The sequence below is a fragment of the Pseudomonas sp. AC016 genome (genome assembly GCF_979253365.1).
This window is the reverse complement of the sequence record NZ_CEEDCC010000001.1, coordinates 115,343-1,038,088: the sequence shown is the minus strand read 5'-3', so window position 1 is coordinate 1,038,088 and position 922,746 is coordinate 115,343. Positions and strand designations below refer to the sequence as shown.

The 922,746-nt window shown below is 59.1% G+C and carries 794 protein-coding genes, 4 tRNA genes, 19 pseudogenes and 1 riboswitch (2 of these 818 only partly in view); of the genes and pseudogenes, 483 read left to right on the top strand and 334 right to left on the bottom strand.

The features are described from left to right. The 5 genes from AC0IXS_RS04535 to AC0IXS_RS04515 all read left to right on the top strand — a co-directional run. Positions 1-412 carry the 3' portion of a hotdog fold thioesterase gene (locus tag AC0IXS_RS04535; protein ID WP_029243910.1) on the top strand. 32 nt of this gene lie to the left of the window's left edge, so the window shows 412 of its 444 coding nt (coding positions 33-444); its start codon lies beyond the left edge, outside the window; its stop codon occupies positions 410-412. Positions 413-543: 131 nt separating this feature from the next. Continuing rightward, positions 544-1,365 (top strand): alpha/beta fold hydrolase, encoded by an 822-nt coding sequence (locus AC0IXS_RS04530; protein WP_471823959.1) that lies wholly within the window; start codon positions 544-546, stop codon positions 1,363-1,365. Then, a complete protein-coding gene (locus AC0IXS_RS04525) occupies positions 1,362-2,216 on the top strand; it encodes an alpha/beta hydrolase (RefSeq protein WP_057410409.1) in 855 nt (284 codons plus the stop codon). Before AC0IXS_RS04530 ends, AC0IXS_RS04525 begins: the two co-directional genes overlap by 4 nt. Positions 2,217-2,343: 127 nt before the next feature. Beyond that, complete coding sequence (locus AC0IXS_RS04520; RefSeq protein ID WP_081021837.1) at positions 2,344-3,174, top strand: DUF4892 domain-containing protein; 831 nt, start codon at positions 2,344-2,346, stop codon at positions 3,172-3,174. Positions 3,175-3,265: 91 nt separating this feature from the next. Continuing rightward, complete coding sequence (locus tag AC0IXS_RS04515; RefSeq protein ID WP_057410411.1) at positions 3,266-4,315, top strand: AI-2E family transporter; 1,050 nt, start codon at positions 3,266-3,268, stop codon at positions 4,313-4,315. Between the two features lie 56 nt (positions 4,316-4,371). Here the strand turns inward: AC0IXS_RS04515 and AC0IXS_RS04510 are convergent, their stop codons facing one another. Next, on the bottom strand, positions 4,372-5,427 hold the full coding sequence (locus AC0IXS_RS04510) for a sensor histidine kinase (protein ID WP_057410412.1): 1,056 nt from the start codon (positions 5,425-5,427) through the stop codon (positions 4,372-4,374). Beyond that, positions 5,424-6,173 carry a response regulator gene (locus tag AC0IXS_RS04505; RefSeq protein ID WP_057410421.1) on the bottom strand — a complete coding sequence of 250 codons (750 nt, stop codon included), beginning with the start codon at positions 6,171-6,173 and terminating at the stop codon, positions 5,424-5,426. The genes AC0IXS_RS04510 and AC0IXS_RS04505 overlap by 4 nt, the downstream gene beginning before the upstream one ends. Positions 6,174-6,478: 305 nt before the next feature. Between AC0IXS_RS04505 and AC0IXS_RS04500 the strand changes: the two genes are divergently transcribed. The 3 genes from AC0IXS_RS04500 to AC0IXS_RS04490 all read left to right on the top strand — a co-directional run bounded on the left by AC0IXS_RS04500 (position 6,479) and on the right by AC0IXS_RS04490 (position 12,478). Then, entirely contained in the window at positions 6,479-8,494 is a 2,016-nt protein-coding gene (locus AC0IXS_RS04500; RefSeq protein ID WP_240045193.1) for a hypothetical protein, read from the top strand. A gap of 205 nt (positions 8,495-8,699) precedes the next feature. Continuing rightward, positions 8,700-10,880 carry an autotransporter outer membrane beta-barrel domain-containing protein gene (locus AC0IXS_RS04495; protein WP_122668690.1) on the top strand — a complete coding sequence of 727 codons (2,181 nt, stop codon included), beginning with the start codon at positions 8,700-8,702 and terminating at the stop codon, positions 10,878-10,880. Between the two features lie 329 nt (positions 10,881-11,209). Next, on the top strand, positions 11,210-12,478 hold the full coding sequence (locus tag AC0IXS_RS04490; RefSeq protein ID WP_241088890.1) for a hypothetical protein: 1,269 nt from the start codon (positions 11,210-11,212) through the stop codon (positions 12,476-12,478). A gap of 13 nt (positions 12,479-12,491) precedes the next feature. Here the strand turns inward: AC0IXS_RS04490 and AC0IXS_RS04485 are convergent, their stop codons facing one another. From AC0IXS_RS04485 to AC0IXS_RS04455, 7 genes are all read right to left on the bottom strand, one after another. Next, the gene (locus tag AC0IXS_RS04485; protein ID WP_057410415.1) at positions 12,492-13,565 is read right to left on the bottom strand and encodes a fimbrial protein; all 1,074 of its coding nucleotides are present in this window, start codon (positions 13,563-13,565) and stop codon (positions 12,492-12,494) included. Positions 13,566-13,614: 49 nt separating this feature from the next. Beyond that, positions 13,615-16,122: a fimbria/pilus outer membrane usher protein gene (locus tag AC0IXS_RS04480; protein WP_449121794.1), complete on the bottom strand. Its 2,508-nt coding sequence runs from the start codon at positions 16,120-16,122 to the stop codon at positions 13,615-13,617. Between the two features lie 39 nt (positions 16,123-16,161). After that, positions 16,162-16,914 carry a fimbrial biogenesis chaperone gene (locus AC0IXS_RS04475; protein WP_122668688.1) on the bottom strand — a complete coding sequence of 251 codons (753 nt, stop codon included), beginning with the start codon at positions 16,912-16,914 and terminating at the stop codon, positions 16,162-16,164. Between the two features lie 98 nt (positions 16,915-17,012). Next, complete coding sequence (locus AC0IXS_RS04470) at positions 17,013-17,564, bottom strand: fimbrial protein (protein WP_057410418.1); 552 nt, start codon at positions 17,562-17,564, stop codon at positions 17,013-17,015. 317 nt (positions 17,565-17,881) lie between these two features. Continuing rightward, the gene (locus tag AC0IXS_RS04465) at positions 17,882-22,987 is read right to left on the bottom strand and encodes an RHS repeat-associated core domain-containing protein (RefSeq protein WP_471823952.1); all 5,106 of its coding nucleotides are present in this window, start codon (positions 22,985-22,987) and stop codon (positions 17,882-17,884) included. Positions 22,988-23,034: 47 nt separating this feature from the next. Continuing rightward, on the bottom strand, positions 23,035-23,583 hold the full coding sequence (locus AC0IXS_RS04460) for a hypothetical protein (protein ID WP_164672324.1): 549 nt from the start codon (positions 23,581-23,583) through the stop codon (positions 23,035-23,037). Next, complete coding sequence (locus tag AC0IXS_RS04455; protein WP_163033363.1) at positions 23,580-24,104, bottom strand: hypothetical protein; 525 nt, start codon at positions 24,102-24,104, stop codon at positions 23,580-23,582. Before AC0IXS_RS04455 ends, AC0IXS_RS04460 begins: the two co-directional genes overlap by 4 nt. A 230-nt stretch (positions 24,105-24,334) precedes the next feature. On the opposite strand from AC0IXS_RS04455, the gene AC0IXS_RS04450 reads away from it, so the two are divergent. The 3 genes from AC0IXS_RS04450 to AC0IXS_RS04440 all read left to right on the top strand — a co-directional run bounded on the left by AC0IXS_RS04450 (position 24,335) and on the right by AC0IXS_RS04440 (position 35,847). Further along, a complete protein-coding gene (locus AC0IXS_RS04450) occupies positions 24,335-25,738 on the top strand; it encodes a hypothetical protein (protein ID WP_471823950.1) in 1,404 nt (467 codons plus the stop codon). A gap of 122 nt (positions 25,739-25,860) precedes the next feature. Further along, the gene (locus tag AC0IXS_RS04445; RefSeq protein ID WP_449124182.1) at positions 25,861-31,038 is read left to right on the top strand and encodes a hypothetical protein; all 5,178 of its coding nucleotides are present in this window, start codon (positions 25,861-25,863) and stop codon (positions 31,036-31,038) included. Positions 31,039-31,101: 63 nt separating this feature from the next. Beyond that, the gene (locus tag AC0IXS_RS04440; RefSeq protein WP_471823948.1) at positions 31,102-35,847 is read left to right on the top strand and encodes an RHS repeat domain-containing protein; all 4,746 of its coding nucleotides are present in this window, start codon (positions 31,102-31,104) and stop codon (positions 35,845-35,847) included. A gap of 104 nt (positions 35,848-35,951) precedes the next feature. Here the strand turns inward: AC0IXS_RS04440 and AC0IXS_RS04435 are convergent, their stop codons facing one another. Next, entirely contained in the window at positions 35,952-36,206 is a 255-nt protein-coding gene (locus AC0IXS_RS04435; RefSeq protein ID WP_057410100.1) for a helix-turn-helix transcriptional regulator, read from the bottom strand. A gap of 230 nt (positions 36,207-36,436) precedes the next feature. Between AC0IXS_RS04435 and kdpF the strand changes: the two genes are divergently transcribed. From kdpF to AC0IXS_RS04375, 12 genes are all read left to right on the top strand, one after another. Then, positions 36,437-36,526: a K(+)-transporting ATPase subunit F gene (gene kdpF, locus AC0IXS_RS04430; protein WP_004882540.1), complete on the top strand. Its 90-nt coding sequence runs from the start codon at positions 36,437-36,439 to the stop codon at positions 36,524-36,526. Between the two features lie 8 nt (positions 36,527-36,534). Then, positions 36,535-38,229, top strand: coding sequence for a potassium-transporting ATPase subunit KdpA (kdpA, locus tag AC0IXS_RS04425; protein WP_057410098.1), 1,695 nt, complete (start codon positions 36,535-36,537; stop codon positions 38,227-38,229). Positions 38,230-38,245: 16 nt separating this feature from the next. Continuing rightward, entirely contained in the window at positions 38,246-40,306 is a 2,061-nt protein-coding gene (gene kdpB, locus AC0IXS_RS04420; protein ID WP_424481804.1) for a potassium-transporting ATPase subunit KdpB, read from the top strand. A 59-nt stretch (positions 40,307-40,365) separates the two neighbouring features. Continuing rightward, positions 40,366-40,938, top strand: a complete 573-nt coding sequence (gene kdpC / locus AC0IXS_RS04415) for a potassium-transporting ATPase subunit KdpC (protein WP_122669175.1) — start codon at positions 40,366-40,368, stop codon at positions 40,936-40,938. Positions 40,939-41,105: 167 nt separating this feature from the next. Beyond that, positions 41,106-43,769, top strand: coding sequence for a sensor histidine kinase (locus AC0IXS_RS04410; RefSeq protein ID WP_122669174.1), 2,664 nt, complete (start codon positions 41,106-41,108; stop codon positions 43,767-43,769). Between the two features lie 55 nt (positions 43,770-43,824). Beyond that, positions 43,825-44,517 (top strand): response regulator, encoded by a 693-nt coding sequence (locus AC0IXS_RS04405; RefSeq protein WP_025993132.1) that lies wholly within the window; start codon positions 43,825-43,827, stop codon positions 44,515-44,517. 539 nt (positions 44,518-45,056) lie between these two features. After that, complete coding sequence (locus AC0IXS_RS04400; RefSeq protein WP_024687857.1) at positions 45,057-45,335, top strand: hypothetical protein; 279 nt, start codon at positions 45,057-45,059, stop codon at positions 45,333-45,335. Positions 45,336-45,533: 198 nt separating this feature from the next. Beyond that, entirely contained in the window at positions 45,534-46,451 is a 918-nt protein-coding gene (locus tag AC0IXS_RS04395; protein ID WP_004887712.1) for an AAA family ATPase, read from the top strand. Continuing rightward, a complete protein-coding gene (locus tag AC0IXS_RS04390) occupies positions 46,448-47,404 on the top strand; it encodes a DUF58 domain-containing protein (RefSeq protein WP_122668886.1) in 957 nt (318 codons plus the stop codon). Before AC0IXS_RS04395 ends, AC0IXS_RS04390 begins: the two co-directional genes overlap by 4 nt. Continuing rightward, complete coding sequence (locus tag AC0IXS_RS04385; protein WP_471823943.1) at positions 47,401-49,404, top strand: transglutaminase TgpA family protein; 2,004 nt, start codon at positions 47,401-47,403, stop codon at positions 49,402-49,404. The genes AC0IXS_RS04390 and AC0IXS_RS04385 overlap by 4 nt, the downstream gene beginning before the upstream one ends. Before the next feature lie 19 nt (positions 49,405-49,423). Beyond that, the gene (locus tag AC0IXS_RS04380; protein ID WP_057408437.1) at positions 49,424-50,185 is read left to right on the top strand and encodes a CHAD domain-containing protein; all 762 of its coding nucleotides are present in this window, start codon (positions 49,424-49,426) and stop codon (positions 50,183-50,185) included. 135 nt (positions 50,186-50,320) lie between these two features. Then, positions 50,321-51,118 (top strand): acyl-CoA thioesterase, encoded by a 798-nt coding sequence (locus tag AC0IXS_RS04375; protein ID WP_057408438.1) that lies wholly within the window; start codon positions 50,321-50,323, stop codon positions 51,116-51,118. 203 nt (positions 51,119-51,321) lie between these two features. Here AC0IXS_RS04375 and AC0IXS_RS04370 read toward each other — a convergent pair whose 3' ends face one another. The 3 genes from AC0IXS_RS04370 to AC0IXS_RS04360 form a co-directional block, all read right to left on the bottom strand. Then, positions 51,322-51,684, bottom strand: coding sequence for an Mpo1-like protein (locus AC0IXS_RS04370; RefSeq protein ID WP_057408439.1), 363 nt, complete (start codon positions 51,682-51,684; stop codon positions 51,322-51,324). A gap of 117 nt (positions 51,685-51,801) precedes the next feature. Next, a complete protein-coding gene (locus tag AC0IXS_RS04365) occupies positions 51,802-53,106 on the bottom strand; it encodes a methyl-accepting chemotaxis protein (protein ID WP_471823940.1) in 1,305 nt (434 codons plus the stop codon). 84 nt (positions 53,107-53,190) lie between these two features. Continuing rightward, on the bottom strand, positions 53,191-54,027 hold the full coding sequence (locus AC0IXS_RS04360) for a TatD family hydrolase (RefSeq protein WP_471823938.1): 837 nt from the start codon (positions 54,025-54,027) through the stop codon (positions 53,191-53,193). Between the two features lie 174 nt (positions 54,028-54,201). Here AC0IXS_RS04360 and AC0IXS_RS04355 point away from each other — a divergent pair, with 174 nt between their 5' ends. From AC0IXS_RS04355 to greB, 5 genes are all read left to right on the top strand, one after another. After that, positions 54,202-55,647 carry an MltF family protein gene (locus AC0IXS_RS04355; RefSeq protein ID WP_471823936.1) on the top strand — a complete coding sequence of 482 codons (1,446 nt, stop codon included), beginning with the start codon at positions 54,202-54,204 and terminating at the stop codon, positions 55,645-55,647. A 103-nt stretch (positions 55,648-55,750) separates the two neighbouring features. Continuing rightward, positions 55,751-56,185, top strand: a complete 435-nt coding sequence (locus AC0IXS_RS04350) for a DoxX family protein (protein ID WP_057408443.1) — start codon at positions 55,751-55,753, stop codon at positions 56,183-56,185. Positions 56,186-56,429: 244 nt separating this feature from the next. Then, the gene (locus AC0IXS_RS04345) at positions 56,430-56,738 is read left to right on the top strand and encodes a hypothetical protein (RefSeq protein ID WP_057408444.1); all 309 of its coding nucleotides are present in this window, start codon (positions 56,430-56,432) and stop codon (positions 56,736-56,738) included. An 80-nt stretch (positions 56,739-56,818) separates the two neighbouring features. Then, positions 56,819-57,148: a hypothetical protein gene (locus AC0IXS_RS04340; RefSeq protein ID WP_004887736.1), complete on the top strand. Its 330-nt coding sequence runs from the start codon at positions 56,819-56,821 to the stop codon at positions 57,146-57,148. A 47-nt stretch (positions 57,149-57,195) separates the two neighbouring features. Continuing rightward, positions 57,196-57,669: a transcription elongation factor GreB gene (gene greB, locus AC0IXS_RS04335; protein ID WP_004887737.1), complete on the top strand. Its 474-nt coding sequence runs from the start codon at positions 57,196-57,198 to the stop codon at positions 57,667-57,669. 378 nt (positions 57,670-58,047) lie between these two features. Here the strand turns inward: greB and AC0IXS_RS04330 are convergent, their stop codons facing one another. After that, positions 58,048-60,564 (bottom strand): ABC transporter permease, encoded by a 2,517-nt coding sequence (locus AC0IXS_RS04330; protein WP_057411078.1) that lies wholly within the window; start codon positions 60,562-60,564, stop codon positions 58,048-58,050. Further along, positions 60,564-61,247, bottom strand: a complete 684-nt coding sequence (locus AC0IXS_RS04325; protein ID WP_004887741.1) for an ABC transporter ATP-binding protein — start codon at positions 61,245-61,247, stop codon at positions 60,564-60,566. The genes AC0IXS_RS04330 and AC0IXS_RS04325 overlap by 1 nt, the downstream gene beginning before the upstream one ends. Before the next feature lie 10 nt (positions 61,248-61,257). Between AC0IXS_RS04325 and AC0IXS_RS04320 the strand changes: the two genes are divergently transcribed. The 3 genes from AC0IXS_RS04320 to AC0IXS_RS04310 all read left to right on the top strand — a co-directional run bounded on the left by AC0IXS_RS04320 (position 61,258) and on the right by AC0IXS_RS04310 (position 63,269). Then, positions 61,258-61,863, top strand: a complete 606-nt coding sequence (locus AC0IXS_RS04320) for an arylesterase (RefSeq protein ID WP_043306378.1) — start codon at positions 61,258-61,260, stop codon at positions 61,861-61,863. A gap of 56 nt (positions 61,864-61,919) precedes the next feature. Further along, positions 61,920-62,201, top strand: coding sequence for a hypothetical protein (locus AC0IXS_RS04315; protein WP_004887744.1), 282 nt, complete (start codon positions 61,920-61,922; stop codon positions 62,199-62,201). 102 nt (positions 62,202-62,303) lie between these two features. Then, positions 62,304-63,269: a L,D-transpeptidase family protein gene (locus AC0IXS_RS04310; RefSeq protein ID WP_122668355.1), complete on the top strand. Its 966-nt coding sequence runs from the start codon at positions 62,304-62,306 to the stop codon at positions 63,267-63,269. 633 nt (positions 63,270-63,902) lie between these two features. On the opposite strand, the gene oprI is transcribed toward AC0IXS_RS04310, so the two are convergent. Then, positions 63,903-64,154: an outer membrane lipoprotei OprI gene (gene oprI, locus AC0IXS_RS04305; RefSeq protein ID WP_002553018.1), complete on the bottom strand. Its 252-nt coding sequence runs from the start codon at positions 64,152-64,154 to the stop codon at positions 63,903-63,905. A gap of 605 nt (positions 64,155-64,759) precedes the next feature. Here oprI and AC0IXS_RS04300 point away from each other — a divergent pair. Continuing rightward, entirely contained in the window at positions 64,760-65,041 is a 282-nt protein-coding gene (locus tag AC0IXS_RS04300; RefSeq protein WP_004887702.1) for a GNAT family N-acetyltransferase, read from the top strand. Between the two features lie 71 nt (positions 65,042-65,112). Here the strand turns inward: AC0IXS_RS04300 and AC0IXS_RS04295 are convergent, their stop codons facing one another. Beyond that, positions 65,113-66,189, bottom strand: a complete 1,077-nt coding sequence (locus AC0IXS_RS04295; RefSeq protein WP_004887699.1) for a 3-deoxy-7-phosphoheptulonate synthase — start codon at positions 66,187-66,189, stop codon at positions 65,113-65,115. 233 nt (positions 66,190-66,422) lie between these two features. Between AC0IXS_RS04295 and AC0IXS_RS04290 the strand changes: the two genes are divergently transcribed. From AC0IXS_RS04290 to cysB, 5 genes are all read left to right on the top strand, one after another. Further along, a complete protein-coding gene (locus AC0IXS_RS04290; RefSeq protein WP_057411188.1) occupies positions 66,423-66,758 on the top strand; it encodes a YbbN family protein in 336 nt (111 codons plus the stop codon). Positions 66,759-66,783: 25 nt separating this feature from the next. Next, the gene (locus tag AC0IXS_RS04285) at positions 66,784-67,740 is read left to right on the top strand and encodes a putative 2-dehydropantoate 2-reductase (protein WP_057411187.1); all 957 of its coding nucleotides are present in this window, start codon (positions 66,784-66,786) and stop codon (positions 67,738-67,740) included. A gap of 18 nt (positions 67,741-67,758) precedes the next feature. Then, positions 67,759-68,667, top strand: coding sequence for a 5'-nucleotidase (locus AC0IXS_RS04280; RefSeq protein ID WP_025993305.1), 909 nt, complete (start codon positions 67,759-67,761; stop codon positions 68,665-68,667). 91 nt (positions 68,668-68,758) lie between these two features. Next, positions 68,759-69,253, top strand: coding sequence for a universal stress protein (locus tag AC0IXS_RS04275; RefSeq protein ID WP_004887692.1), 495 nt, complete (start codon positions 68,759-68,761; stop codon positions 69,251-69,253). Positions 69,254-69,413: 160 nt separating this feature from the next. Next, complete coding sequence (cysB, locus tag AC0IXS_RS04270; protein WP_004887691.1) at positions 69,414-70,388, top strand: HTH-type transcriptional regulator CysB; 975 nt, start codon at positions 69,414-69,416, stop codon at positions 70,386-70,388. 69 nt (positions 70,389-70,457) lie between these two features. Here cysB and AC0IXS_RS04265 read toward each other — a convergent pair whose 3' ends face one another. Then, the gene (locus AC0IXS_RS04265; protein WP_004887688.1) at positions 70,458-71,192 is read right to left on the bottom strand and encodes a phosphoadenylyl-sulfate reductase; all 735 of its coding nucleotides are present in this window, start codon (positions 71,190-71,192) and stop codon (positions 70,458-70,460) included. Positions 71,193-71,366: 174 nt separating this feature from the next. Between AC0IXS_RS04265 and thrH the strand changes: the two genes are divergently transcribed. Then, entirely contained in the window at positions 71,367-71,984 is a 618-nt protein-coding gene (gene thrH / locus AC0IXS_RS04260) for a bifunctional phosphoserine phosphatase/homoserine phosphotransferase ThrH (protein ID WP_057411186.1), read from the top strand. A 163-nt stretch (positions 71,985-72,147) separates the two neighbouring features. On the opposite strand, the gene pabB is transcribed toward thrH, so the two are convergent. From pabB to rloA, 4 genes are all read right to left on the bottom strand, one after another. Continuing rightward, complete coding sequence (gene pabB / locus AC0IXS_RS04255) at positions 72,148-73,494, bottom strand: aminodeoxychorismate synthase component I (protein WP_057411185.1); 1,347 nt, start codon at positions 73,492-73,494, stop codon at positions 72,148-72,150. Between the two features lie 96 nt (positions 73,495-73,590). Next, positions 73,591-74,568 (bottom strand): alpha-L-glutamate ligase-like protein, encoded by a 978-nt coding sequence (locus AC0IXS_RS04250; RefSeq protein ID WP_161987344.1) that lies wholly within the window; start codon positions 74,566-74,568, stop codon positions 73,591-73,593. Next, complete coding sequence (gene rloB, locus AC0IXS_RS04245; protein ID WP_025993302.1) at positions 74,568-76,106, bottom strand: osmotic stress tolerance membrane protein RloB; 1,539 nt, start codon at positions 76,104-76,106, stop codon at positions 74,568-74,570. The genes AC0IXS_RS04250 and rloB overlap by 1 nt, the downstream gene beginning before the upstream one ends. 4 nt (positions 76,107-76,110) lie before the next feature. Then, positions 76,111-76,647, bottom strand: a complete 537-nt coding sequence (rloA, locus tag AC0IXS_RS04240; protein WP_057411183.1) for a retropepsin-like aspartic peptidase RloA — start codon at positions 76,645-76,647, stop codon at positions 76,111-76,113. 296 nt (positions 76,648-76,943) lie between these two features. Here rloA and AC0IXS_RS04235 point away from each other — a divergent pair, with 296 nt between their 5' ends. The 5 genes from AC0IXS_RS04235 (at position 76,944) to prpF (ending at position 83,734) form a co-directional block, all read left to right on the top strand. Beyond that, the gene (locus AC0IXS_RS04235; protein ID WP_004888357.1) at positions 76,944-77,651 is read left to right on the top strand and encodes a GntR family transcriptional regulator; all 708 of its coding nucleotides are present in this window, start codon (positions 76,944-76,946) and stop codon (positions 77,649-77,651) included. Further along, positions 77,648-78,541, top strand: a complete 894-nt coding sequence (prpB, locus tag AC0IXS_RS04230; RefSeq protein WP_057411182.1) for a methylisocitrate lyase — start codon at positions 77,648-77,650, stop codon at positions 78,539-78,541. The genes AC0IXS_RS04235 and prpB overlap by 4 nt, the downstream gene beginning before the upstream one ends. A gap of 141 nt (positions 78,542-78,682) precedes the next feature. After that, entirely contained in the window at positions 78,683-79,810 is a 1,128-nt protein-coding gene (gene prpC, locus AC0IXS_RS04225; protein ID WP_471823925.1) for a bifunctional 2-methylcitrate synthase/citrate synthase, read from the top strand. 82 nt (positions 79,811-79,892) lie between these two features. After that, positions 79,893-82,481 carry a Fe/S-dependent 2-methylisocitrate dehydratase AcnD gene (gene acnD / locus AC0IXS_RS04220; protein WP_057409608.1) on the top strand — a complete coding sequence of 863 codons (2,589 nt, stop codon included), beginning with the start codon at positions 79,893-79,895 and terminating at the stop codon, positions 82,479-82,481. A gap of 68 nt (positions 82,482-82,549) precedes the next feature. Then, positions 82,550-83,734 carry a 2-methylaconitate cis-trans isomerase PrpF gene (prpF, locus tag AC0IXS_RS04215; RefSeq protein WP_122689667.1) on the top strand — a complete coding sequence of 395 codons (1,185 nt, stop codon included), beginning with the start codon at positions 82,550-82,552 and terminating at the stop codon, positions 83,732-83,734. A 194-nt stretch (positions 83,735-83,928) separates the two neighbouring features. On the opposite strand, the gene ppsR is transcribed toward prpF, so the two are convergent. Then, the gene (gene ppsR / locus AC0IXS_RS04210) at positions 83,929-84,747 is read right to left on the bottom strand and encodes a posphoenolpyruvate synthetase regulatory kinase/phosphorylase PpsR (protein ID WP_004885714.1); all 819 of its coding nucleotides are present in this window, start codon (positions 84,745-84,747) and stop codon (positions 83,929-83,931) included. A gap of 39 nt (positions 84,748-84,786) precedes the next feature. Further along, entirely contained in the window at positions 84,787-84,993 is a 207-nt protein-coding gene (locus AC0IXS_RS04205; protein WP_370454405.1) for a hypothetical protein, read from the bottom strand. Here AC0IXS_RS04205 and ppsA point away from each other — a divergent pair. The 8 genes from ppsA (at position 84,940) to AC0IXS_RS04165 (ending at position 93,034) form a co-directional block, all read left to right on the top strand. Next, the gene (ppsA, locus tag AC0IXS_RS04200; RefSeq protein ID WP_025996036.1) at positions 84,940-87,315 is read left to right on the top strand and encodes a phosphoenolpyruvate synthase; all 2,376 of its coding nucleotides are present in this window, start codon (positions 84,940-84,942) and stop codon (positions 87,313-87,315) included. The two genes, AC0IXS_RS04205 and ppsA, sit on opposite strands and share 54 nt — an antisense overlap. A gap of 167 nt (positions 87,316-87,482) precedes the next feature. Further along, entirely contained in the window at positions 87,483-88,469 is a 987-nt protein-coding gene (locus AC0IXS_RS04195) for an alpha/beta fold hydrolase (protein WP_471823922.1), read from the top strand. A gap of 91 nt (positions 88,470-88,560) precedes the next feature. Continuing rightward, complete coding sequence (gene rraA, locus AC0IXS_RS04190; RefSeq protein ID WP_029244453.1) at positions 88,561-89,049, top strand: ribonuclease E activity regulator RraA; 489 nt, start codon at positions 88,561-88,563, stop codon at positions 89,047-89,049. 11 nt (positions 89,050-89,060) lie between these two features. Further along, positions 89,061-90,056, top strand: a complete 996-nt coding sequence (locus tag AC0IXS_RS04185; RefSeq protein ID WP_057409603.1) for a zinc transporter ZntB — start codon at positions 89,061-89,063, stop codon at positions 90,054-90,056. Positions 90,057-90,143: 87 nt separating this feature from the next. Further along, on the top strand, positions 90,144-90,392 hold the full coding sequence (locus AC0IXS_RS04180; RefSeq protein WP_057409602.1) for a hypothetical protein: 249 nt from the start codon (positions 90,144-90,146) through the stop codon (positions 90,390-90,392). 2 nt (positions 90,393-90,394) lie between these two features. Next, positions 90,395-91,219 carry a mechanosensitive ion channel family protein gene (locus AC0IXS_RS04175; RefSeq protein WP_004885692.1) on the top strand — a complete coding sequence of 275 codons (825 nt, stop codon included), beginning with the start codon at positions 90,395-90,397 and terminating at the stop codon, positions 91,217-91,219. Positions 91,220-91,301: 82 nt separating this feature from the next. Then, complete coding sequence (sigX, locus tag AC0IXS_RS04170; RefSeq protein ID WP_004885689.1) at positions 91,302-91,892, top strand: RNA polymerase sigma factor SigX; 591 nt, start codon at positions 91,302-91,304, stop codon at positions 91,890-91,892. 107 nt (positions 91,893-91,999) lie between these two features. Continuing rightward, positions 92,000-93,034, top strand: coding sequence for an OmpA family protein (locus tag AC0IXS_RS04165; protein WP_004885687.1), 1,035 nt, complete (start codon positions 92,000-92,002; stop codon positions 93,032-93,034). A 99-nt stretch (positions 93,035-93,133) separates the two neighbouring features. Here the strand turns inward: AC0IXS_RS04165 and cobA are convergent, their stop codons facing one another. The 5 genes and pseudogenes from cobA to AC0IXS_RS04140 all read right to left on the bottom strand — a co-directional run bounded on the left by cobA (position 93,134) and on the right by AC0IXS_RS04140 (position 101,023). Continuing rightward, complete coding sequence (gene cobA / locus AC0IXS_RS04160) at positions 93,134-93,895, bottom strand: uroporphyrinogen-III C-methyltransferase (RefSeq protein WP_122668361.1); 762 nt, start codon at positions 93,893-93,895, stop codon at positions 93,134-93,136. 10 nt (positions 93,896-93,905) lie between these two features. After that, positions 93,906-96,626, bottom strand: a complete 2,721-nt coding sequence (locus AC0IXS_RS04155; RefSeq protein WP_471823918.1) for a nitrate reductase — start codon at positions 96,624-96,626, stop codon at positions 93,906-93,908. A 20-nt stretch (positions 96,627-96,646) separates the two neighbouring features. Then, positions 96,647-97,852: pseudogene (locus AC0IXS_RS04150) on the bottom strand (NAD(P)/FAD-dependent oxidoreductase); the annotation flags it as partial. Between the two features lie 290 nt (positions 97,853-98,142). After that, a complete protein-coding gene (locus AC0IXS_RS04145; RefSeq protein WP_471823916.1) occupies positions 98,143-99,804 on the bottom strand; it encodes a protein kinase domain-containing protein in 1,662 nt (553 codons plus the stop codon). Between the two features lie 7 nt (positions 99,805-99,811). Then, on the bottom strand, positions 99,812-101,023 hold the full coding sequence (locus AC0IXS_RS04140) for a nitrate/nitrite transporter (protein ID WP_043306404.1): 1,212 nt from the start codon (positions 101,021-101,023) through the stop codon (positions 99,812-99,814). A 1,458-nt stretch (positions 101,024-102,481) separates the two neighbouring features. Here AC0IXS_RS04140 and AC0IXS_RS04135 point away from each other — a divergent pair. Then, entirely contained in the window at positions 102,482-103,732 is a 1,251-nt protein-coding gene (locus AC0IXS_RS04135) for a glycoside hydrolase family 68 protein (protein WP_057411233.1), read from the top strand. Between the two features lie 417 nt (positions 103,733-104,149). On the opposite strand, the gene AC0IXS_RS04130 is transcribed toward AC0IXS_RS04135, so the two are convergent. Together AC0IXS_RS04130 and AC0IXS_RS04125 are read right to left on the bottom strand one after the other, a co-directional pair. Continuing rightward, a complete protein-coding gene (locus tag AC0IXS_RS04130) occupies positions 104,150-104,725 on the bottom strand; it encodes an ANTAR domain-containing response regulator (RefSeq protein WP_057411234.1) in 576 nt (191 codons plus the stop codon). A gap of 14 nt (positions 104,726-104,739) precedes the next feature. Further along, positions 104,740-105,951, bottom strand: a complete 1,212-nt coding sequence (locus tag AC0IXS_RS04125) for a CmpA/NrtA family ABC transporter substrate-binding protein (protein ID WP_057411241.1) — start codon at positions 105,949-105,951, stop codon at positions 104,740-104,742. 251 nt (positions 105,952-106,202) lie between these two features. Here AC0IXS_RS04125 and AC0IXS_RS04120 point away from each other — a divergent pair, with 251 nt between their 5' ends. Then, on the top strand, positions 106,203-107,234 hold the full coding sequence (locus AC0IXS_RS04120) for a quinone-dependent dihydroorotate dehydrogenase (protein ID WP_057411235.1): 1,032 nt from the start codon (positions 106,203-106,205) through the stop codon (positions 107,232-107,234). A gap of 142 nt (positions 107,235-107,376) precedes the next feature. On the opposite strand, the gene rmf is transcribed toward AC0IXS_RS04120, so the two are convergent. Continuing rightward, the gene (gene rmf / locus AC0IXS_RS04115) at positions 107,377-107,592 is read right to left on the bottom strand and encodes a ribosome modulation factor (protein WP_002553055.1); all 216 of its coding nucleotides are present in this window, start codon (positions 107,590-107,592) and stop codon (positions 107,377-107,379) included. Positions 107,593-108,181: 589 nt separating this feature from the next. Here rmf and rlmKL point away from each other — a divergent pair. From rlmKL to AC0IXS_RS04100, 3 genes are all read left to right on the top strand, one after another. Continuing rightward, on the top strand, positions 108,182-110,437 hold the full coding sequence (gene rlmKL / locus AC0IXS_RS04110) for a bifunctional 23S rRNA (guanine(2069)-N(7))-methyltransferase RlmK/23S rRNA (guanine(2445)-N(2))-methyltransferase RlmL (RefSeq protein ID WP_122575129.1): 2,256 nt from the start codon (positions 108,182-108,184) through the stop codon (positions 110,435-110,437). An 88-nt stretch (positions 110,438-110,525) separates the two neighbouring features. Beyond that, positions 110,526-110,645, top strand: a complete 120-nt coding sequence (locus AC0IXS_RS04105) for a peptidase inhibitor family I36 protein (RefSeq protein ID WP_424481800.1) — start codon at positions 110,526-110,528, stop codon at positions 110,643-110,645. An 11-nt stretch (positions 110,646-110,656) separates the two neighbouring features. Continuing rightward, complete coding sequence (locus AC0IXS_RS04100; protein ID WP_471823910.1) at positions 110,657-112,948, top strand: sensor domain-containing diguanylate cyclase; 2,292 nt, start codon at positions 110,657-110,659, stop codon at positions 112,946-112,948. Between the two features lie 33 nt (positions 112,949-112,981). Here the strand turns inward: AC0IXS_RS04100 and dacB are convergent, their stop codons facing one another. Continuing rightward, entirely contained in the window at positions 112,982-114,451 is a 1,470-nt protein-coding gene (gene dacB / locus AC0IXS_RS04095; RefSeq protein WP_043306408.1) for a D-alanyl-D-alanine carboxypeptidase/D-alanyl-D-alanine endopeptidase, read from the bottom strand. Between the two features lie 359 nt (positions 114,452-114,810). Here dacB and AC0IXS_RS04090 point away from each other — a divergent pair, with 359 nt between their 5' ends. Beyond that, a complete protein-coding gene (locus tag AC0IXS_RS04090; RefSeq protein WP_004885641.1) occupies positions 114,811-115,155 on the top strand; it encodes a YggL family protein in 345 nt (114 codons plus the stop codon). Between the two features lie 103 nt (positions 115,156-115,258). Here the strand turns inward: AC0IXS_RS04090 and AC0IXS_RS04085 are convergent, their stop codons facing one another. The 6 genes from AC0IXS_RS04085 to AC0IXS_RS04060 form a co-directional block, all read right to left on the bottom strand. Continuing rightward, the gene (locus AC0IXS_RS04085) at positions 115,259-115,897 is read right to left on the bottom strand and encodes a response regulator (protein WP_471823907.1); all 639 of its coding nucleotides are present in this window, start codon (positions 115,895-115,897) and stop codon (positions 115,259-115,261) included. Between the two features lie 42 nt (positions 115,898-115,939). Then, positions 115,940-117,043 (bottom strand): phage integrase Arm DNA-binding domain-containing protein, encoded by a 1,104-nt coding sequence (locus tag AC0IXS_RS04080; protein WP_471823905.1) that lies wholly within the window; start codon positions 117,041-117,043, stop codon positions 115,940-115,942. Next, entirely contained in the window at positions 117,024-117,266 is a 243-nt protein-coding gene (locus tag AC0IXS_RS04075) for an excisionase (RefSeq protein ID WP_122437824.1), read from the bottom strand. The genes AC0IXS_RS04080 and AC0IXS_RS04075 overlap by 20 nt, the downstream gene beginning before the upstream one ends. Positions 117,267-117,305: 39 nt before the next feature. Then, a complete protein-coding gene (locus AC0IXS_RS04070; RefSeq protein WP_471823903.1) occupies positions 117,306-118,085 on the bottom strand; it encodes a DNA-methyltransferase in 780 nt (259 codons plus the stop codon). A 428-nt stretch (positions 118,086-118,513) separates the two neighbouring features. After that, entirely contained in the window at positions 118,514-118,816 is a 303-nt protein-coding gene (locus AC0IXS_RS04065) for a hypothetical protein (RefSeq protein ID WP_192061955.1), read from the bottom strand. Positions 118,817-118,971: 155 nt separating this feature from the next. Beyond that, positions 118,972-121,032: a DNA cytosine methyltransferase gene (locus tag AC0IXS_RS04060; protein ID WP_471823901.1), complete on the bottom strand. Its 2,061-nt coding sequence runs from the start codon at positions 121,030-121,032 to the stop codon at positions 118,972-118,974. Between the two features lie 510 nt (positions 121,033-121,542). Between AC0IXS_RS04060 and AC0IXS_RS04055 the strand changes: the two genes are divergently transcribed. Next, the gene (locus AC0IXS_RS04055; protein ID WP_471823899.1) at positions 121,543-122,163 is read left to right on the top strand and encodes an SLATT domain-containing protein; all 621 of its coding nucleotides are present in this window, start codon (positions 121,543-121,545) and stop codon (positions 122,161-122,163) included. A 13-nt stretch (positions 122,164-122,176) separates the two neighbouring features. Here AC0IXS_RS04055 and AC0IXS_RS04050 read toward each other — a convergent pair whose 3' ends face one another. After that, positions 122,177-123,046 carry an adenine nucleotide alpha hydrolase family protein gene (locus AC0IXS_RS04050; RefSeq protein WP_471823897.1) on the bottom strand — a complete coding sequence of 290 codons (870 nt, stop codon included), beginning with the start codon at positions 123,044-123,046 and terminating at the stop codon, positions 122,177-122,179. A 57-nt stretch (positions 123,047-123,103) separates the two neighbouring features. Beyond that, positions 123,104-123,700 (bottom strand): hypothetical protein, encoded by a 597-nt coding sequence (locus AC0IXS_RS04045; protein WP_471823895.1) that lies wholly within the window; start codon positions 123,698-123,700, stop codon positions 123,104-123,106. A gap of 105 nt (positions 123,701-123,805) precedes the next feature. On the opposite strand from AC0IXS_RS04045, the gene AC0IXS_RS04040 reads away from it, so the two are divergent. Together AC0IXS_RS04040 and AC0IXS_RS04035 are read left to right on the top strand one after the other, a co-directional pair. Next, positions 123,806-123,979 carry a hypothetical protein gene (locus AC0IXS_RS04040; protein ID WP_471823893.1) on the top strand — a complete coding sequence of 58 codons (174 nt, stop codon included), beginning with the start codon at positions 123,806-123,808 and terminating at the stop codon, positions 123,977-123,979. A gap of 88 nt (positions 123,980-124,067) precedes the next feature. Continuing rightward, a complete protein-coding gene (locus AC0IXS_RS04035; RefSeq protein WP_122846278.1) occupies positions 124,068-124,346 on the top strand; it encodes a hypothetical protein in 279 nt (92 codons plus the stop codon). On the opposite strand, the gene AC0IXS_RS04030 is transcribed toward AC0IXS_RS04035, so the two are convergent. The 10 genes from AC0IXS_RS04030 to AC0IXS_RS03985 form a co-directional block, all read right to left on the bottom strand. Next, positions 124,312-124,659, bottom strand: a complete 348-nt coding sequence (locus AC0IXS_RS04030; protein ID WP_471823891.1) for a hypothetical protein — start codon at positions 124,657-124,659, stop codon at positions 124,312-124,314. The two genes, AC0IXS_RS04035 and AC0IXS_RS04030, sit on opposite strands and share 35 nt — an antisense overlap. 81 nt (positions 124,660-124,740) lie before the next feature. Further along, on the bottom strand, positions 124,741-125,331 hold the full coding sequence (locus AC0IXS_RS04025; RefSeq protein ID WP_471823889.1) for a hypothetical protein: 591 nt from the start codon (positions 125,329-125,331) through the stop codon (positions 124,741-124,743). Positions 125,332-125,341: 10 nt separating this feature from the next. Continuing rightward, the gene (locus tag AC0IXS_RS04020; protein WP_471823887.1) at positions 125,342-126,013 is read right to left on the bottom strand and encodes a 3'-5' exonuclease; all 672 of its coding nucleotides are present in this window, start codon (positions 126,011-126,013) and stop codon (positions 125,342-125,344) included. Further along, on the bottom strand, positions 126,010-126,876 hold the full coding sequence (locus AC0IXS_RS04015; protein WP_122544335.1) for an ATP-binding protein: 867 nt from the start codon (positions 126,874-126,876) through the stop codon (positions 126,010-126,012). Before AC0IXS_RS04015 ends, AC0IXS_RS04020 begins: the two co-directional genes overlap by 4 nt. Before the next feature lie 10 nt (positions 126,877-126,886). Further along, positions 126,887-127,015 carry a hypothetical protein gene (locus AC0IXS_RS04010; protein ID WP_471823885.1) on the bottom strand — a complete coding sequence of 43 codons (129 nt, stop codon included), beginning with the start codon at positions 127,013-127,015 and terminating at the stop codon, positions 126,887-126,889. Positions 127,016-127,037: 22 nt separating this feature from the next. After that, on the bottom strand, positions 127,038-128,162 hold the full coding sequence (locus tag AC0IXS_RS04005) for a hypothetical protein (RefSeq protein WP_471823883.1): 1,125 nt from the start codon (positions 128,160-128,162) through the stop codon (positions 127,038-127,040). A 169-nt stretch (positions 128,163-128,331) separates the two neighbouring features. Further along, entirely contained in the window at positions 128,332-128,502 is a 171-nt protein-coding gene (locus AC0IXS_RS04000; RefSeq protein WP_163000009.1) for a hypothetical protein, read from the bottom strand. Continuing rightward, positions 128,499-128,750, bottom strand: coding sequence for a hypothetical protein (locus AC0IXS_RS03995; RefSeq protein ID WP_471823881.1), 252 nt, complete (start codon positions 128,748-128,750; stop codon positions 128,499-128,501). Before AC0IXS_RS03995 ends, AC0IXS_RS04000 begins: the two co-directional genes overlap by 4 nt. Before the next feature lie 235 nt (positions 128,751-128,985). Beyond that, positions 128,986-129,297 carry a hypothetical protein gene (locus AC0IXS_RS03990; RefSeq protein WP_471823879.1) on the bottom strand — a complete coding sequence of 104 codons (312 nt, stop codon included), beginning with the start codon at positions 129,295-129,297 and terminating at the stop codon, positions 128,986-128,988. Positions 129,298-129,861: 564 nt separating this feature from the next. After that, a complete protein-coding gene (locus tag AC0IXS_RS03985; RefSeq protein ID WP_471823877.1) occupies positions 129,862-130,164 on the bottom strand; it encodes a hypothetical protein in 303 nt (100 codons plus the stop codon). A 472-nt stretch (positions 130,165-130,636) separates the two neighbouring features. Here AC0IXS_RS03985 and AC0IXS_RS03980 point away from each other — a divergent pair, with 472 nt between their 5' ends. After that, a complete protein-coding gene (locus tag AC0IXS_RS03980; RefSeq protein WP_471823875.1) occupies positions 130,637-130,966 on the top strand; it encodes a DUF1652 domain-containing protein in 330 nt (109 codons plus the stop codon). A 382-nt stretch (positions 130,967-131,348) separates the two neighbouring features. On the opposite strand, the gene AC0IXS_RS03975 is transcribed toward AC0IXS_RS03980, so the two are convergent. From AC0IXS_RS03975 to AC0IXS_RS03965, 3 genes are all read right to left on the bottom strand, one after another. Next, positions 131,349-132,233: a hypothetical protein gene (locus tag AC0IXS_RS03975; RefSeq protein ID WP_471823873.1), complete on the bottom strand. Its 885-nt coding sequence runs from the start codon at positions 132,231-132,233 to the stop codon at positions 131,349-131,351. Continuing rightward, the gene (locus AC0IXS_RS03970; RefSeq protein ID WP_471823871.1) at positions 132,226-132,981 is read right to left on the bottom strand and encodes a hypothetical protein; all 756 of its coding nucleotides are present in this window, start codon (positions 132,979-132,981) and stop codon (positions 132,226-132,228) included. Before AC0IXS_RS03970 ends, AC0IXS_RS03975 begins: the two co-directional genes overlap by 8 nt. Positions 132,982-133,117: 136 nt before the next feature. Continuing rightward, positions 133,118-133,792, bottom strand: a complete 675-nt coding sequence (locus AC0IXS_RS03965; RefSeq protein WP_471823869.1) for a helix-turn-helix domain-containing protein — start codon at positions 133,790-133,792, stop codon at positions 133,118-133,120. A gap of 104 nt (positions 133,793-133,896) precedes the next feature. On the opposite strand from AC0IXS_RS03965, the gene AC0IXS_RS03960 reads away from it, so the two are divergent. The 8 genes from AC0IXS_RS03960 to AC0IXS_RS03925 all read left to right on the top strand — a co-directional run bounded on the left by AC0IXS_RS03960 (position 133,897) and on the right by AC0IXS_RS03925 (position 138,375). Then, complete coding sequence (locus AC0IXS_RS03960) at positions 133,897-134,121, top strand: helix-turn-helix transcriptional regulator (protein ID WP_122499965.1); 225 nt, start codon at positions 133,897-133,899, stop codon at positions 134,119-134,121. A gap of 99 nt (positions 134,122-134,220) precedes the next feature. Then, positions 134,221-134,643 carry a phage regulatory CII family protein gene (locus AC0IXS_RS03955; protein ID WP_471823867.1) on the top strand — a complete coding sequence of 141 codons (423 nt, stop codon included), beginning with the start codon at positions 134,221-134,223 and terminating at the stop codon, positions 134,641-134,643. Positions 134,644-134,676: 33 nt separating this feature from the next. Continuing rightward, entirely contained in the window at positions 134,677-135,654 is a 978-nt protein-coding gene (locus AC0IXS_RS03950) for a phage replication protein (protein WP_471823865.1), read from the top strand. Next, on the top strand, positions 135,641-136,438 hold the full coding sequence (locus AC0IXS_RS03945) for a hypothetical protein (protein ID WP_471823864.1): 798 nt from the start codon (positions 135,641-135,643) through the stop codon (positions 136,436-136,438). Before AC0IXS_RS03950 ends, AC0IXS_RS03945 begins: the two co-directional genes overlap by 14 nt. Then, a complete protein-coding gene (locus tag AC0IXS_RS03940; RefSeq protein ID WP_122813286.1) occupies positions 136,435-136,905 on the top strand; it encodes a hypothetical protein in 471 nt (156 codons plus the stop codon). The genes AC0IXS_RS03945 and AC0IXS_RS03940 overlap by 4 nt, the downstream gene beginning before the upstream one ends. Then, entirely contained in the window at positions 136,902-137,216 is a 315-nt protein-coding gene (locus AC0IXS_RS03935) for a hypothetical protein (RefSeq protein ID WP_471823862.1), read from the top strand. Before AC0IXS_RS03940 ends, AC0IXS_RS03935 begins: the two co-directional genes overlap by 4 nt. Beyond that, a complete protein-coding gene (locus AC0IXS_RS03930) occupies positions 137,207-137,797 on the top strand; it encodes a recombination protein NinG (RefSeq protein ID WP_471823861.1) in 591 nt (196 codons plus the stop codon). Before AC0IXS_RS03935 ends, AC0IXS_RS03930 begins: the two co-directional genes overlap by 10 nt. After that, the gene (locus AC0IXS_RS03925) at positions 137,794-138,375 is read left to right on the top strand and encodes a hypothetical protein (protein ID WP_471823859.1); all 582 of its coding nucleotides are present in this window, start codon (positions 137,794-137,796) and stop codon (positions 138,373-138,375) included. Before AC0IXS_RS03930 ends, AC0IXS_RS03925 begins: the two co-directional genes overlap by 4 nt. Positions 138,376-138,517: 142 nt before the next feature. Here the strand turns inward: AC0IXS_RS03925 and AC0IXS_RS03920 are convergent, their stop codons facing one another. Next, on the bottom strand, positions 138,518-138,904 hold the full coding sequence (locus tag AC0IXS_RS03920; RefSeq protein ID WP_240997694.1) for a hypothetical protein: 387 nt from the start codon (positions 138,902-138,904) through the stop codon (positions 138,518-138,520). Between the two features lie 190 nt (positions 138,905-139,094). Between AC0IXS_RS03920 and AC0IXS_RS03915 the strand changes: the two genes are divergently transcribed. From AC0IXS_RS03915 to AC0IXS_RS03895, 5 genes are all read left to right on the top strand, one after another. Further along, positions 139,095-139,466 (top strand): DUF3450 domain-containing protein, encoded by a 372-nt coding sequence (locus AC0IXS_RS03915; protein ID WP_122425145.1) that lies wholly within the window; start codon positions 139,095-139,097, stop codon positions 139,464-139,466. Then, entirely contained in the window at positions 139,466-139,804 is a 339-nt protein-coding gene (locus tag AC0IXS_RS03910) for a hypothetical protein (RefSeq protein ID WP_471823857.1), read from the top strand. The genes AC0IXS_RS03915 and AC0IXS_RS03910 overlap by 1 nt, the downstream gene beginning before the upstream one ends. Positions 139,805-140,023: 219 nt before the next feature. Further along, entirely contained in the window at positions 140,024-140,215 is a 192-nt protein-coding gene (locus AC0IXS_RS03905) for a Com family DNA-binding transcriptional regulator (protein WP_471823856.1), read from the top strand. Positions 140,216-140,218: 3 nt separating this feature from the next. Further along, a complete protein-coding gene (locus AC0IXS_RS03900) occupies positions 140,219-141,076 on the top strand; it encodes a putidacin L1 family lectin-like bacteriocin (RefSeq protein ID WP_471823854.1) in 858 nt (285 codons plus the stop codon). 129 nt (positions 141,077-141,205) lie between these two features. Further along, positions 141,206-141,646 (top strand): Ntn hydrolase family protein, encoded by a 441-nt coding sequence (locus AC0IXS_RS03895; protein ID WP_471823852.1) that lies wholly within the window; start codon positions 141,206-141,208, stop codon positions 141,644-141,646. A 28-nt stretch (positions 141,647-141,674) separates the two neighbouring features. Here the strand turns inward: AC0IXS_RS03895 and AC0IXS_RS03890 are convergent, their stop codons facing one another. Continuing rightward, positions 141,675-141,929 (bottom strand): hypothetical protein, encoded by a 255-nt coding sequence (locus AC0IXS_RS03890; RefSeq protein ID WP_240994869.1) that lies wholly within the window; start codon positions 141,927-141,929, stop codon positions 141,675-141,677. Positions 141,930-142,261: 332 nt separating this feature from the next. Here AC0IXS_RS03890 and AC0IXS_RS03885 point away from each other — a divergent pair, with 332 nt between their 5' ends. The 30 genes from AC0IXS_RS03885 (at position 142,262) to AC0IXS_RS03740 (ending at position 167,501) form a co-directional block, all read left to right on the top strand. Next, a complete protein-coding gene (locus AC0IXS_RS03885) occupies positions 142,262-142,885 on the top strand; it encodes a putative metallopeptidase (RefSeq protein ID WP_471823850.1) in 624 nt (207 codons plus the stop codon). Between the two features lie 31 nt (positions 142,886-142,916). Next, positions 142,917-143,378, top strand: coding sequence for a DUF2280 domain-containing protein (locus AC0IXS_RS03880; protein ID WP_025995764.1), 462 nt, complete (start codon positions 142,917-142,919; stop codon positions 143,376-143,378). Continuing rightward, a complete protein-coding gene (locus AC0IXS_RS03875) occupies positions 143,365-144,666 on the top strand; it encodes a terminase large subunit domain-containing protein (RefSeq protein ID WP_122510231.1) in 1,302 nt (433 codons plus the stop codon). Before AC0IXS_RS03880 ends, AC0IXS_RS03875 begins: the two co-directional genes overlap by 14 nt. Then, positions 144,663-146,084 carry a DUF4055 domain-containing protein gene (locus AC0IXS_RS03870; protein WP_471823848.1) on the top strand — a complete coding sequence of 474 codons (1,422 nt, stop codon included), beginning with the start codon at positions 144,663-144,665 and terminating at the stop codon, positions 146,082-146,084. Before AC0IXS_RS03875 ends, AC0IXS_RS03870 begins: the two co-directional genes overlap by 4 nt. Further along, positions 146,059-147,156 carry a minor capsid protein gene (locus AC0IXS_RS03865; protein WP_471823846.1) on the top strand — a complete coding sequence of 366 codons (1,098 nt, stop codon included), beginning with the start codon at positions 146,059-146,061 and terminating at the stop codon, positions 147,154-147,156. Before AC0IXS_RS03870 ends, AC0IXS_RS03865 begins: the two co-directional genes overlap by 26 nt. A gap of 29 nt (positions 147,157-147,185) precedes the next feature. Next, positions 147,186-147,575: a hypothetical protein gene (locus AC0IXS_RS03860; RefSeq protein WP_471823844.1), complete on the top strand. Its 390-nt coding sequence runs from the start codon at positions 147,186-147,188 to the stop codon at positions 147,573-147,575. Between the two features lie 81 nt (positions 147,576-147,656). After that, complete coding sequence (locus AC0IXS_RS03855; RefSeq protein ID WP_471826187.1) at positions 147,657-148,385, top strand: beta-N-acetylhexosaminidase family protein; 729 nt, start codon at positions 147,657-147,659, stop codon at positions 148,383-148,385. 12 nt (positions 148,386-148,397) lie between these two features. After that, on the top strand, positions 148,398-149,351 hold the full coding sequence (locus AC0IXS_RS03850) for a major capsid protein (protein WP_122603926.1): 954 nt from the start codon (positions 148,398-148,400) through the stop codon (positions 149,349-149,351). 45 nt (positions 149,352-149,396) lie between these two features. Then, positions 149,397-149,825: a CTP synthase gene (locus tag AC0IXS_RS03845; protein ID WP_471823842.1), complete on the top strand. Its 429-nt coding sequence runs from the start codon at positions 149,397-149,399 to the stop codon at positions 149,823-149,825. A gap of 3 nt (positions 149,826-149,828) precedes the next feature. Beyond that, on the top strand, positions 149,829-150,329 hold the full coding sequence (locus AC0IXS_RS03840) for a DnaT-like ssDNA-binding protein (protein ID WP_471823840.1): 501 nt from the start codon (positions 149,829-149,831) through the stop codon (positions 150,327-150,329). A gap of 35 nt (positions 150,330-150,364) precedes the next feature. Beyond that, a complete protein-coding gene (locus AC0IXS_RS03835; RefSeq protein ID WP_471823839.1) occupies positions 150,365-150,559 on the top strand; it encodes a hypothetical protein in 195 nt (64 codons plus the stop codon). A 17-nt stretch (positions 150,560-150,576) separates the two neighbouring features. Beyond that, the gene (locus AC0IXS_RS03830) at positions 150,577-150,945 is read left to right on the top strand and encodes a hypothetical protein (protein ID WP_471823838.1); all 369 of its coding nucleotides are present in this window, start codon (positions 150,577-150,579) and stop codon (positions 150,943-150,945) included. Beyond that, positions 150,942-151,598: a hypothetical protein gene (locus AC0IXS_RS03825; RefSeq protein ID WP_471823836.1), complete on the top strand. Its 657-nt coding sequence runs from the start codon at positions 150,942-150,944 to the stop codon at positions 151,596-151,598. The genes AC0IXS_RS03830 and AC0IXS_RS03825 overlap by 4 nt, the downstream gene beginning before the upstream one ends. Next, on the top strand, positions 151,595-152,005 hold the full coding sequence (locus AC0IXS_RS03820; RefSeq protein ID WP_471823835.1) for a phage tail terminator-like protein: 411 nt from the start codon (positions 151,595-151,597) through the stop codon (positions 152,003-152,005). Before AC0IXS_RS03825 ends, AC0IXS_RS03820 begins: the two co-directional genes overlap by 4 nt. Positions 152,006-152,075: 70 nt before the next feature. Further along, on the top strand, positions 152,076-152,732 hold the full coding sequence (locus AC0IXS_RS03815) for a phage tail protein (RefSeq protein WP_471823833.1): 657 nt from the start codon (positions 152,076-152,078) through the stop codon (positions 152,730-152,732). A 3-nt stretch (positions 152,733-152,735) separates the two neighbouring features. Continuing rightward, positions 152,736-153,119, top strand: a complete 384-nt coding sequence (locus tag AC0IXS_RS03810) for a phage tail assembly chaperone (protein WP_471823831.1) — start codon at positions 152,736-152,738, stop codon at positions 153,117-153,119. 62 nt (positions 153,120-153,181) lie between these two features. Further along, positions 153,182-153,430 (top strand): DUF1799 domain-containing protein, encoded by a 249-nt coding sequence (locus AC0IXS_RS03805; protein WP_122408994.1) that lies wholly within the window; start codon positions 153,182-153,184, stop codon positions 153,428-153,430. Between the two features lie 10 nt (positions 153,431-153,440). Beyond that, positions 153,441-156,923, top strand: coding sequence for a phage tail tape measure protein (locus AC0IXS_RS03800; RefSeq protein WP_471823829.1), 3,483 nt, complete (start codon positions 153,441-153,443; stop codon positions 156,921-156,923). Beyond that, the gene (locus AC0IXS_RS03795; RefSeq protein WP_471823827.1) at positions 156,923-157,261 is read left to right on the top strand and encodes a phage tail protein; all 339 of its coding nucleotides are present in this window, start codon (positions 156,923-156,925) and stop codon (positions 157,259-157,261) included. Before AC0IXS_RS03800 ends, AC0IXS_RS03795 begins: the two co-directional genes overlap by 1 nt. A gap of 9 nt (positions 157,262-157,270) precedes the next feature. Further along, positions 157,271-158,020, top strand: a complete 750-nt coding sequence (locus tag AC0IXS_RS03790; RefSeq protein ID WP_471823825.1) for a phage minor tail protein L — start codon at positions 157,271-157,273, stop codon at positions 158,018-158,020. Between the two features lie 2 nt (positions 158,021-158,022). Then, positions 158,023-158,781 carry a C40 family peptidase gene (locus tag AC0IXS_RS03785; protein WP_471823823.1) on the top strand — a complete coding sequence of 253 codons (759 nt, stop codon included), beginning with the start codon at positions 158,023-158,025 and terminating at the stop codon, positions 158,779-158,781. Between the two features lie 63 nt (positions 158,782-158,844). Continuing rightward, entirely contained in the window at positions 158,845-159,480 is a 636-nt protein-coding gene (locus tag AC0IXS_RS03780) for a hypothetical protein (protein WP_471823821.1), read from the top strand. 57 nt (positions 159,481-159,537) lie between these two features. Then, on the top strand, positions 159,538-160,116 hold the full coding sequence (locus AC0IXS_RS03775; protein ID WP_471823819.1) for a tail assembly protein: 579 nt from the start codon (positions 159,538-159,540) through the stop codon (positions 160,114-160,116). A 57-nt stretch (positions 160,117-160,173) separates the two neighbouring features. Continuing rightward, the gene (locus tag AC0IXS_RS03770; protein WP_471823817.1) at positions 160,174-163,884 is read left to right on the top strand and encodes a TipJ family phage tail tip protein; all 3,711 of its coding nucleotides are present in this window, start codon (positions 160,174-160,176) and stop codon (positions 163,882-163,884) included. Further along, complete coding sequence (locus tag AC0IXS_RS03765; RefSeq protein WP_471823815.1) at positions 163,881-164,249, top strand: hypothetical protein; 369 nt, start codon at positions 163,881-163,883, stop codon at positions 164,247-164,249. The genes AC0IXS_RS03770 and AC0IXS_RS03765 overlap by 4 nt, the downstream gene beginning before the upstream one ends. Then, the gene (locus AC0IXS_RS03760; protein ID WP_122437779.1) at positions 164,246-164,908 is read left to right on the top strand and encodes a hypothetical protein; all 663 of its coding nucleotides are present in this window, start codon (positions 164,246-164,248) and stop codon (positions 164,906-164,908) included. Before AC0IXS_RS03765 ends, AC0IXS_RS03760 begins: the two co-directional genes overlap by 4 nt. Before the next feature lie 31 nt (positions 164,909-164,939). After that, positions 164,940-165,956 (top strand): hypothetical protein, encoded by a 1,017-nt coding sequence (locus AC0IXS_RS03755; protein ID WP_471823813.1) that lies wholly within the window; start codon positions 164,940-164,942, stop codon positions 165,954-165,956. A gap of 18 nt (positions 165,957-165,974) precedes the next feature. Beyond that, positions 165,975-166,361, top strand: a complete 387-nt coding sequence (locus tag AC0IXS_RS03750; RefSeq protein WP_471823811.1) for a tail fiber assembly protein — start codon at positions 165,975-165,977, stop codon at positions 166,359-166,361. A 55-nt stretch (positions 166,362-166,416) separates the two neighbouring features. Continuing rightward, positions 166,417-166,962 carry a glycoside hydrolase family 19 protein gene (locus AC0IXS_RS03745; RefSeq protein ID WP_471823809.1) on the top strand — a complete coding sequence of 182 codons (546 nt, stop codon included), beginning with the start codon at positions 166,417-166,419 and terminating at the stop codon, positions 166,960-166,962. Next, the gene (locus AC0IXS_RS03740) at positions 166,959-167,501 is read left to right on the top strand and encodes a DUF2514 domain-containing protein (RefSeq protein ID WP_471823807.1); all 543 of its coding nucleotides are present in this window, start codon (positions 166,959-166,961) and stop codon (positions 167,499-167,501) included. Before AC0IXS_RS03745 ends, AC0IXS_RS03740 begins: the two co-directional genes overlap by 4 nt. A gap of 164 nt (positions 167,502-167,665) precedes the next feature. Here the strand turns inward: AC0IXS_RS03740 and AC0IXS_RS03735 are convergent, their stop codons facing one another. Further along, positions 167,666-168,805 carry a phosphoribosyltransferase gene (locus AC0IXS_RS03735; RefSeq protein ID WP_471823805.1) on the bottom strand — a complete coding sequence of 380 codons (1,140 nt, stop codon included), beginning with the start codon at positions 168,803-168,805 and terminating at the stop codon, positions 167,666-167,668. 21 nt (positions 168,806-168,826) lie between these two features. Then, entirely contained in the window at positions 168,827-169,762 is a 936-nt protein-coding gene (locus AC0IXS_RS03730; protein ID WP_471823803.1) for a DNA-processing protein DprA, read from the bottom strand. A 598-nt stretch (positions 169,763-170,360) separates the two neighbouring features. Between AC0IXS_RS03730 and AC0IXS_RS03725 the strand changes: the two genes are divergently transcribed. Further along, positions 170,361-170,777, top strand: a complete 417-nt coding sequence (locus AC0IXS_RS03725) for a hypothetical protein (protein WP_471823801.1) — start codon at positions 170,361-170,363, stop codon at positions 170,775-170,777. 58 nt (positions 170,778-170,835) lie between these two features. Here the strand turns inward: AC0IXS_RS03725 and AC0IXS_RS03720 are convergent, their stop codons facing one another. The 10 genes from AC0IXS_RS03720 to AC0IXS_RS03675 all read right to left on the bottom strand — a co-directional run bounded on the left by AC0IXS_RS03720 (position 170,836) and on the right by AC0IXS_RS03675 (position 180,943). Continuing rightward, positions 170,836-171,531 (bottom strand): SOS response-associated peptidase family protein, encoded by a 696-nt coding sequence (locus AC0IXS_RS03720; protein ID WP_471823800.1) that lies wholly within the window; start codon positions 171,529-171,531, stop codon positions 170,836-170,838. Positions 171,532-171,543: 12 nt separating this feature from the next. Continuing rightward, on the bottom strand, positions 171,544-172,188 hold the full coding sequence (locus tag AC0IXS_RS03715) for a hypothetical protein (RefSeq protein WP_471823798.1): 645 nt from the start codon (positions 172,186-172,188) through the stop codon (positions 171,544-171,546). 209 nt (positions 172,189-172,397) lie between these two features. Then, positions 172,398-175,583 (bottom strand): transporter substrate-binding domain-containing protein, encoded by a 3,186-nt coding sequence (locus tag AC0IXS_RS03710; protein ID WP_471823796.1) that lies wholly within the window; start codon positions 175,581-175,583, stop codon positions 172,398-172,400. 8 nt (positions 175,584-175,591) lie between these two features. Continuing rightward, positions 175,592-176,218 (bottom strand): response regulator transcription factor, encoded by a 627-nt coding sequence (locus AC0IXS_RS03705; RefSeq protein ID WP_057411237.1) that lies wholly within the window; start codon positions 176,216-176,218, stop codon positions 175,592-175,594. A 328-nt stretch (positions 176,219-176,546) separates the two neighbouring features. Beyond that, positions 176,547-176,945 (bottom strand): response regulator, encoded by a 399-nt coding sequence (locus AC0IXS_RS03700; RefSeq protein ID WP_057411238.1) that lies wholly within the window; start codon positions 176,943-176,945, stop codon positions 176,547-176,549. A 260-nt stretch (positions 176,946-177,205) separates the two neighbouring features. After that, on the bottom strand, positions 177,206-178,537 hold the full coding sequence (locus AC0IXS_RS03695) for a deoxyguanosinetriphosphate triphosphohydrolase (protein WP_025994954.1): 1,332 nt from the start codon (positions 178,535-178,537) through the stop codon (positions 177,206-177,208). 63 nt (positions 178,538-178,600) lie between these two features. Beyond that, positions 178,601-179,764, bottom strand: a complete 1,164-nt coding sequence (locus AC0IXS_RS03690; RefSeq protein WP_057411239.1) for an EAL domain-containing protein — start codon at positions 179,762-179,764, stop codon at positions 178,601-178,603. A gap of 129 nt (positions 179,765-179,893) precedes the next feature. Beyond that, the gene (locus AC0IXS_RS03685; RefSeq protein ID WP_057411240.1) at positions 179,894-180,235 is read right to left on the bottom strand and encodes a hypothetical protein; all 342 of its coding nucleotides are present in this window, start codon (positions 180,233-180,235) and stop codon (positions 179,894-179,896) included. Then, positions 180,232-180,624, bottom strand: coding sequence for a phage holin family protein (locus tag AC0IXS_RS03680; RefSeq protein ID WP_004885620.1), 393 nt, complete (start codon positions 180,622-180,624; stop codon positions 180,232-180,234). The genes AC0IXS_RS03685 and AC0IXS_RS03680 overlap by 4 nt, the downstream gene beginning before the upstream one ends. 4 nt (positions 180,625-180,628) lie before the next feature. Beyond that, positions 180,629-180,943 (bottom strand): ElaB/YgaM/YqjD family protein, encoded by a 315-nt coding sequence (locus tag AC0IXS_RS03675; protein WP_025994956.1) that lies wholly within the window; start codon positions 180,941-180,943, stop codon positions 180,629-180,631. Positions 180,944-181,582: 639 nt separating this feature from the next. Here AC0IXS_RS03675 and AC0IXS_RS03670 point away from each other — a divergent pair. From AC0IXS_RS03670 to pcaC, 9 genes are all read left to right on the top strand, one after another. Further along, entirely contained in the window at positions 181,583-182,668 is a 1,086-nt protein-coding gene (locus AC0IXS_RS03670; RefSeq protein ID WP_191954688.1) for an acyltransferase family protein, read from the top strand. A gap of 80 nt (positions 182,669-182,748) precedes the next feature. After that, positions 182,749-183,369, top strand: a complete 621-nt coding sequence (locus tag AC0IXS_RS03665; RefSeq protein ID WP_057411012.1) for a hypothetical protein — start codon at positions 182,749-182,751, stop codon at positions 183,367-183,369. 89 nt (positions 183,370-183,458) lie between these two features. Beyond that, positions 183,459-183,701 carry a glutaredoxin family protein gene (locus tag AC0IXS_RS03660; protein WP_025994959.1) on the top strand — a complete coding sequence of 81 codons (243 nt, stop codon included), beginning with the start codon at positions 183,459-183,461 and terminating at the stop codon, positions 183,699-183,701. A gap of 33 nt (positions 183,702-183,734) precedes the next feature. Beyond that, entirely contained in the window at positions 183,735-184,664 is a 930-nt protein-coding gene (gene pcaQ / locus AC0IXS_RS03655; protein ID WP_057411013.1) for a pca operon transcription factor PcaQ, read from the top strand. A 134-nt stretch (positions 184,665-184,798) separates the two neighbouring features. Further along, entirely contained in the window at positions 184,799-185,518 is a 720-nt protein-coding gene (pcaH, locus tag AC0IXS_RS03650) for a protocatechuate 3,4-dioxygenase subunit beta (protein WP_029243667.1), read from the top strand. A gap of 11 nt (positions 185,519-185,529) precedes the next feature. Beyond that, entirely contained in the window at positions 185,530-186,132 is a 603-nt protein-coding gene (gene pcaG, locus AC0IXS_RS03645; RefSeq protein WP_029243668.1) for a protocatechuate 3,4-dioxygenase subunit alpha, read from the top strand. A gap of 67 nt (positions 186,133-186,199) precedes the next feature. Next, positions 186,200-187,549: a 4-hydroxybenzoate transporter PcaK gene (gene pcaK, locus AC0IXS_RS03640; RefSeq protein WP_004885595.1), complete on the top strand. Its 1,350-nt coding sequence runs from the start codon at positions 186,200-186,202 to the stop codon at positions 187,547-187,549. A 25-nt stretch (positions 187,550-187,574) separates the two neighbouring features. After that, positions 187,575-188,936 carry a 3-carboxy-cis,cis-muconate cycloisomerase gene (locus AC0IXS_RS03635; RefSeq protein ID WP_122669273.1) on the top strand — a complete coding sequence of 454 codons (1,362 nt, stop codon included), beginning with the start codon at positions 187,575-187,577 and terminating at the stop codon, positions 188,934-188,936. Continuing rightward, a complete protein-coding gene (pcaC, locus tag AC0IXS_RS03630; RefSeq protein WP_004885592.1) occupies positions 188,933-189,331 on the top strand; it encodes a 4-carboxymuconolactone decarboxylase in 399 nt (132 codons plus the stop codon). The genes AC0IXS_RS03635 and pcaC overlap by 4 nt, the downstream gene beginning before the upstream one ends. Before the next feature lie 66 nt (positions 189,332-189,397). Here the strand turns inward: pcaC and AC0IXS_RS03625 are convergent, their stop codons facing one another. Beyond that, entirely contained in the window at positions 189,398-190,654 is a 1,257-nt protein-coding gene (locus AC0IXS_RS03625; protein WP_137203017.1) for an OprD family porin, read from the bottom strand. A 224-nt stretch (positions 190,655-190,878) separates the two neighbouring features. Between AC0IXS_RS03625 and AC0IXS_RS03620 the strand changes: the two genes are divergently transcribed. Then, complete coding sequence (locus AC0IXS_RS03620) at positions 190,879-191,766, top strand: DMT family transporter (protein ID WP_471823789.1); 888 nt, start codon at positions 190,879-190,881, stop codon at positions 191,764-191,766. Positions 191,767-191,896: 130 nt separating this feature from the next. Here the strand turns inward: AC0IXS_RS03620 and AC0IXS_RS03615 are convergent, their stop codons facing one another. Further along, positions 191,897-193,234, bottom strand: coding sequence for an MFS transporter (locus AC0IXS_RS03615; protein ID WP_471823787.1), 1,338 nt, complete (start codon positions 193,232-193,234; stop codon positions 191,897-191,899). A 593-nt stretch (positions 193,235-193,827) separates the two neighbouring features. Here AC0IXS_RS03615 and quiC point away from each other — a divergent pair. Continuing rightward, positions 193,828-195,735, top strand: coding sequence for a 3-dehydroshikimate dehydratase QuiC (gene quiC, locus AC0IXS_RS03610; RefSeq protein WP_122571486.1), 1,908 nt, complete (start codon positions 193,828-193,830; stop codon positions 195,733-195,735). Positions 195,736-195,845: 110 nt separating this feature from the next. Then, a complete protein-coding gene (locus AC0IXS_RS03605; protein ID WP_471823784.1) occupies positions 195,846-196,517 on the top strand; it encodes a TetR/AcrR family transcriptional regulator in 672 nt (223 codons plus the stop codon). A gap of 3 nt (positions 196,518-196,520) precedes the next feature. Here AC0IXS_RS03605 and AC0IXS_RS03600 read toward each other — a convergent pair whose 3' ends face one another. Continuing rightward, entirely contained in the window at positions 196,521-197,375 is an 855-nt protein-coding gene (locus AC0IXS_RS03600; protein ID WP_057411019.1) for a shikimate dehydrogenase, read from the bottom strand. A gap of 188 nt (positions 197,376-197,563) precedes the next feature. Between AC0IXS_RS03600 and AC0IXS_RS03595 the strand changes: the two genes are divergently transcribed. Continuing rightward, a complete protein-coding gene (locus AC0IXS_RS03595) occupies positions 197,564-198,454 on the top strand; it encodes a pseudouridine synthase (protein WP_057411020.1) in 891 nt (296 codons plus the stop codon). Positions 198,455-198,525: 71 nt separating this feature from the next. Here AC0IXS_RS03595 and AC0IXS_RS03590 read toward each other — a convergent pair whose 3' ends face one another. Both AC0IXS_RS03590 and mobA read right to left on the bottom strand, forming a co-directional pair. Further along, a complete protein-coding gene (locus tag AC0IXS_RS03590) occupies positions 198,526-198,750 on the bottom strand; it encodes a YgdI/YgdR family lipoprotein (protein ID WP_004885580.1) in 225 nt (74 codons plus the stop codon). Between the two features lie 73 nt (positions 198,751-198,823). After that, positions 198,824-199,429, bottom strand: coding sequence for a molybdenum cofactor guanylyltransferase MobA (gene mobA, locus AC0IXS_RS03585; RefSeq protein WP_057411021.1), 606 nt, complete (start codon positions 199,427-199,429; stop codon positions 198,824-198,826). Positions 199,430-199,505: 76 nt separating this feature from the next. Here mobA and moaB point away from each other — a divergent pair, with 76 nt between their 5' ends. The 6 genes from moaB to AC0IXS_RS03555 all read left to right on the top strand — a co-directional run bounded on the left by moaB (position 199,506) and on the right by AC0IXS_RS03555 (position 206,987). Next, entirely contained in the window at positions 199,506-200,045 is a 540-nt protein-coding gene (gene moaB / locus AC0IXS_RS03580; protein ID WP_004885577.1) for a molybdenum cofactor biosynthesis protein B, read from the top strand. A 6-nt stretch (positions 200,046-200,051) separates the two neighbouring features. Then, positions 200,052-201,263, top strand: a complete 1,212-nt coding sequence (locus AC0IXS_RS03575; protein ID WP_122669269.1) for a molybdopterin molybdotransferase MoeA — start codon at positions 200,052-200,054, stop codon at positions 201,261-201,263. 83 nt (positions 201,264-201,346) lie between these two features. Continuing rightward, positions 201,347-202,273 (top strand): glycosyltransferase family 2 protein, encoded by a 927-nt coding sequence (locus tag AC0IXS_RS03570; protein WP_004885573.1) that lies wholly within the window; start codon positions 201,347-201,349, stop codon positions 202,271-202,273. Positions 202,274-202,953: 680 nt separating this feature from the next. Further along, positions 202,954-204,498, top strand: a complete 1,545-nt coding sequence (locus AC0IXS_RS03565; protein ID WP_057408683.1) for an MFS transporter — start codon at positions 202,954-202,956, stop codon at positions 204,496-204,498. 21 nt (positions 204,499-204,519) lie between these two features. Then, positions 204,520-205,575: an HlyD family secretion protein gene (locus tag AC0IXS_RS03560; protein ID WP_122669268.1), complete on the top strand. Its 1,056-nt coding sequence runs from the start codon at positions 204,520-204,522 to the stop codon at positions 205,573-205,575. After that, positions 205,572-206,987, top strand: a complete 1,416-nt coding sequence (locus tag AC0IXS_RS03555) for an efflux transporter outer membrane subunit (protein ID WP_057408685.1) — start codon at positions 205,572-205,574, stop codon at positions 206,985-206,987. Before AC0IXS_RS03560 ends, AC0IXS_RS03555 begins: the two co-directional genes overlap by 4 nt. Before the next feature lies 1 nt (position 206,988). On the opposite strand, the gene AC0IXS_RS03550 is transcribed toward AC0IXS_RS03555, so the two are convergent. Continuing rightward, positions 206,989-208,800 (bottom strand): monovalent cation:proton antiporter-2 (CPA2) family protein, encoded by a 1,812-nt coding sequence (locus tag AC0IXS_RS03550; RefSeq protein WP_004886912.1) that lies wholly within the window; start codon positions 208,798-208,800, stop codon positions 206,989-206,991. Between the two features lie 253 nt (positions 208,801-209,053). Between AC0IXS_RS03550 and AC0IXS_RS03545 the strand changes: the two genes are divergently transcribed. Further along, positions 209,054-209,242 (top strand): hypothetical protein, encoded by a 189-nt coding sequence (locus AC0IXS_RS03545; RefSeq protein WP_043306424.1) that lies wholly within the window; start codon positions 209,054-209,056, stop codon positions 209,240-209,242. Positions 209,243-209,260: 18 nt separating this feature from the next. Here the strand turns inward: AC0IXS_RS03545 and AC0IXS_RS03540 are convergent, their stop codons facing one another. After that, on the bottom strand, positions 209,261-209,653 hold the full coding sequence (locus tag AC0IXS_RS03540; RefSeq protein WP_004886915.1) for a hypothetical protein: 393 nt from the start codon (positions 209,651-209,653) through the stop codon (positions 209,261-209,263). Between the two features lie 216 nt (positions 209,654-209,869). Beyond that, positions 209,870-210,901: a FecR family protein gene (locus tag AC0IXS_RS03535; protein WP_057408686.1), complete on the bottom strand. Its 1,032-nt coding sequence runs from the start codon at positions 210,899-210,901 to the stop codon at positions 209,870-209,872. A 217-nt stretch (positions 210,902-211,118) separates the two neighbouring features. Here AC0IXS_RS03535 and AC0IXS_RS03530 point away from each other — a divergent pair, with 217 nt between their 5' ends. The 5 genes from AC0IXS_RS03530 to map all read left to right on the top strand — a co-directional run bounded on the left by AC0IXS_RS03530 (position 211,119) and on the right by map (position 213,934). Then, positions 211,119-212,162, top strand: coding sequence for an Ldh family oxidoreductase (locus AC0IXS_RS03530; RefSeq protein WP_057408687.1), 1,044 nt, complete (start codon positions 211,119-211,121; stop codon positions 212,160-212,162). Between the two features lie 67 nt (positions 212,163-212,229). Further along, on the top strand, positions 212,230-212,427 hold the full coding sequence (locus AC0IXS_RS03525) for a hypothetical protein (protein WP_004886920.1): 198 nt from the start codon (positions 212,230-212,232) through the stop codon (positions 212,425-212,427). A 73-nt stretch (positions 212,428-212,500) separates the two neighbouring features. Next, positions 212,501-212,827: a helix-turn-helix domain-containing protein gene (locus AC0IXS_RS03520; RefSeq protein ID WP_043306427.1), complete on the top strand. Its 327-nt coding sequence runs from the start codon at positions 212,501-212,503 to the stop codon at positions 212,825-212,827. Positions 212,828-212,903: 76 nt separating this feature from the next. After that, entirely contained in the window at positions 212,904-213,146 is a 243-nt protein-coding gene (locus AC0IXS_RS03515) for a ParD-like family protein (RefSeq protein ID WP_004886923.1), read from the top strand. Next, positions 213,143-213,934 carry a type I methionyl aminopeptidase gene (gene map, locus AC0IXS_RS03510; RefSeq protein ID WP_029243687.1) on the top strand — a complete coding sequence of 264 codons (792 nt, stop codon included), beginning with the start codon at positions 213,143-213,145 and terminating at the stop codon, positions 213,932-213,934. The genes AC0IXS_RS03515 and map overlap by 4 nt, the downstream gene beginning before the upstream one ends. 72 nt (positions 213,935-214,006) lie before the next feature. Here map and AC0IXS_RS03505 read toward each other — a convergent pair whose 3' ends face one another. The 3 genes from AC0IXS_RS03505 to AC0IXS_RS03495 all read right to left on the bottom strand — a co-directional run bounded on the left by AC0IXS_RS03505 (position 214,007) and on the right by AC0IXS_RS03495 (position 215,040). Continuing rightward, complete coding sequence (locus tag AC0IXS_RS03505; protein WP_122689692.1) at positions 214,007-214,249, bottom strand: DUF6555 family protein; 243 nt, start codon at positions 214,247-214,249, stop codon at positions 214,007-214,009. 292 nt (positions 214,250-214,541) lie between these two features. Continuing rightward, positions 214,542-214,745 carry a hypothetical protein gene (locus AC0IXS_RS03500; RefSeq protein WP_235806239.1) on the bottom strand — a complete coding sequence of 68 codons (204 nt, stop codon included), beginning with the start codon at positions 214,743-214,745 and terminating at the stop codon, positions 214,542-214,544. A 94-nt stretch (positions 214,746-214,839) separates the two neighbouring features. After that, positions 214,840-215,040, bottom strand: a complete 201-nt coding sequence (locus AC0IXS_RS03495; RefSeq protein WP_043306431.1) for a DUF1654 domain-containing protein — start codon at positions 215,038-215,040, stop codon at positions 214,840-214,842. A gap of 194 nt (positions 215,041-215,234) precedes the next feature. On the opposite strand from AC0IXS_RS03495, the gene AC0IXS_RS03490 reads away from it, so the two are divergent. The 8 genes from AC0IXS_RS03490 to AC0IXS_RS03455 all read left to right on the top strand — a co-directional run bounded on the left by AC0IXS_RS03490 (position 215,235) and on the right by AC0IXS_RS03455 (position 222,617). Next, on the top strand, positions 215,235-215,459 hold the full coding sequence (locus tag AC0IXS_RS03490) for a YgdI/YgdR family lipoprotein (RefSeq protein ID WP_057408690.1): 225 nt from the start codon (positions 215,235-215,237) through the stop codon (positions 215,457-215,459). A 165-nt stretch (positions 215,460-215,624) separates the two neighbouring features. After that, the gene (locus AC0IXS_RS03485; protein WP_029243693.1) at positions 215,625-216,584 is read left to right on the top strand and encodes a sugar ABC transporter substrate-binding protein; all 960 of its coding nucleotides are present in this window, start codon (positions 215,625-215,627) and stop codon (positions 216,582-216,584) included. Between the two features lie 54 nt (positions 216,585-216,638). Beyond that, positions 216,639-218,192 carry a sugar ABC transporter ATP-binding protein gene (locus AC0IXS_RS03480; RefSeq protein ID WP_025994988.1) on the top strand — a complete coding sequence of 518 codons (1,554 nt, stop codon included), beginning with the start codon at positions 216,639-216,641 and terminating at the stop codon, positions 218,190-218,192. Next, positions 218,189-219,181, top strand: a complete 993-nt coding sequence (locus AC0IXS_RS03475; protein WP_025994989.1) for an ABC transporter permease — start codon at positions 218,189-218,191, stop codon at positions 219,179-219,181. Before AC0IXS_RS03480 ends, AC0IXS_RS03475 begins: the two co-directional genes overlap by 4 nt. 1 nt (position 219,182) lies before the next feature. After that, positions 219,183-220,199 carry a LacI family DNA-binding transcriptional regulator gene (locus AC0IXS_RS03470; protein ID WP_471823775.1) on the top strand — a complete coding sequence of 339 codons (1,017 nt, stop codon included), beginning with the start codon at positions 219,183-219,185 and terminating at the stop codon, positions 220,197-220,199. A gap of 30 nt (positions 220,200-220,229) precedes the next feature. Continuing rightward, positions 220,230-221,150, top strand: a complete 921-nt coding sequence (gene rbsK / locus AC0IXS_RS03465) for a ribokinase (protein ID WP_471823773.1) — start codon at positions 220,230-220,232, stop codon at positions 221,148-221,150. Continuing rightward, positions 221,147-221,551: a D-ribose pyranase gene (gene rbsD / locus AC0IXS_RS03460; protein WP_004886940.1), complete on the top strand. Its 405-nt coding sequence runs from the start codon at positions 221,147-221,149 to the stop codon at positions 221,549-221,551. Before rbsK ends, rbsD begins: the two co-directional genes overlap by 4 nt. Before the next feature lie 40 nt (positions 221,552-221,591). Then, on the top strand, positions 221,592-222,617 hold the full coding sequence (locus AC0IXS_RS03455; RefSeq protein ID WP_004886941.1) for a nucleoside hydrolase: 1,026 nt from the start codon (positions 221,592-221,594) through the stop codon (positions 222,615-222,617). Between the two features lie 22 nt (positions 222,618-222,639). Here the strand turns inward: AC0IXS_RS03455 and AC0IXS_RS03450 are convergent, their stop codons facing one another. Continuing rightward, positions 222,640-222,834 (bottom strand): hypothetical protein, encoded by a 195-nt coding sequence (locus tag AC0IXS_RS03450; protein WP_025994992.1) that lies wholly within the window; start codon positions 222,832-222,834, stop codon positions 222,640-222,642. Between the two features lie 312 nt (positions 222,835-223,146). Here AC0IXS_RS03450 and AC0IXS_RS03445 point away from each other — a divergent pair, with 312 nt between their 5' ends. Then, on the top strand, positions 223,147-223,482 hold the full coding sequence (locus AC0IXS_RS03445) for an I78 family peptidase inhibitor (RefSeq protein WP_122669265.1): 336 nt from the start codon (positions 223,147-223,149) through the stop codon (positions 223,480-223,482). A 65-nt stretch (positions 223,483-223,547) separates the two neighbouring features. Here AC0IXS_RS03445 and AC0IXS_RS03440 read toward each other — a convergent pair whose 3' ends face one another. Together AC0IXS_RS03440 and AC0IXS_RS03435 are read right to left on the bottom strand one after the other, a co-directional pair. Then, entirely contained in the window at positions 223,548-223,760 is a 213-nt protein-coding gene (locus tag AC0IXS_RS03440; RefSeq protein WP_004886948.1) for a cold-shock protein, read from the bottom strand. A gap of 293 nt (positions 223,761-224,053) precedes the next feature. Continuing rightward, entirely contained in the window at positions 224,054-224,362 is a 309-nt protein-coding gene (locus tag AC0IXS_RS03435) for a hypothetical protein (RefSeq protein WP_122669264.1), read from the bottom strand. Between the two features lie 345 nt (positions 224,363-224,707). Between AC0IXS_RS03435 and thrS the strand changes: the two genes are divergently transcribed. The 10 genes from thrS (at position 224,708) to AC0IXS_RS03385 (ending at position 232,641) form a co-directional block, all read left to right on the top strand. Then, positions 224,708-226,630 carry a threonine--tRNA ligase gene (thrS, locus tag AC0IXS_RS03430; RefSeq protein WP_025994994.1) on the top strand — a complete coding sequence of 641 codons (1,923 nt, stop codon included), beginning with the start codon at positions 224,708-224,710 and terminating at the stop codon, positions 226,628-226,630. Then, positions 226,630-227,181 (top strand): translation initiation factor IF-3, encoded by a 552-nt coding sequence (infC, locus tag AC0IXS_RS03425; protein ID WP_170969009.1) that lies wholly within the window; start codon positions 226,630-226,632, stop codon positions 227,179-227,181. The genes thrS and infC overlap by 1 nt, the downstream gene beginning before the upstream one ends. Before the next feature lie 60 nt (positions 227,182-227,241). Beyond that, positions 227,242-227,436, top strand: a complete 195-nt coding sequence (rpmI, locus tag AC0IXS_RS03420) for a 50S ribosomal protein L35 (RefSeq protein ID WP_002553160.1) — start codon at positions 227,242-227,244, stop codon at positions 227,434-227,436. 29 nt (positions 227,437-227,465) lie between these two features. Then, a complete protein-coding gene (gene rplT / locus AC0IXS_RS03415; protein ID WP_002553161.1) occupies positions 227,466-227,822 on the top strand; it encodes a 50S ribosomal protein L20 in 357 nt (118 codons plus the stop codon). A gap of 104 nt (positions 227,823-227,926) precedes the next feature. Continuing rightward, a complete protein-coding gene (gene pheS / locus AC0IXS_RS03410; protein WP_057408695.1) occupies positions 227,927-228,943 on the top strand; it encodes a phenylalanine--tRNA ligase subunit alpha in 1,017 nt (338 codons plus the stop codon). Positions 228,944-228,975: 32 nt separating this feature from the next. Beyond that, positions 228,976-231,354, top strand: a complete 2,379-nt coding sequence (gene pheT / locus AC0IXS_RS03405; RefSeq protein WP_122689696.1) for a phenylalanine--tRNA ligase subunit beta — start codon at positions 228,976-228,978, stop codon at positions 231,352-231,354. Between the two features lie 3 nt (positions 231,355-231,357). After that, positions 231,358-231,660 (top strand): integration host factor subunit alpha, encoded by a 303-nt coding sequence (gene ihfA / locus AC0IXS_RS03400; RefSeq protein ID WP_002553164.1) that lies wholly within the window; start codon positions 231,358-231,360, stop codon positions 231,658-231,660. Next, positions 231,641-231,997 carry a MerR family transcriptional regulator gene (locus AC0IXS_RS03395; RefSeq protein ID WP_043306438.1) on the top strand — a complete coding sequence of 119 codons (357 nt, stop codon included), beginning with the start codon at positions 231,641-231,643 and terminating at the stop codon, positions 231,995-231,997. Before ihfA ends, AC0IXS_RS03395 begins: the two co-directional genes overlap by 20 nt. 88 nt (positions 231,998-232,085) lie before the next feature. Continuing rightward, positions 232,086-232,162, top strand: a tRNA-Pro gene (locus AC0IXS_RS03390). Positions 232,163-232,383: 221 nt separating this feature from the next. Further along, positions 232,384-232,641: a DUF1652 domain-containing protein gene (locus AC0IXS_RS03385; protein WP_122669262.1), complete on the top strand. Its 258-nt coding sequence runs from the start codon at positions 232,384-232,386 to the stop codon at positions 232,639-232,641. Between the two features lie 297 nt (positions 232,642-232,938). Here the strand turns inward: AC0IXS_RS03385 and AC0IXS_RS03380 are convergent, their stop codons facing one another. From AC0IXS_RS03380 to urtA, 11 genes are all read right to left on the bottom strand, one after another. Next, complete coding sequence (locus AC0IXS_RS03380; protein WP_471823767.1) at positions 232,939-233,796, bottom strand: urease accessory protein UreD; 858 nt, start codon at positions 233,794-233,796, stop codon at positions 232,939-232,941. Continuing rightward, positions 233,793-234,452 carry an urease accessory protein UreG gene (gene ureG / locus AC0IXS_RS03375; RefSeq protein WP_122669259.1) on the bottom strand — a complete coding sequence of 220 codons (660 nt, stop codon included), beginning with the start codon at positions 234,450-234,452 and terminating at the stop codon, positions 233,793-233,795. Before ureG ends, AC0IXS_RS03380 begins: the two co-directional genes overlap by 4 nt. Before the next feature lie 24 nt (positions 234,453-234,476). Further along, positions 234,477-236,189 (bottom strand): urease subunit alpha, encoded by a 1,713-nt coding sequence (ureC, locus tag AC0IXS_RS03370; protein WP_122669258.1) that lies wholly within the window; start codon positions 236,187-236,189, stop codon positions 234,477-234,479. A gap of 3 nt (positions 236,190-236,192) precedes the next feature. Continuing rightward, a complete protein-coding gene (locus AC0IXS_RS03365; RefSeq protein WP_057408701.1) occupies positions 236,193-236,888 on the bottom strand; it encodes an urease subunit beta in 696 nt (231 codons plus the stop codon). Positions 236,889-236,912: 24 nt separating this feature from the next. Continuing rightward, a complete protein-coding gene (locus tag AC0IXS_RS03360) occupies positions 236,913-237,656 on the bottom strand; it encodes an urease accessory protein UreF (protein ID WP_191957750.1) in 744 nt (247 codons plus the stop codon). Beyond that, on the bottom strand, positions 237,653-238,093 hold the full coding sequence (gene ureE / locus AC0IXS_RS03355) for an urease accessory protein UreE (RefSeq protein ID WP_122669256.1): 441 nt from the start codon (positions 238,091-238,093) through the stop codon (positions 237,653-237,655). The genes AC0IXS_RS03360 and ureE overlap by 4 nt, the downstream gene beginning before the upstream one ends. A 21-nt stretch (positions 238,094-238,114) precedes the next feature. Further along, on the bottom strand, positions 238,115-238,804 hold the full coding sequence (urtE, locus tag AC0IXS_RS03350; RefSeq protein WP_122669255.1) for an urea ABC transporter ATP-binding subunit UrtE: 690 nt from the start codon (positions 238,802-238,804) through the stop codon (positions 238,115-238,117). 2 nt (positions 238,805-238,806) lie between these two features. Continuing rightward, positions 238,807-239,544 (bottom strand): urea ABC transporter ATP-binding protein UrtD, encoded by a 738-nt coding sequence (gene urtD / locus AC0IXS_RS03345; RefSeq protein WP_024696091.1) that lies wholly within the window; start codon positions 239,542-239,544, stop codon positions 238,807-238,809. Continuing rightward, the gene (gene urtC, locus AC0IXS_RS03340; RefSeq protein WP_057408706.1) at positions 239,544-240,683 is read right to left on the bottom strand and encodes an urea ABC transporter permease subunit UrtC; all 1,140 of its coding nucleotides are present in this window, start codon (positions 240,681-240,683) and stop codon (positions 239,544-239,546) included. Before urtC ends, urtD begins: the two co-directional genes overlap by 1 nt. Before the next feature lies 1 nt (position 240,684). Beyond that, complete coding sequence (urtB, locus tag AC0IXS_RS03335) at positions 240,685-241,587, bottom strand: urea ABC transporter permease subunit UrtB (RefSeq protein ID WP_004886981.1); 903 nt, start codon at positions 241,585-241,587, stop codon at positions 240,685-240,687. 66 nt (positions 241,588-241,653) lie between these two features. Beyond that, the gene (gene urtA, locus AC0IXS_RS03330) at positions 241,654-242,835 is read right to left on the bottom strand and encodes an urea ABC transporter substrate-binding protein (RefSeq protein WP_471823763.1); all 1,182 of its coding nucleotides are present in this window, start codon (positions 242,833-242,835) and stop codon (positions 241,654-241,656) included. A 624-nt stretch (positions 242,836-243,459) separates the two neighbouring features. On the opposite strand from urtA, the gene AC0IXS_RS03325 reads away from it, so the two are divergent. From AC0IXS_RS03325 to AC0IXS_RS03315, 3 genes are all read left to right on the top strand, one after another. After that, the gene (locus tag AC0IXS_RS03325) at positions 243,460-244,608 is read left to right on the top strand and encodes a transporter substrate-binding domain-containing protein (RefSeq protein WP_471823762.1); all 1,149 of its coding nucleotides are present in this window, start codon (positions 243,460-243,462) and stop codon (positions 244,606-244,608) included. Further along, the gene (locus tag AC0IXS_RS03320; RefSeq protein WP_122410098.1) at positions 244,605-245,237 is read left to right on the top strand and encodes an ANTAR domain-containing response regulator; all 633 of its coding nucleotides are present in this window, start codon (positions 244,605-244,607) and stop codon (positions 245,235-245,237) included. Before AC0IXS_RS03325 ends, AC0IXS_RS03320 begins: the two co-directional genes overlap by 4 nt. A 181-nt stretch (positions 245,238-245,418) precedes the next feature. Next, positions 245,419-246,957 carry an amidase gene (locus tag AC0IXS_RS03315; RefSeq protein WP_471823760.1) on the top strand — a complete coding sequence of 513 codons (1,539 nt, stop codon included), beginning with the start codon at positions 245,419-245,421 and terminating at the stop codon, positions 246,955-246,957. 583 nt (positions 246,958-247,540) lie between these two features. Here AC0IXS_RS03315 and AC0IXS_RS03310 read toward each other — a convergent pair. Then, the gene (locus AC0IXS_RS03310) at positions 247,541-248,086 is read right to left on the bottom strand and encodes a cysteine hydrolase family protein (protein WP_471823758.1); all 546 of its coding nucleotides are present in this window, start codon (positions 248,084-248,086) and stop codon (positions 247,541-247,543) included. Positions 248,087-248,167: 81 nt separating this feature from the next. Then, positions 248,168-249,058 (bottom strand): MBL fold metallo-hydrolase, encoded by an 891-nt coding sequence (locus AC0IXS_RS03305; protein WP_057408711.1) that lies wholly within the window; start codon positions 249,056-249,058, stop codon positions 248,168-248,170. Between the two features lie 123 nt (positions 249,059-249,181). Between AC0IXS_RS03305 and AC0IXS_RS03300 the strand changes: the two genes are divergently transcribed. The 4 genes from AC0IXS_RS03300 to AC0IXS_RS03285 all read left to right on the top strand — a co-directional run bounded on the left by AC0IXS_RS03300 (position 249,182) and on the right by AC0IXS_RS03285 (position 253,783). Beyond that, positions 249,182-250,210 (top strand): GlxA family transcriptional regulator, encoded by a 1,029-nt coding sequence (locus tag AC0IXS_RS03300; RefSeq protein ID WP_057408712.1) that lies wholly within the window; start codon positions 249,182-249,184, stop codon positions 250,208-250,210. Between the two features lie 87 nt (positions 250,211-250,297). Beyond that, positions 250,298-251,269 carry a helix-turn-helix domain-containing protein gene (locus AC0IXS_RS03295; RefSeq protein WP_057408713.1) on the top strand — a complete coding sequence of 324 codons (972 nt, stop codon included), beginning with the start codon at positions 250,298-250,300 and terminating at the stop codon, positions 251,267-251,269. 68 nt (positions 251,270-251,337) lie between these two features. Continuing rightward, the gene (locus tag AC0IXS_RS03290) at positions 251,338-252,270 is read left to right on the top strand and encodes a SphA family protein (RefSeq protein ID WP_191957745.1); all 933 of its coding nucleotides are present in this window, start codon (positions 251,338-251,340) and stop codon (positions 252,268-252,270) included. Positions 252,271-252,331: 61 nt separating this feature from the next. Next, positions 252,332-253,783 carry an amidase gene (locus AC0IXS_RS03285; RefSeq protein ID WP_471823755.1) on the top strand — a complete coding sequence of 484 codons (1,452 nt, stop codon included), beginning with the start codon at positions 252,332-252,334 and terminating at the stop codon, positions 253,781-253,783. A gap of 19 nt (positions 253,784-253,802) precedes the next feature. Here the strand turns inward: AC0IXS_RS03285 and AC0IXS_RS03280 are convergent, their stop codons facing one another. After that, positions 253,803-254,189, bottom strand: a complete 387-nt coding sequence (locus AC0IXS_RS03280; RefSeq protein ID WP_137203047.1) for a hypothetical protein — start codon at positions 254,187-254,189, stop codon at positions 253,803-253,805. A 317-nt stretch (positions 254,190-254,506) separates the two neighbouring features. On the opposite strand from AC0IXS_RS03280, the gene AC0IXS_RS03275 reads away from it, so the two are divergent. Then, the gene (locus tag AC0IXS_RS03275) at positions 254,507-254,794 is read left to right on the top strand and encodes a DUF2934 domain-containing protein (protein WP_198426250.1); all 288 of its coding nucleotides are present in this window, start codon (positions 254,507-254,509) and stop codon (positions 254,792-254,794) included. Positions 254,795-255,008: 214 nt separating this feature from the next. Here AC0IXS_RS03275 and AC0IXS_RS03270 read toward each other — a convergent pair. From AC0IXS_RS03270 to cyoA, 8 genes and pseudogenes are all read right to left on the bottom strand, one after another. Further along, positions 255,009-255,733: pseudogene (locus tag AC0IXS_RS03270) on the bottom strand (DUF892 family protein). A gap of 19 nt (positions 255,734-255,752) precedes the next feature. Further along, entirely contained in the window at positions 255,753-256,919 is a 1,167-nt protein-coding gene (locus AC0IXS_RS03265) for a hypothetical protein (protein WP_122690213.1), read from the bottom strand. A gap of 159 nt (positions 256,920-257,078) precedes the next feature. Continuing rightward, complete coding sequence (locus AC0IXS_RS03260; RefSeq protein ID WP_471823752.1) at positions 257,079-259,268, bottom strand: ATP-binding protein; 2,190 nt, start codon at positions 259,266-259,268, stop codon at positions 257,079-257,081. A gap of 390 nt (positions 259,269-259,658) precedes the next feature. Beyond that, a complete protein-coding gene (locus tag AC0IXS_RS03255; protein ID WP_057408718.1) occupies positions 259,659-259,898 on the bottom strand; it encodes a DUF2934 domain-containing protein in 240 nt (79 codons plus the stop codon). Positions 259,899-260,115: 217 nt separating this feature from the next. Continuing rightward, positions 260,116-260,454 carry a cytochrome o ubiquinol oxidase subunit IV gene (gene cyoD / locus AC0IXS_RS03250; RefSeq protein WP_004887942.1) on the bottom strand — a complete coding sequence of 113 codons (339 nt, stop codon included), beginning with the start codon at positions 260,452-260,454 and terminating at the stop codon, positions 260,116-260,118. Position 260,455: 1 nt separating this feature from the next. Then, positions 260,456-261,070, bottom strand: a complete 615-nt coding sequence (cyoC, locus tag AC0IXS_RS03245) for a cytochrome o ubiquinol oxidase subunit III (RefSeq protein ID WP_449125700.1) — start codon at positions 261,068-261,070, stop codon at positions 260,456-260,458. 2 nt (positions 261,071-261,072) lie between these two features. Continuing rightward, entirely contained in the window at positions 261,073-263,046 is a 1,974-nt protein-coding gene (cyoB, locus tag AC0IXS_RS03240; RefSeq protein ID WP_471823750.1) for a cytochrome o ubiquinol oxidase subunit I, read from the bottom strand. 1 nt (position 263,047) lies between these two features. Beyond that, complete coding sequence (cyoA, locus tag AC0IXS_RS03235; protein WP_057408720.1) at positions 263,048-263,956, bottom strand: ubiquinol oxidase subunit II; 909 nt, start codon at positions 263,954-263,956, stop codon at positions 263,048-263,050. Between the two features lie 572 nt (positions 263,957-264,528). Here cyoA and AC0IXS_RS03230 point away from each other — a divergent pair. After that, positions 264,529-264,855, top strand: a complete 327-nt coding sequence (locus AC0IXS_RS03230; RefSeq protein ID WP_025992875.1) for a hypothetical protein — start codon at positions 264,529-264,531, stop codon at positions 264,853-264,855. A gap of 16 nt (positions 264,856-264,871) precedes the next feature. On the opposite strand, the gene AC0IXS_RS03225 is transcribed toward AC0IXS_RS03230, so the two are convergent. The 3 genes from AC0IXS_RS03225 to AC0IXS_RS03215 all read right to left on the bottom strand — a co-directional run bounded on the left by AC0IXS_RS03225 (position 264,872) and on the right by AC0IXS_RS03215 (position 266,289). Continuing rightward, positions 264,872-265,423 carry an ATP-dependent Clp protease proteolytic subunit gene (locus tag AC0IXS_RS03225; protein ID WP_057408721.1) on the bottom strand — a complete coding sequence of 184 codons (552 nt, stop codon included), beginning with the start codon at positions 265,421-265,423 and terminating at the stop codon, positions 264,872-264,874. Positions 265,424-265,551: 128 nt separating this feature from the next. Beyond that, positions 265,552-265,899, bottom strand: coding sequence for a con-10 family general stress protein (locus AC0IXS_RS03220; protein ID WP_029241506.1), 348 nt, complete (start codon positions 265,897-265,899; stop codon positions 265,552-265,554). A gap of 213 nt (positions 265,900-266,112) precedes the next feature. Further along, positions 266,113-266,289 carry a con-10 family general stress protein gene (locus AC0IXS_RS03215; RefSeq protein WP_004887928.1) on the bottom strand — a complete coding sequence of 59 codons (177 nt, stop codon included), beginning with the start codon at positions 266,287-266,289 and terminating at the stop codon, positions 266,113-266,115. 778 nt (positions 266,290-267,067) lie between these two features. Between AC0IXS_RS03215 and AC0IXS_RS03210 the strand changes: the two are divergent. The 4 genes and pseudogenes from AC0IXS_RS03210 to AC0IXS_RS03195 all read left to right on the top strand — a co-directional run. Further along, a pseudogene (locus AC0IXS_RS03210) lies at positions 267,068-268,573 on the top strand (PAS domain-containing protein); the annotation flags it as partial. A 33-nt stretch (positions 268,574-268,606) separates the two neighbouring features. Continuing rightward, positions 268,607-269,203 (top strand): methyl-accepting chemotaxis protein, encoded by a 597-nt coding sequence (locus AC0IXS_RS03205; RefSeq protein WP_412778831.1) that lies wholly within the window; start codon positions 268,607-268,609, stop codon positions 269,201-269,203. Beyond that, positions 269,200-270,678: a chemotaxis protein CheW gene (locus AC0IXS_RS03200; protein ID WP_471823747.1), complete on the top strand. Its 1,479-nt coding sequence runs from the start codon at positions 269,200-269,202 to the stop codon at positions 270,676-270,678. The genes AC0IXS_RS03205 and AC0IXS_RS03200 overlap by 4 nt, the downstream gene beginning before the upstream one ends. Positions 270,679-270,754: 76 nt before the next feature. Beyond that, positions 270,755-270,880 (top strand): hypothetical protein, encoded by a 126-nt coding sequence (locus AC0IXS_RS03195; RefSeq protein WP_081021808.1) that lies wholly within the window; start codon positions 270,755-270,757, stop codon positions 270,878-270,880. 67 nt (positions 270,881-270,947) lie between these two features. Here the strand turns inward: AC0IXS_RS03195 and AC0IXS_RS03190 are convergent, their stop codons facing one another. From AC0IXS_RS03190 to AC0IXS_RS03180, 3 genes are all read right to left on the bottom strand, one after another. After that, positions 270,948-271,430 carry a GNAT family N-acetyltransferase gene (locus tag AC0IXS_RS03190; protein WP_122669240.1) on the bottom strand — a complete coding sequence of 161 codons (483 nt, stop codon included), beginning with the start codon at positions 271,428-271,430 and terminating at the stop codon, positions 270,948-270,950. A gap of 68 nt (positions 271,431-271,498) precedes the next feature. Next, positions 271,499-271,897, bottom strand: a complete 399-nt coding sequence (locus AC0IXS_RS03185) for a hypothetical protein (protein ID WP_057410114.1) — start codon at positions 271,895-271,897, stop codon at positions 271,499-271,501. A 560-nt stretch (positions 271,898-272,457) separates the two neighbouring features. After that, a complete protein-coding gene (locus AC0IXS_RS03180) occupies positions 272,458-273,480 on the bottom strand; it encodes an IS110 family RNA-guided transposase (protein WP_122667755.1) in 1,023 nt (340 codons plus the stop codon). A 671-nt stretch (positions 273,481-274,151) separates the two neighbouring features. Here AC0IXS_RS03180 and AC0IXS_RS03175 point away from each other — a divergent pair. Together AC0IXS_RS03175 and AC0IXS_RS03170 are read left to right on the top strand one after the other, a co-directional pair. Further along, positions 274,152-274,853, top strand: a complete 702-nt coding sequence (locus tag AC0IXS_RS03175) for an AzlC family ABC transporter permease (protein ID WP_057411064.1) — start codon at positions 274,152-274,154, stop codon at positions 274,851-274,853. Further along, positions 274,850-275,167, top strand: coding sequence for an AzlD domain-containing protein (locus tag AC0IXS_RS03170; RefSeq protein ID WP_057411065.1), 318 nt, complete (start codon positions 274,850-274,852; stop codon positions 275,165-275,167). Before AC0IXS_RS03175 ends, AC0IXS_RS03170 begins: the two co-directional genes overlap by 4 nt. Positions 275,168-275,230: 63 nt before the next feature. On the opposite strand, the gene AC0IXS_RS03165 is transcribed toward AC0IXS_RS03170, so the two are convergent. After that, complete coding sequence (locus tag AC0IXS_RS03165) at positions 275,231-276,106, bottom strand: MBL fold metallo-hydrolase (RefSeq protein ID WP_057410828.1); 876 nt, start codon at positions 276,104-276,106, stop codon at positions 275,231-275,233. Between the two features lie 110 nt (positions 276,107-276,216). Between AC0IXS_RS03165 and AC0IXS_RS03160 the strand changes: the two genes are divergently transcribed. Continuing rightward, the gene (locus AC0IXS_RS03160; RefSeq protein ID WP_449125220.1) at positions 276,217-277,116 is read left to right on the top strand and encodes a LysR family transcriptional regulator; all 900 of its coding nucleotides are present in this window, start codon (positions 276,217-276,219) and stop codon (positions 277,114-277,116) included. 446 nt (positions 277,117-277,562) lie between these two features. On the opposite strand, the gene AC0IXS_RS03155 is transcribed toward AC0IXS_RS03160, so the two are convergent. The 10 genes and pseudogenes from AC0IXS_RS03155 to AC0IXS_RS03110 all read right to left on the bottom strand — a co-directional run bounded on the left by AC0IXS_RS03155 (position 277,563) and on the right by AC0IXS_RS03110 (position 288,497). Continuing rightward, the gene (locus tag AC0IXS_RS03155; RefSeq protein WP_371321615.1) at positions 277,563-278,291 is read right to left on the bottom strand and encodes a methyl-accepting chemotaxis protein; all 729 of its coding nucleotides are present in this window, start codon (positions 278,289-278,291) and stop codon (positions 277,563-277,565) included. Between the two features lie 129 nt (positions 278,292-278,420). After that, positions 278,421-279,347 (bottom strand): annotated as a pseudogene (locus tag AC0IXS_RS03150) (cache domain-containing protein); the annotation flags it as partial. Positions 279,348-279,677: 330 nt separating this feature from the next. Beyond that, on the bottom strand, positions 279,678-280,451 hold the full coding sequence (locus tag AC0IXS_RS03145) for an IclR family transcriptional regulator (protein ID WP_004888303.1): 774 nt from the start codon (positions 280,449-280,451) through the stop codon (positions 279,678-279,680). Positions 280,452-280,563: 112 nt separating this feature from the next. Next, a complete protein-coding gene (locus AC0IXS_RS03140) occupies positions 280,564-281,136 on the bottom strand; it encodes a sarcosine oxidase subunit gamma (protein ID WP_057408823.1) in 573 nt (190 codons plus the stop codon). Between the two features lie 3 nt (positions 281,137-281,139). Beyond that, positions 281,140-284,046, bottom strand: coding sequence for a 2Fe-2S iron-sulfur cluster-binding protein (locus AC0IXS_RS03135; RefSeq protein ID WP_471823742.1), 2,907 nt, complete (start codon positions 284,044-284,046; stop codon positions 281,140-281,142). Beyond that, on the bottom strand, positions 284,043-284,348 hold the full coding sequence (locus tag AC0IXS_RS03130; RefSeq protein WP_025994693.1) for a sarcosine oxidase subunit delta: 306 nt from the start codon (positions 284,346-284,348) through the stop codon (positions 284,043-284,045). The genes AC0IXS_RS03135 and AC0IXS_RS03130 overlap by 4 nt, the downstream gene beginning before the upstream one ends. A gap of 25 nt (positions 284,349-284,373) precedes the next feature. After that, positions 284,374-285,615 carry an FAD-dependent oxidoreductase gene (locus tag AC0IXS_RS03125; RefSeq protein ID WP_122669235.1) on the bottom strand — a complete coding sequence of 414 codons (1,242 nt, stop codon included), beginning with the start codon at positions 285,613-285,615 and terminating at the stop codon, positions 284,374-284,376. Then, positions 285,597-286,502: a bifunctional methylenetetrahydrofolate dehydrogenase/methenyltetrahydrofolate cyclohydrolase FolD gene (gene folD, locus AC0IXS_RS03120; protein ID WP_057408825.1), complete on the bottom strand. Its 906-nt coding sequence runs from the start codon at positions 286,500-286,502 to the stop codon at positions 285,597-285,599. Before folD ends, AC0IXS_RS03125 begins: the two co-directional genes overlap by 19 nt. Then, positions 286,499-287,365 carry a formyltetrahydrofolate deformylase gene (gene purU / locus AC0IXS_RS03115; RefSeq protein ID WP_025994690.1) on the bottom strand — a complete coding sequence of 289 codons (867 nt, stop codon included), beginning with the start codon at positions 287,363-287,365 and terminating at the stop codon, positions 286,499-286,501. The genes folD and purU overlap by 4 nt, the downstream gene beginning before the upstream one ends. Before the next feature lie 526 nt (positions 287,366-287,891). After that, positions 287,892-288,497 carry a helix-turn-helix domain-containing protein gene (locus tag AC0IXS_RS03110; RefSeq protein WP_025994689.1) on the bottom strand — a complete coding sequence of 202 codons (606 nt, stop codon included), beginning with the start codon at positions 288,495-288,497 and terminating at the stop codon, positions 287,892-287,894. Between the two features lie 289 nt (positions 288,498-288,786). On the opposite strand from AC0IXS_RS03110, the gene glnT reads away from it, so the two are divergent. From glnT to AC0IXS_RS03085, 5 genes are all read left to right on the top strand, one after another. Beyond that, a complete protein-coding gene (gene glnT, locus AC0IXS_RS03105; protein ID WP_043305675.1) occupies positions 288,787-290,121 on the top strand; it encodes a type III glutamate--ammonia ligase in 1,335 nt (444 codons plus the stop codon). A 73-nt stretch (positions 290,122-290,194) separates the two neighbouring features. Next, entirely contained in the window at positions 290,195-291,100 is a 906-nt protein-coding gene (locus tag AC0IXS_RS03100) for a class II glutamine amidotransferase (RefSeq protein WP_057408828.1), read from the top strand. 11 nt (positions 291,101-291,111) lie between these two features. Further along, positions 291,112-291,795 carry a GltB/FmdC/FwdC-like GXGXG domain-containing protein gene (locus AC0IXS_RS03095; protein ID WP_057408829.1) on the top strand — a complete coding sequence of 228 codons (684 nt, stop codon included), beginning with the start codon at positions 291,112-291,114 and terminating at the stop codon, positions 291,793-291,795. A gap of 15 nt (positions 291,796-291,810) precedes the next feature. After that, positions 291,811-293,148: an FMN-binding glutamate synthase family protein gene (locus AC0IXS_RS03090; protein WP_029241146.1), complete on the top strand. Its 1,338-nt coding sequence runs from the start codon at positions 291,811-291,813 to the stop codon at positions 293,146-293,148. 627 nt (positions 293,149-293,775) lie between these two features. Next, positions 293,776-295,101, top strand: a complete 1,326-nt coding sequence (locus AC0IXS_RS03085) for an ammonium transporter (RefSeq protein WP_471823738.1) — start codon at positions 293,776-293,778, stop codon at positions 295,099-295,101. A gap of 276 nt (positions 295,102-295,377) precedes the next feature. On the opposite strand, the gene AC0IXS_RS03080 is transcribed toward AC0IXS_RS03085, so the two are convergent. From AC0IXS_RS03080 to AC0IXS_RS03065, 4 genes are all read right to left on the bottom strand, one after another. Then, the gene (locus AC0IXS_RS03080) at positions 295,378-296,415 is read right to left on the bottom strand and encodes an LLM class flavin-dependent oxidoreductase (RefSeq protein ID WP_025994684.1); all 1,038 of its coding nucleotides are present in this window, start codon (positions 296,413-296,415) and stop codon (positions 295,378-295,380) included. Positions 296,416-296,493: 78 nt separating this feature from the next. Further along, entirely contained in the window at positions 296,494-296,979 is a 486-nt protein-coding gene (locus tag AC0IXS_RS03075) for a flavin reductase family protein (protein WP_004886439.1), read from the bottom strand. 191 nt (positions 296,980-297,170) lie between these two features. Further along, the gene (locus AC0IXS_RS03070) at positions 297,171-297,506 is read right to left on the bottom strand and encodes a hypothetical protein (protein ID WP_004886442.1); all 336 of its coding nucleotides are present in this window, start codon (positions 297,504-297,506) and stop codon (positions 297,171-297,173) included. 155 nt (positions 297,507-297,661) lie between these two features. Then, positions 297,662-298,102, bottom strand: a complete 441-nt coding sequence (locus AC0IXS_RS03065; RefSeq protein ID WP_057411008.1) for a YqaA family protein — start codon at positions 298,100-298,102, stop codon at positions 297,662-297,664. Between the two features lie 269 nt (positions 298,103-298,371). Here AC0IXS_RS03065 and sfnG point away from each other — a divergent pair, with 269 nt between their 5' ends. Together sfnG and AC0IXS_RS03055 are read left to right on the top strand one after the other, a co-directional pair. Beyond that, entirely contained in the window at positions 298,372-299,478 is a 1,107-nt protein-coding gene (gene sfnG, locus AC0IXS_RS03060) for a dimethylsulfone monooxygenase SfnG (protein ID WP_029243524.1), read from the top strand. A gap of 285 nt (positions 299,479-299,763) precedes the next feature. Then, the gene (locus tag AC0IXS_RS03055; protein WP_137201946.1) at positions 299,764-301,356 is read left to right on the top strand and encodes a sensor domain-containing diguanylate cyclase; all 1,593 of its coding nucleotides are present in this window, start codon (positions 299,764-299,766) and stop codon (positions 301,354-301,356) included. Here AC0IXS_RS03055 and AC0IXS_RS03050 read toward each other — a convergent pair. Beyond that, entirely contained in the window at positions 301,332-304,481 is a 3,150-nt protein-coding gene (locus AC0IXS_RS03050; RefSeq protein ID WP_057411006.1) for an efflux RND transporter permease subunit, read from the bottom strand. The genes AC0IXS_RS03055 and AC0IXS_RS03050 overlap by 25 nt on opposite strands. A 33-nt stretch (positions 304,482-304,514) precedes the next feature. Continuing rightward, on the bottom strand, positions 304,515-305,675 hold the full coding sequence (locus AC0IXS_RS03045; protein ID WP_122669230.1) for an efflux RND transporter periplasmic adaptor subunit: 1,161 nt from the start codon (positions 305,673-305,675) through the stop codon (positions 304,515-304,517). Positions 305,676-305,855: 180 nt separating this feature from the next. Here AC0IXS_RS03045 and AC0IXS_RS03040 point away from each other — a divergent pair, with 180 nt between their 5' ends. The 8 genes from AC0IXS_RS03040 to AC0IXS_RS03005 all read left to right on the top strand — a co-directional run bounded on the left by AC0IXS_RS03040 (position 305,856) and on the right by AC0IXS_RS03005 (position 310,737). Further along, the gene (locus AC0IXS_RS03040; protein ID WP_029243520.1) at positions 305,856-306,410 is read left to right on the top strand and encodes a TetR/AcrR family transcriptional regulator; all 555 of its coding nucleotides are present in this window, start codon (positions 305,856-305,858) and stop codon (positions 306,408-306,410) included. Positions 306,411-306,573: 163 nt separating this feature from the next. Then, complete coding sequence (locus AC0IXS_RS03035; RefSeq protein WP_122669229.1) at positions 306,574-306,942, top strand: DUF2946 domain-containing protein; 369 nt, start codon at positions 306,574-306,576, stop codon at positions 306,940-306,942. 123 nt (positions 306,943-307,065) lie between these two features. Further along, positions 307,066-307,671, top strand: a complete 606-nt coding sequence (locus AC0IXS_RS03030; protein WP_471823734.1) for an SCO family protein — start codon at positions 307,066-307,068, stop codon at positions 307,669-307,671. Beyond that, positions 307,665-308,159: a copper chaperone PCu(A)C gene (locus AC0IXS_RS03025; RefSeq protein WP_161987333.1), complete on the top strand. Its 495-nt coding sequence runs from the start codon at positions 307,665-307,667 to the stop codon at positions 308,157-308,159. The genes AC0IXS_RS03030 and AC0IXS_RS03025 overlap by 7 nt, the downstream gene beginning before the upstream one ends. A gap of 89 nt (positions 308,160-308,248) precedes the next feature. Continuing rightward, positions 308,249-308,431, top strand: a complete 183-nt coding sequence (locus AC0IXS_RS03020) for a DUF2188 domain-containing protein (protein ID WP_471823732.1) — start codon at positions 308,249-308,251, stop codon at positions 308,429-308,431. A gap of 310 nt (positions 308,432-308,741) precedes the next feature. Further along, positions 308,742-309,527, top strand: a complete 786-nt coding sequence (locus tag AC0IXS_RS03015) for an energy transducer TonB (RefSeq protein WP_471823730.1) — start codon at positions 308,742-308,744, stop codon at positions 309,525-309,527. Between the two features lie 84 nt (positions 309,528-309,611). Continuing rightward, positions 309,612-310,334: a MotA/TolQ/ExbB proton channel family protein gene (locus tag AC0IXS_RS03010; RefSeq protein ID WP_320470679.1), complete on the top strand. Its 723-nt coding sequence runs from the start codon at positions 309,612-309,614 to the stop codon at positions 310,332-310,334. A 1-nt stretch (position 310,335) separates the two neighbouring features. Then, a complete protein-coding gene (locus tag AC0IXS_RS03005) occupies positions 310,336-310,737 on the top strand; it encodes an ExbD/TolR family protein (protein ID WP_471823728.1) in 402 nt (133 codons plus the stop codon). 183 nt (positions 310,738-310,920) lie between these two features. On the opposite strand, the gene AC0IXS_RS03000 is transcribed toward AC0IXS_RS03005, so the two are convergent. Next, the gene (locus tag AC0IXS_RS03000) at positions 310,921-312,222 is read right to left on the bottom strand and encodes an Nramp family divalent metal transporter (RefSeq protein WP_029243514.1); all 1,302 of its coding nucleotides are present in this window, start codon (positions 312,220-312,222) and stop codon (positions 310,921-310,923) included. A 345-nt stretch (positions 312,223-312,567) separates the two neighbouring features. Between AC0IXS_RS03000 and AC0IXS_RS02995 the strand changes: the two genes are divergently transcribed. Further along, complete coding sequence (locus tag AC0IXS_RS02995) at positions 312,568-313,314, top strand: carbon-nitrogen hydrolase family protein (RefSeq protein ID WP_471823726.1); 747 nt, start codon at positions 312,568-312,570, stop codon at positions 313,312-313,314. Here the strand turns inward: AC0IXS_RS02995 and AC0IXS_RS02990 are convergent. The 3 genes from AC0IXS_RS02990 to AC0IXS_RS02980 form a co-directional block, all read right to left on the bottom strand. Then, positions 313,301-314,578, bottom strand: coding sequence for an MFS transporter (locus tag AC0IXS_RS02990; protein WP_244652919.1), 1,278 nt, complete (start codon positions 314,576-314,578; stop codon positions 313,301-313,303). The genes AC0IXS_RS02995 and AC0IXS_RS02990 overlap by 14 nt on opposite strands. Positions 314,579-314,683: 105 nt before the next feature. Next, on the bottom strand, positions 314,684-314,866 hold the full coding sequence (locus AC0IXS_RS02985) for a DUF1289 domain-containing protein (protein WP_004886489.1): 183 nt from the start codon (positions 314,864-314,866) through the stop codon (positions 314,684-314,686). 3 nt (positions 314,867-314,869) lie between these two features. Continuing rightward, positions 314,870-315,241: a hypothetical protein gene (locus AC0IXS_RS02980; RefSeq protein WP_057409369.1), complete on the bottom strand. Its 372-nt coding sequence runs from the start codon at positions 315,239-315,241 to the stop codon at positions 314,870-314,872. A gap of 185 nt (positions 315,242-315,426) precedes the next feature. On the opposite strand from AC0IXS_RS02980, the gene AC0IXS_RS02975 reads away from it, so the two are divergent. The 4 genes from AC0IXS_RS02975 (at position 315,427) to AC0IXS_RS02960 (ending at position 320,598) form a co-directional block, all read left to right on the top strand. Next, positions 315,427-316,518: an SMP-30/gluconolactonase/LRE family protein gene (locus AC0IXS_RS02975; protein WP_471823724.1), complete on the top strand. Its 1,092-nt coding sequence runs from the start codon at positions 315,427-315,429 to the stop codon at positions 316,516-316,518. Between the two features lie 122 nt (positions 316,519-316,640). Next, a complete protein-coding gene (locus AC0IXS_RS02970; RefSeq protein WP_057409367.1) occupies positions 316,641-317,474 on the top strand; it encodes a DUF1206 domain-containing protein in 834 nt (277 codons plus the stop codon). 200 nt (positions 317,475-317,674) lie between these two features. After that, complete coding sequence (locus tag AC0IXS_RS02965) at positions 317,675-319,660, top strand: methyl-accepting chemotaxis protein (RefSeq protein ID WP_057409365.1); 1,986 nt, start codon at positions 317,675-317,677, stop codon at positions 319,658-319,660. A gap of 17 nt (positions 319,661-319,677) precedes the next feature. Further along, entirely contained in the window at positions 319,678-320,598 is a 921-nt protein-coding gene (locus AC0IXS_RS02960; protein WP_029243509.1) for a substrate-binding domain-containing protein, read from the top strand. A 27-nt stretch (positions 320,599-320,625) separates the two neighbouring features. Here the strand turns inward: AC0IXS_RS02960 and AC0IXS_RS02955 are convergent, their stop codons facing one another. Together AC0IXS_RS02955 and AC0IXS_RS02950 are read right to left on the bottom strand one after the other, a co-directional pair. Then, complete coding sequence (locus AC0IXS_RS02955; protein WP_349346954.1) at positions 320,626-321,576, bottom strand: DNA/RNA non-specific endonuclease; 951 nt, start codon at positions 321,574-321,576, stop codon at positions 320,626-320,628. 231 nt (positions 321,577-321,807) lie between these two features. Continuing rightward, a complete protein-coding gene (locus AC0IXS_RS02950) occupies positions 321,808-322,092 on the bottom strand; it encodes a hypothetical protein (protein ID WP_155516765.1) in 285 nt (94 codons plus the stop codon). 47 nt (positions 322,093-322,139) lie between these two features. Here AC0IXS_RS02950 and AC0IXS_RS02945 point away from each other — a divergent pair, with 47 nt between their 5' ends. From AC0IXS_RS02945 to AC0IXS_RS02920, 6 genes and pseudogenes are all read left to right on the top strand, one after another. Continuing rightward, a complete protein-coding gene (locus tag AC0IXS_RS02945; RefSeq protein WP_057411060.1) occupies positions 322,140-322,697 on the top strand; it encodes a TRAP transporter small permease in 558 nt (185 codons plus the stop codon). Continuing rightward, entirely contained in the window at positions 322,694-323,974 is a 1,281-nt protein-coding gene (locus AC0IXS_RS02940) for a TRAP transporter large permease subunit (RefSeq protein WP_122669221.1), read from the top strand. The genes AC0IXS_RS02945 and AC0IXS_RS02940 overlap by 4 nt, the downstream gene beginning before the upstream one ends. 63 nt (positions 323,975-324,037) lie before the next feature. Further along, a complete protein-coding gene (locus tag AC0IXS_RS02935) occupies positions 324,038-325,057 on the top strand; it encodes a TRAP transporter substrate-binding protein (RefSeq protein WP_025993500.1) in 1,020 nt (339 codons plus the stop codon). A gap of 182 nt (positions 325,058-325,239) precedes the next feature. Further along, positions 325,240-325,995: pseudogene (locus AC0IXS_RS02930) on the top strand (MCP four helix bundle domain-containing protein); the annotation flags it as partial. Then, positions 325,990-326,853 carry a methyl-accepting chemotaxis protein gene (locus tag AC0IXS_RS02925; protein WP_471826182.1) on the top strand — a complete coding sequence of 288 codons (864 nt, stop codon included), beginning with the start codon at positions 325,990-325,992 and terminating at the stop codon, positions 326,851-326,853. The pseudogene AC0IXS_RS02930 and the gene AC0IXS_RS02925, both read left to right, overlap by 6 nt. A gap of 177 nt (positions 326,854-327,030) precedes the next feature. After that, positions 327,031-328,827: a methyl-accepting chemotaxis protein gene (locus AC0IXS_RS02920; protein ID WP_057411057.1), complete on the top strand. Its 1,797-nt coding sequence runs from the start codon at positions 327,031-327,033 to the stop codon at positions 328,825-328,827. A 55-nt stretch (positions 328,828-328,882) separates the two neighbouring features. Here the strand turns inward: AC0IXS_RS02920 and AC0IXS_RS02915 are convergent, their stop codons facing one another. Next, on the bottom strand, positions 328,883-329,254 hold the full coding sequence (locus AC0IXS_RS02915; protein ID WP_004886526.1) for a PH domain-containing protein: 372 nt from the start codon (positions 329,252-329,254) through the stop codon (positions 328,883-328,885). Positions 329,255-329,456: 202 nt separating this feature from the next. Between AC0IXS_RS02915 and AC0IXS_RS02910 the strand changes: the two genes are divergently transcribed. Together AC0IXS_RS02910 and surE are read left to right on the top strand one after the other, a co-directional pair. Further along, entirely contained in the window at positions 329,457-329,768 is a 312-nt protein-coding gene (locus tag AC0IXS_RS02910) for a DUF6482 family protein (protein ID WP_057411056.1), read from the top strand. Positions 329,769-329,874: 106 nt separating this feature from the next. Continuing rightward, positions 329,875-330,648: a 5'/3'-nucleotidase SurE gene (gene surE / locus AC0IXS_RS02905; protein WP_191957730.1), complete on the top strand. Its 774-nt coding sequence runs from the start codon at positions 329,875-329,877 to the stop codon at positions 330,646-330,648. 9 nt (positions 330,649-330,657) lie between these two features. On the opposite strand, the gene AC0IXS_RS02900 is transcribed toward surE, so the two are convergent. From AC0IXS_RS02900 to nirB, 4 genes are all read right to left on the bottom strand, one after another. Beyond that, a complete protein-coding gene (locus AC0IXS_RS02900) occupies positions 330,658-331,056 on the bottom strand; it encodes a RidA family protein (RefSeq protein ID WP_057411054.1) in 399 nt (132 codons plus the stop codon). Positions 331,057-331,119: 63 nt separating this feature from the next. Further along, positions 331,120-333,096: a DNA topoisomerase III gene (locus AC0IXS_RS02895; protein WP_122669217.1), complete on the bottom strand. Its 1,977-nt coding sequence runs from the start codon at positions 333,094-333,096 to the stop codon at positions 331,120-331,122. 461 nt (positions 333,097-333,557) lie between these two features. Next, the gene (gene nirD / locus AC0IXS_RS02890; RefSeq protein WP_057411052.1) at positions 333,558-333,941 is read right to left on the bottom strand and encodes a nitrite reductase small subunit NirD; all 384 of its coding nucleotides are present in this window, start codon (positions 333,939-333,941) and stop codon (positions 333,558-333,560) included. Next, a complete protein-coding gene (nirB, locus tag AC0IXS_RS02885; protein WP_471823717.1) occupies positions 333,941-336,502 on the bottom strand; it encodes a nitrite reductase large subunit NirB in 2,562 nt (853 codons plus the stop codon). The genes nirD and nirB overlap by 1 nt, the downstream gene beginning before the upstream one ends. Before the next feature lie 786 nt (positions 336,503-337,288). Between nirB and AC0IXS_RS02880 the strand changes: the two genes are divergently transcribed. Then, positions 337,289-337,813: a GNAT family N-acetyltransferase gene (locus tag AC0IXS_RS02880; RefSeq protein WP_449116850.1), complete on the top strand. Its 525-nt coding sequence runs from the start codon at positions 337,289-337,291 to the stop codon at positions 337,811-337,813. Between the two features lie 26 nt (positions 337,814-337,839). On the opposite strand, the gene AC0IXS_RS02875 is transcribed toward AC0IXS_RS02880, so the two are convergent. The 5 genes from AC0IXS_RS02875 to AC0IXS_RS02855 form a co-directional block, all read right to left on the bottom strand. After that, positions 337,840-339,846: a peptidase U32 family protein gene (locus tag AC0IXS_RS02875; protein ID WP_122690188.1), complete on the bottom strand. Its 2,007-nt coding sequence runs from the start codon at positions 339,844-339,846 to the stop codon at positions 337,840-337,842. A 118-nt stretch (positions 339,847-339,964) separates the two neighbouring features. After that, positions 339,965-340,756 carry an ABC transporter ATP-binding protein gene (locus AC0IXS_RS02870; protein WP_122669213.1) on the bottom strand — a complete coding sequence of 264 codons (792 nt, stop codon included), beginning with the start codon at positions 340,754-340,756 and terminating at the stop codon, positions 339,965-339,967. Next, complete coding sequence (locus AC0IXS_RS02865; protein ID WP_122669212.1) at positions 340,753-341,775, bottom strand: FecCD family ABC transporter permease; 1,023 nt, start codon at positions 341,773-341,775, stop codon at positions 340,753-340,755. Before AC0IXS_RS02865 ends, AC0IXS_RS02870 begins: the two co-directional genes overlap by 4 nt. Then, a complete protein-coding gene (locus tag AC0IXS_RS02860) occupies positions 341,772-342,785 on the bottom strand; it encodes an ABC transporter substrate-binding protein (RefSeq protein WP_191954240.1) in 1,014 nt (337 codons plus the stop codon). The genes AC0IXS_RS02865 and AC0IXS_RS02860 overlap by 4 nt, the downstream gene beginning before the upstream one ends. A 135-nt stretch (positions 342,786-342,920) precedes the next feature. Then, positions 342,921-343,117, bottom strand: a riboswitch (cobalamin riboswitch). An 18-nt stretch (positions 343,118-343,135) separates the two neighbouring features. Beyond that, entirely contained in the window at positions 343,136-343,852 is a 717-nt protein-coding gene (locus AC0IXS_RS02855) for a FadR/GntR family transcriptional regulator (protein WP_057411046.1), read from the bottom strand. 108 nt (positions 343,853-343,960) lie between these two features. On the opposite strand from AC0IXS_RS02855, the gene AC0IXS_RS02850 reads away from it, so the two are divergent. Next, positions 343,961-344,695, top strand: a complete 735-nt coding sequence (locus AC0IXS_RS02850; RefSeq protein ID WP_057411045.1) for a FadR/GntR family transcriptional regulator — start codon at positions 343,961-343,963, stop codon at positions 344,693-344,695. Positions 344,696-344,961: 266 nt separating this feature from the next. Here the strand turns inward: AC0IXS_RS02850 and AC0IXS_RS02845 are convergent, their stop codons facing one another. The 10 genes from AC0IXS_RS02845 to AC0IXS_RS02800 form a co-directional block, all read right to left on the bottom strand. Further along, complete coding sequence (locus AC0IXS_RS02845; RefSeq protein WP_122432372.1) at positions 344,962-345,684, bottom strand: oligogalacturonate-specific porin KdgM family protein; 723 nt, start codon at positions 345,682-345,684, stop codon at positions 344,962-344,964. A gap of 127 nt (positions 345,685-345,811) precedes the next feature. Next, positions 345,812-346,576, bottom strand: coding sequence for an ABC transporter ATP-binding protein (locus AC0IXS_RS02840; RefSeq protein WP_122669278.1), 765 nt, complete (start codon positions 346,574-346,576; stop codon positions 345,812-345,814). 10 nt (positions 346,577-346,586) lie between these two features. Then, positions 346,587-347,426: an ABC transporter ATP-binding protein gene (locus tag AC0IXS_RS02835; RefSeq protein ID WP_122669279.1), complete on the bottom strand. Its 840-nt coding sequence runs from the start codon at positions 347,424-347,426 to the stop codon at positions 346,587-346,589. Positions 347,427-347,446: 20 nt separating this feature from the next. Next, positions 347,447-348,352 (bottom strand): ABC transporter permease, encoded by a 906-nt coding sequence (locus tag AC0IXS_RS02830; protein ID WP_004881923.1) that lies wholly within the window; start codon positions 348,350-348,352, stop codon positions 347,447-347,449. Further along, positions 348,352-349,389 carry an ABC transporter permease gene (locus AC0IXS_RS02825; protein WP_471823712.1) on the bottom strand — a complete coding sequence of 346 codons (1,038 nt, stop codon included), beginning with the start codon at positions 349,387-349,389 and terminating at the stop codon, positions 348,352-348,354. The genes AC0IXS_RS02830 and AC0IXS_RS02825 overlap by 1 nt, the downstream gene beginning before the upstream one ends. Before the next feature lie 41 nt (positions 349,390-349,430). Beyond that, positions 349,431-351,053 (bottom strand): ABC transporter substrate-binding protein, encoded by a 1,623-nt coding sequence (locus AC0IXS_RS02820; RefSeq protein ID WP_471823710.1) that lies wholly within the window; start codon positions 351,051-351,053, stop codon positions 349,431-349,433. A gap of 93 nt (positions 351,054-351,146) precedes the next feature. Then, on the bottom strand, positions 351,147-352,301 hold the full coding sequence (locus AC0IXS_RS02815) for a mandelate racemase family protein (RefSeq protein WP_471823708.1): 1,155 nt from the start codon (positions 352,299-352,301) through the stop codon (positions 351,147-351,149). Positions 352,302-352,885: 584 nt separating this feature from the next. Further along, positions 352,886-354,571, bottom strand: a complete 1,686-nt coding sequence (locus AC0IXS_RS02810) for an ABC transporter ATP-binding protein/permease (RefSeq protein WP_471823706.1) — start codon at positions 354,569-354,571, stop codon at positions 352,886-352,888. Next, the gene (locus tag AC0IXS_RS02805) at positions 354,568-357,384 is read right to left on the bottom strand and encodes a M16 family metallopeptidase (RefSeq protein WP_122669281.1); all 2,817 of its coding nucleotides are present in this window, start codon (positions 357,382-357,384) and stop codon (positions 354,568-354,570) included. The genes AC0IXS_RS02810 and AC0IXS_RS02805 overlap by 4 nt, the downstream gene beginning before the upstream one ends. A gap of 50 nt (positions 357,385-357,434) precedes the next feature. Next, positions 357,435-360,266, bottom strand: a complete 2,832-nt coding sequence (locus AC0IXS_RS02800) for a TonB-dependent receptor plug domain-containing protein (RefSeq protein WP_471823703.1) — start codon at positions 360,264-360,266, stop codon at positions 357,435-357,437. A gap of 366 nt (positions 360,267-360,632) precedes the next feature. Between AC0IXS_RS02800 and pmrG the strand changes: the two genes are divergently transcribed. Genes pmrG through AC0IXS_RS02785 form a run of 3 tightly spaced genes read left to right on the top strand, consistent with a single transcriptional unit; the run spans position 360,633 to position 362,882 of the window. Continuing rightward, complete coding sequence (gene pmrG / locus AC0IXS_RS02795) at positions 360,633-361,313, top strand: lipopolysaccharide core heptose(II)-phosphate phosphatase PmrG (protein ID WP_235806313.1); 681 nt, start codon at positions 360,633-360,635, stop codon at positions 361,311-361,313. Next, positions 361,280-362,149, top strand: a complete 870-nt coding sequence (locus AC0IXS_RS02790) for a phosphatase PAP2 family protein (RefSeq protein ID WP_081021884.1) — start codon at positions 361,280-361,282, stop codon at positions 362,147-362,149. Before pmrG ends, AC0IXS_RS02790 begins: the two co-directional genes overlap by 34 nt. Before the next feature lie 16 nt (positions 362,150-362,165). Continuing rightward, entirely contained in the window at positions 362,166-362,882 is a 717-nt protein-coding gene (locus AC0IXS_RS02785; RefSeq protein WP_025993523.1) for a response regulator transcription factor, read from the top strand. On the opposite strand, the gene AC0IXS_RS02780 is transcribed toward AC0IXS_RS02785, so the two are convergent. Both AC0IXS_RS02780 and AC0IXS_RS02775 read right to left on the bottom strand, forming a co-directional pair. Further along, the gene (locus AC0IXS_RS02780) at positions 362,869-363,906 is read right to left on the bottom strand and encodes an AraC family transcriptional regulator ligand-binding domain-containing protein (protein ID WP_191957723.1); all 1,038 of its coding nucleotides are present in this window, start codon (positions 363,904-363,906) and stop codon (positions 362,869-362,871) included. The genes AC0IXS_RS02785 and AC0IXS_RS02780 overlap by 14 nt on opposite strands. Before the next feature lie 8 nt (positions 363,907-363,914). Next, positions 363,915-364,829 carry a GGDEF domain-containing protein gene (locus tag AC0IXS_RS02775; RefSeq protein ID WP_191957722.1) on the bottom strand — a complete coding sequence of 305 codons (915 nt, stop codon included), beginning with the start codon at positions 364,827-364,829 and terminating at the stop codon, positions 363,915-363,917. 392 nt (positions 364,830-365,221) lie between these two features. Here AC0IXS_RS02775 and AC0IXS_RS02770 point away from each other — a divergent pair, with 392 nt between their 5' ends. The 5 genes from AC0IXS_RS02770 to AC0IXS_RS02750 all read left to right on the top strand — a co-directional run bounded on the left by AC0IXS_RS02770 (position 365,222) and on the right by AC0IXS_RS02750 (position 371,802). Beyond that, positions 365,222-367,738: a TonB-dependent receptor gene (locus AC0IXS_RS02770; protein ID WP_471823699.1), complete on the top strand. Its 2,517-nt coding sequence runs from the start codon at positions 365,222-365,224 to the stop codon at positions 367,736-367,738. A gap of 63 nt (positions 367,739-367,801) precedes the next feature. Beyond that, entirely contained in the window at positions 367,802-369,724 is a 1,923-nt protein-coding gene (locus AC0IXS_RS02765; RefSeq protein ID WP_471823697.1) for a phytase, read from the top strand. Positions 369,725-369,811: 87 nt separating this feature from the next. Continuing rightward, positions 369,812-370,510, top strand: a complete 699-nt coding sequence (gene tolQ, locus AC0IXS_RS02760) for a protein TolQ (protein ID WP_029243478.1) — start codon at positions 369,812-369,814, stop codon at positions 370,508-370,510. 9 nt (positions 370,511-370,519) lie between these two features. Next, a complete protein-coding gene (tolR, locus tag AC0IXS_RS02755) occupies positions 370,520-370,966 on the top strand; it encodes a protein TolR (RefSeq protein WP_004881938.1) in 447 nt (148 codons plus the stop codon). After that, complete coding sequence (locus AC0IXS_RS02750; protein WP_122669284.1) at positions 370,963-371,802, top strand: energy transducer TonB; 840 nt, start codon at positions 370,963-370,965, stop codon at positions 371,800-371,802. Before tolR ends, AC0IXS_RS02750 begins: the two co-directional genes overlap by 4 nt. A 432-nt stretch (positions 371,803-372,234) precedes the next feature. Here AC0IXS_RS02750 and AC0IXS_RS02745 read toward each other — a convergent pair. The 5 genes and pseudogenes from AC0IXS_RS02745 to AC0IXS_RS02725 all read right to left on the bottom strand — a co-directional run. Next, positions 372,235-372,780: pseudogene (locus AC0IXS_RS02745) on the bottom strand (methyl-accepting chemotaxis protein); the annotation flags it as partial. Positions 372,781-373,095: 315 nt separating this feature from the next. After that, positions 373,096-373,965 (bottom strand): annotated as a pseudogene (locus AC0IXS_RS02740) (HAMP domain-containing protein); the annotation flags it as partial. A gap of 412 nt (positions 373,966-374,377) precedes the next feature. Then, positions 374,378-375,502, bottom strand: a complete 1,125-nt coding sequence (locus tag AC0IXS_RS02735; RefSeq protein ID WP_240045181.1) for a FecR family protein — start codon at positions 375,500-375,502, stop codon at positions 374,378-374,380. Continuing rightward, positions 375,495-376,007, bottom strand: coding sequence for a sigma-70 family RNA polymerase sigma factor (locus AC0IXS_RS02730; protein WP_025993515.1), 513 nt, complete (start codon positions 376,005-376,007; stop codon positions 375,495-375,497). The genes AC0IXS_RS02735 and AC0IXS_RS02730 overlap by 8 nt, the downstream gene beginning before the upstream one ends. Before the next feature lie 155 nt (positions 376,008-376,162). After that, positions 376,163-377,788, bottom strand: a complete 1,626-nt coding sequence (locus tag AC0IXS_RS02725; RefSeq protein WP_057409818.1) for an NADP-dependent glyceraldehyde-3-phosphate dehydrogenase — start codon at positions 377,786-377,788, stop codon at positions 376,163-376,165. 173 nt (positions 377,789-377,961) lie between these two features. On the opposite strand from AC0IXS_RS02725, the gene AC0IXS_RS02720 reads away from it, so the two are divergent. From AC0IXS_RS02720 to AC0IXS_RS02705, 4 genes are all read left to right on the top strand, one after another. Next, positions 377,962-378,037: transfer RNA gene (locus AC0IXS_RS02720), tRNA-Asn, on the top strand. Positions 378,038-378,758: 721 nt separating this feature from the next. Continuing rightward, complete coding sequence (locus AC0IXS_RS02715; RefSeq protein WP_471823693.1) at positions 378,759-380,009, top strand: MFS transporter; 1,251 nt, start codon at positions 378,759-378,761, stop codon at positions 380,007-380,009. A 201-nt stretch (positions 380,010-380,210) separates the two neighbouring features. After that, positions 380,211-381,572, top strand: a complete 1,362-nt coding sequence (locus AC0IXS_RS02710) for an MATE family efflux transporter (RefSeq protein WP_471823691.1) — start codon at positions 380,211-380,213, stop codon at positions 381,570-381,572. A gap of 32 nt (positions 381,573-381,604) precedes the next feature. Beyond that, positions 381,605-382,255, top strand: coding sequence for a TetR/AcrR family transcriptional regulator (locus tag AC0IXS_RS02705; RefSeq protein ID WP_043305941.1), 651 nt, complete (start codon positions 381,605-381,607; stop codon positions 382,253-382,255). 15 nt (positions 382,256-382,270) lie between these two features. Here AC0IXS_RS02705 and AC0IXS_RS02700 read toward each other — a convergent pair whose 3' ends face one another. Beyond that, a complete protein-coding gene (locus AC0IXS_RS02700; protein ID WP_471823689.1) occupies positions 382,271-384,967 on the bottom strand; it encodes a beta-glucosidase in 2,697 nt (898 codons plus the stop codon). Between the two features lie 47 nt (positions 384,968-385,014). After that, entirely contained in the window at positions 385,015-385,257 is a 243-nt protein-coding gene (locus tag AC0IXS_RS02695; RefSeq protein WP_471823687.1) for a hypothetical protein, read from the bottom strand. 635 nt (positions 385,258-385,892) lie between these two features. Between AC0IXS_RS02695 and AC0IXS_RS02690 the strand changes: the two genes are divergently transcribed. Next, a complete protein-coding gene (locus AC0IXS_RS02690) occupies positions 385,893-386,228 on the top strand; it encodes a hypothetical protein (protein WP_471826180.1) in 336 nt (111 codons plus the stop codon). Positions 386,229-386,242: 14 nt separating this feature from the next. Here the strand turns inward: AC0IXS_RS02690 and AC0IXS_RS02685 are convergent, their stop codons facing one another. Together AC0IXS_RS02685 and AC0IXS_RS02680 are read right to left on the bottom strand one after the other, a co-directional pair. After that, complete coding sequence (locus AC0IXS_RS02685) at positions 386,243-387,115, bottom strand: glycoside hydrolase family protein (RefSeq protein ID WP_471823685.1); 873 nt, start codon at positions 387,113-387,115, stop codon at positions 386,243-386,245. Positions 387,116-387,284: 169 nt separating this feature from the next. Continuing rightward, the gene (locus AC0IXS_RS02680) at positions 387,285-388,958 is read right to left on the bottom strand and encodes an AMP-binding protein (RefSeq protein WP_057409812.1); all 1,674 of its coding nucleotides are present in this window, start codon (positions 388,956-388,958) and stop codon (positions 387,285-387,287) included. 248 nt (positions 388,959-389,206) lie between these two features. On the opposite strand from AC0IXS_RS02680, the gene AC0IXS_RS02675 reads away from it, so the two are divergent. Then, a complete protein-coding gene (locus tag AC0IXS_RS02675) occupies positions 389,207-390,448 on the top strand; it encodes a M20/M25/M40 family metallo-hydrolase (protein WP_449122069.1) in 1,242 nt (413 codons plus the stop codon). 9 nt (positions 390,449-390,457) lie between these two features. Here AC0IXS_RS02675 and AC0IXS_RS02670 read toward each other — a convergent pair whose 3' ends face one another. Both AC0IXS_RS02670 and AC0IXS_RS02665 read right to left on the bottom strand, forming a co-directional pair. Further along, on the bottom strand, positions 390,458-391,633 hold the full coding sequence (locus tag AC0IXS_RS02670) for a sensor histidine kinase (RefSeq protein WP_137201977.1): 1,176 nt from the start codon (positions 391,631-391,633) through the stop codon (positions 390,458-390,460). Positions 391,634-391,638: 5 nt separating this feature from the next. Then, on the bottom strand, positions 391,639-392,328 hold the full coding sequence (locus tag AC0IXS_RS02665) for a response regulator (RefSeq protein ID WP_057409809.1): 690 nt from the start codon (positions 392,326-392,328) through the stop codon (positions 391,639-391,641). 98 nt (positions 392,329-392,426) lie between these two features. Between AC0IXS_RS02665 and AC0IXS_RS02660 the strand changes: the two genes are divergently transcribed. The 4 genes from AC0IXS_RS02660 to AC0IXS_RS02645 are packed head-to-tail and all read left to right on the top strand — an operon-like array spanning position 392,427 to position 398,986. After that, complete coding sequence (locus AC0IXS_RS02660) at positions 392,427-393,932, top strand: efflux transporter outer membrane subunit (protein ID WP_057409808.1); 1,506 nt, start codon at positions 392,427-392,429, stop codon at positions 393,930-393,932. Next, positions 393,929-394,762 carry a MipA/OmpV family protein gene (locus AC0IXS_RS02655; RefSeq protein WP_057409807.1) on the top strand — a complete coding sequence of 278 codons (834 nt, stop codon included), beginning with the start codon at positions 393,929-393,931 and terminating at the stop codon, positions 394,760-394,762. The genes AC0IXS_RS02660 and AC0IXS_RS02655 overlap by 4 nt, the downstream gene beginning before the upstream one ends. 16 nt (positions 394,763-394,778) lie before the next feature. Next, positions 394,779-395,912 carry an efflux RND transporter periplasmic adaptor subunit gene (locus tag AC0IXS_RS02650; protein WP_081021789.1) on the top strand — a complete coding sequence of 378 codons (1,134 nt, stop codon included), beginning with the start codon at positions 394,779-394,781 and terminating at the stop codon, positions 395,910-395,912. Next, a complete protein-coding gene (locus AC0IXS_RS02645) occupies positions 395,909-398,986 on the top strand; it encodes an efflux RND transporter permease subunit (protein ID WP_471823681.1) in 3,078 nt (1,025 codons plus the stop codon). The genes AC0IXS_RS02650 and AC0IXS_RS02645 overlap by 4 nt, the downstream gene beginning before the upstream one ends. 133 nt (positions 398,987-399,119) lie before the next feature. Here AC0IXS_RS02645 and mapR read toward each other — a convergent pair whose 3' ends face one another. After that, positions 399,120-400,547, bottom strand: coding sequence for a GntR family transcriptional regulator MpaR (gene mapR / locus AC0IXS_RS02640; protein ID WP_471823679.1), 1,428 nt, complete (start codon positions 400,545-400,547; stop codon positions 399,120-399,122). Positions 400,548-400,693: 146 nt separating this feature from the next. Between mapR and AC0IXS_RS02635 the strand changes: the two genes are divergently transcribed. The 8 genes from AC0IXS_RS02635 (at position 400,694) to AC0IXS_RS02600 (ending at position 421,719) form a co-directional block, all read left to right on the top strand. Continuing rightward, positions 400,694-401,320: a glutathione S-transferase N-terminal domain-containing protein gene (locus AC0IXS_RS02635; protein ID WP_029243457.1), complete on the top strand. Its 627-nt coding sequence runs from the start codon at positions 400,694-400,696 to the stop codon at positions 401,318-401,320. Positions 401,321-401,446: 126 nt separating this feature from the next. Further along, positions 401,447-402,223, top strand: coding sequence for a thioesterase family protein (locus tag AC0IXS_RS02630; RefSeq protein WP_191954251.1), 777 nt, complete (start codon positions 401,447-401,449; stop codon positions 402,221-402,223). Between the two features lie 128 nt (positions 402,224-402,351). Beyond that, positions 402,352-404,070 (top strand): ShlB/FhaC/HecB family hemolysin secretion/activation protein, encoded by a 1,719-nt coding sequence (locus tag AC0IXS_RS02625; RefSeq protein ID WP_471823677.1) that lies wholly within the window; start codon positions 402,352-402,354, stop codon positions 404,068-404,070. Between the two features lie 38 nt (positions 404,071-404,108). Beyond that, positions 404,109-419,108, top strand: coding sequence for a two-partner secretion domain-containing protein (locus AC0IXS_RS02620; protein ID WP_471823675.1), 15,000 nt, complete (start codon positions 404,109-404,111; stop codon positions 419,106-419,108). Beyond that, complete coding sequence (locus AC0IXS_RS02615) at positions 419,105-419,584, top strand: pentapeptide repeat-containing protein (RefSeq protein WP_081021790.1); 480 nt, start codon at positions 419,105-419,107, stop codon at positions 419,582-419,584. Before AC0IXS_RS02620 ends, AC0IXS_RS02615 begins: the two co-directional genes overlap by 4 nt. A 659-nt stretch (positions 419,585-420,243) precedes the next feature. Next, positions 420,244-420,558 (top strand): TreTu family toxin, encoded by a 315-nt coding sequence (locus AC0IXS_RS02610; RefSeq protein WP_137201984.1) that lies wholly within the window; start codon positions 420,244-420,246, stop codon positions 420,556-420,558. 13 nt (positions 420,559-420,571) lie between these two features. Beyond that, a complete protein-coding gene (locus tag AC0IXS_RS02605; protein ID WP_057409802.1) occupies positions 420,572-420,859 on the top strand; it encodes a hypothetical protein in 288 nt (95 codons plus the stop codon). A 413-nt stretch (positions 420,860-421,272) separates the two neighbouring features. Next, positions 421,273-421,719 carry a hypothetical protein gene (locus tag AC0IXS_RS02600; RefSeq protein WP_057409801.1) on the top strand — a complete coding sequence of 149 codons (447 nt, stop codon included), beginning with the start codon at positions 421,273-421,275 and terminating at the stop codon, positions 421,717-421,719. 290 nt (positions 421,720-422,009) lie between these two features. Here the strand turns inward: AC0IXS_RS02600 and tnpC are convergent. After that, a pseudogene (gene tnpC / locus AC0IXS_RS02595) lies at positions 422,010-423,175 on the bottom strand (IS66 family transposase); the annotation flags it as partial. A 239-nt stretch (positions 423,176-423,414) separates the two neighbouring features. Between tnpC and AC0IXS_RS02590 the strand changes: the two are divergent. Continuing rightward, on the top strand, positions 423,415-423,738 hold the full coding sequence (locus tag AC0IXS_RS02590; protein ID WP_141699408.1) for a hypothetical protein: 324 nt from the start codon (positions 423,415-423,417) through the stop codon (positions 423,736-423,738). 11 nt (positions 423,739-423,749) lie between these two features. Here AC0IXS_RS02590 and AC0IXS_RS02585 read toward each other — a convergent pair whose 3' ends face one another. From AC0IXS_RS02585 to AC0IXS_RS02575, 3 genes are all read right to left on the bottom strand, one after another. Next, a complete protein-coding gene (locus AC0IXS_RS02585; RefSeq protein WP_235806270.1) occupies positions 423,750-423,881 on the bottom strand; it encodes a hypothetical protein in 132 nt (43 codons plus the stop codon). Positions 423,882-424,072: 191 nt separating this feature from the next. Continuing rightward, positions 424,073-424,684 (bottom strand): prepilin-type N-terminal cleavage/methylation domain-containing protein, encoded by a 612-nt coding sequence (locus tag AC0IXS_RS02580; RefSeq protein ID WP_471823671.1) that lies wholly within the window; start codon positions 424,682-424,684, stop codon positions 424,073-424,075. Then, positions 424,681-425,142 carry a prepilin-type N-terminal cleavage/methylation domain-containing protein gene (locus AC0IXS_RS02575; RefSeq protein ID WP_471823669.1) on the bottom strand — a complete coding sequence of 154 codons (462 nt, stop codon included), beginning with the start codon at positions 425,140-425,142 and terminating at the stop codon, positions 424,681-424,683. Before AC0IXS_RS02575 ends, AC0IXS_RS02580 begins: the two co-directional genes overlap by 4 nt. A gap of 83 nt (positions 425,143-425,225) precedes the next feature. Between AC0IXS_RS02575 and AC0IXS_RS02570 the strand changes: the two genes are divergently transcribed. Next, positions 425,226-425,657, top strand: a complete 432-nt coding sequence (locus tag AC0IXS_RS02570) for a type II secretion system protein N (protein ID WP_191954254.1) — start codon at positions 425,226-425,228, stop codon at positions 425,655-425,657. 5 nt (positions 425,658-425,662) lie between these two features. Here AC0IXS_RS02570 and gspI read toward each other — a convergent pair whose 3' ends face one another. Further along, complete coding sequence (gene gspI, locus AC0IXS_RS02565) at positions 425,663-426,049, bottom strand: type II secretion system minor pseudopilin GspI (RefSeq protein WP_191957863.1); 387 nt, start codon at positions 426,047-426,049, stop codon at positions 425,663-425,665. Between the two features lie 144 nt (positions 426,050-426,193). Between gspI and gspG the strand changes: the two genes are divergently transcribed. Genes gspG through gspF form a run of 7 tightly spaced genes read left to right on the top strand, consistent with a single transcriptional unit; the run spans position 426,194 to position 434,346 of the window. Further along, the gene (gspG, locus tag AC0IXS_RS02560) at positions 426,194-426,643 is read left to right on the top strand and encodes a type II secretion system major pseudopilin GspG (protein WP_471823667.1); all 450 of its coding nucleotides are present in this window, start codon (positions 426,194-426,196) and stop codon (positions 426,641-426,643) included. An 8-nt stretch (positions 426,644-426,651) separates the two neighbouring features. Beyond that, the gene (gene gspK, locus AC0IXS_RS02555) at positions 426,652-427,632 is read left to right on the top strand and encodes a type II secretion system minor pseudopilin GspK (RefSeq protein WP_471823665.1); all 981 of its coding nucleotides are present in this window, start codon (positions 426,652-426,654) and stop codon (positions 427,630-427,632) included. Further along, complete coding sequence (gene gspL / locus AC0IXS_RS02550; RefSeq protein WP_471823663.1) at positions 427,629-428,804, top strand: type II secretion system protein GspL; 1,176 nt, start codon at positions 427,629-427,631, stop codon at positions 428,802-428,804. Before gspK ends, gspL begins: the two co-directional genes overlap by 4 nt. Next, a complete protein-coding gene (gspM, locus tag AC0IXS_RS02545) occupies positions 428,797-429,366 on the top strand; it encodes a type II secretion system protein GspM (RefSeq protein ID WP_122574279.1) in 570 nt (189 codons plus the stop codon). Before gspL ends, gspM begins: the two co-directional genes overlap by 8 nt. Continuing rightward, positions 429,363-431,720: a type II secretion system secretin GspD gene (gene gspD / locus AC0IXS_RS02540; RefSeq protein ID WP_471823661.1), complete on the top strand. Its 2,358-nt coding sequence runs from the start codon at positions 429,363-429,365 to the stop codon at positions 431,718-431,720. Before gspM ends, gspD begins: the two co-directional genes overlap by 4 nt. Beyond that, positions 431,717-433,135 carry a type II secretion system ATPase GspE gene (gspE, locus tag AC0IXS_RS02535; RefSeq protein ID WP_057408329.1) on the top strand — a complete coding sequence of 473 codons (1,419 nt, stop codon included), beginning with the start codon at positions 431,717-431,719 and terminating at the stop codon, positions 433,133-433,135. Before gspD ends, gspE begins: the two co-directional genes overlap by 4 nt. Continuing rightward, positions 433,135-434,346: a type II secretion system inner membrane protein GspF gene (gspF, locus tag AC0IXS_RS02530; RefSeq protein ID WP_057408330.1), complete on the top strand. Its 1,212-nt coding sequence runs from the start codon at positions 433,135-433,137 to the stop codon at positions 434,344-434,346. The genes gspE and gspF overlap by 1 nt, the downstream gene beginning before the upstream one ends. Before the next feature lie 61 nt (positions 434,347-434,407). On the opposite strand, the gene AC0IXS_RS02525 is transcribed toward gspF, so the two are convergent. Both AC0IXS_RS02525 and AC0IXS_RS02520 read right to left on the bottom strand, forming a co-directional pair. After that, positions 434,408-435,547: a pectate lyase family protein gene (locus AC0IXS_RS02525; RefSeq protein WP_057408331.1), complete on the bottom strand. Its 1,140-nt coding sequence runs from the start codon at positions 435,545-435,547 to the stop codon at positions 434,408-434,410. 628 nt (positions 435,548-436,175) lie between these two features. Continuing rightward, positions 436,176-437,492 (bottom strand): sensor histidine kinase, encoded by a 1,317-nt coding sequence (locus tag AC0IXS_RS02520; RefSeq protein ID WP_057408373.1) that lies wholly within the window; start codon positions 437,490-437,492, stop codon positions 436,176-436,178. A gap of 149 nt (positions 437,493-437,641) precedes the next feature. On the opposite strand from AC0IXS_RS02520, the gene AC0IXS_RS02515 reads away from it, so the two are divergent. Then, positions 437,642-438,121 carry a nuclear transport factor 2 family protein gene (locus AC0IXS_RS02515; protein WP_057408332.1) on the top strand — a complete coding sequence of 160 codons (480 nt, stop codon included), beginning with the start codon at positions 437,642-437,644 and terminating at the stop codon, positions 438,119-438,121. Between the two features lie 58 nt (positions 438,122-438,179). Continuing rightward, positions 438,180-439,193: a GlxA family transcriptional regulator gene (locus AC0IXS_RS02510; RefSeq protein WP_206336084.1), complete on the top strand. Its 1,014-nt coding sequence runs from the start codon at positions 438,180-438,182 to the stop codon at positions 439,191-439,193. Positions 439,194-439,258: 65 nt separating this feature from the next. Here the strand turns inward: AC0IXS_RS02510 and AC0IXS_RS02505 are convergent, their stop codons facing one another. The 3 genes from AC0IXS_RS02505 to AC0IXS_RS02495 all read right to left on the bottom strand — a co-directional run bounded on the left by AC0IXS_RS02505 (position 439,259) and on the right by AC0IXS_RS02495 (position 442,288). Beyond that, entirely contained in the window at positions 439,259-440,680 is a 1,422-nt protein-coding gene (locus AC0IXS_RS02505) for a sugar porter family MFS transporter (protein WP_029243438.1), read from the bottom strand. Between the two features lie 148 nt (positions 440,681-440,828). Then, positions 440,829-441,347, bottom strand: coding sequence for a GNAT family N-acetyltransferase (locus AC0IXS_RS02500; RefSeq protein WP_122669313.1), 519 nt, complete (start codon positions 441,345-441,347; stop codon positions 440,829-440,831). 8 nt (positions 441,348-441,355) lie between these two features. Further along, positions 441,356-442,288, bottom strand: a complete 933-nt coding sequence (locus AC0IXS_RS02495) for a LysR family transcriptional regulator (RefSeq protein WP_057408335.1) — start codon at positions 442,286-442,288, stop codon at positions 441,356-441,358. A gap of 99 nt (positions 442,289-442,387) precedes the next feature. Between AC0IXS_RS02495 and AC0IXS_RS02490 the strand changes: the two genes are divergently transcribed. Next, positions 442,388-443,251, top strand: coding sequence for an aldo/keto reductase family oxidoreductase (locus AC0IXS_RS02490; protein ID WP_122669314.1), 864 nt, complete (start codon positions 442,388-442,390; stop codon positions 443,249-443,251). Between the two features lie 21 nt (positions 443,252-443,272). Here AC0IXS_RS02490 and AC0IXS_RS02485 read toward each other — a convergent pair whose 3' ends face one another. After that, the gene (locus tag AC0IXS_RS02485; RefSeq protein ID WP_471823655.1) at positions 443,273-444,130 is read right to left on the bottom strand and encodes a pirin family protein; all 858 of its coding nucleotides are present in this window, start codon (positions 444,128-444,130) and stop codon (positions 443,273-443,275) included. A gap of 121 nt (positions 444,131-444,251) precedes the next feature. On the opposite strand from AC0IXS_RS02485, the gene AC0IXS_RS02480 reads away from it, so the two are divergent. Further along, positions 444,252-445,172 (top strand): LysR family transcriptional regulator, encoded by a 921-nt coding sequence (locus AC0IXS_RS02480; RefSeq protein ID WP_137201990.1) that lies wholly within the window; start codon positions 444,252-444,254, stop codon positions 445,170-445,172. A gap of 11 nt (positions 445,173-445,183) precedes the next feature. On the opposite strand, the gene AC0IXS_RS02475 is transcribed toward AC0IXS_RS02480, so the two are convergent. Both AC0IXS_RS02475 and AC0IXS_RS02470 read right to left on the bottom strand, forming a co-directional pair. Then, positions 445,184-445,834, bottom strand: a complete 651-nt coding sequence (locus AC0IXS_RS02475; RefSeq protein WP_471823653.1) for an NADPH-dependent F420 reductase — start codon at positions 445,832-445,834, stop codon at positions 445,184-445,186. Positions 445,835-446,020: 186 nt separating this feature from the next. Further along, positions 446,021-446,467, bottom strand: coding sequence for an Rrf2 family transcriptional regulator (locus AC0IXS_RS02470; RefSeq protein ID WP_004882045.1), 447 nt, complete (start codon positions 446,465-446,467; stop codon positions 446,021-446,023). Between the two features lie 117 nt (positions 446,468-446,584). Here AC0IXS_RS02470 and AC0IXS_RS02465 point away from each other — a divergent pair, with 117 nt between their 5' ends. Further along, on the top strand, positions 446,585-446,941 hold the full coding sequence (locus AC0IXS_RS02465; RefSeq protein ID WP_241088847.1) for a LysR substrate-binding domain-containing protein: 357 nt from the start codon (positions 446,585-446,587) through the stop codon (positions 446,939-446,941). Here the strand turns inward: AC0IXS_RS02465 and AC0IXS_RS02460 are convergent. The 8 genes from AC0IXS_RS02460 to AC0IXS_RS02425 all read right to left on the bottom strand — a co-directional run bounded on the left by AC0IXS_RS02460 (position 446,928) and on the right by AC0IXS_RS02425 (position 453,864). Continuing rightward, entirely contained in the window at positions 446,928-447,740 is an 813-nt protein-coding gene (locus tag AC0IXS_RS02460) for a class I SAM-dependent methyltransferase (protein ID WP_057408340.1), read from the bottom strand. The two genes, AC0IXS_RS02465 and AC0IXS_RS02460, sit on opposite strands and share 14 nt — an antisense overlap. A gap of 228 nt (positions 447,741-447,968) precedes the next feature. Further along, positions 447,969-448,418 carry a helix-turn-helix domain-containing protein gene (locus AC0IXS_RS02455; protein WP_122669320.1) on the bottom strand — a complete coding sequence of 150 codons (450 nt, stop codon included), beginning with the start codon at positions 448,416-448,418 and terminating at the stop codon, positions 447,969-447,971. A 286-nt stretch (positions 448,419-448,704) separates the two neighbouring features. Then, positions 448,705-449,328, bottom strand: a complete 624-nt coding sequence (locus AC0IXS_RS02450) for a PqiC family protein (protein WP_057408342.1) — start codon at positions 449,326-449,328, stop codon at positions 448,705-448,707. Beyond that, the gene (locus tag AC0IXS_RS02445) at positions 449,325-451,001 is read right to left on the bottom strand and encodes a PqiB family protein (protein ID WP_057408343.1); all 1,677 of its coding nucleotides are present in this window, start codon (positions 450,999-451,001) and stop codon (positions 449,325-449,327) included. Before AC0IXS_RS02445 ends, AC0IXS_RS02450 begins: the two co-directional genes overlap by 4 nt. After that, on the bottom strand, positions 450,994-451,608 hold the full coding sequence (locus AC0IXS_RS02440; protein ID WP_025994588.1) for a paraquat-inducible protein A: 615 nt from the start codon (positions 451,606-451,608) through the stop codon (positions 450,994-450,996). The genes AC0IXS_RS02445 and AC0IXS_RS02440 overlap by 8 nt, the downstream gene beginning before the upstream one ends. After that, positions 451,605-452,234, bottom strand: coding sequence for a paraquat-inducible protein A (locus AC0IXS_RS02435; protein ID WP_057408345.1), 630 nt, complete (start codon positions 452,232-452,234; stop codon positions 451,605-451,607). The genes AC0IXS_RS02440 and AC0IXS_RS02435 overlap by 4 nt, the downstream gene beginning before the upstream one ends. A gap of 243 nt (positions 452,235-452,477) precedes the next feature. Further along, complete coding sequence (locus AC0IXS_RS02430; RefSeq protein WP_025994586.1) at positions 452,478-452,777, bottom strand: protealysin inhibitor emfourin; 300 nt, start codon at positions 452,775-452,777, stop codon at positions 452,478-452,480. 19 nt (positions 452,778-452,796) lie between these two features. Continuing rightward, complete coding sequence (locus AC0IXS_RS02425; protein WP_122669321.1) at positions 452,797-453,864, bottom strand: M4 family metallopeptidase; 1,068 nt, start codon at positions 453,862-453,864, stop codon at positions 452,797-452,799. A 268-nt stretch (positions 453,865-454,132) separates the two neighbouring features. On the opposite strand from AC0IXS_RS02425, the gene AC0IXS_RS02420 reads away from it, so the two are divergent. Continuing rightward, on the top strand, positions 454,133-454,483 hold the full coding sequence (locus AC0IXS_RS02420; RefSeq protein WP_057408347.1) for a hypothetical protein: 351 nt from the start codon (positions 454,133-454,135) through the stop codon (positions 454,481-454,483). A gap of 75 nt (positions 454,484-454,558) precedes the next feature. Here the strand turns inward: AC0IXS_RS02420 and AC0IXS_RS02415 are convergent, their stop codons facing one another. Continuing rightward, positions 454,559-454,876, bottom strand: coding sequence for an ElaB/YgaM/YqjD family protein (locus tag AC0IXS_RS02415; protein WP_004882072.1), 318 nt, complete (start codon positions 454,874-454,876; stop codon positions 454,559-454,561). A gap of 153 nt (positions 454,877-455,029) precedes the next feature. Here AC0IXS_RS02415 and AC0IXS_RS02410 point away from each other — a divergent pair, with 153 nt between their 5' ends. Next, positions 455,030-455,284, top strand: coding sequence for a hypothetical protein (locus AC0IXS_RS02410; protein ID WP_004882073.1), 255 nt, complete (start codon positions 455,030-455,032; stop codon positions 455,282-455,284). 43 nt (positions 455,285-455,327) lie between these two features. Here the strand turns inward: AC0IXS_RS02410 and AC0IXS_RS02405 are convergent, their stop codons facing one another. Beyond that, positions 455,328-455,807, bottom strand: coding sequence for an LEA/WHy family protein (locus AC0IXS_RS02405; RefSeq protein WP_191954263.1), 480 nt, complete (start codon positions 455,805-455,807; stop codon positions 455,328-455,330). A 205-nt stretch (positions 455,808-456,012) separates the two neighbouring features. Here AC0IXS_RS02405 and AC0IXS_RS02400 point away from each other — a divergent pair, with 205 nt between their 5' ends. Both AC0IXS_RS02400 and AC0IXS_RS02395 read left to right on the top strand, forming a co-directional pair. Continuing rightward, positions 456,013-457,245 (top strand): acetyl-CoA C-acyltransferase, encoded by a 1,233-nt coding sequence (locus tag AC0IXS_RS02400; RefSeq protein ID WP_191954264.1) that lies wholly within the window; start codon positions 456,013-456,015, stop codon positions 457,243-457,245. A gap of 91 nt (positions 457,246-457,336) precedes the next feature. After that, positions 457,337-458,110 (top strand): enoyl-CoA hydratase, encoded by a 774-nt coding sequence (locus tag AC0IXS_RS02395; RefSeq protein WP_057408350.1) that lies wholly within the window; start codon positions 457,337-457,339, stop codon positions 458,108-458,110. On the opposite strand, the gene AC0IXS_RS02390 is transcribed toward AC0IXS_RS02395, so the two are convergent. Beyond that, positions 458,097-460,049 carry a type VI secretion system Vgr family protein gene (locus AC0IXS_RS02390; protein WP_057408351.1) on the bottom strand — a complete coding sequence of 651 codons (1,953 nt, stop codon included), beginning with the start codon at positions 460,047-460,049 and terminating at the stop codon, positions 458,097-458,099. The genes AC0IXS_RS02395 and AC0IXS_RS02390 overlap by 14 nt on opposite strands. 67 nt (positions 460,050-460,116) lie before the next feature. Between AC0IXS_RS02390 and AC0IXS_RS02385 the strand changes: the two genes are divergently transcribed. Next, entirely contained in the window at positions 460,117-460,251 is a 135-nt protein-coding gene (locus AC0IXS_RS02385; RefSeq protein WP_268873435.1) for a hypothetical protein, read from the top strand. A 127-nt stretch (positions 460,252-460,378) separates the two neighbouring features. Further along, a complete protein-coding gene (locus AC0IXS_RS02380) occupies positions 460,379-461,083 on the top strand; it encodes a YebC/PmpR family DNA-binding transcriptional regulator (RefSeq protein WP_057408352.1) in 705 nt (234 codons plus the stop codon). A gap of 21 nt (positions 461,084-461,104) precedes the next feature. Here the strand turns inward: AC0IXS_RS02380 and AC0IXS_RS02375 are convergent, their stop codons facing one another. Together AC0IXS_RS02375 and AC0IXS_RS02370 are read right to left on the bottom strand one after the other, a co-directional pair. Beyond that, positions 461,105-462,409: a leucine-rich repeat-containing protein kinase family protein gene (locus AC0IXS_RS02375; protein WP_122669326.1), complete on the bottom strand. Its 1,305-nt coding sequence runs from the start codon at positions 462,407-462,409 to the stop codon at positions 461,105-461,107. 77 nt (positions 462,410-462,486) lie between these two features. Beyond that, entirely contained in the window at positions 462,487-463,032 is a 546-nt protein-coding gene (locus tag AC0IXS_RS02370) for a TetR/AcrR family transcriptional regulator (RefSeq protein ID WP_057408354.1), read from the bottom strand. 106 nt (positions 463,033-463,138) lie between these two features. Between AC0IXS_RS02370 and AC0IXS_RS02365 the strand changes: the two genes are divergently transcribed. Beyond that, on the top strand, positions 463,139-464,362 hold the full coding sequence (locus AC0IXS_RS02365; protein WP_057408355.1) for an MFS transporter: 1,224 nt from the start codon (positions 463,139-463,141) through the stop codon (positions 464,360-464,362). Positions 464,363-464,641: 279 nt separating this feature from the next. On the opposite strand, the gene AC0IXS_RS02360 is transcribed toward AC0IXS_RS02365, so the two are convergent. From AC0IXS_RS02360 to AC0IXS_RS02350, 3 genes are all read right to left on the bottom strand, one after another. Further along, the gene (locus AC0IXS_RS02360; protein ID WP_057408356.1) at positions 464,642-465,778 is read right to left on the bottom strand and encodes a M14 family metallopeptidase; all 1,137 of its coding nucleotides are present in this window, start codon (positions 465,776-465,778) and stop codon (positions 464,642-464,644) included. Positions 465,779-465,866: 88 nt separating this feature from the next. Then, positions 465,867-466,409 carry a DUF4880 domain-containing protein gene (locus AC0IXS_RS02355; protein WP_057408374.1) on the bottom strand — a complete coding sequence of 181 codons (543 nt, stop codon included), beginning with the start codon at positions 466,407-466,409 and terminating at the stop codon, positions 465,867-465,869. 486 nt (positions 466,410-466,895) lie between these two features. Next, a complete protein-coding gene (locus AC0IXS_RS02350) occupies positions 466,896-467,363 on the bottom strand; it encodes an Lrp/AsnC family transcriptional regulator (protein WP_004882112.1) in 468 nt (155 codons plus the stop codon). Between the two features lie 186 nt (positions 467,364-467,549). Between AC0IXS_RS02350 and AC0IXS_RS02345 the strand changes: the two genes are divergently transcribed. From AC0IXS_RS02345 to AC0IXS_RS02335, 3 genes and pseudogenes are all read left to right on the top strand, one after another. Next, a complete protein-coding gene (locus AC0IXS_RS02345; RefSeq protein WP_122669327.1) occupies positions 467,550-471,032 on the top strand; it encodes an indolepyruvate ferredoxin oxidoreductase family protein in 3,483 nt (1,160 codons plus the stop codon). A 234-nt stretch (positions 471,033-471,266) separates the two neighbouring features. Next, positions 471,267-472,355 (top strand): annotated as a pseudogene (locus AC0IXS_RS02340) (methyl-accepting chemotaxis protein); the annotation flags it as partial. A 30-nt stretch (positions 472,356-472,385) separates the two neighbouring features. Continuing rightward, the gene (locus AC0IXS_RS02335; RefSeq protein WP_421668884.1) at positions 472,386-473,258 is read left to right on the top strand and encodes a methyl-accepting chemotaxis protein; all 873 of its coding nucleotides are present in this window, start codon (positions 472,386-472,388) and stop codon (positions 473,256-473,258) included. 65 nt (positions 473,259-473,323) lie between these two features. Here AC0IXS_RS02335 and AC0IXS_RS02330 read toward each other — a convergent pair whose 3' ends face one another. After that, entirely contained in the window at positions 473,324-474,229 is a 906-nt protein-coding gene (locus AC0IXS_RS02330) for a LysR family transcriptional regulator (protein WP_122437588.1), read from the bottom strand. A 104-nt stretch (positions 474,230-474,333) separates the two neighbouring features. On the opposite strand from AC0IXS_RS02330, the gene AC0IXS_RS02325 reads away from it, so the two are divergent. Together AC0IXS_RS02325 and AC0IXS_RS02320 are read left to right on the top strand one after the other, a co-directional pair. Then, on the top strand, positions 474,334-475,536 hold the full coding sequence (locus AC0IXS_RS02325) for an aspartate aminotransferase family protein (protein WP_057408359.1): 1,203 nt from the start codon (positions 474,334-474,336) through the stop codon (positions 475,534-475,536). 121 nt (positions 475,537-475,657) lie between these two features. Continuing rightward, positions 475,658-476,206: a DUF4174 domain-containing protein gene (locus AC0IXS_RS02320; protein WP_191954266.1), complete on the top strand. Its 549-nt coding sequence runs from the start codon at positions 475,658-475,660 to the stop codon at positions 476,204-476,206. A 276-nt stretch (positions 476,207-476,482) separates the two neighbouring features. Here the strand turns inward: AC0IXS_RS02320 and AC0IXS_RS02315 are convergent, their stop codons facing one another. Both AC0IXS_RS02315 and AC0IXS_RS02310 read right to left on the bottom strand, forming a co-directional pair. Beyond that, positions 476,483-476,923: a CBS domain-containing protein gene (locus AC0IXS_RS02315; protein WP_122669331.1), complete on the bottom strand. Its 441-nt coding sequence runs from the start codon at positions 476,921-476,923 to the stop codon at positions 476,483-476,485. Between the two features lie 120 nt (positions 476,924-477,043). After that, positions 477,044-479,629: a bifunctional diguanylate cyclase/phosphodiesterase gene (locus tag AC0IXS_RS02310; protein WP_471823642.1), complete on the bottom strand. Its 2,586-nt coding sequence runs from the start codon at positions 479,627-479,629 to the stop codon at positions 477,044-477,046. Between the two features lie 215 nt (positions 479,630-479,844). Here AC0IXS_RS02310 and AC0IXS_RS02305 point away from each other — a divergent pair, with 215 nt between their 5' ends. Further along, entirely contained in the window at positions 479,845-482,208 is a 2,364-nt protein-coding gene (locus tag AC0IXS_RS02305) for a DNA polymerase II (RefSeq protein ID WP_122671551.1), read from the top strand. 69 nt (positions 482,209-482,277) lie between these two features. After that, on the top strand, positions 482,278-483,258 hold the full coding sequence (locus tag AC0IXS_RS02300; RefSeq protein WP_471823639.1) for an arsenic resistance protein: 981 nt from the start codon (positions 482,278-482,280) through the stop codon (positions 483,256-483,258). A 4-nt stretch (positions 483,259-483,262) separates the two neighbouring features. Here the strand turns inward: AC0IXS_RS02300 and AC0IXS_RS02295 are convergent, their stop codons facing one another. After that, positions 483,263-484,111 (bottom strand): NAD-dependent protein deacetylase, encoded by an 849-nt coding sequence (locus AC0IXS_RS02295; RefSeq protein WP_471823637.1) that lies wholly within the window; start codon positions 484,109-484,111, stop codon positions 483,263-483,265. A gap of 156 nt (positions 484,112-484,267) precedes the next feature. Between AC0IXS_RS02295 and AC0IXS_RS02290 the strand changes: the two genes are divergently transcribed. Then, entirely contained in the window at positions 484,268-485,110 is an 843-nt protein-coding gene (locus AC0IXS_RS02290; protein ID WP_057408365.1) for a PhzF family phenazine biosynthesis protein, read from the top strand. 360 nt (positions 485,111-485,470) lie between these two features. On the opposite strand, the gene AC0IXS_RS02285 is transcribed toward AC0IXS_RS02290, so the two are convergent. Together AC0IXS_RS02285 and AC0IXS_RS02280 are read right to left on the bottom strand one after the other, a co-directional pair. Next, positions 485,471-486,316, bottom strand: a complete 846-nt coding sequence (locus AC0IXS_RS02285; protein WP_449122168.1) for a TIGR03915 family putative DNA repair protein — start codon at positions 486,314-486,316, stop codon at positions 485,471-485,473. Continuing rightward, positions 486,307-487,527 (bottom strand): putative DNA modification/repair radical SAM protein, encoded by a 1,221-nt coding sequence (locus tag AC0IXS_RS02280; RefSeq protein ID WP_004882143.1) that lies wholly within the window; start codon positions 487,525-487,527, stop codon positions 486,307-486,309. The genes AC0IXS_RS02285 and AC0IXS_RS02280 overlap by 10 nt, the downstream gene beginning before the upstream one ends. 184 nt (positions 487,528-487,711) lie before the next feature. Between AC0IXS_RS02280 and AC0IXS_RS02275 the strand changes: the two genes are divergently transcribed. From AC0IXS_RS02275 to AC0IXS_RS02260, 4 genes are read left to right on the top strand one after another with little or no spacing between them, the layout of a single operon-like run. Beyond that, complete coding sequence (locus AC0IXS_RS02275; protein ID WP_257013868.1) at positions 487,712-487,843, top strand: hypothetical protein; 132 nt, start codon at positions 487,712-487,714, stop codon at positions 487,841-487,843. After that, complete coding sequence (locus AC0IXS_RS02270) at positions 487,840-488,589, top strand: metal ABC transporter ATP-binding protein (protein WP_057408376.1); 750 nt, start codon at positions 487,840-487,842, stop codon at positions 488,587-488,589. The genes AC0IXS_RS02275 and AC0IXS_RS02270 overlap by 4 nt, the downstream gene beginning before the upstream one ends. Beyond that, positions 488,586-489,455 (top strand): metal ABC transporter permease, encoded by an 870-nt coding sequence (locus AC0IXS_RS02265; RefSeq protein WP_025994007.1) that lies wholly within the window; start codon positions 488,586-488,588, stop codon positions 489,453-489,455. The genes AC0IXS_RS02270 and AC0IXS_RS02265 overlap by 4 nt, the downstream gene beginning before the upstream one ends. An 11-nt stretch (positions 489,456-489,466) precedes the next feature. After that, positions 489,467-490,363 carry a metal ABC transporter substrate-binding protein gene (locus AC0IXS_RS02260; protein WP_057408366.1) on the top strand — a complete coding sequence of 299 codons (897 nt, stop codon included), beginning with the start codon at positions 489,467-489,469 and terminating at the stop codon, positions 490,361-490,363. Here the strand turns inward: AC0IXS_RS02260 and AC0IXS_RS02255 are convergent. Together AC0IXS_RS02255 and AC0IXS_RS02250 are read right to left on the bottom strand one after the other, a co-directional pair. Beyond that, the gene (locus AC0IXS_RS02255) at positions 490,357-490,743 is read right to left on the bottom strand and encodes a hypothetical protein (protein WP_449116889.1); all 387 of its coding nucleotides are present in this window, start codon (positions 490,741-490,743) and stop codon (positions 490,357-490,359) included. The genes AC0IXS_RS02260 and AC0IXS_RS02255 overlap by 7 nt on opposite strands. 112 nt (positions 490,744-490,855) lie before the next feature. Beyond that, positions 490,856-492,004, bottom strand: coding sequence for an aldose epimerase family protein (locus AC0IXS_RS02250; RefSeq protein ID WP_025994009.1), 1,149 nt, complete (start codon positions 492,002-492,004; stop codon positions 490,856-490,858). A gap of 222 nt (positions 492,005-492,226) precedes the next feature. Here AC0IXS_RS02250 and AC0IXS_RS02245 point away from each other — a divergent pair, with 222 nt between their 5' ends. The 6 genes from AC0IXS_RS02245 (at position 492,227) to AC0IXS_RS02220 (ending at position 499,705) form a co-directional block, all read left to right on the top strand. Then, positions 492,227-492,946, top strand: a complete 720-nt coding sequence (locus AC0IXS_RS02245; protein WP_137202001.1) for a FadR/GntR family transcriptional regulator — start codon at positions 492,227-492,229, stop codon at positions 492,944-492,946. 80 nt (positions 492,947-493,026) lie between these two features. After that, positions 493,027-493,899 carry an SMP-30/gluconolactonase/LRE family protein gene (locus tag AC0IXS_RS02240; protein ID WP_471823631.1) on the top strand — a complete coding sequence of 291 codons (873 nt, stop codon included), beginning with the start codon at positions 493,027-493,029 and terminating at the stop codon, positions 493,897-493,899. A gap of 186 nt (positions 493,900-494,085) precedes the next feature. Then, on the top strand, positions 494,086-495,099 hold the full coding sequence (locus tag AC0IXS_RS02235) for a substrate-binding domain-containing protein (protein ID WP_057408371.1): 1,014 nt from the start codon (positions 494,086-494,088) through the stop codon (positions 495,097-495,099). A 53-nt stretch (positions 495,100-495,152) separates the two neighbouring features. Then, the gene (gene araG / locus AC0IXS_RS02230; RefSeq protein WP_029241600.1) at positions 495,153-496,676 is read left to right on the top strand and encodes an L-arabinose ABC transporter ATP-binding protein AraG; all 1,524 of its coding nucleotides are present in this window, start codon (positions 495,153-495,155) and stop codon (positions 496,674-496,676) included. A gap of 41 nt (positions 496,677-496,717) precedes the next feature. Then, the gene (gene araH / locus AC0IXS_RS02225) at positions 496,718-497,683 is read left to right on the top strand and encodes an L-arabinose ABC transporter permease AraH (RefSeq protein ID WP_471823628.1); all 966 of its coding nucleotides are present in this window, start codon (positions 496,718-496,720) and stop codon (positions 497,681-497,683) included. Positions 497,684-498,016: 333 nt separating this feature from the next. Further along, positions 498,017-499,705, top strand: a complete 1,689-nt coding sequence (locus tag AC0IXS_RS02220; protein WP_471823626.1) for a sensor domain-containing diguanylate cyclase — start codon at positions 498,017-498,019, stop codon at positions 499,703-499,705. 16 nt (positions 499,706-499,721) lie between these two features. Here the strand turns inward: AC0IXS_RS02220 and AC0IXS_RS02215 are convergent, their stop codons facing one another. The 4 genes from AC0IXS_RS02215 to AC0IXS_RS02200 all read right to left on the bottom strand — a co-directional run bounded on the left by AC0IXS_RS02215 (position 499,722) and on the right by AC0IXS_RS02200 (position 503,312). Beyond that, a complete protein-coding gene (locus AC0IXS_RS02215; RefSeq protein ID WP_025994015.1) occupies positions 499,722-501,047 on the bottom strand; it encodes a sensor histidine kinase in 1,326 nt (441 codons plus the stop codon). Next, positions 501,044-501,745 (bottom strand): response regulator transcription factor, encoded by a 702-nt coding sequence (locus AC0IXS_RS02210; protein WP_471823623.1) that lies wholly within the window; start codon positions 501,743-501,745, stop codon positions 501,044-501,046. Before AC0IXS_RS02210 ends, AC0IXS_RS02215 begins: the two co-directional genes overlap by 4 nt. A 48-nt stretch (positions 501,746-501,793) precedes the next feature. Beyond that, positions 501,794-502,573, bottom strand: coding sequence for a MipA/OmpV family protein (locus tag AC0IXS_RS02205; RefSeq protein WP_163014834.1), 780 nt, complete (start codon positions 502,571-502,573; stop codon positions 501,794-501,796). A 100-nt stretch (positions 502,574-502,673) separates the two neighbouring features. Then, positions 502,674-503,312, bottom strand: a complete 639-nt coding sequence (locus AC0IXS_RS02200) for a TetR/AcrR family transcriptional regulator (protein WP_057408117.1) — start codon at positions 503,310-503,312, stop codon at positions 502,674-502,676. A gap of 95 nt (positions 503,313-503,407) precedes the next feature. On the opposite strand from AC0IXS_RS02200, the gene AC0IXS_RS02195 reads away from it, so the two are divergent. The 4 genes from AC0IXS_RS02195 to AC0IXS_RS02180 all read left to right on the top strand — a co-directional run bounded on the left by AC0IXS_RS02195 (position 503,408) and on the right by AC0IXS_RS02180 (position 509,908). Then, a complete protein-coding gene (locus AC0IXS_RS02195; RefSeq protein ID WP_449116894.1) occupies positions 503,408-504,136 on the top strand; it encodes a nitroreductase family protein in 729 nt (242 codons plus the stop codon). 92 nt (positions 504,137-504,228) lie between these two features. Next, positions 504,229-505,740, top strand: a complete 1,512-nt coding sequence (locus tag AC0IXS_RS02190) for an efflux transporter outer membrane subunit (protein WP_471823620.1) — start codon at positions 504,229-504,231, stop codon at positions 505,738-505,740. Beyond that, positions 505,733-506,824, top strand: a complete 1,092-nt coding sequence (locus AC0IXS_RS02185) for an efflux RND transporter periplasmic adaptor subunit (protein ID WP_025994021.1) — start codon at positions 505,733-505,735, stop codon at positions 506,822-506,824. Before AC0IXS_RS02190 ends, AC0IXS_RS02185 begins: the two co-directional genes overlap by 8 nt. Before the next feature lie 3 nt (positions 506,825-506,827). Continuing rightward, entirely contained in the window at positions 506,828-509,908 is a 3,081-nt protein-coding gene (locus AC0IXS_RS02180; RefSeq protein ID WP_032652107.1) for an efflux RND transporter permease subunit, read from the top strand. Here AC0IXS_RS02180 and AC0IXS_RS02175 read toward each other — a convergent pair. From AC0IXS_RS02175 to AC0IXS_RS02165, 3 genes are all read right to left on the bottom strand, one after another. After that, positions 509,898-511,214, bottom strand: coding sequence for an APC family permease (locus AC0IXS_RS02175; protein ID WP_191954273.1), 1,317 nt, complete (start codon positions 511,212-511,214; stop codon positions 509,898-509,900). The two genes, AC0IXS_RS02180 and AC0IXS_RS02175, sit on opposite strands and share 11 nt — an antisense overlap. A gap of 102 nt (positions 511,215-511,316) precedes the next feature. After that, positions 511,317-512,180 carry an MBL fold metallo-hydrolase gene (locus tag AC0IXS_RS02170; RefSeq protein WP_137202005.1) on the bottom strand — a complete coding sequence of 288 codons (864 nt, stop codon included), beginning with the start codon at positions 512,178-512,180 and terminating at the stop codon, positions 511,317-511,319. Between the two features lie 45 nt (positions 512,181-512,225). Then, the gene (locus tag AC0IXS_RS02165) at positions 512,226-512,402 is read right to left on the bottom strand and encodes a hypothetical protein (RefSeq protein WP_155516676.1); all 177 of its coding nucleotides are present in this window, start codon (positions 512,400-512,402) and stop codon (positions 512,226-512,228) included. A 209-nt stretch (positions 512,403-512,611) separates the two neighbouring features. Here AC0IXS_RS02165 and AC0IXS_RS02160 point away from each other — a divergent pair, with 209 nt between their 5' ends. The 6 genes from AC0IXS_RS02160 to AC0IXS_RS02135 all read left to right on the top strand — a co-directional run bounded on the left by AC0IXS_RS02160 (position 512,612) and on the right by AC0IXS_RS02135 (position 515,896). Then, positions 512,612-513,157: a hypothetical protein gene (locus AC0IXS_RS02160; protein WP_240045216.1), complete on the top strand. Its 546-nt coding sequence runs from the start codon at positions 512,612-512,614 to the stop codon at positions 513,155-513,157. Positions 513,158-513,214: 57 nt separating this feature from the next. After that, on the top strand, positions 513,215-513,457 hold the full coding sequence (locus AC0IXS_RS02155) for a hypothetical protein (protein WP_004886345.1): 243 nt from the start codon (positions 513,215-513,217) through the stop codon (positions 513,455-513,457). Positions 513,458-513,581: 124 nt separating this feature from the next. Beyond that, positions 513,582-514,451 (top strand): CAP domain-containing protein, encoded by an 870-nt coding sequence (locus AC0IXS_RS02150; RefSeq protein WP_122669346.1) that lies wholly within the window; start codon positions 513,582-513,584, stop codon positions 514,449-514,451. Between the two features lie 139 nt (positions 514,452-514,590). Next, complete coding sequence (locus tag AC0IXS_RS02145; RefSeq protein ID WP_004886349.1) at positions 514,591-514,740, top strand: hypothetical protein; 150 nt, start codon at positions 514,591-514,593, stop codon at positions 514,738-514,740. A 5-nt stretch (positions 514,741-514,745) separates the two neighbouring features. Continuing rightward, positions 514,746-515,177, top strand: a complete 432-nt coding sequence (locus AC0IXS_RS02140; protein ID WP_057408798.1) for an HhH-GDP family DNA glycosylase — start codon at positions 514,746-514,748, stop codon at positions 515,175-515,177. After that, positions 515,174-515,896 (top strand): DUF72 domain-containing protein, encoded by a 723-nt coding sequence (locus tag AC0IXS_RS02135; protein WP_057408799.1) that lies wholly within the window; start codon positions 515,174-515,176, stop codon positions 515,894-515,896. The genes AC0IXS_RS02140 and AC0IXS_RS02135 overlap by 4 nt, the downstream gene beginning before the upstream one ends. A 656-nt stretch (positions 515,897-516,552) precedes the next feature. Here the strand turns inward: AC0IXS_RS02135 and AC0IXS_RS02130 are convergent. Together AC0IXS_RS02130 and AC0IXS_RS02125 are read right to left on the bottom strand one after the other, a co-directional pair. Further along, entirely contained in the window at positions 516,553-516,795 is a 243-nt protein-coding gene (locus AC0IXS_RS02130; RefSeq protein ID WP_057409668.1) for a hypothetical protein, read from the bottom strand. Between the two features lie 92 nt (positions 516,796-516,887). Then, a complete protein-coding gene (locus tag AC0IXS_RS02125; protein ID WP_057409667.1) occupies positions 516,888-517,760 on the bottom strand; it encodes a LysR family transcriptional regulator in 873 nt (290 codons plus the stop codon). Between the two features lie 134 nt (positions 517,761-517,894). Between AC0IXS_RS02125 and AC0IXS_RS02120 the strand changes: the two genes are divergently transcribed. Beyond that, the gene (locus tag AC0IXS_RS02120; RefSeq protein ID WP_057409666.1) at positions 517,895-518,320 is read left to right on the top strand and encodes a VOC family protein; all 426 of its coding nucleotides are present in this window, start codon (positions 517,895-517,897) and stop codon (positions 518,318-518,320) included. Between the two features lie 61 nt (positions 518,321-518,381). Here the strand turns inward: AC0IXS_RS02120 and AC0IXS_RS02115 are convergent, their stop codons facing one another. After that, a complete protein-coding gene (locus tag AC0IXS_RS02115) occupies positions 518,382-521,861 on the bottom strand; it encodes a hypothetical protein (RefSeq protein WP_191957881.1) in 3,480 nt (1,159 codons plus the stop codon). Positions 521,862-522,461: 600 nt separating this feature from the next. On the opposite strand from AC0IXS_RS02115, the gene AC0IXS_RS02110 reads away from it, so the two are divergent. The 7 genes from AC0IXS_RS02110 to AC0IXS_RS02080 all read left to right on the top strand — a co-directional run bounded on the left by AC0IXS_RS02110 (position 522,462) and on the right by AC0IXS_RS02080 (position 528,285). Next, positions 522,462-522,623, top strand: coding sequence for a hypothetical protein (locus AC0IXS_RS02110; RefSeq protein WP_003377029.1), 162 nt, complete (start codon positions 522,462-522,464; stop codon positions 522,621-522,623). Positions 522,624-522,745: 122 nt separating this feature from the next. Continuing rightward, entirely contained in the window at positions 522,746-523,711 is a 966-nt protein-coding gene (locus tag AC0IXS_RS02105) for a SctD/MshK family protein (protein WP_122669349.1), read from the top strand. Then, positions 523,708-524,067 (top strand): hypothetical protein, encoded by a 360-nt coding sequence (locus tag AC0IXS_RS02100; protein ID WP_057409663.1) that lies wholly within the window; start codon positions 523,708-523,710, stop codon positions 524,065-524,067. The genes AC0IXS_RS02105 and AC0IXS_RS02100 overlap by 4 nt, the downstream gene beginning before the upstream one ends. Further along, entirely contained in the window at positions 524,064-524,402 is a 339-nt protein-coding gene (gene sctY / locus AC0IXS_RS02095) for a type III secretion apparatus assembly chaperone SctY (protein WP_025994035.1), read from the top strand. Before AC0IXS_RS02100 ends, sctY begins: the two co-directional genes overlap by 4 nt. Further along, entirely contained in the window at positions 524,399-526,543 is a 2,145-nt protein-coding gene (gene sctV / locus AC0IXS_RS02090) for a type III secretion system export apparatus subunit SctV (RefSeq protein ID WP_471823612.1), read from the top strand. The genes sctY and sctV overlap by 4 nt, the downstream gene beginning before the upstream one ends. Then, a complete protein-coding gene (locus AC0IXS_RS02085; protein WP_057409661.1) occupies positions 526,540-527,856 on the top strand; it encodes a type II and III secretion system protein family protein in 1,317 nt (438 codons plus the stop codon). The genes sctV and AC0IXS_RS02085 overlap by 4 nt, the downstream gene beginning before the upstream one ends. Positions 527,857-527,868: 12 nt before the next feature. Continuing rightward, the gene (locus AC0IXS_RS02080) at positions 527,869-528,285 is read left to right on the top strand and encodes a hypothetical protein (RefSeq protein ID WP_004886375.1); all 417 of its coding nucleotides are present in this window, start codon (positions 527,869-527,871) and stop codon (positions 528,283-528,285) included. Between the two features lie 2 nt (positions 528,286-528,287). Here the strand turns inward: AC0IXS_RS02080 and AC0IXS_RS02075 are convergent, their stop codons facing one another. Beyond that, positions 528,288-529,070 carry a tetratricopeptide repeat protein gene (locus AC0IXS_RS02075; RefSeq protein ID WP_122689771.1) on the bottom strand — a complete coding sequence of 261 codons (783 nt, stop codon included), beginning with the start codon at positions 529,068-529,070 and terminating at the stop codon, positions 528,288-528,290. A 163-nt stretch (positions 529,071-529,233) separates the two neighbouring features. On the opposite strand from AC0IXS_RS02075, the gene AC0IXS_RS02070 reads away from it, so the two are divergent. The 13 genes from AC0IXS_RS02070 to AC0IXS_RS02010 are packed head-to-tail and all read left to right on the top strand — an operon-like array spanning position 529,234 to position 538,242. Then, positions 529,234-529,845: a hypothetical protein gene (locus AC0IXS_RS02070; RefSeq protein WP_057409658.1), complete on the top strand. Its 612-nt coding sequence runs from the start codon at positions 529,234-529,236 to the stop codon at positions 529,843-529,845. 18 nt (positions 529,846-529,863) lie between these two features. After that, positions 529,864-530,082 carry a hypothetical protein gene (locus AC0IXS_RS02065; RefSeq protein ID WP_004886379.1) on the top strand — a complete coding sequence of 73 codons (219 nt, stop codon included), beginning with the start codon at positions 529,864-529,866 and terminating at the stop codon, positions 530,080-530,082. 9 nt (positions 530,083-530,091) lie between these two features. Continuing rightward, a complete protein-coding gene (locus AC0IXS_RS02060; protein ID WP_471823610.1) occupies positions 530,092-530,526 on the top strand; it encodes a hypothetical protein in 435 nt (144 codons plus the stop codon). Positions 530,527-530,529: 3 nt separating this feature from the next. Further along, positions 530,530-531,309: a type III secretion system inner membrane ring lipoprotein SctJ gene (gene sctJ, locus AC0IXS_RS02055; RefSeq protein ID WP_057409656.1), complete on the top strand. Its 780-nt coding sequence runs from the start codon at positions 530,530-530,532 to the stop codon at positions 531,307-531,309. Continuing rightward, positions 531,306-531,935: a type III secretion protein gene (locus AC0IXS_RS02050; RefSeq protein WP_122689772.1), complete on the top strand. Its 630-nt coding sequence runs from the start codon at positions 531,306-531,308 to the stop codon at positions 531,933-531,935. Before sctJ ends, AC0IXS_RS02050 begins: the two co-directional genes overlap by 4 nt. Then, the gene (locus AC0IXS_RS02045; protein WP_471823608.1) at positions 531,928-532,524 is read left to right on the top strand and encodes a FliH/SctL family protein; all 597 of its coding nucleotides are present in this window, start codon (positions 531,928-531,930) and stop codon (positions 532,522-532,524) included. The genes AC0IXS_RS02050 and AC0IXS_RS02045 overlap by 8 nt, the downstream gene beginning before the upstream one ends. Beyond that, the gene (locus AC0IXS_RS02040; RefSeq protein ID WP_025994043.1) at positions 532,517-533,845 is read left to right on the top strand and encodes a FliI/YscN family ATPase; all 1,329 of its coding nucleotides are present in this window, start codon (positions 532,517-532,519) and stop codon (positions 533,843-533,845) included. Before AC0IXS_RS02045 ends, AC0IXS_RS02040 begins: the two co-directional genes overlap by 8 nt. Positions 533,846-533,894: 49 nt before the next feature. After that, positions 533,895-534,407, top strand: a complete 513-nt coding sequence (locus AC0IXS_RS02035; protein WP_122669352.1) for a hypothetical protein — start codon at positions 533,895-533,897, stop codon at positions 534,405-534,407. Then, positions 534,404-535,447 (top strand): type III secretion system cytoplasmic ring protein SctQ, encoded by a 1,044-nt coding sequence (gene sctQ / locus AC0IXS_RS02030; RefSeq protein WP_471823606.1) that lies wholly within the window; start codon positions 534,404-534,406, stop codon positions 535,445-535,447. Before AC0IXS_RS02035 ends, sctQ begins: the two co-directional genes overlap by 4 nt. Further along, entirely contained in the window at positions 535,444-536,100 is a 657-nt protein-coding gene (gene sctR, locus AC0IXS_RS02025; RefSeq protein WP_004886393.1) for a type III secretion system export apparatus subunit SctR, read from the top strand. Before sctQ ends, sctR begins: the two co-directional genes overlap by 4 nt. A gap of 4 nt (positions 536,101-536,104) precedes the next feature. Continuing rightward, a complete protein-coding gene (locus tag AC0IXS_RS02020) occupies positions 536,105-536,374 on the top strand; it encodes an EscS/YscS/HrcS family type III secretion system export apparatus protein (protein ID WP_025994046.1) in 270 nt (89 codons plus the stop codon). A 6-nt stretch (positions 536,375-536,380) separates the two neighbouring features. After that, complete coding sequence (sctT, locus tag AC0IXS_RS02015; RefSeq protein WP_004886398.1) at positions 536,381-537,196, top strand: type III secretion system export apparatus subunit SctT; 816 nt, start codon at positions 536,381-536,383, stop codon at positions 537,194-537,196. Then, complete coding sequence (locus AC0IXS_RS02010) at positions 537,196-538,242, top strand: EscU/YscU/HrcU family type III secretion system export apparatus switch protein (RefSeq protein WP_449121546.1); 1,047 nt, start codon at positions 537,196-537,198, stop codon at positions 538,240-538,242. The genes sctT and AC0IXS_RS02010 overlap by 1 nt, the downstream gene beginning before the upstream one ends. Before the next feature lie 16 nt (positions 538,243-538,258). Here AC0IXS_RS02010 and AC0IXS_RS02005 read toward each other — a convergent pair whose 3' ends face one another. Both AC0IXS_RS02005 and mqo read right to left on the bottom strand, forming a co-directional pair. Then, positions 538,259-541,078, bottom strand: a complete 2,820-nt coding sequence (locus AC0IXS_RS02005) for an ATP-binding protein (protein WP_191957887.1) — start codon at positions 541,076-541,078, stop codon at positions 538,259-538,261. Between the two features lie 530 nt (positions 541,079-541,608). Further along, positions 541,609-543,252 carry a malate dehydrogenase (quinone) gene (gene mqo, locus AC0IXS_RS02000; RefSeq protein ID WP_161987336.1) on the bottom strand — a complete coding sequence of 548 codons (1,644 nt, stop codon included), beginning with the start codon at positions 543,250-543,252 and terminating at the stop codon, positions 541,609-541,611. A 988-nt stretch (positions 543,253-544,240) separates the two neighbouring features. Between mqo and AC0IXS_RS01995 the strand changes: the two genes are divergently transcribed. Genes AC0IXS_RS01995 through AC0IXS_RS01980 form a run of 4 tightly spaced genes read left to right on the top strand, consistent with a single transcriptional unit; the run spans position 544,241 to position 549,101 of the window. After that, positions 544,241-544,921, top strand: a complete 681-nt coding sequence (locus AC0IXS_RS01995; RefSeq protein ID WP_057409648.1) for a (2Fe-2S)-binding protein — start codon at positions 544,241-544,243, stop codon at positions 544,919-544,921. Beyond that, a complete protein-coding gene (locus AC0IXS_RS01990) occupies positions 544,921-545,904 on the top strand; it encodes an FAD binding domain-containing protein (protein WP_471823602.1) in 984 nt (327 codons plus the stop codon). Before AC0IXS_RS01995 ends, AC0IXS_RS01990 begins: the two co-directional genes overlap by 1 nt. A 9-nt stretch (positions 545,905-545,913) precedes the next feature. Next, positions 545,914-548,130: a xanthine dehydrogenase family protein molybdopterin-binding subunit gene (locus AC0IXS_RS01985; RefSeq protein WP_471823600.1), complete on the top strand. Its 2,217-nt coding sequence runs from the start codon at positions 545,914-545,916 to the stop codon at positions 548,128-548,130. Positions 548,131-548,132: 2 nt separating this feature from the next. Further along, the gene (locus tag AC0IXS_RS01980; protein WP_122416293.1) at positions 548,133-549,101 is read left to right on the top strand and encodes an XdhC family protein; all 969 of its coding nucleotides are present in this window, start codon (positions 548,133-548,135) and stop codon (positions 549,099-549,101) included. Here AC0IXS_RS01980 and AC0IXS_RS01975 read toward each other — a convergent pair. Beyond that, positions 549,082-549,705, bottom strand: a complete 624-nt coding sequence (locus tag AC0IXS_RS01975) for a nucleotidyltransferase family protein (protein WP_057410945.1) — start codon at positions 549,703-549,705, stop codon at positions 549,082-549,084. The genes AC0IXS_RS01980 and AC0IXS_RS01975 overlap by 20 nt on opposite strands. A 145-nt stretch (positions 549,706-549,850) precedes the next feature. On the opposite strand from AC0IXS_RS01975, the gene AC0IXS_RS01970 reads away from it, so the two are divergent. After that, a complete protein-coding gene (locus tag AC0IXS_RS01970; protein ID WP_025994055.1) occupies positions 549,851-550,435 on the top strand; it encodes a flavin reductase family protein in 585 nt (194 codons plus the stop codon). 178 nt (positions 550,436-550,613) lie between these two features. On the opposite strand, the gene AC0IXS_RS01965 is transcribed toward AC0IXS_RS01970, so the two are convergent. Continuing rightward, entirely contained in the window at positions 550,614-552,005 is a 1,392-nt protein-coding gene (locus tag AC0IXS_RS01965) for an aldehyde dehydrogenase family protein (RefSeq protein ID WP_057410944.1), read from the bottom strand. A 102-nt stretch (positions 552,006-552,107) separates the two neighbouring features. On the opposite strand from AC0IXS_RS01965, the gene ptrR reads away from it, so the two are divergent. Continuing rightward, positions 552,108-552,986, top strand: a complete 879-nt coding sequence (ptrR, locus tag AC0IXS_RS01960; RefSeq protein ID WP_471823597.1) for a putrescine utilization regulator PtrR — start codon at positions 552,108-552,110, stop codon at positions 552,984-552,986. A 13-nt stretch (positions 552,987-552,999) separates the two neighbouring features. On the opposite strand, the gene AC0IXS_RS01955 is transcribed toward ptrR, so the two are convergent. After that, positions 553,000-554,091 carry a tartrate dehydrogenase gene (locus AC0IXS_RS01955; protein ID WP_471823595.1) on the bottom strand — a complete coding sequence of 364 codons (1,092 nt, stop codon included), beginning with the start codon at positions 554,089-554,091 and terminating at the stop codon, positions 553,000-553,002. Between the two features lie 100 nt (positions 554,092-554,191). On the opposite strand from AC0IXS_RS01955, the gene AC0IXS_RS01950 reads away from it, so the two are divergent. Beyond that, positions 554,192-555,109, top strand: coding sequence for a LysR substrate-binding domain-containing protein (locus AC0IXS_RS01950; RefSeq protein WP_471823593.1), 918 nt, complete (start codon positions 554,192-554,194; stop codon positions 555,107-555,109). Between the two features lie 231 nt (positions 555,110-555,340). Here AC0IXS_RS01950 and AC0IXS_RS01945 read toward each other — a convergent pair whose 3' ends face one another. The 5 genes from AC0IXS_RS01945 to ribBA all read right to left on the bottom strand — a co-directional run bounded on the left by AC0IXS_RS01945 (position 555,341) and on the right by ribBA (position 560,694). Then, positions 555,341-556,495: an ABC transporter ATP-binding protein gene (locus AC0IXS_RS01945; protein ID WP_057410940.1), complete on the bottom strand. Its 1,155-nt coding sequence runs from the start codon at positions 556,493-556,495 to the stop codon at positions 555,341-555,343. Then, positions 556,492-557,307, bottom strand: a complete 816-nt coding sequence (locus tag AC0IXS_RS01940; RefSeq protein WP_029242141.1) for an ABC transporter permease — start codon at positions 557,305-557,307, stop codon at positions 556,492-556,494. The genes AC0IXS_RS01945 and AC0IXS_RS01940 overlap by 4 nt, the downstream gene beginning before the upstream one ends. Positions 557,308-557,313: 6 nt before the next feature. Next, positions 557,314-558,270 (bottom strand): ABC transporter permease, encoded by a 957-nt coding sequence (locus AC0IXS_RS01935; RefSeq protein ID WP_025994062.1) that lies wholly within the window; start codon positions 558,268-558,270, stop codon positions 557,314-557,316. Beyond that, positions 558,255-559,280 carry an ABC transporter substrate-binding protein gene (locus tag AC0IXS_RS01930; RefSeq protein WP_122438036.1) on the bottom strand — a complete coding sequence of 342 codons (1,026 nt, stop codon included), beginning with the start codon at positions 559,278-559,280 and terminating at the stop codon, positions 558,255-558,257. Before AC0IXS_RS01930 ends, AC0IXS_RS01935 begins: the two co-directional genes overlap by 16 nt. Before the next feature lie 304 nt (positions 559,281-559,584). Further along, positions 559,585-560,694: a bifunctional 3,4-dihydroxy-2-butanone-4-phosphate synthase/GTP cyclohydrolase II gene (gene ribBA / locus AC0IXS_RS01925; RefSeq protein WP_471823590.1), complete on the bottom strand. Its 1,110-nt coding sequence runs from the start codon at positions 560,692-560,694 to the stop codon at positions 559,585-559,587. 92 nt (positions 560,695-560,786) lie between these two features. On the opposite strand from ribBA, the gene AC0IXS_RS01920 reads away from it, so the two are divergent. Both AC0IXS_RS01920 and AC0IXS_RS01915 read left to right on the top strand, forming a co-directional pair. Continuing rightward, a complete protein-coding gene (locus AC0IXS_RS01920; protein ID WP_043306033.1) occupies positions 560,787-561,077 on the top strand; it encodes a DUF1330 domain-containing protein in 291 nt (96 codons plus the stop codon). Between the two features lie 76 nt (positions 561,078-561,153). Beyond that, the gene (locus AC0IXS_RS01915; RefSeq protein WP_057410937.1) at positions 561,154-561,657 is read left to right on the top strand and encodes a GNAT family N-acetyltransferase; all 504 of its coding nucleotides are present in this window, start codon (positions 561,154-561,156) and stop codon (positions 561,655-561,657) included. A gap of 652 nt (positions 561,658-562,309) precedes the next feature. Here the strand turns inward: AC0IXS_RS01915 and AC0IXS_RS01910 are convergent. The 6 genes from AC0IXS_RS01910 to AC0IXS_RS01885 all read right to left on the bottom strand — a co-directional run bounded on the left by AC0IXS_RS01910 (position 562,310) and on the right by AC0IXS_RS01885 (position 567,237). After that, complete coding sequence (locus AC0IXS_RS01910) at positions 562,310-562,873, bottom strand: NUDIX hydrolase (RefSeq protein WP_057408593.1); 564 nt, start codon at positions 562,871-562,873, stop codon at positions 562,310-562,312. Between the two features lies 1 nt (position 562,874). Next, the gene (locus AC0IXS_RS01905; protein WP_004884817.1) at positions 562,875-563,627 is read right to left on the bottom strand and encodes a GntR family transcriptional regulator; all 753 of its coding nucleotides are present in this window, start codon (positions 563,625-563,627) and stop codon (positions 562,875-562,877) included. 174 nt (positions 563,628-563,801) lie between these two features. Next, on the bottom strand, positions 563,802-564,287 hold the full coding sequence (locus AC0IXS_RS01900; protein WP_004884818.1) for a flavin reductase family protein: 486 nt from the start codon (positions 564,285-564,287) through the stop codon (positions 563,802-563,804). Between the two features lie 13 nt (positions 564,288-564,300). Beyond that, entirely contained in the window at positions 564,301-565,782 is a 1,482-nt protein-coding gene (locus tag AC0IXS_RS01895; protein WP_004884820.1) for an aldehyde dehydrogenase, read from the bottom strand. Continuing rightward, positions 565,779-566,612, bottom strand: a complete 834-nt coding sequence (locus AC0IXS_RS01890) for an alpha/beta fold hydrolase (protein WP_004884821.1) — start codon at positions 566,610-566,612, stop codon at positions 565,779-565,781. Before AC0IXS_RS01890 ends, AC0IXS_RS01895 begins: the two co-directional genes overlap by 4 nt. Before the next feature lie 34 nt (positions 566,613-566,646). Then, positions 566,647-567,237 carry an amino acid synthesis family protein gene (locus AC0IXS_RS01885; protein ID WP_043306037.1) on the bottom strand — a complete coding sequence of 197 codons (591 nt, stop codon included), beginning with the start codon at positions 567,235-567,237 and terminating at the stop codon, positions 566,647-566,649. A gap of 238 nt (positions 567,238-567,475) precedes the next feature. Here AC0IXS_RS01885 and AC0IXS_RS01880 point away from each other — a divergent pair, with 238 nt between their 5' ends. The 4 genes from AC0IXS_RS01880 to AC0IXS_RS01865 all read left to right on the top strand — a co-directional run bounded on the left by AC0IXS_RS01880 (position 567,476) and on the right by AC0IXS_RS01865 (position 571,224). Continuing rightward, complete coding sequence (locus AC0IXS_RS01880) at positions 567,476-568,615, top strand: glutathione-independent formaldehyde dehydrogenase (RefSeq protein ID WP_057408594.1); 1,140 nt, start codon at positions 567,476-567,478, stop codon at positions 568,613-568,615. A gap of 67 nt (positions 568,616-568,682) precedes the next feature. Further along, complete coding sequence (locus AC0IXS_RS01875) at positions 568,683-569,549, top strand: SDR family oxidoreductase (RefSeq protein WP_025994070.1); 867 nt, start codon at positions 568,683-568,685, stop codon at positions 569,547-569,549. A gap of 35 nt (positions 569,550-569,584) precedes the next feature. Next, positions 569,585-569,713 (top strand): hypothetical protein, encoded by a 129-nt coding sequence (locus AC0IXS_RS01870; RefSeq protein ID WP_268873436.1) that lies wholly within the window; start codon positions 569,585-569,587, stop codon positions 569,711-569,713. Between the two features lie 80 nt (positions 569,714-569,793). Next, entirely contained in the window at positions 569,794-571,224 is a 1,431-nt protein-coding gene (locus tag AC0IXS_RS01865; RefSeq protein WP_058431307.1) for an NAD-dependent succinate-semialdehyde dehydrogenase, read from the top strand. 68 nt (positions 571,225-571,292) lie between these two features. On the opposite strand, the gene pbpG is transcribed toward AC0IXS_RS01865, so the two are convergent. After that, complete coding sequence (gene pbpG / locus AC0IXS_RS01860; protein WP_004884830.1) at positions 571,293-572,234, bottom strand: D-alanyl-D-alanine endopeptidase; 942 nt, start codon at positions 572,232-572,234, stop codon at positions 571,293-571,295. 251 nt (positions 572,235-572,485) lie between these two features. Here pbpG and AC0IXS_RS01855 point away from each other — a divergent pair, with 251 nt between their 5' ends. Continuing rightward, a complete protein-coding gene (locus AC0IXS_RS01855; protein ID WP_004884831.1) occupies positions 572,486-573,046 on the top strand; it encodes a hypothetical protein in 561 nt (186 codons plus the stop codon). A 200-nt stretch (positions 573,047-573,246) separates the two neighbouring features. Here AC0IXS_RS01855 and AC0IXS_RS01850 read toward each other — a convergent pair whose 3' ends face one another. Both AC0IXS_RS01850 and AC0IXS_RS01845 read right to left on the bottom strand, forming a co-directional pair. After that, on the bottom strand, positions 573,247-573,429 hold the full coding sequence (locus AC0IXS_RS01850) for a hypothetical protein (RefSeq protein WP_025993962.1): 183 nt from the start codon (positions 573,427-573,429) through the stop codon (positions 573,247-573,249). A 172-nt stretch (positions 573,430-573,601) separates the two neighbouring features. Beyond that, positions 573,602-573,970 (bottom strand): hypothetical protein, encoded by a 369-nt coding sequence (locus tag AC0IXS_RS01845; RefSeq protein ID WP_004884836.1) that lies wholly within the window; start codon positions 573,968-573,970, stop codon positions 573,602-573,604. Positions 573,971-574,194: 224 nt separating this feature from the next. Between AC0IXS_RS01845 and AC0IXS_RS01840 the strand changes: the two genes are divergently transcribed. Continuing rightward, positions 574,195-575,007, top strand: coding sequence for a shikimate 5-dehydrogenase (locus AC0IXS_RS01840; RefSeq protein ID WP_471823584.1), 813 nt, complete (start codon positions 574,195-574,197; stop codon positions 575,005-575,007). A gap of 451 nt (positions 575,008-575,458) precedes the next feature. Here AC0IXS_RS01840 and AC0IXS_RS01835 read toward each other — a convergent pair whose 3' ends face one another. Beyond that, entirely contained in the window at positions 575,459-576,127 is a 669-nt protein-coding gene (locus tag AC0IXS_RS01835; protein WP_191954029.1) for a YceH family protein, read from the bottom strand. Between the two features lie 144 nt (positions 576,128-576,271). On the opposite strand from AC0IXS_RS01835, the gene AC0IXS_RS01830 reads away from it, so the two are divergent. Both AC0IXS_RS01830 and AC0IXS_RS01825 read left to right on the top strand, forming a co-directional pair. Then, on the top strand, positions 576,272-576,781 hold the full coding sequence (locus AC0IXS_RS01830; RefSeq protein ID WP_122690051.1) for a DUF1993 domain-containing protein: 510 nt from the start codon (positions 576,272-576,274) through the stop codon (positions 576,779-576,781). Positions 576,782-576,935: 154 nt separating this feature from the next. Next, positions 576,936-578,087, top strand: a complete 1,152-nt coding sequence (locus AC0IXS_RS01825; RefSeq protein WP_122669362.1) for an MFS transporter — start codon at positions 576,936-576,938, stop codon at positions 578,085-578,087. On the opposite strand, the gene nhaR is transcribed toward AC0IXS_RS01825, so the two are convergent. Further along, positions 578,084-578,986, bottom strand: coding sequence for a transcriptional activator NhaR (gene nhaR, locus AC0IXS_RS01820; RefSeq protein WP_057408599.1), 903 nt, complete (start codon positions 578,984-578,986; stop codon positions 578,084-578,086). The genes AC0IXS_RS01825 and nhaR overlap by 4 nt on opposite strands. 132 nt (positions 578,987-579,118) lie before the next feature. Here nhaR and AC0IXS_RS01815 point away from each other — a divergent pair, with 132 nt between their 5' ends. After that, the gene (locus AC0IXS_RS01815; RefSeq protein ID WP_029241102.1) at positions 579,119-579,361 is read left to right on the top strand and encodes a hypothetical protein; all 243 of its coding nucleotides are present in this window, start codon (positions 579,119-579,121) and stop codon (positions 579,359-579,361) included. Positions 579,362-579,399: 38 nt separating this feature from the next. After that, a complete protein-coding gene (locus AC0IXS_RS01810) occupies positions 579,400-580,158 on the top strand; it encodes a TerC family protein (protein WP_058431314.1) in 759 nt (252 codons plus the stop codon). A 90-nt stretch (positions 580,159-580,248) separates the two neighbouring features. Here the strand turns inward: AC0IXS_RS01810 and AC0IXS_RS01805 are convergent, their stop codons facing one another. Continuing rightward, on the bottom strand, positions 580,249-580,428 hold the full coding sequence (locus AC0IXS_RS01805) for a hypothetical protein (RefSeq protein WP_025993957.1): 180 nt from the start codon (positions 580,426-580,428) through the stop codon (positions 580,249-580,251). Between the two features lie 314 nt (positions 580,429-580,742). Here AC0IXS_RS01805 and AC0IXS_RS01800 point away from each other — a divergent pair, with 314 nt between their 5' ends. Next, positions 580,743-581,345 (top strand): peptidase C39 family protein, encoded by a 603-nt coding sequence (locus AC0IXS_RS01800; protein WP_471826178.1) that lies wholly within the window; start codon positions 580,743-580,745, stop codon positions 581,343-581,345. A 55-nt stretch (positions 581,346-581,400) separates the two neighbouring features. On the opposite strand, the gene AC0IXS_RS01795 is transcribed toward AC0IXS_RS01800, so the two are convergent. Further along, entirely contained in the window at positions 581,401-582,684 is a 1,284-nt protein-coding gene (locus AC0IXS_RS01795) for an NAD(P)/FAD-dependent oxidoreductase (RefSeq protein ID WP_025993955.1), read from the bottom strand. Positions 582,685-582,867: 183 nt separating this feature from the next. Here AC0IXS_RS01795 and AC0IXS_RS01790 point away from each other — a divergent pair. Further along, positions 582,868-582,944: transfer RNA gene (locus tag AC0IXS_RS01790), tRNA-Val, on the top strand. Between the two features lie 64 nt (positions 582,945-583,008). Here the strand turns inward: AC0IXS_RS01790 and AC0IXS_RS01785 are convergent. Further along, on the bottom strand, positions 583,009-583,323 hold the full coding sequence (locus AC0IXS_RS01785; protein WP_199771921.1) for a ubiquitin-like protein: 315 nt from the start codon (positions 583,321-583,323) through the stop codon (positions 583,009-583,011). A gap of 238 nt (positions 583,324-583,561) precedes the next feature. On the opposite strand from AC0IXS_RS01785, the gene AC0IXS_RS01780 reads away from it, so the two are divergent. Beyond that, positions 583,562-583,638, top strand: a tRNA-Val gene (locus tag AC0IXS_RS01780). Positions 583,639-583,772: 134 nt separating this feature from the next. Here AC0IXS_RS01780 and AC0IXS_RS01775 read toward each other — a convergent pair. The 3 genes from AC0IXS_RS01775 to AC0IXS_RS01765 all read right to left on the bottom strand — a co-directional run bounded on the left by AC0IXS_RS01775 (position 583,773) and on the right by AC0IXS_RS01765 (position 586,077). Further along, positions 583,773-584,135: an NUDIX hydrolase gene (locus tag AC0IXS_RS01775; protein WP_025995677.1), complete on the bottom strand. Its 363-nt coding sequence runs from the start codon at positions 584,133-584,135 to the stop codon at positions 583,773-583,775. Between the two features lie 199 nt (positions 584,136-584,334). Continuing rightward, positions 584,335-584,712 carry a hypothetical protein gene (locus AC0IXS_RS01770; protein ID WP_004884873.1) on the bottom strand — a complete coding sequence of 126 codons (378 nt, stop codon included), beginning with the start codon at positions 584,710-584,712 and terminating at the stop codon, positions 584,335-584,337. Between the two features lie 300 nt (positions 584,713-585,012). Next, positions 585,013-586,077, bottom strand: a complete 1,065-nt coding sequence (locus tag AC0IXS_RS01765) for an NAD(P)-dependent alcohol dehydrogenase (RefSeq protein ID WP_025995678.1) — start codon at positions 586,075-586,077, stop codon at positions 585,013-585,015. Positions 586,078-586,345: 268 nt separating this feature from the next. On the opposite strand from AC0IXS_RS01765, the gene AC0IXS_RS01760 reads away from it, so the two are divergent. Beyond that, positions 586,346-589,231 carry a sensor domain-containing phosphodiesterase gene (locus AC0IXS_RS01760; protein WP_449124687.1) on the top strand — a complete coding sequence of 962 codons (2,886 nt, stop codon included), beginning with the start codon at positions 586,346-586,348 and terminating at the stop codon, positions 589,229-589,231. A gap of 173 nt (positions 589,232-589,404) precedes the next feature. Continuing rightward, positions 589,405-589,959 (top strand): hypothetical protein, encoded by a 555-nt coding sequence (locus AC0IXS_RS01755; RefSeq protein WP_043306059.1) that lies wholly within the window; start codon positions 589,405-589,407, stop codon positions 589,957-589,959. Positions 589,960-590,493: 534 nt separating this feature from the next. Here AC0IXS_RS01755 and AC0IXS_RS01750 read toward each other — a convergent pair. The 8 genes from AC0IXS_RS01750 to AC0IXS_RS01715 all read right to left on the bottom strand — a co-directional run bounded on the left by AC0IXS_RS01750 (position 590,494) and on the right by AC0IXS_RS01715 (position 599,905). Next, positions 590,494-591,432: a carbohydrate kinase family protein gene (locus AC0IXS_RS01750; RefSeq protein ID WP_025995681.1), complete on the bottom strand. Its 939-nt coding sequence runs from the start codon at positions 591,430-591,432 to the stop codon at positions 590,494-590,496. 24 nt (positions 591,433-591,456) lie between these two features. After that, a complete protein-coding gene (gene xylB / locus AC0IXS_RS01745) occupies positions 591,457-592,938 on the bottom strand; it encodes a xylulokinase (RefSeq protein ID WP_471823577.1) in 1,482 nt (493 codons plus the stop codon). Positions 592,939-592,947: 9 nt separating this feature from the next. Continuing rightward, positions 592,948-594,429 carry a mannitol dehydrogenase family protein gene (locus tag AC0IXS_RS01740; protein WP_471823575.1) on the bottom strand — a complete coding sequence of 494 codons (1,482 nt, stop codon included), beginning with the start codon at positions 594,427-594,429 and terminating at the stop codon, positions 592,948-592,950. Between the two features lie 18 nt (positions 594,430-594,447). Then, positions 594,448-595,554, bottom strand: a complete 1,107-nt coding sequence (locus tag AC0IXS_RS01735; protein ID WP_025995684.1) for an ABC transporter ATP-binding protein — start codon at positions 595,552-595,554, stop codon at positions 594,448-594,450. A gap of 31 nt (positions 595,555-595,585) precedes the next feature. After that, positions 595,586-596,419 carry a carbohydrate ABC transporter permease gene (locus AC0IXS_RS01730; protein ID WP_004884895.1) on the bottom strand — a complete coding sequence of 278 codons (834 nt, stop codon included), beginning with the start codon at positions 596,417-596,419 and terminating at the stop codon, positions 595,586-595,588. A gap of 10 nt (positions 596,420-596,429) precedes the next feature. Next, positions 596,430-597,362 (bottom strand): carbohydrate ABC transporter permease, encoded by a 933-nt coding sequence (locus tag AC0IXS_RS01725; RefSeq protein WP_004884899.1) that lies wholly within the window; start codon positions 597,360-597,362, stop codon positions 596,430-596,432. 75 nt (positions 597,363-597,437) lie between these two features. Continuing rightward, positions 597,438-598,760, bottom strand: a complete 1,323-nt coding sequence (locus tag AC0IXS_RS01720) for an ABC transporter substrate-binding protein (protein ID WP_471823572.1) — start codon at positions 598,758-598,760, stop codon at positions 597,438-597,440. 239 nt (positions 598,761-598,999) lie between these two features. Further along, positions 599,000-599,905 carry an AraC family transcriptional regulator gene (locus AC0IXS_RS01715; protein WP_004884903.1) on the bottom strand — a complete coding sequence of 302 codons (906 nt, stop codon included), beginning with the start codon at positions 599,903-599,905 and terminating at the stop codon, positions 599,000-599,002. Positions 599,906-600,035: 130 nt separating this feature from the next. Between AC0IXS_RS01715 and cobF the strand changes: the two genes are divergently transcribed. Further along, the gene (gene cobF, locus AC0IXS_RS01710) at positions 600,036-600,815 is read left to right on the top strand and encodes a precorrin-6A synthase (deacetylating) (RefSeq protein WP_471823570.1); all 780 of its coding nucleotides are present in this window, start codon (positions 600,036-600,038) and stop codon (positions 600,813-600,815) included. 20 nt (positions 600,816-600,835) lie between these two features. Here the strand turns inward: cobF and AC0IXS_RS01705 are convergent, their stop codons facing one another. After that, entirely contained in the window at positions 600,836-601,387 is a 552-nt protein-coding gene (locus AC0IXS_RS01705) for a BRO-N domain-containing protein (RefSeq protein ID WP_025995688.1), read from the bottom strand. 575 nt (positions 601,388-601,962) lie between these two features. Between AC0IXS_RS01705 and AC0IXS_RS01700 the strand changes: the two genes are divergently transcribed. Together AC0IXS_RS01700 and AC0IXS_RS01695 are read left to right on the top strand one after the other, a co-directional pair. Then, on the top strand, positions 601,963-602,214 hold the full coding sequence (locus tag AC0IXS_RS01700; RefSeq protein ID WP_191957846.1) for a DUF4160 domain-containing protein: 252 nt from the start codon (positions 601,963-601,965) through the stop codon (positions 602,212-602,214). Next, the gene (locus AC0IXS_RS01695) at positions 602,198-602,770 is read left to right on the top strand and encodes a DUF2442 domain-containing protein (RefSeq protein ID WP_080663424.1); all 573 of its coding nucleotides are present in this window, start codon (positions 602,198-602,200) and stop codon (positions 602,768-602,770) included. The genes AC0IXS_RS01700 and AC0IXS_RS01695 overlap by 17 nt, the downstream gene beginning before the upstream one ends. An 85-nt stretch (positions 602,771-602,855) precedes the next feature. Here the strand turns inward: AC0IXS_RS01695 and AC0IXS_RS01690 are convergent, their stop codons facing one another. Next, positions 602,856-604,187 (bottom strand): glycosyltransferase, encoded by a 1,332-nt coding sequence (locus AC0IXS_RS01690; RefSeq protein WP_471823567.1) that lies wholly within the window; start codon positions 604,185-604,187, stop codon positions 602,856-602,858. After that, complete coding sequence (locus tag AC0IXS_RS01685; RefSeq protein WP_122414486.1) at positions 604,174-604,539, bottom strand: response regulator; 366 nt, start codon at positions 604,537-604,539, stop codon at positions 604,174-604,176. Before AC0IXS_RS01685 ends, AC0IXS_RS01690 begins: the two co-directional genes overlap by 14 nt. Before the next feature lie 331 nt (positions 604,540-604,870). Between AC0IXS_RS01685 and AC0IXS_RS01680 the strand changes: the two genes are divergently transcribed. The 5 genes from AC0IXS_RS01680 (at position 604,871) to AC0IXS_RS01660 (ending at position 611,521) form a co-directional block, all read left to right on the top strand. Beyond that, a complete protein-coding gene (locus AC0IXS_RS01680; protein ID WP_449121562.1) occupies positions 604,871-608,377 on the top strand; it encodes a response regulator in 3,507 nt (1,168 codons plus the stop codon). A gap of 46 nt (positions 608,378-608,423) precedes the next feature. Beyond that, positions 608,424-609,245: a CheR family methyltransferase gene (locus AC0IXS_RS01675; RefSeq protein ID WP_029242352.1), complete on the top strand. Its 822-nt coding sequence runs from the start codon at positions 608,424-608,426 to the stop codon at positions 609,243-609,245. Next, the gene (locus AC0IXS_RS01670; RefSeq protein ID WP_043306068.1) at positions 609,242-609,856 is read left to right on the top strand and encodes a chemotaxis protein CheB; all 615 of its coding nucleotides are present in this window, start codon (positions 609,242-609,244) and stop codon (positions 609,854-609,856) included. Before AC0IXS_RS01675 ends, AC0IXS_RS01670 begins: the two co-directional genes overlap by 4 nt. Continuing rightward, the gene (locus AC0IXS_RS01665) at positions 609,850-611,031 is read left to right on the top strand and encodes a hybrid sensor histidine kinase/response regulator (protein WP_122430999.1); all 1,182 of its coding nucleotides are present in this window, start codon (positions 609,850-609,852) and stop codon (positions 611,029-611,031) included. The genes AC0IXS_RS01670 and AC0IXS_RS01665 overlap by 7 nt, the downstream gene beginning before the upstream one ends. A 112-nt stretch (positions 611,032-611,143) precedes the next feature. Further along, on the top strand, positions 611,144-611,521 hold the full coding sequence (locus AC0IXS_RS01660; protein WP_004884919.1) for a response regulator: 378 nt from the start codon (positions 611,144-611,146) through the stop codon (positions 611,519-611,521). Between the two features lie 296 nt (positions 611,522-611,817). Here the strand turns inward: AC0IXS_RS01660 and AC0IXS_RS01655 are convergent, their stop codons facing one another. Together AC0IXS_RS01655 and AC0IXS_RS01650 are read right to left on the bottom strand one after the other, a co-directional pair. Then, entirely contained in the window at positions 611,818-613,848 is a 2,031-nt protein-coding gene (locus AC0IXS_RS01655; protein ID WP_057408610.1) for a response regulator, read from the bottom strand. Further along, positions 613,845-615,329, bottom strand: a complete 1,485-nt coding sequence (locus tag AC0IXS_RS01650; RefSeq protein ID WP_057408611.1) for an ATPase domain-containing protein — start codon at positions 615,327-615,329, stop codon at positions 613,845-613,847. The genes AC0IXS_RS01655 and AC0IXS_RS01650 overlap by 4 nt, the downstream gene beginning before the upstream one ends. Positions 615,330-615,546: 217 nt before the next feature. Here AC0IXS_RS01650 and AC0IXS_RS01645 point away from each other — a divergent pair, with 217 nt between their 5' ends. Both AC0IXS_RS01645 and nudC read left to right on the top strand, forming a co-directional pair. After that, entirely contained in the window at positions 615,547-616,359 is an 813-nt protein-coding gene (locus AC0IXS_RS01645; protein WP_449116918.1) for a crotonase/enoyl-CoA hydratase family protein, read from the top strand. Between the two features lie 39 nt (positions 616,360-616,398). Further along, entirely contained in the window at positions 616,399-617,235 is an 837-nt protein-coding gene (nudC, locus tag AC0IXS_RS01640; protein ID WP_025995698.1) for an NAD(+) diphosphatase, read from the top strand. Here nudC and AC0IXS_RS01635 read toward each other — a convergent pair. The 6 genes from AC0IXS_RS01635 to AC0IXS_RS01610 form a co-directional block, all read right to left on the bottom strand. Then, positions 617,203-617,982, bottom strand: a complete 780-nt coding sequence (locus tag AC0IXS_RS01635) for a TSUP family transporter (protein ID WP_471823562.1) — start codon at positions 617,980-617,982, stop codon at positions 617,203-617,205. The two genes, nudC and AC0IXS_RS01635, sit on opposite strands and share 33 nt — an antisense overlap. A 73-nt stretch (positions 617,983-618,055) precedes the next feature. Continuing rightward, on the bottom strand, positions 618,056-619,204 hold the full coding sequence (locus AC0IXS_RS01630; RefSeq protein ID WP_471823560.1) for a Gfo/Idh/MocA family protein: 1,149 nt from the start codon (positions 619,202-619,204) through the stop codon (positions 618,056-618,058). A 109-nt stretch (positions 619,205-619,313) separates the two neighbouring features. Then, the gene (locus tag AC0IXS_RS01625; protein WP_043306073.1) at positions 619,314-620,081 is read right to left on the bottom strand and encodes an SDR family oxidoreductase; all 768 of its coding nucleotides are present in this window, start codon (positions 620,079-620,081) and stop codon (positions 619,314-619,316) included. Between the two features lie 23 nt (positions 620,082-620,104). Next, positions 620,105-621,172: a phosphotransferase family protein gene (locus tag AC0IXS_RS01620; protein WP_471823558.1), complete on the bottom strand. Its 1,068-nt coding sequence runs from the start codon at positions 621,170-621,172 to the stop codon at positions 620,105-620,107. A 208-nt stretch (positions 621,173-621,380) separates the two neighbouring features. Beyond that, positions 621,381-621,698, bottom strand: coding sequence for an SCP2 sterol-binding domain-containing protein (locus AC0IXS_RS01615; RefSeq protein ID WP_029242343.1), 318 nt, complete (start codon positions 621,696-621,698; stop codon positions 621,381-621,383). A gap of 68 nt (positions 621,699-621,766) precedes the next feature. Then, positions 621,767-622,477, bottom strand: coding sequence for a histidine phosphatase family protein (locus AC0IXS_RS01610; protein WP_330536442.1), 711 nt, complete (start codon positions 622,475-622,477; stop codon positions 621,767-621,769). 203 nt (positions 622,478-622,680) lie between these two features. On the opposite strand from AC0IXS_RS01610, the gene sohB reads away from it, so the two are divergent. Next, positions 622,681-623,706, top strand: a complete 1,026-nt coding sequence (sohB, locus tag AC0IXS_RS01605) for a protease SohB (protein WP_449125293.1) — start codon at positions 622,681-622,683, stop codon at positions 623,704-623,706. A 654-nt stretch (positions 623,707-624,360) separates the two neighbouring features. On the opposite strand, the gene AC0IXS_RS01600 is transcribed toward sohB, so the two are convergent. Further along, a complete protein-coding gene (locus tag AC0IXS_RS01600) occupies positions 624,361-624,855 on the bottom strand; it encodes a DUF934 domain-containing protein (RefSeq protein WP_025995613.1) in 495 nt (164 codons plus the stop codon). Then, positions 624,839-626,497, bottom strand: a complete 1,659-nt coding sequence (locus tag AC0IXS_RS01595; protein WP_057409134.1) for a nitrite/sulfite reductase — start codon at positions 626,495-626,497, stop codon at positions 624,839-624,841. Before AC0IXS_RS01595 ends, AC0IXS_RS01600 begins: the two co-directional genes overlap by 17 nt. Before the next feature lie 536 nt (positions 626,498-627,033). Between AC0IXS_RS01595 and AC0IXS_RS01590 the strand changes: the two genes are divergently transcribed. Next, complete coding sequence (locus AC0IXS_RS01590) at positions 627,034-628,134, top strand: ABC transporter substrate-binding protein (protein WP_057409133.1); 1,101 nt, start codon at positions 627,034-627,036, stop codon at positions 628,132-628,134. Here the strand turns inward: AC0IXS_RS01590 and AC0IXS_RS01585 are convergent. Both AC0IXS_RS01585 and metH read right to left on the bottom strand, forming a co-directional pair. Continuing rightward, entirely contained in the window at positions 628,116-628,346 is a 231-nt protein-coding gene (locus AC0IXS_RS01585) for a DUF2970 domain-containing protein (RefSeq protein ID WP_004884972.1), read from the bottom strand. The genes AC0IXS_RS01590 and AC0IXS_RS01585 overlap by 19 nt on opposite strands. Before the next feature lie 102 nt (positions 628,347-628,448). Continuing rightward, positions 628,449-632,168, bottom strand: a complete 3,720-nt coding sequence (gene metH, locus AC0IXS_RS01580) for a methionine synthase (RefSeq protein ID WP_471823553.1) — start codon at positions 632,166-632,168, stop codon at positions 628,449-628,451. Between the two features lie 156 nt (positions 632,169-632,324). Here metH and AC0IXS_RS01575 point away from each other — a divergent pair, with 156 nt between their 5' ends. The 5 genes and pseudogenes from AC0IXS_RS01575 to AC0IXS_RS01555 all read left to right on the top strand — a co-directional run. Then, positions 632,325-634,628 carry a fatty acid cis/trans isomerase gene (locus AC0IXS_RS01575; protein WP_471823551.1) on the top strand — a complete coding sequence of 768 codons (2,304 nt, stop codon included), beginning with the start codon at positions 632,325-632,327 and terminating at the stop codon, positions 634,626-634,628. Positions 634,629-634,818: 190 nt separating this feature from the next. Beyond that, on the top strand, positions 634,819-635,841 hold the full coding sequence (locus AC0IXS_RS01570) for an acyltransferase family protein (protein WP_004884434.1): 1,023 nt from the start codon (positions 634,819-634,821) through the stop codon (positions 635,839-635,841). A 100-nt stretch (positions 635,842-635,941) separates the two neighbouring features. Then, positions 635,942-636,535 carry a Fe-S biogenesis protein NfuA gene (gene nfuA / locus AC0IXS_RS01565; protein WP_004884435.1) on the top strand — a complete coding sequence of 198 codons (594 nt, stop codon included), beginning with the start codon at positions 635,942-635,944 and terminating at the stop codon, positions 636,533-636,535. 181 nt (positions 636,536-636,716) lie between these two features. After that, positions 636,717-637,727 (top strand): annotated as a pseudogene (locus tag AC0IXS_RS01560) (PAS domain-containing protein); the annotation flags it as partial. Between the two features lie 75 nt (positions 637,728-637,802). Continuing rightward, a pseudogene (locus AC0IXS_RS01555) lies at positions 637,803-637,991 on the top strand (methyl-accepting chemotaxis protein); the annotation flags it as partial. 107 nt (positions 637,992-638,098) lie between these two features. Here AC0IXS_RS01555 and AC0IXS_RS01550 read toward each other — a convergent pair. Genes AC0IXS_RS01550 through AC0IXS_RS01535 form a run of 4 tightly spaced genes read right to left on the bottom strand, consistent with a single transcriptional unit; the run spans position 638,099 to position 643,704 of the window. After that, the gene (locus AC0IXS_RS01550; protein WP_471823548.1) at positions 638,099-640,075 is read right to left on the bottom strand and encodes an acetyl-CoA carboxylase biotin carboxylase subunit; all 1,977 of its coding nucleotides are present in this window, start codon (positions 640,073-640,075) and stop codon (positions 638,099-638,101) included. After that, entirely contained in the window at positions 640,072-640,911 is an 840-nt protein-coding gene (locus tag AC0IXS_RS01545) for a gamma-carboxygeranoyl-CoA hydratase (protein WP_191954042.1), read from the bottom strand. The genes AC0IXS_RS01550 and AC0IXS_RS01545 overlap by 4 nt, the downstream gene beginning before the upstream one ends. Before the next feature lie 8 nt (positions 640,912-640,919). Next, the gene (locus tag AC0IXS_RS01540; RefSeq protein ID WP_057410269.1) at positions 640,920-642,527 is read right to left on the bottom strand and encodes a carboxyl transferase domain-containing protein; all 1,608 of its coding nucleotides are present in this window, start codon (positions 642,525-642,527) and stop codon (positions 640,920-640,922) included. A 13-nt stretch (positions 642,528-642,540) separates the two neighbouring features. Continuing rightward, positions 642,541-643,704 (bottom strand): isovaleryl-CoA dehydrogenase, encoded by a 1,164-nt coding sequence (locus tag AC0IXS_RS01535; RefSeq protein ID WP_471823546.1) that lies wholly within the window; start codon positions 643,702-643,704, stop codon positions 642,541-642,543. Positions 643,705-643,826: 122 nt separating this feature from the next. On the opposite strand from AC0IXS_RS01535, the pseudogene AC0IXS_RS01530 reads away from it, so the two are divergent. Then, positions 643,827-644,134: pseudogene (locus AC0IXS_RS01530) on the top strand (hypothetical protein). A 283-nt stretch (positions 644,135-644,417) separates the two neighbouring features. Here the strand turns inward: AC0IXS_RS01530 and AC0IXS_RS01525 are convergent. The 3 genes from AC0IXS_RS01525 to AC0IXS_RS01515 form a co-directional block, all read right to left on the bottom strand. Next, positions 644,418-645,329, bottom strand: a complete 912-nt coding sequence (locus tag AC0IXS_RS01525; RefSeq protein WP_032632945.1) for a hydroxymethylglutaryl-CoA lyase — start codon at positions 645,327-645,329, stop codon at positions 644,418-644,420. A gap of 17 nt (positions 645,330-645,346) precedes the next feature. Next, positions 645,347-645,739, bottom strand: coding sequence for a MerR family transcriptional regulator (locus AC0IXS_RS01520; RefSeq protein WP_025995485.1), 393 nt, complete (start codon positions 645,737-645,739; stop codon positions 645,347-645,349). 147 nt (positions 645,740-645,886) lie between these two features. Continuing rightward, entirely contained in the window at positions 645,887-646,834 is a 948-nt protein-coding gene (locus AC0IXS_RS01515) for a LysR family transcriptional regulator (RefSeq protein WP_057410271.1), read from the bottom strand. A 169-nt stretch (positions 646,835-647,003) separates the two neighbouring features. On the opposite strand from AC0IXS_RS01515, the gene AC0IXS_RS01510 reads away from it, so the two are divergent. Further along, the gene (locus AC0IXS_RS01510; RefSeq protein WP_057410272.1) at positions 647,004-648,233 is read left to right on the top strand and encodes an acyl-CoA dehydrogenase; all 1,230 of its coding nucleotides are present in this window, start codon (positions 647,004-647,006) and stop codon (positions 648,231-648,233) included. 206 nt (positions 648,234-648,439) lie between these two features. On the opposite strand, the gene AC0IXS_RS01505 is transcribed toward AC0IXS_RS01510, so the two are convergent. Both AC0IXS_RS01505 and xthA read right to left on the bottom strand, forming a co-directional pair. After that, entirely contained in the window at positions 648,440-649,786 is a 1,347-nt protein-coding gene (locus tag AC0IXS_RS01505; RefSeq protein WP_191957840.1) for a substrate-binding domain-containing protein, read from the bottom strand. A gap of 127 nt (positions 649,787-649,913) precedes the next feature. Further along, on the bottom strand, positions 649,914-650,726 hold the full coding sequence (gene xthA / locus AC0IXS_RS01500; RefSeq protein WP_471823543.1) for an exodeoxyribonuclease III: 813 nt from the start codon (positions 650,724-650,726) through the stop codon (positions 649,914-649,916). Between the two features lie 191 nt (positions 650,727-650,917). Here xthA and AC0IXS_RS01495 point away from each other — a divergent pair, with 191 nt between their 5' ends. The 12 genes from AC0IXS_RS01495 to AC0IXS_RS01440 all read left to right on the top strand — a co-directional run bounded on the left by AC0IXS_RS01495 (position 650,918) and on the right by AC0IXS_RS01440 (position 671,624). Beyond that, a complete protein-coding gene (locus AC0IXS_RS01495) occupies positions 650,918-651,589 on the top strand; it encodes a GNAT family N-acetyltransferase (protein WP_029241826.1) in 672 nt (223 codons plus the stop codon). Between the two features lie 58 nt (positions 651,590-651,647). Beyond that, positions 651,648-653,375 carry an autotransporter assembly complex protein TamA gene (locus tag AC0IXS_RS01490; RefSeq protein WP_471823541.1) on the top strand — a complete coding sequence of 576 codons (1,728 nt, stop codon included), beginning with the start codon at positions 651,648-651,650 and terminating at the stop codon, positions 653,373-653,375. 5 nt (positions 653,376-653,380) lie between these two features. Next, positions 653,381-657,061, top strand: a complete 3,681-nt coding sequence (locus AC0IXS_RS01485) for a translocation/assembly module TamB domain-containing protein (protein WP_471823539.1) — start codon at positions 653,381-653,383, stop codon at positions 657,059-657,061. A gap of 133 nt (positions 657,062-657,194) precedes the next feature. After that, positions 657,195-658,112 carry a LysR family transcriptional regulator gene (locus tag AC0IXS_RS01480; protein WP_471823537.1) on the top strand — a complete coding sequence of 306 codons (918 nt, stop codon included), beginning with the start codon at positions 657,195-657,197 and terminating at the stop codon, positions 658,110-658,112. A 92-nt stretch (positions 658,113-658,204) separates the two neighbouring features. Further along, positions 658,205-658,705: a thiol peroxidase gene (tpx, locus tag AC0IXS_RS01475; RefSeq protein WP_320470847.1), complete on the top strand. Its 501-nt coding sequence runs from the start codon at positions 658,205-658,207 to the stop codon at positions 658,703-658,705. 149 nt (positions 658,706-658,854) lie between these two features. Then, complete coding sequence (locus AC0IXS_RS01470; RefSeq protein ID WP_025995713.1) at positions 658,855-660,171, top strand: MdtA/MuxA family multidrug efflux RND transporter periplasmic adaptor subunit; 1,317 nt, start codon at positions 658,855-658,857, stop codon at positions 660,169-660,171. Beyond that, positions 660,168-663,278: an MdtB/MuxB family multidrug efflux RND transporter permease subunit gene (locus AC0IXS_RS01465; RefSeq protein ID WP_471823534.1), complete on the top strand. Its 3,111-nt coding sequence runs from the start codon at positions 660,168-660,170 to the stop codon at positions 663,276-663,278. The genes AC0IXS_RS01470 and AC0IXS_RS01465 overlap by 4 nt, the downstream gene beginning before the upstream one ends. Further along, positions 663,275-666,382, top strand: coding sequence for a multidrug efflux RND transporter permease subunit (locus AC0IXS_RS01460; protein ID WP_057410563.1), 3,108 nt, complete (start codon positions 663,275-663,277; stop codon positions 666,380-666,382). Before AC0IXS_RS01465 ends, AC0IXS_RS01460 begins: the two co-directional genes overlap by 4 nt. Further along, entirely contained in the window at positions 666,379-667,854 is a 1,476-nt protein-coding gene (locus AC0IXS_RS01455) for an efflux transporter outer membrane subunit (protein ID WP_191957836.1), read from the top strand. Before AC0IXS_RS01460 ends, AC0IXS_RS01455 begins: the two co-directional genes overlap by 4 nt. 213 nt (positions 667,855-668,067) lie before the next feature. Beyond that, positions 668,068-670,179, top strand: coding sequence for a putative bifunctional diguanylate cyclase/phosphodiesterase (locus AC0IXS_RS01450; RefSeq protein ID WP_122669387.1), 2,112 nt, complete (start codon positions 668,068-668,070; stop codon positions 670,177-670,179). 108 nt (positions 670,180-670,287) lie between these two features. Further along, complete coding sequence (locus AC0IXS_RS01445; protein WP_122524339.1) at positions 670,288-671,034, top strand: SDR family oxidoreductase; 747 nt, start codon at positions 670,288-670,290, stop codon at positions 671,032-671,034. Between the two features lie 59 nt (positions 671,035-671,093). Continuing rightward, positions 671,094-671,624 carry an MgtC/SapB family protein gene (locus AC0IXS_RS01440; RefSeq protein WP_122437848.1) on the top strand — a complete coding sequence of 177 codons (531 nt, stop codon included), beginning with the start codon at positions 671,094-671,096 and terminating at the stop codon, positions 671,622-671,624. Positions 671,625-671,642: 18 nt separating this feature from the next. Here AC0IXS_RS01440 and AC0IXS_RS01435 read toward each other — a convergent pair whose 3' ends face one another. Further along, positions 671,643-671,816: a hypothetical protein gene (locus AC0IXS_RS01435; RefSeq protein ID WP_162850606.1), complete on the bottom strand. Its 174-nt coding sequence runs from the start codon at positions 671,814-671,816 to the stop codon at positions 671,643-671,645. Positions 671,817-672,135: 319 nt separating this feature from the next. Here AC0IXS_RS01435 and AC0IXS_RS01430 point away from each other — a divergent pair, with 319 nt between their 5' ends. From AC0IXS_RS01430 to glgB, 3 genes are read left to right on the top strand one after another with little or no spacing between them, the layout of a single operon-like run. Then, positions 672,136-674,157 carry an alpha-1,4-glucan--maltose-1-phosphate maltosyltransferase gene (locus AC0IXS_RS01430; protein WP_471823530.1) on the top strand — a complete coding sequence of 674 codons (2,022 nt, stop codon included), beginning with the start codon at positions 672,136-672,138 and terminating at the stop codon, positions 674,155-674,157. 18 nt (positions 674,158-674,175) lie between these two features. Next, entirely contained in the window at positions 674,176-677,502 is a 3,327-nt protein-coding gene (gene treS, locus AC0IXS_RS01425; protein WP_137202044.1) for a maltose alpha-D-glucosyltransferase, read from the top strand. Continuing rightward, the gene (gene glgB, locus AC0IXS_RS01420) at positions 677,499-679,730 is read left to right on the top strand and encodes a 1,4-alpha-glucan branching protein GlgB (RefSeq protein WP_471823528.1); all 2,232 of its coding nucleotides are present in this window, start codon (positions 677,499-677,501) and stop codon (positions 679,728-679,730) included. The genes treS and glgB overlap by 4 nt, the downstream gene beginning before the upstream one ends. A 214-nt stretch (positions 679,731-679,944) precedes the next feature. Here the strand turns inward: glgB and AC0IXS_RS01415 are convergent, their stop codons facing one another. Beyond that, positions 679,945-682,593: an autotransporter family protein gene (locus AC0IXS_RS01415; protein WP_471823526.1), complete on the bottom strand. Its 2,649-nt coding sequence runs from the start codon at positions 682,591-682,593 to the stop codon at positions 679,945-679,947. Between the two features lie 249 nt (positions 682,594-682,842). After that, entirely contained in the window at positions 682,843-684,045 is a 1,203-nt protein-coding gene (locus tag AC0IXS_RS01410) for an MFS transporter (protein ID WP_032632980.1), read from the bottom strand. A gap of 162 nt (positions 684,046-684,207) precedes the next feature. On the opposite strand from AC0IXS_RS01410, the gene AC0IXS_RS01405 reads away from it, so the two are divergent. Next, positions 684,208-685,341: a lactonase family protein gene (locus tag AC0IXS_RS01405; RefSeq protein ID WP_122669392.1), complete on the top strand. Its 1,134-nt coding sequence runs from the start codon at positions 684,208-684,210 to the stop codon at positions 685,339-685,341. Positions 685,342-685,436: 95 nt separating this feature from the next. On the opposite strand, the gene AC0IXS_RS01400 is transcribed toward AC0IXS_RS01405, so the two are convergent. Together AC0IXS_RS01400 and AC0IXS_RS01395 are read right to left on the bottom strand one after the other, a co-directional pair. Beyond that, positions 685,437-687,026 carry an ABC-F family ATPase gene (locus AC0IXS_RS01400; protein WP_025995726.1) on the bottom strand — a complete coding sequence of 530 codons (1,590 nt, stop codon included), beginning with the start codon at positions 687,024-687,026 and terminating at the stop codon, positions 685,437-685,439. A gap of 20 nt (positions 687,027-687,046) precedes the next feature. After that, positions 687,047-687,252 (bottom strand): annotated as a pseudogene (locus AC0IXS_RS01395) (hypothetical protein); the annotation flags it as partial. Between AC0IXS_RS01395 and AC0IXS_RS01390 the strand changes: the two are divergent. Then, a pseudogene (locus AC0IXS_RS01390) lies at positions 687,235-688,365 on the top strand (nitrate- and nitrite sensing domain-containing protein); the annotation flags it as partial. The pseudogenes AC0IXS_RS01395 and AC0IXS_RS01390 overlap by 18 nt on opposite strands. After that, positions 688,345-689,487: a methyl-accepting chemotaxis protein gene (locus tag AC0IXS_RS01385; RefSeq protein ID WP_411828634.1), complete on the top strand. Its 1,143-nt coding sequence runs from the start codon at positions 688,345-688,347 to the stop codon at positions 689,485-689,487. The pseudogene AC0IXS_RS01390 and the gene AC0IXS_RS01385, both read left to right, overlap by 21 nt. A 94-nt stretch (positions 689,488-689,581) precedes the next feature. Here the strand turns inward: AC0IXS_RS01385 and AC0IXS_RS01380 are convergent, their stop codons facing one another. Beyond that, positions 689,582-690,382 carry a lipopolysaccharide biosynthesis protein gene (locus AC0IXS_RS01380; protein ID WP_122669393.1) on the bottom strand — a complete coding sequence of 267 codons (801 nt, stop codon included), beginning with the start codon at positions 690,380-690,382 and terminating at the stop codon, positions 689,582-689,584. 348 nt (positions 690,383-690,730) lie between these two features. On the opposite strand from AC0IXS_RS01380, the gene AC0IXS_RS01375 reads away from it, so the two are divergent. The 17 genes from AC0IXS_RS01375 to AC0IXS_RS01295 all read left to right on the top strand — a co-directional run bounded on the left by AC0IXS_RS01375 (position 690,731) and on the right by AC0IXS_RS01295 (position 704,694). Further along, complete coding sequence (locus AC0IXS_RS01375; RefSeq protein WP_122690021.1) at positions 690,731-691,192, top strand: hypothetical protein; 462 nt, start codon at positions 690,731-690,733, stop codon at positions 691,190-691,192. Positions 691,193-691,377: 185 nt separating this feature from the next. Next, positions 691,378-692,079: a DUF3053 domain-containing protein gene (locus AC0IXS_RS01370; RefSeq protein WP_122669409.1), complete on the top strand. Its 702-nt coding sequence runs from the start codon at positions 691,378-691,380 to the stop codon at positions 692,077-692,079. A gap of 151 nt (positions 692,080-692,230) precedes the next feature. Continuing rightward, positions 692,231-692,428: a hypothetical protein gene (locus AC0IXS_RS01365; protein ID WP_471823522.1), complete on the top strand. Its 198-nt coding sequence runs from the start codon at positions 692,231-692,233 to the stop codon at positions 692,426-692,428. Positions 692,429-692,533: 105 nt separating this feature from the next. Beyond that, positions 692,534-693,100: a GNAT family N-acetyltransferase gene (locus AC0IXS_RS01360; RefSeq protein WP_122669395.1), complete on the top strand. Its 567-nt coding sequence runs from the start codon at positions 692,534-692,536 to the stop codon at positions 693,098-693,100. Positions 693,101-693,109: 9 nt separating this feature from the next. Further along, positions 693,110-693,733, top strand: a complete 624-nt coding sequence (locus AC0IXS_RS01355) for a glutathione S-transferase family protein (protein ID WP_122499993.1) — start codon at positions 693,110-693,112, stop codon at positions 693,731-693,733. Between the two features lie 63 nt (positions 693,734-693,796). Beyond that, positions 693,797-694,222 (top strand): DUF3830 family protein, encoded by a 426-nt coding sequence (locus AC0IXS_RS01350; protein ID WP_057410575.1) that lies wholly within the window; start codon positions 693,797-693,799, stop codon positions 694,220-694,222. 125 nt (positions 694,223-694,347) lie between these two features. Next, positions 694,348-694,791, top strand: coding sequence for a hemerythrin domain-containing protein (locus AC0IXS_RS01345; RefSeq protein ID WP_004884478.1), 444 nt, complete (start codon positions 694,348-694,350; stop codon positions 694,789-694,791). A 48-nt stretch (positions 694,792-694,839) separates the two neighbouring features. Further along, positions 694,840-695,187, top strand: a complete 348-nt coding sequence (locus tag AC0IXS_RS01340; RefSeq protein WP_122669396.1) for a 2-oxoacid ferredoxin oxidoreductase — start codon at positions 694,840-694,842, stop codon at positions 695,185-695,187. Positions 695,188-695,599: 412 nt separating this feature from the next. Then, the gene (locus AC0IXS_RS01335; RefSeq protein WP_057410576.1) at positions 695,600-696,451 is read left to right on the top strand and encodes a transporter substrate-binding domain-containing protein; all 852 of its coding nucleotides are present in this window, start codon (positions 695,600-695,602) and stop codon (positions 696,449-696,451) included. 65 nt (positions 696,452-696,516) lie between these two features. After that, positions 696,517-697,179, top strand: a complete 663-nt coding sequence (locus tag AC0IXS_RS01330) for an amino acid ABC transporter permease (protein ID WP_025995805.1) — start codon at positions 696,517-696,519, stop codon at positions 697,177-697,179. 9 nt (positions 697,180-697,188) lie between these two features. Beyond that, the gene (locus AC0IXS_RS01325; RefSeq protein ID WP_057410577.1) at positions 697,189-697,851 is read left to right on the top strand and encodes an amino acid ABC transporter permease; all 663 of its coding nucleotides are present in this window, start codon (positions 697,189-697,191) and stop codon (positions 697,849-697,851) included. After that, a complete protein-coding gene (locus tag AC0IXS_RS01320) occupies positions 697,848-698,639 on the top strand; it encodes an amino acid ABC transporter ATP-binding protein (RefSeq protein WP_057410578.1) in 792 nt (263 codons plus the stop codon). The genes AC0IXS_RS01325 and AC0IXS_RS01320 overlap by 4 nt, the downstream gene beginning before the upstream one ends. A gap of 21 nt (positions 698,640-698,660) precedes the next feature. Beyond that, a complete protein-coding gene (locus AC0IXS_RS01315; protein ID WP_004884486.1) occupies positions 698,661-699,047 on the top strand; it encodes a RidA family protein in 387 nt (128 codons plus the stop codon). Between the two features lie 56 nt (positions 699,048-699,103). After that, positions 699,104-699,886 (top strand): IclR family transcriptional regulator, encoded by a 783-nt coding sequence (locus tag AC0IXS_RS01310; protein ID WP_057410579.1) that lies wholly within the window; start codon positions 699,104-699,106, stop codon positions 699,884-699,886. Positions 699,887-699,910: 24 nt separating this feature from the next. Beyond that, positions 699,911-701,116, top strand: a complete 1,206-nt coding sequence (locus AC0IXS_RS01305; RefSeq protein WP_057410580.1) for an amino acid deaminase — start codon at positions 699,911-699,913, stop codon at positions 701,114-701,116. Positions 701,117-701,145: 29 nt separating this feature from the next. Continuing rightward, entirely contained in the window at positions 701,146-702,066 is a 921-nt protein-coding gene (kdgK, locus tag AC0IXS_RS01300) for a 2-dehydro-3-deoxygluconokinase (protein WP_471823514.1), read from the top strand. Positions 702,067-702,195: 129 nt separating this feature from the next. Continuing rightward, the gene (locus AC0IXS_RS01295; protein WP_161987281.1) at positions 702,196-704,694 is read left to right on the top strand and encodes a UvrD-helicase domain-containing protein; all 2,499 of its coding nucleotides are present in this window, start codon (positions 702,196-702,198) and stop codon (positions 704,692-704,694) included. A 25-nt stretch (positions 704,695-704,719) separates the two neighbouring features. On the opposite strand, the gene AC0IXS_RS01290 is transcribed toward AC0IXS_RS01295, so the two are convergent. Then, complete coding sequence (locus tag AC0IXS_RS01290) at positions 704,720-704,980, bottom strand: DUF1652 domain-containing protein (RefSeq protein ID WP_004884495.1); 261 nt, start codon at positions 704,978-704,980, stop codon at positions 704,720-704,722. Positions 704,981-705,337: 357 nt separating this feature from the next. Between AC0IXS_RS01290 and AC0IXS_RS01285 the strand changes: the two genes are divergently transcribed. Then, positions 705,338-706,417: a polyamine ABC transporter substrate-binding protein gene (locus AC0IXS_RS01285; protein WP_122669397.1), complete on the top strand. Its 1,080-nt coding sequence runs from the start codon at positions 705,338-705,340 to the stop codon at positions 706,415-706,417. A gap of 16 nt (positions 706,418-706,433) precedes the next feature. On the opposite strand, the gene AC0IXS_RS01280 is transcribed toward AC0IXS_RS01285, so the two are convergent. From AC0IXS_RS01280 to AC0IXS_RS01270, 3 genes are read right to left on the bottom strand one after another with little or no spacing between them, the layout of a single operon-like run. After that, positions 706,434-707,147, bottom strand: coding sequence for an ABC transporter ATP-binding protein (locus AC0IXS_RS01280; protein ID WP_057410584.1), 714 nt, complete (start codon positions 707,145-707,147; stop codon positions 706,434-706,436). A gap of 3 nt (positions 707,148-707,150) precedes the next feature. Then, complete coding sequence (locus AC0IXS_RS01275) at positions 707,151-707,996, bottom strand: ABC transporter permease (RefSeq protein WP_122669398.1); 846 nt, start codon at positions 707,994-707,996, stop codon at positions 707,151-707,153. After that, positions 707,993-709,003 carry an aliphatic sulfonate ABC transporter substrate-binding protein gene (locus tag AC0IXS_RS01270; RefSeq protein ID WP_057410586.1) on the bottom strand — a complete coding sequence of 337 codons (1,011 nt, stop codon included), beginning with the start codon at positions 709,001-709,003 and terminating at the stop codon, positions 707,993-707,995. Before AC0IXS_RS01270 ends, AC0IXS_RS01275 begins: the two co-directional genes overlap by 4 nt. A 486-nt stretch (positions 709,004-709,489) precedes the next feature. Here AC0IXS_RS01270 and AC0IXS_RS01265 point away from each other — a divergent pair, with 486 nt between their 5' ends. Further along, complete coding sequence (locus AC0IXS_RS01265; RefSeq protein ID WP_122669400.1) at positions 709,490-710,176, top strand: hypothetical protein; 687 nt, start codon at positions 709,490-709,492, stop codon at positions 710,174-710,176. Positions 710,177-710,445: 269 nt separating this feature from the next. Here AC0IXS_RS01265 and AC0IXS_RS01260 read toward each other — a convergent pair whose 3' ends face one another. Further along, positions 710,446-711,441, bottom strand: coding sequence for an aldo/keto reductase (locus AC0IXS_RS01260; RefSeq protein ID WP_191957831.1), 996 nt, complete (start codon positions 711,439-711,441; stop codon positions 710,446-710,448). A 200-nt stretch (positions 711,442-711,641) separates the two neighbouring features. Here AC0IXS_RS01260 and lexA point away from each other — a divergent pair, with 200 nt between their 5' ends. The 5 genes from lexA (at position 711,642) to AC0IXS_RS01235 (ending at position 718,318) form a co-directional block, all read left to right on the top strand. Beyond that, on the top strand, positions 711,642-712,259 hold the full coding sequence (gene lexA, locus AC0IXS_RS01255) for a transcriptional repressor LexA (protein ID WP_025995817.1): 618 nt from the start codon (positions 711,642-711,644) through the stop codon (positions 712,257-712,259). Next, positions 712,259-712,879, top strand: coding sequence for a translesion DNA synthesis-associated protein ImuA (gene imuA / locus AC0IXS_RS01250; RefSeq protein WP_057410597.1), 621 nt, complete (start codon positions 712,259-712,261; stop codon positions 712,877-712,879). Before lexA ends, imuA begins: the two co-directional genes overlap by 1 nt. 7 nt (positions 712,880-712,886) lie before the next feature. Beyond that, positions 712,887-714,302: a Y-family DNA polymerase gene (locus AC0IXS_RS01245; RefSeq protein ID WP_122668050.1), complete on the top strand. Its 1,416-nt coding sequence runs from the start codon at positions 712,887-712,889 to the stop codon at positions 714,300-714,302. Further along, positions 714,299-717,394, top strand: coding sequence for an error-prone DNA polymerase (locus AC0IXS_RS01240; protein ID WP_191954059.1), 3,096 nt, complete (start codon positions 714,299-714,301; stop codon positions 717,392-717,394). The genes AC0IXS_RS01245 and AC0IXS_RS01240 overlap by 4 nt, the downstream gene beginning before the upstream one ends. A gap of 72 nt (positions 717,395-717,466) precedes the next feature. Next, positions 717,467-718,318: an urea carboxylase-associated family protein gene (locus tag AC0IXS_RS01235; RefSeq protein ID WP_122437873.1), complete on the top strand. Its 852-nt coding sequence runs from the start codon at positions 717,467-717,469 to the stop codon at positions 718,316-718,318. Between the two features lie 127 nt (positions 718,319-718,445). Here the strand turns inward: AC0IXS_RS01235 and AC0IXS_RS01230 are convergent, their stop codons facing one another. Both AC0IXS_RS01230 and AC0IXS_RS01225 read right to left on the bottom strand, forming a co-directional pair. After that, positions 718,446-719,375, bottom strand: a complete 930-nt coding sequence (locus tag AC0IXS_RS01230) for a magnesium transporter CorA family protein (protein ID WP_122437874.1) — start codon at positions 719,373-719,375, stop codon at positions 718,446-718,448. Positions 719,376-719,381: 6 nt separating this feature from the next. Next, complete coding sequence (locus tag AC0IXS_RS01225) at positions 719,382-720,968, bottom strand: RimK family protein (protein ID WP_122434450.1); 1,587 nt, start codon at positions 720,966-720,968, stop codon at positions 719,382-719,384. 92 nt (positions 720,969-721,060) lie between these two features. Here AC0IXS_RS01225 and AC0IXS_RS01220 point away from each other — a divergent pair, with 92 nt between their 5' ends. Next, positions 721,061-722,188 carry a GNAT family N-acetyltransferase/peptidase C39 family protein gene (locus tag AC0IXS_RS01220; protein ID WP_122437876.1) on the top strand — a complete coding sequence of 376 codons (1,128 nt, stop codon included), beginning with the start codon at positions 721,061-721,063 and terminating at the stop codon, positions 722,186-722,188. Between the two features lie 90 nt (positions 722,189-722,278). After that, the gene (locus tag AC0IXS_RS01215; RefSeq protein ID WP_471823507.1) at positions 722,279-723,178 is read left to right on the top strand and encodes a polysaccharide deacetylase family protein; all 900 of its coding nucleotides are present in this window, start codon (positions 722,279-722,281) and stop codon (positions 723,176-723,178) included. A 249-nt stretch (positions 723,179-723,427) separates the two neighbouring features. Here AC0IXS_RS01215 and AC0IXS_RS01210 read toward each other — a convergent pair whose 3' ends face one another. From AC0IXS_RS01210 to AC0IXS_RS01195, 4 genes are all read right to left on the bottom strand, one after another. Beyond that, complete coding sequence (locus AC0IXS_RS01210; RefSeq protein ID WP_004885545.1) at positions 723,428-724,687, bottom strand: metal-dependent hydrolase family protein; 1,260 nt, start codon at positions 724,685-724,687, stop codon at positions 723,428-723,430. Next, on the bottom strand, positions 724,684-725,994 hold the full coding sequence (locus AC0IXS_RS01205) for an MFS transporter (RefSeq protein WP_004885543.1): 1,311 nt from the start codon (positions 725,992-725,994) through the stop codon (positions 724,684-724,686). The genes AC0IXS_RS01210 and AC0IXS_RS01205 overlap by 4 nt, the downstream gene beginning before the upstream one ends. Positions 725,995-726,182: 188 nt before the next feature. Then, the gene (locus AC0IXS_RS01200; RefSeq protein ID WP_471823505.1) at positions 726,183-727,085 is read right to left on the bottom strand and encodes a LysR substrate-binding domain-containing protein; all 903 of its coding nucleotides are present in this window, start codon (positions 727,083-727,085) and stop codon (positions 726,183-726,185) included. A gap of 12 nt (positions 727,086-727,097) precedes the next feature. Further along, positions 727,098-728,003: a LysR substrate-binding domain-containing protein gene (locus AC0IXS_RS01195; RefSeq protein ID WP_057411079.1), complete on the bottom strand. Its 906-nt coding sequence runs from the start codon at positions 728,001-728,003 to the stop codon at positions 727,098-727,100. A 154-nt stretch (positions 728,004-728,157) separates the two neighbouring features. Between AC0IXS_RS01195 and ydiJ the strand changes: the two genes are divergently transcribed. Further along, positions 728,158-731,205: a D-2-hydroxyglutarate dehydrogenase YdiJ gene (gene ydiJ, locus AC0IXS_RS01190; protein ID WP_122739530.1), complete on the top strand. Its 3,048-nt coding sequence runs from the start codon at positions 728,158-728,160 to the stop codon at positions 731,203-731,205. Between the two features lie 263 nt (positions 731,206-731,468). Here ydiJ and yghX read toward each other — a convergent pair whose 3' ends face one another. Continuing rightward, the gene (gene yghX, locus AC0IXS_RS01185; protein WP_471823502.1) at positions 731,469-732,356 is read right to left on the bottom strand and encodes a YghX family hydrolase; all 888 of its coding nucleotides are present in this window, start codon (positions 732,354-732,356) and stop codon (positions 731,469-731,471) included. A 315-nt stretch (positions 732,357-732,671) separates the two neighbouring features. Between yghX and AC0IXS_RS01180 the strand changes: the two genes are divergently transcribed. Beyond that, complete coding sequence (locus AC0IXS_RS01180) at positions 732,672-733,763, top strand: GGDEF domain-containing protein (RefSeq protein WP_057408451.1); 1,092 nt, start codon at positions 732,672-732,674, stop codon at positions 733,761-733,763. Here the strand turns inward: AC0IXS_RS01180 and AC0IXS_RS01175 are convergent. Next, positions 733,735-734,643, bottom strand: a complete 909-nt coding sequence (locus AC0IXS_RS01175) for a polyprenyl synthetase family protein (RefSeq protein WP_341539507.1) — start codon at positions 734,641-734,643, stop codon at positions 733,735-733,737. The two genes, AC0IXS_RS01180 and AC0IXS_RS01175, sit on opposite strands and share 29 nt — an antisense overlap. Positions 734,644-734,815: 172 nt before the next feature. Here AC0IXS_RS01175 and fni point away from each other — a divergent pair, with 172 nt between their 5' ends. Genes fni through AC0IXS_RS01150 form a run of 5 tightly spaced genes read left to right on the top strand, consistent with a single transcriptional unit; the run spans position 734,816 to position 740,735 of the window. Continuing rightward, the gene (fni, locus tag AC0IXS_RS01170) at positions 734,816-735,865 is read left to right on the top strand and encodes a type 2 isopentenyl-diphosphate Delta-isomerase (RefSeq protein ID WP_057408452.1); all 1,050 of its coding nucleotides are present in this window, start codon (positions 734,816-734,818) and stop codon (positions 735,863-735,865) included. Beyond that, complete coding sequence (locus tag AC0IXS_RS01165; RefSeq protein WP_057408453.1) at positions 735,862-737,142, top strand: glycosyltransferase; 1,281 nt, start codon at positions 735,862-735,864, stop codon at positions 737,140-737,142. Before fni ends, AC0IXS_RS01165 begins: the two co-directional genes overlap by 4 nt. Further along, the gene (gene crtY / locus AC0IXS_RS01160; protein WP_122668041.1) at positions 737,132-738,298 is read left to right on the top strand and encodes a lycopene beta-cyclase CrtY; all 1,167 of its coding nucleotides are present in this window, start codon (positions 737,132-737,134) and stop codon (positions 738,296-738,298) included. The genes AC0IXS_RS01165 and crtY overlap by 11 nt, the downstream gene beginning before the upstream one ends. Continuing rightward, complete coding sequence (locus AC0IXS_RS01155; RefSeq protein ID WP_057408455.1) at positions 738,295-739,785, top strand: phytoene desaturase; 1,491 nt, start codon at positions 738,295-738,297, stop codon at positions 739,783-739,785. The genes crtY and AC0IXS_RS01155 overlap by 4 nt, the downstream gene beginning before the upstream one ends. Then, positions 739,782-740,735: a phytoene/squalene synthase family protein gene (locus AC0IXS_RS01150; RefSeq protein ID WP_122668040.1), complete on the top strand. Its 954-nt coding sequence runs from the start codon at positions 739,782-739,784 to the stop codon at positions 740,733-740,735. Before AC0IXS_RS01155 ends, AC0IXS_RS01150 begins: the two co-directional genes overlap by 4 nt. Here AC0IXS_RS01150 and AC0IXS_RS01145 read toward each other — a convergent pair. After that, positions 740,665-741,201, bottom strand: coding sequence for a sterol desaturase family protein (locus tag AC0IXS_RS01145; RefSeq protein ID WP_029242710.1), 537 nt, complete (start codon positions 741,199-741,201; stop codon positions 740,665-740,667). The two genes, AC0IXS_RS01150 and AC0IXS_RS01145, sit on opposite strands and share 71 nt — an antisense overlap. 203 nt (positions 741,202-741,404) lie before the next feature. On the opposite strand from AC0IXS_RS01145, the gene AC0IXS_RS01140 reads away from it, so the two are divergent. From AC0IXS_RS01140 to AC0IXS_RS01100, 9 genes are all read left to right on the top strand, one after another. Further along, positions 741,405-742,355 (top strand): LysR family transcriptional regulator, encoded by a 951-nt coding sequence (locus tag AC0IXS_RS01140; protein ID WP_137202061.1) that lies wholly within the window; start codon positions 741,405-741,407, stop codon positions 742,353-742,355. A gap of 213 nt (positions 742,356-742,568) precedes the next feature. Then, positions 742,569-744,029, top strand: coding sequence for an NAD(P)-binding domain-containing protein (locus tag AC0IXS_RS01135; protein ID WP_471823498.1), 1,461 nt, complete (start codon positions 742,569-742,571; stop codon positions 744,027-744,029). Next, positions 744,026-745,000: an ABC transporter permease gene (locus AC0IXS_RS01130; protein ID WP_122586034.1), complete on the top strand. Its 975-nt coding sequence runs from the start codon at positions 744,026-744,028 to the stop codon at positions 744,998-745,000. The genes AC0IXS_RS01135 and AC0IXS_RS01130 overlap by 4 nt, the downstream gene beginning before the upstream one ends. Further along, complete coding sequence (locus tag AC0IXS_RS01125) at positions 744,997-745,917, top strand: ABC transporter permease (protein ID WP_025995841.1); 921 nt, start codon at positions 744,997-744,999, stop codon at positions 745,915-745,917. The genes AC0IXS_RS01130 and AC0IXS_RS01125 overlap by 4 nt, the downstream gene beginning before the upstream one ends. After that, positions 745,914-746,918: an ABC transporter ATP-binding protein gene (locus AC0IXS_RS01120; protein WP_029242706.1), complete on the top strand. Its 1,005-nt coding sequence runs from the start codon at positions 745,914-745,916 to the stop codon at positions 746,916-746,918. Before AC0IXS_RS01125 ends, AC0IXS_RS01120 begins: the two co-directional genes overlap by 4 nt. Beyond that, positions 746,908-747,921 (top strand): ABC transporter ATP-binding protein, encoded by a 1,014-nt coding sequence (locus AC0IXS_RS01115; protein ID WP_137202064.1) that lies wholly within the window; start codon positions 746,908-746,910, stop codon positions 747,919-747,921. Before AC0IXS_RS01120 ends, AC0IXS_RS01115 begins: the two co-directional genes overlap by 11 nt. Positions 747,922-747,978: 57 nt before the next feature. Further along, positions 747,979-749,544: an ABC transporter substrate-binding protein gene (locus AC0IXS_RS01110; RefSeq protein WP_057408462.1), complete on the top strand. Its 1,566-nt coding sequence runs from the start codon at positions 747,979-747,981 to the stop codon at positions 749,542-749,544. A 71-nt stretch (positions 749,545-749,615) separates the two neighbouring features. Continuing rightward, positions 749,616-750,140: a CMD domain-containing protein gene (locus AC0IXS_RS01105; protein ID WP_057408470.1), complete on the top strand. Its 525-nt coding sequence runs from the start codon at positions 749,616-749,618 to the stop codon at positions 750,138-750,140. Continuing rightward, positions 750,137-750,724, top strand: coding sequence for a peroxidase-related enzyme (locus AC0IXS_RS01100; protein WP_122668036.1), 588 nt, complete (start codon positions 750,137-750,139; stop codon positions 750,722-750,724). Before AC0IXS_RS01105 ends, AC0IXS_RS01100 begins: the two co-directional genes overlap by 4 nt. Positions 750,725-750,754: 30 nt before the next feature. On the opposite strand, the gene dhaL is transcribed toward AC0IXS_RS01100, so the two are convergent. The 7 genes from dhaL to AC0IXS_RS01065 form a co-directional block, all read right to left on the bottom strand. Beyond that, positions 750,755-751,399, bottom strand: coding sequence for a dihydroxyacetone kinase subunit DhaL (gene dhaL, locus AC0IXS_RS01095; protein WP_057408464.1), 645 nt, complete (start codon positions 751,397-751,399; stop codon positions 750,755-750,757). Between the two features lie 3 nt (positions 751,400-751,402). After that, on the bottom strand, positions 751,403-752,404 hold the full coding sequence (locus tag AC0IXS_RS01090) for a dihydroxyacetone kinase subunit DhaK (RefSeq protein ID WP_122668035.1): 1,002 nt from the start codon (positions 752,402-752,404) through the stop codon (positions 751,403-751,405). Between the two features lie 40 nt (positions 752,405-752,444). After that, on the bottom strand, positions 752,445-753,560 hold the full coding sequence (locus tag AC0IXS_RS01085; RefSeq protein ID WP_025995849.1) for an MDR/zinc-dependent alcohol dehydrogenase-like family protein: 1,116 nt from the start codon (positions 753,558-753,560) through the stop codon (positions 752,445-752,447). Between the two features lie 27 nt (positions 753,561-753,587). Next, positions 753,588-754,343, bottom strand: a complete 756-nt coding sequence (locus AC0IXS_RS01080) for an SDR family oxidoreductase (protein WP_057408466.1) — start codon at positions 754,341-754,343, stop codon at positions 753,588-753,590. A gap of 214 nt (positions 754,344-754,557) precedes the next feature. Then, a complete protein-coding gene (locus AC0IXS_RS01075) occupies positions 754,558-755,568 on the bottom strand; it encodes a substrate-binding domain-containing protein (RefSeq protein WP_004885479.1) in 1,011 nt (336 codons plus the stop codon). Positions 755,569-755,620: 52 nt separating this feature from the next. Then, positions 755,621-756,598, bottom strand: coding sequence for an ABC transporter permease (locus AC0IXS_RS01070; RefSeq protein WP_057408467.1), 978 nt, complete (start codon positions 756,596-756,598; stop codon positions 755,621-755,623). Beyond that, positions 756,595-758,082 (bottom strand): sugar ABC transporter ATP-binding protein, encoded by a 1,488-nt coding sequence (locus AC0IXS_RS01065; RefSeq protein WP_191954068.1) that lies wholly within the window; start codon positions 758,080-758,082, stop codon positions 756,595-756,597. Before AC0IXS_RS01065 ends, AC0IXS_RS01070 begins: the two co-directional genes overlap by 4 nt. Before the next feature lie 278 nt (positions 758,083-758,360). Here AC0IXS_RS01065 and rpiB point away from each other — a divergent pair, with 278 nt between their 5' ends. The 3 genes from rpiB (at position 758,361) to AC0IXS_RS01050 (ending at position 762,495) form a co-directional block, all read left to right on the top strand. Beyond that, on the top strand, positions 758,361-758,822 hold the full coding sequence (gene rpiB / locus AC0IXS_RS01060; protein ID WP_004885473.1) for a ribose 5-phosphate isomerase B: 462 nt from the start codon (positions 758,361-758,363) through the stop codon (positions 758,820-758,822). A 63-nt stretch (positions 758,823-758,885) separates the two neighbouring features. Next, a complete protein-coding gene (locus tag AC0IXS_RS01055) occupies positions 758,886-759,866 on the top strand; it encodes a sugar-binding transcriptional regulator (RefSeq protein ID WP_004885472.1) in 981 nt (326 codons plus the stop codon). 262 nt (positions 759,867-760,128) lie between these two features. Beyond that, complete coding sequence (locus tag AC0IXS_RS01050; protein WP_057408469.1) at positions 760,129-762,495, top strand: membrane-bound PQQ-dependent dehydrogenase, glucose/quinate/shikimate family; 2,367 nt, start codon at positions 760,129-760,131, stop codon at positions 762,493-762,495. Positions 762,496-763,022: 527 nt separating this feature from the next. Here the strand turns inward: AC0IXS_RS01050 and AC0IXS_RS01045 are convergent. After that, positions 763,023-763,790 carry a helix-turn-helix transcriptional regulator gene (locus AC0IXS_RS01045; protein ID WP_122667869.1) on the bottom strand — a complete coding sequence of 256 codons (768 nt, stop codon included), beginning with the start codon at positions 763,788-763,790 and terminating at the stop codon, positions 763,023-763,025. Between the two features lie 339 nt (positions 763,791-764,129). Between AC0IXS_RS01045 and AC0IXS_RS01040 the strand changes: the two genes are divergently transcribed. From AC0IXS_RS01040 to AC0IXS_RS01025, 4 genes are all read left to right on the top strand, one after another. Continuing rightward, a complete protein-coding gene (locus tag AC0IXS_RS01040) occupies positions 764,130-773,630 on the top strand; it encodes a non-ribosomal peptide synthetase (protein ID WP_471823491.1) in 9,501 nt (3,166 codons plus the stop codon). Beyond that, the gene (locus AC0IXS_RS01035) at positions 773,627-791,368 is read left to right on the top strand and encodes an amino acid adenylation domain-containing protein (RefSeq protein WP_471823489.1); all 17,742 of its coding nucleotides are present in this window, start codon (positions 773,627-773,629) and stop codon (positions 791,366-791,368) included. The genes AC0IXS_RS01040 and AC0IXS_RS01035 overlap by 4 nt, the downstream gene beginning before the upstream one ends. A 118-nt stretch (positions 791,369-791,486) precedes the next feature. Beyond that, complete coding sequence (gene macA / locus AC0IXS_RS01030; protein WP_122439002.1) at positions 791,487-792,638, top strand: macrolide transporter subunit MacA; 1,152 nt, start codon at positions 791,487-791,489, stop codon at positions 792,636-792,638. Position 792,639: 1 nt separating this feature from the next. Then, positions 792,640-794,649 (top strand): MacB family efflux pump subunit, encoded by a 2,010-nt coding sequence (locus tag AC0IXS_RS01025; RefSeq protein ID WP_471823487.1) that lies wholly within the window; start codon positions 792,640-792,642, stop codon positions 794,647-794,649. On the opposite strand, the gene AC0IXS_RS01020 is transcribed toward AC0IXS_RS01025, so the two are convergent. Next, complete coding sequence (locus tag AC0IXS_RS01020; RefSeq protein WP_043303523.1) at positions 794,624-795,334, bottom strand: helix-turn-helix transcriptional regulator; 711 nt, start codon at positions 795,332-795,334, stop codon at positions 794,624-794,626. The two genes, AC0IXS_RS01025 and AC0IXS_RS01020, sit on opposite strands and share 26 nt — an antisense overlap. Positions 795,335-796,035: 701 nt before the next feature. Here AC0IXS_RS01020 and AC0IXS_RS01015 point away from each other — a divergent pair. The 16 genes from AC0IXS_RS01015 to AC0IXS_RS00940 all read left to right on the top strand — a co-directional run bounded on the left by AC0IXS_RS01015 (position 796,036) and on the right by AC0IXS_RS00940 (position 816,063). Next, positions 796,036-796,545 (top strand): sigma-70 family RNA polymerase sigma factor, encoded by a 510-nt coding sequence (locus AC0IXS_RS01015; protein ID WP_004882203.1) that lies wholly within the window; start codon positions 796,036-796,038, stop codon positions 796,543-796,545. Continuing rightward, on the top strand, positions 796,542-797,507 hold the full coding sequence (locus tag AC0IXS_RS01010; protein WP_449124560.1) for a FecR domain-containing protein: 966 nt from the start codon (positions 796,542-796,544) through the stop codon (positions 797,505-797,507). The genes AC0IXS_RS01015 and AC0IXS_RS01010 overlap by 4 nt, the downstream gene beginning before the upstream one ends. 71 nt (positions 797,508-797,578) lie before the next feature. Next, a complete protein-coding gene (locus AC0IXS_RS01005) occupies positions 797,579-799,981 on the top strand; it encodes a TonB-dependent receptor (RefSeq protein WP_137202070.1) in 2,403 nt (800 codons plus the stop codon). Between the two features lie 343 nt (positions 799,982-800,324). Next, complete coding sequence (locus tag AC0IXS_RS01000) at positions 800,325-801,707, top strand: diaminobutyrate--2-oxoglutarate transaminase (protein WP_471823484.1); 1,383 nt, start codon at positions 800,325-800,327, stop codon at positions 801,705-801,707. A 212-nt stretch (positions 801,708-801,919) separates the two neighbouring features. Then, positions 801,920-803,728 carry an IucA/IucC family protein gene (locus tag AC0IXS_RS00995; RefSeq protein WP_471823482.1) on the top strand — a complete coding sequence of 603 codons (1,809 nt, stop codon included), beginning with the start codon at positions 801,920-801,922 and terminating at the stop codon, positions 803,726-803,728. Continuing rightward, positions 803,721-804,938 (top strand): type III PLP-dependent enzyme, encoded by a 1,218-nt coding sequence (locus AC0IXS_RS00990; RefSeq protein WP_471823480.1) that lies wholly within the window; start codon positions 803,721-803,723, stop codon positions 804,936-804,938. Before AC0IXS_RS00995 ends, AC0IXS_RS00990 begins: the two co-directional genes overlap by 8 nt. Continuing rightward, entirely contained in the window at positions 804,935-806,377 is a 1,443-nt protein-coding gene (locus AC0IXS_RS00985) for a DHA2 family efflux MFS transporter permease subunit (protein ID WP_471823478.1), read from the top strand. The genes AC0IXS_RS00990 and AC0IXS_RS00985 overlap by 4 nt, the downstream gene beginning before the upstream one ends. Positions 806,378-806,397: 20 nt before the next feature. Next, entirely contained in the window at positions 806,398-808,275 is a 1,878-nt protein-coding gene (locus AC0IXS_RS00980; RefSeq protein WP_471823476.1) for an IucA/IucC family protein, read from the top strand. Next, entirely contained in the window at positions 808,275-809,048 is a 774-nt protein-coding gene (locus AC0IXS_RS00975) for an HpcH/HpaI aldolase family protein (protein ID WP_163000478.1), read from the top strand. The genes AC0IXS_RS00980 and AC0IXS_RS00975 overlap by 1 nt, the downstream gene beginning before the upstream one ends. A gap of 4 nt (positions 809,049-809,052) precedes the next feature. Continuing rightward, the gene (locus tag AC0IXS_RS00970; protein ID WP_471823474.1) at positions 809,053-810,921 is read left to right on the top strand and encodes an IucA/IucC family protein; all 1,869 of its coding nucleotides are present in this window, start codon (positions 809,053-809,055) and stop codon (positions 810,919-810,921) included. Further along, positions 810,911-811,831 carry an ABC transporter substrate-binding protein gene (locus tag AC0IXS_RS00965; RefSeq protein ID WP_137202075.1) on the top strand — a complete coding sequence of 307 codons (921 nt, stop codon included), beginning with the start codon at positions 810,911-810,913 and terminating at the stop codon, positions 811,829-811,831. The genes AC0IXS_RS00970 and AC0IXS_RS00965 overlap by 11 nt, the downstream gene beginning before the upstream one ends. After that, positions 811,828-812,817 (top strand): FecCD family ABC transporter permease, encoded by a 990-nt coding sequence (locus AC0IXS_RS00960; protein ID WP_096766935.1) that lies wholly within the window; start codon positions 811,828-811,830, stop codon positions 812,815-812,817. The genes AC0IXS_RS00965 and AC0IXS_RS00960 overlap by 4 nt, the downstream gene beginning before the upstream one ends. After that, positions 812,810-813,841: a FecCD family ABC transporter permease gene (locus tag AC0IXS_RS00955; RefSeq protein WP_449121599.1), complete on the top strand. Its 1,032-nt coding sequence runs from the start codon at positions 812,810-812,812 to the stop codon at positions 813,839-813,841. The genes AC0IXS_RS00960 and AC0IXS_RS00955 overlap by 8 nt, the downstream gene beginning before the upstream one ends. A 10-nt stretch (positions 813,842-813,851) precedes the next feature. Beyond that, positions 813,852-814,643: an ABC transporter ATP-binding protein gene (locus AC0IXS_RS00950; protein ID WP_122437917.1), complete on the top strand. Its 792-nt coding sequence runs from the start codon at positions 813,852-813,854 to the stop codon at positions 814,641-814,643. Beyond that, positions 814,640-815,416 (top strand): IucA/IucC family C-terminal-domain containing protein, encoded by a 777-nt coding sequence (locus AC0IXS_RS00945; protein ID WP_449121600.1) that lies wholly within the window; start codon positions 814,640-814,642, stop codon positions 815,414-815,416. Before AC0IXS_RS00950 ends, AC0IXS_RS00945 begins: the two co-directional genes overlap by 4 nt. After that, positions 815,407-816,063 (top strand): RraA family protein, encoded by a 657-nt coding sequence (locus AC0IXS_RS00940; protein WP_449121601.1) that lies wholly within the window; start codon positions 815,407-815,409, stop codon positions 816,061-816,063. Before AC0IXS_RS00945 ends, AC0IXS_RS00940 begins: the two co-directional genes overlap by 10 nt. Positions 816,064-816,137: 74 nt before the next feature. Here the strand turns inward: AC0IXS_RS00940 and AC0IXS_RS00935 are convergent, their stop codons facing one another. From AC0IXS_RS00935 to AC0IXS_RS00900, 8 genes are all read right to left on the bottom strand, one after another. Then, entirely contained in the window at positions 816,138-816,575 is a 438-nt protein-coding gene (locus tag AC0IXS_RS00935) for a response regulator (protein ID WP_004882237.1), read from the bottom strand. A gap of 126 nt (positions 816,576-816,701) precedes the next feature. Continuing rightward, positions 816,702-817,949 carry a pectate lyase family protein gene (locus AC0IXS_RS00930; protein WP_471823469.1) on the bottom strand — a complete coding sequence of 416 codons (1,248 nt, stop codon included), beginning with the start codon at positions 817,947-817,949 and terminating at the stop codon, positions 816,702-816,704. A gap of 299 nt (positions 817,950-818,248) precedes the next feature. Next, the gene (locus AC0IXS_RS00925) at positions 818,249-819,196 is read right to left on the bottom strand and encodes a sugar-binding transcriptional regulator (protein ID WP_025996231.1); all 948 of its coding nucleotides are present in this window, start codon (positions 819,194-819,196) and stop codon (positions 818,249-818,251) included. A gap of 74 nt (positions 819,197-819,270) precedes the next feature. Next, positions 819,271-820,074 carry an SDR family oxidoreductase gene (locus AC0IXS_RS00920; protein ID WP_471823467.1) on the bottom strand — a complete coding sequence of 268 codons (804 nt, stop codon included), beginning with the start codon at positions 820,072-820,074 and terminating at the stop codon, positions 819,271-819,273. Between the two features lie 57 nt (positions 820,075-820,131). Further along, the gene (locus AC0IXS_RS00915) at positions 820,132-820,896 is read right to left on the bottom strand and encodes an SDR family oxidoreductase (protein ID WP_122690597.1); all 765 of its coding nucleotides are present in this window, start codon (positions 820,894-820,896) and stop codon (positions 820,132-820,134) included. A gap of 10 nt (positions 820,897-820,906) precedes the next feature. After that, on the bottom strand, positions 820,907-822,418 hold the full coding sequence (locus AC0IXS_RS00910; protein ID WP_471823465.1) for a sugar ABC transporter ATP-binding protein: 1,512 nt from the start codon (positions 822,416-822,418) through the stop codon (positions 820,907-820,909). Positions 822,419-822,472: 54 nt separating this feature from the next. Continuing rightward, positions 822,473-823,405, bottom strand: a complete 933-nt coding sequence (locus AC0IXS_RS00905) for a sugar ABC transporter substrate-binding protein (RefSeq protein ID WP_004882246.1) — start codon at positions 823,403-823,405, stop codon at positions 822,473-822,475. A gap of 65 nt (positions 823,406-823,470) precedes the next feature. Next, on the bottom strand, positions 823,471-824,466 hold the full coding sequence (locus AC0IXS_RS00900; protein ID WP_004882249.1) for an ABC transporter permease: 996 nt from the start codon (positions 824,464-824,466) through the stop codon (positions 823,471-823,473). Positions 824,467-824,741: 275 nt separating this feature from the next. Between AC0IXS_RS00900 and AC0IXS_RS00895 the strand changes: the two genes are divergently transcribed. The 6 genes from AC0IXS_RS00895 to AC0IXS_RS00870 all read left to right on the top strand — a co-directional run bounded on the left by AC0IXS_RS00895 (position 824,742) and on the right by AC0IXS_RS00870 (position 830,133). Continuing rightward, on the top strand, positions 824,742-825,578 hold the full coding sequence (locus AC0IXS_RS00895; protein WP_122439015.1) for a transketolase: 837 nt from the start codon (positions 824,742-824,744) through the stop codon (positions 825,576-825,578). Further along, positions 825,568-826,524 carry a transketolase family protein gene (locus tag AC0IXS_RS00890; protein WP_471823461.1) on the top strand — a complete coding sequence of 319 codons (957 nt, stop codon included), beginning with the start codon at positions 825,568-825,570 and terminating at the stop codon, positions 826,522-826,524. Before AC0IXS_RS00895 ends, AC0IXS_RS00890 begins: the two co-directional genes overlap by 11 nt. 59 nt (positions 826,525-826,583) lie before the next feature. Continuing rightward, positions 826,584-828,059 (top strand): FGGY family carbohydrate kinase, encoded by a 1,476-nt coding sequence (locus tag AC0IXS_RS00885; RefSeq protein ID WP_471823459.1) that lies wholly within the window; start codon positions 826,584-826,586, stop codon positions 828,057-828,059. Positions 828,060-828,161: 102 nt separating this feature from the next. Further along, on the top strand, positions 828,162-828,587 hold the full coding sequence (locus AC0IXS_RS00880) for an HPF/RaiA family ribosome-associated protein (RefSeq protein ID WP_004882259.1): 426 nt from the start codon (positions 828,162-828,164) through the stop codon (positions 828,585-828,587). Positions 828,588-828,596: 9 nt separating this feature from the next. Continuing rightward, positions 828,597-829,772 (top strand): baeRF3 domain-containing protein, encoded by a 1,176-nt coding sequence (locus AC0IXS_RS00875; protein ID WP_449124535.1) that lies wholly within the window; start codon positions 828,597-828,599, stop codon positions 829,770-829,772. Between the two features lie 82 nt (positions 829,773-829,854). Further along, positions 829,855-830,133 (top strand): hypothetical protein, encoded by a 279-nt coding sequence (locus AC0IXS_RS00870; RefSeq protein WP_004882265.1) that lies wholly within the window; start codon positions 829,855-829,857, stop codon positions 830,131-830,133. A gap of 32 nt (positions 830,134-830,165) precedes the next feature. Here the strand turns inward: AC0IXS_RS00870 and AC0IXS_RS00865 are convergent, their stop codons facing one another. The 4 genes from AC0IXS_RS00865 to AC0IXS_RS00850 form a co-directional block, all read right to left on the bottom strand. Then, on the bottom strand, positions 830,166-831,767 hold the full coding sequence (locus tag AC0IXS_RS00865; RefSeq protein WP_471823456.1) for a rhamnogalacturonan lyase B N-terminal domain-containing protein: 1,602 nt from the start codon (positions 831,765-831,767) through the stop codon (positions 830,166-830,168). A 28-nt stretch (positions 831,768-831,795) separates the two neighbouring features. Continuing rightward, positions 831,796-833,001 carry a pectate lyase family protein gene (locus tag AC0IXS_RS00860; RefSeq protein WP_162850611.1) on the bottom strand — a complete coding sequence of 402 codons (1,206 nt, stop codon included), beginning with the start codon at positions 832,999-833,001 and terminating at the stop codon, positions 831,796-831,798. Positions 833,002-833,137: 136 nt separating this feature from the next. After that, positions 833,138-834,325, bottom strand: a complete 1,188-nt coding sequence (locus AC0IXS_RS00855; protein WP_057408290.1) for an MFS transporter — start codon at positions 834,323-834,325, stop codon at positions 833,138-833,140. 264 nt (positions 834,326-834,589) lie between these two features. Then, positions 834,590-835,789: an MFS transporter gene (locus AC0IXS_RS00850; RefSeq protein WP_057408289.1), complete on the bottom strand. Its 1,200-nt coding sequence runs from the start codon at positions 835,787-835,789 to the stop codon at positions 834,590-834,592. Between the two features lie 243 nt (positions 835,790-836,032). Here AC0IXS_RS00850 and AC0IXS_RS00845 point away from each other — a divergent pair, with 243 nt between their 5' ends. Then, a complete protein-coding gene (locus tag AC0IXS_RS00845; RefSeq protein WP_471823454.1) occupies positions 836,033-837,328 on the top strand; it encodes an NTP/NDP exchange transporter in 1,296 nt (431 codons plus the stop codon). A 6-nt stretch (positions 837,329-837,334) separates the two neighbouring features. On the opposite strand, the gene AC0IXS_RS00840 is transcribed toward AC0IXS_RS00845, so the two are convergent. After that, positions 837,335-838,225 (bottom strand): LysR family transcriptional regulator, encoded by an 891-nt coding sequence (locus AC0IXS_RS00840; RefSeq protein WP_122416945.1) that lies wholly within the window; start codon positions 838,223-838,225, stop codon positions 837,335-837,337. Between the two features lie 214 nt (positions 838,226-838,439). Between AC0IXS_RS00840 and speB the strand changes: the two genes are divergently transcribed. The 9 genes from speB to AC0IXS_RS00795 all read left to right on the top strand — a co-directional run bounded on the left by speB (position 838,440) and on the right by AC0IXS_RS00795 (position 849,228). After that, the gene (gene speB, locus AC0IXS_RS00835; protein ID WP_004882292.1) at positions 838,440-839,399 is read left to right on the top strand and encodes an agmatinase; all 960 of its coding nucleotides are present in this window, start codon (positions 838,440-838,442) and stop codon (positions 839,397-839,399) included. Between the two features lie 147 nt (positions 839,400-839,546). Then, entirely contained in the window at positions 839,547-841,073 is a 1,527-nt protein-coding gene (locus tag AC0IXS_RS00830; protein WP_057408287.1) for a purine-cytosine permease family protein, read from the top strand. A 43-nt stretch (positions 841,074-841,116) separates the two neighbouring features. Next, a complete protein-coding gene (locus AC0IXS_RS00825) occupies positions 841,117-841,977 on the top strand; it encodes a sugar phosphate isomerase/epimerase family protein (protein WP_471823451.1) in 861 nt (286 codons plus the stop codon). Further along, positions 841,974-843,011, top strand: a complete 1,038-nt coding sequence (locus tag AC0IXS_RS00820) for an isopenicillin N synthase family dioxygenase (protein ID WP_471823449.1) — start codon at positions 841,974-841,976, stop codon at positions 843,009-843,011. Before AC0IXS_RS00825 ends, AC0IXS_RS00820 begins: the two co-directional genes overlap by 4 nt. 32 nt (positions 843,012-843,043) lie before the next feature. Next, positions 843,044-843,838, top strand: coding sequence for an ABC transporter substrate-binding protein (locus AC0IXS_RS00815; RefSeq protein WP_043303587.1), 795 nt, complete (start codon positions 843,044-843,046; stop codon positions 843,836-843,838). Between the two features lie 226 nt (positions 843,839-844,064). Then, complete coding sequence (locus AC0IXS_RS00810) at positions 844,065-845,582, top strand: amino acid ABC transporter permease/ATP-binding protein (RefSeq protein WP_471823448.1); 1,518 nt, start codon at positions 844,065-844,067, stop codon at positions 845,580-845,582. Then, positions 845,579-847,180, top strand: a complete 1,602-nt coding sequence (locus AC0IXS_RS00805) for a 5-guanidino-2-oxopentanoate decarboxylase (protein WP_471823447.1) — start codon at positions 845,579-845,581, stop codon at positions 847,178-847,180. The genes AC0IXS_RS00810 and AC0IXS_RS00805 overlap by 4 nt, the downstream gene beginning before the upstream one ends. Before the next feature lie 48 nt (positions 847,181-847,228). Continuing rightward, a complete protein-coding gene (locus tag AC0IXS_RS00800) occupies positions 847,229-848,656 on the top strand; it encodes an aldehyde dehydrogenase family protein (protein WP_137202087.1) in 1,428 nt (475 codons plus the stop codon). 86 nt (positions 848,657-848,742) lie between these two features. Continuing rightward, positions 848,743-849,228 carry a substrate-binding domain-containing protein gene (locus AC0IXS_RS00795; protein ID WP_240045176.1) on the top strand — a complete coding sequence of 162 codons (486 nt, stop codon included), beginning with the start codon at positions 848,743-848,745 and terminating at the stop codon, positions 849,226-849,228. 12 nt (positions 849,229-849,240) lie between these two features. On the opposite strand, the gene AC0IXS_RS00790 is transcribed toward AC0IXS_RS00795, so the two are convergent. Continuing rightward, complete coding sequence (locus AC0IXS_RS00790; RefSeq protein ID WP_240045175.1) at positions 849,241-849,882, bottom strand: DUF2238 domain-containing protein; 642 nt, start codon at positions 849,880-849,882, stop codon at positions 849,241-849,243. A 491-nt stretch (positions 849,883-850,373) separates the two neighbouring features. Here AC0IXS_RS00790 and AC0IXS_RS00785 point away from each other — a divergent pair, with 491 nt between their 5' ends. From AC0IXS_RS00785 to AC0IXS_RS00765, 5 genes are all read left to right on the top strand, one after another. After that, positions 850,374-851,630: a hypothetical protein gene (locus AC0IXS_RS00785; RefSeq protein WP_471823445.1), complete on the top strand. Its 1,257-nt coding sequence runs from the start codon at positions 850,374-850,376 to the stop codon at positions 851,628-851,630. 552 nt (positions 851,631-852,182) lie between these two features. After that, positions 852,183-852,998 (top strand): energy transducer TonB, encoded by an 816-nt coding sequence (locus AC0IXS_RS00780; protein ID WP_471823443.1) that lies wholly within the window; start codon positions 852,183-852,185, stop codon positions 852,996-852,998. A gap of 9 nt (positions 852,999-853,007) precedes the next feature. After that, complete coding sequence (locus AC0IXS_RS00775) at positions 853,008-853,694, top strand: MotA/TolQ/ExbB proton channel family protein (protein WP_122412103.1); 687 nt, start codon at positions 853,008-853,010, stop codon at positions 853,692-853,694. Between the two features lies 1 nt (position 853,695). Further along, positions 853,696-854,100 carry an ExbD/TolR family protein gene (locus AC0IXS_RS00770; RefSeq protein ID WP_057408278.1) on the top strand — a complete coding sequence of 135 codons (405 nt, stop codon included), beginning with the start codon at positions 853,696-853,698 and terminating at the stop codon, positions 854,098-854,100. A 70-nt stretch (positions 854,101-854,170) separates the two neighbouring features. Next, positions 854,171-856,471: a TonB-dependent receptor gene (locus AC0IXS_RS00765; protein WP_137202088.1), complete on the top strand. Its 2,301-nt coding sequence runs from the start codon at positions 854,171-854,173 to the stop codon at positions 856,469-856,471. An 81-nt stretch (positions 856,472-856,552) separates the two neighbouring features. On the opposite strand, the gene AC0IXS_RS00760 is transcribed toward AC0IXS_RS00765, so the two are convergent. Continuing rightward, complete coding sequence (locus tag AC0IXS_RS00760) at positions 856,553-857,290, bottom strand: PA3715 family protein (protein WP_191954124.1); 738 nt, start codon at positions 857,288-857,290, stop codon at positions 856,553-856,555. Positions 857,291-857,600: 310 nt separating this feature from the next. Between AC0IXS_RS00760 and AC0IXS_RS00755 the strand changes: the two genes are divergently transcribed. Beyond that, positions 857,601-858,926 carry an NAD(P)/FAD-dependent oxidoreductase gene (locus AC0IXS_RS00755; RefSeq protein WP_122690614.1) on the top strand — a complete coding sequence of 442 codons (1,326 nt, stop codon included), beginning with the start codon at positions 857,601-857,603 and terminating at the stop codon, positions 858,924-858,926. A gap of 84 nt (positions 858,927-859,010) precedes the next feature. Here AC0IXS_RS00755 and AC0IXS_RS00750 read toward each other — a convergent pair whose 3' ends face one another. Both AC0IXS_RS00750 and AC0IXS_RS00745 read right to left on the bottom strand, forming a co-directional pair. Beyond that, complete coding sequence (locus AC0IXS_RS00750; protein ID WP_424481724.1) at positions 859,011-860,255, bottom strand: OprD family porin; 1,245 nt, start codon at positions 860,253-860,255, stop codon at positions 859,011-859,013. A 130-nt stretch (positions 860,256-860,385) separates the two neighbouring features. Beyond that, entirely contained in the window at positions 860,386-861,183 is a 798-nt protein-coding gene (locus tag AC0IXS_RS00745; protein WP_122668610.1) for an NAD(P)H-dependent oxidoreductase, read from the bottom strand. 84 nt (positions 861,184-861,267) lie between these two features. Here AC0IXS_RS00745 and AC0IXS_RS00740 point away from each other — a divergent pair, with 84 nt between their 5' ends. Further along, positions 861,268-862,188, top strand: a complete 921-nt coding sequence (locus tag AC0IXS_RS00740; RefSeq protein ID WP_471823439.1) for a LysR family transcriptional regulator — start codon at positions 861,268-861,270, stop codon at positions 862,186-862,188. A gap of 50 nt (positions 862,189-862,238) precedes the next feature. Here AC0IXS_RS00740 and AC0IXS_RS00735 read toward each other — a convergent pair whose 3' ends face one another. Then, complete coding sequence (locus tag AC0IXS_RS00735) at positions 862,239-862,682, bottom strand: winged helix-turn-helix transcriptional regulator (protein ID WP_471823437.1); 444 nt, start codon at positions 862,680-862,682, stop codon at positions 862,239-862,241. A gap of 46 nt (positions 862,683-862,728) precedes the next feature. Here AC0IXS_RS00735 and AC0IXS_RS00730 point away from each other — a divergent pair, with 46 nt between their 5' ends. From AC0IXS_RS00730 to AC0IXS_RS00715, 4 genes are all read left to right on the top strand, one after another. Next, positions 862,729-863,688: an aromatic alcohol reductase gene (locus AC0IXS_RS00730; RefSeq protein WP_471823435.1), complete on the top strand. Its 960-nt coding sequence runs from the start codon at positions 862,729-862,731 to the stop codon at positions 863,686-863,688. A gap of 111 nt (positions 863,689-863,799) precedes the next feature. Beyond that, complete coding sequence (locus AC0IXS_RS00725; protein ID WP_137202093.1) at positions 863,800-864,486, top strand: HAD family hydrolase; 687 nt, start codon at positions 863,800-863,802, stop codon at positions 864,484-864,486. A gap of 115 nt (positions 864,487-864,601) precedes the next feature. Beyond that, positions 864,602-864,766, top strand: a complete 165-nt coding sequence (locus tag AC0IXS_RS00720; protein ID WP_471823433.1) for a 5'-nucleotidase — start codon at positions 864,602-864,604, stop codon at positions 864,764-864,766. Positions 864,767-864,775: 9 nt separating this feature from the next. Continuing rightward, a complete protein-coding gene (locus tag AC0IXS_RS00715) occupies positions 864,776-864,976 on the top strand; it encodes an Lrp/AsnC ligand binding domain-containing protein (protein ID WP_122668613.1) in 201 nt (66 codons plus the stop codon). Positions 864,977-865,018: 42 nt separating this feature from the next. Here AC0IXS_RS00715 and AC0IXS_RS00710 read toward each other — a convergent pair whose 3' ends face one another. After that, entirely contained in the window at positions 865,019-865,918 is a 900-nt protein-coding gene (locus AC0IXS_RS00710; protein WP_057408268.1) for an AraC family transcriptional regulator, read from the bottom strand. A gap of 144 nt (positions 865,919-866,062) precedes the next feature. Here AC0IXS_RS00710 and AC0IXS_RS00705 point away from each other — a divergent pair, with 144 nt between their 5' ends. Next, positions 866,063-866,821, top strand: a complete 759-nt coding sequence (locus AC0IXS_RS00705; protein ID WP_057408267.1) for an SDR family NAD(P)-dependent oxidoreductase — start codon at positions 866,063-866,065, stop codon at positions 866,819-866,821. 43 nt (positions 866,822-866,864) lie between these two features. Further along, complete coding sequence (locus AC0IXS_RS00700) at positions 866,865-867,560, top strand: glutathione S-transferase family protein (protein ID WP_057408266.1); 696 nt, start codon at positions 866,865-866,867, stop codon at positions 867,558-867,560. 87 nt (positions 867,561-867,647) lie between these two features. On the opposite strand, the gene AC0IXS_RS00695 is transcribed toward AC0IXS_RS00700, so the two are convergent. Continuing rightward, a complete protein-coding gene (locus AC0IXS_RS00695; RefSeq protein WP_081021666.1) occupies positions 867,648-868,061 on the bottom strand; it encodes a transposase in 414 nt (137 codons plus the stop codon). 90 nt (positions 868,062-868,151) lie between these two features. Here AC0IXS_RS00695 and AC0IXS_RS00690 point away from each other — a divergent pair. Then, a pseudogene (locus AC0IXS_RS00690) lies at positions 868,152-868,359 on the top strand (transposase domain-containing protein); the annotation flags it as partial. A gap of 512 nt (positions 868,360-868,871) precedes the next feature. Here AC0IXS_RS00690 and AC0IXS_RS00685 read toward each other — a convergent pair. Further along, entirely contained in the window at positions 868,872-869,837 is a 966-nt protein-coding gene (locus AC0IXS_RS00685) for a GlxA family transcriptional regulator (RefSeq protein ID WP_137202094.1), read from the bottom strand. 352 nt (positions 869,838-870,189) lie between these two features. Between AC0IXS_RS00685 and AC0IXS_RS00680 the strand changes: the two genes are divergently transcribed. From AC0IXS_RS00680 to AC0IXS_RS00645, 8 genes and pseudogenes are all read left to right on the top strand, one after another. Beyond that, entirely contained in the window at positions 870,190-870,792 is a 603-nt protein-coding gene (locus tag AC0IXS_RS00680) for a hypothetical protein (RefSeq protein WP_330803397.1), read from the top strand. Between the two features lie 71 nt (positions 870,793-870,863). Next, positions 870,864-871,625, top strand: a pseudogene (locus AC0IXS_RS00675) (MCP four helix bundle domain-containing protein); the annotation flags it as partial. Further along, complete coding sequence (locus AC0IXS_RS00670) at positions 871,602-872,483, top strand: methyl-accepting chemotaxis protein (protein ID WP_471826173.1); 882 nt, start codon at positions 871,602-871,604, stop codon at positions 872,481-872,483. The pseudogene AC0IXS_RS00675 and the gene AC0IXS_RS00670, both read left to right, overlap by 24 nt. A gap of 697 nt (positions 872,484-873,180) precedes the next feature. Continuing rightward, positions 873,181-874,173, top strand: coding sequence for a helix-turn-helix transcriptional regulator (locus AC0IXS_RS00665; RefSeq protein WP_471823427.1), 993 nt, complete (start codon positions 873,181-873,183; stop codon positions 874,171-874,173). Positions 874,174-874,322: 149 nt separating this feature from the next. After that, entirely contained in the window at positions 874,323-874,775 is a 453-nt protein-coding gene (locus AC0IXS_RS00660) for a hypothetical protein (protein WP_330747938.1), read from the top strand. A 42-nt stretch (positions 874,776-874,817) separates the two neighbouring features. Beyond that, positions 874,818-875,234, top strand: a complete 417-nt coding sequence (locus tag AC0IXS_RS00655; protein WP_137216326.1) for a hypothetical protein — start codon at positions 874,818-874,820, stop codon at positions 875,232-875,234. Positions 875,235-875,356: 122 nt separating this feature from the next. Further along, positions 875,357-875,581 (top strand): DUF6555 family protein, encoded by a 225-nt coding sequence (locus AC0IXS_RS00650; protein WP_137202100.1) that lies wholly within the window; start codon positions 875,357-875,359, stop codon positions 875,579-875,581. Between the two features lie 604 nt (positions 875,582-876,185). Then, positions 876,186-876,960: pseudogene (locus AC0IXS_RS00645) on the top strand (IS5 family transposase); the annotation flags it as partial. A 5-nt stretch (positions 876,961-876,965) separates the two neighbouring features. Here the strand turns inward: AC0IXS_RS00645 and AC0IXS_RS00640 are convergent. The 4 genes and pseudogenes from AC0IXS_RS00640 to AC0IXS_RS00625 all read right to left on the bottom strand — a co-directional run. Beyond that, a pseudogene (locus AC0IXS_RS00640) lies at positions 876,966-877,768 on the bottom strand (FAD-binding oxidoreductase); the annotation flags it as partial. Between the two features lie 127 nt (positions 877,769-877,895). After that, positions 877,896-878,534 (bottom strand): RraA family protein, encoded by a 639-nt coding sequence (locus AC0IXS_RS00635; RefSeq protein ID WP_137202101.1) that lies wholly within the window; start codon positions 878,532-878,534, stop codon positions 877,896-877,898. A 33-nt stretch (positions 878,535-878,567) separates the two neighbouring features. Continuing rightward, on the bottom strand, positions 878,568-879,542 hold the full coding sequence (locus AC0IXS_RS00630; RefSeq protein WP_471823424.1) for a hydroxyacid dehydrogenase: 975 nt from the start codon (positions 879,540-879,542) through the stop codon (positions 878,568-878,570). Positions 879,543-879,552: 10 nt separating this feature from the next. Beyond that, positions 879,553-880,911 carry an MFS transporter gene (locus tag AC0IXS_RS00625; RefSeq protein ID WP_471823422.1) on the bottom strand — a complete coding sequence of 453 codons (1,359 nt, stop codon included), beginning with the start codon at positions 880,909-880,911 and terminating at the stop codon, positions 879,553-879,555. Between the two features lie 171 nt (positions 880,912-881,082). Between AC0IXS_RS00625 and AC0IXS_RS00620 the strand changes: the two are divergent. Both AC0IXS_RS00620 and AC0IXS_RS00615 read left to right on the top strand, forming a co-directional pair. Then, positions 881,083-881,274: pseudogene (locus AC0IXS_RS00620) on the top strand (helix-turn-helix domain-containing protein); the annotation flags it as partial. Between the two features lie 69 nt (positions 881,275-881,343). Next, positions 881,344-882,633 (top strand): IclR family transcriptional regulator, encoded by a 1,290-nt coding sequence (locus tag AC0IXS_RS00615; protein WP_341540485.1) that lies wholly within the window; start codon positions 881,344-881,346, stop codon positions 882,631-882,633. 654 nt (positions 882,634-883,287) lie between these two features. Here AC0IXS_RS00615 and AC0IXS_RS00610 read toward each other — a convergent pair. From AC0IXS_RS00610 to AC0IXS_RS00595, 4 genes are all read right to left on the bottom strand, one after another. Beyond that, positions 883,288-883,836 carry a hypothetical protein gene (locus AC0IXS_RS00610; RefSeq protein WP_191954880.1) on the bottom strand — a complete coding sequence of 183 codons (549 nt, stop codon included), beginning with the start codon at positions 883,834-883,836 and terminating at the stop codon, positions 883,288-883,290. A 140-nt stretch (positions 883,837-883,976) separates the two neighbouring features. Further along, the gene (locus tag AC0IXS_RS00605) at positions 883,977-884,447 is read right to left on the bottom strand and encodes a TraB/TrbI/VirB10 family type IV secretion system protein (RefSeq protein ID WP_191954881.1); all 471 of its coding nucleotides are present in this window, start codon (positions 884,445-884,447) and stop codon (positions 883,977-883,979) included. Between the two features lie 414 nt (positions 884,448-884,861). Further along, positions 884,862-887,435: an AAA family ATPase gene (locus AC0IXS_RS00600; RefSeq protein WP_191954882.1), complete on the bottom strand. Its 2,574-nt coding sequence runs from the start codon at positions 887,433-887,435 to the stop codon at positions 884,862-884,864. A 1,791-nt stretch (positions 887,436-889,226) separates the two neighbouring features. Then, complete coding sequence (locus tag AC0IXS_RS00595; RefSeq protein ID WP_471823419.1) at positions 889,227-891,230, bottom strand: AAA family ATPase; 2,004 nt, start codon at positions 891,228-891,230, stop codon at positions 889,227-889,229. Positions 891,231-891,503: 273 nt separating this feature from the next. Here AC0IXS_RS00595 and AC0IXS_RS00590 point away from each other — a divergent pair, with 273 nt between their 5' ends. The 13 genes from AC0IXS_RS00590 (at position 891,504) to AC0IXS_RS00530 (ending at position 905,865) form a co-directional block, all read left to right on the top strand. After that, entirely contained in the window at positions 891,504-892,610 is a 1,107-nt protein-coding gene (locus tag AC0IXS_RS00590; RefSeq protein WP_471823418.1) for a hypothetical protein, read from the top strand. Between the two features lie 356 nt (positions 892,611-892,966). After that, complete coding sequence (locus tag AC0IXS_RS00585; RefSeq protein WP_054990923.1) at positions 892,967-893,629, top strand: TauD/TfdA family dioxygenase; 663 nt, start codon at positions 892,967-892,969, stop codon at positions 893,627-893,629. Further along, positions 893,626-894,600 (top strand): hypothetical protein, encoded by a 975-nt coding sequence (locus AC0IXS_RS00580; protein WP_471823416.1) that lies wholly within the window; start codon positions 893,626-893,628, stop codon positions 894,598-894,600. Before AC0IXS_RS00585 ends, AC0IXS_RS00580 begins: the two co-directional genes overlap by 4 nt. Before the next feature lie 876 nt (positions 894,601-895,476). Then, positions 895,477-897,345 (top strand): Mu transposase C-terminal domain-containing protein, encoded by a 1,869-nt coding sequence (locus tag AC0IXS_RS00575; RefSeq protein WP_471823414.1) that lies wholly within the window; start codon positions 895,477-895,479, stop codon positions 897,343-897,345. 214 nt (positions 897,346-897,559) lie between these two features. After that, a complete protein-coding gene (locus tag AC0IXS_RS00570) occupies positions 897,560-898,465 on the top strand; it encodes a TniB family NTP-binding protein (protein ID WP_234778505.1) in 906 nt (301 codons plus the stop codon). 4 nt (positions 898,466-898,469) lie between these two features. Continuing rightward, entirely contained in the window at positions 898,470-898,691 is a 222-nt protein-coding gene (locus tag AC0IXS_RS00565) for a hypothetical protein (RefSeq protein ID WP_471823412.1), read from the top strand. 5 nt (positions 898,692-898,696) lie between these two features. Then, a complete protein-coding gene (locus tag AC0IXS_RS00560; RefSeq protein ID WP_471823410.1) occupies positions 898,697-899,320 on the top strand; it encodes a hypothetical protein in 624 nt (207 codons plus the stop codon). A gap of 223 nt (positions 899,321-899,543) precedes the next feature. Then, entirely contained in the window at positions 899,544-900,572 is a 1,029-nt protein-coding gene (locus AC0IXS_RS00555) for a TniQ family protein (RefSeq protein ID WP_471823408.1), read from the top strand. Then, complete coding sequence (locus AC0IXS_RS00550) at positions 900,562-901,062, top strand: hypothetical protein (protein ID WP_471823406.1); 501 nt, start codon at positions 900,562-900,564, stop codon at positions 901,060-901,062. Before AC0IXS_RS00555 ends, AC0IXS_RS00550 begins: the two co-directional genes overlap by 11 nt. A 784-nt stretch (positions 901,063-901,846) precedes the next feature. Beyond that, complete coding sequence (locus tag AC0IXS_RS00545; RefSeq protein WP_147478155.1) at positions 901,847-902,284, top strand: hypothetical protein; 438 nt, start codon at positions 901,847-901,849, stop codon at positions 902,282-902,284. A gap of 81 nt (positions 902,285-902,365) precedes the next feature. Further along, a protein-coding gene (locus AC0IXS_RS00540) for an IS3 family transposase (protein WP_122549844.1) occupies positions 902,366-903,528 on the top strand; the annotation gives its coding sequence in 2 pieces (ribosomal slippage) (positions 902,366-902,621 and positions 902,621-903,528; 1,164 coding nt in all). A gap of 282 nt (positions 903,529-903,810) precedes the next feature. Next, positions 903,811-904,176: a DUF6957 family protein gene (locus AC0IXS_RS00535; protein WP_471823403.1), complete on the top strand. Its 366-nt coding sequence runs from the start codon at positions 903,811-903,813 to the stop codon at positions 904,174-904,176. Between the two features lie 768 nt (positions 904,177-904,944). Continuing rightward, positions 904,945-905,865: an AAA family ATPase gene (locus AC0IXS_RS00530; RefSeq protein WP_236275198.1), complete on the top strand. Its 921-nt coding sequence runs from the start codon at positions 904,945-904,947 to the stop codon at positions 905,863-905,865. A gap of 469 nt (positions 905,866-906,334) precedes the next feature. Here the strand turns inward: AC0IXS_RS00530 and AC0IXS_RS00525 are convergent, their stop codons facing one another. After that, the gene (locus tag AC0IXS_RS00525) at positions 906,335-908,152 is read right to left on the bottom strand and encodes a hypothetical protein (protein ID WP_202906146.1); all 1,818 of its coding nucleotides are present in this window, start codon (positions 908,150-908,152) and stop codon (positions 906,335-906,337) included. Between the two features lie 268 nt (positions 908,153-908,420). Between AC0IXS_RS00525 and AC0IXS_RS00520 the strand changes: the two genes are divergently transcribed. From AC0IXS_RS00520 to AC0IXS_RS00490, 7 genes are all read left to right on the top strand, one after another. Beyond that, on the top strand, positions 908,421-909,170 hold the full coding sequence (locus tag AC0IXS_RS00520) for a UvrD-helicase domain-containing protein (protein ID WP_471823400.1): 750 nt from the start codon (positions 908,421-908,423) through the stop codon (positions 909,168-909,170). Positions 909,171-909,172: 2 nt separating this feature from the next. After that, positions 909,173-911,173, top strand: a complete 2,001-nt coding sequence (locus AC0IXS_RS00515) for a UvrD-helicase domain-containing protein (RefSeq protein ID WP_471823398.1) — start codon at positions 909,173-909,175, stop codon at positions 911,171-911,173. 125 nt (positions 911,174-911,298) lie between these two features. Continuing rightward, positions 911,299-911,727, top strand: coding sequence for a hypothetical protein (locus tag AC0IXS_RS00510; protein ID WP_054989527.1), 429 nt, complete (start codon positions 911,299-911,301; stop codon positions 911,725-911,727). Positions 911,728-912,036: 309 nt separating this feature from the next. Then, positions 912,037-912,318 carry a hypothetical protein gene (locus AC0IXS_RS00505; RefSeq protein ID WP_054989528.1) on the top strand — a complete coding sequence of 94 codons (282 nt, stop codon included), beginning with the start codon at positions 912,037-912,039 and terminating at the stop codon, positions 912,316-912,318. A gap of 54 nt (positions 912,319-912,372) precedes the next feature. Beyond that, positions 912,373-913,443: an ABC-three component system protein gene (locus AC0IXS_RS00500; RefSeq protein ID WP_054989529.1), complete on the top strand. Its 1,071-nt coding sequence runs from the start codon at positions 912,373-912,375 to the stop codon at positions 913,441-913,443. Between the two features lie 3 nt (positions 913,444-913,446). Then, a complete protein-coding gene (locus AC0IXS_RS00495; RefSeq protein ID WP_054989530.1) occupies positions 913,447-913,878 on the top strand; it encodes an ABC-three component system middle component 2 in 432 nt (143 codons plus the stop codon). Then, positions 913,878-915,695 (top strand): hypothetical protein, encoded by a 1,818-nt coding sequence (locus tag AC0IXS_RS00490; protein WP_054989531.1) that lies wholly within the window; start codon positions 913,878-913,880, stop codon positions 915,693-915,695. The genes AC0IXS_RS00495 and AC0IXS_RS00490 overlap by 1 nt, the downstream gene beginning before the upstream one ends. A 179-nt stretch (positions 915,696-915,874) precedes the next feature. On the opposite strand, the gene AC0IXS_RS00485 is transcribed toward AC0IXS_RS00490, so the two are convergent. Further along, entirely contained in the window at positions 915,875-916,330 is a 456-nt protein-coding gene (locus AC0IXS_RS00485) for a helix-turn-helix domain-containing protein (RefSeq protein WP_471823394.1), read from the bottom strand. A 219-nt stretch (positions 916,331-916,549) separates the two neighbouring features. Here AC0IXS_RS00485 and AC0IXS_RS00480 point away from each other — a divergent pair, with 219 nt between their 5' ends. The 6 genes from AC0IXS_RS00480 to AC0IXS_RS00455 form a co-directional block, all read left to right on the top strand. Continuing rightward, positions 916,550-917,281 carry a metallophosphoesterase gene (locus AC0IXS_RS00480; protein ID WP_054989533.1) on the top strand — a complete coding sequence of 244 codons (732 nt, stop codon included), beginning with the start codon at positions 916,550-916,552 and terminating at the stop codon, positions 917,279-917,281. A gap of 503 nt (positions 917,282-917,784) precedes the next feature. Then, positions 917,785-918,282, top strand: a complete 498-nt coding sequence (locus AC0IXS_RS00475) for a hypothetical protein (RefSeq protein WP_054989565.1) — start codon at positions 917,785-917,787, stop codon at positions 918,280-918,282. Between the two features lie 682 nt (positions 918,283-918,964). After that, positions 918,965-919,933: a hypothetical protein gene (locus AC0IXS_RS00470; RefSeq protein ID WP_054989535.1), complete on the top strand. Its 969-nt coding sequence runs from the start codon at positions 918,965-918,967 to the stop codon at positions 919,931-919,933. A 228-nt stretch (positions 919,934-920,161) separates the two neighbouring features. Beyond that, positions 920,162-920,380, top strand: coding sequence for a hypothetical protein (locus tag AC0IXS_RS00465; RefSeq protein WP_054989536.1), 219 nt, complete (start codon positions 920,162-920,164; stop codon positions 920,378-920,380). A gap of 452 nt (positions 920,381-920,832) precedes the next feature. Continuing rightward, positions 920,833-922,437, top strand: a complete 1,605-nt coding sequence (locus AC0IXS_RS00460; RefSeq protein ID WP_054989537.1) for an ATP-dependent nuclease — start codon at positions 920,833-920,835, stop codon at positions 922,435-922,437. Further along, a protein-coding gene (locus tag AC0IXS_RS00455) for a UvrD-helicase domain-containing protein (RefSeq protein WP_054989538.1) crosses the window boundary here: on the top strand, positions 922,430-922,746 show its beginning. 748 nt of this gene lie beyond the right edge of the window; the window shows 317 of its 1,065 coding nt (coding positions 1-317); its start codon is at positions 922,430-922,432; the stop codon falls past the right edge of the window. Before AC0IXS_RS00460 ends, AC0IXS_RS00455 begins: the two co-directional genes overlap by 8 nt.

The window sequence follows — 922,746 nt, the reverse complement described above, 5'->3', positions numbered from 1 at the left end:
TGCCCTGATGAAGGCGCAGAAGAACACCATCGGCGAAGTGCTTGATATCCGCTTCGAAGCCTTCACGGACGACTCCCTGACCGCCAGCATGGTGGTCGATCAGCGCACCCATCAACCCTTCGGCCTGCTGCACGGCGGCGCGTCAGTGGTGCTTGCCGAATCACTGGGTTCGATGGCCAGCTACCTGGTTGTGGATCCGGGCAAGTTTTTCTGCGTTGGGCTTGAGGTCAACGCCAACCACCTGCGTGGCGTGCGTTCCGGACGCGTCACAGGCGTGGTAAAGCCGGTGCACCTGGGCCGTACGACCCATGTCTGGGACATTCGAATCACCACTGAAGAAGGCAAGCTGAGCTGCATTTCGCGCCTGACCGTCGCGGTGGTGCCACACGGGCAGGAACCGCCGGCTCGTTGACTGGCCTCGGGCTTCCGACACTTCGGCCTGTAAATGGCCGGAGTGACACCTTCGATGGCAGTTCCAATCGTTGTCGTAGTTTTGGCCCGGTGCGCACAATCAATACTCGTCCGGCCCTTGAGTCTATCGGCATGCCCCAGCCCGTGTTCTTCGCCCACGCCAATGGCTTTCCCTCGGCCACCTACGGCAAGCTGTTCGCTGCACTGGCCCCTGAGTATACGGTAGCGCATCTGGAACAGCATGCCCATGATCCGCGTTTTCCCGTGGACGACAACTGGCTGAATCTGGTCGACGAACTGATCCATCATTTGCGAGAACAGGCCGAGCCGGTGTGGGGCGTGGGCCATTCGCTGGGCGGGCTGTTGCACCTGCACGCCGCCCTGCGTTGTCCCGAGCTTTACCGAGGGGTGGTGATGCTCGATTCGCCGGTACTGGGGCTGGCTGACCTGTTGTTCATCCGCGCTGCCAAGCGTCTTGGGTTCATTGACCGGATCACGCCTGCGGGGCGAACGCTGGGGCGTCGGGAGGCCTTTGCCGATCTGGAATCTGCGCGGGCCTATTTTTCCAGCAAGACGCTGTTTCGCAGATTCGATCCGGAATGCCTGGATGCCTATCTGCAGCATGGCCTGCAACGGGATGGCGAGCAGTTGCGCCTGCGCTTCGATCCGGCCACTGAAATCAGTATCTACCGCAGCATTCCCCACACCAGCCCCGTTCCATCACGGCAGCTCAAGGTGCCGCTGGCAATGGTGCGTGGCAAGCACAGCCGTGTGATCATGCCGCACCATGGCTATCTGGCCAGACGCATGCGTGAAGGCGAATACCTGTCGATGCCGGGAGGGCACATGTTTCCACTGGAACGGCCGGATGAAACGGCGCAGTTGCTCAAATCACTGTTCGAGCGCTGGGATGAACGCAGCGCACAACGTCATCCACAGAAAACTCCCGCATGAAGTGTGCTGTCGAGGAAGTGCGCCTGAGCCTCGGGCATGTCGAGCTTGCTGCGCATCTGTTCGGCCCCGAAGACGGCACGCCGGTCATCGCGTTGCATGGCTGGCTCGACAACGCCAACAGCTTTTTCAGACTTGCCCCGAAGCTTGACGGCCTGCGTATCGTGGCACTGGATCTGGCCGGTCACGGTCACTCCGATCACCGACCGGCAGGTGCCGGCTATGCGTTGGCCGATTATGTGTTCGACGTCCTTCAGGTCGCCGAGCAGTTGGGCTGGTCGCGCTTCGCGCTGCTCGGGCATTCGTTGGGGGCAATCATTTCGGTCATGCTGGCTGGCGCGCTGCCCGAGCGGGTTAGCCATCTTGCGTTGATCGACGGCCTGATCCCGCTGACAGGCGAGGCTGACTCTTCTGCTGAAAGGATGGGCGCTGCGCTGCAGGCGCAACTGGCGTTGCCCGACAAGAAAAAACCGGTTTATCAGGACCAGGACCGGGCCATTCTGGCGCGCATGAAGGGCGTGGTGGCAGTCAGCCGCGAGGCTGCCGAGTTGCTGGCGCAGCGCGGACTGATGCCGGTGCCGGGCGGATACACCTGGCGCAGCGACAGCCGCCTGACGCTGCCTTCTGCGACGCGCCTGACCCACGAACAGGCCATGGCGTTTATCAACAATGTGAAATGTCCGACGCAATTGGTCATTGCCCGCGAGGGCATGCTGGCGAAAAAACACGACATGATCGAGCGTCTGCCTTTCGGCATCGAAACCTTGCCGGGCGGCCATCACCTGCATCTGGATGACGAGGAGGGCGCGTGCGCTGTTGCACGCTGTTTCAATCGCTTCTTCGCTGCTTCTTGACTTGCGGTCGGCAACTGCCGACGCTGAGCAGGTTGAAACAGGAGCCAACCACGATGGATCAATCCTCCACTCTGCAAGATTGCCTTGTCGGCAATGCCCCTCATGTTTTCCTTTCGTCTGCCTGCCAATGAGAGCACTCATGCGTGTATCCAGTGTTCCATTCGTTGCACTCCTTGCGTCGGTCTTCAGTGCCATGGTGGGTGCTGCCGATTTGCCGGGCAGTCAGGATTTGCAGATTCTGCCGCGTCTGGCTGACTCGGAAATCGTCGACTATCGGCCCCGCGCCGAACTCGAACGTGTCTACCCGATGGGCTCGATCCGCAAGATCAGCGGCCAGTTGCGGTTCGATGGTCAGGTCAGTGCGCGAGGCAATCTGACGTCGGTTACCTATCAGCTGCCTGCCGAGCATTCTTCTGACGATGCCTTCACCGCAGCGCGCGAAGCCTTGCAACAACAGGGTGCCGAGTTGCTGTTCTGGTGCCAGGCCCGCGACTGTGGCGAAAGCAGCCTGTGGGCCAACGAGGTGTTCGGCAACTCCAAGTTGTACGGCGCCGATGACCGGCAAGCGTATCTGCTGTTGCGCCTTGCTGAACCCGATACGGATACGCTGGTTTCGCTCTACAGCATCACCCGTGGCAATCGCCGTGCCTATCTGCATGTCGAGCAGTTCGAATCAGCCGCGCCGCTGGGCGATCTGTTGCCGACCTCGGCCACCTTGCTGCGTCAGCTCAAGAGCACCGGCAGGCTCGATCTGCCAAGGTTGAGTGGCGACCCTCAGGAGACCTGGGTGACGTTGATATCGCGCGGGCTCAACCTCGACAGCACCTTGCGTGCCACCGTTTCCGGGGCCAGCGCGGCTGCATGGCGCGATGCGTTGATCGCCAAGGGTGTCCGTGCTGCACGACTGGAGACCGGCGGTGCCGATAAAAAGGGCGTGTCCATCGAGGTGATTCGCTAGCATTCCAAGTGCTGCCCATGACGAATACGGCTGACGCGAGCCGTGTTCGTCTTTATGCTCGCCACTTCCGATTCCTTCTCGCAGGCCCTTCATGTTCAACAACGATCGTCTACTGGTTCAGATCCTGCTGCTGGCCCTGTTCGGCGCTTGCCTGTGGGTGATGGCGCCGTTCTGGTCGGCACTGGTCTGGGGTGCGGTGCTGGCGTTTGCCAGCTGGCCGTTGATGCGCCTGCTGACGCGCTGGTTCAAGGGGCGGGAATCGCTGGCGGCATTGGTCATGAGTCTGTGCTGGCTGCTGTTGGTGGCCGCGCCGCTGGTATGGCTGGGTTTCAATCTGGCTGACCACGTGCGTGATGCCTCGGCGTTTGTCAAAGATGTTCAGGTCGATGGTCTGCCGGATCCGCCCACCTGGCTGGCAGGCATTCCGATCGTGGGTGAGCGGCTGGTGGGTTTCTGGACCACCATCGATCAGCAGGGCGCAGCCTTTATGACGACGGTCAAACCCTATTTGGGCGAAGTCGGTAACTGGTTGCTGGCGCGCAGTGCGCAAATCGGTGGCGGTATTCTCGAGCTGACCCTGAGCATCGTCTTTGCGTTTTTCTTCTACCGCGACGGCCCGCGTCTGGCGGCCTTCGTCCTCAGCCTGCTGGAACGTCTGATCGGCGACCGGGCCCAGTATTATCTGGATCTGGTCGCCGGTACCGTTCAGCGCGTGGTCAACGGTGTGATCGGTACCGCTGCTGCCCAGGCGGTACTGGCGCTGATCGGTTTCCTCATCGCAGGCATTCCCGGCGCGCTGGTGCTGGGTATTCTGACCTTCCTGTTCAGCCTTATCCCCATGGGCCCGCCGCTGGTCTGGCTGCCGGCCACCGCCTGGCTGGTGTGGCAGGGTGAGTACGGCATGGCCGTGTTCCTAGGCATCTGGGGCATGTTCGTCATCAGTGGCGTGGACAACGTGCTCAAGCCTTACCTGATCAGCCGGGGCGGTAACTTGCCATTGGTGATTGTATTGTTGGGTGTTTTTGGCGGGCTGCTGGCGTTCGGGTTTATTGGCCTGTTCATCGGGCCAACGTTGTTGGCGGTGGCTTATAGTCTGTTGACGGATTGGGTCGGCAGTGAGCGGGCGCGAACGCCGCGTTGAATGGACGCTCGCGCAGGCCAGCGACGTCGCAGGGCTATTACCTGTGGCGTCTGGGTTCAATGACGCGGCAAATACAGCACCGCCGTCAGTCCTCCACCCGGCGTCTGCTCCAGCGACAATTCCCCCCCAATGCGTCGTGCGGCTTCGCGGGCGATGGTCATGCCCATGCCGACGCCACCGGAGTTGCGATTGCGCGAACCTTCCAGTCGATAAAACGGCTCGAACACGCTTTCATGCAGTTCAGGCGCAATGCCGGGGCCGTGATCGACGACCGAAATCCTGACCCGATCAGCGCCGTCCTCGATCACGATCTTCGCACTGCCTGCATAGCGCAAGGCGTTGTCGACCAGGTTCTGCAGGCATGAGCGCAGCGCCATGGGCTGGGTTTTCAGCGGCTTGCACTGGCCTTCGTATTGAACATCGTCGCCATTGTCCTGCGCGTTTTCAGCGTGTGACTCGATCAGCGCCTGCAAATCCAGCTGCTGCAGGACTTCGGTTCTGCGGTGTTCGTTGAGGTACGCCAGGGTCGCGTCGAGCATGTTGATCATGTCGTTGAGGTCCTGGGTCATCTGCCCATGCAGCCTGGGCTCCTCGATCTGTTCGACACGCAGCTTGAGCCGCGACAGGGGCGTGCGCAGGTCATGAGAGACCGCTGCCAGCATTCGCCCGCGTTGCTGCATCTGCTCACGGAGCTTGTGCTGCATCAGGTTGAAGGTCTGCGCCGCCTGACGTGCTTCGCGCGGGCCGGAGATTTCCAGCGGCGGGCTGTCGAGGTTTTCACTCAGGCGTTCGGCGGCTTCGCTCAATCGCTGCACAGGACGGCTCAGGGCCTTGGCGCCATACCACGCCGCGATGATCAGGGTAATTAACTGAAAGATCAGCGGGACTACCGGGCCGCCCAGCAGCGGCGGCCTGGGGGGCCTGCGTCGCTCGTCCGGATAGTCCGGGCTGCTCTGATCGTGCTGAGCAGAAAGTTCACCCCCTGGCGGAGGCTGCATGGGGTGCATGCCGTAATTCATGAACCAGATGAATGCCAGCAGGTGCGCCAGCAGGATGGCCAATAGCGCACCACCGAAGAGACGGGAGAAGAGCGTATCGAACCTGCGTATCAACCCAGGTCCCTGGCATCGAACAGATAGCCTTCGCCGCGTACGGTCTTGATCAGTTGCGGGTTCTTCGGGTCGTCGGCCAGCTTCTGGCGCAGGCGCGAGACCAGCAGGTCGATGCTGCGGTCGAACGCCTCGATCGAACGACCACGGGCAGCGTCAAGCAACTGCTCGCGGCTCAGCACACGATGCGGACGCTCGAGAAACACCCGCAGCAGCCGAAACTCGGCATTGGACAACGGTACTACCAGTCCATCGGGTGCGATCAACTGGCGCAGCACGCTATTCAAGCGCCAAGTGTTGAAGCGAATCGTGCTGCGCTGATCGCTGCGTTCATCGCGAACCCGGCGCAGGACTGTCTGGATGCGCGCCACCAGTTCGCGGGGCTCGAACGGTTTGGCCATGTAGTCGTCTGCACCCAGTTCCAGGCCGATGATGCGGTCGGTGGGTTCGCAGCGGGCGGTCAGCATCAGGATGGGGATATCCGATGTACTGCGCAGCCAGCGGCACAATGACAGGCCGTCTTCTCCGGGCAACATCAAGTCCAGCACCACCACGTCGAAGCTTTCTTCGCTCAGGGCCAGGCGCATCTGGGCGCCGTCAGTCACGCCACGCGCCTGAATATTGAAACGCGTCAGGTAATCGCACAGCAGTTCACGGATCGCTACGTCGTCGTCGACGATCAGGGCCCGTGTGGTCCAACGCTGTTCAGTGGCCCCATCATCGGCCGCACTGTCGGTAATTGCTTGCATAGGTTTTTGCTGTCTCGCTGGCTGCCTGTCATGAACGAGCCGCTTGCCATTGCCGGACTCGGGCGTCTGGTGTGCGGTGCGCAAGCGTGTCGATTCTGAATGTCGTCCGCATGTCCTCACTGTATCAATTCAGACACATATTTCCATGTCCTGGCTGAAGGACCTGAGCGATGAGTTGTCAAGCTGGCAGATCCGGGAGTGGTGCCTGATTCACCGTGGATGTCCACTGACAGACAGGGCCGAGCGCCCTGCATGGCCGAAGTCCCGCGTAGCGGCTATGCAATGCACAGAACGGAGATTCAACCATGCCTTCAAAACCTAAATATGATGCACTGCATGCCAGGCAGGTACGAGAACGCTACATCCGGCAACAGCGGGAATTGAAAAGCCAAAGGACGATGCAACTGGTGCCTGTCACGGTCGTCGATGCCTTTTCTGGAGATGCGGACGGGCTGCTCCCCATTACTGCACTAACGGGAAATCTCGCGATCAAGGTGGAAGATTGGCGGCCGCTGGCTCCTCCGCCGGGTTTCGTTGAGGAACTGCATCTTGAATGGCGCGCTGGCGACAGCACCGCGTACAGTAACCTTTGGACAGAGTCGTTCCAGACTTCTACTTCTATAGCATTTCCGTTGGAAAGATTCATTGAGCAAAAGCATTTCATCGGCAGGGAAGGTCTGTTTCATTTCAGGTACGGAGTAAAAGGCTGGAACTCGGCCGTCATCGAGTACTCGCAGGACCAGCCGATTACTGTTGACCGGACTCCGCCTTACGGATCTGACGATCCTCTCGCTATCGAAGACCCCGGCCCAGTCAATGACACGGTTCTTGACGCCGATAACGGCGTGTTCGTGACAGTGCCCGACTTTGTTGAAGACAAGAAGGAGTGTGTAACGGTTGCGCTTGTATGGTCGGACAAGGTTCCGCCCCCGGATCAACCCATCGTTCCGGATGTTTCTCATTTACTACCCACTGACCGCAGAGTATTGGTGTCTCGCGCACTGGTGGATCGCTACCTGTCCGGGAATCACTACGTGGCGTATGAGCTGTTTGACAAGGCGGGAAACCCCAGCAGACCCTCTCGTGTACGGACCGTCGCTGTCGCGAGAGGGCTGTTGCCTGCCAACCTCAAGCCCCCTGTCGTTCCGCTGGCCGATGACGGTTTGATCGACCTGGCTGACGCACGCACGGGCGTGACGGTCGAGATTCCGAGGTTTGATCAGTACATTCCCGATGACGATGTAGTGGTCAAATGGGGAGCAACAAAGTTGACACCAAAACGAATCGGGGAAGGGAGTAACCCGTTTCCAGTGAGGGTTGTGGTCAGTTGGGAGCACCTTGCGACTGAATATACCGCTCCCGGCTCCGCCCCTTATGACGTTACTGTGCCGGTTACCTACGAGGTGCTGCGCGGCACGACGCCTTTCCCCCTGCCCAATGCCGACGGTATCGAGGTAGACGTCAATCTTGCCTACCCGGGGCCTGTAAACCCGGGTGAGCCGGATCCGGTCAATGTCTCTCTGGACCCTGTGGTGGTTACGGGAGACTCGAATACACCTGACCATCTGACAAGTGCCGATCAAGGTACGGACGCTTTGGCTACCGTTACGCTCTACAGTCCTACCCGGCTTGGCGAAATCATCACGGTGTACTGGAATGGCGTGGCGGTGGCTGAGACGGCTACGCTCGACGGTAATGAAAAACCCGGCGATAAAGTCGCGTTGACGGTTTTGTGGAGTGAAGTCGAGGCAGGGGGGGCGGGCAACGTGCCGGTGTATTACACGGTCACTCATCCGGATTTTATCAATCCTCAGCAGTCGCCCGAGAAGCGGGTACAAGTTGACGCAGTACCGATTATCCTGGCGGCTGCGACATTCCCGGATATCTCCACTGTCGGCGGTGGTTCGCTGCTTAACTGCGAGTCGTTGCGCAAGCGTGTTAGTGACGGCCAGATCGGTTACCGGGTCAGTGTGCCTGCCTCCAGATACCTGATTGCTGGAGAAAAAATCACCTTGAACTGGGTGTTGAAAGAGGCAGACCAGACTACGGATGTTGCCGGAACCAAATTGAGCGAGGAATTGCCCATCGGGGCAGACGCAGATAAAAACGGCATCGAATGGTTTGTGCAGCCTTATAGCAAACATATACTGCCTGCGCAGGTGGATACGACTAACGGTTGGGCATATGCCCATTTGGTTTATACACTGACCATTGATAGTAGAACTGTTACTTCACAATTCGTCGATACCGTTGTCGGTATTCAGGATCTGGGTGATCCGAGTGGCACGTGCGATATAACGTCTTTGCCGGAATTTCCTTGAGTGTTATAGCGAACAATACTGAGATAAGTCGTAATCCCGACAGAACGATATTCAGACCGTTCGCTAGTTGTAGGAAGATTCCTACAGTAAGCGTTGATCTTTCTGATAGAAGATGAAGGAGTGTCTATCTACTCTTGGCGCCCTTTCGTTATTCGCTGGTTCGCCGATAGGCGGACCAGCAGTTCGTAGTCTGGAGATGCCTTAGATGAACCATTCCTCGCCTGTCGGTCGCCCGCTTCTGTTGTTCTCATTCAAACCCCTTGCGCTGATGCCTTTCCTGCTGCTCGGTGAACAGGTCCTTGCCGAAGGTGTACCGTATGACAGGACCATTGACGGGACCACCCCCATAACCGATTACCGTGTTTTCAACGGAGCCACCCTGACGGCCAATGGTGCCGGGACGCTCAACATCACTGTAGAGCAGGGGGCAGGTCTGGTGCTTGACGGTTCCAGCGTCACTGGCACCGGGGCAGGCGTATCTCTGTTGAACGCCACTGCCGATATCGTCGGCACTACGATTACGGGCACGACCATAGGGTTGTCGTTGGGTGGCATCAGCACTGTCCCCGGTGGCTCGAGCGCGACTGTTCAGGACAGTGTGATCAGCGCGGGGCTGATCGGTGTGCAGGTGGGTACGTTCGGCGAGTTCACAGCGCGCAACGCCCAGATCAGCGGCCGTAACTGGGGTATGCAGATGGGCAATGGGCGGGCAAGCATCTACGGCGGTACGATCAGTGGCGGCAATGGAGTCGCCATTAATCCAGGCAGTGATCTGTCCACCCCCAATACGCTGATCCTGGACGGTGCAACTGTACAGGGCACGACAGGTGCTGCCATTTTGGTGGGCGATTACGGTCTGCCGTCGACAGCTGCGCAGCTCTATGTCAACAACGGCTCGACGCTTCAAGGGGCGAAAGACGTTTTGCTGGAGGTCACCGGTAATGCTGCTGCAAACATGACGGTCGACAACAGCCGGCTGAACGGCGATGTCATTGCGCAAGAGGGTGCCACTGCCCATCTGGTGCTTCAGAATTCGGCGACTCTGACAGGCAACCTGCAGAATGTTGAGCGTCTGGCGGTCAACAGTGACGCGCAATGGATCATGACCGGCGACGGCAAGGTTGAAAACCTTGCGCTGGCCGGTGGCACGGTGCGATTCGGCGAGCCTGGAGCGTTTTACACGCTGTCGGTGAACAACCTTGAGGGCAGTGGCATCTTCGCCATGGAGGCGGATTTCGCGCGAAGCCAGAACGATTTCCTGGACGTCTCCGGCACGGCCAGTGGCAGCCATGAATTGGCTGTGACCGCCAGCGGCGAAGACCCGGTGAGCGATACCAGTCTGCACATGGTGCATATCGGCGGTGGAGATGCGCAATTCAGCCTGTTGGGCGGTCCTGTCGATCAGGGGACCTTTTCCTATGATCTGGTGCGCGAAGGCAATGATTGGTACCTGGATGCTGCGACCAGAACCATCAGCCCGGGAACCAGCTCGGTGCTGGCGCTGTTCAATGCCGCGCCGACGATCTGGTACGGTGAACTGACAACGTTGCGTACGCGCATGGGCGAGTTGCGCAGCCATCCCGCTAATGCGGGTGGCTGGATGCGTGCCTACGGCAGTCGCTACGACGTCGAGCAGAGCGCAGGTGTCGGCTATCGGCAATCCATGAGCGGGTTGAGTCTGGGGGCGGACGCACCGCTCCCGGTGGGCGATGGGCAATGGCTTATAGGTGTAATGGCCGGCTACAGCAAGTCCGATCTTGACCTGCAGCGCGGCACTACCGGTAAAGTCGACAGCTACTATGCCGGTGCCTACGCGACGTGGCTGGACGAGCGGAGTGGCTATTACTTCGACGGTGTCGTGAAGCTCAACCATTTGCGTAACAAGGCCGATGTCACCATGAGTGACGGGCAGCAGGCCACAAGTGACTACGACAATAACGGACTGGGTGCGTCTCTGGAGTTCGGTCGACACATTCGTCTGGCCGACGGTTACTTCGTCGAACCCTTCGGGCAAGTGTCCGGCCTGGTGATCGACGCAAAGGACTATCAGCTGTCCAGCGGCATGCGCGCAGAAGGCGAGCGGACCGGTTCGTTGCTGGCGAAACTGGGCGGGACCGCGGGGCGCAACTTCGATATGGGCGATGGACGCATTGTGCAGCCTTACATCCGTGCCGCGCTGGTTCATGAGTTCATGGACGAGAACGAAGTACGCGTCAACGGTAACCGTTTCAATAACGATTTATCAGGCTCCCGGGGTGAGCTGGGCGTGGGCATGGCCATGTCCCTCACGGAACGCTGGCAAGCGCATGCCGATTTCGACTACAGCCGAGGCAATCGTGTCGAACAGCCTTGGGGTGCCAATATCGGGTTGCGATATAGCTGGTAATCGCCAGAAAGAAAAAGGCCGTTGCGGCCTTTTTCTTCATGAACCTCACACTTCTGAGAGTGCCGAAATTCGCTGCTGGGGTATTGAATGTACGTCAGTTAACCGGTCATGACTTCCTGACCAGAAGGCATGTTCATGGAGAGTTCGCGATGACGACTGCTCAGCAACCCCTGCAACAAAACTTGCCCCCGCCTGTAGTGGCCGCGCTGCTGCCCAACGATTCCCAATGGGATGAACGTGATCTGCTACCCACCAGCGCCGCTCTCATAAGCTTGCCAGTGAGTATTCCCGTTTGGACGCATATTCCGATCTCAGGCCTGGAGACTATCGTGCGCCTGTACTGGGTGACGGGCCTCACTCAGCATTTGGTTGAAGAACGTAAGTGGGACAGTGACCAGTACCCGGTCATACCTGTGGATCAGCTTCTGTTTGAGGTGCCTGTCATCCGTCTGGTTCAGGGTCTTCATGAGGTCTGGTACGAACTGGTCACCCCCAATGGCGACATCAATGCCTCCGACGGGCAGCCCGTCAGCATTGACCTGACGCCGCCTGTCATCGGCTCTGATGTCGGTCCATTGGTATTCGATACGGACATCATTACAGAGCAATACCTGTTCGATAACGGGGATCAGGCAGTGGCGCAGGTCCCGGTCTATGCGGATTTCAAGCCGGGCGATGTCATCATCTGGTACTGGAGCGACGATCAGTCTCAGGTGTTGCCAGGCGATGAGGTAGCCCGCCGGACCCTGCCCCGCGGGGAAAGCCAGCCACTGTTGCTGACGTTTCCGGGCCGCATGATTATTGATCGGGGTGATGGTGACCGTTTCGCGTTCTATCGGCTGCGCGACCGGGCAGGGAACGAGACGAATTATTCGGAGCGGGTCAAACTGGCGATCAAGGCTCAGCCGGTTCCGCGTCTGCTGCCCAGCCCCACGGTGGCCGAAGCTGTCGGCAGCTCGACCAGCAGCAGCCTCGATCCTTACAGTGCCCGTGGCGGCGCAACAGTTGTAATCCCCGATACTGCAGTTTTCAAACCGGGCGATGTGATCGAAGTACAGTGGTCTGTCCCTGGAACCTATGGCGAGCATAAAACCAGAACGGCGGACTCGACCGGCAAACGATTCACTGTGCCGCCGCAGTACGTTCCCCAGCACATGGGCAGAAAAATCGCGGTGTATTATCGGGTGAGCGGTAATGGGCCTGATGCGGAGTCGGATCATCATGAGTTGAGCGTTCAGATGCTTGCAGGCCAGCGCTGGCCGACGGTCCAGTGTACCCGGCCTGGCATCTCATCGGGTCGGCTCAGCCTCGCCAGTGTGGATGGGTATGCAACGTTCAGACTGAGCCGCTGGATGTTCATGAGTGTTGCCCAGATGGTCAGCCTTACGTTGCTGTCCAGCGGTGCGCCTCTGCCGGTACTGGACCGTTACGCAGTGATCCAGCACGACATTGATACCGGCTATCTTGAGGTGGACGTGCAGAAGGTCGATCTGCAAGCCATTCCATTGGGTGCGTTGAACGTCGAGGTCAGGGTCAGCTTCGACAACGGGGCGAGCGACGTGCTGTTCCCGAGGTTGAACCTGACGCTGGAGCAATGAATATTCGATTCGGTCATTGATAGCTGACGGTAAAGTTCAGAGCCCCTTTTGCGAGCCCGGGCCTGACCTGTGCCTTATCGCCGATCTGGTAGTAGCGGGCGCTCATGTCCAGCACCGTATTGCCTGGCGATACCGTGATCATAGGTACATCCTGACCCAGCGGTATGGGCGTCAATCCATCACTGCGCATGATTTGCACGGCGATTCCCTGAGCTGTGGAGTCGCTGGTCAGGGAAAATGCGCCGCTTACGCCGGGAACCGGTGCCGAGCCGCTGACACCATCGAGTCGGATGTTGGCCCAGGCGATGTTGACATCACCCGGGTCGGATTCGCAGTTGCCCAGACGAATACTGAATGTGACGGGGGTCGTACCTGTTCCGGGGGCCGCAAAGTATGCGCTTCCCCAGTCGCCCAGCCTGACCGGGTCGTCACTGACCACCGCCGAGTCGCACTGCGCCTGCATCACCGTCGCCCTGAGCTGGAATTCCATGGTTCGTGGAATCAGGCTGAACCTGCCGTAGAACAAGGCAGTGTCCACGACCTGTGGTCCGGGCAGGATCGGCCCGGTCTTGATGAGCGTGACCCTGCCGACCAACGGGTTGACGGGCAGGACAACGTTGGCAGTCAGTAAGGCATTGAATGGCACCACCGGTCGGGTCAACGGGACGAAGGATCCCGGTGCCACACCGTCAAAAGGATGCCCGAGTCTGATCATCGCGCCGATTCCGGAGATGCCTGTTTCGAAAACCTTTCCGTTGACGTCTTCTCCCATGACAGGCGGCAGTGTCCCGGCATGGATCGGGGCTTGTGCCACAGCGTTGAACGCCAGCGTGTGAGCGCCATCGTTTTCACACTGTACGAAGCGGCCTTCATTGGACGTCAGCGAGAAGGGTTGATCGAATACACCGATGACGCTACCGGTTTTGGCATCCTTTGGCACGTAGACCGTGCCGAGACCGAGCGGGTAAGTCACTGTGTGTACATTGTCGGGTTTGACCCAGCAGGTGCTCTGGGCCAGCGCCTGTTGCATCTCGAAACCCGCCAGCAACGCGAGTGAAGCGTTGCGTAATTGTGATGGAAACTTCATGCAAGGTGTCCTGTAAAGCGCCGGTGCAAGACCGGTCCGCGAGTTCGAATCAAGGGCTGCACGTCAATGCCTGCAGGCGATAGCCCTGTCGTTGTTCCATCGAGCCAGGATTCAGGTCGATTTGGCAGGTCTGTTCGTGCTGTTGTCCCCAGCGTACTTCCAGAGCTTGTGGCTGCTCGCCGATGGCCAGCAGTACCTGTCCCCCCTGGCCGACGACACCGAGCACTTGCCCCGTCGCATCGCTGACCTGTGCGCCGAACGGCAGCGGATGGCCCTGGCGGGTGCTGAGCGTCAGGATCAAGCGGCTGATCGATCGGGCTGCAAACGTGGTTTTGACCACGGCGCCACGTCGCGGCACCACCTGTGCCACGCCATTGTCGATCTCCACATCCGGACCCAGATCATCGGTTTTCAGCGCCACGCGGTTGATCCGGTAGGGGCGCATATAAGGCACAAGGGCAAAGCCTTTTGAATTGGTCCTGACCCCTGCAGCGTTGCTGATGCCTACATCCGCGACGCCCGGTACTTCAACCAGTACCGAGGTGTCGCTCAGGTAAGGACCCAGTTCGATGCCATCGCTATGCAGTAGCATCGCGCCGCTGGCGTTGACCGAGACGCTTCGATAATCGCTGCCCTGATTGATACCCGCTCCGAGGCTGGCGTAGGGCGCCTGCCAGGATGCCGACATTGAGGTCGATTGACGCTGACTCTGATCCCTGTTGAGGGATGCGCTGTAGCCCAGGCGATTGTCATGGGTGCTGCCGGTCAGGCGCGCTGTCTGGCTATGTTGACCATTCTGGTTGTTATAACCCAGGGTCGCGAAGTTCGAGTGCCCCAATTCCAGTGGGAAGGACACGCTCAGACCGAACTGCCGATCATTGCGTGAGCGCTCGTCGTTCAGCGACTGCGAGGCAAACAGGGTATAGCTCACGCCTTGATAATGGTGGCTGAAGTTGACTTGAAACTGGCGCTGCTGATAGTTGCTGTTCCAAAAGTCCTCTTGGGAAAGGGTCAGACTCAAAGAGCTGGTTCTGCCCAGGTTCTGAAACACCGCTGCCTCCAGTCGGCTGCGTCGACTGCCTCGAAAGGAGCGATCCCGACGGCGTTCACGCACGGACTCGTCAAAATCCCGATAACCCTCGGTGGAATAGCGGTAGCCGGCGAAGCGCAACGTCGTGTCGGTCTCGAACGCCTTGCCATACTTTATGGCGTAACTCAGACCCGAAACGCTGGCCGTGTTCGGGGCATCCAGGTCGGCGGTCGAGCGAGTCACATCGATAGCCAGAGCACCCAGGCTGCCGAGGTCACGCGCCACGCCGAGATTGCCAGCACGGTAAAATGCGCTACCTTGCAGGCCGCCATAGAGTGTGAAGTCCCAGCCGGTGCCGATGGCCAGACTGCCCTGCATCAGCAAGGGGGTCTCCAGATCGCCTGTGGCGTTGTAGCGGCCAACGGAAGCACTGTAACGCCAGACGCCTTCGCGCATCAGATTGCCAAGTGTGGAGTAGGGCTGTGTAAAACGCCTGATGCGGCCATCGGCCTCGGTCAGGACCACTTCCAGTTCGCCGCTGCCGCCGCCCAGACTCAAATCGTCGATTTCGTAGGGGCCAGCGCTGACATAGGTCGAGTAGAGCGGATAGCCGTTGTTGAAGACTTCAAGTTTTGCACGGCTGTTGGCAACGCCCCTAATCACCGGTGCGTAGCCTTGCAGCACATCCGGCAACATCTCCAGATCAGTCGCAATCACCATGCCTTTGATCGGCAGGCTTCTGAACACCTCTCCAGAGGTGAAGGTTTCACCCAGCGTTACATTGGCCCGAGTACCCGGCAGATCGCGCTGCACGTAGGTGTAAGCCCTGGTCCACTCGCGCTGCCCCTGATTGTTCCGGCGTAACGACTGGCTGCTGCGAAACCGCCAGCCGCCCAGGTTGAAACCGCCTTTGAGGTACAGATCATCGCTGTTCTGATTGCCGCCATACTGGCTGGAGCCCTGTTGAGCCGATACCTGATAATTGACGAAAGCGGCGTTGATGCCCGAGTCCCAGCGGGCCGGGTCGACGTACCCGGCCACGTCACGGCGCAGGGCTATTTGAGGGATGGACAATGACAGCGTCAGCCTTCTGCTGTCGAAGCTGGCCCCCGCTCCGGAAATCAACGTTGCAAGATCAATACACGCGTCACCTGCAGGCACCGGGGCGACGAGGCTGGCCAGACGAACCCCGATTTCTTCCAGCAGGCCGCGTGAAAGGCATGGCGTCAGACGCTGCTGGCCATCAGCAAGGACGAACTCAAGGGGTCGTTCATCGAAATGGTTCAGGTTGACCAGAATGCTCACGTGATAGCGTCCCGGTGCCAGACTGTCTTCGTTGTCCAGGTTTGCGAGGGCCAACGCCGCAGCCGCAGCACCCTCGGCGCCGTTCTGGCGCATGAAACCTGACTGGAAGTCACTGGCATGAACAGTGGCGTGCCACGGCCATACGCTGCTGCCACCGACAACGAACATGAATGTCAGGCGCAGGCGGGCCGTCAGACACGACGGTCCTGTGAAAAAAAGCATGAAGGAATTCCTGGCTGTGCGGCTGAAGCTGATAGGTGATCAGTGACTGACCCGGACGCTGGCCGTCAGGTCGGGTGTGATGCCGCCGTAATCGTTGAGGTTGGCGAAGGTGACCTGCAGCCCCTCGGCGGGGTCGATGCCACTGAGCACGTAGGTCTGAGTGCTCATGGGTGCTGCCATTGCCGGGCTGTTGAGGCGCAATTGTTGCCCGTTGCCTTTGATATCGATGCGAATGAAGGACATATGAAAGGGTGTAGGGTTATCGACCCTTAGTTGCGTCCGGTTATCAACCCGCTCAATCGACCATTGCAGTTCCCGCACATATTCGACCGGGTTGCCCTTCAACCCGGCAGGGCGATAGAACAGCTTCAGGCGGGTTCGCAAAGCGATGTTGAGTGCATTCTCCTGATCACTTTTCTGCACTTGGGGGATTTCCTGCACATTGAAGTAGAAGAGTGATTCCCGATCACTGGGCAGGTCGTGTGGCAGGCCATTGAGCTTGAGCTGCTGTTCCTTGCCGGGCTCAAGTTTGAACAGCGGCGGACTGGTGATGAAGGGCACTGCAGTGGTGGTGTCGTCTGCCGCGGTGTTGACCCAGGTCTGGACTGCATAGGTCCGTTCGCCCGGGTTGGAGACAATGAGCGAAACACTGCGCTTGTCGCCCGGGAAGACAACGCGTGTGCCACTGACAACGAGCGCGGCGTGACCGAAGGGCAGATATCCGGCCAGCAATGAAACGGCCAGACAAACCGTCAGAGCGCGGCGTGCTGGCAGCAAGGTAGAGAGCGACATGGGTGTACCTGTTGCAATAGGCGGGTGTGCAATAACGCTCATCGAGCGAGACTCGCCGCCCTTGCGCAAGAGCGGATGGCGCGGCGAGCGGGCGGTGATCAGTTGATGGCGATGGTGAAGCGTACGTCTGCTTCGGTGCTGCCAGCGGTGACGGTGGCGGAAGTGGAGCGGTGTGCGACATAGAACATCATGTCGGTCGGCGCAGTAACATCCAGGTCGAAATCGCGAGAGGCCTTGCCATTGGCGACCAGTGCGCCCTTGTCGTCACGGATCGAGGCGACGACGCCAGCTGCCGGGCCGTTGACAGGTTTGAACGCGAAGTAGTCACCGGTGGTGTCCTTGACGCCGGTAAACGTCACCGCTGCGGTATCGCCTGCGGTGACGGTGCAACCCGCTCCGGGGGTCAGGCGCAGGCCGAATCCGCGGTTGCCGACTTCCTGGCCGACGACGGTGAACTGGCTGGCCGAAACGGTACCGATGTTCACCAGGCTGCCGGTCGGATTGCCGGTAACGGGGTCAATGATCTGGATCGGGCAAGTGGTGGAGGTGATGCTGCCGGTGAAGTTGATGGTGCCGGTGTTGGCGAACGCCGACAGACTGGCTGTGTTCAGAATCAAGGCAAATGGCAGTACGAGCAAAGAGCGTTTCATCGGATATTCCTTTAAAGGCAGTTGATGCGTCTGTTTTGTGAACGAGCTGCACAACTGTTCGGCTTATAGTTTTATAAGTAAGTTAATGTTTCTGTGCTGGTAGGTTTGTTGCGAAATATTTGTAAGTAGCGTCCTACAAGCGGCGCACAGGTTAGTTGTGAATCGTGTAGGCAGATATAGGAGAAATCCGTACGTGTGTGCGAATTTTCCTTGATGTATGTCGGTTGACTTCAGTCGCTAATGTCATGATCAGCATGAGGGGCTGTACACCGCGACTGAAGTTTCAGTCCTGTTATTTTCCGCAGTCATGTTGTTTGTTACATGGCAGGAAGTTTGCTCGCATCGTGAGGTGAAATGCCACGAGCCCTTTGAGCGGCTGCGATGTAGCTCGTTTGATGAGGCGGTGTGACTCGAGTGAATGCTGGAGAAGCCGGCGGGCTTGACGGGCTGTTCGGTGTGTTACTGCCCAACGACGCCGGCGCTGAATGGCGGCGGCCGAAAAGTGGATTTTGCAGCGCTTCGTAATCACCCATTTGGAGATCACCCTTTACGTACCCTCCGGCATCGTCGAAGAGATCGGCAAATTTGGCAGAGCCTGTACCAACAGGATTCTTCATGTTTACCTGATTTCCAAAACCACGTCGCAGCCAGAGACGATTGCTGTCTCTCATGTAGTTCAGCCCGCTCATCATGTCTTCTCCACCTTCAACCCAATAATTGTCGAAGTAGCTGCTACTTGTCGAGTCCGTGCTACTCGCCCTCCTGGCCAAGCCTGTAACGTCCTCGGCACCTGCCGCCCCCTTCAGCGTACCTTTGCCTGCTCCCTTCGCCATACCTGCTATTGATGCAAAGCCCAGAATCATGCCCATCTGTGCAAATGCATTACCTGTCTCGAACTGCTTCCGGGCCTTTTCCGGGTCGCGCTGACTGTAGGCAGCCACCTGAAACCCCGTGCCGATAATATCCGCGCCTATCCCGGTGAGCGACAATCCGATGATCAGTGGCGCTGAGCCCAGCGTAGTAGCCGCCAGAGCCGTAAATGCCGCTGTCATCAGCAGACTCACGAAAATCGCGGTCCGGTTGGGTTCGAAGTGACGGTATTGCAACTTGCCGACGCTGTGGCCGGTAGGATCCTGAAAGGCAATCGGATTGCCCAGGCAGTAACTGTAAGGGTTCAGCCCGCCGCTACCGAACGGGCTCAAGGTATCCGGGCTGTGGAAACGCATCAGCGTCGGGTTGTAGGCGCGGTAGCCTCTGCCCAGCAGATACCAATCGCTGACGGTGTCACGCAACTCTCCATTGAAGCCCAGCTTGCAGTGCAGCTCATCGCCGCTGGCTTCACCGTAGGCGCTGTAGGTTGCCAGGCGCATTTCGCTTTCGGTGCTTTCTCCAAGCACCGTATTGCTGGCATTGGTCATTAACAGGCAAGTCTCTGCTTGCGCATCGACCTGTTGTTGGCCGAGCGGGATGTCGCCGCCATACAGGTACTGGACCTTGGTTTGATCCTGAATCGTGGCACTCAGACGATTGCCTGCGTAGAAGCGTAGAGCCGCCGGTTGACTGCCTTCAACGACGCCGACCAGATGATTGTGACCGTCATAGTGAAACTGACTCAGGGTGTCGCCGCTGTCGCTGTGCACAGATAGCAATCGACCCTGGCTGTCGTAGGCTAACTGTTGTCCCCGCTCATCGTTCAGCAGATTGCCGTCATCGTCATAGTTGAAGTCAGTCGTTTGCGGCTTGTAAAGAGCGTGGCTGTGGCTGACCCGTATCAACTGACAGGTGTCCTGCGCACTGTAGCTGAATACACTTCGATTCAGGGTGCCGTCAGCAAACCGGGTAACGGTCAATGTAATGTTGTCTTGCGCATCGAAGCGAAAACCCTGGCTGACAATTTCATGGCCATAACGGTCGCGGGGCAGATGGAGGCCTGAGCAGGTATGTATGGTCAGGCGTCCACGGCTGTCGTAGTTGAACTCTTCGAGCAGCAGACTGACACCCGCTTCCTGCAAGTGTCGGCTCTGTAACTGGTCATCCACTCGCCAGACCTGGCTCAGAGTACGGTCAGGGTGGCCGTCAAGGCTCAACGTACGCGATGTTTCGCGGTCGAAGTCGTCGTACTCAAGGCGGGTTTCCAGGCTGACCTTTCGGCCTGTGTCGGTTGTCACGATGCGTTGCGTACGTCCCAGCGCATCGTAGTAAAGAGCCGCTTTCAAGCGATCCTGGCTGATGCTTTCAGTGCGCCCCAACGAGTCATGGCTCAGCACTGTCTGTAATCCGCTCACCTCGTTGCGTTGCAGTAAACGGCCCTGCAGGGAACTGAGGTATTCAGCGGTCCATTTAGCGTTATTGGCCTCCCATATGTCGCTTTTCAAATTTCCAGCGGCATCATAGTCGTAGTGGCGTTTGCCCTGACTGTTGGATGATGAGGTCATGTGCGCCGTCTTGAAGTCGTAACTGAAGGTCGCTTTTTCGTCCACAGCCTCGGTGCTGGTCGGTTCGCTGGTCAAGCCTGGCTTGTAATCGTAGTGGATTGATCGCTTGCCTGGCGTGATGCGCTCGCTGATAAGCGTCTGGCCGCCGTTGTAGCGATAGTATTCGTTTCTGGGCCCAACCTTGAGGTGGGTCAGTCGACTCAGACCATCGAATGATCGCTCGCCTGCGTCCACGTTGGGTTTCTGCTGACCTTGCGGGCGAACAATGAGTCGACTGGCAAGTGATCCGGCGCTGTGAGCGGCGTAGCCGCGCAGAATACGGGTGTCGTCAGGCAACACGTTTTCCACCTGACGATCAAAGGCATCGTAGCGATAGCGATTGGGATGACCCAGTGTGTCTATTTCTTCTACAGCACGTCCCAGTCCGTCGTAGCGATAAATGTGGCGGCCCAGGCTCTGTCTTTTATGAGGTAGACGGCTGCTGTTATCGTCCCGAAAACGTTCGACGCTTTCCGGTTTGCCGAACAGATTCATCCGCGTCTCGGTCAGACCGTATCGTTTCAGGTCGTCATGCCGGGATTGCCGCCAGTTAATGCGCGCGGGCATGTACCAGCCCTGGTCGGTGGTCCAGCCAAACGGGTTCATTACATTGAAACTGACCACCCCGTCCGGCCCGGTCTCACTGACCTGCTGGCCCCAGTCGTCGTAGCCGAAGTGGCGGGTCAGCTTCAGGGTGTTCTGGCCGATCATCCAGTCGATCTGCGTTTCGCTGATCAGTTGTCCACGGCCATCGTACTGCGCCGCATAGGTGTCGCGCAGGGCATTGTTGCCGTCGGCGTCCTGACGCAGTTCCCTCACCACCCGGTTCAGGCCGTCCAGTTCGCTGCGCACTGTCACGTCCTTGACGTTGACCACTTCCTGCCACGCCTGATCCTGATCATGGGCCGCCAGGTGATAGCGGTAGTTGCGCGTCGCCTCGTACTCTTTGTTGCCCGGCGCCACGGTCTCGGCCACGACCCGGCCCAGGGCATCGTACTGGTAGCGGATCTCCACGTCGGTGTCGTCACGGGTCAGCAACGCCTCGCCACTGAGCAGCGAGTGTTCCAGAGTGATGATCTTGCGCTCGGCATCCAGGCTGCTGCTCAGGGTCTGGGTGGTCCTGAGCACGGTTTCCTCGACGTGGCGGGCGGCGGTTTTGACGTAGGCGTAGTCGGTCACGGTGTCGATGCCGTTGAGAGTGAAGCGTTCCTGCAGTGGACGGCCGTGGTTCAGGGCATCGGCCGGATCATTGATGTAGGTGCGTCGGGTGAGGTGCAGCGAGGTTTCGTGCGGTGCTTCCTGCAGGAGCGCTGTCTCGATGAGCGCCACGAGACGAGCGGCCATCGATGGGGCCAGGACGTGCTGCAGCAGGCGGGTCACCTCTTGCGAGGTTTCCTGCCTGGCCGCAGAGGTCTTCGCCGAGTCGACCTGCAGCAACGCCTCCTCGCTCAGTACCAGCCAGGGCCGGTCGGCACCGCTCACCGGGGGCAGAGCGTCGTAGCGGTAGCGGGTGCGCAGCACTGGCGACGGATCGCCGTGAGTGGATGCGGCCGGGGTCACGGTGCGGCTGGCCAGCTGACGCACGAAGCCTTCGGGGTCGGGCGGGCAGAGTCCGTTTTCGCCTTCAGCCGGGTACCAGTTGCTGGTCTCGATCACGCCGTTGGCCTGGACCTGTTCTAGCAGGTTGCCGAACGTGTCGTAGGTGGTGGTCACGGTTTCGTGGCGCACCCGGTTGGCATCGTCCAGTGAAGACCAGGTGTCGGTGGCGGTAAAGGGCAACTGGCAGTACGCCGGTTGCTGATCAAAGCTCAGCTCGTCGTCGGCATGGTAGACCGTTGAAGTGGTCTTCACGTTGCGCCCCTGAGTGACCCGTTGCTCGGTCATCAGGTGGAAGCGGTTGAACGTACGCTCGATGCGGCGCACGGCCTGCCCACCGTCCATCAGGGTTTCGGTGGTGCCATACAGGTAGGCCTCGGTGATCCGGTAAAGGTTGTCCAGACCGTTGTCTTCGAAAATCAACCCGGCCGCGTCATGGCCGAGGAAGTTGTGGGTGTCGGGTACTGTCGCCGTACCGTACATATAGTGCACTTCGACGGGTGGCTGACCGTGACCGGGGTCGCTGACATGGCGGTTGACGCGAGGCAGGCCGGGGCGTCCGGTGGCGCCGGGAAAGGCATGCCCGGCATCGTCGTAATACAGGATTTCGTGAGCACCGGCGGGGGTGCGCACTTCGCTGATGCACAGCAGGCCGTTCAGGGTCCGGTAGGTGAATGCCCACCTGGCCTGCTCCTCGGTGGGCAGGACCAGGCGTGCGACGCGGTGGTCGGCATCCGACAATTCCAGCACAAAGCGCACATTGACCTCATCGGGGTGCAGGCGCACCTCGACGGCACCGGAGCTGCGGGTCAGGCTCAGCAGGCGGCGTCGGGAATCCCAGACCTCGCTGAGCAGGGGCTGGCCGTTGAAGGTGTCGTAGGCCAGCGTGACCGCACGACCGTCGGCGGACTGTATCTCGACCGGCAGGGCAACCGGCTCGGCGGCGCTGCCGAGCATCTGAAGGATTTCCACCAGCCCGGACTTGTGCGCCACCCGGTAAAAACCGTTGCCCAGGTCATAGGCATGAAAGCTGTCGAGTTTCTGCTCTTTCATGAGCAGGCGTCCGTCGGGGGCGGTTTCGGTGACCTTGAAGGTTTCGCCGGTGCCGAGCGAAAGGATCTGCGAAGCGGGACTGAACTGCGACAGTTGCAGACTCCAGCCCATGCCGTAGCCGGCGTCGCGGGTGTTGAGGGGGCTGAAGGCCAAGGCCAGCGGCACGGTGGGGCCGGCCAGGTCTTCGGTCTTGAGTTCGGGCAGGGCGATGGACACGGTATACAACCCGGTGCGCGGGTCGACGCCGCCGCTGATGAAACTCATAAAGTTGAAGGCATTGGAATGCAGGGACGTGGCCATGAGGTGAGCCTCGGGAATGGTCGCATGGAGTGGGCATGAGAGCAGGGTCAAAGCTCTGGCGCATCGACCTGAATCTGGACGCAGGAAGTACGCTTGTTGGGTGTTTCGTTCGGCCGCTGATAATGGTCCATGACCTGAACGCCTGGCCGGACTACCAAGCCTGCTGGCGTTGCCATGATGTCTTCCAAAGGGATCGGATCCGCGGTAAGGTCTTCTTTTATGATTCGCAGATAGATCCAGAAATAATTGCCATCGTCATTACGGTCACAGTTGTAGTCATCGAACAGCAGGACATTGGACGCCGAGGGCGCGTGTTCGAACTCGATAGCGACGGCCCGATCGTTTGTGCAGTAATCGTTACCGTTGAAGTCATATTTTCCTGTCTTGAACTCCAATGAGCAGTGATTGGCACCGTTCGCACCCTCCAGGGTCAGTTTGGGGGTTTTGTCAGTGTCAGAGAGGCTGTCTGATGGCTGGGCCTGAATGTAACCTGTGATGCTGAGCGTGAGCGCTATCATCAGAACTGAAACCGACAATAGCTTTTTTGGGTTGCCCACACTGTTCATCGAGTGGGCCAATAAGTGTCGTAATTTCATGGTGATACTTCCATTATCGCGCAGGTGATGGTGTCTGAGTCATAGCCGCTTTTATATGCGTCAACCAGCCGCACGCCTGGAACAACCACTCCTGGTATTGACAGCGTATTCAGGTCCTCGATGCGAACTTTATCGACCATGTTGGTAGGTTGTTTTACAGTGGTTAACTTAAACCATTTGAAGTTGAGAGACGAACTTCGATCTAGTTCGCATCTATTGGTTCCGGTGCTTTCTCTGCGTCTGGCGCTTACAAGGTAAATGTTCGAGGCGGAGGGAACGTTGACGAGTTTGAAATACCCACCGTTTTTTAATTCTTTACACGTGTCGCTGGAACCTGACTCGGGGAACTTGACTTTACCGCCAAATGGGAGTGAGCACTGCAAACTCTGATCTGCAAAGTAAAAACTGACGGAGCCATTGTCCACGTGCTTGGTTTCAGGTATTTGACTTTCGCGCGTACAACCCGTAAGCATAAATAATGCCGCCAGGCTGCCCGTACACAAACGCTGTAATGTATTCATGATCATCTCGCTGATCAGTTAAAAAGGGGGGGCGAATGTCAATGCCGTGACATCTGTTTTAACTTTAAGCGCTTCGCAGTAGCTTGCCACCTATCAATAGTGCGAGGTATCCGGATCAAGCGGGCCGTTTTATAAAGGCAGCATCGGGCAGAGGCAAATATTTCTTGTCTCCGTTTTACACCCCCAAAAATTAAAGTTTTCACGTAAGTTTAGTCAATAGGTGGGTCACTATGAATACTTCGTTACCAGTCGTGCACGTCAAGGAATCTCATGCACTGAAGGTGGATCCCGAGCCGGTTTCGTCTATCGAGGTGTTTACGCTTGCCGTGCCACCTTATGCACGCATGACGTGTAACGATAAGGTAACTGTTACTTGGCAAGGTGTGTCCGACGGTGGCGTCGAAGATGAAACGTGGACACATACTCAGACAGTGGAGGTTGCCGGACGCGTTCTTTATTGGTCACTGGGTATTAGCTATGTCGCCTTCATTCCCAACGGCTCGGCCTTGGTGAGTTATAGCGTCGAGTATGCCGACAGTCAGGCAGGCGAAGAAAATTCGCCGGTCCAGACGTTCACTATTGTTGCTCCCGACACGCCGCTTTTACCCAGGGTCCTTATTGATGGGCTCGTCGGCGACAGCCTTGATCCGGAGGCCTTTCCTGAAGGGCTCGTGCTAAAAGTCGCGGCGTATACGGACATACAGATCGGTGATGACGTTCTGTTGTACGCTTCGGGCGGGCAGGGGAGCGATGACCACGTATTGGCATGGCGGGTTGACCAGCGTACTGTCGATACAGGCGAAATAACCTTCACTCTTGAGCCGTCCTGGTTGCAGCAACAACTCAACGAAACCGTTGATTTTGCCTGGCAGTATGCCCGCCCGGGCGCTGCGGGTTCTTCGGATTCTCTTGAATTGCAGGTAAAGGCGGCATGGCGCCCTGCGGCACCAAGCGTGATTGGCGCCCAGCCCGAGTTGCGCAGAACAGTGCCCGGTCAGGGCTACATTGACGCCTTCATGCTTCGGGCTGGCGCGAAGGTTCTGATTCCCGAGGAGGCCGGGCTAAGTACCGACGATGTTGTTGAGGTGCATTGGCAAGGACAGGGTGAAACAGGTTCCTGGATAACCAATGAGGCCGATCCAGGTAACCTCCTGCAGTTTTCCATACCACCTTCGGCCGTTCCGGCGAACATGGGCAAACGGCTGACGGTTATCTACACGGTTGCCCGCCCGGGCGAACCCAAAGCTACCTCGCGGCCCTTCGATCTGCGCATTGTCCCGCTACCGGTTGCACAATTGAGCACCGTCCAATGCGCCTGTGTAGATGCCGGAACACTGCGCCTGAGCTGTGTTCCCGACACCGGGGCAGAAGTTACCCTGAACCGCTGGATGTTCATGGCTGAGCGCCAGTTGGTCACAATACGGGCCGAGAGTTCCGTCAGCCATGTAGTGCTGGAGGATGAACCCGTCACCTCTGCACATCTCGATGACGGCAAGGTCACAGGCATCCTGTCGCGGGCCTTCCTTGAAAGTCTTGGCGAAGGGACTCACCTGAGTCTCAAGGTTCGCGTCAGTTTCGATGACGGGTATTCGTATACCGAGTTTCCAACCGTTGAACTCACGATGGCTACCTGAGGAGCGGCGCAATGCCGATCGCGTCAGGCGATCAAAGAGAATCTTCAAATCAACGTATGAGCTCAGACCGTAGAGCGGTCCGAGCCCACCCTGAAGCACACACTCATGAAGAGGAACTGGCCATGGCTGGCTATTCAAAAGAACAACTCATCGCGTGGATGCGCGAACAACCCCGCACGCTCGGCTGGGGGGCGATTCTGGCGTTCAATCGGGCGGATACCAATACGGTATTGCTTCAGGAATATATCGAACGTTTCAGCAACGATACCTATCTTCCAGCCGCGCAGGGCTACATCAAGGGCTCCAACACTCAAGGGCAATACATCACCGACTATGTGATGGATTATCCACGGCTGTCATTCGATATCGCCAATGTGGAGCAGGAAATCCCTGATGCCCGGTTGACCATGAAGGTAGTGGGAGGCACCCAGGTAAGTTTTGAGGAAGTTGTCGGCGGGCTGAACGTGACAAGGGTGGAAATTGTCGACCCGCTGAACGGTCCCGAACTGACGCTGAAACTGCAGTTGGTGGATGTGCCCGGCAATGTTGACAGCGCGGGAAAGGTGGTGCTGGACCTGAAAAAAAGCAGCGATTTCAGCTTGAGTTATTCTGATTTCTCGGAAGAACAGACGTTGGGCGGTCTTTTCTTCAAACAATTATTTGACGCGTTACCTGACGCCAAAAGAATCATGGTGCTCAGCGAATTCGTTCGGAAAAAAGATAACGTATTTAATCCTAAAACGATCAAGATCAGAACCCAGTCTGCACCCGGAGCAAAATCGCGCAGCGCCGAAAACTATGGCGACGGTGCCGTATTGGTTTTTGTGGCGATGGAGGGTGCTGCCAATGGTGGTAATCCCGATGGAAGTTTCAAATACCTTATCCCCAATGATGCAGGAAAGGATTTCAATGCAACGGTAGTGCTCGGTAATAAGACGCTGCTGGAAGTGTTTGCACATGCTGCGCAAAACGATTTTGGAACAGGTGCCTGGACTTACAGTACCGACACATCAGGCTTTTGCATCATGCACCCTGATGGAGGTCATTTGGGCGATTCAAGTTATGGAATGCCGGAAGTGACTAATAATTGGCGTGGCTGGATGGGGACGCCTTTCGAGCTGGGTTATGGGGGTGGTAAATATATGGATTTTACGATAAGGGATAACCTCGTAGAAGTCCGGTATGTGAAGAATGATAAGACGCAATCGTGCCGAATTGTTTTGAGCAAAGGTGAGGAAGTCGTTGAGGGGTCTGTTTATTCAGTGCACACTATGCAGGCGTCAAGAAGTTATGCGCTGAATCATACGACCGGTATGATAGAGCCCGGCGAAACTTCCAATACAGCGGGGTCGCTTAGGCTGGCGCTTCATGAAGAAAATTACAGCCATCCGGCTACAGTAGACGGCTTTAATAAATACAGCCCCTATATTGCTGACCAACTGCTTGAGGATATGCGACGGAAGGTGCCGTCCACCCTTCGGCATATCCCGCCCGTCAGCACGTTCGTGCTGGAGTCACTGTTGTTCAGAAATAGCAAAATTGTTATGAAGGATTTTGCCCTGCTCGGTGACATGGCCATTTTTGGTCAGGTGGGGGCTGACGTGACTCTTTTCACTATTGACCCGCTGCAACCTTTGGTGGGTATTGGTGATACCCAGCAGTTCGTCACCCGGCCAGCCGGGCAGCCGGTTTCGAGCTGGAAGGTGGAAAGTATTTCGGGCAGCGCTGAGAACGTGGGCACTATTACCTCTACGGGGCTGTACACTGCTCCATCCAGCATCAAGAGTACCTTTACTCGGGTCAAAGTTACGGCGACGATCGGAGCTCACCACAGTGCGGCTCTCATATCAATTGTGGTCAGCGACATCAATGTCAGCCCTGTGATCCAGACGTGCGGCGCTACTCACTCGCGCACTCTATCGGCCGGCACTCGTGGTACTGGGGCGCTGACCTGGTCGCTGCGTACCCCCGGCAATGGTGGAAAGCTGGAGATGGGCACGAACGGCAAGTGTGTTTATACGGCGCCTGCCCCCCCTCCCGCCGACCCAGGCCTGCTCTATGTCATTGATGAGATCGTGGTCAGGAACGAACTGACGGGTAAAAGTCGCTCGGCCTGGGTCATGGCACTGCTCGCTAATACTTCCCTGAGCATTGTGCGTGAGGCTTCTGCAGCCTTACCACCCAACCAGGCCAGATTGCGCGCGAAAGGAGAAGAAGGGTACATAAGCGACGATGTTATTGACTGGGAGATACTGGCAGGAAGTGGCGCAATAGAAGAGGGCGTTTTCACTCAGCCAGAGGTCCTGGACAATCGGTTTGCCATTGTCCTGGCAACTTTGTCAATACCTGGTTTCAAAGCAAGGGGCCTCATGTTATTGCCGCTGCCGCTGTTTGACTACCCGTCCAGCAATACAGCGCGGTTGAATCTGCGGCAGTCTGAAATTGAAACGGTCGAACCGTTGGCCGTCAGCAACTCAAAAGACCAGTTACTCGAATACATGCGGGCGCGTGAAACCACGCAGGACTGGGGGGCAATCTGCATGTTCGGTCGAGCCAGACTCAACCGCCTGCTGGAGCAACAGTTCGTCGCCGGCTTCGATGAGTTCAGTTTTCTGCCGGCATTCAGCATTCAGCGCATTGACCTGACGGATGACCAGACAGAATGGATGGAACTGGATTCGATCATTTTGAGCAAACCGCTGCTCTCGTTCGAAACGGCTTCGCTGGACAATTCTCGTGCGACGTTGAAATTGGGCATCATGTCCGGTGTCGTAAAAGTATTCTCAAGTCCGGTTGGTAGCCCTAAAAGGCTGTTGTCCAGTTTCACACTGTCCGAACCGCAAGGTTACATTCTGGAGATGGGTATCAATCTTCATCTTGTCGTCGGCGAGGTGGACGCACGTGGGCGCGTGACGCTGGACTTCAATAATGGTCTGGATTTCCGCTGCAATCTGGGTGAACAACTCAACGCCCGGAACCGGATAGGAGAGGCCTTTGAGGGTGTTCTGAAGGCGTTGCCACGCCACAAGCGTGTCTTTGAACTCGGTACGTTGGAACTTCAGGGGTACAACCCGCTGAGTCCGACCACGTTTCATATCCGGACCCAGGCTGCGCCGGGTGCGAAACATGTCAAAGCGTCCAATTACGGTGAAGGCGGTGTGCTGATTTTCATCGCCCTCAGGGACAAGCCTTCGCCAGGGTATTTTCCGGGAGAAGGCAGTGGTTTTCCTTATTTCATCCCCGACGACAAGGATGGTGAGGGCAATGATCTGTACTCGGCTGCGCTGGTGGTGTCCCACGACATGATTCAGCACGTCGAACCGGAACGTCTCGATCTACTCAACGGTCTACTGTTTCCTGGCGAGCACGTCTTTGTCGAAAGCTCCCGACATACCCCGAAAGACCTGATTGTTTTCGGCAATATCGATCCCACACTGACCAGTATCACGCTGGAACCTCTGTTCCAGGTCATGCACGCTGGTAATAAGCAGCAATTCAATGTGCGTCAGGTCGGCAAGACGATCAAGGCAGCCGATGTGCAATGGAGCGTACGCAGCATCAACATGTTGAACGCCGGCAGTATTTCGAACACGGGCATGTACCAGAGTGTACTTCCTGCGCAACTAGGCAAGCAGACTGTACGTAATGTGGTCACTGCCACTTACAGAGATCCATCGGGCGGCAGTGAGCGTCGAGCGAGCGCCCTTGTGGCTGTTGTACTGGAAGCAATTACCGTAGCGCCTCAGGTAAGCGCTCACTATCTGAGTAGCACCCCGCGTGCTACGCAGCTGTTTGCTGTAAGCCTGGATGAAGGGGAACTCGCCTGGCGCTTGCTCGATCCGCAACAGGGAAGTCTGGTCGCCGCTGGCAACCAGGCGACCTACACCCCGCCCGTTACGTTGCCTGACTCGCAGAGTATGCTCGTGCAGCGCGTTGAGGTTCAGGATAAACGCTCAGGGCTCAGGGCTGAGGCGTCTATGCTGTTGCTGGCCAGTAATCCTCATCTTGAGGTCACGCCATCGCACGTGTTCGGGTTGGGGCATTCGGGCACTGTCCAGTTGGTTGCGTCTTCAGAATACCCGTCTGAAAATCTGCGCTGGAGCGTTATCAGTGGCGACGGTACCGTGAGTCCCGATGGGCTGTTTACGGCACCGGCGCAATTGGGCTCGCCGACGAGCGTGGCGCGCTGTGAATTCGTTTATGACGGTAACGTTTTACTCACTGGCTACAGCGTTATCCAGCTCAGTGATTTCGTGCAGGCGCAGTCCTGGACCCAATTGCAGAACTTCCAGTTGACCATCCCTGCTGATCAGACTCGGGCCTTGGGCAATGGTTACCAGCAGATCGCCGTCGATGTCGAGGTCGAGACCAAACCGGTCGATGGAGTGAGCTATCCCATCACGGAAGAAGAAATGAGCAGTCTTACCATCGTCCATCGCGACAGTGGTCAGGCATTGAATTATCTGTCGCAAAACGAAGAGGGGATCGCAGACGACGCTGTTTATCGTTGGGCTGTCAGCAACAAGGAGAATCGCTTCAACCGCTACGGCGCTGTGTCACCGGCGATGAACGAAAAACATTTCGACGTCAGCGGTGGCATTACCCGGCGGCGGGTGTATCTGCACACCCGTGCCAGCGACCCCGAGATCTTTCATGCGCGCTTTATTGATGCGTTTTTTGGCGAACACAACTCCAATGAACAGAGCCAGACGGCTCCCCGTGTCATTGAACCTGTTCCTGTGACGGTGCCGCAATTCGAAAGCAATAATTATACATTCTCACCCAAGCGTGTTGATGGCAATGGCAACAATCCGCCGCAGCAGGAAGATTACGATTATTTTCTCGATACCACCGACTATTGGTATCTGGAATTCGTTGGCAGAGATGGCAAACCCGTTCGCTTCTTACGCTGCGAGTTTGAGGGCAATCAGTCGACGCTTCAGTGGGAAAGTCGGCGTCAATGGGAATACATGTTCAGTCATACCGGATACATCTTCCGTGACGAAGAAGGCAGGTTTGATAAGTCCGTCATGCTCTATGACAGCCGGTTGCCTTCTATTGTGCCTGCGCTTCCTGTTCCTATCCAGCCCCCCGAGGAAGTCGGTGTCGGACAGTTGCTGATCAGTCTTTTTCGCAAAAGTAACGTGCTTTACAAGGGCTCGTCTGTAGCGAAGTCGCTGGAAGCACCATTGATGATCAAGCTCCTGGACAAGAATGGCAATCGCCATCACCTGTCTCTGGCTTTCGCCCCCATGGAAGTCGCCAACAGCCGAAATAAATTGCTCCTGAGTGTTATCTGAATCTTCACATTTGCGGGTGTGGTCCGGCATTGACGGGCCACGCCTTGGCTTGAGGCTTATCTCATGACGACTTCTACCTCCCTGCATTCCAATGCCTTCAACTTCATGAGTTTCATCAGCGGCGGCGTCGACCCGCGCACCGGGTTGTATACCGTGTCCATCGCCCTGCCCGAACTCAAGACCGAAGACCTGGCCGGCCCCACCGTGCCGCTGGCCTTGGCCTTCAGCCCCCTCAACACCCGCGACGCCGGCTACGGCATGGGCTGGAGTCTGCAACTGTCGCAGTTCAGTCCCGCTTCGCAGATCCTTTCGCTCGGCACCGGCGAAACCTTCAAGGTCACCGAAACCGCCCCCGACGGACGCCTGCTCATGAAAGAGCAGAAACTCGACAGCTTTCATGCCTATGACCTGGGCAACGGTTTTTACCGGGTGGCGCACAAGTCCGGGCTGGTGGAAATCCTTCAGATGCTCGGCAGCGCCGCCGAGCCGGTTGCCCTGCCGGTCGAGATACAGTCCGCCGACGGTCGTGCGGTCACGCTGGCCTACGACACCTTCAACGGCCAGCCCCTGCTCAGCGAGGTCTGGGATTCCCGACGCCGCCTGCTGAGCCTGACCCGCAGCTCCGGTGCCGTCGAGGTGCGCCTGCACCCCGATGAGGTCAATGTGCGCTTTGTGCTGGAATTGTCGGATGCCGACCACCGCGTCGCACGCCTGGTCCTGCCCACCGAGGAGCAGGCCAGGTGGGCATTCACCTACCGGACCCTGAACGGCCTGCTGTGCATCAGCGAAGTGCGCACCCCCGCCGGTGCTCACGAAATCCTGTATTACGACGATGCCGGGCATGCCTTTCCCGGCGCCACCGGACGCCCCGGCCTGCCTCGCGTCAACCGCCATGTCAGCGACCCCGGTCACGGTCAGCCACCCGTCGAAGTGCACTATATGTACGGTACGGCGACAGTACCCGACACCCACAACTTCCTCGGCCATGACGCGGCCGGGTTGATTTTCGAAGACAACGGTCTGGACAACCTTTACCGGATCACCGAGGCCTACCTGTATGGCACCACCGAAACCCTGATGGACGGTGGGCAGGCCGTGCGCCGCATCGAGCGTACGTTCAACCGCTTCCACCTGATGACCGAGCAACGGGTCACTCAGGGGCGCAACGTGAAGACCACTTCAACGGTCTACCATGCCGACGACGAGCTGAGCTTTGATCAGCAACCGGCGTACTGCCAGTTGCCCTTTACCGCCACCGACACCTGGTCTTCACTGGACGATGCCAACCGGGTGCGCCACGAAACCGTGACCACCACCTACGACACGTTCGGCAACCTGCTAGAACAGGTCCAGGCCAACGGCGTGATCGAGACCAGCAACTGGTACCCGGCTGAAGGCGAAAACGGACTCTGCCCGCCCGACCCCGAAGGCTTCGTGCGTCAGCTGGCCAGCCGCACCGTGACCCCGGCCGCATCCACTCACGGCGATCCGTCGCCAGTGCTGCGCACCCGCTACCGCTACGACGCTCTGCCCCCGGTGAGCGGTGCCGACCGGCCCTGGCTGGTACTGAGCGAGGAGGCGTTGCTGCAGGTCGACTCGGCGAAGACCTCTGCGGCCAGGCAGGAAACCTCGCAAGAGGTGACCCGCCTGCTGCAGCACGTCCTGGCCCCATCGATGGCCGCTCGTCTCGTGGCGCTCATCGAGACAGCGCTCCTGCAGGAAGCACCGCACGAAACCTCGCTGCACCTCACCCGACGCACCTACATCAATGATCCGGCCGATGCCCTGAACCACGGCCGTCCACTGCAGGAACGCTTCACTCTCAACGGCATCGACACCGTGACCGACTACGCCTACGTCAAAACCGCCGCCCGCCACGTCGAGGAAACCGTGCTCAGGACCACCCAGACCCTGAGCAGCAGCCTGGATGACGAGCGCAAGATCATTACCCTGGAACACTCGCTGCTCAGTGGCGAGGCGCTGCTGACCCGTGACGACACCGACGTGGAGATCCGCTACCAGTACGATGCGCTGGGCCGGGTCGTGGCCGAGACCGTGGCGCCGGGCAACAAAGAGTACGAGGCGACGCGCAACTACCGCTATCACCTGGCGGCCCATGATCAGGATCAGGCGTGGCAGGAAGTGGTCAACGTCAAGGACGTGACAGTGCGCAGCGAACTGGACGGCCTGAACCGGGTGGTGAGGGAACTGCGTCAGGACGCCGACGGCAACAATGCCCTGCGCGACACCTATGCGGCGCAGTACGATGGCCGTGGACAACTGATCAGCGAAACGCAGATCGACTGGATGATCGGCCAGAACACCCTGAAGCTGACCCGCCACTTCGGCTACGACGACTGGGGCCAGCAGGTCAGTGAGACCGGGCCGGATGGAGTGGTGAGCTTCAAGGAAACAGACCAGATTGCCAGTCCGGATGGGCCGGTGACACGTGAATGGCTGCAGCACTCGATTGACGCAACCGAGAAATACAACCTGACCGTGACGCAGTTGAACCTGTTCGGCGATCCGACCAGCGTCGAACGATTCGACCGTCTGGAACAGTCCGGCGGAAGCCATTTCTCTCATTACGACGGATTGGGCCGTTTGGCCGAGGAAATCGACGCACTGAATCATGTTACGGGTTATCGCTACGACGCCTTTGACCGCCAGGTGCAACACATTCTTCCCGACAAGGCTGTGGTCAAACGCACCTATGCCCCACACAGCATCGAAGACTTGCCCATCCTGATTTCCGTCAATGACAATGTGCTTGGGGAGCAGGCGTTCGACAGCCTGGACCGTCGCTGGCGCACGGTAACGGGGGGGCGTAAACAGACCTATAAATTCAAAACGGGACAGTCCCGGCCCTGTTCTGTGGAAACCGCCAGAGGGCAAACCATTGATTACGTTTACAACCCCGCGCTGGGTGAGGAGCCGTTGCAACGCACTATTGTCGACAGCCCTATCAGCGCCGCTTACCGATACGACCCGAAAAACGCGCGATTGATGGAATGCGATGAGCAGGACCAGAAGCTGGGTCGAGAGTATTTCAGCAATGGTGAACTCAAGAGCGAAACGCGGACTTCCGGAACCGAAGTACATACGATGCATTACCTGTACAGCCTTGAGGGGCGTCTTCTGGAGTACAAGGATGTGCTTGGCCAAGTGCAGACCTACACGTACGACTCGTATGGACGTATCCAGAAAACAGAGCTGCAAGACGCCATCAGCGGTACCTTTTTCCATGATCCATTGGGGCAGGTTCAGCGCATTGAAACGGTCAGTGGTGAGCAGCAGGTAATGACCGCTCTGGAGTACGATGATTTCGGTCGCGAGACACAGCGCAGTTTCGATCTTGATGGTGTGATTCAAGTCATGACTCAGGTCTGGGACAACACCGACCAGCTCAAGCAACGTACCCTCAAACAGGGTGACACCCTCTTGCGTGATGAAGTGTATTCCTACGACTCTCGTGGTCGGCTGACCGGCTACACCTGCTCGGGCAGTCAACCTCCTGTGGATGCCTACGGGAAGGCCATCACATCGCAACTGTTCCGATTCGACATACTCGACAACATGACCCAGGTGCGTACTGTATTTGACGGCGGCAGCAATATTGCCACCTATCATTTCGAAAATGACAAGGACCCGACACAGCTGAGCCGAGTGTCCAACAGCTATCCAGATTATCCTGCCGAGATCAAGCTGCTGTACGACGCCGACGGAAACCTGCTGCAGGACGAAGCAAAACGGACGTTGACCTACGATGCGCTCAACCGTCTGACCTCTGTCAGCGCTCCCGGAGGTGGACCTGTTGATACTGGAGACTATCGTTATGACCCGCTGGATACGCTCAGTGGCCATGGTGATGACCAACGCTTTTACAATGCCGGACAACTGTCTACCCGGCTGACAGGGGACAAGCCCTGTTCTTACTTGCGCGGTGGCCCCCATTTACTGGCTGACACCGATAAGGGCATGACAGCCGGTGATCATAACAACACAGTGCTGTACGGCGTGGGGAACGGTACGGTTGAACCCAGCGCCTACACCGCGTATGGCTATCGAACCGCCTCTGGATCGAAGCAGGGAGGCGCCGGTTTCAACGGTGAGTACGGTGAACCGGGCACCGACTGGCAATTACTGGGCAACGGTTATCGGGCCTATAACCCTGTACTGATGAAGTTTCATAGTCCGGACAGCCTGAGTCCGTTCGACGAGGGCGGTGTGAACGCCTATGCGTATTGCGAGGGGGATCCGGTCAACGGTGTCGATCCGTCCGGGCATGGTTTCTGGTCAGGGCTGGGGCGCGCCTTGGGCATCAAGCCAACGCTGAAGGTGGGTACTGCGGGTGCCAATGGCATGCCCGGTATATTCACATCCCTTGGGAAAGGAAAACAGGTGAGTCGTCTCCGGACCGTAAAATCAACGGATATCGAAAACTTCAATGTGATTTCTAAGCATCGACAAAACGTGGCGGATCGTGCTGAGGCGTCATTTTTCAAGAGTGAAAGAGCGGGTTACTCCGGGAAGAAGCTGAATGAGAAATGGGCGCAAAGAGACGTGGCCCTGTCTGATGCCGAACAGGCACGGGCTGACTTGAAGGCGCTCACGGCGCTCAAGGGAAAGCCCGGAATTACAAAGCAGTCACGAATGAATATTGTCGACGAGGTTCAGAATATAAACACTGCTGAATCGAAGCGAGCCGCAGGTAAACCCGCCGAATCGAGCGGAACAGCGCAGGATATGGAGAGAAGGAACGCCTACCTGGCCTCGCAGGAGAACAAAAGGACCAGGCAGTCTCAATGACTGAATCCTGTCCAGGAAATCACTGATTTTGTTCGGTAATTCGATTTTTAAAAGGCGGCTTTCGAGCCGCCTTTTCATTCAGTGAAGTGCTTCGGATGGTGGTTTCAATTTAGCTGTACTAGGCCCTGCTCAATCGCCTTGACCACCGCCGCGCGCATGCTGCAAACCCCGAACTTGCGGCGAATGTTGCATAAGTGAAAGTTGATCGCGGCCTCGCTGCAATCCTGGATTCTTGACGTCTCCCAGGCAGTCTTGCCGAGCATAGACCAATGCAGGGCCTCCCGTTCCTTGGGCGTCAGGCGTACCTGAGGTTCGCTGGTCAGCGGGTTGAGGTGAACAGGTGTTTCGGTGCGGTTCATCGCAGGTTCCTCGTCCATGAAAACCGTCCGCTACCTTAGCGCGCCAGAACCCGCCTGAAACCTGACAGAAATGACACCTCCCGCCGTTTCATGTCGCCGCAAAACAGAATTTTACGTTTTCTTTATACCTCCCAGGCTGCCTCGCCCTCGTTCCTTTACGCCTCTGTTCACGACAATGCCATTACACGGCCATCGCCGTATCCGATGTGGCTGATCATGGGGAAATTGCAATGAGCGTTATGGATGGTATCTCTCTGTTGATGGGAGTCGGGCTGTTCATCTATCTGTTGGTGGCGCTGTTGCGCGCCGACCAGAACTAGGAGCGGCCATGCACAGTTATGACTATCTGTTGATCCTGGCCTTTCTCGTGCTGCTGCTGTTGCCGGCACCCTGGCTTGGGCGTTTTTACTATCGAGTGATGGAGGGCGAACGCACCTGGCTGACGCCTGTGCTGGGACCCGTTGAGCGGGCCTGCTACCGGATATCCGGCGTTGATCCACGGGTGGAACAGTCCTGGAAACAGTACGCCTGGGCCTTGCTGGCCTTCAATCTGGCGGGCTTTGTCCTGTTGTTTGCGATCCTGTTGTTGCAGGGCGTGCTGCCGCTCAACCCGCAGCAGTTGCCCGGCATGGAGTGGTCACTGGCGTTCAACACCACGATGAGTTTCATTACCAACACCAACTGGCAGGCCTACAGCGGCGAAGCGTCGCTCAGTTACCTGAGCCAGATGGTCGGCCTGACCGTGCAGAATTTCGTCAGCGCCGCCACCGGCCTCGCTGTGCTGGTTGCGTTGTGCCGAGGCATCAGCCGTCGTTCTTCCAACAGCCTGGGTAATTTCTGGGCCGACATGACTCGCGCCACACTGTACGGCCTGCTGCCGATCAGCATCGTGCTGGCCGTGTTTCTGGTCTGGCAGGGCGTGCCGCAAAGCTTCGCCCATTACATCGATGCGCTGACCTTGCAAGGCACCGATCAGAGCCTGCCGATGGGTCCGGCCGCGAGCCAGATTGCAATAAAACAACTGGGCACCAACGGCGGCGGCTTCTTCGGCGTCAACTCGGCGCACCCGTTCGAGAACCCGACGGCCTGGAGCAACCTGTTCGAGCTGGTTTCCATCCTGCTGATCCCAGCGGCACTGGTGTTCACTTTCGGCCATTACGTCAAGGACATGCGCCAGAGCCGTGCGATTCTCGGCTGCATGCTGGCGTTGCTGCTGATTGGCGGGTCGGTGTCACTGTGGGCCGAGTACCAGCCCAACCCGATGCTGAATCTGGCAGGCGTCGAACAGACCGCACCGCTGGAAGGCAAGGAAACCCGCTTCGGCACCACCGGCACCGTGCTCTGGTCGGTGGCCACGACCGCGGCTTCCAATGGTTCGGTCAATGGCATGCATGACAGCCTCAATCCGCTGTCGGGCATGGTGGCGCTGGTCAACATGATGGTCGGTGAGGTGATCTTCGGCGGTGTCGGGGTCGGCCTCAACGGCATGCTGCTGAACGTGCTGATTGCGGTGTTTCTGGCAGGCCTGATGATCGGTCGCACGCCAGAGTATCTGGGCAAGAAACTGCAGGCTCAGGAAGTGCGGCTGCTGGTCGCGACGCTGCTGGTAATGCCGGTCGGCGTGCTGGTGCTGGGCGCCATCGCCGCGAGTATTCCCGGTCCTGCGGGTGCGATCAGCAACCCCGGTCCGCATGGCTTCAGCCAGTTGCTTTACGCCTACACCTCGGCCACAGCCAATAACGGCTCGGCGTTCGGCGGTTTCAGTGCCAACACCGTTTTCCATAACCTGATGCTCAGTCTGGCGATCTTCATCGGCCGTTTCGGCTACATCCTGCCGGTCCTTGCCCTAGCGGGCAGTCTGGCGATGAAAAAGAGCATACCGCAGGGTCAGGACAGCTTCCCGACCCATGGCCTGCTGTTCGTGACATTGCTGACGGTGACCATTCTGCTGGTCGGCGGGCTGACCTTTTTGCCGACGCTGGCACTGGGTCCGATTGCCGAACACTTGAGCCTGGGTTTCTGAGGAACCGACCATGAATATGCCTATTTCTTCTGCCAGACAGGCCGAATCCCAAACCGCTCAGACTTCTGCCAAAACCGGCATGTCGGCCCTGTGGCGTCCGGCACTGGTGCAAGCCTTCGTCAAGCTGGACCCGCGTTTGCTCAAGCGTTCGCCGGTGATGCTGGTGGTGGAACTGACCGCCATCCTGACCACCGTGCTGTGCTTCATTCCCGATCCACAGGTGTCGACCTCGGTCGCGTTGCAGATTGCGCTGTGGCTGTGGTTCACCGTGTTGTTCGCCAACTTCGCCGAAGCGCTGGCCGAGGGTCGTGGCAAGGCGCGGGCCGACAGTCTCAAGGCGGGCAGCGAAGGCCTGAAGGCTCGCATCCGTGACGAGAACGGCAGCCTGCGCACTATCAACGCCAGCGAACTGCGCAAGGGCGATGTGGTGCGCGTCGAAGCCGGGGAGATGATTCCCGGCGACGGCGAAGTGATCGAAGGCATTGCAGCCGTCAACGAGGCGGCGATCACGGGCGAATCGGCCCCCGTGATCCGCGAGTCCGGCGGTGATCGCTCGGCCGTGACCGGCAACACCCGGCTGGTCTCCGACTGGCTGCTGGTGCGCATCAGCGCCAACCCGGGCGAATCGACCCTGGACCGCATGATCGCGCTGGTGGAAGGCGCCAAGCGTCAGAAGACGCCCAACGAAGTGGCGCTGGATATCCTGCTGATCGGCCTGACGCTGATCTTCCTGCTGGTGGTGATCACCCTGCAGCCGTTCGCCCACTTTGCCGGTGGCAGCCTGCCGCTGGTGTTTCTGGTGGCACTGCTGGTGACGCTGATTCCGACCACGATTGGCGGCCTGCTGTCGGCCATCGGTATCGCGGGCATGGACCGACTGGTGCGCCTCAACGTGATCGCCAAGTCCGGTCGCGCCGTGGAAGCTGCGGGTGACGTGCATGTTCTGCTACTCGACAAGACCGGCACCATCACTTTCGGCAACCGCCGTTGCGCCGCCGTCTACGCAGCCCCCGGTGTGACACCCAAAGAATTGGGCGAGGGCGCCTTGCTCGCTTCGCTGGCCGATGAAACCGCCGAAGGCAAATCCATCGTCGAATTCCTGCGCAACCTGCACCCGATGAACGAGCCGACGCTGAGTTCAGTGACCGCCGTGCCGTTCAGTGCGGACACGCGACTGTCTGGTGTGGACTACCAGGGCCATGTGTATCGCAAGGGCGCGGTGGATTCGCTGCTGGCGTTTATCAACCTGCAGCGCAGCGACCTGCCTGCACCGCTGGCACGTGAAGTCGACAAGATCGCCAAGACCGGTGGTACGCCGCTGCTGGTCTGCGCCAATGGCCGTCTGCTGGGCGCGATTCACCTCAAGGACGTGGTGAAACCGGGCATTCGCGAACGTTTCGAAGAGCTGCGCAAGCTGGGCATCCGCACCGTGATGGTGACCGGCGACAACCCGCTGACCGCTGCCGCAATTGCGGCAGAAGCGGGTGTGGATGACGTGCTGGCCGAAGCCACTCCGGAGAAGAAACTTGAGCGGATTCGTCAGGAGCAGGGCGAAGGCCGTCTGGTCGCCATGTGCGGCGACGGCGCCAACGACGCCCCGGCACTGGCGCAGGCTGACGTCGGCATGGCCATGAACGACGGTACTCAGGCGGCTCGTGAAGCGGCCAACATGGTCGATCTGGACAGCGACCCCACCAAGCTGCTGGACGTGGTGCACATCGGTAAGCAGTTGCTGGTGACGCGTGGCGCGCTGACCACGTTTTCCATCGCCAACGACGTGGCCAAGTACTTTGCGGTGCTGCCCGCCTTGTTCGCTGCGATCTATCCGCAACTGGGCGTGCTCAACGTCATGCAACTGGCCAGCCCGCAGAGTGCGATTCTGTCGGCGATCATCTTCAACGCGTTGATCATCGTGGTGCTGATTCCGCTGGCCCTGCGTGGCGTGCGGGTTCAGGCGGCGAGCGCTGCGCACCTGCTGCGTCGCAACCTGCTGATCTACGGCGTGGGCGGCATCTTCGTGCCGTTCGTGGGGATCAAGCTGATCGACATGCTGCTGGTCGCGTTTGGCCTGGTTTGAGTGGATGACCGAGCTGCACGCCGGTCGGTGTGCAGCTTCACCTGATTGAGGATGTAGAAATGTCGAATGTAGTGCGTCCGGCCCTGAGCCTGATTGTATTGATGAGTCTGATCACCGGCGTGGCCTATCCGCTGGTGGTGACCGGTGTGGCGCAAGTGGCGTTCCCGGCGCAGGCCAACGGCAGTCTGCTGTATGACAACGAGGGCAAGGTGCGCGGTTCCGAGCTGATCGCCCAGTCGTTTACCGGCGATGAGTGGTTCCAGCCGCGTCCTTCGGCCGGTGCTTTCGCAACGGTTGCCAGCGGTGCCAGCAACTTTGCACCGAGCAACCCGGCACTGAAGACCCGTGTGACTGAAGACGCTGCGAAACTGGCTGTTCCCGGTCAGGGCCCTGTGCCGCTGGCGTTGCTGACCACGTCCGGCAGCGGGCTTGATCCTCACCTGTCGCCCGAAGCGGCGGACTGGCAGGCCGCACGCGTGGCTGCTGCGCGGAAATTGCCGCTGGACAGGGTTCAGGCGCTGATCGAAGCCAACACCCGGCGTCCATTGATCGGCCCGCCAGTGGTCAACGTATTGACCTTGAATATGAGCCTGAATCAGATAACGTCTACACAACGCAACGCGCAGCTGTAACATTCGCTGACAAAAGCGCTGTTTCGCAACACCGCACGCAGTATGGGAGGCGCTTCCCACAGTCCGGTGTTCGATGCGAGACAACGCTGTTTCAGAAAAATGCGTTCTTCCGGCTGCCTTGATATTCAACGGCGCCCAGGCCACACCGAAAGAGAGTGATACCCAACGTGAGTGATTCCGGTCGAGCAGACGCATTACTGGCTCAATTGCCCCGCGACGGCCGAGGGCGGCTGAAGGTTTTTCTGGGGGCAGCGCCGGGCGTGGGTAAAACCTACGCCATGCTGCAGGCCGCTCACAAACAGCTGCGTCAGGGCGTTAATGTCATGGCAGGCATCGTGGAGACCCACGGGCGTGCGGAAACCGAAGCCCTGCTCAACGGCCTGCCGCAACAGCCGCTGCTGCGCAGCGAATACCGCGGCATGACCCTGGAAGAAATGGACCTGGACGCCTTGCTCAAGGCCGCGCCGAGTCTGGTACTGGTCGATGAACTGGCGCACAGCAATGCGCCAGGCAGTCGTCACGCCAAGCGCTGGCAGGACATTCAGGAGTTGCTGGCTGCGGGCATCGACGTTTACACCACGGTCAACGTTCAGCACCTGGAAAGTCTGAATGACCAGGTGCGTGGCATCACCGGTGTACAGGTCCGCGAAACGCTGCCGGACTGGGTGTTGCAGGAAGCCTTCGACCTGATCCTGATCGACCTGCCGCCCCGCGAACTGCTGGAGCGGTTGCGCGAGGGCAAGGTCTACGTACCGGAACAGGCGCGTGCGGCCATCGACGCCTTCTTCACCCCGACCAACCTGAGTGCTCTGCGCGAACTGGCCATGCAGACCGCGGCGACCCAGGTCGACAACGATCTGGCGCAGGGTTATCGGCAATTGGGGCAGGCTGCTCCGGCAGTGCGCGGTCGTTTGCTGGTGGGAATTGACGGCGATACTCAGGCCGAGCGCCTTGTGCGTCATGCCAGCCGGGTCGCCCAGCGTCGTCATCTGCCGTGGAGCGCCGTGCATGTCGACGACGGGCAGACGCTGGACGAACAGTCCCGGGCGCGGTTGCAAGGTGCCCAGCAATTGGCCGAGCGACTGGGCGGCGAAGTGGTGTCCCTGCGCGCCGGAGAGGTGGCCCGAACCCTGATTCAGCATGCGGTGGAGCGTCGTGCCAATGTGGTGCTGGTCGGCCAGTCGCATCGACACTGGCATCGGCGTATTTTCGGCGGCGGTGTGGCCGCAAGGCTGCTGCGTGAAGGACACGGGCTGGAAGTCTGTGTGCTCGACGACAGCGAGCAGCAGCCCGACCAGCCGCCACGCGCCCGGCCGCTTCGCGATGTGGTGTGGTTCGACTACGGGCTGGCGCTGATCGCAACGGTGCTGGCCAGTCTGGTGGCGTGGGGCGTTTCAGGCGTGCTGGCGTTGCCCAACATCTCTCTTATCTTTCTCGCAGCCGTGCTGCTGGTGGCGGTGCGCAGCAGCATGGGGCCAGCGCTGGCGTGTGCCGGACTGTCGTTTCTGGCTTACGACTTTCTGTTCATCCCGCCCAGTTTCTCGCTGAGCATCCAGCGCGACGAAGACGTATTGACTCTGATGTTCTTTCTGCTGATGTCGGCGCTCACCGGCAAGCTGGCGGCACGTCAGCGTCGGCAGTTGCAGGCGTTGCGCGATACGCAGGAACAGACCAGCGAGTTGCTGGACCTGTCACGCAAGATGACCGCCGCCGCCGACAGCAAGGCCGTGTTTCATGCCGCTGAACAGCACTTCAGTGGCTGGAAGGAATTGAAGCTTTGTCTGCTGGATCGCGACAAGCAGGGCGGCTGGACTGTCGAGACGGGCGGGCCACTGACTTTCACCGAAGCCGAGCGCGCTGCAGCCGACTGGGCCTGGCAACATGAGCAGCCCGCTGGCAGCGGCACCGGCACCTTGCCATCGGGGCAATGGTGGTGGTGGCCGATCACCGCCGAAGAGGGGCCGTTGGCGCTGCTCGGCGTCACGGCACGCAAGGGTCAGTCGTTCACGGCGCAGCACCGGCGCCTGCTGGCGGCGCTGACTCAACCCCTGGCTCAAGCCCTCGCACGTGCCCAATTGGCCGAAGAGCTGGAAGCGGCTCGCCTGCACGGTGAAACCGAACAATTGCGCAGCGCCTTGCTGGCGTCCGTCTCCCATGACCTGCGCACGCCACTGACCTCCATGCGCGGCAGCATCGACAGTCTGCTGGCGCTGGGCGAGGCCATTCCGCTGGAGGATCGCCGTGAGCTGCTGGAAGGCACACGCGACGAAGCCGAGCGTCTGGATCGTTATATCCAGAACCTGCTGGACATGACCCGGCTCGGTCACGGCGCCTTGAAACTGGCCCGCGACTGGGTCTCGCCCGCCGACATCGTCGGCAGCGCGCTCAACCGCCTGCGTGCAGTGATGACGCCGTTGCAGGTCAGTACCCAGGTCGCCGAAGCGTTGCCGCTGCTGTACGTGCATGCTGCGCTGATCGAGCAGGCGCTGGTCAACGTGCTGGAAAACGCTGCACGATTTTCGCCGCCGGAAGGACGTCTGCAAGTAGCGGCGGGCGTTATCGACAGCGAACTGTTTTTCTCGGTCAGCGATGAAGGGCCGGGTATTCCCGAAGAGGAGCGCGCGAAGATTTTCGACATGTTCTACACCGCCGCACGCGGCGACCGGGGCGGGCAGGGCACGGGCCTTGGTCTCGCAATCTGTCAGGGCATGGTCGGTGCGCATGGCGGCCGTTTGAGCGTCGGCGAAGGCATTGACGGTCTGGGTACGCGCATTACCCTGTTCCTGCCGTTGCAGGCTCAGCCCGACGCTGAAACGGAGGAACCGGCTTGAGTCGATCCCGGGTTACGCTTGTGTTCACTTCCTGTATTGAAACGGCAGCGCACCGATGAGTCAGACGGCAACCATTCTGGTGATCGACGACGAGCCGCAGATACGTAAATTCCTGCGCATCAGCCTCGTATCCCAGGGCTACAAGGTGCTGGAGGCTGCCACTGGCGCGGAGGGCCTGACTCAGGCGGCACTGAACAAACCCGATCTGTTGGTGCTCGACCTGGGCTTGCCGGACATGGATGGTCAGCAGGTGCTGAGCGAGTTTCGGGAATGGTCGGCAGTGCCAGTCCTGGTGCTGTCGGTGCGCGCCAGCGAAGCGCAGAAGGTCCAGGCGCTGGACGCAGGCGCCAACGATTACGTGACCAAGCCGTTCGGCATTCAGGAGTTTCTGGCCAGAGTCAGGTCATTGTTGCGTCAGTCCTCCGGCACTGAAAAACCCGAAGCCGCACTGACCTTCGGTCCGCTGACGGTGGACCTGGCGTACCGCCGTGTACTGCTGGACGGCATTGAAGTCGCACTGACCCGCAAGGAATACGCAGTGCTCGCGCAACTGGCGCGCCACCCAGGACGCGTCATCACCCAGCAGCAACTGCTCAAGGACATCTGGGGACCGACCCATACCGAAGACAGCCACTACCTGCGCATTGTGGTGGGGCACCTGCGTCAGAAACTGGGCGACGACCCGACAGCGCCCAGGTTCATCCTGACCGAGGCGGGCGTGGGGTACCGGTTGCTGGCCAGGGATTGAGCGCAGTGCCCGCAAACGTGCCGCAGAGCGCCACATCAAATCCGCCTCAACACTGATCGTGCCCATCGCTCCGCGTGGGCATGCCTCCCGTGACGCTCCGCGTCACAAATTGCACAGACTGCGGACTCAGTGAGCCGAGCGCATGACGTGGATAACGCTGGAGCTTGGCCACGCATGTGCGCCACATTCAAGAGCGGACGCGGAGCGTCCTGAGCGGCATTCCCACGCGGAGCGTAGGAACGATCAGCGTGATCTCAAGCACGCCGATCATGCCCATGCTTGTGCTCAGCGTTATACCCGAGTCTTGCTGCGACCACGGACTGTGGGAGGCGGCTTGCCGGCGATGCTTTTTCTGAAGCGACCTATCAGTAACTGAACTGACGCTATCGCCGGCAAGCCGCCTCCCACTGAACGCCAATGTGCGATGAACCCACGCACTCAAACGAAAACAGTTACCCTTGAGCCCGCGCATGACGGCACTTTCAGCCAATATCGCCGTCAAAGCCGCACAATTCTATTTCTACTTGAGGTAACACCCCATGAAAGCCTGGATCTGTCTGCCATTGTTCATCGTGGTTCTTGCAGGTTGTGCTGGCAAGACCGGGTATCGGGACAGCTGTGCCACGCAACTCGATGCGGCCTGGCATGAGCTTGATCTGGCCAAGGCCGAAGGCTTTGCCGGAACCGTCAGTTACTCCAAGGCCCTCTCGCTGTTGACAGGCGCCAAGACCCAGCAGCAATTCGAAGCATTTGAAGGTTGCACCGAGAAGTCCGAAAAGGCCCGTTTCTACATTCGTGAGTCGCGCGCCGGTCGTTGATCGTTCCCCACGGGCAGGCACATCACGTGTGCTTGCCCGCCCTCGTTTCAGCCCCTCCTGAGCAAATCCCTATTCGCTCTTCAGCAAATCTCTACCCCCTCTGGTGAAACGGCCTACGCTAACCGTAAAGTGATCATACGTTTGGCATCCTTGGTCATGTGTGACCAGCCATAAAGCAGTTGCCGGGGAGGCGTATCAATGGGCAAAAGACTCGATGCATGCCTGAGCGCCATCAATGAAGTGGTGCTGGGCAAGGAAGCACAGGTGCGTCTGGCGATGACCTGCCTGATTGGCGGCGGACATCTGCTGATCGAAGACTTGCCCGGCATGGGCAAAACCACACTCAGCCACGCACTGGCCAAGATTCTGGGCCTGAGCTATCAGCGCATCCAGTTCACGTCCGACCTGCTGCCGGGCGATATTCTTGGCACCTCGGTGTTTGATCGCGACACTGGACAATTCACCTTCCATCCGGGACCGATCTTCGCCGAGCTGGTGCTGGCAGACGAAATCAACCGCGCCACGCCCAAGAGCCAGAGCGCGCTGCTGGAGGCGATGGAAGAAGGGCAGGTGTCCATCGAAGGGGCGACCCGCCTGTTGCCGGATCCGTTTTTCGTGATCGCCACCCAGAACCCGTTCAGCTCCGGCGGCACGTTCGCCTTGCCCGAGTCGCAGCTGGACCGGTTCCTGATGCGTATTTCCATGGGCTATCCGGCCCGTGCTGCCGAGAAGGCGTTGCTGCTGGGCGAGTCGCGCCGTGAGCTGTTGCCGCGCCTGCAACCGATACTGGATCACGCCATGCTCGGTCAGTTGCAGGCCGAAGCGCGTCAGGTTCGCGCCAGCGATGCGCTGGTCGATTATGTGCTGCGTCTGGTGGATGCGACCCGCAGTCAGCCGCAGTTCGCTTACGGCCTGTCGCCACGCGCCAGTCTGGCGATTCTGGCGGCGGCGCGCGCCTGGGCCATGTTGACGGGCCGTGATTATGTGATCCCGGAGGACGTGCAGTCAGTGCTGCCGTCGGTGGTGGGGCATCGCCTGCGTGAACGCACCGATCCGACCGGTCATGGTGGCGGGGCACTGGTGCAATGGCTGTTGCGTGAGGTGCCGGTGCTTTGATTCCGCCGCTCAAACCGTTCTGGCAACGCTGGCTGGCGAGACGCATTCCTGCGGCGTCGCGCATCGTGCTCGATCATCGACGCATCTTCATCCTGCCGACGCGCACGGGCGTGACCTTCATGGTCGTGCTGGTCCTGATGCTGCTTGTTGCAATCAACTATCAGAACAGCCTGGCTTACGGCCTGACCTTCCTGCTGTTGTCGGTCGGAGTGCTGGCGATTCTGCATACCTACCGCAACCTGAGCGGGCTGATCCTCAGTGCCGGACCGGCCCGCTCGGTGTTTGTCGGCGAGGCCGTGCAGTTGCGTCTGCGCCTTGAAAGCGCCAGTCATGCCCATCAGGCGCTTGGGCTGGGCTGGGAGGCGGGCAGTCTGCAACATGGCGACGTCAGCGCCCAGGGGCTGAGCGAGGTCGAGTTGACACTGTCTGCTGAGCGTCGAGGCTGGCTGCGTGCGCCTCGGCTGCGGGTGGAAAGTGTGTTTCCGCTGGGTGTCTTTCGTGCCTGGACCTGGCTGGATCTGGAGCAGACGGCACTCATCTATCCGCGTCCGTTGGCTGGCACCATGCCGTTGCTGAATGGCGTGCAGCCCCATGCAGAAGATGACGGCCACGCGACTCAGGGCGCAGGCGTGGATGACTATCAGGGGTTGCGCAGCTATCAGCCGGGCGACAATCGTGGACGGCTGCACTGGAAAGCCTATTCGCGAGGGCAGGGCCTGCTGGTCAAGGAGTTCACTGATCTGAGCGGGCATGAGCTGTGTCTGGATTTTCTGGCGTTGGGCGGCAATATCGAAGAGCGTCTGTCGCGCCTGTGTTACTGGGTGCTGGAACTCTCTGAGCGTCGCCAGCCGTTTGCGTTGCGCCTGCCAGGCTTTTTGTCCGGCGTGGACGTCGGCGATGCGCATCGGGAAGCCTGCCTGCGTGCGCTGGCCTTGTACGGGCAACGGCCATGACGGCCAAAACGGTGGTGAGCCAGCCGATTCCCCGGGTCAGCCTGACTTGGCTGTTGCTGGCGCAGGCCCTGGTCGTGGTGCCGTTTGCACTGCACGTACCGGCTTCGATCATGGTGCTGTGGCTGGGCTGCAGCCTCTGGCGGGTCCAGGCGTTTCGCATGCGCGTGCGTTTGCCGGGCACCTGGGTCAAGTCAGGATTGCTGGTCGGCACAGCTGGAGGGGTGTATCTGGCGCGTGGCAGTCTGGTGGGGCTGGATGCAGGCGCGGCGCTGCTGGTGGCGGCATTTGTGCTGAAGATGCTGGAAATGAATACGCACCGCGATGCGCGCGTACTGATCTTTCTCGGTTTCTTCTGCGTGGCGGTTGGCTATCTGTTCGAAGATAACCTGCTGTGGGCGCTGTTCAGCCTGCTGCCGATCGGTGCGCTGCTGGCGGCCCTGATCGGCCTGCAGCAATCGGATCTGGCGAGCAAGCCTTCGGGCACCCTGAAGCTGGCGTTCAAGCTGATGGCGCAAGCCGTGCCGCTGATGATTCTGTTGTTTCTGTTCTTTCCACGTCTGGATCCGCTCTGGTCGCTGCCGCAGCCCAGCAACAAAGGGGTGACCGGGCTTTCCGACAACATGGCTCCCGGCGACATGGCCGAGCTGAGCCGCTCGCCTGCGCTGGTGTTTCGCGCCAGTTTCGAAGGGCCTATCCCTGCGCGAAATCAACTGTACTGGCGCGGTCTGACATTGGAGCAGTTCGACGGCCGACGCTGGTCACAGTCGGCACGCGCCCAGACCGTGCAGGTGCCGCAATGGCTGAAGCGCGGTGAACCGGTGGCCTACAGCGTCGTCATGGAGGCCAGCGGCCGGCCCTGGCTGCCTAGTCTGGACATTGGCGAAACCCCGCTGCCTGACGTGCGCCAGATGAGTGACTTTCGTTTGCAGCGCAGGCGCCCGGTCGAGCAGTCGTTGTTGTACAGCGTCACTTCATGGCCGGACAGCGTGCGCGATTCGCAGCTCAGCGAGCAGATTCAGCGCCAGGACCTGCAACTGCCTGCCAAAGGCAACCCGCAGGCCAGGCAATGGGCCGAAGAGCTGCGACGTCGTTACGCCAGGCCCGATGAGCGGGTACAGGCCATGCTGAGGTACTTTGCCGACCAGCCGTTTCACTACACCCTCAAGCCCGATTCGCTGGGCAACGACAGCATCGACGAATTCCTGTTTGCCAGCCGCCGGGGCTTTTGCGCTCATTACGCCGGGGCGATGACCTTCGTGCTGCGTTCAGCCGGGATTCCCGCGCGCGTGGTGGCGGGGTATCAGGGCGGCGAACTCAATCCCGAGGGGCAGTACCTGACCGTGCGCCAGTTCGACGCGCATGCCTGGGTCGAATACTGGCAGCCGGACGTTGGCTGGCGCAGTGTCGATCCGACCGCTGCGGTCGCCCCGCAGCGCATCGAGCAGGGACTGGAGCAGGCGCTGGCCGCTGATGAGGACTTTCTTCAGGACTCGCCCATGTCTGCACTGCGCTATCGACACGTCCCCTGGATCAACGCCATGCGCCTGAGCTGGGACAACCTCAATTACGGCTGGCAACGCTGGGTGCTGGGTTATCAGGGCCAGCAGCAGTTGCAGGTACTGAGCCGCTGGTTCTCGGGTTTCCAGGCACCGGTGTTCGTCGCCGGGATCGCGCTTTCTCTGGGGCTGGTTGCCTTGTGGCTGTTCAAACCGTGGCAGCGGGAAAGCGATTCGCAGCTGCGATTGTTCAATGCCTTTGAACGCTTGCTGGCTCGCCATGGTCTGCGTCGTATGCCGGGCGAAGGTGCCGAGGCGTTCGGTGCGCGTGCGGCGCTGTTTCTGCCGCAGCACGCCGAGGCCATCGGCGCCTTCATCGATGAGTTCCAGGCGCAGCGCTATGCTGGACATTCGGGTTCTGCAAGCCATTTGCGAAGCCGTCTCAGAGCTTTGCGTCGTCGTTTGCAGTGGCGATTCTCGTCGTCCCGAAACAGTCATTCTTGAATTTTTAAGGGGGAATTGCATGTCTTCAATGGTGGATCATCTGGTCGCTGAAATTCTGGCGCTGGACGTCAAACTGCTTGCCTGTCAGGCACGCCTGGCCGTCTCGACCGACAGTGAAGCGCTGCATGATCTGCGCACCACCGTGCGCCGTCTTCGGAGTGTGTTGAGGCCGCTGCGCGAGTTTTCCGGGGTTACGCAGCTGGAAGAAGCCGCCAAGGCAGTGGGCCAGTTGACCACGCCGTTGCGTGACATGCAGGTCCTGGCTGCATTCCTCGACAAGCAGGGCCTCAGCGACGCCGCCCGTAAACGTCACGATCATCTGAGCAGCGCCTGCCCGCGTGTGGCGAAGTCCAGCGAATTGACCCGGCTGCTGACCTTGATCGACCAGTTTCCGACGATGTTGCGCATGCAGCAACGCCAGGGCCTGTTACGCGGTCTGCGCAAGACCATCGAGAAACGCATGGACAAACAGTGGCGCAAACTGCGCACGGCGATTGCCGAGCCCGATCATGATCGCCACGACCTGCGCCTGTTGATCAAGCGTGTGCGTTACGCCGCCGAAGCGTACCCGGAACTGAGCCATCAACCCAAGAACATGCAGTCGCGTCTCAAGTCGGCACAGAGCGAACTGGGTGACTGGCATGACCATCTGCAATGGCTCGCGCAGGCTGGCGAACAACCTGATCTGGCGCCGTGCATTGCCGGTTGGCAGATCGGGATCGTGCGTGCCGAACGCAAGGCCGAGGCATCGCTGAAGCGTCTGGCGAAAGCCTGTTTCTGAACGCTGGCTTTGTGAAGTCTTTTCCTACGGCAAGCAGGTCATTCAGGCCGCAATAATGGCCGATATGTAGCATGTCAGTGAGGGAGGGGATGAGTACCATCATCCCTACTCACATCGAATCCCGCAGGGACGCCCATGACCTTCTCCGAATTGATCGCCTCAGTACGTGACAACCCCGGTTCCGTCACCATTCCTGCCGAATGGTCCCAGGGCCGGGCCTGCTTTGGCGGTCTCATGGCGGCGTTGAACTACGAGGCCATGCGCGCCCAGGTGCCGGAAGGGCGACCGGTGCGTTCACTGGCCATCACCTTTGTCGGTCCTGCAGAGCCTGGCGTGCCGATCTCGTTCGAAGTCGAAATCCTGCGTCACGGCAAGGCGGTGAGTCAGGTGCTCGGTCGCGCTGTACAGAACGGTCAGGTGATGACGTTGATGCAAGGCAGTTTCGGTGCTTCACGGGAGTCGATGATCTCGGTCAAGGCAGACGCTGCGCCCGACCTCAAACCGGTCGACGCATGCCCCGAGCTGCCCTTTGTCAGCGGCATCATGCCGGAGTATCTGCGCTTCATGGAGATTCGCTGGGCGCTGGGTGGTCTGCCGTTCAGCAACACGCCGTCACCCGCCGTTGGCGGTTACGCACGCTTCAGGGACACCTCGCAATCGGAGCCGATGACCGAAGCGCATATTTTGGCGCTGGTCGATACCTGGCCGCCTGCGGTACTGCCGCACCTGAACAGACCTGCGCCCGGCAGCTCGCTGACCTGGACCATCGAGTTCGTGCAGCCACAGCCAGCGCTCGACACCTTGCAGTGGTGCAGCTACCGCGCGGTGATCGAACATGCGCGTGACGGCTACGGGCACACCGCTGCCGCGATGTGGACACCTGAGGGTGAGTTGATCGCGATCAGCCGTCAGACGGTGACGGTGTTTGGCTGACTGGCAGGGTCAGACGATGCAGGCCGTCTGTTATCAAGAAACCTGTAACTTACTGAAGAAAAGCGATTTTTGTAGGAGCGCGCTTGCCCGCGATGGCGCCAGTTCAGTCGCTGACTTACTGTCTGTAAGATCCTGTCGCCGGCAAGCGCGCTCCTATGGTCTGTGTTTGCTGCGCGACATCGCTGTGTCAAAGCGCTTTCAGCCTAGCGCCGATGCCGCTCCTTCCAGGCCCGCCACCATGCACCACTGAGCACGAAGCGCGGGAAGGTCACGAATTGCTCGACCAGCAGGCGTTTGACCGCGTCGCTGCGATCACTGAACGGTTCAGGTGACTGCTGTTCCAGCGTGTGGCCGTGACGCTGAAAAGCCAGCGCCGCAATCAGTCCGATCACGCCGATGGCAATCGATGAAATGCTGAGTGAAAACAGCCCGTCAACGATCAACAGCGCTGCCAGGATGAACAGGGGGACGGCTATCAGGTGCAACACCAGATTCGCCGGATGCCGATGATTGTCTGCGTAACCGCGCCACTGCCATGTGTGTAAATTGGGAAGTCGCTTGCCCATACTGCTGTCCTCTTCAATGCATTCAACGCATGTTTCAATGCATGAAGAATAGGTCCGACCCCGACAGGCCGCGAGTCAAGCCTGACTATCGGTGTGATAGCGTTTACAGACAACCGCTTACAGCTTGAGCTGGCCGATGGCGGTGTTCAGTTCGCCCGCCAGTATCGCGAGTTCGTCACTGGTATTGGCCGAGTCCACGGTCTGGGTCACGGTGCGTTCAGTCACGTCGCGAATGCTCACCACCGCCCGGTTCATCTCTTCTGCAACCTGACTCTGTTGCTGAGCGGCCACTGCGATCTGCGTATTGCTTTCACGCATCTGCGCCACGGCACCCGCAATCGCCGCCAACGCTTCACCCGCTTCACGAGCCTGCTGCACGCATTCATCAGCCTTGTACGAGCTGTCCTGCATGAAATCCACCGCGTCGCGTGTACCGCTTTGCAGGGCTGAAACCATGGTGGTGATTTCGTCGGTGGACGTCTGTACACGCTTGGCAAGGTTGCGAACTTCGTCAGCGACCACGGCAAAGCCGCGTCCCATCTCACCGGCCCGCGCCGCTTCAATCGCGGCGTTGAGCGCCAGCAGGTTGGTCTGCTCGGCAATGCTATGGATCACATTGACCACGCCATTAATCTTCTGGCTGTCGGCGGCCATGCGCTGGATCATTTCGGCGGTCTGCTGCACGCCGCTGGACAGCCCGGCAATCGATACCTGCACCCGGTCCACCACCGCCTTGCCGCTGCCTGCCAGCGCATCGGCGGTCTGTGACTGATCACGCGTGGTGGTGGCGTGCTGAGCGATGTGGTGCACGGTGGCGGTCATCTCGTTGATGGCCGTGGCGACCTGATCGGTTTCGCTCTGCTGGCCCAGCATGCCGTGACGCACCTCGGTCATGCCGGACGCCAGGTGCGCAGCTCCCTGATCGAGCCGGATGGCGGTCTGCGACACTGTGGCAACCACACGCTGATACCCGGCCTGCAACGCATTGAACGCCTTGGCCATCTGCCCGACTTCGTCGTCACTGCGGTTGGGCACGCGTGCCGAAAGGTCACCGCTCTGTTCGACATGCAGCATGACGTCTTTCAGCGTGTTGAGCTGGCTGAGCAGAAAACGGATCAGTAACTGCGAAGCGCCCAGCATCACAATCATCAAGACAAACACGGCCAGGGCGTAGTGAGCAAAATGCTGTTCAAGTACATCGGTAAAGGTCGGCGCATGGATGAGCGCTGCGCCGCTGGCAGGCAGTGGTTGGGTAGCGGGCCATTGGGCGATCAGTTGGGCTGCGTTGTGCGCCGATTCCTGACTCGACTGCTGCTCCAGATGAACGGCGTACAGCACCAGCAGCAGGGTGGTGATGAACGCGACCGCGTTCACCGCCCAGAATTTGTACTTGAGTGACAGGTTGCCAAGCCATGAGCGCATGAGGGGTCTTCTTCGATGATCGGTAGAAATAGCAGCAAGGTGCTATCACTGTATTCCGGTCATCAAAGCGACCTTTGACGCGGATCAAGAAAGCTGCGGATTTTCGTCGGCGGCCTGTTCCACGACTGGCAAGCCAAAGAACTCACGGGCACACGCTGTGCTGTGACGCGCCAGATCCTCCTCGGACTCGCCTCGATGCAGCGCCACTTCACGCAGCACTTCGGGCAGATAGGCGGGTTCGTTGCGGCCGTTTTTCGGTTTGGGTCTCAGGCTGCGAGGCAGCAGATAAGGCGCGTCGCTTTCCAGCATCAGTCGGCCGCGGGGAATGTTACCCACCAGCGGGTGCAGATGGGTGCCACGGCGCTCGTCGCAGATCCAGCCAGTGATACCGATGTGCAGATCCAGGTCCAGATAGCTGAACAGCGCAGCCCGCTCGCCAGTGAAGCAATGCACCACCACCGCAGGTAAACGGTCGCGGTAATCGCGCAGGATTTCCAGCATTCGCTGATTGGCGTCGCGCTCGTGCAGGAACACCGGCAGTTGCAGTTCCACGGCCATGGCCAGGTGCGCTTCCAGCACTTTCTCCTGCTGCGGGCGAGGGGAGAAGTCGCGATTGAAATCCAGCCCGCATTCACCGACGGCACGCACGCGGTTTTCCTTGAGCAGGGCATGCAACTGTTTCTCGGTGTCGCCGGTCCAATCGCTCGCCGAGTGAGGGTGTATGCCTGCCGTGCAGAACAGTCGCTGCGCACTGTCGTCCAGTTCCAGACACAGCTGCAAGGCTTCTTCGCTGCCTTCGACGCTGGTGCCTGTCACCACGAGTTGATCAACGCCTGCAGCGTAGGCACGGTCGAGTACCGCCTGTCGCTGCGAAGCGAAGCTGGCGTTAGTCAGATTGACGCCAATGTCGATGAGTTGCATGGTGCTACCTCCAGCGCAAGGCTGCCGAGCATATCAGAGCTTCGGTAAAAACAAGAAAACGCTGGCTATTCAAACGGTTGAGCTCAAGGACTCGATGCTTTTCTTCAATGTTGATGCTGCTGCGTGACTTCCAGAGTTCCTTTTTCCTGTTACGGCGATGCCACTGGGGAATGAATGATCCGATCCGCGCTTGTGTCCATTGCCTGCCTTCTGCCGCTTCTGACGACCTTCTCGGGTGAAGTGTCTGCACGTCCGGTCACGTCTGCCGGGCCTGTGGTCGCTGCACCGCACGCGCCGCCCGTGCGTGATCTGGCCGCGATTCGCAGCAGCAAGGTGCTTCGGGTGCTGGTCAATCAGAGCCGGAACAGTTCCGGCGATGTGAAGGGGCAGGAAATCGGCGTCGAGTATCACCGGCTGGAAGCGTTCGAGCGCTACCTCAACAGCCACGCCCGCGACGGGCAGAAGGTCACGTTCAAGGTCATCCCCAAAGCCAAGAATCAACTGCTCAGCGCTCTGCAGCGCGGCGAAGGTGATCTGATCGCTCCCGGCGAGCTGCTGGATGTGAGCGATGCCAAGGGCGTTCAGGCCAGCACCCCTATCATTCATGACGTGCCGCTGGTGCTCGTTGGCCTGCGCGGTGATCGCAGCCTGCGGCGCGTGGAGCAATTGTCCGGTCGGACCCTGAGCCTGGCCACCGGCAGCGCTGCAGACGAAGCCCTGCATCAGGTCAATCGACAACTGGAGCTGCGCAAACTGCCGCCGGTGAAGATCGAATGGGTTGATCCCAGCCTGGCCGTGGAAGATGTGCTGGAGATGGTCCAGGCTGGCATCTACCCGATGACGCTGGTCGAGCAGCCGATTGCCGAGCGCTGGGCCGGGGTCATGCCCAAACTGCGTCTGGATCGTGGGCTTTCCCTGAAAACCCACGGCGATGTGAGCTGGTTCGTGCGCGACAACGCCACCATGCTGCGCGCCAGCATCGATGACTTCCTCAAGGACTACAAACCGTCCAACCGTCAGGATGTGGCCTTTGAAAAGGCTTACAAGAACATGTACCGGGTCAATAACCCGCTGGTGCGCGGTAACATTCAGCGCCTCGAACAGTTGCGCCCCATGCTGCAACGCCATGCCGATGCGCAGGGCATGGACTGGCTCGACCTGGCTGCGCTGGCGTTCAAGGAATCCAAGCTCGACCCGTCTGCGAAAGGCAGTGGTGGCGCGACGGGGCTGCTGCAGATTACGCCCTCGGCGGCCAAAAGCGTCGGTGTCTCGAATATCCAGAATGCCGATGACAATATTCGCGCCGGATCACGTTACATGGCCTCGATCAAGCGCAAGTATTTCTCTAGCCCCAGGGTCAACGAGCGTGAGCGCATGGCGTTTACCATGGCCGCGTACAACATGGGGCCGGAACGAGTCCAGAGTATGCGTGATGAGGCGCGCAAGCGCGGGCTCAATCCCAATCAATGGTTTTTCCAGACCGAGCGCATCGCGATGGAGCAGGGCGGTGCCAACGTCGTCGCCTTCGTCAACAGCGTCAACAAATACTACCTGGCCTTCGACCGTCAGCGGGATGCGCTGGAAAAGGAAGACTCAGGGAAATCAACGGTCAGGCGTTAATCGAACAATTCGATAGGTATGTGCCATTTATTGCCGTTTTAACATGAGTCATTTTGATTATGATGGCGCCACTCCCACTTAATCGACGATGGAACACACCCGCATGAACACCCTGATCAAATCCGTACTCACCACCCGCGCCGGTTATGGCCTGACCATCCTGCGTGTCATTGTCGGTATCGCTTTCATAGCCCACGGCAGCCAGAAACTGTTCGGCGCGTTTGGTGGCTATGGTCTGGAAGGCACCGCGCAGTACATGGAAAGCCTGGGCCTGACGCCCGGCTATTTGATGGCCCTGCTGTCCGGCGGTGCCGAGTTCTTCGGTGGTCTGGGTCTGCTGGTCGGCCTGCTGGCCCGCCCGGCTGCGGCATTAGTGACCGTGTTGCTGCTGGTGGCGATTTTCACCGTGCACATCGGCAACGGCTTCTTCATGGCCAACAATGGTTTTGAATATGCGCTCGCCTTGCTGGGTGGCGCGCTGGCTGTGTTGATCGAAGGCGCAGGCAAGCTGTCACTGGACCGCCTCATCGCGCGATAACCTCTGCCACTTCCAGACTGAAGGCCCACGTGAAAGTGGGCCTTTTGCGTTTCAGTAGGATTGTAGGGCAAGGTAATTGACAATGAAGGGCGGGCTTCTCTAGGATGCGTGCTCAAGCGCCGATTTAACAACTACTTGCGGGGCGCCTGACAAGGCTCGAACCTTGTCGAAATACCGCTAAAACGTTGGTTCGGTGTTGCCTCTCACCGCTGCCCAGCGGAGCTTTTGAGGCAGAGAAAAAACCATGAACAACCTGCGCCCGCTTCTTCGTCTGTCCCCTATCAGCACTGTGCTGACGCGCAAGAATCCGAAAATCCTTCTCGCCGGTTCCCATCAGCCGACGCTGCTGCGTTATCTGGACGGCTGGCCGCGTCGCCGTGGCGGCTCCTGTGCCTTTCTCATCCAGTTTGTCGACGCTCACCAGCCGCTCAGCCATTTCGCCAACGATCAGTTCGATCTGGCGGTGATCCAGTCTCCGGGCGCGGGGCAGGTCAAGCAGGTAATTCGTGACCTCACCCGGGTGGCCCGGCAGGGTTTGATCACCTTCGGTTGAGAAGGCATTATGCTGGCCCCCACCGAATCGCCCGACAGGCAGAATCGCCGCCTTATCAAAGGATTAGGTGTGGTGTCTGCATGCGATTGGTTTATTGTGCTCTGGCTTGCCTGACGCTGTCGGGCGTTGCATTGTCTGCCCAGGCCCGAAACGCTACTGAAGGCGAACGTTACCTCTGTCGCTGGGGTTCAACCATTGCGAGTGGTGCGCAAGCGGCGAAGCTTTCAGGCGTCACCCGCTATGGTGCGCGGCAGAAGCTTCAGGCGCGCAAATTCACTAAACAGTGGATGCGTCCGATGGCGCTGGGTATTACCGAGCAGACTTACGACAGCGACTCGCGTCTCAAGCCCGACAGCGTCAGGCAGATTTATTACGACGGCTGCATCCGCCACGAGGTGGCGCGCCGATGAAGCCATGACCCCTGTCGCGTTGATGTTTGTGTTGATGGAGGAACGTCTTGAGTACAAAGATCATCACCAAACAGGGGCATGATGCCCTTAAAAAAGAACTCGACTATCTCTGGCGCGAACATCGCCCGGACATCACCCAGAAGGTGGCCTGGGCGGCCTCTCTGGGGGATCGCAGCGAAAATGCGGACTATCAGTACAACAAGAAGCTGCTGCGCGAAATCGACCGTCGCGTGCGCTACCTGCGCAAGCGTCTGGAAGACATGCGCGTGGTGCAGTACTCGCCCGAGCAGGAAGGGCGGGTGTTCTTCGGTGCCTGGGTGGAGATCGAGAACGAAGACGGCGACCTGAAGAAATTTCGCATCGTGGGCTACGACGAGATTTATGGTCGCAACGACTATATCTCCATCGACTCGCCGATGGCGCGTGCCCTCTTGAAGAAGGAAGAGGGCGACGAAGTGATCGTCAACACGCCCGAGGGCGAGAAGCTGTGGTTCGTGAACAGCATTGTTTATGAGCAGTGAGGACAGCATCCCGCTCACGAAGACGCTGCGGGATCTTTTCAAGCAACACGTCTCTTTCTGAAGAAACACAATTCGTGGGAGGCGGCTTGCCGGCGATTGGGTTTTTCAGGCGCTATTTCAGCGACTGAATTGACGCCGTCGCCGGCAAGCCGCCTCTTATCAAACAACCCATAAGTCACTGAAGAAATTGGGTTTTGTGGGAGCGGACCGGGCGGCGTTCCGTTTGTCCGCGAAAAGGCCGGTACATCCGACGCATATGCAGTGGCTGAAATACTGCATTCGCGGACAAGTCCGCTCCCACCAAGTTTGCTGCGCGACAGCGCTACGTCGAAGACGTAGTGGCGCCTCCCACGGTGTTTACTGCGTTCACGCTTGCAATCAACCCTCCCGCAAAACGGTCAACGGACTGGCATTCAGCGCACGGCGTGTGCCGAACACACCGGCACCGCCCACCAGCAGTGCGCCAATCAGCGGCAGCAGCAACAGCCACGGATGTGGGCTCCATTCCAGCGAGAAGGCATAGCGGTACAGCACAAAGCTCACCAGCTCACAGCCCAGCGCCGCCAGCAGTCCGCTCGCAGCGCCCAGCAGGCCGAACTCGATCCTGCGGGACTTGATCAGCATTGCCCGCTCTGCACCCAGAGCACGCAGCAGCGCGCCTTGGCGGATGCGCTCATCCAGCGTCGCCTGCAAGCCCGAGAACAGCACGGCAACACCGGCTGCCAGTACAAACAGCAAGACGAACTGCACGGCCAGCGTGACCTGATCGAGTATGCTGCGCACCTGCTCCAGCAAGGCTTCCACGCCCAGGATGCTGATGGCCGGGAAGGCCCGCGACAGCTCGACGATCTGCTTGTCCTGACCCTTGGGCAGGTAAAAACTGGTCAGGTAAGTGGTCGGCAGATCGGCCAGTGTGCCGGGCTGGAAGATCATGAAAAAGTTGGGCTGGAACGTATCCCAATTCACGTCTCGCAGGCTGGTGACGACGGCTTCGCGGGTCAGACCGCCAACGATGAAGCTCAGGCGATCCCCCAGCTTGATCTGCAGGCTCTCGGCGAGTTTGGTTTCGATTGAGACGCCGGGCGTGGTATCGGCCTGACCGGTTGCGGGCAGGTCTTTCCACCATTGTCCGGCGGTCAGCGTGTTGCCTTCAGGCAAGTCGGCAGCCCAGGTCAGGCTCAGGTCGCGCCGTGTGGCGTTCTCGCCGCGTGAGTCCTTGGTGACGAAATTGCCCACCGGCTCGCCATTGATGCTGGTCAGGCGTCCCGGCACCACCGGATACAGTGGCGCCGAGTGAGTGGACAGCTTGCTCATGGCCTGGGCGAAGTTCTCTTTCTCCGAAGGCAGCACATTGAGCACGAAATAGTTCGGCGCATCCTTGGGCAGCTGATTTTGCCAAGTGTCTAGCAATTCGCCACGCAGCAGCGCGATCAAACCCATCGACAGCAGAATCAGGCCGAAGGCCAGCGATTGACCGGCAGCGGCCAGCGGATAACGCAGCAGTTGGCCCAGACCCAGGCGCCACGGCAGCGACGCCCCGGACAATAGACGGCGCAGGCTCTTGAGGCCCAACAGCAACAGGCTGCCGAGCACCAGCGCCGCGACGATGCCGCCACCCAGCAGGGCGAAGGTCAGGACCAGATCCAGGCTCAGGCGCCACATGATCAGGCCCAGCGCCAATAGCGCGGCACCATACACCAGCCACGAACTGGCAGGGATGGGCAGCATGTCCCGGCGTAATACACGCAACGGCGGAACGCGACCCAGCGCCGCCAGCGGCGGCAAGGCAAAACCGGCCAGTGCGACCAGACCTGTACCCATGCCAGCCAGCGCGGGCAGCAAGCCGCCCGGCGGCACGGTTGCAGGCAAGAGATTTTGCAGCAGCGCAAACAACCCCAGTTGCGCCAGCCAGCCAAGCATTGCACCGCTCAGGCTCGCCAGCAGGCCTATGATTGCCAGTTGCAGGCTGAACAACGCCATCGCTTCGCCTCGCGACAGACCCATGCAACGCAGCAGGGCGCTGGCGTCGAAGCGTCGTGCGGCGAAGCGTGATGCCGACAACGCGACCGCAACACCCGCCAGCAGTACAGCGACCAGACTGGCCATGTTCAGATAGCGTTCGGCCTTGCCCAGCGCGCCGCCAATCTGCTGGCTGCCGTCGCGGGCATCCTTGATTTCCTGATGCGGTTCCAGACCCGGCTCAATGGCCTTGCGATAGGCGGCGAGCGTTTCCGGCGGACCGCTCCACATTTCCCGATAAGTGACCCGACTGCCCGGCTGCACTACGCCTGTGGCGGCAAGGTCCTGCAGGTTGATCATTACCCGTGGGGTGAGACTGTAGAAATTGCCAGCGCGGTCGGGCTCGTAGGTAAGCACACGGGTCAGTTTCAAGGTCTTGGCACCGACGTCGATGTCGTCGCCAATCTTCAGGTTCACGGCAGGAAACAGCCGGGCCTCGGCCCAGGCTTCACCGGGTTTCGGTCCGCTGCCTGCCTCTTCGGTCTGGTACAGCTCGGAGGCGCTTTTCAGCTCGCCGCGCAAGGGGTAGGCATTGTCCACCGCCTTGATGCTCGACAGCTGGATACCAGCGTCTGTGGCGATGACGCTGGAGAAGATCACGATCTGTGCATGCTTGAGTTGCAGCCGCTCGCCTTCCTGAACCTGTTCCGGGCGGGCAGGGCTTGAGCCTTCCAGAATCAGATCGGCCCCCAGGAATTCGGTAGCGCGTAGCAGCATTGCGCCGTTCAGGCGTGCACCGAAATAGCCGATGGCAGTGCTGGCGGCCACGGCCACCAGCAAGGCAAAAAACAACACCCGCAATTCGCCTGCGCGGGCATCGCGCAACAATTGGCGGGCAGCGAGGCTCAGCAGACGAACAAAAGGCAGGCGTGCCATCAAGGCTCCAGCGGGGCGACCAGGCGGCCCCCTTCAAGACGGATCAGGCGTCGGCAGCGATGGGCCAGACGCTCGTCGTGGGTGACCAGCACCAACGTCGTGTTGCGTTCCTTGTTCAGCTCGAACAGCAGATCGCTGATGCGCTCGCCCGTGTGACTGTCCAGGTTGCCGGTGGGTTCGTCGGCGAACAGCACGTCGGGATGGGCAGCAAAAGCACGGGCGATGGCCACGCGCTGCTGTTCGCCGCCGGACAGCTGGCGCGGGGTGTGGGTCAGGCGTTGGCCCAGACCAACCCGCTGCAGCAGATCGCGTGCCTGCTCACGGGCGTCGCGGCGGCCTTCCAGTTCCATAGGCAGCATGACGTTTTCCAGCGCGTTGAGGCTGTCTAGCAGCTGGAACGACTGGAAGACAAAACCGACGTGCTCGGCGCGTACCCGGGCGCGCTGGTCTTCATCCAGCTCACTCAGGTTGCGACCGGCGAGGATGACGGAACCGGCGCTGGGCAGGTCCAGGCCCGCGAGCAGGCCGAGCAGCGTGGATTTGCCCGAACCCGATGAGCCGACGATGGCCAGTGTGTCGCCCTTGTTTAGTTCCAGGGAGAGTTCGTGCAGGATAGTCAGGTCACCTTCGGTGCTGGGGACCACTTTACTGAGGCTTTGGGCACTGAGAATACTTTCACTCATGGAGAATCCGATGCGTGCGTGGTTTTTAAGTGCTGGCCTGGGGTTGCTGCTGCTGTCACAGGGCGCAGTGGCGGGCACGGTGTTGATCGTTGGGGATAGTATCAGCGCGGCTTTCGGCCTGGATACCCGGGTGGGGTGGGTCAGCCTGCTCGAACAGCGCCTCAAGGAACAGGGTTTCGACGATAAGGTGATCAATGCATCGATCAGTGGCGACACCAGTGCCGGAGGCCAGGCGCGGCTGCCTGCGCTGCTTGCAGAGCATAAGCCTGAGCTGGTTATTCTCGAACTGGGTGGAAACGACGGCCTGCGTGGCCAGTTGCCCGCTCAATTGCAACAAAACCTTTCGTCGATGATCGACAGCTCTCGCGCAGCCGGTGCGAAGGTGCTGTTGTTGGGTATGCGCATCCCGCCCAACTATGGCCCGCGCTATACCAAGGCCTTCGAAGAGGTCTACAGCAATCTGGCCGAAGAGAAAAAGGTCCCGTTTGTACCCTTCTTTCTGGAGGGCGTCGGGGGTGTTCCGCAGTTGATGCAGGCCGATGGTCTTCATCCCGCAGCCGCTGCGCAGGGAAAACTGCTGGAAAATGTCTGGCCGACGCTGAAACCGCTGCTTTGAGGCTTTTCCAGGCGGGAGCTTTCGGCTAATGTGGCGCCCCCGATCTGGAGCCCTCCATGCCGCGTCCCGCCTGGTCCCTGTATGCCTACCAAATGCTTGAGCCTGATGAACAGCTGGATCTGTTCGCGTGCCAGGAAGTACGGGTGCATCTGATTGCTCGTCAACTGGAACTGGGCGGCTCGATCGACCGTACCTTGTGCGGCACTTTGCTGCCAGCTCAACCGCACATGACTGCTGTCGAAACCGATGCCCTGCGTGACGAACGTCTGTGCCCGCTGTGCAAGGCCATTCTCGACGCCCAGCGGCGCGGCATGAACCCGATCTGGCCTGAACTGTAACCTTGTCAGCGTGTTCACCCCTGCGGATCTCCCCGAATCGCCGGGTGCAGGTGTACACTTCGAATCTTTCCCATATCGCCGTTACTCGAAGGATCTTCCCGGATGTTGTCGCGCATTCCAGCCGTTGCCCGCTGTCTGTCACTTGCTGCTCTCTGCGCGGCGAGCTCCGTTCATGCACTGGAGTTTCCGTTGCCGCCACCCGGCGAGGACATTGTCGGGCAGGTGCAGGTCATCAAGGCCAAATACGAAGACACGTTCGCTGACATCGGCACCCAGTACGATCTGGGCTACTTGGAAATGATCGCGGCCAACCCCGGTGTCGATCCGTGGTTGCCGGGTGCAGGCAAGGACATCGTGCTGCCGACCCGTTTCATCCTGCCGCCGGGTCCGCGTGAAGGGATCGTCATCAACCTGGCCGAGTACCGCATGTATTACTACCCGAAAGGGCAGAACGTGGTGCACACCTATCCGCTGGGTGTAGGTCGTGAGGGCTGGGGTTCGCCCATCGGCGTCACCAAGGTGACGGCCAAGACTCCGAACCCGACATGGACGCCACCGGCATCGATCAAGGCCGAACACGCCGCCGATGGTGACCCGCTGCCCAACGTGGTTCCGGCAGGCCCGGACAACCCGCTGGGGCCGTTCAAGTTCGGGCTGGGCATGTCCGGTTACCTGATCCACGGTTCGAACAAGAAATTCGGTATCGGCATGCGCACCAGCCACGGCTGCTTCCGCATGTACAACAACAACGTGCTGGAACTGGCCGACATGGCACCCGTCGGCACTACCGTGCGCATTATCAGCGAGCCCTACAAGTTCGGTCTGAGCGGCGGCAAGGTTTACCTCGAAGCGCATACGCCTGTGGACGATCAGGGCAATCCGTCGGTGGTCGACAAGCACACGGCGGTCATCAACGCCTTGCTCAAGCGCGACGATCTGGCCAACAACCTGCGCATGAACTGGGATCTGGTGCGTGATGTGGTTGCGGCGGAAGACGGCATGCCGGTAGAGATCGCAGTGCCGGGTATGGCTCCTGCTGCGGCTGATGCGCCGGTGGTTTTTCAGTGATTTGTGAAAGATCTCACTTTTGATCGAGTCTGTCGCTTTGTATGAGCAATGCCACTTGGGACGCTAAGCGTCCCTAAAGCAACTTCGTTTCGAAGCACTCATCGCTATAAACAACTCATCTGACTCTCCAACCAATAAGGCAGCAGAGGTCCCGTGCTTTTTTCGCGGTAGTGCGCACACCGCCGATTGCGACTGGGTGAAGGCTGAGTTCTGGCGCTGATTCGGGGGGCAGCCGGCAGGGATGCCGGCTGAGCCGCACTGGGCCATGGATGGCCCATTTGCGGCGACCCCCGAATCAGTGTCAGGACGAAGGAACCCCGGCGAAGCCGGGGCCGCAACCGGAGCGAAGGAGTTTGCTTACTTTGCTCCGTCAAAGTGAGTCGCCGAGGGGCGAAAAGGTGACTTGAGACGTGCGCTCGGCTCACTGAGTCCGCAATCTGTGCCATTTGTGACGCGGAGCGTCACGAGAGGCATGCCCACGCAGAGCGATGGGCACGATCAGTGTAACGGCAGAATTGCGTACGCTGAGCGCACAGCCTCGGAATCGCTCATGCTCCATGCGGCTCAAACGCCGCCCAATAAAAAAGCCGACCCGCTGCCGGGTCGGCTTTTTCAACAATCCCGAGGGGACTATTACTTGCGGCTAGCCTTGTCCAACATGCGCAGTGCGCGCTCGTTGGCTTCGTCAGCAGTCTGCTGAGCTTTTTGAGCTGCAGCCAGTGCTTCGTCAGCCTTGCGGTAGGCTTCGTCGGCACGTGCTTGCGAACGGGCTGCTGCGTCTTCGGTAGCTGTCAGACGAGCTTCGGTTTCTTTGGATACGCTGCTGCAACCGGTGGCCAGAACTGCTGCCAGAGCCAGAGCAGAGAATTTCAGAACGTTGTTCATCGTGTTCCCCTTCAAGGACTTATTTCAAATTAGTCATCTCTCGAAAGTGAGAAAATGACCGGCGTACATAGTACCCATTGTTTGTAGTAAGTAAACGGAGGAAGCGCAAGAAGCCCATAATTTTCTTGGCTTTGAAAGTGTTCCGCGTTACTTCTCATGCAAACTGTCTGAAAACTATCCACCTTGCTGTGGCTGGCCACTGCTGTAAAGCTGACAACAACCGGATAGAAACGGTTCCTGTATACCCGTGCAGACAGTCATGGACGTTGGCTTCAGATCGGTCACCCTGTGTCCGGTGCAGAGTCTTTTATCCGGCGGATCCAATGCATCGACGAGCGCAAGGCAAGTGCCTGATCGATCGTGTTGAACTGCCGCGCAAGGGGAAGCGAGTGTTGGCTATGCCTTGCCGTGGTTTTATGCTTTTTTTATAGGTATCGCACTTGAGCATCTCCGGCAATGACGCCTACTATTTACAGGTGCTCTTTGTTGAGATCGGCCAGGCTCTTCCCGGTGTCAAAAACAGGCACAGGGTGGCGTAGATGTTCCTTCGCCGGAAAAAGATCGGTAAGGTAGGGGTCAAATTCCAAGACCCGCGAGGAGTAGCGATGAGCGAGGCGTTGTCCATCCACCATGATCAGACCGGCCATCAGTTCGAAATCAATATCGATGGCCATCGGGCCTACCTGACCTATATGGATCTGGGGAAACAGACCCTGGATTTCTATCGGACTTTCGTCCCGGATGCATTGCGCGGCAGGGGCATCGCTGCTGCCCTGACCGAGAAGGCGCTCGACTACGCCGACAGCATGGGCTACACCGTTATTCCTTCCTGCTCCTACGTTGAGCGTTACATGGAGCGCCATCAGCGACAGGCCGCGAAGATCTGATCTGCATCACGCTGTAATCGACACCTGCAAAAACGCCGAGCATTGCTCGGCGTTTTGGTGTGCGTGACCGATTACTTGCGCTTGCGCGCCGGTAATACACCCTTGAGCTTGGCATGCATGCCACGCAGGGTTTTCTCGGTGCTTTCCCAATCGATGCAGGCATCGGTGATGGACACGCCGTATTGCAGTTCCGACAGGTCCTTGGGAATGGCCTGACAACCCCAGTTCAGATGGCTCTCGACCATCAGACCGATGATCGACTCGTTGCCCTCCAGGATCTGGTTGGCGACGTTTTCCATGACCAGTGGCTGAAGGGCCGGGTCCTTGTTGGAGTTGGCGTGGCTGCAGTCGACCATGATGTTCGGGCGAATGCCGGCCTTGTTCAGGGCCTGCTCACAGAGCGCCACGCTCACCGAATCGTAGTTCGGCTTGCCGTTGCCGCCGCGCAGCACCACATGACCGTAGGCATTGCCTTTGGTGGTCACGATGGACACGCCGCCTTCCTGATTGATACCCAGGAACCGGTGCGGGCTGGAAACCGACTGCAGGGCGTTGATCGCAACGGTCAGGCCGCCGTCGGTGCCGTTCTTGAAGCCGACGGCCGACGACAGGCCGGACGCCATTTCCCGGTGTGTCTGGGATTCGGTGGTGCGGGCACCGATGGCCGACCAGCTGATCAGATCCTGCAGATACTGCGGGGAGATCGGGTCCAGCGCTTCGGTTGCGGTCGGCAGGCCCATTTCGGCCAAATCCAGCAGCAACTGACGGCCGATATGCAGGCCGTCCTGGATCTTGAAAGAGTCATCCAGGTACGGATCGTTGATCAGGCCTTTCCAACCCACGGTAGTGCGCGGTTTCTCGAAATAGACGCGCATGACCAGATACAGGGTGTCGGACACCTCTGCTGCCAGCGCCTTGAGGCGCTCGGCGTATTCCTTGGCCGCTTTCAGGTCATGGATCGAGCATGGGCCGATCACGATGAACAGGCGGTGGTCATTGCCGTCGAGAATATTGCGGATCACTTCGCGACCCTGGCTGACCGTGTGCAGGGCAGCGTCGGTCAGGGGGATTTCGCGCTTGAGCTGATCCGGTGTGATCAGAGTCTCGTTGGATGCAACGTTGAGGTCGTCAATCGGTAAATCAGCCATCGTGTTACTCATCAGGTCGCGGGTACTGGCCGCCTGCGATCCCCTGTGCGGCGGTGCCCAGCAGGTTGAGCGCAGTGGGGAGCGGAACCTTAGCGCGTTATCGCGCTGTTCGACAATGGGCAAAGCGGCGTATCGGGCCTGTTTACCGCGACCTGACGGCCTTGAAGCATCTGTCATTTGCAACCACTGGCGCTGCAACGGATAGTGTACGGCCAGAGGTGAGGGCTATTTCGTTGACTGAACTGCAACTGAGCGACTTTGACATTGATCACCAATTGCTTGAGCTGACCGGCACTTCGCTGGTTATTTTTACCAGCGTGGGCTGCTCTGCCTGTCGCTGGGCCAGGCAGCAGTTGCCTGGGATGGGCCTTGCGGTTGACCGTCTGTGCTGGATCGACGCCCAGGACAATGGTGGCGCGGTGCAGCGCTACGAAGTGTTTCACCTGCCGGCACTGTTTATGGTGCGCGACGGAGCCTTCCATGGCGCAATTCGCGCCCCGCTGAGAGTCGAGGGTCTGGCTTCGGCACTGGACCGTGCACTTGCCAGCCCACCCGACGAATTACCCTGACAAGACAGTCAGCCAGAGAGACGTTATGAGCAGTGAAATCAGACGCCCGCGAATCGGTATCGTGGGCACCGGGGCCATCGGCGGTTTTTATGGCCTGATGCTGGCTCGCGCCGGATTCGATGTGCATTTTCTGCTGCGCAGCGAGTTTGATGCCGTCGCGCAAAACGGCCTTCGGATCAACAGTGCGGTGCATGGCAATCTGCAACTCAATCCGGTGCAGGCCTATTGTTCGGCGGCCGATATGCCGCCGTGCGACTGGTTGCTGGTCGGCACCAAGAGCACCGGCAATGCCGAGTTGGGACCGGTCATCGGCGCGATGGCTGCCGAGGGTGCGAAAGTCCTGTTGCTGCAGAACGGGCTCGCGGTCGAAGACGATTTGCGGGCGGTTCTGCCGGACAGCCTGCACATACTGGGCGGCCTGTGTTTCATCTGCGTCCACCGGACCGCGCCCGGCGTCGTGGCGCATCAAGCGTTCGGGGCCGTGAGCATCGGCTATCACAGCGGCCCGGCGGTTGATGAAGCGGAGCGCCTGTCCATTGTCGAAGCCTGTGCGCAGTTGTTCCGGCAGGCCGGTGTCGAATCGCACGCCATGCCCAGCCTGCAACAGGCCCGCTGGCAGAAGCTGGTGTGGAACGTCCCGTTCAACGGGCTTTCGGCGCTGTTGCGGACCAGCACGTCGCGTCTGATGAGCGACCCTGCCAGCCGTGAACTGGTACTGGCCTTGATGGATGAGGTGGTCCAGGGCGCAGAGGCCTGTGGTCATGCGTTGCCGGAAGGTATTGCACGGCATCTGCTCACGGTGACCGAAAGCATGCCCGACTATAAACCCAGCATGCACCATGACCTGATCGAAAAACGCCCGTTGGAGCTGGACGCCATCTATGCCCGGCCTCTGGCCGCTGCGCTCGACGCCGGTGTTGACATGCCGCGCGTGCGAACGCTGTATCAGGCTCTGGCCTTTATTGATCGCGACAATCGCTGAAGAGGCGAGGAAGCAGACATGACAACAAACGCCGAAGATCACAAACTGGTACTGGCCATTTCATCCAGAGCGCTGTTTGATTTGAGCGACAGTCATGCGGTTTACATGGCAGAGGGCGTCGAGGCGTACCGCAAGTATCAAATCGAACACGAAGACGAGATTCTCGAGCAGGGCGATGCCTATCTGCTGGTCGAGAAGCTGCTGAGCCTCAACGCCAGCCTGAGCAAGGCGCGGGTCGAAGTGGTTCTGGTGTCGCGCAACAGTGCCGATACCGGGTTGCGCGTGTTCAACTCCATCCAGCATTACGGGCTGGACATCAGTCGGGCGGCGTTCGTCGGCGGGCGCAGCCCTTATCCCTATCTGGCCGCGTTCGGCTGCCATCTGTTTCTGTCGACCCATGCGGAGGACGTGCGCAGTGCGCTGGATGCCGGGTTTGCGGCGGCCACCATCCTGTCGGGTGGCGCGCGGCGGGCGGCCAGTCCCGAGTTGCGCATCGCGTTCGATGGCGATGCGGTGCTGTTTTCCGATGAGTCGGAGCGGGTCTATCAGTCCGGCGGGCTGCTGGCCTTTCAAGCCAGCGAACGAGAGTCGGCCCGTGAGCCATTGCGCGGTGGGCCGTTCAAGCCGTTTCTGGCAGCGCTCAATCTGCTGCAACGTGAATTCCCCGAAGCCAGTTGCCCGATCCGCACTGCGCTGGTAACCGCCCGTTCAGCGCCTGCCCACGAGCGGGTGATCCGCACCTTGCGTGAATGGGACATTCGGCTCGACGAATCGCTGTTTCTCGGCGGGCTGCAGAAATCGGCGTTTCTTGAGGCGTTCGCTGCGGATGTGTTCTTCGATGATCAGCCGGGGCACTGCGAAAAAGCGCGTGAAGTGGTAGCGACCGGCCATGTTCCCCATGGGATCACTAACGAAATCAAGCTTTGAACGGACAGACCGCCAGTTGTCCGCCGTCGCGGTCTTTGGCGCACTGCTAAGCTCAATCAATCTCCGCCAATGTGGCTGTCCGGGAGGTTGTATGGTTCGTTCGATGCTGTATGCCACAGACCTCGGTCTGTATGCGCCCTATGTGACACAGCATGCGTTGGCACTGGCCCGGACGTTCGATGCCGAACTTTACGTTATCCATGTTGTTGAACCCATGGGGCTGTTCGCCGAGTCGGTGCTGCAGAGCTATCTGGGCGAGGATGCGTTGAGGGAGCTTCACAGCAGGGGCGTGAGTGCGTTCATGGATGGAATAGAGCAACGGATGCTCGACGGGTTTCGTGAGGAACTGGGTGAAGGTCACAAAGACCTGTCTTTCATTCGCACAGTGCGGGTCGTTCAGGGAGAACCCTCCAGCGTTATTCTTGAGCAGGCGCGGAAACTGGATGTGGATTTGCTGGTGGTGGGCAGTCACAGCCACCGGGCGAAAGAGGGCGAGTCGATAGGTCGTACGGCCGCCAGGGTTTTACAGCTTTCCGATGTACCGGTTTACATGGTGCCCATGATGCAGAACAGAGGGCGAGGGTAGAGCGACGGTTCGAGAAGGTCTAATTGGCTGTTCATGTGAAATCGAGCGTGCTATCGCCCCACAAAGGTGATAAAAAGTTCTAGAATTATTCGCCTGACCATTAATCCAGTTATATACCGTCGCTGATGCCCCTAGGGTTTATCTGCTTTGAGGGATACATATGAAGCTCCAACAACTGCGCTACATTTGGGAAGTGGCGCACCACGACCTCAACGTTTCCGCGACGGCACAGAGCCTTTACACTTCACAGCCCGGCATCAGCAAGCAGATCCGTCTGCTTGAGGACGAACTGGGGGTCGAGGTGTTTGCGCGCAGCGGCAAGCACCTGACGCGTGTCACACCGGCAGGCGAGCGCATCATCACCACGGCAGGTGAGATTTTGCGCAAGGTCGAGAGTATCAAACAGATCGCTCAGGAATTCTCCAACGAGAAGAAGGGCACGCTGTCGATTGCAACCACTCACACTCAGGCGCGTTACGCATTACCGCCTGTCATCAGCAATTTCATTCGGCAATACCCGGACGTTGCGCTGCACATGCATCAGGGGTCGCCTACTCAGATCGCCGAAATGGCGGCTGACGGGACTGTTGATTTCGCCATCGCCACCGAAGCGCTCGAGCAGTTCAGTGATCTGGTGATGATGCCGTGCTATCGCTGGAACCGTTGCGTCGTGGTGCCTCAGGGCCATCCCCTGACCAAGGTGCCGAAGTTGACGCTGGAGTTGTTGGCCGAATACCCGATTGTGACGTACGTATTCGGTTTCACCGGTCGTTCCAAACTGGACGAAGCCTTCAGCCACCGTGGTCTGGTGCCCAAGGTCGTGTTCACAGCGGCAGATGCCGACGTGATCAAGACCTATGTTCGCTTGAATCTGGGTGTGGGTATCGTCGCCAGAATGGCGGTGGACGAAGAGCTGGACAGCGATCTGGTGATTCTGGATGCCAGCGACCTGTTCGAGTCCAGTGTCACCAAGATTGCATTTCGTCGCGGCACGTTCCTGCGTGGCTTCATGTGCGACTTCATCGAGAAATTCGCCCCACACCTGACTCGTGAAGTCATGGCCAAGGCGATTACCTGCCATAACAAACAGGAGATGGAAGAGCTGTTCGCCAATGTCGAACTGCCCGTGCATTGATCGGGCACAGCTGACACAGCGTCATTGCGGGCAGCACTCGATGCCCGCAATGAGCTGGGCTGCAGTCGGTCAGACCTTGGCGATCAGGTTGCCCGAATGCAGGCCGCACTCTTTCTGAGTGGCTTCTTCCCACCACCAGCGACCTTCACGTTCGTGCTGGTTTGGCAAGACCGGACGCGTGCAGGGCTCGCAACCAATGCTGATGAAGCCGCGCTCGTGCAGGCTGTTGTAAGGCAGCTCCAGCATGCGGATATAGCCCCAGATTTCCTCACTGCTCATCTGCGCCAGCGGGTTGAACTTGTACAGCGTCCGCTCGGGCGTCGAGAAGGCCGTATCGATTTCCATGACCGCCACTGCGCTGCGGGTACCAGGGCTCTGGTCACGTCGCTGGCCTGTTGCCCAGGCTTTGACACCTGACAGCTTGCGGCGCAGCGGTTCGATCTTGCGGATGCCGCAGCACTCGCCATGGCCGTCACGATAGAAGCTGAACAGCCCCTTTTCCTTGACGAAAGGTTCGAGCTTGCTCTGATCCGGCGAGATGATCTCGATGTCGATCTTGTAGTGCTCGCGGACCTGCTCGATGAACCGATAGGTTTCCGGGTGCAGACGACCGGTGTCGAGGCTGAATACCTTGACGTTCTTGTTCAGTTTCCAGGCCATGTCCACCAGCACCACGTCTTCGGCACCGCTGAAGGAAATCCACAGCTCGTCACCGAAATGTTCGAAGGCCAGTTTCAGAATGTCCTGCGCAGACTTGTTCGCATAAGTCGTCGCCAGCTCGGCGACGTCGAAAGGTTGGCTCATCAGGCGGCTTCCTGGGTAAAGGGTGGCGCTTAAGCGCTCGTGATGGCAGCAATGGTAACAAAATCCATCGTTGCATGGCCGCTTCGCTGGCCCTTGTGATGCGTTGCGCGGGGTCTGACGAGCGGCTAGAGTGCCGCTTCCCTTTGTCTTGAAGTGTCCCTTGAGGAGCGTTCTGTGGAAATTGCCTGTCTCGACCTGGAAGGTGTGCTGGTCCCGGAAATCTGGATCGCCTTTGCCGAAAAAACCGGTATCGAATCCCTGCGCGCCACTACCCGGGACATTCCCGACTACGACGTGCTGATGAAGCAGCGCCTGCGCATTCTCGACGAGCACGGCCTGAAACTGTCGGACATTCAGGAAGTGATCGGCACCCTCAAGCCGCTGGACGGTGCGGTGGAATTCGTCAATTGGCTGCGCGAGCGGTTTCAGGTGGTGATTCTGTCGGACACGTTTTACGAGTTCTCCCAGCCACTGATGCGCCAGCTGGGTTTTCCGACCTTGCTCTGCCATCGCCTGATCACTGACGAGACCGACCGGGTGGTGAGCTATCAGTTGCGCCAGAAAGACCCCAAGCGCCAGTCGGTGCTGGCCTTCAAGAGCCTGTATTACCGCATCATCGCAGCAGGCGATTCCTATAACGACACCACCATGCTGGGCGAAGCTGACGCCGGCATCCTGTTTCACGCTCCTGAAAACGTGATCCGCGAGTTTCCGCAGTTTCCGGCGGTGCATACATTCGAAGACCTGAAGAAGGAATTCATCAAAGCATCGAATCGGGAGCTGGCGCTCTAGCTCGATTTTTAGGGGTTCTGGCGCTCTGTGTCGTCACGCTCGAGAGCCGACGCGGAGCGTCCTGGGAGGCATGCCCACGCGGAGCGATGGGCACGATCAGTATTGAGGCAGACTTGTGTATAACGATGAGCTCCGGAGCGTGGGAATGGTCATCACGGCCGGATCAGGCCAGCGCATTCAGCGTCTCAAGCAGTACGCGCACCTTGGTAAAGGTCTCCTGATATTCCGCCTCGCACTCGGAATCCGCAACGATGCCGCCGCCGCCCCAGCAGGACACCTGTCCATCCTTGACCAGCAGGCTGCGAATGGCGATTGAGCTGTCCATCTGACCACGTACGTCCATGTACATCAGTGAACCGCAATAGATGCTGCGCCGCGTGGGCTCCAGTTCGTCGATGATCTGCATGGCCCGGATTTTCGGCGCGCCGGTGATCGAGCCGCCGGGGAAGCTGCCTGCGATCAGGTCCAGCGCATCATGGTCTGCCGCCAGTTCGCCGGTCACGCTGCTCACCAGATGATGCACGTTGGGGTAGCTTTCAAGGCTGAACAGTTGCGGGACTTTCACTGAGCCGATTCGGCAACTGCGTCCCAGGTCGTTGCGCAGCAGGTCGACGATCATCAGGTTCTCGGCCCGATCCTTTTCGCTGCGCAGCAGTTGCCCGGCGAGTTCGGCGTCCTGTGCCGGGTCTTTGCCACGCGGGCGGGTGCCTTTGATCGGCCGGGTTTCGACCTGCCGGTCGCTGACCTTCACAAAACGCTCGGGTGACAGGCTCAGGATCGCGTCGTCATCCGGCAACGCCATGAAGCCTGCAAACGGCGTCGGGCAGGCTGATCGGAGTGCCCGGTAGGCTTGCCACGGATCGCCCGAGCAAGGTGCCTGAAATCTCTGGGTGAGGTTGACCTGATAACAGTCGCCTGCCTGGATATAGTCCTGAATTCGCTCGAACGCTTGCTGGTAATTGCTGGCGCTGATGCTGGCGGCAAAAGGTCGTTTCAGCGAGAACGGTGTTACGTCGGGTGCCGGTTTGCCTTCGAACAGCTCAATCAGGCGTTCGCGCTCGGCCTCGGTCATGGCCGGATGAAACATCAACTGGCTGGTCTGCGCCTGATGATCACTGATCAAGGCCCAGCCATACAGCCCGAGGCGTCCATCGGGCAGTCGCAGATCGTCAACGGATGCGTTTGGCAGCGGCTCGAGACGGCGTCCGAAATCGTAACTCAGATACCCCATCAGGCCACCTGCGAATGGCAGTTCGGTGCCTTCCGGCAGGCTGGCGCTGCCCAGTGCCGCGAGGCTCGCGCGCAGCCGTTCGATGTAGGCACTGCCGGTTTCCTGCGTCCCGACTGTCAGCTCCTGCAAGGGCCAGGCGCTGAGCAGGTCAAAGCGACCCCGGTCGGCTACCGGTCTTCCGCTGTCGAGCAGGATCGCGCCCGGTGCCTGGCGAATGCGTGAGAAATACTCGGCCGGGTCGGGGCTGTAGGGCAGGGGATGAATCAGGCAGGTGGGCATGTCGAAACGTCAGTATTGAGGCGCGGCCGGGGATTGTAGTCCTGTGGACTGTCGCCTCCTAGGGGTATGTCGGGATTGGGCAGAAGCCGATCGTTCTCAGGCGCTTGGTACATGGCCGAACAGCGCCTGTACAAATTCGACCCGTTCCTGAGGCGTTTCCTGCCGACCTTCCAGCGCCAACTGCTCGATGCGCGCCTCGACCGCCTGAGTGCGGTGTGTCAGGCCGCTGTCATTGGCGATCTGAATGTTCAGACCGGGGCGGGCATTAAGCTCAAGGATCAGCGGTCCCTTGTCCTGATCGAGCACCATGTCGACGCCGATGTAGCCCAGCCCGCACAGCTCATAGCATTCGGCCGAGAGTTCCATGAAGCCGTCCCAGTTGGGCAACTGCACGCCGTCCACCGAGTTGGTGGTGTCCGGGTGTTTGCTGATGATGCTGTTCAGCCAGGTGCCTTGCAGGGTGATGCCCGTTGCCAGGTCAACACCCACGCCGATAGCACCCTGGTGCAGGTTGGCCTTGCCGCCCGACTGGCGGGTAGGCAGGCGCAACATGGCCATGACCGGGTATCCCATCAGCACGATGATGCGTATGTCCGGCACGCCTTCGTAGCTGATGCTCTTGAAGATCGGGTCCGGCGTGACGCGGTATTCGATCAATGCGCGGTCGCGGTGTCCACCCAGCGAATACAGGCCGGTCAGGATACTGGACACCTGATGCTCGATTTCCGACTTGCTGATGATGCGCCCGGACACTGTGCGATAACGGTCTTCGAAGCGGTCGGCGATCACCAGGATGCCGTCGCCGCCTGCGCCCTGTGCCGGTTTGATCACGAAATCGCTGCGTCCGCCGATGATCTCGTCGAGCTGGTCGATTTCCTTTTCGGTCGAAATCACGCCATACATTTCCGGCACATGAATCCCGGCCGCGATGGCGCGTTCCTTGGTGATGATCTTGTCATCGACAATCGGGTACAGGCTGCGCTTGTTGTACTTGAGCACGTAATCGGCGTTTCGCCGATTGATGCCCATGATCCCGCGCGCCTCCAGCGCCTTCCAGGTTTTCCACCAGCCGATCACTTGGCCTGTTCCTCTTTAAGGAACGCCTTGAAGCGCATCAGTTCGGTCAGGCGGTAGCCACGGTATCTGCCCATCGCCAGCATGAAGCCGACCAGCACCAGCAACACTGCCGGGAAGGTGAACACAAAATAGGTCAGCTCCGGCACGCTCATGATCAGGTGTGCCAGGGACGCCGCGAACAGCGTACCGATGGCCACTTTCATGGCGTGGCTGGCGCCGCGTTCTTCCCAGGTGATCGACAGGCGTTCAATAGTCATGGTCAGGATCACCATCGGGAACAATGCCACCGAAAGGCCGCGCTCCAGCCCCAGTTTATGGCTGAACAGGCTGATGGCGGCGATCAGTACCACCACGAAGGTCAGTACCACCGACAGGCGCGGCAGCATCTGCAGCTTCAGGTGCTCAAGGTAGGAGCGCAGCGACAGCCCGAGCGCGGTGATCACCGTAAACAGCGCAATGCCGAAGCCCAGCTGGGTTTCGCGGAAGGCCAGGGCGATCAGCACCGGCGTAAACGTACCCAGCGTCTGCAGGCCGATCAGGTTGCGCAGAATCAGGATAACCAGCACGCCAATCGGGATCATGACCATGATCATGAACGTCTGCTGGGTCTGCAGTGGCAGGCCATACAACGAATAGGCAAGGAAGTCGGAATCGGTACTGGCGTCGGTCAGTTTGGCCAGACGCATGGCATTCATTTCGCTGTTGTTCAGGCTGAAGGTGACCTGCACCTTCTTGCCACCTTCGACCGTGACCAGATTCTCGTCACCGGTCCACCACAGTAGGCGATCGTCCGGCAAACCGGCTTCACCGGTGTCCGGGTTGAAATACAGCCATTCCTTGCCATTGAAGCTGCGCAGCCACAGTTCAGGCGTTTGCGGCTGACCGGCGTCCAGGCGAATGGTGTGAGCCTTTTCCATCGGCACGTGGGCGATGGACAGCAGCAACTCGGTGATCTGGGCTTTCTTACCGGCAGACGTATCGCCCGCCAGCAGAAGCTTGACGTTGTCGTCGTTCAGGTTGTTGACGCGCTTGATGGCCTCGGTGATGAAGGTCTCGACATCCGCCGAGTGTTGGCGAATGGGCGCCAGCAAAGCTTCGGCAGCGACTTTCTCAGGGCCTTCGACGGGCAGGCTGTCTCGGAAGATCGGGCCTTTGACCTTGGGCTTGTCGCCGCTGTAGCGCTTGGTCAGCACCAGTCGGTAGTAGAGCGTCTGGTTACCGGTGGCACGGCGGGTCGACCAAGTGACGCGGCGATTGCCGTCGCCACGGTTGACGCTGACGCCATAGTTGTTGGAGATGAAGCTTTCATTGAGGCTGATGTAGTCGTGTGCCAGCGGCGGCACGAACATCTGAATCTTGACCGAGTCCTTGGGGTTGGCAACAAATTCGACCTTGGCATCGATATTCCACAGGTCGTCGGTTTCGTCTTCGGTCACCGGAATGCCGAGCGCCAGTATCTGATAGGCCGTGATTGCGATGCCAAGCGTGACGAGCACCGTGATCAGGATTTTCAGATGGAGCGTGAGAGAGCGCATGTATTTACTCTGCGTTTTGAGCGACGGAAGCGCAGCCAGGCTTCCCTGCCGCATATTTAAGACTTGGATCGACCAGCGCATCGAAGTGTTTCAAGGCTTCGGAGCCGATCAAAAGCGGGTATTGGAAAGCACTTCGGTCGGTCAAGTTCACTTCTATGGTGCGTAAAACTTCACCCATGCAGACCGACAGGCTGATGACAGGGCGGGCGGTGTACTTTTTCTCGTCATCCGGGTCGCGGTCATCGGCGCGACGCTTGATCTTGCTGACACGTGCCAGCGGTCGTTCTATGGGGTGCGCATGGCTGTCGTCGATGGCCAGATAGAAGCGTACCCAGCTTTCGCCATTGCGTTTGAAGTGCTTGATGTCGCGCGCACTCAATGAAGCTGTCTTGGCGCCAGTGTCCAGCTTTGCGGCGACTTCAAGGTCGATATCAGCGAGTCGTGCGTACTCGTTCAAGCCGTAGACAGTCTTGTTGGCTGCAACGCTGAAGGCAGGCAGAAGCAAAAGGCAAAACAGAGTGGTTAGGGTATCAAGTCTCATAAATCCTGGCGCAATGAGCGCAAAACTTCAGGGTCAGGGCTCAAACGGGATGGGCCTGATGACGAAAAAAACAGGGTTGCAGGCTGGAATCCGGGGCCGGGCAGCGCTGAATAAATGTGGCGCGCAGTCTAGCATGAAGCCTCGCTGCTGGCAGTTTTACGACGCTGTCCGGTAGCCTGCGGAGTGTGTAAGAAAATTCTCGTGCGTTAGGCGATTGTCGACAATCACGCATTTTTCTTTGACGTATCGTGTGCTCATAGCTAGATTTAGCGCTATTGAAATTCAAGGTGTCGACAATGTTGGGTGCGCTTGAAGAAGTTACGGTGTTGGCGGACGATTCGGAAACCCTTTCCGAGCACGTCTTTCGGCGTATTCAGGCGGCCATCGTCAAAGGCGAGATTGCGCCGGGCAGCAAAATTTCCGAGCCGGAACTGGCCCGTACCTATGGCATCAGCCGTGGCCCGCTGCGCGAAGCGATCCATCGTCTCGAAGGCCAGCGTCTGGTGGTCCGCGTGCCGCATGTCGGTGCCCGCGTGGTCTCCCTGAGCCACGCCGAAATGATCGAGCTGTACGAAATTCGTGAATCCCTTGAAGGCATGGCCTGTCGGCTGGCCGCCGAACGCATGACGAGCGAAGAGATCGATGAGTTGCGCCGAGTGCTGGATACCCACGAGCGCGACGCTGCGTTTCAGGCCGGTGTCGGCTATTACCAGCAGGAAGGCGATTTCGACTTTCATTACCGGATCATTCAGGGCAGCGGCAACCGCACCCTCAGCCAGATGCTCTGTGGCGAGCTGTATCAGCTTGTCCGCATGTACCGCATCCAGTTTTCCACCACGCCGAACCGACCCCGCCAGGCCTTTGCCGAGCATCACCGCATCCTCGATGCGATTGCCGAACGCGATGGCGAGCTGGCCGAATTATTGATGCGCCGCCATATCGGTGCGTCCAGACGCAACATCGAGCGCCATTATCAGGCGGCTACCGACCGAGGTGAATCATGAGTCGCGACACCACAACTCCCGGACAGCGTTTTCGTGACGCGGTCATCAGCGAACAGCCGTTGCAGGTGGTTGGCGCAATCAATGCCAATCATGCGCTGCTGGCCAAACGTGCCGGGTTCAAGGCGATTTATCTGTCCGGTGGCGGAGTGGCTGCAGGCTCGCTGGGTATTCCGGACCTGGGCATTACCGGGCTTGAAGATGTGCTGATCGATGTGCGACGCATCACCGATGTCTGTGATCTGCCGCTGCTGGTCGATGTCGACACCGGTTTTGGTTCGTCGGCATTCAACGTGGCGCGCACCGTGCGTTCGATGATCAAGGCCGGTGCGGCCGCTATCCATATTGAAGATCAGGTCGGTGCCAAGCGCTGCGGGCATCGTCCGAACAAGGAAATCGTGTCGCAGCAGGAGATGGTCGACCGCATCAAGGCCGCCGTCGATGCGCGGACCGACGACAGTTTCGTGATCATGGCGCGCACCGATGCGCTGGCGGTCGAAGGTCTTGAGTCGGCCCTGGAGCGGGCAGCGGCCTGCATCGAAGCCGGTGCGGACATGATCTTCCCGGAAGCGATCACCGAGCTTGCCATGTACAAGCAGTTCGCCAACCGCGCCGGTGTGCCGATCCTGGCCAACATCACCGAGTTCGGTGCCACGCCGTTGTTTACCGTGGACGAGCTGCGCGACGCTGATGTATCGCTGGTGCTCTATCCTCTGTCGGCATTCCGCGCCATGAACAAGGCGGCGGAAAATGTCTACGGCGCGATTCGCCGTGACGGCACCCAACAGAATGTGATCGACACCATGCAGACCCGAATGGAGCTGTACGACGCCATCGATTACCACACCTTCGAACGCAAGCTCGACGCGCTGTTTGCGCAGAAGAAAGGCTGAAAAAAAGCCCGCTGATCGTTCTCACGCTCCTGCGTGGTAACGCCGCCCAGGACGCTCAGCGTCCGCTCTCGAGTGTTTCGTGGCGCACGAGCGGGATATTCACATGATCATTCCCGACAATTTCAAGAACTGGAGAATGCAATGGCTGAAGCAAAAGTATTGAGCGGCGCAGGTCTGCGGGGCCAGGTCGCCGGACAGACTGCCCTGTCCACCGTCGGCATGGCGGGCGCTGGCCTGACCTATCGTGGCTATGACGTTCGCGAGCTGGCCGCCGAAGCGCGCTTCGAAGAAGTCGCCTATCTGCTGCTCTACGGTGAGTTGCCGACCCGGATGCAACTGACCGCCTACATGCAACGCCTCACGGAAATGCGCGAACTGCCTCAGGCCCTGAAAGAAGTGCTTGAGCGCATACCCGCCGACACCCACACGATGGACGTGATGCGCACCGGGGCCTCGATGCTCGGGACCCTGGAACCGGAGCGCAGCTTCGAGCAGCAGCGCGATGCCACCGACCGCCTGCTGGCAGCCTTTCCGGCGATCATGTGCTACTGGTACCGCTTCAGCCATGAAGGCAAGCGCATCGACTGCATCACGAACGAAGACTCCATCGGCGGGCATTTTCTGCACCTGCTGCTGGACAAGACACCCAGCGAACTGCACCGCAAGGTCATGGACGTGTCACTGATCCTGTACGCCGAGCACGAATTCAACGCTTCGACGTTTACCGCACGTGTCTGCGCATCGACCCTGTCCGACCTGTATTCCTGCATCACGGCGGCGATCGGCACGTTGCGCGGTCCGTTGCATGGTGGCGCCAACGAAGCGGCCATGGAGATGATCCAGCGTTTCGGGTCGGCCGAAGAGGCTACCCAGGGCACGCTGGGCATGCTGGAGCGCAAGGAGAAGATCATGGGCTTCGGCCATGCGATCTACAAGGAATCCGACCCGCGCAACGAGGTGATCAAGGGCTGGTCGAAACAGCTCGCCGATGAGGTGGGTGACACTGTGCTGTTTCCTGTTTCCGAGGCCATCGACAAGGTCATGTGGGAGCAGAAGAAGCTGTTTCCCAATGCGGACTTTTACCACGCCTCGGCCTACCACTTCATGGGCATTCCGACCAAGCTGTTCACGCCGATCTTCGTCTGCTCGCGCCTGACGGGCTGGGCGGCGCATGTGTTCGAACAGCGCAGCAACAACCGCATCATTCGTCCGAGCGCCGAGTACACCGGCGTCGAGCAGCGCAGCTTCGTGCCCATCGAGCAACGCTGAACCAGGTGGGCAGGGGAGCCGCCGATGAGCTTCCCGCCTGCTTTTCGAAACCTGATTTAGCCGCTATGAACCGAGCCCAGCAATGAACAGTGAATTTCGCAAACCGCTTCCCGGCACCCGACTGGACTACTTTGATGCACATGCAGCCATCGAAGCCCTCAAGCCCGGTGCATACGCTACCTTGCCTTACACCTCACGCGTGCTGGCCGAAAATCTGGTGCGTCGCTGTGATCCGGCGACCCTGAATGCCTCGCTGACCCAGTTGATCGAGCGCCGCCGCGACCTGGATTTTCCGTGGTTTCCGGCGCGTGTGGTGTGCCACGACATTCTGGGTCAGACCGCGCTGGTCGACCTCGCAGGCCTGCGCGATGCCATCGCGTCCCAGGGCGGCGACCCTGCGCTGGTCAATCCGGTGGTGCCGGTGCAACTGATCGTCGATCACTCGCTGGCCGTGGAGTGCGGCGGCAATGACCCGCAGGCGTTCGAGAAGAACCGCGCCATCGAGGACCGCCGTAACGAAGACCGCTTCCACTTCATCGACTGGACCAAGCAGGCGTTCAAGAACGTCGAAGTGATCCCGCCCGGCAACGGCATCATGCATCAGATCAATCTGGAGAAAATGTCGCCGGTGGTTCAGGTACTCGATGGTGTGGCGTTTCCCGACACGCTGGTCGGCACCGACAGCCACACTCCGCACGTCGATGCGCTTGGGGTGATTGCTATCGGCGTGGGCGGCCTTGAAGCGGAAAACGTGATGCTGGGTCGCGCGTCCTGGATGCGTCTGCCGGACATCATCGGGGTCGAACTGACGGGTCGCCGTCAGCCCGGCATTACCGCAACCGACGTGGTATTGGCCCTGACTGAATACCTGCGCCAGCAGAAAGTGGTGGGCGCGTACCTGGAATTCTACGGCGAAGGCGCGGCCAGCCTGACCCTGGGCGACCGGGCGACGATTTCCAATATGGCGCCTGAGTACGGTGCCACGGCCGCGATGTTCTCCATTGACTCGCAGACCATCGATTACCTGCGCCTGACCGGACGTGAGGACGAGCAGGTCAAGCTGGTCGAACTGTACGCCAGGCACACCGGATTGTGGTCCGATAGCCTTGAACAGGTGGAATACGAGCGCGTGCTGAGCTTCGATCTGTCCAGCGTGGTGCGCAACATGGCCGGGCCGTCGAATCCGCATGCGCGTGTGGCCACGTCGGATCTGGCTGCCAGAGGTATCGCCGGACAATGGGATGAAGTGCCGGGGCAGATGCCCGATGGCGCGGTGATCATCGCCGCGATCACCAGTTGCACCAACACCAGCAACCCGCGCAACGTGATCGCCGCAGGTCTGCTGGCACGTAACGCCAACCGCCTGGGGCTGACTCGCAAGCCCTGGGTTAAGTCCTCGCTGGCGCCCGGTTCGAAAACCGTGGCGTTGTATCTGGACGCTGCCGGGCTGACCACGGAGCTTGAGCAACTGGGTTTCGGCGTGGTGGCGTTTGCCTGCACCACCTGCAACGGCATGTCCGGAGCGCTGGATCCGGTCATCCAGCAGGAGATCATCGACCGCGATCTGTACGCGACTGCTGTACTGTCCGGTAACCGCAACTTCGACGGACGAATCCATCCTTACGCCAAACAGGCATTTCTCGCCTCGCCGCCGCTGGTAGTCGCTTACGCGATTGCAGGCACGATCCGGTTCGATATCGAAAAGGATGTGCTGGGCGTTGTCGATGGCAAAGAGATCCGCCTGATGGACTTGTGGCCGAGCGACGAAGAAATCGACGCCGTGGTGCAGGCTTCGGTCAAGCCGGAGCAGTTCCGTCAGGTCTACATCCCGATGTTCGCCATCGAAGAGCATACCGGTCCGAAGGTCGAGCCGCTGTACGACTGGCGCCCGATGAGTACCTATATCCGCCGTCCACCTTACTGGGAAGGCGCGCTGGCCGGAGAGCGCACGCTGAAGGGCATGCGCCCGCTGGCGGTGCTGCCGGACAACATCACGACCGATCACCTGTCGCCGTCCAACGCGATCATGCTCAACAGTGCCGCCGGTGAATACCTGGCGAAAATGGGCGTGCCGGAAGAAGACTTCAACTCTTATGCCACCCACCGCGGCGATCACCTGACCGCCCAGCGCGCCACGTTCGCCAACCCGCAACTGGTCAACGAAATGGCGGTCGTCGAGGGCAAGGTCAAGAAGGGGTCACTGACCCGGATCGAGCCGGAAGGGCAGGTCACGCGCATGTGGGAAGCCATCGAAACCTACATGGCACGCAAACAGCCGCTGATCATCATTGCCGGTGCCGACTACGGTCAGGGCTCGTCCCGTGACTGGGCGGCCAAAGGTGTGCGGCTGGCGGGCGTCGAGGCGATTGCGGCCGAAGGTTTCGAACGTATCCATCGCACCAATCTGGTCGGTATGGGGGTGTTGCCGCTGGAGTTCAAACCGGGCACCAACCGACTGACGCTGGGCATCGACGGCAGCGAAACCTACGACGTCGTTGGTCAGCGTACGCCGCGTGCAACCCTGACGCTGGTGATCACTCGCAAGAACGGCGAGCGCCTGGAAGTGCCGGTGACCTGTCGTCTGGACACCGGCGAAGAACTCTCCATTTATGAGGCGGGCGGCGTGCTGCAACGCTTTGCCCAAGACTTCCTCGAAGCGACTGTGTCTTGAAATCAGAGCAGCGCTGATCGTGCTCATGAAGAGTATGGGCACGACTGATGACCGGGACAGGAACAGACATGACTCATTTACCGCAAATCCGAATCCCCGCCACCTATATGCGTGGCGGTACCAGCAAGGGTGTGTTCTTCAACCTGCTTGACCTGCCCGAAGCTGCGCAGGTTCCAGGTCCGGCAAGAGACGCACTGCTGTTGCGCGTGATCGGCAGTCCCGATCCGTATGAGAAACAGATTGATGGCATGGGCGGGGCGACGTCCAGCACCAGCAAAACCGTGATCCTGTCTCGCTCCGACAAGGCCGATCACGATGTCGATTATCTGTTCGGGCAGGTGTCCATCGACAAGCCGTTCGTGGACTGGAGCGGCAACTGCGGCAATCTCTCGGCAGCGGTTGGCTCGTTCGCGATTCTCAGCGGTCTGGTGGATGCCAGTCGCATTCCGCAGGACGGCATTGCCACGGTGCGCGTCTGGCAGGCCAACATTGGCAAGACCATCATCGCCCACGTGCCGATCAGTAAAGGCGAAGTGCAGGAAAGCGGCGACTTCGAGCTGGACGGCGTGACCTTTCCCGCAGCCGAAGTACAACTGGAGTTTCTTGACCCGGCCGCAGACGAAGAGAGCGCCGGTGGCTCGATGTTTCCCACCGGCAATCTGGTAGATGACCTGGAAGTGCCGGGTGTCGGCACGTTGAAGGCAACCCTGATCAACGCGGGCATTCCGACCATTTTCATCAACGCCGCTGATATCGGTTACACCGGCACCGAGCTGCAGGGCGACATCAATGGCAGCCCTGAAGCACTGGCGAAGCTGGAAACCATTCGGGCATACGGCGCTGTGCGCATGGGACTGATCGGGCATGTGGACGAAGCGGCACGTCGGCAGCACACGCCGAAGGTCGCTTTCGTCGCGCCGCCGTCCGGCTACGTGTCGTCCAGCGGCAAGCCGGTCGCGACGCAGGATATCGATCTGCTGGTGCGTGCCGTGTCCATGGGCAAGCTGCACCACGCGATGATGGGCACTGCCGCTGTGGCGATTGGTACAGCGGCGGCCATTCCGGGCACGCTGGTGAATCTGGCAGCGGGCGGCGAAACCCGCAGCGCGGTACGTTTCGGTCATCCCTCCGGCACTTTACGGGTGGGCGCCGAGGCGCATCAGCAAGAGGGCGAATGGAAAGTCACCAAGGCCATCATGAGCCGCAGCGCCAGAGTGTTGATGGAAGGCTGGGTGCGTGTGCCGCAGGCCTAGTGCGCTCGGTCGTACCAATGCTCCGCGTTCGCACCCAGTCCGCTGAAGACACGCAATCCGTGTGGGAAGCGGCTTGCCGGCGATGGCGTGAGGCATCGGCTGACACAACGCCTCGCCGGCAAGCCGCCTCCCACAACAAGTTCGCGGTTGGACGAGGCTGGCTTGCTCCGCTCGGCAATTCAATCAAATGGCCCCTACTTGAACCGCCGCTCAACCCCTTTCTCCACCAGCACCTTGGCGGAAATTTCTTCCACTGAAAAATGGGTGGAGTTGATGTTCGGGATGTTCTCCCGGCGAAACAGACTCTCCACTTCTCGCACTTCGAATTCACATTGCGCAAAGCTTGAATAGCGACTGTTGGGTTTGCGTTCGTGACGAATGGCCGTCAGGCGATCCGGGTCGATGGTCAGGCCGAACAGTTTCTCGCGATGCTGCTTGAGCGCCGCAGGCAGTTGCAGGCGCTCCATGTCGTCTTCGGTCAGTGGATAATTGGCTGCCCGGATGCCGAACTGCATGGCCATGTACAGGCAGGTCGGGGTCTTTCCGCAGCGCGAGACACCGACCAGAATGATGTCGGCCTTGTCGTAATAATGCGTGCGCGCACCGTCATCGTTATCCAGTGCGAAATTGACCGCCTCGATGCGCTCCATATAGTTGGAGTTGTGACCGATGGAGTGCGATTTGCCCACCGAATACGAGGAGTGTGAACTAAGCTCCAGTTCCAGCGGCGCCAGGAAGGTCGAGAAAATATCGATCATGAAGCCGTTCGATGTCGCCAGAATTTCCCGGATGTCCTGATTGACGATGGTGTCGAAGATGATCGGCCGCACCTCGTCCTTGTCGGCGGCCTTGTTGATTTGTTGTACCATCGCCCGCGCTTTCTCGACGCTGTCGATATAGGGCCTGGTGAACTTGTTGAACGTGATGTTTTCAAATTGCGCTAACAGGCTTTGCCCAAGGGTCTCGGCCGTGATGCCGGTCCCGTCGGAGATGAAGAAAGCGGATCGTTTCATTTGCGCCCCTGGCCTTAAGCAGTTGACGATTTCTGGATATCATAGGCGCGCTTGCGGGCCCTGAGGGTCTGCATTCTCGCCTATTTTGAAGGTTCGGGTTCGCGCCTGTTCCGAAACGCCTGCGGTCGCGTTGCCGTGACCCCGGTGAATGAGCTTTTCCCAACAATAAACACAGTTAGTGGAGAGATCACCTTGGTAGAGTACGTAGTTTCCCTCGATAAGCTCGGCGTCCATGATGTGGAGCATGTGGGAGGCAAGAACGCATCCCTCGGCGAAATGATCAGCAACCTCGCAGGCGCTGGTGTCTCGGTGCCTGGTGGTTTCGCGACTACGGCCCAGGCCTACCGTGATTTTCTCGAGCTCAGCGGTCTGAACGATCAGATCCACGCAGCTCTGGATGCTCTTGATGTCGACGACGTCAACGCCCTGGCCAGGACAGGCGCGCAGATTCGTCAGTGGATCATGGAAGCCGAGTTCCCCGAGAAGCTCAACGCCGAGATTCGCACTGCGTTTGCCGCGCTGTCGGCAGGCAATCCGAATCTGGCCGTTGCCGTGCGTTCTTCCGCCACCGCCGAAGACCTGCCTGATGCTTCCTTCGCAGGCCAGCAGGAAACCTTCCTGAACATCCGTGGCGTCGAGAACGTCATTCGTGCCGCCAAGGAAGTGTTCGCCTCGCTGTTCAACGACCGCGCCATTTCCTACCGTGTGCATCAGGGCTTCGATCACAAGCTGGTCGCACTCTCCGCTGGCGTGCAGCGCATGGTGCGTTCCGAAACCGGTACTGCGGGCGTGATGTTTACCCTCGACACCGAATCGGGTTTTCGCGACGTGGTGTTCATCACCGGCGCCTACGGCCTGGGTGAAACGGTTGTACAGGGCGCGGTCAACCCGGACGAATTCTACGTACACAAGGACACCCTGGCCGCTGGCCGCCCTGCGATCCTGCGTCGCAATCTGGGCAGCAAGGCCATCAAGATGATCTACGGCGAAGAAGCCAAGGCCGGTCGTTCGGTCAAGGTGATCGACGTCGAGCCTGCGGATCGTGCGCGTTTCTGCCTGACCGATGCCGAAGTGTCCGAACTGGCCAAACAGGCGATGATCATCGAGAAGCACTACAAGTGCCCGATGGACATCGAGTGGGCCAAGGACGGTGACGATGGCAAGCTCTACATCGTTCAGGCGCGTCCTGAAACCGTGAAGAGCCGCGCCTCGGCCAACGTCATGGAGCGCTACCTGCTCAAGGAGACCGGCAAGGTGCTGGTCGAAGGTCGCGCAATCGGCCAGCGCATCGGCGCGGGCAAGGTGCGGATCATCAAGGACGTGTCCGAGATGGACAAGGTCCAGGCAGGTGATGTGCTGGTCTCCGACATGACCGACCCGGACTGGGAACCGGTCATGAAGCGCGCCAGTGCCATCGTCACCAACCGTGGCGGTCGTACCTGCCACGCGGCGATCATCGCTCGCGAGCTGGGCATCCCGGCCGTGGTGGGTTGCGGCAATGCCACCCAGTTGCTGCAGGACGGGCAGGGTGTGACGGTGTCCTGCGCCGAAGGCGACACCGGTTACATTTTCGAAGGCGAGCTGGGTTTCGACATCAAGACCAACTCGGTCGATGCCATGCCCGAGCTGCCGTTCAAGATCATGATGAACGTCGGCAACCCGGACCGCGCGTTCGATTTCGCCCAGTTGCCCAACGCCGGTGTCGGCCTGGCGCGTCTGGAGTTCATCATCAACCGGATGATCGGCGTGCACCCCAAGGCGCTGTTGAATTACTCGCTGCTGCCGCCGGAAATCAAGGACAGCGTCGACAAGCGCATCGCCGGTTACGACGATCCGGTCGGCTTCTACGTCGAGAAGCTGGTCGAGGGCATCAGCACCCTGGCTGCCGCGTTTACCCCGAAAAAGGTCATCGTGCGTCTGTCGGACTTCAAGTCCAACGAATACGCGAACCTGATCGGCGGCAAGCTGTACGAGCCGGAAGAAGAAAACCCGATGCTGGGTTTCCGCGGTGCATCGCGTTACATCAGCGAAAACTTCCGCGACTGCTTCGAGCTGGAATGCCGTGCCCTCAAGCGTGTGCGTGAAGACATGGGCCTGACCAACGTCGAGATCATGGTGCCGTTCGTGCGCACCCTGGGCGAAGCGAGCCAGGTCATCGACCTGCTGGCGGCCAACGGCCTGAAGCGCGGCGAAAACGGTCTGCGCATCATCATGATGTGCGAGCTGCCGTCCAACGCGATTCTGGCTGAAGAGTTCCTCGAATACTTCGACGGGTTCTCCATCGGCTCCAACGATCTGACGCAACTGACCCTCGGTCTGGATCGTGATTCGGGCGTCATTGCGCACCTGTTCGACGAACGCAACCCAGCGGTCAAGAAGCTGTTGTCCAACGCCATTCAGGCCTGTAACAAGGCTGGCAAGTACATCGGCATCTGCGGTCAGGGGCCTTCCGATCACCCGGATCTGGCGCGCTGGCTGATGGATCAGGGCATCGAGAGTGTTTCGCTCAACCCCGATTCGGTGCTGGAAACGTGGTTCTTCCTGGCCGAGGCGCAGGCGCCGGTCTGATGTGACGCGAAAAAGCCCTGAGCCGTCTTGTGGTTCAGGGTTTCATCAAAAAGAGGCGGTTTTTTCGGAGACCGCCTTTTTTATGCGCCTCACGGCGCACCTACACGCAGTTTCATACAGTCTGTCAGAGGCGACCCGATGCCTTTGAATTTCCGAAAAAGAGCAATATGCAAAGCAGCAGCCACCTATTTCCCGTTGCCTTGATCAGTGCCGAGCGTCGTGGTGATCTGGTCGAGGATGTCTACCGCCTCAAACCTGCCAACAGTCCTGACCCGAGCGTCGAATTGGCCGTGACCCGTCTGGGTCTGGTCGATCAGGCTCATGGACGGGGCATTCCGGTCATTCTGGTACACGGCAGTTTTTCCAATCGCAGGTTCTGGTATTCGCCCAAGGGTATCGGTCTGGGGCCGTTTCTGGCGCGTGCCGGTTATGACGTCTGGATTCCCGAAATGCGCGGACACGGGCTGTCGGCGCGCAACCAGAACTATCGCGCCAATTGCGTGGCCGATTACGCCCGCTATGACGTGCCAGCAATCGCCGCCTTCGTACAAGAGCAAAGCGGGCAGGTACCCCACTGGATCGGTCATTCGCTGGGCGGTACCACGCTGGCTGCAGCGTTGGGTGGCGAATACCTTGGCGTCGAGAGCGCGGCGTCGGTGGCGCTGTTCGGCAGTCAGATCAGTCGCAGCTACTGGCCGCTGAAGATTCCGCCGCTGCAATGGTCCAGTCGTCTTCTGCTCAAGCGTTTCGAGCATGTATCGGGTCCGCGTTTCAAGCGCGGCCCGGAAGACGAGCCCATGGGCGTATTGCTTGAAAGCATGCGCTGGCAAGGTCTGTTCGGGCGTTTCGGTGATCGTCACGGTGACTGGTGGGCAGGCTTGAAAGCCGTTCAGGTTCCTTTGTTGGCAGTGGCCGCGGTGGGCGATCACCAGGATCCGGTGTGGGCCTGTCGGATGTTGTTCGATCAGGTGGGCAGCGAACTCAAGCAGTTTCTCTGTCTGGGCCGCGAGCATGGCTTCAACGAAGATTTCGGTCATGTGCAGATGCTGGTCAGCAAGGGCGCGCAGCAACAGGTCTGGCCCCGAGTGATCGATTGGCTGCGCGAGCGGTCTGCTGAACAGACAGCCGAGTTTCAGGTGGCAGTAGGCAGTTAGCGGTTAAAGTCGCTATAAAGACACTGCACTGAGCAGCACGCTGAATCTGCACCATTCTTGAGTCCATGCCTCAATGACAGGAGTTGACCTCATGCACTACCTCACCCCCGATCTGTGTGACGCTTATCCGGACCTGATACAGGTTGTCGAGCCGATGTTCAGCAATTTCGGTGGACGCGACTCGTTTGGCGGCCAGATCGTCACCCTCAAGTGTTTCGAAGACAACTCACTGGTCAAGGAGCAGATTGCTCTGGACGGCAAGGGCAAGGTCCTGGTGGTCGACGGTGGTGGGTCGCTGCGTTGCGCAATGCTGGGCGACATGGTCGCCGAGCAGGCCTCGAAAAATGGCTGGGAAGGTCTGCTGATCTACGGCTGCGTGCGCGACGTGGACATGCTGGCCCAGACAGATCTGGGCGTGCAGGCGCTGGCCAGTCATCCGAAGAAAAGCGAAAAGCGCGGCATCGGTGAGCTCAATGTACCGGTGACCTTCGGCGGTGTGACCTTCAAGCCGGGCGATTATCTGTACGCCGATAACAACGGCGTGATCATTTCTCCTTCCCCCCTGACCATGCCGGAATAAGCGACGTATCAATGTTCGATGAAGCAAACGCGCAGTGGGGGCTGGTTCATGCCCTCGTATTGGATGGTAAGGGTGGGGCGCGTTTCATCGCTCGGACCGAGCTTCAGGACCTTCAGATGCAGCCGCAGGAAAGCCTGTGGCTGCATTGGGATCGCAGTCATCCGCAGACCCAGACATGGTTGCGCACCGCCAGCGGCTTGAGCGAGTTCGCCTGCGATCTGCTGCTGGAAGAAAATACCCGGCCGCGTCTGCTGGCGTTGCCGGACGAGGAATTGCTGCTGTTTCTGCGCGGCGTGAACCTCAATCCCGGTGCCGAGCCGGAAGACATGGTTTCGGTGCGGATTTTCGCAGCGGCGCAGCGGGTCATCTCGTTGCGGCTGCGGCCGTTGCGCGCCACCGAAGAACTGATCGAGCTGCTCGGCCAGTCCAAAGGCCCCAAAACGGCGTCGGAACTGATTCTCTATCTGGCCCAGTACCTGACCGACAAGGTTCAGGACCTGGTGGGTGAGCTGACTGAATCGGTCGATGAGGAAGAAGAAAAGACCGACGCCGACGAACGGTACAGTCCCGAGCATGGCAAGTTGCTGCACATCCGCCGCCGTGCGGCCGGGCTCAGGCGTTTTCTGGGGCCTCAGCGCGATATCTATGGCCAGCTTTCACGGATCAAACTGACCTGGTTCGACAACGATGACGCGGACTACTGGAACGAATTGAACAACAGTCTGACCCGTTACCTTGAAGAGCTTGAACTGACCCGAGAGCGAGTCGGGCTGCTGCTTGAGTCCGAAGACCGGCGTCTGCGCGAGCACATGAATCGCACCCTGTACCGCTTCGGCATCATCACCGGTATCTTCCTGCCCATGAGTTTTCTGACCGGCCTGCTGGGTATCAATGTCGGTGGCATTCCGGGGGCGGAAAATCCCTATGGTTTTCTGGTCGCATGCGGCCTGATCGTAGCGCTGGCGGCCGGGCAGTGGTGGTTGTTCAGGCGGTTGCGTTGGGTATAAGGCTTATACTTATATGTTTTTTCATGAAGCGTTTGTGACTCACCCGCAAAGCGTCACGTCTTTGACTTACATTGCGTGAGGTGCCTGATGCACGATCCGTTCGAAGAATCTTTACGTGACATGCTTAACTCGTCATCCTCCAGCCGGGACGACGATGCATGTCTGGGGCGAGTCCTGAAAACCGCCAACCGCCAGGTCGGTGCCGGTGTGTTGTTCGGGCTGCTGGGCCGTTGGTCCGAGGCACTGATGATCGCGCTCAACAACGGTTCCGCCCATGTCGCTCCCGTTTCCCGTCGCACCGGATCTGGTGCCCGTTCTACCGATAAGGCTGATTGAGCATGGAATTGAACCTCTGGACGCAGAGCCTTCTTGCTGCAATGACTGCATTGTGGACCAAAGTTGCAAACTTCATCCCCAACCTGTTTGGCGCGCTCGTCGTGGTGGTGCTCGGCTTTGCCGTAGCCAAGCTGCTTGATGCGCTGCTGTCCAAACTGCTCGCCAAGCTGGGGCTGGATCGTCTGGTCGGCGGCACAGGGCTGACCAAGATCATGGGACGCGCCGGCGTCAAGGTGCCGATCTCCACACTGATCGGCAGGATCGTCTACTGGTTCGTGTTGCTGATTTTCCTGGTATCCGCTGCAGAGTCTCTGGGTCTGCAGCGCGTATCGGCCACGCTCGACATGCTGGCGCTGTATCTGCCGAAGGTGTTCGGCGCGGCACTGGTGCTGCTGGTCGGTGTACTGCTCGCACAGCTGGTCAATGGGCTGGTGCGCGGTGCGGCCGAAGGCGTCGGCATCGATTACTCCGCCGGCCTTGGGCGAATTGCCCAGGGACTGGTCATTATCATCAGCATTTCTGTCGCGATCAGCCAGCTGGAGGTTAAAACCGACCTGCTGAACCATGTGATCGTGATTGCCTTGCTGACCGTTGGTCTGGCGGTCGCCCTGGCATTGGGCCTGGGAAGTCGCGAAATTGCAGGTCAGATCATCGCCGGAATTTATGTGCGTGAACTCTATCAGGTAGGCCAGCAGGTGCAGATAGGCGACACCGAAGGGCAGATAGAGGAAATCGGTACGGTCAAGACGACCCTGCTGACAGACGAAGGGGAGCTGGTTTCTTTTTCCAACCGCATCCTCCTCGATCAGAGAGTAAGCAGCCGTTAAGCGGCTAACCTGCTAATCTATGCCGCCAAGTTGCCGGAAAGGGCTGTGGCGGACATTGACCTGACTGTCGGCAAGATTCGTTTTGAATAAACCTCAACCGCTTTCAACGCGCTACGATCCACACGAGCTCTCGGATGAGGAGCTGGTGGCACGCGCCCACGTCGAGCTGTTTAACGTGACGCGGGCGTATGAAGAATTGATGCGTCGCTATCAGCGGACACTTTTTAACGTCTGTGCACGTTATTTAGGGAACGATCGCGATGCTGACGATGTCTGTCAGGAGGTGATGCTTAAGGTGTTGTATGGCTTGAAGAATTTCGAGGGTAAATCGAAATTCAAGACCTGGCTCTACAGCATCACGTACAACGAGTGCATCACTCAATACAGGAAGGAACGGCGTAAGCGTCGCTTGATGGACGCTTTGAGTCTGGATCCGCTTGAGGAAGCGTCGGAAGAAAAGACGCCCAAACCTGAAGAGCGGGGCGGTCTCGATCGCTGGCTTGTGCATGTGAACCCGATCGATCGGGAGATTCTGGTGCTGCGATTTGTCGCAGAACTGGAGTTCCAGGAGATCGCAGACATCATGCACATGGGCTTGAGCGCAACGAAAATGCGTTACAAGCGGGCGCTTGATAAACTACGTGAGAAATTTGCAGGTATCGTCGAAACTTAACGGCGAGCAAATATCTCTAACGAACTGGCAAGGTCTGGTAGACTTGCCGACGAGTTGTCCCCAGTTATGCGGGACTGCTTTACAATCATCAGATGGGGATTTAACGGATGAAACTGAAAAACACCTTGGGCTTGGCCATTGGTACTATTGTTGCCGCAACTTCTTTCGGCGCTCTGGCACAAGGCCAAGGCGCGGTCGAAATCGAAGGCTTCGCCAAGAAAGAATATTACGATAGCGATCGTAACTTCAAAAACGACGGCAACCTGTTCGGCGGCTCCGTTGGCTACTTCCTGACCGATGACGTTGAACTGCGTCTGGGCTACGACGAAGTTCACAACGTCCGTAGCGACAGCGGCAAGAACATCAAGGGCGCCAACACCGCTCTGGACGCTCTGTACCACTTCAACAACCCGGGCGACATGCTGCGTCCATACCTGTCTGCCGGTTTCTCTGACCAGAGCATTGGCCAGGACGCTCGTGGCGGCCGTGACGGCTCCACCTTCGCCAACATCGGCGGCGGCGCGAAGCTGTATTTCACTGACAACTTCTATGCCCGTGCAGGCGTTGAAGCTCAGTACAACATCGACCAAGGCAACACCGAGTGGGCGCCAAGCGTCGGTATCGGCGTTAACTTCGGTGGCGGCAGCAAGAAAGTTGAAGCAGCACCAGCTCCAGTAGCTGAAGTGTGCTCCGACAGCGACAACGATGGCGTTTGCGACAACGTTGACAAGTGCCCAGACACCCCAGCAAACGTAACTGTTGACGCTGATGGCTGCCCAGCCGTTGCTGAAGTGGTTCGTGTTGAGCTGGACGTGAAGTTCGATTTCGACAAATCCGTAGTCAAGCCTAGCAGCTACGGCGACATCAAGAACCTCGCTGACTTCATGCAGCAGTACCCACAAACCTCCACCACTGTTGAAGGTCACACTGACTCCGTCGGTCCTGACGCTTACAACCAGAAGCTGTCCGAGCGTCGTGCAAACGCCGTTAAGCAGGTCCTGGTCAACCAGTATGGCGTTGGTGCTAGCCGCGTAAACTCGGTTGGTTACGGCGAATCCCGTCCAGTTGCTGACAACGCAACTGAGTCTGGCCGCGCAGTTAACCGTCGCGTAGAAGCAGAAGTAGAAGCTCAAGCTAAGTAATTAGCCGCTTGTACTGAAAAGCCCGGCTCAGGCCGGGCTTTTCTTTGTCTGCGATTTGAGCGTGCATGCATGCTGGCGGGTAGGCAATAAAGCTGGAACTCAGCCGGCCCGTTGCTGAAGATCGTCCAACAATGTCTGATTCAGGACTTCCTGGTTGCCTGCCGCGACTGCGCCGATCACCAGAATGGCAGGGCTCTTCAATCCGAACGCAACGGCATCACGCTGCATGTCCGCAAGGGTGCTGCGGCATTCACGTTGCGATGGCAGGGACGCGTTCTCGATCATCGCCACCGGCATGTCCGGGCTCATTCCTCCCGCCAGCAGGTTCTCATGAATCTGTGGCAGCTTCGCCACGCCCATGTACACCACCAGTGTCGTGCCGCTTTGCGCCAGAGCCTGCCAATTGAGGCTGCTGTCGTCCTGAGTATGGGCGGTGACCAGCGTCACACCACGGCTGATTCCACGTAGCGTCAGCGAGATACCGCATTGCGTTGCGCCCGCCAGGCCTGCGGTAATGCCGTTGACCAGCTCCACCGTCACGCCACGCTCCTGCAACCAATCCGCCTCCTCACCGCCACGGCCGAAGATGCACGGATCTCCGCCCTTTAAGCGCACCACGCATTTACCCTGTCGCACGTAGCGCAGCATCAGGCGATGGATGAAGGCCTGTGGCGTCGAGCGACAACCGCCGCGCTTTCCGACCGGGATAACCCTTGCAGCAGGACAGTGCTCAAGCACAGCGGGGTTGACCAGATCATCGATCAACACCACATCCGCCTCATGCAAGGCCCGCACGGCCTTGAGCGTCAGCAATTCGGGATCACCCGGGCCTGCGCCCACCAGCCAGACTTTTGCGCTCATGCTGTGTTCCTCATTCAGTGACCATCACGGTGTTGATCAGTCTTTTTATTTCAGGGACGCAGGAACCGCACATCGTCCCACAGCCCAATTGTTTCTTCAGTTGATTCAAGTCCAGGCCAGCTTCGAGGCCTTTCAGCACAGCGCTCTGTTTGACGTTCATGCAGTTGCACAAGGTCTTGTCGCGTGCTTGCGATCCATCCTTGCCCGGCTCGCTGCTCAGTGGCGCGAGCAGCCAGCGGCGCAGCGGTAGATCGACGCGCTCCTCGAGCCACAGCGTCTGCAACCAATGCTGCGCCAGGGTTTCGCCGGCCAGGCGGATGGCGGTAATACGACCGTTGTCGATCCGCACCCGCTTGCCGATGGCGCGCTTGGGGTCGTCGTAGGCCAGTACCGGACCTTCATCGACGCTCAGCAACACGTCGATCTGTTGCAGCAGGCTCGCGTCCGGCGCGACAGCGTTTGCAGCCCTAATCACCAGGGCAGGGCGCTCGCGACCGACGAGGCCGAGACTCAGGTAGGTGAACGATCCGCACAGTGTTCGCAGACGCTCCCATTGCTGCTGCACATCACCTTCCACCAGTGCGAAGAACTGCCAGGGCAAATCGGCTTTTTCAATCCTGACGCCAGAATGTTTGAGTTCCGGCTGTTTTGAAATAGGGTCATACGCCGGCTGGGTCAGGACATTCACGCCACCCTTGAGGAAGCGATCACCCCAGTGCATGGGCAGGAATGCCTGGCCGGGACGTACGCTGTCATCACTGCTCACCGGCACATACAGTTCACCGCGACGGCTGACCAGTTTGATCAGGTCGCCGGCCTGCAACGCATGCAGTTGCAAATCTTGCGGGTGCAGACCCAGGACCGCTTCGCTGACGTGGCCGAACAGGCGGGCAGCGGTCCCGGTCCGGCTCATGCCGTGCCATTGGTCACGCAGGCGACCGGTGTTGAGGGTCAGCGGGAATTGAGCATCGCGCAGTTCCCTGGCAGCCACGTACGGTTCGCTCAGGAACTGCGCACGGCCCGATGGAGACGGAAAAATGCCATCCGCATACAGGCGCGGCGTTCCGACGCTGGCGCCCACCGGGAATGGCCATTGCTGCGGCCCCTGACGGTCGATCAATGCGCGATCAATGCCTGACATGTCCAGGTCGCGCCCGGCGGTCAGGCCTTTGAATTCATCGAACAGGGCGGCCGGATTCCTGAAGTCGAACAGGGCGGGCGCTTCGGGTTGCAGCCGATGTTGCAGGCGTTGGGCAAAGTCCACGGTGATCGCCCAATCGGGACGTGCCTGGCCGGGTGCCTGGATCGCCTTTCGGACGTTGGAAATCCGTCGCTCCGAGTTGGTCACCGTGCCTTCCTTTTCGCCCCAACTGGCGGCGGGCAGCAACAGGTCGGCGAAGCGTGCCGTTTCGGTGGTCTTGAACGCTTCCTGAAGCACCACGAACGGGCAGGTCTGCAGCGCCTCTCTGATCCGGTTCTGGTCCGGCAGTGACTGCGCCGGGTTGGTACAGGCAATCCACAGCGCCTTGATCTTGCCGCTCTGTACCTGTTCGAACAGCTCGATGGCAGACAGCCCGGGGTTGGCGGGCAACTGGTCGATGCCCCAGTATTCGGCCACTTCGGCGCGATGTTCCGGGTTGGCGGCTTCGCGATGGCCCGGCAGCAGGTTGGACAGGCTGCCGGTTTCACGGCCACCCATGGCGTTTGGCTGGCCGGTGAGCGAGAAGGGGCCGGCGCCGACGCGGCCGATCTGGCCCGTTGCGAGGTGAAGATTGATCAGCGCGCTGTTCTTGGCGCTGCCCGCCGTGGACTGGTTCAGCCCCATGCACCACAGTGACAGGAAGCTGGGCGTTTCGCCGATCCAGCGGGCGCAGGTCAGCAGTTGCTCGAGCGCAATGCCGCACAGCTGTGCAACATGCTCCGGCGGGTAATCGCGGACCAGCGTTTCGAGGTCGTCGTAGCCCTGAGTGTGTGCGGCGATGAACGCCTGATCGATCTGGCCCTCGCTCATCAGCACATGCAGGATGCCGTGAAACAGCGCCACGTCGGTGCCTGGCTGAATCGCCAGGTGCAGATCGGCCAGTTCGCACGTGTCGGTATGCCGAGGATCGATGACGATGAGTTTCATCGTGGGTCTGCGGCTCTTCGCTTCTTCCAGACGACGGAACAGAATCGGATGGGCGTAGGCCATATTGCTGCCGACGATCATCACGCAATCGCTCAGCTCGATGTCTTCGTAGCTGCAGGGCGGGGCATCGGCGCCGAGGCTGCGTTTGTAGCCCGCCACGGCCGATGACATGCACAGCCGCGAGTTGCTGTCGATGTTGTTGGTGCCGATCAGGGCGCGGGCCAGTTTGTTGAACGCGTAGTAATCCTCGGTCAGCAACTGGCCGGAAATGTAGAACGCCACGCTGTCGGGTCCGTGCTCGCGGATGCTGTCGGCGAATACATTGGCAGCGTGATCCAGCGCCGTATCCCAGGCGATGACACTGCGGGCCAGATCCTTGCCCAGGCGCAGTTCCGGATAAAGTGCACGCGCGTCGATGTCGCCGGTCAGGTGCAGGCTCGAACCTTTGCTGCACAGTTTGCCGAAGTTGGCCGGGTGCTGCGGGTCACCACTGACGCCCAGAATGTTCTGCCCGTCGTGCTCGATCAGCACCCCGCAACCCACGCCGCAGTAGCAGCAGGTGGATGCCGTGATTTGAGTGGTCGGGATCGCCAGGCGGGTCATGCGCACGCCGCCTCGGTTGGAGCGGGTTCGCCGAACATCAGGTGGTTGCGAATGGCATCGATGCCCTGGCCGTCGCGAATCTGTTTCAAGTACCAGCTGCCATCGGCGGTGTCGCCGTACAGGCACGCACCCACCAGCACGTCATTCTTGATGACCAGTTTTTTATAGATCCCGCTGATGGGGTCGGACAGGGTGATGCTTTCCGTACCTTCGCCACCCAGAAAGTCGCCAGCGGAGAACAGGTCGATTCCCGTCACTTTCAGCTTGGTCGACGTCACCGAGCCCTGGTAACGGGCGAAACCCAGCTGCGCAAGGTGATTGGCGCAGACCCTGGCCTGTTCGAACAGTGGTGCGACCAGGCCGTAGGCGATGCCTCGATGGCTGACGCACTCGCCGATGGCGTAGATACGCGGGTCGTAGGTCTGCAGCGTGTCGTTGACCAGAATGCCACGGCTGCACGGCAGGCCAGCCTGTTCGGCCAGTTCGGTATTGGGACGAATGCCGGCTGCCATCACCACCAGATCAGCGGCGATGACATCGCCGTTCCTGAAGCGCACTGCTTGTACGCGACCGTGATCGTCGCCCAGCAAGGCCTCGGTCTGCGCGTTGAGGCGAAAGCTCAGGCCGCGCTGTTCAAGCGCAGTCTGAAGCATCAGGCCGCTGGTCTTGTCCAGTTGGCGCTCCAGCAGCGTCTGTCCGTTGTGGACCACCGTGACCTGCATGCCGCGCATGCTCAAGCCATTGGCCGCTTCCAGGCCCAGCAGACCGCCGCCGATAACCACTGCGCGCTTGTGCGTGGCGGCGGTGTCGATCATTTCCCGGGTGTGGCCTATGTCGCGATAGCCGATCACGCCCTCCAGCGTATTGCCGGGAATCGGCAGAATGAACGGGCTCGAACCGGTGGCGATCAGCAGGCGGTCGTAATGGGCCTGCGTGCCGTCGTCAGCGATCACCAGACGCTTGATGCGATCAATCCTGACCACGCGCCGGTTCAGCAGCAACTGAATGCCGTTGTTTTCATACCAGGCGAGGTCGTTGAGTACGATTTCTTCGAACGTCTGTTCGCCTGCCAGCACTGGCGAGAGCAGAATTCGATTGTAGTTGGGGTGTGGCTCGGCACCGAAGACTGTGATGTCGTACAAGTCTTCGCTCAACTTGAGCAACTCTTCGAGTGTGCGCACGCCGGCCATGCCGTTGCCAATCATCACCAGTTTGAGTTTTTTCATCGTGCCTCCGAGTCACCGTCAGGGTGTGCTCGACAAATTGCGCGCAAACAAAAAAGGCGTCCCGTCAGTTGCCTGACGAGGACGCCTTTGTCCGGTCCCGTTCTCTCGGGAAGCACTGCCTTCATCGTTGAGGGCGGCGCGTTATGAAACTTCTGAGGGAGATCATGCAGCGGTTGTGCCAACTCTGATCAGGCCGCGAATGCGGGGGTTCGGGTCAATGGCGGGAGAGTTGCCTGCACTGCGTTGAGGCGCGTTGCACAGAAGCGGGGCGATGTAGGGCGGTTCAGCGCTTAATGGCGGCTCATCAGCCAGATCAGACCGACCAGATTGATCAGCAGAGATACCAGTGCCAGCGTACGCCATACCCTCAGCGGCTCGCGCTCCAGCAATGGCCTGGGTCGCGCAACCACAGGGCGTTGTTCGGCCTGTTCCAGTTCAAGCTGCCATTGCTCGGCGGTTTCATAACGCTGGGCGGGATTTGCCTGCACGGCCTTGTCCAGACTCTGGCTCAGCCAGAGCGGCAAGTCGGGCCGGTAGCGACTGGCCGGAATCGGCATGCCGAAGCGGCGGTGCTGAAAAGCCTCGATTTCGCCATACGGATACTGGCCGGTCAGCAGGTAATAAAGCGTGACGCCGACTGCGTACAGATCCTGTTGCGGATCGGGCTCCGCGCCGTTGAAGGACTCCGGTGCAATATAGCTCGGCGTGCCCGGCAGATCCTCTGCATTGGCGGCCGACAGACCGGGGCAGAACGCCAGGCCGAAATCCAGCAGGCGCAACTCGCCGTCGTCACCCAGCAGCAGGTTCTCCGGCTTGATGTCGCGATGGATGATGTTGCGTCGATGCAGAAGACCCGTGGCCCGCAGCAGTCGAGTGGCCAGATCCTGCCATTGCGCCAGCGGCAACGGTCCGCTCAGGGTGAAGAGATGGGCGAGCGTACGGCCGGAGTATTCGCGCATGGCGTAATACAAATGCTGACGCTCGGGCAGTGGATGGATTTCCGGAAAGAAGCGCCCGGCGACCCTGCGCAGGAACCATTCCTCCAACAGCAGGCCCTGACCCGCACCGGGTTCGTCATGCCGGGCAGACGGCAGCGTCTTGATCAGCCAGGGCAGCCCATGAGCGTCGTGGGCGCGGTACAGAATGGATTGCCGCGACTGGGCCAGCACATTGCCAATACTCCAGCCTTCAAACACCTGGCCGGGTTTGAGTGCCGGCGGTAACGGCCATTGCTGTAACTGCAACAGCGCATCCCCGAGATCATCCTCGCCCAGGCTGTCGACCTGAATGAGCAGGGCGCTGGCGTTGTCCTGACTGCCCGCCAGATGCGCCGCGCTGACCAGGGTTCTGACCGCTGCATCCAGATCGTCCTGTTCGGTCAGGATCGAACGGATGCTGGCATCGCCCAGCGTCGCCCAGATGCCATCGCTGACCAGCAGCAGGCGCTCGCCCTCACAGAGTTCGCCCTCCAGATAGTCCATGACCACGTACTGATCCAGCCCCAGCGCACGCTTGAGCACGTGCTGCATGTCGGCCTGTTCCCAGACATGGTCTTCACTGATGCGTTTGAGCTTGCCGCCTTGCCAGCGATAGGCACGACAATCGCCCACATGGGCGAGGGTGAAGCGTCTGCCGCGCAGGACCAGCGCGCTAAGGGTGGTCAGCAGACCGTTGGCCAGCAGCCAGCGGTTCTGGGCCAGCAACAGACGATCCAGAGACTGGGCAACGCCCCAGGTTTCGGGTGTCGAGTAGTAGTCCAGCGCCAGCGCCTGCAGGGTCGACTGCGCAGCCAGCGCACCATCGGCGCACTGACTGACCCCGTCGGCCAGGGCAAACAGATAACCCTTGCTGGCCGCCAGTGCTGCGACCGGGGTCACCAGACGCAGGGCGTCCTGATTCTCCGGTCGCGGGCCGCTGGCGCTGAACTCGGCAAAGCGCAGTTGCAGCGTCATGGACCGATCAGACCCGTGCTGCGGTCACTGCCGCCGAACCCCAAGTGGTTCTCCAGCGGCGCTTGACGTTCATCAGGCCGAACCAGGCGAGTACGGCCAGGCTTGCGAACAGCCACAGGCCCAGCTGATAGTCACCGGTGTTCTGCTTGATGCTGCCAAGACCTGCTGCCAGCAGGAAGCCACCGATGCCGCCCGCCATGCCGATCAGGCCAGTCATGACGCCGATTTCCTTGCGGAAGCGCTGTGGCACCAGTTGGAACACCGCGCCGTTGCCAGCGCCCAGGCCCAGCATGGCGGCGACGAACAGCGCCAGTGCAGCCCACGAGCTTGGCAGGTTGAAGCCCACTGCAGCGATGCCGATGGCTGCCACTGCGTACATGGCGGTCAGCGTGCGGATGCCACCGAAGCGGTCGGCCAGCGCGCCACCCAGTGGACGCATCAAACTGCCGCCGAACACGCAGGCTGCGGTGTAGTAACCGGCCGTTATAGGGCTCAGGCCGTACTGGTCGTTGAAGTAGCCGGGCAGGGCGCTGGCCAGGCCGATGAAGCCGCCGAAAGTGACACTGTAGAAAAACATGAACCACCAGCTGTCCCGGTCGCCCAGCGCCTTGAGGTAGTCGGCTGTGGACTTGGGCTTGCTGCGCTCGGGTGCATTGCGCGCCATCAGCGTGAAGGCGATCAGGGTCAGCACCAGCGGGATCAGCGCCAGGCCGAACACATTGCCCCAACCGAAACTGGCGGCAAGGACCGGTGCGATCAGCGCGGCGAGTACGGTGCCCGAGTTGCCGGCACCGGCGATGCCCATGGCCTTGCCTTGGTGCTGAGGCGGATACCATTGCGACGCCAGGGGCAGCGCGACGGCGAACGACGCGCCCGCCATCCCCAGGAACACGCCCAGCAGCAGCACCTGTTCATAGCTATGGATGCCCAGTTGCCAGGCGGTCAGCAGGGCACCGATCACAATCACCTGACCGATGATGCCAGCGGTCTTGGGCGACAGCTGATCGGCCAGCAGGCCCATGAAGAAGCGCAGTATCGCCCCGGCCAGAATCGGTGTGGCGACCATCAGGCCGCGTTGTTGGGTGGTCAGGTGCAGGTCGGTGGCGATCTGTACCGCCATCGGGCCCAGCAGGTACCAGACCATGAAACTCAGGTCGAAGTAGAGAAAGGCAGCGAACAGGGTCGGTCTGTGACCGGCCTTCCAGAAGCTTGTATCCATTGGCACACCTCATCATCTGCTAGCGGGTCAGTCGGGGTTCGTGCCCTCGACGTGGAAAAATTTCAGACGCTGTGGCGGAGTGTTCCGAATACCGGCGACTCCACCGGCCCCATCGCCGGGGCCAAACGCAAAAAACGTCGCCTCTCTGTCCGCGTGAGCGAAAGAGATGAGCGACGTCTTTGTCGTGAGTGGTGGCAACCGCCGTTGGCTACCTGAGGGTGCTAAAGCAAGAGGCGGGCCATATGCAGTTTTCTTCCTGGGCGATTGGCGCAGGCCGCATGGCGGCATGCTGTGACCTGAAACGCCGGGTGGGCATGTGTGATGGCCGCCGAGTACCGATGACCTTGAACCGGGCACCCATGGCACCGGACGCCGCAAAAAAGTGCGAGGGGCTTCTCCCGACACAAGTCCGCCTCAACACTGATCGTGCCCATCGCTCTGCGTGGGCATGCCTCCCGTGACGCTCCGCGTCACACATGGCACAGATTGCGGATTCAGTGAGCCGAGCGCATGGCTCACGTCACCTTTTCGCCCCTCGGCGACTTACTTTGAGAGGCCAAAGTAAGCAAAGCCTTTTGCTCCGGTTCCGGCCCCGGCTTCGCCGGGGTTCCTTCGTCCTGACACTGATTCGGGGGTCGCTGCAAATGGGCCATCCATGGCCCAGTGCAGCTCAATCGGCATCCATGCCGATTGCCCCCCGAATCAGCGCCAGAACTCAGCCTTCACCCGCGTCGCGATCTGCGGTGTTCATGCCATCGCGGTACAAAAGCGCATCAGTGCCGCTGTCTCTGCGGATCGCCAGACTTGTATTTAGCGATGAGTGCTTCACGTAGGAACGCCACTCAGGAGGCTCCGCGTCCGCTCTCGAATGTGACGCGGAGCGTCACGGGAGGCATGCCCACGCGGTGCGATGGGCACGATCATTCCTGCATAAGGACTTGTGTGTAACGATGAGCGCAGCGCACGGCTTTTGCAATAATAGCGTTGTGGAATATAAGCGTTGATCCAATAACAAACGCCACTATCAATACACTTTGATTAAAGCAGAATGACATTGTTTTGATGCCTTTGTATGATGGGCTCAATACTGAACGAAACCGAATATTAATATTGGTTCATGTTTGTTTTGAAAAAAAGCGGTTGCTTAACGGTAGGGAATATTTAATTTACTTTCGGATCGGTCTCTGAGAGGATCCTTTTCGTCGTACAGAACACGACGCCTCTCGAGAGGGCGATTCATGTGCAATAGCCCAGCTTGCAATAAAGTGGCTTATTGAAATCAACCGGTGAGCGCCCAAGTGCCTCCCAGCCTTTTCTCTGTTGTTTCGGTCTTCCATTAATGAATGAGTGCCGTGATTACAGGGTTTCAAAACGCACTTCAGCGATGTAATAAGTTTGCATGCTGCCTTGTCTTCATCTATGCGCCGGCCGTGCCTGGCGTCAATAAAGGACATCAACATGAGTAACGTCACTTACAAGCCTACCGTGTGGACCCGGGCCGATGCGCTCAAGGTCAACGAAAACGACCCTACCACCACTCAGCCGCTGGTCAGTCCCGACTTTCCGGTGATGAGTGATACGGTTTTCATCTGGGACACCATGCCACTGCGCGAACTCGATGGCACGGTAGTGTCCGTCAACGGCTGGTCAGTGATCCTGACACTCACGGCCGACCGGCATCCGAACGACCCCCAGTATCTGGGACCCAACGGCCGCTATGACATCAAGCGTGACTGGGAAGACCGCCATGGTCGTGCCCGCATGTGCTACTGGTATTCCCGGACCGGCAAGGACTGGATCTTCGGTGGGCGCGTCATGGCCGAAGGCGTATCGCCGACGACCCGCGAATGGGCCGGTACGCCGATCCTGCTCAACGACAAGGGCGACATTGATCTGTATTACACCTGTGTGACGCCGGGCGCTGCCGTTGCCAAAGTACGTGGCCGTGTAGTGACGTCTGACAGCGGTGTAATATTGACCGACTTTACTGAAGTCAAAACATTGTTCGAAGCCGACGGCACTTATTATCAAACCGAAGCCCAGAACGCTACGTGGAACTTTCGTGATCCCAGTCCGTTTATTGATCCCCATGATGGCAAGTTGTACATGGTGTTCGAAGGTAATGTGGCCGGCGAGCGCGGTTCACATACAGTAGGACCGACAGAACTGGGGCATGTACCGCCGGGTCACGAGGATGTGGGCGGTGCCAGATTTCAGGTGGGCTGTATTGGCCTGGCGGTTGCAAAGGATCTCAATGGCGACGAGTGGGAAATCCTTCCGCCGCTTGTTACTGCGGTTGGTGTAAATGATCAGACCGAACGTCCGCACTATGTATTTCAGGACAATAAGTATTACTTGTTCACCATCAGCCACAAGTTTACGTATGCCGATGGTATAACCGGCCCTGATGGCGTTTACGGGTTTGTCAGTGAACAGCTGTTCGGCCCATACCGGCCCATGAATGCGTCAGGCCTGGTGCTCGGGAATCCGCCTTCGCAGCCTTTCCAGACCTATTCGCACTGCGTTATGCCCAACGGCCTGGTGACGTCGTTCATCGACAGCGTGCCGACCACCGGACAGGATTTCCGTATCGGTGGCACCGAGGCGCCTACCGTGAAGATCCTGTTGCAGGGCGACCGCTCGTTCGTGCAGGAATCGTATGACTATGGCTACATACCGCCGATGAAGAATGTAGTGCTGACTCAATAGTCAGACTCACAGCGGCTTGGGCGGCCTCCCACCGTCCCAGCCGTAAACAGGGCTGTGGGAGGCGCCACCACGTCTTCGACGTAGCGCTGTCGCGCAGCAAACTTGGTGGGAGCGGACTTGTCCGCGAATGCAGGGTTTCAGCCACCGCATATGCGTCGGATGTACTGGCCTTTTCGCGGACAAGTCCGCTCCCACAAAATCCAGTTTCTTCAGTGGTTTACAGGTTGTTTGATAAGAGCGGACTTGTCCGCGAATGCAGGGTTTCAGCCACCGCACATGCGTGGGATGTACCGGCCTTTTCGCGGACAAGTCCGCTCCCACGACGTCCGGTGTTTGCCGCGCGGCAGCGCTACGTCGAAGACCTGGTGGCGTCTCCCACACGTGGCGTCTCGTCAGTAATTCTCTCGATCTACCTGTTCAACCCAGCATTTCACTCATCGAGATGATCTGCTCGGCCACCTGAATCAGCTTCTGCTGGCGGCTCATTGCCTGACGCCGCATCAGGGTATAGGCCTCTTCCTCGTTACAGTCCTTCATTTTCATCAACAGTCCTTTCGCCAGTTCGATGCGCTTGCGTTCGGCCAGTTGCTGGTCGCGGGCGTGGAGTTGCGCGCGCAGGGCCTGGTCGCTCTCGAAGCGCGCCATGGCCACGTCGAGGATGGGCTGCAGGCGTTGGGCCTGAATACCTTCCACTATATAAGCGCTGACGCCGGACTTGATCGCCTGACGCATAACGGCAGGGTCGTGCTCATCGGTAAACATCACGATCGGGCGGGGCTGGTCGCGACTGACCAGTACCACTTGCTCCATGACGTCACGACCGGGCGATTCGGTGTCGATGAGGATCACGTCGGGACGCACCGCGTCAACGCGTGCGGGCAGGTCGATGATGAAACCGGATTCGTCGATCACCTCGAAGCCTGCCTCGATCAGGGCGGTTCTCAGGCGACCGACTTTCTTTGGCGTGTCATTGATCAGCAGGATACGCAGCATGGTCACGTTCTCCTTCAGCGACGGGCAGCGACGGGCACGTTATCGGCCCAGGCGTTGATCTTGAAACCGCGCGCATAGGCGGCCGGATCACTGCCGTCCCAGACCCTGCCATCGATCAACTGACTGCTGCGCAACGTAGCGCTCGGCGCCTCGATGCCCAGCGCCTCGGCGGCCTGTCGATAAAGCTCCATCTGCTGGACACGCTCGGCAACGGCCAGATAATCCGGGTCTTCACGCAACAGCCCCCAGCGGCGGAACTGGGTCATGAACCACATCCCGTCCGACAGCCATGGGTAATTGACCTGTCCCTGACCATGGAAACTGACGGCGTGGTGGTCTTCCCAATGATTGCCGAGGCCGTCGCTGTACTGGCCCAGCAGGCGCGGCTCGATGCAGTCCAGCGGCGTGTCCAGATACTCGGCACCACTGAGCAGTTGTGCGGTGCTGCGTCGATTGTGCTCGCTCTCCTCGATGAAGCGACTCGCTTCCAGCACGGCCATGACCAGCGCTCTGGCGGTGTTGGGGTTCTGCTCGACGAATTCGCGGGTGCAACCCAGGACCTTGCCCGGATGGTCGGGCCAGATGGTCTGGCTGGTGGCCATACTGAAGCCCAGTTGCTGACTGACTGCACTGGCAGCCCAGGGCTCTCCGACGCAGAAACCGTCGATACGGCCGGCCTGCAGATGCTGAACCATCTGCGGCGGCGGCACGACCACACTGTTCACGTCGTCCAGCGGATGAATGCCCTGGCTGGCGAGCCAGTAATAAAGCCACATGGCATGGTTGCCGGTGGGGAAGGTCTGGGCGAACGTCAGTTTCGGACCGCTTTGGTGCACGCGTTTGTCCAGTGCCTCAGGAGTGATCACGCCACTCTCCTGCAGGCCGCGCGACAGGTTGATGCACTGGCCGTTCTGGTTCAGCCCCATCAGAATCGCCATGTCCCTGGCCGGGCCGCCGCTGATGCCCAGTTCGACCGCGTAGATCATCCCGTAGAGACTGTGTGCCGCTTGCAACTGGCCGCTGACCAGCTTGTCCCGCAGTCCGGCCCAGGAGGTCTGGCGCTTGAGGTTGAGGGTCAGGCCGTAAGGCTGGGCAAAGCCCTGGGTCGCTGCAACCACCAGCGAGGCGCAGTCGGTCAGGGCCATGAAACCCACATCCAGGCTGTTCATCTCGGGCGCATCGCTGCCGTTGACCCAGTCCAGCGCATTGCTTGTTCGTACGTTCATGGCACTTGCTTCATAAAGGACATCCAGAAAAAAGGCGTCGTCCGGCTCCTGCAAGGTGCAAGTGCCGGAGCGACGCCGTTGTCCGGGCAGCGCTCCGTCGTTGGGGCGCGTGCCGATAACGGACTCAAGCAAGGCATATGCCAGCGCTTGGGGGTTCAGGGTAACAAGTTTTTCGCATGCCTCGCGTGCAGGGCCTTCACGCGGCTATAATCGCGCCCCTGAATTCAGCTTCTCACGAGCCTCGCCCGCCCATGTATAACCTGGCCCGCCAGTTACTGTTCAAGCTTTCCCCGGAAACCTCCCATGACCTGTCGCTGGACCTGATCGGTGCCGGTGGGCGTCTGGGTCTCAACGGCCTGTTGAGCAAGGCCCCGGCCAGAGTGCCGGTCACCGTCATGGGGCTGGAGTTTCCCAATCCTGTGGGTCTGGCGGCCGGTCTGGACAAGAACGGCGCGGCCATCGACGGCTTCGCGCAACTGGGCTTTGGCTTCGTCGAGATCGGTACCGTCACGCCGCGTCCGCAGCCGGGCAACCCCAAGCCACGGATTTTCCGTCTGCCCCACGCCGAAGCCATCATCAACCGCATGGGTTTCAACAACCTGGGTGTCGACAATCTGGTCGGCCGTGTGCAGGCCGCGAAGTACAAAGGCATTCTGGGCATCAACATCGGCAAGAATTTCGACACGCCGGTCGAGCGTGCCGTGGACGACTACCTGATCTGTCTGGACAAGGTCTACGCCCACGCCAGCTATGTGACCGTCAACGTCAGCTCGCCCAATACCCCGGGCCTGCGCAGCCTGCAATTCGGTGATTCGCTCAAGCAACTGCTCGAGGCCCTGAGTCTGCGTCAGCAGGAACTCACGCAGCGTCATGGCAAGCGTGTGCCGCTGGCCATCAAGATCGCCCCGGACATGACCGACGAAGAAACCGTACTGGTCGCCGCCGCGCTGATCGAATCCGGCATGGACGCGGTCATCGCCACCAACACCACTCTCAGCCGCGAAGGCGTCGAAGGTCTGCCACATGCGGACGAGGCGGGTGGATTGTCGGGCGCACCGGTTCGCGAGAAGAGCACTCACACGGTGAAGATACTGGCCGGCGAGTTGGCAGGGCGCATGCCGATCATCGCTGCGGGTGGCATCACCGAAGGGCGTCACGCGGCCGAAAAAATGGCGGCGGGTGCGAGTCTGGTGCAGATCTACTCGGGCTTCATCTACAAGGGTCCGGCACTGATTCGCGAATCGGTGGATGCGATCGCGGCGATGCCGCGCCAGCAGATCTGAATCGCAGGCAAAAAAAAGGGGCTCTTGAAGAGCCCCTGGGCTTTTGGCCCGCCGCCCGGATGGGACGTGCATGGTATGGGTGTAAATGGTCAGTCAATAAAGCTTTGATGGACTGGTCGGGGCCTGTGTCTCCAAAGGCGCGTTATCCGACCGCGTGAAGTTCGTTGAGTCTGTGGATTCCCGCAGTGCCGGTCATACCGTCCCAATTGTCGCCGCGTCCTTCTCGCCATCCATTGATCCATGCCTGGCGTACTGACGGTAGAGTAAAAGGGCAAAGCTCACGGGATTTACCATGAACGCCGTACTGATATCCGCGTAAAAATGCTCTTTCCAACGGATCACGCTTAAGTCTTCTCATAGGGTATTGCCCTCGTCTGTTGACTGTTATATCCCTGAGACCTCATGGTGAGGTCGGGCAGAAAGGTCTGCCGTTGGTGCCCGCTGCCGGCGTCGCGGGCCTTGGTGTCAGAACCATTGCGGTAATGACCTGAGGTGATTTCTAACCAAAGCGCCGGACGCTGTGAATGACCGTTTTGTCATAAGCACGTCACATTTAGGTCTGTCGGGCGATAAGGAAGGTCGGGTTTCAACACCGTTTTTTGGCGCAAGCCTTTTGACGCGGGCGTTTCAGACCGGATTGAGAGCGCGTCTCAGATGCGGATGATGGCTGAATGCTTTAAGCGTCTATTCGACGAAGGGTCGAGATGTGACTTTTTGTTGCCCACTTCGTCGGGTTGAATAGCCGCTCTTCATATAGCAAAGCTATGTTGAGAGCGTGATGGATTGAAAACTGCCGCATTTACGCTGCCCTGGTCTCAAGGCAGGTTTCATGCGGCGGATCGGCACATTCAACGTGCCACGCAGGCGTTCTCCAAGAAAGGCGCCTGTTTAAAATCTGGTCGGGCAATGCGTTGCCCACCGCTGACGGCTCAGGCCCTGGAATACACATGTCGGATCGCTACGAACTTTTCCTCACTTGCCCAAAAGGCCTCGAAGGACTGCTGGCCGAAGAGGCCACGGCCCTCGGTCTCGAGGATACCCGCGAACATACCTCGGCCATTCGCGGTTCGGCCGACATGGAAACCGCCTACCGGCTGTGCCTGTGGTCCCGTCTCGCCAACCGCGTGCTGCTGGTGCTCAAGCGCTTCCCGATGAAGGACGCCGAAGACCTGTATCACGGCGTGCTCGACGTTGAATGGCACGACCATCTCGAATCGGATGGCACCATCGCCGTTGAATTCAGCGGTCACGGGTCAGGCATCGACAACACCCACTTCGGCGCGCTTAAGGTCAAGGATGCAATCGTCGACAAATTGCGCACGCCGGACGGCGAGCGTCCTTCGGTAGACAAGATCAACCCCGACCTGCGCGTGCATCTGCGTCTGGATCGTGGCGAGGCGATTCTGTCTCTGGACCTGTCCGGTCACAGTCTGCACCAGCGTGGCTATCGCCTGCAGCAGGGTGCTGCGCCCCTGAAGGAAAACCTCGCCGCCGCCATCCTGGTGCGTGCCGGCTGGCCGCGTATCGCTGCCGAAGGTGGCGCGCTGGCTGACCCAATGTGTGGTGTGGGTACCTTCCTGGTCGAAGCCGGTCTGATTGCCGCCGACATTGCACCGAATATCAAGCGTGAGCGTTGGGGCTTTTCCGCCTGGCTGGGTCACGTTCCGGCCCTGTGGCGCAAGCTGCACGACGAAGCACTGGCGCGTGCCGAGGCAGGCCTTGCCAAGCCGCCGCTGTGGATCCGCGGCTATGAAGCCGACCCACGTCTGATTCAGCCCGCGCGCAACAACATCGAGCGCGCAGGACTGAGCGACTGGATCAAGGTCTACCAGGGCGAAGTCGCCACGTTCGAGCCGCGTCCGGATCAGAACCAGAAAGGTCTGGTCATCTGCAACCCGCCGTACGGCGAGCGTCTGGGTGACGAAGCCAGCCTGCTGTATCTCTACCAGAACCTGGGTGAGCGCCTGCGCCAGTCGTGCCTGAACTGGGAAGCGGCGGTATTCACTGGCGCGCCTGATCTGGGTAAGCGCATGGGCATTCGCAGTCACAAGCAGTATTCGTTCTGGAACGGCGCGCTGCCCTGCAAGCTGTTGCTGATCAAGGTGTTGCCGGATCAGTTCGTCACCGGCGAGCGTCGCACCCCCGAACAACGTCAGATCGAGCGCGAAACGCCCGTCGAGACCGAAGTCGAAGTTGAAAGAAAATTCAACAAGAACGGTAATCCGATCAAGCCCGCTCCTGTGGTGGTCGAACAGCCACGCTTGAGCGAAGGCGGGCAGATGTTCGCCAACCGCCTGCAAAAGAACCTCAAGCTGATGGGCAAGTGGGTACGCCGTGAAGGCATCGATTGCTATCGCGTGTACGACGCCGACATGCCCGAGTATTCAATGGCCATCGACCTGTACCACGATTGGGTCCATGTGCAGGAATACGCCGCGCCGAAATCCATCGACCCGGAGAAGGCGTCGGCGCGTCTGTTCGATGCGCTGGCGGCCATTCCGCAGGCGCTGAACATCGACAAGAGCCGCGTGGTGATCAAGCGTCGCGAGCGTCAGAGCGGCACCCGCCAGTACGAGCGTCAGAGTGCGCAGGGTCAGTTCCTGGAAGTGAACGAAGGTGGCGTCAAGCTGCTCGTCAACCTGACCGATTACCTGGACACCGGTCTGTTCCTCGATCATCGCCCGATGCGCATGCGTATCCAGCGCGAGGCGGCCGGCAAGCGCTTCCTCAACCTATTTGCCTACACCGCAACCGCCAGCGTTCATGCGGCCAAGGGCGGTGCGCGCAGCACCACCAGCGTGGACCTGTCACGTACCTATCTGGACTGGGCACGCCGCAACCTGTCGCTGAACGGTTTCTCGGACAAGAACCGTCTGGAGCAGAGCGATGTCACGGTCTGGCTGCAGGCCTGCCGCGAAGAGTACGACCTGATCTTCATCGATCCGCCGACCTTCTCCAACTCCAAGCGCATGGAAGGGGTGTTCGACGTGCAGCGCGATCAGGTCGAGCTGATCGATCTGGCCATGGCGCGTCTGGCACCGGGCGGCGTGCTGTATTTCTCCAACAACTTCCGCAAGTTCGTGCTCGATGAAAATCTCGGCCAGCGCTATGCCGTTGAGGAAATTACACAGCAGACCATCGACCAGGATTTTGCCCGCAATAGCAAGATTCACCGGGCCTGGAAGATCACCGCACGCGCGTGATGCCGGGTCTGATGAACGAATCTGTGCGCGACTTGCGCAGGTTCGTTCATCATCCACTAGGCAAATTACTGGCGAATAGCTATAACCAATGCACGGCCAGCGTGGCGCAACACCCTGTTGGCGTCATGAGTTGTGTCTATGGCGGCGAAACGGTACAGGCTCAGAGTACTGGGCTTCATCAGTGAACAGGTTTCAGCGTGGCTGGTAGCGGTTCTGACGATGCTGGTCGGTGCCGCGCTGACGGTCATGCTGGCGCTGGCTGACCATGATGCCTATCAACATCAGTTGCGCCAGCGTTTCGATATTCTGGCCAGCGAGCGTTTCAGTCGCATTCAGGAACGTCTGGACCGTCAGGTCAGCAGGCTGGATACGGTTCGCCGCTTCTTTCTTTTTTCCCATGACATTACCCGCGAAGAATACGAAGGCTTCGTAGGTCCGTTGCTGATCGGCACCCAGGCTTATGGCTGGAACCCGAGAGTGACCCGGGCCGGGCGGGCCGCTTTCGAGGCGGAGGTGCGCAAGGGTGGGCTCAAGGATTTTGCGATCCGCCAACTCGATGAGCATGGCAAGCTGAGCGTGGCGGGCGTGCGAGACGAATATTTTCCTGTCCTCTATCTGAATTCGATCAGTGCGTTGCCGGTGCCGCTGGGCTTCGATATCTACTCTGAACCGATCCGTCATTTGGCCCTGGACAAGGCGCGGCTGCTGGACCGCATCACGGCGACGCCCCGGATACAGCTGTTGGGCCTGGACCCTGCCAACACACGCGGCGTGTTGCTGATGGCGCCCGTGTTCTCAAGCGTCAGTGCGCCGGGTGAAACGCCCGAGTTGAGAGGTGTGCTCACGGCAGTCATCGGTCTCTCGCAACTGATGAGTGTGGGGGCGGCAGAACGCGACACCCTGGCGGTCACACTCACTGACCTGAACGCGCAGCCCGAACCTGATCCCGTGTATCTGTCTCCAGCCAAAGCGGCCACGAATGAGCTGTACCAGAGCACACTGCTGGGACTGGGGGATCGCGATTATCTGCTTGAGGTTCGTCCCACCGAGCTGTTTCAGTCAAATAATCGGGAAACGTCCAGCAATGTTCTTTGGTTCGGCGGGCTGTTGAGTCTGATGCTCAGTGCCTTGCTTTACAGCCTCATCAGCCAGCGCCAGCGTGCGCTTGCACGTGTCGAGCAGCGCACCCGAGAGTTGCGCGTGCGCGAGAAGCAATTGAACGTGGCCAACGGTCAGTTGCGCAACATTCTGAATGCGGCGACCGAAGTCGCAATTATTGCGGCCGACCTCAATGGTGTGATCAACACGTTCAACGTCGGTGCGCAGCGCATGCTTGGTTATTCCGACGAGGAAGTCCTGGGGCGGTTCGGGCTCAAGGATTTCCAGCACTCTGAGCCATCAGATCCCAGTGACGTCAGCGAAGCCCGCATGTTGCAGGACATGCTTGGCGCTGCCATTCAGGAAGGCAGTCATCCGGCCCGCGAGTTGACCTTTCAGCGACGCGACGGCAGCACGCTGGTCGTCAACATGCTCGTCACGGCCGTGCGCGACGATCAGGGGCAGTGGATCGGCTGTCTGGCGGTGTGCACCGACATGACCGAACATCGGCGCGTGCATGATGCCCTGGAGGCTCAGGGGCAATTGCTCGAAAAGCTCGGCTCGCAAGTGCCGGGAGGCATCTATCAGTACCAGCTGGATGCCGATGGCAGTTCACGGTTCAGGTATGTCAGCGTCGGCATGTGCGAGTTGTTCGAACTCGATGAAGTGCATGTGCTGATCGATGCGGAGGTGCTGCTGCAACGCATTCATCCCATGGACCTGGTCCGAATCAGAAACTCGATCATTCCCAGTGCGCAGCAATTGACGCCGTGGCGTGAAGAGTACCGGGTTCAATTACCGAACAAGGGGCTGCGCTGGTTGCGTGCGGCTTCTACACCCGAACAGCTCGAGAACGGTGCGGTGTTATGGCACGGATTCGTTTCGGATATCTCCGATCTGAAGCGGGTCGAGCAGGAACTGCGTGAACTGTCGGTCACCGATGTGCTGACCGGTGCTTTCAACCGTCGATACTTTCAGGATCGGCTGCAGGCCGAACTCAAGCGCATCGACCGGCACGGTGGCCATCTGTCGATCATCATGCTCGACATCGACCACTTTAAGCGTATCAATGACCGTTTCGGCCACGGCGTCGGGGATCAGGTGCTAAAAGCCATCTCGCAACGCATCACGCATCGGCTGCGCACGGATGACGTGTTCTGTCGGTTGGGGGGCGAGGAGTTCATGGTGCTGTGCCCCGGCACTCAGGGCGCCCAGGCTTATCAATTGGCACTTGGCCTTCGCGAAGAGCTGAACAGGGCGGGCATCGACGGCGTGGGCCGGGTGACGGCCAGTTTCGGAATCGCCAGTTGGCGGGAAGGAGAGGGCGTCGACGCGATGCTGCTGCGCGCCGACTCTGGGGTTTATGCCGCCAAGCAGGCGGGGCGGGACAAGGTGGAACCGGAGCAGGCCTGATCGGCTTCAGGGCCTGCTCGCTGTGGCGCGGGATCAGGGCTGCTGGATCGATACCGTGGTATTGCTCAGCTTGGGCTGGCGGTAAAGATCGACCAGCACTTCGTCGAGTACCGACGAGGCGCCGAACGGACGCGGGTCATTCAGGATCGCCACGACCGCCCAGGTGTTGCCGTTGCTGTCGCGGCTGAAGCCTGCGATGGCACGTACGGTGTTTAGGGTGCCGGTCTTGATGTGCGCTTCGCCCAACAGAGGCGTGCGTTTCAGACGCTTGCGCATGGTGCCATCCATACCCGCAAGTGGCATGGAGCTCATGAATTCGGCGGCATACGGGCTGCGCCAGGCGGCCTGAAGGATCACCGCCATTTCACGGGCGCTGACCCGTTCAGCGCGCGACAGGCCTGAACCGTTTTCCATCACCAGATGCGGTGCGGTGATGCCTTTTTTGGCCAGCCAGCCGCGAATCACCCGTTGCGCGGCCTTGGCGTCGTCGCCGTCGGCGTCGCTGCGGAACTCCTCGCCAAGGCTGAGAAACAACTGCTGAGCCATGGTGTTGTTGCTGTATTTGTTGATGTCGCGAATCACTTCGACCAGATCCGGGGAAAACGCCTTGGCCAGCAGCTTGGCGCTGGAAGGCACGACGTCGACGCGGTTCTTGCCCAGAATGGTGCCGCCCAGTTCCTGCCAGATGGCGCGCACGGCACCGGCAGCGTAGGTCGGGTGGTCGAGCAGCGACAGGTAGGTCTGGGAGTTGCAGCCATTGCCCAGTTGCCCGGTCACCGTCACGTTGACGCTGCCATCAGGCTGGGTTACCGGGTTGTAGCGGACATCGCCCGTGCATTGTTTCGAGGCGACCGCCTTGACCTGATTGTCGATCCTGATGGTCGCGATGGGCGGCTCTACCGAGACCAGGATGCGGCCATCATCGTTGCGGGTGACAAAGCGCAACGCCTTCAGGTTGACCATCAGCGAATCAGGCTTGACCAGAAATGGCTTGTTGTCGTCGTTGCCATCGTCGTTGAAAACCGGCAATTGCGGCTGCACGAAGTGGCTGCGGTCCAGCACCAGATCACCGGTGACCTGCTGGACGCCATTGGCGCGAAGGTCGCGCATCAGCAGCCAGAGCTTTTCCATGTTCAGTTTGGGGTCGCCGCCGCCCTTGAGGTACAGGTTGCCGCGCAGCACGCCATTGCTCAGGGTGCCGTCGGTGAAGAACTCGGTTTTCCATTGATGGGTAGGGCCGAGAATTTCCAGTGCTGCATAGGTCGTGATCAGCTTCATGGTCGAGGCCGGGTTCACCGATACATCGGCATTGAATACAGTCGGTGTGCCTGGGCCATTGAGCGGCAACATGACCAGCGACAATGCGTCATCGCCAAGTTTGCTGGCCCTGAGTGCCTGTTGGACCTTGGGGGAAAGTGTGGTGTTGATGACGGCCGCGTTTGCGGAGAGGGCCAGTGGCAAGAGCAATGAAGCGATCAGAAAAGGGCGAAACGACTTGATCATGAAGAAACCCTACTGCAGGAGGGGAAACAAAAAAGAGGGCATGGATGAATTCCCTCGGTCATTCTGAATATTTGAATAACAGCGGCTAACTGCGAACAACTATAGCGAACAGGTAAAGATTGATGCTTGAATGTGCAGGGTTTTCGTAATGCGAAAGGTCAACGCCTGCAACCGGCGGCATTATGCCCCAAGCAGGGGGCGCATGTGATGGGGCAGCGACCCTGAACCGCTATTTTTTTTCCAGCACGCCCCATCTGTCAGTCAACGCATCGAACATTGCTTGCAGCCTTCATTTATCGGGCTTTTACCTGCCCGAACTGCTAAAGTGCCGCCCGATATTTACTGATGAGGATTGTCCCATGGCTACGAACCGTTCCCGCCGTCTGCGCAAAAAACTCTGCGTTGATGAATTTCAGGAGCTGGGTTTTGAGCTGAACCTGGACTTCAAGCAAGAGCTGGATGACCAGGCAATCGACGCCTTCCTCGACGCTTTCCTGAAAGAAGCAATGGAAGCCAACGGTCTTGGCTATGTCGGCGGCGATGACTTCGGTCTGGTTTGCCTGAGCAAGCGTGGCTCGGTCAGCGAAGAGCAGCGCGCTGCCGTTGAAGCCTGGCTCAAGGGCCGTAGCGAACTGACAGAAGTGACTGTCAGCCCGCTGATCGACGTCTGGTACCCGGAAAACGAAATCAACCCGGTTGCCTGATGTATCAGGAAGCAGGCTCAGGCCTGCTTCCTTGTTTCATACCCCCGCTTCAATCGCTTCATACCCCCTTCTGTGCCGCGCTTTCCCGTCCTTCTGCTTGCCGTCAACTGTCTGCTTTTCCTGTCGTGCCGGGTTTCTCCTGCTGCGCGGACAATGCCCTTTCAAGTTCCAGCATGGCGCTGTCTACCGCCTGATGACAGGTGCGAAGCCGGGCTTCACTCGTCCCGGGCTCGCATGCCTGTTCAAGTGCATTGCAGGCGTCCACCACGTGTGAAGCGCTGATGATGCGTGCGGCGCCCTTGATCCGGTGGGCCATGTCACGAATCTCGTCCGGGTGTCCTTCGCGCATATGGGTGGCGAGCAACTGGCGATCCTCCCGGTTGCTGCGCAGCAATTCGCTCAGCAGGCGTTTGACCATTTCAGGGCGATCACCGGTAAGTCGGCTGACGCTGCCCGGATTGAACGCAGGTGTCGAACGCGTCAGCGGTGAAAGCAGGACCAGCCTGTCGCTGAGCAGGCTGAGGCTGATGGGTTTGAACAGGCAGTCATCCATGCCCGCGTCCCGGCAGCGCTGTACTTCTTCCTGCTGGGCGTTGGCCGTGAATCCCCAGACCGTGCAGGGCTGGCTATCGCGAGACTGCTCCTGTGCCCTGATGGCCCGCGTCAAGTCGTAACCGTTCATGACCGGCATGTTGCAGTCGGGAACATACCTGTTACGTAAGTTGCTGATTTCGCAAGGCATTAAATCCTCCCCAAAACCTCCCCAATATATCGCTAAAACGGATCAGGCGACGTCGATCCACTCGGAGCCGCGGCCATCCTTGTACATCTCGGTCATCGCCGCATTTCGGTGCCCCAGGAGCCGCTGCGGATCACGGCCTTCTGCCGCGTGTAGGCGGGCTGCCAGCGAGCGCATTTCGTGGAAGCTGGGCGGATTGTCCCCCAAGTCAATGCCAAGCGCTGCGGCACCCTTGTCTCGTGCTTCAGCGAAAGCAAGTGTGAGCGTATTCAGCTTTATCGGGCTTCCTGCTTTTGCAACAGAGACCGTTCTCGTGTGGTGTACTAGGTGCTTCGACAGCACCCTGTCCCGGCACATTTTTATAACGCTCGAAAGATCGAGTCCTATCGCTTCGAGCCTGAGTGCGGTGCTGAGTCGTAATCGTGCGCCAGTCTTGGACTGAACGACATGTAGGAAGCCGTCGTATTCGTCCTTGAAAAGCATCGAGCCGATATCATCTCTTCGCTGTCCGGTCAGTAGAGCAAGTTCCATAGCGCGTTTAAGCCAGGGCCGGTCAGTCGCTGCGTGAGTTGCTTTCCATAGTTCGAGGCTCAGGCGACTGCGTTTCACTTTTGACCGCGCCGCTTTAGTCGCATCGACTGGATTCAGGTCACACCATCCAACAGCAATGGCTTCTGTGAATACATCCCGCAGCAGTGACCGCAATGCTTTGGACATTGGCGCTTTCCCAGCTTTGGCGAATGTTGCGAGAAACATCGCTATATCCATCGTTCGGATACTGCGCATGTACTTCTCGCCGAAAGCCTTTTTTAGCACCTTGAGCCTGCTTTTGATGCTGCGGGCAGTGTGTGCGCTCAAACCTCTTTCTGTGTAGATCAGCTCGTATTCGGCAAGCCACTCGGCAAATGTCCGGTCGACTTCTGCAACTGGCTCCGCGATCCGTTGCGCCAATGTAGGCTTGAGCACATCAGCATGATTTGCGGCAACCGCTTCCATGATTGCTGCGGCCTTATCCTTGCCCAGGCCGAACATTCGGCCCGTGACTGGATCGCGATAGGTGTAATAGGTATGCCCGTTGCGTTTGTCGGTCTTACGATACAGGTTGGGCGGGAGGTCTTTTGACCCAGCGTTACGCGGCCTTGGAACCATTGCGTGCACTCTCTATTCGGCTGATCAGGCTTCCGCCCGCAATACGGACAATCGGTTTTTCAAGCTCGCTGTACTGAGCATCGGCTTCGACATAGTAGCTCCGGCCATGCTTGACGGGTGTCGGCGCTATTCGGCCTTCACGAGCCCACTTGCGCAATGTGTTCAGGCTGGGCGGCGTCCGGAACTGGTCTGCCGCCCACTCGTCGAGGGTAACTTTGCTCATGTGCTGCTCCGGGCCGCGCTGGGCGGCGGAAGGGGTTAGTTAAGCGGTACCGAACAATTCGATTTGCGGCACCGGTGTGTCGCGGAGGGTTATCTCTGCGGCGATGCGATCTGATGCGGTACCGAAGATTTTTTCATCTCGCTCAATTCCGATGAAGCGACGTCCTGACCTGATACAGGCCACACCGGTGGTCCCGCTGCCCATCGTGTTGTCGAGTACTGCATCGCCTGCGCTGGTGTAAGTCCGGACCAGGAACTCCATCCAGGCGACCGGTTTTTGGGTCGGGTGATAGCTGGCCGTCTGCTTGTCGCTCGAGAAGAACTGGACAGATCGAGGGTAACGATCGGTAGAGTCGTATTCGGTGAGTGCAAGCGCCTTGCCGTAGCATTCGGAATTGACGGTCTTTCGCTTCGCTGTTCGGCGCTGGTGACCGCCAGTCATCTGGGGGTTGTAGGTCGGCTGACGACGATAGAAGACTTGGGCGCTCTCGTGCGCGCGTAGCGGCTGGCGCTTTGCGTTCAGGAATCCAGTGGCGTTGCCTTTCTCCCAGATCCATTCGTACCGGTAATCGGCCGGATTGCTGGCGACAACCAGTGAAGCGAACGGCTGCGCTGCACACAGAACGATTGCAGCGCCCGGTTTTGCGATTCTCAAGTACTGCTCCCAGAGCGGTGCGAACGGGATAATCACATCCCACGAACATTGGGTCGTACCATAGGGCAGGTCGGCCAGCACCATGTCGACGCTGGCATCGGGGAGGTGTTTCATGACCTCTACGCAATCGCCCTGATAGAGCTGAATTTCCTTTGTCGTGGGCATGACTTCGTCCTTGCCGCGCGTGCGCAGCGTTCAAAGGGCAGGGGGGGAGGTTCCAGCCGCAATAGTAAATTCCGACCAACTGTCCGCCGCTTGGCGGTTCGTTGGCGCTCGGTGCGCTGGCGCTGTGCTACAAATATTCGTGTAATAGCTCTAGAACGGAGCTGTTGTACCGATGAGGCAACTGGACAATGGAAGTCACAAGCACTTATGAGGTCTATGGGCAGAATCGCCTACGCCTCGGAGAGATGGACGAGCACGGTGTAATCAGGAGGTCGGGCAGGGTGGTACTCCGCGTGGAGCGCGGCTCGATCTTTTCCGTGCACGGTAGTTACATGGGTAAATGCAAGAACGGTGTCGGCAAGTCAGACCATGGACAGCTTCTTTTCACGCTGAAGCCGGTTTGATCTGACCCTTCGCCCAGGCCAGCCTTACGAGCCTGGGCGACCAAGCTTCTGGATAGCCGATTCATACTCTTCTTTTACGTTACTGCGCCAGTTCGCAGGGTCTTTCATGTAGTGCAGAAGCATCCAGTGGATGGTTGCCGCCTGTTCATCCGCCGCGCGTTCGGCAATCTCATAACCAAGCATGCGAAGCACTGTTGCCTGGCTCATGCAGTAGAAGCTCTGCGTGCCGAGGATGTAGCGCAGGTCCTCGGTAAGCGGCAGCTCTATCGAATGTTCGGTTTTTAAGCTCGAATTCTGGTTGTTCACAGCCACCTCGGGTAGAGCCATGTAATTCGTATCATCCATCTGAGCCGTCGAGACTGTCCATGTGACGTCATACGGTTTAGTTCAAGTTTGGACAGAAGGGTATATGTTCGGTCAAACTAATCGGTCTGGATCTGACTGAGCGGTCTAGGCCGAATTTAAGGCGCCTCTTTTACCCGTCACGCTGCGACTGCGCCGCCTAATGCAACGCGCCATGGATCATTGGCCCGAGCAAGAGCTGCCATGGGCGGAGGGCTCACGCTGTTGCCGCACATGTGTACTTGCTGGGTCTTCGTGAACGGCTTCCCGTCTGCACCGTGGGTAATTACGTAGTCGGCAGGGAATCCTTGGGCCTTGTACAGCTCGGACGGCTTGAGCATGCGCAGGCAGATGTCGACGATGACGTAAGGCGTGCCCTTGACCATCACGGTAACCAGCGCTAGCCGGTCTTTAGTGGTGATCGTTGGTGCTGGCTCGCCCGCGCTGCTGACGTTCTCGGTGCCGTAATAGCTGATGAGGAAGGCGGCCACCCGCAGCGCGCCTTCCTCATGCTCTGGCGAGAGCCGTAGCGACACCACAGAGCTTTTTCCGCCACCACCCGCAGTCACGGTGGGTGCTGGCTCGTCCAGCGGCTGGCCAATGCTTGCGCCGAACTGGCGCTCCATGAACGCGGTAACCATTCCGTGGTGCTGGCCGCCGGCGCTGATCGTGTGCAGAGGATCGCTGACGTCCCTTGCATCACAGTTGCCGCGCAGATGCACCAGGTTCGCCACCGCAAGTTGCTGCTGGCTACCGGAATTGGTCACAGTGGTCAGAGGCTCGCGAATGTCCTTGGCGTGAGTGGTGTTGAACCCGCCGTTGGCCTGGATCATCACCGCAGCGCTCACTGACTGACCTCCACCGCTGGCTGTAACCGTGCCAACCGGGCCAAGAATGTCGTTTACGCCATGGGAGCGGCGTTTGGTTGCGCCAGATCCTTCGCCGTGGCCCGCCTGTACGATGCACGCCGATGCGAGTGCGTGCTTGACGCCGCCAGCGACAACGGTGCCCAGCGGTTGATCGATTCCCGGCACGCGAGGTTGCTGACCGTCACGCTCACCGTAGCCAGACTGGATCAGAGTCGGGCTGATCAGCGTCAACTCCCCACGGTTGGCGCAGGTGATCGTAGGCAACGGCTCCAACGGATCGTTGATGCGGTCGCTGCCTTGGTGGGTCGCTGGCGCGATCACTGGGCTGACGACCGAGAAAGCGCCGCCTTTTGGATATGACGTCACTGTGCGCAGCGGTTCGTAGGCCGATTGCACCGTCTCGCCCGACCAGTTTGCAATCGGCACAATGAATGGGGCCGGGTTGTCGATGACGAACTTCTTCATGCCCTTGGCGACTCGGCGCAGGGTAGCGGAAGCGAGGTCTTTCTTGCGCCCGAATATGCTTTTGCCCAGGTCGGTGAAGTCGATGCACTCCGCGGCTGTCTTCCAAGGCTTCTGACCTTTGGCGGGACGCTTGGCGTGTGTCGGCTCCGGCCACACGATCGGCTGCCCGTCGCAGCGGGCAATCATGAACAGACGCTCCCGGCTGGTAGGCGCGCCGAAGTCGCAAGCTCGTATCACACGCCATTCGACGGCATAGCCCAGACGCTCGAGCTCGGCCACGAACACGGCCCACGTCTGGCCGCGCCGCTTCGGGTCTGGCACCAAAAATTGCTGATCGACCGGAACAACCTCGCCAGGTGCGGCAATGACGCCGCCCAGCTTCACGACCCGCCCGGTCGCCTTGCAGCGCTTGGCGACCAGCGGCCCCCACTGCAGGATCTGCTTGACGTTCTCCAGGCTGATGACTCGGGGGCGTTTCTTGCCCGCCCACTTCAAGCCGATCCAAGACAGGTTGCGGATCTCGCGCTTGCGTGGCTGCCCGCCAGCGGCCTGGCTGTGGTGGGTGCAATCCGGGCTCATGTGGAACCAGCCCACAGCCTTGCCGCCGCATTCGGTATCAGGATCGCCGTCGAATACATCAGTCGTGAAGTGCTTCGCACCCGGGTGATTCACGGTGTGCATGCTGATCGCTGCCGGGCTGTGATTCTTGGCCACGCTGACGGTGCGCCCAAGGCCCATTTCCAGCCCGGTACCGGCACCGCCGCCACCGCAGAAGAAGTCCACAACGATCTCATCGTCTTGCGGATTGAAGCCAAGGCCGTACTGGGTTTTAAAATCGAAGGGGTGTTTCTTCTGGTGAGCGGACATAGTTCATCCTCGCCGGAGTGGCGTGAGTCGTTGAAATGGGGTATTCAAGAGGTTGCGGGCGGCAATGTGCCATCCTTATAAGCAAGGAGTTTTGCGTGGAGCAGGTCAGAGCTGCATTTGCTGAGGCAATTTCTGAAGCAATCAGGGAATGCCGCGAGTTCGGATATCACCCAACTAAATGGGAGGCAATGAACCGCGCCCAGCATCCGGTTGAAGCATCGATCAAACTGGTTCAGTCCCCGGATTTTCAAGACGGCTTCAGGAAGCTATTGCGAGAGGGAAGGGATCACCTAACAGTGGAGGCGATCATGCTCAGACCCGAGTTCGACTCCCTGTTTAGCGGCCAGCTCCTCCAAGCCGCTAGGTGGCGATTGCTGTCCGCCCCCCGTTAAATCTGGTGATGCAGCGTGCGCCGGAACTCCATCCGCCGAGCCCGGCGAATAAATCAATGGCTGTGGTCATAAAGTTATCTCATGGATATCATACCTACCCATTTAGCGAGGGAAGGCAATGGCGGACTCGGGAAGTTTTAAAAATCTGTACAAGAAAATGGATGCGACTTCGAAAACGAGATTTCATGCATCAAGGCGCTTAAGGCTTCATGCGAAGCTTTCCACTTATTCGGTAGTGGTCCTTTCGCTTGCGTTGATACTCATATCGCTCATGCAGGCATACGACCTTGGAGTAAATATTGCCAAGAAAGAGGTCGTGCTTCTGCAGGTGTTTGCCTCGGTGGCGGTGCTCGTTTATTCGCTTTTGATCGAAAAGAACGATTTCTCCAACCGTTCAGAAAAAATGTACTCATGCGCCTCTCAGCTTGGCGAGCTCAAGCAAAAGGCTCACCCACTTAAGGATGGCGAATTTGAGCAAGGTGCATATGACGGCTGCTGGAAGGAATACCATGACCTTCTCAAGCTCTATGAAACGCACTCAAATAATGACTTTCGTGGCGATTATTTGAGATCCAGGTTGGAGATGAAGGAGGATTACGCGATGACTCGAACTGAGCGTGGGGTCACTATCTTTAAGGTCTGGGTAGCTTACTCTATAAGTTTTATTTCCTATCCCTTGATGCTGGTGCTGCTAGCAGCAGCGGTTTATTGGGTCTGGTTCGGCATCCACCTCGATTAATCCTAGAAGCCTTTTAATCACCACAGAAGCAATCGATGTCTTCTGCGAGATATTCAAAGTCGAAGTCTGTCTGTCGAGATCGCTGCTCGGCAGACCAGCCCATCGTTTTGTAGTCGGCTCGGTCCTGTCTAAATACCTGGCCGAACCTTTCCTCTGTGCCAGACCACCAGATCACCCGGGACGGGTCTTCGATGATTGTCTTTATCAGCTTTCCTTCGCTTTTCTTCCAGCACAGGTCGCAGTTTCCGAAGTCTGAATCCATGCCTAGATCGAAAGGCTGGGCCTTCCAGAACTCTGCGACGTCCTCCTTCGTGATGCCTGCGGTGTAAGACGGGCAAAGGTTGTCCCATCGTGTTCCGCCGCGATCGTTGGCAGCCATCATGCGGTGATAGCGCTTAGGCTCGTCGTAGCGGATGCCGACAACGCAATCCCACTGGTCGTAGCCCAGGGCGCGCATATGCTTTTCGCCGATTTTAACCTTCAGGTACGCAGTGCACATGTTGTTCGAGAAGTTCGGCAACACCGGCGGAAGGTTCTTCACATCTTTTCGGTATGCCGCGTAGTACTCGAGCATCATCGTGAAGGGCTCGCCATTGCGGCTGGCCGTCTCGAAATTGACCAGTTTGTACCAAGGTGCATCGTCAGGCTGGCCGTACACTCGGCACCACTCCATCCAGACGATGCCGACGCTCCATCGCTTGTCGATCTGATCAATGAAAATCAACGTTTTTTCCCTCTCCTTGCCGGTATTCTGGAAGAAGGCGTGAACATCAGCAGGGAGTTTTCCACCGTGGGCGTCGAGGATATTGCGAAGCATTTGCGCGCTTGTGCGCCCACCACTGACGCCGATCTGCGCCGGGCCATTGATCATGTAGGGATTCATTAATACTCCGGACAGCCGCCCGCCTGCCGAGGCGTTCAGCGCATAGTGAGGGTGGGGTTAGGCCGTGATGCGTTCGCCGATCACTGTCGTGGTGAAGGTGACGCTGTATTCCAGTTGGAGCCTGAAAGCGCCGCCGCAGGTGTCGCAGTCCATATTTTTATCGCTGTAGTCTTCAGGCTCGATGTGGATCACGGTCGCGCAGTGTGGGCATTTGCACTGGTCCTGATACTCAAAATCCGAATCGTCGTATTCGGCGGCGGAAAACTTGGCCAGGGCTTCGGCCTTGGCGGCAGCATCTTCACGGTCTTGGCAGGGCTTGCAGATAAAACCATCGCGCCGGCCCCATGGGGTATCGGTAAGCGTGGTCCGGTGGGCGTTGCAGCTCACGCACACATCGTGCTTGTCGCAGACGACGTAGCTGTAATGCTCGCCGCTGCCGGTGCATTTGGCACAGCCGGATACCCAGTACCAGGCACCATCAATGCGTTCGGCGTACAAGCCCTTTTCCGGAGCTATCAGCTCGACATAAGGCAGGCCGTTGCGGTGTGGTCTGCCATGCCAGCCGTCATTCCATTTGCAGTTATGACCGCTGCGTGTGCGCTCAGTCCACTCGCCGGGAATTTCCGGAATCAAAATCTTGGTGTCTTTGCTCATGGCGTTTCTCCATGCATGCGCCGCCCTCCGTATCCGGTGGTGGCAAATTGGTTTGGGATGGGGTATTTGTTTCGCGGTGCAAACGAACCGCAGATGGAGCGCGAAATGCCCGAGCTGAGCTGGACACTTATCTTCCCCATTGGCATTGGGCTCGGCTTGGCATGGCTCGTTGATGTTTGCTTTCCCACTCCGATGCCGAGAGAGATCGGCTTATTAGCTGCGGGTGTCGGAGGCGTGCTTGGTGCAATTTTGCAATGGCTAGTGATAGGGCATTTTTGACGTAGCGTCCCGACACGAAGGGTGGTGGCTATTTGATTTGAGTTGGGGTATTACGTGTTAACGGCATGGGGCCGGATAAGGAGCAGAAATGGATCTTTCAGGCGTCAAGCACACCGTTCAGCTGATTACCCACACATCTACCGGTTGTCCGTACTGCTCTACCTTCCAAGAAGGTGAAAAGATTGCGGAGAACATCAACCACCTGATCCAGGAGCATGAAGGGCTTTTGATCCATGCCGGATCGGAGACAGGCAAGAACTATGAAGGCGAGGTTCACCATGCTACGTTCGCGTTGGTCGGGTTTGCTTCTCCACCTGTACCTAAAGAGTTGCCTAAGGTGAGACTGAATCTGAACTTCCCGGAATGATCACCTCATCCCCCGGATCCTGCTGAATTATCAGCATGCTCTTTCGGTGAAACTCCAGCGCCACAATATTCGACACTGTGATTTCGTGGCGCGGAACTTCAAGTAGCGGCAGCGCGCCGCCCGGTCCGAGGCTGTGCAGGTGGTGAATCATCAGCGTCATGGCCTCGCCTTGTTCCTCGATGCCAGCCCAGGCCATCAAATCACTGAGCGCCTGCTTGGTGCCGGGCCGCACCCTGAGCCTCAATTCCTCTTCCCCGGCCTTGTGCCGCTTGAGCGCCGTCCGCTCGTCCCGCTGTTTCTGGGTAAGGGCCATTTATCAGCTCCGTAAAGCCGCTGGGCGGCAGGTGGAATTGTTCGGCCCGCCTGTTGCGGCGGACCTTCGTGCTGAGGCGCTTCACTTCTTGAGGTCCCGCTGAAGCGGATAGTTGATGCCGTAATCCGCGATCAGTCGGTACATGAGTGAATTGCTCATGCCCAGATCAATCAGCGATTCTTTCCGGCTCAGCCCACGATCACGCGCATCAATCAGCCGCTCGACATTGGCGGCGTCGTGAGAGCGATCCAGGGTGTTCGGCTTGAGGAATGGCGTAGGGTCGAACTTGCGGAACTCGATGCCGTAGTCGTACCCCAGCTTGCGCAGCGTGTAGCCGCTCAGGCCTGTCTCACGCATGATTTCGGCCTTGGTCATGGTCGGGGCCAGCTCGCGCACCTTGCGAACCATGGCCGACTTGGCCTTGGCGCGTTCTTCGGCGGCGACCACGCGCTTGGACTTTGGGATCTGACGCTCTGGCGGCTGCCTCGGGAAGTCGCGGCCGTAGGGCTTGGTCAATGGCTTGCGGGCGGGAAGGGCTTCCGTGCTGCTCGCGCCGAAGCCAGGCAGCGCCTCCACCACGCCGCCGCGCTTTTGGAATTCAGCCATCGCTTCGGCCAAGCGCGCCGATTCGGCCTGATTGCGCTGGATGGCGCTCAGTTCGGTGGTCATCATGACGGTGTGCCTATTTCGAGAGTGCCTTTCGCACGAATGGGTCAAGGTCAGCTTGATTGAGCAACCATCGTTTGTAGTCGCTGGGGAGATTGGCGATGAGTGAGCCCTTGTGCTTGCCGAAGCTGATCACCGTCGGAACCCGGGCCTCTTCGGAGATGGACCACAACTCTTCCCAACCTTCCACTGGCCGACCCAGTTTTACAGCCAGGGCATCCAGTATCTTGCTCAGCAGCAGACGGCAATTCTTCACATCGTCCAGCGCGGCGTGTGCGTTGCGCAGCAGACCTGTCGCTTGCTCGCGGTAATGCAGATAGATCATCGCCGATTGCGAGTGGCTATCCGCTTCGGGCCAAAGACGACGACTCAACGCTGCGGTACAGATGCGTTTTAGGTCAGGCTGGCCGATGACGCCCCAGTCGTAGTCGACGTTGTGGCCGATCAGGTATTCGGTATCCGGTGGCATTTGGAAGCTGGTATGACAAGGGCAATCGACCAGATCCGCATCAAGAATGTGGCTTGTGGAAAGCGCGCCAAGTTCGATTGCTTTGGACGGCTTGAAGCGAGCCAGGTATTCATCCGTAACCGGTAGTCCGGCGGTTTCCCCCAGTTTCAGCCATGCGGCCTCAACCAACTGCGGCTCTTTGAAGCCGGTTGTTTCGCTGTCAAAAATGTAGGCGGTCATGCAGATTGCTCCAGAGGGGTGAGTTCGGTTTTTCGTTTGTCTTTCGCCGCGACAACGCGGTTGACCAGATCGTCAAAGCCGATAGCAATGACCTTGGCCGCGTTGAAGGCAGCCTGTAGGCCGACCATGTCCTTGGCGTTGGCGATGTCCGCTATGGCGTCGACCAGCAACTCCTTGGCGCGCTCTTCCGGATTGACTCCGGAGTTGAGCCAGTCCAAAAGCTTGCGCCCGGTGCTTTCGTCGATCAGCTCAGGTTGGGTGAACAGCTTCGTTCGATCTTTGCTGGCCAGCGCTGTATGCGCGTCATGGGTCAGATCAAGCACAACGGTGAACTCATAGTCGGTGCCGTCTCGCTGCTCGGACTTCATACCCAGCTTTACGATCTTTTTGCCTTCACCCTGGACCGTTTCTGTCTTGCTGCGCATCGTGCAGATGACGTGCAAAGTGCTGGTCAGAATCTTGTTGGTCAGTTGCCGATGGCGGGGCGTGGTTTCATTCCACGCAGCCCAGGTGTTGCCGCGAAATTTTTGGTGGGCCAGTGCTTCGTTGGACTCCAGGCAGCCGCCCGGGCCGGTCCACTCATGCGAGTAGCTGTCGATGATCAGCACGTTGTATCCAGCTGCCTCGGCTGCTGCGATCGCATCAACGTAACGTTCGGGCGAGAAGGGCGCCTGCAGCTCCAGCACGTCGAAGTCCGCGATGTCGGAGTACAGAGAGGCGCTGCCTTGCTCTGTATCGATCACCGCGATTCGCCCGCCTAGCCCCTTTGCCATCAGCAATGCTGAGTAGGTTTTTCCTGAACCTGACGGCCCGGCAAGTGCCAGCCGTAGCTTGGCCTGCTTGCGTTCGGCTTTCTTGAACATGATGTGTGCCTCAGTTCGGTTGGTTGTCCCATTCCCGCTCAATGCGGGCTTGTTCTGCTTCGTACTCTTTGCGCTCATCGCCTGAGAAGCGTTCAGGCGAAAAGCTTCCGACCGTCATCCAGTCCAGCTGGGCGGACATTCGTGGGGTGCTCATAAGGGCCTCAATAGGCAATGGTGATCGCTGGGATCTTGCGCTGAGCGATCAGGGTGACCGCTTGTTTGGCACACGCTTCCGGCATGCCGCCCGCAATGAATGCTTCCAGCGCGGCACGGTTTATAGACGCCTTGTGTGCAGTGTCAGCGGCGCGCAGCTCCTGCTGCCGAACGGTTTCCTCTGCCGCCTTGTTGGCCCGATCAATCTCGGCCAGTCGTGCACCCTCTACGGCTTCGGCCTGGCGCTTCTCGGCGTCAATGCGTTCCTGTTCAGCTTCCAGCTTCTGGCGGGCGGCCTGTTCTTCCTGCAGTTTTATCTGCAGCTTCTGGCGCTCAGCTTCTGCTTCTGCGTCGCGAATCTTTTGCTCGGCTGCGCGTTGCTGGGCTGCTGCCTGATCCTTCAAATCCTGCTCACGCTTGGCAGCTGCATCGCGCTCGGCCTGGGCTTTCTGCTCGGCTTCAAGGCGAGCCTTTTCAGCTGCGGCGCGAGCAATCTCTGCATCGCGCTCGGCCTTCGCGCGCGCCTCCGCTTCAGATCGTAAACGAGCAAGTTCGGCCTGCTCTGCTTCGCGCTTCTGGTGCTCGTCGAAGGAAGCTCTCAGTTTTGCCAGAGCAGCTGCCTTGACTCGATGCGCCTCAGCTTCGAACTCCTGATACTTCTCGTCGACGATGATTTTCTCTTCAAGCTCCCGGAAAAGCAGACCAAATGGCTGCGGCTGACCACCGATCAGGCCAATCCCGCAATCCTCGATATGGCGAATCATTGAGTTGTGAAACTCGACTCGCGCATCTTCTTTTGCCTGCCATTCGTTAAGCGGACGGCGCACCTCTTCTTGCCAGGTGTCCAGCGTATCGCGCATCCTTTTGCGCTCGGCGTCGATCAACTTTGGGATTTCCTTCAGCTCAGCCACCAGCTCCTTGCCCCGGTTGTCCAGCGCAGTCTTGGAGCGCGCCACCGTGTAAGCGATAGAGGCGATCGCATCGCGGCCTTTGCGAGTTGTCACGTCCGGCACGAACGCGTCGATCTTATCGCGAACAATCTGGAGGTAGGGGTCAAGCCCTTTGGGGGTTTGGAAAATTTGCAGGGCCTTTTCTTTCGGCGGCACAACGGCAAGTTCTTTCTCTACGGACATGAGTGTCTCCCGCGCCATGCCGTTGCCGGGGCGCTGCGATTGAATAGCGAAGGGGGTTATTGCGTGATGTGATCAGCCAAAGACATGGCGAGCATCAGAACAGTGAATGCAGCGAGGACCGGGAAGCTCCCGCGCCAGAAGACGATGCGCCGACGGCGCTGGCCCGCGGTCACTGCCTCGGCCTCACAGCCAGCCGCCCGGTCTTTACGGCCTCGACCAGCTTTGGGGGCAACGCAGAAACCGGAATCTCGCGCGGCAGCCCGGCACTGACGATGCTCAGGCTGCGTTCGATATCGGCCAGCTGCTCGTCGATCAGGGATTTCACGATGGGTGTCGTCATGGGCTTGCTCCTTTCGGTGGGCACACCATTTCCATTTTCGTGATCGCCACACTGATGCGGCGCGCCAGCTTCTTGCGATAGTCGCGCTCAGCGGCACGCACCGCTGCGTAGTCGACCGGATCGGCGTAGTCGTGGAAGTAATCGACGAGGGCTGACTTGAGGTTGCCGAGGTCGTCGTACAGCCCTGTCGCTTGGCGTATCGACCGCCGTCCTTGCGCGCTGTCCTGATACCGTTCGAGGTCGATCATGCGCACTCTCCCAGCGGGACAGTTCGATGGCGCATTACCATTCGAGCGCGGCGATCGGTGTAGTGCGAGTGCTCAATGCAACTGATATCACCCTGGGCATATGCCAACTCCACGGCCATCTGAACGGCGGCGGCAGTCATATCGGGGCAGGGTGCAGTTGCATACTCGGCAAGCGCCCGTTCAATGAAGCGCTTCGCTGTGTCGTGGCGTGACATGATTGCCTCCAGGGGCTGGGTTATGCGGTGGCTTTGGCGATGACCTGCTCAATGTCATAAGCAAGTCCGGCATTCACCTCTGCCTTGCGCATACTTTCATCGGTACCTTTCTCGCGGTGGGCCTGCTCGTAATAGCGGAACTGAAGAGCCGCCCGCTCAAGAGCAGCGACCATGTCGGGCGCTGCGACGATCAGCTTGGCGTCTGCCTCTGTTGCCACCAGATCGCCCTGCATGTGGGGGCCTTTCAGCGTCTCGCCCAGGCTTAGCCAGATTGACCCGTCGTCACGGACGCCATACGCCCAAAGACCCGGCGTAAATTTCGAATTACTCATCACTCAATCCTCAGTAAGTGAACTCCTTCGACTGAACACTCAATAACGGGTATCAGCCATACAGGCGCCGGGGTGTGTTCAGTCGGGGGAGTTCGGGGTGTAGGAGGGGTGCCGGTCTTTCCCGGCTGTCACGGCGCTTGTGCCAGATCAAGGTAGCTCGCCAATACCAGGTTGGCGCTGACCCTGCGCAATGCGGGTTGAGCTATTCGCCGGTTGCTGCAGATGGCCGGTGCTGGTCTCCGGCTTGGGTTGGTTACTTGTAGCGCACCCTTTCGGGACACTCCCTCACGGTTTAGCGCATCAGCCTGCGCATTCATCTGCTTTCTTGCGTTGATGCAGGGGGCCGCTTTCGCGGTGTGTACTCATCCGCATCGGGGTGTGATCTGCGCTTGTCATCGCAAGGACGCCCATTCAGTACCGGCTTGAGGCCTCAACGCGCTGACAACGCGTCCGGTATGGAGCCGCCTTTCCAGATCACACCCCGATGCGGCCTGGCGATGGGGTGCCAAGGTATCGGGCAGTTTTCGTCAGGCTGACGCTGGGGCTGGTAGTTCGAGAATCGCGTCAGATGAACGCAGTCAGCTTCTTTGAACCGTCGCCGTGCTCTGTGGTGAGCATCATCGCTGCGGTGCGGCGAGAGCCACTGATGTGCGCATGTGCCTGCATAAACGACTGGTTTGGCTTGCCGTCGCCATCTGGCAACAGGCTGCTGCAGAGCAGTCCGGAACAGTCTTCGCCGTCCGGGCCTGCGCCGTCATGTGCGATGTCAAAGCTGGCGATCATCGCGATGCCTTTCTCTTTGCAGACCTCAATAATTTGTTGCATCAGCGGGCTGATCTGTTCGTCGTAAACCTGTTCTTTGTTCATGGTGTCACTCCGGTCGATTTCCGATGCCGCCTCATTGAAGCGCCATCAGTAAATCTGTGGGTACCGCTGGCACCGCATAGCGGGTCACTCACTCGGTTCGAGCCTTTCGCTCTAGTCAGCCGTCGAGGTGGTCCTCGCGTTGGTAGCCTTTCGGGGCTATCTGATCTCCGGTCGCCGTAGAGGCGGTGCCGTCTTTGTTCGTATTGCGCAGACTGTTAAAGAGCGGTTCGATCTGCTGGGCCTGTTGTGGAGCTGCTGCGCGTCTCGATGGGTGAACTATCACGTAATGTGTTTATTGAGTCAACACGTATTGTGATTTATTTTCAGGGTGTCGACAAAAAGCCCGCTAAGTGGCGGGCTAGCTCGGACCGGTAAGGACGGGCGGGCTGCTGTGCAGCGAATCAGCTGAACCACCCGGAATCAACCGCACCTAAGTCTTACGATCTCTAGCGCCGAAAAAGGATGTGACGGTATGATTTCTGGAACTGATTTAAGGCATATCGTGGAGTCGGCGTTCTTCCCGATGAAGTGCGTTTGCACAATCTCGCCTTATCACACAATGACTGTGAGAGTGTTCGATGAGCGTGCCGGTAGCGAAGGGCTCATTTTGAGAGGCATAGACACAGCTCCGCTGACTTCGATGCGGGATGTCGTCGGTCTCATACGCGATCTGAAGGGAGAGATGAAAACGCAGGGAGGCGCCACCTCGGGTTCAGGTGAGGAAGACGAGACGTTGCTGGTAGAATGGAAAACCTCGCTCAGTGGCAGGCAAGGTCGGATCCCTAAGGTGTTATCGAGGTAGGACAATGTCGGACTGGGGCAGGCCGGTAGCCTACCAGCGAAACGCCTTTTCGGCGGCGCTGGCCGTGAGAACGATACTAACCGTCAGCGCGAACATTCCTACGAAAAGGGCTATGGATGCAGTCCTTGACCAATATCATGCGTAGTGAGCTCCAAACACCCCTACGGCGCAGTTGAGAGGACCAATACGTGTGACGAACACCAGCAACCGCTAGCGCTAGGTTGATAGGTAGAGGTAGAAGGTCAATTCCGACTGCGAACTTGTCCGAAGCGCTCATTTACAGGCTCCTTTTGTAAGAGCCTTCATTCTACCATCGTGAATCGCGCGGGCGTTGAACGAAAAAGCTCGGCGCCTGGCCGGGCATGAATCCTGCTGTCCGCAGCTACGCTACTTGCAAAAGGCGCTCAGCCGCTTCGGCGGCACTCTGTACCTGCGATACTCTGATCAGACTTTCGTCGCATGCGGCCTCCAGTGTTGCGATCGACCTCTTGAGAGAATCTATCTGCTTCACGCTGTACGTTGGATCATCAAAGCTAGGTCTAAAAACCACCAACTCAAAGTGACTTCTGGCGAAAAGCGGCTGCTTTTCTTTCGCTAGGCGGAGATCAAGCATTCGAGCTTTGTTATGCTCAAGGTAAGCAGAGAGTCCGCCGCCGGGAATGAGTCTTCCGGTGTTGAGTGCAACCGTCTCGCTCAGAAAAAAAATGCTTAGCGGTTTGGTAGGCTCTGATATTGCGAGCTTCCTCATAAAGAAAGGCTCCAACCTGCTATCCCTGCGCATAGCCTCCGCTTGGAATTGCTTAGGCCATCTATCGTCGGTCGAAGTAATAATTAAATCGCTCGGCTCCGCCTCACCTAAATCGTTCAGATCAAGCGCTGCCAAGCTTGCTGTCATAGCTACAGCATGTCGCAGCAGTCCGGCGATATTTGAAGATCTGGTAACCCGTGGTGCGCCTAGAACAACCCCTGAAATCGGGGGCTTCCAGCCTGAAAATCTCCCGGTAGCAATAGCGTGATTTTTCAAGCTAGCTATGACGACCCCTATAAGCCTGGAAAGCCCGACGCTTTGTGAGCCAAACATGGATTCAAGGACATGCGATCTGATGGCTTGCCTTACCTCCACCTCCCCAGAGTCTCCTATCGCCGCTACGACAATTGTGAGGAGTTCGCCAGAGCCCATCATAGGTTCTAGGTATATCGGCGCCCATTGCCCTGTATAGGAGGGCGAAGCAGGCAGCGAGCTGAGGAGGGAGTCAAAGTTAATCATTGAATCTAAACCTCCCTTGCTGACTGGGCTTTATTTTATCGTGCAGCAAATCCCCAAGGACTGCTACTCGATTCCTGAGGAATGATAGCAGCTCTTCCTTGGATTTAAGCTCTATGTGTTCCGCCGCTGCATTGCTAGCACATTCAATCGAGGAAGGCCCATCATTAATGGACCAGGCGCGCGCCCAATTTGCGGCGCGCTGCACCGACACTTCATCAGTGTATGCGCCACCGTGAATATCTAGGAGCTGATTGCTGTGGTAATCGTCCGATGTGTCGGTAGCTGACATTCCGTGCGGGATACACATGCCGTGATCAATCAGGAAAAAACTTGACCCGTCATACAGTAAGTTGCCGTCGTTGCGGTCCGGATTGGCAATTAGCTCATCGAAACAGGCCGCGTGCAGGAGAGGAGGCCATTTCACTAGATCTTCAAGGATTGAAGAGTCATTTGGTGTTACATATTGGGCAAGATTCGGGTGCCCGACATCAACGCTGCCGTAGTGCCATGTCTTCGTTTCATCAGCTAACAATAGCGGCTCGGGTATGGGCAAACCCGCAGCTCTCCCCAGAGCCGCGCACACTGCCTCAACCGCTATCTCTCTCAATGGGAGCTTCTTTGCGATAACTGCAATCTCGCCCAAATGAGTTGCTGCCATGCAGCGAATCGGTTGGTTAGCTCCTCCGCCAACCTTACTTCCTCCAGGCAATATTAAGCCGATACGGATTATGGAAACGCCACTGTTCATTTGCGATCCTTTGCTAAAAGACTAAGGTCTTCGTTTTTCTAATTTCTCACGAATTCCTTTATCAAGCCACGCTACCGGCGTGGCCGGATGATTGGGGTTCCCTGCAGTTATCTGCCACGCCAGATAACTGGGCTGATTAGGCAAATTTTGTCAGTGACCTGACCACCACCCCAATAATCCTGCAGTCTTCGGTGCACTGCACTGTGGGGTACGCTGGATTTAACGGTTTCAAGAATCTGATTCCGCCATCTTCCACCAATTTCTTGAACGTCGCTTCATTGCTGCCTGAGAGCTTGGCAATAACAAGCTTTCCTGGGCGCACGTCTGCTTCTGTATCGACCAAAATCTGAGATCCTTCAGGTACCGACGGCGCCGTGGTCGAAGTCATCGAGTCGCCTTTTACTTCCAGCCAAAAAGCCGGGCCTTTGGCCTTGTAATCGGAAACGTCGTATTGGTCAGCGAACCCGTCCGGGAATGGCTGCACGGCCTCGGCCCATGCACCAGCCCTTACCCAGCTTACGATCGGGTAGCTGTACATGTGCGTAGGCTGATTGATCATTGCAACATTGGGTGGTTCTTGCCCAGAAACGCGCGGTGCCTGAAGCTCATGCCCCAGCAGTAGGACGCTGTAAGGTACGCCAAGGGCTTTCGCCATCAGCTCTATATCGCCAAGTGTAGGCTCCCGAGTGCCCGACTCGTAGTTGCCTACTCGCGATTGAGAGCTCCAGCCACAAAGCTTTGCTAGGGCCGCTTGAGATTTTCCGGCCGCCTGGCGCAAGCGCTGGAGTCTTTGTCCGAGAGATTCATTCATAGCGCGGGATTTTAATCACGATATGAAATACCTGTTGCTCACTTATTGTGATTGCCAATAACACGATACGTGTTTATCCTTCGATTAATTATGGAGGAAATCAGATGAACCACGTCCGAATGATCCGAGAGAGAGCCGGGGTAACTCAGGCAGCGCTGCGTCGGGCGCTCGGCTGGAATCAATCGCGTCTCGCGAATTATGAATCCGGCCTGCGCAGTCCAGGCCTCACTGAGGCGCGACTGATTGTCCGCGCCTTGAATGTTCTGGGGGCCAACTGCGAGTTGGATGACGCTTTTCCTCCAGAAAAACAATCTTTGACGGCGGCTTGATGTGTCGCAACCCACTTCCACGTTGAGAAACAGAACTGCAGTCGAATTTTGCAGCGTGTGACTGGACGCCACTACTGAAACAAAAGCGAGGTTTTACGAATGGAAAATTTCTTGCGGTCCTGCCAAAGCGCGGTCCTCGAAAACGAGGCCAAAACTCTGGCAGCGAAAATGGGAGTCCCCCACGTGAGCCTCCTCCAGCGGGCAAACCCGGACAACGATGCTCATCACCTGACCATTGAGCACCTGTTCGGAATTCTGCTGCATGCGAACGATCTGCGACCGCTGGAGGCACTTGCTGACGAGTTCGGTTGCGATGTCGTTGCGCGCCAGCGGCCAGCGCCGAAACCACTGCTTGCAGCCCTGGCACACCTCGCCGCCGAGTCCGGAGACGTTAAGCGCCTGATCTACGACGCGACCATCGACAACCACATCAGCCAGCACGAAAAAGCGCAGGGCGACAAGGCCATTCAGGAGGCGATCGACGCACTCCAGGTGCTTCGTGTATCGCTGAAGGCTGCCTGATGAACCGGACCAACACGGTCGGGAAGTCCTGATATGCAATACACCGTCACAATAAATCAGGTGAAAGCGCTGGAGTGGGGGCTGAATTCACAGCAGGCCCTGCTGTTCGCGTTCGTCTATGGATGCCCAAGCTGGACCAAGCCAATCAAGACCGATAGCGGGATTTACTTTGCGTTGAGCAAGGCAAAGATCATCGAGGAGCTTCCGCTGCTTACTGACAAGCCTGATACCGCGTATCGCATGTTGAAAGCGTTGGAAGAGGCCGGTTTGATCGAGCTTTCTAGCACTTCAAACATCACGCTTTTTCGTCTGACAGCGAAGGCCGTCGAGTGGAATCAGAAACTCGATGGGTCGGAAAAATATCCGAGCCCACCAAGCTGCAAGGGTCGGAAAAAAATCCGAGCTACCACGGAAAAAAATCCGATCAAGGTCGGAAAAAAATCCGGGCTAGGGTCGGAAAAATCTCCGACAAATCAGGATACCAATTATCAGGGTACCAGTCAGGGTACAAGTCAGAGTTTGCAGGACGCTCCCGGCGAGCCGGTTCAGTCCGGCAGCATGACTTCGGTTGGAGACCGCGCCGAAGCACCCCGGGTCGAGATTCCCGCCGATATGCCGGGACCGAAAGATCGAACCTGCAAAACCTTCAAGGTCTGGGCGAATTATGCGATGGCCTATCGCAAACGCTACAGCGCCTGGCCTGTTTGGAACGCCAAGGTCGGTGGGCAGCTCGGCCAGCTGGTCGACCGTCTCGGCGCTGATGTCGCTCACCACGTCGCCGCTCACTTTCTGAAAACCAGCGATGCCGCCGTTCTTCGCAAGTGCCACAGCCTCAACGAGCTGCTGGCCAACGCGGAGAGCTATCACACCCAGTGGGTAACCGGTCAGCGCGTCAACGGCACAACCGCACGCCAGATGGAAAGAACCGAGGCGAACCTGTCTGCAGCAGAGCAGGCCTTCCAGACGGTTCTCGCCAAACGCCAAGCAGGTGACCGCAATGAATACCTCTGAGATGAACGACCAGCAGGTTGCCGGGCTAGCGGCCGCTATCTGCGCAACTGCCGAGGCCATGGGGCAGGAGATGAATCCAGGCACCGCCGCGATGATGGCGGAAGACCTTTGCGCTTACTCGGTGCCGGTGGTGAAAGCCGCGCTCAAGGCCTGCCGTTTCGAGGTGAAGGGAAAGCTGGCAATGGCTGACATCCTCCAGCGTGTGCAGTCCTCCGACGGCCGACCGGGCAAAGATGAGGCCTGGGCGATCGCGATGACGACCAATGACGAATTCGAAACCGTGGTGCTGACCGACGAAATCCAACTGGCCCTCGCCGCCGCAAAGCCGGTGCTCAACGCCGGCGACCAGATCGGCGCCCGTATGGCCTTCATGAGCGCGTACGAGCGTTTCGTAAAGCTGGCCCGTGATCAAGCCAGGTCGGTTAGCTGGCACGTATCTGTAGGTTTCGACGCCAACCGGCGAGTCGAGGCCATCACCTCCGCCGTGCAGATGCAGCGTATACCGCAAGAGCGAGGACAGTTGTACCTGACGGATCTCAACGTGGTGCCCATCACGCAGGACGGCCAGGCCATTGCTGGACTGCTCACCGGACAGGTCACCAACCCAAGCCCAGATATGCGCGAAAAACTCCAGGCCGTGAAAGACAGCATGCATGAGATGAGAGCTGCCTCGGCCGAACGCAAGAACGAGCTGAAGATCAAGGCCGCCAATGCCTTGGCCGACCGCCTCACGCTGCTTCAGCAGCAGGCTGAGGAACTGCAATTGAAGAGGGCAGGACAGTGACCGACAAAATCAGTATCAACTGCCAATCCAAACTTATCGAAGCCGTCACGCGTATGACAGCGATGTTCCGTGAGAAGAAGTTCGTTGTTGTGTCGATGCGTCCGGGCAAGGACCGCACGCTCGACCAAAACGCACTGTGGTTCGCTTTCTACAAGCGAATTTCCGAGATGACCCAAATCGGCGACGCCAGTGAGGCCCGCAAGTACTGCAAGCTGCACCACGGCGTTCAGATCCTGATCAACGAGGATGAGGATTACCGCGCCGCCTGGCACCGCACCACCAAGCACCTGACCTACGAGGAAAAGCTCGGACTGATGGGCGACAGCAAATTGCTCGGGCCGGACGGTTTCCCGGTCACCAGCATGTTCAATCGCGCCCAGGGTGTGGCGTACACGGACCGCATCCTGACTGAGTTCTCGGCGCTGGGCGTCTTCTTCGGCGATTTGATCGGCGAGGTGGCGGCATGAGCCATAACTTCAAGCCAGGTGACCTGGCGGTCATCGTCGGTGCCAACTCGCTGACCCAGAACATCGGCAAGCAATGCCAGCTGCGCGAGCTTGTTACCAGCGGTGACTTTTACGTGGCTCCGAACGGCGAGGTTTATCGCCATGACGACGTACCGTGCTGGACGCTGGTCGGTGACGGATTGGTTGCGGTTATTGAGGGCGAGGTTGTGGACCTTGGCTTCGGCATTCATGAGCCTCGCCACCTAATGCCTTTGCGCGGCGACTTCGCTCCAGAGCAGCAGAAATCCAAGGAGGCCAAGCCATGCGCATAAGCCTTCAATCCAAAACCCCCAGGGCGAAGAAGTGCCGCGTACCTGAGTGCGGGGCCTCATTCGTCCCGCAGAAGCTCGGGCAGGCGGTATGCAGCCCGGCCTGCGCCATCATCGATGCGCCCAGGAATCAGGCCAAGGCCCGCAAAGCGCTGGCTCAGGTGGAGCGCTCTGAGATCAAGGTGCGCAAGGAGGCCCTGAAAAATCGCAGCGACCACATGAAGGACACCCAGCAGGCGTTCAACGAGTGGGTGCGCCACCGTGACGCCGCGCTGCCTTGCGTGAGCTGTGGTCGGCACCACGAAGGGAAGTATGACGCTGGGCATTACCGGACTGTCGGGAGCAACCCTGCGCTGCGCTTTGAGCCGATGAACTGCCATCGCCAGTGCTCGCCATGCAACACCCAGCTTTCCGGGAACATCGTCAACTACCGCCTAGAGCTGGTTCGACGCATCGGCATCACCAACGTTGAATGGCTCGAAGGACCTCATGAGCCCCAGAAGTACACCATCGAAGAACTGAAAGCCCTAACCGCCAAGTACCGGGCACTGACCAGAGAACTGAAAAAGGGGCAAGCAGCATGAAAATCCACTCAGCACGTCAAGCGTGGCATGACTGCACCTACATCCCAGCCCCCGGACAGTCCTCAGAGGTCGTTCAGCTCGGCGTGGTAGTGCAGAGCACTGAACGAGGCCCTACGGCCAACCACGCGATGCACAGCGCCTTGGCCGGTCACATCCAGTCGGCTATCGCCAAGCTGCACCCGCAGGTACGCGTGTTCGGCGAATACATGTACGCCGCGAACCGTGACGACGACATCAACGAGGCGGCAGAAGGTGTGGTGTTCGGCATGGTGGTCTCCAAGTCCAAGCGCATGACGGCCGGCAAGCGGGAAAAGCTGGAGTACGTGGTGAGGGGCGTCATGCGCCGGTATCGCTACATGCACCAGGGTGGGCAGTCGGCCAATGACGACCCATTGATCAAGCCTGAGGCGTTCCGGTCGTGGCTGATGGGGGAGTTCGGAGTGAGGCTGGAATCGTGCAACTGGGACAGGGATTGGGAGTGCTTCGTGCGACTCTCGTTCGATTGCTGCGAAGACCTCGACCGAATGGCATTAAGTCCAATTGGAGCAGTGATTTACCAGATGCGAGAAGCCGCTTGACTTCCCGTGCGGCTGGCGGCATCATTTCCCCACATTGAGTATTTTGCCTACGGCAATTTGCTCCAACAAGCCCGCCAGTTGAGCGGGCTTTTTTGCGCGTTGGATTCTGATTTCTGACCGCGGTCATTGCTTTAGGCGTGACTTAGAAGTCCTTACGTTTGAAGGTTTCGTCACCGGACTGATCGTTGTTGATTGTGAGCACACCATTTTTCACGGTGTAAGTGGTCGATGCGTCGCCTTCTGAATATTGCTTCCTCCAACGGCCCCAGTCTCCTGTGTCGTTCATAAACCCGGACCAGACCACACGGTCTTCGCTCACTTGGCATCGATATTTGAACGAGTCACCGTCTGGGCGTGTGTAGAAGATCACCGGGTATGGCGCCGAGCTTTCGGTTTTCATGCTTTTGGTCGGTCTACCCATTTCCACAGATATGGCGGCCTTGCATATTTCAGCGGGGCTGAAGTCAGCTGCATGAACTGATGCGGCGGACAATGCGGCAATAGAGGCCAGCGCGAGAGTTGGTTTCAAGAGAGTTCTTCCTTGATCAAGGTTTAGTGGCATAGAGCCTTATAGCTGATAGCGCCTGTCGCGACCATTCCAGCAGTAATAGTTTTCCCAAACCCCTCGGAACCTCTGATCGCCAAGTTCAGCGAGGGCCTTATTCGTACCTCGTTCCTCATTGGGCGCACCTGACGCCCCTTTTTCTTCTGGAGTAAAGATGGACCCAACCGACCTCGGCCCAGGCACAGCTACCTGGCTGGGCGGTACGGGCACAATTCTGCTGGGCGGCTTCCTGTGGTTGAGGAAATTCCTCTCCAAGGATGCTGCCGACCGCGCGATGGATAATGCCGACATTGGCACCGTCCGCCGATTGAATGAACTGCTCGACTCCGAACGCGTGGCCCGCAAAGAAGCCGAGGCCCGCGCTGACCAGTTCGCCAAAGAGCGCAATGAACTCGCCGCTGCCGTCGGCCGTATGGAAGGGAAGATCGAAGCCCTGACCAGCCATATCGTGCAGCTCACCGACAAGGTCACCAGTCAGAGCGCGGAAATCGCTCGGCTGCGCGCGCAGCTCGGAGGAAACAACTGATGGACAGATGCGCAATCAATTTCGTCGCCCGCCACTGGTGGAGACGAGTAGAAGTTTGGCTAATCGCAATCCTGCTGTTGGCGGGTGGCGCAATGCTCGGCTTTCAGGTTGCTCAGTGGCAGCTCGCGAGCTGGTACAGCGTCCAACTTGCCGAAGCCCGCCGGGGTTACGACGAGGCGACCATTCAGCGCGACATGCGCCTGAACAAGTTGGCCAAGTCCGCCACCGAGGCCGCCGTAAAGGTTGAGGGGGCTGCGGGTAAGGCCACAGAAGCGGCAGAGGTCGCCAGCAAGGCAGCAGACAAGGTCAACGAGGCGGTAGAGCGGCAGTCGCCGTAGCGCTGTAGACCGATCTCGCCATAAGAATTCCGAATACAAAAAAAGCCCCGACATTGATCGGGGCTTTTGCGTTGTAGCGAAAAAAGAGAGGGCGACTCCAGAGGGTGCTGTAACACCCAAGGGAGCCGCCAGATCGCAGAGTGTACCTGCAAGCCAGCCAAGGCCCTCACTGCTCGCGCGAGCGGGGCGGAGCCTAGCAGAAACCAAAAGGCTTTGCAGATGTTGAAAGATTTCAGATGTGGACAGTGCAAAAGACTTCTTGCCCGTGTGGGCGAGAAAACCGAGCTCCAGATCAAATGTTCCCGATGCGGGACGTTGAATCATGCGAAGGCCCCGAGCCTCGAGCCATCGCCTTTGAGCGACATGAGTGCGGAATCCTCCGCGAAAAATCATTCGACTCAACAGGTATAAAAAATGTCTCGTTATTACCCAAAACACCCTACTTATTTCACTAACGTCGGCTCGTCCTTCATGCCCCCAGCGCAGGTCATGGTGCCAGGCCAGTACCTGCTGTCTCCGGACAAGAAATACAAGTTGTTGCTGCAAGAGGACGCCAACCTGGCAATCTTCGACCAAGCAACAGGCGCAGCTGTTTGGATTGCCGACTCCAATCAACCCTACAGCACGTCAGGTCCAGGCAGCGATTTCCCTCTGCATGTTCTGATGTGGGGCGGCCTATATCTCTACGATCCTATTCGCGGCCGCACGTGGTACACCCGGGATAACACCACTGATGCTGAGGCTGGACGGTATTTCCTGTCTCTTCAGAACGATGCGAACCTTGTCATCGTCGATATTCAGGCTCTGTGGTCGACCAACACGAGCGCAACCTTTACGCCTGCAGCGGCAACTGCGACCGTTTTGAATCCCAATCAAGACATGGTGGTTGCCGCAGTCTATCCGGCTGGTGAGTACAAACTCATCTTCCAGGCAGACGGTAACCTGGTTGTGTATGACAAGGACATGAAGGCGACATGGAACTCGGGAACCCACAATACCGGTGCCACCAGAGCCGTAATGCAAGGTGATGGCAACTTTGTAATTTACGACGGTGCTGGTAAGGCTGTGTGGCATACGAGCACTTACGGCCACCCAGGCGCATACGCTCAGATTCAGGAAAACGGTGCATTCGTCATCGTGAAGAATGTTCCGATCTGGGCACGTTTCGGTTGGGCTCCGGAGCCAGTGAAGCCTCCACGCGCTGTGTTCTACCCCGATCACAGCACTGGTCCGTTCCCGCTCTTCGGCGGAATTGGCTGGGATTTCAACTAACGGCTGATTAATTATCTGCCGCCGCGCTCGATCCGAGCTGGCGGCAGGTGGTTTTGCCCCCCTATTAAATACTTGGCAGATCATCATTTCTGCCAGGTCTAGATACCTCGGTGCACAGCGGAGTAACACATGACGACCATTGCCTACAAAGACGGCGTGATCGCCTATGACTCCCGCCAGACCAGAGGTGGATCGATAGTTTCGGACAACTGCTCGAAGTGCGAGCAGGTCAACGGCGTTCTGTTCTTCCTGTCTGGCGCCGTATGCGATGAGAGAGCCCTGATCGCTGCCTACTTAGGCACGCCCTCTAAAGAGGCTGTGGAGTGCTCAGGCTTTGTCGTTGATAACGGCAAACTGATGATGGTCGGTCATGACGACAAGACGGGCGTATGGAGACAGCCACTCGATCCGGCCAACCCGGACGCTATTGGCAGTGGCTCGGCCTACGCCTTGGCAGCGATGGACATGGGTGCGAGTGCAGAAGAGGCGGTAAGGGCCGCAATGAAGCGTGACATCTACACGGGCGGGACCGTTCGGACGATGGTCATTCGCGAAGAGGGTGTGCCGTAGGTTTAGTGCGGCACGGGCTGACGGTTAATCACGGTCGCTTAAGTGCGTCTATGAGACCGAATATACCGCTTGGCTGCTCGGTCATACGGGTGTCGGAGAGCGGTTCAAATATAACCTGCGCGCTGACTATTATCTGATCGTTGAGTGTGAGCTTACAAAAGGTCTCGCGCGCTGCATCGGTAGATGCTTGTTGCAGTGGATCGCATTTTAGAAAGCCAAAATGATCATTGATGCGCACCTTTGCTCCTTGAATCGCATCGCTGAGTTGAAACTTGGCGGGCATTCGATTGCCAATCCCGGCCCATATCTGGGGTTGATCGTCAAAGGAAAAACCTGAATGGGACCTAGCGCACAAATTCACGCTGGTGCGCTTCCCGTCAATGATCTGAGCGTCGGTGTAGCAAACATAGTGCCTTGTCACGACGTCCACCTTTCCGGGGCCGTAGTTCGTCTTGGTCTCCTGTGGGTATGAGGCACACCCGCTGAGTAACAGAGATGCTAGTGCCGTAACTATGGTGAGGCGGGTGCTTGCGAGCGACATTGGGCAGCTACCTTGCTGTAAAAAATTGGCATTAATACCGGCTAATAGCCACCATTTCAAGCTTTAGGTGATTTATGGGAAGGCCATATCCGCCATCTTCTCTTCTTGAGCTGTCGGATCTATCCGGCTTCGGTATACGCCTGACTCCTGCGCCCGAGGTGTGGAACTGGCTCCAGTCCGAAATCCTCGCTGATACAGGTAGCATCCACAACGAAGAACACGCACATCTGATCGATGCTGACATCTGCATCATGTGGGCCTCGTCTGCATTCACGAAGCAGGGTCGCACGGTGCTGGGACAGGCTGAGCAAGTCGCCTTCCGTGCAGGTGGGTGGCAGAAAGCCCGGATGGAGCAGCAGATGCGTGACTGGTTCGGTGATGTCCCCGACTTCGTCATCACCTTGGCCGCCGATTATTGCGCCACCTGCAGCGACGCCGACTTCTGCGCTCTGGTCGAGCATGAGCTTTACCACCTGGCGCAAGCGACGGATCAATACGGTCAGCCTGCCTTCACCAAAGAGGGCGCGCCAAAGCTGAAGCTGCAAGGCCACGACGTCGAAGAGTTCGTTGGTGTGGTTCGTCGCTATGGGGCAAGCCCAGACGTCCAGCTTCTGGTCGATGCTGCAAACAAGCCCGCTGAGGTGGGCAAACTCAACATATCGAGGGCCTGCGGAACCTGTCTGCTCAAGTCGGCCTGAAATTTGACAGGCATTAGACGGAATCCAACCTATGGCAGCCCTGAAGCATGAGGTGAAGAGCTTCATCGTTCAGGCGTTGGCTTGCTTCGACACTCCCTCGCAAGTCGTAGAGCAGGTCAAACAAGAGTTCAGTATTGAGATATCCCGCCAGCAGTGTGAGTCGCACGACCCAACCAAACGTGCCGGCGTGAACCTTGCGGCCAGATGGGTGACCCTGTTTCACGACACACGCAAGCGTTTCCGTGAGGACACAGCAGAGATTCCGATCGCCAACCGCGCCTATCGGCTTCGCGCCCTCGGTAGGATCGTTGAGAAAGCAGAGGGCATGCGCAACCTGGCGCTGGCTCTCCAGGTGCTTGAGCAGGCTGCAAAAGAATCAGGCGATATGTACGTCAACCGCCACCGCAAGGATGAGCCGGGCGACGAGCCAGCAATTCCGACTCGCATTCAGGTCGACGTAGTGGATGCGAGGAAGCCCGATGCCGAGCCTTAACGTCCCGCAATCGAAATTCCTGCTGCTGCCCCACAAGTTTCGCGCATTTGTTGCCGGGTTCGGCTCCGGGAAGACCTGGGTCGGCTGCTCGGCGCTGAGCAAGCACTTCATGGAGTGGCCAGGTGTCAACGCTGGTTACTTCGCACCGACTTACCCCCAGATCCGGGACATCTTCTATCCGACGATGGAGGAGGTGGCTTACGAGTGGGGCCTGAAGACAAAGATCAACCAGGCGAACCATGAGGTTCATATCTACACAGGTCGGCAGTATCGCGGCACGGTGATTTGCCGGTCGATGGAGAAGCCTCAGACCATCGTTGGCTTCAAGGTCGGTCACGCGCTCGTGGATGAACTGGACGTCCTGACCTCAATCAAGGCGCAGCAGGCCTGGCGCAAGATCATCGCGCGAATGCGTTACAACCTGCCCGGGCTGAAGAACGGCGTGGATGTCACCACGACACCGGAAGGCTTCAAGTTCGTCTTCCTGCAGTTCGTGAAGCAGCTGCGCGACAAGCCGGCGCTCAAGGATATGTATGGCCTTATCCAGGCCAGCACCTTCGATAACGAACTGAACCTGCCGGACGACTACATACCATCGCTGATGGAGTCGTATCCCGAGCAACTGATCAGGGCCTATCTCAACGGCCAGTTCGTTAACCTCACATCCGGATCGATCTACCACGCGTATGACCGCAAACTGAACCAGTGTTTCGACACGGTGCAGCCGGGTGAGCCTTTGTTCATCGGCATGGACTTCAACGTGGGCAAGATGGCTGCGATTACCCATGTGAAACGGGATAAGGGGCTGCCTCGCGCCGTGGACGAACTCATGGACGGGTACGACACGCCCGACATGATCCGACGTATCAAGGAACGCTACTGGCGCCACGACGGCGACAAGTACATCAAGACCTGTGAAATCCGAATCTACCCAGACGCATCCGGCGACTCGCGCAAGTCAGTCAATGCCAGCGTCACAGATATCGCCATGCTCAAGCAGGCAAACTTTACGGTGATCGCCCCAGCTGCGAACCCGCCGGTGAAGGACCGCATTAACGCGATGAATGCCATGTTCAGCAACGCCCAAGGCGAGCGGCGCTATCTGGTGAATCCGTTCACCTGTCCCACATATGCGGATGGGCTGGAGCAGCAAATCTGGGCAGCCAACGGCGAGCCGGACAAGTCTCAAGGCAACGACCACGCGAACGACGCGGGCGGTTACTTCATTCACAAAGAGTTCCCGATCGTTAAACCGGTCGCCTCTCTCAATCTGGGATACGCCCGATGACCAACGACGTTTCGTTCAAGCGGCCTGAATACATCCAGGCGCTGGATCGCTGGCTGACTGTGCGCGACGTCTGCGCTGGCCAGCACCGTGTCGTTGACCGGTTGCCTTACATCAATAGGCACGACAAATCTGAAGAGAACGTCGAGCGTAACAAGTCGTACCGTGAGCGCGCAGTATTCAAGAACGCCACGGGCCACACCCGAAACGGTCTGATTGGCTTGGCCTTTCACAAAGACCCAACGCTGACCGTGCCTGCAAAGCTCGTATACCTGCAGGACAATGCCAATGGCGCAGGCGTCAGCATCTACCAGCAGTCTCAGGGCTCGCTTGAGCGCGTGCTGGAGACTGGGCGGCACGGCCTGTTCGTGGACTTTCACGAAGACGGCGGCATTGGCGGGCACTCAGTCATCCTGACGTACGCCGCCGAGGACATCATCAACTGGCGCACGGGAATGGTTGAAGGGCACAACGTCCTCACCATGGTCATCCTGCGAGAGATGAATGAGGAAGCCGACGGCTTTGGATTGAAATGCACCGAGCAGTTCCGGGAACTGGCCCTTGGCGACGACGGACTTTACGTCTGCCGGGTCTGGAGGCGGAAAGGTCCGCGCGGTGGTGGCCCGTTGGAGGTGGTGGAAGAGTACGAGCCAAAAGGGAAGGGCGGACGCCTCAAGGAGATCCCTTTCACGTTCATCGGCGCGCAGAACAACGACCCAAGCATTGACGAGTCGCCGCTGTACGACATCGCGATGATCAACCTTGGGCATTACCGGAACAGCGCTGACTACGAGGACAGCGTGTTCTGGTGTGGCCAGGCTCAGCCGTGGATCAGCGGTGTGGATGAGCAATGGCTTGAGATGGCGCGCAAAGAAGGCGTTTACGTAGGCTCCCGGGCTCCGATCCCTGTGCCTGCTGGTGAAACCTTCGCCTTTGCCCAGCCCCAGCCCAACACGCTGGTAAAAGAGGCGATGGCCGACAAGAACCAGATGATGATTGAGCTGGGCGCGCGGATGGTTGTTGCATCGCTTACCGCCAAGACTGCCACGGAGTCGCGTGGCGACCAGTCAGCATCGACTTCAGTGCTCGCGATCTGTGTCGCGAACATCAACGAGGCCTACACCCGTGCCTTGGGCTGGTGCGCTCAGTTCCTCGGCGTTACCGGGAAGACGGCCTACCAGGTCAATCAGGAATTCGTCGAACTCAGCGCCGATCCGCAGATGATCACGGCCCTTGTCGGGCTATGGCAGAGCGGCGGCTTTGCGAAGGCTGATCTGCGTGGCTACCTGCGCAAGCTCGGGCTGATCGCTCCGGAGCGAACAGACCAGCAGATAGACAGCGAGCTCCAAGAGCAGACCGACAACCTCGGCCTGGATGACGACGAGGACTTAAACGATGGCCGTCAACCAAGCGGTACTTGATGCCACGATCAGGCACTCGGTCTTTCTGGAGCAGTTGAAAGCAGGAGAGGTCGAGAAATTCGCGCCGTTCTTGAAAGAAATCGACAGGGCGGTGCGCGAGCAGCTCACCAGAGCAGACCTGACTGAGTACAACATCCAGCGACTGAACAAGCTGCTGGATGAGGTTGACAGTCTGTTGCTCGGCATCTTTGATCGGTACACCGACACGCTGAACCTCGACCTGATCGACTTGGCCAACTATGAGGCGCAGTTCGAGGCGACCGCTTTGAACCGGTCGGCGCCGGTGGGCGTAACTTTCGACGCAGTGATTCCCCCATCGCGTGCCGTCCGGTCCGCAGTGCTCAACAACCCGCTGAGCGTGCGTGGCACCGGTACCGGCGGCGGCAAACTGCTCAAGCCGTTCATAAAGGATTGGGCGTCAACGGAACGGGAGAGAGTCAACGGTGCTATACGCCAAGGCTTTTTCGAGGGGCAAACGAATTTCCAGATCATCCGCAAGATTCGCGGTACCAAGGCTGCTGGGTACAGCGACGGGATATTGGCAACGACCAAGCGCAATGCCAGTGCAGTCGTGCATACGGCTGTGCAGCATGTGGCATCGCAGGCCCGGATGGAGACCATCAAGGCCAATCCTGATGTTGTCGCCGAGATTGAGATCATCGCCACGCTCGATAGCAAAACGACTCAAACTTGCAGGTCCATGGACAAGCGTCGCTTTCCGGTCGACTCCGGCCCACGGCCGCCGTTTCACATCAGGTGCCGGACGACATTCGTACCCGTGACCAAATGGACCAAGCTACTCAGCAAGGACGGCACACGCGCCTCGGTAGGGCCGAATGGCGGAGGCCAGGTCGCTGCCGATCTCAGCTATTACGACTGGCTCAAGCTCCAACCTTCGGCGTTTCAGGATCAGGCGCTGGGGCCAAAGCGGGGCAGGTTGTTTCGCGAGGGTGGGCTAACGTTGGAGCGGTTTGCAGAGCTGCAGCTTGATCGGAACTTCAAGCCGCTTTCTCTGGCTGAAATGAAACTTCTTGAGCCGCTGGCCTTTGATAAAGCTGGTTTGATACTGTGAGGGGTAATTAGACGCTAAGGTGATGGAGCATGCTTGGTGAGATACCTTTCGAGGATCAGTTTGAAATCACAGAATGGTTTTTTGATTCCCTGGATCTCAACTCGGACACATTGCCAGAGGACAGGCTTTTCGTTCGGGAAATGAAGTTTGGATGGATAAAACTCTATTGTGAGCGCGCGCTTGACCTCGGCATTTCTGCTCCTCCTATCGTGGAGGTGATCCGCTTGATTGAACAGGACGAGCACGTGTGTAATTTGTTCGTGCATTTGGCCACTTTGGCGAGTGCACAGAAGGATGTCATGGCGGCAGCCAGGTTGCGTGAGGAGGCGTTACTTAAAGGCGATCGCTTGATTATCCATATTCGGGATAATCAAGACTTCCCTGAATCACTGGAAGTATTTTGCCTGATCGAATACTGAAAAAAGAAATAACTCTAACCCGCTTCGGCGGGTTTTTTTATGCCCGTAAAGCGGGCGACCAAACCCAAGGGGTGCATCACCGTGGCAGAAGAAAACGAAATCGACCTGGAAAACCCGGCAATCAAGGCCGCTATCGCGTCTGCCGTTGAAGCATCCGTTTCGGGTCTGAAGACCAAAAATACTGAGCTGCTGGGGAAGTTGAAAGACACCTCCACCAAGCTGACTCAGTTCGAAACCCAGTTTGAAGGCATCGACATTGACGCCGTCAAAGGACTGCTGAGCCGCGCCGGTCAGGACGAGGAAACCAAGCTGCTGACTGAGGGCAAGGTGGACGAGGTGTTCAACAAGCGCACCGAGCGCCTGCGCGGCGACTATGACAAACAGCTGAAGGCAGTCAGCGAGCGCGCAACCAAGGCCGAGGCATTCGCCGCCAAGTTCCAAGGCAAGGTGCTGGGCGACTCGGTGCGCGGTGCGGCCCTGAAAGCGGGCGCTCTGCCTGAAGCAACTGACGACATCATCCTGCGCGCCAAAGGCGTGTTCTCACTGAACGAAGAGGGCGAAGCGATCGCCGTCGATGAGTCTGGTCAGACCATTCTCGGCAAAGATGGCAAGACCCCTCTGACCCCGCTCGAATGGGCGGAATCCTTGCGCGAAAGCGCTCCTCACCTGTGGCCAAGGGCCTCGGGTACGAACGCCCCGGGCGGGGGTGGCGGCCAGGCTGCACTGAAGCGCTCCGAAATGACAGCCACGCAAAAGCGCGACTACCAGCGCAAGCACGGCCAAACCGCATACCTCAATTTGCCCAAGTAAGGGGATTCACCCATGGCAACAACTGTGAACAGCGATCTGATTATCTACAACGATGAGGCTCAGACCGCATATCTGGAGCGTGTTCAGGACAACCTGGACATCTTCAACGCGTCCTCCAATGGCGCAATCATCCTCGACAACGAACTGATTGAAGGCGACTTCCGCAAACGTGCCTTCTACAAGCTGGCAGGTTCGCTGGATCACCGTGACGTCAACTCCGAAGCCAAAGTCGTCGCTAAGAAGATCGGTGCCGGTGAGGCTGTCGGCGTCAAGGCTCCGTGGAAGTACGGTCCGTACCAGACCACCGAAGAAGCTTTCAAGCGCCGTGGCCGACCGGTTGATGAGTTCTCCCAGATCATCGGCCAAGACGTCGCAGACGCAACCCTGGAAGGCTTCGTCCAGTACGCCACTGCCGCGCTGCGCGCCTCCATCGGCTCCAACCCAGCAATGGTGGTCGAGGCCAACATCGAAACCGATGGCAAGAAGACGCTGACCCGTGGCATGCGCAAATTCGGCGACAAGTTCGGCCGTATCGCGCTGTGGGTCATGCACTCGTCGGCCTACTTCGACATCGTCGACGAAGCGATCACCAACAAGCTGTACGAAGAAGCGGGCGTCGTCATCTACGGCGGCCTGCCGGGCACCCTCGGTAAGCCTGTGCTGGTCACCGACACGGCGCCGACTGATGTGATCTTCGGTCTGCTGCCCAGCGCCGTCACCATCACAGAATCCCAGGCACCTGGCTTCCGTTCTTACGAAGTGAACGACGAAGAAAACCTTGCGATCGGCTACCGCGCCGAAGGTGTCGTGAACATTGATGTTCTGGGCTACAGCTGGAAGGAAACTGCCGGCGGCGCGAATCCGTCGCTCGCGGCTGTCGGTTCCTCTGCCAACTGGGTCAAGCACTCTGCCAGCGACAAGGTCACTGCAGGCGTGATGATTGAGCTCACCCCGGCCACCCCATAAATCATCAGAACGGTGCGGCCAGCGATGGCCGCCAGGGAGAACATCATGGAACTCGTTTACAGCAACCAGCGCGGCGACTTCGATCCCAACAAGCGCTATCGCAACCCGGATCTGTTCCGGAACGTCGAACGCGGCGTGACCAAGGTCACCGTGGTTGGCGATTACCCGGAAATCGTCAATGCCTATGAGGCGGTCGAGATCGAGGTGGAGATCGAGACACGCAAGACGCCGGTGAAAGGCAAGGCCAAGGCCGCTGACAAAACTCCTGCAAAGCCGAGCAAAGGCCCAACCAAGCCTGAGTCCAACGGCACACAGAAGGATGGCACCAAGGAAGAACCGGTCTACATCCCCAAGCTGGAAGCAGATAACCAGTGGATCATCATCACCCGTGACGGTGTACGATTCAGCGACTTTGCGGGTGACGAAGCCCAGGCTAAGGCCGAGGCTGATCGTCTGAACGACATCAAGGAATAACCCATGCTCATCATCGAGGACGGCACTGGCGTAGCGGCTGCTGAAAGCTACGCGACTGCTGAAGAACTGGCTCGCTACGCCGTGAAATTCGGTGCAACGATCCCGGCTGAACAGGTTGCGCAGGAGGCGCTACTGCGCCGTGCCGCCTTGGCGATGGATGGGATGACCTGGAAGGGTAGAAAGTCTTCCAGCGAGCAGGCACTTGCCTGGCCTCGCCGGGAGATCCGCCTTGATGGGGAGAACAAGCCGGAGCGCTACCTGCCGGCGCGCATTCAATACGGCCAGATGGCATTGGCCGCAGAGATTCATGCTGACGACATTGATCCTATCGACAAGCGCAAGGGCGCGGTCACGAAGGAAAAGGTCGACGGCGCGGTGGAGCGTGAATACGCGACCATCAGCAATACCAGCAAGCGACTACTGCCTGCTGCGCCGGACCGGCCCAGCGCTACGCAGTTCGCGGACTATCTGCAGAGACGTGGCTTGTTTGCAGTCCGAGTGTAGTGATAGCGTCTCGCCTTCAATAACTGGAGGTGATTATGAGTCAGGAAGAACGAGAAGCTTGGGATGGGTACTTTGCGGCGGCTATAACTGGATTGCTCGCAAAGCCAACTCAGGCCAACCCTAACGCCCCATCCGGGATGCTTGCTGGAATGGCAAGTAACACCAAAGCCATCACAGATAAAGCTGCAAAAATCGCCGACGAAATGCTCGAAGAGCGGCGCTCACGTTAGATATTTCAGGAGTCCTCATGGCCTTTTACGACGAAATGGCCGTGATGGCTCTCGATCTGATCACCGAATACGGCCAGGCAGTCACCATCCGCGACTCGATCAAAGGCGAGTACAACCCGGGCTCCGGCGCCACATCACCAGATACGGTCACGGAGCGAACCGCCCAAGGCATCCTGCTCGATTTCACCGGTCAGGAATTCCAGACCAATACCCTGATAAAGGTAGGCGACAAGAAGCTGAAAATTGCCGCTCGAGGCTTGAGTGAGCCACCGACGCTGCTCAGCAAGGTGGTGGTCCAAGGTCGCACCTGGTCGATCATTCCACCGCTGAAAGAGATCAACCCGGCAGGCACGCCACTGCTGTACGAGCTGCAGGTGCGCTCATGAGCCGCGCAGGTGCTGGTCAGTCCGGCAGCTTCGCCCTCGACCTCGCCAAATTTGCCGAGCAGGCGAAGGAAGCGGTCGATGTCAGTCTTCGCGAGATCATCATCGAGATCGGCAGCAGCGTCATCCGGATGTCTCCTGTGGGCAATGCTGAGATATGGGCGGCCAATCTGGCATTTCGCGATGCGAACACCCGCGCAGCCGACGGCTACGACTTCAAGGTTTCCCTGCGGAATACCGCCATCAACCTGACAGAGTCGAACTTCACGAAGTCCGGCAAGCTGAAGCGAGGCGTGAAATACGCCAAGCCGTTGACCAAGACCGAGCGTGTCCAGAACTTCAACGTCAACGGGCTCGTAGCTGGCCAGGATTACGTCGGCGGCCGATTCCGTGGAAACTGGATGTTCGGAATTGGCGCGCCAGACGGAGCCACGACGGAAGAGGTCGACCCGAGTGGCAGCAGATCCACGGCGCGCATCGTCAGTGGCGTGCTGGAGTTCCGTGCGGGTGACGTCGCCTACATCACCAACAGCCTGCCATACGCCATCCCGCTTGAATTTGGGCATTCGACTCAGGCGCCGGGCGGCATGGTCCGAATCACCGTGGCGCGCTTCCAGCAGATCGTTGAGGCGGCCATCAGGAATCATCAGGTATGAGCCACAAAATAATCCGCTCGCTGTTCGAGCAGAGACTCACAGCATGGGCAGACGGGCGCAACCTAAGGATCGCTTATCAGGGTGTCAGCTTCACGCCAGAGGCAGACGAGACATATCTGGCAGCGTTTATGCTTCCGGCCGGAACCGGTACCGACACCTTGGCGGGCGATCACCGCGTCTATACCGGCGTGTTTCAGGTCAACGCTGTCACCCCAGCAGGCAATGGGACTGGCGAAGCTGAGGGCCTTGTCGACGACATTGCCGGTTTGTTTCCTGCCTATCTCAGGCTCAAGCAAGACGCGTTCGAGGTGCTGGTGCTCACGCCGGTGGAACCTGGGCCGCCGTTCACCGGCGACAGCGTGCTGACAGTCTCTGCTTCGTTTCAGTACCGGGCCGACACCAACTAATTCGCCCATTGGGCAACCCAGAACCCGCCATTGAGCGGGTTTTGTCATTTCTGCACAGAGGAAAACCAACATGGGCTTCAGACTCCCCAACGGCGCAACCCTTCAGATCGCCTCCGCATATGGCGCGGCAATTCCGGTAACTGCGCTGAGCAATGCAAACCCAGCTGTTGCCACTGCTGCTGCGCACGGCCTGGCTGACGGTGACATCATCGCCGTAACGTCGGGCTGGACTCGCCTGAATGATCGAGCTGCTCGCGTAGATAACAGCCTGAGTGGCACCTTCGCGCTTGAGCGCATCAATACCTTGAATACCCAGCCTTACCCGGTTGGTTCCGGCGCTGGCTCTGTACGTGAGGTGACCGCGTTCACTGAAATCTCGCAGATCACTGACGTGGCGACCAGCGGCGGCGACCAGCAGTTTCTGACCTTCGGCTTCCTGGCTGACGATGACGACCGACAGCTGCCGACCACCAAAAACCCGATCAGCATGGCGGTGACGGTCGCAGACGACCCGGATCAGCCATACGTGGCTGTAGTTGAGGCGGCCGACGAGGACAAGATCGCGCGCGTACTGCGCCTGAACCTGCCGAACGGCGACAGCATCCTCTACAACGCGTACGTGACCATCACGTCCACGCCCGCCCTGGCCCGTAACAACCTGATGACTCGCGTCATCACGATTTCGCTGGCAGGCCGTCCAACCCGTTATTCGGCAGTGGTGGCGTAACTCATGGCCAAGATAAAGATCGCTCAAAACCCGACGTTCAAGGCGCTGGTGATGATCCCGCGCATCGGCGAGTCGCCGGTGAAGGTCGACTTCGAATTCAAGTACATGGACCGCAAGGCCTTGGCTGAGATGTTCGAGTCGTGGAACAAGGCCCGCAAGGAGCTGAACACCAAGACCACCGAGGACGGCATGACATGGCAGGAGGTGACCTCAGCCGAGATTCTGCTGCAGGTTCAGCAGATCAAGGATGTGGTGACGGGCTGGGGCTTCGACGACAAGTTCAGTGACGAGTCGATCGCTGCGTTGGTGACAACCTGCGTCGGCGCGCCTCAGGCAGTCATCGATGCTTACCAGGGCGCGTACGACCCGGCACGCCTGGGAAACTGAGGGCGGCGGCCCGGTCGCTGTATGAGTCCGGTCCGTCCGACCAACAGCTCGCGGCCTTCGGTATGACCAAGGCCGACATCCCGGAGGAAGAGATAGAGGTTTGGCCGGATGCCTGGAAGGCGTTCCGGCTCTTTGAGTCTCTGTCCACGCAATGGCGTACAGGTCCGGGCGGCGCGTCCGGGCTTGATTACGCCGCTGTTCCAGCCACAGCTCAAATGGTCGGACTCAAGCGAAACGAACTGCCTGGCATCTTTTCCGACCTCCGGACCCTGGAGGTCGAAGCACTGCTCGTTATGAGCGAATCGAAATAGCGGAGCGCTCATGACGACCATTGCTGAACTCGGGATCAAGGTTGATTCCGGCGATGCTGCGCAGGCTGCTACCGATCTGGACAAGCTTGCTGCCGCCGGCGGCCGCGCTGAAAAGGCGGCCGAAGGCGTTGCATCTGGATTCGACAAGGCCTCGACGTCAGCGTCGGGGCTTTCCACTGCCGAAGGAAAGCTCAACGAGACAACAGATCAGGCGCTAACCCGACTGAATGCGATGGCCAAGGCTTCGCTGGAGTCGAGTGAGTACTACCAGCGACTGACGACAAGCGTTACCAGCAATACGTCGGCGGTGGATGCCTCAAGCTCTTCCGTGAGCAGTCTTGCAGCGCTTCGGCGCAGACTGCAGGCAGACTCGGACGCACTGGTAGGATCTACCGATCAGCTTGCTGAATCGACAAAAAAGGCGGCTGTCGCCACAGGCATTGAAGCCGATGGGCTTCAGGCTCTGCTCGGCAAGATAAATCCGGCCGTTGCGGCGCTTGGCAAGCTCGATGAGCAGCAGGCGGAGCTACAGAAATACAAGAACGCCGGGCTGATTGACGCCGAAACGTTCAGGGACTACTCGACGCGAATCGACGCTTCAAGGCAGAAGCTTGGAGACTTCGGTGAGTCGCTGAAAAAAACAGGTCAATCTTCCGCGCAGACCGAGCAGGCATTGCGACAGCTGCCGGAACAGTTCAGTGACATCTTCACCAGTCTCATCGGGGGTCAAAACCCGCTTCGGGTGTTCTTGGAGCAAGGGCTGCAGATCAAGGATTCGTTCGGCGGGATCGGCCCGACGATGGATGTGCTCGGCGGAAAGATAAAGGCAATTCTCGGTATCGGTGGCGGCGTTAGTGCTGCTGGAGATGCGCTCCAGGGCTTGGGGGTTGGTGCGAAATCAGCAGCGGATGGTGCGGATGCTGCTGGACAAAGCCTGGGGGCGATGGCTGAAGGAGCGAATACTGCAGCCGATGCTGCCAAGAATGCAAAAGAGGCCGCGGGCGCGCTGAATGCGGTTACGCCTCCCCTGACTATAAGCTTCGGTATTTTCGTAACAGCTGCACTGGCTGCGGCCGCTGCAGTGGGTACGTTGATTTACGGCTACAGCCAGGGCAGTAAAGAGACCGACACGTTCAACAAGGCGCTCATCCTCACCGGCAACGTCACCGGCACAACTGCTGGCAACCTGTCCGTGCTGGCAACTCAGGTAGCGGCGGTCAACGGGACGATCGGCGAGGCCGCGGCATCGCTCGCTCAGATTGCCGGCAGCGGAAGCATTGCCAGCGGCAGCTTCAAGACGGTTGCTGATGCAGCCGCCGCCATGGAGGACGCAACTGGCAAGTCAGTTGAAAAGACAGTCGCTGAGTTTGTAAAAATCGGGAAGGACCCTGTAGCCGCTGCAAAGGAGCTGAACGAACAGTTCAACTTTCTCACCGCGTCAGTCTATTCGCAGATAGTCGCATTGAAGGAGCAGGGCGATACCATCGGCGCCGCCAAGCTGCTGACTGATTCATACGCTGACGCGATCAATGATCGATCCGGCGAGATCACCAAAAATCTCGGGCTCTGGGAGCGCGGATGGAAGGCCGTCGGCGACGAGACCAAGAAGTCGTTAGATGCGATCAAGAACATCGGCAGGGAGCAGGATGACGCCCAGAAAATAGCGGAGCTTCAGCAGCAGGCGGCTTACGCTCAAAGCCAGCTAAATTACGACCCAACTGACAAGGACGCGGCTGAGAGGCTCGGCACTGCCAAGCAGGAGCTCGCGTTCCTTGCCCAGCAGCGAGAGACGCAGGCAGCGATCGCGCTGGCAAAAGGTAACGAGGCCCAGCGTCAAAAGGAAGGGATCGCGGCGGAGCTGCGTCTAAAGCAGGTCAGCGATTCAAACCTCACCAACGCGGAAAAGCGCGACAAGCTGACCAAGGCTTACTTGCGCGACGTCGAGGTTCTGAAAAGAGCCAATCCGGACGATCCAAAAGTCCAGGCTGACTACGTCGCAAAAACCCTGCAAAACATCAAAGATAAGAACAAAGACCCTGCGAAATCTGCGACTGCCGTTGACCTCACGGCATTCAACACGGCGCAGAACCAGTTGAAGTCGATCACGGGTTACTACGACGGCATCCAGAAGGAACTGGACGCATCGCAGAAAGCCGGATTGGTGTCCGCAGAATCATACGCCAGCCAGCGGGCGTCGATCATTGAGCAGCAGAAGGGCGACGTCGCGTCGGCGTATGAGGCTGAGATTGCAGCGCTGGAGTCAGCGAAGGGTAAAGCATCCACCAGCGCAGAGCAGCGGATCCAGCTCGATCAGAAGATCGCCGACGCGCGCACCTCCATGGTGGAGGCGCAGAAAAAAGCGGACAGCGAACTGTCGGTTTTGGCCACCAGCGAGCAGGGCAGGCTCAAGAAACAGGAACTGGCGGTATCGACGTACACCAGCGCGCTGGAACAGCAGGTCAAAACCTTGCTCGAGCAGGGCCAGCGATCTGCCGCCACTCTCGGCATGGGTGATCGGCAGCGCGGCCTGTTCGATCAGCAAAACGCCGTAGACGACCGAATCAATCAGCAGCGAGTTCAGCTGGCTGACCAGTATGGTGATGGTTCGCGAGGCATGAGCCTTGACGAGTACAACCAAAAACTGGCGGCGCTTAGCAAGACTCAGCAGGATCTGCGTGACACCGTTCAGGCGAACTACGACGACATGACTGTCGCCCAGGGAAGCTGGAGCGCTGGCGCATCATCGGCCTTTCAGAACTACCTGGATTCGGCAAGGGATGTTGCCGGGCAGACGCAAAGCCTGTTCACCAACGCGTTCGGCAGCATGGAGGACGCGGTCGTAGAATTCGCAATGACTGGCAAGGGTTCGTTTTCGGATTTTACCAAGTCTATATTGGCCGACATGGCAAGGATTGCTACTCGCCAAGCAAGCTCGGCCCTCCTGAGCAGCTTGGTGGGTGTTGCTACGAGCTACTTCACCGGTGGGACAGGGCTAGAAGCCGGATCTGCGGGTGCCATTTCATCCAAGGCCGGGGCAAGCGTTGCGGGCTACAGCGATGCAGCGCTAAGCGGCTGGTCCGGCGTGGCCCAGGCCAAAGGCGGGGCATGGTCTGGCGGCGTGCAGATGTTCGCCAATGGCGGAGCATTCACCAACAGCATCGTAAGCAAGCCCACGGCATTTGGTATCTCCGGGGGTGGTTACGGTGTCATGGGCGAGGCAGGGGATGAGGCGATCATGCCTCTAACCAGAACCGCAGGCGGTCAACTCGGCGTTCGCGCACTGGGCGGTGGAGGCGGCTCCAGCAGCACCTACAACTTCCCTGTTTCCGTCTCGGTGCAGACATCCGGCGAATCTGCTGGCGATTCTCAGCAGGTATCAACGGAGCTGGGCAAGGGCATACAGCGCGCGGCGAAAGTCGAGGCTGAAACGGCTATTGCTCGAGCGCTGCAGCCGGGCGGATCAATCTGGCGACTCACGAATGGCAGGCAGTAATGGCGATTGAAACCTTCATCTGGCCTACCCAGCACGGGGACGCGCCCGATATAAGTTATCGGGTGCGCACCTCCCAATTCGGCGACGGCTATAAGCAGCAGGTCGGTGATGGCTTGAACAACAAGATTGACTCCTATCCGGTCACGTTCAGCGGAACCCAGGAGAGGGTTTTGTCGATCATGACATTCCTTGATCGGCACGCAGGTGCAAAGGCCTTTCTATGGACTACTCCGCTTGGGCAGCTGGGGCTGTTCACCTGCAAAGGCCCCGTTCCGACCCCAATGGGCGGGCGAATATTCAAACTGACGGCCACTTTCGAGCGGGCCTTTCATCCATAAGGATTGACCATGCCTCTGATTGCTGACCTTCAGGCTCTTGAGCCCGGCAGTGAAGTTCTTTTGTTCGATCTGGACGGTTCGGACTATGGCGCGGATGTGTTGCGCTTCCACGGGCGCGCCATCCCGCATACGCCAGCAGAGCTGATCGCGGCTGGATTGAACGCTGACCAGATCCCTGCCAAGTCAATCTGGTGGCAAGGCAATGAGTACAGCGCCTGGCCTATCCAGCTTGATGGCATTGAAGCCAATGGCGATGGCACGGCGGTGCGACCGGTGTTCACAGCAGGGAACGTCACGGGGCGCATCACTGCTCTGTGTCTGGCCTTCGAGGATCTTCTGGAATTCAAACTGACCATGCGGCACACGCTTGGCCAGTATCTGGATGCTCAGAATTTCCCCGGCGGAAATCCTGATGCGGACCCGTCGCAGGAAACGATTGAAGTCTGGTATCTGGATCAGAAAGCCAACGAGGACGGCGAAAACGTCAGCTGGGAGCTGGCCAGTCCGGGCGATGTCGGCGGCGAATCTATTGGACGGCAGATGACCACGCTCTGCCACTGGTGTCTCACTGGTGGATATCGAGGCCCCAACTGTGGCTACACGGGACCATACGTCGACAAGGACGGCTTGCCCACTGATAATCCCGAACTTGATGTGTGTGACGCGACTCTGGCAAGAGGATGCAATCCGCGCTTCGGCGAAGGCAATGAAATTCCATTCGGCGGGTTCCCTGCCGTGTCCCTGATCGCCAGGAGCTGACCATGCTGAAATACATTCTGGCTGCCATTCACGTACACGCTGCGGCCGAATATCCGCGCGAATGCTGCGGCCTGCTTTTGGCTGTAGGCCGAAAGCAGCAGTACTTTCCGTGCGCGAACACTGCAACCGACCCGAAGGAAGAATTCAGGATCGGCGCCGAGGATTACGCGGCAGCCGAGGATATCGGTGAGGTGATAGGCATTGTGCACTCGCACCCAGACGCAACCAGCAGGCCATCGCCGCGGGACCTGGCCATGTGTGAGGCAACTGAGCTGCCCTGGCACATAATCAGTTGGCCTGAGGGTGATCTTCGCACGGTAGTGCCCACTGGCTTCACGCCGCTACTGAAGCGACCTTTCGTCCATGGGGCCTGGGACTGCTGGCAGGTCTGCGCCGATTGGTATAAGCGCGAATATGGTTTGGATTTCGAAGCGTTCAAGCGCGCCGATGGCTGGTGGGAAAGTGCGGACGCGGAAAGTCTGTACGAATCCAACTACGAGGCGGCCGGTTTTGTCCGGGTTGATCAGCCTCAGCGCGGCGATATGATCGTGATGGAGGTAGGACGGACCAAGCACCCGAACCACGCAGGCATATACCTCGGCATTGATCCCTCATTGCCAGAAGAAGAGAGCGGCGTACATGGACCGGGTCCCTTCCTTCTGCACCATCTGTACGGCAGACCATCGGAGATCATTGTCTTCGGCGGTCCATGGCTGGATCGAACTCGGTTGATACTGCGGCACGCAACTATCATGTCGTGACCTTGGCAATGTGGATCTGATGTGATTTTGCTATAATAGGCTTCCACTTAAGGAAGCCGAAAAATGCCCACCACATTCAGAAACACCGCGAACGGACACAAAGAAACTGTCGGTGACGTGGCGTGGGCTGGCCCATTGTTTTTGGGTGCTATTTATCTTGCCTATAGAGGCCTGTGGGCCCACTTTGTGGTCTGGACTCTGATCGTTGCTGTCGCTGCATCTTTCGGAGGATTATCAGGGCTTATAGTTGCAGTTCTTGCCACCTCTGTGGTTTATGCAATTGCGATCAGAGGAATTTTGGAATCTTCATATCTGAGGCGCGGCTGGGTTAAATCTGGAGCAGATGATCCGTCAGCGTTGCAGGCGTTGAGCGAAAGACAATGCCCTTTCTGTGCTGAGACGATCAAAAAAGAAGCAGTGAAGTGCAAGCACTGCGGCGCGGATCTCGAAAAAGATGCGAGTGTTCCGGTCAGAATCGTTACCGACGGATGGGCGGTTCGGGTTGAATGCTCGTCAGAGCAGGGCGTCTCCGAAGCCCAGGCAAGGATAAGAGAGCTCGGTTGCCCGGCTCTTGTAACCAATGGGCTTGTGGCTGTAGGAGGCCTGTTCGCAGAAAAGACAGAAGCCGAAGCTTTGAGGCGTAACCTTTCTTCACGATATCGCCTTGAATCAACCATTCAATACCAGTCAGTCGACTGAAAAAATCGCAACAAAATAGCCCGCCAAGTGCGGGCTTTTTCATGCCCGGAGAAACGCATGGCAGCCATTCATTACTCACCCATGACCACGATCAAGCTGTCCGGATCGCTGGCCCGAAAGTTCGGCCGCGTCCATCGCAGGCAGATCGACTCTGGTCAGACGTGGGAAGTCTTCAAGGCACTGAAGGCGACGCTGGAAGGATTCGCTGACGAGATCCGACGCCTTGACCGTCTCGGGATGCGGTTCGCGATCTTCCGCAATGGCAAGAACGTCGGCGAAGAAGGCTTCGGCCTGGGCGGCTCTCGCGAGGTCAGAGTCGTGCCGGTGCTGCACGGCAGCAAGCGTGGCGGGATCATTCAAACGATCATCGGCGTGGTGCTGATTGCGGCGAGCTTCTTCGGCGCGCCCACAGCGCCCGCTGGTATCGCGCTGTTGGCTGGGGGCGTGATCCAGATGCTCAGTCCACAAGCTGCAGGCATCAAGCAGAGTGCGGCGCCAGAGAATCAGCCGTCGTACGCCTTCGGCAGCGCCAAGAACACCACGGCCAGTGGCAACCCGGTAGCGATCTGTATCGGTGAGCGGCGCTGGGGCGGTGCAATCATCTCTGCATCGATCTACGCCGAAGACAAGACGTAACCACCACGAATCCAATAGGCCGCCCGAGAGGCGGTTTTGTTATGCCTGGAGAAAAGCATGGGCGCATCACTCAAGATCGACATCCATGGCGAGAAAGGCGGCAGCGCCAGCCCGAAGGCATCCACCGAAGCATCAGATAGCCTGCGCTCAACCAACCTGGCCAAGCTGCTGATCGCGGTTGGAGAGGGTGAATTCGAGGGCACTCCGACTGCTGCGGACATCTATCTCGACAATACGCCCATCAATGACGCGAACGGCAACGTCAATTTCGAGAACGTGAAGTGGGAGTGGCGCACCGGCTCCGTGGACCAGTCGTACATCCCAGGCATCCCCTCGGTCGACAACGAGACGACTGTCAACGTTGAGCTGCGCAGCGACTCACCATGGGTTCGATCTATCACGAACACCCAGCTTTCAGCCGTTCGCGTGCGCTTGGCGTGGCCGGTACTTCAGCAACAAGATGATGAGGGTAACGTCGGCGGCTATCGCATCGAGTACGCCATTGACGTGGCCACCGATGGCGGCGCTTATCAGCAGGCGCTGAGCGAAGCCGTGGACGGGAAGACCAGCACTCGATACGAGCGGTCCCGGCGCATCGACTTGCCGGCCGCGACCTCTGGCTGGCAGATCCGCGTGCGCCGCCTGACACCGAACCAGAACACCAACAAGATTTCCGACACGATGTTCGTCGCCGGACTGACAGAGGTCATCGACGCAAAGCTGCGCTACCCGAACACGGCGCTGCTCTATATCGAATTTGACGCCGAGCAGTTCACCAATATTCCAGCTGTCACTGTGAAGTGCAAAGCCCGCAAATGGCAGGTGCCGAGCAATTACGACCCGGTAGCCCACACCTATTTGGGCGTCTGGGACGGGACCATGAAGCAGGCTTGGACCAACAACCCAGCCTGGGTGACTTACGGCATTTGCACTGAGGACCGTTTCGGTCTGGGCAAGCGCATCAAGCCGTGGATGGTCGACAAGTGGGAGCTCTACCGTATTTCCCAGTACTGCGATCAGGCGGTGCCGAACGGTGTTGGCGGCATGGAGCCGCGCTTCCTGTGCGACATGAACCTGCAAGGCAAGGCTGAGGCGTGGTCCCTGCTGCGCGACATCGCCGGGATCTACCGGGGCATGACGTACTGGGCTCAAGGTCAGCTGGTGATGCAGGCTGATATGCCGCGCGCCCAAGACTTCGACTACGTATTCACGCGATCGAACGTGATTGATGGGAAGTTCAGCTACGGCAGCGCATCAGCAAAGACCAGATACACCCGCGCAATCGTCAGCTACGACAATCCAGAAAACAACTACGACACCGACGTCATCCCGTACGCCGATCTTGATCTGCAGCGCCGATTCGGTGACAAGCCAACTGAGCTGACAGCCATCGGCTGCACTCGCGCATCCGAGGCCCAGCGCCGCGGCAAATGGGTGGTTTTGAGCAACAGCCAGGACAGAACAGTCAGTTTCACGACCGGTCTTGAGGGCGCCATTCCGATGCCCGGCTACATCATCCCCATCGCCGACTCGCTTTTGGCTGGCCGCGAGATAGGCGGTCGCATCTCGGCAGCTGCTGGTCGCGTCGTGACTCTGGATCGGGACACGCTGGCCAAGGCCGGTGACCGATTGATCATTAACCTGCCCAGCGGCAAGGCCGAGGGGCGCACCGTCCAATCAGTATCTGGCAGGGCCATCACCGTGACGACCTCATACAGCGAGGCCCCAGCGCCTCAGCTGCAGTGGGCACTGGATGCGGATGATCTCTCGATCCCTCTGTATCGGGTGTTGAGCACCAAGCGCAGCGCTGAAGGGCAGTACGCGATCACGGCGTTGCAATACAACCCGAGCAAGTTCGCCTTCATTGATACCGGTGCGCGACTGGAAGAGCGACCAATCAGCGTAATCCCGATCACTGTCGTTCCGGCTCCCGCCAGCGTGACTGTATCGTCGACCACGGCAATTGCCCAAGGCCTGGCTGTCACCACCATGTCAATCAGCTGGCCAGCAGTGGTCGGCGCAGTTTCCTATGACGTCGAATGGCGCAGGGATAATGGCAACTGGATCAAGGTTCAGCGCACGGGCGCGACCAGCGTCGACATCACGGGCATTTACGCTGGCGGCTACCTCGCTCGCGTACGGGCGATCAGCGCATTCGATATCTCGTCAGCGTGGAAGAATTCGATTCTGACGCAGCTGAAGGGAAAAGAAGGCCTGCCGCCGGCCGTTACGTCGCTGACGGCCTCATCCCTGATATTCGGCATTGGCCTGAAATGGACCTTCCCACTTGGTGCGGAAGACACGCAACGAACAGAAATCTGGTACGGGCCGACTACCGATCTGGGCAAGGCCACGAAGCTCAGCGACCTGGCCTACCCGCAATCGGAGTACGTCATGCAGGGCCTGCTGGCCGGTGTGACGTTCTTCTTCTGGGCGCGCCTTGTAGACCGCACCGGAAACATCGGACCGTGGTATCCGGTCGGCAATGGCGTCTTTGGGCAGGCGAGCAGCGATGCAGGGCCGATCCTTGAGCTGATTGCCGATCAGATCAGCGAAACGGAGCTGGCGAAGCATCTTCTTGATCGAATCGACCTAATTGACGGAAACGGCCCAGGCTCGGTCAACGAGCGTCTGGACGAGCTCAAGACGGAGATCGGCGAGATCACCGATGCGCTAGTCTACGTGCCGACCGATGCCTACGTGCGGGACAACACGGTGCGGGTGGGTGACAACCTCTGGACGGCCATCGTAAACGTCCCGGCGAATGCCAGCGGCGCGAACGGTCCGCCAAACCCGACGTACTGGGTCAACACTGGCCAGTCGATTAGATCGGCCAACGCCCAGGCTGCGCAGGTCACCAAGAACACGACCGATATCGCCACCTTAGACGGCAAGACCACTGCCACGGCCACTCAGTTACAAGCTGTGCAGGCGGCATACCGGGATGACAACGGTGAGGGTGAACTGGCTGACGCACTGAAAGGCTGGGACAGCACCGCCAGTTACGCGCAGGAGGTGCGGGTTCGGACCGGAGAGAACTTCGCCCAGACCGAGCGCATCACCTCGCTCGACTCGCGGGTCGTGGACAACGAAGCGAAGGTCGTGATCGTTGAGCGCACTATTGCCACTGAGAAGGAAGCCACGGCGCAACGGTTCACCACGCTCAATGCATCGGTCAGCGGTAATCAGGCGGCTATTCAGGAAGAGGCCACCGCCAGATCCACGGCAGACGGCGCGATAGCCACCCGGCTCGATCAGGTACAGGCGACGGCAAACGGCGCAAGTGCAGCGGTGCAGGTGGTCAGCTCAGCGCAGGCCGCTACAGACGGAAAGCTCGGCACCATGTGGTCGGTGAAAATGCAGGTTGCCTCGGGAGGTAATTACGTGGCGGCCGGCATTGGGCTTGGGATCGAAAACAACGGCTCGACATTCCAGAGCACTTTCATGGTCAGTGCCGACCGTTTCGCCGTCGTCAACTCAATGGCGGGCGGCGCGATATCCGTTCCTTTTGCTGTTCAGAACGGGCAAGTGTTCATCAACTCTGCCTTCATTCAAGACGGCACGATCACCAACGCCAAAATCGGCAACTACATCCAGTCGAACAACTACGTGGCAGGCACATCCGGTTGGAAGCTTTGGTTCGATGGGACATTTGAAATCAACAGTGCTTTCGCCGGTGGCGGCCGCCAAGTAATCAACGCGCAGGGCGGCAAGGTATTCGATCCTAACAACCAGAAGCGCTACCAGTGGGGGAACCTTGACGCATGAGTTACGGAGCCAGGGTTTGGGATGACAGCGGGAACCTGGTCATGGACACGACCACGTTCACATATCAGGTGATTTGGCAGGGAACGCTGGACTTCAGTGATACATCGGGCTCAACGGCGAAGGTCATCACCGTCAGTATTCCGGGTTACGACCCGGCAAACTGCGTGTTCATGATGATCCCGACGCGGTCGCAGGACATCCAGTTGGCCGAGGGGGATGCGACAGGCAATACAAAGTCGTACCCCTATGCCACTCCCTCGAAGGATCAGGTGGTTGTGAGGTCGGCTAATCCACAGGCGAACCTTGGCAACACCAACCAGACGCGCGTCGTCGTCAGAGGCTATGCAGTGAGGTTCAAGGTATGAGCTTCGGGGTTATCAGTATCAATGACAGCAATTACGTTCAAATCGATGCGGAAGCACCACGGCTGTGCGTGCTGACAAAAGGGTCTTATTCGGGAACCAATACGGCAGACGCAACCTTCGCTCGAGCAGTAACCAGCTCCGATCCGCCACTGGTCTTTATTCGACCTGCCGAGGGCGGGCCGGTGCAGGTTCCAATGTCTGTCTGGTTCACTGGTGGGCCGGGAAATTGGACCGGCTTTTCGATGAAGGCGTCGAACATCCAGTCCACACTGAGCGGCCAGTATTTCGTCGCGGCCTGGGCTTCGATGGGGACATCGTCTTACGGGATGCGAATCTGGGGGCCGAGTGGTGCTCTGGTGTATGACAGTGGGGCGCCTGCAGTGGTTGTCACATTTGCGGCGGGTGACTGGACCTACGCAGGCGCGGACCAGCTGACTATCGGCCTTAGATATAAGTGGTCAATCAATAAGTTATTGGGCGCAGGAGAATATATCTCGATCAACTCGTTTGCCATGCATTGCCATAACCCTGCCGCTGGTGGTGGTTGTGCAATTGGGGTGGATTACGCTAACTCGAAGATAATGATGTACAGCCTCGCAACGGCGGCGTGGACCGATCAAGGTCATCGCCCTTTTCTCTGCGCAAAACTTACCGCCTGATCAGGGCAAGTTACTTTTCTGGAGTTGAATAATGCCTTGGTATAAATCAGGCACGGTTTCCGTTGCCCAAAATTCGAATTCTGTTGTTGGAACCAATACGGCATTCATCGCAAACAGTCGTGTTGGCGATGGCTTTCGCGGGCCTGATGGTGGTTGGTATGAAGTTACGAACATTGCCAGCGATACAGCAATGTCCATTTCGCCAAACTATCAGGGAGCCTCTAACGGATCGGGCAGTTACGCGCTCGCTCCGTTGCAGGGCTATGTCAAGGAATCCGCAGACGCACTGCGTGCGCTGGTGCTTCAGTATGGCAGCGTGCTCGCCGTTCTCGGTCCGACCGGAACCCTTGCGGGCGTTCGCCAGGCGCTGGCACTGACCGATACGTCTGGCCTGCCGGAGACAGTTAACGCACAGTATTTCACCACTGCTCGCGTCAGAGGAACACTTCTGACCAACCTGGCTAACGACAACAATAACTCTATTGTGCCGACGGATACGATCCTCCAGGCATTCGGCAAGTTACAAGCTCAGATGAACACCCGCGCAGCCAGAGGCGCGAACGCCGACATCACATCGATCACAGGACTGACGACACCATTGGCCGTCTCGCAGGGGGGCACTGGACGAAGCTCCACCATCAAGTGGCGGTCGAACCGTGGCGCTTACACCATTCAGCCGGGGCAGTACTACAACATCGAATGGACGAATGATGTTTACGGTACTGGCAACATCCACAGCCAGAGCGTGAGCCCCGAGAACTTTGTTCTCCCTGTAGGCATGTTTCTCATTACCGCGACTCTGGTCTATGACTACAGCCCCAATGGCCGACGCGGAATAAGACTTACGCTGGATGGCGCGCCCGCGCAAGGCGGCACGAACTTGGTTCCGGTGGTACCTAACGGAATTACTACTGTTCAGATGACCTACATTGCGCGGATAACGGCCAGCGGAACAATTCTAAGAATTCAAGGGTTTCAGGATACAGGCAATAACTTGAACATGCCCATGAGCGGGCAGGGGCTTATAGATATTTTCCAACTGGAGTGACAAACGATGGCGATGGCGATGGCAAAAGTACCGTACTTCTGGGACATGCCCTGGATTCGCACGGCATCAGGACAGCTTGATTTCTCGATGTCTTATTACGACGGCGAGTACATGCATATTGAAGGTGTGACTCAGGAAGCGATGGATGCCGCACTCGCATCTTACGACCACAACGCGTATCTGCAGAGACAGAAAGCGTTCGCGATCAGGACCAAGCGCGACGAGCTGTTGGCGGGCTCAGCCGTGATCACTTCGGTGCTGATCGATGGCTACGTGACCGGCATTCTGACCGACGAAGAGAAAGCACTGTTCGAGGAACATGCCACCTTCAAGGTTCAGCTCTATCGGGTCGACAAACAAGGTACGTTCCCTGACTCAGTTGTCTGGCCGGTAACCCCGGCCTGATCCGCAATCCAACCAATCCCGCCAAGCGCGGGATTTTTTTGTCTGGAGAAAATAAATGCCGATCACTGCACAGCAGTTGCTGACGATCCTTCCTAGCGCCGGTGCGAAAGCTGCCGTCTTCGTTCCAGCCCTGAACACTGCCATGGGCAAATACCAGATCATCACCCGTGAGCGCATCGCTGCGTTCATCGCTCAGATCGGCCATGAGTCGGGCCAGCTGCGATATGTGCGCGAGTTGGGCGGCAGCGAGTATCTGTCGAAATACGATACCGGCAAGCTGGCGGAGCGCCTGGGCAACACGCCCGAAGCCGACGGCGACGGTCAGTTCTACCGTGGGCGCGGGCTGATCCAGGTAACCGGCCGGGCCAACTATGCCGAATGCGGCGAGGCGCTGGGCCTGGATCTGATCAGCCACCCGGAACTGCTCGAGCAGCCGGAGCATGCCGCGATGTCAGCGGCCTGGTACTGGGGGAGTCGCGGCCTGAACTCGCTGGCCGACAAGGGCGACTTCATCGCCATCACTAAGCGCATCAACGGTGGCACCAACGGCTTGGCAGATCGACAGGCGCTGTACGACCAGGCGCTGAAGGTGTTGGCGTGACCGGCCTTTACGCACGGGTCGGTAGTGCGCTGTTGATCCTGCTGGCCGTGGCCGGTGCTCTGTACGGCGCATACCGGCACGGCGCGAACGTCACGCATCTGGCGTGGCAGGCGAAGTGGGACGAACAGGTCAGCACCCAGTCACAGGCCGTGGCCACCACCACGACCGAATACCGAACCGAAGAGCAACGCCGCCAGAAAGCGGCCAACCAGGTGGCAAATGATGCGAGACAAGAACAGACCGCTGCGATCGCTGATGCTGTTGTCGCTGACGCTGCTGGCGACCGGCTGCGCAGTGAAGCAGGACAGCTGGCAGCCTCCGCCAGTTGTGTGCCCAGCGATCCCGGAGTTGCCGATCGAGGCCAGAATGCCACCCGTGCCGCCATGGTGCTCTCCGACCTGCTCAGCCGGGCTGACGCGCGAGCGGGAGAGCTGGCGCGCTACGCTGATCAGCTCAGAGTAGCGGGGCAGGCGTGCGAGGCCTCTTACGACTTATCAAATCGAGCAGGAGATGAAAACGGAAGATTTTCGGAGCGATAAGAGACGTAATGAAACCTAGGTCTTGAGCACGGTACGCAGCCTGTGCGTAGTCAAACTCATTACCTAGTTTCTTCCGTAAATTCGGAGAGATTTGAACCCGAATCCAGCCCTTATATACGCGTCTTACAGCCTAAAGGTTGGCATAACGCTGCTATTCTTGGTAATCATGGCATTAGCCTGATCAAGTTTTGCTGCGCTCTAGAGTCTGTGCTTCCTTCGAACGCAATGCAGGGAGAGAAGCTGTATTGGCCCTTCGTCACTGGTTTGAAAGGATCTGAACTTATTTTTATATCGTAGTACTGCATGGTCTTTCCGAACTTACCAAGGGCGAGTCCCGTAATGCTGGCCGCGCCGGCAGATCTGAGAAATGCTGCAGCAACGCCGAACGAGAGGCCGTAGGTAGTACAGTCATCAATAACCACTACGTTTCTGTTTTTCAAACGAGTTTTATAGAATGGGTTGATATGGATCGTTGCAATTTGGTCACTAGGATCTGTTCGATCGCCACCACGGTTAAGAGATCTCTTCTCAGATGCTGTATGCCGAATGAATAATGGCTCATCGCGCTTTGCGAACCTGACTAGGGAAACCGTAGTTCGGAGGGCGTGTGTGAAATCACTAAGCACTTCGCTATCTCCTTGAGTAACCTGCGAGGATGGGTAGACGCCCCAAAGCAGATCATCCACATCGTAGTATCCGTCTATCAGTAGTGACCTGGAAGCCAATAAAGCTAACGCTGTGAGCTGTGGACCACCGTTTTTTACGGTAGCGGTTAGCTTGCCCGCGAGTGCTTTTTGAGCTGCGGTAATACTGCCTCCGTATCCTGATAGATCTGCTAGGGCACGAGCGTTGTAATTGGCTTTATTTCCTTCAAACCACCAATGCCCTGTCCAGCCATCTGTGAGTCTGACGAGATCCTCTAGGTCTTTACCATTGCTGACTTGAATTCCCAAACCTTTAATGGCTTTATCGGAGGACCAGCCAGCTGCTATGAGCATCGCATGGCCATTTTTTGCCATCTGCATGTCTTCAGCTTTTATTGCCAAAACCATGATGTCGTAGGGCTCAATTTTAAGTGAATCAGCAGCGTTACGGATCACCTCGCCGTTCTGGCGTGCGTCCGTTTTTATGAAGATGATGTCAGTGCCCTTGAAGGCTTCATCAAACCATGCTGGCTTGGAGTGGTTGGACGTTATCCCGACCGCATTGCCAGAAGCACTGATTTTTATTAGCGAATCAATCAGTGGCTTTGATATTGCCCCGTTCTGCAGCAGAGCTGCAGGCGACGTTATTAGCGCAAGCATCCTTACTCCTTGAAGTCCGTTCTATAACAGTGGTATTTGAGGGTCTAAATTTTTGTTCGGTTTTGTTGAGTCTTCTTGAGTTTCTGATTCAACTAATGTGCTTGGTTCGCCTGGAGAGCTATTGCGCTCATTCGGTACTGCTAAGCTTTCCGCACCCTCAGGTAGGACATATTCTGGTGGGTCGCTTATAGATATAGATTCAGGTTCAGTAACTACTGAAATCAAGCCAGCTAGGAATTGTGTGTCTTTGGGGATCTCAAGACACAATGCCCCATAAGCCTCCTCTGAAAATGATAGCTCAGGCTTTAGCTCGCGACTCATTGGAAGGTGGAGGTTTACGATTTTCTTACCATATTGGCTCGCAAACTTCACTGTATGTGCAGTCCCGCTTTTTATCTTCCATTCTGCTGGGATAAGTAGGTCTGCTAAGGCCGCTTGCAATCGGTTTCTTCTGACAAAATTCTCTGCGCTATAAGATTGACTAGGCAGATATTCAGTGATTATTGTACCTCCTTCCTCAAGAATTTTTGCTCTTAGAGCTTCAGAGCCTCTTGGGTAGTTCTCTAAAATTCCAGTTCCAAGAACCGCAACCGTAGGTATCCCATATCTCATTGATTCTACGTGCGCAGTCTGATCTATTCCCACAGCTAGGCCGCTTACCGTGACGCACTTATGATGGGCTAAAGCTGAAACAACAAATCTTGTTAAAAATATGCCGTCATCCGAAGGTTTTCGAGTGCCGACAATCGAAACTGCTGGCATATACAAGTTTTCAGAATTGCCTTGGACAAAGAGCCATTCGGGATTGTCGTATATCGCAGCAAGCTTTTGAGGGAATCGAAGCTCCTTAATGAACATTAGAGAAATGTTCAAATTGCCAAGTTTCTTGGCTTCAGCTACACCCGACTCCCAAAGTTTTTTCTGACTTTCAAAATCTCCAGCTGGAAACTCAAGCATGAATTTCTCAAGGCCAGCAGATATAGGGTCGCGAAGTGCAGCGCTAAAGCTTATTCCAGATTTCGATATTTTATATAGCGTACGAAAACCCACGCCTTTCAAAGTGGATAGCGCGAGAAAAGCTATCCGTTCGTGTCGCCAATAACCCCTGTCTTCCATTGTTTCTGTGCCTTGTAAAATCAAGTCGGCCAATTCCTTGAGGCGTTCCGAGAGTTCCTTCTGCCAAGCGTGAAGCTTGGAATCTGCATAGCATGCCAGAGTGCCTTCAGTTGTTTGCGATGTCTATCGGATTTACATCTAAATTGTCATTTGCCGACTTGCAAAAAAGATTTTCAGCCCTGCCGCCTGTGTCAGAGCTTGGCATCGACCTCCCGTAGACACGGACTGTCATTGTTCGGTCGGTGTGGCCCATTTGGTCAGTCACCAAAATAGAATGCTTGCGAGCGGAAAGCATCATTGAGGCTTAGGTGTGCCGGGGCGCTTTCTTCATCATATCTGCCCGGCCCTTTCCCGCCTCGGTCAAAGCCCGGCTCAAGTAGCTATCGACAGGCGGTCGGGCATTGATCGTCAAATACTTGATGCCAGGCAACCGTGGGTCTTGAATGGAAAAACTGATTCTCATCAGTGGGGCAGCCGCAAGGTGGGGCTGCTCCTGACCAACGAACCGGGAGCGATCATGGATATGACTGCAGATGGAGTGTATTGCAACACGCTCGTCGCCGTGTTTCATGCGGCATTCCGGCTTGGCTTTGATCCGTACGCTTTGGCGGTACAGGCCAAGCTTGATGTGGCGAGCTATCTTGAAATGCCACCGATGCTTTTGTTTGAAAGCGCAGAACGGGTGATTGATGAATCACTGCTAGTCGCAAAGCTGATCAACGAACGGTGGCCGAACAGCGGTTCCAACCACCAAGATGATGAGCAGCAACATGGCAGAGGCTTACACACTGGCGATGATAGGAGTAATCGCCACAACGACGCTGATTGGATTGGCGGTCGCCCTGTTTCGGGGTGATGACTGAGCTGTACGCGGGTGTCCGCATTGTCCCGCGTTGCTCTGACTAATGTCCCACTCAGGGCCTGGAAAACGGCTCGATTAGCTCTGCGCCTTGGTTGCGCACATTTCCCACCTCTTTGCCCACCGGAAACCATTCAAAGTCGTCAACCGGCCGGCAGCATTCCTTCGCGATTTCTTCTGCTCTGATCGCATCCGTGGACGGATCCATCCACTCTCTGGCCAGCTCCGGCGACAACACCAATGGCCGGCGGTCGTGAATGTCCACCATGCCCTGGTCGCTCGCTGCGGTTATGATCACGAAGCCGTCATCGTCGTGCTGCTCGAAACCAGGCGTGACGTGGGCGAGGGCGCCGTAAAACATCGGCGCCTGGCCTTTCAGTCGGATGAAGTAGGGCTGTTTCTTTTTCGGATCGCGTTCGTCCTTGACCCACTCGAACCACCCATCACTGGGAACAAGCACTCTGCCGGTCGGCCAGAGCTGCTTGAAAAACTTCCCCGTAGCAACCGTCTCGACCTTGGCATTAATCGGGTCGGGACGCTTCCCCTTCGCCCAGAACGGCGCCCATCCCCATTTGACCGGGTCCACATAGACTGCGTCGTCTGCCACTCGCAGGATGTTGACCTTCGTCGTCGGCGCAACGTTGTACCGGCCGATCGGCTCGCCGTCATAGCCACTGAGTATCCGGAAGCGCGGTGCCAGCTCGCTGAAGTACTCCGGCATTCCTGCCTTCTGAACAATCCTTCCACACATGACGTTCACCTGCTAAGCGGCGTTTGTCTTCTGTTGACAGCCCCAGCTGCGCGGAAGTTTGCTCGGGCATTGCGGGTCCTCAACAAATCCACGACCAGAGCAGTCAGTGCAGTCGTCGCGAAGCTCGAAGCGGTCGCAGCATCTGGAGCACTGGCGATAGACAGAGAAGTTCTCGCGCTCCCACAGCTTGATGTACTGGGCCAGGTCTCCGGACTCAAGCGCAAGCGTCGCCGCTTCGATGATGGTCCGGTACTGATCGGGATCGTCTATTCGCGTGCGGATTACACCTGAAAACTGCCGGTTCAGTTCGACCAGCACCACCCTCTGACCGGTCTCGGTTTTGACATACCGGTCGTCCAGGCGTCCGTAAAGCTGATGCGTGTGAGTCAGCAGCGTGTTGTCGTCCCGCAGGATAGCCAAATAGGCTTTGTGGTCCGGTTCGATGTCAGGGCCGTGCAGGATATATCTGCTGCCTAGCAGCGTTCCGACCCGAATACGTGCCTCGTTGAAGATCGCGTAGTTCGAAGCAGGGTGGCGCCATTCCTCTGGATTCGCCTCGACGTAGTAACAAAATGCCGCGCTTGCCAGTTCCATCATTTCGAAACGCTCCATCGGGTCGATTGCTGCCAAGGCATGAAGCCGATCGGCGATCGACATGAGGTATCGGTAGCAGGAGGCTGGCGACTGCCACGTGCTCTCTGAGTCTAATAACTTGTGCCAGTCCTCCAAGAGCTGGCTCACTTTCTGGTCCATGGTAGGTACTTCTTGATTGCTGTATGTGCATACAGTAGTCGAGCGTTTCCAATTTGGGGAGTGGTGTTCGTCGGCAGAACGCCGGGGGTGGGATAGTTGCGCAAGAACGACCTTTAAATCTTCCCCAAAACGCAACCATAAGCATCTGATTTTATTGGGGCGGCAAAGTCGGCAAGCACAACTGTAAAAATGATGTTTTTATTCTTTAATGTATTGATTTTATGAGGGTATTTCAGATTTATCGGGTTATTCCAGTCGGCAACCACCAGATCAAAGCGATTCTGCAACCAGCAATCGAGCCCCAGCGCACCGTTTTCGGCGACTTCGCAGTGATGCCCCAGAAACCCGAGCTGCTCACAGAGCAGCAGCCGGTTGGCCGGATGATCATCGACGATAAGAATGTGCAGGATGTGGTTGGGCGTCGGGGCAGCGTCCTGTTGAACCGGCACATGTGCTGCCGGGTCGAGCGAGGTGAGTATCAGGTGCATGTTGATCTGCGTGCCTTGCCCCGGCTCGCTTTCCAGCGTCAGGGTGCCGCCCATCATCTCGCACAAGCTGCGGCAGATCACCAATCCCAGGCCTGCGCCGGTGCGCGCCATCTGGCCGTTGCTGTCCACCTGGGCAAACGGTTCGAACAGGCGCTCCTGATCGGGCTGGCTGATACCGATGCCGCTGTCCTGCACGGTCAGATGCAGTTGCAGGCGCTGTGAATCGGTCAGATCCCCGGTTTGCAGGCTGATTCTGACCTGTCCCTGTTGCGTGAACTTGATGGCGTTGCTGACCAGGTTGGAAAGGATCTGCTTGAAACGCAGCGGATCAACCAGTACATCGGTATTGATGCGGCTGTCCAGTTCCAGCGCCAGGGTCAGGTTCTTCTGCCGGGCCAGTCCGTCGAATACCCTGACCACCGACTCCACCAGCTGACGCAGGTTGGCTCGCTCGGGGTTGAGGGTCAGTCGGCCGGACTCGATCCGGGCGATATCAAGAATATCGCCGATCAGGTCCAGCAGTTCTTTCGCCGAGCCGTAGGCGACTTCAATGGCAGAGCGGTCCAGTTCCCCCTGATCGGCGCGTTTGAGTGCCAGTTCGAGCATACCGATCACGGCATTCATCGGAGTCCTGATTTCGTGGCTCATGGTCGCCAGAAAGGTGCTTTTGGCCCGGTTGGCGGCATCGGCCTGTTCCTTGGCAGTCTGCAGGTCTTCTATCAGGTGCCGCCGTTCGCTGATATCGATCCAGCCGCCAATGATGCCCTGTACTTCGCCCAACGAGTCCCGGAAAGGCAGGATCCAGTGGTAGATGGTCAGCCTCTGCTCGCCGATATGCAGCGTGCGATCCTGAACCAGAGCGGTATTGGTGGCCATGACCCGTTGATAGTCGGCGGCGTATTCCCTGGCTTCGAATGCGTTGCTCAGTACACCGTCGGTGGCGCTCTTGTCGATGATGTCCTCGCGCTGCGCTGAAAACGAAGTAAGGTAGCTGTCGTTGCACATTCGCAGCAGGCCTTCACGGTCACGCACATAGATCGGGTGGGGCGTGCCGTCGACCAGTGCCCTCATGAATTCGAACTGGTCGCCCAGCGCCCGCTCGGCAGCTTCACGCTGTTTGATCTGGCGCCGCATGTAGGCATTCCAGACCAGCAGACCGATCAGCAGCAGCCCGGCACCGGTAATGATCTGGTAGATCAGGCGCTGGTAGTCGTGCCAGTTGGCACCTGCGGGTGTGTAGGAGCGCCATCGGTTGTTGATTACGGCCAGCTCCTGGGGCGCGATGCTGGCCAGCGCCTTGTCCAGAATCGAGCTTAGTTCGGTGGCGTTGCGTGAGGTGGCCATGGAGATCAGTGCCGGGTCTTCCCCGGTGGTGGCGGTGATCTGCAGGCGCTCGCCGAATATGCCTGAGGACAGGAAATAATTGGCGCTGAGCAGCGACGTCGCGGCAGCTTCGGTTCTGCCGATTGCCAGCATGTCCAGCGCCTGGAAAGGGTTATCGACCTCGACTGTCACGATGTCCGGATGTTCGCGGTGCATCCAGCTCAGCAATGCGCTGCCCTGGGTGACCGCGAGGCGTTTCTTGCCGAGGTTTTCAAGGTGGGACGGCGAGCCGGCTTCCTTGCGTGTGACCAGCACGAACGAGTTGTCGATGTAAGGACGGCTGAAGCTCAGCCGGTCCTCACGCTCGTCGCTGGCGTCCAGAGCACCGATCATGTCCGCCTGCCCCTGGCTGACCTGATTGATCATGTCGGCAAGGCTTGCCGAACGGGTGACTTCGAAGTTGATTCCGGTGCGCAGGCGCACCAGTTCGAGAAGCTCCGCCGTGATGCCGCGAAACGTACCGTTGGCGTCGAAGAAGGTCAGAGGCGCGTAGGCTTCGTTGACCAGTACCCGCACGGTCGGGTGCTGGGTGATCCAGCGCTCCTCCCGCTGGGTCAGTTGCAGTTTCTGGTCGGTCAGCAGCAGATCGCTGCCGGCGCTCCAGCGCTTGGAAATATCAATGCGCTCATCGACCGGAATGGCCTTGAGCGTCTGGTTGATGACGTCCAGCAGTTGCGGGTTGTCGTTGCTGATGGCGAAGCTGAATCCGTTGGCTTCATGCTTGCCGAAGTTGGCCATTTGCACATTGTTCAGGTAACCCCTGTTGATGATGTATTGGGTTGAAATGGTATCGCCGAGAAAGACGTCGGCCTGGTTGAAGGCCACGGCGTTGATCGCGTTCTGAAAGGACGGGTAGGTGTCGATGGTCGCGTCGGGATAGGTCGCCTTGACCTCGTCCAGCGGCAGGTAGTGATAGACCATGCTCAGACGCAGGCCCTTGAGGCCCTCGGTCAGCGGGCGGGTTTCGCCAATGCGCGTGACCAGTACCGGCTGATCCACCGAGTAGGGGTGGGTCAGCATGATGTCGCGTTCCTTGGCTTCGAACCCGTTGGCGGTTCCCAGCAGATCGATTTGTCCGCTGACAAGCGCCTTCATGGCGTGGTCGCGGCTTTCAAAACGCTGAACCCTGACAGGCAGGTCCAGCGTTCGGGAAATGATGCCGGCGTAATCGGCGGTTATACCTTCGTAGTCGTTGCCGGAAATGGTGATGTCGAAGGGCGGGTAGTCGGGTGCAGAGGTGCCGAGGATCAACTCGCGTTTGCTGCGGACCCACTGCCATTGTTTGCTGTCCAGCTTCACATCCATGTGCGCCGGGCTCGAGCGGCCGAGCAGGGTGTAGTGGTCGGCGGCCTCAAGGCGGGCGAGCAGACCCCAGCTCAGGCAAAGGCTTGTGGCCAGTATCAGAAATTGTTTGAAGCGCGTGGACATCCGGTCTCTCACACTAGCGCGTTGCGTTTCGCCATCTCGATAAGATCTACCAAGGTCCTGGTTTTCAGTTTCTGCATCAGCCGTGTCTTGTAGGTGCTGACAGTCTTGTTGCTGAGAAACATGCCCTTGGCGATTTCCTTGTTGGAACGACCCTGGGCAAACAGTTGCAAGACCATCAGTTCGCGATCATTGACCAACTTGAACAACTCGATTTCGCTCGGTTGACCATCTTCGCGAACGGCAGGCGTCAATGCCTGGCTGGGGAAGTAATTGTAGCCGGATAATACCGCTTTCACCGAACTGAGCAATTCACTGAGGTCTTCCTGTTTGCAGACGTAGCCTGCCGCACCGGATTGCATGCAGCGTATTGCGAACAGTTTCGGGGTCTGTGAAGTGAGGACCAGAATTTTCGAGGGCAGGCCCATGGTGTTGAAGCGGGCCAGTACCTCCAGGCCGTCGAGCTTGGGAATGCTGATGTCCAGAATGATCAGGTCGGGCATGCATTCACGGACCATCTGCATGGCGTCAACGCCATTATCGGTTTCACCGACGACCTCGTAGTTTTCGTTCTCCAGCAGCATTCTCACGGCCAGTCGAACAACAGGGTGGTCGTCGATGATAAAAACTGAGTTCATATTTAAATCCATACAAGCAGCGAAGAAAGCGCGCACCTTAGCTCAGATGTTCGGGCAGGCCCATGAAGAGACGTGGTCGGCACGTATATATAGGAAATTTCCTACAATAATTAGAGTCTCGGAGTACGTAAAAGCCTACTTTGAACGCTCCATGTTTAAAAAGATTTCGCGCTTTATTCTGGGGGTTGGTTAGGTTTTCAGGGCGTGTTTATTACGTTTGGGAATTAGCCGTCGCTTCTATCGTATTATTCCTACAATGCGGATGTGCAGTAAGTCATAACGTCTGAGCGTTCATCGAAAGGTCGGTGCGACGACCTGTTGCAAAGTGTCATTGCGAATCTGAAACGCCGTTCAGCAGGTGGACAAGAACCGGGCCGTTCAGTGGCTTGCTCAGGCAGCCAAGCATTGGCAGACCCAGTCGGATGGCAAGCTGTTCGAGATCCAGCAGTTGCTGTGCCGCAAGCCCGCTGAGCAGCACGGCATGCCGTATCAGTCCGCGTTTCCAGGCCTTTTCGATCAGATCCAGACCATCGAGGTCAGGGAGTCTCTGGTCACACAGAATGAGGTCGTAGGGTTCTGGGCTGCGTTCCATGGCAGCCATGGCCTCGCTGGCCGTCAGAACGGGGGTCAGCAGAAAATATCCCTGGTTGTTGAGCAGTATCTGGGTGGCGATCAACTGAAAGGGATGATCCTCCACCAGCAGGATTCGCAGGTTGTGCTTGAACATGAGGTTACCGGCTGGGACGAGGCAGGAGCGGTTCGAGCCGGGTCGACAGGTATCGTGCGGTTCCCGAAGGTGCCGCAGGCAGCTGGATGGCTTACCGGTTCGGCCATGAAGTGCCGGGATTATTGGGGTGTGTCGAAAACGCTGCGATAAGACGCGTCTGGCAGGTGTGTAGGACGTTTCTGAAGTTGAGGTGCGGTGAAGTCCACGGCCGAGCGAGCGAGCACCGGTTTCAGGTGGCTCTGCTCGCCCGGTACCCGCCCTCAGAACTGCGCGGATCGGCCCGTCATTTCTCTGGCCATCTCGGTTGCGTAGCTGTCGGTCATGCCGGCAATGAAGTCGATCATGCGCAGAAACGAAGCATGCAGCGGCGCCTTCGGATCGGGCGCGCTGTTGCCCAGCAGATCGAGAATGCGCCGGTGCTTGAACGAGGGCGTACGGCCACCGAACTGTTCCACCGCCGCGCCACAAAAGGCGTTGAGGAGAATTTCCAGCGTGGTATAGGCGCCAATCTCGTGCAGGGTCTTGCGCTTGTCCTGAAAGATCTTCTTGCGGGCCATGTCCTTGGCGCTCAACACGCAGCGCTTGGCCGGGCCGTGCATGTGTTCCACCAGATCGCCCTGAAGCGTACCGGCCAGCAGGGCATCCTGTTGCTCGACAAACGCGCGGGCTGCGGCATTGGTCAGGTGCTCGATAGCCTTGCCGCGCAGGATCGCCAGCTTGCGTCGCCGCGAGTCCGACGGGCCCAGTTGACGGTAGGTTTCCGGCAGGTCATCGCCCACCAGCCCCAGCAATAGCGCTTCCACTTCGGCGTAGTCGAGCAGGTCCATTTCCAGACCGTCCTCAAGGTCGATCAGGGCGTAACAGATGTCATCGGCGGCTTCCATCAGGTAAACCAGCGGATGACGTGCCCAGCGCTGCTCTTCCAGCTGCGGCAGGCCGAGCTTGTTGGCAATCTGCTCGAGAATCGGCAGTTCGCTCTGGTAGCAGCCGAACTTGTGCTTCTTGTAGCCCAGCGAGTCGGCATGCCGAGCGGTCCACGGGTACTTCAGGTAGGTGCCCAGCGTGGCGTAGGTCAACCGGGTACCGCCGTCGAATTGGTGATACTCCAGCTGGGTGAGTACGCGAAAGCCCTGCGCATTGCCTTCGAAGTTGAGGAAGTCGTTGCGCTCGGTTTCGCTCATCGCATCGAGCCAGCCGCGGCCTGCCGCCTGATTGAACCAGTTGCGGATCGCGTCTTCACCCGAATGCCCGAAGGGAGGATTGCCGATGTCATGGGCCAGGCACGCTGACTGGATCACCATGCCCAGATCGCTGGGATCGCACCAGTCGGGCAGGGCGCTGCGCAGGGTTTCACCGACCCGCATGCCCAGCGAGCGACCCACGCAACTGACTTCCAGCGAGTGGGTCAGGCGGGTGTGGATATGGTCATTGCTGGAGACCGGATGGACCTGGGTCTTGCGTCCCAGACGCCGGAAGGCACCTGAGAAGATGATGCGGTCATGGTCCTTGTGGAATGGGCTGCGCCCCAGTTCCTCAGGGCTGTGCAGGGTCTTGCCGAGTCGTTCGCGGTTAAGCAGGGTTTGCCAATCCAAGGCGGTCACTCCGTCAGTCGTATTGGCCTAGCTTCCCGGTTCGGCGTGCTGGCCGCAAGGCCTTCACATGCCGACGGCATCGATATCGATGAGAAGCAGACGCGTGCCGTTGTCGAAAAACTGGCCTGCCGTCAGGCAATACTGGTTAGTGGTGGCGTCGCGGTAGGTGTTCGACAGGGTCAGACGGCGTTCGTGCCAGCCCTCGGCCAGAAGATGGTAGAAGTACGGGCGCCACGACCAGTTGTGCCCCAGGTAGCGCGCGTCGGCATGCCAGGCACCGTCTCGCCATTCCAGGTTGGGCGTCAACTGCGTGCCGTGGCGGTCGCACTGATAGAACCGCAGCAGCCAGGGATAATCGTGCAATTGCGGCAGTGCGCTGATCGGCGCCTGTGTCTGCGCCCAGCGCTGCAGGCTGTCCATCAGAATGGCGAGACGCTGGCGCAGGTCCATCAGGCGTGCCCGTTCGGCCACCTTGCGCAACACATAGCGATCGCGCAGCTCGGCGAATCGGGCCACGAAGGCGTCGGCCGCGAAGAATTCCAGCTCGCCTTTGGCGAACAGGTAGCCCTGAACGTAACGTGCCCCGCACTCCAGAGCGAAGTGCAATTGGGCTTCGGTCTCGACACCTTCGGCAATGATCCAGCAGCCGGTCTTTTCCGCCATCAGCGCAAGCGCCTTGACCACATCGCTGCTCGGGCCGCCCTTTGCAGCAGCCTGAAACAGGCGCATGTCGAGTTTGAGGATATCCGGTTGCAACGCCAGAACCCGGTCCAGTTGCGAATAACCTGCGCCGAAGTCATCGATCGCGATGCGCGCGCCCGCTTGGCGATAACGCTCTACAACCTCGCTCAGACGCTGAATGTCGCCGCCCAGTTCGGTGATTTCAAACACTACGCGTTCAGCAGGAACATGATGCTGCACCAGTTGCGCGAGACTCGGCAGAGCCTGGCCGGGCCGCAGTCGGCTGATCCAGCGTGGGGAAATATTCAGACTCAGGAACCAGTCCTCAGGCGCGTGATGCAGGCGACTCAAGGCGTGGTCACGAATCAGGCGGTCAAGTCTCCGCAGTTCGGCGGCCGGCACCTGCGGGTCGTTGAACAGCGGTCCGACCGAATGCAGCCGTCCTTCGCTGTCGCACAGTCGGCCAAGCGCCTCGACGCCTGCTATGCGGCCAGTGGCGGTGTCAATGAACGGCTGGAAGCAGGCAAGGGGTTGCCCTGAAATCACGTGGCCTTCCTTAGTGGAGGTGGAATGAGCGTTATGGGGGGAGGTAAACGCAAGCCGCCCGCTGTGAGTGTTCACAGCGGGCGAAATGTTACTTGGCAGGAGTTAGCAAGAATGCAGCCAACAGGCGTCTCAGCGTTTGCGCGCGCGACTCTGCAGAGCGACCTTGATCAGCGGTGTGAACGTGATGCCCAGCTTGAGCAGCTTGCCAAGAAAGCTGGTGCGACCGGTCTTGGCCCGCTTGCCGCTGAGAAAGCCCAGCAGCGCGACCGAACCCACTCCCCACAGTGGCGCATGGCGGATGCCCAGCGCACTTTTCCAGTCGTGACGCAGGCCCCTGAAGCGTTGCAGGGGCTGCAGCAGCGTGGTGGATTCGTGGCGTATTTCCTGGCGATGCATTTCCATGCGCAGACGGATCAGCGCCTTGCGCAGTTCGCGACGGGTGTTGCCCTGATGGGATTTGGGTTCGCTCATGGCATCAGTCGCTCACGGTCGTTGGCCAGTTCTTCGAGAGTCGCATGGAACGGCGAGGATTCGTCGAAGATGGCAGCCTTCAAGCGAAGTCCACAGAACACCGCAGCCAGGAAGTAGAACGTGCACAGGCCGATGATGCCGGCCAGTCTGTAACTGTCCCACAACACGATCAGCAGCAGTGCCGACAGCCCGGTGAGCAACAGCAGACCGAACACCAGTGCCAGACCCGCGAATAGCAAAAGACTGACAGTACGCGCCTTCTGCTCCTGCAACTCGATGCCGAACAGCTCGACATGGCTGTGCAGCAAGCCCAGAAAAGCGGCACCCAGGCGCCGCGGTGAAGAGCCGTGGTCCGCGTGGGGCGGACCTGATTCCGTTCCCAAAGTCATGGTATTAGCGCCTTGTGGCCAGCAGGCCGATCAGGAAACCGGCACCGGCGGCCAGGCCGACCGATTGCCATGGATTGTTCTGTACGTATTCTTCGGTTGCGACGATTGCTGCTTCGCCACGCTCGCGCAGGGATTCTTCAGTCTGCTTGAGCGTCTCTTTGGCACGCAGCAGGCTTTCCTGAATCTGGGCACGCAGTTCATCGGCCTGATCACCAGCGAGGGTTGCCGTGTGTGCCAGCAGCTTCTCGGTGTCGGCGACCAGGACCTGAAAGTCTGCCATCAAGATTTCCTGAGCATTCTGTGCGGTTTGGCGAGGCATGGTTTTCTCCGTTTGGTGGCGTATGGATGTTTCGAGTACAGGGAATTGGCGAAGGTTCACTTCAATTGCTGCGTCGACGCACATCGCGTGGCGACGCGGCTTTCGCCTTGTGCTGGTGCGTGGCGTACAGGCATTTGCGCCAGATCGGCGCATCGGCAGATTACCGGTGGACAACCTTACTCCATAAGCGCAAGCCGCGAGAAAAAAACGGGAGGCTTGCGCAGGTGTTTCATAATGGCTGCGTTTGGCTATGCTCGTGGTGCAGAACGCAACGAACTGTGGGAGCGCCACCACGTCTTCGACGTAGCGCTGTCGCGCAGCAAACACCGGACCGTAGGAGCGCGCTTGCCCGCGATTGCGTCATGTCAGTCGCTGATTTTCTGTCTTTAAGAGCCTATCGTCGGATTGCCGCCCAGACCAAGCGCGCTCCTACAAAAAATCGCTTTTCTTCAGTAAGTTACAGGTTGTTTGATAAGAGATGCCTCTATGTCTTTGACACAGCGCTGTCGCGCAGCAAACAAAAGACCTACAGGAAAAACGTGCGTATCCGCTTGCCCGTGCAGCGTTTGACAAGCCTCGGCTCGTTCGGGGTCGTTCTGGAAGTACCGGCGCAGCGTCGGTCAGTGATTGGAGAGGGGCATGGAGCGGTTGTACTCGCTGCAAGGATTGAGGGGCCTGGCCGTTCTGGGTGTGGTGCTGTTTCACATGATGCCGATCGAGGCGCGGTTTTCCGGTGGCGATACCTTGCTGCCGCCTTCGCTGGATTTTTTTCAGCTCGGTGTCGACCTGTTTTTTGTCATCAGCGGCTTCGTGATGGTGATCGTCAGTCGTGGCCGGTTCCAGAATGGTGTCGAGGCTCAGCGCTTTCTGTTCAACCGGGTGTCGCGGATCTATCCAACCTACTGGCTGTATTTCTTCATCACGCTCGGGGTCTTTCTGGTGCAGCCGGGTCTGGTCAACAGCGGTCATGGCTCGTCGAACCTGCTGATGTCGTTCCTGTTGCTGCCCAACGATAAAGTGTTGCTGGTGATGGTCGCCTGGTCGCTGCTGTTCGAGCTGTGGTTCTACCTGGTATTTACCGGCCTGCTGCTGTTCAAGGAGCGCCATCTGCCGTGGCTGATGGCGGGCTGGGCGTTGATCATCGTGACGTTCAACCTCCTGCAGGACTGGCAGGATCAGTCGTCGGCGTTGAAGATCATCCTGCATCCCTATTCACTGGAATTCATCATCGGTGTGGCGCTGGCGCTGTTCTTCTACAGCCGTCACAGCGCGCGCCTGCCGACGGCTGCTGTCTGGGGTTTGCTGGCTGTTGCCTTGCTGGCAGGCGGTCCGTTGATTGCGACCTATCGGCTCTACGACAGTCAGGGTTTGCTGCGCATGCTGATGGTGGGCGGCACGTTCGGTCTGCTGGTGCTGACTCTGGCGCTGCTGGAAAGGCGACAAAAGATCTTCGTGCCGACGCCGTTAGTGGTCGTGGGCGACATGTCCTACACCATCTACCTGTCTCATCTGCTGGTGCTGGGGGTAATCGGGCGTGTCTGGAGTGGGGTGGGCGCATGGCCCGAGAGTTATCTGGATAACCTGTTCTTCGCGACACTGATGGTGGCGGCCACCCTGTGTTACGGCTGGGTCGGTTACCGCTGCTTCGAGAAACCGGTGCTGGATCGCGCCAATGCGTTTGGTAAACGGCGCTTTAGAAATGGCGCGGCGAAGGTGGGTGCATAGAAATTTTTACATGGCGCCCAGAGGCAGGGCTCTGCTGAGATACGTCGTTGAACGGACGGCCGGATCGAGGAGACTTGCGGATGGGCCCACAGCTGTTTACCCCTTATGGCGGGATCACGGTCATGCTGCCCGCAGCACTGGTGATCGCTGCCTGGCTATGGACCGCCCGCTCGAAGCGTTCGGCCTTGTTGTGGATGGCGACGCTCTTTGTAGCTTACTCGATGGTGGTGATCAGCAAAGTGCTGTTCAAGGGCTGGGGTGTGGCGATCGAGAGTCTGGGGATCTATGTACTCAGCGGGCATGCCATGAATACCTGCCTGATTCTGACCGTCGGCCTGAGTCTTCTGGCGCGACAGTACGATCAGCGTCTTCGCTGGCTCGGTGCCCTGACCGGACTGCTGCTGGGCTGGCTGTATAGCGTCTTTTGTGTCGCGCCTTTCATTCATCCGCTCGCCGAGGCGGTGGCGGGGGCGCTGCTGGGTTCAACGGCGGCCTGCCTGTTTCTTCTTGGCCTGGAGCAGCATGCGACCAGGCGGATTCCTTCGTCCGCCGTTCTTGTCGGTCTGTTGTTCATCGCCATCAGCAGCACGACCACAAAGTACAACGCCGAACGACTGCTGGACCGTATATCGGTCAAGATTTCCGGCTCCGAGCGCGCGTTCAAACAGCCGGATTGGCGGGCTCCCGCTGAATCGCTGTAGCACCGATACGGCTGTCGGTCGCCTCGACGTGATCCAGGACCGGGCCTAGAATGTTTCGGCAGGTCACGCTCTTTACGAGGAGGGATTCGATGCTTCCTGAATGCCAACTGTTCGGCACCCTGGGTTGTCATTTGTGCGATATCGCGGAAGCCGTTTTGCTGCCGTTCGTGGATGAGTGCGGTTTGCTGGTTGAGCGACGCGACATCTGCGAGGATGAGTGGCTGTTCGAACGTTATGAGCTGAGGATACCGGTGCTGCGTCGCGTGGACACCGGCGAAGAGCTGGACTGGCCTTTCGATGCGCCCCAGGTTGCGTCCTTTCTGAGCACTTAACGGATCATTTTTCTCCCCAGGGCAAGACACGCATTGAATATCGATACCCGAATCAAGTTTCGCCATCTGGTGTGCTTTCTCGAAGTGGCGCGCCAGGGCAGTCTGGCGCGGGCCTGCGATGTGTTGTCGATCAGCCAGCCGGCTCTGTCCAAGACGCTCAAGGAGCTGGAAACCCTGCTGGCGACGACACTGTTCGTGCGCAGCAAGACCGGCGCGGCGCTGACCGAAGCCGGTGTGGCGTTCATGCGCTATGCGGGGCCGAGCGTTCAGGCCTTGCGCGAAGGCGTGAACAGCCTGCGCTCCGGCGAGCACGAAACGGTCACGGCGCGTCTGGGTGTGTTGTCGACGGCCGAGAGCCTGCTGGTTCCCGAAGTCGTCGGGCGTCTGCACGAGCAGCACCCGGCATTGATCATCAGCGTCATGACCGGCCCCAGCGCTTATCTGTTGTCGCAACTGCGTGTCGGAGAACTGGATCTGGTGATCGGGCGAATGACCGACAGTCCACAGATACTGGGGCTGACCTTCGAGCATCTGTACAACGAATCGATGACCCTGGTGGTGCGTACCGGCCATCCGTTGCTGGCGGCGCCCCTCAAACCTGAAAGCCTGGCGAATTTCCCGCTGGTCTTGCCACTGGCGGGCACCACTATCCGCAAGTTCGCCGACAGTCTGTTCGTGCAATGCGGCATACAGCCGCCGCGCCAGCGCCTTGAAACGCTGTCGCTGACGCTGAGCCGACGCTATGTCGAGCGCAGCGATGCCATCTGGATCGCGCCGCTGGATGCCGTTTTGCAGGAGTTGCACAACGGCACGCTGGTCGAGCTGGACATGGGTATCCGTGAGCCGGGCGGTTCGGTGGGGCTGTGCAGCAACCCGGCTGTTCCCCTGACCCGCGCTGCCCAGTGGTGCGTGGATGAGTTCAGAGTCGTTGGCGAAACCTACCGCCAAACGTCTTATGCATAACCATTTGGTTATGGATGGCAGGCAACTTTTCAGTGTTGGTGGATGCATGAAGCGCGCGACACTTCGCTGCAGCCTGTAGCGCCAGTGCTCGACGCTCGCGCACTCATAAGAAAGCCAACAATAAGGAGAACGCCATGTCTGTCGCGGACAACAGCCGCTTCGTCATTCGTGATCGCAACTGGCATCCCAAAGCCCTGACGCCTGATTACAAGACCTCGATCCTGCGCTCACCGCGCCAGGCACTGGTCAGCATCCCCCAGTCCATCTCCGAAGCCTCCGGGCCGGATTTCTCGCACCTGAAATTTGGTCAGCACGACAACGACCTGTTGCTCAATTTCAACAACGGCGGGCTGCCGATCGGTGAGCGCATTCTGCTTGCCGGCCGGGTCTGCGATCAGTACGGCAAACCGATTCCCCATACGTTGGTGGAAATCTGGCAGGCCAACGCAGGCGGTCGCTATCGTCACAAGCGCGACGCGTACCTTGCGCCCATGGACCCCAATTTCGGCGGTGTGGGCCGGGCGCTGACCGACAGCGAGGGCAATTACAGCTTCCGCACCGTCAAGCCCGGTCCGTACCCGTGGCGCAACGGTCCCAACGACTGGCGTCCGGCGCACATTCACGTGTCGATCAGTGGCCCGTCGATTGCCACGCGTTTGATCACCCAGCTGTATTTCGAGGGCGATCCGCTGATTCCGATCTGCCCGATCGTGAAATCCATCGCCAATCCCGATGCGGTGCAAAGCCTGATCGCCCGGCTTGATCTGGCCATGGGCAACCCGATGGATTGCCTCGCGTATCGCTTCGACATCGTTCTGCGCGGTCAGCGCAAGACTCACTTCGAAAACTGCTGAGGAGGCCCGACATGCCCGTTCAATTGCTACAGGAAACCCCTTCGCAGACCGCAGGCCCTTATGTGCACATCGGCCTGGCACCCCAAGTGGCCGGCAACCCGACCCGCGAGCTGGAAATCTGGAACGAGATGGCCAGGCCAGGCGCGCCGGGTGAGCACATCGTGTTGCTGGGCAACGTCTTCGATGGCAACGGTCACCTGATTCGCGACGCCTATCTGGAGTTCTGGCAGGCCGATCACGAAGGCGCGTATCACAGCGAATACAATCCGGCGAACCCGTTCAACGGCTTTGGTCGCACTGCCACATCCGACGATGGCCAGTGGGTTCTCAAGACCATCAAGCCCGGTTCGATGCGCAACGCTGCCGGTGTGCCGATGGCCTCGCACATCAACGTTTCGCTGTTCGCCCGCGGCATCAATATTCACTTGCAGACCCGGTTGTATTTCGACGATGAAGCCCAGGCCAATCTCGTCGACCCGGTGCTCAACCTGATCGAACAGCCACAACGCCGTGAAACGCTGATTGCGCGGCGCTGCGAGGTGGATGGAAAAACGGCCTATCGTTTTGATATCCGGGTGCAGGGCGAAGGCGAGACGGTGTTTTTCGATTTCTGAGCAATGTGCGTGCGCTACACGGCATCTGCAGGCGCAGGTGACCTTATAAAAATAAAAGGAAATGTTCATGACACTATCAGCTCGCGGGCCTGCTACGGGCACGCTCGACGTTCAGGCTTTCATCAACGCCCAGCCGTTGTCGGGTTACCAGTGGCGCGTGGTTGCGCTGTGCTTTCTGATCGTCTTTCTCGACGGACTGGACACGGCGGCGATGGGCTTCATCGCGCCGGCCCTGAGCCAGGACTGGGGCATTGATCGCGCCAGTCTGGGTCCGGTGATGAGCGCCGCGCTGATCGGCATGGTATTCGGCGCGCTGGGTTCCGGCCCGCTGGCCGACCGATTCGGACGCAAGGTGGTGCTGGTGGTGGCGGTGTTTCTGTTCGGGCTGTTCAGCCTGGCGTCGGCCTACAGCAGCAATATCGATCAGTTGCTGGTGTTGCGTCTGCTCACCGGTCTGGGGCTGGGTGCGGCGATGCCCAACGCGACCACACTGCTGTCCGAATACACGCCTGAGCGTCTGAAGTCGCTGCTGGTTACCAGCATGTTCTGCGGTTTCAACCTGGGGATGGCCTGCGGCGGTTTTGTGTCCGCCAAGCTCATTCCCAGCATGGGCTGGCACAGCCTGTTGATGCTCGGCGGCATCCTGCCGCTGATCCTGGCCGTGGTGCTGATGGTCTGGCTGCCGGAGTCGGCGCGGTTTCTGGTGGTGCGCAACCGGGGTGTCGAGCGCATTCGCAAGGTGCTGGCGCCGATTGCGCCGAAGGAAGTCGCGGGTGTGACCGCATTCAGCGTTCCTGAACAGAAGACCGTCAGCAGCCGCAATGTCTTGAAAGTGATTTTCTCCGGGACTTACAGTGCGGGCACCCTGTTGCTGTGGCTGACCTACTTCATGGGGCTGGTGATCGTGTACTTGCTGACCAGCTGGCTGCCGACATTGATGCGTGACAGCGGCGCGAGCATGGAGCAGTCGGCGTTCATCGGCGCGCTGTTCCAGTTCGGCGGCGTGCTCAGTGCCGTGGGCGTCGGCTGGGCCATGGACCGTTACAACCCGCACAAGGTGATCGGCGTGGCCTACGCACTGGCCGGCGTGTTTGCCTGGCTGGTTGGGCAGAGCCTCGGCAATGTCGCAGTCCTGGCGACACTGGTGCTGGTCGCGGGCATGTGCATCAACGGCGCACAGTCGGCGATGCCTTCGCTGGCGGCGCGCTTTTATCCGACTCAGGGCCGCGCCACGGGCGTGTCATGGATGCTGGGTATCGGTCGGTTCGGTGCGATTCTTGGCGCATGGGCCGGTGCGACTCTGCTGGGGCTGGGCTGGTCGTTCGAACAGGTGCTGACGGCGCTGGTGGTGCCTGCTGCACTGGCCGCGCTGGCGATTCTGATCAAGGGCTGGGTCAGCCATTCGGACGCCACTTGAAATCTTTTTACTCTGGAGCGCTGATGTGAGCAGACCGGGCAATCAACTTTTCGACGCGTACTTCACGCACCCCGACATGCGCCGGATCTTCTCGGACGAGGGGCGGGTGCAGGGCATGCTCGATTTCGAGGCTGCGCTGGCGAGGGCCGAGGCCAGAGTCGGTCTGATTCCGCAAGATGTGGTGTCAGACATCACGCAAAGCTGCCGTGCCGAGCTGTTCGATTTCGACGCGCTGGCGATTGCCATCGGCAACGCTGGCAACTCGGCGATCCCTCTGGTCAAGGCGCTGGGCAAACGCATCGCTGCACACAGCCCCGAGGCCGAACGCTATGTGCACATGGGGGCGACCAGTCAGGACGTGATGGACAGCGGTCTGATTCTGCAGGTTCGGAACGCTATCGATGTGCTGGAACGCGACCTCGGACAATTGGGCGACGCCTTGGCGCAACAGGCGCAGGTTCACGCGGCGACGCCGCTGGCCGGCCGTACCTGGCTGCAACAGGCCACGCCCGTCACGCTGGGCATGAAGATCGCGGGCTGGCTGGGTGCGATTACGCGTCACCGCCAGCGCCTGAACGAAATCAAGCCTCGCGTGTTGTGCCTGCAGTTTGGCGGCGCTTCCGGCAGTCTGGCGGCACTGGGCGATCAGGCGTTCAAAGTGGCCGAAGCACTGGCGGATGAACTGCAACTGCACTTGCCCGAGCAGCCGTGGCACACGCAGCGGGATCGACTGGTGGAGTTCGCGTCGTTGCTCGGTCTGATCGCGGGCAGCCTTGGCAAGCTGGGCCGCGATGTCAGCCTGCTGATGCAGACCGAAGTGGGCGAAGTCTTTGAGCCGTCTGCGCCGGGCAAGGGCGGCTCATCAACCATGCCGCACAAGCGCAATCCAGTGGGCGCTGCGGTCATGATCGGCGCGGCGACACGTGCGCCGGGTCTGGTCGCAACGATGTTCTCCGCCATGCCTCAGGAGCACGAGCGCAGTCTGGGCCTGTGGCATGCCGAGTGGGAAACCTTGCCTGAACTCTGCTGCCTGGTGTCCGGCTCGTTGCAGCAGGCATTGCAGGTGGTGCCGGGGCTGCAGGTCGATGCCGAACGCATGCGGGTCAATCTGGAATCCACTCGGGGGCTGGTGCTGGCCGAAGCGGTCAGCATCGCCCTGGCACAGCGCATCGGCCGCGATGCCGCGCACCACCTGATCGAACAGAGCTGTCGTCAGGCGGTGGAGCAGGGCGTGCACCTGCGTCAGGTGCTGGGGGAAAACCCTGAGGTCACCGCACAACTTTCTTCTGACGAGCTGGATCGCTTGCTCGATCCGGCCCATTACCTTGGCCAGGCCCGACGTTGGGTCGAGCGCGCCGTGGCCGAACACACAAGGATCACGCAATGACCGAAGACGAACGTTATCAGGCGGGCATGCAGGTGCGCCGCGCCGTACTCGGCGATACGCATGTCGATAACAGCCTGAAAAAGTTGACGCCGTTCAACGAGGAATTTCAGGAAATGATCACCCGGCATGCCTGGGGTGACATCTGGACACGTCCGGGTCTGCCGCGTCATACCCGGAGCCTGATCACCATCGCCATGCTGATCGGCATGAACCGCGAAGGTGAGCTGCGCCTGCACCTCAAGGCCGCCAAAAACAATGGCGTGACCCGCGAAGAGATCAAGGAAGTGCTGATGCAGAGCGCGATCTATTGCGGCATTCCGGCAGCCAACGCCACCTTCCATCTGGCCGAGGAAGTGTGGGATGAAATGGGTGTGGAATCGCTGAACAAGGAGTGAGCGCTTGAATTGAAGACGCCGCCGCAGTGCTGAACTGCGGCGGCGTTTTTGCTGGTGCCAGCGCTGTCAGAGCAGCGAGAGCGGGTAGCTGACGATCACACGGTTTTCGTCGAACTGGTTGGTGCTGTAGTCGCGCCGCATGGTCGAGTTGCGCCACTTGACTGACAGACTCTTGAACGCGCCGCTCTGGAACACGTAGGCCAGCTCGGTTTCCCGTGCCCATTCCTCGCCGTCAGTGATTGTGCCGGTGTGCACGTTTTCGCCGCTGATGTAGCGATTCATCAGGGTCAGACCGGGCACGCCCAGACCCGCGAAATCGTAGTCGTGGCGCAGTTGCCAGGATTTTTCCCGGGCGTTGTCGAAGCTTGAGTTGTAGCTGTCGTTGGCCAGGGTGCCGCCGCTGGTGCCGTTGACCCGCATCCACGCGCTGTCGCCGCTGACCTTCTGCAAACCGACATAGAACGTATTGCTGCCGTGGCGCGCAGAGAGCAGGGCCGACCAGGTCTTGTTGTCCAGATCGCCTGCCAGCGACTGACCGTCGTCCTTGCCCTGGAAGTAGCCGAGGTTTGCACCCAGCGTCCAGCTGCCCAACGGCTGGCTGTGTAGCAGGTTGACGTATTGCTGGTGATAGATGTCTTCAAGCTCGGCGTACCACAGACCGACCTGGGTGCGTTTTTCGTTGAAGACATACTCGCCGCCACCGAAGTTGAAACGATCCGAGGTAAAGGCCGCGCGGCCGTTCATGGACATGTCTTCCATGCTGGCGTCGTTGCGCGGACTGTTGCCACGGAACTGGCCGCCATACAGCGTGAGGCCGTCGATTTCCTTGGAGGTGATCTGACCGCCCTGGAAAGTCTGCGGCAGGGATCGTCCGTCATCGGAGCGCAGAATGGGTAATACGGGCATCCATTCGCCGACCTTCAATTCGGTCTTGGAGAAGCGTGCCTTGCCCGCGACTGCCAGACGCCCGAAATCGTCGGCCGGACGGCCATCGCTGTGAATCGGCAGCAATTGTGTGCCGCCGGTGCCTTTGCCGCCGTCCAGTTTGAGCGAGTAGAGGCCCAGCACGTCGACGCCGAAACCCACGGTGCCCTGGGTGAAACCCGAGCGGGCGTCGAGGATGAAGTTCTGGGTCCATTCTTCGGCGTAGTTCTGGGGGTTGGCCGGGTCGACGAAGTTGCGGTTGATGTAGAAGTTGCGTAGGTTCAGATTCACCTTGGCATCTTCAACGAAACCGGCAGCCTGAGAGACGGCGGGTATCAGACTGGTTGCGATGGCCGCAGAGAGGCCGCAAACGACGTTGCAGGGACGAGATGAGCGCATGGAAGACCTTTTTTGTAATTATTCAGTCAGTGAAGCTGGGTCTGATAGTGAAAGGCCGGGGTCAGCTCTGCAATTGTGAAACCATGGTTTTGGGCGATTACCGAACGTTAATGAACCGGTTCGAACATTTTATCCGGGACGATGCGAAGACAGGCTGCGATGCTCGTTGTCATGAACATTTTTTTCGCGCTTCAAGCCCCGACACTATTGAGTAAGGAAGCCCGATGAGCACTGCCAGTACGCCACTGTCCGGCGTCAATCAACCCCTCAAGGGGATCGGTTTCATTCTGCTGGCCACCTTTCTGTTTGCCAGCCACGACACACTTTCCAAGTACCTGTCCGGCTTCTATCCGATCATTCTGGTGGTGTGGGCGCGCTATCTGGTGCACATGCTGCTGATGGCCTGCATCTTCATGCCGTCGTCCGGTTTGCGGGTGCTGCGTACCAAGCGGCCCGGCCTGCAGGCGCTGCGTGCGCTGGCCTTGCTGGGCACCAGTCTGTTGTTCACCAGCAGCCTGATGTTCATTCCGCAGGCCGAGGCCACGGCGGTCAACTTCCTTGCGCCGCTGCTGGTCACTGCGCTGTCGGTGCCGCTTTTGCATGAGCGGGTGACGCGCGGGCAATGGATTGCCGTGATCGTCGGTTTTATGGGGGTGATGATCATCATTCATCCGGGTGGCGAGTTGTTCACGCCCGCGATTCTTTTGCCGCTGTCTTCGGCGTTCTGTTTTGCGCTGTACCAGTTGCTGACCCGACTGGTCAGCCCCTTCGACAGCCCGACCACCAGCAATTTCTTCGCCGGGCTGTTCAATACCCTGTTGATGAGCGCGCTGGTGCCCTTCTTCTGGGCAGTGCCTGAGCTCAAACACCTGCCGTTCCTGCTCGCGCTGGGCGCCTGCGGCATGGCCGCACACCTGCTGCTGACCCAGGCCTTCCGCTTCGCCGCACCTGCGATGCTGGCGCCGTTCAGTTACTGCCAGATCGTGTTTGCCGGTCTACTGGGTTTCATCGTGTTCGACCACATGCCCTCGCCGACAGCGCAGGCCGGTATCGCAATCATCTGCCTGAGCGGGCTGGCGGCTGCCTGGCAGCAGCGGCGTAAAGGCGGGTAGTGGTCGCGGTCTTGCCCCCCACATAAAACCAGCGAGCCAGTAAGTTGAGTACGACCTGATGAGGAATACAACCCGATAAAAAAGGCCCGCTCACTCACGTGAACGGGCCTTTCTCATGTGCATCACCCCATCATTCTTTGAGGTCAGGCACCTTGCGCGGAGCCATGAAGTACATCCAGATCAGCGCGATGAAGTACATCGCCGGGATCATGGTGAACAGCACGTTGTAGTTGTTATTGGTGGCGGTCAGGACCGCGCCGACGATCTGGGTCATGAACATGCCGCCGATGGCTGCACACATGCCGCCGAAGCCGAACACTGTGCTCATCATGTGCTTGGGGGTGTAGTCCATCACCAGGCTCCAGATGTTGGCGGTCCAGGCCTGGTGCGCACCGACGGCCAGCGAAATGGCCAGAACCGCTACCCACAGGCCGCTGGCGTTGGCGGCGAAGACCACGCTGCAGATAGTGATTGCGAAGATCAGCATCGACACCAGACGCGCCGTGGTGGCCCTTACGCCCCGGCCGATCAGCCAGGAGGACAGGATACCCCCGCCGATGCTGCCGAAGTCTGCGGTCAACCAGATCAGGATCAGCGGGATACCCATCTGGGTGACGCTGATGCCCAGGCTGTATTGCTGATTGAGGAACGGCGGCAGCCAGTAGAGGTAGAACCAGAACACCGGCGCAGTGATCGCATAGGCCAGAGCGAAGGCCCAGGTGCCGCGCATTTTCAGAATGGCCGAGAACGGCATTTTGACTGGCTCGGGTTCGACTTCCTGATTGATGTAGTCCAGTTCGCTCTTGCTGACGGTGGGGTGTTCTTCAGGGTTGTAGTACTTGAGGCGCCACATGATGACCCAGATCAGGCCGAGCGAACCCATTGCCACGAACGCGGCCTGCCAGCCCCATACAGTGAGAATCAGCGGCAGCAGGGCGGGGGTCAGCATGGCGCCGACGTTGGTTCCGGCGTTGAAGATGCCGGTGGCCACCGCACGTTCGCCCGCCGGGAACCACAGGCGTGTGGTCTTGACGCAGGCCGGATAGTTGGCGGCCTCGGTCAGGCCCAGAATGAAGCGGCAGACCATGAAGCCGGCCGCCGAAGTGGCCAGACCGTGTGCGCCGGTCGCCAGGCTCCACAGCAGCACGGCCAGGAAGAACGCACGCTTGACGCCGACCCGGTCGATGAACCGGCCCTGCAGCACGAAGCCTACTGCGTAACCCACCTGGAACCAGAAGTTGATGTTGGCGTAGTCCATCGCCGTCCAGCTCATTTCCTTGGCAAGAATCGGCTGCATGACCCCGAGGGCTGCGCGGTCGATGTAGTTCAGCGTGGTGGCGAAGAACACCAGAGCGAGCATGCCCCAGCGAGTCTTGCCCACGGCGAGTGCGCCGCGAATCTTTTCGCCCATGCCCGCCTGGGCGGCCTGGGCGGCCTGGGCGACAGGGTTGGTCTGGGTATTGAGCATGATGTTCTAACCATCCGTTCCAAGACTGCGCTGCTGGCGACAGTCGGACTGAGAAGTCCACTCGATTCAGGCGTTATGCGTGTGCAGTGAAGCCGCTGCGATTCGAAAGCCATGGGGCATGGTCTTGCGAAACGTTTTCAGGGCCGACAATTTACAGGCTGTTGCTGACGAGTGCGCTGGATTGTTTCAGGAAACGAAGTGCCGGATCGGATGTGTGACCGGATGGGTTCTTCGATCCTGCAACCGTGGACGGCGAACGGAACTGAGGAGCGGGGCGGTTGAGGTGCACATGAGCAATGTTCCTGTTGTTTGAATTGTTATGGTTTGCTTCGGGTAACGGGTGTTCGAAACGTTCTGCTGCGCTGCAAGGTGAGGCTGATGGTGAGCATTGCGCCACGCATCGTCAATCAAGTAACTCGGCTTCTGTTCGATAATCGAACGTAAAACTAACCGGTTCGTACACTTTATGTTGCTGTAGTATTTTGACAGGCAAATACTTGAATGGCACCTCTGAATAAGGCCGGGAAAGGCCAGGAATGCGGTGCTGTCCAGTCACGATTCGTCAGGATCGTGTTCATTCAGGAGCTAGAAGCATGCAGCGTTCAATTGCCACCGTATCCTTGAGCGGTACTCTGCCCGAAAAGCTCGAGGCCATCGCCGCAGCTGGCTTTGATGGCGTCGAGATTTTCGAAAACGACCTTCTTTACTACGACGGCAGCCCTCGCAACGTGCGGCAGATGTGTGCCGATCTGGGCATCGCCATTACCCTGTTCCAGCCGTTCCGCGACTTCGAAGGCTGCCGCCGTGACCGCCTGCAGCGCAACGTGGACCGTGCCGAGCGCAAATTCGATTTGATGCAGGAGCTGGGCACCGATCTGGTGCTGGTCTGCAGTAACGCATCCGCCGATTCGGTGGGCGACGAAAACATCCTGATCGACGACCTGAGTCTGCTGGCCGAGCACGCCGGTGCGCGTGGCCTTCGGGTCGGTTATGAAGCCCTCGCCTGGGGGCGTCATGTGAACACCTGGCAGCAGGTCTGGAATCTGGTGCGTCAGGTGGATCACCCGGCGCTGGGTGTCCTGCTCGACAGCTTCCACACGTTGTCGCTCAAGGGGGATCCGAGCGCGATTGCGCAGATTCCGGGCGACAAGATTTTCTTCGTGCAAATGGCAGATGCGCCGATTCTGGCCATGGACGTGCTGGAATGGAGCCGCCATTTCCGCTGCTTCCCCGGCCAGGGTGAGTTCGATCTGGCGGGCTTTCTCGCGCCAATCCTGCGCAGTGGCTACACCGGCCCGTTGTCGCTGGAAGTGTTCAACGACGGTTTTCGCGCGGCACCGACCCGCGCCAATGCGGCAGACGGTTTGCGCTCGCTGCTGTATCTGGAAGAAAAGACTCGCCAGTTGCTGGCCCGCGAGGCCGAAGCAAAAATCCCCGACATCCTGTTCAGCCCGCCACCGGCCAGTACTTACAACGGCGTCGAGTTTCTTGAGTTTGCCGTCGATGAAAGCCACGGCGCACGTCTGTCGGGCTGGCTGGAGCGACTGGGCTTTGCCAAGCTGGGCCAGCACCGCTCCAAGGCCGTCAGCCTGTTGGGGCAGGGCGATATCAAGATCGTCCTTAATGCCGAACCGTATTCATTTGCTCACAGCTTCTTCGAGGCCCACGGTCCGTCGCTGTGCGCGACCGCATTACGCGTCGATGACGGTCATCAGGCGCTGGAGCGTGCGCGGGCCTTCAAAGGCCAGCCTTATCGCGGTCTGGTCGGCCCCAACGAGCGCGAGATTCCATCGGTGCGCGCCCCGGATGGCAGCCTGATCTATCTGGTCGACAACGCCGCACCGGGCGATTCGATCTACGACAGTGACTTTGTCATCAACCCGCAGGTAGCCGGCAAGGGCGGGCTACAGCGCATCGATCACATGGCCATGGCGCTGCCAGCCGACAGCCTCGACAGCTGGGTGCTGTTCTACAAGAGCATTCTGGACTTCGAAGCCGACGACGAAGTCGTGCTGCCGGACCCTTACGGGCTGGTCAAGAGCCGCGCACTGCGCAGCCGTTGCAGCACCGTGCGTCTGCCGCTGAATATCTCCGAGAACCGCAACACGGCCATTTCCCACGCGCTGTCCAGTTATCGCGGTTCGGGCGTGCACCACATCGCGTTTTCCTGCGAAGACATTTTTGCCGAAGTCAGCCGCGCCAAAGAGGCCGGTGTGCCGCTGCTGGATATCCCGCTCAACTATTACGATGACCTGGCGGCCCGCTTCGATTTCGATGACGAGTTCCTCAGCGAACTGGCGTACTACAACGTGTTGTACGACCGCGATGCCGACGGCGGCGAGCTGTTTCATGTCTACACCGACGCGTTCGACGGGCGCTTCTTCTTCGAGATCCTGCAACGCAAGAACGGCTACGTCGGGTATGGCGCAGCCAACGTTGCAGTGCGGCTGGCCGCAATGGCCAAGGCGCGCAGTGTGGCAATACGTCAGGCGCGGTTGTGAGCGTTTGATCTGATCGAACCGGTCGCTGCAGGCGCTCGGGTGCCTCGCAGCTTCCCTGCCTCGACGCTCGGCGGCATACTCCACGTACAACCCGTGGTCATGAGCCAACAATGAAAACAACCGACGACTCCGTTGCCCTCGAACCTGTCACGTTGCGGCCCTCGGGACGCAAGAACAATCCTGAAAAGACCCGCGAAGACATCCTTCAGGCTGCCGTGGCCGAATTCGTCGCCCACGGCCTTTCAGGCGCGCGCGTCGATGCGATAGCCGAGCGCACGAAGACTTCCAAGCGGATGATCTACTACTACTTCGTCAGCAAGGAACAGCTCTACGTCGAGGTTCTGGAAAAGCTTTACGGCGATATCCGCAATACCGAAAGCGAGCTGAATCTGGGCGAGCTGGAGCCTGTCGAGGCAATTAATCGAGTGGTGGAGTTCACCTTCGATCACCACGACAACAACGTCGATTTCGTGCGCATCGTCTGCATCGAAAACATTCATAACGGCGAAAACGTCAAGCAGTCCGATACCATTCAGGCCCAGAGCCAGAACATCATTCGGGCGCTGGAAGGCATCCTGCGTCGCGGTGAGGAAAGCGGTGAGTTTCGCTCGGGCGTGCACCCGATCGACCTGCACCTGATGATCAGCTCGTTCTGCTTCTATCGCATTTCCAACCGCCACACGTTCAGCGAGATCTTCCAGATCGAGCTGTGGAGCGATGAGGTCAAACAGCGTCACAAGGAAATGATCTGCGACGCTGTGTTGCGTTACCTCAAGGCCTGAACGCTAAAGGCTGTGGAAGTGCTGCATCATGCGCTCGGCATCCGCTGACCGGCCGCTGAACAGCTCGAAGGCTTTGACGGCCTGAAACACGGCCATCGTCGTGCCGTCCAGCGTGCGGCAGCCCAGCGCGCGAGCATGCCTGAGCAGTTCGGTTTCCAGCGGAAAGTAGATGATTTCCGCGACCCATTGCTCAGCACGCAGCAGTTCCACCGGCAGCGGTGTACCGGGCAACTTGGCCATGCCGACCGGTGTGGTGTTGACCACGCCGTCGGCTTCGGCCATTGCCGCAGGCAGATTCAGACCAACCTGTGCACGGCCCGCGCCGAAATGAGCGGTGAGGTTGTCCACCAGACCCTGGGCACGCTGCGGTTCGACCTCGAACACGCTCAAGCGCTCGACGCCTGCACTCAACAACGCATAAGCCACCGCAGCCCCCGCGCCGCCTGCACCCATTTGCACGACATGCTGGCGTGGCGCCTTGTCCAGACCACGCTTGAAGCCTTCCGCGAACCCCAGACAATCGGTGTTGTGGCCGGTGCTTTTACCGTCCTTGAACACCACGGTATTGACTGCGCCGATGCCGCGCGCTTCTTCGGACAACTCGTCCAGTAGCGGAATAACCGCCTGCTTGCAGGGGAAGGTGATGTTCAGGCCGGTGAAGCCGCAGTCACGTGCACCTGCAATCAGACGGGGCAGGGCGCTGATGTCCAGTTTGAGCGCATCGATATCGATCAGGCGATACAGATAGCGCATGCCCTGCGCGTCACCTTCGTGTTCGTGCAGCGCCGGGGTGCGTGACGCCTGGATGCCTGAACCGATCAGGCCGGCGAGTACGGAGGTTGATTCAGCGTGGCTCATGACGATATGTCTCTTGTTTTTGTCGTGCCGCCCGATGGCGGGAAGGTTTCAAAAAATGTACCAGATGGTTAATAGTGACGCAGTGGCTGATCAATTGCCATGCGTTGATTCTGTGCGGTGATCGCCCCGATCAGGGATAATGCGCGGCCATAGCCGTTCAAGCCTTACAAGAGATGACGAGTCCCCGCATGTCCGAATCCGTTTTTCGCGCCGCTCACCAGCAAGCCAGCACGCTGTACCTGCCAGCAGGCCCATGGACGACGGTGCTGGACTGCCTGTGCGCGAAGTTCTCCGCCATCAGCCGCGAAGAGTGGCTGGACCGTATCGCCCGGTCGCGGGTGCTGGATGCCAACGGCCAGGCCATCACCGCTGATCTGGCTTACCGCGAAGGTCTGAAGATTCACTATTTCCGCGAAGTGCCGAACGAGACGCCGATTCCAGTCGTCGAGACCATTCTGTATGCCGACGAGCATCTGGTGGTCGCTGACAAGCCACACTTTCTGCCGGTCACGCCTGCCGGTGAATACGTCGAGCAAACCCTGCTGCGCCGGCTGATCCATCGTCTGGATAATTCGGATCTGGTGCCCTTGCACCGCATCGACCGCCATACCGCCGGGCTGGTGTTGTTCTCGGCCAACAGGCAGACCCGTTCGGCGTATCAGGCATTGTTCCCAACACGTCGTATCGACAAGTTCTACGAGGCGATTGCGCCTGCGCTTCCGTCATTAGCATTTCCACGGCTGCATGAGAGTCGTCTTGTCGATGGCGAGCCATTCTTCCGCATGCAAGAAGTATCGGGGCCTGCGAATACGCAGACTCGCATCGAAGTGCTCGAACGCAATGAATCGCTGTGGCGCTATGGGCTGTACCCGGTGACGGGCAAGAAGCATCAGTTGCGCGTACACATGGCCGCGCTGGGCGCTGCCATCTGCAACGACCCTTTCTACCCGGAGGTGATCAGGGACGCAGTCGATGACTATCAGCAGCCGCTCAAGCTGCTGGCAAAGGCGCTGCGGTTCGACGATCCGCTCACTGGCGAGCCGCGTAAGTTTCAAAGCCAGCTGAAACTCGACTGGTAGCCGCGAGGCGAGCAGACGAAAAAAAACCCGCACTCAGCGGGTTTTTTCACATCAGTAACGTCACGCGAGGATCACAGATCCTTGACGGTACGTACCTGATCCTTGTTGATGCGGGTTTCTTTGCCATCAAGCTGCTTGAACTCGTAGAAGCCCGAGTCCTCATCATACTTCGGAGTGTCGACAGACTGGATTTCACGACCATCATTCAGAGTGATCACAGTGGGCGAAGCGCAGCCAGCCAAAGAGGCGATGCCCAATGCAAGCAGAAAGGCAGCGGGAAGGGTCCGTTGTTTCATTACTGTGTCTCCAGATGGATTCTTGATTAACTGACCGTAAGACGTATACACCCGCAGCAAGTTCAATGAACAGTCACTTGCGTCGGTTGTCATCTGATCCGGCCAGCAGACAGGGTGTGTTCAGGTTGGCCAGTCTCGGGTCTCCGGCGTCCAGTTGCAGGGCCACTGGATGCAGGGGTGCCAACGCCCGCCGTGGGCTGCGCTCGCCTGTCTGCCATGCGGCTTCCAGCGTCGCAGCGTGGGCGGTCGGAATGATACATAAAAGCGGCTGCCAATGTTCACCTTCACGCACCATGACCGGGTTGTCCGGGTGCCTGTCTGCCAATTGGCGCAACGCGTCCAGCAGCGATTTATCGATCAGCGGCGCGTCGCAGGGCAGCACCAGCAGCGCGTCATGCTGTGCCTGCGGCAGCGCGGCGAGGATTCCGGCCAGCGGACCGTTGAAGTCAGTGTCGCTGTCCTGAACCAGTCGATCAGCGAACGCGGCGTAGCGTTCGAGGTTGCGATTGCAGGAAATGATCAGGTCATCGGTCAGCGGCCGTGTCAGGCGATGCAGGTGCTGGATCATCGGTTCGCCCTGCCACTCGATCAGCCCTTTGTCGCGCCCGCCCATGCGCTGGCCGCGACCTCCTGCGAGCAGCAGAATCGAGCAGGGCGGCAATGGGGCAGAGGCGTTCATCAGAGACTCGGCAGGCAGTGAAAAGGAGTGCTGTGATATAACACCGGCCTGTTTCCTTAACAACCGGATCGAGGCCATGAAAGCAAAGGCTGACACACCTTTTGTACCCCTGAACATCGCTGTACTGACCGTCAGCGACACCCGCACCCGCGAAACCGATACCTCGGGCCAGATGTTCGTCGATCGCCTGACCGAAGCCGGTCACGGCCTGATCGAGCGCGTTCTGCTCAAGGATGACCTCTACAAGATCCGCGCTCAGGTGGCGACCTGGATCGCCGATGAGCAGGTTCAGGTCGTACTGATCACTGGCGGCACCGGCTTCACCGGACGCGACAGCACGCCAGAAGCCGTGGCCTGTCTGCTGGACAAGCAGGTCGACGGATTCGGCGAGCTGTTCCGGCAGATATCGGTGCCGGACATCGGCACCTCGACCATTCAGTCGCGTGCGCTGGCCGGGCTGTCCAACGGCACACTGGTCTGCTGCCTGCCAGGCTCCACCAACGCCGTGCGTACCGCCTGGGACGGCATTCTGGCTGAACAGCTGGATTCACGTTTCCGTCCGTGCAATTTCGTTCCGCACCTCAAGCAGGCCGAGCCCTGCGCGACCCGTGGTTGAACGGTCATGAGCGCTGAGCCCAAGGCCTTGATGCCTGTCGAAGACGCCATCGCGCGTCTGCTGGAGATGGCTGAAGCCGCGCCTATCACACAGCATGAGCGTGTGCGGCTAGCTGATGCCGAAGGTCGCGTGCTGGCGACCGATCTGGTGTCGACGCTGGACCTGCCGCCCTGGCCGAACAGCGCCATGGACGGCTACGCCCTGCGCGTGGCCGACTGGCGCGGAGAGCCCTTGCCCGTCAGCCAGCGTATTTTCGCAGGTCAGGCTCCCGAGCCTCTGGCACCCGGAACCTGCGCACGCATCTTCACCGGCGCGCCGGTGCCCGAGGGCGCTGATTGCGTCGAGATGCAGGAAAACGCCGAGGTCCTGGATGATCAACGTGTGCGTTTCACCGAATCACTGAAACCTGAGCAGAACATTCGTCCTCAGGGCCAGGAAACCCGGATTGGCGACACGGTGCTGGCGGCCGGTACACGGCTGGGGCCGATCGAACTGGGGTTGGCTGCGTCGCTCGGTCTGGCCGAAGTGGACGTGGTCCGGCGGGTGCGCGTGGCGGTGTTGTCCACTGGCGACGAACTGATCGAGCCGGGGCAGCCGCTCGGGCCGGGGCAGATCTACAACAGCAATCGCGTGCTGTTGTGCAGCTGGCTGACGCGTCTGCAGTGCGAAGTCGTGGATGCCGGAATTCTGCCGGACGATCTCGCAAAGACCCGCGCTGCATTGGCGAGCCTGCATGAGGTCGACCTGATTCTGTCCACCGGCGGTGTGTCGGTGGGCGAGGCGGATTTTCTGGGGCATGCCTTGCGCGAAGAAGGCGAGCTGTCGCTCTGGAAGCTTGCCATCAAGCCAGGCAAGCCGCTGACGTTCGGGCATTTTCGGGGTGTGCCGGTGATCGGCCTGCCGGGCAATCCGGCTTCCACGCTGGTGACCTTTGCCTTGCTGGCCCGCGCCTATCTGTTGCGCCGTCAGGGCGTAATCGATGTTACGCCCTTGAAGTTTGCAGTGCCGGCCGGATTCGCCTGGACGCGTCCCGGCAATCGTCGCGAGTACCTGCGCGGGCGTCTTGAACAGGGCAGGGCGGTTCCCTATCGCAACCAGAGCTCCGGCGTGCTGCGTAGCGCGGCCTGGGCTGACGGGCTGATCGAAGTGCGTGAAGGCGCCACCGTGGCAGAAAGCGACTGGGTCAACTTCATTCCTCTAAGCGAGGTGATGGGCTGACGCCATGGCTGGCTGACCGGGCATGAGCTACCCTCAACAACGCTGACAAGTAGGGCATCCTGTTTTCGCCCCGGAGTATTGTTATGGCGTCATTGAGAGTGGCTTGTGTCATCCCGACCTACAACGGACGTAAGGACCTGGAGCGCCTGCTGGACTCTCTGGCCACGCAGACGGCGACGTTCGACACGCTGATCGTCGACTCCAGTTCGTCGGACGGCACGCTTGAGCTGGCGCGCGCGCGTTGCGCAAACGTGCTGTGCATCGACAGCAAGGACTTCAACCACGGCGGCACCCGGCAGATGATGGTCGATCTGCACCCCGAGTATGACGTTTACGTCTACATGACCCAGGACGCTTACGTCGAAGACGTTGATGCAATTGCCAACATTCTGCTGCCATTTGCCGACCCGAAAGTCGGTGCCGTGTGCGGGCGGCAATTGCCCCACAAGAACGCCAACCTGCTTGCCCAGCACGCGCGGCTGTTCAACTACCCGCCGACCTCACAGATCAAGACCCTGGCCGACGCGCCGGTGCTGGGCATCAAAACGCCATTCATGTCCAATTCGTTTGCGGCCTATCGCGGCGAAGCCTTGCTGGCCATCGGCGGATTTCCCCGGCATGTGATCCTGTCCGAGGACATGTACGTCACGGCCAGGATGCTGATCGATGGCTGGAAAGTGGCCTACGAAGGCTCGGCGGTCTGTCGGCATTCGCACAACTACAGCCTGCGTGAGGAGTTTCGGCGCTACTTCGACATTGGTGTGTTCCAGTCGCGTGAAGCGTGGATCTACGAAACCTTCGGCGGCATCGCGGGCGAAGGCATGCGCTACGTGAAATCCGAACTCGCGTTCCTTGGCCCCAGACGTTTTCTCTGGTGGCCGATGTCCTTCGTTCGCAACGCCGTCAAGCTGCTGGCCTACAAACTCAGCAAGCAGGAAAAACGCCTGCCCCGAGGCGTGAAGAAAAGGCTCGGGATGTACAAGCGGTATTGGGACAGCCCGTATGCGTGAGGTTGTCGTCGCGTTACGTTCCCGATCAGATCACCGCCTCGCTCACGCTGATCGTGCCCATCGCTCCGCGGGGGCGTGCCTCCCGTGACGCTCCGCGTCACAAATGGCACAGATTGCGGACTCAGTGAGCCGAGCGCCCGACTCAGGTCACCTTTGCGCCCTTACGGCGCGCTACTTTGAGGGACCAAAGTAGCCAAAGTCCTTTGCTCCGGTTCCGGCCCCGGCTTCGCCGGGGTTCCTTCGTCCTGACACTGATTCGGGGGTCGCTGCAAATGGGCCATCCATGGCCCAGTGCAGCTCAATCGGCATCCATGCCGATTGCCCCCCGAATCAGCGCCAGGACTCAGCCTTCACCCACGTCGCGATCTGTGGTGTTCATGCTACCGCGCTACAAAAGCACATCAGTGCTGTTGACTCTCCGGACAACCAGATGATTTGTGTATAACGGTGAGCGCTCCGCCTGGGCATGCCGCCCGTGACGCTCCGTGTCACATTCCCGAAAGCGCCTCTCTTTTTCTGAACGACGCTTGATCAGCGGCCAGCCATCCGTGAACGCAGAGATCACGGATGCATCTGCATTCGTGCGTCCTGTGCACTTATACGCTGTGCAAATGTAAATTTTCCTGAGTGGCCCCGTTTTCTAAAATGCCAGCGCTTCCCTCGCTCTGGATCCATCGCCCATGTCTTCCCTTGTCGCCATCGACCCTGTCATCCCGGCTGCCCAGCCCATCAAACCTGCGCCTGCGGTATTCGGCCTGCAGACGATCATAGGGCTTCTGGGCGTGCTGCTGGCGGTGCTGGTCGCCGGGATCAACGAGGGTGTGACGCGCATTGCCATGGCCGACATTCGTGGTGCGATGTTCATTGGTGCCGACGAAGCGACCTGGCTGGTGGCGGCCTATTCGGCGACCTCGGTTGCGGCGATGGCCTTCGCGCCATGGTTCGCGGTCAGCCTGTCGCTGCGACGCTTCACCCTTGGCGCTATCACGGCCTTCATCGTGCTTGGCTTGTTGTGCCCGTTCGCGCCGAACTACCCCAGCCTGCTGGTCCTGCGCATTCTGCAAGGTCTGGCAGCGGGTTGCCTGCCGCCCATGCTGATGACCGTCGCGCTGCGCTTTCTACCGCCGCACATCAAATTGTACGGGCTCGCCGGGTACGCCCTGACCGCAACCTTCGGTCCCAGTCTGGGTACGCCGCTTGCCGCGTTGTGGACCGAGCATTTCAACTGGCAATGGACGTTCTGGCAGGTCATCCCTGCGTGTCTTGTCGCAATGATCGCCATTGCTCACGGCATTCCCCAGGATCCATTGCGTCTGGAGCGCTTCAGAACGTTCAACTGGCGTGGCGTGCTGCTCGGATTGCCTGCCATTGCAGCGCTGGTGATCGGCATCCTGCAAGGCAATCGCCTGGACTGGTTCGAGTCCACCCTGATCTGCTGGCTGCTGGGCGGCGGACTGGTGCTGCTGGTGGCGTTCATGGTCAACGAATGGTTCACCCCGGTGCCGTTTTTCAAACTGCAACTGCTGGCGGGTCGAAACCTGTCGCATGCCTTGCTGACGCTGGGTGGTGTGTTGATCGTTCTGACGGCAGTCGCCTCGATTCCGTCGTCCTATCTGGCCCAGGTGCACGGTTATCGCCCGTTGCAGACTGCACCGCTGATGCTGATCGTTGCTTTGCCGCAACTGGTTGCACTGCCTCTTGTGGCGGCGCTGTGCAACGTGCGCTGGATCGATTGCCGCTGGGTATTGGCGACCGGGCTTGGCCTGCTTGCACTGTATTGCGGGTTGGCGACGCAAATGACTTCAGAATGGATTCGTGACAACTTTTACAGCCTGCAACTGCTGCAGATCATTGCCCAGCCGATGGCGGTCCTGCCGTTGCTGATGCAGGCGACTGGCGGGATCGCACCGCCCGATGGTCCGTTCGCGTCTTCATGGTTCAACACCGTGCGCGGTTTGTCGGCGGTTATCGCCACCGGCGTGCTGGAAGCCCTGACCACCTCGCGCCAACATTTTCACTCCAACGTGCTGGTCGACCGCCTGGGTAATTCGCCCTGGCTGGCTGCTGACGATTCGGTGACCTCCCTGACCCATCGACTGCACGAGCAGGCCGTGGTGCTGACCAGTGCCGATCTGTATTTCTGCATGGGCTGGCTTGCCGCCGGGCTGATTCTGCTGATTCCTCTGATGCCGACGCGGGTTTATCCGCCTCGTGCGCCGAACTGATTTTCTGTCGAGACCTTTTTCATGAGCATGACTTCAAAACAGACCCTGGTCCTGTGTGGCGCAGCCATCGTGCTCGCCGGTCTGGGCATCTACACACTGACCGGTGACAGCACGCGTCAGGCCACCAATGACGCATTCATCACCGCCGATTATTCGGTGGTCGCGCCCAAGGTATCGGGTTTCATCAGCCAGGTGCTGGTGGAAGACAACCAGTCGGTCAAGGCAGGGCAATTGCTGGCGGTGATTGATGACCGCGATGTGCAGACGGCGCTTGCTTCGGCAGAGGCGGGTGTAGCGACTGCAGCGGCGGAGCTGGAGCAGGTCACCGCGTTGTTGCAGCGTCAGACTGCGGTGATCGATCAGGCCAGGGCCGCGTTGACAGCTAGTACGGCAGCGGTGCGCTTTGCCGAACAGGAACGCGACCGCTACGAGCATCTGGCAGGTGCCGGTGCTGGCACGGTGCAGAACGCGCAGCAGGCGCGTAACCGGATCGACACGGCCAATGCCAACCACGCCAGTGCCAGTGCGTCACTGGTGGCCGAGCGCAAGCAGGTCGATATCCTGACGGCTCGCCAGCACAGCGCCGAAGCAGGCCTCAAGCATGCACAGGCCGCCCGTGATCAGGCGCAGTTGCAGGTGTCCTACACGCACATCGTTGCGCCCATTGACGGTGTCGTGGGCGAACGGGCAGTGCGCGTCGGTAACTACGTCAATCCCGGCAGCAAGCTGCTGTCAGTGGTGCCGCTCGCCAACGCCTACGTGGTGGGCAACTTTCAGGAAACCCAACTGACCCATGTGAGCGTAGGGCAATCAGTCGAGGTGCGTGTCGACACCTATCCCGACGAAGTCCTCAAGGCTCACGTACAGAGCATCGCCCCTGCCACCGGGGTGACCTTCGCAGCCGTACGGCCCGACAACGCCACCGGCAATTTCACCAAGGTCGTGCAGCGCATTCCAGTGAAGATCGTCCTCGATCCGGGACAACCGCTTGCGGCAAGGTTGAGGGTCGGGATGTCGGTGGACGCCAGTATCGACACGCAATCCCCATCCACCGAACAGCAAGTGGGTGCCTTGTGAACCGCATCGCTGCTGCGAGCAGCCTGGTGCTGCTGGCGAGTTTGTCGGGCTGCCAGGTCGGGCAGGATTTCCAGCGCCCGCAAACCAGCGACGTGCAGTGGTTGCCGATTCAGGGAGAACAGGCAGTCAGCCATATTAATACCACCCCTTATAGCGCTCGATGGTGGGAGATATTCCGTGATCCCCAGTTGTCATCATTGATTGATCGAGCGGCGGCTTCCAACCTTGATCTGAAAATGGCGGAGGCGCGACTGGCGCAAAGCCGGGCGGCGCGTCAGGTGATCGCCGGCGAGCAAGTGCCCAGTGTGGATGGCAAGCTGGGTTACCAGCGCAAACGCAACAGCGCCGAGGGGTTGAACGATCCGTCGGGCAACGAGGGCAGAGCGGCGTTCAGTCAGTGGGACGGCGGCATCAATGTCAGCTGGGAAGTTGATTTGTGGGGGCGGGTCAAGCGCGAAGTCGAGGCCGCAGACGCCAATGTGGACGTTGCAGACAAAGACCGGCGCGCAGCCTTGCTGTCGCTTCAGGCGGAAGTAGCGAGGGACTATCTGCAGCTGCGTGGCACCCAGTCGGTCCTCGCCGTGACTCGACAGAACCTGCAATTGTCCCGCAGCAGCCTGGAGCTTTCGAAGGTCAGGCAGGGCAGTGGGGTGGCGACCAATCTGGATGTGGCTGAAGCCGCTGCGCAGGTATCGGCGGTCGAGTCCCGTCTTCCAGTACTTGAGCAGCGACAGGCCAGGCTGATCAATGCATTGAGCCTGTTGCTGGCGCAATCGCCCAGAGCCTTGCAGAGCGAGCTGGAAAAACCTGTGGAAATGGTTGCCGTGCCCGCCACTGTACCGGTGGGCCTGCCCTCCGAGCTGGCGCAGCGCCGCCCGGACATTCGCCGTGCCGAAGCGCGGCTGCATGCCGCGACCGCGAGCATTGGTGTCGCACAAGGCGATTTCTATCCACGCATCGTGCTGTCAGGCAACGTCGGTTTTCAGGCCCTGCAACTGTCTGACCTCGGTAGTTGGGGCTCACGCCAGTTCGGCATCGGCCCACAACTGAGCCTGCCGATTTTCGAAGGCGGTCGGTTGCGCGGCATGTTGCGTTTGCGCGAAGCCCAGGAGCAGGAAACAGCCCTGGCGTATCAGCAGACCGTGTTGCGCGCCTGGCAGGAAATCGACGACAGCATGAGTCTCTACAACGCCAGCCAGCTTCAGCAGCGCAAACTGGACGAAGCGGTGCGCCAGAATCGTATCGCGCTGGACACCGCCAAGCGGCAATACGCAGAAGGTGTGGTGGATTTTCTCAACGTCCTCACGGTGCAGCGCACCCTGTTGGACATCGAGGAACAGTGGGTCCAGAGTTCGACCACTCAGGCCCAGGCGCTGGTCGGGCTGTACAGCGCGCTGGGCGGTGGCTGGTAGGTCAGGCCTTGGCGGCTTCTTCCTCGTCGAGTCGGTCGGCCTCGAACAACTGGGCCAGCTCGACCCTGGCCTCGCGGGCGGTTTGCAGCACTTTTGCTTCGTCGTCGTAGATCTCGTGCTGCGCGGCGAGCACCTGTTCATCGTGACGCTTGAAACGACTGATGCGCGCATCGGCCTGCGCCTCGCTCAAACCCAGCCCCAGCAGGGTCTGTCGCGACATTTCAAGGCTTGAGTAGAAGGTCTCACGCACTGCATGTGCACCGGCGTCCATCAGCTTGTGAACGTGCTGGCGGTTGCGGGCACGAGCGATGATCTTCATGTGCGGATACAGCTTGTTGATCAGTTCAGCCGTCTTGATGTTGATGTCCGGGTCATCAGTGGCAATGATGAAGAACTCGGCGTCCTGGACCTTGGCCGCTCTGAGGATTTCCGGACGCAACGGGTCGCCGTAGAAGACTGGCACGTTGCCGAAGCTGCGAGAGAATTCGATGGACTCCACTGCAGTGTCCAAAGCAATGAACGGGATTTTCTGCGCACGCAGGATACGCGCAACGATCTGGCCCATCCGGCCCATGCCGGCGATGACCACGCGCGGCTTGTCGGTCTGGATGTCGCGGTACTCTTCCGGTACTTCCACCACTTTGGCCTTGGGCTTGATCCAGCGCGCCAGTGCGATGAACAGCAGCGGGGTGATCGCCATCGACAGAGTGATGGTCAGCACCAGCATGTCATAGAGGCCTGCTTCAAACAGTCCCTGAGCGCTGCCGATCTTGAACACCACGAAGGCGAACTCACCGCCCGCTGCCAGCACCAGACCCAGGCGCAATGCGCTGCGCTTGCTCAGGCCACCTGCGGTGCGGCCAATGATGAACAACAGCGGCAACTTGATTGCGACCAGCAACACAGTGAGGCCAAGCACCACCAGCGGCGCGCTGAACAGCAGGCCGATGTTGGCGCCCATGCCGACACTGATGAAGAACAGCCCCAGCAGCAAACCCTTGAACGGTTCGATCTGAGCTTCCAGTTCGTGTCGGTATTCGGAGTCGGCGAGCAGCAGGCCTGCCAGAAAAGCGCCCAGCGCCATGGACACACCGACCAGTTCCATCAACCACGCTGTGCCGATCACCACCAGCAACGCAGTAGCGGTCGACACTTCCTGAATGCGGGTCTTGGCCACGATGCGAAACACCGGGCGCAGCAAGTAACGTCCGCCCACGACCACGATGGCGATGCTGCCCAGTACGCGCAGACCATGGTTGATACTTTCCTGAGTGCTGGTCGCATGGTCCCCACCGGCCAGAAATGGCACCAGCGCGATCAGCGGAATGGCTGCAATGTCCTGAAACAGCAGAATGGCAAACGCCGTACGCCCATGCGGGCTGTTCAGTTCCTTACGCTCGGCCAGACTCTGCAGGCCGAAAGCCGTGGAGGACAGTGCCAGACCAAGGCCCAGCACAATCGCGGTGTTCATCGATTGTCCGAACGCAACCAGGGCAACTGCGCCGATGACCAGGCCGGTCAGCAATACTTGCGCCGTGCCCACGCCGAACACTGCCTTGCGCATCACCCATAAACGCTTTGGCGACAGCTCAAGACCAATAATGAACAGCAGTAATACCACCCCAAGTTCCGAAATATGACTGACACTCTCCGTATCTCCTATCAACCCCAGCACCGATGGGCCGATCACGACGCCAGCGGCCAGATAACCAATCACGGCACCCAGCTTCAGGCGCTTGGCCAATGGCACGGCGATGACGGCGGCGAACAGAAATACCACTGCGGCCTGCAGCAGGCTGCCTTCATGGGGCATGTGAAACTCCTTGGCAATGACAGGAAACGATTTGAAACAGGCCCGCATTAAACCACGTGAGTTTTTCACGGCAACGCTGAATCCGGCATGACGAACATCAATCGCATTGATGTTTGCACGCAGGATCGTAGAAAGGGGAGGTGGTAAGTCGCCGGGACGTATTCCGTCCATGCCATTGGTCATGCATCAGCGTAAGATGTCGGCGCATTTGCACCGCGCCAATGCCGTTCATGACGTAATCAGGAAAACCGAAATGACCAACAAGCAGCGTTTGATTTACTCGATTCTGATCGCTCTGAGTGTGCTGGCGATCATGCTGGGCCTTTCGCATTTGCAGAACAGTGGTGTGATCAGCGAGAAGACCTTTCAGTACATCGCCATCGGCGTTGCTGTGCTGGTTGTGGTGCTCAACGGGATCATGCGCCGCAAGGTCAGGCGCTGAGTTTCACGGGGCGTCGGATTATCTGCCCGACTCGCCCAGCCATTCCATTGCACGAGGATGCAGGCTGTATGTCTTGTCCTCGTTGAGATGGATGACGCCTTCATCGCAAAGACGCTTGAGCACCTCGCGTACGCTGAGGAATGACAGCGGCACGTCCAGCCTGAGCAGTTGACTGTGCACACCTCGCACGCCGAGCGACTGACCGCTTTCGTTCGACACCAGCAGTGCATCCAGCACCTTGAGTCTGACCAGACTGGTGCGCAGGCCGAAGCTCTTGAGTAGCAGCCGGATGTGATCATTGCCCGGACGCTCGATCTCTCCCGCAGGCGATTGGACCTGGGTCTGCGCCTGCGCAGAAATGGCCGTCTGCCTGAGCATCGTACGGGTCGTTGTTCCTTGACGATTGAACATGCGCAAATTCCTTTTCAGGCTTTTAAACAAAATCTCATCTATAAGACGAACGAGCGGCGCAAAACCTCAGGTGCGAACGCAAAAAAAAGCAGAGAGTTGCACGACGGGCCGGATTACCTGCGTACAAAGTCGCGAAAACAGCGGCGTCGAGCACGGATGACTTCAGGCGGAAGGGATGTTTCAGGATGTAAGATCAGCGCCGTCTCGGGACACGAGTCAGCCTTTGGGTGAGTTGGGGCCACGTTTGTTCAGGACCGGATTTCCGTTCTGGTTCTGCGTCACATAAACCGGCAATACCTTGGGCAGTGACGTGAGCAGGCCCGAGATGTCTCGGGTGTTGTAGGTGCCGCCAAGACGAATCGCACCGGTGGCATTGTCCGCCAGCAGGATCGGCGTCTGCAGGTAACGGTTGATCATCGGCAATGCCTGGCTCAACGGCAGATCATTGAAGATCAGCTTGCCGTTGCGCCACGCCAGACTGGTGTTGTCGGCGCCGACATGACTGATGCCGGGGCGGTTATCACCGGTTTTGTAAGTGGCTTGCATACCGGGGGCCAGTTGATCGCTGAAGTCAGGTTGCGAGCGATCGCTGCTGACCTGTACCGACCCCTCGACCAGCGTTACCCGAACCTGATCCTGATAGGTCCACACATTGAAGCGCGTGCCGGTCACCTTGATGCTTCCTGCGCCGGCGTCCACGACGAAAGGGTGGGTGAGGTCGTGGCTGACTTCGAAAAATGCTTCGCCTTTTTTCAACGTAACGCTGCGGCGGTCCTTGTAATTGGCGTAGGTCAGTTCTGTGCCCAGGTCCATTTCCACGCGGCTGCCGTCGTCCATGGTGATGAGACGAGTAGCATTGGTCGTGGTGTAGGTTTCGTACGCGTTGGGAATCAGTCCCTGGTTCCAGCCGATGTAGCCAGCCACCGGTAAAGCCAGTGCCGCAACCGTCGCAGCCACGGCCAGCTGACGCCAATTGCGCCTGCGTCGTGGCAAGGCACCAGGCGCTGCAGTTGCGCTCGATACGACGGGCGAGGGCGGCGGATTGACGGGTTCCAGCTGTCCCGACATCTCCCAGATATCCCGCATTGCCTCAAACTCGGTCGCATGCAGCGGATGAGCCTTGATCCACTGATCGAACAGCTTTCGTTCGGCAGGCGAGCAGTCGTCAGCGTGCAGTCGCATGCACCAGTGCGCCGCGGCATCGGTGATCTGCTCGTATTCTGCTTCGCTGAGGCTAGGCTCGTTCATGGACTCTCCGTTACTGACCGCTGGCGCATTCTACCCCCGGATAGGAGAGGGAGAGAACATTGGACCGTTACGATGTATCAATCCCGGCTTAATTCTTCGTGAATGTGATCGGCTCTCATTGATGTATCGGGCTGCGGGAGTGTTTCTGGAATGCGCTTGGCGCTACTCTTGATCACAACCCAATACCTGCCCTGACCGTCATGATCCGGAGTTCCAGATGCACGCCGCTCACCCTGATGACTCGACCCGAACCCTTTCCCTTGCGCAACTGACCGAGCTGTTACAACGAATCTTTCTGGCCCATGGCACGTCGCTGGATGTGGCGACTGTTCTTGCTGAAAACTGCGCCAGCGCCCAGCGGGACGGTTCGCACAGTCACGGCATCTTTCGTATTCCGGGGTATCTTTCTTCGCTGGCCAGCGGTTGGGTGGACGGCAAGGCGGTGCCGGTTGTGAAGGATGTCGCACCTGCGTTCGTGAGGGTCGACGCGGCCAACGGCTTTGCCCAGCCCGCGCTCGCGGCGGCGCGGCCGTTGCTGATCGACAAGGCGCGCAGCGCAGGTATTGCGATTCTGGCCATCCGAAACTCTCATCATTTCGCCGCGCTGTGGCCGGACGTCGAGCCGTTCGCCGAGCAGGGGCTGGTAGCCCTGAGCATGGTCAACAGCATGACTTGCGTTGTGCCGCACGGTGCGCAGAAGCCGTTGTTCGGAACCAACCCCATCGCGTTCGCAGCGCCTCGCCATGAGTCGACGCCATTGGTTTTCGATCTGGCGACCAGTGCCATGGCCCATGGCGATGTGCAGATCGCAGCGCGCGAAGGCCGTCTGTTACCCGAAGGGGTGGGTGTGGATCGCGAGGGACAGGCGACCTGTGACCCCAAGGCGATTCTGGATGGCGGGGCGCTGCTGCCGTTTGGCGGGCACAAGGGTTCGGCATTGTCGATGATGGTCGAACTGCTGGCGGCAGGTTTGACCGGCGGAAATTTTTCGTTCGAGTTCGACTGGTCGAAGCATCCCGGTGCGCAAACGCCCTGGACCGGCCAGTTGCTGATTGTCATCGATCCCGACAAGGGCAGTGGCCAGTCCTTTGCGCAACGCAGCGAGGTCCTTGTGCAGCAGCTTCATGGTGTCGGTCAGGCGCGTATGCCGGGTGATCGTCGTTACGCTGAGCGAGCCAGATCGATGGCGAATGGCATCGAAATGAACGCCAGCGATGTGATGCGCCTGCAGGCACTGGCAGAGAATGACCATTCGTCGTAACCGGGCTTGTATTAGCCTTTGGATCTAAATACTGTATGCATAACCAGTAAAGAAAAAGAGGTGTTCCATGTCCCTGAAGTCAGCGCATAGCCCGGTTGCCCATCAGCTTCGTACCGGTACGTCGGTCAACGAAATGCAGCGTGAAGATTTTCTGGCTCTGGCCGCAGCACTGCGCCAGTTCAATGCGTACGAGGCTCAAGTGTCCATGGTCGTCGCAGCTGCTCAAGCAGGTGGTGATTACCGTGAAAGCCGCGCGAGTGAATAAAACCCGATAACTCAACATTATTAATGGATGCAGCGTATCGTGATGGATGCAATTCCGCCTCAGGTGCATCCATATGAAAGATTTCGGCGCGCGACTGAAAGAAGAGCGCCAGGCATTGGGGCTATCGCAACACAGATTTGCCGCCATTGGTGGTGTCGAGGCCAATGCCCAGGGCAAATACGAAAACGGTAAGCGCATGCCGCGTTCCACTTATCTGGTGGCGCTGAGCGAGAAAGGAGTCGACGTGCTCTATGTGCTGTGCGGCAAAAGATTACCGGTCTGCATTGACTCACTCTCGACTGCCGAGAAAGACATCATCCTGCGCTTCAGATCGCTGAGCAGCGTTGACCAGAGCGCGATCAGTCAGTTGGCATTGTCGCTATGCAAGCGTCTTGACTGATCACCTGATACGCCAGTCCTGTTGCTTGTGAATATACGAAACGTATATGCTTCGTATATTCAAAGTGAGGTGAACCATGGGCCTGGTCAAAATTTCCGAACACATGCACGCGGATCTGCGCTGCGCCAGTGTTGCGTTGAGTCGTTCCATCAATGCTCAGGCGGAGCACTGGATGCGCATCGGCATGCTCGCAGAGCTGCACCCGACGTTGGACTACAGCGAGATCTGTCAGATGCTGATTCGTCTCGAAGACGCTGACGGTACTGTGCTGTCGACTCAATCCTTCAAGCTGACCGAACTGTCGAAGGCGGCCTCATGAGCGGCGGTATCAGTCTCAAGACCGAGCAAGATCTCGTTCAGTTGCGCATCGCCGGCAGACTCGCGGCGGATGTGCTCGCGATGATCACACCTTATGTAAAGGCAGGTGTCAGCACTGAAGCGCTGGACGACATCTGTAACGAATACATCGTCAAGGAACTCAAGGTGATTCCGGCCAACGTCGGGTATCACGGCTTTACCAAGACGACCTGCATTTCCCCGAATGCGGTGGTCTGCCATGGCATTCCGTCGGCATCCGACATCCTCAAGGATGGTGACATCGTCAATATCGACGTGGCCGTCATCAAGGACGGCTGGTACGGCGATACCAGCCGCATGTATCTGGTCGGTGAGGTCAGTCCGCTGGCCCGGCGTCTGGTCGAAACGACTTACGAAGCAACCCGTGCCGGGATTCATGCGGTGCGTCCGGGCGCTACGTTGGGCGATATCGGTTACGCGATCCAGAGCGTCGCTCATCGTGAAGGTTTCAGTGTGGTGCGCGAATACTGCGGGCATGGCATAGGACGCAAATACCATGAAGAGCCTCAGGTGCTGCATTACGGTACGCAGGGCAAAGGCCTGAAACTCAAGGAAGGCATGGTCTTCACCATTGAGCCGATGATCAACGCAGGCAAGGCGGGCACTCGCACATTGCCGGATGGCTGGACCGTCCTCACCAGCGACATGTCTCTGTCTGCACAATGGGAGCACATGGTTGCAGTCACCTCGACGGGCTTCGAGCTGCTGACGCCCTGGCCTGAAGGCACAGGTTCTTATCCCGCGATCTGAGTCGCATTACTGCCCAAAAAAACGACCTCCAGGTGAGGTCGTTTTTTTGTTGTGAGTCTTGCCAGTGCCGGGTCAGGTCTGCTCAGGCTGCGCACACCGCTTCCAGTGCACCTCGGTCACACCAAAACCCTGAGCCTGCAAGGTCGCCAGCCTCACAGGCCCGGCGGCGACATGATCGCTGACCGTACCGACACCTGCATGCAGCGTTGCGCAATGCAGCGCATCGCTCTGGCAAAGTTGAAGAGTCTGGTGAAGAAATGACCGGGTTTCACCCTTGAACCGATAGTGAATTTCAAATTCCGTTTGATTCATCATTACCTGCCTGCAAGGCGTAGACACTACGCCATCCTAAAATGAGTACGTGGGGTACTGGGCAGTTCGAAGCCGGGGACTGCTTCGACGCTGCAACATCATTTCGTGATCGATACAGGCGTGTACTGATAGACGTCGCCTTGATCGGACTGCTGTCTCAGAAGGGGAGGAAGGAGAATTACATCGTTTCGATTGCAAGTGAACAGTCGTCCGACAAGTGGCACTAAGCCATGCCCGTTCGCGTGTAAAAACGTTGCATAACAGCCCAAACGAAGGTGTTGCGGTTACAGGAGGTTCAACTGGCTGATCGGCTGACAATCAGCCAGGTGATGAATGCTAAAAGCGGTGCGAGTAATGCCACGCTTCCGACTACGAGCGCCCAGCCAAATGCGAACCCGCGTTCGCCTTTGAATCTGCCACCACTCAAGGCCTTGAGTATGCGTACACCGACACTGTGGGCCAGCAGGTTGAAGAGGGCGTCGAAAATCCCATCCAGCATAATCACGGTCACACTCCATGCGTTATCCAAGCCAGGCGTCGGGGGATTCTACTTTCAAGTCAGAGGCTGCATTGAAGAACTGAAAACCGCCCCCTCAATCCTCCTTGGGAACTGTCCAGAACAGCTGTACGCCGCCATCATCGCGCCAGGCGAGGGTAACGTTGTCGTTCTCGGCTATCTCTTCAAGCAACTGAGCCCAATCATCTTCTGATTCATCCTGCAGACGAAAGAGCAGGGCGGCTCTGGATTTCTGCGCAGTCGGCGAGTTGATGATCTTCTGTACCCGAATGCCCATGCGCTGATAGGAGTCTGGTGAGGAGGCCGCTGAGGATTGATTTGCCACGGAAAAAGTCCCTGAGTAAGCTGTACGTGCGTACAGTATTTCAGTGTAGGATCTTTAGCAACACTTACGTAGGTTAATGTTCCCGCCGTATCGCGATGCCTGTATCGTTTTGCCGACACAGTCTGATCTGTCCCCCAGGAGTGAACATGAACTTCAAATTGCTGGTGTTGCCTGCCGTGGTTGCGGCCTCTCTCATGCTGTCTGGATGCTCCACCCCGTCGGTCGTCACGTTGCAGGACGGAACGCAATACATCACCAAGGATGCGCCGAAGACCAAGAGCCGTGACGGCTTCTATGAGTTCGAAGATATTTCGGGCAAAACCATCCGCATCAAGGCCGACGAAGTGGCCACTGTCCGCCCCGAAGAGTGAGACAGCGCTGCCCGGAGCAATCCTTCGGGCAGACTTCATTTCCCCGATTGACAAACCCCGCAACATTTTTCATAGTTCGCTTCTCGCAAACGTTTGCGTATCGATCCTGCGGATTGATTCTGCGTCGTTCGCCCGAACAATAATCACAAGATCGGAGATGAACTCATGAAGCTGCCATTCGCTGGACGCCTGCTCGCTGTCGCCATGTTTTCTGCCCTTGCGGCAATCGTTCCCCTCTCTGCCGTACACGCTCAGACCCCTGAAAAGCCTAAAGTCGCGCTGGTCATGAAATCCCTGGCCAACGAATTCTTCCGGACTATGGAAGATGGTGCCAAGGCTTACCAGAAAGAACACGCCAGCGAGTTTGACCTTGTCTCCAACGGCATCAAGGATGAGTCCGATACCGCCAGCCAGATTCGTATCGTCGAACAGATGATCGTTTCCAAAGTCGATGCACTGGTCATTGCGCCTGCCGACTCGAAAGCGCTGGTGTCGGTCTTGAAGAAAGCCTCCGATGCCGGGATCAAGGTCGTCAACATTGATAACCAGCTCGACGCCGACGTACTCAAAAGCAAGAACCTGCAGATTCCGTTCGTAGGCCCGGATAACCGCAAGGGCGCTGCCCAGGTCGGTGATTATCTGGCGACCAAGCTGAAGGCAGGCGATGAAGTGGGCATCATCGAAGGTGTGCCGACCACCACCAACGCTCAGCAGCGTACGGCCGGTTTCCAGGACGCCATGGCCAAGGCGCAGATGAAAGTTGTGTCGGTGCAGTCCGGCAACTGGGAAATCGACAAGGGCAACGCCGTCGCGTCAGCCATGCTGAACGAATACCCGAACCTCAAGGCACTGCTGGCCGGCAATGACAGCATGGCACTGGGCGCCGTTTCTGCCGTACGTGCTGCAGGCAAGACTGGCAAGGTGATGGTGGTGGGTTACGACAACATCAACGCCATCAAGCCGATGCTCAAGGACGGTCGAATCCTCGCCACCGCCGATCAGTACGCTGCCAGGCAGGCCGTGTTCGGGATCGAAGCGGCGCTCAAGGCCGTCAAGGGCGAGAAGGTCGACACAAACGAGAAGGGCGTTATCGAAACGCCGGTCGAACTCGTTACCCAACCTTGATCCACACCGAGTGAAAGGCGTCTGCCCGAACAGGGCAGGCGCTGGGAGAAATGTATGTCAGCGTCTGCTCAGACGGCTGTTCTTTCGGTCAGTGGCATTGGTAAAACCTACGCTCAACCCGTGCTTGGCGATGTCGACCTGACGTTGATGCGCGGTGAAGTGCTGGCCCTGACCGGGGAAAACGGTGCCGGAAAAAGCACCTTGTCAAAGATCATCGGCGGGCTGGTCACGCCCACCACCGGCAGCATGCAATTTCAGGGGCAGCCCTACCAGCCAGCCAATCGTACCCAGGCCGAAAAGCTCGGCGTGCGTATGGTCATGCAGGAGCTGAACCTGCTGCCAACCCTGACCGTTGCCGAAAACCTGTTTCTGGACGATCTGCCACGCCGCGCGGGCTGGATCGATCGCAAGCGCCTGCGTGAAAACGCCATCAAGGCCATGGCCCAGGTTGGGCTGGACGCGATTGACCCGGACACGCTGGTTGGCGATCTGGGCATCGGGCATCAGCAGATGGTTGAGATCGCCCGTAACCTCGCAGGCGACTGCCACGTGCTGATTCTCGACGAGCCGACGGCAATGCTGACCTCGCGTGAAGTCGAAATGCTGTTTGAGCAGATCACACGGTTGCAGGCTCGTGGCGTCTCGATCATCTACATTTCCCATCGCCTGGAAGAACTGGCCAGAGTGTCGCAGCGCATCGCCGTGTTGCGTGATGGCAAGCTGGTTTGCGTTGAGCCGATTTCCCGTTACAACAGCGAGCAACTGGTCACCCTGATGGTGGGGCGCGAACTGGGCGAACACATGGACATGGGCGCCCGGCAGATCGGCGAAGTCGCACTGTCGGTCAAATCGCTCAACCGCAAGGGCAAGGTCCAGGATGTCTCGTTCGATGTTCGTCGTGGCGAAATCTTTGGTATCTCCGGGCTGATCGGCGCGGGGCGTACCGAGCTGCTGCGTTTGATCTACGGCGCCGACATTGCCGACAGTGGCACGATTGAAGTGGGCCAGCCATTACAGGCCGTCACCATTCGTTCGCCTGCCGATGCGGTCGAGCATGGCATTGCCTTGATCACGGAAGACCGCAAGAGCGAAGGCTTGCTGATGTCGCAATCGATCAGCGCCAACATCGCGCTGGGCAACATGAAAGCCATTTCCAGCGCAGGCATCGTCAATGCCGCTGACGAGCTCAAGCTCGCACAGCGTCAGGTGGACGCCATGCGTATTCGCAGCTCCAGCCCGACCCAATTGGTGTCGGAACTGTCCGGCGGCAATCAGCAGAAAGTGGTGATCGGCCGCTGGCTGGAGCGCGACTGCCCGGTCATGTTGTTCGACGAGCCAACACGAGGCATCGACGTCGGCGCCAAATTCGACATCTACGCGCTGCTCGGCGAACTGACCCGTCAGGGCAGGGCGCTGGTGGTGGTTTCCAGTGATCTGCGCGAACTGATGCTGATCTGTGATCGCATCGGCGTGCTGTCGGCCGGTCGCCTGATCGATACGTTCGAACGCGACAGCTGGAGTCAGGACCAATTGCTGGCCGCAGCCTTTGCCGGTTATCAGAAACGTGATGCGCTGCTCAACGATGCAGCGCCCAGGAACGAGCCATGAAAAACGACACATCCCCGACGCTGACACTGCCGGCCCGTCGCGGCGGCACTTATTTCGGCCTGGGCACTTACCTGGGACTGGCGGGCGCCTTGCTGGCGATGATCGTCCTGTTCTCGCTGCTCAGTGACCATTTCCTGTCGTACCAGACCTTCAGCACCCTGGCCAACCAGATTCCTGACCTGATGGTGCTGTCTGTCGGCATGACCCTGATTCTGATCATCGGCGGCATCGACCTGTCGGTGGGCTCGGTATTGGCATTGGCTGCAGCCGCGGTCAGCGTGGCTGTTCTGGGCTGGGGCTGGAGTGTGTTTCCGGCCGCGTTGCTGGGCATTGCCTGCGCAACACTGGCGGGCACCATCACCGGTTCTATCACCGTCGCATGGCGCATCCCGTCATTCATCGTCTCGCTGGGCGTGCTGGAAATGGCCCGTGGTGTGGCTTATCAGATGACTGACTCGCGCACGGCCTACATCGGTGATTCGTTCGCCTGGCTGTCCGATCCGGTGGCATTCGGTATTTCCCCGTCTTTCATTATTGCGCTGCTGGTGATCATCGTCGCTCAGGCTGTGCTGACCCGCACCGTCTTCGGTCGCTACCTGATCGGTATCGGCACCAACGAAGAAGCCGTGCGTCTGGCGGGTATCAATCCCAAGCCCTACAAGATCCTGGTGTTCTCGCTGATGGGGCTGCTGGCGGGCGTCGCGGCGCTGTTCCAGATATCACGACTGGAAGCGGCTGATCCAAATGCCGGTGCCGGGCTGGAATTGCAGGTGATCGCAGCTGTGGTCATTGGCGGTACCAGCCTGATGGGTGGGCGCGGTTCGATCATCAGCACATTCTTCGGCGTGCTGATCATTTCGGTGCTGGCCGCAGGCCTGGCGCAGATCGGCGCCACCGAACCCACCAAACGCATCATCACCGGCGCTGTGATCGTGATTGCCGTGGTGCTGGACACCTACCGCAGCAACCGGGCGCGGCGACAGGGCTGACATGGCAACCATCAAGGACGTAGCAGCACTGGCCGGGATTTCCTACACAACGGTTTCCCATGTGCTGAACAAGACCCGGCCGGTGAGCGAGCCGGTCCGGCTCAAGGTCGAGGCGGCCATCGCACAACTGGACTACGTGCCCAGTGCGGTGGCCCGTTCGCTCAAAGCCAAAAGTACGTCGACCATCGGCCTGTTGATTCCCAATGGCATGAACCCGTATTTCGCCGAGCTGGCCAGAGGCATCGAGGACTACTGCGAGCGCAACGGTTTCTGCGTGATTCTGTGCAACTCCGATGACAATCCCGAGAAGCAGCGCAGTTACCTGCGGGTTCTGCTGGAGAAGCGGGTAGACGGCCTGATCGTCTCATCGGTGGGCGCAGACGCGAGTGTTGCGGGAGGTCTTGCGGACGTTCGCACGCCGTTGGTCATCGTCGACCGCGAGCTGGAAAGTATCGAAGCCGACATGGTGCGTATTGATCACGAGCAGGGTGCCTGTCTGGCGACGCGTCATCTGCTCGATCTGGGGCATAAACGCATTGCCTGTATCGGTGGGCCTCGCAACAGCACGGTTGCCGAAATGCGTCTGGCAGGGTATCGGCGTGCGATGCAGGAGGCGTCTGTCAAAATTGATCCGCAGTGGGCCGTACACAGTGATTTCACCAGTTCGGCCGGATACGAGGCCGCAGGCGAACTGTTGGCCAGGCATCAGCCCACCGCGATCTTCGCCGGTAACGACGTCATCGCCATTGGTGTGCTGAGGGCTGCCGCCGAACGCAACATTGCTGTCCCGCAGCAATTGTCGGTCATCGGTTTCGATGACATCGAAATCAGCCGCTATGTCTATCCCGCACTCACCACCGTGGGCCAGTCGATCATGCAACTGGGCGAAACGGCGGCGCAAATGCTCTTGTGCAGAATCGCTGCGCCTCATGCCTCGCCCGTCGAAAAGCGTCTGGTGACGCCTGTCGTCGTGGTGCGTGAATCCACGGCCGCACCCTACAACGCTCCTGATCAATGACGAGCACGCACAGTAACGAGTGAATGAGCCATGCAAGCAAAAATAGTGATAGTGGGCAGTCTCAATATGGATCTGGTGATCCGCGCCCAGCGTCTGCCGCGCCCTGGCGAAACACTGATCGGAGACAGTTTCGATACCGTTCCCGGTGGCAAGGGCGCCAACCAGGCGGTCGCCGCTGCACGTCTGGGCGCTGATGTTGCCATGATCGGTTGCGTGGGCGCCGATGCTTACGGAGAGCAATTGCGTGCTGCGCTGCTGGCCGAACAGATTGATTGCCAGGGGGTGACAGTGGTCGATGGCGTGCCCACCGGAATTGCCTCGATCGTGGTTGACGCCAACAGTCAGAATGCAATCGTCATCGTCGCGGGCGGCAATGGTCAACTGACGCCTGCGCTGATCGAGCGCTTCGACCCACTGCTCGCAGGTTCGGACATTGTCATCTGTCAGCTCGAAGTCCCGACCGAGACGGTCTTCCATACCTTGTCGCGTGCCCGTGAGCTGGGCAAGACCGTCATTCTGAACCCGGCGCCAGCCAGTGAGCCGCTGCCCGCCCACTGGTACAGCCTGATCGATTACCTGATTCCCAACGAAAGCGAAGCCCAGGCATTGTCCGGGATCAGCGTCGACTCGCCAGCCTCTGCGCAACAGGCGGCTCTGGCGCTGCTGGCAGCCGGTGCACGTAACGTGATCATCACGCTCGGTGAGCAGGGGACGTTGTTCGCCAGTGCCGCTGGCGTCGAGCATATTCCAACGCGTCGCGTTCAGGCCGTGGACACCACCGCTGCAGGTGATACCTTTGTCGGTGGTTTTGCAGCGGCGCTCGCCAGAGGGCAGAGCGAATCGCAGGCCATCCGCTTTGGTCAGGCTGCCGCAGCGCTGTCGGTCACCCGCGCAGGTGCGCAGCCGTCCATCCCGACGTTCGAGGAAGTACAAGGATTCAACCCGACATGAAAAAGACACCGCTACTCAATATCGCCCTGTCGCGCGTGATCGCATCGCTGGGGCACGGCGATATTCTGATGATTGTTGACGCTGGTATGCCGGTGCCGCCTGGCGTCGAGCTGATCGACCTGGCCCTGACCCGTGGCGTACCGGATTTCGTCAGCGTGCTGGATGTGGTGTTGAGCGAAATGCAGGTCGAAAGCCACGTGCTGGCAAATGAAATGGCTGAAATCAAGCCACCTGCGTTGCAGGTCATCGAGAGCCTGAACCTTGATGATCAATTGGGTCATCAGCGCTGGATCAGCCATGACGACCTGAAAATTCTGAGCCGCAAGGCCAAGGCCATCATCCGCACTGGCGAGTGCCAGCCCTACAGCAATGTGGCGCTGGTATCCGGGGTTGTGTTCTAGGCATTCAGCCTGAACACGTATTCATGACAGGGAGTTACACATGACGTTGACACAGTTTTCCAGACAACTCATTCGGGGAGCGCTGCTCTTGTCCATTCTCGGTGCGACAGCCGTTCAGGCTGTCGAAAAGCGTGACGTGATCATCGACACCGACCCGGGTGCCGACGATGTGGTCGCTTTGCTGCTGGCGTTGGCATCGCCTGAAGAACTCAATGTCATGGCGATCACCACCGTTGCCGGCAATGTGCGTCTTGACAAGACATCACGTAACGCCAGGCTCGCTCGCGAGTGGGCGGGCCGCGAGGAAGTGCCGGTGTATGCCGGTGCGCCCAAACCTCTGGTACGTACGCCAATCTATGCGGAAAACGTGCATGGCAAGGAAGGCTTGCCGGGCGTACCGGTGCACGAGCCGGCCAAAGGGTTGGCCCAGGGCAACGCCGTTGATTATCTGATTCAGACGCTCAGCAAGGCCAAGCCTCACAGCATTACTGTTGCAATGCTTGGCCCGCAGACCAACCTTGCGCTCGCATTGGTGCAGGCACCGGAGATCACCCAGGGCATCAAGGAAGTGATCGTCATGGGTGGCGCGCACTTCAATGGCGGCAACATCACTCCGGTTGCCGAGTTCAACATCTTTGCCGATCCTCATGCGGCGCAGATCGTTCTGGCCAGCGGTGTGAAGCTGACCTACGTGCCGCTGGACGTGACTCACAAGATCCTGACCAGCGAGAAGCGTCTCCAGCAGATTGCCGCGCTGAACAATCAGGCTGGCAAGCTGGTGGAAGGTATTCTCAATGAATACGTCAAGCTGGATATGGAGCACTACGGTCTGCCGGGCGGCCCGATTCACGACGCCAGCGTCATCGCTTGGATGCTCAAGCCCGAACTGTTTTCGGGCAGACAGATCAATGTGGCGATCGACAGCCGTGAAGGCATTGGTTTCGGCCAGACCGTCGCGGACTGGAACGGCACGCTCAAGCAGCCGCAAAACGTCTTCTGGGTCGAAGATGGCGACGCCCAGGGATTCTTCGATCTGCTGACCGAGCGTCTGGCTCGATTGAAGTAACGCTGTCTGGAGTCGAACGCTGTCAGGCAGGCAGCTCTGTCGTCGCGTATCGGCTCCACACCTGAGTGATAAAGGCTCGGGCACCCTCGGTGCCCAGTTCCTTGATCAACAGATCGACAGCGATGATCATCAGCTCCTCCGGTGTGCCCGGGCTGTGCGAGCAGTGGCCCTGGGGCCATTTGGCCTTGATGTCCGCATCGATTGAAATCACTGTCATGTCCGTCTCGCCTTCAAGAAAGCACCGCATTGCTCAGGCAGCCGTGCATCGCCCGTTATCCCTATGGTCAGTTGCAGTAAACCATTGTGCGAGCCGTTTGACACTTCTACTTACGCATCATGAACGCGATCTGACGTCCGTTGAAAACATGTTGTGACGATTTGCGGACGCATGGAAAAGCGGGGCGAGGCAGACTGCGCGCGCCTTGCAGACATCTTCGCTTACGAGTGGTGGCGATGACTGCAGTGCAACCAATGCGGCAAGGTGCGGTCGCACAAGGTCTGGAAAATGTTTATTGGCAGAGGAGGGTGTATGCCCTGGAAATTAGCAACAATGGGTTTTGTGGTCGTGACATCGGTTCTGGCAGGGTGCAGCAGCACGCCTGATTCGGCGCCCGAGGCCGCCGGCAAGACCGAGGCGCCCGCCGCCAGTAACGCTGTGCCGGGCCGCTGTGATGCAGAGCCTGCACAATTTGCCATTGGCAAGCAGGCATCCATCGATTTGCTGACCCAGGTACGCAGCCGTTCCGGCTCCATGGATGCACGCATTCTGGGTCCCAACGACATGGTCACGCTTGAGTACCGCTCCGAGCGCGTCAACGTCAATACCGACGCCTCTGGCAAGGTGATCCGCATCAACTGCGGCTGAACCTTGCTCATTGAGCAGGCATAAAAAAACCCCGTCAATGACGGGGTTTTTTCAAATCAAGTGGATCAGTCCACTTTGACTTCTTCTGCCTGCATGCCTTTCTGGCCTTTAGCAGCAACGAAAGAAACGGTCTGGCCTTCTTTCAGGCTTTTGAAACCGTCGCTCTGGATTGCTTTGAAGTGTACGAACAGGTCGTCACCGCCACCTTGTGGAGTGATAAAGCCGAAGCCTTTTTCATCGTTGAACCATTTTACGGTGCCGGTTTGGCGATTAGACATGGTGTATCTCCAAGAACATAATTTTCAATAGCGTGCTGCTCAGGCCAACTGGGCACACCGGCCTATCATAGTCGAAATGTACGAAAAGACAGCTATTTAGGTGGGAACTTTGAGCGTCGCGCGTAGGTATGCAGATCGTCATATTCAGGAATGGCCGAATCGGCTTGCTGGCTGGCGTGGATCCGCGCGTACGATGAGGGCGCTCAAAGCCCCGTTTAACGGGGCCTTGAATGATATTGGCACTGAAAGGATGGCACGCAACGACAGGGCGTTTTTACACGCCCGGCCGGATATTAATTTTTTGCTTTAGTGCAGTTTTCGGTGACCAGTTTCTGCAGTTTCGAGGTCAATTCCGGGCTTGGCGCAGTGCCAGTATTGTTCAGCGATGCGATTTCCTTGTCGGAGAAATGGCTGTCCACCTGTTTGGCGCCGCAGTCGCAATGCGCCTTGGCGGTCTTGTCATCCAGGTTCTGTGCCTTCGCGGCACTGATGCACTCTTGAGTGAACGTGCTGCGAGTCGCTCCGTCCATCGCGGCCTGGGCGCCCATTGGGGCCAGAATTGCAGCGCAAGCGAGGAGTGCGGACAGGCGTGGAAGCTTCATGGTGTTCTCCTTTGCTGGGGAAATTCTTGCAGGTTGACGAATAGTTCTGACGGTCTGCGGACGTACCAGTTCAGGTGCTGTGGCGATTTCATCTTCATTTGTCATGAGGTGCGACTAGACGGCTGCGCTGTGATAGGATGCGCGTCCTGTAAATTTCCAGCACCCTCTATTGGCTTTGTTTTCAGTCAGGTGCAGCAGGTTTTGTACACTCCAGTCATCTGGTCCGTTTCAAGGTTGGCCGCAAGGCTCCTGCCACTGTGAGGCAGGCGTACCACCGGATCACGTACTGGCTCATCCCAACCCACGTGACCTTTGGTAGGGGTCACCACTAGGAGAGGAGGCGCCATGCCAACTATTACTCTTCCCGACGGTAGTCAACGTTCTTTCGATCATGCGGTTTCCGTAGCCGATGTCGCGCTTTCAATTGGTGCGGGTCTGGCCAAGGCCACCGTGGCCGGCAAAGTCGACGGCAAGCTTGTCGACGCCTGCGACCTGATCGAAAACGATGCCAGCCTTCAGATCATCACCCCGAAGGATCAGGAAGGACTGGAAATCATCCGTCACTCTTGTGCTCACTTGGTAGGCCATGCCGTCAAGCAGTTGTACCCGACTGCAAAGATGGTCATCGGCCCGGTGATCGACGACGGCTTCTATTACGATATCGCCTACGAGCGCCCGTTCACGCCAGATGACATGGCGGCGATCGAGCAGCGCATGCAGCAGTTGATTGAAAAAGACTACGACGTCATCAAGAAAGTGACCCCGCGTGCCGAAGTGATCGAGGTGTTCACCGCCCGTCACGAAGACTACAAGCTGCGTCTGGTCGAAGACATGCCGAACGAGCAGGCCATGGGCCTGTATTATCACGAAGAATATGTCGACATGTGCCGCGGTCCGCACGTGCCGAACACCCGCTTCCTGAAATCCTTCAAGCTGACCAAGCTGTCCGGTGCCTACTGGCGCGGCGATGCCAAGAACGAGCAGTTGCAGCGCGTATACGGCACCGCATGGGCTGACAAGAAGCAACTGGCGGCCTACATCCAGCGTATCGAAGAGGCCGAAAAACGCGACCATCGCAAGATCGGCAAGCGTCTGGGCCTGTTCCATACCCAGGAAGAAGCGCCGGGCATGGTGTTCTGGCACCCTCAGGGCTGGACCCTGTATCAGGTGCTCGAACAGTACATGCGCAAGGTTCAGCACGAAAACGGTTACCTTGAAATCAAGACGCCGCAAGTGGTTGATCGCTCGCTGTGGGAAAAGTCCGGCCACTGGGCCAACTACGCCGACAACATGTTCACCACCGAGTCCGAGAGCCGCGACTACGCCATCAAGCCCATGAACTGCCCTTGCCACGTGCAGGTGTTCAATCAGGGTCTGAAGAGCTACCGCGAGCTGCCGATGCGTCTGGCCGAGTTCGGTGCCTGCCACCGAAATGAGCCGTCAGGTGCCTTGCATGGCATCATGCGTGTGCGTGGCTTCACTCAGGACGACGCGCACATCTTCTGCACCGAAGAACAGATGCAGTCCGAGTCCGCAGCCTTCATCAAGTTGACCCTGGATGTCTATGCCGATTTCGGCTTCAAGGACATCGAGCTCAAGCTGTCCACTCGCCCTGAAAAGCGCGTCGGCTCCGATGAGTTGTGGGATCGTGCGGAATCGGCTTTGGCCGCAGCACTCGACAGCGCAGGTCTGCCTTATGACCTGCAGCCGGGCGAGGGTGCGTTCTATGGTCCGAAGATCGAGTTCTCTCTGAAAGACTGCCTCGGCCGTGTCTGGCAGTGCGGCACCTTGCAGCTGGACTTCAACCTGCCGATTCGTCTTAGTGCCGAATACGTTTCGGAAGACAACAGCCGCAAGAGTCCGGTCATGCTGCACCGTGCAATCCTCGGTTCGTTCGAGCGTTTCATCGGTATTCTGATCGAACACTACGAAGGTGCGTTTCCGGCCTGGCTGGCGCCGACTCAGGCAGTGATCATGAATATCACTGACAAACAGGCCGATTTTGCCCTCGAAGTCGAAAAAACCTTGGCCCAAAGCGGGTTTCGTGCCAAGTCCGACTTGAGAAATGAAAAGATCGGCTTTAAAATCCGTGAGCATACTTTGCTCAAGGTTCCTTATCTCCTTGTGATAGGAGATCGGGAGGTTGAAATGCAAACTGTCGCTGTGCGGACACGCGAAGGCGCTGACCTCGGCTCGATGCCGGTCGCCCAATTCGCTGAATTCCTCGCACAAGCGGTTTCCCGGCGTGGTCGCCAAGATTCGGAGTAATTATTATTAAGCGTGAAATGAGACAAGATAAACGAGCTGCACCCAAGGCCCCGATCAATGAGAATATCTCGGCCCGCGAGGTTCGGTTAATTGGCGCTGACGGCGAGCAGATTGGCATCGTCTCGATTGATGAAGCGCTTCGTATAGCGGAAGAGTCGAAGCTGGATCTGGTAGAGATTTCTGCCGACGCAGTACCTCCTGTCTGCCGTGTGATGGATTACGGCAAGTCGATCTTCGAGAAGAAGAAGCAGGTTGCTGCAGCGAAGAAAAACCAGAAGCAGATCCAGGTTAAAGAAATCAAGTTTCGTCCAGGGACGGAGGAAGGGGATTACCAGGTAAAACTGCGCAACCTGGTACGTTTCCTGAGTGACGGGGACAGGGCCAAGGTATCGTTGAGATTCCGCGGTCGTGAGATGGCCCACCAGGAGCTGGGTATGGAATTGTTGAAGCGGGTTGAAGGTGACCTTCTCGAATACGGTTCCGTTGAACAGCATCCTAAGATGGAAGGACGCCAGCTGATCATGGTCATCGCCCCGAAAAAGAAGAAGTAACCACCAGGGCACGGCAGGCCTTGCGGTTATGTTTATCAACTGAATGCGGAGTATCCGAACATGCCAAAGATGAAGACTAAAAGTGGTGCAGCTAAGCGGTTTCTGAAAACTGCTAACGGCATCAAGCACAAACACGCTTTCAAGAGCCACATCCTGACCAAAATGTCGACAAAGCGTAAGCGTCAACTGCGCGGAAGCAGCCTGCTGCATCCGTCCGACGTGGCAAAAGTCGAGCGCATGCTGCGCCTTCGTTAATTTTGATCAAGATATAGAGGAAGTAACTCATGGCTCGTGTTAAGCGTGGCGTCATTGCCCGTAAGCGTCACAAGAAAATTCTGAAACTTGCAAAAGGCTACTACGGCGCGCGTTCACGCGTATTCCGTGTTGCCAAGCAAGCGGTAATCAAGGCAGGCCAATACGCCTACCGTGACCGTCGTCAGAAAAAACGTCAGTTCCGCGCTCTGTGGATCGCCCGTATCAACGCTGGTGCTCGTGTTAACGGTCTGTCCTACAGCCGTTTCATTGCCGGCCTGAAAAAAGCGTCCATCGAGATCGACCGTAAGGTTCTGGCTGATCTGGCAGTGAACGAAAAAGCGGCGTTTGCTGCGATTGTCGAGAAAGCTAAAGCCACTTTGGCCTAAGTCCCCGACAATCACTGGCCCCGGTTTTCCGGGGTCGGTGTTGAACGTCATAAATAGGGGAAGAGCCTTCAGCTCTTCCCCTATTTCGTATCTGGAGTCTGTACATGGAAAACCTGGACGCGCTGGTCTCTCAAGCTCTTGAGGCTGTGCAAAGCGCCGAAGATATCACTGCCCTGGAGCAAATCCGGGTTCACTACCTCGGCAAGAAAGGCGAGTTGACTCAGGTGATGAAGACCCTGGGGAACCTGCCTGCTGAAGAGCGTCCGCAAGTCGGTGCGCTGATCAACGTTGCCAAGGAGCGTGTCACAGAGGTCCTCAATGCACGCAAGGCATCGTTTGAGCAGGCAGAACTGACTGCCAGACTCGCGGCCGAATGCATCGACGTGACCCTGCCGGGCCGCGGTCAGACCTCAGGTGGTCTGCACCCGATCACCCGCACTCTGGAGCGGATCGAACAATTCTTCACTCACATTGGCTACGGCATCGCCGAAGGCCCTGAGGTCGAAGACGATTACCACAACTTCGAGGCGCTCAACATCCCTGGCCACCACCCGGCGCGGGCGATGCATGACACCTTCTATTTTAATGCGAACATGCTGTTGCGTACCCACACCTCCCCGGTGCAGGTGCGGACCATGGAATCGAAGCAGCCGCCGATCCGGATCGTTTGTCCGGGCCGTGTCTATCGCTGCGACTCGGATATCACCCACTCGCCGATGTTCCACCAGATCGAAGGCTTGCTGGTTGACCGTGATATCAATTTCGCGGACCTGAAAGGCACCATCGAAGAGTTCCTGCGCGTGTTCTTCGAGAAAGAGCTGGCCGTTCGCTTCCGTCCTTCGTTCTTCCCGTTCACCGAGCCATCGGCGGAAGTCGACATGGAATGCGTGATGTGCAGCGGCAAAGGCTGCCGTGTCTGCAAACAGACCGGCTGGCTGGAAGTCATGGGCTGCGGCATGGTCCACCCGAACGTGCTGCGCATGTCCGGTATCGATCCTGAAGAATTTCAGGGTTTTGCATTCGGCATGGGCGTAGAGCGTCTGGCCATGCTGCGTTACGGCGTCAATGATTTGCGCCTGTTCTTCGACAACGACTTGCGATTCCTCGCGCAATTTCGCTAGGTCGCACGTAACGAATCTTTCAGGAGAGCAGGATGAAATTCAGTGAACAATGGCTGCGCGGCTGGGTAAGCCCGCAGGTTTCCCGCGACGAGCTGGTTGCTCGTCTGTCGATGGCCGGTCTTGAGGTTGACAGCGTCACGCTGGCCGCCGGCGTCTTCACCGGTGTCGTGGTCGGCGAGGTGCTGAGCACCGAGCAACACCCTGATGCCGACAAACTGCGTGTTTGCCAGGTCAGCAATGGCACCGAGACTTTCCAGGTCGTCTGCGGCGCGCCCAATGTGCGCCCGGGTCTGAAGATCCCGTTCGCCATGATCGGTGCCGAGCTGCCGGGCGATTTCAAGATCAAGAAAGCCAAGTTGCGTGGCGTCGAGTCCAACGGCATGTTGTGCTCCGCTGCCGAATTGCAGGCCGGCGAGGGCAACGATGGCTTGATGGAACTGGCTGCTGATGCGCCGGTGGGTCAGGATATTCGTGTCTATCTGGGGCTGGACGATGCCAGTATCGAGGTCGATCTGACCCCGAACCGTGGCGACTGCCTGTCGGTTGCCGGTCTGGCCCGTGAAGTTGGCGCGCTCTATGCCGCTGAAGTCACGCGTCCACAGGTGGCAACCGTTGCTGCCGTGCACGACGAAGTTCGCCCTGTGGAAGTGCTGGCACCTGCGGCTTGCCCACGCTATCTGGGCCGCGTCATCCGCAATGTCGATCTGTCTCGTCCGACCCCGTTGTGGATGGTCGAGCGCCTGCGTCGTTCCGACGTGCGCAGCATCGATGCCGCTGTCGACATCACCAACTACGTGATGCTGGAACTGGGTCAGCCGCTGCATGCATTCGATCTGGCTGAAATCAACGGCGGGATTCGCGTACGCATGGCCGAGGAGGGCGAGAAGCTCGTTCTGCTCGATGGCCAGGAAGTCAGCCTGCGTGCCGACACCCTGGTCATTGCCGACCACCAGCGCGCGCTGGCGATTGCCGGTGTCATGGGTGGCGAACACAGCGGCGTGACCGCTGGCACGCGCGACATTTTCCTGGAAAGTGCCTTCTTCGACACCATCTCGGTGGCTGGCAAGGCGCGTTCCTATGGTCTGCACACCGACGCATCCCATCGTTACGAGCGCGGTGTCGACTGGCAACTGGCTCGCGAAGCGATGGAGCGGGCAACCGGTCTGCTGCTGGAAATCACGGGTGGCGAAGCCGGTCCTGTGGCCGAAGTGGTCAGCGAAAAGCACTTGCCGTCCGTGGCTCCAGTGACACTGCGCGCGAGCCGCGTCGAGCAAATGCTCGGTCTGGTGATCGAGAATGCCGAAATCGAGCGCTTGCTCAAAGCGCTGGGTCTGGGTGTCTCGGCCGAAGCGAATGGTCAGTGGCATGTCACCGTTCCAAGTCATCGTTTCGACATCAGCCTTGAAGTCGACCTGATCGAAGAGCTTGCGCGTCTGTATGGCTACAACCGTCTGCCGGTTCGTTACCCGCAGGCCCGTCTGGCGCCGCAGGCCAAGGCCGAAGCCCAGGGCTATCTGCCTGAATTGCGCCGCCTGTTGGTTGCACGTGGCTATCAGGAAGCGATCACCTACAGCTTCATCGATCCCAAGTGGTTCGAACTGTTCACGCCAGGCGTCAAGCCGCTGTTGCTCGCCAACCCGATCTCCAATGACATGGCCGCCATGCGCGCCTCGCTCTGGCCGGGTCTTGTCAAGGCGTTGCAGCACAACCTCAACCGTCAGCAGGATCGTGTGCGGATGTTCGAAAGTGGCTTGCGTTTCGTCGGGCAACTGGAAGGTCTGAAGCAAGAGCCGATGCTGGCGGGTGTGGTGTGCGGCAGCCGCCTTCCGGAAGGCTGGGCGCAAGGCCGTGACGCTGTCGATTTCTTCGACGTGAAAGCCGATGTGGAAGCTGTATTGGGTTTCGCTGGCGCACTGGGCGATTTCAGCTTCACGCCGGGCGAGCATCCTGCGCTTCATCCGGGCCAGACCGCGCGTATTCTGCGCGATGGTCGTGAAGTCGGTTTCCTGGGCGCAATTCACCCTGAGCTGTCGAAGAACCTGGGGCTGGATCGTCCCGTATTCGTTTTCGAGCTGGTTCTGGGTGAAGTCGCCAAAGGCCGTCTGCCGAAATTCCACGAGCTGTCGCGCTTCCCTGAAGTGCGCCGCGACCTGGCACTTCTGGCCGATCGGGATGTCTCTTCCAGTGCGGTAATGGACGTTATTCGTGAAAATGCAGGCGAATGGCTCACAGACCTCAGGCTATTTGATGTTTATCAGGGTAAAGGCATTGATCCGCATAGAAAAAGCCTTGCGGTCGGCTTGACCTGGCAGCATCCATCGCGCACTCTTAATGACGATGAGGTCAACGCAACGACACTTGCCATCCTCACCTCACTTGAGGAGAGGTTAAACGCCACATTAAGGAAGTAGCGTATGGGGGCTCTGACGAAAGCTGAAATGGCCGAACGTCTGTACGAAGAGCTGGGCCTGAATAAACGAGAAGCCAAGGAATTGGTGGAGCTGTTCTTCGAGGAAATCAGGCACGCTCTGGAAGACAACGAGCAGGTAAAACTGTCCGGTTTCGGCAATTTCGACCTGCGAGACAAACGCCAGCGGCCTGGGAGAAATCCCAAGACCGGCGAAGAAATTCCGATCACGGCACGCCGTGTGGTCACCTTTCGTCCAGGGCAGAAGTTGAAGGCCCGAGTTGAGGCATATGCTGGAACCAAGTCATAACGACGAGCTGCCGCCGATTCCTGGCAAACGCTACTTCACCATCGGTGAGGTGAGCGAGCTCTGCGCGGTGAAACCGCACGTTTTGCGCTATTGGGAGCAGGAATTTCCTCAGCTCAACCCCGTAAAACGCCGCGGAAACCGTCGGTATTATCAGCGCCAGGATGTGCTGATGATCCGCCAGATTCGCGGCTTGCTATACGACCAGGGCTTCACCATCGGCGGTGCGCGTTTGCGCCTCACCAACGGTGAAGTCAAGGACGATACCCAACAGTACAAGCAGATGATCCGACAGATGATTGTCGAGCTGGAAGACGTACTGGTCATGCTCAAGTCGTAACCGAGCCAACCAGATACTTCCATAATTCAAAAGCTTAGGGTATATTCCTCGAAGTTTTCGCAAGACGCGAAACAGTTTCACGCCTAGTCGGGGCGTAGCGCAGTCCGGTAGCGCACTAGCATGGGGTGCTAGGGGTCGAGTGTTCGAATCACTCCGTCCCGACCATATTTTTCAATGACTTAGCCCAATCTGAAAAGGTTGGGCTTTTTCATGGGCGGGACTTTTGCAGAGGATAGGCCAGTGGTGATTCAGCCTCTTTGCGGATCAATAAGCACGAGCAAGGCAAGCAGCATAATCCCCGGTTTCGAATCTGCCGATGACCGGCAACCAATAAGTCTGCCAATCGTCTATTCTCGGTGAAACGATTTTGTCAGGTGGAATACAAGATGTTTTCAAAGTCCGATCTCCAACGAGTCCTTGAGACCGCTTTTTTGCCCTCCAAGTGCGAATGCGTCATGGGTGCGAACGAGAGCTTTTCGGTCAAGCTTCTCCACCCAGAGTCAGGCGAGCTTCAACTGTATGTAACGGGCATGCCGCTATCGGACCTTGCCACCAGCCGGTCCATCGCCAAATTGGTACTCTCACTGAAAGAGCAGAGAGACCTCATGGGGCAGATGGAGTTGTCGATGAAGCGACTGGCTTAGCGTAACGAAAAAGCCCGGCGCTGGGCCGGGCTCGTCTTATTTGCAGGTGCCGCCCTTGTGGTGCGAACCTGTTCCCCCAGTCGGATGTGTGCCCTTGGGGCAGGCTGAAGCAGAGACTGAAACGATTGAAAGTAGAGCGATAAGTCCGGCTACAGCTATCTTTTTCATGATGCCTCCTTGCACTGTGGTATGCAGTACAAGGCTATCGGCGCTGATTGTGTCTTCTTGACCAGCTTGGCGCTTATCCGCACCCGGGCGTAGGACTTGGCCAAGAGGCCGATTTTTACCCATTTGGCCTCACTTGCGCCGCACCTGTGGCGCAACGCCTGTCAAATACAGGCGGGCAGTCGCCCAGGCGAGGTGCAATGCCCGACGCAACACCACCGCATCAGTGCCCATTGTTCTCACCGACACCCCGCAATCACTCGGCAAGGCACTGACCCCCACGTAGCTGTCAGTTAGCCCGCGTAACGCCTCTCGCAACCCCGTCTTTATCTCTTCTAATGGCAGCCCGTGGCCGAGCAGCATGAAAGTGGCGACGGCTTCAAATGGGCCGCTGACACCCGGCAGGCGCCGTTGCAGGTCTTCGCCTGTCAGGGCCAGCCTATCTCCGGCCAAGAGCCGCCCAGTTGGGCAACGTACTTCAAGATCGGCGCGGTAATAGCCCGGCAGTCCGTCTGTGCCGTGCGGCGTGTGCACGCAGAATGCATCGCAGAGCAGGACGCGAGCGTTCGGGTGCAAGGTCACTAGCACTTGGCTGTGCAGGCGGGCCTGGGGGAACAGGATGGTTGCCATCGGCAGGTATTCCAGCAGCGCGCCGGTCTCGGCCACCAGCGTAACAGTCTGGCGTGCGGGTTGTTCGAGCATGCTGTGGACGATGGTCGCCGCGCCTGTACTGACATGCACTTGCGTGTCGGCCTCGGCGTGCAGACGCAGATGCAGGTGCTCTCCGGCGAACAGGCCTCCCGAGCAGGATTGCAGATAGACCGCGGCCATGCCGGGTGGATCCTGGGGCAGTTTCAAGGTCCGGCCCAAGTGGAAGGGATAGCCCACTTCATGACGCGAGACGTAGCTGATCCCCGACGGTGCTCTGCTGAAGCTGATCTGTGCTGCCGGGCGCGTCTGCACGGGCACAATGGGTTGACGGGCGTTCATGCTCGGTCGAACAGCACGGCACGGCTGATCGCCTCGACCACTGCATCGACGCCATCCCCGGTGCTGCAGTTGGTGAACAGCACCGGGCGGTCGTCGCGTGCTTCGGCAGACTCACGTCGCATACGCGGTAAATCGACACCGACATAGGGCGCCAGATCGTATTTGTTGACCACCAGCAGATCACAGCTCAGCACGCCAGGCCCTCGTTTGCGCGGAATATCATCACCACCGGCGACGTCGATGACGAAAATCCAGTAATCCACCAGATCCAGCGAGAAGGTCGAAGCCAGGTTGTCGCCGCCGGATTCGATCAGTACCAGATCGAGGTTCTTGAAGTGCGCTTCCAGTTCATCGGCCATTTGCAGGTTGAGTGTAGGGTCCTCCCGAATCGCTGTATGCGGGCATGCACCCGTTTCCACCGCGCGCACTCGCATGGGGTCGATCAGACCGCTGCGCTGCACGCGTTCGGCGTCTTCGCGGGTCGCGAGGTCATTGGTGATGATGGCCAGCTCGATTCCGCGGGCGATGAAGCGTGGAATCAGCTGTTCCAGCAGGCGGGTCTTGCCCGAGCCGACCGGGCCACCGATGCCGACACGTGCAGCGCCGCGATTAGGCTGTGAAGCGGACAGGGTTGGCGCACTCAATGGCAGATTCATGATCAGGCTCCTTCGGGCATGGACTCAGCGCAGCATGTAGCGTTGAGCGAGCGGGACTTCGCTGACCGGATCACAGAACAGCCGCTCGCCGTCGGCGTACACGTCGAACGTCTGTGGGTCGACGCGAATGTCCGGGCAAGCATCGTTGTGCAGCATGTCGGACTTGCGCAGGGTGCGGGTGCCGAACGCGGGCAGCAGCGCTTTCTTCAGGCCCAGCTTGCTGGCCGTGTCGGCCTCGACGGCCAGCCGGTTGACGAAGTTGACTGACAGCGCCTTGCTCGCTTCACCGAACGCGCCCCATTGCGGGCGCATCACCAGCGGTTCGCAGGTGTAGAGCGAGGCGGCCGAGTCACCCATCACGCCGTGCACGATGAAGCCACCCTTGACCACCAGTTCCGGCTTGATACCGAAAAAGGCCGGCCGCCACAGCACCAGATCGGCCAGCTTGCCCGGCTCCAGCGAGCCGATGTAGCTGTCAATGCCGAACACGCGTGCGGCATTGATGGTGTATTTGGCGATGTAGCGTTTGATACGTTCGTTGTCGCCCAGAGCGGTGGCTTCTTCCGGCAGGCGACCGCGCTGATCTTTCATCTTCGACGCCAGTTGCCAGGTGCGACAGATGACTTCGTTGATGCGGCCCATCCCTTGACTATCCGAGCCCAGAATCGAGATCGCGCCAGTGTCGTGCAGGATGTCTTCGGCGGCGATGGTCTGCGGCCTCACGCGGGATTCGGCGAACGCCACGTCTTCCGGCACGTCCGGATTGAGGTGGTGGCAGACCATGATCATGTCCAGGTGTTCGTCGAAGGTGTTGATCGTGTAAGGGTTGGTCGGGTTGGTGGAGGAGGGGATGCAGTTCGGCTTGCCCGCCACGCTGATGATGTCCGGCGCATGCCCACCGCCCGCGCCTTCGGTGTGGTACATGTGGATCGTGCGGTCGCCGATGGCGGCCAGGGTGTCTTCCAGAAAACCCGATTCGTTGAGCGTGTCGGTGTGCAATTGCACCTGAAAGTCGTATTCGTCGGCAACTTTCAGGCAGGTGTCGATCACCGCAGGCATCGCGCCCCAGTCCTCATGGATTTTCAGCCCCAGGCAGCCGCCGCGCAGTTGCCCGAGCAGTGATTCGGGCTTGCTCGAATTGCCGCGTCCGAGAAAGCCGAAGTTGATCGGCCAGTGCTCGGAGGCCTGCAGCATCTTGCCCACGTTCCACTCGCCACCACAGTCGATACCCACGGTGATCGGGCCCAGCGAGCCGCCGATCAAGGTAGTCAGTCCGGCCGCCAGCGCGTGGTCGCACAGTTGCGCCGAGTCGAAATGCACATGCACATCGATGCCGCCGGGTGTAACGATCAAACCTTCGGCATCGCGCACGGTGGTGGCGACGCCGCAGATCAGTTGCGGGTGCACGCCGTCCATGATTTGCGGGTTGCCTGCCTTGCCGATGGCAACGATCTTGCCGTCCTTGATGCCGATGTCGCCTTTGACGATGCCGATCACCGGATCGATGATCAGCGCGTTGCAGATCAACATGTCGAGGGCGCCGTTGTCGCTTTCGTGACCCGGCATCAGGCCCATGCCGTCGCGCAGAGTCTTGCCGCCGCCGTGCAGGCACTCGTCGCCGGGTACCGCGTGGTCGAACTCGACCTCGGCAAGCAGCGAGGTATCACCCAGCCGGATCGCGTCGCCCTTGGTGGGGCCGTACATCGCGGCGTATTCCTTGCGGGTCATCGTGGCCATGGGTCAGGCTCCCTTGAAGCGCTGGGCGCGTGCACGGTCCAGCGCCATGCGCTTGCAGGCCGGGTCGTGCAGGTTGCCATTGGTCAGGCCGCTGAAGCCGTGAATGTCGCCGGTGCCGCCGAACTGCACCAGTTGCACCTCACGCAATTCGCCGGGTTCGAAGCGCACAGCGGTGCCTGCTGGAATGTCCAGGTGCATGCCGAAGGCGATGTCGCGGGGGAAATCCAGCGCCTTGTTGACCTCGAAAAAATGGTAGTGGCTACCGATCTGCACGGGGCGGTCGCCGGTATTCAGGGCGCGCAGCGTTGCAGTGGGTCTGCCGCCGTTGAGCTGGATATCGCCTTCAGGCGCAAGAATCTCGCCGGGCGTGGGCATCTCCGCCAGCGGCAATCGGCCGGGGCGAATCGGTTGATGAACCGTGACCAGCTTGGTGCCGTCCGGAAACGTACCTTCGACCTGTAGCACCGGCAGCAACTCGGCAACGCCGGGCATCACGTCATCAGTGTTGAGAATCGTCGAGCCGAAGCCGATCAGTTCGGCAACGCTGCGTCCCTCGCGGGCGCCTTCCAGAATTTCGTCGGCGATCAGCGCCGAGGCTTCCGGAAAGTTCAGGCGCAGGCCCTTGCTGCGGCGTTTGCGTGACAGTTCGGCAGCGGTGTAGAGCGTGAGGCGCTCAAGCTCGGTGGGGGTCAGCAGCATGGCGTGGCTCCTGCGGGCAGGTGATCAATTGGCAAACAGGCGCAATTCTTGGGTTTCGTGGCGCATCACAGCGATCTCGGCCATCGGCGTAAAGCCGCTGGCGTTGTCCGGCTCGGGCGCTGCGTCAGCCAGCAGTTGCGTGATCAAAGGTTGAATGGCGGTCAGCACCCGCTGAGCATCAATGTGGCCCATGACGCCGAGGCGTACAGCGGCGCTGACCAGTCCGGTGCACAGGCCGTGGGCCGCCGCCAACTGACAATGTTCAAGCTGCATGCCCAGCTGTTTCCAGATCAGGCCCTGCAGAACGGGCAAGTGCCCCGGCGTCTCGCCGGCCAGCACCTGCTGCTGATAGCGCTCGGCGCCGGGCGTACCAAGAGCCACGTGAACGCCCAGCAACGCCTGGCCGACACGCCGTGAACCCTGACGCAGCTCTTCGGCCATCGTCAGCGCTTCGACCTGAGCATCCAGCGCCATCAAGTGATCCAGATTGTCGGCCGACTGCCAGGCAGCGACCAGAAAGGCCCGGTCAAAGCTGTGCCAGCGGTGACGCAGTTGACCTTCGACAAAACCGCAGACTTCAGCGCTGCGATCCGGACGTGTTTGCCGCTGGCGGCGTCGCGGCGGGACTCGTTCGATTGGTCCCAGATGGCCGTCCGCCTTGAGGGTTTCCAGCCCCCACGACCAGGCTACGGCACCCGTGGGGAAGAAACTGTCGGCCTGCTGCAGGGCCAGCAGGGCGCTGCCCAGATCGTCAAGAAGGGCGTTCATGCGCGCGACACCCGGCCGTCAGCAATCATGGGCGCCAGGCGTTCAAGATAATCGGCTTCAGGCCCGTTGAGCGGGATCTGCAAGGTGTCGCCAGCAAAACGCACCGCCCAGTGCATATTGCCTGCGAAGTAACCCAGTTCCAGCGCCGCTGCCACATCACGCGGCCGCAGGCTCAGGTACTGCTGATCCTGCATCTGCACGACGATGGCGCGCTGGCCGTCGAGCATCAGCACCGAGCCGTTGCGCAGGTGTTGATGCCGCTCCAGACGAATCGCGCAGTCGGTGCCCCGGTCGCTGGCCAGCCGCAGGCGATGGCGCTGGATGTCATTGCCGGACAGGCTCAGTGTTTCCACCTGCCCGTTATGGCTCAGGTCATGAAGCCGCTCGGCGAGGGCCGGGTCGCTGGCCTGGCCGAGGATGCGGTCGAGTATCAGCATGGCGTGTTCTCCCGTGCCGGTTCAGATGGTGAGGTAACGCAGGATGCGCTCGCGGTCGACGGTTTCGCGCACTTCGCTGTGCACGAACTCGCCCTTTTCGATGATCAGGTAACGGTCGGCCACTGCCATGGCGAACGACAGCACCTGCTCGGACACAATCAGCGAAAAGCCACGTTCCTTCTTGAGCAGGTTCAGGGCCCTGGCGATGTCCTTGATGATCGACGGCTGGATGCCTTCGGTGGGTTCGTCGAGGATCAATACCTTGGGGTTGGACACCAATGCGCGAGCGATGGCCAGTTGCTGCTGCTGGCCGCCGGAGAGGTTGCCGCCCTTGCGCCTGCGCATTTCGAACAGCACCGGAAAGTACTCGAAGATGTAGTCGGGAATCGCTGCAGCGGGTGCGCCCTGCATGCCGGTCAGGATGTTTTCCTCGACGCTCAGGTACGGAAAAATCATTCGGCCCTGTGGCACGAAGCCGACGCCTGCAGCAACGCGTTCATAGCTCTTGCTGCCGGTCAGCTCCTGCCCGGCCAGCTTGATGCTGCCGCTGCGGGTCGGCAGCATGCCCACGAGGCTGCGCAGCAGCGTGGTCTTGCCCATGCCGTTGCGGCCCATGATCGCCAGCGATTCGCCCGGCGCAAGGTCAAGGCTGAGGTTGCGCAGCACGTGGCTGTCGCCGTAATAGACGTTCAGTTCAGTGACATTCAGCATGTTCAGTGCCCCAGATAGACGTCGATGACGCGAGGATCGTTCTGCACCTGATCCATCGAGCCGTAGGCCAGAGTCTTGCCCTGATGCAGCACGGTGACCTTGTCGGCCACCGACTTCACGAACTCCATATCGTGCTCGATGATCACCATTGCGCGGCCCTTGGCGATCAGCTTGAGCAGGCCTGCGGTTTTCTCCCGCTCGCCTGCACTCATGCCCGCCACCGGTTCGTCCAGCAACAGCAGTTCCGGACGCTGCATCAGCAGCATGCCGATCTCCAGCCACTGTTTCTGACCGTGGGACAGCAGCCCGGCCTTGCGGCCCAACTGGTCCTTGAGAAAGATCATCTCGGCGGTCTGCTCGATTTCGGTCTGCAAGGCGGTGTTCTTTCCCGCGAACAGGCAGTTGAAGATGCCGCGTTTGTCCGGCGAGGAGATGTCCAGGTTCTCGCGCACGGTCAGGTCTTCGTACACCGACGGGTTCTGGAACTTGCGACCGACGCCCGCTCGGGTGATCTGGTACTCGATCATGTTGGCCAGTTGCAGGTCCTTGAAGCGAATACTCCCGGCGCTCGGGCGGGTCTTGCCGCAGATCATGTCCAGCAGCGTGGTCTTGCCTGCGCCGTTCGGGCCGATCACCACATGCACCTGGTTTTCTTCGACATAGAAATTGAGGTTGTCCACGGCCTTGAAACCGTCGAACGACACCGTCAGGTCTTCGACACTCAGTAGCAGCGCGCCCATCAGTTCGCCTCCTTGTTGTTCAGTCGTTGCAGCAGACCGGCCAAGCCTGCGGGCAGAAACAGCACCACGCCCATGAACAGAAAGCCGATGAAGTACTGCCAGAAGCTGACGAAGTTTTCCGACAGGTAGGTTTTCGCCGTGCCGATCAGCAGCGTGCCGTAGACCGCACCGACCAGCGACAAACGTCCGCCCAGCGCTGCGTAGATGACGATTTCAGTCGAGGGAATGATGCCCACCAGCGAGGGCGATGCCAGACCGACCTGCAGGGTGAACATCACCCCGCCCAGCGCCGAGATCAGCGCGGCGACGGCAAAGATAAAGGCCTTGAACAGGGCGGTGTTGTAGCCGGAGAAACGCACCCGGTCTTCGCGGTCGCGGATCGCCACGATCACCTTGCCCAGACGGCTGCGCAGAATGAAGCCGCACATCGCGACGCAGGCCAGCAACAGCAGGGTGGTGATCAGGTACAGGATCCAGGGCGTCTGCGGCGTTTGCAGGCTCAGGCCGAAGACGGTCTTGAAATCGGTCAGGCCGTTGACCCCGCCGGTGTAGCCTTGCTGGCCGATGATCATGATCGACATGATCGAAGCCAGCGACAGGGTGATGATCGAGAAGTACACGCCGCCTACGCGTTTCTTGAAGTAGGCGTAGCTGAACAGGAACGCCAGCAACGCCGGAAGAATCAGGATCGCCACCAGCGTGAAGGTTGCCGACTCGAATGGTTTCCACCACCACGGCAGCGACTCGACGCTGTTCCAGATCATGAAGTCGGGCAGCGCCGAGCCGTAGAAGGCGGCGAGGGCGCTGGCGGCCTCGTCCGTGGCGGTGGCTTCGAGTTTCAGGTACATCGCCATCATGTAACTGCCCAGGCCGAAGAAGATCCCCTGGCCGAGACTGAGGATGCCGCCGTAGCCCCAGATCATCACCATGCCGACTGCGCAGAATCCCAGGCTCAGGTATTTGCCTGCGAGCCCCAGACGGAAGTCGCCCAGGCACAACGGCAACACCACCAGCAGCAGAACCGAGAGCCAGATGAGGCTGTAGCGCTCCAGCAGTGCCAGCCAGCCACCGTTGAGCCAGCCGGGGCGGGAGGTCGTTGTACGGGGCAGGGCTGGCGGCTTTTCAGTCATGTCATTCATCTCAACGTCTCACTTTCGTGGCGAACAGGCCGTTGGGGCGGAAGAACAGCAGCACGATCACCACCAGCAGCGTCATGGCCTTGGCCATGGAACCGGTGGTGAGGTATTCCAGCGAAATCTGCGTCTGGCCGATGGCGAAGGCTGACAGGAAGGTGCCCAGCAAACTCTCCACGCCGCCGAACACGACCACGATGAAGGTGTCCACCAGGTACTGCTGGCCGCTGACCGGGCCGGTGGAGGCGAGCATGGTGAACGAACTCCCGGCGATGCCGGCCAGCCCGCACCCCAGCGCGAAGGTCACCGAATCCACCCGTGCGGTATTGATCCCCGCAGCACCGGCCATGGCGCGGTTCTGGGTCACAGCGCGAATGCGCAGGCCCCAGCGGCTGCGGTAGAGAAACAGGAAAACGGCAGCGGCAATGACGAACGTCAGGCCGATGATGAAAATCCGGTTGATCGGCAGCTCCAGGCCTTCGCTGACTTTCCACGCGCCCTGCAGCCATTGCACGGTCGGCACGCTGACTTCCTTGGGACCGAAGACCTGACGGAAGACCTGTTGCAATACCAGCGACAGGCCCCAGGTCGCCAGCAGCGTGTCCAGCGGGCGGTTGTACATGAAACGGATGAAACAGCGTTCAAGCAGAAAGCCGAAGGCGAAGGTCACCAGGAAGGCGACGCCGATCGCGACGATGAAGTACCAGCCCATGAGTTCGGGCAGGTAGCGCTGAAACACCACCGACGTGACGTAGGTCATGTACGCCCCCATCGCCATCAGTTCGCCGTGGGCCATGTTGATCACGCCCATCAGGCCGAACACGATGGTGAGCCCCAGCGCCATGAGCACCAGCACCGAGAACAGCGAGAACCCGCTGAAGACTTGCATTACCAGCGTATCGAAAGTCATGGCGTCGCCACCTGTCGCTGAAGGTTGAAAGAGGCGGGCGTGGATTGGCTCACGCCCGCGCAGGTGTCAGAGTTTCGGGAACGGGTTGGGCTCGATGGGCGCGGACTCGTAGATCACGTCGACCTGACCCTGCGCGTTGAGGGTGCCGATGCGTGCGCGTTTCCACAGGTGATGGTTGTCCTTGTGCACCTTGATCTCGCCTTCAGGCGCATCCAGTTCCATTTCCGAGGACGCGGCGATGACGTTCGGCACGTCGAAACTGCCCGCTTTCTCGACGGCCTTTTTCCACAGGTACACGGCGGTGTAGGCGGCTGCCATCGGGTCGCCGATCACGCGTTGCTGGCCATAACGGGTCTTGAACGCCTGAACGAATTCTTCGTTGACCGGGTTTTTCAGACTCTGGAAGTAGCTCATGCAGGTCAGGAAACCGGTGAGGTTTTCGGCGCCGATACCGGTGACTTCTTCTTCCGTCACGGCGAGCGCCATCAGGGTCTGGTTGCTGCTGTCGATCCCGGCGGCCTTGAGCTGTTTGTAGAACGCCACGTTGGAGCCGCCGACGATGGTGGAAATCACGATGTCAGGCTTGGCGACCTTGATCTTGTTGATCACCGAGGAGAACTCGATGGCGCCCAGTGGCAGGTAATCCTCGCCGACAATCGAGCCGCCTTGCTTGGTCACCGACACGCGCGCCAGCTTGTTGGTGGTGCGTGGCCAGATGTAGTCCGAGCCGACCAGATAGACGCTTTTGCCCTTGTTTGCCATCAGCCAGGTGACGGCTGCCAGGGTCTGCTGCGAGGCCTCGGCGCCGGTGTAGATAATCGCCGGGGATTTTTCCAGACCCTCGTAGAAGGTCGGGTAGTAGAGCAGGCCCTTGTTGCGTTCGAAGACCGGCAGCACAGCCTTGCGTGAAGCAGAGGTGAACGCGCCGAAGGTCACCGCGACCTTGTCGTTTTCCAGCAGCTTGCGCGCCTTCTCGGCGAAGGTCGGCCAGTCACTGGCACCGTCTTCGACGATCGGTTCGATGGTCTTGCCCAGCACGCCACCGCTGGCGTTGATTTCATCGATGGCCAGTTTTTCGGCATCCACCACCGAGGCTTCACTGATGGCCATGGTGCCGGTGAGCGAGTGGATGATCCCCACTTTCACGGTCTCGGCTGCCTGCGCCTGACCGATCAGGGAAAACGGCAGCAGGCTCATGGCGCTCAGCAACAGCGCATGCTTGATCAAACGGCGTTTGTCGTTATGCATTCACTTCTCTCCCAGAAATAAAAAAAGCCCGACATTCCGTCCTGCGAACAGGCGGAAGGTCAGGCTTTTGTGCCGAATCTGGCGGGACAGACGATGTCCGATCCAGTCGTACGCGAGGTGTCTCCTTACTTGCCATGAGGGCGTAGGGCAGGCAGCTGGCGCGATGTCTCTGAAAGGTCATAGCAAGGCCGGTGCCAAGTGCCAAATACCGGCTATGGCTTGCTTTGCAGCGCGTTGCCAGAGCGCCCCTTCATTAATTGCACGCGCGCAAGGGCCTGCGCCGCTTTGGCGCGAGAGCAGGGCGGCACGCACCAAAAACGTGACCGGAAACGTATGCCAGTCCGTGCATTTGCTGTCGATTATTGATCGTGTGCACGCTGGCCCGCTCCCTGCATGGGCTTGAACGACACCTTCGCAGGGTCCCTTGTCACACGCCCATCCCCGGCAGGTGTGGAAGGCCCCTCGCATGCGCTGGCCCTGACACTGTTGTCACGCCAGCCCAGGCACAACCGCCTGAGAGCCGCCGCTGAATCTCGCGGTTTTCGCTCAGCCCTTTTATGCATGAACCCCAGGACCCCGGCCAAAGGCGGGCGTCTCATCTCACGCTGAACAAGGTTTATTGGCATGGTTGACCAGTCGATCCGCATAGGCGGTCTGTTTTCAAACACCGGGGTCACGGCCGCAGGCGAGTGCTCGACGATGCGCGGCGCGCAGTTCGCCATTCATCAGATCAACGCAGCCGGTGGTGTGGATGGCCGGCCACTGGAAATGATTACCCGCAACCCCGATTCCACGCCCGCGCTGTTTGCCATGCATGTCGAGTCGCTGATTCGCGAAGAGAAGCTGAAGTTCTTTTTCGGCTGCTACACCTCGGCGGCGCGCAAGGCCGTGTTGCCAGTCGTCGAACGTTACGACGCCTTGCTGCTGTACCCCGTGTACTACGAGGGCTTCGAGTACTCACGCAACATCATCTACACCGGTGCCACGCCCAATCACAATGCCGTGCCGTTGGGCAATTACATGTTCGAGCACTTCGGCAACCGCGTGCTGATGATCGGCTCCGAATACGTCTATCCGTACGAAACCAACCGTCTGATGAGCGACCTGCTGTACGAGCGCGGCGGGCAGAAACTGGGCGAGTATTACCTGCCGCTCAAAAACGCCCGTCCTGAAGATTTCGCCAGACTGATGATCAAGGCGCGGGAACTCAAACCCTCGTTCATCTTCTCCACAGTGGTTGGCGAGACCATGGCCCATCTGTATCAGGCCTACGCCGACGCAGGTTTCGATCCGGCTGCCATGCCGATTGCCAGCGTCACCACCAGCGAAACCGATATTCAACAGATGGGCGTGCATCTGGGCACCGGGCATATCTCGGCGGCGAGTTATTTCCAGTCCATCGACACACCGCTCAATCGCCAATGCATCGCCGAATACCGAGAGCTGTTCGGCCAGCACCAAGTGACCGACCGCTGCTGGGAAGCGGCGTATTTTCAAGTGCACCTGCTGGCCAAGGCCATCAGCCGTGCCGGCAGCACTGAGGTGGAAGCGGTGCTGCAGACCATGCGCGGTCTGGAATTCGACGCGCCTCAAGGACGAGTGAGAATCGATGAAAACAACCACCACACCTACCTGTACTCACGGATCGGACGCGCCAACGCCGACGGTCAGTTCGACATTCTTTACGAGAGCCAGAAAGCGCTCAAACCCGACCCCTATGCCATTGCGCCCGATTTCAGTGGCTGGTCCGGTCTGGCCGGGAGGCGTCCATGACCCTGCGTGCTGCCAAGAAACGCCTGCGCAACGACAGCGCAGGCGGCATCAAGGACCTGCGTGACATCAGCGTGCTGGTGATGCACCCGGATGACGAAGACGGGCGAAATCTGATTGCGCAGCTGCAGCGCATCGGCTGTCAGGTACGCGTGCAATGGCCGATCCCGGAGCGCCTGCACAGTGAGGCGGACGTGATCGTGCTGGCGATATCGCCGGAAAGCCTGTCGACCAATACGCCCTGGCTGCTGCACAGCGCGACCCCGCCGATCATCCCGGTGATCGCCTACGAAAATCCTATCATCGTCGAGGCGCTGGTCCAGTTGAACGCCTGCTCGGTGATCCCTTCACCCGTCAGATCCTTCGGGCTGCTCACCGCGCTGACCATCACCCTGAGCCATGCGCGCAAGACCCGCGAACGGGAAAAGCACGTCAAGCGCCTGGAAGGACGCATGGCGGTCATGCGGACTGTGCAGCAGGCGAAAATCATCCTGATGGAAACCAAGGGGCTGTCGGAAATCGACGCCTACAACGCACTGCGTGATCAGGCCATGAGCAAGCGCGAACCGGTGGAGAAAATCGCCGAGGCGCTGGTGAAGGCCCATGAGTTGTTTCAACAGGCCTGTTCCTGATCATTTGTTGAGCGTCAGGCCATAGCACCTGATCCTCTTCTGCGTGGACGTTTGCCATACGCCCTGAACCGGCAGGTATGGAACACCACGTGGCGACCGGCATGGACAACGGCGTCCTCCGGAACGAGCTTGAGCCCGTGCACTCGGCACCGGCGGCTCCTACCGTCATCTGGAGAACATCATGTCCATCAAACGCCCTGAAAATGCCGATTTTCTGCTTGCCGCCCAGGACCATGGCTACGACCTGTCCGACAGCCAGATGCAGGCGTACCTGAATCTCGCCGACAAGAGCCTGAATTCCTACGAAGCCATTGATGCGCTGTACGCTGCCCATGTCGCTCAGCCAACACCGCTGCGCGAGCACAGCAAGCCGCTGCCCGCCGAAAACCTGCACGCCGCCTGGTATGTGAAAACCCACATTACGGGTGCCGCTGAAGGGCCGTTGAAGGGCCGGACCGTGGTCATCAAGGACAACGTCTCGGTGGCGGGCGTGCCCATGGCCAATGGCTCGTTGAGCCTGGAAGGCTACGTGCCGTCCGAAGACGCCACCGTGGTCAAACGCCTGCTGGCAGCGGGTGCCACGGTGGTTGGCAAGTCGGTGTGCGAAGACCTGTGCTTTTCCGGTGCCAGCTTCACCTCCGCCAGTGGTGCGGTGAAGAACCCGTGGGACATGACCCGCAACGCGGGCGGCTCGTCCAGCGGCAGCGCGGTACTGGTTTCTCTTGGCGAAGTCGACATGGCCATCGGTGGCGATCAGGGCGGATCGATCCGCATGCCGTCTGCCTGGAGCGGCATCGTCGGCCACAAACCGACCTACAGCCTGGTGCCTTACACCGGCGCGTTTCCCATCGAACGGACCATCGACCACGTCGGCCCGATGGCCAACACCGTGCGCGACTGCGCCTTGATGCTGGATGTGATCGCAGGCGCCGACGGACTGGATTCGCGGCAGAAAAATCCGCCGGCAGTCAATTGCCTTGCGACGCTGGATCAAGGCGTTGCCGGCTTGAAAATCGGTCTGCTGCGTGAAGGTTTTGCGATTCCCGGCATGTCCGAGCCGCAGGTGGACGCATTGGTCAAAGCTGCCGTCGCGCAGCTTGAAAGCCTCGGCGCGATTGTCGGCAAAGCCAGTGCGCCATGGCATTCGGGTGTTGCGCTGGACATGTGGAACGTGATCGCCACCGACGGTGCTGCGTACCAGATGCTGCAAGGCAACGGCTATGGCATGAACGTCGATGGTTACTACGATCCAGAGATCATGAGTTACTACGGTGCCAAACGCCGTGAGCACGCCAACTCGCTCTCGCACAGCGTGCGCGCGGTGGCGTTGACCGGTCACTACAGCCTGAAGAACCTGCATGGCGCCAGCTACGCCAAGGCGCGCATGCTGGTGCCGGAACTCACGCGTCAGTACGACGAAGCGTTCAAGTCATTCGACGTGCTGGTGATGCCGACCATGCCGTTCGTGGCGACGCCCCTGACCGCACCGGACGCACCCATCGAGGAATACGTACACAGCGCACTGAACATGCTGGCCAATACCGCACCGTTCGACATCACCGGCCACCCGGCAACGTCGATTCCCGCCGGATTGGCCGATGGTTTGCCGGTGGCCATGATGATCGTCGCACCACGCTTTAAGGACGCACTGGCGTTGCGGGTGGCGCAGGCTTACGAACAGGTCCGGGGTGAGTTCCCCAAGCCGCCGCGCTCGTCGTGACACACAAATCCGCCTCGACACTGATCGTGCCCATCGCTGCGCGTGGGCATGCCTACCGTGACGCTCCGCGTCACAAATGGCACAGATTGCGGATTCAGTGAGCCGAGCGCATGACGTGGATAACGCTGGAGCTTGGCCACGCATCTGCGCGACATTCAAGAGCGGACGCGGAGCGTCCTGAGCGGCATTCCCACGCGGAGCGTAGGAACGATCAGCGTGATCTCAGGCACGCCGATCATGCCCATGCTTGTGCTCAGCGTTATACCTGAGTCTTGCTGCGACCACGGACTGTGGGAGGCGGCTTGCCGGCGATGCTTTTTCTGAAGCGACCTATCAGTGACCGAACTGACGCCATCGCCGGCAAGCCGCTTCCCACGGGGATATGCATTCAGTCAGTCACTTTCGTTTTGGCCCCCGTTTTGCGCGTCTTGCGTACTTGTGTATAACGATGAGCGCAGAGTGGGAACGATCACGATCAGTGTAGAAGCTGACGTGTGTATAACGACAAGAGCCGCTGCGTGGTTGAATTCGTCTCGTAAAAGCGAAACGCCCGGATATCTCCGGGCGGCTCACACTGCGGGTTTCAGGCAGAAAGGTAATCGTCGACGGATTTGACCGTCGCATAGCCGAATTCGAACGCCGCCATCATCGCAGCATGCACCTGGACCGCAGGTACATTCACGCCGTTGTAGCTCAGGTCCAGCGTCGCACAGGCGTCGTGCAGCACGGTCACGGCATAACCCATGTCTGCTGCAGCACGCACCACGGCGTCGATGCACATATGGCTCATCGCGCCGATCACCACGACTTCCTGAACACCGAACGCCTCCAGTTGATGCTTGAGATCGGTTTCCCGAAAAGCGTTGATGTGTTTCTTTACGGTCACCGTTTCTTCGCCTTGCGGCGCAACGGCGTGCTGAATTTCTGCACCGTTCGAGCCTTTGACGAAGATCCCGGCACCTTCACCCTCGGACTCATGGCGAATGTGAAACACCGGAGCGCCGGCGCTTCTGGCATGCGCAATCACCCTGACGGCATTGCCAACTGCCGTTTCAATGCCGGTCAACGGAAGCTTGCCGGTGGGCAGGTACTCGTTCTGAAGATCTACAACAATAAGGCCAGGTTTCATGTGCTGTCTCCAATCGGATGATGAACGTGATGAGTGTGCCGCCAAATCCGAACCTGCGTTCCAACGGCGACACGGGTTGAATCAGAACTCGAGTGATGCACCGTCTTGCGGTATGTCCACGCGGTTTTCGATACCGTGCTGCTTGACGTAGGAACGTAACGCCTCACGGGTCAGAGACATGTGATTGACGGCATCCATATGGACTGCGACGATTTTCGCGTTGCTGGCCACCTGAGAGGCACGCAGCACGTCTTCTTCGCCCATGATGATCGCGCCCTCATACCCGGTCATCTTTGCTTTGCCAGCATTGAGAACGATGACTTCCGGGTGGAACTTCTCGATTGCCTGATCGACCTCTTTACGCCAGATAGTGTCACCGGCGAGGTAAAGCGTCTTGTAGCCAGGCGCTTGAAAAACCACACCCATGGCTTCCGCCAGAGGCTTTGCAAGGGCTGGCACGGCATACATTTCATCCGTGCCGTGCTGACCACCGGTCTTGGTGATCTTCACGCCGCCGAACTCAGCCTCGTCGTTCAGTACGCGCACGTTTTTGAAGCCTTGACTACGAATCAATTTCGCATCGTCTTCGTGCTGGGCAAACAGCGGGATGTCCTTAGGCAGTGCCTTTTGCGCTGCGTCATCCCAGTGGTCCAGATGCGTATGGGTCACGATGACCGCATCGACGCCGGCCAAGACCTCATCAGTGGATTCGGGCAGTTCGACCAGAGGATTGCGAAGGTTGCTGCGGTAGGTATTTTCAAACCCTGGGTACGCTCCCTTTTCAGCCAGCATCGGATCGATCAGAAAGGTCGTGCCCGCGTAGGTGATTTTCACGGTTGCGTTACGGATCTGCTGCATTTCGACTTTATGGGACGCCTTGGCAGCCGGGGCAGGGCTGGTATCAGCGAAAGCCGCCGTGGCGACTGCGCCGCCAGCGATGCAAAGGGCCATTGGCAGTGCTTTGACATTCATGAGTTTTAGCCTGTTGATGTGTTCAAGGGCTCCATTCTTGCCGAATGCCTGCAAGCTCAACAGTGGCCTGAATGACATAATAGGTTAGAATCGGGCCAAATCAGTTTGATCGAAAGTTCACCGATGACTACCATACGCGTTGCGGTTCTGGCTTTTGAAGGCGTAAGCCTGTTTCACCTGTCCGTCCCGGGGATCGTGCTGGGTGCTGTCGAAGCCGCCCCCGATGAGCCCCGGTACGAGATCAACTACTGCGCGCAGGTGCCGGGCATGGTCCGCAGTGACCATGGCCTGGGCATCGCTGTGGAGCAAGGGCTTGAGTTGATGGCCAGTTCCGACGTCATCATCATTCCGGCCTGGGGAGATGACCTCGGGCCTGCCTCTGCATCGCTCATCAAGGCGCTTCAAGATGCCAATGCCCAGGGCAAGCTGATCGTAGGGTTGTGCCTGGGCTCGTTCGTGCTTGGTGATGCCGGTTTGCTCGACGGCAAGGAAGCGACGACGCATTGGATTGCCCGCGACGTTTTTGCACAGCGTTTTCCCGCAGCGCGTTTTCGGCCCGATGTGCTGTACGTCAGCGCAGACAACATCATGACCTCCGCCGGAACCATGGCTGCCATCGACTGCTGCCTGCACCTGATACGTGAACGTCACGGTGCCGATGCGGCGAATCGCACCGCCAGGCTGCTGGTGACACCTCCACACAGGCAGGGCGGGCAGGCGCAGTACGTGGAAAACCCTGTCCCTCAACTGGCGACCGAAACCCACCTGTCCGAAGTGCTCGCGTGGGCGCGGCTCAATCTGGGCAATGACTTGTCGCTGGACGTTCTGGCTGAAAAGGCGCGGATGAGCCGACGGACTTTCACACGCCGCTTCAAGGATGCGACCGGAAGTACGGTCTCCCACTGGCTGAATGCAGAGCGTGTTTCCAGGGCACAGCAGTTATTGGAAACGACTGATCTGCCGATCGAATGCATCGCGGGGGAGGCAGGATTCGGAACGCCGCTGTCCTTGCGGCAACAGTTCAGCGCTCATTTGGGCACGTCGCCTTCGGATTATCGGCGGATGTTTTTTCGGGACAGGGTTGAGGGAAAACGGGCAAAGAGAGTGAGCGTTCCAGTACAACGTCCCGCTGATTTACCCGACGAGCCCTAGCCGTTTTCGGCACAAATCACCCAGCCACCACCCACAGGAATGAAACTTGCGTCCCTTAACCAGTGAAACGCATTAAGGGCAGGGCCGATGAATAACAATAATGTGGCGATGCAGACCGCGCCTCACCTGCAGCATTTCCAGACCTGCGACATCGACGAGCATGGTCGCAACCTCGGTGGGTGGCAGGTTCGTTACGATCAAGTGACGCCCGGTGGCTTTGAAGGCGAGCTGACGGAGTTTCGCTCGGACTGGCTGCAACTGGTCCGCGACCGCTCCAATCAGGCGCTGGCCAAGAGTGGCATGGCCTGGAAGGGCGCGATTGTTTTTGCATTGCCCCTGAGCGCCAACGGTCCGGCGTTCTGCGCCGGGCATACGCTTCAGGAACCCAGTCTGATCGTCGCGCATGGCGAGAATCTTCCCGAGTTGAGCACGCCGCTGCAACTGGATGCACTGGGTGTGGCGATCGAGGAGGGTGCCTTGGCACATGCGTTGGAGCGTCAGGGCAGTCGTTTTGAAATTACCGATCTTCCCAAGTGTTACCGTTTGACCGATCCAACGGTCCGGACGCGGTTCGCTGCGCTGTTCGATAACCTGTTGAACGGTGAGCAGGCGTGTCTGGAAAAGCTTGAGCACGATTCGATCCGTCGTGGCCTGAGGGATGCTGTCATGTTGCAGGTGCTGGAGTTGGTTGCACCGGATGAGGCGCCGCTTCTCAATACCACGGCGCGAAAGCGAATGGTTGATCGAGCGCGTGATCATGTTCTGGCGCATCTGGACGAGCCATTGTCGATTCTGGATGTGTGCAACCACATTGGCACCAGCCGCCGCAAACTTCAGTACTGCTTTCAGGAAACGCTGGGCATCAATCCTGTTGCCTATCTGCGCACGTTGCGTCTTAACGCAGTCAGACGCGAGTTGCGTGAAAGCAGCCGGATCGAACGGGTACAGACCGTCGCAGCGCGCTGGGGATTCTGGCACCTGAGCCGTTTTTCCAGTGACTACCGGACGCTCTTTGGGGAAACACCGTCGCAGACATTACAGCGCACGCATCTTTGCTGAAAACGGATAACGGCAAAAAGCCTGGCTGAATAGCATGGCTCCACCACCTTCGTGGTCAGGGGCATGAAATGATTCATAACAATAATTCCACGATCAGACGCTTCACCTTCCTGACACTCAGCCTGATGAGCCTGAGCGCCACGGTTCAGGCCACGGAAAACGGCGCGCCTACCACGTCCTTCGGCGTCTACGACTTTGGCGCAGGCATACTGCCCCCAGCGACGCCGGTGGGCACGTTGGGCATGCGCGTAGCGTTCTATTCGGCCAACGTGCAGAAAGATCGCCACGGCCGTTCGCTGGATAACAACTTTTCCCTGGACGTTCTGTCCATCGGCGTGGCGTACTTTCGCATGACCGACTACCGAATGCTGGGTGCGCGCTTCGGCTATAGCGTGGCGGTGCCGTTCTTTCAGATGGATGCCTCGTTTCGCGTGCAGACGCCTGGCGGTCCACTTGATCTCAAGGCGGATCCGTTCCGAATGGCCGATATCTCAGTGTCGCCGCTTATTCTGCAGTGGGATCTATCCTCCAACCTGTTCATGAACGCGCGCTTGCAGATTCAGGCACCGACCGGCGACTACGACAGAAATCGCCTTATCTCGCCGGGGTTGAACCACTGGACCTTTTCTCCCGCCGTCAACGCGACCTACATAACCGACGGCGGTTTCGAAGTGTCCAGCAGCTTTCAGACTGACTTCAACACCCGCAATCCTGCGACCGACTACAGGAGCGGTGTCGAATACCGCCACGAGTTCGCGGTGGGTCAGCATGCGGGTCCGTTCACACTCGGGCTGGGCGGGTTCTATTACCGCCAGTTCTCCGATGACGATGCACCCGGTCTGGAAACGGGTAATCGCTCCCGGGTTGTCGCCGCAGGGCCTGCGATCAGTTACTTCACGCCCGGCATGCCTGCGGCGTGGTTTCACCTTTACAAGGAGTTCGGCGCGCGCAACCGCTCCGAGGGCTACACCGTGGCGTTACGGGTCGGCCACAGTTTTTGATGCGGTTGCGTCAGCGGCCACGTTCCATTTCAGCTCGATTTCAAACCAGCAGGGGCTTCGCATGAAAGACATTCAGAGGTTGTTGAGTGACGAGGACGGTACAGGGCTGGCCGAGTGGGTCAGGCGTGGCGAGGTCCAACCAATCGATCTGTTGGAGGGCGTTATCCAGCGTATCGAGCAGGTCGATCCGCAGCTCAATGCCGTCGCCGAGCGACTGTATGATTCCGCGCGCAATGCTGCGCTGGGCGCTGCAAAAGGCCAGGGCGTTTTTGCGGGCGTGCCGACGCTTATCAAGGATCTGTTTTCGCCGGTCAACGGCGCTGTCATGAGCAATGGCTCATTGTCCATGGGCGAGTTTCGCGCCACGTTTGATGCCGAAGGGGTCAGTCGCCTGAGGCGTGCCGGATGCGTGTTTGTGGGAACCACGACAGCCCCGGAATTCGGTACGTCCTATTCCACCGAATCCACCCGCTTCGGTGCAACCCGTAACCCGTGGAACCTTGAGCACAGTGCCGGCGGTTCCAGTGGCGGAGCTGCGGCACTGGTGGCGGCGCGGGTGGTGCCTTTTGCTCACGGCAACGACGGAGGTGGTTCATTAAGGGTGCCCGCATCGTGCTGCGGTGTGTTCGGCTTCAAGCCGAGTCGCGGGCTGATGCCTTCCGGTCCGATGGTGGGCGAGGGCTGGGCCGGGATGAGCACTGCACACGCGCTCACCTTGTCGGTGCGTGATAGTGCCGTCTTGCTGGACGCTACGGCAGGCATGGACCTTGGCGCGCCCTACGCGGCGCCTGTTCAGGCCACATCCTATGTCAGCGCATTGCAGCGTGATCCCAAACCCTTGCGCATTGCCTTGATCGAACAATCAGGCACCTGGTCCACCTCGGCCGAGAGCCTGACTGCGGTGCAGGAAGCAGCGCAGTTGTGTGAGTCCCTCGGGCATCGAATCGAGCCGGTCAGCCTGCCCGTGGTGTTGCCGGAATTTCTGGATCACGTGTTTACCATCATCGGTGCCAATACCCGCAATCACGTCGACCTGCTGGGGCGCATGCGCGGTTTCGATGTGCAGGACGCCGAACTGGAAGCACGCACCCGGATCATTCTGCGCGACAAGGGCAATGTCAGCGGCGCTCGGTACGCTGCTGCTGTTGAGTGGGTTCATGCACTGGGTCGTCAACTGGCAACGTTCATGCAGGACTACGATGTGATTCTGTCGCCGGTCCTGACGCGTGAGCCGGCACGCATCGGTGAGCTGGTCGTCCCGGATGTCAGCCTTAGCCTGGACGACATGATCGAGCGCTCTCACCGCTACTCGCCCTTTGCCGCGCTGTTCAATGCCAGCGGTCAGCCGGCGATGTCAGTGCCGCTGTTCTGGAGCGCTGCGGGCCTGCCGATGGGCGCACACTTTGCCGGACGGTTCGGCGAGGAAAGCACGTTGCTGGCACTCGCCGCGCAACTGGAACGCGCCCAGCCTTGGCGAGGCCGCGTACCGCTGGTCAATGCCTGTCGTTTCTGATGGGCGGTTTCACGATTTATCAGACACCCGGCTGATGTGAGCCGGGTCGTATCGGTGCTTCAACGTCGGCACCGCACTGGAATTCATCCGACGCGTTGCTTCGCCAGTTCACCGGATCGCGCAGGTAGTGGGACAGCATCCAGTGGATGGCCGCCGCCTGTTCGTCCTCGGATTTTTCCGGGATCTGATAACCCAGCAGCCTCAGGCCCTGCGCAATGGACATGCAACTGAAGTTGGCTCTGCCGAGGATGTAACGAAGGTCGTCGTCGAGTGGCAAGGGTGTGGGGCTGATGATCAGTTCACGAAGTTCCTGCACGGCTGCCGACTGATCGGGGCAGGGCAGTCTGTCTATCTTCGCCAGTCTTTGCAGAAGGGTGGAGGGCACGATTTCACATCTTTCGTTCATGATAACTCCGGGTAGCACTGCTCGATCATCCTCCTTGATCTGCACCATTGTTTTTGTCTGCCAGCGGGCTTGGTCCTTGCTCATGGGTGCCGCATTGATGAATGTTTTTCGGATCGATCCAGTTGGTTATTTGTGTGTCTAGTGGCCCTCTGGAATCGCAGTCCCCTCTGTATAGGGCTGTCAAAAAAAGTACAAGTTCGTTTAATTGAAGGACGAAAGGTATGAGCGGCAATGGGATGGAATGCGCGCTTCTGACGAGCGTCATGGACTGTCGGCCGAGGAAGATGATCGGTGTATCCAGTGGTCGGTCTGATGCCATGAACGCACAACTTCCAGATCAGCGTTCGGTCATCCTGGAAGGGCCTGCTTCAAGGCTCGACCGTACATCAGGCAAGGAGGAAATAAAGATGGTCGACGAAGAAAAAGTCCGTCAGAAAGCCTATGAACTGTGGCAACAGGCGGGCAGTCCGGAGGGCGAACGTGAACGCCTCGAGTTCTGGGACAAGGCACAAAAGACACTGGAGGCCGACCAGCCGCCAGCGGACGCCACACTGCTTGATTCATCCGAGCAGATCGAGTCCAGCGGTGAGCGGCCTGCAGACTAACGTTTGCCGGATTTCTTCAGCGCGGGTGACGGCTGTGCCCGCAAAGACAGGACAGGCGCAGGCTTCTTGAAAAGCGTATCTGTGAGAATGGTCACGCTTTGTTTTACGCCATTCTGGACGTAATGGAATTCGAAACGGGCAGGGATGTTCATGAGGCTGTTTCTCTTGTTATGCCGATGAAGGGCAGTCACGGATTGCCCTTCACCGGTCATGTTCAATCGACCTGTGCCAGCAGGTTTTCTTTCAGGATCGTGCGGATGGCACTCAGATGCTCTCTTCCTCGCGCAATGCCTGTTCGAAGTCGCCGGCAATCATCGGATGCCCGGCCTTGCGAGTGAGTTCAATCAACATGGCCCAGGCGTCGTTGTCTTCCAGTTCCAGGGTCAGGATTGCACTCAGGCACTGCGAGGTCGTGGTGCGTGGGTCGGTCAGCACCTGCATCACGCCTTGCGACTTGACGGCGGCCACGTCTGCGCATGGCGTCATGGCAGTAGGGTCGCCACCCAGGGTTTCGATGGCCTTGCGCAGCACCGCCATATGCTGATGCTCTTCACGCTGGATCTGTCGCAAGGTATCGACCAGCACGCTGTCCGCACCCTTTGCCGACAAGGCCTTGGCAATCATGGCTTCATACATGCGAACCCCGGTGCGCTCGAACGCCAGCCGCTCGCCCAGTTTATCGATGAGCACTTCCGGGTTCTTGCCGCGCAATTTATCCAGGGCGCTTTTGACCATGCCCTTCAGCGAGCCTGGAATCGGGACGGACCCCACGGTGTCCGCGTCGAGAATGGCTTGCTGGCGCTCTTCGGTCAGTTGTTCGATGCTGCCGGGCACATCGGCCGGGAAGCGTTGTGTGGCTTCGATCTGTCGTTGTGTGTCATCGGGCGACAGCTGGACAGGCGTACGGTTTAGGCCAAGTTTCAATTCAGGACTGGTCATGACGGTTTCCCCCGCGTGCTTATAGTGGGTGGCTCAGTTCGGTGCCGGGCTGCCAGTTGTAGCCGGCGGACGCCACACTCGCTGGAACACCTTGTGCGTTCAGGCGGGCGCGGTAATCCAGCGATGCCTGATTTTCATCCTGCTTGTTGACGTAATTGATCCCATGCGCCCGCAGGTCGACTTCTGCGGCCAGTGTGGTGCGCACGAAATCCCGCTGACTTTTGAACGCAATCATCTCGGGTAGCTGTCCGCCGAGGATTTCGGCCGGATCGCGGCGCTCAAGGTTCTTGAACAGCTCGCAGGCGAGATTCAGATGCCCCAGTTCATAATCGACGAAGCGTTCCCACATCGCCTTGATGCGCGGATTGTCTTCCTGCTCGGCACAACTGGCGTAGGCGTAGACTTCCATCGCTTCATGGATCAGCCATTTCTCGATGAAGGTCTCGCCCGGGTCCTGAAGCGAGCCGTACTGGGTGACATGCTGTTCTTCCACCGAGGCGATTTCAGCGTACAACGCACGTGCCACCGGGTCGGCAAAGGTCGGGCCGATGTTCATGTAATAGTCATGGGTCTGGTATTCGGCTGCAGTGATCAGCGCGGCATGGATCTTGGTGATGAGCTCGGCCTGATCCTTCTGGTAGTTCTCACGCAAGTCATCCTGCGGCGCACGATGATGCTCGCTGGTCGGACGCCCCGGCACGAGGTCGGTGTAGCCCTGAAGAATGTTGTTCGCATCCTTGCCTTCAAGGCGATCAAGCATTGCCGAATAACGGTACAGGTGATCGAAATCCTCGAGCAGTCCGAAGCGGTAGGTCTGCGCCTGATAAGGGTCCGGCTCGGTCTGCGCCACGGCGGCGGTGATTTCGATGGCCGTCTGCTCGTAGGCCACCGTGGTTTCCAGCGGCGAGTGGTCCGCCGACAGCAGCCAGTTGACCATGGTCATCTGGTGCTGCTCTGCACGGCGTACCTGCGCCAGAGGATCGCGTAACGCCTTGTGAAAACGGGACCCGAAATGCTTGAGACGCAAGGCGTCGGACTCCACGCCGTTCATGAGGATCACCCGTACCCGGGTGAAGGCATCATCATCCAGTTTGGAGATGGGCTTGCCTGCCATTTCCTTCCAGGTGAAGTGCTGTTTATCGAGCGGTATACCCTTGTTGTCGAGCAGGTTCGAAAGTGTTGTCATGCGCTTTCTCCGGTCGTCAGGTCTGGAATAAACCTGTGCATTCCTTTGAGTGACCGGCCATGGCTCACCAGGATTTCCAGCGTCTGACCAGTGGCCGTCGAACAAGCAGCGTGGCTGACGAATGGAGAAAACGGCTCTTCGAATAAGCAGCGCTCGGCATTAGACGAGGCTGGTTCTGGAGTCGTCGTTCTTGCTCAGAATGCTTTTTACGCTGTCGGAAAATTCGATCAGGCTGAACGGTTTGAACAGCATTTTCCCCAGCGACTGTCCTTCGGTGATGCCTTCTGCCTTGGTGTAGCCGGTGATGAACAGCACCTTGAGGGCAGGGCGCGACGCCGTCAGTTCCTGCGCCAGCATGATGCCGTTCATGGGGCCTGGCAGGCCGATGTCGGTGATCAGCAGGTCCAGCCTGTCGAGCGTCCTGGCCTGTTCGAGAGCCGATATGCAGTCGGCTGCCTCGAACACGTCGTAACCCTGGTCGGACAGCAGGTCGGCGGCGATTTCACGAACACCGGTTTCATCGTCCACAATCAGAATGACTTCGCCGTTTCCGGATTTTTCCGGCATGGCTGCATACTTGGTGTCGGCCGTCTGTTCGACGGTTCTCTGATCGACGGGGAAGTACATGGTCACGGTTGTGCCGACTCCCGATTCGCTCTGGATACGCACCTGTCCACCGGACTGGCGGGTGAATCCGTAGATCATCGATAACCCGAGACCGGTGCCCTGACCCAGTTTTTTTGTCGTGAAGAAAGGATCGAACGCTCGTCGCAAGACTTCTTCGTCCATCCCGCAACCGTCATCGACGACCGAAATCAGTACGTAAGGCAGTGGCTGCAGATCGTCTGCCACAGCCATTGCCTCATCGGGCTCCAGGCGCTGGGTGCAAAGGGTCAGCGTGCCGCCTTTGGGCATGGCGTCCCGCGCATTGATCGACAGATTGAGCAGCGCATTCTCCAGCTGATTGAGGTCGCAATTGATATTGCCCACGCTGCTCAACTGGCATGTCACCTGAATCGTCGGACCCATGGTGCGACGGATCATGTCTTCCATGCTGGCAACCACGGCACTGGGGTCAAGCACTTGCGGCTCCAGCGGTTGCAGCCGTGAGAATGCCAGCAGTCGAGCTGTCAGGGCCGCCGCTCGTTTCACCGCCGTCATCGCCAGCGCCTGATACTTGTCCACCTCGGAATAACGCTCGCTGTCCAGGCGCAGTCGCATCAGTTCCAGGCTGGCGGAGATGCTGCCCAGAAGATTGTTGAAGTCATGGGCAATGCCCCCGGTCAACTGGCCCACGGCTTCCATCTTCTGACTTTGCCGCAGCTTGGCTTCGGCGGCTTCGCGCTCACGTTGTTCCTCCTGCAACTGTCGGGTTCGTTCGGCAATCCGCTCTTCAAGGTGATCATTCCACTGGCGCAGCACAGACTCCAGTTGAACGCGCTCGTTGATGTCTTCGACGGTGCCATACCACTGCCTGCATAAGCCTTCGTCATCGAGATCGGGAAAGGCCCTGACTCGGTACCAGTGATACTCGCCCATCGCCTTTCGCAGGCGCACCTGAATATCGAATGGTTGCAGCGTCGCGACCGATTGCCGCCACTGCTGGATGATCATGGACATGTCATCCGGGTGCGTGGATTGTCTCCAGCCCTGGCCCAGCGTCTTTTCGCGCAGCACACCGGAGAAATCCGACCAGCGATGATCCAGAGAGGTGATGGTGCCTTGAGCGTCTGCCGTCCATGGAATCTGCGGATTCAATTGCACGGCAATACGGTATTGCCGTTCGCTTTCGCGCAGCCGCGCCTCGGTTGCCTTGAGCGCGTCGGTAATCCGGAAACGTTCGAAACAGCCTGCGATCAGGTTGGCGTAACTGCGCAGGAAATCCACGTCGCGGTCGCTGAAGGCACGCGAGACGCGGCTGTCGACCTGAAAGATGCCGATGGGTGACTGGTCATGAGGCGCGTAAACGATAACGTTCACGAAGGCCTTTACCTGATTATCGGTTTGAAAAGGATGCAGCTTGAAGCGAGTGTCCTGGATCGCATCGGTCGAGATAACGGGCTGGTTGATGTCTAGCGAATACCACTCGGGACAGCCCTTTTTCAAAGGCAGCCTGAGCTGACCAACGATCCCCGGTGTCCATCCGACGCCATTGCGGACCCACATCTGTCGTCTGTCCTGCATGATCTGTACGAACTTTGCCAGATGGGTTCCCAGTGCTTCGCCAGCCCTGGAACAGGCCGAGTTGATCACAATATCCAGATCCGGGCTGATCAGCGCCAGTTCTCCAAACTCTGCCAGCACCTTGCGCTGGCGCAGCAGTGCCTGCTCCCGTTCAAACCTGTTCATGTAATTCATCCCGCAGGTGCATGGCTCTTTTGCTCCTGATGCTGGCATATCCATATCCCGTAAAGTCTTGAAACTACAAGGTCGAACAGTGGGGCGTGTTTGCGCTATGGCAGTAAAACATCTGTTCCAGTCTGGAGTGGAATAGCGAAAAACAGCCACTCGATAAAAAAAGTGTCTGTTTTTTGAGCATTTTCGGCACCTGTATAGGATGTTTTCAGAGAGGAATAAAGTGCATTGATTCAGCAATAAAGTCGATATCTTATTGAGTGTGTAATATATTCAAATGAGTGCTTTTGTAAAATTATACAAGAATAAAACATCGTTATTTGGAGGCGAAATCAGGCAGTAGCTGCCGCATCAGAAACGGCAGCTGCGAGGGGCTGATTAAAGTCAGGCGGTGCTTGATGATGTACCGGATTTCGTCTTTCCAATCTTCCTTTTCGCCGGGTTTGCCTTGTTTTTCGGGGCGGGAGGCGCAACGCTGCTGGTGATGGAACCTGTCAGGCCGTCGCTGTTCTGGCCATCCAGTTCCCGTCTGGCCTCCAGCCAGTGTTCAAAATCCATGCCGTCGGGCTTTCCCTGTTCTTCCCACAGACGGTAAGCGATCTGTTTGAGGGTTTCTTCGTTCATTACGTTCTCCTTCTATATAAAAACAAGGGGTGCATAACGCCCTGAGATAAAGATTAGTTGATCTAAATCGTCGGGGGGTGTTTCAGGAATAAAACAGATGAGCGGAACTGCGAAAATGTTCTCGCTGGGGTGCAGGTATGAGCTTGCCTGATCCATGAAGTGTCATGGATCAAGCAATAACACGTTCTTCTCAAGCAAGTTCCGAACAGTGGCAATGTCAGTGTGCAAGCATGTTGTGATGAATACTGAACATGATCCACAACGTCAGCCCCACCAGCAGGACAATGATCACAAGGGAAAATATCAGCGCGCGCATGTTCCAGCGTTGCTCGGCTGCGGTATCGAGGTGCAGAAAGAATTTCAGGTGCACGACGATCTGAATCAGTCCGGTCAACACCACCAACCACAACGTCGTCATTCGCGGCAGTGCCGGGTACATGGCCAGGAGAAAGGGAATCAGGGTCAGGACAACCGACAGGATAAAACCGACCATGTAGGAACGGCTGCTGCCGTGGCTGGTTCCGGCGCTGCTGCGCACAGGGCTTTGAGTGTACATATCAGAGAACCCCCAGAATGTAGACGACAGTGAACACGCAGATCCAGACCACATCGAGAAAGTGCCAGAACAGGCTCAGGCAACTGAGCCGGGTTGCGTGCACGGTCGTCAGTCCACGGCTGTGCACCTGCCACATCAGCACCGCCATCCACACCAGCCCCGTCAATACGTGAGCGCCATGCGTGCCGACCAGCGTGAAGAATGCAGTGAGAAATCCGCTGCGATCCGGGCCGTAGCCCTGCTGGATCAGGTGATGGAATTCATTGATCTCTATGGCAATGAAGGCGGCGCCCAGCAGGAACGTCACCCCCAACCAACGCAACACGCCAGTGCGGTCATCGCGGTTCATCGCCAGCATGGCGTAGCCGTAAGTGATACTGCTGAACAGCAGCAGCATGGTTTCGGTGAGCACGTAGGGCAGTTCGAAAATGTCCACCGTGGACGGCCCGCCTGCAACGCTGTCGCGCAGTACCGCATAGCCTGCGAACAGCGTCGCGAACAGGATGCAGTCGGTCATCAGGTAGATCCAGAACCCGAAGACCGACATCGAGCCCGAGTCTTCGTGACCTTGCTCATGGTTATGGGCAATGTCCTTGTCGATCACAATGTTGGACATGCTCATGCCTCCGCCAATTCTTTGAGTCGCGCCTGTTCGATTTCAGCCACTTCCTGCGCCGGTATGAAGTAGTCGATGTCGTCGTTGTTACTGCGAATGACCATCGTCACCACAGACGCGACCAGGCCGAAGGCAGCCAGCCACCAGATGTGCCAGACCAGCGCGAAGCTTGCGATCAGTGCAAACAGGCTGATGATCAGACCGGCAGCGGTGTTGCGTGGCATATGGATGGCGCGATAATCGGTATGACTGAGGGTGCTGACACCACGTTCTTTCATGCCCCAGTAGGCATCCAGATCATCCACTTTTGGCTGCTCGGCAAAGTTGTAGACCGGAGGCGGGGAGGCGGTCGCCCACTCCAGTGTCCGGGCATCCCAGGGATCGCCGGTGGTGTCGCGGGTCTTGTGGCGATTGCGGATGCTGACGAACAGTTGCAGGGCCTGTCCGGCCACGCCCACCAGAATGATTGCCACACCGATCAGCTCCAGCATCAGCCACGGACGCCATTCGGGGTTGTCGAAGTGATTCAGACGTCGCGTCATGCCCATGAAACCCAGCACGTAGGAGGGCATGAACGCGAAGTAGAAACCGACAATCCAGCACCAGAACGAGAGTCTTCCCAGCCGGTCGTTGAGCTTGAACCCGAACGCCTTGGGGAACCAGTACGTGAGCCCGGCCATATAGCCGAATACCGCGCCCCCGATGATCACGTTATGGAAGTGGGCGACCAGGAACAGGCTGTTGTGCAGCAGGAAGTCGGCACCGGGCACGGCCAGTAATACGCCCGTCATGCCGCCGATGCTGAAGGTCACGATGAAGCCGATGGTCCACAGCATCGGCGTCTCGAAACGCACCCGGCCGTGGTACATGGTGAACAGCCAGGTGAAGATTTTCACGCCCGTCGGTACGGCAATGATCATGGTCATGATGCCGAAGAACGCGTTGACGTTGGCACCGGCGCCCATCGTGAAAAAGTGGTGCAGCCAGACGATGAACGACAGCACGGTGATCACGATGGTGGCCCACACCAGCGACTTGTAGCCGAACAGGCGTTTGCTGCTGAAGGTTGCCGCGATCTCCGAGAAGATGCCGAACGCGGGCAGGATCAGGATGTACACCTCCGGATGCCCCCACGCCCAGATCAGGTTCACGTACATCATCGGGTTGCCGCCGGCTTCGCTGGTGAAGAAGTGCATGCCCAGGTAGCGATCCAGGGTGAGCATGAACAGCGTGGCGGTCAGGATCGGGAACGCCGCGAGGATCAGTACCGAGGTGCACAGCGCCGTCCAGGTGAACACCGGCATCTTGAACAGCGTCATGCCGGTGGTGCGCATCTTCAGAATCGTGACGAAGAAATTGAGCCCCGTCAGCAACGTGCCTATCCCTGATATCTGTAACGACCAGATGTAGTAATCCACGCCGACGCCCGGGCTGTATCCCAGTTCCGAGAGCGGGGGATAGGCCACCCATCCGGTCCGGGCGAATTCGCCGACGCCCAGTGAAAGGTTCACCAGCGCAGCACCGACCACAAACAGCCAGAAGCTCAGCGCGTTCAGGAAAGGGTAGGCGACGTCGCGGGCGCCGATCTGTAGCGGCACCACGATATTCAGCAGGCCGACCATGAACGGCATCGCCATGAAGAAAATCATGATCACGCCGTGTGCGGTAAAAATCTGGTCGTAATGCTCGGGCGGCAGATACCCCGGACCTCCCTCAGCGGCCATCGCCTGTTGCGTGCGCATCATGATGGCATCGGAAAACCCGCGCAGCAGCATGACCAGCGCAACAATGATGTACATGCAGCCGATCTTTTTGTGGTCCACCGAAGTGAACCACTCGCGCCACAGGTAACCCCAGGCCCCTTTCCAGGTAATCGAACCGACCATCCCCACTGCGATGAGACCCACTATCGCAAGGGTATACATGATGATGGGTTCATGAAGCGGGATGGCGTCCCAGGACAGTTTTCCGAACATGTCAGCGCTCCTTCTGCGTCGAATTACGGTCATCGGCATCTTCGGAGGCCACTGGCTCCGGTATCGTCCTTCTTGATTTATTCATCCCTTCGTACTTGTCGACGATGGTCTTGAAGAGCTGCTGATCGACAGCTGAGTAGTAGGTGATGTCATAGCCGTGAGTCGGCGTCGCCAGCGTCTTGTAAGTCGCTGGATCGAGTGTTCGGGAGGTGTTCCTGACCTTTGTGACCCAGGCCTCGAAGTCGGCGGGCGTCGTGGCGAGGGTGCTGAAATGCATGTCGGAGAAACCGGGACCGCTGTAGTTGGCGGAGATGCCACGGTACTGGCCGACCTCGTTGGCAATCAGGTGCAATCGGGTCTGCATTCCGGGCATGGCGTAGATCTGCCCGCCCAGGGCCGGGATGAAAAACGAATTCATGGCAGCGTCAGAGGTGACGGTGAAACTGACTGGGGTATGCACCGGCATGGCCAGCTCGTTTACCGTGGCAATGCCCAGATCCGGGTAGATGAACAGCCACTTCCAATCCATGGCGACCACTTGGACGTTGATCGGCGGGTTGTCGGATTCGATCGGGCGGTAAGGGTCGAGCTCGTGCGTCGTGACCCAGGTCACCCAGCCCAGAATGATAATGATCACCAGGGGAACGCCCCACACCACGGCTTCGATCTTGTGAGAGCTTGCCCAGCGCGGGGAGTACCTGGCTTTCTTGTTGGTCGACCGGTACTGCCAGGCGAACAGAAAAGTCATCAGGATGACCGGAATCACGACGATCAGCATCAAGGCGGTGGCCAGGATGATCAGGTTGCGCTGTTCGAGTGCGATCTGACCCTTGGGATTGAAAATCACCCAGTTGCACCCTGACATCAAGGCGAAACAGAGCGCCACCAGACAAGTTTTGATCGTTCGCATTGATTTTCTACCTCGCGTTACAGATAAACCAAACTGCAATTAAGTTGCCATCATTCAACGTGCTGGCTGGCTATAAAACCGATACGAGCCCAGACGAAAGCCTTATTGAATCTGCCGACAGTCAATAAAGGTCGCGCCGTTCAAGATGCTCGTAAGTGTTATCCGGTTGAATGTCATGCTGCGGTGAGTGCTGGCCTTTTGATTGCCTTTTTTTACTTGTCTGATTAGCGAGGTTTTCCATGCGGCGTTCATAGACAGCATGATTGGAAGGGGTATTGGCATACTCGGAGCAGTTGCTCCGGTCTCTATCCGATATAGGCGACATTCGGCGACTCCTGGCCATATGCATTGCACTTGGCCTGTTGCGATAGTGTTTGCGCCGACTTCGTTCTGGCTACCAACCGGTTTGAATGCAGCAAGTGTGGCTTGGTTTTTAAAAATGCTCTAGAGGCGACGAACGGCACAACTAACGAAGCGGAAGGGTGCCTCTTGTCGGGTGCCATGGCAGTTGGCTGTAAGTTTTATATGCTGATCAAGTGTGTCTCGCATGTAATAGTTTCCCGGAGGGCAGCATGTTCAACAAGTCATCCACGTCTCCCGCACAGTCTGACAGTCCCGTTATTGAAAAGAGTTATGAGCGTGACCTGGAAAATGGTTGCAAGGCCAATGTGTGTGCTCATGAATTGCCGGACGGCGATATCGAATTGGTCGTCAGCGTGTGTGACAAGGAGGGACGCTCCGTGGCGAAGCGAACCACCAGATTGCCGGGCGCCGAGTGGACGGTTCCGGATGCCATGAAACGGGGTCGGGATCAGGCCGAGCGGATTGCCGGAGGGGAGTCGGGCCGACTGCCCTGTGCCGATCGCGCTGATCGTGAAGAAGACGATGACGACGATTGATCGGCAGGACGGCGGCTCATGAATGGACGGTGTGAACGACAAACTCGCCTTCCAGTGATGGAGTCGTCACCGCGTGAATCATCCCGGCCGTCAGCGCTTGCGCGGGATCGAGAATGCGCGGTGCGGCGGTCAGGTACTTTTCGATCTCCAGCTTCTCTTCAGCATTTTTGGTGCGCTCACCCACAATACGGGCATAGAGCTGCAGGTCGTAATCCAGGCTCATGGCGTATTCAGACATGCGTGAGTGGTCGACAGAACCATTCACGTACCAGTGAAAGGGGTGAAACAGGAACTTGCTGTGTCGGCAGGCCGTTCTGCGCTCGCCCGCCAGAAAGACGATGTTGCCCATGGATTCCACGGTGCCGAGATTGTGCGTGTGCACTGGAATCGGCAGCGCCATCAGAAAGTTGTAGAGGGTGAATCCATAACTGCACTCGCCGCCCAGCGTTGCAATGTTGATCGTAAGGCCCGTGGCTTTGCTCTGAACCGCCAAGGCCGCCTTCTCGATGGTCTGGCCGCAGGTGGACGCATTGATGGGGCCGGTGAAGTTGATGATATGCAAGGTCATGACGCACCTTCGTGATAAATAACGGACAGTCGAACACCCGGCCGGTCGCGGCGTCCCAGGACACCGTAACCGGTCGGGTGAACGTTATGAGCAGAGACGAAGACCTTCGTCACGTCGACGCCTGTGGACTAGCTGTTGCGTCCGCCTCCATGGCTGTTTTGTCCACCTTTGCGTCCGGCCTCAGATGCCTTTTCGCGATCATTGGCAAAGTTGCCGCCGCTGTTCTGGCCTCCCTTGCTGCCGGCTTCCGCGGCGCGCTCAGGGTCGTTCTTGAAATTGCCGCCGCTGTTCTGGCCGCCTTTGCTGCCAGCTTCCGCAGCGCGCTCGGGGTCATTCTTGAAGTTGCCGCCGCTGTTCTGACCGCCCTTGCTGCCAATTTCCTGATAGAACTCTTTGTCGTGGCTGGCTGAGGTTGCTTCGCCGCCTTTTTTGCCCGCTTCGTTTACACTCATACCGCCTTGTTTATCTTGTGCCATTTTCTGATACCTCATTGAAGTTGCAGTACTGTACAAGTCAACAATCGGGATCGATTGTATGGATCTTCGCTGCAGGCATTATAAATACCTGCCAGAAAGTGTCGCGTTCCGGGCTCGTCTACGCGTTACGCAGTGTTGATCAGACGCTGCAGGGCCTGTTCGGAATAGCCCCTTTTGACGTAAACAAGCCGGAACATGGTTGACACGGATCAATCAGGATTTGCGGCCGCCACCGTGGCTGTTTTGTCCGCCTTTTTTACCTGCCTCAGAGGCTTTTTCCCGGTCGTTGGCAAAGTTGCCGCCCGAGGCTTGTCCTCCTTTCTTACCGGCTTCCGATGCTTTCTCGCGATCATTGGCGAAGTTTCCCGGGTTTTTATTGCCTGTAGTCATGATGGCTCTCCAGTATCATTTACGATTCGTGAAGTTGGCGTCCAGTTTCCAGAACGGACACTTACTCCGATAAGCGTCAGGCGCAGAATGCTTTTACTATTTGTTTCCCGGCCGATAAAAGGTGGTAGTTGTAAAGGCTTTGTACAGGTAATGAACCAGGCAGGGATATTTGTACAGTTTCGATATCGATCACACAGCCGTTGATTCTTTCCGTGACGTGCTGTTTTGCCTGTCGCTGACCTCATTGCGCATCGCTGAAAAACGCAGCTGTGGCAGGGTCGTCCCTGCTCGCCAGATCGGCTGAAAAAATAATGATCGAACCGGTGATCCGCCGCGTCTCGCCGCCCGTATGCAGAAGCTGGTTTTTTTCAGGCAGTTGTCCTGTCACGTTCGGGAGGCACATGGATCCGCGTCTGGCAGGGCTTTCGTTCCTGCTCACCCTCACATGGACCGGTGCAGTCGTCCTGGTCATCTGGTTTTTTTCCTGATGGCGTGACACTGGGCCAACTTCGGATCACCGGTAGTGGCGAACTAATGGCTCTCGGCGCAATCTGACGTATCTGTCAGGTTGTCACGAGCTGAAAAATACGACACCTGCCGGCAACCCGGATGTTTTGCGACCTGATTGCTGCGCTATCGCGTTCATCGAGAAATACGATTATCTGTCTTGCATGGAAGGCCTCAACGTCTCACGGATCGAGGAGCGTTTTGCATCGCCCGCAGAAGCTGATGTGCGTCACTCTTTTTTTATAACTCTTTAATTCTCAGAGCACTGTTCATGTCGACAACAACTGTAAGTACCCCTAAGGACATAACCGGGGTGCAGTTGGACCTCCACTCGCTCATGACGGCCATTGATCGGTCGCAAGCGATGATTGAATTCGATCTTGAAGGCAACATCCTGCGGGCCAATACCAATTTTCTGGACTGCGTTGGCTATCGCCTCGACGAAATTCAGGGGCGTCATCACCGCATTTTCTGCACCCCTGACCACGCCTCCAGCCTGGAATATGCAACGTTCTGGAAGAAGCTGAGCGAGGGCGCATTCGATGAAGGTCAATACAAACGGCTGGGCAAGGGCGGCAAGGAAATCTGGCTGCAGGCGACCTACAACCCGGTGCTAGACGAGCACGGCAATCCGTTCAAGGTCGTGAAGTTCGCAACCGACGTGACCCATCAGCGCAAGACCAATGCCGAATACGAAGGCAAGGTGTCTGCCATCGAGCGGTCGCAGGCGGTGATCGAGTTCGACCTGAACGGTCGTGTGCTCAGCGCCAACGAAAATTTTCTGTCGATTCTGGGCTACCGTCTGGACGAGGTTCAGGGTCAGCACCACCGCATGTTTTGCGATGACGAATACCTCAATAGTCCGGCGTACCGTGCCTTCTGGGCGAAGCTGGAGCGTGGCGAGTATGACTCGGGCGAATACAAACGCGTCGGCAAGAACGGTCGCGAGCTGTGGATCAGCGCCACTTACAACCCTATCCTCGATCCGGACGGTCGTCCGTACAAGGTCGTCAAGTTCGCCAACGACGTGACGGAAAGCCGCGCTCGCCAGGCCGAGCAGGCCGGCAAGGTGACTGCGATCGAGCGTTCCCAGGCCGTGATCGAGTTCGATCTGACCGGCAAGGTGCTGACCGCCAACCGCAACTTCCTCAACGTATTCGGCTATGACCTGAACGAGATTGTCGGTGAGCATCACCGCATGTTCTGTTCCGAGGATTTCATCAGCAGCCTTGCCTATCGCGAGCTGTGGGACAAGCTGGGCCGTGGTGAATACGACGCCAACGAATACAAGCGCAAGCGCAAGGACGGCAGGGAGATCTGGATTCAGGCCACCTACAACCCGATCTTCGATGCTCAGGGCAAGGCCTACAAGATCGTCAAGTTCGCGCTGGACGTGACCGACGCCAAGGAAAGCAGTGTCGAGGACAAGGGTAAGGTCACGGCAATCGACCGTGCCCAGGCGGTGATCGAATTCGACATGGCTGGCAACATCCTCACGGCCAACCCCAACTTCCTGAAAGCCATGGGTTACGGGATGCAGGAACTCAAGGGCCAGCATCACCGGATCTTCTGCGAAGAGGAATACGTGCGCAGCACGCCTTATCGCGAGTTCTGGCACAGCCTGGGGCAGGGCGAATTCTTCTCGGGTCGCTTCATGCGCCTGAGCAAATACGGCCAGCACATCTGGATTCAGGCGACCTACAACCCGATCTTCGACCACGAAGGCAAGCCGTTCAAAGTCGTCAAGTTCGCCACTGACATCACTCGTCAGGTCGAGATCGAACAGGCCATCGAGGCCAAGACTCTGGCGATGGACAATTCGGTCAAGGCGCTGATGGGCGCGATAGCCTACGTCGCGCAAAGCACCGACACCGCCACCGAACTGGCCAGACAGACACGTGAGCAGGCCAGCCGTGGTTCGCAGACGCTTAACAAGGCGTCCGAAGCGATGGGCATGATCGCCAAATCGGCTGAAGGGATTCAGGATATCGTTCAGGTCATCAGCGAAATTGCCAGCCAGACCAACATGCTGGCGTTCAACGCTGCCATCGAAGCGGCGCGCGCCGGTGAGCATGGTCTTGGTTTCTCGGTCGTGGCGGACGAGGTGCGCAAGCTGGCCGAGAAGTCTTCGCGGGCGACCAAGGAGATCAACAAACTGATTCTCGAAACGGTCGGCCGGATCGAGTCGGGCAACGAGATTTCCCTCAGCGCGGGCGAAGCCTTCGAGCACATCGTCGAAGGTGTGATGCAGACCACTCAGGCCATTGACGGGATCAATGCGGCCACCGAGAAACAGCGTGTTTCTGCGCATGAAGTCGAGTCGTTGATCGTCGAGCTGCACAAGGCCAATGCCAATGGCAGCAGCACTGAGGCGCTGGACAGGATGTCGCTTGGGCAACCGGCATGAATGACATGCATGCCTATGGCGTGGTGCAGATAAACGGCACCTACCTGGCGGTCATCGCCGATGCGTTGATGGAGGCGGTGCACTGGCCGGCCGATCTGCAGTCGCACCCGCTGACACGCGGTGCGCTGCTCGGCGTGTTCACACTGCGTGGCAAACCGGTGCCACTGGTGGATCTGCGTGGTCAGCTTGCCGAAGGCACCGACAACTCGGCACCTACGCCGCTGGTTGCCATCCTGAAATTCGGCGGCGGTTATCTGGGGCTGGCGATCGATACCGTGTGCGATATTCTCAAGGCACGTGACGCGCAGTTCTGTTCGATAGGACCTGGCGGCAACAGCACCGGATTGTTGCCGGAGCTGCTGTTGGGCAGCGAAGAGTCGCGCATGATCTACAAGCTGGATCTGCAGGTGTTGGCCGGTCTGCCGGGCGTCATGTTTGCGGCCGATCAGCACGCACAGTTGCTCAAGGAGGAAGCACAGGCGGCCAAGCGTCGCTTGTTGCACTATCTGGTCTTCGAGTGCGACGGTCGGCACTTCTGCATTGATGCCAGCGTGGTTACCGAACTGGTGGACGGACCTGAAATCAGCGCATCGGATTTCGGCAGCGATTGCTGCTTTGGCGTTACCTCGGTGCGCGGCACAAAGGTGCCGGCGCTCAACCTTTCCGAGGTCCTGGGGCTGGATCACACGCGGCAGGCTTCCAAGCCACAACTTTTGCTGCTGACCGCACCGGACGGGCGTGTTTGCGGGTTTGGTTACGACCGGATGGTTGCGATTCATCGGCAGGACCCGGACAGCCTCCTGGCGGCGCCCGCGTATGGTTTGCCTCATCCCGAGCTGTTCGCCGGCGTGATGAATCTGCAGGAAGGTGAGCAAGCCTTGTTGCTCGATCATCCGGCGCTGCTGCAACGGCCTGAGGTCACCAGTTACACCAAGGTCTATCAGAACGACGTACAGCCTGCGCAAGCCTCCCATGACGTCACCAAGGCGATGTTGCGGCATGCCTGTCTGTTGTTCGATGCACCGAGCCGCTTCGTGGCACCGTTGAGCCAGATCGTCGAGATTCTTGCTGTGCCCCGGCAACTGATCGGCCTGGCCCAATCCTCTACGCATTTGCTGGGGCAGTTCAATCTGCGCGGTGAGCAGGTGCCGTTGATCTGCCTGAGCAGCCTGCTTGGCGAGACAGCGCCAGCACAGACCGAAGCGTCCCGCGTGCTGATTGTGCGGGGTGAACGTCTCTGTTTCGGATTTACAGTGAGCCGGGTCGACTCGATCGATGCGTTCAATCAGTTTGATCCGGCAATGCTGGAGCAGGGTTGGCAGACCAATCTGGGCAAGGATATTTCGGTCAACGACCGGGCGCGCTCTCTGGTCAGTGTCGGCAGTCCTGAACGCAGTTCCCGTTTGACGCTGCTGGACTTGCAAGGCGTGGCCAGACAACTGGAGCAGAGCGTGCAGCAACGCGCGGTCGCGTGATGTGAGGGTGAATCAATCTGAACCGAACGCTGTGCACGTGGCCTTACGTTGACAGCCACGAGTGGAGCATCTGACGATGACTGACAAGAAAGATGAAAAGAAACCGGAACCTCGCGACGACGTGCCTGCGCACTCGACGCCCGAGGAGAAGGAACGCCTGAAGGACTTCAACAAAGGAGGCATTCCGCCCGGTGTCTGCTGAAACCTGTCTTCACAAAAACGCCCGGTCTTTCACAGACCGGGCGTTTTCGTTGAGCGGCGTCTGACGATCATTCGCCCGTTGCGAAATCGCGCAGGACACTGCCTTCCATCCGATAGCGCACCCACTCATCCTGCGGCGCTGCGCCGATGGCTTCGTAGAATTTGATGGCGGGTTCGTTCCAGTCCAGCACACTCCATTCCAGACGGCCACAGTCATTGGCTACCGCTTCGCGGGCAATGTGTCGCAACAGTTTGCGTCCAGCACCGACACTGCGTTGTTCCGGTGTGATGTACAGGTCTTCCAGATACACGCCGTTGCGACCGAGCCAGGTGGAGTAGCTGTAAAAATACACGGCGTACCCGATGGGCTTGTCGTCGTACAGGCACATCAGCGCTTTGGCGGGTGCGTTGTCTGCGAACAGTGAGCGCTGAATGTCCTCTTCACTGGCCTTGACCTCATGCCCGGCACGTTCGTAGATCGCAAGTTCGGTGATGAACGCCAGAATCTGGCTGGCGTCGGCGGCAGTGGCGGGGCGAATGGTGAGGGACACAGGGACTCCTTGGCAGGCTGCAGGATGATGGCGCGGCATGATAGCCGCATCGTTCGACAGTCCGGTAGTCAGGCGTCGCGCAGCAGGTCGTTGGCGTTGAGCAATTGCCAGGCGATGTGCGGGTTGGCTTCCAGCGCCCGCCTGATGGCAGCGGGAATGGATTGGCGAGTCTTGCGGCAGACACCGATTTTCTGCTCGACGACTATATTGATGCCGCGCATCGTGCGCACCTCGTTGAAGCCCGGCATGACCTCTACACGGACGCCCAGTTGCGTTTCGATCTTGCGCAGCACATGTTCCAGATCGCCCAGGCTGGTGATGGCCGCGAGACGCTCAAGCAGACGCTTCTCCTGATCGCGGGTCAGCAGCAGAATCCGCCGGTCGGCGTCAGGCGCATCGAGCCGATCCCGTTCGCAATCGCAGACGCCGGGTGGGCAAGGGTTTCGGGTGGGAAGCGATGCATTCATAGGGCGCAGCATAGCCATTGTGCGAGGCGTCTGACCATAGGTGCATCAGGCCTTTTATCGTGGCGCGGGCTCCTGAAACAGTTAAGTGAACCGACCCGATGGGACGCAGAGCGTCCAGCGTTGCATGCCGACGCGGAGCATCGTTATACACAAGTCTGCCTCAACACTGATCGTGCCCATCGCTCCGCGTGGGCATGCCTCCCGTGACGCTCCGCGTCACAGATGGCACAGATTGCGGATTCAGTGAGCCGAGCGCTTGGCTCCAGTCACCTTTTCGCCCCTCGGCGACCTACTTTGACGGGGCAAAGTAGGCAAATGTATGGTCAGCCCACCTCCTGCAATCGCAGTTCGATGAGCGGTAAAGCATGCTTGCGCTAATGTATCCGGGCTCATTCTGGGCAATCTCGCTGCCCGGCCCTTGATGAGTATTCGCCGCCCAACTGTCCTCAAAAACCCCTAAAGCCTCGAAGGCTGCTTTGCCTATCAGGTTCTCAGTCAGGCCATGAGCTGTTTATCGTCATCATCACTGCGTAGCAAAAGCCGGTATGTCTACGTTTTACTCAGATCATTGACGCGTTGTAGGTGCCGCCTCGTCTGAGCACCGCCCATACGATTCTTGCCAGCTTGTTCGCTAAGGCACATGCCACCTTGTTCGGATGCTTGCGTGCCAACAAGTTTCTTACCCACTGCCCAAGGGCATCCTCGCGTCGATCTATTCGAATCATGAGCGCTCGAGACCCTTGCACCAGCAGGGTTCGCATGCGCCTGTCACCGCGCTTGCTGATACCCAGCAATACGGGTCTCCCGCCTGTAGAGAACTGTCTGGGAACCAGTCCTAGAAAAGCGGAAAGGTCTCGTGAAGTCTTGAAGTTGGAAGCGTCTCCCAGATCCGCTACAAGTGCGCTGGCGGTGATAGGTCCAATGCCAGGAATAGTCATCAGCCGTGTGCCGGCATCGTCTTGCGCCAGTTGCTGCTTGATTTGCACATCACACGCCTTGATCTCTGCATCAAGACGCCGAATATCCTCCAGTAAATGCTCCATTATCCTTTTGAGCTGAAGCGGCAGGTCGCTACGTGAATTGTCAATCAGCTCAGGCACTTTGGCGATCGCTGCCTTGGTGGCGGGCAAGGCAATTCCAAACTCAAGCAAAAAACCATGCACCCTGTTGATGGCTTCAGTACGGTGGCAAACCAGTGACTCGCGAAGACGATGTTGTACAGAAAGTACCTGCTGCTCTGCAGTCTTGACGGCAACGTAATGGGTACGTGGTCTGGAGGCCGCTTCGCAAATGGCTTCGGCATCAATGAAGTCATTCTTGTTGCCCGTCACATAGGGCTTCACATGTTGCGGAGCAATCAACTTCACCCGATGCCCCAGCGAGGCGAGTTTTCTGGCAAGCCAGTGAGAGCCACCGCACGACTCCATTGCAATGGTGCAAGGTTCAATCTGAGCCGCAAACTGCAGCAGGCGATTGCGGTTGAAGCACTTGCGTAGTACCTGGTGGCCGCCTGCATCATGACCTATGAGGTGAAAACTGTTTTTACCAATGTCGATGCCTAAAAGTTTGAGGCCGTTGTTCATGAGCGATCTCCTCGACGTTAGAGAGAAACCCGGAAAGTGTAGACACTCCGGGTTTCTCGGATCGGGCTGACCATCTCATTACCCCCATGCTCCGGTTCCGGCCCCGGCTTCGCCGGGGTTCCTTCGTCCTGACACTGATTCGGGGGTCGCTGCAAATGGGCCATCCATGGCCCACTGCAGCTCAATCGGCATCCATGCCGATTGCCCCCCGAATCAGCGCCAGGACTCAGCCTTCACCCACGTCGCGATCTGCGGTGTTCATGACATCGCGGTACAAAAGCGCATCAGTGCCGCTGTCTCTCCGGATAGCCAGATGATTTGTGTATAACGATGAGCGCTCTGCGTGGTAACGCCTCCCAAGACGCTCCGCGTCCGCTCTTGAATGTGGCGCAGATGATGTGGCCAAGCTCCAGCGTTATCCACGTCATGCGCTCGGCTCACTGAATCCATAGTCTGTGCCATGTGTGACGCGGAGCGTCACGGGAGGCATGCCCACGCGGAGCGATGGGCACGATCAGTGTTGAGGCAGACGTGTATATAACGCTGAGTGCTCCGCGTGGGAATGCCGATCTGCACGCACCACCCAACCATCGCAACCCGCAAGAATGTTCAAGACGTGCGCTCGGGATTCTGCGAAAGTTGTTGCCCCATAATCGGTCATGCGGTTGTTCATGTTTCGTTCTTCATCTGCTTATCAGGCGTTCAGCCAGGGCGCGATTGCGGTCATGCCGCTGTCGTTGGCCTGTGCGCCATGGGGCCTGCTGGCCGGGTCTCTGGCGCTGGAAGCCAATCTCACACCGCTGGAAAGCCAGGGGCTGTCAGTCATAGTGTTTGCCGGCGCTGCGCAACTCGTCGCCATCGGCATGCTGAAAAGCGGGGCGGGGATCGGCTCGATTCTGCTGACGACGCTGTTGTTGACCTCCCAGCATCTGCTCTACGGGCTGCACATGCGTCCGACGCTCTCACCGCTACCGTTGCGCTGGCGAATGAGCCTGGGCTTTCTGCTGACCGACGAATTCTTTGCCCTTAACAGCCAGCACGGTGGCGCGTCGTTCAATCGCTGGTTCGCCCTCGGCGTCGGGCTGACGTTCTACCTGATCTGGAACCTGTTCACCTTTCTGGGCATCGTGCTGGGCAACAGCTTTCCGGGGCTGGAACATCTGGGGCTGGAGTTCTCGATCATCGCCACCTTCATCGCCCTGGTCACGCCGCTGGTGCGTAATCTGCCGGTGGTGGTATGCGTGGCCGTTTCGCTGTTCTGCTCGGTGTTGTTCAGCTACTGGCACTGGAGTGCGGCGCTGGTGCTGGCCGGAATTGCGGGCATGACCGCAGGCTTCGTCGTCAAACGCGCGCTGGGGCAGGAGGCACCATGATCTTTGCCGTGATCATTGGAATGGGGCTGGCGGTGTTTTTCAATCGCTATGTGTTTCTGGAGCCGCGCCTGCCGTTCACGCTGGGGCGCAATGCACGGGATTTTCTCGGCTTCGCCGTGCCCGGCATGCTGACCGCCATTTGTGGACCGATCATCTTTCTGCCTGAACACCGGCTGGAGCTGAGTCTGACCAATCCGTACTTGCTGGGTGCATTGTGCACCATCGTCCTGATGCTCTGGACAAAACGAGTGCTGACCAGTGTGGCGCTGGGCATGGGCTGCTTCTACGCATTTCGCTGGCTGTTTGCGGTGTAGCCGCGTTGGCAGGCTGCGATAACAGCAGCCTGCCAGCGTGAAGCGCACCAGCGACTGATCAGATCAGTTCGGCCACTTCATCTCGCCCTTGATCACCTTGGCGCTCAGCTCCAGCGAACTCGGCTCTGCCAGTTGTGGCCAGGCTTTTTTCATGGCGTCGATCAGCGCGGCTGAATCCCTGGTTTTGGCAGCGTGCTCCTCGAAAGACTTGAGGTAGTCGGCGGTGAACGTGACAGCCTTGGTCCCTTCAGGCACCTCGCCCAGATAGTGGCCCGGAATGACAGTGGTCGGCTTCAAGGCTTCGATGCCCTTGAGTGCGGCGAGCCAGTCCTGACGGGATTTCGGCGTCTGGGTATCGGCGACCCAGACGTGAATGCCGCTGGACACCACGACGCCACCGACAACGGCCTTGATCGACGGAATCCACACGTAACTGCGTTGCGGTGCCGGGCCTTGCAGACCCTTGATTTCCAGTGGCTGGCCTTCCAGGGTCAGATGATCGCCCTTGAGCACTTCAGGCAGGACCAGCTTGGCCGGCGCGTTGTCCTTGAGGATCGGACCCCAGTAGGCCAGCTTGCCTTGCATCGATGCCTTGATGGCTTTCACGGTCGGTTCGCTGGCGACAATCTTCGCCTCCGGGAACGCTGCCTGAATCACGTCCAGACCGAAGTAGTAATCCGGATCGCTGTGGCTGATGTACACGGTGGTGAGTTTCTTGCCGCTGGCCTTGATCTTCTGCACCAGCGCTTCGGCATCGTTGCGCTGGAACTGGGCGTCGATCAGCACCGCATCATGCTGGCCGGTGATCAGTTCGGAGGAGACCGGGAAGATGGCTTTTTCGGCCGGGTTGTAGACGTCGATCTTCAGCGGATCGGCGGCCTGGGCGGCCAGCGGAAAAAGAGTGGCGAAGGAGAGAGCGAACAGGGCACTGCGCAACATGGGGACGACCTTTTCGAGTGGCATAACGGGAGTGGCCTTATCTTAGGTTGCTTGAAGTGAAACAAAAGCCCCACTATTGGCAACTATCGGTTGCCTGGATCGGACGAATCATGGATCGCATCATGGCGGCTCGGGTGTTCATTGCCATCAACGAGCGGGGCAGCCTGATCGCTGCCGCCGACTCGCTGGACATGTCCCGGGCCATGGTTACGCGCTATCTGGCGCAAATGGAAACCTGGGCGGGCGCACGCCTGCTGCACCGCACCACGCGCAAGCTCGGCCTGACCGCGCCCGGTCAGGTAACGCTGGTACGCTGTCAGCAGCTCCTGGAGTTGGCCGATGCCATGCCGCTGGCGGCCGATACACAGGTAGACGAGCCGCGTGGCATGTTGCGCATTGCCTGTTCCCAATCGCTGGCGCAGGCGGTGCTGGCACCGGCAGTCACGGCTTACCTGCAGCGCTATCCCGGCACGTCTGTGGATTTGCTGATCGGCAATCAGGCGGTGGATCTGGTGGGCGAGCGCATCGATCTGGCGATTCGCATCACCAATCAACTGGACCCCAACCTCATTGCCCGCCCGCTGGGAACCTGCGATTCGGTCGTGTGTGCCTCGCCCGCGTATCTGGCCGCCCACGGCACGCCGTTACGCCCGCAGGAGTTGAGCAGCCATAATTGCCTGACCTATTCCTACTTCGGCAAGAGCCTTTGGGAGTTCGTCCGCCTCGAACAGCCACTGAGTGTGCCGGTGGGCGGCAATCTCAGCGCCAATGACTCGGTGGTACTGCTGGAAGCGGCAGCGGCAGGTGCGGGGATCACCCTGCAGCCGGTTCACTCGGCAGCGCCATTGCTGGCCAGTGGGAAGCTAGTCGCACTGATGCCTGACTACCAACCCCGTACGCTGGGCATGCACGGCATCTATACCTCGCGTCAGCACCAGTCGGCGACCTTGCGCACCATGCTGGATTTTCTGGCGGGATGGTTCGGGGAGGAAGTTTTGTTGCGGGGGTAGGTGGGTGGAGGCATCCATTGCTTGATGCCCGAGTATTTACATCCGCTGCGTTGGAGCAAACGTCTCACCATATCTTCGACGTATGAGTTTTCGCGTGGCAAACACAGACCGTAGGAGCGCGCTTGCCCGCGATCTGCCGGGAACCGGCAGCAAAACCTGCACACGCGGTATTCCAGATGTGGCCTCAGGGCCGCTGCGCAGCCCATCGCTGCCGTCGTAACCTCCGAGAGCTCCTACGCCCTTCGGGCAGAAGCACGCGCGCGTGCACATCAGTAAATTACAGAGAGTTTGACAAGAGGCGGCTTGCCGGCGATTCGTTTTCTCAGGCGACATGCCTGTGACAGAACTGAAGCTATCGCCGGCAAGCCGCCTCCCACAAAAAGCGCGTGCCCTCAATCAATCACGCAGTGTTCGTGGGCGCTGGCGTTTTCCAGATGCCCTTGCCATCACGTCTTGAACTTGCGCACCAGTGCATCCAGCTCGTTGGACAGCGAGGCCAGGCTGCTGGAGTCGGCGCGGGCCGAGTCGGACAGGGTGGCGATGAGTTGCGCATCACCATGGATCTGGCTGATGTGGCGGTTGATGTCCTCGGCCACCTGATGCTGCTCTTCGGCGGCGGTCGCGATCTGGGTGTTCATGTCGCGGATGACGTCCACCGACTCGCGGATCTGGCCGAAGCTGCTGCGGGCCTGGCCGATCTTGGTCACCGACTGTTGCGAAACATCCAGGCTCGCATTCATCTGCTGCGCCACGGACTTGGTGCGCTTGGCGAGGTTGCCCAACAGTGTGTCGATCTCGGCCGTCGAGTCGGCAGTGCGCTTGGCCAGCGCGCGAACCTCGTCAGCTACCACGGCAAATCCGCGACCCTGTTCACCGGCACGCGCGGCTTCGATGGCTGCGTTGAGCGCCAGCAGGTTGGTCTGTTCGGCAATCGAGCGAATGGTGGCCAGAATCGACTGGATGTCGATGCTGTCTTTCTCCAGTTGCGTCACGTCCTTGGCCGAGCGGGCGATTTCCTCGCTCAGTTGATCGACGCTGCGCACGGCATCGTCGATCTGGCGCTGACCTTCACGGGCCTGCTGTTGACCGCTGTCGGCCGAATCGGCGGCCTGGCTGCAGGAGCGGGCGACTTCGTTGGAGGTCGCGACCATCTCATGGAACGCTGTAGACACCATGTCCACTGCTTCACGCTGACGGCCTGCCGCTTCGGCCATGTCGTTGGACACGCGAGTGGAGCTGTGCGACGCCTCGAGAATCTTGTGCGCGGCCTGACCGATGTGCTGGATCAGGCTGCGAATCGCAGTCAGGAATTTGTTGAACCAGCCTGCCAGTTGCGCGGTTTCGTCGTTGCCGCGCACGGTCAGGTTATGGGTCAGGTCGCCTTCGCCCTCAGCGATGCCTTCCAGACCGGTCGAGACGCTGTGGATCGGACGCACGATGACTCTGGCGAAGCTGGCACCGACAATGGCAAACACGAGTGCCAGCACGGCAGCGATGACGCCGATCAGCCAGGTCAGACGCGTGGCCGAGGCCATGACTTCGTCCTGTCTGATCAGGCCGATGAAGTTCCAGCCCAACTGATCGGACGGGTAGACGTTGGCCATGTAGCGCTCACCGTTGAGGGTGAGTTCCACCAGTCCACTGCTGGTCTTGGCCAGTTCGGCAAAGCCGTCGCCCAGTTCACCCAGCTTCTTGAAGTTGTGCTCAGGCTGCTTGGGATCGACCAGCACGGTGCCGTTCTTTTCCATCAACATCAGATAGCCGCTTTCGCCCAGCTTGATCTGTTTGACGATGTTGGTCAGCTGTTTGAGCGACACGTCGATGTTGACCACGCCGCCGGGGTTGCCGAGCTTGTTGGGAATCGCGCGGATGGTGCTGACCAGCACCGCGTCGTCGGCGGCCCAGTAATAGGCATCGCTGCGCACGGTTTTGCCGACGTTGGCCATTGCCGTTTTGTACCAAGGGCGGACGCGAGGGTCGTAGTTGCTCATCCTCGGGTCTTCCGGCGTCATGATGTAGCTGCCGTTGATCAGGCCGTAGGACACGTAGGAGTAGGCCGGGTGCGCCTTGGCGATGCTGGCGAACAGCTCGGTGGCCTGCCTGTCATTTTCCGACTGCGCTGTCGCGGCTGCGCCCATGTAGTTTCTGAAGTCGTCGCTGGCACCGGCGATCAGCGGGTGCGCGGCGATGTAGTTGACGTTCTGGGTGATGCCGTCGAAAAACAGCTGCATGGCGTTATCGACCTGACGAATCTCGCGCCCGCTGCCGTCTACAAAATCCTTGGTCGCCTCGTCGCGCAGATTCACGACGACAATCGTTGCCACCACAATGATCGGAAGGCACGCAATGACTGCGAATGCCCAGGTCAACTTCTGTTTGATGTTCATGTGAGCTCCGGAGTGTCCATTACAACCGTGTGTTGGGCGCTGCATCTGTGCGCAGTCTGTCGAACCCAGTCATCACCCGGAAGCGCTGTCTGATGGTCTACCATTAGCAGTTCGGCGTCTGGCCTGGATTCTTTAAGCAGGGTGACGCTATCAGGCATTTGTGTCGTTTCTGGATCAGGGGCGGTAACCCAGCTCACTGCTGATGCGTTCGCTGCACGCCAGTAGAAGGTCTTGAAATCGCTCCCGCGCGCCATCCGGGTCCATGATGGCGTCCGGGCCGGACAGGTTGATGGCCGCCGTGATCTTGCCCGCATGGTCCTTGATCGACGTGGCAATGGCAGTCGAATAGTCCGAGCGGTGCAGAACCCAGCCGCGTTCGCGGTCCTGCCTCGTCATTGCCTGAAGTTCAGGCAGCGTGCGCGGTGCCGGGGCAGGGTAGTCGTCCAGACGAATGTGCTGATAAAGCCTGCTCAGCTCAGCGTCATCCAGTGCCGTCAGCAGCATGCGACCCATGGCCGTGCAGTGGCAGGCGATGCGAGTCCCGACCGGAACATTCACCGAAAGACGCTGCGCAGCGAACGCCCGGTAGAGGTACAGACTGTCGGTCTGCTCACGAATGCTCAGGTGGCAGGACAGCGAAGACTGGTCACGCAGCCGGTTCAGGTGTGGCATCGCGACGTCGACAATGTCGCGGCTGGCCAGATAACTGAAACCATCACTGATCACCCGCGCCCCCAGTTCGTACTGCGTGCCGTTTTTGTCGAGATAGCCCATGTCGGTCAGGGTGAACAGAATCCGGTACACCGCCGACGTGCTGACCCCCAGTCGCTCGGCGATATCGTGCATGCCGAGTGAGCGGGTCTGCGCTGAAAACATGCCCAGCACGCTCAGCCCGCGGGCCAGGGCGGGGACGATGTAATCGGTGTCCTTTTCAGTCGTGTCAGTCATGGATAGCCCCGCAGTTGATACGGCACACGCTCTGCGCTCGTCGTTAAACACACATCAGCCTCAACACTGATCGTGCCCATCGTTCCGCGTGGCCATGCAGCCCACAGCGCGCTCAGACACTCACCCCATCAAACTCTGCCATCGCATCCAGCAAAGCATCCTTGAAGTACGCCAGCGATGCGCGGTCGAACAGGATCTGGAAACACGGCACCGACCGCGCCCCGACATTCACTACGATCACGTTGATACGCGCCGCCGAGGTCTGGGCCACGGCGCCAGGCGGGAACGCCTGCGCGCGCAGGTCGACGCCGCACAGCTTGGCCATCACCTCGCTGATGCACACCCCGCTCAGTTGCAGCCACGCGTGGCTGTCTTCGCGTGGCAGCAAGTGGTTGGCGTTGTGGTCCATCTCCCAGCTGGCTTCTTCATCGGCGATGCGTTGGCCTTGATCCTGCGCGCTGCCCAACAGCAGGTATTCGGTCTGGGACAGGCGCGCCACGTGGCTGCCATCTGTCTGGGTCACAGCGCGGTTGGGCACGTCGGGCAGGCTGAAGCCGCGTGCAGTCAGGTAGGCGGCGCTGTCGGTGCCGCGAAAGCCGACGCGTGGCAGGTCGGTCAGGTCCTCCAGCGTGCACAGCGGCATCGGGTCAAGTCCAACAGAGCGTTCTGCAGTAAGGCTGGTCATGGTTCAAAGCTCCTGGCGCTGATTGTCGGGATCGAAGAAAGGCAGTTTCACCACGGTGGCCTGAACCACCACGCCGTCCTCGACGCGAATCGGAATCTGCTGGCCGGGCGTGCTCTGGTCGAACGCGGCGTAGGCCAGCCCGATGATCCTGCCCAGTGTCTGCGAGTATTCGCAGGAGGTAACGTTGCCGCTGATGTCCGGCCCCTTGAGCACCAGATGGCCTTCGAGCGGCTGCGGACTGGCCTTGGACAGGGTGAAGCCCACCAGCTTGCGTTTCTGTGGCTGGGCTTCGAGGATGTCTACCGAACGACGGCCGACGAAGAAGGGTTTGGTCCGACTCACCGCCCAGCCCATGTCGATTTCGGCCGGGTGGGTCATGCCGTCGGTGTCCTGGCTGATGATCACATGGCCTTTTTCCAGACGCAGCAGACGCTGGGTTTCAACACCGAACGGGCGCATGTCAAAGACACGACCCGCTTCGATGAGGGTGTCCCAGAGCTTGAGCCCGTGACGCGCCGCTACGTGGATCTCATAACCCAGCTCACCGACGAAACCGACCCGCAGCAGGCGCGCCTTGATACCAGCGACCGTGCCCTGACGCACGCCCAGATAGGGGAATCCTTCCGAAGACAGATCCAGATCGTTGCACACCTGCTCCAGTACCTTGCGCGAGTCGGGACCTGCCACATTGACCGCACAGATCGCTGCCGTGACGTTGGTGATGTCCACATTCAGACGCCATTGGGCGTTCCACTTGAGCATCTGCTGGTAGATGCGATCCACGCCGCTGGTGGTCGCGGTCACGTAGAAATGCTGCTCGGCAAAGCGCGCACAGACGCCGTCGTCGATCACCACGCCCTGTTCATTGGTCATCAGGGCGTAGCGCGACCGGCCAACCGGCTGCTTGAGAAACGCGAAGGTGTACATGCGCTGGAGCAGTTCAGCGGCGTCCGGCCCACGGATATCCAGCCCGCCGAGTGTCGACACATCAATGATCCCGACCTTGTTGCGCACATGCACAGCTTCTTCCTGCATGCACGCATCGCGTTGCGACGGTTTGCCGTAGAACGCCGGACGCTGCCAGATGCCCGCAGGCATCATCTTCGCGCCCGCTTCAACGTGGCGGCGATGCATGGGCGTTTGTCGGTATGGATCGAAGGCACGGCCTGCCACATGCGCCAGTTTTTCAGCCTCGAAGGGCGGGCGTGCTGTGGTCACGCCGGTTTCGCTGATACTGCGCTGGGTCGAAGCCGCGACCAGACGTGCCGTCGGCAGCGCCGAGTGGCGACCCTGCGAAGGGCCCATGCCGACCGTGGAGTAGCGCTTCACCAGTTGAATGTCGCGATAGCCGATCCGGGTGGCGTTGACGATGTCGCGCACTTGCAGGTCTTCATCGAAATCGACGAAATCCTTGCCTTTGGGATGCGGGAAGATCGGCCAGGCAAAATTGACCCGCGCTTCGCTGCGCAGTGCAGGTGGGGTGCCGTCAAAGGTGAGGCCCAGTGCCTTGAGCACATCGGCGGCTGCGCGCGTCGCGTCGGCCAGCACGTTGTCCAGCGCGTGACAGCCGTTGACGGAACCGGCGATGCCCAGGTTCTGCGGCAGACCGTTGATGGCGAACTCGGCCTGGGTGTCGTCATAGTCGAGCCTGCCGCCCGCCTGACACAGCAACTGGTAGGCGGGCATGTAACCACCCGACATGCACAGCAGATCGCACTCGACGGTCAGGCCGCTGTTCGCCACCTGTCCCTGGCCGGTGATCTTGCGCAGGTCCGCGCCGCTGATGTGGCGCATGCCTTTTTCGTGCAGCGCTTCGAACACCGTGGTGTTCATGTGGCAGGTGATGCCGCGTTGTTCGACGGCGTTCTGCAGTGCCCGATCGGATGCATGGGGGCGCATGTCGACAACCGCGACGACGTCCACGCCCTGATCGTTGAGGTCCAGCGCGGCGAGATAACCGTCATCGTTACCGGTCAGCACTACCGCGCGTTTGCCGGGTTTGACCGCGTACAGTTTCATCAGGCGCTGGACGGCGCTGGTCAGCATCACGCCGGGCAGGTCGTTGTTGCGAAAGATCACCGGCTGATCGAACGAGCCGCTGCACACCAGACACTGCGTGGCGCGGACCTTGTACAGGCGCTTGCCTTGAATCACGGGCAAATAGTTGTCGGTGAACCATGCATTGCAGGTCGCCTGCTTGAGCACGCGGATGTTGGCGTGACTTTCCACTGCCTCGACCAGCTCACTGCGTACCTGCCCGGCGCGCTGACCCTCTAGGTCGAAACGCGCGTAAGTCAGCGAGCCGCCGAGAATCGCCTGCTGTTCGATCAGGAGCACCTGGGCACCGGCATTGGCGGCGGTCAGAGCAGCCTGCAAGCCTGCTGGCCCGGCGCCAATGATTGCCAGATCAGTGAACAGGTAGGCCTTGTCGTAATACTCCGGCTGGAATTTCAGGTCCAGCACACCCAGGCCGGCTTTCTTGCGAATGATCGGCTCCCAGATTTTCCACATGCCTTTTGGCTTGTAGAACGAGCGATAGTAGAAACCGACCGGCATGAACTTCGAGAACTTGCCCAGCACCGCGTCCTTGTCGTTATCCAGCGAACCATTGAAGTTCTGTCCGCTGGCGTGCAGGCCTTGCTGCAGCGCGAACGTGTCGGCCATCACGTTGGGCTCGTGGGGCAACTGGATCAGGCTGTTGGCGTCTTGCCCGGCCATGGTCAGCGGGCCGCGCGGGCGGTGGTACTTGAACGAGCGCGAGAGCAGAAAGCGACCGTTGGCCAGCAGGGCGCTGGCGATGCTGTCGCCTTGCAGGCCCTGATACGTCTTGCCGTCGAAACTGAAAGTGAGCGGCTGGTTGCGGTCGATCAGCAGACCCATGGGCGCGGGCAGGCGGGTGGGGGTGTTCATCCTGCGATCTCCTTGGCGGGCATCGGTGTGAAGTCGATACGGGCGGTGAACACTTCCCGAGGATCGAACGTGCGGATGATCTGGTCGCTTGCAGTGTGACGCTCGGCCAGAAACCAATAGCTGGACGGGTTGTGCATCCACCATTCGCGCACCACGCCCAGCGTGTCCTCGCTGTTGAATACGTAATCGGCCCACTCGGCGTCACTGCAGGTCTGCGGGTCAGGCATGTGCTTGAACTCGCCGCCGTAGGTGAATTCGCTGATGTTGCGTGGCCCGTTGAGCGGGCAGGTCATGATTTTCATGTATTGCTCCTTACTCGATAACGGGTCAGTGGCTGGCTGCGGTTGCGCCCATTTCGTTGACTTGCTGGAAGGTGGAAAACCGCTCCAGGGCGAAGGGCTTGATCAGCTCCGGGACCTTGCCGCCGCTGGCGACCAGTTCGGCCATGGTCTTGCCGCAGATGGGCGTCGCCTTGAAACCCCAGGTGCCCCAGCCTGCGTCCAGGTAATAATTCTTCACCGGCGAAAGGCCCATGATCGGGCTGTAGTCCGGGGTCATGTCGGTGATCCCGGCCCACTGGCGCATCAGCTTGGCGTTGGCCAGAAAAGGAAACATCTCGATGGCATGGGCCAGCAGGCTTTCCTTCAGATCAAGCGTCGAGCGGGTGTTGAACAGCGGGTACGGGTCCGATCCGCCGCCAAACACCACTTCGCCACGGCTGGTCTGTTGCACGTAGCAATGCAGCGCCGAAGAGCTCACCAGCGGGTCGAGGAACGGCTTGAACGGCTGGGTGACCATGGCCTGCAACGGGAACGTCTGGATCGGCGAGCGAATACCGGCCTTTTTCATCATCTGCGAACTCATGCCCGCGACCGCCTGCACGGCGCAGCCACACTGGATAGTGCCTCGGTTGGTCTTGACCGCCGTGATGGTGCCGTTCTCGATCACCAGTTCCTGCACCTCGGTGAGCTGATGGATCTCCACCCCCCGCTTGGCCGCCTGCTTGGCGTAGCCCCAGGCGACGGCATCGTGTCGCGCAGTGCCGCCGTCGATGTGCCACAGCCCGGCAAGCACCGGCAGATGACCGGGATCAAGGTTGAGGCTGGGCACCAGTTCGCGAATCTGCTGGCGGTCGATCATCTCGGTGCGCCCGCCAAAATGCTTGTTGACCTCGGCACGCTGGCGGAACGAACGCACCGTGGCGTCGGTATGCGCCAGGGTCAGTTGGCCGCGCTCGGAATACATGATGTTGAAATCGAATTCGTTGGACAGGCCCTGAAACATTTTTACCGACTCGGCGTAGAACCGGACGCCTTCGCTGGTCAGGTAATTGGAGCGGATCACGGCGGTGTTTCGCGCCGTATTGCCGCCGCCCAGATAGCCTTTTTCCAGCACCGCGATGTTGGTGATGCCGTGGTATCTGGACAGGTAGTAAGCCGTAGCGAGGCCATGACCACCGCCGCCGATGATCACCACGTCATAAGCCTTTTTCAGCTCCTTGGGCGCAGGCAGGTCAACATCGACCGGGTACTCCGGGCTGAGCCCGTATTTCAATAGATTGAAAGGCATACGGCCTCCGATTGGCTGCGTTGCGCACGGGACTGCTGGCGGGCAGCGGTCACGGTGTTTTTCATGAGAAAAGCGATGGTCATCGGGCCGACGCCGCCGGGCACCGGGGTGATGGCCGATGCCACATTCAAGGCGCTGTCGAAATCCACGTCGCCGACCAGTCGGCTGCGGCCCTGATCCTGAATGCGGTTGATGCCGACATCGATCACCACCGCGCCGGGCTTGAGCCAGCTGGAGTCGATCATGCGCGGACGGCCGACGGCGGCGACCACAATGTCGGCCAGTTGGCACAGGGCCTTGGCATTTATGCTGCGCGAATGCACGACGGTCACCGAGCAATGCGCCTGAAGGAGCAGGGCGGCCATGGGTTTTCCGACGATGTTGGAGCGACCGATCACCACTGCATGCTTGCCCGTCAGGTCGCCGCAGGTTTCCTGTAACAGGTGCATGCAGCCACTGGGTGTGCAGGGCGTCAGGACCTCGCGGCCCTGACTCAGACCGCCGACGTTTTCGCTGTGAAAACCATCGACGTCCTTGGCCGGGTCGATGGCCTGCAGCGCGCAGGCTTCTTCTATGTGTGCAGGCAGCGGCAGTTGCAGCAGAATGCCATTCACGCTCGGGTCGGCATTGAGCCCGGCAATCACCGCCAGCACGCGGGCCTGTGAGCTGTCGGCGGGCAGGCGGTACTCCAATGAGCGGATTCCGGCTTCCTCGGCGCGCAGGATCTTGTTGCGCACGTAGACTTCGCTGGCCGGATCGTCGCCCACCAGAATGACCGCCAGCGCCGGTGTAATACCCTCGGCCTTGAGGCTCTGCACCTCGTCGCGTACCTGTAGCAGCACCTGGGCGGCTGAGGCCTTGCCATCAATGAGTCGGGCCTGGTTCATCGGAAAATCACCGTTCGGTCAGTGTTGAGAAACACCCGATGTTCCAGGTGATATTTCACGGCACGCGACAGTGCGATGGTTTCGGTGTTACGGCCTGCTGCGACCAGATCGTCCGGCAGGTACACGTGATCGACGCGCTGCACTTCCTGCTCGATGATCGGACCTTCGTCCAGATCGCTGGTGACGTAATGCGCTGTGGCGCCTATCAGCTTTACGCCTCGCTCGTAGGCCTGGTGATAAGGCTTGGCGCCCTTGAAGCCGGGCAGGAAGGAGTGGTGGATATTGATCGCCCGGCCCGAAAGCTGGCGGCACAGGTCGTCGGAGAGAATCTGCATGTAGCGCGCCAGCACCACCAGCTCGGTGCCGGTCTCATCGACCACTCTCATCAATGCCGCTTCCTGCTCGGCCTTGGTGTCTTTGGTCACCGGCAGATAGATAAATCGAATCCCCTCACGCTCGGCCATCGGCCGCAGGTCCAGGTGGTTGGACACGATGGCGGTGATGGTCATGTCCATCTCGCCCTTGTGATAGCGATAGAGCAGGTCGGTCAGGCAGTGATCGAACTTGCTGACCATCAACAGCACGCGCATCGGCCGACGCGTATCGTGCAGCTCCCACTGCATCGAAAAATCACTGGCTACCGCATCGAAGCCGGCCTTTAGCTGCTCGATATCGCCCGCATGCCCGTCATTGAAACGAAACACCGCACGCATGAAAAACGTACCGCTGAACTCATCGTCGAACTGGGCCATTTCACCGATATAGCACTGATTGCCTGCCAGATACGACGTGACTGCCGCCACGATCCCGGACGTCGCCGGACAACTGATCTTCAGGATGAAATGGTTCTTCTCGTGTTGCATGGTCAGTCCTCTGAAAGGTGGCGGCAGCTCGGTGAGGCAAAAATGTTCAGGGGTGAAAACTGTTTTGATGGATGAATAAAAATTCCTATCAGGAATTAAATATTCAAGAAGGCTGTTTTATAGGCGAAAGGAAATGCAGCGTCCAGAGGTTTCTGGAAACTTTCTTGAGTGAGGGGAATATTTAGGTGCGTGCCTTAATCGTGTGTACTGCTCTGGGTAGGCATGCAGCCGTAATGCTCTACCTTCGGATTCAAGACCGGACGCGGAGCGTCCTGAGAGACATTCCCACGCTGGAGCATGGGAACGATCAGTGTGCTGGCTGAAGATGATCGGGCCCATCGCGTAGGCATGCAGCCCGCGATCAGTGTCGGGTCGGGTGATGATGATCGTTACCACGCTCTGCGTGGTAATGCCTCCCGGGACGCTCCGCGTCCCAGGTGGGTCAGGCTATGCAAGGCTTATTGAGTTGGCGCAGCGTTCTTCAAGGGCAGCGCAGAAACGAGCAGAATGGCTCAGGTGGCGCGATCTACTCTCCCTGTGCGCCGTAATTCATGATCGACAACAACCTGATCGGCACCTGCACCAGTTGTTCCGGCCCATGGGGAATGTCGCCGTCGAACGTCAGGCTGTCGCCCGCCTGCATCGGGTAAAGCTGATTGCCGTGGCGGTAGATCAGTTCGCCCTCCAGCAGATGCAGAAACTCGGTGCCGGGGTGGGAGAAGGTCGGGAACTCTTCGCTCGCGTCGTCCATGGTCACCATGTACGCCTCGAAACTCTTCTTCGGACCTCGCGTGTGATTGAGCAGGTGATAGGTATGGCCTTTCTCCGTGCCACGCCTGACCACTTCCAGACCTTCATCGGCCTTGACCAGCAAGGCGCTGCTGCCTTGTTGATCGTACTGACTGAACAGCTTGGACATCGGCATGCCCAGCACATCGCAGAGACGGCTGAGGTTATCGAGGCTGGTAGAGACCTGGGCGTTCTCGATCTTGCTCAGCATGCCCTGGCTGATCCCGGCAATGCGGGCCACATCGGCCAGTTTCAGTTCCTGAGCCTGACGCTGACGCTTGATCTGGATGCCCAGGTATTGCTCAAGCTTGAGCTTGGGCGGGGTCTCGTTCGGCGTGTTCATCTGGTCTGTCATCGGCTGTGCACGGTTTCCGCTCGTTAATTTTTATTTCGCACTGGGAATGTGCAGCGCGTCCGCCTGTTGGGCGATTTATTCCCGGAGAGAAAACGAGTTTCCCATATAAACAGCAGAATTTCCCCTCTCTGACGCATTCGACTTCTGGCATACCAAACTGGCAAGCGCTTTGCATTCCTATTGGGAAAGTAACTTTCCTGATCGGAATATAAACCGGCGGAGGGTGAAACTGCGGTTCCTACCTGAAACGTTTTGCTCATGCCAGGAGACAAGTCTCATGTTGCCACCCGAAACACAACGTCTGATCGAACAGCACGGCATCAAATACGTGCTGGCTCAGTTCGTGGACATTCATGGCTCGTCGAAGACCAAATCGGTGCCGATCTCAGGGTTGGAAATGGTCGCTGAAGACGGCGCCGGTTTCGCCGGATTTGCCATCTGCGGCATGGGCATGGAGCCGCACGGGCCTGATTTCATGGCCAAGGGCGATTTGTCGTCGCTGACGCCGGTGCCGTGGCAGCCGGGGTATGGACGGGTGGTGTGCATCGGGCATGTGGACGGCAAACCCTGGCCCTACGACAGCCGTTTCGTGCTGCAGCAACAGGTCGAGCGTCTGACCCAGCGTGGCTGGACCCTCAATACCGGCCTCGAGCCCGAGTTCAGCCTGTTCAAGCGCGATGCTGCGGGCAGCCTGCAAATGGTCGACGCCAGCGACAACCTCGACAAGCCTTGCTACGACTACAAGGGTCTGTCGCGCTCCCGGGAATTTCTTGAGCGCCTGACCGAGGCATTGCAGCCCGTCGGCTTTGACATCTATCAGATTGACCATGAAGACGCCAACGGCCAGTTCGAGATCAATTACACCTACAGCGACGCGATGGAGTCCGCCGATCGCTTCACCTTTTTCCGCATGGCCGCAGGCGAAATCGCCAACGACATGGGCATGATCTGCTCGTTCATGCCCAAGCCCGATCCCAAGCGCGCGGGCAACGGCATGCATTTTCACCTGTCGATCGGCAGCGCCAGCAACAAAAACCTGTTCCACGACGCCAGCGACCCCAGCGGCATGGGATTGTCGAAGATGGCCTACCACTTTGCCGCAGGCCTGCTGGCGCATGGACCGGCGCTGTGTGCGTTCGCTGCACCCACCGTCAACTCTTACAAGCGTCTGGTGGTGGGCAACTCGCTGTCAGGCGCGACCTGGGCACCCGCGTTCATCGCCTTTGGTGCCAACAACCGTTCAGCCATGGTGCGGGTGCCTTACGGTCGCCTGGAATTTCGCCTGCCGGACGCCGGTTGCAATCCCTATCTGGTCAGCGCCGCGATCATTGCCGCAGGCCTGGACGGTATCGACCGCCAACTGGAAATCGATCATGTCTGCAACGAGAACCTCTACAAGCTGAGCCTTGAAGAGATTGCGGCACGTGGCATCAAGACCTTGCCGCAGTCGCTCAAGGAAGCCTGCGATGCGCTGGAAGCCGACCCGTTGTTCGCCGAAGTGCTGGGCAATGAGATCGTCGGCGAATTCGTGCGCCTCAAGCGCATGGAGTGGGTGGAATACAGCCGCCATGTCAGCGATTGGGAAGTAAAGCGTTACATCGAATTCTTCTGATCTGCCGGATCGTCAAGCAACCGTTTTCGACGTCTTGCCGGTGGGCGGGGCGTCTCTGCCCAGGAGTTGAGTCATGTGTGGAATCGTAGGGCTTTACCTGAAAAATCCGGCGCTGGAGTCGCAGCTCGGCCAGTTGTTCGAGCCGATGCTCGAAGCCATGACCGATCGCGGTCCCGACAGCGCCGGGTTCGCCATCTATGGTGATGAAGTGGCCGATGGCTGGATCAAGCTGACCTTGCAGGCGACCACTGAGGACTATGACTTCAAGGCGCTGATTGCCGGGATCGAAGACAAACTGGCCGTACCGCTGGACTGGTTTCAGAACGCCAGCGCCGTGGTCCTTAAAGTCCAGGCCGAAGAAGCGCCGGTGCGCGCATTGCTGTCGCAACTGGCGCCGACCGTGCGCATCATGAGCGCCGGACAAAGCATCGAGATTCTCAAGGGCATGGGCCTGCCGAGGGAGATCTCCCAACGCTTCGGGCTGGGCTCGATGAAAGGCAGCCACATCATCGGCCACACCCGTATGGCCACCGAAAGTGCCGTGACTATGGAGGGCAGTCATCCATTTTCCACCGGCGCCGACCTGTGTCTGGTGCACAACGGCTCGCTGTCCAATCACTTCCGTCTGCGCCAGAACCTGCGTCGTGAAGGCATTCATTTCGAAACCGACAACGACACCGAAGTCGCCGCCGGTTATCTGGCCTGGCGTCTGCAGCAGGGCGACAGCCTCAAGCAGGCCCTCGACAAATCCCTCGAAGACCTCGACGGTTTCTTCACCTTTGCCATCGGCACTCGCAATGGTTTTGCGGTGATTCGCGACCCGATTGCCTGCAAGCCGGCCATCCTCGCAGAAACCGACGACTACGTCGCCATGGCCTCGGAGTATCAGGCGCTGTCCAGCCTGCCGGGCATCGAGCACGCCAGGGTCTGGGAACCTGTCCCGGCCACCATGTACATCTGGGAACGCGAGTCGGCCTAAGGAGCACGCACATGAAAACCATCGATCTGTCCAACGCCACCGTGCGTGACCTCAATCAGGCCCTGCACGATCAGGTCAGGCAACTGGAAGACCGCGAATGGGTGGTCACTCACCCCGACGGTGCTCACAACCTGGCGGTCGGCGTCACCGAAGCCATCTCCATCGATATTCAGGGCCATGCGGGTTATTACTGCGCCGGCATGAATCAGAAAGCCTCGATCACCGTGCACGGCAATGTCGGCGTCGGCTGCGCGGAAAACATGATGTCCGGCGCGGTCCGGGTCAAGGGCAGCGCCTCGCAGGCTGCCGGTGCCACGGCCCACGGCGGACTGCTGGTGATCGAAGGCGACGCCGGTGCCCGTTGCGGGATCTCCATGAAGGGCATCGACATTGTGGTCGGCGGCAGCATCGGCCACATGAGCTGCTTCATGGGCCAGGCCGGAAGGCTTGTGGTCTGCGGCGACGCGGGCGATGCGCTGGGCGACTCGCTCTATGAAACCCGGATCTACGTCAAAGGCAAGGTCGAGTCTCTGGGCTCGGACTGCATCGCCAAGGAGATGCGCGAAGAGCATCTGCAGGAATTGCAGGAGTTGCTCAATCGCGCAGGTTTCAACGAGAAGGCCGCAGATTTCAAACGCTACGGTTCGGCCCGTCAGTTGTACAACTTCAAAGTCGATAACGCCTCCGCGTACTGATTCAGGAGCAAGACCATGAGCGATTCCTCAACTCCCAAAGCCCCGGTCCTGCGCGAGTCGGCGACGTTTGATCGCCTGACCATCCAGGAAATTCAGCGCGCAGCCGAAACCGGCATCTACGACATTCGCGGCGGCGGCACCAAGCGCAAGCTGCCGCACTTCGACGACCTGCTGCTGCTTGGCGCCAGCGTTTCCCGTTATCCATTGGAAGGCTATCGCGAAAAATGCGGTACCGACGTGGTGCTTGGCAACCGTTTCGCCAAGAAGCCGCTGTACCTGAAAATTCCGGTGACCATCGCAGGCATGAGCTTCGGTGCTTTGTCGGCCAACGCCAAGGAGGCACTGGGCCGCGGCGCAACTATCGCCGGCACCAGCACCACGACGGGTGACGGCGGCATGACGCCTGAAGAGCGCGGCCAGTCGCAGCATCTGGTCTATCAATACCTGCCGTCACGTTACGGCATGAACCCGGACGATCTGCGCAAGGCCGATGCCATCGAAATCGTGCTGGGGCAGGGCGCCAAGCCGGGCGGCGGAGGCATGCTGCTGGGCATGAAAGTCACCGAACGTGTCGCGGGCATGCGCACCTTGCCGGTGGGTGTCGATCAGCGTTCGGCCTGTCGTCACCCCGACTGGACCGGGCCGGATGACCTGGCGATCAAGATTGCCGAGATCCGTGAGATCACTGACTGGGAAAAACCCATCTACGTGAAGATCGGGGCCAGTCGTCCTTATTACGACGTCAAACTGGCGGTGAAGGCGGGCGCTGACGTGATCGTGCTCGACGGCATGCAGGGCGGTACGGCGGCGACTCAGGAGGTGTTCATCGAACACGTCGGCATCCCGATTCTGCCCGCCATTCCGCAAGCGGTTCAGGCGTTGCAGGAAATGGGCATGCATCGCAAGGTTCAGTTGATCGTCTCCGGCGGCATTCGCAACGGCGCGGACGTGGCCAAGGCCATGGCGCTGGGTGCCGATGCCGTGGCTATTGGTACCGCCGCGCTGATTGCATTGGGCGACAACCACCCGCGTCTGGACGAAGAACTGAAGAAGATCGGTTCGGCAGCAGGTTTCTACGATGACTGGCAGAACGGTCGTGATCCGGCAGGCATCACCACGCAGGACCCGGAACTGTCCAAACGCCTCGACCCGGTGGAAGGCGGGCGCCGCCTGGCCAACTACCTGCGCGTGCTGGTGCTTGAAGCCCAGACCATGGCCCGCGCCTGCGGCAAGTCGCACCTGCATAACCTGGACCCTGAAGACCTCGTGGCCCTGACCGTCGAGTCGGCCGCCATGGCACGCGTGCCGCTGGCCGGAACGTCGTGGATTCCTGGAGGTGGCAGCGGGTATTGATCTTCAGGACATCGATCGTGCCCGCGCTCCGCGCTCATCGTTATACACAAATCATCCTGCTCTCAAATAAGGCAACAGCGCTGCCGTGCTTTTTTGACGCGGTAGTGCGAACACCATCGATTGCGACTGGGTGAAGGCTGAGTTCTGGCGCTGATTCGGGGGGCAATCGGCATGGATGCCGATTGAGCCGCACTGAGCCATGGATGGCTCATTTGCGGCGACCCCCGAATCAGTGTCTGGACGAAGGAACCCCGGCGAAGCCGGGGCCGCAACCGGAGCGAAGGAGTTTGCTCACTTTGCTCCGTCAAAGTGAGTCGCCGAGGGGCGAAAAGGGGACGTGAGCCATGCGCTCGGCTCACTGAGTCCGCAGTCCGTGCCATGTGTGACGCGGAGCGTCACGGAAGGCATGCCCACGCGGAGCGATGGGCACGATCAAGGTTGAGACGGACTTGTGTATAACGATGAGTGATCCGCGTGGGCATGCAGCCCGTGACGCTCTGCGTCACAACCGCGCCGCGAAGTCATGGCGGCAAGTCACCCCTAAGAGGCCTTGAAGGCCCACTGCTTCAGCTGAATACCTTGGTTTGCTGCCCGGCACTTTTCCATTCATTTGCGGGAGCTTTGAACATGGTCAATCGTCTACTCGGCAAACCCCTTCTGGCATCACTGGCGCTCGGCATTTTCGCCCCGCTGGTGCAGGCCGCAGAAACCCTCACACTCAACACCGGCAGTACCGCCTGGATGATCACGGCGGCGGTGCTGGTGCTGTTCATGTGCCTTCCGGGGCTGGCGTTGTTTTACGGTGGGCTGGTGCGCGCCAAGAACATGCTGTCGCTGTTCACCCAATGTTTCGGCATCGCCGGTGTGGTGGGCGTGCTCTGGGTGATCTATGGCTACAGCATGGTCGTCGACACCAGCAACATGGTCGAAGGGCAGGTGACTTTCAACAGTTTTGTCGGCGGGCTGAGTCGCGCGTTTCTTGCGGGCATGACGCCCGACAGTCTGGTCGGTGACATCCCGGAAGGCGTGTTCGTGACCTTCCAGATGACCTTCGCCATCATCACCCCGGCGCTGATTGCCGGTGCCTTCGCCGAGCGCATGAAATTCTCCGCCGCGCTGCTGTTCATGGCGCTGTGGTTCACCTTCGTCTACACCCCCGTGGCGCACATGGTCTGGGGTGGGGCGGGCGCGCTGATGCATAACTGGGGCGTACTGGATTTTGCCGGCGGCACCGCTGTACACATCAACGCAGGCGTTGCGGCGTTGGCGGCCTGTCTGGTGCTCGGCAAACGCAAGGGCTACCAGAACACACCGATGCCTGCCCATAACCTGAGCCTGACCATGGCCGGTGCAGCAATGCTCTGGGTAGGCTGGTTCGGTTTCAATATCGGCTCAGGCGGCGTTCTGAGCGGCACGTCCGGGATCGTCATGCTCAACACTCAGGTCGGTGCCTGCGCAGGCATTCTCGGCTGGATGTTCACCGAGTGGTTCAAGGTCGGCAAACCCAGTGCATTGGGTCTGGCCAGCGGCGCCCTGGCCGGTCTGGTGGGCATCACGCCCGCATGTGCCTATGTCGGGGTCGGCGGGGCGTTGGCGATCGGCGTGTTATGCGGGGTGTTCTGCTATCTGAGCGTGACCGTATTGAAGAAACGCCTGGGTTACGACGACAGCCTCGACGTATTCGGCCTGCACGGCATCGGCGGCATGATCGGCGCAGTGCTGACCGGTGTGTTCTGCGTGCCGTCCATGGGCGGTCTGGTGCCGGACGTGACCATGGGCGCGCAGGTTGTGGCGCAAATCAAGGGCGTGCTGTTCACCACGGTTTACTGCTTTGCGGTGAGCTGGGTGATTCTCAAGCTGGTCAAGGCGCTTATTGGCCTGCGAGCCCACGAGACCGTCGAAGAACTGGGGCTGGACTTGTCCGAGCACAACGAACGCGCCTATAACCATTGAGGTCAGGCGCGATGTTGTGAATGCGCCACTACGTTTTCGACGTAGCGCTGTGGCGCCGCAAACATTTGAGCGTGGGAGGCGGCTTGCCGGCGATCTGCCGGGAACCGGCAGCAAAACCTGCGCACGCGGTGTATCAGGTGCACTCAGGGGCTGCTGCGCAGCCCATCGCTGCCGTCGTAACCTCCGAGAGCTCCCACGCCCTTCGGGCAGAAGCAGGTTCGGCGCTTCCTCAACAGCCCTGTGTTTGCTGCGAGGCAGCGACGTGTCGGCGAAACTTTACCGAAACGCTGGCACCACGTGCTTGATGAACAGCTCAAGCGACTTCTTCTTCTCTGCATGCGGCAGGCTGTTGTCGCACCAGAAGCTGAACTCGTCGACACCCAGTTCCTGGTAGTACTTGATGCGCGGAATGATCTCTTCCGGCGTGCCGATCATTGCCGTCCTGTGCAGGCTTTCGAGGGTGAATTCAGGGCGTTCGGCGAACTTCTCCTCAGGACTCGGTGCCAGGAAACCATTGACCGGCGTCATCTTGTTGCCGAACCAGGCGTCGAAGGTGCGATAGAACTTCGAGATCGCTTTCGCGCCGACTTTCCAGCCTTCAGGATCGTCCGTCGCATGCACATGGGTGTGACGCAGCACCATCAGCTGCGGACGCGGCACGCCTGGGTTGTTGGCCAGCGCGGCCTCGAACTTGTTCTTCAGGTCGACGACTTCCTCATCGCCTTTCATCAACGGCGTGACCATGACGTTGCAGCCGTTCGCTACCGCAAAATTGTGCGAGTCCGGATCGCGCGCGGCAATCCACATCGGCGGGGTATTGATGGGCTTGGGTACGCAGGTCGAGGTCGGGAATTTCCAGATGTCGCCGTCGTGAGCGTAGTCGCCTTGCCACAGCGCACGTACCACCGGAACCATCTCGCGCAATGCCTTGCCGCCTTCGGAAGCGGGCATGCCGCCTGCCATGCGGTCGAACTCGACCTGATACGCGCCACGCGCCAGGCCGACCTCCATGCGCCCGTTACTGATCACGTCCAGCAATGCACATTCGCCCGCGACCCGCAGCGGGTGCCAGAACGGCGCGATGATGGTGCCCGCGCCCAGATGAATGGTCTCGGTTCTGGCCGCCAGATACGCCAGCAAGGGCATGGGGCTTGGGGAAATGGTGTATTCCATCGCGTGGTGTTCGCCGATCCAGACCGTGCTGAAACCGCCTTTTTCGGCCATCAGCGTCAGTTCGGTCAGGTCTTCGAAGAGCTGGCGGTGGCTGACGGATTCGTCCCAGCGTTCCATGTGCACGAACAGCGAAAATTTCATGACACTTACCTCGATCAGAGCGGGGTGCCTGCTAGGTCGGCACCCGTATTATCAAATGGGTGGGAAGAGTGAAGTCACTCAGGCCAGAGCAGGCAAGGTGCTCATCTTGCCGCGGCAGTACACCATCGGGTCGACAGGCTGTTGCGGCTGAATCAGGTTCTTGATCGCGCCGACCATGATCGCGTGATCGCCACCTTCGTACTCGCGCCACAGCTCGCACTCGATGATCGCCGTGGCGTTGTTCAGCAGCGGATTGCCCAGTTCGCTCAATGTCCACTCGATGCCTTCGGCTTTCAGCTTGCCTTTGCGGGCGAACGCGTAGGCTTCTTCCTGCTGGCCGCCGGAAAGCAGGTGGATGGCGAAGCGTTTGCTTTTGATCAGCGTCGCGTAGGAGTCGGAGCTGTAGTTGGGGCAGAACAGGACCAGCGGCGGGTCCATCGACAAGGAGCTGAATGCGCTGGCGGTCAGGCCGACGACTTCGCCGTCTTCATTGAGCGTGGTAATGACGGTAACGCCCGACGGAAAGGAGCCCATGACGTTCTTGTAGTCAGTTGCGTCGATCATTTGCTACCTCTGCACGGTGTGCCGACAGTTTCATATTGTTGTCTGTCTGATGGTATACCGTAATACTTTAGGTGCAAGTACTTTTTGTGTATCGCGCGCGCAGGCAATCGCGCAACGCTTGTTCAAAGCGCTGCGGTGTCTGGTCAGCAAGGGGGGTTCTCAAGTTTCAGAGAGGGGTGTGGCGGAGCGTCTCAGCTACAGGCTTCGGTCTGAATGTACTGCGCAGTCGAGTCGCGAATCACAGGTCCCATGCCGCTGACAGCATGAGCGCTTTCCATGATTTCAAGCGTCTCACCCGTGCCGACCAGGTTGACCGTATGGTTGTCGCAGTTGTAGACGCGCTTGGAATAGATTACGCCGAGCAGGCTTTCGCGTTTGGTCACCACGACGCGATGCGTCATCGTCCCGCTTTTGTCCACCAGCGCGTGCTGCGCTGCAGGATCAATCGGAACCGCGATGGGTTTTGCTTCTGCATGTGCGGAAACAGCGGGGATCATGAAGATCAGAAACCAGGCATGAAATTTCATCGGTGCTCCTGCGGACGAATACGACTTCATTGGATCCAAAAGTACGCTGACTGAAGCGTGCTGGATAGCCAGTGGCCATGCCTTCCGTCGGGTTTGGTTCCGGTTGCCGATGAGCGGTGTGTTTCAGTACCGCCTGTCACCCTTTGAGGCCGGATTCAGCCAATCGCGTGAGTGACCAGTGCCGCCACCACCAGGTAACGCGCGCCCTTGGCCGCTGTGACGATCAGCACAAAGCGCCACAGCGGCTCGCGCAGAACGCCCGCGATCAGCGTCAACGGATCTCCGATAAGAGGCACCCAGCTCAGCAGCAACGACCAGTAGCCATACTTCAGGTAGAAGCGCTGGGCTTTTTCCAGTTGCGTTTCGCTGGCCGGAAACCAGCGCTTGTGGCGCAGACGGATGATGGAGCGGCCCAGCAGCCAGTTCAGGATCGAACCCAGCACGTTGCCCAGCGTGGCCACCGAAAGCAGCACCACGGCGGGGTAGGCCTGGCTGAGCAGCATGCCGGCCAGCACGGTTTCCGACTGCATGGGCAGCAGCGTTGCCGCACCCAGTGCTGCCATGAACAGACCGAAGTAGCTTGAGAGTTCGAACATCAGTGGCGGCCTTGCGCGTGCGGGATCGTCGCAGATGGAGCGGGGGCATTGTGTTGCAGGCCACGGGCTTCGACAAGGCGACAGACTGTTGCCTGGGCAACACTCGCTCAACACCTTGCAGGGCTGCCGACAGCTGGCGTGTCCCATCAGGCTGTCCAACTTGTTGATTCGGTTCGAAATGTTGCAGTGGCACGGTTGCTGCTCTGTTGCTGTTCATCAAGCCCGCTCGATTCGTGTGTCCGGGACCCTGAAGCCAGAGGAGTAACGATATGAGTCAGACCCCTATCAAATTTGCGTACTGGGTGCCGAACGTCAGCGGCGGCCTGGTGGTGAGCAAGATCGAACAGCGCACCAGCTGGACCATCGACTACAACCGTAAGCTGGCGCAGATCGCCGAGAAGTCCGGTTTTGAATACGCCCTGACCCAGATTCGCTTCACGGCCGGTTACGGCGCCGAATACCAGCACGAGTCGGTCGCGTTCAGCCATGCGCTGTTGGCGGCCACCGATAAACTCAAAGTCATTGCCGCGATTCTGCCGGGCCCCTGGACGCCTTCCGTGGTTGCCAAGCAGCTGGCGACCATCGACCAGCTCACGGCAGGCCGCGTGGCAGTCAACATTGTCAGCGGCTGGTTCAAGGGCGAGTTCACTGCCATTGGCGAGCCCTGGCTGGAGCATGACGAGCGTTATCGCCGCTCGGAAGAGTTCATCCGTGCACTCAAGGGCATCTGGACCACCGATAATTTCACCTTCAAGGGCGATTTCTATCGCTTCCACGATTACACCCTCAAGCCCAAGCCCATCCAGCGTCCGCACCCGGAAATCTTTCAGGGCGGCAGCTCCAGAGCGGCACGTGACATGGCTGCCCGTGTGTCGGACTGGTATTTCACCAACGGCAACACTCTGGAGGGCATCAAGGCTCAGGTCGACGATATTCGTGCCAAGGCGGCTGCCAACGGGCACTCCGTGAAAATCGGTGTCAACGCGTTCATCATTGCCCGTGACACCGAAGAAGAAGCCCGTGCCGTGCTGTCCGAAATCGTCGACAAGGCGGACCCTGAAGCGGTCAATGCCTTTGGTGATGCCGCGAAACAGGCGGGCAAGGCAAGCCCGGAGGGCGAGGGTAACTGGGCGAAGTCCACTTTCCAGGACCTTGTCCAGTACAACGACGGGTTCAAGACCAACCTGATCGGTACGCCCCGGCAGATTGCCGAGCGCATCGTGGCGCTCAAGGCGGTCGGTGTGGATCTGGTGCTGTCCGCATTCCTGCATTTCCAGGAAGAAGTCGCCTATTTCGGCGAACACGTCCTGCCGCTGGTGCGTGAGCTGGAAGCCGAAGCCGTGCGTGCGCCCGCGCAGACTGCCGCCATCGCCTGATCTCCCCCGGACTGTCCCGCAAAAAACCCGCCTTATCGCCGTGAGCCGAAGCGCTCACGGCCCTTCAAAAATAAATCCTCGACAGTGATCCAATCTCCAGGCCCTCGCGTATGTTGAGCCCTGTTTGATCTGCGATTACGCATCATCCAATCGCAAAAATTGACAGCGGGCGCTGAAGCTCAGGCCCATGTGTGCCGATAAGTGACTATCGGTGTGTCCGGACACTGATACTCGGATTTCGTGCAGGTCGGTTGCGCGAGCTCTCATTTGCCGCGGAGGCAGGTTTTGAAACGCGATCTCAGACTTGCCTCCTGGCTGATCTGTACGACCTGTGTCTGTGTCGTATTGCTCATGGCCTGGCAGACCTGGACGGCACGCCAGAAGACCTTCGAAAACATTCAGACCAACAGCGCAAACCTGGCCAGCGCGCTGAGTACCTATACCGACGGCATTTTCAAGCAGAGCGAGGTGATGCTCCTCGGTCTGACCGAACGCGTTGAAAAAGAAGGCGCCGGGCCTGACCAGATCGAGCGCCTGCGCTCGATCATCGCTCGGCAGATGGGCGCATTGCCGCAGATCAGCAGCGTGTCGCTGTACAACGCCGAAGGGATCTGCACCTTCTCCACCAATGGCAACGCCGTCGGCATCAACAGCACAAACCGCGAGTTCTACAGGCACCATGTCGAGAACCCCGGACGTGCGTCTTTCATAGGTCCGACCATCCGCAGTCGCGCCAACGGCCAGTGGGTGATCTCGGTGAGTCGGCGGATCAATCGTCCAGACGGAGGTTTCGCGGGCCTGATGGTGGTAACCATTGGTATCGACCACCTGCTTAAGTTCTATTCAGACATTCAGGTCGGGAATTCAGGTGTCATCAGCCTGACGACTTCGGAAGGGCGATTGCACGTCAGGTTTCCCTATCGAGAAGGGGACATTGGTCGTGACCTGTCCTCCACACCCATTTTCAGCCTCTTTCCTGACAAAAAGTCTGGCTCTGTCGATTTCGTTTCACGGCTCGACGGCGTTCCGCGCTTTTATGCCTTTCAGCGTAGCGATGTGTACCCACTGGTGACGGTGGTGGCCGTGGGTCAACAAGAAGCGATGCATGCCTGGCTGGTGCAGGCCAAGCAGTCGCTGCTTTTGGTTCTGGTCTTGCTGGCACTGGTGGTAGGGCTCGGCGTGCGTCTGATCGTGCATATTCACAGCCGCATCCGGGTCGAGGAGCAACTGCGCCTGTCTCAGGCAGCCCTGATCGAGCTCAACCAGAATCTCGAGCTGATCGCCTCCGAAGACAAACTGACTGGACTTGCCAATCGTCGGCGCTTCGATCAGTTCATAGACATCGAATTCAAGCGCGCCCGCCGCGAGCGCGGCGTGTTGTCACTGATCCTGATCGACGCCGACCATTTCAAACGCTACAACGACCATTTCGGCCATCTGGCAGGCGATGAATGCCTGGTTGCCATCAGCCGGCTGGTCGAGCAGTGTATTCGCCGACCTGGGGATATTGCGGCGCGTTACGGCGGTGAGGAAATTGCCGTGGTGCTGCCGAGTACCGATGAGGCCAACGCCTGCAAGGTGGCCGAGGCGATCCTGCGAAAGCTTCAGGAGCAGCGCATCGAACACCCGCAAAGCCCGTTTGAAATCGTCACCGTCAGCCTGGGCGTTGCCACATTCGTCGGTACCGATCGGCATATGGATCAGCGCGGGCTGATCCAGTTGGCCGACCGGGCGCTGTATGCCGCCAAATCCCAGGGCCGCAACCGGGTCAGCGTGGCCTCCGGGATCGTCACCGATACGGTTCCCGCCTGGACCCAAGGCCATCATCCAACAGGTGATGGCGCGCTTGTGGCTCAGTCCCCCGATACCTTGTCCTGACCCGGATTGTCGTCGACGACTTGCTGATGAGGCTTGCGGCGCAGTACCGACAGCACCCAGACGAAGAAGATCGGCACCAGCACCACGCCCAGCAGCGTCGCACTGAGCATGCCGCCGATCACCCCGGTGCCGAGGGCTCGCTGACTCGCAGCGCCTGCACCGGTCGCGAGCGTCAGCGGCACGACACCCAGAATGAACGCCAGCGAGGTCATGACAATTGGCCGAAAGCGCAAACGCGCCGCTTCCATCGCAGCATCACGCAGCGAATGGCCCTGTTCCCACAACTCCTTGGCGAACTCGACGATCAGAATGGCGTTCTTCGCCGCCAGACCGATGATGGTGATCAGGCCGACCTTGAAATACACGTCATTCGGCAGGCCCACCGCCGTGACTGCCAGCACTGCACCCAGCGCACCCACAGGCACGATCAGCATCACCACCAGCGGGATGGCCCAGCTCTCGTACAGTGCGACCAGCAACAGAAACACCACCAGCAGCGCCAGGGCGAACAGCCCGGTTGCCTGACCGCTGGCAACCTTTTCCTGATAGGACAGGCCGGTCCACTCATAACCGATGCCCGGCGGCAGTTGCGAGACGATGCGCTCGATTTCAGCCATTGCCTCGCCCGTACTGACGCCCGGCGGTGCGTCGCCCGAGATCTTGAACGCAGGGTAGCCGTTGTAACGGGCGATCTGCACCGGGCCTTCTTCCCAATGTGTCGACACGAATGCGCCGAGTGGAACCAGCGTGCCGCTGCTATTGGGCACATACAGCTGAAGCACGCTTTCAGGCGTCATCCGTGCGCCTTGCTCGGCCTGCACCACCACGCGTTGCTGGCGGCCGGCGTTGGCGAAATCGCTGATCACCGAAGAGCCGAATGCAGTCGCCAGCGCACTGCTGATCGATTCGAAACTGACCCCCATGGTGCGGGCCTTCTCGCGGTCAATGTTCAGGCGCAATTGCGGTGCTTCGGCGAGACCTTCCATCATGGCGTAAAGAATTTTCGGGTTGCCGTTGGCCTTGCCCAACAGTTCGTTGCGCGCTGCCAGCAGGGCTTCACGGCCCAGTCCGGCGCGATCCTGAAGGCGCAGGGCGAAACCGCCTGACGTGCCGAGGCCTTCAATGGGCGGTGGCGTGACCGCCATGACCGTACCATCGCTGAGACCGGCGAAATGCTGGTTGAACGCCGCCGCTTCGTCCGCTGCCGATTGCCCATCGCCGCGCTCCGACCAGTCCTTGAGGGTAGGGAAGGCCAGACCGGCGTTTTCGCCCATGCCGGAGAAACTGAAGCCCAGCAGCATGGTGACTGCGTCTGTCGTTTCCCGGGACAGCATGTAATCTTCCAGCAGCTTCGCCGTGGCATCGGTCCGCAGACGGGTCGCGCCTGGCGGCAACTGCACATCAATGATCAGGTAACCCTGATCTTCCACAGGCACGAACGACTCGGGCAGGCGCAGGTAAAAGAAACCCAGCAGCCCGACGATGCCGACGTACAGCAGCATGTAGCGGCCAGCACGTTTGATCAGGCTGGAGTTGACCCGATCGTAACGGTCGGTGAGTTTGCCGAACAGACGGTTGAAGCCGCCGAAGAAACCGCGCTTCTCGGTATGACCCTTGGGGATCGGTTTCAGCAGCGTGGCGCACAGGGCTGGCGTAAAGGTCAGGGCGAGGAACCCCGAAAACAGAATCGACACGGCCAGCGACAGCGAGAACTGCTGGTAGATGACCCCGACCGAGCCGCCCATGAACGCCAGTGGCAGGAACACCGCTGCCAGCACCAGAGTGATGCCCAGAATCGCGCCAGACACCTGACCCATGGCCTTGACGGTGGCGGCGGGCGGAGAAAGGCCTTCTTCGGCCATGATCCGTTCGACGTTTTCGACCACCACAATGGCGTCGTCCACCAGAATGCCGATGGCCAGCACCATGCCGAACATGGTCATCATGTTCACCGAGAAACCCAGCAGGTACATGATCGCCAGCGTACCGGCCAGGCACACTGGCACCACGATGGTCGGAATCAACGTGTAACGGATGTTCTGCAGGAACAGAAACATCACCAGAAACACCAGCACCATGGCTTCGATCAGGGTGTAGATCACCTTGTCGATGGCCACGTCCACGAAGCGCGAGGTGTCGTAAGGAATCGAGTACTCGACGCCTTCCGGGAAGTTGACCGACAGTTCGTCGAGGCGCTGCTTGACGGCCTTCACGGTCTGGATGGCATTGGCGCCGGGCGACAGCTGAATCGCACCGGCCACGGCGCGTTTGCCATCCAGTCTCGATTCGAAGTTGTAATCCTGACTGCCGACGGCCAGCCGGGCGACGTCTTCCAGGTGAACGGTGGAGCCGTCCTGATTGGCGCGCAGCACAATGCGTCCGAATTCTTCCGGATTATCCAGCGTGCCTTTCACCGCGAGGGTCGCGGTCAGCTCCTGCAGGGATGAACCCGGTGTGCTGCCGAAACTGCCGGCAGGCACCTGAACGTTCTGGGCGCGGATCGCGGCGTTTACGTCATCGATCGACAGGCCGTAGCCCACCAGTTTCTGTGGATCGATCCAGACGCGCATGGCCGCTTCGGCGGCGAAGAACTGCAGTCGGCCGACACCGTTCACCCGACTGATCTCGTTGTTGACGTTGCGCGCCGCGTAGTCGGCCAGCGCCACCGTGTCCTTGTTGGCCGTGTCACCGGTATAGCTCAGGGCAAAGATCATCAGGAACCCGGAACTGGCCTGCTCGACCTGCAAGCCTTGACTCAGCACAGGCTGCGGCAGACGGGCTTCGGCTTTCTTGATCCGGTTCTGGACTTCGACCTGGGCCATGTCCGGGTTGGTGCCAGGATTGAAGGTGACGTTGATCTCGGCGGAGCCAGTCGAGTTGCTGGTCGACTCGTAATACAGCATGCCCTTGGCGCCGTTGAGCTCGTCTTCGATCACGCTGGTGACCGAATCGACCAGCACCTTCGCCGAAGCGCCGGGATAGGTAGCGGTGATGGTGATCTGCGGCGGCGCGACCACGGGATATTGCGCTACAGGCAAGGCGGGCAGGGCCATCAGCCCCGCCAGCAGGATGAACAAGGCAAGCACCCAGGCAAAATTGGGCCGCCGGATAAAGAACAGGGACATGGAAGGTGATCCTCGATCGCGCTGAAGGCGGCTTTACTGAGCCTTGGCCTGCTGTTGGGCGGGTTGCGATTTGGGGACTACCTTGTCACCCGGGTTGATGCCGGTCATGTTGCCGACAATGACCTGCTCATCGGCCTTCAGGCCTTCGGTGATCTGCCAGCGCGAGTCCTGCATTGCGCCTGTCTTGACGGGGCGGGCCTCGACCGCGCCGTCCGGGCCGATCACCAGCACGCGAGCCGTGCCGTCGCCGGAACGCTGTACAGCGCGCTGCGGCACGAGAATGGCGTTGGCATTGACGCTTTGTGGCGTGCGTACCCGCACATACATACCGGGAAGCAGCACGCCTTGAGGGTTGGCGAAGCGTGCGCGCAACAGCACTTGCCCGGTGGTGCGATCCACTTCGACGTCGGTAAACAGCAGCGTGCCGGTGCTGGTGTAATCGGTACCGTCGATGCTCAGGGACAATGCATCTTCACCGCCCTTGGGCAGGCGACCTTCCTGAATGGCGGCGCGCATGTGCAGTGCATCGGCGACGGGCTGGGTGAAGTCGACAAACACCGGTTCCAGTTGCTGGATGGTCGCCATCAGCGTGGTTTCCGCCTGGCCCACCAATGCACCCTCGGTGACCAGAGCCCGGCCGATGCGGCCCGAAATCGGTGCCCTGACCGTCGCAAAACCCAGGTTCAGCTGTGCTGTTTCCACGTCAGCCTGAGCCGAACGTTTGGCGGCGACAGCGTTCTGCAGCGTGGCGCGTGCGGTGTCGTAGGTCTGGCGGCTGACCGCCTCGATTTCCACCAGCGATTCATAGCGTTTGACCGTGGCCCGGGCTTCGAACAGCGTGGCTTCGGTTCGGGCCAGATCGCCTTGCGCCTTTGAGAGGGCGGCCTTGAATGGCGCCGGGTCGATCTGGAACAGTACGGCGCCGGCCTTTACATCGGCGCCTTCCTCGAAGTTGCGGGTCAGCACGATGCCGGCAACACGGGCGCGTACCTGAGCGACGCGGACCGGTTCGACACGTCCGGGCAGCTCGTTGATGACCGTGAGGGATTCGGTTTTCACCGCCAACGACTCGACCTGTCGGGGAGCAGCTGCGGCGCTCTGGTCCTGCTGGGGCTTCTGCTCGCAACCGGCGAGAACCGCCGCAGACAGCAGCGTAACCATCGACAACCTACGCCAGTCGCGCAATGTACTCATATCTCACCCGGGCATGGCCCATCAGACGCTAAAGCCGCGAATGATCTACGCTGGAATCAGATGAGTCAATATTGACTCACATGATACTTTCGTGACCAAATGTTAATGGCTTTTGTGAAAACAGGCTGTCTTCTGCACAATGCGCGCCGCATTCCACCCGAAGAGGTAAAAAAGCAACCAATGGACTTGACCGCTGCTGATGAAAAGCTTTTGAAAGCCCTTGCTGTCGCGCTGGTAGACCATCCTGCCGGCACGCTCAAGGACATTGCCCAGGCGGCCGGTGTGAGCAAGGCCACGCTCAACCGGTTCTGCGGCACCCGCGCCAACCTGATTGAAATGCTGCTCAATCATGCCTCGGACCTGATGAATCAGATGATCGCCGAGGCTGATCTGGAGCACGCGCCTCCTGTCGAAGCGCTGCAACGGCTGGTCGACAACCACCTCATTCATCGTGAAATGCTGGTGTTTCTGGTCTTCCAATGGCGTCCGGACACCATGGACGAAAGCTGTGGCGGACGTCGCTGGTTACCGTATTCCGATGCGCTGGATGCCTTCTTTCTACGTGGCCAGCGGGAAGGGCTGTTCAGAATCGATATGAGCGCTGCGGTGCTTACCGAAACCTTCGCTTCGTTGTTGTTCGGTCTGGTCGATGCCGAACGGCGCGGGCGGGTGGCGCGCGCCGGGATGGGGGCGATGTTGATTCAACTGTTCATGCACGGTGCCCGCGTCGGCTGATGGATTGTGGGAGCGACTCCAATATGGAGCAGTGGTAAGCGTGCCTGTGCCGTTTTGTCGCACCCGCACTGCAGCCCGCAGCAGCACGGCTCGCGCTCCAGCACGTTTTTTGTAACAGCATTCGCGGTGTTCGCCAGCACCCTTGAGTGTTAAATTCGCCGCCATGAATTTCGTCCGAACCCACCGCTCGCTCATCGCCTGGATGCTGTACGGCTTCGTCCTGTTCAATGGCGTTGCGTGCGGTTTCGGTCATGGGCAGATGCTGTCGGCCATTTCGTCGGTTTCAGCGGACGATATCTGCGGTGATGTCGGCGCTTCTTTGCCTTCGATGGACAAGGGCAGCCATGCCCTTGTCATGCAACTGGCCACGTTCGATTGCGCCTTTGCCGGCAAGCTGACCCTTGCGCTGCTGTTCTTCATTGGCCTGGGCTGGCTGGCGCGCACCCTGAATGTCAGGCTGCGCCTGCCTCAATGTCTGCTACATCAAGCACCTCGCCAGGCGTCTCCAGGTTGCCTGCCGCAGGCGCCTTGAGCCTGTACGCCTATGCTCATCGTTTGTGGTCAGGCATCAACGCTGTTGAGCCTGCCGGTTTACGGGAACGACAGCTGACTTCAATACCAGTGGTCGCGCCTTATCCTTCAAGGGACGTAATACATGACGCAGAATTTCACCCGCCGCGAGGTCGTCTCCGGCCTCTCGCTGCTCAGCCTTGGCCTGCTGGCCGGTTGCGGCAATTCCAATGCCTTGCCGTTCAAACATGGCAAGGACATGAGCAATGAAATCGTCGGTCGCAACTTCCGGCTCAAGGACCCGAAGGGCGAGGTCAAGACGCTGTCGAGCTTTCGCGGCCTGATGCCGATGGTGTTCTTCGGTTTCACCCAGTGTCCCGCCATCTGCCCTACAGCGCTTGCCCGCGCTGCGCAGATCAGAAAGCTGATGGGCGAGGACGGCAAGACCTTTCAGGTGGTGTTCATCACCCTTGACCCGGAGCGCGACACGCCCGAAGTGAACGATGCCTACGTGAAAGCGTTCGATCCGACCTTCGTCGCCCTGTCCGGAACACTTGAAGAAACCGCTGCCACGGCGAAAGAGTTCGGTGTGTTCTTCGAAAAGGTCCCGCTTGGCGATACCTATACGATTTCTCACACCGCCACCAGCTATGTCTATGACACCCGTGGTGTCCTGCGTCTGGGCCTGTCGCACAAGTTGTCTGCCCAGCAATGCGCCGAAGATCTGCTCACTTTGATGGAAGTATGTTGATGAATACGCTGATTCGTAACGCCGTAAAACCGATGCTGCTGGCTGTCTCGCTGCTGGGGCTGAGTGCTCATGCGTTTGCCGAGACACGGGTTGATGATGCCTGGGTACGCGCCACAGTGCCGGGCCAGCCTGCAACCGGTGCATTCATGCAGATCACCGCAAGCGAGGACAGCAAACTGGTGGATGTCGCTTCGCCCGTTGCCAAGACTGTTCAGATCCATCAGATGAGCATGAAAAACGATGTGATGAACATGGGGCAGGTGGCCTCCGTGGACCTGCCGGCGGGCAAGACCGTGGCGCTCGATGCCGACGGTTATCACGTGATGTTCATGGGGCTGCTGGCGCAGGTCAAAGAGGGCGATCAGGTGCCGTTGACCCTGACCGTTGAAAACGCCAAGGGTGTGAAGGAGTCGATCAAAGTGACAGCGGTGGCCAGGTCCTTGACCGCTGACGCACACAGCGGTCATGGCGATCACAGCGGGCATTGATCTGTCGGCCGAGCGGCCCGCACAGACGGGTCGCTCAGGAGTAAGGTAGGCGGGGCATCACGATATTTCTCTTGCTACTGGAGGTGAATATGAGTGCTCCCATGCTTTCCAAGACCCAGATCAACGGCTATCAACTGATCAGCGTCAACTGCGGTCCCTGGACCGTGTGTACCCCTAAAGACCGACTTGCCTCATTCAACACCCGACAGGAAGCCATGGCCTACGCAGCTTCCCTGCCGGTTCGTGACTGGGGCAAGTCGCGTCCGGCCTGATGTGGAAAGCCCTCGTTCTGCAAGCTTCTTAGCGGACGCCAACTGTGGGAGGCGGCTTGCCGGCGATGCGTTTTTTCAGGCAGCCCAGCATTGACTGACTTGACGCCATCGCCGGCAAGCCGCCTCCCACGGTCTTTGTATCGATTCCGCCTAACCAGTTTATATCTCTTAAAAGAATAACCAGCGAGCCAAATATTCTTTTAAGGAACAAGTATCTTTAAGCCATGATTGCCTTGCCACATCAACTTTGGAAAGGTGACTGATACCAACAGAACCTGGATTTTTTATTAAAAAATACAGGAGCGTATCAATGGGCAATGTCCAGACCGCCGCCAGCGCACATGATGTGCCATGGCGCCAGACGCCGAGTGGCGACCTGGTTGATCTGGGGCGTCCCTTTCGTGGCCCCTTGTCATCGACGCGACTGCACAGCAATCCCAAACCTGTTCTCGGACGTCGGGAAGCCATCCTGCTGGGCGTGTTTGCGCTCGTGTTGCACGGCGCGGTGATCTACTGGCTGAGTCAGAAACCGACGCCCGCGTTACCGGTGGTGCCGCCGGAAATTCCGCCGATGACCATCGAATTTTCAAGACCTGCGCCGCCGGTGGAGGCACCGCCGCCGCCACCCGAGCCTGTCGTACAGCCTGTGGTCGAACCGCCGCCTCCGGTCGAGGATGAGCTGGCCGTCAAGCCGCCACCGCCCAAACCGGTCGTGAAGCCGGTCGCGAAACCCGTTGAGTCCACGCCTGCGCCGCCTGTGCCAGCGCCGCCAGTCGCAGCACCTGCACCTCCAGCGCCGCCCGCGCCAAAACCCGTCACGCCGGCTTCGGCCAGTGCCGGTTATCTACGCAATCCCGCGCCGGAATACCCCTCGCTTGCCATGCGTCGCGGGTGGGAGGGGACCGTGATGTTGCGCGTTCACGTCCTGGCCAGCGGCAAACCCGGCGAGATTCAGATTCAGAAAAGCAGCGGCCGCGAGTCGCTCGACGCCGCCGCGCTGGCTGCCGTGAAACGCTGGAGCTTCGTGCCCGCCAAGCAGGGCGATGTTGCCCAGGACGGCTGGGTCAGTGTGCCCATCGATTTCAATATCAACTAAATCCACGTATTCGATTGACCGTGCGGGCTACCTGACAAAAGGCGCATCGCGACACCCCATGCCTTGTTCAGAGAGAGCTGCGCCATGAGCCTACTTGCTTCGCCGTTTGAATCCATCGAACACGCCGTCATCTGGCTGCTGGTGATCTTTTCGGTTTCTACCTGGGGCCTGGCCCTGCTCAAGGGCGTGCAGTTCTCACGCCTCAAGGCTCAGGATCGCACGTTTCACAAGCAGTTCTGGGCTGCGTCGAGCCTGGATTCCGCAGCCCAATTGGCTCACGAGAAGCCGGGCGCTGCCGCCCGCGTTGCACTGGCCGGTTACGCCGCCATTCAGGTCAACGAGACTGCGCAGCCCCACGACCTGAGCCAGTCCATCAATCATCAGGACCGACTGGAACGCTCGTTGCGTCAGCAGATTGTGCGCGAGCGTCGATCGCTGGAAAACGGTCTGGCGATTGTCGCCAGTATCGGCAGCACGTCGCCCTTCATCGGCCTGTTCGGTACGGTCTGGGGCATCATGTCGGCGCTCAAGGGGATCAGTGCCGCAGGCTCCGCAAGCCTTGAAACCGTGGCAGGCCCTATCGGTGCTGCACTGGTGGCAACGGGCGTCGGTATTGCGGTCGCCGTGCCTGCGGTGCTCGTTTACAACTACTACCTGCGCCGTCTGAAGCTGACGGTTGCCGATCTCGATGACTTTGCCCACGACTTCTACAGCCTGGCGCAGAAAAGCGCCTTCCGGGTGCTGCTGCATCCGGTGCTCAAGTCAGGTGCAAACGGCACTGCGCAAAAAGTGAAGGAGGCTTCCTGACATGGCCTTTTCCACTCAGGACAGCGATGAAGTGCTGAGCGAGATCAATGTCACGCCTTTGGTGGACGTGATGCTGGTACTGCTGGTGGTGTTCATCGTCACCGCGCCGCTGCTCACCAACTCGATTCCGATCAACCTGCCCAAGACCGAATCCGTCGCACCGGTGGAGCAGAAAGACCCGTTGGTGGTGAGCATCGACGGGCAGGGCAATCTGTTCATCAACAAGGATGAAATCCAGCCGGACCTGCTGGAAACCAACCTCAAGGCCGCCAGGGAAAAAGCGCCGGATGTGCGCGTGCAACTGCAGGCCGACGACGGTGTGAATTACGGCGAGGTGGCGCGTGCCATGGCGTCCATCGAGCGCGCCGGTATTACCAAACTGTCGGTGATTACTGCCAGATAGCCGCTGCCAGGCTCAGAACATTCACTTTTTGGGGCCGCATTCTCAGGCAGATGCGGCCTCTTTTTTATGTGTCGTCGCAGCGTTCTATTACAGGAAGGTGGCGCAAGATGGGTGGTGGATGGGACGCAGCACAGATTCAGGCGCAGTGAGCCGGGCAGCTCACCGCGCCTGATCATGATCAGATTACGCCAGCAGCTCGGTTCCCAGCTGGAACGCGACCCACAACGCCAGACCTGTGGCGAAGGTCAGTGCGATGTTTTCGAACAGGTTGTTGCGGTACTCCTTGGCCAGCAGGGATTTCTGGTTGGACATGATCAGCAGGCCCAGCGAGATGATCGGCAGGCCGACGATGTTCAGCGCGTTGACGCCCAGAGTCAGGGTCACGAAGTCCGGCATGCCTGGCAGCGACCAGACCAGTGGGGTCACCAGAATGAACAGCATGAACCACTTGTGCATCGGATCACGGTGAAACTCTTTGCCGTAGCGTGTGCGGCGTTCGGGACGGATGTGCTGGAACGCGTCGGTGATGAGCATCGGGAACGCCGTGGTCTTGCCGGAAATACTGGCGAACAGCGTGGCGAACACGCCGATGAAGAAGATGTACCAGCCCAGCGGACCGAAGAACAGTTCCAGCGCCTTGCCCAGATCGCCCAGCGTGTTCACCTGAATGCCGTTGGGACGCAGAATCTCGACGCCCACCACCCAGATCGCCAGGTTGATGACGATGCCGACGATGACTGCGAACAATAGATCGTTGCGCTGAATGCGTTTGTGTTGCGGACCGATCCAGCCCTTTTCACGCATCACGTAAGGGTGAACGAAGTTGGCAATGGAACCGGCGACTGCACCGATGACCGACACCGCGACCAGCAGCGCGCCATGCACGCCTTCATCGGGCGGAATGCTGAAACCAATAGTGCCCTTGATGATGCCGGTGACATCCGGCCCGGACATGATCGCCAAGGTCAGAAAGGCCAGCGTCATGATCGCCAGCAGCACTTTCATCACGCCTTCGATCATCGCGTAGATGTTGCGTCCCACCAGCAACCACACGGCAATCACCACCGCGACCGAACAGAGCAGCGGCTGGTTGATGTGCAGCAACATCGCCAGCGCCTCACCGGCACCCTTGATCATGTAGGCGTTGATCAGATGGCCCATCAGCAGTGCGTATGCCAGCATGAACCAGGCGAAGAACGGATGCAGCTGCGCGTAGCCCTGCAGGATGGTCATGCCCTGGTTATTGCAGAGCTGGAAGCGGGCAATGATGTTGACGATCAGAAACCTGAGCAGCAGCGAAATCGCCAGCACCCACATCATCGCGTACCCGTAACTCGCACCGGCCACCGAAGACGTGATCAGGTCGCCCGCGCCTAGCCAGGACAATACGGCGATGATGCCGGGTCCCAACAGTTTGGCGAGCTTTTTCAAGCGGGGTTCTGCGACGGACGTTGCCTTTTCTTCAATCGAAGGGGTGCCAGGCATGTGTCGAATCTCCATTGTTATTGTAGTGAGATGAAAGACAGTCACAGATAAGATAAGACGTCGTACAACATGCGTGGGGATTCAAATGTAACTTGTTGTGAATGCAGGTCGCTCTGCGTTCTGCGTCCCATCTGAAATGCGTCGCGCGGCACAAATGTGACGCGGAGCGTCACGGTAGGCATGCCCACGCCGAGCGATGGGCACGATCGTCTTCAGCCGTCACACTGATCGTTACCACGCTCTGCGTGGTAATGCCTCTCAGGACGCTCTGCGTCCGGTCTATAGTTCGCGCACAATGCCGCAGACAGAACCCCGACCTGCACGATCAACCAACAGAGAGCCTCCATGCCACCGATCCTCGCCGCCGCGCAGTTCCATTCCGAGCGGGGCCAGCTTGCGCGCAATCTCGAGGGGCATCTGACCTTCATGCGCCGCGCCGCAGACCAAGGCGCCGAGTACCTGCTGTTCCCCGAACTGTCCCTGATCGGCTACGAGCCGGACATCGCCCGTGAACTGGCGGTCTTTCCTGAAGACGACCGTCTGGAGTCCATCCGCTCACTGGCGATGCAACTGAATCTGGCAACCACCGTCGGCATCCCTTTGAAGGGTCCCAACAACACTGTCCACATCGGCGCGCTGACCTTCACCGCGCAGGGCGATGTCACCGCGTACGCCAAGCAATACCTGCATCCCGGCGAGGACGTCGTGTTCAGTGCCGGATCGAAAGACTGTTTTTTGCCATTGGGGCAACAACGGATAGGCCTGTGCGTCTGCGCCGATTTCAGTCATCCCGAGCATGTTCAACGCATGGCGGAGGGCAAGGCGTGGGTGTACGCAGCGAGCGTGCTGATCTCCCCCGGCGGTTACGAGAAGGATGCTGCGCTGCTGCAGGGGCACGCCCGGCACCATGGACTGCCCATTCTCATGGCCAACCACGGCGGACCTACTGGCGGTTGGGAATCGGCCGGTCGCAGCGGTTTGTGGGATGAAGAGGGCGTCTGGATCGGCGGTCTGGAAGGCACCGGAAATGGACTGGTGATTGCGACCTGCCAGCCGCAAGGCTGGCAGGTGCAAGTGATCAGGCTGGCGTGACGGAGGTCATCGCGTCAGGGTCGGAATCGGTCGGGCCCTTTCCAGACCCTTGCTCCGCCTGAGCGAGGGTTTCTGGCACGGCGAACCACAGCAGGCAGAACGCCGCCGCCGCCACACCGGCGAGGGTCAGGAACGCGGCACTGTAACCCGCCGAGTGCACCACGAAACCTGCCAGGCTGTTGCTCAGCGCAGCCCCGAGACCGAACATCGTCGACAGCGCGCCCAGGCTGACGTTGAAGCGTCCGGTGCCTTGGGTCAGGTCCTTGACCATCAACGGGAACAGAGCGCCGAACAGACCCGCACCGATGCCATCGAGCATCTGTACTGCAACCAGCCAGAACGGGTCATCAGACAACGTGTAGAGCACGCCGCGAATCGGCAGAATCAGAAAGCCTGCCAGCAACAAGGGTTTGCGACCCCATACGTCTGCTTTCATGCCCACCAGCAAAGCCGCGGGGACCATGACCAATTGCGCGGCAACGATGCAGGCCGAGGTCAGCGGCGTGGCCATTTGCATGTTGATCTGCGAAAGCTTCTGGCTCACCAGCGGCAGCATCGCGGCGTTGGCCAAGTGGAAGAGGGCGCAGCAGATGCCGAACAACAGCAGCGGCTTGTTGCTCAGCAAAGCCTTCAGGCCCGACGGAGCACCGTCATGCACCTTATGACTGGCGTCGAAACCTCGGGCCACATCATGGTCGATCGCATCGGCGGAAACGAAGCTGACGGCAAGGATGCTGGCCAGCGCCATGGCCGCCATCAGGTAGAACACTGCAACCGGGCCGAACAGGTAAGCGAATCCACCGGCCAGCAGCGCCGCGCAGGCATTACCCGCGTGGTTGAAGGTTTCGTTGCGTCCGGTGCGTCGGGTGAAGGCACGCGGTCCGGTAATACCCAGCGAAATGGCGGCGATGGCGGGTGCGAACACCGATGCGGCGACGCTGCTCAGGGCTTGGGTCAACGCGACCAGGGTGAACGACGAGGTGAACGGCAAAACAAGGCAACTCAAGGTTACGAGTAACGCGGCAGCAGCAATGATCGCGCGCTTGTACTTCGTTCGGTCGATCAGGGCTCCGGCGGGTGTCTGGGTCACGAGCCCGGCAATACCGGCAATGGTCATCACCACGCCGATGCTGGCCGGGTCCCATTTGTGGACCGCCAACAGGTAAATGGCGAGGTAGGGACCCAGTCCATCGCGCACGTCGGCGAGGAAAAAGTTCAGGCTGTCCAGGGAGAGGGTATTGCGGCGATCTGCATGACTGGCCAAGGCGAGCATTCTCGTAATTCGTCAGACTCCAACCCACCGAGCCACGAGGCATACAGACCCGAGCCGTTTTAAAGAAGTTTCAGCATGTTTCATGAATAAGCGGAGTCAGACAGTCTTTTTCTGCAGGCTCTTCATGCGCTGAGTGGCGCGTTGCACGGCTGCCATTTTCTCCGGACGCTTCATGCGCTTCCATTTGCGAATGTCATCCTTGGTCCGCCCACAACTCACGCACAGATCACCGCTGAGCTGGCACACGGAAATACAGGGGTTTTCGATGTCCTTGGCCATGGGTCAACCTCGTCTGGCGTACTTACGTGAAAGTCGCAGTTCCCAATTGCCGCCGTTCTCGCGCAGGCACTGTTCTTCGCTGTCGAAGTGTACGTGCCCAGCCAGCGTCTTCAACGTGATATCAAGTTCATCCAGCGCCTCGGCAGTCAACTGGATCATGCGTTGATCCAGCCCCCGGCTCAAAGCCTGATCTTTCGCGGCCACGGTGTCGAATGCCCAGATCACCTGAAGACTGGCCGGGAAGTTTGCGTAATCGATTTCATGAGTCAACCAGCAGAAGCCCGGGATCTCCGATTTTGCCGTTTCGCAGGACTGCGTCAGCGCTGCAATCAAGCGTCGCTCTACCTGTGCCTGTTCACGTTTGCTCGACGGCATGGCTGAAGCCCTCAAAGAAATGAGATGAATAAAGGCGCAGCACGATACCTGATTGTGGTTTCAAGCCCCAGCCTGTTCATTGTCGAATGCACATCGCACTTGAGCGACCTCAACGCTGTCCTACTGCCTGGGCATCGTCGACAAGGCGCGATGTCACTCCTCTAACAATAAATAAGGACGCACCCATGGATTTTTCTCAAGCAGGTACCGCTACCGATCAGGGCCGCAGGGGATTTCTGAAAAAGTCGCTGGCGGTCTCCGCGACCGTCGCAGCCGTTGGCGCATTGCCGCGTTTTTCTCTCGCCGAGCCACTGACCCAGCGCTACCCCGACCCTTTGGTCGGTATATTGGACGACAGCTTCATGGAGCTGCGCATCTTCAATGCCAGCGTCGAAAAACTCGCGACCGGCATGCGCTGGGCCGAAGGTCCGGTATGGATTGGCGATGGCCGCTACCTGCTGGTCAGCGACATTGCCAATAATCGCATCATGCGTTGGGACGAGGTTACCGGCAGTTTCTCGGTGTACCGCGAACACTCGAATTTTTCCAATGGCATGTGCCGTGATCGTCAAGGCCGTCTGCTGGTGTGCGAAGGGTCATTCACCACCCGCGAAGGGCGGCGTGTCACGCGCACCGAATACAATGGACGCATCACCGTGCTGGCCGACAGTTTCGAAGGCAAGCCTTTCAATTCACCGAACGACATCGTCTGCAAGCGCGACGGTTCGATCTGGTTCACTGACCCGATGTTCCAGGCCAACAGCGACTATGAGGGCCACAAGGTGCCTCAGTCCCAGCCTTTCGGGGTGTATCGCATCGATCCCGCAGATGGCAAGGTCAGTCGGGTCATCGATGACTTGGCCGGCCCGAACGGCCTGTGTTTTGCGCCGGACGAGAAAACCCTCTATGTCGTAGAAGGTCGCGCCAGGCCGAACGGCATCATCTGGGCCATTGCCGTGAACGATGACGGCACGCTCGGCGCGCGCCGCAAGCACGTCGAGGGTGCGGATTACGCCGCCATCGACGGCATCAAGTGCGACGAGAACGGGAACCTGTGGTGCGGCTGGGGGGGTAATGGCAATCCCCAGGCCGATCTTGAAAAGCTCGACGGAGTGCGGGTGTTCAATCCGCAGGGCAAAGCCATCGGCCACATCACGCTTCCGGAACGTTGCGCCAACGTCTGTTTCGGCGGGCGGGAAGGCAACCGGCTGTTCATGGCGAGCAGCCATTCGCTGTATTCACTGTTCGTGAACGCCCGGGGCGCGACCTTCGCCTGAGGCAGCCTCAAAGTGGCAGAGCGATTCATTTCGCTCTGCACCTCAATTGCTTCGAAAATGCTTCGAACCCCTGGAGTGGTCACGGGTCTGTTCGTGTATCACTCTTTTCAGGGAAGGTCCTTATGTCTGCGCAACGCAGCCTTGTCATGCTTGCACGAGGCGGTTACGCCGCTCGTGGTGTTGTCTATCTGATCATCGGTCTGTTCGCCGTACTGGCGGCGCAGGGTTCCTCGCAACCCGCAGACAGCCATAGCAGCCTTGAAGCCTTGTTGAGTCAGCCGTTCGGTAACGTGCTGGTCGGCATCGTCGTGGTCGGCCTGCTCGCATTCGCCGCCTGGCGTGTGCTGCAAGCGACCCGCGATGTCGATCATCATGGGCGCGAACTCAAGGGACTGGTGATTCGTGGTGGTCTCTTGGTCGGCGGTTTCACCTATGGCGCGCTGGCGTTCTTCGCCGCAGGCCTGTTGATCAGCGGCCTGAAAAGCTCCGGTGGTTCGGGTGGCGGCCAGACACAGGATCTGCTGCAGTCGATCCTGTCCTGGGATCACTCCAACCTGCTCGTTTACGTGGTGGCGCTGGTGCCGATGGCACTGGGCATCGTGCACATCATCAAGGGCTACAAGGCGTCGTTCGAAAAGTATTTCGAGGCCGACGAAGACGTCATGCGCTACGTGCGTCCTGTCTCGCGCTTCGGTCTGATTGCCAGGGGCGTGGCCTTCATCGAGATCGCGGTATTGCTGGCCGTGAGCGGTTCCAGCTATCAGGCGATGCATCCTCCGGGCATGAAAGATGCGCTCAACGGTCTGCAGGATCTGCCAGCCGGCGGACTGGTGCTGCTGATCGTGGCGCTCGGGCTGATTGCCTTTTCGGTGTACAGCTTTGCCCAGGCGGCGTGGCGTCGCATCAACATGGATGTTCCCGATGCACCTGAAGCGGTTGCGCGACACTTTCGCTGAGCGTTATCAGGACAGATCAGGGCAGCGCCTGAGGCGACATCGGGCGCTCCCTGAGCAACATGAAATAGTGTGAACCCTGCCTCAAGTCGCCTGTTCCCCAGCCGACACCCTCTTTTGAGCTCCGACCCATTTGCGTGTCGACGTCCCCGGCGTCCTCGCGCAAAGCATCCGGTGCACCATAAAAACAAAAGAGGACAGCCATGACCATTCTTCAGCGAGTGATTGGTGGGTTTGCCGTGCTGGTTGTGCTGTTGCTCGCCATGGTGAGTATCAGTTATCAGAGCACCCATTCGATAAGCGACCGGCTGACCGTGATCACGGGACAATCGGCACCGTTGAGCCGTGCAGCGAGCGAGCTGTATGTTCACGTTCTGCGCGCCAACCAGGCGCTGCTGGGCGTGCTGGTCAGCAATGACCCGAAGCAGATCGATGACGGCAAGCAGCCGTTCAACGACAGCATGGCGCGTTTCAATCAGTTGCTCGACAGCACGCCAGCCTACATCGGCGACCGCGCCGGGCTGCGCGACAACCTGGCACAGGAGAAGCAGCTCAGCGCGGCCTATGCCGAGCAGGCGCAGACCCTGATCGCCAGTCATCGTCAACACGTCATCCAGATGCAGCAGGCCCGTGTCCTGCAGGGCTACAGCAGCAGCGAGGGCGTCCAGTTGACCAGTTACCTGCGTGACTATATTGCCCGCGAGCGCACGACCGGTTCGGCTGACAACGTCGCCGCAGCCGAGAAGTTGCTGCTGGAAGTGGGCAAGTCCTACGAAGGTCTGGCCGCGCACGCTGCGACGCCCGACATACAAACCCTGCAGCGCCTGCTCAATCTTCAGGACGAAGTGATCAGCACCCGCGCTCGCGAACTGACCGCCGCCGACCCTCGCGCAGGCCGTATTGCCGGGGTGATGGTCAACCGTCTGCTCAATGACCTGACCGGCGCTGACGGCGTCTATCAGGCCTATCGTCAGGAAGCGGCGCTGGCTGATCAGGTCGGCAAGCAGCGCCAGGCCGCCGAAGCACGTCTTCAGGCCACGCTGGACAAGATCGGCGAATTCGGCAACCAGTCGCTGGCGGTTGCCAACGAGGCCAAGGAGGGTGCTGACTCGACGATCGCCACCAGCCTGAGCCTGCTGCTGGTCGCCTGCATTCTGGCGGTGCTGGCGGCTGTCGTGATCGGCACTTGGGTGGCCTTCAGCCTGCGTCGCCCGCTGGCGGCGTTCCGCGAGGTACTGAAGACCCTGAGCACAGGCGACATGCGCGTGCGGTTCGATGTCAGCCGCAAGGACGAGTTCGGCGAGCTGGGTGGCTACCTGAACGAGTTCACCCAGTCCCTGCAACAAACCTTCCGCGAGCTGATCGGCTCGGCCGATACCCTGGCGCTGACCGCCAGCAACAACGCGCAGATCAGCGAGCAGACCACGCGGGTGGTCGATGAGCAGAAGGATCGTCTGCACTCGGCTGCTTCGGCCATGAACGAAATGGAAAGCACAGTCGAGGAAGTCGCCCGGCGTGCCCAGGACACCCGCAGCGCGGTGGACAGCACCAGTGAGCTGACCGAAAAGGTTCAGCAGCGCGTGGCTGAAACCATCGTCAACATTCGCCAGCAGGCCGAGCAGGTCAACAAGGCGTCAGCGGTGACCGATGAGTTGCAGAAGTACGGCCAGAACATCGACGGCATTGTCGATGCGATTCGCACCATCGCCGAACAGACCAACCTGCTGGCCCTCAACGCCGCCATCGAGGCTGCGCGGGCGGGTGAGCAGGGCCGCGGGTTTGCGGTGGTTGCCGATGAAGTCAGGTCGCTTGCCAGCCGCACCCAGACGTCCACCAGCGAAATCCAGGAAATGATCGGCCAGATGCAGAGCAAGATTCATTCTGCGGTGCAGGTCATGAACGAAAGCCAGATCCAGTCCAATCATTGCGTCACGCTGGCGTCCGGCGCGGATGAGCTGTTACAGGAGATGGGCGAGGCGGTGGGCACCATTCGCGACATGAACATCCAGATTGCCGCCGCTACCGAAGAGCAGAGTGCGACGGTGCAGGAAACCAGCCGCATGGTCACGCACATCAACGACTCAGCCCAGCAGGCCGCAGACGGTGCCGAGCAATCGGCCAGCAGCAGCCAGGACTTGTCGAAAATGGCCAGGGATCAGCGCGAGCTGCTCCATCATTTCAGCGTTTGATGCCCGGGAGTCAGAACATGAAGCAATGGTTAGCGATTTCCCTGGGTGCCAGCCTGCTGGCCGCCAGTCTGGCTCACGCCAGCACGCCTTTGGTCGGCGTCGGCATGGCCAAGTACAACGACAACTTTCAGACCATCCTGCGTCACGGTGTGGAGAAGCAGGTAGCAGTGCTCGACGCCGATATCTTCATGGAGAACGGCCAGGACAATGTGGAGCTGCAGATGCGCCAGTTCCGCAACCTGGTGAGCTCCAGAGTCGACGCGATTGTCGTCGCGATGGTCAACGGCAAGAGCGCGCCGGAGATGATGCGTCTGGCCAACGAGGCGAAAATTCCGCTGGTGTTCGTCAACCGCAATCCGGAACCCGCCAAGTGGCCGCCGCAGACGGCGTTCGTCGGTTCGGACGAACTGGAGTCCGGCACTCTGCAGGCGGAAGAACTGGCGCGGCGTGCCAATTACAAGGGCAATGTGGTGATTCTGGTCGGTGATCCGAGCAACAAGTCCTCGGTCATGCGCACCGAAGACGTGGAAAAGGTCGTCGCCAAATACCCGAACATGAAAGTCGTGCAAAAGAAAATCGGCAACTGGGAACGCAGCCAGGCCGCGACGATCGTCATCGATTGGGTCAAGCAGGGCGTGGACTTCTCGATCATCGCTGCCAACAACGATGAAATGGCCATCGGCGCGATCATGGGCCTTGAAAAGGCCGGGAAGAATGCCCGCGACTATCTGGTGGGCGGCATCGACGGCACGCCGGACGGGCTGAAACTGATGGCCGAGGGCAAGCTGGCCGTGAGTGTGTTTCAGGACGCGGTCGGTCAGGCCAACGGTGCGGTGGATGCGGCGTTGAGCATGGCGCGCGGCGAAACGCTGGCGTCTCCGGTGATCTGGGTGCCGTTCAAGCTGATCACGCCGGAAAACCGCCAGCAGTTCGAGTAATGCACGGACAGGGCGTTCGGCTGTTGTTTACAGCCGGATGTCCTGCGGACCACGAATCTGCGCCTCGATGCGGGTACCGGTCAGGCGCTCTTCGTTGGAGAAACCGTCATAGTCCGCCAGCTTGCCGAAATGGATACCGGTGAGCTGTTCGATCTGCGCCACGCTGCGTTGCCAGGTCTTGAGCTGGCCGAACACGATGCTCAACTCGCCCAGTTCGCGGCTCTGATCAATCATGTAAGCGCTGGCAGAAGGCTTGCCATCGTCGCCAAGAAACGCCACGACCTTCCAGAATGCCGAAGGGATTTTTACGTTGCGGTAGCTGCGGTCGTCATCGCGCAGGATGGGCCCGCTGAACACCGTGACCCGCGATTTCCAGCGGCGGGTGTTATCCAGAATGTAGTCTTCCAGCTCAAGCCAGGTCTTCTGGTTGAACGCGCTCATCTGTGGCGAACAGTTGGTGAAATGGAAGGTGTCCGTATTGGCGGTTTGTGCGTCCTTGCCCCAGTTCGGATCCTGTCGCCGCACCAGATGCCCGCGGTCCAGCAGGTTGCTGGCATACAGACTCTCGCCAATCTGCGCGTCGGCAGGCAGCCTGCCGTCGAACGACCACGAATCGTTACTGCGCTTGACCTCGACGCTGCTGTCGCCATCGATGTTCACGCCCACGTAGAGCGCCAGACGCCGACTGCGCGACATGGTGATGGAAAAGTGCATGTAGTCCAGGCGATCCCCGGCGTTCTTCAGGGGATAGACGTCGGCGGCCAGCTCAGTGTCCGGTGCTGGCCAAGGCACAACGAAGTCGCCGAGGAAATCTTCCGCGTAGCCTTTGCGCGACTTCAGGTCGCTGGCAGACGTGGTGCGTGGCGCCACCAGTGGCTCGGCTTGCGGTGCCAGCAGCCCGGCAGGTGGGTTGAGTGGGCTGAGGTCGGCGAGGCGAGGGCGATAGGTCAGGTCGGCTTTCAAGGTCTTGTCAGGCACTGCGCTTGCTCCGGCGGTGGGCGTGGATTGCGTCAAGTTCACCATAGACGCATGACAGCGCTGCGTCGAAGACGTGGTGTGGAGCCCCTATATCGCATTCATCCTTGTAAATTATTATCCGATAATCGCCCAGTATTGTGCGTGCCCGGGTGAGGTAATGATCCTTAAAAAATATTTATTCGGCACGGATCATAGCTTTTGGCTGCTGTTCGGCAATTTTGATCGATGAATTCAGGATTCGGTCCACCCTACGACAATCAAAAACCCATTGACGTTATTAACCGGCTGGTACATTTTTACTGCACATCCGCCTGCGCCGTTCCAGGCAGGAACACAATAAGAACAATCGAGGCACACCGTCATGCTCCAGGGATTGATCCTTTCCGTTTCACCTTCGCCGTTCGTCAATGCCCAATATGCAGGTATTGGCTGGATTCGCTCGCAGTAGTTTTTCGATTCGCCCATCCGTTTCAGCGCAGTTGCGCCCCATGACGCCCATCCCGAGATGGCTTTCATGATGTCTGACCGCTGCGCTGGCTCTTGTGCATCTGCGAGGTCCGCCAATGACGAAAATCGTCGATCTGTATTTCAAGCTGCTCAAACTGTTGATCGTGTTGTGCATGGTGGCCATGGTCGTGCTGGTGTTCGGCAACGTCGTGCTGCGTTATGCATTCAACTCCGGCATCAGCGTGTCGGAAGAACTCTCACGCTGGTTCTTCGTGTGGATGATTTTTCTTGGCGCGCTGGTGGCGATGAAAGAGCGGGGACATCTGGGCCTGGACAGCCTGGTCAAACGCTTGCCGCCGATGGGCAGGCGCCTATGCCTGGTTACCGGACAACTGCTGATGCTCTATATCTGCTGGCTGATTTCCAGCGGCAGTTGGCAGCAGGCCTTGATCAATCTGCATGTCGTGGCGCCCGCGTCCGGATTTTCGATGGCGGTGTTCTATGCAGCCGGGCTGGTATTCGGCGTCAGCGCTGCGGCGATCCTCCTGTATCAGTTGTATTTGGCGCTCAGCGGCAAGCTGGACGAGGAGGCGCTGGTCATGGTCAGGGAAAACGAAGCCGAGACCGTGATCAAATCCGATGCGCCTGCTGCTACCCGGAGTAATCGACCATGACCCTGATGATCTTTCTCGGATCGCTGCTGGGCAGCATGGCGCTGGGGATTCCGATTGCGTTCGCGCTGTTGCTGGTCAGTGTCGCGCTGATGCTGCATCTGGACCTGTTCGATGCGCAGATCATTGCTCAGAACCTGCTCAACGGCGCCGACAGCTTCCCGCTGATGGCCGTGCCGTTCTTCATGCTGGCTGGCGAAGTCATGAACGCAGGCGGTTTGTCCAAGCGCATCGTCAACATCGCCATGGCGCTGGTCGGGCACAAGCGCGGCGGGCTGGGCTATGTGGCGATTATCGCATCCTGTCTGCTGGCCTCGTTGTCCGGTTCTGCAGTCGCTGATGCTGCCGCGCTGGCCGCATTGCTGGTGCCGATGATGGTTCATGCCGGGCACAATCGTTCGCATTCGGCGGGTCTGATCGCGGCGGGCGGCATCATTGCGCCGGTCATTCCACCAAGCATCGGCTTCATCGTGTTCGGTGTCGCGTCCGGGGTCTCGATCTCGAAGTTGTTTCTGGCCGGGATCGTTCCTGGGTTAATGCTGGGTGCCGCACTGGCCATCGCCTGGTGGTTCGTCTCGCGCAGTGAGAACGTCGAACCGCCGCCCAAACGCAGCGGCAAGGAAATCCTGCGCACGCTGACGGATGGCTCGTGGGCGCTGGGCTTGCCGCTGATCATCGTGTTCGGCCTTAAGTTCGGTATCTTCACGCCGACGGAAGCGGCCGTGGTTGCAGCGGTTTATGCCTTGTTCGTGTCGCTGGTGATCTACCGCGAACTGAAGATCAATCAGCTGTACGAGCTGGTGCTGTCGTCCGCCAAGACCACCTCGGTGGTGATGTTGCTGGTGGCCGCAGCCATGGTGTCGTCGTGGCTGGTGACGATCGCAGAGCTGCCTGACCAACTGGCGGCATTGCTCGAGCCGTTCATGGACAACCCGACCCTGCTGCTGATGGTCATCATGCTGCTGGTGATCATGGTTGGCACGGTGATGGACATGACCCCGACCATTCTGATCCTGACGCCGGTTCTGATGCCTGCCGTGACCATGGCGGGTATCGACCCGGTTTATTTCGGTGTGCTGTTTCTGATCAACACCGCCATCGGCCTGATCACGCCGCCTGTTGGCACCGTGCTCAACGTGGTGTGCGGGGTATCGAAAATCAGCATGGACGAGATCATTCGAGGCGTCTGGCCTTTCATGCTGGCGCAGTTTGTCGTGCTGTTGTTGCTGGTGCTGTTCCCGCAACTGGTGCTGGTTCCGCTGAGCTTTTTGACCCGATGACAAAGAGGCAGGAGCCGCTGGCTTTCAATCACTCCATTTCCAATAACAAGACCGGAGAATGACATGCAGAAACTGATGAAGACCCTGTTGGCCGGCGCTTGCGCCACCAGCCTGTTGCTGGCGAGTGTGGCCAGCCATGCGGCAGAGATTCGCGAACGCACCCTGCGTTTTGCGTTTCAGAACGTCAAGGAGCATCCGCAAGGGCAGGGCGCACAGAAATTCGCTGACCTGCTGAGCGAAAGCAGTGGCGGCAAGATCAAGGTGCGGCTGTTTCCAGGCGGCACGCTGGGCGGCGATGTGCAGACTGTCTCGGCTTTGCAGGGCGGCACGCTCGACATTACGGTACTCAATTCCGGGATTCTCGCCGCTCAGGCGCCTGACTTCGCAATGCTCGATTTCCCGTTTCTGTTCAACGACGTGAAAGAAGCCCATGCGGTCATCGACGGCCCGGTCGGCCAGAAGCTCGCAGCGCAGCTCGACAGCAAGGGGCTGGTCGCCCTGGGCTATTGGGACCTCGGGTTTCGCAATGTAACCAACAGCAAGCACCCTATCACCCGCCTTGAGGACATGCAGGGCCTGAAGATCCGCGTCATCCAGTCGCCAATCTACCTGAAAACCTTCTCGGCCCTTGGCGCCAACCCGGTGCCAATGGCGTTTCCCGAGGTCTACACCGGTCTCGAGCAGCACACCATCGATGGTCAGGAAAATCCGTACACGGTAATCGAAGGCAGTAAGTTCTTCGAAGTGCAGAAATACCTGTCCGCGACCGGACACATCTTCAATCCGCAGTCGCTGATCATGAGTCAGAAAACCTGGAATCGCCTGAACGACGATGAAAAGGCACTGATTCGCGACGCCGCCGCCAAGGCTCAGGTCTTCCAGCGTGAAGTGACGGCCGCCAGCATGGACAATGCCCGGGCCAATCTGGAGAAGCAGATTGCGGTCAACGACATTTCTCCTGCCGAGAAAGACCGTTTTCGTGAGCGCGTAAAACCTGTCATCGACGAGTTTTCCCAGCAACTGGATGCCGGTCTGGTGAAGATGATGTATGACGAAATTGCCAAGGCACGCGCAGCACAGTAGAGCCATTGTCGCGTCAGAGCCCGTCCGGCGGGCCTGACGCTGCACGTTCGATACATCCAATCCGATTTAAACCGGTAACCCCGCGAAAATAGTCTTAAATATCCGTGAACAGGCGTCGATAAGCTTTGCATAAGAGCAATCCGCAGCTCGCGTTATTTCATTGACCGCAGGGGAGCTTCAGGATGTCGATCAAACTTCGTTTGTTTCTGTTGATAGGCACCGGGGTACTGGCTGTGCTGATCATCAGTCTGGTCAGCTATCTGGGCAATAACAGGATGGCGGCGGCGATGACTGACAACGAGGTCAGCATGACAGCGTTGAGCAATCACCTTCAGGCCGACATGATGCACGACGCCCTGCGCGCCGATGTGCTCTCGGCGATGCTGGTCGGGCTGGATAAGAGCGAAACAACCCGTGACGAGGTCCTGGCCTCCCTCAATGAGCACGCCGCGCAGTTCCGCAAAGTGCTGAGTGACAATCTGGCGCTGCCGATCAATGACACCCTCAAGGCCGAACTGAACAAGGTCAAGCCCAGCCTCGACGCCTACATCAGCGCGGGCGAGCGAATTGTCGGCCTCGCGCTGGACAGTCCTGACCGTGCCCAGCAGGATCTGGGTACATTTTCTGCCGCCTTCACCCAGCTTGAAGGCCAGATGTCCACGTTGAGCGACCTGATCGAAGACAACTCGAAAGCCAGCGGCGAAATCACCCGCGACGCCATCAGCACCGCCAATACCACGCTTGGCGTGGTTCTGGTCATCAGCCTCTTGCTGCTGGTCGCGCAGGGGCATTGGGTGACCCGCAGCATCTTGATTCCCCTGCAGTCAGCCAGCCGCATCGCTGAAAGCATCGCGCATGGCGACCTCAGCGAGCCAATTACCGAGCCGACCAGTCGTGATGAGGCCAGTGCGCTGATTCGCAGCCTTGCCGTCATGCAGCGCGATCTGCGCGGCATGATCGAAGTGGTGCGCAGCAACGCCCACGGCGTCAGCGGCATGAGCGGGCAATTGAGCAGCGGCTGTCACGAAGTGGCGGGCAGCAGCCAGCAGCAAAGCTCGGCAGCGGCGACCATGTCGGCGGCCGCCAGTGAAATGACCGCCAGCATCGAAGAAATCACCCGTCACGCCGAACAGGCACGGGAGATGGCCAATCAGGCCGAGACGCTGGCCAAGAACGGCGGGCGGGTGATCCATCAGGTGGTCAGCGACATGGACGGCATTGCCCGTTCGGCTCAACAGTCGGCACAGGTTATCCGCACGCTGGACAAGGAGTCGGAAGCCATTTTCAACATCATTCAGGTGATCAAGAGCATTGCCGACCAGACCAACCTGCTGGCGTTGAACGCGGCCATCGAGGCCGCACGTGCCGGTGAACAGGGCCGTGGCTTTGCCGTGGTGGCCGACGAGGTGCGCAGCCTGGCAGGTCGCACCAGCGCGTCGACCCAGGAAATCACCGGCATGGTCGCCCGTATTCAACAAAGCACCCGCGAGGCGGTGACCAGTATGGAAGCCGGGGTGGCCCAGGTCGACAAAGGCATGGCGGTCACCGCCGAAGTCGAACAGGCCATCCGCGATATTCTCGATGCCACATTGAGCACCACGCACCTGGTCAATGACATCACCCGCACGATTGGCGAACAGAGCCTGGCCAGTAACGAAATCGCCCACCAAGTGGAAATGATAGCCAGCATGTCCGAGGACAACAGCCGGGTCATTGGTCAGACCGCGACCACCACCGACGAGTTGTCCGCGCTGGCAGTCCAGCTCTCGCGTTCGGTGGATCGGTTCCGGCTTTGACGTCTACAGGCCCTCATCCGGCCTCATTCCGCTAACCGCTCGCTCACCGCCTGCTCGCAGGCGGTTGTTGCCCGATCAGGTGTTTTTCGAAACTGATCGCTCCGGTTCATTAAAGCTTTTGCACTAACAGACGTTAACCATCGAAACCGATCATCTTCCGCGCCCAGGAGCAGCTGCATGCAAACGTTAAAGGCCTTGTACGAGTCGGTCGAAAAGCAGTTCTTCAACACCCTGACCAAAAAGCTCTCAAGCCTTTTTCTGTTGGTCGTCGTCAGTGCACTGCTGTACTGGGTGGCGCTGTCTGTTCGGGTCGACATCGTGATGTTGTTGCGCAGTGCGCAACTGGAGTCCGGTGTACTGGCGCGTATCGAGGGCAGGCTGGACGCACTGAGCAACGCGATTCTGATCAGCACCCTGTTCACGTTGGGCATGGTCAGTTTCATGGTCTGGTACCTGCGTCATCTGATCGTTCGGCCTGTGATGTTCATGACCGGTGCGCTGGAAGAAATCGCCAATGGCGAGGGTGATCTGTCCAAGGATTTGCCACTGCTGACCCATGATGAAATCCGCGTGCTGGCGAGCACCTGTAACCGGTTCCTCGCCAAGCAGCGCGAAGTGATCAGCAGCATTCAGGCATTGACCGTGCAGATTGCGGTCGAGTCGGCGCGCTCGCTCAAGAACATCAGTGATTCCAGCGACAGCGCAACCGATCAGGCGCGCTTTGCCAAGGAGGTCATGGATCAGAGCAACATGGCGGTCGGCAGCATCGAGGACGTGTCGCAGCAGACTCAGGGCATTTCCAGCACCACTGCCCAGAACCTGAGCATGGCGCGCGGTTCCTACTCCGAACTGCTCGAAGTGACCGGCAACATCAGCCAGATATCCAGCAGCCTCAATGAATTCGGCGTGTTGGTGTCTGCCCTGAACCAGCGTTCGTCGAGCATCAAGTCCATTGTCGGCCTGATCCAGCAGATTTCTTCGCAGACCAACCTGCTGGCGCTCAACGCGGCCATCGAAGCGGCACGTGCCGGCGAAAGCGGCCGCGGCTTTGCCGTGGTGGCCGACGAGGTGCGCACCCTGGCGCAAAACGTCAGCAAAGCCACCGACGACATTTCGCAGAACATCGATGCGATGCTGCTGGAAGTCAGCTCGACCTACGAGCAGACCACCCAGATCAGCCAGAGCGCACGTGAAACGCAATTGGTCGTGGAGCGGGCATCGGGGCATTTCGAGAGCATGATCGTCGACTTCGAATCCACCAATGGCAAGCTCGCCGACATTGCCTCCCACATCCAGCAGTTCGCCACGACCAATACCGGCATCAACGACCGGGTGACGCGCATCTACGCCGACAGCCAGGCCATCGACCAGCGCATGCAGCATTCGGCGACAGCCACCCGTGACCTGTCAGGCGTTGCCGAGCGGGTGCAGGCGCTGCTGGGACGTTTCGTGCTCGGGCACGGTGAGCTGGACGCTGCAATCACGCGGGCCAGTGAGTGTCGGGATATCCTGCAGGCCCGGCTTGCGGCACTGCACAAAGGGGGCGTCAACCTGTTCGATCAGAGTTACAAACTGATTCCCGGCACCGATCCCAAGCAATACATGACCAGCTACACCGATCGTTTCGCGCAGATCTGCCAGGAAGAGTGCGACAAGCTGACCAAGGGCACGCGGGGCGGCAAGGTCACGTTCATTGTCGATAACAAGGGCTATTGCCCGGTCAACAACAGCTGGGTATCGCAGAAACCGACCGGTAATCGCGCCGTCGACCTGCCGGTGTGCCGCAACAAGCGGATGTTCTCTGACCCGGTCGGCCTGCGAGCGGCAGGTAACAAGCAGCGTTTCCTGCTGCAGACCTACCTGCGCGATACCGGTGAAATCATGACCGAGATCGACGTGCCGTTCTTCTTCGAAGGCCGTCATTGGGGCAATCTGCGGATGGGCTTCGACGCGGCGCAGTTGCTGGGCCACTGAGTCGTCGGGTGTGACGCCCGCCCGTCTGCGCACAGACAGGCGGGCGTCCGGTGAGTCAGCCGAGCAGGTGTTGGGCGATGTACCTTGAGATTTCAACCATTGACGTCTTGCCTGTGAATTCGAACTTCACCTTGCCAATCGCCGAGTAATAGATCTCCAGTTCCGAATCCAGGTCGAAGGTCCCCGAGGTTTCCACCGACCAGGCCACGATGTTCTTGTAGGGCAGCGAGGTGAAGTCTTTCTTGCTGCCTGTCAGCCCCTGAACGTTGACCGAGATGATGCGTTTGGTGGTGAACACCACGCCGTCGCGCATGGACTTGTAGGCGTCGATGACTGTTTCGCCGTCCAGCAGCAGGTCCTTTACGCGTTCTGCGTACTCGTCATTCTGCTTGAGCTTGAAAAAGCCTTTGTTGTTGAAATCGATCATTTTCTGTCCTTGAACCATTGCTTAAGGAAGCGGAGCGCGTCTGTACCGAGCATTGCGCAAGCAGAGTAGCAGCTGGCCACTTCTTTTAGTGGCTCGTCTGGCGAGGGGCATTGTTCATGTCTGACATGACAGCAAGGGAACGTTAACGTCGATTCAGGCTCAATTTCTGTGACGCTCTGATTCCCGGAACGCCCACGGAGGTGTGATTTTGAACATTCAAAACCTGTCCAGCGATATCAAGGCTGGCAAGATCAGTGAGCTCAATCTGGTGTCGATGGAAGGCGGTTCGTACGTGCTCCATGCGCTTGTGGACGGCAAGTCAGTGCCGGTTCAGGACTCGCACGGCAAGCCTTTGCATCTGGCTTCGGTCGAGGAAGCGCGCAAGGTGCTGTCGTCGGTGCCGGATGTGCAACTTTTTCTGAGCCAGGGCGTGGCGCACGACGAGATGGTCGGCCTGGACGACGTGCAGGTCGAATCTTCCCGACATGAGATTCCGCTGCGCTCCAGCCTCTGATACGCGTTTTCACCTGTCCGAATGAACGGAACACCGCTCTGCCCACCAGAGCGGTCAGTTGGTACTGCTGGGTGTATGGTCAGCAGTTCACTACTCAGGAGCAGTCATGTCTTTCCAGAAACTCCCCCGAATCCTGATCACCAACGACGACGGCATCGATGCTCCAGGTCTGCTGGCACTTGAAGAAGTGGCCCGCGAGCTGGCCGACGAATTCTGGATCGTTGCCCCTGATCACGACCAGAGCGGCATATCGCATGCCTTGAGCATTCATCATCCACTGCGCGTGACCAAGCGTGGCGAGCGCAGGTTTTCGGTGTCGGGCACCCCCGCCGACTGCGTCGCCATGGCCTTGCAGCAATTGATGAGTCAACCACCCACCTTACTCCTGTCCGGCATCAATAAAGGCGCGAATCTGGGCGTTGAAACGGTATTTTCCGGTACGGTCGGTGCGGCCATGGCCGGGCTGCTGCTGGGCGTGCCTTCGATTGCCCTGAGCCAGGCCCTGACGCGCCGTGACTCGGTGCGCTGGGAGACGGCACGGCAACTGGCGCCTGATGTGATTCGCAAGGTCTGGGGACTGGGTTGGGAGCAGGGCGCTTGTCTGAACATCAATTTCCCGGATGTCCCCGCAGCGGAAGCAGGCCCGATGCAATTCACCACCCAGGGGGCCGGTCGTATCGACTCATTGGAAGTCACTTCACGCACCGACATGCGTGAGCGGGACTACTTCTGGTTGAGCATTCATCGCCATGATCTGGCAGACGCGCCCGGCAGCGAAACCCATGTGGTCATGAACGGCGGAGTTTCCGTCACGCCGCTGCGTTTCGAGCGTACCGACACGACGATGCTGGAACAGTTGAAAACACGTTCCGAGCGCTGAAGCGTGCCATCAGTGCTGGCGTATCACGGCAATACATTTAATCTCCAGCAGCAGGCCGGGGTGCGCCAGTTCGGCAACGCCGATGCAGGTCCAGGCGCATTGCCCGCGTGGAAACAGGCGGTTTTTGACGTCGCGAAAGACCTGCATGTGCTCGCTCATCGACACGTGATAGGTCGTCATGTCGACGATGTCCTCGAACGTGCAGCCAGCCTCGGCCAGTACTGTGCGCAGGTTTTCCCAGCAGGCGATGAATTGCGCTTCAGGGTTCAGGATCACGTCCATATCCCGTGTGCGTCCGACCTGCCCAGAGCAGTAGAGCGTATGGCCGACCCTGACCGCAGGCGCGTAGCCAGCACGGTCCATGATCAGTTCCATGGTGGGAGGGACAATGATTTCGCGGTCTGACATGTGGCTACACCTGGTTATGCAGTTTTGAATTGATTCTTTGCAGCGAATACCTGCCCGGCGACCCTACGCCTTGCTGGCAGGTTTCGCGGCGCGGCGTGGTTTTTTCGCCGCCGTGCCGGTTGCTTTCTCGGCGCCTGCAGCCTTGCGCGGGCTGGCCTTGCGCTTTTTCTTCCAGGGCGGCTTCACACCTGCCGGGCTCGCCGGACCGCTGATGGACATGCGCATGCCGACGCAGCGGCTCACGTGCTTGCTCATCCAGGCGGCCTGCCGGGTAACGAACTCTTCAAGGCTCATTTCGCCACTCTGCACCATGTCCAGCGCCTGTTCCCAGATGGCAGTGGTGCCTGGGTCGGCGATGGCGCGCGGTACGGCATCGATCAGGCTGAAAGCCGCTGGCGTGGCACACAGCGCTTTGCCCTGTTTGGTGAGGTAGCCACGATCCAGCAGGCCCTGAATGATGCCCGCGCGCGTCGCCTCGGTGCCGATGCCGGTGGTGTCCTTGAGCTTCTGCTTGAGCAGCGGATCTTCCACCAGTTTTGCGACATTCTTCATCGCCTTGATCAGATCGCCTTCGGTGAACGGCTTGGGCGGCTGGGTCCAGAGGTCTTTGAGGATGACATCGGCAACAGCGCAGTCGCAGCCCTGGATCAATCTGGGCAGTGGCTGCGGCGCAGGGGCCTCGCGACCTTTTGCCGGGGCCAGCGCCTCGGGCATGGCACGCTTCCAGCCCGGTTCTACGATCTGTTTACCGACGGCGCGCAAGGCATGACCTGCGCAGTCGAAGTCGGCCTGGGTGCGGTCGTACTCATGATTGGGCAGAAACTGCGCCAGATAGCGGGCTCTGATCAGCGTGTAGACCGCTCTCGGTTTGCCGGTCAGGCGCTCGATGCCTCGGGCCGCTGCGGTGGGGATGATGCCGTGGTGCGCGCTGACCTTGGCATCGTTCCATGCCCGAGAGCGGCGTTGTGCATCAAGGTGCGGCATCAGCTCGCCCAGCGCCGGATCGGCCTTGCCCAGCGCCGCTATGATACTCGCGGCTTCGCTGTGCTGGCTGTTGGGCAGGTAGCCGCAATCGCTGCGCGGGTAGGTGATCACCTTGTGGGTTTCGTACAGGGACTGGGCGATGTCGAGGGTTTCCTGAGCGCCGAGGCCCAGCTTCTTCGAGCAGATTTCCTGCAGCGTGCCGAGATCGAAGGGCAGGGGCGCCGCTTCACGAATTCGCTCGGTGCGCAGTTTGACCAGCCGGGCGCTGCCTGCCCTGCGAATGTCTTCTGCTGCTTGCTGCGCCAGCGGCTGATTCAGGCAGCGGTCCTGATCATCGCAGACGTCCGAAGGCGCTCGCCATTGGGCGATGAACGCCTGTTGTTCATGCAGCAGCTTCACATCGATGGCCCAGTAAGGCACAGGGACGAAATTGGCAATGCTGCGGTCGCGGTCCACGACCAGTCGAAGTGTCGGGGTCTGCACGCGTCCGACCGGCAGCACGCCCTGATAGCCTGATTGTCGGCCCAACAGGGTGAACAGTCGGCTCATGTTCATGCCGATCAGCCAGTCGGCGCGGGAACGGCCCAGCGCCGAGTGATACAGGCTGAAAGTATCCGCACCGGGCTTGAGTGTGGCCAGCGCCTTGCGGATCGAAGCGTCGTCCAGGGCGGACAGCCACAGGCGTTGGATCGGCCCGCGATAGCGGCAATGCTCGACCAGCTCCCGGGCAATCATTTCACCCTCGCGGTCGGCGTCCGTGGCAATCACCAGCTCTTTTGCCTCCCCCAGCAGACGCTTGACCGCCTTGAACTGACTGGCGGTTCTGGGTTTGACCAGCATCTTCCATTGCTGCGGAACGATGGGCAGGTCTTCCAGCACCCAGCGCTTGTAACGGGCGTCGTAGGCATCCGGCGGTGCGGTTTCCAGCAAATGGCCGATGCACCAGGTCACGGTGGCATTGGCACCCACCCAGCAGCCGTCCCCACGCCGCGTTGCGCCGAGCACAGCCGCGATGTCTTTGGCCTGAGAGGGTTTTTCGCAAAGGAACAGCCGCATGACTACCGTCTTCGATTACCGGTGGTGAAGGCTGCAAGGATGAACTTTGAAGCGGCGATGGGCAAGTTTTATCTGTATGGATATACAGATAAGTGCTCTGGAGGCCATATTTGACTGATCAGAACCCAGGAGAACTGAAAGGTGACGTGAGCCAAGCGCATGACGTGGATAACGCTGGAGCTTGTCCACGCATCTGCGCCACATTCAAGAGCGGACGCGGAGCGTCCTGGGAGGCATTCCCACGCGGAGCGTAGGAACGATCAGCGTGATCTCAGGCACGCCGATCATGCCCATGGGGTGTGCATTCAGTCAGTCACTTTCGTTTTGGCCCCCGTTCTGCGCGTCTTGCAGACTTGTGTATAACGGCGAGTGCTCCGCGTGGGAATGCCTCTCAGGACGCTCCGCGTCCCGGCGACGCATCTGGAGTAACGCGTGATCATGCCAGCCAAACATCCCTGCCGCTAAACCGCAATCTCCACCTGATCACCATTCAACCGTACCGGCCAGACCTCCAGCCGCTGCTCCGGATATTCCAGGCAGGAGCCGTCCTGCAGGCGGAAGTGTTGTTTGTACAGTGGCGAGGCGATCACCAGATCTCCGGCGATCTGGCCAATCAGTCCGCGCCCGATCACGTTAGCCCCGGACTTGGGGTCGCGGTTATCGATGGCGAAGAGCTTCTCGCCGTCCGCTGTATCAGGCACATAGAACAGCGCAACCTGCGTACCGTCGAGCCATGCCACCACGCCTGAGTTGGCGACCAGATCCTGGCGACCGCACAGGGCATGCCAGTGCAGGTGAAGTGTGGACTGAGCGTTTTCTGCAAAAGCCGTATCGGACGAGTTCATCAGACCACCTCCTTGAACAATGGGATCAGCTTGAGTTCTTCAGGTCTTGCCGGACGACGCTGGGCGCGCTCCTTGACGAAATGCACGTCCGGGTCGCCACGGCCGTCGTTGACGAAGGTGCGGAAGCGTTTGAGCTTTTCCGGATCCTTCAGTGCGTTGGCCCATTCGCATTCATAGCGATCGACCACCAGTTGCATCTGCGATTCGAGTTCCGCCGCAAGCCCCAGACTGTCGTCGAGGATCACGGCCTTCAGGTAATCCAGCCCGCCTTCCAGCGACTCGCGCCATACGGACGTGCGCTGCAGCTTGTCGGCAGTACGGATGTAGAGCATCAGAAACCGGTCGATGTAGCGGATCAGGGTCTCGTCATCCAGGTCGGTGGCGAACAGCTCGGCGTGACGCGGGCGCATGCCGCCGTTGCCACACAGGTACAGGTTCCAGCCGTTTTCGGTGGCAATCACACCCACGTCCTTGCTCTGCGCTTCAGCGCATTCACGGGTGCAGCCTGACACCGCGAACTTGAGCTTGTGTGGCGAGCGCAGGCCCTTGTAGCGATCTTCGATGCGCAGCGCCATGGCGACGCTGTCCTGAACGCCGTAGCGGCACCAGGTGCTGCCGACACAGGACTTCACGGTACGGGTCGACTTGCCGTAGGCGTGACCGGTTTCGAAGCCTGCTTCGATCAGTTCGCTCCAGATGTCCGGCAACTCGTGCAGTTGCGCGCCGAACAGGTCGATACGCTGACCGCCGGTGATCTTGGTATACAGGTCATACTTCTTGGCCACCGCCCCGATGGCGATCAGGCCGTCGGGCGTGATTTCACCGCCTGGAATGCGCGGCACGACCGAGTAGGTGCCGTTCTTCTGCATATTGGCCATGAAGGTGTCGTTGGTGTCCTGCAATGGCACCAGCGAAGGCTCGGTGATTGGCCGGTTCCAGCACGAAGCCAGGATCGAGCCGACCGCAGGCTTGCAGATGTCGCAGCCGTGAGCACCCTTGCCGTGCCGGGCAAACAGTTCCTCGAAGGTTTCGATGCTTTCGACGCGGACCATCGAATACAGCTCCTGACGGGTGTAGGCGAAGTGTTCGCACAGGCTCTTGTCCACCGCCACGCCGCGGGCGATCAGTTCATGTTCGAAGACTTGCTTGAGCAGCGCGGTACAGCCGCCACAGCCAGTCGCCGCCTTTGTGCAGGCCTTGATTCCGGCAAGGTCAGTGCAGCCATCGTCGATGGCCGAGCAGATCGAGCCCTTGCTGACGTTGTGGCATGAGCAGATCGTCGCGGTGGCGGGCAGGGCGTCGGCACCCAGTGTCGGCGCGCCTTCGCTGTGCGGCAGGATCAGGCTCGACGGATCGGCAGGCAGGGTGATGCCGTTCTGCGCGTATTGCAGCAGCGTGTCGTAGTAGCTGTTGTCGCCAACCAGCACGGCACCCAATACCTGTTTGCCGTCAGCCGACACCACCAGTCGGCGATAGCTGGCGGTGGCTTCGTCGATGAAGCGATAGCTGACCGCACCGGCCAGCGCGCCGTGGGCATCACCGATGGAACCCACGTCCACGCCCAGCAACTTGAGCTTGGTGGACATGTCCGCGCCAAAGAAGGGGTCGGTGTCCTTGTCGCACAATTGCGCCGCTACGCCACGGGCCATCTGGTAGCCCGGCGCAACCAGACCGAACACGCTGCCGTTCCAGGCCGCGCACTCGCCAATGGCGTAAATGTCTTCATCGCTGGTGCGGCAGTGTTCGTCAATCGCAATGCCGCCACGCGGGCCCAGTTCGAGCTCGCACTGGCGGGCGAGGGCGTCCTGCGGACGAATACCGGCGGAGAACACGATCAGGTCGGTTTCGAGGAATTCATCGTTGGCGAAATTCATGCGGTAGCGGTATTGCTTGCCGTCAGTGATCGACTGAGTGGCGCGTGACAGGTGCACGCCCACGCCAAGCGCTTCGATGCGAGCCTTCAAGGCAGCGCCGCCCAGTTCGTCGAGCTGGACCGGCATCAGGCGTGGTGCGAACTCCACGACATGAGCTTCAAGGCCCAGGGATTTCAGGGCGTTGGCCGCTTCCAGTCCCAGCAGGCCGCCACCGACCACCACGCCACGACGGGCTTTGGAGGCCGCGAAACGGATGTTGTCCAGGTCTTCCAGCGTGCGGTACACCAGCTTCGAATTGCCCTGCGCGCCTTCAATGGGCGGCACGAACGGGTACGAGCCCGTGGCCAGAATCAGCTTGTCATAACTGAAGCAGCCTTCAGTGGTGATGATCTCGTGGCGATCACGGTCGATCTCCAGCACCGGCACGCCCAGGTGCAGGGTCAGGCCCGCCTGTTCGTAAAGCGCCATCTCGCTCATGGCCAGCGACTCGGCATCGCGCCCGGTGAAGTACTCGGACAGGTGCACGCGGTCGTAGGCACGCTGTGCCTCTTCGCCGAACACATGAATGCGATAACGCTCAAGCGCGCCGCCTGCGATCAACTGCTCGACGCAATGATGACCGACCATGCCATTGCCGACGACGATCAGGGTTTTTACATCGTTGTGGGGGAAGACTGTGGTGTTCATGGCTAATCCCGGCCGAGGCCAATCAGGTTTTTTTGAAGCAAAAAAAAAGCGCCCGGAACCTTTCGGTTCCAGGCGCCTTTGCCTGTTCTCTTATGTGTAAAGGGTGCGGATCGAGCCTCGTTGCCGGATGCACCTGATGGCCCTGAGGTCTCCATGAGACTGGCGATCTGCGTCGATCAACCGGGGCGGCCCGACCCTATTGAAGGTGGGGTTGTCTGGAACAATGCAGGGGTTGTGCCAGCTTGGTGTCGATCATTGATGAGTGACCGCGCGCCTCGTGTTTCCGGGCGTCTTGAGCGACATCAGGGTCCTGGAGCAGGTGTCGGGATGGCCGGGCAGGCTGCATTGCAATGGTGCGCAACGGACGGGTTGCGCTGTAAAGGTGTGCATGGAAGAGGATAGGTTGCGGATGTGGAGCGTCACGGGCATGCCCACGCGGAGCGCTCATCGTTAGACACAAATCCGCCTCACCACTGATCGTGCCCATCGCTCTGCGTGGGCATGCCTCCCGTGACGCTCCGCGTCACATGGCACAGATTGCGGACTCAGTGAGCCGGGCGCATGACGTGGATAACGCTGGAGCTTGGGCAAACATCTGCACCGCATTCAAGAGCGGACGCGGAGCGTCCTGGGCGGCGTTACCACGCTGGGAACGATCATCATCGTATTCCTGCATGAGGTCTTGTGGACACCGATGAGCGCAGTGCGATGGGCACGATCATTACCCGTATGAAGCTGGCGCAGCATTTGTATTACCCTGCGTCTTCATTCACAAGATCCGTTGCCATGACCCTTACTATCCAGGAAGTCACCCGCGCCGAAATCCCTGAAACCATCGAGTTCGCCATGCGTGCCCGAGCCGAGGTTTTCCCCATGCTCGATGCCTCGGTGCTCCCTGCCGATCTGGCAGCCTTCGAACAGGTGTACCTGAATGGCGACAGAGGCAAGTTCCTGACTGCACGTCATGACGGGAAGATCATCGCGGCTGTCGGCTATCTGCCGTTCGATCATCGCTTTCCACAACTGGACTACACCGGTCGTGACACGGTGGAGATCGTGCGCCTTTACGTCATGCCTCAGTTCCGGGGTGACGGTCTGGCCAGTCGCCTGTGTGAAGCGCTGTGGGCGCACGCCGAAGCCCGCGGGATAGAGGTGCTGTACCTGCACACCCATCCGTTCCTGCCCGGCGCGATCCGCTTCTGGGAAAAGCAGGGATTTTCGGTGACCGACGTTGAAACCGATCCGGTGTGGAACACCACGCATATGGAGTGCGTGCCCGGCGAGCGGCAACGGAATCCCGAGGGCAAGTAAACGCCTGCCCTCAGGACTGACTCATATCAGCGCGGAGCGCGCTGGCGTGCGGTCTTCATCAGGTCTTCAGGCGTGATATGGCCGACGACTGCCTTGGCCGCTGCGCTGCCCGGCAGTGGCAGGTCCAGAATGTGGCCTTTCATCTTGCCCACCACGTGCATCTCACAGGGTTTGCAGTCGAACTTCAGGGTCAGCACTTCGTCCCCATGAATCAGTTGCATCGGTGCGACCTTGGTGCGCACGCCGGTTACGCCCTTGGCCTGTTTCGGGCACAGGTTGAACGAGAAACGCAGGCAGTGCTTGGTGATCATGACCGGCACTTCGCCGGTCTCTTCGTGCGCTTCGTACGCCGCATCGATCAGTTGCACACCATGACGGTGGTAGAAATCTCGCGCTTTCTGGTTATAGACGTTGGCCAGGAACGACAGGTGCGACTCAGGATAAACAGGAGGCGGCGTGGTTTCAGCCTTGCGGCCGCCCTGAGGATGCGCCTTGAGGCGTGCTTCGGTCAGCGCTTCGATGGTGTCGCGGCGCAGGGTCTTGAACTGGGAGTTGGGCACGAAGAACGCCTGGGGTGCGTCCAGCCTGATGTCCTGAGCGTGGTAAATCGTGGTGCCCAGTTGGGACAGCAGGTCGCGCAACTGGTCCAGCGCCTGTTCCGGCTTGTTCGCCGCGCCAAACGGGCCGTCCAGATGCGTCGTGACGCTGACGCCTTCTTCGCTGGTTGCGGTCAGGTTCAGGCGCTCTTCACGCAATTCGACCTGCCATTGGATGCCGATACGGCGTTCGGCCGAGGTCTTCAACAAGGCCTGCTGCCAGTTGTGGTCCAGATTACGGCTCAGCGGGTGATTCGGACGCAGGCGGGAGAGGGCAGAAGGCATCTCGTTAGGCTCGACGCGATAGCGCCAGCGTTTTTCACCGTCTTCCTCGAATTCGCCTTTGAGCTCCGCGACGTTGGCGCGGAAACCCACCACTTCACGCTTGATCAGCACGTTCAGCCCGTCGCCGTTGGACAGCGGCTCGTGGGTGACGGCAATCAGGTCGCGCTTGCCCAGTTTCTCCACGCTGCCGACCAGCAGGCCGGTGAAGGTCGGCGTGTCGAACGCACCGATGTCGATCTTGCGGTCGCTGACGAAGTAGTCGGTGCTGCCACGGTTGAAGGTCTTTTCCGGGTCCGGCACGAAGAAGTGCGCAGTACGGCCGCTGGAGGCGCGCGCCAGATCCGGGCGGTCTTCCAGAATATCGTCCAGACGCTGGCGGTAGTACGCGGTGATGTTCTTGACGTAGCCCGCATCCTTGTAACGGCCTTCGATCTTGAACGAGCGCACGCCTGCTTCAACCAAGGCGCGCAGGTTGGCGCTCTGGTTGTTGTCTTTCATCGACAGCAGGTGTTTTTCGAAGGCCACGACGCGACCCTGATCATCCTTCAGGGTGTATGGCAGGCGGCAGGCCTGGGAGCAGTCGCCACGGTTGGCGCTGCGGCCGTTTTGCGCATGGGAGATGTTGCACTGCCCGGAGAACGCCACGCACAGCGCGCCATGGATAAAGAATTCGATGGCCGCGTCGGTTTCGTCGGCGATCTCGCGGATTTCCTGCAGGTTCAGCTCACGTGCGAGTACCAGCTGAGAGAAACCGGCCTGATCGAGAAACTTCGCCCGGCCCAGCGTGCGGATGTCGGTCTGGGTGCTGGCATGCAGCTCGATGGGCGGAATGTCCATGTCCAGAACGCCGAGGTCCTGCACGATCAATGCGTCCACGCCCGCGTCGTAGAGCTGGTGAATCAGCTTGCGGGCCGGTTCCAGCTCATCGTCATGCAGGATGGTGTTGATCGTGGTGAAGATGCGCGCGTGGTAGCGATGGGCGAACTTGACCAGTTCGGCGATATCGCTGACCTCGTTGCAGGCGTTGTGTCGTGCGCCGAAGCTTGGTCCGCCAATGTACACCGCGTCGGCGCCATGCAGGATGGCTTCACGGGCGATGCTCGTGTCCCGTGCGGGGCTGAGCAATTCCAGGTGGTGTTTGGGTAGGGACATGGCTACGGCATCCGACGGCGGGCAAAGCGCGCATTGTAGTGCCATGGGCCGCGCTGCGCACCTGCGCTGATCGCTGCGGCGGCATTTACTGACTGTCGGTGGGGTGGAGGCGGCTGTTTCAGGGCGATCGCAGACGCAGAATCCGCGAGCCATCGAACGGGTCTGTCAGCCAGCGGCCCACCACTCCGAAGGTCTCCAGCAGCCGCTCGGGAGTCAGCACGTCTGCGGGTACGCCCAGCGCGACCATGCGGCCCTTTTCCATGACCGCCACCCGGTCGCAGTCCAGCGCCTGATTCAGGTCATGCAGGGCGATGACCGTGGTCACCGGTAACGCCTTGACCAGACCGAGAATGGTCAACTGATGCTGGATATCCAGGTGATTGGTCGGCTCGTCCAGCAACAGGATGCCCGGTCGCTGTGCCAGCGCCCTTGCGATATGCACCCGCTGCCGCTCGCCGCCGGACAGGGTATGCCAGGCGCGCTTGACGAAAGGCAGCATGTCCACGTCCACCAGCGCCTGCCGAACGATCCGGTCGTCGTGGTCGCTCCAGGGTGCAAGCGCCGACAACCAAGGCGTGCGGCCCAGCTCCACGGCATCCAGTACCGTAATTGCGTCACTGGTTTCTGCCTGTTGCTCGACCACCGCCAGCGCGCGGGCAATGTCGCGCCGGTTCAGGCTCGACAGAGGCCGTTCGCCGATCGTTACCTGACCGCTGGACGGCTTGTGGATGCCGGACAACAGCTTGAGCAGGGTCGATTTGCCCGAGCCGTTCGGCCCCACGATGCCCAGCGTTTCGCCTTGCGCGATGCTCAGATCCACGTCGCGCAGCAGTGTTGCGCCGCGAACCGAATAGCCAAGCCCTGTGCAACCGAGCGCCGGGGTGCCGATATCGGGAGTGAAGGCGTTCATCGTGTCCTGTTCCCCTGAATGAGGATCAGCGCAAATACCGGTGCGCCGATCAGGGCGGTGATCACCCCGATGGGCAGCGCCTGGCCCTTGATCAGGGTGCGGGAGAGAATGTCCGCAGCGATGAGGAACAGCGCGCCGCTCAAGGCGCTCAGTGGCACCAGCCGGGCATGGCGCACGCCGGTGAGCATACGTACAGCGTGGGGGATTACCAGACCGACAAAACCGATGGACCCCACAATCGAGACCATCACTGCCGTGACCAGGGCCGCAGTGGCGATCAACACGATCTGCACCCGCCGTACGGCGATGCCCAGAGACGCGGCGGAGTCGCTGCCGAAGGTGAAGGCATCCAGTGCGCGCCGATGCCAGAGGCACACCAGAAGGCCAAACAGCGCCGCCGGGACAGCCATCCACACCGAGGGCCAGCGTACGCCACTCAGGTTGCCCAGCAACCAGAACATGATGCCGCGCGCCTGTTCGGAGCTGGCCGACTTGGTGATCAGGAACGAGGTCAGCGCGTTGAACAGTTGCGAACCGGCAATGCCCGCCAGAATGATCTGCCCGGCCGCGGTGTTGCCCCGCGAGGAATGGGCGAGCAGGGCAACCAGAGAGAACGCCACCAGCGCACCGACAAAAGCGCCTGCCGACATGGAAATGACCCCGGCACCGAACCCCAGAATCGCCACCATGACTGCGCCGGTCGAGGCGCCGGCTGAAATGCCCAGCAGATAAGGGTCCGCCAGCGGGTTGCGCAACAGCGACTGCAGCACCACGCCACAAATGGCCAGCCCGGAACCGCAGGCTGCCGCCACGATGGCGCGGGTCAGCCGGTAATTCCAGACGATGCCTTCATCAATGGGGTCCAGCACATAGCCTGCCGCCCACAGTTTGTTGGCCAGCACCTGGAACACCACCTGCAGGCTGATCGAGGTCTCGCCAATGGCAGCGCCGACGATGATCGCCAGCAGCAGCACTGCCGAGACCCAGATCACATGGCCGAGCGCGACGGGCAGTTTCATGGAGTGGCGTTGAAACGGTTGGCGGCGGCGGACAGCTCTTCGATGCCGGTGAACAGGCGCAGGCTGGCCTGCATGCCTTCGGCGTCGATGATCACGATGCGGTCGTGCTTCACAGCGTCCATGTTGCGGGTCACCGGGTCAGACTTGAGGAATTCGATTTTCCTGCGGTAATCGTCGGCCGGAAAACGGCGACGGTCCATGCGGGCGATCACCAGAATGCTCGGGTTGGCCTTGGCGATGGTTTCCCAGCCAACGGTCGGCCACTCTTCATCGGACTGGACGATGTTACGCATCCCCAGATTATTGAGCATGAAGTCTGGAATACCCTTGCGACCCGCGACGAAAGGGTCGGCTTTCAGGTCGGAGCTTGAGAACCAGAACACTGCTGATACGTCTTTGTCGTGGTTCTGTTTGACGTTGGCCACTGCAGCGCTCAGGCGGGCCTTGAGATCGGCGACCAGTTTGTCGCCGCGCTCCTGCGCATCAAAGATCTGCGCCAGTTGCTCGATGCTCTTGTAGATGGTCTCGATGCGAAACGCTTCGAGGCGCGTGCCGTCGGCGCCGACCAGATTGTCCTTGCCTTCGCAGTCGGACGGCATGAGGTAGGTCGGGATTTTCAGTTCGTGGAACTGCTCCCGCGTGCCGACTGCGCCTTGCTTGCCGACCATCCATTCCAGCTGCACGGCAACCAGTTCGGGACGTTTGCCTATCACGGCCTCAAAACTGGGTTCGTTGTTGGCCAGGCGCTCGACCTTGTCGTTCTGCTCTTTGAAGCGCGGCAATACATCGTTGAACCACAGGGAGGTGCCGACCAGTCTGTCGCCCAGGCCCAGCTCGTAAAGCATCTCCGTGCCCGACTGGCCGATGGTCACTGCTTTGGTCGGCGCATGCTCGAACGTCAGCGAGTAGCCGCAGTTTTCAAGGGTCAGCGGATAGTGGGTCGGTGCGGCGAACGCAAGGCTTGAAAAGGTCAGGCTGGCAGCGAGTGCGGCAAGGCGGGGCAGTGACATGGAATGCGACCTCGATTCGAACGTGTGTCAGGGCGCACGCACAACAGGAAAACACATCCCGGCCTGCCGGAAACGGCAGCACTCGGCGCACCAAGGCCAGACGCAAGGATGTCCTTCCCGGGCACCCCGCCGGTTAGTGATTGATACAGGTCGGCAGGTCTCCTGACTGGCATGTCATCACCTGGCTCCGGCCTTCCCGGGGATCACCCAGTGGCAGTGGTGGAGCAGGCTCGATGCCTACAGTTGCGGGGGCAGTTTCGTTTCGGCTCGTGGCGTGAGGCGGGCGAATTCCCTGTTAGTTCCTCTCGGAAACCGACGGGCGGCATGGTAAACGATAAGGGATGGGCTCGCTATGGCTTTGCACGCAGGCGTTGCAGGCTGTTGATCAGGTGCAGACGCATGGCTGCACGGGCGGCGTCGCGATCCTGATGGGCGAGGGCGTCGAAGATCTGTTCCTGCTCGCGTTGCTGAATATGAGGATCGTCTTCCATCTGCAATGACGTGATGTTGCCGAAACCACTGCGCGCGCGCGGCAGAATGCTGCTGCCCAGCTGGTTCATCACATCGGTGAAGAAGCTGTTGGCGGTGCACAGGGAAATGCGGCGATGGAATTCGTAATCGGCCTGCAGGGTGTCCTGGCCGGTCCGTACGCAGCGGTGCAGTTCGTCGAGCGCCTGACGAATGGCGCTCAACTGTTCGGGCGTACGACGTTGTGCAGCCAGCGCGGCGGCTTCGGGCTCCAGGCTCAGTCGCAATTCTATGATTGCCACGGCGTCGCCGGGTGTGCCGATGGACAGCTCGTCCGACGGATCGGCCCTGGCCTCGGAGGCGTCGACAACAAAGGTGCCGATGCCATGCCGGGTCTCGACCAGTCCTTCGGCCTGCAGGCGTGACATGGCTTCACGGACAACGGTACGACTGACCCCGGTTTCACGAATGATCACCTGCTCGGTGGGCAGTTTTTCGCCGCTCTGGATCTCGCCTTCGCGAATTTTGCGGGCGAATTCGGCAACCAATTGCTGGGTCAGGCTGGAACGGCGGCCTTTAGGGGATGCGGTAGGTTCCATGGCGGGTGATCAGGTCCGTGTCGGGGCGCTGAGTATAACCTCACTCAGGGCGTGTTTTGTGCGGGGATCGCAGCCTATACTCGGGTATTCGATAGACATGAGGCTGCAATGTCGGACAACGCGCTTTCCTCGCAAAAGAATCACCGCCGCCTGGCTGAAACCCTGGTCGACCGCTTTGCCCAGCGCATGCGTGACGGAGTGCTTCAGCGTGGCGAGAAGCTGCCTTCCGAGCTCAACATCATGGAGGCCGAGGGCGTCAGCCGCACGGTGGTGCGCGATGCGTTGTCGCGAATGCAGGCGGCGGGGCTGGTGGAAACGCGTCATGGGGTCGGGACCTTCGTGCTCGATATGCCACCGCCGGAAGGGTTTTCCGTCGGGCCTGCCACTATTGTCACGGTGGCGGATGTACTGAACCTGCTGGAGTTTCGTCTGAGCCTTGAGGTCGAAGCGGCAGGTCTGGCGGCACAACGGCGCAGTCCTGAAGCATTGCTGGAGCTCAAGCGGGCCTTCGACGCCCTGCTGGAGGGGCCGCAGAAGTCCGGAACGACCATCAACGCCGACTTTCAGTTTCACCTCAGGATTGCCAAGGCGTCCGGCAATGCCTACCTGATCGATATCATGAAACACCTCGGCACCAAGCTGATTCCCCGCACCCGGATGAACTCGGCCTACACCGGCCAGAGCGACCGAAATGCCTATCTGGCTGGCATCAATGCCGAACACCGGCAGATCTACAGCGCCATTGCCGAAGGCAACGTCGACGCCGCCCGCTCGGCCATGTACCTGCACCTCAACGGCAGCCGCATGCGCCTGCGCAGGACACAGGCCCTGTACAGCGACTGACATCGAAGGGACGCAGAGCGTCCCGGGCTGCATGCCGACGCGGAGCATCGGCACGATCAACTTTGTCAGCCCTACCTGATCGTTCCTCACGCTCCAGCGTGGGAATGCCTCTTGGGACGCTCCGCGTCCCGGGCTGCATGCCGACGCGGAGCATCGGCACGATCAGCTTTGTCGGCCTTACGCTGATCGTTCCTCACGCTCCAGCGTGGGAATGCCTCTTGGGACGCTCCGCGTCCCGGCGACCTGCGGCAGTGCTCGGCCAACCCTCAAAGAAAGTTGTACTGCACACCCACCCGCAATCTCAGCTGGCGCTTGTCGTCCTCGGAGTTGACCTTGATGTCGCCGACTTCGAAAAACGGCACCCAGTTCTTGTCCCATTTGTATTTGAAGGCTGCGTTCTGTTCATAGTCGGTCTTGTCGTTGTCGTAGCGGATGTAGTCGGCGTCGAAGTAGGTGAACTGATACTCGTAGGACCAGGGGCCTTTGGTGGCGTAGTTGACCCAGACGTCGTAGCGGTTGACTGACTGATCGTTCATCTGGTTATCGGGCATGTCCCTGTTGACGCGGTCACGGTCGAGTTTGATCGAGTCATACCGGTAGCGACCGGAAAGCGTCAGTTGATCGGTGACCTTGTAGCCGACCTTCAGCCCCATCTTGTAGGCCGTGGAGCGCTCGATGCTTTCCAGTGCGAGGGAGGGGGTCAGCAGCCACTTGTCATTGAGCTTGTGCTGATAACTGACCGTCAGTTCGTGGCCGTTGCCAACGGTGTTGTCGAACGCGACGTCCTGGCGATCACCCGCCGTTTTGTACTTCAGTTCACCTTCAAAGCCCCAGCCGCTGTCCAGCCGCGTGCCGAACTTGACCCGGTCGGCGTGCATGCGGGTGCTTTCTGCGTATTGGTGGCGATAGTTGATGTAGGCGCTGTCGGCATGGGTCCATGCGCTTGGGAACAGGGCGGCCAGGGAGAGCAAAGCGATTGATTTTTTCATTTTTTTATTCTTGTTCGAGTGAGAAAAAAGGTGTTTGAGGTAAATCGCAGGCAGCCGGATCCGATGGCCGGTTCGGCCAGGGATCACGCTGTCAGCAGGGTTCGTTGGTGTGCAGGACCTGCAGCGGTCATCCGCTCGGTCGTGCGTCCATGTCGCGGCTGGCCTGGATCAGCAGTCGTGAGTAGTCGTGCTGCGCCTGATCGTTGCTCAACTGGCTGCTGTCGAGCGTCTCCACGACCTGGCCCAGTTGCATGACGGCAACCCGGTCGCACAGGTGCGCGACCACGCCCAGATCGTGCGTCACCATCAGGTAGGTCAGGCCCTGCTGCTGACGAAGGTCCGCCAGCAGGTTGAGGATTTCAGCCTGCACCGAGACGTCGAGCGCCGAGGTCGGTTCATCCAGCAGCAACACGCGCGGCTCCAGAATCAGCGCTCTGGCAATCGCGACTCGCTGACGCTGGCCACCGGACAGTTGATGCGGGTAACGAAAGCGGAAACTCTCGTTGAGGCCGACGCGGTTCAGCACGTCGCAGACGCGTCGGTCACGCTGATCGATCTTGTGGATGCTCAGCGGTTCCTTGAGGGCCGCGTCAATGGTGTGACGCGGGTGTAACGAAGCGTAGGGGTCCTGGAACACCATCTGCACGGTGCGGTAATGGCTGGCGTCGAGCTTGCGGCCGACCTGCTGGCCCGACACGCTCAAGGCACCTGTCCAGTGGTGGTACTGCCCGGCCAGACAGCGCAGCACAGTGGTCTTGCCCGACCCCGACTCGCCGACCAGCCCGAACGACTGACCCTGCTCGACCTGCAGGTTGACGTCGCGCAGCACCTGATTCAAAGCAGTGCCCGTGCCGAAGCTCAGGTTCAGTGAATTGACTTCAATCATTGCCATGGGAGCGTTCTCAGTGAGTGAGCCAGAGGGGATCGCGCTGCAATACCGGCAGGCTGGCGCGCGGGCGATCAAGGCTGGGCAGTGCGGCCAGCAGGCCCTGTGTGTACGGATGGCAGGCCTGATCCAGCTCATCGGCCTTGAGCGACTCCACGACGCGTCCGGCATACATCACCAGCACGCGGTCACAGAAATGCCGCACCATGTTCAGGTCGTGACTGATGAAGATCAGCCCCAGATCCCGCTCACTGACCAGTTCTTCGAGCACATTCAAGACCTGGCGGCGTACCGACACGTCCAGCGCCGAGGTCGGTTCATCGGCGATGATGACCTGCGGATCGGTGATGACCATCATGGCGATCATGATCCGTTGCCCCATGCCGCCCGACACCTCGTGCGGGTACAGCTCGTAGACCCGCGCCGGTTCGCGAATGTGCACCTTGGCGAGCATGTCCAGCGTGCGTTCGCGGGCTTCCTTTCGCGATACCCGGTGGTGGGCCAGGTAGGCCTCGGCAATCTGCTCGCCGACCTTGATCACCGGATTGAGCGAATATTTGGGGTCCTGCATGATCATCGACATGCGTCGTCCGCGAATGCCCTGGATCTGTTTTTCACTGCATTCGAGCAGATTGACGTCACCGAAGCGCAGGGTTTTGGCCGTGATCCGCGCGCTGGCCGGGTGCAGGCGCAACAGGCTGCGCCCGACCGTGGACTTGCCCGAGCCGGACTCGCCGACGATTGCCAGCTTTTCCCGGCCCAGCGTGAACGACACGTCGCGAACCGCCGCCGTGGTCTTGCCGCTGTTGTGGAACTCGACCCGCAAATCTTCTACCGCAAGCTTTATCTGAGACATGGTTATCGTCCTTGTTATTGTCATTCGCTGCGTGGATCGAGTACGTCGCGCAGGCCGTCTCCGAGCAGGTTGAACGCCAGGCTGACCAGCATGATGGTCGCGCCGGGCGCTGCCACCAGCCACCAGCTTTCCAGCATGTAGCGGCGGCCGCTGGAGATCATTGCGCCCCATTCCGGTAGCGGCGCCTGGGCGCCCAGCCCGAGAAAACCCAGTGCTGCTGCGGTAAGGATGATGCTGGCCATGTTCATGGTCAGGCGGATGATCACCGAGGACAGACACATCGGAATGATGTGGCGGCCGATGACCCGTACCGACGAGGCGCCTTGCAGCTTCACCGCGACCACGAAATCGGCGTTGCGCAGCGACAGGGTTTCGGCCCGCGCAAGACGTGCGATGGGCGGCCAGGCGGTGAGGGCGATGGCAATCACTGCATGCTCAAGACCCGGCCCCAGTGCCGCGATGAAGGCCAGCGCCAGCACCAGGCTCGGGAACGAGATGAAAATATCAGTGATGCGCATGAACAGGCTGTCGACCCAGCCACCGAAGTAGCCCGACACTGTGCCGATCAGCAGGCCGATGGGGCCGACGATCACGGTCACCAGCATCACGATGTACAGCGTGATGCGCGAGCCGTACACCAGACGGCTGAACACATCACGGCCGTACTCGTCAGTGCCGAACCAGTTCTGCGCGCCAGGGCTGCGCAAGGCGGCGGACAGGTCCTGAGCGAGCGGATCGTGCGTCGCGATCCAGGGTGCGAACAGGGCGACGATCATCAGCGTGCTGATCACGATCAGTCCCGCCAGGGTCATCGGGTTGCGCAGCAGGAAACGCATCAGCTTTGCGCTGCTGGTGGCGAAGGCCGCAAGGCTTGAGGTCGGGGCCTGAAACGTCGATTTGGCGCTGCTTGTCATGGAAGTCGTCATCAGCGGGTTCTCGGGTCGAAGACTTTGTAGAGGGCGTCACTGATCTGGTTCAGGACCACGAAGATCAGGCCGATCAGCAACACGCAGGCCATTACTGCATTCATGTCGCCCAGCAACAGGCTACTGGTCAGGTACTGGCCAAAGCCGGGCCAGGCGAAGACGGTTTCAATCAGTACGGCACCTTCCAGCAGGCCACCGTAGGCGAGGGCGACGATGGTCAGAAGCTGCACACGAATGTTGCGGAACGCATGGCCCCAGACGATGCGTCGTTGCGACAGGCCTTTTACCCGGGCGGTGATGATGTATTCCTGCGACAGCTGTTCCAGCATGAAACTGCGGGTCATGCGGCTGATGTAGGCCACCGAGTTGAAGCTCAGGATTACCGCAGGCAGCAGGATATGACGCAGCGCACTGCGAAATGCCTCCCAGTCGCCGGACAGTGCGGTATCGATCAGCAACATGCCGGTGCGGGTTTCGATCAGGCCGTCGTAGGCCAGGCCGATGCGTCCGACGCCGCCCGCCCATCCCAGCCAGGCGTAGAACACCAGAAAGGCCATCATGCCGAGCCAGAAGATCGGTGTTGAGTAACCGAACAGGGTAATGACCCGCGCGACGTGATCACCGGCGCGGCCCTGATGCGTCGCGGCGTAAACACCCAGTGGCAGGCCGATCAGCACGCCGAACAGGATGGCCAGGGTGGCCAGTTCCAGCGTGGCCGGGAACACCCTGGCGATGTCTTCGATCACCGGGTGGCCGGTCAGCAGGGCCTTGCCCAGATCACCGTGCAACAGGTCCTTGAGGTACATGACGAACTGGGTGGTCAGTGGCTTGTCCAGGCCCAGCTCCTGATAGGCCTGGGCATAGGCGGCCGCGTCTGCATCCGGTCCGACGATGGCCAGTACCGGGTCCAGCGGCATGACCCGGCCGATGAAGAAAGTGAGCAACAGCAGGCCGAACAGGGTCGCCGCCACTGATCCGCTGCGACGGGTGCCATTGGCGACCCGACTGCTCCAAAATGAAATCGATGCACTCGACATGGTGTATTCCTGCCTTGGCTTGAGCGATTGAACGCGTGTGTTCAGCGTTGCTTGTAGACGTCACGCAGGCGCGTGGTGGCGGCGCTGTGCCCCAGGTATTCGCGCACGTCGGCGTGAATCACCACCTCGTCCGTCATCTGCGACACCGGCATGATCGGCCCGGCTTTCTGATCGTAGAGGGTCTGGATGCGCTGGTAATCCGCCAGTTGCTGCGCGGCATCGCGCTCGCGCTCGGCCTGCTCGATCAGTTGATTGATCTCGGCGTCATAGAACGAGGTACGCCAGCCCTGGAAGTTGCTGAGCCTGGCTTCCTCGCGGTTGTCCGGGTTGTAGATCAGTGCGCGCAGGCTTGAGTGAGGATGACGTTCGGCACCGCCGCCGCCACGGCCGACCAGGATGTCGAAGCGCCGATCACGCATCGCGCCGTAGATCTGATTGCCGGTGCCGGTAATGATGTTGGCGTGAATGCCGGCCTGAGCGAGGGTCGATTGCAGGCTGGTGGCGATGTTGATGAAGGGCGAATCGGTCAGCGAACGAATAGTGATCCTGAAGCCGCCCGGGTAACCGGCCTCGGCCAGCAGGCGTTTGGCTTTCGCGACATTCAGCGCATAGCCCGGATCGTCGAGGCGGGCAGCCAGACCCAGTTGCAGTGGGCGCTGGTTGATCACGCCGTAGTGCGGCATGACCACATTGTTGATGCCCTGATAGTCGATCAGCGAGCGAATGGCCTGACGCACGCGAATGTCCTTGAACAGGGGCTGCTCCATGCTCAGGGCGACGTAATAGATCGTGCCGCGCGGAATGGTCTGCACCGTGACCTCGTCCGAGCGGGTCAGCGCCTTGATGTCGGTGGCGGCCATGCCGCGTGCCACATCCAGATCACCACGCTCGACCATCAGACGCAGTGCCTGGGACTCAGTCATGTTGCGCATGATCACCCGCCGCATCTTGGCCGGACCGCGCCAGTACTGGTCGAAGCGGCTCATCAGGATCACGTCGTTGGCGCGCCAGATGTCCAGCTTGAAGGCGCCGGAACCGGCGGTATTTGTGGTCAGCCAGCCTGCGCCGAGATCATCACCCTTGGCGTGCTGCAGGGCAGTAACGCGGTCGATGATGAAGGCACTCGGCGAGGTCGCCAGCGTATTGAGCACCAGCATCGGGTCGGTGGCTTTGGGTAGGTCAAGGACGAAGGTCGATGGGCCTTCGGCGCGCATCAGCTCACCGACATTGCTGGCGGTGTAGCCGTAGGCTTTCCAGGTGGAAGCCAGCGCCTTGTTCAGCGTCACCACTCGTTGCAGCGACCAGGCGACATCCTGGGCGGTGAGCGGGTTGCCGGAATGAAAGGTGACGCCCGTACGCAGGTGAAAGGTCAGACGCATGCGGTCGGGACTGATTTCCCAGCGCTCGGCCAGGGCCGGGATCAACTGGTCCGGTCGGGCGGCGTCCTGCTCCAGCAGCATGTCGTAGACGTTGGAATTGACCTCGGCCACTTCCAGTCCGGTGGCGCCGGCAGGATCGAGTGACAGCAGGTTGATCATGCTCATGCCGACCACCAGTTGATCCACCGGTGTTTCGCCACGCGCCAGTGCGGGCGGGGATTGCATGAGTGTCGCCGTCATGGCGAAGCAAAGCAGCCAGGGCAGGCGCTTGGGCCAGAGCTTCATGGGTGCGGTCCTTTTTTATAGTTATTCAGACGCTTGTTTGTCGAAACACTTTTAGCGAGGGACGCCTCGAGCCCCCCCTCGTTACGCCGCTTTTCAGTAGCGCTGTACGGTATGGGTCTCGATGTAGCTGAAGTTGATGTCCTCACCCAGTCCGGGTTTCTCGCTAAGGTGTACGAAGCCGTCCTTGTCCATTGGGTCGACCAGCGTGTTGAGGTACGCCGGTACGTCATCGTAATCGAGAAACGGATGCAGCAGGCCGCGTTCGTACCAGCGACAGTTGCTGATCGCGCCGACCACGGCCAGGTTGGCGGCACCGTTGCCGTGCACTTCGCAATCCATGCCGAAGGATTCGGCCAGATGCGCGACTTTCAGGCATGGCCCGATGCCGCCGACACCGGCCACACCTGCACGCAGGATGTCGCAGGATTTATTGGCCACCCAGCTGGCGCGGCTGTGGTATTTGCCGGAAATACTTTCCGGGCCCAGGACTGGAATGTCCAGGTTGGCCGCCAGCCAGGCATAGGACTCGGCGGAATCTTCCATCATCGGTTCTTCGAACCAGGCAAAGTCGAGCTTCTGCAGTTCGCGTCCGATGTACAGCGCGTCGGTGCGGCTGTACCAGTGATAACCGTCGAGCATCAGGGCGATGTCCGGGCCGACTGCTTCGCGCACGGCGGCGCAGGCCTGAACGTCCATACGTGGATCAGGTGCGAAGGAGATCGGAGGCATCCAGGTGTGCAGCTTGATGCCTTTATAGCCACGCTGGACCAGCTTCTCGGCGAACTGGCCGTATTCGTCCGGGGTGGAAAGGCCGCCTGCGAGGTCGTCGCCGCACATGGTCGATCCGTACGCCAGCACTTTGTCGCGGTAACCGCCGAGCAGTTTGTGCACGGGCTGTTTCAGTACACGTCCCGCCAGATCCCACAGTGCCTGCTCCACCAGCGCCAGTGCGCGGTCGGTGAACTGGCTGGCGCTGCCGCGTTGCCAGTGCGCCAGTTCCTGCCAGATCTTTTCCCGGTTCATCGGGTTCTGGCCGACCAGTACCTTCTTGACGAACGACTCGATGATGTGGGGACGGATCAGCTCGGGAGCGCCGAAGGAAAAGCCTTCGCTGCCGTCGTCACAGGCAATACGCAGCATGGCCATTCTCACCGGTTTTTCTTCGCCTGGATGGGCGTGGCCTGCGCTGTCTACAGCGCGTCGCGAGGGGAAGGTAAAGACGTCGACACTGACCGAAGTGATGTTCATGAGGGCCTTCAGAGTTATTGTAGTTATTCGAAAATTTCTAGTATGTCGTCATACAACGTTGGGCCGAGTATTTGTGCTTTTGTAGGACGATGTCAAGAGTCGTATGACGACTTTATACGATATAAACGCCGGTTATAGAGCGTCATGTAGGTTGGGATGTGTATGAGGCTTGGCTTGCGAGGTGATATGACGGCTGTAAAGTCATCATACCTTTTGATCATTTATCAGTCTGTGGGAGGTGCCACCACGTCTTCGACGTAGCGCTGTCGCGCAGCAAACACCGGACCGTGGGAGGCGCCTTGCCGGCGATGAACGATAACGCGATTTTCCTGACCTGCCGCGTCGACTGCATCTCCGGCAAGCCGCCTCTTATCAAACAACCTGTAAGCCACTTAAGAAACGATATTTTGTGGGAGCGGACCGGGCGGCGTTCCGCTTGTCCGCGAAAAGGCCGGTACATCCGACGCATATGCAGTGGCTGAAATACTGCATTCGCGGACAAGTCCGCTCCCACTGAGTTTGCCGCGCGACAGCGCTACGTCGAAGACGTGGTGGCGCCTCCCACTAAGGGGAACACCAAGACGTTATAGGTCGTCGGAAAGCTCCAGTGCCCGCTCTTCCGCCTCAAGCTTCAAGGTGCGCAAGAACAGTCTGGCGACAGCGGGTTGATGGCTGATGCCGATGACCAACGTGTTTGGCAGTGCCCGTAGGACTGTTTCAAGCAACTGACAGGCGCTCGGTTCGTCCAGTTGATTGGTCGCTTCATCCAGATACAGCGTTTGCGGCGCACACAGCAGGGCGCGGGCGAGGCCGATGCGTTGCTGTTCGCCGCCTGACAGTTCCCGGCTCCACTCGCGCTCATGCGTCAGGCTGTCAGCCAGTTGCGCGAGGCCCACCTGGTGCAGCACTGACACAAGCACTTCGTCCGCCGGACACTCGGTGGCCGGGTACGCCAACAATTGCCGCAGCGGCAGGCTGGGCAGGTACGGTTGCTGCGGGATCAGCAGGCTGCTTCCGCCCGGCAATTGCCAACTGCCCTTGTAGTAAGGCCACAACCCTTGCAGCGTGCGCAGCAGGGTCGATTTGCCGATACCGCTGCGGCCCGCAATGCGCAACCACTGGCCGGGTCCGGCAATGAAGTTCAGTTTGCCCAGCAAATGACTGCCATCGGCGCGATGAATCTCCAGGTTTTCAACGCGCAGCACCGCACCCTGTTCAGGCTTGCTGACCTGCCCGCGTGTCGCTTCGATAGCCTGCTGAAATTGACCAAGCCGTTCGACAGTGGCGCTCCAGGCGGCCAGGCGCGGGTATACGTCAATGAACCAGCTCAGCGAACCCTGCACCAGCTGAAAAGCGTTGCGGATCTGCATCAGGCCGCCCAGCGTAATGGTCTTGGCGAGAAAGGCGGGGAGGGCGGCGAACACCGGAATGATCCGGCTGACCCGGTCGTAGCTGACCGTGAAGAACTGCAGTTTGCGCATGCGGTTCATCAGTTGCCACCAGTTGCCCGCGATGTGTTCGAAGCGTTCGCCCAGTTGCCGTTGCTCAACCGCTTCACCGCGATACAGTGCGATCTGTTCGGCATGGTCGCGCTTGCGCAGCAGGCTGGCACGAAAGTCCGCTTCATAGCGCTGCTGCTGGTAATTCAACGGCTGCAACGGGCGACCGATGAAGTGCGTGAAGGCGGTGCCGAGCAGGGTGTAGGCGACGGCAATCCACAGCAGGTAGCCATGAATCGTGATCGCCTGGCCCAGCACCTGGAAATTCAGGACGCCGGACAGGTTCCACAGCACCACGGAAAACGCGCCGACCTGCGCGACGTTGATGATCAGTGAAGCCAGCAGTTCCACACTGCGGTCGACCAACACGGCGATGTCTTCGGCGATGCGCTGATCCGGGTTGTCCGGCTCACCGGTCAGGCCCAGCCGGTAGTACGCCTGACCCTGCATCCAGTTTTCCAGCGTGCTGGCAGTCATCGCCCGCCGCCAGCGCAGAACCAGCGCTTTGCGCAGCCACTCCAGGTAAACCATGATCACCACGTAGGCGGCGATATAGATCACGTATTCGCCCATCAGCGCATACAGCGCCTCGGTATTGAACCCGCCCAGCGCGTCGAAAAAGGTCTTGCTCCAGGTGTTGATCAGCACGTTGACCTGCACCACCAGAAGACCCAGGCCGATGACGCTGGCCAGCAGCACCCAGGACAGCCACTGCCTGCGGTCCAGCCAGTACGGCGCGGCCAGTCGGTAGAAGGTTCTGAGGGTATTCATTGTCCTGCCGTCGCCTCTGGCGCAGGCAACAGGCGCAGTTGCACCTGATTTCGGCCATTGAACAACTCGCCGGCCAACCGTTTGAGCGCCGTGACGGTCAGCGCGTCGGGCAGTCGTGCCTGTTCGGTGAGGTAGCGCGGATCACCCCAGTGGCGCTCGCTGAGGATCAGGCGCCGCAGCTGCGTCTGCGGATCATCCTGACGCAAACGTTCCTGTTGTTTGAGACGACTGCGCGCTGTCGCCGCGTCTTTCTCGCTGACCGTGACTGGCAGTGACGACAGGGTCTTGTTTGCCAGTTGCCACAACTCTTCGACCCGCGCCGGATCGCTGCTGAAACTGAGACGACTTTCGATGCGCTGGCTTTGCTGATTCAGGGTGCTGTCGAAGGACAACCGGTAGACGCCCGAGGCCTCGCCCCGGAGTTGGCGTTTCAGGGCGGCGCTGGCGATTTCCTGAAGCGCCGAAATCCGGGCGGCATCCTCGGGTGTCCACGGATGGGGTTTGAAGGTGATGACTTGCAGCAAGGCCCGCGGCTCGATACCGATGGCCAACGACTGCTGATGCCGACCGTCGCGCTGTACCCGGACGTGGGGCTTCAAGGCTGCGCCGCGCTGAATGCTTGCCAGCTCGCGCTCGATCAGTGGCTGCAGCACCTGCGGCTCGACATCGGCCATCAGGTAATAGGTCACCGGCGCCCGACTCAAACGTTGCCAGTCATTGTTGAGCTGCGAGGCCGTTACCTGCGCAACGTCTTGCGCGGTCGGTGTGAGCCAGGTTTCCGGACCGTACTGCAGCTCGCGCAACGCTTCGTCCTGTCGTTCGCGTACGTTGACGGTCTTGCGCGAAAGCTCGTCGGCCAGTTCGTCCCGCGCCTGCTCGATGGCGCTGGCGTCGATGCGTACCGCTTGGCCGAGACGATAGGTTTGCAGCAAGGCCTGCAAACGCTGCGGGGCAGGGCGATCGCTTTTGGCTTCTACCGTCGTGACGTCGATTTGCAACCGGTCCGCCTGCTGGTTTAACGACAACGACGTGCCTGACTCGCCGCGCCAGCGACGTATCTGTTCCTCATTCCAGCCTTCCGGCGCGCTCTGCACGGCCAGTTGCACGGCCATCTGATTACGCCAGTAAGGCAGATCCGGTGTCATGAAGCCTGCGCTCGAGTCGGCCTGCATCACGAAGCGGCCCTTGTCGCCGTTGCGCTTGAGCCAGACCAGTTTGTCGCCGTTGCTCAGTTGCCAGTGCTCGACGTTCTGTTCGGCAAACAGTTTTCGTCCGATGACCTTGCCAGTGCTGACCGCAGCGGGGATGTCGGGCAGGTCCGAAACCGCGACCTCTGCGGCAACGTTCACAGGCTCAGGCGGAGCAAGCGTGCTGTTGCGGACCTGAGCCATGAGCGTCTGGACATCGCTCACGCCCGGTAACTCAAGCGGGGTCAGGCCGGGCGCCGTCATTTGCAGCACCTGATCCTGATTGTAGGTCCAGCGCACCAGGCGCGCATTGATGTCCTCAAGCGTCACCGTGTCCAGCACGGCCAGGTAGTGCGAGGCAATGTCGTGCTTGCTGGACAACACTTTGTTCTGGGTTGCCGCATCGTTCAGGCCGGTGACCCATTGTTCAAAGGTGCGCGGCCTGTTCTCGCTCAGCATCCGCCTGGCGATGTCACGTATGGCCTCGCGCTCCTTGTCCATGTCCGTCGCCTGAAGCCCGTGACGACGCAAACGTTCAATCTCGTTCAACAACTGCCGCAACGCCGTAGCGTGGTTCTGACTTTCGACACCAGCGGCAATACCCAGCACGCTTGAGTGATCGCCGATCAGGCTTTTCTGCACGGTCAGGCTGCGCACGCCCGGCTCACGCGGTTGACGGCGCAGTTGAGCCTGCAAGGCGTTCAGGGTCAGACGGTCGATCAGGCGTTCCCGAACACCGTCCAGCGTTGACGTTCGGCTGGCCGCCTCCTGTAGACGGAACAACAGGGTGACCTGATTGCTGCCGCTCTGACTGTCCTGCAAACGAACGATCTTCAGCGTCGGTCGAAGTGGCAACTCGCGATAGCCCTTGTCAGGGAGTGCCTTCGATTTTGCCTGACCGAACCAGTGCTCGATACGGGCGGGAAGGGTAGCGGGGTCGATGTCGCCGACCACGGTCAGCAACATGTTGTTGGGCACATACCAGCGCTGTTGGAAGTCCTTCAGATCGGAAATCCGGGCCGAGCGGATCGCCACTTCGTTGCCGATGGTGCGATGCGCGGGATAGCGTGAGCCGATGCGTTGCGACGCGGTGCGCTGGTCGTTCATGCGCTGCGCCACACCCAGTCCGCCGCGCCATTCCTCGATGACGATCGGCCGTTCGCGTTCGAGATTTTCGGCGGTGTAATCCTGCGCCAGCGTCAGGGTTGCCAGCGCTTGCAACGCCTGTTCGGTCTGCACCGTGCCGCCCGGCGGGCTCAGCAGGTACTGGGTGCGGTCGTAGCTGGTCATGGCGTTGTAACTGCGGCCCTGAATCCAGCCCCACTGGTTCATGAGGCTGCGGATATCCTGCGATTGCTGGCCACGGCTGTAGAAGTTCAAATGTTCGACCATGTGCGCGACGCCCACCTGGTCCTCTTCTTCATCCACTGAACCGGCCTTGACGGTCAGGCGCATGTCGATGCGTCCCGGCTGGCCGGTTTCGCGTACCAGACGGTATTCCAGGCCGTTGCTCAACTGGCCACGCGTGACCTGGTCATCCCAGACCTGAGCCTCTTGGCTGTCAAGCATGCGGGCGCAGCCGCCCAGCATCAGCAAGCCGATCAGGCTCATGATTATTTTGTTCATCAGGTATCCCGGTTGAAACGTTTTTAGAGGTGTGGGCGAAGAGCGTTCGGTCAGAAGCGGTAGCCGACTTCCAGCCAGTACTGACGACCTACCTCGTAGGTGGTGTTGCCGCCACGGCTGACGATGGAGTTCACCCGGTCGGCAACGTTGGTGACGTCCACCGCGACGAACACCGCCTCGTCCTTGCCGGTCGGCAGCTCCCAGTCGACGCGCATGTCCCAGGTAGGGGCCGCACTGACGCTTTCGGTTTCGAAGACCGAGACGCTTCTGCCATCGATGATCACGTCGTCGTTGGTGTTGACGATCTGGTCGTAGGGGCCGCGGTAACGGAAGAAGTTGCTCCAGGTCAGGTGCAGTTGCGGGATTTCGGTGATGGTGGTCATGCGCGCTGTCCACGGCCGGTTGAAGTTGCCGGTCGGCAGGTCGCTGTACTTGATCAGGCTGCCGTCGTAGAGCACGTCATCGTTGAGCAGCAGTTCGGAGTTGATGGCGTCGTCGTAGTTGCCGTAGGCGTCGCGGGTGCGCGACCAGTCGAAGGCCATCTGCACGCTGGTGCGGGTGCCCTGAAGTTTCAGTTCCTGCAACGGCGTGATGCTCAGGGTAACGTTGTCGCTCTCGCTGGAGCCTTCGTTGGTGTAGGTGTAGTACTCGGTCGCGTAACCGGGCTCGCTCGGCAACCCCTGCACGCGGCCCAGCGAGCGGTTGATCTTGTCCTTGCCCTTGCGGTTGACGTATTTCAGGCGAAAGTCGGTGTCCAGCCAGCGCTGGTCCAGGCCCAGGGTCAGTTCGTCGTCGTAGGGAATGTCCAGCGTCGAGAATCTGGTCAGGCTGCTCTGGCGCGTGCCGCTCCAGGCGCCGGTCTGGCTGGTGCGTGTATAGCTGGTCAGCAGCGAGTTGCGGCCATCGGCAAGGCGGTACTTGAACAGGTTGCGACCGTAATAGCGGTTGGCACCGAACACCACCACCGTGCTGCGATCACCGAACACGTCGTAGTCACCGGAAAACCGTGGGGCGATGGTTTTCTTTTCCATGTAGTCATCGCCTTCGAAACGCAGGCCGGGGCGCAGGGTCAACTGGCCCAGTTGAATCTTGTCCTGCATGAAGAAGGCGTACTTGTTTTCGGTTTCCTCGAGTTTGCCGGCGGCGTATTCGGTTCTGCGGTTGGCGTATTGACGGCGGTTGCCGTTGAGCAGCGGGCTGACCGAGCACAGTTCATCTGCGCCACAGGTGGTGCCGTTGTCGCGGGTGAAACCGGTGGCGGCGACGACGGTGTCGGGGCGCTCCCAAGTGGCGGTCTGGTGCGACAGTTCCATGCCTGTGGTGAAGGTGTGTTCGGTGCCTGCCACTTCCCCAGGCAGCCAGTCAGCCTTGGTGGTGTAGGTGACGCCGCGCTGGGTCTGATCCAGGGAGCCGAATGCGCCGTCGGCACTGCGTGCGGTAGTGCTGCTCGGGTTGCCCCAGTTCTTGGCCTGCGAGTAGTACCAGTTGGTGTAACTGTCGGACTCGGCATCCCGTGAACTGGTGAGGTTGGTCAGCGCCAGTTTGTGGGTCCAGGTGGCGTTGTCGGACAGCCAGGTGGCTTTGAGCGAGCCCTGATAACCGCCGCCTTCGGTGGTGAAACCGGAGTTGATGCGGTTGGCCTGGAAGTAATAGCTCTCTTGCGGCGCATAGGTCAGCGAGGTGTCGAGGGTCAGCCGGTCGTTGACGTTCCAGTAGGTCTTGACCAGATAGTTGTCGATGCGCCGGGTCTGATCCTTGCGGTTGTCGGCGTTGGGGCTGCTGTAGCCGTTTTCGAAGGCATTGAGGGCGATGGTCGAGCGCTTCTGCGAGAAGTTGAGAATCGCGCCGAAATCCTCAGTCAGGTGACCTTCCAGCGTGCCGCGCACGGTGGTCTTGTCGAAATCCGGCTGATATTGCTCGTCGGACGCGTTGTCGAAGTTTTCCTGATCATCCTTGCTGATGTGGTATTTGGTCCATGCAGAACGGGTCATGGACGCCGAGAGCTTGCCGTGCAGCTCCCGCGTCGGCTTGCGGGTCACGGCATCGACCACGCCGCCATTGAAGCCGCCGTACTCCGCCGGAACGTTGCTGTCGTAGACGCGTACTTCCTGCAACAGATCGGCGTCCAGCGCGATGCCATGGGAGCGACTGGGCGCGGAGTCGAACTGGCGCACCGAGTTGTAGTCGTGCTCGCCGGGGTCCAGGTCGTTGTTGATCGAGATGCCGTCGATCATGAAGTTGTTCTGGTAATACTTGGCGCCGTTGATGCTGATGTCGGCGGGGTCGATCTCGCCCGGCGAATTTGAGCTTTGCTGGTTGCTGTCGAACTGCACGCTGGGGTGCATGCGCAGCAGGGTGGTGATATCGCCGTTGGCACCGGGAAACGCCTGAATCGCCTTGCGACCGATGACCGTTTCGCCCTGAAAGCTGTTCTCTTCAGGCTGACCGAGCACCACGGTGCTCTGCAATTCCATGGGCTTGTCGAACGCCATGCCGCTGCTCGGACGAAAGACCAGACTGCCTTGTTCGTAGCGCCATTCCACGCCACTGCCGGACAGCAGTTTTTTCAGCGCCTGCTCACTGCTCATCTGACCTTTGACCGCTTGCGAGTAGCGGTTGGCCAACAAGCCGGGATCCACCGACACCTGCAAGCCGCTCTGCTGACCAAAGCTGATCAGCGCTGCGTCGAGTTTCTGCACCGAGATATCGAAGCTGTGCAGGGTTTGCAGGATCGGCTCACGTTCGTTCAGCGTGGTACTGGCCATGACGCTCTGGCTGTTGATGGCCCAGCAAAGGCTCAGGGCGCTCAACTGTGCAGCATGGTTCAAATGCCTGCGGATCGCCGTGGTCAGGTTTTGCGACGGCTGAATGTTCGGTGTCATCCCGTGTCCCTATACGAGCCTTGGCCCGCAAACTTTGAATGAGAATTGATCTCAATGTGTGTGCGAGTCAAAGGACGGGACAGCCGCAGGGATTTTCAGAAAAAACGTTAAATAATTTTCATCCGGCACGGCGCAAAAGGGCCACAGTCAAACTTGCGTTTCTTGCAGGCCTTATGGCACGTGGCCTGTACGCGAAAAGGCGTGGTCAGGGCGATGCAAGTCATTCGCACCCTGCAACGTCTTTTTCACATCTTCTTCACCGCTTCCGCACGAAGCCGACCCTATCTTGGCCGCAGCTGAAATCACGCAGATGTCCAGTACAGGAGCGGCCACGTGGCGCGCAGTTCAACCAGCAGAGACGGGGCCATGACCAGACCCTGGTTCTTCAGATCGGCTACCGGGAAACCGTTGCTGACCAATCGACAGATCGCCCTGATACTCGCCGTGGTGGCTACCGCTGCCATTGGTGTCTGGGGTGTCAGCGTCTTCAAGGCAGCCCACGTCGTCAACCTGGCCACCAACGGCATGTTGAAGAAGTCGGGCCTCTACGCGCACTGGAAGCAGGGCGATGTGGTGGTCATGATTCGGCATGCGGAACGTTGTGATCGCTCCACCAATCCCTGCATGGCGGACGCGCAGGGCATTACGCTCAAGGGCAGTGAGGCGGCACTGGCGGTAGGCGCGGGTCTCAAGCGTCTCGGGTTCGTGGATGCCCGGATGATCACCAGCCCCAGAATGCGTACCCAACAGACCGCCGACCTGATCTCCGGGCACGCCGTGGCCAACGAAGCGTGGCCCAACGACTGCAACGGTAACTTCAAGAACGCTGTGCAGGCGCACAAGGTCAAGGGTGAAAACATGATTCTGATCACCCACAGCGGCTGCATCGATCAGTTCGAGCGCAAGCTGGGGGTGCCGTTCAATGAGCGTTCGAGCGCCTACGCCGAAGCGGTGTTCGTTCAGGTGGACGGCACGCACACCCCGAAAATCCTTGGATCCCTGAATGCCAGGCAATGGGCAGATATCGACAGCGAGCAACTGAATTGAAGACACCGTCCAGCGCCCGTTACACCTTCTACCGCAACAATCTGGTGTTCCCTTTACTGTTCGGTCTGGTGGTGTTCGCCGTCTTCGACCTGACCCGACTCGACATCCTGATCAGCAACCTGCTTTTCGATCCGGTTGCAGGCCATTTCCCGATTGGCGAAAGCCATCTGTTCGAAAAGATCACCCACAACTGGGCCCGGATCATTCCGAACTGGACGGGTGAGTTTGCGATCATTGGCGCCTTGCTGTCGTTTGTCTGGCCCGCACTGCAATATCGTCCGAATGCCCGTCTGACGCGCTGGGTCGGTCGCAGCCGAGGCGCAACCGTATTGCAGTTTTTCAGTCGGCACCGGCTGGATTTTTTCTTCGTGGTCGTCGCGTTCGCCTTGAGCACCGGGATGATCCATTTCCTCAAGAGTCACACCAGCATCTATTGCCCGGTTGAAACCACGCTGTACGGCGGCGTGCAGGCTCAGGTGGAATGGTTCCGCAATTTCAATCTGTGGCATGAAGCGGGGGCAGGGCGTTGCTGGCCGGGTGGCCATGCATCGAGCGGGTTCAGCCTGTTGGCCCTTTACTTTGTTGCCCGTCGCTATCGCTGGCAGCATTCGAACCGCCTGCTGATCGGGATCCTGCTGCTGGGCATGATTTACGGCACCACCCGGGTGCTGCAGGGCTGGCACTTCATGTCGCACACGTTCTGGGCCGGGCTCGTGGTGTGGCTGAGCACGCTGCTGGTCGCGCTGTGTTTCTATGGTCGCTCGCGATTGCAGCAACCCTTGTCGGATGCGCCTGATCGCCGGCCTGTCATGGCCGGCTCCGGTTTGGTCAGGTAAAGACAGGAACGCTGCCATGAACATTCTGGTCATCGAGGATCACCGTGACATTCACGACAACCTGCTGGAGTTTTTCGAGCTGAGAGGGCACGCGGTCGAGGGCGCGCTGGACGGTCTGAGCGGGCTGCATCTGGCTGCGTCGAAACGTTTCGACGCGATCATTCTCGACATCATGCTGCCCGGCATCGACGGCAACCAGATCTGCCGCAGCCTGCGTCAGTACTCACAGTCAGAGGTCGCCATTGTCATGCTCAGCGCCCGCGACGAGCTGGAAGACCGCCTGATCGGCTTCAAGGTCGGCGCCGACGACTACATCACCAAACCCTTCGCCATGTCCGAGGTGCTGGCCCGTGTCGAGGCGGTCGTCGGACGTCGGCAGCGTAAGGACAACCGGCAGATGGTGGTGGCGGATCTGGTGTTCGATCTCGATACGCTGGAAGTCTCGCGACGTGGCCTGCCTCTGAAGCTCAACCCGACCAACATGAAGCTGCTGGAATTGTTGATGCGCAAGAGTCCGCACATCGTCAAGCGGGCCGAGCTGGAGGAGGTGCTGTGGGGCCGCGATGCGCCTAAAAGCGACAGCCTGCGCAGCAACATCCACACGCTCAGACGTGTACTGGACAAGGATTTCGACACACCGCTGCTGCACACCGCCCACGGGCTGGGTTACAAATTGTGCGAGCAAAGGGTGCTCGGCGATCTGCCCGACAAGCGCCCGTTCAGTCGAAGCTGAACAGGCGCTGGATCAGCGTAGGTGTACTGCCGGTCCAGCGTTTGAACGCACGGCGAAAATTCGCCGGGTCGTTGAAGTTCAGGTATTCAGCCACGGCCTCGTTGCTCATGCCCTTGATCTGATAAAGGTACAGCGCGACATGCTTGCGCGCCAGGTCGTGCCGGGCCTGAAAGCAGGTGCCGTGCTTGTGCAGCTTGCGCTTGAGGGTTGCCGGGCTCATGGCAAAGGTCTGCGCCACCTGTTCCAGACTGGTTGCGTCGCGCACCGTGTCCGTCAGGTGTTGGTGCAGCCGGTCCAGCAGGCTGGCGCACATGCCCAGCGCGGCGAGCTGTGTCGCGGCTTCCCGCTGGGCGACCTGCGCCGCGATGGGAGAGGCTCCAGGCCATGGCCGCGTCAGAAAATGCCGGGGCAGGCGCATCATGTCCAGCGGCCGTTCGAACGCGGTGTTTTCGCCCAGATGCACCCAGTACTGCTCCACATAACGCGGCTCCGGATAACTGAAGCTGCATTCCCACGGCAGGCGCTCGCCGCTCAATTGCTGACTCATGGCGACCATCGACGTCATGGCTGCTTCCAGCAGAAACACCTGCTGTTCACCCGCGCCGCAGTTGTCCAGCCAGTACAGGTAGGCGAACTGCTCGTCCAGCTCCAGCCGAGGCGTCAGCAGCGGGCTGAGCAGGGCGCGCTGATGAATCACGATCTCCAGCGCCTGATGCAGGTTCTGGGCGTGGCGCAGAGCGTGGCTGGCGGCGCCGTAATGGCCGGGAAACAGCCGCTGGCCGAACAGGAAGCTGGTGTCGTCCGCCTCCATCTGCCGCTGTGCGTTGCCGATCAGCACAAAGCACTGTTGCGGGCTCAAGCGCGTGTTACCCGCCAGGATATCTTCGTAGAAAAGTCCGGTGCCCCTTAGCAGCCGATGACTGTCCAGCCCGCGCGACAGTGCCAGATCGATCAGCGTGGCGGGCTGATAATGACCAGGGATGAAGCGGCTGTCGGCTTCGTACCAATCACTCTTGATGGTCACGGCGGGCCTCAGGCAGTGCGCGACAGCGGACGTCTGGCACGGGCCAGCGACAGGTTGAGGCGCCGCAGCAGGTTGTCCGGTGTTTCGTTGATGGCCATGACCACCGCGACGCTGGCCGACAGATGAATCCGCTCGCCCTGTTGGCGCGTCTTGTGCGCCAGACTGGCGACCGCCTGTTGCAGCTCCAGGGCCAGCAGTTTGGCCTGGCTCTCGCCAGTGTTGGGCAGCAGCACCACAAACCGGTCGCCTGCCAGGCGACAGAGCAGGTCCTGACGCCGCAGATTCAGCACCAGCAGATGGCTGAGCGCCGAGAGCACTTCGTCGCCTTCGGCATGACCATAAGCATTGTTGATGGCGCTGAAGCTGTCGATGTCCACGGCCATCAGCGACAAGGGCTGCTGTTCGGTCACGCTCTGCTCAAGGCTCAATACCAGTTGGCGTTTCAGGTAATCCGCGCTGCCCAATGGCGTGAGTTTGTCGTACAGCCGGTGTTCACGAAACCCGCGCTCACGTTTTTCCATCTGCGCGCTGATCGCCAGTTGCTCGCGATGCCAGTGATAAATACCGATGGTCAACAGGATCAGGCCCACCGGCATCGGACCCGATTCCAGCCAGTGATCCCATTCGATCTCGCTGGGCAGGCGGATGAACTCGTCCAGTGCGTCGATCCACCACGAGAAAAACACGCAACTCAGGCCGATCGACAGGTAGTTCGTGACCCGTCCTGCCGGGCGGCTCTTGAACACCAGAAACAGCCAGACCAGCGACAACAGCGCCGAACCGCCTTCGCCGATGATGTCCAGCCACTTCCATTCGCTGAAAGACTTGATATCGCCGAAGGCCAGGAAAGCCAGCAGGCCGAGATTGGAGGCAATCAGCAGGACAGCGAGTTTCCAGCGGTGGGGTTGGATAATCCTGAACATGGCCAATGGCGCTCCTGAGGTACTGGTAGTCGGCCAGCAGAACAGATGCGCATGACACTTGCGTGACGCGCGACAGGCGCCGGACAAGGTCGAATCAGCTCACGTCCGTTTCCATCTTTTGTCGCGAAATCTGTACACCGTTAGCTCGAAACGCCGTTGTTTCAAGGCCTGCAGGCCTCGTCACGCGCCTCGCGAATGGCGCGCCGAGCGGTGACCGGGCCTCGCAGGGAAGTCATATCAGCTCATTTCCTGATGAATCCCCCCTCCAAAATGGCCTTTCACGCGGCACCGCGCCAAACCTGTCACAGAACCGTCATTGCACGACTCTAGCTTGCGCCTCCAGTTGCCGGGCCAATTTGCCTGGCCCGTCGGGAATTCTGGGGAGGACTCACATGTACGTGCGCCGCAGCAGGGCTCAACTGGTTGGCTTTACCTTCAGCGGGCTGGCACTGGCCATTGCCGGTGAACGGTTGCAGGCTGCCGAAGCGGACGCCACCGAGCACGTACAGGTGGTGGGTCAGGCGGCAAGTATCGACAACGCGCTCAAGGAACAGCGCAGTTCCGACAGCATCAAGAGCGTGGTGCATGCCGACGGCGTGGCGCAGTTGCCTGATCAGAACGTCGCCGAAGCGGTGCAGCGCCTGCCGGGCATCAGTGTCGAGCGCGATCAGGGCGAAGGACGTTTCGTGACCGTGCGCGGTCTGGCACCGGACCTCAACAGCGTGACCATCAACGGCACACTGGTGCCGGCACCGGAAAGCGGCCGTCGCGCCGTGGCGCTGGACGTGCTGCCCGCTGAACTGGTGCAGTCGCTGTCGGTGATCAAGACCCTGACACCTGACATGGACGCCAACTCGCTGGGCGGCACGGTGGATGTCGAAAGCCTGTCGGCTTTCGATCACAAGGGGCTGTTCTATACCGGTAGCAGTGAAGCCAGTTACGACAAGAACACCCGCCAGACCAGCCCGAAGTTTTCCGGCGCAGCGAGCAACCGTTTCAGCCTGGGTGACGGCATCGACAACTTTGGCGTGGCGGCTGCGCTGAGCTGGCAGAAGCGCGATTTCGGCTCCGACAACGTCGAGACCGGCGGTGCGTGGGACGGTGCGCGTTTGCAGGAATTCGAGCAGCGCGATTACGACATCAGCCGCGAGCGTGCCGGTGGCGGCCTGAACTTCGATTACAAGCCCGACGACGTCAGCAAGTATTACCTGCGCACGCTGTACAGCCGCTTCAAGGACGATGAGGTGCGCACCACCAATGGTTTCGAATTCTCCGATGCCCAGGCCGCAGGCCAGACCGGCGACGCCGAAGGCACGCGCAAACTCAAGGCGCGTACCGAAACCCAGGAAATCAAATCCTACGTGTTCGGCGGCGAACGCATGCTCGGGCTGTGGACGCTCAGCGGTCAGGCCGGTTACAGCGAGTCCAGTGAAGACAGCCCAGGCCACATTGCCGGAGCGACCTTTACCGGCAACGACGATTTTTCGGACAGCGGTTTCTATGACCGCGACAAGCCACGGCCCATCGTCAGCCCGGCGTTCTACGACAACTCCAACTTCACCCTGGACAAGGTCGATTGGGAAAAACAGTACACCAGGGACACGGAAAAGAACCTGCGTCTGGACCTGGCCCGCGACTACGACTTCAGCGGCTACGCCTCGCAATTCAAGTTCGGTGGCAAAGTCAGTCGACGCGACAAGACCAATGACCTGGAAGTCTGGAAATATCAGGACTTCGACGATCAGGGCATCAGTGACAATCAACTGAACCTGACGCAATTTCAGAAGGGCAACATCGACTACCGGCTGGGCAACTTCGGCAGCGGCATCAGTCCCGGCGCAGTCAAGGGGCTGATCGGCGGCCTGGATGCAGCGACTGCTTTCGACCCGGCTGAATCCCGCGCCAACGACTTCGACATCAGCGAAGACATCAACGCCGGGTACTTCATGAACACGCTGGATGTCGACAAGTGGCGGTTCATCGCCGGGCTGCGCTACGAAGGCACCGAGATGAACGCCAAAGGCACTGGCGTGCGCGACGGGCAGTTCGAAACCAGCGACACCGAGCGCCGTTATCACCACTGGTTGCCCGGCCTGCATGCCCGTTATCAGGTGGACAAGAACACCCAGGTGCGAGCGGCCTGGACCAAGACCGTGGTGCGCCCGACCTTCGGGCAACTGGCGCCGGGTTTCGTGATCGATGACGACGAGGCGTCGTTTGGCAATCCTCAGCTCAAGCCGCTGGAGTCCAGCAACCTGGACCTGGGTATCGAGCACTTCATGGGTCGGGCCGGAACGGTGTCGGCGTTCGTGTTCTACAAGGACATTCAGAACTTCGTCTACAACACGGACCTTGCCGGTACCGGCCAGTGGGCGAACTTCTCCGAAGCCAACACCTTCGCCAACGGCGACAAGGCCAAGCTGTACGGGCTGGAGTTGGCGTACTCGCAGAAACTCGACTGGTTGCCTGCACCCTGGAACGGTTTGCTGCTCGGCGCAAACGCGACCCTGAGCCGTTCCGATGCGAGCATCAACGGTTTCGACCAGAGCACCGGCACCAATCGCAAGCGCGATATCGACCTGCCGAGCCAGTCGAAAACCGTTGGTAACGTGATGCTCGGCTGGGAGAACGACAAGCTCAGTCTGCGTCTGTCGGCCAACTACAAATCGGCCTATCTCTACGAACTGGCCGCGATTGGCGACAAGGATCACGACCAGTACGTCGATGCGCAGACCTTCGTCGACTTCAGCGCCCGCTATTCGCTGACCAAGAACCTCAAGGTCAGCTTCGAGGCGCAGAACCTCACCGATCAGCCGTACTTCGTCTACAGCGGCCACCGCGCTTACAACGGCCAGTACGAAGAGTACGGCCCGACGTACAAGGTCGGCCTGACCTTTACCCACTTCTGATCCATTCGGTCGCGCCGTTGCGGCGGCGTAGCCATGCGGGCTCATTCAAGGATTCGACCGTTGATGATGATTTCGGTGTTACCCAAAACCCTTTGCCTGACGTTGCTCTCGGGCCTGATGGCCGCCGTTGCGCAGGCCTCGCCACCGCTGGACCTGAACCTGACGCGCTGGGCCGAAAACGAACCCTTCAAGGCGCAGTCGCTGACCTTTCTGCCCGGCAGCGATGGTACGCAGCGTCTGGCGGCGAGTGTAAAAAGCGGTCTGCTGATGCTCGACGCGCAGGGAAAGCAACTGGCGCAATTGCCCGGTTCCTTCCAGGGTCTGGACAGCCGCGCCTCGGGCTCGCAAGTGCTGGTGGCGACGCTGGACAATGCTCGGCAGCAGGCCATGCTCACACGGCTCGATGCTGGCAGGCACAGTTGGTCGAAGCCTGTGTATGTGCCGGTCCGCGACTATTCGGTCGCCGGTCTGTGCCTGTACCGCGACGAGGCCAGCAACCTGTTTGTGTTTCTGGTCGGCGAGGAGGGCAAGGGCGAACAGTGGCTGGTCGGGTCGGGCGATCAGCTCAGTGATACGCCGCGTCTGGTGCGCAATCTGCCGCTGCCGCCCAATGCCGAGTTCTGTCAGGTCGACGACGCTGCGCATCAGTTGTACGTCAATGAGCAGAATATCGGTTGGTGGGCCTATCCGGCGCATCCTGAGGCCCACGTCGGGCGCCAGCCTGTGGCGTTGCGTGAGCCGTTCGGCGATGTGAAACAGGCCGCAGGCGCGATGGCGATTGTGCCTGGCGGCCTGCTGGCGCTGGACCCCAAGGGCAAGGCGCTGCACCTCTATCAACAGCAGGCGCAGGGCTGGACGTCGGCGGGTGATCTGTCGCTGATGAACCTGAAAAAGCCCGAAGGGCTGTCGGTGAATCAGGGCAAGGAAGGCCTGCAGATGCTGGTCAATGACAACGACGGCGAGCGCTTGTATCAGGGCGCTCTGGGCTGGACGCCGACACCGGTTCCCGTCGAGGCAGCCTTGCCGAGCGTGTTGCCATTGGCGCAGACCCAGCCCGTGGCCCGCCAAGGCGATGCCGCCGATGACCCGGCGATCTGGGTGCACCCACAGAAACCGGCGCTGAGCCGTGTGCTGGGCACCAACAAGAAACAGGGCCTGCTGGTGTATGACCTCCACGGCAAACAGCTGCAATCACTGCCGGTGGGCCGCTTGAACAACGTCGATGTGCGCCCTGGCTTCATGCTCGGCAAGCGCAAGGTCGATCTGGCAGTGGCCAGCAACCGTGATCGCAACAGCCTGAGCCTCTTCAGCATCGACCGTGCGAGCGGCGAACTGCGTGAAGCGGGCGAGATTCCGACCCCGCTGGCGGAAATCTATGGCGTTTGCCTGTTCAAGCCCGCCAGCGGCGAGCTGTACGCCTTCGCCAACGGCAAGGACGGCAGCTTTCTGCAGTACCGCCTGAGTGCGCCGAACGGCAAGGCGCAGGGCGAGCTGGTGCGTCGTTTCAAGGTCGAGACCCAGCCTGAAGGTTGCGTGGCGGATGACCAGCGTCAGCGCCTGTTTCTCGGTGAGGAAGACGTCGGCGTCTGGGAAGTGGATGCCCGCGCCGATCAGCCGGCAACCCTGTCCAGCGTAATCAAGGTGGGTGATGTGCTGCACGCCGATGTCGAGGGGCTGGCGTTCTACCAGAGCGAACAGCATGACTATCTGGTGATATCCAGCCAAGGCAATGACAGCTACGTGGTGGTCGATGCCGAGCCGCCGTATGCGCTGCGCGGCGCGTTTAGGGTGGGGATCAATGCCCAGGCCGGGATCGACGGCAGTTCCGAAACCGACGGCATCGAAGTGACGTCGACCAATCTGGGCGGTGCCTGGAGCCGCGGCATGCTGGTGGTGCAGGACGGTCGCAAGCGCATGCCCGAGCAGGCGCAGAACTTCAAATTCGTCCCTTGGGCCGATGTGGTGAAAACCCTGTCGCTGCCGTAAGTCGTTTGTCATCGAACGGTGATAGACAGTCGATTCATCCCGCGTGCCGACCGCAACCGGACGGCACTGCAAGACGAGGAAAGACCGATGCACGCAACCCTGGAACACATGACCCTGTGGAGTCTGATCAGCGACGCCAGCCTGCTGGTCAAGGCGGTGATGCTGACCCTGCTGCTGGCTTCATTGCTCAGCTGGTACCTGATCGTTCAGCGCAGCCTTGCGTTGCGCCACTACGAACGCACGCTGGACCATTTTCAAGCGCGTTTCCGCAGCGAAACCGACCTGGCGCCGCTGTATGCCGAGCAGGATCAGGACGATGGCGTCGGGCAGGTGTTTCGCGCCGGTTACGCTGAATACGTGCAGCTCAAACAACGCCCCGGAGCCGAGCCGGAAGCGGTGTTGTCCGGTGTCGAGCGTTCGTTGCAGGTGGCAATCAGTGAGCAGGAATTGCAACTGGAAAAAGGCCTGCAATTTCTCGCCACGGTCGGGTCGGTCAGCCCTTACATCGGCCTGTTCGGCACGGTCTGGGGGATTATGAATGCCTTCATCGGCCTGTCGCAGGTGCAGCAAGCCACGCTGTCCACCGTCGCGCCCGGCATCGCTGAAGCCCTGATCGCGACCGCAATCGGCCTGTTCGCGGCGATTCCTGCCGTCATCGCCTACAACCGCTTTGCCGCGCGTGGCCATACGCTGGCAGCCCGTTACTACAGCTTCGGCAACGAATTGCAGGTGCGCCTGAACCGCATTCTGCAGGCCACGCCACGCACCATGGCCGCTGCGGCCTGAGGACTTGCCATGCTGGTCAAACCGCAACGCAAACACGGCCCGAAAGCCGAAATGAACGTGGTGCCCTATATCGACGTGATGCTGGTGCTGCTGGTGATCTTCATGGTCACGGCGCCGATGCTCACCCAGGGCGTAAAGATCGAGCTGCCCAAGGTCGCGAGCGAGGCACTGGCCAGCGATACCAAGCAGCGCATCGTGACCTTGTCGGTCAAGGCGGAAGGTGGCTACTACTGGAATCTGGGCGACACCGTCGACACCCATGCGCAGACCGACACCGCCGCCAGCCTTGAAGACATGCAGGGACGTGTCGCGCAACTGGTGGCCGAGCGTCCGGACACCCAGGTATTCATTCGCGCCGATGACAAGGCCGATTACGGGCGTGTGGTCGCTGCCATGGCGGCCTTGCAACACAGCGGCGTCACGCAGTTGGGACTGGTGACCGAGGCGCCGCAATGACTGCCATGGCCCTCCCTTACACGCAGGCGCGCCCCGAGGCCCTGAACCGGCCACGGCTGCGCAGCCACGGACTGGCTGCTGCATTTGCAGTAGCCTTGCATGTTGTCGTGCTGGCCGCACTGATGCAGGGCTGGGTCGCCGAGCAAAAACTGCCTGAGCCGGTGAGAACCCTGACCACTCAGTTACTGATTCTGCCGCCTGCACCTGCGCCTGTCGCGCCATCACCGGAGCCGGTTATCGAGCCTGTTCAGGCGGCGGCGCCTGCTCCCGAGCCTGCGCCGGTCGCGAAGCCAGTCGAAGCTTCTGCGCCGCAGCCGGACACTCAGCGTCAGGCGCGGCAGATCGAACAGGCAGCCTTGGCGCGCAAGCGGGTCGAGGAGCAGAAACGCGAAGTTGATCAGCGCCGCAGCGAAGAGCAGAAGAGGGCGCTGGACCAGCAGAAACAGGCCGAACAGCAAAGGCTGCAGGACCAGCAGCGCCTCGCCGAGCAGCAACGCCTGCAAGCCGAACAGGCCCGGCAGTCCGCTGACCGCGCCCGCCAGTCACAACAGGCGGCTGCTGCCGACAACAGTCAGTATCAGCCCCTGAGCAAGGAAGCCCCGGACTACCCCGAGCGTGCGCTGGACAAAGGCATCGAAGGCGACTGCACCGTGGTCTACGACGTCTCGCCCCAGGGCCGCGTCGTCAACCCGCAAGTGCAGGGCACCTGCCATCCACTGTTCATGCGCCCGTCAGTCGCAGCTGCCGAAACGTTTCGCTATCAGCCACGCATCGTCGACGGCAAACCGGTGACGGTGTCCGGGGTGAAAAACACGTTTCATTATCGGATCAAGTAAGAGAAAGGCAGGAATGCGGCGATACCGTTGACACCGCGTCATCGTTCATCGCCGGTAAGCCGCTTCTTATCAAACAACACATAATTCACTGAAGAAACGCGATTTTTGTAGGAGCGCGCTTGCCCGCGATCTGCCGGGAACCGGCAGCAAAACCTGCATATGCGGTATGTCAGATGAGATCTGGGGCCGCTGCGCAGCCCATCGCTGCCGTCGGAACCTCCGAGAGCTCCTACGCCCTTCGGGCAGAATCAGGTACGCGTACTGTTCAGTAAACACAGAGTGTTTGATAAGAAAGGGCTTGCCCGCGATGAGGACCACGCGCTGGGTCTGGACAATCGCATCCGCAGCGACGCAGCGCAGGTTGCAGATCATTTGTCAGCTTGAGCCCAGAGTGTTTCGCCTGTTCACGAAACACTCTGGACTGACTCTGGATCAACTCACCTTGAAGCGCCTTACCAGCGCAATCAACCGGGTATTGGACTCGGCCAGTGCCGCAGTGCTGCGTTCGTTGCTGGAGCCGCCTTCCACCAGTTCTTCGACGATGTGTTTCACCGCGATGATGTTGCGGCTGATCTCTTCGGACACCGCGCTCTGCTCTTCGGCAGCCGTGGCGATCTGGGTGCTGAGGTCGTTGATGCGCAGGACCGAACTGGTCATGTCGTCGAGCCCGGCGGTCACGGCCGTGGTCTTGCCCGCAGTGGCCTGACAACTCTGACGGGTTTTTTCCATGGCCGCGACGGCAGCGCTGACGCCTTGCTGCAGGCTGTTGAGCATCTCGTTGATTTCCGAGGTGCTGGCCTGCGTACGGGCGGCGAGGGCGCGGACTTCGTCGGCAACAACTGCGAAGCCACGACCCTGTTCACCGGCGCGTGCGGCCTCGATGGCGGCGTTGAGCGCCAGCAGGTTGGTCTGCCCGGCGATTTCACCGATCACTGCCAGCACGGCGTTGATCCGCTTGGCGTCCTGCTCCATCGACTGTACTTTGCTGGTGGCCGAATCCACTTCGCTGATCAGCGCGTTCACGCTGTCCGATGCGTCGGATACCACGGTCTTGGAGACCTGCGCATTCTCGTTGGCCGATTGCGTGAAGCTGGCGGTCTGGGCAGCACTGCGCGCCACTTCATCGGCCGTGGAGGACATCTCGGTGATTGCCGTCACCGCCTGATCAGTCTCGTTGGCATGGCGGACCAGAATCGCGTTGGTCGTGCCGGCCTGACTGCGCAGTTGCTCGATGCCCATGGCGATGTCGCTGGTCGAGGAACTGACTTCGACCATCATGCGTTGCAGATAGGCAATGAAGCGGTTGACCGATTCGCCCACCTGATCAACCTCATCCTGGCCTTTTACCGCGATGCGGCGGGTCAGGTCAGCGTCACCGGCCGACAGCGTATCGATATTGGTCTTGAGCACGGTGAGGCGTTTCATCAGCGTGCCGAGGGCAACGATCATCAGCACGAGCAGGACCAGCACCATCGGAATCTGCAGCCAGGCCAGGGTCTTGAGGACCGTCTCGCTCTGGGTCTTCAGCAGTGCGGTGTTCTGCGACACGGCCAGCAGCCAGGGCGTGCCGGCAACCGGCATCAGGAACAGGGTCGATTCTTCGCCGTCACTGTTGTCGTAGGTCAGGCGGGTGGTGCCGCTGCTCTTGAGGGCGAGGGCCGATTTGATGCCGTTGATGAACGGCGACTGCCCTGCCAGTTCGGAAATGTTGCGCAGCACGATCTTGTCGTTGCTGCCCGGCACGTTGGAGAGGATCTTGCCATCGGCTTCGATGATCATGATCCGGCCGTTGACCTCACGCTCCTTGGCTTCGACCAACTGGTTGAAGAAGCCCAGCGTCACGTCGATGGTCGATACGCCCCATGGCTTGCCATCTTTGGTGATTGCCATCGCGCAGTTGGTGCGCGGCTCGGGGCTCGCTCCGTCCTGATAGGCCGGAGCCCAGGCGCATTGACCGGCAGGCGAACTCAGGCCGCCCTTGTGCCAGCCCTGCTCGAAGTAGTTGAGCGATTCAGGCGAGTTCCAGTGGGTGTTGACGATCAGCTTGCCGGAGGCATCGCGGTGATAAAAGGTGCTGTGCTTGGCGCGCCCGGGTGTACGTACTTCAGGCAACGGCCAGATACCGCCGCCGAAGACTTTGGCTTCCCCGTACTGGTTGACCATGAACGGCAGCAATCGGTCGATGTCGTCACTGGACAACTGCGGCACGATCTCGGTGATCACTCGCGCCTGTGCCTGAACCCGGGCCAGCTCGGTCTTGATCTCGTTACTGATGTCGGCTGCCTTGACGGTCAGCATGTTCTCGTCGTTGGCCGTGAGCCTGGGCGTCACGAACTGATTGATCCCGTAAACAGTCAGGATAATGACCAGCGCCATGAATCCCACGAATGTAGCGGTGTAGCGTGCCTGAACGGTCTTGAGCGTGGCCATTATTCTTGTACCTGCGCGTGAGAAGGGGGCTGTGTTGCCGAGGTGTCGGCATCGCGCGGCAGTTCTTGAGAGGGTAAAAGCGCCACATTCCGGTCTGGCGATGATCGGTCTGGCTATCTTTGGCAATGCAGGGGCGGGCGCAGGTTTATCGTGTCAGCACTTGCAGCCACGGTGTCCAGCTTTCGACATGTGCGCCGTGGGGTTGCGCCATGGCCTGCAAGGCGGCTTGCGGGTTGCGGGTGTCATAGACGCCAGTGATGCGCAGTTCGGCGAGCTGCGGGTCCTTGAGCCAGACCTTGCCGGGCAGATAGCGCTGTAGTTCGTCCACCATGTCGCCGAGGCGGGCGTTGTCTGCGATCAACTGGTTATTTCGCCAGGTGGCGACACGACTCGCGGGCTGGGCCAGCAGTCGGGCCTGTCCACTGTAACGGTCGACATCCAGCCGCTGCCCTGCGATCAGGCCGGGGTTGAGCAGGCGCTGACTGTCACGCTCACTGACCTTGACCGAACCGTGCTGAACGGCCACTTCAATTGTGTTCGATTCCAGGTCCACGTTGAACGCGGTGCCGGTCACCGTGACGTCGAGGCTCTGGACTTGAACATTGAACGGTTTGCTGCGATCGGGTGTGACGTCGAAGAAGGCTTGACCACGCAGAAGGCGGACATCCCGGCGTGTGTCGGAAAAGTCCACGGCAATGGCACTGTTGCGGTCGAGCGCTGCAAGGCTGCCGTCGGGCAGTCGGACGTCACGGCGCTCATTGCTGGCGGTGGCGAAGTCGGCCCGCAGCAAGGTTGTAAAGGTTGGGTTGAGGGCCAGCACCAGGCAGGCGGCGAGCGCGCCGCCAACCGCCCAGCTCAGGGTTCGGCGTCTCATGGGGCGCTTTTTGACCGGGCGTTGCGCAGTCGCAGCGTCATGCGCGGATGGAATCGGCGGCCATTTGTGCGCCGTGGTAGGTGTGAGCTGGCCGGTCAGCTGCCAGATCCGCTCAGCCCTGCGCAGCGCCTCGGCGTTCTGCGGGTCGGCCTCTTCCCACTGACGCATCTCATCGTGCAACCGCGCATCGTCAGGTGCCTGTCGGGCACGCATCAACCATTCCAGAGCAATGTTCTGAAGGGCCTGGCGAGGTTCGGCTTGCGGCATGTCCGGCAAGGCTCCAGCGGCGGAAAAGGAGGGCAAGGGTCGCACAGGATCGCGCCCTTCAGCAAAAGACGGATGGCTGCCGGTTTTTTTCAGATTCTTTTGAATGTTTTCGTCGCGCGGGTCAGTCATTGCCACGGTCCAGCCATGCAGCGCAATGACTCAAGGCTTCATGCACCAGATGATGTGTCAACCCTACCGAAATACCCAGCGCACTGGCCACCTGTTGCAACGTGTAGCCGCCCAGGCGATGCATCTCGAAGGCCATGCGCGTGCGTTCCGGCAACCGGGCCAGCGCGTCGGCCACCTGTTTCAGCTCGTCCTGACCGACCACTTCCTGCTCGGGCGATGCCGTAACAGCTGGCAGTTCGGCCAGAAGGGCGTCGCTGTCGGGTTGGCGTTTTTCGGTGGCCATGCTGCGCGTGAGGTCCAGCGACAGATTGCGCACGATGCGATACAGATAGCCAACCGGATTGTTGATCGAAAGACTCTGGTCGTCACGTCCGTTGAATCGCAGCCAGGCTTCCTGAACGACATCCTCGGCACGCGCACGGCAACCCACGATCGGTGTGGCGTAGTCCACCAGTGCCGAACGGTGCGCGAGATAGAGGTCGAGTTTGCTGGCGGACGAATCCACAGGGGATTGATGCTCGTTTCGTGGGGAAGAAGCGATATGTCCTGCCCGGAAGCACGCATGCTACCCGTTTTCGATAATCGTTATCAAATGCGATCTGTAGTCGTTAACCTGGGCTCGCGGGCGCGGCATGTGCTGCGCCCGCGGGTTTCAAGGCTTCAAAAAATATAGTCAGTGGTCAGAAAGCTCGACTCGCGGTTGCGAATGATGTCGCTGACCAGCTGCTTGTTGCTCTCCTGAAATTTCGTCGCCACTAGCGTGCGGATCGAGAACACCCTTAACGCATCGTGAACCGACAGGGTGCCTTCTGCCGAATTCTTCCGTCCGTTGAACGGGTATTTGTCCGGACCGCGCTGGCACTGGGCGTTGAGGTTGATCCGGCCGACCTGATTGGCGAACGCGTCCACCAGCCGTCCGACCTGCGCCGAGTCGTTGCCGAAGATGCTCAACTGCTGGCCGAAGTCGGAATCCAGCACGTAATCGATCACGCTGTTCAGGTCGCGGTAAGGCACTACGGGGACAACCGGACCGAATTGTTCTTCGTGATAGACGCGCATTTCAGGTGTAACCGGATACAGCAGAGCAGGGTGGAAGAACGACTCGCTGACCAGCGCACCATTGTTATTGATGATCTTTGCGCCTTTGCCGAGTGCGTCGGCCACCAGCCCTTGCAGGTAATCCGTCTTGCCGGGCTCGGGCAGCGGCGTCAGTGAGACACCCGGCTCCCAGGGCATGCCAGGTTTGAGCTGGGCCAGCTTCTCCTGGAATTTTTCCAGAAAGCCTTGGACCACGTCTTCATGCACGAAGAAGATTTTAAGCGCCGTGCAGCGCTGGCCGTTGAAGGACAGCGAGCCGGTGACCGCTTCGCTGACCGCGTTGTCCAGATCCACGTCGGGCAGGACGATGCCGGGGTTCTTGGCGTCCAGACCCAGCGCCGCGCGAAGGCGGTGAGGGCGCGGATGGAGTTTTTTCAGGTCGCTGGCAGCCTTGTTGGTGCCGATGAACGCGAACACGTCGATCATGCCGCTGGCCATCAGCGCACTCACCGTGTCGCGACCGCTGCCATAGATCACATTGATGACCCCGGCCGGGAAGCTGTCACGAAACGCTTCGAGCAGCGGACGGATCAGCAGTACGCCGAACTTGGCGGGCTTGAACACCACCGTGTTGCCCATGATCAGCGCAGGGATGAGCGTGGTGAATGTCTCGTTCAACGGATAGTTGTAAGGCCCCATGCACAGCGTGACGCCCAGGGGTACGCGGCGTATCTGCCCGAGCGTGTCCTGCTCAAGCTCGAAGCGACTGGAACGCCGGTCGAGTTCCTTGAGCGCATTGATGGTGTCGACGATGTAATCGCAAGTGCGATCGAACTCCTTCTCCGAGTCCTTCAGGTTCTTGCCAATCTCCCACATCAGCAGGTTGACCACCGCCGTACGCTGCTCACGCATACGCTTGAGAAACGCCTCCACATGCTGGATACGCTCGGCAACGCGCATCGTCGGCCAGCGACCCTGGCCTCTGTCCCACGCGCTGACCGCGGCGTCGAGTGCCGTCATCGCGGTTGCCGCATCCAGCAAAGGCGTGCTGCCCAGCATCATCGGTTCAAGGCCAGTGCTGCTTCGGATGCACACCGGACTGCGTACCGCCGCCAATGGGCCGTTCCAGGTTTGCAGCTTGCCATCGACCAGATAGTCGCGCTGCTCGATGGGCGGGCCTGGGCGATACTGCTCGGGAATGTCATCGACAGTGGGGAATAGCGTTTCAAGCTGGCTATTCAGGGGCATCGGCTTTACCTCGAAAATGGTTGCGTCAGGTCAAGGGCAAATACACTACGCCACCTGTGACGCGCTAATGAACCCGTCTCACGACGAGCGAGCGTTCTTTCATCGGACTTTCAGTGAAAAAATTTCAGCCGCTCGCTTGACTTCGTTTTGCGAATCAGTAACATAGCGCTCATTCCGCGATAGCTCAGTTGGTAGAGCAAGTGACTGTTAATCACTGGGTCCCTGGTTCGAGTCCAGGTCGTGGAGCCAGACAAGATTCCAAAGAAACAAAGTCTTTGGAATCATTCAAAAAACCCGCCTGACTGGCGGGTTTTTTGTTTGTGCCTGTTTTGTTTGGTGGTCACCGCGAGCGAGACCCTGATTGGCAGGAATTGACAGGGCACAGGTCCGGCCCAGTGACTCGCACTCGTTGGTTTGGAAAGGCATGCGCAGGCCCATTGGCTGCGTTTCTTTCTAGCTTTCCTGTATAGCTGCAGCTCTGAATCGATGGATTCCGGGTCTGACGGCGACGCATTCAGCGCTGTCGAAGCACGAACGTTATTAGTGACAGGCGCACGCTGTGCACGGTGCGCGGTGCCGGGCGCACCTGATCTTCATTTGGCGTTGGCCCCAATATTGGGCAGGTAAGTCGTCATGAATGCCCAGTGACAAATAGAGCCACTGGATTTCAGTCATGGAAGTTGGTTTTTCCCATGGCTTTATTAGTGTCACGGCTTTCTTGGCTTCTGCACTGTTTTGGTTGGGGTGTGCACGCTACCGATGCATTCTGAAAAATAAAACCTTTTCGAGTAAGAATATTGACTTTGGTTTTTTTGCTGTTCAGTCTAGGGCCGCTGGCTGAGCCAGTTCTTGAGCTTAATTTTGCAATACGTCTTTGAAAGCATGGTAGCGCTTAAGTCCGTGCTTTCAGAAAGGTTAATGTGATGGTTGTAGGGTCACTCACTAAACTGATGTAACGGAAGACATCGTCGTGCGCGTCCACTCTAGTTTAGAAAAAAATCGTACGTTATTATTTGTCTCGGTGGGCGTATTCATTGCGCTCTCCGAGGCTATTTACGATCTGGTTTTCGCCAATTTGGCGTACTCGATAACAGGCAAGGCGTCTTCTGTGACAACGACGTACGCATTCGGCTATATGGCCGAAATAGCGGTTACGTTAGTGGGGGCCGGTTTTATAGACAGATTTAATAAATGGAGGCTTTTCATCGGTACTCAGATCGTGAATGTGTGTGTTTTTGCTATTGCTATTTATTTTTTATCGGTGCATAACGCGTCGGTAGGTTGGATCTGGGTGTTTGCATTTTGTGTGGATCTGATACATCAGTATGCTCGCTTGATCATGTTCGCCCTGGTTCCGTTTTTATTTGTTCGAGACGAAATTCTTCATGTCAACGGGATTCTTGCTACCATGAATAGTGTTGCCCGATCGGTGGGGCCGGCAATCGGCTCCATGGCCATATTGTTGATCGGTTTGCCAATGTCACTTACCGTTTCGATCGCTTTTATGGTGCTAGGTTTACTATTGGCCGTGACTTTAAAATCGCGCTGTCATGAAAATTCTGTAGATGAAATACAGGACGTTAGCACGTTCAAAGAGCGTTTTCATGAAAGCTTTACTGGCGCCTCCCGCGCTGCGATTACACTGTTGAAATCCACACAGTGGCGTTCCTTTATCGGGTCGTATGCGGCGTGTGTTCTGGTGATCGGAGTGTTGTCATTGCTCTGGATTCCCTTTCTTCGGGATTACCATTTATTTACCCCTGTGCAGACCGGTTATCTTTACGCAGTGGGTACCTTGGGTGCTATCGCGGGAGGACTGACGACAAAACGCTTTTCAGCAATAAGCCGGTTGCCATCAATGATTTTTAGCGCACACTTTATAATGCTTGTAGGCGTGATTATGGCGCTGATGATCAAAAGCAGTCTGGTGTTCGTTGGGCTTGGGATGTTTATCTTCCAATTCGGTGCGACATTATATTTTCGGACGACTTCCAGTGCAATTCAGTTGTCTGTGCCCAAGGAGGTCATCGGCAGTTGGTACGGCGCAATTGACTTTTTGAGCCGATTCGCCGGGCTGGGTGGGATACTCTTGGTCGGCTGGTCTTATGACAATGTAAGCGCTTATTGGGTATATTCCATCGTATTGTCTATGTTGGTGATAAGCAGCTTGAACTGGTTGCCCAATCGTAAAATCATCTGGCTTCAAAATTCATCGAGCTGAATGGCGGCTTCGGGTGTTCTTTCGAACCCTCACCGCCTTGGCTGGTTTGTACTGATACCTGCAGGATCAACAGATCTCGGGAAAAGTGTTGCTCCCCGCGCCAAACTTTCCCTGCTACTTACCTTCCAAACCCGACTAGAATCGCCGCCTCGCTGAGCGCTTCACCTGAAGCGTTCAGCCCAGTCCGTTCAGGGGAGCGTAATGGCTGCAGCCAGCGCGATATTTACCGAAGGTCCCGTATCACGACACGTCATGGTCACGGCCAGCACCAGCGCCTTGAGTCTGTTCGCCGTTTTTCTGGTCGACATCCTCACGCTGGTCTACGTCTCCATGCTGCACGACCCCGTGCTGCTGGCGGCGGTTGGCATTGCCAAGGTGATGATGTTCATCAACATGTCGCTGGCCAGCGGTTTCATCATTGCGGCCACGGCGGTGTTGTCGGCGCGCATCGGTCATAGGGGGACGAAATCGGTGGCGCGGCTCTGCGCCAGCCTGATGCTGATGATCCTTGTGGTGTCCGGTTTTGCAGCGGTGCTGCAACTGGTCCTGATGGTGCCGATTACCCACTGGCTGGGTGCCGAGGCGGCGGTTTACGAGGCGGCGCGCGGGTTTATCTGGCTGGCGCTGCCCGCGACTGTTTTGCAGGCCGTGATGCAGATGGCCGCGCAAATGCTCAGGACGGCGGGCGACAACCGTCGTGCGCTGGGTGTGGTGCTGTCAGGTGCCGCGACGCTTGCGGTGGCGGACCCGTTCTTTATCTTCGGGCTTGGTCTGGGACTGGAAGGGGCGGGGCTGGCCTTCGCGCTGTCCGGGTGTGTGTCAGCCTGCCTGGGCGTTTACTGGGTGCGTAAGCGGATCGGCCTGACGTTCTCCCGCAACCTGAAACTGCTGCGCAATCACGCAGGCCGGACCTTCAAGCTGGCGCTGCCGGCCATGGCTGCCAATCTGGCGACGCCGGTCGGGCTGGCCTATCTGGTCGCCTCGCTGTCAGCGTTCGGCACCTCGGCGCTGGCCGCCATGAGCGTGATGGATCGCGTGCTGCAATTTTCCTACTGCGCCTTTTTCGCACTGCCCGGCGCGCTGGCGCCGATACTGGGGCAGAATATCGGGGCGCAACGGGACGACCGTGTTCGCCAGGCCATCGTCTTCACCCGCAGACTGGTGGTCGGTTACGGGTTGGCGGTCTGGCTGGTGCTGCTAGTGTTCAGCGGTACCATCGCGGATATCTATCAGCTGGAAGGCGAGGTTCGCACGGTCTTTTTGAATTACTGCCGGTTGGGTGGCGGGCTCTGGGTGATTATCGGCCTGGATTTCGTCGCCATCGCGGTATTCATGACCATGAACCGGTCATGGCTGGTGGCGGTTTTCGCCTGGCTGCGTGCGACGTTCGGCACTGTGCCGTTCGTGTACGTCGGGGCTCACTGGTTTGGCGGCAGCGGCGCGGTACCAAGCATGTTTGCCGGTAACGCCATGATCGCGTCGATCTCTATATTCGTCGCATCGCTGATCGCAAAACGGTTTTTCGCGAGCAGGGCCCAGGCTGCAGGCACTGGGAAATATTGAACACACATCGGCTCAAGGTGTTATCAGGTTTTATGTCAGTTGAAGACTCAGGGAATGAATCCGAAGAGGCCGTGCAGCCCAAACGCCGCCGCGCACCCAAGGGTGACATGCGCAGAAAGGCCTTGCTGGATGCGGCGACGATCGTCTTCGCCCGCAACGGCTATTCGAGCGCCTCGATGCGTGACGTGGCGACGCTGGCAGGTATTACTACGGTCGGTTTGCTGCACCATTTCCCGAACAAGGAAGCCTTGCTGAGCGCGCTGCTGGAACGCCGCGATCAACGAGTGGTGTCCAGATTTCAGGATCTGGTCACCGAGCCGACGCTTGAAGGTTTTATCAAGTTCATCAAATTGAGCATGGGTTTCAGCATCGAGGATGCAGCCGAGTGTCAGGCGGCCTTGCTGATGAACACCGAAAGCCTGTCGCCTGAGCATCCGGCGTGGGCCTGGCACAAGGAGCGCTTTCATCTGACCCACCAGCATGCGCGCGGCCACTTGAATGCCTTGAAAGAAGCGGGGGAGATACGTGCGGATGTCGACGTACAAGCCTTGGCCCAGGAGATCTTCTCGGTCATGGATGGCTTGCAGATTCAGTGGCTAAGGTGCCCTGAAGAAGTGGATGTGATGGCGGTCTTCGACGTTTACGCGCAGCGATTGGGAAGGGACATCAAGGCTCGTCCATGAGCCTTGATGCTGACATCAGTATTTCAGTGAAGCTGACACCTGCACCGCCTTGCGCAGTGGCAACGGCAGCGGGTTGCTGTCGCGGGTCGTCAGTTTTTCCGGGTACAGGGTGATCAGGGTCCGGTTGAGCGTCAGGTTTTCCGAGTCTGCACCGACCAGAATCTTGTACTTGCCTGCGTCCACATCCCAGCTTGCAGTCTTGTCGACGTAGTAGGCCAGCGAACGCGAGTCGATCGGGATGCTGACGGTCTTGCTCTCGCCCGGCTGCAGGTACACCTTGGTGAAGCCCTTGAGTTCTTTTTCCGGACGATCAACGGCAGGTTTTACCGGTTGCACGTAGAGCTGCGCCACTTCGAAACCGGCCTTGTCACCGGTGTTGGTCAGGGTGAACTTCACGTCAATGGTGGAGCCTGGCGTCAGCACATTGGTCGACAGCTTGAGGTCGCTGTAGCCGAACGTGGTGTAGGACAGGCCGTAACCGAACGGGTAGAGCGGCTTGGCGTGCTTCTTGTCGTAACCGCGATAACCCATGTACAGGCCTTCGCTGTAGTTCATTTCAGTCAGGGCCTTGTCGCCACGGTAAGCGGCCGGATCCGGATACGACGCGTAGCTCGGGTTGTCCTCGATCTTCTTGTCGATGGTGATCGGCAGTTTGCCCGACGGATTGACCTTGCCGAACAGAATCTCCGCAAGTGCCTGACCGCCTTGCTGGCCGGGGAACCAGGCTTGCAGTGTTGCGCCGACCTTGTTGGCCCACGGCTGCATGTTGGCCACGCCACCACCGTGCATCACGACGATGGTGTTGGGGTTGGCCTTGGTCACGTAGCTGACCAGTTCGGCTTGTTGGTCCGGCAGGTCGAAACCGTGGTCCGAGCCTTCGCCTTCATTCTCGTAGTTGGTGCCAGTGGCGACGACCACCGCATCGTATTTCGACAGGTCCTTCGGCGGACGCAGCGAAGCCCAGCTCATCTGTACGCCAGTCACGCCACCGAGTGCCGGAATGAAGTTGCCCTGCACGCGCTTGTATTCAAGCTTGACGGTGTACGACTTGCCCGCAGTCAAAGCGGCGGTCTTGCCGGACGTGGTCAGTGCATTGACCACGTCGGACGAGTACGGAACGCCGTCGCTTTCCACGACCAGTTCGTCGTTGACCCAGAGTTTGTACGGGCCATCCGCACGGATCTTGAAGACCTGCGGGCCGGAGACCGTCGGCTTGATCACCGATGTGAAGCGTGCCGAGAACGAGCCGGGTGCAGGGCTGAAACCGGAAACGGCGGTGGTGCCTGCGTCGGTGACGTTGGTGCCGGTGGTCCAGTTCAGGTTCACGCCGGGCTCGACGCGGGTCAGCGCCGGGTCACCGGAGAAACTGGTGTTGGAGAAATATTCGGCTTTGACGCCCGAATTATTGATGCCGTTGTTACCGGTTGCAGGCTGATACCAGGCCGAGCTGGCCGGGTTCAGGCTCAACTCCGACAGGTAGGTCACGTTGGCACTGCTGGACGCCAGTTGCTGCAGGCCGCTCAGCTCTGTCACGTAGCTGTTGGGCGGCGAGTTGGCGGTGCCGAAAGGCGAGGCGGGTGCATCGTGTGCCCAGTTGCCGATCACGGCGATCTTCGCAGTGCGCGCCAAGGGCAGCAGCGGTTTGCCCGCAGCGGTGTTTTCGTTGCGCAGCAGGACGATGGATTCACGCGCCGTGTTCAGTGCTGCACGCATGCCGTATTCGGGATGGTCCAGGGTCTTGGCCGTGTTGAGGTTTTCCTGGAAGTCGTAGCTGACGATGGCGCGCAGGTTGCGCTTGACCTTGTCGTCGATGACGTTCTGGGTCAGTTGACCGCTCCACAGGTACGGCAGCAGGTTGGCTTCGGTGAATTGCAGGCCTGACGGCATGTCGATATCGGTGCCGGCCCATGCGCCTTTGAACGCGTCATGAATGGCATTGAAGTCGCTGATGACCGTGCCCTGATAACCCCATTCACCCTTGAGCACTTCGGTGATCAGGTGATGGTTTTCACAGGCGTAGTCGCCGTTGATCTTGTTGAAGCCACACATGATCGACGCGACGTTGGCGTTCTTGACCATTGATTCGAAGCCCGGCAGGTACAGCTCGCGCAGGGTGCGTTCGTCGACTGTCACGTTGAGTGCCTGACGGTTGGCTTCCTGCTCATTGGCCAGGTAGTGCTTGCCGCTCGCCTGAATCCCCTGCACCTGAATGCCGTTGACGATCGCCGGAGCCAATACTGCGCCAAGGAACGGATCTTCGCCGCTCACGTACTCGGCCGACCGTCCATTGAATGGCGTGCGATACAGGTTCGCACCGGGCGAAAGCATCTGCTGCCCGCCGGAAATACGAGTCTCGTAGGCAATCGCCTGTCCGAATTCCTTGGCACGGTTGATGCTCCAGGTCGCGGCCAGTGCGGACTGCGATGGGTACTGCGCGCCGAAGGTGGCGTTGTTGACGTGCACGCCCATGGACGAGTCGTAGGCAACCGTGCCCTTGATACCCCACTTGAGCAGGGAAGGGATCATGTGCCCGTCGTTGACGCGGGTGAAGTTGATCTTTTCCGACGTGTTCATGTTGTCGAGAATCGAGCTGACGCGCGCCTCGACTTCATTGCCGGTGGCGGGCGTGACGACGGCCGCCAGCGCCAGATTGGCCTGCATGACGCTGAAGGTCAGCAGGCTCAGGCCCAGCGTTTGTTTGAAAGCTGACATGGCAAATGCTCGCTTGGCACACAGGGACGGATGAAGGTCTGAGGGGCTCATCGGCTGTGCTCCAGTGGAGGCGTGTCATTGGTGTCCACAGGCTCGTCGAGCAGGGTGGAAGCGCCTTTCTGTGCAGGTGTGGTGACTTTGTCGGCACCGGAAATCCGGTCACGTTTTGCCTCTACCTGAACTCTGAATTGTGCGTCGGAAGTTTCCTTGGTGGCAGTGGAAGTTGAGTCCGTTGCGAAGGCAGACAAACTTTGCGCGCACAGAAGTACAGCGCCGAAAACAGGCAACATGGATCGGGTCATCAATGGCAATCTCGATTGACGGTGGCAAGGATAATCAAATAGGCGTTTAGCGCGACATACCTGTCAGCCGAGTGTTAAGTCCGGAAAGCGCGAAAGAAGTTCAGCTGTTTATAAAATATTCCGGCAACGGAATTTATGAAATGCTGGCATATGGCCTGCCTGCTCCTGGCGCACTTTTTTTGAGCAAGGTAACGCTCGAGGCAGAACAATTTTCGCGTTAAATGAGAGTTTTAAACTCTTTAATTCATAAAAATTGATTAATAATAGCTAAAAAAACAAATTACGCGGAATGATTCACCAATTTACTAAACCTAACTGTGATTAGGTTTAGTGCTCTGCTATCATGGCCGCTCTGCTGAAATAGCCGCATTTTTTACAGTCTTTAAACGGCGGTCGTTATTGATGAATACACGCCTTGAGTTGATCTGCAGTGAACGGGTTTATCGGTCTTTATAGTGATATCGACTCTGATGAAAAAGGCTGTTTGGCTGTTTGGCTGTTTGGCTGTTTGGCTGTTTTGGTTTCATCAGATTTTATCGGCGTTATCGCCAGCCCTTTCGCGGTCTGTTTATATTTTTACGAAACGTGGCAACTTGATTTGTCACGTCGAAGTGTACCCGCCCATGACATCAGATAATGTGAGCGACAAGCCTGGTCGAATCGATGTGGCCATATTGAGTGCCGTCAGGCGCCTGAGCCCGGATCGCACCCGAAAGCTCACCTTCGGCCAGATCTACATGGAATTGCTCAAACGCTCTGCGCGTGTCTGCCCCATCGTCGACTGCGTGCTGGCGGTCGATGTGCTGGCAAGGGAAGGGTTGCTGATCTCGGAACGACTGTTGGAAGTCGATCCGTCCTTTCCGTACACGCAGCACATCATCGGTGGCCTGACCGATGTAGGCGCCGCCTCTTTGGATGAGCGCGAAGCACCGTCAGCCAGAAGCCGCTGCTTCGGCTGAACAGAACCCATCTTTCATTCGCTGTACGGCAACGAGAGGTAGTACTGACCCAGTTCCGTCAGTCTTCCTTCGGCATCCAGCAGGCTTGAAAAGTGCGGATCCGGTGTCATTCGCCCGGTGAACCAGGCGTACCTGAACACGTCCGACCGCCGTTCCAGCATCGCGACCATCTCGGCCATCTGCTGCTTCTGTTTTTCCACTGAATCGATCTGCAGTCCATCGTCGAGCGTGTGCCAGTTGGCGAACTCGGTCACCCAGAAGGGTTTGCCGTATCGGGACAGTCTGTCGAGCATGCTCGACAGGCCGTAGTCATACCAATGAAAGGCCAGGTAATCGATCTGCGGGTCCCGTCCCTCATGAGCCGACGCATAGGCTGCGTAGAACGCGTCAAGCCAGGCCACCGGGTCGCCGTAGCCGGTCATGGTTCCCCAGTTCATCGCAGGGCCGACCAGTTTGACACCGGTCTGCGCCGAAATCTGTTCCAGACGGGGCCACAACTGTGCAGCGGCCTGAGGTGTCATATTGGCCTGATCGACCAGATTGGGCTCGTTGATGACCAGCAGATAACGAATGCCGGGGTGCGCCAGCAGATAGAGCTTCAACTGACCGTCATCGAGATTGGCGTTCCAGACCATCGGCACGAAATCGACGTTGTACTGGCCCGCATAGTCATAGGCGGCCAGACGATCATGGGGCTTCGGGCTCCAGTTGTACCACCAGCTCACGCCAGTCGATAAAGCACTCAGGTCCGCAGGCGAGGCCACGTCATATGCGACGCCGCGCTTTACGCTCTTGGTGGCTGTCCAGGCGGACTCGGAAAGCACACTCAGCAGCAGTGCGAAGGCGATCAGTGCATGGCGTGTTTGAAGGGCTTTTTTCAAGATCATGATTCGCTCATCCCTGGAATCAATGGCTGATGATCTGGCAGTCCCTTTCGTGACGAGGTAGGCGTTATTGGCGTTGTGGATGCTTGCCCGAATGGCTGTCTCCAGCCATTACAACGATTGGGTGACGAGTCCGGACGTTACCCCAATCGCGGATGAATGTCTTTGCGTGTCATTCGCTGACCTGAGTGAGTCGTTCGATGCTGATCTCGCGCATGCGAAATTTCTGCACTTTGCCGGTGACCGTCATCGGGAAGTCGTCTACGAAGAAAAAGTGTTTTGGCACCTTGAAGTGCGCTACACGGGAACGAAAGAAATCGCGCAGCAACCGTTCTTCGCACACGTGACCGGGATGCAGCCTGACCCAGGCCACCAGGTCTTCGCCGTAGCGATCACACGGAATGCCGACGACATAGGCTTCGGCTATGTCGCTGTGCTGTAGCAGCAGTTCTTCGATTTCACGCGGGTAGATGTTCTCGCCACCTCGAATGATCATGTCCTTGCTGCGGCCCACGATCGTCACGTAGCCGTCAGCGTCCATCTGCACCAGATCACCGGTGTGCATCCAGCCCTCGGCATCGATGTCTCTGGCCGTGGCTTCGGCGTCCTGCCAGTAACCCAACATGACGCTGTAACCTCGGGTGCAGAGTTCACCGACCTGACCACGCTCCACTGTGTTTGCGTCGGTGTCGATCACCTTGTGTTCCAGATGCGGCTGAGTACGGCCCACGCTGGTCACGCGCAATTCCAGCGGGTCGTCATTGGACGTCTGCAGGGAAACCGGGCTGGTCTCGGTCATGCCATAGGCGATCTGCACTCCGCTCATGTGCATTTGGTCGATGACCTGACGCATCACCTCGATGGGGCAGATGCTGCCTGCCATGATTCCGCCCTTGAGGCTGGAAAGATCCAGTGCCTGTCGCTCGGGAAGATCGAGTTCCTTGATGAACATGGTCGGCACGCCATACAGGAAAGTCGCCCGCTCGCTGGCGACCGCTTCGAGTGTCGCCAAGGGTTCGAACGACGGCGCCGGATAGATCATCGTCGCGCCATGGGTCAGGCAGGCGAGGTTGCCCATCACCATGCCGAAGCAGTGATAAAGCGGCACCGGAATGACCAGCCGGTCCTCGGATCCCAGGCCAAGGTTGTAGCCGACCATGTAACCGTTGTTGAGTATGTTGCGATGGCTCAGCGTGGCGCCTTTCGGAAAACCGGTGGTGCCCGATGTGTACTGAATGTTGATCGGGTCGTTCACCTCCAGGCTGGCAGCGCGCAGTTCGAGGGCATCCGCAGGCGTCGATTCGGCAAGCGAGTGGAGCGCGCGCCACGCCAGCATGCCGGTCGGTGGGCTGTCGGCCAGGCTGATCACGCCGCGCAGTTCGGGCAGTGCTTCGCTGTGCCAGGCTCCAGGCGTCCGGGTCAGCAACTGTGGAACGACCTGACCCAGCATGGCGTGATAATTCGAGTCCTTGAAGCAGTCTGCAGTCACCAGCCACGAACAGCCTGAACGCTGCAATGCGTAGGTCAACTCCGAAGTGCGATAGGCCGGATTGATGTTGACCAGCACTGCGCCAATCTTCGCGCTGGCCAGTTGCGTGATGCACCATTGAGCACAATTGGGTGCCCAGATGCCGATCCGCTGGCCCTTGTCGATACCCAGAGCGAGCAGGGCGCTAGCCACGGTATCGACCTCACGTCCAAGGTCGCGCCAGCTATAGCGCACCTGCTGGAACGGCACGATCAATGCGTCCTGCTCCGGCCAACGTTTTACGGCTTCGGACAGGGCGCTGCCGATTGTGTGTTCAAGCAGGGGCGGATTTTGCATTCCAGCGGAATAGCTCAGCATGTCGCATCCTCGATCTTTTTATTGTTGAGATGTGATGACTGCGAGTGAAGGTTGCCGCTTACGTTAACGTCATGGCGAAACGCTGTCCAGTTCCTCTCGGCGGGCATCGCGTGCTGACCTTTCGGCAGATTACAGCCCCGTTTCTGCCGACGATTGCCTGATCCGGTTTCATGAATGCCTGTTCCGATGCGCTGGCTTGAGGTAGGTTCTTGAAAACCTTTTCAATCACACTCAAGGATGGATTGCGCATGCGCCTGTTTTCCCGCTCGCCACTAGCCGCTCGGCTGGGTCTGGTTTTCGTTCTGACAGCCCTCACTCCGCTTGCCATGGCCGAGCCTCATCAGAAGATTCAGGCCGACGCCGAGCAGTATCAGGACGAAGCCTTGAAGCTGCTCGAACGTCTGGTGAACATCGATTCAGGCTCTGGCTACACCCAAGGTCTGGGTCAGGTCAGTGACATCGCCATCGAAGAACTGAAAAAGCTCGGTGCCACCGTCGAGCTGGTCCCCAATACGCCTGAGGCCAGCAATCATGTGCTGGCCACGATCAAAGGCACTGGCAAGGCGAAGATTCTGTTGATGGCGCACATGGATACCGTATTCAAGGAAGGCACCGCCGCCGAGCGACCGTTTCACATCAAGGATGGCCGTGCCTACGGTCCCGGTGTGATGGATGACAAGGGCGGAATCGTGGCGGCGATCTACGCGCTGAAAGTGCTGCAGAACCTCAACTTCAAGGATTACGCGCAGATCACGGTACTGCTCGACGCCAGCGAGGAAATTGGTTCGACGGTCGGCACCGAGCTAATCAAAAAGACTGCCAAGGCGCATGACGTCACCCTCAACCTGGAACCGGGTCGTCCGGCCGATGGTCTGGTGGTCTGGCGCAAGGGCGTCGCCACAGCGCTGGTGGAGGTCAAGGGCAAGGCCTCTCACGCAGGTGTCGCACCAGAGTTGGGACGCAATGCGGCCAGCGAGGTTGCCCACCAGATTCTGCAACTGGGCAAGCTCGGTGACGAGGAGAAAAAGACCACCATCAACTTCACGGTGCTCAAGGCTGGCGACCGCACCAACGTGATCCCCGATCAGGCCAGCGCCAAGGCTGATGTGCGTGCGGTGTTGCCGGAAGAGTTTGATCGCATCGAACAGGACATGGCCAAGGTGTCCGCCAACAAACTCATCCCTGATACCGAGGTCAAGACCAGCCTGGTACGCGGCCTGCCGCCCATGCCGCAGACGCCGCAATCCGATGCATTGGTGGCCATGGCACAGGGCATCTATGGCGAGTTGGGGCGCACGCTGACCATCGAAGGCAGCGGCGGGGCGGCGGACTCGAGTTTGTCAGCCAGTGTAGGGACGCCAACGCTGGACGGTTTCGGCATCGTCGGCGGCAATATTCATACGCCTGAGGAATACGCAGAAGTCGCAAGCGTGGCGCCGCGTGTCTATCTGCTGTCGCGGATGATCATGAAGGTCGCCGGGGCGCAGTAATCCTCTGGTTCAGACCGGGATCATCAGGCGGATCACCGATCCGCCGCCCGGTCTGTTCTGTGCGCTGATGACTGCATCGTGTTCAAGACAGATGGCCCGCGCGATGGATAAGCCCAGCCCGCTGCCACCCGAGTAGCGCGCTCTGGAACGCTCGGCCCGCCAGAATCGGTCGAACACCTGTTCAAGATTGTCCTCGCCAAACCCCGGTCCTCTGTCTGCGAACGTCAGTTCCACCTGCGCGCCGATAGGACTTGCCGTGATGTGCAGTTCGCCGCCCTGTGCCGAATAGCGCAACACGTTGTCGACCAGAATGTTCACGACCTGACCGATTCGGTCCCGATCGGCAGTCAGCTTCAGCGTGGACGGGATCTCCAGCGCCACCTTGACGCCTGCCTGCTGAAGCTGCGTGGCAAACCAGTCCAGACGTTCGGTGACAAGTTTGCCCAGCGAAAAGGCGGTCTTGTTCAAGACCAGTTGACCGGCGCTGGCCAATGACAGCAAGTGCAGGTCATTGACCAGTTTGTTGAGTTGGTTGAGCTGTCGGCTGACCATTTCCAGTTGCGCGAGATCGCTTGGGAAAACCTCATCGATCATGCCCTGCACACGGCCCATCGCTGCGTTGAGTGGGGTGCGCAGTTCATGGGCGATCATGGCACTGGATTCGCTGACTTCCAGCTCGTAGCGTTCGAGTTGAGTGGTCATGGTGTTGAAGTCGCGCACCAGTGATTGCAGTTCGTCCGGACCGTGATCGATCGCAGGCAGGCGCGTCTTGAAATCACCTTGCGCCACCTGGCGCGCACCTTTGGCCACGGAGGAAAACTGGCTCGACAGCGGGCGCGAGAACAGGAACCCGAAAAAGATGATGATGGGGATCGCCACCCCGACCAGACCTGCCAGCAGCCACCACTCCTGATTGGCGATGCCCGGCAGCATGTATTCAGTCGGGTAGTACTGCACGAACAGCTCACGAAGTCTGGGAATGTTGAGGGCCGGCTCGGCCTGCAACTGCTGCAGCTCTATACGAACGTTCTCAGGGATGCTGTGCAGCGTGATCCAGTCGGTTATCGTGACGTGCAACCACATGCAGAATGCGATCACGACGACCGCTCCGATTGCCAGCATGCTCATGCGCATCCCGACCCAGTGCCACAGCGGTCTTGCCTTGGAGCGAAGTCGATCTGGCATGGCAGTCACCTGAACCGGTAGCCGACGGCGCGCACGGTGACCAGCACGTTATCGATGCCGTGCAGTTCCAGCTTGCGGCGCAGGTTGTGCACGTGGGCATCGACCACACGCGCGAGCGCTTCGCTTTCCGGCAGACAGATCTCGAGCAGCTCCTCGCGGGTAAATGCCTTGGAGGGTGTTTTCAGCAAAGTGCAGAGGATCTTGAATTCGGTGGGCGTGAGGTCCAGCAGCGTTTCTTCCTGTTCCAGCCCTTCGATACGCGCCGTGACGGCGTCGAGATCGACCACCAGATCCTGGTAGCGCAGCTGTCTTTCGGCGCTGCCACCCGGTTGTGCACGGCGCAGAACGGCGTGCACCCGCGCCACCACTTCCTTGGGGTTGTACGGCTTGACTACGTAGTCGTCCGCGCCATAACGCAGTGCACCGAGTTTTTCCGGCTCGTCACCCATGGCGGTGACCATGATCACCGGCGTATCGCTGCAGCGCCTGATTGCCGACAGCACATCGGTGCCGCTGACCAGCGGCAACATCACGTCGAGCAGTACCAGATCGGGCCTCCATTGCCGGTGCATGTCGATGCCGCGCTGGCCATTTTCCGCGAGGCCGACGATGAAACCGTCCCGAAGCAGGTAGGCCTCCAGAATGCTTGCACTGTCGGCGTCGTCTTCGACCACCAGAATACGTTTTCCTGACACAGGGCCGCCTCTTGATCAAATCTTGATAATTCACGAACGGTTTATTGATAGTCGACGTTCAGGATTGCGTTCAGACCCCACTGTCGCGAACAGATCCTATGCCCACTCTCACGCTGCTGTCCAAGCCTATCCGCGTTTCCCGGCATCGCTCCCTGCGGTGGTGCGCGGCGTGGCTGATGGTGCTGACTGTTTCAGGTTGCTCCCTGGCACCCGAGTATCAGCAGCCGCCATTACCTGTCCCTGCCACGGTGTCATCCGGCGTTGTGTCAGCCGCTGCACCGCCTTCGCAAGCGGTGCTGACGTCCGACGAAGAGACGCTGATTACCGAGCTGTCTCCAACCGGTGAACTGCGCACGCTGGTGCTGTCGGCGCTGGACTTCAATCGCGACTTTCGCATCGCCGGTCTGCGCGTCGAGGAAGCCCGGGCGATGCGCGGCCTGAGCGTCGCGGATCGCTTTCCGACGGTGGCCGCAGGGCTTGAGCGTGACCGACAGCACTTCGACAACAAGGCCGCTGACGAGCGTTACGGCCAGGACATCACCGTCGCCTCCTTGGGCATTTCCAATTACGAGCTGGATTTCTTCGGTCGCCTGCGCAGCCTGTCCGACGCAGCGCGTCATGACTATCTGGCCACGCTTCATGGCCAGCAGGCCGCCCGCAGCGCTCTGGTAGCCGAAGTGGCGCAGGCCTGGCTCGCCGAGCGCATGGCGTCAGCCTTGCAGGTCGATGCGCAGGCGATCAGTGACACGCGCTCGATGCTGCTCGGCATGGCCGAGGGACAGCAGCGCGCAGGCGCCATTTCCCTCGACGACGTTGCCATGCAGCGCCTGGAAGTGCTGAGCGCGGAGCAGCAACTGCAGGATGCCATCGGTGATCATTCCAGCGCCTCCCAGGCATTGCTGCTCCTGACCGGCTACTCGGCGCCGTTGCCGTCGATGACGCTCGAACCTGCGCACCTGACCGCCGCTGCGATCGACACGCCTGCATGGCTGATGAATCTGCCGTCTCAACGCCTATTGGAACGCTTCGACGTTCGCCAGCGAGAAGAGGCGTTGAAGGCCAGCAACGCGAACATTGGCGCAGCCCGTGCGGCCTTCTTTCCGTCCATCACGCTCAGCACAGGAGTCGGTGTGCAGAGCGACAGCCTGCGCAGCCTGTTCAGTCACGGCAGCGGTGCCTGGCTGTTCAGTCCGCAGTTGAACCTGCCGCTGTTCGACGGCGGTCGCAATCGCGCCAACCTGGACCTGGCGCAGGTGCGCAAACAGATCGCCGTCGCTGACTACGAGAAAACCATTCAGATCGCTTTCCGCGAAATGGCCGATGTATTGACCCGCCGCCAGCAGGCGCTTGATCACGTGCGTGATGAAGTCAAGCGTGTCGCGCTGGTCCAGGAAAAGGTCCGGCGCATGGCCTTCGAACTGGAGGCGGGCAACACGGACCGCAGCGCGCCGCTGGCATCGGCCATTCGTGTCGCCCAGGCCGACGCCACCTTTCGCAAGTCTCTGCACGATCTGCAACTGAACCGCCTGGACCTCTATCGCGTCCTGCACGGCGCAGAACCTGCCACTTCTTCCTCCCTGACTCAACCTGGAGTTACCCCATGACTGTCATGAACATCTGCACCCCGTCACGCCCCTTGCTGTTCAAGGTTTTGATTGCCACTGCTGCTGTGGTGCTGGCCGGTCAGGCACGGGCCGCCGATCCAGCCTCTGATGCATCGCTGCTGGGCGACAAGGTCAATGTCAATCTGGGACTGGGCATGGGCGTCGTGCCGCGTTACATGGGCGCGGACGAATACCGCAGCCAGGTGCTGCCGATGTTCACCGTTCAGAGCGGCATGCTGTTCGCTGACAGCCTCAGAGGGCTGGGGCTGCAGTATCAGTCGCCGTCGGGCTTCGGTGCCAGTGCTGCGCTCAACTATGACTTCGGCCGTACCGAGAAAAACAGCACAAACCGTCCGGGCTCCAACGAGCTCAAGGGCATGGGGACGGTCGGTGGTGCGACGGTCGCTGACCTCATGCTTTCCCAGCAGCTTTTGCCTTGGCTGACCGTCAGCGGCGAAGCCGAACTGCGTCTGGCAGGCGAGAAGCGCGGCAATCGCTACCGTCTGGGCTTTGAAGGCATTGCCTACCACAGCCAGTCAGACACGGTGGCTATCGATCTCGACGCGCACGCGGGAGACGGTCGTTACAACCAGACTTATTTCGGGGTCAGCCCGATCCAGACCCAGCGCACCGGCTTTTCCCGGTTCACGGCCGACAGCGGCATTTATGCGTACTCCGCAGCGCTCAGCTGGCAACACAGCTTCGACGATCACTGGTCAACGGTCACCAGCGTCGGCGTTACGCATTACACCGATCAGACCCGCGGCAGCCCGCTGGTCGAGACGGACGCCGAAGCGAGCGGTCTGCTTGCCTTGAACTACGCCTTTTGACCGCAAGAGGCCTGCCATGCGATTCCATTTCATGACATTGCCCGGCTTGATGAAGCGCTTGGGCGTGGGTTGTGGCGCTGTTCTTCTGGCGGTGCTGGTGAGCGGTTGCGACGACAAGCCTGCCGCCGTGGCGCCTGTCATTCGGGCTGTAAAAGTCGAAACTGTCAGAAGCGGAGCGGGCGAAGGCGTGCGTTTTTCCGGCGTCGTTCGCCAGCCTGACAGCGCCAGCCTGGCGTTTGAATCGGCAGGTACGCTGGCCGAGCTGCGGGTCGACATCGGAGATGCATTCGAAAAGGGCCAGGTGCTCGCGGCGCTGGATCGTCAGCCCGCCGCGCTGCGGCTCCAGCAGGCCCAGGCCAGCCTGAGCGCTGCGACGGCTCAGGCTGCGGAGCGTGGGCTCAACTATCAACGCCAGAAAAATCTGCTGGCCGCTGGCAGCGTCGCCGAGAGCGTTGTGGAGGCAGCCCGTGCTGCGCAGACCCAGGCCGTGGCAGATCAGGTGCGGGCGAAGTCCGAGCTTGCTTTGGCACGTCGGGAGGCCGAGCGCAGTCAGTTGATCGCTCCCTTTTCCGGGCGGGTCGTGGCGCGCCGTGCCGACCGTTTCGCCATGCTGGCGGCCGGGCAGGCGGTTCTGCAGGTGGAATCGCGCAATCGGCCGCAAGTGGTTGCAGCGGTTCCCGTCGAGCAGGCCAGCGATTTCAAAGTCGGCGATCGGGCGCACGCTTCGCGTACCTCAGGATCGTCTGCCGGGTTTGATCTGGTGCTTGAAGGCATCTCGCCGCGTTCCGAGGACGGGCTGGTGCGCAACTGCCTGTTTCGTCTGCTCGATCCTGCCGAATCAGTGGCCAGTGGCGTGACGCTGCTGGTGCAAATGACGCCCGAGCAGGGCGTACAGCCCTTATCAATACCGGTTCAAGCGTTGTGGATGGGGACGAGCAAGGGAGCTGCGCAGGTGTTTGTCTATCAGCCGCCTGGCACGGTTGCCATCAGAAACATCACGCTGGGCGCCGTCAGGCAAGGGCGTGCGGTTGTCACCGAGGGACTGTTCGCAAACGAGCAGGTGGTAACAGCCGGCACTGCTTTTTTGCAGGACGGACAGACCGTCAGCCTGTTCCAACCCACGACCCGTTTGACTGAGAGCGCCCCATGAACATTACCCGTAACGCCATGGGGGCGAGTCGCCTCACGCTGTTTGCCGCTGGCCTGATCCTGATCGCCGGTGTCCTGGCTTTTCTGGGTTTTCCTTCTCAGGAAGAGCCGTCCGTGACTGTGCGCGATGCGCTGGTCAGCGTGGCGTTGCCGGGTCTGCCCGTCGAACGCGTGGAGGAGTTGCTGGCAAGGCCGCTGGAAGACAGGATCCGGGAGTTGGCGCAGATCAAGGACATCGTCACGACCATCAAGCCGGGCCAAGTGATCGTACAGGTCACAGCTTATGACAGCGTCAAGGATCTCCCCGCGCTGTGGCAACGGCTCAGGGCCAAGGTGGGCGAACTGAGCGGCAGCTTTCCGCCCGGCACTCAGGGTCCGCTGGTGGACGATGATTTCGGCCGTGTCGCCGTCGCCTCGGTCGCAGTCACGGCGCCGGGCTTCAGCATGAGTGAGATGCGCGGACCGATCAAACGTCTCCGCGATCAGTTATACGGTCTGAGCGGGGTTGATCAGGTCGAGTTGTACGGCCTGCTGGATGAACGCATCTACCTTGATTTCGACCACCAGACGCTGGGTGCTTCCGGGCTAGCGCCGCAGCAGGTGCTGCAACAGTTGCAGGGTCAGAATGCAATTGCGCTGGGCGGCAATCCGGTTGTGGGGGAGGAGAGCACCACGCTGTCGGTGAGTGGCGAAATTCTTTCTCTGGAGCAACTGCGGCGGTTTCCCGTGCAACTGGCGAGCGGTGAGCGCGTACCACTGCAATCTCTGGCGAAGGTGTCAGTAGCCCCTGTCGACCCGCCGGAAACGGCGGCCATCTATCAGGGACAGTCAGCGGTCGTGCTGGCCGTCTCGATGCAATCGGGACTCAATGTTCAGGCCTTCGGCAAGTCGCTTCGCGCACGTCTGGGCGAACTTGAGCAGCAACTGCCTGCCGGTTTTGCTCTGCACATCGTGACGTTCCAGGCCGATGTGGTGCAGAACGAGATGAGCAAGATGTACCACGTCATGGGCGAAACCGTGGTGATCGTCATGTGCGTGGTCATGCTGTTTCTGGGCTGGCGCACCGGGCTGGTCGTAGGGGCCATCGTTCCGCTGACGATCCTGACGACGCTCATTGTGATGCGCTCGCTGGGCATCGAGCTGCAAACCGTGTCGATCGCGGCAATCATCCTGGCCCTCGGGTTACTGGTCGATAACGGTATCGTGATTGCCGAGGACATCGAACGACGGCTGCATGCCGGTGAGGCGAGATGGCAGGCGTGCGAGGACGCAGGACGTACGCTGGCGATTCCGTTGCTGACCTCTTCATTGGTGATCGTGCTGGCGTTCTCGCCGTTTTTTCTCGGGCAGACCAGCACCAACGAATACCTGCGTTCGCTGGCGATCGTTCTGGCGACCACGCTGATCAGTTCCTGGCTGCTGAGCATCACCGTGACGCCGCTGTTGTGCTTTTACTTCGCCAAGGCGCCGACCGTTGATCAAGACGCACCGGCACCCGACGAGTACGCTTCAGGTTTCTACCGCGGCTATCGCACCGTCATCGAGCAACTGCTGCATTACCCCTTCATCTTTCTGGGCTGCATGCTCGGCTTGCTGGCTGGTGCGGTCGTGGTACTGACCCACGTGCCCTATGACTTTCTGCCAAAGTCCGACCGTTTGCAGTTCCAGATTCCGCTGACGATGGAGCCCGGCAGCAGCTCGACAGCGACGTTGCAGACCGTGCGTAACATCAGCCAGTGGCTGAGCAATGACCGGGATGTGCTCGACAGCATCGGGTATGTCGCCGACGGCGGGCCGAGAATCGTGCTGGGTCTCAACCCGCCGTTGCCAGCCCCTGACATTGCCTACTTCACGGTCAGCGTGCGCAAGGGCGTCGATATGGATGCGGTGATTGCCAGAACACGCCGGTTCCTGCTGCAGCAACATCCGGAAGTCCAGGCACAGCCGAAGCGTTTTTCCATGGGCACCACCGAGGCAGGCGTGGCGATCTATCGGATCATCGGCCCGGACGAAGAGGTGTTGCGCCAGGCGGCCGGTCAGCTTGAGAAGGCCCTGTTGGCGTTGCCCGGCACCGTTGACGTGCAGGACGACTGGCGCAGTCGCCTGCCGCGGTATGAGGTGGTGGTCGATCCTTACAAGGCGCGACTGGCAGGGGTCAGCAGCGAGGATATCGCTCAGGCACTGCGGTTGCGTAATGGTGGTCTGTCCGTGTCGTCGATGCAGGATGGCGAGACCACGGTGGCGCTGGTGGCCCGAGCGGTTGAGGATGCCGGAGCCTCCGGCAATGATCTGGACACGACGTTTATCTACCCGGCCTCGGGTTCAGGTCCTGTCCCACTGTCGACAGTCGCTACTCTGGAGCCACAGTCCGAAGCGTCTACGTTGTTGCGCAGGAACATGGAGCGCGCCATCACCGTGACCGGACACAATCCCTCGCTGACGGCGACGACCATTGTCCAGCGCCTGGCTCCGCAAGTTGCAGCAATCAAGCTGCCGGTGGGCTACCGCATCGAACTGGGCGGGGAGATTCAGGACTCTGCCGATGCCAATCAGGCGTTGCTGCAGTACATGCCGCATGCGCTGGTCGGCATGCTGCTGCTGTTCGTCTGGCAGTTCAATTCGTTTCGCAAGTTGCTGATCGTGATCACCAGCGTACCGTTCGTGCTGATCGGGGCGGCGTGCGCCTTGCTCATCACCGGTTATCCGTTTGGCTTCATGGCCACCTTCGGCCTGCTGTCGCTGGCGGGCATCATTGTCAATAACGCGGTGTTGCTGCTTGAGCGGATCGACGTAGAGCGCGAGCACGGCCTGAATGTGCACGAAGCGGTGGTCAACGCCGCCGTCAAACGCCTGCGGCCTATCGTGATGACCAAACTGACCTGCATCATCGGGCTGGTGCCGTTGATGCTGTTTGCCGGCCCGCTGTGGGAAGGCATGGCAATCACGATCATCGGTGGATTGGCCCTGGGGACACTGGTGACCCTGGGCCTGATTCCCATTCTTTACTGGCTGCTGTTCGACAGGTCCAGCCTCAGGAAGGCGGTATCGTCCCCAGCAGGCCCACCGCAATCGTGAATGCCAGAAACGCCAGTAAACCCAATGCCATCTTGCCCATGAGAACCTCTTGATTGATCGGTGTGGATCGCAGGGCAATTATCGGACGCAGGTGAAAACTGGTACAGATTCAGAAAGCGCAAAAAAACAGGGATCAGTTGTAGGGCGTATCCCGGAATGAAGCGAGGATACGGCCCAGCGTTGCCATGGCCTGTTCGTACCGATCGTCCCACGGGCTGCCGTGATTCAGGCGTGCGCAGTTGCGAAAGCGCTTCGAGGGCGAAAAGATCGGTCCCGGCGCCAGGCTGATGCCTTGCGCCAGGGCCTCCTGAAACAGTCGAAGCGAATCCACGTGTTCGGGAAACTCGAACCACAGAAAGTAGCCGCCGACCGGTTTCGTCACGCGAGTGCCCGCCGGGAAGTAGCGAGCCGCCGCGGCGAGCATGGCACCTTGTTGAATTTCCAGCGTGTCGCGCAGCTTGCGCAGATGCCGGTCATAACCGCCATGATTGAGGTAATCGGCAATCGCCGCCTGCGCAGGCACCGAAGGCGAAATAGTGGTCATGAGTTTGAGGCGATTGATCTGCTCGGCGTAACGTCCGCCCGCCACCCAGCCAACCCGGTAGCCCGGCGCAAGGGTCTTGGCAAACGAGCCGCAATGCATGACCCGGCCACTGCGGTCCAGGCTCTTGACCGGCTGCGGCGCGGTAGTGCCGTAATACAGCTCGGCGTACACATCGTCTTCGATCAACGGGAGGTCGTGGGTTTCCAGCAGCTCGTACAGCCGGGTCTTCTTTTCCACCGTCAGGCTCGCGCCCAGCGGGTTCTGAAAACTGCTCATGAACCAGCAGGCCTTGATCGGCAATCGACCGAGACTGTCCTGCAGCGAATCCAGGTCCACGCCGTCACGGGGATGCACCGGAATTTCCACGGCTTTCAGTTTCAAGCGTTCCAGCACCTGCAGGCACGCATAAAAGGCAGGCGCTTCGATGGCAACCAGATCGCCAGGCTCGGTGACGCATTGCAGGCACAGGTTCAGCGCTTCCATGGCGCCATTGGTGATCACCAGTTCGTGTGCTGGCAGCCGCACACCGCTAATCATGTAGCGCAGTGCGATTTGCCGACGCAACTCGGCGTTTCCCGTGGTCATGTCATTGATGATGGTGGATGGGGTCAGGGCTCTTGCGGCGATGCCCATGGATTTCGCCAGACGTGGCAACGGATACAGATGAGGGCTGGGAAACGCCGAGCCGAATGGAACGGTGTCTGGATCCTTGAGCGACGCCAGCACCGAAAAGATCAGGTCGCTGACACTGACCTCCGTCCCTTCGCTCACATGCCTGACCAGCTCGGGCTCGGTCATGGTCTGCGGGCCGTACTCGCGCACGTAATAACCCGAACGGGCACGCGCCTGAATGAGTCCTTTGTCCTCCAGCAAATAGTAAGCCTTGAAAACCGTTGTCGGACTGACCGAATACGTACGGCTAGCCACGCGCACGGAGGGGACTTTTTCGCCGGGTGGCAGAATCCCGCTGCGGATCATTTCAGCGATGTCGGCGGCGAATTTTTCGTAGCGTTTCATGGAAGGCATCGAGAAGAGGGCGGTTGCATGATGCGTGAAGCAAGGCTGTTGCGACAATGTCCCGATTGGCTTTCACAGTCGCCGAGCGATCTGCATGGTCTTTTGATGTCAGCTAGGCTTGATTTTCTTTGCGAGAGATATCAGCCATGTACACGCTCTACGGTGCCAAGGGCTGCGGTTCGGCAGCCATCGAGGTCGCGCTTGAGCTTTGCGCTACACCCTACACATTGATCGACGCCTGCGCCTGGGAAGAGGGACCCGGCAAGGAAGCGTTGAAACAGGTCAATCCCCTGATGCAGGTGCCTGTGCTGGTGCTGCCCGACGGCACCGTCGTGACCGAGAGCGCGGCAATCCTGATTCACCTGGGGCTTGAGTTTCCGGAAGCCGGCCTTCTGCCGCGTGCAGCGCCCCAGCGGTCGCAAGCGCTCCGGGCGCTGATCTATATAGCCACTAACTGCTACATACCCAGCGCCATTATCGATTTCCCGGAACGCTGGCTGGTTGATGGTGATGAGGCGACTCACCGCAAGCTGGAGTCGGGCGCGCGGTTACGCCTTTACTGGCACTGGCAGATGTTCAGCGATCTGTTCGCCAAGCCGGGACATTGGCATCCCGAAGCACCCGGCGCGGTCGAGATCCTGGCCAGTATCGCAAGCCGATGGAGCGGGGCGCGTGATGACCTGCGTGGTTCGCGACCCACATTTCATGCTTCGCTGTTGCAGATCGATGCGCATCCTGTCGTAAATGCGGTGGTTCAGCGCCACTGGCCGTGAGCGCTCACGTTGAACTGATGAAGTGCCTGTTCAGCGTTCGTTCAGTCTGGTCAGGTAAGCTTGACGCCGCCCTCATAGGGCGCTTGTGCTGTGTTGATCCCGATTGATGTTATTCAGGAAAAGACGATGACTTCACTTGCACGGATATTCCAGAGCTTCGACCCCTCCAGTCCCTTCAACGCCCCCGAAAACTGGCTGCAAGGCCGAACGGTTTATGGCGGGCTGACCGCCGCGCTGGCGCTGCAAACCGCGATGCAGGCGGGCGGACCCGACCTGCCGCCATTGAAGTCTGCCCAGATCACCTTCGTCGGTCCTGCCATGCATGAACAGACCTTCAAGCCAACCGTATTGCGTCAGGGGAAGTCAGTCACGGTAATGACCGCCGACTGTTTTTCGTCAGCGCAACTGGCGCTGCACATGACAATGGTGTTTGCCGCTTCGCGTGACAGCCGGATTCTCCACGATTATTCACAGCGGCCCGCCGTCGGCCGCCCCGACGATTATCCATTGTGGGATGCAGGGCCACAGGCACCCATTTGTGTCCACAACTTCCAGAAAAAGTCGGCCGGTGGGGCCTTGCCGTTCTCCGGAGCAACTGATCCCGAACTGTTGATGTGGGTCAGGCACGAGGATGCGCAAGGCATCGATCCAATGGTGGCGCTCATCGCACTGGCAGACGCATTGCCACCGGCATCCATCACAACCCTGACAGCCCACGTGCCGCTCAGCACGATCACCTGGACACTGGATATCGTCAACGCACCTGCGCAGGATGAGTGGTTTTTGCTCAAGACCTCAAGCCATGTGGCGGCTGACGGCTACTCGCTGCAGGACATGGAAATCTGGAGTCAGAGCGGTGAGCTGGTGCTGAGGGGGCGGCAGACGGTTGCGATTTTTGCGTAGCTAAATCCTGTTCGTTTCAGTGCCTCGGGGCTCATCTGGCCTCGGTAATAAAATTTTGTACAAAGTTGTACAAATATTTGACGCCAGTGTAATGGCGAACTAATATCGCGCCCGAAATTAATATCAATATGATATCGCAGGGACGCGTCGTGCATCTTTTCGCTTCAAGATTGGCCGTGCTGGCGCTGCTTGCCGCTGCGCCACTTTCCGCTTTCGCCGCCACTACCCCCGGCGAGCAGGACCTTATCCGTGATCGTCAGGACCGCCTGCTTGAAGAGCAGCGACGCCGCCTTGAAGACCTCAAGGATCTGCCGGGCAAGCAAGCCGAGCCTGCTGCTCCGGTCGCGCCTGCCGACACACGCTGTTTCACGATCGATCGTATCGAGCTCAAGGGCGCGGATTCGCTTTCAGCCGCTGAGCGCGACGACCTGATCAAGCCTTATATCGGTCAATGCCTGGGCGTTCCCCAGCTCAACGAGCTGCTCAAGGTCATCACCGATCACTACATCGAAAAAGGTCTGGTGACCACGCGCGCTTATCTGCCGCAGCAGGATCTGTCCAAAGGCGACCTGCAGGTGCTGGTGATTGAAGGCAAGCTCGAGAACCTGCGTGGCGCTGCCGACAGCGGCCTGTCGGCGCGTGAGCTGGCGATGACCTTTCCAGGTCAGGAAGGCACGATGGTGAACCTGCGCGAGATCGAGCAGATGGTCGATCAGCTCAATCGCCTGCCGTCTAATCAAGCGCAAATGGAGCTGACGCCTGGCGAGGCGGTGGGTGGCAGTGATGTGGTGGTCAAGAACACGCCGCAGAAGCCTTGGCGAGCAAACCTGTCGCGCACCAACGAAGGTCAGCGCAGCACCGGTGAGCAGCAATGGAATGCCGGTCTTGAGTGGGACAACCCGCTGGGCCTGGCTGATCAGTTCAGCCTGCGCGGCGGGCACGATGCGATCAGTGATCGCCAGAAAGCCTCTCGCAATGCCTCGCTGTCGTACAGCATGCCGTGGGGCTGGTGGACGTTCAGTTACCTGTACAGCACCAGCGAATATCGTTCTGTGGCGCAGGCGTCCAATATCGATTTCAAGCAGGACGGCGACAGCCAGAACCATCAGTTCAGGGCTGAGCGGGTCGTGCACCGTGACGCGCTGAGCAAGACGTCGCTCAATGCCGGTCTGGCGTACCTGCGGACCAACAACTATGTAGAAGACAGCAAGCTGGCACTCAGCAGCAACCGCATCACTGAGGCGCAATTCGGCATCAACCACGGCCGCCGGATAGGCTCTGCGTTTCTCAACATCGACCTGGGCATGCAACAGGGCATTGGCGCGCTGGACGCCCAGGGCAATCATGATCCGGGTCCAGGCCAGGCCGATGCGCGCTATCGCAAATACACCGGCACCCTCAGCTACCTGCAACCGTTTCAGTTATGGGGCGAGAAGCTGACGTTCACCAGCCTTGCAACCGGGCAGCGCAGTGAAGATGTGCTGTTCAGCCCGCAGCGCCAGAGCCTGGGCGGCTCGTCGTCGGTGCGTGGTTACAAGGATCAGTTTCTGTCGGGTGACAGTGGCGGCTACTGGCGCAACGAAGTGCGTCTGACTCGTCCGGTCACCCTCGACTGGATACGGCCGGTCTTTGCCGAGTATGGCGCCGCGGCCGGTTACGACCAGGGCGTGATCCAGGGCGACCGTTACAACGGCGATCAGCATGGCCGCCTGTCCAGCAATTCGTTTGAGCTGTTTACCCGTGGCCAGCATGTCGCCGCGTCGGTGACCTTTGCCCGCTCCCTGGAACGTCCCGACGTGATCGAGCGTGAATCGCCGATCTATTTCCGCGTGGATTTCTTCCTGTAACCCAGCCTTTTCATCTTTTCCGTTCCGAGGTCACTTACATGGACGTTCACCAGTTCGCTCTGCTCGCCCGTCAGCCTTCCGCGGCGTTGACCGAGCGCCAGCATTTCTGGGGAATGCCCAAACGTGGCCTTGCGCTGATTCTGGCCAATGCCCTGTTCTGGCAGCCGTTGCTGGTCCAGGCCGAAGGCATCGCGGTCAGTGGCACGGGGACCACGCTGGGTCAAGCCGGCAATGGCGTGCCCATCATCAACATCGCCACGCCCAATGCCAGCGGCCTGTCGCACAACCAGTTCCAGCAGTACAACGTCGACAGTCAGGGTGTGATCATCAACAACTCGACCAACCAGACCCAGAGCACCCAACTGGGCGGCATCATCGTCGGCAACTCCAACCTGCGTGGCACCGCGGCCAACACGATTCTCAACGAAGTGGTCGGCGCCAATGCCAGCCAGCTCAGGGGTTACACGGAAGTGGCGGGGCAGGCGGCACGCGTCATCGTCGCCAACCCGTATGGCATCAGTTGCAACGGCTGCGGGTTCATCAACACGCCGCAGGTCACATTGACCACCGGCAAACCGATTCTGGACGCCAACGGTCAACTGCAGCGCTTCAACGTTCAGGGTGGCAGCATCTCGATTGACGGCGTAGGGCTGAATGCCGACAACGTCGACCAGTTCGACATCATCACCCGCAGCGCGAAAATCAACGCCGAACTGCACGCCAAGCGCCTCAACATCATCACCGGTCGCAACGACGTTGATGCACAGACCCTGAACCCGACGGCACTGGCAGACGACGGCAGCAGCAAACCGGAACTGGCGATCGACAGCTCGGCCCTGGGCGGCATGTACGCCGGTGCCATCCGGCTGGTCGGTACCGAAGCGGGCGTCGGCGTCAGGCTCGCCGGAGACCTGGCGGCCAGCGGCGGCGATATCCAGATCGATGCCAACGGCCACCTCAACGTCATGCAGGTGGCGGCGAGCGGCGCGGTAAACGTGCGGGCCAACACCGCAGAAGTCAACGGGCCGGTGTACGCCGGTTCCTCGCTGGCGATGACCACCGGCGGTGATCTCACCACCCGGCAGAACGTCGCTGCCCGCGATGCACTGACCCTGTCCGCTGGCGGCCAACTGCGTAACTCGGCCGTGATCGAAGCGGGCGTCAACGCAGACAACAGCCGCAACGCTTCGGGCGATGTGACCCTGTCGGCCAACAGCTTGACCAACAGCGGCAGCATCACCGCCAGCCGCGCCTTGCAGGCGACCGTTACCCAGACGCTCAACAACCAGGGCGCCACACTGAACGGACAGGCCAGCGCATGGGTTGCTGCGGGCGTGATCGACAACCGTCAGTCCGGCCGTATTTTGAGCCAGGGTGGCAACGCAGACATCAATGCCTCTCAAGTACTGAACGCACAGAGCGGGCTGATCAGCAGCAGCGGCAATCTGAACATCACCGCCCAAACGCTGGACAACAGCCAGCAAGGCAAACTGTCCAGCGGCGCTGTATTGACTGCGCGCATCTTCGGCCAGGTGCTCAACCAGTTGGGCATCATCAACTCTGCAGGTGGCCTGCTGCTGAACACCGGCACCGTGGACAACCGCACCGGGGAAATCTCCAGCCTTGGCAACCTGACCGCCACGCTTGTTCAGTTCGACAACAGCAGCAGCGGTCGCCTGTTGGCCAACGGTGCCTTGCAGCTCACAGCTGACACGCTGAACAACCAGAACGCCGGATCAGTGTCCGGCCAGCAGAACGTGCAACTGACGCTGGGGCAACTGACCAACACCGGCAAGGGCAGCGTCTACGCCAGAAACAACCTGGGCGTGACTGCCACCAGAGCCGTGAATAACGATCAGGGCGTGCTGCGCAGTGATGGCACCCTGAACCTGAGCGCGGCGAGCCTTGCCAGCAGCGGCGGCAGCGTCACCAGCGCCGGAACGGCCTCGATTACCACCACTGCGGCCGTCGTCAACCAGGGCGGACAGATGCTCAGTGATGCCAGCCTGACGTTGACCAGCGGTTCGCTGGACAACAGTCAGAGCGGTCGCATTGCAGCGAACGGCGTGACCGTCACCACGGGCGCATTCGATAACCACAAGGACGGCCGTCTTACCAGCACCGGCTCCCTTGGGCTGACTGCCGCTCAAGTCAACAACACCGAGGCAGGTCGCATCGCCAGCGCCATGGCCCTGACGGCAGTGGTCACCGGTCTTGATCAGACCAGTGATGGTCGGCTTTATAGCAACAGTGATGTCAGCCTGGATCTGAATAACGGTGTGCTGAACAACCAGGATGGATTGATCAACGCACCCGGTCAGTTGCTGCTGAAAAACCTGAATGTGGTGAACAACCGGAGCGGCGAGATTTCCAGTGCGAATGGTTTCTCGCTGGCGGCCACTTCGTTGGACAATACCGAAGGTTCGGTACTCAGTAACCAGTTACTGATTGTTAGAATCGATCAGCTGCTGACTAACCTTCGCGGTCTGGTTTCTGGTAACGGTGTCGATCTGCGCGCTGCGACTTTGCTTAACCACGAAGCGGAGATTTCCAGCCTTGGCGAGCTGACTGCCACAGTAGGCCAGTTCGACAACAGTGAGAAAGGGCGTTTGCAGGCGAACGGCAAACTTCTGCTGACTGCAGGCCATTTGAATAACCGGAACGCCGGCACGGTCTCCGGTCAACGCGGTGTACAGCTTGATCTTGGCCAGTTGACCAATACGGGCAGTGGTCGTGTTTACGGTAAAAACAGCCTGGGCCTCAACGTCACTGGTGTGCTGAACAACGATCAGGGTGTTGTACGCAGCGATGGCACGCTGAAGTTGAATGCCGCTTCGCTTGCCAATACCGGCGGCAGTATCACCAGTGCTGAAAGCGCTTTGCTGACTGTGACCGGAGACGTTGTCAGTCAGGGCGGCGAAATACTGAGTAGTACCGACCTGACGCTCGATAGCGCGAGTCTGGATAACAGCAAGAATGGGCGCATTGCAGGCAAAGGCGTAACGGTCGATACCGGGGCGTTCAACAACCAGCAGGGCGGTCGCTTGACCAGCACGGATGTGCTTGATCTGACAGCCACCCAGGTCAATAACGGTGATGCGGGCCGTATCGCTGCCGCGAAGGCGCTGAGCGCTAACGTCACCGGGCTTGATCAGAGCAACGACGGTCGCCTGTACGGTAACAGTGACGTCAGCCTCGACTTGAACAACGGTGTGCTGAACAACCTCGGCGGTCTGATCACGTCCCCCGGCCAACTTCTGCTTAAAAACCTGAACACGGTCACCAATCAGAGTGGTGAAATTTCCAGCGCCAATGGCTTTACGCTGGCCGCCACTTCGCTGGATAACACCGGCGGTTCAGTCATCAGCGACAAGGCTTTGATCGTCCGTGTCGCGCAGTTGCTGACCAACCTGCGCGGCTTGATTTCTGCTACCGGCGTGGAACTGAGTGCTGCGACGCTGGACAACCGTAACGCAGAACTCTCCAGCCTCGCAGACCTGACCGCAACCGTCGGCCAGTTCGATAACAGTGGCAAGGGCCGTCTACTGGCCAATGGTGCGCTGTTGCTCGACGCCGACAGTTTGAATAATCAGGGCGCGGGTGCCATTTCCGGCCAGCAGAGTGTGCGCCTGAAGCTGGGGCAACTGGCTAACAGTGCCAGCGGTAGCGTCTACGCCAAAAACAGGCTGGATCTGAACGTTGCAGGAGCGCTGGACAACGATCGGGGTGCACTACGAAGCGATGGCGAGCTTGATATGCACGCAGGCTCTCTTGGCAACACCGCAGGTAGTATCACCAGTTCCGGCGTCTCGGTTATGGTTGTTGATGGGGCTTTAGTGAACCGTGGCGGACAGATTCTCAGTGATGTAAATCTGTCGCTTTCCAGCGGCAGTCTCGACAACAGCCAGAGCGGCCGTATTGCAGGCAACGGAGTAAAACTCGCCACAGGCACCTTCGATAACCGGCAAGGCGGTCGTCTGACCAGTACCGGAACCCTCCAGCTCGACGCCGGGCAGGTCAACAACAGTGATGCCGGGCGTATTGCGAGCGCCATGGCCCTGACTGCGGTGGTCACGGGGCTTTACCAGAGCAATGACGGCCGACTGTACAGCAACCAGGACGTCAGTCTCGACCTGAGCAATGGAGCGCTGAACAACCAAGGTGGACTGATCATCGCGCCGGGCCAGTTACTGTTGAAAAACCTGACGTCGGTCAACAACCAGAACGGCGAAATCTCCAGCGCCAACGGTTTTATGCTGGCCGCTACTTCGCTGGACAACACCGGAGGATCGGTGCTCAGTGATGAGGCACTGGTTGTGCGTGTAGATAAACTGCTGACCAACCTGCGCGGCCTGGTTTCCGGCAATGGCATTGATATAGCCGCTGGAGAAATGAATAACGACAGCGGCAGCGTGAGCAGCGATGCTGATCTGCTGGTGAATATCACCGGGAAGCTATCGAGCCGAAATGGTGAAGTGACCAGCGCCGGTAGCACTCGCCTGAACGCATTGAGCATCGACAACGCCGCTGGCCAGATTATGGCCGATCAGTTTCTGAAACTGGTCATCACTGAATCCATCGATAGCCGGGCGGGAACGCTAGGTGCAGGGAAGGGGCTCGAAATAAGCGCTGCGAGTCTTGATAACCGCCAGTCCGGCGCGCTGGTCACGGATGGTCAACTGACTGTCGATCTGTCCGGCGCTTTGGACAATAGCGCGGGTGGCAGTTTGCAAGCCAAGGGCTTGATGTACCTGTCGAGCAAGGCACTGGACAACCGTGGCGGCCGTATCGCTGCACAGAACCTGCTGATGATTCGCAGTGACGGCGTGGATAACCGTGGCGGTTCGATTCGTGCCGAGAAAGGCATGCAGCTGTTCGTGGGGGCACTCGATAACAGCCAGACCGGTCTGAGCGCCGATCAAAAAGGCGTTATTTTCAGTAATGCCGATCTCGAGTTGGTCGGCGCGCGTCTGGATAACCAGAGCGGCTTGCTCAACGCAGCTGGCTTGATGCAACTGCAGGTCGACAGCGTGCTCAATGGCAAAGGCCGTATCGCCAGTCAGGCGGACCTGGCCGCCAAAATTGGCAGCCTGACCCAGCAAGGCGGTGAGCTGGTTGCGCAGGGCAATCTGAGTCTGACCGGTGATAGCCTCGATAACCGGTCAGGCGGGTTGGTCGGCTCAACAAAAGCGCTGAAAATCAATGTAACCGACATCGACAACAGGGCTGGTGAATTGTCCAGCCAGGTTGGTGTAAATATCGTTGGCCAGGCGCTGAACAACAGCGACGGCGGTAAAGTCTTGGCGGGGACCGCGCTTGGGCTGAAAGTCGCGCGCGTGATCAACCTGAACAAAGGCCTGTTGTTTGGCAACACCCTGCGTCTTGAGGCTACGCGTCTGGATAACGTGGGCGGTACGCTGGCCAGCCAGCAGGATATGAATATTGATGTGTCCGGTGCGCTGGACAATACCAGTGGTCTGCTCAGCAGCGAATCAGCCCTGACGATCAACGCTGCGTCCCTTCAAAACGTTTCGGGCAGCCTGTCCAGTGCAGACGCCATGAATGTCACCACGGTCGGGGTTCTGAACAACCAGTCTGGATCTGTCACCACTGACGCTACCCTTACGCTGAATAGCGCAAGTCTGGACAACAGCCGGGCGGGCAAAATTGCTGGCAAGGGGGCCACTCAGGTCACAACGGGTACGTTCGACAACAGTCAGGGCCGCCTGACCAGCAGCGACACGCTGCAGCTGACCGCAGGCAAGGTCATCAACCAGAACGCTGGGCGAATCGCCAGTGCACTGGCGTTGACGGCCAGCGTGACCAGCCTTGATCAACAGTCCGGTGAGCTTTTCAGCAACACCTCGCTGAGTCTCGACCTGAATAACGGGCAATTGAACAATCAGGGCGGTTTGATTAACGCTCCCGGCGTGTTGTTGCTGAAAAACCTTAAAGGTGTCGCCAACCAGAACGGTGAAATCTCCAGTGCGCAGGCGTTCACATTGAACGTCGACAGCCTCGATAACAGCGGCGGCAAGTTGCTGAGCAGTCAGGCCCTCACGCTGATCGTGAACAAAGCGCTGAGTAACGTCAAAGGTACTATTTCCGGCGCGACGTTGAAAACCAGCAGCGCCAGTCTGGACAATACCGAAGGCTTGATCAGCAGTCGCGCGGGTCTGGACGTGGCGGTAGATACCACCCTGACCAACGTCAAAGGCACACTGATCGGCGACGGCGATGTAAAGCTTGTCGCCGCGACTGTGGACAACGGTCTCGGTCAGCTTGCCAGCAAGCAAAACCTAGAAGCACAGATTGGCAGCCTCCAGCAGTTGGGTGGGCAGATGCTTGCTCAAGGCACGTTGACCTTGCGTGGCGACACACTGGATAACCGCCAGAACGGCTTTATTGGTGCCACCAAAGCCCTTGATATCAATGTCGCCCACATCGATAACCGAGGCGGTGAGCTGTCCAGCCAAGACACGATGACTCTCACGGGCCAGCAACTGGACAACAGTGACAACGGTCAGATCCTCGCAAAGAAAGCAATCAACCTGAATGTCTCGCAGGTCATTAACCGTGCGAATGGTTTAATCTCCGGCCAGGATGGCTTGACGCTGGTAGGCAGCAGGCTGGACAACACAGGCGGCGGAATCAATGCACTCAAAGCCATCAGTATTGACTTGTCTGCGGCACTCGATAATAGCCAGGGCCTGATCAGCAGCGAAGATATCCTGGCATTGAAGGCCAGCAGTCTGACCAACAACGCGGGCAGCATTTCCAGTGCCGGAACCCTGACCCTAGACAGCACCGGGGCAATCGGTAATCGCGGCGGCAGGCTGGTGACTGACGGTGCACTGGATCTGAAAAGTGCCAGTCTTGATAACAGCCAGAAAGGCACTATCAGCGGTAAAGGGTTGCTGACCCTGAGGACCGGGGATTTCGACAACAGCCAGAACGGTCGCGTCAGCAGCAACAATCGTTTGGACCTGACGACCGCCCGACTGACCAATAGCAATGGCGGCAGCATCGGCAGCAGCCAGGCGCTGACTGCCAGCGTCAGCCGTCTGGATCAGCAGGGCGGCAGCCTGTTCAGCAACACCTCCTTGAGCCTGGACCTGAACAGCGGCCAGTTGAACAACCAGAACGGCCTGATCAATGCACCAGGCGCACTGCTGCTGAAAAACGTCAACGAGGTTCTGAACCAGAATGGTGAAATCTCCAGCACTCAGGCATTTACCGTCAACGCCCAGCAACTGGATAACAGCGGCGGCAAACTGCTCAGCAACCAACTGCTGACCCTGCGCATTGCCCGTGCGTTGACCAACGTCAAAGGCATGATCGCCGCAGCCGGTGTTGATACCACCGCCAATACCCTCGACAACAGCGGCGGTACGCTGACCAGCCGTAACAATCTTGACCTCACTGTCACCGGTGCGCTGACCAACCGCGACAAAGGTCTGATCAACGCTGCTCAGGCGCTCAAGATGGGCGCAGCCAGCGTCGATAACCAGAGCGGTCAGGTATTGGGAGGCACTAGCCTGATTCTCAATACGGCATCGATCAACAACGCAGCGAAGGGCCTGATCAACAGCACCGGCTCCTTGAATCTGACTGCCGGGAGCCTTGAGTCCGGCAACGGCGGCGAAGTGTCGGCTGCCCGCGACATGACCCTGGTGCTCAATGCTCTGTCGCTTAACGGCGGACGCTTGATGAGCGATGCCGGGCTGTCCATCGACATGCAAGGCAACGACCTTAACAACGTCGGCGGTCTGATTACCGCTGACGGGACTCTGACGCTTGATCGCCTGCGCGACCTGAACAACCGGTCTGGCGAAGTCTCCAGCGCACAGAGTTTCACCTTCAATGGCCGCACCCTCGACAACAGCAGTGGCAAGCTGATCAGCAGCAACGTACTGACCGTCAGCGCGACCAATCTGCTGAATCAGAACGGCTTGATCTCCGGCTGGCAGGGCCTCAACGTTTCGGGCAATCGTCTCGATAACCGTACCAACGGCACGCTGTCCAGTCGCAGTGGCAATGTCGGAGTCAGCCTGAGCGGTGAGCTGCTTAATGGCGGCAACGGGGCGTTGGTCAGCCAGAACACCCTGAACGTAAGCGCTGACAGCCTCGATAACAGCGGCGGCATCCTTTCCAGTGGTACAGCCCAGACCCTCACCGTGACGGGCCTGCTGAATAACAGTCAGAACGGCCTGATCGACAGCGGCGCCGGACTGGTGATCAGGGCCAATGCCCTGAGCAACGCGTCGGGTGACCTGGCCGCCCAGCAGGATTTCAGCTTCGAAGGCCGAAGTATCGATAACAGTGCCGGCAGCCTCAGCAGCAAGGGGGCGGTGACGCTGGACTTGCTGGAGAGTCTGACCAACACCAATGGCAAGCTGGCCAGCGGCGGTAATTTGCTGTTGCGGCGTAGCACAGCGATCAACAACCAGGCGGGGCAACTGATCAGCCAGAGCCTGATGACCCTCAATACATCGGGTCAACTGGACAACCGCAACCGCGGCACAATTGCAGCCAACAACACATTGACGGTCATCGCCAACGGCAGTGTCCTCAACGATGCGGATGGCCTGATCTACAGTCAGGGCGGCAATGCGGGTATCCAGGCGGCGAGCCTGTCAAACGTTCGGGGTACGGTGCAGAGCGCAGGCGCACTTCGGGTTGACGCTGCTGGCACCGTCGACAACCAGAACGGTCGGATCATTGCTCAGAGCGGTGACCTGAACCTGAGCGGCGTCGACCTTTACAGTCAGGGCGGGGTGCTGTCCAGCCTGCAAGGTCTGTTCACGTCAAACGTCACCGGGGTACTGAGAAATGGTTACGACGCCAACCGTCAGGGCGGCATCATCCAGGCGCAGCGCCTCAACCTGACCGCGCTGGGCGGTTTCGACAACTACGGTGGGCGAGTTTCCGCACGCGGCGGCGAAGCACTGATCAACACCCCGGGCTTCGACAACCGCAATGGCGGCCTTTACGCCAAAGGCCTGGTGCGGGTCACCGGTGTCAACTTCGACAACAGCGGCGACAATGACGGTCAGATCGCCGGCGGCCAGGTCGAACTGAACCTGAGCGGCGCACTGAACAACCGCTTCGGTATCATCGAAAGCGACAGCACCCTGGCCGTCACAGCTGCCAGTCTGGACAACCAGACCGGGCAACTGCGTGCGCTGGGCGGTGGTGGCGCTACAAACTTCCAGATCGGCAACTTGTTCGATAACCGCAACGGCACCCTGGAAAGCGCCAACACCGATCTGATCCTAAACACTGCCAGTTTCCTCAATGGCGGCGGTTCGCTCCTGCACACGGGCGGTGGGACCTTCGATATCTCCACTCCCAACGTTTCCGGAGCCGGTGGTTCGATCGTCACCCGTGGCGGTCTGACCCTCAACGCCGACAGTTGGAGCAATAGCAACGTAATCCAGGCTGGACGCCTCAACGTCAACGTCAATAACTTCAGCCAGACCGCCAGCGGCCAATTGCTCGCTTCCAGCAGCTTCGTCGGCACGGGTGGCAACTGGACCAACGACGGGTTGATCGCCAGTGATGGCGCGATAAATCTCAACATCGGTGGTACCTACGCAGGCAATGGTCGCCTCAGCAGTCTGGGTACGCTTGGACTCAGCGCAGCGCAAGTGAACCTTAATGCCGCTACGACCATCAGCGGAGGCGGTGACACCACCGTGACGGCAGGGGGGCAACTGAACAACGCCGGTCGCCTCACCTCGGCGAATAACCTGACGGTCAACGCAGGCGGGATCAACAACCAGGGCACGCTGGGTAGCGCTCAGGCGCTGACCGTGACCACTGGCTCACTGGTCAATGATCGCGGGCTGATCTTCAGCGGCGGCAATATGAGCCTGCGGGTCAGTGCGCTGAACAACAGTTACGCCGACATCTACAGTCTGGGTAATCTCACCATTGACCGTAACGGGCAAGGCGCCCTGGCCGACAGCATCGTCAATAGCTCGGCGACGATCCAGAGTGACGGCAGCATGAGCCTGGCGGCAAGCACGATACAAAACATCCGTGCAATTCTAACCACCAGTAATGGCGGTATCTACACGGCAAGGATTGATGAGGGCGCATGCAATCGGCAGTTCTACAACAACGACTGCAGCGACGATACACAAACTCATACCTGGGACATCATCCAGCGTGAAAAACTGGAAGTGACTGCCGCCAGTGCGGCGTCCAGCATCACAACTGGCGGTAATCTGAACATCAACGGCGGCGATCTGCTCAACCAGAGCAGCACCATTGCTACCAGCGGCAACCTCACCGCCACGCTTAACAACCTGACCAATACCGGTGTAGAGACCAGCGATACCGAAACGATGCGTTCGTTTCGCAGCATGCGTACCGACAACGCCAGCGCCTGGGTGATAGCTGCTAAAGACTTCACTGATAAGTACTGGTCTGCCAGCAGTGGTTATGACGCCAATAACCTAAGCGGCCTTGAGGCCGCAATGGCCGACTTCATCCGCCTGACCGAAACCGACTTGCCCGAGTTCCACAAAGTCACTCAGTTAAGCAACGGCGATCAGAGCTATGCCGCCATTATCCAGGCCGCCGGCGCGGTGAATGTTAACGCAAGTAACAATATCGGAAACAATGTCGTACGGGCTGGCTACAGCTACGTGAGCGGCGGTTCGCGTACTGACACCAACGCTCCGGGCAGTCAATTCTCCACGCGTATTACCGTCAATCAGCAATTGCCGCCAGACCTGGCCCAGCAACAAGTCAATCCGTTAAGCCTGCCAGGCTTCAGTCTGCCGACCGGCCAGAACGGTCTGTTCCGCCTGAGCGGCCAGACCGGCACCGCTGCTTCTGTCGCTCAACCCGTTGGCCTGCCACAAAGCTGGACAATGGGCAGCGCAGCGGTATCCGTCGCTCAACGCGAGCAAACCGCTTCTGATGCACAGGCAAGTACCATCCAGATTGGCTCGGTTGATCAGATATCCAGTGCCACTCGCCAGATCGCGTCAGTAACACGGCAAAGTGCGGGTGTAAGTGCCAATACATCCGCCTTCGATACCAGTGCGCCAAATGCTTCTCCTGTTGGTGGACTCGTACTGCCTGGTCACACCTCTGGTTCAGCCGGTATGACCAATGTCGATAGCGTGACCGGCGTGGCGACCAACAACCAGGGAAGCGGTGCGCTACTGCTTGTCCAGAATGCAGGCGCAACCACGGGCCTGCCAGCTGTCACCGCCATCTCTTCCGGTAGCTCGGCGACTCAGAACGCTGGAGTGGTGCAGGGCATCCAGATCGCCAAAGCCGGTCAGGTGACGACCGACGCTCAAGGCAACCGGATACCGGCAAACGGGCCTGGCCTTGTTGCGAATCAGGTCAACACGATCACCCCGGTCGCCGCTGCGGCAGCGCAAAGTGTTCAAAGAGTTCAGGGTCTACCCAGCAGCAACTCTGTCTCGAAACCCCAGAAATACCTGATCGAAACCAATCCTGTTCTGACTGACCTCAGGCAGTTCATGAGTTCGGATTACCTGCTCGCAGGCCTTGGCTATGACCCCGAAGTCAGCGCCAAGCGTCTGGGCGACGGCTTGTATGAGCAACGCCTTGTTCAGCAAGCCGTCGTTGCCCGAACCGGCCAGACGTTCATTGATGGCCAGACCTCCAACGAGGCTCAGTTCAAGTACCTGATGAACAACGCCATTGCCAGCAAGCAGCAGCTGAATCTGGCAGTCGGCGTGTCACTGAACTCACAGCAAGTCGCCGCATTGACCCATGACATCGTCTGGCTCGAAGAGCACGAAGTGAATGGTGAGAAAGTGCTGGTGCCAGTGCTGTACATGGCTCAGGCCGACAACCGGCTTGGCCCGAACGGCGCCTTGATTGCGGGTAACGACCTGAACCTGATCGCCGGGCAGGATCTGACCAACGTCGGCACCCTGCACGCGACCAACAACCTTTCGGCCATCGCGGGTAACGACCTGGTCAACAGCGGATTGATCGCAGCAGGAAATCGACTAGATCTGCTGGCAGGTAACGACCTGATCAACAAGGCCGGCGGCATCCTGTACGGCCGCGATGTGTCGCTGACCGCAGTGCGGGGAGATGTCATCAACGAGCGGACAGTCACCAGCCACCAGAGTGCTGCAAATGATGCTACCTGGCGGCAGGATTTCGCTGACAGCGCGGCGCGCATCGAGTCTGCCAACGACCTGACCATCAATGCCGGACGCGACCTCAAAAACACCGGTGGCGTGCTCCAGGCTGGCCGCGATATCAGCCTGGTTGCAGGTCGCGATATCAGCATTGACTCGGCCCGGACCGAGGAAGGCCAGACAAACGGGGTAAACCATACCGATTCGAGCATCAAGCAACTGGGTTCCAGTGTCACTGCGGGACGTGACCTGACGGCCCAGGCCGGCCGTGACATCAGCGTGATTGCGAGCAACATCGACGCCAAACGCGACATTGCCATGGCGGCAACCGAAAACCTGACGTTGTCGTCAGCGGCTGATGAAGAGCATTCGTATAGCAAAAGCAAGAAGGTGACCGAGCAGGAAGATCATGTCAGCCAAGTGTCTTCGGATCTGAAAGCGGGTGGCAGCGTAGCGTTGCAGGCCGGCCAGAACCTCGCAGTGATCTCCAGTCGTATCACTGCCGGAACAGATGCATCACTGGTGGCCGGTGAAAACCTCGACATCCTCGCGGCACAAGACAGCGATTACTCGCTGTACGACATGAAGAAAAAAGGCGGCTTCGGCGCCAGCAAGACCCAGCGCGATGAAGTGACCGATGTGAAGAACATCGGCAGCGAGATTACTGCGGGTGGAAACCTGGTGCTGGCCAGCGGCGGGGATCAGAAGTATCAGGTGGCGAAGCTGGAGAGCGGCAAGGACCTGACGATTCAAAGCGGCGGGTCGGTGACGTTTGAGGGGGTTAAAGACCTGCATCAGGAGAGTCACGAGAAGAGTAAAGGTGACCTTGCCTGGAACTCAATGAGTGGCAAGGGCAACACTGATGAGACGCTGCGCCAGAGTGAGCTGGTGGCCAAAGGCGAACTGGCCATTCGGGCGGTCGATGGACTGAAAATCGACATCAAGCAGATCGATCAACAGAGCGTCAGCCAGACGATTGATGCGATGGTCAAGGCTGATCCGCAGTTGGCTTGGCTCAAGGAAGCGGATAAGCGCGGGGATGTGGATTGGCGGCAGGTCCGGGAAATTCACGAGAGTTTCAAATACAGCAATTCTGGATTGGGCGTCGGTGCCCAGATGGCCATCGCCATCTTCATGGCCGCCTTCGTAGGTCCTGCTGTCATGGGGGCTATGGCGGGTATGGGCAGCGTGGCGGCTTCGGTGGGCAGCGTCGTGGCGACCAGTGCAGCGACCAATGCCACCGTCAGTGTGGTGAACAACAGAGGCAATCTGGGCAAAGTTGCTCAGGACGTAACGTCTTCGAGCGCGATGAAGGGTTACGTCATTTCCGGCGTCACAGCTGGCCTGACCACCGCATATTTCAATGAGTGGACGGGCACGCTGACCAATTCCAACACCAACAAAATTACCACTGCTCCGCTCAACTCTTGGGAAAACGTAGGTCGTTTCGGTGCCAATCAGCTTTTGCAAAACGGTACATCCACAGTACTGAGCAAAGCGTTGGGCCAGGGTGGCAGCGGCAAGGATGCGTTGAATACGGCGTTTTTCAATACGCTGGCGGCTTACAGCTTCAGCGCAGTGGGTGACTACAGCTTTGGCAAATACGACGACGGTAGCCCTCAAAAAGTCTTTGCCCATGCACTGGTCGGCGGTCTGTTGGCAGAAGCATCAGGAGGCGATTTCAGGACTGGTGCCATCGCGGCCGGGGCAAACGAGCTGGTTGTCGATCAACTGAGCACCCTTGTGAACGGCAACCCCGACTTGCTGACGGCGGGCTCGCAGATGATCGGTCTGCTGGCCGCAGCGACTCAAGACAATGGCGATGGAAAACAGCTGGAGAAGGGCACTTGGGTCGCACGTAACGCCACCCAATACAACCGCGGTTTGCACCAGCAGGAGGCCATGGCGCTGGAAAAGACGCGTAATGAAAATCCGGATCGTGCGCTGCGCTTTGACGCCGCGGCGTGCGCGCTTGTGCATTGCAGCGCTTCGTTGCCGACGTCCGACGAACGCTACCCGGAACTCAAGGCGCTTGAAACAGCCGGAGCTGCCTTCACTCGCGAACTCAACGAGCTCAAGGCAACAGGGCGGTTCGAATACGGCTATCTGGACAGCGTTGACGACTTCGCTGCAAGGCAAGACGAGTTCGTGACACGAAGCGGTGCCGCCATTAGCACGGGCGTTAACACCTTTATTGGTGGATCGTCCGCACTGGGAGCCGCCGCCGCTTCACCGGCGTGTTTGACAGGCATAGGCTGCCTCGCCCCAATCGGCCTGAGCGGTTTGTCAGCACTGTCGTTCGCCAATGCATGGGACTCGGCGGGTACGATCACAGCTCCGTATGTGTCGACCGAGGGTGAACGAGTCATCAGCTCGTTCAACCCCAGCAACGCTACTCCTGAGAACAGCGCTCTGTCGGCAGCTGGCACAGCCGCTGCCATGTCGGTGGGCGAGATGCTGCTGTTGCGGGGGACGGGAAAGCTGCTGTTGGGGGAGTACGGGGTTGGTGCGAAAGCAGGTGAAAAAGTTTATGCTTATGACGGGATTGTTGGTGCAAAAGCGACAGTGCAGGGGCCTTTGGTTTCTAAAGGGGCAGATGTAACGCCAGAGATCATTCAAAAAGCATTACAAGGTGATCCTGCTATTAGCGGTCAAAATTTTGTTTCATTACCTGCAGTTCAGAGATACGTTGATCGTCTTCTTAAGGGGGATGTCGCTCCTCCAATTAAGATGGATGGCGATATAATTGTTGATGGGAATCATCGTTATATCGCTGCGAAAATATTAGGGCGAAGTCCAGAGGTGACTCCAGGAACTTTGTCGCCCAGCAAAGCTGGACAGACCAAACCTGTATCAGATGTAAAAATTGATCCGGTAGATTGGGGGAACAGATGATAACTATCTGCTTTGAGACAGGTGAGACACTGGATTTGCCTTTGGATGGTCTAGCTAATTCAATATTTAGTGGGCTGGAGCTTCATCGTGCAATTTTTGACAATTTTGATGTTTCGGGAGCAGATTTTACAAACTCGAATTTGAGAAATGCGTCTTTTAATTACTCTATATTGAATGGGGTGGTAATGCATGGTGCTGCTCTTATGAACGCGACACTAGTTGGCGTGCAGATGAAGAGGGCGGATCTTTCAAATGTTATAGCAATTGGGGCTGACTTTACCGGGGCAGACCTTTCATCGTCTGGTCTGGAAAATGCAGATGTTTGTGGTGCTAGTTTCATAAGAGCTAATTTATGCAATGTTAATTTTGACGTTAAAAGAATAGAAAGTGCTTTTTTTTCTGGTGCTATATATAACGAATGGACAGTTTGGCCTGAAGGTTTCGATCCTGTAATGTTTGGTGCGACCAAAGTATAATTTTAATCTCTTTACTCGGTGCAAAAGGGGCTGGTGCAGTAAAGCTAAAGTTTGACAAGGCTACACGGACTTGGACAGCCCCAGCGGGTTTATACTATGGACAAGGATCGGTTCAAGGAAACAGAGTATTGCATGTTTTAGAGCATGCGGAGCCGAGTCCGGTTAAGACAGCGCATAGCGTCTTTGATATGTACAGAAAAGAAATTTTAGGCGCTGTTCATGAAGCATTGCTCAAGAAAAGTAGTCCTGTGGTAGGTGATCCGGGTGCATATGTTGTCCCTATGGGTCGAGCGATTGGTACTTCGGGAGAAACGAATATTAAGATATTGTTCGGCCTAGGACCAATCAGGTCATTACCGCCTATCCTGTTAAATAGAGAAATTCTATATGTTGTGTCCAAGGTGTGAGCAAGGAGATATTGTCAAGGTTAGGATTATAGTCCGCGACACTTACTTGTTCGTATGTCAAGAGTGCGAAGCTTCATGGCTTTTATACGAAGAAGTTGGGGTTAATGCCTTTGTCGACTATGGGACTTATATGCAAAGCCTAGGACTGAAACCACTATGGAGCGAGTTGCAAATTATTCCTGAATAGGTTAAAAGGCGACAGTCAGTTCTTCGTTAAAACTTGGCGAAACCAAGGCAATCAACGAAGTCAGCATGACTCGTGTAGGAAGGTGGATGTCTCCTGTTGAGTTGGCGCAGATGCAAAATACAAATAAAGTGGTGCTAGGAGCTGGAGGGCAAACCTTTATTTCGACTAACGGCATCGCCGACTTTAAAGGAGCTGCAGCCAAAGGCTCTGTCTATGTTAAATTTGATGTTCCAGCTAACAGCTTGCTGCAAGGCGGGAAAGATGGCTGGTTTAAAATGATTGGGCCTGAAGCTGGTAAGTCTCAACAATTCATGTTTAATAGGCAAGGCGGCGAACATCTTCCGGCGATCAAAAGTATTGAAGTTCTGGGTGAGAAGTGAGAAGTGAGAAGTCATGGATAGTTCCAGGTTTGATGAAAGCGTAAAACCACTTCTGAAGGGGTTTTCTCTAGAGTACTCATCATTAGCTGATGGAGATTTTGGTGACCTTGAAAGGATAGAGCTGGAAGGTTTCAATAAGCTAGGGACTATCGAATTTTGGTCCAAGGGTTGGGTGGGGATTGATATATATGACTTGGCTCTTGATAATCAGGTTATGAATGTGTTGCTCTCTCCAGAAGAGGGAGAATCTGTTTCTAAGGCATTTGATAGGTTTCTAGAAATATTAACGCAGGATAGTTGATGGTGCAAAAGGCGCGGGTACATCTCTAGGGCGAGGTCTTGCCTACGACAACCCATCTAACCTTATCCAGAGTCGTGTAAGTGAAATTCAGTCACAAATGTCTGCGAATTCTCAAGGCCGAATAACTATGGGTGTTGCGGTAGTAGAGGATGCGAATGGTGTTCGCTCTGTTCTGGTCAGTACAAGTTAACCTCGTAGCTACCTTCGTCCTGGAGTGAGCTTGCAAGAAGGCGAGAAAGTAGTTGTTGGAACCGGCCACGCAGAAGCGGATATTGTCAGCTATGCCAACGCTAACGGATTGAAAGCTTTTGATATCGGTGCGACACGCCCTGTCTGTGCATCATATCAGAACGTGATTGAGCCGACAGGACCAATGTGTCAACACCATTAAAACCACTGCCAAAGGCTAAGCAATGATTATGCGTTTAGAAATGGTTGAGAAAGGCCTTGTAGAAAAGCTTAAGTTAGTCAGTCAAGAGCAACGAAGAAGTGCTGTAAAAGTGGCTTGTGAACTTGCTTTTCAGGCCTGTCCAGTAGAAGTGCCTATTGTTGTCGAATCTCTTAGGCAGCTACGATCTGGTAATAAAATCACGACTGATCAGGTGTCTGGGCTAGATGCTTTAGCTGCACAGTTAGATGAGAAGTATTTTGACTTGCAAGACAGCCTGGATGAAGGGCAAAACTTAAATGAAGAAGGACTTCAGTTGTTTAGCCAGGCCCGCGCTGTATCGGCGCTGTCCTTAGCTGGTGGAGAGGATTCGCTTATGACAGCGACCGAAGCAATATATGAGGCATCATCAGCCGTTGATGATGGAACTTATATTTTTAAAGCAGTACTTTCGGTTTTGCCAGAGTCTTAATCAGCAGGTATTTTGCTTTGTCTGTGATCCGGCGCACTCTTGCGCCGGTATTTTCAGTTGCTGCTGCACCCTGATTGCGCCCTCTCTGCACTCAAGTTGCACCCGTTCTGTAGTCTTTCTGCACCTCAGTCTGACGACCTTCGGTCTACCTAACCAATACGCCCTTTTTCAGCATGATTTTTCGCTCCTTAACAGGAGCAAAATCTCAATACACAACACGTACCTCGTGCGAGGTGAGTATTTTCGTAAGCGCTCCATAAACCCCACTTGGCTAAAGATGGGTAAAGCGTTTAGCTGTGAAGTCGAGGTTCGCAGTTCCACGGCAGCAAGGCTTCGTAATCCTCTACCGATGTCGCCGTTGGCAAACGTTCAAGTGCGTGGCGCAGCCACGCATAGGGCTCCTGGCCGTTGGCTTTGGCAGTCTCGACCAAGCTGTACAGTTGAGCACTGGCCGTGGCGCCCTTGGGCGTGTCGCTAAACAGCCAGTTCTTTCTTCCCATCACGAAGGGGCGGATCGCGCGTTCTGCCGCGTTGTTGTCCATCGGCAAATACCCTTCCTCGACGTATCGCTCCAGCTTGCTCCAGTTACTTGCGAGGTAACTGATGGCTTTGCCCAAGGCATTCTGAGCGGTGACCTGGGGCTGCGTCTTTTCGATCCAGCTTTTCAACTGAGCCAGTATCGGCAGGTTATGTTCGTGACGGCCGTTTTTACGGTCAGCATCGCTACTGGCCTTCAAGTCGCGTTCGATCCCATACAGCTTGTTGATCAGGTTCAGCGCGATATCGGCACGCCCCGTTTTACCTTTGGGCTGCACTTTCTGTGCTTCAACAAACTGCGTCGCGCATGCGCCCAGCAGCCTAAACGCTCGACTCCAGTTTGGGCGCCCAAGGCGTTGTAACCGGCGTAATCATCGGTCATCACGTAACCGCGATAACCATTGAGCAGGCGCGTAGGCACCTCCTGCGCCCGGCTGATCGAGTAGTCGAAAAGGATCACCGGCTGATTCGGCGGCCCGCCGGTTTGCACCCACATCCAGGATTGGCTGCTCGATTCTCGATCTGGTTCTTTCAGCACTTGCACGCGCGTTTCGTCGCAGTGGATGACGCGGCTTTCCAGTAGCCGGTCGCGCATCAAATTCAGCAAGGGTTGCAGGTGTTCGCCGCACTGGATAACCCCGCGCGCCAAGGTCTGGCGTGGGATATCGATACCGTGGCGACCCAACACTTTTTCGACGCGATGCAATGGCAAGCCATCGACGTATTTGGTCGTCAGCAACATCGCCAGAACGCTGGGGCTGGCCATACTTTTTTCAATTAGTTGAGCAGGCTTGTCCGCGGTGACGGGTGCCGTTTCGCAGTGGCGGCAGCCATAGATTTTACGAACATGCTTGATGACCCGGATCTGCATCGGCACGATCTCAAGCTGCTCGCTGACTTCCTCGCCGATGGCGTGTTTGACCTTCTAAAAGCGGCATCACGTTTTGGGCGATCAAAACTACGCGATCTGAGATCGCGGAAGCATTGGGGGAACGGGTTTCGCGAGGTGCATCAAGACGCCAAAGCAACAGTCTACGCAACGGTTGAAGAAACCCTAGGGAAACTTTGAAGCAAGGCTACGTACGCCCTTAATTTGGATGGTAGTATTAACATTAAAAAGACAGACGCTGCATTTGGAAGGACTATAAAATGACATGCATGAATGATGTGAAGAAAATAATCTCTGCTCTTATTTCAAAAAATAAGATAGATTTTTGCCACGACGACTGGAGTGCTAACTATAGGCAAGACTGGGATGAGGAACTTTCAAAGGATTTGCGCCTTGCTTTTGATGATGTTGAAAAATTGATTGCTGGGGTAGAAAACAATGATGATGTTTTGAGTTTAGGGGCGCTCACTATGGCTCGCATTAGATTTTTAACGCTTTCAGATTACTTTTTAAATATTCATGAGGACTTAGAAAAAATGCTTGTGATCTACAGGGATAAGAATATTGAAATTCCTGAGGATTATAAGTACTGATTGGAGGTTTTTTATGATTGGAGAAAAATATTAAAGCTCTCGTTTTTGTTGGGGGAATAGCGTTGTTGTCGCTTGTTGAGGAAAACGAAAAGTACCGGGTTGAACACGTCAATCCTGATATCCGGTTCGACCAGCGCAGCCATGCCGTCAATGGATTTTCTAAAGTCAACGGTCTTGGGGTAGAGGTACACTTTCTCGACTTGAGCGTTGAGTCGCATCATGGTAGATGGGCTTCTAAAAAAATCGGGAATCCAGCTTCCGGCATTAGCTTTGCGTTTTGATTGGTGTTCATGGAGCGGTTACTGTAGTTGATCGGAGCGTCCCTAAACCCCCATCAATCCAAATTCCCAACCACCTTCCTATACTCCTCCCGCCCCTGACCCGTCTCCCGAGTCAATCGAATCTCGATCCCCTTGGGATTATTCTCCCGATTACCATCAAGCGTGTGCCAGTCATTGTCCGCCCTCCAGATCCGTGTCTGCATATCCACAATACCCGCAAGCACCGCAACCCCTTCCTTGGGCGCAGGCAGTGGATATCGATCACTCGGCAGGCCCATGGCGCGATAGAGCGTTCGGTCTTTCAGCCACCAGCGCACGCGTTGCAAACCTTCGCCCGATACGGCGGCACTGCGAATCACGTCCAGACGAAAGTCGCCCGTATCCGCAGCACGCACACTGACTGCTGCCGGGGCCTGAGGTCGGTCGTTCTGATCGCCGTCCAGGTCCGGTTCCTGCATTTCGATGCTGGCGCGCAGGGCCATGTCGCGCTCCAGCTGGTTAAAGGCGCGCAATAAGGATTCGGTCTGTTCGGTGTTTTCACGCAGTCGGGCGTCGGTGCGGGTCACGCTGTCCAGGCCGCGCCAGGCGATCAGGCTGACGATGGACATCAGCAGAATCGCGACCATCACTTCGAGCAGGGTAAAGCCACGCTGATGTTTGTTCATGGCGCACTGACCACGTTCAACTGGCCCAAGGCCGAACGTTCTACGCCCAGCGTGTGTTCGCCATCGGAGAGGCGGATGTGCAGCACCGGCGTGATCCATTCGGCGTTCAGTACGACGAATTGGCGAGGCTGGATCTGCACGCGCATGGACGGGGTTTCCCACTTGCGCGGATGGAGGTGCGGGTCGTCTGTGAAGTGATCAAAACCGTTGCCCTCTGCGTTGCGTCGCTGGAAAACGAAGCCTTTGCCATCGGCCAGCCAGGTGATCGGGCGGCCGTCGGCGCGGGCCTCGGCCTGGGCGATCTGCAGCAGTTGCGCGAGCCGTTGGCTGTCCTTGCGCAGCAGTGCGTCGGCATCGGGTTTGATGCTCAGGCTGACGGCGGCACTGGCGATGCCGATGATGACCAGCACCACCATCAGTTCGATCAAAGTGAAGCCCTGTTGCCTGTCCATGGTCATGAAGCCGGGGTCCTTGGTTGAGCCGCTATACCGACGCGCAGTCTGATGTAGACTCTGGTTCCAGACGAACAGGAGGTTCAGTCATGGCAGTTGCTTTTGGTGTATCGGCTCCGCGATTGTTGCAGTCAGCGGCCTTGCTTGCGGCGCTGGCAGGCGTGGTGGTCTGGTCTTCGTTATTGATGACATCGGCTCAGTCGTCCGCGCCCTTGCAGACGAGCGTAACCCAGGAAGGTGGTTCCGCCAGCTCGGCAAGCCAATGGTTTGCCAATCAGCCTTCGCAAGTGCAGATCAGTGTGTCCGGTGTCATGGCAGGCGCGCGAGGTGCGGTGGCGGTTATCCGGCTCAATGATGGTCCGGCGCGCAGCGTGATGGCGGGCGAGCGACTGGCGAGGGATGTGCGTCTGGTCGCGATAGAAGCGGACGGCGTGGTGATCGAGCGTGGATCGGAGCAGACCCGAATCAAGGTCAGCACGCTCTCCGAGGTCTCCGGGCTGCCGGACCTGATACGTCGCTGAATGGCTCACTGCGGCTTGACCCAGGGGCGGCCCAGTATTGTTTCCAGACGCGCCAGCGGCGGCCCTTGTCGCTCACGTTCCGACACCCTCACGTTTACGCGCATCAGCGTGCCACCGGCCATGGCGCTCAGGGTCTGATCGCAGCGCAGTAGCAGACGTCCCTGATCACAATCGAGGGTTTTCACACCAGCCTTTAGCTGACCTTCGAGACGTAATTCCGCGAGTCGGTTCTGCGCGGCCAGCAGGGCGATTGATCGGTCACGCAGCAGGCCATTGCTTTGTGTCATCCCACCTGCAACACGCACCGCTGCCGACATGGACACGGCGATAATTGCCAGCGCGACGAGCACCTCGACCAGGGTGAAACCACGTTCCTTGTGTGTCTGTCGCATGGTGCCTCCTGGCGGACTACAGGGGCGCAGAATAGCACTGGTCCACCGTTCTGATGCGAACGCAAATCACTGAATATTTCCCTCGTCCCGTTTTATAGTTTTGTTACACTGCGGCGCTGATAAGGATTATCAAGGGAAGTAGATATGGAAGTCGCGCGCGTCACGCAGCGGCCTGCAGGCCATCGCGCCCAGGCTGGTTTTACCCTGATCGAAATCATGGTTGTGGTCGTTATTCTGGGTATTCTGGCGGCCATCGTGGTCCCCAAAGTGCTGGACCGCCCCGATCAGGCCCGCGCTACGGCAGCCAGGCAGGATATCGGCGGTTTGATGCAGGCGCTCAAGCTTTACCGCCTCGATCACGGCAGTTATCCCACTCAGAATCAGGGCCTCAAGGTGCTCGTCGAGCGCCCGGCCAATGCCAGTAAAAGCAACTGGCGCTCCTACCTTGAACGACTGCCCAACGACCCGTGGGGTCGCCCCTACAATTACCTGAATCCTGGCGTCAACGGCGAGGTGGACATTTTCTCCCTCGGTGCCGATGGCCAGCCGGACGGTGACGGCGTGAATGCCGATATCGGCTCTTGGCAGCTTTAAGCGCTGCCATGAAAAACGTTCTCTTGAATGCGTCCCGACAGCGTGGCTCGGCGATCATCAGCGCGTTGCTGATCGCTGCAATCGTGGCGGTGATTGCGGCAGGCATGCTCACTCGTCAGGGCGTGCTGACTCGCAGCCTTGAAGCCGAGCAATCGCGTGTGCAGGGCAGTCAGCAGTTGTTGGGCGGGCTTGAGATCAGTCGCCAACTGCTGTGGGACTCGCGTCAGCAGGACGCTTCGACGCGCCTTGATCAGCCGTGGGCCAGACCGATCATCATCGACGCGTCGAATGCCGAGCCGGGTGAGTTCGAAGGGCAATTGCAGGATCAGCAAGGCAAGTTCAATCTGCGCAACCTGCTGACCAACCAACAGGCGGACATCGGGCAGCAGCGCAGCTTCGAGCGATTGTGCGAACTGATCGGCATCGATGCCGCACTGGCCCAGCGCATCAGTCAGCGGGTCATCGCGTCCTATCCAAGGCTGCTTTCCACGTCAATGTCGACGGGCTCGGCGAGCAGTTTCGACAGCGGTCGAGTGACTTCGCCCGGCACCGCGCAAACGCTTCTGCCAGCCACCCAGCCGATGCTGCGCAGCCTCGAAGACCTGCGTGGCATGGCCGGCCTGACCGAGGCCTCGCTAACGCGTCTCGACTACTACGTGAGTGTGCTACCGAGCAACACCTGGGTGAACGGCAATACGGCCAGCGCCGAGGTCTTGGCGGCGGTTATTCCCGGCCTGTCGTTGTCCAGAGCGCAGGCGGTGGTGTCCGAGCGCGACAGGGGTGTGTGGTTCGTCAACCGTGGCGACCTGATCAACCGGTTGCGGGTGCCCAAATTGACGGTCGACAACCTCAACGTCGGCGTCACCAGTGAGTGGTTCATGCTGCGCGGGCAGGCGCGTCCCCAGCAACGTCAGGTCAGAATCCAGGCCTTGCTGCATCGCGCCGGCGACACGCTGCCACGGGTCATCTGGTCACGGGTGGGCATATGAGCCGCTTGCGCATCGCCTTGCCGCCTCTGACTGAGTTGGCCCAGGAGACGACGGTGGCATTCGCTCGCCTGGACCGCGCAGGCCGTGTCGCCGAAAGCGGACACAGCACCTTGTCAGCCTTGGCCACAGGGCCGAAGACGTCGGGCGTTGAGTGCTACCTGCACCCGCTGGACAGCGTTCTGACTGTTATCGATCTTCCGCCGTTGAGCGGGTCGCGTCTCAAGGCTGCCGTTATCTGCGCCGCGCAAGGATTGATGCTCGGTAACAGCGATCAGATGCACATCGCCTACAGCGCCCGCGACGCGCAAGGTCATGTGCAGGTCGCCTGGCTGCCAAAAGAGTCGCTGGATCGGCTGACCGGGTTATTGAGTCAGATGCGCCTGCCATTGCGTGGGCTGTATCCGGCGCCGTTCGGTTTGCCGGTCCCTGTAGCAGGGCAGATCAGCGCAGGTCTGCTGGAAGAGCACTGGCTGCTGCGTCATGGTCTCGATCACGCCGTGGTGCAGCCTTGCGCTGGAGACGAACTGGATGAACGGCTCGTTTCGGGTGGCGAGCTTTGCTGGATTGGCCATGACGGAGCAGTTGATACGCAGACCTTGTCGACAGAGCAGGCGCTGAGCGGTGCCGCACCGGGCTGGAGTCTGCATGCGGGGCTTGGCCGTACAGCCAGTCAGGCGTCCAGTTGGACACCCGCTCTGATTTGCTGCGTGCTGGCGGTCGCCGTGTGGACGTTGGGGCTGAACCTCTATGCCGCTCGCGAGGCTGCGCAAGGGCAGACGCTCAAGGCCGGCATGAGTCAGCGCGTGAAGCAGGCTTTTCCAGAACTGCCGGTGATTCTCAACCCCTTGCAGCAAGCCCGTCAGCAGTTGGCCGCACGCCAGGGCGGTGCCGGAAGTGATCCCGGTCAGCGCTTCACTCATCTGATGAAACAGGCCGCCGAGGGCATGCCCTTCATGGCTGGCAGCGTGCAAAGCCTGACGTTCTCTGGCGACAGGTTGCAACTGCAAATTCTGGAAGAAACGCCGCAGGTGCCCGTCGACAGTGCTTGGCAGGACACACTGAAACAGGTCGGGTTGAGTGTCAGTCGCCAGGAGCGTTTGTGGACGCTGAGCCCGTTGGCTGAATCCACCTCAGCCGAGAGCGAAGAAGCTCAAGGCGACGATCATGAGTAGAGCCACGCTGAACCTTGCGAAAGCGCGCTGGCGAATCTGGCGTACCCGTGCAGCGACAGGCTGGTCTGGCCTGACGCGGCGGGAAAGGCAACTGGTGACCGGCGCTGCGTGGGTGCTGTCGGGTCTGGTGGTGTGGCTGCTATTGATCCAGCCGCCGTTGCAGAAAATCGCTTACTGGCAGGCCGAGACGCCCAAACTGCGTACTCAGAAAAAAACCCTCGAAACGTTGCTGCAACAACTGCCGGCTCCGTCCGCGCAAGTGTCAGGCCAGGGCCTGGAGCAGGCGTTGCGCGACAGTCTGGAAGCCGCCGGACTGGAGCAGGTCTATCGGTTGCAGGCTGATACCGAAACAGGTGATTCGACCTGGCAACTGACGTTCAATCAGGCTCCGGCCGATGGCGTCATGCGGTGGTTGCTGGAGCAGCCGCAACAGTTTTCGCTTTACGTTACCGAAGCCCGACTGCAACGCGCAGACGGGGCTTCCGCACAAGCCTCGGCAGGTCACTTGTCGGGGATCGTTCGCATGGATCAGGCGCCCGGCGCCAGCAAGGAAGCTTTATGAAGTGGTTAGGCTTCAATGATGTGCGCCCGTGTCGCAAGGCATTGCCTTTCGTGCTGCTGGCGCTGAGTGCATGCACCCACTCGACACCACCCCCGCCAATGGACAGCGAACTGGGCCAGCCCTTGGCCAACACGCAGCGCAGTGGCGACGCCTTGCTTGATCGCCAGCGTGCGCAGACCAGCGTGCCAAGTCAGCCCAGGGTGCAACATCCGATCAGCACGCCACGCAGGCAGAACGGCGGCCGTAGTCCTGCCGCAGCGCGTAGCATGCTGGGCAATCAACCGGTGCAACTCAATTTTGTCGACGCCGATATTCAGGCCGTCGTGCGTGCGCTGTCTCGCTCGACCGGCCAGCAGTTTCTGGTCGATCCGCGCGTCACCGGTACCCTGACCCTGGTCAGCGAAGGTCAGGTGCCTGCCGTTCAGGCTTACGACATGCTGTTGTCCGCCTTGCGCATGCAGGGTTTCAGCGTTGTCGATGTCGGCGGTGTTGCGCATGTGGTGCCCGAGGCGGATGCCAAGCTGCTGGGCGGGCCGATCTACAGCCCTGACAAACCGGCCGGCAATGGCATGCTGACCCGCACCTTTCGGCTGCAGTACGAAAACGCGGTCAACCTTATTCCGGTCCTGCGGCCCATCGTGTCGCCGAACAACCCGATCAATGCCTATCCCGGCAACAACACCATTGTGGTGACCGATTACGCGGAAAACCTGACCCGCGTCGCGCAGATCATCGACGGCATCGACACACCCAGCGCCATTGACACCGACGTGGTGTCGGTTCGCAACGGCATTGCCGTGGACATCGCCGGAATGGTCAGTGAGCTGCTGGACACCCAAGGCGGCGACCCGACCCAGAAGATCAGCGTGATCGGTGATCCGCGCTCCAACGCCATCATCATCCGGGCTGGCAGCCCCGAGCGTACCGAGCTGGCGCGTAACCTGATCTACAAACTGGATAACGCCCAGAGCAATCCCAGCAACCTGCATGTGGTCTATCTGCGCAATGCCCAGGCGGGCAAGCTGGCCCAGGCGTTGCGCGGTCTGCTGACGGGGGAGAGCGACAGCGGCGCGACCGATACTGCGCGGGCGATGCTCAGCGGCATGGGCGGGACGAGCAACAAGAATGAAGGGCAGGGCACCACCAGCACGTCCAGTGGCAGTGGCTCGGCAAGTGGTACAGGCAGCAACGGTTATGGGCAGGCCGGTGGCGCGACGGCGAGTGCGGGAGTCAGCGGTCAGCAGGGCGATCAGAGCACGGCGTTCACCGCAGGCGGGGTGACCATTCAGGCGGATGCGACCACCAACACCCTGCTGATCTCGGCGCCGGAACCCTTGTACCGCAATCTGCGTGAGGTGATCGACCAGCTGGATCAGCGGCGTGCCCAGGTGGTGATTGAAAGCCTGATCGTCGAAGTCAGTGAGGACGATGCCAACGAATTCGGCGTGCAGTGGCAGACCGGCAACCTGAGTGGCAGCGGTGTGTTCGGGGGTGCCAATCTGGGCGGCAGCGGATTGGTCCGTAACCCGGCTGGCGGCACGACTATCGATGTACTGCCGCCGGGGCTGAATGTCGGCGTGGTGAAAGGCGCAGTGACCATTCCGGGCATCGGCGAGGTGCTGGACCTCAAGGTGCTGGCGCGAGCGCTGAAGAGCAAAGGCGGCAGCAACGTGCTGTCCACGCCGAACCTGCTGACACTCGACAACGAAGCCGCGAGCATCTTCGTCGGCCAGACGATTCCGTTCGTCACCGGCAGCTACGTGACGGGCGGAGGCGGCACCAGCAACAACCCGTTCCAGACCGTGGAGCGCGAGGAAGTGGGTCTGAAGCTCAATGTACGGCCGCAGATTTCCGAGGGCGGTACTGTCAAGCTGGACATCTATCAAGAGGTCAGCAGCGTCGATCAGCGTGCGTCGGTCGACGCCGGAACCGTGACCAACAAGCGCGCCATCGACACCAGCATCCTGCTCGATGACGGGCAGATCATGGTCCTCGGCGGCCTGCTTCAGGATGGCTACAACCAGAGCAATGACGCAGTGCCTTGGCTGTCGAACATTCCAGTGCTGGGCGTGCTGTTTCGCAATGACCGGCGTCAGATGACCAAGACCAACCTGATGGTGTTCCTGCGGCCTTACATTATTCGTGACAGCGGCGCAGGGCGCAGCATCACGCTCAATCGCTACGAATACATGCGCCGGGCTCAGGGCAGCCTGCAGCCGGAACGCAACTGGGCGTTGCCGGACATGCAAGGACCGCAACTGCCGCCAGCGGCGAAGGCGATTCCCGAATCGGTGCCCGCGCCAGGACAGATGCCACGCGCGACGATTCGCGCCGTGCCAGTGCCTGCTCCATGACCGGGCTGCCCTATGCGTGGGCCAAGGCGCAGCGCATTCTGTTGCGGCGCAGCGAGCAGGGGGCGGTGCTGGTCCTGTGCCAGTCGACGCCCGGCTGGGCCATCAACGAGGCTCGCCGACAGTTCGGGCCGGCCACTCTGGAACGTGTTGACGATGCACAGATGGACGGGCTGCTGGCAGCCGCTTACGCCGACACCGGCAGTGCTGCTGCGGTGGTCGGTGCGGCCGAGAGCGAGGCAGATCTGGACCGTCTGATGCAGGACATCCCGGAAATCACCGACCTGCTGGATGCGCAGGACGGTGCGCCGGTGATCCGGATGATCAACGCGCTGTTCACCCAGGCGGCGCGGGACGAGGCCAGCGACATTCACATCGAACCCTACGAAAGCCATTCCGTGGTGCGCTACCGCGTCGACGGTACGCTGCGCGACGTGGTGTCGCCACGCAAGGCGCTGCATGGTTCGCTGGTCTCTCGGATCAAGATCATGGCGCAACTGGACATCGCCGAAAAACGTTTGCCGCAGGATGGACGAATCGCTTTGCGGGTGGCCGGACGACCGATCGACATTCGTGTCTCCACGGTGCCCACCGGCCATGGCGAGCGCGTGGTAATGCGTTTGCTGGACAAGCAGGCCGGACGCCTGCAACTGGAAACCCTGGGCATGGACCCGGACCTGCTCGCCAGACTCGATCACCTGATTCGTCAGCCCCATGGGATCGTGCTGGTTACGGGGCCTACCGGCAGCGGCAAGACCACCAGTCTCTATGCCGCGCTGGCACGACTGGACGCCAGCACCAGCAACATTCTGACCGTCGAGGATCCGGTGGAGTACGACCTGCCGGGCATCAGCCAGATTCAGGTCAACACCCGCATCGACATGACCTTTGCTCTCGCTCTGCGCGCCATCCTGCGTCAGGACCCGGACATCATCATGATCGGTGAGATTCGCGATCTGGAAACCGCTCAGATCGCCGTGCAGGCCTCGCTGACCGGCCACTTGGTGCTGGCGACGCTGCACACCAACGATTCGGTGTCGGCGGTCAACCGGCTGATCGATATGGGGGTCGAGCCCTTTCTGCTCGCTTCGTCGCTGCTGGGCGTGCTTGCCCAGCGTCTGGTGCGCCGTCTGTGCCCGCACTGCAAGCAGGAAGACCCGGCCGTGCCCGGCACCTGGCGTCCGGTGGGTTGTGCGGTCTGTAATCAGATCGGCTACAGCGGTCGTACCGGCATTCACGAACTGTTCTGTGTCGACGACGCTGTTCGCAGCCTGATTCACAGCGGTGCCGACGAACAGGCTTTGCGCGCGGCTGCACGCTATGCCGGGATGTTGAGCATGCGCGAGGATGGCGCTCGCTGGGTGCGCAGTGGCACCACGGCGCCTGAAGAAATTCTGCGCGTAACACGGGACGTCTGATGAATCGCTATCGCTACGAAGCCGCCAATGCGCAGGGCAGAATCGAATCCGGGCATCTGGAGGCCGACAGCCGCAACGCCGCCTTCGGCGTTCTGCGCAGCCGTGGGCTGACGGCGTTGCAGGTCGAGCCGGAAACGGTTCGGGCGGGCAGTGGAGGGCGCGGACTGTTCAGCGCCAGGCTTTCGGACACTGACCTGGCGTCGGTAACGCGCCAACTGGCAAGCCTGCTGGGTGCGGGACTGCCGCTGGATGAAGCGTTGACTGCCACGCTGGAACAGGCCGAGCGCAAACACATCATCCAGACCCTTGGCGCGGTGCGCAGCGATGTGCGCAGCGGCATGCGTCTGGCCGAAGCCCTGGCTGCTCGCCCCGGTGATTTTCCGGACATTTACCGGGCGTTGATTGCAGCGGGTGAAGAGTCGGGTGATCTGGCGCATGTCATGGAGCGTCTGGCGGATTACATCGAAGAGCGCAACGGCCTGCGTAGCAAGATCCTGACCGCGTTCATCTATCCCGGGGTCGTAGGGCTGGTGTCGATTGCCATCGTGATCTTTCTGCTCAGTTACGTGGTGCCACAAGTGGTCAGCGCCTTTTCACAGGCACGGCAGGATTTGCCGGGCCTCACGCTGGCCATGCTCAACGCCAGTGATTTCATTCGTGGCTGGGGTTGGTTGTGCCTGCTGGGTCTGACAATCAGCGTCTGGAGCTGGCGGATTTACCTGCGCAATCCCGCAGCGCGCCTGAGCTGGCACGCACGTGTACTGCGTTTGCCATTGATCGGTCGCTTCGTGCTGGGTCTCAACACCGCGCGCTTCGCCTCGACCCTGGCGATTCTCGGCGGCGCTGGTGTGCCCTTGCTGCGCGCGCTGGATGCGGCGCGTCAGACCCTGTCCAATGACCGTCTCAGCGAGAGCGTTACCGAAGCCACCGCCAAGGTGCGCGAAGGCGTGAATCTGGCCGCAGCCTTGCGTGTCGAGAAGGTCTTTCCGCCGCTGCTCATCCACCTTATTGCCAGCGGCGAGAAAACCGGCGCGTTACCGCCGATGCTGGAGCGTGCCGCGCAGACCCTGTCGCGGGATATCGAGCGTCGCGCCATGGGCATGACGGCATTGCTCGAGCCGCTGATGATCGTGGTGATGGGCGGTGTGGTATTGGTGATCGTGCTGGCGGTGCTGCTGCCGATCATCGAGATCAATCAACTGGTCGGTTGATGTGCCATGCAGAAGGCCCTCGATCAAGAGGGACTTCTGTTCAACAGGTCAAACGTCAGCGTCAGATTTTGCCTGCGCCAGCCTTGGCCTTGACGTCCGCAGCCACCTTGTCGGCGCTCAGCGGGCTGTAGCTGTAAGGCGGTGTCCAACCGATGCTGGTGCTCCACGAGCAGCTCAGAGTTGTGCCATTCAGGCGCGAACCGCTGTCACGGTAAACGCTTCCGCCGTAGTCGGCGGCAATCTTGTCGCAGCCGCTGATGCCGCTGATTTCGAAGGCGTTCTGCTCGGAGAAAATCTTCGAACTCTTGCCCACGCCATGCGCGTAGGTGAAGGGGTAGATTTTGTGGCTGGTGCTGCCCATGTGGTAGTTGTTGTACAGGTGCACCTGGCCGAAGCGCACACGCGGTGCCCGAGCGGAGATGTTTTCGAACAGCGTGTTGTGGATCGTAACCTTGAGCTTGCCATCGTCGGTGGTCTTGCTGTCGCTCGAACCGATCAGGTTGTTCTTCTCGTGGTTCTTGAAGATCGAATACGAGATGGTCACGTAGTTGGCGCCGTTCTTCACGTCCATGGCACCGTCGTGATGCTGCTTGGGACGGCCGTTGGCAGTGCCGTTCTGATCATCGGTGCGGCGGCCATCGGTAAAGGTCACGTGGTCGACCCACACGTTGTTGGCACCTTCGACGGTCAGGCTGTCGTACTCGGAGTTCCAGTTGCCCGCGCTGCCGTCATCGGCGTCCCAGATCGGCTCCGGGTCCCAGGGGTTCTCGATGGTCAGGTTGCGGATGATCACATCGTTTTCCTTGGCGTAGAAGAAACCCTCACGGATTTCTGCGCTGCTGCTGGTGCCCACGATGGTGGTCTTGCCGGGGATGTCCAGACGGCCCCGGACTTTCATGTCCGAGGTCTTGGTGTACGCCTTGCCTTCGCTGACATCGATCAGGCCGGTGATCTTGATGATGCGGCCGTTACTGCCCACCGAGGCGGCCAGCGCGCTTTTCAGTTCAGCAGCGTTCTTGACGGTGAAAATGTCCTTCGCAGCAGCCCGTGAGCCGCCCTTGGTGCCGCCGTTCTGGGTGGCCCAGCCGGTGGTGGCTACATCGGTTGCGATATCGGCATGAGCAGAAAGACTGACGAGCATCAGCGAACCGAAGAGACCGCTGGCAAGTTTGATTGGCAGATTGTTTCGAGACTTAACCATTTAATCTGATCCTTGATTAATTTGAGGTACAACCCGCAGCAGACAACTGCGTGTCTCACCAGCAAACGTCCATTTGCTATTACCACTGCGCAAACAATCCGTTTGCTGCGACGTGAATATACGGGATAAGAAAACCGTTTATGAAGGTTGTATGATGACAATCTTAGTAAAAGAGAATATTTGCTATTCACGTGCCTGGGAGTGTTGGCCGAGTGAGGGGGTTATCAGCAGGGAAGGACCGGTATTTTGACTTTTTACGGGATTATTGGCTTATAAATCAAAATATTGGGGTTTTTACAAATGGCTTTGTGTTCGGCGAGGTTGTGGGCTATCGGCGTTTCGATGTATGACGTCAGGTTAGGTTTAAGTATCGATTGCCGTTTAAAACATGTGTAATAACGCGGGGTTGTGTGGGTTTGATCAATCAGATATCTGGAAGCGCCAACTTTCCAACAAGCACTTGATCATGAGTTGAATACCCGTCCGGTAGTTGCCTGGGAGCGCGTTCTGACAAACTATGAATGGACTGATATAAATGCGCTGAATGACGGCCATGCTGTTCTGCCAAGTGCAAAATATGGGGTGTAAGGCGAGGGTGTTTGCCGATGTACAGAGAGGGGTAAGTGCGCTATTGAGGCGGGAGCAGGGCCGTCTCGATACGTCCAAGAATTCGCAGATACAGTTTCATGCAGGTCCCGTCACCGGGTGCGGTCTCGACGCGCACGCCGCCCCCGGCATTTACTGCAAATTCCTGCACTTGGGCCAGACCCAGACCGGTGCCCAGCCCCGTTTTCTTGGTGGTGAAAAACGGCTCGAAAATCCGCGATGCCAGCTCGCCCGGCATACCTGGACCATTATCGGTCACGCTGATCACCAAGTAGTCGCCTTCCGGCAGTCGAAGGTCATCCTCGACAGCCTCCATGCGGGTCGCAATGCACGCCTTGCCAGGACCGGACATGGCGTCCCGTGCGTTGGCCAGCAGGTTCAGGATGGCGGCGTGCAACTGGGCTTCAACGCACAGCACGCCCCAGCCCGTGGCCTGAAGATCGAAGGACAGTTCCATCTCTTCACCGACCGAGCGCAGCAACAGATCACGCGCGGCATCAAGCCGCTCGCTGACGTCGATGCAGATCAGTTCCGGCCCGTCCTGACGCACGCTGGACAGCAGGCGAGCGACCAGTTGGCGGCCATGTTCAACCGCCTGCAGGCCGGTATCACTCAGGCTTTCCACGTCGGTCGGACGCCGCGCCCGCATGCGCACCAATTGCAGGCTGGCGCTCAGCGCCTGGAGAAGATTATTGAAGTCATGGGCGATGCTTGCCGTCAGCATGCCCAGCGATGAAACCCGTTGCGAGTGGCGCAGGTTCCGCTCGGTGGTCCGATTATGGTCCTGAGCTTTTTCGAGTTCGTGCGTCAGCGCTGTGGCCCGCTGTTCATGCTGTCCGCTCAACATGCGCAATTGCAACAAGGCGGCGGTCTGGCGTGCCAGCGCCTGGAGCGCCAGACGCTGGGCATCGCTGAGGGTGCGGGGTTTGGTGTCGATCACGCAGACGGTGCCCATCGGCAGACCCGCATCGCTGCAGATGGGGGCTCCGGCGTAAAAACGGATGTGGGGCGGTCCCAGAACCAGCGCACTGTGCTCAAAACGTGGGTCCTGTGTAGCGTCTTCCACGACCAGCACGGCGGTCGGTGCCAGAATCGCATGGGCGCAGAATGCGAGGTCGCGGTGTGTCTCGCGCACGTCCAGACCAATGCAGGCCTTGAACCACTGCCGCTCACGGTCCACCAGCGACACCAGCGCTATCGGCACATCGCACAGCGTAGTGGCCAGCAGCACTACATCGTCAAAGCCCTGTTCAGGCTCGCTGTCCAGAATACCGAGATGCTCCAGCGACAGAATTCTGTCTGCCTCGTTGGCGGGGAAGGGCGCAGGACGGTGGGTCATGGGAGGCATCGCGGGGAGGGCAAAATGTGGCCGTATGATGCCTGTAGTGTCGAGACCACAGCAAGATACTTCCGAGTGTCTGGTTTGGGGCTTGCGGCCTGTGACAAGGTCTGTTTACCTCAACAGTCAATCTGCCCGGAGACTTCTGCATGTCAGCCAACGCCGCACCCCGTCCACCCTTGCCACCGTTTACCCGCGAATCGGCCGTTGAAAAGGTTCGTCTGGCCGAAGACGGCTGGAACAGCCGCAACCCCGAGAAAGTCGCGCAGGCCTATACGCCAGACACCCACTGGCGCAATCGTGCCGAATTCATCACCAACCGCGAACAGGCGCAGCAGTTTCTGGAGCGTAAATGGAAGAAGGAATTGGACTATCGCCTGATCAAGGAGCTTTGGGCGTTCGGCGGCAACCGCATCGCCGTTCGCTACGCCTATGAATGGCATGACGATTCGGGTAACTGGTTTCGTTCCTACGGCAACGAAAACTGGGAATTCAACGATGACGGGCTGATGGCCAACCGTTATGCCTGCATCAACGACCTGCCAATTCAGGAATCGGAGCGCAAGTTCCGCTGGCCGCAGGGGCGTCGTCCGGATGATCATCCGGGGTTGTCGGAGCTGGGGCTTTAAGCCTGCAAAGCGTTCAACGATGATGGTCCGGGCGGGATAACCCAGCGAGAGAAAAACAGTGGTCGAACGCCGTCAATTCAGCGGGGGAATGAAGGGCAAGAACCTCCGCTACCTGAGCGATGCACAGGGCGAGCAGCCTTTACAGACGCGCGCGGGCTTTTTATTGCTTGAGCATTTCTCTCTGCCCGCTTTCACGCAGGTGCTTGATACGCTGGTGACGGCCAATCTGTTGCGAGCGGAGCTGTTCTGTACCCTGACGTACGGCCTTGAGGCTGGCGAGGTCATGAGCGATCTGGGCTTGGTCATTCGCCCCGACAGGCGTCTGGATCACGAATCTCTGCACAATCTCGACCTGCTGGTGGTCTGCGGTGGCTATCGAACAGCGCTGAAGGCCGACACTGGCCTGAATGACTTGCTGCAGGCGGCCGCCGAACAGAGCGTGATGCTGGCAGGGTTGTGGAACGGGGCATGGTTTCTGGGCAGTGCCGGGTTGCTCGATGGCTATCGTTGTGCGCTTCATCCCGAGCATCGCCCGGCGCTTGCCGAGATATGCAGGGACGCTCAGGTTACCAGCGAAGCGTTCGTCATAGACCGTGATCGCCTGACGGCCTCCAGTCCCGCGGGCGCGTTTCATATGGCGCTGGAATGGATCGGCTCACTTCACGGCAAGGCACTGGTCGAAGGCATCGAGGATATTCTTTCTTTCGAGGAGTCCCGCTACCGACGCGTCAAGGCGTCACCGCACAGCTCGGTGAGTGCGCCCTTGCGCGAAGTCATCAAGCTCATGGATGCCAATCTGGAAGAGCCGCTGGAGCTTGAGCAGCTGGCAGTCTATGCCGGTCGCTCGCGACGTCAGATCGAACGGCTGTTCAAGGAACAGCTGGGTACGACCCCCCAACGCTATTACCTGGAGTTGCGCATCACAGAGGCGCGTCGCTTGCTGCAACACACCGACATGTCTCAGGTAGAGGTGCTGGTGGCGTGTGGCTTCGTTTCACCCAGCCATTTCAGCAAGTGCTACAGCTCGTTTTTCGGTTACAGACCTTCCAGAGAAAAGCGGTTGGCCCGCTGATGCTCTGCGGCGCAGAAAGCGTCCGGGCGCTGAGGCCCGGACGTTCGGCGGGATGACTGCGAGGTTTACAGCTCTTTCTTCAAATGCTTTTCGATCTGCTCAAGCGACTTGCCCTTGGTTTCCGGCAGGCACAGGAAGACGAAGATCAGCGAGCCGATGTTGATCGCTGCAAACACGAAGAACGTCGGGTTACCGATGACATCGACCGCGATAGGGAAGGCGAACGCCACCGACGCGTTGAACAGCCATTGCATCGACACGGCGACGCCTGTCAGCAGACCTCTGACCTGCATCGGGAACAGTTCCGACATGAGCAGCCAATAGACCGGCGAGATGCACATCTGCATGAACAGCAGAAACACCAGAATGCAGGCGAGGGCGGCATAGCTCTGGGTCAGGTTCTGCGGCATGAACTGCAACACACAGCCGAGCGCGGCCTGCATCAGGATCACGATGACCAGGCCGGTCATCAGCAAATGCCGACGACCGTAACGGCCAATCGCCCAGATGCCCAGTAGCGTTGCAATCACCGAAACCACGCCATTGCCGATGGTGGCGGTCAGCGCAGCATTGGTGCCCATGCCAGTGGTCTTGAGAATGATCGGCGTGTAGTACATGAACGCGTTGACGCCGGTGAACTGGGCCGTGAAGCCCAGGCCAACGCCGATCAGCAGCAGTTTGATGACCCAGCTCTGGCGCAACAGGTCCTTCACTGCGGGACGGTTGCGGGCCTGCTTGTCCTGAGCCTTCATCTCATCGACTTCGCGCTGGGCGTCTTCCTTGGTGTCGCGCAACTGCTCCAGCACATCCTGCGCGTCGTCAAAGCGGCCCTTGGACGCCAGCCAGCGTGGCGAGGGCGGTACGAAGAAGGTGCCGACCAGCAACAGCACGCCCGGAATCATCGCGATGGCCAGCATGTAGCGCCAGATGCCCGGCGTATGCAGCACTGCTGCCATGAAGGCGCTCAGCACGTAGGCCAGCAACTGACCGCTGACGATCATCAGCTCGTTACGGCTGACCAGCCGTGCGCGACGTGACGGGCCAGCGATCTCGGCGATAAACACCGGCACAGTCGCCGAGCCACCGCCCACCGCGATGCCGAGCACAAAGCGTGCGGCGATCATGAATGGAATCGACGGGGCCATTGCCGTGCCCAAGGCACCGAAAATGAACAGGATCGACAACAGACGCAGTGTCACGCGGCGTCCATAACGGTCCGAGATATAACCGCTGGCGAGCGAGCCGAAAGCGGCGCCGACGATGAGTGAGGCGGTGACCAGACCTTCGCTATAGGCGTTGAGCCCCAGTCCGCCCTGGTCCATGGGCAACGTCATGAACGGCAATGCACCGGCGATGATGCCGGTGTCATAACCGAATGCGAGTGCGCCCATGGTTGCAACGAGTACTGAAATGAAGATCAATCGGCCGGGTGAAGCCTGCTTTCGACCCGGCTGGCCTGCCGCTGTCGAGGTGATGCTTGAAGACATGAATATAAAGTCCTTCACGTGGGACCAGCGTCGTGCCAGTACAGATGTGAGGCTTAGGGCGGTGTCGGCGGTGTGAGTTCCGTAAGAAAGAAAAATCGATTCAGCTTGTTAAGATTTAGGTGTGGACAACAGGGGCATGATTGTCTTTTCAGGCGTCGGCGCTTGCCTTGAACACCAGGCTTGGGGCTTGGCCCGGCACGTCATCCTGCATGCCGATGCGCTGCATGCCAATTTTCTCAAGTACCTTGATAGAAGCCGCATGATCAGGCCGTACCAGCCCGTAGACATCAGGCAACTGCAGCGTTTCGAAGGCATGGACCAGTCCCGCTTTACCCAGTTGCGTTGCGTATCCTTTGCCCCATGCGCTTACCGCGAAGCGATAACCCAGATTCACGCGCATCTCGCCCAGATAGTCGTGGTGTGCGATGCCGCCGAAGCCAATCACCTGATCTGGCGTTTGCCCAGGAGTAACGGCCCACCAGCCGTAGCCGTATATGGACCAATGCTCAAGCCAGCGCTCCAGGACTTTTTTGGCATGGGCAAGGGTGCGCAACGGGCCCGCCGGATTGAACAGGTGGGTTTGTGGATCGCCGTAAATGTCAAAAAGCGCTGGCAGGTCAGCGTGCGTGGGTTTTCTGTAGAGCAAGTTTGAGCGTCGTTCAGTCATTGTGGTGGTCACGGTTGAGAGGCATCGGATGAGTGTATTGCAATCTGATGAGACTGAACGAAATCCACAAAAGCCCGCAAGGGCGAAGGCAGGTATCGACGTCCGGGGTAGTAAAGATACGGTCCGGGAAAGCTCGGCCACCATGACTCAAGTACGGGCTCGAGTTCACCCGTGGCGAAGTACGGCTTGAGCCACTCATCGAACAGGTTGATGACGCCCAGCCCGTCAATGGCGGACTGCACGGCCAGCTCCACACCGCCGCCGATGCCGAAAATCATCGGGCCGGTCGGATCGACGCGGACGGTCTCGTGCCGGTTTTCGTACTCCCAGAGCGGGATCGAGCCGCTGGGGAACTTGCCTCGCAGGCAGGCGTGGTCGAGCAGGTCCCCGGGGTGTTCGGGACGTCCTCTGGCGTTCAGGTACTTCGGCGAAGCAGCGGTGGCGAAGCGCTGGGTGCGCGGTCCGATGGGCACTGCGATCATGTCCTGCTCCAGCCGGTCGTCATAGCGAATGCCCGCATCACACCCGGCCGCGAGTATGTCGACGAAGCTTTCCTCGATGATGACTTCGAGGCGGATATCGGGGTAAGTCTGCAGAAAGGGCGTGATGATCGACGGCAGCACCAGCCGGGCGGCGCTGAGCGGCACGTTCAGTTTCAGAGAACCCGAGGGACGGTCGCGAAAATCGTTGACCACGTCCAAAGCCGATTCGACTTCGCCCAGTGCAGGAACGATGCGCTCCATCAGTTTCGCGCCTGCTTCGGTGGGCAATACGCTGCGGGTGGTGCGATTGAGCAGTCGAACGCCCAGTCGGGTTTCCATGCGGCGAATGGCATCGCTGAGGCTGGAGGCGGATTGCCCGCTCAGGCGCGCCGCTTCACGAAACCCCTTGGCGTTGACGACCGCCACGAAGGCGAGCAAATCCTGAATGTCGGTTTTCATTGTTCTCCATACCGTACAACCCGTGCAGATTGCACCCGATTATCGTAGCAGTGCTCGGCGCTTATAGTGCGACTCACCCCTTCAAGCGAGACGCATCAGATGAGCATTTCGAACAATACAGGCACCTTTTTGCTGGGCGACCTACGGGTCAACCGGATGGGTTATGGCGCAATGCAGTTGGCGGGGCCACACGTGTTTGGTCCTGCAAGGGATCCCGCGGCAGCGGTTGCGGTCCTTCGCGAAGCCGTCGCGGCCGGCGTCAACCATATCGACACGGCCGACTTCTACGGCCCACACGTCACCAACCGGTTGATCCGTGAGGCGCTGCACCCGTATGCAGAGGACCTCGTCATCGTCACCAAGGTCGGCGCTGTGCGCGGGGCCGATGCATCCTGGAATCCGGCGCAAAACCCTGAAGAGCTGGTTCGCGCCGTTCATGACAACCTGCGCAATCTCGGGCTGGACGTTCTGGACGTGGTCAACTTTCGTGCCTGGGGTGCTCATCAGGCGCCTTCCGAAGGTTCCATAGAAGCATCGTTTACCGCACTTGCAGAGTTGCAGCGTCAGGGACTCATCCGTCATCTGGGTCTGAGCAATGTCACGGCATCTCAGGTACAGGAAGCCCAAGGCATCGCGGATATTGTCTGCGTGCAAAACCACTACAACCTGTCCCATCGGGTCGACGAGCCACTGATTGCGGAGCTGGGCAGGCAGGGTATTGCCTATGTGCCGTTCTTCCCGCTGGGAGGTTTCACGCCGTTGCAGTCTGAAACGCTTTCCCGCGCAGCGACTGCCCTGGGCGCATCACCGCTTTGCGTCGCGCTGGCCTGGCTGATGCAGCGTGCCGAGAATATTCTACTGATTCCCGGAACGTCCTCGGTGGCGCATCTCAAGGAAAACCTCAGTGCGAGTAGCATGGTGATTCCCCCTGAGCTGTTGGCCGAGCTGGACAGGATTGCCTGACTAACGTGATGGCAAAGCGCTTTAACCCAATCGACCTTCCTGGCGCAGCAATGCGCCAATGCGTTTGATCTCTTTCTCACCCTGATCAAGCGCCGCCTTGCTGGTGTGCACCGAGTAGTAGCCCATCACCAGATCGTGCGGATGCTTGATGGCTGAACCGAGCACGAACGACGTATCACCATGAGCAACCAGATCAATCGCTCGGTCCGACTCCTCGAATACGGCAAGTTCACCCGTCTGAATCAGACCGTTGGCGTCCAGTTGTCCGGTGTTGACGGCCAGCCAGCCTACGATGTGGCCAGCAGGGGGCGTGTAGCGCCAGTGCTCGCCGTCCTTGAGGGTGACAGCCAGGTAGTTCATGCCTTCGGGTGCCGGAACGGGGCTTTTGGCAGTTCCGTATTCGCCAAGCAGCACACGTGCAGGGCCTTGCTGGGGGATTTTTGACGCGTCCAGGTAAACGCTCAGGGCCGGCCCGTTTTCCTGAGCAGCCGGCAGCGCAACCCACAGCTGGAACCCTGTCATTGGCGAGCTGTTGACGGGTTTGGCGTCATGCCATACGCCATTGCCTGCGCTCATCCATTCCACGCCGCCTTCGGGCAGCACGCCGGATTTCCCCGTGGTGTCTTCATATGCCACTTCGCCTTCGATCATGTAGGTGAAGGTGGCGATGCCGGAGTGTGGGTGCATGCCAAAGCCTTTCTGGCCAGGTTCGGGCTTGAAACCGAAGTGGTCGAGAAAGACGAACGGCTTGAGGTGCTGACCCAGATCGCCAGGGCTCATCAGGCGGGTGATCGGCCCCTGGCGGGTGCCCGTGGTGCGATGGATGACCCGACGTGGAAGGGTGTTCACGGCAACGGAAGCTGCGGAATGACGTGGCATGGTTGAATCCTCATGAAGGAGGCTTTATCGCCTTGAGCCAAGCATATGCGCCTATTGATTGGTTGATTAGTTGGTATAGTCGGGATGAACCCGTCCATATTTACAAGGAATCGATCGGCAGATGCTTGACCTCAATGACGTCGCACTGTTCGTCCAGGTGGTACGCAACGGAAGCTTCGCGCAGGCCGCGAGGCAGCTTGGCGTGCCGTCCAATACGGTGAGCCGCCGCGTCCAGCAACTCGAAGAACAGCTGGGCGCGCGACTGTTGCAGCGCTCCACCCGCAAGCTGGTCGTGACACAGACGGGGCAGGATTTTTTCGAGCGCTGCAGAGAGGCGGTGGACGGTCTGATTGATGCGGGAGACCGAATCGTTTCAAGCGGCGAAATCCCCAGCGGCAAGGTGCGGGTTGCCGCGATGGCTGATTTCTTCGACTTTTTTTCGATGCAGTGGGTTGCCGATTTTCTTGCCCGATACCCGAAAGTGCAGCTGGAATTCGTCCTCGCCGATGCACGCTCCGATCTGATCGCCGAGCGTCTGGACATTGCGTTCAGGGCCGGGCCATTGCTGGACTCGGGTTATGTCGGCCGTCAATTGATCCCGGCAGGTACGGAAGGGATGGTTGCCAGCCCCGGTTACGTTCAGGCACATGGCATGCCCGAAGGGCTGGAGGATCTCGTTGATCATTACTGCGTCAGTGCTGGCCATCCCAGCGGGCTGACGACCTGGCGGCTGGTCGGGCCGCAAGGCACCGAGCATACCGTGCAGCTCGCCAGTCGGTTCAATGCCAACACAGCTCAGGCACTGCGCCGGGCGACGCTTGCGGGTTTGGGGATTGCGTTACTGCCAGCGACTCTCATCGCGTCCGACCTTGGGGCGGGTCGGCTTGTGCCGATACTGCCCCGGTATCAGCGCACCAGCCATGGTCTCCACGTTTTATACCCGAGCCGCCAGCATTTGCCACTGGCGGTTTCTGCGTTCATAGAGCTGGTCATGGAGAAGCTGCGAATGAACGAGTTTCCTGCGCAGTCAATAAATGGGTAAACAGACGGGTCTCAAGGGATTCTGACGAAGTTGATGGCGGCCAGCGAGCCGAAGGGCAGGGTGGCCAGCCTTCCGCCGACATCCAGCGCTCCCTGGTCAACCGGGAAGTAACCCGCGCTTTCGAGAATCCCGCGTACCACGTCCTTGGCGTCAGCGTCGTCGCCGGAATAGAACTGCACACGTTGCCCGCCCGCGACTTCCGGTTGTGTGAGCACTTGTACGTCCAGGTGATTCAGGGCTTTGACAAGCCGTGCGCCAGGCACCAGATCACGGACGACTTCACTTGAATGCCTGTCGCCAAGGTCAATGGCCTTGATGCCGTAGGCGGCCAGCGGGTTGCTAGGGTCGGTTGCATCCGGAGATTGCGGATCGAGGAATTCGACCGCGTTGGTGCCGTCAATCACGATGCGATTGTTCCAGGCAGGCAGTGTGCCCAGCACCTCAGGCAGGGCGCTCCAGCGCAGGGCGATCAGCACGACATCGGCACTGGCTGCTTCTTCAGCCGTGACGGCCTTGATCAGGGGGCCGGTTTCGTCTGTGAGCGCCTGTAAAGACTGCGGACCGCGACTGTTCGCGATCATTGCCGAAACGCCTGCATTGGCCAGCGCGCGTGCCACGTTGGAGCCCAGGGCGCCAGAACCGAGAATGCCTATGGTCGTCATGCTAATTCCTGTCTTTTCGAGAAGGGGCTCAGGTTGAATCCGGACGCCCTGATGATCGAACGTTGGCTCGATCAAGTGAGACCTCATCGTATATATGTGTAACCAACACATCAACACTTATTTTTGAGTTATCTGCGCTTTGGGGTTTGTCTTCAATTTTTAAAAGGAGCGGGCGGGCGACTGTTTTTACAGTTCGAACGGTATCTCGAACTTGCCCAGTCTTGCGACTTCACTGGCAATGTCCGCAATGCTGACGGCGGCCAGCTCGGATTCCAGCGCTTCACGTGCGCGTGTCAATGCGGGCCGCAGGGCCTCAAGAATATTGCCGCCGACGGCGCAGTTTTCACACGGTGGCGTGCGGTGCAGGGAAAATATTTCCGAGTCCTCCACGGCTCTGTACACATCGAGCAATCTGATGCTTTCGGCAGGCTTCGCAAGCAGTGCGCCGCCTCCTGCGCCGAGCTGCGAAGTGGTCAGTCCGGCTGCAGTCAGGCGCGACAGAATCCCTCGCACAACCACCGCGCTGGTGTTGACGCTGTACGCCAGATCCTCCGACCGCACAGGACGCCCGCCGCGAACGGCAAGCACGGAGAGGGTATGGACAGAGACTGCAAAGCGGGTGCTGGTCGGCATTTCTGGGTGCTTTCGGTATGTTTCGGTATCGGCACATTACCGGCAATGCCCGGCAATTGAAAATCTCATACGGTTGCCTGAGCTGTTCGAGGCGATGTCCGGAGGTGAAAATGCGGTATGACGCAGGCCGTCCACCTGCTGTTTTCAGTGCGAAGGTACTGCTCTAAGCTTCTAAAGGACTGCGAAGGCGTTTCGATCCCGGTCATCGCACGTGCATCCTTCACCCAGGGCGACCTGCTGCGTGACATGGCGCTCTCGGGCGCTGGCATCGTCAGGCTGGCCGACTTCCATGTCAGCCAGGACCTGAAGGCCGGTACGCTCGTGACAGTGCTGGATGCTTTCAGTCCAGGGGTCGTCGAGCCGATATACCTGTTGTATTCGGACCGAAAACACCTCAGTCCCCGAATCCGGACCTTCATTGATTTCTTTCAGGACAAGTGGCGCAGGCATCCCTGGCGCGTCAATTGCGAGTGATCACGATCTCCAGATACTCCGCTGGAACGACCAGAGACTTTCCGCAAGAGCGGTTCATCCGGATGAGCAGTTCGGTCAGATCAGCCTTCAGATTATCTGCCTCAACCTTTGAAAACGCCTTGAATGCCTTGTGCACCGGGCCGTACCAGCGGCTGAATATCTCTACGAAATGCTCTGCTGACCGATAACGGAAATTGAACAGTCTGAGGTTGCTGCGGATTTCAGCCGCCTCGCGTGCGAACAGCTGGTGAATATGGCCCTTGACGCCCCAGTTCGACGGCTTTGCCGCACCCTCGGGAGGCGGGATATGGCGGGCCAGCGTTGAAAACATCTGGCCGACGAAGCCTTCTGGCGTCCAGCAGGTCAGTCCGATGCGACCGTTTGGTCGACAGACCCGCGCCAGTTCTGTCGCAGCCTGTTCCTGATCCGGCGTGAACATCACGCCGAAGGTCGATAGCACGGCGTCGAATGTTGCGTCCTCGAACGGCAGCGCTTCTGCATCGGCTTCCTGGAACGCTACGTCGAAATGCTCGGCGCGTGCCCGTTCCCGGCCTCGCTCCAGGAGTGCGCCGACGTAATCGGTCGATGTCACGATGCAGCCTCGCCGTGCGGCTGCAAGTGTCGCGTTGCCGTTTCCGGCAGCGACGTCGAGTACGTATTCGTCATGGTTCAAATCACAGGCTTCAGCCAACAGCTCGCCGGTGATGGATAGCGTGGTGCCTATGACGGTGTAGTCGCCACAGCTCCAGGCTTCTCTCTGCCTGGCCTTGATGGCTTGCAGATCGGTTGGGGTGTGCATGATAGGTGTCCTTTCCTGACAGATTGGAGAGGCAGGCACCCTGACTGCGAAGATCGGCAACGGTATGGCATGTGAGGAGATCGACCGGGCGGCTCAAGGATGCCCAGTCAGTGCCCGAGGTGCACTTGCCTGAGTGATCAAGCATAGCGGTGGTGTCGGCTATGCCTGTAAGCGAAGGGGTGAATGGTCGTTTCTTGCGGGCCGGCTTTGTAACCGGATTCTACGAGGCTACTTTATTCTGGAGGTCATGTAGATGAGGCGTACAGCGGCAAGGGTGATCGCTTCGGCATCGCCCTTGATGGTTTCGAGATGTGCTCTGTCCAGATTCTCGTCATCGGAGCCGGCTTCGACCAGCCGGGTGACGTGATAAAGGTTCTGGGTCACTTCGTGCAGGCTGCCGTGCAGACGACCAAGTACGCGATTCAGCCGTTCCGAGTGGGTGTTTCCGTGGGTTTCTATCTGCGGGGTAGAACTTTCAAGGCTGAACCCGGTAACAACGTAAGTGACATCAATGCCAGCATCCGAGATGCGTGACAGGTAGTCGGCTCTTGGAGAGCGTATACCATTTTCGTAGTTGCCCTGGGCGTTGGTTTCGACGCCCCCGATGGCACCGAGTGCACTCTGGGAGAGCTTCAACCGCAGCCGTTCCCGTTTAAGTCGTGGACCAATTCCTGTCATAAACCTGTCCTCAAGACACCGTCCACCGACATTGTCTCGGCAGTACCGCAATAATTAAGGTTTGCCGACCAGCGTGTATGACAACGACCGGAGCTCGTTCCGGTTCCATTACGCATTGGAGCATGTGCGCAACTCCAGGCAAACGCCTGCAAATGCTGGCACATTGTAATAGAGGGTTTGAACGAATTGGTATCGTTTTGTACTGATTTGAACGATTTAAGCGGGCTTCAGGCGAGGATTCGAACGAAACGATCGAGGCCGTTCAAGGCCTCGATTGTCTGTGCAGTCAGAGGCAGCGTGCAGTGGGTTGCTGGGCCCATTGCTCAGCGGTGCCGGCAATCTTCTCCGCCAGACGGCCAACGGCTTTCTGGTGCGCAATGATCAGGCTTTCCATGCCTGTTCCCGCTTGCTCACGGATCACACTGCTGCAGGTCAGATTGGTGCGCTTGCTGCCCGCTGTCGCGCCTGCGCTACGCTGGGTGAGGGTCCAGACCACATCGATCAATGCGTAATTGCCGGGCACCGATTCGAAGCGCCGCACGTCCGTGCGGATGGACAAGAGGGGCTGCTCGGTGTTCTTGGGAAGCCCTGCCATGTCGCGACTGCCGAAGCGGCGCTCAAGCTGAGGCGTCAGCGCGTCATGAAATTCATCGCCCAGCGGCGAGCCCCAGCGCTCGGTATCGAGTATCGCCAGACTGCCATCACCCTGACGTACCACCAGTGGCGGCTGGTCGACCTGTACCGGCATGATCACCGGCAGCATTTCGAACTGGAACGGCGCGGCCTGACTGGCCGCAGCGGTGTTCGACGCCATCGGAGCGATGAGCGTGTAGTAATGAGTCTGGGTCGAGGTGCAGGCACTGATGCCCAGCGCAGCGGTCAGGACTGCCAGTTTAAGGCGCAGGGTCATTGGTTCGGCTCCGCAATGGCTCGGGATGAAGAGGGTGCATTGAATGAACGCGGGGCAGCATCGCCGGTACGACCGCGGATCAGCGATTCAGGATGGCGGCTGAGGAAGTCGGTCAGCACGCGAACCGAGCGCGCAGTGCGCTGAACCTCATCCATTGCCTGGCCCAGTTGCTGACGCGCAGGCGAGTCTTCAGCCAGCGAATCGTTGGCGGTCCCGAGGGTTTTTTCCGCCTGCTGCAAGGTGCCACGCATTTGCGGCAGGATGCTGCTGTTGACCTGTTTGAGGGTCTTCTGAAGCTCGCTCAGGCTGCCATTGAGGTTGGCTGCCAACTGGTCGATCGGCAGTTTGCTGAGTTTCTCGACGAACGCCTGCAATTGTTCCTGCAGTTTGTCGAAGCTGCCCGGCACGGTCGGTATCTCCAGCGGACGGGCTTTGGGGTTGAACGTCACCTTCTGTGCCTTCGGATCGAACTCCATGGCGATGTACAGCTGGCCGGTCAGCAGGTTGCCGTTGCGAACCTGGGCACGCAGTCCGTTGGCGACGAATGCGCCCAGCACTCGGGCCGACTGTTCTTCTTCGTCACCCTTGCCGCCCAGCTCCTTGAGCTTGGATTCTGCGGCACCGAGGCGCTTGGGGTAGATCACTGCGCCGACGATGCCCGGGAACGTCTTGGTGGCCGGGTCGTAATCCAGATCCACCGAGACCACTTTGCCGATATTGACGCCCAGGAAGTCGACCGGGGAGTTTACGGTCAGGCCGCGCAGCGACTGATTGAAGCGCATGCGGATGTAGCGGGGCTCACCATCTGGCGGGGCCAGCGCGGTGGCCTGATCGTCGAATATCTTGAATTCGGCGTTTTCGTCGGCCGGCTTGGAGTCCGGGCTCCAGTTGGGTTCACGAAATGCCACGCCGCCGGAGATGATCGAGGTCAGCGACTGAGTATTGATCTTGAGGCCCGATGCGCCCACGGTGACGTCCACGCCGCTGGCGTTCCAGAAACGGGTATCGGTAGTGATGTACTGGTCATTGGGCGAACTGATGAAAATCTGGATATCGACGCCACGGCCATCCTTGGACAGCTCATAGCCGACCACTTGACCCACCTGGATCCGGCGGAAATAGATCGGCGAGCCAATGTCCAGCGACCCAAGGTCGTCGGTATGCAGAATAAAGCGTTTTCCCTTTTCGCCGAACGTCACCGGAGGCGGCGTTTCCAGACCGGTGAACTCATTCTTGGTGTCCTGCGCGCTGCCCGCGTCCGCGCCGATGAAAGCACCGGACAACAGGGTATCGACGCCCGATACGCCATGTGCACCGATGCGCGGCCGTACGACCCAGAATTGGCTGTCGATGCGGGTGAACGGGTGCGCAGTGTTATTGAGCTCGATGGTGGCCAGCACATGGGTGCGGTCATCGCTGAGGGTGATGTCGGTCACCATGCCGATGACCACGTTCTTGTACTTGACCTGAGTCTTGTTGGCTTCAAGACCTTCCGCCGTGAGAAAACTCACGGTGATCCTCGGGCCGATGTTCATCCAGTCATGAAAGGCCATGGACAGGCCGATCAGCCCTGCGACGATAGGCACCAGCCAGATCAGCGAAATGCGCACGCGGCGCCGCTTGACCTCGGGGCGGGGCATCGAAGCAGAAGGGGGGAGGGTATTGTCAGACATCTTCAACCTCTGCGTCCCAGATAAGCCGGGGATCGAAACTCATGGCGGCGAACATCGTCATCACCACAACCAAACCAAAAAACAGAATGCCGATCCGGGGCTCGATGGTGCTCAGCTCACGAAACTGCACAAGGGATGCCACCAGGGCGACGACCAGCACGTCGAGCATCGACCAGTAGCCGATCAGTTCGATGAACCGGTAAAGACGGGCGCGTTCGCGCATGGCCCAGCGGCTGCGGCGCTGGCAGGTGATCAGCAGCATGCCCAGCACCAGGAATTTGATGCACGGCACGACTACGCTGGCCACGAAGATCAATATCGCAATGTCCCACGAGCCGCTTTCGAAGAACTCGATGACGCCGCTCATGATGGTGTTCTGGCTGCTGTTACCCAGCAAAGCGGTATACATCACCGGCAATGTGTTGGCCGGGATATAGAAAATCAGCGCGGCGATCAGATAGGCCCAGGTGCGAGTGATGCTGTTGGGCTTGCGTCGGTGCACCGGCGAATCGCAGCGCGGGCAGCGGCTGGCGTCTTCCTGACAGGCGTAACCGCAGGTGTGGCACAGACACAATTTGTGTTCATGGGCGAAAGGGATGCCATTCATTCAGCCTTGACTCCCAGTTCGTCCCACAGATCACGAATGCCCTTGTTGGCGATCAGCAGGATCAGCACCATCAGCATCGCCATGGCCCAGAGCCCGACGCCGGGGTGCACATCGAGCATGCCTGCCAGCTTGATGATCGCAACCAGAATGCCCAGCATGCACACTTCCAGCATGCTCCAGGGGCGCAGCTGTTCCAGCGCGCGCATGCAGGTCTTGAAGCCCGGCGCGATGACGCCCCTGTTGGCATGCAGCAGCACCCAGAACAGCAGGGCGATCTGCAACAGCGGAGCGAAGATGATTGCGACGCCCGCAACCAGGGCGATGATCGTGATCCGTCCCTGAGCCAACGCCTCGACCGACTGCCAGAGCGTGACCTCGTTGGTCAGGCCTTTCATGCTGATGCTGATTACCGGAAAGATGTTGGCGAAAACGAAGAAGATCGCCGCAGCGATGGTCAGGGCCAATAATTGCTCGATGCTCATGCGCCGTCCCCGGCCAAGCACTGCTCGGCAGCGCAGGCAGAACGCGGTATCGCCGGGTTTAAGTGGCTGAGCTTCATACAGCGAATCGCAGTGTTCGCAGATGATCAGATCCGGTGGGTGTCTCGTGGAATGCACAGTGCTCATCGACGCCGTTGATGCAGAGTTCTGGGTGGAAGATCGGAGGTTCGGAAAGATACCTCTTTATTGGCTGTGCAGTGTTTTTTTCTGTGCGTCCCGTCACAACCCTGCAGGGCTGCATGATTGACCGCGGAGGCTGGCGGTGGTTCATGTCATCGGGCCATTATCTATGGATTGCCCCATGTAGCCAATGGCACCGTTGTCAGCACTGTCCATGCTTCTGAACAGGGCAGTGCTGACGGGCCACCGTCAAGGCTTGCCTGGTCTGGCGCGTTGTTTGAGATAGCCCAACAGCTGCCGCGCTGCCTGAGGGACGTTGTGCTCGTCGAAGGTCATGCAGATGGCTCGGGTATCGTCCTCGATGGTGATTTCGTACTGATTCAGGTCGCGTCCGTCTTCATTGAAGGCTTCGCCCGACTTGTTCAGTCCGCTGTCACTCACCAGCCGTTCAAGCTGTTCGGCCTCGGGTTGTTCGAGGGTGGAGGTGTCCACCTCACACCGTTTTATCGCGCCGGCAAAACCGCCCGATTGGACCAGACACACCTTCATCGCTACACCTCTTCTTTGTTCAGACCTTGACCCCGACTTTCTTCCAGGCGGCCTGAACGGCTTTTTTGGCGTCTGCACCGAAACGGGGGTCGCTGGCGACCTTTATGCTGATTCTGGCGCAATCGGCGAACTGGCTGTCCGATGCCAGCTCCAGCATTGTTTCATACCAGATTCTGCCTGCCACTTCCCAGGCATTTCCGCCGAGCGCCTTGGCGACCAGTACGAAAGCGCGATTGGGAATGCCCGAGTTGATATGCACGCCGCCCCGGTCCTTGGCACCGGTGTACAGGTCAGCCATGGTGGCGGGCTGCGGGTCGTCGCCCAGATCCGGGTCGTTGGCGTAAGCGGTTCCGGGTTTCTCCATGTCACGAATACCGCGGCGGGTCGGGGCAGGGACCAGCAGTTCCTTGCCAACTACCCAGTCCGATTCTTCAGCGCTGGTGCCTTCTTTCCACTGGCGAACCAGCATGCCGAAGACATCGGCGAAATGTTCGTTCAAGGCGCCCGACTGGCCACGGTATTCCAGATTGGACGTGAAACTCTGCACGCCATGCGTCAGTTCGTGGCCAATGACTTCCAGACTGCCCGTGAAACGTTTGAAGACCAGGTCGTCGCCATCGCCATAGGCCATCTGGCTGCCGTTCCAGTACGCATTGCTCAGTGGCACGTAATCGCCTTGAAAATCGACTTCGGCCACATGCACAGTCGAGACCAGCGCCATGCCTGCATCGTCCAGTGAGTTGCGTTCGAACAGTTGCTGATAAAAATCGTAGACATCACCGGAACCGTCATAGGCTTCATCGGTGGCCTTGTCGCCGGTGGCCTTCTGGCCTTCGGAACGCACCACTTTGCCCGGCAACTGATCGGTGCCTTTGGCATCGTGGACCACCCGGTGTTTGGTGCCGCTCGGTGATTTTACGGCATGCATCGACGGCATGGTCCGGGCGGTCAGGCGCGAAGCCAGGAATGCGGAGCTGCCGGTCAGGTTGGCGATGGCCCGTGCGCTGATACCGGGCTGTGAGGACTGCGCCATATGCTCGAGCATGTAAGGCGGAATGAAGCAATGCAGGGGATGTCTATCGCACATGTGAAACTCCTGTAGTAATGCACCGATAGCAGCAAGCCACCGGTCAACATGGTCGCGAGAGGTTTGACAGGTGAAAGACCGGTTTTATGCCAAAGAAATATTTCATTACATGATGACCGGTAGGCAAATGATTGGCGCTTTCGCCAAAGTTCAGTCTGGCCGGGCGTTTGCGGGAAGGGCGGTCGACCTGCGTCACCTCGACACAGCCGCTCGATCCGCACGCCGGGAATGCTAGACTCGCGCCACTTCAGACGAGGAGCAGACTCACGTGCGCAAGACGGTAATGATCATGGCGGTGCTGGCACTGGCCGGATGCGATGCAGGCGGTTCCAGAACTCCTGCCCGGGAGAAGGCCCAGGACGCGGTTCAGACGGCGCCGGTTACCGGCCCGCAGTGGTTTATCCAGATGAACTCCAGAGAGGCGGTCAGCGATACCAGTGCCTGGCTGCTCGAGCGCAGCTATGTGCCCGTCATCGTCACGATCGACGGCAAGCAGCAAATGTTGCTCGGTCCTTACCCGAGCGAGGCTGAAGCCGAAGAGCAGCGTGTCGCCCTGCAGGCCAAGGTCAGCAAATCACACCGTTTTGCCACGCCTTCGGTGGTGCAGTACACCCGCTGAGGCACCAGACAGCAAAAGGGCGTGATCGCTGTGCAGCGATCACGCCCTTTTTTTACGCCTGGTGCGGTGTGTCGATCAACGACGGCCCAGCAGCAAGCCCACGACAAGTCCGAAGCCGGCAGAAATGGCCACGGTCTGCCATGGATGGCCACCGATGTAAGTCTCGGTCGCATCCACCGCCGGCTTGGCGCGATCACGGACGCTCGCCACCGAATCCAGTGCCTGCTTGAGCTTCAGGCTCAGTTGCGCGCGCAGGGTCTCTGCGTCCTCGCCTACCAGCGCTGCGCTGTCCTTGAGTAGCTTGTCGGATTCCTCGATCAGTGCCTGCAGGTCGCTGAACGCCTGATCCTTGATCTGATCGGCAGCAGTTTGGGCAGAGGTCTTGCGAGCCATGGCATTTTCCTTTTCAAGTGATGGCAATAGTGATCAATGGAGTATCGGGCCTCGCGAAAAGTTGCACCGGCTTGAATGACCTGACGCAGGGCTCTGCAAAGAAACACCATTACGGGTGTAAGATGCAGCCGTTTTTAGTCGTAGGTGAACGTTATGAGTTTCAATCTGGCCAACCGGCCCCTTCCTGAACGCGCCGCTATCGAAGATGAAAAATCCCGCCTGTTCGACCTGTGGCAGAGCAATCTCGGCAAGGCCAAGGGCGAGGCCGCGCGGTTGATGGGCGAACGTGCCAAGCGCAAGGGTAAATGGTCGGAGTGGGTTCGCTCCGAGCTGGACACCATGAGCCCGCCTGAATACGCCAACATGGTACGCAGTGAAGTCAATCGCCTGATGGCGGCGGCCAAGTAAGCCGTCACACAAACAGGCAGACAGCGTTATCCCTGACCTTCGATCACCAGGGATCGCCTTCCGCCTGCCGAAGGTCCAGTGTGCCGCTGTCTTTGAAGCGCATGGTGCCGAACAGGCCGCCAGCCAGCTTGCCGCGTAGCGTGTAGGGCAGGTTGTCCAGTCGCTGGGTCTGGCTCAGACCGAGCGCCTGGCGCAGGGCCGCAAAGGCCGAGACGCTAACCGGCACCACCAGCACCGCTTCCGAGAAAGAACCGATGGATCCGTGCTGGTTGCTGACGCCAGACGCCAGCAACCGACCGTTCACATCCAGATCCAGCGCCACACCGCTGTAATCGATGGCGGTCTCGTTCGGATTCTGCAGGCGCAGCTTGACCGCCATGCGCAACTCCAGTCCCTGACCCGGCAAGGGGTCGATGCCCACCACACTGATGGTCAACGGATCGCGATTGGGCAGCAGGGTACATGCACTCAGCGCCAGCAGCAGAAGGCCCGAAAGCACGAAGCGCATTGGGGGTAGCGACATTGTCCGGTTCCTCGGCGTGGCGTCAGTCACCTTCAGACCGCATGGCCGTCAAGAGATTCGCGGGCAAGTGAAAGGCCTGTCGGATGACCCCGAAGATTCAACGTCCGCGCCGTTACCCGCTAATCTGCCTGTTTCAACCATTGCGTCGTGCTGCGCGCAGGTTGATGATTTCAGCGATCCAATAACAACAAGACTGGAGATAGCCATGTCCATCGAAAGGACAACCCCTCATCAAAACCCTGCCCAAAGCCCTGCTCAAGATCCTGTCGTCGTCGTCAGTGCTGTCCGCACGCCCATGGGCGGTTTTCAGGGCGACCTGCAGAGCCTGAGTGCCACACGTCTGGGCTCGCTGGCCATCGGCGCCACCGTGGAGCGTGCCGGTATCGACCCCCATGACGTTGAAGAAGTCCTGTTCGGTTGCGTGCTGCCCGCAGGCCTCGGTCAGGCGCCCGCCAGACAGGCCGCGCTGGGCGCGGGTCTGGGCAAGGGCACGCTGTGCACCACGCTCAACAAGATGTGCGGCTCGGGTATGCAGGCCACCATTCTGGCTCATGATCTGCTGATTGCGGGCAGTGCAAGCATTGTCGTGGCAGGCGGCATGGAAAGCATGTCCAACGCACCCTATCTGCTGGATCGCGCCCGTGGCGGTTATCGCATGGGCCACGGTCGTGTGCTGGATCACATGTTTCTCGATGGTCTGGAGGACGCCTATGAGCCGGGCCGCCTGATGGGCACCTACGCCGAGGATTGCGCGCAGAACAATGGTTTCAGTCGCGAGGCGCAGGATGAGTTTGCCATCGCTTCCCTGACCCGTGCTCAGCAGGCCATTTCAGAAGGGCATTTCGACGCCGAGATCGTTCCGGTGCAGGTCACTGTCGGTAAGGAACAGCGCCTGATTGCCCATGATGAACAGCCGCCCAAGGCGCGACTGGACAAGATCCCGACCCTCAAGCCCGCGTTCCGCGAAGGCGGCACGGTCACGGCGGCCAACGCGAGTTCGATCTCCGACGGTGCCGCTGCGTTGCTGCTGATGCGTCAATCCGAAGCCACGCGCCGGGGACTGAAGCCGCTCGCCGTTATTCATGCTCACGCCGCATTCGCCGACGAGCCTGGCCTGTTTCCCACCGCTCCGATCGGGGCGATCAGGCGGCTGCTCGGCAAGACAGGCTGGACGGTGGATGATGTGGATCTCTACGAAATCAACGAGGCCTTCGCCGTCGTGCCTCTGGTCGCCATGAGTCACCTGGAAATTCCGCATCACAAGGTGAACGTCAATGGCGGAGCCTGTGCGCTGGGCCATCCCATTGGTGCCTCGGGCGCACGCATCATCGTGACCTTGCTGGCGGCCCTGCGTCGCAGACAGCTCAAGCGTGGAATCGCGGCTATCTGCATCGGCGGTGGCGAGGCAACGGCCGTTGCTCTTGAAATAATAGAATAATTATTTAAATCAACGGCTTGAATGGCTTATGTGATGTTGATTGTTTTGTTTGGTGCTGGTTTTCAAAAAAATACAAAAAGGATATTTATCAATGGCTTACGAGACTATCTTGAGTGAGGTCAGAGGCGGGGTCGGGCTCGTCACGCTCAACCGTCCCAAGGCGCTGAACGCGCTCAACGCTCGGTTGATCGATGAACTGAATCATGCGCTGGACGCCTTCGAAGCTGACAGCGCCATTGGCTGTATTGTGCTCACAGGCTCGGAAAAAGCCTTTGCCGCTGGCGCTGATATCAAGGAAATGGTTGATCTGACCTACCCGCAGATCTACCTCGATGACCTGTTTCGCGAAAGCGATCGTGTCGCCGCCCGACGCAAGCCCATGATCGCCGCAGTCGCTGGCTTTGCATTGGGTGGCGGGTGTGAGTTGGCGCTGATGTGCGACTTTATCCTTGCGGCTGACAATGCCCGCTTCGGGCAGCCGGAAATCAATCTGGGCGTACTGCCGGGCATGGGCGGCACCCAGCGCCTGACCCGGGCTGTCGGCAAGGCCAAGGCCATGGAAATGTGCCTGACCGGGCGCTTGATCGATGCCCACGAAGCCGAGCGCGCCGGCATGGTGTCTCGGGTCCTGCCGCTGGAAGAACTCCTCGACGAGGCGCTTAAGGCCGCCGCCAGCATCGCCGCGAAGTCCTTGCCTGTCGCGATGCAGGTCAAGGAAAGCATCAACCGCGCCTTCGAAGTCAGCCTCGCCGAAGGCATCCGTTTCGAACGCCGTGTGTTTCACGCCACCTTCGCCAGTCAGGATCAGAAGGAAGGCATGCAGGCGTTCATCGAAAAGCGGCCACCTGTCTTCAGGGACTGCTGATATTCAGGGCATCGCGCTGCTGCTGAGTCCAGTTCTGCTGGAAATAGGTATGCAGCGCCATGCACTCGCCGGGATGGATCAGCCATAGCTGCTGGGGCGTCTTGTGATACTCCCTGATCAGTTGCTGGCGATCGGCTTCGCTGAGGCCCAGATAACCCAGATCGTCGGTGGTGCCTTCGAACAGGAAGTGCCTGGGTGCCAGGCGAGCCAGGTGATGCAGCCCCGGCTTGCGCATGCGCACGATGTACCAGATTCTCGCGGCCAGCGGTGCGCCGCGCAGACCTGGCAGCTTTGTCAGGCGCAGATCGCTGATGGTCAGGGTCTTTCGGGGTGGAGCATCGGGCGCAAACGTATCCAGCGTAGTATTGCCCCGCACCGAAATCATTTCCGGCGTCAGGTGCAGCTCGGTCTGCGCGCCTTTCACGTTGATGTCCTTGTCCGATTCGATATGCAAGTGCTGGCCGGAGCGCAGGTGCACGTAGACCGGCGACTTGACGTCGATCCCTTCCAGTCTTATCCGTGGCCTGTTTGCAGGCAGGGCTCTCGGCACGCCGCAGATCACCGGGCGGTCCGGATCGCTGTTCAGGTGAGCGACGATCACGCGGGTGCCTGCCTGTAGCCGGGCGACCGGGTTGGCAGCCGCACACATCACCTGTGCCAGCGGCCACTGTTCGGGCTCATTTTCCAGACCGGATGCTTTCTGCCAGTCAAAGCGGATCGGCCTGTGGCCTGGTAGGCTGTTCTGCGCATCGACGATCAGCTCCTGAGGCATGAGTGTCGCCTCTTGAAGCTGGTTGATTCTCGGCCTGGGGTGTCTGAGCGCAGGGCGAAAGGGCATCGCCCACGGCAACACCTTGAACCGATTTGTATAACCACTGGCTGAAACACTGTCGTCAGGTTGGGGGGCGTTTTCCGTGTCAGGCAGTGCACTGATGATGGCCGCAATGTCGTTGGGGTCCACGCCTTCCAGTGTCTGTAGCTGTCTGCCTGCATGGCGCACCTCGATCAGCAGCCACTGATCGTTGAGCAGCGGCTCGGGATGATCGAGTACGTGCATGATTTCGCCGCTGCGCAGGCCTGGCTGATCGCTGACGCCCTGAAAGTCCCGACGCTCGCAACGCAGCCGCTCCAGATGGCGCACGCTGCGCTGTTGTCGATGGGCCGTCGCCTGATCGGTCGGTCGCTGGCCGCCAGAGGCTTCACGGGATTCCCTGAGCGCTTGCGCTTCGCGTTCCGTGCGTGCTTTTGAGCCGCTGTACGGGGTCGAGTGGGTCGCCTGCCAGAACGGGTCCTGCTGGCCGCTATGGATCGACCTGCGTTCGGCCAGATGCACAAGTGCAGTCGAGCGGTCGTGAGGGTCGCGACGGAACCGCGTAGGCAGCCGATGCTCGGTGAAGCTGGCAGGATCGTCGGAAAACACCAACGTATGGCTATCGGGTGTCTGTTCGAAACGGAAGTGAATGCCTTCCTCCTCGCACAGGCGCTGCAACAGGTGCAGATCGGTCTCATCGTACTGGATGCACAAGGGGCGACGTGGATAGAGCCCCGTCATCTGATCGAAGCGGTAGGCGGCTGTCGGCAGCCCGTCGCGTTCAAGCAGATGGGCGATCAACTGTGGGGCGCTCATGTCGTGGTACGCGCAGCGTCGAGGCTGCCCGGCCAGGTTTTGCAAGGCAGGCATCAGCACCAGTCGATAATGCGTCAGGCGGCTGCCGACATACACTTCAAGTGCACGATGGATCAGGCCGTGAACGCCTTGACCGGCACCGCCGAATCTCAGAAATGCGCTGCGCCCGATCAGGCTGGCCGTGTCCGGCGAGGCTTGCGTGCCGATCAGATCAATGTCGAAACGGTACACTTCGTTCAAGGCATCCAGCCCGGTAAAGCTTATGACATGCAGATCCATCTGGCAGTCGGCAATCGCCAAGGTCATTGGCATTTGCGGGTCTTTGCACATCGTCGGGCGCTCCCACCATGAAATTCAGGGTGCGAAGGTTACGAAATGCGTGAGTGCAAAAGCATCGTTTCAAAGTTTTTCAGAAAAGGACTACACGACGAAGCGCGAGCAGGCCCGAGATATTGAGCGCAGTGACACGCTCATCGAAGCAATCGCAGCCCGGCAGGGGTTTCATCTGGCGTGATCGCGTATAAAATGCGTCGCGCCGGAAACGTCTTTGCCGGCCACCCCTATTTTCAACGTCCTGCCACCCTTGCAGGCTGCCTCGCAGTCGCAGCGGGCGGGACGCACACTGGATCAAGAGAGCAGACATGGGCGCACAGTGGAAGGTCAAGCATAAAGAAGCGGCAGCCAACGCCAAGGGACGTACGTTCGGCAAGCTGTCCAAGGAAATCATGATCGCGGCCCGCGCAGGCGCCGACCCTGACATGAACTCGCGGCTGCGTCTGGTGGTAGAGCAGGCCAGGAAAGCCTCGATGCCCCGTGAAACCCTGGAGCGCGCGATCAAGAAGGGCGCAGGCCTGCTGGGCGAAAGCGTCAACTTCGAACACCTGACCTACGAAGGTTTCGCACCGCATCGCGTGCCGGTGATCGTCGAGTGCCTGACCGACAACATCAACCGCACTGTGTCGGAAATCCGCGTCCTGTTTCGCAAGGGACAGCTGGGCGCTGCAGGCTCCGTGTCCTGGGATTTCAACTACCAGGGCATGATCGAAGCGGTGCCTGCGTCGCCGGACGCCGATCCTGACGAAGCGGCCATCGAAGCTGGCGCTCAGGACTGTGAGGCGGCGGAAGAGGGTGCCACCCTGTTCCTGACCGACCCCACAGACATGGACGCGGTGTGCAAGAAACTGCCTGAATTCGGCTTTACCGTGCAGTCCGCGCAATTGGGCTACCGTCCGAAAAGCACGGTGGACGGCCTGACCGATGAGCAGATGGCAGAAGTCGAAGCCTTTCTGGAAGCCATCGATAACCACGACGACGTGCAGAACGTCTACGTAGGTCTGGCGGGCTGATCCACTCCGGTCTGGAGCGCCTCAGGCGCTCCATGCCTGCAACTTCACGCACACTTCCTCAAGCGGCGGCCTGCGTTTGCAGTCAGGCTGGATGCAGCTTTTCTGAAGCTGCTCAAGTCCTTCACGGATCTGCGAGTCTTCGGCTGACGGCTCGCAACGCTCCAGCAGTTCCCCCAGCAGGATACCGAACGCCCGCGTTTCCAAACGCTGCAGCGCCTGTCCCGCAGACTCGGACGGATGAAAAGAGGCCGCACCGAAGTCACCCAGCAGACAATTGCCGTTTTCCTGCACAAGGATATTGTGGCCATACAGATCGCCGTGGCTGATGCCACAGACATGCAGATGAGCGGTGACCGACGCGATGCCGGTGGCCAGACGCAGCAGTTCCGGCAGCGAGAACCGGGTATCGGCGTCGTAGATATCGCGACTGCATGAGTCCAGGCTGGGCGGGCCGGCTAGGTTGCGGAAGTCGGGCGCTATCAGCTCCATCACCAGCCCACGTTGCTGTTCGGGGTGCTCCGCGATCTGCCCCAGCACCTCGATCAGGTGCGCATGTCGACCCGCAGCAATGCAGACGGCCATTTCATTGAGCGGCGAGCCATCGCTGGTCACATCGCCCTTGTACAGCTTGACCGCTACCGTCTGTGCCTGCCCGTCGTCCTGCCATTTGGCCTGCTGAATGACGCCTGATGCTCCTTCACCCAGACGCTGCCCCAGGCTCAAGTGCTGCCATGGGATCTGCCGTACCGGCAGCGCCTCATGCTCCGGGCACAGCGGGTTGTCTGCAAACGCCAGCCAGGCGAGGGCGGGCAGTTGCAGCAGCCATTCTGGCAGTTCGGTCAGCCGGTTTGCGGCAATACGGATCAGTTCCAACCTGTGACAGTCGGCCAGTGTCGGTGGCAGGCTCTGTAACCGGTTACCGGCCAGCATCAGCTTTTGCAGATCGGGTCGGCGACCCAGTTCGTCCGGCAGCGACTCGATGCAGTTATCTGTCAGAATCAGCCAGCGCAGACGTGGTGGTAGTGCCGACGCGCTGACCTGCCGAATACGATTGGCCTTGAAGCCGATAATGCGCAGCTGCTCGCACTGCCCGATGCATTCAGGCAAATGGGTAAAGGCGTTGTCGGACCCGAACAGCACGTGCAGCCGAGTCAGGCGATGCAGGTCGTCCGGAAGATCGCGCAGCGCATTGCCACTGAGGTTGAGGACTTCCAGCGTATCCGCCAGGTCGAAAATTTCCTGCGGGAATTCGGTCAGTCCGCAGGACAGGTCAAGACGCCGTATGCCGGCCAGCTTGCCGGCGCGCAGGTCTGCGAGGGTATGCATAGGTGTGGGTTCGGTCTTCAGTCGGACAAGCGCGCATCATAACGGCAGTTTTCGCAGGTCGCCGCAGATATCACCCTTCATGGCAGGCAGCGCTCTACCCACTGATGCACGGTGGCGAGGCTCGGCGGGGATTCGGAATAGAGAATGCGGTAGATCATGGGGGCGACGATGGCGTCGATCAATTCGTCGGCCGATGGCGACGGCTCGTTTCGACTCGCGGCGCGATCAATGATGGTCTGCAACTGCTCGCGAACGATCGATGCGCATTTGCCGCCACAGTTCGAGGCACTGGCGGCCACGTCACGCATCATCTCGCGCCCTGGCGCCGAGGACATTTCGTCAAGATACATTTCGCTCCAGCTCAACAGATCAAGGCGCAGCTTGCCGTGATCGATGGGTTCATCCGGACGCAGCCTTGCGATGGCAGCGTCGGCCAGCAGATTGGTGAGGTCGCCCCAGCGCCGGTAGATGGTGGACGGTGTAACCCCGGCGCGAGTCGCGATCAGAGGCACGCTGAGCGTCGAGCGGTCCTGTTCCAGCAACAGATCGCGAACGGCACGGTGAATGGATTCCTGCACACGGGCGCTGCGGCCTCCGGTGCGTACTGCTTCTTTGATAGCCATACGGCGGACCTTAACACAAAGTATTTGCTTTAAGCGGCATCAAACAGCACACTCCGCAAAAGCTAATTAATGGCTTTAAAAGGTTGCAACAGTGGAGAGTGTACCCATGTCCCTATCTTTGCAGAACCCGCAGCCCGATAGCCGGGGGCAAAGCCATCTGGTCTTCCTGGCCTTCACAACCCTGTGTTTCTTTGCCGCATCCAGCACGCCTACGCCGCTGTATCACCTGTACCAGGAAGCGTGGGGCTTTTCTTCCGGGATGCTCACGCTGATTTTCGCGGTCTATGCATTCAGCCTGCTCGCGGCACTGTTAATGGGCGGATCACTCTCCGATTATCTGGGACGTCGCCCGGTCATTCTCGGTGCCTTGCTGATCCAGGCAGCCTCCATGCTGTGCTTCATCGCCGCCACGGATGTGACCTGGCTGGTGATCGCGCGGCTGCTTCAAGGGTTCGCTACCGGGCTGGCTGCCAGTGCGCTGGGCGCAGCGTTGCTGGACAGTGATCAGGTCCGTGGACCGCTGATCAACAGCATTTCCCCGATGTTGGGTATGGCGGTCGGTGCATTGGGTACAGCGCTGCTGGTGCAGTTCGCGCCGCATCCCTTGTTGCTGGCTTACTGCCTGCTGTTGGCGGCCTTTCTGGCGCAGGCGCTTTACCTGAAGCGAGTGCCCGAGACGGTCAGTCCGCAACCGGGCGCATGGCAGTCGCTCAAACCTTCGCTGCACGTGCCTGTGCAGGCCAGACGCATGCTGTGGCTGGTGCTGCCGGTGGACATCGCCGCCTGGGCACTGGGAGGGTTTTTTCTGTCATTGAGTCCGTCCTTGCTGGCCGCCGCCACAGGTTCGACTTCGCCGCTGGATGGCGGACTTGCGGTCGCGGCACTGACGCTGAGTGGTGCGCTGGCCATTATGATTCTGCGCCAGCGTGCTCCAGAGTTGGGTCTCTGGGTCGGGGCAAGTTTCATGATCGTCGGAGTCGCGGTGATTCTGCTGGCCGTCAACTCAGGCGTGCTCTGGCTGTTCTTCTGCGGCGCGATGATCGCCGGGATTGGCTTTGGATCGAGTTTTCTCGGCGCGTTGCGCATGCTCATGCCGACTGCGCACGCACATGAGCGAGCGGGTCTGATGTCGGCCTTTCTGGTGCTTAGCTATCTGGCGTTCTGCATGCCAGCGCTGGCAGCCGGTTTTGCTGCGCGTTCGTTTGGTCTGGTTATGACCAGTAACGTCTATGGTGGGATCGTTATCGTGTTGGCATTGATGGCGCTGGCCGGATTGCTGGTGCGCCGTGCTGCGGGCGCAGGCACGGCGGGGGATGAGCGTGTTGCGTGATTGCAGGCGTGCATCTGCCGAGCAAACGCCATCCAGTGTGGGAGGCGTCACCACGTCTTCGAGGTAGCGCTGTCGCGCAGCAAACTAGGTAGGAGCGGACTTGTCCGCGAAAAGGCCTGTACAGCCGACGAATATTCGTCGGCTGAACTACAGCATTCGCGGACAAACGGAACGCCGCCCGGTCCGCTCCCACAAATTGTGTCTCTTCAGGAAGTTACAGGTTGTTTGATAATAGGCGGCTTGTCGGCGATTCGGTTTCCCGGACGACATCTACTACCCTCAACGCAGATCCTGAACCATCTCTGTCAGCACGCTCAGCACGTCCTTGCCCAACTGCGCCGAGCGTTTGCCTGACCAGCCGGTGATCGGATCGGGGGCGTTGTCGTTGTCCTTGAACGGCATCTCCAGCGTCAGCGCCAGACATTTGTAACGTTCGCCAATGCTGTTGCAGGCCAGGTTCATATTGGCCTGGCCTGGAGCGCTGCGCGGGTAGCCGTACACACTCTGGAAATCGACCGTGATCTCACCCAGGCGACGACGGAACTGCTCTTCCAGTTGCTGTTGTTTGGCGGTGTAGCCCGGATTGCCTTCGCAGGCTGCAGTGAAGACGTAAGGGATTTCTTCGTCACCATGCACGTCCAGGAACATGTCGACGCCGTAGTGTTCCATCTGCTGTTTGACGAAAAACACCTCTGGGCTGAGTTCCTCGGTGCTGTCCTGCCAGGCGCGGTTCAGGTCCTTGCCTTTGGCATTGGTGCGCAGATGACCATGGAACGCGCCGTCGGGGTTCACGTTCGGCACCAGATACAGGTCTGCATTGGCCAGAAGCTGCTGCATGGCCGCATCGTCGTCCTGCTGAAGACGCTCGATAACGCCCTCCATGAACCATTCGGCCATGTGCTCACCGGGATGCTGCTGGGCAATGATCCAGATGTTGCGTTTGCCTTGCGCACCGTCGCCTTTGCGCAGCAACTGAATATCGCGGCCCTCGACGCTCTTTCCGGTCTCCAGCAGCTGCATTCCGGCCTTTTCCCGAGCCTGCTCGATCAGCCCGTCATGACGCTCGCGGCTGTAGGGTTCGAAATACGCGAACCACACCTGCGGCTGGCTCGGCGACAGGCTGAAGTCGAGTGCTTTGCCATCGAACCCGGTCGGCACCCGGAACCATTCCTCGTGATCATAGGACGCGACCGCGTTATAGCCGGTCCACGCGCTGTTGAACGTCGATTCGCTGGCGTTGGTCAGGCTGAAGATGTGGGGTGCGCCGACCTCCATGCCTTCGACCTTGAAGTGGAACCATTGAAAATGGCCACTTTGGGTGTCAGGTCGGATGGCCAGTTTGATGCGAGCCGGGTTGCTGGCATCCAGAACTTGAATATTGCCGCTGTCGAAGTCTGCGTTGATGATGAGGGTCAAGGTGCGTGCCTGTATATGTTGTGCGTTCAAGGCAGCCACTTTACACCGATCGGCTCGTCACGGACTTCTCTGAAACGGTCATTCAGCGTCAGGAAAGTACCTCGGTCGTGACCATCAGGCTGCACAGCAACGTGGTCAGCAGGCACCAGACGAGATACACGCGCCGTTTGCGCCGGTGCCAGCCGCCGATTCCCAGCAATGAGGCAGGGGCCTGGAGTTCGCGCCAGATGCGCTCACAGCTTTGAAACGCCGCCAGGTGCCTGGAATCTGCATCGAGCCAGTGCCGAAATTCGATCCGCTCGCTGGCGGTCGCGCCTGGGCTCTGCAGATGCACGTACCAGCGGCTTGCCTGTTCCTGAATGGTCTGACCATCGAGGGCGGAATCGGAGGCGCAGCCATGGGCCTGCCTGAGCACGCGAACCATGGCGCGTTCTACCTTGGCGACATCGACATGAAGGAAGCGGGCAATCTCTGCGTAGGGCAAACCGTCGAGGCGGCTGAGCAGGAAAATCTGCCGGGTACGGCGGGACAGCCTGCCTAGGGCATGGCAGGTTTCGATCGTACGCGCTGACGGAGCGAGGTCCGGCAACGTGGCGGGCAGGGGCAACAAGGGCGAGAGCTGACTACTCATGATGTATCGCTCGCTGATCTTCCATAGAAATTCTTCCTTGAACCTATAGGTTTCATCCATGACACATTCAGCCTAGTGAATGCGAGAATCGTTCTCAAGTGAAAAGGCGCTGCAATTACGATTTATCTGAACGTTTCAGTCATTGTCGGCGTAAAAAACTGACCTCATGCGGCGTTGCACTGATATCATCAGCGCCATTCTGAAACACCGTGCAACACACCAGACTTCATTAGCCTGAAGCAGCGAAAAAACCAAAAAAAAGACCCGGCAAAAAAGCCGGGTCAAAAACCGTGATTAGCCTGATGAGGAGATAATCTGCAAGCCGACCTAAGACTTTCAGGTTATCCAGCCAGTCTCGCGACCAGCTGATGCAATAATAATCATTATCATTTGCTAGTCAAATGTTTTGGCATCCTCATAGAAAGAAACAATCCATTGCCGCTCGTCGATGGATTGTGCCTTTTCCATCAATGTCTCTTTACCTCCTCAGTCCAGCGGCAGTTCTGTCGTGCGCTTGACCGTGCTCATGGCGATGTTGGAGTGTGCTTCGTGCACATGCGGCAGTTGCAGCAGATGGTCTCGCAGAAAGCGCTCGTAACTCGCGATGTCCTGTGCCACGACCTTGAGCATGAAGTCCATGCCGCCCGCCATGGTGTAGCACTCCAGCACCTCCGGGTGGCCGATGATCGCTTCTTCGAACTCGGCAAGATACCGCCTGCCGTGGCCTGAAAGCTTGACCTCGACGAACACTGTCATGCTCAGCCCCAGCTTTTGCGCGCTGAGCAGGGCGACAGTGCGCTCGATCACGCCTTCTTCCTGAAGTCTGTGGATGCGTCGCCAGCAGGGCGACTGCGACAGCTCGACACGCTCGGCAATCTCTGCCGCCGACAGATCGGCGTCATGTTGCAACAGGCGGAGAATCTTGCGATCGATGGGGCTCAATTTAAGCTGCATGAATTGACCTTGTTTTTTGTTTTTTTCGAAAAGGGCATGCTCAATATCAGCAGATATCTGTCAATTTAGAAAGAAAAAGCCTCTTTTCTACAGGCAGTCTAATGACAAGGCCGCCGGGCTGGACCTTCCCGGCGAGATGGACCTTACTCATAAGAAAGCCTGAATAAAAACAAGAGAGGTAATCGCATGACCCTGGCTGATATTCGTCTGGACGATAAATACCGGCTCGCCACCGGCAACCTGTACCTCACCGGAACACAGGCGCTGACCCGGCTGCCGATGCTGCAGAAGCAGCGTGATGAAGCGCGCGGGCTCAATACGGCGGGTTTCATTTCCGGCTATCGCGGCTCGCCACTGGGCAATCTGGACAAGAGCCTGTGGGATGCGAAGGATTATCTCCAGCAGAACGCCATTCATTTCCAGCCGGGTATCAACGAAGAACTCGCAGCCACTGCCGTATGGGGCAGCCAGCAGGTCAACCTGTTTCCTCAGGGCAAGTACGACGGGGTGTTCGCACTCTGGTACGGCAAGGGACCGGGTGTCGATCGTTGCGGTGACGTCTTCAAGCACGGTAACTCGGCCGGCGTTGCGGCCAACGGCGGGGTGCTGATCCTCGCGGGTGATGATCACGGCTGCAAGTCGTCGACCATTGCACACCAGAGCGAACATGCCTTCATCGCCTCGATGATTCCGGTGCTCAATCCCAGCAACGTTCAGGAAATCCTCGACTACGGCATCATCGGCTGGGAGCTGTCGCGCTACAGCGGTTGCTGGGTGGCGATGAAGACCATCGCAGAAAACGTCGATTCTTCTGCGGTCGTCGAAGTCGATCCGTTGCGCATGCAGACCCGCATTCCCGAAGATTTTGAGCTGCCCGAAGGCGGCCTGCACATTCGCTGGCCGGATCCACCGCTGGCCCAGGAAGCGCGCCTCAACACTTACAAGATCTACGCCGCCAGGGCGTTTGCTCGTGCCAATGAACTGAACAAGGTGGTCATCGATTCTGCCCAGCCTCGTCTGGGTATCGTGACCACAGGCAAATCCTATCTGGATGTGCGTCAGGCGCTCGAAGAGTTGGGCATTGACGAGCAACTCTGCGATCAGGTCGGCATTCGCGTGCTCAAAGTCGGAATGAGCTGGCCGCTGGAGCCGGTATCGGTGCATGACTTCGCTCAGGGTCTGGACGAGATTCTGGTGGTCGAAGAAAAGCGCAGCGTCATCGAAGACCAGTTGACCGGCCAGCTGTACAACTGGCCGGTAGACCGTCGCCCGGTGGTGGTTGGCGAGTTCGACGAGCAGGGCCGCTCACTGTTGCCGAACCTGAGTGAACTGACTCCGGCGATGATCGCCCGGGTCATCGCCAAACGGCTTGCTCCGTTCTACAGCAGCGCGCAGATCGAAGCGCGCCTGCAGTTTCTCAGCGAGAAGGAAAAAGCCCTGCAGGCGCCGCTGTTCAATACCCAGCGCACACCGCACTTCTGTTCCGGCTGCCCGCACAACACCTCTACCCGCGTACCGGAAGGCAGCCGTGCACTGGCGGGTATCGGCTGCCATTACATGACGATCTGGATGGACCGGGCGACCGATACCTTCACCCAGATGGGCGGCGAGGGCGTGACCTGGATCGGTCAGGCACCGTTTACCGAAACCCCGCACGTGTTTCAGAACCTGGGTGACGGCACCTATTTCCACTCGGGCCATCTGGCGCTCCGCGCCGCTGTTGCGTCCAAGGTCAACATTACCTACAAGATTCTCTACAACGATGCCGTGGCCATGACCGGCGGGCAGCCTATTGATGGCGTATTGCGCGTCGATCAACTGAGCCGTCAGGTGTTCAACGAAGGCGTGCAGCGCATCGCCCTGGTGTCTGACGAACCGGACAAATACCCGAACAGGGAAGGCTTCGCGCCGATCACCACGTTCCATCACCGACGCGATCTGGACAGTGTGCAGCGCGAGCTTCGCGAGTTCAAAGGCGTATCGGTGATCATCTACGACCAGACCTGCGCCACCGAGAAGCGCCGTCGCCGTAAGCGCGGCACGATGCCTGATCTGGAAAAACGCGCGTTGATCAACCCGGCGGTGTGCGAGGGGTGCGGTGACTGTGGCGTGAAATCCGGCTGTCTGTCTGTGCTGCCGAAGGAGACTGCGCAGGGCCGCAAGCGTGAGATCGACCAGAACGCCTGCAACAAGGATTTCAGTTGCGTCGAGGGCTTCTGCCCGAGTTTCGTCACCGTTCATGGCGGTAAACTGCGCAAGCCGGTCCTGCCCAAACAGGTCGAAGCGTTCGCCACCTTGCCGGAGCCGACGCTGCCTTCACTGGAGCGGCCATTCAATATTCTGCTGCCTGGCGTCGGTGGCACCGGTGTGACCACTGTGGGCGCAATGCTCGGTTACGCCGCCAATCTGGAAGGCAAAGGCTGCAGCGTGCTGGATCAGGCCGGACTGGCGCAGAAATTTGGTCCAGTGGTCAGCCATATCCGCATCGCAGCACGCCAGCAGGATCTCTTTGCCGTGCGGATTGCCGCTGGCGAGGCGCATCTGCTGCTGGGTTGCGACCTGTTGGTGGCAGCCGGGCCGGATGCGATTGCCAAGCTGGACAGTGCGATTTCCCATGCGGTGGTCAACAGCCAGCAGACGCCGACTGCAGAGTTCACCCGCAACCCGGATGCCGTGTTCCCGGTCGAGGCCATGAAGCAGACCATCATTGATGCGGTGGGCGCGGACAAGACCCATTTCGTCGAAGCCACCTCGCTGGCGACGCGGTTGATGGGTGACAGTATCGCCAGCAACCTGTTCATGCTGGGTTATGCCTATCAATTGGGCTTGATCCCGCTGACGTCGAAGGCCATCGAGAAGGCCATCGAGCTTAACGGTGTGTCCGTGAGCCTCAATCAACAGGCTTTCCTGTGGGGACGTCGCACCGCCCACGATGCGGTTGCGGTGGAGGCGTTCGTCAATCCGAAACAGCAGCCCGTCGAGCCGTCGCAACTGACGCTGGAGCAGCGTATCCAGAGCAATCTGGCCACGTTGTCCGAGTACCAGAACCAGGCCTATGCCGATCGCTACCTCAAACTCGTACAGCGGGTTCAGGATGCAGAGGCCAGGATGTTCCCCGGTCAGCAGCCAACGCTGACCGAGGCCGTGGCGTTCAACTACTTCAAGCTGCTGGCCTACAAGGACGAATATGAAGTGGCGCGCCTGTACAGCAACGGTGACTTCACGCGGCAACTGGAGGCGCAGTTCGAAGGAGATTACCGTCTTGAATTCCATCTGGCGCCGTCATGGCTTGCCAAGCGTGACCCGCACACCGGGCAGCCGCGCAAACGCAGCTTCGGTCCCTGGATGTTGCGGGCATTCGATGTGCTGGCAAAATTCAAGTTTTTGCGTGGCACCGCGCTCGATCCGTTTGGCCGCAGCCTTGAGCGTCGTCAGGAGCGCGAGCTGATCGAGCGCTACGTCAGCGATGTCGAGCTGATTCTGCAGCACTTGCAGGCTGGCAATCGTCACACTGCGTTGAGTCTGGCACGCCTGCCTGAGCGTATCCGCGGCTATGGCTACGTCAAGGAAAGTGCAATGAAGGCTGCTGCGTTGCAGGCGAATGTGCTGCGTCGCAGTCTTGAAAGCGGAGAAGTGGCTGCGCCGAAGTTGTATGAGGTGGCTGCGTAAAGAGAGCCTGTCTGGTTATTGATAACTGACGGATTGCGCATCCATGGCGGATGCGCGATCCATTCTCTGTATCCAAAGGCGTGTTAACTCTACCTCGGCATGTGCTTTCGAGTGGTTTCTGTTGAGTGTTGTTATCAAATACTATTGAGCTGATTAATATATTTGAATTTAATTATTCACGGGTGGTCGCCAACTTTAAATTAAAAAGAATATTTGCTCTAAGTTTAAAGTTTGATGTTTTGGTGCCGAAGTCATAATGCAGATCACATCGGCAGGGAGTCGCCAGGTACATCATTCTCAAAAACTTATCAAGAGCGTTATATGCTGACTACTATTCTAGGCAATATCAGTGTCCGGTCCAAACTTGTTCTGGGCTTCACACTGGTTATTTTGCTGACTGTACTTATCGCCTTTACAGGCTGGTCGGGCATTGTCTCGCTGAGCGAGCGTAGCGAACGCACAGCCGACATCGGCAAGCTGAGCACCCTGACACGCGACATGCGCATCGCGCGCCTGTCATTCACGATAAACTACGATGCCGAGCGCGCCAGCAACTGGCTCAAGGCGTACGAGAATCTCGATAACCACGTGCGCTATGCCGCAACGGTGTTCACCTCCGAGATCAATGTGCCGCTGATCAATGCGTCGCAGGCTGCCATGAAAGATTATCGGGTTCATTATGACAACCTGATGCAAGCCACCGAAGCGCGAGAGGCCACGCGACAGGTGTTCGGTCGGCACGCGGATGCGGCAGCCGAAGACCTGCAGAAACTGCAAAACGTCGCAAACTCCAGTGAGGGAAGTGCGCAGTTGCGGGAAACGTCCGCTCAGGCATTGATGGTGTTTCAAAAAATGCGCTTCGATGTGCGCGGGTACACTTTTTCGCTCAAGGCTGACAGCAAACTGGTCGCTGAAGCGTCCATCAAAACAGCCATCGATTTCATGAAAACGTTGAGCGGATTCAGCGGTCAGGCCGATACCGTTAAACATCTTCAGGATGCCTTGACTGCTTATCAGAGCGCGATTGGTCAATTCGTCAGCGCCCAGGCCAGAATCGATGAAGCTCAGGCCGGTGTTTCCAAAAACATCGAGATCCTGCTCGCATCCGCCGACCAGCTTTCCAAAAATCAGGTCACCCTGAGAATGGAGGATATGAATCAGGCCAAATCCCTGCTGATTCTCTGGCTGGTGTCGGCACTGGTGGTCAGTATCCTTGCGGCCTGGGTCATCACCCGACTGATCGTCGGCCCGTTGATGGAAACGCTGAAGCTGGCCGAACGTGTGGCAGATGGCGACCTCACCGACAACCGCGTCATCACCCGCAAGGACGAACTGGGTCTGCTGCAAGGCACCATGCAACGCATGACAGGCAACCTGCGTGAACTGATTGGCGGACTGCGCGATGGCGTCACCCAGATCGCCAGCGCCGCGGAGCAGTTGTCTGCTGTTACCGAGCAGACCAGTGCCGGGGTAAACAGCCAGAAAACCGAAACCGATCAGGTTGCGACTGCGATGCATGAGATGTCCACGACTGTGCAGGACGTGGCCAAAAATGCCGAGCAGGCCTCGCATGCTGCAGTCAATGCCTCGAAAGAAGCGCGTGAGGGCGATAGCGTCGTTGCCAGGGCGATCACTCAGATCGAAAGTCTGGCCAGCGAAGTTGAACACTCCAAGTCCGCCATGGACGAGCTGAAAAGCGAAAGCAACAAGATTGGCGGCGTTCTGGACGTGATCAAGGCGGTTGCCGAGCAGACCAATCTGCTGGCGCTCAATGCGGCTATCGAAGCGGCTCGCGCCGGTGAGGCTGGTCGAGGTTTCGCGGTGGTTGCCGACGAGGTGCGCAGCCTTGCGCAACGCACCCAGACCTCTACAGAAGAAATCGCCTCGCTCATCGGTGGTCTGCACAGCCGAACGGCACAGGTCGCGACCATTCTGGAGAGCAGCCGGGCGTTGACCGAAAACAGCGTGGAACTCACCCGCGACGCCGGGCGATCCATCAACAACATTACGTCGTCGATCTCGACCATCGAGACCATGAATCACCAGATCGCTGCGGCGGCCGAACAACAGAGCGTTGTGGCCGAGGAGATCAATCGCAGCGTGCTGAAAGTGCGGGATATTTCCGAGCAGACCGCATCCGCCAGCGAAGAGACGGCTTCATCAAGCATCGAACTGGCGCGCCTTGGTGTGCACCTGCAAGGTCTGGTCAGTCGTTTCAAGGTCTGACTTCAAGGCATCTCCGTAAGGCGATGCCTGACGATTCCGGCGCGCGGGCAACAGGGCGCGCCGGATCAACGGCCCCACATCTCCATCGCGAAGTCGACGAAGCTGCGCAGCTTTGGCAGTCGATAACGGTCCTGCACATACAACAGATTCATGGGGCGGCTGGGTAGCTGATAATCCGGCAACAGCGCCACCAGTCGGCCATCATCCAGATCGCGTTGCACCAGCGCGTCCGACAGCATCACCACACCCATCCCCACGCGGGCAGCGTTGCACAAGCCTGACGAGGTATTGATCAGCATCGAGCCCTGCACGTCTACCAGCACTTCACCTTCTGCGCCGGTCATGCGCCAGCGCTTGCCTGTGTCACGCCATCCATCACCTGCCTGATAGGCGAACGCCAGACAGTTGTGCGCACGCAAATCCTCGGGCCGGATCGGCGTGCCGTGGCGGGCCAGGTAATCGGGCGAGGCGCAGATGGTCAGGGTGTAATCCTGCAAGGGTCTGGCAATCAGCGGCGAAGCGTCGGGAAGGGCGCCGAGCCGAATGGCAATGTCGAAGCCGTTGTCGATCAGGTCCATGCGCTGATCGCTCAGGACCAGATCGAGCCTGACCTTTGGAAAGCATCTGGAGAATTCTGCCATTGCCGGAGCCAGCACTTCCGAGCCGAAGGTCAGGGGGGCCGTGATGCGCAGGGTGCCTGCGGGTTCGCCCTGGGTCTGTTCGGCAATTCGTTCGGAAGCAGCCACCAGCCCCAGCACTTCCAGACAGCGTTCGTAGTATTGCGTGCCGAACTCGGTCAGGCGCTGACGACGCGTCGTGCGGGTCAGCAGACTGACGCCCAGACGCTGTTCCAGCGAGCGCAGGTGATTGCCGACCATGGTGGTGGACATCGAGCACACCTGAGCGGCACCCGTCAGGCTGCCGGTTTCGACCACTTTTACGTACACGGTCATCGCCTGAAACAGGTCCATTATCAATTCCAGCTTTAAAATGATTGAAGTGATTCGCGGTTTATCCAGCGCAGGTGGTTAACGATACTGCAAAAACACTTCGTACACCTATGGAGCTTCACCTCATGACCACGGCCTGCCTGATGACCACATACCAACCCCTTGCCCTGAGTTTCAGCCATGGCCTCGGCACTCGCCTGTGGGACCAGGCAGGTCGTGAGTATCTGGATGCGGTGGCAGGCGTGGCGGTGACCAATGTCGGCCACTCGCACCCACTGCTGGTCGAGGCGATCCGTGATCAGGCAGGGCTTTTGCTGCACACCTCCAATCTCTACAGCATTGACTGGCAGCTCCGTCTGGCACAGAAGCTGACTGCGCTGTCCGGGCTGGATCGGGTGTTTTTCAATAATTCCGGTGCCGAAGCCAATGAAACGGCGCTCAAGCTGGCACGCTTGCACGGCTGGCATAAATACATCGAGCAGCCGTTGGTGGTGGTCATGGAAAACGCGTTCCACGGCCGTACTCTGGGCACGCTGTGCGCCAGCGACGGGCCTGCGGTGCGGTCGGGGTATGGGGTGTTGCCGGGGGATTTCGTCAAGGTGCCATTTGGTGATCTGACGGCTTTCAACAAGGTCTGTGATCAGTACGGTCATCGGATCAGCGCCGTGCTGGTCGAGCCAATACAGGGAGAGGGCGGTGCTCGGGTCGCGCCTCAAGGTTATCTAAAGGCCCTGCATGAACGCTGCACGCAGCGTAACTGGCTGCTGATGCTCGACGAAATCCAGACCGGCATGGGCCGTACCGGCAAGTGGTTCGCGTTTCAGCACGAGGGCTTTGTGCCGGACGTCATCACCCTGGCCAAAGGGCTTGGCAACGGCATTCCGATCGGAGCGTGCCTGGCAAGGGGCAAGGCGGCCGAACTGTTCACGCCGGGCAGTCATGGCAGTACGTTTGGCGGTAATCCGCTGGCCTGTCGTGCCGGGTGTACGGTCATCGACATCATCGAGCAGCAGGGTCTGGTGGAAAACGCCCGGCAGCAGGGGCAGCTTTTGCTGGAGCGGCTGCAGGCCGGGTTGAAGGGCCATCCTCAGGTGCTGGAAGTCCGGGGCAGGGGGCTGATGATAGGTATCGAATTGCTACAGGCCATTCCCGAGCTGACGCGGCTGGCCGCGCAGGATCATGGCCTGCTGATCAACGTCACCCGTGGCAAGGTCATTCGTCTTCTACCACCGCTGGTGCTGGATGCTGCGGAGGTCGCGCTGATTGTGGAAGGGGTTGTCGCGACGCTGGATAGCGCCATTTCCTTGCAGCAGGAACGCCTGGCTTGATGTGAAGGTTTGAGTGCAGGGCTATGCTGGGCTGTACCGCAACGCCCCATATGCGGTAGAACAGGGGCGCATTGCGTGTGTCTATGCAATGGCTACCCCATGGATTCAAAAGGAGCCCACCATGTCAATCCGGTCCCTGACCTCCGCCACTCTGCTCGCCGCCGCAGGGCTTGTACTAGCCGGTTCCGCCCTGGCCGCCGACAGTGACAGCCCGCTGGCGCAGGAGCGCGGCAAGACACGTCCGTTGATCATCATCGCCCCCAGCACGGTCGATCCGACGCTGGTCAGCATCAAAAAGGCGCTTGACGAGCCTGCCAACCGCGAAGCGTTCGCACAGCGCAACATGGTGTTGTTCACGGTGGTCAATACCATTGGTGAGCGCAACGGCAAGACTCTGGACGCACAGTCGACCATGGCCCTGATCCGCGAACTCAAACTGGGTGCTGGCGCGGAAACCAAGGTCATTCTGGTGGGCAAGGACGGGGAAAAGAAAATCGAGAAGGAAGGGGCAGTCGATCCCAAGGAGATCTTCGCCACCATCGACCAGATGCCGATGCGCGAACGAGAAGCCAGCGCGCCGCCGCCTGAGCCGGAACCCAAGCCTGCACCTGCCGAGAAAGCCGGAAAACCGGGCAAGGCTGCACCGGCCGGTAAAACGCTGGACGACTGATCGAGTGCCGCGCAGCCTCTTCGGCGCTGCGCGGTCTCATGGCGCACACTGGATTGTGGAAGGACTCAAAACGTCCTCGACGTAGTGCTGTCGCGCGGCAAACCCGTGGGAGCGGACTCGTCTGCGAAAAGACCAGTACATCCGACGAATATTCATCGCCTGAAATACAGTATTCGCGTACAAGTCCGCTCCCACAAAATCGCTTTTCTCCAGTAGGTTACGCGTCGTCTTATGGGAGATACCGCTTGTATCTCCCGCAGCATCCAACCCCTTTACCTACTCGCCGCGAATGTACTGCTCCAGCTGCTGGATCAGGCTGGCCTGTTCATTGATGGCCTCCTTCACGAGGTCACCGATCGACAGCAGGCCCAACAGCTCGCCGTTCTCCACGACGGGCAGATGGCGCAGGTGGCTGTCGGTCATGATTCCCATGCACGCCTCGACGGTCTGTTGCGAGTCGACGGTGATCACCTTGCTGCTCATGATCGCGCTGACCGGCGTGCCCACGGACGAGCGACCTTTGAGAATCATCTTGCGGGCGTAGTCACGTTCGCTCATGACGCCTACCACCACGCCATTTTCGACCACCGGCAAGGCACCGATGTTCTTCTCGGCCATCAGCCTGAGCGCATCGAGCACCATATGGTCCGGTTCGATGGTGTGCACTTGCTGGTTGTGTTCGGCTTTCAGTTTCAACAACTGGGCGACGGTCTTCATGGCGCTCTCCGGTGTGAGTGTGACCCTGTGTCTGGGCACAGTGCTGTCTTCTACAGAATCGTGCAGTCAGTGCGTTCCGGCAAGTGGCAAAGCGACCTCAAACCGGCGAGAACCCGACAGTCAGCTTTCCGACTGACAGGTCTGAGCCTGAACGGCGTCCAGAAACGCTGTCAGCGGCATTGGCCTGTTCAGGTAATAGCCCTGGGCTTCGTCGCAGCCCAGTGATTGCAGGCAGTCAAGTTGCCGGGCAGTCTCGACGCCCTCGGCAGTGATGGTCATCGACAGGCTACGGCCTAGTTGAATGATGGCTTGAACGATGGACAGACTCTGGGTATTGGCGCCGATTTCGCTGATGAAGCTGCGATCGATTTTCAACGTGTCGAACGGAAACATTTTCAAATAACTCAGCGACGAATAACCCGTGCCGAAATCGTCCATCGACAGCCTGACACCCAGGGTCTTGAGCTCGTTGATCAGCTTCAGGGCGGCCTGAGCGTCGTGAATCATTACCCGTTCGGTCACCTCCAGCTCCAGGCGATGACTGGGCAGACCGGTCGTGGCCAATACCTGGCGCACCCGCTCCACGAGCCCTGGCGTGCGAAACTCAACAGCAGAAATGTTTACCGATACACGCAGGTCGCTGTCCCAGGCCACTGCATCGCTGCACGCCCGATGCAACACCCAGTCGCTCAATGACAGGATCAGGCCGTTCTCTTCGGCCAGTCCGATGAACTGGTCCGGCATGCACAGTCCCAGTGTTGGATGCTCCCAGCGAATCAGCGCTTCGGCGCCGCAGATTCTGCCACTGAGAACGTCGTGGCGAGGCTGATAGCGCAGCGTAAACTCGTCGTTCCTGATCGCCACTCGCAGGCTTTTTTCCATTTCGCGCAGCTCAGTGATGCGTGTGCTCATGATCTGTTCGTAAAAGCGCCAGGTATTGCGACCTTCCTTTTTTGCCTGGTACAGGGCCAGGTCGGAAAACCGGATCAGGTCCTGACTGTCATGGGTGTGCAGGGGACAGAGGGCAATGCCGATGCTCAGACCGATGAACACTTCCTGATTGTTGATCGTGAAGGGACGCCGGATGTGGCGTATCAATCGCTCGCACAGCTGTTCAACCTCTTCCACGCTGGCAGGACTGGTCGCCACCATCAGGAACTCATCGCCGCCTTGCCGGGCCACCAATCCACAAGGAGGCAGGCATCGCGACAGCCGTTCGGCAACTTCACGCAGCACACTGTCGCCCACACTGTGCCCGAACACATCGTTGATGGGTTTGAAGCTGTCCAGGTCCAGATTCAGCATGGTCACCGTCGAACCCGGCTCGGTACGCTGTTCGAAGGTGCGATTCAGGAAGGCCTGCATCTGGGTGCGATTGGGCAGGCCGGTCAATGCATCATGCTGGGACAGGTGAAACAGTCGCGACTGGGCTTCCACTTCATGAGTGATGTCCGAAGCAATACCCAGATAGCCCTTGATCTGCCCATCGAGCAGGATCGGTCTGACGGCAATATTGCTGGTGCGCACGGCACCCTGTAATGAGTGATGCGTACAGCGCAGGACAGCGCGCTCGTCCTTGGGGCGCTCGAGACGAATCCAGTCGGTCAGTGACTGGCTTTCGCACGACAGCAACTGGGTCAGGTAGCGTCCTGTCCAGGGGTGCGATGCATGCCCTGTGACGCGGGTGAAACGCTCTGAAAGGTAGGTGATGCGCAGCTCGGCGTCGGTTTCCCAGACCCAGTCCGATGCGCTTTCAGCTACGTTGCGAAAACGCTCCTCACTGCTGAGCAGTGCCGCTCGACTCTGGGTAATGAGGTCGAACTGCCGGTCCATCAGTTCGGCGGTTCTCATGGTCTTTCGGGTAACACGCCTGGCGATGAACGCCAGGGTAATCAGAAAGATGATCAAAATCGGCAGCAGCCCCCCGACCAGCTTCATGCCCGGCTGTTCCGGATCCCAGCGCAACAGCAGTCCCGGGGCTATTTCCAGCGACGGAAAGCGTTTCGCATCCTGCGCGTCGTTTGCTTCGCGCAGTCCGTCAAGGCCATAGAGCAGGCCCAGGGCCTGCAATTTTTCTGGGGTGAGCCTGTAGGCCATTACCAGGATCGACTGGACAGTATCGGTCTGTTGTACCTGCTCATCGCCGCCGGTGGTCAAGGGTGCGGCGATCAACAACACCGGACCATGGTCCACCTGGCGCATCTGGGTGAACACCTCATCCTCGCTGGCGCGTTCACGGGCCTGAGTGACAAGTTGATCCTGACCGCCGTGCAGCCAGTCGGTCAGTTGCAGCGTGACCAGTTCGCCCTTGTCCACGGCATAGGTGGTGTGATTCTGGCCATCAACGACAAAAACGCCGTCGAACCCGAAATCCGTATACAGCGAAGCGCCGAGGTTGTTGCGCGTGTACGCCCAGTCCGTGTCGACCTGGATGTGCAGGTGCTTGTAGGCATCTCCCCAGTAGGCATTGTCCTTGAAGGTCGCAATCAGCGCCTTTTCCCGGGATTGCCAGATGTTCTCTACCAGACGTTGACTCTGCAACGCAGCGCTGTGATTGAGCTGGTAGGTGATATAGAACAGCGAGACGATCATCACCGATGACAACGCGCCTAGCAGACTGGCCATGGTCATGAGGGTGCGACGCGCCAGAAACGTGTTGCCCGGAATGGCGCGTGGCAGTGGGTCGAGCGAGTCGAGGGATTTCATTGCTGCTATTCCATGGTCAATAGCGTCGACACGTCGCAATTCGGGAAGCGTCACACCTGCGAATGTTGCACCCACTCGGATGTCCTATCCACGGTCAGGTAGTCATGCCGGGCTATCGGCGGCGGCAAATGTTTCTTGAACCGACCGTCAGGCGCGCCTTTGCGCGCGTAGCCACGTAGAATCAGGCGCTGAATCGTCTGATCGAGGTTGCACCGTTGGATTTACAGCAGGGCTTCATCCTGAGTCGGCACTGGCAGGACACGCCCGCAGGGACGGAAGTCGATTTCTGGCTGGCGACCGATGACGGCCCGCGTCATATCCGTCTGCCTTGTCAGCCTTCCGTTGCGTTCATTCCCGCCGAACAGCAGGAACGTGCCCGGGCCTTGCTAAGAGCAGAGCGCGGTGTGGAGTTGCGGCAGTTGCAATTGAGCGACTTTCGCCATAGGCCTGTGCTGGGCGTTTATTGCCAGCAGCACCGGCAACTGATGAACATCGAAAAGCTGCTGCGCAAGGGCAATGTCGATGTGTATGAAGCCGACATCCGTCCGCCCGAGCGCTACCTCATGGAGCGCTTTATCACCGCGCCCGTGCAGTTCAGCGGCACGGCGGATGCCGACGGCGTGCTGTGCAATGCGCAGATCAAGCCGCTTGCCGATTACCGCCCCCGATTGAAACTGGTGTCGCTGGACATCGAGACCACCGCGCGCGGCGAGCTGTACTCGATTGCGCTGGAGGGTTGCGGTCAGCGTCAGGTCTACATGCTGGGCCCAGCCAACGGTGGCAGCGAAGCGCTGGATTTTCAGCTCGAGTATTGCGAGACCCGTGCCCAGCTGCTGGAGCGCCTGAACGAGTGGCTGGCATTGCATGACCCTGACGCGATCATTGGCTGGAACGTGGTGCAGTTCGACCTGCGAGTCCTGCATGAACATGCACAACGTCTGAATGTGCCGCTCATGCTGGGTCGTGGCGGGGAAACCATGGGCTGGCGTGAACATGGCAGCCGCAACAATCATTTCTTCGCCGACATCAGCGGACGGCTGGTGATCGACGGCATCGAGGCGCTGCGCTCGGCGACCTGGAGCTTCCCGTCTTTCAGTCTGGAGAACGTCGCGCAGACGCTGCTGGGCGAAGGCAAGGCCATCAGCACGCCATACCAGCGCATGGATGAAATCAACCGCATGTTCGCCGAGGACAAGCCGGCGCTGGCGCGTTACAACATCAAGGACTGCGAGCTGGTGACGCGGATCTTCGCCAAGACCCAGTTGCTGACCTTCCTGCTGGAACGCGCCACGGTGACCGGGCTGCCAGCCGACCGCAGCGGTGGTTCGGTCGCGGCTTTCTGCCATTTGTACATTCCGCTGATGCACCGTCAGGGGTTTGTGGCACCCAATCTGGGCGAGCGTCTGCCGGAAGCCAGCCCTGGCGGATTCGTCATGGATTCGCAGCCCGGCCTTTACGAATCGGTGCTGGTGCTGGACTACAAGAGCCTGTATCCGTCGATCATCCGCACTTTTCTCATCGACCCGGTCGGGCTGATCGAAGGCCTGCGTCACCCTGACGACAGTGAATCGGTGCCGGGTTTTCGTGGCGCACGTTTCTCTCGCACCCGGCATAGCCTGCCTGCCATTGTCGAACGGGTCTGGCAGGGGCGGGAGACGGCCAAGCGCGAGCACAACGCGCCGCTGTCCCAAGCCCTGAAAATCATCATGAACGCGTTCTATGGCGTATTGGGCTCCAGCGGCTGCCGGTTCTTCGATCCACGGCTGGCGTCATCCATTACCCTGCGTGGCCATGAAATCATGCTCAAGACCCGCGAACTGATCCAGGCGCAGGGCTACACCGTGATCTACGGCGACACCGATTCGACGTTCGTCTGGCTCGGCCGTCCGCATGGTCAGGAAGAAGCCGCCTCGATTGGCAAGGCGCTTGTGCAGCAGGTCAATGAGTGGTGGCGCGAACATTTGCATGACACGTACGCGCTGACCAGTGCTCTGGAACTGCAATACGAAACCCACTTCAAGCGCTTTCTGATGCCGACCGTTCGTGGTGCGGAGGAGGGCAGCAAGAAACGTTATGCCGGGCTGGTCACCCGGGCAGACGGCAGCGAAGAGATGGTTTACAAGGGGCTGGAAACCGTTCGCACAGACTGGTCACCATTGGCCCAGCAGTTTCAGCAGGAGTTGTACCTACGGATCTTCAAGCGTCAGCCGTACCAGGAGTATGTACGCGATTACGTGAGGCGCACGCTGGCAGGCGAACTGGATGAGCTGTTGATTTACCGCAAGCGCCTGCGTCGCAAGCTGGACGACTATCAGCGCAACGTACCGCCACACGTGCGTGCGGCGCGCCTCGCAGACGAGTACAACGACCAGCAAGGCCGCCCGCGTCAGTATCAGAGCGGCGGCTGGATCAGCTACGTGATGACCGTCGTCGGCCCCGAGCCGCTTGAAGTCCGCACGGCGCCCATCGACTACGACCACTACGTGACCCGTCAGCTTCAACCGTTGGCCGATGCCATCTTGCCGTTCGTGGACGATGATTTCGCCACCCTGATCGGCGGGCAGTTGGGGTTGTTCTAGTGTCCTTCGTTTCGCGGCAGGCAGACGCTTGTCCGCTGAACATGATTCAACGCTGTGCAAGGATTCAATGTGAGCAGAGAGCAACTGGAACAACAGCAGATTCCGATCTATTTCATTGCCGTGATTGTCGCGGCCGTCGGCGGGTTTTTCGCGCCTGTTGCGTCGCAGGTACTGGGCGTGCTGGTGACCCCTGCGATTGCCGTGCTCATGTACGCCATGTTCCTGCAGATCCCGTTTCTGGACCTGCGTCAGGGGCTGGGCAACAGACGTTTCGTGCTCGCGCTGCTGATTGCCAACTTTGTAGTGATTCCGCTGCTGGTCTGGCTACTGACCCGCGTGCTGAGCGAACACACGGCCATTCTGGTGGGGGCCTTGCTGGTGCTGTTGACGCCCTGCATCGATTACGTCGTGGTATTTACGCACCTGGGAAAGGGTGATTCGCGACTTGTCCTGGCGGCCACGCCCTTGCTGCTTCTGCTGCAACTGTTGCTGCTGCCGCTGTACTTGGCACTGATGATGGACAGCGAGTCGTCGGTGGCGATTTCCATCAGCCCGTTCGTCGAGGCGTTTCTGGTGTTGATCGTTCTGCCGTTGGTGCTCGCGGTTCTCACCGCTGCCGGGGTCAGGCGATCATCCATGGCGGCGCGCTGGAACGATGCCTGGGCGTGGATGCCGGTACCGGCGATGGCCGCGGTTCTGGTGGTGGTGATCGGTTCGCAGATGGCGTCGGTGGTGAACAGCCTCGACGAGTTGCTGCCTGTGATTCCGGTGTACCTGGCGTTCATGGTGCTGGCACCGCTGGCGGGTGCGCTGGTGGCAAGAGCCTTCAGGCTGCCTGCAGTCAGCGCCAGGTCGGTGGCCTTCAGTACGTCAACGCGCAACTCGCTGGTGGTACTGCCTTTGGCCCTCGCACTCCCGGAAGGAATCAGGGAACTCGCGGCGGCGGCCGTCATTACCCAGACGCTGATCGAACTGGTGAGCGAATTGATCTACATCCGTGTGATTCCCGCGCTGATCCGCGACGCCGAGCAGGCTGAAACGGTCAGTTGACGCCTCAACGGGACTGAGCCAGTTCTTCGGCAAGCAGTGGCAGCAACTGTTCACAGGGTGCTTCGATCTTCATGTCCAGCAACTCGTCGGCGCGGGTCTTGCCGTGGTTGATGGCGATGATCGGTTTGCCCTGTTCGGCCATTGCCTTGCACAGGCGGAACGCTGACCAGGCCATCAGCGACGTACCGACCACCAGCAAGCCTTCGGCCTGCTCGGCGCTGAGCATGGCTTTCGCGGCAGTGGGCGGGGCGACATTCTCGCCAAAGAACACCACGTCAGGCTTGAGCCGGTTGCCTTGGCAATGCGGGCATGGCGGCACCTTGAAACCGGCCTCGAAAGCAGGGTCCAGCAGGGTGTCGCCATCGGGAGCCTGAACGGCATGCACGCCGAGCAGATAGGGGTTCTGCTCCAGCATCACCTCCTGAATCGCCGCACGGTCGTGACGCTGATGACAATCCAGGCACAGCACCCGGTGCAAGCTGCCATGCAATTCGATCACTTCACGGCTTCCCGCCTGGGTGTGCAAGGCGTCGACGTTCTGGGTGATCAGTCCTGTGATGGCGTAACTGTTCTGCAAGTGTGCCAACGCCTGGTGCGCCGCATTGGGCTGCGCCGCCCGGATTCTCGGCCAGCCCAGCATGGCCCTTGCCCAGTAACGCTGGCGGGCTGCCGGGTTGTTGACGAATTCCTGATACATCATCGGTTGTTTGCCACGCCGAACCCCGTCCTTGTCACGGTAATCGGGGATGCCGGATGCGGTGCTGATACCGGCTCCGGTAATCACCAGAAACGGCCGTTCGGCCATGTGCTGGCCAAGGGTGTCGAGCTGTTCGCGGGCAGGGCTGTCCATCATGTCAAACCTCGTGTGGTCTGCAGATCATGGATGTGACATTACCATCAAGCGTATTGTTCGCAGGGTCGGTAGATCAGCCTGACAGTATGCGGCTGTTGTCCTGCCACGCCATTGCATGCGACCTTTGCCGACTGACACCCAACAAGGAAGCTATGAATGCGCTCGTTCGATTTCAAACAGGTCGATGTCTTCAGTGAACAGCCGCTGCTCGGCAACCCATTGGCTGTGGTGCTCGGTGCTGACGGTCTGAGCGATGAGCAGATGGCGGCCTTCGCCCGCTGGACGAATCTGAGCGAAACCACCTTCCTGCTCAAACCCACCGATCCGCGCGCCGACTATCGCGTGCGCATTTTTACCACGCTCCACGAACTGCCGTTTGCAGGGCACCCGACGCTGGGCAGTTGCCACGCATGGCTTGAGAGCGGCGGCGTTGCGCAGGGTGAGGAAATCGTTCAGGAGTGCGGCGTCGGGCTGATCAGGATTCGTCGTGACGGCCAGCAGTTGGCATTTACTGCGCCGCCCTTGCTGCGCGCCGGCCCGGTAGAGCCCGATCTGGTTGAGCAGGTCCGCGATGGTTTTGGTCTGGAAAAAGGCGCGATTCTGGATGCGCGCTGGGCAGACAACGGTCCGGGCTGGATGGTGCTGAGATTGGCAGATCGTGCCAGCGTGCTTGCGCTGCAGCCGGATAACGCAAAGCTTGATGGACTGAAGATTGGCGTGTTCGCACCCTGGAGTCCAGCAGTGGACGGCGACGAAGCGCAATTTGAAGTGCGCGCGTTCGTGCCGGGAGACGGCATGGCCGAGGATCCTGTCACGGGCAGCCTGAATGCCGGTATTGCATTGTGGGTGCTGGAGGATGGTCTGGCGGCGGACAGCTATGTCGCCAGCCAGGGCGCGGCGTTGGGGCGCAAGGGCAGGGTGCACGTCAAGCGTGTAGGTAATGACGTGTGGGTCGGTGGGGCGACGGTGACCTGTATCGATGGGCGCGTTTCGCTTTGAGGTTTCAGTTCAATTGCGACTTATCGATCAACCCATAAGCCACTGAAAAACGCTATTTTTCTGTGGGAGGCGCCACCACGTCTTCGACGTAACGCTGTCGTGCAGCAAACACGGGCCGTAGGAGCGCGCTTGCCCGCGATTGCGTCAGTTCAGTCGCTGATTTTCTGTCCTTAAGATCCTATCGCGGGCAAGCGCGCTCCTACAAAAATCGCGTTTCTTCAGTAAGTTACAGGTTGCTTGATAAGAGCCGCCTCCCACAAAAAACCTATTCATTCAGTAGGCTGCGCGCCGCTTGAAGAGAAACCCTGCTGCAGCACATGTCGACAAATAGCTTGTTCTCATACCTGGATTCGCAACCTCTCAATCCCGGTGCGCAATTTTCTTGCCGCGTCGGGCGGCGATATCGTTCGCCTGACCATCGCGTTGTTTGCCCGTGCGGGCCTGGGTGATCAGTGCCGGAATCAGAGGACCTTCCGGCAGGTTTTTCCAGAACCGTGACGGGAAATGGCCTTCCATGACTTTGGGATTCAGGCGGGCCGGGTTGAAGATGTGGCTGTAATAGGTCAGCCACAGCTCACCATGCGGGTCGTCGATCTGACGTGCCATGGTCTTCCAGGCTTCCGGGCAGCGGCGCTCGTGGATCAACTGCTTGCCGTCGTAATAGACGCCATCCTGCGGCGTGGCGATCATCCAGCGGTGCTGGCCCATACGGCCGATGAAGTGCTCGCTGGCGCTGTGCAGAATGTCATGGGCCGGTTCGTGCCAGGCCACGTATTCCGGGCGCATCAACTCATCGTCCTGCTCGGGCGCAGGCAATGCCACGAAGCGCAGAAAGGCGTGCAAGTGATGCGCCTCGCGGCGAATCGACTTGAGTCGCCGGTGCAGCTCGCTGCCCAGTTTGTCGCCCGCCATCATCGCCGTACGGTCGCCATGGCTGACGCGCCACAGCACTTCATACAACAGGCTCCAGCGTTGCTCGCCGCGATAGCGCGATGCGCTTTCCAGCAAATGCAGCAGCTCGAGCGGCACGCGTGCCTGGAAGGGGCCTTGCTCTTTCGGGCAGTCCTGATCACTGCCGAACAGATCGGTAGCATCCGGGGATTTCCAGCTGACCTGGCTCGGGTCGATCCCGTGGCTCAACAGCCAGCGCGCCTGCTGCCGCCATGTGTCGAACAGGTCATCGCAATCAAGACAGATCATCCCCATAACCCCATTTGTTGCGGTTGCGGACGGTCACGTAATTGATGATGCAGAAATTCGCTGGTGGTTTCAGCCTGAGGCGGGTGGTAGTCGCTGGTGATGATGAATGGCTTGGCCTTGGCCAGCACACAGCGCATGCGGGTGAGGTCTTCATAGCGGATGCGCCGTTGCCGACGCAGTTCGACCAGTCGCTGGGTGGTGCGAATGCCGATACCGGGCACGCGCGCGATCAATGCAGGGTCGGCATTGTTCAGGTCCAGCGGGAACACCTGGCGGTTACCCAGCGCCCAGGCCAGCTTCGGATCGATGTCCAGCGCCAGATCTCCCGGACCGTTCAACAGTTCGCCCGCCGTGAACCCATAGCCACGCAGCAGAAAGTCAGCCTGATACAGCCGATGCTCGCGCATCAGGGGCGGTGCCGCCAGCGGTACGCTGTTCGGGCTGTTGGGGATCGGGCTGAACGCCGAGTAGTAGACCCGGCGCAGCTTGAAGTTGCTGTAAAGCGACTGCGCACTGTGCAGGATGGTGCTGTCGTCAGTGGCATCGGCCCCGACGATCATCTGTGTGCTTTGTCCGGCCGGTGCAAATTTCGGTGCGCGTGGTTCGTTGCGCACGGTCTGCTCGCCGGTGTAGATCGTCTGCATGGAACGCTTGATCGAGGCGACGTCCTTTTCCGGGGCCAGGGTCTGCAGGCTCGCATCAGTAGGCAGCTCGATGTTCACGCTCAGGCGATCGGCATAGCGACCGGCCTGGGCAATTAAAGCGGGGTCAGCGTCGGGGATGGTCTTGAGGTGGATGTACCCGCGAAACTCGTGCACCTCGCGCAACAGGCGGGCGACCTCCACCAGTTGCTCCATGGTGTAGTCGGCCGAGCGGATGATGCCGGAGCTGAGAAACAGGCCACTCACACAATTGCGACGGTAGAAGTCCAGCGTCAGGGTGACCACTTCTTCAGGCGTGAACCGGGCGCGGGGCACATCGCTGGAACGCCTGTTGACGCAATACTGGCAGTCGTAGAGGCAGAAGTTGGTCAGCAGGATCTTCAGCAGGGATACGCAACGCCCGTCGGGCGTGTAGCTGTGGCAGATGCCCATACCATTGGTTGAGCCGAGCCCGGATTTATCCTGCGAACTGCGCTTGGGTGCTCCGCTGCTTGCGCATGACGCGTCGTACTTGGCGGCGTCCGCCAGAATGCTGAGCTTGTCGATGAGCTGCATGGAATACCCCATTACTGTTTGCATGTACAGTATCGGGTTGCAGGGCAAGACTCAAGCCGGGCGGCATCAAGCAGACCGAAGGTCAGGCGGGGCTGAAAAAACATGACGAATATGAATGTTATTTTATAACGGCAAGATGATGGCTTATGTAATACTGTAACGAATAGTTTCAGGTTGCTTCGTCGTGAAAACACCTCACCCATCGTCTATCGCAAGCTCGGTCCTGGCCCAGTCAGCCTGGAAGCGCATTCTGTTTTCCCTGTCCGTTCTGGCGCTGCTGTGGCTGGCCATCGGCTGGTCGGTGGCCATTCCGTGAGTGCCGCCATCGCGCTGGAAAACCTCACGGTGGCCTATGAGCGTCGGCCTGCCGTTCACCACATCAGTGGCCGTTTCGAAGCCGGGAGCCTGACGGCCATCGTCGGCCCCAATGGCGCAGGCAAGTCCACCTTGATCAAGGCCATCGCCGGAACCATGAAGCCCGCGCAGGGCCGCGTGGATCGCGGCCGTCTGGCAATCCGCACCATCGGCTATCTGCCACAGGCTGCCGAGATCGACCGCAGTTTTCCGCTGAGCGTGGCTGACACTGTGGCGATGGGCGCCTGGCACAGCATCGGGCCGTTTCGCAGCCTGACCCGCAACCATGCCGACCTTACCCGGCAGGCGTTGTTGACGGTCGGTCTGGAAGGCTTCGAAACGCGCAGCATCGGCTCGCTGTCGTCCGGGCAATTCCAGCGGGTGCTGTTCGCCCGACTGCTGCTGCAGGATGCGTCGGTGATTCTGCTCGACGAGCCCTTCACCGCCATCGATGCGCGTACCACACGCGATCTGTTGCAACTGGTGCGGGTCTGGCACGGCCAGGGACGCACCGTGATTGCCGTGTTGCATGACATCGATCAGGTCCGCCAGCATTTCCCGCAGACCCTGCTGATGGCCCGCGAGGCGATTGCCTGGGGTGACACGGCTGAGGTGCTGAGCGTCGCCAACCTTCGCAAGGCCCGCAACATGGCCGAGTACTGGACCGTCGATGAGTCAATGTGCGACGTCGAGGATGAGACGTCATGATGCTTTACAACCTGGTGATCGAGCCTTTCGTCGAGTTCGGTTTCATGCGTCGTGCGCTGGTGGCATGTCTGGCGTTGGGCATCGGTTCCGGACCGGTTGGCGTGTTACTGATGCTCAGACGCATGAGCCTGGTGGGGGATGCGATGAGTCACGCGGTGCTGCCGGGCGCCGCAGTCGGCTTCATGGTCGCAGGGCTTTCTTTGCCCGCGATGGGGTTCGGCGGGCTGATCGCCGGGCTGGCGGTCGCGCTGTTGTCGGGACTGGTCAGCCGCCTGACGGCGCTGCGCGAAGACGCCAGCTTTGCCAGTTTCTACCTGACGTCCTTGGCCGCAGGGGTGTTGATCGTCTCGCTGCATGGCTCCAGTGTCGATCTGCTCCATGTGCTGTTCGGCACCATTCTGGCCATCGACAGCGCCTCTATCTATATGGTCGGCGGCATCGCTTCGTTCACCCTGATTCTGCTCGCCGTGATCTACCGTCCGTTGGTCCTTGAATGCTTCGATCCGGGCTTTCTGCGCGCAGTTGGCGGGCGCGGTTCGCTGTATCACGTCCTGTTTCTGCTGCTGGTGGTGCTGAATCTGGTGGCGGGCTTCCAGGCGCTGGGCACGCTGATGGCGGTCGGCATGATGATGCTGCCAGCCACGGCGGCGCGTTTCTGGGCCAGCTCATTGAGCGCGCTGATGTTGATCTCGACCCTGCTGGCCACGCTGGCGGGCCTCATCGGACTGATCGTTTCCTACCATCTGGGCGTCGCGTCGGGGCCTGCCATCGTCCTGACCGCCAGTGCGTTCTATGTGTTTTCTCTGCTCTTCGGGCGCACGGGCATCCTGCGCCGACTGTTTCCCAAACCTCACCTGGCTCACTGAAAAGGTATGTCATGAAACGACTGATGTTGTTGAGTTCAATGGCCGCGCTGGCGTTGTCTGCCTTTGCATCCATCGCCCAGGCCAAGCCGTTGGAGGCGGTTGCATCGTTTACGGTAATCGCCGATATGGTCAGCACCGTGGGTGGCGATCGTGTGCACGTCACTTCGCTGATCGGCCCCAATGGCGATCCGCATGTCTACGAGCCGACCCCGACCGATGCACAGGCCCTTAAGAACGCTGACCTGACCTTCGTCAGTGGTCTGCATCTGGAAGGCTGGATGGATCGCCTGATCAAGGCGTCGGGCTACAAAGGCCAGCCAGTGGTGCTGTCCGAGGGCATCAAGACCCGCAGCATGGACGAGGACGGCAAACGCATCACCGACCCGCACGCCTGGAACAGTGTCGCCAATGGCGTGATTTACGTGCGTAACGTTGTGGCTGCGCTGAAGAAGGCCGACCCCGAAGGCGCAACGCTGTATCAGGCCAACGGCGACCGTTACATCGTCGAGCTGCAACAGCTTGACCTGTATGCGCGTGATCAGATCAAAGAGATACCCAAAGCCAATCGCAAGATTCTCACCTCGCATGACGCATTTGGTTATTTTGGTGATGCTTACGGCGTGACGTTCCTGTCGCCGCTTGGCCTGTCTACCGAATCGGAAGCGTCAGCGGCGGACGTCTCGAAACTGATTCGGCAGATCAAGGCCGAGCACGTCAGCGCCTATTTCTTCGAAAACTCGGGTGACCCGCGTCTGGTCAAACAGATTGCCGAGGCGAGCGGTGCGCAGCCAGGTGGCGAGTTGTATGTCGAAGCCTTGTCACCGCCGGACGGTCCTGCTTCCACGTACGTGAAGATGTTTCGTTACAACGTCGACACGCTGGTAGCCGCGATGAAGAAGCATCAGTAATCCATATCGATGTTCAGCGGGGTGTAGCGGGTCGACGATATCCAGTCGCCGTACACCTCCGCCAGGGTCAGGTAGTCGGCGAACAGTCCGCGCCCATTGACCTTCTCTGCAGCCAGCCCTGCAGTCTTCAGTCGGGTGTCCTCAACGGCGCCTGCCGGTGGAATCACCCAGAACGCACTGAACCCTTCGGCGGTAATGCCTTCGGTCCTGATCGTGTCGATGAAATCGTCCTGCGACAGCCATTCCAGCGCTGCGTTGTAATGGCTGACAACGGCATGAAGGGGAAAGGGGTGTTGCGGTATTGCCCTGTCGGCGAAGACCAGACCTGAAAGGTAGTGGGCAAGGGCGGGCAAGCGATAAAGGTCAATCTGAGCAGACATAGTGTCATCCTCGATTTTCTGAGGGTGGGGGGCTGTCGTACTCCTTTAATTACGCGACGTGTTGAGCATAACGCGCAGCCCTCGTTCTACAAGCGCTGCGCGACAGGCTGTGTCAGTTATTCAGGAATTTGAAGACGGTGGTCTGGGTGTAGGCCTTGCCTGGATCAAGTCGGGTACTCGGGAATTTTGGCTGGTTGGGCGCGTCGGGGTAGTGCTGGGTTTCCAGTGTGAACGCGCCCCAGTGCGGGTACACCTTGCCGCCCTTGCCGTGGATGCTGCCATCCAGGAAGTTGCCGGTATAGAGCTGCACGCCGGGCTCGGTAGTGAATAGCTGCAGCTTGCGGCCCGACTGCGGATCGCTGACTTCAGCCGCCAGTTTCTTCACGTCACCCTTGGTATCGAGCACCCAGTTGAAGTCAAAGCCACCCTGTTTGGGTTCGGCGTATTTCAGCTGCTGATGATCGTCCTTGATGTGCTGACCAAAGGCGGTGGGTTTGAGAAAGTCCATCGGGGTGCCTTTCACGGCAGGCAATTCGCCAGTCGGGATCAGCTTATCGTTGACCGGGGTGTAGTGCGAAGCGTGCAGGGTGGCGACCTGCTTGAGAATATCGCCGCTGCCCGCACCTGCCAGGTTGAAGTAACTGTGGTTGGTCAGGTTCAGCACCGTGGGCTTGTCGGTGGTCGCGCGGTAGTCGATCTTCAGCTCGTTTTTCTCGTTCAGGCTGTAAGTGACTACGGTGGTCAGCGTACCAGGGAAACCCATTTCCCCGTCGGGTGAGACGTAGGTCAGTTTCACGCCGACAGAATCACCGGTCTTCGTGTCTTCGGCTTTCCAGAGTCGCTTGTCGAAACCCTGATTGCCGCCATGCAACGCGTTGGTCTTGTCGTTGAGCGGCACCTGGTAGGTTTTGCCGTCCAGCGTGAATTTGCCGCCTGCGAGACGATTGCCGAAACGACCAATGGTGGCACCAAAGTAAACCGTGCCGTTGTTCTGATAGCCCTGCACATCGTCGAAGCCCAGCACAATGTCTTCCACTTTGCCGGCCTTGTCAGGAACCATCAGCGATTGGAGGGTGGCGCCATAGGTGATGACGCTGGCTTCGATGCCGTGGCTGTTGCGCAGGGTGTATTTTTCGACGGCGGTGCCATCGGGCAATTGGCCGAAGCTGCTGTGTTCGCTGGACAGCGTTGCGGCGTGCGCGGTCAACGTGCTGATCATGAGAGACAGTCCAAGGGTGCTGAGAAGAGCATGCTTTTTCATCTGATCTACCCGCTTTTATTTTTATTGGTAAGACTATTTGATCGGATTTTTATCCGATGGGAGGATTTATAGCCCAAAAAATGCTGCTTGAAAAATTAATTGTAATACTATTTAGTAATGCAGGTGTTGCGCTGGCCATGTGGACCGCTGTGGTTCATTTGACAGTCATTGGTATGATGATTAGCCTCGGGCCGAACAGAATGCGACATGAGGCATCAGGACATGAGCAGTAATTTCCACGCATCGACCGTGGATTGGCTGGGTGCCTGGATTGCTGCAGGCAACGTCCCGCCGGGTCAGACCCTGAAGGTGGAAGCGGCGCTGTGTGAAGAATTGGGCGTCAGTCGCACGGTATTGCGTGAGGCGATCAAGACGCTGGTGGCCAAAGGGTTGCTGGAAGTCGGTCCCAAGGTGGGCACACGTGTACTGCCGTTGCGTTCCTGGAACCTGTTCGACCCTCAGGTCGTCGGCTGGCTGGCACGCAAGGGCCTTCCGGAAGCTTTCGTGAAGGACCTGCTGGACTTGCGCAGAACCATCGAGCCGATGGCCGTACGCTGGGCGTGCGACCGGGCCACAGCGCAACAGATTGAAGAGATTCGCGAAGCGTACCGGTTGCTGGAAGCATCGGTGACTGACAAGGGTGATTACAACCTGGCTGATCGACATTTTCACGAGGTCGTATTGGCAGCCAGTCACAATCGCTTCATTGAACAGATGCTGCCTGCGCTGGGTGCTTTACTGGCCGTATCGTTCGAGGTTACCTCGGGCATGCCGGGCCAGTTGGGCAAGACCCTTCCGCTGCACAGGGACCTGGCTGAAGCCATTGCTACACGTGATTCCGGGCGGGGCGTATGGGCCTGCATGAGTCTGATAGAGCAGGCGGCAGAGGTGATCGACACCTACTTTCTGCGGCAGAAGGGAGCATCCGGCGCGGCACCTTGAGCACTGGATATGCGCGTGAACGAATGAATGCTGCATCACACTGAAAAGTACCTTTTACAACAATAACAAAGGACATTTTCATGAACTGGCTGCCCGTCTCCGAGCACCGATTCACGCTGGGCGAAGGCTCCTTCTGGGACGTCGAACAGCAGGCCCTGTACTGGGTCGACATCTCGGGCTTTCTCGCCTGCAGACTCCTTGACGGCGAGTACCGCCAATGGCGCATGCCCGAGCCGGTTTCCGCCTTTATCCCCACCCAAAGGGGCGATGCACTGGTGACACTGGCCAGCGGCATCTACCGACTGGACCTGAATTCGACCAAAACATCACTCTCGCTGTTCTGCGTCGCCGATCCGGTTTCCGGCAACCGTGCCAACGAATCGCGCTGCGATGCGCAAGGCCGCCTCTGGCTGGGCAGCATGCAGAACAACATCGACGCTGAAGGCGGGGACGTGCCGTTGGTACGCCGCTCGGGCGGGCTGTTCCGAATAGATCCCGATGCGAGCGTCACGCGTTTGCTGGACCGGCAGGGCATCGTCAACACCCTGCTGTGGAACGCCTCGGCTGACGTGCTGTACAGCGCCGACACGCTGGATGAAGTCATCTATCAATACCCGATTCTGCCGGACGGCAGCCTTGGACCGCGCAAGGTCTGGGCGGCCGAGCACTCGCGCGGCTCGCCCGATGGTTCGGCGATGGACGCCGAAGGCTACGTTTGGAATGCCCGTTGGGGCGGCAGCTGTCTGATTCGATTCGCACCGGACGGCAGCGTCGATCGAGTGATTGACCTGCCGGTCAGCCATCCCACCAGTTGTGTGTTTGGTGGGCCTGAACTCAAAACCCTCTACGTCACCAGCGCTGCGCCTGCGGATGCAAAGGGTGAATGTGATGGTGCGGTGCTGATGGCTGACGTAGGCATTCGGGGGCTCGAATGCACCCGGTTTGCCGGTTGATGAAGGTCGTTGAACGGTTACGTCACGTATCGCTTCCGAGTCTGGCAGTGATGGAGTGACATTCGGTTACATTGCGGTCAATCATAATATGGTATGACTATTGAACCGGTTTTCAGATGTCTGCGCATCCGGGAATCGCCACCTTGCTGAACGCTGTAGCTATTCAATAAAAATAAGGAGTTAGCTATGTTGAGTCGTCACGGGATTCGTTCCCTGTGCTGTGCCGCTGTCACCACCGCCATCATGGGCATGAGTGGCATCACCTCTGCTGCCGACGAAGTCAAGATCGGTTTCCTCGTCAAGCAGGCCGAAGAACCCTGGTTCCAGACCGAATGGGCCTTTGCCGAAAAAGCAGGCAAGGAACACGGTTTCACCGTGCTCAAGATTGCCGTGCCCGACGGTGAGAAAACCCTTGCCGCGATCGACAACCTTGCCGCCAACGGTGCCAAGGGCTTCGTGATCTGCCCACCTGACGTTTCCCTCGGCCCTGCCATCGTAGCCAAGGCCAAGGCGCTGGGCCTGAAAGTCATGGCCGTCGATGACCGCTTCGTCGATGCCAATGGCAAATTCATGGAAGACGTGCCGTACCTGGGCATGGCTGCTTTCGAAGTTGGTCAGAAGCAAGGTGCCGCCATGGCCACCGAAGCCAAGAATCGCAAGTGGGATGACAACGAGTGGAAGGGCACTTACGCGATCATCAACACGTACAACGAGCTGGATACGGGCAAGAAGCGCACCGACGGTTCTGTCGATGCACTGAAAAAAGCCGGACTGCCTGAAAAGAATATTCTCTTCACTGCACAGAAAACCCTCGATGTGCCTGGCAGCATGGACGCCACCAACTCCGCGCTGCCCAAACTGCCGGGTGATGCCAAGAATCTGATCATCGGCGGCATGAACGACAACACCGTACTGGGTGGCGTACGTGCCACGGCCAGCAACGGCTTCAGCGCGGACAACGTAATTGGCATCGGCATCAACGGTACTGACGCCATTGACGAGCTGAAGAAAAAGAAAAGCGGCTTCTTCGGTTCGATGCTGCCCAGCCCTGACAAGGAAGGCTACAACACCGCCAAGTACATGTATGAGTGGATCAAAAACGGCAAAGAGCCGCCCAAGTACACCGCCATGGACGACGTGACACTGATCACCCGCGCCAACTTCCAGGAAGAACTGACCAAGATCGGTTTGTGGAAGTGAGCTGAACGGGGGGCCTGAAACAGGCCCCTCAATTGCGCGAGGAGGTGGGTGTCATGCAACAGGCTATCAAAACGAATACCACAACAGGTGCCCTGCGCTTCAACGGCATCGGCAAGGTGTTCCCCGGCGTGAAAGCGCTGTCGGACATCAGCTTCGAAGCGCGCCCCGGCAGCGTTCACGCGCTGATGGGCGAAAATGGCGCGGGCAAGTCCACGCTGCTCAAGATTCTGGGCGGCTCTTACCAGCCGAACAGCGGCACCCTGCAGATCGGCGACCAGACTCACCAATTCAAATCCACGGCCGACAGCATCGCGGCGGGCGTGGCAGTGATTCACCAGGAACTGCATCTGGTGCCGGAAATGACGGTTGCCGAAAACCTGCTGTTGGGCCATATGCCCAGCCGCTTCGGCCTGATCAATCGCGGTGCCATGCGGCGCCGGGCTGCAGAATTGCTCAAAGGACTGGCTGACGAGATCGACCCGGGCACGCGCCTTGGTGATTTGTCACTCGGTCAGCGGCAGTTGGTGGAAATCGCCAAGGCCATGTCGCGCAACGCTCATGTGATCGCCTTCGACGAACCGACCAGCAGCCTGTCGGCACGCGAAATCGACCGTTTGATGGCAATCATCGTCCGCTTGCGTGACGAGGGGCGAGTGATTCTTTATGTGTCGCACCGCATGGAGGAAATCTTCCGCGTCTGCGATGCTGTGACGGTTTTCAAGGACGGACGCTTCGTGCGTACCTTCGAACAAATGGCTGACCTGGACCACGATCGTCTGGTGACCTGCATGGTCGGGCGCGATATTCAGGACATCTACAATTATCGTCCACGTCAGCATCAGGGGCCGAGCCTGCGGGTCACCGGTCTCATGGGGCCGGGTCTTCAGGAGCCGGTCAGCTTTGCGGTCGAGAAGGGCGAAGTACTGGGTTTCTTTGGTCTGGTCGGTGCCGGTCGTACCGAACTGTTTCGCCTGCTGTCCGGGTTGACCCGCAGCACTGCCGGTTCGCTGCAGCTGGACGGCAAGCCTCTGACCCTCAAGTCGCCGCGTGATGCCATCGCTGCAGGCATTCTGCTCTGCCCGGAAGACCGCAAGAAAGAAGGCATCGTGCCGCTGTCCAGCGTCGCTGAAAACATCAACATCGGTGCCCGTCCACGGCACGTCAGCCTGGGCTGCCTGATCCAGGGCCGTTGGGAGCGTGACAACGCGAAAGGCCAGATTCAGGCCATGAACGTCAAGACGCCTTCGCCCGAACAGCAAATCATGTACCTCTCCGGCGGCAACCAGCAGAAAGCCATTCTGGGCCGCTGGCTGTCGATGCCGATGAAGGTGCTGCTGCTGGACGAACCGACCCGCGGCATCGACATCGGTGCCAAGTCCGAGATTTACCAGATCATTCACAACCTCGCGGCCGATGGCATTGCCGTGATCGTGGTGTCCAGTGACCTGATGGAAGTGATGGGTATTTCCGACCGAATTCTGGTGATGAGCGAAGGTGCCATTACCGGTGAACTGAACCGCGACGAGGCTGAAGAGTCGCGACTCCTGCAACTGGCTCTGCCACGCACGCGCGGCTGAACAACTGGTCCCTGACCATGAACAATAAAAAAGAGGTGCGTATGTCTACCGAATCCAGCCTGCGGGCTCCCCGTCAGGGCTTGAACCTGCGCCGTTTTGCCGATGAGTGGGTCATGCTGCTGGCCGCCGTGGGCATCTTCCTGCTCTGCGCAGTGTTCATCGACAACTTCATATCACCCTTGAACATGCGCGGCCTGGGCCTGGCGATTTCCACCGTGGGCATCGCCGCCTGCACCATGCTCTATTGCCTGGCGTCCGGTCACTTCGACCTGTCGATCGGCTCAGTGCTGGCCTGCTCCGGCGTCATCGCCGGGATCGTGATCCGCGACACCGACAGCGTGTTTCTGGGCGTGTCGGCTGCTCTGGCGATGGGCCTCGTGGTAGGGCTGATCAACGGCATCGTGATCGCCAAGCTCAGGATCAACGCCCTGATTGCCACGCTGGCGACCATGCAGATCGTGCGCGGTCTGGCGTACATCTTCTCCAACGGCAAGGCGGTCGGTGTATCCAACGAAGATTTCTTCGTGTTCGGTAACGGCCAGCTGTACGGCGTGCCGGTGCCGATCCTGATCACCATCGTCTGCTTCATCTTCTTCGGCTGGCTGCTCAACTACACCACCTACGGGCGCAACACCATGGCCATCGGTGGCAATCAGGAAGCGGCGCTGCTGGCGGGTGTGCACGTTGACCGCACCAAGATCATCATCTTCGCCGTACACGGCCTGATTGGCGCGCTGGCGGGCGTCGTACTGGCCTCGCGTATGACCTCGGGCCAGCCTATGGTCGGGCAGGGCTTCGAACTGACGGTCATCTCGGCCTGCGTACTGGGCGGTGTCTCGCTCAGCGGCGGCATCGGCATGATCCGTCACGTGATTGCGGGTGTGCTGATTCTGGCGATCATCGAAAACGCGATGAACCTGAAGAACATCGACACCTTCTACCAGTACGTGATTCGCGGCACCATCCTGCTGCTGGCGGTGATCATCGACCGCATGAAACGTCGCTGACTGTCACACGTCGACAGCCCGCCTGCTTATGATCATTCCCACGCTCTGCGTGGGAATGCCTCTCAGGACGCTCCGCGTCCGCTCTTGAATGTGGCGCAGATGCGCGCCCTGGCTCCAGCGTTATCCACGTCATGCGCTTGGCTCACTGAATCCACAGTCTGTACCATTTGTGACGCGGAGCGATGGGCACGATCAGTGTCGAGGCTGAATTGTGTATAACAATGAGAGGATCAGGCGGGCCTTGATCCGGTAAAGCCCATCTCCTGCCTCCCGTTGAATATTCCCTATCGACGTCTCGCTATATTCCCGAGCGACAACTAAGATCCATGCCACATGCTGCTCTCCCGTCACGGCAGTTCATGGCAGATGCGTTGTTTTGGATGTCCAGCGGGCAGTCGTCTCACTGTTTCGGATGTCTATCGCAGGGAAGCTATCTGTTGCCTCAACAGTGCTGGCTACATCGCTGGATGCGTTATGTCGATGCCTGATGTTTCCGCGCAACGTCATTCAACAGTCAAAACACTGGTTGTGTGTTTCGTTGTAAGTGTGATCGTTTCGATTCTCTCCGTATTCGTCTGGGTGACTTGGCAAAGCTACGACCAGCACATTCGTGAAGGTGAGGGCAATGTCGCCAACCTGGCGCGAGCCGCCGCACAGCATGCTGAAGACGCGGTCAGGGAAATCGATGCGGTTTCAGCCGGTGTGCTCGAGCGGATCGAGTGGTATGGGATCGATTCCATGGACAAGGAGCGGCTGCGCACTGTCTTCAAGAAGCGCTCGGACCTGATGCCGCAGATTCATGGCTTCTTCGTGTACGACAAGGATGGAAACTGGCTGCTTACCGACAAGGATTCGATTCCTGCGTCAGCCAACAACGCGGACCGGGATTATTTCACCTACCACAGGGCCCATCCTGGCGACCGGGAGATGCATGTCAGTAAGGTCGTCAAGAGTCGCTCGACCGGTGATTATGTCGTGCCTCTTTCCAGACGAATCAATAACCCCGACGGCAGTTTTGCCGGCGTATTTCTGGTCACGATGTCCATTGAGTACTTCAACCAGTATTACGCGGGCTTTCATCTGGACGACAACGGCATTTTCCTGATATCCCTCAACGACGGCACGGTGCTTACCCGCAGGCCTTTTTTCGAGAGCGTGATCGGAAGCAGCGTCGCCAAGGGCAATGTATTCAAGGACCACCTGCCGTATGCCAAATCAGGCGTCGCGCACGTCAGATCGGTGATCGATAACATTGAAAGGATCAACGGCTACGTCAGTCTCGATGATTATCCGCTCGTGCTTCAGGCCGGTATGTCGAAGGGCGGGATTCTGGCCCCTTGGTACCATCAGCTCTACACATCGTCGCTGTTTGTCGGGCTCGTTATCATCGGACTTATGGTATTTGCGTACATTCTCATGCGGCAGATCAGGATCGGCCACGCCCTGCAAACGCAGCTGGAAAGTACTCAGGTCATCCTGCAAAAAATGGCGGCTGAAGACAGTCTGACCGGACTGCTCAACCGAAGAAGCCTGGATGAGCTGCTGCCACTTGAGCTTGAGCGCGCAGAGAAGGCCAGAACCCGAATCAGCCTGCTCATGCTGGATATCGATCACTTCAAATCCTACAACGATCTTTATGGGCATCCTGCGGGTGATGCCTGCATCAAGGCGGTTGCGGGTGCCCTGCAGGCGGCGGTCCGGCGACCGCAGGATCTGGCGGTTCGTTATGGCGGGGAAGAGTTCACCGCTCTGCTGCCCAACACTGACCGCGAGGGTGCCATGCGCATCGCCCAGGAAATTCGCACACAGCTGGAGTCGCTTCACATCGAGCACGCGGGAAACACGACGGGAGCGGTTACTGTCAGCATCGGCGCCATGACGGTAGACAACGCAGCCGGCATGACGCCGCAGGCCATGCTCAAGTCCGCCGATAATGCACTCTACGAAGCCAAACATCTCGGTCGTAATCAGGTGCGCTTCGCGACCACCTTTGATACGTCCGGCACCGACGCCTTGGCATGAGTCCGGATTGCAACCATCAAGCGTGCGTTGTTTCGCCGGTTTCAGGCAATGGGCTGAAGTCCAGGCGGGCGCAGGTACCCAGCGTCGGCATCGATTCCAGGGTCAGGCGCCAGTGAAAACGATCACAGATACGTCGCACCAGGAATAACCCCAATCCTTTTCCTGTCCCCGCTTTGGTCGACTGTCTGACCATGGTCAGGTAGCGCCGGGACGCTTCGGCCGTGTCGAAGCCCTCGCCTGAATCGGTCACGCTGACAATGCCGTCCTTGAGCCTTACTGCAATGGTGCCGTCGTAGGTGTTCTCGGCGGCATTGCGCAGCAGGTTGCCAATAGCGATGCGCAGCATGGCTTCCGGGGCGGACACGGTCAGGGTTTCATGGATGTGGATGGAGAACCGGACCGGTTTACCGTCCAGCAGGTGTTCATGATCCTTGATCAGCGCGGGCAACAGGCGGTCCAGTTCGATGGGGTCGTCCGCTTTGGCCACCTTCGGCTCGCGGGAAAGAAAGAGCAGGGCGACCATGATCTCCGTGAGGTTTTCCACCGTGGCGCGCATGCGTTGCAAAGGCGGCGTGGCAGTGGCTGGCAGCGTTTGCCGGTCCAGCACATCCAGCGCGCCGCTGATCACGGCAATCGGCGTGCGGAATTCATGGCTGGCCTGATCCAGCAGGCTGCGCTCGCGCGCCATGAATTGCTCGACCCGCTCCAGATGCGCATTGATGCCGCTGGCGATCTCCTGAAGTTCTTGCTGAACGTAGTGCACCGGCAGGCGCTGCGCAGGTCGTTCCGGATCAAGTTGTTTCATGCGATGGGCCAGTTCCTGAACCGGGCGACGCATGCGCACGTACAGCCAGGCAATCGCACAAATGATCAGCACCAGATTCAATAGCAGGTACAGGGCCCCGATCAGCGCAATCCTGTTCTGCTGGTGCTCCAGATCGCTGATGTCGATGGCGGCGATCATGCGTCCGGATTCGAGCGCTGTGACCAGTACGGCATAATCCGAATCACCGGGAAACCAGAGGCCGTTGTCCAGATCGCCTTCGCTGTAAAAACCCGGCCCAAGCGCTGTGAATTCTGCAGGCATGTCAGGTGCATTTCTGTCGCTCGTAAGTGTCCAGACCCTGATTCTGCCCATGTCCTGTGCAGCGGGCTGCGAAGGTGACTTCAGCGCGCTTTGCGTCGCGGTTTCCAGCAACTCTTTCCAGACTGGATGGTCGATGAGGTCCTGACTCATGGAGGCTTGAGTCGCCAGACCGGCCGTCATCAGCAGACCGAAACCGACCAGAATCAGACTGATCAACTGGTGCAGGCTGCCGCGGCTGCCGAAGAAGTCGGTCATGACAGCACGCACAGACGAAAGCCGATACCCGATACCGTGTGCAACAGCCGGTTCCCGGCCGCGCAATCGCTGTCGATGGTCCTTCTGAGCAAATGCATGTGCGAGCGCAGCAGATCGCCGTCCGGCACTCGATCTCCCCACACCAGCGCCTCAAGCTGGGGCCGCGTGACAACGTCGGGCGAGTTGCGCATCAGCACCTCCAGGAGGGTTCGCCTTATGGGCGAGAAGGACAACTGCTTTCCCGCTCGCGTAATGGTCTGCGTGCCCAGATCGAACCTCAGATCGCCAACCTCCAGCGTCTGTCGCACATTGGAACGTGGCTGACTGCGCGCCGCCAGCACCCGGAGACGGATTTCAAGTTCAGGCAGTGCAAGAGGCTTGACGATGTAATCGTCCGCCCCGGATTCGAAGCCTTCCAGTTTGTCTTCCAACTGATCTTTGGCCGTCAGCAGCATCACCGGAGTCGGGCTACCCATCTCATGACGAAGGTGGTGCAGCAGTGCGATGCCGTCCATGCGCGGCATCATCCAGTCCAGCACGATCACGTCGTAGGTGTTCTCCAGCAGCAGGCGTGTGGCGGCCTTGCCGTCGGGCGCTGCATCGGGCGTGTGACCGCAGGCCTCCAGGTAGTCGAACATGTTGGCCGCCAGGGCCAGATTGTCTTCGACGATTAACACGCTCAGTGAACGCTCGATCATGAGGGGCTGGAACTCTGCTGTATCGTTGATGATTCAGTCTGACAGGCATCAGAACTTGCGTGAAATACCGATAAACATTGATGTCGAGCTGTTGGTTCCATCCTCCACCAGCGGGCTGTCGGAAAGTTCGTCAGGGAGGCTGGTGTAGCGGATATTGCCGGACACTTCCCACTGTTTGCCGATGGGTTGAGAGAAGCCCAGGCCAATGTAGGAAACGTTGGCGCTTCCCGGCCGGTAGCGTGTTATGCCGCGCTGCTCTTCCTTGTTCAGGGTGCCGAAGTAGTAATCGACCAGATTGGCGGACATGTGCGTGGCGCCGATATGAGGCTTGAAGCGCGTTTCGCCCCAACGGATCGGATACGCGTATTCAAGGTTCATCGAGTAGCCATCGCTGGTACCGCTGATGTCTGATTTCGCGACCAGCTCGAGTTGCCCGCCGCTGCCCCGCAGACTGGCTGCAAGACCGGCGTCGAAGCCATTGTCGCGGTCCTCCAGCAGATCGCGGTCGATGCCATTTCTGGCCAACTCACGGCGACCGAAGTCATCGCGATCAATGCCGTCCATGTTCAGAGACACGATGGCATCCAGGGAAAATACGCCGGTATCCACCAGATGATAGCCGCCGGTTATGCCGTGCAGAAAAAAGCTGTCGCTGTCGTACTTGATCAGCGGCAGCGGATTGACCTGCGTACCCGCTCCGGCATAAGGGCTTTCGTTGATGGCTGCGCCAAGGCCAAGGCTCAGGCTCGACTGCTCGGCGAACGCAGCCTCGAAAGGCAACATGGGAAAGGTGAGGGCGGCGATGGCGGATACGGACAGTCTTTTCATCACAATCAGTTCTCGAGGGGTGAGCTTCAGTTGCAGATGAGTGTGGAGGTGACACTGTCGTTTCCGTGTCGCGGCGGCGCAACGTGACCTGGCCCGATCTTCAGCCATCGGCGCCTGGTCCAGGGGCGGGCCTGTGCAGATAGTTTTCAATCAGAGTCACCACTTCTGGAACGAAGTCGGGTCGTGCGAGGAGTGCAGGCCGGTCGGCGGTGACGGTGTGGATGATTGCGTGTGCTGCAACGCCCATCAGATAGATTGACAGGTCCGGGTCGGGCACATTCTTCATGAGCGGCGTCAGGACTTCTGCAAAGCGCCATTGCAGCGTATCTCTGTCGGTATCCAATCGTCGCACCGTCAGTGGCAATTCCTCATGAATGGCCTTGTGCACGGCAGGTGCAACGCGATGCTCGGCGACGAGCATCTCGACGATCATGGTCAGGGCACCTCGAAGCGTGGGCGACTCTGGCAGGTCTTGCAATACGTTCACCAGATCGGTGCGCGTGGCGGCAACGTGTCGTCGTTGCAACTCGGCAATAATCGCCTCCTTGTTCGGAAAGAACTGATACAGCGAGCCGATGTTGACACCCGCACGTTCGGCAATCGCATTAGTGGTGAGGCCATCCCAGCCGACTTTGGTCAAAATGTAAGTCGTTGCTTGAATTATCGCGTCAACGGTCGCACGAGAGCGCGCCTGAGCCGGTGTTTTTCTGGGTTTGACGGATGTTCGGCTTTTGCTCATGGGGCGCTCCGGAACATGAGTTTTTAAAAACTAAGTATTAACTTACGATTTGAGTCGTGAAAACACAACGTTCTTCACGTACTGAGAATCGAATCATGAACACACCTGATCCCGTACTTGCGTGGGAAGCCTTTCAGGCCGCGAATCGCTTTCGTCGAGCCATCCGGAAATTCAACGCCACCCCTGTTGCCGAAAGTGACGTGCAGGCTCTGCTGTCGGAAGCGGCTTTTGCACCTTCCAGCGGTAACATGCAGCCTTACCAGTTGCACTGGATTCGCGACCCTGTGTTGAAGGCCAACATGGCGGAGGCCTGTAACGGACAGAAAGCCGCTGCAACGGCAGCCGAATTCATCGTGGTGGTCGCAAGCCCCGCACTGGGCCTGCGTACCGCCAATGCACAGCTTGAGCATGTCGAAGGCTCAACAGGACTGGAGGAAAACTCCAAAGCTTATTACCGCAAGCAAATCGGCATGTTCCAGAAGGTTCTCGGAATCGGCTCTTGCGCGCTGTGGTCGCCCTTTGTCGCCTTTGCAGCGCTCCTGCGTCCGACGCTTTCCCTGATTCCCATAGGCCATCTGGGTGGTCGTCAATGGGCGGCACGCAATGCCATCTTCGCGGCACAGACCCTGATGCTCGGTGCCGCCGCAAAAGGCATCGACACCTGCCCCATGGAAGGCTTTTCCGCCTCACAGGTTGCCAGGCTGCTGAACATTCCACGTGGCTCCGTGATTCCGCTGGTCGTCGCACTCGGCTATCGGTCGGACGACGCCAGGATCGAGACGCGGTGGCGCAACCCGATATCGGAACTCGTCATCTCACATTGATCGCGCACCCGTTCCGACCGTTGCCGGATCGGTGTGGCGAGCATTGCGCGTGCCACTGACGGCTTGATGTGCCTTTACGTTCGGTTACCCAAATGAATTCCAGAATTTTATGTGACGCGAGCCTGCGCGGAAGGCGCTCGCTCGCTGGTCCGTGGTACTGGCGACTGTCGATACACGCACTGGGCATTGCGATGCTGGTGTCAGGCGGCTGTGCCTTGCAGCCAGCCTATGTGATACCCCCGCTGGCGGCGCCAACCGCCTGGAGCGCACAGCGTGAGCTGTCTGAAAGACAGACTGTCGGAGGGGATACCTCTTGGTGGCATCTTCTTCACGATGATGCCATCGACGCTCTGACAAAGGCGGCGTTTGCCGACAATCCGACCCTGATCCAGGCGTTGAGCCGGGTTGAAGAAGCCAGAGCTGACCTGGGCGTCAAAGCGGCTGCCACGATGCCTGCCGTTGATCTGGACGCCAACGTTACCCGGGCAAAGAGTCGCAACACCTCGCCGATTCAGTCAGGCGTGACGATGCTGAGTAACTCGGCCTCGGCAGGGCCTGCGTTCAGCTGGGAACTTGACTTGTTCGGTCGGATCAGTCATTCGGTGGACGCGGCCCGGGATCACCTGGACGCCCGAACAGCAGATGCCGCTTCAACGCGTCTCGCACTGGCTGCCGATGTCGCGAACGATGTGCTGTCGCTGCGTGCCTGCGAGAACTCACGGCGCGTATGGCTTGACGATATCGCCTCGCGGGAGAAAACACTGTCGCTGACCCGACTGCGTCTGAACACCGGGCTTGCCAGCTCGGTTGATGAGGCACGAATCCTCACAGGCCTGGCAAGTTCGCGCACCAGCCTGGCGACCCAGGTCGATCAATGTGCCCGTCAGGTCAATGCGCTGGTGGCGTTGACTGGCCAGAGTTCAGACGTTGTTCGTCGGCATGTCGGTATCACGCAGGCGGGACCCGGCGTAGATCAAGTGTTCATGCCGCGTGCACCTCGTGCGCTGCCCGAGCTGCCTGCCACGGTTCTGGCATCACACCCCGACGTTGTTTCAGCCGAAAGAGAAGCAGCAGCAGCCTGGGCCGATATCGCAGTGGCCCGCGCTGACCGATTGCCGCGTATCGATCTGGCGGCGGCCCTCAGCGGACAGTGGATTCGCGCTGCAGGCTCAAGCCTCGATTTCAACACCTGGTCCATTGGCCCGAGCCTGACCGGTCCGCTCTTCGATGGCGGGGCGGGGGCGGCAAATGTCAGGAGTGCCCAGGCTCGCTACACGCGTGCCACTGCCAATTTGCAGGCCACGGTTCGCACCACGACCGAGGACGTGGAGAACGCGCTGGCCGAGCAGGCCTCGGCAGCAGCGCGGGTGACCTCGACCCGGGAGGGTGTCGATGCCGCCCATACCACGTTCACTGTCAGTAACGACCAATGGAAAGCCGGAGCGATCAGCCTGTTCGAGCTGGAAGACAGCCGCCGACAGTTCGCCTCGGCACAGGACGCAGAAATCTCCGCCCGGCGCGATCAGGGACAAGCCTGGATCGCGCTCGTCAAAGCCACGGGCGCTGCTATTACCTTGACCCCGGACACCACCTCTCATGAATAAGTTATCGATCCTGGCCTCACTTTTCGGCCGCCGGTTACTGAGCCTGATCGTGCCGTGCGCGATGCTGATCACCGGCGGTGTGCTGTATATGCGGCCGACCGAAGCGACCCCGTCAACCCACCAGCCTGCTCCGGCGCTGACCGTGACCGTCGCCGCAGCAGTCGACACTCGTTGGCCCACGATCATCGAAGCCAGTGGCTCGGTTGCACCCTGGGAAGAGGCCGTGATCGGCGCTCAGGTTGCCAATCTCAGGCTGACGGACTTGCGCGCCAACGTGGGGGATCGTGTGAAGCGTGGGCAGTTGCTCGCCACCTTCGATGCCGACTTGTTGAGCGCCGATGAAGAGCGACTCAAGGCCAACTGGCTACAGGCCGATGCCAACCGCAAGCGTGCGTTGCTGTTGAAAGGCACGGGCGGCATGAGCGATCAGGACGTGCTTCAGTATGAAACCCAGGCCGATGTCACTCGAGCTCAATTGACCAGCACGCAGTTGCAATTGCGCTATGCCAGAGTCATTGCTCCCGACGACGGCGTGATCAGCGCACGCAGCGCCACAACAGGCGCTGTTTACGGTAATGGACAGGAGTTATTTCGTCTGATTCGCCAAGGCCGTCTGGAGTGGCGCGGCGAGCTGAATGCGGGACAAATGGCTCAGGTGCAGTCGGGTCAGCGCATCGACCTCCAATTGCCTGACGGTACGTCCGCGTCCGCCAGCATCCGCGAGTTGGCCCCCAGCCTGGACAGCCAGACCCGGCTTGGCCTGGCCTATGCCGACATCGATCCCGGCAGCACAGCGCGTGCCGGCATGTACGCCATCGGCAAGGTGAGTCTGGCCGAACGTCCTGCGGTGATCGTCCCGGCGGCCAGCGCGGTGATTCGCGATGGCCGCAGCTACGTGCCGATACTGCTCGGCGATAACCGCATCAGCCTGCAGGCGGTGACGGTGGGGCGGCGGCAGGACAGCCATGTCGAGATTCTGTCCGGCATCGCCGCAGGAGACCGGGTCGCGGTGCAGGGCGCCGGTTTTCTGAACGATGGCGACCTGGTCAACGTTGCCGCAACACCTGCGCAAGCGGGGGAGTGAATGATGAATTTTGCTACCTGGTCGATCCGCAACCCTATTCCTTCCATCCTGCTTTTCATTCTGCTTTCCCTGGCTGGCGTCATGGGCTTTCGCGCCTTGCCCATCGCCAACATGCCGGATGTCGATCTGCCCACCGTGGTCATCACGCTGACCCAGCCGGGCGCGGCTCCTGCACAACTGGAAACCGAAGTGGCGCGCAAGGTGGAGAACTCGCTGGCTACGCTGTCCGGTATCAAGCACATCACCACGTCCATTGTGGACGGACTGGTTACCATCAATGTCGAGTTCATTCTGGAAAAGCAACTTTCCGATGCGCTGATCGAGACCAAGGATGCAGTAGACCGCGTCAGGTCCGACCTGCCCACCGATCTGGAGCAGCCCTCCATCAGCGCGGTCCGGGTCGGCGGTGACGACGCGACCCTGTTGTACGCGGTAGCCTCGACAAAGATGGATGAGGAAGCGCTTTCCTGGTTTGTGGATGACACCATCAACAAGACGATACTTGGCGTGCCGGGCATCGGTAAGTTCGAGCGGGTCGGGGGCGTGCAGCGTCAGGTACTGGTGGAAGTCGATCCATCGAGCCTCGCCGCACAGGGCGCTACCGCTGCGGAAGTCTCGCGCGCCTTGAAAAACGTCGAACAGGAATCATCCGGCGGGCGAGGGCAGATGGGCAACGCCGAGCAGGCGGTAAGGACCATCGCCACGGTCAGGCAAGCCGCTGAACTGAACCGCTTGCCAGTGGTGCTGGGCAACGGCCGACGCGTCAATCTGGATCAGGTGGCAGTGGTGAAGGATACCTATGCCGATCGTACCCAGATCGCGACGCTCGATGGCAAGCCGGTGGTCGGTTTCCGCTTGTTCCGCGCCAAGGGGTTCGATGAGACCCGCGTCGCCGCTGGCGTGATCAGTGCGCTCGATCAATTGCACGCCGCTGACCCGACGCTTTCCTTTACCAAGGTGTCGGGAACCGTCGACTACACGCACGAGCAATACGAGGGCTCGATGCACATGCTGTACGAGGGCGCCTTGCTGGCGGTTCTGGTGGTCTGGTGGTTTCTGCGCGACTGGCGAGCCACGCTCATCTCCGCCTCGGCATTGCCCTTGTCGGTGCTGCCGACGTTTCTGGTCATGAACTGGCTCGGTTACTCGCTCAATACCCTGACGCTGCTCGCACTGGCGGTCATCGTCGGCATTCTGGTGGACGATGCCATCGTCGAGATCGAGAACATCGAACGGCACAGTCGCATGGGTAAACCCATCAAGCAGGCCGCAGGTGACGCCGTGACGGAAATTGCCCTGGCTGTCATGGCGACCACCATGACCCTGGTGGTGGTGTTCCTGCCTACTGCCATGATGAGCGGCGTTCCCGGTCTTTTCTTCAAGCAGTTCGGCTGGACCGCGGTGGTCGCGGTGCTGTCCTCGCTCCTGGTAGCGCGAATACTCACGCCGATGATGGCGGCCTATCTGCTCAAGACACATCCCGACAAGCAGGAACCGGCGGATGGAGCGCTGATGACGCGCTACCTGGGCGCGGTGCGCTGGTGCCTGAAACATCGTGGCCTGACCCTGGGGGCTACCCTGCTGGTGTTCGTCGCTTCGATAGCGATGGTCCCGCTTCTGGAGACAGGCTTGATTCCGGCGTCCGACAAGGGATATAGCAACATCAATGTGGAACTGCCTCCGGGCAGCAGTCTGGAGGCTACCCGATCGACGGTCGAGGCGGTGAGTCGCGTCATCAAGGACATTCCGGGTATCGAGCATGTGTTCAGTACGGTGGGGGTAGCTCAGTCTGCCGGGCATGGACAAACTCAGGCGGCTGAATTGCGTCGCGCGACCATGACTCTTGTGCTTTCTGACCGTGGTACGCGCGCCGGTCAGACCGATATCGAAAACCGCATACGCGGGGTCTTGCATGGGGTCCCGGGTGCACGGTTCTCGTTGGGCAGCGGCGGTCTTGGCGAGAAGATGGCGTTGATCCTCTCCAGTGATGACCCGGCAGCGCTCAAAGCGACCGCCCAGGCGCTGGAACGTGAGTTGCGGGATGTACCCGGCCTGGCGAACATTACGTCGACCGCGAGTCTGGAGCGTCCGGAAATCGTGGTTCGCCCGGATGCCCGGCAGGCAGCCGAGCGCGGCGTCACCACCGCGACCATCGGTGAGACGGTGCGCATTGCGACCAATGGTGACTTCGATTCGCAGATGGCCAAGCTGAACCTGGATAACCGTCAGATCTCGATACAGGTGCGTATTCCACAAGCCGCGCGGCAGGACCTGGAAACCATTGCCGGTCTCCGGGTGCGTGGTCGGGACGGGCTGGTTCCCTTATCGAGCGTCGCGCAACTGAGCGTAGAAAGTGGCCCGACCCAGATCGACCGGTATGACCGACGGCGCTATGCCAATGTCAGCGCCGATCTGGGGCACATGCCGCTCGGCCAGGCACTGGCCATTGCCCGATCCCTGCCAGCGATCCAGTCCATGCCGTCCAGCGTCAGGCTGATTGAAACAGGCGATGCAGAGATCATGGCCGAATTGATGGAAGGCTTCGGCATGGCCATCATTATTGGTCTGGTTTGCGTCTACGTGGTGCTGGTGCTGCTGTTCAGCGACTTCTTCCAGCCGTTGACCATTCTTTTCGCCATTCCACTGTCGGTAGGTGGAGCCTTTGTCGCTTTGCTGCTCACCCGGGGCATGTTGAGCCTCCCGTCCCTGATCGGTCTGGTGATGCTGATGGGGATCGTCACCAAAAATTCGATTCTGCTGGTCGAGTATTCGGTGATGGGCATCAGGAAGCAGGGCCTTTCAGTGGCAGATGCCCTGATCAATGCCTGCCACAAGCGCGTTCGCCCGATCATCATGACCACCCTTGCGATGATCGCGGGGATGATGCCGATTGCCTTGGGACTGGGGGCTGACGCGAGTTTCCGACAGCCCATGGCCATTGCGGTGATTGGCGGGTTGATGACGTCTACCGCCTTGAGTCTGCTGGTGGTGCCTGTCGCATTCACTTACATCGATGATCTGGAGCGCTTGCTGCACCGCTGGTTCAGCCGCGGAGCCGCTCACCATGGCGAGTCTATTCACTGATGTGTGAAACCGCCTGCGGCCTGCCCAGCCGAGTCAGGCCGTACAACACCGCACCGACCACAAGCATGACCCCGGCCCGCAGCCAGGTTTCCGGCCCTTGCTGAGTCAACAGCAATAGACAGGACAGTATCCCAAGGACGGGAATCACCCAGTGAACCTGAAAGTGGGCAGGCTCGACCTTGTCGCGCTTGAGCACGAGCACGGCCACATTGACGCTGAGGAATACGAACAGCAACAGCAGCACCACCGTTTCGGCGAGCGTGGTCAGGGTGCTGGTGAACGACAGCGCGATGGCAACCAGAGTGGTGACCAGAATGGCCACGCCGGGTGTGCGTCGATGCGGCAGCACACTGCCCAGAATCGTAGGCAGCAGTCCTTCGCGCGCCATGCCGAAGGTCAGGCGGCTTGCCATGATCATTGTCAACAGCGCGCCATTGGCGACCGCGATCAGTGCGATCAAGGCAAACCAGGGTGATGGAATCCCCAGGCCCGACGCCTTCACCACGTCCAGCAGCGGCGCCTGCGAATCCTTTAACTGATCGACCGGCAACACCATGGCCGCGCCCACGCCCACCAGCACATACACAGCACCGGCAATCAGCAATGCTCCGAACAGAGCGCGGGGATAGACCTTGCGTACATCCTTGATTTCCTCAGCCAGGTTGGCGGAGGTTTCGAAGCCGACAAAGGAATAGAACGCCAGCAGCGATGCCGCCAGAATGGCCGTCGCAGGGGAGGCCGTGTCCAGTTCGAACACCCGTTGCGGAACGCCCTGGCCCTGGCCGACGAACCAGGCTGCAGCCGCGATCACCATGACCAGTCCGCTCAGCTCGATGGTGGTCATCAGCAGATTGGCCCCCAGCGATTCCTTGATGCCTCGCGCATTCAACAGTCCGACGATAACCAGAAACCCGACACAGACCCATTGCGGTGGCACGCTGATCAGCGCTTGCAGGTAGTCACCGGCGAACGCAACGGCCAGTCCCGCTGCGCTGGTGACGCCTGCCGCGATCATCGAGAAGCCCACGAGAAAGGACAGCAGGGGTTTGCCAAAGGCTTTTTCGGCATACACCGCAGCGCCGCCCGCACGCGGGTACTTGGTGACCAGTTCGGCATAGGACGCTGCCGTCAGCAGGGCAAAACACAGCGCGATCAGCAAGGGCGCCCAGATGGCTCCACCCACGCGTCCGGCGATGGTGCCTGCCAGCGCGTAGACGCCAGCGCCGAGCACATCGCCAAGGATGAACAGCATCAGCATCGGAGCGGTGATCGCGCGTCGTAGTGACGCTTTTTCGTGACTGGCCATGGGGAGTGATTCCTTTCGGGGGCTGCGGCGTATCAGTTTCAGAGCATTGCAGTGACAGTTGGTTCTGACTTTCTGCCATGTGCACCGATCAGAGGCAACGTCTCAGCCTGCGTCTGCTCTGGAGCGTTGCGCAGATGAATGATCAATGGCCTGCTGAAGCTCGACGGCGTCGTGACTGCAAAAGATGCGCAGGTCGCGTCCCGCTGAAAGCGACAGGTTGCGCAACCGCATCTGATTGGCGACGCGCTCCTTGTGATCGGTGTCCATCATGCGTTGGTAAAAGCGCAGTCCCGGCGTGCAGCTGCGGTCGGCTGAACCGATTTCGCCACGGTAGAAATACGCGTCGCCTGCATGCAGTACCCAGCCCTCGGGCGTGCGAACGGCAATGCCTGCGTGCCCAAGGGTATGGCCCCGCAGCGGAACCAGAAGAATGTCGTCATCGCCCGTACCCAGCAGCGTGCGTACAGCACCAAAACCATTCCAGCGGTCGCCGTCAGTGTCATACAGCTTCCAGTCGTTCACCCTTTGCCATTGCCGAGCGCGAAATCTGCGCGAATCGCGCCAGCCTGCGGCGTTGCTGGCTGCGGACATTTCGTCACGCATGACATGTACGCTGGCCTGCGGAAAATCATGCAGACCGCCAGCGTGATCGAAATCAAGATGAGTCAGCACGATATGGCGAACATCCTCGGCACGAAAACCCAGCTGCCGGATCTGGTGCAACGCGGTATAGCGCTGCTCCAGCTGAATATTGTTGAAGTAGCGAAAGAACCGGCTTAAACGCCTTGAAGGCTGCTCCATATCCTCGGTTCCGAAACCGGTATCCACCAGCACCAGTCCGTCGTTGTCGGTTTCGATCAGCAGACAGTGACAGACCAGTCGCGCGGTCAGTCCTCGGCTGAAGCCGTCGAACAGCACCCCGCCGAGAGGGCACATGCAACCGCAGTTCAGATGATGGATGCGCACGGCCGCCTCCTCTCAATTCGAGATACGCTGTTCATGATTTGCGCCTCACTCTTCGTCCCGCCGCTTGCGGCAGCGTTCGAGCAAGCGCCTGCGCGGAGCTTCCGGACGAAGCTCGCGGATGATTACCTTCAAAACCTGCTTCAGCCTGCTGGCGATATCGCCCGTCAGAGAAGGCTTTGTGTCCCGTTTTCCCTCAGTGACCGTTGTGATCAATTCCTTCATTCAGGGCTCCCATGGCTGAAAGTCGACACCGCTTCGGTCTGGCCGGTGCGTGTCTGAAAAATGATCTTGATTCGAACCGGAAATTCAAAGCGATGATCTTCGGCCCTGACAGGCGGTTTCATGAAGTGAAACGTTGGTCATGCAAGGGAGTATTGGTCGGGCGCGTTGTCACAGTTGCGGTATCCGGATGAATCTGTGGAGGCTGGACGTTGAATATTGCATGCCTTGGCTGGGGGTCGTTGATGTGGGAGCCGGGCGCGCTTCCGTTGGCGGGTGAGTGGTACGCGGACGGTCCCGCGCTGCCGATCGAGTTTTCGCGGGTTGCAGATGGGGGAGAGCTGTCTACCGCCATTTGCCTGAACGCGCCGCCCGTTAAAGTGTGTTGGGCGCTGTTGGCGGTGTCGAGCGTCGAGGAGGCCTGCGCGGCGTTGCGTGAGCGTGAGCAGATCCCGGCAGAGCGGGAAGGCGCTACTGCCAGTCTGCTGGCTTCACGCAAGCCGGTCGGGGCTTTGATGGAATGGGCGTGGGAGCGGCGGATCGACGCCGTCATCTGGACGGCATTGCCGCCCCGGTTCGACGGCATTGAAGGCCGCGTCCCGTCGGTTGAGGATGCGGTGGCGTACCTTTCGGGTCTGACTGGTGAAACGCTAAAGCATGCGCGCGACTACATCGAGCAGGTTCCCGAGCAGATCGACACGCCCTATCGTCGGATTATCATGCGTCAGCTGGGATGGCATCCCGGATCCACGCTCTGAATTTTTGCGCGCTGTGAGCCGCGAACCTGAAACCTTTGCCGATGAAGGGAGTTGAAAGTGAAGCATGAACGTCATGAGCGGTTTGATGCTGTCTGGGTAACGCTTGAGCGATTGCGAGACGACATTCGAGGCCTTGAGCGCAGCGAGCTGGAGCGGGTGGCGCATTTGCGCGGGCATCAGACGGTCGATGATCTGGAGGCGTTGCAGCAGTCGTTCGTCAAGCTGGATCACGCTGTGCTGGATATCGAACAGACACTGGCAAGTCTGGGCGAGGCCACCGGGGAAATCGGAAAACTCTAAGATGTGGCGCTGTGCTGCCATGAACCATGTGTCAGTTGCACAGTCCTATTCGGGCCCTGAAAAAAGAGGCAGCAGTCCGTTGGGCAGTCCCTGCCTTTTATGGCTATTTCCTTCCCCAGAGACCATGCCCATCATGCGCAAGCACCTCCGTTTTCCATGGCGTGTCCGACTTTGCCTGATCTCGTTCGCGTCCTTGCTTGCTGTGCCTGCCATGGCCAGCGACGGGCAGCAGTTGGTCCAGAGCATCAATGCCTACCGTGCGCAGCCACAGCGCTGTGAGGCGCGAACCCCCAGGGCGGCTCGTCCATTGGGGCTGAACGATAGCGTCACGCTGCCCATCGTCTTCAACGGCAGTTCCCGCGATGCGCTCAAGGCCGCGGGCTACCAGGCAGTGACCGTACGCACCATCCGTCTTGCAGGCGCGCAGGACGCCAACGAGGCGTTCGGCATGCTCAAGGCGCGGTACTGCGGCGCCTTGCTGGATGCTCAGTACGCGGATATCGGCATCATTCGTGAACGAAACGATTGGCGCATCGTGCTGGCCCGTCCTTTGATCGACAGCAAGCTGAGTGACACTCGCTCGTCGGGCCAACTGCTGCTCGCACAGATCAATGAAGCGCGGTCCAAGCCCCGTGTGTGCGGCAAACGGCCGTTTGCAGCGGCGCAGCCTGTGGTCTGGAATGCAACGCTGGAACTTGCTGCCCAGGGCCACAGCCAGTCGATGGCCAGCGAAAACTATTTTCAGCATCGCGGTTTCGATGGCGACTCACCCGCTGACCGGGCGCGTGCGGCAGGTTACAGCGGCCGACAGATTGGCGAGAACATCGCGGCAGGTCAGAGCACGCCAGGCAAGGCCATGGCCAGTTGGCTGGCAAGCCCCGGACATTGCGCGAACCTCATGAATCCAATGTTCACCGAGGTGGGCGTGGCGTATGCGACCGGCCCACAGACCGATTATGGTGTTTACTGGACGATGCTGTTCGGTGGGCCTTGATGCCTGGCTTCACGACCGTTGGTCGTGCAGTCGAACAGACTGAACAAACCCTGCGTGCGGCCTGACTGTCTGCAAGGGAAGGCGCGACGTTTCGATCGCCGCAGCCTTTCAATGCAATGAAATGATCAGGAGTATTCACATGAGCAAGCCAGCGATCTGCCTAGGTTTTTTCTGTCTGTTGGCCCTGCACGGCTGCTTCGACAATTCGGGTAACGAGACCAAGAACAACACCGACGGCAGCAAGTCCTCGGTACAGATGCAGCAGGGCAAGTCCGAGCAGAGCAAGTAATCCCCATGAGCCAGTCCGTGACCGCCTCAGACCTGCAGATCGACTTCAGCGTGGACAAGGAGAAGTCCCTGTTCAAGTGGCTGGTCGCCAGCTTTCTGATGGGCAAAAGGATTCAGGCCCAAATTGCCTGCGAAGCCTACCGGGTGATCGTCGAGCACAAGGGTCGTGACACGCCCCGCAAGCTGGCAAGCTGCACGCATCGTGAACTGGTCGGCATGCTGGGGCAGGCGCATTACGTGCGCTATGACGAATCCACTGCCGAACGGCTGCTGGCGCTGGCCAGCAAGCTGAACGAGGAATACGGCGGCAAGCTTCTCAATCTTCACGAAGCCAGTGATGGCAGGGCGGATTTCGAGAAGCGCCTGTTGGCGTTTGAGGGTGTCGGCCCCAAGACCGTGGAGATCTTCATGCGCGAGGCTGGCAGGGTGCTGTATTGAGCGCGTTCCTTATCGGCTGCGCGGGCTGGAGCCTGGCGCGTCAATACTGGCCCGTATTTCCTGATGAGGGCACCCATCTGCAGCGTTATGCGGCACGCTTCAATGCGGTGGAGATCAACAGCTCGTTCTATCGTCCTCATCGTCCGGAGACCTATGCGCGCTGGGCCGAGTCGGTGCCTGAAGGCTTTCGCTTTTCCGTGAAGCTGCCCAGGATCATCAGTCATGAATTGCGTCTGCATGATTGCGAAAGCCTGTTGAGGGGGTTTCTCGAGCAGTGCACGCAACTGGGTGACAAGCTGGGTTGCCTGTTGATTCAGCTGCCTCCGTCGTTTCGCTATGACGCCGATATCGCGCAACGCTTTTTTGCGTTACTGCGTGAGTGCTATGCCGGGCATGCTGTGCTCGAGCCGCGCCACGATTCCTGGCTGCAGGCACAGCCGCTGCTGGTCGAGAAACGTATCGGGCAGGTTGCCGCCGATCCGTCACCCGTGTCAGGTGGTGACGTTCCAGCGGGCTGGGAAGGTGTGCGCTATTGGCGGTTGCACGGCTCGCCGCAGATCTACTACAGCGCGTATGGAGCAGATCGCCTGGCCACGATTGCCGAGCAGTTACGCCGATCCGAGCAGGAGGGCGCAGAGACCTGGTGTCTGTTCGACAACACCGCCAGCGGTGCGGCGGTGGGGGATGCGTTAGTGCTGCAAGAGCAGCTCGTGGGCTGATTTGCCAGCGTGCTTCTTTTACGTACGTCGGGACGCAGAGCGTCCTGAGCGGCATTCCCACGCAGAGCGTGGGAACGATCATGGTGGAGCCGACAAACAGTGATCGTTCCCATGCTCGGCGCTCCTCGTTATACACAAAGTCAGCCTCAACACTGATCGTGCCCAACGCTCTGCGTGGGCATGCATCCCGTGACGCTCCGCGTCACAAATGGCACAGACTGCGGACTCAGTGAGCCGAGCGCATGGCTTCAGTCACCTTTTCGCCCCTCGGCGACTTACTTTGAGAGGCCAAAGTAAGCAAAGCCTTTTGCTCCGGTTCCGGCCCCGGCTTCGCCGGGGTTCCTTCGTCCTGACACTGATTCGGGGGTCGCCGCAAATGGGCCATCCATGGCCCAGTGCGGCTCAATCGGCATCCATGCCGATTGCCCCCCGAATCAGCGCCAGGACTCAGCCTTCACCCGCGTCGCGATCTGCGGTGTTCATGCTACCGCGCTACAAAAGCACATCAATGCTGCTGCCTCACTGGATAGCCAGATGACTTGTATATAACGATGAGCGCTCCGCGTGGGCATGCCGCCCGTGACGCTCTGCGTCACAAATGGCACAGACTGCGGGGCAGTGAGCCAGCCGCATGTTTCAAGTCACGTTTGCGCCCCTCACTCCCGCCCTGCAAGTTTGTCTTCTACCTCGCGGTTCTTTTCCTTGAGGGTCTCGGCGTCCTGCTCCTTTTCGCGGTTGGAGGTCGGGGTGATGATCTTGTCGACGCCTTCGGCAGGTGAGTCCTGATTGTCAATGTCCTTGCGCACGACCTCGACAGGTTCGCCGGACTGGTCGACGGTAGGGGTGTAGGGTTTGTCTTCTGACGCCTTGTCCTGAGGTCTTGCGTGGTCATTACTCATGTGGGCTCCTCGCTGATGGCTGTCTTTCTTGGAGAGGACGACGAAACGGCGAGTTCGATCTTTTTCACTGTGATCTGCCTGACAGCTGTCAGTCACTGAGCCGTAGAAGGTCGATGCAGCAGGTCGATCAGGGTAATAGTCGGTTCAGTCAGGCTTGGCCGGTCGCGGTGCACCAGGCCCACGTCTCGGTGAAAGGTCTGCTCGCCAAGGTCCAGCGCCCGGATGCCTTCAGGCCAGGGATGGTGGCTGGCCGTCTGCGGTATCAGCGCCACGCCCAGGCCACGGGCGACCAGTTTGATGATGGCTTCCAGTTCATCCAGCTCGCAGACTTCCCGGACGCTGAACGGCATCTGGCGCAGGAAACGGTCCACCTGCCGGCCGCCAAACGAAGAGCGGTCATAGCGAATCAGGGGTTGTGAGGAGAGCAATTGCAGCCAGTCATCGCCCGGTATCTCGGCAGGCACGATCAGGCGGTAGGGTTCCTGCGCAAGGCTGGTCCAGCGCAGATCGCTTTGCAGCGAGAAGGGCGGTCGGATAATCGCCGCCAGATCGATTTCGCCGGCATCCACCTGATTGACCAGGTTCATGGAAACACCCGGAATCACTCGCGTCCGGCACTGCGGCCATGAGCGATGAAAGGTCGCGAGTGCGTCCGGCAGTAATGAGCACTGCATGGAGGCGATGGCACCGATGGTGAGGTGCAGTACGGCGGGCTGACCGGCAGGAGACGAGCCCAGATTGTGGTAGAGCCGAATCAGCTCCTGCGCCTGCAGCAGGGTCTGATGCCCCATTCGGTTCAACTGTGCCGAACGACCCTTGCGTTCGAACAGTGCAAAGCCCAGTTCGGCTTCCAGACGCTGCATCTGCGCGCTGACGGCCGCCTGGGTCAGCCCGATTCGGTTGCCTGCCGCAGCAAAGGTGCCAGCCTGTGCAACGGCTACCAGGGTCTTGAGCTCGCGAATCATTGATAAATCTCTTTTGTGTATTCGAGAAATATATATTGATTTTAGTGTTGAGTCCTCGCGCATATGATTGACGCGGCGTTATCAAGAAGGACGCGCCGACGTCCCGCCCAACAGACCTGACCCCGGAGCCTGCAATGAGCCTTTCACCTTTTCATCTGGCGATACCTGTTTATGACCTGGCTGCCGCGCGCAGTTTTTACGGCGAAGTGTTCGGCCTGGCTGAAGGTCGTTCCAGCGAGCAGTGGGTCGACTTCGATTTCTACGGGCACCAATTGGTGATCCACGAACACCCGAAGACGTCTTCGCAGGAACACGTTCACAGCAATGCGGTGGACGGTCACGATGTGCCGGTTCCGCATTTCGGCATCATCCTGCACTGGGCACAGTGGGAAGCGCTGGCCGGACGCCTGAGGTCGCTGGGGACGCAGTTCGTGATCGAACCTTACATCCGCTTCAAAGGGCAGGTCGGCGAGCAGGCCACCATGTTCCTGTTCGATCCGTGCGGCAATGCGCTGGAGTTCAAGGCGTTCAAGGACATGAGTCAGCTGTTCGCCAAGTGAAGGGCAGAAAGCCGCTTTCAGGGAAGCGGCTTTCTGGTTGTAACCATGGCTGAAAGGCTGATCAGACCTTCGAGCCACTCCAGCGTGGCGCGTTTCTCAGGTCGTCACGTTGCTGGGTATCCGGGGACTTGTGCGGTTCGCCGTAGTCCACGTGCAGCGTTTCATCCAGTCGGTTGCTGGATGAACCCTTTTTCTGCGGCGTTTCGTCGAAGTGCTCCCACTCGGCGCGCTGGAAACGGAAGAGGCTGTCGTCTTCAGGCGCTTCGCGTTCGCGATAATGGTGAATCGAGTAATGCGCGTATTCCACCTTGTCGCCCCAGTCGGCCTGCAACAGGCCATCGGCGGCCAGATCCCGATACCAGTCGTTTTCTTTCTCGGACGCTTTCTGCTTCTTGTTGTGGTCGACGAAGTACCCGATGATCCCGCCCACCACAGCGATGACCACCCCGACCAGAAAGAACGGCCCGGCCAGCGCGGTAGCGGCTGCTCCACCCGCGCCGACCAGCGCTGCGGTACCCAGCACCCCGGCAGACGCGCCGAATGCACCGCCCGCGATCTGCAAGCCTCCCGCGGCCTGAGCCAGCTTGTCACCGGACTTGACCCCGTCCTTGATGGTGAAGGCACCGAGTACGATGTCGGCAAAACCGCCCGCCAGGTCAGTTGCCGGCCCCAATACTTTCACCACCGAGCCCGCAATCTTGGCCGAGACACCGGGCTTGAGTTTGACCTCGCTGTCCAGACGCTGGGAAATACCCTCCATTGCCTTGTGCTCGGCCTGCGCATTGCCGGTCAGGTCGCCGATGAGGTCCATGCGCTGGTTGTCAGGGATGTCCAGCGCAGTACGGATCTCGGCGAGCCGCTCGGCACTCAGGCCACTGGGGCTGACTTCGACCTTGGGCGGCTTCATGTCCGACTTGCCCCAGATTTCCGGAACGGTCTTGTCCAGACCCAGCAGGTCGACCAGGCCGCCTTTGCCCATCAGGTCACCCACCTTGTCGGCCAGTTTGACGAAATGGCTCGCGCCGCCGGCAAAACTGATGAAGTCCTTGGCAATGCTCAGACGCTGGAGAGGCGTTTCGCCCAGTTTTCCACCTTGACCCACCATTTGATAAATGGCCGAAAACAGTGACACGCCCGCAGCCACCGAGCCCATCACGCCTTTACTGTTGAGGGTGTTGAAGATTTCACCCAGTTTGCCGCGATCCGCCACCGGGATGTAGGGCTTGGACAGGGCGGTCTTGATGTCGGCTTCGCTCACCGAGCCTTTTTCTTGGTAAGCCTTGCCGACTTCCTTGAGCGCCTTGGCGATGTCCTCGGTCTTGGCGTTGCCGACGACGCCTTCCTGGATGAACTTCTCGAACGTGGGCTGCAGGTGGCGGGGCAGGTCGACCAGAATGCCCTTCAGCTCGCCCTTGAGCAGGCCGAACAGGTCCTTGGTGGCCAACGCGTTGTTTTCGTCACTGATCTTCGACGGGTCGGCAACCAGGTCATTGAGATCACTGGTGAGGCCATCGGCCTGGATCGACTGCGCCGCCTTGCTCGCTGCCTCAGGGTCGACCAGTGCCAGCGATGACAGGGTGTCGCTCAGGTCTTTCTGGGCTTCCTGCCCAAGGCCCTGCGCCTTGAGGTCCTTGAGGTACAGCACGTAATCGGGATTGGCCGTCAGGTCGATCAGCTTTTGCTTGATGGCGTCCTTGTCGGGCACCTTGCCCAGCGCGTCGGTCATCTTGGTCTGATAGTCCTGCTGCACGGTTGGATCAGAGAACAGCGTCGTCAGCTGTTCCTGCAGCTTGCCGCCATCGATGATGTCGTGCATGTCCGCCGAACTCAGCTGAGTCTGCTTGCTGTCGAACTCCCGCCATGTACCACCAAAGGCGCCCTGGGCTTCTTCATAGCCGGTCAGGCCACGGCCGTTGTCGTAGGCGGCCTGTGCTTCGATGGCCCTCACCAGCTTGGCGCGTGGATCGTCCTTGGGGATTTCCCCGTTCTTGACGCCTTCACGGTACTGATCCAGCAGCTCTTTGGTGGCCAGTTCGCCCACGTTCAGTTCGGGAGAGTTTTCATCGTCCTTGTCAGCCTTGACCCCGGTTTTCTGGCCCATGAGATCCAGTTCGGCAGCGGGAGGCAGGTTGTGGCGGGTGCGCGTCTCATCGATATTGCCTGTACCCAGCTCGTTCCATTTCGCAACGACATCGTCATACAGCTGCGGACTTTGATCCTTGGACACGATGAACTTGTCATCACCGTTGGCGAACCGGATCAGGCCATCGCCTAGTTCGTCCGGCGAGCCAATGACAATGTCTTTGTTCATCAGGAAGTCGTTCGGGCCGGCCAGTTTGTAACCTTCCGCTTCACTGCTGTGAATCTTCGCCCAGGCATCGTTAAGTGTGCTGACCTTTTCGAACAGCTCGGGCGTCAGGGCTTCGGAGACGACGATTCGCTCACCCGCCTGATTCTTGTAGCTTATCTGGCTGCCTTCCTGGCCGGTGACCCAGTTGAACTCGGTGATGTCGCCCAGTTTCGGGATCGGGGTATTACCGTCGGCCAGAATTTGCCCCTCGTTGACGGCCGTTTCCAGTGCCTTCCTTTTCTCCGGATCGGACACGACGGTTCGCAAGGCTGACAGGTACTCGAACAGTTTCGGGTTATCGTCCCGCGCCACCACGACCTTTTCGCCATTGTGTTCGTAACGGATGGTGCCTGGACCCGCTTCGTCCAGCGGGCCGACCGTGGTGCCGAAAACGGGCGGCCACACTTCGTTGTCACCCGCCCTGCGATAGCCTTCGCCTTCGCTCTTGCTCAAACCGGTCAGGCTCGTGAATGCGTCCTTCGCGGCCTTGTACAGCTCAGGGTTGTCACGCTCCGCCACGACGATCTTGTTGCCTTCGCGGTCCACGTAGCGCATGACTCCGGGACCGACTTCATCCACCGGCCCGACCACGGCGAAGTCACCCAGTTTTTCGGGTGGTTTCTCATCCGCTCCTGCCACGCGATAGCCTTCACGCTGGCTGCTGCCCACGCCAGACAGCGCCTTGAAATCAGACGCTACCTGTTTGAACAGTTCAGGGCTCTGCTGCTGCGACACGATGACCTTGCTGCCATCGGCGGCCTCATAACGAATGAGGCCCGGCCCGCTTTCGTCCGGCGGACCGATACGTGAATAGCCGCTCAGCGTTTCGGGTGCCGCCGCGTCAGCGTTGGCCAGCACGTAGCCAGCCTCGACGCTGGCCTTGAAACCGGCCACGCGCGGCTGGTCTTCGACCACCTGTTGGTAAAGCGCCGGGCTCGTGGATTTGCTGACCAGCACGTGATCGCCATCCTGTGTGACGTAGCGCACCGTGTCGGCCGCAACCGTGCCTGGCTTTTCAATGGAGGTGTAGTCAGTCAGCGCCGGCGCTTTATCGTTGGCGCCTGCCGGTCGGTACTGAGCGCCATTGCGGTTACTGGTCTGCAGCAACTGTGTGAAACGGGCCTTGGCATTGAAGCCTGGCGTTGCCGAGGGAAGAGGGCCGGGTGTCTGACCTATCGAGGGTGTCGACATACCATATGACTCCTGTTGTAACGGTTGGACTTCGTCTCGAAACGGACCGCGCGTTGTCTCGCCAAGAGGCGCAGGCCAGTCTCGGCCTTTCGGGCGACATACACTTGCGAGCGTGAGCGGGTCATTGAATTGTGCCGTGGTTTAATCGCGGCCAATTGCGATAGTGCAGGGTGTTACTTGCATGACACTAACATTGCTGCGTGACATATAAGGGTTGCGAAGTGCATTTTCACAACATTTCACAACGGTCTTGAAAGCGCCCTGGGGCACGTCACGTCTGTCTCTGTGCGGCACGCGTTGAGCTGCCGACGTCTGATATAAAGTTCAATGTCCTGAAAAATATAATTGCTGTTGATATGTATCATTTTGATATTACTTGTCCGATATCTTTCGTTTATGACTGTTTTCGCAAATTCACAACGTTTCACAGCACAGTCCAATAGTCGCTGCGTAGTATTTGTGGGGTCGGACAGCAAACGTGTTTAGTGGCGTAATCGCCAACTATGAAGCGCGCAGTTCAATGCGCAAAAGTGTCCGGTAATCGCTTTTTTGGCTTGCCTGTCGGCAGGTACAACTTCCCTCGAAGCAAGGAGAAACAACATGAGTTCTACTCCACCCGTAAGCTCCGGCAACTCTGACGCAGCGATCGAAAAAATGTCCGCCACCTTTGATATGGCTATCGAGAAATCGGCCAAGATCACCGAAATCTCCACTGCCAAAAAAGCAGAGCTGGACGCGACCAAGCAACGTCCGCAGAACTGACGTTGTCATGCGGGCAGCCTCGCCGCTGCCCGCATCTTCTCTTCACGAAAAGTCTTGCGATCGACAGTTTTACCCGGCTCTGACGTGCCGTTTCCGGTAAATCACACGGTGGTGACTCGATCATGACAGCCCTGATTTCATTCAAGTCGACGCCCGATACTGCGGCGCCCGGCCAGAGCATGTGTGTGCTCGAAATTCTTCAAGGTTTGCACAAGGGTGTTTCGCTGGCCCTGGACAAGCCGAGCTACAGCATCGGCAGCGCCGCGCCTGCCGACCTCATCCTGAGCGATACCGATATCGCCGCACAGCATGTGCGTCTGGTTCTTGGTCGTGACCCTGCGGATCGCGGTCAGGTGGCCATTGAAGCGTGCGGCGGCGATGTTGCGTTCATTCATGCCAACGGTTTGCGTGCTGTTCTGACTGCTGGCACCGGTCAGCGAGTCCGCCTGCCAGTGGAGCTGGAGCTGGGTCAGGCCCGGCTTTGTCTACGTGCAGACCGACTGCAAGCAGTCGTCTCCGATGTTCCGAACACCCGCACCCCTCGGGTCTGGGCGCTCTTCGCTGCGTTGACACTGTTGCTGATATGCGCTACCGCGTTTGCGCTGCACGCTCCACGCGAAGATGCCATGCGTGCAGCAGGCACCCGCCAGAAACAGTTGCCCGCAGCCGCTCCGGCCCCGACGCTCGCTCAGGCGCAAGGCTGGCTTGAGCAGGCGTTGAAAGACGCTGGCCTTCAACAGTTGCACCTTGTCAGCCACAACGGCACAGGACCTGGCGGACAGCTCGGTGTGGAAGGCACCTATTCCCCGGAACAGAAAAGTGACTGGCTGCAGGTCCAGCGCGCATTCGACAGCCAGTTCGGCCAACACATCGTACTGACCCCTAAAGTGCAGCTTGCAGCTTCGGTGACCAAGCCCCGCGTACGTTTTCAAGCGGTCTGGTTCGGTCCGGACCCTTACGTGATCGATGAGCACGGCAAGCGTGTCTATCCCGGCGCAGCGCTGCAGGACAACTGGACCCTGGAAGGCATCGCCGATGATCAGGTGCGTCTGGTGCGCGGCCAGGAAAGGTTTGTGTTTACGTTATGAAAGTCGACCTGCGCCCCGTACTTCCATCCCCTGGCGAGCCGCTGCCGGCCGTTGAACGCGTCGCTCCGGTGTCGCCACGCCAGGCGCCGCGTTTCGAAGCATTGCTCGACCAGCGCGAAAGAAAGGTTCGCCGCTCGCTGCGTGGCGAGCTGGAGCAGACCGATCAGGCCGCTGCTGCCAGCACCGAGCTGTTCGGCACCGTACGCTCGCTCCAGACCCTGCGTTATCTGCTGGACGAAGTCTTGCCTGCTCTGGACGCCGAGCCGGATATCCGGGCGCTGGCCGAAGACGTGATTCGTGAGGAGATCAATATTCGTCTGCTATTGGAACAGCAACGCGCGCAGGTGCAGCCATGAGCGCGAGTCAGGATCGTGACTGCGTCGAGCTGCTCAAGGGGCTTGGCGATCTTTATCGTCGCTGCGGTCAACCGCAACGGGCGCTGGTGATGCTGTTGATTGCTATCCAGCTGGCCCCGGCCGACACCGGTCTACTGCACAGCCTGGTGCTGGCCTTCACTGACAGTGGCGATACCAGCCGGGCGTTGGCAGCGCTGGATCGTCTGGTGAGCTATCAGGGCGAGAGCGCTGCCTTGCTGTTGTTGCGCAGCCGCGCCTTGTGGAAAGCCGGCAGCAAGGACGAAGCCCGCCAATGCTTCAGACGCTACCTGAGCGCGCGGAGGGATGAGCAATGACGTTTATGAATCGTCTCAACCTGCTGGCACAGATCGCATCCAAGCGCACCGACGTGATCATCGTCGCGTTCATGCTGATGGCCATCGCCATGATGATCATTCCGCTGCCGACCTATCTGGTCGATGCGCTGATCGGCGTGAACATCGCCCTGAGCCTGCTGATCCTGATCGTCGCCTTCTACATCAATCATTCCGTGGAGTTTTCGGCGCTGCCGCCGCTGATTCTGCTCAGCACGTTGTTTCGGCTGTCCCTGTCGATCACCACGACGCGTCTGATTCTGCTGGACGGCAACGCCGGTCATATCGTCAAGGCCTTCGGTGATTTCGTGATCGCAGGTCAGGTGGTGGTCGGGCTGGTGGTGTTTCTGATCATCACTGTGGCGCAGTTCGTGGTCATCACCAAAGGTGCCGAGCGGGTGGCCGAAGTGGCCGCACGTTTCACCCTGGACGCCATGCCCGGCAAGCAGATGAGCATCGACAACGATTTGCGCAACGGCGATATCGATCAGGCCGAGGCGCGCCGTCGCCGCTCGCGTCTGGAGCGCGAAAGCCAGATGTTCGGGGCCATGGACGGTGCCATGAAGTTCGTCAAGGGCGACGCCATCGCGGGGCTGGTGATCCTGTTCGTCAACCTGCTGGGCGGGATGATGATCGGTATGGTCGAGCGCGGAATGCCGTTTGCCGAAGCTGCTCACACCTATTCGTTGCTGACCGTCGGCGACGGCCTGATTGCGCAGATTCCGGCGCTGCTGATTTCGGTGGCTGCCGGTACGGTGGTCACGCGGGTCAACAGTGATGGCGAGGAGCGCGACCTGGGAACGGAAATCGTCCGGCAGCTGGGCGCCAGTCACCGTGCGCTGGGGCTGACGGCCCTTATCCTGCTGGGTGTCGGACTGTTGCCGGGGTTCCCGTTGCTGGTGTTCGTCGCACTGGCGGCGGTGCTGGGCGGCAGTGCGGTGGTGCTCTGGCGTCGCGCCAGAACCGGCGCTTCCGTGCCCGCGATCGACCTGCCGGACGATGAACTGGCCATGGAGCCGGACGCCCCGGATGTACTGGAAACGTTCGAACGTCCGCTGGACAGTCGAGTGCTGCTGAGCGTCGGAGACGGTCTGGCTCAGGTAGCGCCATTGCAGCCGCTGCGGCAGCGGATCGAAGCGCTGTGCCACGAGATTCGCGCCGACCTTGGCATCGATGTGCCAGTGCCTGAGGTGTACCTGGATCGCTCGATGTCCGCCGACCGTTTTCAGGTCGAACTGGAAGGCGTACCCGTCTGCGAAGGCGAATTCGACGGGCAATGGCTGCTGCTTCAGGACGACCCCGTGCACGCTCAGTTGCTCGCTGTCGAGCCTCGCGATGCGCCGTCACCGATCAGTGAACGTTCCGGCCGTTGGGTGGAGCGCGAGCACGCCAGTCAGTTGCAGGAAGCGGGTATCGGCTTTCTGTTTGCCGACGAGGTGTTGCGTGAGGTTCTTGATCGCACGTTGCGCCGTTACGCCGCCGACTTTCTGGGGATCCAGGAAACCCGCGTGATGCTGGAGCAACTGGAGGGCAAATACGGTGAGCTGATCAAGGAGGTGCTGCGCATCCTGCCGTTGCAGCGCGTGGCCGAAGCACTGCGTCTGCTGGTCGCCGAAGGCGTTTCCATCCGCAATCGCCGGGGTTTGCTGGAAGCGATGGTGGAGTGGGGAAGCCGCGAATCCGACGCCGGACGGCTCACCGAGCACCTGCGTGCCGGACTGGCGCGGCAGATCAGTCATCAGTACGCCGACCGTAACCGGGTGATCAGCGCGTTCGTACTGGCCCCGGCGCTGGAAGAGCAGTTGCGTGCCGCTATTAGCCGCCTGGACAAGGGGCGCGATTCGGTCCCGGACGACATCGCCCGCACCCTGCTCGTGCAATTGCGCCGCTTGTGTGACCTGTTGCCGGAAAACGATTCCACCGTGCTGCTGGTGCACCCCGAACTGCGTCGGGGTATCCGCCGCATGATCGTTCGCGGCGAGCTGCAGCTGGCCGTGCTGTCCTTCAGAGAGCTGGCGGGCGAATACAACCTTCAGGCGGTCGGCACCCTCAGCCTGACCGATATCAATACGCGCCCGGCCTCAGGTGCCGGGTCCGTCTCTTCACTGGCGACTGCCTCATGACTTGTTCAGTAGCTGCACTGCGTACGTTTTTCTTCGGCCTTGGCGTATTGCTCCTGAGCAGCCACGCCAGCGCCGAGAACATCGGCAAAGGTGCCAAAGGCACTATCGATCTGGGAATCGGCGAAGGCCGGGTTCTGCATTTTTCGGCGCCTGTCGATTCGGTGATGGTCGCCGAACCGGGGATTGCCGATCTGCAGGTGGTGTCGCCCGGTGTGATCTACGTGTTCGGCAAGGCGGCCGGGGAGACCAGCCTGATTGCGCTGGACGCTGAAGGGCAGGAGACCGCCACGCTGAGCCTGTCGATCAACAGCGGCACCTCGGCCGTCTCGCGGCCGCTCAAGGCGCTTCATCCGCAGAGCCAGACGCGTATCAAGGCCACCGGCAACCGTCTGGTGGCCGATGGCGCGGTGCAGGACGTGGGCGAGGCCACCGACCTCAATGCGCTGTTGAGCACCGAAGGGCAGAACTTTCAGTCAACGGTCAACAGCGCTACCTACGCGGGCTCTGCTCAGGTCAACATCCGGGTGCGTTTCGCTGAAGTGTCGCGCTCCGAACTGCTGCGCTACGGCGTGAACTGGAACGCGCTGTTCAACAACGGCACGTTCTCTTTTGGTCTGCTGACCGGTGGCGGCCTGGCGAGCGGCGCGGCAGGCGGCGCCTCGAATGTGATCAGCGCGGGACTGGCCTCGGGCAACGTCAATATCGACGCCATGCTGGAGGCGTTGCAAAGCAACGGTGTGCTCGAAGTACTGGCCGAACCGAACATTACGGCGATGACCGGACAGACCGCCAGTTTTCTCGCCGGTGGCGAGGTGGCGGTACCGGTACCGGTCAATCGCGAGGTCGTCGGGATCGAATACAAGCCGTACGGCGTGTCACTGCTGTTCAGCCCGACGCTGCTGCCGAACGGGCGAATCGCCTTACAGGTGCGCCCGGAGGTCAGCAGCCTGATGAGCACCACCACGCTGGACGTCAACGGTTATCAAGTGCCGTCGTTTCGCGTACGTCGTGCGGACACCCGGGTGGAAGTCGGCAGCGGTCAGACCTTCGCCATTGCCGGGCTGTTCCAGCGTGAAAGCAGTCAGGACATGGACAAGGTGCCGATGCTCGGCGACATGCCGATTCTCGGCAATCTGTTTCGCTCCAAACGGTTCCAGCGCAACGAAACCGAGCTGGTGATTCTGATCACGCCGTACCTCGTCGAGCCGGTCAAGGACCGCGTAGTGGCCACGCCGCTGGACAGACAGCGCGCGGCCGCCACGGCATCCGCCAGCCCGCGCACCGGTGGCGCATTCGGCTTCTACATGAACTGAAAGGAGCAGGCCATGAACTTTAATCCAGCGTTGCCCGTTCCCTTTGCTTGTCTGTTTCTCTGCCTGCTGGGCGGCTGCAAGACGCACCTTGACCCGGTCAGTTATTCGCCGGATTACACCGCAATCACCCGCGCGGACGGCCGTATCGAACTGGTGCCTCAGGCGTGTGCCCAGCCTGCGGCGCAGGATGACATCGATGTCGGTGAAGACTTTCAGGCGTTGCTGCCGCCTGGCTGCGCCAGCAATCTGATTCTGTTGCAGATGGTCGAGCAGCGTGCGGACGTGCTGCGCGGGCGTGACACCGGGCCGACCATGGCGGCGCCGGTCGGCCGTGCCGCGCAGGTGTACATCGACGGTTATGACCGTGAAGAGCTGCGTCGCCGTCAGGCCGAGCAGCAGGCCAGTACCGACACCCGGGAGGCTCGATGAACTCAGCGGCCGTCGACAAGCCCCAGAGCCTGGGCCTGCGCTGCAGGATCCTTGATCGCCTTGATGCGGCGCGCCTCGGTGATCAACTTGCTGCGCTCGGCCTTCGGAATGTCCTCGAAGCTCATGCCCTTGAGGTCCTTCTCTCGCCCGGCCAGGACCATGACCAGCAATTCGTTGCGCTGATGCCTGGGCTGCGCCAATGGCGACTGGCTGACCGTTTCGATGGTCTGCAACGCCTTCTGACTGTCGTCGCCCAGCGCGTAGGCCAGCGCCAGGTTGCAGCGGGTGTCCAGATCGTTCGGGGCAAGGCGCAGGCTGGTGTTGAACGCAGTCTGGGCCGGTTTGGCCTGACCCAGCAGGATGTGCGCGATGCCCAGCCGGTTCCAGGCCGTCGGCTGTTGCGACGCGTCCGCCGCCTGGGTCAAAGCGGTGACGGCGCGCTCCAGCTTGCCTTGACGCAACTGTGCCGTGCCCAGACCCAGCAAGGCATCAGGGCCGTTGGCCTTGAGTTCCAGCGCACGTTGAAAAGCCCGCTCTGCACCCCGGGTATCGTTACTGGCGAGCAGGGCATCACCGAGCTTGAGCCACGACTCGACACCGGCCTCGGGCTGCTGCGTGGCGCGCTGGTAGAACGATGCCGCCGTGGTCGGGTCGCCGCGCTTTTCCAGGTCCGCCGCCAATTGCATGAACCGCTCGTAGCTGGCATCGCTGCGGGGTTGTGTGGCACAGGCCGTCAGGGTCAGACAGCCGAGCAGCAACAGCGTGGACACGGAACGAGGGGGCATGGACAAGGCTCTTGTGAAAGTGGATCGGGCGAGGCGAATCAACCGCCGAGGGCTGTTGCAGGCGAGCGCCATCTTATCGACTCGGCGCGCAATTGCGACCGTTTTCTGAGCCTGATTCAGCCCGCTTTGTTCCCTGCGAACATGACGCAGGATGGAGGTCGCCATGGCGCTCTTCAGGCTTGAGCATGTCGTAGCACGCAGCCTCATGGTGCTGGCGCTGGCCGGGTTTTCCGGCGTGCTGAACGCCGCGCCCGAACACGAGCCGGACTGGTTTTCCAAACCTTACGCCTACGTGTTGGTGGATCAGGATATTCGCGGCGCCCTGACCGAATTCGGCCAGAACCTGGACCTGATCGTGGTGTTCTCCGACAAGGTGCGCGGCGCGGCGCGGGGCACCGTGCGCGGCGCCAGTGCGGGTGAGTTTCTGTCCCGGCTGTGCGACGCCAATCAGCTGAGCTGGTATTTCGACGGCAATGTGCTGCACATCGCCCAATCGGATGAAGTCGGCACCCGGGTGTTCGACCTGCCGGGGCCGAAGCTGGATGAACTGCAGCACTACCTGGCGCAACTGGAGGTATCCGGCCAGCCGATGTCCAGTCGTGCCAGCCCCGATCACGACAGCCTGTTTGTGTCCGGTCCGCCTGCGTACCTGGCGCAGATCCAGCAACACCTTGATCGTCAACCTGTCGCCGAGGCTGCACCTGTGGTGCGTGAGCGCGGTGTGCGGGTATTCCGTGGCGGTGTCGTCACTCAGGTCACCACTGACCGTCAATAACCCAAAGGAGCATCACTCATGTCCGTGAATCCGGTAGACAGCACGACCGATATCAACCCTTCCAGTCAGGAGTCGCGTTTCAACGCAGCCGTCGACAATGCCACACAGGCGTCCAGCGACGCTGAGTTCAACGATGCGCTGATCACCCAGGCCGTCACCATCGGCGGGCAATTCATCATCATGCCGCGCGCTCAGGAAATGCTGAACGAAGCGCAGTCCGATGATGACTCTGAATAAGGATCGACCATGACCGTCAATCTGGCTGCATCACCGGCGGCGGCGGCTGCCTTGCCGTCGCCGGGAGGAGGCGGGGGCATGCAGGCCTCGCAGAACCTTTTCGAACACATGGCCGAAAGCGCCAAGGGGATGCCGCAGGGCGCGAGCCCGCACCAGATCGGCAGCAACCTCATGGAGCGTCTGGACGGATTCATCGACCGCTCACGGCAGTTCTCCGAACGCGCCGACGCGATGACCCATGGCAGTGCACCGTCGTCCACCGGTCACGCGCCACCATCCGAAGCAAGCGCTGCTCAGGATGTGAGCAAGACAGGCGGTCCGCAGGTCGATCGCATCGTGCAGTCGCTGGGCCGGATGTTCGACTACTCCATCGAAACCCAGATGGTGGTGCGCGGGGCTACGCAGATATCCGGTTCCGCCAATACCCTTCTCAAAGGTCAATGAATCATGCCCAGATGCCGTCGTGTCCTGCGCCTGCTGATCGTGTCCGCGCTTGCCAGCCTGTTGCAGGCCTGTGACGTCGATCTCTACACCAACCTGGGCGAGCGCGAGGCCAATGCCATGCTCGCCGTGCTGCTGCGCGATGGCATTCCGGCTTCGCGCAAGGTTCAGGACAACGGCCAGTTGAAGGTCATGGTGGACGAGAAGCGCTTCGCACAGGCCATGGCGGTGCTGGATGACGCCGGTCTGCCCGGGCAGAGTTTTTCCAACATGGGTGAGGTGTTCAAGGGCAATGGCCTGGTGTCCTCACCCGTTCAGGAGCGTGCGCAGATGGTCTACGCGCTGAGCGAGGAACTGTCGCACACCGTTTCGCAGATCGACGGCATCCTGTCTGCGCGAGTGCATGTGGTGTTGCCCGACAACGATCTGCTCAAGCGGGTGATCTCGCCGTCGTCGGCTTCGGTGCTGGTGCGTTTCGATCCGAAAACCGACATCAATGTGTTGATTCCGCAGATCAAGACCCTGGTCGCCAATGGCATTTCCGGGCTGGGTTACGACGGGGTTTCCGTGACTGCGATCAAGGCGGTGCTGCCGGCCAACGCCGCCGCCGGGCCGCAACTCGGTAGCTTTCTCGGGTTATGGATGCTTGAAGACGACGTGCCTCGGGCCAGATGGCTGTTCGGCACGCTGCTGCTGATCGCCCTGGGGCTGGCCGCGATTCTGGGCCGTCAGCTCTGGAAGCGGCAAAAGGCTGAAGGGGCTTATGTCCTGAGTGATGCGCCATGAGTGCCGGGTTGACGGGGCGTTGGCAAACGCTGACTGAACAGCCGTTGGCCTTTGTCCGCGAGCGTTGTGTCAGTGACTGCCTGGTGCACGACCTCGCGCCTGCCGACCTTGCGAGCCTGCGCGAATCGCCACGCTTTGCTTCGCGTCTTGAAAACCTGTTGAACCACCACTTCGGTTTGCAGCCGTTGGCGCAATTGGCGTTGCCTGCCGAGCAGGACTTGCCGGTCCTGCTGCTGAGTGACAACGATTTTGCCCGTCTGCCGCGCCTGTGTGGTGCGGTCTGGCACGCGGCAACACTGAGCCGGGAAATTCGCGGTCAGGTGGTCAGCGAATACCGACAATTGCTGGGTGAAGAAACCTTTGTCTTCGCGCTGGCGCATCGGCATCTGGCGGGTGCGGCTGATCTGCTTCGGCCCCCGGCCGAGCTGACTCAGGCCATCGACCGCGACGGCGCGTTCTGCGTGGCCACCTGGCTGGGTGTCCAGCCTGCGGACCTGCGGGCCTGGCTGCAGCTGCGTCTGGAATGTCCTGAGCCGGATCAACCCGAGGATCAACGACAGGTCCGGGTGGTGCAGGTCGTGGCCGCTCACCTGCTCAAGCGTGCACAAGGAAACGACCATGAATGAGTTGCCGACCCGCCCTGGCACACGCATCGTGCGGGCTGCCGACGCCGCGCGATGGATCGACGGCTACGCGTTTGTGGAGGCCGCGCATGAAGAGGCCCGCCGCGTGCGTGAGGACAGCGCGCAATGGCTGGAACAGGCTCGTGCAGAAGGTTTCGAACACGCTCGCCGACAGGGTGCCGAGGAGGCCGCCGCGCTGTTGGCGCAAACCAGCGCCCAGGTGGATCGCTACCTTGCAGGTCTTGAGACCTCGCTCGCCGAACTGGCGCTGAACATCGCTCGCCAGGTGTTGGGTGAACTGGACGGGCGCGAGCGGCTCGTGCGCTGCACGGCTCAGGCCTTGTCGGCGTTTCGCCAGGATCAGGTGCTGACGCTGTATGTGCCCCGCAATGAAGTCGAACGTCTGCGTCAACACATTGCACAAGGCTCGTTGTCGTCGCAGGCGCTGAATGTGGAAGGCGATGACCAGCTTGAAGCCGGTCAGGCACGGCTGGGCAGTCCGGCGGGCTCGGTGGAGCTCGGGCTGGATGCGCAACTGGACAACCTGCGACGCGCGCTGTTGCCGCTGGCCGAGGGTGAGCGCCATGAGTGAAGCCCTGGCCGCATTGATCGGTGGCTTGAACCAGCGTCTGCAGCGTGCCCAGCCGCGGCCGATGCACGGCACCTTGCGCAGCATTCGTGGTGTGCTGCTGCGTGCCAGCGTGGCCGGGGTGCGCATCGGCGAGTTGTGTGTGCTGCGTGATCCGGGCAATGGTCGGGAACTGTCGGCTGAAGTGATCGGCTTCGATGAGGACGATGCGATCCTCTCGCCTATCGGCTCAATGGAGGGCTTGTCGACCCGTACCCGGATCATCGCCACTGGACAGGCGATGGGTGTGCAGGTGGGTGATGCCTTGCTCGGTCGGGTAATCAGCCCGATGGGTGAGTTTCTCGATGGCCCGGCGCTGACCGCCACCCTCGGTCTGCAGCGCTACCCGCTGCACGCCGAGCCACCGGCCCCGTTCAGCCGCCAGCGTATCGTCGAACCCCTGTCGCTGGGTGTACGCGCCATCGACAGCCTGCTCACCGTCGCCTGCGGGCAACGCATGGGCATCTTTGGTGAGCCAGGCGTGGGCAAGTCATCGTTGCTGGCCAGCATCGTTCGTAACAGTGACGCCGACGTGATCGTCATCGGCCTGATCGGCGAGCGTGGGCGCGAAGTGCGCGAACTGCTCGAGGGGCAACTGGACGAGGCCGCGCGTGCCCGAACCGTTGCCGTTGTCGCCACCTCGGACCGGCCCGCCGCCGAGCGGGTCAGGGCGGCCTACGTGGCGACCGCTCAGGCTGAATACCATCGCGATCAGGGGCGCAATGTGCTGTTGCTGATGGACAGCCTGACTCGCTTCGCCCGTGCCCAGCGCGAGATCGGCCTGGCAGTGGGCGAGCCCCCGACCCGGCGCGGCTATCCGCCCTCGTTTTTCTCGGCGCTGCCCCGCTTGCTGGAGCGAGCCGGTCCAGGCCCGACCGGTAGCATCACCGCCTTGTACACCGTGCTTACCGAAGGTGACGCGGCGATGGACCCGGTCGCCGAGGAAACCCGCTCGATTCTCGACGGCCACATCGTACTCAGCGCCGAACTGGCCCAGCGTGATCACTTTCCAGCCATTGATGTGCTGCACAGCCGCAGCCGTCTGATGGAGCAGGTGGCTTCGGCGGCGCACAGGCAGTTGGCGTCGCGAATGCGTGAACTGATCGCTCGTCGTCAGGCGATAGAACTGCTGATTCAGGTCGGTGAATACGCAGCCGGCAGTGATCCGCTGGCGGATGAAGCGATTGCCCGTCATGCAGCAATCGAAGCATTCCTGCGCCAGCCTGCCGCTGAACACGACACCCTCGCACAGACCCTGGCGCATATGCGCAAGGTACTGGCATGAGCGTACTCAACCACGGAAGTCCGAATGGGCAGCGTCACGGAGAAACCCAATGAAGACGGCTGATCTGCATAACCTGCAAGCCCTGCGCCTGCTGCGTGAGCAGCGTGCCTCTGCTCATCTGGCCACTCAACGCGAGCGTTGCCGTGAAACTGAACATCACCTTGATCAGGCCAGAGAAACCTTGCGCCTGCACCGCGAGAGACGCGCGCAGGAAGCAGAGCAGGCCTACGGTCTGTTCAGCGAGGGCATTTCAGTGAGTGCCTGGCAGGCGGCCCAAGAGCACCTCAAGCAACTGGATGAAGAACGTGAGGCGCTGCAGGCCGAGGTCAACGCCGCTGTGCTGAACGTTGAAACCGAGGAGCAGGCCCGTGAGCGACTGCGCATCGAGCACAGGCAACGTCAACAACAGAGCCAGGCATGGCAAAGCCTGCTTGAACAGCGCCTGAGCCTCGAAACGCGTCTGGGTGAGCTGCGCGACGAAGCCGAGCAGTCGGGCTCGTCGAGCGATAACGCCCTGAGCGTCGACGCAGGCAGAGCAACAGGCGCTGGAGGCGAGCGGTGACGGCTTACGAAACCTCCTTCAATGGCGCCGCGCTGTCGGATCTGCCGTCGTTCGACCCCGATGTGCTCAGCCTGCACAACCGCCTGCATCGCCGCGTGGCCGACTGGCATGGCGTGCTGCGCGGTCAGCCGATGCGAGTGCAGTGGGCCTGCGGTAGGGATGTCGATCAACCGTGCGTGTCGGTTGCCCTGATGATCGGCCAGACATTGGTCGAGTTGAGGGTGCCGGAGCCCTTGTTTGAGCGGTCCGGGATGACCTGGCAACCCGGCTCGGCCATTGACCGCCAGAACGAGGCGTTGTTGCTGGAGCAGGCCTGGCTGGGCTGGATCGAACCCCTTGAAGCCATTCTGGGTGAACCCCTGCAGGTGGTTCCCTGGGCCGCGGACCCGACGGCACGTTGCCTCGGTGTCACGCTGGAGGTGCACATCGCAGACTTCCCGGCAGCGCGCGTGGAACTGCGGATGAACAGCGTCGCAGCTGATCACGTCGCCGCTCTGCTGGAGCGCCACGCAATGCCTGATCAGGGTGCGCTAACCGCGCTCAGCCTGGTGATGAGTGCCGAGGCGGGACATGCGCCGCTGCGTGTGGACGAGCTGCGCAGTCTCGCGCCGGGCGACGTGGTGATGCTCGACACGCTGCCTGACGATCAGGTTCGTCTGCGCATCGGCCAGCACCTTCAGGCTCACGCACGACGCTCTGGGCGTTCGCTCGAGTGGTGCGGACCATGGCGCGGTTCCGACCCCGACCCGAGTGCGGTAACCCATTTCAACAGGAATGAAGCAATGAATGAACCTACCGTAATGCCGGACCTGGATGTCTCACTGGACGCACTGCCGCTGACGCTGGTCTGTCAGTTGGGCAGTGTCGAACTGACGCTTGAGCAACTGCGCGCTATGGCTCCCGGGACGCTGCTGCCGCTGGCCTCGTCGGGTCAGGACGAGGTGGACCTGATGGTGAACGGACGACGCATAGGTCGGGGAGAGCTGGTGCGCATTGGTGATGGCCTGGGCGTGCGCCTGCTGGGTTTCAATGCGCCATGAACGGCTATCAGCCGAACCTCATCGAGATCATTCTGGTTGTTGCGACCATTGGCCTGATTCCGCTGGCCGTGGTGACACTGACCGGTTTCATGAAGATATCCGTGGTGCTGTTTCTGATTCGTAACGCCTTGGGCGTGCAGCAGACGCCACCGAACCTGGTGCTGTACGGCATCGCCCTGATTCTTTCGGTCTACGTGACCACGCCCTTGATCGGCGACATGTATCGACAGGTTCAAGGGCGTGATCTGAGCCTGCAGAATGTGCAGCAACTCGAAGAACTCGGCAGCGCACTGCGGCCACCCTTGCAGGCGCATTTATCGAAATACGCCAACGAGAACGAGCGTGGTTTTTTCGTTCAGGCGACCGAAACCATCTGGTCACCCGAAGCGCGAGCCGATCTGCGTGACGACGATCTGGTCGTGCTGATCCCCGCGTTCGTCAGTTCCGAGCTGACCCGTGCCTTCGAGATCGGCTTTCTGTTGTACATCCCGTTTCTGGTGGTCGATCTGCTGGTCTCCAACGTGCTGATGGCGATGGGCATGTCGATGGTCTCGCCGACGCTCATTTCGATACCCCTGAAGATCTTCCTGTTCGTGGCATTGAGCGGCTGGTCGCGGCTGATGCATGGGTTGATCCTGAGCTACGGAGGCTGACGTCATGGGGCAGGATGTTTTTCTTTCTCTGATGAACCAGGCCTTGATGACGGTGCTGCTGCTTTCGGCGCCTGCGCTGGCGGTTGCGATCATCGTCGGCCTGAGCGTGGGGCTGCTGCAGGCGCTGACCCAGATCCAGGACCAGACCCTGCCTCAGGTGGTCAAGCTCGTGGGGGTGTTGCTGGTGATTGTGTTTGTCGGGCCGTTGCTGGCCGGGCAGGTGGCCGAACTGGGCAATCAGGTGCTCGATAATTTTCCGTTGTGGACTCGCTGACGCGCCATGGATGCCGAACTGACCAATGCATTCATCGAGATCGCCTATCCGGTGATCAGCTCTGCGTCGCTGGCGGCCTCGCGGGCGATGGGCGTGGTGATCATCACACCGGCGTTCAATCGCCTCGGGCTGACCGGGATGATTCGTGGCTGCGTCGCCGTGGCGATATCCGTGCCGATGATTCTGCCGGTATTCACCGCGTTCACGTCCATGCCCGAACACAGCGGGTTCTTTCTGGCCGGGTTGATGGTCAAGGAATTGCTGATCGGGCTGCTCATCGGTCTGTTGTTCGGCATTCCGTTCTGGGCTGCGGAAGTGGCCGGTGAGCTGATCGATCTGCAGCGTGGCTCGACCATGGAGCAACTGGTGGATCCGCTGGGGCAGGGCGAGGCCAGTGTCATGGCCACGCTGTTCACGGTGATGCTGATTGCGCTGTTCTTCATGTCAGGCGGCTTCATCCTGATGGTCGATGGCTATTACCACAGCTACCAGTTATGGCCGGTGACCGAGTTCACTCCGTTGTTCAGCAGCGCCGCACTCATGTCGATTCTGGCGATCCTGGATCAGGTCATGCGCATCGGCGTATTGATGGTGGCGCCGCTACTGGTGGCAATGCTGATCACCGATCTGATGCTGGCGTATCTGTCGCGAATGGCGCCGAGCCTGCATATTTTCGACTTGTCGCTACCGGTCAAGAACCTGTTTTTTGCGGTGTTGATGGTGGTGTACATCAGCTTCCTTATCCCGGTCATGATTGACCAGTTGGCGCAGTTCCGAGGGACTGTCGAGGTGCTCAAGGCGCTGGCGAGCGAGGCACCGTAATGGCCGATACCAGCGAGGAGAAAAGCCAGCCGGCCACGGACAAGAAACTGCGTGACGCACGCAAGAAGGGTCAGGTCGCCAAGAGTCAGGATCTGGTGTCCGGCGTTGTCATTCTCCTGTGTACGCTGTGCATTGCCGTGCTGTTGCCCAGGGCCCGCGCTCAGGTCGAGGCGTTGATCGACCTGACAGCGAACATCTACATAGAACCGTTTGCCGACGTCTGGCCAAGGCTGCTCGACCATGCCGAGCAAATCGTGCTGGGCATCACCTTGCCGGTGGTCGCCGTGACCGTCGCGGCGGTCATCCTGACCAATATCGTGACCATGCGCGGCGTGGTGTTTTCGGTCGAACCTGTCAAGCCTGACATCAAGCGCATCCATCCCGGCGAAGGCTTCAAACGGATTTTCGCCATGCGCAACCTGATCGAGTTTCTCAAGGGGCTGGTCAAAGTGGTGCTGCTGGCGCTGGCGTTCTACATCGTCGGACGTCAGGCCCTACAGGCATTGATGGAGTCTTCACGCTGTGGTGCCGGCTGCATCGAATCGACGTTTTACCTGGTGCTCAAACCGCTGGTGTTCACCGTGCTGGCGGCGTTTCTGCTGGTGGGTGCGGTGGACGTCCTGATGCAGCGCTGGCTGTTCGGGCGTGACATGAAGATGAGCCGCAGTGAACAGAAGCGCGAACGCAAGGATGTCGACGGCGATCCATTGATCAAGCGCGAGCGTCAGCGCCAGCGGCGCGAGATGCAGGCGCTGGCAACGAAGCTGGGGCTGGGACGCGCGTCGCTGATGATCGGCATTGGCGGTAACTGGGTGGTCGGCGTGCGTTATGTGCGTGGCGAAACGCCCGTGCCGGTGGTGGTCTGCCGAGGTTCGCCTGAAGAGTCCGTGCAGTTGCTGGCGCAGGCTGCACCGCTGGGCATTGCCGTGTGGGCGGATGCTGGTCTTGCCGAACAGATTGCCAAACGCAGCGTGGCCGGTGATCCGGTACCGGAAAATACCTTTCAGTCGGTGGCTGACGCGCTGGTGGCACACCGGTTGATCTGACCCGGTGTGCCTCCTGTCAATGCATGGCAGGGCGATATCGAGTGGCTGGCGTGCCGTTGACGACCTTCAGTCGATTGAGGTCGGCGTTGATGCGCCATGCCCAGAAATGCGTGCCGTCCTGTCGCGATATTTCCAGTGCCTGGGCCAGCACCGTGCGGACGTCTTCCAGAGCATGCGCGTGGGGTTGGTCGAGCATCAGTTGCGCTTTGATACGCATCATCTCGGGGAGGTACCAGCGGTCATTGCGTTTCACGGCATTGACCACCAGTTCGTCGAGCGTTTCCAGCGCCAGCGGTTGCAGCCCCAGCGCGGCGAGGCCCAGCACGTACTCGGTATTGAGCATCGAGTGCAGCGGTGTTTCGACATGGCGACGCAGCTGCTGAAGCGCTTCGCCCAGCCGTGGCGCACCTGTCGCGGCATCACCTTCGCGAATGGTCAGAATGCTTTCATAGCAGCAGGTCAACTGACGCCAGACATGCAGCGGCTGCCGTTCGCTGCTCTGTTTGAGCAATTCGAGAAACTGTCGGGTCTTGTGCAGGGTGCCTGCGATCAGGGTGGCCGGAATGGCGCTGAACGCCAGCGTGTACCAGAGGGTGGCGGGGTGGCCCAGCGCAACGGCCTGTCTGATGTTGGTGTCCAGCGCCACCATGGCCTGCCCGATATTGCCCACCATCAACTGCACTTGCGCCCTCAGCGACTGGGCGGCGATACGCTGGTCGAAATGCATGTCCACGGCATAGGAAGATGCTGAAAGAGGTGCACCCAGGGCTTCATGAGCGGCCTGACCGGCGGTTTTCATGTCGCCCATATAGAACGCGCTGGTGGCCCGCATGCGTTTGCCCAGAAGCTGGCAATCGGCGATCCGGTGATCCTTGCCAAGCGCCAGAAACTGCAGGGCGATCTGTCGGCCCTGGACGTGGCGATTGCTGCAAATATGGTCGTTCCATTGTCCCCACAGGGCACGCAGGCGGTATTCCGTGTCGTTCAGCGCATCGGCATCCTCGCCGACCTGTTGCCAGATCTCGCGCATTTTCTGTCCGGCGCCGTACGTAAGCATCAGGATGCTGCCCGACACCGTCAGCAGTCGCATGCGCTGGTGCCGGTCCATCTGCGCCATCTCCACATGGCGAGGCAGGCCATGGTTGACCCAGTCCTGGTATTCATGGACCAGCGATAGCCTCATCCACAACGGAGCGCTGCGTAACGTGAGCTCGACGCCAATCTGCCGGTCGCCCTCGGGGGAAAAGGCCCAGGCGAGGGCGGCGCGCACGGTATCGATCTCCACCGCGTAACGCCGAGTCCAGGCGTCATGGGACAACCGGTCCAGGTCCAGCCTGGCCTCGTCGAGCAGGCTCAGGGCCCAGTTGGCATGAGCGCGCGACAGGCGATCCAGGTCATCGAGCTGCACCAGTTTTTCATGGGCGTACAGACGGGTCGTTTCCAGCAGCCGAAAGCGTTTGCCGTGGCTGTGATCGAACCGTCCAAGCAATGATTTGTCCAGCAGGCTTTCCAGCATCGGCAGGGTCATGCGCACATCGGGCAGACCGATATTGACCGTCGCCATGACCCCGTCCAGTGCGAACGAGCCATTGAAAATGGACAGCTGTCGCAACAGCGCCTGCTCGTGTCCGGTGAGCATGCCGTAGGTCCAGTCCAGTGCTGCACTCAAAGAGCGCTGACGGGGCAGGGCGGTGCGGCGTCCGGTCATCTGCAGGCGGAAGCTGCCATCGAGCAGGCCGACCAGTTCATGAATGCCAAACGTCCGGACGCGGGCGGCGGCCAACTCGATTGCCAGCGGGTTGCCGTCCAGCTTGCGACAGATGGTCGCCACACTTTGCGTATCGCGATCATGGAAGACAAAGCCCGGGTCTTGCTCCCGGACTCGGGTAATGAACAATTCCACGCCGGAAAACGTGAGCGCCTCGGCTGCGGTCAATGGCGGGTGTTCGCCAGGCACCTGCAGGGACGCCAGTTCGTGGACACATTCACCGTTTGCCCTTAACGGCTCACGGCTGGTGACCACCACGCAGCATCGCGTGGTGTTGGCCAGCAAGGCTTCGACCGCTGTGGCGGTCTCTTCCAGCACGTGTTCGCAGTTGTCGAGTACCAGCAACTGCGGGCGCTCTGCCAGCTCCCCCGGAATATCCAGCAGAAGGTTCTCATCGTCTGCGTTAAGGCCGAGCGCACTGGCGATCATGCCCTTTACCGACTGGGCGCCACTGACGGGCGTCAGGTCGAGAAATGCACTGCCCAATGATGATTGTGTGGCGAGACGGTCAGCCAGAGCGAGCGCGACGGTGGTTTTGCCGACGCCGCCGGGGCCGGTGAGGGTCAGTAATCGCTGGGTCAGAAGCTGATCGGTCAGGCGGCGAATCAGATCATCACGGCCCAGTACAGGCTGTTTGGCGTCCTGTGTTGCTGCCACAGGTTCAGGAGGCGGCGCGACGGCATGTGGCGCGATCTGAACCGTCACAGGCGCGCTGAACCGATAGCCGCGACCCGGTACGGTCACGATGCAACTGAAGTCTTCATCGTCCCCTAATGCTCTGCGCAGGGCGACAATTTGAGCGCGAAGGTTGCACTCTTCAACCACTGCCTTTGGCCAGGCCACGGCCAGCAGTTCAGCTTTCTCCAGCAGTTCGCCGGGACGTGAGGCAAGTGCGACCAGCAACGACATGGCGCGACTGCCCAAGGGCACAGGTTGGGAGTGTTTGAACAGGACCTGTTGGCGTGGAAGCAACACAAAGGCCCCGAAGCGAATGGCTTCCTCGGGACCGGGTCCTTTATCTGTTACGAAATCGATCTGTGTAGCCGTACCGCTTGCTTCAAAATCCATGGTTAGACCTGTATCAGAAGTAACAGCAGTGCTTGCGCATCGTGGCGGAGCATGACGGTGTCGATCTGTGCACCGGCGCTGGGAGCGGGTTGTTTATTGCCTACCCTGACGTAGTCATGACCGGCCGAGCTTATAGCATTTGAATCAATTACTTATTACACCAAGGGGTATGATTCGGCCAAACAGGGGATTGATACGGACATGCGTGACGGGTTTCCTGTGTAGAGTTTCGTAAGGGCTTGACAGGTCGCCGTTCGAGGACGTCCTACCCTGTGCTTTGCCAATAGCACAGCAAGAAATGCGCCGACATCAAGGCGATCACCCGGCGGGGTTTCTTTGCGATACCGTTCAGCGGATAGGGCGGAGCGGAGTATTCACGTTGAGCAACAGGACGTTGCCGTGAGCGGTCTGTGTGGACGGTAAAACAAAAACACCCTGCAAAAGCAGCGCTCTTGCAGGGTGTCGAGGGTGACATCGGGTCAGCCCTGCCAGATCAGATCCGACAGGTCCTTGCTTCAGGCTTGAGGGCCTTACAGCGCCATGTCACTGGCAGGGTTGCTTTCACGCTTCTCTGCAGGCTTGGCAGCAGGTGCAGCAGCTGTTGCCTTGTTCACAGGTGGCGGTGGGGTCAGTTGCAGGGTTTCGGCGGTGTAGGCCCATTCCTGTGCAACGCGATCCGGGTTTTCGTTCAGCTTGGTGCCGTAGCTTGGAACGATCTGGTGCAGTTTTTCCTGCCAGGCCGGAGTCGCTACCTTGTCCTTGAACACTTTCTCAAGCACGCCGAGCATGATCGGAGCAGCCGTCGAAGCACCTGGCGAAGCACCCAGCAGACCGGCAATGGAGCCGTCCTTGGAAGCAACGATTTCGGTACCCAGTTTCAGGACGCCGCCTTTCTCTTCGTCACGCTTGATGATCTGAACGCGCTGACCGGCCTGCATCAGGCGCCAGTCTTCTTTCTTGGCGTTCGGGAAGTACTGCTGCAGGGCAGCAAAACGGTCATCATCGGACATCATGACCTGGCCAGCCAGGTATTCGATCAGTGGGTACTGAGCGATACCGACGCGGGTCATTGGCCACACGTTATGCGTGGTGGTGCTGGTCAGCAGGTCCAGGTAAGAACCGTTTTTCAGGAACTTCGTGGAGAAGGTCGCGAATGGGCCAAACAGGATCACGCGCTTGCCGTCCAGAACACGGGTGTCCAGGTGCGGAACCGACATGGGTGGCGCGCCAGTGGACGCGATACCGTAAGCCTTGCCCATGTGTTGCATGGCCAGGGTAGGGTTCTCGGTCACCAGCCACGAACCGCCGACCGGGAAGCCGCCGTATTCCTTGGCTTCAGGAATGCCCGACTCCTGCAGCAAGTGCAGTGCGGCACCGCCTGCGCCGATGAACAGGAACTTGGCATCGGTCTCGGTTTCGGTACCGTCTTTCAGGTTCTTGTACTTGACGCGCCAGCTGCCGTCGTCATTGCGGGTGATGTCCTGGACTTCACTCGACAGTTTCAGATCGAAGTTGGATTTGGTCTGCAGGTTGGCGACGAACTGGCGGGTGATCTCGCCGAAGTTCACGTCGGTGCCAATCGGGCTCCAGGTCACGGCCAGCTTCTGCGCCGGGTCACGACCTTCCATCATCAATGGAACCCACTTCTTGATCTGCTCGTGGTCTTCGGAGTACTGCATGCCACTGAACAGCGGGCTCGTTTGCAGTGCTGCGTAACGCTTGCGCAGGAACTTGATGTTGTCGTCGCCCCACACGAAGCTCATGTGCGGCGTGGAGTTGATGAACGAACGCGGGTTCTTCAGAACGCCGGTCTTGACCTGCCAGGACCAGAATTGACGCGAGATCTGGAACGCTTCGTTGATCTCGATGGCCTTGGCGATGTCGACGTTGCCGTTCTTGTCTTCCGGGGTGTAGTTCAGCTCGGCCAGGGCGGAGTGACCGGTACCGGCGTTGTTCCAGCCGTTGGAGCTTTCTTCGGCCACGCCATCGAGGCGCTCGACCATTTCCATCGACCAGCTCGGCTCGAGTTCGTTGAGCCAGACTGCCAGGGTGGCGCTCATGATGCCGCCGCCGACCATCAGTACATCTACTTTCTTGGCTTCGGCGGAGTGCGCGGGCATCATCCCGAGCGACATCGCCAGACCCAGAAGGGCCGTGTTCACTTTCTTCAACATGCTGTAATCCATTTGATAAATGCCATCCGCCGACAGCTCCTGGGGGATCCGGATTCTGCGTACACCGCAAGGCATGCGACAAACGCCCGCACCATCAGGGGCTAGAGGTGGACATACAAGGCCAATACAATACTGCTCAAGACCTCACTTTATGTCCTACTGCGCTGGCTTCTTATCGTCGTTGGATTCAGCGTCATGAAGCGACATGTGCCAATTGATGCAACGCAACATCGGGAAACAAATCCCGTCGTATTGCGCAATGCGCATCTGATCAGCCTGTTCACGGAGTCTTGGACGCCGCATGGGGGTCATGGAGACACGCTCTGAGGCGTATTTTTTGTGCTCGTCCGAGACGGCACGCCATGGTGCCATATCGGCAAGACGCGGCATTTTCGCATATTGTCAGGTGTCTACGCGAGGTGTTATCTACACACCGACATGCTTACGCCCGACCAAACGAAACAAGGCGTGTCCAGCCTTTATCGTCACGCCCGCCATAACCTTGACCCGAAACCGTGTTCTGGCCGAAATACGGCATGGTCATTTGCCCCCCCGTTCCGCTCATAACCCGCCGCATACCAGCCCGGCCGAGGTCGTGCAGGTTCAATGCCGACGATTGATGAGCATTCCTCATGACTTCAAGTAACGCGCGGCAGCTAATGCTCCGTTGAGTCGGGTGCTAAGGTCATGACTCGGCCAATGAATGTCCCGGCGATGCTCGTCCTGAACGTCGTGCGCCAGAGACCATGGTCCGTAAACATCCCGCAACAGCTGCCTGACCTGAACCTCGAGCAAAACGTTGAACTTTCAGCGTGTCAGTCAGTTAAAGACATATGCCAACCGTAATGCCATGACGCTCCCGGCACGTGTCTGCCGGGACTGCATGCGTTGAAGGGACCTGAACCAGCCCTCGCCACACCACCACGCCCAGCACAATAAATAACGCCCGCCACTTCACAGCAGTGACGGCTATGACAAGGTGATTCTGATGAGTGATACCAAGCCGCACAAAGGAACTGTCGCCGACGCCGTGCAGCCTTCACGACGCAATTTTCTGAAGTTCGGAGCGTCCGGAATCGCCGCCGCGACCCTGTCGACCTGGATACCTGCCGACGGGATGCTGCAGGCCGCGCCTGCGCCCGCGCCGGTCATGGTGGAAGACACTGACGCCCCCGGCGTCGGCGAGCACCGCATTCAATTGAAGGTCAATGGCCAGACTCACGCGCTGAACGTACCGGCCAATGCCGTCCTCCTTGATGTTCTGCGTGACCGCCTGCAACTGACCGGTACCAAGAAAGGCTGTGATCACGGCCAGTGCGGGGCATGCACGCTGCTGGTCAACGGGGTAGCCATCAACTCCTGCCTGTCGATTGCCATTCAGCACGACGGCGACAGTATCACCACTATCGAAGGACTCGCCGAAAACGGCACGCTGCACCCGGTGCAGGAAGCCTTCTGGGAACACGATGCCTATCAGTGCGGTTATTGCACCTCGGGCCAGATCATGAGCGCCGTGGCGATTCTCAACGACCCGAATATCCCCTCCGACGACGCCAGCGTCCGCGAAGCCATGAGCGGCAACATCTGCCGCTGCGGGGCCTACAAGAACATTCTGTCGGCGGTGCAGTCGGCGCGCTCGAAGATGCCGAAGGCAGGGGGAACGGTCTGATGAGAACCTTCGATTATGCAAAGGCCACCACACCTGCACAGGCCGTCAGTACGGCTTCAGGCGAGGGTGAGCGTTTCTATCTGGCAGGCGGCACGACGCTGCTGGACCTGGTCAAGCTCGACATCATGCAACCCGGGCAACTGGTGGATATCAATCACCTGGCACTCAAGCAGATCGAATCGCTGCCGGACGGCCGTCTGCGCATCGGCGCTCTGGTCAGCAATACGGCGCTGGCCAGTCATCCTCTGGTCCGGGAGCGCTATCCGGTCCTGTCGCAAGCTCTGCTGGCAGGTGCTTCCACGCAACTGCGCAACAAGGCCACCACGGCGGGCAACCTCATGCAGCGCGTGCGTTGCCCGTACTTTCGCGACGGGATCTCGGCCTGCAACAAGCGTGAGCCGGGCTCAGGCTGCGCAGCCATCGGCGGGATGAACCGCAGCGTGCACGCCGTACTGGGCACCAGCGATCACTGCATCGCGACCCATCCTTCGGACATGTGCGTGGGCATGGCGGCAGTGGGCGCGCAGGTCACCGTGCAGGGGCCGAGTGGCAGCCGGGACATTCCTTTCGCCGACTTCCACTTGCTGCCGGGCAGCACACCTGAACGTGAGCATGCGCTGGCGCCTCATGAACTGGTCACCCACGTGACCCTCGACGCGCCGCTGTCGGGCAGTCGTTCCGGTTATCTGAAGCTGCGTGACCGCACCTCGTATCAGTTCGCCCTGGCCTCCAGCGCGATCATCGTGGTGACGGACGGCAAACGTGTCATCGATGCGCGCATCGCGCTGGGCGGCGTGGGCACCAAGCCATGGCGCGCTGTCGAGGCCGAGCGTGCTCTGATCGGTCAGCGTGCCGACATGGACACCTTCGCCAGGGTGGCTGCCTTGGCCATGAAAGGCTCCAAAGCCTACGAACACAACGCCTTCAAGATCCCGCTGGGTGAGCAGGTCATCGTCCGCAATCTTCGTGACCTAACGGCGTAGGAATTTTCCATGAGCGAACAGATTATCGGCATCCCGCAGCGTCGTATCGACGGCGGCAAGAAAGTCAGTGGCGAGGCGCGTTATGCGGCCGACCATCCCATGAAAGACATGCTGTACGCTTACGGCGTCTACAGCACTATCGGCAGTGGCCGGATACTCGCGGTCAACGATCAGGACGCGCGCAAGATGCCCGGCGTGGTCGAAGTTTTCCATCACGGCCATTTTCCCGAGTTGCACCGTACGCCTGAAACGGCGTTCAGTTTTGCGACGCTGTTATCGGCGAGCAAGGCCGATGAGCATCGCCTGCCGTTCGAGGATGACCGGGTCTATTACCCAGGCCAGTTCGTGGCGCTGGTCGTGGCCGAAAGTTTTGAGCAGGCCAGGGCTGCGGCTCATCGGGTCAAGGTCGACTATCAGGAGAACAAGCCGGTCAAGGATTTGCAGGAAGCGCTGCGCAAGAATGGCGCTCGCGACGGCGGTGCCGGGCATACGCGTGGCAACCCGGACGGGGCGTTCCTCGCCGCGAGCAGAAAGGTTGATCAGACCTACACCACCCCGGTCGAAGTGCATAACCCGATGGAGATGCACGCAAGCACCGCATGGTGGCAAGACGGCAAGCTCTATGTGTATGAAAGCACGCAAGGTGTCGTGAACCATCGCAATCTGCTGGCAAACGTATTCGACCTGCCGCCGGACCGTGTCGAGGTGCGTGCGCCGTTCATTGGTTCCGGGTTCGGTGGCAAGCTGTGGCCTTGGCCGCATTCGGTCGCCGCCTGTGCAGCGTCAAAGGTGACCCAACGTCCGGTCCAGTTGGTATTGCCCCGCGCGCAAATGTTCACCACGGTCGGCCATCGCCCGGAAACGCGGCAGCGACTGCGTCTGGCCAGCGATGCGAACGGCAAACTGGTCTCGATCCGTCACGAGTCCTTCAACAGCACTTCGACGCTCGACGACTACACCGAAACCTGTGGCGGTGTGACCAAGAGCCTGTACGGCTGCGACAACGTGCTGGTCAGTCACCGAATTGCTGCGGTCAATCGCGGTACGCCGACCTCGATGCGTGCGCCTGGCGCTGCACCGGGCCTGTTTGCGCTGGAGTCGGCTATCGACGAGCTGGCGCTGGCCAACGGCATGGACCCGCTGGCGTTTCGCAAGCTGAATCTGTCGGAGATGGACCAGAGTCAGGGCCTGCCGTGGTCCAGCAATCACTTGCCGGAAGCCATTGATCAGGCGGCCGAGCGTTTCGGCTGGCAGGCGCGCAAGGCCGAGGTTGGCTCGATGCGCGACGGCGATGAGATCATCGGTTACGGCATGGGTGCCTGCAACTGGGAGGCCTTTCAGGTGCCGACCGATGCACGCGTGATCCTGCGCTCCGACGGCACCGCCCTGGCGCAGTGCGGCTTACAGGACATCGGCACCGGTACGTACACCATCATCGCCCAGACTGTCAGCCAGCTCACCGGCATCCCGATGGAGCGCGTTGAAGTGGAGCTGGGCAGCTCATCGTTTCCGGCAGGTCCGGTGTCTGGCGGTTCCTGGGTTACCGCCAGTGTGATGCCGGCAATTGCCGGTGCCACGCGCGAAGCGTTGCAGAAGCTTCGTCAGTATTCGGTGGGCAAGAATGCGGCCTTTGCAGGTCGGCAGGTTGATTCGATCAAGGTCGAAAACGGTCAACTGGTGTCCGGTGAGCAACGCGTCAGTTTTGTCGACGTCCTGAAAGGTCAGCGTCTGTCACGTGCCGAAGGCAATTTCCAGAGCGGCATGCAATCTTCCGACAAGTTCTCGTTCCGCTCGTTTGGTGTGCATTTTGTCGAGGTGCGTTGGGATCCGGGCATCTCCAGCCTGCGTGTCTCGCGAGTGGTCAGTGCCATCGACGTCGGCAAGGTGGTTAACCCGCTGGCGGCGCGCAATCAGGTGGAGGGCGCGATTGTGATGGGCATCGGCATGGCCATGTTCGAAGCGGCCGAATACGACCCGCGCACCGGTTTGCCGGTCAACAACAACTACGCCGAGTACGTGGTTCCCGTGCATGCGGACCAGCCCGAAATCGACGTGATTCTGCTCGATTACCCGGATCACAACATCGGTGAGTTTGGCGCGCGTGGCATCGGCGAAATCGGCGTGACCGGTCTCGCCGCCGCAGTGGCCAATGCCGTGTACCACGCCACGGGCAAACGGGTGCGCAATTTGCCCATCACCAAAGAAAAGCTGATGGCAGGGTTGTAAAGATGAAGCAACTTGACTTGCAGGTCATTCAGCAGGCGCGTGACTGGCTGGCGACAGGCAAATCCGTGTGGCTCTGCACCGTGCTCTCGACCTTCGGTTCCGCTCCGCGTGGACCGGGGGCGATGCTGGTGGCGTTGAGCAGTGGCGAACATCGCGGATCGCTGTCCGGCGGCTGCGTGGAAGAGGACTTTCTGGAGCGGTTGACGGCCGGTCAATTCGAGCCGCTCAACCAGATCGTGCGCTACGGGGAGGGCGGTCTGGCACCGACTCTGGCGCTGCCGTGTGGCGGTGTTCTGGATGTATTGATCGAATGCATGACGCCCAGCCCTGAAACCGACCGGCATCTGGCCGCAGTGGAACAGGCCCTTGCCGGACGCACGGTGATCGGCCGCGAGGTCGTGCTGGGTGGTGTCCAGCGCAGTACCGGTCCGGCTGCGTTGGGCGAGTCGCGGGTGCAGGTCGAGGGGGAACGCATCAGCATCCGCATGGGCGCGGTCTACCGCGTGCTGTTGGCCGGGCTGTCGCCGGTGGCCGAATTCTGCGCCAGTTTTGCCGTTGCCATGGGCTATGAAGTCATTGTTTGTGACCCTCGTATCGAGGTCACGGCCGGTTTCTCGATGCCGGGTGTCGAAGTGCGCGACGTGCTGCCTGCGGTGTTCATTGCCGAAGGCGGCTGTCATGCGTCAACGGCTGTGCTGGCCCTGACTCATGATCCCAAGCTGGATGATCTGACCATGCTTGAAGCCGTGCGCACCGAGGCGTTTTATATCGGTGCCATGGGTTCGATGCGCACCAGCAGCAAGCGCAAGGAGCGACTGGCACGGATTGGCGGACTGGATGACGAGGCGCTGGCGCGGATTCATGCGCCCATCGGCCTCAATCTGGGCAGCAAGACCCCGGCCGAGATCGCTATCGCGGTGATGGCAGATATTCTGCGGGTAGCCAACGGCGTCAGTCGCCAGCAGCTTTGACGAACGTCCGGCAGGCAAGTGCCAGCGCCGCTTGCGTATCGGCGTCGCGCAGGATGCCGGGATCGTCACACACCAGCACATCGCACAGTTCGGGATGGCTTTTGATGATCGATTTTGCACCTTGATCGCCTTCCAGGTTCAGCAATAACGGCCAGAATTCACGCCCGATAATCACCGGATGCCCGCGTTGTCCGTCATGGCCGGGCAGGGCGATACGTCCTGGGTTGGCCATGCGGGCGAGGGCTTGCAGGGTGGCGGGTTGTATCCACGGCATGTCGGCCAACAGCACAGCGACCGCGTCGGCGCGAGATGGCATAAGTGCCTCGATACCGCTGGCCAGACTGTGTCCCATGCCCAGATCGGCCTGCGGACTGCGCACTACCTTCACTGGCTGCGGAACGCCCAGAAAGTCCGCATCATCCTCTTCTCTCACAACCACCCAGACCTCGCTGAAGGCGTCCACGGCGTTGTCGATGCTTGCGCGCAGCAAAGTGCGACCGCAGGGCAAGGTGGCGCGACGCTTGTCGCCATCGAAACGGCGGCTGCGACCTGCGGCAAGGAGCAGGGCGAACACTTGGGGAATTGGGCTGTCTATGCTGGTCAATCCGAAGCCTTTTGAAAAAAGGTGAAGGGAACAGGGCCGGTTCGTCATCCACTCAGACACACGATGACCTACGCGTGAGACACGCACAATGCCTGATTCCGCTGCCTTTTTGCAGTGACAAGATTTACATTTTCGAGGGTTTCACGTGGACAATCATATCCGCCCAGTCGAGATGGAAAAGGCCTACCGCCTGCTCAATCACGGACCTACCGTGCTGGTGTCATCCGCTCACGATGGCGTTCACAACGTCATGGCCGCAGCCTGGGCCTGTGCGCTGGACTTCTCGCCGCCCAAGGTGACGCTGGTGATCGACAAGATGACCAAGACCCGCAGCCTGGTGGAAAACAGCGGTTACTTTGCCCTGCAGGTGCCCAATCGCGACCAGTTGAACCTGACGTTTGAAGTGGGCACCCAGAGCCTGATCTTTACCCCGGACAAACTGGAGAAGGCTGGCGCCGAACTGTTTCGCATCGAAGGGCACGACACGCCGCTGGTGGCTGGGTGTTCGGCCTGGCTTATCTGCAAGGTTATCCCGGAGCCCCATAACGAGCAGACCTACGACCTGTTCATCGCCGAAGTCGTTGGTGCCTGGGCGGATACCCGCGTGTTCCGTGACGGGCACTGGGAATTCGAAACAGCCGACCCGAAATGGCGCAGCCTGCACTACGTCGCCGGTGGGCATTTCTACACCATTGGCGACGCGGCAGTGGTGGAAACAGAAGCGGATTGAGCGTTGCTGCTGCAAATGGGACGCGGAGCGTCCCGGGCTGCATGCACACGCGGAGCGATGGGCACGATCAGTGTTTGACAGACTTGTGTATAACGACAAGTGCTCCGTGTGTGAATGCCTCTCGGGACGCTCCGCGTCCGCTACATGCGCCAACGCAGATGCGTGTTCAACAACCCTTTCAATGACGATCCCGCCATACGGTCTGGGCATTGGTGAATTCGCGCACGCCAAAGTGCGAGAGTTCACGTCCGTAACCGCTTTTCTTGACGCCGCCAAAGGTCACGCGCGGGTCTGAGGCGCTGTAGCCGTTGATGAACACACCGCCGGTGTCCAGCTCGTCCGCCAGTTGCTCGGCCAGCTCCAGATTGCGGGTGTAAACGGTGGCGGTCAGGCCGAAGTCGCTGTCATTGGCCAGTTCCAGCGCATGCCGGGCGTCGCGGGCGGTGATGATCGAGGCGACCGGGCCGAATAGCTCCTGCTTGAACGACGTCATCTGGTCGGTGACATCACCGAGCACTGTCGGCGCATAGAAATTGCCCTGACCTGTAATCCGTTCGCCGCCCAACAGCAGTGTCGCCCCTTCGGCCAATGTGGCCTGAACCTGTGCGTCCAGCTCGTCACGCAGGTCGAAGCGCGCCATCGGACCGATATAGGTCTCGGCCGACAACGGGGCGCCGATCACCAGCTTGCGTGTTTCCTCAACGAACCGGCGGGTGAATTCCTCGACCACACCGTCTTCGATGATCAGACGCTTGGCCGCTGCACATACCTGCCCGGTATTCTGGAAACGGCCGATGACCGCAGCTTTCACGGCCTGATCCAGATCCGCGTCATTGAGCACAATGAACGGATCGGAGCCGCCGAGTTCCAGCACGCTCTTCTTCAGCGCCGCGCCTGCCTGCGCACCGATAGCCTGGCCTGCCCGCACGCTGCCGGTCAGCGTGACTGCGGCAATGCGGGGGTCGGCAATGGCCCTGGAGACGCCATCCTGAGTCGCGTTGATCACCTCGAACACGCCGTCGGGAAAGCCAGCGCGCTTGAATGCGTCGAGCATCAGGTAAGCGCAGCCCATCACATTGGGGGCGTGTTTGAGCACATAGGTATTACCGGCCAGCAACGTCGGTACAGCACCGCGCAGGACTTGCCAGATCGGGAAGTTCCACGGCATGACCGCGAGAATCGGGCCGAGTGGGCGGTACTCGATGCGCGCCTTGTCGTTTTCAACCAGAGTCGGCTCGGCCGCCAGCATTGCGGGGCCTTGCGCTGCGTACCAGTCGCACAATTGGGCACATTTCTCGACTTCGCCCAGCGCCTGTTTGATGGGCTTGCCCATCTCCTGGCTGATCATCTGCGCGATGGCATTCGCGTCTTCACGCAAGGTCTTGCCCAGCGCAATGATCAACTGTGCACGCTCATCGATGGTTTTGCGCTTCCAGACCGAAAAGCTCGCCGCAGCGCGGGCAAGGCTGTTTTCGAGCTCCGTATCGGAGGCAAACGGGTAATGACCGATCTGTTCGCCCGTGGCGGGATTGGTCGAAATTGCATGGGTCTTGCTGGAAATAGCAGTCATGGCGCCATCCTGTTCAGGTGGGGAATGAAACCAGAATAAGCCCGTGACACGCTCTGCGAAACTGAATAATACTTAGCATATCTTTCACGTTTGGAGAATGATGTGGATCTGGTCCAGCTGGAGATCTTCAAGGCAGTTGCCGAGCACGGCAGCATCAGTGCGGCTGCGCAGCATATCCATCGGGTGCCTTCCAACCTGACCACGCGCATCAAGCAACTGGAACAGGACCTGGGTGTCGAGCTGTTTATCCGTGAAAAGCTCCGGTTGCGGCTGTCGCCTGCCGGCTGGAATTTTCTCGATTACACGCGGCGGATTCTGGATCTGGTCCAGGAGGCGCGGTTGTCAGTGTCCGGCGAGGAGCCGCAGGGGCCGTTTGCACTCGGCTCGCTGGAAAGTACGGCGGCGGTGCGGATTCCAGCGTTGCTGGCGGCCTATAACCAGCAGTACACCAAGGTCGAGCTGGACCTGAGCACCGGCCCTTCCGGCACCATGATCGACGGCGTGCTTGCAGGCCGACTGGTTGCGGCGTTCGTTGACGGCCCTGTGCTGCACCCTTCACTGGAAGGCATACCCGTATTCGAAGAGGAAATGGTGGTGATCGCGCCGCTGCAACACGCGCCAGTGACCCGCGGACGGGACGTGAGCGGGGAGAATATCTATGCCTTTCGCGCCAACTGTTCGTACCGGCATCATTTCGAGCGCTGGTTCACCGATGACGCTGCCGTGCCGGGCAAGATCCACGAGATGGAGTCCTACCACGGCATGCTGGCCTGCGTCAGCGCTGGCGCGGGTCTGGCGCTGATGCCGCGCAGCATGCTGGAAAGCATGCCCGGTTGCAGCACGGTCAGTATCTGGCCAATGTCGGAAGCCTTCCGTTACCTGCAAACCTGGCTGATCTGGCGCCGTGGTACGGAGTCGCGCAGTCTGACGCGCTTTATCGAACTGGTTCAGGCGCAGAGCGAGTCGCTCAAGACGGCTTGAGCGACTCGCCGGTTTACGCCTTCGAAATCCTGGCGGCGATCGCTTGACCCACGTCCTGCGTCGAGCATTTGCCGCCCAGATCCGGGGTAATATTTCCGCTGGCGATGACCTGTTCGATGGAACCGACAATCTCGTCGTGTGCTGCGGTGAATCGCTCGTCACCCTGACCCAGAAACTCCAGCATCAGCGCGCCCGACCAGATCATGGCAATCGGGTTGGCGATGTTTTTGCCGAAGATGTCCGGAGCCGAACCGTGGACCGGCTCGAACAGGGACGGAAAATTACGTTCCGGGTTGAGGTTGGCCGACGGTGCGATGCCGATGGTGCCCGCGCAAGCAGGGCCGAGGTCGCTGAGGATGTCACCGAACAGGTTGGAGGCTACGACCACGTCGAAGCGTTCCGGTTGCAGCACGAAGCGTGCACACAGGATGTCGATGTGCTGCCGGTCCCAACTGATCGCGGGGTACTGACTGGCCATCGCCTCGGTACGTTTGTCCCAGTACGGCATGCTGATCGCCATCCCGTTGGATTTGGTCGCCGATGTCACGTGCTTGCGTTCACGTTTGCTGGCCAGTTCGAAGGCGTATTTTAGAATGCGGTCGACGCCACGGCGGGTGAACACGGATTCCTGCAGGACGAACTCGTTTTCGGTGTTTTCGAACATGATGCCGCCCAGGGACGAGTATTCGCCCTCGGTGTTTTCCCGCACTACGATGAAGTCGATATCGCCGGGCTTGCGATTGGCCAGCGGGCAGGGCACGCCGGGAAACAACCGTACCGGACGGATGTTGGCGTACTGGTCGAACTCGCGGCGAAACTTGAGCAGCGAGCCCCACAGCGAAATGTGGTCTGGCACCTTGTCCGGCCAACCCACGGCGCCGAAGAAAATCGAATCGAAGCCTTTTAGCTGCTCGAACCAGTCGTCCGGCATCATCTTGCCGTGCTCAAGGTAATAGTCGCAGCTCGCCCACTCGAAGTATTCGAACTCCAGTTCGATGCCATGGCGAGCGGCAGCGGCCTGGACGACCCGTACGCCTTCGGGCAGCACTTCCTGGCCGATACCGTCTCCGGCGATGGCCGCGATGCGCAGTTTCTTGTTGTTCATGGCGAGGCTCTCTCTGTGGATGGGTTGCTCAGGTTGCTTATGCTATAAGCACACGAAACAAAGATAATCAGCGGCTCAATGCATTCAAGGAACACGGTTCGTGAATAATTACCCCAGCCTCGATGACCTGAATGTGTTCATCCACGTTGCGCGACGCTCCAGCTTTGTCGGCGCGGCGAACGAACTGAGCATGTCTGCGGCTTACGTGAGCAAGCGCATTCGGCTGTTGGAGCAGGTCATGGGCGTTGTGCTGCTGCACCGCTCGACGCGTCAGGTGTCGATCACCGAGGACGGCGAGCGGGTCTACGAATGGGCCAAGGGCATTCTGGAGTCGGTGCAGCAAATGGGCGACGAGGTTGCGGCGCTGCACGACGAGCCCAGTGGCCTGCTGCGTGTGGTCAGCAGCCAGGGTTTCGGTCGCCGGTTCGTGGCTCCGGCGCTGTCGGAACTGGCGGCGCGCTACCCGAAGCTGGACATCCGTTTGGACATTCAGGACCGGTTGATCGATCTGATCGAGGAGGGCGTCGATCTGGATATCCGCGTTGGCAACGAAATTGCCCCGCACCTGCGGGCTCGGCATCTGGCGAGCAACTGGCGGGTGTTATGTGCCAGCCCGGCCTATCTTGCCCAGCGCGGCGCCCCCATGAGCCTGTCAGAACTGGCCAACCATGACTGTCTGGTCATCAAGGAGCGTGACCGGCCATTCGGTATCTGGCACTTGAACGGGCCGCAGGGCGCTGAAACGGTCAAGGTCACCGGCAGTCTGTCGACCAACCACGGCGAGATCGCCCGGCAATGGTGCCTTGATGGGAGAGGCGTGTTACTGCGCTCACTGTGGGACGTGCGCGATGATCTGGCCGAGGGGCGGCTGGTTCAGGTGCTGGCAGATTATCGTCAGGAGGCGGACATCTGGGCGGTGTACACCTCGCCACTGATGCGCTCGGCCAAGGTGCGGGTCACGGTGGAGTTTCTGCGTGAGTTCCTGGCGCAGGGGCAGGTCGGGGTGAGTGAGCAGTAGTTGGCAGCGTCATGTTGATTTCGGACTGTGGGAGGCGGCTTGCCGGCGATAGCGTCAGGTCAGTCGCTGATGTGGCGTCCGGGAAATCGAATCGCCGGCAAGCCGCCTCCCACGGTTGGGTGTTTGATGCGCGACAGCGCTACGTCGAAGACGTGGTGGTGCCTCCCGCAAGAGCTACGTCCTTCAGTAGATGATGCGCAATCCAGAAAGACCGGCCAGTCCGCAAGCAGGTCAATGCGCCCCGGCCGCCTTGTTCAGGTCGCCGTCGGTCCATTCGGTGTAGATACAGGCGTCCGCCGCCGCCCAGCGCACTTTCACCGCATCGCCTGCCTGCATCGGCATGCCGGTGGCCGACAGCGCCTTGACCGTCATGGCCGTGCCGCCAGCCGTCACCACCGAGCAGGTCTGGCTTTCACCCAGAAACAGCACTTCGGTCACCGTGGCGTTCACCTCGTTCCAGCCCGGCTCAAGCGCAGTGGCCGCCGACTGTTGCAGGCTCAGGGCCTGCGCCTTTTCCGGCCGGATCATCGCCAGCACGTCCTGATCGGTCTTCAGTCCATTGGTGATACGAATCGCCAGCGGGCTGCCTTCGAACGTTGCCACGGCATTGCCCTGAGCCTTGAGCCTGAGGAAGTTGGAGTTGCCCAGAAACGAGGCGACAAAGGCGTTCGGCGGGTTCTGGTACAGGTCGTAACCACTGCCCAGCCCGACAATCTTGCCGTGACTGAAAATCGCGATGCGCTGAGACAGGCGCATGGCTTCTTCCTGGTCATGGGTCACGTAGACGATGGTGATGCCCAGACGCCGATGCAGTTGACGCAATTCGTCCTGCAGGTCTTCTCGCAGTTTCTTGTCCAGTGCGCCGAGCGGTTCGTCCATCAGCAGGATGCGTGGTTCGTAGACCAGCGCTCTGGCAATCGCAACGCGCTGTTGTTGGCCTCCGGACAGCTGAGAAGGGCGGCGATGGGCGAAGGCTTCGAGCTGCACCAGCTTGAGCATGGCGTCGACACGCTGTTCCCGTTCGGCTGCAGGCAGCTTGCGAATGGCCAGCGGGAAGGCAATGTTGTCGCGCACACTCAAGTGCGGAAACAGCGAGTAGCGTTGGAACACCATACCGATGTCGCGCTTGTGCGGCGGCACGTTAACCAGCGACTTGCCCTCCACCAGAATCTCGCCGGAGCTTGGGGTTTCAAAACCGGCCAGCATCGACAGCGTGGTGCTCTTGCCCGAGCCGCTGGAGCCCAGGAAGGTCAGGAATTCGCCGTTCTGGATATCCAGAGAAATATTGTCGACGGCGGCGAAATCGCCGTAATGCTTGTTGAGGTTGCACAGGCTGACCAGGGTCTTCTGATCGTGTTGCGCGGTGTCTTTGATCACGGCACTCATGAGGTACTCCTGGCTTCGTTGCGGCGACGCAGGGTCGCGGCGATGAACATGACCAACACCGACAGGGCAATCAGCAGTGTCGAGGCGACGGCGATGACCGGGGTCAGGTCCTGACGCAGCGTGGTCCACATTTTGACGGGAAGGGTTTGCAGGGTCGGGCTGGCCATCATCACGCTCAGCACCACTTCGTCCCACGAGACCAGAAACGCGAACAGCGCACCAGCCATCATGCCGGGACGAATGCCGGGAAAGGTGACCTTGTAGATCGCTTGCAGGCGTGACGCGCCACAGATCACGGCCGCGTCTTCAATCGACTGATCGAACAGTTTCAGCGAGTTGATGATGGAAATGATGGTGAACGGCAGCGCGACGATCACATGGCTGACCACGAACGAAAACAGCGTGCCGGTGTAGCCGAGCTTGAGGAACAGCGCGTAGACCGCCACCGCGATGATCACCAGCGGCACGATCATCGGCAGAGTAAAGACGCCGTACAGCAGGTCGCGACCGGGAAACCTGCCGCGCACCAGCGCAAACGCCGTCGGCAGGCCCAGCGCTACCGCACTGATAGTTGTGAGGATGGCGACCTTGAAGCTCGACATCGCTGCATCCATCCATTCCGGATTGGAAAAGAACTGCTGATACCACTTGAACGTCCAGCCCGGCGGCGGGAACACCAGCCACTGGGACGAGCCGAATGACAGCAGCACGATGAACAGGATCGGCAGCAACAGGAACAGCGCAATCAGCCCAGTGGTCAGGTAAAGCCCCGACCGCAGGCGAAGGCTCATGGCATTGGGTGTCAGGAGCATGGCGGCTTACCTCCCGTTGCTGGCGCCGACCGGAGATTCCGGCTGGAGCTTGAGATAGAAGTAGAACAGCACCAGGGTGATCACGATCAGCAACGCAGCGGCGGCGCTCGCCAGCCCCCAGTTGAGGAACGACTGCACCTGCTGGACGATGAACTCAGGCAGCATCATGTTCTGCGCGCCGCCCAGCAAGGCAGGGGTGACGTAGTAACCCAGCGACATCACGAACACCATCAGACCGCCGGAAAACAGACCCGGACGGCACAGCGGCAGAAATACCCGAAAGAAGTTGGTCCATGGACTGGCGCCGCAAATGGAACCGGCCTGCAACACCATCGGGTCGATGGCCTGCATGGTTGCCTGCAGCGGCAGGACAATGAACGGGATCATGATGTAACTCATGCCGATCACCACGCCGGTCAGGTTGTGCACCATCTCCAGCGGCTGATCGATGATACCCATGGCCATCAGTGCCTTGTTGATGACGCCCGAGGCCTGCAACAGCACCAGCCACGAATAGGTGCGGGCCAGCAGACTGGTCCACATCGACAGCAGCACGATGTTGAAGATCCAGCGCCCCCAGCCGCGTGGCACCAGCGTGATCACCCAGGCCAGTGGGAAGCCAAGCAACAGGCTGAACAGTGTCACCAGGCCTGCGACCGAGAAGGTATTGATCAGTACCCGCGAATAAGCCGAGTTGGCAAACAGTTGCTCGTAGTTGCCCAGACCCGGGACGGGTTCGAGCACGCCACGCAGCAGCAGGCCGATCAAGGGTGCAAAGAAGAACAGTCCCAGAAACAACAGCGCGGGAATCAGGTTGCGACTGCCGCGCCAGCGTTGTGCCAGAGAAGGGGTTGGCTGCATGTTCGTCGCCTTGCCTGAAACCGCACCGGTGGTGCTCGAAGCACCCCCGGCCGGATGGGGTTGACCGGACACGACAGCCGTCATTTTTACTTGACCAGCCATTCGTTCCACCGTGTCGCAATGTCCGGACCGTTCTTGGCCCAGTATGCGAAGTCGAGAGTGATTTGGTCTGCGCCGTAAGCCGTTGGCAGATTCTTCGCCAGGGTCGAGTCAAGGCGCGGCACGCTGTCCAGGTTCACCGGGGCGTAGGCGCTCAGGTTGGAGAAGTCGGCCTGGCCTCTGGCGCTGGTGGCTTCGGCGATGAACTTCATCGCTGCGTCCTTGTTTTTGGCACCTTTTGGGACGACCAGAAAGTCGGCCATGACCAGGTTCTGTTTCCAGCTCACGCCGACCGGAGCGCCGTCCTGTTGCAGGGCGTACACGCGGCCATTCCACATCTGGCCCATCGAAGCCTCGCCGGACGCCAGCAATTGCTGGGATTGCGCGCCACCGCCCCACCAGACGATGTCTTTCTTGATGGTGTCGAGTTTCTTGAAGGCGCGATCCAGGTCCAGCGGATAGAGCTTGTCGGCGGCTACACCGTCAGCCAGCAGGGCGAGTTCGAGCACGCCGGGGCTTGGCCATTTGTACAGCGCGCGTTTGCCGGGGTAGGTCTTGGTGTCGAACATGGCGGTCCAGTCGACGGGCTTTTTGCTGCCCAGCTTGTCTTCGTTATAGCCCAGCACAAACGAGAAGAAGAACGAGCCGACGCCATTGTCCGAAGCGAAGCGGGGATCGATGCGATCACGCTTGATGGTGTTGAAGTCCAGAGGCTCCAGCAGGCCCTCGGCGGCGGCACGCAGAGCGAAGTCGGCTTCGACGTCGACCACATCCCACTGCACGTTGCCGCTTTCGACCATGGCCTTGAGTTTGCCGTAGTCGGTCGGTCCGTCCTGCACGACGGTGATGCCGCTGGACTTGGCGAAGGGAACCGCCCACGCCTGTTTCTGGGCGTCCTGCGTCGAGCCACCCCAGCTGACGAAGTTGACACTGTCGGCGGCCATGGCGGCAACGCTCGAGAAAGCCAACACGCCGGCCATCAGAGCCGCCGTTGCACGTTTGTTCAACACCATTTTCACGCCCTCATTTGTTGTGTTTTGAGCGGGCATTTCATGCCCGCGTAATCGGGAGCAGTAGGTCCAATGGGCCTTTGAAACCAGTCACTGTCAGAAGCTTTTTATTGATTCTTTCCCCGTGCCGGAGGCGCCTGACAAATCGTTGCGGCTGTGGAATGTCATATTATGGTATTCCAAACTTTGTGCAAGTATTTTGCCTCTATGTGGCTATCGACCTGTCGTTTTATCTGCTTGGAGCCCAGCGTTTACAGGCTGATCTGGCATTGGCGATCAACAGTGCCCTGGTGCCAGGTCAAGCCGTTCAGCCTGGAAACGGAATGCTTTCAACCACTTCCAGATCGTAGCCAGTCAGGCCTGCGTACTTCAGTGGCGGGCCGAGGTGGCGCAGTTTGCCGACGCCCAGGTCCTGCAATATCTGCGCGCCGGTGCCGACTTCCGAATAGATGCGCGACTGTGAACGGGTGTACTGGCGTGGCGGCTGGGTGAGGTGCGGAATCCGCTCCAACAAGGCTTGCGACGACTCATGATTGGCGAGCACCACAACGATCCCGCGACCTTCTTCGGCGACCTTCTGTAATGCAGCCCAGAGCGTCCAGTTGGCAGGCCCGGTGTATTCGGCGCCGACCAGATCACGCAATGGATCGACCACATGCACCCGCACCAGCGTGGCTTCGTCGCGGCGCACGTCACCCATGACCATGGCCATGTGCACGCCGCCTTCGATGCGGTCTTCATAAGTGAACAGGCGGAAGGTGCCATGCACGGTGGGCAGCTCACGTTCGCCGATTCTGACGATGGTGTGTTCGGTGCTCAGGCGGTAATGGATCAGGTCGGCGATGGTGCCGATGCGGATACCGTGCTTCTCGGCGAAGCGCTCCAGATCGGGACGCCGGGCCATGGTGCCGTCATCGTTCATGACTTCGACAATGACCGAGGCGGGCGTGAAACCGGCGAGCCGTGCCAGGTCACAACCGGCTTCGGTATGCCCGGCGCGGGTCAGCACGCCGCCCTCGCGGGCACGCAGGGGGAAGATGTGGCCCGGTTGCACGAGGTCTTCCGGAAGCGCCTGCGGATTGACCGCAGCCTGAACGGTACGTGCTCGATCTGCGGCGCTGATGCCGGTCGTCACGCCCGTGGCCGCCTCGATGGAAACCGTGAATGCGGTGGAGAACACGCTGCCGTTGCTGGGCACCATCTGTTCAAGGCCCAGACGCTGACAATGCTCATCGGTGAGGGTCAGACAGATCAGTCCTCGCGCTTCGCGGGCCATGAAACTGATGGCCTCGGGCGAGCACCAATCTGCAGCCAGCAACAGGTCGCCTTCATTTTCGCGGTCCTCGTCATCGACGAACAGGACCATCTTCCCCTGACGATAGTCTTCAATGATGTCTTCGATGCGATCGAATGCCATGGTCGGATCCCGGTGTTATGGATGAGTTATTTTGGTATACCATAAGACAGAATATTTCACAGATTCCCTATCATTGAAACAGTGAGATCACGATGAAGGCTTATTGGATTGCACACGTTGACGTGACCGACCCTCAGCAGTACAGCGAATATACCCAGCGCGCGCCAGCCGCTTTCGCGTTATTTGGTGGCAAATTCATGGCTCGCGGAGGTCGGTCCGAAGCGCTTGAAGGACGAGCGACGCCGCAACGCACTGTGGTGATTGAATTCGAGTCGTACGAACAGGCAGTTGCCTGCTATCGATCACCCGAGTATCAGGAAGCCATGAGCCATCGAAAGGGCGCATCGAAGGCGGAAATCGTGATTGTTGAAGGGATGGCGTAGCGGCTACGGGGAGGGCTGGTCAGAGGCGGGTCATGGCCTCTAGACTGAGCGCCCCTGTATTAATGGACTAGACACAGTGCATGTTCCCGCTTCCAGTATCGTCATCCAGTGCCTGGCTGAAACACACCTTGAAAGCCTTGCCGCGCTTTATAACGATCCTGCGGTTTGCCGCCAGGTATTGCAGATGCCGTACCAGTCGGTCGAGGTCTGGCGCAAACGCCTGGCTGCAACCAACGAGCGCCAGTTAAAGCTGGTTGCGTTGCAGGGCAACGAGGTGATCGGCCATATCGGCCTTGAACAGTACTCACGTATCCGCCAGACCCACGTCGGCGGGATCGGCATGGTCGTCACGCCCGCTTGGCACCGCAAGGGTGTCGGGTCGAGGCTGCTGGCTGCCGTGCTGGACGTTGCCGATAACTGGATGAACCTGCGCAGGGTCGAACTGACGGTTTACGCAGACAACGAGGCTGCCATTGGCCTGTATCAGAAGTTCGGCTTCGAGACTGAAGGGCGGCTGCGTCAGTACGCGATACGAGACGGCGTGATGGTCGACGCGCTGACCATGGCGCGGTTGCGGTGAAGTAAGCAAAGGTCAGAGATCTGGTACATCTCTCGTGGGAATGCTTCTACGGACGCTCCGCGTCACAAATGGCACAGACCGAGGATTCAGTGAGCCGAGCGCATGACGTGGATAACGCTGGAGCCTGGGCACACATCTGCGCCACATTCCAGAGCGGACGCGGAGCGTCCTGGGAGGCATTCCCACGCAGAGCGCTCGTCGTTATACACAAGTCCGTCTCGACACTGATCGTGCCCATCGCTCCGCGTGGGCATGCCTCCCGTGACGCTCCGCGTCACAAATGGCACAGACTGAGGATTCAGTAAGCCGAGCGCATGACGTGGATAACGCTGGAGCCTGGGCACACATCTGCGCCACATTCCAGAGCGGACGCGGAGCGTCCTGGGAGGCATTCCCACGCAGAGCGTAGGAACGATCATCATCGTATTCCTCCAGGAGGACTTGTGTATAACGCCGAGCGCAGAGCGTAGGAACGATCATCATCGTATTCCTCCAAGAGGACGTGTGTATAACGATGAGGGCGGAGCGTGGGCGCGATCAGTGTCGAGGCTGACGTGCATAACGACGTGAAGATGATCGTTCCGCACGCTCCGCGTGGGAATGCCTCTACGGACGCTCCGCGTCCAGCGGTGGAGGGTGGGACTCACCACCCTCACCGAATGAAATGCACCTTCCCGGTATCATCATTGCCGATGTAGAGGCCATACACCCCGGCCTGGCGTTCTTCGATATAACGCTCCAGGATCTGGCGGATGGCGGGGTAGTAGATGCTGTCCCACGGAATCTCTTCGGGGGCGAAGAACTTGTAATCCAGCGTCTCGGGGCCGAACTGGCCAGTGATTTCCAGCGCGATGGCGCGGAAGATGATGTACACCTCACTGATCTGCGGCACGCTGAAGATCGAGTAGGGCGAGATGATTTCGCCGCGTACGCCGCTTTCTTCCCACACCTCGCGCAACGCCGCCTGTTCGGTGGTCTCGCCGCTTTCCATGAAGCCTGCTGGCAGGGTCCAGGTACCCGGGCGAGGCGGAATTGCGCGCTGGCACAGCAAGTACTTGCCTTCCTGCTCGATGATGCAGCCAGCGATGATTTTCGGATTGACGTAATGGATGTACTGACAATTGCCGCAAATCAGCCGCGCATGAGTGTCGCCTGAAGGTATGCGCTGATCGAGATCAGCGCTGCCGCATTGGGGACAGAAGCGCGGTTGGGCCATTTCATCGACCTATACGGGGTTCTTTCAGGGCCACCGGTGCCACGATCTCGCGGACCTTGGCGTCGTCGTCCTGCTTGGATTTGAGGTACTCGAGCGCGACGCGGGCGGCATTGCGCACATGATCCACCGAGGCCTGATGCGCGGCCAGCGGATCGCCGCTCTTGATGGCTTCGACGATCAGTTCCATTTCCTTGTTGCTGGCGCCGCGACGGTTTTCCTGGGAAACTGAGGTGGCACGCAAGTAGCTGATACGGGCCTGCAACTGACGCAGTTGGGTGGCGGCCACGTGGTTGCCCGAACCTTCCAACAGCACGTCGTAGAAGCCCTGCACCGAATCGATGACCTGTTGCAGCTCGCCTTCCTTGAGCGACTTACGGTTCACTTCAAGGGCTTTTTCCAGCGCCTTGATGTCCTTGGGCTTGGCACGCAGGGTGAACAACTGGACGATCAGCCCCTCCAGCACACACCGCAGCTCGTAGATGTCGCAGGCGTCTTCCAGCGTAATGATGGCAACGCGCGGCCCTTTGGCATCGGCAAATTCCACCAGCCCTTCGGACTCCAGATGGCGCAGCGCCTCGCGTACCGAAGTACGGCTCACACCCAGACGATCACACAAGTCACGCTCGACCAGACGATCTCCCGGAAGCAGCTGGAAGTTCATGATCGCGCTACGCAATTTGTCCAGCACGATCTCGCGCAGGGTAACGGGGTTGCGGTTGACCTTGAAGTTGTCGTCGAGTGGCAGGCGTTTCATCGGGTGTGCTCGGAGTGGGGCTGTCAGATAAAAAACACGGCCTTTGGAGCTGGCCGCGTTCATGTCGGCAGCCCGCGATTCAAGCGGGCTGCTGCATGGCCCGGAGGTGCAGACCGGGTCGCGGCCGAGTTTATCACGCTGTTGCCCGCATCCACCAAAACCGACAGGACAGCGTCAGACCAGCGCGGGCAGGGCGCCCATCTTGCCGCGGTGGTAGACCATCGGCGTGACAGGGGTTGCTGGCAGAATCAGGTTTTTCACCGCGCCGACGATGATCGCGTGGTCGCCACCATCGTATTCACGCCACAGCTCGCACTCGATGATCGCAGTGGCGTTATTGAGCAGCGGGTTGCCCAGATCGCTCAGGTGCCACTCGATGCCCTTGGTCTTTTCCTTGCCTTTGCTGGCGAAGGCATAGGCTTCGGCCTGTTGATCGGCGGAGAGCAGATGAATCGCGAATTTCTTGCCGTCGCGCAGCACAGGATAAGTGTCCGATGCGTAGTTGGGGCAGAACAGCACCAGTGCCGGGTCGATGGACAACGCGCTGAACGCACTGGCGGTGATGCCTACCAGATTGCCTTCCGGGTCCAGCGCAGTGACGATGGTGACGCCTGACGGAAACGACGCCATCACTTCTTTATAAATACCGGGTTCGATCATCGCAGCGGCCTCGTTAACGCATTACAAATGGATCAGGCATGGGCGCCTGCGAAAGGTTGATCCACACCGTTTTCAGTTCGGTGTAGGCCAGCACAGAGTCTATCCCGCTCTCGCGACCATAGCCGCTGTTTTTGAAACCACCGATGGGGGCCATTGCCGAAACGGCACGGTACGTGTTGACCCAGATGATCCCGGAGCGGATATCGCGCGCCAGACGATGGGCGCGTCCCAGGTCGCGGGTCCAGATGCCCGCCGCCAGGCCAAACTGTGAGTCGTTGGCAATCGCCAGCGCCTCGGCCTCGTCCTTGAAGCGGATCACCGAGGCCACCGGACCGAATACTTCTTCCTGCATGATCTTCATCGAATTGCGGTCGCATTCGAACAGTGTCGGCTCGTAGAACCAGCCTTCGCTGGCCAGTTCCGGCCGCTTGCCGCCCAGACGCAAGCGCGCGCCTTCGGCCAGTGCATCAGCGACCAGACCTTCGACCACCGCCAATTGTTGAGCGGTGGCCATCGGACCCATTTCGGTCGTTTCGTCCTGCGGGTTACCGATGCGAATACGGCGGGCGCGTTCGACCAGCCGCTCGACAAATTCGTCGTAGATCTCGTCCTGCACCAGCAGCCTCGAGCCGGACACGCAGCTCTGGCCCGATGCTGCGTAGATGCCCGCAACGGCACCGTTGATGGCACTGTCCAGATCGGCATCGGCAAAAATGATGTTGGGAGACTTGCCGCCCAGTTCCAGCGACAGTTTGGCGAAATTTTCCGCACTGCTTCGGACCACATGACGCGCCGTGGCAGCGCCGCCGGTAAAGGCAATCTTGCGCACCAGCGGATGCCGGGTGAGGGCAGCGCCCGTGGTCGGACCATAACCGGTGATGACGTTGACGACGCCCGGCGGAATCCCCGCTTCCAGCGCCAGACGGGCCAGCTCCAGTACCGTGGCGGAGGCATGTTCGGAGGGTTTGAGCACGATGGTGTTGCCCGCTGCCAGCGCCGGAGCGAGCTTGATGGCGGTCAGGTACAGCGGGCTGTTCCACGGGATGATGCCAGCGACTACGCCCATCGGTTCATGCACGGTGTAGGCGAACAGGTCTGGCTTGTCGAGGGGCAGGGTACCGCCTTCGAGCTTGTCGGCCAGCCCTGCGGTGTAATGAAAGAACTCGGGCAAATAGCTGACTTGACCACGGGTTTCACGGATCAGTTTGCCGTTGTCGCGGCTTTCCAGTTGCGCCAGTTGCTCCTTGTTCTCGGCAATCAGATCGCCCAGCCTGCGCAGCAATTTGCCGCGCGCCGTAGCGGTCAGTCCACGCCACGCCGGGCTCTCGAACGCTTTCTGCGCGGCCTGCACGGCGCGCTCCACGTCCGCTTCGTCAGCGTCGGGCAACTGCGCCCAGGGCTGCGCCAATGCCGGGTTGAGGCTGTCGAAGGTCTTGCCTGAAAGTGCGTCGACCCAGAGGCCGTCGATGCACATCTGAAAACGGGTGAGGCTCATGCAACGATCCCCTTTATCGAGTTGTGAACACGCGCCGACTTGTCGAGAAAGTCCAGCAGCACCTGATTGACCAGGCGCGGCGATTCCACCGGCATCATGTGGCGCTGATCGGGCAGTATCGCCACTTCTGCGCCCTTGATGCGCATGGCCAGTTCCCTCGCCATTTCAGGCGTGGAGCCTGGGTCCAGCTCGCCGGTGGCGATCAGTGTCGGTGCGCGAATATCGCCCAGATCGTCGGCGCGGTACATATCCTGTGTGGCAAACAGCTTGTACGTGGTGAGGTAGCCCTGCGGATCGTTACTCGCCAGATTCTGGCGAATGGCAGCGATCTGCGCCGGATTGGCCGCCTGATACTCGCGACTGAACCAGCGTGACAGTGCTTCGGCCGCGTTGGCGTCCGGGCCGTGCTCGGCAGCTTGGCTGGTGCGAGCGATGACCCCGGCACGCTGTTGCGGACTGCGGTTGAACACGCTGTTGAGGATGACCATGGCCGACAGGTGCTGTGGAAAATGCAGTGCGAAGGCCCGTGCAACCAGGCCGCCCATCGAGAACCCGATGACCGACGCCTGCGGCAGGCCCAGATGCTCCAGCAGCTCGCGCAACTGTTCGGCATAACCTGGCAGACCGGTGTCCGGGTCAGGCCGCGGGCTGGCACCATGGCCCAGCATGTCATAAGCAATGACCTGGTAATGCGGGGCCAGCCCGACGATCTGGCCACCCCACATTTCCTTGTTCAGGCCCACCCCGTGAATCAACACCACGGGGTGGCCTTGGCCGGTGGCCAGATAACTGGTACCCGCCGGGGTGCATTCAGCGGTGAGCTGATTCATGGATCGCTCCTGCGCAGACATGGATGAAGGGGGATCACTGCGCTTTTTCAGCGGCCAGTTCTTCCAGGTCGATGTAGCGGTTGCCGATGCGCGGATGCAGACGTCCGCCGTTGGCGGCGCCCAGCACCACGACAATTTCGTCGGCGCGAGGTGAGTCTTCGATGTGCATTTCCAGGGTGATGTAGTGCGAGCGCAGACCTTCGTCGTCCTTGTGCATCATCGGAATCTGGATCGAGGTACCCGGTCCGCCACGCTTGTTGGTGAAGCTCAGGTAGCTCTTGGCCTTGACCGCTTCGCGGTAATGATTGCCGAAGCGCAGGGTGTGAATGACCGCCGACGCATGCTCGATTTCGCCATCAGCACCGACCACGGCAGCTTTGCCATAGGCTTCGATCTTGTCGGCGCCGCCGATGGCATCGGTCAGACGCTTGACCATCAGTTCGCCCAGATCCGAGCAATTGGCGCGGATCTCGGGCTTCAGGTCTTCGACAAAACCATTGCCCAGCCACGGGTTTTTGATCACGACCGCCAGCCCGACCATGGTCACCGGCTTGTCAGTAGCCTTGCCGCCCTCGATGAAGGTTTCTTCGGTGTAATTGACGATCTTGCGGATTTCAAAGCTCATGAAGGACTCCCGGAACGAGCACTATTGTATTTCGTATGATGGTATACCATAAGATTGCTCGTGCAAGCGTTTTTCTTCTTCTGGTGGCGGGTCGGGCAAATCGGCAAAGTGCGTTGCCCGAAAATGACCATTCGTCCGGTGCCAGAGCCATCGCTTTGAACACGCGCCCTCATGTCGTGACAGATATTCGGTGAGCTATTAATCGCTCATCCTATTTTTCACTTCAGGAGAGCCAAGCATGAAAGCCATCGTCTATAACGGGCCGCGCGATGTCAGTGTCAAGAACGTGCCGGACGCGAAGATCGAGAAGCCGACCGACGCTCTTGTCAGAGTGACAACCACCAATATCTGCGGCTCCGATCTGCATATGTATGAGGGCCGCACCTCGTTCGAGACCGGGCGCATCTTCGGTCACGAAAACCTCGGTGAAGTGATCGCCGTCGGTGCTGGTGTCGACCGCATCAAGGTTGGCGACCGGGTCTGCCTGCCGTTCAACATCGGCTGCGGCTTCTGCGAAAACTGTGAAAAGGGCCTGACCGGTTTCTGTCTGACCGTCAATCCGGGCAGCGCTGGCGGGGCCTATGGTTTTGCCGACATGGGTGACTACGCAGGCGGCCAGGCCGAACTGCTGCGCGTCCCTTACGCAGACTTCAATTGCCTGTTGCTGCCGGAAGATGCTGTCGAGAAAGAAGACGACTACGTCATGCTGTCCGACATCTTTCCTACCGGTTGGCACGCAACGGAGCTGGCCGGCCTGTTGCCGGGTGAAAGCGTCGCGATTTACGGCGCAGGCCCGGTCGGCCTGATGGCCGCGCACTCGGCCATGATCAAGGGCGCGTCGCAGGTCTTCGTGGTGGACAACCATCCGGATCGACTTGCTCTGGCGGCGAAGATGGGCGCCACGCCGATCAACTCGGTCGAGCAGGAAGCGGTCGAGCAGATTCTCAACCTGACCCATGGCAAAGGCACCGACCGGGGGTGTGAGTGTGTCGGCTATCAGTGCTGTGACCGCCACGGGCATGAGGCCAACCACCTGACGATGAACAACCTGGTGGCTTCGACCAAGCCTACCGGCGGAATCGGTGTCGTGGGCGTATTCGTCCCGCAGGACCCGGGCGCCAAGAATGATCTGGCCAAGGAAGGCAAGATGGCCTTCGACTTCGGTGCGTTCTGGTTCAAGGGCCAGCAGATCCGCACCGGTCAGGCCAACGTCAAGGCCTACAACCGTCGCCTTGCCGAACTCATCCACCACGGACGCGCCACGCCGTCGCAGATCATTTCCCACCGTCTGAAACTGGAAGAAGGCCCTGAGGCCTATCAGCATTTCGACGCCCGCGACAACGGCTGGACCAAAGTGGTGCTCAAGCCCGCTGCCTGATTGCATCACCTGACCAGATGCCCCACGTCGCTGCGGCGGTGTGGGCTTCATAATCAAGGAGACCGATATGAAAGATTTCGAAAGCTATCCAAAACCACCGTTTCCCAAGCAGGCTCAGAAAGTGCCGGGTGAGCAGGGCAGGATGGAGCCGTATCCCGATTGTGGCGAGAAGAGCTACACCGGACATGGTCGTCTGCAGGACAAGATTGCCTTGATCACCGGTGCCGACAGCGGCATCGGTCGCGCTGTGGCCATTGCCTTTGCCCGTGAGGGCGCACAGGTTGCAATTTCCTATCTCGACGAGCACGAAGATGCCAAAGAGACTGCGCGTTGGGTCGAAGAGGCTGGCAGAAAGTGTCTGTTATTGCCGGGCGATCTGGCAAAGAAAGAGCAGTGCGAATACATCGTGAGCAAGACCGTCGAAGAGTTCGGTCGCATCGATGTGCTGGTCAACAACGCTGCGTTCCAGATGAGCCATGAAACTCTGGAAGAAATCAGCGATGAAGAGTGGCTGATGACCTTCGATGTAAACATCACGGCGATGTTTCGCATCTGCAAGGCCGCTGTGCCGCACATGGGGCGTGGTGGGTCGATCATCAACACCAGCTCGGTGAACTCGGACATGCCCAAGGCGACGTTGCTGCCTTACGCTACGACCAAGGGCGCGATTGCCAACTTCACCGCGGGTCTGGCACAGATGCTGGGCGAGAAAGGCATTCGCGTGAACAGCGTAGCACCGGGTCCCATCTGGACGCCGTTGATCGTCTCGACCATGCCCGAAGAAGAAGCTTCGAGCTTTGGCGGCCAGACACCGCTTGGCCGTCCGGGTCAGCCCGTGGAGGTGTCGCCGATCTACGTATTGCTGGCCTCGGACGAAGCGAGCTACATCTCGGGTACACGCTATGGCGTGACCGGTGGCAAGCCGATTCTTTAAAGGTTTTTCAGTTTGCCCGCGAGGGTGGCGTCATCATGAACGCTGCCTGGATCGCGGGCTTTTTTATGGCTTTTGTCGGCATTTCACGTTTTGTTGCCATCGGGTCAGGCAGGCTGGAAATGAACACGATGGTCGGTGACCTTGCGAAGTCGCTTGACCATTAGGGGTATACACCCCTAAATTCGTTTCAGTATTTTTCGAGCGCGTACCTCACGCTCTTCGCAACGACCCATGGAGAGTTGCCATGTATCCTGATGTACAGCTTTATATAGACGGCCAATGGCGCGCCAGCCGTGATGGCCGCACGATTTCAGTGATCAATCCCGCCACCGGCGATTCACTCGGTACCGTCGCCTATGCAGGCATTACCGATCTGGACGAGGCACTGGCTGCCGCCGAGAAAGGCTTCGCCACCTGGCGCAATACCTCGGCCTACGACCGTTACAAGATCATGCAGAAAGCCGCGAATCTGGTCCGCGAGCGTGCCGACGGTATCGCCCGGATCATGACGCAGGAGCAGGGCAAGCCGCTGGCTGAAGCGCGCATGGAGACCCTGTCCGCCGCTGACATGATCGACTGGCTGGCTGAAGAGGGTCGCCGCAGCTACGGCCGCATCGTGCCGTCACGTGGCGTGAACATCGAACAGAAGGTCGTCAAGGAGCCGGTCGGTCCGGTGGCGGCCTTCACGCCCTGGAACTTCCCGATCAACCAGGTGGTGCGCAAGCTGTCGTCGGCGCTGGCTGCCGGTTGCTCGATCATCGTCAAGGCACCCGAAGAAACCCCAGGCTCGCCTGCCGAGCTGATCCGTGCCTTCGCCGACGCTGGCGTGCCGGCCGGTGTGATCGGGCTGGTGTATGGCGACCCGGCAGAGATCTCCAGCTACCTGATCCCGCATCCCGTGATCCGCAAAGTGACCTTCACCGGTTCCACGCCTGTCGGCAAACAGCTTGCGGCATTGGCAGGCAAGCACATGAAGCGTGCGACCATGGAGCTGGGCGGCCACGCGCCTGCGCTGGTCTTTGACGACGCTGATATCGATCTTGCCGCTCGGGTTTTGGCCACTGCCAAGTTCCGTAACGCCGGTCAGGTCTGTGTCTCGCCAACGCGCATTCTGGTGCAGCGCAAGGTGCTGGCAGCGTTCACCGAGAAGTTTGTCGGCCTGACGCAGGAAATCAAGGTCGGCAACGGTCTGGAAAGCGGCACCACCATGGGGCCGGTTGCCAACGACCGACGTATCCCTGCGCTGGTGGACCTGGTCGAAGACGCCGTGAAGAGTGGTGCAACCCTGTCAACGGGTGGCAAGGCAGTGGAAGGGCCGGGCTACTTCTTCCAGCCGACTGTGTTGAGTGGTCTGACTCCGGCCATGCGCATCATGAACGAAGAGCCGTTCGGTCCCGTGGCGCTGCTGGTGCCGTTCGATACCGTGGAAGAGGCGATTGCCGAGTCCAACCGGGTGCCGTTCGGTCTGGCGTCCTACGCGTTCACCACGTCGATGAAGACTGCCCAGGCGCTCAGCACTTACATCGAAGCAGGCATGCTGTCGATCAACCATCAGGGCATCGGTTTGCCGGAAGTCCCGTTCGGCGGGATCAAGGATTCCGGTTATGGCTCTGAAGGCGGCACCGAGGCCATCGAGGCGTACTTGAACACCAAGCTGGTGACTCAGTACAACTGATTGTTCGCGTTATACGTAAAACGGCCGCGATGTCTGCACATCGCGGCCGTTTTTTTAACCCGGTTCGATCAGTCCCGAGCCTGAATGCCGGTCTGTTTCATGACCAGATTCTTTTCTTTCTTGTACTGCAACGCCACTTCCGGCGCCGGACCACTCTGGCCGGTTTCCATCCACTTGCGCAGGCGACTTGCGTCGGCAAAGTGCGTGTACTTGCCGAACGCATCCAGAATGACCACTGACACCGGGCGGTTGGCCATGGTCGTCAACAGCACCAGGCAGTGACCGGCCTGGTTGGTGAAGCCGGTCTTGGTCAGCTTGATGTCCCAGTTTTCCTTGCGCACCAGGTGATCGGTGTTGTTGAACACCAGGCTGTAGGCCGGTTTGCGGAAGGTCACTGTCTTGGTTTCGGTGGTGCTCAGTTCGCTCAGCATCGGGTATTTGCGTGCTGCCATGACCAGTTTGGTCAGGTCGCGGGCGGTCGATACGTTGTAGACCGACAGGCCGGTGGGTTCGACGTAGGCGGTGTGCTTCATGCCCAGCGCCTTGGCCTTGGCATTCATCGCCAGGATGAAGGCCGGGTAGCCACCCGGATAGCTGTGCGCCAGACTGGCAGCCGCGCGGTTTTCCGAGGACATCAGGGTGATCAGCAGCATGTCCCGACGGTTCATTTCGCTGCCCAGCTTGACGCGGGAGAACACGCCCTTCATTTCCGGTGTCTGGGAAATATTGACCGGAATGACTTCGTCCATTGATTGTTTGGCATCCAGCACTACCATCGCAGTCATCAATTTGGTGACAGAAGCAATGGGCACGATCACGTCAGGGTTACTGGAATACAGGACCTTGTCGGTTTGCAGGTCGATCACCATGGCGCTGCCGGAGGCCAGGTGCAGGTTGGAGGGATCACGATTGAGAGCGGCGGTTTCGTTTGCCAGGATGGAAGTGGAAAATGCCGAACCCGTAAGTACACATAATAGGCCCAGAACAGACAGACGAATTTTCAAGAACAAGGCTCACTCGATAAGGTGCGTAAAAGAAAGGAACAGGCTGCAACCCGGCATTTTATGAGTAGGCTTTCGCTTATGTCGATGGGAGTCGTAGGGCGTTTCGTCAATAAAATCGGAAAACAGCGCTTCGTTAAGTTGCGGTTAAGTAGGAAAAGTGTTCAAAACGCTCTGCGTCTTGAATATTCGTGGTGCTGCAAGCCTGCACCGATTAGCATTCCCAGCCATCGAAGGTCATGGATTCAAGGAGTCGCGTAATGCTCAAGGGGTTTATCGGCAAGGATTACGTTGTACTGGTAATCGCCGCATCACTGGTTGCCGTGCTGCTGTTGCTGGCCGGCTTTTTTACCCGTCCTTCGGACTGGGCAGGCTGGATGCAGGCCATTGCCCTCATCGTCGGCATGATGGTCGCGATTGCCGTCCCGGCCATTCAGCGCAGGCAGGAAGCGGTTGTGACCAACAAGCAGCTGCGTGATCGCGAGACAGGCTATGCACGGCGTATGCAGTACCTGTGCGGCGAATTGAGTGAATTGCACGGGCGCATCAACCTGAATCTTGCGCATCTGCGTGCCAGTGACCGTCATAGCCTCAAGTTCACGCTGCAGGATTTTCTGCATCGCCTGTTCGAGTCCCACAAACAGGACCTGAACGACGACCGCGTGGTGCTGGCCTATGAACTGCGTCAGGTAGCCAATGACCTGATCGACGAGCTGGACAGCGGTCGCAATGATCGTGTGGTGTTCATGGCACTGGAAAAGCGCCTGCAGAAGCTGACCCACCGGTGCCAGGTGAATGCGGCGATGGCCGAGCGGACGTGATTATGACGTTCGAGCAGGCGGTGAACGCATAACGTGCTGAATACGTGAGTTTTCGTGGGTCCGGTGTCTACTGCGCACCAGCGCGATGTCGTGTTCCCCGTAATTGCTGATATTTCCCAATAAAAAAACCGCATCAAACGATGCGGTCAAGGGAGAGTGCGGAGCAACGCACGAAGTACGGTGAGCAACCGGGCAGGGCGTCAGCTGTGCAGGACGCGGCCTTTCAGTTCCTCGGAAAAAGCCTGGGCGACGGGCAGGGAAGCGAAGGGGCCACTGACCGGTTCACCGTCCTGAATCAGGTACCAGCACGCCAGCAGACCGCGCTCTCTGAGCGGAGCCGGGACTGCGCTGCCTACCACCGACATGATTTGAACGTTGTTCATAGCGACCTCCATCTGTTCATGAGGCTACTGTACGTTCTGATCCCGGCAGGCAGAAATCGACGCTCTCAATAGTCGTCATTGACGGGAACGAGGGTTGAACACGTTGCGGTGCCGGGCAGGGCTGTGCGCAAGAAATGAAAAACCCGCCAATGAAGGCGGGTTTTTTGTGCTGTTACCAGCGACCGTGCGGGCCGTAGCCCTGGTAATAACCTGGAGGCGGGCCGTCATAACGACGGTAGTAGCGTGGCGGCGGAGCCGGATAGCGCTCTACAACTTCATACGCCGGTTGGTAGTAGACCACTGGCGGCGGAGGTGGCGGCGCGTAATAGACCTGCTGCACGGGCGGCTGGTAGTAAACCGGCTGACGCTCGACGTAGACCGTTCTGTCACGGCTGGAAGATACCGCTGCGCCCACCACGGCCGCGCCCACCAGCGCACCTACCACGGCTGGGCCACCCCAGCCACGATGATCGGCGTTCGCCTGACCTGCAAGGGCCAACGCACCTATAAACAAGGCAATCTTGGGGATTTGACGAATCATGAGTGTTCCTCGCTTTCAACCCGTTGTCGCGGGCCTGCATTAAGCTCAAGCACTGCCACGGGATAACTCTAAGACATCGAATTTGTAAAAAACTGCGAAATCGTTGAGTAAATTTTATGTAAGGTGTTTTCCGATCCGCAATGCCGGGCAACTTCATTCGGGTCAGCCAGGCGCAGTGTACGCCTGGCGTACAGATTTAATCCAATACCGTTCGGGAGAAAAACATGGCCATTACTGCCAACCGGGACACGTTATTGTGCATGTCCATGGCGGCGCGTCCGGGAAACTTCGGCGTGCGTTTCCATAACCATCTTTATGAACAGTTGGGCCTCAATTATTACTACAAGACCTTCGCGCCCAATGACCTGAAGGCCGCGGTAGCAGGCATTCGTGCGCTGGGCATCCGTGGCAGCGCCGTTTCCATGCCGTTCAAGGAAGACTGCATTGCGCTGGTGGACGAGCTGGATGCATCAGCCGCGGCGATCCAGTCGATCAACACCATCGTCAATACCGACGGCCATCTGAAAGCCTTCAACACCGATTACATTGCTGTCGCGCAACTGATGCAAAGCCACGCAGTGCCGCATACACCGTTTGCCCTGCGCGGCAGTGGCGGCATGGCAAAGGCGGTTGCCTTCGCGCTGCGTGATTCAGGTTTTACCGACGGTTTGATTGTGGCGCGCAACGAGCAAGCCGGGAAACGCCTGGCTCAAGCCTGCGGCTTTCGCTGGCAGTCCGGGTTGGGCGATGAACGTCCTGCACTGCTGGTCAACGTCACGCCACTGGGCATGATCGGCCCGCAGTCTGACGAGCTGGCGTTCGATGAGGCGGCTATCAGTGCTGCGCAAACGGTTTTCGATGTGGTCGCCACGCCTGCGGACACCCCGTTGATCCAGACCGCCCGACGTCTCGGTAAAAAGGTCATCAGCGGAGACGAGGTGGCTGCGATTCAGGCGTTGGAGCAGTTCGTGCTGTACACCGGCGTTCGCCCGACCGACGAGCAGTACCAAAAGGCGGCGGCCTTCGCCCGAGGCTGAGCCCTCATCGTGATACACAAGTCTGGAAGACGCGCAAAACGGAGCCGAAACGTAAGTATCTGACTGAATGCATACCCTGTGGGAGGCGGCTTGCCGGCGATGGCTTCAGTTCAGTCACTGATAGGTCGCTTCAGAAAAAGCATCGCCGGCAAGCCGCCTCCCACAGTAGTCCGTGGTGCAGTAAGACTTGGGTGCATGGGCATGATAGGCGTGCTTGAGACCACTCTGATCGTTCCTACGCTCTGCGTGGGAATGCCTCCCAGGACGCTCCGCGTCCGCTCTCGAATGTGGCGCAGATGTGTGCCCAAGCTCCAGCGTTATCCACGTCATGCGCTCGGCTCACTGAATCCGCAGTCTGTGCCCTTTGTGACGCGGAGCGTCACGGGAGGCATGCCCACGCGGAGCGATGGGCACGATCAGGGTGAGGCGGACTGGTGTATCCGCCGACCTGTCAGTGTTGTTCGAGCTTCGCCAGCCGCTCTTCGAGGGCGAGCACGCGGGCTTCGAGTTCTTCGATACGCTCGTTTGACGCAGCAGTGGCTGTGCTGCGGTCCGGCGTGCTTTGGCGCTGGGCGAGCAGCGCTTGCAGGTCTTCAGGATTACCCAGAGCGTGCATGTAACGGTCCTCGCGCTGGCCCGCCTGACGCGGTATCAGGGTCGCCAGACCTCTGGCGATCAGCCGCTCGAGTTGATGAACGACCTGTTCGGCGTCTTCGAAATCGTGCATGCGATTGCTGCGTGTGAGCAGCTCATTGACGGTCTGCGGACCTCGCAACAGCAGCAGCCCGGTCAGGATGACTTGCGCAGGCACCAGCTCCAGACCCTTGTCTACCTTGTGCTCCCAGCGGTCGGCGCGGCTGCCCATCACCAACCGCGTCAAGCCCTGGCCTTCCAGTGCGCGCAGGCTCTGTCCAACCTGGCCCTGAGTGAGGTTCATCACTGGGTCGCGGCTGGTCTTCTGGTTGCAGGCCAGCACCAATGCATTGAGGGTCAGCGGGTAGGTCTCGGGATTGGTCGCCTGCTTTTCGATCAGACAGCCCAGGATGCGCACTTCGGTACTGTTGAGCTGCAACGTCTCGGCAGTGTCGGGTACTTCGGTCGAGGAGGGTTCGGTGGACATGGACGCTTCCCTGAGTAATGACGGTGGATCAGACTATGAGCTGTTGCAGCATTTTGCCAGTGCATCCGCACGTGCGCCGAAAAGACTGACGGCCTTTCGCGTCAGGCAGGTCTATAATTGCGCCTTTCTCAATCAGGATATGTCATGTCTATTTCCCTGTATGCCGCTTCGATTCCTGTCTTCCAGCAAATGCTCAATGCGTTGAGCGACGTTCTGACCAAGGCTGAAGCCCACGCAACCGAGAAGAAAATCCAGCCGCCAGCGCTGCTTCAGGCTCGTCTGTTCCCGGACATGCTGCCGTTTACCCGTCAGGTGCAGATCGCGGTGGACTTCGCCAAGGGTGCCTCCGCGCGTCTGGCAGGTGTCGAGATTCCGCACTATGACGACACTGAAACCAACTTTGCCGAATTGCAGGCCCTGCTGGCCAAAACACTCGAGTTCATCGGCAGCATCAAGCCCGAGCAGGTCGATGGCAATGAAGGCATCGAAATCGTGCTGCGTCCCGGCACCGAGAAAGAGCGCCGCCTGAACGGCCAGGCGTACCTGCTGAGCTATGCCTTGCCGCAGTTCTTCTTCCACGTGACCACCGCTTATGACCTGCTTCGCCACAATGGCGTCGAGATCGGCAAGCGCGATTTCATGGGCAAGTTCTAACGTTGTCGATGTAAGCCGGATCTTCGTGGGGGTCGTTGCACGCGCTTGCTGCTGCTGACGACGCTACGCTCGCTTCAACCTCGTTTCTGTTTTCGATGATCTCAAATGAAGGCCCATCCAGTGGATGGGCCTTCATCGTTGTTCTGGAGTTTTGATGTTACTGCCCATTCTGCTGTTGTCAGCCGCCGGGTTTACCGTGCTGACCACAGAGTTCGTCATCGTCGGCCTTTTGCCTGCCATGGCGCGTGATCTTCACGTCACGGTGCCGCAGGCCGGTCTGCTGGTGACCCTGTTTGCCTTTACCGTCGCCGCTTTCGGCCCGTTCCTGACGGCGTACTGCTCGCGCTTCAGCCGCAAGCGCCTGTTTGTGGGCATCCTGATTCTGTTCGGGCTTTCGAATGCGTTGGCCGCCCTGGCACCCAACATCGCGGTGATGGGCGTTGCCCGATTGATCCCGGCGCTGGGGCTGCCGGTCTTCTGGGCACTGGCCAGTGAAACGGCGGTGGACATCGTCGGTCCGCAGTTCGCGGGTAGGGCGATTGCCCGGATCGGTTTCGGGATCGTCTGTGCCACGGTGTTCGGCATTCCTGTCGGTACGCTGATTTCCGATGCGTTCGGCTGGCGCACGGCATTTGCAGCCCTGTCGGTGCTGGCCTTTGCCAAGGCCCTGTTGCTGACGGTGTACCTCCCCAGCGTCGTCAAAAAGGAGCCTGTCTCGATTCTCGGCCAGTTCGGCATCCTGCGCAGTCCGTTGATGCAGGGCCACGTGTTGCTGTCTGTACTGGTCTTCAGCGGCATGTTCACGGCCTACACCTATCTGGCCGACATGCTCGAACGTCTGGCCGGTTTTGATGGCACGCTGGTCGGCTGGTGCCTGATGGGCTTTGGCGCGGTCGGCTTGCTCGGCAATTCGCTGGGCGGACGCATGGTCGATCGCCATCCGCTGATCGCCAGTCTGGTGTTCTGCGCGTTCATGGTGGTGGGCATGGTGGCGGTGGTGCCGAGTATCCATTCCTGGTTCGCGCTGGCACTTGCGCTGGCAGTATGGGGTATCACTCAAGCTGCGCTGTTCCTGGTCAGCCATGTGCGTCTGATCAAAGCGGCACCCCAGGCCCCGGCTTTCGCTGCGTCACTGAACATCGCCGGTGCCAACCTGGGCATCGGTATTGGTGCTGTCATCGGCGGGCGGGTGATCGATCACCTTGGGCTCGGCAGGCTGTGCTTCGCCGCAGCCGGCATTATCTTTCTCGCGATACTGCTGGCCTGGGTTCTGATGAAAAGCAAACCGACACCCGTCACGGCTTAAAGACTGTCAGTGAACAACTGGTTACGTGCACCCTCGGCAATGGCAACCACGCCGGGGTGCCTGACCTTGCGTTCTACCGTAATTGCGTAGAACGACTCGGTCACCGCGTCGGTCTGGCCGATGATCTCCACGCCATACTGACTCTGCACCTCGTCAGCAATCACGCTGGGCGCCACGAACACGCCACTGCCTGATTTTCCGAAAGCCTTCATCAAGGCGCTGTCATCGAACTCGCCCACAATGCGCGGCTGGATTTTCAATTCGGCGAACCAGCGCATCAGGCGTCCCCGCACCACGGTTTCCTGACCCGGTATGAGCAATGGAGCGCCGTGCATGCACTGCGGAAAGTCGTTCCCGATGCGTTCGGCCACTTCCTGGGTTGCGAAAAAACTGACACCGCATTCGCCCAGTTTCTGACTATGCCCCTTGATGTCCAGATGAGGCGGCATCGGGCTGTCGGAAATCACCAGATCCAGACGCTGAACCGCAAGGTCGGCCAGCAGGCGTTCGAGCTTGTCCTCGCGGCAGGTGATGCGTATCGACCCGTCGAGGTCCATGGTGGGCGCCAGCAGGTGGTAAACGATGGATTTGGGCACCACGTCGGCGACGCCAATCCGAAACAGCAGTTGTTGTTCGTCAGGGTTTGAACTCAGCAAGGCTTCAAGCTCATTGCCCAGTTGAAACATCTGCTCGGCGTAGGGCAGGGCCATGCGGCCCGCTTCGGTCATTTCCAGCTGCCGACCCACGCGCTGGAAAAGATCTACGCCCAGGGACGACTCCAGCAGGCTGATCTGGCCGCTGACGGTTTGCGGTGTGAGGTTCAATTGTTCGCAGGCACGGACAATGCTGCCGGTCTTGGCCACGACCCAGAAGTAGTGAAGCTGACGATAGTTGAGCATGTCTATCCCCGATTCGTTAGAACCGAAGTATATCGCTTATAAAATCGAATTTTCCTGATGTTTCAGCTTCCCTAGAATGCCTTTCCAACGCCGGACCCAAAGCAACGTCCGGCCTTGCCTATCGAGGGACACATGAAAAAATCATTTTACGCTGTACTTTTGACCGGTTCGCTGTTGGTAATGGCCGGGTGCGATCAGATTGAGTCGTCCTCCAAGCAGATGTTGAATACGGCGGCCGATTCAGCCAAAAAGGCAATCGATGACACTCATCAGGCAGCGAGCAAGGCTGTAGAAGAGGCCAAGCGGGAACTTTCGGTACTGGAACCGGCACCAAGCCCGGCTGAACCAGAAAGCAAGTCCGGTAAAGAAATCTAACATTCGTTCAACTATTGGCTCAGGCAGGGCAGTGATCTATGGAATACCTATTGGAACTCGCGACCAGTCCGGCTGCGTGGATTGCGCTGGCGACGCTGGTCGTGATGGAAGTCGTACTGGGTATCGATAACCTGATCTTCATTTCGATCATTACCAACAAGCTGCCGGAACATCAGCGCGAAAAGGCGAGAAAGCTGGGCATCGGTATGGCGCTGGTCATGCGCCTGGGCCTGCTGAGCACCGTGGCGTACATCGTGCAGTTGACCGAGCCTGTGTTTGAAATGTTTGGTCAGGCCTTCTCGTGGAAGGACATGATCCTGATCGCCGGTGGTCTGTTCCTGGTCTGGAAAGCGACCACGGAAATCCATCACAGCATGGACGTGAAGACCGAGGAAGAGAAAACCCTGAGCAACGCCGTGGCGCTGACCATGGGCAGTGCAGTCGTTCAGATCCTGATGCTGGACCTGGTGTTCTCCATCGACAGCATCATCACCGCTGTGGGCATGACCGAGCATTTGCCGATCATGATCATCGCTGTCGTGAGTGCCGTGGTCGTGATGCTGGTTGCCGCCAACCCGCTGGCGAAGTTCATCAACGACAACCCGACCGTGGTCATGTTGGCGCTGGGCTTCCTGATCATGATCGGTATGACGCTGATCGCCGAGGGCTTCGGTGCCCATGTTCCGAAGGGCTACATCTACGCCGCCATGACGTTCTCGGCTGCGATTGAAGGCCTGAACATGATGGTCCGCAAGGCCAAGCGCAAAAAGGCTGCACGTCTGGCTTCCAACGCCTGATCGCAAGTCGCATGAAAAAACGGTCGGCCCGAGTCATCGGGTCGACCGTTTTGCATTTCAGGGCTTGTCAGAATCGCTTGCAAGCCGGGTTCAGTGCGCAGCGGCATGACCGGTTTTCGGCGACCTTTCCAGCTTCAAGCGCTTGGGCGAGGGCGGGGTGACAGTGTGTGGATGATGACGGCGGGACACCCGCATCACACCCCACAACATGGCAGTAGCCACCGCAAGCCACGAGGCGACCAGCATCACGATTGTCAATTCCAGGCTCATAAGTGCCTCCACGTTTCCTGCTTTTGTGTTGCATTCCTGATAACTGACAGTCTAGTACCGGGCATGTTGCGATTAATTGACCAATGGCGTTTTGGTATGACCGTTTTGATCTATTGCCGACGCATCACTGCGCGCAAAGGCTATACCCGGTCTCTCACGGGCTCTATGATCAGCGTTCAGATCGAGTGGTGATTGCTCGATGTCAGTTGAAGTGAGTGAACATGTTGCCGTTACGCATTCTTTCAAGCGCTGTCCGTTCCAGGGGTTCATTGCTGCTGGCTGCACTGGTGCTGTGCCTTTCAGGCTGCTCCTCGATGGTCACGCCGCAGATCAAGAGCTTGCCTGATCGTGTGGAGCTCAACTCGGTGCCGTTCTTCCGTGGCAACGCGTATCAGAGCGGGCCGGGCGCGCTGGCGAGCATGCTTGCCAATCAGCAGGTACAGACCACGCCAGGTCTGTTGGACAAGCCTCTGCAACTGCCGGGCGCCGAAGATCGTCTGGAGCAGAACATGCCCCGGGTCGCCCGCGAGTACGGTTTCATGGTGTATCCGCTCGATCACGACCTGCAGGCGTTGCTCGCTCAGGTGTCGGCTGGCTATCCGGTGATGCTGCGGTTTTCCCAGGGCTCGGCATTCTGGAAAGCGCCACGCTATGCCGTTCTGGTGGGCTACAACCGCGTGAAGGAAACCGTCCTGCTCAGCGCGGGCATGGATCGGCGCTACACCATGAGCTTCAGCAGTTTCGACTCAGCCTGGAAAAACGCAGGCAGTTGGGCGGTATTGATCCAGTCGCCACGCCAGTTGCCTTCGCAAGTCGATGCGCAGCGCTGGCTGAAGGCGGCCGCCGAACTGTCGCAGGCCGGGCAGGAACAGGCAGCAGGTGAGGCGACCCGAACGCTGAATCGCGCCGTTAAATGAAATAGACAGCCCAAATGAAAACGGCGCCCTGTAAGGCGCCGTTTTTCATGAAGCGTCAGAAGCCCAGTCGATCACGCAGGCTGTAGTACCAGGCGCCCAGCGCAGTCATGGGCGTGCGCAGCAACTGTCCGCCGGGGAACGGATAGTGCGGCAGGTCGGCGAACGCATCGAAACGTTCGGCCTGACCGCGTAGTGCCTCGGCCAGCACCTTGCCCGCCAGGTGGGTGTAAGTGACCCCATGGCCGCTGCAACCCTGTGAATAATAGATGTTGTCGCCCAGCCGTCCGACCTGAGGCAGGCGGGACAGGGTCAGCAGGAAATTACCGGTCCACGCGTAGTCGATCTTCACGTCCTTGAGCTGCGGGAACGCCTTGAGCATCTTCGGGCGGATAATGGCTTCGATGTTGGCCGGATCCCTCGCGCCATACACCACGCCGCCGCCGAAGATCAGGCGCTTGTCGGCGCTCAGGCGGTAGTAGTCCAGCAGGTAATTGCAGTCTTCTACGCAATAGTCCTGTGGCAGCAACGTCCTGGCGAGTTCTTCGTCCAGCGGTTCGGTAGTGATCACCTGAGTGCCGCACGGCATGGATTTGGCAGCCAGCTCCGGGACCAGATTACCCAGATAGGCATTGCCCGCGACGATAATGAATTTGGCGCGGACCTTGCCCTGAGCGGTATGCACCACAGGATTGGCGCCACGCTCGATGCGAATCGCGGCGGATTGCTCATAGATCGTTCCGCCCAGCGTTTCCACCGCAGCCGCTTCGCCCAACGCCAGGTTCAGCGGGTGAATGTGGCCACCGCTCATGTCCAGCAGGCCGCCAATGTATTGCTCGCAATTCACCACTTCATTGATGCGGCGTTGATCCATCAGCTCCAGTTGTGAATGGCCGTAGCGTTCCCACAGCCGTTTCTGCGCTTCAAGGTGAGCCATCTGCTTGCCTGTCAGCGCGGCAAACACACCGCCATCCTTCAGGTCGCACTTTATGCCGTAGCGTGAGACGCGATCACGAATGATCGCCGCGCCTTCGAACGCCATCTGCCCCAACAACTGAGCCTGTCGCGGACCGACCGTGCGTTCGATCACGTCGATGTCACGGCTGTAGCTGTTGACGATCTGTCCGCCGTTGCGACCCGACGCGCCGAACCCGACCTTCGCCGCCTCAAGTACGGTCACTTTGAAACCGTTCTCCAGCAGAAACAGCGCGCTGGAGAGTCCCGTGTAACCAGCACCGATGATGCACACATCGGTTTCAACCTCGCCTTGCAGGGCAGGGCGTTCAGGCACCGGATTGGCCGACGCGGCGTAATAGGACTGCGGATAAGGCGTGTTGGCCATCCTGAAGCTCCGTTTAATATTCTTGACGAGTGTGCCGATCCTACCCGAGATGGAAACGCTCTGCCAGCGTCAGGCGAACAGACCTTTCATTCCTGTCTTGGCAAAAACATCGTTAATTCATAGGGTTAGCGGTAAAAACAGATTGACATGAAGATTAAAGCCGGTAGGATGCACACCCACAGCAGGCACGTAGCTCAGTTGGTTAGAGCACCACCTTGACATGGTGGGGGTCGTTGGTTCGAGTCCAATCGCGCCTACCAGACAAAACCCGCTCTGCTGGGCGGTAATGAGAAGGGCGACCCGAGAGGGTCGCCATTTTTCGTTTCAAAGTTTTAACACCAGATGCAGCGTGGATTCTTTCTGAATATTGTAATCAGCCAGTGTTCGCCCGTCCTCAAGTTGCTTTCCAGAGAAGATAAGCCGCTGTTTTGAAGTGGGTACTGACGGATCCTTATCTGTGATTTTCAATTTGACGTTTTCAATCGAATCGCTTGGTTCAACGTCAAGTTCATAGTTGGTTCCGGTCAATACCTTGACGAATATTTTCATGATCAGCTCTCTTCCAATGGCGGTCCCGGTGCGTTGCCGGAATGGCTGCACCTGACGAGGTGCGCCCCGCCTTGTTACCTGCATCAACATTAGAGAGGTGGTCGCTCTACCGAAACTGTTAAATCCGATAGTCAGTGCCAGCCAGGGGCGCTTTCCGCCTCCAGCCATCAAAAAAGGGCATAGCGCTCGATTCGCTACACAGGGTGATCAGAACGATGACGAAACGAGCGTGCAGACTGATCAGTCAAATAATCCGCATATTCAGAGAGTTACTGCAAAAAAAGCCATTGACACCCATCTGAATATCCGTAGAATGCCGACCCACAGCAGGCACGTAGCTCAGTTGGTTAGAGCACCACCTTGACATGGTGGGGGTCGTTGGTTCGAGTCCAATCGCGCCTACCAAACAAAATCCGCTCTGCTGGGCGGTAACGAAAAGGGCGATCCGAAAGGGTCGCCCTTTTTTGTGTCCGCGTTTTCCGAGATGGGCAAGGGCTTGCCTTCAATGCGCCAGCGGCTGGGCGCATTGAAGGCTGCGTTCACCCTTGTCGGGCAAATGATTTGACGATGGACTTGGTGGCCGGGCTCGCCTTCAGGTCGCTGACGTTCTTGGGGGCAAGCCATTTGCAGGCGGCTATCTCGTTCTGGGGCTTGGCTTCACTGGAGTCGGGCACCAAAGTGATGAACACATGATGGGTCACCCGGTCTTTTTCATACTCGGCCAGATAACGCAGTTCCAGGTCTTCCAGGCCTGTTTCTTCGTTCAGCTCACGCACCGCGGCCTGTGCAGGGGTTTCTCCGGGCTCGACCTTACCGCCGGGCAAGGCCCATTTGGATTTCGGTTTGCGCACGTAGAGGATCTGTCCGTCTCGCTTGCAGATGACTGTTGCTCGTTCTTTCATATCCGTTCACCTGTTAAGCGTCCCTCACCATCAATATCTGCAAGGACTTCATGAACTTGAGACCGGCAAGCAGCAAGTGGTAGTCACTAAATTGTAATAAAAAGTTCATTTAAATGAATAAAGCACAATCAGTGCCATGAATTAAGCGTAGTTGAAGAGGGGCCGATCGCCCGAGTCATTGAGTCCTCGGCCCAAGGCTTCAGTGATGCCTGGCGAGACCTCGTGTAGCGATATGCTGCGACAGCTTTTGATAGGTCCTGTCGTCTGCGGCTGCGAGTATTTTTCTGCCGTCCTTGAACGTCGTCAGAAACGTTATTTCCTTTTCCTCGCCGGCCAGCATGACGCCTGCTGCCGCGCCTACAGGCCCGAGCACCAGTGCACCCGCCAGACCGTAGCCGATAGCGCCGTCGATTTTTTTACTGGATGCCTGGCTGGCCATTTCCACTGACTTGATATCGTTGTGCTTGAAGCTGATACCTGGCCAGGGGAAGAGGGGAGTTACGAGAGTGATGGTGCCAGCACGGTATTCCCCATCACCTTGAAGAAAATCACCCGCTAAAATCTTGATATTAGCCATGTGTCATTCTCCGTCCATTGAATTGGCGCGTTTCAATCGAGCAACTATTTCGCGCCCCAAAAAAGTGCGTGTCAACGCTCTGGAGACGAACTGCACGGGGCCAAAAGACGAAAGGTTCGACGGCGTTCGTTTACATTCCCAACTGCAAGGAATCCGAAGGCGTGAATGGAAGGAGTGCGCGGAATTGCAGCGCCGGGCAGTTGCCTGTCATCAGGTCGGACAAGTGTGCGCATCATGACAGGCATCAGGTTGACAGGGGCGGTCTGGCTGGCACTTCACCAGCCGGACCGCCCGTGAAGGTCAGGCTGCAGACGCTTCCTGTTTGAGGGTTGCCATATCAATCACAAAACGATACTTCACGTCGCCCTTGAGCATCCGCTCGTAGGCTTCGTTGATGTCCTGCATGGCAATTTCTTCGATATCGGACACGATGTTGTGTTTGGCACAGAAGTCCAGCATCTCCTGGGTTTCCTGAATGCCACCAATCAACGAGCCTGCCAGGCTGCGGCGTTTGAAGATCAGGTTGAATACCGCAGGCGAAGGATGGGGCTCGGCGGGTGCGCCGACCAGTGTCATGGTGCCGTCGCGCTTGAGCAGGGACAGGAAGGCGTCCAGGTCATGAGGCGCTGCAACGGTATTGAGGATGAAATCCAGGCTGTTGGTGTGGGCGGCCATCTCATCGGGGTCTTTTGAAACCACGACTTCATCTGCGCCCAGACGCAGGCCGTCTTCGCGTTTTTTGGGTGAGGTGGTGAACAGCACCACATGAGCACCCATGGCGTGGGCAATCTTTACGCCCATGTGACCCAGACCGCCCAGGCCCACGATTCCGACCTTTTTGCCGGGACCGACCTTCCAGTGATTCAGCGGCGAATAGGTGGTGATGCCCGCACACAGCAGCGGTGCAACGGCTGCCAGATTCTGGTCGGGCGCGATGCGCAGTACGAACTTCTCTTTGACGACGATTTTGTCCGAGTAGCCGCCGAAGGTGTTCTCGCCGCCGAAGACGGGTCCGTTGTAAGTGCCGGTGAAGCCTTTTTCGCAGTACTGCTCTTCATGCTCTTCGCAGGATTGACATGCCTGGCAACTGTCGACCATGCAGCCTACGCCTGCCAGATCGCCCACCTTGAATGTGGTGACATTGGCCCCTACGGCAGTGACCTTGCCGACGATCTCATGGCCTGGTACCGATGGATAAAGCGTGTTGTGCCATTCGTTGCGCGCAGTGTGCAGGTCAGAGTGGCAGACGCCGCAGTACAGGATGTCGATCTGAACATCGTCGGCGCCCGGAGCGCGTCGTTCGAATTGATAAGGTGCGAGCTTGTCGGTGGCAGCCTGGGCTGCATAGCTGTAAGTCTTGATCATTGCGATCACCTGTCCAGTATGTGTTTGGCGAAGAAAGCGCAGGCCAGCATAGTGCGCAAAAGACGATGTTGCCTGCTGCGGGAACACTCTCTGACCCGAAAAACCATGAAATAGTGCCGCGCTCACAGCGATGTTCGGCGCGCCCAGCACGCCGACTTGCAGGTACAATCCTTGCATCATAATTGCTGCTTTAATGTGACAGCGCACTGCCAACTCTGGCCGGAAGCGTCAATTATATTCGCCGTCGGTTTCTGGATCTGGTGTTGACATGACTGTACCCCCCTTGGCCTCCTGCCTGCGCCAGACCAACGACAACGTCGCTCCCGGCGATACGCTGCGCGACCGTCGTGACCAGCTGTCCAGTCATCAGGCCATTGATGAGCTAATGGCCGTGGCACGTCAACAGGTCCCCGGCGTGCCCTGGGCGTTTTATGTGGCGGGCGAGCAGAAGCGTCTGCTGGGGGAGGGTGCGCTTCATTACGATTGGCCAGAGCACATTCCCGTTGGCCGGTTTGAGTCGTTCTGTAACGAAGGGCAGGTTTATCGATGGGCGACCGGTCATGGTGAAGAGGCGCTGGGCTGGCTGCTTGCACCGTTGGCCGAACAGCACAATCCCGCACTGGCAGATCTCGCCGTCAAATTGGGTTCCCTGTTGCAGAGCGCTGCACTGGTCCGGGCGCAGAGCACCCAGCGCGCGCTGTACGAGATCAGCCGGCTGGCCAGCTCCACCCACGAGCGAGGCACGTTGCTGCAAGGGATTCACCAGCAGCTTGGTACGCTGATCGACGCCGAGAATTTCTACCTGGCGCTTTACGACAGCCAGTCCGGCAAGATCACCTATCCCTATTACATCGACCGTTTCGACGATGAGGCGATGGCCCCGGAAACCTTCGAATACCTGGAAATCGACAACATTTCCATGACCGGCTATGTGCTGACCCAAGGTCAGTCCATGTTTCTCGATGCGGCGGGGATCGAAGAGGCAGAAGCGGCTGGCCGTTTCAGGTGCAGAGGGCGTCGTCCGGAGTTCTGGATGGGCGCGCCGCTGAAAAACGCGTCGGATGAAGTGTTCGGCATGGTCGCCATGCAAGTCTACGATGTGTCCCGTGTCTACAGCGTTCAGGACCGGGCCCTGTTTTCAGTGGTCTCGCGGCATGTGGCCATGGCAATGGACCGGCTGCTGCATCGTGCCCATCTTGAGCAGACCGTGCTGTTACGCACCCAGCAGTTGTCTGCTGCCAACGATGCGTTACGTTTGGAAGTGGCTGAGCGCGAGCGTGCCGAGCACCTGCAAAGTGCGCTGTTTCAGATTGCCGAGCTGTCCAGCCGTCCCGGAGACATGAACGAACTGTTCCAGAGCCTGCACATGATCGTGGGCGAACTGCTGGTGGCGCTCAATTTTTACATTGCGCTCTATGACGCAAGTACGGACGAGGTGACGTTTCCCTACTACGTTGACGAACGTTTGACGCAGTCACCTGCTCCCCGGCGTGGTCAACGCGGATTCACCGAATATGTCATTCGCCAGCGCCGTCCTTGCCTGATCGACAGCAAAGACGCGCTCAGGCTTGAAGCTGCGGGCGAGATTGAAGTACAGAATCAGACCAACCGATCGACCTCCTGGCTGGGTATTCCGCTCTTCGAGGCGGAGGAAGTGCGGGGTGTCCTGGCCGTCCAGAGCTATTCGCGCCACGTCAGCTACACCTTGCGCGATCAGGAGCTGTTGACCTTCGTTTCCCGGCATATCGATACGGCACTCTCTCGCCGCAGCGCTGCCGAGGCGATTCATACCGCCAACCTGCGTCTGGAGGCGCGGGTGCTCGACCGGACTCGCGAACTGGATCAGCTCAATGCAAGGCTTCAGCACGAAAATGCTCATGACTCACTGACCGGTTTGCCCAACCGCAGCCATTTGCAGCAACGATTGCAGGTGGCCTGGGAGGAATTCTGCGGCCGGGGTCGTGCACTGGTGGTGATGTTCATCGACCTGGATCGCTTCAAGATCGTCAACGACAGCCTCGGACACCATTGTGGCGATCTGTTGCTGATTCAGGCGGCGCAGCGTTTACGCAGTTGCATGCGCGTGGGTGACCTGCTGGCCCGACTGGGCGGCGACGAGTTCGCCGTGCTGGGGATTGGCGCGCGATTAAGCACGGGGGTCGGGATCGCTCAACGGATCCTCACGGCGTTCGAGTCGCCATTTGTGATTGACGAACATACGGTCTTCACCTCCTGCAGTATCGGCGTCGTCGGGGCTGACGGTGAGTTCCACAAGGAGCCTGCCGACCTGTTGCGTGATGCCGACACGGCGATGTACACGGTGAAGAATGGCGGACGTGATGGCTGTGCAGTTTTCAACCAGGCACTGCGCCGTCAGGTCTCGGATCAGATGGATCAGGAAGGCGCGTTGCGTACCGCGCTGAAACGCACCGATCAGCTCATTCCCTATTTTCAACCCATCACCTGCCTGGAAACCGGCAGGCTGCTGGCGCTGGAGGCGTTGATTCGCTGGCGGCAGCCTGACGGGCAGGTGCTGACGCCCGAGTGCTTCCTGCCCGCGCTGGAGGGCCTGAGGTTGATTGGTCGCCTTGACCTGTACATGCTCAGGCAGGTCATCGCGATTCTGGCCGATCCGGCAAACGCGCACTTGCCTCCAGTCCATGTGAACTGCTCCAGCTACAGCATTACCCGGCCGGCGTTCGCAGGTGAAGTGCTTTCCATGCTCGCAGAGTACGGCGTGTCCCCGGCCAGATTGTGCCTTGAGCTCACTGAAGGCGCGCTGGTAGCAGATCCCGAACAGGCGCGTCTGTCCATGAAGCAGCTGGCCGACCAGGGCATGTCAGTGGTGCTGGATGACTTCGGTGCCGGGTTTTCTTCTCTCAGCTATGTGCACCAGTACCATTTCAGCGGGTTGAAGATCGACAAGTCGTTCATCTTCGAACTGACCACCAGTGACCGCAGTCGCGCCATCGTGCGGGCGATTGTACGGATGGCCGAATCGCTGGACCTGACCGTCGTCGCCGAAGGCGTGGAGGACCGGCAGACGCTGGAACTGCTGCGCGAGATGGGTGCGGGGCAGGCGCAGGGCTATTACCTCGCAGGCCCGCTGCCGCTGGAACAGTTGCAGATCGCTCAGGGCCAGACGACCCATTGACGGCAACGCGTTGCCGCGTTTGACGTGATCTGGAAGGGCTGGCGGGTAAACGTCATCTTTCTGCCGCTGCCTTTAGTTGCCATTGCCATAGGAATCATGGGTTTAGGGTGATATCGGTAGTTGGCACCGCTCTTGCTGGTGTACAGGCGTATCACGTCATCAGGAGGTGAAAGATGATTATTGGCAACAGTGGGCTCGAACAGCTGGTTTCCCATGCTGTTGGAGCCATAGGGCGCAAGACGCTGGGCGAGGTGTCGCAGGATTCGTTCGGTGCGATGGCCGCAGCGGGCCTTGGCAACGGGGCGTTCCCGGTGACCTCGCAAACCGCCAACGCTGCGTCCACGGATGACGCGCAGAGCAACAGTGGCTACAACGAATCGTTCGCACGGATGATGGTCAATCTCAAGAGCGCGGCGGATACGTCGCTTTCCGAGAAGACCGCTGATCGCGACAACGGCGTCACCGGCGCGAATGCTGCCAGCGCCGGTGTTGCCGATGGCGCTGCGACCGGGGTCCAGAAATTCATGGACACCCTGAAGCAGACGGCCGAAGAGAAAGTGCGGGAAAAACTGACTGGCATCACCCAGCAGCAATACACCGCGATGAAGCCTGAGGATCAACTGACGATCGACCAGAAAGTCCAGGACGCCCTCAAGGACAAGCAGAACGATGTTGCGGATGACATCAATACGCGCATCCGGGGCATCAAGGCCGGTTTGTTGGCCTGACATCCCGATAGGTTGCACCCATGATTTCGCGAGCCGGCTCGCTTTCACGTACGCGTGAGAGCAAGGTGACTCGCGATTTTTTTTGTCTGGGTTTTGGGCGTTCAGGTAGTTGCGCGTGGAACCGGGACGCGGAGCGTCCTGAGAGGCGTGGCTGAAACTGATCGTGCCCATCGCTCTGCGTGGGCATGCCTCCCGTGACGCTCCGCGTCACAAATGGCACAGACTGAGGACTCGGTCAGCCGAGCGAATGACGTGGATAACGCTGGAGCTTGGGCACATATCTGCGCCACATTCGAGAGCGGACGCGGAGCGTCCTGGGAGGCATTCCCACGCAGAGCGTAGGAACGATCATCAATCAGGGACGCGGAGCGTCCTGGGCGGCGTTCCCACGCAGGAGCGTGGGAACGATCTGTATCGAGGCGTGACCGAAACTGATCGTGCCAATGCTCCGCGTTGGCATGCCGCCCGGGACGCTCTGCGTCCCGTTGGGTCTGATCACCTGGACGTTTCGGTTGATACCTTGGTCGTCCTCACTCAGCGCAGCTGATCCCGATAGGGCAGGTCCGGCCCGACCCGTGTGCAGGTCAGCGCCGCTGCACTCGCTGCAAAATCCAGCATCTGGTCCAACATGTCCTTCGTAAGTTCCGACAGCGCCTTTGGCGTATCCAGCTGGCGTTCGGTCAGGAACGTCAGGAGTGCTGCCTGGAAGGTGTCGCCTGCGCCCACCGTGTCCACCGTCACGACGTTCTTTGCCGGGATCGACCAGGTGCCGTGCTCGCGGGTGAAGATGCTTGCGCCCTGCGTGCCACGGGTCACGATCACCAGGTGCGTGTGCCGGTTCAGCCAGCCTTTTGCAATGGTTTCGGGGTCGCGGTCGGGATACAGCAGGTGCAGGTCTTCATCGCTGACCTTGATCATGTGCGCATGCTCTGCGAATGCCGCGATCTGGGAGCGCCAGCGTTCAATGTCCGGTGCCGGATTGAGGCGTACGTTCGGGTCCAGCGAAATCAGGCGTTTACCGCTTTCCCGGGCGACGAGGGCCAGCAGCGTATCGGCAATCGGCTGCACCACCAGTGAGAACGAGCCGACATGAATACCCCGTACCTTATCGTCGAGTCTGGGCAAATGTTCCAGGCGTAACTGGCGATCGGCGCACCCGTCGCCTCTGAAACTGTAGGTGGGCGAACCGTCGGCGCCGACCGCTACCATGGCCAGCGTGGTGGGCGCGTCGAATTCAATCAGATGCTCCGCACTGACCTGTTCGTCATCGAGCACAGCGCGCAGGCGACGACCCAGATAATCCGTCGACAGGCCGGCAAACAGGGCAGATTCCACACCCAATCTGCGCAGGCCGATGGCAACGTTGAAGGGTGAGCCGCCGGCGATGGCGTCAAACCCCAGCTTATTGAGTGCGCTGCCAGTGTCGGCGCGGGTGAAAATGTCGAACAGGGCTTCGCCGCAAACCAGAAACATAGGTGCTCCATGAAAAAGGCAGGTTCAAACTGCTCGTAATTGATCTTGGTAGTGTTGGTAGACCTGCTGATAGGCGACGACGTTCTGCGCAATCGGCCGTGTCTCGCTGGCGGAATCCAGGCTCACGCAACGCTCGCACAGGTCCTGCAGGGTGTCGGGTTGACCCCTGGCCGTCGACCAGCACCACGCCGCCTGAATCGCCGCGCCCAGCGCAGCGGCCTCTGCCAAGCGTGTGCAGACCACTGGCGTATCCATGATGTCAGCCACGATCTGCCGCCAAACCGGACTCTTCGAGCCGCCGCCGATCAGGCGGATGCTCTCGCTTTTGATGCCGCTGGCGCGCAGCAGATCAAGCCCGTAGCGCAGGCCGAACGTCGTGCCTTCCACCACCGCCCGACACAGGTTTGCCTGGCTCAGATTGGTGCTGTCCAGACCGAGAATGCTGCCGCTGGCATCGGGCAGGGCGGGTACGCGTTCGCCGTTCAGGAACGGCAGCATGAGCACGCCTTCAGCGCCGATCGGCGCGCTGGCAACGGCGGTATTGAACGCCGCGATGTCCAGCGCAAACAGCTCGCGGATGGCCGTCGTGGCATTGGTCAGGTTCATGGTGCAGATCAGCGGCAGCCAGCCGCCGGACGACGAGCAGAACGTCGCAACCGAGCCGTGCTCGCTGACCGCAGGCTGATCGGCGAACGCGTACACCGTGCCTGAAGAACCCAGGCTCATGGTGATCAACCCCGGCTGTATATTGCCGGTGCCGATCGCCCCCATCATGTTGTCACCGCCGCCGCTGGACACCAGCGCCTGCGGGTTCAGATCCAGCAGTTGGGCAATCTCGGGCCGCAATGTGCCAACGGCCTGTTCAGCGTCCAGTAACTGCGGAAGTGCCTGTTCAAGGCGTCCGCTCGGGTCGATATGGGCCAGCAACGGCAGATCCCATTCGCGCGTGCGCACATTGAAGTAACCGGTGCCCGAGGCGTCGCCGTAGTCGGTGCAGCAGCGGCCGGTCAGCCAGTAGTTCAGGTAGTCATGGGGCAGCAGGATCCTGTCGATCTGCTCGAACAGTTCCGGGTGTTGCTCCTTGGTCCACAACAGCTTTGACACCGTGTAGCCCGGCGCGATGACCAGTCCCAGGCGCTCAAGTGAGCCTTTTTCGCCACCCAGATGGTCCAGCAGACGTTGATTTTCCGGAGCACTTTCGGTGTCACACCAAAGCTTGGCCGGGCGCAGCACCTGGCCCTGCGCGTCGAGCAGGACCAGCCCATGCTGCTGTCCGGAGATGCCGATGCCGTTCACATCCTGTCCTGAAACACCAGACTGGGCGAGCGCTTCGCCGACCGCGTGCTGCAGGGCTGTGAGCCATTGCTGGACGTCCTGCTCGCGCCGTCCGTGATGGTCACTGATCAGGCTGTGGGGTGCCGAGCCTTCGCCCAGCACGCGACCTGTCTGTGTATCGAGCAGCAAGGCTTTGGTGCCTTGGGTTCCGCAATCGATTCCAAGAAACATGGGTGTCCCTCAGAGGCTCTTGGCCAGTAATTTTTCCAGGGTGCCGCTGACGCCCAGCGTGCGCAGATCGGCCAGATTCTGCTCGAACGCCGCCACGAAAGGTGCAGACTGCGCAATGGCCAGGCCGAAGATTTCCTCGACCTGCAGCAGGCGTTCGGTGATCAATGCATCGTCGGCAACCAGACCTTTGCAGAAATCGGCGCGTGGGTCGGGAATGCTGTAAACCGCGCCGTTTTCATCCTTGCCCTTGAGGTACAAGGCCCAGGCGGCAACCACCAGCGATGCCCGTTCCAGATTGCCCTCATCGACAATCAACCGATTGATGGTCGGAATCGTGAATTTAGGGAATTTCGACGAGCCGTCTGAACAGACCCGCTCCAACTGGTCGGCAATCGCCTGATTGGAGAAACGCTCGATCAGCGTGTCCTTGTAGCCTTCCAGATCGATGCCGGGCACTGACGCCAGCTGCGGCGTGACGTCGAGGTCCATGTAGGCGCGGATGTAACGCACGAACAGCGGATCGTTCATGGTCTCGTGTACGAACCGATAGCCCTTGAGAAAGCCCAGATAGGTCAGGGCCAGATGGCTGCCGTTGAGCAGCTTGATCTTCATTTCCTCGTAAGGCGTCACGTCATCGGTGAACTGCACGCCGACCTTTTCCCAGGCTGGCCTGCCGTTGACGAACTTGTCTTCCAGCACCCATTGCACGAACGGTTCGCAGACCACCGGCCAGGCGTCGTCAATGTGCTTCTCGTCGGCCAGCTTCAATCGGTGCGCGGCGCTGGTCATTGGCGTGATGCGGTCAACCATCGCGTTGGGAAAGCTGACGTTGTCAGCAATCCAGTCGTGCAGATCGGCGTCGCGCTGGGCGGCGAAGGCCAGCAGCGCCTTGCGGGTGACCGCGCCGTTGTGCGGCAGGTTATCACAGGACATCAGCGTGAACGCAGGCGTGCCTTCGGCGCGGCGGCGGGCAAGTGCGGCGCACAGGAAGCCGAACACGGTTTTCGGCGTGGCGGGATTGGCAAGGTCATGCTGAATCTGCGGCAGGTGGGTCATGAACTGACCGTTGCTGTCGTCGATGCAGTAGCCGCCTTCGGTGATCGTCAGCGACACGATACGGATGTCCGGGCTGGCCAGCTTGTCGATGAGCGCCTGCGGACTGTCCTCGGCCAGCAGCATGCCGCTGATCGACGCAATGACGCGCGTCTTGGTGTCCGGCGTGTCGCCCAGTTCATAGAGCGTGTACAGGTAATCCTGCTGCGCGAGGGCGTCGCGCACCGCGCGGTCATCGGGACGCAGCCCGACACCGCAGATGCTCCAGTCCAGACCTTCGCCGGTGTTCATCAGCGCATCGGTGTAAAACGCCTGATGGGCGCGGTGGAAACCGCCGACCCCGATGTGCGCGATGCCCTGACGGTTGTCGGTCGCGGAATAGGCCGGTACGTCGATGTCGGCACCCAGGCGCGACAGGTTCTGTTTGTTCAATTTCATGACAGGACTCTCCAGGACTCAGGCGGCAGCGGTCTGCAGGGCTTTGGGGATCACCAGACCATCAGCGTCAAACAGGTGGCAGTGGGCACTGTCCAGATGCAGGTGCAGCGTCTCGCCATACTGGCTGGCCAGATCGCCACGAATACGCATGGTCAGCGCCTCTCCCGAGCGGGTGCGCACGTGGCAGAACGTGTCGCTGCCCAGGCGTTCGCTGACATCGGCAATCACCTGCAACTGGCAATCACCGCTCTGGGCGATGTCCAGGTGTTCGGGGCGGATGCCCAGCGTCACCTGAGCGCCAACCGCCAGACCTGCGCGGCTGACCGGCATGCTGACCGTGGTGCCCGCGTCCAGCTCGACCTGGCAACTGCCGCTGTCGATCCGGCTGATCTTGCCCTTGAGGAAGCCCATTTTGGGCGTGCCGAGAAAGCCTGCCACGAAAAGATTGGCCGGGTGGTGATACAGGTCCAGCGGAGAGCCGACCTGTTCGACCTTGCCGCCGTTGAGCACCACGACCTTGTCGGCCAGAGTCATCGCCTCAACCTGATCGTGGGTCACGTAAATCATGGTTGCCTGCAGCTCTTTATGTAGACGGGACAGCTCCAGACGGGTCTGCACGCGAAGCGCGGCGTCGAGGTTGGAGAGCGGTTCGTCGAAGAGGAATATCTTGGGGTTACGCACGATGGCGCGGCCAATCGCGACCCGCTGACGCTGACCGCCGGACAACTGCTTGGGTTTGCGCTCAAGCAGCGGTCCCAGCTCCAGGATTCGGGCGGCCTCATCGACTTTCTTCTTGATCTCGTCCTTGTTGCCGCCAGCCAGATCCAGCGCGAAGGACAGGTTCTTGCCGACGGTCATGTGCGGGTACAGCGCGTAGGTCTGGAACACCATCGCCAGATCACGCTTGGCCGGGGTCACCTGGGTGATGTCGCGGCCATCGAGTTCGATGGTGCCGGAGGTCACTTCCTCCAGGCCTGCGATCAGCCGGAGCAGGGTGGATTTACCGCAGCCCGATGGACCGACGAAAACCACGAATTCACGGTCTTTCACATCCAGGTCGATGCCCTTGATGATTTGGTGACCGTCGAAGCCTTTTTGCAGATTTCTGATGCTGAGGTTAGCCATGATGGACTCCTTTTTATTCTGTAGGCCGGGGCTATTTGACGGCGCCGAACGAAAGACCGCGAACCAGTTGTTTCTGGCTGATCCAGCCGAAGATCAGGATCGGCGCGCATGCCAACGTCGAGACAGCCGACAGCTTGGCCCAGAACAGCCCTTCGGGACTTGAGTAGGATGCGATCAGCGCAGTGAGTGGCGCAGCGGCAGATGAGGTGAGGTTCAGGGACCAGAACGCTTCGTTCCAGCACAGGATCAGCGAAAGCAGTGCAGTGGAGGCCAGGCCGCCCTTGCAGATCGGCATCAGCACGCGAAAGATTTCCTGACGGGTGCTGGCGCCGTCCAGACGCGAAGCTTCGAGAATTTCGCCCGGAATGTCCTTGAAGTAGGTGTATATCATCCAGACCACGATCGGCAGGTTGATCAGCGTATAGATGATGATCAGCGCCAGCCGCGAGTCCAGCAGGCCGAAGGTCTTGGCCAGCAGGTAGATCGGCATCAGCACGCCCACGGGCGGCAGCATTTTGGTGGAGAGCATCCACAGCAGCGTGCCGCGGGTACGCTTGGTTTCGAAGAACGCCATCGAGTAGGCCGCCGGAATGGCCACCAGCATGCTCAGGATGGTCGCGCTGAACGAGATCAGCACCGAGTTCCAGGCGAAGTGGAAGTAGTCACTGCGTTCCTGAATGTGCAGGTAGTTTTCCAGCGTCGGCGTGAAGAACAGCTGCGGCGGCGTGGCGAAGGCGTCGATCTCGGTCTTGAAGCTGGTCAGGACCATCCAGAAGATCGGGAAGAAGATCAGCGCGGCGATGAGCCAGGACAGCGTCCCGAGCAACAGGCTTTGCAGGCGGCGTGATTGTTTGAGCGTCATCATGGCAAGGCCCTCATGACTTGTCGGTGAGGTTTTTGCCGATCATCCGGATCAGGATGATCGCTGCGATGTTGGCGATGACCACGGCGATCAATCCGCCTGCTGACGCCATACCGACATCGAACTGCAGCAGCGCCTGGATGTAGATCAGGTAGGCCAGGTTGGTCGAGGCAAAACCCGGACCGCCGTTGGTGGTGGTGAAGATTTCAGCGAACACCGACAGCAGGAAGATGGTTTCGATCATCACCACGACCGCAATCGGGCGCGCCAGGTGCGGCAGGGTCAAGTGCCAGAAGATCGCAATCGGGCCTGCGCCGTCGAGACGTGCCGCTTCCTTCTGTTCCTGATCCAGTGACTGCATGGCGGTCATCAGAATCAGGATGGCGAACGGCAGCCACTGCCAGGAAACAATGATAATGATCGACAGCATCGGGTAATGGGCGAACCAGTCGATGGGCTCGGCCCCGAAGAACTTCCACACCGCCGCCAGCACGCCGGAAACCGGGTGGAAAATCAGGTTTTTCCAGATCAGCGCGCTGACCGTCGGCATGATGAAGAAGGGTGAGATCAACAGCACCCGTACGATGCCGCGACCGAAGAACTCACTGGCTTCCAGCAGCGCCGAGATGAGCACGCCGAGGATCACACTGATCGCCAGCACGCTGCCTACCAGCAGCAGGGTATTGCCTGCGCCGGGCAGAAAGCCGCTGTCGGTGACGAAGTATTCGAAGTTTTCCAGACCGACGAATTCGTTGTCGCCGGGGGACAGCAGGTTGTAGCGAATCAGCGAGAAATAAATGGTCATGCCCAACGGCACGATCATCCACACCAGCAGCAGCGCGACGGAAGGGCTGACCAGAAACCAGCCCGGTTTGAAACGACGGCTTTTGATCGGGGGCAGTTCGCCGGACGCGTCCGTACGATCAGAAATGGCTGAGGTTTTCATGGGGGCTCCCATCGGATATCACAGAATCTTGATGCAAGGGCGGGAGAAATGGATCTCCCGCCCTGCAGCGTGCGGTTACTTCTTCGGGTAGCCCGCGCGCTTCATGTCGCGCTCTGTGGAGGTCTGCGCGTTTTTCAAGGCCGCGTCGACCGAGGTCTGGCCAATGAGTGCGGCCGAGAACTGCTGGCCGACACTGGTGCCGATGGCCTGGAACTCGGGGATCGTGACCAGCTGGATGCCGACATAAGGCACTGGCTTGAGGGTCGGTGTCTTGGGCGTCACGGCCTTGAGCGATTCCAGCGTGATGTTGGCGAACGGCGCCGCTTTCTTGTACTCATCGCTGTAGGTCGAAGCGCGGGTGCCTGGCGGCACGTTGGAGACGCCATCTTTCTCGGCCACGAGCGCGGCGTATTCTTTAGAGGTCGCCCACTGGGTGAACTCGGCAGCGTCCTTGGCATTCTTGGCGCTGGCTGGAATGGCCAGAGACCACGAATAGATCCAGGATGAACCCTTGTCGGTCACTTCATGCGGCGCGTAGGTGAAGCCGACGGTATCGGCAACCTTGCTTTGAGTCTTGTCGGTCACGAAGGAACCGGCCACGCTGGCGTCCACCCAGATGGCGCACTTGCCGCTGTTGAACAGCGCGAGGTTTTCGTTGAAGCCGTTGCTCGACGCGCCCGGCGGGCCGGATTGCTTCATGGTGTTGACGTAGAAATTCAGCGCGTTCTTCCATTCAGGCTGATCGAACTGCGGTTTCCACTGCTCATCGAACCAGCGCGCACCAAACGAGTTGGCCACGGTGGTGATCAGCGCCATGTTCTCGCCCCAGCCGGCCTTGCCGCGCAGGCAGATACCGTACTGTTCCTTGGATTTGTCAGTCAGCTTGCCGGCGAACTCGGCGATCTGGGTCCAGGTCGGACGCTTTGGCATGGTCAGACCTGCCTTTTCGAACAGGTCCTTGCGATAGTAGGTGATCGAGCTTTCTGCATAGAACGGCAGGGCGAACAGTTTGCCGTCGACCGACAGACCGTCACGCACCGAAGGGAACACGTCATCGAGTTCGTAGCTGGCGGGCAGGTCTTTCATTTCCTGCAGCCAGCCCTTGGCGCCCCACAGTGAGGCTTCGTACATGCCGATGGTCAGTACGTCGAACTGACCGCCCTTGGTGGCGATGTCAGTGGTCAGGCGCTGACGCAGGACGTTTTCTTCAAGCACCACCCAGTTGAGTTTGATGTCCGGGTGCTTTTCTTCGAAGGTCTTGGAGAGGCGCTGCATGCGGATCATGTCGCTGTTGTTGACCGTGGCGATGGTCACGGTTCCGGCAGTGGCGGTGCCACTGACCATGAAACAGGTGCTGAGGACGGTACTGGCAAGCAGAACTTTTGCTGAGGTCTTCATTGATCACTCCTCTTCCACGCCCAGAGAGCAGCAGAAGGCAGGTTATTGTTTTTGTCTCTTCCGGAGGAAGGAAGATGTGCACTGATTACAACGGCGTTCGCGATGAAAGACAAATCCTGCACCGCACTGCCACTGATACTTTTTTGCAGTGAGTCTGCGAGCGTGCCTGCGCCGCGAACGCCCAGTCACAGGCGTTGGCGATGTTTGAGCGTAGACGATGGGCGAGGAGGCGGGGCGAATCAGTACAGGTTTTGTTCGGTCAGACGCTGGACGGCCAGGCGCCGGTAATGCGACGGCGTCATGCCCTTGAGTTGCTGGAAACGGCGGTTGAAGTTGGAAATGTTGTTGAAGCCGGACTCGAAGCACACGTCGGTCACAGGCTTGTCACCATCGGCCAGCAGCTCGCAGGATTTGCTGATACGCAGGCGATTGACGAACTCCACGAAGCAACGGCCAGTGGCCTGCTTGAAGACTCTGGAGAAATACGTAGGCTTCATGCCCAGGTACTCGGCGACTTCTTCCAGCGGTAATTCCCGGCTGTAGTTGGCGAAGATGTAATCCACCGCCCGGTTGGTGCGGTCGACGCTGTGCTCGTCCGCCGAATGAGTGACCGCCGTACCGGACAGCAACTGATAATCATCGCTGGCCGCCAGCAGTTCCAGCAGGATGAAGAAATGACCCAGACGGGTAATGCCATTGGAGTCGGCGATTCGCTGCATCAATCTCATGGCCTGGCGAATCGTGCGCTTGCAGCGAAACTCGATACCGTACCGGGCACGCTCCAGCAGCGGCGCCAGGGTTCTGAGTTCGGCGAAGACCTGATTGCCGCTTTCCAGCAGCTCGTCGGTGAAGTTGACCAGCATGTCGCGCTTGGGCACGACCTCGTCTTCATCGATCTGGCTGATCCAGTTGTGCGGCAGGTTGGGGCCGGTCAGAAACAGGCTGGCCGGGTTGAAGTTGCCGATGTAATCACCCACGAAGACCTTGCCGGAACTGGCGACGATCAGGTGCAGCTCGTATTCCTTGTGAAAGTGCCAGCGCACCAGCGGGCAGGGAAAACCGTGCTCGCGATAAATGATCGAAAGGCCGTTATGGTCGTCCATCAATTCATAGGAAGGATCCGCAATTCTTGTTGTTTTACTCATGGCGTGGCCGTTTGGAGTGGTTGCCAGGGCGTTAATGTGCCTCATTTTTCAGATCATTGCCCGACCGACGCCGAAAAAAACGCTTAGGATCAGTCTCTCTTCACAGCAGTCATTGCAGGAGCGGGACGCGATGAAACAGATTCTTTTGATCGGCATAGGGGCTGGCGATCCCGAGCAGATCACGGTTCAGGCTATCAATGCCCTGAACCGGACGAACGCAGTGTTCCTGCTCGACAAGGGCTACGCCGACGACGATCTGCTGCTATCGCGCAAGGCGATGTGTGAGCGCTACATCACTCACACCGACTATCGGCTGGTGCAGGTCCAGGACCCGCGCCGCGAAGACGATCCCGGCAACTACGCGAGCGGTGTCGAGCATTGGCACGAGCAGCGCGCCATCCTGTTCGAGCGCCTGATCGCCGATGAGCTTGGCAAGGACGAGACAGGCGCGTTTCTGGTCTGGGGTGATCCTGCGCTGTACGACAGCACCCTGCGTATTCTCGACCGGGTGCTGGCGCGGGGCAGGGAAGTCTTTGAATACCAGGTCATCCCCGGCATCACCAGCGTGCAGGCGCTGGTCGCCAGTCACCGCATACCGCTGAACCGCATCGGCGAACCGGTGCTGATCACCACAGGCCGTCGCCTCGCAGCGAGTCTGGATGATGCACCGGACAACGCGATGGTGATGCTCGACGCCCATTGCACGTTTGATCGTTTCATCGGCAAAGGGCTGGACATCTACTGGGGCGCCTACCTGGGCACCCCGGACGAGATACGGGTGTCAGGCAGGCTCGATGATGTGTGCGAGCAGATCAAACAACTGCGCGCCGAGGCGCGGCAGCGCAAGGGTTGGGTGATGGATACGTATCTGTTGCGCAGACCGTATCCCCCGACGGAGACGACAGACTGACCGTTCAAGGAACACAGACTTCAGGCCCTGAATCGCGCGGATTGGGTCATCAACCGTTTCCACCAGGGGCCTTTGGCGGGCGCTGAGTGTGAAGCTGTCTGCACCTGAACCAGCTCAGGCACGTCGCGCAGTCTGATCCACAGATCGTCGTGCCATTGCAGTGTGCTCAGCGGGCGCCCTTGCCAACGCATCTGGCAGGATTCCGGGTGGTCGAAATCTTCGCGATGCCGGGCGTGCAAGGCAGGAAGCACGTCCTGAACCAGCCACTGACGCAGGGCACGGTTCTCGGGAACGTAATGGTGGACGAGCATGGCGAACACAGCGGATTCGCTGAGCAGCAGGCAGCGTTCCCACTGCTGGTGGGTCTGCAGCCACGCCGTGCGGGACTGATCGGCATCAAGCTTGAGCGTAGAGCGTTCGTCCAGGCGCTTGCCCATGAGGCGGGCAAGGTCTGACAGCGGAAACCAGGCCTGAGCACCGATCATGACGGCGCGCAGCATGCGGTGATGGCGGATGAAGACCGTGGGTTCGAGATAGTCGGTGCAAGGGGAGGCGGGGTGTGGCAGGTCCATGAGTGAAAGCTCCTTTGAGTAAAAGAGCTGCCCGGCGTCGTCAAACGCAGTGGGTGGCAGCTGTGCGAAGGTTGACGAACCGGCCTTCACTCAAGCACACCGGCAGACCCGAAGGTCTCCGACGCACAGCCGCCATGAAGTCACCTTGAACACAGGAAGTGCAAAGGCAACATGCAGCGCGATTGCGAATGAAGGTTCGGATCGTCAAATCCGGTCACTGTTCTGCAGCGACGGTGCACCTTAAAGCCGCAAATCGACACGCGCAAGCGGTCAGGATTTTCTCGGAAACTTCATACGAAAGAAAGGGAATTGTCGCTGTTACCAGATCGCATTCGGGCCGCTATACAGGCCTGAAGCACTGAAGGGATGAGCGCCGATATCAAACGCATTGGCAACCTCAAGTAAACCATAAGAGCTCACATTTTGAGACTCATCGCCTCGACCTACGTCTCCATGTAATTGGTAGTCTCCTGACGGTAATGCCGCACGTCACGCCGTACGCATGGCTGCAAGATGTCGTGATGAGCGGACGGCCAGTTACTTGATAACCCAAGCGGATAGGTTAGGATAAATGCATGCCCAGTGTGAGTCGTATCAACGGATTGAGAGTGGTCATATACCCCAACGATCACAAGCTGGCACATGTGCATGTGATCGGCAGTGGTCGTGAAGCATCATTTTATTTGAACTGTCCCGAAGGGCCGCCGGAGTCAAGGGAGTCGAAAGGCTTTCGGGCTCACGAACTGAATCCGCTGTTGGAAAAACTGATGGCCTCTCTGGATGAAATGTGCAGATCGTGGAGAAAAATACATGGATCCTTTAACTGAGCAGGATGTTGCAAAGGCTGAAAGGCGTATGAACGAGCGCTTAAAAACAGGCCCTTACGCTGTAGAGGCGCATTACGACCGCAGAGTTTCCCGAATCATCATCATGTTGAATTCAGGCGTGGAATTGGCAATCCCCCCACGATTGGCTGAGGGGCTTAGTGATGCGCGTCCAGATCAACTGGACAATATTGAAGTCAGCCCGAGCGGGCTGGGGCTGTATTTTCCTGAACTGGATGCTGATTTGTATGTGCCTGCGCTGCTGGAAGGTGTCTTGGGCAGTCGCTCATGGATGGCGCGCCAATTGGGTACGAAAGGTGGCTCCGCAATGAGCGCCGCCAAAGCCAAGGCTGCGCGTGAGAATGGGAAAAAGGGCGGGCGACCTCGTAGTGTTTCCACTCAAGTCCTTGAGATGGATAAAGCAGTATCGACACCGAAAAAAATCACGTCTCGGTCGGACAGGTCGGTTGCACGCACCGACAGCGGAAAAATCGCCGTCGGCGCGGCTGGCAAAAAAACGATGAAAAAAAGTCCTGAGGACAACGCAAAGGTGAGCTAGAACGCCAAGGTCTTGGTGTTCTAGCACCCTGACTGAACAGTGGCATGAGCAATGAGGTCCATGTCGTCAGAAAGAGCAGTAGCACTCAAACCTTACGATTCTTCGCCTCGATCCACTGCGCCATGTACTTGGTGCTCTTGTGGTGATGGTGCCGCAACATCGAACCGGTGAAGTTGGCCAGTCGATGGCTCGGCAGATCGCTGCGCAATATGTCGATGCGTTCCATCAGGCTGGCGCAGTGCTGTTCGTGACGGTAACGCGCTTTCAAGAGCGCCCAGCCAGCGGTCTGTGCTTCTGACCACAGCGCTCGACTCTGATACAGGCGGACCGCAGCGTCAGCGATCTGCGCGGGATCGGTCTCGACGATTCCGGGCCACGGCAGTCCGCCGCTCATGGCTTCGGCACCGATGGGTGTCGTGACCGATGGCGTACCACACAGCATGGCGTCGATGAGCTTGCCCTTGATGCCGGCACCGAAGCGCAAGGGTGCCAGGCATACACGTGCGCTCGACATGACCTGCAGCGCATCCTCGGCCCAGTTCATGATGTGGAAACCTTGCGCCCCGTTGTGCAACGCCGTCGCCTTGGGCGGTGTGTAGGCACCGTAGATATGCAGCTGCGCCTGAGGAAGCTGCTGGCGAATCAGCGGCCAGATGGCGTTTTTCATCCAGAGCACCGCATCCCAGTTCGGGGCGTGGCGAAAGTTGCCGATACTCAGAAAGTGCGCGCGCTGGTCGAACGGCCGGGCGGTCTGTGACGGCTCATCGAGCATCAGCGGGCACCAGTGCAGCAACGATGCAGGCATGCCGAATGATCTGGTCAGCAGATTGATTTCCACGTCCGAGGTCATCAGGTTCAGGTCGCATCGGTACAGCGACGCGATTTCACGCTGGGCCAGATCACCGCCAGCCATCAGGCTGAACAGCTCGGCATCGCACGGCTCGAATAAATCTGAAGGGGCGGTGCCGGACTCGTCGTTCAGCAGGTCTTTCAGCCGTTGATGGCGCGCGTGGCGCAGGCTCTGCAGGTCAGAGGTCTCCAGCACCCGCAGGGCGTCGGGGCATTGCTGTTCGACACGCCAGCCGAACTGCTCCTCGATCATGAACTGATCGAACAGCACGACGTCGGGTTGCAATTCGCCGACGAACGTATCGAAGCTGCTGTTGTTGAGTTCGATGCGCACTTCGGTGATGCCCAGGCTGACCAGGTCGGCGCGGTGTTCGCCTTCTGTGGCAGGGCTGGCAAACGTGATCTGCCAGCCATGCTCAAGGAAACAGCGAATCAATTGCATCACATGGCCGCTGGCCGCAGATGAGCGCGGCTCGGGCCAGACGTAACCGATAATCAGCAGGCGCTGGCTGGTGTTCTCGGCAGAAGGGGAAGGGCTGTCGGGTGCGTCGATATCAATGCTGGTCAAGAACGCTTTTTACCTTGTCGCGCAAATCATCGATGGAGAACGGCTTGCCGATCGAATGCATGCCCGCAGGCACTTCAATGTTTTCCGAGTAACCGCTGGCGAACAGCACCGGCAGTTCCGGGCGCAATGCTCTGGCTTTTTTGGCCAGCTCCGTGCCTTTCAGATCAGGCAGGCCCTGATCGGTCATCATCAGGTCGATGGTTCTTGTTTCGTCCTTGATGATTTCAAGCGCCGTCATTGCATCTTCGGCTTCGAGCACGGTGTATTCCAGCTCTTCGAGAACGTCGACGATCAGCATTCGCACGATAGTGTCATCCTCGACCACAAGAATGGTGCTGGGTGCGTCCGGCATGGTTGACTCCTTAAAGCCTGAAGATAAAGGTGGTGCAAAGGGCGCAGAACGTTATGCGCCTTGCCGGACATTTCAAGGCCGGTGACCCTGACGTGCCCGCTATTCATACAGTCCCTGTATCAGTAAATAAAATGCATGCAGAAGTTCAATCTGTCGCGGTTCCAAGCACACCAGCATAGCAATCTATGGCGTAAGAGCCATGCTTGCTGATGCGCAGGAGCTTATCGCCGATTTATGTGTGAAAATTCAATCCTCTATGTGAGAAATGAGAGTCTTTTTCACGGGTTTACGGCAAACTCTACGGTTTTGATCCAACCGTCAGGGATTTTTCATGAATCGGACGTCTGTTATCGATGAGCAACGGTTCCGCAAACTGCTGGGACGTAACGTCGGCCTGCCTTTGGGCGTCGGCGTTTTAAGCGCAGTTTTCTTTATTCTGTTGATCAGCTATCTGCTGTCGGCCATTCAATGGGTCGAGCATACGGATAGGGTCATCAACAACACCAATCGCTCGATGAAGCTGTCCATCGATATGGAAACCGGCATGCGCGGTTTTCTGCTGACCGGTGATCAACATTTCCTCGACCCCTATGAAGTGGCCAAGCCTCTGCTGACGGCGGAACTTCAAGGGCTTCAGGCATTGGTGGAAGACAATCCGACTCAGCTGGATCGTTTTCGCCGCCTGCTCACCCTGCAGGAAGAGTGGAATGCCTTTGCCCTTGAAATGATCAAGCTGCGCCGCGAAAACGGCGATTATCAGACGCCAGTCCTCGCCGGACGGGGCAAACGCATCACCGACCAGATCCGTACCGAATACGATCAGGCCGTGGAGATGGAGCAGCAACTGCGCCTGACCCGCAACGCCGAGGTCACCCGCAGTACGGTGATGTCTGTCGCGCTGTATCTGGTTTTCGTGATTATCGTCAGCGGCATCCTGGCGTGGGTCGGTCGTCGTGACCTGATGGCGCTGTCCGACACTTACAGCGAGAACCTCAGGCAGCAGGAAATCAATGCTGAACGCTTGCAGAAGGTGGCGTGGCTGCGTAACGGGCAAAGCGAGCTGGCCGAACACGTGCTGGGGCAACTGACCCTGAGCATGCTGGGCCGCAATATCCTTCAGTTTCTGGCCCGCTATCTGGGGGCTTCGGTGGCGGCGGTCTACGTACGTCAGGAACACGGCGGTCTGACCCGCATCGCCTCTTACGGGTTTTCCCGCGAACAGGAAGAGCGTGATCAGACCATTCATAGCGATGAGGGTATTGTTGGTCAGGCGGCACGACAGGATCGTGTCATCACTCTGAAAGACGTGCCCGTCGATTACTTCAAGGTCAGCTCCGGCCTGGGCGACGGCTCGCCACGCAGCGTGATCGTTGTACCGACCAGCAATGACGACCAGGTCAACGGCGTGATCGAGCTGGGTTTCCTGCACGCGCTGACCGAACAGGACGTCGAGTTCCTTGAACTGATCTCCGACAACATTGGCACCTCCATCGAGGCGGCGCGTTATCGCCAGCGTCTGCAGGAAGTGCTGGCCGAGACGCAACAGCTCAACGAAGAGTTGCAGGTGCAGCAGGAAGAGCTGCGCACGGCCAACGAGGAGCTTGAGGAGCAGTCTCGAATCCTGAAGGAATCTCAGGCGCACCTCGAAACCCAGCAGGCCGAGCTTGAACAGACCAACGAACAACTGGCCGAGCAGGGCCAGGCGCTGGCCGATCAGCGCGACGCGCTGGATCGCAACAATGAAGAGCTGAATCAGGCACAGGTCGAATTGCAGGCCCGCGCCGATGAGTTGCAACGCTCCAGCAAATACAAGTCCGAGTTCCTGGCCAACATGTCCCATGAGCTGCGCACGCCGCTCAACAGTTCGCTGATTCTGGCCAAGCTGCTAGCCGAGAACCCGACCGAGAATCTGACTGCCGAGCAGGTCAAATTCGCCGAGTCGATCTATTCGGCGGGCAATGACCTGTTGAATCTGATCAACGACATTCTGGACATCTCCAAGGTCGAGGCCGGCAAGCTGGAAGTGCGGCCGGAAAACAGCAGCGTGTCGCGTCTGGTGGAGGGTTTGCGTGGCCTGTTCCAGCCACTGGCGACCGAGAAGCGTCTGCAGTTCACGGTCGAAATGCAGGCCGGTGCCCCGACCATGCTGTACACCGACCGGCAGCGACTGGAGCAGATTCTCAAGAACCTGCTGTCCAACGCCATCAAGTTCACCGAAACCGGCACCGTGAGCATGATCGTGTCGCGTCAACCAGGTTCAGGCATTGCCTTCACCGTCCGTGACTCTGGCATCGGCATCGCTGAAGAACATCAGCAGAGCATCTTCGAAGCGTTCCGTCAGGCGGACGGCACGACCAACCGTCGCTACGGCGGCACCGGGCTGGGCCTGTCGATCTCCCGTGACCTGGCCGCACTGCTGGGCGGTTCGATCAGCGTGACCAGTGCGCCGGGGCAGGGCAGCATCTTCACGCTGGTGTTGCCAGAGCAGTACGTCGAGCAATCCACCGAGGCGCAAGGCGCGAACATCGCTGCCGTGGTGTCGACGCCGGTCATGCCGGCGCCAGTCATTACCAAGCCTGTTGTCGAGCCGGTTGTCGTGCGGGACGAGGCTATTCCGGTCTTCGACGATGACCGTGAGAAGGCACCGTTCGACAAACGCTGCATTCTGGTCATCGAAGATGAAGTGCGGTTCGCGCAGATCCTGTTCGATCTCGCTCACGAGCTGGGCTACTACTGCCTGGTCGCCCATGCGGCCGATGACGGCTTCAATCTGGCCGCGCGCTTCACGCCGGACGCGATTCTGCTGGACATGCGCCTGCCGGATCACTCGGGCCTGACGGTTCTGCAGCGCCTCAAGGAGCTGGCGCCTACCCGGCACATTCCGGTGCACGTGATCTCGGTCGAAGACCGTCAGGAAGCGGCCTTGCACATGGGTGCTATTGGTTATGCGGTCAAGCCCACGACCCGCGAAGAACTCAAGGACGTGTTCGCCAAGCTGGAAGCCAAACTGACCCAGAAGGTCAAGCGCATCCTGTTGGTCGAAGACGATGCCTTGCAGCGTGACAGCATTGCGCGTCTGATCGGCGATGACGACATCGAGATCACGGCGGTAGGTTTCGCTCAGGAAGCGCTGGATCTGCTGCGCGACAATATCTACGACTGCATGATCATCGACCTCAAACTGCCTGACATGCTCGGTGACGAGTTGTTGAAGCGCATGTCCACCGAAGAAATCTGCTCGTTCCCGCCGGTGATTGTCTACACCGGGCGCAACATGACCCGTGACGAAGAAGCCGAGCTGATGAAGTATTCGCGCTCGATCATCATCAAGGGTGCGCGCTCGCCGGAACGCCTGCTCGACGAAGTGACGCTGTTCCTGCACAAGGTCGAATCCCAGCTTTCCAATGAGCGTCAGAAGATGCTCAAGACCGCCCGCAGCCGTGACAAGGTGTTCGAGGCGCGCAAGATTCTGGTGGTGGATGACGATGTGCGTAACATCTTTGCGCTGACCAGTGCACTCGAGCACAAGGGCGCGGTGGTCGAGATCGCGCGTAACGGGCTTGAGGCAATTGCAAAACTCAATGAAGTCGAAGACATCGATCTGGTGCTGATGGACGTGATGATGCCGGAGATGGATGGCTACGAAGCCACCATCGAGATCCGCAAGGACCCGCGCTGGCGCAAGCTGCCGATCATTGCGGTGACGGCCAAGGCGATGAAGGACGACCAGGAGCGTTGTCTGCAGGCGGGCTCGAACGACTATCTGGCCAAGCCCATCGACCTGGATCGACTGTTCTCGTTGATTCGCGTGTGGCTGCCAAAAATGGAACGTATTTGAATGCGCACGGCCAAACCGGTCTTCGTTCACACTTTCGGGTTCGTCCATGCACCTTGATCGCAATGCCGAGATCGAGTTGAGGCTGCTCATCGAGGCGATCTACCTCAAGTACAGCTACGACTTTCGGGATTATTCCGGCGCTTCGGTCAAGCGCCGTGTGGCGCACGCGTTGCGCCAGTTCGATTGCAGCACGATCTCCGCGCTTCAGGAGCGGGTGCTGCACGACCCGGCTGCGTTCATGCAGTTGCTGCAGATCCTCACCATTCCCGTGAGCGAGATGTTTCGTGATCCGTCGCACTTCCTGGCGATTCGTCAGGAAGTCGTGCCGCTGCTACGCACCTATCCTTCCATCAAGGTGTGGATCGCCGGCTGCAGCACGGGTGAGGAAGTGTATTCAATGGCGATCCTGCTACGCGAGGAAGGGCTGCTGGAGCGTACAATTATCTACGCCACCGACATCAATCCCAGCTCGCTTGAGAAAGCCAAGCAGGGCATCTTCTCGATGGAAAACCTGCGCGCCTATACCGAGAACTATCGCAAGTCCGGTGGGCTGCGGGATTTCACCGAGTACTACACATCGGCCTACGATTACGCGATCTTCGACAAAACACTGCGTGAAAACGTGACCTTTGCCGATCACAGTCTGGCGACAGATAGTGTATTCTCCGAGACCCAGTTCATTTCCTGCCGTAACGTGTTGATTTACTTCAATAAAAAACTGCAGGATAGGGCCTTTGGGTTGTTTCATGACTCGCTCTGTCACCGGGGTTTCCTGGCGCTGGGCAGCAAGGAAACGCTCGAGTTTTCGGCCTATGGCACTGCGTTCGAGACGCTGGTCAAGCCTGAGCGGATTTACCGTAAATCATGAAGACGACGTTTGCCGGGGCTTCAGCCGACGACGTTCTGCCGGTGGTGGATGCGATCGTGGTCGGTGCTTCGGCAGGTGGCGTCGAAGCGCTGCTGAGAATTTTCAGTTGCCTGCGACCGGGGTTTGGTTTGCCGATCCTTGTGGTGCTGCATTTGCCCGATGATCGTCGCAGTCAGCTGGCGCATGTGTTCCAGAGTCGCCTGCCGTTTCCGGTGAAGGAAGCCGACGACAAGGAAACCATCAGGCCTGGCACGTTGTATTTTGCGCCGTCGGGTTATCACCTCTCTGTCGAGACTGACCGTACGTTGTCATTGAGTCAGGAAGACCGGGTTTTCTATTCAAGACCGAGCATCGACATTCTGTTCGACTCGGCCTCTGACGCCTACGGTGAGCGCCTGGCGGGCGTGCTACTGACCGGTGCCAACAATGACGGAGCGCAGGGATTGCTGCAAATCAAGCATTATAAAGGTTTCACGGTTATTCAGGACCCGCGGCAGGCCCAGGCGAGTACCATGCCCGAGGCCGCACTGGCGCTGCATTCGCCGGACTACCTTCTGTCTTTGAACGAAATCGGCCTGTTGCTGGCCGAGCTGGAACGAATCGCATGCTAAATGAAGTCCAGGCAAAACTGCTGATCGTCGACGATCTGCCGGAGAACCTGCTGGCCCTCGAAGCGCTGATCAAGCGTGAGGACCGGCTGGTGTTCAAGGCGCTGTCGGCCGACGAGGCGTTGTCGCTCCTGCTGCAGCATGAGTTCGCGCTGGCCATCCTTGATGTGCAAATGCCGGGCATGAATGGCTTCGAGCTGGCCGAGCTGATGCGCAGCACCGAGAAGACCAAGAGCATCCCCATCGTGTTCGTCAGCGCTGCGGGTCGCGAGCTCAATTACGCGTTCAAGGGCTATGAGAGCGGCGCGGTGGACTTCCTGCACAAGCCGCTGGACATCCATGCGGTGAAGAGCAAGGTCAACGTATTCGTCGATCTGTTCCGGCAGCGCAAGGCCATGAAGATGCAGGTCGAGGAGCTTGAGCGCAGCCGCCATGAGCAGGAAGCGCTGCTCAAGCGCCTGCAATCCACTCAGGGTGAGCTCGAGCACGCGATACGCATGCGCGATGACTTCATGTCGATTGTCTCCCACGAAGTGCGCACGCCGCTCAATGGCCTGATTCTCGAAACGCAGTTGCGCAAGCTGCACCTGGCCAAGGGCAACATGTCGGCATTCACCCTCGACAAGCTGCGGGCCATGGTCGAGCGCGACGAGCGTCAGATTCAGAGCCTGATACGGCTGATCGAGGACATGCTGGACGTGTCGCGCATTCGAACAGGCAAGCTGTCGATCCGGCCCAGCCCGTTCGATCTGTGCGAGTTGGTGACTCAACTGCTGGAAAATTTCTCGGCCCAGATCGCGGCGGCGAACTCGAGCGTCACACTGGTCGCCGAAGAACCGGTTATTGGTGTCTGGGACGAGTTCAGGATTGAACAGGTGGTTGCCAACCTGCTGACCAATGCGCTGCGCTATGGCGCTCGCAAGCCCATCGAGGTCCGCGTTTACAGCGAAGCGGGGCAGGCGAGTGTCGAGGTTCGCGATCAGGGCATCGGGATCACTCCTGAAAACCAGAAGCGCATCTTCCAGCAGTTTGAACGTGTCTCGGCCAACCATGCAGTCGCCGGACTCGGTCTCGGTCTGTTCATCTCGGAACAGATCGTCATGGCCCATGGCGGCCGGATCGAAGTGGAAAGCGAAGAGGGCAAGGGTTCGGTTTTCCGCGTCTGCCTGCCCCAATAACCGGGCAGTCGTCAAAAACAGATGGCATTACGGAATTATCGTATTTCCGTCGCAACCTCCGCAGCGCGCCGTGGTCGTATTGGCAGCTATCTATAAGATCAAAGGCAGTTCAATGAGCGCTGATGCAGAAAACGTCGTACTTATCGTCGAAGATGAACCCCTGATCCTGATGTTGCTGGCTGATTACCTGTCGGGCGTGGGCTATCGCGTCCTGCAGGCCGAGAACGGTGAGCAGGCGTTCGAGATTCTCGCCACCAAACCGCACCTGGACCTGATGATCACCGACTATCGCCTGCCTGGCGGTATTTCGGGCGTGCAGATTGCAGAGCCCGCCGTGAAATTGCGACCGGAATTGAAGGTCATTTTCATCAGCGGTTATCCCGCCGAAATCATTGATTCCGGCAGCCCGATTGCGGCCAAGGCACCTATCCTGGCCAAGCCGTTCACCATGGAAACGCTTCAGTCGCAGATCCAGGATTTGCTGGCCTGATTGTTTGCCAAAATCCGTTTCCGCCCGGAGGCGTAGGAGCTCTCGTAGGTTACGACGGCAGCGATGGGCTGCGCAGTGGCCCCAGGTTGCATCTGACACACCGCTTGCGTCGGTTTTGCTGCCGGTTCCCGGCAGATCGCGGGCAAGCGCGCTCCTACAGTTCGGTGTTTGCTGCGCTACAGCGCTCCGTCAAGATGCGGTGAGCATTCCCACAGTCTGGTTTCTGCTGCGCGATGGCGAGAGAGGTCCGGGAGTCTGGATGGTGCGCAACAGAGGACTATCGGGCTTGAGCTTTCTCAAGCCTCAATCATTTCCCGCACCTTGGACGTCAGGTGATCAAACGCGAAGGGTTTGGTGATCAGTTGCATGCCGGTGTCCAGAAATCCTGAACGTGCAGCGGCATGCTCGGCGTAACCGGTGATGAACAACACCTTGAGTTCCGGTCGCAGTTGCCTTGCGATTTCCGCGAGCTGACGACCGTTCATGCCGGGAAGCCCGACATCGCTGATCAAGAGGTCGATCCGCTGCCCTGACTCCAGTATCGGCACTGCGGACAGAGAATCACCGGCCTCGATGAAGGCGTACCCCAGTTCACTGAGTACCTCGCTGACCAGCGCCCTGACGGCCGGGTCGTCTTCCACGATCAGTACGGTTTCGCCATCTTTGGCGTACACCGCATTGCTCTGGAAGCTTTGTTCGTCCTCGTCCTGATTGCCGTTGAAGCGCGGCAGGAACAGTTCCACGGTGGTGCCGCGACCGACTTCGCTCTTGATCGCCACATGGCCGTGAGACTGCTTGCTGAAGCCGTAGATCATGGAAAGCCCAAGGCCTGTGCCCTGACCGATGGGTTTGGTCGTGAAAAACGGGTCGAATGCGCGACTGATGACCGCTTCCGGCATGCCGCAGCCGTTGTCGGTGATGCTCAGGACGACGTAGTCGCCGGGCAGCAGGTTTTCATGAGCGTTGGTAAAGGACTTGTCCAGTTGACGGTTGTAAGTCTCTACCGTCAGCAGTCCGCCATCAGGCATCGCGTCGCGGGCATTGAGTACCAGGTTGAGGAGGGCGTTCTCCAACTGGTTGGGGTCTGCCTCCGCGGTCCAAAGATCGCTCGCCAGCTGCATTTCCAGCTTGATGCTCTCGTTGACGCTGCGCTGAATCAGCTCGCCCATGGCGTTGATCAGGTGGTTCATCTCTACTGGCTTGGAGTCCAGCGACTGACGGCGGGAGAACGCCAGCAGACGATGGGTGAGGGCGGCTGCGCGGTTGGCTGAGGTCACACCCAGATCGATCAGATTATCCAGGCCCTCGGTACGCCCGCGTGCCAGGCGTCGCCTGATCAGCTCGAGACTGCCGATGATGCCGGTCAGCATGTTGTTGAAGTCGTGGGCAATGCCTCCGGTCAACTGGCCGACGGCTTCCATCTTTTGCGACTGGCGAAGCACCTCTTCCTTGTGGCGTAACTGCGAGGTGCGCTCTTCGACCTGCTGTTCCAGCGTTTCATTGAGGCGACGCAGCTGGGATTCGGCCTGTTTACGCTCGGTGATGTCGGAGGTCACGCCGACCAGCGAGCTGACGCGGCCATTTTTGTCGCGGATGGCGCGTGCCCGCACGTCAATCCAGTTGAGCGACCCGTCCGGCCAGACATTTCGGTATTCAATGATGAAATCAACGCCGGTATCCAGGCTGCGCTGCAGCGCTGACTGCATGCGCGGCTGGTCTTCAGGATAAACGACGCCCAGCCAGTCTTCGTACGTGAAAGCCTGATGCTCTTCACGGCCATAATGACCTCGGGTGATCGCAGAGCAGGTGAGTTGCAGTCGCTCGGACTCCAGCTCCCACGAGCCGAGACGTCCGGCCTTGAGTGCATTTTGCAGACGTTTTTCGCTTTCCAGCAGGTCTTCCAGGCGTGCACGCGCTTCGTACTGACGTCGTCGCCCGCGTACCGCAGTCGCCACCAGGCTGACCAGCGTGACGGGATGGAAGGGGCGTTCAAGGAACGTGACATTACCCAGCAGGCTGCCCATGCGCGCCGACGGATTCTGTTCAGGGCCGCCGTGGTGAGTCAGCAGCACAATGGGCAAGTCCGACCAGGCGGGCTGCTGACCCAGCAGGTCGAGCAGCGGCGTGATATCAACGGTACGCAACGCTTCGTCGGCAACAATTGCAAGGCCGGCACCGGTTTCCAATTCCGCGACCAGCTCATTGAGGTCGCGAGCAACGATTGCCGGGTAACCGGCTTCCTTGAGAATCATCAGGGCAATCTGGCTGTCCCGTCCACGGGGCGCCAGAATGATTGCCCGTTCTGAAAGTTGCCCCGTAATACTCACAAGTCTTCGTCCGTCAACAGCGGTTTGCTCTCGCCCAGATAGGTAGGAACGCCACGCAATACGCCCTGGAAGGCTTCCAGCGGTGCACCGATCTTCAAGCCCTTGCTACTGATCCGGTATTCACGAATGGTCGATTCGTGCGTGCCGGTACGTTTCTTGATAATCGAAATGGCCCGGCGTACCTGGCCCAGCGCTTCGAAATAACGCAGCAGAATGACGCTGTCGGCCAGATAGGTGATGTCGACCGGCGAACGCATGTCGCCGACCAGTCCGTGCTGCGCGACGGTCATGAACGTTGAGGCGCCGCGGCGGTTCAGATAGAGCAGCAGTTCATGCATATGCAGAACCAGTGCGTTTTCTTCAGGCATGGACGCCTGATACCCATTGATACTGTCGATGACGACGGTCTTGATCTGCTTTTGATCGACTGCGCGCCTGACGCGATGGGAGAACTCGCCGGGCGACAGTTCGGCAGCGTCGATCTGCTCGATCAGCATGTTGCCGGTTTCCTGCAGTGCACGCAGATCGATGCCGATCTTCAGCATGCGCTCGAACAGCAGCCCCATCTCTTCGTCAAAGATGAACAGCCCGACTCGCTCGCCCCGTGCAACTGCCTGAGCCGCAAAAACCATCGAGATAAGTGACTTGCCGGTGCCCGCAGGACCGAGAATCAACGTGCTGGAACCGCCTTCGATGCCGCCGCCCAGCAGATCGTCGAGCTCCTGAATGCCGCTGCTGAACTGAGCGCGCGAATAGTCTGATCGATGCTCGGCAGCCACCAGCCTGGGAAAGACGTGGATTCCATCCTCGGCAATATTGAAGTCATGGAAGCCGCCACGGTACTTCTGGCCACGGTACTTGACGATCTTCAGGCGCCTGCGTTCTGCGCCATAGGCAGGTGTCAATGATTCGAGCCGAATGACACCGTGAGCCACGCTGTGCACGGTCTTGTCCAGCGCTTCGGTGGTCAGGTCATCCAGCAGCACGACGGTGGCGTCGTAGCGAGCAAAGTAGTGTTTGATCGCCAGGATCTGACGGCGATAGCGCAACGAGCTTTGCGCCAGCAGGCGAATTTCCGAAAGGCTGTCGATGACCACGCGGGTCGGCTTGACGCGTTCGACCACTTCGAAAATCTGCCGTGTCGCTTCGCCCAGCTCCAGGTCGGATGAGTACAGCAGGCTCTGATGATGGTCTGCGTCCAGCAGGCTTTCCGGCGGCGTCAGCTCAAAAATCTTGATGTGCTCATCCAGCTCCCAGCCGTGGGAACGCGCGCCGTCGCGCAGCTCCCGTTCGGTTTCGGAAAGCGTGATATACAGCGAAGTTTCGCCCGCTTGGGCGCCTGCCAGCAGGAACTGCAGCGCTACGGTTGTCTTGCCGGTTCCGGGTTCTCCTTCGAGAAGGAAAACGTGACAGCGTGAAAGACCTCCCGAGAGGATGTCGTCCAGACCTTCAATGCCGGTTGCCGCTTTTGACGTATTCAAGTATCGCCCTCTGATGACTGACGGAGCAGTAGTAGTGTCACCCATTACTGGACATCATGGCACTGCGACGGTTCAGACTATTTGGTGGCCCGCCTGGCCTGCGCCCTTGCCACAAGGGCATATGGGTCCGGCAAATGTCACAACAGTCGCCTGACAGCAGTCGTGACTGGATTGTTATAGTCCAACCATAGAAATTCACCTGCCCGAGGATCATGCCGTGCGTGATTACCAAACCTTTCTGGTTGAACTGAATGACAACATTGCCCATGTGCAGATCAATCGTGCTGACAAGATCAACGCCATGAGTGAGGCGTTCTGGACCGAGATCATCGAGATTTTTCAGTGGATCGAGCGTGAGGATGAGGTACGGGTGGTGGTGCTCAGCGGCGCGGGTAAACATTTTTCGTCCGGTATCGACCTGAAGATGCTCGCGTCGGTCGCCGGCCAGCTCGGCAAGGATGCCGGGCGTAATGCGCGGGTGCTCAGGCGCACGATCCTGGACATGCAGGCCTCGTTCACTGCCGTGGACACGTGTCGCAAGCCAGTTCTTGCGGCGATTCAGGGCTACTGTCTGGGCGGCGCAATCGATCTGGTGTCGGCGTGCGACATGCGCTACGCCGCCGCCGATGTGCAATTTTCGATTCGCGAAATCGACATGGGCATGGCGGCCGATGTCGGCACCCTGCAACGCCTGCCCCGAATCATCCCGGACGGCATCATGCGCGAGCTGGCCTACACGGGGCGTATGGTCGAAGCCGATGAGGCGCTGCGTATCGGCCTCATCAACCAGTGCTTTACCGATAAAGCAGCGTTGCTTGACGGCGTGATGGCCATCGCTCGACAGATTGCCGAAAAATCGCCGATTGCCATTGAAGGCACCAAGCAGATGATCGGCTACATGCGTGACCACAGCGTGGACGATGGTCTTGAGCACGTTGCTATCTGGAACGCTGCCATGTTGCAATCAGCGGACCTGAAGCTGGCAATGGTTGCCCAGATGAGCAAGCAGAAGCCAGTTTTCGACAATTGAAGCGGTAGCACGCTTGCGTTCGAACAGAGGAGTTTTTCCATGACGCGCCCGGAGCGTTGGACGACCGCAGTACTGGATATCGAGGCCAGTGGCGGTTGGGCCGTGGTCCATGGTGACCAGGGATTTCTGCTGGACAGCAACGGGGTGATGTTCCCCAGAGCCTGGCTAAAGGGGCTGGACCTGCCGGTACAGAGCGAGCACGGCATCGGTCATTTCGACGGCGAGGCTGTCTATCTGCTGGTGCTTGAGCGGTCGGTAGCGGTCGAGGGCTGTTCGTGGCAGGGCCTGCGGCAGTTCATGCTGGAGGGTGACTTTGCCATCTTCGAAATGCTGGGTTACGCAGCGCAGATCAGCACCTGGGCCCGGGAGCACCGTTTCTGCGGGGCCTGTGGCCGTCCGACGGTGCAGGTGCCCGGCGAGCGCGCCATGTACTGCGAACATGACAACCTGCGGCTCTATCCGCGCATTTCACCTTCCATGATCGTGCTGATCACCCGCGGCGACGAGATCCTGCTGGCACGGTCGCCGCGCTTTGTGACGGGCGTTTACAGTACGCTGGCGGGGTTCGTCGAGCCCGGCGAGTCAGCCGAGGACTGTGTGCGTCGTGAGGTGATGGAAGAGGTGCAGGTGCGCATCAAAAACCTCAAATACATGGGCAGCCAGTGCTGGCCGTTTCCACATTCGATGATGCTGGGCTTCCATGCTGAATACGACAGTGGTGAGATTGTGCCCCAGGCCGACGAAATCGAGGACGCACGCTGGTTCCGGATCGATGACCTGCCACCCCTGCCAGCCAATCGTTCCATTGCGCGGTATCTGATCGAGGCCTATCTGGCCGAGCGATCAGGCGCCCCCGAACCAGTGTTGCCAGGCTAGACGCACGGTCAGGCCCAGCACCACAGTGATGAACACAGGGCGGATGAACTTCGCACCGCCCTTGATCGCCGTGCCAGCGCCGAAATAGGCGCCGAGCATCACCGCCAAGCCCATGCACAGGCCGATCACGTAATCCACCTGGCCCGAGAACATGAACACCGACAGCGCCACCGCATTGCTGACGAAGTTCATGCTGCGCGCCACGCCGCTGGCCTTGACCAGATCGACCGGATAGATCAGCAGGGTGCTGACCGTCCAGAAAGCACCGGTTCCAGGGCCTGCGACGCCGTCGTAGAAGCCCAGGCCCAACCCCTGCGGCAGCTGCCATTTCTTCTTGATCGGGGCATCGCTGTCCAGCGGCGCCTTGGGTGTGCCGCCAAACAGCAGGTACAGGCCGCAGCCGAACACAATCACCGGCAGCATCTGATTGAGCCATTCGGCAGGCAGATAATGAGCAATCACTGCGCCGATTGCCGCGCCGACAGCCGTGCCGACAATGGCGTGAACCCACTGTTTCGGATCGAACAGCTTGCGCCGGTAGAACGTAAAGCTGGCAGTCGCCGAGCCGAACGTCGAACTGAGTTTGTTGGTGCCCAGTACCAGATGAGGCGGCAGGCCCGCTGTCATCAGGGCTGGGGTGGTCAGCAGTCCGCCGCCGCCTGCAATGGCGTCGATGAATCCGGCAATAAAGGCAACCGCCGCCAGAATGGCGAGGGTGGTCAGGTCGACGCTGAGTTCGAAAGGCATGGAGGGCGGCTTATGGCAGAAGGGCAGGATGGCGGCGCATTCTAACCCTTTGCCGAATGTTGCAGGAAGCCTGTCAGATATCCGCGAGCGCGATCCAGCGTTGCTGCTCGGCGGCGAGGCGAATGGCCGCCGCCAGGCGTTCGATCTGCCAGGCTTCCTCGAAGTCCGGGCCACGGTTGCCTTCGCCGCACATCGACAGGATCAGCGCTTGGACCTCCAGCGCCTTGAGTTCGTTGTACCCCAGCTGGTGACCCGGCGCAGGGCAGAACGCGGCATAACCGGGCAGTGAAGGGCCAGCCAGCAGTCGCTGGAAGCCATCCCGGCCGGGCGCTCCGGAGCGGTACAGACGCAGCTCATTGAGACGCTCCTGATCGAACGCCAGTGTGCCTTTGGTCCCGCTGATTTCGAAGCTGAGATGATTCTTGTAGCCGTGCTTGAGCCAGCTGCTGCTGAAGGTGCCGCGTGCGCCATTGGCGAAGCGCAGCAGGGCATGGGTCTGATCGTCGACGGCAATGTCGCGCAGTTCGGTGCTGCCCGCGCTGGCAGGGCGTTGACGGTGAACGGTGCTGACATCGGCACATACCGCTTCGACATCGCCCAGCAGGTAGCGCGCCATGGCCAGCAGGTGGCTGCCCAGATCGGCCAGGGCTCCGCCTGCGTGCGCGGCTTCGCAGCGCCACGACCAGGGTGATTGCGCGTTGCCCATGAAGTCTTCACTGAATTCGCCCTGGAAGCTGACGATTTCGCCCAGTTCGCCAGCCTCGATCATTTCCCGGGCCAGGCCAATCATGGGGTTATGCTGGTAGTTGTAACCCACCTGGGTCACGACGCCTGCGGCTCTGGCGCTGCGCCGCATCTGATCGGCCTGTGCCAGGCTCACTGCCAATGGCTTTTCGCAGTACACCGCTTTGCCTGCGGCAATGGCCGCCATGGCCATCGGGAAATGCAGGTGATTGGGCGTGGTGATCGCCACGATCTGTACGCTCGGATCATCGATCAATTGCTGCCAGTCGGCATGGCTGCGATCAAAACCCCAGGCCTGCGCACACTGCTCGGCGCGTACGCTGTCGGCATCGGCCAGCGCGGCGAGGCGAATGCGTGCGGGAAGATCAAGGGCCGCGTTGGCGTTACCGAATGCCAGCGCGTGAGCACGGCCCATGAAACCGGTACCGATAAGACCGATACCGTATTCCGGAAGGGTGGAAGAAGTGGTTTCCCGCATGACAGTCTCCAGAAAGGATTGTTGTTATGCGGAAAATATATTCCAAATAATTAATTAATGGAAAATATAATTCATATTTTGGCTTTGAGGTGACCTTGGTGCTGGCTGATCAGGACAGGAAACCGCCGTCTACGTTCAGCGCGACCCCTGTGGTGTAGCTGGAAGCCTCGCTGGCAAGGTACAAGACGGCTCCTGCCATCTCGCTGGGCGCTGCCACGCGCTTGAGCGGTATCTGCGCCAGCGCCATGTTCAGGATTGCGTCGTTCTTGACCAGTGCCGAGGCGAATTTGGTGTCGGTCAGGCCGGGCAGCAGGGCGTTGCAGCGGATGCCGAAGCCCGCGCATTCCTTGGCGAATACTTTGGTCATGTTGATCACTGCAGCCTTGGTCATCGAATAGACGCCCTGGAACGCGCCAGGTGATACCGCGTTGATCGACGCCACGTTGATGATGCTGCCGCCGCCGGTCTCGCGCATCAGCTTGCCGGCTTCCACCGACATGAAGAAATAGCCGCGAATGTTCACGTCCACGGTTTTCTGGAACGCGCTGAGGTCGGTGTCCAGCACGTTGCAGAATTGCGGGTTGGTGGCGGCATTGTTGACCAGAATGTCCAGGCGCCCGAACTGTTCCCGAATCTGCGCGAAGACGCTGCCGATCTGTTCCATTTCGCCGATATGACACGCGATTGCAGTGGCCTTGCCGCCGTCTGCAATGATTGCGTCGGCGATGGCCTGACATCCGTCGATTTTGCGACTGGACACAATGACATGGGCGCCTTGCTGGGCCAGCAGGCGGGCAATGGCCTCACCGATCCCGCGACTGGCGCCGGAAACGAAAGCGATCTTGCCGTCGAGGTCGAAGAGTTGGGTTCTGGACATGTCTTTTCCTTGTTCTGATGTCATCAAAGGCTGGATTTGGCAATTACATTGAGGCTCATCTGCTCCAGCAGCCTGTTCATGTGAATGAACTGTGCGAAGCGTTTGTCTTGCGTCTGGCCGTGATAGAACCGGTAATAGATCTGCTGCACGATACCGGCCAGACGAAACAGGCCGTAGGTGTAATAGAAATCGAAGTTGTCGATCCGCACGCCGGCGCGTTCCGCGTAGTAATCCACGAATTGCTGGCGGGTCAACATGCCGGGCGCATGACTGGGCTGACGACGCATCAGTTGCACGGGCGCCGGGTCATCGGCCTGAATCCAGTAAGCGAGGGTGTTGCCCAGGTCCATCAGCGGATCGCCCAGGGTGGTCAGCTCCCAGTCCAGCACGCCGATGATGTGCATCGGGTTTTCCGGGTCGAGAATCACGTTATCGAAGCGGTAGTCGTTGTGCACGATGCTGGCAACCGGTGAGTCGGCTGGCATCTTCGCAGCCAGCCAGGCCTTGACCTGATCCCACGCGGGCGCGTCGGGGGTGATGGCTTTCTCGTAGCGTTCGCTCCAGCCCAGGATCTGCCGCTGTACATAGCCATGGGGCTTGCCCAGATCACCCAGGCCACAGGCCTGATAATCGACCCGGTGCAGGTCCACCAGCTTGTCGATGAAGCTCTTGCAAAGGTCCTCGGTCTGCCTTGCGTCCAGACCCAGCGCGGGTGGCAGGTCCGAACGCAGGATGATGCCCTGGACACGTTCCATCACATAGAACTCGGACCCGATGACCGATTCGTCGGTGCAGTGCAGGTAAGCCTGTGGGCAGTAGGGAAACGCGTCCTTGAGTTGATTGAGGATACGGTACTCGCGGCCCATGTCGTGGGCCGAGCGCGCCTTGTGCCCGAAGGGCGGCCGACGCAGCACCAGTTCCCGTTCGGGGTACTGGATCAGGTAGGTGAGATTCGAGGCGCCGCCCGGAAACTGACTGATCAGCGGCGTGCCATGCAGCTCCGGAAGATGGTTTTTGAGATACGGATCGATGAGGGCGACGTCAAGTTCTTCGCCGCTACGGATGTCCGTGGACTGGTCGGTCAGCGCCATGCTTATCCCTTCTGCTTATTATGGTCAGCCAGAAACATTGACTAATCTAATGATAGGCGAGCCCGCGAACAACTGCCGGACCGCTTTATAGGCTAGCGTGTTGCCGGTCAATCAGCGGCCTTGATCACTGGACATGAACGGTCAGGCGAAAAAAAACCGAAGCCTGTCGGCTTCGGTTTCTTCGGATGCATCAAGCGTTGTCCTGGATTTATACCGGAAACAGCTCGCTCAGCTTCATCGCCAGCATCATGTCGCCTTCAGCGCGCAGCTTGCCGCCCATGAAAGCCTGCATGCCGTCGGTTTCGCCGCTGACGATACCTTTGAGCGTTGCGCTGTCCATCACCAGCGTGACGTTGGCATCAGGGTTCTCGCCTTCCTGCAGGTCGCAAGTGCTGTCCTTGACGATCAGTGCGTAGTACTTGTCTTCGTCGGTGATATGGAAACCGAAGACCAGGTCCAGGCCTGCAGCGGCGCTTGGGTTGAACTTGGCTTGCATGGTTTTCACGGCGTCAGCTGTTGAGGTCATGTCTTGATCCTTTTATGGGGTCTGATTTTGGTGATTTCTGGCGCCCGACGAGCGCGCTTTTGGCCAGCTCAGCGATAGGTGATGAGCTCCGGCGCCTTCAGCAGTTGCAGGTGCGTATAACCGTTGAAGGAAGCCAGGGTCACTTCACTGCCTCTGAATCCGAGTTTGTGCAACGAAGTGTTGACGATGTGCCAGTTGAGTTCGAATGCCTGCTGCGCAGGCATGCCTGTAATCAGATGCAGCAGCGCGGTAATGGTGCCGCCGGAGGTGAACACGGCGATGCGCTCATTGGGCGCTGCGTTCTGGACGATCCGGTCCAGCCCGGCCTTTACCCTTGCGACGAAACCCAGCCAGCTCTGCAGGCCGAGGGTGTCGTGCTGACCACCGATCCAGCGACCGATAATCAGTGAAAACAGGCGCTGAAATTCGGCGCGATTGTTGGCGGCATCCCGCAGGATATCCAGCGCCTTAGGTTCTTGCGACAGCATGGCGGGGATCAGGGCACGCATGACGCCTTCGGCATCGAACTCGTCGAAAGCACTGTCGATTTCAAGCTCGGGCACATTCAGACCGGCTTCGCCGAACTGGGCCAGTGCATTGAGCGCGGTGTCTTTCTGACGACGCAGGTCGCCGGAGATGCAACGATCGAAGCTGATACCCAGATCCACAAGGTGTGCGCCGACAATCTGCGCCTGACGAATGCCCACAGGCGACAGGACGTCGTAATCGTCTGCACCAAATGAGGCCTGGCCATGTCGTATCAGGTAGATGCTGCCCACGTCCGGTTCGTCTCGGTACGTTGAAGGTCTGGCGAGGTTATGAGGGATGCCGGGGAGCTGTCAATAAAAAAACATACGCTCGTTTGAAATCATCGTTTTAATGGCTTGTAACCCTTGCCGCTGGTGATCGTGAGGGGGCGTCGGTATGCTGGCGACATCGCGGCCCTTGATTGGTAAGGGCGCAATGCAAGTGAGGATTATCCGTGGAGTTCGTTGTCGATTACGCCAGTTTTCTGGCCAAGACAGTCACGCTGGTGGTTGCCATCATCGTGGTGCTGGTCGCCATTGCGTCCATGCGTGGCAAGGGACGTCGCAAAACCGCCGGACAATTGCAGGTCACGCGCCTCAATGACTTCTACAAAGGTCTGCGCGAGCGTCTGGAGCAGTCGCTGCTGGGCAAGGATCGCCTCAAGGCGCTTCGCAAGGAGCAGGCCAGGGCGCTGAAGAAAGAGAAGAAGGACAAGGTCGAAGAGAAGGCCCGCGTCTACGTGCTGGACTTCGATGGGGATATCAAGGCCTCTGCCACCGAAAGCATGCGCCACGAGATCACGGCACTGCTGACGCTGGCCACCGGCAAGGACGAAGTGGTCCTGCGTCTGGAAAGCGGCGGCGGTATGGTTCACAGCTACGGTCTCGCGTCTTCGCAACTGGCGCGTATCCGTCAGGCAGGCATTCCGCTGACCATATGCATCGACAAGGTGGCCGCCAGCGGCGGTTACATGATGGCGTGCATCGGCAACAAGATTATCAGCGCACCGTTTGCGATTCTCGGGTCTATTGGCGTTGTCGCTCAATTGCCCAACGTCAACCGTCTGCTGAAGAAACACGACATCGACTTTGAAGTGCTGACCGCGGGTGAATACAAACGCACGCTGACGGTGTTTGGCGAAAACACCGAGAAGGGCCGCGAGAAGTTTCAGCAGGACCTGGACATCACGCACGACCTGTTCAAGAACTTCGTCGCCAGTTACCGTCCTCAGTTGTCGATCGATGAAGTCGCGACCGGCGAAGTCTGGCTGGGCATGGCTGCGCTGGACAAGCAACTGGTAGATGAACTCAAGACCAGTGACGAGTACCTGGCCGAACGTGCCAAGGATGCCGATGTGTTCCATCTGCACTATGTACAACGCAAGAGCCTGCAGGAACGCATGGGGATGGCAGCGGCGGCGTCGGCAGATGGCTTGATCGCCAAGTGGTGGGGACGACTGACGCAGCAGCGGTTCTGGTAATCGTCGCTTCTCCGGTCAGAGCGATGGGCACGATCAGTAGAGATCCTCACATGGATCGTTCCTACGCTCCGCGCTCATCGTTCTACACAAGTCCGCCTCAACACTGATCGTGCCCATCGCTCCGCGTGGGCATGCCTCCCGTGACGCTCCGCGTCACACATGGCACAGACTGCGGACTCAGTGAGCCGAGCGCATGGCTTCAGTCACCTTTTCGCCCCTCGGCGACTCACTTTGACGGAGCAAAGTAAGCAAACTCCTTCGCTCCGGTTGCGGCCCCGGCTTCGCCGGGGTTCCTTCGTCCTGACACTGATTCGGGGGTCGCTGCAAATGGGCCATCCATGGCCCAGTGCAGCTCAATCGGCATCCATGCCGATTGCCCCCCGAATCAGCGCCAGGACTCAGCCTTCACCCAGTCGCAATCGATGGTGTTCGCACCACCGCGTCAAAAAAGCACGGCAGCGCTGCTGCCTTATTTGAGAGCAGGATTATTTGTGTATAACGACGAGCGCTGCGCGTGGGAATGCAGCCCAGAACGCTCCGCGTCCGCTTCTGGGTGCAGTGCAGAACCGAGGCACGAACCCTTTGCAAGCCACAACAAAAAGCCCGGACCTTCAATGAAGGCCCGGGCTTTTTGATTTCAGCAAATAAAAGCAATCAGCGGCGACGGAACAGAGGCAGTGGCTCGTCAGTTGCGGCCTGGTAGGTCACTGAGAAGTCCTTGAGGCCTTCCAGCGCTTCGTACGGGTCCTTGTCGGGACGTATGGCAAAGGCGTCGAAGCCGCAGCGGCGCATGTAGAACAACTGGTCGCGCAGCACGTCGCCGATGGCACGCAGCTCACCCTTGTAACCATAGCGGTCACGCAGCAGGCGCGCGTTGGAGAAGTTGCGCCCGTCGGTGAACGCCGGGAAGTTCAGGGCGATGACCTGGAACTGCTCGACGTCAGCGCCGATTTCCTCGGCTTCTTCGTCACTGTCCAGCCACACACCCAGACCGCCATCACGCGCCTTGAGCGCATGACCATGTTCGCGCCACAGCGCCAACGGTACGATCAGGTCGTCACAGTTGGACAGGCTGTCGAAGGTCGTGTCCTTGGGCAGCAGGTGCCAGGTCTCGTCGATGACTTCGTTGTTCTTAATGATTCGCTGCATAGACGCGCTCCTTGAAAGGGTCAATGCCAATACGCTGATAGGTGTCGATGAAACGCTCGTCTTCGTTGCGTTTCTCGACATACACGTCGATCAGCTTCTCGATGACATCCGGCATGGCGTCCTGAGCGAAGGACGGGCCGAGGATCTTGCCCAGGCTGGCATCGCGGCTGGCGCTGCCACCCAGCGAAACCTGATAGAACTCTTCACCTTTCTTGTCCACGCCCAGAATGCCGATATGGCCGACGTGGTGGTGACCGCAGGCGTTCATGCAGCCGGAAATGTTCAGGTCCAGTTCGCCGATGTCGAACAGGTAGTCCAGATCATCGAAACGACGCTGGATCGATTCTGCAATCGGGATCGACTTGGCGTTGGCCAGCGAGCAGAAGTCGCCGCCAGGGCAGCAGATGATGTCGGTCAACAGGCCGATGTTCGGCGTGGCAAAGCCGTTTTCGCGCAGTTCGTTCCACAGCGTGAACAGTTCGGTCTGTTCGACGTCCGCCAGAATGATGTTCTGCTCATGGGACGTACGCAGCTCGCCGAAGCTGTAGCGATCGGCCAGGTCGGCGATGGCGTCCAGCTGCTTGTCGGTCACGTCACCCGGTGCAACACCGGTCGGCTTGAGCGACAGGGTCACGGCAACATAACCCTGCTTCTTGTGTGCGAACACGTTGCGCTGGCGCCAGCGAGCGAAGCCAGGGTGCTGGGCATCCAGCGCGGCCAGTTCGGCGTGCTGGTCGGCCAGAGCCTTGTATTGCGGGTCGATGAAGTGCTTCGAAACGCGCTCGACCTCGGCTTCGGTCAGTGTGGTCTGGCCGCCGCGCAGGTGAGTCATTTCCGCTTCGACTTTCTCGGCGAACACTTCAGGGGTCAGCGCCTTGACCAGAATCTTGATCCGCGCCTTGTACTTGTTGTCACGACGGCCATAGCGGTTGTACACACGCAGGATGGCGTCGAGGTAGCTCAACAGGTCCTGCCACGGCAGGAATTCATTGATGAAGGCACCGACCACCGGCGTACGGCCCAGACCGCCGCCGACCAGCACGCGGAACCCCAGCTCGCCGGCTTCGTTGCGCAGCGGCTCAAGGCCGATGTCATGCACTTCGATGGCCGCGCGGTCGCCGCTCGAACCGTTGATCGCGATCTTGAACTTACGCGGCAGGTAAGCGAATTCCGGGTGGAAAGTGGTCCATTGACGAACGATCTCGCACCAAGGACGCGGATCGACCAGCTCGTCTGCCGCGACACCGGCAAACTGATCGGTGGTCACGTTGCGCAGGCAGTTGCCGCTGGTCTGAATGGCGTGCATCTGCACGGTGGCCAGTTCAGCCAGAATGTCCGGCACATCTTCCAGCGCCGGCCAGTTGAATTGCACGTTCTGGCGGGTACTGATGTGGGCGTAACCCTTGTCGAAATCGCGGGCGATCTTCGCCATCATGCGCGCCTGGCGCGAGGTCAACTGGCCGTAAGGAACGGCCACACGCAGCATCGGGGCGAAACGCTGGACATAAAGACCGTTTTGCAGGCGCAACGGTCGAAACTCTTCCTCGCTCAGTTCCCCGGCCAGGTAGCGTCGGGTCTGATCCCGGAACTGCTTGACGCGGTCCTCGATGATCCTCTGATCGTAATCGTCGTATACGTACATATAGGTCCTGTTCTCAGGCTTCGTAATGAAGCAGGGCCGCTGCGGTCGATTGCAGGCAGCCACTGCGTCATCTGATCAATTCTGCGCGCACGGTCGCGCACTCCCTACGGAGCGGAGGCGACGATAGCAGTTTGCAGATATCGATAAAAGTGATGTTTATATATATGAAAATCACTAAAAGCGATAAGCATTGAAGGGTTTGAACATACCCTTGCTTGCCGTGTGGGCAACTGTCGACTTAACTGACGGTTATCACTGTCTGAAGAGCCTGCTTCAGTCCTTTCATATGCAATCACCCATAAGACCGACAAGAGGCGATGCGATGAGCAAGCACCCCAAAACGACCAAGCCCGACAGCTCTGTGGATGCCTGGGCCATTCTCTTTATTATCCTGCTGGCCGTAGGTGCCGCCGTGTTCTGGGTCAGCGGGCGATAGCAGCGCCCGGAGAATTTGCTGCACACGCTCCAGAATCCGACCTTTGCCGCCGATAGATCTGCCATAGCGCGATCAATTCTGCGGTTCAAGGTCTGGGTATATGAAGGTGTTCGTGGTTCGTCTGGCGGTCCTGATGGGCTGGCTGTGGGCGAGTTCGGCGTGGGCAGTCACGGTGGTGTTTATCAGTCCCGGCACGGAGAGCGACGGGTATTGGCGCAGCTATGTCCGGGTCATGCAATCGGCAGCCCGCACCACCGACATGACGCTGACGGTGCTGTATTCCGACAGAGACACCCGCAAGCTGCTCGCCATGGCGCGCGAAACGCTGCAGGGCAAGGCACGTCCCGATTATCTGCTGTTCTCCAACGAGCTCAACGTCGCCCCGGAGATTCTGCGTTTGTCGCTGGGCAGTGGGGTCAAACTGTTTGCTGTGAACAACACCCTCACGGCAGACCAGATTCGTATCATCGGCGACCTTCCCAGGCGTTATCCCGACTTTATCGGCAGTCTGGTCGGTAATGACGAAGAGGGCGGTTACCTGACTGCCAAACGCCTTATCAGTCTTTATCCGCGTCAGCCAGGAGGCGGGACGGTGGAGATGCTGGCGTTTTCCGGCACCAACACCACGCCCGTCTCGTTGTATCGCGAACAGGGTCTGCGTCGTGCGCTTGCCGAGCACCCTGAAGTCCATCTGCGTCAGATCGTGCTCAGTGGCTGGTTGCGATATCGGGCGCTCGAGCAGGCGCGGGTATTATTCAACCGTTATCCGGACATTCGTCTGGTCTGGTCTGCCAATGAACAAATGGCCTTCGGCGCCATGGACGCGTTGCGCGAGCGGGGCGGCCAGCCAGGCAGAGACGTTCTGTTCAGTGCGATCAATGGCACCTCCATGTCACTGCAGGCGCAGTTGGATGGGCGTCTCAGTGTCGTCGCAACCGGGCACTTTACCCTTGGCGGCTGGGCGATCATCCTGTTGCACCGCTATGACACCGCTCATCGACAGACTCACCTGCAGGCCGGGGCGAGGACCGTCGAGGTGCTGCATCTGGTTGAACGTCAGGATGCCCAGCGTTTTCTGGAGGCGACCCGGAACGAAGGCTACCGGCTCGACGTTCAGGCGTTCAACGTGAGCGCAACAGGTGAAGACTCGCCGTTTTCACTGAAAAACATGTTGCCGGATGCTCATTCCAGCGCCAGGTAAAGCACCAGTTGCACGATGCCAAACAGGATCGCAACGAAAATCACGGTGAACAACAACCCCAGCAGCAAAAAGTGCGCAGGCTTGCCGTAGGTGAAATCACGCTCGCGATTCTTGCCGCTCTGCACGCCAAACGCGGCTGCCAGAACGCTGTGCAGCATCTGCCTGAACGTGGGTGCCTTGTTTTTGGAAGCGTCGTCGGATGGTTCGTCCATAACACGCACCTGCCAATGCCTGTTCAGCTTAGCCAAGGCAGCATTGCGGTGGTGAGCAGCTCGTCGCCGGATTGCCCGGCGACGGTTTGACGTTGCTGCGGATTATTCGTCGTAACCCAGGTTTGGCGCCAGCCAGCGCTCGGTCACGCTGAGGTCCTGACCTTTACGGGCGGTGTAGCTCTCGATCTGATCCTTGTCGATCTTGCCGACCGCGAAGTACTGCGCCTGAGGGTGGGCAAAGTACCAGCCGCTGACCGCTGCTGCCGGGAACATGGCGTAGTGCTCGGTCAGGAACACGCCGCTGCGGCCAGGGGTGTGCTCGGGCGTGCCTTCCGGCAGCGGGTCCAGCAACGCGAACAGCGTACCTTTTTCGGTGTGATCCGGGCACGCCGGATAGCCTGGCGCCGGGCGAATGCCCATGTACTGCTCTTTGATAAGGGCTTCGTTGTCCAGCGCTTCGTCCTTTGCGTAACCCCAGTAATCCTTGCGCACCTGCTGGTGCAGCCACTCGGCACACGCTTCGGCCAGACGGTCGGCCAGGGCCTTGACCATGATCGAGTTGTAGTCGTCGCCGTTGTCCTGATAAGCCTTGGCCACTTCCTCGGCACCGATGCCTGCGGTGGTGATGAAGCCACCGATGTAGTCGGTCAGGCCGCTGCTCTTCGGCGCCACGAAGTCGGCGAGCGAGTAGTTGGGCTTGCCGTCGGGCTTGATGGTCTGCTGGCGCAGGTGATGCAGTTTTGCCAGCGGCTTGCCGTCTTCGCCATAGACTTCCAGATCATCGTGATCAACCTGATTGGCAGGCCAGAAGCCGAACACGGCACGGGCGCTGATCAGTTTTTCGTCGATCAGCTTGCGCAGTATCTGCTGAGCATCGGCGAACAGCGCAGTGGCGGCCTCGCCAACCACTTCGTCGGTCAGGATGCGCGGGTATTTGCCGGCCAGATCCCAGGAGATGAAGAACGGCGTCCAGTCGATATAGTCGGCGAGCACGTTCAGGTCGATGTCGTTCAGTACCCGGGTGCCGGTGAAGGTCGGCCGGGCAGGGGTGTAGTGTTCCCAGTCGAACTGCGGCTTTTTCGCCACGGCAGCGCCGTAGCTCAGGCGTTCGGTGCGCGAACTGCGTGCCGAGGTGCGCTCGCGCACTTCGATGTATTCCAGGCGCGTCTTCTCGATGAAGGCGGGCTTCAACTCCTTGGACAGCAGTTGAGTGGCAACGCCCACGGCACGCGATGCGTCGGTCACGTAGATGACTGCGTCATTGCTGTACTTGGGTTCGATCTTGACCGCAGTGTGGGCCTTGGACGTGGTTGCGCCACCGATCATCAGTGGCAGGTGGAAGTCCTGACGCTGCATTTCCCGGGCGACATGCACCATTTCGTCCAGCGAAGGCGTGATCAGGCCGGACAGGCCGATGATGTCGCATTTCTCTTCGCGGGCCACCTGGAGGATTTTCTCCGCAGGCACCATCACGCCCAGGTCGACGATGTCATAGCCGTTACAGCCCAGCACCACGCCGACGATGTTCTTGCCGATGTCGTGTACGTCGCCTTTGACCGTGGCCATCAGGATCTTGCCCTTGGCCTCCGGTTTATCGCCTTTTTCCAGCTCGATGAAGGGGATCAGGTGCGCTACGGCCTGTTTCATCACGCGGGCGGATTTGACCACCTGGGGCAGGAACATCTTGCCGGAACCGAACAGGTCGCCGACCACGTTCATGCCAGACATCAACGGGCCTTCGATCACTTCGATAGGGCGGTTGAACGACTGACGCGACTCTTCGGTGTCCTCGACGATGTGGGTGGTAATACCCTTGACCAGCGCATGCTCCAGGCGCTGATTGACTGGCCAGCTGCGCCATTCTTCGGTTTCGGCTTCCTTGACGCTGCCATCGCCCTTGAACTTGTCGGCAATCGCCAGCAACGCATCGGTGCCTTCGGGATTGCGGTTGAGCACCACGTCTTCCACGCAGTCGCGCAGTTCGGCCGGGATCTGGTCATAGATTTCCAACTGACCGGCGTTGACGATGCCCATGCTCAGGCCGTTGCGGATCGCGTGCAGCAAGAACACTGAGTGAATCGCCTCGCGCACCGGGTTGTTGCCCCGGAACGAGAACGATACGTTGGACACACCGCCGGAGGTCAGCGCATACGGCAGCTCGTCGCGGATGTAGGCGCAGGCGTTGATGAAGTCTACGGCGTAGTTGTTGTGCTCTTCGATGCCGGTAGCAATGGCGAAGATGTTCGGGTCGAAGATGATGTCTTCCGGCGGAAAACCCACTTCATTGACCAGAATGTCGTAGGAGCGTTTGCAGATTTCCTTCTTGCGCGCCTCGGTGTCGGCCTGGCCCTGTTCGTCGAACGCCATGACCACTACCGCCGCGCCGTAACGCTTGCAGAGTCTGGCGTGGTGAATGAACTGCTCGACGCCTTCCTTCATGCTGATGGAGTTGACGATGCCCTTGCCCTGGATGCATTTGAGGCCCGCTTCGATCACTTCCCATTTCGAGGAATCGATCATGATCGGCACACGGGAAATGTCCGGTTCGCCCGCGATCAGGTTGAGGAAGGTCACCATGGCCTTCTTCGAGTCCAGCATCCCTTCGTCCATGTTGATGTCGATCACCTGCGCACCGGCCTCGACCTGCTGCAGGGCGACTTCCAGTGCTTCGGTGTAGTTGTCTTCACGGATCAGGCGGGCGAAGCGGGCGGAACCGGTGATGTTGGTGCGCTCGCCGACGTTGACGAACAGCGACTGGCGATCAATGGTGAACGGCTCGAGCCCCGACAGACGACAAGCCTTGGGAATGTCCGGGATCTGACGCGGCGCATAGCCGGAGACGGCCTGGGCGATGGCCTTGATGTGCGCGGGCGTGGTGCCGCAGCAGCCGCCGACGATGTTCAGGAACCCGCTTTCGGCGAATTCCTCAATGATTTTTGCAGTCTGGCTCGGCAGCTCGTCGTATTCGCCGAAGGCATTGGGAAGACCGGCGTTCGGGTGCGCGGACACATGGGTGTTGGCCTTGTTGGCCAGTTCCTGCAGATAAGGACGCAGTTCGCTGGCGCCCAGTGCGCAGTTCAGACCCACCGAGATCGGCTTGGCGTGGCTGATGGAGTTCCAGAACGCTTCGGTGGTCTGGCCGGACAAGGTACGGCCAGAGGCGTCGGTGATGGTGCCGGAAATCATGATCGGCAGCTCGAAGCCCAGTTCCTCGAACACACCTTGCACGGCGAAAATCGCGGCCTTGGCGTTGAGGGTGTCGAAAATGGTTTCGATCAGGATCAGGTCCGCGCCGCCCTCGATCAGGCCGCGCGTGGCTTCGGTGTAGTTTTCCACCAGTTCATCGAAGGTGACGTTGCGGTAGCCAGGATTGTTGACGTCAGGCGACAACGAGCAGGTCCGGCTGGTCGGGCCGAGCACGCCTGCGACAAAGCGCGGCTTGTCCGGGGTTTCCAGGGTCTTGGCATCCGCGACCTTGCGCGCCAGGCGAGCGCCTTCGACGTTCAGCTCATAAACGATGGATTCCATGCCGTAATCGGCCTGGGACACCTGAGTTGCGTTGAAGGTATTGGTCTCTAGAATGTCGGCCCCGGCGTCCAGGTATTCCTTCTCGATGGCGCCAATCACGTCCGGACGGGTCAGGATCAACAGGTCGTTGTTACCCTTGACGTCGCTCGGCCAGTCGGCGAAACGCTTGCCACGGTAGTCCTGCTCTTCAAGTCTGTAGCTCTGGATCATCGTGCCCATGCCGCCATCGAGGATCAGGATCCTCTGTTTCAGAGCATTGATGAAGGCTTGATGGCGGGCGCTACGGTCGGACATGAGGGCTACCTTGAGAAGGTCGATACTTAAAGAAGGCGATAATAGCAAACCGGAACGGATTTGGTGTTGTCAGGGCTTTTGCATGAAAATCGTTCATGTTGAGGCGGTGTACAGCCTTGTAGAATCATCGGCTTTTACTCTCAGAGCCCGGTTTCCATGCCGCATCGCTTGCTGGCAGGTATTGTCCTGCTCTTTTCCTGCTGCGTGCTTCAGGCCCAGACGCCGCCTCCGGTCTCGTCGCCTGCCATTTCCTACGTGCGGGATATTCAACCGATCCTCACCGAAAAGTGCGTGGCCTGTCATGCCTGCAACGACGCGCCTTGTCAGCTGAATCTGGGCGGTGGCGAGGGCGTCAGTCGCGGCGCCAGCAAGATACCGGTCTATCAGGGTGAGCGCACCGAGGCCGCCGCGCCGACCCGTCTGTTCTATGACGCTCGCGACACCGACGCGTGGCGCGGCAAGGGCTTCTATTCTGTGCTGGATGCACAGGGCAGTCAGGCGTCGCTGATGGCGCGCATGCTGGAGCTCGGACGCAGTGCGCCGTTGCCTGCCAACAGCAAGATTCCGGACAACATTGCACTGGGCATCAATCGTGAAAACGTCTGCCCGCTGCCCGGCGAGTTCAACGCCTATGCGGCTGCGCACGCCCAGCAGGGCATGCCGCTTGCGGTCGCAGGGCTGACCGACGCCGAATACCAGACGCTGCAGCGCTGGTTGGCGGCAGGCGCCCCGGTCGAGTCGCAGGCGCTGACGCCGACGGTCACCGAGGCAAGTCAGATTCTTGCATGGGAAAACCTGCTCAATCAGCCCGGTGCCAATCAGGCGCTGGTCGGTCGCTGGCTGTTCGAGCATCTGTTTCTGGCCCACATCTACTTTGAAGACGGCGCGGCGGGGCATTTCTATCAGTGGGTGCGCTCACGAACACCGACCGGCAAGCCGGTTGACCTGATTGCCACGCGGCGCCCCAACGATGATCCGGGCAGTAACTTCTACTACCGTCTGGTGCCGGTGCAGGGCGTGATCGTCCACAAGACCCATATCACCTACGTGTTGAGCCCGCAGAAAATGGCTCGGGTCAAGCAACTGTTCTACGCCAACGACTGGAAGGTCAACGCCTTGCCCGGCTACGGACCGGGACATCGGGCCAATCCATTTCAGACCTTCGAGGCCATTCCGGCTGAGGCGCGTTATGAGTTCATGCTCGATAACGCCGAGTACTTCGTGCGCACCTTCATTCGTGGCCCGGTCTGTCGTGGGCAGATCGCTACCGACGTGATCCGCGACCAGTTCTGGGTCATGTTCCAGGAACCCGGACACGACCGTTACGTGACCGATGCGGTTTACCGCGGCGAGGCGACGCCGTTACTGGCCATGCCAGGACAGAACGATAACGTGGGCAGTGTGCTGAGCCTCTGGCTGTCCTATCGGGATCGTCGCAATGCCTACGAAAACCTGCGGCGCGACACCTACGCGAAGAAACCGCCACCGGGCTGGGGCGATCTGTGGACCGGCAATGACAACGCACTGTTGACCGTCTTCCGCCATTTCGACAGTGCTTCGGTGACCAAGGGGCTGATCGGCGATGTGCCACATTCGATGTGGCTGTTCGATTACCCGTTGCTGGAGCGCACCTATTATCAGTTGGCGGTCAATTTCGATGTCTATGGCAATGTCTCGCATCAGGCCCAGACGCGGCTGTATTTCGACCTGATCCGCAACGGCGCGGAAATCAACTTCCTGCGCCTGATGCCTGCCGACCTGCGCGAAGGTCTGCTCGGTGATCTGTATCAGGACAGCGGCAAGGTCAAGATGTGGCTGGATTATCAGGACATTGATGACGACACGCCCACAGGCATCGGTCTGGACAAGAAAAGCCCGGTACGTGACTTCGCCAACAAGCTGATCCAGCGCGTCGGCCCCCTCAATGCCTCGCCCGATCCGATCAATCGCTGTGATGGCGCGTTTTGTTCGCGTCCTGGCCTGAGCAGCAGCTATGCCCAGGCGGAGCAGGCGCTCAGCCGGTTGACCTCGCGTCCCGCAGCGGGGCTCAAGGTTATTGACCTGCTGCCGGAAGCGACGATGCTGCGTATCGAGGACGGCACCGGAAAGCGGGAGATGTACAGCATGTTGCGCAATCGTGCGCATACCAACGTGGCGTTCTTGCTGGGTGAGTCCTACCGCTATATTCCGGGGCTGGACACGCTGAGCATTTATCCCGGTGTGCTCAGCAGTTACCCAAACTTCATGTTCAACGTGCCGGCTGCCGAAGTGTCAGCGTTCGTCGATGCGATGCAGCAGAGCAAGGATCAGGCGAGCTTTGAACAGATCGTCCAGCGCTGGGGCATCCGGCGGACGCATCCGCTGTTCTGGACGTACTTCCACGACCTGAACCGCTATCTTCAGGAAACTGCGCCGCGTGAATCGGCGGTGCTCGACATGAACCGCTACGAAAACCTCTGAATCTGTACGTTTCCGCCTGCAGGCCATGAGATATATGGCCTGCGGCCATCTCTGCAAACCTGAACGAATCCCGTTTTCTACGATCTTTTTTTCAAAAATGCGGTCCGAGGGGGGCGCGCCATGGAACCTGTCGCTGACGCGAGCCCGGGTTGCTGGTTGAGTTGAAAGTCAGGCAGTAGAGGTTTTTTGAATGTTGATTTCGGTACAGGCCCTGCGGGCGTTTGCAGCATGGGTGGTGGTATGTCATCACTTCATGCAGATTTTTTACGACTTCAAGGCCAGTGGTCCCATTGGCGAATTCTTTGTCTCCAAAGGCGCCGTCGGCGTCGATATCTTTTTCGTGATCAGCGGATTGGTGATCTTCCTTTCTACCCAGAAAAGCGACATGCCCGCTGGTCGTTTCATACTGCATCGTCTGATTCGTATCGTCCCTGCGTACTGGCTTTATACCGCCGCCATGGCGCTGTTGCTGCTGGCTGCGGCGCCCATGTTGCCGCATCAGGTCATCGGCTGGCAGAACTTCATGCTGTCGCTGATCTTCATTCCCTCCGAAAATCCCGGCGGTTACGGCTTGTACCCCACGCTGAACGTTGGCTGGACGCTCAACTACGAAATGTTCTTCTACCTGCTGTTCAGCATGGTGTTCCTGTTCAAGCAGCGTCACCGGCCACTGATCATCGCAGCGGCGCTGTTTGGTGTCAGTGAGGTGCTGGCGCGTGCGGGGGTGATCAGCCGCTTCTACGGCAACGACATTATTTACGAGTTTCTGCTGGGTATCGGCATCGGCATTCTGTATCGCCGTGGCTGGATCAAGGAGGCGCTCTGGCTGCCGTTGGCGGGCATCGCGGTCGGTCTGTACGCCATCAATCACCTGACCAATGACCAGCGCCTGCTGAACTGGGGACTGCCCAGCGCACTGATTGTGTTGTCCTGTATTTCGTTGGAACCTTACTTCCGTGGCAGCCGACTGCTCAAGGTACTCGGCGATTGCTCGTATTCGGTGTACCTGCTGCATGTGCTGGTGCTGTACGGCGGCCTGCTGATGGCGCAGCGCTATGGACTGAGTCCCTATCTGGTGTTCGCGTTCTGTGTGCCGGTCATCGCCATTGGCGCATGGCTGAGTTATGAGTGGATCGAGAAGGGGATGTATCGTCGTCTCAAGGACTGGCTGGACGCGCGCCGCGCCGTACAGCCCGCCAGGGCGCTTTCCTGATGGGTCCATTTCCGACGGGCTCTTTTCCGACAAGAATACTAGGACTTTGTGCGGCGCACTCGATTGGCGTAAACTGCTGGCACGTCTGCGAGGAACTTTCATGACCGCTATCACTATTACCGATGCCGCCCACGATTATCTGGCCGATCTGCTGGAAAAGCAGAACACCCCGGGCATCGGCATCCGCGTGTTTATTACCCAACCTGGCACTCAGTACGCCGAAACCTGCATCGCCTATTGCAAGCCGGGCGAAGAAAAGCCGGAAGACAAGGCGATTGGCCTGAAGAGCTTCACGGCCTGGATCGACGGTTTCAGCGAAGCCTTTCTGGACGACGCTGTCGTCGATTACGCCACCGACCGTATGGGCGGCCAACTGACCATCAAGGCACCTAACGCCAAGGTGCCGATGGTTAACGCCGACAGTCCGATCAACGAGCGGATCAACTACTACCTGCAAACCGAAATCAATCCGGGGCTCGCCAGCCACGGCGGTCAGGTTACGTTGATCGATGTGGTCGAGGAAGACACCCAGAACATCGCTGTTCTGCAGTTCGGCGGCGGTTGCCAGGGCTGCGGTCAGGCCGATGTCACCCTGAAGGAAGGCATCGAACGTACCCTGCTGGAGCGTATTCCAGAGCTGTCGGGTGTGCGCGATGTGACCGACCATACCCAGAAAGAAAACGCTTACTACTAAGCCGTTCCTTTCCCGGAAAACGCCCTGACCTGTTCAGGGCGTTTTTGTTTCTGGCGAGTGCATCTCCCTCAAGATTTTGTATGAAGTTGTACGCTCGTCCCTTCAGTTTTCGTTTTCCATGACGATCTAGTGGCAATGGGCCAAAGGAGGTGGCTGTCAACGTCTGAAGAGTGAGTAATCAATGTCCTTTTTTCCTTTCTGGCGCCGCGATCGTGTTGCGCTGAAACAGCTGATTTCGGCCATCGTGAGTGGCGGCAAGCCAAATGTCGCAGGCTGCGCCGAAGCCGCAAGCGTGACTGAAGCCTGGAACCACATCGAAACAACCAACCTGCAGACGCAGGATCGCATCCGTTCGCTGGAGATTGAACTCGAGCAGGCTCGGCTTATGCTGGGAGAGGCTGCGACGAGCGCTGCTGCGTATGAAACCCGATTCGATCTGGTGAATCTCGCTTCCAGTGAGGGGCTTTGGGACATGGAGGTCGTGGCGGGCGATCCTGTGAATCCGAAGAATCGGTTCTGGTGGTCTCAGCAGCTGCGCACCCTGTTGGGATTCAACGACGAACGCGACTTTCCCAATGTGCTGGCGAGCTGGGCGGACCGACTTCATCCGGAAGACAAGCAAGCCACGCTGGATGCGTTCGCACGGCACCTTAACGACAAGACCGGCCGTACGCCCTACAAGGTCAAAAATCGCCTCGCCATGAAGAATGGCACCTACCGCTGGTTTTATGCGCAAGGCGAAACGCTGCGCGACGCCCATGGCGTTCCGCTGCGTGTGGCAGGGTCACTGCGAGACATTCAGGACGAGCTCGAACGCGACCGCGCTCACGACGTCATCATCACCCGTTTCGAACTGGCGCGTGAAATGCTCTCTGATGGTCTGTGGGACATGGAGGTTATCGCTGGTGATCCGGTCAATCCTCGAAACCCCTTCTGGTGGTCGCCCCAGTTCAGAAGGCTTCTGGGCTTCGAGACTGTTGAAGAGTTCCCCGATGTGCTGGACAGCTGGGCGTCCAGGCTGCATCCCGAGGACAAGGAGCGCAGCCTCAATTCTTTTGGAGCTCACCTGAACGATCGCAGCGGCAAGACGCCGTTCGACATCGAGTACCGATTGAAGATGAAGAGCGGAGAGTATCGCTGGTTCAGGGCCCGTGGGCAGACCAAACGCGATGCGACTGGCGCGCCACTTCGCGTGGTGGGTGCTTTGGTTGATGTGCATGTTCTGCATGAGCAGGAGTCGCTTCGTGAGGCGGAATCCCAGCATCAGCGCAATCTGGAGGAAAACCTGGCGCAGCTTTCCCAGATCGTCAGCACCATCCAGAGCATTGCGAGCCAGACCAATCTGCTGGCGTTGAACGCTGCCATCGAAGCGGCGCGGGCCGGTGAAGCAGGGCGCGGGTTTGCAGTGGTCGCTGACGAAGTGCGCAAGCTCGCGACCCGAACCACGGATGCGACCCAGCAAGCCGTCAGCATGATGGGCCGATAAGCCTTTCTCCAGGTCTGTCATCAGCAGCGTGCGGCCATGAGCTCTCAAGGCCGCCGCTTCGGCGGATTTTCTGGCTTTCAGGCAGGCTGCTGAATGGATGGCGACTCATCGAGGGTGACCAGCACAGCCCCTTCGTTGACCATGTCGCCCTCGCGGCAGTGCAGCGCCGTGACCACGCCAGCGGTTGCTGCGCGGATGCTGTGTTCCATTTTCATGGCCTCCAGCACCACCAGCAGCGTTCCGGCTTCGACAGACTGCCCGGACTCCACAAGCACTCGAACAATGCTGCCGTTCATGGGAGCTGTCAGGCCGCCGTGCAGGTTATCGCTCAGTCCGGCCTGGGCGATCGGGTCTGAGCGAGTGACCGTGAAGGGCTCACCGTGCCATTTCAGATACAGGCTGGCACCCCGACGAATCGCCAGATGCTGAAGCCTGACACCGTCGGTTTCGACACTCAGCGTCTCTGAACCCAACCGATACCGTGATTCGCTGTCATTGCGCAGCCGAACCCTTTTGCGGTCGCCATTGCACTCCAGATGCAGGTCGATTTCAGCCGGCATACCTGCGCGAAAGCCGGAGTGAGTGTTCCAGGGTGAGGTGGGGTCATCTTCGCGGAGGCGTTCGGGTTCGCTCTGCCTGAAGGCTTCTGCAGCGGCTTGCCAGAACTCCTCGGACAGCGGGCATTGTTCGGGCAGCAACTGAGCCTGATAGCGGGGGATGAACCCAGTGTCCAGTTCGGCAGCGGCGAAGGCCGGGTGCGCGATGATCCGGCGCAGGAACGTCAGGTTGGTCCTGACGCCGCCGACGGCAAACTCATCGAGCATGCCGAGCAGGCGCAGGCGCGCTTCCTCACGGTTTTTACCCCAGGCGATCAGCTTGCCGAGCATTGGGTCGTAGAACGGCGAGATGCTGTCGCCTTCGCAGACGCCGCTGTCTACGCGGCGTCCGAAGCCGGGTGTCGATTCTCGATACAGCTCGAGCTTTCCGGTCGCGGGCAGAAAATCATTGGCCGGGTCTTCGGCGTACAGCCGTACCTCGATGGCGTGGCCGATGAGCGGAACCTGCGCCTGGCTGATGGGCAGCGGTTCACCGCGTGCCACGCGGATCTGCCATTCCACCAGATCGAGGCCGGTGATGTATTCGGTGACCGGGTGTTCGACCTGCAGGCGGGTGTTCATCTCCATGAAGAAGAACTCGCCGCGTGCATCCAGCAGAAACTCCACGGTGCCCGCACCCACATAACCGATGGCTTGCGCCGCCTTGACCGCCGCTTCACCCATGGCCCGCCGCAGCTCGGGCGAAAGGCCGGGGGCGGGCGCTTCCTCGACGACTTTCTGGTGACGACGCTGAATCGAGCAGTCGCGTTCGTTCAGGTACAGGCAATGGCCGTGTTGATCGGCAAACACCTGAATCTCCACATGCCGTGGCTCAAGCACATATTTTTCGACCAGCATGCGCGAGTCGCCAAAAGAGGACAAAGCCTCACGCTGGGCAGAGGCCAGGGCTTCGGCCAGTTCGCTGTCCTGCTCGACCACCTTCATGCCCTTGCCGCCACCACCAGCTGTGGCTTTGAGCAGGACCGGGTAACCGATACGCTCTGCCGCGGCGCGAAAGGTCTCGATGTCCTGTGCAGCACCGTGATAGCCCGGCACCAGTGGCACGCCTGCGTCTTCCATCAGGGACTTGGCCGCCGACTTGCTGCCCATGGCGTCGATGGCCGAGGCGGGCGGGCCGAGAAAGATCAGCCCGGCGTTTTCGATGGCACGGGCAAAGTCGGCGTTTTCCGATAGGAAACCGTAGCCGGGGTGAATTGCCTGGGCTCCGCTGGTCTTGGCGGCGGCGATGAGCTTGTCGATCATCAGGTAGCTTTCCGAGGCCTTGCTGCCGCCCAGATCGACGCAGATGTCGGCTTCGCGACTGTGACGTGCGTCCCGGTCTGTTGCGCTGTGTACGGCAACGGTGGTCAGACCCATTTTCTTTGCCGTGCGCATGATGCGACAGGCAATTTCGCCCCGGTTGGCGACCAGCAGTGTGGTCAGTTCAATATGGCTCATGACTGCGAGTCCTTTTTGTCCGAGGCGCTGTCATCGGCCTGCGCCTGCCAGCCGGGCGAACGCTTGTTCAGGAAGGCGCGCAGACCTTCCTGTCCTTCGGCACTGGTGCGGATGCGCGCGATGGCGCTTTCGCAGTAACGACGCAGGGCAGGAGTCAGTTCGCCGCTGCCAACCTCGCGCAGCAGATCCTTGCTGGCGCGCATGGCCTGGGGGCTGTTCAGCAGCAGGTTGTCGACCCAGAGGGCGGTTTGCTCGTCCAGCGCTGCCAGCGGGTAGTGTTCGGCAATCAAGCCGATCTGCTGCGCGCGCTGGGCACTGAAGCGCTCCGCTGTCAGCGCATAACGCCTTGCGGCGCGTTCACCGATGGCTTGAACCACGAACGGACTGATGACCGCGGGCGCCAGGCCGATGCGCACTTCGGACAGGCAGAATTGCGCATCGTCGGCGGCGATTGCCATGTCGCAGCAACTGATCAGGCCCAGTGCGCCGCCGAAGGCTGCACCTTGCACCACGGCCAGCGTAGGAATCTTCAGCTTGGCGAGGTTGTACATCAGCTCGGCCAGTTCCCGGGCGTCGTCCAGGTTGGTGTTGTAGTCCAGCTCTGCGGCCTGTTGCATCCAGGCCAGATCGGCACCAGCGCTGAAATGCTTGCCGCGACCGCGCACCAGCAAAAAACGCAAGGCTGGTTTGCTCTGGACCTCGTCCAGCGCCAGGATCAGTTCGCGGATCATCTGCGCGTTGAAGGCGTTGTTCTTGTCCGGCCGGTTCAGCCACAGCGTGGCGAAGCCGCGTGGGTCGTCGATCAGTTCTATTGTCGCGAAGGCAGTCATGGTCATTTCCCGGCTTACATTCGGAACAGGCCGAACGTGGTGGGTTCGATAGGGGCGTTGAGCGAAGCGGAGAGGGCCAACGCAAGAATGTCCCGGGTCTGCGCCGGGTCAATCACGCCGTCGTCCCACAGGCGGGCGCTGGAATAGTACGGGTGGCCCTGATGCTCGTATTGATCGAGGATCGGCTGTTTCAGCTCGGCCTGCTGCTGCGCACTGAACGCCTGGCCGCTGCGTTCGGCCTGTTCGCACTTGACCTGCACCAGCACGCCAGCGGCCTGCTCGCCGCCCATCACGCCGATTCTGGCGTTGGGCCACATCCACAAAAAACGCGGATCGTAGGCGCGGCCACACATGCCGTAATTGCCCGCACCGAAACTGCCGCCAATGATCACGGTGAATTTCGGCACCCGCGCACAAGCAACAGCCGTCACCAGCTTGGCGCCATGCTTGGCGATGCCGCCTGCTTCGTATTTCTGACCGACCATGAAGCCGGTGATGTTCTGCAGGAAGAGCAGGGGAATGCCGCGCTGGCAGGCCAGTTCGATGAAATGCGCGCCTTTCTGCGCGGCCTCGGCGAACAAAATGCCGTTGTTGGCCAGGATCGCGACCGGATAGCCTTTCAAATGGGCGAAGCCGCACACCAGTGTGGTGCCGAACAGCGCCTTGAACTCATCGAACACCGACCCATCCACCAGCCGGGCGATGACATCACGCACGTCGAACGGTTGCTTGGTGTCGGTCGGGATGATGCCGTACAGCTCGTCGCTGGCGTACAGCGGGTCAATGGGCGTCTGTACATTAAGCTGACCCTGCTTGCGCCAGTTCAGATTCGCGATGCAGCGCCGCGCCAGTGCCAATGCGTGTTCATCGCTGTCAGCGTAATGGTCTGCGACGCCCGAGGTCCGGCAATGCACGTCGGCACCGCCCAGGTCTTCGGCGCTGACCACTTCGCCAGTGGCGGCCTTCACCAGCGGTGGACCGGCGAGAAAGATCGTTGCCTGCTCACGGACCATGATTGCCTCGTCGGCCATCGCAGGCACGTAAGCGCCGCCAGCGGTGCAGGAGCCCATGACCACGGCGATCTGGGCGATGCCCTGAGCGCTCATGTTGGCCTGATTGAAGAAGATGCGGCCAAAGTGTTCACGGTCCGGAAACACTTCGTCCTGACGCGGCAGATTGGCCCCGCCGGAATCCACCAGATAAATGCAGGGCAGGCGGTTCTGCTGGGCGATGGCCTGGGCGCGCAGATGCTTTTTGACCGTCAGTGGATAATATGAGCCGCCTTTGACGGTGGCGTCGTTGGCGACAATCATGCACTCGACACCTTCGACCCGGCCGATTCCGGCGATCACGCCCGCTGCCGGGACGTCTTCGCCGTAAACCTCGTAGGCGGCCAACTGGCCGATTTCCAGAAACGGCGAGCCAAGGTCCAGTAACTGATTGATGCGGTCACGGGGCAATAACTTGCCGCGCGACGTGTGGCGCTCCTGCGCCTTGGGACCGCCGCCTTGCTGAACCTTGCTCAGCAAGGCACGCAGTTCATGAACCTGTTCCAGCAGCGCTGCGCGATTGAGCGCGAATTGCGGGTCCCGGAGATTGATGCGGGTATGCAGAATGGCCATAAGGACTCCGGAATCAACGGGTTTCGTTGAACAGTTCGCGGCCGATCAGCATGCGGCGAATTTCGCTGGTGCCCGCACCGATCTCATAGAGTTTTGCGTCGCGCAGCAGACGGCCTGCGGGAAACTCGTTGATATAGCCGTTGCCGCCGAGGATCTGAATGGTGTCGAGTGCCATCTGGGTGGCGCGTTCAGCGCTGTAGAGGATCACGCCTGCGGCGTCCTTGCGGGTGGTTTCACCGCGATCACAGGCCTGCGCCACGGCATACAGATAGGCGCGGCTGGCGTTGAGTTGGGTGTACATGTCGGCGACCTTGCCCTGAATCAGCTGGAACTCGCCGATACTCTGGCCAAACTGTTTACGGTCATGGATGTAAGGCACCACCACGTCCATGCAGGCCTGCATGATTCCCGTCGGGCCGCCAGAGAGCACGACGCGCTCGTAATCCAGGCCGCTCATCAGCACCCGTACGCCGCCGTCGAGCGTGCCGAGCAGGTTTTCTTCGGGCACTTCCACGTCATCGAAAAACAGTTCGCAGGTGTTGGAGCCACGCATGCCGAGCTTGTCGAACTTGTTGCTGCGGGAGAAACCTTTCCAGTCGAGTTCGACGATGAACGCGCTGATGCCGTGAGCCGCCTTTTCCAGATCGGTCTTGGCATAGATCACGTAAGTGTTGGCGTCCGGCCCGTTGGTGATCCAGGTCTTGCTGCCATTGAGCACATAGCGATCGCCGCGTTTGTCGGCGCGCAGCTTCATCGACACCACATCCGAACCGGCATTGGGTTCGCTCATGGCCAGCGCACCGACGTGCTCGCCGCTGATCAGCTTCGGCAGATAACGAGCTTTCTGCTCGGGGTTGCCGTTGCGATTGATCTGGTTCACACAGAGGTTCGAGTGCGCACCATAGGAAAGCGCTACCGAGGCCGAGCCGCGGCTGATTTCTTCCATCGCCACGACATGAGCCAGATAACCGAGACCGGCGCCGCCGTATTCTTCGCTGACGGTGATACCCAGCAGACCCATGTCGCCGAACTTGCGCCACATATCAGCCGGGAACAGGTTGTCCTTGTCGATCTGTGCTGCGCGTGGGGAAAGTTCTGCGCTGACGAAGGACCGCAACTGGTCGCGCAGCATATCGATGGTTTCGCCCAGGGCGAAGTTCAGGCTGGGGTAACTCATGGGTAGCGTTCCTGTTTTATTCTTGGCGGATAGGCTATGACCTTTACGTTAACGTAAACCTGCGTCGTGGCACTGTCAATGTCGGCATTGATCGCAACAGGTAGCCAGTGGGGGTGAGGGGAATGTCGAATGCCGGAAAGCACGAAGGGGAGCCTGGGCTCCCCTTCAAGGTTTCTTCTTTATGCTCTTTTTTTGTTTTCGGGAGGCCTGTTATTGTTTTTGGCAGCCTTGCCCTTCACATCTTTTTTGAGCGATCCCTAAGCAGGACCAAAAGCAAACGTATTTTTTTGAGCGCTGATGACACTTTCATCGTATCGATCCAACCAGTCTGGTAGCCGCCTTGAGGCAGTTTTATTGCTCTCTGTCTGGTTGCGAACGGCTTGCAGGCAAGCAGTTCTGAAAAGCTATCCACTCCAAAAAAATCTGTTAGCTACGCCTCTGTACGTGTTGTTCTTGTTGTGTCAGAGCCGGTACGTATTGTTTTTATTGGGTTGCTGCGTGTTTTTTTATTTTTGTTGTACCAAAGATATAGCAGGACCCGTGCCAGTTTTACGAAGCCCTTTAAATACGGGGCTTCGGGTGTCTCGGTGCATCACGAGACCTTTGAATGGGTTGTCGATTGTTTCCGTGTTACCCGTTTGTCTCGACAGAACGCGACGGAGGGTAACACTCTGTGACAAGTTGTCGCACTTGGTTACCGACCGGTGACACGCTCAGGCAGACAGGCGCGCCCTGGCTACGCGCGAACCGTTGCTGCGCTCAAGCACGTCGCAGATCCGCTGGCCGGCCTGGATCACCTGGTCCAGATCGACTCCGGTTTCGATGCCCATGCCTTCGAGCATGTACAGCACGTCTTCGGTCGCGACGTTGCCGCTGGCGCCCTTGGCATAAGGGCAGCCACCAAGGCCCGCCACAGAGCTGTCGAACACGTGAATCCCTTCCTCAAGGCTGGCATAGATGTTCACCAGCGCCTGACCGTAGGTGTCGTGAAAGTGCCCCGCGAGCTTGCCGCGTGGGATCTGACCAGCCACGGTATTGAACAGGGCATGGGTCGCGCCGGGCGTGCCGGTGCCGATGGTGTCGCCCAGCGAAATCTCGTAGCAACCCATGGCGTGCAGTTCGTTGGCGACGGCGGCTACCTGCTCGGGGGCAATACGACCTTCATAAGGGCAGCCCAGTACGCAGGACACATAACCCCGGACGCGTAGCCCGTGCAGACGGGCTGCTTCCATGATCGGCGCGAAACGCTCCAGGCTCTCACTGATCGAGCAGTTAAGGTTGCGCTGCGAGAACGCTTCGGATGCAGCAGCGAACACCGCCACTTCCCGCACGCCAGCCGCCAGGGCGTCTTCGAAGCCTCTGAAGTTGGGTGCCAGCGCCGAATAGATAACGCCTTCACGGCGCTGGATCTGTTCGAAGACCTGCGCGGACCCGGCCATTTGCGGCACCCACTTGGGCGAGACGAAGCTGCCGACCTCGATGTGGCCCAGTCCTGCGGCGGTCAGGTCGTCCACCAGACGGACCTTGTCTGCGATGCTGATGGGGCGTGATTCGTTCTGCAGGCCATCGCGCGGACCCACTTCTACAAGGCTTACGTGCTGGGGCAGGGACGTGGGCAAAGGCATGGCGAGGCTACCTGAAGTCATAAGGTTGGAGTGGCGGTTCGATCCAGTGCCGCACGGCAGCGTTCTTCCGCCGTATCGAGTTCAAGCTGCATTTGCTGGATGTCCAGTAACTGCTGTTCGAGCTGATCACGACGTTCGGCGATCTTGCCGAGCATGGTGTGAAGTTGCTTCTGGTTATCGCCGCTGGGGTCGTATAGCGAGATCAGTTCCTTACACTCGGCCAGCGAAAAGCCGATGCGCTTGCCGCGCAGAATCAGTTTCAGCGTGACCTTGTCGCGCGCCGAATAGATGCGTTCCATACCGCGTCGCTCGGGGCAGAGCATGCCTTGTTCTTCATAGAAACGAATGGCGCGGGTGGTGATGTCCAGCTCGCGAGCGAGTTCTGAAATGCTGTAGGTCTGGCTGCTCATGGTGGGCTCAACGATAGACATAGGGCTTAACCTACGGCCTGCTTGACGTTTACGTCAAGCAGGCACGTTGATGAGTCGCCAACACAAAGCAGTCTGCTTCAAGCTCGAATCAACTTTAATTTACTGATTTTTATATATGTAAATCAGTCAGTTAAGCGTTAAAGCTGAAGCTTTATCGAGGTTCTGTTCTTGCGCGGTAACCCGCTGACACAGCTCGATGATCTGCTCGCGCATCCAGCGATTGGCCGGGTCCTGATCCGTGCTTTCGTGCCAATAGAGGTGCGTTTCGACCGAGGGCACGTCATTCACCGGCAGGTACACGAAGTGCAGGTCATTGCGCCGGGCGAAGCGTTCCGGCACGGTCATGACCATGTCAGTCTGCTGCAAGACCTGTGTCGCCATCAGGTAGTGCTGGGAGCGCAGGGCGATCTTGCGCTGGATACCCATCTTGCCCAGCGCCAGGTCCACATGTCCCAATCCACTGCGCCGACTCGAAATATGAATATGTGCCTGGGCCAGGTAGTCATCCAGTCCGAACGCCGGCTTGCCGGTCAGCGGGTGGCCTTTTCGCATGGCGCAGACATACCGGTCTTCCATCAGCTTGACGTGACGTACCTGCGGATCGGTGTTGAGCGGCGCATCGACTGCGAAATCCAGACGCCCGGCCGCCAGTTCTTTGGTCGTCTCGCGACGCTTGGACAGAAAGCTCTCGATGGTCACTGCTGGCGCCAGACGCCGCAGACGTTGAAACAGCAGTGGCAGAATCACCGCTTCGGTAAGGTCGGTCATGCTGATGCGATAGTTCTTGCTGGCCTGCTGCGGGTTGAATATCCGGCTTTCCTGCACGGACACTCTCAGCAGAGACAGGGCATTGCGCACCGGACCGATGATGTTCTGCGCCATTGGCGTGGGGACCATGCCCTGGGCGGTGCGCACGAACAGCGCATCGTTGAAGGTTTCGCGCAAGCGTGCCAGCGCGTTGGAGACAGCGGGCTGGGTGATGCCGACGATCTGTCCGGCCCGGGTCAGATTGGCTTCGGTATAAATGGCGTCGAAGACAATGAATAGATTGAGATCAACCTTGCTCAGGTTCATTGGTGGAGCGCCTCGTCCTGTTTTTGTGGATCGTCGCTTGTGCCGCAACGTGGCTCGATCATATATCGGTTATGAATGTTTATACACGCTGAGAATAGATTAGATAAATGTCTGGGCGTTCTCTAGGATCCTTCTCATCACAAGACGCCCTGAAAAAAGGTAGCTGCTCATGGATTTTGCGTATTCCCCCAAGGTGCAGGCACTGCGTGAGCGTGTGACCGCGTTCATGGATGCCTACGTGTATCCGGCCGAGCCGGTGTTCGAGCGGCAGGTTGCAGAGGGCGACCGCTGGCAGCCGACGGCAGTCATGGAGCAGCTCAAGGCGCAGGCGAGGGCGCAAGGGTTGTGGAACCTGTTCCTGCCCGAGTCAGAGCTGGGTGCCGGGCTGACCAACCTGGAATACGCGCCGCTTGCGGAAATCATGGGCCGTTCGCTGCTGGGGCCGGAACCCTTCAACTGCTCGGCACCAGATACCGGCAATATGGAAGTGCTGGTCCGCTATGCCAGCGAAGAGCAGAAAACCCGCTGGCTCGAGCCTCTGTTGCGCGGTGAGATTCGCTCCGCCTTTGCCATGACCGAGCCGGACGTTGCCTCGTCGGATGCCACCAACATGGCCGCACGGGCCGAGCGTCAGGGCGATGAGTGGGTGATCAACGGCCGTAAATGGTGGACATCCGGTGCCTGTGACCCGCGCTGCAAAATCCTGATTTTCATGGGCCTGAGCAACCCGGATGGTCCGCGTCATCAGCAGCACTCCATGATTCTGGTGCCGGTCGACACGCCTGGCGTGAAAATAGTGCGGCCGCTGCCGGTATTCGGTTACGACGATGCGCCTCATGGTCACGCAGAGGTGCTGTTCGAAAACGTTCGCGTACCTTATGAAAATGTTCTGCTGGGCGAAGGACGCGGCTTCGAAATCGCTCAGGGGCGTCTCGGGCCGGGCCGTATCCACCACTGCATGCGCTCGATCGGCATGGCCGAGCGTGCACTTGAATTGATGTGCAAGCGCTCCATCGATCGCGTCGCGTTCGGCAAGCCTTTGGCGAGGCTCGGGGGCAATATCGACAAGATCGCCGATTCACGCATGGAAATCGACATGGCTCGCCTGCTGACACTCAAGGCGGCCTATATGATGGACACCGTGGGCAACAAGGTGGCGAAAAGCGAGATCGCGCAGATCAAGGTCGTGGCGCCCAACGTTGCGCTGAAGGTGATTGACCGGGCCATCCAGATGCATGGCGGCGCGGGCGTTTCCAATGATTTCCCGCTGGCTTATATGTATGCCATGCAACGTACCCTGCGCCTGGCCGATGGCCCTGACGAGGTCCACCGGGCGGCAATCGGCAAGTTTGAGCTGGGCAAGTACGTACCTGCGGATGTGTTGCGCGGTCGTTCCTGAGCCCTCTGACAGGCCGCTGCCCGCGGCAGATAAGCTTACTGGGAGGCGCTCACGGTCTCCGAAGTAACGCTGCCGCGCAGCACGCATGGGGCTGTGGGAGGCGGCTTGCCGGCGATGCAGTCGACGCGGTATGTCAGGAAAATCGCGTCATCGTTCATCGCCGGCAAGCCGCCTCCCACGGTCCGTTGACCGGGAGCGAACCTCAGCTACTCCACCCACACCTCAACCCGCCGGTTCTTGATCCTTCCATCGTCCAGGTCATTGGCGGCTACCGGCATTTCGTCGCCAAGCCCCAGAATTTCACGGAAGGTCACACCACTTTTCTGCAGTTCACGGCGCACGGCCATGGCTCTGAGCCTTGAAAGCAGCACCGCCCGCTCCGGGTCGCTCTTGGCGTCGCCGAAGCCGACCAGCGTGACATGCTGGTCAAGCTTCCCGTTGGCCTTCAGGTATTCCACCACGCGCTTCAGATCCAGTTGGGCCTTGTTGTCCAGTCGTGCGCTGCCCTGGGCGAAGCGGAAGTTGACCGAAAGACGTTCGGCCTTGCGGGTGAGGGACTGGTAATCGACCGGCATCTGGCTGGTTGTCGAGACCTTGACCGCCTGCACGGTCTGCGCGACGAACCCGTTCTGCGCCACGATGGCCTGACCCTCTGCACTTTGGGCGAACTGCACCAGCGCTTCAGCCCAAGGCTGTTGTTTCAGTGGCGGTACATAGAAGAACAGGCGCCTCGACAGCGGATAATCCTCGGTGGCGATCAGGTTGACCGTCGGCAGCATGGGCTTTGAATCACCATCGGCAATTGCGATGGCACGGGCGCGACGAACGTAGGGCAGGCCGATGAACCCGATACCGTTACGGTCCTTGCTGACCTCATCGGACAGCTGCTCGCTGGACTCGAATCGTAGCGCGGCTTTGGACAGGCTCTTGCCCTGCTTGGCCAGCACCAGTTCCTTGAAGGTTTCCCAAGTCCCGGATTTCTCGTCGCGGGCGTAAAGCCGGATCGGGCCGGTTGTGCCGCCGACCTCGCTCCAGTCCCGGACCTCGCCTGAAAAGATCCGCGCCAGTTGCCGGGTATCCAGCACGCGCAATGGATTGGCTGGATGCAGTATCACAGCCACACCATCGATGGCAATGACTTGTTCTCCGGCAGTGCTTTGAAGGTCACCCAGTCTTGCGAGGTCCGCAGCCTCCTGGGGCTTGATCGGGCGTGAGGAGGAGGCCATGTCGGCCGTCCCTGCATTCAGCGCCTCGAATCCGGTGCCTGAACCATGGGCGGCGACTTCTACCCGAACGGGCTTATCCCTGCCGGGCACCGTGCCTACAACACGCTGTTCATTGGCGGCGTCGCCCGGCAAGGTCTGCACGGCTTGCAGGCCCTGTTGCCGCATCAGACCTTCGACGAGCGCTGGCCCGAGACGGGCGTTGATGGTATTGGAACCTTGAATGCGCAGCGCGGGCGAATCGTCAGTCGGCATCGGCAGCAGGGGAGCCGCGACGCAGGGAAGGGTGGCGCTTGCAAGGAGCAGCGCCGCAAGCAGAGCGCGCAACATCGGCGGCACCTTGAATGAACGGAAGTGCCGAGAGAATAAGACAGCGACGTTACTGCAAAATGACAGTTTTCATGTCGGATGAGGCGCTACCTGCCCGGAATGTCGGGCAGGCGCTTGTGCTCGGCTGTCAGCTGAGTTCGAGCCAGATCGGCGCGTGGTCCGATGGCTTTTCCATGCCGCGCAGATCGTAATCCACCCCGGCAGCCTTGATGCGAGGCTGCAGGCCGCTGGAGGTCATGATCAGGTCAATCCTGAGGCCGCGCTTGGGTTCGTCTTCAAATCCCCGGCTACGGTAGTCGAACCAGCTGAACCGATCGACGACTTCCGGGTGCAGGTGCCGGAAACTGTCCACCAGACCCCAGTTTTTCAAGCGTTCCATCCACTCGCGCTCTTCGGGCAGGAAACTGCATTTACCGGTTTTCAACCAGCGCTTGGCGTTGTCCGGACCGATGCCGATGTCGCAGTCCTGTGGCGAAATATTCACGTCGCCCATCACGATCAGCGACTGCTCATTGCTGAAACGGGTTTCCAGCAGCGTTTGCAGATCGTTGTAGAAGCGCTGTTTGGAGGGGAACTTGGTGGGATGGTCGCGGCTTTCGCCCTGTGGAAAATAGCCGTTCATGATGGTAATGGACTGGCCGTCGGCATCGGCATAAGTGCCCCAGATGAAACGCTTCTGTGACTCTTCGTCGTCGCTGTCAAAGCCCTTGTGCAGTGCCAGCGGTGCCTGGCGCGATAACAGAGCGACGCCGTAATGACCTTTCTGACCATGAAAATGAACGTGGTAACCCAGGGCTTCGATCTCCGCCTGCGGGAACTGCTCGTCCGAGACCTTGGTTTCCTGAAGGCCGATTACGTCAGGCTGGTGTTTCTCGATCAGCGCTGCCAGCTGATGCGGTCGAGCGCGAAGCCCATTGATGTTGAACGAGACGATTTTCATAAAACGGCAGTCCTGAAGAAAAACAAACCGCGATGCTAGCTGACCTGTCGGCTCAGGGCCAGTAGAGCGGGCTGCCGAGCTATATCGAGCCTGTCGGACAATTTGTTTGAACTGTCGCAAGGTGCCATCACTCGAAACGATGCTTGCCCAAGTGCTGCGCAATAGCAGTCCCGTCATTATGAGGTCCGTCCATGTCCCAACCTGCTGCCATCCGGGGCGAAATTCGCCAGCTCGACAGTGGTTATGCCCGTGAAACCCGTGCCTTGCTGTTCCGTGCGTACCGTAACGATCCGACCTTCGCCTATGTCTTCAACTCGCAGCGCTCGGGCTTCGAGAACCGTATTCGCGAAACCATCCGCCAGCTGGTCAAGCAGCACTTCCTGCAGAACCAGCCCGGGATGGGTCTGTTCATTGATGATCGTCTGGTAGGCGTGGCGCTGATTGCGCCGCCGCAGCGTCGTTTGGGCATCACTGAAAGCTGGGCATGGCGATTGCGCATGGTGGTAGGGACTGGCCTGAGCTGCACACAACGCTATCTGGCTTATTACAATGCAGTGCTGGCCTGTGTCCCTTCGGAGACCGTACATGTGCTGCCGTTGATCGGGCTGGAGCCTGAGTTTCAGGGGCAAAAAACCGGACAGGAGCTGAGCGAGCAGCTGCTGCAGGCACTCCACGACTGGTGCTCGGAAGATGAAAATTCCGAAGGCATCGTGCTGGATACTGGAAACCCGCGCTATCTTGAGTTCTATAAGCGGCAGGGCTATCAGGAAATCGGCGAAATCGTGGTAGGACCTGTCCGCGAGCACGTCTTCTTTCACCCCAATCCTAAGGTCCCACTGGCGGTCCATGACGTAACGGTTTGAAACACCGTTGTTTTCGGGCTTTCAGCGTAGCCCTCAGGTCGTGCTAGCATCCATGCCCATGAAGCTTTTCAGAATATGCAGTGGCGGTGTGCTTGTGATGTCTTTGAGTGCTGCGGCCCTGGCCGATGCACGCCTTGATGTGCAGATCACGCCCGCCAACCCGGACCTCAAGGCCAACATCGAAGGTTATGTCGGTGAGCTTGGCGAGCGTAATGCCCAGGCGCTGCGCAACTTCAGTCTGGGTGCGGAACAGCAGGCAGAAAAGGCGGCTCAGGCGCTCGGTTACTACCAGGCGCAGATCGACAGTGAAATTCAGGACGGTGAAAACCCTCGCCTGGTCATCAAGGTCTTGCCGGGTGAGCCTATTCGCTTGCGCAATGTGGTCGTTAGGGTCGAGGGTCCGGCTGCGTCCTTGAAAGCGTTCAAGGTGCCGCAGAGCGATGCTCTCAAGGCCGGTGCCGTTCTGAACCATGGTCATTACGAAGACGCCAAACGGCTGATTCAGAATCAGGCGTCCCGCTACGGCTTTTTCAGTGGTCACTTCACGAGCCAGCGCCTTTCCATTGACCCACGCGCCGGTGTTGCGGATATCGAACTTGTGTATGACAGCGGACCCCGCTATTCGCTGGGCAAGGTGATGTTCAGTGGTGATTCGCCCTTTGACGAAGATCTGCTCAAGCGAATGGTGCCGTTCAAGGAAAACACGCCTTACGATTCGCAGTTGATTGCGGAGCTGAATCAGGCGATGCAGGCAAGCGGCTATTTCGAGGGCGTGCGCGTGGACGCAGCACCGACCGCAGCGGTCGGTCAGGTTATCCCGGTCACGGTTCAACTTGAAACCCGCAAGCCACGAACCATGGGCCTGGGTCTTGGTTTCTCCACCGACGTCGGGCCCAGAGGCAGGGCCAACTGGACCCGGCACTGGGCCAACGCCCAGGGGCACAGCTACGGGTTCGAGTCGGAACTCTCGGCCCCTCGGCAGAACGTAGGCCTTTGGTACGACGTGCCGCTCGATCCGCCGTTGACCGACAAGCTGCGTTTCGCGGGCGGCTATCAATACGAAGAGATCGCAGGTACCGACAGCCTCAGCAAGCTGCTGACCGTCGGCCCCGAATGGCACAGCAAATTGCCCAGCGGCTGGGAACGGGTGATCTCGTTGAAGTGGCAACGCGAGGAATACCGGCTCGGCGATGATTCCGGTCTGAGCACCTTGCTGATGCCGGGCATCAGCTATTCCTATCTGCGCAGCGACGACCGCATCGACCCGCATAAAGGCTACCGACTGCAATTCGATGCGCAAGTGGCCAAAGAGGGGTTGGGGTCCGACGCCAACCTGATTCGCGGCAACGTGCTGCTCAAAGGCCTGACCACCGTCGCGCAAAATCACCGTTTTCTCGGTCGCGTGCAGTTCGGCGGCAACTTCACCGATGGCTACACCTCGATACCCCCGTCACTGCGCTTTTTCGCGGGTGGCGATCAGAGCGTGCGCGGTTATGACTACCAGACCCTGTCACCGACCAATTCCGATGGCGACCGGATCGGTGGACGCTACATGGTGGCCGGCAGTGTCGAGTATCAGTATTCCATTGCCGAAAAATGGCGACTGGCGACCTTTGTCGATCAGGGCAATTCGTTCAACAGCCTGGATCTGCCGAGTCTGAAAACCGGCGTGGGCTTTGGTGTGCGCTGGGTTTCTCCGGTCGGACCGCTGCGTCTCGATCTGGCGCATCCACTGGACGATGACGGCGGCGTTCGTCTGCACTTTTCCATGGGGCCGGAGCTTTGACGAGGATGAACATCAAGCGCGGCCTGAAAATCGCCGGCCTGAGCCTGCTGGCGGTTTTGCTGATTCTGGTGGCAAGCATCTGGCTGGTGCTCGGCACCCAAAGTGGCAGCCAGTGGGTATTGGCCCGCGTGCCAGGCCTGCAACTGGAGAACTTCCAGGGCCAGCTGGGCGGGCAGTGGAGCGCCGACCGGTTGCTCTGGCTGCAAGGTGAGGACCGCGTCGAGGTCCAGGCGCTGGCATTCGACTGGACGCCGGGTTGCCTGCTCAAGATGACGCTCTGCATCGATCGACTGAACGCCGAAAAGGTCATGCTGCACTTTGCGCCCGGCACCGAGCCAGCCAAAGAAGGCCCCATCACGTTACCCAATCTCACGTTACCGCTGGCTATTCAGCTCAAGGATATCCAGCTTGGCAGTCTGCAACTCGACGGCATCGAACAATTGCGCGACCTCAGGCTTGCCGCGCACTGGACGGCTCAGGGGTTGCAGATCGACAGTGCGCATCTGCAACGTGACGAACTGGTGCTGGACCTCAACGGCCTGCTCGATCCTGCTGGCGACTGGCCGTTGACCCTTGATGGGCAATTGCAATTGCCGCCGCAGGACGGCAAACCCTGGACGCTGGCCCTGGATATTCAGGGCGATCTGCTCAAGACCCTGCACCTCAAAGCCGACAGCACCGGGTACCTGGCAGGGGTTCTGAGTGGAGAGTTGCAACCGCTCGCCGAACATTTGCCTGCTCGCCTGAAACTGACCTCGGATCGTTTCAGGCCCAGCGCCGGATTGCCGGAAACGATACAGCTCGATCAATTGCTACTGACCGCCGAAGGTAATCTGGACAGTGGCTATCAAATCAACGGAACGGCCAGCCTGCCTGCTGAAAAAAGCCCCATGACTCTTGTGCTGCAAGGGCTGGCGGATGCCAAGGGCGCCACTATTGACGCGCTGAACCTCACCGCCAGCGAGCAACAGCGTCTGCTGGTCAATGGCAAGCTGAACTGGGAAACCGGTTTCAGCGCAGACGCTTCCGTCGATTGGCTCGATTTCCCGTGGCAGCGGCTGTACCCGCTTGAAGCGGAGCCTCAAGTGGCGCTGCATGCATTCAAGGGGGATGTGTCCTACACCGACGGCAAGTATCTGGGGAACTTCAGTGCCGGTCTCAAGGGGCCGGCCGGCGCGTTTACCGTCGTCAGCCCGTTCAGCGGCGACCTGCAGCGGATCTATCTGCCGCAACTGGAAATGGTGGCCGGGCAGGGCAAGGCCAGCGGTCATCTGAACCTGCAATTCGCCGACGGCATCGGCTGGGACACGGCACTGGACCTGAGCGCGCTGGATCCCTCTTTCTGGGTGGCTGAACTGCCAGGCACGCTGGCCGGTCCGTTGCGCAGCAAGGGGCAATTCAAAAACGAGCAGCTGGAGCTGGCCGCCGACCTGGATCTGAAAGGTCGCCTGCGCGGGCAACCCGCGGTGTTGCAGGCCAAGGCCGACGGTCGGGGGCAGCAATGGAATCTGGCTGGCCTGAGCATGCGCCTTGGTGACAATCGGATCGAGGGGCGCGGCAGTCTCGATCAGCGCTTGCAGGGTCAACTGGATCTGAATCTGCCGCGACTGGGCCAGCTGTGGCCACGCCTGCAGGGTCAGGCGAAAGGTCGCCTGGATCTGGCGGGCACCTTGAAGGCGCCGCAGGGCCAGCTCAATCTGCAAGGCAGCCAGCTCGCGTTTCAGGACAACCGTCTGCAAAGTCTGGTTGCCAGCGCGAAACTCGACCCGGCGCAACGCGCGACGATCAACGTCAAGGGCTCGGGTATTCAGGCGGGCGATACGGCGCTGGGGACGTTGACGCTGGACGGCCAGGGCACCCTCAAGGCGCAGCAGCTGAAGCTTGATTTGCAAGGTCCGTTGCTCAAGCTGGCGCTCGCGCTGGATGGCACGCTGGATAACGGCAACTGGCGTGGCCGTCTGGTCAGTGGCAACGTCCAGAGCGGCGGGCAGGCCTGGCGTCTGCAACAGCCTGCAAAGATCGAACGACTGGCTGATGGCAAACTCAATTTTGGTGCGCATTGCTGGTTGTCCGGTAACGCCAGCCTGTGCGGTGAGGATCAGCGGCTGATGCCCGAGCCTCGCTTGCGCTATCACCTCAAGAACTTCCCGCTCGACAGCCTGGCCCAGTGGATGCCCAAGGACTTTGCCTGGAAAGGATCGCTCAACGCCGACGTTCAGCTGGATGTGCCTGCTGCAGGCCCCAATGGCCAGATCACAGTCGATGCCGGTGGCGGCACCTTGCGGGTGCGTGATAAGGACCAATGGCTCGACTTCCCCTATCAGACGCTGAGGCTGACCAGCACGTTGACGCCCAAGCGCATTGACTCGCGCCTCGATTTCGACGGCGCGAAGCTGGGGCGTCTGCTGTTGAGTGCGCAGATCGACCCGCTGTCCAGCAACAAGGCCCTGTCTGGTGAATTCAGCTTGTCGGGTCTGGACCTGTCGGTGGCGCGTCCGTTTGCACCCATGGTCGAGAAACTCAACGGTCGCTTGAACGGCAGCGGTCGTCTGTCGGGTGGATTGCTGGCACCGCTGGTCAATGGCAGCGTGACGCTGCAGGGCGGCGAAGTGTCGGGTCCAGAACTGCCGATGGAATTGCGTGACCTGAATGTCCAGGCACTGATTGCCGGGGAGAGTGTTCAGGTGAACGGCGGCTGGAAAAGTGGCGCCACGGGGCAGGGTTCTTTGACCGGACAAGTGGCCTGGGGACAGGCATTGGTGGTTGATCTGAGCCTGAAGGGTTCACGGCTGCCAATTCATGTGGAGCCTTACGCCGAAGTCGAAGCGGCGCCTGATCTGAAAGTTTCTATGCAGGGCGAGCGGCTGGCGGTTTCCGGCAAGGTACTGATCCCCAAGGGCACTATCACCGTTCGTGAGTTGCCACCTTCAACCGTCAAGCTGTCGGGCGACACCGTGATTGTCGGCCAGCAGACCGAGGAGGGCGCACCGCCGCTTGCCGTTGCCATGGACATCGACGTGGAAGTCGGCCAGGACAAGCTCAGTTTCAGCGGCTTCGGCCTCACCGCCGATCTGGTCGGGCGTGTCCATATAGGCGACAACCTCGATACCCGTGGCGAGCTCAATCTCAATAACGGGCGTTATCGGGCCTACGGGCAGCGCCTGACCATTCGCAAGGCGCGGCTGCTGTTTGCAGGACCTGTGGATCAGCCTTATCTGGATATCGAAGCGATTCGTCAGACAGACGATGTGATCGCCGGTATTCGCCTGACCGGTAGCGCCGAGCAGCCAACCACCGAAGTGTTCTCGGAGCCTGCGATGAGTCAGGAGCAGGCGCTGTCCTATCTGGTGATGGGCCGTCCGCTGGGCAATTCCGGTGAGGACAACAACATGGTTGCGCAAGCCGCGCTGGCACTGGGCGTTGCAGGCAGTGCTTCAACAACCGGCAAACTGGCCGACGATCTGGGCATCAAGGACTTCGAACTGGACACCACCGGCACCGGCGACAAGACCAACGTGGTGGCCAGCGGCAAGATCACCGACAAGCTGAGTCTGCGCTACGGAGTTGGGGTGTTCGAGCCTGCCAATACCATCGCGTTGCGCTACCTGCTCAGCAAGCGGGTCTACCTGGAGGCGGCCAGTGGAATCGCCAGCTCGCTGGACATTTTCTACAAGCGTGACTTTTGATAGCGGGGCTGTCACAGAAGGCTGAAAAGATGTTGCGCTCGACAGAACAGGCAAGAACCCCCTAAAACGTTTCTTCTTATTGGCTCACCCAGCAAATTATTGGCTCACCCAGCAAAGCGGAATACCGGTAATCATGGATCGATTCAACGCCATGCGCGTTTTCACCCGCATCGTCGAGCTTGGCGGTTTTGCCAGAGCCGCCGAGAGCCTGCAGATGCCTCGTGCGTCGGTGACGATCCTGATCAAACAGCTGGAAGCGCACCTGGGCGTTCAGCTCCTGCAACGCACCACGCGCCAGGTCAGTGCCACGCCTGATGGTAACGCGTACTACCAGCGCTGCCTGAGTCTGCTGGCCGATCTGGAAGATGCCGAGTCAGCGTTCTCGTCCCTAAACGCCGGACCCAAGGGCCTGCTGCGGGTTGATCTGCCCATGAGTCTGGGATGCATGATCGTGATGCCCTCGCTGCCCGAGTTCACTCGGCGTTATCCGCAGATCGAACTGGAGATCGGCATGAGTGACCGGCAGGTTGATCTGATACGTGAAGGCGTCGATTGCGTATTGCGCGCTGGCAGCTCACATGATGAAGCGCTGGTCGCCAGGCCGCTGGAAAACCTGACGCAGATGACCTGTGCCAGCCGGGCGTATCTGGATCAGCATGGCTCGCCGCTGGACCTTGATGAGTTGGCGCAGCATAAGGTGATCGAATATTTCTCGACCGGGACCAACAAGCGTTACGGGTTACAGTTCATGGTACGCGGACAATTGCACGAGCCGCGTCTGCCGCGATCAATTGCCGTCAACAGTGCTGAAGGCTATGTCGCCGCGTGCGAGGCTGGATTCGGACTTATTCAGGCACCGCGCTACCATATTGCCGACAAGTTGCGCAGCGGTACGCTGGTCGAGGTGCTGCGTGAATATCGACCGCCTGCATTACCGTTGATGGCGTTGTATCCACCCCATCGACAGCTGTCGCGGCGGGTGAGGGTGTTTGTCGACTGGCTGGCTGAATTGTGTGCCCGACCCGAGATCAGGGACAGGCTCAATTCCTGAGCGAATTCGGAATTATCCGATATAGGCCATGCTGCACTTTCGTGTTTAACTTCTGGTTCTTATGTAAACCCACTGAAAAAGGACATCGTTTCATGGCTCAAGTGACTCTCAAAGGCGGCCCTGTTCAAGTCAACGGCGAACTGCCAAAGAACGGCAGCGCTGCACCTGCTTTCACGCTGGTGGGTGCCGGTCTGGCTGAGGTGACTCTGCAGGAGTTCGCCGGCAAGCGCAAAGTGCTGAACATCTTCCCAAGCGTCGACACTCCGACCTGCGCGACGTCGGTACGCAAGTTCAATGCTCAGGCGAACGATGTGGCCAACGCAGTCGTACTGTGCATTTCCGCTGACCTGCCTTTTGCCCAGGCTCGCTTCTGCGGCTCCGAAGGTCTGGAAAACGTCAAGAACCTGTCCACCTTCCGCAGCGCCGATTTCAGCGAAAACTACGGTGTCGCCATTGCCGACGGTCCTCTGAAAGGCCTGACTGCACGCGCTGTTGTGGTTCTGGATGAAAACGACAAGGTACTGCACAGCGAACTGGTTTCCGAAATCGCTGAAGAACCGAACTACGAGGCTGCACTGGCAGTGTTGAAGTAACGTTCGGCAACACTTCGACGGCCTGAACCCGTTCAGGCCGTTTTTATTTGTGCTTCAACCGTTTAACGAAAGTAAGCGCTTGGTAAAGGCGCTTTGCTTGCAGCTCATCTGTGCTTATTGTTCAGCCTCCAAAGTAGCCCTCACCTGTAATGGTTGATTTATTCATGCAATCGTCTGGCCCCCGTAAATCCCGTCGCTGGTTGATCAGTTTGTTGGTTCTGTTGCTTATTGTCGGCCTGTGCTGGTGGTTCTGGCCCGGCTCTGCGTCGACGACCGGCACAGACACGGCTGGCAAAGCCACGCATACCAGCAAATCGAGTGGCATGGTCAGGCCGGGTTTTGGCGGCTCGGCTGCTGCTGTTCCAGTGCGCGTCGCGCCGGTGACACAGGGCGATTTCCCGATTTATTACAAGGCGCTGGGCACTGTTACTGCAACCAACACCATCAATGTGCGCAGCCGGGTTGCGGGCGAACTGGTCAAGCTCAACTTCCAGGAAGGCCAGATGGTGAAGGCGGGCGATCTGCTGGCGGAAATCGATCCGCGCAGCTATCAGGTCGCACTGCAGCAGGCCGAAGGCACGCTGGCAACCAATCAGGCACTGCTCAAAAATGCCCAGCTTGACGTTCAGCGCTATCGCGGCCTTTACGCCGAGGACAGCATCGCCAAGCAGACGCTGGATACCGCCGAGTCGCTGGTCAATCAGTACCAGGGCACCATCAAGACCAATCAGGCAGCGGTGGCCGAAGCGAAGCTCAATCTGGACTTCACCCGTATCCGCGCGCCGATTGCCGGCCGGGTAGGGCTCAAGCAACTGGACGTCGGCAATCTGGTGGCGGCCAACGACACCACCGCGCTGGTCGTGATTACCCAGACCCAACCGATTTCAGTCAATTTCACATTGCCCGAGAAAGACCTGTCCAGCGTCATTGCCCGCTATCGCACCGGCGACAAGCTGCCCGTCGAAGCCTGGGACCGCGGCGACGTCAAGATGCAGGCCACCGGCGTCCTCGCCAGCCTCGACAACCAGATTGACGTGGCAACAGGCACCCTGAAGTTCAAGGCGCGTTTCGAGAATCGTGACGAAGCCCTGTTCCCCAATCAGTTCGTCAACGTCCGGCTGCGGGCCGACACGCTGACCCAGGCCATTCTGGTGCCCACCGCTGCGGTGCAGTTCGGCACCAACGGAACGTTCGTGTACGTCATGGACGGTGACAAGAAGGTCAAGATCAACCTGCTCAAAACCGGCCCGAGCAACGAGACTTCCACGGTCATCACCGAAGGTCTGGCTGCCGGAGCCCGTGTAGTGCTGGAAGGCACCGACCGTCTGCGTGACGGCGCCGAGGTCGAAGTGGTCAGTGACAGCAAGGACGTGCCCGCAGGGCCGGGCCAGAAACTGCAGGGCAAACCTGACAGCGGTACCGATAAATCGGCGTCGGTCCTGAAGGCGGATAAACCAAGCGTATGAACATGTCCCGCCTGTTCATCCTGCGCCCGGTCGCCACCACGCTCAGCATGCTGGCGATTGTGCTTGCCGGTTTGATCGCCTATGGCCTGTTGCCGGTTTCGGCGCTGCCTCAGGTGGATTACCCGACCATTCGTGTGATGACGCTGTATCCGGGCGCGAGCCCGCAGGTGATGACCAGTGCCGTGACGGCACCGCTGGAACGTCAGTTCGGCCAGATGCCGGGGCTGACCCAGATGGCCTCGACCAGCTCGGGCGGCGCTTCGGTCATCACGCTGCGCTTCAGTCTGGAAATCAACATGGACGTGGCCGAGCAGGAAGTGCAGGCCGCCATCAATGGCGCCACCAACCTGTTGCCCACTGACCTGCCTGCACCACCGGTCTACAACAAGGTCAACCCGGCAGATACGCCTGTACTGACCCTGGCGATCACCTCCAAAACCATGCTGCTGCCCAAGCTCAACGATCTGGTCGACACACGCATGGCGCAGAAGATCTCGCAGATCAGCGGCGTCGGCATGGTCAGCATTGCCGGTGGACAGCGGCAGGCCGTACGAATCAAGGTCAACCCCGAGGCACTGGCTGCCAACAGCCTTAACCTCGCGGACGTGCGCACGCTGATCAGCGCGTCCAACGTCAATCAGCCCAAGGGCAACTTCGACGGTCCGACCCGGGTTTCGATGCTGGATGCCAACGACCAGCTCAAGTCGCCCGAGGAATACGCGAACCTGATTCTGGCCTACAAGGATGGCGCGCCCCTGCGCCTGAAGGACGTGGCGCAGATCGTCGACGGTGCAGAAAACGAAAGGCTGGCGGCCTGGGCCAATCGCAATCAGGCCGTCCTGCTGAACATCCAGCGTCAGCCTGGCGCCAACGTCATCGACGTGGTGGACCGGATCAAGACCCTGCTGCCCGGCATTACCGATAACCTGCCGGCCGGACTCGACGTGACGGTGCTGACCGATCGTACCCAGACCATCCGCGCCTCGGTCACCGACGTCCAGCACGAATTGCTGATCGCCATCGTACTGGTGGTGCTGGTCACCTTCCTGTTCCTGCGTCGCCTGAGTGCGACGATCATTCCGTCGATTGCCGTGCCGTTGTCTCTCGTCGGTACGTTCGGGGTCATGTATCTGGCCGGTTTTTCCATCAATAACCTCACCCTGATGGCGCTGACCATTGCCACCGGTTTTGTGGTGGACGATGCCATCGTCATGCTGGAAAACATTTCGCGCCACATCGAAGAAGGCGAAACGCCTCTGCAGGCCGCGCTGAAAGGGGCAAAACAGATCGGCTTCACCCTGATCTCCCTGACCCTGTCGCTGATCGCGGTACTGATTCCGCTGTTGTTCATGGCCGATGTAGTGGGACGGCTGTTCCGCGAGTTCGCCATCACGCTGGCGGTCGCGATCCTGATTTCCCTCCTGGTCTCGCTGACCCTGACGCCGATGATGTGCGCGCGTCTGCTCAAGCGCGAACCCAGGGAAGAGGAGCAAAGCCGTTTCTATCGTGCCAGCGGTGCGTGGATCGACTGGCTTGTCCATGTCTACGGTGGCGGTTTGCGCTGGGTGCTAAAGCACCAACCGCTGACACTGCTGGTGGCCATCGGCACGCTGGGCCTTACGGTGCTGCTTTACATCATCGTGCCCAAGGGCTTTTTCCCGGTGCAGGACACCGGCGTCATCCAGGGCATTTCCGAAGCCCCTCAGTCCGTGTCCTTCAAGGCGATGAGCGAGCGCCAACAGGCACTGGCCGATATCATCCTGAAAGATCCATCGGTGGTCAGTCTGTCGTCCTACATCGGCGTAGACGGCGACAACGCCACGCTCAACAGCGGCCGGTTCCTGATCAACCTCAAGCCCCATGGCGAACGCGACCTGACGGCTGCCGAAATCATTCAGCGTATACAGCCGGAAGTCGACAAACTGTCGGACATTCGCCTGTTCATGCAGCCGGTGCAGGACCTGACCATCGAAGACCGCGTCAGCCGGACCCAGTATCAGTTCAGCATGTCATCCCCTGACGCAGAGCTGCTCAGCGAATGGAGCGGCAGGCTGGCAGATGCATTGGCTCAGCGCCCCGAGCTGACGGATGTCGCCAGCGATCTGCAGGACAAGGGTCTTCAGGTGTATATGGTGATTGATCGGGATGCGGCCAGCCGGGTAGGCGTCAGCGTCGCCAACATCACCGACGCGCTGTATGACGCGTTCGGTCAGCGCCAGATTTCAACCATCTATACCCAGGCCAGTCAGTACCGGGTTGTGCTGCAGTCGGCGTCCGCCAGCGAACTGGGGCCGGAAGCACTGGAACAGATTCATGTGAAAACCACTGACGGTGCGCAGGTCAAGCTGTCGAGCCTGGCTCGGGTCGAGCAGCGTCAGGCGCAGTTGGCCATCGCCCACATCGGGCAGTTCCCGGCGGTCATGATGTCGTTCAATCTGGCGCCGAACATCGCGCTGGGCGAGGCGGTCGAGGTCATCGAGCAGGTGCAGAAGGACATCGGCATGCCGATTGGCGTGCAGACCCAGTTCCAGGGCGCGGCGCAGGCGTTCCAGGCATCCTTGTCCAGCACGCTGCTGTTGATCCTGGCAGCCGTGGTGACGATGTACATCGTGCTGGGCGTGCTGTACGAGAGCTACATTCACCCGATCACCATTCTCTCGACCCTGCCTTCCGCTGCGGTCGGCGCGTTGCTGGCGCTGCTCATCAGCGGTAACGACCTGGGCATGATTGCCATCATCGGCATCATTCTGCTGATCGGTATCGTCAAGAAGAACGCCATCATGATGATCGACTTCGCGCTCGACGCAGAACGCAATCGTGGTGTCGATCCTGAGACGGCGATCTACGAAGCGGCCTTGCTGCGGTTCCGGCCGATCCTGATGACGACTCTGGCAGCGCTGTTCGGCGCCGTTCCGTTGATGCTGGCCACCGGTTCCGGCGCAGAGCTGCGTCAACCGCTGGGTCTGGTGATGGTCGGCGGCCTGCTGCTGAGCCAGATTCTGACCCTGTTCACCACACCGGTGATCTACCTGTATTTCGACCGGCTGGGTCGCCGATGGAGCCGCAAACCTGATGCCCCGGTTCGACTGGAGAAGGCTGACGCATGAACCTGTCAGCACCCTTCATCCGCCGACCGGTCGCCACGGTTCTGCTGAGCCTGGCAATCATGCTGCTGGGCGCCGTCAGTTTCCGGCTGTTGCCGGTGGCGCCTTTGCCGAACATGGATTTCCCGGTCATTGTCGTTTCGGCCAGCCTGCCGGGCGCCAGTCCGGAAATCATGGCGTCGAGCGTTGCCACGCCGCTCGAGCGGTCGCTGGGTACTATTGCCGGGGTCAATACCATGACCAGCAACTCGAGTCAGGGCACGACGCGGGTGATTCTGCAGTTCGATCTGGATCGGGACATCAACGGTGCGGCCCGTGAGGTTCAGGCTGCCATCAACGCATCGCGCAATCTGCTGCCCAGCGGCATGCGCAGCATGCCGACCTACAAGAAGGTCAACCCGTCCCAGGCACCGATCATGGTGCTGTCGCTGACGTCGACCGTGCTGGAAAAAGGCCAACTGTACGATCTGGCGTCCACCATCCTGTCGCAGAGCCTGTCCCAGGTCACGGGCGTGGGTGAAGTGCAGATCGGCGGCAGTTCGCTGCCTGCGGTGCGTATCGAACTGGAGCCCCAGTTGCTTTCCCAGTACGGCATCTCGCTGGACGAGGTGCGCACAGCGATTACTGGCAGCAACGTCAGGCGACCCAAAGGCTCGGTGGAAAACGATCAACACAACTGGCAGGTCCAGGCCAACGACCAGTTGGAAACGGCCAAGGATTACGCGCCGCTGATCATTCGCTATCAGGATGGCGCAACGCTGCGACTCAAGGATGTTGCCAAGGTCAGCGATGCGGTCGAGAACCGCTACAACAGCGGTTTCTTCAATGACGACAGGGCCGTGTTGCTGGTCATCAACCGGCAGGCTGGCGCCAACATCATCGAGACCGTGGCGCAGATCAAGACCCAGTTGCCTGCGCTGCAGGCCGTATTGCCTGCCAGCGTGAAGCTCGACATCGCCATGGATCGTTCCCCGGTGATCACTGCAACCCTGCATGAAGCCGAAATGACGCTGCTGATCGCCGTAGTGCTGGTGGTGCTGGTGGTATTCCTGTTTCTGGGCAGCTTCCGCGCTTCGCTGATTCCAACCCTGGCGGTACCGGTCTCGCTGGTGGGCACCTTCGCCATCATGTACCTGTGCGGATTTTCCCTGAACAACCTGTCTCTGATGGCGTTGATTCTGGCCACGGGGCTGGTGGTGGACGATGCCATCGTGGTGCTGGAAAACATCTCAAGGCACATCCATAACGGTCTTGACCCCATGAAAGCGGCTTTTCTGGGGGCGAAGGAAGTTGGCTTCACGCTGCTGTCGATGAACGTCTCGCTGGTGGCCGTGTTCGTTTCGATTCTGTTCATGGGCGGCCTGGTCGAAAGCCTGTTCCGCGAGTTTTCCATCACGCTGTCGGTGTCGATCGTCGTCTCGCTGGTCGTTTCCCTGACGCTGACGCCCATGCTCTGCGCCCGTTGGCTGAAGCCGCGTGAGGCGGAGCAGGAGAATGCGTTTCAGCGCTGGAGCGAACGGGTCAATGACCGGATGGTGGCCGGCTACGATCGTTCGCTTGGCTGGGTGCTGCGTCACCCGCGCCTCACGCTGGTGAGCCTGTTGATCACCATCGTGGTCAATATCGCGCTCTACGTCGTAGTGCCCAAGACCTTCCTGCCGCAACAGGACACCGGGCAACTGATGGGCTTCGTTCGCGGAGACGACGGCCTGTCGTTCAAGGTGATGCAGCCGAAGATGGAAATCTTCAGGCGCGCCGTGTTGGCGGACCCGGCAGTGCAGAGTGTCGCAGGCTTCATCGGCGGCAGCGGCGGCACCAATAACGCCTTCATGATCGTGCGCCTCAAGCCCATCGGCGAGCGCAAGCTGTCGGCCGAGAAGGTGGTCGAGCGGCTGCGCAAGAACCTGCCGCATGTGCCGGGCGGCCGTCTGTTTCTGGCCCCGGATCAGGACCTGCAGTTGGGCGGCGGGCGCGAACAGACCAGCTCTCAGTATCAGTACATCGTGCAGAGCGGCGATCTGGAAGTCCTGCGCGAGTGGTACCCGAAAATCGTCGCCGCGCTCAAATCGCTGCCGCAGCTCACGGCCATCGACGCGCGGGAAGGGCGAGGGGCGCAGCAGGTCACGCTGATCGTCAATCGCGATACCGCCAAGCGGCTGGGCATCGACATGAACATGGTCACCGCAGTGCTGAACAATGCCTACAGCCAGCGTCAGGTTTCCACGATCTATGACAGCCTGAACCAGTATCAGGTCGTGATGGAGGTCAACCCCAAATATGCGCAGGACCCGGTCACCCTTGAGCAGGTGCAGGTCATCACGGCCGACGGGCAGCGAGTGCCGTTGTCGAGCATCGCGCACTATGAACGCAGCCTTGAGAATGATCGCGTCTCTCACGACGGTCAGTTTGCCTCGGAGAACATCTCGTTCGATCTGGCCGAGGGCGTCAGCCTCGATCAGGCGACCGTCGCCATCGAGCGTTCCGTCGCAGCCATCGGCTTGCCCTCCGGGATCATTTCGAAGATGGCCGGGACTGCGAACGCGTTTGCCGCGACCCAGAAAAGCCAGCCCTGGATGATTCTCGGTGCCTTGCTGGCGGTGTACCTGGTGCTGGGGATTCTTTATGAAAGCTACATTCACCCACTGACGATCCTTTCGACCTTGCCGTCGGCGGGCGTGGGCGCCTTGTTGACCATCTATGTGCTGCGCAGTGAATTCAGCCTGATCTCGCTGCTGGGTCTGTTCCTGTTGATCGGCGTGGTCAAGAAGAACGCAATCATGATGATCGATCTGGCGTTGCACCTGGAGCGGGATCAGGGCATGACGCCTCAGGAATCTATCCGCAGCGCCTGTCTGCAGCGTTTGCGGCCCATCCTGATGACCACCATGGCCGCCATTCTGGGCGCGTTGCCGCTGTTGCTCAGCACCGCCGAGGGCGCTGAAATGCGCCGGCCGCTGGGCCTTACCATCATTGGCGGTCTGGTGTTCAGTCAGGTGCTGACGCTCTACACCACCCCTGTGGTTTACCTTTATCTCGACCGCCTGCGTCACCGTTTCAGCCGGTGGCGGGGCCGTCGTACCGATGCAGCTCTGGAAACTCCGTTATGACTGATCGCCTCGCCTTCACAACCCATCACCGATGGCTGGTCAGGCCGCTTGCCATGGGGCTCTGCGTCTTGCTGCTGAGTGCCTGTGCGGTCGGCCCGGATTATCACAAGCCGGACATGTCCACGCCTGCCAGCTTCAAGGCGGCAGCAGGCTGGAAGCAGGCGACACCACGCGATGACGCAATGGCCAGAGGCGCATGGTGGGAGGTCTACGACGACAAGGCGCTCAACGCACTGGTGGAGCGTCTGAACGCCTCCAACCAGACCGTGGCACAGTACGAAGCTCAGTACCGTCAGGCGCAGGCGTTGATTCGCAGCTCGCGAGCAGCGTTCTTCCCGACCCTTGATCTTTCCGTCGGCAAGACCCGCTCCAGTCAGGGAACCGGGAGCAGTACGTCTGGAAGCAGTAACCTCAACTCCGGCATCCGCGAGACCCACAGTGCTCAGTTGGGTGTCAGTTGGGAGGCCGATGTCTGGGGCAAGCTGCGTCGCGGCCTTGAGGCGGACACGGCCAATGCACAGGCAAGTCTTGCGGATCTGGCGGCCATGCGCCTGAGCCTGCAGTCGGAACTGGTGCAGAACTACCTGCAATTGCGCGTCATCGACGAGCAGAAGCGCCTGCTGGAAGCCACGGTCGATGCCTATCAGCGCTCGTTGACGCTGACCCGGAATCAGTACCGTGCCGGTATCTCGGGGCGTGATGCCGTGGCTCAGGCGCAGACCCAGCTGAAAAGTACCGAGGCCGATCTGATCGATCTGGCGTGGCAGCGGGCGCAATTTGAAAACGCCATTGCCGTGCTGATGGGCATGGCGCCAGCGGACTTCAATCTGCAGGCGACGACCTCCATTCCCAGACTGCCGCAGATTCCAGTCGGCTTGCCGTCCCAGTTGCTCGAACGCAGACCCGACATCGCCGCCGCCGAGCGTTCGGTGATGGGCGCCAACGCCAATATCGGTGTTGCGAAGGCGGCTTATTACCCTGACTTCACCCTGAGCATGAGTGGCGGCTATAACAGCAGTACGTTTGCCAACTGGATCAGTTTGCCGAATCGCTTCTGGTCGGTCGGTCCGCAACTGGCCATGACCCTGTTCGACGGGGGGCGACGTTCTGCTGAAGTGGACCGCACCGAAGCCGTCTACGACCAGACCGTCGCCCAGTACCGGCAGACCGTGCTCAACGGTTTCCAGGAAGTAGAGAATTATCTGGTTCAGCTCAAAGTCTACGAAGAGGAAGCCGGGGTCCGTCAGGAAGCACTGGTGGCTGCCCGCGACTCCCTGCGCCTGACCAGCAATCAGTACAAGGCCGGTCTTATCGGCTATCTGGATGTGGTCAACGTACAGGCCACGGCACTGAGTAACGAACGCACGGTGCTGAACGTGCTGCAAAGTCGCCTGATCGCCAGTGTGCAGTTGATCGCCGCCCTGGGTGGGGGCTGGGATGCGCAAACGGGTCTTACGTCCCAGGACCGTTGACTCTCCAGGCGCGACAGGCAGGCGCAGGGCGGTAGCGCGGTCCTGCCTGCAGTCGAGCGATGAGCTGAATAAGATATTTCTATCAAGCGATTGATTAAGATAATGGCTCAATGCCACATTTTCCGACCGTTCGCCGCGACAAACCTCCCCAACTGCGTACAATAGCGCTCATCAGATCGGCAGGGACGCGCTCTTCGAGTTTCAGGTGCGTTCATGTTGGTCGGCAGCTATACCCCTTCGCTTGTCATGATCTCCGTGTTGATCGCGGTGCTCGCGTCCTATACCGCGCTCGATCTTGCCGGTCGTGTCGCATCGGCCAAAGGCCGCGCTGTCCATTGCTGGATTGCCGGCGGCGCAATTGCCATGGGCATCGGCATCTGGTCCATGCACTTCATCGGCATGCTGGCTTTCGTGCTGCCGTTCAAGCTTGGCTATGACATCCCGTTGACGCTCTGCTCGTTGCTGATTGCCATGGTGTCCTCAGGCTTTGCCCTCTGGCTGGTCAACCAGCCGCAGATGCCGGTTCTACAGTGGGGGCTGGGTGCGCTGTTCATGGGGCTGGGCATCAGTGCCATGCATTACACCGGGATGGCGGCTCTGCGCATGCAGCCGGGGATCGACTACGATCCTGGGCTGTTCGGCCTGTCGTTGATCGTGGCCGTCAGCGCATCGGGCGCTGCGCTCTGGATCGCATTCCGGCTGCGTCATGGCGTTCCCCGTGTGCATCTGGTCCGCGCAGGGGCGGCGGTTATCATGGGCCTGGCGATTGTCGGCATGCATTACACCGGCATGGCAGCAGCCGGTTTTGCCGAAGGCAGTTTCTGCGGCGCTCTGGGCTATGGGTTGAGCGCTGACGGGCTGGACAAGCTGGTGCTGGTCACCAGTCTTGCGGTCCTGAGCATCGCGCTGGCGGTCTCCGTACTCGATGCGCGGCTCGAAGCGCGTACGACGGTATTGGCCAACTCCCTGATCGAAGCCAATCTGGAGCTCAGGCATCTGGCGTTGCACGACAACCTGACCGGATTGCCGAACCGGATCCTGCTGACGGATCGTATCGAGCAGGCAATGAAGAATATCAACGAGCGGGGCGGCTGCTTTGCGTTGATGTTCATGGACCTGGATGGCTTCAAACCGGTGAACGATGCCTTTGGGCACCACATTGGCGATCTGTTGCTGCGTGAGGTGGCTTCACGCCTGCGAGGAAACCTGCATCGGCAGGATACGCTGGCCAGAATTGGCGGCGATGAATTCGTGTTGCTGATCGAACTGGAAGGTCCGGAAGACGCCATGAATGTTGCAGCGCGACAGGTGAATCTGATTACCCAGCCCTTCGAGATTGGCGATCGCCTGCTGCAAATATCGATGAGCATCGGTATCAGTCTGTATCCCGGCAATGGCCGAACGCAGCATGAGTTGCTGGTCAACGCAGATGCCGCCATGTATCACACCAAGAGTGCCGGCAAGAACGGCTACAGCTTCTTCGATGTCTCGATGAACAGTAACGCCCGGAATCAGTTGCAGTTGTCTCAAGACCTGCGTGCTGCACTCCGGCACCGGCATTTCTGTCTTTATTACCAGCCGAAATTCGATGCGGTCTCGGGGATGCCGACCGGGGCGGAGGCCCTGTTGCGCTGGAACCATCCCGAACAGGGCCTGCTGAGCCCTGCGACCTTTATCGGTCTTGCCGAGAAAACCGGTCTGATCATCCAGATTGGCGAATGGGTACTGGATGAAGCCTGCCGACAGATGCGCGAATGGTTCGACGAGGGCTACACCCAGTGGCGTATCGCGGTAAACCTGTCGGCCTTGCAGTTCTGTCATGCCGGGCTGGTCAAGACCGTAGCCGACACCCTGGCTCGCCATCAGTTACCAGCCAATTGCCTGACGCTGGAAATTACCGAGACCACTGCCATGCACGACGCCGATGCCAGCCTTGCGGTTCTCAAGCGGCTGTCGGCGATGGGTGTGGACCTGTCCATCGACGATTTCGGCACCGGTTATTCAAGTCTGATGTACCTGAAGCGTTTGCCAGCCAACGAGATCAAGATCGATCGCGGGTTTGTCCGCGATCTGGAGCACGACAGCGATGACGCGGCCATCGTGTCCGCGATCGTTGCCGTCGGCCAGGCGCTGAATCTACGCATTGTCGCCGAGGGTGTGGAGACCGCCGTACAGCAAAACTTCCTGACCCGGCTGGGCTGCGATGCTCTGCAAGGCTTTCTGCTCGGTCATCCGCTGCCGGCACAGCGGTTCATCGAGGACATTCGCAGTGTCCACACTCGACTCAAGGCCCAGTCCGCTGCCAGTGAGGCAGACGGAAACTGAAACACGGCGATGGCGTCTGATTCCAAACACTGGCAGGATCAGGCCTCACCGCAGGCACAGGCCGTGCCGGTGCCCACGGTCAGTTTGAGAAGCACAAGAGACCCATCCATGGAAAAAGTTCTCATCATCACGGGAGGCTCCCGGGGGATCGGTGCAGCCACGGCCATTCTCGCTGCGTCCCAGGGCTACCGCATCTGCATCAACTACCTGTCTGACCATGCCGCTGCCGAAAGAACCTGCGCGCAGGTCAGGGCTCAGGGCGCCCAGGCCATCACTGTACAGGCGGACGTCAGCAACGAAGACGAGATCATCCGGCTGTTCGCCCGTGTCGATGCCGAGCTGGGGCGCGTGACGCATCTGGTCAACAACGCCGGTACGCTGGCTCAGGCCTGCCGGGTCGAAGAGATGTCGGAATTCCGCATGCTCAAGATGATGATGAGCAACGTCGTCGGCCCCATGCTTTGCAGCAAGCATGCGTTGCTGCGCATGTCGCCGCACCATGGCGGGCAGGGCGGCAGCATTGTCAATGTGTCCTCGGCAGCGGCCAGACTGGGATCGGCCGGGGAGTACGTCGATTACGCCGCATCCAAAGGAGCGCTGGACACCTTCACCCTCGGCCTTTCCAGGGAAGTGGCGCCGGAGGGTATACGGGTCAATGCGGTCAGACCGGGTTTCATTTTCACAGACTTCCACGCCCTCAGTGGCGACCCGTTCCGCGTGAGCAAGCTTGAAGGCGCGCTGCCGATGGGGCGTGGTGGCACCGCCGAGGAAGTCGCCGAGGCGATTCTGTGGCTGCTGTCGGACAAGGCTTCCTACGCCACCGGTACGTTCATTGATCTGGCGGGCGGTCGCTGACCGGCACTCTGACACATCGTCGAGGTCAATAATGTCGGTCCTTTTTTCAAGGAGCGACGATGAACGCATGGTGGCAGGAAGTCGTGACAACGCTGCAGTCGGAATTTTCGGACGTTAGCGACGCATCTCAAATGACACGGGTGGCAGTCCGTCTGACGGTGGCCGCACTGTTGGGCGGTATTCTCGGTTTCGAGCGCGAGAACCGCGGCAAGGCAGCCGGCGTGCGCACCCACATGCTGGTGTCGATGGGCGCAGCGCTGTTCGTTCTGGTGCCACGCCTGGGCGGCGCCGATGACGACGCGTTGAGCCGGGTGATTCAAGGGCTGGTCGCCGGGATCGGCTTTCTGGGCGCTGGAACCATCCTCAAGGAAAACGCGAGAAACGTGGCGCAGGTCAAAGGCCTGACCACGGCGGCCGGTCTGTGGATGACTGCCGCAATTGGCGTGTCGGCGGGAATGGGCCGTGAGATGACCGCCATACTCAGCACCTTTCTGGCCCTCGGCATTCTTCGCTTCGTGCCGCACATCATCGAGCGGAATGACCCGTCCAAAGGCATTCCTGCCAGTAAGAACGGATCAGAGGATCCCTAGTCGCGGGCCGGAGACCGATCAGATGATGACCGGCGGCTCATTAACAGGCGGATCACCGGCAGGCGGGTCGATGACCGGCGGCACTGTCGACGGAGGCTCCTGTTCAGGGGGCGGCACGTCCGAGGGTGGTACTGGAACGGGAGGTTCATCGATGTTCGGGTCGATCGGTTCCGGCGGGGTTGGAATATTCATGGCTTCAGCCTCCTTGTTGGCCTGTTGGCTTTCTTTCGACTTGCGCGCGCCACCGATGATTCAATCCAATCGCAACGCTGCCGTGGGCTGTGGGCATCTCGCCTGACGAGGTTCACTTGTCCATTGCTGCGCTATGCTCTGAAACGTCGTCATCCTCTGTTCAAAACCTTTGAACTTTAGTCACGCAGACCGCTCGGAACCTAAGCAGCCGAATCAGGCGAGTTGTCAGCGCAGGGGGGATTTGTGCTGCCGTATTGTCAATTTTTCAATTGCATGGAATGCACAGGAGCGTCCCTGGGGCGTGAAGGAGTGATGCTCGATGAATGAACAGTCATACGGCCCGGATTCCCTGGCCTCAGAAGTTCCGCACCCAAGTCGTCCCTTGTCATTGACTCAAGCCCTGCAGTTGCCCCGCATCGTGATCGAAGACACGTTGCCGGTGATCGATGGCGGGTTGTTTGCGGCGAAAGGTATCGTCGGCCAACCGGTGACCGTCACCAGCAAGGTCTACGCAGACGGTCACGACAAAATGGCCGTCAACATTGTCTGGCGCGCTGCGGATGAAGAACACTGGCACAGTGCGCCAATGCGCGAGCTGGGCAACGACAGTTGGGTCGGTGAGTTCACGCCGACGTCCGTGGCCCGCTATGTCTTTCGCCTGGAAGCCTGGATTGATCAGTTCGGCAGCTACCGCTACGAACTGGAAAAGAAATTCGGCGCGGGTGTGGCCATCGAGCTGGAGCTGGAGGAAGGTCGCATTCACCTCGTCCATGCGGCAGAGCGCAGTCAGGATGAGCAACGTCACGCTATCGAGCATGTGTTGCAACGTCTGGGCGAGTCGGACAACGACGAGAAGGTTGCCCTGTTGCTGCACAGCGAAACCGCAGGCCTGATGAAACAGGCTGACAATCATGCGTTCCTCAGCCGCAGTGCAGAGTTCCCGCTCGACATTGAGCGTGAGCTGGCCCAGTTCGCCAGTTGGTACGAGCTGTTCCCGCGCTCCATCACCGATGACAAGGCCCGCCATGGCACGTTCAACGACGTGCATTCACGCTTGCCGATGATTCGTGACATGGGCTTTGATGTCCTTTATTTCCCGCCGATCCATCCGATCGGTCGCGCACACCGCAAAGGCCCCAACAATTCCCTGACCGCAGGCCCCGATGATCCGGGCAGCCCTTACGCTATCGGCAGCGAGGATGGCGGTCACGAGGCGATTCATCCGCAACTGGGCAGCCGTGAAGACTTCCGTCGCCTGGTAGCTGCGGCAGCGGAGCACGGTCTGGAAATCGCCCTGGATTTCGCCATTCAGTGTTCCCAGGATCACCCGTGGCTCAAGCAGCACCCGGGCTGGTTCTCGTGGCGTCCCGACGGCACCATTCGTTACGCGGAAAACCCGCCGAAGAAATATCAGGACATTGTCAACGTCGACTTCTACGCACCCGACGCCATTCCCGGCCTGTGGCTGGAACTGCGTGACATCGTGCTGGGCTGGGTCGAGGAGGGCGTGAAGATTTTCCGCGTCGACAATCCGCACACCAAGCCGCTGCCGTTCTGGCAATGGATGATCGGTGAAGTGCGCAGCCAGCATCCTGATGTGATGTTCCTGGCGGAAGCCTTTACCAAGCCCGCGATGATGGCCCGCCTGGGCAAGGTGGGTTACTCGCAGAGCTACACCTACTTCACATGGCGCAACACCAAGGCCGAGCTGTCCGAGTACTTCACACAGTTGAACGAAGTGCCATGGCGTGATTGCTACCGGCCGAACTTCTTCGTCAACACGCCGGACATCAACCCGCGATTCCTGCATGAGTCAGGGCGGCCCGGATTTCTGATTCGCGCGGCACTGGCAACCATGGGCTCGGGGCTGTGGGGCATGTATTCGGGCTTCGAGCTGTGCGAAGCCGCGCCTATCCCCGGCAAGGAAGAATATCTGGACTCCGAGAAGTACGAGATTCGAGTCCGCGACTTCACCGCGCCGGGCAACATCATTGCCGAGATTGCCCAGCTCAACCGTATCCGCCGACAGAACCCGGCGCTGCAGACCCATCTGGGTCTGAAGCTATTGAATGCCTGGAACGACAACATCCTGTATTTCGGCAAACGCTCGGCTGATGGAAGCAACTTTGTGCTGGTCGCGGTCAATCTCGATCCTCACAACGCTCAGGAAGCGAACTTCGAGTTGCCGCTTTGGGAAATGGGCTTGCCAGACGATGCAGTGACGTCCGGCGAGGATTTGATGACCGGTCACCGTTGGAACTGGTACGGCAAGGTGCAGTGGATGCGCATTGACCCGTCGTATCAACCTTTTGGTATCTGGCGTATCCAGGTCGCACAGTAAAACTGCAGGGAGTCAGCCATGGCAAAAAAGCCCGATGACGCGGCATTCATCAAAGACCCGCTCTGGTACAAGGATGCGGTGATTTACCAGGTGCATGTGAAATCGTTCTACGACTCCAATAACGATGGGATCGGCGACTTCGCAGGCCTGATCGACAAGCTCGACTACATTGCCGCGCTTGGGGTCAACACGATCTGGCTGTTGCCGTTCTACCCATCGCCGCGTCGGGACGATGGCTACGATATTTCCGAATACCGCGACGTGCACAGCGATTACGGCACTATGGCGGACGCCAAGCGTTTCATCGCTCAGGCCCACAAGCGCGGCTTGCGGGTCATCACCGAGCTGGTCATCAACCACACCTCGGATCAGCATCCGTGGTTCCAGAAGGCCCGACACGCCAAGCGCGGTTCCAAGGCGCGGGACTTCTATGTTTGGTCCGATACCGATCAGAAGTACGATGGCACGCGCATCATCTTTCTTGACACTGAAAAGTCCAACTGGACCTGGGATCCGGTGGCAGAGCAGTATTTCTGGCACCGCTTCTATTCGCACCAGCCGGATCTGAATTTCGACAATCCGGCAGTGATGAACGCAGTGCTGGAAGTCATGCGTTTCTGGCTGGACATGGGCATCGACGGTCTGCGTCTGGATGCGATCCCTTATCTGATCGAGCGCGATGGCACCAACAACGAGAACCTGCCGGAGACCCATCAGGTTCTCAAGCGCATTCGGGCCGAGATCGACGCCAACTACCCGGACCGCATGTTGCTGGCGGAAGCCAATCAGTGGCCGGAAGACACTCAGTTGTACTTCGGTGACAGCAAGGGGCCTGACGGCGATGAGTGCCACATGGCATTTCACTTTCCGTTGATGCCGCGCATGTACATGGCGCTGGCGCAGGAAGACCGCTTTCCGATTACCGACATCCTGCGTCAGACGCCGGAAATTCCGGAAAACTGCCAATGGGCGATTTTTCTGCGCAACCACGATGAACTGACCCTGGAAATGGTCACGGATCGTGAGCGTGACTACCTGTGGAATTACTACGCGGCGGATCGTCGTGCGCGGATCAACCTCGGCATTCGCCGTCGTCTCGCCCCTCTGGTGGAGCGTGATCGTCGTCGGGTCGAACTGCTGAACAGCATGCTGTTGTCCATGCCGGGCACACCGACCCTCTATTACGGCGACGAGATCGGGATGGGCGACAACATCTATCTCGGCGACCGGGATGGCGTGCGCACACCGATGCAATGGTCCATCGACCGTAACGGCGGTTTCTCCCGCGCCGATCCGGCCAGCCTGGTGTTGCCGCCGATCATGGACCCGATGTACGGCTTTCAGTCGGTCAACGTCGAAAGTCAGGAGCGCGATCCGCATTCGCTGCTTAACTGGAACCGCCGCATGCTGGCTGTGCGTAAACAACAGAAGGCATTCGGACGCGGCACGCTCAAGATGCTGTCGCCGTCCAACCGCAGGATTCTGGCGTACCTGCGCGAATACACCGGACCCGATGGCCACAGCGAAATCGTACTGTGCGTGGCCAACGTTTCCAGCGCAGCCCAGGCCGCAGAACTTGAACTGTCGGCCTATGCCGGCACCGTTCCCGTCGAAATGCTGGGTGGCAGCGCATTCCCGCCGATTGGCCAGCTGAGCTATCTACTCACGCTGCCGCCTTACGGTTTTTACTGGTTTCTATTGGCTTCGGAGAATCAAATGCCCAGTTGGCACGTCGAACCGGCACAAAGCATGCCGGACTTCCCGACCCTGGTGCTCAAGAAGCGTCTGGAGGAGCTGCTTGACGAGCCGCTCCGCAGCACCATGGAAAACACCTCACTGGCGGTCTACATGCCCAAGCGCCGGTGGTTCGCAGGCAAGGACAAGCCCATCGAGCGGGTCAATATCGCCTATGCGGTTCGTTTCGGCGATCCGGCGCATCCGGTCCTGCTCAACGAGATCGAAGTCACTGCAGGCGAACAGACCGAACGCTATCAACTGCCGTTCGGCCTGCTGGCGGAAGAGGAAATCAACAGCGCATTGCCCCAGCAACTGGCGCTGGCCAGGGTCCGCCGTGGCCGTCAGGTGGGATTGATCACCGATGCCTTCACGCTTGAAACCTTCATTCGCGCAGTGATTCAGGGCATGCAGGCCGATACCGTGATCCCTTGCGATGACGGCGAACTGCGCTTTGAACAGACTGCGCAACTCGCGCCGCTGGGGCTGAACAACGAATCTGAAGTGCGTTATCTGTCGGCCGAGCAGTCCAACAGCTCGGTGGTAGTGGGCAGCGGTCTGGTTCTCAAGATGATCCGTAAAGTCAGCGCCGGTACCCACCCGGAACTGGAAATGGGCGCGTTCCTGACCAATGCAGGCTATCGCAACATCTCGCCGCTGCTGGGCTCTGTGGTCCGTGTGGGGCATGACGGTGAGCCGCATCTGCTGATGATCGCCCAAGGCTATTTGAGCAATCAGGGTGATGCGTGGGAGTGGACCCAGAACAATCTGGAGCGCGCCGTTCGTGATGAGCTCGCGCATGGTGTTTCCGAGCAGGAGCAGCACTACAACGCGCTGCTTGAATTGGCCGATTTCTCACGCAGCCTGGGGCAGCGTCTGGGCGAGATGCATCAGATTCTGGCCGCAGCGACCGACAATCCGGATTTTGCCGTGGAAGTGACCCGCCAGGAAGATGGCGAGGCTTCGGCGAAAAGTGTGGTGGCTCAGCTGGATCGAGCCTTGCAACTGCTTGAGCAGCGCAAAGGCGACCTCGGTGCCGACGATCAGCAACTGGTGGACGACCTGGTCGCCCAGCGTCAGGCCATCGCGCAGCATGTTGCGCGTCTCGCCAAGCGCTCGGTGGGCGGTCTGCGCATCCGCGTACACGGAGACCTGCACTTGGGGCAGGTGCTGGTCGTCAAGGGTGACGCATACCTGATCGATTTCGAGGGCGAGCCTGCGCGTGCGTTGAGCGAGCGTCGGGCCAAACACAGCCCGTTCAAGGATGTCAGTGGCGTGCTGCGCTCCTTCGACTACGCTGCCGCCATGGCTGTGCGCAGCGCGCAAAGCGTGGACACTTCCGAAGAGGCTGCTGCCGCCCGCAAACGCGTTGCCAGTACGTATTTGTCTCAGGCCCGTGAAGCGTTCATCGAAGGTTATCGCGCAGCGACCACCGAGATGGCCCACGCCTGGAAAGATTCAAACGGGGAGGACGCCGCGCTGGAATTGTTCACCCTGGAAAAAACCGCTTATGAAGTAATCTACGAAGCCGAGAATCGCCCGACCTGGCTGGCTGTGCCGCTGCAAGGCTTGCGTGGATTGCTGCACCTGTCTGATGGAGAGCCAACATGAATGCACCTGACAAAACCGGTATGCGTCGCCAGGCGATGCCCGCCGCAGTGGACATGGATGCGTTGATCCGTGCTGAACATCGTGACCCTTTTTCGATTCTCGGCCCACATGGCGATGGTGGCAGCGGGCTGTTCGTCCGCGCCTACCTGCCGGGCGCCCTGAGTGTGCGTCTGCTCGCCCCGGATGACGGGCGCGAACTGGTTGAGCTGGAGATGAGCGAAGTGCCGGGTTTCTTCATCGGTCACCTTGAACACGCTCAGCCCTACCAGTTGAAAATCAACTGGGCAGGCGGCGAACAGATCACCGAAGACCCTTACAGCTATGGCCCGCTGCTCGGCGAAATGGACCTGTATCTGTTTGCCGAAGGCAATCATCGCGACCTGAGCAGTTGCCTGGGTGCGCAGGTGACCAACGTCGGTGGCGTGGACGGTGTACGTTTTGCCGTCTGGGCACCGAACGCCCGGCGCGTCTCGGTGGTCGGCAGTTTCAACAACTGGGACGGCCGTCGTCACCCGATGCGTCTGCGTCACCCGACCGGTGTCTGGGAAATCTTCGTTCCGCGTCTGCAACCGGGCGAAGTCTACAAGTACGAGATTCTCGGCCCTCACGGCATTCTGCCGCTCAAGTGCGACCCGATGGCGCTGTCCACGACGCTGCCGCCGGATACGGCCTCCAAGGTTTCCGCACCGCTGCATTTCAACTGGAACGACAACCACTGGATGGACTCGCGGGCCAGCCTTCATCACGTGAGCGCGCCATTGTCGATCTATGAACTGCACGCCGGTTCGTGGCAGATGGAGCAGAACGAGGAAGGCGAGTGGCGTCAATACAACTGGCGTGAGCTGGCAGACCGTCTGATCCCCTACATCAAGGAACTGGGTTTTACCCACATCGAGCTGATGCCGATCATGGAGCACCCGTTTGGTGGTTCGTGGGGCTACCAACTGCTTGCCCAATTCGCACCGACTGCACGCTACGGCTCGCCTGAAGATTTCGCCGCCTTTGTCGATGCCTGCCACCAGGCGGGCATTGGCGTGATCCTTGACTGGGTGCCTGCGCATTTCCCGACCGATACTCACGGTCTGGCTCAGTTCGATGGCACTGCCTTGTATGAATACGCCGACCCCAAGGAAGGCTTCCATCAGGACTGGGACACGCTGATCTACAACCTGGGCCGCACCGAGGTCCATGGCTTCATGCTGGCGTCGGCGCTGCACTGGCTCAAGCATTACCACATCGACGGCCTGCGCGTGGATGCGGTGGCTTCGATGCTGTACCGCGACTATTCCCGCAAGGCGGGCGAGTGGGTGCCGAACCGGTTTGGCGGTCGCGAGAACCTTGAAGCAATCGATTTCCTGCGCCACCTCAATGACGTCGTCGCGCTGGAAGCGCCGGGCACCATGGTCATCGCCGAAGAATCCACGGCGTGGCCGGGTGTCAGCCAACCGACCCAACAGGGCGGTCTGGGCTTCAACTACAAGTGGAACATGGGCTGGATGCATGATTCGCTGCACTACATGGAACAGGACCCGATCCATCGTGAGCACCATCATGGCGAATTGAGCTTTGGTCTGATGTACGCATGGTCCGAACGCTTCATCCTGCCGATTTCCCACGATGAAGTGGTACACGGCAAGCACTCGCTGATCGACAAGATGCCCGGTGATCGCTGGCAGAAATTTGCCAACCTGCGTGCCTACCTGACGTTCATGTGGACCCACCCCGGCAAGAAGCTACTGTTCATGGGCTGCGAGTTCGGCCAATGGCGCGAGTGGAACCACGACGAGCAACTGGACTGGTACCTGCTGCAGTACGCGGATCATATCGGTGTGAAGAAGCTGGTCAGCGATCTGAACCGTATCTACCGCGAAGAAAAGGCCCTTCACGAACGTGATGCGGAACCGATGGGGTTCCAGTGGTTGATCGGTGACGACAAGACCAACAGCGTGTATGCCTACTTGCGCTGGAGCAAGGAAGGCGAGCCGTTGCTGGTGGTCGCCAACATGACGCCGGTTCCGCGCATGGACTACCGCATCGGTGTGCCGTTCGATGGCAAATGGGTCGAACTGCTCAACAGCGATGCCGAAATGTATGCAGGTTCCAACATCGGCAATGGCGGCGGGGTAGTGGCTGATGATCAGCAGGCACATGGACAGCCTGTGTCGCTGAGTCTGAACCTGCCACCGTTGGCGGTGCTGATTCTCAAGCCTGTGGGACGTCAGGACTGAAGGTAATAACCTGTTATAGGTCATAGGGCACGGAGGGAGGCGTCACCACGTCTCCGACGTTGCGCTGTCGCGCAGCAGGCACGAACCGTGGGAGGCGGCTTGCCGGCGATGCGTTCTGTCAGTCGAATTTTTGTTGACTGGCTTTACGCAATCGCCGACAAGCCGCCTTCTTCACTCAAAGGTTTTGGGTGACAGGGAGCTGTCTGCAAGTCGGTTACCAACTCAGCCTGATCCCGACGCTGAAGCCCGTTTGTTGCGTGTCACTTCCGCTCAGCTCCCGTCTGTGATTCGCGCTCAGGTAAACACCCAGGTTTTCAGATGGCTGTGCCACCAATCCGGCACCCAGACTCGCGGCTTTCGAATCATGTTCTGTTCTGATCCTGTCGACACTTTGATAAATAACGGTGTCGTGGCCATTGGCGTCGCGCCAGAGGTCGGTCCTCATATAGGGCTCTACGGGCACTCCCCAAGGTCTGTAACGACCCTTTAACCGTATGCCCAAACGCCCCGTGTTTCGGGACGGGCTATCAAATTCGAGAGACGATATCCCGTCGTGCTGATCGTCCAGATCGACACGCTGGTGAATGACCTGTACCTGCGGTTCTACCACCCAGTTGGCGCCAACAGGCAAGGGATAACCGGCCTCAATCGACAGACTCACTACGTGACCGCCGATATCAACGCGCACGCCACGCTCGGAGCGGCTTGAGCCGTCGAGGCGGGTGCCCATCGCCACAGCGTCCACATAGCCTTGGCGGGTACCAATTAGCGTCCAATACGCGCCTATGCTGTCGCCGCGAAGGCTCAATCGGCCGGTACGAGTGTCCTCTAATCCGCCCGCGAAGCCCTTGATACGTCCTTTCAGGCGATTGTTCGCCACGAAGATGCCGACCCGCTGGATGGCGCCCTGGCCAGGCTGCCAGGCAAACAGATCGTGGCCGATCTGGTAGCCCTCAAGCGATGCGTCAAGGCTCGGGCTGACCGTACCGGGCCAGTGCTGTTTGAGATCACTGCCAAATACGCGCGCCCAGCCTGCCGGGCTTGCACCCTGTTGGTTCAGCAAATGCTGATCGCCCTGGCGTTCGTGGAAAGTGCCTAATGAGGACATCGCCAGAAGCGCAGCGGCAGGCGCTATGACGGAATAGTCCGGCACCTCCTGCCGGTAAATCGGGACCGGTGCCGCACCGCGCAGGGGTTCGGGCAGTGGCGGTGTGCCAACGGCCGGAACGGGCAGCGTGGCTGCAGGTTGCGGGATGGTTGGGGCGGTTGGTTCAGGTGCGGGCGGAGTAGGTTCTGCGGGAGATTCGGGCTCAGGTGATGGCGTTGGCGATGGTGGTGTAGGTGTAGGTGTAGGTGCTGGCTCCGGCGCTGGATCAGGCTCCGCAGGCAGGCTCGCAATCGTCAGTGGTGGTGAAAGCACGGAGGAACGCAGGAACCAGCTGTTCTCGCTGCCCGCCGTGGCGCCGCCCTTGAACAGGTAATACTGGTACGCCCCGACCGACAGCGAGTTCTCCAACGAGAATGCGCCGTTGTCACTGGTTGCCCCTTGAATGGCCTGGACCACTTCGATGCCGTTGCTCTGGGTCAGCGCGCCCGGACCGCCTTCGTTGATGACAGTCATGCGCGTGGTTCCGCCGATTCGACCCTGGGCGATCACCAGCCTGTCACTGTCGGAGCTGTCGTCGCCCAGCACCGACTGCAATAACAACTGCCCGTTGAGGCCGGTGTAATTACCCTGCACCGTCAGGGTGTCCCGAGCGAATCCGCCGCTCAGGTCCAGGGTGCCTGCATTGTTCAGCGTGGCGGGCGTGGTGCGGTTGAATGGCCTGATCGCGCCTGATTCAGATGACAGGCGACTGCTGGCATCCATGTTCAAAACCCCGGTTCCGCTGGCACTGTCTCCCAGCGTCAGGTCGCCCGCCAGGTCCATCCGTGAACCGTTGTTCAGATCCACTGTTTCCCACTGGCGGTAGCGGGCGGGCACTGCCGAGGTCGTGTTGTCCAGCGTCAGCGTATCGTTGCCCGTTCCGCCATCGAGCACGCTGCTGGTGCTGAGGTAATACTCGCTCAGGTTGTACAAGCGGGCGATGTCATCGCCTTCGGCCATCAGTACGCTGCCTGTCACGTTGCCGCTATCACGCCAGGTGAACTGGTCGTTGCCGAAGCTGGCCCTGATGCCGCCGAGGATTTCGCCGCCACTGAGGGTCAGTCGGTCATCACCGCCACTGACGCTGACTGCGCCACCGATTCTGCCGCCGGAGACGTTGATGGTGTCGCGCCCGAAGCCGGTGACCAGATTGCCAATGATCGTACCGCCGGACAGATCAAACAGGTTGTCGTCCAGCTTCATGTCCACCCGCCCGATACTGCCGCCACTCATGGTCGCCCGGTCGCCATCCTCGAACGCTCTGGTGATGATGCCGCCCGTCATCTGGAACGTGTCGAGTCCGTCGCCCTGAGCCAGTGAGCCGATGCTGCCCCCGCTCATGATAAAGGTGTCCGGTTCCGCTCCCTGGCTGATATCGCCGGTGACGATGCCAGCGGACAGTGAGAACCGGTCCCTGCCAGCGCCTTGCGTGACATTGCCGGTGATACGGCCCGAGTTCATGTCGACGCTGTCCTGACCCGGGCCGAACGTGACATTGCCATTGATCGAGCCGCTGCCACCGGCAGGGAAAATCAGCGTGTCGTTGGCCCCCGACCAAGTCACTGCGCCGCTGCTGCCGCTGTCACAGGTTTGCGTGTCACTGCCGGGCGTCGACACCAGATCGCACGCGCCTTCGGCGTAGGGCGGAACGATCACCAATAGCGCGACGGTCAGAAGTTTGCCTTTGCCACACGGCGGGAACTGCTTGAGGGTCATGACTGCTCTCCCTGTGAAGTGGTCAGGGAGGCATGAAAAGGTTGCGTCAACTGCCCTGCTGCCACGTCAGTGACGTCGCGCTGGAGGCTGGCGACGACTGCTCTGCCAGCCCACGGAAAGGGCCGCACGTTCAAGTCAAGGATGGATCCCGTTCAGCGTCAAGAAGTTGACCGACCGGCGGCAAAGGGATTGGCTGAATACGCAACCTATGGAACAAGCAGGTAAAAGCTTATAGCGTAATGAGCGTTTTCAGACGGTTTTGCGAGCTCGACGAGACAGCCAGACGGTCAGCAGCAAGGCGCTCACCGACAGCAGGGAGGCGTAGAAAAATATCCAGTCATAACCCTGACCCAGCGCGATGGCACCCATCACCGGGCCGGCAATCGCCAGCGCCAGATCGAAGAACACCGCATAGGCACTCAAGCCTGCGCCTCGACTGGGCGTCGGCACGTTCTTGATCGCTTCGACGCCCAGCGCCGGGTAGACCAGAGACAGACCGATACCGGTCAATCCCGCGCCAGCGAGTGCGAAGCCGCTGCTCGGTGCAAGCCACAGTAATACCAGTCCACAGGTTTCCACCGCCATGCAAAGAATGGCCGCGTTGAACCCGCCGAGTCGATTGATGGCCCCGATGAACAGCAGCCGGGCAAGGATGAAGCACACCCCGAACATGCTCAGGCAATAGGCTGCGCCTTCCCAGCCACGGCTCAGGTAGAAGAGGGTGATGAAGGTGGTCAAGGTGCCGTAGCCGATGGAGGACAATGTCAGCCCCAAACCATAGGGCGCAATGCGGCCGAACACCGACCAGTAGGGCAGGCGTTCGCCTGTAATGATGGGCACTGAAGGCTTGTTGCGTATCAGCCACAACGCCAGGCCTGCCATGACGATCAGCGCAATACCCAGGCTGTTGAAGCCGACAGCGTCGATCACCACCACGCCCAGTGGTGCGCCGATGGCGATGGCGCCGTAGGAGGCGATGCCGTTCCACGAAATCGACTTGGCAGTGTGTTCCGAACCCACCTTGCCGATGCACCAGCTGATGGTCCCGACGCCGATCAGTCCTTGGGAAACGCCCAGAAACAGGCGAGCCAGAATCAGAATCGACAGGCTCGCAGTGGGAAAAGGCTCAAGCAGAGTGGCCAGCAAGGTCATCGCGCCACTGATGCCAATGCCCCACAGGCCGAAGACAATCGCGCGTTTGCTGCCCAATGTATCCGTGGCCCGACCGGCATAGGGGCGGCTGAGCAGGGTGGCGAGGTATTGCGACGCGATGGCCAGACCTGCGATCAGCGGACTGAAACCCAGCTGGTCATGAACATAGCCCGGCAGCACCGCGATCGGCAGGCCAATGCACAGGAAGGCGATGAAGGTGTAGAGAACGATGGAAACGATTTGCAGCGTGATCGTGATCGAACTGGGCTGCACGGCAGATTGTTCAGGTGAGGCAGGCATCGGGCTCGTTCGCTGGCAGGCGGTGGGCGTGCATCATCATGGCCCGCGTGGCCCATAAATGAAAGCACGCTAACGGTTTATCTGTCGCTTCACGGCGCTGTTGCCGTTGCGTTTGGATAGTCATAGGATGACTGATCACAAACAACAACAAAAAGGTCCTCCATGAAAAAAATCCTCCTGCTGGCCGCTGCGGTCGGCTGCTCGTTCGGTCTGCCGGTCCAGGCATCGACCTTCGCTTACATCTCAAGCCCCGCAGACGGGCTCATCTCGCAGTACCAGCTGGACGACGCCAGTGGTGCGCTCAGCCTGGTCGAGCAGACCAAGGCAGGCGATCAGGTCAACCCGATGGCGCTATCGCCCGACGGCAAGGCGCTGTTTGCAGCGTTGCGCGCCAAACCGTATCAGGTGGTCAGCTTCAGCATCGAGCCTGTGACCGGGCATTTGAAGCCATTGGCTCAGGCGCCATTGGCAGAGAGCCTGGCTTACCTGTCCACCGACCGCAGCGGCCGCTTTCTGATGGGAGCGTCCTATGGCGCCGATTTGCTGAGCGTACAGCCCATCGACGCGCAGCATCGTCCCAGCGACAGCATTCAGACCTACAAGACCGGTATGCACGCGCATTCGGTGCGCACCGACCCAAGCAATCGATTCGCCTACTCAGGCAACCTCGGCGTTGATCGCGTTCTGCAATACCGCCTGGAACCCAAGGACGGCAAGCTGGTTCCGATCGGTGAGGGCTATGTGACGGTTCCGGAAAACACCGGGCCGCGCCACCTGGCATTCGCACCGAATGGCAAATTCCTCTATGTCGTCGGCGAAATGAGCGGCACCGTCACGGCCTTTTCGATCAATGACAAGACCGGCGGCTTGAAGCAGGTCAATCAGGCCAATGGCATTCCCGAGCGTCTGAAGCTGGCACCGGGGCAGGCGCGCGATGCGCGTAACAACGACTTGAAGGATGATCCGACGCCGCGCATCTGGGCCGCTGACGTGCGTATTTCGCCAGACGGCAAATGGTTGTTCACGAGCGAGCGCACCAGCAGCAGTGTGTCGGTGTTCAAGGTTGACCCAGCCGCTGGCAAGGTCACGTTCGTGGAAAACTATCCGGTTGAGGAAAAGCAGCCGCGCAACATCGCCGTGGCCCCGAACGGGCGCTGGTTGCTGGTGACCGGGGAGAAAGCCGAGAAGGTCGGCAGCTACAGCATCGCAGCGGACGGCGCGTTGAAGCGCGTCAGTGAAGCGCCGTCAGGCAAAGGCGCATTGTGGATCGAAATGCTCAGCCAGCCTGCTCAGTAATACCACCCGTTTTGTTTGGGTGGTTCTGAAATGCAAAACCCCTGCCGCGAGGGCAGGGGTTTCAGGTACAGCAAGTGCGATTCGAGGCGTCTGGCTTAGAAAGCCACGCCCTGGCTGCGCAGGTAGTCGTCGTACGTACCGCTGAAGTCGATCACGCCGCTCGGGCTCAGCTCGATGATGCGCGTGGCCAGCGAGGAAACGAACTCACGGTCGTGGCTGACGAAGACCAGAGTGCCCGGATAGTTTTCCAGTGCGAGGTTGAGGGCCTCGATGGATTCCATGTCCAGGTGGTTCGTAGGTTCGTCCATCACCAGCACGTTCGGCTTTTGCAGGATCAGCTTGCCGAACAGCATGCGACCCTGTTCACCACCGGAAATCACTTTGACCGACTTGAGGATCTCGTCGTTGGAGAACAGCATGCGGCCCAGGGTGCCGCGAACCAGCTGCTCGCCGCCTTGGGTCCATTGACCCATCCAGTCGAAGAGGGTGCTGTCGTCTTCGAAGTCGTGAGCGTGGTCCTGCGCGTAGTAACCGATCTCTGCCGACTCGGTCCACTTGACCGAACCTGCATCCGGTTGCAGCTCGTTGACCAGGGTGCGCAGCAGGGTGGTCTTGCCGATACCGTTTGGGCCGATGATCGCCACGCGCTCGCCGGCTTCAACGGTGAAGCTGAAGTCCTTGAACAGCGGCACACCATCAAAACCCTTCGCCATGCGCTCGACCACAACCGCCTGACGGTGCAGCTTCTTGGTCTGCTCGAAACGAATGAACGGGCTGACGCGGCTGGACGGCTTGACCTCGGCCAGCTGGATCTTGTCGATCTGCTTGGCACGGGAGGTGGCCTGCTTGGCTTTCGAAGCGTTGGCCGAGAAGCGGCTGACGAACGACTGCAGCTCGGAAATCTGCGCTTTCTTCTTGGCGTTGTCGGACAGCAACTGCTCGCGGGACTGGGTCGCCACGGTCATGTATTCGTCGTAGTTGCCTGGGAACAGACGCAGTTCGCCATAATCCAGGTCAGCCATGTGGGTGCACACGCTGTTCAGGAAGTGACGGTCGTGGGAGATGATGATCATCAGGCTGTTACGCTGGGTCAGGATGTTTTCCAGCCAGCGAATGGTGTTGATGTCCAGGTGGTTGGTCGGTTCGTCGAGCAACAGCACTTCAGGATCGGAGAACAGCGCCTGCGCCAGCAGCACGCGCAGTTTCCAGCCGGGCGAGACTTCGCTCATCGGGCCGTTGTGCTGTTCGATGCCGATACCCAGGCCCAGCAGCAGTTCACCGGCGCGGGACTCGGCGGTGTAGCCGTCCATTTCCGCGAACTCGGTTTCCAGCTCGGCCACGGCCATGCCGTCGTCTTCGCTCATTTCCGGCAGCGAGTAGATGCGATCGCGCTCGGCCTTGACCTTCCACAACTCTTCGTGACCCATGATCACCGTGTCGAGCACAGTGAATTCTTCGTAGGCGAACTGATCCTGGCGCAGCTTACCCAGACGCACGTTCGGCTCCAGCATCACCTGACCACCCGAAGGCTCGAGATCGCCGCCCAGGATTTTCATGAACGTGGACTTACCGCAGCCGTTCGCGCCGATCAGGCCGTAACGGTTACCGGCACCAAACTTGACCGAGACGTTCTCGAACAGGGGTTTGGGGCCGAACTGCATCGTGATGTTAGCTGTGGAGATCAATTACTTTACCTATCAATAGCTTATGGTGCGCTTATTTGGGCCGGGACCCATTCAGGGCCAATCAGGAGCCTTTCCGGTTCGCTCCAGTCCGGGCTCGAGTTGATCCATCGCGCATGCGTCGACAGCAGCATCAGCGCGTTATGGCCGAGCTGCCGGGAGATAAATGCGGGGGGTTCATGCCAGACATGGCGCGCATTGTCGCATAGGTATGGCGACAGTTGTATGGCCGGGGAGATATGCGTCGATACATTCTCAAGGGCACACGCATTTTGCGTGCCTGGCGCGAAGTAACGTTGGGCACTGCCTGAGGGCATCCCCTGCTGGTATTTCCGCGCACAGATCAAGCTTGGCACTTTGCAGCCGATACAGTCGAACGGAGGAAAAAACAGGCTACGGCAGGCTGCTACTGAATCATCTTCGGCTATTAGAAAACGTCACCTTCATAGAACGTTCGCCCGAGGTCGTTTTAACCACAAGTGTGCAAGTCATGAGGTCTGCAATGCTTAGAAACGCCCCTTTGAGTACCAAACTGCTACTTATTCTGATGTTCCCTCTGCTGGGCTTTCTGGCCTTTGCGGGGATTTTCGTGGCTGACAAAAGCGATACGCTCGGTTCCATGAACCGGGCTGTTACCGCTACCAATGCTGCACAGAAACTGAGCGATGTCGTTACTACTATCCAGCGTGAACGCGGCGCCAGCGGCGTGTTTCTGGGAAGTGGTGGCAAGTCCATGCAGAACGAGCTGAAGACCTTTCGCCAGGAAACCGACAAGGCGGTGGGCGTGATGCGAGCGCAAACGACCGAGGGTATTCCTGCGCCGGACAAGGTGCTTCGTGCGCTGGATGATCTGATCGCGCTGCGCCTCAAGGTCGATTCGCAAGCGATCAACAATACCGAATCCGGTGCCCGCTTTACCGACCTGATCAAAGTCCTGATCGGCTTTAATTATTCTCTGGAATCCAGTATCGATGATCCACAGATCCTGCGTGGGTTGAGCTCGCTCAACCAGTTCGTAGACATGAAGGAACGTGCTGGCCGCGAGCGTGTATTGCTCGGTCTGGCGTTCAGCCAGAACCGCTTTGACGCAGCACTGTTGTCACGCTTCAGCCGCAATCTCGGTGAGTTCTCCGGCTATTTCGAAGCTTACCAGCGTTGGTCGCCTGTCGAATTCAAGAACAAACTGGATGCCGTTCTGCAACAGCCCGGCTCACTGGAAGTGGCGCGCCTGCAGCGTCTGGGTTTCGATACGCCGCTGGGTGACCCGCTCAACATCAAACCTGAAGACTGGTTCAACCTGGCCACCATTCGCATCGACCTGATGGCCAAGGTGGAGGCGGAGCTGGGGCAGATGGTGGTGGGTCTTGCCAGTGATGAGCGTACCGACGCCGAACGCAGTCTGTACGTGGCAATCGCGATCGTGGTCCTGATGTTGATTGCCGTGCTGTGGCTGGCATCGGTCATCATTCGCAATATCAAGATCGCCGTTGTTGATGTGAATCGCACCCTGATCTCGCTTTCGACCCGTGACCTGACAGCCAGGACTCTTTATACGGGCAAGGACGAGTTTGGAGAGATCGCCCGCAATCTCGACAACATGGCCCTGCAGATCAGCGAAGTCATCCGCGAGATCGGCAGCGCCACCGCACAGGTCGCCACCGCGGCCGAGCAATCATCTGCCGTAGCCCTGCAGACCAGCAACAACGTGGCACAGCAACGTCAGGGCACTGACCAGGTCGCCACTGCCATCAGCGAGATGAGCGCTACGGTCAAGGACGTCGCACGCAGCACCACCGATGCCGCCGAGATGTCACAGCGCGTCAATGCCAGCACTCTGCAGGGCAAGACTGAAATCGAAAACACCATCAGCCTGATTCAGGGGCTGGAGGTTCAGGCTGAACAGACCTCGCGGATCATTGGCGAGCTCAAGGGTGAAAGCGATTCGATCTCTTCGGTTCTGGATGTGATTCGTGGCGTTGCCGAGCAGACCAACCTGCTGGCCCTTAACGCTGCCATCGAGGCTGCCCGCGCAGGCGAGCAAGGTCGTGGTTTCGCCGTGGTCGCCGACGAAGTGAGGAATCTGGCCAAGAAAACCCAGGATTCCACCGTCAGCATCCAGAACATGATTGCCAACCTGCAGTCCGGCTCTGATCGGGCCGCCAGTTCCATGCAGGAAACACTGGGCAAAGCAAAGGAGGGCGCGAGCAACGTGGTGCGTGCCGGTGAGTTGCTGGAAGAAATCGCCGAAGGCATTGCGTCGATCAGTGATCGCAATATTCAGGTGGCTTCGGCCGCCGAAGAACAAAGCCTGGTCGCCGAGGAGATCCACCGTAACGTCAACGACATCAATACGCTGGTGGTTCAGGTCAGCGCAGGTGCCGAGCAGACAGCCGTCACCAGCCGGGAGCTGGCTCGACTGGCCGAACAGCAGCAGGGGCTGGTCGGACGTTTCAAGGTGAGCTGATCCAAAGGATCTGTTCTGATATCAAAGGCCTGCAAGCGTCAGCTTGCAGGCCTTTTTTTTGGTCGTTGGCGCAGGTCATTCCGATGCCGCAACATCATCCGTTATAGCCCGAAAGCCCCAGCATGTGTCGAACACCCTCCAGGCTAAGCCTGGGAATGATGTCGTCCGGTACTCTGGATGTCGCCGACAGGTTGTAGACCTGAAAGTCGTCACCCATCACCGAGTTCGCCATCAATTTAAGGGAAGGCAGGATCCGCGATTCATAGTGTTGGTCAAGTCCGCACGGAGACAGCCTGGCGCCAGGTGTTTCGTAGTAGCGTCCTGCCGATTGATTCATGTCGAAACCCACCAGAAATACCTTGCTGAAGCCAAGGTGATGGGCAAGTTGCAGGGCCAGGTACATGACGGTGCGGGCGTCGAAAAAGCCCAGACTCATGTCCTTGCTGAAACCGATGTCCCTGCTGCGTCGGCTGAACAGTGAAAGCTTTCTGACCAGATCGGATCGCTGTTCGAAAAGACTCGCGGCACCCAGCCGGTCGGCCTTCTTCAGCGCATAGACATTTCCCCTAGGCGAGCTTCGGAGCTTCCCGATCTGGCTGTCCCACAGGGCGATGTTGTCGCTGCTGCGCATGGCCTGGGCAAACAGTTCCGGCTGTTGCCTGGAAAAATCCCGGTCCGAGCAGACGTAGAAGTGGGGGTTGATTCCAGCCCTGGTAAACATGGAAATCGCCCCATTCATCGTAATCATGGGGATGCAGGAAAACTCCCTTATCGGGAAGTCTGCTGCCGAGGCGCCTGAACCCACCAGAAAGACCGGCCCTGCCGAGTTGCCCTTGCAGTTGCCAAAGTCTTGCTGATCACAGATATCATCGGAAACCTCGATGGCAACAGGCACAGGATAATCCGTTACTTTCGAAAAGTGTCTAATCATCGTGATGGCTTATTGATGTTATATGGTGCGGGTTAGTTACATACGCTGGTGTTGGATGATATCACCATGCATCTAAAAATAGTTCGCCAAGTTAAATTGCTGTCTCAGTCATGTATCCGGATTGTATCTGTTAGTTGTCCGAAGATGCAGATGGATATCGAATATGAGTACGGTTGATTGGCTCACCATCGTGATGGGGTGTCCAGGTGTAATGCGATGAAATACATGGATTTAAGTCAGAGTGATGTCGTTATGATATTGCTCTGTGATATCATTTTGACTTGATCATTATCCAGCAACGGAGTTGCAAAAATGCGTCCAGCGTCACCTCTCAAAATCTCTCTTATTGCCATCATGGCCTTTGCCGTTACCGGTTGTGCGAGCATTGTCAGCGATTCGAAATACCCGGTAGCGGTGACATCCAGTCCGTCCGGCGCCGCTTACGAGATCGTCAATGAGGGTGGCGTTTCCGTTCGCTCGGGTGTGACGCCTGACGAGGTGACGCTGAGGGCTGGAGCGGGTTATTTCGACGGCGAGAAATACACGGTCACCTATCGCAAGGACGGCTATACCAGCAGCACTCAAACACTCGAGTCGGGCATTGACGGTTGGTACTGGGGCAACATTGTTATTGGCGGGCTGATCGGCATGTTGATCGTCGATCCCGCAACCGGCGCCATGTACACGCTACCGGAGAAGATCAATTCGACACTGACGGCGGCGCCGGTTTCGGCAATCTCTGCTGTTGGGCAGTCTTCGGTGCAGGTTCAATAGCTGCGGGCCGATACGCTCTTTTATCGGGCTTCAGGAATTCAAACGCCGCGCCTTCCCAGGAAGAGCGCGGCGTTTTTACGTGCGTCAGGGGAACTAGATGATGGCATTGCGAGACTATAGGTTCGCTTGTGTTCGACAGGCTGTCTGATCGAGCGCGCATTCTTATGATCTCGGAGATCCATGACATGAAGTCCTTTTTTCGTCCCGCTCTGCTGCTGGCTGTTGCGCTGCCCCTGGTACTGGCTGGTTGTGGTGACAAGGAGCCGGAGCAGCGCGCCGCGTTCACGCAGTTCCTGCAGACCCGCATTGTCGACAAGCCTGGCGTTCGGGTTCCCACGCTGACCGAGGATGAAAAGAAATCCTTTGGCGATTACAGCTCCCACTATGCGGTCATCTCGGATTTCAACGCAGGGATGGACGCTTCGGTCAAGCCATTGAATGAGCTTGTGCAAAAAGGCGCTATTCGTTCGTTGAATGACGTGATCGAGCGCCGCGCCGACCTGAAGGCTGTGCAGACAGGCCTCAACGATATGGGCGAGCAGCTGACCAAAGAGCAGGCCAAGGCTGATGCCGCTCATGAGAAGCTGAAGCAGCCGGACGATCTGAAAGTGGTCTACAACAAGGCCTATGACAAGACTGTCAGCGTGCCGGCCAACACCTTTCGCGAAATCCTGCCGCAGATCAATGGCACATTCGATAGCACGCTGAAGATTGCCGACTATGTCGATGCGCACAAATCGCAGATCGATCTGTCCGGTTCGGTTGCGAAAGTGAATGACCCGGTGGTACAGACCGAACTCAACAAGTTGCTGCAGGACCTCAACGCACAGGCGAAAAACGTCCAACAGGCGCAAGCCCGCTTGCAGGCTGTCATGTTGGGTCGCTGATCCGGACTCTTGCCTGAAGGCTGATAGCCTTCAGGCCCATGATGAAACCGGTCGATCGCACAGTCGACCGGTTGCGATTTGCCCGTCACCGCCTAGTCTGTCTGGCAGACAGTCTGACGCCCTGTCAGACCTTGCAGTGAGGAGGTATCCCATGTCGACAATACCACCACTTTTCAACGACGAAGTTCCTGCCTGGGATCGTTATGCGGCGGCTGCGCTCAGCACGACGATCACGTGCACCGAGACGGCTGAGGAGGCGGTAGTCGCTGCTGCCGACCTTGCAGACAAACTCGTCAAGGAACGCGAGAAACGGATCATGGCTGCCAAAGAACAGCTTTTCCAGCATTGAGCTTCACTTCGAGCCTGGTCCTGGACCGGGCTCGCTGGCCGATAAAGTGGCCCTCCTGATGTATGATCGGCGTGTCGTCGTTCACCTTTTCCGGCCAGTCGCTCAATGATTAATACCACCCCATTTGATTTGGTCCTACGCGAAGCCGTGGTCGAGGATTCGTTGTGTGTAGCGGTATTAGGGCTGCAGGTATTTCTGGATACCTATGCCACCGAGGGCATTCGTGATTCGATTGCTCGTGAGGCTCTGGAGGCCTTTTCCCAAGCGTCCATTGCCGGGATCATTGCTCAGCCCGGTACATTCGTTATCGTTGCCGAATCTCATGGGCATCTGGTGGGGTTTGCCCAGGTTGCGCTGCTGACCGCGCACGAGATGATCGACTCTGCGAAGGCGGCCGAACTGCAGCGTTTGTATGTACAGGAACGGTTTACCGGTCTGGGAGTAGGGAAGCGCCTGCTCAGGGCTGCCGAACAGCAGGCCGCACTCGGCGGCGCGCTTCTGCTTTGGGCGACGGTCTGGGTGGGCAACGATCGCGCGCTGGGTTTTTATCCGCGAATGGGCTACAGGCTCGAGGGCGCGCCGATGTATGTGTTACAAGGCGAAGAACACGAGAATCGGCTATACGCCAAACGGCTGAATGGTTTTGAACCGAAGGACATGGATCCGCAATAAGGACATTGAATGTTACGCATATTGGGCAAGGCGTCTTCCATCAACGTGCGGAAGGTGTTGTGGGCATGCGAGGAACTGGCAATACCGTTCACCCAGGAAGACTGGGGCAGCGATTTCAGATCGACCAACAGTGCAGCGTTTTTGAAGCTTAATCCCAATGCCATGGTGCCCGTCATCATTGACGGTGATTTCGTGCTGTGGGAATCCAACACCATCATCCGTTATCTGGCCGGTCAGTATGGCGGCGAGCACCTCTATCCCAGGGCGCCGAAGGCACGGGCACGGGTTGATCAGTGGATGGACTGGCAGAGCTCTGACCTCAACAAGTCATGGACTTATGCCTTCATGTCACTGGCACGCCGCTCGGCCAATTTTCAGGATGCAGACGCAGTTGCTGCGTCGCTTTCCATGTGGTCCAGGCACATGCAGGTGCTGAACAGCCAACTCGAAAAGACCGGTGCTTATGTGGCTGGCGAGCAGTTTTCGCTGGCTGATATTGCTGTCGGGCTTTCAGTCAATCGCTGGTTCGAAACGCCTTTCGAGCATCCCGATCTGCCTGCAGTCAATGTGTATTACGAGCGGCTTAGTCATCGGCCGGGCTATCTGTTGTACGGACGAAACGGTATCTCGTGACGTCTGATGGCGTCAGTGTTTATCCTTCACGCCCACCTGATAATCATCAAAGGAAGCGCGGCAGTGACCCTCATTAAAATAACCGCTGGCGGCTATTCGTTTTTGGCCGAAACCAATCCGGACGCGCCGAAGACTGTCGCTGCGTTTTTGAAGCTGCTGCCTTATAAGCAGAAGTTCATTCATGTGCGCTGGAGCGGCGAAGGTTGCTGGGTGCCGCTGGACGATTACGAATTGAAGCTCGATGACACATTGGTCGGCTTTGAAAACGCCACCAGTCATCCTTCGGCGGGCGATATCCTGTTTTATCCGGGCGGCTACAGCGAGACCGAAATCATCCTGGCGTATGGGTCGTGCTGCTTTGCCAGCAAGATGGGGCAGTTGGCGGGTAACCATTTCCTGACGATCACCGAGGGCAAGGAAAATCTGCGCAAGCTGGGCGTGAAAACGCTGTGGGAAGGTGCGCAGGACGTGGTGTTCGAGCAGGCGTGAGCATTGGTTCTGACAAAATGCTGGCGAGATGCCGATTCGCCAGTATTTTTTGGAACCGCTGATCTTCGCGAAGGGTCTAGTCAACAATGCTTCCACAACCCGGAAGTCGAACTGGAGATCAGTCCTTGAATATTTTCGAAGCACTACGCGAAAGCCATGATCGTCAACGCGGCTATGCCGATGCACTGATCCAGACCAGCGGCGATTCAGAAGCAAGGGCCCAGGCCTACAAGCAACTCAAGGAAGAACTTCAGGCGCATGAAACCGCTGAGGAACGTTTCTTCTATATTCCGTTGATGGAACACGACAACGGCATTGATCTGAGCCGTCACGCCATTTCCGAGCACCACGAAATGGACGAGATGATGGAAGAGCTGGACGAGACCGAAATGTCGAGCCCGGCCTGGCTGGCGACTGCAAAAAAGCTCTCCGAGAAAGTGCACCACCATTTGAAGGAAGAAGAGCAGAAGTTCTTCCAGATGGCTGGCAAGCTGCTCGACGAGAAGCAGAAGCAGTCCCTGGCGGGTAAGTACGTGAAAGAGTACGAAGAGCAAATCGCCGAAGGTTGACGTATGACCGCGGTGCTAGAATCGGTTTTTTATCAGCGAAGGCACGACATGAAGTTAGCGATTCTGGTGATTGCGGCAGGGGTGTTGGTCGGATGCGCGGCGCCGTCGAACTCGGCACGTTCAGGCGGACCGTTCAAGATTCTCTCCAGCACCAAACCGGCGGCTGCCGTCGCCCAGTGCATTCAGGTGACCTGGCAGAACGAAGCCATGTTCGGCAGCTCTGCTGACGTGTTCATGGATAAGCTGTCTGGAGGGGGCTTCACTGTGTTCACCACGGAGACCCGTTACTTTGCGGATGTGCGTCCCCAGGGCGCAGCGTCTTCTGTCGATTTCTATGCCGCCCCGAGCGACACCCAGACAGGCCTGCGCTCCGCCGCCATCGCCACCTGCCTTTAAGCATCGCCCTTCAGGCCTGCCACTCTGGCGGGCCTTTGCTTGCAAAAAGCAGCGCCAATCCCGTCTTCAACTCTGCATGACCCACTGAAAAAACATCCCAGTGTGGGTGTCTTCTGCAAACCACCGCTTTTCAGACGTCGCTCAGCGCGAATGGCCGCTGTGCGCCCGTTTGCGGCGCGCACGCACAGGTATGTGGCCTTATGACTCAAATGTTGCTGCCGGTAGCGTCATCTCGTCGAAAGCGTTGAGTTGTCCCTATCGCACGGAATCTCCCAGCCCTTTGATTACCCTCATTTTTTTCGCATCCTGCTTTTGCCGGACATTCTGTGGCACACTTTCTGCTCTCTATTCCGTTGTTACATACCTGTATCCGCTATAGCGGAATAAAGACAAATCTGGTGGAGTTCATGTGATGCGCTACGGACCTTCTTTTCTGAAAACCTGTGTATTTGCTTTTGCAGCGGCCGTCACCCTGGTCAATCCGGCAATGGCGGCAGAGGGCAGCAAACTGGACGCGGTATTGAAACGCGGCAATCTGGTGGTCGGCACGGGCAGCACCAATGCGCCGTGGCACTTTCAGGGGGCGGACGGCAAGTTGCAGGGGTTCGATATTGACATCGGCAGGATCATCGCCAAGGGCCTGTTCAACGATCCGAGCAAGGTCGAGTTCGTGGTTCAGTCGTCGGACGCGCGCATTCCCAATCTGCTGACGGACAAGGTGGACATCAGCTGCCAGTTCATCACCGTCACCGCCAGCCGTGCCCAACAGGTTGCGTTCACCTTGCCGTACTACCGGGAAGGCGTCGCGCTGCTGTTGCCTGCCAACAGCAAATACAAGGAAATCGATGACCTGAAAGCCGCAGGCGACGGCGTAACGGTTGCCGTGCTGCAGAACGTCTACGCCGAAGAACTGGTCCATCAGGCGCTGCCCAAGGCCAAGGTCGATCAGTACGACAGCGTTGACCTTATGTACCAGGCCATCAACTCCGGCCGTGCCGACACCGCAGCGACCGACCAGTCCTCGGTCAAGTACCTGATGGTGCAGAACCCTGGCCGCTATCGTTCGCCAGCCTTCGCCTGGAGCCCGCAAACCTATGCCTGCGCTGTCAAGCGTGGCGATCAGGACTGGCTGAACTTCGTCAACACGGCCTTGCATGAAGCCATGACCGGTGTCGAATTCCCGGCCTATGCCGCCTCGTTCAAGCAATGGTTCGGCGTAGACCTGCCAGTGCCTGCGATTGGCTTCCCGATGGAATACAAATAAGTCGGATCGAACCTCTTGAAGGGCAGGGTGAGCTGAAATGCCAACCCTGCCGGGTACAGGCAACCATGAACTATCAGTTGAATTTTGATGCCGTCTGGCGCGATTTTCCGAGTCTGCTGGCGGGGCTGGGCCTCGGGCTGGAACTGGCCCTGATCTCGATTGCCATCGGCTGTGTGATCGGTCTGATGAACGCGTTCGCGCTGCTGTCGCGTTACCGCGCGTTGCGTATCGTGGCGTCGATCTACGTGACGGTGGTGCGCAACACACCCATTCTGGTGCTCATTCTGTTGATCTACTTCGCGCTGCCGGGCCTGGGCATTCGTCTGGACAAGCTGCCGTCGTTCGTCATCACCCTGTCGTTGTACGCAGGCGCTTATCTGACCGAAGTGTTTCGCGCCGGTCTGCTGAGCATTCACAAGGGGCAGCGTGAAGCGGGGCTGGCTATCGGTCTTGGCGAGTGGCAGGTCAGGGCATACATCGTTGTACCGGTGATGCTGCGTAACGTGCTGCCAGCGCTGTCCAACAATTTCATTTCGCTGTTCAAGGACACCTCGCTTGCCGCTGCCATCGCAGTGCCGGAACTGACCTACTACGCACGCAAGATCAATGTCGAAAGCTACCGGGTGATCGAAACCTGGCTGGTGACCACTGCGCTCTATGTGGTGGCCTGCTACGCGATCGCCATGCTGCTGCGCGCCCTCGAACAACGTTTGGCGATTCGCCGTTAGGAGCCTGTCATGTACCAACCCCCTGGCTGGCTGCAGGAAGTGTGGAATGCCCGTGAAGTGCTGTGGTCGGGTTTTCTGACCAGTATTCAGTGTTCGGCGCTGGCCATTCTGTTCGGTACCCTGATCGGCATGTTCGCCGGTCTGGTGCTGACCTACGGTGGATTTTTTGCGCGCCTGCCGATTCGGCTGTACGTCGATCTCATTCGCGGCACGCCGGTGTTCGTGCTGGTGCTCGCGGTGTTCTACATGGTGCCCGCGCTGGGCTGGCAGATCAGTGCCTTTCAGGCCGGTGCGCTGGGGCTGACGCTGTTTTGCGGCTCGCACGTGTCGGAAATCGTGCGCGGTGCGCTGCAGGCGATTCCGCGCGGACAACTGGAGGCAGGCAAGGCAATCGGGCTCAGGTTCAGCCAGTCGCTGCGATACGTGCTGTTGCCGCAGGCCATGCGCCAGATCCTGCCGACCTGGGTCAACTCCTCGACCGAGATCGTCAAGGCTTCGACCCTGCTGTCGGTGATCGGCGTGGCCGAACTGCTGCTCAGCACCCAACAGGTGATCGCCCGGACCTTCATGACGCTGGAATTCTACCTGTTCGCCGGTTTTATGTTCTTCCTCATCAACTACGCCATTGAGCTGCTTGGGCGACACATCGAAAAACGGGTGGCCTTGCCATGACACAAACCCAGACCAAAACGCTTTCACCCGCGTTGCTCAGCATCGAGGGCCTGCACAAATCCTACGGCACTGTCGAAGTGCTAAAGGGCGTCGATCTGCGCATGCAGAAAGGCAATGTCGTGACCCTGATCGGCTCCAGTGGCTCGGGCAAGACCACGCTGCTGCGCTGCGTCAATCTGCTGGAAGAGTTCCAGGGCGGACACATCCGGCTGGAAGGCCAGGACATCGGTTACAGCGAAGTCAATGGCAAGCGCACCCGTCATCCCGAGCGCCTTATTGCTCAACACAGAGCCATGACGGGTATGGCGTTCCAGCAGTTCAACCTGTTTCCGCATCTGAGTGCGCTGCAAAACGTGACGCTCGGGCTGCTCAAGGTCAAAAAGATGCCCAAGGACCAGGCCGTGGCGCTGGCCGAGAAATGGCTGGATCGGGTTGGCCTGTTGTCCAGGCGCGATCACTTCCCCGGCCAGTTGTCTGGCGGTCAGCAGCAGCGCGTGGCAATTGCCCGAGCCATCGCCATGAATCCCAGTCTGATGCTGTTCGATGAAGTGACTTCGGCGCTGGACCCGGAACTGGTCGGCGAAGTGCTGAATGTCATCAAGGACCTGGCGGAAGAGGGCATGACCATGTTGCTGGTCACCCATGAGATGCGATTCGCTTACGAAGTGTCCGATCAGATTGTGTTCATGAATCAGGGCCGTATCGAGGAGCAGGGCCCGCCCAAGGCGCTGTTCGAGCAACCCAAGTCAGCGCGCCTGAGCGAATTTCTCAAAAACATCCGGTTTTAATTTTTCAAGAAGGAGAACCCCATGAGCATTACCCGTTATGGTGCTGGCAGCACTGCCGGGGGCGGCCAGCCCCGTCCATTCGCACGCGCCGTCGAAGCCGATGGCTGGCTGCACGTCTCCGGGCAGGTCCCGGCGGTGGACGGCGAGATCATCGTCGGCGGTATCGTCGAGCAGACTCATCAGACCATGCGCAACCTGATCGCCATCCTGGAAGAGGCCGGTTACGAGCTCAAGGATGTGATCCGCGTCGGCGTCTGGCTGGAAGATCCACGCGACTTCTGGAGCTTCAACAAGGTCTTCGGTGAGTACTTCACGCCGGAGCACGCACCCGCACGCGCTTGTGTACAGGCCAACATGATGGTGGACTGCAAAGTCGAGATCGATTGCATCGCCTATCGGCAGAAGTAGCGGCTCAGATTTGCCGCCAGCCCGCGCTGGCGGCTCAACACTATGGATAGCAGCAGATGACCGACGTGACTCAAGCGAGCGAAGACACCATCAAGCGCCGTGCCCGCGGGCTGGACCGGGCGTTCGACATCCTCGACTTCCTCAAGGAAAAAGCCACGCCCATGCGGCCCAATGAGATTGCCAGCGGCATCGGCAGCCCCAAGTCCACGATCTACGAGCTGGTGGCTTCACTGCTGGAGCGACGGATTCTGGAGCCGGTCGGCAAGGACGGACACGTTTACCTTGGTCGCCAGCTGTATTTTCTGGGCCAGGCGCACCTGCGGCATTTTGATTTCACTCGCGAAGCAGAGGTGTGCCTGGGTGAGATTGTCAGCCAGACCCGGGAAACCGCGCAGATGTGCCTGCTCAATGGCCGCAAATACACCGTGGCACTCATGAAAGAAGGCGAGCGGCATTTCCGGATATCTTCGGACATCGGTGAAAATGCGCCGATTCCCTGGACGGCTTCCGGGCGCCTGCTGCTCAGCCACCTCAGTGACCAGGAGATCATCGACCTGATCGACCCTGAGGACTTCATTCTGCCGGGCGGCGAACGGCTGCCGCTGGACACCTTTCTCAGCGAGATCCGCAAGGCGGGTGAGGAAGGTTTCTTTTCCTTCGACAGCGTGGCCGACACCTTCACGCATTGCTTCGCCGCGCCGGTCAGGAACGAGCAGGGCCAATGCATTGCCACCCTGTGCATTGTTGCGCCGCGTGCCGATGCCAGGACTCATTACAGCGACTATCGCCGGGTGCTGATCGACAGTGCCAACGGCCTGGCTCGCCGAATCAACGAATAACGTGTTTTCAGCAGGAGATTACTGATGAGCATTGCCGTCATCGATAAGGGTTTTGCCCAGCCGGGAGACAGTCTGGTCAGCGACGTCAGCCTGCCTGCGCTGGTCGTTCACCAGCAGGCGCTTGATCACAACATTCGCTGGATGCAGAACTTCGTCACCAACAGCGGCGCCGAACTGGCACCCCATGGCAAGACCAGCATGGTGCCCGCGCTGTTCCGGCGGCAGATCGAGGAGGGCGCCTGGGGCATGACACTGGCGACGGCCGTGCAGACCCAGGCCGCCTATGCCCATGGTGTGCGCCGTATCCTGATGGCCAATCAGTTGGTCGGCCAGCCCAACATGGCGCTGATTGCCGAGCTGCTGGCGGATTCGACCTTCGAATTCCACTGCATGGTCGACCACCCGGACAATGTCGCTGCACTGGGCGCATTCTTCGCCGAGCGTGGTCTGCGCTTGAACGTGATGATCGAATACGGTGTGCCGGGCGGACGTTGCGGTTGTCGCACCGAAGCCCAGGTGCTCGAGCTGGCAGACGCCGTCCTGGCACAGCCTTCGTTGGCGTTGACCGGTATCGAGGGTTACGAAGGCGTGATTCATGGTGATCACGCCATCAGTGGCATCAAGGCATTTGCGGCTTCGCTGGTGCGCCTGGCGGTCGAGTTGCAGGACAAGGGCGCGTTCGCGCTGGATCGGCCGATCGTCACCGCGTCAGGTTCGGCCTGGTATGACCTGATCGCCGAGGCGTTCGATGAGCAGGCGGTGCGCGAGCGGTTTCTCAGCGTGTTGCGCCCCGGCAGTTATGTGGTGCACGACCATGGCATCTACAAGGATGCGCAATGCTGCGTGCTGGACCGGCGTGCCGAACTGAGCGAAGCGCTGCGACCGGCGCTGGAAGTCTGGGCCCACGTGCAATCCATGCCGGAGCCAGGCTTTGCCGTCATCGCGATGGGCAAGCGTGATGTGGCTTATGACGCAGGCTTGCCGAACCCGTTGCGCCGTTACAAGGCGGGTGTACTGCCTGCCAGCGGCGATGACGTCAGCGGCTGCAAGGTCACGGCTGTGATGGATCAGCACGCGTTCATGACCGTGGCGCCCGATTGTGAGCTGAAGGTGGGCGACATCATCGCCTTCGGCACATCGCATCCATGTCTCACCTTCGACAAGTGGCGTTCAGGTTGCCTGGTGGATGATGACCTGCGGGTGATCGAGCCCTTCAGCACGTACTTCTGATTCCACGCGTACAGAGGAGTGACCGCCACATGAGCCTTCCACGTGTCGCCTTGATCGGCGAATGCATGATCGAGTTGCAGCAGCATGCTGACGGCAGTCTGCGCCAGAGCTTTGGTGGGGACACCTTGAACACAGCGGTCTATCTGGCCCGCTTGCTGGGCAGCGGGCAGGTGGACTACGTCACCGCGCTCGGCGACGACAGCTTCAGCGATGCCATGTGCAAGGTCTGGTCGGAAGAGGGTATCGGTCTGGGCAAGGTGCAGCGCCTGCCAGGCCGCCTGCCGGGGCTGTACTGCATCCAGACCGATGCCAATGGCGAGCGCCTGTTTCTGTACTGGCGCAACGAGGCAGCAGTGCGCGACTGCTTCATGACACCGGCAGCCGAGCCGATTCTCGCCGCATTGACCAGTTACGATGTGCTGTATTTCAGCGGCATCACCCTGGCGGTGCTGGGCGCCGAAGGCCGGTCGCGTTTGCTCATGATGCTTGCCAAGGCCCGCTCACGCGGTGCCAAGGTTGCCTTTGACAACAACTACCGGCCCCGGTTGTGGGCCAGTGTCGAGCAGGCACGTGAGGCTTATCTTGCCTGCCTGCCGTATGTGGACCTGGCATTGCTGACCGAAGACGACGAGCAGGCGCTGTACGGGTATACCGACACCGATCAGTTGCTGACGGCCTATCGGCAGCGCGGGATTGACGAAATCGTCATCAAACGGGGCGCACAGAGCTGCATCGTGGAAACCGACGGCAAGCGTTTCGAGATTCCCACGCAAAAGGTGGAGCGGGTGGTCGACACCACGGCCGCCGGGGATTCGTTCAGCGCTGCGTATCTGGCGGCCCGACTCAAGGGTGAACACCCACAGCAGGCGGCTGAAGCCGGGCATCGGCTGGCGGGTATCGTCATTCAGCATCCGGGTGCACTGGTGCCGAAATCCGTCATGCCGCAGTAATGGCATCTACCGCATTACATGCAGTTGATCGGCTAACGCACTGAGTGCAAAGCATTTCGCTGGAACCTGAGCGCGAATCCAGCCACCATAGGCGTCCTTTTTGCCCACGAGCCCATGACCGGAGTCTGCGTGCCCGACGACCTGCCTTCTGCGCTTCCCCATGACCTGGATGTCGATCTCAACCCTCCCGAGCAGTTGCCGTTCCTCAAGCGGCTGTTGGCACGGCTGCTTGGCCGCAGCCTGACCGGGCTGGGGTCGCAGCACATGCCGTCGTGGTTTCAGGGGCATGCCGATGGTTACCTGAACGGGCACATCGAAGGCGTCAGGGAAGGTTACGCCGACGGTTACATGGACGGTCAGCAGGAAGGCCGTCAGGTGCTGGTGATCAGCGACACACGTCCGGCAAAGCACCGCGGCCCCAAGGTGGACGATCACCTGTTCGACGACTGGCGGCTGGCGCTCACGCCTGAACTGAAAAAACGCATCAAGAGTGATGTCGCCGAAAAACTCCCCGCGCATGCCCAGCCAAGTGCGGCACAGTGGAAAATGATCTTCAGCGACACGCCGTCAACCTATGTGATTGCCGGTGCAGGCGCAGGCAAATCCACGTCGCTGGTGCTGCGCATCCTGTTGCTGCATCACTACCTGGGCTTCGAGCTGGATGCGATGACAGTGGTGACCTTCACCCGTGAGTCACGCAAGGACTTCATCAACAAGCTGATCGACGTCATGGCCCTGTGGGGGCATGCCTTGAGCCAGAAACAGGCGCGCGATGTGGTGCGTACCTTCCACTCACGCATTCTGCCGCTGGTACGCAGCCTGCCTGGCTTCGAACAGTTGCGAGCCTTCGAGACGCTCGACAGCCAGACGTCCACTCAGGAAGACGCCGACAGTAATCCGTTCGATCTGCGCATCAACGATGCCCAGCGCCATCAGATGAACCTCTGTTATCGCGACTTCTATGCCAGCAATGAGCGTTTCCGGGAGGTGATGGCGCCGTTGTATCGACACGCCCTGCAGCTCAAGGAGCTGGACCGCGACCATCCAGACGTCCAGAAGCGTGTAGCGGTGACGGAGCTATCGTCGAAACGGGACGAGGAGTGGTGCGATACCGTCGAGGATTTGTGGATACGCGCCAAGGCCTGGCCTATAAAAGGCATTGAGCCCATGCGGCAAACCATTGAAATCAATGGTTTTCCGTTCCATTTCCACGGCTACATTGCCGAGCTGGATGCATGGGTCGTGCTGGGGCTGGATTCGAGTGAGGACCAGCAGCTCAAGCGACCCGGGGCGAAATTGCCGGTCTGGGCGGAAGGCGTCATCAAGCGCACCCTGTTTCAAGCTTTCTGCAATAAGCCATTGATATGGATGGATAATTACGATTCGGCGAACAAGGTCATGCAGTCGCTTGCCGGGTCCGCCGTTGCCGGTCCCGGTTTCGACTATCGGGTCAAGGGCGAACTCAGCGCCGGGCCTTTGCTGGACTGTTTTGTGACGGCTGCAAGCTTCATCGAAAACCTGGGCCTGGACGTGCCGAGTGCCGTTGCCGAGATGAGCTTTGCCAGCGATGATCCGGACCGGTTTTTCTTCGAAGCCCTCAGCCTGTTCTGGAAAGCCTTCGAGCAGCACCTGCTGGCCCAGTCTCCACCGGTCATGACGTACAACCGAATGTTCGCGCTGTTCGGGGAAACCTCGCCGGAGAACCTCAGGCACGTCAGTGACCCTGTACTGCGTCCTCTGTCGCACCTGATGATCGATGAGTTTCAGGACGTCTCGCCGCAGATCGTTTCGTGGATTCGCACCTGTCTGCGCGAAATCCGCCGACGTGGACCGGCGATGCACGTCGGGCGTATTGCCCAGCATTCGTCACTGCTCTGCGTGGGCGATGACTGGCAGTCGATCTACGGCTGGCGCGGGAGTTCGCCAAAGTACTTCATGGAGTTCGCCAAGGAGTTCCCGTCGCCGGCGACCACCAAAGTCATGCTCAGCGAAAACTACCGCAGCCATCAGCACATCATCGATGCGGCCGAGCATATCGTTCGGGCGGCCCCGGCGATTCCCGGCAAGAAAGCCCGGGCCAGCGGTGCGCCTCAGGAGTTGCTGCCGGTCAGCGTGCGTGATCGGGATGAGGACGAGCTTGCCGAGCGGGTCGCCGAGCATTACAACGACGGCGACTCGATCCTGCTGCTGTACCGCAAGGGCAGCGAAAAGGCCCGTTTCTCACAGCGGCTTCAAGCGCTGATCGACACTGACACCCTGCTCGGCGCGCACAACCGGCGCATCAGGACGCTGACATACCACAGCTCCAAAGGGTTGCAGGCCGATGCCGTGTTTCTGCTGGGCGATTGCCAGCACCTGACCGTTTCGCCCTACAAGAATCAGGTTTATCGCCTGGCGGGTCTTGGCGATGCCAATGACTTGCAGCCGTTCGATTCGGCACAGAAGGATGAAGTGCTGCGCCTGGCCTATGTCGCCATTACGCGTGCAGCCCGGCATTGCTACTGGTATGTCGAAGAAAGTACCGGCGGCACTGACAGCGTTCAGATGCCCAAGGCATCGGACAGGGTCGCAGGTGACAAGCCCTTCTTCGAAGACGTGCGCCAGAAGTCACTGACAGGCAGTCAGTGACGCGCTGTTTGCATCGGAATTGATATCAGGAAAAGCCGACCAGTTGAGTGTGGGCACCGAACAGTTCAAGTTCGGTCTCGATGGCCTCGATGATTCGTTCCACATCCGCAGCGTTCATGACAGTGGCGCAGGGCAGTCCGGCAATGGCCAGTACCGTCTCGCCACTCGCTCGGTCGAACAGTCGGGCGATCATGCTGCTGGGCGCGTCCATGCTGGCTTCAAAGCCTACCGGATGAAAATGCCAGCGCATGAGTTGGCATGCATTGGGGAACGTTACCTTGTTCATGGCTATATTCATGACGATGGCCCACCTGATTCAATCGAGCACTTCCGGGCTCCATAGGGTAGGGAGACCCACCGAGACTCAACCTGCAAAAGCCCGAGAGAGCGGGTAAGAACTACCGAGGTAAATTCCTGGCCGCATCATGCTGCTTTCCTACGGTGTTATCAGAGCGGTCTGACCAGCACTAAAAATAGCACCCGACAACAGGGTGATGGAAAAATTTTTTATGACGCAGCAAGATTTTTTCAATTATTTGATGCGCGTCAATATCGAGTATTCGTGAAGGGCGTTCTGTGCAGGTCTTGTGGCCTTGTCGTGCACTAGGGCAAGCTGTCGCCATTGACCTGAGGAAAAATAATAATGTTTAAAAAAGCCCTTGCTGCGCTGATGTTGCTGGCCTCCACCAGCCATGCGGCGGAGACGGTCAATATCTACAACTGGACCGACTACATCGCTCCGGACACCTTGAAGAATTTCGAGTCCGCCACGGGTTTCAAGGCCGTTTACGAGACCTATGAAACCAACGAAGAGCTGAATGCGAAGCTGACTGCCGGGCACTCCGGTTATGACGTGGTTTTTCCGTCCGTTCACTTCATGGGCAGGCAGATAGAAAAGGGCCTGCTCACCCCGCTCGACAAGCGTCAGTTGCCGAACTGGAAAAACCTCAATCCGGTATTGCTCAAGGCGCTGGAAAGCAGTGATCCAGGCAACCAGCACGGCTTTCCGTATCTATGGGGCAGTACCGGTATCGGTTACAACGTGGCTCAGGTGAAAGCGGTACTTGGAAAAGACGTGCCGCTGGACTCGTGGGACCTGATTCTGAAACCGGATAACATGAAGAAACTTGCCCAGTGTGGCGTCGCCATCCTGGACAGCGCGCCAGCCATGTTGCCCATTACCCTGAACTATCTGGGACTTGAACCGCACAGTGAGAACCCTGCCGATTACAGCAAGGCGCAGACTGTGTTGAACAGCGTGCGCCCGTACATTCGTGATTTCAGTTCGTCGCAGTACATCGCGGATCTGGCAGACGGCAAAATCTGTGTCGCCGTGGGCTACTCGGGAGACATCTCCCAGGCTCAGGAGAAGGCAGAGCAGGCGGGCAACAAGGTCACCGTCCACTACATAGTTCCCAAAGAAGGCGCGCCGATGTGGTTCGACATGGTCGCCATACCGGCCGATGCTCCCGACCCGAAAGCCGCCTATGCGTTTCTCAACTACCTGCTGCGCCCGGAAGTCATTGCCAGAATTACCAATGTCGTGCACTACGCCAATGGCAACGAAAAAGCCGACGCCTTGATCAGCCCTGCGTTGTGGACGGATACCGATATCTATCCTGACGCGGAAACGCTCGGGCGCATGTTTGCCATGAGCCCGCTGCCGACCAAAATCGATGCGTTGCGGGTCGGTATCTGGAATGACATCAAGGCGGGCAAGTAGTACCTCGCGACCGCGCTCAGATCAGATGGGCCTGCTGCAATTCGGTCAGGGCCCGGGCCTTCAGGCTGGCCAGCCGCGGGTCGCGTCGATCCCGTGGCGCATCCAGGTCCACCGTCAGTTCATGCACGATTCTGCCGGGCCGGCTACCCATGACCAGCACCCGGTCACTCAGGTACAGCGCTTCATCCACGTCGTGGGTCACCAGCAGCAGGGTGATGGCGTGGCGGCTGGCCAGTTGCAGCAACAGGTCCTGAAGCTTCATGCGGGTAAACGCATCCACGGCGCTGAACGGTTCGTCCAGCAATAGAACGGCCGGGTGAGAGTACAGGCCGCGGGCGATGGCCACGCGTTGTGCCATGCCACCGGACAGCGCCTTGGGCAGGGCCTCGGCAAAGCCGGTCAGGCCCACTTCATCGATCAGTTGCCGGACCCAGACACGGTCGTAATGCCCGTCATCACTGGAGCCGATGTTCTGCTCGACGGTCAACCATGGCATCAGCCGCGGCTCCTGAAAAACGAATGCCACTTCGCCCTGCAGCCTGTTCACCTTGCCCTGAAAGTCGCGCTCAAGGCCGGCAGCGATTCTCAGCAGGGTGCTTTTGCCACAACCGCTCGGGCCAAGCAGACTGACGATTTCACCCGCCTGCAACGACAGATCGATGTCCCGCAGAACAGTGCTTTCGGCAAAGGCCTTGTGTGTCACGCGAATTTCCATCAATGCATCAGCCATTGATCAACCCTCCTGGCTCTGGCCGTTGAATGCGTCGCGCCAGCTCAGAAAACGTCTTTCCAGCCTCGCCAGCAAGCCGTCACTCAACTTGCCCAGGCCCGCCAACACGACAATGGCGGCCAGAACGATGTCCGGGCGCGAGGTTTCGCGGCCGTCGCTGAGCAGGTATCCCAAGCCCTTTGTGGCAGCGATCAGTTCGGCGGCGACCAGAAACATCCAGGCGAGACTCATGCCGCTGCGCAGTCCAGTGAACAGGCCGGGCAGGGCGGCAGGCAGAAGAATCCGTCGTGTCAGGCGATAGCGGCTGAAGCCGTACATTTGTCCGACCTCCACCAGTTTGCGATCAATGCCGCGTATCGCCGCCACGCCATTGAGGTAGACCGGGAAAAACGCACCGATGGCAATCAGCACGATTTTTGAGGTTTCTCCAATACCCAGCCACAACAGCAGCAACGGCACCCACGCCAGGCTCGGGATCGAGCGCAGTCCGGCAAAAGTGGGTTCCAGATAGGCCTCGGCTTCACGGCTCAGGCCCACCCAGGCAGCGAACAACAGCGCCAGGCTCGCACCGATGGCAAAACCACTGAGTACCCGCAGCAGGCTGGCACCGATGTGCTTCCACAACGACCCCTCGGCCAGATCACCCAGGGTCATCACGATCTCGCTGGGCGCAGGCATCTGGTAGGAAGGCAGCCAGCCGATCCTCACGACCAGCTCGAGAAACACGATAATCAGGGCAGGTAATACCAACCCTTTACCTAATGTTTTATGTCTTCCCCACACTCCGCGTTTTGGCTCGGTGAACAGGGCAGACTGCGCACCCGGCAGCGTTTTTTCTGCACGATTCATTGGTGAGCGATCACGGAAGCCGAAAAGTCAGGCGTGATCAACTGCTCGACGACCTGCTCGACGTTCACGCCTTTGCGCACCAGTTCTTCGGAGACCAGAATCGGCGCTGCGGCCTTGGAGGACTCGACATCCTTTGCGCTCAGTTGCGGCGCGCTCAGGTCAGTCCGTGACAATTGCAGGCGGGCCACTCCCAGTGGCAGGCCGGACTCTTTAGCCAGCAATCTGGCCAGTTCATCCGGATTCCTGACGGCCCATTCCCGTGCTTTCTCATAAGCCGTCAAGACAGTTTTTATCGCCTCCGGGTGCTCCTTGGCGTAGGTCTCGGTGACGCTCAGCACGCCATAGCTGTTGAAGTCCTTGTTGCGATACAGCAGGCGCGACCCTGCCTGGATCTGGCTGGCGGCCATGTGCGGGTCAAGACCTGCCCAGGCGTCCACGTCGCCTTTCTCCAGTGCGATACGGCCATCAGGGTGTTGCAGGTGCAGCAGTTCCACGTCGTCTTTCTTAAGGCCGGCCTGTTGCAACGCGCGCAGGGTGAACAGGTACGGGTCGGTGCCTTTTGTGGCGGCGATCTTCTTGCCCTTGAGGTCGGCCACTGTTTGCAGAGGCGAATCCTTGCGAACCACAAACGCAGTCCATTCCGCCCGGCTGTAGACATACACCGACTTGATCGGGCTGCCATTGGCGCGAGCCAGCACTGCCGACAGACTGGCCGAAGAGGCGAAATCGACACTGCCGCTGTTGAGGTATTCCAGTGAACGGTTGCTGCCCTGGCTCAGGACCCAGGTCACCTTCGATTGCGGCAGTGCCTGCTCCAGCCAGCCGAAATGTTTGAGCGCAAGGCTCACGGGTGAGTAGTAGGCATAATCCAGATGGATTTCCGCAGGCACTGTTTCAGCCGCCTGGGCCATCGGCTGCAGCGCAAAGGCCAGCGCGAGACTGGTCAGCAACCCTTTGGCGAGCACATGGGGAGTCTTCAGGCGAAACGTAGAACGAAGTGATGGCATAAGTGGGTGTCCGGATCAGGAAGAGGTGGCGTCGCCAAGTCTGTTATTTCCAATTCAGCAGTTGGATGCGTATCAGGTGCTTAAAAGGGAATATGCAGCCTCTGTGCCAGATGCAATCCGGGGTGATACAGCGTAGTTTGTCGCGATCCTTGCTGCAGGTACTGTTGCCTGAAGCACAGGATTGTTCGAAGACTGTTGCTCCACCAACAGTCGAAACCGGGTGCGCAGAACCTGCCTTGTTTGGGTTTTTTGTAGAAAAATCAGGCTTTTTTCAGCCTCAAGTGCAACAGAAAGGGATTTTCGGACTCCTATCGTCCGTATTCTTCATTCCGCAACATTGCAGTACTAGTCTTTATCCGTGATCAAGGGACACGTATTCGACTGATCCGCAGGGACAGAAAAGGGTGGCGAACCCGCTATGGCAAGCGCCTTCGCAGCAGCGACACGCTGACTTTTCCCTTAACCGCGTACCGGACTCAGACAATAATGAATATTCCCAAACTCTCTTTGAGCAGCCGACTTCAGCGGCGTATTGCCTGGATTACCCTTCCTTCCGTACTGATGGTTTCAGCCGTGCTGCTGTTTTCCATGGGCAAAGGCGTGTATGCCGACCCGAAAAACGGCACTCAGACCCTGGTCTTCCTGCGCCATGCCGAAAAGCCCTCCATGGGCCTGGGCCAGTTGAATTGTCAGGGTCTCAACCGCGCCATCGAACTGTCCGAACTGCTGCCTAAGGAATTCGGCAAGGCCGACTTTATCTTTGCCGCCAATCCAAGTCGGCATGTGGAAGAGGGTGATGGCGACCTTTCCTATAGTTACGTTCGCCCCCTGATGACCGTTGGCCCGAGTGCAATCAAGCTGGGCCTGCCGATCAACATCGACTTCGGTGCCAACGACACCAGCGATCTGGCTGACGAGTTGATGCACGACAAGTACCACAACGCGATCATCTACACCGCCTGGTCACACGGCTATCTGCCGGAACTGATCAACAAGGTGGCCAAGGAAGCGTCCGGCAAGGACGTGAAGCTGGTCAACGATTGGGAAGGCGATGATTTCGACTCAGTCGTCGTCGTGACCCTGAAGTGGGTCGACGGCAAGGCCACGCTGGAATATCAGAACTACAAACAGGGCCTGAACAACGGAACCGAAGCGTGCCCGCAATCGACGTGAGAATGTCGCCACGCACATCCGCTTCTGCCCGAAGGGCGTGGGAGCTCTCGGAGGTTACGACGGCAGCGATGGGCTGCGCAGCAGCCCAAGGTTGCATCTGATACACCGAGTGTGCAGGTTTTGCTGCCGGTTTCCGGCAGATCGCCGGCAAGCCGCCTCCCACAGTCCGGTGTTTGCTGCGCGACAGCGCTACGTCGAAGACAGGGTGATGCCTCCCACATAGCGTGTTTCTTCCGTCAGGCTGTTGATGGTTGATCAGATCCGCCCGATCAGCCGTTTACAAACTTCATCGATTCTGCACTGTAACGCTCACCCGCCACGGCACCTTCGGCCGGAAAGATCGCATCCATCTGCGCCAGTTCGTCTTTGCTCAACTCTACCGAAGCCGCTGCCACGTTGCTTTCCAGGTACTTGCGCTGTTTGGTACCGGGAATCGGAATGATGTCGTCACCCTGAGCCAGAACCCAGGCCAGGGCCAATTGTGAGGCGCTGATGCCTTTGGCTGCCGCGACGGCTTTGACCTTTTCCACCAGTTGCAGATTGCGGTTGAAATTCTCACCCTGAAAGCGCGGGCTGAAGCGACGGTAGTCGTCTGGCGCAAAGTCTTCGGGGGTGCGCAGTTCGCCGGTCAGAAATCCTCGTCCCAGCGGGCTGTAGGCTACAAACGCGATGCCCAGGCGACGGCAGGTGGCAAGCACGTCGTCCTGCTCCGGATCGCGCGACCACAACGAGTACTCGCTTTGCACCGCCGCCAGTGGATGCACCTTGTGAGCGCGTTCGATGGTCTGCGCGCTGGCTTCGCAAATACCGATGTGGCGCACCTTGCCAGCCTTGACCAGTTCGGACATGGCACCAATGGTTTCCTCTATCGGCACATTCGGGTCGACGCGGTGCTGGTAATACAGGTCCAGATAGTCAGTGTTCAAGCGCTTGAGGCTGCCATCGATGGCCTGGCGCACATACTCGGGACGGCCATCGACACCGCGGGCATGCGGATCATCGCTGCGCACGATACCGAATTTGCTGGCCAGATAAAGGCTGTCGCGCTTGCCCTGCAAGGCACGACCGAGAAGGGCTTCATTGGTGTGCGGGCCGTACATGTCGGCGGTGTCGAAAAAGCTGACGCCCAGTTCCAGAGCGCGATGCAGTGTCGCGATGGACTCCTGTTCGTCGATGCCCGTGGTGTAGAAGTCCGACATGCCCATGCAGCCCAGTCCGATTGCAGAAACCTGCGGGCCATGCTGGCCGAGTTTACGTGTGATCACGATGCTTTCTCCCTGGAATGAAAAGACAGATCAAGTGTGTACTCTGCGCATTGCGCAATAAACCGGCTATTTACGATTTGACTGTTCGGTTTATCTAAACAATATGAAGCGCGATACCGCCTCAAGCATGGCAATCATGATCGAGCGGCACTGCTGATCCGACAAAACGCACTAGCCAGAAAAAACGCAAAAGAGTACAAATGTACTCCATGAGTACATTATCTCCCCGTCGCAGCGCCATCCTTACCTTCATCCGCGATCGCATCGCGCAGCAAGGGCAATCGCCGAGCCTGGCGGAAATCTCCGAAGCGTTCGGCTTTGCTTCACGCAGCGTGGCACGCAAACACATTGTGGCCCTCACCGAAGCGGGGCTGATCGAAGTCGTGCCGCATCAGGCACGCGGCATTCGTCTGGTGCAGAACGAATCCCGCCCCGAGCTGCTGGAAATCCCCGTGTTGGGCCGGGTCGCTGCCGGTGCGCCCATTGGGCCGGACCTTGATATACATGCCACGCTGCATCTGGATCGCAGCACTTTTACCCGAGTGCCGGATTACCTGCTGCGCGTACAGGGCGATTCCATGATCGAAGACGGCATTCTCGACGGCGATCTGGTTGGCGTGCACCGCAACCCGCAGGCCAGCGACGGCCAGATCGTTGTCGCCCGGCTGGACGGCGAAGTCACTATCAAGCGCCTGCGGCACAGTGCCGACGGGCTGCAGTTGCTGCCTCGCAATCCGGCTTACAAGCCCATCATTGTCACGCCGGATCAGGATTTCGCCATCGAAGGCGTGTTCTGTGGCCTGGTCCGGCGCGAATGATGGGCGCTGTCGTCAGCCTGGACAGCCTGCTGGACGAGCGCAGGGTCTGGAAAGGGCGTCAGCAGTCTGCGCCGCAGGTCAGCCCGCAGCCCAGCGGCCATGCCTTGCTCGACAGCGTCCTGCCAACAGGCGGCTGGCCGCCATCGGCGCTGACTGAAATCCTGATTCCGGCCAATGGCAGTGGTGAGTTGCGTCTGCTGTGGCCCAGCCTGGCGAGACTGTCCGGCATAGGCGAACGCATCGTATTGGTCGCGCCGCCTTACCTGCCTTATCCGCAGGCCTGGCTGGCGGCCGGAGTCGATTTACGCCAGATGACCCTGATCGAGGCCAGCGCCAGGGATGCCTTGTGGGCCGCCGAACAATGTTTGCGTTCCGGCAGTTGTGGCGCCGTGGTGTGCTGGCCCGGCATGGTCGACGACCGTGCGTTGCGTCGCCTGCAAGTGGCTGCCGAAACCGGACAGACCCTGGCCTTCGCCTGTCGGCCTCAACTGGCCGCTGCCAACCCGTCGCCCGCTGCGCTGCGCATTGCTGTGGATACCCGTCCCGCACAACTGCGGGTGCTCAAATGCCGTGGCGGGCTTGCTCCCGCCTTGCCGATACCTTTCCCGACCGACGCTTGAGGTTCTTATGCTGTGGGCCTGTGTCTTGCTGCCGCAACTGGCACTCGACGGCGTCATGCGCCGCCATACCGATCCGGATGAACCGCTGGCCCTGATCAGCGGCAGTGCGCAACGTCGGGTGTTGCAGGCCGTCAATCCGGCCGCTCGAGCCTTGGGCCTGCGACCCGGTCAATCGCTCAGTGCGGCGCAGGCGCTGGTATCAGGCTTCACCATGGTCCCGCATGACCCGACTGAAACCGAGCGTTTGCAGCAACTGCTGGCCGCCTGGGCCTATGGTTTCAGCTCCAATGTCAGCCTCAGATACCCACGCGTGCTGCTGATGGAAATCGAGTCCAGCCTGAAGCTGTTCGGGCCGTGGCCGGTCTTCGAGGCGAGGTTGCGTGAAGAGCTGACCGGGCTCGGCTTTCGTCATCGCATCGTCGTGGCGCCCAACCCGATTGCGGCGCGCATGCTGGCCAACATGCACGACGGGCTGAGTATCGATTGCCCGCATGACCTGCGTCGCACCCTGGAACAGATGCCGGTGGACCGCATTGGTCTTGCTCGCGAAGTGGCAACCGCCCTGGCTCGCATGGGGCTGCGCAATGTCCGGCAGGTGTTGGCCCTGCCACGCGATACCCTGGCGCGGCGCTTTCCTGCCAGCGTGCTGCAGCACCTCGACACACTGCTCGGCGAGCGCCCGGTGGCGCTGGAGTGCTATATGCCACCGGACTTTTTCGACCTGCGCATCGAATTGAATTTCGACGTCGAATCGCATCAGGCTTTGTTGTTCCCGCTCAAGCGCCTGATCGCCGATCTGGCCATGTTCCTGACCGGTCGCGACAGCGGCGTGCAGCGATTCGCCCTGCACCTGGAGCATGTGGACGGGCCGGATACCGTCGTGCAGGTCGGGCTGCTCAGCGCTGAGCGTGATGCCTCGATGCTGTTCGAGCTGGCCCGCGGCAGGCTGGAGCAGGTGCTGGTGCCTTCTCCGGTGCGGGCGGTGCGCTTGCTGGCGCAGGATTTGCCGGATTTCGTCCCGACGCACCGAACCCTGTTCGATGAACGCGAACAACAGACGCTGCCCTGGGAGCAGTTGCGCGAGCGCCTGCGGGCACGGCTGGGCGACGAATCGGTCAACGGCCTGCGAGCGCTTGCCGATCATCGTCCCGAGTGCGCCTGGCGGCCTGTGGCTGAAAGCAAGGTCATTGAGCAGGTCCACGGTTATCCGCGGCCGGGCTGGTTGCTGCATCAACCACAGCCATTGCCTGCGCACACCACCCGCATCGTGGCCGGGCCTGAGCGCATCGAGTCAGGCTGGTGGGACGGCGGTGATGTGCGACGTGATTATTACCTGGTGGAAACCCTCAGCGGCCAGCGTGCCTGGGCCTACCGCGCGGTGGGCGAAAACGGTGAACTGCTGCTGCACGGCTGGTTCGCGTGAACGTGCATTACGCCGAGCTGCATTGTCTGTCGAACTTCAGCTTCCAGCGTGGCGCTTCAAGCGCTCAGGAACTGTTTCAAAGGGCAAAACGGCATGGTTATACGGCGCTGGCGATCACCGACGAATGCACGCTGGCCGGGATCGTGCGGGCATGGCAGGCCTCGAAAGACAGCGGTCTGCCACTGATCATCGGCAGCGAGATGCAGATCGAAAACGGGCCGAAGATCGTCCTGCTGGTGGAAGACCTTGGCGGCTATCAAACGCTGTGCCGGATCATCACCCTGGCCCGGCGTCGCGCCAAAAAGGGTGAGTACCGGCTGTTGCTCGATGACTTCGAGATAGCATCCAACGGTTTGCTGGCGGTCTGGCTGCCAGAGATCGAGAACGATACGCAAGCCTGTCTGGCTCAAGGCAACTGGTTGCGCGAACGGTTTGCCGAACGCCTGTGGCTCGGTGTCGAGCTGCATCGAGGACCGGATGACGAACAACGTCTTGCAGATCTGCTGGCATTGGCGCAGTCCCTGAGCATTCCGGCGGTTGCCAGCGGCGACGTCCACATGCACGCCCGAGGACGACGTGCGTTGCAGGACACCATGACTGCGATCCGTCACCACACGACGGTGGCCGAGGCCGGGCATCTGCTGTTTGCCAACGGCGAGCGCCATTTGCGCACACCGGATGCGCTCGCCGAGCTGTACCCCGACTGGCTGTTGGCCGAATCGGTACGCATCGCCCGCCGTTGTACATTCGACCTTGACGACTTGAAGTACGAATACCCCCATGAGCTGGTGCCCAAGGGCCAGACGCCGTCGTCCTGGTTGCGCGAATTGACCGAACAGGGCGTGCGCAAACGCTGGCCCGACGGCCTGCGCCCGACAACCCGTAAGCAGGTCGAGAAGGAACTGGCTCTGATCGCGGAAATGAAGTTCGACAGTTATTTCCTGACCGTCCATGACATCGTCGAATTTGCCCGCAGCCAGCACATTCTTTGCCAGGGGCGAGGTTCGGCGGCCAACTCGGTGGTGTGTTATGCGCTGGGGATTACCGAGCTGAATCCGGAGAAGAGCAACCTGCTGTTTGAGCGCTTCATTTCCAGAGAACGCAACGAACCGCCCGACATCGATGTGGATTTCGAGCATGACCGCCGCGAAGAGGTCATTCAGTACGTGTTCCGGCGCTATGGCCGGGGCAGGGCAGCGCTCACCGCCGTGGCCAGCACATATCACGGTTCCGGCGCGATGCGTGACGTGGCGCGGGTGCTGGGCTTGCCGCCGGATCAGATCAACGCACTGGCTGATGCCTTCAGCCGCTGGAGCGATACGCTGCCATCCCCCGAGCGGCTGCGCGAATACGGCCTGGACCCTGAAGCGCCGATGCTCAAACGCGTGCTGGCCCTGAGCGATGAACTGATCGGCTTCCCCAGACATCTTTCGCAGCATCCGGGCGGATTCGTGATTTCCGAGCATCCGTTGGACACTCTGGTGCCGGTCGAGAACGCAGCGATGGCCGAGCGCACCATTATTCAGTGGGACAAGGACGATCTGGATCTGGTCGGCCTGCTGAAGGTCGATATTCTGGCCTTGGGCATGCTCAGTGCGTTGCGCAGGGCTTTCGATCTGGTGCATTTGCACAGGGGTAAGCAGTGGACGTTGGCAACCATAGAGGCTGATGACCGTCCGACCTACGACATGATCAGCCGCGCTGACACCATCGGCGTGTTCCAGATCGAGTCGCGAGCGCAGATGGCCATGCTGCCGCGCCTGAGGCCCGAGAAGTTCTACGATCTGGTGATCGAGGTGGCGATTGTCCGACCGGGGCCAATTCAGGGCGACATGGTTCATCCGTACTTGCGCAGACGTAACGGTGAAGAAGCCATCACCTATCCGCCCGCGCTTGAAAAAGTATTCGAACGTACCCTCGGCGTGCCGCTGTTTCAGGAGCAGGTCATGGAAGTGGCGATCATCGCCGCCGATTACACGCCCGGCGAGGCCGATCAGCTGCGTCGTTCGATGGCTGCCTGGAAGCGTCATGGCGGGCTTGAGCCGCATCGCGAGCGTCTGACCAAGGGCATGCTCAAGAACGGCTACGAGCAGGACTTCGCTGATCGCATCTTCGAGCAGATCAAGGGCTTCGGCAGTTACGGTTTTCCCGAGTCCCACGCTGCCAGCTTCGCCTTGCTCACCTACGCCAGTTGCTGGCTCAAGTGCCATGAACCGGCCGCCTTCACCTGTGCGCTGATCAACAGTTGGCCCATGGGGTTCTACAGCCCGGATCAACTGCTGCAGGACGCACGTCGCCATCACATCGAAATCCGTCCGGTTGACGTGCGTTACAGCGACTGGGATTGCTCGCTGGAGCCCATCGAACACCCTGACTACACACGCAATCTGGCGATCCGCCTGGGCATGCGCATGGTGCGCGGCTTTCGGGAGGACGATGCGCTGCGTATCGAACGCGCCAGAGCGACACGCGCGTTTTCGGATGCCACTGACCTCACAATTCGCGCCGGACTGGAAAACCGTGCTGCCGAGGCGCTGGCCGATTCCGGTGCATTACGCGGCCTGATCGGTCACCGGCATCGCGCCCGCTGGGAAGTGGCTGGCGTGGAAGCGCAGCGGCCGTTGTTTGATGATCTGCCCAGCGAAGAACATCAGGTCACATTGCCGCTGCCCACCGTGGCCGAGGATCTGGTTGCCGACTACGCCACGCTGGGCACGACGCTGGGGCCGCATCCACTGGCCTTGTTACGCCGGCAACTGGCTGCCAAGCGCTTTCGCAGCTCGCGGGACCTGCTTACGCTGGAGAATGACCGGACCCTCAGTGTGGCCGGGCTGGTCATTGGCAGACAACGCCCCGGCACGGCCAGCGGTGTGACCTTTGTAACGCTGGAGGATGAGTTCGGAATGGTCAACGTCGTGGTCTGGCGCGATCTGGCCGAGCGACAGCGCAAGGTGCTGGTCGGTTCACAGCTGCTGCAGGTGTTCGGCCGCCTGGAGTCCAAGAGCGGCGTGCGACACCTGATTGCCCAGCGTCTCTATGATCTGACGCCTCTGCTGACCGGGCTGGATGTGCGCAGTCGGGATTTCCAGTGAGTGCAGGGTGCGAAACGGGCTCGCAATTTGCAGCGTTGAGAACCTTCCCAGACTGCCCACGAGAGGTCCTGCATGTACAAAGACTATCCCGCTGCCTATCAGGTGAGTAAAGGTGCCGCGCTGCAAGTGGATACGGCCTTTTACGAGCGCATACGCGCCAATATGCAGCAGCGCACGCTGATCGAGCAGTTCGAAATACCGATCCGCACCGGGCGGGCGTGGAAGGTCAGGGCAGGACAGGTGTTTCGCGTCACCACACCGGTCGGCCCGCAGGTGGGTGATTTCAACGTCTGGAACGCCGACGATCCTCGTGAGCGGATGTGGGCCGCCAGAACCCGGCAACTGCAGGGCGCGCACGTCAGCACCCACGACCGGCTCTGGTCGAACCTGCCGTTCCTGCGGCCGATGGTTACCATCACCGACGACAGTCTGGCCAGCTACGGCATCGACGAACATGGCGGTCGCCTGCACGACCTGTTGGGCACGCGTTGCGACCCCTACGTCAACAAAATGCTGACCGGTGAGGACTTTCATCATCACTGCCATTCGAACCTGACGCGCGCAGTGCTGCCGCACGGCCTGACCGAGTTCGATGTACACGACGTGCTGAACATCTTCCAATGCACCGGGCTCAACCATGACGACATGTACTTCATGAAAGCCTGCCCGGCAAAAAAGGGTGATTACTTGGAGTTCTTTGCCGAAATCAATTTGCTGTGTGCCTTGTCGACCTGTCCGGGCGGCGATCTGTCGCTGCCGATGTGGGGGCCGGACGCGCAGGATCCGTTGAGCGTGTGCAGGCCACTTGGCGTGGAAATCTACGACCTGGAGGCGTCCCTGCTGGAAGGCTGGCAACCACCGCAGCGCGCGGCTTACAACGGACTGCATGGGTTGCAGATCGCCAAGGCCGAGTGGGAAGTCTAGGTTTTCTGACGCAGCAGGCGGCGTCTCATCGAATATCACTGAATAAATGAGGTTTTTGTGGGAGGCGGTTTGCCACGCGACAGCGCACGTCGGAGACGTGGCGAGGCCTCCTGCGGTAAAGACCTGCTCAAGCCGAGCGTGCCATTCTGCGCAATCCCCAGATCATCGCGACGCCCATACCCAGCATGGCTACCAGCAGTGCGGGATAGCTGACCCACCAGTGCAGCGGGGCAGTCATCATGCTGAATTCCGACATGCCGCCGATCCCGGCAATCAGGTTGAGCGGCAGGAATACCACGTTGATCAGGGTCAGCTTGCGCAGCAGGTTATTGGTGCTGTTGTTGACCAGATTGCCCCGCGCATCCATCAGCCCGGCAAAGACCGTTGAATAGATTTCGGCCTGTTTGTAGCACTGGTCGTTCTCGATGATCATGTCGTCGATAAGCGCCAGGCTGGCGTTGCCGTACTGTTTGCCCTGTGCATGATTACGCAGCCGGGTCAGGACCGCGCCGTTGCTGTGAATCGCGTTGATGTAATACACCAGGCTTTCGCTGAGGTTGAACATCTGCAGCAGATGACGATTTTCCAGCGACGAATTGAATTTCTGTTGCAGTTCACGCGCCACCATCTTGATCACCTTCAAGTGGCCCAGATAGTGATGGATATTGTTGAACAGCATCTCCAGCAGAATATCCAACGGCTGCTCAAGCGGGCGTTGCGTCAACAGTGACGTCAGCGGTTGATCGTCGTCGCAGATCAACAGCAATTGATCCTGCTTCAGCAAAACGCCGAATGACGAGACATCGAACGAAAAGCTGTCCTTGCCTGAATAGTTTTCAGGCCGCTTCCAGATCAGAAACAGCGCATCGGGATGAAACTCGATGCGGGAAATTTCATCCGGGTCCAGCGCCGATGCCACAGCGTGATCATCCAGGTGAAAACGCTCGGCCAGCAGCGTGCGTTCGTCGGCGTCCGGTTTGCTGAACCACAGCACCTGCGCCATCAGTGGGTCGCAGGCTTGAAGGCGGTTGGCGTCGAGTTTCAGGCCTTTGATCATGGGTGATTACCAGGCCTGGCCCAGACGTTTGATGTCCAGGCGGCGAATGAATTCTTCCAGTATCAGACCATACAGATCGTCCTGCAGGTAAGCGTCTTCAATACCGGCGTCGAGGTTGGGGTTGTCGTTGACTTCGATCACCACCACCTTGTCGCCAGACTGCTTCAGGTCAACGCCGTATAGCCCGTCGCCAATCAGGTTGGCGGTCTTGAGCGCCAGTTCAACCACCGCTCTCGGCGCTTCATGAACCGCCAGGGTGCGGCATTCACCGTTGATTTCGGCCCCGACAGCCTTGTGGTTGTAAATCTGCCAGTGCCCCTTGGACATGAAGTATTGGCAGGCAAAGATCGGCTTGCGGTTAAGAATGCCGATGCGCCAGTCGTACTCGGTGTAGAAGAATTCCTGCGCCAGCAGCAGTACCGAATGCTCGAACAACTGCGCAGTGGCGGTGTGCATTTCTTCAGCCGTGCCGACCTTGATCACACCGCGTGAGAAACAGCCGTCAGGGATTTTCAACACCAACGGAAAGCCCAACCGTCTGGCGACATTCTCCAGCTCTTCGGGTCGGTCCTTGTAGAGGATTTCGGTACGCGGCATGCCCAGGTCATGGCTTTTGAGCAGATCGGTCAGGTACACCTTGTTGGTACAGCGCAGAATGGACGTCGAATCGTCCATGACCACCAGCCCCTCGCTTTCAGCCTTCTTGGCGAAACGATAGGTGTGGTTGTCGACACTCGTGGTTTCTCGGATCAGCAGCGCGTCGTATTCGGCGAGTCGCGAGTAGTCCTTCTTTTCGATCAATTCGACATCGATCCCCAGCCGCTGGCCGACGCGAATGAAGTTAGCCAGGGCCGCTGCGTTGGAGGGTGGCAATTGCTCCTGCGGGTCGTGCAGGATCGCCAGGTCGTAACGGGCTACGCGGCGCGAGCCTGGTTGACGCCAGACCTTGCGACTGAAGCCGTCCAGCGCAAGGGCGAACTCGTCCTGTTGATCGTCACGCAAACGGGGCAGGGCACCGGACTTGATACCTGCGATATGCCAGTTTTCGCGCTTGCGAAATTCAACCAGCAGAATCGGGCAGGGAAAGGCTTCGAACAACTGACGCGCCAGATCATTCAAGGGTGCGAGTGTTGTCTGGCCGAAATAAAGTGTCAGGGTAAAACCTTCGGTATTGTCATACGGGTGATCCTGAAGTGCGGTTTCCAACACTTTGTCCAGATCATCCAGTGCCAGCCCATACAATGATTTGCGTGTCAGCTCGCTGATAGTACGCACGGAGGGAATGACATGGTGCTGACGCGCTTCGGCCAGCAGAGAACAATAATAACCGTGGCCCAGGTACTTATAGCTCCGGCACAGGTTGATGACCTGTACGCGCTTGCCAGCCGTGGCTTGCAGCGGCTTCTCCAGATAGTCCTGCGCCGTCATCAGGTTTTCGCTGGGGAAATAGGATGCCCAGTCTTCCAACCGCTCGACAATAATGACTACCTGGCTTTGTGCTGCAAAAGGGACTGCGGGATAAGCACGTTTCGTTGTTGCTGAAACTGCACGTTGAGCCGATACTTCGTTCATCTTCACCTGCGCCGCTGACATGTGTAATCGATCCGATGGGAAACAGTCCTTTCTATTAAGCATGTGCTTAGTGAAATGTCCCGTTTCGTTACACAACTTTTACGGCGGTGCAGATGGACTTTATATTTCGCGATGCAGTGGATTCCGACGTCGAGGATTTGCTGTTTCTGGAGAACCAGTGCTTTGAAGGCGACCGGCTGACGGCACGCAGTTTCAACTGGATGATCCGCCGGGCCAACGCCTGCCTGATCGTGGCCGAGCGGGCCGGGCAGTTGACCGGATACGCGCTGGTGCTGTTTCACCGTGGCACGTCGCTGGGGCGTCTGTACTCGCTGGCCATCGCCGATGCGGCGCGAGGGCTGGGGCTTGGCAAGCAGCTGTTGCAGCATGCCGAACAGCGGGCGGTCGAGCGCGATTGCGCGTATCTGCGTCTGGAAGTGCGCCCCGACAACCTTGCAGCCATCGGTCTTTATGAACGCAGTGGCTATCGGCGTTTCGCTCAGGTCGACGATTACTATCAGGACCATGCACCCGCGCTGCGTTATGAAAAGCGCATCGTCGAGCATGCCCGGCATAACGGCCGCTCGGTCCCTTACTACCAGCAGACACTGGACTTTACCTGCGGCCCGGCCTGCCTGTTGATGGCCATGAAAGCCTTGCAGCCCGAGCGCTCGATGATGCGTGCCGAGGAATTGCAGATATGGCGCGAGGCAACCACCGTATTCATGACGTCGGGCCATGGCGGCTGCAGTCCGCAAGGGCTGGCGCTGGCGGCCTGGCGGCGCGGCTTTGCCGTGAAGCTGCTGGTGTCGATAGCCGGGCCGTTGTTTTTGAACGGCGTGCGCAGTGATACCAAGAAACAGGTGGTACGTCTGGTCCACGAACAGTTCTGCCGCGAACTTGACGCTTCCGACGTGCAGACGCTGGCCAATCATGCCTTGAACCTGCCGCGTGTGCTGGCGGAAGGCGGCAAACCGCTGGTGCTGATCAGCAGCTATCGCCTGACCCGCTCCAAGGCTCCGCACTGGGTGATGGTAACGGACTGCGACGCCGATTTCGTCTATCTGCATGACCCGGATATCGATCACAGCCTGCACCGCCAGGCCATCGACTGTCAGCATTTGCCGGTGAGCCACGCTGACTTCAATCGCATGAGTTGCTTCGGGACTGACAAGCTGCGGGCAGCCGTGATTGTTTACCTGTCGGGACCTGGAGAACCTGATTGTGCGCAGGTTTCATGAACCGCTATGGCTTTAATCCTGACGCGCGGCTAGTGTGTGCGCCGCAGTACCGGTGAATGTTCATTGCCCGGTCATTCGGAACACACGCTCATGAAAACCGCTTTTGCCGTCTTGTGGACCTCGATCACTGTCTTGAGTTTGTCGGCCTGCATCAGTGCGCCTGTGCCGCTGACGACAGAGACCGCCGAGCGGCTTCGTCAGCAACCGCCAGTACGTTTCCTGCTGTCGTTCGATGACGGCCCCAGCGCGACAACCTTCTACAACCCGACCGCAACCGTGCTCGACAGCCTGGCCGACAATCCGCTGGAACCGAACATCAAAGCGGTGTTTTTCGTGCAGACCGGCGCAACCGGGGCGGGCAACAGTGATGAGGGAGGGGCGCTGATGCAGCGTGAGCACGCGCAAGGTCACGTGCTGGGCTTTCACACTGCAACGCCGCACCACACCAACCACCGCTCGCTGACCTCTGAAGAACTCCATCAGTCGCTGACTCAGGGCAGCGAAATCATCGAGTCGATCACCGATACGCCGACCGTTCTGCTGCGTCCGCCATTCTGGAACTACGACAAGCGCACCTTCGGCATTTATCAGCAGCACGGGCTGCATGTACTGCTGACCGACCTGAGTGCCAATGACGGAAAGATCTGGGGTTACAACTTCAGCCTGAGACGTCGCTCGAACATGGTCAGCCAGTTGTCGCAGGTGCGTGAACGCATCGCTGCGGGCGAGTTGCCTGCAGTCGATGGTGTGATTCCGGTGGTGGTGACCTTCCATGACCTGAACCGCTACACGGCCCGGCATGCGCGTGAGTACCTGCAGATTCTGGTCGACAGTGCCAATCAGACCGGCGTGCGACTGTCTGCCAAACCGTTCTACGACGACAGCGCACAGTTGCAGCGCGCCGCAATGGCCCGCACCGTCAGGGACGCAGACGAATCCGTGAAGCTACCGGGACTGTGGAACTGGATCTGGGATCACAACGCCGACTGAGCCTTTGTCGGTATCCCATTGCGCAAGATATTTCTCTGTCTCTGACACAGCGCTATCTGGCAGTACATACAAACTGTGGGAGGCGGCTTGCCGGCGATGAACGATGACGCGGTTTCTCTGAAGTACCGCGTCGACTGCATCGCCGGCAAGCCGCCTCCCACGAAAGAAATCGCGTCTCTCAAGTGGCTTACAGGTTGTTTGACAAGAGGCACTCGGCCCTTACATCAAGGGCCGAGCCGGTTTGGCCATTCAGATCAGCGTGTTCTTGCGCACCTTGCCACCCTGGACAATCATCGCCAGTCGTTCGCCCTGGCCTACCAGACAGTGAATGTCGGTCAGCGGATCGCCGTCCACGACCAGCACGTCAGCAATCGCGCCCTTGGCGATGCAGCCCAGTTCGCCTTCACGCTGCAGAATCTGCGCCGCCACACTGGTTGCGCTGCGCAATGCCGCCAGATTGCCCAGCACTTCGGCGCGGATTTTCAGTTCGTGAGTCTGGTACTCATGCATTTCGCCCAACAGATCGGAGCCGTAGCCCATCGGCACACCGGCTTCGGCGAACAACACCAGCGCGTTGCGCCCGGCCTGACGGACGTCCTCGATCTTGGCCACTGAATCCGGCGGCAGACCGAAGCGTTCGCCGTACTCGGCGAGCATTTCGTAAGTGACTTGGGTCGGCACCGCAAACGCGCCTTTCTCAGCCATCAACCGCGCTGTGTCAGCGTCCACCAGATTACCGTGCTCGATGGTCCGAACGCCGCACTCGATGGCCCGGCGAATGGCGCGTGCGGTGTAGGCGTGAGCCATGACGTAGGTGTTGGCCGCCGCCGCTTCATCGACAATCGCGCGAATTTCAGCCTCGCTGTACTGGGTATTGGCGATCGGGTCTGTTGGCGAAGACACGCCGCCCGACGCCATGATCTTGATCTGGTTCGCGCCCTGTTGCAGCTCTTCACGCACGGCCAGGCGTACGTTGTCTACACCGTCCACCACACGGGCAATCGCACCGGCCCGGAAGCAGCACGAACAGGGTTCATTGAGTAGCAGTTCACCGCGAGCGCGCATGTCGCCGTGGCCGCCGGTCTGGGACAGCGCCTTGCCCGAGGCAAAGATTCTTGGCCCTGGGATCAGCCCCATCTGAATGGAACGCGCCAGCGCCCAGTCAGCGCCGCCTGCGTCACGCACCGTGGTGAAGCCGCGATCCAGCATTGCAGACAGAATCGGCAGGGCGCGGTACATGATGATTGCGTTGGGTTGCAGCGCATTCATGCCCAGGTTGGCGTTGGACGCCAGCACGTGAACGTGGCAGTCGATCAGGCCCGGCATCAGGGTCTTGCCGCCCAGATCGATCACCTGATCGTCCGGTCCGGCAGGCTCGCCTTCGGCGCGCACATCGACGATGCGCTCGCCCTGGATCACGACTTCCTGACCTGAAACAAGTTTGCCCAGTTCAACGTCCAGAATGCGGCCGTTGCGCAGGATCAGGCGTGGGGATTCAGCAGTACTCATTGATAGGCTCCAGTCAGAGGGCGATTTACCGCAGGGGCAGGGTCGCGATAAAGCATCGCGCCGATGCCGCTGACAATCGCTGCGAACATGATGTAGAAGGCCGGCGCGAGGTTGCTGCCGGTCGAGGCAATCAGCCAGGTGATGGTGAAAGTGGCGAAACCGCCGAAAATGGTCACTGCAAAGTTGTAGGCGACCGATAGACCCGTGGACAGGACATGGGTCGGCAACAACTCACCGAACGCGGCGAGAATCGAGCCGATGTAGCCGGAAATCAGCAGACCCAGCACCAGTTCGAAAATCAGCAGCGAGAACAGCCCAGGCATCTGGTTGATGAACAGGAACATCGGGTACGCGCTGAAGAAAATGGCGATGGCCGAGCCCAGCAGCCATGAACGGTTTCCGCTGCGATCCGCCATGGCGCCCACCAGCGGTGTGGCGACGATCAACACGGCGCCACCCATCATCCCCGCGCTGAAACCCATCCATGACGGCAGGCCCAGCACGCGCTGGGCGTAAGAGGGGATGTAAAACAGAATCGCGTAGGTGCAGACGGTCCAGAGCACCACCAGCGAAAAGCTGATCAGGGTCTGGCGCGGGTAGGTCTTGATCACTTCACGCAGCGGCGAATCGACCGGTTTGCTGGCGGTATAGGCAGGCGTCTCGTCAACTCGGCTGCGAATGTAGAAACCCACCGGGCCGATCAGGGTGCCGATCAGGAACGGCACGCGCCAGCCCCAGCTTTCCAACTGCGCCTGGGTCAGGTAGCTGGACAGGATCGCGCCCAGTGCCGAGCCGAGCAGCACGGCGACGCCGATACTGGCCTGAATCCAGCTGGAGTAGAACGCTTTACGGCCGGCTGGTGCATGTTCGGTCAGAAAAGCGGTGGCGCTGCCCATCTCGCCGCCAGCGGAAAAACCCTGTAGCAGGCGCGCCAGCACGATCAGCACCGGGGCCAGATAGCCGATCTGCGCGAAGCTCGGCGTGAGGGCAATGATCAGCGTTCCGAAGGCCATGAGCAGGATGGTCAGCGACAATGCCGCCTTGCGCCCATGCTTGTCGCCGTAGATGCCCAGCACGATGCCGCCCACCGGACGCATGAAAAAGCCCACGCCAAAGGTCGCCAATGCCAGCAGATAGGAGGTCAGCTCGCTGCCGGTCGGGAAAAACACCTTGGCGATGATGACCGAGAAAAAGCTGTAGACCGTGAAATCGAACCACTCCAGGCCGTTGCCGATGACCGTGGCAGTGATGGCGCGGCGCGCCTGCCTGTTCTGGGGATGTGTGAGGGATTGTTGTAGTGTGCTCACTTTTTAGCTCCTGCATGCAATACACGCAGGGAACGACCCTGCATTGATAAGGGGGCAGAGTCGGAAGGTGAAACAGAATCAGGTCTAGCGCCCGTTAGGGTTGAGAGTAGGCTCATGCCCGGTTTGGAGAAAACGCTCTTTACGCAGGTTTGCATGCGCAATACGCATGCAAGTGCTCTCTGTAACAATCAGCCTTGCGAACTGATCTCGTCGCTCAGCCATTTCTCGAAGGCACACGCCGCGCGGCGGGGCATTTTGCCGCTGGGCGTCAGCAGGTAATAGCCGCCCACCGCACCGACACTTGTGCTGCACGCAGGCACCAGCGCGCCGGAACGCACATGCCTGTCGATCATCGGCTGCCAGCCGAGCACAATGCCATGACCAGACATTGCCAGATCCACCAGCACCGGATACAGGTTGACCGTCATGCGCTTGCGGATCAGCGAGGCATCCACGCCCTGACGGCCGAACCAGTCATTCCAGGACAGCCACTGGCGCTGGCCGTCTTCCAGCATCAGCAGACAGTAGTCGAGCAATTGCGCAGGTTCGAGCAGTTGGCCGTTCAGATAGTCAGGCGAGCAATAGGCGTTGACCGACTCGGCAAACAGCAACCGGCTGTCCAGCCCGGCTGGCGAGCTTTCACGCAGGAAATACAACGCCAGATCAAACTCGGCACGGATCAGCGAATCCAGTCCGTCGACGACGCGCAGCCGGATATCGACGCCGGGAAACTCGTCGCGATAACGGCCCAGCAACGGACCGAGCCACAACGCCGCGACGCCACTGGAACAGGCCAGTGTCAGTTGTTGCTCGCCGCTGTGAGTTATGACTTGCGCCGTGGCTTCCGCGCACAGGGTCAGCACGCGATGGATCTGTTCGGCGTAGATCTGCCCGGCAACGGTCAGGTGAATGCGCTTGTGCTCGCGTCGAAACAGCGCTCGGCCCAAAAACTCTTCAAGCTGCGCCACTTGCCGACTGATCGCGCTTTGCGTCAGGTGCAGCTCGGTGGCTGCACGGGTAAAGCTGCCGTGGCGTACGGTGGCCTCGAAAGCAATCAGATTCTGCAAGGGTGGCAGCGGTTCGATGCGCATGAAGACTCCGGATCAAAGGCTGTCGGGAAACGGAATGGACAGCAGCCAGTCCCTGAACACGCACAGTGACGGCAGGTTCTGAAAACGCGTGGCGTAGGCCAGGTAATAGTTACGGCCGCTGTCCAGCGGTTCGAACAGCGTCACCAGTTCGCCGCTTGCGAGTTCATCCAGCACCAGAATGCGTGGCACCAGCGCGATACCGATGCCTGCCGCCACTGCCTGGATAAGGTGTGAGGTCAGTTCGAAACTCGGGCCGGGGCGCATGACGTGATGATCCAGCCGGTTACGCTCGAACCAATCCGACCAGGCGTTGGGACGCGACACCACGCTGAGCAGCGAGTATTGCGCCACCTGTGCCGGGGTGATGGATGCATACCCTTTCAGCGCGCCGGGACTGGCAATCAGGACCAGTTTTTCACTGACCAGCGGATGGGCGATGTAACCCGGCCAGTTGCCGGTGCCTGCGCAGATGATGGCGTTCATTTCGCTGGCGGCTGGTGTCAGGTCGGCGTGCACGATGCGCGAATGCACGTGCACCACATAGCCCGGATGCCTCGCGTAAAAGTCATTCATGCGCGGCAGCAGCCATTTCGAGCCAAAGGTGGGCAGCACGGCAAGATGCAGGGTGCCGCCTTCGGCCTTGTGAGCGATGGTCTGCAGCGTCGCGCTACGGATTCGACCGAGGGCTGCGGCCAGTTCGTGCTGGTACAGCGCCCCTGCGGTGGTCAGCTCGATACGTCGGCCATCGCGCTTGAACAGCTCGACCTCAAGCTGGGCTTCGAGCGCCTGCACCTGACGGCTCACCGCGCTCTGGGTCAGCGTCAGTTCATCGGCGGCCTTGGTAAAGCTGCCATGTCGGGCGGCCGCTTCGAAAGCGATCAGCAGCGACATCGAAGGTGTCAGTCTTCTGGGGTTCATTCATAAAGCTCATGGAAAAACGGCAGGTTTTACGTTTGCACTGCAGCGTCGCAGGCCGGAGAATCACGCCAACCGTTGATATTATCGTGCTTGCGAGCCATTCGAAGCATACGTGCTTTGCATATAAAAAGCCTAACCCGTCAGGAACACCGCCATGATTGCGCTGCTGAAGCCCACGTCCGAACAGGTCGGTCATTACGACCGTTTCCTCAACGCCCTGAGCGAGGGTGGTTTTCGCGGGGAAATCGCCCGGGACATGGGTTCACGCACCGTGCTGGCCACCGACAACTCCATCTACCAGCGTCTGCCACAGGCCGCGGTATTTCCGATGGACAGCCATGACGTGGCCATCGTAGCCCGGCTGGCTGCCCGCCCTGAATATAAAGAGGTCGTCCTGACCCCCCGGGGCGGCGGCACCGGCACCAATGGACAGTCGCTGACCGATGGCGTGGTGGTCGATCTGTCGCGGCACATGAACAACATTCTCGAAATCAACGTCGAGGAGCGCTGGGTGCGCGTCCAGACTGGCGTGGTCAAGGACCAGCTCAACGCCGCGCTCAAGCCTCATGGGCTGTTTTTCGCGCCGGAGCTGTCGACGTCCAACCGTGCCACGGTGGGCGGGATGATCAACACCGATGCCAGCGGGCAGGGCAGTTGCACCTACGGCAAGACTCGTGACCATGTGCTGGAACTGTCCACCGTGTTGCTGGGCGGCTCGTACGTGAACACCCAGGCCATGGATGCCGAGCAACTGATGCGCGAACAGGCGCGTGTTGATCGTGCAGGCGACGTCTATCGTTGCGCGCAGCAGATTGCCGACACTCAGGCGCAACTGATCAAGGACGTTTTCCCGCCCCTCAATCGCTGCCTGACCGGTTATGACCTGGCGCACCTGCGTGAGGAAGACGGGCGCTTCAACCTCAACAGCGTGCTGTGCGGTTCCGAAGGTTCACTGGGCTTTATCGTCGAAGCCAGGCTGAACGTGCTGCCAATCCCCAAACATTCGATTCTGGTCAACGTGCGGTACGCAGGCTTCATGGACGCGTTGCGCGACGCCAAGGCGTTGATGGCGCACAAGCCGCTGTCCATCGAAACGGTGGATTCCAAGGTCTTGATGCTGGCGATGCAGGACATCGTCTGGCACGGCGTTGCCGAGTATTTTCCTCAGGATCCGGCCACGCCGACGCTGGGTATCAACCTGATCGAGTTCAGCGGCGACGAATTGAATGAAGTCGAGCAGCGGGTGCATGCGTTTGTCGCGCACCTGCAGACGGATACCTCGGTGGTGCGCCTCGGCCATACGCTGGCGACCGGCAGTGCGGCGGTCAATCGCGTCTACACCATGCGTAAACGTTCTGTCGGTTTACTGGGCAACGTCAAAGGCGAGGCGCGGCCGCAGCCGTTCGTGGAAGACACGGCCGTGCCGCCGGAAAACCTGGCCGATTACATTCAAGAGTTTCGTGCGCTGCTGGACAGCTACGGTCTGCAGTACGGCATGTTCGGCCATGTGGACGCAGGCGTGTTGCACGTACGGCCGATTCTGGACATGAAAGACCCGGCGCAAGCGGCCTTGATTCGTCCGATTTCCGACGCCGTCGCGGCGCTGACCAAGCGTTACGGCGGTCTGCTCTGGGGCGAGCATGGCAAGGGCCTGCGCTCACAGTACGTGCCCGAGTATTTCGGCGAGTTGTATCCCGCACTTCAGGCATTGAAGGCCGCCTGTGACCCGTTCAATCAGCTCAACCCCGGCAAGATCGCCACGCCTGCTTCGGTGCCTGAGGCGCGCCTGACCCTGGTGGACGAGGTGAAACTGCGCGGTGATCTGGACCGTACCATCGACGAGCGTGTGTGGCAGAGCTATGACACGGCATTGCATTGCAACGGCAACGGCGCCTGTTACAACTACGATCCCGACGATGCAATGTGTCCGTCATGGAAAGCCACACGCGACCGTGTTCATTCACCGAAGGGGCGGGCGTCGCTGGTCCGGGAATGGCTGCGTCTGCAGGGCGAGCAGGATGTGAACGTGCTGACCGCCAGCGCCAGAGCGCGTACTGCCAATGTGGTGAAGAGCCTGGCCGAGCGCACCGTCAACAGTGTCGCCCGAGTGGCGGGGCAGAAAGATTTCTCGCATGAAGTCTATGACGCGATGTCGGGTTGCCTGGCGTGCAAGTCCTGCGCAGGTCAGTGCCCGGTCAAGGTCAACGTGCCCGAGTTTCGCTCGCGCTTTCTGGAGCTGTACCACAGCCGTTACCTGCGGCCGCTCAAGGATTACCTGATCGGTTCGCTGGAGTTCAGCATTCCGCATCTGGCGCGCTTTCCCAGACTGTACAACGGCGTGATGGGGGCAAAGCCGGTCCGTTATCTGCTTGAGCATGTGGCGGGCATGGTCGACAGCCCGTTGCTGAGTCTGATGGACTTCCGCGCAGCCTGCGCGCGCTGGAACGTCGGCATTGCAACGCCTGCGCGTCTGGCGGCGCTGACTGAGCAGGAGCGCCAGCGTACGGTGGTGCTGGTGCAGGACGCGTTTACCCGTTACTTCGAAACCCCGCTGGCGGCCGACTGGCTGGAGCTGATCTCGCGTATGGGTTACCAGGTTTACCTTGCGCCATTCGCCCCCAACGGCAAGCCCTTGCAGGTTCAGGGCTTCATGGCAGCGTTCGAAAAGGCAGCGAGTTTCAATAGTCAGTCATTGCGCAAGCTTCAGGATTCCGGCATTCCGTTGATCGGACTTGATCCGGCAATGACGCTGGTTTATCGCCAGGAATACAGCAAGACCCTGGGCAGCGAAAACGTGCCGACCGTGATGCTGCCGCAGGAATGGCTGGCTTCGGCACTGGTCGAGCAGGGTTCGGAAGCCGAAAGCGAAACGTATTACTTCCTGCCGCACTGCACCGAAAAAACCAACGAACCGGCCAGCGTCGGCCTCTGGCAGCAAGCTTTTGCCCGCAACGGCCTGACCCTGCAGGTATTGCCAAGCGGCTGCTGCGGCATGTCCGGCACCTACGGCCACGAAACCCGCAACGTCAAGACCAGTGAAATCATCTACAGCCAGTCCTGGCAGCCGCTGGTAGCGCGTCATGGCGGGGATGACCGATTGGTTGCCGATGGTTACTCGTGCAGAAGTCAGGTCAAGCGTCAGGATGGCAAGGTGATCAGGCATCCGTTGCAAGTGCTGCTGGAGCGGATGCGGGCGGGGTAACGCTGATCGCAGGCATGGGCATGATCGGCGTGCTTGAGATCACGCTGATCGTTCCACGCTCCAGCGTGGTAACGCCGCCCAGGACGCTCCGCGTCCGCTCTGGAATGTGGCGCAGATGCGTGGCCAAGCACCAGCGTTATCCACGTCATGCGCTCGGCTCACTGAATCCGCAGTCTGTGCATTTGTGACGCGGAGCGTCACGGGAGGCATGCCCACGCAGAGCGATGGGCACGATCAGTTTGGCGAAAGCCCTGCATCCACACTCAAACCAAGTACTTCCTGAACCACCCCAGCGTCCGGTCCCAGGCCAGTTTGGCGGCGGCCTCGTCATAGCGCGGGGTCGAGTCGTTGTGAAAACCGTGGTTGGCACCGGGGTAGATGTAGGTTTCGTAAGTCGTGCCGGCGGCTTTCAGGGCCTTTTCATAAGCAGGCCAGCCTTCGTTGATGCGCGTGTCCAACTCGCCATAGTGGATCATGATCGGTGCCTTGATCTTCACCACATCCTCCGAATTCGGCTGGCGTCCGTAAAACGAGACCGCCGCGCCCAACTCCGGATAGGCCACCGCCGCTGCGTTGGTGACGCCACCGCCATAACAGAATCCGGTGATACCGACCTTGCCCGTGGTTGCGTCATGCTTCATAAGCCACTCGATGGCGGCGAAGAAGTCGTTCATCAGTTTTTCAGGGTCGACCTTCTGCTGAAGCTCGCGGCCCTTGTCGTCATTGCCCGGATAACCGCCCACCGATGACAGTCCGTCCGGTGCCAGGGCGATGAAGCCTGCCTTGGCCACGCGCCGGGCAACGTCTTCGATATACGGGTTCAACCCACGGTTTTCATGCGCCACGACAATGGCGGCAACCTTGACGGTCGCCTTGGCGGGACGCACCAGATAGCCGCGCACCTGACCATGGCCTTTGGGCGACGGGTAATTCACGTATTCGGCGATGATGTCCGGGTCGGTGAATTCAACCTGCTCGGCCAACGCATAGTTGGGGCTCAGGGAAGCGAGCAGGGCGCTTGCGGTAAGGCCGCCCAGGGTGAACACTGCCGCGCGGTCGAGAAATTCGCGTCGGTTGATCTTGCCGTGGGCGTAGTAGTCGTAAAGTTCGAGCAGTTCAGGGGCAAAGTCTTTCGCTGTGAGACGTTCCATCCGTACCCTTCCTTATCAGTCATTCGAGGCCAGCCATGCGCTGGGGAAGCAGCGCTCCATTAAAGCAGTATTTGATCCGAATGAGGCATTTCACCCGCACAACCCGCATGCCAGAGCGCCCGGTCAAATTGTTCCGTCGTCGCTTGGGCACTTTCAAGGGGCAACGCCTTCAAACAAGAGCCTCACAGCCCGGTTGCAACGACAATTATTGTTGCTGGGACGCATCAAGCGCAGCCTGTTCATGCCGACAATACGACATGAATCACGCCTTGATACCCCACGGTCGTATTCAACCTGTACTTTCGAGATAACGTGATGATCCTCTCCGCCGATGACCGTTCCCAGCTCTTCAAGGAGACTGCTGTCCAGTTCTGGAAACACATCATTCCCATCGTATACGTCGCGCTCCTGATTCATTTTGTTCTGTTCGGGCTGTTCATCGCACTGGACGTGCCCATTCTCTGGGGCGCCAACTTCCTGAGCACACTGATCTACATCAATTGCCTGTACCTGATACGCGGTCGCCGCTACCGGCAGGCGGGTCAGTTGATGAGCCTTGAAATCATCGGCCACGCCATTCTGGCAACGTGGGTGCTGGGCTGGGACAGCAATTTCAGCTTTTACCTGTTCTGCGTCGTGCCGATCATCGCCTTTACCTTTCAACTGGCCACGTTCAGACGGTTGGTCTACAGCCTGTCGATCCTGATGGCGGCCGTCGGCTGCTTCGCGTTTCGGCGCTATATGGGGCTGTCGTCCGGGCTGAGCAGGGAGGTTCTGGATATTTTCGGCATCGCCAATGTGCTGATCGCAACCTCGCTGTCGATCTACGCCACGGCATTGTCGGTACGTTTTACCTCTTCGATGCAACTGAGCCTGTTTCATATCGCCAATCGGGACAGCCTCACCAACCTTTACACCCGCCGCCGAATCCTGCACCGCGTGCGACAGATGGAGTCGCAGCGCCAAGGGCTTTCTGCATCGCTGATATTGCTCGACATCGATCATTTCAAGCAGATCAACGACCTTCACGGCCACGAGTCCGGCGATCTCATCCTGCAACGGGTCGCAAGCATCATCAGCACCTGCGTACGTCAGAACGACATGGCCGCGCGTTGGGGTGGCGAAGAGTTTCTGGTGCTGATGCCGGACACTTCGCTGGCCGATACGCGCAAGGTGGCCGAACGTATCTGGGCGCGAATTCGTGAGGAAGCAGGGCACATCGATACCCGCAAACTGGACGTGACGGCGACGCTGGCGACGGCGGTCATTCATCCGGGCGAGGCCTTTCAGGTTGCGCTCAATCGTGCGGATGCGTTGCTGTATCAAGGAAAGGAACAGGGCCGAAATCGAGTGATGACGGCCGAACAGGCAGCCTGCGTTACAGCGCCTTCAGAAAAACCAGCCTGAGGTAGGCGCTGATGGCTTGCGCATCGCCGTAGGCCTGGTCGAGGTGTTTCTCCGCCATCGACAGATGGGCATGAAGCTGCTCTGCCACTTTCTGCTGGCCGTAAAGGGAAACGAATGTTGACTTGCCCTTGTCCTTGCCTTGGTCCTTGGCATTGTCGAATGCATCGTCCTGCAGATCATCGTAGAGCTGAAAGGCCTGCCCCAGCTCCGTGGCGAATCCCTGCAGCTCGAGTCGTACGCGCTCGTCGTCGCTGCTGATCAACCAGGCCATGTCCATGATGGCGCCAAACAGAACGCCGGTCTTGAGCCGATTGGTCAGGGCGATCTCTTCGGCACAGCGGCTGTGCTGACCTTCGCGCAGGTCCTGATACTGTCCGCGAACCAGCCCTTGCATACCGACTGTATCGGCGAGGATTTCAACGATCCGGGTACGGTTCGCAGGCGGCACATCCTTGATCGCAGCGACCACGCCGAACGCCCGGCTCAGCAATGCAATCGCCGCGAGAATCGCCACATCCTGACCGAATTTCAGGTGCACGGTAGGACGTCCTCGCCTTAACTGCGCGTTATCCATGCACGGCATGTCGTCCAGCACCAGGGACGCGGCGTGGATCATCTCCACGGCACAACCCAGATCCAGCGACGCGCCTTCAGACTGACGGTCAGACTGGCGGTCGGAATAACCCAGCCCCTCGGCAGCCAGCATCAGCAGCATCGGGCGCACGCGTTTGCCGGGTGCCAGCGTGCCTTCGCGCATGGCCAGCGCGACCAGGTCGCGCTCGTTACCTTCCTGCGGCAGCAATTCATCCAGACGCTTCTCGATGCGCTCACGCATGTCCGCCAGCTGCTTGATGAGTCCGCTATGGAGGGAGGCATCCATTTCCATTTTTGTCATTGCTTCTACTCTGGCTATGTAGGCTCGACAGTCCAACTGTCTCGTCTCAGGCTCATTTCCTGGCTTTCAATCAAACGGAACGACCTCCGCTCCTGAGTGCCTCAAGAATCTAGAGACCACACGCTCGGAAAAATGATCCAGCTAAATCGGAGCTGTCATGGACAACATCGACCTCAGTCGGCGCAAGGATGATCACCTCGATATCGTCCTCAAGCAAAGCTTCGCAGGCTCTGGCACGGGCCTTGAAGCGGTTCGCTTCGAACATTGCGCGTTGCCGGAACTGAACCTCGGCGACATTGATTTAAGCAGCAGTCTGCTGGGTATTCCCCTGCGCGCACCGCTGTTGATCAGCTCGATGACCGGCGGTGCCGAACGCTCGACAGCGATCAACCGGCATCTGGCCCAGGCCGCGCAACGGCTGGGGATTGCCATGGGCGTCGGGTCGCAGCGAGTTGGATTGCGCAGCCCAAACGATCAGGGCCTGACCCGTGAACTCAGACGTCTGGCCCCGGATATCCCGTTGCTGAGCAACATCGGCGCGGCGCAGTTGCTTGAAGCGGACGGCCTCGACCTGGCGCGCCGGGCAGTGGATGCGTTGCAGGCCGATGCATTGATCATCCACCTCAACCCCTTGCAGGAAGCCGTTCAGGCGGAGGGCGACAAGAACTGGCGCGGCGTACTGGATGCGATTGCGAGCACGGTCGAAAGTGTGGGCGTGCCGGTCATCGTCAAGGAGGTCGGCGCCGGATTGTCGGCCCCGGTCGCCCGCGCGCTGGTTGCCCACGGCGTACAGGTGCTGGATGTTGCGGGCAAGGGCGGCACGAGCTGGGCAGCGATCGAGGGCGAGCGCGCCACCCGGTCGGCGGATCGAGAGGTGGCGATGGCCTTTGCAGACTGGGGCATACCGACGGCCACGAGTCTGATCAAAGTCCGACAGGCACTGCCGCACACGACGCTGATTGCCTCCGGCGGCATTCGTAACGGCATAGACGCTGCCCGGGCAATCCGCCTCGGAGCGGATCTGGTCGGACAGGCTGCCGGTGTGCTTACCGAGGCGCTGGAATCGGATTCCGCCGTGATTGAACATTTTGAAACAATAATTCGCCAGTTGCGCATCGCCTGCTTCTGTACCGGCTCCAGAGATCTGGCTGCGCTGCGTGAGGCGCGACTGCTCGATCCACTCCCGTCGAGCGAGCGTGCTTCATGAGTCATTTCGGCGTCGTGGCACCCGCGTTCTACAGCCACTTTCAGGCGTTCCAGGCCCTGGCGCTGGAATTGATCGAGCGTGGTCATCGGGTCACTTTCTTTCATCAGGCCGATGCCCATCGCTGGCTGACCGATCCACGCATTGGCTTTTACACCCTGGGCGCCATCAGCCACCCGCCTGGCAGTCTGGCTGGATCGTTGCGCCGGGCCGCAGCTCCGCACGGCCCGCTGGGCTTGCGCCGCGTGATTCGCGACCTGAGTAGCACGACGGCCATGTTCTGCACCGAACTGCCTGCCGCGCTGGCGCACGAAGCCATCGACGCACTGCTGTGCGATCAGATGGAGGCGGGCGGCGGGCTGGTGGCGGAGGCGCTGGGTCTGCCATTCGTTTCAGTGGCCTGCGCACTGCCGATCAACCGTGAGCCCCGGTTGCCGCTGCCGGTGATGCCGTTTGCCTATGGCACGGATGCACGCAGCGGGCGTCTCTATGAGGCAAGCACAAGGGTGTACGACTGGATGATGCGGCCGCTGCGCAAGGTCCTGCACGAGGCATCCCATCGATTGGGCGTGACCCCGCGCAACGGCATGCACGAGTACCTGTCGCCGTTTGCGCAGATCAGCCAGACGCTGGACGGTTTCGATTTCCCGCGTGAAAACCGGCCTGCACATTTTCATACCGTCGGCCCGCTGCGATCGGCGCCCCATCAGGTACAGGGCGAGTGGTCCATCGACCCGAGCCGGCCCTTCATCTTCGCCAGTCTGGGCACCTTGCAGGGTGGTCGGCTGGGTATGTTCAAACAGATGGTGATTGCCTGTCAGCGTCTGAACGCCCAACTGCTGATCGCTCACTGTGGCGGCCTCGACGCGGCTCAGGAACAGACGCTCAGGCAGATGGGCGATGTCCGGGTGACGGCATTCGCGCCTCAGCAGTGGGTGCTGGAGCAGGCCGATGTGGTGATTACTCATGGCGGTCTGAACACGGTGATGGATGCGATTGCCGCCGGCACGCCAATGCTGGTCATGCCGATTGCCTTCGATCAGCCCGGTGTGGCTGCCAGGGTCTGTTATCACCGGCTTGGCAAGCAGCTGCATCGTCGCGCCCGAGCGGCGAAGATCCAGGCCCAGTTGCAACACCTGCTCGTGCACTCCGATAAACCGCTGCGAACGTTGGCGAATGAACTGGATTCGGCGGGCGGAACCTTCAAGGCCGCGAATATCGTCGAAGATGTGCTTCGCACACGCCAGCCGGTGTTCGCAGGAGGCGTTCATGCGTTATGACCTGATCCTGGCGGGCGGCGGACTGGCCAACGGGCTGATCGCTTGGCGTCTCAAGCAGCGTCGGCCAGAGCTGAACATCCTGTGTGTCGAGGAACAGCCGCTGTTGGGCGGCAACCACACTTGGTCCTTTCATGACGGCGACCTGAGCCCGGACCAGCATCAATGGATCCGCCCGTTGGTGGTCAAGACCTGGCCCGCTTACGACGTCTACTTCCCACAGCGCGCGCGGCGAATGGAGAGTGGCTACGCGAGTATCACCTCCGAGCGCTTCGCTCAGGTCATTGGGCCTGCGTTGGGCGATAGCCTGATGACAGGAACGCGTATCACTGAAGTCAGCCCGAACTCGGTACTGCTCGACAATGGCGAGCGCCTGGAGGCCCGCGCCGTGGTCGATGGGCGGGGCGTGCACCCCAGTGCGCATCTGGTGCTCGGACAGCAGGCATTTCTGGGCCAGTTGCTGCAATTGAAGCACCCCCACGGGCTGGACATGCCGATCATCATGGATGCCCGCGTGCCGCAGGAAAGCGGGTATCGCTTCGTTTACGTGCTGCCGTTTACCCGCGATACGCTGCTGATCGAGGACACCCATTACGTGGATCGGCAATCGTCGTCACTGGACGAACTGCGCCGGCACATTGCCGACTACGCGCGCCAGCACGGCTGGACGATTCAGGCGTGCCTTCGTGAAGAGCAGGGCGTGCTGCCCATTACGCTGGCCGGGGATTTCAATGCGTTCTGGAACGAACATCCGGGCCAGCCGCGTTCCGGCTTGCGTGCAGGGCTGTTCCACTGCACCACCGGTTACTCGCTGCCCTTGGCCGTGCGGCTGGCCGAGTGGATCACTCACCAACGTGACTTCGAAGCCGAGTCGCTGGCGCAGGGCATTCGCGCCTTTGCGCGTGCCCAATGGCAGCGCCAGCGCTTCTATCGGCTGCTCAACCGGATGCTATTTCTGGCCGGCCGACCTCAGGATCGCTGGCAAGTGATGCAGCGCTTTTACGGTTTGCCCGACAACCTGATTCGCCGCTTTTACGCCGGTGACACGCTCGCCCGCGACAAGGTCCGGGTACTGGTCGGCAAGCCTCCCGTGCCGGTCGCCGAAGCCATGCGCGCCGCCGTACGTTATCTGCCCAGACATTACGAGAGTTCTCTATGACCCCAGCAAAAAACGCCGTGGTGATTGGCGCCGGTTTCGGCGGCCTGGCACTGGCGATCCGGCTTCAGGCCGCAGGCGTGCAGACAACCCTGCTCGAAAAGCGCGACAAGCCGGGCGGAAGGGCCTACGTCTATACGGACGAGGGTTTTACTTTCGATGCAGGGCCTACGGTGATCACCGACCCCTCGGCTATCGAAGAGTTGTTCACGGCGGCCGGTAAATCGATCAAGGATTACGTGGACCTGTTGCCGGTCTCGCCGTTCTACCGTCTGTGCTGGGAAGACGGCACGCAGTTCGACTACGCCAATGATCAGGCTTCTCTGGATCGCCAGATCGGCGCGCTCAACCCCAGGGACGTTGCCGGCTATCAGCGGTTTCTGGCGTATTCGAAAGCGGTGTTCAACGAGGGCTATCTGAAGCTGGGCGCTGTGCCGTTTTTATCGTTTCGCGACATGATTCAGGCCGGTCCGCAGCTGGCGCGCCTTCAGGCCTGGCGCAGCGTCTACTCCAAAGTGTCCGAATTCATCGAAGACGAGAAACTGCGCCAGGCGTTCTCGTTCCACTCGTTGCTGGTGGGCGGTAATCCATTTGCCACATCCTCTATTTACACCCTGATTCATGCGCTGGAGCGCCAGTGGGGCGTCTGGTTTCCGAAGGGCGGAACCGGCGCACTGGTGCAGGGAATGGTCAAACTGTTCGAGGACATCGGCGGACGCATCGAACTCAATGCCGAAGTCGCCAGCATCGAAGTCAGCGGCGCGCGCGCCACGGGTGTGCGGTTGCGTGATGGACGTGTGTTGAACGCCGACTGCGTGGCCTCGAACGCCGACGTGGTGCACACTTATGCCAATCTGCTTGCCCAGCACCCGCGAGGCGTGAAGGAGGGGGCGCGGCTCAAGCGAAAGCGGTTCAGCAATTCGCTGTTCGTCATTCACTTCGGCCTCAAGCGACCACAGCCGCAATTGCAGCACCACACCGTATGCTTCGGGCCGCGTTACCGCGAACTGATCCAGGAAATCTTCAAAGGCGACGCGCTGGCCGAGGATTTCTCGCTCTACCTGCACGCACCCTGTATCACCGACCCGAGTCTGGCACCACCGGGCTGTTCCAGCCATTACGTGCTGTCACCGGTTCCGCACCTGGGCAATGCGCCCATCGATTGGGAAATCGAAGGACCGCGCTACCGGGACCGGATCTTTGAATACCTTGAAAAGTACTACATGCCCGGTCTGCGCGAAGACCTGGTGACCAGCCGGATCTTCACGCCCAACGACTTCCGCGACGAACTGAACGCGCACCTGGGGTCTGCCTTCTCACTTGAACCTGTCCTGCAGCAAAGTGCCTGGTTTAGGCCGCATAACCGTGACGCGAATCTGGCCAATGTGTATCTGGTCGGCGCCGGGACGCATCCGGGCGCAGGTGTTCCCGGTGTGATCGGCTCGGCCAAGGCCACCGCAGGCCTGATGCTGGAGGGCGTCCACGCATGACTGCACCGGATACACAGGATCAGCAACTGGTAGACCATGCTTTACAGAGCATTGCCGTGGGTTCGAAGAGCTTCGCGGCCGCCTCTAAACTGTTCGATCCGCTGACACGCCGCAGCGCCGTGATGTTGTACGCCTGGTGCCGTCACTGTGACGATGTGATCGATGGGCAGGAAGCGGGCCATGACGCAACGGTCGTCTCACCCGTAGAAGTACGCCAGCGTCTGGCCGGGCTCATCGCCAGGACGCATGACGTCTACGCAGGCATCGCCCCGCAGACCCCGGCCTTCGCCGCGTTCAAGGACGTGGTCTACCGCCACGGCATACGTCAGGACTACGCGCTGGATCACCTCGCAGGGTTTGCGATGGATGTGAATCAACGGGACTACCGCAGCATCGAAGACACGCTGGAATATTGCTACCACGTGGCCGGGGTCGTCGGGTTGATGATGGCGCAGGTCATGAACGTCAGTGACGAAGCTACTCTGGATCGGGCCTGCGATCTGGGCATGGCGTTCCAGTTGACCAACATTGCCCGCGATATCGTCGAAGATGCTGCCGTCGGACGCTGCTATCTGCCCGCCGACTGGCTGACCGAACTGGACATACCGCGTGACCGGCTGGCCGAGCCGGAGTATCGCCAGCGCATTGCCGTGCTCGCCCGGCGGCTGGTAGACATGGCTGAGCCATTCTATGAAAGCGCGCAGGCCGGACTGGCCGCGTTGCCGTGGCGCTCGGCCTGGGCAGTGGCCACCGCCAGAGGTGTCTACCGCGAGATAGGCGTGAAGGTGCGGGAGGCCGGAGCGCAGGCGTGGGACTCACGCCAGTCGACCTCGAAACTCGACAAGCTCAGACTGGTCGCCGCCGGCGCATGGCAGGCCACTATTTCGCGCGGGAAGCGCTATCCCCGACGTCCGCCCGACCTGTGGAAACGTCCTCGTCGTGCCTATTGAGCGGACCGCCGTGCAGCTCGCGCAGTTGCGCCTTCAGTTTTGCCACGGAAGGCGCGTACAGAAAGCCGAATGACACACAGCGCTCCTTGCCGGACACCGCATGATGCATCAGGTGCGCCTGATAGAGTCGCTTGGCATAGCCTGCGCGTGGCACAAGACTGAACGGCCAGCGCCGGTGAACCAGTCCGTCATGCGCAACGAAATACAACAGACCGTAGGCCGTCATCCCTGCGCCGATCCACTCCAGCGGATGATAACCCCCGGTGCCCAGCGCAATCAGCACGATGGCGACGCCCGCAAACACCACTGCATACAGATCATTCTTTTCGAACCAGCCGGTCCGGGGCTCATGGTGCGAGCGATGCCAGCCCCATCCCCAGCCATGCATGACGTACTTGTGCGCCAGGAACGCAAAGCCTTCCATGCCGATCAGCGTGGCCAGAAACACCAGCGAGTTGAAAATCATCCGTTTTGTCCTCCAGGGTTGCCTGGGTTGAGACTGTGGCAGAGTGGCGGCGTTCGGTCGGGCTCTCGGGCGGCAGTGCAGGCTCTGCAAATCGTACTCCGTACAGGCGCGTCCGCTCCACACTGCGTGTAGACTTTCGCAACTCGAACGGCAAGCGGCGCAACGCGCGCTCCGGCCATCATCGGTATCGATCAAGGGTTCTTATGGATTTGCGTCAACTTGAAGCCTTTGCGGCAGTGATGTCGGCGGGCAGTGTCACCGCCGCTGGCAAGATGCTCGGCCGCTCGCAGCCGTCGGTCACCCGGGTGATTCAGGAACTTGAGCAGGAGCTGGGTTTTGCACTGTTCGAGCGCAGCGGGCCGAAGGTCACGCCGACGCACAAGGCGTTCATGATGTATGGCGAAGTAGAAAGTGCGCTGCTGGGCATTCGCAACATTCGCCAGCGTGCGCAGCATATTGCCGAGGAAGAGAATCATCAGATCAAGCTGGTGGCGATTTCGGCCCTGGCCGCCGGGTTGCTGCCCGCTGCGCTGGCACGCCTGCCGGAGCACTTGAAGCCACGGCAGATCCAACTGCAGAGCATGTCGCCGGAAAATGTGGTGCAGGCGGTGCTGTCCAAGACCACGGACCTGGGGGCGGTGAGCCTGCCACTGGAGCATCGCGGGCTGGAGATTCACTGGATAGGCGAAGCACCTTGCGTCGCCGTATTGCCGGCCGATTCAGCGCTGGCCGCTCATGACGTGCTACCGATGGAAGTGCTGGCGCGTCAGACGCTGATCACCATGGCCAATCCCTATCGGTTCCGTCGGCGCATCGACAAGGCGTTTCAGGCAGCGGGCGGCGAGTTGCCGCACATGCTCGACACCAACACGTCACTGATCGCCATGCAGATGGCCAGGGCAGGGCTGGGAGTCGCACTGGTCGATCCGTTCACGGCCATGGGAGTGCCAATTCAGGGTGTGGTGGTGCGGCCGATTGCCTGCAATATCCCGTTTTTCTTCGGCCTGATTTCGGCGTTCGCCAGCCCGCACTCCGATGTGGCCCTTGCGCTGATCGATGAAATTGCTACCACCGCGAAGACGCTGTTGCCGGACATGGTCATGCATGAAGCCAGTGCTCACGACGCCCTGTTGCAGAGCATTTACGCCGAATAAGACCGTTCGGATATTCGTAAGGATCGTCACAACCTGACATTCAGGAATATCAATATGCCTTTTTGCGCGTTGCGGGAATAAAAAACGCCTTTTAGTATTCGTTTTTAGCATTCAAGGCCTTAATGAATTCATTTATTTCGTTATTGGAATGGATTTTGAAAGGTTGAATGAAAGCTCGGGTTGTCTGCCCGATCATTTGCCGAGTACCGATCAATGCCCCATGTAGATGCCCCCGCAGGTCTTGCGGCACTGGAAGCACGCTTGCGTCAGGACCTTGCCTGGCTGGACCTGCCTGCCAACCCGTGGGTCAAACCACGCCAGAGCGAGGGCAGGGCCGTGCTGGACGTTGCGATCATCGGCGGTGGCATGGCGGGGCTTGCGCTGGCTGCAGAGCTGCGCCATCTGGGTGTGGCCGCCGTGATCTTCGATCAATCGCCCGCAGGCTATGAAGGCCCTTGGGCGACCACGGCGCGCATGCAAACCCTGCGCTCGCCCAAACAGCTCACGGGGCCGGCGCTCGGGCTTCCAGCGCTGACATTCCGTGCCTGGTACGAAGCGCAGTTCGGCACCGAAGGCTGGGCGACGCTGGACAAGATTCCGCGCCTGCAATGGGCCGACTACCTGCGCTGGTACCGCAAGGTGTTGAGCCTGGACGTGCGCAACGAGCACCGTGTCAGCCGGGTCGCGCCCAGGGCGGACGGGTTGGTCGCGCTGGATATTGAAACACCGTCGCAGACTCTTTTCTTCGAGGCACGCCATGTGGTGCTGGCGACCGGCCGTGACGGACTGGGCGGCCCCTGGGTGCCTGAGTTCGCGAAGTCGCTGCCTCGTCATCTTTGGGCTCACTCCGCTGACGGCTTGCAGGACGACTGGTTCGAAGGCAAGCGCGTCGCTGTGATCGGTGGCGGCGCTTCGGCCATGGACAGCGCCGCGACTGCGCTGGAAGCGGGCGCGACAGGCGTCGATCTGCTGATTCGCCGTGCAGTACTGCCGCGTGTCAACAAGGGCAAGGGCGCAGGTAATCCGGGGATGGTCCACGGTTACTGGCGCCTGCCGGATGAGTGGAAGTGGCGCATCCGTCATTACCTCAACACTCAACAGGTTCCGCCGCCACGCGGCAGTACGCTGCGGGTCTCCGGCTCGGGCAAGGCACGGTGTCTACTTGGTTGTCCGCTGGTGGGTGTCGAACAGCATCCTGCGGGTGGCGTATGGCTGGACACGCCGTCGGCACGGATCAAGGCGGACTTTGTGGTGTTTGCGACAGGTTTTCGGACCGACTTTGCGCAGCGGCCTGAGTTCGCACCGTTCTCCGCGCACATTCGCGTCTGGCAGGACCGCTTCAAGGCGGCTGCCGATGAACAGGATGCGGAACTGGCTCAGTTGCCGGATCTGGGCAACTGCTTCGAGTTTCAGGAGAAAACGCCAGGTGCCTGCCCCGGAATCGAGCACATTCACTGTTTCAGCTACCCGGCAGCGTTGAGCTACGGTGCGGTGTCCGGTGACATCCCGGCGATCAGCGAAGGCTCCAAGCGACTGGCGCATGCATTGGTTGGGCAATTGTTCAATGAAGACGTGACGTTGCACTTTCAGGCCATGCGCGACTACGCCGATCCGGAATTGCTGGGTGACGAGTGGGTCGCCAGCCAGCCGAATGCCGACGAGTTACGCTCATGATCGGCTGGGCATTGCGTCGGCTGACACAGTCGCTGCTGGTGATTCTGCTGATGACCCTGGTGGTGTTCATCGGCCTGAACGCCATTGGCAATCCGATGGACATTCTGGTGGGCGAAGACCTCAATCAGGCCGAGCGCCTGCAGGCGATTGCGCATCTGGGTCTGGACAAGCCGCTGTGGCAGCAATACCTGATCTTTCTCAAGGGCGCACTCCACGGCAATCTAGGCCAGAGCTTCGTCTATCACGAAGACGCGATGCGCCTGATTCTGCAACGCCTGCCAGCAACCTTCGAACTGGCCTTCAGCGCGCTGTTTCTGGCGGTGGTGATCGGCGTGCCGCTGGGCATGTTTGCCGGGACCTGGCCGGATCATCCGGTTTCGAAGGTGCTGATGGCGGGCAGCATTGTCGGCTTCTCGCTGCCTGCGTTCTGGGTGGCCTTGATGATGATCATGCTGTTTTCGATCACGCTGGGCTGGCTGCCCGCCAGTGGGCGCGGCGAGACCCGCGAATGGCTGGGCGTGCAGTGGTCATGGCTGACGCTGGACGGCTTGCAGCACTTGCTGTTGCCCGCGCTGAATCTGGCGCTGTTCAAGATTTCGCTGGTGTTGCGCCTGACCCGCGCGGGTGTGCGTGAGGTGCTGCCACAGGAATTCGTCAAATTTGCCCGGGCCAAGGGCCTGTCGCCACTGCGGGTGATGTGCATGCACGTCATGCGCAACACCATGATCCCCGTGGTCACGGTACTGGCCATGGAGTTGGGTTCGACCATTGCCTACGCGGTGGTCACAGAAAGCATCTTTGCCTGGCCCGGCGCCGGCAAGCTGATTCTGGACAGCATCAACATGCTGGATCGCCCGGTGGTGGTCGCTTACCTGATGGTCGTCGTGGTGATTTTCGTGGTGCTCAACCTGATCGTCGACGGCTTGTATTACCTGCTCGATCCCCGCGTACGCGTCGAGGCTTCCCGATGAATGCCATCTCCAAAACAGCCACCGCCAGCGTCGGTCTGCAAGCGCAGTCGCCGTGGCGGCGCGTGGCGGTCGAGTTCACCCGCTCGCCGTCTGCCATGTTGGGTCTGGTGATTCTGATGATCATTATTCTGGTCGCCGCGCTCGCGCCCTGGATCGTGGTGCAGAACCCCTACGACCTGATGCAGTTGAACGTCATGGATGCCCGCATGGCGCCCGGCAGTCCGAACATGGACACCGGTTACACCTATTGGCTGGGCACTGACGGGCAAGGGCGGGATCTGGTTTCAGCGATCATTTACGGCCTGCGCATCAGTCTGTGGGTCGGGATCGGTTCGGCACTGATCGCCGCTGTGATCGGCACGTTGCTGGGGCTGGTCTCTGCGTATGCAGGCGGCTGGGTCGATGCGCTGTTGATGCGTCTGGTTGATCTGCTGCTGTCGTTTCCGGTGATCCTCATGGCGTTGATGATTCTCGCCTGGCTGGGCAAAGGCGTCGGTAACGTGATGCTTACCCTGGTATTGCTGGAATGGGCGTATTACGCCCGCACCGCAAGAGGCCAGGCCCTGACTGAAAGCCGTCGTGAATACGTCGATGCGGCGCGCGGGCAGGGCATTGGGCCATGGCGCATTGTCATTGGCCACATCCTGCCCAACTGTCTGCCGCCATTGATCGTGATCGGCGCGCTGCAGATTGCCCGCGCCATCACGCTGGAGGCGACCCTCTCGTTTCTCGGCCTGGGTGTGCCGGTCACCGAACCTTCGCTGGGGCTGCTGATTGCCAATGGCTTCCAGTACATGCTCAGCAATGAATACTGGATCAGTCTGTTTCCGGGGCTGGCGCTGTTGATCACCATCGTCGCGATCAATCTGGTGGGCGACCGGCTGCGTGATGTGCTGAACCCGAGGTTGCAGCGATGAGCCAGCTTGAAACAACGCCGATGGCTGAACAGCCGACCCTTGATGTGCGCGGGCTGTGCACCTCGTTCTATACCCGCGCAGGCGTGCTGCCGGCCGTGCGTGATGTGTCATTGAGCGTGCAACCGGGCCGGATTCTCGGGCTGGTCGGTGAATCGGGGTCGGGCAAATCGGTGACGGGGTTTTCCATTCTGGGACTGGTCGACGAGCCGGGCCGTATCAGCGCAGGTCAGGTGCTGTTCAAGGGGCGTGACCTGACGAAACTCACGGCCTCGCAACTGCGCGACGTGCAGGGCAATCGGGTCGCGATGATCTTTCAGGACCCGATGATGACCCTCAATCCTGTCCTGCGGGTCGACACGCAGATGGTCGAGGCCGTTCGCGCGCATCGGCCGGTCAGCAAGCGCGAAGCACGTGAGCACGCCAGCCGCACGTTGGCACTGATGGGCATTGCCAGCCCTGAAGAGCGCCTGCGCGCCTACCCGCATCAGTTGTCAGGCGGCATGCGTCAGCGTGTGGCGATTGCCATCGCGCTGTTGCACGCCCCGGACCTGATCATTGCCGATGAACCGACCACCGCGCTGGATGTGACCATTCAGGCGCAGATTCTCAGCGAAGTGCAGAAGCTGGTCCGGGAGCAGGGTACGTCGCTGATCTGGATCACCCACGACCTGTCCGTGGTGGCCGGGCTGGCCGATGACGTGGCGGTCATGTACGCCGGGCGCATCGTCGAACAGGGCTCGGTTGCCGATGTGCTGGACCGCCCGCAACACCCTTATACCCAAGGGCTGATCGACAGCCTGCCCAGTCGTAACCGGCGAGGGCAGCGCCTGCGGCAGATTCCCGGCATGGCACCGGATCTGTTGTCGATGCCGGAAGGCTGCGCGTTTGCCGCCCGTTGCCCAAGAGCCTCGTCGGTCTGTGCGCAGGAACCTGCACCACGCGAAATCGCGCCGGGCCAGACGGTGCGTTGTTTTCATCCGGGAGCTGCCGATGTCCAGTGAACAGATTCCCCTGATCGAGCTGCATCAGGTCATCAAGACGTTCGGCAAGCCGGTGGCTGAACGCTCCGTTCAAGGTGTTCTGCAGCGCCTGCACCTGACGCGACCCAGACCTGTCACCCATGCGGTGGATGGCGTGGACCTGCGCATCGCACGGGGCGAGGTGGTGGGACTGGTCGGGGAGTCCGGCTGCGGCAAGTCGACACTCGGGCGCATGGTCGCCGGACTGCTGCCGGTGTCTTCGGGCTCGGTGTCGGTGGACGGCAAGCCCGTCGACAACCTGACGGCCAGCGAACGCAAGGCGTTGCGCCTCAAGGTACAGATGATCTTTCAGGACCCGTCGTCGAGTCTCAATCCGCGTCTGCGGGTTGACCGTATCGTCGGCGAAGGTGCGCTGCTGCATGGCCTGACCGACAGCAAAGGCATGGACGACTACGTCAGTGCGCAACTGCAGCGTGCCGGGCTCAGTCCGCAACTGCGCCAGCGTTACCCGCACCAGTTCAGCGGTGGTCAGCGCCAGCGCATCGGTATTGCCAGAGCGCTGGCCGTGCAGCCCGAGCTGTTGGTGTGCGATGAGTCGGTCGCCGCGCTGGACGTGTCGATACAGGCGCAGATTCTCAACCTGTTCATGGACCTGCGCGATGAGCTGGGCCTGACCTACCTGTTCATCAGCCATGACCTTGGGGTGGTCGAGCACCTGTGTGACCGGGTCATCGTGATGTATCTGGGCCGGGTAGTCGAAACGGCATCGGTCGACGATCTGTTCGCCCGTGCCAATCATCCGTACACCCAGGCGCTATTGGCGCAGATCCCGCGTTTCGATATCCGCAGTACCCGTTATGACGCGATCAAAGGGGAAATCCCCAGCCCGCTGAACCCGCCTGCCGGGTGTCATTTCCATCCTCGCTGCCCGCACGCCATGGCGCGCTGCCGCGAAGAAGTTCCAGCGCTGAGGGAGGTTTCGCCGAACCACCGGAGCGCGTGTCACCTCAACGACAACCTCTGAACGAGCGCGCAGATGCTCGTGCTCCCTCTTGCCATTGATTGCGTACCAGGAATTCTCATGAAACCACTTGTTCGTTCCCTGTTAGCTTCAGCCCTTGTTCTGGCCGCAGGCAGTGCGGCGGCGCAGAGCCTGCGTATCGGCTATGCCGACCCGATCTCATCCCTCGATCCGCAACTGAACAACTACGCCGGAGACCGTTCGGTCGCCTTGCATGCGTTCGAGTCGCTGGTCAGCCGCCGCGACGACAAGACGCTGCCGGGCCTGGCGAAAAGCTGGAAAGTGGTCGATGACACCACGTGGGAGTTCGACCTGCGTGATGACGTCAAATGGCAGGACGGCCAGCCACTGACTGCGGATGACATGGTGTTCTCCTTCGAGCGCGCCCGCAACGTGCCGGGCAGCGTGGCGTCCTACGCCGGAGCCACGCGCACGGTTGCATCCGTGACCGCCAGGGATGACCACACGCTGATCATCAAGACCCGCCTGCCCAACGCCAACCTGCTGCCGGACGTCGATTCGATCTACATCGTCAGCCGTCACGCAGGCGCCAACGCCAGCAGTGCCGACTACAACTCCGGCAAGGCCATGATCGGCACCGGGCCTTATCGTTTCGCGTCCTTCGTGCCGGGCGACCGAACGGTTTTTGAGCGCAATGACGCTTACTGGGGCGCGAAGCCGACCTGGGACAAGGTCGATTACCGCTTCATCGCCAACGCTGCCAACCGGACCGCCGCATTGCTGGCAGGTGACGTTGATGTGATCGACAAGGTTTCTCCGACCGATGTGGCACGCTTGCGCCAGACACCGACGGTCAAGGTCTATGCCTATCAGGGCCTGCGGGCGTTGCTGATTCAGCCGAGCTTCCGCGCCGGCCCCAACGAATTCATTCGCGACAATGCGGGCAAGCCGCTGCCCGAAAACCCGCTGCTCGACGTCAGGGTGCGCAAGGCACTGTCGCTGGCCATCAACCGTCAGGCCATCAATGAACGCATCATGCAAGGCACCGTGACCGAGGCCAATCAGTGGATGCCAGCAAATACCTTCGGTTACAACCCGGACGTGAAGAACATCCCGTATGACGCGAAGCAGGCCAAGGACCTGCTGGCACAGGCCGGTTTTCCCGAAGGCTTTCAATTGACCGTGCATGTACCAGGCGACCGCTACCCACAGGCACCAGAAGTGATGCAGGCCGTCGCGCAGTTCTGGTCGCGCATTGGCGTCAAGGTCCAGCTGGAAGTACTGCCATGGGCGGTTTATGCCGGCAAGGCCAACAAGAACGAACTGGCGATCAGCGTCATCGCCTGGGGTAATGGAACGGGCGAGGCGGCGTACGCGCTGACCAATATCCTGACCACCGTCGACAGTGCCAAAGGGCAGGGCGCATCCAACTGGGGTCATTACAGCAACCCGTTGGTGGACAAGGCGCTCGCCGACTCGACCGCCGAATTCGATGAAGCCAAACGCCGCCAGATTCTTCAGGACTCGGTCAAGGTCGTCAGTGATGACGTGGGCATCATTCCATTGTTCCATTACCAGAACATCTGGGCAGCGCGCAAAGGCCTGAAAGTCGAGCCACTGGTCAGCGACCGCACAGCTGCGACCATGGTCACCGAACAACCCTGATCTCTCTGCCTTCGCATCAGCATTTGACGCGCGGTGCGAAGGCCACACTCACAGTGAGAATGCCCATGACGTTGACGACTGAAATTCACCCAAAGCCGGATCTGCTCGACAGTTTGCTGAACATTGCGCCGGGCAGCCCTTTGCACCAGATCCGCCACGCGCGTGAAAAAGTGGCTTCGGCAACCCAAGGCAGTCAGGACCTGTTTTTCGATCCGGCACTGGATAACGACCTGTCGCTGAGTGAGCGCCTGTGGGTGGCCTATTACGCCGCAAGGCTCGGCGAGCAGGCCACGCTGACCGCGCATTACCTGAAGCAATTGCAGGCTCTGGGAATAAAAGCTCCGGTACTGGCCGACGTCGATGCGGGTGCCGTTGATGTGCTGGACGATGCACGGCTCGCTGCGATTCTGCGTTTCACCCGCACGTTGATCGAGTCGCCGGTGCATGGTGATCAGGCCGCGCTGCTGGCATTGCAGCACGAAGGGTTGAGCACCGCCGAAATCGTGGTGCTCGCACAGCTGATTGCGTTCATGTCCTATCAAGTGCGTCTGGCCGCCGGGCTGGCTGCACTGCACTCTGCCGGAGCAGCCCAATGAGCGAGCTTATCGAAAGCAATGGCTTCACCAATCAGGTGCTTGGCTGGAAAGCCTGGCTGCCCACCGTCGATCTGAACAGCGCTACGTCTGAACAGCTCGCCGTGCTCGAAGAAAGCCATCCGCAGGCCAAAACCTCGGATTACTACCTGACCCTGGCGCATCACCCGGCAATTCTTCGTCAGCGTTCTCAGGCATTCAACGCCATCATGTACGCGCCAGGCGGTCTGTCCCGCGCCGAGCGCGAATTGGCCAGCACCGTGGTCTCTCGCGTCAACCGCTGTGTGTACTGCGCCTCGGTGCATGCGCAACGCTTCGAACAACTGGCCAAACGTAACGACGTCATCGCTCAGGTGTTCGCTGACCCGGCCACTGCGGGCACCACTGATCGTGAGCGCGCTATCGTGCAGTTCGCCATCGACCTGACGCTTGAACCCGTTTCGCTCAATGCCGGAAGTATCAGCGCGCTGCGCGAGCAGGGGCTGGACGACGCGCAGGTGCTGGACCTGATTCATGCGATCTCGATTTTCGCATGGGCCAATCGGTTGATGCTGAATCTGGGGGAGCCGGTTTTTCCCGAGGCCTGATAACCTCGGGATCAGCATCCGGTGCCGCGGCTAGACCAGCCGTGGCTGCACCGAATCCGCCAGCCGGGTCAGGATCAGGCAACACGACACCGCGCCCGCATCCAGCACGCCGATAGAGCGTTCGCCCAGACGGCTGGCGCGGCCAATTTTGGCCATCAGGTCCCTGGTCGAGTCGCGTCCCTGTGAGGCTGCGCGTTTCATGGCTTCCAGCGCATCGTTGAACGAGGCGCCCGAGGCGTGGGCCTGCTCGAAGGCTTCGACCGCTGGAATCAAGGTGTCCATCAGGCACTTGTCGCCCACGCCTGCTTCGGTGATGTCCTGCAGGGAGGTGAGTCCGCCGCGCAACAAATGGGCGAAGGTTGCTGCGTCGATCTGCTCACTGCCGCGTACTTCATCGGCCATGCCAATGAACAGGCTGCCATACAGTGGACCCATGGAGCCGCCGATACCTTCCATCAGGCTCAGCGTAAGTTCGTCGAGTGCCTCGGCAAGGGTCAGATGTCGGCCCTCGATGCTGCGACCGCAGTGGGCAAAACCCTTGGCCATGTTGATGCCGTGGTCGCCATCACCGATGGCACCATCGACTTCACTGAGGTATTCACGGTTGGCCACGATCACGGTGACCAGATCGGTGACGATGGCGCTGCCGTCACGAGAGGAAAAATGCTGGCTCATGGTTCACTCCGCCTGGGTCATGCCGATGGATCGGCAAGGGTAGTCGATCAGGGTTTTCAGCTCGGCGTCCAGGCCGAGCAGGGTCAGGGTCACGCCCATCATTTCCAGAGACGTGAAGTAGTTGCCGACGTAGCAGCGATGAATGTTCAGGCCGCGCGCCTTGAGCTGGCGTTCGACTTCGGCGTAGAAGATGTACAGCTCCATGACCGGCGTTGCGCCGAGTCCCGACACCAGCACCACGACGCTGTCGTCCTGATGGAAATCCCGGTCAGCGAGAATCGGCGCCAGCATGCGTTCGGCCATGGCGGCGGCGGACTCGATGGGGATGACCTCAATGCCGGGTTCGCCGTGGTGGCCGATACCCAGTTCCATCTGGCCGTCCGGGATCTGGAAGTTGGGCTTGCCGACTGCCGCGATGGTGCAGGGCGTCAGGCCGATGCCGATGGAGCGGCACTGATCGACGGCTTTCTGGGCGACACGGATCACGCCGTCCAGGTCGTAGCCCAGCGCTGCGGCAGCGCCGCCGGTCTTCCACATGAAAATCTCACCGGCCACGCCGCGTCGCTTGGCAATGTCGGCTTTGGGTGCCGAGGCCACGTCGTCATTGGCGACCACGGTGCGAATCTGCAAGTCCTTGCTGGCGGCCATTTTCATCGCCAGCTTTACGTTCATGTTGTCACCGGCGTAGTTGCCGTACAGGCAGGCCACGCCAGCGTCACGATCAGCTGCGCGGAAAGCATCGAAGAAGCTTTTGGCGGTAGGGGACGAGAAAATCTCGCCGACTGCCACGGCATCGACCAGGCCTGGGCCGACATAGCCGAGAAACGCTGGCTCGTGACCCGAACCGCCACCGGTGACGATGCCGACCCGGCCGTGGGGTGAAGGCGTGGTCTTGCTGATGACTCGGGGATTGCTGTCGCCTTGCGACAGCTCGGGGTGCGCAACCAGAATGCCGCGCAGCATGTCCTCGACCACTTGGTCCGGATCGTTGATGACTCGATTCATAACGCGGTTTCCTGTGTTCTTTTTATAAGGAGCGTGCGTGTTACGGTTCCAGCACCACTTTCAGCGACTTGTCGCCGCGTTCCATCACGGCGAAGGCTTCCTTGAAATCGGCGAGGGGGAATTTGTGGGTGACCACGTCTCGCATGTCGATCTTGCGATTGCCAATGAAATCGATGGCGCGTGGGTACATGTAGGGGCCCAGATGTGAGCCCAGCACGTCCAGTTCCTTGCGGTCGCCGATGATCGACCAATCTACCGTGGCCTCGTCGTTGAACACACTGAATTCAACGAAACGACCCAGCTTGCGCAGCATTGCCAGGCCCTGGTTGACTGCCTTGTGGTGTCCGGTGGCTTCTATATAGATGTCGCAGCCGTAGCCTTCGGTGATTTCGCGGATCTTCGCCAGTACATCGACCTCGGCCGGGTTCCAGACTTCATCCGCACCCATACGCAGGGCGAGGGCGGCGCGTTCGGGTTTCATGTCCAGCACGATGAGCTTTTTCGGGTTGCGCATGCGCACCGCGCCAATGATCCCCAGGCCCAGCGTTCCGGCTCCGGCAACCACCACCACGTCGTCGAAATCGACATTGGCGCGTTCTGCGGCGTGCAGCGAGCAAGCCAGCGGCTCGATCAGAATCGCTTCGTCCGGTGCAATGGAGTCGGGCACTTTGTGGATGATGCCTTCCTTGGTAAAGATCATGTACTGGGCCATGGCGCCCTGAACGTTGTTCTGAAAACCGTAGAGATCATGCTTCTGGCACATCCAGTACTGCCCGTGATTACAGAAGCGGCAGCCCCAGCACGGCACGATCTGCTCGGAAATCACCCGGTCACCAATCTTCACGCCGCGTTTTTCCGCGCCCGGGCCGAGAGCGACCACACGGCAGACGAACTCATGGCCGGGAATCATTGGCGGTTTTACGTAGCGCGGCTGCTCGGCATCGCCCCAGAATGAGGGCGCCCCGCGATAGGTCTTGATGTCGCCCATGCAGATTCCGCACAGCTCGACCTTGGTCAGGATCTCGTCCGGGCCGGGCGTCGGGACGTCGACCGTTTCAAGCCGGTAGTCTTCCGGGCCATGACAGACCACGGCCTGCATGGTGGCGGGAATCACGGGAGAGAGTTGTTCGGCGGTACGTTCGGTAGCGGTGGACATGACGAGAACCTCGCGACTGTAATGGGATTACTGAATGCTGTAGCCACCGTCGATCACCACGTTCTCTCCGGTGATCATGGCGGCGACGTCGCTGAGCAGGTAAAGCGCCAGCCCGGCAATTTCTTCCGGCTGGGCGAAGCGTCCCGCCGGGATCTGCAATCTGGCCTTTTCACCCAGCTCGCCCGCCCAGGCTTTCTTGCCCAGCGCGGTTTCGACGATGGTGGGGGAGATGGCATTGACGTTGATGTGCGGCGCCCACTCCATAGCCAGTACTTTGGTCATGCCGACCACCGCAGCCTTGCTGGCGCAGTAGGCGACATGCCGATCCAGGCCGATCACCGCAGCCTGTGACGCCAGGTTGACGATGCGCCCGCCGCCTTGCGCGAGCATGTGCCGTGCGCAGGCCTGAGCGACGAAGAAGCTGGCCTTGAGGTTGATGTCCAGCGTGGTGTCCCAGGCGTCTTCGCTGACATCGACGGCCTTGTCCAGCAGCGCGACGCCCGCGCTATTGATCAGGTAATCCAGGCGATTGAAGTGCTCAAAGGCGTGGTCGACGCTGCGTTGCACCTGATCGAGCTGACGCAGGTCCACGGCGATGCCAAGATGGCCGTCGCCCAGGCGTGCTGCGACTTCAACCACTGCGGGGTCACGATCAAGCAACGCAACCCGCGCACCGCGTTCGACCAGCAGGCTGGCACAGGCCAGACCGATCCCGGCCGCGCCGCCCGTGATGACGGCGCATTTGCCGGTAAGGTCGAAGGCCTGATTCCAGAATCCAGACATGAACATGACTCCTGTTGTTGGAGGGAACACACTGATCTTGCCCATCGCTCTGCGTGGGCATGCAGCCCGTGACGCTCTGCGTCATATCCGAGAGCGGACGCGGAGCTTCCTGGGCGGCGTTCCCACGCAGAGCGTGGGAACGATCAGTTTTCGTATTTCGCCATCAGAACTTGTATGACGCCGAACGCAGCGCATCGGAACGATCAGCAGAGGGTTACTTGCCGCCACTCACCTGCTGATACAGCGCATCGGCGTTGGCGTCGGTCACTGGCACCCATGGCAGGATGTAGTTCTTGTCGGTGCCATCACCCCATTTCACGTCTTTCGCGTAACGCTCCCAGATCACGGACTGCGGCTTGTAATCCTTGCCGGCGAGGGCGCGCAGTGCGACGTCGAGCGCGCCCTGGGATTGGGCCTGGGCATCCTGCAGGAAGGTGGTGACTTCGTTTTTCTTGGCAGCCTGAATGGCGTCCGGCATGCCGTCGATGGAGGTGACGGGCACCTCGGCTGGCGTCAGACCGCGGGATTTGACGGCTTGCAAGGCGCCGAGGGCCATGTCGTCGTTCTGGGCGATGATCCCGGAAATGCCGCCATTGGGGTGCGCGTTGAGCCAGTCTTCAGTCAGGGCCAACGCTTCGGCACGCGACCAGTTGGCGGTTTTCATTTCAATGATCTTGATATCAGGGTGTTTCTTCAGGACTTCCATCTCGCCCTTTTCACGGTCGATCTGGGCCGACTGGCCAATTGGCCCCTGAATGATCACCACGTTGCCCTTGCCTTTGATCTTGTCGACCATGGCCTGAGCCTGCAGGCGTCCGCCCTCGACATCATCGTTGCCGACGTAGGGCACTTTGGTCCCGGCCACGCGAGTGTTGGACGCGATGACCGGAATATCGTTTTCCATGGCGCGGGCCACGGTGCCGACGCCGGCCTTGGTGTCGATGGGCACGAAGATGATCGCGTCGTAGTGCTGCGTGATCATGGTTTCGATCTGGTTGTTCTGGGTCAGCGCGTCGTAGTTACCGTCGAACACGGTGATTTGGACGGTGCCATCCTTGACCGCCGGGTGCTGCTTGAGCTCGCGAACCCAGTTCTGCATGAACTGGCCTTTGAGCCCGTAAACGGCTGCGCCGATCTTGTAGGTCTTGCCGTCAGCTGCCAGGGAAATGCTGCTGGCAAGCAGGGTGAGCGCCGCGACAGCGGCCAGGGATGTGCCGAATTTCATGATGAGAACTCCGTTATTGTTGTAGTCAGTCGTTCATTCAGAGGAAAAGCGATTAGCGTTTTTTCTTGCGCCACACGTCGATCAGTACTGCGAACACGATGATCAGGCCCTTGGCGACCTGCTGGTAATAGGAGGACACGCCGAGCAGGTTCAGGCCGTTGTTGATCACGCCGATCAACAACGCGCCGAACAGGGTGCCAACGATACTGCCCGTGCCGCCTGACAGGCTGGTGCCGCCGATGACCACGGCTGCGATGGCATCCAGTTCATACGACATGCCGGCCTGGGGCAGGGCGGACGTGGTTCGGGCGGACAGCACCACACCGGCCAGCCCCGCCAGCAATCCAGAAACCACGTACACCGAGAACATCACCTTGCGCACGCCGATGCCTGAGGTGCGGGCGCTTTTCTCGTTGCCACCCACGGCGTACACGTAGCGGCCATAGGTGGTGTAACGCAGCACCATCCAGAAAATCAGCGCCACCACAGCGAAGATGATGATCGGCACACCAACCGGCCCGATTCGCCCGGTGCCCAGCGCCAGATAGGCTTCAGGCAGGTCAGTCACCGGGCTGCCGTCGTTGAGAATGAAGGTCATGCCGCGCGCGATGCTGAGCATGCCGAGGGTCGCGACAAAGGGCGGAATCGACAGGTTGGCAACCATGAAACCGTTAACCACGCCCAGCATTGCCCCGGCGAACATCCCGGCACTCACTGCCGCCAGCAATCCATAGCCCTGGGTCGCAACCAGCGCGCTGCACAGCCCGGCGAAGGCCAGAATCGAACCGACCGACAGGTCGATGCCCTTGGTCAGGATCACGTAGGTCATGCCGACCGCGAGAATGCCGTTGATGGAGGTCTGACGCAGGATGTCCATCCAGTTGCGCCAGGTCATGAAGTACTCGCTGGAGAACGCCATCACGATACACAGCACGATGAACACCAGCGGCAGGCCGAAACGGTCCAGGGACAAACGCAGGCGGCTTCGGGGTGCAGCGTTAGCGGGGGCGATGACGGTTTTGGCATTCATGAGGCAAGACTCAACAGGGCTTCCTGGGAAAGGTCGGTGTCGCTGCTGATGGTTACCAGCTTTCCGGCCTTGAATACGGCGATTCGGTCACTCAGGCGCAACAGTTCCGGCGCTTCCGAAGACACCACGATGGCAGCGCCACCGGCGCGCACGAACTGGTCCAGCAGGTGATAGATCTCCTGCTTGGCACCTTCGTCGATGCCCCGGGTCGGCTCATCGCACAGCAGGCAGACGGGCTCGGTGGACAGGCACTTGGCAAGCACCACTTTCTGTTGATTGCCGCCGCTCATGGAGGCGACGGGCAGGTCCAGTGAAGTGGTCTTGATCTGCAGGCGCCTGACCATGTCTTCGGCCAGACGGGTTTCCTTGCGTGCGTCGATCAGCGACCAGGTCGACAGGCGCTTGTACGCCGAGAGGGCAATGTTGGAGAGAATGCTGCTGGTCAGCACCAGGCCGCTGTCCTTGCGGTCTTCGGTCACCAGCGACATGCCTGCGCGTATCGTTGCCTTGGGCAGGCCGACCGGTACGGGCTTGCCCAGCAGGGTAACGGTGCCTGAGTCCGGCGTGGTCAGTCCGTATATACAGTTGAGAAACTCGCTGCGTCCCGAGCCCATCAGGCCGTAGATGCCGAGAATCTCGCCCTGACGCAGTTGAAGGCTGATGTCGTGGAACTCGCCGTTACGACTCAGGCTGTCAACGTTCAGGCAGCATTCAGCAGCGCATTCGCGACCGACTTTGTGGTCGATGCGTGTCAGCTCCTGGCCGACGATGCCGCGCACCAGATGGGCGCGATCAATGTCCGCCATGCGGCCGGTTTCGACAAAAGCCCCATCGCGGAAGATGGTGTAGTCATCGGCAATCTGCGCCAGCTCACTGAGGCGGTGTGAGACATAGACAATACCGGCGCCTCGCGCGGTCAGGCGGCGAATGGCCTTGAACAGCGTTTGTGCTTCGCGCTCGCCGATGGCCGAGGTGGGCTCATCCATGATCATGACTTCGCAGTCGTGACTGAAAGCCTTGGCGATTTCTACCAGTTGAATCTGCGCCACGCTCAGGCGATGCATGGGGCTGGTGGCCTCGACCTCGAATTCCAGGCTCTCCAGCAGCTCGCGGGTGCGCCTGTTGAGTTCGCGGGTATCGACAATGCAGCCCGCCCGGCGTGGCTCACGGCCCAGCCATATGTTTTCGGCGACGGTCATGTACGGGATGGGCTCGAGTTCCTGGGTGATCATCGCGATCCCGGCAGCCAGCGCATCGCCTGGGCGATTGAATTGCACCGGATTGCCGTTGAGCAGGATGGTCCCGGCGTCACGCTGGGTGATGCCCATCAGAATACTGAGAAAGGTCGATTTGCCTGCGCCGTTACCGCCGCACAGGGCGTGAACACTGCCTGCGCGCAACGAGAGACGGCCGTCACGCAGGGCAGGAATGCCGGCGTAGGCCTTGGCGACATGTTCAGCCTGGAGCAGTAATGGCATGGCCATCGGCGTGTCCTCGTGCTGTGAATTCTTATTAGGTGCACTGGTGTGGCTCAGTGAGCATATGTGTATCAAATGAAATTCTGTGCAGTCAATCTCTTTCCTCGATAAATTTCAAACGGCTTTTAAATCAGGGTTAAGGCCAGTTTTTAAGCGATCGTTTGAATCTGCGTCGAAAACTTGCTTGACAGTATCCCGCTAATATCTGAGAAATAAGTGATCGGAATTTCACCGATTGAACATTTGGTCAGTGGTATGTGACCCCGGCAGTGGAGCCAAACGCCATGAACACACTTTTCCCGGTGGCCATCGGGTGCGATGAAGCGGGTTATGAACTCAAAGAGTTGTTGAAGCGGCACATCGAAACGCTGGGGCATCCGGTAACCGACTTCGGCACCCACTCGACAGCGCCGGTGCTGTATCCGGACATTGCCCTTGCCGTGGCAACGGCCATCAATGCCGGGCAGCAGCGGCTCGGCATACTGGTGTGCGGGACGGGAATCGGCATGGCGATCTCGGCCAACAAGGTGTTGGGCATTCGTGCAGCGCAGGCCCACGACACTTATTCGGCTGAACGGGCGCGCAAAAGCAACGATGCGCAGATCCTGTCCATCGGTGCGCGGGTGATCGGCGTGGAGCTGGCGAAAAGCATCGTCAAGTCGTTTCTGGAGTCGGAGTTCGAGGCGGCGCGCTCGGGTGCCAAGGTCGACCGCATCAGCGCCATCGAGCGCGACGGGCATCAGTAGTGGACGCAGAGGGCCGGGAGTAGGGAGAATGCGCCTTTGACGTCGAAACGGAAGCCCGTCCACATGAGTGACAGTAACCAGCGCATGGCCAGCGACATCGATCTGATGACCGAGGTCGCGATGCTTTATTACCTCGAGAACGTCACTCAGGAAGCCATCGCCAAACGTTTTGACCTGTCCCGCGCAAAAGTCAGTCGACTGCTCAAACGCGCGCGTGACGAAGGCATTGTCGAAGTGCGTGTTCTGCAGCACCCGGCGATGAACAATGAACTTGAACAGGCGCTGGTCGAGCGTTTTCAACTGGATCGCGCGCTGATTGCGGTCGATCACAGCGACCCCGACACCCAGCGTTCTGCGGTGGCCAGCCTGGTTGCCAACTACCTGAACAAGACCCTGAGTGACGGCATGATCGTCGCCGTAGGCATGGGGCGCAACGTGGGCGCGGTGGCGGACAATGTGTTCCTGCCCGTGACCCGCAACTGCACCTTTGTCTGTGCCATCGGCGGCTCGCTCAAGGCAGGCGAGTACATGAACCCCGATCACATCTGTCGCCGTCTGGCGCTGCGTTTCGGCGGCGAAAGCGAAAGCCTGTACGCCCCGGCGCTGGTCGCCAATCCTGAATTGCGTGGCGTGCTGATCAATAACGACACCGTGCGTTCTACCCTGGACCGTGCGCGACGTGCCGACATTGCCTTGATCGGCATCGGTGACATGAGTGAGAACAGCAACATGGTGCGCATGGGCTGGTTCTCGCCTCAGGAAATCGCCCAGGCCCGGCTGTCCGGCACGGTCGGCGACATGATGGGCTACGACTTCATCGACATTCATGGCCAGCCCGCGGTCAATGCCATTCAGGGCAGGGTGATCGGGCTGACGGTGCAGGAGCTGTTTCGCATCCCGGATGTGGTGGCCATCGCCAGCGAAAACACCAAGGCGGCGGCGACACTGGGCGCTTTGCGTTCCGGTGTGATCAACACCCTCGCGACCACTGTGACCAACGCTCACACCATCCTTGCGCTGGATGACGCCACGCGCAAAGTATGACGACCTGACGGTTTGTTGCCTTGCCAACACTTTCATAAACCGCTTTACTGCGTTTCAGTGCCTAACAGGTATGTCGTCAGACAACCTTTTCGACTGGCTGGATGCAGTCTCGTGGAAGGCACCACCACGTCTTCTAAATCGCACTGTCGTTCAGTAAACGCGGGACCGTGGGAGGCAGCTTGTCGGCGATGGCGTCAGCAGCCGCTTGAAATACACGCGCTCAACACACGGCTTCATCACATAACAAGAAAGGACAGGGACGATGATTTTAAGAGCGACAGGTATCGTAATGGCGATACTGAGCATTGCGCTGCTTTATATGGGAGCACAGCTGGTAGCGGTGGGCGGCTCTCCGGCCTATTCGGTGATTGCCCTGGGCGTGCTGGCCACCGCAGTACTGGTGTTTCTGAAGAAAAAATCGGCGTTGACGCTGTATGCGCTGCTGATGTGGGGGATTCTGCTGTGGATCGTCTACGAAGTCGGCTTCGATAAATGGCAGTGGATTCCACGGGGCGACCTGTTCGCGCTGATCGGTTTCTGGCTGGCAATGCCCTGGGTGGTGCGCCCGTTATTGCGCACCCAGGCTGCCGGCAGCAATCGCGGCTTTCACCCTTTTCTGGGCAGCACTGTCGCCATCATGGCGCTGATCGTGATTGCACTCATGTTCTACGACCCTTATGCGGTGAAAGGCCAGATCGGCACCTCGGCCACAGCACGCACTACCGAGGTCGCAGGCAATGACTGGGTGGCCTATGGCGGCACGCAAAGTGGTCAGCGTTTTTCGAGTCTGGATCAGATCAATCCGCAGACCATCGACAAGCTGTCAGTGGCGTGGGAGTACCACACCGGTGATCTGCGTGACGCGGACAAGGATGCTGGCGAATACACTTTCGAAGCCACGCCGTTGAAGGTCAACAACCGCGTATATGTGTGTACCCCTCATAACGAAGTACACGCCATCAACCCGGAAAACGGCAAGCCGGACTGGAAATACACCCCTGAGAAAACCCGTTCCTACCTCCAGCAGCACCAGACCTGCCGTGGCGTGAGTTACTACGCAGCGCCGACGGCTCAGGCTGCACCGGCAGCGCAATGCGCAAAACGCATCATCATGGCCACGGCAGACGCCAGGCTGGTTGCGCTCGATGCCGACACCGGCAAGCTCTGCAGCGATTTTGGCAGCAATGGTGTAGTCGATCTGCACGACAACATCGGCAAGGTCCGCCCCCATGCCCTGATGCAGACCGCCGCGCCACTGGTTGCGGGTGATCTCATCGTGCTCGGTGGCTCGGTGATGGATAACGGTTATGACCAGGGCAACCCGTCTGGCGTGATTCGCGCCTACAACGTCATGACCGGCAAGCTGGTCTGGAACTTCGATCCCGAAAATCCACAAAACACCGCGCCTGTTTCCGCAGAGCACAACTATCCGCAGGACACCCCGGTCGCATGGGCCACGCTGAGTGCCGACCTGAAAAACGGTCTGGTGTACGTGCCGTTCGGCAATGCATCGCCTGACGAAACCGGCACCCGTCGCGACCCGAACAGCAATACCGAAAAATTCCGTGACGCACTGGTGGCGCTGGATCTGAAAACCGGTGCGTTCAAGTGGAAGTTCCAGACCTCCCACAACGATCTGTGGGATCGCGATAACCCGTCGCAGCCTTCGTTGCTTGATCTGGGCAAGGAGGGCAGCAAACAGCCAGCGCTGCTGTTGCCGACCAAGGTGGGTAACATCTTTGTACTCAATCGTCTGACCGGTGAGCCGATCACGCCTGTCGATCAGGCCAGGGTGCAGACAGCAGGTGGCGTGCAGGGTGAGCGTTTTGCGCCGACGCAGCCGGTTTCAAGACTCAACTTCATCCCGCCGCCGCTGACCGAAAAGTCGATGTGGGGCGTCACGCCGTTCGATCAGATGGCCTGCCGCACCACCTTCAACACGCTGCGCTACGATGGCAATCCCTGGACGCCGGCCACCGAGTCCGGTTCGCTGATCTATCCCGGAAACATCGGGGTATTCAACTGGGGCTCTGTGGCGGTAGATCCCGACCGACAGATTCTGGTAGCGACGCCTGTGCGTCTGGCCTACATCTATAACCTGATCAAGCGTCCCGAGCAGGATCAGGAAAAACGCCTGTTCACCAAGGATGGCAAGCCGTACTGGAACGAAAACTTCAACGGCGATTACGCAATCCGCATCTCACGACTGGCGTCAGGCCTGGGTATCCCTTGCACCGCGCCGCCCTGGGGCAGCATGGTCGGTGTGGATCTGAACACTGGCAAGACCGAATGGAAACGCCGGGTCGGCACGACCAAGAACCTCAAGACCACTTTCATGGAAGACCGCTTCCCAGTCGGGTTTCCCATGGGAATGGTGGCCCATGGCGGTCCGTTGGTCACGGCAGGCGGTTTGATTTTTCACGGGGCAACGGCTGACAACTTCATCCGCGCCTACGACGTGAACACCGGCGAAGTGCTCTGGCAATACGAACTGCCTGCAGGCGGGCAGGCGACGCCTTCTACCTACACCGGAAGCGATGGCAAGCAGTACGTGATCATCTCCGCAGGCGGCCACGGGTCTCTGGGCACGACGCTCGGCGACAGCGTGATCGCGTTTCGTCTGAACTGAGCAGCACGCCTGATTCTGCCCGGAGGGCGCTTGTCGTTATACACAAGTCCGCAAGACGCGCAAAACGGGGGGCAAAACGAAAGTGACTGACTGAATGCATACCCCGTGGGAGGCGGCTTGCCGGCGATGGCGTCCGTTCAGTCACTGATAGGTCGCTTCAGAAAAAGCATCGCCGGCAAGCCGCCTCCCACAGTCCGTGGTCGCAGCAAGACTCGGGTATGACGCTGAGCACAAGCATGGGCATGATCGGCGTGCTTGAGATCACGCTGATCGTTCCTACGCTCCGCGTGGGAATGCCGCCCAGGACGCTCCGCGTCCGATCTTGAATATGGCGCAGATGCGTGGCCAGGCTCCAGCGCTATTCACGTCATGCGCTCGGCTCACTGAGTCCTCAGTCTGTGCCATTTGTGACGCGGAGCGTCACGGGAGGCATGCCCACGCGGAACGATGGGCACGATCAGTATCAGAAAGGGCCATGCGCTGACGCGTCATGGCCCTTTTTTCCTACGCAGTGAGACCTTTATGACTTACGGGCCGGCCATCCATCTCGCCAGACTGTGTCGGCCACTGACGCCAAGCTTGGCAGTTGCACGTTTCAGGTAGGTTTCCACCGAACTGTTCTTGAGGTTCAGTCTTTGTGCCATCTCTGCAACCGAGCCACCGGTCAGCAGGCCGATGCAGACTTCCTGCTCGCGCGCCGACAGCGTGATTGCGTCCTGCGCAAGACGCCCGCTGAACGCTTCATCGATCGAGCCCGGCTCGGATTCGATTTTCTCCGCGGCAGATTGCACCAGCAGCTGTGAGTGGTGCTCGACCAGCGGCAATAGGGTGTCGGAGAGGCTCTTGAGCAACGACAACTCGGTCAGCGAGAAGGCTTTGGAACCGGCCAGTCGATAAAAGCAGATGATGCGCCGCAGTTCGCTGCTGCTGGACACCAGGCTGCAGACCTGAACGTCACGACGTGCCGATTTCTGTCCAACAGGCACTCGGGTCTGAACCAGCAGAGAGGCGTCCATGTGCACGATGCTCTGCAGCAGCGATTGCTGAAGGGTTTCAGATGCGCAGATATCGTGCTGAACGCCCGCGCCACCCAGACGGGTCACGCGCTCGACACCTGACTGAGCCGCATCAAGCGCCCACTCGCACAGAACAATCCCCTGGACCGAGACCAGCGTGTCGACCAGTTGCAACATTTGCCCGGCAAATGACGAGCTGCCAGTGCTCGAAACCAGTTGGCCGAGTTCCTGATAGAAACGCGGGTCGTGGTTTGCATTCGGCGAGCGTGTCGATTTCATCTCTAAGCCTCCTTGACTCTGTCCGTGCATGAGCGCCGCCCTGACATTGACCTCCGACAGGGTGACGGCAGATACAGCGGATGATTCGGCGTATTCAACCGAAGGATCCATCCGACGTCTGTAGCAGAAAACAGGGACAGGTGCGCCACCCCATTTCGCACGCGGGGCAAACAAGGGCAGGGATCGATAGAGACGGCATCATCCTGCGCAGACGCCGGAGCGTCTAGGCCGGGTGACTTGGTGATAGCCATAAGCCAGCGTCCGGGTTAAGCGGGACATACAGTGTCAACAGGCCAGTGCTTCAATTCCCGACTAAATTTCCAGGAAGGACCTTGAGACATGTCGGCCACTGATTTGTTCCCTCTGACCGCTGCCCAGCGTGATATCTGGCTGGACCAGATCAGCCATGGCGACTCGCCTCTGTATAACGTCGGCGGCTACGTGAAGCTGGTCGGTCATGTCGATCTGGACCTGTTGCACCGTGCATTCGAGCAACTGGTGGCCGCACATGATGCCTTGCGCACGGTCCTGTTGCCGGGTGCAGGTGCCGACGGTTTGCCGATGCAGCGCTACGCCGACTTCATCCCGGTGTCCATGCCGCTTCACGATCTGCGTGACCACCCCGAGCGAATCAATGCCGCTCAGGCGTTGATTCGCGAGCAAATGCAGCGTCCTTATGCCCTGGATGGCAGCCCGCTGTTCCGGTTCTGCCTGGTGCGCGCGGATGAGGATCAATACTGGCTGGGCATTCAGGCCCATCACCTGATTCTCGATGGCTGGGGCTTCGGCCAGTTGCTCAAGTCGCTGGCCGAGCAGTACACCGAGCTCGCCGAAGGCGAAAGCCTCAATCGTCAGGGACCGTCCTACGGCGACTTCATCACCGACGATGCGCGTTATCACGACTCGCCCCGTTATGCGCGAGACAAAGCCTACTGGCTGGATAAATACCGGGATCTGCCGGAGCCGCTGCTGGTGTCCCGCTACCACAACCGCAGGTCCACCGACCCTGCGCCGTCCCATAGCTGTGTACTGGCGTTCCCGGCCGCATTGCACACGCGCATGAACCAGTTCGCCGAGCGCTGCGGCGCCTCGGCGTTTCACGTTCTGCTGGCTGCGCTGCATGTCTACTTCGCGCGCACGGCGCAGCGCGACGACTGGGTGGTCGGCTTGCCATTGCTCAACCGCACGGGCGCACGCTTCAAGGCAACGCTGGGGCATTTCGCTCAGGTCAGTGCCGTGCGCATGGCCTTCGCACCGGAGTTGGATTTCTCTGCGCTGGTCACCGAAGTGCGTGACAGCCTCAAGCGCGACTTCCGTCACCAGCGCTTTCCGTTGAGTGAGCTCAACCGCACCCTGGGCGTGTCCCGTGAAGACCGGGCGCAGTTGTTCGAGGTCTCGGTCTCTTACGAGCAAGACAACTACGACTACCGTTTTGGTGATATCCAGGCGCAGGCCGTGAAAGTCTCCAATGGCTATGAGCCGACGCCTCTGGCCTTGCACATGCGCACCAACAGGTTCAGCGATCAGGCGTCGTTGCACGTGGTCCATCACCGCGCCTGGTTCGATGATGCCGAAGCCCGGGCGATCGGCGAGCGGCTGCTGCAGGTGATCGAGCAGGCGCTGGAAAACCCTGCATTGCAGGTCAGCGCGTTCGATGTGCTGACACCTGCCGAACGCCGACAAATGAGCCGCTGGAACGACACCGAAACAGTGTCAGCCAGTCAGCTGTTGATTCATCAGCGTATCGAGCAGCATGCCCGTCATTGTCCGGAAGCCGTGGCAGCGATTTTCGATGGTCAGAGCCTGACCTACAGCCAGCTCAACCGAAGTGCCAACAGCCTGGCCCGACGCCTGATTGAGTCAGGCATCGTGCCGGACGACCGGGTTGCGGTGGTCTCGCGCCGCGGTCTGGACACGCTGGTCAGCCTGCTGGCCATTCTGAAGGCCGGTGCCGCTTACGTACCGGTCGACCCCGCGCATCCACGCGAGCGGCTGGCTTATCTGCTGAGCGACAGCGCGCCGTCGGTGGTGCTGACGCGTGCAAACCTGCGTGAGCGTCTACCGGAACTGAGCCAGCCGGTGATCGAACTGGACCACTGCCATGAAGACCGTGGCTCCGACATCAAGCCCAATATTGTCTCGCTGCGCAGCAGCCATCTGGCGTACGTGATTTACACCTCAGGCTCTACCGGCCAGCCCAAGGGCGTCATGGTGGAGCACAGGATGCTGGCCAATCTGGTGGACTGGCACTGCGAGACGTTCAAGCTGAGCGCAGGCGGGCATGCGTCCTGTTTGGCGGGCTTTGGTTTCGATGCAATGGCCTGGGAGATCTGGCCGACCCTGTGCGCGGGCGCAACGCTGCATCTGGCACCGGTTCAGGAAAATGGCGATGACGTCGATGCGATGCTGCGCTGGTGGCTTAAGCAGCCACTGGACGTCAGTTTCCTGCCGACACCGGTTGCCGAGTACGCATTCAGCCTCGACGAGGATCACCCGACGCTACGCACCCTGTTGATCGGCGGTGACCGTCTTCGCCAGTTCGCCGAAAACCGTCGCTACGCCGTGGTCAACAACTATGGCCCCACCGAAACCACGGTGGTTGCGACCTCTGGCCTGGTGCAGGCAGGTGCATCGCTGCACATCGGTGGTCCGATCGCCAACACACGGGTCTACGTTCTGGACGCGCACTTGCAAAAGTTGCCGATTGGGGTGACAGGCGAGCTTTACATCGGTGGTTCGGGTGTCGCGCGTGGCTACCTCAACCGCCCTGCAATGACCGAAGAACGCTTCCTGGCCGATCCCTTCAGCCTGGCCCCACAGGCGCGGATGTACCGCAGCGGCGATCTGGTGCGCTGGAATGCCGACGGCACGCTGGATTACCAGGGCCGCAACGATGATCAGGTCAAGATTCGCGGCATGCGCATCGAACCGGGCGAAATCGAAGCGGTGATTGCCAGTCAGACGGGCGTCAAGGAGGCCGTGGTGCTGGTGCGCGACGAGCAGCTTCTGGCGTGGTTTACCGAAACCTCGGGCGTGGACACCGACGAATTGCGCCAGACCCTGCGTGCCCGACTGCCTGCTTATATGGTGCCGCGCGCGTTTACCCGGCTGGACGTCCTGCCGCTGACCGGCAACGGCAAGCTTGACCGCCGTGCGTTGCCGAATCCTGACCCTGCCAGTCTGCTGGGCCAAGCGTACGAAGCACCGGAAGGTGAAGCCGAAATCGCCATGGCAGCTGTCTGGGCGCAGGTGCTGGGTGTTGAACGGGTAGGGCGGCATGACAACTTCTTCGAACTGGGCGGCCATTCGCTGCTCGCGATCAAACTGGTAGAGCGCCTGCGTGCCGCCGGGCTCAAGGCCGATGTGCATGTGTTGTTGTCACAGCCAACCGTCGCTGCACTGGCGGCGAGCAGGACGGATGCTCATGAACAGGCTGTACCGCCCAACGCAGTGCCACCGGGTTGCGAACGCATCACCCCGCAGATGCTGAGTCTGACCTGCCTCGATCAGTCCGCGATAGACCGCATCGTTGGCAGCGTTCCGGGCGGCGCTGCCAACGTGCAGGAAATCTACCCGCTGGCACCGTTGCAGGAAGGCATTCTCTATCACCACCTGTCTGCCGAACAGGGCGACCCCTATCTGCTGCAATGGCGTCTGGCGTTCGACAGCCCGGAGCGCCTGAACGCGTGGGCCGATGCCTTGCAACAGGTCATCGATCGTCACGACATTCTGCGCACCGCTGTGGCCTGGAAAGGGCTTGAGAGTGCCCAACAGGTCGTCTGGCGCAAGGCCGATCTGCTGGTCCAGCAGGTCAACCTCAACAGCGCTGCCGATGAGCACGCTGCCGACTCCGTGATGGATCGTCTGCACCAGCAGTTCGACGCCCGTCATCATCGCCTGGACCTTTCCCAGGCACCGTTGATGCGCCTGGTTCATACCGCTGACCCGGCCAACGGTGAAGTCGCTGCCGTGCTGTTGTTTCACCATCTGGTGCTCGACAACGCGGCGATGGAAATCGTCACCCGGGAAATGGAAGCGTTGCTGTTTGATCGCCAGCCCCCTCTGGCCGCGCCGGTGCCGTACCGCAACTACGTGGCGCATGTGCGCATGGCCAATGATGACGCGCGACACGAAGCGTTTTTCAGCGACATGCTGGGTGATGTGGACGAACCGACCCTGCCGTTCGGGGTGCAGGACGTTCGCTCCGATGGCAGCGATGTCGAGCAGGCAAGACGGACACTCGACAATGATCTGGCACAGCGTCTGCGCGAGCAGGTCCGCCAGCAAGGTGTCAGCGCAGCCAGCCTGATGCACGCCGCCTGGGCCCGCGTGCTCGGGGTCATCGCCAACCGTCGTGATGTGGTCTTCGGCACGGTTCTGCTGGGTCGCATGCAAGGCGGCGAGGGCGCAGACCGGGCGCTGGGTGTGTTTATCAACACCTTGCCACTGCGCGTCGATACCACGCGCAACGCCCGTCATGCCGTGAAGGCCGTGCATTCAAGGCTGTCGGCCCTGATTGCCCATGAACAGGCATCGCTGGTGCTGGCCCAACGCTGCAGCGGCGTGGCTTCCGGCGCACCGCTGTTCAGCGCCTTGCTCAACTACCGCCACAGCGCCGAAGTCCGGCCTCGCGACGGCGAAGGTGTATGGCAGGGCGTGCGCGTTCTGGGCGGCGAAGTGCGCAGCAATTACCCGCTGACCCTGAGCGTGGACGATCTGGGCGAAGGGTTCGATCTGCATGTGCTTGCGCGCCATGGCATGGGCGCCGAGCGCATCGCCGGCTGGATGAACAACGCTGTGACGCAACTGGTGCAGGCGCTGGAACAGGGCTTGCCCGAGCCGTTGGAAAGCCTGTCGATTCTGGAAGCGGCCGAGCGGGAACGTGTGCTGACGGCCTTCAATGCCAGCGCACGCAGCTTCGCCGAAGGTCTGACGGTGCACGCGCAGGTCGAGTCCTGCGCAGCAAGCGATCCGCAGGCTCAGGCGGTCGTACAGGGTAACGAGGTACTGACGTACGCCGAACTCAACCAGCGAGCCAACCGCCTTGCACACCATCTGATCAGCCTGGGCGTGAAACCGGATGAGCGTGTTGCGTTGTGTCTGCGTCGAGGTGCGGGCCGTGTGGTCGCCATGCTGGCCATTCTCAAGGCTGGAGCCGCCTACGTTCCGGTAGACCCGGCGTACCCGGCAGAACGTATCGCCTGGCTGTTGGAAGACAGCGCACCACGCACCGTCGTGACCGAAGACTCGACGGCCAGTCTGGTGGGTAACGTGCGTCAGGTGAATCTGGACCTTGGCGTCTGGCACGACGCAGCCGACAGCAATCCGCAGGTGGCGGGCCTCAACGACCGACATCTGGCCTATGTCATTTACACCTCCGGCTCGACCGGCCAGCCCAAGGGCGTGATGGTCGAGCACCGCACCTTGAACAATCTGGTGCATTGGCACTGCCAGGCATTCGACCTGCACGCAGGCAGCCACACCAGCACCATTGCCGGTTTCGGCTTCGACGCCATGGCCTGGGAAGTCTGGCCAGCGCTCTGTGCAGGCGCCGTGCTGCATGTGCCGCCTGCAAACGTGGCCAATGAACACGTTGACGAACTGCTCGACTGGTGGCTGGAGCAACCGCTTCAGGTCAGCTTTCTGCCAACCCCGGTGGCCGAGCAGGCGTTCGGCCGTGCACGTCAGCATCCGACCCTGCGCACACTGTTGATCGGCGGCGACCGCCTGCGCCAGTTCGACAAGGACCCCGGTTTTGCGGTCATCAACAACTATGGCCCGACGGAGACCACCGTGGTCGCGACTTCCGGTCAGGTGATTCCGGGCGCGCAATTGCACATTGGTGGTCCGGTAGCCAACACCCGCCTGTATGTACTGGACGAGCAACGGAAGCCTGTGCCGGTCGGTGTGATCGGCGAGCTTTATATCGCGGGCGCGGGCGTTGCCCGTGGCTACCTGAATCGCCCGGACCTGACCGAAGAACGATTCCTCGCCGATCCGTTCTGTGCTGATACCCAGGCCCGTATGTATCGCAGCGGCGATCTGGTGCGCTGGAACAGCGATGGCACGCTGGATTACGTGGGTCGCAACGACGATCAGGTCAAGATTCGCGGCATGCGTATCGAGCTGGGCGAGATCGAGACGGCACTCGCCAGTCAGCCCGGCGTGAAAGACGCCGTGGTGCTGGTGCGCAACGAGCGTCTGCTGGCCTGGTTCACCGAGACGGTCGACGTGGACACCGATGCGCTGCGTCTGGCGCTGCTGGACCGGTTGCCGGGTTACATGGTGCCGCTGGCGTTCATGCGTCTGGCGGCCTTGCCACTGACCAGCCACGGCAAACTCGACCGCCGGGCCTTGCCGGACCCTGAACTCGCCGATCTGACGGCGACTGCCTACGAAGCGCCGCAAGGTGAAAACGAGGTCATCATCGCCGGGCTCTGGGAGCAGGTGCTGGGCCTGGAACGCGTCGGGCGCCATGACAACTTCTTCGAACTGGGCGGGCATTCGCTGCTGGCCGTAAGTCTGGTCGAGCGGATGCGCAACGCCGGTCTGAGTGCCGATGTGCGCGTTCTGCTCGGTCAGCCGACCGTCGCAGCACTGGCCGCATCGGTCGGCAACGGTCGTGAGATCGTGGTGCCGGACAACCACGTGCCCACCGGCTGCACACGCATCACGCCGGACATGTTGAGCCTGACGCGTCTGGATCAGACCGCCATCGAGCGCATCGTTTCGACGGTGCCGGGCGGCGCTGTCAATGTGCAGGAAATCTACCCGCTGGCGCCGCTTCAGGAAGGCATCCTGTACCACAACCTGACGGCTGAGCAGGATGATCCTTACCTGCTGCAATTGCGTCTGAACTTCGACAGCATGGCTCGCCTGCAGAGCGTTGCCGCAGGCTTGCGCAAAGTCATCACCCGCCACGACAGCCTGCGCACCGCCGTGATCTGGGAAGGCCTGGAAGCGCCGCAGCAAGTGGTCTGGCGGCATGCCGAACTGTCAGTCGAGGAAGTCTCTGACCTTGCACATCCGGCCCCGATGGACCTGGGCCGTGCGCCACTGATACGGCTGGATTACAACCGTGACCCGTCGCGGGAAAGCATTTCTGCCACGCTGCTGTTTCATCACATTGTGGTCGACGCGACAGCGCTTGAAGTGATGCGCGAGGAATTGCTCACGCATCTGCGCGGCGAGCCTGAAACCACGCTGCCTGCCGTTCCTTATCGCAACTATGTGGCGCAGGCACGCCTGGGCGTCAGCGAGGCCGAGCACGAGGCGTACTTCCGCGAGCAACTGGGCGATATCGACGAACCGACCCTGCCGTTCGGGTTGCGTGATGTGCAAGGCAATGTGCAGGGCGATGGTCGCTGCATCGAAGAACACCAGCACACACTGCCCGACGAACTGATGCACCGCCTGCGCCGCCAGGCACGGCAGCTGGGCGTCAGTGTCGCCAGCCTGTTCCACCTTGCCTGGGGCCGGGTTCTGGGTGCCGCGACCGGCAACGACCGCGTCGTGTTCGGCACGGTATTGCTGGGTCGTCTGCAAGGCGGTGCCGGTGCAGACCGTGGCATGGGCATGTTCATCAACACCTTGCCCGTGCGGGTGGATCTGGATGAGGTCAGCGTGCGTGATGGCGCACGCGCCACTCATGCGCGTCTTGCCACATTGCTGGGGCATGAACACGCGTCTCTGGCTCAGGCCCAGCGTTTCAGCGGCGTGGGCACAGCGTCACCCTTGTTCAGCGCCATCCTCAATTATCGCCACAGCGCAGGTCAGGCAAGGCAAGACGCGCAGCGCGACAGCTGGCAAGGCCTGGAGATTCTGGCCAGTGAGAAACACACCAACTACCCGTTGAGCCTCAATGTCGACGACCTGGGCGAGTCCCTGCGTCTGTCTGTCACTGTCGCGCCCAAAGTGGGTGCCCAACGCATCTGTGGCTACGTGCAGCAGGCGCTGACCGGGCTGGTCGATGCGCTGGACAACGAGCCCGGTCTGCCTTTGCTGGAATTGCCGGTGCTTGACGCGCGTGAGCGTCACCAATTGCTGGTCGGGTTCAACGCGACAGCCACTGCCCATAACCCGGAACAGACGCTTCTTGACCTGTTCAAATCCCAGGTTGCCCGCACACCAGAGGCCATCGCCGTACTGGCGGAAAATGCGCAGTTGAGCTGGCAACAGCTCAACGAGCAGGCCAACGCCCTGGCTCATCATCTGATCGATCTGGGTGTGCAGCCTGATGACCGGATCGCGATCTGTGTCGAGCGCGGTACGCCGATGGTGATCGGCCTGCTGGCCATTCTCAAGGCGGGCGGTGCCTACGTGCCGCTCGATCCGGGTTACCCCCGCGAGCGGCTGCATTACATGCTTGAAGACAGCGCGCCAAAAGTGCTGCTGGTGCAGGCCTCGACCCGCAAACTGCTGGAAAACGAGCAGGTGTTGCGCGTTGACATGGACGCGCCGGACTGGAGTCACGAGCGTCTTCATGACCCTGAAGTCGTCAGTCTCACTGCCCGTCACCTGGCCTATGTCATCTACACCTCCGGCTCCACCGGCACACCGAAGGGCGTGATGGTCGAGCATCGCAACCTTGCGAATCTGGTGCGCTGGGGCTCACTGCTGTGCCCGGCGACGCCGCACGGCACGCTGTTGCACAAGACGCCGATCAGTTTCGACGCCTCGGTCTGGGAGATTTTCTGGCCCCTGTGCAGCGGGCTGCCGCTGGTGCTGGCCCGTCCGGACGGGCAGCGTGATCCGGCCTATCTGTCCCGTTTGATCCGCGAGCGGCAGGTCAGCGTGGTGCAGTTCGTGCCGGTGCTGCTTCAGCAGTTTCTCGACCTGCCGGACAGCAGCCAATGCCACAGCCTGACCGACATCGTCTGCGGTGGCGGCGAATTGACGGCCGCACTGGCCGAGCAGGTGCGCCTGCGTCTGCCGTGGGTGCGTCTGCACAACGTCTACGGACCTACGGAGACCACCGTCGATTGCAGCTTTTGGACGCTTGACCCGCAGATGCCGCTGCCGGAGACGACGTTGCCGATTGGCCGTCCGGTCAGCAACACGCGTCTGTACGTGCTCGACACGCATGATCGGTTGGTGCCACAGGGCGTTATCGGACAATTGCACATCGGCGGTGCAGGGGTCACCCGCGGTTACCTGAACCTGCCCGAACAGCAGGCCGAACGCTTCATCGACAGCCCCTTCGTCGAAGGCGACCGCCTGTATCGCAGTGGTGATCTGGTCCGCCAGCAGGCCGATGGCAATCTGGAGTTTCTCGGTCGCAATGACGATCAGGTGAAAATCAACGGGCTGCGTATCGAGCCGGGCGACATTCAGGCCTGCCTGATTCGTCACCCTGGTATCGAGCAGGCGGTGGTGCTGGTGCGCGACGAGCAGCCGGGCGGTCAGCGGCTGGTGGCGTATTACACCGGCGCGCCACAGTCAGTCGAGGCCCTGCGCGATGCACTCCGCAAGGATCTGCCGGATTACATGGTCCCGGCTCTCTTCGTACATCTCGACGCCTTGCCGCTGAGCCCCAACGGCAAACTGGATCGGCATGCGCTCCCGGTGCCGGGCGCCGACGCGGTGCTGTCCAGGCCTTATGAAGCGCCTGAAGGCGAGATGGAAAACCTGCTGGCCGAACTCTGGAGCGAACTGCTCGGAGTCCATAACGTAGGTCGACACGACAATTTCTTCGAACTGGGCGGCCACTCGCTGCTGGCGGTCAGCCTGACCGCGCGCCTGCGTCAGGAAGGCCTTGAAGCCGACGTCCGCGCACTGTTCGAGCACCCTACGCTGGCGGGCTACGCAGCCATCACAGAGAACATGGAGATTATCCTGTGAGCATCAACGAACTTCTGGCGACGCTGAAAGCCAACGATATCCACCTGACGGTCAAGGACGGTCAACTGGTGGTGCAGGGCAACCGCCGCGCGCTGACGGATAAAGGCCTGCTGGACAGCCTGCGTGAACACAAACCGGCGCTGATCGAGCGCCTCGAACAAGGTGATGCGCTGACCACGCGACGTGGCACGCAGACCTTCCCGGAAAACGCGATTCCGAGCGGCTGCACCCACATCACCCCCGACATGCTGACGCTGGTGGTGCTCGACCAGCCAGCCATCGAGCAACTGGTCCAGGCCATACCGGGCGGCGCTGCCAACATCCAGGACCTGTATCCACTGGCGCCGTTGCAGCAGGGCATTCTGTATCACCACGTCACGGCAACCCACGGCGACCCGTATGTGATGCAGGTGGAATTCGCCTTTGCTGACCGTGAGCGTCTCGATGCCTTTGCACTGGCGTTGCAAACAGTGATCGCACGCCACGACATTCTGCGCACTTCGGTGCACTGGGATGGTCTGGATACGCCGGTGCAGGTGGTCTGGCGTCATGCGGAACTGGTCGTCGACACCTTGCCGAGCACCGCAGGCATTCTGCTGGATCTGGGGCAGGCGCCCTTGATCCGGCTGATCTGCAACCCGTACACGGACGACGGCGTCAAGGCGACCCTGGTGTTTCACCACATCGCCATGGACCACAGCGCGCTGGAAGTGGTGCGCCACGAAATTCAGGCGTGTTTGTCCGGGCAAGCCGAAGCGTTGGGCACTCCCGTGCCGTTTCGCAACTACGTGGCTCAGGCGTTGCTGGGCGTCAGCGAAGCCGAGCATGAGGCGTTCTTCCGCGACATGCTCGCCGATCTGGATGAGCCAACACTGGCGTACGATCTGCAGGACCTCAGCGGAGAGGGCGACGACATCGGCGAATTCACGCTGGCGCTGGACCCCATGCTGTGCCAGCGGCTGCGCAATCAGGCACGCACGCTGGGCGTCAGTGTCGCCAGCATGTTCCACTTGGGCTGGGCGCGTGTACTGGCTGGCCTGACCGGGCGTCAGCGCGTGGTTTTCGGTACCGTGCTGATGGGCCGTCTGTTGGGGGCCGAGGCCACCGAACGTGCGCTGGGCATCTTCATCAATACGCTGCCGTTGCGTCTGGACCTGGGCGATCAGGACCTGCGCACCGCGATTCGCACCACGCATCAACGCCTGACCAGGCTGATGCGCCACGAGCATGCGCCACTGGCGCTGGCCCAGCGTTGCAGCGGCGTCGCTGCGCCTACGCCGTTGTTCAATGCCTTGCTCAATTATCGCCACAGCGCGCCTGCCGAGGCGGGCAGCGAGACCTGGCAGGGCATTCAGGTGCTGCATGCGCAGGAACGCAGCAACTACCCACTGGTGGTGAGCGTCGATGACCTGGGTGACGCGTTCAGCCTGACGGCGCAAACGTCCCCGCAGATTGATCCGCAGCGTATCTGCGCATATCTGCAACGTGCGATGGAGCATTTGCTGGAGGCGCTGGATCAATCGCCGCAGACCTCGGCCGAACAGCTCGACATGTTGCCGCTCGAAGAGCGCACGCACCTTCTGCAGCACTTCAATCCGCAGCCGTCTGACTTCGCTGGCAGCCTGACGCTGCAGCAGCGTATCGAACAGCACGCGCCTGAGTCGGTTGCCGCACAGGTAGGCGAGCAATCGTTGAATTACGGCGAGCTGAACCTGCGTGCCAACGCGCTGGCCCATCACCTGATCAGCCTCGGCGTGCGCGCCGACGACCGTGTGGCCGTCATGGCCCGTCGCGGCCTCGATACGCTGGTGGCCATGCTTGCAGTGCTCAAGTCCGGTGCCGGTTACGTGCCGGTGGACCCGTCGCACCCTGACGAGCGCATCGCTTATCTGCTGAGCGACAGCGCGCCCAAGGTGGTGTTAACCCAGCAGGCATTGCTGGCTCGCGTGCCCGAACTGGCCGCGCCGGTGATTGCCTTCGATCAACCGAGCTGGCCGGAGCGCCTGGACAATCCGCAGGTGGCGGGTCTGACTTCTGCGAATCTGGCCTACGTGATCTACACCTCGGGCTCCACCGGTCAGCCAAAAGGCGTGATGGTCGAGCATCGCACGCTGAACAACCTGATCGACTGGCATTGCCAGGCTTTCGATCTGCAGACGGGCAGCCACACTGCCAGCGTTGCTGGCTTCGGTTTCGACGCCATGGCCTGGGAAGTCTGGACCGCCTTGTGTGCCGGGGCGACCCTGCACCTGCCGCCTGCGGACGTGGGCAACGAACAGCTTGATGCCTTGCTTGACTGGTGGATCGCCCAGCCGCTGCAGGTCGCGTTCCTTCCGACGCCGGTCGCCGAATACGCCTTCAGCCGTGACCTGCGTCACCCGACGCTGCGTACGCTGCTGATCGGCGGTGACCGCCTGCGTCAGTTCCATCGTGATCCGGGCTTTGCCGTGATCAACAACTACGGCCCGACCGAGGCCACGGTGGTGGCGACTTCGGGACGTTTGCTGCCCGACGGAAGCCTCGATATCGGCAAACCAATCGCCAACACCCGCGTGTACCTGCTCGACGAGCGTCAGCAATTGGTGCCTTTGGGTATGGCAGGCGAGTTGTATGTTGCCGGTGACAGCGTGGCGCGCGGTTATCTGAACCGGCCGGAAATGACCGCCGAGCGCTTCCTGCGTGATCCGTTCCACAACAATGCCGAAGCAAGAATGTACCGTACGGGTGACTTGGCGCGCTGGAACGCCAATGGCACGCTGGAATACCTCGGTCGCAACGATGATCAGGTGAAGATCCGTGGCGTGCGTATTGAACTTGGCGAGATCGAGGCCCAGTTGAGCCAGTTGCCGGGTATCGAAGAAGCGTTGGTCGTTGCCCGTGAAGACGAACCGGGCCAGCCGAGGCTGGTGGGTTACTTCACCGAACAGGCAAATGTCACCACCTTGAACGTGGGCGAACTGCGCACGGCCTTGCTGGCGGTGCTGCCGGGCTACATGGTGCCCAGCGCACTGGTGCGTCTGGATGCCTGGCCGCTGACCGCCAACGGCAAGGTCGACCGTCGTGCCTTGCCAGTGCCGGATCGTGACGCACTGAACACCGGTGAATACCAGGCGCCGCAAGGCGAGCTGGAAGTTGCCCTGGCGGCGATCTGGAGTGAGTTGCTGCAGGTCGAGCGGGTAGGGCGTCACGACCGGTTCTTCGAACTGGGCGGCCACTCACTGCTGGCCATGCGCATGGTGTCCCAGGTGCGTCAACGCCTGTCACTGGAGCTTGCGCTGGGCGATCTGTTTGCCGACAGCGCGCTGGCAGCCGTTGCGCGCTGCCTGGGCAGTACCGGGCGCAGTGAGCTGCCTGCCATCCAGGTCATCCGCCATGAAGGGCCGGTGCCGCTGTCCTTTGCCCAGCAACGATTGTGGTTTCTGGCGCAAATGGAAGACGCCAACAGCGCCTACAACATTCCGCTAGGCCTGCAACTGACCGGTCAACTGGACACCCGCGCACTGAAACGCGCCCTTGAGCGCATCGTGGTCCGCCACGACAGTCTGCGCAGTCGTTTCATACAGCAGGAAGGCGAGGCTCGTGTTGAGGCAGCAGCGGCGTCAGTCGTCCCTGATCTGCTCTGGCAGGACCTGCGCGGTCAGGACGAACAGGCGCTGCAACGTGTGGTTCGCGAAGAAGCCGCGCAGCCGTTCGATCTGCTGGATGATCTGCCGATTCGTGGGCGTCTGCTGTGCCTGGCCGAAGACCGGCACGTGCTGTTGCTGACCCTGCACCACATCGTCGCTGATGGTTGGTCGCTGGGCGTATTCACCCGTGAACTCACCACGCTGTACCGGGCTTTCAGTCAGGGGCTGGACGATCCGCTGCCGCCGCTGGCCTTGCAGTACGCCGATTACACACTGTGGCAGCGCGACTGGCTGGACGGCGAGCGCATGAGCCACCAGAGCGATTATTGGCATCACGCATTGAGCGGCGCGCCAGCGCTGTTGACCCTGCCCACCGACCGGCCACGTCCGGCGCGTCAGGACTACTCGGGGGCCAGCGTCGCCGTGCGCCTTGATCCGCGCCTGTGCGATGACCTGAAAACCTTCTGCCAGCTTTATGCCGTGACACCGTTCATGCTGTTCATGGGCGCTTGGGCCGTGCTGCTGGCTCGCTTGTCAGGACAGTCCGAGGTGGTGATCGGCATGCCGGTGGCCAACCGCCGACGCAGCGAAGTCGAGGAACTGATCGGCCTGTTCGTCAACACTCTCGCGGTGCGCATCGACACGTCTGGTGAGCCCGACGTCAGCACCTTGCTGGCGCGCATCAAGTCTCAGGTGATTCAGGCTCAGGAACATCAGGACCTGCCGTTCGAGCAGGTGGTGGAGCGCTTGCGGCCGCCACGCAGTCTGGCCCACAGCCCTCTGTTTCAGGCCTCGTTGGCCTGGGACGGAAGCCAGGGGCTTGGGCTGCAACTGGGCGACCTGCACCTGCAACCGCTGTCCGAACAGCCGACCTTCGCCAAGTTCGACCTGACCCTGAGCATGGGCGAGACCGATGAAGGGTTCGGGGGCGTGGTGGATTACGCCACGGCACTGTTCGACGAATCGACCGTTGCACGTTACGTGGGTTACCTGGAGCAGTTGCTGTGGACGATGGTCGGCAATGCGCACGCTGTGCCTGCCAGAGCCGGATTGCTGGGGCCTCAGGAGCGCCGTCGTCTGTTGGTGGAATTCAATGCCAGCGAGCAGGATTTTCAGCTCGATCGCCCTCTGCAGGCGTTGTTCGAGGCGCAGGTGGCCCGGACGCCGGATGCCGTTGCGCTGGAGTCGGCCGGTGTCTGCCTGAGCTATCGCCAGCTCAATGAGGCCGCGAATCGTCTGGCTCATCATCTGATCGGGCAGGGCGTGCAGACTGAAAGCCGCGTCGCGGTGTGCCTGCAGCGTGGTCCGCAGCTGGTGGTCGGCCTGCTGGCTGTGCTCAAGGCCGGCGGTGCCTACGTGCCGCTGGATCCGGGCTACCCGATGGATCGTCTGGCCTACATGCTCGGCGACAGCGAAGCCGTGGCGCTGCTGGTCGATGGCACGACGCAGGCGCGTTTTGCCGATCGCCCGCTGCCGCAGGTCAATCTGGACAGTTGCACCTGGAACGCGCAATCGCCCGAGAACCCGGTTGTTCAGGGGTTGGGCGCGGGCCATCTGGCTTACGTGATCTACACCTCGGGCTCTACCGGAGCGCCCAAGGGCGTAATGGTCGAACATCGCGGCCTGTGCAATCTGGTGCAGTGGAGTTCGCAACTGTGTCCGCCGGTGCCGAACGGTGCGCTGCTGCACAAGACGCCGGTGAGTTTCGATGCCTCGGTCTGGGAACTGTTCTGGCCCCTGTGTGCGGGCATGCGCCTGGTATTGGCGCGTCCCGATGGTCAGCGTGATCCGGCGTATCTGGTCCAGGAAATTCAGGACCGTCAGGTCAGCGTGGTGCAGTTCGTGCCCGCGCTGCTGCAACAGTTCGTCGATCTCGATGAAAGCGCTCATTGCGTCAGCCTGACCGACATCGTCTGTGGCGGCGGCGAACTGACCGCAGCCATGGCGGCACAGGTCCGCCTGCGTCTGCCACAGGTCCGTCTGCACAACGTCTATGGTCCGACCGAAGCCACGGTGGACTGCAGCGTCTGGACCCTGGAGCCTCATGAACCGGTTCCGGAAACGGCGTTGCCAATCGGTCGCGCAATCAGCAACACGCGACTGTATGTGCTGGACGACTACGACCAGCCGGTGCCGCAAGGCGTGGTGGGTCAGTTGCACATCGGTGGCGCGGGTGTCACCCGTGGTTATCTGAATCTGCCTGACATGCAGGCCGAACGCTTCATCGACAGCCCATTCGTGCCCGGTGATCGCCTGTATCGCAGCGGCGATCTGGTTCGCCAGCGGGCAGATGGCCAACTGGAATTCCTCGGCCGCAACGACTTCCAGGTCAAGCTGCATGGCCTGCGCATCGAACTGGGCGAGATCGAAGCGCGTCTTAGCGCCCATCCGGCGCTGCGTGAAGTGGCTGTGCTGCTGCATGGCGAACGTCTGGTGGCTTGGTTCAGCTGCCGCGAAGGTCATTCGGCACCTGGCATCGAGGCCTTGCGCGCCCATGTGCTGGCGCAACTGCCGGATTACATGGTGCCGACCGCCTATGTCGCGCTGTCGGCCTTGCCTCTGAGCCTCAACGGTAAGCTGGACCGCGCAGCGCTGCCGGAACCGGACGCAAGCGCAGTGCTGAGCCGTCACTACGAGGCGCCGCTGTGCGAAACCGAAGCGCTTCTCGCCGAACTCTGGGCCGAGCTGCTGAACGTCGCCCGAGTAGGGCGTCAGGATCACTTCTTCGAACTGGGCGGCCATTCGCTGCTCGCCGTCACGCTGATTGCACGCATGCGCAAGCTGGGCATGAGCGCCGACATTCGCGTGCTGTTCGCCCAGCCCACCCTGGCTGCGCTGGCCAGCGCGGTCGGCACTGACAACGTGCTGCAGATTCCGGCGAACCGGATCGATGCGGATTGCCGTTATATCACCCCGGACCTGTTGCCGCTGGTGCAGCTGGATCAGGAGGCCATCGACCGGATCGTCGCCCATGTGCCTGGCGGTGCCGCCAATGTGCAGGACATCTACCCGGTCGGGCCGTTGCAGGCCGGCATCCTTTACCACCACCTGGCCGCTGGCGACAGCGACCCATACCTGCTGCAACCGAGATTCACCTTCGCTGACACGACACGTCTGGACGCGTTCTGCGGTGCGTTACAACAGGTGATCGAGCGTCACGACATCCTGCGCACGGCGCTGTTCTGGGAAGGCTTGCAAGCCCCGGTGCAGGTCGTGTGGCGCAAGGCGACTCTGCGTGTGGATGCGGTTGAACTGCAGGATCTGGACGACGCGCCGCGCATGGACCTGACCCAGGCACCGCTGCTGCATCTGGTACACGCTCATGATCCGGCCACCGGGCTGATCGCTGCGGCGCTGCGTTTCCATCACGTGGTCATGGACCATGTGGCACTCGATGTACTGGGCCAGGAGCTGCAAAGCATCCTGCTGGGCGACCACGCGCAGCAGGCCGAGCCTGTTCCGTACCGCAACTACATCGCTCAGGTGCTGCAAGGCCCGGACGATGCCGCCCACGAAGCGTTTTTCCGCGAACAACTGGGCGACATCGATGAGCCGACGCTGCCGTATGGCCTTGCGTTCGCCTCCCAGGAAGACATTCCCCGCGAGGCACGTCTGGTGCTGGATGACACCCTGTGCCACAAGGTACGCGATCAGTCGCGTCTGCTGGGTGTCAGCGCCGCCAGTCTGATGCACCTGGCCTGGGCCCAGGTGCTCGGGCACCTGTCGGGACGCGAAAGCGTGGTCTTCGGCACGGTACTGCTGGGCCGCCTGCACGGCACCGAGGGTGTGGAACGGGCGCTGGGTGTGTTCATCAATACCTTGCCGCTGCGCATCGAACTGGGCAGCCAGTCGGTGCGCGATGCTGTACTCGACACTCACCGCAGGCTGACCGGTCTGCTGACCCACGAGCATGCGCAACTGGCGCTGGCCCAGCGCTGCAGCGCACTGCCCGCGGGCGCTCCGTTGTTCAACACCTTGCTCAACTACCGTCACAGTGCGGCACACAAAGCCGCTGACGACGCGACTGTGCAGGCCTGGCAAGGTATCGAGGTGCTGAACGCCGAGGAACGCAGCAACTATCCACTGACCCTGAGCGTCGATGACCTGGGCGAAGGTTTCAGTTTCACGGCGCAGGCCACGCCTGGCATCGAACCGCAACGGATCTGCGATTACCTGCACGAAGCGCTGACACACTTGATTCTGGCGCTTGAACAGCAGCCGGACACGGACATGACGCAACTGGCCATTTTGCCTGCTGCCGAGCGTCAGGAGCTGCTCAGCGTGTTCAACGATACCCGCCGTGATTACCCACGCGAGCAGCCTGTGCACCGTCTGTTCGAACAGCGTGCCGCCCGGCATCCTGATCGTGTGGCCGCCGAGCATGGCCAGCGCTCGATAACCTATGGTGAGCTGAACGCGCAGGCCAATCGCCTCGCTCATTACCTGATCGAACAGGGCATTGCGCCCGACGATCATGTCGCTATCGTCCTTGCGCGCTCAATGGAGCTGCTGATCGGCCAACTGGCTGTGAGCAAATGCGCCGCGACCTTCGTTCCGCTGGATGTCAATGCACCTGCAGAACGCCAGAGCTACATGCTGGATGACTGCCAGGCCGTCTGCGTCCTGACTCGCAGCACTGCGGCCATCAACGCGGCAACGCGCCGTATCGATCTGGACAGCCTTGATCTGAACGGCCAGCCGAGCCATGACCCGGACCTGGCGCAGGGTTCGGACACGGCGGCCTACGTCATGTACACCTCCGGCTCCACCGGCGCGCCCAAAGGGGTGCGCGTGCCGCATCGCGGTATTGCCCGTCTGGTGCTGAACAATGGCTATGCCGATTTCAACGAACATGACCGCATCGCCTTTGCGTCCAACCCGGCGTTCGATGCCAGCACCATGGAAGTGTGGGGCGCCTTGCTCAATGGCGGGCAGCTATGTGTGGTTGACCATGAAACGCTGGTCGATCCGGTTCGCTTCAGCGCCTTGCTGATCGATGCCCGAATCAGCGTGCTGTTCATTACCACGGCGCTGTTCAACCAGTACGTGCAACAGATTCCGCAAGCCCTGCAAGGCTTGAGGTTGCTGCTTTCTGGCGGCGAACGCGCAGACCCTGCCAGCTATCGGGCGCTGCTGAGCCAGGCGCAGGGCCTGCGCCTGTTCAACGTCTACGGTCCGACCGAGACCACCACTTTCGCCACCACCTGCGAAGTGCGCGCCGTGTCCGAGGGAGACGAGAGCGTGCCGATTGGCCGTCCCATCGGCAATACGAGTATTTATGTGCTGGATGCTCATCAGCGTCTGGCGCCCAAGGGGGTTACGGGCGAGCTGTACATCGGTGGCGACGGCGTGGCGCTGGGCTACTTGAATCGCCCGGAGCTGAGCGTCGAGAAATTCCTTGTCGACCCGTTCAGCGATCAGCCAGGCGCCATGATGTACCGCTCCGGCGACCTCGGTCGCTGGATGGAGGACGGTCAGCTGGAATGCCTGGGACGCAACGACGATCAGGTCAAGATTCGTGGCTTCCGTATCGAGCTGGGTGAGATCGTCAGCTGCCTGCACCAGTTGCCGGGTATTGGCGAAACCGTGGTACTGGCTCGCGAAGACGAGCCCGGCAACGTGCGGCTCGTGGCCTATTACACCAGCCATGAAGAAAACACGCTGCTCGCCCCGGAACAGATGCGCGCGCATTTGCAGGCCAATCTGCCGGACTACATGGTGCCGACGGCATTCATCGAGCTGAAGGTGCTGCCCCTGACAGCCAATGGCAAACTGGATCGCCGTGCGCTGCCCAAACCCGAACGTTCTGTGTTGTTCGGAGTGAGCTATGAAGCGCCTGAAGGTGAGTTCGAAGTGGCACTGGCCGAGATCTGGGCCGAGGTGCTGCAGGTCGAGCGAGTCGGCCGTCACGACCATTTCTTCGATCTGGGCGGGCATTCGCTGCTGGCCATGCGGATGGTGTCTCAGGTTCGCCAGCAACTGGGCGTGGAACTGCCGCTGGGTGAGCTGTTTGCCCTTGGTGAGCTGGTCGCTGTAGCGGCCGCGTTGTCTGGCGTGGCCCGCAGCGAACTGCCTTCGATTCTGCCGGCGAAGCGCGACCAGCCAATGCCACTGTCCTTCGCCCAGCAACGGCTGTGGTTCCTGGCACAGATGGACGGCGGCAACGAGGCCTATAACATCCCGATGGCGTTGAGCCTTGAAGGCGCGCTCGACGTCACGGCACTGACGCGAGCCCTGGCGCGTATCGTCGAACGCCACGAAACCTTGCGCAGCCGATTCGTGGCCAGCGGCGACAGTGCGCAAGTGCTGTTCGTGCCCACGCCCGCCGACGCCAGGCTGTTGGTCGAAGACATTCGTCACGCTCCCCTGAGCCTGGAGGCGTGTCTGCGTGCCGAGGCAGTCGCCCCGTTCGACCTGACCCACGGCCCGCTGATCCGCGCCCATCTGCTGCAGGTTGCGGATGAGCGTCATGTGCTGCTGCTGACCGTGCACCACATCGTCGCCGATGGCTGGTCGATGGGCGTCCTGACACAGGAATTGCTCGCGCTGTACCCGGCGTTCTGTCAGGAACAGCCTGACCCTTTGCCACCCCTGGCGATCCAGTACGCCGATTACGCTGTGTGGCAACGTCGCTGGCTGACCGGTGAACGTCTGCAACACCAGGCCGCCTACTGGCGCCAAGTGTTGGAAGGCGCGCCGACACTGCTCACCTTGCCGACCGACCGTCCGCGTCCTGCGCAACAGGACTTTGCAGGCGCCAGCCTCGCGTTGCAGCTGGATGCAAGGCTTGCGGCCGATCTGCGCAAACTGGCGCAACGCCAGGGCGTCACATTGTACATGGCACTGATGGCCGCCTGGGCCACGACGCTCACACGTCTCTCCGGTCAGGCCGAAGTGGTGATTGGCAGCCCGGTAGCGGGACGCGGTCGTACCGAACTGGAAGACCTGGTCGGCCTGTTCGTCAACACCCTGGCCGTGCGCATCGACACCTCGGGCAGTCCGAGCGGTGAAGCGCTGCTGGCGCAGGTCAAGGCGCGTGTACTTGAGGCGCAGGACCATCAGGACCTGCCGTTCGAGCAGGTCGTGGAAGTGGTTCGCCCGACACGCAGCCTGGCCCATGCTCCATTGTTCCAGACCACGCTGAACTGGATGCCGGGTAAGCACGTTGCCGTACCGCTTGGCGGTCTGGTGGTGGCGCCTGTCGAACAGGTCAGTCAGGTGTCCAAGTTCGACCTGTCGCTGAACCTGAGCGAGCAGGGCGAAACCCTGGTCGGCTCGCTGGACTACGCCACGGCGCTGTTCGACAAAGCGACGGCGCAGCGGTATCTGAACTACTTCGTGCAGATCCTTGAAACGCTGGCGACTCATGAGCACACGCGGCTTGATCGCGTTGCTCTGGTCGGCGAGCAGGAGCGGCGTTACCTGTTGGAAACGCTCAATGCGACTGCCGTGGCGGTGGATAACGAGCAGACGGTGCACGCCATTATCGAAGCCCGTGCAGCCAGCGCGCCCGAAAGCGTGGCGGCACAGGTCGGCGAGCGTCGTCTGAATTACGGCGAGCTTAACCTGCGCGCCAACGCGCTGGCCCATCATCTGATCAGCCTCGGCGTGCGCGCCGACGACCGCGTTGCCGTCATGGCCCGTCGCGGCCTCGATACGCTGGTGGCCATGCTTGCAGTGCTCAAGTCCGGTGCCGGTTACGTGCCGGTGGATCCGTCGCACCCTGACGAACGCATCGCTTATCTGCTGAGCGACAGCGCACCGAAAGTGGTGCTGACCCAACAGGCAGTGCTGGCTCGCGTGCCCGAACTGGCTGCGCCAGTGATCGCCTTCGACCAGCCAACCTGGCCGGAGCGCCTGGACAACCCGCTGGTGGCGGGTCTGACTTCTGCGAATCTGGCCTACGTGATCTACACGTCGGGTTCCACCGGCCAGCCGAAAGGCGTGATGGTCGAGCATCGCACGCTGAACAACCTGATCGACTGGCACTGCCAGGCTTTCGATCTTCAGGCGGGCAGCCACACGGCCAGCGTCGCTGGTTTCGGTTTCGATGCCATGGCATGGGAAGTCTGGCCCGCCTTGTGCGCCGGGGCGACCCTGCACCTGCCGCCTGCGGACGTGGGCAACGAACAGCTTGATGCGCTGCTCGACTGGTGGATCGCCCAGCCGCTGCAGGTTGCGTTCCTCCCAACGCCGGTCGCCGAATACGCCTTCAGCCGGGACCTGCGTCACCCGACCTTGCGTACGCTGCTGATCGGCGGTGACCGTCTGCGCCAGTTCCATCGTAATCCGGGTTTTGCCGTGATCAACAACTACGGCCCGACCGAGGCCACGGTGGTGGCGACTTCGGGACGTTTGCTGCCCGACGGCAGCCTCGATATCGGCAAACCAATCGCCAACACCCGCGTGTACCTGCTCGACGAGCGTCAGCAACTGGTGCCGCTGGGCGTGGCGGGCGAGTTGTATGTCGCCGGTGACAGCGTGGCGCGCGGCTACCTGAACCGGCCGGAAATGACCGCCGAGCGCTTCCTGCGTGATCCGTTTCACAACAATCCCGAAGCGCGTATGTACCGCACCGGCGACCTGGCGCGCTGGAACGCCGATGGCACGCTGGAATACCTCGGTCGCAACGATGATCAGGTGAAGATCCGGGGCGTGCGAATTGAGCTGGGCGAGATCGAAGCCCAGTTGACTCAGTTGCCGGGTATCGAAGAAGCGTTGGTTCTGGCACGTGAAGATGAACCGGGACAGCCAAGACTCGCGGCGTATTTCATCGAGCGCGAGGGTTCGCTGTCGACGCCGGTGTCCGAACTGCGTGCCGCCTTGCTGGCCGTGCTGCCGGGCTACATGGTGCCCAGCGCCTTCATGCGCCTGGACGCCTGGCCGCTGACCGCCAACGGCAAGGTCGACCGTCGTGCCTTGCCGGTGCCGGATCGTGAAGCGCTGCCGGGTCGGGACTATGAGGCACCCCAAGGGGCGGTGGAAACGGCCGTCGCCGAGATATGGAGTTCGCTGCTGCAAGTCGAACGTGTGGGCCGTCATGACCATTTCTTCGAATTGGGCGGGCATTCGCTGCTGGCCGTGAACCTGATCGCGCAAATGCGCCGCCAGGGGCTCGATGCGGATATTCGGACGCTGTTCGCGCAGCCGACGCTGGCTGCATTGGCGGCTGCGATTGGCAACAGTCAGCAAACACAGGTGCCCGCCAATCTGATCGAGCCGGGTTGCCTGCGCATCACCCCGGATCTTCTGCCGTTGGTGGAACTGGAACAGGCTGACATCGATCTGATCGTCGCCAGTGTTCCGGGGGGCGTGGCCAACGTGCAGGACATCTATCCGCTGGGGCCGCTGCAGGCCGGTATCTTCTACCATCACTTGTCTGCAGGCGGCGACGATCCCTATCAGTTGCAGGCCCGTTTCGCCTTCGCTGACCGTTCGCGTCTGGACGCATTCTGTATCGCCCTGCAGCAGGTGATCGCCCGCAACGACGTGCTGCGCACCTCTCTGTGCTGGGAAGGGCTGGAAACGCCGGTGCAGGTGGTCTGGCGCCAGGCCACGCTGTCCGTGATCGAAGTCGCGCTGGAGGATCTCGCGGACGCAGAGCCTCTTGGACTTGAACGGGCGCCGTTGCTGCGTCTGGTCCACGCTGCCGATCCTGCCAATGGGCGGATTGTCGCGGTGTTGCTGTTCCATCACCTGATCATGGATCACATGGCGCTGGAGCTGCTGAGCCATGAACTGCAGGCGATCCTGCTCGATCAGGAAGCACAACTGCCTGCGCCGGTGCCGTATCGCAATTACATTGCCCAGACCTTGCAGGGGCAGGGCGATCAGGGGCATGAGCTGTTCTTCCGCGAGCAGCTTGGGGATCTGGACGAACCGACCTTGCCTTATGGCCAAGGCTGGTTGCCGGGCGCTGAAGTGCCAGGTGAAGCCAGGCAGCCGATGACGGCTGACTTGAGTCGCAAGGTGCGTGATCAGGCGCGTGTGCTGGGCGTCAGCGCGGCCAGCCTGATGCACCTGGCCTGGGCTCAGGTGCTCGGACAGTTGTCCGGTCGCGACAAGGTGGTGTTCGGCACCGTTTTGCTTGGCCGACTGCAAGGCGGAGAAGGCGTGGAGCGCACGCTGGGCGTGTTCATCAATACCTTGCCGCTGCGCATCGACCTCGCTGGCCAGTCCGCACAAGAGGCTGTGCTGCAGGCCCATCGCCGCCTGAGCGGCCTGTTGACGCACGAACATGCGCCGCTGGCACTCGCGCAACGTTGCAGCGCGCTGCCCGCCGGTGCGCCGCTGTTCAGTGCATTGCTCAATTACCGACACAGCGCAGCCCCGCAAACTGCCGACGCCCCGACCAGTGATGCCTGGCAGGGTATCGAACTGCTTGAGGCCGATGAGCGCAGCAACTACCCGCTGACCCTGAGCGTCGATGATCTGGGCGAGGGCTTCGACCTCACCGCGCTCACCTCGTCAGGCATAGATGCGCGACGTGTCTGTGCCTACATGGTCTGCGCCGTGGAAGCACTGGTTCAGACCCTGGCGCAGGCGCCGCGCAGTGGGCTCCACACGATTAATCTGTTGCCCGCTGCCGAACGCATCGAGCTGCTGGACGGCTTCAATGCCCGACGCAGCGAGCCTGACAGCGAGCTCACCCTTCATCAGCGCATCGAACGTCACGCGGCCAATGCGCCTGATGCCGTGGCCGCACAAGTGGGTGACCAGCGTCTGAGCTACGGCGAATTGAACCGTCGCGCCAACGCTCTGGCGCATCACCTGATCGGACTGGGTGTCCGTCCTGACGACCGCGTGGCGGTCATGGCGTGCCGCGGGCTGGACACACTGGTCGGGCTGCTGGCAGTGCTCAAGGCCGGTGCCGGTTATGTGCCGGTCGATCCGGGTCACCCGGACGAGCGTGTCGGCTACCTGCTGCAGGACAGCGCGCCGGTAGCGGTGCTGACTCAGTCCGATCTGCTGGAGCGGCTTCCACCGCTGGCGGTGCCGGTCGTGGCACTGGACCGCGCTGACTGGCCAATGCGTGAGGACAATCCGCAGGTCGTGCACCTTACCGTCGATCATCTGGCTTACGTGATCTATACGTCGGGCTCCACCGGGTTACCCAAAGGCGTGATGGTCGAGCATCGAACCCTCAATAATCTGGTGGACTGGCATTGTCAGGCCTTCGACCTGCACGCTGGCAGCCATACCGCCAGCGTCGCCGGTTTCGGCTTCGACGCCATGGCCTGGGAGGTCTGGCCTGCGCTCTGCGCCGGGGCAACACTGCACGTGCCGCCTGCCGGGATCGGCAATGAGCAACTGGATGCGCTGCTCGACTGGTGGATTGCCCAGCCGCTGCAGGTGGCCTTCCTGCCGACGCCGGTTGCCGAATACGCGTTCAGCCGCGAACTGCGTCATCCGACGTTGCGCACGCTGCTGATCGGCGGCGACCGCCTGCGTCAGTTCCCTCGCGACCCCGGCTTTGCGGTGATCAACAACTACGGGCCGACCGAAACCACAGTCGTTGCCAGTTCCGGCGAAATGTCGCCGGGCGGTGTGCTGCACATCGGAAAACCGGTGTCCCACGCACGCCTCTACGTGCTGGATGCACGTTGCCAGCCAGTGCCGCTGGGTGTGCCCGGCGAGTTGTACATCGGCGGCGACGGTCTGGCCCGGGGTTACCTGAACCGCCCGGACATGACCGCCGAACGCTTCCTCGATGACCCGTTCAGCGAGCAGCCCAAAGCGCGGATGTATCGCTCCGGTGACCTGGTTCGCTGGCTGGCCGATGGCACGCTGGAGTACCTGGGACGCAATGACGACCAAGTGAAGATTCGCGGCGTGCGTATCGAACTGGGCGAGATCGAGCAGCAACTTGCGTCCTATCCCGGCATCGGCGAAGCCGTGGTCGTGGCGCGGCAGCTGGAAGAGGGCGGATTGCGGCTGGTGGCGTATTACACCTGTCTGGATGCGCAGCTCGACGCAACCACGTTGCGAGCGCACCTTACGGGGCGTCTGCCCGAGTACATGGTGCCTGCGGCTTATGTCGCGCTGGATGCACTGCCGCTGACCCAGAACGGCAAAGTGGACCGCAAGGCACTGCCGGTGCCGAGCCTGGATGCGCTGGCAACCGCCACCTATCAGGCGCCCGAGACGCCGATGGAACAGTGCCTGGCCGGGCTATGGGCCGAGGTGCTGGAAGTCGAGCGGGTCGGCCGCCACGACAGCTTCTTCGAGCTGGGCGGTCACTCGTTGCTGGCGATCCGTCTGGTCAGCCTGATGCAGAAATCCGGTTTGTCGCTGAGTCTGGCAGAGCTGTTCCAGCACCCGAGCATTGCAGCGTTGGCCGGGCTGCTTGAGCAACGACCTGACGGCACTGCCGACACGCCTGATGTGATCACGGTACGTGAGGGCAGCAATGGTACGCCGCTGTTCCTGATCCACGACTTCACCGGTCTGGACGCCTATTTCCCGGTGCTGGGGCAGCATCTGGACGGCGATTTTGCGATCTACGGTCTGCCCGGCATCGGCCTGGAACAACCGCAGCTCAATACGCTGGAAGGTTTGGCAGCCGGACTGGTCGAGCGAATTCGTGGTGTGCAGCCGCATGGACCTTATCGACTGGCAGGCTGGTCGTTCGGCGGCGTGCTGGCCTATGAAGTGGCCACGCAACTGCTGGGCATGGATGAAACCGTCTCCTTCGTCGGGCTGCTGGACAGCTACGCGCCGCGTCTGAGCGACCAGGGCAAAGCGCGCTGGGAAGGCCCGCAGCTGCTGGAACGCGAGCTGCTGGCGCATTGTGCGGCGTACTGGCAGGCGCAAGGCAAGGCTGGCGTCACGCCACTGATGCGCCTGGTGAGTCTGCAGGAGCAGACCGACATGCCTGCATTCGAATCACTGTTGCAATTGTGCCGGGATGAGCAATTGCTGTATCCGGAACTGGCCGAGGCGGGCGATCTGCAATTGCGTCATTACCTGGAGCGCGAACTGGCTCACGGTCACGCGCTGGCTCATTACCGGCTCGAACCGATGAGCCTGCCGGTGCATCTGTTCCGCGCCGAACAGCTACAGAATGCACCGAGCGATGCAGCCAGCGGACAGGATTCAAGCCATGGTTGGGCCGATGTCCTGCCTGCCGGGCAACTGCATTGCGTCAGTGTGCCGGGCGATCACATGAGCATGATGCAAACGCCCCATGTTCAGGTGCTGGGACAGGCGCTGGGCAAGGCGCTGGCCGCTCAGGCCGGTGCTGTGCAGCCGTCCCAGGTCTATAAGTCGTTGCTGGCCATCCAGAGCGGGCAGAATGCCCGTGCACCGCTGTTTTGTGTGCCTGGGGCGGGCGACAGTGTCACCAGCCTGATCGGTCTGGCCGAAGCGCTGGGGCCTGACTGGCCGATCTACGGGTTCCAGGCGCGCGGACTGGAAGGCCGTTACGTGCCTCACAGCCGGGTCGAGGCCGCAGCCAGAAGCTATGTGCGAGAAATCGAGAGCCTGTACCCGCAAGGGCCGCTGCATCTGGTGGGCCATTCATTTGGCGGCTGGGTGGCGCATGCCATGGCGGGCAAGTTGCAGGCACAGGGACGCGAAGTGCTTTCCCTGACCCTGATCGACAGCGAAGCGCCCGGCAACACCACGACCTGCGGCAAGCCATACACCGCCACGGCGGCGGTGCAGCGGCTGATCAACGCGCTGCAATTGTCCAGCGGCAAGGACCTTGGGCTTGATACACAGGCCTTCGCCGACGCTGACGACGCGGCTCAATCAGTGCAGCTTCGCGAAGCCATGGTGCGCGTCGGTCTGCTGTCGTCGCGGATTGCGCCTCAGGCGCTGAACGGGATCGTGCGTACGTTCTCCAGCGCACTGCGCACCCTGTACCGACCGGAAACAGGCTATGCCGGGCCCGCGAGTCTGGTGCTGCTGACCGACCCCGCACTGGATGCAGCGGCCAATCGCGTCGAACAGAGCGACATGACTCAGGGCTGGCAGCAGGTAGTGCCGCAACTGACGCTGTGGAACGGTCCTGGCGATCATTTCAGCATCCTCAAGACGCCTGACGTCTACAGCCTGGCGGCATGGTGGTACGACAGGCAGCCGGTCAGTGTGCGGGAAACGCTCTCATGAAACCCTGAATAAAACCCCGGCGGCAGGCATTCGGCCTGCTCCGGGGCTGCGCATGGAAAACGGTAAATCAGTCGTCGCCCCATGAGCGGGCGCGATCTTCAAGGATCAGCAGGCCTCTATGAACAAGTCGAAATTACGCAAGACGGGATTGATCACTGCGCTGGTACTGGTGGCGGGTGCCGTGCTGTATGCCGTCGAGGCACCGGCCAAACCGCCCGCGTACATTACCGCCAGGGCTGAGCGTGGTGACATCGAGAACGCCGTACTCGCCACGGGCGTGCTGGAAGGCATCAAGCAGGTGGATGTCGGCGCTCAGGTGTCGGGGCAATTGAAGTCACTCAAGGTCAAGCTGGGCGACAAGGTCAAGAAAGGCCAGTGGCTGGCAGAGATCGATCCGCTGGTATTGCGCAACACCTTGCGCCAGGCCGAAGTGGACGAGGAAAAACTCAAGGCCCAGCGGGCCTCGGCGCAGGCTCAGATGAAACAGGCCAAGCGCCTCTATGATCGCTACAAGGAATTACAGACCGATCAGTCGGTATCCCGCCAGGACTTCGAAAGCGCCGAGTCCGACTACGAAATGCAGCAGGCCAACGTACGGGCTCTGGACGCTGAAATCAAAAGCGCTCAGGTGCAGATCGACACCGCCAAGGTCAATCTGGGCTACACGCGGATCATCGCGCCCATCGACGGTGATGTGGTCGGTATCGTCACGCAGGAAGGCCAGACCGTCATCGCCCAACAACTGGCGCCGGTGCTGTTGAAGCTGGCCGATCTGGAGACCATGACCATCAAGGCCCAAGTGTCGGAAGCGGACGTTATCCATATCACGCCGGGGCAGGAGGTCTATTTCACGATTCTGGGTGAGGACAAGCGCTACTACGCCAAGCTGCGCGGCACCGAGCCTGCGCCGCAGGATTACCTGGAAACCGAAAGTGGCAGCTCGGCTTCCCGGCAGAACTCGGCAGTCTTCTACAACGCGCTGTTCGAAGTCCCGAATCAGGATCAGCGCCTGCGCATCGCCATGACCGCTCAGGTGCGCATCGTTCTGGGCACGGCGCGCAACGCGATTACCGTACCCGTTGCGGCTCTGGGCTCGCGCACCAGCGAAGGTGCTTCCGTTGTGCGGGTGGTGGACGCCAAGGGCTTCGCTCAGGAGCGCAAGGTTCAGGTCGGCATCAACAACAACGTGCAGGCAGAGATCAAGGACGGGCTGGTCGAAGGTGATCAGGTGGTCATAGGCGATCCGACAGCGGTTGTGGCAGGGGCCTGATATGAACCAGAAGGTAGAAGTCGCCGACCTGCATGAAGCCTCGATTGCAGCGCAGCAGCCGTTGCTGCAACTGGAGAGCGTGAGTCGCAGCTTCATGGCCGGGGATCGCGAGGTCACCGTCCTCAAGCAGATCAATCTGTCGATTCATGCCGGTGAGCTGGTGGCGATCATCGGTGCTTCCGGCTCGGGCAAGTCCACGCTGATGAACATTCTCGGTTGCCTGGACAACGCCAGCAGCGGTACCTACCGGGTCGCCGGTCAACAGACCCGTGACCTGGATGACGATGCGCTGGCTGCGTTGCGGCGCGATCATTTCGGCTTCATTTTTCAGCGTTACCACCTGCTGCCGCACCTGGATGCCGTGCGCAACACGGAGATTCCGGCCGTCTATGCGGGCACTTCGCAGGCCGGGCGTCACCAGCGTGCTCAGGAACTGCTGACGCGCCTCGGGCTTGGCGGGCATCTCGAGCACCGCCCGAGCCAGATGTCGGGCGGGCAGCAGCAGCGGGTCAGTATCGCCCGGGCCTTGATGAACGGCGGCGAGGTGATTCTTGCCGACGAACCGACCGGCGCACTGGACACCACCAGCGGCAAGGAGGTCATGCGCATCCTGCTGGAACTCCATGCATTGGGGCACACGGTCATCCTCGTGACCCACGACCCGAAAGTCGCGGCCAATGCCGAGCGGGTCATCGAAGTCAGCGACGGTGAAATCATCAGCGACAAGCGCACCTCGCCCCGTGTGCAGCCGGTGGCTGAACCCAAGCCTGCACTGCAGCCAACGGCCACCGCCCGGCGCCGCATGATCGCCAGCTTCGGCCTGTTTCGCGAAGCGTTCAACATGGCCTGGATTGCGCTGATTTCGCACCGCATGCGCACGCTGCTGACCATGCTGGGGATCATCATCGGTATCACCTCGGTGGTGTCGATTTCCGCCATCGGTGAAGGCGCCAAGCGTTACGTGCTCAAGGACATCCAGTCGATTGGCAGCAACACCATCGACATTTATGCCGGCAGCAACTTCGGCGACAGTCGGGCCAAGTCCATCGAAACGCTGCTGCCGTCGGACGTCACGGCGCTCAATCAGATGTATTACATCGACAGCGCCACCCCGGTGGTCGGGCGCAGCATGCTGGTGCGCTACCGCAATATCGACGTCGATGCACAGCTCAATGGCGTCAGCAGTCGCTACTTCCAGGTGCGCAACATTCAACTGGCAGCCGGCATCACCTTTGACGATCAGGATGCCCGGCGTCAGGCGCAGGTCGTGGTACTGGACCACAACACCGCCCAGCGTCTGTTCGGCCCCGGCGTCGATCCACTCGGAAAGGTGATCCTGATCGGCAAGCTGCCGTGCACCGTGATTGGCGTTACCAGCGATCACAAGAACCTGTTCATTGCAGGCAATACGCTCAACATCTGGATGCCCTACGAGACCGCTGCCGGACGCGTGCTTGGCCAGCGTCACCTGGACAGCATCAGCGTACGGGTCAAGGACGGCATGCCCAGCAAGGTGGTGGAAGAGGAAATCAAGGCGCTGATGCTGCAGCGTCACGGCACCAAGGACTTTTTCACCAACAACCTGGACAGCGTCATGCAGACGGTGCAGAAAACCAGTCGCTCACTGACGTTGCTGCTGTCGCTGATCGCCGTGATTTCGTTGGTAGTGGGAGGTATCGGTGTGATGAACATCATGCTGGTGTCGGTCACCGAACGAACCCGAGAGATTGGTATTCGTATGGCCGTGGGTGCCCGACAGTCGGATATCCGTCAGCAGTTTCTGGTGGAGGCGGTCATGGTCTGCCTGATCGGTGGCGTCATCGGCATCGGCCTGTCCTATGGCATTGGCTACCTGTTCACGCTGTTCGTCAAACAGTGGGAAATGGTCTTTTCCATGGCCTCGGTGGTGACCGCGTTCGCCTGCTCGACGCTGATCGGCGTGTTGTTCGGCTTCGTACCGGCCCGCAACGCAGCAAGGCTCGACCCTATCGAAGCGCTGGCGCGGGACTGAAGAGCGGCGTGCGGCCCCGGTCGCTCGACGGCATTTCCTCGGGCGACGCGTACATCCAGCGCATCAGCGAGTTGCGCCCGCTGATGCCCAGTTTGACCGCTGCCCGGCGCTGATAGCTGCTCACCGTGCTGACCTTGAGTGCCAGACGCTCCGCCTGTTCCATGGCGGTCTGGCCGGTCAGCAGTCCCACGCACACTTGCAATTCGCGCTCTGACAGCATCAGCCCGGTTTCACGCAGTCGCTCGTGGAAACGGTCTTCTAGGCCCTCTGGCTTCTTCGATTCGGCTTCCAGTGTCGCCAGCTGCAGGGCGTCAACGTGCTTTTCCAGAATCGAAAACAGCAGCGGAGAGATGTCTTCCAGACGACGTCGCTCGGTCATCGAAAAATCACTGGACGGGCGTCCGCGAAACGCTGTGATCTTGCAGCAATAGCTGGGCGATTCCTGTGCCGGGTTCAACTGGATGGAATCGGTGAAGCGCGAGGCTGCCCGAGGTGAAGTCACGGTCTCGTTGAACACCGTTGAAACCGGCGCTTTCGGTGTCTGCCAGGGCCTTGGCAGCAAGTAAAGGTGGGTGGCATCCACGGTCAATTGCGAGTTGATCAACTCATGAAACATGCTCGAGAAATGGCCGCTGCCGATGCTGGCTATGGCCCTGCCGATCTGGGGAAGTAGTGTAGGGGTCATCTTGCTCATCCATGATTTCAGAACTACTGACGTCTTTGAGACGTTAATACGACTTGGCAGTCACATAAACTAATATTTTTATTTAGTTGAACTAGCGTGCCTGCGAAAGATGACGATTTAGAGCAGCGGAAAATTATTTGTTACATATGGAAAGGCCTGTTTTTCCCGAAATACCGCTCCGCGTGGGGATGCATCCGTGAGCTCTGCGCCACGTTCGAGAGCGGACGCGGAGCGTCCTGGGCGGCGTTACCACGCTGGAGCGTGGGAACGATCATGGCGTTCCCTTGCACACTGATCGTGCCCATCGCTCTGCGTGGGGATGCCGCCCGTGACGCTCCGCGTCACAAATGGCACAGGCCGCGGACTCAATGAGCCGAGCACATGGCTCCAGTCACTTACGCGCCCCTTGGCGGCTTACATTGAGGGGCCTGATCGTGTCGTTCCCGACACGATCAAGGGACAGGGTTGGGTCGGGATCGCCGATTTGTGCGGTGCAGGGCGCCTTGGCAATCCCGGCGTAACAACAATCTGTCAAGGTTCGATCATCAGCCAAACCGTTGCAAACCGTGCCGTTGCGCGGTGTAGACGGTCTCTCGGCCCAGCCAGGACGGGGGCTTTATCGAAAAAGTGCGTGGACTCGGGATATAACACTAATTAGAATGAGTCTCATTTGACACATCCATAGCGCAAGGCCTCTCGACATGATCGAAGCAGCGACGTCAACGGACCATTCTCTACATTCCCTGTATCGCGACCACTATGGCTGGCTGGAAAGCTGGCTGAGACGGCGCATGGGCAATGCCTGGGATGCTGCGGACCTTAGCCAGGATACGTTTCTTCGCGTGCTGTCCAGTTCACAGCAGATCGCCGATATGCAGGAACCTCGTGCTTACCTGTTGACCGTCGGCAAGCGCCTGCTGAGCAACTTCTATACCCGTCGCAGTCTGGAGCAGGCTTATCTCGAAGCGCTTGCTCAGCTCCCTGAAGAGGCTGCTCCGTCTCCCGAACAGCGCTGGCTGCTATTGGAAACCCTGCAGGCGCTGGACGAGTTGCTGGATGGACTGTCAGCCGTCGTGCGCAGGGCGTTTCTGTGGAGCCAGCTGGAAGGCCTGGGTTATCGCGAAATCGCCGAACGTCTGCAGGTCTCCGAACGCACCGTCAAACGTTACATGGCCCAGGCCTACGAACATTGTCTGTTGGTGGACTGGTGATTCGTCAGTCGCTGTCCAGCGAAGATCGCGAAGTCGCACGCGCAGCGGCGCATTGGCTTGCGTTGCTGGAGTCCGGCTGCGCCAGCGACGAGGATCACCTCAGATTGCAGCATTGGCGCGACAGTGCCAGCAGCCACGAACGCGCCTGGCAAAAGGCTCAGCAGTTGCGTCAGCGTTTTTTCGGCCTGCCATCCCATCTGGCGATGGCCACCCTCGACCGTCCCGACAAGGCAAGACGTGCCGCCCTCAAAAGGGCGCTTGGGGTGGCCACACTGGTTCCGGCCGTCTGGCTGTTGGGTCGGCAGTTGCCGATCGACGTCTGGCGCGCCGACCTGCAAACCTCCATCGGTGAGCATAAGCGCCTTGCGCTGGCCGACGGCAGCCAATTGCAACTGAACACCGACAGCGCGGTGAACGTCGACCTGAACACCCGGCAAGTTACGCTGGTGCGCGGCGAGATGGCGCTCAAGGTATCGGGCAGTACGCCGCTGACCATTGAGGTTCCGTACGGCAGGATCATCGTCAGCCGTAGCGAAGTCTGCGTGCGTCTCAACGCCAGCGATTGCCGGGTCTCTGTTGTCAGCGGCAGTGTGCGTCTGCAGCCACTGCAAGGGTCTGAGCTGGACCTGCATGCGCAGCAACAGATCAGTCTGCGACCTCAAGGGGCAGGGCCGGTCAGCGCCTTCGACGCCCTGTCGCCAGGCTGGCGCGACGGCGTGCTGACCGCCCAGAACCAGCCGTTGGGCAGCTTCCTGCGTGAACTCGGTCGCTACCGTCCAGGGTTGCTGCGCTGGGAGCCCGAACTTGAAAACTTGCGTGTTACGGGCAGTTTCCGGCTCGACGATACCGACCGTGTTCTTTCGCTGCTGGCGGCCAGCCTGCAGGTGGATGTGCATATGCGGACCCGCTACTGGGTGACGCTGGTACCTCGCAAAACGCTTTCTGCAAAAAATAGTGCGTGAAGCCTGTCCCTTTTTTTCGCCTCACTGGTCATTCCAGGTAAGTGAACAAAAAACTACGAGAGCTTCCCTACATGTCCGCAGTGCCTCCTTATCGTTTACGTCCGCTTTTGCACTTGAGTCTGTTGCTGACCCTCAGTTCCAGCCCGCTGTTTATCTCCAACAGTTGGGCCGAAACCTCAGGGCGCCGCGCCTACGAAGTTCCGGCAGGCAGCCTGAGCGCCGCGCTGACCCGTTTCGCCGGGCTGGCCGGGGTGAATCTTTCGGTAGACCCTGCACTGGTGAACGGCCGCAACAGTGCAGGCCTTTCCGGAGACTTTGCGGTTGAGGAAGGCTTCGCGCGTCTGCTGCAAGGCTCGGGCCTGCAATTGATGCCGGTAGGCGAACAGGCCTACACGCTCGTTCCAGCGCCGAGCAGCGGCAGTCTGGAACTGGCGCCCACCTCGATTCTCGGTGCCGGCGGCACGACTGATGGTCAGGCCTATGCGGGCGGTCAGGTTGCACGCCGTGGCTCGCAAGGCATGCTCGGCGCGCGGGACTTCATGGACACTCCGTTCAGCATGACCACCTACACCCAGGAAGCGGTGAAGAATCAGCAGGCCCGCACGCTGGGCGACCTGATCGCCAGCGACCCTTCGGTGCGTGCGACCAACCCGGCGGGCGGACGCTACGAGCAGTTCACCATTCGCGGTCTTAGCCTGTTCAACAGCGACGTTTCCTACAACGGCCTGTACGGCATCCTGCCGACCTACACGATCGACATGGAAATGGCCGAACGCGTGGATATCCTCAAAGGGCCGAGCCAACTGGTCAACGGCATCTCGCCGCGTGGCAGTGTCGGCGGTGGCATCAACGTGGTACCCAAGCGCGCCACAGACAAGCCGATCACTGAATTCACCGGCAGTTATGCCTCCGACAGCCAGGTTGGCGGTGCAGTGGACATCGCCCGTCGTTTCGGCGACGAGGATAAGTTCGGTATCCGTTTCAACGGCGTCAAGCAGTCAGGCGACACCACCTGGGACCACCAGAGTGTCGACCGCCAGATGGCGGTCCTGGGGCTGGATTTCCGTGGCGAGCGCCTGCGCCTTTCGACCGATATCGGGCACACCGAACGCAACACCGATGCGCCACAGGAACGCGTCCAGATTGGCCCGAACGCCAAGGTGCCGAACGCCAACGATGTGCGGGACAACTACGCGCAATCCTGGAGCAAGGCACGCACCGAGGACACCTTCGGCATGGTCAACGCCGAATACGACGTCAACGATTCCGTGATGCTTTACGGCGGCGTGGGCGCGCGCAAAAGCGACCATGACTTCCTGCGCCATGCGGTTTCGATCACCAACAATGCAGGCGACTTCAGCGTTCAGCCGCGCGACTTCACCCGCGACGAAAACGTACGCACGGCCACGGCCGGTGTGCGCAACTGGTTCAAGACCGGTCCGGTCAGCCACGAAGTGAACCTGGCGGCCAGTTATTTCTACATGGACTTCGAGAATGGCGGTGCCCGCTACGCGGCGTCTCCGAGCAACCTGTTCAACCCCGTCGACACGCCGACGCCCGCCAACCCGACACGCAGGGATGACAAGGTCTACACCGAAAACCGCTTCAGCGGTCTGGCGCTGTCCGACACGCTGGGCTTTTTCGACGATCGCCTGCTGCTGACCCTGGGCGCACGCTGGCAGCGGGTCAAGGTCGATGACTGGACCAACAACGTCAAGGGCGACACGGCGTACGACGAGGAAAAGGTCTCGCCGTCGGGCGGCATTCTGTACAAGGTGACCGATGAGCTGTCGGTGTACGCCAACTACATGGAAGGCCTGAGCCAGGGCAAGATCGCACCATCGACCTCGATCAACGAAGACGAGATCTTCCCGCCCTTCATCAGCCGTCAGGTCGAGGTGGGTGCCAAATATGACCTGGGTTCGTTCGCCTTCACCGGCAGCGTGTTCCGCATCAAGCAGCCAGCCTATGAGACCAATACCACGTCACGGGTGTTCGGCCCCAACGGCAAGCGTGAGAACAACGGCGTAGAGCTGACCATGTTCGGCGAGCCGCTCAAGGGCTTCCGCCTGCTGGGCGGCGTGATGTACATCGACAGCGAACTGAAAAACACCACCGGCGGCACATTTGACGGCAACCGTGCGCCCGCCACGCCTGAATACAACGTCAATGTCGGGGCCGAGTGGGACGTGCCGACCGTACAAGGTCTGACGCTGACCGGGCGGGGCATCTACACCAGCTCGCAATACCTGGATCAGGCCAATACCAAGGACATCGATTCGTCCGAGCGCTTCGACGTCGGCGCGCGCTATGCCTTCAAGGTCGATCAGAAGACCGTCACGCTGCGGGCCAACGTCGAGAACGTCATGGACAAGCGCTACTGGAGCTCTGCCGGCGCCTCGGACGACAGCGAACCTGGTCTGACGCTCGCAACACCCCGAACCTATCTGATCTCGGCCACTGTGGGTTTCTGATCCATCACTCATGCGCTGCCCAGGGAAGGGCGTCTGCGCTTCACGACTCAATGCGGAACGACTCTGACAGAGAAAACGCAATGCAAAGTGCCAGTTGAATAAATAGTTCACGTATAACGTAATTAAAATGTGACCTTCAAAAAGGCAATAACCGATACGCCGACTTTTACGAGTCTTGGCGCTTTGAATATACCCAGCGTTAGTTGGCGTAATGCTGTGTGCCTTTAGTTAATCAGGCAAGGATGCACTGTCATATTTAATTCAGAATTAAATTTCAGTAACGGACTTGCAGTTTTGTGGAAATGAGAATAGTTTGCATCCCGAACTTAGCGAGGGTTACCCCATGTTGAATGATGGCTTATTGCACTCTACTACGTCTTCGCATAAAACCAATGCCAACTATCTGGCCCGGCAGGCGAGGTTTGAATCCAATGTAAGAAGTTACCCGCGCAAGTTGCCGCTGGCGATTGCCAAGGCACATGGGCTGTGGGTAACGGATGTTGAGGGCAACACGTATCTGGACTGTCTGGCCGGGGCCGGAACGCTGGCACTGGGGCACAACCATGAAGCAATCATGGCCAGCCTCGACAGCTTCCTGACCTCGGGAATGCCGATGCACACCCTGGACCTGACCACGCCGGTCAAGGACGCTTTCAGCGAGACGTTGCTGAGCCTGCTGCCTGGGCAGGGTCGGGACTATTGCCTGCAGTTCTGCGGCCCGTCCGGCGCCGACGCGGTGGAAGCCTCGATCAAGCTGGCGAAAACCGCCACGGGGCGCAGCAACATCATCAGCTTCTCCGGCGCTTACCACGGCATGACCCACGGCGCTCTGGCACTGACCGGCAACACCGGACCGAAAGATGCGGTCGCCAGCCTGATGCCCGGCGTGCAATTTCTGCCGTACCCGCACGAATACCGCTGCCCGCTGGGCCTCGGTGGCGAAGCCGGGACCGAAGCGCTGAGCTACTACTTCACCCAGTTCATCGAAGACGTCGAAAGCGGCGTATCGCTTCCGGCTGCGGTGATTCTGGAAGCCGTTCAAGGCGAAGGCGGCGTCAATCCTGCGCCGGACAGCTGGCTGCGGCAGATCCGTGAAGTGACCCGTAAACACGGGATTCTGCTGATCCTTGACGAAGTACAGGCCGGGTTTGGCCGCACCGGCAAGATGTTCGCCTTCGAGCATGCCGGTATCGAACCGGACATCATCGTCATGTCCAAGGCAGTCGGTGGCGGTCTGCCGCTTGCCGTGCTGGGCATCCGGCGTGAGTTCGACGCGTGGGCACCGGGCAATCATTCCGGCACCTTCCGCGGCAACCAGATGGCAATGGCCACCGGTCTTGCCACGCTGGAAGTGTTGCAGCGCCAGAACCTGGCCGGTCAGGCCGCCAGACGCGGACAGTGGCTCAAGGATCAACTGACACTTTTGCAACAACGTTACCCGGCCATGGGGCAGGTACGTGGACGCGGTCTGATGCTGGGCATCGAGATCGTCGACGAGCGCAAACCTGCAGATCGTCTCGGCAGTTTTCCGATAGACGCCGAACTTGCGTTGGTCATTCAGCAGCAGTGTTTCAAACAGGGACTTTTGCTGGAGCGGGGTGGCCGCAATGGCAACGTGATCCGCCTGTTACCGCCGCTGATCATCACGGACGAACAGTGCCAACTGGTTATCCAGCGATTCGAAGAGGCACTCAAGGCCGCGCTGAGTCAGTTGCGCACTCAATAACTTCATCACGTTATTGTTATTCAAGACAATCTGGACCGGTCAGAACTTCGGGCCGAACGAACGTAGCGTATTTGCTGACAGGGTTTATCTGGCCATGGCGTGCCGAGTGATAAGCCGGGCAAATGCTTGAGTTGTTTTCGCAGCAGATGATTATCTGACACTTTGTTGCGATGTCACTTAGACAGTCAGCGTAAAGCGACTGTGGAGCAGACATGACTAATACCGATCGCACCGTTTTATCAACGATGGTGAGCGAGCTGGCGACGACCCGCGCGTTACTCAATTGCCTGATAAAGGAATTTGCACTGCCGGAACACTGCCTTCATTACACATGGCCACAGGGCATGCAGGGCATCGCGCCTGGGTGTTTTGTCGATGGCGGCCATTGGAAAGGTATTCCGCTGACCATCAGCCTGCCCAACAAACAACAGTTCTTCGTACTGGTGGACCGCCGTGACGGCCTAGGCAGCTACCGCTACCTGTCCGATGTCTATGCACGGCGTGGACAGGGCAGCTGGCAGTGCCCGGCATTTCCCGAGTTCGTTCAGCAACTGCTCAGCGCCTGTGAGCACATGACCCGCGCCAGCAACGACGAACTGCTCGATCAGGTCATGCAAAGCCAGCACCTGACGGCCGCCATCGTGGCCCACAACATGACCGGCGAGCACCCAGAGCCGTTGAGCGGCTACCTGGCCAGCGAACAGGGTCTGTGGTTCGGCCATCCCAATCATCCCGCGCCCAAGGCACGGCTGTGGCCGAAACATCTGGCCCAGGAAACCTACGCGCCGGAGTTTCAGGCCAAGACCGCGCTTCACCTGTTCGAGGTGCCGATGGAAGGACTGCGGATCACTTCCAATGGTCTGAGCGAGACACAGGTCATGGCCGGTTTTGTCGATCAGGCAAAGGCCCGTCCCGGACACGCGCTGATCTGCATGCACCCGGTGCAGGCTGAGCTGTTCATGCAGGATCGTCGCGTACAGCGTCTGCTGGAGCTGGGTGAAGTCACGGACCTCGGCACCACCGGGCCGCTGGCCAGTCCGACGGCTTCGATGCGCACCTGGTACATCGAAGGCCACGACTATTTCATCAAGGGTTCGCTGAATGTGCGCATCACCAACTGTGTCAGGAAAAACGCCTGGTATGAGCTGGAAAGCACGCTGATCATCGACGAACTGTTCCAGCGCCTGCAGCAGACGCAGCCGGAAACCCTCGGCGGGCTGTCCACGGTGGCTGAGCCGGGTTCGATGAGCTGGGCACCCAAAGGGGTCGGTGAAACCGATGCCCACTGGTTCCGCGAACAGACTGGCGCGATTCTGCGGGAAAACTTCTGCCTTCGCTCCGGTGCCGACCGCAGCGTGATGGCGGGCACCTTGTTCGCTCGCGACCTGCGCTCAAGGCCGCTGGTGCATGATTTCCTGCAGCGCTTCAAAGGCTGGGAACTTGGTGATGAGGACCTGCTGACATGGTTTGATCAATACCAGGCCTTGCTGCTGCGCCCGGTCATGGCGCTGTTCTTCAACCATGGCGTGGTGATGGAGCCGCATTTGCAGAATGCCGTGCTGATCCACGATAACGGCCAGCCTCGACAGTTGCTGTTGCGCGACTTTGAGGGCGTCAAACTCACCGACGAACTGGGCATCAAGTCCATCGAGGTCGGGCTGCACCCGCGCATTCGCCAGTCGCTGACCTACTCCCGCGAGCAGGGCTGGAGCCGAATCACCTACTGTCTGCTGATCAACAACCTGTCCGAAGCCGTGCTGGCCCTGAGTTGGGAGCGGCCACACCTGGCGCCCTTGATGTGGCAGCAGGTCGAGCGACAACTGCGCAGCATTCGCGAGGAACTGATACGTCCGGCGCCGGAACTGGATGCATTGATTGCAGGCCACTCGATTGCCTGCAAGACCAACCTCAAGGTGCGTTTGGCGGCCAAGGCTGATCGCGAAGCCAATTACGTGCGTCTGGCATCGCCGTGGGGCGAGGAAGCGCGTTACGCCGAGCAGGAAGAGGTGCGTTATGCATAAGTTGCCTGACACGGTGCGTGCCGCCATAAACGAGGCTCGGTCGCTGGACACGGATCCGCTGGCTGCCTTCGTTTACGATCTGGACGCCCTTGAGCAGCATGTGAGCGAGGTCATGGCAGCGCTGCCTGCTGGCGTGGAGCTGTATTACGCGATCAAGGCCAACAGCGAAGCGCCGGTACTGGCGACGCTGGCCCCGCTGGTCAGCGGTTTCGAGATTTCCTCGGGAGGAGAAATCGAGCGGGTGATGGCGTGCCCGATGCGCAAACCCTATGTGTTCTCAGGCCCCGGCAAGCTGGACTCGGACCTGCGTAGCGCGCTGCTCAACAAGGTCGAGGCGTTTCATGTGGAAAGCCTCAACGAAATCGAACGTCTGCAACGACTGGCCAGCGAGGTCGGGCGTGTGCAACCGGTGTTCATCCGCATCAACCCTCAGTTGCCGCCCACCCAGTCGAGCAGGCTGGCCATGGCCGGAACTGCCACACCGTTTGGCATCGACGAAGCGGACCTGGCTGAAGCCGTGCAGCGCGTGGACAGCGCCAGCCACCTGTCGCTCAAGGGTTTTCATGTGCATGCCATGTCGCACCAGCAGTCGGTCGAGCGTCACGAGCAATTGATCGATCTGTACCTGCAGCGCTGGCCGCAATGGAAAGCCCTGACCCGTAACCCGGAGCAGGTTACCCATTTCAACGTGGGCGGCGGCATCGGTGTCGATTACCTCAGCGGCCAGCGCTTCGACTGGCAGCGCTTTTGCCGTTATCTGGAAAAACGCCTGGGCGAAGAGGCCGATGCGCCGATTCTGCGTTTTGAGCCAGGGCGTTTCATCAGCGCCTATTGCGGTTACTACGCGATTGAAGTGCTGGATATCAAGACCAGTCACGGCGAGCACTTTCTGGTATGCCGCGGCGGTACCCACCAGTTCCGTCTGCCGGTTGCCCAGAGCCATGATCACCCGGTCATTCATCTGCCCAATGTGCCACAGACTGCCGAATCCGAGGAAAAGGCCTGCACGGTTGTGGGCCAACTATGCACGCCCAAGGACGTATTGAGTCGCAAACATCCGTTCAAGGGCGTCGAGATCGGTGATCTGCTGGTGCTGCCATTGGCGGGTGCCTATGGCTTCAACATTTCCCATGTGGATTTTCTCTGCCATCCGCGTCCGGCGCAGCATTTCATACGCAACGGTGAGCGGATCCGGGAGGACCTTCGGTGAAATCCGGCTTCAACGTCCCGCGCAGTTGGGTGGTGATCAACGTTTTACTGGGCACACTGACCGTGAGCCTCAGCAACAGCTCGCTCAACCCGGCGCTGCCTACGTTCATGGAAGCGTTCCGGATTGGTCCGCTGATGGCCACCTGGATCGTCGCTGCGTTCATGACCAGCATGGGCATGACCATGCCGCTGACCAGCTTTCTCAGCCAGCGGGTAGGGCGCAAGCGTCTGTACCTGTGGGGTGTTGCGCTGTTCATCGGTGGGTCACTGTTGGGCGCACTGGCCAATTCCATTGCGCTGGTCATCGCGGCGCGGGTGGTGCAGGGCGTGGCCAGCGGGCTGATGATTCCGTTGTCGCTGGCAATCATCTTCGCCGTGTATGAAAAGCATGAACGGGGCAGGGTAACCGGGCTTTGGAGCGCCGCTGTGATGCTCGCTCCGGCACTGGGACCGCTGTGCGGCAGCCTGCTGCTGGAGTGGTTCAGCTGGCGCTCGCTGTTCCTGATGAATGTGCCCATTGGCCTGCTGGCGTTGTTGCTGGGCGTCGGTGTGTTGCCAGCGTCCGAACCTGCGGAACGCAAGCCTTTCGACCTGATTGGCTACCTGCTGATCGCGTCAGGGATCGGCCTGCTGATGGTGGCTATCAGTCGCATGCATCATGCCGAGGCGCTGTTGGACCCGCTCAATCAAGCCATGGTGCTGGTGGCCGTGGCCTGCCTGATCGCGTTTGTCCGCGTGGAACTGCGTCGTAAGGATCCGTTGCTGAACCTGCGTCTGTTCAACCTGCGTGGCTACCGGCTGAGTGTGATCGTCGCCGTGGTGCAATCGGTCGGCATGTTCGAGTGCCTGGTGCTGTTGCCGCTGCTGGTGCAGACCGTGATGGGCTACAACCCGATCTGGACCGGTCTGTCTCTGCTCTGCACGGCGGCGTTCGCCAGCCTGTTCGGACAGTGGGGCGGCAAGGCACTGGATCGGCATGGGCCACGCAAGGTGGTCGCCATCGGCCTGTTGCTGACCGGGCTGTCGACGCTGGCGCTGGGTCTGCTCAAGTCCGATGCGGAGATAGGCGTGGTGTTCGTCCTGATGATGGTTCGCGGCGCCGGACTGGGCCTGTCCTACATGCCCATCACCACCGCCGGTCTCAATGCCTTGCCTGAGCCGATGGTCACGCAGGGTGCGGCGATGAACAACATTTCACGGCGTCTGGTGGCGTCGCTGGGGATTGTGATCGCTTCCCTGTGGCTCGAATTTCGCCTGAGCTCGGCAGGGCCGACCGCCACGCCGTCTGCCATCAGCGAAGTGTTCATTGCCACCGGCCTGTTGATTCTCCTGGCTTTGCCCTGCGCCTGGCGCTTCCCCGTCAATGAAGCGCCCGTGAAAGAAAAGCCTGTCAACGACGAGCGCGCCGAGGCACAGCCCGACGCCGTCGAAACCCGATAATTTTCATTTGAGGTATGAACATGGCAACCCCTCTACCGCTGAACCCTTTGCCGCGTGAACCAAAATCCGTCAAAGCCCCGGCAACCGGCGACTGGCTGGCGGATATCGACGCGGACCGTTATACAAAAGTGCAGCGCCGCGTGATCGGTCAGTTGCTGCAGACGCTGCTTTATGAAGCCGCTCTGCCTTACACCTGTGTATCACTGGATGAGCATCGGCACTTGTTTGTGGTGCCAGCAACCGATTCGGCTCAGGCACCTGTCGAGTACCGCTGCAGCGGCCTGCTCAGCAGCAGTTTCGAACTGATCCGGCTTGATCATGCCAGTCTTGAACGTGTCGACAAAAACGGTAAACGCAGCGTACCGGACCTGCACCAGGCCCTGACCGAGCTGTTGAGCCCATTCAAGGACAGCCCGCATCTGGCGCGCTTCATCCAGGAAATCGAGCAGACCCAGCTCAAGGATCTGCAGGCCCGCAATCAGGACTATCAGCCCGCAAAGCCCGCTCATCAACTGGATGTGGATGCGCTGGAACAGCATTTCATGGACGCCCACAGCTACCACCCGTGCTACAAGTCGCGCATCGGCTTTTCACTGGCCGACAACGTCAAGTACGGACCGGAGTTCGCCACGCCGATTGAAGTGGTCTGGATTGCAGTTGCGAAAACCAACGCCTCTGTCGGTCATGTTCGTGCGATGGACCTTCAACAGTTCGTCCGTGACGAACTCGGCACACAGCGCTGGCAGGCGTTTGCCCAGACGCTGGCCGCGCAGGGCAAGTCCATCGACGACTATCAGCTCATGCCGGTGCATCCGTGGCAGTGGGACAACGTAACCGTATCGACTTTCTTCCCGGAACTGGCGAGCGGTGAACTGATCTACCTGGGCACCTCCAGCGACCAGTACAAGGCCCAGCAGTCAATTCGTACACTGGCCAATGCCAGCGATCCGGTGAAGCCGTACGTCAAACTGGCGATGAGCATGACCAACACCTCCAGCACCCGCATTCTGGCGCGTCATACGGTGTTGAACGGGCCGATCATTGCCGACTGGCTGCAACACTTGATCAGCACCGACAGCACGGCTCGGGAGCTGGGTTTCGTGATTCTGGGCGAAGTGGCCGGGGTCAGTTTCGATTATCGCCATCTGCCGGAATCGCGTTCCGCGCAGACCTACGGCACGCTGGGTGCGATCTGGCGCGAAAGCCTGCATCAGTACCTCAAGGATGATGAGCAGGCCGTGCCGTTCAACGGGCTGAGCCATGTGGAAAATCGTTACGGTGATGGAGAGCAGTCGCCTTTCATCGATGCATGGGTCCGCCAGTACGGCCTGGAAAACTGGACCCGGCAATTGTTGCAGGTCACTGTGCCGCCGATCATTCACATGCTCTATGCCGAGGGCATCGGCATGGAGTCCCACGGCCAGAACATCATACTGATCACCAAAGACGGCTGGCCGCAGCGCATTGCGCTCAAGGACTTCCATGACGGCGTGCGCTATTCGCCGGCACATCTGGGCCGCCCCGAACTGTGCCCGGAACTGGTGCCGCTGCCCGCTAGCCACGCGAAGCTCAACCGCAACTCGTTCATCATCACTGACGATGTCAACGCCGTGCGCGACTTCTCCTGTGATTGCTTCTTCTTTATCTGCCTCGCGGAAATGGCCATTTTCCTGCGCCAACAGTACCAACTGGACGAAGCGCTGTTCTGGCAGATGACCGCCAATGTGATCCTCGGGTATCAAAAGGCCCATCCGCAGCACCGTGACCGTTTCGGGTTCTTCGATGTGTTTGCACCGACCTACGAAGTGGAAGAACTCACCAAACGTCGTCTGCTCGGTGACGGCGAACGCCGCTTCAGGTCTGTGCCGAACCCTCTGCATGCCTACAGGCCGCAATGATGCTGAGGACCAACACGCTCAAGCAGAAGCTCGGCAGAGGCCAGCCGGTGTACGGGCTGATCAGCTCGATCCCGGCGCCTGCCGCCATCGAATTGATCGCCGAAGCCGGTTTCGACTTCGTGATCATCGACATGGAGCACGTGCTGATCAACCCGGAAACCGTGGAGAACATGATCCGCGTGGCCGAAAGCTACGACCTCACGCCCCTGGTGCGGGTCGCCGATCTGAACCCGAAAACCCTGCTGCGGCTGCTTGATGGCGGCGCGCAGGGCATCGTGCTGCCCATGATCGAAAGCCCCGAACAACTTGCGGAAGCGATTGCGGCCTGCAAGTACCACCCGCTGGGCCGCCGCAGCCTGAATGCCGGGCGTCCTGGCTCGTTCGGCAAGCACAGCCTGGCGCAGTACGTCAAAGCCGCGAACGAGCAAATCATGCTGGTGGCGATGATCGAGAGCGCCGAAGGCGTGCGCCGCGCATCCGACATCGCTGCGGTGCCGGGGCTGGACATGATTCTCGAAGGCGCGGCGGATCTGTCCCAGTCGCTCGGCATGCCCTGGCAGATCGATACCCCCGTCGTGCAGCAGGCACTGCTCGACACCTGGCAGGCAGCCAAAGCCGCCAACGTTGCCTATTGCACCATTCCCCGCCAGCCGGGCGACGCTGCTCGCTGGCAGGCTCGCGGGGTCAACGCTTTTGTTCTGGGGGATGAGCGCGGCATTGCCTTTCGTGCGCTTCAGGCCCGCCTGACCCAACATTCTGTAGAAGGAAACTGATCCGATGAATTTCACTTCACATGCCGCAGACCTGGTGATGCAGGATCTGGTCGACTGCCTGCTGGCCGAAGACTTTTTTGGCCAGGAAAATCTGGCATTGCAGGACACTGCTCAATGGCAACTGAGCCACCCGCAGGCTCCGGCGCTGTCCGGGAAAAGCGCCGGCCAACAGGTATGGGACTGGAACTGCGATGCCGCCGAGCAACGCTTCATCAGCATTGCGTTGCGCCCCGGCATCACCCAGCAATGGGAGAAGGTACCCGGCACGCCGGTGCTGGGCCGTCAGGGCGAGCGCTGGACGCAGTTGTCGCCCGAAGACTTCATGAAGTGGGTGTTCGCCGGCATGGCGACGCGCTTTGCCGACAACGAAAAAGGTCTGTCGCTGTTCCTCGATGTGCTGCGCATCAGCGTCTGGCAGACCGCACTGTCGCTGGATCACAACGTGGACGACCAGAACCTGATGGGCCAGGACGGTCACACCTTCTTCCGCACCATGGAGCAATGGGCCTCGTTGCGTGACCGTCCTTACCATCCGCTGGCCAAAGCCAAGCAGGGCCTGGATGAGCAGCAGTACCGCGCCTATCAGGCCGAGTTTGCCAAACCGGTGGTGCTGAACTGGGTGGCGGTGGACAAGACCCTGCTGCAATGTGGCGAAGGCGTTGCGGACCTGCAGGCGTCTTTTCCGGCCCGTTACCTGCTGCCCACTGACCTGCAGGCCCGGCTTGACCACGAAATGCAGGCTCGCGGCGTTGCCGACAGTCACGTCGTGCTGCCGGTTCATCCCTGGCAGTTCGATCACGTGCTGGACGCGCAAGTGGGTGACGCGCTGGCCAAGGGCGACTGCCTGCGCCTGGACTTCCAGGAAGCGTCGGTATTTGCCACCTCGTCGTTGCGTTCGATGACGCCGTGCTTCGACAGCGCCGATTACCTGAAGCTGCCGATGGCGATCTACTCGCTCGGGGCATCGCGTTATCTGCCAGCCGTGAAAATGATCAATGGCAATCTGAGCGAAGCCTTGTTGCGTCAGGTGGTCGAGAAGGACGAGACACTGGGTCGCTCGCTGCACCTGTGTGACGAGCGCACGTGGTGGGCCTTCATGCCGACTGGCGCCAGCCTGTTCGACGAAGGCCCACGTCATCTTTCGGCGATGCTGCGCCGTTATCCGGCAGCACTGCTGGACGATCCCGAATGCCGTCTGCTGCCGATGGCCGCGCTGGGCACGCCGTTGCCGGGCAGCAACCGGCACTTCTTCGATGAGTGGATGGCGTATCGCGAGCTGCCACGCAATCAGGCCTCGGTGCTGACGCTGTTCCGGGAGTTGAGCCACAGCTTCTTCGACATTAACCTGCGCATGCTGCGCCTGGGCATGCTCGGCGAAGTGCACGGTCAGAATGCGGTACTGGTCTGGAAAGCCGGGCAGGCACAGGGCCTGTTGCTGCGTGATCATGACTCGCTGCGCATCTTCGTGCCGTGGCTTGAGCGCAACGGCATGCAGGATCCGGTGTATCGCATGAAGAAAGGTCATGCCAATACCCTGTACCATGAGCGCCCCGAAGATCTGCTGTTCTGGTTGCAGACCCTGGGTATTCAGGTCAATGTCCGGGCAATCATGGACACCCTGGCGCAGGTCTACGACATTCCGGTCACCGCGCTATGGACCGTATTGCGCGATGTGCTGGACAACCTGATCACCACCATTGAATTCGACGAGGAGGCCCGTAACATGCTCCGGCACCAACTGTTCGAAGTACCGAACTGGCCACAGAAACTGCTGCTCACGCCGATGATCGCGCGTGCTGGCGGGCCGGGCAGCATGCCGTTCGGCAAGGGGCAGGTGGTCAACCCGTTCCACAGGTTGCGACGTGAGGTCTGACGAGCCTGATCAGCCATCGCGGCGCAAGGTACTGCGCCTGTCGCTGGGACTGTTGGTGTTACCCGGATTGACGCTGCCCGGCATTGCCCGGGCAGCGCCGTTGCGGGTGGTCACGCTGTTTCAGGGCGCCTCCGACACAGCGGTGGCGCTGGACGTCACGCCCTGTGGCGTGGTGGATTCCTGGAGTGAAAAGCCCATGTACCGCTACCTGCGCCCGGCGCTGGCGGCGGTGCCCCATGTGGGCCTGGAAACCCAGCCGAGCCTGGAAGACATTGTGCTGCTCAAGCCGGACCTGATCGTGGCCTCGCGTTTTCGCCATCAACGCATTGCGCCGTTGCTCGAACAGATTGCACCTCTGGTGATGCTGGAAGAGGTGTTCGAATTCAAGCGCACCCTGGCGATGATGGGCGCGGCCCTGAATCGCCAGCAGCAGGCCATGGCGCTGCTCGGGCAATGGCAGCAACGTGTGGCAACGCTGCGTGAACAGCTGAAGGCGAGGTTTGCCGGACGCTGGCCCATCACTGTATCGGTGCTCGATGTCCGCGAGGACCATATCCGCAGTTATCTGCCTGCCAGTTTTGCCGGCTCCGTGCTCAGCGAGCTGGGCTTCGACTGGACACCCGCCGCCCGCGAAGCACAGGGCGTTTCCCTCAAACTCAGCAGTAAAGAGAGCCTGCCTGTGGTCGATGCCGACCTGTTCTTTATCTTTCAGCGTGGCGACAGCAAGGCCGCGCAAAACACGTACGAAAAGCTGGTGCAGCATCCGTTCTGGAAACAGTTGCGAGCACCGCAGGACGGCCAGGTCTGGCGCGTCGATGCGGTGGCCTGGAGCCTGTCCGGCGGAATTCTGGGCGCCAACCTGATGCTCGACGAAATATCAAAGGTCGCGCTCGGGACCCGCTCTTCATGAAGCAAGGAACGAGACTGGGCATCGGCGCGCTGGTGCTCATGGTGTGCATGGGGTTGAGCCTTGCGTCAGGGGCCAGCTGGATTTCGCCCACGGCGATCGTCAACAGCCTCTGGCAGCCTGATGCCTTGAGTGCGACCCAGCATGTCCTGCTCGACAGCCGCTTTACCCGTACGCTGATGGCGATTGCCGTGGGCGCGAGTCTGGCCGTGGCTGGCGCCCTGATGCAGGCCCTGACACGCAACCCGCTGGCGTCTCCGGGTCTGTTCGGCATCAATGCCGGGGCGACGTTTTCGATCATTGCCTGTTCGTCGTTGCTGACTCTGACGTCGATGAGTCAGTGGCTGTGGTGCGCTTTCATCGGCGCGGCGGTGGCGGGGTGTCTGGTCTGGGTGATCGGCAATCGGGGGCAGGGCAGCCTCAATCCGCTGCGTATCGTGCTGGCGGGAGCGGCTATCACGGCGCTGTTCACCGCGTTCAGTCAGGCGTTGCTGGTGGTCAATCAGGACGGTCTGGACACGGTGTTGTTCTGGCTCGCGGGTTCGCTGTCGGAGCGCGACCTGAGCACCGCGGCGCCCATGCTGGTCTGTGTGGTGCTGGCCCTGATCGCCGCGCTGCTGCTGGCAGGGCAGGTCAACGTGCTCAATACCGGCGAAGCGATTGCCACCGCACTCGGCCAGCGCACCGGGCTCATCCGCCTGCTGATGAGCATCGTAATCATTGCCCTGGCGGGCAGTGCAGTGGCGTTGGCAGGCAGTATCGGCTTTATCGGCCTGCTGGTGCCGCACATGGTGCGCAAGACACTGTCCATCGACCATCGCTGGCTGCTGCCGGGCTGTGCGCTGCTGGGTGCGACGCTTTTGCTGCTCGCCGATACGCTGGCGCGGGTAGTGATCGTGCCGCAGGAAGTGCCGGTCGGTGTGATGACGGCGCTGTTCGGTGCGCCATTTTTCATTGCGCTGGCACGTCGGGGAGCGCGTTATGGATAAGCACCTGACGCTCCGTTATCGCGGATTTTCCAGACGTTTCAGTCTGGCTGGCCTGACACGATTGCTGGCGGCGCTGGCCTTCACCTTACTGGTCATGCTGGGCTCACTGGCGCTGGGCAAGGTCAACCTGTCGCCTGCAACGTTGTTTGACGTGCTGTTCGGGCAGGCAGACCAGCGTCTGGTGTTCATCGTCGAGCAACTGCGCATGCCAAGGCTGGCGCTGGCCGCGCTTGTGGGCGCAGCGCTTGCCGTGTCCGGCCTGATCCTGCAGAGCATCATCCGCAATCCGCTGGCGTCGCCTGACCTGCTGGGCATCACCAGCGGTGCCAGCGCGGCAGCGGTGATCTACCTGTCGTTCTTCTCGGCAGCGCTGGGTGCGCAGTTTCTGCCCCTTGCCGCCATCAGCGGTGCAGGTCTGGCAGCATTGGCCATCTATCTGCTGGCCTGGAATCAGGGTGCTTCTCCGCTGCGGCTGGTGCTGATCGGCGTCGGGGTATCGGCTTTACTGGCTGCCGTCACCACCTTCATTCTGGTGTTCAGCCCGTTGACCACCACCTTGTCGGCCTACGTCTGGCTGACCGGCAGCGTATATGGTGCCAGTTGGCCCGAGCCACGTGCGCTCGCAGGCTGGCTGGTGGTGGTTCTGCCATTGCTGGTGCTGCTCGCCCGACAGGTGCGGGTGCAACAGCTGGATGATGACCTGGCTCAGGGTATCGGTGTGCGTGTGCAGTGGTTGCGCGCCGGGCTGTTGCTGGTCAGCGTGGCGCTGGCCGGTCTGGCAGTGGCCTGGGGCGGGGCGATTGCCTTTGTCGGCCTGATCGCGCCGCACATCGCCAAACGTCTGATGCCGCCGGGGTTCGCCGGGCAGGCGCTTATGTCTGCGCTGATGGGCGCCAATCTGGTGATGCTGGCCGATCTGGCCGGACGTACGCTGTTCCTGCCGCTGGACCTGCCCGCAGGAATTTTTGTCGCGGTGCTGGGCACGCCGTTTTTTCTGTATCTCTTGATCAACCAGCGGCATTAAGGAATTTCGGATGGCGTCCATTGCAACCCATGACCTGACCTTGAGCTATCAGGGCCAGGTCATCATCGACAGCCTCGACCTGCAGCTTCCTCCGGGGCAGGTGACGGTGCTGATCGGCAGCAACGGTTGCGGCAAAAGCACGTTGCTCAAATCCCTGGCCCGTCTGCTTAAACCTCAGGCAGGCAGTGTGGTGCTCAATGGGGCTGACATTCATCACAAGTCCACGGCCACCGTGGCGCGCGAGCTGGCGATCCTGCCGCAGATGCCCAGTGCGCCCGAGGGCATCAGTGTCCGTCAGCTGGTTGCGCTGGGCCGCTATCCGTATCAGAACTGGATGCAGCAATGGTCCGCGCAGGATGAAGCCATGGTCGAAAAGGCCCTGATGCAGACCGGCATGCACGCACTGGCCGAGCGTCCGGTGGACGCCTTGTCGGGCGGCCAGCGTCAGCGCGCGTGGATCGCCATGACTCTGGCACAGGATACCAATCTGGTGCTGCTGGACGAGCCGACCACCTTTCTCGACCTGGCCCATCAGATCGAAGTGCTTGACCTGCTGCGCGACCTCAACCGACAGGAAGGCAAGACCATCGTCATGGTGCTGCACGATCTGAATCTGGCCTGCCGCTACGCCGATCACATGATTGCCGTGCACCAACGCACGGCATTCGCCCAAGGGCGTCCTGCGGACATCCTCAGCGAAACACTGATCAAGCAAGTGTTCGACCTGAACTGCCGGATCATTCCCGACCCGTTTTTCGGCACACCGCTGTGCATTCCCTTCGGCCGGGAACTGCCGCAATGACGGCTGGGCAAGTCTTCACCGACGCCGAATGGGCATTACTCTGCGGGCCGCTCCAGCTCAGAACGGCAGAGGCTCGCGACTCACGCTCCTTGCCCGCACAGGACCTGCTGGACGACGCCGTGTGCAGCGATCTGCTGGATGCGCTGGGTCCCGTCATTGGTTCTCCGACGCGGGCGATCACAGCATCCCTGCTGGCCAAGCGGTTTTCCTTTCTCGGCACCGGTGCCTGCCTATACGCCATGTCGGTGTTCGACAAGGGCCTGACGCTGTCGCTGGACAACAGCGTGATCGAGTACGCCCACGATGACGGCCTGTGGACGTCATCCATCCCGCTGCTTAATGTTGTTCCTTTTGGCTACGCAAATGGAGACCGGGACATCTGGCGTGAATCGATCGTCCAGACTCTGTTCGCCGGATTGTTGAAACCGCTCTGGGAAACCTTCAACCGGGTGAGCGGTATTTCCCGACGCATCCTGTGGGAAAACACTGCCGTGCGGGTGTACTCGCTCTACGAGAAGCGCATGGCCAAGGTCGACGATCCCGTCATTCGTGCGCGTTACGAAGCCGATTTCGACTGGTTGTTGAACCACGCCGATCCTTCATTGTTCGGTCTGGAGTACAACCCGCTGAAGCATTTCAGGCGACCACCGACGACATTGCCTTCCGGGCAAAGCATCCGTTTCCGACGCACCTGCTGTTTTTATTACGACGCAAGCAATCCCGTCGAGTACTGCTCGACCTGTCCGTTATTGAGGCCAAAGAAATGCCGATGAATGAGCGAATCGCACCGCGACAGCAGCACATCAGCCAGGACGTGCTTGATCAGTACCGGGACATTTCGGCATCCACCATCGGTCACGTGACCGATGCCGGCTATCTGCCCGGCATCCGCCCCGTGTTCGAAGGCGCGCGCATGGTCGGCAATGTGGTCACTATCAAAGTGGATCTGCCCGATGGCAGTATCCTGCGTGACGCCTTGATCAACAGCGAGCCCGGCGACGTACTGGTCGTCGAATGCACGGGTGATGCCCATTGCGCCTGCTGGGGAGAGTTGCGGACACTGGCGGGGCTGATCAAAGGACTGGCAGGTGTGGTGGTGTCGGGCTCCGTCACGGATGTTGCGGCGTTACGTGCGCATGGACTGCCGGTATTCAGCCGCGGGATCAGCGCCGTTACCACGCGAAGCCTTGGGCAGAGCGGGGCGCTCAATCATCCGGTCAGGATCGGCGAGGTCACGGTACAGCCTGGAGATCTGGCCATTGGCGACGACGACGGCGTGTTCATTCTGAGCGCACAACAGGCAGGCGAACTGCTGCCTGAGTTGCTGGCGAAAGAGCAGGCAGACCGGGCGCGCCGTGACGAATTGCTGGGACGGTTGGTCGAGAAGCGGATGAATGTCTCGAAACGCTTCGTGGTGTAGCGCCAGTCAGCCAAACCGCTAAAGTTGCGCGCAATGCAGTCCTGCTTCATTGCGCGCAATAGCGGCAGAAGGACTCAGTTGGGATCATCCATGGAGACCTGAGCGATACCTTCTGCGCCCAGGCTGTCCATGATGCCGTTGACCAGTTGCGTGATGGTCCAGGGCTTGGCAATGAACAGCACGTCGTCCTTCAACTGATCGCTGCCCGGCGTACCGTGGCCGGACATGACCACGACCGGAATATGCGACCACTGCGAACCCACCACGTTGGCCAGAGCGATACCGTCCATACTGCCTGGCATACGGACATCGGTCAGCAGCAGGGCGACCTTGTTGATGTTCTGCTGGAGGTATTTCATTGCTTCGTCGGCGTTTTCCACCGCCTTGGTGCGCAGTCCGACGTCCGTCTCGAGGATTTCACAGACGAAGTCACGGATCGTCTGTTCGTCTTCAACGACCAGCACCAGACCTTCACCTTGCGCAGGCTTCCCATACTGCTCTGATTGAGCCATTTCTCGTTCCCTCAGCCTTGCATATCACATTCAAAAACACTGCAACGGCGGATCGAACCGTTGCTCATGCTGATATGAGCAAAACAGGGGCGGAAAAATTCATATTTTTCTGAAAATCAGCTCATCTCATTGCTTGGCAGGGCTAGCGGGCAGCGGCTGAGCCTGGGTGCTGGCCACACCGATCTTGCCTGCACCTGCGGTCTGAGGCACCTGTTTGAACGCTACGTCTGCGGGCAACGGCGTAATCAGATAGTCGAGGTGTTGGCTGAACGCCTGAAGCGCATTGAGGTCTTCGGGACGGTAATCGTTGCCACTGAACTCCTGTTGATTAGGTACGCAAGGTCTGCCGATCGCGGCCTGACACGCGGCGTTTTCGGCTTCGGTGCCTGGCGCGAACAGCGCGAATGCCGTACCGGGCTGTTTGGCATCGAAGTAGAAGGGATGCGTGACATGATCGAAATAATTGCCTTCCACCAGCAGATGCGAGTAAGTGGTTCGCGGCATGATCGCGCCCTGATAACTCAGGTTGGAGTAGACGTTATTGACCAGTTGCACGGTAACGTCGGCATTGGCCATGCCGCCCGCGTGCGGTCCCCGACCGGACGTGTGGTGGATGAGGTTCCTGGCCACGGTCACGGTGTCCGGGTCGCCCAGGAATAGCCACACCCAATAATGATGGCCGTCGCAGGACGCGGAGTAGGGCGTGCGACCGTCGAACTCGTTGTCTGAAATAGTGACATGAGACGCAGACATCCACCCGGTGGCGATCATCTGTCTGCCGATGCGGGCGAACGTATTGTTGCTGATCCACACGCCGTCGGTATTTTCGATGATGAGCGCATCGCCAGCCCACACAGTCTGAGGGTTGACATCGGACAGCGTCAGATTGCGAACGATGACGTTGTGGACACCTCCGCCGATGTGCACCGCGATGCCCTGGATCGCTGCCTGACTGCCGACGCCGATCAGCGTTTTGTTCGACCCCACATTGAGGCGTGTCATACCGGCGTTGTCATAGGTCACGCTGGCCGGTTTCCTGTCTTGACAGAAACCATTGAAACCGTTGATTGCAAGCTGTCCGCCACCAGCAGGACACGGATTGACCTCGCACCCCATCTCGGTGGTTGTGGGACTGCCGTTGATCATCACGCTGCCACGAAAGTCGAAGGCATGATCGATTTCGATGACACGAGGCGTGTCGTCGGAACAATGGCCATGGTTATCGTATGAGCCGCACAGCGCCTTTCGAAGTTCAACGAGCGTGGTCGGGCGTACAGGTGCTGCGTCACCACCGCCCGTGACGTTTTTGGCAAACCCGTCCGGACCGTCTGCCGCGAGGGACAGCTCAGTGATCAGTAGCCCGCTGACTGTCATCAGTCCAAAAACCAGCAACCCAAACAGGCCGTGTGCGGGGATGACCCGCGATGTTTTCCAAGAGGCAGGCGATCTCATTCGGTGCGATTCCACGGTTTTAGACAGGCGAACGTCACTCATCGACTGCATGAATCGCAGCGATGAGCATTTATGGGGATTGGCCTGTTGGTCAGACAGGCGCCCGAGGTTCCACCGAAAGACGGGAAAAGATCAAATGACTAATTATTTAAACGCATGTCCTGGCGCTTGTGCGCTAAGGGGCAAAAGAGCCGGTGTTCTTCCTGAGGGCGTGAATCGCTTCAGCTGATGAGTGAACGGGCCGTCGCAAGATCGGTGATCAACACATCCAGATAACCGCCGTGCAGAGCGCCGCGAATCGCGTTGACCTTGCGCTCGCCACCGGCAAGACCGATGACGCGCTCTATGTTCAGGAGCTGTTCCAGGTCCACCGAAACCACCACTTCCTCGCTGTCCTGCAGCACCGGCTTGCCGTCCGCATCGTAGTAGCGCAGACAGATATCACCCACCGCGCCACGTTCGGCCAGCAGCTTGAGCATGGGCTCGCCGTGATAGTTTCCGCTGTTGCGCAGCAGTTTGGACGGCTCAAGCTCGCCGATGCCGACGATTGCAACGGTCAGATTGGAGAAGCGTTCGACGACTTCCCTGACCTCATCCAGTTGCAGAATACGGTGACGGCTGTCGACCGACTGCTCGATGCTTTGTGATGGCAGCAGGTAGGAAGGGCAGCCCAGCAGCGTCGCCAGTTGCTGGGTCAGCAAGGTGGCCTCAAATGCGCCCTTGTTACCGACACCACCCAGCAGTTGAACCACTTCAGTGGCCGCACTCTGTTTGGAACTGTGCATGTAGCCGACCATTGCGCGAATGGTCGAGCTCCATGAACTGATGCCGATCCGGTCCTTCTCGGTAAGGGTGGTTTCGATGTAATGCGCAGCCGCCGAGCCGATGGCCTGCTTGAGGGCGTCTTCATCCTCGCTGGTCGGCTCGACGACGATTACCTGCCTGACGCCGTAGCGCTGTTGCAGCTCACGTTCCAGGTCGAGGTGGAAATTCAGCGGACGCTGCACCGAAATCTTGACGATTCCCTCTTTCAGCGCGCGATTGAGCGCCCGACTCACGAACGATTGGGACAGATCCAGTTGCTGTGAAATCTGTGACTGCTTCAGTCCGTCTTCGTAATAAAGCGAAGCAATCTTAGTCAGGAGCCGCTGCTCCTCAAGCATTCTCATCCGGGATCCAACTTAGCCAGTTTGCAGGCACTATGGTGCAATTCGCCTCAAAGCAAAAGCAACCCTTTGCTTGATCAGGACATGATCAGGCCCCCGTCAACGTTGATTGACTGACCGGTAATGTAGGCGGCATCCGCAGAGGCCAGAAAGGTGACCAGTCCGGCAACGTCACGGGCAGTCCCGGCGCGCTTCATAGGGATACCAGCGACCCATTCGGCCATCAGTTCGCCAGTGCCGTAGGTTTTATCGGGCGTTGACAGTATCTGCCCCCAGACCCGGTCGTTGTATTCCCACATCTCACTCTCGATGATGCCGGGGCAAAAGGCGTTCACCGTGATGCCGTGAGGCGCCAACTCGTGGGCCAGACTGTGGGTGATGCCGATCACGCCCATTTTGCTGGCGGCGTAGTGGGGCGTGTAGATGAAGCCCTGACGACCCTGACCGGAGCTGGTGTTGATCAGCCGACCGCCGCGCCCACTACTGATCATGTGTTTGGCGGCTTCGCGGCAGCACAGCCAGACGCCGGTGGTGTTGACCTGCAGTACTCGGTCGAAATCGGCACGGGGCATGCGGTCGAAATGGTCGATGGTGATGATCCCGGCGTTCTGCACCGAGACGTCGACCCGGCCGAAGCGAGCCTGTGCCTGGGCGTACAGGTCGATTACCTCCTGTTCACTGGTGACATCGGCCACCACCGGCAGTACCTGAGCGCCGGTCAGCTCAGCGATCCGCCGGGCCGTTTCATTGATCCGGTCAGCATTGGACACCATCACCAGATTGGCGCCTTCTCGGGCGAAGCGTTCTGCAATGCCTTCACCGATGCCCCGGCATGCGCCGGTAATGACCACGGTGGCTGCGTGGAAGCGTTTATTGTTCAAGATAGTGCTCCTTTGCGGGTGAATTCGGTTCGGGATGCCTGTTTCAGGCGCGGCGGCTCACCAGCAGACGAATCCGCCGTCCACGACCAGATCAATGCCGGTGCAGAAAGAAGCAGCCTGACTGGAGAGAAAGATGGCAGGCCCGACCATTTCATCGACCGTGGCCATTCGGCCCAGCGGCGTCGTCTCTTCAAAAATCTTCACCTGATCCGCGACCTCGGGCCGGGTATTCATGGGCGTGGCGGTATAGCCGGGGCTGATGCTGTTGACCCGCACGCCGCGCTGCGCCCATTCCATCGCCAGGCTTTTGGACAGGTGGATAACGCCCGCTTTGGACGTGTTGTAGTGGGCCTGCAACAGGCCACGGTTGACGATGATCCCGGACATCGAGGCAATGTTGATGATCGATCCACGCTGGCGCGGCAGCATCACACGAGCCTGCGCCTGACAACTGAGCATGATGCCGGTCAGGTTGACGTCGAGCATCTGCTGCCAGCGGCTCAGCTCCAGTGTTTCTGCAGGCTGGGCATTGGCAATCCCGGCGGCATTGACCGCCAGGCTGAGCGCACCCAGGTCCTGTTCGGCGCGGGCAACTGCCGCTTCAAGCTCCTCGGGCGAGGTCACCGAGCCTTCCAGTGCCAGGGCCTTGCGGCCATGACGCTGAATGCCTTCTATAGTGCTGGACAGGTCCCGACTGCCGGGGAGGTCGAAGCACGCGACATTGGCGCCGGCTTCAGCCAGCCCGATCGCGATAGCCTGACCGATCCCGCTTCCGGCACCGGTGACGAAGGCGGTTTGTCCACTCAAATCAAACAGACGCATAAATCGGCTCCTAGGCTGTCGCCAGTTCCATCACTGCCACAGGCGTGGCGTTTTCTTTGTCCAGAATGCCCATCTGGCGGCCTCGGCTCATGACCATGACCCGGCTGGCCAGACCCAGCACCTCATCCAGGTCGGAACTCACCACAATTACGGCCATGCCGTTGGCGGCCAGTTCGGCGATCACCTCATAGATTGCCGCACGGGCACCGACGTCGATGCCTCGGGTCGGCTCATCGAGAATGAACACCTTGGGGTTACGGGCGAGCCACTTGGCGATGATCACTTTCTGCTGATTGCCGCCGGACAGGCAGGAAATCGTCTGTTCCGGCAGGCCTTTGACGCCCATCCTCGAGACAGCCTTCTGGGCGAACTCCCTCAAACCGGACGGAGAAATCCATCCCTGGCCCGGGAGCAGGTCGGTATTGCCATAGATCAGGTTTTCTTCGATGGCGTGATCCACCACCACGCCCTGCTGCTTGCGATCTTCCGGCACCAGAACGATCCCGGCCTGGATTGCTTCGTGCGGTGACTCGAAGTTTTGAGGATGATTGTCGAGGATCAGCGTGCCGGTGATGTGCTCGGCCGCGCCCGCAATGGCCCGGACCAGCTCGGTCCTGCCAGCCCCGACAACGCCCGCGATACCGAACACTTCACCTTTATAGACCGAGAAGTCTATATCGTGAAATTCCATCTCCCGGCACTTGAGGTCTTTGACCGTCAGCACGACCTCTGACTGGGCCGGTTTCATCACCGGGAAGATCCGGTCTACACTGCGGCCGACCATTTCCGCGACCAATTGCCGGACCGGCACCTGCGCGGTTGCATGGACGGCAACCTGCCGACCATCGCGCAAGACCAGTATCCGGTCTGCCACTCTGGCAATTTCTTCCATTCGGTGGCTGATATAGATGAACGACACACCTTCGGCTTTCAGCCGGTCGACCTGGGCGAAGAGCTTTTCAGTTTCTTCGCCGCCCAGTGCCGCCGTGGGCTCGTCGAGAATCAGCAGGCTGGCCTTGAGGGTCAGTGCCTTGGCGATCTCGACCAGTTGCTGTGCCGCCACGCTCAGACCCGCAACCTTGCGGGTTGCCGAAACCTTCAGCCCCAGACGATCCAGCTGCTTTTGCGCTTCGGCTTCCATGAAGGCTCTGTCGACGCGCCCGAAGCGGGTCGGCAGACGACCCACGAACATGTTTTCGGCAATCGACAGTTCCGGCAACAGACGGATTTCCTGATGAATGAGCCCGATACCTGAATCCAGCGCAGCACCGGGAGAGGCGGGCGCATAGGCCTCGCCCTGCCAGATCATCGAGCCGCCAGACTCGGGCGGGACGAGACCGGCGATGATCGAAGACAGCGTGGATTTGCCCGCACCGTTCTCGCCGAGCAAGGCAAGCACTTCGCCCGGGTAGATATCGACGTCGATGTCAGCAAGCACCTCGATGGCCGCGTACTTCTTGCCGATGTTTCGCAGGCTGAGCCTGGGTGCAGACTGCGATTGATCTATTGCGTTGGCAGACATGGGCTCTCCCCGGCAGTGACTGGATTGATCGACACCTTGAGAGGTGCTGGCCAATCAAGGATGGTTGGCGATGAAAGGCGCCACGTTTTCCTTGGTCGTCAGAATCGCTTCCTGCAACTGTTCCTTGGGCACAGTCTTGCCTTCCTTCAGTGCGATGGCCGAGTCCAGCGCCAGACGGCCCATCTTCTGCGCCTGCTGGGTCATGGTGGCCGACAGCGTGCCATTGGCGACCGCCTTGAGGCCCGCAACATCACCGTCGAAGCCCACGATGGTCACCGGCTGCTCCAGGTTGGCGACCTTCACTGCCTGGGCCGCACCCAGTGCCATGGCGTCGGCTCTGCCGAAGAACACGGTGATGTTCGGGTCGCGCTGAAGCATGTCCTGAGCGACGGCGAAGCCACGGTCCTGCGCCCATTCGGCCGGTTGCTCGGCGACGACTTTCAGGTCGGGGAATTTCTTGAGGCCTTCGGAAAAGCCTTTGGCGCGATCGTTTTCAGGCGAGGTGCCGATCTGCCCCTGAAGAATGGCAACCCGGCCTTTGCCGCCGGTTACCTTGCCGACGTATTCGGCCAGCGTACGGGCGGCTGCGACGCTGTCGCTGGCGATGAAGGTGTCACCCGGCGCGTCAGGCGCGTTGCGATCCACAGCGATGACCGGAATACCTGCGGCCTTGGCCGCCTTGACCGGAACCCCGGCGGCGGTGGCGCCTGCCGGAATATAGATGAGGGCGTCGATCTTGCGCGTGATCAGGTCCTGAACCTGGCTTACCTGAGTGGCCGAGTTGCCTTGGGCATCGACCGTGATGACCTTGATGCCTTTTTCCTTGCCAGCGGCCTCGACCGACTGTTTGATCTGATTGAAAAAGTCAGCCTGCAGGTTGGCGACAGCCAGGCCGACGGTAAGGTTTTCAGCCCAGGCCTGGCCCGTTGTGGCAAGGGTGACAGCCGCGAACAGACTGCCCAGCAACAGCTTTTTTGGCGCGAACATAGCGGTTCTCCATTGTTTTTGTTGTGTACTGCGGTCAGGGAACAGAAATCGCAAAGCATTCAAAATCAACGTTGGTTGGCGCGGCGGCGCAGCGTGTCCAGCGTCACCGCAAGGGCGATCACCACGCCTATCACCACCTGTTGCACGAACGGCGAGACGCCCAGCAGATTCAGGCCGTTGCGCAGCACACCGATAATCAGCACACCGACCAGCGTGCCGCCGATGCTGCCGACACCGCCACTGAGACTGGCGCCGCCAATGACCACGGCTGCGATGGCATCGAGCTCCAGCGTCAGCCCGGCGCTCGGTTGCGAAGAGTCAAGCCGTGCGGCCATGGCCACGGCTGCAAGCCCGGCCAGTGCGCCGCTCAACGCATAAATCCATAGGGTGATTTTTTTGACCTTGATGCCTGACAGGCGCGCCACTTCAGCGCTGCCGCCAATCGCATAAAGACTGCGACCACCTGCCCGAAAGCGCAGGTAGACCCAGGCCACGGCCAACATCACCAGAAACAGCGCGACGGTTGCGGACAGAAAACCAAAGTGACGCTGGGTGGCGAGGCTGGTGAACCAGTCGGGAAAGCCGACGATCTGGCGTCCGTCGGTGAGGATATTCGCCATCCCGCGTGCAACTGACATCATGGTCAACGTCGCAATGAAGGCGGGCAGGCGAGCCTTGGCGATAAGCGTTCCGGAGATCAGGCCACAGACCATGCCACCCAGGATGGCCAGCGGTATGGCAAAGCCCATCGGTACGCCCACATCCTGATAAAGCCAGCCCAGCAACATCATGGAAAACGCCAGCACCGATCCGACCGACAGGTCGATCCCGCCGATGACGATCACCGCCGTCATGCCGATGGCAAGAATGCCCAGCACAGTGACCTGGTCGAGGATGTTGAGGGCGTTGCGGACCGAGAAGAAATATTCGGAAGTGAACGAAAACGCCAGGATCAAAAGCGCAAGCCCGATCAGCGGACCGCCTACGTTTTGAGGCAGGCGCAGTGCAAGGCGGGTGAGGGGTTTGGGTGGGATCGAGCCAATCGGGGCTTTTGCGTCCACGGGCTTCTCCTGGGTGTTGTTGTTGTTATTTGGCACGCAGGAATAATTATTCGTACGTGATTTTTAAATCAGACTCCCGCTGTGGCTCTTGGATGTCAAGTGGTTTCTTCGCTTTGAGGATGTGCGGCAGGTCGACCCAAAGGTCGACAGAAGGGATTGACGACGGAACGGATTAGGCTCTAAATACAAATATATTCTCATACATGAATAATTATTCGAGAATGGCGCAGCCTCGATTTTTCGGTTTGCGTCCAGGTCACAACCAGGGGATCGAGATGAATCCATTCCGCTATGACGTACCGCAAATTCGCGCAACTGCCCAGGCGATCCGGCGCAGGATCATCAAGCTGAACGCCGAGTCGCCAGCCGGGGGACACACCGGGGCCGACCTGTCTGAGACCGATATCCTTGCGACGCTGTATTTCCGGTTGCTCAACGTGTCGCCCGCAACGCTCAGCGATCCGGACCGCGATATCTATATCCAGAGCAAGGGGCACGGTGTCGGCGGTCTTTACTGCTGCCTGGCTGAAGCGGGGTATTTCCCTGCCGAGTGGCTGGACACCTACCAGCACTTCGACTCACACCTGCCGGGACATCCGGTGCGCCAGAAAACCCCCGGCATCGAATTGAACACTGGCGCTCTGGGGCACGGTTTGCCGGTGGCCTGCGGCATTGCCATTGCCGCCAAGAAGTCCGGCAGCCGCAAGCATGTCTTCGTACTGACTGGCGATGGCGAGCTGGGTGAAGGCTCCAACTGGGAGGCGGCATTGACGGCCGCCAAGTACCAACTGGATAACCTGATCGTGATCGTCGATCACAACCAGTTGCAACTCGCCGGTCGAACTGCAGAGATTCTTCCCCTGGAGCCTTTGCCGGACAAATGGCGTGCCTTTGGTTTTCAGGTCAGCGAGTGCGATGGTAATGACGTCGCCCAGTTGGTGCAGACTCTGGAAGCCATGCTGCAGCAGTCCGGGGGTCCCAAGGTCCTGATTGCAAACACGGTGAAAGGCAAAGGCGTTTCGTTCATCGAGGACAAGCCCGAGTGGCATCACCGAGTACCCAAGGGTGACGAAATCGAAGCCGCATTGAAGGAGCTTGATCATGTCCACTGAACACACTGTAGCGCCAGAAGCGCATCTGGCTTCGGTCATGGTCGAGGCGTTCATCAATGCCGTGGATAACGGTGTCGACCTGATCCCGGTAGTCAGCGATTCAACATCGACGGCCAAGATCGGCCCGTTCATGAAGCGCTTTCCTGATCGTCTGGTAAACGTAGGCATTGCCGAGCAGACACTGGTGGGTGTTGCCGCAGGTCTGGGACTGTCAGGAAAGGTCGCCGTCACCTGCAACGCCGCGCCGTTTCTGATCTCCCGGGCCAATGAACAGGTGAAGGTGGACGTCTGCTACAACCGTTCGAACGTCAAGATGTTCGGCCTCAATGCAGGCACCAGCTACGGCCCGCTCGCGAGCACCCACCACAGCATCGATGACATCTCGGTCATGCGTGGTTTCGGTAATGTGCAGATTTTTGCGCCGGCCGACGGCGAGGAATGCCGGCAGATCGTCGATTACGCCATCGCCTATGACGGCCCGGTTTATATCCGGTTGGACGGCAAGGCACTGCCCGCCGTGCATAAGGCCGATTACCGATTCGTGCCTGGCCAGATCGATATCTTGAAAACGGGACACGACGTCAGCATCGTCGCGCTGGGTTCGGTCGTTCATGAAGCCGTTGACGCAGCCCTTCGCCTCGAAGAACTGGGGATCAGCGCGCAGGTCATCAACCTGTCGTCCATCCGCCCGCTAAAGCGTGATGCCTTGCTCCAAGCCTTGTGCGCCACTCGCGCCGTGGTCTCGGTGGAAGAGCACAACGTCAACGGCGGTGCCGGCAGCATCGTGGCAGAAGTACTGGCTGAAGCGGGACTGGGCATTGCGCTGGTTCGGCTGGGCATTCAGGACGGCGAATACGCCTCGGCCGGCGGCCGTTCGCCGACACGTGCCAGGCATCAGATCGATGCGGCCGGGATTGTTGCGGCAGCGACGGCGCTGTTGCAATAAGCTGAACGGCTTGTCCGCTCATCAAGACACACAACAACAATAACAACAGGAAGCACGCGATGGTCTCCCTCGATCCCCTGATTCTGGCGCTGGACGAAGGCACCACCAATGCCAAGGCGATCCTTGTCGATCGCAGCGGCAAAGTGGTTGCTCGCTCGTCGCAACCATTGAGCGTTTCTCATCCCCGGCCCGGTTATGCGGAGCAGGATCCCACCGCGATCTGGCATGCCATGCTCGCGGCCATCGAACACTGCATCGCCCAGACCACAGCGCCACTTGCCGCCATCGCCATCAGCAACCAGCGCGAGTCGGTTCTGGCCTGGGACAGAAAAACCGGCCAGCCCGTCTCGCCGCTTGTGAGTTGGCAATGTCGCCGCTCCGATGACTTCTGCGAGCAACTGGCCCGGCAAGGCCACGCCGAACTGATCCGCTCAACCAGCGGGCTGGCTCTGGACCCGATGTTCTCAGCAGGAAAGATGCGCTGGATTCTCGATCAATTGCCGGATGGACAGGTGAGGGCGGCGAACGGTGAGGTATGCCTGGGCACCGTGGACAGCTGGCTGCTCTGGCAGTTGACCGGTGGCAAGGTCTTCGCCACGGACGCTTCCAATGCAGCGCGTACGCAACTGATGGACCTGCGTACCTGCCAGTGGAGCACTGCGTTGACGGAGGTTTTCAATATTCCGCTGGCGGCATTGCCTGACATTTGCCCGAGCGCGGGCCTGTTCGGTGAGACAGCAGCGCATGGGTCGCTTCCTGCAGGTATTGCGATCATGTCGATGATCGGGGACTCCCACGCGGCGCTCTTCGGTCAGGGCGGGTTCACGCCGGGCCTGGTGAAAGCCACGCTGGGCACGGGCTCGTCGCTCATGACGCCCATGGCCCGACAGGTGGGCTCAAGTGCAGGACTGGCCACAACCGTTGCCTGGCAAATCGAAGCGCCAACGTATGCGCTGGAAGGAAATATCGTGCATACCGGCGGCGCAGTGAGCTGGGCTGCACGCTTGCTGGGTGCGGCGGACGACATTGACGCACTGGCGGCCGAGGCGGCAGCGTTACCGGATAATGGCGGTGTGTATTTCGTTCCGGCACTCGGCGGCCTGGGTGCGCCTCACTGGAATTCCCAGGCTCGCGGGCTGATCTGCGGACTGACTGAAGCCTCCAGCCGGGCACACATCCTGCGCGCGACGCTGGAAGCCATTGCCTACCAGATTCGCGATGTTTTCGACGCGATGGAACAGGACAGTCCCGACCCGCTGGGCGAACTGTGGGTCGATGGCGGCGCCACGCGCAACGAGTGGTTGATGCAGTTTCAGGCGGACCTGTTACAACGCCCGGTGATCCGCAGCCTGTCGCCTGAAGTCTCCGCCATCGGTGCTGCGCACCTCGCAGGTTTCGCGCTTCGCTGGTGGCCGGATGAAGACGCGCTGGCAAGCCTTGAACGTCCTCGTCAGCGCTACGAGCCCAGGCGCAATGCAGTGCCTGAACTCTATGAACACTGGCAGCAGGCGTTGAAGCGCACCGTCATGTCCTGAGCACTCCAGACTGACCGGTTATCCATTTTCAGGAACCGATCGGCTGCCTGATATTTCTACTGGCACAGGCGCAGTGGGGCGCCGGTGTCGGAGGATAATCACATGCAAGTTCAGGTGGACAGTAATCACATAGAAGGCAGTGCAGAGCTGCAGGAGTGGGTCGGCAGCACAGTCGTTGATGAGCTGGAGCGCTATAGCGATCTGCTGACCCGGATCGAGATTCACGTAGGCGACGTCAACGCACAGAAAGCCGGAGCCCAAGACAAGCGCTGCCAGATAGAAGCGCGACCCAAGGGGCATACGCCGCTTTCCGTCACCCACAAGGCGGACAGTCTGGATCTGGCTGTTGCCGGTGCTGCACGCAAAATGAGCCATGCGCTGGAACACCTTGTGGGCAAGCTGTCTACGAAAGTCGAGTCAACCGGGCATCTGACCGCTCCGGTTGTGCATGAGGACTCGGCCGCCGAGATCGATGCCATGCTGGAAGACGAGTTCCTCGCGAAACAGTCTCGTCTTGCCAAAGACTAGGAGGTCGTCATGGTTCAGATTCAACCCTTTACCCGGCAGACCCTCGACACGCTTCTGGAATTGGCGGGACGTCCCAACCTCAGTGTGTACATGCCGACGCATCGAACCTTTCCGCAGCGCACTCAGGATCCGATTCGACTGAAAAATCTGATCAAGGAGCTGGAAACCCTGCTGGAGCGGCACTACCCGCAGATCGCCAGGCAGGCATTGATCACCCCGTTCCAGGCGTTGATCGATGACCAGGCTTTCTGGAATGCCTGCCCTGAAGGCATCGCAATTTTTGGCGGGCTTGAACATTTCATGGTGGTGGGCCTGCACAAGGCGGTGGCTGAAACCGCCGTGGTCAACAGCCGTCCTTACCTGAAACCCCTATTGCGCCTCGCACCGATGACCGACCGCTATCAGGCCCTTTGTCTGTCGCGCGACAGCGTGCGTGTCTACGAAGGATCGATGCAGAGCCTGCAGGAAATCAGTCTGCCGGAGGCGGTACCGACGAATCAGATCGAGGCGTTGGGCGACGACCTGACCCCTCGTGATCAGCGAGGTCATCCGGACGGCTTCAGCGGTGGTGGAGAACGTGGCGATCCGATGATGCATGAGTCGGGCGGCAGCGGTAAGCAGGAGGAAATCAACCTCGACCGGGAAAGGTTTTTCCGCATCGTCGACCGCAAGATCACCGAACACTGTTCGCGTGTCTCGAAACTGCCGCTTGTTCTGGTAGCACTGCCTGAAAATCAGGCGGTATTCAGGGCGCAAAGTCGCAACCCGTTTTTGCTGCCCGAGGGCGTCGAGCAGGATCCCGCGACCCTTACGGCGGCGCAGTTGACGTCCGCTTGTGGAGAACTCATCGGCGTGCGACACGATGACAGGCTCAATCAGGCCTTGGGGCGTTACGAAAGAGCCGTGGGACAGCGGCTGAACGCAAACGAATTGCCGGACATCGCCCGGGCCGCCACCGAGGGCAGGGTGGCCCTGCTGCTGGTCGAAGCCGAACGCACGGTGAATGGCGTGATGGACGGGATGAGTGGCGATCTTGCGATTCGGAGCGACGACGATCCCGGTGCGGATGACGTACTGGACGAAATGATTCTGGCCGTCATGCAGCATGGCGGGGAGGTCATCGTCCTCCCTCCTGAGCGCTCGATGCCCAGCGAGACGGGCGCTGCGGCTGTTTATCGCTACTGACCTTCAACGGACCGCGGGTTCGTGGCCCGTGGTCCCGACTTTCACTTCCCGGCCGATAAAAACAGGCTCAGGAGGCGCAACCATGACCAGAAACGACAAGCAGATGGAACTCAAGGCATGGCACCTGTTACTGGAAGACGATACTTACCGACTGGATCTTCCCGACGACTTTTATCAGACCCTCATCCGTCGGGCGGACGAACTGGTGCTGCGCGAGGTGATCACCCTGCAGGAGTGGCAGCGTTTGAAAGATACTGCCGATGCCGTTTATGAAAAAACACTACAGAGTCTTTCGACCCTGCAACGTGACCGTCTGGACACCGTTTCGATCGATCTGTGTATCTCATCGGAGAAGCCATGAACGATCAAGGCAAGCGCTTGCGGTTACTGGTTTTATTCAACCAGTTGCACGCTGTCATAGACAAAGCCCGGACTCAGAAAGCCCGTGCCGGACTTGCCGGAGGCAACGCCGATCTCGAGAGAATTGGTGCCCGCGTGCAGCGCAGACGCCGGAATGTCGAATTCGAACAGGGCATTGTTGCCGCGCCAGGTTCCACGGGTGATCCCACGACTGTCGGGCTGCACTGACGCAGCAGGCACCGGTGCATGCCAGCTGCCGTTGACACTCAATTGTGGACGTCCGCCAGCTTGAGCCAGTGAAATGAGCACGCGCAGCCGGTAGTCGTGCAGTTCGTTGGCACCCAGCACAAAGTCGATCCGGGTTGGACTGTTGATGTCGCGCCATTGTGCGGCCGGGAAGTCGGCAAGGGGGCTTGTTCCGGCCGTGTACTTCCCAGTGGTCCAGGGTGCCATCCGCGCGTCGGACGGATGAGCCGATGGCAGAAGTCCCGCGTTACGAAAGTCTGCTGGCGTTCCGTCAGGCAGGCCAACCTGCCATTTCACTCGGCTTGCGGGTGGCTCGGCGTGCAAACTGGTTTGTGCAACGCGGCCAGCCGACACGTCTACCGTGCTGTGAGCGATGTCCAGTTCGTTCTGATAAAGCGTCAATCGATAGCGGCCCGGACGAACACCGGCCAAACGGAAATCACCTGTAGTAGAGGTTCGAGCCCAGTACTCTGCCGTGTCATTACTCAGGCCAACCACAACCGACGTGCCTTGGACAGTTCCCGAGGCATGGCCGGACACCGAACCTCGCTCAGCGCTGCTCAGAAACCCTTCAAGCCCCAGCGTGCCGTTCAGAAAATCCAGGTTGGTCAGCACGGCCGAAGGTGCTTCTCCCTGGGTAAACAGCAGACCATACGCACCGTGCAGACCGCCCCGGTAAGCTTCGGTCTGGGTATGGTTGGAAAACATGTAGTTGTACAACTCGTGAGTCTTTACGGTTTTCTGCGTGGCGATGTCCTTGAAAAACGGACCTCCCGAACTGAGCTCGCGATTGCCCATGAGCATATAAACAGCCACGCCGGGGCCTTTCACGCCGTGAATGGGGTCATCGATCATGGGCTGTGCCGAATAGAACTTTGAACTGGTGCGTCCGTCCGGCAGCAAGAACACATCCTTGCCTTCAATCGCTGTGCCGATGTTGGAATCGGTTCCGTGATCGGCCTTGGGCAGCTTGTCGACATCGAGGCGCGCAACGAATCGCAACTCGCCAACCGGCAGCAAAGTGGGTGCGTACGTCGCCATATAAATTGCATCGCGGCCTTTCACGGCCATGTAGTACTGCGTCAGGTCGCCCGCATGGGCGCTGATCACGATCACATCGCCGACGGTCCTGACAGCCACCTGCGCCGCGCCCAGGCCTGATGCAGTCTGCGACGCTTTGGGCTCCCGGGTCTGTAATTCCTGACCCCGGTAGCGCATGGACACCAGATCGCCGTTGCGCTCGTCCACGCTGAAGACCAACTGACTCCCGGTGTCCACGACAATCCGCGGCGGTGTTCGAACAAACCCGAAGGCTGCGCTCTGTGCCTCGTCGGCAAGACCGACCAGACAGCAAAAAGCGCAGCACAACATCCAGATCAAACGAGGCATCAGGCGTACTCTCGGCACTTGAATGGGGTCAGTCCTTGCCCGCACCGGCGTGCAGGGGCACTTGCGCCAATGCCTTCTCGGCAGGCAAGGGCGTCACGAGGTATTGACGGTAGGGCGCAAACGCATCAAGAACCGCGTCGTCTTGCGGGCGATAGTCGTCGCCGCTCAGCTGTTGCAGGTTGGCGGCGCACGCTCTGCCGAGAGTGCGCTGGCATTCGTCATCGACAGACGCAGCGGCAGCCGTCGAGAACAGGGCAAACCCGGTGCCCGGCTGCTGGGTATCGTTGAACATCGGGTGTGTCACGTTTTCGAAGCCGTTCGCTTCGACCAGCAATTGCGAGGAGGGCGTGCGCGACATGATTGCGCCCTGATAGGTCATGCGAGCAAACACGTTGTTGACCAGTTGAGCGATGACCGCAGCATCGTGCATGCCACCCGCATGTGGCGCGCGGCCTGAGGTGTCATGCACGTAATTGCGGGCCAGCGTCAACGTGTCATGGCTGCCGAGGAACAGCCATACCCAGTAGTGATGGCCGTCACAGGTTGAGGACCAGGGCGTACGCCCGTCGAATTCGTTATCGGAAATCGTCACATGGGACGCCGCGCCGAACCCGGTCACGATCATCTGCCTGCCGATGCGCGCGAAAGTGTTGTGGTTGATCCAGACGCCGTCTGCGTCGTCGATGGTCAGCGCATCGCCGCCCCAGACTACCTGCGCATTGATGTCGGACAAGGTGAGGTTGCGAACGATAACGTTGTGGGCACCGCTACCGATGAACAGGCCCATCCCCTGAATGCCTGCCTGTTTTTCCACTCCTTCCAACGTCTTGTTTGAACCGATTTTCAGACGCTGCAAACCGGCGTTGTCATAGGTCACGGAGGCAGGCGGCCTGGACTGGCAGAAGTTGTTTGCCCCATTGAGCGCCAGTTGCGCTCCACCCTTGGGACAAGCCTTGACCATGCAGCCGGTCTCCGTGGTGGTGGCACTGCCGTTTGCCACAACGCTGCCACGAAAATCGAACGTGTGGTCCAGCACTATTACGCGTGGTGTGGCGTCTGTGCAATGACCACGATGATCGTACGTGCTGCACAACGCCTGCTTGAGTTCATCAAGCGTCGCAGGATGCACAGCGGCAGCACTGCCGCCACCTGTGACATCTTTTGCAAAACCGTCGGGATGCTCGGCAGCCTGCAACAGCGAAGGTGTGACGAGAACGGCGCAACACAAGGCCATACCCTGCAGCAGCGATCTACGCAAAAGAATGTCCTCACAGGCAGCAAACGAATCGTTGAAGGCCGATCATCCGACATTCAACGATTTGCAGGCGTGTAGATCGACGCTTCTTAAGCTGCTGTTCAGCCGCCCGTTTCTATTCACCACCCTTCATGCGTCGCGCCATCAGGTAAATACCCAGACCGGCCAGCGCACAGCCCGCGCCGATATAACCCGTGCTGGTCCAGCCCAGTCCCGCGGTGATCGCCATGCCGCCGAGCCATGGACCCAAGGCATTGGCCAGGTTGAACGCAGCGTGGTTGGAAGCCGCAGCCAGACTCGGCGCTTCGTGGGCGATGTCCATCAGACGAATCTGCAGCGGTGCGGCCAGCGCGACCATGGTGCCGACCAGCGCGATGCCGAGCAGTACGCCCCACAGCGAACCGGCGGCGAACGGGAAGAACAGCAGGACCGCCATCGACCAGATCAGCAGCACGCCAACAGCCTTGAACTGCATGCGGTCGAACAGCTTGCCACCTGCGACGTTGCCGATGATACCGCCCACACCGAAGGCTGCCAGCCCGAAAGGAATCCACTGTGGTGAAACGCGCGTCACTTCGAGCATGGTCGGTGCCAGATAGCTGAACACGCAGAACATCCCGGCAAAGCCTACCGCACCGATGGCCAGCGCCATCCACACCTGCGGCTTGGTGAAAGCACCCAGCTCCTTGCGCGGGTCGCTGCGTGGCTCGTCATGACGGTCCGGTACGAATTGCCAAACCAGTGCGATGGTGCAGAGGGCAATCAAGCCCACCAGCGCGAACGCCGAACGCCAGCCGAAGAACTGACCAAGAAACGTTGCGATCGGATTGCCCAGCAACATCGCCAGGGTCAGGCCCATCATCACCCGCGCCACCGCGCCGGCCCGCTGATTGTCCGGCACCATGCTGGACGCCACCACCGCAGCGATACCGAAGTAGGCTCCGTGAGGCAGGCCGCTGATGAAACGGAAGGCCACCAGACTGCCAAAGGTCGGCGTGAAGGCGGTGGCCACGTTGCCAATCGCGTAGAGCGCCATCAGCAACAACAGCATGTGTTTGCGCAACAGTTTGGCGCCGAGAATCGTCAGCAGCGGGGCGCCCACCATCACGCCAAGCGCGTAGGCGCTGATGGCATGACCGACCTGAGGTTCGCTCAGGTGCAGATTATTGGCGATGTCAGGCATCAGGCCCATGATTGCGAACTCGCCCGTACCGATGGCGAAGCTGCCTACGGCCATGGCCGCTTCCATTTTGCCAGCGGCGCGCGCGGGCAGAACGTGCCCGTTTTTTTGCTGAATCGACATGCGTCGCTCCGTTGTGAAAGGGATACCAAACGAAAAATGCCGATGCTGACGCGCATCGGCGAAGGGTTCTAGAACAGTGTTTGGCGAGAGAGTTCCGGATATCTGAACGTCTGAGCCATGAATAGATGAATCGATTCTGCAGCAATTCACCTGCACGCCGGACATGAAAGCTGCCGACCCGTTTTTTAATGTCTTTCAGGATCGGCGCCTGTGCACAGTATTGCCGGAAGCTGAGTCCGCTAAACGGTCAGCCTCCCTGCAGCATCAGGATGGGCAAGTGGCTGACCTTGAAACCTTATCTTCTCGTCGTACCCGGCTCATCGCAGGCACGAGACTGATCAGACCCACCAGCGCCATTGCGGCACCGACCCATAGCGGCGAACGCAAACCATACCCGGCATCGATCACGGCACCACCCGCCCAACTGCCAAATGCCAGGCCCGCAGTGATCACCGAGGTGTGCAGGATGTTGACCATGGCCGCAGGTTCGGCCGCCTTCATCACCCGCGCAACCATTGCCGGGTTCAAGGCGACACCTGTGAGCCCAAGCGCGAAGAAGCAGCCTAGATTCAGCCAAAGATGATCGCCCGCCAGGGCAAAACCACCCAATGCCAGCGCCATCAGCACAAGGCCCCAAGCGAGGGCAGGGAAGGTGTGGCGGTCCGCGAAACGCCCCACGATCATGTTGCCCACCAGGTTGGCAACGCCATAGATGGCGAGAACAGGAGCAACCAGCGTCGGCGCAATGCCGACCTCATGAATCAGGATCGGCGTGCAATAACTGAACGCTGCGAATGTGCCGCCGATGATCAGGCCGCTGGTGATGTAAGCGCCCCACAGCGTGCGATTTTTCAAGCCCGCCCATTGCTGGCTGAGTGGAGGCTCGCCGCCTTTCTGAATCGCAGGCAGACGTCGTGTCGCCAGGACCGTACACAGCATGGCCAGCGCAACCACCGCCCAGGAACTGGCTCGCCAACCGACATGCTGCTCGACCCAGGTGGTCATCGGAACGCCCACCACCGGAGACAGCATCAACCCCGCCAGCACCACCGAAACTGCGCGCCCGCGACCTTCAGGCGCCACCAGACCTGCGCATATCGTCATGCACAGGCCGATACACACGGCACTCGAGATACCCATGATGATGCGTGCGAACGCAAGCACGCCATAACTCGGTGCCGCTGCCGCAACGGCGCCTGCGATCACGTAACACGTCAGCAGCCAGACCAATGCCCGCTTGTTGCTGATGCCTCGGGAGAGCAGCAACACCGTGACCGGCGGACCGCCCAGCGCCATGCCCAGCGCGTAATAGGCAATCAGATTGCCGACCTGCGCCAGACTGACGGAAAACGCTTCGGCCAGCGCAGGCATCATCCCGGCAACCATGAATTCGGCTGTCACCAGGGAAAAGATCGTCAGACCCAGCAGGTAGACGGTTGAAGGCAGTTTGGAGCGGGTAGTCATCAGTGTCTCGGGCCGGGAAAAAGGTCGGTCACGGTAGGGAATGTTGACCGGATGGTCAAATCGACGTCAGGCATATCGTTATTCACTCGACGTCATAGTGAAGCCATATCTGAAATGAAGCGGTTTCGTCAGTGGGCACTGAACGGTGGAAAATGCCTCATGTCTTTAAAACATTGCTTTTGTATTTAACCGGACTGTGGGAGCAACGCTCTTGCCAGGCACATCGCATCAAGGCTCACGATCATGATTCGCGCAGCAGCGCTGAAGTGGGCCAACGTAAGGCCCGGCGAGCGAGCTGCTTTGTTGCTCGGTTTCGCCTTCCATTTCTGCGTGCTGGCCAGCTATTACCTGGTGCGCCCCTTGCGCGACGCGCTTGGCCTGGAAGGCGGTGCCGACAAACTCCAGTGGCTCTTTACCGCGACCTTTCTGGTAATGCTGCTGATGGTCCCGCTGTTTGGCGCGCTGGTGTCTCGGCTGCCGACCCGATGCTTCGTGCCGCTGATCTATCGATGCATCGGGCTGACGATGATCCTTTTCGGCGTCCTGATCGCCAACCGGGTTGCGCCGGTGCAGGTCGGCAACGTGTTCTTCGTCTGGATCAGCGTGTACAACCTGTTCATCGTGTCGATCTTCTGGAGCGTGCTGGTTGACCGGTTTTCCAGTGAGCAGGGGCAGCGATTGTTCGGCTTTGTCGCCGCTGGCGGCACACTGGGCACCTTCATCGGGCCGCTGCTGGCTGCGACCATGGCGGCGCGCATTGGGCCTATTGCATTGACCCTGGCCGCTGCCGTGCTGCTGGAACTGGCTGTTCGCTGCCACCGCGCGCTTCTGGCTCGCACCGAGGCGCAGTCCGTTGATCCTTTGCGCGTGGATCGCCGCATGGGCGGCAGCATGCTCGCCGGCATTACGCTGATCTCACGCTCGCCTTACCTGCTGGGGCTGGTGCTGTTCATGCTCCTGCACACCACCGCCGCGACCTTTCTGTATTTCGAGCAGGGCCGTATCGTCGCGGACAGCTATTCGAACGTGGCCAGCAGGACACAGTTCTTTGCGGTCGTCGATCTGATCGTGTCGGCGCTGACCCTGACGTTCCAGCTTTTGCTGACAGGTCCTTTGATCCGCATGATCGCCGTCGGCGGTGCGCTGATCACGTTACCGCTGGCAACCGTTGTCGCATTTACCGCCATGGCGCTGGCACCGGTGCCGACCACCGTCGCGCTGGCGCAGGGGCTGCGCCGCGCCATTGAATTTTCCGTAGTGCGCCCGGCGCGGGAAGTGCTCTGGACCGTGGTCAGTCGCGAAGAAAAGTACAAAGCCAAGAATGTCATCGAAACGCTGGTGTATCGAGGTGGCGACGCGATGAGCGGATGGCTGTCGGTGGGGCTGGCCGCAATGGGTGCAGGATTTGGCATCGTTGCCATGCTGATCCTGCCGGTCGCCGGAGGTTGGGCCGGGTTGTGCCTGTGGCTCGCCAAACGGCAGAAGTACAAGGCGGATGCGACTGAGGATTTACGCACGGCGCATCGGTATAAGCAGTAGAAGACGCTATCCCTTGAACCAGGTTTTCAACCGGTCTCTGAAACTCTGAATCAAAGGCTCTTTGACACGGCCGCGGCGCAGAGCCAGCGAGAAGGGGGCCTGATGGCCGAATGTGGTGGGCAGCAAGACCTTCAGGCGCTTCTGATCCACCCAGAATTGCGCATAGTGCTCCGGCAAATAGCCGATGTAAGCGCCGGACAGCACCAGAATCAACTGCGCTTCCATGGACTCGACCGTCGCGGCGCTGTCCTTGAAGCCGTGACGGGCCAGTTCGGCCTGGCTCCAGTAACCACGCCCGACCATGCGTTGCTGGGTGATGACTTCTGCCGGGATACGGCGCTGCTCGAACAATTCGTGCCGGTCACTGCAGTACAACCAGTGCTGTTCGCGGTACAGCGCCTGGTACATCAAACCGTTCATGCGAGTCGAGAACGAACCAATAGCCAGGTCCACGCGATTTTCCAGCACACCCAGTTGCAGTTGCGCGGGGCTGAGTACCGAAAGGTGCAAATGGACCGCCGGGTGCTCCTTGCTGTAGGCCCCGATGACATCGGCCAGTGGCAATGCCGGGTCACTGACTGTCGAGTCCAGTACACCGAGGTTCAAGGTGCCGCGCAGTTCGCCCTTGAGCGCCGCGCTGTAGCGCTCGAAACCTTCCAGCTCTGCCAGCAGCCGCAGGGTTTCCTGATGGAACAGCTCACCCTTGCTGGTCAGACTGAACCCGCCGCGCCCGCGATGGCAGAGCACCAGCCCCACATGGGTTTCGAGCTGACTCATGTAAGTGCTGATCGCCGACGTGGAAAGATTGAGCTCCTGCTGCGCTGCCGCGAACCCTTGATGGCGTACCACACTGGCGAAGATGCGCAGCAGTTTCAGGTCGGGCAGGGCAGAGGACATGGGCGCTCCGTGGGCAGTCGGTGGTTCGGCGGCTGGTGTCTGTTGCGCATATCAGCAGCCTTGTGCGGCACACATCATGCCTGCCAAACGCCGACGACGACAATCGGCGATAGTTTAGAAATCTCTGAACTGAGTATTTGCTGACAGCGATTCTTCTGCTCCCACGCCATCACCAGAATGGCCGCACATTTATCGGAACAACGTGAGGCCCTTCGTGGACAAGACTTTCCACCAGCCACTGGGCGGTAATGAGATGCCGCGCTTTGGCGGTATCGCCACCATGCTGCGCCTGCCCCATGTGCAAGCCCCTGAAGAACTGGACCGTCTGGATGCGGCCTTTGTCGGCATTCCGCTGGACGTCGGCACGTCGCTGCGCCCTGGCACGCGCTTCGGACCACGCGGGATTCGCGCCGAATCGGTGATGATTCGCCCGTACAACATGGCCACCGGCGCCGCTCCCTTCGACTCGTTGAACGTGGCCGATATCGGCGACGTGGCGATCAACACCTTCAACCTGCTGGACAGCGTGCGCATCATCGAAGAGGCGTACGACCGTATTCTCGGTCACGGCATCATTCCGCTGACGCTGGGTGGCGATCACACCCTGACCCTGCCGATCCTGCGCGCCATTCACAAGAAACACGGCAAGGTCGGGCTGGTGCACATTGATGCTCACGCCGACGTCAACGATCACATGTTCGGCGAGAAAATCGCCCATGGCACGACCTTCCGCCGCGCTCAGGAGGAAGGCCTGCTGGACAGCGAGCGCGTGGTGCAGATCGGCCTGCGCGCCCAGGGTTATACCGCCGAGGACTTCAACTGGAGCCGCAAGCAGGGCTTCCGCGTGGTGCAGGCCGAGGAATGCTGGCACCAGTCTCTGGCACCCTTGATGGCTGAAGTGCGCGAGAAAGTCGGTGGCGGGCCGGTGTATCTGTCGTTCGACATCGATGGCATCGATCCCGCATGGGCACCGGGCACCGGCACACCTGAAGTGGGCGGCCTGACGACCATTCAGGCACTGGAGATCATTCGCGGCTGCCAAGGGCTGGACCTGATTGGTTGCGATCTGGTGGAAGTTTCACCGCCTTATGACACCACCGGCAACACCTCGCTGCTGGGCGCCAATCTGCTGTACGAAATGCTGTGCGTGCTGCCGGGCGTAGTGCGCCGTTGAGCCTTTGAGCCTTTGGGCGTGAACACCGATTACGTGTGACAGAAGAATAATCAGATCGACCCTCCGCCCGGGTTTAACGGGCGGCCATAAAGGGTCAGCGTGCCTGCGCTGGCCTTACAACAACCGTGACAGGTGCTGGAGCAACACATGAGCCATTCGACGCGTGCCGAAAAACCCGACAAAACCCGAATCGAAACCTGGGGCGTCGAGCAGATCCCCGACAGCCAGCGTCATGCACGCCCGCTGGATCTGTTTCGTCTGATCTTCGGCGGTGCCAACACCTTTTCCACGGCAGTGCTGGGCAGCTTTCCAGTGCTGTTCGGGTTGTCGTTTCAGGCCGGGTTCTGGTCGATTGTGCTTGGCGTGATGGTTGGAGCGCTGATCCTCGCACCCATGGGGCTGTTCGGCGCGCTCAACGGCACCAACAACGCGGTCTCTTCCGGCGCGCATTTCGGCGTGCATGGACGCATCATCGGCTCGTTTCTGTCGCTGCTGACGGCGGTGGCATTCTTTTCCCTGTCGGTCTGGAGCTCGGGTGACGCGCTGGTCGGCGGCGCACAGCGCCTGATCGGTCTGCCGGAAAACGACCTGAGCCTCGGACTGGCCTATGGCTTGTTTGCCATCCTGGTGCTGGTGGTGTGCATCTTTGGTTTCCGCTTCATGTTGTGGGTCAACAAGATCGCGGTCTGGGCGTCGAGCCTGCTGTTTCTGCTGGGCATCTTCGCGTTCTCCGGCCCGTTCGATGCGGGTTACGTCGGCAGCGTCAGTCTTCAACAGCCAGGGTTCTGGGCGGCGTTTGTCGGTGCTGCGCTGTTGGCGATGAGCAATCCGGTGTCGTTCGGCGCTTTCCTGGGCGACTGGTCGCGCTACATTCCGCGTGAGACGTCAAAGGCGCGAATCATGCTCGCGGTGCTGGCAGCGCAGGCCGGTACTTTGATTCCCTTTCTGTTCGGCCTGTGCACGGCGACCCTGGTGGCCAGTCAGGCACCGCAATACATCGAAGCCAATAACTATGTCGGCGGGTTGCTGGCGATTTCGCCGGGCTGGTTCTTCCTGCCGGTGTGCCTCATTGCAGTCATCGGTGGGCTGTCTACCGGCACCACCGCGCTGTACGGCACCGGACTGGACATGTCGAGCATCTTCCCACGCCTGCTAAGCCGTGCCGGTGCGACCTTGCTGATCGGCATTGCGGCCATTGCCTTTATTTTTATTGGCCGTTTCACCTTCAACCTGGTGCAAAGCGTGTCGACCTTCGCGGTGCTGATCATTACCTGCACCAGCCCATGGATGGTGATCATGATTCTGGGCCTCATCACTCGTCGTGGCTTTTATCATGCCGACGATCTGCAAGTGTTCACCCGTGGTCAGCGGGGCGGGCATTACTGGTTTCACCATGGCTGGAACTGGCGCGGGCTGGGTGCCTGGATTCCCAGTGCGGCGATCGGCCTGTGCTTCGTCAACCTGCCGGGACAATTTGTGGGGCCATTGGGCGAACTCGCGGGCGGCATCGACATCAGCCTGCCGATCACACTCGGCCTGGCGACGCTGTTGTACCTGACCCTGCTACGCACTTTTCCCGAGCCTGCCGGGGTCTACGGCCCAAAAGGCGCGCACCCGGTGCTCGGCCGCAAGGCGATGAGCAACGCGGTACAACCGGCTTCCGTCCACTCGTGATCGCTGCTGCGCCCCAAGCGGGCGCAGACGATGAGGCATGCTCATGAAACTGGAACTCTTTCGTACGTTATGGGGCTACCGCGGCACTTGGCAGCAGGCGCTGGATGAAGCGCAAGCGGCAGGGTTCGATGGACTTGAAGCGCGCATCCCTGAAGAAGGCTCAGAGCGCGCTGCATTCGGGGCCTTTCTGCGCGACAACCAGGTGCCCTACATCGCCATTCTGTTCACCTCGACGCCTGTGTTGCCATTGCAGTCCGCCACGCCCGCCGAGCATCTGGACGACTTCGCCCGCAAGTTGCGACTCGCAGCAGAGCTAGAGCCGCGCTTCGTCAACGTGCTGGCCGGTAACGACCGCTGGCCCTTGGCGCAGCAAGTGGACTTTTTCGGGGAGGCGCTGCAGATCGCCGCTCGCAGCGGCCTGGTGTGCAGTTTCGAAACTCATCGGGCGCGCTCGCTGTTCAATCCCTGGCTGACCCTGCAATTGATCGAGCAAGTACCGGACCTGCGTTTCACCAGCGACATCAGCCACTGGGTGGTGACGTGTGAACGTCTGTTGAACGATCCGGCTGACGATCTGCGCGCCTTCGTCGAGCGTGTGCATCACATTCAGGCGCGGGTCGGTTATGACCAGGGTCCGCAGGTGCCGCACCCGGCAGCGCCGGAATATGCCGAGGCGCTGGCGTTTCATCAGCAGCACTGGGCCGACATCTGGACATCGCAACAGGCGCGAGGCTACATCGGCACGACCATGACCCCGGAGTTCGGGCCCGATGGCTATCTGCATCGCCTGCCGTTTACCGACGTGCCCGTGGCGGATCTGTGGAGCCTCAACGCCTGGATGGGCCGTACCGAGCGCGAGCACTTCAATACCTTCTTCAATCCATCGGCGAGGCCGCTGTCATGAGTGAACGTCCTGCTTTCACACACATTCCTGTGGTCGATATCCGGGGGTTGTTCAGCGAGCGTCTTGAGGATCGTCAGGCAGTCGCTCAGCATCTGGGTGAGGCTGCCCGTCAGGTGGGCTTTCTGTACATCACCGGGCACGGGATCGAGCCTGCGCTGATCAACAACCTGCACCGCGCCGCCGAGCACTATTTCGCCCAGCCGATCGACGCCAAGATGCGTCATTACATCGGTGCCTCGCAGACCCACAAGGGCTTCGTGCCTGAAGGTGAAGAGGTGTATGGCACAGGCAGGCCGGACCACAAGGAAGCATTCGATGTCGGGTTTGAAGTGCCCGCCGACAACCCGTTGGTGATCGCCGGTACGCCGTTGCTGGGTCCGAATGACTGGCCGACGTTGCCCGGATTTCAGACCGCCGTGCAGGCTTACTACCAGGCTGTCTTCGCTCTGGGGCGTCAGCTGTTTCGTGGGTTTGCCCTGGCGCTGGGGCTGGATGAGCATTACTTCGATGAAATGGCCTGTTTCCCGCCATCCAAACTTCGCCTGATCCATTACCCGTTCGACGCCACCGCCGAAGACGCACCGGGCATCGGCGCCCACACCGACTACGAGTGCTTCACCATTCTCATGGCTGATCAGCCGGGACTCGAAGTCATGAACGAAAAGGGCGAGTGGATCGATGCACCGCCGCTGCCGGATGCGTTCGTGGTCAACATCGGCGACATGCTTGAGGTCATGACCAGCGGGGCCTTCGTGGCCACCGCGCACAGGGTGCGCAAGGTCAAACAGGAGCGTTATTCCTTTCCGCTGTTCTATGCCTGCGATTACCACACGCTGATCAAACCCTTGCCGCAATTCGCAGCAGCCGGGCAGGGCTACGAGGAAATCGCCATCGGCGAGCACATGTGGGCCCAGGCTTTGCAAACCTATCAATACCTTCGCCAGCGCGTGGCCAGCGGGCAAATTGCCCTGCCGGAACGCGCCAGAAAGCCATCAAGCTTCGGGCACCTGAAAAACCAGAGCGTGACTTCGTGACCTGCCGTTTCCCTCAATCTGGAATGACTACTATGCAAAACACCACGCTTTCGCGCTTTGCCGCTTCGATTCTCGGCCTGGCCCTGTTTGCCGGTGCCGCTCATGCAGCGCCTACGGCAACACCCGGCACGCTCAAGGTCGGCATGGAGATTTCCTACCCGCCGTTCGAGTCCTACGACGGCGACAAGGTGGTCGGTTTTGACCCGGATGTCTCCGCTGCGCTGGCCAAACAGCTGGGCGGCCTGAAAGTGGAGTTCGTCGACACGCGCTTTCCGAACCTGATCCTGGGCCTGAACGCCAACCGCTTCGACACCATCATTTCGGGCATGTACATCACTGACGAGCGCACCAAACAGGCCGAAGCGATTCCTTACGCGCAGGTCGGTGCAGCGATCATGGTCCGCAGCGACAACACGACCAAGCCGCAGCAACCTGAAGACCTGTGCGGCATGAAAGTCGGCCTGCAACAGGGCACCAACTGGATCAACCAGCTCAAGGCCGTGTCCGCCGATTACTGCGCCAAACAGAACAAGGGCGAGATCGCCATCAGTGAATTTCCGACCACTGCCGAGGCGTCCCAGGCACTGATGTCCGGCAACATTCAGGCGCACCTGGAAATCTCCGCCGCTGCCCAGATGATAATCGACAAGGCCCGCGGCCGTATTGTGATCAGCTCGCAGAAATCGCTGTATCCGCAGACATTGGGTATCTACATCAAGAAAGGCAACACCGAACTGGCGGAACAGATGCGCAGTGCGGTGGAGGCGTGGAAGAAAAGCAGCGAGTACAGCGAGATTCTCAAGAAGTACAACCTTGAGCCTGCGTGAGCCGAGGGTGCTGTGCTCCTGAGACGACCAGGTCGCACTGCAGACACCGGACGGTAGGAGCGCGCTTGCCCGCGATGCGATCTTTCAGACGATCAATCAGTGACTGTGCTGACGCCATCGCGGGCAAGCGCGCTCCTACATAGAAGCTTCCGCAATATCGCGGCATCTGCAGGTCAACGCCACAGCTACACCGGCCATCACCTTCACCCGCTGCACCGAGGTCAACATGGCATTCGATTGGGCTTATTTCTTCTCGCTGTTTTCGTTTTCCGCTTTCTGGAAAGCCTGCGTCACGGTGGTTCAGTTAAGCACCCTGGCATGGACGCTCGGGCTTGCGCTGGGCTTTGTGCTGGCCAGCGCCAAGCTGTCCAGCCACGCCTGGCTGCGCCTACCCGCACATTTCTACGTGTGGCTGTTTCGCAGCATCCCGCTACTGGTGCTGCTGGTGTTCGTCTACAACCTGCCGCAGCTGTTCCCATCGACCGGTAGCGTCTTGTCCCAGCCTTTCTACTCAGGGCTTATCGCACTGGTGCTGACCGAGACCGCGTACATGGCCGAGATCCATCGCGGCGGACTGCTGTCGGTGCTCAAGGGCCAGCGTGAAGCGGCCAAGGCTCTGGGTATTCGCGGGCTCGGCGCTCAGCGGCTGGTGATCATTCCGCAGGCCATACGCATTGCACTGCCGACACTGACCAACGAATACGTCACCATCGTCAAACTCACCTCGCTGGTGTCGGTCATTTCGTTGAACGAGTTGCTGCTGGTGGGCCAGCGCCTGTATGCGCAAAACTTCCTGGTGCTGGAGACCCTCGCCGCGGTGGCCGTGTATTACGTGCTGATCGTCACCGTGTTCGGCTGGCTATTGCAGTGGGCTGAGCGGCACCTTGATCTGTCTCGCAAGAACGCCCAGACGCTGGACGACAGTCAGGCCGCCGCGCTTCGTCAACCGGCCGCGAAGGGCAAGCCCCCTGTTCAGAAAATACCCGGACAACCGGACGCCCTGTTGCTGCGCAGCATTCACAAGCGCTACGGCAATCACGAAGTGCTCAAAGGCATTGATCTGACCGTACGCCCCGGTGAAGTGATTTCCATCATCGGGCCGTCAGGCTCCGGCAAGACCTCGCTGATTCGTACGGTCAACAATCTGGAAAGCATCGACAAGGGCGAGATCGTGCTGTTCGGCAATGATTTCATCGCCGCTGGCAAGCACCCGGACTCCCCGGTAATCCGCCAGGGCATCCGGCGCATCGGCATGGTGTTCCAGAACTTCAACCTGTTTCCGCACCGCACCATTCTCGATAACGTGATTCTGGCCCCGCGTTACCACGGGCTCGCCAGCACCCGTGAACTGCGCCGCAAAGGCCATGCGTTGCTCGACCGGGTAGGCTTGCTGGCCCACGCCGACAAGTACCCGCATCAATTGTCGGGCGGTCAGCAACAGCGGGTCGCCATTGCCCGCGCACTGGCCATGGAGCCGGACATCATGCTGTTCGACGAACCGACCTCGGCACTCGACCCCGAGCTGGTGGGCGATGTGCTCAATGTCATTCGTGACCTGGCAGAAGAGGGCATGACCATGTTGATCGTCACCCACGAGATGGATTTCGCCCTGTCGATTTCCGACCGCATCGTGTTCATGGAAAACGGTCATGTGGCCGCCGACGCCTCGCCAGCCGAGATCCGCAGCGAAGGCCACGAACGGGTGCGCCGCTTCATCGGTCTGGAACAGGAGGCGATGGCATGACCACCTGTGGCGAGTTTCTAGTCAAACAGCTGCAAGCCTGGGGCGTCGATACCGTATTCGGTATTCCCGGCGTGCACACCGTCGAGCTGTATCGTGGCCTGCCGTCCAGCAACATTCGTCACATCACTCCGCGTCACGAGCAGGGCGCAGGGTTCATGGCCGACGGTTATGCGCGGGTCAGTGGCAAGCCCGGCGTGTGTTTCATCATCACCGGGCCGGGCATGACCAACATCATGACCGCGATGGGCCAGGCCTACGCCGATTCGATTCCGATGCTGGTGATCTCCAGCGTCAACGAGCGCTCCCGTTTGGGGCTGGGCAACGGCTATCTGCACGAACTGCCGGATCAGCGCGCCATGGTGGCGGGTGTCAGCGCGTTCAGCCATAGGCTGATGGACGTCGATGAACTGCCTGACGTTTTGGACAGGGCCTTTGCCGTGTTCGACAGCCAGCGACCGCGACCGGTGCACATCGAATTGCCGCTGGACATCATCACCGCAGCTGCTGATCACTTTCAGATGCGCCCGCGTAAAGTGGTTGCTCGCCCAGCGCCGGACACGGCAGCGATTCAAGAAGCTGCTGCACGTCTTCAACAGGCCAAACAGCCGCTCCTGTTGCTGGGCGGTGGCTGCGTGAACGCCGTGACCGAGGCAAGCGAGCTGGCCACACGTCTCGACGCTCCGACCGCGCTGACCATCAATGCCAAAGGATTGCTGGCGAGCGATCATCCATTATTGATCGGCAGCAACCAGTCACTGGTTCCGGTGAGGCAATTGGCGCTGGACGCCGATGTGGTGCTGGCCATCGGCACGGAGCTGGGCGAAACCGATTACGACGTGGTGTTCGACGGCAACTTCCGGATTGGCGGCGAGCTGATTCGCATCGATATCGACGCCACGCAACTGACCCGCAACCATCCGCCGAGCCTATCGATTGTCAGTGATGCGCGACTGGCCATGAAGGCGCTGCTGGACGCCTTGCCATCCCGGATTCGCCGTATCGACAGCCCAGGCGCACAGCGGGCGGCGCAGGTTCGAAAGCAACTGGTCGAGGACTCCAGCGGCTGGGCGCATTACCGGCGATTGTTCGACTGCATCCTTGAAGTGCTGCCTGACGCACGCTTTGTCGGTGACTCGACCCAGACCGTCTACAGCGGCAATCATCTGGTCGACCTCGACAGCCCACGGCGCTGGTTCAACGCATCGACCGGCTACGGCACGCTGGGTTACGGCCTGCCCGCCGCCATCGGCGCCAAGCTGGCTGACCCGACGGTGCCTGTGATCAGCCTGATGGGTGATGGCGGCATCCAGTTCACGCTGCCGGAACTGGCCAGCGCCGTGGAAGCGCGGGTCGGAATTATCGTGCTGCTGTGGAATAACCAGGGTTACGGCGAGATCAAGCGCTACATGGAGCGGCGTGACATCACACCACTGGGCGTGGACATCTATACCCCGGATTTTGTGGCCATCGCCCAAGGCTTTGGCTGCGTGGCCGAACGCGCCCGTGACCACGCGCACCTGCAAACGCTGTTGCGCCAAGCTCCAGGCGACCGGCCGTTGATCATTGAGGTCAACGAAGCGCCGCCGTTTGCCCCCTGAACCCCGAAAGCCGGACCTTTGCAATCCAGTTTCAAGGAGCAGTGCCCGATGAATACCCCGCATTACATCAACGGTCAGTGGCAGGCAGGCGAGGGCAACGATGTTCTCACGGTCTGCGATCCTTCCCTTGGCGAACCATTCGCAGAGCTGGTGTCGGCGAGCCCTGCGCAGGTTGATCAGGCCGTGACAGCTGCGCGAGCTGCGTTACCCGCCTGGAAGGCAACGACCGTCACCCATCGGGCAAACGTGCTGCGTGGCTTTGCCGAGCAGCTTGCCCAGCGTCGCGAAGCGTTGATTGAACTGCAGATGCGCAACAACGGCAAACCTCGCCATGAGGCCGAGGTGGATCTGGACGATGCGGTAGCGACGTTCAATTACTACGCCAAACTGATCGAGAGCCAGACCTCGAATCGCGACGTGCAGTTGCCAGTCCCCGGTTTTACTTCACGCACGCGTCTTGAAGCGGTGGGCGTGGTCGGCCTGATCGTGCCGTGGAATTTTCCGCTGGTGACCAGCGCCTGGAAACTCGCCCCGGCCTTGGCGGCAGGTTGTACCGTGATCCTCAAATCCTCGGAAATAACCCCACTGGTCGAGCTCGCGTATGCGCAGATCGCCCAGCACGTGGGCTTGCCGACCGGCGTGCTGAACATCGTCAACGGCAAGGCCGAGACCGGCGCGGCGCTGAGCGAACACGCGGGTCTGGACAAGTTGTCGTTCACCGGCAGCAACGCCGTGGGCGTTCAGGTGATGCGCAACTCGGCAGCGTACTGTCGGCCGGTCACGCTGGAGCTGGGCGGCAAATCGGCGTTTATCGTGTTCGACGACTGCGACCCGGATCAGGCCGTGGAGTGGATCGTTGCCGGTATCTGCTGGAACGCAGGACAAATGTGCTCGGCCACCTCGCGGTTGCTGATCCAGGAGGGGATCGCCGAGGCGCTGATTCCGCGCCTGCAGGTTGCTTTTCAGAACATGCGTGTGGGCAATCCTCTGGTCGACGAAGTGGACATGGGTCCGCTGACCAGCCAGGCGCAGTGGCGCAAGGTCCACGAATATTTTGCAATCGCCGAACAAGAGGGACTGACGTGTCTGGCAGGCGGGAAGGCAAACCGGCAAGGGCAGGGCTGGTTCGTCAGCCCTGCGCTGTACACCGACGTGCCGGACAGCAGCCGGTTGTGGACCGAAGAGATCTTCGGCCCGGTACTCTGCACCCGGCGTTTCAGCACTGAAGATGAAGCCATTGCGCTTGCCAACGACAGCCGTTTCGGACTGGTCGCCACGGTGGCCAGCGCAGACATCGAGCGCGCCGAGCGGGTGGCCGATGCGCTTGAGGTAGGCCACGTCTGGATCAATTCGATCCAGGCCGTGTTTGTCGAAACCTCCTGGGGCGGCACAAAGGGCAGCGGCATCGGCCGTGAACTCGGGCCTTGGGGACTGGCGGGGTATCAGTCGGTCAAGCATGTGACGCGGTGCGGATAAGTCGTCTGTTTCAAGAGAACTGCGCCAGATGAATCAGCAGCAGTAATGTTCTTTCTGGGAGGCGATGATCTGCAATCCACCTTGCCATGCCAGCGCGACGATTCCACTGTCGTAGTAAACAGCCCGGGGAAGTTGATATCAAACAGTGCCTGTTGAGCCGTGAGCAGGTGTTTTTTTACTGCAGTCATGCTCATCCGCTGTTTCATGAGAAAACGGTGACGATCGAACGCCTCAAGTCCGCACGATTCGTCAGCTTTTCCGGCAAATCGCTGGGTGGCATGGTGTCTCCCTTGTCAGCGCATTACGGCAACCCGTACATCCGTCAGCAAATAGCCGCGTCATCCTCGAACACCGGAGAAGTGCTGCGCATGGTGCTGGCAGGCATAGGCACTGGCGCTCTTTCCGAGCACCTGTGCCGGGAGTACGAGGCGCAGGGTCTGCTGAGAAGCCTGGTGCCTGAATCACGCGTATGCGAGGTGTCGGTCATGTTGATGTGGAGCGCCCATCAGGTCCGCAACCCGGCCGAAGAGATCTTTCTTGGCAGGATGCAGGCGGCTTTGGCATCTGACTGACCCATACAAATGTCACGCAGGCTTGGTGATCCCGGTTTTCTCGCGTATCGCGTGACCTCTGCAGACCAGCACCAGAAGCGACCCCGCCGCAGCGGCGGCCATGTCCTTCTGTGCATCCCAGAAATCGTCCTGCGCCCCCACGAATGCCGATCCACCCTGACCGAACGATGCGCCGCCGATCCATTCCATCAGTTCGTAAAGCATTGAAGTGGACAGCACCAGCGACCAGGCAATCAGTGACGCCCAGGCACCCTGAAGCCGGCATTTGACCGTCACGATTTCGCGCAAGGGCAGGGCGCCAAGCACCCCGTAAGACAGATGCACAACGCGGTCATATTGATTGCGTTGCCAACCGAACAACTGATCAAGGCTGACACCGGTCATCTTCAGGATGGCAGCGTCATAAGGCACCTGCGGATAAGTGAAGTGCGTGCCAACTTCATGCAGGCTCACGAAAGCCAATACCAGTGCCCAGGACCTTGTTGTCCAGTAAAACCTGTGACGACAGAACCAGAGCGCTGCAGCGCACAGGGCTACCACGCTGTTTTCCATCAACCATGTCTTTCGATCCAGCGGTGCCCAGCCCAGCAGTACAACAACAATCAGAAAAGCGGCCTGCAATGCCCGGATGACGTTTATTTCATGTTTGCTCACTTACGCATGCTCCTGCCTGTACTTGGCGTTCTTTCCCGGGAAAGAACTCACAGGTTTTAGTCATGGGTAAACCCGGTAAATTCGATTGAATTAAGCGTCGGCAGACAGGTGTACTCAGGCTGCAAGGCATGTCACATCACGCTTTGGACGGAAAAGTACAGAAGAGAAGTGCAGTTCGTTAAGCCGTTGGTCACTCGTGCATCGGATCCGTCGGCCAATCCGAACGGGTGTATCGACCATCATTGAATGATAACTACACTCTCTTTTTTCAGAGTGCAAAATCAAAGTAAGGCGGGCGATGACGTCCTCAATCTGTCATATCGGCTACGTACCGTAAAAACAGATATAGCAAGCTGAGGCCACTGCGCCCTCAGCTTATAAAATTTTTAGAGAGCGGTAGGCAGTCGTCGACACTGCAGACTTTCGCCGACAACGGCGTGTCTAGCGCTCACCCGTGAATGATTTATTAGTTGCCATCATACCGAACGAGCGTGCAACGGCGACGCAATCATCAACTGACCAACTTGGGCACTTTGACTTATGAGCGCATGTCATTTAAACATTCCGGGACTTTTACGGAAGTCAAACTTATGACCGCGTCCTGGACGATGGCCCTCGCAACGAGCGCAATGCTGGGTTCAGGCATGGCAATGGCTGCTTTTTTACCCATTAAAAACCCCAGCGTTATCGTGGTCCTGAAATTCGTAAAGCGTACAGACGGACCCGGTGTTCAGTTCGTCCCGGCCAGTTGCGTCGCGTGCGAACCGGTCACTGATGACTTGTGGAATGCCGACAATCCGCGCGAAACCATCATTGCACTCAAAGTGCCTCGATCACGCACGTTGGAACTGGCGTTCGACGGAGCGGTTGCGAATATCTCCCGTGTCATTCTGGAGGCAGGCGACATCGGGTTCCGGTTCGACGGCAAGCATCTGATCGTTGCTCTTCCACCACTCGCGGCAGACGCGATCACCGCCGCGCAGGTATCGACCCATATCGTCGAACCCGGCCTGGTATTGCGCCTTGAGCATGCCGATCCTGCACGCCGCGCCGGAGCTTACGCCCAGGGCGAGTTTCCTTCCCTTCAGCGTGCTGCGGCCAACGTATTGCAGTTCGCGCAGCGAGAAGTCCTGCGCGATCTGGATCTGGGCCGTTACGTGCAGCAGCACGGACTGGGTCAGATCCAGATCATGGGCTTCGATACCAATGCGCCGCACGGTCACGAAGACGCGCCGCCTCACGTCCACATGCATTTGCGCTGGCCGGGCAATACCGGAACGCAAATCGCGCATTACTACATCGGCACGGACGGTCTGCTGACACACAATATCGTGGGCGTAAAGGGCAGCGATGCCCCTGAACGGCGCTTCGAGCGCGGCGCTGCGTTCACCACCCTGGGCCCGGATGGTCAGCCGGTCTACACCCATCGAATCACGCCAGAGGGCTGGCTGCAGATCAGTCGTCCCGACGGTGCAACGTGCACGATCGAGCCCCTGGAACCCAAAGGATCAGGATTCGCGAACGGAGCCAGCATCACCTGCTCCGGCGGATTCAGACACGTTCTCAGAGTCGATGATGACCTGCAGCAAGGGCGACTCAAGGTGAGTACCGACGATGTCGAGGAGATCTTTTCCTACGACCCGGATACTGGCGCTTTAACGTCACCCACGCAACCACCTCCCGCACCACCCTCTGTGTATGTGGAAGCGATGACAGGCCAGAACCTGCCATCGGCACTGCCCGACTGATGTGATACTCACTTGAAGGAGGTCAAGCTTATGTTACGTATGCCGATCTGGGTTCTAGCCTGTGCAAGTGCTGTTCTTTAAATGGATTACAAATGACGCACATGACGCATCCCGGGATATTATAAGCGACGAACCAGCAGCCACCATGAATTCGCTAAAAGATAGTGGGTGCCGAAACACCACGCTGTTTTCAAACTGACCACTAAAGTACCCTTTACTTTGGTAATTCAACAGGTCGGCCAGGCCCGAACAAAATACGTGGCCGTAGACACAGCTTTTCACGTGCAAATCAACAAAGTAAACGTGCTTGGCGCACATTCGTCATCCGTCATAAAACCAAAATAAAACCATCACACATAGACATTTTTTGTGCTTGGCAACAGATGACGCGCAGCATAAAAAAATAATACTAACAGGCCACCATGCACCCAAGATGAAACTTAATAGCAAGTTTCCGCACCATCACATTAACTACATAAAACCCATAGTAGCATCGCCCAACTTTTAAAAAGCGGCCCGCTCTTCGGTATTCCGCACTGAACTGGTGATGTTATGCCTGCGTTACTTTCATCCAGACGTCCGCCGCAACAATTTCGCGAACACACGTCGGCACCGAACCTTGCAGCACACTCATTCGACAGGCCCGCCGCGCTGTTGCCGGAAGTGGCGGTGCCACCGATCGGCAAACGTCACATTGCGCTGGTCTGCGTCATCGCGCTGGGCGCGCATGTGGGTGGATTTCTCTTGTTGCACAACATGCCTGCGCAGCCGTTGCCGCCGATCACTCAACCGATGCCGATCGCCATGCAGATGGTCTTCGCCCCCAAACCGCCAGTGCCTTCGGCACCAGCGGAACCCGCGCCGCCTGTGGCACAACCGACGCCACCACCGCCGCCGCCACCTGCGCCGGTAGAGCCACCCAAACCTGTGGCCCCCACGCCCAAGTCAGCGACACGACCGGTGCCTGCCAAGCCACAGGCCAAGCCGCAAGTGGCCGAAAAGCCAGTCGCGCCTCCAACCCCTCCGGCGCCCCAGACCGTTGCAAAGGCAGCCCCGGCGCCAGCACCGAGCCCGGAGCCACGAACCACTGCGCCCATTGGCCGCGCCGGTTACCTGAACAACCCGCCGCCGGTGTATCCGCCCGCCGCCGCGAAGCGCCATCAGCAGGGCACGACCCTGTTACGTGTGCATGTATTGGCCAGCGGCCATCCGGATCAGGTTGAAGTGGCGCAGACCAGCGGTTTCCCGGCACTCGACGACGCGGCAAAAGCGGCGGTGCGGCAATGGTCATTCACTCCTGCCAAGCGTGGCGACACTCCGGTCGATGGCTGGGTCAACGTTCCGCTTGCCTTCACTCTCGCTCCTTGAGGCTTCACTATGACAATCGACTATTCAACCCTGATCCAGCAAAGCTCCATGGGCATTCTGTTGCTGTTTTCACTGGCGACCTGGGCCGTGCTGTTGCTCAAGGCCTGGCAGCAGGGCAGCGCGAAACGCCAGAACAGGAACTACACCCAGGCGTTCTGGGCAGCACAGGATTTTGATGCAGCGCTGCGCAGCGGCCCCGAGAAAAGCCAGTTGGCGCGTCTTGCGCAGGTAACGACCCGAGCGCTTTCCAATGGTCAGGACGGCCACGAGCCGACCGACAGCTGGAGTCGTCAGGAACTGCTCGAGCGCAGCCTGCATCAGCAGATTCACGGTGAACGACGCGCCCTGGAAAGCGGCATGATCGTGCTCGCGTCCATCGGCAGTACAGCACCGTTCATTGGCCTGTTCGGCACCGTGTTCGGCATCATCCATGCCTTGCAAGCCATCAGTACCGCCAAGTCAGCCAGCATTGCGATCGTGGCCGGGCCTATCGGCGAAGCCCTGATCGCCACCGGTGTCGGCATCGCAGTCGCTGTGCCTGCAGTGCTGGCCTACAACTTCCTGGGTCGTCGCGTGAAGCTCATCGTTGCCGATCTGGATGCGTTCGCGGTTGATCTGCTCAATCGCGCCCAGCGCCATGCCTTCCGATTGAAAGGTGAGCGTGACGGCGTCCGCAACCTCAGCGGGGTTGCATGACATGGCCTTTTCATCGAGCAATGACGACGACGCGATCAGCGATATCAACATCACGCCGATGGTCGACGTCATGCTGGTGCTGCTGGTGGTGTTCATCGTCACCGCGCCCTTATTGACCAACGCCATCCCGCTGAATCTGCCGCAAACCGTGGCCACTGCGCCGCTGGATGACGCCAAACCGGTTGCGATCAGTATCGACGCCACAGGCAGCCTTTTCGTCGACGGCGAGCCTCTGGTCGAGGAACAACTGCCGGATGCCCTGCAGAACCTGCATACCCGAGACCCGGAGGTCGCGCTGACCCTGCGTGCCGATACGGCAACCGACTACGGACGAGTCGCCCGCGTACTGGCGGATGTGCAGCGCTCCGGCATCACACGGCTGGCGGTGATTACCGAAAGCCCTTGAACCCAATAATCCCGGCCAGCCCTCAAACGGGCCGGAACCTGTCGACTCATTACGTCTTGGAAAACCTTTCATGATCACGTTATCGACCACGCACGCGTCACGTTTTCCCGTCCGACGCCTGGTGCTATTGATCGGTTTGCACACGTTAAGTCTGGCGGCTTATGCGCAGGATGCCGCAACGCCGGTCACTTCGACCGAGGAGCCGGTCTCCGCAGCGACGGACACCACGCTGGGCACGGTTTCCGTCATCGGCCAGGGCGAAACGCGCCAGGTGCAGCGAGTGAGTGACAAGGACATCAAGGCGTATTCGGCCGCCACCAACCCGATGAAAGTCCTGCAGCGTCTGGCAGGCGTCAGCTTTCAGTCCGGCGACCCGCTGGGGCGGGAGGAGAGCAGTCAGCGCATCAGTCTGCGCGGCTTCGACATGCACCACCTGGGCTACACGCTGGATGGCGTCACGCTGGGCAACATGAGCTTTGCCAACTTCAACGGCCTGAGCATTACCCGGGCGATCATTGCGGAAAACATCGCCAGCAGTGAAGTGGCCGCCGGTATCGGCGCGCTGGGCACGGCCTCGAACAGCAATCTGGGCGGCACAGTTGCCTTCACCAGTTCCAACCCTGACAAGGAGCTTGGCGCGCGCCTGTCCCAGACCTTTGGCGACTACAAAACCAAACGCACGTTTGCGCGGTTCGACACCGGCGAATACAAAGGTTTGGCCGCTTACATTTCCGGAGAAACGTACGACGCCGATGCCTGGAAAGGCCACGACAACCCGCAGGAATCGGACGCTGTAAACGCCAAGGTCACTTACGATTTCGGCAGCAATCACCTGAGCTTTTTTCATAGCACCTCGACCCACAACGAGGCGAGTCTGCCATCGCTGTCGAGCAGCATGATCAGACGTCTGGGTTACAACTGGAGCTATTACACGCCGGACTGGACCCGCGCCGTGAATGCGGCCAACGGCATCTTTACCGGCGGCGTCACCCGTGCGGGAGATGCGACCTACAACGGCAGCAGCCTGCGTGACGATGAGCTGGACATTCTGAGTGGCAATTTCTCGCTCAGCGACGATCTGCTGCTGGATGCTGCGGTCTATCACCACCACGACTCGGGCCGCGGAAACTCTTACTACCCGTTTACCTTCACCAGCGGCAGTACCACGGTGCCCACCAACTCCATTCGCAGCACGGTCTATGGCATCAACCGGTCGGGCTTTCAGACGTCGCTGACATATTTCCTCGGCCAGCATGAGATCCAGGGCGGTTTCTGGATTCAGTCAAACAAGAACGACATTGGCCGTTATCTGTTCGACCCGACCGGGACTGCGCCGCAGAACAACATCGTGAGAACCAAGGGTCTGCCGCAGGTCGCGACTGTTCTTGCCCAGGATTACAACGACCTGACGCGGCAGTTCTACCTGCGCGACAGCTACACCTTGCTGGATGACCGCCTGAAGCTGGAGTTCGGTGCAAAGAACACGGTCACCACCTCGACTGCAGAAGGCAAGGGCGGCGGTTACGCCAGTGGCTCGCTGGAAGCCCGTGACCGCTTCCTGCCGCAGTTGGGCGCGACGTATAAACTCGACGGTCAGGACGAGGTCTTCACCTCGTATTCCGAGAACGTCGCCGCGTTCCCCAGCAGTGGCTACAGCCCGTTCTTCACCACGCAGGTTGCCGTCGACGCGGCAGGTGGGTTCAAAAACCTCAAGCCCGAAACTTCCAAGACCGTTGAAGTCGGTGTGCGCCGCAGCAATCCGCTGTACTCGACCTCGGCTGCGGTCTACAACACCAAATTCGACAATCGCCTGGTGGCGATCGCCAACTGCACTGGCATCGTGATCTGTCAGAACAGCGTCGCCAACGTCGGCTCGGTCACCAGCCGTGGCCTTGAACTGACCTTCGCCCTGACGCCGAACGAAAACTGGCGCTGGTCCAACTCGGCGTCCTACAACCGAAGCACTTACGACGACGATTATCAGAGCGGCACCAGCCAAGTGCATGTCAAAGGCAAAACCGTAGTCGACACGCCCAAGCTGATGTACTCCAGCAGCCTGGACTGGCATTGGCAGCAATGGAACGCGGGCCTGCAAGGCAGCTACATGAGCAAGCGTTATTACACCTATACCAACGATTCAAGCGTCGCTGGTTACTGGCTGGCCAACACGACCCTGGGCTATGACTTCGGCAAGCTGGGTGCTGTCAAGGACACCACGCTGTCGCTGAACGTGGTGAACCTGTTCGACAAGCGCTACATCTCCACCCTGAACACCGACGCCAGTGCCGCGAGCGATCCGACGGGCGACCTGCAGATTCTTCAAGTGGGCAACCCTCGCAGTGCGTTCGTCACCATGGCGGTTCGTCTGTAGCCTTGCCGTGCCGCGACAGGCCACCATGGAACGGGCAGGATGCGGGCCGACGTCCCTGCGTCGTGCCCGGCTTTGCGATCCTTACTGAACTGGAGACATTGTGCTCGGTACTGCGTATTGACCCTGATCGTATTTCAGAATCGTCCTGGACGTAACGGGTTTGCTGTCGTTACTTTCGCAGTCCTCACCGTTGAGCCGGTCTTGGGTGCCAACAGTCTGTTCATCAACCTGAAGGCTGGCAAAACCCTTACTGGTCTTGTCTGTGATGGACAAGGTGCGTTCGGTCTGACTGAATTCGCCGACGCACATACCGTCCCACTCACCATTGGAGCTGCTGACTTCCAGCGCATTCATTACGGGGCGCAGCGTTGAACCCTCAAGTACGTAGAGATTCAGAGACGTGCTGCTGAACGGGTTCACTCTGGATGAGCCAATGTGGATCACCCTCACGCCAAATGCCCGTAATTTGGGTGCAAGCTGGTAGCGAGCGGTGTCCAGCGTCAACCCTTCAAAACGGATGGCATCGGAGCTGATCGCTGCAGCCTGATAGTGCTGGGCAATGATCTTGTTGCTTGAGGTATCCGCTACTATGACGGCGAGTCCGTAATCGCCTTGCTCATCTTCGTCGACATTCTCCGCAAACGGCAGGGCTGCCAGTGTCTGGCTGGCATTGGCCGGGTTGACCTTGCAGACCGCGTGCTCCTTGTCGAGCTTGAGATCGGGCCGCAGGGCTTTGCCCCAGTTTTCCAGGTGATCCTTGCAGTCGGCAAAGGCGAACAGGGGAAGGATAAGCAGCGGTACAGCGGCGAGTTTGAGCATTGCAGTGTTCGATTCCGTTCCAGTGTCAGAGAGATGCTTCTTCAAGTACATCGCTATCGCGCAGCAGTATCTTCGATAAGAGAAACGAAGACGACAGCAATAGAAGCACATTCGCAAATTCATGGATGGCAGCCTGGTGTCCGTAATACGAGTCAGCGAGCCTCACCGGCAAAGTCTGCCGAGGCAACCCCGCCAAACGGTGATTCATGCCAGAGGCTCGTCACTTTCAAGCATCTATACATGGCGCTGTGGTGGTGTAATACATCAGTAACACGCCCACGCACTGAAGCCTTGAACGGACCCTCTGAACATGCCCGCACCTTTGACCGCCATAGAATCTTCCCCTGAACTGCCGACGCAGGCCGACGTGGTCGTGATCGGCGGCGGCATCATCGGTGCGTTTACCGCCTATTACCTGGCCAGGCGCGGCATGAAAGTCGCGCTGATCGAAAAAGGCCGTATAGGTGCAGAGCAATCAAGCCGCAACTGGGGCTGGTGCCGTCAGCAGAACCGCGATGCGCGTGAGCTGCCGATGGCCACCAAGGCTCTGGAATTGTGGGAACAATTCGGCGCGGAAACCGGCGAGCAGACCGGCTTTTCGCGCTGCGGCCTGCTGTACCTCAGCAACAACGAACAGGAAATCGCCGATTGGGCGCGCTGGGGCGAGTTTGCTCGCACGGTCAATGTCGACACCCGCATGCTCACCTCGCAGCAAGCCGCTGAACACGGCAAAGCGACGGGTAAACAGTGGAAAGGCGGGGTCTTCGCACCCTCTGACGGCACAGCGGATCCTTCCCGCGCAGCACCGGCAGTCGCACGCGCCATCATGGCCCTCGGCAGCACCGTGCATCAGGGCTGCGCCGTGCGCGGCATCGAGACCGAGGCGGGTCGGTTGTCTGCGGTCGTGACCGAAAAAGGCGTCATCCGCACCCCGATCGCCGTGCTCGCGGCAGGCGCGTGGGCGTCGTCGTTCTGCCGTCAATACGGCATTCGCTTTCCTCAGGCGACCATTCGCCAGACCGTACTCTCGGTCTCCGCACCAAGCGAAGAAATACCCGGTGCCCTGCACACCGCCGGCGTCTCGATGACTCGCCGTTTCGATGGCACCTACACGCTGGCAATCAGCGGAAGAGGGCGCGTCGATCCAACCCCTCAACTCCTCGGCTACGGCACGCAATTCTTGCCGATGTTCATGCGCCGTTGGCGCAACCTCGCGCCGGGCGGGCTGGAAGGCATTCGCTCAGGCCACGAAAGCTGGAAACGCTGGAGCCTCGACCAGCCGACCCCCATGGAAAAGATGCGAATCCTCGACCCCACAGCCGACGCCTCGGCAGTCGCACTGACCTACCAACGCGCACAGGAACTGGTCCCCGCGCTGCGAGACTCATCGATAAACGCCGCCTGGGCCGGGTACGTGGACAGCACGCCGGATGGCGTTCCCGGTATCGGAGAAATGGCCAGCCTGCCGGGCCTGGTACTGGCGGCCGGATTCAGCGGTCACGGTTTTGGAATAGGCCCGGGGGCAGGGCATTTGATTGCCGACATTGTCAGTGGCGCTGCGCCGATTGTTGATCCCAAGCCTTATCATCCGGATCGGTTCAAGGGATCGGCGTGGGGGAAGGTGGCGGATTTCTGAGGTCGTGATTCAAAGCAAAACCAGAAATCGATATCCGCGCATCTGATTGCGGTCGCGCCAGTTTCCTTTCGGTAGCGGCCGGGTTTAGAACCCCAACGGGTACTGAACCACTACATAGATCCGGTCAATGTCATCACCCGCCTGCGCGCTGTTGGCCCGGTGCGTGACCTGGGACAGTTGCACTGAAAGGTCCTTGGCCGCACCGGACTGGACGACGTAGTGCAGGTCAACATCCCGCTCCCAGTGACGGCCGCCATCACCTTGCTGAGGCTGGTACTCGCCGCTGTCCGCGTCGAACGGGTTGTAGGCGCCGCCCTTGGGCGCATGCGTGCCGTCGATATGGCTGCCGGACACGTAACGGGTCATGAAACTCAGCCCCGGAATGCCGAACGCACCGAAATCCAGATCATAACGGGCTTGCCACGAGCGTTCATTGGTGCCGTTGAAGTCGGCGTACTTGATTGAGTTGGCCAGATAGATCGAGTCGCCACCGACGAAATCGAAGGGCGTATCGCCGTCGATCCTTTGCCAGCCGAGCATCACTGCATGGGCACCCAAGCTGTATTTGCCGGAAAGACTGAACGCCGTGTTATCAATCTCTCCGGCCAGCGCCTGACCTGTATCGCGGGTGTGGTAGACGTTGGCATCGAGCAACACGCCGGACTGTTTCCAGTGCAGATTGGCGTAGTACTGATGCCAGGTTTCACTGAGGTCAGAAGCATACAGCGCGCCACCCAGCGGGCTGTCGCTGAACAGCTCAGCCCCGACAAAACTGATCCCGCCAGCGTCGGTGCTGGCGCCGTAGCCTTGAAAATCGTCCTTGCCGGATGAGCTGTCCTGATTCTTGAACGCCGTGAAATGGCCTGCGATAAGGTTCACATTGTCGATCTCGCGACTGTTGAGTAGAAACCCGGTGGCGTACTCCGGCTGCAGACGTTTGTCCGACGTATCGAATACTGGCGTCTCTACCGTCATTTCGCCAAAGGCGAGGGTGGTTCGGGAGGCTTTCAGCTTGAGCGCGCCACCTGCACTTGAGTAATCGCGCTCGCTACGACCGTCACTGTCCACCGGCAGCAGCCCCGTCCCCGAATGCCCTTTGCCGCCATCCAGTTTCAGCCCGTAAAAAGCATGAGCATCAAGACCGACGCCAATCATGCCGTCAGTGAAGCCTGAGGTGAACGTGCCAATGAATCCCTGCGCCCATTCCTGTTTGTAGTTTTTTCCGGAGGGCGAAGGCGAGCGGTAGTCGTTGCTCAGGAAGTAATTGCGGGCGAGCAGGGTGGTGGTTGCATCGTCGAGCAAGCCAGTGGCGGAAGCGGATTCGGCCATCGCCGAGAAAAGCAGGCCGAGTGCGATGTGAGGGTGTTTGGAGAACTGCATTTTCGGGGACCAGGGATAGCGGGAATGTGTTGATGGTCCTCGAAAACGGTGATTGCAGATTGAGTGGATGTGCTGACCTCTAACCTTCAGGCGTAATGCCCTCATAGGTATGGATTCCAAGATCGTGACGTCCGGGTGCGATATGCGGCTTGAGTGTCAACGCCGGAATTTCATAGTCCCCGGCATTCTGGCGACGAAATGGCAAAGGCTCATCATCGAACAGGTTATCCAGCCGGGCAGCATAGGCCGTGCATAGCTGTTCGAAACGAGCGGCGTCCATTTTCCCGGTTTTATAGATGGGAAAGGGTGGCATTACAGTGAACCCCGGATAGAACAGCACCCCATGCTGGATAGGGAACAGCAGATCATTCAGTGCGCCGTTCACACCTCGACCGCTGTAATGAGACTCCCATCCACCCATGCTGACCACCAACATCGCCCGCTTTCCAGCCATGCTGCCTTCGCCGTAGCGGTCGCCCCAGTGGCTCTCGCTGTGTTCGCCCACACCATAGGCAAATCCATAGGCGTAGACGCGTTCGACCCAGCCCTTGAGGATCGCTGGCATCGAGAACCACCACAGGGGGAATTGAAAGATGACGGCGTCCGCCCATAGCAGTTTGGCCTGCTCTTCTTCGATATCTGGCGGCTGGTTGCCAGCGGCGAATACACGCTGCGATTCGGTTGCGGGGTTGAAAGGCTTTTCGTGGTCGTAGCCTGGGGCGTCGTCCTTATCAATGGGCGCTTTCCAGCGCATCTCGTACAGATCCGAAACCTTGACCTCGTGGCCCGCGGTTTTCAGGTGAGCGATTGCGAAATCCCTTAGCGAGCCATTGAGTGAACGAGGTTCCGGGTGGGCGTAAATCAGTAGCAGCTTCATAAGAGGCTCCGAGTGGATGTAGGCCTCACGGTAACGACGAACCCGGTATGATAGAAATGAATTTCCGAAACATGTGGTATTTACATGCACAATACCTTGCGTCGTCTGGATCTTAATTTGTTGGTCACATTGGACGCGCTCCTGTCCGAGCAAAACGTCACACGGGCGGCGAGGCTGCTCAATCTCGCCCAGCCGACCGTCAGCCTGCAGCTGGGTCGGCTACGGGAAATTCTGGACGATCCGTTATTGCTGCCCGGCCCCCGAGGCATGTCGCCGACCGAGCGTGCACGTGAGCTGCGCGGGCCGCTGCGTGAAGCGCTGATAGCCTTGGAGGGCGCGCTGAGTCCTGGCGCACCGTTCGATCCAGCACTGTCCAGCCAGACGTGGAGGGTTGCTGCCAGTGATTACGCAACGACGGCTTTGATCTGGCCATCGTTGGCGTCGCTCAGGCGTCTGGCCCCCAATACGCGTCTGGCACTGTTGAACAAACATCCCGTCAGCCTCGCCAACGATCTTGAAAGTGGCCAGCTTGACCTGGCACTGCACACCCGCGACGAAGCGCCGCCAAAACTGCGTCAGCGGTCTTTGTTTCACGAACGCTATGTGCTGGCAGGGCGGCGAGATCATCCGGCCTTGGCAACCCGGCTGTCGCTCAAAGCGTTCTGCGGCCTGGAACATGCCGTGATGTCACCCAATGGCGCCGGGTTCGTCGGGAGCACTGATCAGGCGCTGGCCGCCAAAGGCCTGGAGCGACGAGTCGTCTTGTCCGTGCCCAACTTCAACTCGCTTGTCTCGGCATTGGCCCACAGCGATCTGGTTGCGGTGGTGCCAGAAAGGCTGGTGCGAGATGAGCCCGCACTTATCGTCCAAGAGCCTCCACTCGCGATTCCAGGGTTTGAAATGCTCATGTTATGGCCCGAACGACTGCACCGGGATCCCGCTCATATATGGCTACGCGACCTTATCGCCTCGACCCAAACAGCCGCCAACTCAGAGGTTGACTAGAGGGTAGGGGACTCGAAAATTCTGCTGCCTAATCTTCAGCTCAAGATGCGTCACTGATTGTCATAACGTTTGCGCGCCTCGTTGAACCCATCCGACTGTTCGATCACCCACGTCCACAGTGGAATCATCTGCACCAATAAGCCCATTCCCAGCTCAGTCAAAGCGTACTCGACGCGCAGAGGCTTCTCGCCAAAGTCGTGACGAGAGATAAGCCCGTCGCGTTCCAGCTGACGCAGCGTGTGAGTGAGCATACGTTGGGTGACGCCATGCAATCGGCGACGCAGCTCCGCATTGCGCAACGGGCTGGTGACGCCCAGCGCATGCACCACGCCGAGTGACCATCGGTTACCGGAATGACCCAGGATATCGCGCTTGAGACCATCCTCATCATCGGAAAGCGCGCGACACGCATCCTGCGAAAGCCGCACGATTTCCTGAGCATCAAGACCACTCGGTATCACGGATGTACCTACTTTTTGCGCATCAAAGTCCATGACAAGATCCCTGGCCTCACGTTAAGTACGACAAAAGAGGCTTACCATGCAGGCTGCTATTTCAAACGTCAAACAACGCATTCTGGTATTAGGGGCCGGCGAGCTGGGACTTGCCGTACTGCAAGGACTGGCCGCCCGTTCAACCGAATCGATGAGCATCAGCGTGCTGCTGCGTCAGGCCACGGTGCATAGCTCGAACAAGGCAAAACAACAGGAAATCGACACCATCAGGACGCTGGGCGTGGCCATCGAGACAGCCGATATCGCCGACGCCTCCGTGGAAGAACTTGCTGCTGTGTTCGGACGCTTCGACACGGTGATCAGTTGCGTAGGATTTGCAGCGGGCCGTGGGACCCAGCACAAACTGACCGAAGTCGCACTGATGTCGGGAGTGAAACGCTATATTCCGTGGCAGTTCGGCGTCGACTACGACGTGATTGGCCGTGGCAGCCCTCAGGATCTGTTTGACGAGCAACTGGATGTTCGCGACCTGCTGCGTGCCCAATCCCGGACCGAGTGGGTGATTATTTCCACCGGCATGTTCACCAGTTTCCTGTTCGATCCAGCGTTCGGAGTCGTTGACCTGTCCGCCGGAAAGGTCAACGCGCTGGGCAGTTTGGAAACCATGGTGACCGTGACGACACCCGAAGACATAGGCGCACTCACCGCCGCCATCGTGCTGCACAGCCCGCGCCTGATAAACCAGGTCGTATACACCGCTGGCGACACACTCAGCTACGGTGCTTTGGCTGACCTGGTTGAACGAGTCATCGGACGGAAAGTCGAGCGCCGGGAGCTTGGCGTGCAGCAGTTGATGGCCGATCTTGCAGAGGAGCCTGATGATAATTTACGGAAATACCGGGCGGTGTTTGCCATGGGTCGGGGTGTTGCTTGGGATGTGGCGGGGACGTTTAATGCGGTGCAGGGGTTGTCTGTGATGAGTGCGGAGCGTTGGGCGCGATCAAATCTTGGTCGTGGTAGAGAAGGGCACACGCACGTTGAGTAGCCTGGCGGGCGTCAGACTTCTATAGTCCGACGCGTTCCGATCGGCTGAGTTGTACGAGTGTTTTGCGCTTGCGACAGAGGGAATTGCGACTTGAGCCATAGTGGAGAGCAAATGCTTCCTAAAGCGGTTTTATTCGATCTTGATAACACTCTGACTAACCGGGCGCTCAGTATTGAACGGTATGTGAAGTGCTTTTTGAAAGACTTTGGCCTCGTCGTCCACGCTGACAGTCAGGCTATCGTCCGGTTGATCAGCCAAGTAGATAATGGAGGCTATTTAAAAGCGGGTTCGGCATTTTCCTCTATCCGCCAGGCAGTTGGGCACGTTTTGGCTCATGAGCTGGCGTGGAGCGTGGCGCAGACACCGCAGACTTTAAGCGATCACTGGCAGATTCACTTTCCACGTTCAGCAGTGGCGATGTCAGGCAGCGAGCTTTTGGTTGAGAAGCTATCACGTCGAGACATCAGGATTGCCATTGTCTCCAACGGCGCGGAGTCCTCCCGCCAGAGTACTGTTGCCTGCTTGCCATTTGCTTCGCATATCGATGCGATTTTTAGCTCTGAAAAGGTTGGGACCACCAAGCCGGCATCCGCGATTTTTCTGGCAGCGGCAGAGCATTTGCAAGTAAGGCCCGAAGAATGCTGGTTTGTGGGCGATCATCCTGTTAACGACTACCTGGGCGCTTGCTCAGCAGGAATGCGCGCAGTGTGGTTACGGGGATTTCATGAATGGCCGCAGGAGATGGGCGGCGCACCAGTCTCGATTTCCTCACTTAACGAGATGGTCGGGTTGCTGTAGAACGCACGGCATTTGAGCTGAGTTGGTGCGACGTCCCTAGGACTTTGCAGGGCAGCGATGGCAAGTCAACCGGTGGTAGAGTGCAGGAAGTAAGTATCGTTATAGGGAGCAGTGAATGCCTGAGGAATTAGACGGCCGGCTGGTTATTGGTGTGGCTTCCAGTGCTGTTTTTGATTTGCTTGAATCCGACGCCATCTTCAAAAGCGAAGGTGAGGAAAAAATATCGCAAGTTCCAAGAGTTAACCTCAGTCACTACGTGATGGATGGCAGATCCATATAGCCGTTTTGGATGAGCTCGTTCACTGATGCGCCTCAGACTACAACGCTGATTGGTCGAAGTTGTAAGGTGTTCAAGGTCAGAGCTCGTGATACTCAAACACTGGAGGCGCTACTCGGCATAATTCATGGAATAGAAGGCATTGAGGCGACGCGTAGCAGTATTGCGCTCTCTACCTATCTTGAAAGAGGTCCGTCACCGATGGCGGATTAAGCGCCTATTTGCCCTTAAAAAATCCATAGACAAGTCTGCGGTTTACGCCCTTGCTGGAGTGCCGATCGCCTGCCGTATCTCACGCACGTCGCGCGCAGGCGATGCGCCGAATTGCCGTGAATATTCGCGTGTGAACTGTGATGCGCTTTCATAGCCGACAGCGAATGCCACGTCAGACGCACGATGCTCGCCGGCCAGCAAGAGCTGGCGAGCTTCCTGTAACCTGAGCTGTTTCTGATATTGGATGGGACTGAGGCCTGTCATCGACATAAAATGGCGATGCAGGCTCGCCCGACTCATGCCGCTGGCATTGCACAACGCATCGATGCGAAGTCGGGCATTGTAATTGTCGCGGATCCAGGCAACGGCTAGCCGGATGCTGCCCAGTGCGCCATCGGGTTGGGCGATTTGACGTAGCAGTCGTCCTTGGGGACCCTGCAAGAGACGATAGAGCAATTCCCGTTCGACCATGGGACCGAGAATCGGGATATCGGCTGGCGTGTCGAGCAATGAAAGTAAACGCAGCAAGGTGTCTCGGAGCGAGGCACTCATCGGGTTAATCGCGATGCCAATCCCGTTTTGTTCGATCTCGCGAACCACCGGCATGTTCGTCGCCAGTTCCGCCAGTATGGCCGGATCCAGTACGAGCGATACCGCAACGTAGGGCTGTCCCCCTTCCGCATCAAGAATCTGTCCGATCAATGGCAGGTCCAGGGCACTGATGAGATATTGTTCACAGTCATAGCTCAGAAGATTATCGTTAATAGCAACGCGCTTCGATCCTTGCAGGATGAAACAGATCATCGACCGATACAGACATGGCGCCTTATCTGAAGAACCTTGGCCTACGCAGATGTCTACACGCGGAATCCGTGTGGTAGTCATACCCGGTGGCGCATGCCGCAGGGCTATATCAAGATGTTGTGCAAGATCGTTGTTCATGTGCCGATTATGCCTACGTCCCACCACCGCGCAATATGATTGATACAATCAGGCAAAAAATTGAGTTTATTAGGCGTGGGTTGCAGACCGGATATTGCCTATCTTGATCAGGTCAAGAACGCGCCTAATCAAGTAGAGAAACCCATGACTAATCAGATCGCACTCATCACTGGCGCCAGCCGTGGCCTTGGCCGTAACATGGCCCTTCACCTGGCCAAGCGCGGCGTCCACATCATCGGCACCTACCGCAGCGGCGCGGCAGAAGTGGAATCGCTGCAGCAGGAAATCGAGGCGCAGGGCGGTAAGGCCGCTATGCTGCCGCTCGACATCACCGATACTGCCAGCTATCAGGCTTTTTCAAACGCACTTACTGATACGCTGAAAACTCACTTCGGCCGCGAGCGCTTCGACTTCCTCGTCAACAATGCTGGCAATGGCCTCTTTTCGAACTTTATTGACGCGACCGAAGACCAGTTTGCCTCACTGGTCGCCACGCACCTTCGCGGCCCGATTTTCTTGACTCAGAAGCTGCTACCGCTCGTGGAAGACGGCGGTCGTATCCTGAACGTTTCCTCCGGCTTCGTGCGTTTTACCCTGCCGGGGTACAGCATTTACGCGGCGGTTAAGGCCGCAGTTGAAGTGCTGACCCGTTACATGGCCGTAGAGCTGGGTTCGCGCCAAATTCGGGTGAATGCGATTGCCCCCGGCGCCATCGCAACCGATTTTGGCGGTGGTGCGGTGCGCGACAACAAGGATGTGAACGCCTACGTGGCACAGGGCATCGCGCTGGGCCGGGTCGGTCTACCGGACGACATCGGCGGTGCGGTTGCCGCGATCTTGTCCGATGACATGGCCTGGGCTAACGGGACGACTTTTGACATCTCGGGCGGGCAGTTGCTGTAACAAAAGCCGCATTCATTAGATCCCAGCCCATCGAGAAACCATCATGCCGCACGCTCAACTTACGCTCATCAGCCATCCGTTGTGCCCGTTCGTTCAGCGAGCGGCCATCGTGTTGCTTGAAAAGAATGTGCCTTTTGAGAGGGTCGACGTTGACCTCTCCGCCAAGCCAGATTGGTTCCTGGCGCTTTCGCCGACGGGAAAAGTGCCGTTGCTCAAAGTAGAACTGCCGGATAGGGCACACGCGATACTCTTCGAGAGCATGGCCATTTGCGAATACCTCAATGAAACGCAGGGCGGTGCCAGTCTTTATTCCAACGACGCGCTAGTCCGCGCGCAACAGCGCGCCTGGGTAGAGTTTGGCGGCGCGGCGCTCGCCGATGCCTGGCAGTTCCTCAACGCCAAAGATCTCGCGATGGCTGACAGCAAGAAAGCTGCCTTTCGAGATAAGTTGCAACGGCTCGAGGACAAGCTTGATTACGTGCCCTATTTTTCAGGATCGGCGTTCGGCATGGTGGATGCTGTGTTTACCCCTGTCTTTCGCTACTTCGATTTGTTGAGCCCAGTCGTCTCCCAGCCGATCTTCGAAAACCTTGCACGCGTGTCAGCCTGGCGCGAGTCACTGGCAAACAGGCCAAGTGTCATCTCCGCCGTGGGAGATGATTACGCCATTCGATTTCAACGATACCTTGTAGAGCAGCAGGTCATACTCTCAGAGTCATGTGTTACCAACGTGCAGTGACGCTTGTCTGAAAAATTACATTCGATCACAGAAGCCTAGGTTTAGAGGGGCGTACCAACTGTTTGTAAATTTTTTAGCATGTAGTGGTCAACTGATCTCGGACACGACGTTAAGTTTTTTCTCGTACTGAGCGGGTGCCAGTCCATCATTGAACTGGTGTGGCCGAACCCAGTTGTAGCGATGCATCAGATAATGACTGATATCCCGCTGTGCCTCTTGGGCCGTCATGTAGCCCACGGCGGTTTTCAAGCTGCGGAATACACGCTCCATCGGCGAGTTGTCGTAGCAATTACCTCGGCGACTCATGCTCTGGCGCATGCGGTATCGCCAAAGCCGCTGGCGAAACTGTCGGCTCCCATATTGGGAGCCCTGGCGACGCAGCGCAGACTCGACCACCCCTAGCGAGCGGGAGGCCTCAATGTGGCTATAGCCCTGATCGAGCACGAGGCCTGCGGCCTCACGTTTGAATTCAGCAGAGAAGGTACGGCGTTGTTTGGTCATCAGACACCTCTATATCTGGCGATATTCTCGCCTAAATGAGTGTCCGGAATCATTAGACCACTACAGGGGGACCTGATGCAGACCAGAATGGCACTCGTGCGCTCAAACTGGTTATTTCCTGGATCGCTGCGCAGCGATAAGCGGGGGGCGGGCTGCGGCCATCATGAGTTTGATCCAATCGGCGCGCATGAACGGGCATGATCCGCATGCCTATCTCAAGGATGTGCTGAAGCGATTGCCGACGCAGCGGGCCAGTGAGATCGCACAATTGCTGCCGCATCAGTGGGTTCCGTCCTGATTACCCCAAGAAAAGCTGTAAGCGCACTTAGGCTTCAGTGAGTTTTTTCCGAAGAAAGCTCTCATGTATTCGAACTGATCGAGGAGTCTGACGTAATAGTCGGTCCAGCGTGGGGCGGTCAATTGGCAGGCTGCATCCGCGTAACTAGCGACGGCGCGTCAGTCCGCCCGGTTATGTTTGGGCTCATTTTTCCTTAGAGATGTCGGGCTGCTTGATGGCAAGGAGTCGACCACCCACTGGTGCGCCCGAAAAGAGTTTGCGTGACGATTCTATGTAGCACGAGGTTCTATAAAATCATCACCTCACCGGGTACCGTGGCGGCAACCGATTATTGCCTCCGCTTGATACAACAGCGTCTTGGCGCTGATGTAGCGAACCGCACCGCGAAAATGGTCATAACGCTACCGCACAGGCAATGCGGGCAAGCGCAATATGTTGAACATCCTGATGCCTTGCGTACCTAGGCAAATCGTATACATTAGGCTTACGGACTCAGTCATAAGAGAAACGCCTCACGCCAGGGTGGATCTGAAGCTAGCCTTATACTGAGTCGGGGTGATACCGAAAACCCTAACAAAAATTCTAATTAGATTTGCCTCATCACCCAATCCAGTTATTGAGGCTACTTCCTTAAGTGGCTTATGAGATTTGACCAGCAAGCGGCGAACAGCTTCTAGGCGTAGCATCTCCACCATCTTCGTTGGGGTTTGGCCCATAGTGGCCTTGTACTTGCGCATTAAGGTGCGCTCACTCATGTTCATATAGTTTGCGAGAACCGGAACAGTGATTTCGCGACTCAAATTATCATTCACCCAAGCATGGAGATCCGAAAATTCACCGCTCTTTGTTTGTAACTCCAAAGTAGAACTGAACTGACTTTGGTCCCCTGGTCTTTTTAAAAAAACGACTAAATGTTTGGCTATCTGTAACGCTGCCGAATGTCCCAAATCATTTTCAATAATTGAAAGGCACAAATCTATTCCCGATGTAATTCCACCAGAGCTCCAGACATTCCCATCGCTGACAAATATAGGACCTTTCTCAACAATTATGTCAGGATAACTCTCCTCCAATCTTTCGTACTCTGACCAATGAGTTGTAGCGCGACGCCCCTTGAGCTTACCAGTCGCCGCTAGGGCGAAAGCTCCAGTACAAACGCTAATGATTCGTTCGGCTTTATTTACATAGTTCAAAAAAAGGGGGTTAAATGCTGGATGGTCACGAAAGTCGTAGACACCAGGTCCGCCTGGTATGACTAGCGTGTGTGGCGAAGGTGTGTGCTGATCTAAGATCGACGTAGTGATGGAAGAACCTGGCAGGATGGAAGAATTGCCAGACAGCGCTACTAAGTCAAGCGTGTAAGGGGCAGCTAGCGACTTGGAGAAATGGTTAGCTGTACGGAAGACTTCAAGCGGCCCCGCCAAATCCAGCATGTTTAGGTCAGAATAGACCAAGAAATGCACAGTTCTTGTATTCATATGAAATCCAAAAATTCTTATGCTTTTTAGGGCAGATCGCGACTCCCTAAAAGTCCGCTAATCACCCAAACGAATCGCTCCCGCTGCCATCGCCCATTCACAAGTGCACTGGCAGAAAAAGCTAATATCTTGTCATACCCGTTTGACGAATGTCATATTATGATCGACCTACAAATAACTTAGGTCAATAGCAGCCCGACATTCGGTACGTCGGCACGTCGGCACGTCGGCACATCTAGGCTATGCATACTCATGTGCTGAGGTCTCCAGCGCCAGACCACGAGCACAAGACGCAGATTGCGTTGGAACCGTAAGAAACTAGAGCAATAACTCAGTAGCGAAAAAGGGTGACATGTCTCAGCTCACAGCTACTGCTGTATTTTATGCAAATCAAAATATTACACATTTTAAAAAAATCACGGTCTTCAGAATATCTGATATGACACAAGTATTTCTGATAGTGCTCAGAAGTTCGGTGAAAAAAATGACTTACCCCAAAGAAATCAATTGGTCTGAAGCAGCAAGCTTAGTTGATATGAAAATCTGGAATATGATAGCGGATATTAACTCCATAGTGCATATGCTTAATCAGCTCGACAAGATTTTTTGTACAGCCAGGAAAATTTTAGCTGATGCTACAAATGCTGAAAAAGAGAACCAGGCTCAAAATATAGTTTCATTACCTGAGCGTTTGATTCGTCTAGAGGTGATGAAGTTGAACCAGGCAATGGACGACTTAAAAAAGACGATTAAAAAAATTATAACAGCAAGCCTTAACACAGTGAGCAATTATTTATCAGAAATCGCAGGAGCTGATAAGGACCATTTAAACCCGTCACAAAAAATAGAATCTAACAAGAATGCGCGAAAAATCTTGAAGGCTGTATTAACAATGGAATTATTAGCCCGTGAGATTTTTGATACAGAGACAAGCCTAAATAGATTACTACAGTGATGCACGTACAAGGCATGGAGCTAAACTTGTATTTTCGAACTTCATAACCCTTGATAAACCCCGGAACAACTATGAAAAATCTAAGCATAACCCTAAAAATAGCCTTATCGTTCAGCGTTGTGACGATTTTACTAATAATCCTTGGAATATTTTCTTACACTCAGCTGAACCATTTGCGAAACGCTGGGCTGGAGTTGGAGCAAAATGCGCTGCCGAGCACGCAGATCATTGACGACATGCAAATCGACTTGCTCCATGCACGTCTAGAAAGCATCCGAATGCTTGCTAACACCGACGTAGCAGTAAAAAATGGTGCTGAAAATAAAGTTAGAAATGCGATAAAAAATCTGCAGTCTAACAGCTTATTTTACGAAAAGAATCTGATATCGGGACCTCAAGATAAAAGTCAATTTGAAGACGCTAAACTAGCAATGTCTCCTTTTATTGATGGCTTGGAGCGCCTCATAGCACTGGATTTATCAGAGCATGAAAATGCTTTGGCATTCGCAAATACGTTGCAAGCTGAAAATGCTTCAAAGTTCCAGGAAAAGCTAAGTATCATACGAAAATTTAATGCAGCTCAAGCCGAGGCATTGGGCATCGACGCGGCGCAAGTTTACGACAGAAGCATAATCGTACTCTCGGTTGTGGTAATAACTGTCATAATCATCACGATAATACTTGCGATAGCGCTCACCAGCAGCATCATCAAGCCAATTAATTCATCATTAGTTTTGGCAGAGGAAATTTCCAAAGGTGATTTAACCCGTCAACTTGTCGTTACAGGTTCAGACGAAATATCCAAATTGATGCACGCATTAAATCTTATGTCGAAAAACCTACAATTAACTGTTCAAGAAATATCTGGAGCTTCGCTGCAGCTAAGTTCAGCGGCTGTCGAGATGACTTCGATCACCGAGACAGCTGATAAGTTGCTACAACAGCAAAATAACGAAATTGAACAGGCTGCAACTGCAGTGAATGAAATGACTTCTGCTGTTGAAGATGTGGCACGCAATGCGAACTCAACATCAAGGGCAGCTCAAGAATCTAGCGAATCTGCTAAGTTAGGCAATCAGCGCGTTAGTGAGACATTGGTTGCTATGGACAAATTAACCAAATTAGTTGAGACCTCCTCTGATGAAGTTTTGGCTTTGGCAGGGAGAGCTGACGACATCAGCAAGGTGCTCGGAGTGATAAGGAGTATAGCTGAGCAAACAAATCTGTTAGCACTGAATGCGGCGATCGAAGCGGCACGGGCTGGTGAGCAGGGTAGGGGGTTTGCGGTCGTCGCTGATGAAGTCCGAGCCTTGGCCCATCGCACCCATGTTTCGACTCTTGAAATAGAGCAGATGATATCTGCGATACAGAGCGGTTCAGCCACCACGGTAGAATCGATTAGAAAAAGCACCGAAGAAGTATACAACACCCAAAAAACCGCTCTGAGTTCGGGTGAATCCTTGAAACAGATAACTGAGTCCGTATCTGAAATTAATGAGCGTAACTTACAAATCGCCACAGCATCAGAACAACAAGCACATGTAGCGAGGGAAGTTGATAAAAGCTTAATGAGTATTAGATCTTTGTCCGTCCAAAGCAGCGAAGGTACCAGCCAAACATTACTTGCTAGCAATGATCTGTCTAGACTAGCAGATGGACTCAATAATTTAGTTCTAAAATTCAAGATCTAAAGCAAAAACAAGCAACTCTTAAGAGTTTTGAATACTCTCTTAATCATCAAATAAACGAATACAGCACTGAACGGCTGCTTTGACGGGTAGTGGCATGGACGCCACGGATCAATGAGAGTTTTTTTAGATTTGCTGAAAATCAGTTATATACACTGCATCCGAATCCTCAATACGCAATCTAACCAAACAATTCTAACTTAAGCTTCTCATAACTTGAGGTTAATTGTTGCGCCGCCTGTAGCCATTGAGGATCGTTAAGTGAAACCCCAATGCATACTTGCTGCATCAAACAAGTATTTGCCTCATCCAATGAAATCAACAATAGATGAAGTCTGTATCTCTTGTTCTCATCGCTTTTCATTCTGCCGCTCCAACCAGATTAAACCGTATTAAAAACCATGCCCATGTTCGGGTATGCCAGAGGATAAAAATAGCTCCGTACTGTTACAATATTGAAATCAGCAGGTCCCATAAAAAAATATCCAGGCTTTCAAGATAACACACTTTAAAATTTGATATAGTATAACCTAATGAAAATTTCACTCTCTTCGTTTTTTGACATCTAATTTCGCTTTCTAGTGTGGGTTGTTCAACGTTTTTTTTTCGTTTAACAGAACGCTGCCCATGCTCATTTACTGTTACCGAATAGCAGTCACGCCTGCGAAGTCCATAATTCTTTTGTTGATTAGGGTTTTCTATGAAAAACATATCCGTGTCTAATGTGTCCTTTGATAATGAAGAGCTTCTATGGGACTACTACAACAACTGCGGCTTATCTCCTGCGCTGAAGTTTTCAGGTGCTTACTCTCTAGATTATCGGAAAACAACTTATGACATTGACGACATGTACATATGCTCCACTTCAAGCTCATCCGGTTGGGGGTTCGAGAAACAGCAGAGTACCGATGTGTATTTCTTAAGCTTCACGCACCTTGGACAGTCGACATGGGAAATGAACAAGCAAGGTATCGTAACTGCATCACGAGAGTTGTGTATCATTGATAGCTCCAGACTTGTGCAAGGGCAATTTTCTTCTAACACAAAAACCGAGACGATTATGATTGACGCAAACCAGCTGAGAAGGGAGCTGGAGGCTATACAGGGTTTCAGTTGTGTTCAAAGACTTGAATTTTTGCCAATGCTGCCTGGAGATAGAAATGTTTGGCATAATTTAGATTCAATCATCAAATGTATCAAGAATAACATTTCAACTCGTCCTGAATGCTGCTCGCCAATTTCCATAGGGTATATGAAGCAAGCGATACTATCACTGATTATCGAATCGATACCACATAACTATTCACACTATGGTAAGCGTAGCGACGTTTCGTTGCCCAAGCATATATGCAAAGCTATAGATTACATGCATGCCTATGCAGGTGACAACATCTCTATCGGCGACGTTTCATCTTATGCATGCACTAGCATCAGAAATCTTCAACTGGGTTTCAAGAATGCCAAAGGGGTAAGTCCTATGCAATACCTCAGGGAGTTACGACTACAAGGAGCTTACGAAGACATGGTGAACGAGGAAGAAACTACCAGTTGGCAAGATATTGCACTGAGATGGGGTTTTTCAGACACAAGCCTTTTTGCACGATATTACAAAAACAAACACGGAATAACTCCCTTCCAAGCTCGATATAAAGCTGTGGGTAAACAGAACCAGATATCTCCTCAAAAGCGTTGAGAGTTGTTGCTGAAAATAAAAAATAGTAAAAAAACGTAATAAGTTTCAAAAAAGCGTATATTTTATTCAAAAGCTAGCGATTTTGAATTGTGTAGGATACGCTTCCAGAAATTAAATCTTGAAACTGGCATTGTATGAATGATTTGAATATGGCCGTCGAGGATTACATTTATAAAGTAGAGCGTGCCATAGCATGCGCTAATCAAATGATTGCAGGGCATGCTTCAAATCGAATCAAGCTTATTGAGCTTAACCAGGCTGTCGCTAGTATTTCGGCGATATCTAAAGAAATTGCAAGTGATGAGGAGCACTATTTTGTTCTTCAATCGGCGCTCTCAAGTTTGAATGTATCACTTTTGGATTTAAATACCGTAGCGAATGAGGCTATTCAGACCTTGTCGGGTCATCTAGGTCGATCCTTTGATGAATTAAGAGCATCCAGCGAAGATCTGAGCAGGTTTTCCAATCACGAGCTTGATGCTTTTAAACCTCTCTTGAAGAAATATCAGATGACAGTAGACAGTGTTTGCATAAGATTGATTAATGATTGCGTTACAGATTCCTCACTGTTAAGGATTTTAAGATCATCAAAATCAGTATGAAATTTGACGCAATATTTTTGCATTGAGTCGGAGTAGAGGAAATTGTTGAAATCGGTCCCAGATGAATCAGGCGCAGAATACGAAGCGGCTACCGCGTTGTTACTAGAAAGCCGGACTTTACAATTCACATTTCAGATGACTACAGGACTCTTATTCATCCCAATACCTGTCCCAGATTTTGAAGAAAAATCCCTGCCCGATGTCCAAGAGTTAATTACTTTTAACGTTGACGACTCCATCGAATTATCAAAAAATATTCTGGAAAAACTAGAAGCACATAACGTTAAGATAGGAGAGTTCTTACAAAAGGTTGCTTCCATTGGATCTTCGAAGATGATGTGGACCTCAGAATGCCATAATTCAGTAATCGATGCGCTCAATAACCATGTCTGTATCAACAAATCTAATATTGAAATACTTAAGCGTTATCAAAAATCAGTTGACCGATTATCTCGATGATTAGCTTGGAAGACGACATGTTTAAAAGCGACGATAATTACGCTGACTTTCGCGCTCAATATAGTTCCCCGTAATTCATTTCATTAAAGCTTATAAAGCATTACAGATTATGGACTTTACCCATGGCCGAATTTGCACATTTTAAAATTGACTACCTGATACATGGCCGATTCAAAACTTTTTACATATGTGCTAAAACTATGGACGATCTTAAGTCATGGCACTGGGCTGCAATAGATGCTGGTTTCAGTTCAATCCCCAAGTATCGTATTGATAAAACCCCCGCCCTCACTAAAGAACAAGCTGAAAGTTTAGGTATTTCTGATGTGCAATGGACTATAGCATAGCTGGTGTTTTGCAGCGTGCTACAAAACAGTATGTCTCATAGCATAGTTTTTTTTAAAAAGGTGTCCGGTTCCATCTCCTCGACTACCGGTCCGACAAGGTGTGGAGCACCGCAATGAAAGCTAGCCGAGGTTTTTGAAGCCTATCACGCTTGCCACAATAGTCTTATTTTACATGTCAATGCCATACGGCAATGTCGAAGTCGAAGTCGAAGTCGAAGTCGAAGTCGAAGTCGAAGTCGAAGTCGAAACCATACTGCACTTTTCTGCGTCCCCATCTATATTCAATCTTTGAGATCTCGCAGTTCGTGCCAAAGTTAGAGCAGCAATCGGTCGGGAGTCAGCAGTACAAAAAAATGCACGACTTTTGGCAGTTCGCTTGATCGAACGCTTTTTTCATCCAGAAATCTTTGACTACCGTAATCTTCAATCGGTTCTTGAGGCTAGGTCACACAGTCTCCGCCCTATTGCAAGCCGGCAATCAAGCCTGAAGTAGTGGAAGTTTATTAGGTGTTGTACGAAAAGTCGGTACGGTTAGAGTAGCCGCCATGATTGAATGGGGGCTCGCATGGCAAAGCGTTACGAGATCTCCGACGCATCATGAGAGTTGTTCAAGGATCTGGTTTCTCCCGAGCGGAACATGGTTCGACCCCGCAGCGATGATCGTCTGGTACTGCACGCAATCCTTTGGATTCTGTGCTTGGGCGCTGCGTGGCGTGATCTGCAGGAACGCTTCGGGCTTTAATTGACGGTGTATCAGCGTTTTCGTGACTGACGCGCTGACGGTACCTTCCACCGGATACTGGAACATTTGCACATTCGACTTAACCAGGAAGGACTGATTGATCTGGACACCTGGATGATCGGCTCCACGGCGATACGTGTAACCCGAGCTTCTTCAAGCGATGGGAAAGAGGTGGGCCTGAAGAGCCGCTAGACCATTCTTTGGCGCGCAGTGGGGGCTGGCAACCAAGGTCTATATGGTTTGTGTCGACAATGGCGCTCCCTTGCGCTTCATCCTTTCGGCGGGACAAGCCAACGATATTGCCATCGTCCAGCCACTGCTGGATCAGACGCGAATTTCCGGTAAGCCTGGGCGACCAAGCAAACGTAGTCGCTGGTTACTGGCTGACACCTGCGTCATCACCGCGACCGTTACCGAATGCAGCCTGTAATCCCGCTGCGCCCATGCCACGAAAACCCAGACCTGGCTTGCCCCGATTTTTTGTTCGTCCAAAGTCTCGACAGCGCGACATCATTGAGCGGATGTTTGGCTAGCTAAAGGGGAACTGCAGATTAGGAACTCGCTACGACAAGCTGGCGACAAGTTTTCGGTGATGGTCACGCTGGCCTGCAGCCTACGCTGTATACGGCAGTATTTTTTTCGTACAAAACCTAGAGATCCTTCGGAGCCGCACAGCAAACTGGTTAGGTCGAACCGGTCACCTGCTCGCGCAGATGGACCAGGTCGTAGCCGGTGAGGCAACGGTTCAGTTTAGGCAAGGTGCGCTCAATCGGATCGGCCTAATCTTCCGCAATGCTTATAACGCATCGATAGACCTTACCAATCCGATCCTGACGCGCAGCCTTTTTCGCTAGGGCGGTTTTATCCTCCAAGGAGCTGCGGAGTAGCTCACTGCCAAGCAAAACCGTAGAAAGCTCCAGCACGTGGTTACGGGTATTGCCGTATGTACAACTTGCTTGGCCGCTGGCATCGGTGTTGGTGCCGCCAATCGTTGCTCGATTGGAGATGGAGAGTTCCGGCGCGAAAAACAGTCCTTATGGTTCCGGCGCGGCATTCAACTGATCCTTGAAAGAACCACTCTGAACGCGCACCCAGCGCTCTTCAGCATTGATTTCAAGAATGCTATTCATGTGACGTGACAGGTCGACGACGATCCCATAGGTCAACGACTGTCCATTGGTTCCCGTTCCGGCGCATCGAGGTGTCAGGACGCCAGCTCTATGCTCCGGATCAGCCGCAAGTTTCGCGGGAGCCTCGACGTCAGCATCTATGGGGAACACGACTGCTCGAGGTACGCGCTGATAAATCGAGTTGTGAGTTGCAAGTACCGTCCGCTGGCCACAGCTAGAGGCGACTTCTACTCGGAAGGATGCATTGGCGAGCTGCTTCAGAAAATCGTCGTTGTTCACGCTTTGACTTTTGGAAGGTAGGAACCGTGCGATCATGACAAACCTCCAACCGGCATGCGGCTGCTTTGACCCGCCTTAAAGCACATACGCTCGTGATGGTCAGTTGAATGTTTTGGCATTACAAGGGAGGCTGATTAACGCTCCCATCAATAGATGCGAGCGCTCAGCGAATGCTCGCGCGGACCTTTTCTCTGAAATTGTTTTCGATTCCATCCTGGATTTTCAGCTTTTCAGCGAGTGATGGAACCAGGTGGCGGCTGATGACAATGATTCCGTCTCTGTCCCCCAAAATCGCGTCCCCCGGATTGCAAACCACATTGCCGCAAGCGACAGGCGCACCGACTTGGCCTGGGCCGTATTTGGACGGGCCGGCTGGATTTACAGCGCGGGCGTAAGTAGGTAAACCCATGACACTCAACTCTTCGATGTCGCGGACGGCCCCATCGATCACCACTGCTGCGACTTGGCGTGCCAGGCATACCTCGCCCAAAAGATCACCAAATACGGCACGGTTTATTTCACCGTTGCCGTTGATTACGAGCACGTCACCGGGTTTCGCGTCATCTAAAGCTCTGTGTATTGCCAGATTGTCACCTTCCCAAGTCAGGACCGGCAGTACCGTTCCGTAGAATGAAGCTTTACCTGCAACATGGTGGATAGCGGACGCCATCATTCCCAAACGCTGCAATACATCGCCGATTAGTGCGACCGGGTAATGCGCTATCTCTTCAATTTCTTCAAGGGACGCGCGTTCCCAATCTTCGCTCACGGTGATGCTTTCATCAGATACATTGATAAACATGGTGACCTCGGTGTGAATCCGTTTAAAGCGCTGTTAGTTGAACGTCTTGGTTACGGGCTTGTTGACTGGATGCACCGGCGTCTCACCGCACAAGACTGCAGAAATTGCCTCAACAGCGCTCATACCAACTCGCAGTAATGATTCATTGGTTTGACCTGCAACGTGAGGGGTGACAAGAAGGTTTGGCAGGCCTGAAATAGGGAACGTGTTGCAGCTGAACGGATTGATCATGTCGGTGTTTTCCGCAGCCAGCACATCCACACCTGCACCACCCAGCTTGCCGCTGCGAAGCGCATCGGCAACCGCCGCTTCATCGATTACTCCACCACGGCTGGTGTTGATCAAGATCGCACCTGTTTTCATTTTCTCGATTTCAGCCCAACCAATAAGGTTCTCAGTGTCTGGCTGCAGAGGCACGTGGAGGCTCACCACGTCCGCTTTTGCCAACAGGGTATCGAGGTCTACCAAACGTTTATCAAAGCTTGAGTCATAAGCAGGATCACTCGCTAGAACCTTCATACCGAAAGCTTCAGCAACAGGTGCAACATGCCGACCAATGTCGCCGAAACCGATCAAACCAAGGGTTCGACCCTCGAGTTCGATTCCAGTGAGGGATAGTCGATCGGCTGCCCAAATACTGCTGCGTGTTTGATCGGTAGCCATTTGAATCTTGCGGCTGATACCGAGCAACAGAGCGAACACATGCTCCACAACACTTCTTCTGTTAGCGCCTGGCGTGTTGGTTACCCACACACCCAGTTCGGCAGCCGCTCTGTAGTCAACGTTGTCGTAACCGGCGCCGTGTCGGGCAACAATTCGCAGTTTTGGCGACTCAGCGAGCATCTCTGCAGAGATATGGCCACCGCGCAGAAATACGGCATCTACCTGCTGCTGAACGTCGGCATAAGACACCGCATCCGGGCCATAGCCGAGCCTAACCTCACCTAAAGGAGAAAGAGCTTTCAGTACATCTGGATGGATTGGGCTTGTCACATAAATCAAAGGCATGATCGTCACCTTATGAGAATTGGTGGGTGTTTTCGTCATCGCCCGCCGCAGGCGCGTTTTTACGAACGGTGGAGATAACGATCAGTCCTAAGAGACCTGATGCACATAGAATGAATGCAGGTGTGGACTGGTTTCCGGTTGCTCCGATTAACCATGTCGCCAGGAACGGGCCTGAGCCTCCGCCGATAACCGCGCCAACGCTGTGGCCGAAGGCAACGCCGGTATGGCGGATATGCATAGGAAAGAACTCCGGCATCACCGAGTAAGTGCCCGCTTGGCAGAGCGCGTACGTGATCATGCCTAGAGCTAGACCTGCCATTGCTAGGTTTACCGAGCCTTGCTGCATCAGGATGAAAGACGGTATCGACACTACGGCATAGGCTAAGTACGAGTAACGCAGGATGGACTTTCCGCCGCGATAAGATCCGAGTTGGCCGGCGAGAGGAATCAGGAATGCAGCAAGAATTACGGCCATTAGAACGATGGTGGATGCTTCACCTTTCGAGAACCCCAGAATCGAACTGAAGTAGGCCGCGATGAATACGGTTCCGATGTAGGTGCCTATGTTCTGAACCATCGCAATCATGATGACTTTGACTAAAGGCTTGCGGTAGTCACGAATCAACTCGGCGAAAGGCTGGCTTTTCTTGACCTCAGCATCGTGTTTCTTGGACGCGAATTCCGGGCTGTCTTCAATACTCAGACGCATGTAAAGACCAATAATCCCAAGTGGCAAAGCCAGCAGGAACGGAATACGCCAGCCCCAGGACAGCATATCCGGATCGGTGAGGGTAGCTGCCGCCAAACCCGCAATCGCAGCTGCCAAGCCTTTACCGAACTGAGCAATCGAGGGCAGGAAGGAGATGTACAACGCGCGGCGTTTAGGCGGAGCCCACTCGCGAATGTAGCTTGCAGCCCCACCAATTTCGCCACCGGCGGAGAAGCCCTGCAGCATGCGTAATACGACCAGAAGTATCGGCGCCCAGACGCCGATTTGGGCATAGCCGGGCAACAGGCCGATCAGCGTGGCAGCACCCCCCATCAAGGTGATGCTGGCGATTAGACTGAAACGTCTGCCTACCTTGTCGCCGAGCCAGCCGAAGGCAATAGCGCCAAGTGGCCTCACCAGAAACGCAGAGCCAAACACCAGGAAAGTGTTTAGCAGGCCTGTCGTCGCATCATCTGAAGGAAAGAAAACCATAGCGAGCGTTGCAGCTACATACCCGTAGACGCTGAAGTCGTAATACTCGACAAAGGTTCCGAATACGGCGGCCCTCGTGGCCCTCGTGGCCTTCTTGGCTTTCCTCGTCTGCTCCGTTTCTTCAACAGTCTGAACGACAGGCTCGGCCATAACGTTATTGTTGTTCATGGGCACCTCGGGTTATCGGACATCGGCCGCATTCAAAAAATGGGACAGCGTCCTGCTTTTGTTTTGTCTAGATTCTAGAACCCCGACGCGCTTGTCAACAGCTAGGTGCGATTTGCGGTTGGGCCGCTTTTGCCCCCAGAATGGGAGCCCCGAACCTCGATTTGTCTAAAGATGGCTCAGTCAGAACGCTCTATTACCGCCTCTACGCCCGCACAGCCTGCATCGAGCCATACCAGGCTGATGGAGGTAGTAGACGCCCTTGTCAGGAGAGCGGGGGGGGAGCCGTGGGGGGTTCGAGAGCTAGCGGCAGAGCTTTCAGAGAGTCGCAGTACCGTTAACCGGATTCTGGTCTCTTTGGTTGAAATAGGCCTGGCGAGTGAGCTTGGAGTTGGTAAGTACAGCGTAGGGCCCAGAATCGACGTCTTGACGAAAGTGCTCAGCGATTCAAGCGTGCTTCTTGGTAGGAATAGTGAATTGCTCGGCGAGCTCGCTGATGCTTCAAAGTGCACAGTACTTGTCTCAGTTTACTGCCCCCAAAGTCGCGGCTATTTTATCGCTGCGTGTAGCGAAGCTAATGCAACGCTTACCTTCCGACCTCAACTAGGAGTCGTGTATCCGATTACATTTGGGGACATTGGCAGGCATTTTTCTAAATTCCTCGACACCAATATTCCACCTTTAAGCCCACGAAATGAGAAGGGTGATGTACATTACATTTCCCGAACGAATGATGCCCTAGGACAATTATCGGAGCCTGAGTTCCCCAGCGCTTTGTCCATCCACGTAGGGAGTGCAGCGAATGGACTTATCGTATCAGTCTCGCTCCACTCTGCTGGTAATGCCTACTCCAAGCTGCGACAACAGTTCGATGCAGATGTGCTGCGAGTCATCGAAGCTGTACTGGCTGACATTGAGTCGAGGATTTTCCAAAATCTGCAGACTGATCCCTGCATTTCTACGAAAGGTGAAAAGTCTACTGTTAACCGTCTTGAGAGACTTCTCATGCTTGCCTGTGTCTTTCCAAACGGCTTAATGGCTTCACCTGACTTGAACGATCACCTTCTTTGTAATGCGGCGACGGCTAAACGACTTATCCAGTCCGGCGTTGAGGCTGAACTGGTCGGTTTTTTTGAGAATACTTTATTCCCAGGCCCGAGGCTCTTCCAGTGGGCGGCAAAGATGAGCTCCGCCCAACGAAATCTCGCTGACATCACCAAGAAGATTTTGTCTTCATTGGTTCAAGAAACTGGTGAGACTATTGCGCTTCTATCATTTGATGAGGTGACTGGAAAAGCAGAATTTCTTGACGTAATACAGGGGTGGAGGCCTATTCAATACAAGCTTGAAGTAAATGTGGACGTCCCTCTCTACGCAGGTGCTGCCGGTAAGGCTGTATTGGCTCACTGCGATCCCCATTTCGTTGAAAACCTTGAACTTTTAAGGATTACCGACGCCACCATTACGTGCCGCAATGCACTTGAGGAGGATCTTTTAACCATTAAGAATCGAGGATGGGCAACTGGTGAGGGGGAACGTGTGCTAGGAGCTTTTGGTTTAGCAGTACCTTTCTTTGTTGATGGTAAAATTCGAGGTTCTATCTCAGCGACGATTCCTCAATACCGCAAGGATGAGCGCGACTTATCGACACTCATCAACCTAATGCGGGAAGCGACAGGCAAGATTGAGCGTTTATTGTCTTGGGGACTAAAGGCTGAGCAGTGAATTACCGTATTCTACTATTGAGCTATATGATACTCAGCACTTTAGTTCTTCTGATCCCACATTATGTCTGAAGATTGCCCAAGCGCTTCAAGGTAGCCGGCGCTGTTCCTGTCACTAGCGTCGGTAGTGAACGTAGCTCGAAAACTATTTGTTTTGAGGGCAGACGGGCGGGAGGTTTAGAAAGGCTCAAGTTGTGAGTCTGCGCCGTGCTCCATCCAAATCCATCCTCGAAATCCAATTCTGATATTTTTCACGGTTCCAGAAGCGCCTGCTGGCCGCAAGCCTTGAAATACTTGTTGATGATGCTTGCAAACCGTCCCTTGGGCTCAACGACCAAGGTTTTTTTACAGACGTTGCAAACAGCAGCATTGTCCCGCAACGGACAGGGACACCGTCACCTGACGCAAGTCGTAATGCGGTGATGGGTAGTTCGATGCCAGTATCTTCAGCCATCCTTGAAAGACTCCGTCAGCTTTAACTCCCTGCCTGGACAGTACAGCATTTGAGCCACGACAGGTGCCCATCGGTACAGTACTCTACGGATACTTCAGTGCTGGGTCATTGAGAAAACAGATCAGTAAATCTTGAAGTGCCATCGACTCTTCCTCAGCCAGCTCGAAAGGCTCGCATTCTTCGATGTAGTACGTGCATCGCTCATAACCGTAATCCAGCATTTCGGAGCTTAAGCTTTCCTTTTTTAAAATACACTTTCCCACGACTTGATGGGGCGAGCTCGCTGAGCAGGTCGTTGATATCCGGGCCGGTAAGCGCGTAGCAGGCGTCATTTATCTTGAAGTGAAGATGATCCCCTTTCCATTCCATTGCAGAGAATTTGTCTCGCGAAGTACTGCCCACAAACCCGAATGGACGTAGCAGCGTGTTTGCACGATGGAAGCTCTCGTAAAGCTCGGATAATGCAGGCAGTCCGGAAGGGTCGGAGTGCACAATTTTGTTGCGAAAAGCTTTGAGCGCTTTGGCCTCTAGCAAAAATTTCGGCCAAAAGTCAGGAAGTTCAGGGTGCATTGGGTATTTATGTAACTCATTTCGGATCAGGTTACCGAGCCCGACATCCTTAGGCCATTCTCCGGTATGGAGCTCAATGTAGCCTTTAACGGTTTTTTCAAACTCAATCGCTTCGAAGCGAACATCGTCGACTGAGGGCCCTTGGCTGCCGGGCAGATCCTGGTAGTCATCACTCATCATGAAGTTTGGCTGCGTGGAATGACGCCTCTCTCGTTGGAGCCATCTGAATATGCTGAACAAAATGAGGCCTATGGTTTGTCAGTTGTGGATGGTATTCCAGCTTCAACAGCAGCGTCCTAAGGACGCTGTGGACTGCCGCATCAATGAGGAAGGCGAAGGTCATTGCTCAATATCGCGCCGGCGAGGGACGCTGGTCGAAACTCCTTTAGTCCTCGATCCCCTAGAGGAGATGTAGCTGGCAACGGAGGTTGGAGGGTGTAAGTCCCACCAGTGCTGACAAGTTTGATCTCAGTCCAAAGGACGTCATGGCGACCGTTGACTACGTTTACCTCATGCCCGAACAGGCGGCTCCCTTTATGGATGGCCACGTTGTTGAAATGGTCGTATACATCCTGGTAGACCATCCCCGAGACGAAGTTCGAGTCGAGGCTCTCAAGCGCAACACCTATAAAAGTGCCCATGCTGAGTTCATATGGCTCCGGGGTGTAGATCCTAGCCATTGCAGGTGCCTCTTCGCCATGGACCGTTTGAACTGCGTTAAGTGCGAACGAGGCAAGAACCATCGTCGCTGCGGCCAGTGTGTCGGACAGCGTTTTTTTGAAATTCATCATCTGTAGGCAAGCCTTTAGTGTCGAGTGTGTAATTTTTAAATTCATTGTTGCCATTCGCAACTGATCGCAGTCCCTCGCTTAACGGCAGATTAAGTCGATGGTGGGGCGCTTGGTAGGGCCGGGGGCCTTCACCCGCACACGGGATCACCGATCTACGGAGACGGCCGCATTCGCCTAGACCGAGCATTGCGAACCATAGGGCAGTGTCGGATGTGGTAAGCATTTCGGGAATGCTGGATCGTCCTTGATGAGTACCTCGAAATTTCGGACAGTTCAAAGCCTACGGCTTGAATTATTTGGAATTATGACTCAGCGATAATTATTGTGGCAGTGTCGGCATGGCCTTCATGAACAGCCCGCGAGAGGAATCTGCCATCGGCACATTCCCACGCAGGGCCTTCACAGGCTTTACAACTATGCTGCCTCAGCGCGGCGCTTGGTCAAGCTGTCACGCCAGGCTTTGAGGGCCTCCAAGTCCTGTCGCAGCTCTAGTTCATCCGGAATGAAAATAGGAATTTCGCTGGACTGGCTGTGCTCATAGCAGCTGTATTTAGTCATCATTGTATCGATCAGCTTGCAGTCCTCCGGCAGGATGCCCTGGATAGCGTGCAGACGATTATCGGTAGTAATGCTACGCCGGTGGCGGAGCACGACCTTATTGAGCAAGTCCTCTTCCACCGATCGCTCTATGAGCTTACGAAATTCACTGCAGATACCCTGAGCGAGCATGCGGTAAGCCGCAGCACCACCAGCCTCACCGGCCTTGCGAGCGGTATCCAGCTTGGTGATTAGCAGGTTGTTGGCTTTTTTGGTGTTGGCATTCCAAACATCTTGGTCGGCCGGGTGCCCAGCAACCCCAGCGTACGCCTCAATGCACATAGGCTGGTGGTGATCTGACTTCCATTTATCGCCCTCTTTGCGGGCTAGGTCTTCCAGAATTCCGTAAAGGGACAATCGGTGTGTCAGCACAATCACTTGCCTGGTTTTGGCAAGCTGAACGAGACGACATGCTACAAACCACTCGAAATCGTGGTCGAGGGAAGAAATAGGGTCATCGAACACGAAAGGGGCCGCGCCTGGTTTGTCACAGACGTCGGCGAGGAAAGCCGCAAGGGAAATGATGCGACGCTCCCCGTCACTCAGTACACTGTCGGGCATGGCGCGACCGTTTTGGGCGCCTTTAAGTTTGAGCTGATGCAGAACTTTGGCGTTGCGGGTTCTGGTTTTGACCAACTCGACTTGTATCCGGGTTGCACCGAGCGCGAGAAGTTCGCGATTGAAGCGCTCAACGTACGCTTCGGTGACGACGGCCTGGGTCACTTCTGCTGATTTCATCGATATCGCCCGAGAACCAGCCAACGCCTTCCAGGAGTCATAATCTTTCAACGTGCGCAGGCGGTCGACCTCGACACCGATGGCGGCTGCCTGCTCGGCAATCCACTTCTTCGCTTCCAAGGCGAGCTTTTGGTTCGAGGCCAGGGCCCTATCAAAAACCAAGGCATCCTGGTCGTACTGGGCAGCAGTTGCTTCCAGTTGATCTCGATACTCGGAAAGCTTCTCAACAGCATCATCAACTGGCGGGATGGGGGTCGCAGCTTGATTGGTTTCATGAGCAATCAGGGCATTTGTGGCAGAAAGCGCTTGTCGCCAGAAACCTTTGAGGTAATTCCACCACGCCTCGTCGGTCACGCCAGCAGCCTGACATTGAGTCTGCAGATCCTGCTCAGCAGTGATACCTGGCAAGTTATCAAGGCCTTTTTTATACAGAGCTTCAGCGGCCTTGGCATCTGACTCAAGCTTGCTGTGCACGAAGGACTCGAAGTCCTTCAAGCGCTGCTGGGCGTCTTCAGACAGCTCTTGATGGCAGAGCACGCAACGCGCATCGGTTGTCGCGGGAAAGGCAATGTCCGGATAAGGCGTTGCAGAATAGATCCTGGCAGCTTCCCACATAGCGCGCCATGTTCCGGTACCGACGCCGTCAAGCTCAGCTGACTTTACCTTGGCACCTTCCACAGCGATCTGGCGTTTCGAGACCGCTTCCTGCTTGAGTTGACGCAAAGCCAGCACATTGTCGGCTCCAAAAGCCGTCGAAGCTTGCTGGAGAGCAGTGATGATTTTCTGAAGCTCGGTTTTGGTACGTCGTTTCTGTAGGGCCAGGGCAGAAGGGTCTTCGGTCTTGAGTCGCTCCACGAGCTCCAGCAGCCGGCGTTCATCTTCGGCCGCCCAGCGCAAGGCGGCTGCAACTTCGGCCGCGGACAGTTTGCCAAGCTCGCCATAGAGCTTTTTAGACGGGGTGGTACCATAACTCGGCGGGAGTGCGGGTAATGTGCTCACCAGCTTGTCTTGCTCGGAATCCAGAATTTGCCGAACCATTTCGACCGCAGAGGCAAGCTTTTCAAAAAGCCCGATTATAGGAGGGATGTAGGTAGCAGCACTCTCAGCAGTCAGGTAATGGCTTGCTTCGTCACTGTCGAAGATGTCGATGCCTCGCAGTTTATCCACGGGGGCACCACCTGCGCTCCACTCATGAAGGCTCTCGATGCCGTTGAGTAGGGAGGTGATACCGCATTTACTGTGAGCAGGAGTTGCTTTGAAAACATTGGTCTTGAGGTCTATCGCTCTAGGCTTGCCCGACACCTTCTTGAGAATGCGGGTATAGCTCGATTTCCCGGAACCGTTGTGGCCGTAGATGACGGTGAGGTTCGCGTTGCCAAACTCAAGCGGGACACGGGGTTCCAGATTTTCGATCCCGACAACCTCCGAGATCCGAACCAGCCGTAATTCATCTTGCGCCTTGGGCTTGCTAGTTAACTCCACGAAAACACGGTGCTTGGTAGGTTTTTGGCCGGCTGGCGTCTTGAGGATGGCCACCAGTGCTGTGATGTCCGCTGGACTCAGCTCTCCATTTTTCAGAAGCCTGTCAGCGGCCTCTTGTAGCCAGTCATTTTGCTTGAGCAGCCATGCACGAATTTCTGCCTGAACGTCCACTGTATTCCCTCCTTGATGGTAGATCGTAGCAAAAAGCTATCAGAGCATTCTGTGCACTTCTAGGCCATTTAAGGAAATACTTTCACAGGCACGGGAAAAGGGGCAGGGGCTAAGAGCTTCAGGAGGTGGTACCTTCAAAAGCGGGACTGAACATCACTCGTAGTAGAAGTCGTTGACATTTCAAGGGCGGAACAGGGTGGTACCTGACGCAACTATCCGTTGCAGGGCATCGGCGCCGTTGAAAGGTGGGCGCCGGCCTGTGTGGTAATAATGCTAAGGGGTCGACCGAACAGAGAGCTAGCGAGCAGGAGCACTCGGCTGTGCGGATAGCGTGGGGCTGCGTCCGATTAGGTGATGAAATTCCTGCACGGCAAATGATCCCAGGGTGGGAGATCAGGGCATCTCCATCTGCGCAGTTCAGCCCATGTCACGCATGCCAATTTTCTTCACCGATCGGCCGCGTTCCTGATCGAGGGAGTGGTAATAAACATTCTGAGTCGTGCTGAGGCTACTGTGTCGTAAGTCCCGCTGCAGATCCTTGGCACTGCGCAGCGGCGCATAAAACGTGGCCGCCGTGTGCTTCAGCCGATGGCAAATGCAGGTTTAAGACTGATCAGATCAGTGCTCCTCTCGGTCTTCATCTCGCATCCGAGACAACGCGTTATCAAAAACAGCCAGGAGGAGGGCGCGCACCTGTCGTCCTGAAAGACCTGACCTTCCGCGGAGCGTTGTGAGCAGAGGTGTCTTTTCCTCCCACTGTGGCAACTCGGGCAGGCCAACGAACCGTCGATAGCACTTGAGATATTTAGTGACGTACTCGTCTCTAACGGCATTCTTCCCGACTTTGTTGCCTTTTCCGATGACGTGGTACCACCAGTTTCCTTCTTAGTCCTGTCGAAAATCTCCCATGATGAGGTACCAATTAGCTCTTTTTTCTTGATCATTCGGAACGGATTGGCAGCAGTTGCGCCTTCTTCAATCAGATGTTCGAAAAAACGACTACTGACCAGCCACTGAACCCTTTGATTTTTCTCCTACTAAATGAAAAGCAGGCAATTTGTGAAAAATGGCTGGAGGCCTAGTGATCCGGGGCTTTCAGGCTATTTTTGAAAGATAGATTTATGTTCGACCGTTCTCGTAGTTTTTGCAAAAAAGGACTATGGCGGCGATGGGCAAAATTTGGGACTGAAGCCCAATAATCTCTATGCATAGCAGTAGGATAGCTCCATTTTGGGAGTCTACAGGTTTTCGCAAATTTGACGTCCGATGCAAATCCAGCAGGAATGCTAGAGATCACGTCTGGCGAGGGGTTCAGGGAATGCCAGGGTGCTTTTCTACTAGTTTCGCGAACGCATCAGAGTGCTTTCCGATTAACTCGTTTACGTTTCCGATTGATCAGTGGGGGTCAAATTTAGCGAGGAAGTTTCAAAGTAGGAGAGTTAATGGCGAGGTAGTTTCAAATTCGTGTAGAAGAATCAGCTTATTGTGCGAATTCCTCCTGATGCGCCAATCGCGAATTAAGTGGACCCCCCCCAAACCCACGTATTCCCTAGGCCAAACCGGGCTTTTAAAGAAATTAGTGGACTGGCTCAAGGTTTTTCCGCTGAAGAAACAAAATAAATAGTGATTTTCCACTCATTATTTTCAAGCTATTTCGTGATTGTCCACGAATTAGTTCGGACGTTTCGAGCAACCCGGCAATGGCCGATACCGATGCAGGAGTTAAGCGACTAACCTCGTGAGCAGAACGAGGCTGGCCGACAAATACCGTCCACCAGCCGTTAAGCTCCTCTAGCTTAGATAGTTATTGATTGCCTTAAACAATGCGGCGAAGCGAGACTTCGTCGCCGCATCCACTTTTGTGGCGGGAGTGCTAGTGAACATCGCCGCAACGGTGTAGTGATTGAAGCCGCCGCTAGGTCTGAGCTCGATGTTTCGATCTTTTAGTAGCTGTTCTATGCGCTGCACAATCCGGTCGCCTGCAGGCAGTTCTTTCTCTTCGATGACCACACCCGCCAGCTGCTTGGCGAAGGCCTTGTTGAAGCAGGCAAGGTAGGTCTTGATCGTGAAGAGATCTTCGATGTCGCTGGGGATCGTGTCCTGACCCAAAGCCTTCAGATCACGAAATTGCGAAGCATTGAAAACGGCTTTCTTTTGCACCAGCTTCTGATGGATAAGGCTTTCAAGCTTTTGATCTTGCCGTCCGCTGTAATCCAATAGCAATGCTACAGACAACCCGTTCGCTCCTAGCAGCGAGGTGAAAGTCGCGACGTTGTTGAGGCCACCAACTGGCACAATCGTGGTGTGCTGATCCAGCCCTAATCCACCTGTTGCATCGAGCATCGCGGACATGGCCTGCAGGTAGGCGAGCTCAGAAACGCCCTCGACCAACAGGTTGCTTTTGCTGATGAACAGATTCTGTGCGACGTTCCAGCCCAGCGCTGCTTGGAGGGGGAAAATTGTGCGAGGGTCAGAGCCTGATAGGTTCTCGGATACTATGGTTCCTACGTCCTGCTTATCTTCGACGATTCGAACCTGGTTAAGCCGGGACGATCTCACCATGAAGGGTGAATGGGTCGTATAAATCACCTGGTGGCTTGCTGAGAGATTGTCGATGTAATTCAGGAAGTCCTCTTGAGCTAACGCATGTAGCGCTAAACCGGGCTCATCCAGAAGCAGAATCAAATCACCCGAGGCCTTGACGCCCGATGAGGTCAGTTGAGCCTGCACACTGTCAAACCAGACCAGGAAACTGAAGAACCAGATGAAACCCCTGCTACGCTGGTCGAATGGCGTGGTCACGCCACGGTGGCGCCGATTTTTGATCCTGAGGTATAGGTTCGGGCCGTTGTCGAAGGGGGTGACGTCAGTGCTATCGGGCCTGATATCCACCTCAACTTCCAAGTCCTCGTTTTGCTTCCAAAATTCAAGCACTTTGTCGGTGAGGTTGATGGATACGCCCTCGACCTTTGCCCTCATCTCCTCATAGGTCGTCTTCCCGTCAAAGTCGTCCAGCTCGACTCCTGCAATCCTGAGTAACGCCAGGATCGACAGATGCTTGGGTTCGATCAGTGCTTTTTTCGTTGGATCGTTTTTTACTGTGGCAAGACGGTTTTTTAAATCAGCCAGGTTGATTTTTCCTGGTAGCAGGTCGTAATCGCTGAAGTACAAAAATTTGGGTACAAGTGGTGACAGCCGTCTCCATACATCGTAAGCACTGACCGGATGGCTTTTCCAAGGGGCAGCATCGATTCGCTTCTTTAGTCCTTCAGCGAATTGAGTATCGACCTCCGTCAGGTCGATCTGACTGAGGCTGGTGTGGGCAGCTCGGATAGACGCTGAACTGGAAATCGCTTTGATCGCATCGGATGAGAGCCCAGCGGTTTTGGCCATGGCCACCATTACCGGAGCCTCATCGACGCTCAAGCCTATAGAGCGCGAGTTGGCATAGTTATGGCTAATGGTGAAGATGAAGTCATCACCGAGTGAGGTGTGGAGAACTCTATTAATGGTCTCAAGCTCAGATTTGTTCGGCTTGAACGTCAGCTCTACAACTGTTTCAGGTTCATCCTCGTGTTTACGCAGATAGGCGGTGAGGTGCCTACGTGGGTAGTCATCCGTGGGGTTGAACGCCTCCTCATCCATTGCATCATTGGATTTATGTAGCGCCTTCAAGAAAACTGTTTTTCCTGCCTCGTTCATGCCAACGAGGACGGTTACATCAGGGTCGATGGCGACGCTTTGCGATGTGTTAATCGAGCGGTAGGGCCCTACTGCGGCTTTCGTTAGGATCACGGGAGTTTCCTGAACTGTAGAAGAACCTAAAAGCTTAGTTCACATAACCGGAGGCACCCGATTGTTTGAGATTGTTCTGCCAATACGCTCAGGCCAGCCGGAAGACGCGAGATGTAGTCCTGGACATAGGTCGCGATGTCCTGTTGCGTCACAGAGCCTCCCTAGCAACTTGGGAAAGGGAGCTATACAGTTTATGGTGACTACGTGCATTGAAGCGGTACGATGCCCCGCTTTGGGTAGCAGGGCGTAGTGTTCAGAGAAGGAGAGAGCGCAGTGAAGAGTATTGATAAGGTTTTCCAGCGCTGGAGGGCGACTCTGGAGCGGCGTTACGGCGTTGGTTTTCCAGCAGAGTTCGTGGATACAGCTTATGAAAACCTGTTGGCTGCTTACGCGAGCTTCCATGCCAGTGGGTGTGCGGACTCTCACTTCCTCCGAGAGTTGTGTTCTTCCAACGTCAACAAGTCTGCTCAACGCTTAGGCGAGATATTGCTGTTTGAGCGTCTGAAGCATGCAGGATATGACCCCAAGCCTTCGCGTAATGGCTGGGGGCCGGATTTCCTCGTCCACCAAGATGGAAAGAAAATCTGTCTTGAACTGATCACCCCGTCGACGGGTGACGACTTAAAAATCAATGAGTTATTTTCATCTCATAAACCGCTGGAACCTTGCCCACACGCCGCAACTGAACTGAGGCAGCGGACGCTGCTGAGAATGACTGCCGCGATCGCGGAAAAACTTGGCAAATATGAAGCGTATTTGAGTGATGGAGTTGTCAGCTCCCATGATGTGCTTGTTATCGTGGTGAACGACGCGCTCCTTTGTCCTGACACATTCTTTTACGGTGTGAGTCAGAACGCAGATTCTGGGGTGGGTGGCCAGTCGCTTGCTGAGCACGCTGTGTATGGTTTCGGGCACTCTGTTTGGGAACCGGACATCGACGGTACCAACCACGTTCTGCGAAGCACGTTCAGGGAAGTCGTGGAAAACCGGCCGGAACCTAAAAGGCAAGGTGGTGCTCGTGAGCCAGTACCAGTCAGCCTATTCAAAACCCCCGATCAGCAAGACGCCGCCAAACTCGCTCAGCGCGCATCTGTAATTTCTGCGGTGTTGCAAGTGACACTGAGGGAGGACTACGGTGTACTGATGCTTCTGCGCGAGAAGGCAGAGACCGAGGAACGACTCATTGAAGGTCTGTTGCGTCCAGGCACCTTAGTCGTGAATCCGCGAGCAGTGAACCCTTTATACGTGTCCGTTCAGCATGGGTTGATGAAAATCGTCGATGTTCCACCTCTTTCATTAAAGGAGGCATGGGATCTGAAAAATCGTGAGCTGAAAATGATTTTCGGCGAAGGCTACAAAGAACAGCCTTTCCCCTATTGAGCCACAATCGTACTTGCCGGGACGTCGGTATCGGAGGTATTGGCGTTGGTCTATGAAGCCTATATTCCCTCAAAGGCGTGTAGGCCCGTCACATAGTGCGGGACTCGCAACCTAGGCAGTTGGCATAATGGGCATGCGCTTGAAGTTCGAGCCTCGAGCAGGCTCGTGGTCTGCCGGGCCCAGTTGGTTATCCATTATTGGTGCCAGAGTACGTGCCACTGTTACGTTGTAGATTTTGGGGTTTTGGGGCTTTTTAGAACCAAACGAAGAGCTGACCGACAACACGGCGTCGGCTGCGGCCCCAGATATAAAGATGTCAGTTATTGAAAGCCGACGATCGATTACAGGAAAAAAGCATGGACGCAGACCTGATACGCAGCGAATTAAAGGAGATGGGATGGGCAACCTTTCGAGAAGAGTGCCTAGCTATCGAACAGCTTGAGCAGGCTGTGCTGACGATAGCCAACAGCCTGGGAGAGCCGCGTGCGACACGTGAGCGAGGCAGGCTGATAGACGTTTTGTTGCCGACAAACGCACTAGCCGCCAAGCCGCGATCTTTGAGTGCACGATACGGCTTGGAGCAGTTCCCTTGGCACACTGATGGGGCGCACTGGCTCACTCCGCCGCGTTATCTCGTCATGGCTTGCATGAATGCCCACCAAGAGGCTGCCGAAACTCTCTTGTGCGACGGGCACTCTTGCGCGCCTTTAAATTCTCGCGCCGCCAGAACCTCTGTCTTCAGGGTTGCCAACGGCAGCAAAAGTTTTTACGCATCGCCACGAGGACGACTCGGTCAGTACTATCGGTACGACCCGGGATGCATGACGCCTATGGATGATGTAGCCGAAGAAATCAACGAATTCATGCAGCTCCACCAGTCCGAAAGGACGCACAGGATCAGGTGGGAAGCCGGCACGGTTTTGGTCGTGGACAATTGGCGGTTCTTACACCGACGTACTGCTGCGCCAGAAACGCTAGAAAGGACACTTTTGCGAGCTACTGTCATGGAGGTCGAATGAAGCAGAAACCAATCGGTGGAGCTCCATTAAAAGAAATAACGGAAGCTATTTCTGAAGAGGCCCTGCTTGGCAAATCGCGGCTGTACGCCTCCAGGGCCCTTGTGGCCAAGGCGGCTAAAGAGTCAGAGATTTATCAAATCTGGGCTGCATTAGCACTTGAGCTTCTCGGCAAGGCACAGTTGGCCAGCATCCATCCATGCTTGATCGTCGAACCTGATAACCCCAATAGTTTGTTAGAAGCATGCGGCATCGAGACGGATACCAAGGTCAAAACCATCAGCGCCGGCGTAGTCTTTGCGCGTCTGAAGCACACTGTACCGAAATTCAGTACGCCGAACGCGGAGGCCTGTTTGCGTATATCTTTACGGCGTAACGCTGAACTCCACTCTGGCCAGGCCGCATTTGCTGGAATGGCAGACAAGGACTGGGAGGGCGAGTTCTGGAACACCGCACAGCTGATTCTGGCCTCTATGGATCTTGAGCTCGAGGACTGGGTGGTGAGCAATTCACAAATCCCCGCCACGCTGGCTCGGGATTTTGAGATCATCAAAGTAGAGGCGGCGAAGCAAAGGATTGCGAACGCCCGGGCTGCCTTTGAAAAACCGGAGGGCAAGAAGCGAACGAAAAAAGACATCGAAGCTCTGATCATCCAGTCACAGGCCAGTCGGTGGCACAGCCATCACAAAGCGTTCAGGTATTCGCTCGACGGATACTGGGATACCCCATGCCCCGCATGCGGTTGTAAGGGGTTCTGCGGCGGTGACCGTGTGCATGAGGAGGTTGTCGATTCTGACTACGGTAGCGGTTACGAGACCGTGGCGAGATATCTATCACCTGTCGAGTTCTACTGTCCAGCCTGCGAGCTGCGCCTAGATGGAGCTGAGGAAATGCAGGCTGGCGAATTTACTGAAGAGTACGTTGAAGAGGTTGAACGGGAGATCGAATACGAGCCCGATTATGGCAATGACTAGGGGCTAGCAAGTCATGACTGCATCGGACAGGCCTTTCTACGAGCGCCACGAGCGAGGCTTGTGAAATGACCAGTGTCTGCGGCCACTTTGCCAATGAAGACGATGTGCGAATGCGGAGGTGATTTCGCACCATGGGCTCCGTTCCCGGAGCAAATTTCTGACTAAACGATTCGTAGCAATCAACTCTGGATAACCCAGCACCCCGACATTCTAAGCGCAAAGCCCGATCCAACCCCCAATCCTCGTGATCCTGTGATCCTGTGATCCTGTGATCAAAAAACCAGGCAGGCCTCCAAGGCCATAGCCAATATTCATAATAATGCATCTAGTTTCTCCTCGACGGCCGAAGGAAAACCGTCAATATATCCTTTAATCCCGGTAGTTTGGGTTCGCACCTTCTAACAGCTCGACTCAAAACTTTTTACATTCGCAGTTTCGATGGTTTCTGGCGTTTAGCGCGCCTGTCAGATCAATGCCGCTAATTGGAAGTCCTAATCGGAAGTCAATATACATTTAAAGCGAATAAAGTCCCGCGAACTGAATAAATTACGAACATATCTGAATACCTTGAATTACGGGCCTTTCAGCGAATTTGTAAATAGCGACAAATAGTAAAATTTACAATATATCGATATATAGAGTTGGCCGGCGGGGACTCTTGACCATCGGTTTTGAATTGGGTTTACTGCTCCCCGTCCAGCGAGTGGGCAGCTACACCCAGCTCTTTAACAAATCGAAAGCAGTCACGGAAAGCTTAGCTGGCTGAAGCCTAGAACAACGAGGCGGGTAATAGAGTCTGCATGAAAGTTATCTTAATAGACCCTGTGGGGCGCGTCATGAAACTTCGCGACTGACTACACAATGGAGGAATAACAAGTGCAAGATATATCTGAGCTTCACTCAGATGACGACAAGCATCCAGATAGGAGCAGACGTTCCGATGCAAACAGGAACTCAGATCAAAGATTTCCGTTAGAGCAAATCAAGCCAATCGTTACCGCAAGCAGTAACGTTGCCGAGATTGAGAGACATGAGGAGGCGGTTAAGAGGTACGAGGTACTTACAAACTACTTGGCCGGTGAGATCAGTGCCGAAGTGGCAATGGAAATCCTGTGCATAAAAAGGTCTCGTTTTTACAAACTGCTGAAATATATGGAGGGTGCTAAGAGCTACAGGACACTGGTGGCGGATGCGAGGGGGCGAAAGCCAGGACTCACCGTGACTGACCCTGAGACGCTAAAATTGATAGAGGAGATGTTCGAAGAACATTACCCCGATCACAAGACCATAGCTGCGGTCTGGAAGCATTGCCAAACACAGGCCGACAATCGGAGGATAATCAGGCCAAGCTACCATACAGTCGCGACTTGGATCAAAGCTAAAGCAGATTCGCTGCTTTATAGCATAACCCACACAGGCGAACAGACCAAGCAAAGGTTTGGGGCTAAGCCAGGCTATAAGGCAACCACTCGGCCGCTGGAGTGGGTGCAAATCGACCACACGGTTGTTGATTTGATGGTTGTTGATGAAAACGACAGAACGATCGTCCTCGGACGCCCCTATATCAGCCTTGCCGTCGATCTGCATACCCGTGTAATTCTGGGGTTCTACGTATCATTGCTCCCGCCGAGCGCCGTTTCTGTGGCAATGCTGATGGAGAGTTGCGCCTTGCCCAAGGCGTTATTCCTGCAAAGCCTCGGGCTCCCGGAACATCTGCTACCTTACTATGGGCTTGCGGAAGTTATCCATACCGATAACGCAAAGGAGTTCATCTCAGACGTGTTCGTCCTCAACGCTAAGGATTATGGCATTGCGATTAAGCACAGGGATATTCCGGAAAAACACCAAGGTGGTCACATTGAAAGTTTGATCGGTAAGTTGATGCTCCGCACGATGCATCCCTTGCCGGGCACAACAGGTTCCAACGCCCAGCAGGGTAAACATTTACAGAGCAACAAGAAGGCTGCGATTGGGCTTGCCGGGCTGCGGCGTATCTTGGCTTATACCCTGCACGCCTATCACCAGACAAAACATTCGGAGTTAGGAAAAACCCCTGCGCAAGCATGGGAGAGCCACTTTGCTAAAAAATCGAACACTCGAATTTTGAACGTATCCCAGTACGAAGATTTCAAGTACCGGTTCTATCCAGAGATCCCGAAAAAGAAGGTAGTGCCGGGAGGTATTGAGATTTTTCGTAGATTTTATTATGGGTCTCTTTTGAAGGATCGGGTTCGAAGTGATGTCACGGTAAAGTACGATCCATACGACTTGAGTTTCATTTATGTAAAATTTGGTGAGATTTTCGAAAAAATCCGTTGCGTGCGTAACAGTTTTAATAGGAGCGCGGACTATGAAATGTATCGTTGGCAACGCCAGCAGAAGTCAGACCGAGATGGCACTATGACAAAAGAGGGTGCTCGATCATATGGTGAAGTCGCCAAGATCAAGAGCAAGGAGGTCAAGCTTACCACTCAGGAAAAACGCAGAAGGAAGGCCGAAAAGGGCAAAGCTGATTACAAGCGACAGGCGGGACTACATGATAAAAAGTCCAAAGATCACAATGCGTTCAGCCAGGTGAGTGTGGACAGTAGCAGTGATATTTCGCCCACCTCAAATGGCGTGGCCAAAAACACCAGTAAGCCGCCAAAAAAATCCAATATTTTTGACATTGGCGGCTTTTTTAAGAAAACGGAGGATGTTAACTACAGCGAACCACCGGTCTTCTACGACAGCAACAAATATTAATAAGAAAATTTGCTTTTAACCCATCGTGCATTGCTCTGAATCTCTTTGGATTGTATTGCCGTAATATAAACGTTTGGAGGGATTGATAAGCTCGATCTTATAGGGGGGGGGCAATCTGCATAGTGAGCGAATCACTCTAATAAACCTGCTAGCGAATTGGCGATACTTCAAAGGGATTGCAGAGCTTCACGCGCTCAAAATATGGTGGACTACCATGACTGATTATTCTCACGTACACCCTGCATCCCACATCCATTTCAACGAGCCCGACGATGTTCGTCTAATCACTTGTTCCAATGACTTCTGGGTGCACCACCCTAGCGCTCAGAAAATCATATTGAGGATGGAGATGGCCATGAAGATGCGGAACAAGATAAATGCCCCCAGCATGCTTGTTACCGCCCCTGGAGGAGGGGGCAAGACTGCTTTGATTGGTGAGATGAAGGCCCGGAATGCAACAAATGCAAACAAGATGATCTTCGTCACCATGCACCAAAGCCCAAATGGTTATTCACTCAAGGATCTAATTTTGAGCGAGCTCGGACTGGGCGTCGGGCGAAGAGCACGGCAAGGCCATAACATCACCCCTGAACTTCAATACATCATAAGGACTGAAAACATTCGCGCAATTGTGATTGACGAGATTCATGATGCACTCACTTTGACTGAGCTTCAACAGCGCATCAATCTCTCGCTGCTGAAGAATCTGTCAGGTTCCACCTACGGACTTTCGGTGTTTGCATTTGGGGTACCGGATGCCGCGCGTGTACTTCGACAGGATGCCCAGCTTGAGCGCCGATACCCTGTGGTTTCTCTTAATGGTTGGGAAAATGGGCCAGAATTTCGAAATTTCGTGTCTAGCTACATTCATCATTTGCCACTGAGGAACAAAACCAACTTCAAGGATCAACTTTTGTTCCTCAAAATCATGAAAAAGGGGTTGGGTATCACCGATAACGTTGTGAAGATCCTGCAAGCATCAGCGATGGCCAGCATCATTGATGGCACCGAACACATCAACCACCGCCACCTCGATAATATCGACGATATCATGGCGGGTTTCAACTACGCACTGCGTGGTGCAGAGATGCCATCAGAAGATGAGGAGCGAAACGGATAAGATGATGCGTAATCTGCCACTCAGTAAAAAGCGTCAGATTGCTCGCGGCGTTCTGGAAGGCCTTCACGGCTTCCAGCATCGCTGGCGCGAGCGTACTGAGGTCAATCGGATTTTGGATGGCATAGCTCAATCCGACGAGTCCACTCTTGTGATGTTGCGGGGAGCCGCTGGGGTGGGAATCAGCTCTATACTCGAAGAGTTTTCCTCAAAATACCATGGCAGGTGATAGTCGTGACGCCGCGTATTTATACAGCAAAGCTTAATATTATTGGCCAAGTGCTTCACTCACTCTTTCCTTTTAGTAACTTTCGCAGCCATAAGCATGTGCCTGAAAGTTTGATACAATGTCGTCAGGCCGACCGAAGAATTATCATCTTCGACGATCTAGACATCATTTCAAATCAAAACGATATGGAGAATGTGATTTTTGACCAGCTGTGTAAGCTTACGCAGAGCCGAGCGCGATACAAGATTATCATATCTACAAGAAACAGAAATCTACTTCAAAATTACTCCAGGGTCAGAGGGGTCAAGAGTTTGGTCATATCAGTGTCGGGAATTATCCCTGCCGCCGATGTAAGCACTGTTGTCCAGTCATTTTATGATTGGTGCAATCACCAATACGACACGCTGACTCAATCCCGAAGCATATCTAGATTCAGCGAGCTCAACCAAGATATGCCCATCGATCAACTCATCTACGTGTGCGAAACCCTTTACTGCTCAGAGCTTCTAGAAATAAATATCAAATACAATGGGGAGGTCGTCAATTTTGCTGATACGCCCTTCACCTATAAGTTTTTTGACTATCTTCATGATCTTCGTCATAAGATTGAATATATAGCCTTTTCTTAACACTTTACGCACACCACGTAATCCTCAGTGCCCGCATGGACTAGCTCATCACGCCAAAAAAAATTAGTCCGCGGCACACCCCATAGAGACCCAATGCGCGCGACGTGCACCTTAGTTTTCATTGAGAACTTGGTGCCATCTATAATTTTAATGGTCTGCACTCTGTCAGGGGCGCAGATGCTTGCGTACCTAGATAGGGTTGTTCCGAAAAGGAGTAATGATGATGAAATTAAGAAAACAGGCAGTACCGGAACCACTTGCAGATGAAACCCTGTCTTCATGGATGTGGAGGGTAAACTCAACAGCCCACATTCCTATTATGTCCCACATCCGGTTCAGCGCGCCGGAAGGTAAAATGTTAGGGTGCGACTCGATGGGACTGCGGGGTGCGTGGTTTGCAGATCGCGATCTCTTGACTGAAAACCCGTTCATTGAGTCCTTTAGACAGGTATTCAACATCTCTCAATCTTGGTTGAGTAAGCGATTTCCGAAATTCAGTCAGCCAACTATACCGACCCAATTCAGAAGGGCGTTTTGCTCACAGTGTTTTTCGGAGTCCTTCCAAGAAGTGGGCATTCCTGTCAGTAAGGTTCAGTGGTGCTATCTGACCAATCCACTGTGTGAGTTACATGGAACTCCACTGCACGATTCGTCCGTCTTTTTTGTAGACCACGACGACTATACTGTTCAGGCTTTTGTGTCCTACTGGGATTATCCAAAATTTAAGGAGAATTGTGATCTTGTTCGTGATTTCGGAAAAATTAGGAATGGCCTTGCGCTGAAGGCCCAACAGCGGTTGCAAAAGCTGACAAAGCTAGCGTCCAGATCTGGTCAGGGCTTTAATGTCCAGATGTTCGTGCTGACCTTAATGAGGGCGATGATGATGCCCGCCCTCCATCACGGCTACCCCTCTATAGCCTTTCATCAATGGGGTGGATGTGAACCCTATGCAGGCCTCGGGGTTCATGGCGACTTTTACCAAGAAATATATCGAAGCACCTGCTTAGCTCGACTCCATGCACTTTACTTTAGCGCGATAATGTTGGGTTGGATTACAAGTGAGCAAGCTCGAAAGACTCTTCATGAAAATTATTTTTCCCCTTGGAATACGCACATGATATGGTCGATGCTTGATAATTCACCGAAAGTTCTAAGTTTGCTTTTTTCTGAGCTTAAGCTTTATGAAACGTCCTACCTAAATCTTACCCTGATTGACATCCCTAAATTAATTCGGATTTGTTATGATGCATAAGATAAGTACCCTTACCTGGGTGCCGGATTGCGTGGTAAATCGTCCCGGTGAATTTTCTTGTGGCCAATTTGCTATCGTCCTGTATGTGGATGTGGTTACTTTGAAAATTTTGACTTATAACATCCTATTCAGGGAGGGATTCGTTGATATCCCTAAACCCGCGTTGATCGACGGATTGAATCCTTTCGGTTTCTGGTTGTGGCAATCGGATCGACATGATTCGAAGCAACAGACAACCAGAGTTTTTGCCACCCCGCGACTCTCTAGGCTCGACTTCGACAGCCTTGGCCCGCTCGGAGTCGTTCGGAAATTTCCACCCGCAAAAGTGTGTCTCCTAGCTGATCGCCTCATGAAAGGTTTTTATGATCTAAATGCTCGTCAGCTCGGTTATCTCTATAAGCCCACACGGACTACCAGCAACATCCTGCTCCAAAGAATTAACCGCGCAGTTGAATACGCTAACGGATTTGTCGCCAATCCAACTAATTGACCCGCCTGTCTATCGCTAATGTGTTGCTCTATCATCTATAAAATAGGGAAACGTCACCTGAATGCGTTTCGCACGAATAACCTGTTGCAGGAGTGAGAGAAGGCGCTCGCCAAACAAGTTATTGATAAACAACTGGAGGCCAAATGACTGATAGCGCAGCCCAGTGCAGAACATCTTCTGAGGCATTTGCTCAATGTATAGGGAGCGTACGCAGTTTCCTGGCAACCTCGGACTTGTTATTTTTTTTGGTCATAGCGCCATGAACCGGACTTGGCGTAGCCAAGCCGCAGCTGCCAGCAGGTGGAGCACCTTGGACGGCATGGGACAGTTTCAAGCCAGTAGCGGTGAGGTCGTCAGAACGATGGTCTGGAGTCTGTTGCTGCGTCTGACCTCGCTCTGTTTCCCAGGTAGAGGGCCGCAGGCCAAGGCTCCTCAATGTCTCGGCTAACGCCGAGGCGTGAGCGCTTTAAACGGCGACCCGAGAACGGCAGCAGCCTGGCCCAACGCTTGCTGTGAGGATCTCGGCGCATGCTGAGAAGGTTCAGGACGGCGGCGTGTGCAGATCAGCGCGATGCAAACGTTCCATCCATCCAAACGGTGCCCTGAGTTTGCCTTGTCGCATGCAAGTGCCTATAGTCACGCATGTTAACGTCGAGATGTTCGCCAGAGTGATGCTTAGCGAGATGGATCTTTGCCATGTAGGCATAAACCGGTATTGCGATCTGATGTGCAGTGATCCGGGTTCCGAACCGGTGAGCTAAGCCTTTTAAAACAGCCACACCCCATGAAAACACTCACCTACTCAGACATGCGTTACAAATTTTATCCCGACATGCAGGCAGAAGTGCCGGCGGATCTAATCGTGTTCGCCGGGGACATAGGCATGTTGGCGCGCTCGTTTATGGGCAGATGTGCCCTTCAGATCAAAGGTGAGAGTAACTTGAGTGCTTGTAATTGGGTCAAGCTTGCACTGGAGGTAATCCGGGCAAGAGGCATCAAATGGGGTACGACGGTTTACGCGTACTTGCTGGAGGCATCAAGCGTAGCTGCGTGCTTTGTCGCGATGGCGTATTACGACGTCTCGGGTGTAAGTCTTGACGCAGCGACATTTCAGACACCGCCGCTCAGGGCTTCAGAAAAGCCGGGCGCTTGTACCCTGCTGGGTTTGAGGGGAGGAGACCGCCACGGCGCATTGTCTCAGCTGTGGGAGTACAGATCGTGATACCTGACGGCAGCATCCTGTAGTGGTCTAATGATTCCGGACACTCATTTAGGCGAGAATATCGCCAGATAGAGGTGTCTGATGACCAAACAACGCCGTACCTTCTCTGCTGAATTCAAACGTGAGGCCGCAGGCCTCGTGCTCGATCAGGGCTATAGCCACATTGAGGCCTCCCGCTCGCTAGGGGTGGTCGAGTCTGCGCTGCGTCGCTGGGTGAGCCAGCTCCAGCAGGAGCGCAATGGCGTAACGCCTCAGAGCAAAGCCCTGACGCCCGAGCAGCAGAAAATTCAGGAGCTGGAAGCGCGGATCGCTCGTCTTGAGCGGGAGAAATCCATTTTAAAAAAGGCTACCGCGCTCTTGATGTCGGAAGAACACGAGCGCTTGCGCTGATCAATCAGCTAGGTGCCCATGAGCCGATCGAATTGCTGTGCGAAGTGTTCGAGACACCTCGCTCGTGCTACTACGACCATTGCCAGCGGCGTCGGGCTCCAGACGCCGAGCGGGTTCGTTTACTCAGTCGAGTCAATGAGCTGTTCGGGCAAAGTCGAAGCGCTGCTGGCAGCCGCAGTATCGTTTCGGTATTGCAGGAAGATGGCGAGCAAATTGGTCGGTTCAAGGTACGTGGCCTGATGCGGGAACTGGGATTAATCAGCAAGCAACCTGGCTCTCATGCTTATAAAAAAGCAACAGTGGAGAGGCCTGACATTCCGAACATTTTGAATCGGCAGTTCGATGTACCCGCGCCCAATCAGGTTTGGTGTGGCGACATCACCTACATCTGGGCGCAAGGAAAATGGCATTACCTGGCGGTGGTTATGGATCTTTATGCGCGTCGGGTGGTGGGCTGGGCGTTTTCAAACAAACCGGACACGGACTTGGTCATCAAGGCGCTGGACATGGCTTATGAGCAACGCGGCAAGCCTCAGGGCCTGCTGTTTCACTCAGATCAGGGCTCCCAATATGGGAGCCGACAGTTTCGCCAGCGACTTTGGCGATACCGCATGCGCCAGAGCATGAGTCGCCGAGGTAATTGCTACGACAACTCGCCGATGGAGCGTGTATTCCGCAGCTTGAAAACCGAGTGGATACCCGCCGTGGGCTACATGACGGCCCAAGAGGCACAGCGGGATATCAGTCATTATCTGATGCATCGCTACAACTGGGTTCGGCCACACCAGTTCAATGATGGACTGGCACCCGCTCAGTACGAGAAAAAACTTAACGTCGTGTCCGGGATCAGTTGACCACTACAATCCCGACCTTCGTCAGCGCCGCCCGTTCGACTGATCTTGGCAGAACAATTACCGGCTATTTGTTCGAGGCTGAGCTCGAAGGATTTTATCTGGTAGGTCGAATATTCTTCGACCATAAGCATAGGTTCAGAAATGGCCGCTTAATCCGTACGTCTGCCGTACGAGAGTTCTTTGTAGAGGGGGGCTACCTGCTGGCAGTGACGTACACAGAAAGTGTCTACGTGCTGATTAGCGCCGAACCATCGCTTATTAACCTAAAAATCAGGGGGAGTGATGAATCCTTTGCGTTCGATTGTTGAGGCGGCGAATCTTGAGGGCAAAGTGTTAGCTGGGGCAGGGCCTGCGGATATACCTGCCATTCAGAGCAAGCTAAGCGTTACGAGTAAGATCTGGTGCGCCGTAAGCTCCTGGATTGTTGTTGATGTGACGTGCCTTGCGCAAGGTTTTCTTCCTTACCCAGTGCTTCCGTTGGTGCTGTACGCACAGAACGTTGTTGCTGGGGACGATGATAGGCTGCAAGCCGGTGACACCATTTTGTCCACCTACGCGACAGGCTACAACCATGGGGCTATTTTCGAAACGCCTGACCGGGTTTACATCCTGATGGGTGCTGGCCATCGCGTGTCCGCTGACCTGTAACTGGTGCAGGCAGCGCAAAGCCATTTTGTTCGTAGCGTTTGAGACCCGAAGCATGGGGGATGCACTGTCCAAGCAAGGTTTCATATGGTTCGTGACCAAGTCACGATACGGGCTGATAGTTTTATTGCGTAATGTCGCAGCCGCTAATGCCCTCTAGCCACTTAACCGGCAGACGGACTCGATGAGTTAAAGCGCGTAATTGCTGCGGTCATCCTCGATGTATGTGGCCCCAATGCATGTGGCGTTGTAGGTCATCTACCGGATCGCGGAGGGGCATGGTCTTTCCGTACCTGCTTGATTTTTTGGGTGCTGTCAGGTCAGACGGCGGTGAGATGTGGCAATGACGGTAGCTTGATGAAGCGGTGACGGGCTCCGCCGGTTGGATCACCCACTCCTCCAGCGAGCGTGCAGATCAACTTACAGCTCTGCGGTCATTTCGAGTGAAAGCCTGGTCTCCAAGATCGATACTCCATGGTCGACGATCCTGAAGTCCCTCGGGCAAAGATTCATGCGGCACTCTGTGCAATCTGTTTTCTGTTTTCGCAAACCCTTACGCTGATGAGACAGAACAGGAGAATCGTTATGTCCCCATTAGCCGCTGCTCTTATTAGTTCCAGAATAGAGCATTCAATGTCCAGGATCAGAGCCGCAGAATGCGCAGGAGTCTGTGAAAGAACCTGGAGGTCTTACGAACTGGGTCAACGGAACCCGAGGAAAAGCGTCGTTCGAAATTTTTACGATCGTTCGGGCATTCCGATGCTGCCAGACATGGCCAAGATATTTAGGGCCTCGCAGACAGCTCGCGTGCTGAGTATCACATCTCTGAAGGGAGGCGTCGGTAAATCGCCCATCACCGTAGATGTCGCGGCATCCTTGGTCGAAAGAGGAAATAGCGTGGCAGTAATCACGTACGACTGCTGCTATGAGGATGGCCTTTCTAGAGGGGTAAGGCCCAGAGCAGGCTCGCTGGCAGCGAGCGTAGACTTCTTTGGTTATTCGGATGTGTTTTTTTCAGTGGCTGAAAAAAAGACTTTTGCCAAACGTCTGCGGCACATCGTGGATCATGGATCGCCCATGGATCGCAGTGGACTTGAGTTTGAGATGGGCGGGACATTGGATTCGATGCTAGAGCGGATTGGATTATCCAAAATGTTCAAAGATATAAAAGCCGATTACGATTATGTCCTGCTTGACCTCAACCTAAAGGTAGATCTGATTCGTGCTCATTCAGAGTTGGTCGCGATCATCATCGACAGCTCCTGCCTTCAATCGGTAGCCAGCGCCCAGCGGTTGAATCTGCGATTGCAAAAAAGCAAAGGAGGGCGTCGTACACCAAGCTGTTTTGGGTTGGTCACGCGCAACGACGTAGGCGGTAGAAGTCGCGAATTGGAGGAGTATATCGGAGATATGGAAGTACCTCCTGACAGGGCTGAAGAGCTTGAGACCGCAAGGTTCGCTTCCAGCAAATTCCGCGAGCGAATTCTCAGCGACATCATAGCTCTACCCTTGCCCCGTCTTCTGACCCACCTGACCAGTGCACACGAGGTCGTGATCGACAAGTACAATCATGAGCAGCCATTCATGGAGGGCTATTCATACGTCGACTCCGTGCTCGACATCGCCAGCAACTCGCATGCGGCAGACGAGATACGCCGTTTGACTAACGAGCTCGTTGATTTTCGTCTGTAGGCTGACGGGGAGTGCGCCGCTCCATCGGTAGCCAGCTCAGTTTGGCGCAGACAATGAACTCATATGCTTGAGTCTGGTATGGCTCTGCTTGCGCACTCCCACACGCCGCCACGTCAGGCGGCGTGTGGATTAATGATGTTCATTTGCTGAGGCCCTTAAACCGTTGCCCTGTCCAGAGGCCTGCAACTGGACGCTGTTAGTCGATTAAGTGGCCCGAATCACCGGGAGGTTTGATTTAAATAAAACGATCGCATGAGGTCTGGGAAGGACAAGACGGGAGATAACGGAATATGACGCGGACACGTACGCTCACGCTTGAGGAGTTCGAGGCGATGATGCGTGAGTTTGACGCCGCCGGAGAGTGGATGGCGCGGGAGCTGAAATCTCGCGTAGGTAACTGCCCGAGGCTACAGCCCAGCTCGCCGGTCTGCCCCCAGAACGGCGATCTATCCAAAGATGCCCAGGACGATCACTCCTGGCAAATCACACAGCCGAAGGCTCCGACTTCAGTACAGGCGGCGAAGAAAGACGACAGCAACCAGTAGAGCTGGACGAAGTAGGGGTTAGCCGTACCGCCAGCCTGGATGTGTTGAAATGCCTGCTCAACTGCGGTCTTACTGAGGGATGAGGTGACGATGGCGACTCGCTTGAACGTGTGAGGAGCATTCCTGCAAAACTCCACAGCAGTAATGGAATCAGCGATCGTGCCCCTGCAAGTGCGATTGATGCCGGTGGTGACCCCGCCATTGGCGTACGGTCGATTCCACAGCGCGAACTTGTTGGCCATGGCCGAGGCGGGTAGGGCGAGGTTGCCTAGGTTTTTGATAGCTTGGCTAACGGACACGTGGAACGCGCTGGCGCCGAGCGTCAGGTCGCCATGCTTGGCGTGGTAGAAGGTCACTCTTGGAGACGCAGGATCCGTTCGAAACCCGATGAAGTCAGCCCATTCATCACCCAGGTCATCGCAGACCATGACATCGTCTTCGGGGGCAACCGTCGACAGTACCGCACCGAACGTAGAGTCGAGATCGAACGTACGATGTGCGGCGGTGAAAGTCCCTTTTTCATCTGTGACAGTGGCCAGCTCCGCATTGCCGAATAGGTAACCCAGAAACTGGGTGCCTCCGTTGATCAGAGAGTCGTCCTGGTAAAGGTTGCCATCCAGGTACGCAAATCGCGGCTGGTCAAACAGGATGATGAATGTGTCTTCTTTGTCGATGAACTGCTTAAGCAGGACGCGATCGTCGTCAGCCCCCAAGGCGAACTGGGTGTCCTCGACATACACGTCTGCTAGCAAGGGCAGAGTAAGGCGCTTCAGGGCAATACGAGTTTTGTTGATCGTAATCTCACCCACTTCAACACCTGTCGCTGGGAGGGACACCAGCAGTTTGCCAGTGGCGCTCTTGGTGATTTCCAGCACATCTGTCAGCTCCGCCAATATCGGATTGATCTCCGCCTTTGGCAGCTCTCGATAACCACCACCGTCCCGTTTCACCAATCGGATGATTTTGTCGTCAAAGATGGCCTGGGCCAATATCGCTGTGTCGATCGAAAACAGGGTTGGCGCAGCTGTCAGGTCTGAAAGCTCAACAGGCCGTGCGAAAGCGGCCAAGAAGGGAGACGATGAAGGTCTTCCGACTCTTGGCAGAAGGCGGTCAATGATGTTGCCGGCATATTCAACCAGCCCCAAATACCCAGCACGATCAGCACGAAGCGAAATCCGCCCGGTTCTCGGCGTGGTTGAGAAGTGCTCGTCCGCCTCGGTGAAACTGTAACCGAGCGGGGCGAATCGAGCCGATGAGGCCATGCCTACGTTGTTCTGGAGGTTTTCGCCTTCAAGCGTTTTGCTGCGCAAAGCAAAGCGCGATAGCGTCATGTGCCTCAGCCGAACCCGGGCGAATACTGAGTCCTCGCTAGTAAGTCCCTGGTCAACGTCCTGAGCGCTGATTCGCTGTAGATGCCGTTTGGCAAAGTCAGCGGTTACATCAATCTGGGATTTAAAAATGGCGACATGGTTATGGCGTTCGACGATCAGTACGTATCCAGTCACCCGGTCGATCACGTCGTCAGCGCCGGGAAAGAAAGCCGGTGTCTTGTCGAACTGGAAGCACAGCGCAGACCAGGTCGACGCGCCGTGGATCTCTCGCGTGAAAGAAAAATAGTTGTTCGAAGGGGACGTATGGGTTCCTCTGATCGCCCTGAACAGGGCGGTGATGGCGACTGCTGTGATCGGAGCTTTCTGACGATAGAAATAACAGGATTTGCTGGCTTGAAGCTCGTCGATCATGACCGTTTCCCTTCGAATGCAGGTACGAACTTGGAAGTCCCTTAGACGGGCAAAGTAGCCCAGTGCCACTGCCACTGTCCAGATGCCTACGGTTGCACGCATCAGAGGTCGATCAATTGACGATCCAGTTAGTAGGGTCGACACGGTATGTCCGTCACCTGTCATTCTGAAATCGGCCAAGTACCGGACTAGAGCACTGGCGCGCAAGCTGGCCTCCTGTTACATCTGGTAAACTCTTTGCTTTTTGCAGTGCGGTCTACGGATGGCAATGGAGTGGCAACCTTCTTTTCTGTCGCGGCTCTTCAGAAGGGCAGAACCGTGGCGTCTTGTGATCGAGAACGATGAGCTGAGTGTCACGCTAGACGGCCAAAAGTATACGATCCCGCTAGAATCGTTCTCGTCCGTACGCTTCCAGCCCAGATTGTTGTGGACGAACATCTCTGTGTGGATCGGCCACGAGGTGCGTCTAGTAGGCTTGGCCAAATCCGCCCGCCATGTTCTGGATCATCAGCTTCGCGCGGTGAAGAGTAAGCAGCACTTCCGCTCGCTCTACGCCAAGATCATCAATTGGTTGAAAGAGGTTGACCAGGTCGTAGCGACCGCAGACGCCGAGCATCGCTGGTTGACACACGACATGCGGCGCGAACTCATTTCCAAAAAGAACGCGTTGGGCGTTGATACTGTAAAACTCAAGGCGCTGTTTGATTCCCCAGTCATCCAGGCATCGATGGGGGATAACAAGACGCGTGTTCAGGCTCGACTGGATCAATGGTCTCAGGACTGGCCAGAACACTGGAAGGCGCGCAACCAAGCGCACATGTTCCGCGAGTTGGATGCGTGCTCAGATCTGCTTAATAACGTTGAGTCGCGTGAGCTCAATGATGAACAAGCAAAGGCTGTAATTTGCTTCGACAATCGGGTTCAACTGATTGCCTCCGCAGGTTCTGGCAAGACCTCAACAATGGTTGCTAAAGCGATCTACGCCGTGCACCGGGGTTTGTGGCACCTTCCGAAATAATCATGTTGGCCTTCAACAAAGATGCAGCGCAGGAGCTAGAGGCACGTGGTGCTGAATCGCTGCAACGTCTTGGCATGCATGGCGTGACGATCAATGCGATGACGTTCCATTCGCTGGGGCTGAAAATCATCGGCGGTGCGACAGGCAAGAAGCCTAGTGTTCCTACGTGGGCTACCAAAGCGGATCTTGGGTTACAAAAACTGGGTGAGATTGTCGACTCGCTCAAAGACGGCTCGGATGAGTTTCGCACCAGATGGGATCTCTTCCGGCTGGTATTCGGACGTGATCACTCAACGGCTCCCTTAAGGGATTTGGCGGAGGCTTTCGACAAAGAGGGAGAGGCACGGCTGATAACGCTCAATGGTGAGCACGTCGCGAGCCAGGAAGAGCGCTTGATTGCCAACTGGTTGTTCTACAACGGTGTCGAATACGCTTACGAGCGGCCCTACGAACACGACACGGCAACCGCAGATCACCGACAGTATGTGCCGGACTTTTATTACCCGCAGCTAAGCCTTTATCACGAGCATTTTGCCTTCGACGCAGATGGCCAGCCGCCCGCGCACTTTGTGAATTATGCTCAAGGGGCTGCCTGGAAGCGCAAGACACATGCTGCTTACGGCACTCAACTGATGGAATCAACTTCGCACCAATTGCGAACGGGTGAGATATTCGAGCATCTGTCCCGTGAGCTGACTTCACGGGGCGTGGTGCTGGATCCCAACCCGGATCGCCCGATCCCGGAGTCCGGCTTGGTGCCACTTGAACACATCGATCTGGTGAAGGTGCTCCGATCGTTCATTTCGCATTACAAAAGCAATAGCCTCACTACGGAAAAACTGTACGAGCGTTACGACGCGCTCCCTCTGAGTGTTTTTAAGTACCGGTACAAGATGTTCCTGGAGCTCGCTGCCCCTGTGATACAGGGTTGGGATGCTGCTTTGAAGGACGACCGTGGGATCGATTTTGAGGACATGATCAACCTAGCCGCAGATTGCCTGGAGCGCGGGTATCAATCACCGTATCGCCTGGTCATGGCGGATGAATACCAAGACGCATCTCGTGCGCGTGCGAGGTTCTGCCGGGCATTGGTGCGCGAACCCCACAGCCACTTGTTTGCAGTGGGTGATGATTGGCAGTCGATCAACAGGTTCGCTGGCGCTGATGTAAGTGTCATGACGGGGTTCGTCGAGTGGTATGGTCATGGGGAGGTGTTCCGACTGGAGAAGACCTATCGATGCCCGCAGGCCATCTGTGATGCGTCAAGTCAGTTCGTAGCGAAGAATCCAGCCCAGTTGCAGAAGACCGTGATTTCGGTAACGGATCCAGTAGGCCCCGTTTTCCAGGCATTTCAGTTGTCCGGTAGGGATCAAATACCCGATGGCATGCGGCAGTACCTTGATGACCTCTATCAACAGCTGTCCGCTGGTGTGTTACCCGGGGTGAGCGACAGGCTGATATCGGTTTTTGTGCTTGGGCGCTACAAGTCCGATGCTCAGTTCATACCCCAGGATTGGCAACAGCGCTACGGCGACAAGCTGCAAATCATGTTCAAAACCATCCACACCTCAAAAGGCGACCAGGCTGATTACGTCTTGTTGCCGGGGATGATGGCTGGGGGATTTCCGAGCGTGAAAGGTGATGACCCCGTGTTCGGCCTGGTGATGCCAGAAGGTGACACTTACCTGCACGGCGAGGAGCGGCGACTTTTCTACGTTGCTTTGACGCGGGCGCGCAGGTCGGTGGCGATGTTTACTGTATCCGCGCGAAACTCGCCATTTCTGACCGAGTTGGTGAGCGATGGGGTGGTTACGATCACGAATATGAAGGGCGAGCCGATCCAAGAGGAACGTTGCCCGGTCTGCCAACAGGGTGTCGTGCTTCATCGCGCCGGTAAGTTCGGCGACTTCAAGTCCTGCTCAGGCTTTCCTCGCTGTAAATACAAGCCCTTAAAGTCTAGAAAGCCGAGTGTGAGGCAACCCTCATTCAAACCCCGCCGATAGGCGCTTTCTCTATGCGTTTGGTGGGCCTGCGGGCTGAACGATTTTCATGACCCTCATTTGGGTTGTGGGATGTGAAGAGTTGCGGCTGAATGGGCAACGTCATCTTTCCTAGCTAAAGGGCTCCCATGATCAAGAGATTCGAAACGTCCAAAGCTATTGTGAAACGCTATTTTAGCCGCCCATGCGATACGCCCGAACAGGGCGAGGAACTCATCAGAACAGCGTTGACCCTGTGCTCCCTCGGTTACCTGAATGACAGTCAGCCAGTCACCGTGTTTGCACAAAATAAGACGCAGAAAATGATCTCACGCAGCTATGCCGGCCAGCTTTCTGCATTCTACGAAGAGCTCCAGCAGGAGATTCATGTGCTGCTGGCTAATCACCTGACATATAGGGCCAAAGAAGACCCAGAGGTCGCAGTGGTAGAAATCATCGCGCAACTGCACAGGCATGAACGATTGGCGTGTAACCGAGGCGGGATGCTCCTGGAGTGGCACTGCAAAGTCTGGGAAGCGACCAGTAGCTCGAGCTTGGCGACTGCGCGCTTCACCTGATACTGAGCATTGGTATTACGGCTGATGCGCAGGCTCGTGCGGAGCCTCCTTCAGCGTAGTACTGGTCGATAATGATCTAGGTTCCACAAAGCTGACCAAGGGGATATTATTGAGCCATCACTCAAGGACGCGACGAGGACTTATCCTCTCGAGTAAGGCACGGTTGGAGCCTCAGCATGGATCAGCGTAATCACAAAAAAATGATACAGCTAGACGATGAGTCCATCCCAAGTGTTGTGTTTGGGGTGGCTTTGGCGCGCCTGAGACTCCTTCAGCAAAATTTACAATTAGCCTCTTAGGAACTCCTATATGAGCAAGCTTCAACAGGGATACGCCTTTCATCCCGCTGATTTGGTCGAGTACGCGAAGGATAAGCCGATTGGTGGAGCACGCGCTGCTTTGACGATGGCGCTGGAGGGTACCGATGTTCACCCAGACGTTGTGATCGGCGAGTTATCAGAAAACATGGAGCTGAATCAGCGTTTCATGAACCAACTCTCTAATGCCTTGCGGAAGAATCCTAAGAAAATTATCGGCGATATGCCGAAACATATACAGGGCCTTCAATTGGAGCGAGATCTGGGGTTATGATTTTGTTAACTCAGCCTTTGGACTCTGAATCGTTATTTCGGAGGACTGTCGCCGATGCCTATAGGTGAAAACCCCGTAGAGCTTCCCCAAGCTCCGGAGTTCATGCTCACAGCGCTTGATGTCCAAAAAGGAGAACCAGTTCATCCCTTGGATCGCCTACTGATTATGTCAGCGGATGAGTGGGAGGTTTTTACTTTAGAGCTCGTTTATCACCTAGGCAAAGATTACGACGTAGTAACGCGTTGTGCTGGTGCAGGGGATAAAGGTCGTGATGTTATCGGCCGCTTTTCGACGAGCTGGGACAACTACCAGTGCAAGCACTATGGCGATAAGCTGAGCGTCGCTGATGTCGTGACTGAACTTGGCAAGCTGGTCTACTACACATGGAGAGGCGATTACACCCTTCCTCGCGAGTATCGCTTCGTAACGCCGAAGGGTTGCAGCTCCGACTGCATTGACATGCTGGCCAACAAATCCCGCATCAAGACAGAGCTCATTAGTCGGTGGGATAAAGCTTGCCGAGACAAAATCACAAAAACACAGTCGATCACTCTAGAGGGTGAACTGCTGGAATATCTCAATACCATCGACTTCTCCTTTGTCGACGAGATGTCCTCCCTCGACCTAGTTGAGAGGCACTCGAAGACTCCTTACCACTCATCACGGTTCGGGACTTATCATTTAAAGCGTCCGCTGGTCAAAAGAACCGCGCCGGAGGCAGTCGGGGACAATGAGAAAGTCTATATTGAAGCTCTTTTGCACGCATTTTCCGATGCGGATGGCACTGAGTATTTTCTTGAAAATGTTAAGGCCAGTGATTACCAGGAAGATCTCGATCGCGCACGAATCAACTTCTTCAGCGCCGAGTCTCTCGAAACTTTTTCTCGCGACCCATTTCCTACTGGGTGCTACGAAGAACTCAAAGATGAGTGCTACGAAGGCGTTCACAGTGTTGTCCGTCAAAAGCACAACAATGGCTACGATAGGTTTCTGGCAGTAAGCACACAGTCCGCAAGCCTTCCATATAGCTCTCATCCGCTTTTCCACTACATTCAGGCTTCTGACCGAAAAGGCCTCTGTCATCAGCTAGTGAATGACCAGAAAATCAAGTGGATTAAGAGATAGGTCATGAACTCAAAGGATTTGTTCAACAGCCCTGTAGAGAATGGGGCAAGGATCGTACTGTTACTTGCGGGAATTACCCGTGAGCTTGATTTGGACGAACTTATATTCCTAGATTACGCTGCGATTTACAGCGATGACTTCCAGGGCGGCCCAAGCTTGCACCCCATGCTTATGAACCGTCTTGCCGAGCTTGTCCGCAGGCGCGAGGTCTTTCCAGGCGCTATAAAGCTTGTCACGTCCAAAGGAATGATGACCTCCGAAGTGAACGAGCAGGGCGTTCGGTATCGAGCTACCCCAGCGGGACGTGAGTTCGCAGACAAGCTATCCACTGAGTACCACACGGATTTTCGACGGCGCGTTTTGTGGGTGAGTAATAATATTGATTATCTCACCGCTCAACGCCGCGCCATCTATAAAGTTGACAGGGCAATCTGATGTTCATTGAAAGTGTTGTTGTTAGCGGCCCTGATCTTCCAGATGCTGCAGTTTATTTCACCAAAGGTGCAAACGTCGTGCAGGGCGGGTCTGACACCGGAAAGTCCTACATCGTACAATGTATAAAATTTGCTTTGGGATCTTCAAAGCCCCCAAAGCAGTTAGAGGTTTCAAAGGGGTATACCACCGTCAAGGTGAAATTCGATAACGATGATGGAACCGCTTTCACCATCGTAAGGCCGCTTGCCGAAAACGCCAAAGCTACACTGATTGACGAACAGGGCAAGCTTTCAGTGCTGGGAACCAAGCACAGTGCCAGCAACAAATCCACCCTCTCTAGCCAGTTCCTGGACAAGCTTGGCCTGGATGGAAAGCTTTTGCTTCTGGGCTCCGAGTCCCTGAGAAGTGGTGCTTTCTCTCTTCGTGACTTTGAGAAGGTTTTCCTGATCGATGAGTCGAGGATCGTCGCCGAATACTCTCCACTTGGTACCGGTCAGGTTATGGAGAAGACCAAAGAAAACTCGATATTAAAGCTGCTTCTCACGGGTAAAGACGATGCATCGGTGAAGTCAGCGAAAAAAGACCTTGAGTCTAAAGGGGCTCTGAAGCACAAAGTCACAGCTGTAGAAGAAATCATCAGCAAGTTTTATCCAAGCGATGACGCCACCCAGCTTCTTCAAGTCCAAAAACTGCATGCATTCAACCATCAAGTGGCCGGCCGACTCGGGCAGGCGGAGGCAGACCTGAAGACCGCGTTCCAGTCGAGTGAAGGCCTGTTTAAACAGAAGGCCCTCCATGCCTCTGAGCTAGAGGTCGTCGACGTCAAGATAGCTGAAGACAAAGCCCTTCTTGGTCGATTCGATATGCTTGGTAAGAAATACGAATCAGATCGCCAGCGCCTTCTTGGTATTGAGCAGGCCGCGGCTCTCTTGGATGCAGCCGACTCAATGCTTTGCCCTACCTGTGGCAATCATTTTGACTCTGAGTCTTGCACGGCCAACGTGGATGACATCAAAAAGGGCGTTACCTTCGAGCTGAACCGAATTTCCGAGAACATCCTGGAACTAGCAGAAGCTCAAGGCTCCCTTTCTGTCGCTATAGAGAGCAACACCTCCAGTGCCCTGACGATCAAAGCGGCCATTGCAGCTCTGGAAAAGCAGATCGCAGTAGAGCTTGAAGAATCGGTGCAATCAGTCAGTGACCTCAAGGAGCTTTCATCGAGTATCAAGCACGACCTGTCTTTCTTGGATCTGCGAGTAGCGGATAGGGCCAAACTAAGCGACGAGCTGAAAAGACTGGGGGCTCTGCTGCTCGAAGAGCAAGCAGGTTATACGGCAGAGAGCTTTAAAGAGGCTGTGACACCGCTGGTGGCGGAAATTGAGTCCATCCTGGAGCGCTGGGGTTTCCCTGGCTACCTCCCGGTCAACTTCGATTTCAAGGCAAGGGACATCACCATTGGCGGCAGCGCGCGCGGCAATTTCGGTAAGGGTTATCGAGCCGTGGCTTTCTCTGCATTTGTGCTGGGGTTGATGAACCTGCTGAAGCTCTCCGGTCGCCATCCTGGTTTCGTGGTGCTGGACTCACCGCTTACTACCTACAAAGAAGGGGACGGCCAGCCTGAAGATGAGGCCGATGCGATCACCGGCGATTTGATTTATGGGTTCTACCGGGACATCGCGGATAATTTCAAGGACTACCAGATCATCATCTTTGAGAACAAGGAGCCGGATCCATCGGTAATCCCAATGCTCAACTACCAGCATTTCACGAAGAATCGGAATAATGGAAGGTATGGCTTCTTCGCCCTGAGGGACTAGTTACCGTAAGCCCCTAGGTATTGATCACCACAATGTCACGTAGTGACTGATCCAAGAGCGGATCTGTTGCCCTTGCCGACGACGTGGTGCTACCCGTTGCCCTAAGCGTCTTGTCGATGATTTCCTATGACAGGCGCCCAATTCGGTCGACCCACGACATCCAACTTCAACCGCTCAAATCATTCCATCTTCTTGAGGTGGTTGCTCACTGTCTGGCGGGCGACACCAAGCCTCCTGGCCACGTCGGACTGGCTAAGACCTTCAGCCATAAGCTCCTTGATACGGGCGCGCAGCTCTTCAGCTGCAGCAGCGACTGGGTGGCGCTCTCTGGAGGGCAGGGACGGAATTTCACTGCCCAGCAAACCGGTAGCGGTCAGGTCGACCAGAAGGTGATCCAGAACCTGTTGCGGCGTCTGACCTCTGTCTGCTGCGTATGCCAAGACCAGAAGGGTGAGCGGGTCGACGCCCAGAGCTTTAGCAATGTTTTGGCTAACGTCGAGCGTCACTGAGCGTGTGCCCGATTCCAGCCGGCTGATGTAAGAGCGATCGGCAGCCTGACCCAAAGCTTGCTGCGAGGATTCGCGGCGTTTGCGTAGGTGTTGCAAGGCAGAGGCGTATGCGGAGCGAAGCGACATAAACGTTTCCGTTCAAACGGAACGATATGCTGAATTTGCATTGTCATACGCAAATGCCTATAGTCACGTCGACTGACATTCTGAGTGCTACGTGCCACCGCACAGCACGGGGTCAGATGGGTTTTCCCAATATACGCATTAATCCAACTTCAGCTCTGAGGCGCGGACAAGCGGGCTTTTACCCGTATGGCCGTACCCAAGCAGTAAAGCCCGAAGCCCATGAAAGTACTGCTCTATTCCGATCTGCATAACGAATTCAATCGCTTCATCCCGCCAGACGTGCAGGCGGATGTCGTCGTGCTTGCTGGGGACATTGATCTTCAGGCTCGTGGTGTTGTGTGGGCAAATGAGACCTTCAACACGCCAGTGATCTATTGCGCAGGAAACCACGAGCATTACAAAGGGCACTTGGATCGAACGATTGAGAAGATGCGTGCTGCTGCTGCAGACCATGTTCACGTCTTGGAAAACGAGTCCTGGATGTTCGGTAACGTGAGATTTCTGGCAGCAACAGCATGGACAGATTTTTCGAGTACCGGTGACGTGACCGCGGCTTCAATGAAGTGCGCCCGTGAGATGAACGACTTCCGGATGATCCGCACAGACTCGAATTATCGCCGCCTGCGGCCAGCTGATTTGGTGGCCAAGAATGAGGCTACCAGGGCGTTTTTAAGCCAAGAGTTGGCTCAGCCATTTCAGGGCAAAACATTCATCGTCACCCATCACTGCCCGATCCCTGAGGTCGCGGGGGATGAGCAAGATGGACATGTCAGTGCTGCTTACTACAACCGGTGGCATCAGTTGCTAGAGCGGACAGACTATTGGGCGTTCGGGCACACGCATCACTCGGTCGACCTCGTGGTGGGTGGCTGCCGTCTCTTATCAAATCAGCGCGGGTACCCCGGAGAAGACTGTGGGTTTGATCCGGCAAAAATTATTGAAGTCGATTGAGGGAATGTAGCGTGAGTGCTTGTGAACAGATGGAGCATCCGCCGGGAGTTATACGAGCAACTGCTATCGAATGGGACGTGACCGTTGATGCCTACCTGATGGACGCAGCGCGAGTGGGCAATCGATACGCAGCTGTAGTTTATCGTGATCTGTCAGGTGTGATTTTGGATGGGATGACGGTCTTCACCCCGCAGGTTCGGCCGGTGGAAGTAAGGCAGGGTTACCTTCTTGTGCGAAGCCTGGACGGGGGCGATCACTACGTCATCGTGTCTGAGCACTCAGGCGATGAAGGGGATACTGTTGCTCCCTCGCTTATAAGCCAAGCCGATTAGTCGTCCATTGATAGGTGCTCATCAGAACAGAAGGGCACCTCCTACCCGATTTGATGCAGCTGCTCACGTCCATCGAAGACAAATGAACGCGTTGGCCGGGTGCGCGCTCTTGTGACGAAGCCTTGAGGTTTCTCATGAGCAAGGGAAAGTTATTTTCGTACTTGGAATGTTATGTCAGACCTCAAGAAACTCACGGTAACGGTCAAGAATTACAGTCTCCAAGCTAGCGGCGACATTGATGCTTTATACAGTATGGTTCGGTGCGAAGACGCCGAGGGCAATACGTTTCACTTCAAGAATGTTGTGATGCTCGACTACCTGAAAAAACATGGCGCGATGGTGACTGATAAGCCGCGCACTTGGTATTTCAAACACCTTAGCAAAAAGGAAATTGTTCTCGTCGCATTTGAGAAAAGTGACGGCAAGGTTGAGTATGATCTTGATCACATGAGGCTTGTTGCGAGATCGACCCTCATCAAAGGGATCATTTTTGCGTTAGGTGCCATTCCCGCCGGCATTATCGTAGCGACCGCTACTTACGGTGTTGGTCTACTAGTCATCCCCGCAGGGTTTTATTACGGCTATAGACATGCCTTCAAAGTCCCGGCCATGCTGAGCCGTAAAACGCTAGTAAACGACTTGGCCGCCCATGGGATTGTTGTCCGGTAGCTGCGGACTCCATGGCCATCCGGACACCCATTCCACGAGTATCCGGACACCGATTCCAAGGCCATCCGCACTTTTTCAGGCAGACAGCAACGCAGGACGACTCACTACCATCGACCTCTTTTATCGAAGCGTATCGGTTGGTTTTAGGTTTCTGATGAATTCAAAACCTTTTCGAGAATCTGTGAATAATGTTGGCTTTGCCCCTGTAGGGGCAGAGGAGAATCGCCTTATTCGCAGCCTTTGGCTGCGCCTTCTCTTTGAAAACAAACAAGAGCACCATTTTTCAAAAAAACCACATATTGTGTTTTTCGTGATTTATTTTATCTAGTATCGCTATATGCTGGGTTTTTGGGCTTGGGTGGGCCGATCGACAGCCTGAATACAAGGTGAATTGCGCCCACGTAGTCGACAGTGACTACAGCGCTGCCAGCGATATCGACGTGCAAACTGATGTTTGCGCTGGAGGGAGTTATCGAGAAGCCGATTCCTGAGCACTTCATGCGGCGAATCCTGATGGGTGCCAAGGCAGAAGAGGGGATCGCCGATAGCCGTCCTAGGAGTTGCTTGACGACCAGCTCATTCAGGTTCTACAAAAAGCTATTAGCGATCAGAAGAGGCTCTATCCCGGGACTTGGCGGCTGGCATTCAACAGGTTAGTCTCCAGATTTGCATGGGGCTGCGGATGCGAACGAAGAGAAGGATTACCCGGGCTTATTGTGTTGAGCTGGGCCATGAATTGACCATCGGTGGTGCTCGTCAGGCCTACTTTAACCAGACTGAGCCACGCAGCCGGTTCCTGTTTCAGTGCTCATCGCCTGAGTGCAGACAGCTCAAAATTGTTCCTAGGATTACAGCCGTCAATTACGACATTCATCCAACAGACGTAGCGCGCGTTAAATCTCCCCACTTCAAGGACAATGAGCACTATGCGCATCATGAAGAGTGCGAGTGGGTGCTGCCCGACGAGGACGGGGGCAGCGATGCACCGCTGCCGGGAGAAACGGAGCAGCAGACACGCACCCGCCTAGCTAAGCGGCAACTCAACGCAGTCATCGATATCTTTGTTCCTCCGGCACAGCCCGAGGATCCGATCGTTCGTCCGCCCCAAGTAGCTTCGGGCGAGGATGCAGAGAAAGTTAAGGGGCGTCGAGCCGCAGCCGGGGGTTCGCAGGTTACCCGAACCGACCGCAAGCACAGGAGTGGAGACCTTCGAGAGCTCGTGGATTACTACCACGACGCGCGCGAGACCCTCGGGGATCTATTTCCCGAAGTGATCATAAACGTGGCGGGGCGAGGCGAGATACCGCTGCGCTCCTACTTCAAGAAAGTTGCTTGGGCCAAGCCTGACAGTGCCGGTTGCGTGTACAACGGTGGCGGCCGGATCTTTCGACGAGAGGGAGCAGGCTTCGTTTTCAAGTTCTACGATTCGGTTGCGGACAAGGACGCTTTTCTTCAGGTCTCCGATGAGGTCATGACCCGGTACCGTTCCCGGCGCTACCTCAATGAACTTCTCAACCAGGCAGCAGCCGTGAGGTATCTCACTTTCTACTTTATCGGCGCCTTCACGCATAATGAACCCAGCGACACCATGATTGCCCAGATTGACGACCCTCGTTGTATCGCGATCGATCTGGGGCCTCTGAAAAAGTGAGTAGGTTTAGTCGGGTCATTTAGCCAGATATTGACGTTAAGGCGGCTGGTGTCCACCGAACGCCACTGGTGAGCGTGGACACGGTCGCATCCGAACTTTTGGGGTGTGTTGCGTAAGGCACCGAATACGTCAGTTATGGCTTTGGTGTGCGGTCATTTAAACTCACCATACAGCTTCCGCGCTGGTACGATCCAAGTGGCTCGATAAACGCTTGAATGGAGAGTTTCTATGATTGTTTGCGACGGCCAGCTAAGCGGCGAATTCAACGGATTTGAGGATCAAGACACCATTTTCGAGTTCGCCAATGGACAAAAGTGGCGTCAGGATACCTATTTCTACCACTATCACTATGCCTACATGCCGGCCGCCAAGGTGGTCAGGGAAGGTAGTCGGTACGTTCTTCATGTCTATGGAGTGAAGCCTACAGTTGAGGTGACCAGTTTCTGAGCTTTGGCGCATCACTATGTGGCCTCACCGGGATCCGTGCACCTGTACGAGCTTTTTTTCACGAGCGGCGTTCATAGGTTAGTTTGGCGACGACCTTGAGTTCCTCTAGCGATCGGCTAAAAGTCTCAGAGCGTCAGCGGACACCATTTGGACTCGTAGCCATCGAAACCCACGTCGCAGGACGTATCCTGGTGCTCTTGCCCCAGGATGCGTTTGTCTACATTCTCAGGCGCCCGTGCCTATATGAATCAATGCCAATAGGTTGAGAGGTCATCTACGTCGTAAGTCATTTGCTTCATGCTGAACCACGTGTGATGGCTTACTGCGCTTAGATGGGTTACTTGATAAGGTTCTCGTGATTCGTAGCCGCGGGGCTTAGCATCCTCGTCATTTGATGCCTCAAGCTTTTCCATAAAGAACATTCTGCATTTGTCGCCAAAGGAATGACGATCATGATTACTAGAATTCACATCCGTGGGTACCGCATCTACAAAGATTTCAACCTTCTCCCCAACCCGAAAATGAATATTTTGGTTGGGGGCAATGATGCCGGCAAGTCCACCCTCATGGAGGCGGTTTCCCTGGCCCTGAACGGTCGGATCGCAGGCCGCAGCGTCCTCGAAGAATTAAACCCGCACTGGTTCAACACCGAACTCGTTCAGGAGTTTTTAGCGCTGCGAGCGGGCGGTAAAAAGCCTGCCTTGCCTGAAATTCTAATAGAGCTGTATCTGCACGATAACGATGAATTGCAGGTGCTATGTGGTGCCGTTAACACCTCGGTGCCAACCCATGCTTGCCCAGGCTTATTCTTGAGGATCTACCCCAACGAAGAGTACCAGGACATGCTGGATGAATGGCTCAAGGCACCTAACGCGCTGCTCCCCGTTGAATACTACACATGCGAATGGCGGTCGTTCGCTGATCGGGAGCTTACCAAGCGTCCGCGGGTGCTGTCGGTGGCCACCATCGATTCCAGAACAGTCAAATCAACAACGGGTGTGGACTACCACCTGCGTCAGATTCTGAGTGATCACTTGGAAACCACCGAGAAGGCTGAGATCTCATTAGGCTTTCGTACGGTCAAAGCGTCGATGACCGATGGTGCGCTGGCGACTGTTAATACGCGGCTCTCGACACTCGGTGCATCGTTGCTGGCCGAGCCTATGGCATTGGCGATGGATCAGACGTCACGCACGTCTTGGGAAAGCGTCATTACCCCTCATGTAGACAATGTTCCATTCTCGATGGCAGGCCAGGGTCAACAAGCTGCGATCAAGATATCGCTCGCGATGAAGCGTCACTCGGCCAAAGTGAAGATCGTCATGATCGAAGAACCAGAGAATCATCTCTCTCATACCAGCCTGTCGACGCTTCTTGACCGTGTAGAGAAGCTTGCATCTGACGACCAACAACTGTTTGTTTCCACGCACAGCACATACGTGCTGAACCGCCTTGGTCTCAATTCGCTGCACCTTTTGAATCGGAACCATGTCTCGAAGATCACTGCCCTTGATCCCAGCACCGTCCGGTACTTCCAGCGCCTGCCAGGTTACGACACGCTTCGTCTCGTTTTAGCTAAAAAGGTTGTCTTGGTGGAAGGGCCATCTGACGAAATAGTCTTCGAAAGGGTTTTTCAAGACGTGCATCGGTTAACACCCATGGCTGCCGGTGTCGATGTCATCAGCATGCGGGGGCTTGCGCTGGCCCGCTGTCTTGAGCTTTGTGCTGCCGTTGATAAGCCGGTCGCTGTGATGCGGGATAACGACGGCATTGAGCCGGCTGATCTTCGGGTGCCGGTCGAGAAGTGGCTGGACGGCAAGAAGCGAGAACTCTTCATTGGCGAAGTGAGTGATGGCAGTACCCTCGAACCGCAACTGATCACAGCGAACGGTGAAGCTCATCTGCGGGATGTGCTCGGGATCACGCCAAAAGCCGACCTAGTGACTTGGATGACACGAGAAAAGACTGAGGGTGCTTTGCTCATCGCCGAGTCCCCGAAAGACCTAACCGCACCGATCTACATGAAGGAAGCGGCGGAGTTCATCCAGAATGCCTAACCATTTGACGCTGGCCGTCGCGGGGGGCAGAAAGACCCAAGGCTTGGTGGATTACTGCCGTCAAGCGACTGATCGTCAGATCGCGGTGCTCACTTTCACACAAACCAACCAGCAGGAAATCCGCTCGCGTTTAGCGAGCCAGGCGGGCGATAGTAGCGCGCTGGAGGTCATGGGTTGGTACACCTTCCTGCTTCGTCATTTTGCCCAGCCATTTCTACGGTTCAAATTCCCTAAGGAGAGGGTCAAGGGCTTTGACTTCGAGGGCAGACCATTCGAGCGTGCTGTCGGCAGAAGCAGGTTCATGGACTC

Coding starts and splice junctions, on each gene's coding strand:
- AC0IXS_RS02205 (WP_163014834.1), bottom strand. CDS start 502,573: ATGAAAAGACTGTCCGTATCCGCCATCGCCGCCCTCACCTTTCCCATG.
- nirD (WP_057411052.1), bottom strand. CDS start 333,941: ATGAACTCGTCCGATACGGCTTTTGCAGAAAACGCTCAGTCCACACTT.
- AC0IXS_RS02860 (WP_191954240.1), bottom strand. CDS start 342,785: ATGTCACTGCCCCGCCTTGCCGCACTCGCTGCCAGCCTGACCTTTTCA.
- AC0IXS_RS02865 (WP_122669212.1), bottom strand. CDS start 341,775: ATGAAACTGCCCGTCGCGCTCGGCCATGTGATCTGGGTCTCGGCAGTG.
- sctR (WP_004886393.1), top strand. CDS start 535,444: ATGAACGGCTATCAGCCGAACCTCATCGAGATCATTCTGGTTGTTGCG.
- AC0IXS_RS03520 (WP_043306427.1), top strand. CDS start 212,501: ATGAAAGATTTCGGCGCGCGACTGAAAGAAGAGCGCCAGGCATTGGGG.
- AC0IXS_RS03805 (WP_122408994.1), top strand. CDS start 153,182: ATGACCAAGGCCGACATCCCGGAGGAAGAGATAGAGGTTTGGCCGGAT.
- AC0IXS_RS03915 (WP_122425145.1), top strand. CDS start 139,095: ATGGACCCAACCGACCTCGGCCCAGGCACAGCTACCTGGCTGGGCGGT.
- AC0IXS_RS04385 (WP_471823943.1), top strand. CDS start 47,401: ATGACGGCCAAAACGGTGGTGAGCCAGCCGATTCCCCGGGTCAGCCTG.
- AC0IXS_RS01540 (WP_057410269.1), bottom strand. CDS start 642,527: ATGGCCATTCTGCATACCCGCATCAATCTCCGGGACCCGCAATTCGCG.
- AC0IXS_RS02580 (WP_471823671.1), bottom strand. CDS start 424,684: ATGAACAAACATCAGCGTGGCTTTACCCTGCTCGAAGTGATGGTCGCG.
- AC0IXS_RS04460 (WP_164672324.1), bottom strand. CDS start 23,583: ATGAAATTACGACACTTATTGGCCCACTCGATGAACAGTGTGGGCAAC.
- glnT (WP_043305675.1), top strand. CDS start 288,787: ATGTTGCCACCCGAAACACAACGTCTGATCGAACAGCACGGCATCAAA.
- cobF (WP_471823570.1), top strand. CDS start 600,036: ATGAAACAGATTCTTTTGATCGGCATAGGGGCTGGCGATCCCGAGCAG.
- AC0IXS_RS01050 (WP_057408469.1), top strand. CDS start 760,129: ATGATTTTAAGAGCGACAGGTATCGTAATGGCGATACTGAGCATTGCG.
- AC0IXS_RS02415 (WP_004882072.1), bottom strand. CDS start 454,876: ATGGCTCGCAAGACCTCTGCCCAAACTGCTGCCGATCAGATCAAGGAT.
- AC0IXS_RS02870 (WP_122669213.1), bottom strand. CDS start 340,756: ATGAACGCCTTCACTCCCGATATCGGCACCCCGGCGCTCGGTTGCACA.
- AC0IXS_RS00730 (WP_471823435.1), top strand. CDS start 862,729: ATGCAGGCTGCTATTTCAAACGTCAAACAACGCATTCTGGTATTAGGG.
- AC0IXS_RS00980 (WP_471823476.1), top strand. CDS start 806,398: ATGGCAACCCCTCTACCGCTGAACCCTTTGCCGCGTGAACCAAAATCC.
- AC0IXS_RS04065 (WP_192061955.1), bottom strand. CDS start 118,816: ATGGCTCTACCCGAGGTGGCTGTGAACAACCAGAATTCGAGCTTAAAA.
- AC0IXS_RS03435 (WP_122669264.1), bottom strand. CDS start 224,362: ATGAAGCTTCCACGCCTGTCCGCACTCCTCGCTTGCGCTGCAATTCTG.
- AC0IXS_RS01150 (WP_122668040.1), top strand. CDS start 739,782: ATGACTGCACCGGATACACAGGATCAGCAACTGGTAGACCATGCTTTA.
- AC0IXS_RS03515 (WP_004886923.1), top strand. CDS start 212,904: ATGGGCCTGGTCAAAATTTCCGAACACATGCACGCGGATCTGCGCTGC.
- AC0IXS_RS04070 (WP_471823903.1), bottom strand. CDS start 118,085: ATGCCCACGACAAAGGAAATTCAGCTCTATCAGGGCGATTGCGTAGAG.
- AC0IXS_RS01410 (WP_032632980.1), bottom strand. CDS start 684,045: ATGCCTGCCTCACCTGAACAATCTGCCGTGCAGCCCAGTTCGATCACG.
- AC0IXS_RS02145 (WP_004886349.1), top strand. CDS start 514,591: ATGAGCAAGCCAGCGATCTGCCTAGGTTTTTTCTGTCTGTTGGCCCTG.
- AC0IXS_RS02965 (WP_057409365.1), top strand. CDS start 317,675: ATGACCATTCTTCAGCGAGTGATTGGTGGGTTTGCCGTGCTGGTTGTG.
- AC0IXS_RS00565 (WP_471823412.1), top strand. CDS start 898,470: ATGCGTAATCTGCCACTCAGTAAAAAGCGTCAGATTGCTCGCGGCGTT.
- AC0IXS_RS02925 (WP_471826182.1), top strand. CDS start 325,990: ATGCAGCGCGATCTGCGCGGCATGATCGAAGTGGTGCGCAGCAACGCC.
- AC0IXS_RS01195 (WP_057411079.1), bottom strand. CDS start 728,003: ATGAACCCCAGAAGACTGACACCTTCGATGTCGCTGCTGATCGCTTTC.
- AC0IXS_RS04080 (WP_471823905.1), bottom strand. CDS start 117,043: ATGGTTCCAAGGCCGCGTAACGCTGGGTCAAAAGACCTCCCGCCCAAC.
- AC0IXS_RS03735 (WP_471823805.1), bottom strand. CDS start 168,805: ATGCTTGCGCTAATAACGTCGCCTGCAGCTCTGCTGCAGAACGGGGCA.
- AC0IXS_RS01585 (WP_004884972.1), bottom strand. CDS start 628,346: ATGGACGAACCATCCGACGACGCTTCCAAAAACAAGGCACCCACGTTC.
- AC0IXS_RS02785 (WP_025993523.1), top strand. CDS start 362,166: ATGAACATTCTGGTCATCGAGGATCACCGTGACATTCACGACAACCTG.
- AC0IXS_RS01325 (WP_057410577.1), top strand. CDS start 697,189: ATGTACCAACCCCCTGGCTGGCTGCAGGAAGTGTGGAATGCCCGTGAA.
- AC0IXS_RS01720 (WP_471823572.1), bottom strand. CDS start 598,760: ATGAAGACCTCAGCAAAAGTTCTGCTTGCCAGTACCGTCCTCAGCACC.
- AC0IXS_RS00870 (WP_004882265.1), top strand. CDS start 829,855: ATGACCAGAAACGACAAGCAGATGGAACTCAAGGCATGGCACCTGTTA.
- thrS (WP_025994994.1), top strand. CDS start 224,708: ATGCCAACTATTACTCTTCCCGACGGTAGTCAACGTTCTTTCGATCAT.
- AC0IXS_RS00660 (WP_330747938.1), top strand. CDS start 874,323: ATGGCCGTCGAGGATTACATTTATAAAGTAGAGCGTGCCATAGCATGC.
- AC0IXS_RS03810 (WP_471823831.1), top strand. CDS start 152,736: ATGGCCAAGATAAAGATCGCTCAAAACCCGACGTTCAAGGCGCTGGTG.
- AC0IXS_RS01880 (WP_057408594.1), top strand. CDS start 567,476: ATGAAAGCCATCGTCTATAACGGGCCGCGCGATGTCAGTGTCAAGAAC.
- AC0IXS_RS04310 (WP_122668355.1), top strand. CDS start 62,304: ATGTTGTCGCGCATTCCAGCCGTTGCCCGCTGTCTGTCACTTGCTGCT.
- AC0IXS_RS00470 (WP_054989535.1), top strand. CDS start 918,965: ATGCGAACGAAGAGAAGGATTACCCGGGCTTATTGTGTTGAGCTGGGC.
- AC0IXS_RS04330 (WP_057411078.1), bottom strand. CDS start 60,564: ATGGCACGCCTGCCTTTTGTTCGTCTGCTGAGCCTCGCTGCCCGCCAA.
- AC0IXS_RS00750 (WP_424481724.1), bottom strand. CDS start 860,255: ATGGCCGAATCCGCTTCCGCCACTGGCTTGCTCGACGATGCAACCACC.
- quiC (WP_122571486.1), top strand. CDS start 193,828: ATGCAGCGTTCAATTGCCACCGTATCCTTGAGCGGTACTCTGCCCGAA.
- AC0IXS_RS01215 (WP_471823507.1), top strand. CDS start 722,279: ATGAAAACCGCTTTTGCCGTCTTGTGGACCTCGATCACTGTCTTGAGT.
- AC0IXS_RS03985 (WP_471823877.1), bottom strand. CDS start 130,164: ATGAACAAAGAACAGGTTTACGACGAACAGATCAGCCCGCTGATGCAA.
- AC0IXS_RS03745 (WP_471823809.1), top strand. CDS start 166,417: ATGCCGATCACTGCACAGCAGTTGCTGACGATCCTTCCTAGCGCCGGT.
- AC0IXS_RS02670 (WP_137201977.1), bottom strand. CDS start 391,633: ATGCCAGATCGACTTCGCTCCAAGGCAAGACCGCTGTGGCACTGGGTC.
- AC0IXS_RS01995 (WP_057409648.1), top strand. CDS start 544,241: ATGAGTGATACCAAGCCGCACAAAGGAACTGTCGCCGACGCCGTGCAG.
- AC0IXS_RS03000 (WP_029243514.1), bottom strand. CDS start 312,222: ATGCCTGGCACCCCTTCGATTGAAGAAAAGGCAACGTCCGTCGCAGAA.
- AC0IXS_RS02315 (WP_122669331.1), bottom strand. CDS start 476,923: ATGAAGACCGTCGCCCAGTTGTTGAAACTGAAAGCCGAACACAACCAG.
- AC0IXS_RS01620 (WP_471823558.1), bottom strand. CDS start 621,172: ATGGCGCTGACCGACCAGTCCACGGACATCCGTAGCGGCGAAGAACTT.
- AC0IXS_RS04085 (WP_471823907.1), bottom strand. CDS start 115,897: ATGCCTTGCGAAATCAGCAACTTACGTAACAGGTATGTTCCCGACTGC.
- AC0IXS_RS02995 (WP_471823726.1), top strand. CDS start 312,568: ATGCCACCGATCCTCGCCGCCGCGCAGTTCCATTCCGAGCGGGGCCAG.
- AC0IXS_RS01130 (WP_122586034.1), top strand. CDS start 744,026: ATGATCGGCTGGGCATTGCGTCGGCTGACACAGTCGCTGCTGGTGATT.
- AC0IXS_RS02045 (WP_471823608.1), top strand. CDS start 531,928: ATGAATGAGTTGCCGACCCGCCCTGGCACACGCATCGTGCGGGCTGCC.
- AC0IXS_RS02935 (WP_025993500.1), top strand. CDS start 324,038: ATGCAGAAACTGATGAAGACCCTGTTGGCCGGCGCTTGCGCCACCAGC.
- AC0IXS_RS03600 (WP_057411019.1), bottom strand. CDS start 197,375: ATGAGCCACGCTGAATCAACCTCCGTACTCGCCGGCCTGATCGGTTCA.
- AC0IXS_RS02150 (WP_122669346.1), top strand. CDS start 513,582: ATGCCCATCATGCGCAAGCACCTCCGTTTTCCATGGCGTGTCCGACTT.
- AC0IXS_RS00990 (WP_471823480.1), top strand. CDS start 803,721: ATGCATAAGTTGCCTGACACGGTGCGTGCCGCCATAAACGAGGCTCGG.
- AC0IXS_RS02710 (WP_471823691.1), top strand. CDS start 380,211: ATGGCTGCAGCCAGCGCGATATTTACCGAAGGTCCCGTATCACGACAC.
- AC0IXS_RS01630 (WP_471823560.1), bottom strand. CDS start 619,204: ATGCGGGAAACCACTTCTTCCACCCTTCCGGAATACGGTATCGGTCTT.
- AC0IXS_RS02920 (WP_057411057.1), top strand. CDS start 327,031: ATGCAAACGTTAAAGGCCTTGTACGAGTCGGTCGAAAAGCAGTTCTTC.
- AC0IXS_RS03995 (WP_471823881.1), bottom strand. CDS start 128,750: ATGATCGACCTCGAACGGTATCAGGACAGCGCGCAAGGACGGCGGTCG.
- AC0IXS_RS03675 (WP_025994956.1), bottom strand. CDS start 180,943: ATGCCTCGCCAAACCGCACAGAATGCTCAGGAAATCTTGATGGCAGAC.
- AC0IXS_RS03950 (WP_471823865.1), top strand. CDS start 134,677: ATGCAATACACCGTCACAATAAATCAGGTGAAAGCGCTGGAGTGGGGG.
- AC0IXS_RS02635 (WP_029243457.1), top strand. CDS start 400,694: ATGTACACGCTCTACGGTGCCAAGGGCTGCGGTTCGGCAGCCATCGAG.
- AC0IXS_RS04205 (WP_370454405.1), bottom strand. CDS start 84,993: ATGCTCCACATCATGGACGCCGAGCTTATCGAGGGAAACTACGTACTC.
- AC0IXS_RS02825 (WP_471823712.1), bottom strand. CDS start 349,389: ATGTCGAGTGCATCGATTTCATTTTGGAGCAGTCGGGTCGCCAATGGC.
- pheS (WP_057408695.1), top strand. CDS start 227,927: ATGGAAAACCTGGACGCGCTGGTCTCTCAAGCTCTTGAGGCTGTGCAA.
- AC0IXS_RS01485 (WP_471823539.1), top strand. CDS start 653,381: ATGAACATCAAGCGCGGCCTGAAAATCGCCGGCCTGAGCCTGCTGGCG.
- AC0IXS_RS04040 (WP_471823893.1), top strand. CDS start 123,806: ATGCCCGAGCTGAGCTGGACACTTATCTTCCCCATTGGCATTGGGCTC.
- AC0IXS_RS01725 (WP_004884899.1), bottom strand. CDS start 597,362: ATGAAAACCTCAGCCATTTCTGATCGTACGGACGCGTCCGGCGAACTG.
- tpx (WP_320470847.1), top strand. CDS start 658,205: ATGGCTCAAGTGACTCTCAAAGGCGGCCCTGTTCAAGTCAACGGCGAA.
- kdgK (WP_471823514.1), top strand. CDS start 701,146: ATGAGCCTTCCACGTGTCGCCTTGATCGGCGAATGCATGATCGAGTTG.
- AC0IXS_RS03615 (WP_471823787.1), bottom strand. CDS start 193,234: ATGCTCAATACCCAGACCAACCCTGTCGCCCAGGCCGCCCAGGCCGCC.
- AC0IXS_RS03175 (WP_057411064.1), top strand. CDS start 274,152: ATGTTTCGTTCTTCATCTGCTTATCAGGCGTTCAGCCAGGGCGCGATT.
- AC0IXS_RS02655 (WP_057409807.1), top strand. CDS start 393,929: ATGACTGTCATGAACATCTGCACCCCGTCACGCCCCTTGCTGTTCAAG.
- AC0IXS_RS03840 (WP_471823840.1), top strand. CDS start 149,829: ATGCTCATCATCGAGGACGGCACTGGCGTAGCGGCTGCTGAAAGCTAC.
- prpF (WP_122689667.1), top strand. CDS start 82,550: ATGACTCATTTACCGCAAATCCGAATCCCCGCCACCTATATGCGTGGC.
- AC0IXS_RS00975 (WP_163000478.1), top strand. CDS start 808,275: ATGCTGAGGACCAACACGCTCAAGCAGAAGCTCGGCAGAGGCCAGCCG.
- AC0IXS_RS01535 (WP_471823546.1), bottom strand. CDS start 643,704: ATGAGTTACCCCAGCCTGAACTTCGCCCTGGGCGAAACCATCGATATG.
- AC0IXS_RS03085 (WP_471823738.1), top strand. CDS start 293,776: ATGGTCAATCGTCTACTCGGCAAACCCCTTCTGGCATCACTGGCGCTC.
- AC0IXS_RS04275 (WP_004887692.1), top strand. CDS start 68,759: ATGGTTCGTTCGATGCTGTATGCCACAGACCTCGGTCTGTATGCGCCC.
- AC0IXS_RS02245 (WP_137202001.1), top strand. CDS start 492,227: ATGAGCAGTAATTTCCACGCATCGACCGTGGATTGGCTGGGTGCCTGG.
- AC0IXS_RS01965 (WP_057410944.1), bottom strand. CDS start 552,005: ATGACTGCTATTTCCAGCAAGACCCATGCAATTTCGACCAATCCCGCC.
- AC0IXS_RS00695 (WP_081021666.1), bottom strand. CDS start 868,061: ATGACCAAACAACGCCGTACCTTCTCTGCTGAATTCAAACGTGAGGCC.
- fni (WP_057408452.1), top strand. CDS start 734,816: ATGGACAACATCGACCTCAGTCGGCGCAAGGATGATCACCTCGATATC.
- AC0IXS_RS00950 (WP_122437917.1), top strand. CDS start 813,852: ATGGCGTCCATTGCAACCCATGACCTGACCTTGAGCTATCAGGGCCAG.
- AC0IXS_RS01615 (WP_029242343.1), bottom strand. CDS start 621,698: ATGACCTCAACAGCTGACGCCGTGAAAACCATGCAAGCCAAGTTCAAC.
- AC0IXS_RS01115 (WP_137202064.1), top strand. CDS start 746,908: ATGTCCAGTGAACAGATTCCCCTGATCGAGCTGCATCAGGTCATCAAG.
- AC0IXS_RS03360 (WP_191957750.1), bottom strand. CDS start 237,656: ATGAACGCCCTTCTTGACGATCTGGGCAGCGCCCTGCTGGCCCTGCAG.
- AC0IXS_RS03130 (WP_025994693.1), bottom strand. CDS start 284,348: ATGAAAATCATGACCTGCCCGCTCAACGGGCCACGCAACATCAGCGAA.
- AC0IXS_RS03325 (WP_471823762.1), top strand. CDS start 243,460: ATGGTTGACCAGTCGATCCGCATAGGCGGTCTGTTTTCAAACACCGGG.
- AC0IXS_RS01025 (WP_471823487.1), top strand. CDS start 792,640: ATGAACCAGAAGGTAGAAGTCGCCGACCTGCATGAAGCCTCGATTGCA.
- AC0IXS_RS02215 (WP_025994015.1), bottom strand. CDS start 501,047: ATGACCGACTTCTTCGGCAGCCGCGGCAGCCTGCACCAGTTGATCAGT.
- AC0IXS_RS03260 (WP_471823752.1), bottom strand. CDS start 259,268: ATGAACAGGTTTGAACGGGAGCAGGCACTGCTGCGCCAGCGCAAGGTG.
- AC0IXS_RS02770 (WP_471823699.1), top strand. CDS start 365,222: ATGTACGTGCGCCGCAGCAGGGCTCAACTGGTTGGCTTTACCTTCAGC.
- AC0IXS_RS01265 (WP_122669400.1), top strand. CDS start 709,490: ATGAATATTCCCAAACTCTCTTTGAGCAGCCGACTTCAGCGGCGTATT.
- prpB (WP_057411182.1), top strand. CDS start 77,648: ATGAGTCGCGACACCACAACTCCCGGACAGCGTTTTCGTGACGCGGTC.
- AC0IXS_RS03490 (WP_057408690.1), top strand. CDS start 215,235: ATGAACTTCAAATTGCTGGTGTTGCCTGCCGTGGTTGCGGCCTCTCTC.
- AC0IXS_RS01290 (WP_004884495.1), bottom strand. CDS start 704,980: ATGAACAAGGTAACGTTCCCCAATGCATGCCAACTCATGCGCTGGCAT.
- folD (WP_057408825.1), bottom strand. CDS start 286,502: ATGAACCAGGCCCGACTCATTGATGGCAAGGCCTCAGCCGCCCAGGTG.
- rloA (WP_057411183.1), bottom strand. CDS start 76,647: ATGAGACTTGATACCCTAACCACTCTGTTTTGCCTTTTGCTTCTGCCT.
- AC0IXS_RS02075 (WP_122689771.1), bottom strand. CDS start 529,070: ATGCCCCCTCGTTCCGTGTCCACGCTGTTGCTGCTCGGCTGTCTGACC.
- cysB (WP_004887691.1), top strand. CDS start 69,414: ATGAAGCTCCAACAACTGCGCTACATTTGGGAAGTGGCGCACCACGAC.
- AC0IXS_RS01070 (WP_057408467.1), bottom strand. CDS start 756,598: ATGAATGCCAAAACCGTCATCGCCCCCGCTAACGCTGCACCCCGAAGC.
- AC0IXS_RS02040 (WP_025994043.1), top strand. CDS start 532,517: ATGAGTGAAGCCCTGGCCGCATTGATCGGTGGCTTGAACCAGCGTCTG.
- AC0IXS_RS03395 (WP_043306438.1), top strand. CDS start 231,641: ATGCTGGAACCAAGTCATAACGACGAGCTGCCGCCGATTCCTGGCAAA.
- AC0IXS_RS03485 (WP_029243693.1), top strand. CDS start 215,625: ATGAAGCTGCCATTCGCTGGACGCCTGCTCGCTGTCGCCATGTTTTCT.
- AC0IXS_RS02175 (WP_191954273.1), bottom strand. CDS start 511,214: ATGGCCAGTCACGAAAAAGCGTCACTACGACGCGCGATCACCGCTCCG.
- nhaR (WP_057408599.1), bottom strand. CDS start 578,986: ATGCTCAACTATCGTCAGCTTCACTACTTCTGGGTCGTGGCCAAGACC.
- AC0IXS_RS00865 (WP_471823456.1), bottom strand. CDS start 831,767: ATGCCTCGTTTGATCTGGATGTTGTGCTGCGCTTTTTGCTGTCTGGTC.
- prpC (WP_471823925.1), top strand. CDS start 78,683: ATGGCTGAAGCAAAAGTATTGAGCGGCGCAGGTCTGCGGGGCCAGGTC.
- AC0IXS_RS02895 (WP_122669217.1), bottom strand. CDS start 333,096: ATGCGGCTGTTCCTTTGCGAAAAACCCTCTCAGGCCAAAGACATCGCG.
- AC0IXS_RS02490 (WP_122669314.1), top strand. CDS start 442,388: ATGAGCATTTCGAACAATACAGGCACCTTTTTGCTGGGCGACCTACGG.
- AC0IXS_RS03820 (WP_471823835.1), top strand. CDS start 151,595: ATGAGCCACAAAATAATCCGCTCGCTGTTCGAGCAGAGACTCACAGCA.
- dacB (WP_043306408.1), bottom strand. CDS start 114,451: ATGATCAAGTCGTTTCGCCCTTTTCTGATCGCTTCATTGCTCTTGCCA.
- AC0IXS_RS01375 (WP_122690021.1), top strand. CDS start 690,731: ATGCGTCCAGCGTCACCTCTCAAAATCTCTCTTATTGCCATCATGGCC.
- AC0IXS_RS00685 (WP_137202094.1), bottom strand. CDS start 869,837: ATGAATACAAGAACTGTGCATTTCTTGGTCTATTCTGACCTAAACATG.
- AC0IXS_RS02400 (WP_191954264.1), top strand. CDS start 456,013: ATGTCCATCGAAAGGACAACCCCTCATCAAAACCCTGCCCAAAGCCCT.
- AC0IXS_RS03910 (WP_471823857.1), top strand. CDS start 139,466: ATGGACAGATGCGCAATCAATTTCGTCGCCCGCCACTGGTGGAGACGA.
- AC0IXS_RS02460 (WP_057408340.1), bottom strand. CDS start 447,740: ATGCACACCCCAACCGATCTGCAAGCCATCAAGGCCAGGCAGAGAGAA.
- AC0IXS_RS04185 (WP_057409603.1), top strand. CDS start 89,061: ATGTTCGATGAAGCAAACGCGCAGTGGGGGCTGGTTCATGCCCTCGTA.
- araH (WP_471823628.1), top strand. CDS start 496,718: ATGTCTACCGAATCCAGCCTGCGGGCTCCCCGTCAGGGCTTGAACCTG.
- pcaH (WP_029243667.1), top strand. CDS start 184,799: ATGTCTGTCGCGGACAACAGCCGCTTCGTCATTCGTGATCGCAACTGG.
- AC0IXS_RS00725 (WP_137202093.1), top strand. CDS start 863,800: ATGCTTCCTAAAGCGGTTTTATTCGATCTTGATAACACTCTGACTAAC.
- AC0IXS_RS03970 (WP_471823871.1), bottom strand. CDS start 132,981: ATGAACAGTGGCGTTTCCATAATCCGTATCGGCTTAATATTGCCTGGA.
- AC0IXS_RS04350 (WP_057408443.1), top strand. CDS start 55,751: ATGAACACCCTGATCAAATCCGTACTCACCACCCGCGCCGGTTATGGC.
- AC0IXS_RS02050 (WP_122689772.1), top strand. CDS start 531,306: ATGAGTGCCGGGTTGACGGGGCGTTGGCAAACGCTGACTGAACAGCCG.
- AC0IXS_RS02900 (WP_057411054.1), bottom strand. CDS start 331,056: ATGTCAGACCGCGAAATCATTGTCCCTCCCACCATGGAACTGATCATG.
- ribBA (WP_471823590.1), bottom strand. CDS start 560,694: ATGGCATTCGATCGCATCGAAGACATCATTGAAGACTATCGTCAGGGG.
- AC0IXS_RS02010 (WP_449121546.1), top strand. CDS start 537,196: ATGGCCGATACCAGCGAGGAGAAAAGCCAGCCGGCCACGGACAAGAAA.
- AC0IXS_RS01200 (WP_471823505.1), bottom strand. CDS start 727,085: ATGCGCATCGAACCGCTGCCACCCTTGCAGAATCTGATTGCTTTCGAG.
- kdpA (WP_057410098.1), top strand. CDS start 36,535: ATGCACAGTTATGACTATCTGTTGATCCTGGCCTTTCTCGTGCTGCTG.
- AC0IXS_RS03495 (WP_043306431.1), bottom strand. CDS start 215,040: ATGGGCATTCGGGTACAGAAGATCATCAACTCGCCGACTGCGCAGAAA.
- AC0IXS_RS02945 (WP_057411060.1), top strand. CDS start 322,140: ATGACGAAAATCGTCGATCTGTATTTCAAGCTGCTCAAACTGTTGATC.
- AC0IXS_RS01770 (WP_004884873.1), bottom strand. CDS start 584,712: ATGGCTAATATCAAGATTTTAGCGGGTGATTTTCTTCAAGGTGATGGG.
- AC0IXS_RS03700 (WP_057411238.1), bottom strand. CDS start 176,945: ATGTTCAAGCACAACCTGCGAATCCTGCTGGTGGAGGATCATCCCTTT.
- AC0IXS_RS02705 (WP_043305941.1), top strand. CDS start 381,605: ATGTCAGTTGAAGACTCAGGGAATGAATCCGAAGAGGCCGTGCAGCCC.
- AC0IXS_RS01740 (WP_471823575.1), bottom strand. CDS start 594,429: ATGAAATTGAACAAACAGAACCTGTCGCGCCTGGGTGCCGACATCGAC.
- AC0IXS_RS00555 (WP_471823408.1), top strand. CDS start 899,544: ATGAAATTAAGAAAACAGGCAGTACCGGAACCACTTGCAGATGAAACC.
- AC0IXS_RS01040 (WP_471823491.1), top strand. CDS start 764,130: ATGTCGGCCACTGATTTGTTCCCTCTGACCGCTGCCCAGCGTGATATC.
- ureE (WP_122669256.1), bottom strand. CDS start 238,093: ATGCTGATACTCGACCGCATCCTCGGCCAGGCCAGCGACCCGGCCCTC.
- AC0IXS_RS02695 (WP_471823687.1), bottom strand. CDS start 385,257: ATGTTGCCTGTTTTCGGCGCTGTACTTCTGTGCGCGCAAAGTTTGTCT.
- AC0IXS_RS03890 (WP_240994869.1), bottom strand. CDS start 141,929: ATGCCCGCCAAGTTTCAACTCAGCGATGCGATTCAAGGAGCAAAGGTG.
- AC0IXS_RS04105 (WP_424481800.1), top strand. CDS start 110,526: ATGCACGGCCAGCGTGGCGCAACACCCTGTTGGCGTCATGAGTTGTGT.
- AC0IXS_RS02685 (WP_471823685.1), bottom strand. CDS start 387,115: ATGATCTTGAAAAAAGCCCTTCAAACACGCCATGCACTGATCGCCTTC.
- AC0IXS_RS01680 (WP_449121562.1), top strand. CDS start 604,871: ATGAATCGGACGTCTGTTATCGATGAGCAACGGTTCCGCAAACTGCTG.
- AC0IXS_RS02105 (WP_122669349.1), top strand. CDS start 522,746: ATGACAGCCCTGATTTCATTCAAGTCGACGCCCGATACTGCGGCGCCC.
- AC0IXS_RS03715 (WP_471823798.1), bottom strand. CDS start 172,188: ATGTCGATCGCCGATCGGCTTCATGCCTTGGCAGCAATCGACCCGATG.
- AC0IXS_RS00895 (WP_122439015.1), top strand. CDS start 824,742: ATGAATCCATTCCGCTATGACGTACCGCAAATTCGCGCAACTGCCCAG.
- AC0IXS_RS02775 (WP_191957722.1), bottom strand. CDS start 364,829: ATGTTCAGGATTATCCAACCCCACCGCTGGAAACTCGCTGTCCTGCTG.
- AC0IXS_RS03145 (WP_004888303.1), bottom strand. CDS start 280,451: ATGACTGACACGACTGAAAAGGACACCGATTACATCGTCCCCGCCCTG.
- cyoC (WP_449125700.1), bottom strand. CDS start 261,070: ATGTCCAACATTGTGATCGACAAGGACATTGCCCATAACCATGAGCAA.
- AC0IXS_RS03830 (WP_471823838.1), top strand. CDS start 150,577: ATGGCCTTTTACGACGAAATGGCCGTGATGGCTCTCGATCTGATCACC.
- AC0IXS_RS01715 (WP_004884903.1), bottom strand. CDS start 599,905: ATGAGTAAAACAACAAGAATTGCGGATCCTTCCTATGAATTGATGGAC.
- AC0IXS_RS03880 (WP_025995764.1), top strand. CDS start 142,917: ATGGCAGCCCTGAAGCATGAGGTGAAGAGCTTCATCGTTCAGGCGTTG.
- AC0IXS_RS04135 (WP_057411233.1), top strand. CDS start 102,482: ATGAGTAACGTCACTTACAAGCCTACCGTGTGGACCCGGGCCGATGCG.
- AC0IXS_RS01310 (WP_057410579.1), top strand. CDS start 699,104: ATGACCGACGTGACTCAAGCGAGCGAAGACACCATCAAGCGCCGTGCC.
- AC0IXS_RS01365 (WP_471823522.1), top strand. CDS start 692,231: ATGTCGACAATACCACCACTTTTCAACGACGAAGTTCCTGCCTGGGAT.
- AC0IXS_RS02855 (WP_057411046.1), bottom strand. CDS start 343,852: ATGGAACCTACCGCATCCCCTAAAGGCCGCCGTTCCAGCCTGACCCAG.
- AC0IXS_RS00495 (WP_054989530.1), top strand. CDS start 913,447: ATGAACTCAAAGGATTTGTTCAACAGCCCTGTAGAGAATGGGGCAAGG.
- AC0IXS_RS03050 (WP_057411006.1), bottom strand. CDS start 304,481: ATGTCCCTGTTCTTTATCCGGCGGCCCAATTTTGCCTGGGTGCTTGCC.
- AC0IXS_RS03090 (WP_029241146.1), top strand. CDS start 291,811: ATGAGCGATTCCTCAACTCCCAAAGCCCCGGTCCTGCGCGAGTCGGCG.
- AC0IXS_RS01935 (WP_025994062.1), bottom strand. CDS start 558,270: ATGGCTGGTCAAGTAAAAATGACGGCTGTCGTGTCCGGTCAACCCCAT.
- AC0IXS_RS03305 (WP_057408711.1), bottom strand. CDS start 249,058: ATGAATGTCAAAGCACTGCCAATGGCCCTTTGCATCGCTGGCGGCGCA.
- AC0IXS_RS00845 (WP_471823454.1), top strand. CDS start 836,033: ATGATTCGCGCAGCAGCGCTGAAGTGGGCCAACGTAAGGCCCGGCGAG.
- AC0IXS_RS00485 (WP_471823394.1), bottom strand. CDS start 916,330: ATGTCGCTTCGCTCCGCATACGCCTCTGCCTTGCAACACCTACGCAAA.
- AC0IXS_RS01590 (WP_057409133.1), top strand. CDS start 627,034: ATGAAGGTGTTCGTGGTTCGTCTGGCGGTCCTGATGGGCTGGCTGTGG.
- gspF (WP_057408330.1), top strand. CDS start 433,135: ATGAATCGCTATCGCTACGAAGCCGCCAATGCGCAGGGCAGAATCGAA.
- AC0IXS_RS03450 (WP_025994992.1), bottom strand. CDS start 222,834: ATGACAGTGATTTCAATCGATGCGGACATCAAGGCCAAATGGCCCCAG.
- AC0IXS_RS04145 (WP_471823916.1), bottom strand. CDS start 99,804: ATGACGCTGCAACTGCGCTTTGCCGAGTTCAGCGCCAGCGGCCCGCGA.
- tolR (WP_004881938.1), top strand. CDS start 370,520: ATGCTGGTCAAACCGCAACGCAAACACGGCCCGAAAGCCGAAATGAAC.
- AC0IXS_RS00635 (WP_137202101.1), bottom strand. CDS start 878,534: ATGTTTATCAATGTATCTGATGAAAGCATCACCGTGAGCGAAGATTGG.
- AC0IXS_RS03975 (WP_471823873.1), bottom strand. CDS start 132,233: ATGATTAACTTTGACTCCCTCCTCAGCTCGCTGCCTGCTTCGCCCTCC.
- AC0IXS_RS04400 (WP_024687857.1), top strand. CDS start 45,057: ATGAAAGCCTGGATCTGTCTGCCATTGTTCATCGTGGTTCTTGCAGGT.
- AC0IXS_RS00500 (WP_054989529.1), top strand. CDS start 912,373: ATGCCTATAGGTGAAAACCCCGTAGAGCTTCCCCAAGCTCCGGAGTTC.
- AC0IXS_RS02310 (WP_471823642.1), bottom strand. CDS start 479,629: ATGAAATCCCTCGACTCGCTCGACCCACTGCCACGCGCCATTCCGGGC.
- AC0IXS_RS00995 (WP_471823482.1), top strand. CDS start 801,920: ATGACTAATACCGATCGCACCGTTTTATCAACGATGGTGAGCGAGCTG.
- oprI (WP_002553018.1), bottom strand. CDS start 64,154: ATGAACAACGTTCTGAAATTCTCTGCTCTGGCTCTGGCAGCAGTTCTG.
- AC0IXS_RS02290 (WP_057408365.1), top strand. CDS start 484,268: ATGCGCTCGTTCGATTTCAAACAGGTCGATGTCTTCAGTGAACAGCCG.
- AC0IXS_RS03905 (WP_471823856.1), top strand. CDS start 140,024: ATGTTGAAAGATTTCAGATGTGGACAGTGCAAAAGACTTCTTGCCCGT.
- AC0IXS_RS03935 (WP_471823862.1), top strand. CDS start 136,902: ATGAGCCATAACTTCAAGCCAGGTGACCTGGCGGTCATCGTCGGTGCC.
- AC0IXS_RS00760 (WP_191954124.1), bottom strand. CDS start 857,290: ATGCTCAAACTCGCCGCTGTACCGCTGCTTATCCTTCCCCTGTTCGCC.
- AC0IXS_RS03945 (WP_471823864.1), top strand. CDS start 135,641: ATGAATACCTCTGAGATGAACGACCAGCAGGTTGCCGGGCTAGCGGCC.
- AC0IXS_RS00720 (WP_471823433.1), top strand. CDS start 864,602: ATGCCTGAGGAATTAGACGGCCGGCTGGTTATTGGTGTGGCTTCCAGT.
- AC0IXS_RS02020 (WP_025994046.1), top strand. CDS start 536,105: ATGGGGCAGGATGTTTTTCTTTCTCTGATGAACCAGGCCTTGATGACG.
- AC0IXS_RS00935 (WP_004882237.1), bottom strand. CDS start 816,575: ATGGCTCAATCAGAGCAGTATGGGAAGCCTGCGCAAGGTGAAGGTCTG.
- AC0IXS_RS00795 (WP_240045176.1), top strand. CDS start 848,743: ATGCCAGCGCGACGATTCCACTGTCGTAGTAAACAGCCCGGGGAAGTT.
- AC0IXS_RS00800 (WP_137202087.1), top strand. CDS start 847,229: ATGAATACCCCGCATTACATCAACGGTCAGTGGCAGGCAGGCGAGGGC.
- AC0IXS_RS01825 (WP_122669362.1), top strand. CDS start 576,936: ATGTTACTGCCCATTCTGCTGTTGTCAGCCGCCGGGTTTACCGTGCTG.
- AC0IXS_RS03800 (WP_471823829.1), top strand. CDS start 153,441: ATGACGACCATTGCTGAACTCGGGATCAAGGTTGATTCCGGCGATGCT.
- AC0IXS_RS02190 (WP_471823620.1), top strand. CDS start 504,229: ATGAATTCCAGAATTTTATGTGACGCGAGCCTGCGCGGAAGGCGCTCG.
- AC0IXS_RS03080 (WP_025994684.1), bottom strand. CDS start 296,415: ATGAAATTTTCGCTGTTCGTGCACATGGAACGCTGGGACGAATCCGTC.
- AC0IXS_RS03285 (WP_471823755.1), top strand. CDS start 252,332: ATGAAAGACATTCAGAGGTTGTTGAGTGACGAGGACGGTACAGGGCTG.
- AC0IXS_RS04380 (WP_057408437.1), top strand. CDS start 49,424: ATGTCTTCAATGGTGGATCATCTGGTCGCTGAAATTCTGGCGCTGGAC.
- AC0IXS_RS01445 (WP_122524339.1), top strand. CDS start 670,288: ATGGAAAAAGTTCTCATCATCACGGGAGGCTCCCGGGGGATCGGTGCA.
- AC0IXS_RS04285 (WP_057411187.1), top strand. CDS start 66,784: ATGAGCAGTGAAATCAGACGCCCGCGAATCGGTATCGTGGGCACCGGG.
- AC0IXS_RS01100 (WP_122668036.1), top strand. CDS start 750,137: ATGAGCGAGCTTATCGAAAGCAATGGCTTCACCAATCAGGTGCTTGGC.
- AC0IXS_RS01840 (WP_471823584.1), top strand. CDS start 574,195: ATGGCCATTACTGCCAACCGGGACACGTTATTGTGCATGTCCATGGCG.
- AC0IXS_RS00535 (WP_471823403.1), top strand. CDS start 903,811: ATGAATCCTTTGCGTTCGATTGTTGAGGCGGCGAATCTTGAGGGCAAA.
- AC0IXS_RS04280 (WP_025993305.1), top strand. CDS start 67,759: ATGACAACAAACGCCGAAGATCACAAACTGGTACTGGCCATTTCATCC.
- AC0IXS_RS04175 (WP_004885692.1), top strand. CDS start 90,395: ATGGAATTGAACCTCTGGACGCAGAGCCTTCTTGCTGCAATGACTGCA.
- AC0IXS_RS02240 (WP_471823631.1), top strand. CDS start 493,027: ATGAACTGGCTGCCCGTCTCCGAGCACCGATTCACGCTGGGCGAAGGC.
- AC0IXS_RS01575 (WP_471823551.1), top strand. CDS start 632,325: ATGCCGCATCGCTTGCTGGCAGGTATTGTCCTGCTCTTTTCCTGCTGC.
- ppsR (WP_004885714.1), bottom strand. CDS start 84,747: ATGAAACGATCCGCTTTCTTCATCTCCGACGGGACCGGCATCACGGCC.
- AC0IXS_RS01675 (WP_029242352.1), top strand. CDS start 608,424: ATGCACCTTGATCGCAATGCCGAGATCGAGTTGAGGCTGCTCATCGAG.
- AC0IXS_RS00945 (WP_449121600.1), top strand. CDS start 814,640: ATGACGGCTGGGCAAGTCTTCACCGACGCCGAATGGGCATTACTCTGC.
- AC0IXS_RS01945 (WP_057410940.1), bottom strand. CDS start 556,495: ATGAGTGCCGTGATCAAAGACACCGCGCAACACGATCAGAAGACCCTG.
- kdpC (WP_122669175.1), top strand. CDS start 40,366: ATGTCGAATGTAGTGCGTCCGGCCCTGAGCCTGATTGTATTGATGAGT.
- AC0IXS_RS00665 (WP_471823427.1), top strand. CDS start 873,181: ATGAAAAACATATCCGTGTCTAATGTGTCCTTTGATAATGAAGAGCTT.
- AC0IXS_RS03925 (WP_471823859.1), top strand. CDS start 137,794: ATGAAAATCCACTCAGCACGTCAAGCGTGGCATGACTGCACCTACATC.
- moaB (WP_004885577.1), top strand. CDS start 199,506: ATGAAAGCAAAGGCTGACACACCTTTTGTACCCCTGAACATCGCTGTA.
- AC0IXS_RS01440 (WP_122437848.1), top strand. CDS start 671,094: ATGAACGCATGGTGGCAGGAAGTCGTGACAACGCTGCAGTCGGAATTT.
- ureC (WP_122669258.1), bottom strand. CDS start 236,189: ATGGCCACGATGACCCGCAAGGAATACGCCGCGATGTACGGCCCCACC.
- sctV (WP_471823612.1), top strand. CDS start 524,399: ATGACGTTTATGAATCGTCTCAACCTGCTGGCACAGATCGCATCCAAG.
- AC0IXS_RS03165 (WP_057410828.1), bottom strand. CDS start 276,106: ATGTTGCGCAGTGCCCTGTTCGCTCTCTCCTTCGCCACTCTTTTTCCG.
- AC0IXS_RS02810 (WP_471823706.1), bottom strand. CDS start 354,571: ATGAATACCCTCAGAACCTTCTACCGACTGGCCGCGCCGTACTGGCTG.
- AC0IXS_RS04075 (WP_122437824.1), bottom strand. CDS start 117,266: ATGAGCAAAGTTACCCTCGACGAGTGGGCGGCAGACCAGTTCCGGACG.
- AC0IXS_RS02515 (WP_057408332.1), top strand. CDS start 437,642: ATGTCAGCCAACGCCGCACCCCGTCCACCCTTGCCACCGTTTACCCGC.
- AC0IXS_RS01080 (WP_057408466.1), bottom strand. CDS start 754,343: ATGTCTGGATTCTGGAATCAGGCCTTCGACCTTACCGGCAAATGCGCC.
- AC0IXS_RS02480 (WP_137201990.1), top strand. CDS start 444,252: ATGCTTGACCTCAATGACGTCGCACTGTTCGTCCAGGTGGTACGCAAC.
- AC0IXS_RS00650 (WP_137202100.1), top strand. CDS start 875,357: ATGGCCGAATTTGCACATTTTAAAATTGACTACCTGATACATGGCCGA.
- cyoD (WP_004887942.1), bottom strand. CDS start 260,454: ATGTACACTCAAAGCCCTGTGCGCAGCAGCGCCGGAACCAGCCACGGC.
- AC0IXS_RS02575 (WP_471823669.1), bottom strand. CDS start 425,142: ATGACCATGGACAGGCAACAGGGCTTCACTTTGATCGAACTGATGGTG.
- AC0IXS_RS00570 (WP_234778505.1), top strand. CDS start 897,560: ATGACTGATTATTCTCACGTACACCCTGCATCCCACATCCATTTCAAC.
- AC0IXS_RS00755 (WP_122690614.1), top strand. CDS start 857,601: ATGCCCGCACCTTTGACCGCCATAGAATCTTCCCCTGAACTGCCGACG.
- AC0IXS_RS01845 (WP_004884836.1), bottom strand. CDS start 573,970: ATGATTCGTCAAATCCCCAAGATTGCCTTGTTTATAGGTGCGTTGGCC.
- AC0IXS_RS01405 (WP_122669392.1), top strand. CDS start 684,208: ATGAAAAAAATCCTCCTGCTGGCCGCTGCGGTCGGCTGCTCGTTCGGT.
- gspE (WP_057408329.1), top strand. CDS start 431,717: ATGACCGGGCTGCCCTATGCGTGGGCCAAGGCGCAGCGCATTCTGTTG.
- AC0IXS_RS00740 (WP_471823439.1), top strand. CDS start 861,268: ATGCACAATACCTTGCGTCGTCTGGATCTTAATTTGTTGGTCACATTG.
- gspK (WP_471823665.1), top strand. CDS start 426,652: ATGAAAAACGTTCTCTTGAATGCGTCCCGACAGCGTGGCTCGGCGATC.
- AC0IXS_RS01510 (WP_057410272.1), top strand. CDS start 647,004: ATGGATTTTGCGTATTCCCCCAAGGTGCAGGCACTGCGTGAGCGTGTG.
- urtD (WP_024696091.1), bottom strand. CDS start 239,544: ATGGGCGCGCTGCTACTGAGTGTCGAAGACCTGACGGTGTCGTTCGAC.
- AC0IXS_RS01045 (WP_122667869.1), bottom strand. CDS start 763,790: ATGAAATCGACACGCTCGCCGAATGCAAACCACGACCCGCGTTTCTAT.
- nudC (WP_025995698.1), top strand. CDS start 616,399: ATGACGCGCCCGGAGCGTTGGACGACCGCAGTACTGGATATCGAGGCC.
- AC0IXS_RS01850 (WP_025993962.1), bottom strand. CDS start 573,429: ATGAACAACGTTCAAATCATGTCGGTGGTAGGCAGCGCAGTCCCGGCT.
- AC0IXS_RS03720 (WP_471823800.1), bottom strand. CDS start 171,531: ATGTGTGGAAGGATTGTTCAGAAGGCAGGAATGCCGGAGTACTTCAGC.
- AC0IXS_RS00630 (WP_471823424.1), bottom strand. CDS start 879,542: ATGCCTTTGATTTATGTGACAAGCCCAATCCATCCAGATGTACTGAAA.
- AC0IXS_RS01270 (WP_057410586.1), bottom strand. CDS start 709,003: ATGCCATCACTTCGTTCTACGTTTCGCCTGAAGACTCCCCATGTGCTC.
- rpiB (WP_004885473.1), top strand. CDS start 758,361: ATGAACACACTTTTCCCGGTGGCCATCGGGTGCGATGAAGCGGGTTAT.
- AC0IXS_RS04000 (WP_163000009.1), bottom strand. CDS start 128,502: ATGACGACACCCATCGTGAAATCCCTGATCGACGAGCAGCTGGCCGAT.
- AC0IXS_RS00905 (WP_004882246.1), bottom strand. CDS start 823,405: ATGTTCGCGCCAAAAAAGCTGTTGCTGGGCAGTCTGTTCGCGGCTGTC.
- AC0IXS_RS02375 (WP_122669326.1), bottom strand. CDS start 462,409: ATGCATACCCTCGCAGACCTGCGCGCCGGCAAGCTGGCCGGCATACGG.
- xthA (WP_471823543.1), bottom strand. CDS start 650,726: ATGAAAATCGTCTCGTTCAACATCAATGGGCTTCGCGCTCGACCGCAT.
- AC0IXS_RS01245 (WP_122668050.1), top strand. CDS start 712,887: ATGCTGTGGGCCTGTGTCTTGCTGCCGCAACTGGCACTCGACGGCGTC.
- AC0IXS_RS03575 (WP_122669269.1), top strand. CDS start 200,052: ATGAGCGCTGAGCCCAAGGCCTTGATGCCTGTCGAAGACGCCATCGCG.
- AC0IXS_RS01830 (WP_122690051.1), top strand. CDS start 576,272: ATGTCTATTTCCCTGTATGCCGCTTCGATTCCTGTCTTCCAGCAAATG.
- AC0IXS_RS03445 (WP_122669265.1), top strand. CDS start 223,147: ATGCCCTGGAAATTAGCAACAATGGGTTTTGTGGTCGTGACATCGGTT.
- AC0IXS_RS03680 (WP_004885620.1), bottom strand. CDS start 180,624: ATGACTTTGGGAACGGAATCAGGTCCGCCCCACGCGGACCACGGCTCT.
- AC0IXS_RS03275 (WP_198426250.1), top strand. CDS start 254,507: ATGAACGCACAACTTCCAGATCAGCGTTCGGTCATCCTGGAAGGGCCT.
- AC0IXS_RS02500 (WP_122669313.1), bottom strand. CDS start 441,347: ATGACTGAACGACGCTCAAACTTGCTCTACAGAAAACCCACGCACGCT.
- nfuA (WP_004884435.1), top strand. CDS start 635,942: ATGACCGCTATCACTATTACCGATGCCGCCCACGATTATCTGGCCGAT.
- yghX (WP_471823502.1), bottom strand. CDS start 732,356: ATGGAACGTCTCACAGCGAAAGACTTTGCCCCTGAACTGCTCGAACTT.
- AC0IXS_RS02815 (WP_471823708.1), bottom strand. CDS start 352,301: ATGAACATCACTTCGGTCAGTGTCGACGTCTTTACCTTCCCCTCGCGA.
- AC0IXS_RS03300 (WP_057408712.1), top strand. CDS start 249,182: ATGACTACCATACGCGTTGCGGTTCTGGCTTTTGAAGGCGTAAGCCTG.
- AC0IXS_RS02630 (WP_191954251.1), top strand. CDS start 401,447: ATGACTTCACTTGCACGGATATTCCAGAGCTTCGACCCCTCCAGTCCC.
- AC0IXS_RS03815 (WP_471823833.1), top strand. CDS start 152,076: ATGGGCTTCAGACTCCCCAACGGCGCAACCCTTCAGATCGCCTCCGCA.
- AC0IXS_RS04440 (WP_471823948.1), top strand. CDS start 31,102: ATGACGACTTCTACCTCCCTGCATTCCAATGCCTTCAACTTCATGAGT.
- AC0IXS_RS00855 (WP_057408290.1), bottom strand. CDS start 834,325: ATGTCGATTCAGCAAAAAAACGGGCACGTTCTGCCCGCGCGCGCCGCT.
- AC0IXS_RS03930 (WP_471823861.1), top strand. CDS start 137,207: ATGCGCATAAGCCTTCAATCCAAAACCCCCAGGGCGAAGAAGTGCCGC.
- AC0IXS_RS04235 (WP_004888357.1), top strand. CDS start 76,944: ATGTTGGGTGCGCTTGAAGAAGTTACGGTGTTGGCGGACGATTCGGAA.
- AC0IXS_RS03160 (WP_449125220.1), top strand. CDS start 276,217: ATGGATCGCATCATGGCGGCTCGGGTGTTCATTGCCATCAACGAGCGG.
- pmrG (WP_235806313.1), top strand. CDS start 360,633: ATGACCAGACCCTGGTTCTTCAGATCGGCTACCGGGAAACCGTTGCTG.
- AC0IXS_RS03710 (WP_471823796.1), bottom strand. CDS start 175,583: ATGTCCACGCGCTTCAAACAATTTCTGATACTGGCCACAAGCCTTTGC.
- AC0IXS_RS01235 (WP_122437873.1), top strand. CDS start 717,467: ATGTACAAAGACTATCCCGCTGCCTATCAGGTGAGTAAAGGTGCCGCG.
- sctT (WP_004886398.1), top strand. CDS start 536,381: ATGGATGCCGAACTGACCAATGCATTCATCGAGATCGCCTATCCGGTG.
- AC0IXS_RS03475 (WP_025994989.1), top strand. CDS start 218,189: ATGAAAAACGACACATCCCCGACGCTGACACTGCCGGCCCGTCGCGGC.
- AC0IXS_RS01275 (WP_122669398.1), bottom strand. CDS start 707,996: ATGAATCGTGCAGAAAAAACGCTGCCGGGTGCGCAGTCTGCCCTGTTC.
- AC0IXS_RS02405 (WP_191954263.1), bottom strand. CDS start 455,807: ATGTCGCTACCCCCAATGCGCTTCGTGCTTTCGGGCCTTCTGCTGCTG.
- AC0IXS_RS04090 (WP_004885641.1), top strand. CDS start 114,811: ATGGCTACGAACCGTTCCCGCCGTCTGCGCAAAAAACTCTGCGTTGAT.
- AC0IXS_RS00960 (WP_096766935.1), top strand. CDS start 811,828: ATGAAGCAAGGAACGAGACTGGGCATCGGCGCGCTGGTGCTCATGGTG.
- AC0IXS_RS03860 (WP_471823844.1), top strand. CDS start 147,186: ATGCTTGGTGAGATACCTTTCGAGGATCAGTTTGAAATCACAGAATGG.
- AC0IXS_RS03565 (WP_057408683.1), top strand. CDS start 202,954: ATGTCTTCCCTTGTCGCCATCGACCCTGTCATCCCGGCTGCCCAGCCC.
- AC0IXS_RS04180 (WP_057409602.1), top strand. CDS start 90,144: ATGCACGATCCGTTCGAAGAATCTTTACGTGACATGCTTAACTCGTCA.
- AC0IXS_RS02455 (WP_122669320.1), bottom strand. CDS start 448,418: ATGACAGGAATTGGTCCACGACTTAAACGGGAACGGCTGCGGTTGAAG.
- AC0IXS_RS03440 (WP_004886948.1), bottom strand. CDS start 223,760: ATGTCTAATCGCCAAACCGGCACCGTAAAATGGTTCAACGATGAAAAA.
- AC0IXS_RS01430 (WP_471823530.1), top strand. CDS start 672,136: ATGAATGAACAGTCATACGGCCCGGATTCCCTGGCCTCAGAAGTTCCG.
- AC0IXS_RS03045 (WP_122669230.1), bottom strand. CDS start 305,675: ATGAGTACATTGCGCGACTGGCGTAGGTTGTCGATGGTTACGCTGCTG.
- AC0IXS_RS00885 (WP_471823459.1), top strand. CDS start 826,584: ATGGTCTCCCTCGATCCCCTGATTCTGGCGCTGGACGAAGGCACCACC.
- AC0IXS_RS02330 (WP_122437588.1), bottom strand. CDS start 474,229: ATGGACCTGTTTCAGGCGATGACCGTGTACGTAAAAGTGGTCGAAACC.
- AC0IXS_RS04025 (WP_471823889.1), bottom strand. CDS start 125,331: ATGATGACCACCGAACTGAGCGCCATCCAGCGCAATCAGGCCGAATCG.
- AC0IXS_RS02440 (WP_025994588.1), bottom strand. CDS start 451,608: ATGAATGGCATCCCTTTCGCCCATGAACACAAATTGTGTCTGTGCCAC.
- AC0IXS_RS02505 (WP_029243438.1), bottom strand. CDS start 440,680: ATGTCTTCAAGCATCACCTCGACAGCGGCAGGCCAGCCGGGTCGAAAG.
- AC0IXS_RS04005 (WP_471823883.1), bottom strand. CDS start 128,162: ATGTCCGTAGAGAAAGAACTTGCCGTTGTGCCGCCGAAAGAAAAGGCC.
- AC0IXS_RS03455 (WP_004886941.1), top strand. CDS start 221,592: ATGACGTTGACACAGTTTTCCAGACAACTCATTCGGGGAGCGCTGCTC.
- pcaC (WP_004885592.1), top strand. CDS start 188,933: ATGACCGAAGACGAACGTTATCAGGCGGGCATGCAGGTGCGCCGCGCC.
- AC0IXS_RS00585 (WP_054990923.1), top strand. CDS start 892,967: ATGGACGCAGACCTGATACGCAGCGAATTAAAGGAGATGGGATGGGCA.
- AC0IXS_RS01705 (WP_025995688.1), bottom strand. CDS start 601,387: ATGGACCTGCCACACCCCGCCTCCCCTTGCACCGACTATCTCGAACCC.
- AC0IXS_RS01220 (WP_122437876.1), top strand. CDS start 721,061: ATGGACTTTATATTTCGCGATGCAGTGGATTCCGACGTCGAGGATTTG.
- AC0IXS_RS00610 (WP_191954880.1), bottom strand. CDS start 883,836: ATGATGAGTGATGACTACCAGGATCTGCCCGGCAGCCAAGGGCCCTCA.
- AC0IXS_RS02660 (WP_057409808.1), top strand. CDS start 392,427: ATGCCCACTCTCACGCTGCTGTCCAAGCCTATCCGCGTTTCCCGGCAT.
- AC0IXS_RS00580 (WP_471823416.1), top strand. CDS start 893,626: ATGAAGCAGAAACCAATCGGTGGAGCTCCATTAAAAGAAATAACGGAA.
- AC0IXS_RS03750 (WP_471823811.1), top strand. CDS start 165,975: ATGGCAAAAGTACCGTACTTCTGGGACATGCCCTGGATTCGCACGGCA.
- AC0IXS_RS02805 (WP_122669281.1), bottom strand. CDS start 357,384: ATGAACAAAATAATCATGAGCCTGATCGGCTTGCTGATGCTGGGCGGC.
- AC0IXS_RS04515 (WP_057410411.1), top strand. CDS start 3,266: ATGTTCAACAACGATCGTCTACTGGTTCAGATCCTGCTGCTGGCCCTG.
- AC0IXS_RS01340 (WP_122669396.1), top strand. CDS start 694,840: ATGAAGTTAGCGATTCTGGTGATTGCGGCAGGGGTGTTGGTCGGATGC.
- treS (WP_137202044.1), top strand. CDS start 674,176: ATGGCAAAAAAGCCCGATGACGCGGCATTCATCAAAGACCCGCTCTGG.
- mqo (WP_161987336.1), bottom strand. CDS start 543,252: ATGTTGAAGAAAGTGAACACGGCCCTTCTGGGTCTGGCGATGTCGCTC.
- AC0IXS_RS03780 (WP_471823821.1), top strand. CDS start 158,845: ATGCCCACCACATTCAGAAACACCGCGAACGGACACAAAGAAACTGTC.
- AC0IXS_RS01695 (WP_080663424.1), top strand. CDS start 602,198: ATGGATCCTTTAACTGAGCAGGATGTTGCAAAGGCTGAAAGGCGTATG.
- AC0IXS_RS02430 (WP_025994586.1), bottom strand. CDS start 452,777: ATGAAGGTGTGTCTGGTCCAATCGGGCGGTTTTGCCGGCGCGATAAAA.
- AC0IXS_RS02615 (WP_081021790.1), top strand. CDS start 419,105: ATGATAACTATCTGCTTTGAGACAGGTGAGACACTGGATTTGCCTTTG.
- mobA (WP_057411021.1), bottom strand. CDS start 199,429: ATGAACGCCTCTGCCCCATTGCCGCCCTGCTCGATTCTGCTGCTCGCA.
- AC0IXS_RS02465 (WP_241088847.1), top strand. CDS start 446,585: ATGACGCAGGCCGTCCACCTGCTGTTTTCAGTGCGAAGGTACTGCTCT.
- AC0IXS_RS04125 (WP_057411241.1), bottom strand. CDS start 105,951: ATGAACGTACGAACAAGCAATGCGCTGGACTGGGTCAACGGCAGCGAT.
- AC0IXS_RS03070 (WP_004886442.1), bottom strand. CDS start 297,506: ATGAAATTTCATGCCTGGTTTCTGATCTTCATGATCCCCGCTGTTTCC.
- AC0IXS_RS00705 (WP_057408267.1), top strand. CDS start 866,063: ATGACTAATCAGATCGCACTCATCACTGGCGCCAGCCGTGGCCTTGGC.
- macA (WP_122439002.1), top strand. CDS start 791,487: ATGAACAAGTCGAAATTACGCAAGACGGGATTGATCACTGCGCTGGTA.
- AC0IXS_RS03110 (WP_025994689.1), bottom strand. CDS start 288,497: ATGAACACGCCGAACGAGACCCCGCCCAAGCTCAAGCTTGAGCAATAC.
- AC0IXS_RS00955 (WP_449121599.1), top strand. CDS start 812,810: ATGGATAAGCACCTGACGCTCCGTTATCGCGGATTTTCCAGACGTTTC.
- AC0IXS_RS03960 (WP_122499965.1), top strand. CDS start 133,897: ATGAACCACGTCCGAATGATCCGAGAGAGAGCCGGGGTAACTCAGGCA.
- AC0IXS_RS01155 (WP_057408455.1), top strand. CDS start 738,295: ATGACCCCAGCAAAAAACGCCGTGGTGATTGGCGCCGGTTTCGGCGGC.
- AC0IXS_RS02195 (WP_449116894.1), top strand. CDS start 503,408: ATGAACACACCTGATCCCGTACTTGCGTGGGAAGCCTTTCAGGCCGCG.
- AC0IXS_RS03140 (WP_057408823.1), bottom strand. CDS start 281,136: ATGACCAGCCTTACTGCAGAACGCTCTGTTGGACTTGACCCGATGCCG.
- AC0IXS_RS02605 (WP_057409802.1), top strand. CDS start 420,572: ATGGATAGTTCCAGGTTTGATGAAAGCGTAAAACCACTTCTGAAGGGG.
- AC0IXS_RS01000 (WP_471823484.1), top strand. CDS start 800,325: ATGTTGAATGATGGCTTATTGCACTCTACTACGTCTTCGCATAAAACC.
- AC0IXS_RS02425 (WP_122669321.1), bottom strand. CDS start 453,864: ATGTGCGATAGACATCCCCTGCATTGCTTCATTCCGCCTTACATGCTC.
- AC0IXS_RS02675 (WP_449122069.1), top strand. CDS start 389,207: ATGCGCCTGTTTTCCCGCTCGCCACTAGCCGCTCGGCTGGGTCTGGTT.
- AC0IXS_RS00465 (WP_054989536.1), top strand. CDS start 920,162: ATGATTGTTTGCGACGGCCAGCTAAGCGGCGAATTCAACGGATTTGAG.
- AC0IXS_RS03625 (WP_137203017.1), bottom strand. CDS start 190,654: ATGCGCTCATCTCGTCCCTGCAACGTCGTTTGCGGCCTCTCTGCGGCC.
- AC0IXS_RS00805 (WP_471823447.1), top strand. CDS start 845,579: ATGACCACCTGTGGCGAGTTTCTAGTCAAACAGCTGCAAGCCTGGGGC.
- rpmI (WP_002553160.1), top strand. CDS start 227,242: ATGCCAAAGATGAAGACTAAAAGTGGTGCAGCTAAGCGGTTTCTGAAA.
- AC0IXS_RS00860 (WP_162850611.1), bottom strand. CDS start 833,001: ATGGCCTTGTGTTGCGCCGTTCTCGTCACACCTTCGCTGTTGCAGGCT.
- AC0IXS_RS04345 (WP_057408444.1), top strand. CDS start 56,430: ATGAACAACCTGCGCCCGCTTCTTCGTCTGTCCCCTATCAGCACTGTG.
- AC0IXS_RS01785 (WP_199771921.1), bottom strand. CDS start 583,323: ATGTTGATGCAGGTAACAAGGCGGGGCGCACCTCGTCAGGTGCAGCCA.
- AC0IXS_RS04495 (WP_122668690.1), top strand. CDS start 8,700: ATGAACCATTCCTCGCCTGTCGGTCGCCCGCTTCTGTTGTTCTCATTC.
- AC0IXS_RS04500 (WP_240045193.1), top strand. CDS start 6,479: ATGCCTTCAAAACCTAAATATGATGCACTGCATGCCAGGCAGGTACGA.
- AC0IXS_RS01370 (WP_122669409.1), top strand. CDS start 691,378: ATGAAGTCCTTTTTTCGTCCCGCTCTGCTGCTGGCTGTTGCGCTGCCC.
- AC0IXS_RS02065 (WP_004886379.1), top strand. CDS start 529,864: ATGTCCGTGAATCCGGTAGACAGCACGACCGATATCAACCCTTCCAGT.
- AC0IXS_RS04140 (WP_043306404.1), bottom strand. CDS start 101,023: ATGGATACAAGCTTCTGGAAGGCCGGTCACAGACCGACCCTGTTCGCT.
- gspI (WP_191957863.1), bottom strand. CDS start 426,049: ATGCGACAGACACACAAGGAACGTGGTTTCACCCTGGTCGAGGTGCTC.
- AC0IXS_RS02790 (WP_081021884.1), top strand. CDS start 361,280: ATGGGCAGATATCGACAGCGAGCAACTGAATTGAAGACACCGTCCAGC.
- AC0IXS_RS03315 (WP_471823760.1), top strand. CDS start 245,419: ATGTCCATCAAACGCCCTGAAAATGCCGATTTTCTGCTTGCCGCCCAG.
- AC0IXS_RS04100 (WP_471823910.1), top strand. CDS start 110,657: ATGCTGGTCGGTGCCGCGCTGACGGTCATGCTGGCGCTGGCTGACCAT.
- gspM (WP_122574279.1), top strand. CDS start 428,797: ATGAGTAGAGCCACGCTGAACCTTGCGAAAGCGCGCTGGCGAATCTGG.
- AC0IXS_RS02185 (WP_025994021.1), top strand. CDS start 505,733: ATGAATAAGTTATCGATCCTGGCCTCACTTTTCGGCCGCCGGTTACTG.
- AC0IXS_RS03220 (WP_029241506.1), bottom strand. CDS start 265,899: ATGGCACAAGATAAACAAGGCGGTATGAGTGTAAACGAAGCGGGCAAA.
- pheT (WP_122689696.1), top strand. CDS start 228,976: ATGAAATTCAGTGAACAATGGCTGCGCGGCTGGGTAAGCCCGCAGGTT.
- AC0IXS_RS01145 (WP_029242710.1), bottom strand. CDS start 741,201: ATGATTTTCAACTCGCTGGTGTTTCTGGCCACGCTGATCGGCATGGAA.
- AC0IXS_RS00815 (WP_043303587.1), top strand. CDS start 843,044: ATGCAAAACACCACGCTTTCGCGCTTTGCCGCTTCGATTCTCGGCCTG.
- AC0IXS_RS00775 (WP_122412103.1), top strand. CDS start 853,008: ATGACAATCGACTATTCAACCCTGATCCAGCAAAGCTCCATGGGCATT.
- AC0IXS_RS02365 (WP_057408355.1), top strand. CDS start 463,139: ATGTCCCTATCTTTGCAGAACCCGCAGCCCGATAGCCGGGGGCAAAGC.
- rraA (WP_029244453.1), top strand. CDS start 88,561: ATGCACTACCTCACCCCCGATCTGTGTGACGCTTATCCGGACCTGATA.
- AC0IXS_RS03100 (WP_057408828.1), top strand. CDS start 290,195: ATGTGTGGAATCGTAGGGCTTTACCTGAAAAATCCGGCGCTGGAGTCG.
- AC0IXS_RS00910 (WP_471823465.1), bottom strand. CDS start 822,418: ATGTCTGCCAACGCAATAGATCAATCGCAGTCTGCACCCAGGCTCAGC.
- AC0IXS_RS01455 (WP_191957836.1), top strand. CDS start 666,379: ATGACTGATCGCCTCGCCTTCACAACCCATCACCGATGGCTGGTCAGG.
- AC0IXS_RS02525 (WP_057408331.1), bottom strand. CDS start 435,547: ATGGTTAAGTCTCGAAACAATCTGCCAATCAAACTTGCCAGCGGTCTC.
- AC0IXS_RS01595 (WP_057409134.1), bottom strand. CDS start 626,497: ATGTACGTATACGACGATTACGATCAGAGGATCATCGAGGACCGCGTC.
- AC0IXS_RS04265 (WP_004887688.1), bottom strand. CDS start 71,192: ATGAGCCAACCTTTCGACGTCGCCGAGCTGGCGACGACTTATGCGAAC.
- AC0IXS_RS02750 (WP_122669284.1), top strand. CDS start 370,963: ATGACTGCCATGGCCCTCCCTTACACGCAGGCGCGCCCCGAGGCCCTG.
- purU (WP_025994690.1), bottom strand. CDS start 287,365: ATGCAACACGAGAAGAACCATTTCATCCTGAAGATCAGTTGTCCGGCG.
- AC0IXS_RS04015 (WP_122544335.1), bottom strand. CDS start 126,876: ATGTTCAAGAAAGCCGAACGCAAGCAGGCCAAGCTACGGCTGGCACTT.
- AC0IXS_RS02080 (WP_004886375.1), top strand. CDS start 527,869: ATGAACTTTAATCCAGCGTTGCCCGTTCCCTTTGCTTGTCTGTTTCTC.
- AC0IXS_RS01525 (WP_032632945.1), bottom strand. CDS start 645,329: ATGCCTTTGCCCACGTCCCTGCCCCAGCACGTAAGCCTTGTAGAAGTG.
- AC0IXS_RS02765 (WP_471823697.1), top strand. CDS start 367,802: ATGATGATTTCGGTGTTACCCAAAACCCTTTGCCTGACGTTGCTCTCG.
- AC0IXS_RS03215 (WP_004887928.1), bottom strand. CDS start 266,289: ATGACTACAGGCAATAAAAACCCGGGAAACTTCGCCAATGATCGCGAG.
- AC0IXS_RS00525 (WP_202906146.1), bottom strand. CDS start 908,152: ATGATCGACGAGCTTCAAGCCAGCAAATCCTGTTATTTCTATCGTCAG.
- AC0IXS_RS01210 (WP_004885545.1), bottom strand. CDS start 724,687: ATGAGTACTGCTGAATCCCCACGCCTGATCCTGCGCAACGGCCGCATT.
- AC0IXS_RS02690 (WP_471826180.1), top strand. CDS start 385,893: ATGACATCAGATAATGTGAGCGACAAGCCTGGTCGAATCGATGTGGCC.
- AC0IXS_RS04020 (WP_471823887.1), bottom strand. CDS start 126,013: ATGACCGCCTACATTTTTGACAGCGAAACAACCGGCTTCAAAGAGCCG.
- AC0IXS_RS02220 (WP_471823626.1), top strand. CDS start 498,017: ATGCTGCTCTCCCGTCACGGCAGTTCATGGCAGATGCGTTGTTTTGGA.
- AC0IXS_RS03505 (WP_122689692.1), bottom strand. CDS start 214,249: ATGATGAATCAAACGGAATTTGAAATTCACTATCGGTTCAAGGGTGAA.
- AC0IXS_RS03530 (WP_057408687.1), top strand. CDS start 211,119: ATGCACGCCGCTCACCCTGATGACTCGACCCGAACCCTTTCCCTTGCG.
- AC0IXS_RS01480 (WP_471823537.1), top strand. CDS start 657,195: ATGGATCGATTCAACGCCATGCGCGTTTTCACCCGCATCGTCGAGCTT.
- AC0IXS_RS03540 (WP_004886915.1), bottom strand. CDS start 209,653: ATGTTCAATCGTCAAGGAACAACGACCCGTACGATGCTCAGGCAGACG.
- AC0IXS_RS01895 (WP_004884820.1), bottom strand. CDS start 565,782: ATGAGCCTCACCCGTTTTCAGATGTGCATCGACGGCCTCTGGGTCGAC.
- rbsD (WP_004886940.1), top strand. CDS start 221,147: ATGAAAAAGACACCGCTACTCAATATCGCCCTGTCGCGCGTGATCGCA.
- urtA (WP_471823763.1), bottom strand. CDS start 242,835: ATGCATAACGACAAACGCCGTTTGATCAAGCATGCGCTGTTGCTGAGC.
- AC0IXS_RS03500 (WP_235806239.1), bottom strand. CDS start 214,745: ATGCTGGATGGGATTTTCGACGCCCTCTTCAACCTGCTGGCCCACAGT.
- AC0IXS_RS02265 (WP_025994007.1), top strand. CDS start 488,586: ATGATGCTTTACAACCTGGTGATCGAGCCTTTCGTCGAGTTCGGTTTC.
- AC0IXS_RS03660 (WP_025994959.1), top strand. CDS start 183,459: ATGCTTCCTGAATGCCAACTGTTCGGCACCCTGGGTTGTCATTTGTGC.
- AC0IXS_RS03590 (WP_004885580.1), bottom strand. CDS start 198,750: ATGAAACAACGGACCCTTCCCGCTGCCTTTCTGCTTGCATTGGGCATC.
- AC0IXS_RS01940 (WP_029242141.1), bottom strand. CDS start 557,307: ATGCTCCTGACACCCAATGCCATGAGCCTTCGCCTGCGGTCGGGGCTT.
- AC0IXS_RS02350 (WP_004882112.1), bottom strand. CDS start 467,363: ATGCAGCTTAAATTGAGCCCCATCGATCGCAAGATTCTCCGCCTGTTG.
- AC0IXS_RS02255 (WP_449116889.1), bottom strand. CDS start 490,743: ATGTCTGCTCAGATTGACCTTTATCGCTTGCCCGCCCTTGCCCACTAC.
- rplT (WP_002553161.1), top strand. CDS start 227,466: ATGGCTCGTGTTAAGCGTGGCGTCATTGCCCGTAAGCGTCACAAGAAA.
- gspD (WP_471823661.1), top strand. CDS start 429,363: ATGAAGTGGTTAGGCTTCAATGATGTGCGCCCGTGTCGCAAGGCATTG.
- AC0IXS_RS01545 (WP_191954042.1), bottom strand. CDS start 640,911: ATGACCATGACTGCCTTCGCGACAATAGAACTGATCGACGACCCACGC.
- AC0IXS_RS00780 (WP_471823443.1), top strand. CDS start 852,183: ATGCCTGCGTTACTTTCATCCAGACGTCCGCCGCAACAATTTCGCGAA.
- AC0IXS_RS04455 (WP_163033363.1), bottom strand. CDS start 24,104: ATGAATACATTACAGCGTTTGTGTACGGGCAGCCTGGCGGCATTATTT.
- AC0IXS_RS01320 (WP_057410578.1), top strand. CDS start 697,848: ATGACACAAACCCAGACCAAAACGCTTTCACCCGCGTTGCTCAGCATC.
- AC0IXS_RS02850 (WP_057411045.1), top strand. CDS start 343,961: ATGTCGGACAACGCGCTTTCCTCGCAAAAGAATCACCGCCGCCTGGCT.
- AC0IXS_RS03980 (WP_471823875.1), top strand. CDS start 130,637: ATGATTTCTGGAACTGATTTAAGGCATATCGTGGAGTCGGCGTTCTTC.
- AC0IXS_RS03195 (WP_081021808.1), top strand. CDS start 270,755: ATGACTGACAAGAAAGATGAAAAGAAACCGGAACCTCGCGACGACGTG.
- AC0IXS_RS01685 (WP_122414486.1), bottom strand. CDS start 604,539: ATGCCGGACGCACCCAGCACCATTCTTGTGGTCGAGGATGACACTATC.
- AC0IXS_RS03550 (WP_004886912.1), bottom strand. CDS start 208,800: ATGCCCCATGAAGGCAGCCTGCTGCAGGCCGCAGTGGTATTTCTGTTC.
- AC0IXS_RS01385 (WP_411828634.1), top strand. CDS start 688,345: ATGGCCAAGGTGGAGGCGGAGCTGGGGCAGATGGTGGTGGGTCTTGCC.
- AC0IXS_RS03955 (WP_471823867.1), top strand. CDS start 134,221: ATGGAAAATTTCTTGCGGTCCTGCCAAAGCGCGGTCCTCGAAAACGAG.
- AC0IXS_RS02410 (WP_004882073.1), top strand. CDS start 455,030: ATGAGTTTCAATCTGGCCAACCGGCCCCTTCCTGAACGCGCCGCTATC.
- AC0IXS_RS01875 (WP_025994070.1), top strand. CDS start 568,683: ATGAAAGATTTCGAAAGCTATCCAAAACCACCGTTTCCCAAGCAGGCT.
- AC0IXS_RS01805 (WP_025993957.1), bottom strand. CDS start 580,428: ATGAGCCTGGAATTGACAATCGTGATGCTGGTCGCCTCGTGGCTTGCG.
- AC0IXS_RS02120 (WP_057409666.1), top strand. CDS start 517,895: ATGAGCCTTTCACCTTTTCATCTGGCGATACCTGTTTATGACCTGGCT.
- AC0IXS_RS03310 (WP_471823758.1), bottom strand. CDS start 248,086: ATGAAACCTGGCCTTATTGTTGTAGATCTTCAGAACGAGTACCTGCCC.
- AC0IXS_RS01735 (WP_025995684.1), bottom strand. CDS start 595,554: ATGGCTAACCTCAGCATCAGAAATCTGCAAAAAGGCTTCGACGGTCAC.
- ihfA (WP_002553164.1), top strand. CDS start 231,358: ATGGGGGCTCTGACGAAAGCTGAAATGGCCGAACGTCTGTACGAAGAG.
- AC0IXS_RS02370 (WP_057408354.1), bottom strand. CDS start 463,032: ATGGCTATCAAAGAAGCAGTACGCACCGGAGGCCGCAGCGCCCGTGTG.
- glgB (WP_471823528.1), top strand. CDS start 677,499: ATGAATGCACCTGACAAAACCGGTATGCGTCGCCAGGCGATGCCCGCC.
- AC0IXS_RS01180 (WP_057408451.1), top strand. CDS start 732,672: ATGATCCTCTCCGCCGATGACCGTTCCCAGCTCTTCAAGGAGACTGCT.
- AC0IXS_RS02585 (WP_235806270.1), bottom strand. CDS start 423,881: ATGGCTGCGCTGGTCGAACCGGATATCAGGATTGACGTGTTCAACCCG.
- AC0IXS_RS02960 (WP_029243509.1), top strand. CDS start 319,678: ATGAAGCAATGGTTAGCGATTTCCCTGGGTGCCAGCCTGCTGGCCGCC.
- pcaK (WP_004885595.1), top strand. CDS start 186,200: ATGACACTATCAGCTCGCGGGCCTGCTACGGGCACGCTCGACGTTCAG.
- AC0IXS_RS03290 (WP_191957745.1), top strand. CDS start 251,338: ATGATTCATAACAATAATTCCACGATCAGACGCTTCACCTTCCTGACA.
- AC0IXS_RS02650 (WP_081021789.1), top strand. CDS start 394,779: ATGCGATTCCATTTCATGACATTGCCCGGCTTGATGAAGCGCTTGGGC.
- AC0IXS_RS03480 (WP_025994988.1), top strand. CDS start 216,639: ATGTCAGCGTCTGCTCAGACGGCTGTTCTTTCGGTCAGTGGCATTGGT.
- AC0IXS_RS04405 (WP_025993132.1), top strand. CDS start 43,825: ATGAGTCAGACGGCAACCATTCTGGTGATCGACGACGAGCCGCAGATA.
- AC0IXS_RS00490 (WP_054989531.1), top strand. CDS start 913,878: ATGTTCATTGAAAGTGTTGTTGTTAGCGGCCCTGATCTTCCAGATGCT.
- AC0IXS_RS01315 (WP_004884486.1), top strand. CDS start 698,661: ATGAGCATTACCCGTTATGGTGCTGGCAGCACTGCCGGGGGCGGCCAG.
- AC0IXS_RS00810 (WP_471823448.1), top strand. CDS start 844,065: ATGGCATTCGATTGGGCTTATTTCTTCTCGCTGTTTTCGTTTTCCGCT.
- AC0IXS_RS00820 (WP_471823449.1), top strand. CDS start 841,974: ATGAGTGAACGTCCTGCTTTCACACACATTCCTGTGGTCGATATCCGG.
- AC0IXS_RS03770 (WP_471823817.1), top strand. CDS start 160,174: ATGGGCGCATCACTCAAGATCGACATCCATGGCGAGAAAGGCGGCAGC.
- AC0IXS_RS01600 (WP_025995613.1), bottom strand. CDS start 624,855: ATGCAGCGAATCATTAAGAACAACGAAGTCATCGACGAGACCTGGCAC.
- AC0IXS_RS03895 (WP_471823852.1), top strand. CDS start 141,206: ATGACGACCATTGCCTACAAAGACGGCGTGATCGCCTATGACTCCCGC.
- AC0IXS_RS02445 (WP_057408343.1), bottom strand. CDS start 451,001: ATGTCTGACAATACCCTCCCCCCTTCTGCTTCGATGCCCCGCCCCGAG.
- AC0IXS_RS02915 (WP_004886526.1), bottom strand. CDS start 329,254: ATGATCGATTTCAACAACAAAGGCTTTTTCAAGCTCAAGCAGAATGAC.
- AC0IXS_RS03155 (WP_371321615.1), bottom strand. CDS start 278,291: ATGGTGTCTACAGCGTTCCATGAGATGGTCGCGACCTCCAACGAAGTC.
- AC0IXS_RS00875 (WP_449124535.1), top strand. CDS start 828,597: ATGGTTCAGATTCAACCCTTTACCCGGCAGACCCTCGACACGCTTCTG.
- AC0IXS_RS03230 (WP_025992875.1), top strand. CDS start 264,529: ATGTTCAACAAGTCATCCACGTCTCCCGCACAGTCTGACAGTCCCGTT.
- tolQ (WP_029243478.1), top strand. CDS start 369,812: ATGCACGCAACCCTGGAACACATGACCCTGTGGAGTCTGATCAGCGAC.
- AC0IXS_RS04325 (WP_004887741.1), bottom strand. CDS start 61,247: ATGAGTGAAAGTATTCTCAGTGCCCAAAGCCTCAGTAAAGTGGTCCCC.
- AC0IXS_RS03900 (WP_471823854.1), top strand. CDS start 140,219: ATGTCTCGTTATTACCCAAAACACCCTACTTATTTCACTAACGTCGGC.
- AC0IXS_RS00605 (WP_191954881.1), bottom strand. CDS start 884,447: ATGATGAATTTCAAAAAAACGCTGTCCGACACACTGGCCGCAGCGACG.
- AC0IXS_RS03990 (WP_471823879.1), bottom strand. CDS start 129,297: ATGAGTAATTCGAAATTTACGCCGGGTCTTTGGGCGTATGGCGTCCGT.
- cyoB (WP_471823750.1), bottom strand. CDS start 263,046: ATGTTCGGAAAACTGTCCTGGGACGCCATCCCGCTTCATGAACCCATC.
- AC0IXS_RS01755 (WP_043306059.1), top strand. CDS start 589,405: ATGATTATTGGCAACAGTGGGCTCGAACAGCTGGTTTCCCATGCTGTT.
- AC0IXS_RS03065 (WP_057411008.1), bottom strand. CDS start 298,102: ATGTTCGAACTCTCAAGCTACTTCGGTCTGTTCATGGCAGCACTGGGT.
- AC0IXS_RS00925 (WP_025996231.1), bottom strand. CDS start 819,196: ATGAGAATGCTTGAGGAGCAGCGGCTCCTGACTAAGATTGCTTCGCTT.
- rlmKL (WP_122575129.1), top strand. CDS start 108,182: ATGTCGGATCGCTACGAACTTTTCCTCACTTGCCCAAAAGGCCTCGAA.
- AC0IXS_RS03225 (WP_057408721.1), bottom strand. CDS start 265,423: ATGACCTTGCATATCATCAACTTCACCGGCCCCATCAATGCGTCCACC.
- AC0IXS_RS04450 (WP_471823950.1), top strand. CDS start 24,335: ATGAATACTTCGTTACCAGTCGTGCACGTCAAGGAATCTCATGCACTG.
- AC0IXS_RS03180 (WP_122667755.1), bottom strand. CDS start 273,480: ATGAACAACGGCCTCAAACTTTTAGGCATCGACATTGGTAAAAACAGT.
- AC0IXS_RS01110 (WP_057408462.1), top strand. CDS start 747,979: ATGAAACCACTTGTTCGTTCCCTGTTAGCTTCAGCCCTTGTTCTGGCC.
- dhaL (WP_057408464.1), bottom strand. CDS start 751,399: ATGAGCCAGCATTTTTCCTCTCGTGACGGCAGCGCCATCGTCACCGAT.
- AC0IXS_RS02570 (WP_191954254.1), top strand. CDS start 425,226: ATGGCAGTTGCTTTTGGTGTATCGGCTCCGCGATTGTTGCAGTCAGCG.
- pabB (WP_057411185.1), bottom strand. CDS start 73,494: ATGCCCACCTGCCTGATTCATCCCCTGCCCTACAGCCCCGACCCGGCC.
- AC0IXS_RS03470 (WP_471823775.1), top strand. CDS start 219,183: ATGGCAACCATCAAGGACGTAGCAGCACTGGCCGGGATTTCCTACACA.
- AC0IXS_RS02600 (WP_057409801.1), top strand. CDS start 421,273: ATGATTATGCGTTTAGAAATGGTTGAGAAAGGCCTTGTAGAAAAGCTT.
- AC0IXS_RS02110 (WP_003377029.1), top strand. CDS start 522,462: ATGAGTTCTACTCCACCCGTAAGCTCCGGCAACTCTGACGCAGCGATC.
- AC0IXS_RS02165 (WP_155516676.1), bottom strand. CDS start 512,402: ATGAAGGAATTGATCACAACGGTCACTGAGGGAAAACGGGACACAAAG.
- urtC (WP_057408706.1), bottom strand. CDS start 240,683: ATGAATGACATGACTGAAAAGCCGCCAGCCCTGCCCCGTACAACGACC.
- AC0IXS_RS01230 (WP_122437874.1), bottom strand. CDS start 719,375: ATGATCAAAGGCCTGAAACTCGACGCCAACCGCCTTCAAGCCTGCGAC.
- AC0IXS_RS01660 (WP_004884919.1), top strand. CDS start 611,144: ATGAGCGCTGATGCAGAAAACGTCGTACTTATCGTCGAAGATGAACCC.
- AC0IXS_RS01775 (WP_025995677.1), bottom strand. CDS start 584,135: ATGAAAGAACGAGCAACAGTCATCTGCAAGCGAGACGGACAGATCCTC.
- nirB (WP_471823717.1), bottom strand. CDS start 336,502: ATGAACACCACAGTCTTCCCCCACAACGATGTAAAAACCCTGATCGTC.
- AC0IXS_RS00700 (WP_057408266.1), top strand. CDS start 866,865: ATGCCGCACGCTCAACTTACGCTCATCAGCCATCCGTTGTGCCCGTTC.
- AC0IXS_RS04340 (WP_004887736.1), top strand. CDS start 56,819: ATGCGATTGGTTTATTGTGCTCTGGCTTGCCTGACGCTGTCGGGCGTT.
- AC0IXS_RS01900 (WP_004884818.1), bottom strand. CDS start 564,287: ATGATCGAACCCGGTATTTATAAAGAAGTGATGGCGTCGTTTCCGTCA.
- AC0IXS_RS00770 (WP_057408278.1), top strand. CDS start 853,696: ATGGCCTTTTCATCGAGCAATGACGACGACGCGATCAGCGATATCAAC.
- AC0IXS_RS01140 (WP_137202061.1), top strand. CDS start 741,405: ATGGATTTGCGTCAACTTGAAGCCTTTGCGGCAGTGATGTCGGCGGGC.
- AC0IXS_RS01135 (WP_471823498.1), top strand. CDS start 742,569: ATGCCCCATGTAGATGCCCCCGCAGGTCTTGCGGCACTGGAAGCACGC.
- AC0IXS_RS00520 (WP_471823400.1), top strand. CDS start 908,421: ATGGAGTGGCAACCTTCTTTTCTGTCGCGGCTCTTCAGAAGGGCAGAA.
- AC0IXS_RS02485 (WP_471823655.1), bottom strand. CDS start 444,130: ATGCCACGTCATTCCGCAGCTTCCGTTGCCGTGAACACCCTTCCACGT.
- AC0IXS_RS03035 (WP_122669229.1), top strand. CDS start 306,574: ATGAATTTCGTCCGAACCCACCGCTCGCTCATCGCCTGGATGCTGTAC.
- AC0IXS_RS03535 (WP_057408686.1), bottom strand. CDS start 210,901: ATGAACGAGCCTAGCCTCAGCGAAGCAGAATACGAGCAGATCACCGAT.
- AC0IXS_RS02680 (WP_057409812.1), bottom strand. CDS start 388,958: ATGCTGAGCTATTCCGCTGGAATGCAAAATCCGCCCCTGCTTGAACAC.
- ydiJ (WP_122739530.1), top strand. CDS start 728,158: ATGATTGCGCTGCTGAAGCCCACGTCCGAACAGGTCGGTCATTACGAC.
- AC0IXS_RS00765 (WP_137202088.1), top strand. CDS start 854,171: ATGATCACGTTATCGACCACGCACGCGTCACGTTTTCCCGTCCGACGC.
- AC0IXS_RS04505 (WP_057410421.1), bottom strand. CDS start 6,173: ATGCAAGCAATTACCGACAGTGCGGCCGATGATGGGGCCACTGAACAG.
- AC0IXS_RS03385 (WP_122669262.1), top strand. CDS start 232,384: ATGTTTTCAAAGTCCGATCTCCAACGAGTCCTTGAGACCGCTTTTTTG.
- AC0IXS_RS02250 (WP_025994009.1), bottom strand. CDS start 492,004: ATGAAAAAGCATGCTCTTCTCAGCACCCTTGGACTGTCTCTCATGATC.
- AC0IXS_RS04315 (WP_004887744.1), top strand. CDS start 61,920: ATGCCGCGTCCCGCCTGGTCCCTGTATGCCTACCAAATGCTTGAGCCT.
- AC0IXS_RS01700 (WP_191957846.1), top strand. CDS start 601,963: ATGCCCAGTGTGAGTCGTATCAACGGATTGAGAGTGGTCATATACCCC.
- AC0IXS_RS02200 (WP_057408117.1), bottom strand. CDS start 503,312: ATGAGCAAAAGCCGAACATCCGTCAAACCCAGAAAAACACCGGCTCAG.
- AC0IXS_RS00670 (WP_471826173.1), top strand. CDS start 871,602: ATGCACGCATTAAATCTTATGTCGAAAAACCTACAATTAACTGTTCAA.
- AC0IXS_RS03775 (WP_471823819.1), top strand. CDS start 159,538: ATGGCAGCCATTCATTACTCACCCATGACCACGATCAAGCTGTCCGGA.
- mapR (WP_471823679.1), bottom strand. CDS start 400,547: ATGAAACGCTACGAAAAATTCGCCGCCGACATCGCTGAAATGATCCGC.
- AC0IXS_RS04465 (WP_471823952.1), bottom strand. CDS start 22,987: ATGGCCACGTCCCTGCATTCCAATGCCTTCAACTTTATGAGTTTCATC.
- AC0IXS_RS00825 (WP_471823451.1), top strand. CDS start 841,117: ATGAAACTGGAACTCTTTCGTACGTTATGGGGCTACCGCGGCACTTGG.
- AC0IXS_RS04165 (WP_004885687.1), top strand. CDS start 92,000: ATGAAACTGAAAAACACCTTGGGCTTGGCCATTGGTACTATTGTTGCC.
- AC0IXS_RS01885 (WP_043306037.1), bottom strand. CDS start 567,237: ATGAGCTTTGAAATCCGCAAGATCGTCAATTACACCGAAGAAACCTTC.
- AC0IXS_RS02435 (WP_057408345.1), bottom strand. CDS start 452,234: ATGAGCACTGTGCATTCCACGAGACACCCACCGGATCTGATCATCTGC.
- AC0IXS_RS04155 (WP_471823918.1), bottom strand. CDS start 96,626: ATGACCCGCCTGGCGATCCCGACCACTCAAATCACGGCATCCACCTGC.
- AC0IXS_RS01955 (WP_471823595.1), bottom strand. CDS start 554,091: ATGAACAACAAGAAACTGCGCATCGCGGCCATCGCCGGAGACGGTATC.
- AC0IXS_RS01330 (WP_025995805.1), top strand. CDS start 696,517: ATGAACTATCAGTTGAATTTTGATGCCGTCTGGCGCGATTTTCCGAGT.
- AC0IXS_RS04045 (WP_471823895.1), bottom strand. CDS start 123,700: ATGAGCAAAGACACCAAGATTTTGATTCCGGAAATTCCCGGCGAGTGG.
- AC0IXS_RS01280 (WP_057410584.1), bottom strand. CDS start 707,147: ATGGCTGATGCATTGATGGAAATTCGCGTGACACACAAGGCCTTTGCC.
- AC0IXS_RS04365 (WP_471823940.1), bottom strand. CDS start 53,106: ATGCGCTCATGGCTTGGCAACCTGTCACTCAAGTACAAATTCTGGGCG.
- AC0IXS_RS02645 (WP_471823681.1), top strand. CDS start 395,909: ATGAACATTACCCGTAACGCCATGGGGGCGAGTCGCCTCACGCTGTTT.
- AC0IXS_RS03320 (WP_122410098.1), top strand. CDS start 244,605: ATGACCCTGCGTGCTGCCAAGAAACGCCTGCGCAACGACAGCGCAGGC.
- AC0IXS_RS01865 (WP_058431307.1), top strand. CDS start 569,794: ATGTATCCTGATGTACAGCTTTATATAGACGGCCAATGGCGCGCCAGC.
- AC0IXS_RS01835 (WP_191954029.1), bottom strand. CDS start 576,127: ATGTCCACCGAACCCTCCTCGACCGAAGTACCCGACACTGCCGAGACG.
- AC0IXS_RS03095 (WP_057408829.1), top strand. CDS start 291,112: ATGAAAACCATCGATCTGTCCAACGCCACCGTGCGTGACCTCAATCAG.
- AC0IXS_RS03295 (WP_057408713.1), top strand. CDS start 250,298: ATGAATAACAATAATGTGGCGATGCAGACCGCGCCTCACCTGCAGCAT.
- AC0IXS_RS00970 (WP_471823474.1), top strand. CDS start 809,053: ATGAATTTCACTTCACATGCCGCAGACCTGGTGATGCAGGATCTGGTC.
- AC0IXS_RS00480 (WP_054989533.1), top strand. CDS start 916,550: ATGAAAGTACTGCTCTATTCCGATCTGCATAACGAATTCAATCGCTTC.
- AC0IXS_RS03705 (WP_057411237.1), bottom strand. CDS start 176,218: ATGAACTCAGTTTTTATCATCGACGACCACCCTGTTGTTCGACTGGCC.
- AC0IXS_RS01980 (WP_122416293.1), top strand. CDS start 548,133: ATGAAGCAACTTGACTTGCAGGTCATTCAGCAGGCGCGTGACTGGCTG.
- AC0IXS_RS03205 (WP_412778831.1), top strand. CDS start 268,607: ATGGACAATTCGGTCAAGGCGCTGATGGGCGCGATAGCCTACGTCGCG.
- AC0IXS_RS03570 (WP_004885573.1), top strand. CDS start 201,347: ATGGCGTCATTGAGAGTGGCTTGTGTCATCCCGACCTACAACGGACGT.
- AC0IXS_RS01730 (WP_004884895.1), bottom strand. CDS start 596,419: ATGATGACGCTCAAACAATCACGCCGCCTGCAAAGCCTGTTGCTCGGG.
- AC0IXS_RS02085 (WP_057409661.1), top strand. CDS start 526,540: ATGACTTGTTCAGTAGCTGCACTGCGTACGTTTTTCTTCGGCCTTGGC.
- gspL (WP_471823663.1), top strand. CDS start 427,629: ATGAGCCGCTTGCGCATCGCCTTGCCGCCTCTGACTGAGTTGGCCCAG.
- AC0IXS_RS01515 (WP_057410271.1), bottom strand. CDS start 646,834: ATGAACCTGAGCAAGGTTGATCTCAATCTATTCATTGTCTTCGACGCC.
- AC0IXS_RS03825 (WP_471823836.1), top strand. CDS start 150,942: ATGAGCCGCGCAGGTGCTGGTCAGTCCGGCAGCTTCGCCCTCGACCTC.
- AC0IXS_RS03765 (WP_471823815.1), top strand. CDS start 163,881: ATGAGTTACGGAGCCAGGGTTTGGGATGACAGCGGGAACCTGGTCATG.
- AC0IXS_RS01020 (WP_043303523.1), bottom strand. CDS start 795,334: ATGACCCCTACACTACTTCCCCAGATCGGCAGGGCCATAGCCAGCATC.
- AC0IXS_RS00505 (WP_054989528.1), top strand. CDS start 912,037: ATGAGCAAGCTTCAACAGGGATACGCCTTTCATCCCGCTGATTTGGTC.
- AC0IXS_RS04375 (WP_057408438.1), top strand. CDS start 50,321: ATGACCTTCTCCGAATTGATCGCCTCAGTACGTGACAACCCCGGTTCC.
- AC0IXS_RS01225 (WP_122434450.1), bottom strand. CDS start 720,968: ATGTCAGCGGCGCAGGTGAAGATGAACGAAGTATCGGCTCAACGTGCA.
- AC0IXS_RS03845 (WP_471823842.1), top strand. CDS start 149,397: ATGGAACTCGTTTACAGCAACCAGCGCGGCGACTTCGATCCCAACAAG.
- AC0IXS_RS00625 (WP_471823422.1), bottom strand. CDS start 880,911: ATGAACAACAATAACGTTATGGCCGAGCCTGTCGTTCAGACTGTTGAA.
- AC0IXS_RS01085 (WP_025995849.1), bottom strand. CDS start 753,560: ATGTCCACCGCTACCGAACGTACCGCCGAACAACTCTCTCCCGTGATT.
- AC0IXS_RS02725 (WP_057409818.1), bottom strand. CDS start 377,788: ATGCCCCTGAATAGCCAGCTTGAAACGCTATTCCCCACTGTCGATGAC.
- AC0IXS_RS01920 (WP_043306033.1), top strand. CDS start 560,787: ATGAAGGCTTATTGGATTGCACACGTTGACGTGACCGACCCTCAGCAG.
- AC0IXS_RS00850 (WP_057408289.1), bottom strand. CDS start 835,789: ATGACTACCCGCTCCAAACTGCCTTCAACCGTCTACCTGCTGGGTCTG.
- AC0IXS_RS01355 (WP_122499993.1), top strand. CDS start 693,110: ATGTTACGCATATTGGGCAAGGCGTCTTCCATCAACGTGCGGAAGGTG.
- lexA (WP_025995817.1), top strand. CDS start 711,642: ATGTACTCCATGAGTACATTATCTCCCCGTCGCAGCGCCATCCTTACC.
- AC0IXS_RS01005 (WP_137202070.1), top strand. CDS start 797,579: ATGTCCGCAGTGCCTCCTTATCGTTTACGTCCGCTTTTGCACTTGAGT.
- AC0IXS_RS01465 (WP_471823534.1), top strand. CDS start 660,168: ATGAACATGTCCCGCCTGTTCATCCTGCGCCCGGTCGCCACCACGCTC.
- AC0IXS_RS01855 (WP_004884831.1), top strand. CDS start 572,486: ATGCTCAAGGGGTTTATCGGCAAGGATTACGTTGTACTGGTAATCGCC.
- AC0IXS_RS04355 (WP_471823936.1), top strand. CDS start 54,202: ATGATCCGATCCGCGCTTGTGTCCATTGCCTGCCTTCTGCCGCTTCTG.
- AC0IXS_RS02735 (WP_240045181.1), bottom strand. CDS start 375,502: ATGACTGACCCGCGCGACGAAAACATTCAAAAGAATCTGAAAAAAACC.
- AC0IXS_RS01450 (WP_122669387.1), top strand. CDS start 668,068: ATGTTGGTCGGCAGCTATACCCCTTCGCTTGTCATGATCTCCGTGTTG.
- AC0IXS_RS02940 (WP_122669221.1), top strand. CDS start 322,694: ATGACCCTGATGATCTTTCTCGGATCGCTGCTGGGCAGCATGGCGCTG.
- AC0IXS_RS04435 (WP_057410100.1), bottom strand. CDS start 36,206: ATGAACCGCACCGAAACACCTGTTCACCTCAACCCGCTGACCAGCGAA.
- AC0IXS_RS02625 (WP_471823677.1), top strand. CDS start 402,352: ATGATATCGCAGGGACGCGTCGTGCATCTTTTCGCTTCAAGATTGGCC.
- AC0IXS_RS02035 (WP_122669352.1), top strand. CDS start 533,895: ATGAAGACGGCTGATCTGCATAACCTGCAAGCCCTGCGCCTGCTGCGT.
- AC0IXS_RS02335 (WP_421668884.1), top strand. CDS start 472,386: ATGCAACGCATGACAGGCAACCTGCGTGAACTGATTGGCGGACTGCGC.
- AC0IXS_RS03965 (WP_471823869.1), bottom strand. CDS start 133,792: ATGAATGAATCTCTCGGACAAAGACTCCAGCGCTTGCGCCAGGCGGCC.
- AC0IXS_RS03030 (WP_471823734.1), top strand. CDS start 307,066: ATGACGCAGAATTTCACCCGCCGCGAGGTCGTCTCCGGCCTCTCGCTG.
- AC0IXS_RS02390 (WP_057408351.1), bottom strand. CDS start 460,049: ATGCCAATGACCTTGGCGATTGCCGACTGCCAGATGGATCTGCATGTC.
- AC0IXS_RS04525 (WP_057410409.1), top strand. CDS start 1,362: ATGAAGTGTGCTGTCGAGGAAGTGCGCCTGAGCCTCGGGCATGTCGAG.
- AC0IXS_RS01765 (WP_025995678.1), bottom strand. CDS start 586,077: ATGATCAAGACTTACAGCTATGCAGCCCAGGCTGCCACCGACAAGCTC.
- AC0IXS_RS03200 (WP_471823747.1), top strand. CDS start 269,200: ATGAATGACATGCATGCCTATGGCGTGGTGCAGATAAACGGCACCTAC.
- urtE (WP_122669255.1), bottom strand. CDS start 238,804: ATGCTGAATGTCACTGAACTGAACGTCTATTACGGCGACAGCCACGTG.
- AC0IXS_RS03020 (WP_471823732.1), top strand. CDS start 308,249: ATGAGTGCTCCCATGCTTTCCAAGACCCAGATCAACGGCTATCAACTG.
- AC0IXS_RS03755 (WP_471823813.1), top strand. CDS start 164,940: ATGCCTTGGTATAAATCAGGCACGGTTTCCGTTGCCCAAAATTCGAAT.
- AC0IXS_RS03005 (WP_471823728.1), top strand. CDS start 310,336: ATGGCCTTTTCCACTCAGGACAGCGATGAAGTGCTGAGCGAGATCAAT.
- AC0IXS_RS03125 (WP_122669235.1), bottom strand. CDS start 285,615: ATGCCTTTCAATCTATTGAAATACGGGCTCAGCCCGGAGTACCCGGTC.
- AC0IXS_RS02975 (WP_471823724.1), top strand. CDS start 315,427: ATGGATTTTTCTCAAGCAGGTACCGCTACCGATCAGGGCCGCAGGGGA.
- imuA (WP_057410597.1), top strand. CDS start 712,259: ATGGGCGCTGTCGTCAGCCTGGACAGCCTGCTGGACGAGCGCAGGGTC.
- AC0IXS_RS02060 (WP_471823610.1), top strand. CDS start 530,092: ATGACCGTCAATCTGGCTGCATCACCGGCGGCGGCGGCTGCCTTGCCG.
- AC0IXS_RS04295 (WP_004887699.1), bottom strand. CDS start 66,189: ATGGCTGATTTACCGATTGACGACCTCAACGTTGCATCCAACGAGACT.
- AC0IXS_RS02495 (WP_057408335.1), bottom strand. CDS start 442,288: ATGAAAACCGACATTCAGGATTTGCTCGCCTTCGTGGCGGTCGTCAAC.
- AC0IXS_RS02520 (WP_057408373.1), bottom strand. CDS start 437,492: ATGACCCACCGTCCTGCGCCCTTCCCCGCCAACGAGGCAGACAGAATT.
- AC0IXS_RS00830 (WP_057408287.1), top strand. CDS start 839,547: ATGAGCCATTCGACGCGTGCCGAAAAACCCGACAAAACCCGAATCGAA.
- AC0IXS_RS02590 (WP_141699408.1), top strand. CDS start 423,415: ATGAATGATGTGAAGAAAATAATCTCTGCTCTTATTTCAAAAAATAAG.
- AC0IXS_RS02950 (WP_155516765.1), bottom strand. CDS start 322,092: ATGAAAGCCATCTCGGGATGGGCGTCATGGGGCGCAACTGCGCTGAAA.
- crtY (WP_122668041.1), top strand. CDS start 737,132: ATGCGTTATGACCTGATCCTGGCGGGCGGCGGACTGGCCAACGGGCTG.
- AC0IXS_RS04475 (WP_122668688.1), bottom strand. CDS start 16,914: ATGTCGCTCTCTACCTTGCTGCCAGCACGCCGCGCTCTGACGGTTTGT.
- AC0IXS_RS01750 (WP_025995681.1), bottom strand. CDS start 591,432: ATGTTTCTGGTTTGCGGCGAAGCCCTGTTCGACATTTTCACCCGCGCC.
- AC0IXS_RS03135 (WP_471823742.1), bottom strand. CDS start 284,046: ATGAACACCCCCACCCGCCTGCCCGCGCCCATGGGTCTGCTGATCGAC.
- AC0IXS_RS02285 (WP_449122168.1), bottom strand. CDS start 486,316: ATGGGGATGATCTGTCTTGATTGCGATGACCTGTTCGACACATGGCGG.
- AC0IXS_RS03015 (WP_471823730.1), top strand. CDS start 308,742: ATGGGCAATGTCCAGACCGCCGCCAGCGCACATGATGTGCCATGGCGC.
- AC0IXS_RS02840 (WP_122669278.1), bottom strand. CDS start 346,576: ATGGCAATGATTGAAGTCAATTCACTGAACCTGAGCTTCGGCACGGGC.
- AC0IXS_RS02610 (WP_137201984.1), top strand. CDS start 420,244: ATGACTCGTGTAGGAAGGTGGATGTCTCCTGTTGAGTTGGCGCAGATG.
- AC0IXS_RS03380 (WP_471823767.1), bottom strand. CDS start 233,796: ATGAACGCCCGTCAACCCATTGTGCCCGTGCAGACGCGCCCGGCAGCA.
- AC0IXS_RS01415 (WP_471823526.1), bottom strand. CDS start 682,593: ATGACCCTCAAGCAGTTCCCGCCGTGTGGCAAAGGCAAACTTCTGACC.
- AC0IXS_RS04360 (WP_471823938.1), bottom strand. CDS start 54,027: ATGCAACTCATCGACATTGGCGTCAATCTGACTAACGCCAGCTTCGCT.
- acnD (WP_057409608.1), top strand. CDS start 79,893: ATGAACAGTGAATTTCGCAAACCGCTTCCCGGCACCCGACTGGACTAC.
- AC0IXS_RS04485 (WP_057410415.1), bottom strand. CDS start 13,565: ATGAAGTTTCCATCACAATTACGCAACGCTTCACTCGCGTTGCTGGCG.
- AC0IXS_RS01985 (WP_471823600.1), top strand. CDS start 545,914: ATGAGCGAACAGATTATCGGCATCCCGCAGCGTCGTATCGACGGCGGC.
- sctJ (WP_057409656.1), top strand. CDS start 530,530: ATGCCCAGATGCCGTCGTGTCCTGCGCCTGCTGATCGTGTCCGCGCTT.
- AC0IXS_RS00475 (WP_054989565.1), top strand. CDS start 917,785: ATGTCAGACCTCAAGAAACTCACGGTAACGGTCAAGAATTACAGTCTC.
- AC0IXS_RS03670 (WP_191954688.1), top strand. CDS start 181,583: ATGGAGCGGTTGTACTCGCTGCAAGGATTGAGGGGCCTGGCCGTTCTG.
- AC0IXS_RS01435 (WP_162850606.1), bottom strand. CDS start 671,816: ATGAATATTCCAACCCCGCCGGAACCGATCGACCCGAACATCGATGAA.
- AC0IXS_RS02845 (WP_122432372.1), bottom strand. CDS start 345,684: ATGAAAAAATCAATCGCTTTGCTCTCCCTGGCCGCCCTGTTCCCAAGC.
- AC0IXS_RS02140 (WP_057408798.1), top strand. CDS start 514,746: ATGAGCCAGTCCGTGACCGCCTCAGACCTGCAGATCGACTTCAGCGTG.
- AC0IXS_RS03850 (WP_122603926.1), top strand. CDS start 148,398: ATGGCAACAACTGTGAACAGCGATCTGATTATCTACAACGATGAGGCT.
- AC0IXS_RS02280 (WP_004882143.1), bottom strand. CDS start 487,527: ATGCAGCTCATCGACAAGCTCAGCATTCTGGCGGACGCCGCCAAGTAC.
- AC0IXS_RS00930 (WP_471823469.1), bottom strand. CDS start 817,949: ATGACAGTCAGCGGGCTACTGATCACTGAGCTGTCCCTCGCGGCAGAC.
- sfnG (WP_029243524.1), top strand. CDS start 298,372: ATGAGTCAGACCCCTATCAAATTTGCGTACTGGGTGCCGAACGTCAGC.
- AC0IXS_RS00715 (WP_122668613.1), top strand. CDS start 864,776: ATGAGCTCGTTCACTGATGCGCCTCAGACTACAACGCTGATTGGTCGA.
- AC0IXS_RS02380 (WP_057408352.1), top strand. CDS start 460,379: ATGGGCGCACAGTGGAAGGTCAAGCATAAAGAAGCGGCAGCCAACGCC.
- AC0IXS_RS04060 (WP_471823901.1), bottom strand. CDS start 121,032: ATGTCCGCTCACCAGAAGAAACACCCCTTCGATTTTAAAACCCAGTAC.
- AC0IXS_RS02295 (WP_471823637.1), bottom strand. CDS start 484,111: ATGATGGACAGCCCTGCCCGCGAACAGCTCGACACCCTTGGCCAGCAC.
- AC0IXS_RS01090 (WP_122668035.1), bottom strand. CDS start 752,404: ATGAATCGAGTCATCAACGATCCGGACCAAGTGGTCGAGGACATGCTG.
- AC0IXS_RS02980 (WP_057409369.1), bottom strand. CDS start 315,241: ATGCCGTCGAGCAAACGTGAACAGGCACAGGTAGAGCGACGCTTGATT.
- AC0IXS_RS00840 (WP_122416945.1), bottom strand. CDS start 838,225: ATGTCCTCTGCCCTGCCCGACCTGAAACTGCTGCGCATCTTCGCCAGT.
- AC0IXS_RS01815 (WP_029241102.1), top strand. CDS start 579,119: ATGAAAAAATCATTTTACGCTGTACTTTTGACCGGTTCGCTGTTGGTA.
- cyoA (WP_057408720.1), bottom strand. CDS start 263,956: ATGCGAACGATCAAAACTTGTCTGGTGGCGCTCTGTTTCGCCTTGATG.
- AC0IXS_RS01360 (WP_122669395.1), top strand. CDS start 692,534: ATGATTAATACCACCCCATTTGATTTGGTCCTACGCGAAGCCGTGGTC.
- AC0IXS_RS01550 (WP_471823548.1), bottom strand. CDS start 640,075: ATGAGCCATATTGAACTGACCACACTGCTGGTCGCCAACCGGGGCGAA.
- AC0IXS_RS01125 (WP_025995841.1), top strand. CDS start 744,997: ATGAATGCCATCTCCAAAACAGCCACCGCCAGCGTCGGTCTGCAAGCG.
- AC0IXS_RS01570 (WP_004884434.1), top strand. CDS start 634,819: ATGTTGATTTCGGTACAGGCCCTGCGGGCGTTTGCAGCATGGGTGGTG.
- AC0IXS_RS01495 (WP_029241826.1), top strand. CDS start 650,918: ATGTCCCAACCTGCTGCCATCCGGGGCGAAATTCGCCAGCTCGACAGT.
- AC0IXS_RS03835 (WP_471823839.1), top strand. CDS start 150,365: ATGAGTCAGGAAGAACGAGAAGCTTGGGATGGGTACTTTGCGGCGGCT.
- AC0IXS_RS01075 (WP_004885479.1), bottom strand. CDS start 755,568: ATGAAATTCGGCACATCCCTGGCCGCTGTCGCGGCGCTCACCCTGCTT.
- AC0IXS_RS01905 (WP_004884817.1), bottom strand. CDS start 563,627: ATGAAACGCCTGCCACTCGACGACAACTTCAAGGTCAACCGCAACCCC.
- AC0IXS_RS00890 (WP_471823461.1), top strand. CDS start 825,568: ATGTCCACTGAACACACTGTAGCGCCAGAAGCGCATCTGGCTTCGGTC.
- AC0IXS_RS00510 (WP_054989527.1), top strand. CDS start 911,299: ATGATCAAGAGATTCGAAACGTCCAAAGCTATTGTGAAACGCTATTTT.
- AC0IXS_RS04050 (WP_471823897.1), bottom strand. CDS start 123,046: ATGAATCCCTACATGATCAATGGCCCGGCGCAGATCGGCGTCAGTGGT.
- AC0IXS_RS01635 (WP_471823562.1), bottom strand. CDS start 617,982: ATGCCTTTCGAACTCAGCGTCGACCTGACCACCCTCGCCATTCTGGCG.
- surE (WP_191957730.1), top strand. CDS start 329,875: ATGTCTTTCCAGAAACTCCCCCGAATCCTGATCACCAACGACGACGGC.
- AC0IXS_RS01800 (WP_471826178.1), top strand. CDS start 580,743: ATGGTCACGCCGCAGATCAAGAGCTTGCCTGATCGTGTGGAGCTCAAC.
- AC0IXS_RS02830 (WP_004881923.1), bottom strand. CDS start 348,352: ATGACGACTTCCATGACAAGCAGCGCCAAATCGACGTTTCAGGCCCCG.
- AC0IXS_RS01890 (WP_004884821.1), bottom strand. CDS start 566,612: ATGAATCAGCTCACCGCTGAATGCACCCCGGCGGGTACCAGTTATCTG.
- AC0IXS_RS00550 (WP_471823406.1), top strand. CDS start 900,562: ATGATGCATAAGATAAGTACCCTTACCTGGGTGCCGGATTGCGTGGTA.
- AC0IXS_RS01930 (WP_122438036.1), bottom strand. CDS start 559,280: ATGGTGTTGAACAAACGTGCAACGGCGGCTCTGATGGCCGGCGTGTTG.
- AC0IXS_RS04195 (WP_471823922.1), top strand. CDS start 87,483: ATGCAAAGCAGCAGCCACCTATTTCCCGTTGCCTTGATCAGTGCCGAG.
- AC0IXS_RS02880 (WP_449116850.1), top strand. CDS start 337,289: ATGACCCTTACTATCCAGGAAGTCACCCGCGCCGAAATCCCTGAAACC.
- AC0IXS_RS03785 (WP_471823823.1), top strand. CDS start 158,023: ATGCTGAAATACATTCTGGCTGCCATTCACGTACACGCTGCGGCCGAA.
- kdpF (WP_004882540.1), top strand. CDS start 36,437: ATGAGCGTTATGGATGGTATCTCTCTGTTGATGGGAGTCGGGCTGTTC.
- AC0IXS_RS02470 (WP_004882045.1), bottom strand. CDS start 446,467: ATGCCGACCAGCACCCGCTTTGCAGTCTCTGTCCATACCCTCTCCGTG.
- AC0IXS_RS03730 (WP_471823803.1), bottom strand. CDS start 169,762: ATGCTTGAGTTTCCAGCTGGAGATTTTGAAAGTCAGAAAAAACTTTGG.
- AC0IXS_RS04480 (WP_449121794.1), bottom strand. CDS start 16,122: ATGCTTTTTTTCACAGGACCGTCGTGTCTGACGGCCCGCCTGCGCCTG.
- AC0IXS_RS02835 (WP_122669279.1), bottom strand. CDS start 347,426: ATGTCTCAGATAAAGCTTGCGGTAGAAGATTTGCGGGTCGAGTTCCAC.
- AC0IXS_RS03560 (WP_122669268.1), top strand. CDS start 204,520: ATGAGCATGACTTCAAAACAGACCCTGGTCCTGTGTGGCGCAGCCATC.
- AC0IXS_RS03685 (WP_057411240.1), bottom strand. CDS start 180,235: ATGAGCGAACCCAAATCCCATCAGGGCAACACCCGTCGCGAACTGCGC.
- AC0IXS_RS03265 (WP_122690213.1), bottom strand. CDS start 256,919: ATGACAACACTTTCGAACCTGCTCGACAACAAGGGTATACCGCTCGAT.
- AC0IXS_RS02395 (WP_057408350.1), top strand. CDS start 457,337: ATGGCTTACGAGACTATCTTGAGTGAGGTCAGAGGCGGGGTCGGGCTC.
- AC0IXS_RS01335 (WP_057410576.1), top strand. CDS start 695,600: ATGCGCTACGGACCTTCTTTTCTGAAAACCTGTGTATTTGCTTTTGCA.
- AC0IXS_RS04010 (WP_471823885.1), bottom strand. CDS start 127,015: ATGTCCGCCCAGCTGGACTGGATGACGGTCGGAAGCTTTTCGCCTGAA.
- AC0IXS_RS03790 (WP_471823825.1), top strand. CDS start 157,271: ATGCCTCTGATTGCTGACCTTCAGGCTCTTGAGCCCGGCAGTGAAGTT.
- rmf (WP_002553055.1), bottom strand. CDS start 107,592: ATGAGAAGACTTAAGCGTGATCCGTTGGAAAGAGCATTTTTACGCGGA.
- AC0IXS_RS00940 (WP_449121601.1), top strand. CDS start 815,407: ATGCCGATGAATGAGCGAATCGCACCGCGACAGCAGCACATCAGCCAG.
- AC0IXS_RS01810 (WP_058431314.1), top strand. CDS start 579,400: ATGGAATACCTATTGGAACTCGCGACCAGTCCGGCTGCGTGGATTGCG.
- AC0IXS_RS01065 (WP_191954068.1), bottom strand. CDS start 758,082: ATGGCCATGCCATTACTGCTCCAGGCTGAACATGTCGCCAAGGCCTAC.
- AC0IXS_RS02475 (WP_471823653.1), bottom strand. CDS start 445,834: ATGACGACCATAGGCATTCTCGGTTCTGGCGCCCTGGGCTCCAACGTG.
- AC0IXS_RS04370 (WP_057408439.1), bottom strand. CDS start 51,684: ATGGGCAAGCGACTTCCCAATTTACACACATGGCAGTGGCGCGGTTAC.
- urtB (WP_004886981.1), bottom strand. CDS start 241,587: ATGACTTTCGATACGCTGGTAATGCAAGTCTTCAGCGGGTTCTCGCTG.
- AC0IXS_RS03025 (WP_161987333.1), top strand. CDS start 307,665: ATGTTGATGAATACGCTGATTCGTAACGCCGTAAAACCGATGCTGCTG.
- AC0IXS_RS04470 (WP_057410418.1), bottom strand. CDS start 17,564: ATGAAACGCTCTTTGCTCGTACTGCCATTTGCCTTGATTCTGAACACA.
- AC0IXS_RS01165 (WP_057408453.1), top strand. CDS start 735,862: ATGAGTCATTTCGGCGTCGTGGCACCCGCGTTCTACAGCCACTTTCAG.
- AC0IXS_RS02820 (WP_471823710.1), bottom strand. CDS start 351,053: ATGAAGCTCTGGCCCAAGCGCCTGCCCTGGCTGCTTTGCTTCGCCATG.
- ureG (WP_122669259.1), bottom strand. CDS start 234,452: ATGAATCTGCCATTGAGTGCGCCAACCCTGTCCGCTTCACAGCCTAAT.
- AC0IXS_RS02800 (WP_471823703.1), bottom strand. CDS start 360,266: ATGACACCGAACATTCAGCCGTCGCAAAACCTGACCACGGCGATCCGC.
- AC0IXS_RS01870 (WP_268873436.1), top strand. CDS start 569,585: ATGAACGCTGCCTGGATCGCGGGCTTTTTTATGGCTTTTGTCGGCATT.
- AC0IXS_RS03185 (WP_057410114.1), bottom strand. CDS start 271,897: ATGAATGCATCGCTTCCCACCCGAAACCCTTGCCCACCCGGCGTCTGC.
- AC0IXS_RS00460 (WP_054989537.1), top strand. CDS start 920,833: ATGATTACTAGAATTCACATCCGTGGGTACCGCATCTACAAAGATTTC.
- AC0IXS_RS03865 (WP_471823846.1), top strand. CDS start 146,059: ATGGCCGTCAACCAAGCGGTACTTGATGCCACGATCAGGCACTCGGTC.
- AC0IXS_RS01490 (WP_471823541.1), top strand. CDS start 651,648: ATGAAGCTTTTCAGAATATGCAGTGGCGGTGTGCTTGTGATGTCTTTG.
- AC0IXS_RS01120 (WP_029242706.1), top strand. CDS start 745,914: ATGAGCCAGCTTGAAACAACGCCGATGGCTGAACAGCCGACCCTTGAT.
- cobA (WP_122668361.1), bottom strand. CDS start 93,895: ATGAGCGCAAAAGTCTGGCTGGTGGGCGCAGGCCCGGGTGATCCCGAA.
- AC0IXS_RS03075 (WP_004886439.1), bottom strand. CDS start 296,979: ATGATCGACGCAACTGACTACAAGAACGTCATGGGCTCCTTTCCGTCG.
- AC0IXS_RS03365 (WP_057408701.1), bottom strand. CDS start 236,888: ATGCTGCTGACCCCCACCGAGCTTGAGCGCCTCACGCTCTACACCGCT.
- AC0IXS_RS03280 (WP_137203047.1), bottom strand. CDS start 254,189: ATGAACGAAAGATGTGAAATCGTGCCCTCCACCCTTCTGCAAAGACTG.
- AC0IXS_RS01305 (WP_057410580.1), top strand. CDS start 699,911: ATGAGCATTGCCGTCATCGATAAGGGTTTTGCCCAGCCGGGAGACAGT.
- AC0IXS_RS03875 (WP_122510231.1), top strand. CDS start 143,365: ATGCCGAGCCTTAACGTCCCGCAATCGAAATTCCTGCTGCTGCCCCAC.
- AC0IXS_RS02180 (WP_032652107.1), top strand. CDS start 506,828: ATGAATTTTGCTACCTGGTCGATCCGCAACCCTATTCCTTCCATCCTG.
- AC0IXS_RS04120 (WP_057411235.1), top strand. CDS start 106,203: ATGTATAACCTGGCCCGCCAGTTACTGTTCAAGCTTTCCCCGGAAACC.
- AC0IXS_RS04395 (WP_004887712.1), top strand. CDS start 45,534: ATGGGCAAAAGACTCGATGCATGCCTGAGCGCCATCAATGAAGTGGTG.
- AC0IXS_RS03885 (WP_471823850.1), top strand. CDS start 142,262: ATGGGAAGGCCATATCCGCCATCTTCTCTTCTTGAGCTGTCGGATCTA.
- AC0IXS_RS04130 (WP_057411234.1), bottom strand. CDS start 104,725: ATGCTGCGTATCCTGCTGATCAATGACACGCCAAAGAAAGTCGGTCGC.
- AC0IXS_RS02130 (WP_057409668.1), bottom strand. CDS start 516,795: ATGAGTAATGACCACGCAAGACCTCAGGACAAGGCGTCAGAAGACAAA.
- AC0IXS_RS01015 (WP_004882203.1), top strand. CDS start 796,036: ATGATCGAAGCAGCGACGTCAACGGACCATTCTCTACATTCCCTGTAT.
- AC0IXS_RS02235 (WP_057408371.1), top strand. CDS start 494,086: ATGTTGAGTCGTCACGGGATTCGTTCCCTGTGCTGTGCCGCTGTCACC.
- AC0IXS_RS00515 (WP_471823398.1), top strand. CDS start 909,173: ATGTTGGCCTTCAACAAAGATGCAGCGCAGGAGCTAGAGGCACGTGGT.
- AC0IXS_RS02125 (WP_057409667.1), bottom strand. CDS start 517,760: ATGATTCGCGAGCTCAAGACCCTGGTAGCCGTTGCACAGGCTGGCACC.
- AC0IXS_RS03870 (WP_471823848.1), top strand. CDS start 144,663: ATGACCAACGACGTTTCGTTCAAGCGGCCTGAATACATCCAGGCGCTG.
- AC0IXS_RS01470 (WP_025995713.1), top strand. CDS start 658,855: ATGGTTGATTTATTCATGCAATCGTCTGGCCCCCGTAAATCCCGTCGC.
- AC0IXS_RS04320 (WP_043306378.1), top strand. CDS start 61,258: ATGCGTGCGTGGTTTTTAAGTGCTGGCCTGGGGTTGCTGCTGCTGTCA.
- AC0IXS_RS01760 (WP_449124687.1), top strand. CDS start 586,346: ATGACTGTACCCCCCTTGGCCTCCTGCCTGCGCCAGACCAACGACAAC.
- AC0IXS_RS03760 (WP_122437779.1), top strand. CDS start 164,246: ATGAGCTTCGGGGTTATCAGTATCAATGACAGCAATTACGTTCAAATC.
- AC0IXS_RS02345 (WP_122669327.1), top strand. CDS start 467,550: ATGACCCTGGCTGATATTCGTCTGGACGATAAATACCGGCTCGCCACC.
- rloB (WP_025993302.1), bottom strand. CDS start 76,106: ATGCGCTCTCTCACGCTCCATCTGAAAATCCTGATCACGGTGCTCGTC.
- AC0IXS_RS01285 (WP_122669397.1), top strand. CDS start 705,338: ATGTTTAAAAAAGCCCTTGCTGCGCTGATGTTGCTGGCCTCCACCAGC.
- AC0IXS_RS02100 (WP_057409663.1), top strand. CDS start 523,708: ATGAAAGTCGACCTGCGCCCCGTACTTCCATCCCCTGGCGAGCCGCTG.
- map (WP_029243687.1), top strand. CDS start 213,143: ATGAGCGGCGGTATCAGTCTCAAGACCGAGCAAGATCTCGTTCAGTTG.
- pcaG (WP_029243668.1), top strand. CDS start 185,530: ATGCCCGTTCAATTGCTACAGGAAACCCCTTCGCAGACCGCAGGCCCT.
- AC0IXS_RS03795 (WP_471823827.1), top strand. CDS start 156,923: ATGGCGATTGAAACCTTCATCTGGCCTACCCAGCACGGGGACGCGCCC.
- AC0IXS_RS04055 (WP_471823899.1), top strand. CDS start 121,543: ATGGCGGACTCGGGAAGTTTTAAAAATCTGTACAAGAAAATGGATGCG.
- AC0IXS_RS02005 (WP_191957887.1), bottom strand. CDS start 541,078: ATGGATTTTGAAGCAAGCGGTACGGCTACACAGATCGATTTCGTAACA.
- AC0IXS_RS02450 (WP_057408342.1), bottom strand. CDS start 449,328: ATGACCCTGCGCCTTAAACTGGCAGTCCTGACCGCTGCGCTGGGCATC.
- AC0IXS_RS04300 (WP_004887702.1), top strand. CDS start 64,760: ATGAGCGAGGCGTTGTCCATCCACCATGATCAGACCGGCCATCAGTTC.
- AC0IXS_RS01460 (WP_057410563.1), top strand. CDS start 663,275: ATGAACCTGTCAGCACCCTTCATCCGCCGACCGGTCGCCACGGTTCTG.
- AC0IXS_RS00680 (WP_330803397.1), top strand. CDS start 870,190: ATGTCTCAGCTCACAGCTACTGCTGTATTTTATGCAAATCAAAATATT.
- AC0IXS_RS02320 (WP_191954266.1), top strand. CDS start 475,658: ATGTCAATCCGGTCCCTGACCTCCGCCACTCTGCTCGCCGCCGCAGGG.
- AC0IXS_RS03595 (WP_057411020.1), top strand. CDS start 197,564: ATGTCCGAATCCGTTTTTCGCGCCGCTCACCAGCAAGCCAGCACGCTG.
- AC0IXS_RS03605 (WP_471823784.1), top strand. CDS start 195,846: ATGAAAACAACCGACGACTCCGTTGCCCTCGAACCTGTCACGTTGCGG.
- AC0IXS_RS03040 (WP_029243520.1), top strand. CDS start 305,856: ATGGACTTGACCGCTGCTGATGAAAAGCTTTTGAAAGCCCTTGCTGTC.
- AC0IXS_RS02620 (WP_471823675.1), top strand. CDS start 404,109: ATGGACGTTCACCAGTTCGCTCTGCTCGCCCGTCAGCCTTCCGCGGCG.
- rbsK (WP_471823773.1), top strand. CDS start 220,230: ATGCAAGCAAAAATAGTGATAGTGGGCAGTCTCAATATGGATCTGGTG.
- AC0IXS_RS03525 (WP_004886920.1), top strand. CDS start 212,230: ATGTCCCTGAAGTCAGCGCATAGCCCGGTTGCCCATCAGCTTCGTACC.
- AC0IXS_RS03545 (WP_043306424.1), top strand. CDS start 209,054: ATGACCAACAAGCAGCGTTTGATTTACTCGATTCTGATCGCTCTGAGT.
- AC0IXS_RS04035 (WP_122846278.1), top strand. CDS start 124,068: ATGGATCTTTCAGGCGTCAAGCACACCGTTCAGCTGATTACCCACACA.
- AC0IXS_RS00880 (WP_004882259.1), top strand. CDS start 828,162: ATGCAAGTTCAGGTGGACAGTAATCACATAGAAGGCAGTGCAGAGCTG.
- AC0IXS_RS02985 (WP_004886489.1), bottom strand. CDS start 314,866: ATGGCCAAGGACATCGAAAACCCCTGTATTTCCGTGTGCCAGCTCAGC.
- AC0IXS_RS00710 (WP_057408268.1), bottom strand. CDS start 865,918: ATGAACAACGATCTTGCACAACATCTTGATATAGCCCTGCGGCATGCG.
- AC0IXS_RS01795 (WP_025993955.1), bottom strand. CDS start 582,684: ATGGCCAACACGCCTTATCCGCAGTCCTATTACGCCGCGTCGGCCAAT.
- AC0IXS_RS02325 (WP_057408359.1), top strand. CDS start 474,334: ATGACCACGGCCTGCCTGATGACCACATACCAACCCCTTGCCCTGAGT.
- AC0IXS_RS03010 (WP_320470679.1), top strand. CDS start 309,612: ATGAGCCTACTTGCTTCGCCGTTTGAATCCATCGAACACGCCGTCATC.
- AC0IXS_RS04530 (WP_471823959.1), top strand. CDS start 544: ATGCCCCAGCCCGTGTTCTTCGCCCACGCCAATGGCTTTCCCTCGGCC.
- AC0IXS_RS03665 (WP_057411012.1), top strand. CDS start 182,749: ATGGGCCCACAGCTGTTTACCCCTTATGGCGGGATCACGGTCATGCTG.
- AC0IXS_RS02115 (WP_191957881.1), bottom strand. CDS start 521,861: ATGTCGACACCCTCGATAGGTCAGACACCCGGCCCTCTTCCCTCGGCA.
- AC0IXS_RS00545 (WP_147478155.1), top strand. CDS start 901,847: ATGAAAACACTCACCTACTCAGACATGCGTTACAAATTTTATCCCGAC.
- AC0IXS_RS01990 (WP_471823602.1), top strand. CDS start 544,921: ATGAGAACCTTCGATTATGCAAAGGCCACCACACCTGCACAGGCCGTC.
- xylB (WP_471823577.1), bottom strand. CDS start 592,938: ATGTTTCTTGGAATCGATTGCGGAACCCAAGGCACCAAAGCCTTGCTG.
- AC0IXS_RS01505 (WP_191957840.1), bottom strand. CDS start 649,786: ATGTTGCGCGCTCTGCTTGCGGCGCTGCTCCTTGCAAGCGCCACCCTT.
- AC0IXS_RS03255 (WP_057408718.1), bottom strand. CDS start 259,898: ATGAACGAAGAAACCCTCAAACAGATCGCTTACCGTCTGTGGGAAGAA.
- kdpB (WP_424481804.1), top strand. CDS start 38,246: ATGCCTATTTCTTCTGCCAGACAGGCCGAATCCCAAACCGCTCAGACT.
- AC0IXS_RS00745 (WP_122668610.1), bottom strand. CDS start 861,183: ATGAAGCTGCTACTGATTTACGCCCACCCGGAACCTCGTTCACTCAAT.
- AC0IXS_RS04520 (WP_081021837.1), top strand. CDS start 2,344: ATGAGAGCACTCATGCGTGTATCCAGTGTTCCATTCGTTGCACTCCTT.
- AC0IXS_RS02355 (WP_057408374.1), bottom strand. CDS start 466,409: ATGAGTAGTCAGCTCTCGCCCTTGTTGCCCCTGCCCGCCACGTTGCCG.
- AC0IXS_RS01910 (WP_057408593.1), bottom strand. CDS start 562,873: ATGGCCCAACCGCGCTTCTGTCCCCAATGCGGCAGCGCTGATCTCGAT.
- AC0IXS_RS02970 (WP_057409367.1), top strand. CDS start 316,641: ATGTCTGCGCAACGCAGCCTTGTCATGCTTGCACGAGGCGGTTACGCC.
- AC0IXS_RS02070 (WP_057409658.1), top strand. CDS start 529,234: ATGGCGCTCTTCAGGCTTGAGCATGTCGTAGCACGCAGCCTCATGGTG.
- araG (WP_029241600.1), top strand. CDS start 495,153: ATGCAACAGGCTATCAAAACGAATACCACAACAGGTGCCCTGCGCTTC.
- sctY (WP_025994035.1), top strand. CDS start 524,064: ATGAGCGCGAGTCAGGATCGTGACTGCGTCGAGCTGCTCAAGGGGCTT.
- AC0IXS_RS01055 (WP_004885472.1), top strand. CDS start 758,886: ATGAGTGACAGTAACCAGCGCATGGCCAGCGACATCGATCTGATGACC.
- AC0IXS_RS01520 (WP_025995485.1), bottom strand. CDS start 645,739: ATGAGCAGCCAGACCTACAGCATTTCAGAACTCGCTCGCGAGCTGGAC.
- AC0IXS_RS03620 (WP_471823789.1), top strand. CDS start 190,879: ATGAGCACTGCCAGTACGCCACTGTCCGGCGTCAATCAACCCCTCAAG.
- AC0IXS_RS00915 (WP_122690597.1), bottom strand. CDS start 820,896: ATGCGTCTGTTTGATTTGAGTGGACAAACCGCCTTCGTCACCGGTGCC.
- AC0IXS_RS00735 (WP_471823437.1), bottom strand. CDS start 862,682: ATGGACTTTGATGCGCAAAAAGTAGGTACATCCGTGATACCGAGTGGT.
- AC0IXS_RS01670 (WP_043306068.1), top strand. CDS start 609,242: ATGAAGACGACGTTTGCCGGGGCTTCAGCCGACGACGTTCTGCCGGTG.
- AC0IXS_RS02260 (WP_057408366.1), top strand. CDS start 489,467: ATGAAACGACTGATGTTGTTGAGTTCAATGGCCGCGCTGGCGTTGTCT.
- AC0IXS_RS01625 (WP_043306073.1), bottom strand. CDS start 620,081: ATGTCCAGAACCCAACTCTTCGACCTCGACGGCAAGATCGCTTTCGTT.
- AC0IXS_RS01175 (WP_341539507.1), bottom strand. CDS start 734,643: ATGGATGCCTCCCTCCATAGCGGACTCATCAAGCAGCTGGCGGACATG.
- AC0IXS_RS04445 (WP_449124182.1), top strand. CDS start 25,861: ATGGCTGGCTATTCAAAAGAACAACTCATCGCGTGGATGCGCGAACAA.
- AC0IXS_RS00530 (WP_236275198.1), top strand. CDS start 904,945: ATGGCCAAGATATTTAGGGCCTCGCAGACAGCTCGCGTGCTGAGTATC.
- AC0IXS_RS02875 (WP_122690188.1), bottom strand. CDS start 339,846: ATGTCCCTACCCAAACACCACCTGGAATTGCTCAGCCCCGCACGGGAC.
- AC0IXS_RS02700 (WP_471823689.1), bottom strand. CDS start 384,967: ATGTCAGCTTTCAAACAAACGCTGGGCCTGAGCCTGCTGACCTTCAGC.
- AC0IXS_RS04030 (WP_471823891.1), bottom strand. CDS start 124,659: ATGGCCCTTACCCAGAAACAGCGGGACGAGCGGACGGCGCTCAAGCGG.
- metH (WP_471823553.1), bottom strand. CDS start 632,168: ATGTCCGACCGTAGCGCCCGCCATCAAGCCTTCATCAATGCTCTGAAA.
- AC0IXS_RS02210 (WP_471823623.1), bottom strand. CDS start 501,745: ATGATCGAGCGTTCACTGAGCGTGTTAATCGTCGAAGACAATCTGGCC.
- AC0IXS_RS01665 (WP_122430999.1), top strand. CDS start 609,850: ATGCTAAATGAAGTCCAGGCAAAACTGCTGATCGTCGACGATCTGCCG.
- AC0IXS_RS03170 (WP_057411065.1), top strand. CDS start 274,850: ATGATCTTTGCCGTGATCATTGGAATGGGGCTGGCGGTGTTTTTCAAT.
- gspG (WP_471823667.1), top strand. CDS start 426,194: ATGGAAGTCGCGCGCGTCACGCAGCGGCCTGCAGGCCATCGCGCCCAG.